Here is a 922,746-nt window from a genome sequence, read left to right on the forward strand (position 1 = left end):
GTGGAAGATAAAATTCAAACTTTAGTGCGTTTACTGCAAGGCTCACATTTACTGACTCAAAAGCAGCGCGATGAAGTCGAAAAGATGCATGCGTACTATATGCAGGCAGATGAATACAGCAAGAAAAAAAACAAGAAGAAAAATATAGACACTTTTGATGAGCCTGAAACTGAAACAGTCCAAGCCGATGATGTATTTGAAGATTGGAATAATGATCAATACCAACAAGCACGTGAGCAAGCCAAGTTAAAACGTCAGCAAGAAAAACAAGCGCAAGCTGAAAAGATGGTGAATCAATCACTCAAAACTGTGTATCTCAAGATTGCTTCCATCATTCACCCTGATCGTGAGCCCGATGAAGCTAAAAAAGAGGAAAAGACCGAGCTTTTACAACGTGCCAATGAAGCATACGAACAGGAAGATTTATTCTTTTTACTGAAACTTCAGCTTGAAGTTGAGCAAAGTAAAAACGGTTCAAACAAAGGTTTAAGCACAGAACAATTCAAGTTTTACCAACAGGCGTTAGAAGCACAAAGCCAGTCCTTAAAACAGCAGATGCAGGAATTGATTAACTCGCTTGTATGGTCAAATAAAGCCAAAATTACGGTGCAAAAGTCCAAAGGGCAACTCAATATTGAGCAGTTGTATAAACAGATTGATGCGGATGTGTCGAACGTGAAGCATCAGTTAAAAGCGGAGAAGCAACGGCTGAGTTTTATGGGGAAAGAGAGTGGGCTAGGGATGTTGTTGGAGCATGGGGTTTTGTAAAGAATATAGTTTTTTTGAACTAAGCAAAAAGTTTGTATGCTATTCATTATGCTAAAATATTACAGAAATTAAGATTAGCGTTGAAGTCAGTGAATGAGCAATTTAGATTTAAGCATTTATCAAACGAGTGAAAAATTATCGGCACAACAAAAAAAGTTTAATCGGTTGCTTGAAAAAATTGAGCAATTACAAATGGTATTGGCGGACTGGCAACAAACGCAAAAACAAGTTCAAGAGGATGCAAGAGATGAGCTATTACCTGTATATCGTCAGTGGCACCACGTTTTGTTCGCTCAATTAGAGACGCTTTGGCAATATAAAAATACGCATAAAATCGCAAAAACATATTTAGTGCGTTTAGATGAAAAAATTTCAATTTTAGCGAGTCAGCTGCTTAATAATCCGAATCTTTCTGAACAACAACATGAGTTGACGCTTATCATTGCTCAACATTATGAGCTGATAGAAGGAAGTGCTGATGCTGAAGAAGTCAGCTCTCATGTAAATGATCATTCGCATCAAGCGCATGATGCTGATGAAATGATGCAAAAACAAGCCATAAAAGAAATGATAGCAGACCAAATCGGGGTACCCGTAGCTTGGCTTGACTTTGATTTGGATCTCAATAATCTCGACGCGTTTATGGAAAAAGTAAAAGATAAATTAGATCGAGAAGAAGCAAATTTTATTCAAAATCAGCTTAATGAAGATGAGCGTGATGAATATCAAAAGTTTGCTGAAAAGGAAAAAAAGAAAATTTTAAAGAAGCAAACACAGCTTGAAGAAGCGAAAAAAATGGCAGGGCAATCTCTAAAAAGCATTTATTCAAAAATTGCTGCCTTAATTCACCCTGATCGAGAGCAAGATGAACAAAAGCGCATTGAAAAAACCGAATTATTACAGCAAGCAAATGCTGCATTAGAGGAAAAAGATTTGCTTACTCTTTTGAAATTGCGTGTTTTTACAGCGCAAGGTGATCAGGAACAGGCAACAAAAATCGCGAATGAGCATTTGAAATCTTATAATTTATTGTTGGAAGAGCAAGTAGAGAAATTGCAATTTGAAATAGATGATATTATTTATTCATTTGATTGGATCGGCTCTGGTTTTTACAAACAGCGTTTTAAACCTGTTGATTTGATAAAAAAATATCAACGCGATTTAGCAGATATTCAAGCAAAACTGTTAAGAGATGAAAAGCGTTTAAATGATTATAAGGATTTTGATTACTTAAAAATTTTACTGAAAAGCAGAGCATTTAGTTGGTCATTTGAGTAATTTTTAGCATTGATTGTGAGACTGTAAATTAAATTGTGTAATTGCCTGAATTTGCTATGTTCATATTCACAACGGAGTCAGGCAACATGATGAACGAACAAAAACTAAAAGACTTTGCAGCAGAATTTGCTAAAGGAATCAAAACAGAAGACGATCTCAATCAATTCACCCGATTGTTGACTAAACTCACTGTTGAAACGGCTCTCAATGCCGAACTTACCGAACATCTCGGACATGAAAAGAATGCTCGTAAGAACGGTTCAAATGCTCGTAACGGTTATTCCAGTAAGACCGTGCTGAGCGATGATGGTGAGATTGAGATCACCACACCACGAGATCGTGATGGCACATTTGAGCCACAACTAATTAAAAAGAATGAGAAGCACTGCTTCGCAAGGCGTATCACGCAAATGGATAGCCAAATTCTATCCCTTTATGCCAAAGGCATGACTACCCGTGAAATCGTGGCTACTTTCAAAGAAATGTACGATGCTGATGTATCTCCAACGCTTATTTCCAAGGTGACTGATGCTGTTAAGGAGCAAGTCGCTGAATGGCAAAACCGTCCGCTGGATGCACTCTATCCCATCGTCTATATGGACTGTATTGTAGTTAAAGTCCGTCATAATGGCAGTGTTATCAACAAGGCTGTATTCCTTGCCTTAGGCATTAATCTTGATGGACAGAAAGAACTGCTCGGCATGTGGATGGCTGAGAATGAAGGTGCAAAGTTCTGGCTGAATGTCCTGACTGAGCTTAAAAACCGAGGGTTGCAGGATATTCTGATCGCCTGTGTGGATGGACTAAAAGGCTTTCCTGATGCCATTAACAGCGTATACCCGCAAACCCATATCCAGCTGTGCATTATCCATATGCTGCGTAACAGCTTGAAATACGTATCATGGAAAGATTACAAGGCCGTCACTCAGGATTTAAAAGCCGTTTATCAGTCACCTACTGAAGAGGCAGCCTTGATGGCCATGGATCAATTCGCCCAAACATGGGATGACAAGTACCCACAGATCAGCAAAAGCTGGCGTACACACTGGGAGAATCTAAATACCTTCTTTGCTTATCCAGCCGAGATACGCAAAGCCATCTATACCACCAATGCGATCGAATCATTAAACAGCGTAATACGTCAGGCGATCAAAAAGCGTAAAGTCTTTCCAACGGATGATTCTGTACGTAAAGTGATTTACCTGGCAATTGATGCAGCGTCTAAAAAGTGGAATATGCCTATTCGCGACTGGCGTTTAGCCATGAGCCGCTTTATTATTGAATTCGGTGACCGCTTAAGCAATCACCTTTAAATTTATGAAAAGCAATTACACAAAATTATTTACAGGCTCTTGATTGTCATTCAGAGCATCGTCATTTTAACGATGCTTTTTTATGCACTTTAACCCGCTGATTATTCGCCTTCGCCAAATCCATGCGCCACACCGCCACTGATGCAGAACACCTCATGTGGCAACTGCTACGTGCCAAGCGATTTATGAATCTTAAATTTCGTCGTCAGCATGTGATTAAACCTTATATTGTGGATTTTTACTGTCATGAAATTGGTTTGGTGATTGAGTTTGAGAGTAAGTAAAATTGAGAAATCATAAAAAACTTGATTTTTAAATTTTGATTGCTATTATCAAATATAGGTGTCCACCTTACTTACACACGAGTAAAAAAAGACAAAAATCTATTTTTATATTGAATAGTCTATTCTTCTTAATGTTTTCTTTATTTTGTTTCACTATTAGATTCAAAAGTTTAAACGTGTGTCCAAATTTGATTCTAAGAAACAACTTTAAGGATAAACATGTCTACGATCAGCGCATTAGCTTTTGAAATACAGCAAACTACTAAATTTCATGATATTGAGATTAGGGTCTGTTGACATTTCAAGTATAGAATTTACCCGATAAAGGTAGCCAAATAAATACACAAGCTAATGCAACTGCACCCTCATAGCTACACTTTAGCTTATCATATCGTGTTGCTATTCCTCTGAACTGCTTTAACCTACAAAATGCATTCTCAACTAAGTGCCTGATTTTATATAAATACCAATCCATATGGTCATTATTTGACTGTGTATTTGATTTTCTTGGAATATTAGCTTTAGTTTTTTTCGCAGATATTTGTTCCCTTAATGATTCAGAGTCATATCCCTTGTCTGCACAACATACTTCCGTTTCACTCAAATCCAGTTTTTCAATCATTTTTGGAGCAATCTTGACGTCATGCGTCGTTCCATCGGAGATAATAATTTCAATTGGATTGCCATCTGCATCAACAGCTAAGTGTATTTTAGAACTATTTCCACCAATGCTTTTAGAAATATCCTGATCTTTTATTCCAGCAGAATGTTGGTGTGCCCGAACATGACTACCGTCAATAAAAACCCATTCCATATCAGCATTTGAAGAAATTAATTTAAATACTTTCATTAGCTTATCATTTTTACACCAACGATTATATTTTTTAAATATTGAGTTATACGAACCAAATTCTTTAGGCAAATCACGCCAAGGACAGCCTGTTCTTATTCTATAAAGTATGGCTTCGACAAAATTTCTCAAATTAGATTTGAAATAGATATCAAAATTTCGGAAAATAGAAAGTAACTTAGACCAGTGTTGATCATTCAGCATTGTACGAGGCATAGCGAGAGTAAAATTGGGTTTGGCGATTTAATTTTACTACCTCGCTATTTTTTTAAGCAACAAATGTCAACAGACCCTAAACGTTCTTATATAAATGAAATAGTTGCAGCACTTTTTGGATTTAAAACTTTTAATAGTTTAAAACTAAGTTCTTACCCAATTTTTACAGATTCAATCGATGACCAGTTGGATGGAGAGTTATTTGAAAATCGCTGTGAGGAATTAAACGTCTCAATTGCGCTAGCACCTTTTTTTCAAAAGCATCTTTCAAATTATCATTTTTTATATTTAACAAATGAGGAAATGAGTCAGCTTGTTAGACATGCTCTGGATGATGATTCACTGCATGACAATGTTTTAGAACGGCTGAAAAAAACCTTTATAGAGTTCCCTCAGGTTTCTATTTATCCATATTTGATTGCACAATTTTATAGTGATTGTGAAAGTGATTTTGATGAGCAGAATAAAGATATGAATTATCTTTATCATAGATATTTGCAAGGTAAAGAAATTAGTCCAACTTGGAAAGCAGGCTTAGATAATTTTATTAAAGAAAAAGAACGTAATGATGAATATAAAGATAACTATATAAAGTATTTAAAAATTGCTGCTGATTTAGGAAGTTTTCCTGCTCAGCTAGAACTTTATCAATTTGGAGATAATGATCATTACGTTGATGACGACGATTTTGATGAAGATATGTATGACTATAGTCATTCAAATTATCCATCAGATATAGAATTGGAATTAGCAAAGCGTGGTAATGAAGAATGCCTAAGAGATATATTTGATCGAATCGTCTGTGATGGATTCGATGAAATCAAAAAATTAAAAGAGAATGATTTGATTGAAGCATGGAAATGGCAAAAATTTGCTCATTATTTTGGTCATGATTTAGCTCAAGGTAATTACAAGACAGAAGCAATATATGATCAGGGTAATATTTTTGCAGCCGAAAGTGGTCGTCATGATATACATTTGCCAAAATTAACATTAGAGCAAGAAAATATAGTCGATCGAGAAGTAAATAAATTAATTCATTTTTATGAAAATTTAAATGAATTCACTTTTACTCGTTATTTAGATGATTCTTCTTATATCAATTGGGAGGATGAGGATTTTGATTGGGAAGAAGAGTAAATAAAAATCCCCTCATTTGAGGGGATTTTTTGAATCAAATTACAGCATTAAAGCGCCGCAATTTGCTCCATATTCGCTTTAATCTTCGCTAACTGATCAGCAAACTCAGCAAGTTTCACTTTCTCACCTTCAACCACAGCCGCAGGTGCTTTGCTTACGAAACCTTCGTTAGAAAGTTTGTTGGCAATTTGGTCATGCTGTTTTTGAACCTTGTCTAAGTCTTTTTGTAGACGACCCAATTCCGCTTTAGGATCAATTAAACCCTTCATAGGAACGAATACAGACACGTGACCTACGACAGAAGAAGATGACAATGGCGGTTGTTCAGCATCGCTAAGGAAAGTGATGCTTTCAACTTTAGCCAACGCTTTAAACAACGGTTCAATACGAGCGATTTGTGCTTTTTCAGCTTCAGTGGTGTTTTGAAGTAGAACAGGCAACAAGCGAGCATTACCTAGACCCATTTCACCACGGATATTACGTACCGCACCAATCAAACCTTGAAGCCATTGCATATCTGCTTCAGCTTGTTCGTTAATGAGCGCTTGGTCAGCAACTGGGTACTGTGCGAGCATAATCGTTTCGCTAGAAATGTTGAGTTTCGGCGCAAGTGTTTGCCAGATTTCTTCTGTTAAGTAAGGCATCAACGGATGTGCCAAACGTAAAGAGGCTTCCATTACAGAAAGAAGCACACGACGCACTTCAGCTTTACGTTCAACCGATACGTTTTCGTCATTCAGAACCGGTTTCGTCAGCTCGACATACCAGTCACAGTATTCATTCCAAATGAACTCGTAAATCGCTTGTGCAGCCAAGTCTAAACGATAGGTCGCAAAGGCTTGTTGAACCGCAGCTTCCGCTTTTTGTAGACGGCTGACAATCCACTGCTCAGGCAATTCCCAAAGATCTTGGCGAACGTCTTGACCAATCACTTGCTCTTCGCAGTTCATCATCACGAAACGGGTTGCGTTCCAGATTTTGTTCGCAAAGTTACGGTAACCTTCAACACGTTTCATGTCGAACTTAATGTCACGACCGGTGTTGGCAAGCGCACAGAAGGTGAAACGAACCGCATCTGTACCGTAAGATTGAATCCCTTCAGGGAACTCTTTACGGGTTGATTTTTCAATCTTCGCTGCTTGTTTCGGGTTCATCAAACCTGTGGTACGTTTTTGTACTAAAGTTTCAAGATCAACACCATCAATCAAATCTAATGGGTCAAGCACGTTACCTTTAGATTTAGACATCTTCTGACCTTCGCCATCACGTACCAAACCGTGTACATACACAGTTTTGAATGGTACTTGTGGCGTGCCATCTTCATTTTTCATGAAGTGCATGGTCAGCATGATCATACGAGCAACCCAGAAGAAGATGATGTCAAAACCTGTCACCAATACATCAGTCGGGTGGAAAGTATTTAAGAAATAGTTTTCTTTGTCTTTCGCTTCGTCACCTGTCCAACCTAAAGTTGAGAATGTCCAAAGACCAGAAGAGAACCATGTATCCAATACGTCTTCGTCTTGGTTCAATTCAACTTCAGGGGCAATACCGTTTTTCGCACGAACTTCTTCTTCGTTACGACCCACGTAAACATTACCTTCTGCATCGTACCAAGCAGGGATACGGTGACCCCACCACAATTGACGCGAGATACACCAGTCTTGAATATTATTCATCCACGCCATGTACATGTTGCTGTACTGCTCAGGCACGAATTTGATACGACCGTCTTGAACCGCTTCAATCGCAGGTTTCGCAAGCGGTGCAATTTTTACATACCATTGATCCGTCAATAACGGTTCAACGATGACACCTGAACGGTCACCGCGAGGTGGTTTCAATGTGTAGGGTTGAATTTGGTCTAACCAGCCTTCAGCTTCTGCTTGTTCGACTAACTTTTTACGTGCTTCAAAACGCTCTAAACCAATGTAGTCTGCAGGGGCAGGAATGGTTTTAGAAATTTGCTCGCCCGCTTTCGCGATGTATTCAAACTCAGCCAACACTTCAGCATTTTTATTGAAGATGTTGATGATTGGCAATTCGCAGCGTTTACCCACTTCATAGTCATTGAAGTCGTGTGCAGGGGTAATTTTTACACAGCCTGTACCGAATTCTTTTTCAACGTATTCATCTTTAACGATGGCAACCGTACGACCTGTAATTGGCAATACAATATTTTTACCGACAAGGTGTGCATAACGTTCGTCATCAGGAGCAACCGCAACCGCAGTATCACCAAGCAATGTTTCAGGACGAGTCGTTGCCACTACGATGTAATCTTTACCATCGTGAGTACGCAGTGATTTATCTTCAAAGAAATATTTGAAGTGCCAAAGAGAACCTTGTTCTTCTTTATCAGACTCAACTTCAAGGTCAGACAAGGCAGTTTGGAGTTTTGGATCCCAGTTTACGAGGCGTTTACCACGGTAAATCAAACCTTCTTCGTGAAGTTTTACAAACACTTCTTTTACCGCATTGGATAAACCTTCATCCATAGTGAAGCGTTCACGTGACCAGTCAACAGAAGAACCTAAACGACGAATTTGACGGGTAATATTACCGCCAGATTGTTCTTTCCATTCCCAAACTTTTTCGATGAACTTTTCACGACCAAGATCATGACGGCTCACACCTTGCGCACCGAGTTGACGCTCTACAACCATTTGGGTTGCAATACCAGCGTGGTCAGTACCCGGTTGCCAAAGCGTATTTTTACCTGACATACGGTTATAACGAGTCAAGGCATCCATAATGGCATTGTTAAAACCATGACCCATGTGCAAGCTACCAGTGACGTTTGGTGGCGGAATCATGATACAGAAAGACTCGCCCTGTTTAGACGGCTTAAAGTATCCGCGTTCTTCCCAAGTTTGGTACCATTTTTTCTCGATCTCGGTCGGATCGTAGGTTGTAGCAATATTTTGCGCTGAATCAGTCATAGTTCGAACAGATCAAAAGAGGATATAAAAATTGCGTCTATTGTATCAAAAAAAATAGACCGTGCGGCAGCTTAACCAAATGCAAACTTTCGACGATTAGCATGTTACAAAATTAATCGTATGATAGAGTAAATATTGAACTTTCCTCGTAGAACACTATAACGACAACACGATGAATTGGAGGTCTGAATGAGCTACAACATTTATTTGCATATACGTCCGGAAACCCATCAGCGCTTCCAAAATATCCGTGAAAAAATGAACGCAGGTGAAACTGAAAGTCTGTCCAAGGCATTAGGGGAGAATTTGGCGGATATTTCCTGTGAAATTATTGATCAAGTCTTCGGTCGTATTGTACGTTTATCGCCTTCAAAAGACCATGAATCTGAAAAAGTCGTACAACAGATTGTTGAAACCACACGTAAATATATGCCGTGGTCTGTTTCATTTTTTGGTAATGAACGTCTACTGCCAATGGTAAATCATTTGTACAGTATGACTTATGAACACGAGGGTAAGAATTATGTCCGTTATCCAGTCGACAAACCGCTTGTGACAGAACTTTTGGGCTGTGTCGAGCAGATGAAAGCGGGCAATAATCAATACGTCACTCCAGCACTTAAAGCCTTTACCCAAGTGGTTGATGTTGGGGTCACGCATTTAGTACGTGAACCGAAAAAAATGCTGAAATTTAATATGGTGGTGGATAAAACTTTAAATGGAGTGATTCATCTCACTACACAGCTCGGCTATAAACGCTTTGATAAGTTAGGGCAAATTTATGATGCCAATGCCATTAGCCATTATTTTGACCATTTTCTTGCCTTTTTAGAGCATGATAAAGTCGAACCTGTGTGAATGAACCAATAAGGGAAATAGACATTAAATGGAAAGGTTACAGGGAAAAGTAGTTTGGATTACAGGCGCGTCTTCAGGAATTGGTAAGGCGTTAGCGGTGGAGTGTGCTGTACAAGGGGCACAGGTGGTTTTGACTGCACGGCGACAGACTGAATTAGATAATGTCCGTGCAGAACTCAGCAATCCTGATCAGCATCTCGCGATTGCTGCGGACATTAGCAATGAGTCACAGGTTGAAGCGGCATATCGTCAAATTCTGGAGCAAAAAGGACGAATCGATTGGCTGATCAATAATGCAGGACTCAGTCAACGGGCTTTGATTGCCGATACGACCATGCAAACTGAACGTGCCATTATGGAGCTGGATTATTTCTCGCAGGTCTTTTTAACCAAAACTGTGTTACCTACATTTATGGCGCATAAAACGGGTCGTATCGTCTTTGTGTCGAGTGTGGCAGGGTTATTAGGCACGCAATATCGCGCTTCTTATTCTGCCGCAAAAGCAGCAATACATATGTGGGCCAATAGTTTACGTGCCGAAGTGGCTGAGCAGGGTATCGGTGTTTCTGTGCTGTTTCCTGGTTTTGTTAAAACCAATGTATCGATTAATGCTTTAGATGGGGCAGGCAAGCCACAAGGCTATGACAATGATGCCACAGCCAATGGTTTAGAAGCCGATGATTTTGCTCGTCAGTCGGTACAAGCGTTATTGGCAGGGCAAGAATACATTGTGATCGGTGGTGCGAAGGAGAAACTTGGGGTTTTAGTGTCACGTCTCTCACCAAAAATGCTTTATAAGATGATTCGTAAAACCAAAGTAAAATAATGCAATGAATTAAGCCACCTGAATCTGATTACGTCCCATTTCTTTGGCATGGTAAAGCAGTTGATCGGCTTCTAGAAATGTGGCTTCAATCTGTTCAGGTGTATTAAAGAAACTTACTCCAATACTGATCGTCAAATAAATCACATGATTTTTTTCAACCAGCGGGGTTTCTTCAATACTCTGGCGAATTCGATCAGCAATTTTAAGTGCAGCATCGGCATGAATGTTGTGCAAAATAATCACAAATTCTTCACCACCCACGCGTGAAACTTTGTCTTGTTCGCGAATATTTTGTTTGAAAATCTGACTAATATGCTGAAGAACTAAATCACCGACATGATGGCCATAATGGTCATTAATGGCTTTGAAATGATCTAGATCCGCCATCAGGATGGCATGGTTCTCAATGGGCTGTGCACTTATGCGTTCCAGATGCTCGTCTAAACCCCGACGGTTGAGTAAGCCAGTTAGCGGATCGAGCTGACGATCCAGTTTGAGTTTAGCTACTAAATCTAAAATGGCACAAGACACGAAAACGCTTAATGATACTAAGTTGATGAAGATTAACAAAAGTTGAGTTAATGCCCAGATTGGTTCGTAATGACCAATAAAACCATCATGATCTAGAAAAGATGCCAAGAGAATAGCGCGTAAAATCGCAATACTCGCAAGGCTCACCACAAAGATTTTTAAGAAGCGATCAATCTTAAAGGCATAATCGCCTTGTAAAAACAAAATCGGACGATGCAAATAAAATGCTGCTGTAGCAAAACCAATCAGTAAAATGCGTAAAGGTTGGTATGGGTAGACCGCTGTTAAGAAATACACCCCAAAAGTAGCAAGGGTCAGTAGATAAACACAACGTTGCCATGAAAATGGAATCCGTAAACGCTCATAGACCGCTTGGGCATGCAAAATACACGATAAAAAATAAATAAACGCCACGGCACTGGAAAAATGCAGTAAAGCATCTTTGGATAAAACCGTGGTCAAAAAGATGCTGACACTCATTAGAACGAGCGCCCATGAGTATGCACTTAAGTAATGAGCCAAAGATTTATAACGCGAAATAATCAGCGTCGTGATCCCCAGACTGAGCATTATAATCGGCACAAGCAAGCTATATATCGTGAAATTTGGCGTCAGCATATGTGGTTATAATGTGATCTATTACATAAATAATACCATTTAATAGCGAAAATAATGTGGATAAAAATAGAGTTTTGATTATTAAAGGAATAAATACTGATTATTTATACAGATTCTAAATATTTGAAAGGAAATTGATCAGTTTTAGCATCGCTAAGTTTATTTCGTATCTTTAAATAAATACCAATTTGGACTTGTATCACCTGATGAAGTCTTTAAAGTGAAATAAAAGAACAAGAGATAATACAAGATGCAAACTCCAGTTCCCGACTATTTACAGCATGTTTTACAGGCCTGTCAGTCCAATGCACAGGGCGCTGTGGCAGATTATATTCCTGAACTGGCTCATGCAGACCATGAAAGGTTGGCACTCGCACTTTGCACCATTGATAGCACCTTATATTCTACAGGCGATGACCAGCTTGCCTTTACCATTCAGTCCATGTCTAAACCGTTTGCCTATGCCTTGGCGCTAGAAACGCATGGACTAAACAGCGTATTAAGCAAGGTTGGGGTAGAGCCTTCAGGTGAAGCCTTTAACCAAATCTCGTTAGGGCAAGATAATTTGCCAAAAAATCCAATGATTAATTCAGGGGCGATCACCACGCATTCCTTATTGCCTTATAAGAAAACCGTGTCGCGTGCAGAACATTTACGCCGTTTTTTAAGTACTTTAGCAGGGCGAGAACTTCAGTTTGATGAGAGGGTCTATGAGTCGGAACTCAAAACTGCTTTTCGCAATCGTTCCATTGGTTATATGCTGCGTACCGTGGGGGTGTTAGATGAAGACCCCGAATCGATTGTAGATGGCTATATCCGCCAATGCGCCATTCAGGTTACGGTGCAAGATTTGGCACGTATGGCAGGCGTATTGGCCAATGGCGGTTTATGTGCTGGTACTGGGCAAAGGCTATTGGAGCGTGCAGTTGTTCGCCAAGTCTTGAGCGTGATGATGAGCTGTGGCATGTACGATGCTGCAGGAGACTGGTTGACCACGGTCGGCATTCCCGCCAAAAGTGGCGTGGCTGGTGGCATTATTGGTGTGTTGCCAGGGCAAGTCGGCATTGCGGTCTTTTCACCTAAATTAGATGAGCACGGCAATAGTGTACGCGGGGTACATATATTTGAGCGACTGTCTAAAGATATGGGCTTACATTTGATGGAAGGGACACCCTCAGCACAAACCATTTTGCAAAGTCGTTACACGGTGGGTAAAAATAATGATGTGGTCGTATATGAACTGCGTGGGGTGTTGCAGTTTACCGAATCTGAAATGTTGCTGCGCAGTTTGCAAGATGAACCGACAGGAACAAATCGTATTATTTTAGATTTAACCAATTTAACTTTGGTGCATGATGTCGGTGCACGGATGTTATTTGAAGGCGTGAAACGCCTGAAAGCTGATGGTCATCAGGTGGTGGTCATAGATAGTGAAAGGTTGTTATCGGATACACAAAGTAAAGGGCATAAACGCAGTATCGTTCATACACCTTTAGACGTTTATCTTGAACGTTTTGCGTCAGTGAAGTGATCTTGATGCAGACCTTATTTTACCAACTGACAGCGAACGAGTTTCGCATACAGCAAGATGATCAATCCATTAAACAGGGGATGGGTTTATCGCATATCGCTGCGCAGATTAAAACGCAGACTTTACATCCGCTTAGTATTGAGCAGGCGATCTAGAGCATTGAGGAGATACTTGAGCAGTTGCATCTACCGTATCACACGCCTCGGATTGCCATGAGTCATGATGTAGAACTACAGCAATTGTCTACTTTATTTTTTAACCAAGACACAGTCATTTCAAGAGAGATGATGGAACATGCCTTTAATGAATGGACTGCACGGCAAATTTATACAGAAGATTCGGTGTTGATTCTACAGCTTGGACTGTATTTTATTTTTATCAGAGAAATGATGCATCACTTAAATGTTACTCAGATTCAATACATCGAAGTGGCATAAACACATGATCGCTTATAGAAAAAAGCCCTGAATTTTCAGGGCTTTTAATCACGTTAAACTTACTTAATATGTTCGGCGATATCGGTAAAGATCACACCTAAACCGTGTGCACCCGCATCAGGATAGCCTAAGCTACGATCACCCACCGTACCAGCACGGCCCATACGTGCCACAATCTCTTTGGTGGATTCTGCACCTTGTACCGCAGCTTTTGCACCTAGCACAAAGTTTTCTTTAAATGTTTTGTCGGTATTGGCTGACCAAGCATCTGCGCAAGGCACCAAGGCATCAATGAGGGTTTTATCACCAATAACCGCACCACGACCAAATGAACGTTCACCTGTAGTTTGAATGCCTTTGACGGCTGCTTGAAGCATCTCAGCAAAATCCGCCACGGTTAATGTGGTTTTACCTTTAATGGCTTTACTTGCCGCACGGAATGCAGAACCCCAAATAGGACCTGAAGCACCGCCACAGTGTTCCATAATAATCATCGAGCAGTTCAACATGAATTCATCCATATGCTGTGCTTGAATCAGGCTTTGCCATTCACGTTTGAGTTGCTTAAAGCCTTTAGCTACGCTCATACCAAAGTCACCATCACCGGCATGCGCATCGAGTTCACAGAATGGCACTTCATTTTTGATGATACATGCTGCCATGACATCCACCACATAGCGCATATTTTCAATCGTGAATTGCTCATTACTAATGATGGCATGCTCAGGTTGGGTTTCTACTTCGGTATTGACCACACCTTCTTTAGACGCATCTTTGGCTGTAAATTCAATCGCAGGTGCTGCTGAACCATCCATTTTAAACGCAGGGGTGTTGGCTTCTGCATCAAGGTAAGTTTTCAGTTCATCATCGACTGCAAGTAAAGACACCGACGCACCGTTCATATCGATACTGGTCATGTAGTTGCCAACAAAAGTACGGTAAATTTTGATGCCTTTACGCGCTAAGTGTTCGCAGACATCATTGTTAAATACATATAGTTCTTGTGCAGGTGTTGAACCAAAACCATTCACCAACACTGCCACTTCAGTCAGGTCAGGACGGTCTAGGAATAAGTCATCGACAATACGCTGTGCGAGTTCTTTAGATGGCAAGATTTTTTCACGACGGATGCCAGGTTCACCGTGGATGCCTACGCCGTATTCCATTTCATCATCGGCGAGGGTAAAGGTTGGTGTGCCTTTAGCAGGAACGGTACAAGAGCTATAAGCAAAACCTAAGCTAATAACATTGTCTGCAGCTTTTTGTGCAAGCTCTTTGACACGTGCAAGTTCATAGCCTTTTGATGCAGCAGCACCAGCAATTTTGTGTACAAAGATGGTTCCTGCAACGCCACGACGACCTACAGTATATAAGCTGTCTTTGACTGCAATATCATCCGCCACTTTGACGTAGTCAACTTTGATGCCATCTTCAGTCGCTAAGGCTGCACCGTTCTGGAAATTCATCATGTCGCCAGAATAGTTTTTGATGATCATCAGCACACCTTTGTCTGTTGCGACGTGTTGCAGTGCTTTATAGACCTGAATTTGTGAAGGTGATGCAAAGACATCGCCACATACGGCAGCGTCTAACATGCCTTTACCGACAAAGCCCGCATGTGCAGGCTCATGACCGCTACCACCGCCACTAATGAGGGCTACATTGTTGTGTTTTTCTTTTCTTGAAATGATTTTGTGTGACTCGGTAAATTCGAGTTCAGGGTGAGCAAGGACAAAGCCTTTGCACATTTCGACAACCAGTTGTTCTGGGTTGTTCATGAGCTTTTTCATGCAGGAAACCTTTACCTGTAAATTTGGGAGAATGCTAAATGTGGCTATTATCCTAGAAAGTGCGCTTTTGTGCAGAGTTAAAAATGTAAAAACGGATGATTTGGGGTTGGGTGGTTAGAAAAGGGGCGCATATTTGATAAATTAAATCCCTCCCAACCTCCCTTTGAAAAAGGGAGGGGCTGTCAAGTAATCAATTTGATACGCGAAATTCCCCTCTTTGAAAAAGAGGAGTTAGGGGAGCTTCTAAAAAGAGAATAAAAATGAAACCCTACAATAAAAATTTAAAACACGCCTCGCGTGACTTACGCAATAATATGACTGATGCTGAAAAGTTATTATGGTCACGACTTCGTAATAAGCAAATTTTAGGTTTACAGTTTTATCGGCAAAAGCCCATTTTGAATTACATCGTGGATTTTTACTGTCCTGCTGCCAATTTAGTAATTGAGTGTGATGGTAGTCAGCACTTTACGGTTGAAGGTTTGGAAGCAGATCGGATTCGGGATGAAGCTCTCGCTCAGTTGGGGCTAAAAGTGCTGAGGTTTGATAATGGGCAGGTGATGGGGCGGATTGATGACGTGGTGGATAGAATTTATCAATTTATTCAGCAGGAATCCCCCTAAATCCCCCTTTGCTAAAGGGGACTTCACGTGAATTCAATTGTGGTTGTGGACTCGCGTAGTTCCTCCCTTTTTAAAGGGAGGTTAGGAGGGATTGGAATATTCAAATGGTGTGGAAATATTCTGATAAAAAAAGATTTTCTGATTGATTAAATAAATATTTGATCCTAGACAGTATCGTGGACAATCGATCCCTCTAAACTTTTAATATATTTCTGTTCAAAAGCTTCTGGACTTAACCAACCGTTTGCAGAATGCCTTCTGACCCGATTGTAATAAATCTCAATATAGTCAAACAAGACCGCATTCGCCTCTTTTCGAGTGACAAACACACTGCCATGCACCACATGGCCTTTCAATGTATGAAAGAAGCTTTCAGTCACGGCATTATCCCAACAGTTTCCTCGTCTAGACATACTTTGAATACAATCATTTGTCAGCAAGAGTGCTCTAAAATCACGACTACAGTACTGACTGCCTTGGTCCGAATGAACCATAACACCTGTTGGATAGCCCTGACGAGCCATTGAATAATGAAACGCATCACACACCAATTGGCGGTCTATTCGATGGCTGGTTTGCCATCCCACGATACGACGACTAAATAGATCCAGCATCACACATAAATACAGCCAACCTTGCTTGGTACGGATATAGGTAATATCCGTTGTCCAAACCTTGTTAGGCTGCATGACTGTAAATTGGCGATCTAACAAGTTTGGTGCTGTAGGCAAACGATGCTTTGAATCAGTCGTATACTTGTATTTACGTGCAATCTTGCTCCGTAGACCAAGTTTTTTTAGCATTCTTCCAACGGTTCGTTCGCTCATGGTGTACCCTAAATCATGCATGTCATGTACTAATGAAGGTGCACCCAATCGTGCATGATGCTGCCAATATACGGCTTTTAAATCATTATATTTCTGCGCTGGATTGGCCTGGCGTTTTCGCCAGGCATAATAGCCTGAAGTGCTGACACCCAGGCATTTACAGGCAGAAGATACAGTGACTTCATTCACATCCAGATCTTGAATTACCGTGTACTTTTCTTGGCATGATCTGTCAGAAAGTACACATGCGCTTTTTTTAAGATGTCATTGGCTTCCCTGAGCTGTTTGACTTCTTTCTCTAATTCTAAAATCCGCTGTTGTTCTGGTGAAAGTTGGCGTTTGCTTGAACCCGCCGGATTGATTTCACGAATCCATTTATCCAATGTTGAATAACCAACACCTAATTTCTGGGCGATTGCAGCTAAAGATTCGTGCGAGTTTGAAAGTGCATAATCAATTGCTTGCTGTTTAAATTCAGGACTAAAACGTTTAGCCATTTCTTGAATCTCCAAAGATTAAAGTTACGTTATCTTTAGAGGGACGTGCTGTCCATTATTTTGTCTAGGATCAATTTAAAGATTAAATGTTTGAATTAGAAATAGAAAAGAGAAGATTGATGAAAATAAATGGGCTTGATCAACTATCTAAGCAAATGAAGCAATTAGAAAAATTTATGAAAGAAATCGATGGTTCTCTTGGGGAGATTGGTTTTGATCCATTTGATGCTGAAAGCATTGAGCAAGCAATTATTAGTATGGAAAATATGATAGACCAAAAGTCCGAAAACTATTTGAATAATCCTATGATTAGTGAAATAGCTGAAAATTTAAAAGAAAATCGTCGTCAGTCGATAATTGATAAAGCCGCTGAAGCTAGAACAAATAATGATGAGGATACTCAAGTATGACGAGTGATCTGCTAAGAAAAATTGACAATACTGTCTTGGATTTACAGGCATCGCACTATCAAACTTATGAGGCACTTTTACAAAAGTTAGCACGTCTTTTAAGACACGATGAATTGAAAGCTTATAATGAAAAATTGATCCAAAATGTGAGTTTAGATGATTTTTTAAAGAATAGTTATAATTCTGAAGGTGGGATGATTGGTAGTGCATCTTTGGAGTGGACTGATAATGATGATGAAAACTTAGCATTGCAGTATTTACTGATTCAAAAATTTGGAAATGAGGAAAATTCTGCCGAAAATTTTAGTTATACATTTTATCATTCATCAGGAAAAACAATTAATTATATCCATAACATGGTTAGGAATTTAATTATCCCATTTGTTCGAGATTACAAACAATATATTCAGTCTAATGGAAGTACAAAGCTTGAGGTAATTTTGCCTGTGTCAAATAATAGAATTTTCATTGTGCATGGTCATGATCATGGTGCTTTACAAACAGTTGCACGATTTCTAGAAAAATATGGTTTTGAAGCAATTATTCTTCATGAACAGGCAAATGGTGGTCGTACTATTATTGAAAAAATTGAGAGAAACTCTGATGTTGGTTTTGCCATTGTGTTGTTGACACCTGATGATGTAGGTAGAGCATTATCAGAAGTTACAGATAAACCAAGAGCACGTCAGAACGTGATTTTAGAATTGGGTTACTTTATTGGTAAACTTGGGCGAGAAAGAGTGTGTGCTTTAAAAACAGCTGATTTAGAGATTCCAAGTGATTTTGGGGGTGTGGTTTATACCGAAATGGATAAATATGAAGCTTGGAAGTTTAGCCTTGCCAAAGAACTTAAAGCTGCAGGTTACTTGATAGATATGAATAAAATGATTTAAGTTTTAGTGAATCCCTCCTAACCTCCCTTTAAAAAAGGGAGGAGCTGTCACGTAATCAGTTGGATACGCGAAAGTCCCCCTTTGAAAAAGGGGGATTTAGGGGGATTAAAAAATAAAAGCCCTCAATCTGAGAGCTTTTATTAATTCAAATTATTGAACTGAATCATCCAAATTCGGTGCTAGCCATCGCTTCGCCTCATCCAAGGTCCAACCTTTACGTTTCGCATAATCTTCCAACTGATCGCCAGAGATTTTACCCACGTTAAAGTATTCCGTTTCAGGGTTTGCGTAGTAGAAACCGCTCACTGATGAAGGCGGCCACATTGCAAAGCTAGAAGTCAGGTAAGTCCCCATCTTCTCAGTGGTACCTAACCAATCAAACAATGGCGCTTTTTCAGAATGTTCAGGGCAAGCAGGGTAGCCCGGTGCAGGGCGAATACCGACATACTTCTCTTTGATCAATTCTTCATTGGAAAGCTGTTCATCAGCTTGGTAGCCCCAGAACTCTTTACGAATACGTTGGTGCAAGTGCTCTGCAAAGGCTTCTGCAAAACGGTCACCCAAGGCTTGAACCATAATCGCGTTATAGTCATCACCTTTGGCTTTGTATTCTTGCGAAAGTTCTTCTGCACCAAAGATCGAAACGGTGAAGCCGCCTAAGTAATCTTGCGCGACATCTTTTGGCGCAACAAAGTCAGCCAATGAGAAGTTTGCTTTACCGGTCACTTTGTCAGATTGCTGACGAAGATGCTCGAAGGTATGGGTCACATTGCCATTTGCATCCGTCACGGCAACAGTATCTGCTGCCACACGGTTGGCAGGGTAAATGCTAAAGGTTGCACGTGCATCAAAGCGTTTATTTTCGATAATGTCTTTGAGCATTTCTTGTGCTTGCGCATACAAGTCACGTGCTGCTTCGCCCACCACCTCATCTTCAAGGATTTTCGGGAATTTACCCGCCAAGCTCCAAGAAATAAAGAACGGTGTCCAGTCGAAGTATTCCACCAATGTTTCTAAAGGATAGTTGGTGAAGGTTTGTGAACCAATGAAGTTTGGCTTCACAGGGGCATGCTTTTCAAAGTCAATTTTGAAACCATTTTCAACTGATTCAGCATAAGAGAGTTTGGCCGCTTTCGGTTGCTTGTTGGCAAGACGGGTACGGATTTTTTCATAATCCGCAGCATAGTCAGCTGCCAATTGTGGCTTCATATCAGCAGATAAAAGTTGTGTTGCAACACCCACAGCACGAGATGCATCAGCCGTGTAGTACACGCCATCATTGTGATATTGCGGAGCAATTTTCACCGCAGTATGTGCTTTAGACGTGGTCGCACCACCAATCATGAGTGGAATGTTAAAGCCTTTACGTTGCATTTCTTTGGCAACAAAAACCATTTCATCCAATGACGGTGTGATCAAACCTGACAAACCAATGATGTCAACTTTCTCATCAATCGCAGTTTGTAGAATCTTCTCACAAGGCACCATCACGCCAAGATCGACGATGTCATAACCGTTACAGCCCAGTACCACGCCGACAATGTTTTTACCAATGTCGTGTACGTCGCCTTTTACTGTTGCAAGCAAGATTTTACCTTTGGCTTCGCCTTGGGTTTTTTCTGCTTCAATGAAAGGATTCAACCACGCCACGGCTTGTTTCATCACACGTGCAGATTTCACCACTTGTGGTAAGAACATTTTGCCGGCACCGAACAAGTCACCCACCACGTTCATACCTGCCATGAGTGGACCTTCGATCACATCAAGCGGACGGGCTGCTTTTAAACGTGCTTCTTCGGTGTCTTCATCGATATACGTGGTAATACCTTTTACAAGCGCATATTCAAGACGTTTTTCTACAGGTTCATTACGCCATTCAATGTTTTCTTCGGCTTTTTGCGCACCTGCTTGACCACGGTATTTTTCAGCCACTGCAAGCAGTTTTTCTGTTGCTTCTTGACCGTTAGCACCTTGATTACGGTTCAGTACCACATCTTCAACGGCTTCTTTGAGTTCTGCATCGATATCATCATAAATCGCAAGCTGACCTGCGTTGACGATCCCCATGGTTAAACCTTGTTGAATGCCGTGATACAAGAACACCGCATGGATCGCTTCACGTACAGGTTCGTTACCACGGAATGAGAACGATACGTTTGAGATACCGCCTGACACCATCGCATTTGGCAGGTTTTGTTTAATCCAACCGGTTGCTTCAATGAAGTCCACGCCATAGTTGTTGTGTTCTTCAATACCGGTTGCAACGGCAAACACGTTCGGGTCAAAGATAATATCTTCAGAAGGGAAGCCCACTTCATTCACAAGCACATCATAAGAACGTTTACAAATGGCTTTTTTGCGTTCTGCAGTATCGGCCTGACCATCTTCGTCAAATGCCATGACAATGACAGCTGCACCGTATTGACGACATAAACGCGCACGTTCGACAAACTCGTCATAACCTTCTTTGAGGGAAATCGAGTTGACAACTGCTTTACCTTGCACGCATTTCAAACCTGCTTCAATGATCTCCCATTTAGAAGAATCGAGCATGATGGGCACACGCGAAATATCAGGTTCAGATGCAATCAAATTCAGGAAATGCACCATCGCTTCTTGCGAATCGAGCATCCCTTCATCCATGTTGATGTCGATGATCTGTGCACCGGCTTCAACTTGTTGACGTGCCACATCCAACGCTTCGGTGAAGTTACCTTCTTTAATTAAGCGAAGGAATTTCTTAGAACCTGTCACGTTGGTACGTTCACCGACGTTCACGAACAATGAATCTTTAGTGATGTTAAATGGCTCTAAACCACTTAAACGACATGCAGGTTCAATTTCAGGCACTTGACGTGGAGTAATGCCTTCAACCGCTTGCGCAATCGCACGGATATGATCCGGTGTGGTACCACAGCAACCACCGGTGATGTTAATTAAACCACTTTCAGCAAATTCTTTAATAAATGCTGCAGTTTGTTCAGGGGTTTCATCATAACCACCGAAGGCATTTGGTAAGCCTGCGTTAGGATGCGCTGAAACAAAAGTATCCGCAACGTCAGACACGGTTTTGACGTGTGGACGCATCGCATCTGCACCAAGTGCACAGTTAAAGCCAATCGATAAAGGCTCTGCATGGCGCATTGAGTTCCAGAACGCTTCAGCAGTTTGACCTGTCAATGTACGACCTGAGGCATCGGTAATCGTACCTGAAATCATAATAGGCAATTCAGTGCCAAGTTCTTTAAAGACTTCTTTTACGGCAAAGATGGCAGCTTTGGCATTTAAGGTATCGAAAATGGTTTCAATCAGGATGATATCGACGCCGCCTTCAATGAGCGCTTTGGTCGACTCAATATAATTTACTTTGAGTTCATCAAAAGTGATGTTACGAAACGCAGGGTCATTTACATTCGGTGAAATCGACGTCGTACGAGATGTCGGCCCAATCACACCTGCCACAAAACGTGGTTTTTCAGGCGTTGAATATTTGGCACAGGCTTCTTTTGCAAGGCGCGCGGCTTCACGGTTAATCTCAGGGACCAAGTCTTCCATGTGGTAATCCGACATGGAAACACGTGTACCGTTAAAGGTATTGGTTTCAATAATGTCCGCACCCGCTTCAAGATAGGCTTCGTGAATGCCTTGAATAATCTGTGGCTGAGTTAACACCAAAAGGTCATTGTTGCCTTTAAGGTCATATGCCCAATCTGCAAAACGCTCACCACGATAATCGGCTTCTTCCAGTTTATGGCGTTGGATCATGGTACCCATTGCACCATCGATAATTAAAATTCTCTTGGCAAGAAGTTCTTTTAGAGTGGCAAGTGTGGACATTCAAACTTTCTCAGCAGAAATCAAAAACATCGGTCATCTTAGCAGAATTAAACAATGAATTCTGCGGCTCATTCCTCAGAAAGATGGATATGCTTGATATGAAAATTTGATAAGAGCGAAATGATTTAAGCTAGGCTGAACAAGACGAAATCCACGCGGATGCGTCATCAAAATGTCATGATTGAAGCTTAAATTAGCAATATGAAAACATTTGACATGAATATGACAGCAAATGTTTCAAAGCAGATCTAAGGGTAATAATTAAGCTGATATAACATAATTAGATAGAATATTTTATAAGTGATTGTAATTAAAAAGATTAAAATTCATGGGTAAGTGTGTATTAAGATTAAAAAAACGACAAAAATGTGTAGATAACTGCATCAGATAACGGCACATTGTCATATAACTGTCATAATTAAATTGAACAATAGATTCATTCTGAATCCTCTATTCCTGCTTGAATGAATTCTAATCAAACTCCCGTAGATTCTGCACAACAATCGGCTCCACAAAAGTCGACCAATGTTCATGTGCCTACACCGAAATTTTTTATGCCGGTGTTTTTAACACTTATTATTTCTACGCTGATTTATATTGGCTTTCAATTAACTGCAGATTTAGCGCACGTTCCGCCTGTTGGTCTTTATTCAATGATCATGTTGGCAACGGCTTTATTTATCGCGCTTAGCTTTGAATTTGTAAATGGCTTCCATGACACAGCCAATGCGGTCGCGACAGTCATTTATACCAATGCACTGTCTGCACCTGTTGCAGTGATGTGGGCTGGCTTTTGTAATTTCCTTGGGGTAATGGTAGCAAGCGGTGCGGTGGCTTACGGGATTATTGCTTTATTGCCTGTTGAACTGATCATGAATGTCGGTTCAGGTGCAGGCTTTGCCATGGTCTTTGCGATGCTGATTGCAGCCATTTTATGGAACTTAGGAACATGGTTCCTTGGTATCCCAGCATCAAGTTCACACACCTTGATTGGTTCAATTTTAGGTGTGGGGATCATGAACTATATCTTACACGCAGGCACAGGTGCTTCGGGTATTGATATGGAACAGGTGCTGAAAGTAGGTAAAGCCCTACTGTTTTCTCCATTGATTGGTTTTGCTTTTGCGGCAGTTTTATTCTTGCTTGTGAAGAAAATCTTCCGTAAACAGCTTGAACTTTTCCAACCGCCTGAAGGTAATAAACCACCACCACCATTGATTCGTGCCATTTTGATCTTCACATGTACAGGTGTAAGTTTTGCGCATGGTTCAAATGATGGTCAAAAAGGTATGGGCTTGATCATGTTAATCTTGATCGGCTGCGTTCCATTGGCATATTCACTGAATAAAAACTTGGATCAAGAACACATTCAGTCATTTAGTCAATTGTCTCAAAATACTGCTCAAGTGATTTATGCGCAGCATGAAGATATTCCTGATGAGCAAGCACGCGCAACGATCACGAAGTATATTCAGACTAAAGAAATTACGCCTGAAGTAGTGCCTGCATTGGCAAGCTTAACTGATCATTTGGGTGAGAAAGTTGGTACTTATAGCAACATCAAAGAAGTACCGGAAGATCAGGTTGCAGAATTCCGTAATGATATGTACTTGAGCACTACAGCGTTTAAACGTTTGGATAAAGCAGATGCTTTACCCGCGATGACGCCTGCTCAAGAAGAAACAGTGAAGGAATATCGTAGCAACCTTGATTCATTCTTACAGTACATTCCGACGTGGGTAAAAGTAGCTACAGCGTTGGCACTTGGTCTAGGTACGATGGTCGGTTGGAAACGTATTGTCGTAACTGTGGGTGAGCGTATTGGTAAAGAGCATATGACGTATGGTCAAGGCATGTCAGCAGAATTAGTCGCAATGTCGACCATTGCTGCAGCTGATGGTTTCGGTATGCCAGTGTCTACCACACACGTTCTTAACTCTGCGGTTGCAGGTACGATGGTTGCGAATAAGTCTGGTCTGAACTTTAAGATGGTCAAATCTATTCTGTCTGCTTGGGTGTTTACACTGCCTGCAACGATCTGTTTATCAGGTGCTTTATATTGGTTATTGCTTAAAGTTTTCTAATTAAATATTTCATAAAAAAACGCTGCCTAGGCAGCGTTTTTTTATGGGTGTCTTTTAAAACGTTTATAGCAAGAAATATAAAGAAGTTGAAACTACACTTCTTAAGGCAAATGAATCTTTTGTTAGATTGATCCTACTTTCTGAGGCTTATTCTCAGCACTATTTGTAACTGCAAATAAAAAAGCCTAACAGTAACTTCCTTGTCACCAAATCATTTAGATTAGTTCGTATATTTGAAAAATTACTTCTTCAACTTACTCAATAATCCTTTTGGTAATTTCTCTTCAGCAAAACCGCAGAGTGCAGCGAATGGTAAAGCTGTGCGCGCCAAATATGCGACACGCCATAAGCCACCGTGATTTGCACCATGCATCATCAATTCTAAAGGATGGTTTAACTCAACTTCAGGGTTTGCGACAGATTTTGGATTGCGTAAATCATGAATCCATAATGCCGCCATAATCGCGTTGGTTGTTTCAGGAGCAAATGCTTCAACATCGAAAATGCTTGCCCCATTAAATGCAGCTTTAAGCAACGGATTCTTGGTCACAGAACGCGTTGTGGTCGAAGGTGCAATATTGATACTGACACGTTGACCATTTTCACGCGCTAATGTTGCACGCCATTGTTGTAAGCGTTTTGCCAACGCGTAGTTTGGACCTTGCTCTACCACTAAACAGTCACAGATTCCGTAAGATTGCTTGCCTGAAAGGTAAAGTTGATACTCACTGCGTTTAAAGAAATGCTGCGCTGAAAGACGAGAAATCCCTTTAGAAATTAACGCATGTGCAGTCGAACGTGTTTGGAATTTATCACGTGATGCATGAATCACTTCTTGTGGAACGGCATAAACATCAGTAGGCGTACACATATACATTAGGCTGGTATTGGCTTTTTGCTCACTAACATATTTCATAATGGCATCCATTGCCATCGAAACACGAACGTGTTTTTCACCATCGAGGTAAGCAATTGCGGCAAGATCTAAATCTTGTTCAAACTGAACTAACCATTTTGCAATTTCAGGTGTTTGGGTTAATAAATTTGCACCGAGTTTAGTTTTTAATAGATCAATTGATGAGTCAGCAGTAATTTGTTCATCACATGGCGCGTAAAGATTAGCGTTACCTTGAGCAACCGTGTCTAAGATCTTTCCCCAAACACGTTCATTGGGTAGGTCAACTGCAACAATATTCGCTTTCCATTTGGATAACCATGTCAGCGGACCAGCCTCAGATGCCGCACCAAACAACACTGTTGTACGGTCAGATAAATCAAACCATTCAGGGTGTGCGATACATTCACGTAAGGCAGCGGCATGACTCGGTTCAACAATGCCACGATCTTCCCAAGTCTGAATTTGCTGGAGTAAATCATCTCCTGAAAGATTTTGTCCATGATAAGGCACATACCATTCAGGCGCTTTATCAGAAGCACCTTTCATTTTGAATGTTTCAAATGCTTGAGTTTCAAGTTGCATCACATCTTTCAGTAGATGCTTTTGACCATTTCGGTAAAATTCAAAATGTTGGTGTGCATATTCCAAACCATTTTTAGCAATGCGAATAGCAGCTTCTGCTGATTCTAAACCTGATTCAACTAATTTTTTGAAATGAACTGGATAATGTTTACGCCATTTTTTTTCTTTTTGCACCGCTTGTGCTGAGTCTGGATTATCAACTTGCAAAGCTGCAGCAAGTAAGGCGCGGCCGAGTTTAGAGGTACTTGGTTTTTCTTGAGTATTGGGGAGAGGGAATTGAAGACCGTCAATTGAAGTGGACATGCAAAATATCTCGTGCTTAACAGCAATTAATATACAGATGTATACATTATCGCTGCTAAGTTTGGCATCAGGTTGGCAATAACTGCCAACCTTTTTGCTTAAATTATTACGAGATATTTCAAGTGATATATAAAATCATTTTGTGCGATTAAAGCGCATCCATAATTTCTTTCAGCATGAATGCGGTATTATTTAATCCTGCGCCTGTGATATACCAAGCATCAGCATTTACATAAATCACTTTTTTATCTTGTAAAGCTTTCGCATTTTTAAGTGCTGGATGTTTCAAAATATTGTCTTGAGCCGTGTATTTTTGAGTGTTCACCGCGCCACGATCAAGCACAATAATATAATCTGGATTTTGCGCGACTGCTTTTTCCAAACGTTTTACATTTGCTGCTGCTTGAAGTGCTTCTGGACTACCTGCTGTAGGGCGAGGTGCATCAGACTTCTCAGAAGGTTCTAAAACTGATTTAAAACCTGCTAAATCATAAACAAAACCAAAACGGTCATTTTCTGCATGTGGCATGAAGTTTTCACCCACTGCAAATAACATAAGTGCAGATTTACCTTTTGTTTTCTTTTTCAGTTCAGCTTGTAGTTGAGAAACACGTTCTAACTTTTCCTGAGCAATCTTCTGCTTAGAATAGGCATTAGCTAAGGTCATTGTGCGTGCTTTTAGATCTTCCAGATAGTTGGACGTATCTGGTGATAAGTTCAAAATAGGGGCAATGGCTTTTAAACTGTCAGCTTTAGATGCTGAGCGTCCGCCTACAATAATTAAATCAGGTTTAGATTTTTGTAAAACAGATGTGTCTGGCTCAAATAAAGTCCCCGCTTTAATATACTTTTCTTGTTGATAACGGTTTAAGTCACCCGAAAAACTTGCAGCTGGTACCAACTGTGCATCAACACCTAATGCATTTAATGTATCAAGTACGGAAAGATCATAAACGGCTAAAGTTTTTGGTGATTGAGCCAAAGAAATACTTTGATCTTTATAATTAAAATTAACCTGCGCAGAGGCACTCATTGCAGTACCTAAACCAAGAATTATCGAAATTGTTAACGTTTTTAAGTTCATAAGTCATCCTCAAATTTTGGCAAAGATTAACATAATTTTTATAAATGAAAATCGTTTACATTCACATTTTCAAAAAAAGAGACCTCTTAGATCTCTTTTCAAGGGTTAAAACGGGAGTTGCATGAGCTTATTCAGGAAGTGGGGGATAAGTCTTGGCTCTAAAATAATGGTCATAATCACACCGTAAGCCGCACCCCATAAATGAGCACTATGGTTGATATTGGTATTGCCACGTTTTCCTGACCAAATACTGTAAGCAACATAAAGAAAAGCAAAGATAATTGCTGGTACTGGAATAAAGAAAACAAAAATTAGTTTCCATGGTTCAAATAAGATATAGGCAAAAAGTACAGCGGAAACAGCACCTGATGCTCCTAAACTTGCCCAGCGGTGATTATTTTTATGTTGAAGATAGCTCGGAAGAATGGCTGCAATCAAACCACCTAAATAAAATAAGACAAAGCCCAGTTCATAAAAGTATTGGCGATAAAAACTTTCAATAATACTGCCAAAAAAGAACAGCGTAATCATATTGAACAGTAAATGCGTACCATCAGCATGAATAAAACCATGTGTGATAAAGCGGTCGTATTGACCTTTTTGTATTGCAGGTGGCCAAAAAATAAGACGGTTCATCACTTGTTCTTTCGAGAAAGCTACAAAAGAGATTAAACAGGTAATAATGATGAGCGTGACTGTATGATTAAAAGGTAAATCAAGCATTTGCAATCGTCTGAAAATGGTTACTTATACAGCATGATGCCATTAAATGAGATTTTATAGTGTTGTTTTATAATAAATCCGACAATTTTAGTTGAATTTTAAATTTTACCCCACATCTTCAGTTAAAATAGCATCTTCAGCTTGAGGAAATAATTGTTATGTCGACTGAGAACAGCAGCACTGCAGTTGCAAGTGAAATTCCAAACTTATTAATTACACCAACTGCACAAGAGTATCTTAAGGATCTTTTAGAAAAACAAAATACACCGGGTATTGGTGTGCGTATTTTTGTTGAACATCCAGGTACACCACGTGCTGAATGTTGTATGGCGTATAGTGCACCTGATGAAGTTGTACCGACAGACTACAAGCAAGAATACCCTGACTTCCCAGCGTTTATTGATGCACCATCAATTCCGTATTTATTAGATGCGGTGATTGACTACAACAAAGACCGTTTTGGTGGTCAATTAACATTCCGTGCACCGAATTCTAAAGTGCCTCGCGTAGGGCCTGATGCTTCAGTCGAAGAACGTATTACTTATGTACTTCAATCTGAAATTAACCCAGGTCTTGCAGGCCATGGCGGTAACTGTGCTTTGGTTAAAGTAAAAGAAGATCCTGAACATGGCTTAACTGCTGTGCTTAAATTTGGTGGTGGTTGCCAAGGTTGTTCAGCAATTGATATCACTTTAAAACAAGGTGTAGAAACAACGCTTAAACAACATATCCCTGAATTGGCTCATGTGATTGATGAAACTGACCACAGTCAATCTGAAGGCGCATATATGAAATAAGCTTTTTTAAGCATTATTTCCAAAAGCTCAGAATTTTCTGGGCTTTTTTTATGAAATTAAAAGTAAATGAGAATAATTATTAATATTAATTGTATTTAATTGAAAATTAGTTACAATGAGCAACATTCCAAACACGATTAATTCACATTTACATTTGATGGGTCTTTAGGTATGACAAAGCCGTATTTAAAATCGACTTTAAGTTTTGCAGTTCTCGCTGCCATGACTGCGACTGTACACGCACAAGAATCTGTAAAAAATGATTCAAATACGACAAAATTAGAAACAATCGTTATTACTGCTGCAGGTTACGAACAAGATGTAGCGCAGGCACCAGCATCTATTACAGTTATCGATCGCAAGGAATTAGATAAAAGAAATTATAATGATATTAATGATGTACTACGCAACACACCAGGGGTTGTAGTTACAGGTAATGGTGCCTCACAAGGAATTAGCATCCGAGGTATGGGTTCAAATTACACACTTTTCTTAGTGAATGGTAAACGTCAGTTTTCTAGAGATGCGAATCCAAATGGAGATGATAACGGTTTTGAAAAAAACATTTTACCTCCAATGGCAGCAGTAGAACGTATTGAGATTATTCGCGGGCCGGCTTCTACACTCTATGGTACTGATGCAATGGGTGGTGTAGTTAACATTATTACTAAAAAAGTATCAGATGAATGGTCTGGTACGGTTGAATTAGGAACTGTTTTACAAGACAGTAATAAATCGGGTGATATTAAAGAGGGATCAGTGTATTTGGCTGGTCCATTATTACAAGATAAATTAGGATTACAACTAGGACTAAATAAGCAAAAGAGAGAAGAAGATAACTATGTAGGTGGTTTCCGTGGTACGGAAAGAGAAAGCCTCAATTCACGCTTAACATACATATTAAATGACAAGCATGACTTAGAGTTTGAAGCTAATTTTGTAAAACAAGAAGGAGAAACTACTGCAGGTAAAACAACAAAATTAGGTGAAAAAGATTCATATTCAAGAAATTATCGTGATGTATATAGTATAACGCATAATGGACAATATAATGATAACGTTGAAAGTGTGTCATTTATTCAGTATGAGAAGTCACGTAACCCAGACCGAAAACATAGCACAAATCCGACAAGCGGAATCGATTTAGAAACTGTATTAGCAAATACGCAGTGGAATTGGACTCTTGGAGAGCATGATTTAACTTTAGGAGCATCTTTTAAAGGTGAAAATCTAGAAGATAAAGCAACGAATAGTAATCCGTTAGTTGGCTTCAAGCCGATTACACGTGATACATACTCTTTATTTGGTGAAGATACTCGGGGCTTAACAGATCGTTTTAGTTTAACCGCAGGTGTGCGTGTTGATTATGATGAAAACTTTGGCGAGCAATTTAGTCCTCGTCTATATGGTGTGTATAACCTAAATGATTCAATGATCGTTAAAGGTGGTGTATCTACAGGTTATAAACAACCGGATATTCGCGCAGTCGCACCAGGTTATTACGCAGCAACTGGTGGTGGGGCTGGTAATGCTGTAATTCGTGCGAATCCTGATTTAAAGCCAGAAGAGTCAGTATCGAGTGAGTTAGGCTTCTATTTAACTCGTGATATTTATAAAGCGTCTTTGACAGGTTTTTATACAGAGTTTAAAAATAAAATTATCGAAGTCCGAGATTGTGAATCTGATCGTATCGATGATAAGTGGGTGGCAAAGCAGTGTGAGTTATTCCCTGGACAAGCTGACTCTCCAATGTATTATTTCATTAGTGATCGATTCAATGTCGATGAAGCCGTAATGTATGGTGCTGAAGCAACATTTGAAGCAGAATTAGCTCCTGGGGTTAACTTATTAACGAACTATACATATACCGAAACTGAGCAAAAATCAGGAAAGTTTAAAGGTCAGCCTTTAAATGAAATGCCCAAACATATGGCAAATTTAACTGTTGATTATGAAATAACGGATGATCTAAATATTTGGAGTCGTTTGCATTATCGAAGTGAAACTTCAAGTTTCTTAGGTCGAGCTTCAATGTCGGACAAGACACCGGGTTATGAATTCCTAGATATTGGTTTAAATTATAACTTTACTGATAACTTAAAAGGAAAATTTGGTGTATATAACGTGTTAAATGAAAAAGCCTTGAGCTCATCTGGTGTACAGGAACTTGATGGTCGACGCTATGGAATTGGATTAGTTGCAAAATTCTAATTCAATCGAAAAAAAGCCGCTTAACGCGGCTTTTTTTATGGAGTTAGCTTAACTGCAAAATCTTTAAAGTTTTTTCTGAATAATAAAATTTTTCGAGATAACGACGCGCACGTCTACGTAAATACTGCTGTGAAATCATCTGCTGAATAATTGGTGTTAATAGCTGATTTAATTCATTCTGCACCAAGGATTCATCAATATTTAAATCACGTAAAAGCTGATCAAATGTATGCTGCTGATTACGGATGTACCATGCATAAACGCCGTCATGGACTTGTTGCTGTAAGTATGGTGTTTGACGCATGAAACCCCAAATTTCATGACCCATTGCAACCGTCTGTGATAAGTCCTGTACTTCAATATAATTTTTAAGTACAGATAAAGGCATACTTTTAATTTTGTGCCAAAGATTGGCTTGGAAGTGATAGAGCTTGTCATCATCAAAGTGCTGATTAAGCACGTTTTCGCTCATTTGGCTGAGTTTTAAAATATTTTTTTGCAAATACTTGGCCACTGCATTATCCAGGTTGGTATCTGTCACATTTTCAAGTACAGATTTGCCCATTTTCATAAAACGTGACACACCAGGGACACTTTTCGCAATAACTGAATTATCTAAATAATCTTGAATAGAATGCTGAATCAACTGCGTGATCATGGCTGAAAAAGCCGGATTATTGACGATAGTTTTGATTAAACGCTGACGATGGCCACTTTTACTTGCAACATATTGTGCAATTTTATCAATGGTCATCACAGGAATCACATCTTCAATTTTTGTTGTTTCATTTGAGGGATGCACGAGCGCAAAACGTATATGCTCTGCAATTTGCTCAATCAAAAAACTACTTGCGGGCGTTGCTAGAATTTGTTTTTGCAATAATGCATTGATGGATTCAAATGACCAAAGCTCTTGCAGTGTTTGCTTACGAAACCACAGATAGAACTGTTGAAACTCGGTTTGAACATTTTCAGAATTAGCAAATGTCTCATCTAAAAAGTCGAGCTGAGCATCAATGAGTTGCTCAATCAAAGGGAGTTTCTGCATAGTCTCTCTGCAATTTAATTTAAAGGAATGAGTTTATCAGCAAGTGGGTTTTTTAGGATCTGTGTCTTGGCAAGGAAAGGTAAATAATACTGTGCAACTTGTTTTTCTGCTTCAAGAATGGGCATATGACCGACATTATTGAGAATAATCGGCGTTTCTGGGCGTTTAAGCAAACCATAAAGTTCTTTTGCGACTTCAAAATTAAAAATACGGTCCTGTTTGCCCCATAAAATCAAAGTCGGTGCTTCAATCGTTCGCGTTAAACGTGCAAAAGACTCTGGCGTATAAAGTCGACTGAGCATCACGACTTGATCGACAGCTTTTAAAGTTGTTGCTGATTTTGAAATCAGTAATTTTTCTTGTGCAGATTTATATTGATAGGGAATTTGCGGAGGGTTTTCCATGAGCTGACGTGATACATCATCTAAATCTCCCGCTTTGGTCACAATCAAATTTTTTAAAGTCTGCGGATTTTTGGTATAGGGGGTATTGGCAAGTTTATAAATGCCAGCGCTATTAAGTAAAAATAAGCTTTGGGTATCAAATGGATATTGTGATGCATACACAGTTGCAATTGAGCCACCCAATGAGTGACCGGCAATATTTAAGTTTTCATCGATATTTAAAGTTTCAATAAAATTGCGCAGTTCAGAGGTTACATTTGGAATAGAGAAATCAAAATCACGTGGGGTTCTGGTCTCACCATTGGTAGGTAGGTCAGGAATAATTACATGATAGCTTGGCGTTAAAAACTTCGCGACACGGTTCCAGTCATCTTTAGAACCTGCCAAACCATGAATTAAAATAATCGTCGATTTATTTTTTACACCGCCTTCATTATAGCTCCAGACCATGTCTCCAACTTTCAGTGTTTTTGTGGTGAGACCTGCAATTGCTCTTTCCTGAGCTAAATATTGCTGTAGGGTTTTTTGAGTGGATTCTGAGAGTGCAGCATGGCTCAAAGTAGCAAGGGGCAGGAAACTTAAGCCAAAAGTCAGACTTAAAGCGAATTTAGAAAAAATACTCATATGCGATTTATTTTTTTTCATCATTGGTGTTTTCCCCAGTGTTTAAAGCGCAGATTCGTGCTTATTCTTCTATTATCAAATGACCATTTATAGAATTGGTAAAATAATCTGATTGATTAGATCTCTTGCGAAAGTTAATTTAAGAGCATCCAATTCACCATTCCAGCAATTAAATTCATTCTTAGACCAAAGCGTTTCCGTCTATTTCTATAGCGTTCTGTTAATATCCGAAAATGTTTAAGTTTGCCGTTGATATGTTCAATTGTGATCCTACGCCGACTGATTTCTTGGTTGATCTGTTTTGCTATTTGGGGTAATGATAAATTCTTAGGTTTCTTGATGGGAATGAGTAACTTACTCTTAATCTGATGAAATCCTTTATAGGCTAAATCTGCCATGATACAAGGATAAATGACCATCTCCTTCAAATACTTACGCGCAATCGTCAGATCGTGTTTTCTGCCATCTTCAATCTGTATACTTACAATTTGCTTTAATTTTGGGTTAAAAATGACCTGTGTTTTTAGCGTATGTTTCTTCTTTTTACCGCTATAGAATTTTCTTTGTTTTTTTGGGACGCTCAATCTGTGACTCAGTGACATCAACGATTACATAATCCTCCTCACTAAACTTTTGATTCCTTTTAGGCAATGCGAAAATCCGTGATTGAATCAGAGCCTTTTCAACTTTCTGAATCGTACGATTCACATTACTTTCAGCTAGGTTATAGTCGGCGGATAACTCAATTTGAGTTCTATAACAGCGTAAGTAATTTAAAGTTAACAACAATTGATCCTCTAAACACAACGAATGAGGTCTTCCAGATTTTTTCTTGGCAAGTTCAGCGTGTTGTAACACTGATACCATTTTTAAGAATAATGGACGAGGAACGCCAACAAGTCGTTTAAATTCCCCATCATTAAATCTAGTTAAATTTTCATATTTCATGGGACTAGTATAAACAATTTTTTACTTTCGCAAGAGGTCTATTCTATTCTAATTAATTTATAATTAATGTCACGAATGAGTTTATAGATTCAGATAAAATATTACATAAAAATGTGAAATATCGCTAGATGTTTTATCGTGAATGTGATGCTTTTAAAATGAACTTATTTTAATCAGCTACATGTTTTGCAAGTGACAATCAAATAGGCTGGTATTACTATAATACAACTTAAAACATCGGTGGTAATAGAAGAATGCTCACAGCTCAAGAAGCTTTAGAACGTCTCAAACAGGGTAACCAACGTTTCGTAAACGGACAAATGGCGCATGTGAAGATGTTATCCCATCAAGAACGTGCAGAAATGGCAGAAAGCCAAGAGCCATTTGCCATTGTTTTAGGTTGCTCAGATTCACGCGTACCTGCAGAAATGGTTTTTGACCAAGGTTTAGGTGATCTATTTGTAATTCGTGTTGCAGGGAATATCGTTGCACCATCACAAGTAGGTAGTGTGGAATTCGCAGCGGAAAGCTTTGGTTGCCCAGTCGTAATTGTATTAGGTCATACGCATTGTGGCGCGATTAAATCGACCATCAATGCACTCACCAATCCAACGACGCCACCATCTGCAAACTTGATGTCAATTGTGAATCGTGTTCGTCCATCGGTTGAAATTCTGCTACAAACTGAATTAAAAGACGATTTGAAAAAATTATCTCAACATGCTGTACGTTCAAACGTATTTGCATCTGTAAATCAGCTTCGCCACGGTTCAGCAGTATTAGAAAGTTTAATTTCTAAAGGTCAGTTAAAAGTGGTGGGTGCGGAGTACTCATTAGAAACTGGCGAAGTGACTTTCTACGATTTCTAAAATATAAAATTTAAAAACTTAAAGGCGCTTTATAAAGCGCCTTTAATATATGGATAAGCTGAATTTAGTAAAATACTTTGGGCTTTGGCATTGGGGTGAATTAAATCACTTTGCATTAGAGTTTTATTGCCAGCCACACCCTCTAAGAAAAATGGCAATAATTTGACCTGATACTTTTGGCTGACAACTTTATAATTATTTTCAAATGCTTTGCTGTATGCCTGTCCATAATTTGGTGGGATTTTCATTCCAAATAAAATCACCTTGGCTTTGGCATTTTGACTTTGTTTGACCAAGCTTTCTAAATTTTTTTGTATTGCTTGTGGCGGCTGCCCGCGAAGTCCATCATTCCCACCTAATTCAATCACCACAATATTCGGACGATATGTCTGTAATAATTTAGGAAGTCTTGCCAGTGCACCACTGGTAGTTTCACCACTCACACTTGCATTGACCACTTTGTGTTGTTTGGGATACTGTTGAGCTAGACGTTTATCTAACAAACTCACCCAAGTCTGAGCAGGTGACATGCCATAGCCTGCACTAATGCTATCACCTAAAATCATGATAGTTTTGGCATAACTGAGATTAGTCAGTAGACAAGCACTGATCAGCATTAAACTGAAAAATAACCTTTTGCGAATAACTCGAATAGACATAACAAGGACACGTATGGTTCAGAACAATCCAGAATCCATCATGCCACAAGTCATCATTGCTGCCCAATCTTTGAGCCAAAAGATACAACTTCCACACAAGCAACTCAGTATTTTTGAAGATCTCAATCTTGAAATTTATGCAGGTGAGCAGGTGGCGATTACAGGCCGATCAGGCTCTGGTAAGTCTACGTTATTGGGGATTTTAGCGACCTTGGATCAAGCCAGTTCTGGACAACTTCACATCTGCGGTCAAGAGATTTCTATACTGAGTGAAGAGCAGCGCGCACGTGTCCGTCTTGAGAATATCGGCTTTGTGTTCCAATCTTTTCAATTATTGCCGCATCTCACAGCGCTCGAAAATGTCATGCTTCCACTGCGTTTACAGCCTGATTTTAAATATAGCAAAGCGGAAAAAACGGCATTAGCTCTTTTAGAAAAGGTGGGATTAGCACGTCAAGCACAGCAAACCCCTAAGGTCTTATCGGGTGGTGAACAGCAACGGGTTGCGATTGCCCGTGCGTTGGTGAGTCAACCCCAAATCATCTTTGCTGATGAGCCGACAGGGAATTTAGATGGACAAACAGCACAAGAGATCGAACAGCTTTTATTTAGCCTCAATCAAGAAACGGGGACGACCTTGGTATTGGTCACGCATGATGTGAAACTTGCAGCGCAGTGCCAACGTCATTTGCAATTGCAGGATGGAAAACTGATTGAACAAATGCAGGGAGGATGAAGATGAATGATTTATTTCATCCTTTACTGAAACAAAGTTTTCAAAGTACAGGCATCTATCTATTAATCATCGCGCTGACACTTGCTATTAGTGCGACTACAGCACTTAAATTTAGTAATCAACAAATTCAAAATGCTGTGACATTACAGGCCGCTGAAATGCTGGCGGGCGATTTACTCCTCAGTGATAACCAACCAATTCCAAATGAATGGCGAGATCAAGCAACGCAATTGGGATTAGAACAATCTGAAGTAACAGTCTTTAGTTCCATGGCGTCGACTTCAGATAAATTTGTCATGGTTAATGTCAAAGCGGTGGATACTCATTTCCCGCTCAGAGGTGAGATCACTGTTTCACCCTCGCAAAAAGGACTAAACGCTGGTGAAATTTGGCTTAGTCCACGTGCTATGCAACTGTTGAAAGTCAATATTGGGGATCAAGTTCAAATTGCAGATGCAAGTTTTCAACTCAGTGCAGAAATTGTGCGTGATTCAAACCAAGAATTGGGTTTTGGTGGGTTTTCACCTACCGTGATGATTGCACAAAGTGAAGTTGCACGAACCAATGCAATTCAGGTGGGAAGCCGAATTGATTATCGACTATTACTTGCAGGAACGCCGCAGCAAACACAGCGTTTTGAACACATATTTAGAACGAAGTTCCCTGATCAACAAGAACTCTCCAATCAGGAAGCTACCATTCAAAGTTTAAAACTGCGTAATGCTGCAGAAGGTAATTCTCGCTTAATCAAACCGATTGCCAATTTAGATACCTTCCTACAATTGGCGAATATTTTGACTATTTTATTATGTGGCATTGCCATTGCTTTAACTGCGCAACGTTATGTACAACAAAATCAGGATCATATTGCTTTAATGCGCTGTATGGGAGCAAGTCGACAGCAGATTTTAAAAGCCTATGTGGTGCTACTGGTTTTAATCATTGCTATAGCTATTGTATTGGGCACAGTTATCGGTATTGGTTTGGGGTTTGGTTTGCTGCAACTGATGATGCAATTGATCCCAAACCTCATCATTACATTTTCTGTTAAGAGTTTAATTGTTGGGCCGTTGCCTATCGCCATTCTTACCAGTGCCGTTGTATTGATTGGATTTGTCTTACCCAATCTATGGCAACTCATGAATACTGCGCCGATTCGTGTGATCCGTCAGCAAGAAAAATCAGTACATACCTTGCTATGGACTTTAGCGACGGGTTTAGTCAGTTTAATTATGTTTAGTCTAATACTGACAGAAAATATAGTCCTGAGTGCTTGGGTGATGGGCGCAATTATCCTACTTTGTGCAGTGCTGTATTTAACGGTGTGGTTATTTCTACGCGGGATGAAGCAGCTCAAACTTGGTGCTTCAGCTTATATTAGAACACCCTCGCAAACTGCTTTACAGATTACCGCTTTAGCGCTAGGGCTGAGTCTGATTAGTGTACTTGTCGTACTTCGTACCGATTTACTTGAAAGATGGCAGCAACAGTTACCTGAGGGAACTCCCAATCAATTTGTTTATGGCTTACCCCCCTTTGAAATGCCTGAACTAGCCGCCAAGCTCAAACAAAACCAATGGGAAAGTACACCGTTATATCCGAATATTCGGGGGCGTTTAGTAGAGAAAAATGGCAAAGCATTTAGTGCAGATTTAGTACGTACAAATAACACATTACAGCGTGAGCTAAATCTGACCCAATCAGATACTTATCCAAAAGACAATGTCATCTTGAAAGGCGAGCCTTTACTCAAGCATCCAGGAGAAGTTTCGGTGGAAGCCAAAACTGCGCAAGAGTTGGGGATTCAAATTGGAGATCGTTTAACGTTTAACTTACCTGAAGGCCCTTTACAGGCAAAAGTAGTGAATTTACGCAGTGTCGAATGGGAGAGTTTTAGCCCGAATTTCTTTTTTATTTTTCACCCAAAGACTATGGATGTAAATGCGGGCAGTTATTTAGGCAGTTTTTATGTACCTGAAGTGGATAAACCTAAGCTCATCAATCTGATCCAACAGTTTGCAACCACTGTTTTTATTGATGTCAGTTTAATCTTAGATGAAGTAAAACGTATCGTAAATGTCCTGGTTCAAGTGGTGACGCTTTTGGCACTCTTAGTGAGTATTTCAGGATTTTTGGTCTTAATTGCTTGTCTGAACTTACTGATGGATGAACGAAAAAAAGAAGTGGCTTTATTACGTGCATTTGGCAGCTCTAAAACAAAAATCAAAAGTATGTTGACGCTTGAGATTGGCTGTATTGGATTTATTTCAGGCGTTGTGGCTTGTGTATTCGCTGAAATTATCAGTGCTGTTGCTAGCTATAAGATGGAACTGAGTATTCAACTACATTATGAAATTTGGGTAGTCTTGCCGCTCTTAATGACGTTATTGTGTGCTTTGATCGGACGTTATCGACTCAGTTACCTAGCTCAAATTCCACCTTTACAAAGTTTAAGAGAAATCGGGCAATAGCCCGATTTTTTTATGGAGATATCTTAGAGAGACAGTTGCTGTTCCATCAACTGCAAAATTTCTTGCCAAAGTGGCTGAATAGGTTGAATCAATGCAAGGTTATAGCGATATAACAAAACACATAAACCAATACCCAAGATGATGCCGATGATTTGCAGAGTTTTTGTTTTATGCCATTTATGACTGAGATACCAAACTAAGCTTAAGACAGCACCCATGATCATGCCACCAATATGGGCAGCGTTATTAATTCCACTAATCATAAAGCCCATCATGAGGTTAATGCCCATCACTAAAAGTAATGTCTTTTTATCTAAGATAAAACGCTGTGTTGGTAGAACAGGAAATAAGGAGAGTACAGTCAATGCACCACCTAGTCCCATCACTGCACCTGAAGCACCAGCACTGACTGCAGGTAGTAATTGAGGATTTGCTACTCCACCTTCAAGAAGTGCATAACTGTCCTGAATGCTCATATATCCACTGACTAAGCTTCCCATTAACCCAGCAAGGAGATACATAGCAATAAAATAGCGACGTCCATAGAGCTGTTCAGCAACACTACCAAAGATATACAAAGCCCACATATTCAGCATCAGGTGAATAAAGCCAAAATGAAAAAACATGCTTGTAAACAGGCGGATGGGTTCCACTAAATACGTTAAAGGCGCATAATCGGCACCCCAATGAATCGCATCTTGTGTACTGGGTTGATTCAAATCCATGCCGTTTATAGCTTGTAATAAAAACAGCCCAACATTAATGGCAATCAACAATGCACTAAACCACCAAAGATGAATTTCAGGTTTTGAATGGATGCGTGGGGGAGAATACTCAGACATGCTTTTCTTTTGCTGTGGTTCTTTATTTCGAATAAGCTTAACACGAAACCGAATTCTCAGGAGTAACTCGCTGACATGAAAGCTTTCTTGCTACGTACTTTCTTACTCTTGATCAGTATTGTGCTATTGATTCAACTGTGGATCTTTGCAAGTTTGGCTTGGTGGCGGACTCATCCTGTTGAAACCACCATGATGATGCGTATCGACTATTGGACAGAACCCAGTAAGCCCATTCAGCATCAATGGCGTCCATATGATGAAATCAGTACCAATCTAAAAAAAGCCATTGTGACTGCTGAAGATGGCAAATTTATCCATCATCATGGTTTTGACTGGGATGGTATTCAAACAGCATTGAATAAAAATCGAGATCAAGGAAAAGTTGTGGCTGGTGGTTCAACCATTTCACAGCAATTGGCGAAGAATTTATTTTTATACAATAAGCGTTCTTTTGTACGTAAAGGTCAGGAAGCTGTCGCTACATGGATGATGGAGCGTATGTGGTCGAAGCAGCGGATTCTTGAGGTATATTTAAACTCAATTGAGTTTGGAAATAATATCTACGGGGTTGAGGCAGCAGCGAAACATTACTTTGGTAAAACCTCAAAAAGTTTGACCAAAGACCAAGCCATTTTCTTGGCTGCGATTTTAACCAATCCTAAATATTTTGAAGATCATCGCCATGCTGATGGTTTAAAAGCACGTAAGCAAATGATTCGTCGCTATATGCGTTATGCTGAATTACCTTAATGTAAAAAATCTTATAAAAAGCCCGATATTCGGGCTTTTTTTTATGAAATTGTCATGTTTTTGAAGCATACTGAAAGCAGTACTTTAGATTTAAAAACATAGCACAGGTTCAATATGAATACGGCAACGAGCACTACACCCGTCGACACAGAATATACCTACAATGATCGTTATATTAATCGTGAGCTATCGATTTTAGATTTCCACTTGCGTGTATTGGAGCAGGCGGTTGATCCGTTGCATCCTTTGCTCGAACGTATGAATTTCTTACTGATTTTTTCACGAAATTTAGATGAATTTTTTGAAATTCGCGTTGCAGGTATCTTAGAACAACTCGACTTGGGTAATGAAAGCCGAAGCCCAGACGGATTAACCCCGAAACAAGTTTTAGAGCAAATTTCGCAAACGGCTCATGCTGCCATTGAACGCCAATACCGCATTTTAAATGAAGAAATATTACCGAAGTTACGTGAGGAGGATATTTGCTTCTTGCGTCGTGGTGAGCTGACACCCGCACAGTCGGCATGGGTGAAAAAATATTTCCAAGAACAAGTTGCACCTGTATTAACCCCAATTAGCCTTGACCCTGCACATCCATTCCCACGTTTGGTGAATAAATCACTGAACTTTATTGTCACGCTTGAAGGGAAGGATGCCTTTGGTCGTCAAATTGATTTGGCCGTTGTACCAGCACCACGCTCTTTACCACGTGTTGTGCGCTTACCTGATGAGCTGACAGGTGGTAAAGAGCATCATGTAATGTTATCTGCCATTATTCATGAACATGTTTCTGATTTGTTCCCTGGTATGACGGCGACAGGGTGTTATCAATTCCGTGTGACCCGTAATGCCGATTTAGCATTAAATGAAGACGTTGAAGACTTAGCGATTGCGTTAAAAGGCGAACTTAACTCACGCCGTTTTGGTCGTGCAGTGCGTTTAGAAGTCACTGAAAACTGTCCTGAACATATTTATAAATACTTGCTGGATGAGTTTGATCTAGAACTGGAACAGCTTTATAAAGTTGAAGGTCCGGTCAATTTAGCGCGTCTTTTAACCAATTTTAAACGTCCGCATTTACGTTATGACTCACATACGCCCATCGTTCCAAAGGCGTTAAAAAAATCTGAAAATGTCTTTGCAGCGATGCAGAAGCAAGACATCTTACTTCACCATCCGTTTGAATCTTTCTCGCCTGTGATTTCACTGTTACGTGAAGCTGCACGCGATCCGCAAGTCCTTGCAATCAAACAAACCTTGTATCGTAGTGGTGCAAATTCTGAAGTAGTGCAACTCCTTGCTGAAGCGGCACGAAATGGTAAAGAGGTAACAGCGGTTATTGAGCTTCGTGCTCGTTTTGATGAAGAATCGAATATTGCAGTTGCTAATGTGCTACAGGAAGCAGGCGCTGTCGTGGTATATGGCATCGTGGGTTATAAAACGCATGCCAAAATGATTCTTGTGGTGCGCCGTGAGAACAATAAACTAGTGCGTTATGTGCATTTAGGCACAGGTAACTACCATGCGATGAATGCCCGAATCTATACCGATTATGGTTTGATGACCACAGATAAAGATTTGTGTGAGGATGTACATCGTATTTTCCAAGAGCTTACAGGTATGGGAAAAATGGCCAAGCTGAAAAAGCTGTTGCATGCGCCGTTTACCTTACATGCCCAATTAATTCATTATATTGATAATGAAATTGCCAATGCTCAAGCGGGTAAACAGGCGCATATTATTGTTAAAGTCAATGCACTCACTGAACTGCAATTGATTAACAAGCTCTATGAAGCCTCACAAGCAGGGGTGAAAATTGATCTGATCATTCGTTCGATTTGCTGCTTACGTCCAGGGCTTCCGGGTTTATCTGAAAATATTAAAGTACGTTCAATCGTGGGTCGTTTCCTTGAACATACCCGTGTTTATTACTTTAGCAATAATGGTAATGCCAAGATTTATTGTTCGAGTGCCGATTGGATGGATCGTAATTTATTCAATCGTGTCGAAGCGTGTTTCCCAATTGAAGATGAAGCATTGAAAAAGCGCATCTATCAACAAGGATTATTGAATTACTTGAAAGATAATCAGCAAGCATGGTTATTACAAAGTGATGGAACTTGGGTACGTGTTCAAGCGGCTGAGGGTGAAGAACCGCATAATGCACAGCGCAAGTTACTCGAAAGTATTAAATAATAAAGGAGAGGCTACGATATGTGGCCTCTTTTTTTATGCAGAGATTTTTTGATAAATCTTTCGAACGATATTTTGGGCGTGAAAATCTTTTAATTGCATACGCTCTAAGATATCGCGAAAAGCAAGGTTTTGACTTACAAATGCTAAGAGCTGTAATTCACTGGCTGTGAATTGAGTTTTTAAATGCGCATCTAATCGGATTTGTTCTAATAGATAGTTTGCAAGCGTAGGATGCAAATAGGCACCGCCACGAAGTGCGATTTTCAAAGTTTCAGCCATTTGAGGAATAGTATCTTCTTGCACCATATAACTATGGATTCCGTAGCGTAATGCCGAATAAATGACAGATGCTGCTGGAGTTTTAAAAATAACAATAAAATGGTCTGAATAATATTGTTGTTTTAGTTTGGGAATATGGATGACATCATGTGCATCTTCAATAACATATAAAATAAGATTGGGTGCATGTCTTTCAATGATTGGGCTTGCTGCCTGAATATCATCTGCGTAAATCACCATATCAGCCCGATAGCCGAGATGATCAATCATGCTGTTTATTTTATTGAGTTCGACCTGTACAGAGGGACGTACAATAACAATAGGTACAGGGAGTAAGAGTGCCACGGCATGTACTTCTAGTGAATCAATAAAATGAAGTTCACTGTGCACGATTTTGAAACAATTACCTATCCCAATAATTAGGTATTTATTGGGTGAAACTGAAATATTTTCAGCTTAAAAGAAGATATATACCGAATAAGAAAATTAAAGCGATAAAAAAAGGAGCATCGAAGTGCTCCTTTTTCTTAAATCATGATTAGTGACGGCAAATCTTTTGCAGAATTTGTAGTAGTACGTCAAATTCGCTTTGTAGCGGTGTACTTTTACGTGTTACCAATGCCAATGTACGGCTTGGAGCAGCATTGATTGGTTTAACGTGCAAATCAGGATTTGATTTGATCATGTTGGTATGGATTGAAATCTCAGGCAAGAGTGTAAAGCCAAGATCACTTGAAACCATCTCAATCAGCGTAGGTAAAGAACTTGCTTTTAAACGATGATCATTTTTACGTTCGCCAATTGGACATGCACTTAAAGCATGATCACGTAAACAATGACCTTCTTCGAGTAACATTAAACGTGACAAATCTAATTCATCTAAAGTAGTTGCTTTAGCGGCATTTAGATCTGATTTGTGGTGAACCACATATAAGTTTTCTTTAACAATCTCAGCAACTTTTAAACTGCGTGTGTCGAAAGGTAGGGCAAGAACAACCATATCAAGGTTACCATGCTCTAATTTCTCAACAATTTTTTCACTTTGCGCTTCATGCAAATGCAATTGGATTTTTGGTAATTGCTTATGCACTTCTTCAAGTAATTGCGACAAAATAAATGGAGCAATAGTCGGAATGACACCAAGGTGTAAATCACCTGTTAATGGTTCACTCATTTCGCGGCTTAAACGCATTAGATCTTGCGCATCTGCCAATAGAACACGGGCACGAGCAACAACTTGTTCACCAAGGGGCGTTAATCGAACATTTTGGCGATCGCGTTCAACAAGTACGCCACCAAGTAAACGTTCTAGCTCCATAATCCCACCAGACAAAGTCGATTGGGTTACAAATGAACGGCGAGCAGCTTCTGTAAAATGCAGCGTCTCAGACAGCGTTACGAGGTATGACAGCTGTCTTAGGGATGGTAATGCAGCCATAGTGTCCTAATTTTATGATTTAAAATGATCAGCAAATAATTCGCTAAGATATGGAATAAAATGCGGTGGGATATCATGCCCCATTCCATCAATTAATTCAAATTTAGCACCTGATATTGCTTTGGCAACAGCCTTACCATGGCTAGGTGGCAGCAAACGATCTCGAGAGCCATGAACCACCAGCGTCTCTTGTTTAATTTGCTTGTCCAGTTGCAGCAATGAACCCGTACATAATATTGCTAAAAACTGTTGAAGTACACCCGCAGGATGGTAACTTCGTTTATATAATTTACGGGCAGTTTGCATGGCTTCCAGCTGATTGATGTAGCCTGGAGAACCAATAATGTTAAATAGTTTAAGACTATGATCAACAATGCCATCTTCATCAGATGAGGCCGGTTTGTCAATCAGACTAAATAATTGCTTTGGAAAGGGTGGGGGTAAAAGCGGTTGATTATTACTGGTAAACAGAAGTCCCAGCTTTTTAACTTTTTCAGGATAACGTGCAGCTAGAATCTGAGCGATCATGCCGCCCATCGATGCACCTAACACATAAACCTGACCGAGCTCTAATTTTTCAATCAATAAGCTAACATCTTCTGCCATATCAAAAAGGTCATAAGGTGCACCTTGATTACCAAGTCCAAGCACAAACCGACTCATCATTTTGACAGTATGGAGTCGTGGACCTTTGTTATGGATTTTAGAAGACAGACCTATATCGCGATTATCAAAACGAATCACACGATAGCCTTGATCAATCAGCGAGCGACAGAAAAAGTCAGGCCAATACAGCATTTGTGCGCCCAGACCCATAATTAACAGAATTGTGGGGTGATCTTGATGTCCACCGATTTCAACATGCAATTGAATACCATTGCCTAAATCGACTTTGGTTTCTCGCATAAAGCTGGTATATGGCGAAAGACTAAACTGGAGCGCACTCTGCATAAACTTCATCCTTGAAAAGGATATTTTGTATGAAAAATATCCTGTGTATTAAACGCTTAAACTGCAGCAGGAATCAAGTCAGGAACAAGTTTAGTTAATGTTAAACGTTGTTTGGCTGCTGTTGCACCTAGCAATACGAAACCACGTAATGTGTGTTCTGCATCTACAGCCTTCGCAATCATGCCATCTTCAAGTTCTTCAGTTTCCCATGTCACATCTACGCCAACAGGCGCTGGAAGTACAGTCAATGGTGCTGCTGGTGTTTTTACGGCAACAGGCATTGCAGGATAATGAACTGCAGTTTCAGCACCATTTAGAGTTTTAGCTAAAGCGCGTGCTTGTTGCATGATTGGCATCACATAAGGCAATAAAGTTCCATTCACTTCAGCACAGTCACCCACGGCATACACATCAACTAAATTTGTTTCAAGAAGCGTATTAGTGATGACACCACGTGAAATTGTAATCCCAGCTTCTTTAGCCACTGCAATATTAGGTTGTAAGCCGATTGCTGAAAGTACAGCATCTGCAACAAGGGTTTGACCATTGGCAAGTGTGACTAAATAGTCGTCGCTTTCAGATTTTGTCACTTTTTCAACGGTAGTTGCCAACACGAATTGGATACCAGTTTCTTCCAAGTTTTGTTGAAAAGCACTTGCAACGTGTTGTGGCAACAAACGACCTAGAGGCTGTGGTGCAAGATCAACCACTGTGACTTGATGACCTGTATTTTGTAAATCATTGGCAAATTCACAACCGATTAAACCTGCCCCAAGAATCACGACACGTTTGTCTTCACGTGCATCCAATTGCACGCGGAATTTTTTATAGTGATCTAGGTTGTTGACGACATGAATATCATCACTTGCATCGCCAGCAATGGCTAAACGAATTGGGTTTGCACCCACAGCCAAGACTAATTTTGAATAGGCTTGTTCTGATGTTTGTCCATCTTTTTCTAAAGTGAGCGTATGATTTTCTGCATTAATCGCTTTAACCCAAGTGTGCGTTTCAATACGCATATTGAGCTGTGCTGACATTTTGGCTGCATCACCTAATGCAATTTGCTCAGGTGCTTTTTTTGCGACGTAAGCATTCGATAATGTTGGTTTGGCATAGTTGATTGCATCATCCGCACAGATCATGACCAATTCTTGTTCAGGATTCAATTTGCGGAATTCACGTGCAACAGCATAACCCGCCATACCTGAACCAACGATGATGATAGGATGCATAACAATCTCCATGCTTTAATTTAATATTTTGTAGGGGCATAAAAAAAGACCATAAAACATGGTCTTTGAATAGATGTAATTAGATTTCGACCATTTCAAAATCAATTTTTGACACGCCACAGTCAGGGCACGTCCAGTCATCAGGGATATCTTCCCATTTTGTACCTGCGACAATCCCGTCTTGAGGCCAACCTTCGGCTTCATCGTAAATCCATCCACACACGATGCATTGATACTTTTTCATGTAATTCTCCAGCAACCAACCAAACTCTCAGGCGGTTTAAAATCCATAAATGGAAAGACTCTAATAATATGATCTTGAACAGCAGATATATTTGAGTAAATTTTTACGCAGTTCTATTCAGAAAGTAAAGTGCATAACAGTTTAATCAGCGAAATTAAAAGCAGAAGAGCAGTGGAGGTCAAAAAATATCATTAAAATCATCAATCACAGCGCAAGATTATAGTTTCAAAGGCATAACAGGTGAAATTTTTTCTGATTTTTAGTTTTCTAAGTCGAATATAAATATTCTTTAAAAAAGCATCTATAGATTTGAAAATTTATAGGATAATTCAATAAATTAAATTATTAATACTTGATTAAAAACAATAACTTAATGTTTAAATCTAAGGCTGAGTTTTGTAATTTATCTTGTTCATACGCTATAAAACAGTTTAAAATTGCACTGTTCCCTTTCTTTTTTGAATATCTCCCCATGAGCAATTTGTCTACTTCATTGTGGTCTCACATTCGTACGGTCGAGGATTTTCCAAAACCTGGTATTTGCTTCTTTGATTTAACACCTTTATTCATGAGTAATATCGGTCCCTTAACAGATGCTTTAATCGAAAGTATTCCTGCTGAGCAATTGGCAGAAGTAGATAGTTTTATTGCTGTTGAAGCTCGTGGTTTTGTATTGGCAAGTTTGCTTGCTCAGCGTTTAGGTAAAGGTCTGCTTTTAGTACGTAAAGCAGGTAAATTGCCACCACCTGTAATTGGTGTGGGTTATAGCCTTGAATATGGCATGGATCGTTTGGAAATGTCTGCTGAAGTTCCAGCGCAAAAAGTGATTATTGTTGATGATGTACTTGCGACAGGTGGTACATTAAAAGCCGTGGTTGAACTTGCAGAAAAATGCCAACATCAAGTATTAGGTGCAAGCATTTTCCTTGACTTGCCTGACTTACATGGTGATTTAGGTCTGAATGTTTGGACAGTATTAGATGATAAATCTAAACCTGCTGATGCAGCTTAAATACTAAAGATTCAAAAAACCTGACCCAGTGTCAGGTTTTTTTATGCTTGAAAGTGATGAACTTCTATAAACTCAATAAGCTGGTTTATACGCTCTGGGTATGCCAAACGATGATGCCCGCCTTCAATGGCTTCAACCTGCATATAGTCTTCAAGTTGTGATTGAACTGCATGCATATCTAGAATTTCATCACCAAGTTCAATATATGCCATTTGGGGGACATCATTTTGTAAGTCCGCATCATCTATTTCTGGATAATCATCACGGAAAAATGGTTTTAAGCTGGGATTGGCAATGACACAGGGGATTTTATGCAAAGCTGACATTTTAAGTGCCCAATAGCCACCTAAACTATGCCCAACAATGATATGGGGTTTTATTTTTTCAATAATTTCATCATAAAAAGCCGCAACCGTCGTAAAACTTAAATTACGATAGTCGATATCAATACAAAATTTATGTACTGCATCAATGGCATGGAACTTCGTGGATTCTTTAGAAGAATCCAAACCATGCAAGAACAAAATTTTTGATTGAGATTGGCTCATGATTGAATTTAATTTTTACTCTTCGTTATAAAAAATTGGATGATGTAACTACTCATTTAATTGTAGAAGTTATCACCAAATAAAGAATTAGCATTTGGTCTAAGAACGGTATGAAACGAATGATTTATAAGTGAAATTTTGAGTTTATTTATGCGTGTGGAGTATTTGGCGATTTGTAGGTTTACTGATTCAGCTTACGAAAGCTGGTTTTATGATGATAAATCCTGAATCTGAACGAGTATGACACTTCGATTTAGTACGCTTTTCTGCTATTCTATGTCACTTCCGTTTTTTAACTATTCATATTCGAGGCAGAGATGACGCACAATAACGCTCAATCGACTTCTGAACAACACATTTCCGAAAACGATTTAATTGCACAGCGTCATGCCAAGTTAAAGCAAATCGAAGCTCACGCACAAGAAACTGGTAAGAGCCCATGGCCAAATACCTTTAAACGTGAGCATTATGCTCAAGATTTACAAGACCAATTCGCTGAAATCTCTAAAGAAGATATCGAAGCTGGTGAAAAAGTTCATGTTAAAGTTGCTGGTCGTGTGATGTTGAACCGTGGTTCATTCATCGTGATCCAAGACATGACGGGTCGTATCCAACTTTATGTTGCGCGTAAAGAACTTCCTGCTGAAGACCTTGCAACCATTAAAGGTTTAGACCTTGGTGATATTATTGCAGTAGAAGGTTATATCGGTCGTTCTGGTAAAGGTGATCTTTATGTTCATATCGAACATTTTGAACTTTTAACTAAATCATTGCGTCCACTTCCAGATAAATTCCACGGTTTAACTGACACAGAAGTTAAATACCGTAAACGTTACCTTGATTTGATCGTAAACGAAGATACACGTAAAACTTTTGAAATTCGTGCAAAAGTGGTGTCTGGTATTCGTTCATTCTTATCTGACAAACGCTTCATGGAAGTTGAAACTCCAATGATGCATGTGATTCCAGGTGGCGCATCTGCTCGTCCATTCGAAACACATCATAATGCATTGGATATGCCTTTGTTCTTGCGTATTGCGCCTGAACTTTACTTAAAACGTTTGGTTGTCGGTGGTTTTGAACGTGTATTCGAAATTAACCGTAACTTCCGTAACGAAGGTGTATCAACTCGTCATAACCCAGAATTCACTATGATTGAATTCTACCAAGCGTATGCAGATTACAAAGATTTGATGGAACTTACAGAGCAAATGCTAGAAAAACTGGCAATTGATATCTTAGGTTCTACTGATGTGCCTTATGGTGATGAAGTGTATAGCTTCAAAGGTCCATTCAAAAAAATCTCAATGTTTGATGCGATTCTTGAACATAACCCAACATTCACTGCTGAAAATGTTGCAGATCGTGAATTCTTGGCCAACTTTGTTCAAAATGAATTGAAAGAACAAGTTAAACCAAGCTTTGGTTTAGGCAAGCTTCAAACCATCGTCTTTGAAGAAACTGTTGAAATTCAATTACGTCAGCCGACATTTATTACTGAATATCCAGCGGAAACATCTCCATTGGCACGTCGTAATGATGAAAACCCACATATCACAGACCGTTTTGAATTCTTCATCGGTGGTCGTGAATTGGCAAATGGCTTCTCAGAATTAAATGACCCAATTGACCAAGCAGAGCGTTTCCAAGCACAAGTCGCTGAAAAAGATGCAGGTGATGATGAAGCGATGCACTATGATGCTGACTTCATCGAAGCACTTGAATACGGCTTACCTCCAACAGCAGGTGAAGGTATCGGTATTGATCGTCTTGTCATGTTGTTCGCAAATGCTTCAAGTATTCGTGATGTGATTCTGTTCCCACATATGCGTCATAAAAATGCATAAGTTGTGATAATCAAAAAAAACCCGCGTTATGCGGGTTTTTTTTATATCTACTTAAAGATGACGCAGATTCAAATCCCAAGTGCAACACATTTGTAGTTAGTTGAAAAAGTTAGGTGTATTCATAGAATCATTAGACTTTTTCAACTCGCAATTGGAAAGCACACAATGAAGAAATACACCCAACTTTCTCAAGATGAAAGATACGAAATTTATGCTACTTTGAAAAGTAAAAGTTCAATCGCTACCCTTGCTCGGGAGTTAGGACGTTCACGATCAACCATCTACCGTGAAATAAAAAGAAATACTGGGCAACGTGGATATAGAGCTCAACAGGCAGCTAAATTTGCAAGTCAAAGACGGTACCGTCCTTCATCATCAATGACAGCATTTGCCTTCGCTTATATTGATTATTTGATTGGTTTGGACTGGTCACCAGAACAAATTTCAGGTGCTTTAACACAACGCGGTTGGCTGGATGTACCTTCACATGAGTGGATTTACCAGTACATTTATCAAGATAAATCACAAGGAGGTAAACTCCATCTACACTTAAGGCATCAGAAGAAATATCGAAAACGCGGTTACAAAAACACGGATCGTAGGGGGCAAATCATTGATAAAACAAGTATTCATTGCAGAGACCAGGTCATTGATCAACGACAACGTTTAGGAGATTTCGAAGGTGACACGGTGATTGGTAAACACCATAAAGGTGCTTTATTGACTCTCGTTGATCGAAAGAGCCTGTATGTACATATTGTTCATTTAGGGCCAACGAGAGCATCCTCTCAAACGATTACTTGTGCATTAGATCGTTTACAAATGAGCCATGCTTATAGTGTGACATTTGATAATGGCAAAGAATTTTCCGAACACAAAAGAATTATTGATGCTGGGATAGAGACGTATTTTGCTGATCCTTACAAGTCTATTCAGCGAGCTAGAAATGAAAATACGAATGGTTTAATCCGTCAATATCTGCCAAAATCATCATCGTTTGATGATGTGTCAAACGAACAAATAGAGCAGATAGAATTTGCACTCAACCATCGTCCTAGAAAAACACTAGGTTGGTATACACCGAGTGAAGTTATGGCTGGTTTTTATACTGTTGCACTTGTCGTTTGAATCCGCCTGATATAAAAGCATTATAGAAAAATTAAAGACAAAAAAAACGCAATGATTGGGGTTGTCATTGCGTAGAAAAAGGAAACTGTTGTATAAACAAAAACGTACTGTGGAGAATGTTTCTGTTGCTTCCGAATATGTATTTATCTTAGTTTCCTAAAATGCCAAATACATCAGTCTTCGTGTTAATAGATGTTAATTAAGGTAAACAATATGGATAAATTGTGATGGTTTGCACAAATATTATTCAAAATTTAGACGCATTAAAAAAGCCTTTCATTAGAAAGGCTTTTTTTGAATCAGAATTGAATTTAAAAATGGAATACACCAAGACCAGATTTCACTTCATCTAATGTTTGTTGAGTGATGTCTTGGCATTTCAATGTACCGGCTTTCAGGATGTCCATGATGTAATCTGGATCTTTTTGGAGTTCCATACGATGTTCACGAATCGGGCCAATCAATTCTTTTAAAATTGTTTCTAGGCGTTTTTTCACTGTACCATCACCTAAACCACCACGACGATAGTGTGCTTTAAGCTCTTCAAGTTCTTCTTTGTTTGGATCGAATGCATCAAGGTAAGTGAATACGACGTTGCCTTCGACTTGACCTGGATCTTCAATACGCAGGTGATTTGGGTCGGTATACATTGCATTGACTGCTTTTTTAATATCTTTATCAGAGGCATCCAGCACAATAGTATTGCCTAAAGATTTAGACATTTTTGCTTTACCATCAAAACCAGGTAAACGACCAACATTAGATAAAAGCGCTTTACATTCTGGTAATAGCTCTTGACCAATTTGACGATTCAAACGACGCACGATTTCGTTGGTTTGTTCAATCATTGGAATCTGATCTTCACCCACTGGTACGACAGTCGCTTTGAAGGCTGTAATATCAGCTGCTTGTGCAACAGGGTAGCAAAGGAAACCAGCAGGAATATCACGCTCAAAACCACGCATCTGAATTTCAGACTTAATGGTTGGATTACGCTCTAAACGAGAAACAGTCACAAAGTTAAGATATAACATCGTAAGCTCGTTTAAAGCAGGTAAGCTTGATTGAACACAAATCGTTGTTTTTGTTGGGTCAATACCTACCGCTAAATAGTCAGTTGCAACTTCAATGATGTTACGACGAACTTTTTCAAAATTATCTGCATTGTCAGTAAATGCTTGCGCATCTGCCAATAACAAATGTTGATGATGAGAATCTTGTAAACCTACACGTGAACGTAAAGAACCTACAAAGTGACCAAGGTGAAGTTGTCCAGTTGGACGGTCGCCAGTCAAAATCACTGGACGATTATCTAGATTACTCATTATCTATCCCAAATCAGTCGTCATCACGACATGTCTATTTTCAACGAATATTTACATTGTACGGCATTCTATTTTCGAATGTCAGCCAGAATAAAAATCTGTTGAGAAAAAAACCAAGGATTTAAACAACAAAATACAATTCAATCAGCCATTTTGATTAAAATATTGTGAAAGACCACGAGAAGAATAACTATGGCGAGCAGTTTATTATTATTACTCGATGATATTGCCACCATCATGGATGACATTGCCCTCATGAGTAAAATGGCAGCCAAGAAGACGGCTGGCGTACTTGGAGATGATTTGGCATTGAACGCTCAGCAGGTAACGGGTGTGAGTGCAGATCGTGAATTACCTGTCGTGTGGAAAGTGGCTAAAGGCTCGCTCATTAATAAGTGCATACTCGTGCCCTTGGCTCTGATTATTAGCTATGTCGCAGGTTGGTTAATCAATCCACTTTTGGTCATTGGTGGATTATTTTTGTGCTATGAAGGTGTGGAAAAAGTTATTCATACTTTACAGCATAAAAAATCAACAGACGCTGAAGCGGCTGAACAACGCGTTCTACAAGCTGAAACAGATTTGGTCGCGTATGAAAATGAAAAAGTAAAAGGTGCGATCCGAACAGATTTTATTTTATCGGCTGAAATTGTGGTGATTACTTTAGGAACAGTCGCAGCGGCCACTATGCTGACTAAAATTACGGTCTTGAGCTTAATCGCATTGGTGATGACAGTCGGTGTCTATGGTTTTGTGGCTGTCATTGTCAAAATTGATGATGCTGGATTGTATCTTATTAAAAAAGAATCAGATTTTAAGAAAAAACTTGGACAGGGTTTGTTATCATTCGCGCCAATTTTAATGAAATTTCTATCCATTGTTGGCACGATAGCCATGTTTTTAGTCGGTGGTGGCATCATTAATCATGCCGTACCATGGATGCATCATTTTACTGAAGACAGTGTCGACTATGTCGAAGTACTTCCAAATATTGGAACAATCTTGGGCGCGGTCACTCCGATGTTAATAAATTTTGTTGTTGGAATAATTGCAGGACTAATTGTTTTAATGGTGGTGAAGGCCGTTACGAAACTATGGCCTAAATCGGGTAAATCATCTTAAAACGATAAGCTAAATATTGGTAAATAAAGAAGGATAGAGCTATGCGCTGGAAAGGTCGTCGAGTCAGCTCGAATATAGAAGATAACCGTGGTGGCGGTGGTGCAAAAGCGGGTGGCATTAGTATTGTCGGGCTCGTGGTGGCTTTTGTGGCATGGAAATTTTTTGGGGTGGATCCGCAGCAAGCCTATCAAACTACCAAACAAGTCACGTCTGGTATGTCAGCAAGTGCTGAAACGCGTGGTTTGGATAATCCAACGCCTGAGCAGCAAGAGTCGATGGAGTTTGTCGGCACGGTCTTGGCAGATACAGAGGATACATGGTCTCAAGTTTTTCAATCCCAGCTGAATCAGCAATATACACCACCAAAATTAGTATTATTTAGTGGTGTGGTGAATTCAGGCTGTGGAGCTGCACAATCTGCAATGGGGCCATTTTATTGTCCAGCGGATCAAAAAGTTTATATCGATACCGCTTTCTTTAAAGATATGCGTACCCAAATGGGCATTACAGGCGAGCAAAACTCAACTGAACTTTCTCGTAATGACCAAGCAGGTGACTTTGCTCTAGCTTATGTAGTTGCACATGAAGTGGGACATCACATTCAAACGATTTTAGGTATTTCATCTCAAGTTCAGCACGCTCGTCAGCAAGCGACTAAAGTGCAAGGCAATCAGTTGTCAGTCTTGCAAGAGCTGCAAGCAGACTGTTTTGCTGGAGTTTGGGCGTATCATAACCATGAGCGTACCCAATTCTTAGAACAAGGTGATGTACAAGAAGCAATGGATGCAGCCCATAAGATTGGTGATGACTACTTACAAAAGCAAGCTACAGGTCATGTTGTCCCAGACAGCTTTACTCATGGTACCAGTGCACAGCGTGTACAGTGGTTTAATACAGGGTTGAAAACAGGACAAATGTCATCGTGTGATACATTTAAAAATGGTGTCTAAAGTCACATAGAAAAGGAGCGTGAAGCTCCTTTTTTTATCGACCGAGGAATTGTTTAAAATTGCGTAATATTCTAAAACTGACATACAACGCAGCGATTGCAAACAGCGCGATTGCGAAGATGATATATTTTAAATTACTGACATCTTGCTGATAGAACTGATGAATTTCACTTTGGCTATATTCAAAATTTTTAGCTTGCCCATTACGGCTATCAACATAACTTAATTTTTGAATATAGTGCTGTTGTCCAATCTTGATAAGATCAATGGATTGAATCTGACGCGTGTGAGTTTGATTATCTTCATCTAAGCAAAGTTGCGCATAATGTTCGCAGCTTACTTTACTGACATAGCCTTGATTGGCAAGCAAAATAAAAATCGCTTGATCAGACTTTTTATTATTTGAAACCAGTACAAACTGGCGATCATTTTGGCTCTGTAAAGATAATGTTTTCGCATCTTGATAGTATTGATCTGCTTTAATAATTTCATTGAGTTTAGTAAAACAGGTGAGTACCAATGACAGCGTAACGGTAAAAATAATTAAAGCCAAGAATAGGCGGAACAGCGTTAAGACAGTTTTATGCATGGGAGAGACTTTAACAAGAAACGAAAGGGATCATTTTAATGATCGGCTTGTATGTTAATGCATCAATCAGTAAAACTGAAAACAAACTTAACTCAAAGTTTAAAAAATAAGTTTAAAATTAATTTTATCTCTCCGTGCACATTTATTTTATTTTTGGTATTTGCTGCATATTTACCCCACAACACTTGTGATTTCGCCCAATAAGGAAACCTGATGGGAAGTTTCTTTTTCCTCCAAGTATTGACAGTGGTCTTTTCGCTTTCAATTGCAACCACCATGTTTAACAAGCGTGTCCTTGGTTTCCCGCAAGCCATTGGTGTGCCGATTGTTTCTGCAATTTTTGTCTTTATTTTACAGTGGGGCGCAAGTCTCCTGCATGGTAATCCATTCTTTAATATTAATATTACTAATATTGAAAAAGCAGTACGAACCATTGATTTTTATGATTTTTTAATTAATGGCGTAATCTGTTTCATTTTGACCTCTTCAGCTCTGAAATTTAAGGTTTCGGATTTAAGAAACCACTGGAGACCGATTGGTATCTTGGCTAGTGTAGCGTTGGTCTTTTGTGCGGTTTTCTTTGGACTGATTCTATATGGTTACCAATTCCTGATTGGTAAACATGTTGATTTGTTGGTGCTGCTATTATTGGGTGCTGCATTAGGGGCAACGGATCCGATTGGGATTAAAGGCGTACTCAGTTCCGTGCGTGCACCTCATCATTTAATCGTCAAGCTTGAAGGTGAATCACTCTTTAACGATGCCATGTGTATTGCATTGTTCATGACCTTGTTTAATGTCTTGCAAGGCGAGAATTTTACCGTCATCGGGGTGTTACAAACCTTACTTTATGAAATTGTCGTTGCAGTATTGATTGGTTTGGTATTCGGTTTTGCCATTCTAAGAATTTTGCGTGGCAAACATGAAATGGAATCGTTGATTCTCACGACTGCTTTATTGGCTTGTGGTTCTTATTTAGTCGCGTTACTTGCTCATGCCTCTGCACCGATTGCATGTGTGATTGGTGGTTTGATTGTCGGTAACAAATGGAAAGAAATTCTTGCTCGTTCTGATATTGAAGATGTGAATCATTTCTGGCATACCGTCGAAGGTATTATTAATTCCTTCTTGTTCACCCTCATTGGGCTTGAACTGTTTATTTTAGATTTAAGTACGAGCTTGGTTCTAGGAGGTATTGTTGCCTTTATTATTTTGCATGCTGCTCGCTTCGCTGCCAATCATTTGTCGTTTGCATTATTCCCAAGTATGCGCAAGAAAAGCTATAACGGCAGTTTGACCATCCTGTCATGGGGTGGGGTGCGCGGTGGGATTTCATTGGCACTCATTTTAGCGGTCGCCAATATTCCTGAACTTGAGGAATACAGCAGTATCTTGATCGGCTATACCTTTATTGTGGTGCTACTTTCGGGTGTTGTCTGTGGTTTGGGGCTACCTGCAGTAATGAATGCCTTTTACTACAATCCCAATGAAGAAACACAAGGTTTCAAAGGGTGGTACCAACGGATGTGCCATAAGATGAACCGTAAGAAGTTCCAATATCTAGTCGGTGAAGATGCTCACGGAAATGAAATTATTACCGTTTATAAGCCTGAGAATCTGATTGATGAAAAAGCTGAAGATGGTGTTGCAGCATTGCATAATCCTGAGAAGGTGAAAGAAGTTAAACGTCTTGAAAACCCAGATAACTTCTAAATCTTGTATCAGTCAATTTAAAAAGAGAATCTCAGGATTCTCTTTTTTGTTTATAGTAGGTTTTTATTTTATGGGTTTCCCTATGCTGACTGCGACAGAAGAAATGGCACAGATGATCTTAGAAACTGTGCAGCATATTCCATATGGTAAAGTTGCCAGTTATGGGCAGATTGCTTGCTTGGCGGGTTTGCCGCGTCATGCACGGTTAGTGGGGAAGACCTTGAGTCAACTTGAAACAGAGAGCAGTATTCCTTGGCATCGCGTTATTAATGCTTCAGGTAAAATTACGCATACTCGTGCCAATGAATGGGGTGATAATATTCAAGCACTGAAACTAAAAGATGAAGGTATATTGGTGGTAAATTTAAAAGTAAATCTCAAACAATTTCTTTGGGATGGTTATGCCGTTTAAATCAGTATTGATCGGATGATTAAAAAGCTTGATATGGACTAGATTCAGTTTAATTGCGTAGGCAGTACATCAAAAAATTATGATAAAAATCAATAATTGATTATTTTTTAATTATTTATAATGAATTTGCATACTCTGTGTACATTCATGTGTGAAAACACTTGACGTTGGTAAATGAAATTAAGATAATGCGCACACAGTTTACGGCTATGTAGCTCAGTTGGTTAGAGCACCGCACTCATAATGCGGGGGTCACAAGTTCAAGTCTCGTCATAGCCACCATTTTAAAAGACCAAGCTCTCAGCTTGGTCTCTTTTTTGTGCCTGGAAAAAAAGTGGAAAAGTAATCTAAATATTATTTTGTATAAATGAATAAGCAAAAAAAATCGCCTAGTCAACTAAGCGATTTTTTTGAGCAGATTCTAAAGATTAGAGACCTGCTTTCCAACCATTTACGATTGGATAGCGACGTTCACGGCTAAAGGCACGTGAACTGATGCGAGGACCAATCGCACCTTGACGACGTTTATATTCATTAAAGTCGACCAAACGAATTACCTTTTTCACAACTTCAGCGTCGAAGCCTTTGGCAATAATGTCGTCTTGACTCATATCTTCTTCAATATATGCATAAAGAATTGCATCAAGTACATCGTAAGCAGGTAATGAGTCTTGGTCAGTTTGATCTGGACGAAGTTCAGCTGAAGGTGGGCGAGTAATGACACGTTCAGGAATTACAGGTGTCTCAGAAATGCTATTACGGTATTTTGCAAGTTCAAATACAATGGTTTTATAAACATCTTTAAGTACAGCAAAACCACCGACCATATCACCATAGAGTGTGCAGTAACCGACAGAAAGTTCAGACTTGTTACCTGTTGAAAGCACTAAATTACCGAATTTATTCGATAACGCCATCAACAAAGTACCACGTGAACGTGCCTGTAAGTTTTCTTCAGTTGAGTCAGCTGGCGCATCACCGAAGAATGGGAACAGGGTTTGCATGAAGCCATTCACAATCGGATTGATTTCTGCAATACCAAAGGTCACACCAAGTGCTTTTGCTTGAGCTGCTGCATCTTCAACACTAATTTGTGCTGTGTAGGTGTATGGCATCATGACTGCCTGAACTTTATCTGCACCAATTGCATCAACCGCAATGGCAAGTGTTAATGCTGAATCGATACCGCCTGATAAGCCAAGAATCACACCAGGGAAACCTGAGCGTTGTACATAGTCACGTGTTGCAACCACAAGGCTTTGATAAATCTCAGCCATCGTTTCGAGTACAGGCGTGATGTTGCCTTTGCTATACTCTTGTTGTTCAGGGTTAAATTCAACAATGTACTGATCTTCTTTGAAGCTTGGTGCTTGTAAAGCGATTTCACCAGACTTGTTCAATACAAAACTTGTACCGTCAAAGACAAGGTCATCCTGTCCACCCACTTGGTTACAGTAAACCAAATTGATGTTGAGCTGTTTTGCCAAAGCTGACATGGTGTCAATACGGTGCTGAGGTTTACCTACTTCATACGGAGATGAATTAAGTACCAAAGCAGTATCGACATTTAATTGAGCCAACTGTTGAACAGTAGTCAGTGACCAAACATCTTCACAAATTAGTACACCAAATTTATGTCCAAGATATTCAAAGACTAAATGTTGGTGACCTTCAGTGAAGTAACGTTTTTCATCGAACACGCTGTAGTTTGGCAAAGTCTGCTTGTTATATACACCTAAGACTTGACCATCTTTCATCACAGCTGCTGAGTTAAAGCGTTGACCGTCTTCAGTCACATTCACAAAGCCAAACACCATCAAAATATCTTTCACTTCAGAAAGTTGTTTGAATGCCTGTTCAGTACGTTTGGTTACGCTTGGGCGAATCAATAAATCTTCAGCAGGATAACCAATGGTTGAAAGTTCAGGGAAGATAATAATGTCAGCGTTATCTTTTTTAGCCTGATTGGCTTGTTCAATCATTTTTTGGGTATTTGCGTCTATATTGCCCACATGTGGAGAGAATTGAGCAAGGGCAATTTTAAAACTTTTCATTCCAACTAAATCCTATTCCTATAGGTGAATACACTAGGTCACTGATTTTTATAATTCTAGTTATTCAGCTGAGTGCACTTTGTTACTAACAATATGCCAAATGGCCAAAATTAAAAAAACATCATTTTTGTATGATATTTAAGTCTTCATTAACAGAGCTAAAATATCAGACTCGACTTATTTTATCGAAATTTGCTTGAGATGCTAGCAATGTTTTGATTGTTTTATGGAACTTAACATTGAAACGCAATAAAAGTTGATAAAACTGTGATGAAAATGGAATAAATCAAATGAAAGATTAAGAGAAAATGACATAAATTCAGTGATTATTTCTTTTGAGTATTCATTGCTACATAGAATGTGCTGAGTCATTCAAAATAATATTGGGGATTTTTTTGAGAAAAATATCACGTGCAATATCACCTTGCTGCTCAATATTATAATCCCAGTAAGATTTATTCGCCTCAAGCGTATAGGCATATGGGTTATAGCGTTTGAAACTCAAAAAATAAGCACTTTGTAATAGGGCGCCTTTCAATAGAACATTGATGTTTTTTTGGTATTGTAAAATATGTGCCATTTCATGAATAAACAATGCCTGATAGCTCAAAGATTCTTTTGAGTAATCCGCCTTAAAGTGAAAGGCACGAGCATGAATGAATCCGCTGGGTGCCATAATCACATCTCTCGCTTGCCAAGGTAGGTAAGGATGATTCATAACATAGACATCCGAATAGCGAATCAAATCTCCAAAAACCTGTCTGCACAGTTGTACTTCACCTGATGTTAAAGATCGCCCTTTAAATTTTGAAAAACGAATCAGACGAAGTAATACGTAAAGCAGAAAACTTGGCATAGCAGACATTTAAAACCGTATTGGTTGAGTGTTGTGTTCTATGTGATTTACAAGTTTCGTATGGAACTAAAATCCATTAAACCTGTTTTACAGATTGTTGCTTTTGACCTCTATAGATAAGGTTTTTCCCTTAAAGCTAAAAAGTCACTACTCACCTAGTTTAAAGTCATTATTTGTCAATTTAAAAGACTATTCTTGCAAATGCCAAGATCTGATTAGTCGCATAGCTTTGCTATATAAAGTGCAATTTCAAAATAAAAATTGCGTCACACCCTAACTGAAACATGAAAGGTGATGCTATGCGATTCATACTGAATCTAAGAGATCAATTTCTGCAATTTAAAAAAATACGTCCTTTTAAAACAGAAGTTCAGTCGCCTGTAATTCCAATAAGGCATATGAAGTTCGATTTTAAAGCCGATCAAATCGATCATCGTTTTTACTTAAATGCAGAACTGGCAACGGCTTATTTTGCATCGTTATCTATTTTTTTGACCTATGGTGAAGATTTGGTCATCGATACCGCGCGTTATCATCGGAATCTTGTGGATGATCCAAAACTCAAACAATGGATTACCTCGTTGATTGGGCAGGAAGCATTACATTCAAAATTGCATGAAGAGCTTAATAATGCATTTTTGCAGGCAGATTTGCCCGTCGCGATGTTTAGGCATTGGGCGGAGCTGGTATTTAATTATGGATTCAACCGTTTGCCGCAAGCGATGAAACTATCATTAATGGCAGGTATTGAGCATTTTACTGCGGTTTTGGCTGAATACATGATGAACCATGAGTAAATTTTCTTTGAGACATCAGATGAAAAGCAGCGTGCAATATGGATGTGGCATATGCTTGAAGAATCTGAACACAAAGATATTGCATATGATGTATTTCAGTATTTATCTAATAATTACTGGCTTCGAATTGCGGGATTTTTTCCTGCACTAATCACGATTTTAGTGTTGATATCAGCGGCGGCAACGCTTGTGCCATTTTATCGAAATCCGAAAAATTTAATCCGTTTAGATTATTGGCAAGACATACCGAGAAGCTTCAAGCTGATCTTTGGTTTAAAAGATGGGGTATATGGCAGTACATGGAAGCATATATTAGATTACTTGCGATCAAGTTTTCATCCTAATGACCATGATACTTCCGAATGGCTACAATATTATAAACAGAGATTATTAGATCGTGATCAAGGTGTGTTGGCGCCTTATCTTATAAAAGAGTTTACTCCGTCAATTCGAGCCTAAATTAGGAAATAAAAAAACCGCCCGAAGGGGCGGTTTTTTGTGGTCTCTCGACGCGGTTCGAATTAACGAACGATATCGCGTTGAGTTTCGCCAGTGTAAAGCTGACGAGGACGACCGATTTTGTAAGGTGCGCTGTGCATTTCTAACCAGTGGCTGATCCAACCAACTGTACGTGCAAGAGCGAAGATTACAGTAAACATTTCTGTTGGGATACCAATCGCTTTAAGGATGATACCTGAGTAGAAGTCTACGTTAGGGTATAGGTTACGTTTAATGAAGTATTCGTCAGAAAGCGCGATACGTTCAAGTTCCATAGCCAAAGCAAGTTGTGGATCGTTGATACCAAGTGCAGTTAACACTTCGTCACAAGTTTCTTTCATTACTTTCGCACGTGGATCGAAGTTTTTGTAAACTCGGTGACCGAAGCCCATAAGTTTAACTTCTTTAGTTTTCACTTTTTCCATGAACGGAGCAACGTTTTCTACAGTGCCGATTTCATCAAGCATCTTAAGAACAGCTTCGTTCGCGCCACCGTGAGCAGGTCCCCAAAGCGCTGCAATACCAGCCGCGATACATGCGTATGGGTTTGCACCAGTAGAACCAGCAAGACGCACTGTAGAAGTAGACGCGTTTTGTTCGTGGTCAGCATGAAGCGTAAAGATACGGTCCATTGCTTTTGCAAGAATAGGATCAACTTTGTAATCACGGTCTGCAGGAGTTGCAAACATCATGTACAAGAAGTTTTCTGCGTAGCTTAAATCGTTACGTGGGTAAACGAATGGTTGACCAACAGTGTACTTGTAAGTCCAAGCAGCAAGTGTAGGTACTTTTGCAATTAAGCGAATTGCAGTGATTTCACGGTGGTCAATGTTTTCAACATCGAAACCGTTGTGATAGAACGCAGAAAGCGCACCAACAACACCACACATGATCGCCATAGGATGGGCGTCACGACGGAAACCATTGAAGAAACGGCTAACTTGGTCGTGAACCATAGTATGGTTACGTACTTTAGCGTCAAATTCTTCTTTTTGTTCAGCTGTTGGAAGCTCACCATTAAGAAGCAAGTAGCAAGTTTCTAGATAGTCAGCTTTAGTTGCCAATTGGTCAATTGGGTAACCACGGTGTAAAAGAACACCTTTACCACCATCGATGAATGTAATTTTTGATTCGCAAGCAGCGGTAGACACAAAACCAGGATCAAAAGTAAAGTGACCTGCGGCCAATACATCTTTAACGTCGATTACATCTGGGCCCAATGTGCCGCTGTAAATTGGTAATTCAATTTCTTTGCCATCAAGCTGTAAAACGGCTTTCTTGCCAGTTGCTTCAGACATTCAATAGATCTCCTGTCCTGGTGAATGTTTATCCGATTTGCCTATCAGTTTTTTCATGTACAAAACGGACGGATCAAATTTCGATATAGATTAGTGAGTACTGAAATTTTGTCAATTATACTTATGGATAAAAATGTCACCCTCTTTATTTAGCTGGTGTTGATTCTTATGCATAACGCACACGGGACATAAGCAGCACTTGGCGCAATATCATAAGTGATATTATTCTCTTGTGGAGAAATAATTTTAAAATATCGCGTTCAAAAATAACGAAAACTTGGTGAAAAAGCTATCAACGTGCCGCGTGGACACTTGTGTGTAAATATTAAAAAAAGTGTAAAAATTCTTTATATATTGGGGTTTATTTTCTAATGACGGTTTTTCTCTGTCAAAAAAGTCAATTTTAAATGTAAAAAATATGTGTGATTTAATTGATTAAAAAATAGCTCATTTGGAATTTAATTGATTATTTTTTGTTTAATAAAGTGTGAAATTTATCACATTTTTGAGCTTTATTTATACAACTAAAGCCCATTTTGAAAAATTACTCACAATATAAGTTATTCATTCACTTGGTGATCTTTGTTTGATTGTATAAAAACAAAAATGTTATACATTTATTTTCTAAATAAAGGGTGGTTTTCTTATTTATATAAGTAGATAGGTAAATTTATAAACATTTAAATAATTTTTTATAGTGCTTTAGTCTATGTATGGTTAAAGAAGTCTATTTGATTTTTTTGAGTTGAGTGGTAGTGTTTGTAATGTAAAACCAAGCATATAAATATGAATAAGATGTCAGGGCAGGGAAGAAGAAGTAAATAAGTTATTGTTAATGATTCTTATTTAAGTGTTTTTTCTGAAAAAAGCTGTTTTGCATTGTTTGTATTTTGATAGTTCGCGTTTTATAATTCACTGTCGTTTTATGTTTAGGCATTGATTTGTCTAATAATGCCAGCTTTCCTTCGAATTAATTCCAACAAACTCCGGATGGAGTTTTTACTTACAGGATGCCCGCTGTGAAAAGCAACAGACCTGTCAATTTGTCCATGGGTCAAGTTTTAGATGTAAACTTAAAATCCCCTGTGGCTATTGCATCAATTTTACACCGTCTTTCAGGTGTGATCGTATTTTTACTCGTACCGGTACTTCTATGGATTTTAGACAAGTCATTGTCTTCTCCTGAAGGTTTTGCACAAGTTCAAGAAATCATGAATGGTTTCATTGTTCGCTTCATCGTATGGGTATTTGTAGCTGGTTTAATCTACCACTTCATCGCTGGTGTTAAGCATTTACTTGCTGATGTTGGTGTTGCAGAAGAACTGCAAAGTGGTCGTACTGCAGCTACTATCGCATTAATCTTGTCTGCAATCGGTATCGTTGCGTCATTTGTATGGATCGTACTCTAATGAAAAGTGCTACTGGTTTAACGGGTTCAGGTTCTCGCGATTGGTTTCTTCAACGTGTGAGTGCAGTTGTATTGGCTGTATATACTGTTGTTGTTTTTGGTTGGATCCTTTGTAATGGTGGTTTCAACTTCGAACAGTGGTATGGCTTTATGATGACAACTCCAATGAAGATTATGTCTTTATTGGCAGTTTTCTCTCTTGTTGCACATGCATGGATTGGTATGTGGCAAGTATTCACTGACTATGTGACTACTCGTCAAATGGGTCCATCAGCATCAGGTTTACGCATTGTATTGACTTCGGCAGTGATTATCGCTGTATTAGCATACGCAATCTGGGCAATCCAGATTTTCTGGGCTTGATAGGAAGAGATCATGGGCGCAATTAACCCTAAAGAAGATTACACAAATATTCCACACGAAACTTTCGATGCTGTCATCGTTGGTGGTGGTGGTTCAGGTATGCGTGCATCTTACCAACTTGCTCAAGCTGGTTTAAAAGTTGCTGTACTAACTAAAGTATTCCCGACACGTTCACACACTGTTGCTGCACAGGGTGGTATTGGTGCATCTCTTGGTAACATGCAAGAAGATAACTGGCACTACCACTTCTATGACACAGTTAAAGGTTCTGACTGGTTAGGTGACCAAGACGCGATCGAGTTCATGACTCGCGAAGCGCCACAAGTCGTTTACGAACTTGAACACCTAGGTATGCCATTCGACCGTAACGCGGACGGTACAATTTACCAACGTCCATTCGGTGGTCACTCTGCGAACTACGGTGAAAAAGCTGTTCCTCGTGCATGTGCTGCTGCCGACCGTACAGGTCACGCACTTCTTCATACGCTTTATCAAAGCAACGTGAAAATGGGTACGCAATTCTTCGTGGAATGGATCGCACTTGATCTCATTCGTAACGAAGCAGGCGATGTACTTGGTGTAACAGCAATTGACCAAGAAACTGGTAAAATTGCAGTATTCCAAGCAAAAGCAACATTATTCGCTACTGGTGGTGCTGGTCGTGTTTACCGTGCATCTACTAACGCTTATATCAACACTGGTGACGGTCTTGGTATGGCTGCTCGTGCAGGTATTCCATTGCAAGATATGGAATTCTGGCAATTCCACCCTACAGGTGTTGCGGGCGCAGGCGTATTGTTAACTGAAGGTTGTCGTGGTGAAGGTGCGATCCTTCGTAACAAAGACGGCGAACCGTTCATGGAACGTTATGCACCAACTTTAAAAGACTTGGCACCACGTGACTTCGTATCACGTTCTATGGACCAAGAAATTAAAGAAGGTCGCGGTTGTGGTCCTAAAGGTGATTATATCCTTCTTGATATGACTCACTTGGGTGCTGATACCATCATGAAACGTCTTCCATCTGTATTCGAGATTGGTAAGAAGTTCGCGAACGTTGACATCACTAAAGAACCAATTCCTGTAGTACCTACAATCCATTACCAAATGGGTGGTATTCCTACAAATATTCATGGTCAAGTGGTTGTTCCTGAGTCTCCAGCGACTGAAGCGCTTGTAACAAATTACGACAAGAATACTGATACATATTCTACTAACCAAGAAGGTCGTAACTTCACTAAACCAGTGAAAGGTTTCTACGCAATTGGTGAATGTTCATGTGTATCTGTACATGGTGCGAACCGTTTAGGTACAAACTCACTGCTTGATTTGGTTGTATTTGGTAAAGCTGCGGGTGAACACATCATCGATTACGTGACTAAACACCACGGTGATGAATATGCTCCACTTCCTACAACTGTACTTGAGAAAACTGTTGCTCGTATTCGTAAATTAGACGAATCAACTACAGGTGAAAATGCTCAAGAAGTTGCTGATGCAATTCGTGACATCGTTCAAGACCACGCAGGTGTATTCCGTACATCTGAATTACTTGAAGAAGGTGTTAAACAAATTCTTGCGCTTGAACCACGTGTTCGCAACATTCATTTGAAAGACAAATCTAAAGTATTCAACACTGCACGTATTGAAGCTCTAGAAGTTGAAAACTTGTATGAAGTTGCTAAAGCGACCCTAATTTCAGCTGCAGCTCGTAAAGAGTGTCGTGGTGCGCATACAGTGGTTGATTTCGAATTACCACCTGATCATGCAGAATACCCATACGGTCGTCGTGATGATGAGTGGATGAAGCACACATTATGGTTCTCTGCGGACAACCGTCTTGAGTACAAACCAGTTCGTTACCGTCCATTGTCGGTTGACGCAATTCCACCTAAACCACGTACATTCTAATTAGGAGAAGTAAGATGAGTAGAGGTACTCGTACATTTAATATCTACCGCTACGATCCTGATAAGGATAAAGCACCGTACATGCAAACTTTTAAACTTGAATTGACTGACAAGCATCGTATGTTGCTTGACGCTCTTCTTGCGTTAAAAGTACAAGACGAATCTTTGACATTCCGTCGTTCATGTCGTGAAGGTATTTGTGGTTCTGATGGTGTAAACATCAATGGTAAAAATGGTTTGGCGTGTCTTTGGAACCTAAACGATTTACCAGAAGTGATTACTATTCGTCCGCTTCCAGGTCTTCCAGTGATTAAAGACTTGGTTGTAGATATGAATCAGTTCTACGATCAGTACAATAAAATCCATCCGTTCCTAATCAATAATCAGCCTGCGCCTCCTAAAGAGCGTCTGCAGTCTCCTGAAGATCGTGAACACTTGAATGGTTTGTACGAATGTATTCTTTGTGCATGTTGTTCAACTTCATGCCCATCATTCTGGTGGAACCCAGACAAGTTCTTGGGTCCTTCAGCATTGTTGAATGCATACCGTTTCATCATTGACTCTCGTGATACTTCAACTCAAGAGCGTTTGGCTCGTCTTGACGACCCATTCTCGCTTTTCCGTTGTAAAGGTATCATGAACTGTGTATCAGTATGTCCTAAAGGCTTGAACCCTACAAAAGCAATCGGTCACATCCGTAATATGCTTCTTGATATGGCTGGCTAATCGACTGATTATTCAGGTCAAAAAAAGCACATCATTTGATGTGCTTTTTTTATGGATATGTAAATATGAAATAGGCATGATTATTGCTCATAAAAATTACAAGAAAAGTGTATTAGTTATAGGATATGGAAGTGTGAATTGACGCACATAACGAAACGATAAAAAGTAATTGAATCTGTAGTATAGCTGTAAATCTAGACTGTAAATCCAAATTATTAATGTTATGATATAACAAAGGTAAGGGAGTGGATTGTAGGATTTACTCTCTTTTTATTTATCTATAAAGTCTAGAACTTTAGTATGGATTAGGTGGGTATCTGTTTGGAATAGCCATATTATACTAGAATGGTTATGCAGTGTATTTATTGAATTTATAAGCAGTATATGCCAAAAAAATCAATTGATTTGTAAAGTATGTGTTAGCATTTAGCGCAAGACTATATGTCAAAAAAGTCAATCCATGTACATTTTTTAAACATTGGATTTTGTTGGCTTGGTATATAAATGTAAATTGAAGTCGCTTTAGAAAAAACTTCTGTTAATTCATTGTTTTTTCTAAGTCGATTTGCAAAAAATTGCTCGGTATTTATCGGGTATTCAATGAGTGATGATGCCGCTGAGGGGCGTTATTGTTCATTAAACACATTGAGTTTACTTGATGTGTTGATAACGCCTCATGGCTTATGCCTTATGGGGGACTAATGTCATTTTACAATTTGACATTAATAATCCTGGGTTTTGCTTAAAAAGCATCCTGAAAATGTTTTTGCAATAGGAAATGGGTCCACAAATGCAAGAAGTTGCTGACGCTCTGCGTCTTGACACTGAACTTAGCGCTGATAGTGCAGCGTATATTGAAGAACTTTATGAGCAGTATTTAACGGCTCCAGACTCAGTGGGTGCTGATTGGCAAGAATACTTTGGTAAATTCCCTAAAGGTGACCAACCCCACAGCAATGTACGTGAGCAATTCCTTCTCCTAGGTCGCAACTCAAGCCGTATTCAGCCTGTTATTCAAGCAACAGTGAGTTCTGAGCACGAACGTCGTCAAATCGGCGTTTTACAATTGATCGCTGCGTATCGTAACCGTGGTCATCAAAAAGCGAAATTAGATCCATTAGGTCTTGCAAAACGTGAACAAGCCTATGATTTGGAACTAAGCGCTCACGGCTTAACTCAATCTGATTTAGATACCGTATTCAATACTGGTAATCTTGCAATTGGTAAAGAAGAAGCAACACTTGCTGAGATTGTCGCTGCATTAGAGTCAACTTACTGTTCAACAGTAGGTTCTGAATACATGCATATTGTGGACACCAAAGAAAAACGTTGGATTCAACAACGTCTTGAAGGTGCACGCGGTCAATTTGGTTTCTCTGCAGAACAGAAAAAACACGTCTTAGAACGTTTAACTGCAGCTGAAGGACTAGAAAAATACTTAGGTAACAAATACGTTGGTGCGAAACGTTTCGGTGTTGAGGGTGGTGAATCATTCATCCCAATGGTTAACGAATTGATCCAATGTGCAGGTTCAGTGGGTTGTAAAGAAGTGGTTATCGGAATGCCTCACCGTGGCCGTTTAAACCTTCTTGTCAACATTATGGGTAAAAACCCAGCTGACCTATTTGGTGAATTTGAAGGTAAATCACTGAACAAAAAAGGTTCAGGTGACGTTAAATACCACCAAGGTTTCTCATCTAACGTGATGACTCCAGGTGGCGAAGTACACTTGGCATTGGCATTTAACCCATCACACTTGGAAATCGTAGGTCCTGTAGTTGAAGGTTCTGTACGTGCGCGTCAAGTACGTCGTAAAGACATCGGTGGTGATGATGTATTGCCAATCATCGTTCACGGTGATGCAGCATTTGCAGGTCAAGGTGTTAACCAAGAAACCTTCCAGATGTCACAAACTCGTGGCTTTACAGTGGGTGGTACAGTTCACATTGTTGTGAACAACCAAGTTGGTTTCACAACATCTGACCCACGTGATGCACGTTCTACAGAATACTGTACTGACATCGCGAAAATGATCCAAGCGCCGATCTTCCACGTGAACGGTGATGATCCTGAAGCTGTATTGTTTGTTTCTCAATTGGCACACGATTTCCGTCATACATTCCGTAAAGATGTTGTAATCGATATGTTCTGCTACCGTCGTCGTGGTCATAACGAAGCGGACGAACCTGCTGCAACTCAGCCAATGATGTATCAAGTGATCACTAAGAAAGCGACAACTCGTACGCTTTATGCTGATCAATTGGTTCAACAAGGTATTTTGGATCGTGCTGCTGCTGACGCAATGGTTGAACAATACCGTTCAGATCTTGAAGCGGGTAACCACGTTGCCAATGCACTTGTTCTTGAGCCAAACACTAAAATGTTTGTGGACTGGACACCATACCTTGGTCACGAATACACAGACGAGTGGGATACTTCATTCCCAATCGAACGCTTAAAAGAACTTGGTCGTAAAATGCGTGAGCTTCCAGAAGGCTTTGTAATGCAACGTCAAGTATCTAAAGTGATTGATGACCGTCTGAAAATGCAGACTGGTGAAATGCCACTGAACTGGGGTGCTGCTGAAACTTTAGCGTATGCGTCTGTTTTAGATGAAGGTTACCTTGTTCGTTTAACAGGTGAAGACGTTGGTCGTGGTACATTCTCACACCGTCATGCAAAACTTCATAACCAAGTAGATGGTTCGACTTACATTCCATTATGTAACTTGAAAGAAAACCAACCACGTACTGCAATTTATGACTCATTATTGTCTGAAATGGCGGTATTGGCATTTGAATACGGTTATGCAACGACTCTTCCTAAGAGCCTTGTGATTTGGGAAGCGCAATTTGGTGACTTCGCAAACTGTGCGCAAGTGGTGATTGACCAATTTATCTCATCTGGTGAAACCAAATGGGAACGTGTGTGTGGCTTAACCATGCTTCTTCCACACGGTTTCGAAGGTCAAGGTCCTGAGCATTCATCTGCACGTTTAGAACGTTTCTTACAGCTATGTGCTGAAGACAATATGCAAGTGATTACACCGACTACACCTGCGCAGATTTTCCATGCGATGCGTCGTCAAGCACTTCGTCCAATCCGTAAACCAATGATCGTGACTTCACCTAAGTCACTTCTTCGTCACAAACTTGCAACGTCTACATTAGAAGAACTTGCAAATGGTAAATTCCAAACTGTGATCGACGAAATCGACAACATCAACAAGTCTGACGTAACTCGTCTTGTGCTTTGTGGTGGTAAGGTTTACTACGACTTACTTGAAAAACGTCGTGAAAAAGAATTGAACAACACAGCAATCGTTCGTATTGAACAATTGTATCCGTACCCAGAAGCACGTCTTGCTGAAGTTCTTGCTCAATATCCAAACGTAACTGAACTTGTTTGGGCTCAAGAAGAACCGAAAAACCAAGGTGCTTGGTTATTCATCGCGCCACGTTTATACGAAGGTGTAATGAAATCTGGTCAACAGATTCGTATTAGCTACGCAGGTCGTGAAGCTTCAGCTGCACCGGCTTGTGGTTCACCATATTTGCATGCAAAACAACAAGCTCAGCTCGTTAACGACGCTCTAGCGATCGATGCTGAATAATCCAGGAGATTCTAAGTAATGGCAACCGAAATTAAAGCACCGGTGTTCCCAGAGTCAGTTGCAGACGGAACAATCGCAACTTGGCACAAACAACCAGGTGAAGCTGTATCACGTGATGAAGTGATCTGTGATATTGAAACTGATAAAGTTGTTTTAGAAGTTGTAGCTCCTGCAGATGGTACGCTTGCATCAATCATTAAAAATGAAGGTGACACTGTACTTTCAGCTGAAGTGATTGCTCAGTTTGAAGAAGGCGCTGTATCTGGCGCTGCAAACACTCAAGCTGTTCAATCTGAAGAGAAAGTTGAACAAGCTGCTGCAAAAACAGAAGCAGGTAATGCACCAATCGTTGAACGCGCTCAAGTTGCAGACCAAGCGCCTGCAGTACGTAAAGCATTAACAGAAACTGGTATTAATGCTGCTGACGTTCAAGGTTCTGGTCGCGGTGGTCGCATCACCAAAGAAGATGTTGCAAACCACCAAGCGAAACCAGCTGATGCAGCTGCGCCTGCGGCACCTTTAAGTGTTGCTGTTGGTGAACGTATTGAAAAACGCGTTCCAATGACTCGTCTTCGTAAACGTGTTGCTGAACGTCTGCTTAATGCAACTCAAAGCACTGCAATGTTGACAACGTTTAACGAAGTCAACATGAAACCAATCATGGAAATGCGTGCTCAATATAAAGATGCATTCGAAAAACGTCATGGTGCACGTCTAGGCTTCATGTCATTCTTCGTAAAAGCAGCGACAGAAGCGCTTAAACGCTACCCAGCTGTTAATGCTTCAATTGATGGCGATGATATCGTGTATCACGGTTTCTATGACATCGGTGTAGCTGTATCTTCTGATCGTGGTCTTGTTGTACCTGTACTTCGTGATACAGATCGTATGAACTATGCTGAAGTTGAAAACGGCATTCGTGCATACGCTGGTAAAGCGCGTGAAGGTAAACTTGCAATTGAAGATATGACTGGCGGTACGTTCACCATTACTAATGGTGGTACTTTCGGTTCACTTCTTTCTACTCCGATTTTAAACACGCCACAAACTGCAATCTTGGGTATGCATAAAATTCAAGAGCGTCCAATGGCGGTGAATGGTCAAGTAGAAATCTTGCCAATGATGTATTTAGCACTTTCTTATGACCACCGTTTAATCGATGGTAAAGAAGCGGTAGGTTTCCTTGTAACAATTAAAGAATTGTTAGAAGAACCAGCTAAACTGATCCTTGACCTTTAATTCTAAAGAATAAATCCATGGGCTTAGAGTGATCCTCTAAGCCCATTTTTGGAGAGAATAATGTCTCAACAATTTGATTTAGTTGTAATTGGTGGTGGCCCAGGTGGTTACGAAGCTGCAATTCGTGCTGCACAATTGGGTTTTAAAGTTGCGTGTATCGAAAAACGCATCCATAAAGGTAAACCATCTTTAGGTGGTACTTGCTTAAACGTGGGTTGTATCCCATCTAAAGCACTTCTTGATTCTTCTCACCGTTATGAAGATACCGTTCATCACTTAGATGATCACGGTATTACCACAGGTGAAGTGAAGTTTGATCTTGCAAAATTACTTGCACGTAAAGACAAAATCGTAAACCAATTAACCATGGGTATCGACGGCCTTCTAAAAGGTAACGGTATCGAATGGTTAAAAGGTACAGGTAAACTGCTTGCAGGTAAAAAAGTTGAGTTCGTTTCTCACGAAGGTGAAACTCAAATTTTAGAACCTAAATACGTCATCCTTGCGTCAGGTTCTGTGCCAGTGAATATTCCTGTTGCGCCTGTCGATCAAGACCTTATCGTTGATTCAACTGGTGCGCTTGAATTCCAAGAAGTACCTAAACGTCTAGGTGTGATTGGTGCGGGTGTTATCGGTCTTGAGCTTGGTTCAGTTTGGCGTCGTCTTGGTGCAGAAGTTGTTGTATTTGAAGCAATGGATGCATTCTTACCAATGGCTGATAAAGCATTGGCAAAAGACTATCAAAAAGTATTGACTAAACAAGGTCTTGATATCCGTGTAGGTGCGAAAGTATCAGGCACTGAAATTAACGGTCGTGAAGTGACAGTTAAATATACCCAAGGCGGCGAAGACAAAACTCAAACTTTCGACAAGTTGATCGTTTGTGTAGGTCGTAAAGCGTATGCAGAAGGTTTATTGGCTGAAGATTCAGGCATTAAATTGACTGAACGTGGTTTAGTTGAAGTGAATGATTGGTGTGCAACTTCGGTTGAAGGCGTATACGCAATTGGTGACTTAGTACGTGGTCCAATGCTTGCACATAAAGCAATGGAAGAAGGCGTAATGGCTGTTGAACGTATTCACGGTCATGCTGCTCAAGTGAACTATGACACAATTATTTCTGTTATCTACACACACCCTGAAGCGGCGTGGGTAGGTTTAACAGAAGAGCAAGCGAAAGAAAAAGGCCACGAAGTAAAAACTGGTCAATTCGGCTTTGCTGCTAACGGTCGTGCAATGGCTGCGGGCGAAAATGCTGGTTTCGTGAAGTTTGTTGCAGATGCAAAAACTGATCGTTTACTCGGTATGCACGTGATTGGTCCAAATGCTTCTGATATCGTTCACCAAGGTATGATCTCTCTTGAGTTTGTATCATCTGTTGAAGATCTTCAGTTAATGACATTTGGTCATCCAACATTTTCTGAAGTTGTTCATGAAGCTGCGCTTGCAGTGGATGGTCGTGCAATTCACGCGATTCAACGTAAGCGTAAGTAATTTGAAAAAAAGAGCGGCTTAGGCCGCTCTTTTTGCATTTGGTGGTTGTTTTTGTATGAATAATCATCTAAAAATAATGATAAGAAATATTTTAATTTTTAGCACCAAAGCTGCGTTGACGGATGTCTGGGTTTTGGGAAGTCATAACAAAGTAAGAATAGAAAAGGTTGTTGAATGAATCTACACGAGTATCAAGCCAAAGCTTTATTAAAGAAATATGGGATGCCTGTTCAAGAGGGCGTATTTGCCACAAATGCCGAAGAAACCGTTGCAGCATTTGAGCAATTGGGTGGTAAATTTGCAGTTTTAAAAGCCCAAGTTCACGCGGGCGGTCGCGGGAAGGCAGGTGGCGTGAAAGTTGTTAAATCTGCGGATGAAGCAGCTGAATATGCCAAACAAATGATTGGTTCACGTTTAGTGACTTATCAAACCGATAGTTTAGGACAACCTGTTAGCGGAATTTTAGTTGCAGAAGATGTCTATCCTGTAGAACGTGAACTGTACCTTGGTGCAGTGGTTGATCGTTCAAGTCGCCGCATTACCTTTATGGCATCTACTGAAGGTGGTGTCGAAATTGAAAAAGTTGCAGAAGAAACCCCTGAAAAAATTATTAAAGTCGAAGTGGATCCTTTAGTTGGTCTATTACCATTCCAAGCGCGTGAAACTGCGTTTGCGTTGGGCTTAAAAGATGGTCAAATTAACCAGTTTGTCAAAATTATGACCGCTGCCTATCAGGCATTTATTGAAAATGACTTTGCATTGTTTGAGATTAATCCACTTTCAGTACGTGAAAATGGTGAGATTCTTTGTGTAGATGCCAAAGTCGGTATCGATTCAAATGCGCTCTATCGTTTACCTGAAGTGGCAGCACTTCGTGATAAGTCACAAGAAAATGAACGTGAACTAAAAGCCTCTGAGTTTGATCTCAACTATGTGGCTTTAGAAGGGAACATTGGTTGTATGGTCAATGGTGCAGGTCTTGCCATGGCAACCATGGACATTATTAAGTTGTACGGTGGTCAGCCGGCTAACTTCTTGGATGTCGGTGGTGGTGCAACCAAAGAGCGTGTAATTGAAGCATTTAAAATTATTTTGGCTGATAGCTCTGTTCAGGGTGTCCTGATTAATATTTTTGGTGGAATTGTACGTTGTGACATGATCGCAGAAGCGATTATTGCAGCAGTTCAAGAAGTAAATGTCACAGTGCCTGTGGTTGTTCGCTTAGAGGGAAATAACGCAGAACTGGGGGCAAAATTACTCGATGAATCTGGTTTGAAATTGATTTCTGCAAATGGTCTAGCTGATGCTGCAGAAAAAATTGTTGCTGCAGTAAAAGCATAAGGAGATCACACATGAGCGTACTGATTAATAAAGATACAAAAGTATTGGTTCAAGGTTTCACTGGTAAAAATGGTACATTCCATTCAGAACAATCGATTGCATATGGCACCAAAGTTGTTGGTGGGGTAACGCCGGGTAAAGGTGGCACACAACATCTAAACCTACCTGTTTTTAACACGATGAAAGAAGCAGTACGTGAAACAGGTGCGACAGCAACCTCAATTTATGTACCTGCGCCATTTGTATTGGATTCGATTATTGAGTCGATTGATTCAGGTGTTGAGCTGATCGTGGTGATCACTGAGGGTGTGCCGACGTTGGATATGCTCAAAGCCAAACGTTATCTTGAAACCTATGGCAATGGCGCACGCCTGATCGGGCCTAACTGCCCAGGGATTATTACTCCTGAGGAATGCAAGATCGGCATTATGCCTGGTCACATTCATAAAAAAGGTAAGATCGGGATTATCTCACGTTCAGGTACGTTAACGTACGAAGCTGTAGCACAAACGACTAAGTTAGGTCTTGGGCAGTCGACATGTATTGGTATCGGGGGAGACCCAATTCCGGGTATGAACCAGATTGATTGCTTAAAACTGTTCCAAGAAGACCCTGAAACTGAAGCAATCATTATGATTGGTGAAATTGGTGGAACCGCAGAGGAAGAGGCTGCTGAATATATCCAATCTGAAGTGACTAAACCGGTGGTGGGTTACATCGCGGGTGTAACAGCGCCGAAAGGTAAGCGTATGGGACATGCAGGTGCAATTATCTCGGGTGGTAAAGGAACCGCAGAAGAGAAGTTTGCAGCTTTTGAAAAAGCAGGTATGGCATACACACGTAGTCCAGCTGAATTGGGTTCAACCATGTATGCCGTATTAAAGGATAAAGGTTTAGTCTAAAAGCTAAATGTTAAAAAGCCTCCTTAGGGAGGCTTTTTTATTGCCTAAAAAATGGGTGATTAAATAAAAGCAGATTTAGATCGTGAAGAAGGGAGATATGTGAAAAAGTGGTTAAGCTGATAAGTAAAAACAATAGATAAATTGAATGAATATAGGACTTACGCACTATTATTTATAGATTTTCTGTGGCAGCAGATGATTCTTATCGAGAATAAATTCATCAATAAAGTTCTTGATAATTGGTCTAAATAATTTCTTCTGCCAACGATATACATTTTCAAAGATCCGCTCAAATTGGTTCTTTTGTATCTCAACATAGGCCATCAAGGCTGAGAAAATATGATTCAAAATCAGCTTGGATCGTCTTACTTGAAACTTTTCAATATGACAAACCTGTTTAATTACTCGATGATATTGTTCTATTTTCCAATGACTTGAATGTAATTCATAAAAACCATCAAAGGACAATAAATCATCTTCATCTTGATGCACAATATAAAATCTCTGCTGTTCTTTTAACTGAGTCTTAAATAATTGTACAAAGCCAACATCTTTGAGCCAGACCACTTGACCCTGATGAAAATTCGGCAATAAACGGAGTTGAAACCATTGTCCTTTTTCAGGGGAAACCTTACGGTTACTGTCGACACCAAACATAAATCGAATACCATGTTTTCTTATGGTTTTTAGATTTTCAGTCGATGAATACCAACTATCACCTGTAATAAATTGAATCTTTGCACCCCAATTGAGTACTTCACTTAACATCTCCATAAAGTAATCATTCTTGGTTTTACTTTCTGACTTATCATAAATTCGAAAATTAATTGGAATATTTTTGCCATGTTGATCTGTCGCATACAAGGTAATGAGATTAATACCCTTGACGGATCGGTGGTGTTTACCTGACCAAAAATAGCTAACTAAGTCCATATGTTGACTATATGGCTTATCTAAAACAGTATCATCAATACTGACTATAAGTTTATTATTATCAATGTGTTGAATTGCTTCTTGATATAGATCGTGAGCTGTGTAGTCTTCACGCTCCAAAAAGCGATTTACACTGTCATGCGAGATATTATAAGTCTCGGCAAGTTGTGTGCAGCTAATAGAGTTTGGTTCTGTCATGAGAAAGCCCATATAAATGGGTAATGTACAAGTTGCTGTAGAAGCATGTTTAGTTCGTCTGATCACAGATACGTTATAAAGTAGTTTGAGACTTTTTTGAATCCGTCAATGCGTAAGTCCTAGAATAGTAAAAAACTTATGTGTAAGATATGCGCACATTTTAGGTGGATATATAACTTTTGGTAAAAAATTATCATTACAAATAAGCAGCGATCATGGATTTGCTAAAAGTACATCTAAATTTCTGACTATATCTCGTCAATTCAAAGTTTGAATATGATTTCAATGAGGATAAGCCCTTGACTCATCAAAACGTGAAAGCTGTTGCAAAATCCGTTGCAGCTGCATTATTGGTAATGTCTTTCTCTGCATCAGTTATGGCACATGAGGAGCCATCAGCATCAGAAATTACTGTAACTGGCGATTTAAGCTTTGCAACAGATTATCGTTTCCGTGGTTTATCAAATACCAGTAATAACATTGCGGTACAAGGTGCTTTAAATCTTGAACATGCATCAGGACTTTATGCGAGTCTATGGGCATCTAATGTTGATTTAGACATTGGTACAACAATTGAAACAGACTTTACCCTAGGTTATGCCTTTGATGTCTCAGAAAATGGCTCATTTGATGTGAGTTACACACGTTTCGAATATCCAGGTGCGGATGATGAAGCAAATGCAGACTATGATGAGTTTGCAGTCATTTATAATCATGCCAATGCAGTAGTGGCTGATGACCAACTCTCTACGGGTGTTTATTATTCACCTGAATACAGTGGTAAAACAGGTCAGGAATATTACTTTGAAGCGGGTTACCAATATCCATTAACGCCAAAATTCAACATTGTGAGTGGCGTGGGTTATACCTTAATGGAAAATAAAGAAAAGTTTGAAGCAGCTTTCGGTGGTAATGGCTCACAAAAAGGCTATTGGGATTACAAAATTGGTCTCAATACTGAAATTGTAGGCTTGGGTGCTGAATTGGTTTGGGTGGATAACAATCTTAAAACTGATGATGCAACAGCGAAAGGCGCTGCTGTATTTAGTTTGAGTAAATCATTTTAAGCGATCTAAATAGTAAAGAATGCGCCTAGTTCGGGCGCATTTTTTTAATTTAAGCTGCGATCGCTTGAAAACCTTCTGATGTTTTATGTGTAAGTAATACAGTTTGACCCTGACGGAAAACTTCATCATTCTCGGGTTCAACCAATATGTAATGCACATAACCATTGTTGTCGCGCACCTTTGCTTGAGCAGGTTCTTGTGGTTTGGTGTTGCCAAGTACAATAGTAGCTGTGCAGCCGATCAGTTCTTCACTAAACATGGCAGAAGGATTGTGTTTAGGGAGTAATTTATAAGTACGTCTCGCAACAAAACGCACGACAGGTAAGCATAAAATTAGACAGAGTGGTGAAATGATCCAAGCAGAAAATACTTTGCCTATCATGACACTACTGAGATATTGGATGAATAAACCGAGCAAACTATAGCAAGTCAGAAGCACAATCATCCAAACGAAAAGTGGCACACGTCCAAGATAGAGCCAACGTAACAGTTTTGAGAAAAAACCATCATTTTTGCGCATTTGTTGTTCAGTTTGCGAAGTTTCTTCAGGTAAAAAATGCTCTAAAAGTTGTTGTGAACCGCCACCAAGAATCATCAATACAAACTCTAACGCTGCAAACATCAACATAAGACTTAAGCTTATGCTAAAGATGATGTTAGATGGATGTGTAAAGAGGTCCCACATTATAATAAGTCTCTATTGTTATGTTTTTTATATAAAAAGTAATTCACGGTTAAAACGATAACATTGTATTGTTGTTTTGTAAGCAAAACTTAGACTAATTTCAGACAGAAGGTGGCTTGAAAATACGGTATTTTACGGATTTATTTTTATAAAATATTGAAATTCATGTGTTTCTAGTGTTATTGATTTTTATGGTTGAAATAATGGATTTAAAAGGTTTATTGATATTAATAAACCTACTGGCCTAATTAAAGCGAATGACAATACTTAAATAATATGCTAACAAAAATTAAAGTAAGCTGGTTTGAATACGAACTTTCATATCAAGTACTTGTTGCAACATATATGCTTTCATCCACTTGACTTGCTCACCCATTGGATTGGTTTTTATTGCATGATCTAGAAAAGCTAACTCGGGTCGACTAAAGAGCTGTGTTTCTAAAGCATCTTCAAGACCTTGACTATGAATGGATAGATCACAACTGACCGTATAGAACGCTTTTGGATAATTATAAAAAGCATAGAGCAAATTAAATGCTTTTTGATCGCCACGCAAATTACCTGCACCAATTTCATACTGAGGATTTTGATTACTATGCGTAACACCCAATACAAATTCGAGACCTTGCTCCGTTAAGCGCAGAGCAAACTGAAGCCCGAGCTGATCCGCTGTAACTTCATGTTGAATATAAAAGCTCAGTGGCGTGCCATCATCATTTAGAGGTTGTTGTAACACCAGCATATGTTGTTGATGTTGGTAAATAAATCCTGCTAGATTTGCCTTTTCAAGGCGAGATTTAATGGTGGCAAGGTCTAAAGCATGATAAGGCATAGGGGGGCACAACTTTGCTTTCATAAATAGATGCTTAAACTGTACGCATTTTATTTAATATTTTGAATATTTCGTTTAGAGCTTTTTAATATGAAGTTATTGATTAAAAATAATAAAAAATACAGATCATATAACTTTATATGTCGACTTTTATGAAGCGAAAATGTCAGATTAATAAAAATTGATAGGTCATATCAGTGAATTTTTATATGAGCTTTTGATATATCAATATCATAAAACAAGAAATCGTTATGAATTCTAAATCACTATAATGTATATAAATTCTATAAAGTGTAATAAGTACACGTGTAATTCGCAGGTTGTCCATGTCGTTAAATGAGGAAAGACTTACTCATCTAAAACAGCTTGAAGCTGAGAGTATTCATATCATCCGTGAAGTAGCTGCCGAGTTCGAAAACCCAGTAATGCTTTACTCAATTGGTAAAGATTCAGCAGTTATGCTGCATTTGGCCTTAAAAGCATTCTATCCTGCTAAGTTGCCATTCCCACTTCTACATGTAGATACGGGGTGGAAATTTAAAGACATGATTGCCTTTCGTGACAACATGGCCAAAGAACATGGCTTTGATTTGATCGTACACCAAAACAAAGAAGGTCGTGAAGCGGGTGTAAACCCATTCGACTATGGTAGTTCAAAATATACTGACATTATGAAAACCCAAGGCTTAAAACAAGCATTGGATAAATATCAGTTTGATGCTGCTTTTGGTGGTGCGCGTCGCGATGAAGAAAAATCACGTGCCAAAGAACGTGTGTATTCATTCCGTGACTCTAAACACCGTTGGGACCCAAAAAACCAACGTCCAGAACTTTGGAACCTTTACAACGGTAAAGTGAACAAAGGCGAAAGTATTCGTGTATTCCCATTGTCAAACTGGACTGAGCTTGATATCTGGCAATACATTTACCTTGAAAATATTAAATTGGTGCCTTTATACCTAGCGGCTGAACGCCCAGTGGTAGAACGTAACGGTACACTCATTATGGTAGATGATGAGCGTATGCGTTTGCATGAAGGTGAAGTTCCACAAATGAAATCGGTACGTTTCCGTACTTTAGGTTGTTACCCATTAACAGGGGCGGTTGAATCAACTGCTACAACTTTGCCGGAAATTATCCAAGAGATGCTGCTTGCCACAACGTCTGAACGTCAAGGTCGTATGATTGACCATGATGAAGCAGGCTCGATGGAGAAGAAAAAGCAGGAAGGTTACTTCTAAGAAAATCTCCCCCCTAACCCCCTATTTGAGAAAGAGGGGAAACTCCCAAATGAAACGGAGGCAAGTCCTCCTTTATTAAAGGAGGATTTAGGTGGATTTGAAGATTACAACCGATTTCAAAAGAATATGTGGAGTTTGAGCGATGTCTCACCAGTCAGATTTAATTAGCCAAGACATCTTGGCGTATTTAAAACAACACGAAAACAAAGACCTTCTTCGTTTCTTGACTTGCGGTAACGTGGATGATGGTAAATCAACTTTGATTGGTCGTTTGCTTTACGATTCGAAATTGATTTATGAAGATCAACTACAAGCCGTAACACGTGACTCGAAAAAAGTCGGGACTACAGGTGATGCACCTGACTTGGCGTTACTTGTGGATGGTCTGCAAGCTGAACGTGAGCAGGGGATTACTATTGATGTCGCGTATCGTTATTTCTCTACAGAAAAACGTAAGTTCATTATTGCCGACACCCCGGGACATGAACAGTACACCCGTAATATGGCAACTGGTGCATCAACAGCCGATCTTGCAATTATCTTGATCGATGCGCGTTATGGCGTACAAACTCAAACTCGCCGTCACTCATTTATTGCGAGCCTTTTAGGTATTCGTAATATTGTGGTGGCTGTGAACAAAATGGACTTGGTGGAATTCTCTGAAGCACGCTTCAATGAAATTCAGGCTGAGTACAATGAGTTTGTGAACCAACTGGGTGACCGTAAACCTGCCAACATCATCTTTACGCCGATCTCTGCGTTAAATGGTGACAACGTGGTGAACAAATCTCCAAATACACCTTGGTACCAAGGTGAAACCTTAATGGAGACTTTAGAAAACGTTGAAATTTCGCACGACACAAGCAAACACGAATTCCGTTTCCCTGTACAGTATGTGAACCGTCCAAACCTCGACTTCCGTGGTTTCTGCGGTACGATCGCACTTGGTGAAGTCAAAGTAGGCGATGAAATTGTCGCTTTGCCATCAGGTAAAAAGTCAACAGTCAAAGAAATCGTCACTTTTGATGGTAACTTGCAACACGCAGTTGCAGGTCAAGCGGTGACTTTAACGTTAAATGATGAAATTGATATTTCGCGTGGTAACGTTTTGGTGAAAGCAGGCGAGCAACCACTTATTTCGCGTTCTGCACGTGCATCAGTGGTGTGGATGAATGATCAACCACTTGTACTTGGCAAACTGTACAACGTGAAGTTTGGTACACAAACTATTCCAGCGAAAGTTGCGAAAATTAACTACCGTACCAATGTCAACACATTGGAAAAAATGGAAGTTGCTGAGCTTGAGTTGAATGCCATTGCAGATGTGACCATTGAATTTGATGCACCTGTTGTCTTTGACCGTTACAAAGATAGTCGTTACACCGGTTCATTTATCTTTATTGACCGTCTCAATAACGTGACTGTTGGTGCGGGTATGGTTGAAGCGGCGATTGAATATACTGCACACAATGAGCCTGTTACTGCTGAAGCACGTGCTGCACGTTTAGGTCAAAAACCTGCTGCGGTCACTGTAACTGCAAAAGCTCTTGAAAATGCGCAAGCGCTTGAAAGCTTACTCATTCAACAAGGTGTGGTTGCGATTGCAAAAGCAGGCTTAGATGATGCACAAGTTGCGCTTGTTCGTGAAACAGGTGTGGTGGTGATTACAGATAATGCTGAAGGCACAGATGTGACTTACACAGCCGATGCTGTTGAAGAACTTGCTGAGAAGATTGTGGAATTGGTTCGTCTATAAGACTGAATTGATTTAAAAAAACCCGCTGTAAAGCGGGTTTTTTATTGCTTAGTTTTTAACTGTTGGAAAAGTACTCGAATAGTCAAAACAGGATCTTTCAATTCATTTACAGCTTTATACAATCCTTCCGTGGATGGGGGTATGTATGAAAAAATTATTATTGTTAGTTGGTTTGTGTGTGGCTTTTGGAGCGGAAGCTAAGCAAAGCAGTCAAAGTGTAGATGCGATTAAGCAAAAGATTATCAAAGAGTCGATAGAGAGTTATCCAGGTAACTGCCCATGTCCTTATAACACTGTTCGTAATGGTAGCCGCTGTGGTAAACGTAGTGCTTATAATCGAGCAGGTGGCTATTCGCCAATTGGTTATACAGAAGATGTTAGTGATCGCATGGTTAAAGAATATAAAGGTCAAAGATAGATATTTCTTGTGATAGATCAAAAGAATATTGCTGAAAGATATAAGTTTATTTTCACAAATACAGTAGTGATGTCAGGGTTTGGATTTCGAGCACCACATCACCAATCTGATAAGCCCAATGCCTATACCCGCATAAATTTGAAATACTGCAAAGAAAATCATAGTCCATCCACCATTCCCTGCAACATGGCGCGCATCAAATTCAATGAGTAGCACAAGTAGCATGACGAGTACTTCTAGAATAACGACAGTTTTTAAAATCCAAGATTGCGGAAAACGTAAAGCCCAAACCCAAAGCATCATAATAAGGGGAGGTAGGACACTCCATAAAAGAATCGTACTTAATGACATATTGTTATTTTAATAAAAACATTGGAAACAATTTAGAAAGAATAACTTGTAAATACAAGTCCAGAGCGATTAAGGGTAAAAGAAGAAAGTGATTATTTCGTAGAGGTGCTAAGACAAAAGTCATAAGTCGCTTCAAAGCCTATAGGAACTATGTTCAAATAACGCTAGATACATGAAAAGTGAAAGATAGGGAAAGCGCATATGTCTCAAGCAACAATGCAACAAGTAATTATTACCGAACCAGGTGGTATTGAAAAATTAGCCTATGAAACGGTTGCACTACCTGAAGCGAAAGCGGATGAAGTGTTAGTCAAAGTCCATGCATTTGGTATTAATCGTCCTGACATCTTACAACGTCAAGGTTTATATCCAATGCCTAAAGGTGTAACACCAGTACCAGGTTTAGAAGTTGCGGGTGAAGTTGTTGCTGTGGGGGCAGACGTTACTCAATTTAAAGTAGGCGATAAAGTCTGTGGTTTAACCAATGGTGGTGGCTACGCAGAATATTGCGTGGTTCCACAAACACAAACTTTAAAAATTCCCGAAGGTGTAAGCTTCGTACAAGCGGCCGCAATTCCTGAAACATTCTTTACCGTTTGGGCGAATGTATTCCAAATGGGTAAAGCCAAAGCAGGCGAAACTGTACTGATTCATGGCGGTACAAGTGGTATTGGGACCACGGCATTGATGTTATGCAAATCACTTGGCATTAAAACCTTTGCGACGGTAGGCTCTGACGAAAAAATCCAAGCGATTTCACATTTAACGACTGGCATTAACTACAAAACTCAAGATTTTGAGCAAGTGATTAATGAAGCAACTGACAACGCAGGTGTCGATGTTGTACTTGATATGGTCGGCGCGCCGTATTTAGAGAAAAACTTAAATCTTCTGCGTCGTGATGGTCGTTTGGTTTATATTGCTTTCTTAGGTGGACGTAAGGCAAAAGAAGTGAGCCTTGGCCATATTATGATGAAACGTCTGACCATTACAGGCTCAACCATGCGCGCGCGCAGCACAGCTGAAAAGGCGGAGATTGCACAAGGTCTCCAAACTCATGTTGCTCCACTATGGGCAAAAGGCGAATGTCTACCGATGATCTATAAAACTTTTGCCTTTGATCAGATTCAAGATGCTCACGCATGTATGGATACAGGTGAACATATTGGTAAAGTGGTCGTAGAAGTCATTTCTTAAGTCTTATGAGTCAAGAAGCCCCATTTATTGGGGCTTTTTTAATGGCTCAAGCGAGCGCTATGTTGGAAATGATTTAGATATTACGACATGGTTTATATTTTTAATAATGTGACAAGATCTGTCGCTAATAGACATTTTAAAAATTTAAAGTAATAAGTGTGCGATAGATTGTTAGAAGAAGTAGAGCAGATTTGGTTTTATTTATGATAATAAAAATTATTAATTTCAAACATTTATGGGTGAGTTGGTTTTGTTGAAATAAAAACCTGAAAAAAGTAGGGGATTTGGTCAGTATTTTGCAATGCATCTGATGAGCACATTTAAATTTGTCTCTTTTTTCATATTTGGAGGTTGAGACGATGCGTATTTCAAAAGGTCCTTATCATCATTTATATCAACAACATGCTCTAGTGTCAGTAATTCATGCACGTTTGATGAATCAAATTACGCCTGATCAAGTTGCATTGTTTTATTTGGCTGCATTGAATATGGAAACGTATATCCGAAAACTAACTAAGCCTAAACGTAGACGCATAAGAGGAATGAAGAAATTTTTAAAATTATTAGCCGTATAGATGACTTTAAAATAAGACAACTCAAATTACAGGCATAAAAAAACCAGCTTTCGCTGGGTTCTTTATATACACCATTATTCTGTAGTAGAAGAATGGTGCCCGAGGCCAGACTCGAACTGGCACGCTTTGTGGGCGGGGGATTTTAAATCCCCTGTGTCTACCGATTTCACCACTCGGGCTTAACAAGATTGGAGGCGGAGGTCGGAATCGAACCGGCGTACACGGAGTTGCAGTCCGCTGCATGACCACTCTGCCACCCCGCCATGTCTTGTTGATGCGTATATTAGCAAGCTCTCAAAAAAAAACAATAGCAGTTTGAATCGTATGCGCAGAAAAGCAGCATATAACGGAAAATATTCAAAATATTCATGTAGAATGTGCAAAAATTGATTCATATCAACACGAGGGAGAAGTGCCGTGGCATTAGTTTTAGATGGTCGTGCATTGGCGAAGAAAATTGAAGCTGACTTGTTAACACGCGTAGAAGCGTTAAAAGCAAAGTCTGGTCGTACTCCAATTCTTGCGACTATTTTAGTAGGTGACGACGGTGCATCTGCAACTTATGTTCGTATGAAAGGAAACGCTTGCCGTCGTGTCGGTATGGACTCGCTCAAAGTTGAGCTTCCGAAAGAAACCACAACAGAACAATTGCTTGCTGAAATTGAAAAATTAAATGCAAATCCTGATGTTCACGGTATTTTGTTACAACATCCAGTACCTGCTCAAATTGATGAGCGTGCATGTTTCGATGCAATCTCACTTGAAAAAGACGTGGATGGTGTAACTTGCCTTGGCTATGGTCGTATGGCAATGGGTGAAGCTGCATATGGTTCTGCAACACCTGCGGGCATCATGACGATTCTGAAAGAAAACAACATTGAAATTGCGGGTAAACATGCGGTGGTTGTCGGTCGTTCTGCAATTTTGGGTAAACCGATGGCGGCGATGTTGCTTGAAGCCAATGCAACCGTGACCATTTGCCATTCACGTACACAAAATCTTCCTGAATTTGTAAAACAAGCGGACATTATTGTTGGTGCAGTGGGTAAAGCGGAATTAATCCAAAAAGATTGGATTAAACCGGGCGCAGTGGTTGTTGATGCGGGCTTCCATCCACGTGATGGCGGCGGTGTAGGTGACATTCAATTGGTCGGTATTGAAGATATCGCATCTGCGTATACACCAGTACCAGGTGGTGTAGGTCCAATGACGATTACAACTTTAATTCGTCAAACTGTAGAAGCTGCTGAGAAAGCGCTCGGTTAATTTAATCCTCCCTAACCCTCCTTTTTCAAAGGAGGGAACAAACTTCTAATTTTAAATTGAAGTTCCCCTCTTTTTTAAAGAGGGGTTAGGGGAGATTATAAGACCTCTCCCTGACCCTCTCCTAAAAGGAGAGGGAAAATCCATTTGAAAATTGTGGATGTTCCTTCTCTTGCTCCGTATACGGCTCAGGGAGAAGGTTGGGATGAGGGTAGTTATTCAAGTATTCCTTCAAAATATATTAATAAAAGAAATTAAATGAGCTGTACCTTCCAATTCCCTAAAGCACCTGAACATCTTCTACAAGCCTTGCATGATGTGATTCCAAACTGTGAATTACATGCACAGCAACTTCCTGAAACGCCAATTTCACTTTGGCTGATTCCGCCTGTCTTTCCGACCGATAAGCTCGATGATGAGGTGATTCGCCGCATTTGGAATGATACGCCGTATTGGATCTTTTGTTGGGCGTCAGGACTTGCGATGGCGCAGTGGTTACTTGCAGAGCCTCATCATGTGAAAGACAAAGTTGTGTTGGATTTTGGCGCGGGTTCAGGAGTAGTGGCGATTGCTGCAAAAATGGCAGGTGCAAAGCGTGTGATTTGCTGTGATATTGATCAGTTGAGTCTAGATGCCTGCCGTGCCAATGCAGAATTAAATGATGTTGAGCTTGAATATCTCGATGACTTATACAAGGCCGAACAAGTTGATATTCTGCTTGCTGCAGATGTGCTGTATGACCAATGTAATCGTTTTTTCTTGGATGAGTTTTTGAAGTTTGCCTCTGAAGTGTGGGTCGCAGACAGTCGCGTAAAAAACTTTAGTCATCCGAAATATATTAAGCTAGATGAACGCAGTGCGACAACCTGGCCAGATCTAGATGAATCACCTGAGTTTCGTAATGTAAGTTTCTATAAAACTAAATGATAAAAAGGCAGATCTTCTGCCTTTTTTTACGGTTTTAACCTTATTTTATGAGCAGATATAGCGCACGACGCGTAAAGTACTTGGGCTAACATTTAAGGCATCACGCGCACCTAAATTGTCGCTATTATATAAATCAGGCGTATTACTTAAACCAAATTTGGTATTGGTGTTACCAATCTGACGACCATATTGATCAGATGAAATGGTGTTGGGATGTGCAATTTCCTGACTGCTTAGAATCTGAATAGAATATTTTTTATTGTGTCCTAAAGTCTGCTGACAAGCAGCTTGAAACTTGTGCTCATCTTTGACTGAATTTTGTTTGCCTGCAGTTGTATAGCGAATTGTAGCTGTATTTTCAGTTTGGCTTTCGACTTGGAAACCCGTCGTTCCATTAAATGGTTTAGAAGTGCTTTGGCAAGCTGCCAATACAAAAGCAGTGACGCCCATTCCTATTATCTGTAATGATTTTTTCATCATTGAATCCCTTAAATCTCAATTAAATTATGCTATATCTCAGTCACAGATCATACTCATTTCAACAAAAGCACAATAAAAAAGCCTCTCATATTGGAGAGGCTTTTTTTGTATAGATGAGGATTAATCGTCCTGAATCATACTGTGTTTCTTGGTATCTTTCATGAAGATGTATGTAACGAGTGAAATACCAATCATGAATGTAATGTAGTAGAAGAAGTAGTTTTCATGTCCAGCATTTTTAAAGCTTAGAGCCACAAGTTCTGCTGTACCACCAAAGAGTGTATTGGCAATTGCATAAGGAAGGGCAACACCAAGTGCACGGATATGTGCAGGGAACAATTCAGCTTTTACGACAGCGTTAATTGCAGTATAACCAGTCACAATTACCATACCACTCATACAAAGCATGAACGCAGTTGTTGGGTTTGAAGTAGAACCTAAACCATTGAAGATTGGAATAGTAAAGAGAACACCTAATACACCAAAGGCAATCATAATTGGTTTACGACCGATCTTATCTGAAAGCGCACCAATTAATGGTTGTAACAACATGAAGATGAAAATCGCTAAAGTTGTGATTTCAGTTGCTGTTGTTTTTTCAAAGCCTGAAGTATTTACAAGGTACTTTTGAAGGTAAGTTGTAAATGTGTTGAACGCCAATGTACCACCAGCAGTCAACATGATTACAGTGAATGCTTGTTTAGGGTACTTAGTGAATAATGCAAGCGCACTTGATTTTGGACCACCAGACTTTGCTTGTTCTTGTGCTTGTTTAGATGATTGAGTTTCAATCAGGCCACGACGAATCCAGAACACCACAATGGCAAGTAATGCACCGATGAAGAACGGAATACGCCAGCCCCATTCGGTAAGTTGTGTATCGGTTAAAGTGCGTTGTAAAACGATCAATACACAAAGTGCCAGTAACTGACCTGAAATCAGGGTTACATATTGGAAACTCGAGAAGAAACCACGATGGTTTTTACCTGCCATTTCAGTCAAGTAGGTAGCACTTGAACCGTATTCACCACCTACACTAAGACCTTGAAGTAAACGTGCAAATAAAAGCAGTGCAGGAGCAAGCATGCCGACAGAATCATACGTTGGTGCACACGCAATAATGAGTGAACCAATACACATTAATGAGACTGATACAGTCAGACCCGCCTTACGACCTTTACGGTCAGCATAAATCCCCATAATCCATGCGCCAATCGGACGCATTAAGAAACCAAGTGCAAATACGGCAGCTGCCTGAAGTAGCTTAACGGTATCATCACCCTCAGGGAAGAATTGAGAAGCAAAGTACAGCGTAAAGGCAGCGTAGACATACCAATCGTACCATTCAACGAGGTTACCTGCTGAACCGCCTAAAATCGATTTAACACGTGTTTTTCGATCAAGTTGCGGCTGTGCAACTTGTGGAGAAGGCTGAGTCACGAGTGTGCTCCATACAAAGAGTCATGAAACGGCTTTTGAATCGCAAACGCTATTTAAAAAACGTCTCTCGAGGAAAGAGGAGAAAAGAATATAGCTTTTATACACCTATGCTTTTATAGCGTTTATAGGACTTTAGTAGTAGGAAAAATGTATTAATGTTTTTATGTTTTAAAAACAATTATTTGTGGTTATTTTAGAGTATATACTTGATTTTTATGGAAGTTTGTTTGTTTGTAAAATGATCTATATATTTTAATAGAAGATAAAAAAAATCTAAGTGAAAATGTAAACAATATGCATAAAAAAAGACCGCATTTGCGGTCTTTTTTTAAATCAGCAATTAAGCAGATTTAACAGCTTCTAAAAGCTCAGCTTGACGTTTTTTCAACGCTTCTGGTAAACGATCACCAAGTTTGTTGAATAATTCAGTATGGCTTTCAAGTTCTTTGATCCATTGATCTTTATCTTGAGAAGTCACAAGGTCAAATTGTTCTTTAGTAAAGTCAGAACCAGTCCAGTTCAATTGTTCGTAAGTTGGAACGCGACCAATTGGAGTGTCAATAGCAGTTGCACGACCTTCACAACGGTCAATGATCCACTCAAGAACACGCATGTTTTGACCGAAACCAGGCCATACGAAGTTGCCTTCAGCATCACGACGGAACCAGTTCACGTTGTAGATACCAGGAAGTTTGTTGCCTGCAGCTTCAGCTTTAGCACCAACTTTTTCGCCCATTTCTAACCAATGAGTGAAGTAGTCAGCCATGTTGTAGCCAGCGAAAGGAAGCATTGCAAATGGGTCGCGACGAACGATACCTTGTTGACCAACAGCAGCAGCAGTTGTTTCAGAACCCATAGTTGCAGCTTTATAAACGCCATCAACCCAGTCAAATGCTTCTGAAATTAAAGGCACTGTGTCTGCACGGCGACCACCGAAGATGAACGCAGAGATTGGAACACCTGCTGGATTTTCCCAGTCAGCATCGATGGAAGGGCATTGACCAGCAGATACTGTGAAGCGAGCGTTTGGATGCGCTGCTTTTTCTTCACCAGTGTGTGGTTGACCTTTCCAGTTTGTAAGGTTTGCAGGCGCTTCTTTAGTCAGACCTTCCCACCAAACTTCGCCATTGTCAGTCACAGCAACGTTTGTATAGATCACGTCTTTGTGAAGAGTTGCCATACAGTTCGGGTTAGTTTTGGTGTTTGTACCAGGAGCTACACCGAAGAAACCAGCTTCAGGGTTGATTGCATATAGACGACCATCTTCACCTGGTTTAATCCAAGCAATATCGTCACCTACAGTTTCAATTTTCCAACCTTCGTAGCCTGCTGGTGGAATCAACATGGCAAAGTTAGTTTTACCACAAGCTGAAGGGAATGCAGCAGCGATGTAGTGTTTTTCGCCTTTTGGATTAGTCACACCAAGGATTAGCATGTGTTCAGCTAACCAACCTTGTTGACGACCCATGTAAGATGCAATACGTAACGCTAGGCATTTTTTACCTAACAATGCGTTACCGCCGTAACCAGAACCGAATGACCAGATTTCGCGAGTTTCTGGGTAATGAACGATATATTTTTCAGGGTTGCAAGGCCAAGCAACGTCTTTTTGACCTTCTTCCAAAGGTGCACCAACAGTGTGTACACATGGAATGAATTCGCCATCAGTACCTAGAACGTCATAAACGGCTTTACCCATGCGAGCCATTTTAGACATGCTTACTGCAACATATGGAGAGTCAGTAAGTTCGATACCAATGTGAGCAATATGAGAACCTAAAGGACCCATAGAGAAAGGAACTACATATAAAGTACGACCTTTCATTGAACCGTCAAACAAACCGTTTAGGCGAGCGCGCATTTCAGCAGGCGCTTCCCAGTTGTTTGTAGCACCAGCATCTTCTTTGTTTTCAGAACAAATAAAAGTACGACCTTCAACACGAGCAACGTCAGAAGGATCAGAATTTGCAAGATATGAACCAGGATGTTTTTCTTGGTTAAGTTCTTGCATTGTGCCGTTAGCGATCATCAAGTCGATATAACGTTGATACTCTTCTGCGCTACCGTCACACCATTCAATTTTTGCTGGTTTTGTTAATTTAGCAATCTCTTCCACCCAAGCAATAAGCTTAGGGTGACGAACGAATTCTGGTGCGTTCACTTGGGTCATGGTGAGGCCTATCTCAAATGTGTACAAATTGAATGTACAAAGTACAATCCGAACAATAAAAATACTGCTCAGATGAAATATGAAAAAAAGTGGCTGTATTAAAGCATAAAATCGTAAAAAAAATAAGACTAAAGCACTATGAGCTTATCATTGGTATTTTATGCAAATTAGGCCAAAAAGCCCTGTTTTACATAGTGTTACATGTCAAAATGTGCATTTTTTAATACATTTATAATATTTATGAAAATTATTTTATTTAAAAATATTTTTATAAAATAATAATTTAAGTTGATTGTAATATAAAAATTTTTGATTGATTAAACAAATGATCTTGATTTGATTTTTACATAATCACCCTGTTATTTGTCCATATATTGGACAAAATGCAAATATTAAGCAGAAATTGTTCAAAAAATGAGTAAAAAAATAAGACCATTGTCGATTGTCTACAATGAAAAATCGGGCTTTCGGCACAACAAAGATCAAATCTCAGATCAAATGATTTTTGATCGATTTACAAATTATGGCTTCGATGTAAAGCCTTATGAGATTCATGCATACGCTAATATGCAGGCGCTTATGCAAGAGGTCATTTTGCGACACCAAAGTTATGAGGATTGCGGAATTGTTGTAGCTGCTGGTGGTGATGGCACTTTAAACAGCGTGGCACAATATTTAAGACATACCCATATTGTTTTAGGAATTCTGCCACTTGGGACTTTTAATTATGTGGCACGGTTTTTAAATATTCCTTTAGGACTGTCAGATGCGATTGAAGTCATTGCAACAGGGCAGAATAAAAGTGTGCATGTGGCATGTATTAATGAATACATCTATTTAAATAATGCCAGTTTTGGTCTTTATCCTTTATTTATCAAAAAAAGGGAAAAATATAACCATCTTTTGGGACGCCTGCCATTTAATGCGTATAGCTCTGCGCTTGATGTACTAATCCGAGATCGAAAAGAACTCAAACTTGAAATTTATATCGATGGACAAAAGTTCCCCGTCAAAACCCCCTTGGTATTTTTTGGAAATAATCAGCTGCAATTGTCTGACTTTGGTTTAAAAATTGCCAAGGCTGCAGAAGAGGGATTGGTGGCAGGTGTAATTGCAGTCAAAAGTGACAAACTCAGTTTGTTTAAAATGGTTTATCAATTCATTCAAGGTAAACTTGATCAAGCCAAAGATGTTTACAGTTTTTCGGCTAACAAAGTGCTGATTAAAGCCAAGAGATCAACGTTTACCGTTGCACTTGATGGTGAATTAGCCACCATACAAACCCCAATTCAAATCTCAATTGATCATGATAGTTTGCTTGTGAGGGTGCTAGCATGATTTTGCATCTTTCGGATTTGCATTTTGGAACTGAGAAGCAGGAATGTGTTCAAGCAATCCAAGCATTTTGTCGTGAGCATCGACCGGAAGCTGTGGTCGTCAGTGGTGATATTACGCAACGGGCAAGATGGTACCAATTTCATGCCTGTAAACAATTTCTAGATAGTCTTCAATTGCCATATCTCATTATTCCAGGCAATCATGACATCCCTTTATATAATGTATGGAAGCGGATTTTTCATCCTTTTAGTTATTATCAAGCACATTTTGGTCAGACAGAGAATTTATTAGAAACAGAGCATTTTTATGTCATTGGTATTAATACCATACGTCGACGGCATCATACCCGTGGTGCTTTATCTTTAGAGCAAATTCAAAAGATTGATCAAAAACTCCAAGCGGTATCATCTCAAAAGTTAAAAATTATTGTCGCTCACCAACCTTTTTATGTAACTCATTATGATAGGCGCGGTATTAAAGATTGCCCTCGGCTCGCAAAGATCGCGCTTGAAGCATGGGCAAAGCATGGTTTGTATGCCCTACTCCATGGTCATTTGCACCATGCAGCAGTCTATGATTTAAACAAAGCATTTGGTTTGGAGTTGGCACAGCCCATATATGACGTACATGCAGGCACAGCAACTTCATATCGTTTACATCAAGGTCAGCCGAATAGTTTTAATGTGATCCATTCTAATGGCACGATAGAAGAATATGTTTTTAATTCAGTGAAAGGTTGTTTTGAGTTTAAGCAGGATTTGATGAATAAATCATCGAAATAAAGTCTTTTATACAAAAAGATTAAAAAAAATCAAAAAAAATTCAATTTTGCCCTTGAAGCGTTTTATTCCATCTCCATAAAAGTGACATCAAACAAGTTTGATGATGATCAATGGAATAAATAAGTCATCGTCATATATCTAAAAAAGACTTTGTCTATGGAGTTAAATATGAGCAACATTCGTCCGTTACATGACCGCGTTGTTATTCGTCGTGTTGAAGAAGAAACTAAAACAGCTGGCGGTATTTTACTTCCTGGTTCAGCTGCTGAAAAACCTGCACAAGGTGAAATTATTGCAGTAGGTAATGGTCAAATCACTGACAATGGCGTACGTGCGTTAGACGTAAAAGTTGGCGATAAAGTATTGTTCGGTACTTATGCTGGTACAACTGTAAAAGTTGACGGTGAAGAGCTTCTTATTATGAAAGAATCTGACATCTTGGCAGTTTTAGAAGCGTAAGCTTTGCTAATTTAGTCTAATTTTTCAATCAAAGTTTTAAAGATATTAAAAATATTTGGAGTTAAACATGTCAGCTAAAGACGTAAAGTTTGGTGATTCAGCTCGCAGCAAAATGATTGCTGGTGTGAACATTCTTGCAGATGCAGTAAAAGTGACTCTAGGTCCTAAAGGCCGTAACGTAGTGATCGACCGTTCTTTCGGTGCACCACACATCACTAAAGATGGTGTTTCTGTAGCAAAAGAAATCACTTTAAAAGACAAGTTCGAAAACATGGGTGCTCAACTTGTTCGTGAAGTATCATCTAAAACAAATGACATCGCTGGTGACGGTACAACAACTGCTACTGTACTTGCTCAAGCGATCTTAAATGAAGGTATTAAGTCAGTCACTGCGGGTATGAACCCAATGGACTTGAAACGCGGTATCGACATCGCAGTGAAATCTTTAGTTGCTGAAATCAAAGCAACTGCAAAACCTGCTTCTGACTCTAAAGCAATTGAACAAGTTGGTTCGATCTCTGCAAACTCTGACACAACTGTTGGTAAGCTTATTGCTCAAGCAATGGAAAAAGTGGGCAAAGAAGGCGTAATCACTGTTGAAGAAGGTTCAGGCTTCGAAGACTCACTTGACGTTGTAGAAGGTATGCAGTTTGACCGTGGTTATATCTCTCCATACTTCGCAAACAAACAAGATACATTGACTGCAGAACTTGAAAACCCATTCATCCTGCTTGTAGATAAGAAAGTCAGCAACATTCGTGAGTTGATTACTGTTCTTGAAGCAGTTGCGAAAACTGGTAAACCACTTCTTATTATTGCTGAAGATGTTGAAGGCGAAGCGCTTGCGACACTTGTTGTAAACAACATGCGTGGCATCATCAAAGTATGTGCTGTTAAAGCGCCTGGCTTCGGTGACCGTCGTAAAGCAATGCTACAAGATATCGCAATCTTAACTGGTGGTACTGTAATTTCTGAAGAAATTGGTATGCAATTAGATCAAACTACAATTGATCATTTGGGTACTGCTCACAAAGTAACAGTTTCTAAAGAAAATACAGTGATCGTAGATGGTGCTGGTGATGCTGCTCAAATTTCTGAGCGTGTTCAACAAATCCGTGCACAAATCGAAGAATCTACTTCTGAATACGACAAAGAAAAACTTCAAGAACGCGTTGCTAAATTGGCAGGCGGTGTAGCAGTGATTAAAATCGGTGCTGCAACTGAAGTTGAAATGAAAGAGAAGAAAGACCGTGTAGATGACGCACTTCACGCAACTCGCGCTGCGGTTGAAGAAGGTGTTGTTGCAGGTGGTGGTGTTGCGCTAGTACGTGCAGCGAAAGCACTTGACGGTGTGAAAGGTTCTAACGATGACCAAAACGTAGGTATCAACATCCTTCGTCGTGCAATTGAAGCGCCTCTTCGTCAAATCGTATCTAACTCTGGTGATGAACCATCTGTTGTGATTAATGCTGTTAAAAATGGCGAAGGTAACTTTGGTTACAACGCTGCGACTGGTGAATATGGCGATATGCTTGAAATGGGTATCCTTGACCCAGCTAAAGTAACTCGTTCAGCACTTGAGCATGCTGCTTCTGTAGCGGGCTTAATGCTAACTACTGAATGTATGATCACAGAGATCCCTGAAGATAAACCTGCAATGCCTGATATGGGCGGCATGGGTGGTATGGGCGGCATGATGTAATTCATGTTGATCATTTGATCTTGAAAAATCCCTACCTCAGGTAGGGATTTTTTTTATTTCTTGATAAAAAAGTACGATTTCAATAAAAAATAGAGTAAAATTTGAGACATAAGTTTGATCTAGATTAAAAAATGCAAACAGGGTGTCATTTTTTATTAAAAAATTGATTAGGGTCTGTTGACATTTGTTGCTTAAAAAAATAGCGAGGTAGTAAAATTAAATCGCCAAACCCAATTTTACTCTCGCTATGCCTCGTACAATGCTGAATGATCAACACTGGTCTAAGTTACTTTCTATTTTCCGAAATTTTGATATCTATTTCAAATCTAATTTGAGAAATTTTGTCGAAGCCATACTTTATAGAATAAGAACAGGCTGTCCTTGGCGTGATTTGCCTAAAGAATTTGGTTCGTATAACTCAATATTTAAAAAATATAATCGTTGGTGTAAAAATGATAAGCTAATGAAAGTATTTAAATTAATTTCTTCAAATGCTGATATGGAATGGGTTTTTATTGACGGTAGTCATGTTCGGGCACACCAACATTCTGCTGGAATAAAAGATCAGGATATTTCTAAAAGCATTGGTGGAAATAGTTCTAAAATACACTTAGCTGTTGATGCAGATGGCAATCCAATTGAAATTATTATCTCCGATGGAACGACGCATGACGTCAAGATTGCTCCAAAAATGATTGAAAAACTGGATTTGAGTGAAACGGAAGTATGTTGTGCAGACAAGGGATATGACTCTGAATCATTAAGGGAACAAATATCTGCGAAAAAAACTAAAGCTAATATTCCAAGAAAATCAAATACACAGTCAAATAATGACCATATGGATTGGTATTTATATAAAATCAGGCACTTAGTTGAGAATGCATTTTGTAGGTTAAAGCAGTTCAGAGGAATAGCAACACGATATGATAAGCTAAAGTGTAGCTATGAGGGTGCAGTTGCATTAGCTTGTGTATTTATTTGGCTACCTTTATCGGGTAAATTCTATACTTGAAATGTCAACAGACCCTAATGTTTATTTTTGTAACATTTGATCTTGGAATATATAGATTTTTGGTTTATGATTTAATCAAAATATAATTGATGTGCGGCTATATGAACAGTACAGTTATAAATAATGAGGGGAAAAGTTCAGAGGATCATTCTGAATTGGTATTGATTAGTAAATGTGAATTAAAGTCTTTATACCGAAAATTAAAGGAATATGAAGATCGTTTACGGAGGTATGAGCATGAGCATAAAAAAATTTTAGCTTATTTCACGCATAAAAATTACAATTGATTTCACGCATAAAAATTACAATTGATTTCACGCATAAAAATTACAATTGATTTAACTCATCAATCAACTTTTTAATGATATCTTTATGATGATTTTTTAAAGCGCGAAACTTCAGATAATAGTCTAGATCTCCAGCATCGTGTTCTGAAATCTGGGCACTAGGATTAATATCTTGGTCTCCAAATCTTAGCCATTGATTAGATACATTTAACCAAATCGCTAAAATAGAGAGTTTATCTTGGCTAGGGATGGCCTTACCTAATAACCAGTTATTTGCAGTTTGAACACTAATAGATTTCCCATTATAACGCAGATTGAATTCCCGCGCTAACCATGTTGGACTAATTTTGGCCCAATCATAATTTGAAAGGGTCTGTTTCAATCGTTGGCTAAATGCCAATTTTTCATTCATTTCTTGCATAAAAAAAGCTTAGCCTATCCCAACCATCCTAAAAATAAAAAAATTATTTTAGAAATAAATAATTATAAAGCTTATTGGGGGTATGTGGTTAATATTTCGATAAGTTTTATATGATTTTTGTAGTAAAGAAAGAAAAAGGATAAAGAAAAAATTATTTTTTATAAAATTATGATTGATAAATTCTTAAAGCAAAATTAGAATCAAGCTGAAACATAACCTGAACAAATTGGGTCATTAAAGAGGGTTGTAAATACAACTTCTCTGGAAAAACGTAATAAAAGGAACCGTATAATGAGTTTACATTTGAAAAAAACATCTATCGCATTAGCAGTTGCTGCTGTTACAGGGACGACATTTGCTGCGCCAACAGCAACATACCAACCAGCAGTAGATGCCGAGTTGGGTACTAACTACCAACAAACAACTGGTACGACTGAAACTACCACACCATCTACTGGTACTACTGTTACTGTTTCTAAGGAAGATATTGCTACGGGTGACCTTGTAAGTGCAACAACCCCTGCAATTAATGGCCCTGAAGTTCAGATTGGTGGGATTAACTATCGTAATTATAGCTATCAGGAAATCCGTAAAGGGCTTTTAGAAGCACGTAACGATAAAGAATCAAATACGACTGCCGCTGACGGTACAAATACAGTTTCTGAAAGCTGGGATACAACAACAGCAACAGGTCAGGCGAAGCGTACGGCAAATACACGTATTCAACTGGATAAAACGATTAATCCTGCAACTGAAATTGCTGGAACAAAAGAACGTTTAGATGATAGTTCATTTGACTTTACAAATGATGATGTCAATACAGTTATAGATGCTCGTACAACAAGTGATAAGGGTTCTTCTGAAGAGATCGTTTATGCAGCAGCTGATGAGCGTATTAACTCTAGCAAGTTCCAAAATACAACTTCTGATTTAACAACAAAAGCAAAATTAGGAACTGATGGAAAACCTATTGCTGGTCAAACTATTCGTGTAGGTACTGTTGAAAATAAATTTACTGAAAATAATGTTTATTATAAGAGTACAACAGATGCAAATGGTGTAACGACGAGCAAAAATGCAAGTGGTCTTTTATCTAGTGAGGAGTGGAGTTCAGCAGTTCACGATGTTTCTGAAAATTATCAAGTTAACCCAACAAACAATGTTGTTGCGTTTAATTTAAGTGCGGATAAAAAAACGCTTCTTGAGTCAACTGTAAATACAAATAAATCAGCATTTAGCTCTAAAGATGTAGATTATGATGATGTAAATGCAGCTGGATTAGCTTCCACAGAAGAAACAAAATGGTCATATGATAACTCTCAAGAAAGCTTGTTAGATGGTTTCGTGAGTGTTGATAAAGGTTCAAATGAAACCAGTGAAACACAATATAACCAAGCTGCTTTAGGTACTAAAAATGCTTTAGATTATATTGAGACGTCTAAATCAAGCACTGAGACTAAAACACGTGATTTTGTAAAAAATGCTGATGGTGAAATTGTATTAACAGCAGGCAAACCAACTGTTAATACTGAAACTGAAACTAAAACTACCAATGAGACGTATGATTCAGTTTATCAACCAACACGTTACACAGCGGATGATGCTGATAAAGGCATTACAAAAGGTGATGCTTATAAAGATCATATCGAGAATAGTGCAGAAAACTGGTGGTATCAAGATACAAATGTTCAAAAATCTACAAATAAAGGTACATCAAGTACTGTTGTAACTCATAAACAAGATGCAGATTTTAAAGAGCATTGGAATACCTCATGGGACAATAGCGCAGTTTATGCACGTAACCATCAAGAAAATATTGAAGTAGATCGCGATATTTCTAACTCTTGGGCGGAAGATAATAAATATTTAGCCAAAATCGAAGGCGTTTCTGTTGTAAAACAAGCGGAAGAGGCTAACTTCCAAATTGGTACAGTCGCTGTTGATGTAAATGGCAATAAATTTGATTCTAGTGATGTACACACTTGGAAAGATGAAACAGGTAAAGAGCGCTACTATGTTTTACTTGATAATGATGCAAATGGTAATCAAGTTCGTAGTGAAGTAACTTTCAAAGATGGTAAACCACTTGAAACTAAAGCGGCTGAAATTCAAACTGTTAAAACAGAAGTATATTCTGAAAAACGTACCGACAAAGTAACAATGGGTGCAGAAGTTGCTTATCAAACCAATGAAAAAGAAACTTGGGATGAAAAGACTACATCGAAAGATGGTGCTACAGTTTATGCAGCTGATAAAGGTAGTGACGAAACCAATGTTAAAGTCTTCTCGGTAGGTAAAAATGCCCTTCACCGTGAATCTGTAACAACGGAATCTAGTGAATCTGTAGAGACTCAATTTGATCAGTTAAATGGTGATATTCTATTTGCTGATGGTAAGCCAGTTGTGCTTTCTGTTGAATCTACTAAAACAGCAAGCAATGAAATTGATCGTTTATTCCAAGAGGGTCAAGATAAAACTCGTGAAAATATTTCGACATCTTCTTTTGAAGGAAATGTTAAGAATGCAGCTGGCGTAGTTCAAACAACATACAAAGGTCATGATAACTGGACAGATGTTGACTATGCAGCAGGTAAAGAGTTAGCGAATACTTTTGTTCAAGATCAAGCTTTTGAAGTAACTGCAAAAGCGGTAACTAATAATGTTGGCTTTAATTACGATGGTACTGCAAAAGCAAACATCGACAGTAATACATTACGTGATAGTGGTACTGTTGATGCAGGTTTAGCCGTTAAAAATGCTCAAGCAGGTGAGATTGTTGTTGACACTAAGTTAGATACTTCTAACAAAGAAGACACCAAAACTTATCAAGATGGTGGTGTTAAAGCATTAGAAAGCACTCAAGTACAAACGAATGTTCAAACTGTCACTTATGCAGATGCTACAACAGGTACGGTTAAGGATAATCAAGCGTCTACTGTAACTTTATTTAATAAAGGCAAAGCAGATAAATATCGTGAAGCAGTTAATACAACTGACTCAGAAACAACAGCTAAAACTTATAAGACTGATGCTGACGGTGATATCGTCTTAGTTGATGGTAAGCCAGTTGAATCAGGTACAAATAGTTACAAACAAACAGTCACAACCTCTGAAAATCTTTACCAAATTGGTCAAGAGCGTAAAGCTGATACAGTTGTAGTAACAGATACATCAGAAAAAACTGCAAATGTAGATGGTTCTGGCCGTGATTTTACTGCTAAAGCAACTACAGAAAACGTTGAATACCGTTCTGGTCAAAAAGACGGTAAAGAGACTGAGCTTAACACAACTAATGCAAGTGAGTTAAAAGTTACAAAAGCTGATAATACTGGTTACACTTATAAAGAGGACCGTAAAACTAGCAATGTAACGAATGAAACTGAAATGCATTTACTTGCAAATCGTGAGGTGAAATCTGTAGGAAAAACTGAATGGACTGAATCACTTGCAGCTTCTGGAAAAAATGCAGTAAGCATTACTCGTGGTACAGAGTTCGTAAATCGTACAGATGAAAGCTCTACTGACACTATTTATGGTTCTGAAACGGTAACTGCGGCAACGGGTACAACTACTGTTGCGAAGAAAGAAGTTGATGTAATTGACAAGTTTGGAACTTTCGAGTCTTCTACGCTTAGCCGTACAGAAACTAAAGTTGCTGCTGACAAGTCTGCTACAAGTAATACAGCAACTCGTGTTGATTCAGTGAATGGTGTTGTATTAAATGCAACTCAAACGAACACAGACGTAGCAGGTAAAACGGTTACTTCTACTCGTACAACATCGTTAAATGCAACAACTGGTTTAACAACTGACCAAATTACTTTAAATGGTAAAGATCTACAAACAGAACTTAACCGTATGGGTAATAACATTGATAAAGTACAGAAAACTGCTTACCGTGGTATTGCAATTGCGTTAGCTGCACAACAAGCTGTACCTAACATTGCTCCAGGTCAAGTTGCTGTATTTGGTGGTGTAGGTCATTATGAAGGTGAAACTGCTGGTTCTATCGGTGTAGTTACATCATTCACTGATCGTATCTCTGCAAGCGGTGCTTTTGGTTTCGCGAGTGGTAATGAGTTTGGTGGTCGTGTAGGTGTTGCTTACGTGTTTGGCGGAAAATAATTAACCCGTTGGTACATTTGGATTAAACAAAAAATCCCCGCTTTTGCGGGGATTTTTTATTCAGGCTGTTTCATTAATTTATAATTTAAATTTGAGTCAATTTTATTGCCACTTTCTAGTTCACGTGCTTCTAAGAAATTTTCACCCACTAAGAATTTACGATTTTCCGCTTTATCATCTAGGCTAATGATAGAGGGATTTTGTGCATCAAAACTAAAGCTGCCTTTTACTTCAAATTCATTTTTAGCTTTCGTTCCTAAATACTCTTGATTTAATTCATAGGTTTTATCGGCATTAAGCTGTAATTCAATTTGAATGCCTTCGCAATCTGCACAAGGGAACACACCCTCATATTCACCGACCCAATTTAAATCGGTTTCGGCACTATTTATGCGTGTAGGCAATGATTTGCTTTGCTCAGAGGTTGATGTTGATTGCTCTAATTCGCTTTCTTTCAGTGGTGCTGAACCATTATTTTGTGAACACGCAATCAATAATAAGCTCACGAGACCAAGGGTTGAAAACTTGAAGATCTGATTCATACGATTCGTTCCTTTCTATCATATGTCTCACTTAAACAGGATCAGTTCTCGTAAAAAAGAAGCTTCTTGTAAGATTGTTTAACATTGAGTTAATGGGTTTGCTGTTTTTTTAGAAAGATATATCTCTGAAGAAAGTAGAAAGTGGAATGCAGCGTCGAAGATGTGAAATGTTGTCATTAAGCACATAAAAATAATCAGTAGGGGGATTTATCTTCCAATTGGGAATTATGGTGAGCTGGCTTATGATTTAAATATTGCTGAAAATTGAGCAGGTTGGGTCATATTGAGTCTATTCATCTTCTCAATATTTTAAGCTCATCAGTCCAATCTACCCACTCATGTAAAAACCGCAAAGCGATGATCTAAACATTAATCATCTAGATCGGAGGTCAGTCCACCTAAGCTTTGACATGCGGCTTTATACAATTCATATTGCTGCTCAACCACTTCAGTGAGTGAAATTTCAAGCTCAGAATCACCATCCTTATAATGCTGCACATAGTTTTCAGCTTTGGCTTTGCTGCTAAATAAAGACTGTTGATAATATTGTGTCACACCACCATGTGACATTTGGGAGCTGTCGATATTTGTGCAGTGAAACTTAGAGAGAAGGTGTTCTGCATGATGCAGATCATTGGAAAAACAACCTGTCAGAATAAGTGTACTGCACAGCGCTGTTAAGGCTTTCATAGCAATTGAAATATGTGAAAAAAGTCGTGCGTATTTTAAGTGAAAAAGAGAAAAGCAAAAGTGAATATTTTAACGATTGGTTAATAATTAGTTCATATTAAAATTAAATTACATTCAACTAAATCTTTATCGACGTAGAGTGTTTATTTATAGCGAAGTGGTGCTGATAAGTAGAAAACAACCTGAACAAAAAAGCAGTCCTAAAACCAAACGGTTAAAGGTAATTTCTGAAATTTTATAAAATAACTTCGCGCCTAATATTGCGGGAATACTGACAAATACCATCAATATTGGCAGATAATAAATATGACTCATATTAATGGTTTGATTGAGTAGGTAGGTAATGAGCGTAAAAATTTGGATGGCAAAATTAAAGTGGCGCAAAATATAGCGTTGCTGTTGTTTGGGTAGCTGTTTCAACATGACCCATGCTGATGGAATCGCGCCACAAAAGCCACCTAAGCCGCCTAATATGCCGCCAATCCAACCAATAAACGTATCAGCTAAACGATTTGAACGCTGTATTACGGCAAATTGAGGTTTAAATAGCATGATCGGGCACCAGCAGAGTAAGAAGATGCCTAATATCATTTTGAATAGTTCACTTGGGACAATATGCAGTAAATAGGTCCCAAGTGGAACACCAATTAAACCCGCGACAATATAGGGAAGGACTAAATGCTTTTTTGAAAGGCCTGATTTAGGCTCTTGCCTCAATGAGATAAGGTGACTCCACACTGATGCAAAAACCGTAAGGGGAGCAGCAAGCTGCGGCGGTAACACCCAAACCCAGAATGACATAGCCACTAAAGCAAAGGCGAAACCGGTCAGTCCTTGAACAAAGCCTGCACAAATACTGCCTAAGATAAACACCAGCCAAGTCATGAGCAAACCATTGTTTAAAAACCGACATTATTCACCGTTTCACTTGAATCAACTAGAAGTCACTTAGCCTTATTTATGTAATACATAGAATTTTGTCAGATATAAAAAACTAAGCCATGTAATGAACGGATATAAAACTGCTACAAGAGACGAACAGTGAGTGCTTTGCTTCTCCATGGATGGCATGAATACTTGCAATGTACATGAAGCAAAGGGATGACACTTATGAAACATATTTTATTAATTTCAGTATTTGCTGTGTCATTAGGTGGCTGTGTAGTGAGTCCATATGACGATGATTATCGAGATCATCGGGATAGACATGGTCACTATGATAAAAAACCTGGTGATCGCGATTGGAAAAAACATGATAAACGCGATTGGCAAAAAGATCGTGGTGATTGGCGTTATGGCGACAGGCGCTAAACCGATGAGAAATATTTAATAAATAAAAAAGGATTCAATATGAATCCTTTTTTTGTTGCATACGTCTTAATCTACGGCTTTCTGATATAAGCCTGCACGGACCGTACCTGCTTTAGTATTCTTAATCAGTTTCCATGTGCTTGGAAGTTGTAAAGTTGATAAATCTCGATCAGCTTCAACATAGATCAATGCTTGATCTTTAATGAGAGAATCAGCTTGGTGTGCTAATTCTTGCCATAGGTCTAAGCTATAAGGTGGATCTAAAAACACCAAATCAAATTGCTCATTTAAACCATTTAAAGCCTGTTGTGCTGTGCTGACTTTAAGCTGTGCACGTGACTTGGTTACTCGAAGTAACTCCAAGTTTTGACTTAAAAATTGTGCTTGAGTTCGATCCGGTTCGATCATCACCACTTTTGCTGCGCCCCGCGATAATGCCTCAAATGATAATACACCTGAGCCAGCACATAAGTCGAGTACATGACTATTTTGCACATCCCACATCAGCCAGTTGAATAATGTTTCACGTACACGATCTGGAGTAGGGCGTAGACCTTCGATGGAAGCAAAGGCAAGTTGGCGACGTTTCCAATCCCCACCAATAATACGTAATTGATTTTTCATGAATTAATCTCTTTCAACCGCTTGCGCTGAACTTGCAGCATTTGCGCGTGAGCCATTTGAATTGCTTTGATTTGATTGATTACTATGTGATGCAGAGTTTTGATTATGTGGTGTTGCTGCATCAGGACTTAAAATGCCTGAACCACTTGGTAATTCACCTGGTTTAATGCCTGCTGTCATTAAGCCACCACTAATTTGCTGACCTGATGGCACAATTGGGTTTTTCTTACGGGTCAGTAACCAATAATCAAAAATAGGTTTTGCAAGTTGTGCTGCTGAACCACCATGACGACCATTTTCCCAAACAATCGCAACGGCAATCTGAGGTTTATCGGCAGGGGCGAAGCCAACGAATAAACCATGGTCGAGTTGGCGTTCTGTTAAGAGGGATTCGTTGTATTTTTTACCTTGGGCGATACTCTTGACCTGAGCAGTACCTGTTTTACCGGCAATTAAATACATCGGTGTACGAATACCTTTACCCGTACCAGATTGTACGACATCAACCATTGCATCGTGCATTTTTGACCAATCTTCAGCTGTGCCATTAAATTGGATTTTGCCATCAGGCGCATTATGCGGTTTAAAGGCTTTAGCACCTTTGGTATCACGGAGTACATGTGGAGTGACATGCGAGCCTTTGTTGGCAGTAATCGCAGTTGCCATTGCCAGCTGTAATGGTGTTGCGGTGAAAGCCCCTTGACCGATACTTACAGAAATGGTTTCACCCCGAAGCCATTTACTGTTGCGGGTACGCATTTTCCATTCAGGGCTTGGATATAAACCACTACTTTCGCTTGGTAAATCGACACCGGTTTTTTCACCAAAACCGAATTGACGCATCCATGTGTTCATCTTTTCAATACCCATGCGGTAGGACAAGATATAGAAGAAAGTATCGCAAGAAACCACCTGAGATTTGTGTAAGTTCACTGCACCATGACCGGTTTTTTTATGGTCACGGAAACGGTGGCTATCCCCAGGAAGTGAGAAATAACCGGGATCGGCAATGGCAGTGCCCCAATCAATCAAGTTGTAGTGAATACCACCTAAGCCAAACATCGGTTTAATGGTCGAACCCGGTGGGTAAGCCCCTTGCACAGCACGGTTATACAAGGGTTGATCAAGGTTATCACGTAAGTATGAATAATCTTTGGTGCTAATACCGGTCACAAATAAGTTCGGGTTGAAACTTGGACTGGAAACAAGTGAAAGAATTTCACCTGTGTTTGGATCCATCGCGATAATGGCACCACGACGACCGGCTAACTGCTCAGAGGCAATCATTTGTAGACCGTAATCTAAAGATAGGAATAGATCATTACCACGAACAGGATCTTTACGGCCTAAGTGGCGTAGGACATTACCATGGGCATCGGCTTCTACAGACTCATTACCCGGCACACCATGCAGAATATCTTCATAAGATTTTTCTACCCCGATTTTACCAATCAGGTTAGTACCGGCATATAAATCTTTATCAATACTTTTTAATTCTTTGTCATTGATACGACCGACATAACCAATTACATGTGCAAACAATTCACCATGCGGATAGTAACGGGTCATTTGTGTATCAATTTTTACCCCTGGAAATTGGTGCTTAATTTCACTAAAACGGGCAATATCATTTTCAGTCAGGTTGAGTTTGATCGCGACACGTTCAGTCTTTTTCGAAGTTTTAATACGACTTTTGAAACGGTCGATATCTTCCTGCGTCAATTCCAATACAGGAACTAAACGGCGTAGGGTATCGTCAATATCTTCTACATCGGCGCGGCTTAGTGTGGCAGAGAAAACGGGGTAGTTGTCTGCCAGTAAAATACCATTGCGGTCATAGATATAACCACGTGCAGGGGCAAGCGGTTGCAAACGAATACGGTTTTGGTCTGATGCTGTCGTAAAAGTTTGATAATTAAAGATTTGCAAATAGGCGTAGCGACTGACTAGGAGTAGCATCAGCACAATGACAGTGATAATTGAAAACACTACACGGTTGCGATAAATGCGCTTTTCTTCTTGTCCATTTTTTAAGGGAAAATGCTGCTTCATACGCGATCGACTTATGACCTGAGAGTGGATATCAATTGAAGTGCGATATTCTAGCGCAACTACTGCTGTTTTGATATTTAAAAACAGATTTCATTGTTTCTCCGAGCAAACTTTGACTTTGTAGACATTAAAATTGTGCTGACTTGTATATGAGTGTTTGGATTATTCTGCTAAAGTCAAAAATGAATAAAAAAGGATGTAAATCCAAAAACAATAATGAAGGATGTTGGTGAAAGGAATGTATAAATTTTACCCCTTACTTGCATTGGCTTTATGTGCAAGTACGACTTATGCAAATGATTCAAATCGATATTTTGAGGCAAAACTTGCAGATAGTGATGCAAAAACCTGGAATGTCGGGGTGGGCTTTACCCAAAAAATCCTGCATGGAAATGTAGAATGGGTGAACCCTTATGGCATTGCTTATGCTAAAGCTGGTGTTTTTATCAACGATGACCACCCACTTGGTGGACAACTAGGCTTTAGAGCCCCAGTTCATTTCACGGGCAAAGATAAAAATGGTTATTATGTCGGTGCTTATGCAGGACATATCGAAAGTCGCCCTGTCGATGGTGAATTTGAAGCACGTTTAGGTGGTGGTATTGATCTTGCTTATGTGATGTTGAGTTCAGAACGTATTAGTACATTTAGTGTGGGTATTGGTGCAGGTGAAGAACTTAAAAATCGCGCAGGTCATGTGATTGCCGAAATCCAACCGCGACTACAATTTTCCTATACTTTAAGTATCGGTTTATAGACAAAATATTTGACCTGATAAGAAATCGTATTCTGTGATCAAAAAATTAAATATGGAAGTTATGCATGCTTGAGTACGTGACACAGTTGTGGCAAGCCTTTTTACAACGTCCCGATTTTTGGGCAGTGCTCAGTATTATCCCTGTTACCGCATTCGTTACATGGGCCCATGTGTGGATGGCACTCAAAATGGTCTTTTATCCGATCACATTTTGGGGCTTTCATTTGGGACCCATTCCTGTGGGTTGGCAGGGTATTGTGCCACGTAAAGCAGGTCGTATTTCAGGCATTATTACCGATAACACCTTATCCAAGTTAGGTTCATTGCGTGAATTTTTGGATGCGATGGATCCTGAGGATATGGCACGCATCATTGGTGAGCAAGTCGGTTTTGAACTTGAGCATCTCATTGATGAAGTGATGATTGACCGTAATGCAGTGCTTTGGGAAAACTTACCGTTTTCAATTAAACGCCGTATTTATGCTCAAGCACACAAGCAATTGCCTGCGATTTTACGAGAACTTGTGACTGAGCTGACCATGAACGTTGAGTCATTGGTCGATATGCGCGAAATGGTTGTGCGTCAAATGGAAGGTGACCGCAAACTGATGGTTCGTATGTTCCTAAAGGTAGGGCAGAAAGAAATTAATTTCATTTGGCATATCAGTGCATTGATTGGGATGTTCTTTGGCATTTTCCAAATGATTGTTTGGTTTGTTGTACCATGGCATTGGACTGTGCCGTTTTGGGCAGCGATTTGGGGCTTCTTGACCAACTGGATTGCAATCTGGATGGTGTTTAACCCAATCGAGCCGCACTACGTAAAATACCCACAGTTTTTTGCCCGTACAGAAAATCGTAAGTTCCCGTGGATTAAACCTGTCGTTCCTCGTATTGGCACCTATAACATACAAGGTGCATTTATGAAACGTCAGGAAGAAGTCTCGGAAGTTTTTGCAAGTGTAGTCACAGAAGACTTAATTACGTTAAAATCGATTATGACTGAGATGATGTATGGCGGCAAAAAAGATAAAACACGCCGCATCGTTAAACGTCATATTAACGAAATTATGGAAACACCATTGGTTCGTACGTCATTGCAGTTGTCTTTAGGTCCAAAAGAGTATGCAAAACTCAAGACAGACTTGATCGATCGCTCAATTGAAATTACGATGGTGCCTGTATGCGACCCAGCGTTTAATGCGAGCCGTGCACAGAAAATCTTTCAAATGTTTAGAGAGCGAATTTTAGAACTGACACCTAAAGAGTTTCAGAATTTATTACGTCCTGCGTTTCAGGAAGACGAATGGATTTTGATTGTGCTGGGTGGTGTAACTGGTTTTATCGCAGGTTTAATCCATTTGTTTGTGGCTTTCTTATAATGAGATGCCCGGGGACACAATCCATTGATTGTGGTCGTGGCGTCATACAAATTGTTTAAATGAGGATGTTTATATATGCGCATTATTTTACTCGGACCACCTGGAGCAGGTAAAGGTACACAAGCTCAGTTGATCTGTAAGCGCTACAATGTCCCACAAATTTCAACCGGTGATATGCTCCGTGCTGCAATTCGTGAAGGTACTGAATTAGGTCTTAAAGCTAAAAGCGTTATGGAAAGCGGTGGCTTGGTTTCAGATGAGCTCATCATCGGTCTTGTAAAAGAACGCATTGCTCAACCTGACTGCGTAAACGGATGCATCTTTGATGGTTTCCCTCGTACAATTCCTCAAGCGGAAGCTTTGGAAAACGAAGGTATCAGCATTGATCATGTGATTGAAATTGATGTACCAGACGAAGAAATCGTTCAACGTTTATCTGGTCGTCGTCAACACCCAGCATCTGGCCGTGTTTACCACATCGTTTACAATCCACCTAAAGTGGAAGGTAAAGATGACGAAACTGGTGAAGACCTTGTTCAACGTCCAGATGACCAAGAAGAAACAATTCGTAAGCGTTTAGGTTCTTACCACGCTGAAACTGAACAATTGGTTGGTTTCTATCAAGGTCGTGCAGCTTCTGGTGAAAATGCACCGACTTATGACAAGTTAAACGGTCTACGTCCAATCGAAGAAGTTCAAAAAGATCTTTTTGCGATTCTTGATCAATCAAAATAATCCTTAATCGATTATTTTGACAAGTGAAGAGCCCTAAGTCATATTAGGGCTCTTTTATTTTATCTGGCAAAAGGTTGAAGCTTTGAAAATTGGTCTGCTTTTATTGATGGTGGTCTTTGTTGCAGTCTTAATTGGCTTATTTGTTCTAAGTTATAAAATGCTGAATAAAGTACGTCGTGAAGAACAATTGACCAGGTCTATACCTCAGTATGAGCTCCATCCGAAACTCAAAGCTGAGATGCAAAAGCGTAAAAATAAATCCTAAAGGGTTTATTCAGTTTCTGTAGTTTCGATATTTTTAACTGCAATTTGACGCGCTGCCCCAAACTCAAAACGATCCGGCCAGTTACATACGTCGGACACAATACATTCATTGCATTTAGGTTTACGGGCAATACAACAATAACGTCCGTGCAGAATCAGCCAATGATGTGAATCGACAATAAATTCTTTTGGAATGACTTTTACCAATCTATGTTCTACTTCGAGTACATTTTTACCAACGGCTAAGCCTGTACGATTACCTAAACGGAAAATGTGTGTGTCTACGGCCATCGTTGGTTGACCGAACGCTGTATTGAGCACGACATTGGCTGTCTTACGTCCTACACCTGGCAATGCCTCTAAGTCAGCCCGATTATTCGGAACGACGCTGTTATGCTTCTCTATGAGCATTTTACAAGCTTTAATGACGTTCTCGGCTTTTGAGTTATATAAACCAATAGTTTTGATATAAGACTTTAAGCCTTCGACACCTAAGGCATAGATAGCTTCTGGAGTATTGGCGACAGGGAATAATTTATCTGTTGCTTTATTGACACTGACATCAGTGGCTTGGGCCGATAGCGTAACTGCAACCAAAAGCTCGAAAGGGCTTGAATAATTTAGTTCTGTTTTTGGATTTGGTCGCTGTTCACGTAGACGTTCAAAGAAGATTTGGATCTGCTTTTTGGTCATATTTTTAACAGGTTTGCCACTAGTCGTCATCATGCGCTTTCACCTGTTAATGTTGCCAATTGTTGATTAAGTTCTACAAGTTGCACACGTTTACGCTCATCCTCACGTACAGAAAGTTGTTTTTCTAATTTTTTGATTTGTGTACGAATTTTGGCAAGCTGTAATGTGGTCTGCACATCGGTGGTAATGATTTCTTCTGCAGGTTTTTCAATGACTTGAATCGCGGGAACTTGGTCGTTTTGTGCAGTAAATTCAGCAAAAAGCTGGGTGTTAATTTCTGCACGAACCACAGGACTTTTACGATGAATACGTCGTTTCTCTTCGCGCTGAATATGTGCATAGTAGCGACGACGTAAATCATTTTGCTCTGCAACACGGGCTTGTTCATTCATCAAAGGTTGTGTGTCTTCGACCAAATCGATGCAATCGACAGGGCATGGCGGGATACATAATTCACAGCCCGTACAAAGATCGGTTAATACCGTATGCATCAGTTTGCCTGCGCCAATAATCGCATCGACCGGACAGGCATTAATGCACTTCGTACAACCAATACATTCATCTTCACGAATGATGGCTTTCATCCGTTGTGGACGACCATCAGCCTGGACAGGCCAAACACTTTCTTCTGCTTTCAAAGGCGCACGATTTAAAAGTTTGGCTAAAGCATCTGCGACGGGTTGTCCACCCGGGACACATTTATTGGCTTCTTCACCTTCACTGATTGCGCGTGCATAGGGAAGGCATCCATCACGGTGACCACATAAACCACATTGTGTTTGAGGGAGTAGGGCGTCAATGGATTGGATAAGTGAAGCGTGCGAATTCATGAAAAACCAGAGCTATTAAGCGAAATAAATCAGTAAATGAAATAAAAATCTGTCTTTTCTAAGTTTATCATGAATTTAATGTGTAGAGTGATGCACAAATAAGATACACTTAGTGCGTCATTTCAATGCATGAAATTTTATTTAATGGTTGATTAAATTGGCTTTTTATCATTGAGTCATTTTATTCATAATAAATATAAATATTTGTTATTAAAATTATTTTTAATTATTTGTTAAAAAAGTATTGTAGATTAGTTACAAAAGATATTTAATATTTTGCGCCAAAATTTAACATTGATTGTAAATTTGACCAATTTTGATCCATTTTCTGCTGAGGATTAAGCGTTGAAATACAACACACTTAATGAGTTTCTAGATTACGTAAAATCACGTGATGCACATCAACCTGAATTTCTTCAAGCTGTAGAAGAAGTGATGACAAGCTTGTGGCCTTTCATTGAAAAGAACCCACAATACGCAGCTCACGGTTTACTAGAACGTCTAGTTGAACCTGAACGTGCAATCCAATTCCGTGTTGCTTGGGTAGATGACCAAGGTCAAACTCAAGTAAACCGTGCATTCCGTGTACAGTACAACTCAGCGATTGGTCCATTTAAAGGTGGTATGCGTTTCCACCCTTCTGTGAACCTTTCAATCCTAAAATTCTTAGGTTTTGAACAAACATTCAAAAATGCTTTGACTACGCTTCCTATGGGTGGTGGTAAAGGTGGTTCTGACTTTGACCCTAAAGGTAAGTCAGAAGGCGAAATCATGCGTTTCTGCCAAGCATTAATCATCGAGCTTTATCGTCACCTTGGTTCAAACACAGATATCCCTGCGGGTGACATCGGTGTAGGTGGTCGTGAAGTTGGCTACATGGCCGGCATGATGAAAAAATTGAGCAATGACACTTCATGTGTATTCACTGGTAAAGGTTTAACTTTCGGTGGTTCATTGGCTCGTCCTGAAGCAACTGGTTTCGGTACTGTGTATTTCGCTGAGGAAATGCTCAAGACTCGTGGCGAAAGCTTCAAAGACAAAGTGGTTACTATTTCAGGTTCTGGTAACGTTGCACAATACGCTGCTGAAAAAGCAATGTATTTAGGTGCGAAAGTGGTTTCACTTTCTGACTCTAACGGTACTGTTTACGTGAAAGATGGTTTCACTTCTGAGCTTCTTGCTGAAGTGATGGAACTTAAAAACGTAAAACGTGGTCGTATTTCAGAATTCGCATCTAAACACGGTTTTGAATATCTTGAAGGTCAACGTCCTTGGTCGATCAAATGTGATATTGCGCTTCCATGTGCAACACAAAATGAATTAGACGCTGATGACGCTGAAAAACTTCTTGCAAACGGTGTAGTATGTGTTGCTGAAGGTGCAAACATGCCGTCTACTTTAGGTGCTGTTGAGAAATTCGTTGAAGCGAAAATTCTTTATGCGCCAGGTAAAGCATCAAATGCAGGTGGTGTGGCAACTTCTGGTCTTGAAATGTCTCAAAATGCATTGCGTTTAGGTTGGACATTCGAAGAAGTTGACGAACGTCTTCATGCCATCATGAAAGAAATTCACCGCAACTGCGTGAAATACGGTACTAAAGAAGATGGTACTGTGAACTACGTAGACGGTGCGAACATTGCAGGCTTCGTAAAAGTGGCTGATGCAATGCTTGCTCAAGGCGTATTCTAAGTTTTCACTTAGTTTAAGCAGAAAAAACCGAGGCATTTGCCTCGGTTTTTTTATGTCGAAAATTATAAAGAACCTTTAATCGCTTCTCGTTCAACTGCCATATCATAGACATAGGCATATTTAGATTGGTCAGCTGCAGGATTCTTAATGGTATAACGTTTAACTCGAATGATTTGACGTTCATTCGGACTATGTGTGTAACCCTCAATCGTGTCATAAAATAGCGACCAGTTTTGATCTTGGTAGGTTTTAAGACCTTGTTCGTTATATTTAATTTCTTTGACTTGTAAACAGGTTTGCGCTGCAACACCTGTACATGATTTGGTCTGTGGAGAAATTTCAAGGAAGATCGTTTCCGCTTGTCCTTGATATTTGGTTTCAGGCGTCATTTTCCCAGTAAAGACATAACGCTGACCATTGCTCGACATGAGTGTTAACGTAGGTGCATTTGCATCTTTTACATCTAAAAATAAAGGAATGGCTTTTTGCTCGAAAAGCTGACCTGCTAATTTTTCCTGCTGCATAGCCTGATCATTACAACCAATCATTGTTGACATTAACTGACCGACAACCAACTGATTACTTTCCACTTTCCATGAGCCACCTAAAGTGTTACAGGTGGTTGAAACGCTGAAACGACCTTCATTGTCAAACTTCAGCACCATATGTTTAGAAGCGCCAGTATCTAAGTGCCAATCATAAGCATTTAATGTTTTGGAAGGATTTTGTTGTTGTAAGATCGTCACAACATTATCTCCAAATGTTTGCATATCTGAACTTTGACATGCAGCAAGACCTAAAGGGAGTAGGGCTAAAATAAGATATTTAATTTTCATTCAATTGAAATCATTGTGAATAAACAGATTTCAATATAACCAATTGTTGGGCTAAAAAAATGGATACATTCTGAGGGATTAAGTATCAAAATGTATCCATGGTATGTGGCTTAAATATAGGTATTGCAAAATGCCAGTATGAACTTAATCGAAGCGATAGATATCCATGCCTAGAGCGCCCATCGTAAAACTGCTGTGTACTAAGCTAAAGCGCGTGCCAGTGCCCATTGAAAAGAACAGTGGAGCAAAGTGTTCAAGTGTAGGGTGATTGCGTTGAACATGTGGAATAGTGGTCCAATCTAAAATCGCATCAACATCATTATGGCTAAGTTTATTCACCACATAATTTCTAAAACTAGATGCCCATTCAGGCACAATACTAGTATCACCAGTACGAGTTAACTCACGCAGATTGTGAGTAATACTCCCTGAACCAATCAGTAGAATTTGCTGTTCACGTAGGGGTGCCAGTGTCTGTCCAATCTTATATATATCATCTGAAGTCATCGACATTGGTAGTGAAATTTCAACCACAGGAATGTCGGCTTCTGGATACATATGTAAGAGTGGCATCCAAACCCCATGATCACGTGGGCGGGTACTATTGGCATGCACAGCAAAACCCGCATCAGATAATAAGCCTAGAATTTTCTCAGAAAGCTCAGGGTTCCCAGGTGCAGGATAACGAATTTGATAAAGTTCCTGTGGGAATCCTCTAAAGTCATGCCATGTTTCAGGGCGAATACTGATACTTACTTCTAGTGCGTTACTTTCCCAATGTGCGGACATTACTACAATAGCTTGTGGACGTGGAAGATTGATACTTAATCGTTCTAACGCAGGCCCCACTTGTTCAGGGTTAAGCGCCAACATTGGTGAACCATGGGAAATGTATAAGCCGGGGAGCGTTTGTAAATTCATAAGTCAAACCACATCAATCTGATGGATGTATCTTGCAATAAAAGTTAGGGAAATAAGAGTGTATGGCTAGAATAGACTGTTGCAAATCTAGAACAGGCGTACAAATAAAGTCATCAGCCTGCACGGTGATAAGGGTGGTTATTGTTGATGCTCATTGCACGATAAAGCTGTTCAATTAACATCACACGAACCATTGGGTGTGGCAAGGTAAGTTTAGACAATGACCAATGCCAAGCTGCAGCTTTACGTACTGCTTCAGAATGACCATCAGGGCCACCAATGGCAAGTACAATATCATTGCCTTCTTGCATCCAACCTTTCATGGTTTCGGCAAGTTTTTCTGTACTAAATTCACGTCCACCGACTTCAAGTGCAATCAGTACCTCATTTTGCTTCATGGCATTTAAGATACTGTCACCCTCAATATTTCGATATTTGAGAATGTCTGCCTCAGAATCATTTTTACCACGTTTCGCCATCGGTAATTCAATAATCTGTGTCTGTACAAAAGGTTGTATGCGTTTGAAATAATCTTCAAAACCAGTGAGAACCCAAGCAGGCATTTTTTGACCAATGGTGAGAATACGAATTTTCATACAAACTTATTACGGGACAGGATGGGCTATTATAACGGTGAAATACATTTGAATAGAACAATGAAACAATTTGAAATTGAAAAGCATTTCAGGATGCTGCTTTAATCAACAACTATTAAATTGCTTGCGAATAATGGAATAACTATAAAATGCAAAGCATCATTCCCTTGTTTTTCAACAGACTTTCTTCGAGTAAATTACTGAGCGTTACGATACTACTCATCAGTTCAATGCTTCCCTCAACCTTTGTATCTGCCAATACACGAACTTTTGCTCATGCAAAGAATATGCAGTTCTATATGAGTCAGATCGTGAATCCTTCAACACCACGGAATTATCGCAATATTACCGAGTTGAATCGGGTCGCTGCATGGATTAAAGAGCAAATGCGACTATTTGATATTCACTGTGAATATCAGCATTTTGTAGTGAATAGCTTGGGTTATAAAAATATTATCTGTCATGTTCCAGCCCAAGGTTCATCTAAACAAAAACTGGAGAGAATAATTTTAGCTGCCCATTACGACGTAAAAGGTCAGAATCAAGGTTTAAATAATAATGCCTCTGGTGTAGTGGGATTGATTGAAGCTGCACGACTCTTAAAGTCAGATCAGAAAAAGCTGAATACGCCTGTGGACATAGTATTCCATAGCTTAGAAGAGGCTCCATTTTTTAAAACGGAATACATGGGCAGTTTGGAGCATGCCAAGGCATTGAAAAAGCAAAAGCTCAAAGTCAAAGGTGTATTTTTGCTCGATTCGATTGGAAATTTTAAGCCAGACATGCAACAAAGCTATCCTTATGCATTGATGTGGTTATATCCCAATCAGCCAGATTTTGTTGCCAGTGTTGCAAATATGAAGGCGTTTAGCCTGAGTCAGCATTACTGTGAGCAGATACAATTAAAATTAGGATGTGAACGATTCTTTGGGGCATTATTCTTTCAAAAATATGAATACTCTGCCTATGAAAATTATAATAAATACCATTATCCGACTGTATTAATTACAGATACTGCGTATTACCGCAATTCAAATTATGATCGGGAGAGGGAGCGAATGGATGATTTGGATTTTAACAAAATGGAAAATATCGTTAATGCGCTGGTGAAAACGGTAGTACATATTGGGCAATAAAAAACCTGCACAAGGCAGGTTTTTTATTGTGGAACAGGAATTAGTGGCGAGCCGCTTTTCCTTCTTCCGTTGTTTTTACGATGGGTGCTTTCACCAATGGCTTCGGCATTGAAACCAATGCAAGCGGTAAAATATCATCAATTGATTTTACAGCTTTGATTTCCACGCCGTCTTTCACGTTTTGTGGAATCTCAGACAAATCACGTGCATTGTCTTGTGGAATAAATACAAGTTTTACACCACCACGATGTGCAGCAAGCAATTTCTCTTTTAAACCACCGATACGCATTGCACGACCACCAAGGCTAGTTTCACCTGTCATGGCAATATCAGGACGAATCGCAATACCTGTAAATGCAGATACAAGGGCAGTAGTCAATGCTAAACCAGCAGATGGACCATCTTTTGGTGTTGCACCTTCTGGTAAATGCACGTGCACATCGGTTTCTTCAAAGCGTGATGCTTCGATACCAAGTTCATTGGCACGGGTACGAACAACCGTCATGGCAGCCGTAATAGACTCTTTCATGACATCGCCAAGTGAACCTGTAGTAATGAACTTACCTTTACCTGGTACAGCTGCAACTTCAATGGTAAGCAGTTCACCACCAACCGAAGTCCAAGCCAAACCGTTAACGCGACCCACTTGCGCTTCTTCTTCAGCCATACCGAAGTCGAACTTATGAGGGCCTAAGTAATCTGGTAAGTTAGCAGATGTCACTTCAACTTGAAGATTTTTCGCTTTCTTACTTACTGCTTCTTTCACGACTTTGCGTGCAATCTTAGAAACTTCACGTTCAAGACTACGAACACCTGCTTCGCGTGTATAACGCTGAACGATGTCACGAATCGCTTCTTCATGAACAGTCAATTCTTTTGCACGTAGACCATTGTTCTTAATCGCTTTTGGTACAAGATAACGATCAGCAATATTCACTTTTTCATCTTCGGTATAACCCGGTAGACGAATTACTTCCATACGGTCAAGCAATGCTTCAGGAATATTCATGCTGTTTGCAGTACAAATGAACATCACTTCAGAAAGATCAAGATCAAGATCTAAATAGTGATCGTTAAACTTGTTGTTTTGTGATGGATCAAGTACTTCAAGCAATGCTGACGCAGGATCACCACGATAATCTTGTGCCATCTTGTCAATTTCGTCGAGTAAGAACAGAGGGTTCTTCACACCAACTTTTGTCAAAGATTGGACAATTTTACCTGGCATTGCACCGATGTAGGTACGGCGATGACCACGGATTTCAGCTTCATCACGTACACCACCAAGCGCCATACGCACGAACTCGCGACCTGTGGCTTTAGCTACAGATTCACCTAGTGAAGTTTTACCTACACCTGGAGGACCAACCAAGCAAAGAATAGGACCACGAAGTTTTTTCACACGTGATTGAACAGCAAGATATTCAACGATGCGATCTTTGACATCATCTAGACCGTAGTGGTCGGCATCTAAGATATCTTGGGCTTTAGCAAGGTTAATACTAACTTTGCTGGCTTTATTCCAAGGTGTATCTAGGATTGCTTCAATATAGTTACGAACAACGGCAGCTTCGCTTGATGCAGGTTGCATTGATTTAAGTTTACGGAATTCAGATTCTGCTTTTTTACGCACGTGTTCAGGTAAATCTGCTTCAGCTAAACGACGCTCAATTTCTGCAACATCATCTTCAGCACCACCATTCATGTCAGAAAGTTCACGCTGAATGACTTTCATTTTTTCATTTAGGAAGTATTCGCGTTGGTTCTTTTCCATCTGACGTTTTACAGAGTCATGCAATGTTTGCTCAATCTGTTGTTCTTCAGATTGTTGCAATAAATAAGTCATCACTTCTGTTAGGTGTGCTTCGAACTCATCGTGTTCCAAGAACTTTTGTTTGACATCAATGTTCAGAGGCACACGTGTTGCAACAAAGAATAATAATTGAAGTAAATCATCAATTTTATTTGCTGCGCTAATGAGCTCGCGTGCATTACGTAATTTCGCTTCAGCATATTGCGCAAATAAAGCACGAAGTTCTTGTAGACGAGTTGCTTGAGTTTCTTCATCTACAGACACAGTCATAGGACTGAGTTCGTGCTCAGCTGTTAAATAATCAGCTTCTTCAATAATGGTTTTAAGTTTTGCGCGATATAAACCTTCAATCAGGACTTTTATACAGTTTTCGTCATTTTCATGATTTACCACCTGCACAATCTTCGCGACAGTACCATATTGATAAAGATTATCGTGGTCAATTTCTTCTGTGAGTGAATCTTTTTGTGCAACTACAAATACAAGATTGTCACTGTTACGAGCCACATCGACAGCATTGATCGATTTTTCACGACCAACAAAAAGAGCAATTTGCATATGTGGATATACCACGACATCACGCAGCGCTAATAGGGGTAATACGCTCGGAATCTGAAGTTCTAAGCTTTCTTCATTCATCATAATTTCAGACATGGGCACTCCTAATGAGTGACAAAAAAATTTGTCATATTTTTATAGTGATGGGTAATTTTAAAATTACAAGGGCATCATTTCATAAATTGTTTAAAAACTGAGTCATTATGAGGTTTTAAAGAAAATACTCAGTTTGAAACTAACAAATTAACGTTTGAAGTGTAAAGAGATTTCAGGGGTAATTAAGCCATCCAAAGCTTGATCCCAAGGTGCGCGTTTAAAAGATGTATCACTGAGTTGGAAATGATGGGCTAATCCAAGGCGGTAAGGCTTACGTTTTGCCTGCGCTAAAGTACGGTCATAAAAACCGCCGCCCATACCAATACGTGAGCCTAATCGGTCACATGCTAAAAGTGGTATGAGCAACAGATCGAGATTAGAGACATGCGTTCCACGTGTCGACATCGGCTCTAACATCCCAAGTCGGTGTTTGGCAAAGCGCTTATTTCTATACTGACTAGGTGTGATATGAATCCAAACCAGTTGTTGATTCATATTACAGATTAAAGGCAAATATACTTTTTTATTAAGATGAAAACATTCCTCAATAATTTGCTGAGTTTGTATTTCCCCAAAAGCGTCTAAATAGATACCAATTGAACGGGCGTGTTGAAATTTTGGAATTTGTTTTAATTTGCTAAGTACTCTTTGCGCTGCTTGACGCTGATCAAATGTTGTTAAAAGTCGTCTTTTTTTTCGTAATGTTTTACGGATAAGAGAGAGATCTTGCATACCTTCAAACGGTGTGTATTGGTTGGAACTATTTTAGCACTGTATCGATTTAAAAAGATTTTAATTATTTAAACTGGTTTTTTAAAAAACGTTATTGTTTAGAAAATTTAATAAATAAGGCGTTGTATTAGAGAAAAAAATTAATTAAATGTATTTATATAAAAATTTCTATTAATTATTCATCAGTATTTCTTACGTGAACGTAATGAAAAGTATATTTTTATATTTGAGATAATGATTAAAAAATATGAAAATATATTAAATATTATCTCTTGGTTAATATTATAAAAAAACTATATAAATTAGACTTATACAAGATGCTTTGTGTCTGTGCGTTAAAAGTAACAATGTAACACAAAAATGTATTAAATATGTGAAAAATGCGACTTAAGTGTAGATATCAAGTTAAAAGAAATATTAAGAATTGTATATATTAAGATTCATAAATTGAGATATATGTCTCATTCATTTTTTATTTTGTTATCGGGATAAAACTTTATTTAGAACTTTATTTAGATTTTATTGATTAAGTTCTATCTAAAATTCAAGGGTTATTACGCGGAATTTTCTACATGCAAAAGCAAGTTATTTCAAAAAAAACGTGGGTAAGTAAACTCGTTGATGAGTCAACGATTCAATTATCAGAAAGCTCAGTTGTCATGCTCGATGCAGTGGCTGAAGATATTGCTAAAATTGAGGTAGTAGGTAATCAACTTAGAATCACCATGAAAAATGGTGAAGTTCTAATCGTTGATAATTTTAATCCAGAACTGAATGACCTTGTATTACGTGCTGATGATTCTCAGCTTCTTATGTTTGATTTTGGAACTTTAGAATATAATCCAATTGATAAAGTTGAAGTCCTATTAAATGGCGTTTCAACATCTTCTTTTATTAGTTTGTGGCCGATTGCGGGTACAGTCGCAGGTTTAGCGGTATTGGGTGCTGCTGCAGGTGGTGGCGGTAGTAGTTCATCTTCTAATGAACCTGTAGACAACTCAATCTTGAATGCAACTAATGCAGTTGCTGATGCTGAAAAGAAAATTGCTGATGCAGAAAAACACTGGATTGATGCAGTTCAAAATAATGGTTCTTTGAAAGATCAAGCATTAGAGAAGTTAAAAGAAAGTGTAGAGTCTGCTCAAAAAGCTAAAGATGATGCTGCAAAACTGGTTGAAATATTAAACAATATTGATCTTAAAGATGACTTAGATAATCGTCTTGATGATGTTCAGGATCGTTTAGATAGCTTAAAAGATATTATTTCGTCTGTTGATGATGAAATTGAATTTGCAACGTCAGCAGTGGATTTTGCTGAAAGTAAACTAGAAACCGCTAAAGCAATTCTTGAAAATGCGAAAAAAGATGGGACGATTTCAAACACTGAACTTGAAACATTAAAGGATGCTGTCAGTCAGGCTCAAGATGCTCATAATACTGCGCAGAAGTTGGTTGATGGACTCAATCCGAAAAATGAAAAACTAGAAAATCGCTTAACTGAAAATCAAGAAAACATTAATGGTTTAAAAAATATTATTGCTAATGATACGAATCGTGATGGTGAAGTTGATGATGCGGAATCGGCAGTTGCAGCAGCGGAAGCAAAAGTTGCAGCAGCAGAAAAAGTCCTTGCTGATGCTAAAGTAGATGGCACAGTATCAGATGCAGAGCTTGAGGCATTACAAGCGGCAGTAGATGAAGCACAAACAGCGTTGAATGAAGCATCTGCACAAGTTCAAGCACAAAAGCCAGTGAATACTGATCTTGTAGAGCGAGTGAAAGAAGCACAGTCTACGCTTGATGATCTTAAAGATATCATTGCGAATGATACGAACCGTGATGGTGAGTTAAATGCTAAAGAAGCAGTTGCTTTAGCAGAATCGAAAGTACAAGCAGCGGAAGATCTGTTAGCTGAAAAAGCAAAAGATGGCGAATTGACTGAAGAAGAAATCAAGGCAATTCAAGATGCGAGAGATGCAGCACAAGATGCGAAAGATGCAGCTCAAACACTAGTTGATGTACTAGATCCAGCAGATTCAGATTTAGTAGAAACATTAAATGAATTGCAAGACCGTCTAGATGCGTTAACAGATGTTATTGAATTTGATACTGACCGTGATGGTCAATTGAATGCTGATGAAGCAGTTGCTTTAGCAGAATCGAAAGTAGAAGCAGCGGAAGATTTGCTTGCATCAAATGCTGAAGATGGCAAATTAACTGCGGAAGAAATTGAAGCAATTCAAGCTGCAATTGATAAAGCACAAGATGCAAAAGATGCAGCTCAGACATTAGTAGATGCACTAGATCCAGCAAATTCAGATTTAGTAGAAACATTAAATGAATTGCAAGACCGTCTGGATGAGTTAAATTTAATTCTTCAATTTGATAATGATAGAGATGGCGAGCTATCAGACAGTGAGCTATTGCTTGCAGCTCAACTTGCTGTAACCAATGCTGAAAATGCCTTTAATTTGGCAAAAAATAGCATTTTGGCAGCACAGAAGGATGTCATTAATAGTGATAAATTAGTTGATTTACAGACTTTGATTGATGATTTTAATGTAGCCAAAGTTAATGCTGAACAGTTGGTCAGTCGTTTGAACGAGAGTCCTAATAAAACTGAGCTCAATAATAAACTTGAACAACTTATAGGCTTAACACTACCTGCGCTTACTACAGACATCAATGAAGATGGTGAGATTAATATTCTTGATGTCGCTGAAGCGGCTGTAGAAAAAGCAGAGAATGCTTTCTATGCCTTAAATGAGCTTAAAACCAATGCTGAAAATGATGATTTCATAACTACTCAGGAACTTGAAGACTTAAAACTTGCTCTAGATGAAGCAAATCAGTTAAAGGAATTGGCACAAGAAATCGTGAAAAAAATTCCAGATATTGAAGATCAAAAAGAATTCTTGGATCGTTTGGAATTACTTGAATTTCAATTACCAGAATTGGGACAGGATCTCAATGGCGATCAAAATATTGATGATTTAGATGCTGCATTAAATACGGTAGAAAGGCTGGTAAAAGCAGCTGAGAATGAATTTAAGATCGCAAAAGAAACTTTCAATGATCTTGATATTGAAAATGTTATTAGTAATACAGATTTAGATAATCTTGCGAAAGTATTACAAACAGCAAATCAGCTTAAGTCTATTGCAGAAGTGGCTATCGAAAAATTACCTGCAGCTAGTCAAACCGACTTTACCGCACGTTTATTACAACTTGATAGTGATGCTCCTAAAGACTTGCAGGTGAATGTGAATATTACTGGAATTAAAGATGAAAATAATTACCAGAACACATCGGATGGCAAGGTTACAGTTCAGTTAGCATCTGATGCAACTTTATGGCTCTATAGCGTAGATTTAGGTCAAACATGGTTGAAATCTAACAATCCAAATGCAATTGAATTGGAAGAGGGTGAATATGCTGAAATTTTGATTAAACAATTCGATGCTACTGGTAATAGTGAGCAAATTGTTTTGGATTCAATTCTAGTTGATACTAAAAAACCAGAACCTGTCACTGACTTAGCAATTAGCCAAAACTCAGTATTGACAGGTAAAGGTGAAATTGGTGCAACGGTTGAGATCACGATTGCTGATAAAACATTTACAACTGTAGTTGAGCAAAATGGTCAATTTAGTTATGCGTTTTATCCAATTCTAAAAAATGGCGAAACCATTAGCGTAGTATTAAAAGATAAAGCTGCAAATACTTCAGAAGCAAATATTATTCAAGCACCTGTCATTTCAGATGAGTTAATTAGTTTAGCTAATAATGCAGTTCAACTTGTTCCTGAAGTCACAATTAAATCATCAGACCCAGAGTCAAAGCTGGAAGATGTATCGGCTTTCTCAGTTGCGAATGTGGGACTAGGTCCAGTTTTAAAAGCGGATGTAATTACGAGTATTTTGAAACAAACATTAAGTGTTACTGTTGATGAAAATACTCAACGAATAATGACGCTTAAATCAGAATCAGGCGGTGTCCAGCTAGTTTCATTTATGAGTCTTTATATCTATCGTAAAGATGAAGCAACGGGTGATTATTTACAATATAAAGTAGAGAAAAATTGGTTAAAAGCATACTTGCTTGGTGGTGTATCTAAGGATCTTGGTATTGCACTGGAACCGGGTGAGTATAAATTCTTCCTTGCACCAGAGGTCGGTGTAACAGCCTTGACAGGCTATACACTGAAAGTGATTTCAGACGAAATTTTAGACTACAACGATGCAGTAACAATTTCAGGAGAACAGAAAGGTAATGTACTCATCGACGTCGATCCAAAATTTGGTATGGATATTATTCCAAATGGTACTCTAGTCGATAGTGTAAATGGAATTGAAGTCCCAACTGAAGGTAGCATCTCAATTATTGGTCAATACGGTGTACTTGAGATCGAAGCTGACGGTTCTTATACCTACACAGTAAATGCAGGGATAACAAAACCATTTGCAGCTGACAAGGTAGAAACCTTTAACTATACCGTCAATAACGATAAAACAGTTTCTGCTCAATTGACTATTCAATTGGTGAATAAATTACCTACAGTGGATCTTGAAATCGATCAAAATGTATTGATCGATTTACAGGTCGAGCAAAAGTCTGTAGATATGTCGAAACTAAGTAAAGAAGAGGCAGCGAAATACCAGCACACAGATTTTTCTGTTTTAAATTTAGGCTTATTGAATCCAGTTATTAAAGCAGAAGCTATCGATATTGAGAAAGTACTTAAGTTTGAAGTCAATAAAAATACGATTCGGGAACTTACATTCAAAGGAGATGCTGGTGGTATTACAATCGCCGGGAAATATGACCTGTATATCTATCGTTTAGATGAGGCAACGAACCAATATGTACTTTTCCATAGTCAGGAAGACTGGTTTAAATCAATCTTATTAGGTGGTATCTCTGATGAATTAACACTAGGATTTGCAGAAGGTAAATATATTGCCGCTATGCAATCAAGCGGTGGCCTTAATTTATTAACAGGTGCAACGCTATATATTACAGAAGATAAGACTCAAGACTTTAACAAACCTGTTGAAGGAACCTTTAGTGGAAGTGTAGTTGGTAAGCTCATTAGTGACGAAATAGAGTTACTTAATGTTGATGGGAAGCAAATCAGTAAAACGGGTTCGGATGTTATTTATGGTAAATATGGTGTATTAACGATATCTGCGGATGGAAGCTATAGTTATAAGTTAAATGGTCCAACTGAGGGTTGGAATGTACCATATGGTCAAGTTGAATCATTTACCTACCAATATCTAAATGCTGACGGTCAGGTTAAGTTAGAAGTACTCAACCTTAAGTTAGACGTCACTGAAGTGAAATCAGAACAAAATAATATTGGCTCAGAAATTACCAATATTATCTCGTCAGATACTGCTTCTTTAGATGTTAAACCACGATCGATCGAAGGTGAATTTGAAGTTGCTGAAGGATCACTGCGTAATATCAGCTTGGACATTCGTACAACAGTTAAACTGAATAATGGTGTTTTAAAATTCGTTTTAAAAGATGCGAAAGGTAATATTGTTGATGAACAACTTATTACTAAGACTAATGAATTTTGGCAAAAGATTAGTGTAGATCGCGTTCAACCTGGTCAATACACCTATGACATTACTTACAGTAATGCTAATGGTGGATATTTCGATACTTGGGCAAAAAATACAATTAGTTATGAAGATATTTTATTGTCTGAATTTAAGTTGAAAAATGCTTCAAATAATATTGAAGGTTCAATTTTGACGAATGATGTTGGTCTATATGCTGTTACATCGATTACGATTAATGGTCTTACTGTTAATACCAAAGCAGGAAACTCTTCTATTGAAGTTGATGGTAAATTTGGTACTTTGTCATTAAAATCCGATGGTTCTTATGTTTACAAACCAACATCAGCAGAACAAGGGGTGGAAGTCTTTGAATACTTTGTAGGTACAGCAGTAGGTAGTACACAATCTGCTGTCTTAACGATTAATGTGGATACTCATGTTGGTTCAGCTGACAAAGAATATGTTGTTAGTAAAGATCAAAATGAAACTTTTGAATTCGGCAACGGCGCTGATACTTTAATCTACAAAGTTTTAGATAATACAGACAATGCCGCTGGTAATGGCTTTGATACTTGGTCTGATTTCCATGTTGCAATAAATCAATCTGATGCAAATGCAGATATTATTGATTTACGCGATATTTTAAGTGATAAAGCAACCAATACTAATATTGGTGACTATATTGCTTTAGGTAAGGATGATAAAGGAAATACGATCATCTCTATTGACCGAGATGGTAAAGAAGCTCAATTCCAAAGTGTTGATCTAGTGAATATCGGTATTCAAAGTACAGATCTAACCCTTCAACAATTGTTGGATAACAACCAAATCTTGTTCTAATTTAATCAATGGAGATACGCGATGCGTATCTCCATTTTTATTATTTGAGTTTTATGATGAAAAAATTATTAATCACTGCTTCATTGATATTTGCAGGTATGAATTTCGCATCTGCACAAGATGTGGTTACAATCAAGGCACATGTTTTAGGTGAACTAAAAGGTCGTTATGCAATCGACTGTGGTCCTCGACATTTACATGACCTATCTTACGTTGTTGCAGATAAAGCATTGACACGTCTGATCTCAACGAAACGCAAGCAAGGTCTGTTTAAACATCAAGTTAATCGTCAGTTATCAGTACAGGACGGCTATAAGTATTTGAGAACCTCAGCTTATGAAGGTTTTCGAGTCGATTTTTTTGCTAAAGACGGAAAAAATTGGATTAAAGTCAACAACACTGGTCTCATAAATAAATTTGGACCAAAAACGAATGCTTATTTGATGCAATGCCCAACAAGCATTTCATATAAATAATCATGTAAAAAAGCCAACATTCGTTGGCTTTTTTATTTAATAAATAAGAAGAGGAAATAAAGACTCAAAAAACGAAAAAAGCCCAAATGGGCTCAAATAAATATAAGTTGAATAATCAAATAAAGCACTCCGAAGATGCCGCTGCATGTCGTTACCCTGAACCCGATGAGTTCAAAGCTGGTTGCATGAATTAAGCAACATTAGAGTGTACTGAACAATAAAAATAAATCTATAACAAATTAATTTTCATCAGTATTTTTTCAAAAACGCTATTTAAAAATAGGAAGCGATTTTAAACAACATTTTTACAGTATACACTGGGTATACATGGAATTTAAGCTGTATTTTTTGCATTGAGGTATACACTGGGTATACATTTTATAGAATAAAAAAAGGCCTATATGGCCTTTGATAAAGTTGAGTGTTAATTGGGTTGGGAGGTATTCATATACCTATTTTTACCTAAAAACTCGAGTACATCTCTTTTTGTGTAACCAACTTTTCTAGGCCCTACTTTGACAAAAGGAATGCCATTACCTTGGCATCGTTTAGCCTGAAGCCATGAGAGTGACATATCGCATACTAATGCGACGACTTCAGGTGAGAATACTGCATCCTCGGGAAGATTCCAAAATTGATGAATTGAGCTCAAACGTTGCTCTTCTGACATACGAGCAATACGATCTAATCTTTGTTTCATTAAATTTTTTATTTCCTATAACAATTTTTGCAATTTAGATATATCTATAGATATATCTTGTGATGGCTAAAACGTAACACATGAAATTTTTTTAAAACTCGTTTCGTTGAAAACTTCAGAAAAATGATCAGTATTTAAATTTAATAGCAATTCATTATTTATTATTGAGCGACACCATAAGAATAGGGTATGTTCTAAAGTTCCTAAAATTGAACTTTAATTAGTAATTTTGCTATCTAAGTACCATATAGGTAACTTTACATGACACAGTATAATTCCAAGACGGCACACGCTCTTGCAACTGAATTAGGCCAAAGATTACAGAGAGCAAGACTCAATCTAAACCTGACGCAACTGGAGGTAGCTCAACATGCAGGAGTCTCTAGAAAAATTGTGATGAATGCAGAAGTAGGGCAGGTTAGTTTAGAAAACTTGATTGCGATTTTGATGACTCTAGATTTGGTGGGGCAATTAGAATTATTTTTACCTGAGCAACCCTTTTCACCAATACAGCTATTGAAACTACGAGGCAAGGTTCGACAAAGAGCAAGCCGTAAAAGTGATAAAAATTCAAAAATGGATGAAGACTTAGATTGGTGAAATAAGAAATTTACTAGATGATAATATTTTGATTTTTATTTGACGTAGACACTAATATGATCAAATCATCGGCTAAGGTAATTAAAAAAAGTGCATATTATAAAAAAAGCAAATATTTATTTAGGGCTCTTATTTTACATTTGGAGAAAACTATATCTTGTATATATTTGCGAATATGTCGATGCGATTTGTGAGTTATAATCGCAGCTTATTTAAGAAAGTACGATTACTTACTGTCCTAGACAACCAATACAAGGCACCGTCAAATAAAATTAGTTTTTTTTTAATATCCTAAAACTAAGAAATTTTTGTAAATATCTATAGTGATCGTATTTTATGTGAGTGAGATATTTTAAAATGGAATATGTGTACGTGGACAATTTTACTTTTCAGAGAAGTCAATTCTATATAGATCAAATTGAAAGACTAATAAAATTGTCAAATAATGTTGATAAAGTGCAGGCGTGGGCACCTCCAATAGTATCTTTTTTTTCTGGTGAGGTCGTTCAAAGGAATGATGAGGTTCAACCTTTACATAGTGCTATTCATATTTTTGCACTTGATTATGGTCAAGATAAACATATTTTACGAAAATACTTTGTAGAAAATTATGAAAATGTTAGTCAATGGGTTGCTTTATTATATTTTTATTTTAGAACAGTAAACGGATATCCTATTTTAGCTAATGAATTATTAGGTAATGGTTTATTAAATATTTTAGATACACTATCTAAGAATCCTTCTCTTAATTTTAAGAATAAATTCTGTTTCACTAGAGCATATAGCCAAATATTATCATATGCTATTGGAGTGAAGAATGATTCTATAATAAAAATATGTTTAGAGAAAATAAATCAAGATCATTATTATTTGAGTGAAGAAAATTATATTGAATTAATGCAGATAAGGTCTTTCAACAGTAATAAAAATCATAAGAATTATCGCCCCGCAATAGATTTTTTGAAAGAAAAAATATTAGAAAAAAGTTTGGTTGATAATACCTCTATTATTAATACAATTTATCTGGAAGATAAACAATTTTTTCTTCAAAACTTTAAAATTCTTAAGAAAAGAATTTATGAAGATGTACAAAGAGGTTGTACGGATAATTCGATTAGATCTTTAATTGGTAACTTAGTATCTGATAGTTTTTCATATCTTGTACAAGAAATATTATATGAAATTAACTATTCTGATGAAAATTTTAATTTTGTTAAAAATCATTCGTTTATAGTTGCTAACGCTACCAATCTTAGTTTTTATGATAATGGTATTCGTAGTGATTTTAGAGATCAGTATATAATATATAAGAGGTTAATTGGGTCACAAAACCTACGCTTAGGTAGTTATACATCTTTAGCTTTTGATGATGTTGAAGTAGCAGAAGATATTGACTACAAAAGGTATCATGTTGCTGATCATGAATTGTCAGACTTTATAATTGATACTATCAACTGTTATAGAATCAATGAAATTTCGTATCAGAATTTTGAAACCTTTACTTTTTTACCTATTGATACTCATCCTGTGCAGGCATGTCTAGTTTTAAATAAAAAAATTGTCCCACCGTTAATTAATATCAGTTTTGATGACAAAAAAGTTTATAAAAAAATAAAAAAGGTACTTTGCTTTTTAACAAGAAATTCACAAACTTATGATAAAGAAATAGAGTTCTTTTCATCTTTAGAACTGGTGTATGAGATAAAAATTATTACAGATCCTGATAAGAATAATTTTATAAAATCATTAAATGATATGGATTATGATATTTTATACATTTCTGCACATGGTGAGTATGAACACTTCACATCAAGAAAGGAAGAAATTGTCTTTTGGAGTGAAGATAATGAAGAATCATATAGAATATCAACTAAAGAAATAAACGAAAAAATAAATAAAAAGAAAGATAAAAAAATATTAATTTTAAATATTTGTGATGGAGCGAACTGTGGCTTAAGTTATTTAGTTTCAGAAAGAGGTGTAGCCAACAAATTTGCGATAAAAGGCCATATTGTTCTTTCTTACCTTTGGCCTGTAGAGCCCAAATATGCTGTTGTATTTGGTTGTTTGGTATTGTACGAATTGAGGAATAAAGAGATCAATCACGCATATTTTGATGTTCTAAGTCTAATGAACACTACTAATGAACATATTTATCAAGAATTAGTGAGTGATGAAAAAACACAAATATGGGCAGATCTAGTATTAAATTTCTCAGGTTTCATCTCAGAATCACATCTTTATTCTTCCGCTATTTATACTTGATATAAATATAATTGGATATGTTAATAGGTTATATTAATACATAAAGCCTAATTATTTCTGATTAGGCTTTTTTTATTCCATATTTTCTTTGGTTTAGATTGGTTATTAAATTCAGAAAAGACTAGCCTAATGGAATAAGAATAATTATTTAAAAATCAAAAAATTATGCCTAACCTTAATAAGGTTTTAGCGAAAATTTCAAAATTCCCAACATATCCAATCTTCAATTTTTTACTTTTAGTAGCCTTATCTGAGTTAGGTGAATGCCTAATTGGAATGGGGTGTCATTAAGCAAGCCTACCTGTAGCTACAAAAACAAGTGCTACGCACTTATTTTTGGTACGCCACAGGGCTTGTTAGGGGGAATTCATCCCCCTAAGACCCCCAAAACCAGCACACAATTCACATGGTGAAAGCATGGCAAATGATAAGCGAACAATTGTCAAAAGATTAAGATTCACTGCTGCTCAAGCAGAGGAACTAGAGAAATTATTAGAGTCTGAAAATATGATTTTTACAGATTTTATTCGTTTTTTAATCGCACAGGCACTTTCTGAAAGGGACAAGACTTGTTCGAAAGAAAAGGTAGGCGACGTAGAATCTGAAAATGAAGATGTTATAAAAAGACATCGGCGTAAAGCTAAACATATGCAGCCGCACGTGCCTAAGGTAGATCCAGCACTATTAAGGGAGTTAGGCCGAATTGGAAATAATATTAATCAGATAGCTAAGTCCCTCAATCGTTTGTGTTTGGGTAAGCAAGCAGACATAGAGCGCTTTTCATTTGGCATCTGCCTACAAATATTAAGTGAGATACAACAAAAACTTCATCAGCATCTTGAGCCATTACCACCCATCGTTAGATCTGATGCAGCCGTTGAGCGAGCGAAGCAACGAGCTATAGCTCGTGCAACAACAGGTAGGGGCTAGTCATCATGTATTTCAAGTTCCTTGAAAATGGTGTCGGAGATCCTGCTCGTGCTGCAAGTTATTTAATTGATGACAAAGATCATCAAAATCGTCCTAGGGCTGGTGTGCAGGTTTTACGAGGTGACCCAAGTACCTTTGCTGCTTTAGCGCAAAGCTCACCACATAAGTACAAGTATACGTCTGTCGTCATTGCTTGGGCTGAAGAGGATAAATTATCTGATCAGGATATATCTGAGGTATTAGATGCCTTTGAACAACATGCATTCGTAGGCTTAGAACCACATCAATATCATATGACAGCTGTCATGCATGTTGAGGACAGTGGTGCAAAGCATGTTCATATTCTTGTACCACGAATAGAGCTGACTTCAGGTAAATCCTTAAATATTGCCCCACCTGGACATCGATACTATTTCGATCCACTTAGAGATTACTTTAACTATCGAAATAATTGGGCGAGACCTGATGATCCAGCACGTAGTCGGGATTCAAAGCTCCCTAATCACATTTACTTTGAAAATGCTGCAGCAATGCGTGCGGGCTTAAAAGGAGAAACCCAAAAGCATCGTATTCAATTAATTGATCAGTTCATTTTGCATCGAATATTAAGTGGTGTTGTGACGAATAGGGAATCCATCATCCAAAGTTTAAAGGAGATTGGAAAGATTACTCAGGTGGGTACAAATTACATCACGTTAGTAACAGATGAAGGTAAACAAAGATTAAAGTCGGATTTTTATCATGAACAATTTTCACTCCAGAATTACCTCCAAGATAGAGATAGAGCAGCAAGCTCTCAAAGAACACTACAACAAGTCGCAGAAGATTTGGAACGAGATCGAGACAAAGCAAATCAATGCCTTGAGCAAATTGGACGTGTTAGAGCAAAACGTGAGCAATACAACTGCCAACATTACCCAGATCTTAGTGAAGTACGAAGATTTGATGAATCAGCAATTCAACAGTTTGATCGAAGCCAAGAAAACAGTTTATGCACAAGAAGTGAATATCAGACAACTGAATGCTCAGCTCAGCAAAATGAACACAATCAACTCACAGAACCAAGAAACAATAAAGATTCAACAGAAGGAGAACCAAGAGCTCGAGACCTTTATCGGCAAACAGCAGAAGTTAATCAACCAAATAGAAGCGAAGCATCTCAAGCAAAACAGGACTTGGGAAGAAAAGATCACATTGATTCAATCAGACAACACACATATTCCTCAGCAAATGCGACTTTTAAAAATGCTCAGTGGACTCTGCTTAACGAGCCTCATTTTACTTTTAATTCTGATCCTTTGGAGATAAGCCATGACTATGACCGAATTGGCACAAATGAATCATGCTTATATGAATCAGTTACAGATTCAGATCGAACAATTCAAACAACAGCAAAAACTGTATCTAAGTATCGAAGACAGCTTGAAGAAGACTGTAGAAGAACAGAAGCATTATCAGAGCGTATTGGAAGAGAAAATCTTACTATTAGAAACAGAATTGAAGTACAAAACCATAACGATCAACACTTACGAGCAGGAGCTAAAAAAGGAATTACCGGTACCAGATCTGACAGCTTTTTTAAGAGACTTGGAGCCAACATTATTCAAACTCTTAAAGGATTATTTGAATCATCCAGAGCTAATAAAGTCGATCGATCAGCAAGTCACAGTATGTTTGGAGCCCCATCTAAAGAATCTCAAGGCTTTGGACTCAGTCGATTGGTCAGCTTTGCAAAACAGCGAAGTGCCAGACGTAGCGTCATTAGCAGTAATATTGAAGGATTTGGACGGTATGAGAGTGACATTAAAAGAATTGATGCAAACTTACAGAATACGTGTCGTTTGATAAAGCGTTATAAATTTCCCGAGCATAGTTTGGATAACTATCTTCGTTCGATATATGAAAATAATGAAAGAATACGTCTTTCTGAATCAATCGAAATGGCATTGCAGGCCGATAGAGATATGAGAAAACTAATTAATGAGGTACAGAAAGACCCTTATGGCGCATATGCAAAAAAAGGATTAAATATTGATTATTCAAGAGCCATTCAGAAATGCGTCAAAGATATGGTTGATCAGATTCAGTATATACGACCAGAAGATTTTCAAAATATTGATGGTTTTATAAATACTGTAAAGAGCTATACAGAAATGCTTGAATTAAGCCATCCAGATATAGATAGAACGCCAAATTATGATCACGTAAGTGAAATGATTCAAACCTCGATTAAGAAGCTAGAGGATCGAATCCTGCAAATCACTGAAGAGCCTGATTCAAGTAGCATAGAACCTAACAGATTAAATTCAATGCATCAGACAGCGGAGAATAGGCAACAAAGTGAGAAGTCTAATGAACCTGAATCTTGGTTAAGCCAATGATCCAATTACTAGGATGAGACATTTTACAGGTCATGCATTTGACCTCGCGACGTGAGTGAAAAGACTACCCTTAGCCTTAACAGGCTAAGGGCTTTTATTTAAAGTGGTTAGCTTAAAAGTAGAACTTTGTCTTCTGATCATCCAGTAACTTATGCAGCCATGCAGGCAAAGAGGACTGATAAAGTAATATCCACTCTTCAGATGTAAGTGTCTTTTCAAGCTTTTTAACCATATTTAAATCAACACTCTCTTTTCCCAAAAAGAGTAATGCAGATATGGCCATTCCTACACGGCTGTTAAATGGATATTGGAAAAATTTGCTGTTTTTAGTATGCAGTAATCTTACCTGAGTGCCGCCAATACTAAATTCACGAGAGTTACCTGATGTATAAAACACAGCCATCACTGGAACCTGAGTACTTAGTTTAAGTCGATTCGCGGCCATACCACCATGGACCTGGATAAGTTCACCATTTTTTTCAGCAATTACTTTGACCACTTCATAAACATCAGGGCTCAGGTATCGCCCCTTCAACATACGGTTTGGTTCAGGTTTATAATAAACACCGTGCTGAATGCGATTAATCACGCCTTCTTCATTTAAACGGTGGAGCTCCTGATAAACTGCCTCGACCTTTCCAAGCTGTTTAAACTCATCCACAGAAAAGACATGACCAAGGTGAAATTCTTTCACCCGTTCTTGAACCGCTTTTGCAATATTTAACATATCTGAGGCCCCAAACAAACTATCAAAAAGGTGGTTACAACCGTGAGAGATTCACCACACAATCTATGCTTTAGACTTGGTAATGACCAAGGCTTTTGCTTGCAAACTATCTCATCCTATAGTCAGACCAATAGCATGAAGCCATAATGAGTTGATTTTCGTGTAATCGTGACCAGAGTCGTATACCAAGATCTCGTTCTAAATTTTCAAGATTGAAATTAGAAATAATCATAGTTGGCTTCATCATGTCATAGCGTTTGTATAGCACTTTATGAACAAGTTCTAAACGAGATGAATGACGATCATGTAGCCCATATTCATCTAAGACTAGTAAATCAAAATCAGCAAAAAATTGAATCCATTGCTCTTCAGATTGGTCTTCAATACTCCATGAATTCATAATGGTTTTTGCTATCTGAGCACTCGTTATATAACGAGATGACATTTTGGTTTTATAGATAACATTGCGAATAATCGCTGATCCTAGATGGGTTTTTCCAGTACCTGGCGTGCCATAAAGGATAAGGTTGGATTTCGAACCGTTTAATAATTGCTGTGTGAAATTCTGACAGCATTCGACAACTTGCTGCTGTTCAGTAGTACTAGCACTATAATTAGAAAAACCACATTCCAAGTAACGTTGATTTAGTCCTGAGCTATGAATACGGTGTTGTAACAGCTTTTGCTGTAACTCTTCCTTGTGTTCTCTATTCGTTTGTTCAAGATTTTCTTTCGCACAGACTTTGCACAATTGATGACTACCTATTTTTATTAATGGATAGCCATGTTTTGTACAGAGGGTGCTTAAAACATCCTTAGGAGTTTTTAAAAGATCAATTCCTATATTCATCATCTACTCCTAAATCCATTTTCGATTAATCGGTTTTGCTTCATTTTTATCATCCTTCCTTTGAGACGAAGACGAAGACGAAGACGAAGATGAAGATGAAGGTGAAGGTGAAGGTGAAGGTGAAGGTGAAGGTGAAGGGTATTCTTTAAGTAATGCTTGTGCATTGCTAGAGCACTCCGAATCTGATGCATCAGCATTACTTGAGCTTTTATTCCAACGAGCTTGTGCTGCTAATTTCCCACGTTCAGATTTCATCTTTTGATTGAGAATAGCTTGTTCTTTTAATGTAGTGATGTAATTAGATTGAATAAATCCATTTACTTCTTCAAAAAGATTCAGGATTTTTAATGTAGTTATTAGGCTCTTGGTTTTAGGACTCGTTAGTTTGGTCACACTCATCAAAATGTTGGGTTCACTTGGTATAGGACCATTCTTCCAAAAGTCCATCATGAGAAAAAGAGTAGCACCTACTTGTTCGCTCGAAAGGCGAGTAAATTTTGCTTGAAGATCACCAATGTACAGTGGCATCCAAATTGTTGCGTCAGTATTCATTTTGAACCTACAAAAGGTAGGGGCATTTCAAACATGCCCCAGTAGAGAATTAAGAAAATATTTTTAGAAAAAGGGTACGAGCCGTTTGTATGAGATCTTCTAAGTCGTATACGGTGAAATCATTGGTTGTGGGATAGTTTTCACATAAACGATCAGCCCAAAGACGAAGGGCTTGATGATCATTGAAGCAGCTATTTACTTTGAGCTTAGTAGCTAAACGATCTAAACGAGGGATTTCAAACTCATGAATGATATGATTTGCCATCACATCGGCAGCTTCACATACAACGACACCATCAAATACTGATTTATCAAACATGGTGAATCTCCTGACAGCCTAAGTTGAGCAGTGCAAGTAAATAGGGATTTCGTTTAAGTGTTATTTTCTTTATCATTGGTCAATACCTCATGATTAACGTCTTGGTGGTATCTCAGGCTTGTTTGCACGACTTATGTTTCACTTTGGCGAGAGAGGTATAAGTTGTTTGGACAGGCCTGAATTTTTTGTTCTTCGTAAAATGTATGGGGAATTATCTGCAGCTATGGCATAATCAACCTCATAAAAAGTACTAGGAAAGTAGGAAAAATTATTCCTTAGACGTAAATTATCATATTTTTACGGCATTTCAAGTATTTTTTACTATTTAACTAGGAAAAAATATGATTAAGTCAAACTTGGCTGTTTTGTTAGCTGAAAGAAAAATGCGTGTTGCAGATTTGGTAAAAGAGACAGGAATCAATAAAAGTACGCTTTATAAGCTGTATAATGATGAGTCTGTTCGTATCGACTTTGAGACAATTGATAAGATTTGTTTGGCGTTAGATATTGGTGTTGGTGAATTACTCATCTATAAAAAAGAGCAATAGTGAAATATTCAATATTGCTCTTTTTAAAAGTAAATATTAAGTGTTAAGAGAAAGTTCTTTGTCCATTTAAGTATTCAATTTTATGAGCTTTTTCAGAGCTAGTGAATAATTCTGAAGTTGCACAAATAACCTGAAAATCGGACTTTAAGCTATCACATGTTTCATAGATAATATTTTGGAGGTTTGCAGCTCTTTCTTTTTCTAGCCCACCATCATTAATACCATCTAATATTAGAAATCTAGGTATACGCAAACTTGGATCATTGTCAGAGAGTTGTAATAGCGCAAGATGGAACATCTGACGTAGAACAATAGAGGAGCTTTGAGAAAAGTGACTTATACCATTTACTTTAATTTGATTGTCTTCGAATATGACTTCGACTTCATTGTGAGGGTCTAAAAATTCTGATTGTATTCCTATATCTTTGGATAATAGTTGCTTTAAATATAAGTTCAACTTATTTATAACATGAGTCCTTTTTCTTTCAGCACTGTTAACCATACGATCAATATCAGCATTAATCATATTAAACTTATCTTGTAGAGCATTCCTAGTAGATTCTAGCTTTTTAATTTCGTTAGATATTTCTAATCGCTTTTCAATATTTTTAAGCTCAGCTTCTACTTCACCTAATTCTCTATAATTATTAATGAATTCTAGTTCATAACTACTATGCCATTTATTTGTAATGATCTCAAACTCTTGCTTTTGAGCTTCTCTTTCTTTTATTTTTTGTGCATATATCTTCTTCAAATTATTTAAAGAAGATATTTCCTCAGTCAGGATGCTATCTGTTTCTTGTATCTGAAAATTTAGTTCAGTTTTTAATTGCAGTAAGTTGCTCTCATTTATATTTTGAGACGTCTCTTCCTTACATAGTGAACAAATATTTTTATCTAAATGATGAACATGGTTGATCTTAGAATGACAGGAAGGGCAATAATCAAAGAAAATATCATGTACTAGTTTGTTGCTATCAATTGAATTATTTAAATCTAGCATTCTTTGATTTAATTCTTCTTTAAAGCGTGTTAGATCTAGAACTTCTAGTTCTTGTGAATTTAATTGATTTTCAATTGAGAGTACTGATTTGTTAGTGTTCGTTAATTGAATTTGCAATTCTTTTTGAACGTCGTCTTGCGATAATTGACTTTCAATTTTATTACTTTTAATTTCATTAATATTATTGAGAATGGAGTCTTTTCTATCCTCATAAGCCTTCTTCTCAGCAAGAATATATTCCTCAATCATTTGATCCGAAGTCTTACCTAGTAGACTAAAAATAGAGGTGAGCTTATGTATGGATTCACTTAATTGTTTTTCAGTAATCTTTTTTTGAACCTGTGCATGATAAAGTTCACCACTAAAAATACCGAATATATAGTCCCTAATAGCTCCCCGTTTTTCTATATTATCCCATTTTTCATTGCGAAATATTGGTAAGTGATTATTTGGTTGATCTGCATATAAAATTCTCAGAATCTGATGAGTTGTGATAGAAGTTTCTGAAGAAACTGTAGCTGGATAATTTAAATAATCAAAAAATATTTTAGAGAAACCAAACTTTTCATTTGAGGAGTTGTAAGGAAATATGTGCCACTCTCTATCACTAGCCGTGGACGCTGCATCCATATCACCATAATAAATAGCGAGAGGGGCGCGAGAGCTTTCGGAGATTTGACGCTGAATAGTTAATTTATTATTAGCAATTGATACTTCTGTCATAACTTGCGAACAGCTATTAACGATTTCTGAGAATACGATATTTTCTGCACCTAAAGAGTATGCAAGAGTATCTAATAATGAACTTTTACCTGCGCTGTTACTGCCATGGATAACATTTAAACCGCTCATTAATTCAATTTCTAATGCACACTCATTACCTCTATAAACTTTCATTTTATTTACAATGAATGAGTGGTAACTATTTGTCATATCTATATTCCATTAAATTCGTACGGCTTTTTAATCCATCTTTTCCATCTACTGGTGTGAAATACAGGAAATCCGTTAATTCTTTTTCATCATCAGGTGATAAATAATTTTCAAATAGTTGGATATTTGAAGAATTCTGAGGAAATCGCCCACCTTTTTTATATAATTTATTTTCATTACAGAATGTTAATATTTCATTTTTAACTAATGTAATGAGAACTTTATCTTGGATCATATTCATCTTTTGAAAGATCAAAAAGGGTGAATTACACTGCCGATAAGTATCATCTAATAGTTTCACAGATTTTTTGACTTGCGAAAGCTTTTTAGAGCGAGTTAAACGTATTTGTTGGATTTTTTTTGGAAAGACCATATAAAAATCGATAATTTTAACTCGTTCTATTTCAATTGCATTATCGTTTTCAATTTTTTCAAAAATTTTCAAAATTCTATAGACACAATGGCTTGCATCAAAGGCAGGATGATAAATTAGCATTCTTTATCCCAAGATATATGACAGTTTCCAGCTAGAAAATATAATAGATGTTGTACACACTCGCTATGACTGCCTAGAGGGGTACCAACAAGAAGTTTTTCAATGGGAATAATTACTTCTTTGTGGATTGCTGTTTCGACAACAGCTATTGGTTCATTAGCTAGAATAAGAGGTTTAATAAGATTATTAAATGTGACCTCAATACGGGCTAATACCCGGCCAACCAAATATTGGAAGGCTAAGCTATCTTGATGTTGGGTGATTAATCTACTAGCCTTAAGTTTGTATCTTAGTGCTTGTCTAATCAAATAGCTTCTACCTGAATCTTCGAGTTTTTTTTCTAATCCTCTAGCATCCTCTCGAATTACGCCAGAATAATGAAGGATGTCATCGATTTGTTCTTCGATATCAACAGTAAGTCCTTGTTCAATTTTTTTCACAATCTCAAGGTAAGGCATTAGTAACAGCGTATTTTCATTGCTTTCAAAGTTATAGTGATATTGGCGCTTATCAATGTCTCTACCTGCTAAATCACCACCATCAGTGCTGATATCTTTCTGAATATTCAAGATTATATTCCTATTTTTTGATATCTCGTCCTGCTATATCTCCACCGCCTGATCGAAGATTGCGCTGTTTTACTTCATTTTTAGAACTATCTGTTTTTGTTATTTTTTGATAGCAGACCGTTGCTGTCATACCCCCTAAAAAGCCTAAAAGTGCGCAAATTAGTTCACCAATATATTGATCCATAGATCTGTTCTCTCAAAAAATTTATTTAAAAGTTCTTTTATATGTTTATTATTTTGATTTTTATTATGTTTTTGTCAATATTTTATTTCATTAATTTCTACGAGAGCTGTTCCAAACATAGTTGAAATACTTTTTAAAAATAAGAAAATTATCAACATTTGATGATTACTTATATCGAAGCATTTTAAATATTTATGTATATTAAGAATATGAAATATATTGATCTAAAAAGATCTGAAGCACGGCTTAAGAGGTATTCTTGTATCTCATAATTAAGGTTCGCATCAATAACTTTTAATCCATAGCTTGAATTATGAATCACTTTCCTAAAGTTATTGTTTTTGATGCTTTCGGCACACTTGTAAAAAATGGTGAACGCCGATCCCCATACCGTAAGTTGATGCAGTGGTTGAAGGCCAACGGTAGAAAACCAAGTGCACAAGATGCCAAGATCATCATGTCAAATTCTGTTGATATTGAAAAATTAGCTAAGATGTTTGGAGCAGAACTACCAGAACAGTTTTTGAAGGAGATCAATAACGATCTTCAGCATGAATTAAGCACAATTCAACTCTATGAAGATACAGTACCCACGCTTCAAATTTTAAAAGAAAAAGGTTTTAAACTTGCGCTGTGCTCCAATCTAGCTTTGCCATATGGTGAAAAACTTAGAAAACTACTCCCTGATTTTTTTGATATCGTGGCATTTAGTTATGAGGTTGGATCAATAAAGCCTGAGCTTGAAATCTATGCAGTAATTCAGGCATATTTTGGCTGTGATTTTTCAAAAATGCTTTTTATTGGGGATCATCCCATCTTGGATGTTGAAATGCCCTTGTCATTAGGAATGTCAGCAAGGCTCATTGAACGTCAGAAAAACCAGGAACTGTTAGATGTCTTGGGTGATTTAATCGAATAGTATTTCTCTAAAGGTTAATCAAAATAGTGCGCTTACGCTCAATGAATTCGTTTTGGGGCCTTGATTACAAAGAGTGATAGTAAGAGACTCCTGACATGTGAATAAGTCGTAGGAGGCTCTATATAGAAATAATTGAGTTTTAAACTGTTTAATTATTTAGTCATCTTTGATTTCTTGATCAAATATTCACGATTGAGAATGATATTTTTCACATCATTAGAAAGAATATGATTTTCAATTTTCTGCATAGCATCTCTTAAGTCTTTTGCATCAATTTGGGTATAGTCTGCTGTAATATCTGAGTCATCTTGATAAGAATGATTGATCAAAGCCTTAACGGTATACATCCCAATACCACAACGGTTTGCAATAGACGTAAATGTGCGTCTTAAATCATGAAAGGTGAATGGTATTCCTGTGGTTTCCGTAATCTTATGGCGGACATGCCTGCGATCTTTGATATGGTTTTGATTATTCGTTGCTGGGAAGACATATTTAGAGCCGTTCGAATATTTCTTACGCTGTTTAAAAACATGCAGTAGTGTTTCTCCTAAAGGTAAGAGTAGATCTTCACCATTTTTGGGATTAATAATTTTTAAAGTCCCGTATTTCAAGTCAATATTAGCCCATGCAAGTTGCTCAACTTCATTGCGCCTAAGACCAGTGAGTACAAATGTCAAAAGGAAATCTTGGTTCAAATATCCATATTCATTCGCTTTTTCATTTCCTCGCCATTGGGTTTGAACGATCGCTGATACCCAATCTGCTTGTTGTTCACTGTTGATATAATTTTTTCTAGGTTTTAATTTGTTAAAAAGGTCATTCTGATAAAGAATCTGAACTGGACTAAATTCCGTGATAAGTGGTTGGTTATTATTAGTCAGTCTTTTTCGGTGGTAGTTATAAATTGCAGAAAATAGCTTAAGGGTAATATTGGCATGAGACTTATTGGTTTGCGATATTTCAGCATGCTTACCAACCACCATTTGCATAGTTATCTCTGTAATTTTTAAATGGTGCCAATCTTTTAAGTACAAATTCATATCTCGATCATATATAGCAACTGTATTTGGCTTTAACTCTGATTTGGCTTCGATATAGTGCCTATAGGCATCTATTACAGTCGGAATTTTTTGATGGTTTATACGTTCCTGAGAAGCTTTTTGACGTAGCTGTTCTTTTTTGTCATTAGGGTTTATCCCTTGGGACATCTCTAGAAGATACTCGGTAGCTTTTTGCCTTGCTGTTTCAGGTGTATAAAGACCATGGTCACCGATAGTCACACGACATGGAGAACCATTTGGCATCTTCTTTTCAACAGTATAGACAAGAGAATGACGAGTTGCTCTGATGGCAAAGCCAACAAGTTTGTTATCTCGATAAAAGATTTGTTTCCCGTTCGGGATATCAAAGCAATATTGTTTGGAGTCTTTCAAAGATTGTTGTGCTTTTGAATCATTCAATTCTTTGATTAAACCTTTCACAAATGAAAGGGTGATAAAGACTTTATTTTGGGGCATTTTCATTTTCCTAGAATATAGGATTAATAGGCCATTTCTGGGTATACATGGAGTATACAAAGGGCTAAAAAATGAAAATTGATTTGGTGGAGAATTTAGAAATTTTGTTCATGATTGTTAAGAAACAATCACTTAAAAGCACTCCGAAGATGCCGCTGCATGTCGTTACCCTGAACCCGATGAGTTCAAGGTGGACGCGACGCATACTTGCTGGGTTTCCTACACGAAGGTAGGCATACACTCTAAATACACAGAACGCAATCCTAAGATTTAAGTATCGGCAGGGATATAGACCTACTGGCGAACACCTCAGAGATAGAACAAGTATAAACGATATTCAGTGTGTGGCAAATCAAAGCTGTTCAACAACTGTAAACTTCACATTTAATTGAGTGAAGTTTACGCAATTCACTGTAATTATTCAGAGAATTCTTCAACATCCTCTAAAATTGTTTGTAACAAACGTTCACACTGCGCATATTGCTGTAGTGACTTGTTCATTGTCAAAACTTCTTGCATGAGTTCGAGTGCAACCATAATTACCAATTTACTTGGTTCCATACGTGGTGCTTTACGACGAAATTCATCGTATTTATCATTCAATAATTGTGCCGCACGCTCAAGTTCATCTTTCTTCTCAGGTGAAGATGCCAGTTTGAAACTATGACCTAGAACTCTTAAATCAAGGGCGATTTGTTCACTCATGATGACGCTTCCTCTGTCATTTCACTTGGATGAGCCAATTGTTGAATTTCTTGTGCATGTTGATCTTGCGCTGTACCCAAAATTGCCAAACGTTGAATAATCGCTTCAACTTTCGCTTTAGCATGCTCATTCTTTTGCGCTAAACGTTCATTTTCTTGGTTTAAGCGTTGAATTTCTTGCTTAGCAAGTTGCTGTTCATTGAGTAATTTTTCTTTCAGTGCACGTAGATCATTTCTCTCAGCCAAAATTTCCTGAAAGCGATTCTTTAGATCAGTACAACTTTTTTCTAATCGGCTATAGCGGTCTGCAAGTGCAGTCGCATCTTGATTCAGTTGTTGAAATTGAGCACGTGAGTCGGTGAGTTGCTCGGTCAGAACTGTATTTTCTTGTTGTTTTTGTTCAATAACGTTGTTCTTCTGCGCAATTTGAGCTTCGTGTTTTTCTACAGAGGAATCTCGTTCTTGGCGCAGTTCCAGATTTTCACTTTCAAATTGTGCCAGTCGCGTTTTTAAAGCGCCAATGTGCACGTGTAGACGCTGTAATTCTTCTAACATATCGAGGTCGCACAGTATTGCAAACAAAGGTAATATATAAGCAGTATAGAGATTGGATAAACGAATGCAAGACGATATTTCAGGTTGGACCGAATGGCACCGCAATTTTTCTTCAATTGAAGAAATTTCTAGCCCAAGTGAGCTGCATGGCTTACTGACAGGTATCGTATGTATCACTCAGGCACCAACGCGTGAAGAGTGGCAACAGATTTTGGAAACCCTCGATATTCCAGAATTAGACGATGAAACCTTAGAGCTTTTAACTACTGAAGCTGAAGATGTATTCCATTCATTGTCTGAAGATGAATTGGATTATCTACCATTACTTCCTGATGACGAACATCTATTACAAGACCGTGTACAAGCCTTGGCAGATTGGTGTGCAGGTGTGGTATTAGGGTTTGGATTGGCATCGGGTCATATCCGTGACGATGAACGTGAATGGATTGAACATTTACAAGATGTTGCGGCAGTAGAATTTGAAGATTCAGACAACGATGACGAAGGTGAAGAAAGCTATCAGGAACTTTACGAATTTGTTCGTTTAATTCCAGTGAGCTTATCTGTAGGTCGTAAAAAAGTAACTGTAGAGGAAACCCCATTACTTAAACGTTTCACCTCTCAGCCTGCAAAAGCAAAATCTGCGACTGATGCGCAAAGTGTGGTCGAAATGTTTACACCTCATCGTCCAAGCTAATTTTATAATTTAGCCAAGACAAACCTAAGGCTGAATATTCTCCTGTTCGGTCTTAGGTTAAATACCTAAAATGATTTGATAAGAAGTAAGGATTCATGAAGAAACTGACTCAAGCAGATTTTGAAGAACGTCGCGCGATATTAGCGGGTGAAATGGGCTTAAATAGTATTGCAGTGATTGCAACCAGTCCTGTGGCACTGCGTAATCGCGATGCAGACTATAAATATCGTGCAGATAGTAGTTTCTTCTACCTGACAGGTTTTGCTGAACCTGAAGCTGTCGCTGTGATTGAAACTTTTGCTACACGTGAAGAAGGCTATAGCTATAGTTTGTTCTGCCGAGAACGTGACCGTGAAATGGAAATCTGGAATGGTTACCGAGCAGGGATTGATGGTGCGATTGAAGACTATGAAGCAGATGAGGCTTATGCCATTGATCTTCTAGATGAAGAAATTCTGCCGAAATTACAAAACAAAGAAAAACTGTTTTACCGCATTGGTCACGATGCCGCTTTTGATGCACGTGTCGCAAAATGGATTAAAGAGGCCAGTGGCGAAACACGTCGTGGTACAACTGCACCAGCACAACTGATTCAGCTTGATCGCATTGTCGATGAAATGCGTTTGATTAAAACCCCTGAAGAGCTGGAACTTATGCAAATTGCCTCTGATATTTCAGCAGAAGCACATACCAAAGCAATGCAAAGTGTTCAGCCTGGTATGATGGAATATGCGCTTGAAGCTGAACTGAATTATATTTTCGGTAAAAATGGCTGTGTGCCGTCTTATAACAGTATTGTTGGTGGCGGTGAAAATGCCTGCATCTTGCATTATGTTGAAAATGACAAAGAACTCAAGGACGGTGATTTGGTATTGATTGATGCGGCATGTGAATATCAATGCTACGCTTCAGATATTACCCGTACTTTCCCAGTCAATGGGAAGTTCAGTCCTGAACAAAAAGCACTTTATAATGTTGTACTTGATGCACAAATTGCAGCCATTGATGCAGTTCGCATAGGTCACTCATATAAAGAACCGCACAATGTTGCAGTTCGTATTTTGGTTCAAGGTTTACTTGATTTGGGCATCATGCAAGGTGATCTTGATGAGATTATTAGCTCAGAAAGTTACCGCCAATTCTATATGCATGGTACAGGGCATTGGTTAGGTATGGATGTCCATGATGTCGGTGCTTATAAAGTCGACGGTGACTGGCGTGCCTATGAAGAAGGCATGGTTGTGACCGTAGAACCGGGTCTATATATTGCCCCAGATGATGAAACTGTCGATAAAAAATGGCGTGGTATCGGCATCCGTATTGAAGATGATGTGGTCGCAACTAAAAATGGTCCACTTGTTTTGACCAAAAATGTAGTGAAAACTGTTGAAGATATTGAAGCATTGATGGCGAAATAACCAATCTAATGAAACTAAAAAAGCCGCTCCGTGGAGTGGCTTTTTTATTGTGTTGCATGTCCCGTCCTGAAATAAGTTTACACCTTAAGAGACTTATTTTATGGAACATAAACGAGAACAACGAGTTAAACGTACACAACGTGACTATAGCTTTGCCTTTAAAATGATGGTGGTACATGAAGTAGAAAAAGGGCAAATTACTTATAAGCAAGCTCAGGCAAAATATGGTATTCAAGGAAGATCAACTGTGCTGGTATGGTTACGCAAGCACGGACAACAGGACTGGACTTCGAATATGCCGACTTCTTCTAAACGCCAATTGACACCCCAACAACGAATCCGCCAATTAGAAAAGCAGTTAGCCGCAGAAAAGCTTAAAACTGAATTTATTCAGGATGTGATTTATCACATTGATAAAGAATGTGGGACTGATCTTGGAAAAAAGTATACCGAGCACGTTTCAAAGATTGGCAAAGCCAAAGAAGACTAAGCGTTTCACGTTATTGTCAGTGGTTGGGAATCACCCGACAAGCTTATTATCAAGCAGAAAAACGTGCTCAAATGACTGCACAAGCAACTGAACAAATACTTGAGTTGGTTATGGAATATCGCTGTCTCATGCCAAGTATCGGAACACGTAAGCTGTATTGGCTTATTAAAGGCAAATTGTTGCAACGTGGTTTAAAGTGTGGACGGGATCAGTTATTTAAAATATTGAAAGAAAATAACTTATTGATTCGCCCTAAGCGTTGCTATACAAAAACTACGGATAGCAAGCATTGGATGAAGAAGCATCCAAATTTATTAAAGGATTATTCAGCAGTGCAAGCCAATGAAGTCTTTGTTAGTGATATTACCTATGTTGAGAGTGCTGAAGGTGTGCATTATTTATCCTTGGTGACAGATGCTTATACCCGACAGATTAAAGGTTATAAGTTATCGAATGATATGCGTGCGGAGAATGTTGTGCAGGCTCTACATATGGCGATGCAGCAAGCGACAGATCGAGCGACTAGGATGATTCATCATTCAGATAGAGGTGCTCAATATTGCTCTGAGCTATATCAATCGGCATTGCGCCATTATGGGATATGTCCTTCCATGACAGATGGCAAGGACTGTTATCAGAATGCATTAGCAGAGCGAATTAATGGAATATTAAAGCAGGAGTTTTTAACCACGCGATGTCAAACCATGAAGGAGTTAGATCACTTAATTGCGGAATCTATCATGATTTACAATTGTTATAGACCGCATTTAAGTTTAAATATGAACACCCCGAATCAGATGTATGAGCAAACAAAAACCGAGCTAATTGCTTAACTCGGTTTGAAGTGGAATACTGTCAATCTATTTCAGGACAAGACAGCAGATAATGCTTTATTTGCGATAGATTTCACACAACTAGTTTTGCTTAAAACCCAATTTAATTGTAATTACTAATGAACCCGCTCTACACAGGTCAATCTGTACTAAAATATTTAAATTGGTTTTTATTTACGGCTTGTTTTTATGTTGAATGTTGCTCAGCACGCGATCAAATTTCAAAACTTTGAAGAAGCTGGGAAACAAGTCCTCGAGTATTTACATACTCATTTTGGATTTGGTTTGTGGATGATTACCCGTGTCAAAGGGGAAGATTGGATCGTCCTTGACTTACAAAATGAAAAATATGCTGTGCAAAAAGGCAATATCTTCCATTAGGCAGATTCGTTCTGTTACCACATGGTTCAAGGCAAAGCCCCAAATATTGCACCCTCAATTGGCGATATTACGGCTTATGCAACAGCACCAATTAACCGTGATTTATTGATTAAATCCTATATCGGTCAGCCACTTTTTAATGAAGATGGCTCTGTATTTGGGACGATTTGTGCGATTGATACAGAAACCAAATCAGATGAGATTCTTAAAGCCGGGCCATTGATTGAGTTGTTGGGAAATTTACTCAGTTCAATTCTGCAAAGTGAATTACGTGAAAATATTCAACGTCGTTTACGTGAACGGTTTGAAGTTGAAGCATTAACAGATAGTTTAACGGGTTTATTTAATCGCCGTGCGTGGGATCGTTTGCTCAATGCTGAGGAAGGACGTTGTCAGCGTTTTGCATTACCAGCGACCGTTTTGAGTATTGATTTAAATGATCTTAAACAAGTGAATGACCAACATGGACATGACCACGGTGATGCATTAATTCAGCAAACAGCAGAAGTGCTGACCACATCAATGCGTAGTAATGATGTCATTGCGCGTATGGGTGGCGATGAATTTGCAATCTTATGTCCTGAACTCTCTCAAGCAGATGCAAAGCTACTTTTTCAACGTCTACAAGAAACCTTTGAGCAAGCAGGTATTAGCATGGCGATTGGTTTAGCAACCCGTCAACTGGACTCAAATTTATCCGATACCTTAATTCAAGCAGATCAAGACATGTATGCGCAAAAACGTTTGATGAAAGCGCAAGTCTGATACAACATAGAAATTGTGATGCCGAATTTCTAAAATATTTCAGAAAAATAAGTTTACGATTTACTTGAATAGTTTAAGTAAAAACAACATAAGCTTGATTTTGATTGTTTATTTTCACAGGAAATGGACGCAATCTTTATTCAATTCGCATTACAACAACATATTTGAAGCCAATTTATTTTCATACTGCTTACTCAACACACGAACAAGAAATCAAGTGAAAGAGGAGAAGTAGATGAAACTTGGAACAATTGATTGGATCGCTTATGTATTGGTGATTATTGGCGGCTTAAACTGGGGCCTGGTTGGCGCTTTTAACTTTGACTTAGTCGCTGCAATATTTGGTGAAATGAGTGTCTTATCCCGTATTGTGTATGTATTAGTTGGGCTGTCTGCGTTATATCTGATTTTCACTGTCACTAAACTGACTAAAACCACTCACGTTCATCAATCGAACGTTGTGCGTTAAGCAAATATAAATTGAATGAAAAGCGGGGTATTTGCTCCGCTTTTTGTATAGTGATGTATGGCATTTAATTTCAACAATAGAAAATACTATTTTTGATTTATTATTCGTACAGCTAGCAGTATTCTAAACCTCAGAAATAGAATTCTATTATAAAAATAAAAGTCTTTAGGTTAATATAAAATTAGGGTCTGTTGACATTTCAAGTATAGAATTTACCCGATAAAGGTAGCCAAATAAATACACAAGCTAATGCAACTGCACCCTCATAGCTACACTTTAGCTTATCATATCGTGTTGCTATTCCTCTGAACTGCTTTAACCTACAAAATGCATTCTCAACTAAGTGCCTGATTTTATATAAATACCAATCCATATGGTCATTATTTGACTGTGTATTTGATTTTCTTGGAATATTAGCTTTAGTTTTTTTCGCAGATATTTGTTCCCTTAATGATTCAGAGTCATATCCCTTGTCTGCACAACATACTTCCGTTTCACTCAAATCCAGTTTTTCAATCATTTTTGGAGCAATCTTGACGTCATGCGTCGTTCCATCGGAGATAATAATTTCAATTGGATTGCCATCTGCATCAACAGCTAAGTGTATTTTAGAACTATTTCCACCAATGCTTTTAGAAATATCCTGATCTTTTATTCCAGCAGAATGTTGGTGTGCCCGAACATGACTACCGTCAATAAAAACCCATTCCATATCAGCATTTGAAGAAATTAATTTAAATACTTTCATTAGCTTATCATTTTTACACCAACGATTATATTTTTTAAATATTGAGTTATACGAACCAAATTCTTTAGGCAAATCACGCCAAGGACAGCCTGTTCTTATTCTATAAAGTATGGCTTCGACAAAATTTCTCAAATTAGATTTGAAATAGATATCAAAATTTCGGAAAATAGAAAGTAACTTAGACCAGTGTTGATTATTCAGCATTGTACGAGGCATAGCGAGAGTAAAATTGGGTTTGGCGATTTAATTTTACTACCTCGCTATTTTTTTAAGCAACAAATGTCAACAGACCCTAATCAAGATGAGATGTATCTAGCACTGCTAGATACCACAAAAAGGATCAAAGTATGCAACAAGAAGTCATCATTGTCGGTGGTGGTATGGTGGGTTTAAGCCTTGCACTGATGTTGGCGAAAAAAAATATTGCGGTGAAATTGTTAGAAGCAATCAAATACCCCAACTATGATGATGAAAATCTTGCCCCTTACCATTCAAGTTTCGATGCGCGTAATAGTGCTTTATCACGTCGTAGTGTCCAAATTTATCAAGAACTCGGTTTATGGGATGCTTTACAAGAACATGCAACTCCAATCCTTGAAGTGAATATCACTGAACAGGGCAGCTTTGGCAAGGCGCGATTACTAGCTAAACAAGAAAAAGTCGAAAGCTTTGGACAGGTGATTGAAAATGCTTGGTTGGGCCGCGTTTTACTTGCACAAGTGAAGCAGGAAAGTCTGATTGAACTGATTGATGGGGTTCAGGTGACTTCTTTAACCCAAGATGCAGACTTTGCCTATATTGAAGCCCAGCGCGGTGATTATACCCATAAGTTGCAGTCAAAATTGGTGATTGCTGCCGATGGACGTGATTCGTTCTGTCGTAAGGCATTAGGTATTGGTGCATCTGTGCATGACTATGATCAGGTTGCGATTGTGACCACAGTTCAAACCTCTAAACCACATCAACAGGTGGGATTTGAACGATTTAGCCCATTGGGTCCACTCGCACTTTTACCTCTTCCGGGTGAGTACCGTCGTTCAGTTGTTTGGCCTGTGCCAAAAGGGACTGAGCATGAATGGCTCGGTGAAGAAAATGATCAACACTTCTTGGATGCATTACAGCAAACTTATGGCGACCGTGCAGGTAAATTCCAAAAGACCGGTCGCCGTTTTAGTTTCCCATTATCACAAGTGCTTGCGGAGAAGCAGGCAGTTGGGCGTGTCGTGTTGATGGGCAATGCTGCGCATACGATTCATCCTGTTGCAGGTCAGGGTTTTAATCTATGTATGCGTGATGCTTACGTGCTTACTCGTTATCTTGCAGAGCAACTCGATAAAGCTGCTGATTTAGGCGATGCAGAAATGCTAAAAGATTATGAAAAGTCTCGCTTAACGGACCAACAACGGGTGATCAAATTCTGTGATTCAGTGGTCCGTGGTTTTAGTAATCAGAACCCGATCCTAAAACTAATTCGTAATACTGGCTTGATGTGCTTTGAAAATATTCCAGGGATTAAGCCTTTAGTAGCCAATTATGCAATGGGACTAAAAGCATGAGTGAACAGAATCAAGTGCTCGATGTTGTCATTATTGGCGGTGGTTTGGTTGGTGGCTTGACGGCTTTATTGCTTGCTCAAGGTGGTGTGCAAGCTACTGTACTTGATGCGGCACCGGTCTTAGATCAAGACAAAACCCTCGCTGTAATGAATCCACGTGTGTTGGCATTGAGTCAAGCGACCATTCATTTGCTTAAAAAAGTTGGTGTTTGGGAAAACTTAGCTCGTCAGCAACATTATACAGGTATGCAAGTCTGGAATAAAAATGGCTATGGTGAGATCAATTTTGGTCATCATAGTGAGCAACCACCAAAAGTTGAACAAGCCTTAGGGGCGATGGTTGAACCTAGTGTTTTAAATTTAGCCATTCAGCAAAAAATGCTGGCTGAGATTCAAGACTATCGTACACAGGTTCGTGTTCAGCGTATCGAACGAGGTGTCGATGTCTGGTTAATTCATTTGGCAGATGGAACGGTACTGCAGACTAAATTGGTTATTGGTGCAGACGGTGCAAATTCATTTGTACGTGAGCAAGCATTTATTGATCTAGATGTATTGGACTACAAGCAAGCAGGGATCAGTTGTGCGATTAAGACCGCTCAGCCGCATGGGCACATTGCGCGTCAAATATTCCTAGAAACAGGACCTTTGGCATATCTACCAATGGCCAGTCTTAACGAAAACGAATATGGCTACTGGCAGTCAATTGTTTGGACCCTACCTGATGATTATGCCGATGAGTATGCCGCGTTGAATGATCAAGAGTTTAAACAGCTCCTTACACGAGAAAGTCACCATATGCTAGGTGAAGTGCTTGAAGTGACACCACGTGCCAAATTCCCACTCAAAGCACGTGCAGCAAAACGTTATGTCCAAGAAGGTTTAGCATTGATTGGTGATGCTGCCCATGTGATTCATCCTTTGGCAGGTCAAGGGGTGAATATCGGTTGTTTGGATGCTGCCGTTCTATGTGATGTGTTATTGCATGACCGATCACGTGGTGTATGGGCACATGAACAGACTTTGCAACGATATGAGCACCGTCGTAAAGGACAGAATGATGCCATGATGCATTCAATGTCAGCCATTGGTTGGCTGGAAACAACTAATTTATTCCCTGTTGTATGGAGTCGAAATTTCGGCTTGAAATTGGTTGAGCAGCAATCCATGTTAAAAGATGCCTTTATGGCACAAGCCAATGGTTTAAGTCAGCTTAAACACACGCGTTATGCAGTGCACTGAGCAAATGTTATTTTTTGTACACTCATCACGATGTATTAACGATTTTGTTTAAAAAAGATACGATTTTTTGTTATTTGGTACTAGGCGAAAACCTAAGAGATTGCTAAATTTCTCTTGAAACAAAACTAAGCTTTAATCCAGTTAATAGCAGTCATTTGTGGGGAGATTAAAATGACAGATATGAACGATTATGATGATGTCGAAGATGCAGGCGTAGATGACGATGAAGCGCAAGCTGCCGAAAAAGGTGCATCAGACAGTGAAGAATCATTAAGCAATACCGATATTGCTGAAGCTGAAACTTTAACTGTGACTGCAAAGCTTAAAAAACGCCAAGCGCTTGAAGATGAAGTGGCTGCTTTCCTTGCACGTGGTGGACGTATTACTGAAGTCCCAGCTGATGAATCAGTCCGTGACTAAGCCAAAATGAATAAAAAAAACACCACATTTGTGGTGTTTTTTTGACCTTCAGTCGTTGGCTTGTGTTAATTCCAGCGCACGTTGATAGGCAATTTTCTTTTTAATGCCAGTCAAATCTGCAGCAAGTTGTGATGCTGCTTTTACTGATAAATCTTGTAAAAGACGAAGTAAAAGTTTATCGAGCTTCTCTTGCTCCATATCTTTTTCCTCAACAGAGCCGCCAATGACTAACACAATTTCGCCTTTTTGCTGATTGTGATCATTGGCAACAAAATCGACCAATTCACCAAGTGTCATTTTCTTGATGGTTTCAAAAGTCTTGGTAATTTCACGTGCAAAACCAACGGAACGATCTGCACCAAATACCTGTGCCATGTCCTTTACACATTCCAAAATACGATGCGGTGCTTCGTAAATAATCATGGTTTGTGTTTCATCTTTGAGTTTTTCTAGATTTAACAGACGTTGACTTTGTTTAGATGGCAAGAAGCCCTCAAAGCTGAAACGATCACTAGGTAAACCTACAGCACTTAATGCAGCAATTGCCGCACATGCACCAGGGACTGGAATCACACGAATATCATTTTCCTGTGCAGCACGAACCAATTTAAAACCAGGATCACTAATCAGCGGCGTACCTGCATCGCTAATCAACGCCATATCTTCGCCGTTTTTAAGACGTTCAATAAGCTGATCAATTTTGTTGCTTTCGTTATGGTCGTGGCAGGCTGTAAGAGGAGTGTTGATATTAAAGTGTTTTAACAATTGCGCAGAGGTACGTGTATCCTCAGCGGCAATAATTTTGACCGACTTTAAGACATCAATTGCACGATAGGTAATATCATCTAAGTGCCCGATTGGAGTTGAGACAACAAATAACTGAGCACTCATAGGGTTCTCCATATGCTATATTTTGGGAAGACAAATAAAAATAGTTCGTGAAAAAGCACGAGCTAGAAAAACTTAGACTATTCTAACCGATTCAACCCGCGACGCGTGAATTAGATCAAAGAAACCCTAAAAGACGTTTAGCGTTTAAGCGGTCAACATTCAATATCGAGTCAGTCGATATGAACCGTATTTTTATACATTAGACATAGAAGAAAAATAATAATGGATGATTCAGATGGCACGTATTACGCAACAATTAGGTCAATGGGCTGAGCAACAGGCACGTATCTTACTTGAACAGCACGGCTTTCATTGTGTCGCACAAAACTTTCATAGCCGATATGGTGAGCTGGATTTAGTGGTCTGTAATGCAAGCGAGCTTATTTTTGTAGAAGTTAAAGCCCGAGCAAAAACACAATATGCGAGTGCAGTAGAGTCCATATCGATCTTAAAGCAGAAAAAAATGCTCAAAACAGCCTACTGTTTTTTACAACAGCATCCTGAATTTATGCCTTACTACTATCGTTTTGACGTGATTTGTTATGATTTTAAGCAGCAATTTGCAAAAACCATACAGCATGATTTTTGCAATTACCCTTATGATTTGCAATGGATTGAAAATGCTTTTACATTTGATCAAGAGTTGATTAATCTCTAAGAAAACCTACATTATTTTTTATATGGATTGTATGAATTTTCACTTAAAAATACAGCCGATATAATGTGGTGATGAGGGTCACATGATACTAAATAAAGATTGGCTAAATCGGGAGTTTTGCTGAGTGGTTAAGCGTATTGCAATAACAATGCTGTGTGTCGCATCTCTGTCGGGTTGCGCGAGCTTTATTTCACAGGGGACAGGTCCAGCACCTGTAGGTACCGATCAAGGTGCAAGAAGTTTAGGTCAAGTTTTTATTGACTCTTCTATTGTCAGAACCGCAAAAATCAACCTCTATAAATTAGATGCGCGTTTTAAACAATCACGTGTCAATATTGAAAGTTTCCATGGCAATGTATTGTTGACTGGTCAAGTGCCTGATGAGCATTTACGTCAATTAGCAGAAGATAATGTACGTGCAATGTCTGATGTCAAAACCGTACATAACTTTATTACTGTGGGTCATCAAATTAGTTATAGCACGATTATGCAAGATACTGCAGTGACTGCAAATACCCGTGGTCTGATTATGAAAGCGCCTGTGGTGTCAGACAGTAAAGTAAACGTGCATACTGAAAATGGCGTGCTGTATATTATGGGACGCCTTAATACAGCTGAAGAAAATGACTTAGATCAAGTACTCAGCCAAGTCGGCAACGTGACTAAAATAGTGAAGTTGGTTGATAACGTTGACCAACTTAGTCCAAATACTGCATACAGTTCTGTGATGCCAACAGTGCAAACACCTGTCGCAATTGACCCGAATAATGCGGAACCAGACAGCTAAATGAAGGAAATCCAAAAAGTTTTAAAACAAAGTTTTAAGAAAGCGAAAGACTATTATCAAGATTTCAGGCTGTATGATTTAGCAAGTTATAGTCTTAATCATTTAACACCACGGCAGGGCTATCAAGTTGAAACTCAGCTGGCATTTGGCTTAAAAGCACGCCAGCGCTTTGACTTATTTAAAAGTGATCAGCCACTCGCACATCGTCCTTTGATTGTATTTGTACATGGTGGTGCATGGTTACATGGCGATAAAAAGGATTATTTCTTTATTGGTGAAAGCTTTGCCAAAGAGGGATATGACGTGGTGATTATGAATTATCATTTAGCACCAGAATATATCTTCCCTGCATCAGTTGATGATTTACATGTACTGCTGAATTACTTGCACCAGAATGCTTCTAAACACGATATTTCTGCGGAAAATATCATTTTGATGGGGCATTCGGCAGGGGCGTTTAATGTGATGTCGGGCTTGTATTATCCATCTGAAACGCCTTTAAATACCGAGATCAATATACGTTCAATGATTGGCTTGGCTGGTCCTTATCATTTTGATTATAAAGATGATCCTATTTGTGCAGATGCCTTTGATCAAGCCGTTCCTTATCAGCAGGTTATGCCATATTACTTTGTGCAAAAAACACCAATTAAGCATTATTTAATTGTGGCAGAAAAAGATAAGGTTGTCGGGCACTACAATAGCCATGATTTAGATCGCATCCTCAAAGAAAATGGCAATCATAGTCAGTTGATTATGGTGCCAAAACTTGGGCATATTTCTTTGATTGGTTCATTATCGAGCTTATTTAGCCGATTCTTCAGTACGAAAGAAAAGGTGATGTGGGCACTTGAAGATACTTTTAAACCTTAACTTAAAAAAAGCATGGCTTAGAGCCATGCTTTTGTGTCATCTGCAACAGGTTGACCTTGTGTAACATGCATGATCATGGCGTGTGCAATACTGCCTTTAAATGGAATTTCGGGCAGTTGATCAAATTTGAAAAAAGCAGCATCACTGATTTCTTCTTCCTGAAGCTTGAGATCGCCACCTGCGTATTCTGCTTTAAACGCGATCATCAAGTTACTTGGAAAAGGCCATGGTTGACTTGCCAAGTATTGAATATTTTTTAATTTTAAACCGACTTCTTCTTCAGTTTCACGGCGAACCGCTTCCTCTAAAGTTTCCCCAACTTCAACAAATCCAGCAATCAATCCATACATTTGACTGGTTTTATTGCGCGCATTTTTTGCCAGTAAAATTTCATCTTCACCGCGGGTAATGACCGTAATCACACAAGGTTGTACACGAGGATACTGACGATAATGGCAAGCTGGGCACACCATCGCGTGTTCGGTTGCATGTGGTTGAGTCGGGGTACCACAATGGCTGCAAAAACGATGATTGCGGCGCCATTCTAAGAGTTGAATAGCACGGCTGGCTTGTTCAAATTGAGACGTAGTCCAATATTGTAAAAGCTGACGGATCGGAACCAATTGCAAGCCTTCTGGAATTGGCTCATTAGGAAGTAAATCTCGGGCAATGACTTGATCACCCGAGCTTACCTGAAGATCACTTGCAAGACTTTCAACTCGAGGAAGTTGAAAGTCTTGATCGACGAGAAGTTGTTGTTGTTGAAAGATATATGCAAGTGACAGATTTGACATTAGGCTACAGTTTTTAGTTTCTCACTACTGTCTAATGCTACATTAAACATCGATTGTAATACAGGCTGTTTATTCTTTAAGTTATCAATCAGCATGTCGGCAGTTGCAAGCGCATCTAGTGCATGGCTAACATCACTTTCACTTAATGCAGTTGAACGGTCAATGCTGCTTTGTAAAAAGTCAGCAGTTGCTTTTAACGCCACTTGACCTTGTTCAGCACCTAAGAACAGCATTGCGCCACCAATTTCTCGGCATTGCTCAGGCACGTGAGCGAGATTCACTAAATTATGATCTTGCAGATAAGTGACGAGCAGTTGGCTGGTAGTTTCAATTGCAAGTTTCGCTTCGGTCAGTAATGCTTCATGCGCTTCATCTAAACGATCCAGCGAAATATTCATATTGTTGACACGAAGTTGTAAACGGCTTGAAGTATGATGGCGCTCTAATACACCAATGGAATTCATTGCAGACAGAATGACTTTCATCAGTTGCTGCGCAAAGTTTTCATCTTTTAATTGATCAGCATTATCGAGTGATTTTGCTTGACCAACTAAATCTGAATAGGCTTCATTTAGGTTTAAAACCTTAAAAATATTCGCGAGATTGGTTAACTGTGTTTGCAATTCCTTAGTTTTTTCAGGTGTCATGCTTTGATAGTTAAACTCAATATCATTACGAATTTGTGCCATTTCCGTGGTCACAAGCTCACTAATGGTATGCATGGTTTCAAAATCAGGGCCATACAAATGACGACTGAACACTTGTAATTGCGTATCCGTTAATGATTCATCGCCTAGATTTAGCTGACTACGAATTTGTTGCGATACTTCGTCTTCTTGGCTGATACATAGACTCAAGACATTGGCTAAATCACTGATAGAAGCCTTGAAACGGTCTGGCGCATCGAAGTATTGCGCCATGTTGCGTTCAATACTAATGAATGTGCGAAGACGCGGTTCATTCAAAATTAGGTGTTCAATATGATTGAATGCTACAAAAACCAAATTCCAATATTGCTTACTGATGTGCTGATCAGATAATCCTGCTAGATAAGCACCGACGAGTTTTATCGCTTGAAGATCAAGTTCAGTTTCTTCTTGGCGTAGCAGCTTATTTAAAGACAGTTTATACAGTTGATGCACATATTGTGATTTTTCAAGCTGTGGTGCTTGTGGCAGTTGAAGTTCTGGCGTCATGCCATCCAGCAGTTTTTCGATTGGCTGGCCTTCAGTGCTTAGCGGTTTACCTAGAGCCAATTCTAGGCGATTGACAGTATCGAGCAAGAATTGAGGAATTTTCACTTCACGTAAGCAAATGAATTCGATGTAACGCTTTAACATCGTTGTGCCTTCACTTAAGGCAATCACTTCACGTGTGTTAATTTCAGCAGGATTGGCCATAATCTTACGCATGAGTTCTGCCGAATACTCTGCAACTTGAGCCAGCGTAGACATATCAATCAGCGCCAGTACCTGTGCACATTGTTCAAATTGAGTTAATGCGTCTTCAATCCCAAAAGGTAAGCTTTGATCTTCAACTAAGGTGCTTACTGCTGATTCAACTAATTTGATCGAGTTATCAACCTCATTTTTTATTATCAGTAGCGCTGTCGGGTCAAAATGTATAGAGGTTTGGTAAGACATGATCTGCACCTTTCCTGAAGTATTATCAATTTATGAGTCCCGCTTTTTGCTGCGGGACCTCTTTCTAATTACTATAACTGAAGTACTGATTTTTTATACAGAAAATATGCAAGGAAATCGAGTTTTTATTTGGCAAAAAGGCATGGCATGCCATGTTTTTCTTCAAATTGTTTGACCCATTTCTCATGTTTCTCAAGTTCTTCTTCAGAAGCATGAATGACAGGCAAATCGATTTCAACTTTTGCAGGTCCTGAGCTGGCATTTTCTTCTTCGGTATGAGACAGCGCATCAATATCAAAAGACACCTGACCACCGGTCATTGCCAAATAGACGTCTGCCAAAATTTCCGCATCGAGTAAGGCACCGTGGAAAGTACGGTCACGTTGTGGAATTTCGTAGCGGCGTACTAAGGCATCAAGTGAGTTTTTTTGCCCTGGATGCTTAGACTTGGCCATAGCCAGAGTATCAGTGACTGCACAAACTTCAGATAAAGCAGGGAAGCCCGCACGTGTGAACTCCATATCAAGGAAGTTCATATCGAAGCTTGCGTTATGTGCAATGATCTCTGCCCCTTTTAAATAATCAAAAAGTGTATTGGCAATATCTTCATACAGCGGTTTGTCTTTTAAGAAATCATCTGAAATACCATGGACATTTTCAGATTCACCCACGGATTTTTTTGGATTGATATAGATGTGAATTGAGCTACCGGTGAGTTTACGGTTAATCATCTCAATTGCACCCACCTCAATAATGCGATCGCCGTCTTGATAATAGAAACCTGTGGTTTCGGTATCGAGAATGAGTTGGCGGGGACCATGCAATTTTTTGGTCGCAGGTGTAATCACAATATCAGGATGTGTTTTTTTAGATTCATCAGAATCTATTGGGTTCGATAATGTGGTTGTTTGTTCAGTATCTGAAACAGACGTACTCATTTGTACTTCTTCAGCAGTTTCTAAAATAACTTCTTCATCCACTGGTTCGGCTTCCATCAAATCAAAACCGAAAGGATCATCTAAGAGCCAATCAGATTGCGGTTTTTTTTTATCGTTATTGCCACGTGATGTCAGATCAAAAGGGGATGGAGGAACTTGACGTGCTTTTTCACCTTTTTCTAGGGCAAGATCTGCACCTAGGTTGGCTAGATGATCTGCCATTTCGTTGCCTTCATGTCCAGCATGACCTTTAATCCAGTTCCATTCGATGTCACGACCTTGGCAGACGGCATCCAGTTCTTTCCACAGGTCAGGATTTTTGACATCTTTCCAGTTTTTCTTTTTCCAACCGTGAATCCATTCTGTAATGCCTTGTTTGACGTAATTGGAGTCGGTCCAAATAATCAATTTGGCATCCTGTGGACAATAGCGCACGCCTTCAATGGCAGCACTCAGCTCCATACGGTTATTGGTGGTTTGTAGTTCTCCACCATAAATTTTGTATTCTTCAGAACCACATGAGATATAGGCACCCCAACCCCCAACGGCAATATCTTTACCATTACCGCGGCAAGCACCGTCAACATAGAGTGTGATTGTCTGTGACATATATCAAATCCGATCAAAAAAGAACTATCTAAGCGCTCTATTGTATAACGCAAAAGCATCTGATGAAGCTATATGATCGGTAAATTTTAATTTCTTGTAACATTTAACGTGAATTCACGTTAAATTATTGCCTTGTCTCTGAGACAAGCTTATTTACAATGGCATATCTTAAAAAATAAATTTATACGAGTTGTTTGGATTTCTATATGTATAAACCAACTGCAATGTTGTGGCAGCCTTCGTTACCTTCATTCATAAAAATATCAGTTTTAGGCGCAGCACTTGCATCTCTGGGTCTGACGGGCTGTTCTTCTAATCCAAGTGCCAGTCAAACATCAAAATCTAAACAAGCTGGACAATACCTCGGTGCCAATAGCATAGATGGTTTGGAAGACTTACTGTCGGCGACCGATATGCGTGCTGTAGAAGGTGATCGTTTACTGGTTCTCAAACATGGTGATGTTTGGAAGCGTATGACGGTTGGTTTTAAAATGGATCTCACCACATGGCATCCCCGTGTGGATGCACAGCGTGCATGGTTTGCTTCACGCCAGCCTTACCTAGATCGTTTAAGTGCGCGTGCTTCACGTTATTTGTACCACACAGTTAAAGAAGCTGAACGCCGTGGTATGCCAACCGAATTGGCACTTTTACCTATTATTGAAAGTTCTTATGACCCTGCGGCAACCAGTAGTGCAGCAGCAGCGGGTTTATGGCAGTTTATTCCAAGTACAGGTCGTATTTATGGTTTAAAACAGACCTCACTGTATGATGGTCGACGCGATGTGGTGGAATCTACACGTGCAGCCTATGAGTTTTTAGGTAGTTTATATAATCAGTTTGGCTCATGGGAATTGGCATTAGCGTCTTACAATGCGGGTCCAGGTCGTATTCAGCAGGCCATTAACCGAAATAAAGCTGCAGGTTTACCAACCGATTACTGGTCTTTAAAACTTCCAGAAGAAACCATGAACTATGTGCCACGATTCCTTGCTGTGGCACAAATTATTAAAAATCCAAGTAAATATGGCGTGTACTTACCACCAATTGCCAATCGTCCTCACTTCCGTGAAGTCAGTGTAGGCGCAGCAAGTTTAAATGAAATTTCAGCAATTACAGGTTTAAGCCGTGCAGAGCTGTATCAGTTAAACCCAGGGCATCGTGGTGATCGTATTGATCCTGAAAGTCCGCGTAAAATTTTGATTCCTGCCGACTTGAGCCCTGCAATTGATGCCCGTTTGAAAAATTTACAGTCAAGTTCGACTGGACTCTGGGCGGGCTCACCTGCTGCACCTAAAGCAACCAATACCATTACCCCAATTAAAGCTGCACCTCCGGCATTAAAACCAGCTCAACCTGCGGTTGTTTCGAAGCCTGCAACGACGGTGGTGACTCCAGCAATTACAGCTTCAACCACGATCAAGCCAAAAACACCTGTTGCTACGGCAGCAACACCAGCCGCGGTATCTACAACAGCAACACCTAATGTGACTGCAGCAGCAAAAACAACGACAGCACCTGCGAAAGTCGCAGTTACGCCTAAGGGGTCTGCTGCCTTAGCTGAATTTGCTGCAAAAAGTGAATTACCTATTCCAAGTGCACCGCGTATTCCAGTGGCTGTAAACCCAGTGGTGCCGAGCAAACAAATTCAGGTTGAACCACCAATTACTGCTGCGGAACGTGAACAGATCCATGCTGTTGTTGTCGCTGAAGACTTGTCTAAATCAGTCGATGAAATCTTAAAACCTGTTGCAACTGCAACTGAACAAGCACAAGTGGTTGAAGAGATTAAAGCCATTGCGCCAGTTGGTACCGAAATTGTCGACCCATATGATGGCAAGATTAAACTTACTGCAATCCAAACCAGCTTATCGGTTGCTGAACAGCAAGGTAAAGAATTAACAAAAGGTTTCTCTTACCCGAAAGATGTTGCTGAACAGACTAAAGCTGATTCTGTTGAAGCGAAGTTGAATCAGGGTAAAACCTATGTGAAAACTGATTCAGAAGTTGTTGCTGTTGCACCAAAAGGCAAACGCAGCACTTATACGGTTTTACCAGGCGATAACTTAGCCATGATTGCCGCTAAAAATGGCGTAAATTGGCGTGATGTTGCCAAGTGGAATCAGATTGATCCAAATGCAACATTGTACGTTGGTACAACAATTTACCTCTATGATGCCAAACCTGTTGCTGAAGCGAAAAAACCTGCTGCTAAACCTGAAACTTATGTGGTTCAAGCCAATGATTCATTAACAGGGGTGGCGAATCAGTTTGGTTTAAGTGTGAAGCAATTGGCGGATTACAATGGATTAACCACAAACAGTGGATTATTTGTGGGTCAAAAGCTGCTCCTTAAGGAACCTGCGAAAGCCAAAGTTGAGGAACTTAAAAAAGCAGAATCGACTAAGGTTCAAACTAAAACTTATGTAGTGAAACGCGGTGAATATCTAAAACTGATTGCCGACCGTTATGCATTATCCAATGCTGAACTTGCTGCATTGACGCCGGGTTTAACTGCATCAAGTAGTTTAAATGTGGGGCAGAAAATTAATGTGCCACTGAATGATGTGGAAGAAGTTTCAGCCAAAGTGGTTGAGCAGAAAATTTCCAATGTCAAAGTTGATAAGACTGAAAATCATGAAGTAAAACGTGGTGAAACGCTGTATAGCATTGCGAATCAGAATAAGATCACAGTTGCAGAACTCGCCGCTTTAAATGGTTTAAATGCTAATAGTGGCCTGCGTTTTGGTCAGACACTTAAAGTACCTGCAAGTAATAAGCTTCCTGAAAAATATACAGTTCAATCAGGTGATACCCTGTCGGGCATTGCAGCGAAGTACAATACAACCATTGATCATATTGCAGATTTGAACGGTATTTCACGCTCTACAGGTTTACGTGTAGGTCAGAATTTAAAATTAACAGGTGATGTAACTCCTACAGCAACAGTTGAAAAAGTTGCCGAGAAAGCGGTTAAAGGTGTGAAGTCTGATATTCATGTGGTGAAATCTGGCGAGACATTGACCTCAATTGCGCGTGACTACAAACTTCAAGTGAAGTATTTGGCAGAACTCAACGAGTTAAGTAGTACTAGTTCACTACGTGTTGGACAGCGTTTGAATGTTGAAGGTGAGCTACCTGAAGCTAAAAAACAAGAAACAGTTATAAGTACAAGCAAAAACTCATCTAAGGCGACTGAAAAATATGTGGTGAAATCAGGTGAGTCATTAAATGCGATCGCACACCGTGTTGGTATAAGCGTAGCTGAATTGGCTGAATTGAATAACTTAAGTCCTAAAGCGGGCTTACGTGTTGGACAGAATATTCAGGTGCCAAAAACAGTGACCGAATATAAAGTGAAACGTGGTGATACTTTGATTGGACTCGCATCTCGTTATGGTTTAGATTCATCAGCACTTGCTGAAATGAATGATTTAAAACCAAATACGCAATTGCGTATTGGTGACGTAATTAAAGTACCAAACCTATAACTATCGAAGCATCAACAGGGAGAGTTGATATGGCGTTTGCGCTTGCAAAACGGCTGATGTTTGTTTGTGGATGTTCGATGATGACACAAGTAGGGTGGGCTGCATTGCAGACCACACCCTATATTGCGATTCATAGTCAGCCCAAATATGCACATTTGCCTGCGATGCCTTATGCCAATCCTCAAGCCCCCAAAGGTGGTTCGTTTATACGGTCAGGCAATGGAACTTTTGATAATTTAAATAGTATGAATGGTAAAGGGTCTTCTGCTCAGGGCGCGGAATACCTATTTGATACCTTAATGCAAAGTTCACTCGATGAACCGGGTATTATGTATCCTTTGCTTGCAGAAAAAGTGACATATGATCCGCAGCATACTGCTTATGTGATTTATCATTTGAATCCTAAGGCTAAATTTAGTGATGGCAGTCCGTTGACGGCACATGACGTCAAATTTAGTTTCGATACCTATACCACTAAAGCCAATCCAGGCTTACAAATGTATTTGTCCGATTTAGCCAAAACTGAAGTGTTATCGACTTATCAAGTGAAGATGACATTTAAGTCTGGTAACAATGCGGAAATGCCACTTATTTTGGCGCAGATGCCTATCTATTCAAAAAAAGACTGGCAGAATAAAGATTTTACCCGCGTTACATTAAAACCGATTTTAGGGTCGGGACCTTATGTGCTGGAAAGCATTGATGCTGGACGCAGTATTAGCTTTAAACGCAATCCAAAATATTGGGGCAAAGACCTTGCAGTAAATCGCGGAAAATATAATTTTGATCGAATTAAATATGTCTACTATCGAAATCTAGATGTTGCATTTGAAGGGTTTAAGTCGGGGCAATATACGTTCCATGAAGAGTTCACTGCGCGTAAGTGGGTGACTGAATACCAGTTTCCAGCAGTGACAAATAACATGGTGGTGAAGTATAACTATAATCACCAAAATCCAATTCCGACTCAGAGCTTTGTATTTAATACACGCCGTAATCCGATGCAGGACATACAGTTTCGTAAGGCTTTGACATATGCATATGATTTCGAGTGGCAAAATAAAGCACTTTTTTATGGGCAATATAAACGTCTACAGAGCTTCTTCAGTAATAGTGAGTTAGAAGCCAAAGGGAAACCATCCCCTGAAGAATTACAACAAATTCAACCGTATTTAAAGCAATTAGATCCCACTCAACGTATAGGCGTGTTGCGAGATTGGAAATATCCGATTTCGGATGGTAGTGGCTTTAATCGCAATAATCTTCTTATTGCACGTGATGTATTGTTAAAAGCGGGATATCGTTTTCAGCAGGGCAAACTGCTCGATAAAAAAGGCAAAGCCATTCAACTTGAATTTCTCATTCATCAGGATGGCTTGCAGCGTACATTAATGCCATTTATTCGTAATCTGAAACGATTAGGCATACAGGTGAATATTCGGCATGTGGATGTGCCTCAGTATATCGAACGGATGCGCAGTAAAGACTTTGATATGACCACCAATGTTCTGCCACAGTCGCTCAATCCTGGCAATGAGCAATCACAATTTTGGGGAAGTGCATCGGCAGATCAGCCTAGCAACTATAATTATGCTGGTATTAAAAACCCCGTGATTGATGATGCGATTCAAAAAATTATTTATGCGCCTAATCGTCAACAATTGGTTTTGCATACAAAGGTGTTAGATCGATTACTTCGAGCAGGCTATTATCAAATTCCAACTTACGGAAAAGGCAGCAATTGGTATGCCTATTGGAATATATATGAGCGTCCTAAAGTTGCACCAAAGCTAAGTGTAGGAACGGACTATTGGTGGGTGAATCCCGCCCAAGCAGTTAAAGTTCATCAGTATTTAAAAGTTCAAAAATAATAAGGAATTGAGAAGATGGGAACGTATATCCTCAAGCGTTTAATACTGATTGTTCCGACTTTATTTTTGATTCTACTTATTAATTTTATCATTATTCAAATTGCGCCAGGCGGCCCTGTTGAGCAAGCGATTCAGCAAGCTGAGTCATTTCAAGGGATGAGTGCAAATGTCTCAACTGAAACTGTTGCCGCCAAAACCACACAGTATCAAGGTGCTCAAGGGCTGAGCGAAGAGATGGTGAATAAGATCAAAGCACAGTATGGATTTGATCAACCAATTCATATTCGCTTTTGGGATTTATTAAAAAGCTACGCGCAGTTAGATTTTGGCACCAGCTTCTTTAAAGACAAGCCTGTGACACAGTTATTATGGGAAAAACTGCCTGTTTCCTTGTCTTTAGGATTATGGAGCACGCTACTGATTTATCTAATTTCCATACCATTAGGGATTCGTAAAGCGCGCCAGCATGGTAGCCTTTTTGATAAATCGACCTCTATGCTCTTAGCGGTGGGTTATGCAATTCCCGCTTTTATTTTTGCTATTTTACTGATTGTGTTTTTTGCAGGTGGCTCATATTTTCAATGGTTCCCGTTGCAAGGTTTAGTCTCTGAAGACTTTGCTCAATTGTCCTTCTGGGCAAAAGTGAAAGATTATTTTTGGCATATGACGCTGCCTTTACTCGCTATGGTGATTGGTGGTTTCGCTGGGCTGACCTACCTGACCAAATACTCATTTATGGAAGAACTTGGTAAGCAGTATGTCTTGGCTGCACGTTCCAAAGGTTTAACTGAATCGAAAGTACTGTATGGTCATGTATTTCGTAATGCCATGTTGATTGTAATTGCAGGCTTACCTGAAGCATTAGTCGGGATTTTCTTTGTAGGTAATCTATTTATCGAGATTATCTTTAATCTAGATGGATTGGGCTTATTGGGCTTTGAAGCGATTACTCAACGTGATTATCCCGTTATTTTTGGCACATTGTTCTTATTTACCTTAGTTGGTTTATTACTGCGTTTACTCAGCGATGTATTGTATCAAGTGATTGATCCACGTATTAACTTTGATTCGCGAGGCGCAAAATAATGTCTCCAATCATGCGATCTCGACTGCAGCGATTTAAAGCCAACCGTTTAGGCTTTGGTTGCTTTATTATCTTTACGATAATTTTTATTTTGTCATTAGGTGCTGAATTTATAGCAAATGATAAACCTTTGCTGGTGAAATATAACAATAGCTTATATGTGCCAGCATTCAAGAGCTATCCAGAGACAACCTTTGGTGGAGTCTTTGAAACGGAAGCAGATTATAAAGATCCTGTTGTAAAGCAGTTGATTGATGACAAGGGTTGGACTGTTTGGCCAATCATACAGTTTTCCTTTCAAACGCCGAATTTAGATTTGGCTGTGCCTGTACCTTCACCTCCAAGTTCACAAAACTGGCTCGGAACTGATGATCAGGGACGGGACGTGCTTGCTCGTATCTTATATGGTCTGCGTATTTCGTTATTATTTGGTTTTGCGTTAACGCTTACATCAACGGCCATCGGAATAGTGGTCGGCGCATTACAAGGTTATTACGGTGGTTGGATTGATCTCATCGGGCAACGTGTTTTGGAAGTATGGGGTGGTTTACCCATGCTGTTCATGGTCATGATTTTGGTCAGTATGTTCACCCCAAATGTATATTGGTTATTTGCCATCATGCTGATGTTTGGTTGGACAACCTTGGTGGGATTGGTTCGAGCAGAGTTTTTACGTGCACGAAACTTTGATTATGTGCGTGCTGCACGTAGTCTCGGGGTCACAGATACAACGATTATTTTTAGGCATATTTTACCTAATGCCTTAAGTTCAAGTTTGTCACAATTACCTTTTATTTTAACCGCGAATATTACCGCACTCACGGCCTTGGATTTCTTGGGCTATGGCTTGCCACCAGATGCAGCGTCACTGGGTGAATTGTTGGCGCAAGGAAAAAATAATTTAAATGCCCCTTGGCTGGCTTTATCGGGATTTTTTACCTTAGCCATTGTTTTATCATTACTAATTTATATAGGGGAGGCGACACGTGATGCATTCGACCCAAGACGTCAATAAGTTGCCTTTACTCCAAGTCAGTCATCTACATATAGAACATGAGCAGCAATGTTTAGTCGATGATCTGAGTTTTAATCTTCATACTGGAGAAACACTTGCCATTGTTGGGGAAAGTGGGTCAGGTAAGTCGATCAGTAATTTGGCCATATTGGGATTATTGCCGAAAAACTTAAATGTTTCTGGGCAAGCATCTTTTCAGGATCAAAATTTACTGACAGCATCTCAACAGCAATTGCGTCAGATTCGCGGTGCCAAAGTTGCGATGATCTTTCAAGAACCGATGACGGCATTAAATCCACTACATCGAGTGGAAAAAATTATTGCTGAGAGTCTGTGGCTAAGGGGATGGTCAAAGGCAAAAGCGCGAGAGCGTGTGATCAGCCTATTGCATGATGTCGGTATTCCGCAGCCCGAGGATAAACTGAAACGATATCCACATGAGCTTTCAGGTGGACAACGTCAGCGTGTCATGATTGCGATGGCACTCGCATTAGACCCTGATATTTTAATTGCAGATGAACCGACCACAGCGCTCGATGTAACCTTGCAGGCTCAAATTCTTGATCTGCTTAAATCATTACAACAGCAACGTCATATGGCTATGATTTTAATTAGCCATGACCTGAATTTGGTTAGGCGTTATGCTGATACTGTGGTTGTGATGAATAAAGGACATGTCGAAGAACAAGGTGAAGTCAGCCAAATTTTTCGAAATCCAAAATCAGTTTACACGCAGCACTTATTAAATCATGACTTTGGAAAAGCACTGAGCTTAGCTGAAAGTAAAAATTTACTTGAGTTGAAGCAATTAGAGGTTAAATTTCCTATAAAGCAAGGTTTGCTCAATCGAGTAAAAGATTATGTCACGGCATTAGCACCTTTAGATCTAGTCTTAGAGCAAGGTCAATCTATTGGTATTGTCGGTGAAAGTGGTTCGGGTAAAAGCTCAATGGCGCTGGCGATTGCACGATTAATTGAGAGTAAAGGCGAAATCCAATTAAATGATATAGATTTAAATCAATTATCCGAGAAATCTTTAAGACCGTATCGCAGTGATTTTCAAATTGTCTTTCAAGATCCGTTTAGTAGTTTAAATCCGCGTATGAATGTGGAGCAGATTATTGGTGAAGGACTCGCATTAAAGTCGCACTCTACTGCTGAAAGATCAATATATGTAGCGGAAGTTCTTGAAAAAGTAGAACTGCCAGTTACCTTTAAAACACGCTATCCGCATGAACTTTCAGGTGGACAAAGGCAGCGAATTGCATTGGCTCGGGCTCTGGTTTTAAAACCTAAATTATTGATTTTGGATGAGCCGACGTCTGCATTGGATCGTACAACTCAACGCGCTATTGTAAATTTATTGCGCCGTCTTCAACAGGAAGATGGAATCAGTTATTTATTTATTAGTCATGATTTAAAAGTGGTACGGGCACTTTGTCAAAAGGTTTTGGTTCTGCATCAGTCCAATGTCATGGAGTTCCAAGAAACCGAGCAGTTATTTGAACGTCCCCAAACGCAGTATACACAAGCTTTAATTGCAGCAAGTCAATATTAGTTGATACAAATATATCTTAATAATTTGACATGAGTCATTGTCAATTCATGAGTGCTCAGCTATAACAAAGTAAAATAAGAGCTACATTTAGGACAAATAATGACTCAGCTTGCAGATACTTTGCAGATTCGAAAAACGACCTTTAAAAACCGCATTATCAAAGGAGCGATGAGTGAAGCACTTGCTAATCATGCGGGACAAGCCAATGAATCACATTTAAAATTGTATGAAGCATGGGCCAAAGGAGGCTTGGGCTGTGCAATTACCGGTAATGTCATGGTGGACTTCCGAGCCAAGAATGAGCCGGGCGTCGTTGTAGTAGAAACTGAGCGTGACTTGGAGCAGTTAAAAGCATGGGCAGATGTCGGCAAACGCCACGGCATGGTACAGCTGATTCAATTGTCACATCCTGGGCGTCAGTGTCCAAAAGGCTTAAATAAAGAAACTGTAGCGCCGTCTGCTGTGCCATTTAGCCCTGCACTGGCGATGAACTTTGGTACGCCAAGAGAACTGCGTGAAGATGAGATTCTCGATATTATCCAACGCTTTGCAACCGCTGCTTCTATTTGTGAAAAAGCCGGTTTTGAAGGCGTACAGTTGCATGGTGCACATGGTTATTTAATCAGTCAGTTTTTATCACCACTCACCAATCAACGCCAAGATCAATGGGGCGGCAGTATTGAAAATCGGTCTCGTTTTTTACTTGAAATTTATAAAGCGGTGCGAGCGGCAACTTCTGAGCAATTTATTATTTCAGTGAAACTGAATTCTGCCGATTTCCAACGTGGTGGCATCACTGAAGATGACGTGATTTATGTATTTAAAGCCATGGATGATGCGGGGATTGATTTAATTGAAGTCTCAGGTGGGACCTATGAAGCACCCGCGATGGCAGGGGCGAAAGCTGAAAAACGTAAAGCCTCTACCATTGCGCGTGAAGCCTACTTTTTAGATTTTGCAGAAAAAATTCGTCAGCAGGTGAAATGTCCGCTAATGGTCACCGGTGGTTTTAGAACAGTGGCAGTGATGAATGCTGCGTTAGACAGTGGCGCCTGTGACTTTGTAGGGCTTGCACGTCCATTTGCGGTAGACACCGATTTGGCAAATCGACTGCTTGCAGGACAAGATGTTCAGTATGGCGTCGAGAAAATTAAAACCGGTATTAAACCGATAGACAAAATGGCGATCATGGAAATTATTTGGTATGCCGCGCAGTTTAAGCGCATTGCACAGGGCAAACAGCCTGACCCAAAACTTTCACCTTTGAAAGTATTTTTGAATTATCTCAAAGGTAATGTCAAAGCCGTGATTAAAGGGCAGATTAATTCAAGAAAGTCGGCTTAACTGAATTTATTGCGTGATCGCCCAATAATGTTTGAATGTCGATTTATGCCATTCGCCTTTTTGTAGAGCGGCCTGAAAAGCAGGTCTGCTCTCTAATCGGTTGAGATAATCCACGAGAGCTGCATATTCTGCAAAATCCTTAAGTGCATAACGACATGCCTTTAAAGGGAACCACAGTAAAATATCCGCATAGCTAAAGCTGAAAGCCGCATATTCGTGCCGAGAAAAATGCATGTCAAGTTGCTTTAAATGTTGGTGCAGCTCAGGCGTTAGATAAAAGCGATTGATACTGTATTGAAAGCTCAAACTCACCCAACGCAATAGCCATGGTGTACGCTGTGTGGTTTGAGCATAGAGTTGTTTCATCAGTAACAACGGCATTAGGCTTGCATCGGCAAAATGCTGAATAAAACAAAAATCCCAATAGTCATTTTGATCTATATGGATCAGCAACTGCTGTGCATGCTGACATAGATAATGGCAAATTGCACTCGTTTCTGTCAGTGCACGCTCTTGGTGTGTATTGTGTTTAAGAATTAAATACGGATATTTATGGTGGGTTTGACTAACATGATGTGTGATCAGCGCATAGGGTTGCTGCAATTCTTCTAAGAGCCACACAATGCGCTGTGAGCGTGAATGTTGTAAATGAACAAGCTGAAGATGCATTGAATTTCTTATTTTAAGGTTTGCTTGATCATACCTGAATAAGATGCTGTTGAATCAATAAAATAAATCGATTGGATTGCACCACGCCATCCAATCGGAATGCATATTAAATTTTTAATGCCTGTGTTTGAAACGGGAATAGCAATTTTGACATTTGCGCAGTTGCCCATAAACCGAGTACATCGGAATGGCTATGCGGTGCAGTGAGCGGGATCAGAAACTGCATTTTTTGTGCTTCGGTTTTCAATTGCTGATAGCGTTTTTTTAAACGCTGTAAATCTGCATCATTTTGCCCACCTATCGAAGAGATATGCTGTGGACGAAGTGCTAAACGTTGAGCAAGTTCAGGGCCTTGAATCCAATCTTTAATCATTTGTCGTTCTGTGGCATTAAACACACCAAACATACGACCATCGGGATCATCAATCATGTGCCAAAAGCGACTTTCGGTCACCGCTTGTTTCGGCACAATCCAACCTTTTTCAATCATCACTGCTAAAAACTGTTCCATCGATTCAGGCTCTGATAACCATTCATTAATGGATTTACCTTGTAATTGGCATTTCTGATTATGAATAAACTGTCCAATGACGGCCTTTTGTTTAAAGATATTCAGCACTTCATGCTTTAAATCGAGTTCCTGAATGATCTGTGTTGAGCTTTTGCCAACATCATTTAACGCATAGCCAACCTTTAATAAATGCAAAAAATGCTCAGGATCGTGCGCTTGTTTATATAGTTCAGCATAAGCATTTAGGGATTTTTGCGCATGACCATTGTGGGCATTATCAATGGTGATATGCACATTAAAATAATGCGGGTCGATATTCAGTTCAGCCAACTCATAATTGGTAATGAGTAAGTGCAGCGGCAGTTGCTCATAGCCAAGGTTAAAACCGACCACCATGGCTAAATATTCAGGTGGGGCATAGGCGAGAGCAAGTTGCACTGCGGCTTGTTGGTAATAGTCATCTTCAAGCTGCGAGGTATAAGAGCTTAATTCATAGGTATGTAACAGGTCCTGATACATGGTCACATGATTGGCTTTGGGATGCCCAAGCCCGAGTTCTTCTAAATAGATATGAATGAGGTCTCGTGCCAGCGGCTGTTCATAATGCTCGAGGGTCGAATACAGCCAAGACCCATCGACCAATTTAACCGGTGCAACACGATAAATAAACTCAAATGCATGTGACACGGTTGGAAAATACTCACGCATACCGTGTTGTTTACGCCGCTGTAAATAGGCCTGAAATTTTTCGCATGTGGCATGATGATCTAGTGCTAAATAATCTTTGGCTTGCTCAGGTGTATTCAGCCAACTTAAATGATCCACTGTTGTGTCATTTAAGCATGCTGAAAGATAATCACGGGCATAGCGAATTTTTATTTGTTTATTAATTTCGTTATTTAAAAAGAACTGCACCCAATCCTGATGCGTATTCAATTCGTAATGTTGTACATGATCTTGCCTGTGCTCTGATGCATGATAAAACTCTGTACTCACGAACATAATCTGATCCTTGCATTCGGTATAGTTCAATACTATAGCTATAGCAGGAAATAGAGCCTGTTCGGTTTTTGTTTGTATTGTTTATTGAATACGCAAGTTTAAGTAAATGCTATAGGCTTGAAATACAGCATTGTCTTGTTGAAAAGTAGAAATATAAAAAAGCCCAAGTCTTAAATGCTTGGGCTTTTTTAGTGAGACTTGATGTCTCGAATATGGCGTCCCTACGGGGATTCGAACCCCGGTTACCGCCGTGAAAGGGCGATGTCCTAGGCCTCTAGACGATAGGGACAGTACAGAAAATTATTTTAAACATACTCTAGCTTTTAGAATATGGCGTCCCTACGGGGATTCGAACCCCGGTTACCGCCGTGAAAGGGCGATGTCCTAGGCCTCTAGACGATAGGGACGTAAATAAAATACTTTCTGAAAATTGGCGTCCCTACGGGGATTCGAACCCCGGTTACCGCCGTGAAAGGGCGATGTCCTAGGCCTCTAGACGATAGGGACGTTTCAGAGGTGGGCGTATAATAGGGGGAAAATAGGGGGGTGTCAAACGCATTTCTACAATTAATTTGTGCTTTTAGATGCGTTCGTATGAAAAAAAATCAACTTCTGCAAATTTGCTGAAAAATAATGCAAATTTCTCTCATTTTTAAGCAGGTTTGAAAAAACTTAAAATTATAGTGACCATTAATAAGAAAATAATTTTAAGTAAGTGGCTTACTTAAAGTATGTTATTTTTGAAACGACATTAAAAAAGCAGCCGAAGCTGCTTTTTTGATACAACATCTATTTATGCTTTTTTATGGTACAAGCCATAGTAGCTGGCATAGCATGCTGCAATAAACAGCAAACACAGTACAAAGCTTACTTGCAGTGTTGGATCAAACACCATACTTAAACAGGTGATGAAACAGAATACAAAACCAAGAATCGGTACGATTGGGAACAAAGGTGCAGCAAAGGCTAAGTCTTTGGCAGTTTTGCCTTGTTTATACCATTCGCGGCGGAAGTTAAACATACTCAGACAAATACTCATCCAAACCACCACCATGGTAAAGGCAGCAATACCTAATAGATTGGTAAAGATGGTTTCGGGTGCAAATTGTTCTGAGAGTAAACCGGGCATACCGCCAATCATGGTCACAATCACAGCGACATAAGGAATACCACGGGAATTCAATTTAGAGAAAACCGCAGGTAGCTGTTTGGTATACGACAATGACCACATCATCCGTGATGCCGCAAATAAGCCTGAATTTGCAGCAGAGAGTAATGCAGTAATAATCACAAAGCGGATAATATCTTCAGCATAGGGAATACCAATATGCTGGAATACAGTCACAAATGGACTACTGCTCACACCTTCAGCGGCTAAACCGGCTTCCTGATGTGGAAGCAATGAGGTCACGACAATAATCGTACCAACAAAGAAAATCAGTAAGCGGAAAATAGACGTATTAATTGCTTTCGGTACATTTTTCGCAGGATCCTTTGTTTCACCTGCAGCTACACCAATGAGTTCTGTGCCTGAAAAGGCAAAGTTGACAATTAACATGGTGGTGAAAATAGGGAATAAACCTTCAGGGAACCAACCTTGCGCGGTTAAGTTATTAAATAACGGCGCTGACTCCTGACCTTGGTAGCTGACGACACCAAAAATAGCGAGCAAGCCTAGTAAGATAAAGGCAACCACAGTCACGACTTTGACCAAAGCCAGCCAAAATTCAGATTCAGCAAACCATTTGGTTGAAATCATATTTAAGGTAAATACGAATGCCCCAAAAATCAGGGTCCACATCCACATTGAACTATCAGGGAACCATTCCTGCATTAAAAGTGCTGCAGCGGTAAATTCAGTTCCAAGAGTGACTGACCACGTCAGCCAATATAACCAAGTGATGGTATAACCTGTACCTGGTCCAATATAGCGTTTGGCATAGGCACCAAATGAACCTGATTCAGGCATATGAACGGCAAGCTCGCCTAAGCAAAGCATAACCATATAGGCGATGATACCGCCTAAGAAGTAAGAGATGATGGCACCTACAGGCCCCGTTTGTGCAATGACTTCACCCGACCCTAAAAATAGGCCTGTCCCGATTGCGCCGCCAAGCGAAATCATGACCAAATGTCGAGTACTCATAGCGCGTTTTAAAGGCGCAGAATTGCCCTGATGCGAAGCATCATTCGGAGATGAGTGCATAGGAGATATAAAATCTAAAGAATGAAGAGGCTTATTTTAATGAAAATAGATAAATCTGCAATGTAATAATGTGAATCAAGCAGGGTGTTGATCAGAATAGATCAAGAAGATGGCGTCCCTACGGGGATTCGAACCCCGGTTACCGCCGTGAAAGGGCGATGTCCTAGGCCTCTAGACGATAGGGACGTTTTGAGGTGATGCGTATATTAAGGATTTTTAATTTGGGTGTCAAACCGATAAGGCAAGAATTTTATAATATTTAAATCAAATGATTAAAAACTTAGCATATTTCTAAAAAGTGATTTATTTTCAATCAAATATTTAAACTAAAACTCTTTTTCTAAAGACTTTGATGATTTAAAGCGGATTTTAATTGATTCAAGCGGGGATAGTTTTAAATACAAATAACAGCGATAAAAAACGCAACTCGAAAGTTGCGCTTTTATCATATTAAAAATGATTAATTCTTATTGTGATACAACCAATAGTAACTTGCATAACAGAAGGCCATAAACAGTAAGCAGCCAATAAAGCCCGAAAGCATTTCAGGGTCTGCTGCCATACTTAAACCGGTTGCTGTACAAGTTGCAAAACCTAAAATCGGCACAAGCGGGAACCATGGAGTACGGAACTTAAGTTCGGAAACCGTATGACCTTGTTTGAGCCATTGGCGACGGAAATTAAATTGGCTCCAGCAAATGCTCATCCAAACGATGACCATAGTAAATGCTGCAACACCCATCAGGTTTTTAAAGATCACATCTGCGCCAAATTGTTCAGACAATAAGCCCGGTAAACCACCAATCATGGTTACCCAAATGGCAATATGCGGCACGCCTGATTTATTTACTTTTGCAAAAATTTTCGGCAATTGATTTTGTGCAGCTAAGGCCCACATCATCCGAGAAGCCGCGTACAGACCTGAGTTTGCTGTAGACAATAGCGCGGTGATAATTACAAAGCGAATAAAGTCTTCTGCATAGGGAATCCCCATTTGGGTAAATACAGAAACAAACGGACTGCTACTTAAGCCACCATGACCACCGACTTGTAAACCTGTGTCGGTATAGGTCAATAATGAACTAATCACAATAATGGTACCGACAAAGAAAATAATCAGGCGCCACACCGCAGCATGAATGGCTTTCGGTACGTTTTTCTCAGGATTTTCAGTTTCGCCTGCCGCGATCCCGATCATTTCTGTACCGTTAAAGGCAAAATTTACAATCAAAAGCGTAGTAAAGAGCGGAATTAAACCGTTTGGTAGCCAACCATGTTCGGTGAGATTGTGGAACATTGGTGCAGATTCATAACCTGCATACGGAATAAAGCCGAAAATACAACTAAAGCCAAGAATGATGAATAATAGAACTGTTGCAACTTTAATAAATGAGAGCCAAAACTCTGATTCTGCAAAGGTACGGGTTGAACTCAAATTAGAAATTAAAACACCAGCGGCAAAAATTAAGGTCCATAACCAGATTGAGGTCTGTGGAAACCATTCTTGCATCAAAATAGCGGCGGCAGTGAATTCAGTACCGAGGGTCGCTGACCAGCCCAGCCAGTACATCCATGACACCATATAGCCTGTACCTGGGCCAATGTAATTCGTTGCAAACGCACCAAATGAGCCAGAAACAGGTAAATGGACAGCAAGTTCACCTAAGCAGAGCATCACCATATAGGCAATCAAACCACCAATAATATAGGCAAGGACAGCACCTAATGGGCCAGCTTGTGAAATTACTTCACCTGAACCCATAAATAGACCTGTACCGATTGCACCACCGAGGGACAACATCACCAAATGGCGTGTCGTCATTGCGCGTTTAAGCGTAAGAGCTTGTCCTTCTCCAGACGACTGGGAAGGAGATGAGGGAGAATGCATTGACAAATCTTAAGAGAGATTGAAAACAACTATTTTAAAGAGATTCTAATCAAAATTATCATATATCGAGATTATTCTATTAAATTGTATTTTTGATTTAAAAAATAAATTAAATTAGTACTTTAGTGAATATGCATTAAGATTTTTCTTGATATAAAAGAGGCTAAAATTATACAAAATGGTAAAATAATGAACAGCTTAATTTTAATACAGATGTGGAATAGGAAGATTTAGTCCCCGCATTGTCACAGAGAAATAAAACAATAAAACGGGGACATTTTTACGCTGAACGAAAATTTATTCCGTTACCAGTGTATCGAGTAGGTGTGGGCCAAGTTTGTTCAGAATGAAACAGAACAATTCAGCGGTTTTTTGTGTGTCATACAGTGCTGAATGCGCTTCTTTACCATCAAATTCAATACCAGCTTGAATACAAGACTTCGCCAGTACAGTTTGACCAAACATCACCGCGCTTAAAGTCACTGTATCGAATACAGAAAAGCTATGGAACGGATTTTGATTTTTGGTGCCTGTACGGGCAATTGCGGCTTGAACAAAGCCTAAATCGAAATGAGCATTGTGACCGACAAGAACAGCATGGGTGCAGTTTTGTTGACGACGAACTTCATTAATTGATTTAAAAATACGTTTTAACGCTGTTTTTTCATCTTCCGCCATGGCGATACGCATAGGGTTAGATGGATCAATCCCAATAAATTCCAATGAACGACGGTCTAAGTTTGCACCTTCAAAAGGATTGATATGTGCATGATGTGCCTCACCTGGCACAAATTGACCTTCTTCATTATAAATAATCGGAATTGCAGCGATTTCCAGTAATGCATCAGTCTGTGCATTGAAACCAGCTGTTTCTACATCGACAACAACTGGTAAGAATCCACGGAAACGTTGACCAATGACTGGGAGAGCTTCATTTGTCACACTTTTCTCCATTGGATGGTTTTACCCGCATACAACGGAATAATTTGTTCACCATCCAAATAGTCTAAACTTGTCGGAATCACTTGATCTTCTTTCACCAATGTAATGGTATTGGTGTTGCGAGGTAGTCCGTAGAAGTCTGCACCAAAGTGACTAGCGAAACCTTCTAAACGGTCAATACGACCTACTTGATCAAATGCCTGAGCGTATAGCTCAATTGCGGTAGGGGCACTATAGCATCCTGCACAGCCACATGCATTTTCTTTTGCATTTTTTGAGTGCGGTGCGCTGTCAGTGCCTAAGAAAAATTTAGGATTGCCACTGGTTGCCACTTCAAGCAAGGTTTGCTGATGGGTTTGACGTTTCAAAATCGGTAAGCAATAGAAATGCGGTTTCACGCCACCGACCAACATATCATTACGGTTAAATAATAAATGTTGTGGAGTGATACTCGCAGCCACATTGCGATCTTGCTCTAAAACAAAGTTCGCGGCTTCACTTGTCGTAATATGTTCAAGTACAAGTTTCAGTTTAGGGAACTGTTTTAAAAGGGGGGCAAGGACTTCATCTAAGAAGCGCTTTTCACGGTCAAAAATATCAACATGGTTATGGGTGACTTCACCATGTAAAAGTAATGGCACTTGATGTTCTTCAAGTTGCTCAATCACTGCATATACTTTACGAATATCGCTTACACCGCTATCTGAATTGGTGGTTGCACCAGCAGGATAGAGTTTAATGGCATTAACGAATTCTGAATCTTTGATTTTTTTCACTTCGCTTGGTGCGGTATTGTCTGTGAAATACAGCACCATACGCGGATCGAAATTCGAGCCTTCAGGCACATGCGCCATAATGCGTTCACGGTAGGCATTGGCTTCTTCCACCGTTTTGACCGGTGGAACAAGGTTTGGCATACAAATTGCGCGAGAAAATTGTTTGGCTAAATCAGGAACTGTACGTTGAAGAGCTAATCCATCACGTAAGTGAGCGTGCCAGTCATCTGGCTGAAGAATCGTAATCGTATTCAAGGCGAATTCAATCAGAGAAATAAATCAAATGATAAAGCAAATGGACAAAAATTGGTAACCGGAAATACTGACAAATGGTAGGAAATCTATGAATTAATTTAAAAAAGTATGATATTTTAAAAATACATAATAATTAAATAATTGCTTGGCAATGGAATACAAGTACAATCTGGCGAAATTACAATCCGATAAAGAGAAAGTAGAAGAACTGATCGTTCGGCAAACGCGACGAGTAGGGCAAGTGTTTCCTCAAAAGCTAGAACAAGAGTTTTGGCAGAAGAATGTCGAACGCGCGCGTAAACATGCAGAAAAATATGTTTGGGCAGGGATATTGGCCTATTTCGTTTTTATGATGGTCATGATCCCCACTGACTTTTGGATTGTCGATAAACGTTTCTTTGAACATGATTTTGCGCTTTGCTTACTTGGCTTAATTGTGGGTGGGCTGGCTTTACTCGTCTTTTATTTCTTTTCTTGTTTACCGCGAATTAAGCGTTATTTCTCACAAGCCTCGATGGTCATTTTATTTTTCACTCTAGTGACTATTTCGTGCTTAACGATGTCGATCGAAACTGTCGCTTTGCAACATCAATCGATGGCAATTGTTACGATCATTTATATTCTGGGTAATATTCTCACCGGGATACAACCGCGCCTGATGTTGATTACAGGATTATTAGCTGCATCGACAACATTGGTGATTTTAATGACCTTTGATTTTGTCTTTAATACCTTGGTATTTGGGCGAATCTTGGTGGGCAGTTGTTTGCTCGGTTATGTGATTAGTCATATGATTTTTGCACGTGAACGTATGATGTATTTATATACCATTCGAGCAAAAATCAGTGAACAAATACATCGTATACATACCACTGAGCTTTTGCATTTAAGCCAGCATGACGAATTAACTAAGATTTCCAATCGTCGAACCTTTGATGAAACTTTGGAAATCTTTTTTGATCGTGCCAAGCGTGCTGAGTCCGCTTTGGCAATTCTGTTTATTGATGTCGATTTTTTTAAAAACTATAACGATCACTATGGTCATCAAAAAGGCGATGATGTGATTTCGACCATTGCTAAGTCGATTAAAAATGCCATTCGACATATGGATTTTGTCGCACGTTATGGCGGTGAAGAATTTGTGGTTTTATTACCCGAAACGGATGCACATGGGGCTTATGCAGTAGCATCTAATATTTTTAAAGCCATTGAACGACTTGAAATTCCACATGAAAAATCTTCAGTATCGCGCTATGTAACGATTAGTCTTGGGATTACGGTGTATCGCGGCGAAAACTTTATGGACAAAGAATCTTTATTGGGAATCGCAGATCAAGCTTTGTATCGGGCTAAACAACTTGGACGTAATCAAATTTATTACCAATCGATTCGTTCAGCCAATTCAGACAATGTCATTGGTTTTTAAAGTAAGTGCCTACTTAAAAATTTTGCTAAGAATTACAAATAAAAGCGAGGCGATTTTGATTAAATGGTTTTATTTATAACAAGTTATTAATATGTCGAAAAATATATACCTAATTAAATTGTTAAAAAAACCGCTCAAAAGAGCGGTTTTTTTAACTTAACTAAATATTAGAACAAACTAAAACTTAGTTTTTGTCTTTTAATTGTGGAACAGCTGAACCTGTACCTACAGCAAGCAAACCTGAATTTGTATAAATACCAAGTTTCGCACGTGTATCAGTGATGTCTAAGTTACGCATAGTTAACTGACCGATACGATCTGCAGGAGAGAACATAGAATCACCTTTCTCCATCGTTAAACGCTCAGCTTCATAAGTGAGGTTAGGAGATTCAGTGTTCATGATGGTGTAGTCATTACCACGGCGAAGTTCTAAAGTCACAGTACCTGTGATTGCTTTAGCAACCCAACGTTGAGCAGTTTCACGAAGCATAAGCGCTTGAGAATCGAACCAACGACCTTGGTAAAGAAGACGACCTAGACGTAAACCGTTAATGCGGTATTGTTCAATCGTATCTTCGTTATGAATACCAGTCACAAGACGCTCGTAAGCGATGTGAAGAAGCGCCATACCCGGAGCTTCGTAGATACCACGAGATTTCGCTTCGATAATACGGTTTTCGATTTGGTCAGACATGCCTAGACCATGACGACCACCGATTTTGTTCGCTTCAAGAATGAACTCAACTGGATCTTCAATACGTTTGCCGTTGATTGCTACAGGGAAACCTTCTTCAAACGTAATTGAAACTTCTTCAGGTTTGATGTCAACGTCTTCTTTCCAGAACGCAACGCCCATGATTGGATCAACGATTTTGATACCCGCATTCAAGTATTCAAGATCTTTTGCTTCGTGAGTCGCACCTAGCATGTTTGAGTCAGTTGAGTACGCTTTCTCTTTTGACATTTTGTAGTCAAAACCGTTGTCGATCAGGAACTGTGACATTTCTGCACGGCCACCTAATTCATCGATAAAGGTTTGGTCTAACCAAGGCTTGTAGATTTTAAGCGCAGGGTTGGTCAACAAACCATAACGGTAGAAACGTTCAATATCGTTCCCTTTATAAGTTGAACCGTCACCCCAGATGTTGACATCATCTTCTTTCATAGCAGTGACAAGCATAGTACCTGTTACTGCACGACCTAGAGGTGTTGTATTGAAGTAAGGAACACCACCAGTAGAGATATGGAACGCGCCACATTGAATCGCAGCAATACCTTCTAATGCAAGTTGAAGACGGCAGTCGATAAGACGTGCTTTTACAGCGCCATAAGCTTCAGCTTTCTTAGGAATCGCGTCGTAATCGTCTTCGTCTGGCTGACCTAAGTTTGCTGTATAAGCATAAGGTTCAGCGCCTTTTTGTTTCATCCACAAAAGAGCTGCAGAAGTATCTAGACCACCAGAAAAGGCAATACCAACCTTTTTGCCTACTGGGACATTCTGCAAGATAGTTGCATTATCAGACATTGTTCATCCTAATGATTTGAAATAGGCGCGCCAGAATTGGTGGCCTGAATAAAACTCATAATTTCTCGATTGTAGCACTATTTTATTTAGGTGTGGTTTAGAAAAGAAAAACTCGTTTTAAATTGTATAATCAATAGGCTGAGATAATCATCACACTACAATAAACCGTATAAGTTGGTTTATTGATAATTTTAAGTATTATAAAGACATAATCATAATTAAATGATGGAATGAAAATAAAAATGAATCAGCCACCACCTTTTAAAAATACGCCCCTCAATCAAACTTTAGCCATGTTACATGCCATTTATGCAGGGATTAAGGGGCTATCTGGAGCACTTTTTGTATATTTAGAGTATCAAAACACCACCACACCTAGAGAAATTTTATGGGGTGTTTTGCTTATGCTTGGCTTTTTAATCTTTTTAAATTTATGGGCCAGTACTCAGGTAAAGCGCGGTCAGGATCAAGGGAGAACCTTATCTCGCGTGATGTCTGTACTGATGTTGCTTAGTTTTCCATTAGGCACATTGCTTGGTTTGATTGCGCTTTGGAAAAGTACAGAGAAGCAGTGGCAACGTTAGAATTGACTGAATTCATCAAGAATTTAAAAAAAATGCCATAAACAAAGTGATAAAAGTCGATAAAGTAGTTTGCAACAAGTTGCAAAAGCCAAAAGGATGAGCCATGACCACTACACCGTATGCCAATATTTTAAAGCCTCTACACCTAGGTTTTACCAGTATCAAAAACCGTGTGGTCATGGGGTCGATGCATACTGGTCTGGAAGACCGTTTCTATAATTATCCAAAACTAGCTGCGTACTTTGGCGAACGGGCTAAAGGCGGGGTGGGCTTAATTATTACCGGAGGGATCTCACCGAACCGTCAAGGCTGGTTGCTACCTGCTGGCGGAACCATGAATACCTTAGGTGATATTGCACCACATCGTTTAGTCACACATGCAGTACATAAGCATGGCGCCAAAATCTTACTCCAGATTCTGCATGCAGGGCGTTATGGCTATCAACCATTTGTAGTGTCTGCAAGTCCAATCAAATCGCCAATTTCACCTTTCAAACCGCGTCAGCTTTCTGAAAAGCAAATCTTAGCGACGATTGATGATTATGCACATACTGCGAGTCTTGCGAAAAAGGCAGGCTATGATGGTGTAGAGATTATGGGTTCAGAAGGGTACTTGCTGAACCAATTTTTAAGTCGACATGTGAATCAGCGTAATGACCGATGGGGCGGCGATATTCAGAATCGTATGCGCTTTGCGGTTGAAGTAGTGAAAGCTATTCGTCAAAAAGTGGGTGAGAAATTTATTATTTGTTTCCGCCTTTCGATGCTTGATTTGGTTCATGACGGTAACACTATGGATGAAGTGATTACTGTAGCGAAAGCACTCGAGAAAGCAGGTATTACGTTATTGAATACAGGGATTGGTTGGCATGAAGCCCGTATTCCCACCATCGTGACATCTGTGCCACGCGCAGCATTTGTGGAATACACAGCAGAAGTTAAAAAGCATGTTGCTGTCCCTGTAATTGCATCTAATCGTATTAATATGCCTGAAACAGCAGAACAAATTTTAGCGTCTGGTCAGGCAGATATGATTCAAATGGCACGTCCACTTTTGGCAGATGCTTTTTGGGTAAATAAGACTGCGACTAATCGTGTTGATGAAATCAATACCTGTATTGCCTGTAACCAAGCGTGTCTGGATCATACCTTTAAAAATAAACGTGCAACGTGTTTGGTGAATCCAAGAGCTGCCTATGAAACTGAACTGGTTTATGTCAAAACCAAAAAATCAAAACGTATTGCGGTCGTCGGTGGCGGTGTGGCAGGTATGTCAGCTGCAACCGTGGCAGCAAGTCGTGGTCATCAGGTGACATTATTTGAAGCGAGTCATGAAGTCGGTGGTCAGTTTAATTTGGCGAAAGTGGTGCCGGGTAAGGAAGAATTTCATGAAACGATTCGTTATTTTAAAGTACAAATTGAAAAGACAGGCGTTGAACTTCGCTTAAATACCAAAGTAAATCGTGAGCAGCTTGAACGAGAGGGTTTTGATGAAGTTGTTGTTGCAACGGGTGTAGTTCCACGTGAGTTAAAAATTGCAGGCAGTGATTTACCGCAAGTGCTTTCTTATGCCGAGGTGCTACGTGGGGCAGAAGTGGGACACCGTGTCGCGGTGATTGGTGCAGGTGGAATTGGTTTTGATGTCTCTGAATATTTATTAAAACCTCCTCATCAAGCACAGCCACAAGCGTTGAATGAATGGAAGAAGGAATGGGGCGTAGATCCAAATCCAAATTATGTCAGCGAAGGAGGTATGCTGCGTGCAGAGCTTGAAGCACCTGTCCGTGAAATTTATTTATTGCAGCGTAAAACGACGCCACTTGGTGCGGGATTAGGTAAAACTTCAGGTTGGGTACATCGTACTCAATTGAAAAAACATGCTGTGCGTATGCTGCGTGGTGTGCAGTACAAAGCAGTTACTGATGAAGGTTTATGGATTGAAACCAATGGCCAAGATCAGTTGCTTCGTGTAGATACAATCGTCGTATGTGCAGGTCAGGAATCGGTAAAAGATATTTTCCCAACTGATTCTGAAACAACTTTAGCGAATTACCATATCATTGGTGGTGCAAAACTGGCTGCAGAGTTAGATGCGAAACGTGCTATACGTGAAGGAGCTGAATTAGCAGCCAAATTGTAATGATTTGATGAAAGTATATGCAGTCGAACTTAATAACTGTAACTTTCACTTGTCAGTTTTTAAAAAGCTCCGTATTATTGCGCACATGGAAGCGTGGCAGAGCGGTTTAATGCACCGGTCTTGAAAACCGACGAGGGCTTATACCCCTCCGTGAGTTCGAATCTCACCGCTTCCGCCAAATTTTTAAAAGCCCTAATCGAAAGATTAGGGCTTTTTTTATGCTTATAATATGAATAAGAAACCCAGCCTAGGCTGGGTGTTTTATTGGATTTAGTTTTGAATACGTTCTGGCAAATCAAACCAAATTACTCGAGCATTCTCTAAAGCTTGAATATCTACATCATCTAAGAATGCAATCGCATCTCCAGCATTTAACGTATATTCAGCAATTTGGACACGACCTTCAATTACATGGATATAGTTTACGTGTTGTGTGGCTTTAATTTCTAAAGTTTGGTTTTGATCAATTACCGCCGTTTTCACTTCTGCATTTTGGCGAATATGCATTGGTGCATTGTCATTCGGTCCACAAATTAAGTGCCATTGATTTGGCTGATCTTGAGGATCTAACTTAATTTGTTGGTAATTGGGTTTTGCATCACGCTCATTTGGAATAATCCAAATTTGTAGTAAATGAACTTGTTCATCACCTTGGTTCATTTCACTATGGCGCACGCCTGTACCGGCACTCATCAATTGCCATTCACCTGCAGAAATACCACCGTGATTGCCCATACTGTCTTGATGGGTAATCGTGCCATTTAACACACAAGTTAAAATTTCCATATTGTCATGCGGATGTTGACCAAAGCCTTGATGAGCATCAATCAGGTCATCATTAATCACACGTAGAGCACTTACACCCATATATTCAGGGTTGTACCAATTGCCAAATGAGAAGCTGTGTTTAGACTCAAGCCAACCCATTTTGACATGACCACGATTTTCACTACGATGTACGAAAGCATCCATAATATAATCTCGACGTTATTTTTAAATTAAGGCTATTTTAGGGTTGTTCTAATTTGATAAAAATAGTGATTTAGCGACAGATCATTGCAATTTTGCAACGATAATATTTAGACAATAAAAAACCCACATGATGTGGGTTTTTTATCTGAAAAAGAATTATTCAAGGAAACGTACAGTCGTACCGTTTTTCACTTTACGACCTAGATCGTTTGCATCCCAGTTGGTTAGACGGATACAACCATGTGAATATGATTTAGAAATCATAGAAGGGTTTGGTGTACCGTGAATACCAAATGAACGTTTGCTCAATGAAATCCAGATATTACCCACAGGACCGTTTGGACCAGGTGGTAAAGAAAGCGGTTTCAAGTTATTCCCTTGAACGAAGTTCGAAGGTGAGTAACTGTAATGCGGGTTTTTCGCAACGCCAGTCACTTTGTAGGTGCCTGTTGGTGATGGCGTATTTGTACCACCAATCGTAGCAGGGAATGAACCTACCATTTGGTTTTTACTATTGAATAGATAAAGCTGTTTTGCACCTTTATGCGCAACGATTAAATGAATATCTTCAGATAGATCATTACGAATATTAGTTACAATAATTTTTTGACCGACTTTGTTAAAATTCGCACCTGGATTCAGCATTTTCAAGAAATCTTCATCCATGTGGAATTTTTCACCCAACATTTCAGTTACACGGGTGTAATACAAGCCTGGCATTTTTGCTTGTAAAGCATAGTCAGATGGAATTGATTTGGCATAAGGACCTTTAAGGTCATCTGCAGTAATGGTGTATTCCACATAAGCAGGCTTTGAACCATGTAGGGCAACTAATTTGTCCCAAGTTTCTTGAGTCAAAATACCTGTAGGTTTAATGCCGTTCATTTGCTGGAATGACGCAATTGCTTTAAGTGTGTTTTTACCACTTGTACCATCAATTGCGCCTGGTGAAGCATGGGCATTGTTTAACATCACATGTGCACGTGCATAAACAGGGAATTGACCTGCACCGATATTTTCATACCAAGTTGCGTTGTTTAAACCATCCAAAGTCCAAGACGCTTTTGGCGCTTTAGTATTGGTGCTTACGGTATTTTTAGATGAAACACCGATATCTGCATTTGTATCTTCAGTGTTATGAAGTGTATCGAGTGCGTTTGATGCAGAGTTTAGATCTTGTTGTTCTTGTTGAGAAATTGGAGTCTCGACATTAGCTTTTGCTGCAGATGCTTCTGTCGCTAAAGGATCGATCGGGTCTTGAACTGCTACGTCAGCAATCACTTTAGGATTTAAAGCTTTTTCAGCAGTTGTTGCGGCAAAAGCAGAGCCTGCAATAATGCCACTTAAACTCATAGCGAGTATGGTGCGAACGAACATGTAATTCAACCTTAAGAATTATTCATTAACTTTTTGAAATAACTCTCTAAGTATTACAGAAATAATTTCACGTTGCAGTATTTGTTTTGTGTAAATAGACACATTTATCCATTCAAGTTAATCGTTATTTAGCGTTAAGCGAAGTTATTCAAAAGCTAGGGATTTTGCTATGATGGAGGACAAATCAAAGTTTGATAGGAATGTGAATGACGACCCTGAAGAATGATCGTTTTCTACGTGCATTATTACGTGAACCTGTAGATACAACGCCTGTATGGATGATGCGTCAGGCAGGTCGTTATTTACCAGAATACCGTGAAACACGTGCAAAAGCAGGAGATTTCCTATCACTTTGCAAAAACACTGAATTTGCATGTGAAGTCACCTTACAACCGCTGCGTCGTTATGATCTTGATGCTGCGATTTTATTTTCAGATATTTTAACTGTCCCTGATGCACTGGGTTTAGGGCTATATTTCGAAGCAGGTGAAGGACCTAAGTTCCGCAAAACCATTCGTACAGAACAAGATGTTGCGAATCTACCAGCGTTCAATGCGAAGTCAGATTTACCGTACGTGATGAATGCGGTATCGACTATTCGTTCTGCGTTGGGTGGACAGGTTCCTTTGATTGGTTTCTCGGGTAGCCCTTGGACACTTGCAACTTATATGGTCGAAGGGGGTTCAAGCAAGGACTTCCGCTATACCAAAAATATGATGTATGCGCAGCCTGAAGTTTTGCATGTACTTTTATCGCGTTTAGCCGATGCTGTGACCGATTATTTAAATGCCCAAATTGATGCGGGTGCGCAAGCCGTGCAAATTTTTGATAGTTGGGGTGGTGCATTAGCTCATCGTGAATATCAAGAGTTCTCACTACAATATATGCAAAAGATTGTAGCAGGCTTACAACGTGAAAAAGAGGGGCGTAAAATCCCAGTGATTTTATTCACCAAAGGTGGTGGGCAATGGCTTGAGCCAATGGTTGCAACGGGTGCTGATGCATTTGGTTTAGACTGGACCACATCACTACAAACCGCGCGACAAACTGTAGCAGGTCGTGCGGCATTGCAAGGAAATTTAGACCCTGCAACCTTATATGGCTCACATGAACGTATTATTAAAGCAACTCAATTGATGATTGATGATGCCTATGCCAATGGTGAGAAAACAGGCTATGTGGCTAACCTCGGTCATGGGATTACCCAATGGGTTGATCCAGCCAATCCTAAAGCGTTTATTGATACCGTACATGAATACAGTGCGAAATACTTCTAGGATAAGAACTTGATTGCAATTTTAAAATCAGGTTTTGAATTTACTTATAAGGCAGCTTCGGCTGCCTTATTTGGAATTTTACTCCTGCTCGCGTTTGTGTTCACCGCATTTATGGGCAGCAGCGAATTTCATGGTTTCTTTCGCTATGACTATTTACTGTTTTATGCCCTAACGATTCAGGTGATTTTGCTCTATGCCAAATTAGAATCTTGGGCAGAAGCCAAAGTGATTGCCTTATTTCATATCATGGCAATGGGTATGGAAATCTTTCTTACTCATCCTGCGATTGCATCTTGGCAATATCCTCAGCCCGCCGTTTTTAAAATTTTGACTGTACCTTTATTTGCAGGATTTATGTATTCTGCTGTGGGTAGCTTCTTTGCGCGCTCATTGCGTTTGTATCGCGTTTCTTTTGAAAATTTACCGACATTCGGCAATATGCTGAGCTTGGCATTGTTGTCTTATATTAATTTCATGAGTAAGTTTTTTATTCCAGATTATCGCGCACTACTTTTTATTTGGAGTGTGGTGATTTTTTGGAAAACAAAAATACGTTTTGAGCTTTCACTGCATAAATTTCAAATCCCCATGTTGCCCATCTTGGTGCTACTGGCCTTTATTATTTGGGTCGCTGAAAATATTAGTACCTTTTATCAAATTTGGCTCTATCCAAGCCAAGTCGAGAAATGGCATATGGTTGGTTGGGGTAAACTGGGATCATGGTATTTATTGCTGTTGCTCAGTCTGGTTTTGGTATTAAAAATTTTGGGTCAACGGAATGTGCATGGGCGCTGGGTATTGAAGCAGTGATAGCACTTAGCAGTTAATTTCATTTTGGAAGAAATTATTTTGCAATTGACTGAAATGCAAGCTAATCTGAATTGGTCAATCAGGTAAAGTTGCAAAAATCTTAGCTGCAACAACCAACGGTATTTTCGCGAACCAACTATTTGGTATTACTTTTGGTACTTTGGGTTGTAGCGGTACAGGTACTGTGACTGCGCAAGTGGTAACTTTTACAAATGAAAATGCTGAATCTTTAGCGCGTGATATGGCTGTTGGTGAAGGTGAAAGCTTAAATGTTTTAGCTGAATTGCTAAACATTAAAGCGGATGATAAAGCACGTTTCTTCGCGGTTTCTAAACAAAACTTCGGTACAATTTATTCAGATGAAAACCAAAATTCTTTAGAAGTTTTGGCATCTCTACAAGCTGTAATGGCAAATGATGACGTATTAAAAGCATACGTTTAATCTGTTTTAAAACCCTGTCTTTTGGCAGGGTTTTCTTTATCTAAAAATTACTTTGTCATTCTATGAAGCTTAAAACGATATTCTTTTTTTCTTTCTTATTTCATTCATCTATTCTTTCAGCATCCACAACACTGGGTGAGTTTTATCAAGATAAAGCAGTGCAATTGCAATTAGCCAATGATCCGACATGGCAACGACTACTTTATGCAAATTCTAATAAAAATAGTGAAGTTGATTATGCCGGCTTTTTCTATGCTGAACAGGGTAAACATGATCTAACGCAAGAATTAAAACAAAATATCACAGCTTTATTTGAACAGCATGAAGATAATAAATCTATTCAGTGTAAATTCCCTGCACGTAGTGAATTTCTTATTCAAAAATTAAATATTACTCAGTCTGATTTACCTGAAGTTTCCTGTACAGAATTTGATGAGTGGATTGGACAAATTAAGCCCTATAAAGCGACTTTAATTTATGCCACAGATTTTATGGGCAATCCAAGCTCTATGTTCGGGCATACCTTATTGCGTTTAGACCCCAAAAATCTCAAAGAATTAAATCTGGTTTCTTATGCAGTCAATTATGCAGCGACTGTATCTGATGAACAAAGTTGGTCTTATGCATGGAAAGGTCTAACGGGGCAATATCCGGGTGAATATTCCTTAATGCCCTATTACCGCAAGGTAAAAGAGTACGGTGATTTTGAAAGTCGTGACTTATGGGAATATGAGCTGACTTTGACTGAGCAAGAAACCCGTTTTTTAGTGAAACATATTTGGGAACTCAAGCATGTTCAGTTTCCCTACTATTTTATTAATGATAACTGTGCTTACCGATTATTAGGTTTAATTGATTTAGTTCGTCCTCAAGCCAACCTACAACGCCGTTTTAAAGCCAGTGCCATCCCAATTGAAACTATTAAAGCTATTCGTGATGAACACTTAATTGAAACTGCTGAATATCGACCTGCTTTAGAAACTCAGCTCAATGCACAAGCCAAACAGCATGGATATGCTTTAGCCAAACATGCCCATGTGTTAACGCAACAAGAACGTTCTGAATTTGCAAATTTCTTGCAAAAATTTAATGTACAGCAACAAGCCAGAATATTGGAAATGGCTTATGACGATCTGTATCTACAATTGCTCAGTCGTAAGGTCGAAGCAAAAGTTGCAGAGCCAAAATTAAGACAATTATTAATTTTGCGTAGTCAGATCGATCTCGATAAACAACGCGCTACAGTCTCTCTACCGAAAGTTGATCCTGTCGATAGCCATCATGCTCGTCATATTTCATTGGGTGTTGGTAAAGTTCAAGGTGAGGATGTAATCACACTTGGGCATCGTCAGGCCTATCATGATTTGATTGATCCACAAGGGGGTTATCGCATTGGGACGCAACTTAAATTATTGGACGGTCAGCTGCAGTATCGCGATGATCAACTGAAGTTAGAGTCATTTAATGTACTGTCTGTGAATTCCTATAATCCGATCACGCCATTTAAAACGCCTTTAAGTTGGGGATTCAACTTGGGCTGGAAACAAGAAGCACAGCATCAAGGGCATTTTAGTGAGACAGAGCAGCACGGTGTGTTTAATTTAAATACGCAGTTTGGTTTTAGTGCTGTAAATACTGAGCTTGAACATCTATGTTATGCCCAAATTCAAAACCACTTACAAGCAGGCAAAAACTTAGATAAAGGTTGGCGTGTAGGACTCGGCCCGACTCTAGGCTGTCAGAATATCTGGACTGATCGAATTAATAGTTTGGTGCAAATAGAATTACCTTATTGGAGTGATCGGCATGTATGGCAAATGAATATCGGTAGTGCAGTGCAATATAGTTTAAATGCACAAAACTCACTGCAACTGAGTTGGAATTATCAGCAATCTAAACATGAAAATTGGCAACAAATTGCTGTCAATTTATTGCATTATTTTTGATAATTTTTTGGAGCAAATACTTTAAAGGTGATGCACATCAACATTAATACTTTGCTTTTTACATCAAATAGTTAACTATTTAAGATAACTAAATTATCCGCTAGTATTTCCCTTTATTTTTGTTATATTTGTCACATAATTAATGCGAATATTGCAATGGTGGGGATCTCGATTATGAATAATGAATGTATGGCCATGCTGGCTGAGCAGTGGAAACATATATGTCAGAATTATTCGTCGGATGATCTCCTGCATGCATTTCAATTCATTCAAGAACATTCATTGGTCTTGGTCGAAGAATTCTATAAAAAAATGTTAGTCGAGAAAGAATCAGCAGAATTTTTCTCAGATGACATTATTCAACAACGTCTGCGCGATACATTAAATCAATGGTTACTGGAAAGTTTCAGTGTTGGAATCAATAAGAGCTACAGCGATGCAGTAGAAAAACAACGCATGGTTGGGCATGTGCATGCACGTGTGGGTATTCCATCATGGTTGATTATGCGCGGTGTACGTGAAATCGAACGTAAAATGTTTGAGTTATTAAATAATAGCGACACTAAAAGTGCTTTAACGACGTGTAGTTATATTATTCAGATTATGGGCTTTGCGACTGAAATTATGTGTCGCTCATATGAAGCCAAGACTGTGGCTAATCAAGAAGTGAAGCATAGCTATCGTCTATTTTCTGCGATGCAAGATGTTGCGGTACAAAAAGACAAGCAACGCAGTTCATTACTCGACTGGGAAAATGAACTAATGTTTAAAGTCTTCACGGGCAATGTTGGTTTTAAACATCCAATGTTATCAAAATCAGAATTTGGCTTATGGTTTATTCATAAAGCATCTTATGCTTTTTCAGGATCAGATCAGGTTAAGCTGATTATTGACCGCATTTATGAAGTCGATAAGCTCAATGAGATTGTGACCCAATGTTATGAAAAAGAGCAAATCTTGGAATTAATTCAGTCTATTCGTGATCTGAATCGTGAAATTCAACATTTGGTCGATCAGTTATTCCAAGTTTCTGAATATATCGAATCAGGGAATGATTCACTCACTCAACTGTTAAACCGTCGTTATTTAAATACCATTGTCAGTCGTGAGATTACCTATTCACGTCAAAACCGTACACCTTTATCATTACTGGCAATTGATGCGGATTTCTTTAAATCCATTAATGATAAATTTGGGCATGCTGCAGGGGATTTAGCACTTAAATTTATTGCCGAAGCATTGCAAAAATATAGTCAGGGCAGTGATTATGCATTCCGTGTCGGTGGGGAAGAGTTCTTACTGTTATTGGTGGCGACAGATCTTGAACGTGCGGTTAATATTGCTGAAAGCATTCGTAAATATGTTGAACATGGCATGATTACCAGTGCTCAAGGACAGCAATTTAAATTTACCGTGAGTATTGGTTGTGCTTTATATGATGGTCATCCAGATTATCAAAAATTCTTGGATACAGCAGATACTGCACTTTATGCGGCGAAGAATACAGGTCGAAATCGTGTGTATATTGCGAAGACTGATCCACAAGCATCATTGTCTAACTCATAATTTGCTCAGTTTCGGTTTTGTATAAACGCTAAAAATTTTTCTTTTTGTTCTACATATTTGGGATGAGCTTTGGCTTCATCCCATTTTTGTTTAAAGATTCGTGCTGCAGCAGCTTTGACTGGATCTTCTTTTTGTCGTGGAAGTTCTTCGCGTCCATGTGCACCACTTAAACCTTTTTTATCATCAGGAACTGGACCATCATATTTTTTACCACCTTTATGATTAGCATAGCGACGTGCACGTGTAAAACCCATCTGTAAAAATTTACGTGCCATATCTGCACCGACAAAATCTTCAGCTTCCAAATACGTTTCAAACAATTGCCAGATTTTGCTACTGCTTTCGATGGCTTTTTCTTCATCGGCAAAGCGCCAATAGGGCAAAATTTCTGATTTATAAGGCTCGACCATTAATACACCTTGTTCACCACGTCCAATTCGATAAAGTTCAGGATGTTCGCGAAAATTAATTTTTTTAAAATCTAAACTGTAATCAAAACTGTTGGAATGAACACGTGATTCGCGTTTAGGTATGGCAATGCTTTTCTTAGTCATCATCACTCCAGTCGTGTTATTACAAGATTAAGTTAAAAAAGTAGCCCCAGTTGGGGCTACTATTATTTGGTTTTTTTACTGCTTGATTTTGCTTTGGTAGTCTTTGGCTTTTCTTCCTTAGACTTGGTTGCTTTGGTATCGGTTTTCTTTGCTGTTGAAGATTTTTTGGTAGTTTTCTTCTCAGCTTTTGGTTTCTCCTCTTTAACCTTAGCGCTGGTTTTTGCTTTAGTGGTTTTTTTAGGAGCTTCTTTTTTTTCAGCTTTCGATTTTGATGAATCTTTAGCTGATGAAGTTTTCTTGGTTTTTACTTTATCATCTTTGGTTGCAGCTTCTTTTTTAGAAGTGCTCTCCTTAGATTTTTTTGCAGTCGTTTTTTTTGCGGCTGCCATAGTGATCATCCTTAGTGAATAAAAAGAAAATAGGAATGAATCTGATCAATTCATCTTGCTTTCAATGTACGGATTAATCTTAAAAATGGGGGATGAAATCGTGTTATGAAATGTTTAATTTATAAACAGAAATACATTAAGTAATTGATATTGATTTAATGCTGTAGCTTTGAGTTACAAGTCTTACAGCATGGTTACAAACAGAATTTTTAATTGTATTTTTCAAAAAAAATTTAATTGATTAGATCAGACTTCAACGACCACAAAGTATTTTTTTACAGCTTCAATCACTTCGAAAGTCCCCTTAAAACTTGGCGGTATCACACCTGCTTCACCTGCTTTAATTTCGACAAAGGTATTTGTCTCTGCATGATGTAATCGAACGATGCCTTCAATTAGCGTAAAGAATTCTTGTTTATTTTCAGCAAAAACAATATTCCATGCACCCACTTCACATTGCCAGATCCCACAGTTCATATTGGGGTGTTCATAGAGGGATTCAGTCAAACGCTTTGGATTACCTTTGACCAAACGGTCAGGTCGGGGAAAATCTACAGTTTGTTCGCTCTGCGCTAAACCTTGACCTGCTAACCAAATTGCCGACATTTTTATTTCCCTCTGTATAAAGCGCATAGATTAATCGAGATAAAAAAAAGCCTCAATATATTGAGGCTTTTTCATTGAATGCATTTAATTAATAGCTTTCAGGCACAGCACTTAAGAATTCACGACGTTCGTCTTTATTGGTTTTAAAGTCACCCACAAATGAAACAGTGCGTGTGGTTGATTCTTGTTTGCCGACACCACGCATCATCATACACATGTGTGCTGAGTCAATCACAACAGCTACACCACGAGCACCTGTAACTTCTGCAACCGCTTCTGCAATTTGCTGAGTCAAGTTTTCCTGAATTTGCAAACGACGTGCAAACATTTCAGTGATACGTGCAAATTTTGACAAGCCTAATACATGACCTTCTGGTAAATATGCAATATGCACACGACCATAGAAAGGAAGAAGGTGATGTTCACACAATGAATAAAATTCGATATTTTTAACCAATACCATTTCACGGTTTTCTGATGGGAACACCGCATTATTGGTCACTTCTTCAAGTGTTTGGCTATAACCAGAAGTCAAATACGAGAACGCTTTGGCAGCACGCATCGGCGTATCTTTGAGACCTGGGCGATTTAAATCTTCACCAACGGCAGTAAGAATGTTTGCGTAGGATTGCTGCATAGTCATGTGACGTATTCACTTACACTGAGAAAAAGAATAAGGACGGCATTGTAGCAGAAAACTACCTTAATGCCTTGCTTTAGCAATTAAACTGTCTATTGTTTGAGCTGAGGATTTTTTTCAGCACGTTTCAATAATACCAGTACTGCACCTGTGCCACCTTGCTTCTCAGGTGCGCTGACAAATGCCAATACGTCACGATGCTGACGAAGCCAACTATTCACATAGGTCTTTAAAATCGCTTCTGGACCTTTCCCATGCACGATTTTAATTACGTTTTGGTTTTCATCTTTTGCAATTTGAATAATCTGTAGTACAGCTTGACGGGCTTCTTCTACCGTACAGCCATGTAAGTCAACGGCTTCATACCAACGTAAATTACCCGCTTTTAAATCTTCAAATACTTTATGCTGTAAGGTGGCAATACGATAACTCAGACTTGCCTGACTGCCGACAGGATTCAGCATCGCTTGCGTGTCTGACATGATGGTTTCTTCAGTTTCCATTGGCCCCATCGCAGCAGCACGTTTTGCTAATGTTTGTGCATCAATTTTTTTCTTTTTTGGTTTTTCAATTTTAGCCGTGTTACCCGAATCAATTTTTTGTACGCCTTGCATCTGCTTGCGGAACAGCGCCATTTCATCTTCTTCATTCGGCTGTACTTTTGCAGAAGCTTGTTGAACTTTTTTGATTTGTTCTTGCACGTGTGTGGTGTTGATTTGTTTTTTCATTTGCTTTAACAAATCAAGCTGTGCTTTTGAAAGGGAAGAATCGTTGCTCATAATGAAAAACAGGGAAGAGATGAAAATAGAATAAAATTATAGTCTTTATTATAAAAAATGAAAAATCTATTCGCGAGTATGACAGGCTGAACTGAACAGCTTTGGATTATTTTAATAAAAAAGCCTGAATCATGTGACTCAGGCTTTTTACTAAGATTTGTGATTAGTTTTGTGGTTAAAGCTGTTTAGGCTCACCAAACAAATCACGGAATGCATGATCAGGGTGAGGTTGTTTCATAAAGCTTTCACCGACCAAGAATGCATGAATATCATTTGCTTGCATCATTGCCACATCACTCGGAGTTGCAATGCCACTTTCAGTGACTAAAAGACGAGATGGATCGAGTAATTTTTTCAAACGTAGTGATGTGTTTAGATCAACATCAAACGTTTTTAAATTACGGTTATTTACACCTAAAAGACAACGATCATCGAGTTTTAAAGCACGTTCAAGTTCAGCTTCATCATGCACTTCAACCAAGACATCTAAGTTGTATTCAAAAGCTGTTTTCGACATTTCTTCGAGTTGTTGATCTGACAGGCAGGCCACAATCAGAAGAATACAGTCCGCATGTAAAGCACGTGCTTCAATCACGCCATAAGGATCAATTAAAAAGTCTTTACGTAATGCAGGTAAATCGCAATGTGAACGTGCAATCTGAATGTTCTCATCGTGACCTTGGAAAAAGTCAACATCCGTTAAAACAGATAAACATGCTGCTCCTGCATCTTGATATTGTGCAGCAATCTCAGCAGGGTTGAAGTTCTCGCGAATTACACCTTTAGATGGAGATGCTTTCTTAATCTCAGCAATAACGCCTGGACGCTTTGAAACTAAAGATTGTGCAAAACCTCGTACAGCACTTGCACCTAGCGCAAGTTCTTCTTGGTCTTTATAACTTTTATGCTTCAGACGTGCAGCAAACTCTTCTTTTTTACGATCAACAATTTTGCCTAAAATTGTATTTGCAATATCAACCATGATTCATCTTCCAGCCTTAGGCGTTGTATTGTTTAACGGTTTTAGTGAATTCTGACAGCACGCTCATTTTTTCCAGTGCCTGACCACCATAAATAATGTCATGTGCAAGTGCGACACCATGTTTATAACTTGAAGTTAAACCTGCAACATAAATTGCAGCACCAGCATTGAGTGCAATCATATTTGCGGCTTTTTCGCCTACAGCTGATTTTTTCTTACCTAAGGCATCTTTAATCATGGCAAGGCTTTCAGCAGAACTCGCAACTGATAGATGCGTTAATGTTTGAGATTCAATGTCCACATCTTCAGGCAGAATTTCCCACTCAGTCACTTCGCCATTTTTGAGCTCAGCCACATATGTTGCAGAGGCTAAGCTAATTTCATCTAACCCATCACGTGAATGAACCACCATGACATGTTCTGCGTCAAGTTGTTTCAGTACTTCTGCCATTGGGCGACAAAGTTCTTTAGAGAACACACCAATGACAAAGCGTTTTACCCCAGCAGGGTTAGTTAATGGACCGAGTAAATTGAAAATACTACGGAAACCGAGTTCTTTACGCGGCCCCGCAGCATATTTCATGGCTTTATGATGATTCGGTGCAAATAAGAAACCAATACCGATGTCACGAATGCAACGCTCAGTTTGTTGCATATCTAAATCTAAATGAATGCCTGCTTGTTCAAGCAAATCGGAAGAACCTGATTTAGATGACACACCACGACCGCCATGCTTGGCAATGGTGGCACCAGCCGCTGCAGCAACAAAACTAGATGCAGTAGATACGTTAAATAAGTTTTGCTCGTCACCACCTGTACCGACGATATCGACTAAATAAGGCATGTCGCTAACATCAATTTTGATGGCATATTCACGCATCACACGTGCAGCAGCGGTAATCTCATCAATACTTTCGCCTTTCAGGCGTAGACCCATCATCAAAGCGCCAATTTGTGCATCTGTCGCTTCACCATTCATAATGGTGCGCATAACACATTCCATTTGCGCTTGAGTGAGTTCAATATTTTTAGTGATGTTATGAAGGGCTTGTTGAATATTCATGTTTAAACGGTGCTCAATTATGCGTAAATTTCTAAGAAGTTTTTAAAGATTTGATGACCATGTTCACTGAGAATGGATTCAGGATGGAATTGCACACCTTCGACAGGCAGTGTCTTATGTCGAACACCCATGATCTCTTCCATAGAGCCATCTTCTTCATTGGTCCAGCAAGTCACTTCCAAGCAATCGGGAAGCGTTGCTTGGTCAATCACTAACGAGTGATAACGTGTTGCTGCAAAAGGCGAGGGTAGGTTACTGAAAATACCGGTATCTGAATGATACATATCAGATAAACGACCGTGCATCACACGTTTGGCACGAATGATGTCACCCCCAAAAGCTTGACCAATACTTTGATGACCAAGGCAAACACCTAAAAGCGGAATTTTGCCAGCAAAATGCTGAATGGCAGGAATTGAAATACCCGCTTCACTTGGTGAGCATGGACCAGGACCAATCACTAAATACTTCGGTTGCCATCGCTCAATATCTTCCAAAGTCACGGCATCGTTACGGACTACTTTTACTTCTTGATTAAGTTCGCCAAAGTATTGGACGATGTTGTAAGTAAAGGAGTCATAGTTGTCGATCATTAAAAGCATGAGCTTAACCTGTAAAATTTATGCACATCGAGTGCTAGCGTTGTTAAGGTCGGACTTTATTTGTATGTCACATAAACTGATTTGGTTTATCAATTAAAGTATTGATTTCATTACGTGAAAATAAAGTGTTCTTCATCATAGCAAAAATATATAGTTTTCTGCGCTACATTTTTAAGCTTTTTTGGCATAAATATGGCAATTTTCTACACAAATAGACATTGTTAATTATTAATAAAAAATAGTTCAGAATGACCAAACTGAAAGTTCTTGTTGAATATCGAAAAGCGTTCAACTTTAGTCGAATCAGAAAACGACTTATTCGCAAACATGCTGAAAAAAGCAACACTCAAATTCAGGCAGATTTTTAAAATTTAATAATTGAAAAATATATTTAGAAAAGTGACTCAAAATAGGGAGGAATTCAGAGGAGATCGACCATCTAATCGGGTATCTAAACGGCTTTTTATTACAAATAATAGGTATTTTAGTATAAAAATTATACAAAACACCGCATTATTATAAAAAATTCATTGTTGTGGGTATCAAGTTGATACATTGCACCATAATGACGCACTATTTAGGTGCACTAAAAAATATCAAAAAAACAAAAATATCTGAGAATGCGTGAATATAGTGCATTTACTTTTATAGCAAGTATAATAACAGCAAAGTAACAGGCCCAAATCTCGTTTTCTAATATGGATTTCAGGATTTTATCTTTACTTTTAAAAGTTGGTACGGTAATTGCTTAATAACTACCAACTACTAACACGCACTCAGCAGTGCAACAAAAAAACATCGGAGCAAATTGAGCATGGCGAACAAGGTCCTTCAACTCATCCAAGAAAGTGGCGCGAAATGGGTCGACTTCCGTTTTACGGATACTAAAGGTAAAGAGCAGCACGTAACTTATCCAGCTGACACTATCGACGAAGATACATTTGAAGATGGTAAAATGTTCGATGGTTCTTCAATTTCTGGTTGGAAAGGCATTGAAGCTTCTGACATGATTTTACGTCCAGACGCTGAAACTGGTTTTATCGACCCGTTCTTCGCTGAGCCTACAGTTGTTGTAACTTGTGACGTTATTGAACCTTCAACTGGTCAAGGTTATGACCGTGACCCACGTTCGATTGCTCGCCGTGCAGAAGAATACCTAAAATCTACTGGTATTGGTGATACTGCATTCTTCGGTCCAGAACCAGAATTCTTCGTATTTGACGAAGTAAAATGGGAAATCGATATGTCTGGCGCGCGCCACACATTAATCGCTGAAGAAGCTGCTTGGTCTACAGGTAAAGATTACGAAGGTGGTAACTCTGGTCACCGTCCACGTGTGAAAGGTGGTTACTTCCCAGTTCCTCCTGTTGATTCTCATCACGATATGCGTGCAGATATGTGTGCAAAAATCGAAGAGATCATGGGCCCAGGTCGTGTAGAAGTACATCACCATGAAGTTGCATCTTGCCAATTAGAAATTGGTGTGAGCTTCAACACAATGGTTCGTAAAGCTGACGAAGTACAACAGTTCAAATATGCTGTTTGGAACGTTGCTCACCAATATGCTAAAACTGCGACTTTCATGCCTAAACCAATGGTAGGTGATAACGGTTCTGGTATGCACGTTCACATGTCGATCTCTAAAGATGGCAAGAACTTGTTCGCTGGTGATGAATACGCAGGTCTTTCAGAAACTGCTCTTTACTTCATCGGTGGTGTGATCAAACACGCTCGTTCATTGAACGCGATCACTAACCCATCTACAAACTCATACAAACGTTTGGTACCACACTTTGAAGCACCGATTATGCTTGCTTACTCAGCACGTAACCGTTCAGCTTCTATCCGTATCCCTTACGTTTCTAGCCCTAAAGGCAAACGTATTGAAGCACGTTTCCCTGACCCAATGATGAACCCATACTTAGGTTTCGCTGCATTGTTGATGGCTGGTATTGACGGTATCCAAAACAAGATTCACCCAGGTGAAGCTGCAGACAAAAACTTGTACGATCTTCCTCCTGAAGAAGAAGCTAAAATCCCTACAGTGGCTCACAGCCTTGAAATGGCACTTGAAGCACTTCAAGCTGACCATGATTACCTTCTTAAAGGTGGTGTGTTCACTAAAGAAATGCTTGATGCGTACATCGAGCTTAAAACTGAAGAAGTTCGTCGTCTTAATACGACTACTCACCCAGTTGAATTTGATATGTACTACAGCTTGTAATTCGTTCTCGAATTTCACTGTAAAAAACCCGCGCATTGCGCGGGTTTTTTTATGATTTAGGTTAAACTAAATAAAAACATGATGAGTTATAGCGAATGGCGAAGCCACGTAAAAAGCATACGGGATTTTTCCCTTGGAATGACCCTAAAAATCATGAAAAGGGGTTTAAACTCAATTTTTCTGAGGTGATCTATTTAGAAGTAGGACGTACAGTAGAAGGCTATAAGCTGGCACAATTTGTCGAATTAAAAAATCCGGAACTGGCTTTGGATTTTGATTATCCCCAAGAGTTTTATATTAGTGCTGAAGGTTTTATTTTAGTAAAAAACCCACAGGGTCAGTTTAATGTCATCGCAAAGACAGATAATGCTTAATTGAGCTGAATGATTTGAGTACACATATGTCGGATATTCCTGCCGAGCTAAAACCATGGCTTTATGCTTCAGGTTCACTCACACAGCAATTAACAGATCTTGGAAAAGGGCAATTTAAAGTACAACCTATTTCAGAACAATTTCAGCGTTTACAGTTCCATGATGCTAAGTGGATGCATATGCCACTACATCACACCTCATGGGTGCGTGAAAGTCTGCTATTTGGTTCCGAAGCTATACCATGGGTAAAAGCCAAAAGTATTTTTCCAATTTTGAGTTTGCAAAAACGTGCTCGAATTTTTCAACATATTGGAAGCAAGCCAATCGGATGGTTTTTATTTCAACGTACTAATCCAGTATGTGAAAGACGTGTATTGTTACTAGAAGAAGGTTGGACACGCCAGAGTTGCTATACTTGGCATGGTTGTAAATTTATTGTTCAGGAAACTTTTTTACCTGCATTTGAAGATTTTATCAGGAATCATAAGGCTTAATCATGTCTACAACACAAGCCATCACGTGGCGTGAACGTCTGAATGCTTATTATTATTTATGTCGTTTTGATAAGCCGATTGGTACAGAATTGGTGTTTTGGCCGACCATGTGGGCGCTGTGGGTTGCAAATCAAGGTGCACCAAGTCTTAGTATTTTAATTCCCATGATTTTAGGCACAATCTTTATGCGTGCTGCAGGTTGTGCCATTAATGATTTTGCTGACCGTAAGGTTGATGGTGCTGTGGAACGTACCAAGACGCGCCCATTAGCAACAGGGATCATTCGTCCACGCGAAGCGATATATGTATTTCTTATTCTTGTACTAGCAAGTGCGTGTATGTTGTTCTTCTTACCGATAGAAACATTTTATTGGTCATTTGGGGCACTGTTTTTAGCCTTTATCTATCCTTTTATGAAGCGCTATACCCATTTGCCACAAGTGTTTTTAGGTGCAGCATTTTCATGGTCAATTCCAATGGCATACACCGCTGTGGGACAAACACCGGATTTAACGTGCTGGCTTTTATATTTTGGTAATTTGGCGTGGACAGTTGCGTACGATACGCAATACGCCATTACAGACCGAGAATATGATTTAAAAATTGGGGTCAAATCCACTGCGATTTTATTTGGTAAAAATGACATCCTTATTATTTCTATGTTGCAGGCGATCGCAATCTTCTTAATTGGTAGTGCTTTATATCTAGAAAATTTGCTCATGCCATTTGGTTTAATTACTCTACTGTTTGTTACAGTTGATTTTGTTTACCAATGGACAAAAACAAAAGATAAAGATCCGCAGCGATGTTTTTGGGCATTTCGACATAATCGTTGGGTGGGTGTAATGATTTTCATTGGAATTTTCTTCGCGACTACTTATTCCTAAATACAGCATCATCGATTTACAAAAAGCACCTTAATGAGGTGCTTTTTTTATGCTTAATTTAAATAAGCTCGATACATAAAGAGCATGAATAAGAAAAAGGAAAGTAAAAATGAAACCATATATCAAAAATATCGCTCTAACGGTTCTGTGTTCTTCTGTCTTATTTTTAACTGCCTGTGGCGGTGATGATGACGGTAAAACGATTATAGAATTTGGACCAGCCAAAACCTTTAAGGTGGATTCTGATGTACTTGCTGTTGTCGATCGGCATGATGTATTTAGTTATCCAATGACCAGTGTTACAGGCAAGTCGATTACTGCAACCACATTGGTATTCACACCTAAAGGGACACCGCCAGCAGGAGGCTGGCCAATTGTAGTTTGGGCACATGGAACAACTGGTGCAGCCGATAAATGTGCACCATCACGCTTGCAATTAGAAAATCCTGAGAAAGCATTGATTATAGGTCTGGTTGAAAAAGGTTATGCTGTCATTGCGCCAGATTATGAGGGGCTTGGAAATGATAATGTACCGCACCCATATCTGCATTTGACCAGTGCTGCAAATTCGCTGCTCTATGCTGTGAGTGAAGCAAGAAAATTTTATGGAGATGTTTTAGGACGTGAATGGAGTGTGATTGGTTGGTCTCAAGGTGGTCATGCAGCATTGGCTGCGGCAGAATATCAAAAAGCATTAACTGGATATGACTTTAAAGGAACTGTCGCGATTGCTCCGGCATCGTATTTGGCTGAAACGCTAGAATATGGAATGAGTGTCGCAAATACATATGCAGCTGTTCCAAATGGGGCAGGGCTTCCTACGGCAAGACAAATTGCAGGAACGCTTTATGGTTATGCTGCGATCGTAAGTTCGGGTATTAAAGCTGCAAAACCAAGTTTTAACTACAATCAAAGTTTCTTGGATACAAAAGTTAATTTGGCTAAATATGCTGAAACAGAATGTTCACCACAAGTGGCAGAAAAGTTCAGAGAAGATATTGATGCCTTTATGGGTCCACCTTCCAATGGAACGTTTGCAAATTATAAGGCATTACAAGAGGATTTCCTGTTCGATACAGATGTGGATGAATATCTAGCCAATAATATACCTGCGCAAAAAGAAATCTTGAAGAAAGTCTATATATATCAAGGAACAGCAGATACCACAGTGCCAGCACAGATAACAGTCGATTATTTGCTTCCTGATTTGGAAAAAGTGATGCCAGATCCTTTAAATGACTTAATCTTTGTACCCATAAATAATGCAACTCATCAGACTATAGTGACAGACTATACGGAACAATTGATTAATACTGTTGATTCATTAATGACAGCGACAAATTAAGTGCTCTAAATAGAAAGCACCTTATTGAGGTGCTTTTTTTTATTAGTCTTGGTACTTGAGTGAAAAATCTATTTTGCTATAGTGGCGAGCCTATAATTAATCTTTTAATGAATATGTCAGCTCACCAGCCACGTAGTCTTAAGAAACTTTTGATATTTGGTACATTGGGATTATGTGTGCCAATTTTTCTCGTCACTATGGCATTTTTAGCAGTCAGTAGTGATGCTAAAAACCAAGAAAAATATAAGCAGCAGCAGGCTGAAATGCTGGCAAGAATGGAAGCACGTAAAGCCACTGAAAATTTTACCGCAGAGGAAGAATCAGCTGCCTCAGAGAATCATTAATTTTATTTTAAATCGCGTTGTAACTGGCGAATTGTTGGAATCTCGGTATAACGCAGCACTAAATAGCCTGCAGCAATGAGCATAGCATCACGCTCAGCATCTTCTTTTTCTTTGCCAATATGACTTGGGTCATCGAGTTCAATAATAGCAACGACATTATATTTTTGGTCTAACAAAACAAAATCAGTGACTTTGCGATTAAAACGATTACGCATCTTCATTTGGTCATGCGTGATTAAAGCGCTAAAAGCCACTTGAGCCAACACATAATGATGGGGGAAGGCTTCATTTAATCTTTTAAATAAGCGGCTCTCAAAATTAGTAATCACTGGCTTTGGATAAAAATTTTCTTTGCGATTAAAAAGATTGGGAAATAAAAGACAAATTAAAGCAAAGCTGGCAAAGCAACCGATAACGAAAAAGATGATTTGACTTAAATGTGGCACAGGAGAACTTTATTAAAAAGTATAAAAAGAAAAAGCCCACTGCATAATGAGTGGGCTTTTAGAATCTTGGCTCTTCCACCTGGGCTCGAACCAGGGACCTGCGGATTAACAGTCCGTCGCTCTACCGACTGAGCTATGGAAGAATGGCTCTCCAACCTGGGCTCGAACCAGGGACCTGCGGATTAACAGTCCGTCGCTCTACCGACTGAGCTATTGGAGAATCTGAAAGCGATTATAGAGAGATTTTGAGAGGGGTCAAGGAACTTTTAAGAAAAACAACAGAAAATGCAGTCAAGTGTTTTAAAAATAATCGAAACTCAAATATGTTCAATATCTTAGTTAGAATTTAATTTATTTCGATGAGCCTCAGATGCTCTATAAAGCTATAAACCGCCATAAAAAAAGCCCACTGCATAATGAGTGGGCTTTTTAGAATCTTGGCTCTTCCACCTGGGCTCGAACCAGGGACCTGCGGATTAACAGTCCGTCGCTCTACCGACTGAGCTATGGAAGAATGGCTCTCCAACCTGGGCTCGAACCAGGGACCTGCGGATTAACAGTCCGTCGCTCTACCGACTGAGCTATTGGAGAATCTGATGCGCATTTTAGGCAGGAAAATTCAGGTCGTCAACAAAAAATAGTGCGAAATGCCTTTTTATTGTGCGATTAAGATTTAATGGCTTAAATATTGATTCTATTGTGGTTTTAATATTCAATTGAATATAGCTTTAATTGGGGATTGTGCTTTATAACATAGGTAAATCAAATGCGAATCGAAAAACATTACAAAAAAACGGGATATTTTTGGTTGCCAGGAAAAGAAGATATAAAAATTCCTGGAGTCTTATCAATAATTGATGGTGGGAAAGCAGAATTAGAAATTATTGGTCATTTCAGTGGAATAGAATCATTTAACAGTCCAGATGATTTAGATCGAATTCTAGGCTTAGTAGAGGGTGATGGTTTAGTAACTCTTGATCATTGTTTTTATACTAAAAAGAATTTTACATTTGGAGGAATTTCAAAATCAATCATCTTCGTACACAAGGTGTTTAGTGGTGCTAGTTGGGACGAAGATGAAACTATCACTTTCAATACATTTTCATTTGAAGTGGATTGCTTAGATGAATGGGTAGGAATTAGTGGTATAGCAGTCAATGGAGACGATCCAAGATTACAAACAACTATTACATATATTCCACCTGAGAAAAAAATATTTGAATTAGCGAATGGTATGGCTCTTGAAATTGGCTTTGCATATACGCTTCCTGGGTTTCTTAATCTAAAAGAAGCAAAAGTTACTCAACGAGCTTACTTTAGGCTTGTATCTAAAGAATTACATGAGCTAAATGAATTTATTGCTATTGCTTCCCAAATTACTAATTTTATGTGTTTTGCTATAGATGATGTTGTTTCAATAAAGAATGTCACTGCAACCTCTTACGAAATACAGCGTAAGATAGGTGAAAATGAATATCCTGTACCTATAAAAATATATTATCAAAGCACAACATATGTTGAAAAAGTACCAAATAAAAGTCGGCACAAAATGCTCTTCACCTTTGGTACTATCGAGGATAATGCTCAACACGTATTCAATAATTGGTTAAATGCTTATGAATATTTAGCTCCAGCAATGAATTTATATTTTTCCACTAAAATGGATGCTCAAAAATATCTTGAAGGAAAATTTCTAGCTTTAGCACAGGGATTAGAGACCTATCATAGGCGAACTAGTAATGAAACTTTAATGGAGACAGATGCATTTACGAAATTAGTTGAAGAAATCATTAATGGGTGTCCAGAAGATAAACGTGAATGGTTGCAAGGTCGCTTAATGCATGGAAATGAACTTAATCTTGGGAAGAGATTGAAATGTATTATGGAGCCATTCAAAGAATATTTTGGAAATAGTAGTGAAAGAAGCAAACTCTTGAGAAGTATAGTTAATACAAGAAATTATTTCACACATTATAGTGAAAATTTAGAAAGCGAAGCCGCAAATGGAGCTGATCTTTGGGAAATCTGTGAAAAAATAGAAGCTATATTTAATTTACATTTTTTAAAGGTAATTGGTTTTACTGATGAAGAAATAATGTTGGTAGTGCAAAATAGCCAGTCACTAAAAAACAGATTGAAGAGTTAAGAGGTGATTTGATTATTAAATGTTAATGCTTCTTTTCTTATACTTAATAGTCTTAGTCCATAATAAAAAACCACCCTTTTGGGTGGTTTTTTTACTATGAAAAATAAAACTTATTTTTCAACACCAGCTTCTTGGCCAGCATATTTAGCATTTGCGTAATCCCAGTTTACTAGGCTTTCTAGGAAAGTAGAGATGTACTTAGGACGAGCATTACGGAAGTCGATGTAGTAAGCGTGTTCCCAAACGTCGATTGTTAACACTGCAACTTTACCGTGTGCAAGTGGAGTGTCAGCGTTAGAAGTTTTAAGGATAGACAAGTTACCATTTACTTCGTCAGCAACTAACCAAGCCCAACCTGAACCGAATTGAGTTGCAGCAGCATTTGCAAATTCTTCAGCGAATTTTTCGTAAGAACCAAAAGCTTCGTCGATTTTAGCAGCTAAAGCGCCAGTTGCTTTACCGCCACCGTTTTTAGCCATACAGTTCCAGTAGAATGTGTGGTTCCAAACTTGAGCAGCATTGTTGAATACACCTGCTTTAGATGCATCACCAGCAGTAGCTTTGATGATTTCTTCTAAAGTTTTACCTTCAAGGTCTGTGCCTTTGATAAGGTTGTTAAGGTTAACAACATAAGTGTTATGGTGTTTGTCATGATGGTATTCTAAAGTTTCTTTGCTGATGTGTGGAGCAAGATCTTCGTAACCGTAAGGTAATGCTGGTAAAGTAATGGTTGTCATGTTTTCAATTCCTTGCATTTTGCTGGGTTTTGACAATAAGTGGCTTTATTGTAATAGATTATTGGACAAAAATGCGCATTGCTTTTAAATAACAATACAGAATAAAGCCCTAAAATATACGTATAAAGCTTACGTCAAAATCCGTCAGATGAAATTAAATCGGATTGTTTAATTCGAAATAACTATACTCAATATTGAACTGTTCTGAAATAGCTTTTGCTAAGCGTTGTACACCATATTTTTCAGTCGCATGATGCCCACAGGCATAGTAATGCACATTCAATTCTTGTGCTTCATAGAAAGTACGTTCAGACACTTCGCCTGAAATATAGGCATCGCAGTTTTGTTCCGCTGCTTTTTTAATAAAATCTTGTGCACCACCTGTACAAAATCCGACCTTTTGAATATTTGCTTTATCGGCAGGTAAATGAATCGCATCAAAGCCTAATTTTTCCGATACGAATGCTTTAAATTGTTCAGGTGACATAGGAGATTTTAAATAACCAATATTGCCAATTGGATGACGTTCAGTAGGATCAAGCGCTTCGATATTTTGTAGTTCGAGCAAATCGGCAATTGCAGTGTTATTACCTAATGTTGGATGACTATCTAAAGGTAAATGATAACCCGCTAATGAAATATCATTTTTAATCAGGGTTTTAATTCTTTTTCCACGCATGCCCGTAATCGGGTATGCTTCGCCTTTCCAAAAATAGCCATGATGAACCAAGAGCAAATCTGCACCTTGTGCAATTGCAGCTTCAATTGCAGTTTGTGAAGCAGTCACGGCACACAAAATTTTATTCACGTCTTGTTTGCCTTCAATTTGAAGACCATTCGGTGCATAGTCTTTAAATTCTGCGGACTTTAAAGTTTGGTCACACCATTGAATAATTTTCAGCAAATCAGCCATAACGATCTCTTGAATTTTACAATTTCACCATCAAAACATATTTTTAATTGTAACTAAAGCAGCACAAATCTCTTTTGTATTATTTATGCTAAGGGATATGTTTAAGATTACAATGAACCATAAATTTCTTAGTCATCAACAAATTAAAATATTTAGAGGATGAAGGACGTGCGTAAGACCTTTAGTTGGTTGCCTTGGGTACTATTGATATTGGTCATTATCGGCTTTATCGGATGGCAACAAATCAATAAACCAAAAGCACCTGTTGCACCTGATGGCATTAAGTTGCCTGCGGAAAAGGTAGAACCGTTGGTAAATACGTCACGTACAGGTGGTGTCGTTTCTTATAGCAGTGCAGTCAAAGTCGCTGCGCCTGCTGTGGTGAACATTTTCACGACTCAAAAAGTACGCCAACAAGCAAATCCATTGTTGAATGACCCTGTATTCCGTGAGTTTTTTGGCAATCAATTACCAGATCAACTACGTCAAGCACCGAATGAAAACAGTTTGGGTTCAGGTGTGATTGTTCGTGCGGATGGTTATATCTTAACAAATAACCATGTGGTGGCTGGAGCGGATCAAATTGTAGTTGCGCTGCAAGATGGTCGCCGTGCAGTTGCAAAAGTGATTGGTTTAGACCCTGAAACGGATTTGGCTGTCATTAAAATTGATTTGCAGGATTTGCCTGTTTTGCCATTTAAATTAAGTGGCAATGAAGTGGGGGATGTTGTACTCGCCATTGGTAACCCATTTGGTGTGGGGCAAACTGTGACACAAGGGATTATCTCTGCGACAGGTCGTTCTGACTTAGGGATCAATACCTATGAAGACTTCATCCAAACGGATGCCGCAATTAACCCAGGTAACTCAGGTGGTGCGTTAATTGATGTTGCAGGTAACTTGATTGGTGTAAATACTGCAATCTTCTCGCAATCGGGTGGTTCGCTTGGTATTGGTTTTGCCATTCCTGCGAAAATTTGCCAACAAGTATTGAATGCAATTTTAAAAGATGGTCGTGTGATCCGTGGTTATTTAGGTATTGGTCTGGCTCAACATCGTGCCAATCAAGATCTAACTGAACCGCAAAAAACCGGTGTGGTCGTTGAGAATGTAGAACCGAATGGTCCTGCTGCAAAAGGCGGCTTACAAAAAGGTGATGTGATTTTAAAAGTGAATGATGAAGTGATTACATCTGCATCACACTTAGTGAATTATGTTGCTTTACAGGCACCGAATAGTGTTGTGAAAATTGCGATTGAACGAGATTCAAAACCAATGGTTACTGAAGTCACCATTGGTGAGCGTAAACCTCAACGTCGTAATCAAAACGCTCAATATATTCCATTACCAAGTCCTCAGTAATCTGAGCTGACTGAAAAAAAGCCCTTCAAGTGAAGGGCTTTTTTATAACCTTAAGATATGATTTAGATAGGTGGTAAGGCATCCGTCTCTGTACTTTGTTGGGCTTTAATATACGGATTTTCTAAGTCCAAAACATTCTCAAATTTAAGATCAAAGACGTCCGTTAACATACTGTCATAACGTTTAGCATTATAGGTTCTGAGTTGCTCAGCTTCATGCTCAGTAATAAAACCTTGGTTCAACGCATCTTCAAGATGTTCATCAAAAGTAAGACCTTGGAATTTATTTTTTGATTCTGCTTTTTTAAAGCGATCCCATAATGGTTCGATTTCAAGCAGCAATTTAAAGGTTGATTCCATGCGACCAGTGACATCATCTTCCGCAGTACAGTAATAAATATGCTGGGTTAATTCATGGCGGAACGCATTGTCTTCCATCATACTGGCTGCCACTTTTTGCTTTAAGGCATCGGATGGCTTTTGTAATGGTCGACCAAATGGGAAGCATAAGAGTTTCACCATCGCTGCAGCCGCAGGTACTGGGAAGTTTTCAAATAAATCAAAAAATGCTTCTTGTGCGGTATATAAAGCTTTCTTAACTGCGAGTTCTGCATGTAAGCGTTCAGCTTCAGTTTTTCTGCTGTGCTCAAAGAATTTTAAAATCGCAGATGCAATAAACAAATGTCCATGAATATCAGCCAAACGACCCGAAAGCATTTCTTTGCGTTTGATATCACCTGCAAGTAAGCCCAAACACATGTCTGCTGTTAGTGCAAAATTGGCACTGAGACGATTAATGATTTTGTAGTAAGGCAGTGTGAAATCCACTGAACTTTGTGGAGTATCACTTGAGCCACCGGTAAAAGCGTAGGCAAATGATCGTGTTGCTCGGTTAAAGGTATAGCCTAAATGCTTAAACAGCATGTCATTAAATTGGTCGAGTGCAGTGTTTTTATCTTCGGCTTGTAAAAGCTGCAGCTCTTCATATAAGTAGGGGTGACAGCGCATTGAACCTTGACCAAAAATCATCAATGAGCGACTTAAAATATTGGCACCTTCTACGGTAATTGAAACCGGAATTGCCTGATAATTCAATGCAAGGAAATTACGCGGTCCCATTTGAATGGCACGACCACCGACGACATCCATGCCATGATTGACAATCTTACGCATGGTTTCGGTTGCATAGTATTTGGCGATGGCAGTCATTACAGCCGGTTTTCCACCTTGATTCAGGCCACATGTCACCAAATAACGGAAAGCCTCCAACATATAAGTGTCGCTGGCAATTTCACTATTGGCTTCTTGTACACCTTCAAATTTACCCACTGAAATTTTAAATTGCTGACGAATTCTTGAAAAAGCACCGACATTTAAATACGCCATTTCAGCTGAAGCAGTCGAAAGTGCTGGGAGTGAGATACCACGACCGACGGCAAGACACTCCATCAGCATACGCCAGCCTTTACCTGCATTTTTAACCCCACCAATAATCCAATCGAGTGGAATAAAGACATCTTTACCTTCTACTGTACCATTCATAAAAGGAGGACCAGGATGATGACGTGCACCAATTTTTACGCCTTCATGATCGGCAGGAAGTAAGGCACAGGTAATTCCATAATCAGTTTGTTCACCGATTAAATGATCTGGGTCGTACATCTTAAAGGCGAGACCGACAACGGTCGCGATTGGAGCTAAGGTAATCCAGCGTTTGGAAAAGTTCATTTTCAAGCCAAGAACTTCTTGACCTTCGAACTGCCCGTAACACACCACGCCAGTATCTGGAATTGCACCCGCATCAGAACCTGCTTCTGGACTGGTCAAGCCGAAACATGGAATTTCTTCACCTTTGGCTAGACCAGGTAAATAACGATCCTTTTGTTCATCTGTTCCGTAGTGGAGGAGTAACTCGCCTGGGCCTAATGAATTCGGCACCATGCAGCTGACAGCAGCAGTTAATGAACGAGACGCGATTTTGCTCATCACACGGCTTTGTGCAAATGAACTAAAAGCTCGACCGCCGTATTCCTTAGGAATAATTAAACCTAAAAAACCATTGTCCTTAATAAATTGCCAAATATGATCAGGCAATTCTCGCTGCTCATGTATATCCCATTCATTTAACATGGCACAAAGTTGTTCGACTTCGTTGTCGATAAATGCTTGTTCTTCTAAGGAGAGTTTTGGATAAGGATAATCATTAAAGGTTTCCCAATTGGGTGCCCCCATAAAGAGTTCTTTTTCCCACCAACTGGTGCCTGAATCTAAAGCCTCGCGTTCTGTCGGGCTAATACTCGGCATGGCTTTAGCAAGCGCGTTATAAGCTGGTTTTGAAATTAGTAACATACGTAAAGGTTCAATCATGACGATGATGCTGATTAAAATGAGGGGAAGTCCCAGCAAAAGTGACCAAGGGCTAATAAAGGCACAGACAATAGCCGCAATAATTAATACAATGGCGCCACTGGTTCTGGAAAGCTCAAAATAAAAGATAGCCCATAAGCTAAAGATTAAAATCAGAACTGCGAGTATGAATAGCATTTTTATTTTTCTCCATAATGTGCAATTCAGACATATCATTCGTGATGTGTAGTGAAGTTTGGGTTAATAGAATGATGTGCCCGATTGCGTCAGACTGGAGCTCGCAATAAGGCAGCGAGCAATTTTATAAAGCATTGAACTGTTTTGAGATTGTTTGAAAAGTGTTCAATATTCAAGTGAGAACACGCAACGAAATGTGAACTTGAGTAAGAACTGCTTAAAATAGGAAAATGGTTTTTGATTGATGTTGTGAGATAAGGGCGCAGAGAATAGAGTGATTTATTCTTAGTCTTTGGTTTTTTTGTATTCTTATAATAAAAAAAGCCCTGAATGATCAGGGCTTTTGAGTAAAATGATAATTAAGCTTCAATCGTTTGAACGCTAATTTTTTTCGCAGGATCGGCTTTACGGCGTACAGCAGGTACAGGCTCACCATAATATTGACGGTCAGCAAAGTAACTTGAACGAACCATCGGTGCAGCCCAGATATTCTTGAAGCCAAGTTTTTGACCATGCGCTGTATAACGTTCAAATTCTTCAGGTGTTACGAAACGGTCAATTGGTGCGTGTTCTTTAGACGGCTGTAAATATTGACCAATCGTTACATAATCGACATCGTGTGCTTTTAAATCATCAAGTAAAGCAATTACTTCTTCTTCAGTTTCACCAATACCGACCATCAAACCACATTTGGTTGGTACGTCAGGGCAATACTCTTTAAACATTTTCAATAAATTTAAAGAATGTTGATAGTCTGAACCTGGACGCATGGCTTTATATAAACGTGGCACAGTTTCAATATTATGGTTGAATACGTCTGGTGGGCATTCAGTCATAATACGAAGCGCAATATCCATACGACCACGGAAATCAGGTACTAAGATTTCAAGCAATGTATTTGGGCTTAAAGCACGTGCTTCTTTAATACAATCCACAAAATGCTGTGCACCACCATCAAGTAAATCATCGCGGTCAACTGATGTGATCACGGCATATTTCAAACCAAGATTAGAAATCGTCTCAGCCATGTGGCGTGGTTCATCAGGATCGAGTGCATTTGGACGGCCATGGGCTACATCACAGAATGGACAGCGACGAGTACAAATATCACCCATAATCATAAAGGTTGCAGTACCACCACCGAAACATTCAGGTAGGTTTGGACACGCAGCTTCTTCACAAACAGTATGCAATTTCTGCTCACGAAGGGTATTTTTAATACGTTGAACTTCTTCAGGGGCTGCCATTTTGACGCGAATCCAATCAGGTTTTCGCGGTGTTTCAACCGTAGGGATCACTTTTACAGGAATACGAGCGACCTTTTCTGCGCCACGAAGTTTGACACCCTGTTCAGGTTTACGGTTTTCAGACATATTCAACTTTTCCACTGTTTTTGAAGGGGAGAGATATCAAAGATAGCCGGCTAAGTATAGCCGACTTAAAGTTGAATTTGGGAAAAAGGATTATTCATTTAAAAAATGTTCTCATCACTGAATATATACGAGTTAAATACACCAAATACAGGATATTTAAGTCATAATAGGGTCTACATTAAAGCGAATTTTTATTTTTTAAAGGAGCGTTGAATGCCACGTAAGAAAGAGGTCGTTAGTGGGACTTTCGTTAAATACGATGCGGTAGTTCTAGGTTCAGGCCCTGCGGGTGAAGGCGCGGCAATGAAACTTGCCAAATCGGGTAAGCGTGTTGCAATCGTTGATATGCGTGAACAGCTAGGTGGTAACTGTACTCATGTGGGTACAATTCCAAGTAAAGCCTTACGTCAAACGGTGTCGAGTATCATTCGTTATCAACGTGACCCAATGTTCCAAAAAGTCGGTGACTGGAAACAGTTCACGATGAAACAAGTGCTTAGAAATGCACATAAAGTCATTCAACAACAAGTTGAAACACACTCGCGTTTCTATGATCGCAACAAAATTGATATCTTTCATGGTCGTGCTTATGTCCAAGACCAAAATACTATTTTTGTATTTAGCCCAGATGGCATTAAAGAAACGATTCAATTTAAACAACTGGTGATTGCTACAGGTTCACGCCCATATCGTCCAGAAATTTTAGATTTTAATCATCCACGTGTATTTGATTCAGACAAAATTTTGGATCTTGATTATTCAATCCAAAAAATCATCATTTACGGTGCGGGTGTAATTGGTTGTGAATATGCATCTATCTTTATTGGTCTAGGTCATAAAGTTGACCTGATTAATACACAGCCAAAACTGCTTAGTTATCTTGATGATGAAATCTCTGATGCATTGTCATATCACTTACGTGAACAAGGTGTTTTGATTCGTCACAACGAACAAATTGATTATCTTGAAACCTCTGATGACTATGTAGTGATGCATACACAAAGTGGTAAGAAGATTAAAGCGGATGCGATTTTGTGGTGTAACGGCCGTTCTGGTAATACCGATGGTTTAGGTCTTGAAAATGTTGGACTAAAACCAAATAGCCGTGGTCAATTGACAGTTAATGATAAATACCAAACAGAAGTGGAAAATATCTACGCTGCGGGTGACGTGATTGGTTGGCCATCGCTTGCTTCTGCTGCATATGACCAAGGTCGTTGCGCAGGTGCAAATATGAGTGGTGAAGAAAACGTTAAACCTGTAACAGATATTCCTACAGGTATTTATACCATTCCAGAAATTTCTTCGATCGGTAAAACTGAACAACAGTTGACTGAAGAAAAAATTCCATATGAAGTGGGGCAAGCATCATTCCGTCATCTTGCACGTGCACAAATTACAGGTGACACGATGGGTGAATTGAAGATTCTATTCCACCGTGAAACTTTGGAAATTTTAGGTGTACATTGCTTCGGTAATAATGCATCTGAAATTATTCACATTGGTCAGGCAGTAATGAACAGTCCTAACAATACCATTAAGTATTTCGTTGAGACGACGTTCAACTATCCGACTATGGCTGAAGCGTATCGTGTTGCAACATTAAATGGTATGAACCGTTTGTTCTAAGCAATGCCGTAAGCTAAAAAAACCCGTAGATTGATCTACGGGTTTTTTATTGCAATTTGTGTTAGTGAGCACAAAATGCTTGATTGAAATATTCAAATAAATCAGGTGTCATTGACCAAATAAAAATAGAAAAGGCCAACAATATAAATATGCAAATGGTGAGGCTTAATTTAAATAACAAAGAGGTATTAGTCATGAACCACTTGTTCCTCATCGACCCAGAAATGTACCAATACCCCTAATATACTTAAGGCAATGGAGAACATCCAGATCATATTGTAATCACCAGTTATATCATGGTTCACACCACCGAGCCATCCACCAAAGAAAGATCCGACTTGGTGAGTGAAGAACACAATACCACTGAGCATACTTAAGTATTTAACCCCAAACATATTCGCCACAATACCATTGGTCAACGGCACTGTTGAAAGCCACAGCAAGCCCATGATGACGCCAAAGGCATAAACAGTCCAAATGCTTAAAGGAAGAAGCAAGAAGGCGATTATGGCGATACCGCGCAATCCGTACAGTCCCATGAGTAAATGAGGTTTGGAATATTTCCCACCTAACCAGCCTGCTGTATATGTCCCAACAATATTGAATAGTCCTACAAGTGCTAAAAAGACCGTACCTGTCGTTGCGTTAAATCCGTGATCAATTAAATAACCCGGTAAATGAATACCAATAAAGACCACTTGGAAACCACAAACGAAGAAGCCTAAGGCTAAAAACCAAAAAGGTTTGTGATTTTTTGCAATGACTAAAATATCTTTAAAACCGAGAGATTTTGAATCATTTGAATTGGTTTGCGGTGCTGCGTAGGTTGGCGCTTTAAGCATATAGGCGAGTGGTATAATTAGCGCAATCAGGATGGCACTGACCACTAAAGCTGCTGACCAACCAATGCTTTGTAATAAGAGTAATGTTGAGGGCAACATAATAAATTGTCCAAAAGAACCTGCTGCGCTGGCAATCCCCATGGCGAGACTACGCTTTTCAGGTGAAGCTGCTCGACCAATTGCGGAAAGCAAAATAGGGAAAGATGTAGCTGAAAGTGCAAGTCCTAAAATTAATCCAGCACTGATATTAAGCAACCAGCCTGTTGAGCTGACAGCCATGAGCAATAAGCCGATCACATAAAGTAATCCACCGACAGCAACAACAATTCGGCTGCCATATCTATCAGCGAGCGCACCTGTAAAAGGTTGCACTGCACCCCAGATTAAATTTTGCATTGCGATCGCAAGGCTAAAGACATTATGACCCCAACCAAATTCATCGCTCATAGGGACAAGATAAAGTCCGAAAGCATGCCGAACACCAAGTGAAAGTGCCAGAATAATTGCAGCACCAATCAGCATATAGATGAGAGGTTTTGAAAATTGGCTTTCGGACATGAAGTTTTCCAGTATCAAATATCTGTTCGTATACTAGACGATTCACAGGATAGTGGCGATTAAATTTAAATTTTGCCAAAGATAAAATTTAGTTATGTTTCAATAAAAAAGACGGCTAAGGCCGTCTTTTTAGGTTGTTCAAACTATTTAGAATCTCATCCCTACACCTGCATAAAGTAGGATAGGGTTGATCTCAATGTCGGCTTTAGATTCGATTAATTTGCCATGTTCTGTATTGGTTACTGTAATAGTTGTATCGTTTTTTAAATGTGCATAAGACACAGAGCCAACAGCAAACCACTTATCATTGATGTCGTATGTGAAGCCAGCAGTAACAACAGGGGCAAAAGCATCTGATGCTTCTACTTTAACTATAGGAGCAGAACCAGCACTTTGTAAATTTGTGGGCACGCTAGTACTTGGAGGTAATGCAGCAATTTCTAAAGCCCGACCAGCATTGCCATCTTTGATATTTGCAATCATGTGACCTGCTTTAATCAGATCTTTTTCAGTCTGCGGATTAATTTCAACTTCATTGAAATAGGCATACATAAGCCCAAGACCTACATATGGTCGGAATTTATTCACGCCTGTTTTACCAAAATGATATTGAAACTCAAAAGCGGGCGTCCAAGCACGGGCAGAGGCAGCAGCACCATGAGCTTCGAGATCAGTAATAAAGATATCATTATCTAAATTGATTGTTCCGACAATTGGACTCGCAACTGCACTAAAAGGAGCATAAATTTGCCCCTTACCTTGTAGATCTACCTTAGGAGGAATACCCGCCTTCATTTCAAATGAGACATTATCAGTAAAGAAATAGTTGGTCATAATCCCAAGTGTGGTGACATCTTCTGCTTCTAGCCCTGTACCTGGGTTGCTCCAACTTTCCAAGCCATTAATTTGAGCTGTTCCGCTAAGAAATGAGGGTAATTCACTATTAGGATTTAGTCCGTTAATTAGATTAACCAACCAATTGGCAAATCCACCTGTACTTGAATTAGGGTCACGATTATCAATGACTGCTTGAGTAGAAATAGGGCCAACGCCGTAAGATTCATTTGGATCAACGGTAGTATTAACTTTAAAGGGCTGCGCTTTACCTTGAGGCATCACATGTAAAGCACCTACAGATACTGAAAAACGCTTAAATCCATCGGCTTCCATACTGAAGTATTTAGAGGTATCTGCAGCTTGAGACACTGTTGAAACAGATGCTAGACCTGTCATGACGCAGAATAATGTTTTTTTGTTCATACAACGTACACTCCATGACGTTATCGTTTTTTGAATATTGTTGGTATTTGCGTAATCGCTTTTTATTCATGCTTATGAAATATACATAAAATAAAGCTCAAATGGGCTGTTTTTTACATGTTTTAAACATTTTTTGTTAAAGGGGTCACACTGATCTTTGTGCATTTTCAAATTACACTTCACACAATTTTTTTTGTACAATGTCCCTAGATTTTATTGAGTGAAGCACATGAGCTCCCAAAATACTTCAGGCAAGAAAAAACCATTGGTTAATTTGCCATTCCCATTGAAAAAAGCTGATAACGATTCATCTGATGAAGTTCTTGAAGATCTTCGTCCGAAACCGCAACGTTATGCTGACCGAACTTGGATGCCACCTCGTGGTACTCGTCGTTCGATGGGTAAACGTTAAATAAAAAAAGCACTGAATTCAGTGCTTTTTTTTAATGCAATAATGCAATGATTTAAATCTGTTTTTTGGCTTTATGTTCGGGTCGAGGTGGCGAAATTTCACGTTTTTCATGCCAAACATCAATAAAGTCTTGCTCATTCATATTATAAAGTTCGAGTAATGCGAGAACCACACCACCAAATAACATTGGTTTTTCGACCTTGCTATCGAAGTCAGTAATTTTTGTATTTAAGTTGTGTAAAATATCCTCAATCTCGAAAATACGATCTCGACCATTACTGTCTACAGGATACATCGGCGTATTCAATAAAATTTTAGCTAAACTTTTTTCGTTATCTGAAATGCTGAGCTGATCTAATGAATTTTCGTCATCATCGGGTAAAAGAATAGAATCACGAAAAAGCGTATGTAAAAAATGCGCATTCAGTTTGGGAAGCGCTTTCTCTATGAATGGGCGAAAGGACTGAGGCAAAATGACATTTCGTGAAATGCCTTTAAACATGGGGGCAATTTCTTCAATTTTATAGCCTGCAATACCGCATCCTAAAGAAGTAATGAAATACTGAATTTTTGGATGATTCTTAGTGTAAATTTTAAAATCATTGATGTAATGCTGGATCTGCGAGAGCGGCATTTGTTGTAAATGCTCATTCATGGTCGGAATCGCATAACTTTGACCTGACCAACCACGACCAACACCTTGAAGCGCACCGAAATGCTCGACAGCCGTTTTTGCTGCACCATCATTATGTTGACCTGCCATATCACTGCCAAAAACAAATACAGTATTTTCCGGCAAAGATTTAATTATGCTTTCATCATGGTATTTATAAGTCATGGTCTTTAGATTTTAGAAGATGTTTTGTTCATGTTGCCTAGTTAATGAATAGGGGTCAAGTCTTATTGCCAACCATAAAAGAGTTTATAAATATAATTAAATTTGGGTAGAAGTTGCTTTGTTACTTTAATTAAAACCCATGTAATGATTTGGTTGTTATCTCAGGCATTTATCGGAACTCGGGCTAAAATCTGTTAAAATATACGGTCCCTATTTTCGGTTGAGTTAAGCAACTGTGAGTGAAAAAATCCCATTTGAATTGGTCACAAATTATGAACCTGCAGGCGACCAGCCTCAAGCCATCGAAAAATTAGTCAAAGGCATTGAGCAGGGTTTCCACGATCAATTATTACTTGGGGTTACGGGTTCTGGTAAGACCTATACCATGGCAAATGTCATTGCGCGAACTCAGCGCCCAACAATTGTGATGGCACATAACAAAACCTTGGCTGCGCAGCTTTATGGGGAGTTCAAAGCATTTTTCCCGAATAATGCTGTGGAATACTTTGTTAGTTATTATGACTATTATCAGCCAGAAGCTTATGTACCATCTTCAGATACTTTTATTGAAAAAGATGCTGCCATTAATGATCACATCGATCAAATGCGTCTTTCGGCGACACGTGCACTTTTAGAACGCCGTGATGCCATTATTGTCGCGTCAGTTTCTGCAATTTACGGTTTGGGTGATCCAAATGCCTATATGAGTATGTTGTTGCATGTTGTTGAAGGTGATCGACTCAATCGTGATGACATTATTCGCCGTTTGGTTGAAATGCAATATAGCCGTAATGAGCTTGAGTTTTTACGGGGTACTTATCGTATTCGCGGTGAAATTATTGATATTTTCCCTGCCGAATCGGATCAGGATGCGATTCATATTGAACTCTTTGATGATGAAGTAGATTCAATACGTTGGTTTGATCCGTTGACTGGTAAGATGGTACGCAAAGTGCCACGCGTGACGATTTATCCAAAAAGCCACTACGTTACACCTAAAGATAATTTGGCACGTGCCATTGAAACCATTAGAGAAGAGTTGAAAGAGCGTTTAGCTTTCTTCCGTGCAGAAGACAAGTTGCTTGAAGCGCAGCGTATCGAACAGCGTACTCGTTATGACTTGGAAATGATGCAACAGTTGGGTTATACCAACGGTATTGAAAACTATTCACGTCATTTATCCGGACGTCCTGCGGGGGAAGCACCGCCTACATTATTTGATTATATTCCTGATGATGCTTTACTGATTATTGATGAATCGCATGTGACTGTTCCGCAAATTGGTGCGATGTATAAGGGTGACCGCTCGCGTAAAGAAAACTTAGTGAATTACGGTTTCCGTTTACCAAGTGCACTCGATAACCGCCCAATGAAATTCGAGGAATGGGAGCGTATAGTTCCGATGACGGTATATGTTAGTGCAACACCTGCACAATATGAGCTTGAGAAGTCACAGCAAATTGTGGAACAAGTGGTTCGCCCGACAGGTTTGATTGATCCTGAAATTGAAATCCGTCCAGTGCTCACGCAAGTCGATGATGTACTTTCAGAAATCAACTTACGTAAAGATATTAATGAACGTGTTTTAGTCACAACATTGACCAAACGAATGGCAGAGGACTTAACCTCATATTTAAAAGAATATGGCATTAAAGTTGCCTATTTGCATTCAGATATCGATACCGTTGAACGTGTCAAAATTATCCATGAGTTACGTACAGGGATTTACGACGTATTGGTCGGTATTAACTTGTTGCGTGAAGGTTTGGATATGCCAGAAGTATCACTAGTGGCTATTTTAGATGCCGATAAAGAAGGTTTCCTACGTTCTGAACGTTCATTGATTCAAACTATTGGTCGTGCTGCACGTAATTTGAAAGGTAAAGCGATTTTATATGCAGATCGTGTTACAGATTCGATGCGTAAAGCAATAGATGAAACGGATCGCCGTCGTGCTAAGCAAATTCAATTTAACCTTGAACATGGTATTACTCCGCGAAGTGCTGTGCGCCAAGCAATCAAGGAAATTGATACAGGCGAGGTGCTTGATGATGATCAAATTGATGAGAAGATTTCACAGCAAGCCCGCGCATTGAGTGCGGATGAGCGACATATATTGGCGGATCCTAAAATCTTTGCGAAACATATTTCGAAGCTAGAAAAGGAAATGCTCAAAGCATCGAAAGAATTGCAATTTGAACAAGCAGCGCGTTTGCGCGATGAAATTTTGAGTTTGAAAGCGCAGATGCTAAGTTGATTTTTTGACAGCCTGATGCGAGATTTATGTAAATTGTATCGTAAATCTCACATAAATATACACAAAGTCTGGAAGCTAGGCTTTATCTTAGGGTTGAAATTACTTTTAAATCTCAATGCTTAAATGAAAGGTAGCTTTATGACAAATAAAAATCTCCCAAAAGCTGGTTTAAAGTTGGCGAAAATTGCAGCGGGTGGGGCAGTCTTATTGGGTTTAGGCGCAGCGACAATGGCATATGCAGAACCGAAGCCATTGCCGACAGTAGATAAAGTAGAGTTAGATCGCTATTTGGGTAAGTGGTATGAAGTAGCACGTAAACCACTTTCATTCCAAAAAAAATGTGATCGAGATGTCACTGCAATGTATACCTTAAATGAAAATGGCAACATCAAAGTCGATAACCGCTGTTATACCAAAGATGGCGAGCAAACGGGTTCAGAGGGTGAAGCGTTTGTTCAAAATGCGCCATTTAATACGAAACTTAAAGTAAGTTTCTTACCTGAATTTATCCGCTGGCTCCCTGTAGGTCGTGGTGATTACTGGGTATTAAAGTTAGATGATAATTACCAAACTGTATTGGTAGGTGAGCCAAAACGTAAATATATGTGGGTATTATCACGTACGCCAAACCCAGATCCAAATGTTATAAATGAATACTTGGATTATGCTAAATCTGTGGGCTATGACCTGAGCGACCTCATTAATACGAAACAAACCATGAAATAATTGTTTTATCATTTTAAAGCCATGCAAATGCATGGCTTTTTTATGGGTTGAACATTATAAATATCGGATTACATAGCAGCTTTAATTTTGACTCATCGGTATAATAGAGTCGAAATTTGAAAGGTTTGACGCATGTATAAAGGTATTGCACTTTCTGTATTGGCATCTGTAGTCTTCGGAGTGCTGTATATCTTTACACCATTTTTACAACCTTTGGATAGCGAGCAAACCTTTGCTTGGCGCATGTTATCGACCTTGCCATTTCTTACTTTGTTTATGTTGTGGACGGGTGATATCAAATATGTTCATCAAATTTTTCAAAGAATTATAAAGACACCATCGATACTAATTTGGTTGCTCATTAGCTCTCTGTTGTGTACGACGCAGTTGTGGCTATTTTTATGGGGGCCGATTAATGGAAGAGGGTTGCAAGTTTCATTGGGTTATTTCCTATTGCCTTTGATGATGGTTTTAGTCGGTTGTATCCTGTACAAAGAAAAGCTCAGTCACTTACAAACACTCGCGGTGATTTGTGCCGTGGTAGGTGTTGGACATGAAATTTGGCGTATCGGCTCAATTGCATGGGAAACTATTTATGTCGCTTTGGCTTATCCCATTTATTTTTTCCTGCGTCGTAAATTTGCAACCGATCACTTAGGTGGTTTTTGGTGGGATTTGTTTTTGATCTTGCCTGTCGCTTTCTATCTAGGTTTCGTGCATTCAGATTCCTTGACCTTATTTGTAAATTATAGCCATTTAATTCTTGCAGTATTGGGGCTTGGATTTTTAAGTGCATTAGGTTTGGGAAGTTATATTTTGGCAAGCCGTTACTTGCCATTCGTTATTTTTGGGTTACTGAGTTATTTAGAGCCTGTATTACTCGCATTTGCTTCTATGCTTTTGGGTGAACGTGTAGGCGCAGATGAATGGCTAACTTATATTCCAATTTGGTTGGCAGTATTGTTACTTGTTATTGAGGGTGCCATACATTTGAAAAAACAACAACAAAATAAAAATGAACTGTTATTGAAAACAGATAAATTTGAAAAGCGAAAAGAGAGAGAATAATTTTATTATTATTAACGTTGCTATTAGATTTACGTATTTACGGTAAGTAACAAAAGCTGCTTTGCACGAATAAACAACATTTAACAATTTTTCATTTCGATTGTGAAAAATGTAGGTTTAAAAAATTTTAGACGCAAAATCATTTAGCTAATTGCAACTATTTTGCAAATTTATAGTGAATATAAGCCAAAAACGATCAGTCTAGGTGAGCTTTTGATTCAAAGTTTCAGTTAATTCCATTACAATTATGGGGTTTTGAAATTTATGCCTAGATTTACAACTAATTAGAGGACGTATCTGTGAGCAAAGACACCATCGTTGCCCTACATGCAGAGCACCAAGGTCGCTGGAAAAACCGTGAAGAACTTGCGGAACGTATGATTGCCCTAGTGGGTCAGTTATACCGTGAAAAAAATATCGTAGCGACTGTTTATGGTCGTTCTTTAATTAACCGTTCAGTGATCCAAATTCTTAAAGCGCATCGTCGTACTCGTGTATTAGACGTTGAACTTTCTGTTGTTCACACTTACCCAATTCTTGAAGCATTGGCTAAAGTTGAAAATATCGGTACAGCTGAAATCGATCTTGGCAAACTTGCTGAAGAATTCAAAGTGAAAGGCGGCGATGTAAACGAGTTCGTTGCAAATGCTGTAAAATCACTTGAAGGTAATGCGACTTCTGTAGAAAACAAAGACGTTGTACTTTACGGTTTCGGTCGTATCGGTCGTATCCTTGCGCGTTTGATGATCAGCCAATCTGGTCTTGGTCGTGGTTTAAGCCTTAAAGCAATCGTTGTTCGTAAATCATCTGATGGCGATTTAGAAAAACGTGCGTCTTTATTACGTCGTGACTCAATCCATGGTCCATTCGCTGGTACGATTTCTGTAGATGAAGAAAACGAAGCAATCATTGCGAACGGTCAATTCATCAAAGTGATCTATGCATCTAACCCATCTGAAGTGGATTACACTGCATACGGTATCGAAAATGCACTTGTGATCGACAACACTGGTAAATGGCGTGATTCAGAAGGTCTTGCTCAACACCTTAAATGCCCAGGTGCTGCTCGCGTGATCTTAACTGCACCTGGTAAAGGTGACATGAAAAACGTAGTGTACGGTGTAAACCAAGCTGACATTCTTGATGAAGATCAAATCATCTCTGCAGCAAGCTGTACGACTAACGCGATCACTCCAACACTTAAAGTGTTAAACGACAAATACACAGTTGTAAATGGTCACGTTGAAACAGTTCACTCGTTCACTAACGACCAAAACTTAATTGACAACTACCATAAAGCGGATCGTCGTGGTCGTGCTGCAACATTGAACATGGTGATTACTGAAACTGGTGCTGCGAAAGCGGTAGCTAAAGCACTTCCTGCGCTTAAAGGTAAGTTGACTGGTAACTCTGTACGTGTTCCTACACCAAACGTATCTCTTGCGATTTTGAACTTAACTTTGGACAAAGAAGTTGATCGTGAAGAAGTGAACGAATACATTCGTCAAATCTCAATCAATTCTAGCCTTCAAGGTCAAATCGGTTATACAAACTCTACTGAAGTTGTATCAAGTGACTTTATCGGTTCACGTACTGCAGGTGTATTTGATGCGCAAGCTACAATCACTTCTGGTAACCGTTTGACTTGTTACGTTTGGTACGATAACGAAGTAGGTTATAGCTGCCAAGTATTACGTATTGCTGAACAAATGGGCGGCGTAAGCTATCCAAAAGTTCCTGCTGAAACTAATGCATAATTAGTTTTACGCGTAAAAAAAAAGAGTCTCATTTGAGGCTCTTTTTTTATTTCTAAAAAAATATTTAGATATTAGATCACAACAAAAAATTGCAAACCACATCACACTTTTTATCATAATAGAAAGAAACAAGAAGACAAGGGACGCCTTTTTGAAATTAAAATATGTGGTGTATGTGATGACCTTTATTGCAGCAACAGCGCTATGTGGCAGCTTGCTGGCAATTTGGGTATTTCAGCATTTTAAAATTCATATCCCTTTAGAAAATCAGCAAGTCAAAATTGATCTTCAAGAGCCATTACAAGCGGAAGTGCAAATACACGATGCATTGAATGTGGATGTCTCTGGGCGTGTAAATACTGAAATACCTATTCATGAAAACCTAAGTATTCCTTTGCAGCAAACTTTAAATCCACGTGTTTATTTTGATAATCATGTTCCAATTAAAACGGTCATTCCTGTCCGTGAAAAATTGGTAGTGCAGCAAAACATGCCCGTAGATACTCGGGTTAAAGTTAAAGTTTTAGGTAAAGACATTAGTTTGCCACTACGCGGTAATATTCCAATCAATTTAAATATTCCATTGAACTTAGATGTACCACTCGATCAAAAAGTCCATTTGAGATTTGATGCACCAGTCAAAGCATTATTAAAAGAAAATTTAAATATTCCACTTAATACAACTTTAAAAACTAATATCCCGATTCAAGGACATTTAAATGTCCCAATTAAAACAGCTTTAAAAGCATCTGTGGATGTACAGAACACATTGCCGATCACCATTAAACAAGGTGAATTACTTATTCCACTGAATACACTCAAACTTAAAAAAGCTGAACCATCTACATCGACGGAAGCTGAGAAGTAGAGGTGGCGAGTGAATAAGAATATTTACTACGGATTATTTGCATTTATAGTAGTGACATTACTCATAGCCACACTCATTTGGTTCTATCTGAATATACAAGCCTCCATGCAAGTCAGTGCACGTAATTCTTCAATACGATTGTCAGATGAATTGCCGACTAAAATCGCTGTAGGTAATTATTTGCAAACACATGCACGAGGGAAATTAGATACCAGTATTGATGTTAATCAAAAGTTGCAACTGCCTTTACAGGGGAAATATCGCGCCAATCTACAATTTATTGTTGAAGTGCCTGTAGCAGTAGATGTGGATTATCAGACCAATATTTCAGTCGATCAGATGATGCCTCTTAAAGCGGATACCAGCCTTATTTATAAAACCAAATGGTTACCCAAATTTCCTTTAAAACTTGATGTTCCTGTCAAACTCTCTGTTCCATTTCATTTAAAACGACAGTATCACATCCCTATTAAAATTTTATTTAATGGACCTGTGTATATGGAATTTGATGAGCATGTTTTGATCGCTGTGAATCATCTATTTAAGCCGAGCATTGTTATGGATGATGCAATGACCACGCGTAAAATTGCGGACTTTAATGCGACATTAAAGAATATAGAACGCAATACACAAGCGAATTTGGAGATGGAAATGGATCTGAAACTGAGTCAGATCCATAAATAAAATTTAAAACTTGGAGTTAAGCATTTAATGAGTTTCGAATGACTGTAGAAAGTGATGTCGTTGGATGACTTAATAAGGCTTCCAAGTCTTTTCTATCCGTTGCCATCACACCGTGAGAAGTTTTGAAATCGACATCGGCTAAAAATGCTGAAAAAGCAGCATCTAGTCCAACTTTGACCAATAAACTCTTATAGGCTTCAGGTGTTAAATCTTCATAGCGAACGGTTTTACCTGAAACTTGAGAGATCGTTTGCGCAAGCGTGGCTTTGGTAAAACTTTGAGAGGAAGCAAGTTCATACGTTTTACCATCATGATTATTACCGACCAATACACGTGCAGCTGCTTCAGCATAGTCTGAACGTGGGGCAGCGTTGATCTGTCCATCTTGAGCAGCACCGTAAATCACACCTGAAGCAATATCTTGCTGAATTGAGCCTAAATAATTTTCCACGTACCAATTATTACGTAGGAATGTGTACGCTAAACCACTTTCACGAATCAGTTGTTCAGTTTCTCGATGCTCTTGTGCTAAACCAAGCGGAGAGGAATCTCCATTCAATAAACTGGTATAAGCAATATAAGGTACGTGAGCCGCTTTTGCCGCTTCAATGACAGCTTTGTGTTGTGGCGTGCGACGACCAATTTCATTGGCTGAAATTAGCAGTAATTTGTCGATTCCTTGAAGAGCAGGTTGTAGAGTTTCTGCTTGATCATAGTCGAAATGACGAACGTCTATACCTTGAGCTTTAAATGATGCAGCTTTGTCTGTATGACGTACTAAAACAATAATATTTTCTGCATCAGTTAATTTGAGTAGGTGCTGTATTACTAATTGACCTAGCTGACCTGTTGCGCCTGTAATTGCTATTTTCATCGTTAAACCCTCATTTTTGTATGAAAAATAAACTTGATGATGAAATAGTAATCTGATAACTTACTAAATGTAAGTACGTACCAAAAAGTAAGTTTATTACCTGTAGGAAAGATTTTTATGGCTAGCTATGAAACCAGTAAATTGCTTGGTCAAGTTTTATCCACTGAATGTCCATCACGTGAAATTTTGGAACATCTCACCAATAAATGGTCTGTTCTCATTTTGCGTTGTTTAAATGAAGGGGTGCATCGTTTTAGCGAGTTAAAGCAGCGCATTGAAGGAATTAGTGAAAAGATGCTAGCTCAGACTTTAAAAATACTGGAACAGGATGGTTTTATTTTAAGAACGGTATATCCCGTTGTTCCACCAAAAGTGGAATATCAACTAACGATTACGGGTTCACAAGCAGCAGAAAAAGTGATGCAACTCATTAATTGGATTGAACGTGGTTTACCTGAGATATTGGAAGCGAAGCCTAAGATAGAGTGATTTTAGTCATGATATTAAAAATTGTGACATGGAATTGTAACGGTGCTTTTCGTAATAAATTACATTTATTAGATGAGTTTGATGCTGATATTTATGTGATTCAAGAGTGTGAAAATACAGAGATTGCAAAGAAAAAATTTGAAGCATGGATGCCAAATTATCTTTGGAAAGGAAATAATTTAAATAAAGGTTTAGCAGTATTCGCTAAATCAAATTTAAAATTAGAGTTATTGAATTGGGAAGATCAAGGACTAGAGTTATTTTTGGCTGTCAATGTCAATGGCATTCAATTTATTGCAATATGGACAAAATATGCAAACTCACCGACTTTTCAATATATAGGTCAACTTTGGAAATATTTGCAATTACATCAAGACAAGATTAAAGAAAAACCTAGTATTTTATGCGGTGATTGGAATAGTAATACGAAGTGGGATGTTTGGGATCGTTGGTGGAATCATTCAGATGTTGTTAATCAATTAGAAAAAATAAATATAAAAAGTATTTATCATTTGGTTAGAAATGAAGATCAGGGTAAAGAAACTCAAGCGACCTTTTATATGCATCGTAATGTATTAAAACCTTTTCATATCGATTATCTATTTTGTTCACTTGAATTAATTGATCTGAGTAAGTCAACTTGTAACCTAATGAATAGAGATTATTGGTTAAAATATAGTGATCACATTCCTATGCAATTTAATCTTAAACTAATTAATGATTAAGGCTTGGCTCTATTTAGGTTTTACTAAAATCATAGCGATCCAAAACTAAGATCCCAATCGAGAATATAAAACCTAAAACAACACAACCAAACCATGCAAAGTGCTCCCAAGCATAAACAGCACCGAGTGAGCCAATTGCCGCACCACTAAAGTATATGGTCATATAAACGGCATTGATGCGCGAACGCGCTTTCATATCAATGCGATAAACTAAGTTCTGATTCAGCACGTGAAATGCAGTTAAACCAAAATATGCCATGAGTACGCCAAGTGCATACACCACAATATTTTGCTGCGCGAAATACAAAGGAATGCATGAAAAGAGCATTAAGCCAATACAGAGTTTTGCTACAAAATTCTCTTTACCAAGACCTACCGTTTTACCTGACCAGCGTGAAGAAAAAATCCCAATAATCCCAAGTAAACCAAATAAACCAATTTCAAAATCAGTAAATTCATAAGGTTTATTTGCTAAAACAAAGGTCATAGAGGTAAAGATCATCGACAAAATGCCAAAGGCTAAAGCACCTGCGACAGCGCGTCGAATTAAATGTGGATGATGCCGTGCCAATTGAAATAGCGACTGATAGATACCAATGACACTTAAATTAGATTGATTTGAGGTATTTGGCAATTTCTTCCACATGAGTGTTGCAAAGAGCAGGGTAATAATGCCACTACTCAAATACACCATATTCCATGACCAATAGGTTGAAACAAAACCTGCAAAAGTCCGCGATAAAATAATCCCGAGCACTAAACCACTCATGAGTTTGCCAACAATGGCAGCACTCGACTCAGGTGGACTAATGGTCGATGCAAAAGGCACTAATATTTGTGCCGAGATGGCACCAAAGGTCGCACACAAAGTAAAGAAATACAGCGTTGAAAGTGTTGTACTCAATGAAAGACAAATTTGTGCAATAGCAGCAAACATCATTAGGCTAACAATCAGTTTGCGCTTATTAAATAGATCGCCCAAAGGAACCAATATCAGTAAACCTAAGCCATATCCAATTTGTGCAAGAACGACGGAAAAACCTGCTTGGCTCTGACTAATCCCTAAACTATGTGCAATTGAGTAAATTAAGGGCTGATTGAAATACGCTGAACCTGCACATAAACCACATGCCATTGCCATCAATAAAACGAATTGCGGTGATAAAGGACGCTGACTATTAGGGTCTAATTGCATAGAAGTTCAAAAGTACTGATTGGAAAATGCACTATAAATGGGTTAATTAAAAAACAAAAATAAGAATTAGCGATGAGATCATTCATATTATATCTATTTGAAAATTAGTGACTAATATGAAAAGTACCAATCGAATACGCAATAAAACCCTCTAAACTGAATAAAATTCACGGTGAGAAGCGCTATCTTCATGGAATAGCCCATAAAACTAGTCGAGAAATTTAGTAAAATGTGGCAGAATATGCGGTTTTAAAGTTTTTAGAGGATTGGCAATATGCGCTTTGTTGATGAAGCAGTCATTACCGTAGAGGCTGGCGACGGTGGCAATGGCGTAGCCAGTTTTCGCCGTGAAAAATTCGTACCATTTGGTGGTCCAGATGGTGGTGATGGTGGTCGTGGCGGTAGCATCTACGTTCAAGCCGACAACGATACCAGTACCCTAGTCGATTATCGTTATACACGTAAGTACCGTGCAGAACGCGCAAAAAATGGTCGTGGGGCGAACTGTGCAGGCCGTGGTGGTGAAGACACCATCTTATTAGTTCCAGTTGGAACAACCGTTGTAGATACTGAATCTGGCGATATCATCGGCGATTTAATTGAAGATGGTCAACGCGTACTTGTGGCAGCAGGTGGTGAAGGCGGTTTGGGTAATACTCATTTCAAATCATCAACTAACCGTGCGCCGCGTAAATTTACCCATGGTACCAAAGGTGAATACCGTGAAATCCGTTTAGAGCTTAAAGTGCTTGCGGATGTTGGCTTATTGGGTATGCCAAATGCGGGTAAATCTACCTTCATTCGTTCAGTATCTGCAGCAAAACCAAAAGTAGCAGATTATCCATTTACCACCATGGTGCCTAACCTAGGTGTGGTCGATGCCGATCGTCATCGTTCATTTGTTATGGCAGATATTCCAGGACTTATTGAAGGTGCGGCAGAAGGCGCGGGTCTTGGTATTCGCTTCCTGAAACATTTGGCACGTACACGTATCTTGTTGCATATCGTTGATGTACAACCAATGGATGGTTCAGACCCTGCTTACAATGCAAAAGCAATTTTGGCTGAGCTTGAGAAATTCTCTCCAACGCTGTCTAAATTGCCAATCGTATTGGTCTTGAACAAAGTCGATCAATTACCTGCAGAAACTCGTGATGAATGGTGTGACCATTTACTTGAAGAAATGCAGTGGACAGGTCCAGTCTTTAAAACTTCTGGCTTAACAGCGGAAGGTACTAAAGATGTTGTGTACTACTTGATGGATGAAATTGAATCTCAACGCGAACGTGAAGTTGAAGATCCAGAATATGCTGCAGAAATGAAAGCATTCCGTGATCAGCTTGAAGCTGAAACACGTGAACAAACCATCGCTGCAAAAGAAGCGTATCGTGAGATGCGTCGTCAACAACGTCTTGCCGGTATTTTGGGTGATGACGAAGATGATGAAGATGGCGAAGACGAAGCAGAATCGTATTACGTACGTTAAGCTCTGATGACAGAGTAACTGAGGACAAAATGGTAGAAGTGGTGGATGGGCAACGTCAGCTCGAAGGTTTTAAACGTATTGTCGTTAAAATCGGATCATCTTTACTTACAGCAAATGGACAAGGTTTAGATATTGCAGCGATCACCCATTGGGCAGGTCAAATTGCAAATCTACACAATGAAGGACACGAAATTATTTTGGTGTCATCAGGTGCTGTAGCAGAAGGGATGGTTCGCATGAAACTGCAAGAGCGACCCACTGATCTACCTAGTCTTCAAGCGTGTGCTGCCATTGGTCAAATGGGTTTAATTCAAACTTGGTCGAGCGTTTTGGAAAGTTTTTCAATTCAAACGGCTCAAGTTTTATTGACTCATGATGACTTGGCAGACCGCCGTCGTTACTTGAACTCATGTGATGCTTTACAGCATTTAATCGATTGGCGTGTGATTCCGGTTATTAATGAAAATGACACGGTATCTACCGATGAAATCCGTTTTGGCGATAACGATACCTTGGCTGCTATGGTGGCAGGTCAGGTGCATGCAGACCTTCTAATTATCCTCACGGATCAGGAAGGGATGTTTGACTCAGACCCACGTTCTAATCCAAATGCAAAATTGTTCCACACAGTGCGTGCTATGGATGAAAGCCTATTTGATATGGCTGGCGGTGGCGGTAAATTTGGTCGTGGTGGTATGTTGACCAAAGTTCGTGCTGCACGCTTGGCAGCAAAATCAGGTTGTCCAACTTTGATTGCGAGTGGTGATAGCGACAACGTACTTGCACGTTTAATGTCGGGTGAATTATTGGGTACGATGTTTGTGACCGATAAAGACCGCATGACTGCACATCAGCAATGGCTTGCTGCTCACTTACAAACGGCAGGTCGTCTTGTAATTGACGATGGTGCGGTGAAAGCGATTAAAGAAAATCATCGTAGCTTATTGCCTGTCGGGGTAAAAGCAGTCGAAGGTCATTTTGATCGTGGTGATGTAGTTGAATGTGTCGATACCGAGGGGCATCGTATTGCTGTCGGTCGTGTCAACTTTAGTTCACGCTCTGCTGATATTGTTCGTGGTTTACCTTCGGATAAAGTTCATCAGGTTCTTGGTGAAGCGCGTTCACTTGAAATGATTCATCGTAACCATATGGCGATTTATTAATTGTATGCTGTATAAAAAATCCCGCTCAAATGCGGGATTTTTTTATTATCGAATCCATTCTTTACGGATAAATACAGCAAATATTTTCTGATGAATCCATAAAATCCCATCCATCAATTGATCTGAATATTTCCACCACAGTGGTAAACCTGCCAAATTCACGATTAACGCAATACAGAATGCACCGAGCATATCAATCGGGAAATGCACACCCACATAGACTCTTGACCATGCAACGAGCCAAGCAACACACAATAAAATTCGTCCGACATCGCGCTTGGTTGAAAAGTAATAGGCAAAGGCAATCCCACTAAAAATACTCATATGATTACTGGGGAAAGAACCTGTTGCATCGTGTTGAATAAGTGTCTGCCCGACATGCATCACGAAAGGACGTGGCGTATTTAAAACGGCAGAGAGTATTTCGCTGATACTGAGTGTAATAGCGGTAAAAATAAAGGCCTTAACGATACCCGTTTTCGTCTCTCGATTACCCATAAACCAAGCAATTACAAAGCCCAGCAGCATCAGATAAACCAAGTCATGGGCAATAAACATGGCATAGTGCATCATGATTGAAGATGCATGTTCAGGGACATTAAGTTGATAGAAAAGGTCTAAATTGAGTTGTTCTATGGACATGAAAGTCTGGTATAACGCGAAAGTCGCCTTACTTTAATCACTTCCCAATAAATTGCCTACCTTAGTTTGAGTGAAATTGTAGCAATGATGTTTTAATTGAAATATCACATAATAAAAAACCACCAAAATGGTGGTTTCATATTTAGATTGAATCAAAAATTATTTCAGCTGGATTGAACCGTTGGCTGTAATCGTCATTTGTGATTCACCTGCTGCCATATCTTGTTGTGGCATTGCCATTTCAGGTGCAGCAGACTTCATCATTGCCATACGAGCGACAGGTTGATGACTATAATTGTTGGTGTTCGTATTAAGATTAATTAACTGATAACCTGATTTACTCCAAGCCTGTGCAAGACTTTGTGCACGTTGCTGAAAGTTTTTTGAAGCTTCGATCATTAGCTCATTTTCAACCTTTTTTCGTTTTTCATCCGAAACTGTAAATTCAATAGATTCAGTTTGGAAATTTTGCTGAAGTTCTGCAATGAGTTGTGAAGCCGCTTTAAAATCTTTGGACTCAAGTCTAACTTGAGCACGACCGCGCCATTCTTTGAGTTTACGGTTGTCATTGTCATAAATTGGATAAGTGCTTTGAGAGCCTGTTTCTAGTTTTACTGCAGGATATTTTTTGGCAATTGCCACGGCAGAGCTCATCAATTGATTAATTTCGGCAGCAAGTTGGGCGGGTTGTTTGTTTGATTTTTCAATATATAACGCTGCATGCATTTCATCATTTGAGATTTCACGATTGGCTTCAGCACTTAAATTAATGACATTGTAATTGAGTTGTTCGGTTGGTGCAGCATGACTTAAAGTCGCGAGTGCAGAGGCAAGTACAACGGTAGATAAAGCTGCTAGACGCATATTTTGTGTCCTATTATTTTGAATCTTGATGAATGTTTTGTGTATCTAAACATATTAAAACTGAATCATGTTGAATATCAGAACGCTTTGTCTGAAGATTGTTAATGAAAAATTTAAATGAAATGCTAAAAAATAAGAAATATAGTTTTAGAATGAATCATTTAATCGTTTAAATATATGAGAATAATCCATTGAAAATTATTAAGAAAATACCGAAAAAATGAGATAAAAAGATTGTCCTACTAAAAAAAATGCATATAATTTGAACGCAGAGCGGTTTTTAGAGAAAAAACATCTTTTTTGAAAGGAAATTAGTAGCAAAAGCTCTATTATTTTTTGAAAAAAACTGTATCATCCGCCGTCTAGTTAGCCATTACACAAGAGCTCTTAAAACTGACTAGAAATCCATAAAGCACCGAGTCAAAAGACCGAAAGTCCCCCGACTTATTTTTATTAACCCATATCAGAGATGGTAATTCGATATGAGCGTTTCTTCAGTAAATTCTGCCACTAAGTCTACTAACGAATACTATTTGACTCGCCAAAGTCAAATGGAATCCAATGTTCGTAGCTATCCACGTAAACTTCCACTTGCGATAGCAAAAGCCTTAGGGTGCTGGGTTACCGATGTCGAAGGTACAGAGTACCTCGATTGTTTAGCTGGGGCAGGGACACTGGCATTAGGCCATAATCACCCTGCGGTCATTCAAAGTATCCAAGACACACTTGCAAGCGGTCTCCCTTTGCATACTTTGGATTTAACAACGCCTTTAAAAGATGCTTTCACTGAAGCACTACTTGAGCAATTACCAGGTGGTAAGGAAGAGTATTGTCTACAGTTCTGTGGTCCGTCTGGTGCAGATGGTACAGAAGCAGCAATTAAATTAGCAAAAACGTACACAGGTCGTAGTTCTGTGATTAGCTTTTCCGGTGGCTATCATGGTATGACACACGGTTCACTCGCAATGACAGGTAACTTGTCTGCGAAGAATGCCGTAAATGGCTTGATGCCAGGTGTACAATTTATGCCTTACCCACACGAATACCGTTGCCCATTAGGTCTTGGCGGTGAAGCGGGTGTTGATGCATTAACCTATTATTTCGAAAACTTCATTGAAGATGTCGAAAGCGGTGTAACCAAACCTGCAGCTGTGATTCTTGAAGCGATTCAAGGTGAAGGCGGTGTGGTGACTGCACCTGTGAAATGGTTGAAAAAAATCCGTGAAGTGACTGAAAAGCACAACATTGTACTAATTCTAGATGAAGTACAAGCTGGCTTTGGTCGTTCAGGTAAAATGTTTGCCTTCGAACATGCAGGCATTGAACCTGATGTTGTGGTGATGTCAAAAGCAGTGGGTGGTAGCTTACCACTTGCAGTACTCGGTATTAAACGTAAGTTTGATGCTTGGCAGCCAGCAGGTCACACGGGTACTTTCCGTGGTAACCAACTTGCGATGGGTACGGGTCTTGCTACGATCAAAACCATTAAAGAGCAAAACTTGGCTCAAAACGCGCAAGAGCGTGGTGATTTCTTACAAGCTGAATTGAAAAAATTAGCGGTTGAATTCCCGTGTATCGGTAATGTGCGCGGTCGTGGTCTCATGATCGGTATTGAAATCGTAGATGAGCGTAAACAAGCAGATCACATGGGCTCATTACCAGGTGATGGTCAGTTAGCAGCAGCAATTCAGGCGGCTTGTTTTGACAACAAATTGTTGTTAGAAAAAGGTGGTCGTAACGGCACAGTGATTCGTCTACTTTGTCCACTGATCATCAACCAAGCTGAATGCGAAGAAGTCATTGTTCGCTTCAAGAAAGCTCTTGCTGAAGCACTAGTTGCAACTCGAGGTGCGTAAGATGGTTGATTTTGCAGAACATCGTAAAGCGTTATTCTGCAATGATGCACAATCCATTGCTGACTATCAGTCAGCAATGGATTCAGCTGTAAAAGCTGTCTCTGCATGGTTGCAAAATGACAAAATGTACACTGGCGGTAGCATTAAAGAGCTGCGCTCGGTAATTGCATTCAATCCTTCGAAAGAGGGTTTAGGTGTACAAAAGTCCCTTGATCGTATGATTGAGCTTTTCCTCAATAAAAGCTTAAAAGTACATCACCCGCATTCTTTAGCGCATTTGCACTGCCCGACGATGGTCACCAGCCAAATTGCAGAAGTGCTGATTAATGCCACTAACCAATCGATGGATTCATGGGATCAAAGCCCTGCAGGTTCATTGATGGAAGTTCAGCTCATTGACTGGCTTCGCCAAAAAGTCGGCTACGGTGCAGGTCAAGCAGGTGTATTCACCTCTGGCGGTACACAGTCTAACTTGATGGGTGTATTACTTGCGCGTGATGCATGCATCGCGAAAAACTGGAAAGACGAAAACGGTAATCCGTGGTCTGTTCAGCGTGATGGCGTGCCTGCGGAAGCGATGCGTAACGTCAAAGTCATCTGTTCTGAAAATGCGCACTTCTCTGTGCAAAAGAATATGGCGATGATGGGTATGGGTTTCCAATCTGTGGTAACCGTTCCTGTGAACGACAACGCACAGATGGATGTCGATGCACTTGAGAAAACCATGGCGCACCTTCAAGCGGAAGGTAAGATCGTGGCATGTGTGGTGGCAACTGCGGGTACTACCGATGCAGGTGCGATTGATCCATTGAAAGAAATTCGTGACATCACCAACAAATATGGCGCATGGATGCATATCGATGCAGCATGGGGTGGTGCGTTAATTCTTTCGAATGACTATCGTTCTATGCTAGATGGGATCGAGCTTTCTGACTCAGTGACGCTAGATTTCCATAAGCATTATTTCCAAACGATTTCATGTGGCGCATTCTTGCTGAAAGATGAAGCGAACTATCGTTTCATGCATTATGAAGCGGAGTACTTAAACTCGGCTTATGATGAAGAGCACGGTGTACCGAATCTTGTATCGAAATCACTGCAAACAACTCGTCGTTTTGATGCGTTGAAATTGTGGATGACGGTTGAAGCACTCGGTGAAGAACTTTACGGTTCTATGATTGATCACGGTGTGGGTTTAACCCGTGATGTTGCAGCTTATATTGATGCAACGGACGGTTTAGAAATGTTGGTTGCACCACAATTTGCTTCGGTATTGTTCCGTGTAATTCCTAAAGGTTATCCAATAGAATTACTCGATACATTGAACCAAAACGTGGCGGACGAATTGTTTGCACGTGGTGAAGCGAATATCGGTGTAACCAAAGTCGGTCAAGTTCAATCATTGAAGATGACCACTTTAAGCCCGGTTGCGACTTTAGACAACGTGAAGAACTTGCTGGCACTTGTGCTTGCAGAAGCTGATCGTATTAAAGGTTCAATTGCTGATGGTACATATACACCTGCAATTGATTAATCGATTGTTTGTGTAAAAAAGGCGCTCAATCGAGCGCCTTTTTTTAATCAAAAGTATGTCATTTCATCTAATTTTATTTTTAAAATATAAATTTCCTTACATCTGCTATGCGTCAATTGGTAGGGGTGTTTGTAATTACGGTAATTTTAAATATATGATAAATATAAATAATATTTAAAAAATGATTCTGTTTTGAGAAATCATAAAACTGTCATAAACCCGTAACTTGCTTGTCATATTCTAAAATCAAAATGCTGGTATCGAAATAAGTACATAACAAAATCCATGTTGCGTACTCATATGACTTAAAAAGAGAGATACACAATGCAATTGATAAAAATAGCACTTGCCACCGCAGTGATTGGGGCAGCAGCAACCACTACAAATGCAGCACGCGACACCATTCAAATCGCAGGCTCATCTACAGTTTTACCCTATGCCAGTATTGTCGCAGAAGAATTTGGTCAAAATTTCCCGCAGTTTAAAACCCCTGTTGTTGGCTCTGGCGGTACATCGGGTGGTTTAAAACAATTTTGTGCAGGCGTGGGTGACAATACAATTGATATCGCTAATGCATCGCGAAAAATTAAAAATACCGAATTAGACGCATGTAAAAAAGCCGGTGTAAATCAGATTCTTGAAATGAAGATTGGCTATGACGGTATTGTTTTTGCTTCAAATGCAAAAAAAGCGGCATACAAATTACGTCCACAACATGTCTATGCAGCCCTCGCTGCTGAGTTACCAGCCAATGGCAAAATGGTGCCAAATCCATACACACGTTGGAATCAAATCGATAAAAACTTACCGAATGAAGCAATTACACTCATTATTCCTGCTTCTAATCATGGTACGCGTGAAGTCTTCCAGGAGAAAATGGTGGACGCTGGTTGTGAAACGTATGCTGCAATTAAAGCTTTAGATAAAGATGCACAAAAGAAAGTCTGCTCGAGCTTCCGTAAAGATGGTCGCGTGATTGAAATTTCAGGTGATTACACAGAGACCCTTGCTCGATTAAAAACGTCTCCGCATGCAGTCGGTGTTTTTGGATTAGGTTTCTATGATCAAAACCGTGACAAATTGCGTGTTGCAACCGTGAATAATGTCATTCCTTCAGAACAAACCATTTTAAATGGTGCTTATCCAGTATCTCGTCCACTCTACATTTATGTGAAAGGTGAGCATCTCAAATCTATCAAAGGTCTGAAAGAATTTTCTGAATATTTCCTCAGTAAAAAAGTCTCTGGAAAAGGATCGAAATTGGATAAAGCAGGTTTGATTGCATTATCTGATAAAGACCGTGCTGCAATTCTTGCCAATTTTAAAGCAGGCAAAAGCGTTAAATAAGCGTAATAGCACGTCCATGATGAAGCTCGCTTCATCGTGGATGATATTTGAGGTCAAATGTTTGATTGAGCAGCATTTGCCCGATCTAAATAAATTGGAGAGTACATGAATTTACTCCTCATTGGTGTGTTGTTGGCACTGATTGCGATTGCTTATCAAATTGGACTGACCAAGAGTAAGAGCTTGGCAGGTGTCGGCAAAAACTCTGCTGCACTACATTCGCGTCCAAAATATTATGCAGCATTAGTCGCTTTATGGTGTGGTTTACCTGCATTTCTCATTTTATTGGTATGGAATATTGTTGAACCATTCCTATTAAAACAAATTGTTGTAGATCATGTGCCGGCACAATTAATTGCAGGTCTAGATCCAGCAAGTTTGAGTGTATTGATTGATCGTGTGCAAGCCATCGCTTCAGGCTTTGGAGTCAATGATCAAGCTCAGGTTTATGAGTTACAAGCTGCAGCTGAATTGGCTAGATTCAGTCAACTTGCTCAATATGCAAAATTAGTAGTGGTCTTAACAGTGGCAATTATGGGATTGATTTGGGCAAAGCGAAAAATCAGTGCGCAATATCGTGCCCGCAATCATGTTGAGAAAATCATGAACATCGGCTTGGCACTTTGTTCTGGTGTAGCCATTCTCACCACCATTGGCATTGTCATGTCGATGTTTAGTGAAGCGATGCGTTTCTTCAGCTTCGTGAATCCCATCAGCTTCTTCTTTGGCACAGTGTGGGATCCTGGTTTTAGTACCACAGGTAATGCTGAAGGCAGTTATGGCTTATTGCCTTTACTATGGGGAACGCTCATGGTTAGTGGCATTGCATTACTTGTCGCGATTCCTGTCGGTTTAATGATTGCTATTTATTTAGCGGAATATGCATCTCCGAAATTTAGAACTTGGGCAAAACCAACTATTGAAATATTGGCAGGTATTCCAACAATTGTTTATGGGGTATTTGCGCTCATGATCATTGGACCCTTTGCCAAATCCTTAGGTGCCAGTATCGGTTTAGACATTAATGCGACCAGTGCGCTAACCGCCGGTTTTGTCATGGGCATTATGATTATTCCTTTTGTATCGTCACTCTCAGATGACATCATTACTCAAGTCCCACGTGCGATGCGAGATGGCTCCCTTGGACTGGGTGCGACCAAATCAGAAACCATTCGCCAAGTTGTGATTCCTGCTGCATTACCAGGAATTATTGGTGCTTTTCTATTGGCTGCATCGCGTGCAATTGGAGAAACCATGATTGTGGTCTTGGCGGCAGGAAATAGCCCCTTGTTGCACATCAATCCACTTGAAGCGGTCTCGACAGTGACCATTACCATTGTCAATCAACTGACAGGGGATACTGATTTTGCCAGTCCACAAGCCCTTGTTGCCTTTGCATTAGGACTTACGCTGTTTGTAATTACCTTGGGACTTAACATTGTTGCACTGATGATCGTGCGTAAATATCGCGAGCAATATGACTAATGACAACATCTCAAACAACGACACCGATTGATGAAGTGATTGAGTCAAAGTTGGCTCAAGAGCGACGCGAAAAACGTAAACAAATTATCCAAAGTTCTTTGTCTAAACGCCATCGTAAAGAAAAAACCTTTAGATGCTTAGGGTTGAGTGCAGTGATTTCAGGTTTATTTTTTGTTGTGCTGTTATTTGGCAGTATTTTGGCAAAGGGTCTGCCTGCATTTTGGCAAAGTAGCATGAGTTTACCAGTCTACTTCGATCCAAAAGTCATTGATATTGCACCGAAGCCCATAAAAAAATCCCAAGAAACACCCGCTCAATTTGAACAGCGTTATATTGCTTGGCAAACGCAAGTTGGCATGGTGGATTGGGATCAACTGATCATCAATGCCATGACTGCTAAATCACCTAAACTAGAATCTCAGCGCGATGAGTTATCTTCTATTTATACCAGCTCAGAAGCATATCGTATTCGAGATATGGTGACAGAGAATCCACGTTTAATTGGACAAACAAAGACCGTTAAAATTTTGGCAGATGCCAATGTGGATGTATGGTTAAAAGGCAATATTAATCGTGAGTTAGCCGATGATCAGCAACAATTGAGTCCTGAAGTTCGCACCATTGCAGATGAGTTAAAAGCAACTAATATCATTGAAAATAGTTTCAATACTAATATCTTTTCTAGCCCTGACTCTAGAAGTTCACCTGCAACATCAGGTTTGGCGGGCGCCTTTATGGGCTCGTTATTTATGATGATGATCGTGATTTTTATCTCGATTCCAATTGGTGTGGCGTCAGCCATTTATTTAGAAGAATTTGCGCCTAAAAATGTCATCACTGACATTATTGAAGTCAACATTAATAACCTTGCGGCTGTCCCATCGATTGTATTTGGTTTACTGGGTGCTGCGATTTTTATTGGTTGGATGCATTTACCACTTTCTGCACCATTGGTTGGCGGATTGGTCTTGAGTCTAATGACACTGCCAACAGTTATTATCACGACACGTGCTTCACTTAAAGCCGTTCCACCTTCTATTCGTCAAGCCGCTTTGGGTCTTGGTGCATCACGCTTACAAACGGTATTTCACCATGTATTACCGCTAGCCATTCCAGGTATTTTAACCGGAGCGATTATTGGTGTCGCACAGGCACTAGGTGAAACTGCACCTCTACTTCTTATTGGTATGAGCGCCTTTGTGGCAAGTGTACCTGCGACACCGTTTGATCAATCTTCCGCACTTCCTGTGCAAATCTTTTTATGGCAAGGCAATGAATTGCGTAACTTTTTTGAAGGACGTACCGCAGCAGCCATCATCGTATTACTTGCACTCATGATTGGACTAAATGGTTTGGCCATTTGGTTACGTAAGAAATTTGAAGTTCGTTGGTAGGGGAGACAGAATGATGAAAACCACAGATATATTGAAGGCTTTAGAAAAGGATCAAGTCACCATGCCGCACTCGACACAAGACAGTGATGCTCAAGACATAGAGCAGCCTGCGACTTCTTTTATTTCACAATTTGATGTACAGACAGAACAAAGAAAAGAGATCAAACGTGATGTTAAAATGAGTACTTCAAATGTGCATGTCTACTATGGAGAAGCAGAAGCCATTAAAGGTATTGATCTGAATATCTATGAAAATGAAGTGATTGCCTTTATTGGGCCATCGGGCTGTGGTAAATCGACATTTTTACGTACGCTCAACCGTATGAATGACACCATTGATGGCTGCCGTGTTACAGGTCAAGTAATGTTGGACCATCAGGATATTTATGATCCTAGTCTAGATGTTGTACTGCTACGTGCGCAAGTCGGTATGGTCTTTCAAAAGCCTAATCCATTTCCAAAATCTATTTTTGATAATGTTGCGTATGGCCCGAAGTTACATGGTTTAGCTCGAGATAAATACGACTTAGAAGAGATTGTAGAAAATAGCCTAAGAAAAGCAGGACTGTGGGATGAAGTGAAAGACCGTTTGAATCAACCCGGAACCGGGCTGTCGGGCGGGCAGCAGCAGCGTCTATGTATTGCACGTACGATTGCTGTATCGCCTGAAGTGATTTTAATGGATGAGCCTTGTTCGGCACTAGACCCGATTGCTACCGCTAAAATTGAAGAGCTGATAACGGAACTTTCACAGCAATATACCATTGCCATTGTGACTCATTCCATGCAGCAGGCAGCACGTGTCTCTCATCGTACCGCTTACTTCCACCTAGGTAATTTAATTGAAGTAAATGCGACAGAGAAAGTCTTTACCCAACCTGATCATCAGCTCACAGAAGCCTATATTACTGGTCGATTCGGTTAAGATGGATTGCTCAAGAAACATTTTAAAAACAGAATCTTAAGATTCTGTTTTTTTGTTATGCTAAGCATAAAATTTAAACGATAAGTCCTATTTCATATGCGCAGTTATCATTTGACCAAAGAGGAAGGTAGGCTTGTTGAACAAGCGCTTAAAGAACTTTATCAATCATTATTTGGTTCGGTATATTTCCCACGTTATATAAGTGCTTTGATGGTCGCGCTAAGTATTATTATGGCGATATTCTTTGCACATGAGGGCTGGTTTCCAACATCACAAAGTCAGGGTATGACCAATTATCATCGCTGGATCTATGATGTGTATGTAGTCACTTCTATTTTTATCTTGCCAATGATTTATCTCAGGTTCAAACAACTCAATAAAACGGTAACTTTTCGAAGAAAATGGAACGCTTACATCAAAGCATATGCAGAGCATCAATTTAAATTAAAACAAGTTGTGGAAAATTCCGACAGTGAAAGTTCAGGTCAGCAAAAACTGAATGATTCGAGCTTGAAGTACTTTTTAAAAAATAAATGGTTTCAATATTTGATCATTGGTGCATGTATATATGGATCAATTGCGATGTATATTTGGGTGACACCTTTTGTAGGAAGTCGAGGATCAAGTTTTTGGATACTGACATGGTGGCCAATCAATGCCTTAATCATAGGTCTACTTTATTACGCTCAGTTTCCTTTGTTCCTACGTTTATTATCTATTGAAGAGGTCAATCGGCACTACCTACATTTGAAATTCAAAGCTTCTCGAGATAATTCTGTGAACAGAGTTGAAAAAATGCCAAATTGACCTAATCTAGAAGACATAAACCCAATTAAATTGAGAATCGATTTTTTATGTTATTTCATACTTCAAAATTGCCTGCTGAAATTCGTATTGCGCATCTCAATGCCCGCATCAACGAACAACGTAAAAAAATCGCGCAAACGACGGCATCAAAATTAGAGTTATTACAGTTAACTCAACAACTTTCTAAAGAAGCACGTGCACGTAAAAAGAATAATCAAAAAATTTATGTCCTCGATTTTAAAGGTGATACAGCAGCATCTGCTGTTGAACAACTGCGTGAAGAAACTACCCTCATTTTAGCCACTGCAAAATCAGGTCGTGACCGTGTAGTGGTTCGTCTTGAAAGCCCCGGCGGCATGGTGCATGGCTATGGCTTGGCTGCTGCACAACTGGTTCGTTTACGTGATGCAGGGTTTCATTTGACCATTTGTGTCGATAAAGTTGCTGCAAGTGGTGGATACATGATGGCATGTATTGCTAATGAAATCGTATCTGCGCCGTTTGCAGTGGTCGGTTCTATTGGTGTGGTTGCACAAGTACCTAACTTTAATCGTCTACTCAAAGAAAAGAATATCGACTTTGAGCTGTATACCGCAGGTCAGTACAAACGTACCGTGACGATGTTTGGTGAAAACACCGAAGAAGGTAAGGCTAAGTTTGAAGAAGAACTGCAACAAACCCATGCACTGTTTAAGCACTTTGTTGAAAAATATCGTCCACAGCTTAATGTTGAAAAAGTGGCAACTGGTGAGCATTGGTATGGTCAAGATGCCCTTGATTTAAACTTGGTCGACAGCTTAAAAACTTCAGATGAATATTTATTATCACTGCTTCCACAGCATGATGTGTATGTGATTGAAACTCGTAAAAAACCGACACTTGGTGAGAAACTTGGTTTACAAGCGGCTCAAATGGCGGATTCAATTGTCCCAGCAGTCATGAATAAAGTCATGGAAACGTTGAGTAAAGCTAACTCAAGTTTAGTGCAAATGCGTGATCCTAAACTTTAAGCAGTATTAATGATTAAAAAGCCAGCGTTCTGCTGGCTTTTTTACGTATAAATAACGGAGTTTAATTTGTTCTACTGAGCCAGATTTGTTAATTTGAACGCATTCAGGATTTATAAATTTTAATATTGGGGACATCATGACGAAGATCGTCGTTTATAGTAAAGATCATCTTATACCATTACAAAATACACAAAATAATCAAATCGTTTTAAATAAAAATTCATTGGTTTTGATTCATCATCCTAAAGAAAGTATTGCGTCAATTGAACGTTCAGGCACTTCAGCCATTATTCATCTTAAAAACGGTGAAACCATCGTTTTGGAGAATTTCTTTAATTTAGAGGGAACACCTGAAAACCAAATTGTGCTCAGTAATCCACAAGGATATTACGATGTAATGTTGTTGGACGAGCAAGGTCAGCTGATTCAGTACAACCCTGTAAACAATATTAATGTCTTAGCCAATAGTCCGAATTGGATCAGTTCTACACAAGTCAATGCAATTCAGGCAGCAGCTGATGAATCTACGCCTTGGTATAGTTCAAATATTATTAAAGGCGGCTTGGCACTAGTTGCAGCCGAAGCGCTTTATCTGACCGCATTTAAAAAAGATGATGATAAAGACAATACACCTAAAGATACCATTGCACCTGCTACACCCAAAGGTACTTTAGATGAAGCAGGAAAAGTCATCACAGGTCAAACTGAGGCGAATGCAAAGATTTATGTGATTGATGCTAATTATAATGTACTGGCTGAAGTCCAAGCAGATGCATCGGGAAACTACAAACTGAGTTTAAGCCGCGACATTGTGAATAATGAAAAGGTTTATGTTTATGCTAAAGATGCAGCAGGGAATTCTTCTTCATTATTGGCTTTAACAGGCACTAAAGATACTTTGGCCCCGGAGGTTGAATCAGCACAGTTTTCAGAAGATGGAGCATTCGTCACCGGTAAAACTGAAGCAAAGGCAAAGGTTTATGTTTATGCAGAAGATGGTGTGACAGTATTAGCTGGCCCAATTACCGCTGCAGCGGATGGCACATTTACGCTGAATTTAAATCCACCTTTGTCATCAAATGATAAAGCTAAAGTCATTGCAGTCGATGAAGCTGGGAACAAGTCAACTGCTTATGAAGTGATTGTTGGGCAAGATACCATTTCACCGGCACAACCTCTTATCGAAGTAAGCACCGATGGAACTTTGATTAAAGGCAAAGGTGAAGTTGGAACAACGGTTCAGATTTTAGATGCCAATCAAAATGTGATTGCAGAGCAAGTGATTGGTAGTGATGGCACTTTTAATATCACTTTAAATCCCGCGATGACAGACACATCGAAATACAGTCTGATGCTGAAGGACAGTGCGGGCAATCAATCTAAAGCCGTTGAGTTAAAACTCGGCTTAGACACTTTAGCACCTGAAGAAGTTCAAGCAACATTGAGTGATGATGGTAAGAAACTCACAGGTACAGCAGAAGCAAATAGCACGATTGAAGTTAAGAGTGGAACGACTGTAATGGGTACGGGTCAAGCGGATGCTTCTGGGAAATTTGAAATCACACTCACAACTGCATTATTAAACAATAACAAAGCGACAGTGATTGCTTATGATGCGGCAAAGAATGCATCGCCGTCTTTGGAGATTACAGGGACTAAAGACACAGTAGCACCGAACAAAGTTGTACTTCGTACTGTGACTGATGATATTGGGGACAGTAAAGGCTCAATTACGTCTGATAGCACGACTGATGACAGTCAACCTAAGTTTGAAGGCACAGGTGAGGCTGGAGCAACCATAACCATTTATAACCATGGTATTCCCATTGGAACGACGGTGGTCACTTCAAATTCAACGTGGTCATTTACCCCAATTAAGCCTCTGGAGTTGGGCGAACAGAGTATTAGTTTTACACAAATGGATGCTGCAAAGAATACCAGTGATATGAGTGATGCATTTAAATTTACTGTTGTTGCTCAGGTAAGTGTATCTGAGAGCGAAGAGAATATAGATGTAGAAAGTCTATTATCTGAAGATAACGGGGCGAATTCAAACATGAGGTGCGACAGTTTCAAAAGCCTTATGATAATCAACAAGCTGAGCAAATTTCTCTAATGGTGTAAGCCAATCTAACGCTTTTCTAGGGCGAGTATTCAGAGACATGGCAACTTGATTTAAATAATGCTGATCTGCCTGGTTTAAATTAATCCCTTTAGGTAAATATTGCCTAATTAAACCATTCATATTTTCGCATGTGCCTTTCTGCCATGGCGAATGTGGGTCACAGAAATATACATCTATGCCTAAATCTTCTTCGAGGATTTTATGTTCTGACATCTCACGTCCACGGTCATAGGTCAATGTTTTACGCAGTTCTGCGGGTAAATATTTCAGAGCTTCAGTTAAAGCCTTGCGCACTGATTCTGCCTTTGCATCAGGTAATGTTGCCAAGATACAGAGCCGTGTATTTCGTTCAATAAGTGTTGCTATCGAACTTTTATTGTCTTTACCTTTAATTAAATCGGCTTCCCAATGACCCGGTATTTTTCTTTCTTGAACTTCGGTTGGGCGCTCATGAATAGTTTTAATATCCTGTAATATAGAATCTTTTTTAGGTTCACCGTTAGCTTTTCGCTTTTTATTTTCATGACGCAGACAGGATAGTAAGTCTTTTTTCAGCTCACCCTTTGGTAATGCTCGTATCGTTGAATAAATCGTTGTATGGCTTACATTCATTGTTTGATCCAAATCAGGAAATCTCTTTAAACGCTTTGCTATTTGCTGAGGAGACCATAAACAACGGATCGCTTCAACAATAAATTTCCAGAGGATTGAATCGATTTTGAGTTTTCTGTGACCACGTCTACGTCTAGCGAAGGTGTTATCAGAAGCATATTGAGCTTGATAAACGTCATTGATGCTATTTCTTTTAAGCTCACGATAGATCGTACTAGGATGTCTTTTAATGAGTTCAGCAAATTTTCTGGGTGAAAAGCCTTCTTTTCTTGACTCAAGCATTAATGCAGTACGATCTTCAAAGTTAAGATGATGGTATGACAATTTTATATACTCCATAAACCCTTTAAATTAATTAGGTGGTTTATGTCGCACTTCAAGTTTTACTCTGCCCGGTAATGGTGAAATTGATAACTTACTAAGTCAATTTGATACAGATACAGCAAATACAAATTTAAATAGTGCTGCACCATCTATATTGGCTACAAACATTGCTTCTACCAATCCGCAAGTGGAAGATTACGTGCATAATGATGTTTGGATCATAGGTTAAATATTTAGCTGTGTGCATAGATTGAATTTTTTATATTGACTGTTTTATTAGGTTGGAATAGGGGCTATTGCTAAAGTATTTTAGCAATCCCAAATAGTTATTTTAAATATGATTTTGAGGATTGGATTGGATTGGGATGAATTATGTGTATTTTAGTCAAGTAGTCACGGGTATAGAATTCTAATAATGATAAAATTATAAAAACGCGATTGAATTTTATAATGTTATTTATATGTTTAGTTGTAATAGGCTTTGTTTTTTTAGTTCTCGGTCCAATTCTTATACCAAGAATGATGAGTTTGAACGGACGTGACATTCAACATGAGGGATTTATTTGGTACAGTTTTGGGCCTGGGCTATTCATAATGATTATTGCTTTTTATATACACTCACAACAACCGGTTAAAGTTTCATATGGCTGTGGTGTTGTTCAGTCCTATAAGTTAAATATAAATTCTAAAAACAAATTTGAAAGAGTTGTTATTCAATTTGAAGATTCTGCTTATTATCGACATTTAAGATTTAAAGATCATCTGTTACGTAAGGAATCGGGTGATTATGTTTGTTTCGAATTTAACGATAAGTTTAAAAATTCCTCTTTGAAAGAATCCGTCGTTTTAAAATGGATTGAGCCTACTGAAATGCAAAATATTAAGCGTATTAATCAGATAAAATAAAGCCGATTTTATTGTTCGAGCAGAAACATGGCTGTCGCTGAAGCATTTTTAGCAATCCAAAATTGTTATTTTAATTATGAGTTTGAAGAACTGAACTTGGATGGTTTTCCTGAAGAGTTATCGGTGTCTTTGCGTGGCATGATGTTCCGTCACGAGATTCACTATGCAAACGCCACGTACTATGTTTACTTTAGTGATGTGCTGAGCGGGGGTGAATTGGACAAAATGAAGGCGGACTTCGCACGCTATTGCCCTGAGGAATAATTTTTTACACCCTCTCTCTAACTCTCTCCCAAAGGGAGAGAGAATTTTATGATGTATCTCTTTGCGTAGCAGCGCTACTCATCCCAAAGGGAGAGGAAATCAAAGCATTGCGGAAATAAAAAAAGCGAAGCCGAAGCTTCGCTTTTTTACGCTGAATTTTTCATATTTACACCCTCTTTGTATTTCTGCCAAAGGGAGAAAGAAGATGCGATGAAAAACCGAAAAATTAGATTTTAGAAATCAAATCTTTGACTTGTTTCGCTTGAACTGCTGCATTACCTGTATAAGTTGCAGGTGTTAATTCAGCAAGACGTGCACGGTCAGCAGCAGGAACAGCTTCTAATTCATTACCGTTGACGAAACCAACCATCATTTCACGTGTCATGGCATGACCGCGAGTCAATGCTTTAAGTTTTTCGTAAGGTTTTTCAACTGCATAACGACGCATAACTGTTTGAATTGGTTCAGCAAGGACTTCTTGTGCATGGTCAAGGTCTTCAAGAATACGTTGTGCATTCAATTCAAGTTTACCAATACCTTTAGAGCATGCTTCAAATGCGATTAAGCTTTGTGCAAAACCAACACCCATGTTACGAAGTACAGTTGAGTCAGTTAAGTCACGTTGCCAACGAGATACAGGAAGTTTTTCACCAAGATGCGCAAGTACAGCATTGGCGATACCCAAGTTACCTTCAGAGTTTTCGAAGTCGATTGGGTTAACTTTATGCGGCATCGTTGAAGAGCCGACTTCGCCTTCTTTCAAACGTTGTTTGAAGAAACCAAGTGAGATATAGCCCCAAACGTCACGGTTAAAGTCGATCAAAATGGTATTGAAACGACGTAACGCGTCAAAAAGTTCCGCCATGTAGTCATGTGGTTCAATTTGAGTGGTGTATGGGTTGAAAGTTAAACCTAAAGATTCAACAAATGCTTGTGAATGCGCAGGCCAATTGATTTCTGGATAAGCAGAGTAATGCGCGTTGTAGTTACCTACTGCACCATTGATTTTGCCTAGAAGTTCAACATTTTGGAATTGTTTGATTTGGCGCGCTAGACGGTAAGCCACGTTCGCCATTTCTTTACCCAAAGTTGTTGGGCTTGCAGTTTGACCATGAGTACGAGACAACATTGGTTGGTCTGCATGTTGTTCAGCAAGTGCAACAATTGAGTCAATGATTTGTTGCATTGCAGCAACGAGCACTTCACGACCATTTTTCAACATTAATGCATGAGACAAGTTGTTGATGTCTTCAGATGTACATGCAAAGTGAATGAATTCACCGGCATTTTTAAGTTCATCGATGTGCGCAATTTGTTCTTTAAGGAAGTATTCAACTGCTTTAACGTCGTGGTTAGTCGTACGTTCGATTTCTTTAATACGGTTTGCATTTTCTTCAGAGAAGTTTGCAACAATCGCGTCAAGCGCAGCATTTGTTTCGCTTGAGAATGCAGGTACTTCAGTAATTTCTGGGTGATTTGCAAGCGCTTGTAACCAACGCACTTCAACAGTCACACGAGCATGGATTAAACCAAACTCAGAAAGAAAAGGGCGTAGCGCATCACATTTGCTTGCGTAGCGTCCATCTAATGGAGAAAGTGCGGTTAAAGCGTTCATATCGATTCCTTAAATTTTGGAATTAAACGAAAAACGAAATGCGAGTTCAGCATCGGTTAAATCACCTGAAACTGTAAACGCGCGAGGTTTTGGATATCTTTGAGTAACTTTCGTTTACCAAAAACCATGCCCCAAGAGCTACCACCGAGCTGACGCCAAAGGTGCGCCATCTGCAACCCTGTAAATAGAGAAGCACGAATGCGGTTGGTATGTCCTGCATCTTTAAATGCTTCAGCATTGCCGCGTACCATAATGCGTGGATTAATCGATCCCGCAGTTTCGACATAGGTTTGCGCAAGATTGGCAATGATGCTTGGATGAAGGTAGTTGTTATCGAAGAATGAAAGTTGTCTTAAAATTTTTTGTTGAGATTGTTCAATAATCTCGACAAATTTTGGATTGCTATAGACCTTCTTTTCTAACTGAAGAAGTGCCATCGCATAGGTCATGGGAAGTTTAGTTGAAGATAATTTCGGAAGTCTAGATTTTGGAGAAGGATCAAATGGTTGGGTAATACTACTTTCTAATGTCTTTAGACCCAATGAAATATCCGAGAGTTGATGAAAAAAATCCAATGTTTGAACATCCGAAATTTGGCTTGGACGAATGTTCAAACTGGCTTTAATCAATTGCTCGAAATAGAAGTTGCCCGTTTCACCAATGCTTTGTTGCCCTGTAAGAGCCGTCATATGCGTCAGCTGTGTGGCTTGAAATACACCTGCTAACGCTAAAGCGCGGTTTTGACGAGTATTCAACGTTGTAGACTGTTGAAACGGTAACTCCGTCATGCCGAGATCATCCTTTAATAAAATCTGGAATAGGGGCATTGGTATGATGAATCACACCACCACCTAAACAATATTCACCTGAATAGAACACCACACTTTGACCTGGTGTCACGGCACGTTGTGGTTCATCGAACTCCACACGTACACCGTATGGTGCTTCAGGATCTTTAAAAATTGTACATGCTTGGTCAGACTGACGGTAACGGGTTTTTGCAGTACAACGGAAACCTGTATCAGGAATCGCTTGTTCACCTGCCACCCAATCAATCGCTTCAGACCATAAAATGGTGCTTTGCATGAGTGGATGTTCGTGTCCTTGACCGACCACCAAACGATTGCCTTCGATATCTTTGTGAAGAACGAACCACGCACCCTCTGCGACGCCTTTCATCCCACCAATACCGATGCCACCACGTTGACCGAGCGTATAGTACATTAAGCCGTGATGATCACCAACCTCTTTACCATCTTCAAGTACAATTTTTCCAGGTTGTGCTGGAAGATATTGTTTTAAAAAGTCATTAAAGCGGCGTTCACCAATAAAACAAATACCAGTTGAATCTTTTTTCTTTGCCGTAGCAAGCCCCAATTCTTCAGCAATTTTACGTACTTGCGGTTTTTCAATTTCACCGACAGGGAACAAGGTTTTGTTAATTTCACGACCATGTACGGCATGTAAGAAATACGTTTGGTCTTTATTGTTGTCATAGCCACGTAATAAAGGTGCATAGTGTTCACCTTTAGAATTGGTTGCAGTTTCACCGCGGCGGCAGTAGTGACCTGTGGCAATAAAGTCTGCACCCAAATTAATGGCATGGTCTAAAAAGGCACGAAATTTAATTTCTTTATTACAGAGAATATCGGGGTTTGGGGTACGACCTGCGGCATATTCTGCTAAGAAGTGCTCGAAGACACGATCCCAATATTCCATCGCAAAGTTGGCTGTGTGTAGTTTAATACCAATTTTATCGCAAACGGCTTGTGCATCGGCAAGGTCGTCCATTGCCGTGCAATATTCTGTGCCGTCATCTTCTTCCCAGTTTTTCATGAAAAGACCTTCAACTTGGTAACCTTGTTGAAGTAAAAGAGCCGCAGAAACAGATGAATCTACACCACCCGACATACCGACGATGACACGTTGTTGCATAGGATTAGGCATCCAAATTTGAAATTAAGGGAGAATTTTGGTGCTCGTAAATGAGCGATAAAGGATATTTTTGACCTGACAGGGCATCTTGCACGGCTTTAATCACCAATGGACTACGTGCGCGTGCAGATTCAATCAGTTCATCTAAAGTCATCCAAACTGCACCGACAATACCAGTATCGAGTTCGGCATGTGGGTCATGTGCAATGGATTGTGCTAAAAAGCAGAAACGGTAATAAGTACGGTCGGGGAACATCGGTGGGGTATAGGTATACATCCCAAGCAAGTTCGTCACTTCAACCGTATGACCTGTTTCTTCCATGGTTTCACGAATAGCTGCTTCAATGATGGTTTCGCCAGCTTCGACATGACCTGCAGGTTGGTTAAAGACGGTATGCGTTACGCCTTCTGTATGTTCTTCTACAAACAGGAATTTTCCATCTTTTTCAACGACGGTTGCGACAGTGACGTGAGCAGTCCAAGCGGTCATAAAGCAGCACCATGGATAAGGATGCACTATTGTATAAAATTTTGGGGTGTGTGGCTATGACGGGAGGGGATTTCTTTCAGCGTGTAAAAGATTAGGTTGTTGTGGTTGAATGGAGATAATTTTTAACCATGTATCAGCGATAGTATGCTAATTTCGAAACACATAAAAAAACTTTCATAACATCTTTAAAAAAAATGGGGATAAAGATGACATACATCATCTATTTTTTGGGAGTCATTCTACGTGGTTTCATCGCCATTGTTTTAGCTGTTCCTTGCTTTTATACCATGATGATTCCTGACATGGTTGAATCCATGAATAGGTTCAGCTTTTTAATTCCTCTATCAATTATTTTAAATTTTCTTGCATATGTATGTTATTTAGCTTTGGCTATTAATTGGGTCTTTCTCTTAGAAGTAAAAGATAAATGGCTTGTAACAATTGCCCCTCTCACTATGGCATTATTTACTCTGCCTCTTGTTATTATTTTTTTAAGTGTAGGCGTTATACTTTTGTTGTTTGTAGAAATCCCTTTTTTATTTTATTTGTGTTATTGGAATTTAGATCGCTACCAAAAATATCGTCATCATTCAGGATTAATACAAAATTTAAAATAACGAATGAGTAATTTTTATATTGAGGTAAAAATGCGGAATCTCATTTTATTTGTAATTCCCCGACACCTTTACATAATTCTGTGCTGAATATGGTAAAAACGCTTTTTCTTTCTCAGTCAGTGGACGTACTTTTTTGACAGGACTGCCCATATACAAATAACCGCTTTCCAAAACTTTGTTTGGCGGAACGAGCGAACCTGCACCAATCATCACATCATCTTCAACAACGACATCATCCAAAATAATCGTGCCAATCCCCACCAAAACACGGTTGCCAATGGTACAACCATGTAATTTCACATGATGACCAATCGTTACATCTTCACCAATCATTAAAGGCGAACCTTCAGGCTTATCAGCTTTTTTATGGCTGACATGTAACATGGAGTGATCTTGCACATTGGAGTTTTTACCAATGCGAATATAATTCACATCGCCACGAATTACCGCAAATGGCCAAACTGAGACATTTTCGCCAAGAACAACATCACCAATCACGACTGACATCGGGTCGATATAACAAGAATCATCAATAGTTGGGGCGGTGTCTAAATAGGGACGAATGTTTTGGCTCATAGCAAAGTCATCTATGTAATTGATCGGTTTTAAAGCAGTATAAAATAAAAAAGCACCTAGACCGAAATCTAGATGCTTGAACTTAAGTCTAAAACGATTTTAAAAAACGTTTCAATTAAAATAAGTTAGAGAAGAATTGTTTTATATGGTCAATCATACGCGCGAAGAAGTTTGCTTCTTCAACTGCTTTTAAAGCCACAAGTGGTTTTTCAGCAATCACTTTACCATCTAAGGTTGCAACGTATTTACCGACGACTTGACCTGCTTTTAAAGGCGCAGTCAGTTTAGGTTGAACCACCAATTGCGTTTTGATTGCATTGGCTTGACCTTTCGGCATAGTTACGTTGAAGTTTTCAGCCAAACCGATTTGAACTTCAGAGTCTTTACCAAACCAAACTTTTGCTTTCGCTAAAACTTGTTTTGCAGGTTGAACACTCTTCGTTTCAAAGTTTGCATAACCCCAAGCCAACAATTCACGTGTTTGAGACGCACGTTCGTTCATGCTTGGCGCGCCGAAAATCACAGAAATTAAACGAGTCGGACCGCGTTTAGCCGAAGTTGTTAAGCAGTAGCCAGCTTCTTCAGTGTGACCTGTTTTTAAACCATCCACGCTTGGATCTGAGTAAAGAAGGGCATTACGGTTGCCTTGACGAATACCGTTAAAGGTAAATTCTTTTTCAGAGTAGATTGGGTAATATTTTGAGCTGTCATGAATAATGTGCTGCGCCAAAATCGCCATATCTTTTGCAGTTGAATAATGACCATCTGCAGGCATACCTGTCGCATTGATGAAATGCGTATTTTTCATGCCGATACGTTGTGCTTCTTGGTTCATCATATGTGCGAAAGTACCTTCGTTCCCCGCAATATGTTCAGCCATCGCTTTTGATGCATCATTACCTGACTGGATAATAATACCGCGCAACATTTCCAAAGACGTTGCTGTACTATTTAAAGGCACATACATACATGATTCTGAACTGCTACCACGACACCAAGCAGATTCATTCATGCGAACTTTTTCGTTTTCAGTCAGTTCACCGCTCAATAATTTTTGTTCAATGATGTAACTCGTCATCATTTTAGTCATTGATGCAGGTGCTAACTTTTCATTTTCGTTTTTTGCAGCAAGGATTTGCCCAGTTTCGAAGTCCATCAACACAAATGATTTATTATTCAGTTCTGGTGGTGCTGTGAGGACAGTTGCTGCGAATGAAAAACTAGGTGCGATTAGTAGTGCAGCAAGGGCGGTTTTTCGGGTCATTCTAGTTAGTCCAATAATCTTGAGGTGAGCACAAAAGAGCTAGCATTTTAGGACAAACCTGAACGGACTTCTATGGGGTAGAAAGGCTTATTTGAGAAGTATTGTAAGTACTTTGAAACATTCGAGATGAAAAGCCTAAAATCACTGAATGAATCGTATAAAAAAGCAGCTTTTATAAAATTTCGAGATTCAATGACTTTAGGCTTGATGAGTATATTTTTAGAAATTAGTAGTTGCTAAGCTCATTACAAATGGCTTGGTTTTTAGCTTGTCCTGCAACTTTGGCATCATTACGTGCTTCAACAAGGACAGGGCTAAGTGTGCTTTGTTTCATCAATTGATTTAATGCTTGAACAGGATTTTTTTGGCTTGGTAAATATTCTTTTGCCAATTTATTAAAGCCTTTTTCAAACTTTGCTTGATCTGACACTAAACTTGGACATACTTCTGAAATGACATAGATTGCAGCAAGCTCTTGTTGTGTTACTTGTTGGTCAGGCGTTACATCAATATTATCGTTGGCTGCAAAAGCATTTTGTGCAAGAAGTCCACTCATAGACAAAGCTAAAATAGACAGGGCATTGAACAGTGGCTTTTTCATATTAAAACTCTAAATTTACAATGAAACAATTTGAGACAAGCTTAAACTGATTTCGCCTGTTGCAAAGCATAAAAATGTTATTTTTGAGTAGCATCATGAAAGAATTATGAAGATAACAATTTGAAATTCTGTCTAAAATTAAGCAAAAACTAGGATAACGTAACCATCATCCTAGCTTAGATGTCTTGTGATGCGATGGATTATTCAGCTTCATAAGCCACTAAATCTTCACATGCAGCTTTTTGTTCAGCAGCATTCACTTGTTTCGCATCCTGACGCGCCGTATTTAAAAGAGTTTTATATTCAGCATCTAATTGTAATTGTTCAAAGCTAAATTGAACGCCTTGGAAATCACTCAAATACGTCTGTGTTAAAAGTTGTGCCTTTTGTTCAAGACTTGGATTTGAACCGGTAATGGCAGGACATACTTCTTTCAGCACTTGGACAGACGCGAGATTTTCTTTCAGAATCGTATTTTCTTCTGCTTGTTCCACATTTGGTGCTGCAAATACAGGGGAGAATGTCGCACCAGTTATAAGAGCAATTAGTGCAGCACGTTTTTTTGTTTGAATCATCTTGAACCACATACTTTAAGATGGAGAAAGACCAATAAATATATATAATTCCAACACTAATACAAACAAATGACCTCACCGGTCACTATGTTCGGCAAAATGAGAGTGTGAGTGAATATATTAATTTCCAATGATGACGGGGTATTGGCACCGGGCATTCAGGCATTGGCTCAGGCATTAAAAAAACTCGGTCGCGTGGTAATCGTGGCACCTGATCATGAACGTAGTGGATTTTCCAGTGCATTAACCATTGATCGACCCTTACGTCCTGTCGAAATTTCCACTGATGTTTGGGCGGTAGATGGAACGCCAGCAGATTGTGTCTATTTAGCCACCAATGGTTTATTTGATTTTGAGTTTGACCTTGTCGTGAGTGGAATAAATAACGGACCTAATCTGGGCGATCATATCTTGTATTCAGGTACGGTGGGCGCAGCGATGGGTGGACGTTTGGGTAGATTACCTTCTATTGCTGTTTCACTCTGTGGTGCAAAAGTTCGTCAATATACTTCACCGGATGATTTTAAAGCTGCTGCAGAATGGGTTGCACAGTTTATAGCATCAGGTTTACCTAAACTGCCACCACGTTATGTGCTGAATATGAATATTCCTGATATTGAGGAAATTAAAGGTATTCAGGTGACGCATCAAAGTCACTGTCATACACCGAAGCCAATTATTCCACAGGTGAATCCACGTGGATATCAGACCTATTGGATTAGTCTTGCAAAGGAACTGCAGGCACACGATATGCATGTCAATCATTCGATGGCAGATTTTGAGGCGGTTGCTGCAGGCTTCGTTAGCCTAACACCTATACAAATGGAGACAACAAATGCCCAAGTTATACAAGATTTGCAGTCTCAGCTTTCGCAAAGGCATCAAGTAGTGTTATAACTTTGTGAAAATATAGCCATTACTCTAATAATGTAATGATTTTTTGCTAATCTTGACTGGTTTTTTTAGCCCCACAGATAGTTCGAGAGGATAATAATGTCATTGGTGACACCAAAACGTAAATTCGCAACCGCGACATGGATAAAAGCCTGTGCAATTTCAGCTGTTGTAAGCTCTACTGTCTTGGTGACTGGCTGTGCATCTAAGCCACAGTTTGGTGGGGCAACACGTACTGCACCTGCACCTGAATTTTATACTATTCGCTCTGGCGACACTTTGAGCGGTATTGCTGCACGATATGGCTTGAACTACGTCACCGTCGCGCAGATGAATGATATTCCTGAACCTTATCGAATTTTTGTCGGTCAATCGATTCGCTTAAAGAGTAATGGTAGTACGCCAAAAACTACGACTCAAGCGCTTGATTCAGCAGCGCCAATTCAACGTCAAACCATTGCGTTGCCAAGTGCATCTACAAGCACAACTGTAGTAACTACCCCTGTGCAAAAAGCGCCTACAACGACAGTGACCCAGCCAGCCAAAACTACGACTACAGTCACTCAGCCTTCTGTAGTTGCTGCAACGACCGGTATTCGTTGGGTGAAACCATCGAATGGTCCTATATTACAGGCCTATAATTTGGCTTCAGGCATTAAAGGGACACGTTATGGCGGTAAAGAAGGTGATCCTGTGTATGCGGCTGCGGAAGGTCAAGTGGTCTATGCAGCCGATGGTTTAAAAGAATACGGTAATTTGGTATTGATTAGACACGTTAAAGGATACATCACCGCTTATGCACACAATAGTAAATTGCATGTGAAAAGTGGAGAGAATGTTAAAGCAGGTCAAAAGATTGCGGACATGGGTTCTACAGGGACAACCAAGACCATGCTTGAATTTCAGGTGCGCTTAGATGGGAAGCCGATCAATCCTTCTACAGTTGTTGCAAATAACTAAATAAATAATGCAAATCTGAAAATTCACCGTATAATACAATGAGTTGCTTTTATCAAATAATATAAAGCATCTCATAAGTTTAGAGGGGAATTTATGTTAGATCAACTTCGAGCAATGGGTGTCTTTGCTTGTGTTGTAGAGAAAAACTCGTTCAGCGGTGCTGCTCGTGAGTTAGGGATTACGACCAGTGCGGTGAGTCAACAAATTCGCTCTTTAGAACAAGATATGGAAGTCATACTTTTAAATCGTTCTACACGCAAATTAAGTTTGACTGAGGCGGGCCAAGCATTTTTCTACAGCTGTCAGGAAATGTTATCAGCAGCTGAACGTGGCAAAGTGCGTATTAATGAGTTGCGCGATGATTTGGTCGGGGAACTACGTATTGCTTCCACTGCTGAACTTTGTGCAGCACATGTCGTGCCTGCGCTTTCTCATTGGATGTCGGCTCATCGCGGCTTAAACATCCATTTTGAAACAGATGATCAAGAAACCAGCTTGGTGGATGGACGAATTGATATCGCACTTCGTCTTGGACAGAATCTTGAAGATCAACATCATACAGTGATTCCACTCATTCAGATTGAGCAAATTTTGGTGGCAGCACCAAGTTATATCAATCAGTCTGCATTGATCTCACAGCCTGATGACTTGAAGCAGCATGATCTGTTAATCGCATCAGCACAGAAGACTCAAGCGCGTATTGAAGTGCAACATGTCAATACAGCTGAAAAAGTCTCCATGGAAATTCAATCACGTTTTAATGTGAGTAGTGAGCTGATTGCAAAAGCAATGTGCTTACAAGGCAATGGGATCAGTAAGAGCGCATATTTAGATGTCCAAAAAGACTTGAAAAATGGTGCATTAGTTGAAGTTTTACCCGAATGGAAACTTGCCCCTGTGACATTGTATGCAGTGATACCAAAGAGCGATCAACAGCCGACTAAAATTTTACGTTGCCTAGATACCTTAAAGCAGTATTTCAGTCAGATTAATGGCGGTCGTATATTCCATATCGCATCATAATGATTAAATAATAAAAAAGCCGCTTAATGCGGCTTTTTTATTGGGTTTGACTTATGCAAGATAAGCTTTTAATAAAGTCACAAGACGTTCAATTAAAAGATCCGCTTGTTCTTGTGTGATATTCAGTGGCGGCAATAGACGAACTACATTACCCGCAGTCACATTCACGATCAATTTGTATTCATCACGTGCGATATCAACCACATCACCACAAGCTTTTGGTAATTCAATACCGATCATTAAACCAAAGCCACGTACAGTGACATTTAAGTCAGCAAGTTGGCTACGCAATTGCTCAACGATATAAGCACCTTTTTCAGCAGCATTGGCCACGATATTTTCTTTTTGGATAATATCAATCACGGTATACACCACACGTGAACCTAAAGCAGTACCGCTATAAGTTGAACCATGGTTGCCCGCAGTTAATACACCGACACCACGACCTTGCGTCATCACAGCACCAATAGGGAAACCATTACCCAAACCTTTTGCTGTGGTTAAAACGTCAGGAACGATATTGGTGTGTTGGTAAGCAAAGTATTTACCTGTACGGCCATTACCTGTTTGAACTTCATCCAGCATCATCAGCCAGTTGTGTTTGTTACAGATTTGACGAACATCTTCAAGGTAGCTAAAACCTTGAGGCGCCGTGTTTACACCACCTTCACCCTGAATGGGTTCAACCAACACAGCAACAATGTCTGGATGGTTGATCGCAGCTTCTTCAATCGCTTCAACATCGCCAAACGGTACACGAATGAAACCATCAAGTAACGGTGCGAAACCTTCTTGAACTTTTTTGTTACCAGTTGCAGATAAAGTTGCCATGGTACGACCATGGAAAGAATGATCTGCTACAATAATTTTTGGTGTACTGATGCCTTGCATATGACCAAATTTACGTGCAATTTTAATTGCACCTTCGTTTGATTCAGCACCACTGTTGGCAAAGAAGACTTCTTCCATGCCTGCAACTTCAGCAAGTTTTTGTGCAGCAGCAGTTTGCCATGGCACTTCGAACAAGTTACTGGTGTGAATTAAAGTCGATGCTTGATCTGCAATCGCAGCAGCAATTTCTGGGTGTGCGTGCCCTAAACCACACACCGCGATCCCTGTTAATGCATCTAGATACTCAGTTCCGTCTTCAGTATATAGAAATGCGCCTCGTCCTCGGACAAAGCTGATCTTTTGACGGCCGAATACAGGCATCAAGTGAGATGGTTGATCAGTTTGCACCGGAGCGAGGGTAATATTATTCATGACTAACTCTTTAGTGTTAGGTGGAAAGAAAAACTTATATAAGCAAAAAAGGGCTCAGATTTAAAGTCTAATTGTAAATAAAATTGGATTTATTGCTTTTGACGTACTGTTTTCTTTGGATTTGGGTATAATGCGACACAGAATAGTTGAGGATTAATCAATGACTGAACAAGCACGCGATACTGAAGCGTTAATTCGTGACCAAATTGCTAAACATGCAGTTCTTCTATACATGAAAGGTACACCACAATTCCCACAGTGTGGTTTCTCGGCACGTGCAGTAGAAGCACTCAGTCAAATTGGTCGTCCTTTTGCTTATGTAAATATTCTTGAAAATCAAGATATTCGTGCAACTTTGCCACGTATTGCAAACTGGCCGACTTTCCCACAACTGTGGATTAACGGTGAGTTAATCGGCGGTAGTGACATCATGCTCGACATGTTCCAAAAAGGTGAATTACAACCTTTAGTTGAACAATACAGCCCAGCACCTGAAGCTTAATTCAGAGCTGATAAAAAAAGCGCTTCGATAAGCGCTTTTTTTGTGTCTGGATAAAAGAACAACAGAATTTAATCCTGTTGTTCAGGTGTTTCAGCTTCGGTATTTACTGATTCTGGTGAATTTTCAGCCTGTTCCTTCTTTTTTTTATCTTTTTTCTTCTTCTTTTTTTTCTTTTTCTTTGGCTCTTCCTCCTCAAGTTCAGCGCCGTCTTCTATGGCTTGCCAGTATTCAAGCTGTTCCATCACCGCAGCAAAGATCGAATTTTTGGTATAGCGACCTTTCTTGTCCATAGTCCCGACAGGGCGTGCCATCAGAATTTCTAGTGCTTGAGCAATGTTGTCAATGGCATGAATATGGAATTGACCGGCTTCTACAGCAGCAATCACATCCTTACGTAACATCAAATGTTGCATGTTATGACGTGGAATAATCACACCTTGTTTGCCAGTTAAGCCTTGTAGCTTACACGCATCATAGAAGCCTTCAATTTTGGCATTGACGCCACCGATTGGTTGGACTTGACCCAATTGGTTCATCGAACCTGTAATTGCCCAAGATTGATCAATTGGTAGTTGGCTGATTGCTGAAATAAGCGCTGAAAGTTCGGCAACTGTTGCGCTATCACCATCGACTTGACCGTAGCTTTGTTCAAAAGCGAGGGCAGCAGAGAAGTGCAATGTTTGTTCACGACCAAAATGCGCCTTTAAGAACGATGACATAAGAAGCACGCCTTTAGCATGCAATGAGCCACCAAGTTCTACACTGCGCTCAATATCGAGAATATCGCCGCCGCCTTGATAAACCGATGCTGTTAAGCGTGATGGCATACCAAACTCAACATCTGCATAATGAATCACAGAGAGGGCATTAATCTGTCCCAAACGATGACCACGTGTTTCAATCAGCTGAGTACCACGTGTTAAATCTTGCCAGTAAAGCTCACGTAAATAACCTAAACGATATTTACGGTGATCGAGTGCCGTATTGATATGTTGCTCGGTCACCATTTTATCGCCAGCTTTAAACGCATGATGATGTGCTTCACGGATCAAATCACCCAAAGTTAGGGCATGTAATGACAATGAACTTTGATCTTCCGCTTGACGGCTAGAATCTGTAAGGAGAGCTGCAAGTGCTGAACGATCAAATGGTAAAAGTTTGTCAGATTGCACATAGTCGGCAATCAACTGCATGTAGGCTTGTTCATTTATGTCATTACGTTGTAATGTATCTGTAAAGTCAGCACGGATTTTAAAGATGCTGCCAAGCTCAGGCTCTAATTCCAAAATATCATAATAAATATCAGGTTCTGCAAGCAGCACAACCTTGATATTTAAAGGAATTGCAGCTGGTTCAATTGAAATACTGCCTGTTAAAGTCAGCATATGCTCAAGTGATGACAGTTTAAGATGACCAGATTTTAAGGCACGTTTTAAACCTTGCCATGCGTAGGGCTGTTCAAGTAATTGTTCCGCTTCAAGCATCAAATAACCGCCATTGGCTTTATGCAATGAACCTGGGCGGATTAAGGTAAAGTCAGTGGTAATGGTGCCATTTTGAGTAAGTTGCTCTACATGACCCAACAAATTGTAATGTGTTGGGAAATCTTCAAAAATTACAGGCGCACCGCTATTCGGTTTGTTGGTCACAATGACATTAGCCTGATAGCGTGATGGCACACGGCTAAATAGCGCAGGCGTAAAATCATCTTCTTCTTGTTCAAGTACAATTTCAACATTGTTAATAATGTCTTCGGCATAATACTGAAGATATTCTTTTAATCCTTCAACGGTTTTAAATTTCGATAGAATTTGCTCAACTCGTGGCATCACCACTTGTTTAGCAATATCTCGATTTAAAAGCTGGACTTGATCTCGCGCATCATCTTCCAAGTCTCCTAAGTGCAGCCCAAGACGCTCAAGTTTTTTGTCCATATAACGCATATTGGATGCGATTTCTGAACGATCCTTATTGCTTAGTGCATTTAGATCTTCTTGAGTCATTTCAATGAGCTTGTCACCTTTTAAATGGACGGGCACAAAAGTATGTTCTTCATTACGAGTGACAAGTTTAAGCTGATATTCTTCACCTTCACGGGTCAGTTCAATCAAGGCTTGTTGTTGCTCATCGCCAGTTTGCTGACGAATGAGTTCAATACGATTGTGATAGCTTTCTGCGGTAAAGCGTCGCTCAAGTTGCTTTAAAATGGTTTGCCAGCTTTGATGCAGCAAAGCTTGGAATTTTGGACCTTGACCTGCGGGAAGTTCAAGAGCGAGCGGTTGACGCTGATTTTTAAAATTATTGACGTAAACCCAGTCATTCGGTGTAGTAATAGTTTTGGCATGTTGTTGCAGTAAACGCTTCACCATGGTGCGCTTACCTAAGCCTGCTGTACCCACTGCGAAAATGTTGTAGCCTGAGTAAGGCAGTGCAATACCTGCTTCAACTGAAGCACGTGCACGATCCTGACCTAAGAAATTATTCAGCGGCTTGATACGTTTGGTTGAAGCCGGAATGTTATCGAGGTCTGGAATTCGTGTCAGTTGTGCTGATTTTAACCGTGTATGATCAAGTGTCGCTTGAATATCGCTGGTTTCAGGTGAACTATTCGCTTGTATTTTACTGTCAATGTCGGCAGTTGTTATTGTGGTATTGGCCAAAGAAGAATTCATCTGATCGAGTTTTTGCGTCACTATTGAAGTCCAAAACGAAATATTACGTTGATAGTTTAAGGTATACAGAATTACTTGAAAAATTCAAGCCAACATCTGAGATTTGGCTCAAAATAAACAATCCTGATCGATAAACTGATAAATTTTATTGAAAGATACGTTATTAAAGGATTGAATAGCAGCTATTGGTTTTTTGCGGAAAATAATAAAGCAATGACAACACAAACGACGGGTTGGAAGTCCGCATTTACAGCATTTTTAGATCGACGTGCGTTAATTATGCTGTTTTTGGGCTTTTCGGCAGGTATACCGATTCTCCTGATCTTCTCTAGTCTATCACTTTGGTTAGGTGAGGCGGGCATTAGTAAAAGTGCTGTAACATTTTTTAGTTGGGCAGCACTAGGTTATTCCTTCAAATTTGTATGGGCACCTTTAATTGATGAGCTTCCTGTACCATTTCTGACCAAAGCATTAGGACGTCGTCGGGCTTGGTTGCTCATTGCGCAAATCCTGATTATTGCTGCCATTTCCATTATGGCATTGTCTGATCCTGCATTAGGACAGGCGCATATCCAGCAGATGGCGCTTGGGGCAGTATTACTTGGCTTCTCGGCGGCAACCCAAGATATTGTGATTGATGCGTATCGTATTGAACTTGCGGAAACCCAAATGCAGACTGTGTTGGCATCGACTTATAATGCAGGCTATCGCATCGGAATGATCGTGGCGGGGGCAGGTGCACTGTTTTTGGCTGCATATTTAGGCACAGCCAAAGGTAACTATATCTATGATGCGTGGAAGTGGACGTATCTAGCCATGGCTGCGGTCATGCTGGTCGGTGTCATCACCACCTTATGTATTCGGGAACCTCAAGTTGACCGTGTCGAAAAGCATTATAAACGGACAGATTACTACCGTTTAGTTGCTGTATTTTTTGTTTCCGTGCTGAGCTTCGTGGCGAGTTATATTTACTCAGGCAATTTGGTTGCTACGCTAACGGAAAGTTTTGCAATCAAAGATACATTTGCCTTATTTGGTCTTGAAAGTATTCGCTTTATTGGTTCAGGTGCAGTTGCGTTTTTAGTGGGTTCAAGTTTAGTCAAATTTGGTGCTGTGAATAAACAGATGGCCTATGAAACTTGGGTCAATCCTGTTGCCGATTTCTTTAAGCGCTATGGTATTAAACTCGCATTCGTGTTGTTGCTCTTAATCGGATTCTATCGCGTGTCTGACATTATCGCAGGTGTGATTTCTAATGTGTTCTACCAAGATTTAAACTTCAGTAAAGAACAAATTGCTGAAGCGGTCAAAGTCTACGGGGTGATTTTCTCACTTTTAGGTGGCTTCTTAGGTGGTCTACTTGCGCAAAAAATGAATATCATGAAATTGATGTTTGTGGGTGCAGTTTTGGCCTGTTCAACCAATCTGATTTTTATTGGTTTAGTAAAATCTGGTCAAACACTGAATCCTGTTCAAGTTAAAGTTGGCAGCCATAGTTATTATGCAACTACTGATGAAGTGGGTTATTGGAAAACTCAGGTTCCGCAAAATGTGCTTGCACAAAATAAACAGCTGAATGTCACTGTGGGATATGCAGATGCAGCGACTGCAACTCAAGCACCGATTACTTTAAATATGCCGTATTTGGTCAATCAGGATCATCAAACACAGCTGCAGATTCTTCCAATTACCAGTGATAATACGTTGACCTTGAGCGAACATGATTTAAGTCTAGTGATACGTGGGCAATATATTGGTCAAGCACTGAATGAAAATCAAAAGATTGTGTTTGAACTCAATGATGAAAGTTTTGATGCCAAACTCGAGGACAATGGCGTATTTACCGCTGCGATTCCTGGACAGAAACTTAAAAGTGCGCCAACGCATTTAATCACTGCTGTATTAATGCAAAACGGACGTGTCTTGCAACAAACCACGCATGCATATCAAGTCAATGATCATCTAACAACATCAGCTGATTTGGATGTCGATATTCAGCCATTAGTACCGATTGATCGCAACAAAACAGAGATGGTCGACGTCAGTGGTAAAGTGATTCAATCTTATAGTAAAGCATGGCTATACTTCGCAATTATTGTTGATAATTTGGCGGCAGGTTTAGCAGGGGCTGCGTTTATTGCATTCTTATCGAGTTTGACCAGCGTTTCATTTACCGCGGTACAATATGCGATTTTTAGCTCACTTATGACATTAACCCCTAAGATTTTAGGCGGTTATTCGGGTACTATAGTGACCAATATTGGTTATCCAAAATTCTTCCTGATGACCACTTTGATTGGTATTCCAATTCTGATTTTAGTGGTTTGGGTGGCAAAGCTTTTGGGTAAACATCAACGTCAATCGATTCAAAAAGGTGAATAATATGCGCATGCTGCATACCATGTTACGTGTAGGCAATTTAGAACAATCTTTGAAGTTCTATACTGAAGTGCTTGGTATGACTTTACTTCGTAAACGTGATTATGAAGAAGGTCGTTTTACTTTAGCATTTGTGGGTTATGGTGAAGAAGATACGCATACCGTGATCGAATTGACACATAACTGGGATACAACTAGCTATGACCTAGGTAATGGTTATGGTCATATTGCACTTGCGGTAGATGATGCTTATAAAGCATGTGAAGAAATTAAAGCACGTGGCGGTAAAGTTGTACGTGAAGCGGGTCCAATGAAAGGTGGTGTGACTGTCATTGCTTTTGTTGAAGATCCAGATGGTTATAAAATTGAATTGATTCAACAAGACCAAAATGCACGTAATAACTAAGGAATAGTTTAGATTTAATGCTGAGGATTTTTCAGCTGATGCATTAAATCTTATCATCCTTATCGGTGCCCGGAATCTGCTATGATGCCCGGGCATTTTTGTACTTATAAAAAAGATCGAGGGTAAATCTTATATGCTTAAGCTGTTGGCGTTAGACCGTTTTACGATTTTATTATTCTTAATGGTGATACTGGCGAGTATATTTCCAGTCTCAGGTCAGGCAGCTCAAGGCTTTAGTATTGTCACAACAGTTGCCATTGCGATTTTATTTTTTTTACATGGTGCCAAGCTTTCGCGTGAAGCGGTTATTGAAGGTTTAACGCACTGGAAATTGCATAGTCTAGTTTTTGCTTTTACCTTTGCATTATTCCCGATTTTAGGACTACTTGCGAAACCACTTTTGTTGCCAATGCTTGGACAGGAACTCTATTGGGGTTTCTTGTTTATGTGTTTTTTACCCTCAACCGTACAATCTTCCATTGCTTTTACCTCAGTGGCTCACGGCAATGTCGCAGGGGCAGTGTGTAGTGCTTCTTTTTCCAATATTATCGGCATGTTTATTACGCCAGTCTTAGTTGCTTTTTTTATTTTGGAACAATCTCAGCACGGTTTTGACCCGACGTCTTCAATTATTCAAATTACCTTATTGCTGCTTGTGCCTTTTATTTTAGGGCAGATATTACGACCTTGGGTTTTTCCTCAAATGAAGAAAATGCCAAAGATTGTCAAAGTATTCGATCAAGGTTCAATTTTGATGGTGGTGTATGGTGCTTTTAGTAGTGCCGTGGTCGCAGGTCTTTGGCATCAAGTCAGTCTAACAACATTACTATTATTAATCTTAGTGTGTTCAGTATTGTTGACCGTCGTCATGCTCACTGCCTTATATTTACCTCGATTTATGGGCTTTAATACAGCTGATCAAAAAACCATTTTTTTCTGTGGCTCTAAGAAAACTTTGGCAAGCGGTGTGCCCATGGCGCAGATTTTATTTATTGGTCAACCTTTAGGTATGATTGTGTTACCGATTATGATTTTTCATCAAATTCAATTGATGGTCTGTGGAATCATTGCCAACTATTGGGCAAAACAATCTGAAATAACTGCTCAAGAATAAGTTCGCAAATCAGAAATCTTTCGCGTATAATACAGCCCACTTGTTGTGCTTAGCTCTGACGGTATCCGTCTCGGTGGGCCAAAAGAATGGTCTGTTATGGTGTTGATCTGCTGAATCTCAGCTTTCCTCATTGATTTAATGAGAGTGATCAATTGCGATGACAGCTAAACCTTCTTAATCTAATGGAGAATCGACCATGCGCGCCGATATTCACCCAAAATACGAAAAAGTTGTTGCTACTTGTTCATGTGGTAACGTAATCGAAACTCGTTCAGCTCTTGGTAAAGAAACTATCTACCTAGACGTATGTTCAGCTTGCCACCCATTCTACACTGGTAAGCAAAAGAACGTTGACACGGGCGGTCGTATCGACAAGTTCAAACAACGTTTTGCTGGTATGTCACGTTCTGTTAAACGTTAATACCCAAAATGAAGAAAACGGGCTTTATGCCCGTTTTTTTTGTGCCTGTGATTTACTGTCACCGAAGTCACAGCAAATCAGTTTATCTCAATTAGTGTTCTTGAATATCAATGAGTTGATCCAACGGTTTTTGGAAATAAGCCCCTTGGATATAACGCACATCAACATTCCAAGCATTCGCGAACAATGTCATATCATCTAATTCACGCAGCATGATATTGATGGTCTTAATTTCGTTAAACTTAGTGATTTTTTCCTGAAGCTCTTGTGCTTCAGCTTCATTTTTTAACATGGTTGTTAATTTTTGATGAAGCGTCAAACCATTGATGTCTAAATCTTTCAACAACATTTCGCTATACATCGAATAACCAAAGTCGCGGATAGAAACACGTGCGCCATGATCACGTAAAATGCGGATATATTTCTGCGCATCTTCACGATTCATCAATAGATCTTCTTCAGCAAATTGCAGTGTTAAAGGATGATCCAATTGACTGCGAATAATCGTAATCAGTTTTGAAATAAACTCAGGGAAAGTACGATCATTAAACAGAACAGCTTTGTTTAAATTAACAATTAAACGTGCTTGAGGGTATTGGGTAATAAAGTTATGCAATTGCTTACATGATTCAACCAAAATCCAGCGATCCAGCTTAATTGATAATTCATCATCTTCTGCCAAGTCACGCAAGCTTGAAATGTCATGCCATTTATTTTCATAAATGAAGCCGCTTGTCACTTCATACACGTATAAATCAGAGTCTTCTTTGTCGTAAAGCTGTTGATACTTGAGATGAATCTCACCACGTTCTAAGCACTGACGTAAAGCAAAGAGGATTGAAACTGGGCTGGTCGGTAGAATTGACGATGTCGTCGTCGGTGCAGGGGTAGCTGTAATTGGTTGATCAGACACGCTGAAATCAATACTAGGCTGCACTGTATTTTGTACTGATGTTGGAATGTCTAAGCTAAACTCATGGCTTGCTGTATCTTGTGGAAGTGCGGTACTAAAAGCTGTATTTACATATTGATTGAGATGATCATCATCACGCAAATCGCTATCAAGAATGGTATAACCCATACGTAGTTGTAATGGGTAGCTATTGTTATTGATGTTCAAGAGTTGCGGTTTAGCTAAAGTGCCTAAGCTGATGAGTTTAGAATTCAGCACTTCTTTAGAGTCAGCTTGGAAAAGACCGACATAAGCCTGATCATCAAACTTAAACAGCGGTACATGAGTTTGTTCTTTAAGGAAGGTTTTGATCGCTTTAAAGTATTGAGTATAGATCGACCAATTTGAGTTCAGTACGCTTGAATCGATATTAGCAAGGGTAAAGAGTACCAAGGCATTGACAGGTGCAGACTCTTTACTTATTTCACGCTTAATTTGCTGCGCAGTACTTACTTTGCCTGTTTTTTCAGTTGGGGCATTTTGCGCTACTGCATTCGCAGTTTCAATGGTGATTTGAATAGCATCTTCATCTACATTTGATGCTAAAAATTCAATTTTTAAAGGATTGGGTTGACTCAGAGATGGATTATTACTGCAAACTTCCAAGCCACCTAAATCAAATTGACCTTGAGAGGCTTTTTTTAGACGGGTCTTAAACTCGTTTAAGTTCTCAGGTTGAATCACATCAAGAAGTGGTAAGCCGATAATGTCATCACCTGAAGTAATGCCAAAAAGTTTTAAATAGTCATCGTTGGCTTCAAGATGAATCCCTTCTTGAATCACCGCTACTGCTTTATGACTTTCATCGACTAATACTTGAGCTTGGCTCTGTGCTGTTTCAAGTTCATCCATCAAATGCTGTTGCGTTTGTACCATACGGCTAAAAGATAAGGCACGAACCAAGCCAACATAAAAACGCTCAGGGAAATCTAAGTTAAGGATGTCATAAATGCCCTTATGTACATAAGTCGCATATTGCTCAGCCTGATAATCATCTGGTTTTAATAGGATGATCGGTAAATTCGGCTGATTTGAAAGACGAACAATACTTAAGGCTTGTTCATATTTAAGGTCATAAGCGCGACCAAAAATAATCAAATCCCAATGAAAATTAAGCTGTTTTTCAAAGTTTTGTAAGTCATCAAGTAAGATCGCATCCACTTGATATTCATTTGAAGTTAAAAGATCCTGAATTTGATTAAATCTAATCTGATTATCATCAATAATGAGTAAACGTGTTTCGGTACGTTTTAACTTTTTGGACAATAATGGATTTCTCACTTCAATGCTTCCCATAAATCATTATTTCGAATTTCATTCATTTGTTTATTGATAAAGTTCTGTACGATCGGTTCTTCTTGATCGTTAAGCAGTTCATAATCGAAGCGCATAAAACTTTGAGTAATGAGCTGAGCTTTGGTCAGATAGATTTTGATTTCATGTTGACCTAAACGTAAATGAATGGTTTGTTTTTCCTTAAACAAATGCACGCCTGAAACAATAATACTTATTGAAATTTGGTCCAATTGTGTCGTTTGTACCAATAGTGCGGGTTGAGGATATAAATTCTTTTCAGAACGGGTATAGACAGCACAAGGGAATAGCTCTTGCGCCAAGATTTCTAAACCAAGTTCTAAACTTTTTTCAGCTGATTGTTTAATCCAGCGAATGACACCACCGCGCCATTGGCTTTGGGCATTTTCTTGCACCAAAATAAATTCGCCCGTTTTTAAATTCACAGGTGTCGCACCTGTCCATTTAATGCGATAACCATTTACGCTAATGTCTAAAACTTCAGCCTGATGAATTTGTTTCGCTTCACGGTCTAGGGCTTTAATATTACTAAATGCACTAGGCAGAGCAGCTTGTGTCGAGCTGACAAAACTGGATTCCGATTGGACATTAAAGTTGGTTTCGACAATATCCAACGTTTCTTTAAAATTTTTCCCTTTCGATAGGTAAAAATGCGCCACACCTAAACCAAAACAAATATTGATCTGTGCCGAATACTCATAGCGTTCATGGCGACGCTCAGCAGTAGTCGACAATAAAGTATGTAAATGGAAATGTAGTGCAGGGGTTAAAAACAGCTTTTCATTGCGACTTAAATTATGGTTGTTTTTAGATTGTGCAGTCGCTATATGCTCCATTAAATTTTGTGTTGAGATAAAGATATTGGCTTGGAAATGTGAAGCTTGGCGCGTATTAAATAAAGGTGGATGATCTTTACTTGTATCCACTACATAGCGGGAAACTGTGGTTTCTTTTGGTAAAATATGGATCAATTTCGCCCATTCAAAGCTACATAAGAATAAGCCTTGAATCTCCGCAGGGCGGATTTGATGGGTATTAAAGATTTCAAGAATAATCAACTGAGCATAGGCTTGTGAAATATTTTGAATATCGTGCTGCGTACCAAGGACTTGATTAATATTGCTCAAATAGAAATTATTTTCTATCGCGCATTCAATTAATTGGTGTGCAGCGAGCCACTGTCCCATTACAGGTGAGCTATACAACATATGTTGTTGATAGAGCAATAAGCTCAGCTGTTGTAGCGCATAGTAAATCGACACCATACGTGCGGTTTCTAAGCGTTTTTTCAAGCTAAGCTTAAAAATTGAAAACTTGTGTTCGTTGAGTTGCTGCTGGCAACGTTTCGCAATATCGATATAGATTTTGGCAAAGTGACTGCGTAGCAGCATTGCCAATTCTATGATTTGGTCATTACGATCCGTAGTGATCAAGCCTTGATTGACAAAGTGCTTTTCGAGGCTGGTTAAAACATTTTCAAGTGTCGGGTGTAAGACTTGAATCAGGTCAAACCGCAACGTTTCATCACAATCAAGTTCAGCAATTTCTAACAGAGCACTAAATAAAGATTTAGATGATGTCCCTAATTGCAAAATCGAGATGCTTGAAACCCATTCTTGAAGTGCTTTTGCATTGGTCTGGCAAAAGCTGAGTTGAGCGAGTTTCTTTTCCGTCGGCGTCTGAAAAATATCTGAAGTATGCTTGCTCATCTTTATTATTTAACTCAAAAATGTTGAAACCCCAAAAAGCGGTGTCTTATTTTTTTCGCCCGCAATTTCCCGAACTAATTTAGGAACCAAATACCCCGGTAGATTCGCTAAAAGCTCTGTATAAATTTCATTGATTCGATCAGGATCGAGATCAAAATGATGTGCACCTTTCACTTTATCAAGTACATGTAAATAATATGGCATCACACCCGCATCAAATAAACGATAGCTTAAATTGGTTAAAACCTCAGCAGAATCATTTACCCCAGCCAATAATACAGCTTGGTTTAACACCGTGATTTTGTGTTCAGATAACTGCGACAGTTTAGAACAAGTAAAATCATCAAGTTCTGATGCGTGATTTGAGTGTACCACTAGAATAATACGTAGCCTACTGTTTTTTAACATGCTGATAAGCTCTTCGTCGATTCGATTTGGAATCACGATAGGCACGCGTGAATGGATTCGTAAGTATTTTAGCTGCGGTAAAGTTTCTAAACGCTCTAACCAAACTTTGAGTTTTCGGTTTGATAAAGTTAGTGGATCGCCGCCACTTAAAATCACTTCATTAATATCAGGCTGAGATTCAATGTATTCTTTGATATTGAGCCAATCATCCGATTTAGGCAGGTTTTCCTGATAGGGAAAGTGGCGACGGAAGCAATATCGACAATGTACCGCACATGCACCAGTTAAAGTCAAAAGGAAGCGGGATTTGTATTTATGTAAAACACCAGGCTGCTGATTGGCTTGTTCTTCTCCCAATGGGTCGGTGACAAACCCAGGATGATCTTCTAGTTCTAAGTGGTGAGGAAGCACTTGGAGCAATAAAGGGTCTAAAGCATTGCCGATTTGCATTTTTCCGACGAATGCACGAGGCACGCGTAATTTAAATTGTTCAATGGCTAAAATAGCCCCAGACAGTAGGTCATTTTCAGAGAGCGCTAATAGTGAAAGTAATTCTTTAGGGTCGGTGACTAAATCGCTAAGTTGAGATTGCCAATTTTGCTCTTGAAATAAATACTGTGTCATGCCAAATCTTTAATATGAAGGATAATGCAAATCATTGCTGAGTCTTATTATTTTAACAGATATGTCGCGTAAGCTGTATTTTAGCTGTAGGCGACGTAAAGAGTTCAGAATATTATTTTTGATTCAGCCAACTAAAAACAAAAAATCACAATATCAGGCTTATTTTCACCCTAAAATTTTAGATGTATGAACGTTAGTTAGTCAGCTTGCTGCTGTTAAAGAAGAATTTTTCATTGCGGCATAGTGTATTGCTCATTTAGAATACGCCTCATCAAATGAATGTGCATGCGGCAATATAATGTTGGCATCATTTCGACTAATGAATGACGACCCGACAGCCCATCGCATGTATAGATTAAAGTTAGTAAGTTTGGAGTGAGCCAATCATGGCCTATTATTCAACGAACGAATTCAAGTCTGGCCTTAAGGTTATGCTTGATGGTAACCCATGTTCAATCATGGAAAACGAATACGTTAAACCAGGTAAAGGCCAAGCGTTCAACCGTGTTAAATTACGTAACCTAAAAACTGGTAAAGTTTTAGAAAAAACGTTCAAATCAGGTGATTCTTTAGAAGCTGCTGACATCGTAGAAGTAGAAATGAACTACTTGTATAACGATGGTGAAATGTGGAACTTCATGGATCCTGAATCATTCGAACAAATCGCTGCAGACAAAACTGCAATGGGCGATGCTGCGAAATGGTTAAAAGACGACTCTAACGAACTTTGCACAATTATGCTTTGGAACGGTGTTCCACTAAGCGTTAGCGCACCAAACTTCGTTGTATTAAAAATCGTTGAAACTGATCCAGGTGTTCGTGGTGATACTTCTGGCGGTGGCGGTAAACCAGCTAAACTTGAAACTGGCGCAGTTGTACGTGTTCCTTTATTCGTACAGCAAGAAGAAAGCGTTCGTGTAGATACTCGTACTGGTGACTACCTAGAACGTGCATAATGGTTTAAAAATAAACTATTATGGAAAGGGATGATACAAATCATCCCTTTTTTTATGCCAAAGTCTTAGAGGAAAATAACGAGAACAAGGGTAAAGTCGCAAGGGAAAACAGCAGTACCTCGAATAAAAAACAAATGCTGATTGAAATGCAATAGATATGAGGGATTGAAATGGAAACAATACAGCGGAAGTCAACGATGACTTCAAAAATGATTTGGCTGCTTGTCGCGATTGTCGGCGCCGTTTCATTTGGAATCTTGGCACTGAGTCGTGGAGAAAGTGTCAATGCAATCTGGTTAGTGCTTGCAGCAGCCTGTATTTACAGTATTGCTTATCGCTTCTACAGTTTATTTATCGCAGAAAAAGTTTTTGAATTAAACGAACGCCGTCTTACACCTGCACATCGCTTAACCGATGGTCTGGATTATGTACCGACCAATAAAAGTGTACTGTTTGGACATCACTTTGCAGCGATTGCAGGCGCAGGTCCACTTGTTGGTCCAATCCTAGCAGCGCAAATGGGTTATTTGCCAGGTACGATTTGGCTTCTTGTGGGTGTTGTTCTTGCCGGTGCCGTACAAGACTTTTTAGTCCTGTTTATATCAACCCGTCGAGAAGGTCGTTCACTTGGTGAAATGGCGAAGCAAGAGCTAGGTTCATTTGCTGGTGTGATCGTGATGCTAGGTGCATTAGGCGTGATGATCATCATCCTTGCTGTACTTGCACTGGTGGTTGTGAAAGCGCTAACAAATAGTCCTTGGGGTGTGTTTAGTATTGCAGCGACTATTCCAATTGCGATCTTCATGGGTGTCTACATGCGTTTTATCCGTCCGGGTAAAATAGCAGAAGTGTCGATCATTGGTTTCGTGTTGATGATGCTTGGCATTATCTACGGTGAAAATATTGCACAGCACCCGTATTGGGGACCATTCTTTACCTTGACAGGTACAGAGCTGACTTGGGCATTAATCATTTACGGATTTATTGCATCTGTTCTACCAGTTTGGTTGCTTCTTGCACCGCGTGATTATCTATCTACATTCTTAAAAATTGGAGTGATTGCCGGTCTTGCGCTTGGTATTGTATTTGCAATGCCAGAAATGCAATTACCAGCATTAACTAAATTCGTTGATGGTACAGGTCCTGTCTTTGCAGGTTCAATGTTCCCATTCCTATTTATTACCATTGCCTGTGGTGCGATTTCAGGTTTCCATGCTTTGGTATCTTCAGGAACAACGCCTAAGTTGGTCAATAACGAAAAAGACATTCGTATGATCGGTTACGGTGGTATGTTGATGGAGTCTTTCGTTGCGATCATGGCTTTAATCTGTGCTGCGGTACTTGAGCCAGGTCTATACTTTGCCATTAACTCTCCAGCAGCGTTACTTGGCACAACAGCTGAATCAGCTGCCGAAGCCGTTCGTAATCTAGGTTTTGTCATTACACCTGAAACACTGACTTTAGTTGCAAAAGAAGTGGGTGAAAGTTCAATCCTGTCTCGTACAGGGGGTGCACCGACATTTGCAATTGGTATGGCACATATTATCTCTGAGATTTTCAATAGCCGTGCCATGATGTCATTCTGGTACCACTTCGCCATTCTTTTTGAAGCATTATTCATTTTAACTGCTGTGGATGCAGGTACACGTGCTTGCCGTTTCATGGTGCAAGATACTGTTGGTATCGTAATTCCAGCAGTGAAAAAATCGTCTTCATTTGTAGGTAACTTAATTGGTACAGCAGTTGCTGTTGCCGGTTGGGGCTTCTTCGTTTACCAAGGTGTGGTCGATCCACTTGGTGGTATTAACAGCTTGTGGCCGTTATTTGGTATTGGTAACCAAATTTTGGCAGCAATGGCACTGATTTTAGGTACCGTGATTCTGTTTAAAATGAAAAAAGAAAAATATGTTTGGGTGACTATTGTTCCAACTATTTTCTTATTCATTACTTCAATGACTGCGGGCTGGCAAAAGATTTTCCATGAAAACCCGAAAATTGGTTTCTTGGCACAATCTGAGCGTTTCAATAATGCCATTGCTAATAATGAAATTTTAGCGCCTGCTAAAACCATGGCAGAAATGCATACGGTTGCATTATCAAATCAGATTAATGCTGCACTTTGTGCATTCTTTATGATTGTTGCGATTGTGATGTTAATTGCATCGGTGAAAGTGGTTCGTCGTGCATTGGCAAACCCACAACCATCAGTGAATGAAGGCGAAGCAATCTATCGTGATCCTGCTGAGATTAAAGCTCAAGCACATCACTAAGGAGAAGATGATGAATCTTAAATTTGCAAAAAGTGGTAAAGCGGTGGTTTATAAAATCATCAAAATGACCGTGATGTCGCAAAAAGATTTAATTCTGAATCCGAAGAATTGGTCACGGATTGCAACATTGTGGCAACGTCTGCAACAAAGTTTCCGTTTAATGGTGGGTGTTCCAGATTATCAAACCTATTTGGAACATATGAAAAAGCATCATCCTGATTTGCAAGCCATGGATGCGAAGACGTTTTATCGCCACTGTGTGGATGCTCGTTATCCATCAGCAGGTGGAGAGATGAAGAAATGTCCTTGCTAGTGATTTGATTTTTAAAGAACGCCTTTCGGGGCGTTTTTTATTTTTAGATTGAATTTATCTTATGTGGATGATAGAGATAACATTTAAATATTAATCTTAAATTTAAAAAAGATGTCAAATATTATTCAGTTTAAAAAAAGAAAACTTCAACGAGGAATCGTAGCCCCAGCAGGAATAATGTCCATATCTGGTAGTTCATTGCATCTTGAACGAACTTATAACTTAGAAGATATTTATTATTATGTTATGTATTGGGATAGGATCTCTATCCCAACCTCAAATGCATTCTATTGTGGATTGCCTTTAGAAAAGGAATTATTTGCTACAGGAATGTTGGAACGGCCAAGTTTACCTATTGTGGGTACTGTAGACGTGGCACAACACACTCATTTTACTTTCGGCGAAGTCGCAAAAAATAAAATGAAAGATGATAGTTTAGATTGGATGATACACCATATGTCAGGGGATCCAATTTATTTACCTGAACATACAACTCAAAAAGAGTCAGTAAGATTAAAGATAACAAAGGCTTTGCCAATTCCATCTGTAAATGCAAAATTTTCGTTAGATGATCTTTTAAGTTTTAAAGTGAAGCGTTCTTCAGAATTAGAAGCTTTACATGAAACAATGGATAAACTTTTAAAAAAAATTCATTATGAGGAAATAGATGCAATTAGAAGATCTGAATTAATTAGATTCGAGAACGCTATTCAAGAGTTGGATAGAACTATTTTTGAAAGATTTAAAGTGTATAAAAAAAGTGATTTTGAGGTAAATCTAGATTTGAAAGGGGATGCACACTATGCATTAGCACTTAATGCACCGACATTGAGTTCAGCTTTACTAACGGATGAAATCCAATTAGCAACTTTGGTTCCAAGTATTATGTCACTATTTACTTTAACCAAAAAATATGGGGTTACATTCAATCAGTATAATCATGGAGATTTAAATTTAGAGTACCTTTCTAGTGCAAGATCAGAAAATATAATATTTTAAACAATATAAGAATTTTATAGGGGAATATTGTGATTTGGGGCATGAAACAAAAAGAAGATGACAAGTTACTACAGCAAAATGAAATTCTTCATCAAAAAGTGAATGCTTTTGCACCTCAAATTCAACATTTCCTCCAAGAGATTAATGCGATTGTTTTAGACAAAGAACAGCAAACGACGTTGGCATTGTGTTGTTTAATCGCTGGTGGTCATGTTCTATTTGAAGACCTTCCGGGCTTAGGTAAGACCACATTGGCGAGTAGTTTGGCACATCTTGCTGATTTAAAATTTCAACGCATTCAATTTACCAATGACATGCTTGCAAGTGATGTAATAGGCATCAATATGTTTAATCAGAAAGAGCATCAATTTGAGTTTAAGCAAGGTCCAATCTTTACCCAAATTTTATTGGCAGATGAAATTAACCGTTGCAGCCCTAAAACACAAAGTGCATTACTCGAAGCCATGGAAGAGGGCAATGTGACTGTTGATGGCACCCGATATGAGTTACCTAAGCCATTTTGGGTAATCGCAACTCAAAATCCATTATTTCAAAGTGGTACTTATGCCTTACCAGAGTCACAGTTAGACCGTTTTTTAATGCGTTTATCTTTGGGGTATCCATCGCGGCAAGCAGAGAAAATACTGCTACAACAGGAATCTCGATCAGCGCTCATTGCGACACTTAATCATGTGTTCCACGAACAAGATATTTTACAGCTGCAAGCAATAGTGCATGACATCTATGTCAGTGAGGTGATGCAGGACTATTTATTAGACCTTGCTGCAGAAACACGAAAAAAACGGCAAGGACTTTCTACGCGTGGATTGTTAGCGCTAAAGCGTGCTGCGCAAGCCCATGCTATTATCCAAAATCGTGCCTTTGTAACGCCTGATGATATTCAAGCTGTGTTTAGTGCAGTCACATCACATCGTATTGGATTGAATGACGCTGAAACATTACAACTGATGAAGCAAGTTGCCGTGAATTAAGGAGAAGGCATTTGCGGAACATTTGGCAAGGATGGTTAAAGAAGCGTTTCAGATTTCAGGATACTAAAACCTTAAAACAAAAAGATGTACTGATTTTTATTTATCAGCAGGGTTATCTATTTATTTTTTTAATCCTGATTACCTTTATTGCTGGCGTGAATTACGCCAATAATTTGATTTTAGGATTTTGTTTTCTGATTAGTGCAGTGCTGTGCATGAGCTTCTATTTAACCTTTAAGCAATTGCATGGCTTAGAGATAGAACTCGTTGCTGATGAATTGGGGCAAGTCGGGCAGTCCCTACATTTACAGCTTTATTTTAAACAAAAAAATATTCAGCCAAGATTTCTCTATATCGAATACGAAGATCAGCTTGAGAAAATTTATTTAAATGCCTTAGTTCAGCGTTGTGATATCAAAATATTGGCGAAGGAGCGTGGACTTTTTAAGTATCCTAATTTGAAAATTTATAGTGTTTATCCATTTGGACTCGTCCGTGCATGGACGTATCTATTTCATCATGCTCAAGCTTGGATTGCCCCTAAAGCGGAAATGAATGATATAGAACATCATCAAGCGAGCGATCATTTTCATGCAGATATGGACGAATATCGAGAACTGCGAAATTATCAGTTAGGAGATTCATTGCAAGCAGTGTCTTGGAAACAAGTGGCGCGTGGGCAGGGCTTATATATTAAGGTGTTCGAACAGCATCAGGATGATCATCGTGTGGAGATCGACTATGCGTATATGCCGAGTCAATCGCATGAGCTGATTTTACAACAGATGATGGGGGTGATTGAGCGTTGTGAACAGCAAAATATTGAATATAAGCTGATTTTACCAAAAGCTGAATTGGATTATGCTTGCGGTGAACAGCAGCTCAACAAAGCCAAATTATTGCTTGCGCAGGCTTGAAGATGAATAAAGTAATTCAAACGCCAATATTTTTAAGTCTCGCTGTGATTTTGCTGCTACAAGCCACCTTTTTGGCTGTGCCTTTGACTGTGGTTTTGGTGATTCAATTAGTTACCCTAATCTATACGCAGAGAAAGCAGCGCGCGGTAAATAAAGTTATTACATTTTCGCTTACGCTTAGCGCATTAGGCGTTATTTATCTCAATTATAAAAGTTTTATTGGTGTTGATGCAGGAGTCTCTGTATTAACCAGTTTTTTATTTGCTAAAGCCTTAGAGAGTAAAAACAAACGTGACTCTATTATTCTGTTTAACTTTTCCATGTTTGTTGCTGCGAGTTCATTCTTGTTAAGTCAAAGCATTTGGATGGCAATGGGCGTATTGATCAGTTTATTGATTAATATGCTGGGGTTGTATCGTATTCAGACCAACGAGTTTGATCTGCATCAGCAGAGCAACGCATCATTTAGAAAAGTACTTTCGCATGATTTGAAGCATGTGGCACGTTTAATTAGCTTAGCAGTGCCTTTCTTTATCTTATTATTTATATTTTTCCCTAGATTACCACCGCTTTGGCATATTCCGATTCCAGAGAATAAAGCAGTCACAGGCATCAGTGACACGATGTCACCTGGGGATATCGCATCGCTCTCACAATCATCGGCACTTGCTTTTCGAATTGTAGGCGATGTTTCCCAATTACCAAACCGTTCCAATCTTTATTGGCGAGCATTGGTGCTAGATCAATATGATGGTCAGCGTTGGACCAGTAGCTTTGCCAATCAGCAGCCACAGCTTGCACAGGTGACGGGTGCAGCCCTGCAGTGGGATTATCAATATATTGCTGCGGATCCAAGTGTGAGTTGGGTAATGGGATTAGATAAATCTGTTCCCTTAGAACGCCGTTTTTATAATCGCCAAGATTGGGGAATAGAACCACGCCGATTGACACAAAGAATTGAACCTATTCCACTGCGCTGGCTAGGTGAAAGAGTCACATCGAACGTGAGCATTCCACCATTTGTTTATCAAATTAATACTAAGTATCTGCAACAGTATGATCCAAATGCTCAGCGCCTTGCGATACGTCTATATCAGGAAAGTGATCGTCAGCCCGAGCGGTATATCCAAAACGTTTTACAGTGGTATAGAGATAATGGCTTTGTGTATACCTTAAATCCAGGGCTATTAGGGACACATCGTATTGATGATTTCTTATTTAATAGCCGCGAAGGTTTTTGTGAGCATTATGCATCCAGCTTTGTCATGCTGATGCGCTATGTTGGCATACCTGCACGTGTGGTAACGGGTTATCAAGGTGGTCAATTATCACCTGATGGTAAAACTTGGGAAGTGCGACAACTTGATGCGCATGCATGGACAGAAGTTTTAATAGATGGTACTTGGAAACGCTTTGATCCAACGTCAGTAATTTCTGCACAACGCATTGATGAGGGTATGCAAAATCTTTTAGAGCAGGATAACCGAGTTCTGGGTAATCAAGCGGCATGGTCAGCTCATCGGTATCAATTGTTAAGAAAAATGCGGATTTGGAGTGATTATGCGAGTTATCAATGGCAAAGTAAGGTTGTCGGCTATACAGCAGAATCTCAGCAAAGATGGTTTGAAAAGCTAGGTGTGAGTTCATCCTACCGCGCGATTTTAATGATGGTGCTCGGTATCGCATTTTTCATAGCAGTTTATATCGGCATTTATTTACTGCAGCAACGAAACAAAATATCTGTGGCAGAGCGTTTGCTCCATCAATTCAATAAAAAATTAGATCAGGGATTGAAAAGACAGCATTCAGAAACGATACAACATTGGTTTACACGTCTGGCTGAATCCGTAGACATTAAGCATGCTGATGCGTTTAATAAACTGAGTCAGCTTTATGCTCGTCTACAATATTCTGCCCAGCCCATGTCAAAAAAGGATGTCATACAATTGAAGAAATTGTTTAAATATTGCACGCACGTTTTAAAAAATAACTGAAAATACTTGTCTTTAGCTTAGGATATTTATAATATGCGAAGCATTCTAGGTGTATAGCTCAGTTGGTTAGAGCGCTACGTTGACATCGTAGAGGTCTCCAGTTCGAGTCTGGATATACCTACCAAGATTCAAAAAACCTCCCGACAATGTGGAGGTTTTTTTATGTCGATTCTTTTAAGTTTTATTTGTTATCCTGATTTTATTATTGGCTAGAATCACCTAAAAGGACTTGGTTAGCAAAGACTGTGTAACTTTGCTTAAAAAATAACTGCACAATAACAACTCTAAAATGCTTGCATACGATTTAAAATAACGATGCATGGGGTATCGGGAATTGGAAATGACTCCAAAAATATCTAAGACTGATTGGTTAAATTCATTGTCTTTTTTTGCATCGTGTTATGAAAAAACAGCCAATGATAATTTATTTTCATGATACCCAACATGTAGCTAGGAATTGATACTGTATTTATCAACTAATGTTGTTTTATATACAGGCTCGTAAAAATTAAATAAATTTATTTAAGTATATGATATTTATAATTTTATTAATAGATATTGTGTGCTTTATGATTTATTTGATTTTTCTCCTAATTTTGCAGTTTAGAAGGCTTGGCAGGGGAGCCTGATTCGAAAAAAGGTTAATTTTCACGTAGAATACCCCGCGTTAGTGAACAACACTGATCTTAACGAATTTTCAGATATTTGGATGTAAATCAATATTCTGGTATCTGAGGTGCGATAGGCACCAATACTTTTGAGTTTATTTAAGTAACCGGTTCGCTGACATTAGGTCAAAAGCCTGATTGTCAGAAACTCTATCCAATGCAAGGGGCTATATATGGCTGGTGGAAAGTCAACAATCATTTACACACTGACCGACGAGGCGCCATTGTTGGCGACTTATTCGCTATTGCCGATCATTGAGACCTTTACTAAGCCTGCTGGCGTAAAAATCGTTAAAAGCGATATCTCTGTGGCTGTACGTGTACTCGCAGAATTTTCTGACTGCCTAACAGAAGAGCAAAAAGTATCTGACAATCTGGCTGAACTTGGTCGTCTTACTCAAGACCCAGACACTAATATTATTAAACTCCCTAATATTAGTGCTTCTGTTGCACAGTTAACTGCGTGCATTAAAGAGCTTCAATCTAAAGGCTATGCGCTTCCTGATTACCCAGAAAATCCAACTTCCGAAGAAGAAAAAGCGATTAAAGCGCGTTATAGCAAATGTTTAGGTTCAGCTGTAAACCCTGTACTTCGTGAAGGTAACTCTGACCGTCGTGCACCGACAGCTGTTAAAAACTATGCGAAAAAACACCCACATTCTATGGGTGAATGGAAACCATGGTCACAAACTCACGTATCGCACATGCAAGAAGGTGACTTCTACCATGGCGAAAAGTCTATGACTTTAGACCGTGCACGTAATGTGAAAATGGAATTGATCACTAAGTCTGGTGAAACCATCGTTCTTAAGCCAAAAGTTGCGCTTCAAGACGGCGAAATCATCGACTCAATGTTCATGAGCAAAAAAGCGCTTTGCGACTTCTATGAAAAAGAATTAGAAGATTGTAAAGAAGCGGACATCTTGTTCTCTTTACACGTTAAAGCAACAATGATGAAAGTATCACACCCGATCGTATTCGGTCACTGTGTGAAAATTTACTACAAAGAAGCGTTCGAAAAACACGGTAAATTATTCGACGAGCTCGGCATTAACGTGAACAACGGTATGGCTGGTCTTTACGAAAAAATCGAAACTTTACCGACTTCTTTACGTGAAGAAATCATCGAAGATTTACACGCTTGCCAAGAACACCGTCCAGCACTTGCGATGGTTGACTCAGCAAAAGGTATTACGAACTTCCATTCTCCAAACGACGTAATTGTAGATGCTTCAATGCCTGCAATGATCCGTACTGGCGGTAAAATGTGGGGTGCTGACGGTAAACCGTACGACTGTAAAGCAGTTATGCCTGAATCTACATTCGCACGTATTTACCAAGAAATGATCAACTTCTGTAAATGGAATGGTAACTTCGACCCACGTACCATGGGTACTGTTCCAAACGTTGGTTTGATGGCTCAAAAAGCGGAAGAATACGGTTCTCACGACAAAACTTTCGAAATCCCTGAAGCAGGTGTTGCGAACATCACTGACCTAGAAACAGGTGAAGTGTTGATGTCACAAGACGTGGAAGAAGGCGATATCTGGCGTATGTGTCAGGTGAAAGACGCACCGATCCGTGACTGGGTGAAACTTGCAGTAACTCGTGCACGTAACTCTGGTATGCCAGCAATCTTCTGGTTAGACCCATACCGTCCACACGAAAATGAATTGATCAAGAAAGTTGAAAAATACTTGAAAGATCATGACACTGACGGCTTAGATATCCAAATCATGTCTCAAGTACGTGCGATGCGTTACACACTTGAACGTGTTGCTCGTGGTCTAGATACCATTTCTGTAACTGGTAACATCTTACGTGACTACCTCACAGACTTGTTCCCAATTATGGAGCTTGGTACTTCTGCGAAAATGTTGTCTATCGTGCCGTTAATGGCAGGTGGCGGCATGTACGAAACTGGTGCGGGTGGTTCTGCGCCTAAACACGTACAACAACTTGTAGAAGAAAACCACTTACGTTGGGATTCTCTAGGTGAGTTCTTGGCATTGGCTGTTTCACTTGAAGAAATGGGCATTAAAGAAAACAACCCTAAAGCAAAACTTCTTGCGAAAACACTTGATGCTGCGACTGGTAAGTTGTTGGATAACGACAAATCACCATCACGTCGTACAGGTGAGTTAGACAACCGTGGTAGCCACTTCTACCTAGCTAAATTCTGGGCTGAAGAGCTTGCTGCGCAAGACGAAGATGCAGAATTGAAAGCGAAATTTGCACCGATTGCTGCTGAACTTGCCGCAAACGAAGCGAAAATCGTAGAAGAATTGAACACAGTTCAAGGTCAATCTGTAGATATCGGTGGTTACTATGCAGTAGATCCTGCAAAAGTAAATGCTGTAATGCGTCCTAGCGCGACATTGAATCAAATTATTGAATCAATCCAAGCGTAATCGCTGCATTCAGTTAACTGAATCATAAAAGAAACCGATGCATAGGCATCGGTTTCTTTTTTTTAATAAAAATATTCACGAATAAAATGATTTGAACCATATCAAATTTATAATTTTTTGCTATTCACTAATTCCATACAGCTTGCTAATGTTGCGCGACTTTTTATCGTTGCCTTGTGCCAAGTCGTAAAAATTTAAGTAGGGATATAGGCTGAATGTTGCAAATAAACAGGATTCAATTTAAACCAAAAAGATTAGGTGTCGCACTTGCAGCAGTCTATAGCAGTTTGATTTATGCTGAAGATCAGTTGAATCGCGACACTCCACATAATCATCAGCTTGAAACGATGGTGGTTACCGTTGCTCAGGATCATGTTCAATCTAAATCAAAAGAAAAATTACAACAGGTTGCAGGTGCAACGAACTTTATATCAGGTGACGAACTTAACGAGCAAAGACTTGCCACCACAGAAGATGTCTTTAAGTTACAGCCAGGGATCTATGCGAAATCTGCGGGTAATGAAGGAGTTAAAGTTTCGATTCGAGGATCAGGTATTAATAGAGCGCCCGGTGCACATGCCTCTGGTTTATATGTTCTTCTGGATGATATTCCTTTTACAGGTCCGGGTGGGACACCTTACGAACTCTTGGAGCCATGGTGGCTGAGTGGTGTAGAAGTTTACCGTGGTGCCAATGGGTTTGACGTGAATGTATTGGCGCTAGGTGGGGCAATCAACTACTTGAGCAAAACAGGGCAAAACAGCGATCGGTCAAATTTACGCCTTGAATTGGGTAGTCATGGCTATCAAAAATATGCATTCAGCACAGCTCAACAAAAAGATCGCTGGGATTATTATCTTTCTGTCAATGCAAGTCAGTATGATGGTTATCAGGATCATGCTGCAGGTAAAAGCAAGGGAATCACAGCAAATGTGGGTTATCAGATAAATCCAAATGTTGAAACTCGATTTTACCTTAGGTATCGAGAAACAGAACATCAAACACCTGGTCGCTTAACCAAGGCACAAATCGAGCATGACCCAACGATCGCCAACAGTTATAACCTACATTGGAATGCCAAGCGGATACAGCCCGGCAGTACGTGGCTCGCGAATAAAACAACGTTTAAGTTAGATCGGGATGCCGAGTTCGTTGCGAGTCTGGCATATCATCGCTATCCGATGGATTTGCAAGAAAGTCCTTATCGTACCGATGTAACTTACGCAGATTTGACCGCTGCACTCGCATATACGCAGCCATATCAACTCTTTGACCGAGATAGTACAGCTAAGATTTCTTTGCGCAGTACTACACATCGTCCTGACAGTGGCGTTGTGGAGTCCTTAAGGTTTCCAGTAAATGGTTATGATGCTGGTACTATAACGCGTAAATATAGTTATCGAGGTTCTGATAACGTTTTAAATATAGGTAATGACTTAGCGATAACACCAAAGCTGACATTACAGACCAGTTTTTCTGCAATCTATACGCATCGGGAAAATGAAGTTTATTATCCTTATACCGGTGAAAAAATCAGTGAATATGAGTGGCATTTTGCACCTCGGCTTGGACTAAATTATCAAATCAACCCTGATCTTCGACTATATACAAATCTGAGTCGATCCATAGAACCAGCCCATCCATGGTCCATGATCTGGGGCTCAAATCACTATTTCCCTGCGGGAAGTGGCGCAGCATCAGGCAGACAGCGTACACCAGTACATTTAGATGCACAAAAAGCACATAGTATTGAAATGGGTGGAGAGGGTGAAAGTCGAATTGGGCAATGGCAACTCAATTTATATTATGCGCGGCTTAAAAATGAGTTACTCAGTGTGGAGATCGCACAGAATCCACCTTTTGTTGCAGAATCGAATGCATCGAAGACCGTTCATCAGGGTATTGAGTTCGGACTTGATACGCCTTTAATTGAAATTGCGGACTGGAATGTTTCACTAAAACAAAGTTATACCTTAAGTGATTTTTATTATAAAAATGATGCAGTCTTTGGGCGAAACCAGTTGGCTGGGATACCAAAACATCATTATCAGGCGCAGCTACAATTAAAATCACCACAGGGTTATTTTGCAGCGGTAAATGCCGAATATGCGGCTAAAGTACCTGTTGATTATGCCAATTCTTATTATGCCAATGCATATACAATTTGGGGTTTAAGCTTGGGCTATACGCCAGAGCAGCATAACTGGACAACATGGCTAGAATTTAAAAATCTGTCAAATAAGCATTATGCTGCAACCGTTACACCTGGATATAACGATCAAGGACAAGATATTGCACGATCAACACCGGGTGAAGGGCGTTCAGCTTACTTCGGTTTAAATTATCGTTTCTAAACATATGAAGCATAAAAAAGAGAAGCCATAGCTTCTCTTTTTATTTAATGAGTAGATTAAGCCGCTTCAATCACTTCAAAATCATGTGTGATTACAACGCCACCATCCATTAACATTTTACTTGCTGAACAGTATTTTTCAGCTGAAAGTTCAACTGCTTTTGCGACTTGTTTTTCTTTAATTGCTTTACCTGTCACCACAAAATGCAAATGAATTTTGGTGAAAACGGCAGGAATACTATCTGCACGTTCTGCTTTTAATTCACAACGAACGTCGGTAATGTCTTGACGCGCTTTTTTTAATATGGTCACAATATCAAAGGAAGCACAGCCACCAAGACCTGTGAGGATGAGTTCCATTGGGCGTGGACCACGGTTTTCACCGCCGTATTCAGGTGAACCGTCCATGATAACACTATGACCGCTTTGAGTTTTTGCTTCAAAAGCAACATTCTCTAGCCAATGAACACTTGTTTGCATTGCAACTACCTAAAAAAAGCTATAAATTTAAGAAAGTACCTGTACACTAACATAAATTGAGTTGATAAGGAATTTCATCTCTCATAAGTGACAAGTTCACTTTAGGTCTTGTGCGATCTATAAATTATCCATATTCGGAACTGTTAGCATGACTTCAAATTTTTCACAACTAAGCACAGATGCACTTTCTCCGGGTCAACTTCCTGATTCGGTCAAAGCATTATTAAAACGTGCATATATTAATCGTTATCCTAAACGTACAACGATCATCGATGCTGGTTCAGAGTCAAAATCTTTATATTTAATTCTGAAGGGGTCAGTATCAATTATTCTTCGTGAAGACGATGAGCGTGAAATTGTCGTTGCTTATTTGAATGCCGGTGACTTCTTTGGGGAAATGGGGTTATTTGAGTCAAATCCGCAGCGTACTGCAGAAGTGCGTACCCGTGATGTATGTGAAATTGCAGAAATCACTTATGAAAACTTCCATGAGCTAAGTAAACAATACCCAGACTTGAGCTATGCAGTATTTGCTCAACTCGTGCGCCGTTTGAAAAATACCACACGTAAAGTAACTGACCTTGCATTTATTGATGTATCCGGTCGTATTGCGCGTTGCTTAATCGACTTGTCGGCACAACCTGAAGCAATGATTCTTCCAAATGGCCGTCAAATTCGCATTACACGTCAAGAAATTGGTCGTATAGTGGGTTGTTCACGCGAGATGGTCGGTCGTGTCTTAAAAACACTTGAAGAGCAAGGCATGATTGAAACCGATGGTAAAGCAATCTTGATCTTTGATGCTTCGCTAGAACAAGCTGAAGTTGATGGTGATGACGACTTTGATGATGAATAATCATTATTAAACGTTATAAAAAAGCAAATCTTAGGATTTGCTTTTTTTTCATCTCAATTTTGTCATAGCTTCTACAAAAAGATGATTTTAATTCGATCATGATTTCCATTAGGCTATGATGATCTAAACCTCATGATTTAAGATGGAAAAATCAATGCAATTTAAGCCTTTAGCAGGAACAGGAATTTTACTGCCAGAAATTTGTTTGGGTACCATGACTTTTGGTGAGCAGAACACACAAGAGCAGGCATTTGAACAACTCGACTATGCTTTGGATCAGGGTTTAAATTTTTGGGATACAGCAGAGATGTACCCAGTTCCACCTAAACCTGAAACCCAAGGTTCAACTGAGCGAATTATAGGGAACTGGATTGCAGCTCGTGGTGGTCGTGATAAATTATTTTTGGCGTCAAAAATTGCAGGCCCAGGACAAGGTGGCGGCCAAATTCGTGATGGCAAAACCCGATATATCGCAAGTGAAATTGCATCGGCATTAGATCAATCTTTAGCGCGTTTGCAGACAGATTACATCGATTTATATCAGTTACATTGGCCGCAACGTCCAGTGAATTTCTTTGGTAAATTAGGTTATGGCAATGCTGAAGCCAATAACGATCGTGAAGTGACGAATCTTGAAGAAACTTTGGTTGCACTGAGTGATGAGGTGAAAAAAGGACGTATCCGTTATATTGGTTTGTCAAATGAGACCCCATGGGGCACTTTGAAGTTCCTGCATCTGGCAGAAAAACTCGGTTTAGAAAAAGTTGTTAGTGTCCAAAACCCTTACAGTTTACTTAACCGTACCTATGAAATTGGGATGTCGGAAATTGCCAAATACGAAGGTGTAGGTTTACTCGCCTATTCACCGTTGGCCTTTGGCTATTTAACAGGTAAATATCGTCATGGTGCACGTCCAGCCGATGGACGAGTGACGTTATTTTCACGATTTGCGCGTTATAGCAATCCTGAGAGTGAATGGGCAACTGAAGCCTATGCTCAGCTTGCGGAAAAATATGGTCTGACCTTAACACAGTTAGCCTTAGCTTTTATTAAACAGCAATTCTTTGTCACCAGTACGATTATTGGTGCAACTAACCTAGATCAGTTAAAAGAAAATATTCAGGCATTTGAAATCAATTTGTCAGATGAAATTCTACAAGAAATTGAAGCGATTCATCGTCAGCAACCAAATCCCGCACCTTAAATTTTTAATTTTTAAAAAAAAGCTCCCAAAGGTGGAGCTTTTTTTATTTCTATATGACATTTTTGACAGCATGCCACTTGAAATTAAGATGATTTGTACCAATATTATCACTAAAGAGTAAATTAATTATTAATATAAGTTTTTGAAAAATATTAAAAAATTATAAATATTATATTGAAAATTAAAAAAACATTCCCATATATGAATCAAGTTAAAAATTTGTTGTGAGGAATAACAATAATGCGTTTTGAAAAATTCACAAATCGCTTACAGCAGACGCTCTCAGATGCTCAAGTCTTTGCCATGAGTAAAGACCACACAGCGATTGAACCGATTCATTTACTTCATTCAGTGCTCAAAGAGGCTTCTTATGCCAGTCTTTTGCAACAAGCAGGTGCTAATTTGCCTGAGTTGCAAGCGAAACTGCAACAAGCATTGAATGATGCCGCGACTTTATCCACCCCATCTGCGGATATCAATGTCAATCCAGAAGCCTATAAGGTGTTAACACTGACCGATAGCTATGCACAAAAAGCAGGTGATGAGTTTGTAAGTGTTGACTGGCTGTTACTGGCTTTGGCGGAAACAGGATCGACCCAAAAATTACTCAGCAGCGTTGGTGTAAAAGCTGATGTGCTGAAACAACTGATTAATCAAATTCGAGGTGATGAAAAAGTCATGAGCAATAATCATGAAGATCAGCGTGACTCACTCAATAAATACACCATTGATCTCACTGAGCGCGCTTTATCAGGCAAGCTCGATCCTGTCATTGGTCGTGATGATGAAATTCGCCGCACCATTCAAGTATTGTCACGTCGTACCAAAAACAACCCTGTATTGATTGGTGAGCCAGGTGTGGGTAAAACCGCGATTGTTGAAGGCTTGGCACAACGTATTGTGAATGGTGAAGTGCCAGAAAGCCTAAAAGGCAAACGTGTATTGTCTTTAGACTTGGGTTCACTTTTGGCAGGTGCAAAATATCGAGGTGAGTTTGAGGAGCGTTTAAAAGCGGTACTCAGCGATTTAGCCAAACATGATGGTGAAATCATTCTATTCATCGATGAGTTGCATACCTTGGTCGGTGCAGGTAAGGGTGATGGTGCGATGGATGCGGGGAATATGCTAAAACCTGCGCTTGCACGGGGTGAGCTGCGCTGCGTGGGTGCAACCACGCTTGATGAATATCGTCAATTCATTGAAAAAGATGCGGCACTTGAACGTCGTTTCCAAAAAGTCTTGGTGGATGAGCCGAGTGTTGAAGATACCATTGCGATTTTACGTGGTTTAAAAGACCGTTATGCAACGCATCATGGCGTGCAAATCTTAGACTCTGCGATTATCGCGGCTGCAAAAATGTCGCATCGTTATATCACCGATCGTCAATTGCCCGACAAAGCCATTGACCTGATTGATGAAGCGGCATCACGCATTAAGATGGAGCTTGATTCTAAACCTGAGGCTTTGGATAAACTCGAACGCCGTTTAATTCAACTCAAAATGCAACTTGAAGCGGTCAAAAAAGATGAAGACTCAGGTGCTAAATCTGAGGTCAAATATCTTGAGGAGCAAATTGCAACTGTTGAGAAAGAATACTCAGAGTTGGAAGAAATTTGGCGTGCCGATAAAGCCTTAGTGGCTGGTAACAAAGATATTCAGATTAAACTGGATCAAGCGCGTATCGCTTTGGAAAAAGCACAACGTGAAGGTGATTTGGGTGAAGCGGGTCGTTTGCAATATGGTGTAATTCCTGAACTGCAAAAACAGTTAGAGAAAATTGAAGCTGCTGAAGAACATGAAGCACCGAAATTATTGCGTGACAAAGTCACCGATAATGAAATTGCTGAAGTGGTCAGCGCAGCAACCGGTATTCCTGTAGCGAAAATGCTGCAAGGTGAACGTGACAAGTTATTGCAAATGGAAAGCTTCTTGCATAACCGTGTGGTGGGTCAAGAAGAAGCCGTAGTTGCTGTTTCTAATGCGGTACGCCGTTCACGTGCAGGCTTGTCAGATCCGAATCGCCCAAGTGGTTCATTCCTGTTCTTAGGTCCAACAGGTGTGGGTAAAACAGAATTGACCAAAGCCTTGGCTAACTTCCTGTTCGACAGTGATGATGCGATGATTCGTATTGATATGTCTGAATTTATGGAAAAACATTCGGTAAGCCGTTTGGTCGGTGCGCCTCCAGGCTATGTCGGTTATGAAGAAGGCGGTGTGTTAACAGAAGCTGTGCGTCGTAAACCATACAGCGTGGTGTTATTCGATGAAGTGGAAAAAGCGCATCCTGATGTGTTCAATATCTTATTGCAGGTGTTGGATGATGGTCGCTTAACTGACTCACAAGGGCGTATTGTTGACTTTAAGAACACCGTAATTGTGATGACTTCTAACTTGGGTTCACAAGATGTACGTGAATTGGGTAAAGGTGCAAGCAACGAAGAAGTACGTGCAGTGGTGATGAGTGCGGTGTCTGAGCATTTCCGTCCAGAGTTTATTAACCGTATTGATGAGTTGGTGGTATTCCATTCACTTGAAAAAGCGCAAATTCGCGGTATTGCTGATATTCAATTGGATCGTCTACGTGCCCGTCTTGCAGAACGTGATTTACGTTTACAAGTCGAAGACAGTGCATTTGATCAGTTGGTCGATGTCGGCTTTGATCCTGTATACGGTGCGCGTCCATTAAAACGTGCGATTCAACAACGCATTGAAAATGGATTAGCTCAAAAAATCCTTGCAGGGGATTTTGCTCCGGGCGATACCATTGTGGTGAATGCGGATGCAGGTGAGCTTGTCTTTGAAAAACTCAAATTGAATTAAGTTCAATTAATAAAAAACCCAGCCTAGGCTGGGTTTTTTATTAAGCATTAGAAATTAAGCTTGTACATCTAATTTTGGATGCTGGATTTTCCATGCACGGTGGATTTTTTGATTACGTTTGAAGTCTAGACCGATGGTTTCAGAGGTAATTTCTTCAACATCAAAGAATGCCAAGATTTCTGCATCCATTTCAAATCCACGATAGTTATTCGAGAAGTACAGTGTCCCTTCAGTGGTTAAACGGTTCATGGCGCGTTTAATCAAAGACAAGTGGTCACGCTGAACGTCAAAGGTGCCGTAGAATTTTTTAGAGTTTGAGAATGTCGGCGGGTCAATAAAGATCAAGTCATATTGCTCATGACCTTCTTTCAGCCACTCAAAACAGTCACTTGCGAAGAACTGGTGTTGTTCATCGGCATGGTCAACTGTTAAACCATTCAATACGAAGTTTTCTTTTGACCAGTTCAAATACGTATTCGATAAATCGACACTTGTCGTGCTTGCTGCACCACCTAAAGCGGCATGAAGGCTCGCAGTAGAGGTATAGCTGTACAAGTTTAAGAAGTGCTTGCCTTTTGCTTCACGGGCAATACGTAAACGCATTTGACGGTGATCGAGGAACAAACCGGTATCGAGGTAATCTGTTAAGTTCACCAAGATTTTCGCTTGACCTTCTCTCACGATAAAACGCTTAGAAGCCGTACTTTGTTTGGTGTACTGATTTTTACCTTCCTGACGGGCACGGGTTTTAATAAAGATCGCATCACGACCTAAACCTGTGACTGCACGAATCGCTTGTAAGGCAAGGTTAAAGCGTTTTTTCGCTTTTTCAGGATCAATTTTTTTCGGTGGTGCATATTCTTGCACGTGCAAACGTTCACCGTATAAATCAACTGCAACATTAAAGTCTGGTAGGTCTGCATCATATAAACGTAAGCAATGAATTTCTTCTTTCACTGCCCATTTTTTTAAATTCTGCATGTTTTTGGTGAGGCGGTTGGCAAATTCCATTGCGCCTTCAATTTCTTCAAACTGCTGAGGTTGCCATGACTCTAAGAATGGACGAACCACAGGTGCTGGTTTGACATGACCAAAACGAATATAGATTGGTAATTTACCGTTCATCAAGCGCAATAATTGTGGATCATTAAACGCAAGCACATCGGCTTGTTCGACTTGTGACGCAATTACGGCTGCTGGCTGATTTGGGAAATTCTTTTGTAAAAGATTCGATAAACCTAAATACAAGGCACGGTTCGACGCTTTATCACCGAGACGTTCACCATAAGGTGGGTTGGTGACGAAGAATACTTTTTTGCCTTCAGCTTTAAAATCAGGCCAGTCGTTTAAAGTACGTTCTTCAATTTTGATATTGTCGAGTACAGACTCAAAACCTGCAGCAATAATATTTTGACGGGTTGCTTTGACTGCTTCCCAGTCGGCATCAAAAGCATAGAACTGAGGGAGTGGATTTGCCATTGCCGCTTGGTGACGTTCAGCAGCTTCTGCTTTAATACTCATCCAAAGTTCATGGTCATGACCGCTCCAACCATTAAAGCCAAAGCGACGCACAAGACCCGGTGCACGATCGGTGAGAATCATCAATGATTCAATAATGAATGTGCCTGAACCACACATTGGATCTAGAACGATGTCAGGATTGGTGTCTTTTAAATTGCCTTTTTGCAAAATGGCAGCTGCCAAGTTTTCTTTAATCGGTGCTTCGGTCATAAAGCGGCGATAACCACGTTTATGCAGAGAATCACCTGACAAGTCTAGGCAGTAAGTATGTTGTTTTTTACCTGCCAAAATATACATGGTAATTTCAGGCGATTTTGTATCAATACTTGGGCGTTTACCTACAGCTTCCATAAAGGAATCGACTACACCATCTTTCGCACGTAATGTTGCAAATTGAGTATTCACCTTAATTTCACGTTCTACGTGTAAACGAATGGCAAAGGTACTTTGTGGTGCAAAAATAAGTGACCAATCAAAACTGATCGCACCTTCATAAAGCTCTTCAGCAACATCGCGGGCATCATGTGAAAATTCGATTTCATGAGTATGAATCGGCATTAAGACACGCGAAGCCAAGCGTGACCACATACAAATACGATAAGCATTTTCCAGATTACCTTTAAAGGTAATACGACCAGGGAAACGTTCAGTATTTTGAACACCTAAACCTTTGAGTTCTTCTTCTAATAAGGTTTCCAGACCATCGGCACAGGTGACCCAATAATTGCTTAAACGTGAAGAGGTATTCATAAAATAGAGAGACCAAAAAAAGATAAATAAAAACTGCGCTCAGTTTACCGTATTTTGCTATTTAAAGCTTTTGAAAATGATAGCTTCTCACGCTGTTTTTAAATGTTGATACAGAATTTATTTTCAAATTACACGACTAATCAATTTAAAAAGAAAATGATTGGTATGTTTTTTGCTCAAGATTTCTAGAGTTCAGTTTCTGATCTAAAACTATTTTTGATGCAGACATCAAATATTTAAGAGGAATGTTTATGGGTCTTGATCATCTTGTTACCAATGAAGCTTTTTCAATTGCTACACTGATTTATGCACGCTTACGTCGAGTCACAGGGCGTGTAATCGACGTTGCATATTTTACCGAGAATATGGAATATGCAAAACGTATTGCCGATTTAGCAGTCGAGACACAAGATGAAGAATTACTCAAGCTGATTGAAAAATTAAAAATCATCAGTGGATTTGATGAGCTGGATGAATCAAAGCATGGGCTCGAATACGATAATGAACAAGATTTAGAGCGTATTGAACCGACAGATGATGACATTTATCGTGCACAAGTTTCACATCATTATATTGGGGCACTGCGTTAAAAGTATTCGATTGGTGGCTTGAGTAAAATCGCTTATTTTTGCTTTTAAAATCACAATACTAAAAAATGAGTTTAAATTATCTTATTGATAATTCGTATAGGAATTTAAATTTTCATTTTTATTATCGTGATGCTTTTTGATCAACTAAGCTGTTTAGTAACTATTCAGGCTGTACAATCTCTGTATAATACGTTGACTTAACGTATAAGGAATCTCTCATGCACTTGGCTGCATTGCATACACCGAGCCAGATTCAACTCAATAAAGAAGGCAATTTAAAACACTTCTTGACCATCGAAGGTCTTTCTAAAGAAACTCTTACAAAAATATTGGACACCGCGGCGTCCTTTTTTAATGACCAAAATCAGCTCATTACCAATAATTTGCTCGAAGGCAAGACGGTAATGAACCTCTTCTTTGAAAATTCTACCCGTACGCGAACGACCTTTGAAGCAGCCGCAAAGCGACTTTCTGCCAATGTATTAAACATCGATATTGCCCGCTCAAGTACCTCTAAAGGTGAAACTTTACGTGATACTTTGTGGAATTTAGAAGCCATGGCTGCGGATATTTTCGTGGTTCGTCATTCGTCATCAGGTGCAGCGCACTTTATTGCCAAAGATGTATGTCCGCACGTAGCAATCATTAACGCAGGTGATGGTCGTCATGCACATCCAACTCAAGCTATGCTTGATATGTTGACCATTCGCCGTGAAACCAAAAAGAACTTTGAAGATATTTCAATTGCGATTATTGGTGATATTAAACATTCACGTGTGGCTCGTTCAGATGTCGCAGCACTACAAACTTTAGGGTGTAAAGATATTCGTGTGATTGCACCGAATACCTTGCTGCCATATGGTTTTGATGATTACGGTCCTGAAGTTCGTTTATTTAACGACATGGAATCAGGTATTAAAGACTGTGATGTCATTATTACGTTACGTATTCAAAATGAACGTATTGATTCGCCAGCACTTGCATCACAAGCTGAATTCTACAAAATGTACGGTCTTAACAAAGAACGTCTTGCTTTGGCGAAACCCGATTGTATCGTTATGCACCCAGGCCCAATGAACCGTGGTGTAGAAATTGATTCAAGCATTGCTGATGGTCCTCAATCTGTCATTTTGCATCAAGTGACGAATGGGATCGCTGTTCGTATGGCAGTATTGGCACTTGCCATGCAAGGTCAGTTACAAGAACAAGGTTTAATTGAAGCAATTGCGGTTTGAGGAAAAAGTCATGACTATTGTAAAAATTGAAAATGTACGTGTGCTTGATCCAATCAATCAAACTGATCGCATTCAAACGGTTTATATTGAAAACGGCAAAATCGTTGCAGAAGCTGCAAATGTGACTGAAACCGTAGACGGTCAAGGCAAATGGTTGATGCCATCAATGGTTGACCTTTGTGCGCGTTTACGTGAGCCAGGGCAACAGCAGCACGGAACTTTAAAGTCTGAAGGTACAGCAGCACGCGAAAATGGTATTTTGCATGTGTTTACTCCACCAGATTCAAAACCAATTGTTCAGGACAATGGTGCACTGATTCATGGTTTAGTTGAAAAAGCCATGTTAGATGGTGGTATTTACTTAGAAGTGATTGGTGCGCAAACACAAGGTTTGAAAGGTAATCAACCTGCTAACATGGCAGGCTTGAAAAAGGGTGGTTGTAGTGCCGTTTCAAATGCCAATGCGCCTTTCGCTGATGATGATGTTGTATTACGAACTTTAGAATATGCAGCAGGTTTGGGTTTGACTGTTGTGTTCTATGCAGAAGAGCATCAAATTGCCAAAGATGGCTGTGCGCATGAAGGTTTTGTTGCATCACGTCAAGGTTTGCCGATGATTCCTGCACTGGCTGAGACTGTGGCAATCGCGAAATACTTATTAATGATTGAAGCAACAAAAGTACGTGCCCATTTCGGTTTGCTATCGTGTGGTGCTTCAGTTGAACTGATTCGTATTGCTAAAGAAAAAGGCTTACCTGTAACCTGTGATGTTGCGATGCATCAATTGCATTTGACTGACCATTTGATTGATGGATTTAATTCATTGGCTCATGTTCGTCCGCCGCTACGCTCAGAAAATGACAAAGAGCTTTTACGTCAAGGCGTGAAAGCTGGCGTAATCGACGCGATCTGTACGCATCATGAACCTTTAAGCAGTTCAGCGAAAATGGCACCGTTTGCGGAAACTCTACCGGGTTTTACAGCGTTCGATACCTATGTACCCTTTGGTGTGAAATTAGTGGAAGAAGGCTTGTTTACACCACTTGAATGGGTAGAAAAAGTCAGCTTAGCACCAGCGAAAGTGGCGCAAATGGAACAACGTTGGGCAGCGGAATCGGGTTGGGTTTTGGTTGATCCTGAACTTGAATGGACGTTAACCAAAGATACGATTCGTTCACAAGGTAAGAATACACCGCTTATTCAGCAAACTGTGAAAGGTAAAGTGATTCAGACGTATTATCCTGCCTAATATATTGAAATATTTTAAAAGTCAGCTTCGGCTGGCTTTTTTTGTCATTTATGTGATCTAAACAAAACTGTTGTGCTTGAATGTGATAACCATACAATAATTTACATTTACTAAAGAATCGCTCGATAAACTATTCGTTAAGCATTAGAAAAAACGAAAAAAATGGTGATGTGATGAGTACAAATTTCATCGAGCTTTTGAAAGATCATGTGTCTCCCATTGTATTAAATGGTGAAACCGAGCAATTGTTTGAAAAAGATCAAGCCTTAAGTAAGTTTCTTCCCATATTGTTAACTATATTCAAGAATCGTCCTGAATGGTTTGAAAGTTTAAGACATCAGTTGAACCCACATCTTTCTGAGATCTTTGTTGGGGAAAATACGCTTAAACAGCAATTGCTAAACCAATTAAGTAGCACAGTTCGTTCTGATGAGCTTGAACATACTTTGGATCAGTCACTAACACCTACTATTGGCTTCTTGGAAGCACAAGCTGGCGGTACAGATGCTACAGCAGTCAGCCATTTACTGGAAACGCATGCTGACTCAATCCATAGTGCATTACCTATTTGGGCTGGGCCAATCTTAGCTTCATTAGGTATATCACAGTATTCAAATAAAGTATTAAATCAACAACCGAGCGCGGTAGCAGCAAATAGATACGCAGAAGAAGACAAGAAAGGCAGTTTTTGGCTGCCATTTATTATTTTCTTGATTCTCGCAGCCATTGCACTGTTCCTTTATAAATCTTGTACCAATAAAAAAGATGAGCAAGCAGTCGTACCTGCAGCTCAGACTGTTACAGATCAACCTGCGGCACTGCAATTGACAACTGGATCAAATGCTGAAGTCACCAATTGTAGTATTTATCTGAATAATCCTAATTATGTTCAAACACTGCAAAATGAAATTAAGCAGATTTTCAATCACACCGCTGGCTGTGGCGTAGATGGTAGTGCGAGTTATCATTCATCATTTACTGATCAAGATACGATTCCTTCGATCTTGAAATTAGTCAAGGGTATTCCGAATTTGTCACTAAATTGGGTGGGTGATCAACTAAACATTACTGCGGCAAATCCAGCTGATGCTGATCGTGTAGCTGGCGAAATTCGTCAGTTGGCTAAAAACTTAACTGTAACGACCAACAGTCAAACTGTCAGTCAGTCACCAGCAAGCAGTGTTGACGAAATGGTAAGCTCTGCAAATAACCAAGCGGAACAAGCATTGGCGGCAATTAAAACCGATAATGTCAAAGCACTTGATGTTGCCACTGCACTTAATATGCAAATTATTAACTTTGCGACAGCATCCTCTGAGATTCCTGATGTCAATAAATCGATTTTGGATCAAGCTGCTGCCTTGTTAAAACGCGCATCAAATGTACATTTGAAAGTGGTTGGACATACCGATGCTTCTGGTGATGCGGCTAAAAATAAAGCCTTGTCGCAAGATCGTGCACAAGCCATTGTGAATTATCTAACCGCACAAGGTGTTGACCCTGCACAACTTCAAGCTGTGGGCGTGGGGGCAGAACAGCCACGTGCAGATAATGAAACTGAGGAAGGTCGTTTTAAAAACCGCCGTATTGAGTTTGAAGTATTAAATACTGATACAGGTGTTGTACGTTCGGTGGATGATGAAGGTATTCAGAAAAAGTAAGTTTTAAATGAATAAAAAAGCCTGTTGAACAGGCTTTTTTATTGGCTACAGTATTTTAATTAAACGACCTTTAAATGCTGAGATTGTTTAATATCTTTTTTCTTGGCATGCTGTAAATGAATTAAACTCAAATGATCAATTATGCGTATTAGTCTCATTGGCACAGGACGTGTTGCTTTTCATCTAGCAAAAGTATTATCCGAGCATCATCAATTGGTGCAAATCTATGGGCGTAATTTAGATAAACTATTAAGTTTATCTAATCAATTTGGTGTTCATCCGATTCAAAATTACGCTGATTTAGATGTAACGGTTGATCTGATGATTATTGCAGTCAGTGATCAAGCCATTCAGCAGGTGATTCAGGATCTACATACCTATGCTGCAGATACATTAATTGTGCATACTTCTGGGAGTACCCATATACAGGTATTAACCGATACGCATACAAGATCGGGAGTATTTTACCCATTACAAACCTTTAGTGTAGAGCGTGAAATCGATTGGCAAAATACGCCTTTATTTGTTGAAGCACATCATCCTCATGATGCAATGCTTTTAAAAGAATTAGCAGGCAGTTTAAGTCAACGTACTTATATGTATAGCTCTGAACAGCGTTTGAGCCTGCATTTGGCAGCTGTATTTGCCTGCAATTTTAGTAATTATTGTTACGATATGGCGAAACAAATCGTAGATGCAAAGGATGTTGATTTTAGCTTGTTATATCCGTTGATTTTAGAAACGGCACATAAAGCAGTACAAAATGATCCAAGGCAAATGCAAACAGGACCAGCGATGCGTGGTGATCAAAATATTTTGACGATGCATCGAAGCATGTTGGGTCAATCACAGCGAGATGATTTAGCAGAGGTATATGCTTTGCTGAGCCAACAATTGTTAGCACGACATCAATCTAGATAAATGCATTTAAACTTGGCATTGGTTGTGAATTTAAAAAAATTACTTAATTAAAAAGAATATTGCTATAGGGATAGAAAAGATGCCGTCATGGGAACAAGCTAAATATCTGAATCAGACAGAACAACTTCATCAACTATTTGGGCTACAAAGACAAGCATGTTTGGCTGATGCTTATCCAAGTTATGATCAGCGTGTGAGACAGCTTAAAACCTTGTATCAAATTGTGGTTCAGCATCAAGATGAAATTGCTGCTGCGATCAGCCGTGATTTTTCCAATCGTAGTATTGATGAAAGCAAACTGTTTGAAGTCATGACTAGTCTCAATGGCATTAAACACAGTTTAAAGCATTTAAAAAAATGGATGAAACCGAGTAAGCGCAAAGTCGGAATTCTATTTCAACCGGCAACAGGCTATGTGATGTATCAGCCTGTCGGTGTTGTCGGGATTGTTGTGCCATGGAATTATCCATTATTTTTAGCCGTAGGACCATTGGCTCAGGCTTTAGCTGCGGGTAACCGTGTGATATTGAAAATGAGCGAATATACCCCTGAATTTTCAGCACTGTTTCAGAAGTTGATTGCGGCGAACTTTTCAGAAGATCAAGTTTGTGTGGTAACGGGGGATGCACAACTGGCACAGCAATTTACCGCCTTAGCATTTGATCATTTGCTCTTTACAGGAGCGACTTCTATTGCACGTCATGTATTACATGCAGCGGCAGATAATCTTACGCCTGTAACGTTGGAACTTGGTGGGAAGTCACCTGTAATTGTTGCTAAAGATGCTGATCTTGTTGAGAGTGCGCGCCGTCTTGCTTTCGGTAAAACCATGAATGCAGGTCAAACGTGTGTTGCCCCTGACTATGCCTTTGTTCACCAAAGTCAAATCAATGCATTTATAGCGGCATATTTTGAAACGATTAAACAGTTTTATCCGAATAGTATTCTGCAGAATCCGGATTACACCAGTATTGTCAATGATCGACAGTTTGAACGCTTACAGCATTATTTAGAGGATGCAAAGGATAAAGGGGCTGTTTTCCATCAAATTGAATCAGAGACTGATGGACGTCGTTTGCCTCATGTCGTGTTAAGCAACGTCAATGACGATATGCTTATTATGCAAAATGAGATTTTTGGACCTATTTTACCGATTATCACCTATGAACAGATTGATGAGGTGATTCACTATATCAACTCGCATGATCGACCTTTAGCACTGTATTATTTTGGCTATAATAAAACTGAGCAGCAAAAAATATTGCATGCTACACACAGTGGCGGTGTTTGTTTGAATGAAACTTTAATGACGGCTGGTATGGAGGATATGCCTTTTGGTGGGATTGGACCATCAGGTATGGGGCATTATCATGGGCATGAAGGTTTTAAAACATTTAGTCATGCCAAATCTGTTTTTAGCCGTCCTAAGTTCAGTTTGATGAAATTGATTTATCCACCTTATGGAAGTTCAATTTTAAAACTCATTTATAAGTTTTTCTTACGTTAAGAAAAAAGCGCTGAATCAATCAGCGCTTTTTTATGCTTATTTAATTTTCTTAAATAAGAAATCGTTAATTTTATGACCTTCTTCTAGACCACGACGTTCAAACTTAGTTTGTGGACGCCAGTCTGGGCGAGGGTAGCTGTTGCCTTTACCTGCCATATTTTCTAAACGTGGACGATTATCTAAAACGTCAAGCATCCATTCAGCATACGGTTCCCAGTCTGTAGCGGAGTGGAATGTACCGCCAATTTCAAGTTTTTGTTCCACAAGTGGCATACGATCATGAGAAACAAAACGACGTTTGAAATGACGTTTCTTTTGCCATGGGTCAGGGAAGTAAAGCTGTACAGCATTAATACTTTCATCTGGCATCTCACGAAGGACTTGAATTGCATCAGCATCAAGTAAGCGAAGGTTTGTTAAACCTGCCATACCTGCTTCATATACGCATTGAGCAATACCCGGAACGTGTACTTCAATACCTACATAGTTACGTTCAGGATTGGCTTTTGCCATGAGTACCAATGAACGCCCCATACCGAAACCTATTTCTACAGTCAGTGGGTGTTCTGGATGTTCAAAGTGCTGACGTAAGTCACCAGCAGGGTATTCCAAAATTAAGTGACCATATTGTTCAAGCGCAGTACGTTGAGAGGTATTCAGCGGTGTTGAGCGGCGCATAAACGTTACAATTTCGCGGTGCTCGCTTAAATTGTCCAGCTCTACGACTTGCTGGTCTAATTGATCGTTCGACATAACTTTGGCAAATCTAAAAAATTCAGAATGCGGTATTTTAAGTCCTGAGCAGTTCAAGTCAAATTTTTATCCTACATTCTGTATAAAAAACTGAGTGAACTTCTCTCAGATAAAAATAAAAGAGCCTTAAGGCTCTTTTATGCATTGAGGTTTAAGAGTTTTGATATTTATCAATTAAGGTGCTGCTTGCTTCATTTAATCCTTTGACTTCAACTTTAATTCCTTGACTGGTAAATTTTTGCACCACACTATTGAGCATATTCACCGAAGTAATATCCCAAATATGCGCATGGCTGAGATCAAGTTCTACCGTATGAACCTGTTCATTAAAGTCAAAGAACTGATAGAACTTATCCGCACTGCTAAAGAAAATTTGACCTGAAATCTGGTAGTGATGAGTATGCTCGATTAACTGACTTTCAACATGCACCGTACTTTCGAGTTTATTTATCAGGAATAACGCAGAGATCACGACACCAACAAGTACGCCGAGTGCCAAGTTATGTGTTGCTAAAACAACAATAACAACTGCAATCATCACCACATTAAAACTAGCAGGATGCTTGCCGAATTGTTTGACTGCTCCCCATTGGAATGTTGTAAAAGCCACCATCACCATAATTGCAACCAAGGCTGCCATGGGAATATATGCCAACCAATCTTTTAAAAAGACCACTAAACATAGTAGGAATACGCCAGCAACAAGCGTGGACAGGCGAGTACGAGCACCAGAAGAAACATTAATGATCGATTGACCAATCATGGCACAACCTGCCATACCGCCCATAAAACCGCTGACAATATTTGCCATACCTTGTCCACGACATTCCTGATGGCGATCACTACTTGATTCAGTGACTTCATCAACAACGGTCGTTGTCATCATGGTTTCAAGTAAGCCTACAGTTGCTAATGTTAGTGAATAGGGCAAAATAATGATCAAAGTATCCAAATTCACTGGAATTTGTGGGATTAAAAAGATCGGTAATGTGTCAGGAAAATGCCCAAGATCACTGACTGTTCGCATGTCTGCACCTAGTGCAATGGCTAAGACACTGAGGACGACAATGCAGATGAGTGGTGATGGAATGGCTTTGCCGATCTTGGGTATATAAGGAAAGAGATAAATAATTGCTAAGCCAATTGCCACGGAAATAAAGCCTATGGTATCCATTTTACTCATTTCAGGAATCTGTGCTGCAAAAATTAAAATTGCTAATGCATTTAAAAATCCATAAACGACAGCCTGTGAGACAAAGCGCATCAGTTTTGCCACTTTGAAATAGCCTGCAATAATCTGAATAATACCGGTGAGTACTGTGGCTGCGAGTAAGTATTGCAGACCATAGTCTTTGACTAGACTGATCATCAGTAAGGCCATTGCACCGGTAGCCGCTGAAATCATGGCAGGACGCCCACCAAAAAATGCAATACTGACTGCTATACAAAACGAGGCATATAAACCAACTTGTGGGTCGACACCTGCGATTGCAGAAAATGCAATGGATTCAGGAATCAGGGCAAGACCAACGACCAGACCTGCTAAGACATCAGTACGGATATTAGAGAACCATTGTTCTTTTTTCAGATGAATCACAAATACGTTTCACTTCACTTTGACCTGCGTATCTTAAACCGATCGTTTTAAAAATCTACACAAGATTAACTTGAAAAACTTTTGAATATACTCAATATTGATAGAGTAAATGCCACAGAAGATAGGCATTCGGCTTTTTTTACAATTGTCTGGTTTGATCACTTGAAAGTGTGTTTGAAGCAAGATAAAACTAAAGAAGTAGATACCAAGGATCAGATATGAAGCTTTATTATTCACCTGGTGCATGCTCATTGGCTGCACATATTATTTTAAATGAAATTAATGTTGATTTTGACTTAGAGCGTGTTGATCTGAAAACGCATAAAACTGAAAAAGGTGCTGACTACTACGAGATTAACCCAAAAGGTTATGTTCCTGCGCTAGAAATTAACCCTGGTCTGATTCTTACTGAAAATGTTGCGATTCTTCCTTTCCTTGCACAGCATGATCCGAAACAGGATTTAATTCCGCCATCAGGTATGGGGCGTGCAAAAGTACTTGAATGGTTAGGTTATTTAAACTCAGAATTACATGATGCTTATGCGGTATTCTTCACACAAAAACCACAAGGTGAAGCAAAAGAAGCTGCGTATGCAGAAGTTGATCGTCTATTGACCTATATCGATAAAACCATTGGTGAATCAGATAATGAATACTTAGTGGATGATAACTTTGGTCCAGCAGATGCATACCTGTTTGTATTGACCAATTGGTCAAATCACATTGAACATGATTTAACACCATATAAAAATATTATCGCGATTCGTAATAAAGTGGCTGAGCGTCAGTCGGTGCAAATTGCAATGCGTGATGAAGGATTAATCCCTTAATATCACCACCTATAGAAAAAACCGCTGATAACAGCGGTTTTTTTATAAAAATTAAAAGGGAATTTGGGGGGGGAGAAGTATTTATGGCTTATTTATTTTAGATATTTAAAAGCATTCAACGCCAAAATGAGCCAACCTGCAATCATCAGTGCACCACCAATCGGCGTGATTGCGCCTAAACCACGTGGTAATCCCAGCGCCATGACATAAAGTGAACCGCAAAAGAAGAAAATCCCGACTTGAATCAGGATAAAACTCCATTTGATTGGAAGTTCGGGAATCACTTTGGCGATGATGCAGAGCAGTAGTAAACCAAGTGCATGATAAAAAAAGTAATCTGTTGCTGTTTGCCACCATACCAATTGCGCTTCCGTGGCACGTGATTTTAAGCCGTGTGCACCAAATGCGCCCAACATTACTGCAAAAGCTAAATTTAAGGCTGAAATTGCAATCCACATAAAATGCTCATCCTTTAATACTTATGGCAAACATAGCATATATTCACGATAGCTAATTCATAAAAAAGCCTCCAAATATGGAGGCTTTTGATCAGGACAATGTCTTAATTAGAGGACATGGCCACTTTAATTTTTTCCATTGCATTTTTTTCAAGCTGACGAATACGCTCCGCGGAAACGTTATATTCAGCAGCAAGTTCGTGCAAGGTTGATTTTTCATCATCTAACCAACGACGTTGCAAGATATTACGTGAACGATCATCTAATTGTTCCATCGCATCATGCAATGCAGAGGTACTTTGCTCTTCGTAATCTTCGTTTTCAATGAGGCGAGCAGGATCGTAACGGTTATCTTCCAAATAAAGCGCAGGTGCAACATGAGTTGAACCTTCATCATCGTCATCGCCAGAAGCTTCAAAAGCAGCATCATAGGCAGTTAAACGACCTTCCATTTCTAACACTTGTTCAGGTGTTACATTTAAGTCATTCGCAATTTTTTGCGCTTCTTCAAGCGTTAGCTTTTTAGATGACTTTTTCAAGCTACGTAAGTTAAAGAATAATTTACGTTGAGCTTTGGTGGTCGCAATTTTGACAATACGCCAGTTACGAATTACATATTCGTGAATTTCGGCTTTAATCCAGTGCACCGCGAAAGACACCAAACGAACGCCCATATTGGGGTCAAAACGTTTTACGGCTTTCATGAGGCCTAAGTTGCCTTCTTGAATTAAATCGCCCTGAGGTAAACCATAACCTGCATAACTACGTGCAATATGCACCACAAAGCGCAGATGCGACATGACCAACATTTTGGCTGCATCTAAATCTTGGTCGTAGTAATAACGCTCAGCCAACTCTTTTTCTTGTTCGGCTGTTAAAATTGGAATTTGATTGACAGTGCTAATATAAGCACCAAGATTGACACCAGGTGCTGATAATGACAGGGGCATCAATTGATTGCTGCTGTCACTCATGTGTTCTCCTTAAGGAATTCGGGATCATTCCAAATACTAATTTTAATCTTAATCCAAACTCTAACCAAAAAATGAATATTTGGGTATAGAAATGTAACGTTTTATACGAATATGAAGGAATCTAGTTTAATTGAAACTATTTAAGATTCAATTATGTAATGAAACTCATGATCCGACACTTGTTTCATTTGATAGTGAATTTGATGAATTTCACAGTAACGTGAAATATCAATTTGACTATGTGGGTCAGATGACTTGAGTAAATAGGTTTGTCCAGTCTGACTCTTTAAAGCACGTTTCAACATTAAGAGTGGCGTTGGGCAGGGTTTTCCAAGCGCATCAATGATGTTGAATTGCAGGTCATTGTTGCTCATGTTTTGCGTCATTCACTCATTTTGAACTAGGCAAATATCATAGCAAATAGGATGCCAAATCTAAACTTTTTTATATGCTTTTATATTTTTAAAAGATTATAAATATATGACTAAAATTTATGAAAAAAACAGCTAAATCAATCAGTACAAACTTAAAAAAAAGTCTATTAATTGTCATAAACCCATGATAAGCTCGTTGCGTATTTAGGATTTTAGATAAACAAATTGATTGTTTTTCGCCCTATTACACAATGGATGTAACCGGGATTTTGTTAATAGTTTTACAGAATGATTACAAGCTTAAAAATAATATTTTTCAAACTTGTTTGCTCTGCTGTTTGCAACACCGGAAGGTCCTTTTTTTAGTTTCAATGAGGATTGACATATGACAGCTGCTCGCGAACAAGGCGTAGTTAAGTGGTTTAACGATACTAAAGGCTTCGGCTTTATCCAACGTAATGGTGGTGATGACGTATTTGTTCATTTCCGCGCAATTCAAGGTGAAGGTCACCGTTCACTTCGTGACGGTCAACGTGTTGAATTTAGCGTTGTAAAAGGCCAAAAAGGTTTCCAAGCTGAAGAAGTTCAGCCATTAGACTAATGTTGAGATTAATCTAATAAAACGCTCCAATATAAATTGGGGCGTTTTTTGTTTATACTGTTACAACCTTAGAGATTTTCTATTTAGAGCACAGCTTTATGTCATCTGGTTTTGAAACCTTAAATTTACATCCAAAATTGAAACAAGCGATTGATGCTTTAGGCTTTTCGTCAATGACGCCTATTCAACAGAAGGTTTTAAAATTCACTCTGGCAGGCCATGATGCGATTGGCCGTGCTCAAACAGGTACGGGTAAGACTGCTGCCTTTTTAATTAGCATCCTAAACGACTTACTTAATAACCCAATCAAAGAACAGCGCTACCGCGGTGAGCCACGTGCTTTGATTTTGGCACCCACACGTGAATTAGCATTACAAATCGAAAGTGATGCTCATGAACTGACTAAATTTACCGATCTAAACGTTGTGACTTTGTTGGGTGGTGTAGATTTTGATAAGCAAAAAGCACAACTCGATAAAGCACCGGTTGACATTATGGTGGCAACCCCAGGTCGCTTAATCGACTTTGTAGAACAAAAAGAAGTTTGGCTCGATCAAATTGAATTTTTAGTCATTGATGAAGCGGACCGTCTTTTGGATATGGGCTTTATCCCATCAGTTAAGCGTATTGTGCGTTTCTCTCCACGTAAAGAGCAGCGCCAAACACTGATGTTCTCAGCAACCTTTAGTTATGACGTGTTAAATCTTGCACAGCAATGGTTATTTGAACCTGTGACTGTCGAAATCGAGCCGGAAAAGAAAACCAATGCTGACGTTGAGCAACGTGTGTATATGGTTGCCAAATCAGATAAATATAAATTGCTGCAAGAAATTTTGCGTGATGAGCCGATTGAAAAAGTCATGATCTTTGCCAATCGTCGTGATCAAGTGCGTAAGCTTTATGATCATTTGAAAAAAGATGGCTACAAAGTCGTGATGTTGTCAGGTGAAATTGCTCAAGACAAACGCTTGAAAATGCTCGATCAATTTAAAAACGGTAAACACAACATTATGATTGCAACAGATGTTGCAGGTCGTGGTATCCATGTGGATGGTGTTTCGCACGTGGTGAACTTTACTTTACCTGAACAATCGGATGATTATGTACACCGTATTGGTCGTACCGGTCGTGCGGGTACACGCGGTGTAAGTATTAGTTTCTTGTCAGAAGATGATGCTTTCTATTTACCAGAAATTGAAAAAGCGATTGGGCAAAAATTACCGCTGACTCGTTTAGATGGTTATTGCTAAGTTTTAAGCATAAAAAAAGCCGCTTTCAAAAGCGGCTTTTTTATTTACAAAATTAGTTGGTTTGGCAACGGAATGTGAGTACCGTTTGATAATCATCATCCTGATTTAATCCTGTATTACGACCAGCGAGGTTGCCCAATACATTAGCGGCAGCTTGAATGAGTTGTCCTGTTTCTTCATCTACAACACCTTTTAAAGCACCGCTATAGTTGGTCTTTTCATCTACTAGCACAGGGGATGCTTTGCTGCCACAGGTTTTGCTTGCAGCGCTAATTGCATTATTTTTAGAAATAATTTGCGATTTACCTAAGCCTGTCACTTCATATAGATTATTTTCTTTTTGAATAGCAAGTGAATTGGTTGGGGTGGAAGCACAAGCTGTTAAAAGTACAGCGGCAGAAATGATTCCGCCTAAAGTCATCATTTTTTTCATGTTTAGCACTCTGTGAGTAAAATCTGTTAAAAATTAAACCACAAGATTGATCAATGAATTTGAAGATGATGTATGAGTTTCGCATCTAAGATGATTTTTTTAGTTGATTGATGTAATCACACCCGATTCATTCCTCCAATTATGGTGAACGTTTTAAACTCAGTCGAAAACATAGATGACTTATAGAGTAAGTTGCCTAGATTATGCTAATCTTTGAAGCTGTTAATAGGCAAAGAAAATGAAGGCAATGACGGAATCTGCAATCGACATCGTTCATCAAAATATGCATCAACGTCAATCAATTGGACATTTGCTTGCACCAGCACCGAATCAAGAACAACTCGAAAAAGCATTCAGCGCAGCGCTGACGGCCCCAGATCATCATCGTTTAAAACCCACGAGATTTGTCATTGTCCCTGATCAACAGCGTGAGGCGTTTGGCGAGTTGCTATCTCAAGCCTTAGTCGATTTGGGTGAAACTGAAATTGCACAAATTGAGCGTGTGAAAAATCATCCTTTCAGAGCACCTCTATTGGTGTTGGCTTTAACCACTTTGCAAGATCACCCAAAAGTGCCATATTTTGAACAGATTCTTAGCTCAGGTGCGGCAGTTCAAAACTTTATTCTATCTTTGCAAGTTCAGGGTTTCTCTACCATTTGGCGTAGTGGAGCTGTGGTCAAGTCAGCACTCTTGAAGCAAGCTTTGGGTTTGTCGAGTAACGACTTGGTGTCTGGGATTATTTATATTGGTACGGCGGCAAAAGCAATTCCACCTCGTGCAGAAATTCATGTTGAAGATTTTGTAAGTGAGTGGCAACCTCAGCAAGCACAATTAGACAAATAATAAGATTTAAAAAGGATATTTAACCTCTATGTCGGAACTTAAATTTTCAGATTTGGTTGAACCTGTTGCGATTGATCAAAAAACTGCATTACGTGTGACTGTGCTAGGTGGCGGTAGCTTTGGTACAGCTATGGCAAATACGGCTGTACGCAATGGTTGCGACACCATGATTTGGATTCGTGATGAAGCGGTTGCAGCGGACATCAACGCCACGCATATCAATAAACGTTATTTGCCCGATTTTCAGCTCGAAGCCGGCTTGGTTGCCGTTTCAGATTTGGAAAAAGCAGTACGCGATCGCGATATTATTTTAGTGGCTATTCCAAGCCATTCTTTCCGATCTGTATTGCAGCAGATTAAACCATTTATCAGTGCGCAAGCGGTGATTTCACTGACGAAAGGGATTGAAGCAGATACCTTTAGCTTTATGAGTGACATTATTCGTGAAGTATTACCTGAAGTGCCATATGGTGTGCTTTCAGGTCCGAACTTGGCGAAAGAGATCGTATCTGGCCAGCCTGCAGGTACGGTTATTGCTAGTGAGTCGGAGCTGGTGCGTTATGCAGTACAGCAAGCATTACATAGTGCATTATTCCGTGTCTTTGCCAGTGATGATGTGCATGGAGTTGAGCTCGGCGGGGCGTTAAAGAATATTTATGCTGTCGCGATGGGGATGGCAGCGGCATACAATGTCGGTGAAAACACCAAAAGTATGATCTTGACTCGTGCTTTGGCTGAAATGAGTCGATTTGCAGTGAAGTTGGGTGCTAATCCGCTGACTTTCTTGGGACTTTCAGGTGTAGGTGATTTATTTGCGACTTGTAACAGTCCTTTGAGTCGTAATTATCAAGTGGGCTATGCGCTCGGTAAAGGTAAAACTTTAGAACAAGCCACCACTGAGTTAGGGCAAACAGCAGAAGGGATCAATACCATTGTGCAGGTTAAAGCACGTTCAGAAGCCCTTGATGTATACATGCCAATCACCTGTGCTTTATATGATGTCATCTTTGAAGGTGCACCACCCATGAGTATTGCGGTGTCACTGATGAAAAATGGACATCGCAGTGATGTCGAGTTTGTATTACCGCATCATCATGTTTGATTTTTTAAATAGACCTAAACATATAATTTGCTTAGGTCTTTTTATATAAGGATATTTTATGCATTTAACCCTTGTCCGCCATGGTGAAGCATCACATCCATTTCAAGTGAGTGATCATCAAAGACCATTAACAGAGCGCGGTCATTTGCAAGCTGAGCAAACAGCACAGTTTCTAAAGAATACTGTAAAACCTGAAGTCTTCGTGGTGAGTCCATTACTTCGCGCGCAGCAAACTTCGTCACATCTTCAGCAACAATTTAAAGATGTGCCTGTTGTGGTCTGCAATACGATTAAGCCTGATGATGACGCAAAGGTTGCAGTAGAGTGGTTATCACAATTGCCTTATGAATCGATTGTGGTGGTGTGTCATATGAATGTTGTGGCGCATCTCTCATCTTTACTTACAGGTGAATCTTTTTATTCTTATGCTCTTGCAGAAGCACGAATTTTTGAGCAAGCTGTAATTGCTGAAGGATTATCGACACAAATAAAAAGCTTTATTCCAACAGTATAAAATTAATTAAAAACGGCAGAACACGATCGATGTTGTATTTATGGATGCCTGAAGCCAACGGGGTTTGGCAATGGACAGATGGGGAATTTTGGAATACTGCAATAAGTCAGGAGCAGTTGATCCAAGATACACAAAATTATCACGGGCAAGATGTGGTCGTGTTCTTTTCGAGTCGTCATGCACAGATTTTAGAATTATCTATTCCCAAACCACAATATAAAAAAATGGGGGTTGAAGGGGTAAAGTACTTACTTGAAGAATATGTAATTTTACCGATTGATGCGATGAAGATTTTGCATCAATTTTCAGGTCAAGATCAACTCAGCATCTTAGGTATTGCGCATAGCACAGTCGAAACGATGCAACACAGTTTGAATTTATTGCCGTTTAAAGTTGCTGCGTTATTGCCAGACTTTTTAGTGCTTCCTGAGCCGGAGCTTGGGCAAACTATATTGGCGCAGGTCAATGATCGTTTGATTGCACGAGATTCAGCATATCGTGGTGATGCGATTGATGATCTAACTTTATATTTGGATTATCAAGATGCCGATCAGCGTTATTTAATCAGTAATTTAAATGTGACTGATTTTGAGCATCTAGAAGCAAAAGTAACAACCGATCAAATTGAGTCTAATCAATATCATTTCTCAGGACTCAAGAAAGCCAAGCAGCATCCGTTTAATGTGTTACCTAAAGTAAAATCTGAACAAGCGGTTTCAGGTTGTTGGAAAGCATGTGCTGCGGTATTTGTAGCTTTATTACTGGTGCAATTTACTTATGATGCTGCTAGATGGTATCAAAATAAAAAAGTTGCCAATGTGACCGCTGCCGAAGCCATTGATCAGTTTAAATATTGGTTTGGACAAAGCTACCCAGTTACTGAGCAGAATATTAAGAGTCAGTTCGAAGGGCAGTTGCGTCAAAGTCAAACCGCCGATACGCAACTCTTTTCTCTTATCAGCCGGATTGGGCCTGTGTTGCTGCAAAACCAAATTGTGGCACAGCAAGTTACGTATGCAGATGCGGCGTTAAATATGCAGTTAAAAGCAAAAAGTTCAGAATCGCTTAATGTATTGGTGAAACAGTTGAGTTCTCAAGGATTCAAAGTGGAGCTTGGGAATATTCAAGCGATAGGTGTTGAAGCAGTTGGATTGGTGAAAATACAATGAAAGCATTAGATACATTTCAACAGCGCCTTGATACAACCATTGATCGCGTACAGGACTATTTGGACCAACTGTCTACACGTGAGCGTTGGATGGTGATTTTTACCAGTATATTTGTTTTAGTTGCTGCTATTGGTTCTGCTCTTTGGTATATGCATAAGGCAGCAGATACCCAGCAAAAACGTCTAAATCAGCTTAAAGACACAATTGTCTGGATGCAAAGTAATGCCGCAACAATGAAGCCGAGTGAAGACCTACAACTGGATGCTTCTCAAAAAGTGCAACGCGTTGCACAGCAGCAAGGTTTATCGGTCAGTGCACAGGAAATTGATAACAAAATCCAGTTAAATGTTTCACATGAAAATTATGCCATCTTGGCAAATTTCCTTACACAATTGGCTCAAATGGGGTTGAGTGTGGAAAAAATGGAGCTAATTCAAGATGCTGGACAGATTAAATTAGCAGCGACTGTACAGTAAACGGTAAAAATAAAGATTTGCAAAGCATGGTTTTTTTGGCAAGCTGTGCCTATAATATGGCGACTTAAAAAGCAGTAGACTTTTCTAGATATGTTGTATTCTCTAGCCCGCCCTTTGTTGTTTTCTTTAGCACCAGAGCGTGCACATGAGCTGACATTATCACTGTTAAAATCATCCCACAAAATGGGCATGATGCGTCAAAACGTTGCTGCAAAACCTGTGACTTGTATGGGAATTGAATTTCCAAATCCAGTTGGTTTAGCAGCAGGGCTAGACAAAAATGGTGCCTATATTGATGCCCTTGCAGCGCAAGGTTTCGGTTTTATTGAAATCGGTACCATTACTCCTAAACCTCAGCCAGGTAATCCTGAACCTCGACTGTTCCGTCTCCCAAAAGCCAAAGCAATTATTAACCGTATGGGTTTTAATAACGATGGCGTGGATCAGCTCATTGAGAATGTGAAAGCTGCTAAGTATAAGGGTGTATTGGGTATTAATATTGGTAAAAATGCAGCAACTCCTGTGGAGAACGCTGTAGATGATTACCTCATTTGCCTAGAAAAAGTTTATAACTACGCTTCTTATATTACCGTTAATATCTCTTCTCCCAACACAAAAAATCTTCGTAGCTTGCAAAGCGGTGATGCACTCACTGAATTGTTAGAAACCCTGAAAAATCGCCAACTTGAACTTGCTCAAGAAAATCAACACTACGTACCTTTGGTGCTTAAAGTTGCTCCCGATCTTGAGGCTGAAGATATTCAATTTATTGCTCAGCAATTGTTAAAGTTCAAAATTGATGGTTTGATCGTGACCAATACAACACTTTCTCGTGAAGGTGTTGAAGGTCTAGAGCATGCAGAAGAAGCTGGTGGTTTATCTGGTGCGCCTGTCTTTGAGAAAAGTACTGCGTGTCTCGCCGCTTTTGCTGATGTCTTGAAAGGTCAAATTCCACTCATTGGTGTAGGTGGTATTCTTTCTGGTGCTGATGCACTTGCTAAAAAACAAGCAGGTGCTAGTCTTGTACAAGTCTATAGTGGCCTCATATATACGGGACCGAAACTTGTGAAAGACTGCGTAAACGCATTTTAATTTATGACAACCATTGATATCTTTTTACTGATTATCTTGCTCATTGGAGGGCTTAACGGTTTGCGACAAGGATTTGTTAAAGCCTTTGCGAACTTAGTGGGATGGATTTTTGCGCTGATTGTGGCAGCAAAATATTCAACACTACTTGCGCCGTCCATGACACCTCTCAGTGCAGATCCAGTGGTTCAAAAGATTGCAGCGTTTGCGTTCATCGTACTGATGATTGTGGTACTGACTTGGATTGTCACTTATATCCTCAACAAGATTTTAAAAACCCTGAAATTAGGGCCATTAAATCGCTTGGCGGGTGGTGTATTCGGCAGTTTAAAAGGCTTACTCATTGTGCTGATCACCATACAAGGCATTGGTCCTTGGGTGGAAGCATCGCCACATTGGAAACAATCTAAGTTTATTCAAGCACTCATTCCGTACGCACCTTGGGCGACTCAGCTTTCCAAAGATGCAGCAAATGAAGCTTTACAACATATTAAATCTGAAGATTCACAGAAATCTTCAGGTGATTTATCTGAGTCGTCGACTAAGACAAAATCTTCAGGTGAATCGACAAACAATCCTTTTTATTAATCCTAGCTCGTCTGCGAGGTTGCTATGTGTGGAGTTGTTGGTATAGCTGGTAAATCACCCGTTAACCAAATGTTGTTTGATGCATTAACGATGTTACAACATCGTGGACAGGATGCGGCTGGGATAGTGACTTGCCACGAAGGGCGTCTATTCCTTCGTAAAGATGTGGGTATGGTTCGTGACGTATTCCATACTCGTCATATGCGCGCATTACAGGGTAATTACGGTATTGGTCATGTGCGTTACCCAACAGCAGGTACATCAAGCAGTGCAGAAGCACAGCCGTTCTATGTAAACTCTCCTTATGGGATTACGTTGGCACATAACGGTAACTTGACCAATGCTGAAGAAATTCATGATGACTTGTTCAAAACTGACTTACGTCACATGAATACAGATTCTGATTCAGAAGTTTTACTGAACGTATTTGCACATGAAATGCAGAAGCAAGGTAAACTTGTGCCTTCATCTGAAGATATTTTTACAGCAGTGAGCCGTGTGCATGAGCGGTGTAAAGGTGGTTATGCTGTAGTTGCAATGATCACAGGTCAAGGCTTACTTGGCTTCCGCGATCCAAATGGTATTCGTCCATTAATCTACGGCTCTCGTGAAACAGCCACAGGTAAAGAATATATTATTGCATCTGAATCTGTTGCGATTACAGCGCTCGGTTTCAAAGTAGAACGTGATATTGAGCCGGGCGAAGCAGTGTATATCTCTGCTGAAGGTGAGTTTTACAGCAAGCAATGTGCAGCTCATCCTGAATATCGTCCATGTATTTTTGAATATGTGTACTTTGCTCGTCCTGATGCAACGATTGATGGTATTTCGGTGTACAAAGCACGTCTGAAAATGGGTGAAAAACTTGCGCAAAAAATCTTGCGTGAGTGGGGTGATGAACACGATATCGACGTGGTGATCCCAATTCCTGATACTTCACGTACATCAGCGCTTGAACTTGCAAATATGCTGGGTGTTAAATTCCGTGAAGGTTTCATGAAAAACCGTTATATTGGCCGTACCTTCATTATGCCGGGTCAACAATTACGTGAAAAATCTGTACGTCAAAAATTAAACCCGGTCGAGCTTGAGTTCCAAGGTAAAAACGTATTGCTTGTGGATGACTCAATTGTACGTGGTACTACGTGTAATGAGATTATTCAAATGGCACGTGACTCAGGTGCCAATAAAGTATTCTTTGCTTCTGCAGCACCAATGGTGAAATATCCAAACGTGTATGGTATTGATATGCCAGCAAAATCAGAGTTAATTGCCTCTGAGCGTAGTGTTGAAGAAATTCGTGAGATTATTGGTGCTGACCGTTTGATTTTCCAAGATTTGGAAGATCTTAAAAATGCAGTACGTACCAGCAAAGTGCCTAAACTTCAAGAGTTTGATTGCTCTGTCTTTGATGGTGTGTATGTTGCGGGTGGCATCAATGAAGAATATCTTGATGCATTGCAACAAAAACGTAATGATGGCGCTAAGAAAGGTGACAAATTTATTGATGTCAACATTGATGCAGCATCTGTAGATTTGACTGGTGTTCGTGAAGAATAAGCAGCTAAAATCATGATAAAAAGCGGGAATTTCCCGCTTTTTTCATTTATGATGAGGACATCAAAACATGTCACTTAGGGTGATAGAGTGCGAAGCGTAGGATATGCTTTTACACAGAATAAAAATATGCTTTGGCCAGCCAGTTTTTGCTGTATTGCTGTATTGCTTTGTATCTTTATTATCAACACTGTTGTCGGCTTAATTGTTTTTTATGTTGACCATACTCAATCGATCTTTTGGCATTTTTTAAGTCCTTACCTCATTGCCGTTGTTTTATTCATTATGCTGATGTCAGTATTAAATGAATTTTATGTGTTTCGTGCCGGTGGTTATTCTTTTGCTAAACAGATGGGCGCACGGCGGCTCAGTTTTATTGAAAGTATTCCTGAGGAAAGTGCAGCACTGCATATCAATGAGCAACTTGCGGAAACTTTCCTGATTGAAACGCCAGCTTTATATGTTCTGCCAGACGAAGTGGGGGTAAACGCCTTAACTGCAGGATTTAGCCCAAGTGATACAGCCATTATTTTAACTTGGGGAGCATTGCAAAATCTTGATGAAATTGAATTATATGGTTTGCTTTGCCATGAATTTAATAAAATTTTATCTGGAGAAGCAGCTGAAAATACCCGTCTGAAAATTTTATACAGTAGCCTGACGATATTTAGTCAGTGGGGGAGCCGAATTGCTAAATCGGGTTTTTACCGCAATGGTATTCGACGAGAAAATAAATTTGAAACACTCTATGTCGTTATGGGAGCCATTATTTGGTTAATTGGCAGTCTTGGTGTTTTGATTACAAGGCTGATTAAGTTTATCTCACTCATTGGTCGTACTTATAAAAATGATCAAAAAACCCGTCGATTAATTCAAAACGATGCAAATGTACAAACGCTACTGAGGATACATGTACATGCCTCAGGTTCGCAGCTCTATAGTGAATATGCGGAATCAATTTCACATATGTGTTTTGCAAACTCCTTAAGTCAACAAAACTGGCTGAATATTCATCCAAGTATAGAACAACGCATCTATGAGTTAAATCCAGCGCTGATTCAGGACTTGCAACTGGAAAATCTTAAAAAGCTCAAAAATCAGCCTTTATTTAGCTTATTTCGCTCATTGGATGAAGTAGCACCTGATGCGGGTTTGGTTTGGAATTCACCACAACCTTTACCATTATTACGTTTATCACCGATCAGCTTTGCAGTAAAAGATGCTGTAAAACCATTAAATCCTGAAATTCGTCAAAATATGCCGCGTCCAGAGTTAATCGACCGTGCATTACAGACTGCGACAGGATCACGTGAAGTGATGATCGCAATCCTCATGATTCGCCAGTACCGTGAATTTATTCCAACTGAAGCAGAAGTCAGCCGCGCGATTGTCGATTCTTTACTAAATCTTGATGGTCGAGTGCATATTTCGATATATAGACAAGCCTGTAAAAATATTGGTGGTATGCCTAGAACAGTTGCTCGTCAATTTCTGATGAAAATGGCACGCATTATTCAGGAGGATGGTGAAATTGGCTTGTTGGATGCATTACTTTTAGAGTGTGTGAAGTTTGAACTCAACCTTCTACCACCGCATACCCCAACATCCCTAGAGGAGGTGAAGCCGCAAATTGTCCGTCTCATTGATGCATTACTGCATGTGCAGCAAATTAATAGTGATAATCAGCTTGAAGTTCGCGAACGTATTTTAAAAAGAATCGTGACGCAAAAAGAGCTGGAAATGTATACTGAAATTTCAGATGAGCCGATTGATTTGGCTGAAATCTTAAATGATATTGCTGGCTTATTGCTTCGAGATCGTTTAATTATTTTAAGTGTCGCGGAGATTTGTCTGTGGAGTGATCGTATTATTACCCAAGATGAACTCGATGTCATGGAGTTACTATATTGGCGTTTGGGCTTTGAAGTGGATGAAGTCTTAGATCAAATGCAGAAGAAAAACAGTTTAATGATTATTTAACGAAAGGATTGAAATGAACGATCGTGAAATACGAAATTGATCATAAAAAATGCAAATAAAAACTTATGATGCTATACGAACGAAGATGTAGCAAATAAATGCTTGGAAACACGAAAAACTTGGGTAATTTGACACTAATATCGTTAAAATATTCGACCTGAAATAGGTGATGAAAAAAGATGATTGGGCATCAACGAGACATACTGGCAACATTGGGAATTGATATTTGGATTCCTAAGGCAGAGCCGTGTGCCCCACATCAAAATAATCTTTGGCGTGATCAAGCAACACCTGAAAATATCCAAGAAATCATGCTGCCACAACATGTGGGTACAGCTTTAGAATTACCACGAAATATTTCCAGTTTAGCACAGCCACAATCGATTGCGGCTGAAGTTACTCATACATTAGAAGACATCGACGAAACTGTCATACAGCCAGTCTTACAAGAAAGAATAGAGTTTGAGCCATTTAGTTTGCAGTTATTGAGTATGAGTCACTGTTGTATCGTAATTGATGCAACACAAATGACAGCGGATCAGCAAACTTTATGGGCTAATATTCAACGTGCAGTTTTAAGTGAATTTTCTGAGTTAAATTGGCCATTTCCTTGGGAAAATATGCAAGATGGTCGAGCGGTAGAAGTCTATATTCAAGGCTTTATAGATGCTTATAGTGTTGATAAAAATATTATTTCACTTGGACAAATACCACATATATCAAATAGTAAAATGATTCAGCTTGCATCACTGCAAGAGATGGTAGAGCAACCTATTTTAAAAAAACGTTTATGGCAATTCATGCAGAAAAAGGCCATTTCTTTGGAATAATTTAAATGAAGCAAAAAGTTGTTGTATTTAGTCAGATTGATTCAGAAATTCAAAGTAAATTAGAACAACGTTATGAAGTCATCAATATTAATCCTAAATTGGGTGACGTTAATCAACAACTTTTACAACATGTTGCAAATGCGGATGGCATGATTGGTGCGGGGCGCATGTTGAATGAAGCTAATTTGAATACGGCACAACAACTCAAAATTATTTCAAGTGTCAGTGTCGGTTACGATAACTATGATTTAAATTATTTAAATGAAAAAAATATTTATTTGGCACATACCCCACATGTTTTAACAGAAACGACTGCAGACTTAGCTTTTACGTTATTGATGTCAGCGGCCCGAAAAGTACCGTATTTAGATCAATGGACCAAGCAAGGTCAATGGAAGCGGACAGTAGGTATCAATGAGTTTGGAGTGGATATTTTTGGAAAAACACTCGGAATCATTGGCTTGGGTCATATTGGTGCAGCAATTGCACGCCGTGGTCATTACGGCTTCAATATGAATATTCTGTATCACAATCGCCGTGAAAAAATTGAATTGGCTGAAGCCTTAAATGCTCAATATTGTGATCTTGCGTCCTTACTCGCGCAGTCAGACTTTGTCGTGGTTGCGGTAGATTTGAATGCAGATTCAAAACATTTAATAGGTGCGCTTGAGCTTGCGAAAATGCAGCCACATGTGGTGCTGGTAAATATTTCACGAGGTTCAGTGATTGATGAACAGGCTTTGATTGACGCGCTTAAAGCAAAAAGAATTTTTGCAGCGGGCTTAGATGTCTATCAAATAGAGCCATTACAAGATTCTGAGCTGTTCAGCTTAGATAATGTAGTGACTTTGCCACATGTGGGTTCTGCAACAGCACAGACACGAAAAAGAATGTCGGAACTTGCTTATCAAAACTTGGTAGAGGCTTTGGAGGGTAGAACACCGCGTTATGTGGTGAATCCTAAATTTGCATAATAATAAATAACATAATCTTGCGTATATGCTCAAAGTTCGATGCTATATTCATAAGTGTGAAGTGTGGGTATTTAGAGATTTTTCATTGAAACGATTGTTTTTGGCATGTGGTTTAAGTTTGTGTATGGTAAATACACATACTGAAGAAATTGGTTTTCAACAAAACTCTGCACAGTTTAATGTTCCTGAAATTGGTTCAGGGGTGGGCTTAATCGATCAACAAAAAGAAAAAATAATCGGTGAAAAAGTTTATCGAGAAGTTCAAGCCAAAATGCCAGTGATTCAAAACCCATGGTTAGAGGATCAACTTTTTTCAGTATTTTCACATATTTTGAGTCAAACACAATTGCAGCAACCCATTGGATTATTAGTCATTAATGATCCTCAAATTAATGCTTTTGCTGTGCCGGGTGGATTATTTGCACTGAATCTTGGTTTATTGAATTCAGCAAAAAATATTGATGAAGTGGCAGGGGTGATGTCACATGAAATTGCACACGTTACACAACGTCATTACAGTCGCTCTCAAGAAGCATTTAAAGGGCAAGGATTACTCGCTTTAGCGGGAATTTTAGTTGGAGCCTTAGTCGCTTCTCAAGCGGATGGCGATGCAGGCGCTGCGGTGATGTTAGGCTCTCAAGCCGCATTATTGGATAAGCAATTATCGTATAGCCGAAATCAAGAGCGTGAAGCGGATCGTATTGGTATGCAGTATATGTATGCTTCAGGCTATAACCCGCAAAGTATGGCAGATTTTTTTGAAGTGATGCATCGCTCTACTAGCCGTTTAAGCTTTATGCCAGATTTTTGGTATACGCATCCATTGACCAGTGAGCGTATGAGCGAAGCAAGGTTACGTGCAAATCAATTGCCTGCAGTTAAACCTAAATTACGCGATCAAGAGTATGAATTAATTCGTTGGTATAGCTGTGTGCTGTCAGGTCAAACCACTGAACAACAACTTATTGGTTTAGCTCAGCAAAATAACTTTGCTGCTCAAATGGCTTTGGCTGCTTATTATGTTGAAAAAAATGATTATCAGGCTGCGCAAAGTGCTTTAAATCAAGCGAAAAAAATCAGCTCAAATCATCCCTTACTGACTTTATTGCAAACTGATGTTTATCTGGGGCGTAATCAAGTTGCTGAGGCTTTAGGTATTATACGTACTGCGGCAATTGTTATGCCTGAGCATCGTGCGTTGAATTATAAGTATGCTGAAGCATTAATTCGAGCAAATCAATCTACAGATGCCAAAGCAGTTATACAGCATTTTTTAAAGAACAATGAGCGTGATTTATCGGGTTGGCGACTTATGCAAATGGCGACGATTGCAGATGCAGCTTCACCTGTAAAAGCGATCAATGTTTTGCGTTATCGTGCAGAAGTGGAGTATTGGTCGGGTCAGGAAGAAACAGCGATTAAGACTTTATTGCATGCACAGCGTATTAGTAAATCAAATCAATCTTTGAGTCATACAATAAGTGCAAGATTGAAACAAATGCAAAAAGAACGACAATATAAAATCTAGTGTGATTGAAAAGATAGAGAAGAATAAAATCTAGTGTGATTGAAAAGATAGAGAAGAGATTTTTATTTGTTAGATATGCTGTGTGAACTGACTTAGATTTAAGGCAGTTCAACGCAAGTATAGATTTTTTATGATGCGGGATTACGCAAGTTTTGCTTTAATTTTTGCAGAAACTTGTGCAGGATCGGCGCGTCCGGCTATGAGCGGACGCAGAGAATTCATCACCTTACCCATATCTTTCATGCTAGTAGCTTCTTGCGCTGCAATCGTTTGCGCAATGATGGAATCAAGTTCTTCCTCAGTCATAGCTTCTGGTAGAAATTGAGAGAGAACCTCAACTTCGGCTTGTTCCTTACTAGCTAAATCTTCTCGACCAGCACCAGAAAAGGCTTTGATCGATTCTTTACGTTGTTTAATTTGTTTTTCAATGACCGCAAGAACTTGAGCGTCGTCAAGTTCTTTGCGCTCATCGACTTCGATTTGCTTAATTGCTGCCTGTAAACTACGTATTACCGTCAACTTGTCCATTTCCTTAGCACGCATAGTTGCTTTTAGAACGTCCATGATTTGGGTTTTTAAAGTAGTCATTTATATTGTCCAGGCAGTAATCACAAATTAATCTTAGTAAAGGCGAGTAGTACGTACTGATTCACGCGCCAATTTCTTTTGGTAGCGTTTAACAGCAGCAGCTTTTTTACGTTTACGTTCTTGAGTAGGTTTTTCGTAGAATTCACGTTTACGAACGTCAGCAAGAACACCTGCTTTTTCGCATGAACGTTTGAAACGACGGATAGCTACGTCTACTGGTTCGCCTTCTTTCAATTTAACTTGTGGCATGAAGAATCCTCATAAAGTTATGGATAAGATCAGAGCCGAATTGCTCTTGATCACAAGTGAAGGTCAGTATTTTACTCATTTACATCTCATACCACAAGCCTATAATAGTAGCCGCAATACATTTGATACAGGTTATAGGCAGTTTAATGATCGTTTTAGGCTTAGAAACATCATGTGATGAAACAGGGCTTGCGCTTTATGACAGCGAGTTGGGTTTACGTGGACAGGTGCTTTATAGTCAGATTAAACTGCACGCAGAGTACGGTGGTGTAGTGCCAGAATTGGCTTCACGTGACCACGTACGTAAACTGATTCCTTTAATTAATCAGTTACTCGAACAAACAGGTGTTAAGAAATCTGAGATTGATGCCGTCGCTTATACGCGTGGTCCCGGTTTGATGGGCGCACTGATGACAGGTGCATTGTTTGGTCGTACTTTGGCATTTGCTTTAAATAAGCCTGCGATTGGTGTGCATCATATGGAAGGTCATATGTTGGCACCGCTTTTATCTAAAACGCCACCAGAGTTCCCATTTGTAGCATTGTTAGTTTCTGGTGGACACTCACAATTGATGGCGGCTTATGGCATTGGTCAATATGAGCTTTTAGGTGAGTCAATTGATGATGCAGCAGGTGAAGCATTTGATAAAGTCGCGAAAATGATGGGTTTGCCATATCCAGGTGGTCCAAATATTTCACGCCTTGCAGAACAGGGAAATCCTGAAGCATTTGCATTCCCACGTCCGATGTTGCACCAAGATTTAACGTTCTCATTTAGTGGTTTAAAAACCGCAGTTTCAGTACAAATGAAAAAATTGGGTGACGAAAATCGCGATGCAGATATTGCCGCAAGTTTCCAAGAAGCGATTGTGGATACTTTGGTTAAAAAATCGGTGAAAGCGCTTAAACAAACAGGTTTAAAACGTCTCGTTATTGCTGGCGGTGTGAGTGCGAATAAACGTTTACGTGAACGTTTAGAGGCGGATTTGGCGAAAATTAAATCGCAGGTCTATTATGCAGAGCCTGCGCTTTGTACCGATAATGGTGCCATGATTGCATTTGCGGGCTATCAACGTCTAAAAGCAGGTCAACATGATGGCTTAGTAGTTACTACGACACCACGTTGGCCGATGACTGAATTAAGTAATCCGACTGAAGCTTAAAACTGTTTTATTTAGATATAAGTATTTTAAGGTTAGTAAATTTAAAACCCCGCATGAGCGGGGTTTTTTTAAGATTATTTTTCACCTACAATCGTAGACCATAGGATATCTGCAACCTTTTCATTCTTCAGATATACAGCAGCTTTTAAAGAACGATCACTTTCTTGTGTCACTTTAGTAATTAAATTAGAGCTAAATAGTCCTTTTTTATGGGTAATGGCAACACTACCTTCTCGAGGTAGGTGATGATAATTATCTAATGATATTTCATCCATAATAAATGGGGTGAATCCTGTGTCAAAATCAAATGTATAGCGGAAGTCGGCACCGAAAGGCTGACCAATCACGGTTCCTTTTGTACTCAGTTTTCGTGTTCCATTTGGGCCATTACCAAAATCATCTTCAAGCTTATACTCATAATTGACAAGTTTTAGATATTCACGACTTGTAGCTGAATAGACATCATCAGCAGTGGATGGTGCAGATGCTGTTGGTGTTACACGTTGGAAACTTAAATTTGATGTCTCAAATTTCTTAGTTTTGCCCATTGATGATTTGCTAGAGGTTAATTTCAATGAGCCATCAATTAAATATTGATCTTTGAGATTAAAGTCAACATTACTGCCATATCTAACATTGATAAACTGAACTGTCGTTGTATCTCCATTGGTTGTTTGAATGATTTTAGAACCTGCTTTAAGGGTCTTATCTAAGATAATACAACTGTCTTTATGTTCTTTGAGAGTAAGTGTCTTTGTATTGCCACTCGTTGTTATGTCAGCACATAATAGATTCGGGTATTTAATACTATTCACCCCAACATTATAGATTTGGACAACGCGACCTGTTCGTCCAATAGGATAGTCGGCAAAAACCTCGCCAATCATATGTGCTAGGGCTTCGTTGTAGTCATTCGCTAATTTACTACTGTTTGATTCCCCTGAAAGTAATGCTTTAATTTTCTCAATAATTCCTTCTTCTTCAAAAGGAACAAGATCGCTCGGAACTTCGGGTGAAATTGGATCTGGTACATTCGGTGGTACATAAACATTAGAGTTTCCACCACTTCCGCCACCACCCCCACAAGCAGCGAGTAAAAGCGTGAGTGCTGTCATTCCAAATAATTTAGTCTTCTTATCCATGGTATTACCCTCGAATCATCTATTTTCATTTTGTTTTAAGGTTGGGCGAGCTGATTGCAGAGATGATTATTAAAATGTGATGTATCTCTTGCTTAATAATTTTTCCGCATCATGTGCCACGTTTGATTTATATTTAAGCGGAATATTTCAAAGTTTCAATTCCATGTAGAATGAGAAAAAGGTTGTAATGCAAATTTTTGAAATATTTTGAAATAAATATCTTAAATAACGTGTGGTAAGCGTAAATGTTAGGTATTTTTAATATTTATAAATATTTAATAAAAACAATTAATTGTATTAATAATCGTGTTTATAATTTGATTATGATTTTCATTTTAATAACCATTCTTTTACGGAAAATACACAATGTTATTTATGTGATATTAATTTGTAACAAACGTAAAAATGCGACTTAAATCAAATAAATCAATTCTCTAATATGAGAAAAATATAATTATTTTGTTGTATTCGTATGTGTAATTCGGGTAGTAGTTTAGATATTTTTTTAAAATTATCGATTCAATTAATAAATTCTTGAGGGAGTAATGCTACACACCGTCTTTAAAAAAAGTGTGTAGCACCGCATAGGAATCTATTGGATAGATTGTTCAAGTGCTTTTAAGGAGATAGCACCAATCCAATGTTTTGAGAATTGATAAGCGGCACGACCAGAACGTTGACCACGTGATTGACACCAGCGCAAAGCTTCAGCACGCGCTTCAGGTGATAATTCAAGATGAGCTTGATTTAAATAATGCTCAACGATTTCCAAATATAAATTTTGATCCATAGGATAAAACGATAGCCATAAACCAAAACGATCTGAAAGTGATATTTTTTCCTCAATCGCTTCTTGTGGATGGAGTTCTGTGTATTGAGGGACATCTACCTTGGTTGCAGGTGTATTTTCATGCATGAACTCTGGCAATAAATGACGACGATTACTAGTGGCGTAAATCACGAAATTACTTGAACCCGATTGCAGTGAACCATCTAAAACACTTTTAAGACTGCGATAATTTTCATCTTCAGCATTAAAGGCAAGATCATCACAATAGACGATAAACTTTTCAGGGCGATCTGCGATCAGTTTTTGAATTTGAGGTAAATCCGAAAGATCATCACGTTCAATCTCAATTAAACGTAAACCTTGTTCGGCATAATCATTTAGTAATGCACGGACAATTGACGATTTACCTGTACCACGTGAACCTGTGAGCAAAATATCGTTTGCAGGTAAGCCATTTAAAAACTGTAAGGTATTTTGAATGACTTTTTCTTTCTGACGTTCAATACCTTTTAAGTCTGAAAGATGGATAGATTTCAACTGATGAATTGCATGGAGTTGACCATCTTGCCACTTATAAGCATATGCATCGAACGTTGGTTTATTTTTGATGGCGGGGAGGCTGTGTTGTAATTGAAGCAATACGGTATTTAAAGATTCTAAAATGTGAACGGGTAGATTTATGGTTGCCATGAGTGCTTATGTCGTCGAATTAAATTATAAATCAAATATTACCACCGTCTATTTAAGGCTTAAAGCCAAATCCTTGATCCTAGACAGTATCGTGGACAATCGATCCCTCTAAACTTTTAATATATTTCTGTTCAAAAGCTTCTGGACTTAACCAACCGTTTGCAGAATGCCTTCTGACCCGATTGTAATAAATCTCAATATAGTCAAACAAGACCGCATTCGCCTCTTTTCGAGTGACAAACACACTGCCATGCACCACATGGCCTTTCAATGTATGAAAGAAGCTTTCAGTCACGGCATTATCCCATGAGCAGTATACTGCGCAAGGCCGCGTCTAGACATACTTTGAATACAATCATTTGTCAGCAAGAGTGCTCTAAAATCACGACTACAGTACTGACTGCCTTGGTCCGAATGAACCATAACACCTGTTGGATAGCCCTGACGAGCCATTGAATAATGAAACGCATCACACACCAATTGGCGGTCTATTCGATGGCTGGTTTGCCATCCCACGATACGACGACTAAATAGATCCAGCATCACACATAAATACAGCCAACCTTGCTTGGTACGGATATAGGTAATATCCGTTGTCCAAACCTTGTTAGGCTGCATGACTGTAAATTGGCGATCTAACAAGTTTGGTGCTGTAGGCAAACGATGCTTTGAATCAGTCGTATACTTGTATTTACGTGCAATCTTGCTCCGTAGACCAAGTTTTTTTAGCATTCTTCCAACGGTTCGTTCGCTCATGGTGTACCCTAAATCATGCATGTCATGTACTAATGAAGGTGCACCCAATCGTGCATGATGCTGCCAATATACGGCTTTTAAATCATTATATTTCTGCGCTGGATTGGCCTGGCGTTTTCGCCAGGCATAATAGCCTGAAGTGCTGACACCCAGGCATTTACAGGCAGAAGATACAGTGACTTCATTCACATCCAGATCTTGAATTACCGTGTACTTTTCTTGGCATGATCTGTCAGAAAGTACACATGCGCTTTTTTTAAGATGTCATTGGCTTCCCTGAGCTGTTTGACTTCTTTCTCTAATTCTAAAATCCGCTGTTGTTCTGGTGAAAGTTGGCGTTTGCTTGAACCCGCCGGATTGATTTCACGAATCCATTTATCCAATGTTGAATAACCAACACCTAATTTCTGGGCGATTGCAGCTAAAGATTCGTGCGAGTTTGAAAGTGCATAATCAATTGCTTGCTGTTTAAATTCAGGACTTGAGCAGCATTGCTGCGCAAGATAGCCATTTCTTGAATCTCCAAAGATTAAAGTTACGTTATCTTTAGAGGGACGTGCTGTCCATTATTTTGTCTAGGATCACCTTGGCTAGAATTGACATAAATAAAAACCAATAAAGCCATTGCGATTTGCTTAAATGTTCTGCATATTTCAACCAAACTTGTTACAAAACATAGAATGCAACATAGACAAAGGGATAGGTCTAAGATGTTATTTAAAGATTTTTCACAGCATATTAATCCACATCAAGCTTATCGTATTAAAAAGCTTAAACAGCAATTAGAAAAGGCTGAGACTTTTGATGAATGGAAAGCGATTGCACTCAAGCTAGATGAAGAATCTGGTGCACAAGAATGGAAACTCGATAACACTTCACCTTATTTTGATGCTCAAATTATTGCCCATCGTTTGGGAAAATTGACCCGTTACCGTCAGCAAAAACGTACTCGTGATTTGATGTATATATTACGTGAGGGGTTAAGCTATGACATTGCGAATATTTCCCATCCATTATTGTTTTCTGAAACGTATACGGGCACGAAAAAAATCATTGAAGATTATGTGGAAGAGGTGAGCCAAAGTCTGGCTTACATCGCTTCAGAAGAATGTACTTGTCTCAGTATTTCCGAAAAAATTGAATACTTTAAACATTGTCAGCGTGCTTATGGTCAGCCAGCATTAATGTTCTCAGGTGGTTCTACACTTGGCTTATTTCATACAGGTGTGTGTAAGGTACTTATGGAGCAAGACTTACTGCCAAAAGTCATGTCAGGTTCGAGCGCAGGTGCGATCATGACAGCAATGCTCGGCGTATCTGATCCGAGGGATTATCATCAGATATTAAAAGGTGAAAACTTCTTTAATGAGGCATTTCACTTCCGTAAAATCAATGAGGTGCTGAAAACAGGTGGTGGCTTGGCAGATGTGCGCTATCTAAAAAACTTTTTAGTGGAAAACCTAGGCGATATTACTTTTGATGAAGCCCTAAAAAAATCGGGATTACATATTAATGTGGCTATTGCACCTTATGATGGCTCACAAGATGCACGCATTATGAATGCGTATACATCGCCCGACGTCTTGGTGTGGAGTGCAGTGTTGGCTTCTTGTGCAGTACCAATTTTATTCCCACCGATTCAACTGACCAGTAAACGTCATGACGGCAAATATACACCGTATTTGGCATCGACACGCTGGGTAGACGGTAGTGTCAGAAGTGATTTCCCACAAGAGAAAATGGCACGTTTATATAATATTAATTATTCCATTGCGAGTCAGGTGAATCCGCATATTGTGCCTTTTATGATGGATGATGCTTCACGCTTTAGAAAGGATATGTTGAGTTGGCCTGAACGAATTGCACGTCGACAAGCGAAAGTCATTGCGCGTGGTGTAATGGATTTTACCCGTGAACGGGTAGGTAACTTGTCACCCGTGCGCCGTCTACTTGATCATGGGCATGGAGTGATTGATCAGCGTTATTATGGCGATGTCAATATTGTGGGTAATCATAGCCTGAAGCATTACAGTTATATGTTGCAAAATCCAAAACCACATTTATTTAAAATCCTTCAAAAAGAAGGGGAGCGTGCGACTTGGCCGAAAATTTCTCTTTTAGAAACACAAGCGAGAGTCAGCAAAACAATTCAACATGGGTTAGAGTTACTGAAATACCAAAAGGAAAAACAAGCTCAAGCCAATGACTCAGCTTTGCTTTAATTTAAATGATTTACTCGAACAGAAATGGACATTAAAGACAAAGGCAAAAAGTTTGTCTTATGGACGTCGTTTATTTCAAATAAATATCAACGGACAAAGTTATTGGCTGAAAACACAGCGAGATGAGCAGGCGAGTGATGAGTCATTTGTTAAGGCTTTTGATCGGGAGTTAGCCTTTTATCATTATGCTGAGGGTAATCAGCTCGAGATCTGTTTGCCGTTTCAAATTTTTAATCAAGAATTTTTTTATCAGGGTGAACAATTCATTAGAGGGTTGCTTCTACCCAATGCACTCTCAATTTTTTCTCAATCGCCTAAGACATTCAATTTATCTCAAATCAAAAATATCTTCATTCGGGCTGTTGAAGTGTTAGTTGACCTGTCAGCATGTGGATATATACATGCTGACTTAAAATCTGATCATTTTGTGATACATCAAGAGAAAGTATGTTTAATAGATTTTGAACAAGTTCAGTCAATGGCATCTAAAAAAACAAATATGACAGCAACACCACGCTATATGGCACCTGAATTATTCCATGGAGAAGCGAAGTCCATTGCGAGTGAAATCTATGCTTTAGGGATTATTTTTCTAGAATGGCTGAAGCAAACACGCCTTACAGCGAAAACCTATCAGGATTGGGCTGTATTACATTGCCAAAATTTAGACGTTCATCTCTCAAGAGAATATCAATGTTTTGAACCATTGTTACGTTACATGTTAGTTAAACGTAAAGAGGGGCGAATACAGGATTTACAAAGCATGCGGCAGTGGTTAATGACTGAAATTGAATGAGAAAAATACAAAAAAACGAGCTTTGTTTCTTATTTAATCAATTGAGTCGATTTTTATTAAAAATGTCTTGTCAGGCGAAAATGATCTCTATAGTATACACAGCCATCGGGGACGTGGCGAAATTGGTAGACGCACTGGATTTAGGTTCCAGCGCCGCGAGGTGTGAGAGTTCGAGTCTCTCCGTCCCCACCAATTTACTTAAGAGATTGAGTAAATAGGCCGAGTAGAGGATTGGTGTAATGGTAGCATGACGGTCTCCAAAACCGTTCGTCAAGGTTCGAGTCCTTGATCCTCTGCCAACATAAAGACTAACAGATGTTAGCACCCTGATGGGGACGTGGCGAAATTGGTAGACGCACTGGATTTAGGTTCCAGCGCCGCGAGGTGTGAGAGTTCGAGTCTCTCCGTCCCCACCATCGATATGAAAGCAAGGCTTATGTCTTGCTTTTTTATTGCCTGTAGAAAAGTGAAATAAAGATAAAAATAAATTAAAACATTACTTTACGAATTGCCTTTACATTGCACTTCTCTATATAAACAAGACAAACCATTTAAATAAAAAACTGATGACTCAAAATAACTTTGAACAACGATTATTAGAAGAAAGAAAATGGACAATTGTAGGTGTATCACTATTGGCAGTTTTTATTGTTGGATTGCTTATATACGGCTATGGCAGTATGCATGGTTCTAGCAAAGTGAAAGGTTGGCTAGGAGGATATGCCTGTGGCAAATTTGGTGATCAGCACATGCTCATTGATAAAAATGATCTGTATTTTGCAAGAGTAAGTTATCAAGATGTTAATTATTGGGGGGAGTATAAGAGCAGAGCATGCTACCAAGGGGTGTGCTGATCAAATTCAAAGTATTGATTTAAAGGTTAGTTAAGTGGCCGGAGATGAAAGCTGCTAGAGAGGATGATCAATTAGATTCTAAAAAAATGAAATGACCATTGCATTAAATCAACGCTCAGTTTGGAAAGATGAATGGAGAAGTCAAAGTTCTTTTATTGATATATGGGCTTGAAATTGGAAATTAAAAAATAATTTGGATGGTGTTGAAGTCACTGAAAAATGGTGGTATCTAACTAAAAAATGGGATTTGGAATTGGAACTTTTTGCTATCGATGTTGCAGGGGGACAAAATCTACAAGAAAAATTTATTGGCAAGAAGCTCAGGAATATGAGATCAATCTTGTCATTGATTGCACTTATTTTTGGGATGTAGTGTCAAGCTGTAACGTGGTAACACATGAATCTAACTAAGGGTTTAATACCAGTTATATCGAACTCAATTTTCATAGTGAATTATTGCCTCATTGGGAAGAAGTGCTTTGAGACTCGAGAAAATTGATTGATTCTTTTAACGTCACCAATTGACGCACGCATTCTCAATGAGCTATTAGTACAATTTAGATTGAGTCGAAATTAAATAAGGTTTCAGTAAAAAAATAAAAAATACATTTAACTGATTAATTTATAGCAGAAAACAGCATGTATGCTTAGAAAATGGCTTGTCAACGCGGTTTGATCTCTATAATATACACAGCCATCGGGGACGTGGCGAAATTGGTAGACGCACTGGATTTAGGTTCCAGCGCCGCGAGGTGTGAGAGTTCGAGTCTCTCCGTCCCCACCAATTTACTTAAGAGATTGAGTAAATAGGCCGAGTAGAGGATTGGTGTAATGGTAGCATGACGGTCTCCAAAACCGTTCGTCAAGGTTCGAGTCCTTGATCCTCTGCCAACATAAAGACTAACAGATGTTAGCACCCTGATGGGGACGTGGCGAAATTGGTAGACGCACTGGATTTAGGTTCCAGCGCCGCGAGGTGTGAGAGTTCGAGTCTCTCCGTCCCCACCATCGATATGAAAGCAAGGCTTATGTCTTGCTTTTTTATTGCCTGTAGAAAAGATTTAAAGAAAAGTGAGTGGGAAAGTTAGCTGATCTAAAACTGACAGGTTTTGAATTATTATTTTTGATAAGCCCATAAATAAAAAAGGCATGTTGACGAGGGGCTTTCAAGAGTCAACATGCTAAAAAATTAACAACAAAATTTAAGCTTTTAAATGATCTTCGAATTCTTCGCCAAGCTGCATTGCAAGCGCATTACCTGATAGGTCAACAGTAACTAGCCCATATTCTTTATTAAAGCTAAAGCTAAAGCCGCGGTTGTCAGCCAGAGTACGTACTGAATAACCTAATTTTTCTAACCAAAGACGAAAAGCGATTAAGTTTTTTGCTTTTACTACTTTTTTCACGAGATTACTCCATTAATACTGTTTTAATATTAATAGGGGTTCTCAAATTTTTTTTAAAGGGCTCTTACAAAGAAAAACTTAATATTTAAATAGATTGCATAAATAAGCAGCGGATTTTATATTTTAATTTGCATAAAATATTGAAATTTAAATAATTATTTAAGTGGTAACGAAATATTTTATCTTTCAAAATTTATGAATGAATTATGAATAATATCGGTGTTATTTTCACCATTTTTGAAGTATGGTTATTTGCTGTGTCGGCTGTACTTTTAATTTCCGTAATTAAGAAGATTACCATCACCTGAAAGTCTAATCTTTTGTGCAGCACATCTTTTTTATAATTCGCGATAAATCGACTCATTTTAAAATTGTGTAATGAATATTGAAGATCAAGTAAAAAGCCAAATTGAACAGTTAAAGCAACAAGGTCTTGAGCCAACAGCTGTGATGCTGGGGCACGAAGATTGGTTAGATTTTAGTGTTCAATCCAAAGTGGCGTATACACCTTTTGGCAGTGCGCGACGTTATCAACCTGCTTTGGGTGGGCTATTAATGGTACGTGTCGATGAAATGCATAAAGTAAAGGTTGTGACACAAGCAGAGCTGGATGCTTATGCCAAAAACCACCAAATTTTATAAATTAAAAATTATCTTTAAGCTGGCGAAGTCGGGTAAATTCCTCGACATCATTTGCACGTAAAAAAGGATTGGTTTGCAGTTCAATTTCAATCTGGCTTGGTAATGTGCACTGACCAAGCAAGCGCATACGTTCTACTTGTTCATAGCGCTCCTGAATTGCGACATTTTCAGGTTCCACATGCAAAGCAAATTTAGCATTTGAGAGCGTGTATTCATGTGTGCAATAGACTTGAGTTCTCGGTGGTAATGCCGCAAGTCGATTCAGTGAATTATACATCTGCTCATAAGTTCCTTCGAAGACTCGACCGCAACCCATCGCAAATAAAGTATCACCGCAGAATAAAGTGTCTATTTCATCGATGAAATAAACAATATGCCCAAGCGTATGACCTGGAACAGCAATCACTTCAATATTCAAATCATGAAATTGAAACAGACCTTCATGATTTAACGCGTGGCTCATAAAAGGAATCTTTTCTTGCTCAGCTTGTGGCCCAAGTACAGCAATATCTAATTCAGCGATAAGCTCAGGAACACCACCTATATGATCCTTATGCCAATGTGTGAGCCAAATTTGTTTAAGCTTAAGTTGATGCTCACTACAATAGTCTTGGACAAGTTTGGCTTCAGTTGGATCTACAGCAATCACATCACCAGAGGGCGTATGCTCAAGTAGCCAAATATAGTTTTGCAGTTGATTTTTAACATCAATACAGTGAATTTTATAAGACATCATTTCCATGTGTTCGACAGACTTTTTTCTAAATTAGCATGATTTTGTATGACAACAAGCATAGGATGAAATAAATGTGCCGCGATGAAGCGCATTAAGCTTCATCAACCGAAACAGCATCACCAATGGTATAAAAATGTCCACCTGAAACATGATGGATACTGCGCCATTCTAGATCTGCATCTTGAAAGTTCCAATGCCCGTCTTTAAACACACGCTCGTCAGCATAAGCTGCAATGACTTCACCAATAAATAAATCATGCTGCTGTTGATTGTGCGATTCAGGGATTAATTTGCATAATAGCCATGCAGAGCAGCCATCAACTACAGGAATGTTAGCGTCTTTAAACTGGAATAAATTTGTACCTGCATGACGGAGTTTTTCAGGTGCATCGTGCAGACTCATATTGCCTAAGGCGTACACCATTTTAAGCTGTTTGAGTGTAGGGACTTGAAGTGCAAAATAGCCTGATTGTTCAATAATTTCTCTCGTTTTGGTGCTTTTATCCAACACGACAGTAACTTTGGCAGGCTTAAACTCAAGTGCACACGCCCATGCTGCAGCCATGACATCGGTATATTGATTGTCCTGTGCGGAAACTAAAACGGTAGGGCCGTGTGTAATCAGTCGATAGGCTTTTTCTAAAGGCACTGGGCGAATATGTGGCTTCATTGCTCATCCATAATAGTGTTTTTAATATCTTATCGAGTTTACGCAAGGTTCTGTAGTGCAAAATGTTGGATAGCAAATATCCATCTCGTATTTGAAAATGAAAACTCGAACATGATGAATCGATAAATTAGGTATGATGTGATGAGTACACCAAAAGGAATATTTGCATGAAAATGTATCAAGTTGATGCCTTTACCACAGAGTTGTTTAAAGGTAATCCTGCTGCAGTCGTGGTAACCAACGAGTGGCTTGAAGACGATTTAATGCAGAACATTGCCTTTGAAAATAATCTTGCTGAGACTGCATTTGTGCGTGTGGTGGATGATACTAACTATGAAATCCGCTGGTTTACACCCAAAGTGGAAGTTGATTTTTGTGGTCATGCAACTTTGGCGAGTAGTTTTGTTTTATTTAAAGATTATACCGCTCAAAAAACCATTCAATTTCATGTCAAAGATTTAGGAATCTTTGTTGTCACTCAAGATGATGATGGCAAGATTCGTATGAATTTTCCTGTGCGTGAACCTGTACAAATTGACGACTATCCTGAATTGTTAAATGAACTGGTCGATGTTCCATTTGAAGCGGTGTATGTCAATCCACAAGCGTTTATTTTGGTATGTAAATCCGCAGAAGATGTAAAACGTGCTCAACCGAATTTTGAAAAAATTGCACAGTTGGCGCATGTGTCATATAAAAGCACAGCGATTACTGCAGCCGATTTGGATTTGGCCATTACCAGCGCTGAGCAGAGCTATGATTATATTGCACGTTATTTTGCGCCACATAAAGGCATTAATGAAGATCCTGTAACAGGTTCAATGCATACAGGTCTAGCACCATTATGGGCGAAAAAGTTGAATAAGACGGCATTGACGGCTTATCAAGCTTCAGCGCGTGGTGGGATTCTACATTGTGAACTGAAAGGGGAAGGTCGTATTGAGGTGGCAGGCTATGGCAAGTTATATATGATTGCAGAGCTTTATCTTTAATGTAGCTGGCTTAAGTTCGCTTCACCCGATGACAGTGCATTGTATAGGCAGTGTACTGTTTTAATAAAAAGACACTATTCACAAGAATGGCAGTTCATTACCATAGCCATCGAATAACAATATTCACAGGTTTAAATTAAGAGTAAATAATGCAATTACGTTTCAAGACTTTATCATTATCTATATTGTTCGCATGTGCTTCATCATCACTCTTCGCCCAGCCGATTTTCGTTAAAGCTGAACAAAATATTGAAGAATATAAATTAAATAACGGCTTAAGAATCATTTTGGCACCGAATGATAAAGAAAATAAAGTCTTTATGAATACGGTGTATTTAACAGGCTCTCTTAATGATCCGCAGAACAAAGGTGGGTTGGCACATTTACTTGAGCATTTAGCCTTTAAAGGTACACAAAATATTCAAGGCGATGAATTTCAACGCCGTCTTGATCAATATACATTGGCGACCAATGCCAGCACGGATTACTACGCCACTAAATATACCAATATTATCCGCCCAGAAACGCAAGCCATTCGTGAAGTAATTTTACTTGAAGCGGAGCGTATGGATAAATTGGTGTTACAGCAAAAGCATGTACCGAAAGAGATTGATATTGTTAAGCGTGAGCGTGAAATCCGTTTAGATCAGCCATTTTCAGTGTTAATGGATCAAATCTTTAAATCTGCTTATGGCAATCAATATTTAGGTCGATTACCGATAGGTGATTTACAAGAATTGCAATCGATCAAGATTGATGAACTGAATCAATTCTATAAAACGTGGTATGCGCCGAATAATGCCTATATGGTGATTTCAGGTAAATTTGATAAAGCTGAAGTCTTAAAAAAGATTGATCAGGACTTTAGCGCTATTCCAGCGCGTGAAATTCCAGCTCAAGCCAAAGTGCCAAGTTTCAAGCCTGAAAGTATTCAACCGCGTCAATTCACGGTCAAAAAAGGCAGTGATTTTGCCCAATTTAATGTGTATTTAACGCCGAATGATGAAAAGGTAAAACAGGCGCTTGCACTTGCACCAACGCTATTTACATTGCAGCCAAGTGGGCATTTGTATAAGGGTATTGTAGAAGAAGGCAAGGCGACAGCTGTGCAATCAACAAGTTGGCTCGATAAAGATTTTAATATGGTCTTTATGGGGGCAGTTTATGCACCAAGTCACGATGCTGCAAAGATCAATGAAGCCTTAATTCATGGTGTTGAACAAGCCAAGGGCTTTAATGAAACTGAGCTTAATCGTGTTAAAAATATGACCCGCAACCAAGCGGAAAATATTAAAAATAACGCAGCAGCGATTGGATCACGTTTAAGCGATTATTTGGTTGCCTATAACGGTGACTGGTCTAAATATTTTAAAGATTTACAGGATGTGCAAAATCTAAAAGTTGAAGATGCTAATCAGATTTATCAAGCATTTTTTAAATCATCAAATCGTTTAACCGGTAATATTCAACCCACTCCGGAAGATCAAAAGAAAGCGCACCAGGCGTTAAAAGAAGAGTCTAAACTGACTTTAGATCAACAAGTAGCAAATGAAGAGCCGCTCAAAGATGTTTCTGAATATCAGGCGGAAGTTCAGCAATATGTCAAAGCCTCTAAACAATATTTGGTGGCAAAAGAAAAGCAGATTCAGCGTGGAAGCTTAAAGAACGGCATTAAATATGCGTTATTTCCAACCAATACACGCGATGATAAAGTCTATGCCAGTATAGATATGGATTTCGGGACAGCTGAAACATTAAAAAATAAGGCAGAAATACTCGATTTAATGAGTTATTTAATTCTGCGAGCGTCTAATACGCAAAGTTTGCAGCAGATTTCGGATAAAACCATCGAAGTCGGTGGTAGTGCGCAAGTCAGTGCTGCGGGAAATGGTTTAAAGATTCGAATTTCAGCAAAAAAAGAGAATTTCGAGGAATACTTTAAATACATTTTAGATGTACTCAAAAATCCAATTTTTGAACAAACCCAGTTTAATTTGATTCAATCTCAAACTTTAGCGAGTTTAGATCGACCGTATACAGAACCTGATACTGTCGCAGGTTTAACCTTAAGCCGTTTAGTTGAAAAATATGAACCAGGGGATTTGCGTTATCATTTTGAACCTGATTTTGCAATCAAGCAGTACAAGGCAGCAACGCGTGAGGATGTAAAACAGTTATATCAACGTTTCTTTGCAACGCAGCGCACACGTATTGCAATGACCGGTGAATTTAAACCGAAAGCCATGCAGAAATTGATTCAAAACCAATTTGCTGCATGGAAAACCCAAGAACCTTATTCGCCTTTAACTACTGGGTACACCGCGTATCCTGCACAGAAGCACCATGTACTCTCTGAACAACGTGAATTTGGTAGCTATACTGCGGCGTTAACCATGCCAGTGGGCGATGATCATGAAGATGTGCCAGCACTTCTAGTGTTACGTCATATTATGGGAGAATCGCAATTGTCTTCTCGATTAGCCCAAGAGCTTCGTGAGAAAAATGCGTTGGTTTATGGCTTTAGCGCAGGGATGAATTTTAGTGATACTGAAAATGTCGGCGCATTGGGTATTGATGCAAACTATACTGCGGGTAAATCCGCACAAGTGTCGCAAGCTGTTCACAAGGTGTTAAATGAGCTTCTACAGCGTGGTGTGACCGAACAGGAAGTTGAGGCTGCAAAAGCCAACATATTGAAAAAGCGTGTCACTGCACTTGAGGATGAACGCCGTATTCATGGCATGTTGAGTTCACAATTAGAGAAAGATCGTAATTTACTCTATCGTGAAAAACGCGATAAAGCCCTAGCTGTGCTCAGCAAAGCTGATATTGATCGTGTCATTCAAAGATATATTAAGCCTGAACATCTGGTTGAAGTCATGGCGGACCAATATGGACAAGCCATAAAGTAATTAGAATAAAAATATCCTCCTACGGGGAGGATTTTTTTTGGTGTAAAAAGCCAAAATACAGTTTACAAGCGATAAAATTCTGCAGCATTCTCTCGGAAGATCGGTGCTAATGCATTCGGGTTAAGAGTATGAATAATGTCGCTAAACGCGTCTATGATTGAGACCAAATCTGTGCTGACAGAATCCATTGGGAAGTTGGATGCAAACATTAAGCGCTTGGCTCCAAAGCAGTCGAATGCATGTTGAATAAGTGGGTAGGCCAAAGACAAGATTTGATCTTTCGTTGCAAGACGTTGTTGTTGATGAAAACGATGACCGAGAACCGGCATAAACAAGCCTGATACCTTACTATAGACATTGGGCAGTTCAGCCAAACGTGCCAAATCAAATTTCCATTTTTCAAAAATATACTGACGTTCTTTTTCACTTCGCCCAGTACGTTTTCCCACCGTTCCAAACATCCCCACGGGTGTTCCCAAATGATCGAGCACAATCGGTGTCTGTGGAAATTGCTGCGCCAAATAAATGACATCCTCAATTTGATTTGAATAGACCCACGCATCAAAACTCAGGTTTAAATGTGCAAGGTGCTCAAAGCCTTTTAAGAATTTGGGATTTTTATATAAATGCGGTTCATCTGCCCATGCATACACCGCTTTATTGGGATGAACAGCAGCCATTTTTCGAATACCACGAAACTTATCTGAGGCTTCCTGATGCATCTGCAAAATCTCTTTAAAATTCTTTTGACGCGGATCTGCTGTTGCCACAATGGCTGCCAATTGAATTGATGTTTCATGAAAAGGAAGTGATTCAATAAAACGTGTTTCATTGACGACGCCTGTGCCTTTATGTTCATGCCAACTGGCTTCAACATGAATCACTTTATCTATCACATAATGACCAATGTCATGGGCATAGTCTTGAGGTAAATAAGGCGCTGTAATGTGCTCGGTTAATCCAATGGTTTCAATCACAGCTTTGGGTTTGATCAGACGTACAAGTCGATCGAGTAATTTGGGATGTTTGCCTAAAAGTTTAACGGCGAATGCAGCTGCATGAGGGGTATGGTAAGGGTCCCATTGATGGATATGCGCATCGATAATTGAAAAGGGGATATTCTGCATGTTGAAATCATATTCATTTTTATAATCACTTTATTTATGCTGAATATTTAGACAACTGTCAATCGGAATATTAGGCATGAAAAAAGCCCCGAAGGGCTTTTAAAATTAATGGTTATGGTCGTGATTATGCTTGTTTGCATGGAATTCTTCATTACGACGGAAACGTAAGTAGTTTTCAAATTGCTCACAATACTCGTCGTAATTGTCTTCAAGCATCATTTGGAATTGTTGCAAGATATAAGACATCACTTGGTCTTTAGCATTACGCATTTCTTCGCCGTCTTTAAAGTTATTTGCAGCAACCCATGTATTGAAACGGGCAGTACCAAACAGCATTGCAGCACTGACTTGACCGCGTTTTTCATCAGGTTTTTCTTGCGAGCCTTTTTCTACACGGCAAAATTCATTGGCTTGTTTAATAAATTCATCAGCACGTTCAAAGAATGCCGCATTTAACGCTTCTTCTTCGGTAACATCGGTTGCTTCAATCTTTTGAACCATGAATTTGTTCCTAACAATAAAATCTCAATCGCTAATTATAGGCAAAGCCTTGCAGAAACTAAACCTTTCACTTAATCTAAAAATAGCCTAAGTGTGGGATTGATATCATGCAAGATGCAATTGCGGTACAAAGTTTAAAAAGTGACATTGCCTTACTGCGTCAAAATATTTGGCCACCTGCAAGTCTCGCCAATGTCGAAGGTTTGCCGATTTATTATGGAACCAAAGATCAGGTCGATGAATATTATCGTCAATGGCTGGGTTTGATTGAACGGGCACAGGATTTATTTCAACCCTTTATGGAAGATGAAATTGTAGATGCTGTGCATTTACCGAGTCATCTTAATTTGCCGCTGTTCTATTTTCATGTTGACCGTATTCGCATCAATAAAACCCGAGCCAAAGAATCGAAAACTTTTCGTGGCATTGCCAGTTTAATCGACAAATGTGGTCAGTTTGAACCAGCACAAATTCAGGCGATGCAGCAGTGGTTAGATAGTGATGATACCGCGGCATTGGTGGCGCATCGCGAATTTATTGATTTACGTACTTATGTGTTTCAACACAAACAATCTGAATATACACGTACCCGTTTTTATGTGAACGGTATTGTGCTGAGTGTAGAAGAAGATTTTGAATTGGTGGATGCACGTGATAAACCACGCAAGCAACGTAGCGATAGTTATAGTGATCCGCTTGCGGATAACAATACATGGAAAGTCTTTGGTAAATATCGCTAATGGATGCTTGATACAACAGATATACCCCATTTTACAAATACATGGTAGGCAATAGGTTCAGCGCATTTTATAAATAAACAGAGAATTAAAAATGCGCTGAACAGATAATGAGAAAAATTCCCCGATATGCTTATTTGGTTTTAGTTTGTCTGTGTAGTTTATGGATGTGTCTATTGATATGGATCCATCGGCCTTGGGGGATGATTAGTTCAATTCTGCTGATTACTTTTGTTTTTTTACTGAGTATTGTCAACTTATTTCAATTTAACAAATTCAGTTCTATTTCACCCTACGTGCATTTCATTTACTGGCTGACATTTCTGATCTCGTTACTGGTGTTTTTCTGCTTGGTTCCGCGTAATGATCGGCAATGGCAACCAGAGGTTGATAAAATCATTCAATATCAATTCGTCGATGGTCAAGTTGAGATTCAAAACGTACGTAATTTTATTTGGCATACGCCAGACGATTACCAAGTCCAATGGGAAACACGTCGCTATTCATTAGAAGATATCAATCAAGTTGATTTAATTGTTTCACATTTTATCCCTGGCCCTGTGGCACATGTCTTTATGAGTTTTGGGTTTAAAAATGGCGAGCATTTGGCTTTTTCATTGGAAGTTAGGCAAGAAAAAGATGAAGGTTTCTCCACGATTGGTGGTTTCTTTAGGCAGTATGAATTGGCATTGGTTGTAGGGGATGAAAATGATGTGATTTACGCCCGAACCAATATTCGTGATGAAGATGTCTATATTTACCCAATTACGATGCAAAAGAATGAAATGCAGATTTTATTTTTGGAATATCTTAATAAAGCCAATCGACTGAATAATCAACCGCGTTGGTACAACACATTGGTGAGCAATTGCACCACCATTCTTTTTGACTTGGTCGAATATACGGTTGGACGTGTTCCACGGGATTATCGCGTGGTGCTGCCCGGTTTATTGCCTGAGTATTTGCATGATTATGGTCAGTTAGCTCCGTCTTTAACCGTAGAGGAATGGAAACAACGCAATCATGTGAATCCAAAAACAGAACACTTGAAAAATGGGCCTGATGATCTAGATATACCATTTTCCAAGTTAATCAGACAAGATATTCGTTAGATTTTAAGACATCAAACAGTCTTGAGATGTTTCAATTACTTAATCAGTTTTCGACTTACTAAGAATTGTTCCGTCGCTTCAACTAAACGTTCTGCATAGACTTCCTGTTTTGCAGTGAGCCAACCGAGTACAAACCAGTCACTGGCTTCTAATTCGGTTTGCTGAATATAAGCAACGGAAGAGGCAAGGGTTTGATATTCCATCGCTGCAATATATGCGTCATTTAATGCCTTGCTATATTTCTGCAAGTTTTTAACATCATAAATAGTTGTTAAAATTGGAAAGCTAAATTTCAGTTCATGAATACGTGCAGCCAGTAAGTCTAAATTTTCAAAATCATTCTTACTTGTAGCATTCAGTTGATCTTGCAAAGCTTTATATTGGCTTTGTAAGGTATGTTGAGCGGCAGTTTTTAAATCTTGGCTAGGTGCAGTATCTTCTGACAAACTGAAAATCAGCAATTCAAGATAATGATGCACATTCAAGGTAGATTTTACCAATTGAATGAGTTTTTCCCGCGCGTAAAGTATGTCTTTTTCTAAATTGGTCGCCGTCGTTGGATTTTGTAAGAAAGCACCTAAAGTTTCTTTCATATGACGTAAATGTTTAAGGTTTTCAAATTGCTGCTTAAACGCAGCCAATTGATAACCCCATTTATCAGATACGCCACTATGCCAGTCTTTAAACAGCAAAATGCTTAAGTACAAATGATCAAGCGCAGTTTGAGCTTCATCAAGATGCTCTTGCTCAGCCACTTGTGCAGAAATTGCAGCAATATTCGGTAAAAAATGCTGCATGTGTTGTGCAATGAATGAGCTTAAATTCTTGCTTGCACTGTCTTTTTTGCTGATTTGTAATTCTTTGCCATACGCTGCTGGACTCACTTTTTGACCGAGTAAAAGTAAGTTTCCAAATTCAGCTTTACTACGTACATCAAGCCATAACTGATATTTCTTCACCCATTCTGCACTAAAGGCAAGTAGGCTCTGAATTGAACCCGATTTAAGTTCGAATTCTACTTCATGAATCTCTTGCTCGGCATTTAATGTACGTACAGCACCAATATCGAGACTGACTTCAATTTCTGCATTTTGGTATTCAATCACGCGCAATGTACGTTGAATATCGGTTTCAAATTGCAGCTGAAGGCGAGAGAAATCATCGCCTAAGGCTTGTTGAAGAATTTGAGTAGCTTGAGCATCTGTTTGATAAATGTCGAGTGCAAGATCAGGCGCGCTTTCAAGTTCACCAAAATCATGGTTGTGTTCAAAGCGCTCAATGTGCGACTTACCTGCAGCTTTCAGGGTTTGTACCCAGCGCGTGCCTTCCAAACGTTGACGCAGTGCAGCACCGCTCTGTGATAATTGGCGATCAGGCGTATCGAAGTATTTAGCTTGAAGTTGTATTTTCTCTGTTTTTTTTGGATCTAATGCTTTTAATAAGGCTTGACGACGTGCTTCTGGAATTTGAAATTTGAGCTCAACTTCAACCATGGATAATGTCCTGACATATAAAGTTAACAATGCTAATCAAGCGTTTTAAATAAAAATAAGATGATTTTGTGCGATCTGATGCAGCAATTGTTCTGATTCATCTGCCACAGATTGTAACGAAATAAATGTGTGATGTAAGACTTGACGTAAGGCAGAAGAGTACTGATTAAATTATATGGCTTATTAAAATATTTTTATTTTCAATAGATTGTAATGAAGTAAACTCAGAATTATGGTCGATTAATCATTCATAAATGATGCAACATTCATCTTTTCTTTGTTTAAATTATCAGCTAAGGTGAAGAAAAAACGTCGAGATGATGCCATGAATGCACAAGTACAACCGTCATATGACTATGATCCTGAACCACAGCTTCGGATGCCTATTAAACATTACCCAGACTTTTACCGTTTTTATCTAACTGAACATCGAAATATTATGAGTCGCCGTCTGCATGTAGCGGGCAGCAGTATTGGCTTATTTTTCTTTACTAAGGCCATTGTACAACGTAAATCAAAGTATTTTTTATACGGTTTGGCATCAGGCTATGCCTGTGCATGGGTAGGGCATTTTATTTTTGAGAAGAACAAGCCCGCAAGTTTTAAACAACCTGTCTATAGCTTTATTTCAGACTGGAAAATGTTTGCAGATGTATTAAAGGGCAATTTGAGTTTACTTGACCGCGCCTTTGATAAAATTCCGAGTTAAATCATCGGAATATTTAAAAATGACCTGTGTGATCTAAAAATTTTGCTTGCAACTATAGAGCGAATATTCTATTAATGAAGTATATTTTGTAATGATGCTTTTTTAACACGCTGATTACACAAGTTTTCCAAGCCTGGAGTGACCTCTCTGGGCTTTTTTTATGTAGTTTCAAAAGTAGAATTTTCAAAAAAAATAGCCTATTTGTACTTTGAACTCTTCCCCAAAAAAATCGTCAAAGACAAATAGACCAAGCTTGCAAATGTTTTAAGTTCAAACCTACGACCTATGTTAATGCGTTTGACTTAATTCAAAATCATTAAAAAAATCACTTCAGGGAACTGATTTCTCCACAAAATCAGCGTATTCCCTAAGAGTGATATTAAGAGGGCGAAACAGAAAGCGGGCTGCTTGAACTGAATCAAGCTTATTAAAGTGGATATACCTTAAGGGTTACATCCCTAGAATTGGGTATTTTTCAATCAATCACTGAATTTCGCATAAGATGCACAATCAAATTTTTATAGAAATATTCAAAATAAATGTACAACTAAAACAATGATTAAAATTTAGTTTTGCCTATAATAAGTCATATTTTATTGTGTGAAGACGGTTATGCGCGGTTTATATCTCATTACCAATGATGATCCTATCGAACTTTTATTGGCTAAACTCGAAGGCGTAATGGCAAACGGTGGTGTATCAGTTTTGCAATATCGCCGTAAAAAAGTCACAAAAGAAGACCAAGCCTACGAAATTGAATATATGCGCGACTTATGCAAGCAATACAAAGTTCATTTTGTTATTAACGAAGACTTAGAACTTGCAGTGCAATATGGCACTGGTGTGCATTTAGGTCAAAATGACAGTCCTGTCTCTGAAGCTGTTGCACGTTTGCCTAAAAATGTATTGATTGGTCGTAGCTGTTATAACTCACTTGAGCTTGCTGAACAGGCTGTTGCAGATGGTGCAAGCTATATTGGCTTTGGTGCGATCTATGAAACGCAAACTAAACCTGAAGCAAAAAGCATTGGTCTAGACATTCTTAAAGCTGCTAAAGGCAAATTTAATGTGCCTGTCTGTGCTGTGGGTGGCTTAACGGTAGAAAATGCCAAAGAGGTGATTGAAGCGGGTGCTGACGTCTGTGTTGTGGTTAGTGATATATTAGGTCGTCCGATGCATTTAATTCCTGAGCGTTTGGATGAATGGTCTGCACTCTTTCAAGCGACAGCATAATTCTTTTTATTTTTTAAATTTTGAGTAGAGAGCAACGATGAGCTTATCTCCTAAGCAAGAACAATTGTTCAAACAAGCAAATAAACATATCCCAGGTGGTGTGAACTCACCTGTACGTGCTTTTAACGGTGTGGGTGGTACGCCCGTTTTTATTGAGAAAGCTCAAGGTGCTTATCTTTTTGATGTCGATGGTAAACGTTACGTTGACTATGTGGGTTCATGGGGACCAATGATCTTAGGTCATGCGCATCCAGATATTATTAAAGCGGTTCAAGAAGCGGCTTTAGATGGTTTAAGTTTTGGTGCACCAACCGTACATGAAACAACTTTGGCAGATATTATCTGCGAAATTATGCCATCAATTGAATTGGTTCGTATGACCAACTCAGGTACAGAAGCGACCATGACTGCAATTCGTTTGGCACGTGGTTATACAGGTCGTGACAAAATTGTAAAATTCGAAGGTTGTTACCACGGTCACTCAGACTCACTATTGGTAAAAGCAGGTTCAGGTTTATTAACCAAAGGTGAAGGTGAAGCGACTTCTGCGGGTGTACCTGCTGACTTTGCAAAACACACTTTGACACTTCCATATAACGATATCGAAACTTTAAAAGAATGCTTTGCTAAATTCGGTTCTGAAATTGCAGGTGTGATTGTTGAACCTGTGGCAGGCAACATGAACTTGGTCAAGCCAATTGATGGTTTCTTACAAGCAATTCGTGATGTATGTGATGAGCATGGTTCTGTATTTATTATTGATGAAGTGATGACAGGTTTCCGTGTGGGTCTTGGCGGTGCACAAGCGCATTATGGCGTTAAACCCGATTTGACCACTTTAGGGAAAATCATTGGTGCTGGCTTACCTGTCGGTGCATTCGGTGGTAAACGTGAAATCATGGAATGTATCGCGCCATTAGGCAGTGTTTACCAAGCAGGGACATTGTCGGGCAACCCGCTTGCAATGCGTGCGGGTATCGAGATGTTTAAACACCTCCGCCAAGATGGATTCTATGAAAACTTAACAGCTCAACTTTCAAAACTTCTTGCAGGCTTAGAAGCGGCTGCGAAAGACGCGGGTGTTGCATTTAAGACGCAACAAGTAGGCGGTATGTTTGGTATTTACTTTACTGACCAAGATGACATTACAAGTTTTGACTCAATGTTGAAATGTGATGTTGCAGCATTCCGTCAATTCTTCCACGGTATGTTAAAACGTGGTGTGAACCTTGCACCTTCTGCATTCGAAGCAGGTTTCTTCTCAGCAGCGCATAGTGATGAAGATATTGAATTTACAATTCAAGCTGCGAAAGAGACTTTTGCGGAAATGAAGGCTTAACTTGTAAATCCTCCCTAGCCCTCCTTTATAAAAGGAGGGAACGCTTAAATAGGGTCTGTTGACATTTGTTGCTTAAAAAAATAGCGAGGTAGTAAAATTAAATCGCCAAACCCAATTTTACTCTCGCTATGCCTCGTACAATGCTGAATGATCAACACTGGTCTAAGTTACTTTCTATTTTCCGAAATTTTGATATCTATTTCAAATCTAATTTGAGAAATTTTGTCGAAGCCATACTTTATAGAATAAGAACAGGCTGTCCTTGGCGTGATTTGCCTAAAGAATTTGGTTCGTATAACTCAATATTTAAAAAATATAATCGTTGGTGTAAAAATGATAAGCTAATGAAAGTATTTAAATTAATTTCTTCAAATGCTGATATGGAATGGGTTTTTATTGACGGTAGTCATGTTCGGGCACACCAACATTCTGCTGGAATAAAAGATCAGGATATTTCTAAAAGCATTGGTGGAAATAGTTCTAAAATACACTTAGCTGTTGATGCAGATGGCAATCCAATTGAAATTATTATCTCCGATGGAACGACGCATGACGTCAAGATTGCTCCAAAAATGATTGAAAAACTGGATTTGAGTGAAACGGAAGTATGTTGTGCAGACAAGGGATATGACTCTGAATCATTAAGGGAACAAATATCTGCGAAAAAAACTAAAGCTAATATTCCAAGAAAATCAAATACACAGTCAAATAATGACCATATGGATTGGTATTTATATAAAATCAGGCACTTAGTTGAGAATGCATTTTGTAGGTTAAAGCAGTTCAGAGGAATAGCAACACGATATGATAAGCTAAAGTGTAGCTATGAGGGTGCAGTTGCATTAGCTTGTGTATTTATTTGGCTACCTTTATCGGGTAAATTCTATACTTGAAATGTCAACAGACCCTAATTAATTTTAAGGTTCTCTTCTTTCCCTTGCGCCATATATGGCTCAGGGTTAGGGGGAGATGTAAATTTGAAAATGGATGATCGAATGAAAACCAAACCCTATTTAACATTGGCTGATGCTGAGTTTTTATTAAATACGGCACATGAATATGCAATAGAACATAACTTCAATGTCAGTATTGCTGTTGTAGATGAAACTGGTAATTTGCTTGCGATGAAACGTATGGATGGTGCATCGCCGATGACTGCAAATTTGTGTTTAGAAAAAGCAAAATGTTCTGCCATTAGTCGCCGTCCTTCAAAGTTGTTTGAGGATTTGATTAAAGGCGGTCAAATGGGCTTTTTAACCATGGATTCTTTTACTGGTATGCTTGAAGGTGGTGAGCCAATCCTGCATGAAGGGCATTTGGTTGGTGCCATGGGTGTTTCAGGTGTTCGTTCTTTTCAAGATGCAGAAATTGCTCAGAAGGCGATTGAGAAGTTCTTGGCAAAAATATAAAAAATAAATAAAGTTAAAGGCATAGATTTTGATCTTAACGAATGAGATCAGAATCTATATGATTATAAAAATAAGAAAAAATATTTTTATCATTTAAATTCGAGGGGCATATGAGAAATAAGAAAACGTCTCAACATCAGTTTGGTGGTTTTTTGATAGCTGTTGTGATTACGGCTTTGTTTTTCTATAAAAGTGAATCTAAGCCTGACAGGAATTATTTATTTCACCCCACCGGTCAGCAAGACTCCAATACTCAGCAGGTTAATGGCTTAAAAGAAATACAAAATTATGCTGAGCAGCAAAAGACGATTGATACACAAAACATTCAGCCATTCATAAAAAATGTAATGAATAAATTTCCTATTGATGGTGCACAAAAAGGTAAATTTAAATTTACTTCAAGTGATCAGAATGCTGTGTTTCTTCTTCGAGATAAATATACAAATGAATTAAAAGTAGTGGTTCAACTTCCAAAATATGATCAGGTGGAAACGTTGGTTCCTTTTGGTGAGTATGTAGTTGAATATGCGACAGGTGATGGTAGTTGGCAAGGTTTAGATCGTTTTTGGGGATACTCGACACAGTTCTATAGAAGTAATACACAACATCGGATTTATAAAGTTGATCATGGATATGGTGGCTATACCATACATGGTTCAGGCATTACGTTGAATACACTAAATGGGCAGACGCCTGATCGAATCAATAAAGGTAATTTCATAAATTCTAATTAAATGATTTACTAAAATTATAAAGATAATCAGCGAATAAAGAGTCGATTTACCTAGAACGCAAAAATATAAGTAAAATAATTATGACGACTAAGATAAAACTAAGACATTGCTGTTGGTACTTATGGCGTTTATAAATAGATTTAAGTTTTGAATGTTGCTCTAATTTTATTTTTTCCTGTTGATACCAAGAATAATAGGTGCTCATCATGCTAAAGAATAAGTACCAAAATACAGCAGGGCAAAGTTTTATAGCCAAGATTTTCCAAATTAATTCATATTGATTCACCGCTAAATAAATGGCTAAAGCATATAACAGGACGGACACAGCGAATATATAATTCAATGTATTGATGATTTTTAAATCTAAAAATTGAGTTTTAGTATTTTTCATTATTTTTTAAATAAAACGATGTTTGAATCTAAGCTGAGAATATGTAACTTTTATCAGATAAAATAAAGAAAATTCTGCTGTTTAGAGTCTCCCATGCTTTACCCCATGCCAAAAAAAATCCAATTCGCACCCTCTCAAGCGAAATGGCAACTATCAACAACTGACTCAGTTTTAGTGTTAGTTGGATTACAAAACCTCCGTGCTGAATCAGGCATTCAAGATTCTGATTTGATGAATAACCTCGTTCAACTAACCAATCGTGCCAAGACCTTAGATATACCTATTGTGGATTTGTATGGCGATGACCTTATGCAAGGCATGCAACAGCTTGGTGAATATGTCTCAACCCATCCACAGTTGATTATTGCAGGAGAAATCAGCCCAATGCTGAAACAAATTTTGCCGCATATTAGTAGCGTTACAGATCAGATATGTATTATTGATGACGCAATTTTAATGGCGCACCAAGAACAGCATATTCAATGGATCGATAACAATACTGCACAAGGTATGCATCATATGAATGCTTATACCTTAATGCGTTTATGGAACTTAAATGCGCCGTCACATTATATTTTATCGACCAAAGGAATTATGCTTGCGGTTGCAGAGGCGATTGAAATGGACGCTTTAGAAATTGATCCTTATGTCAGTCTAAAAAGTTATGGACTTGATTCTGTCGCAGTTGTTGGATTAGTCGGATTGTGGCGCGCACATGGTGCGAATATCACCTATGAAGATGTCCTTGAACACAATACTTTGCATGAGTTGGTGAGTTTTATTTTGCAATCTATTCGCTGAATATCTGGAATCGAAAAAAATATCAGGCAAAATCGGAAATTCCATCGGCATTTATAGCTTTGAACATTGTAATTCTTGTCTAAGCTTTCTATCATTGCCGCCTTGTTTTGCACGATCAGTCTGGGATTGAACTTTGAGTAATTTTCTAACCGAACATCTGATACATCGTGAAGATGACTTTATGGTGGTACATAAACCAGCAGGGTTGCTCACGGTTCCGGGTAAAACAGCAGATTTACAAGATTGTATGATCAATCGTTTATTGGCTGTCGAGCCGAAAACATTACTCATTCACCGTCTTGATCGTGACACATCGGGTATTTTGGTGTTTGGCTTGAGCAAAGCAGGTCAAAAATCAATTTCCCGTCAATTCCAAGATCGACTTACCGATAAAATCTATCAGGCGATTGTGGTTGGAACCTTAACAGGGGAAGGCACAGTGGATGTTCCTGTGGTTTATGATCCAAGTCGTCCTCCACTGCATATTGCAGATCCAAATCACAGCAAACCTGCGTTAACGCATTGGCAGGCTGTCGAACATTTTGAAATTCAAGGGCAGCCAGTAACACGTGTGAAACTCACACCAATTACGGGTCGTTCACATCAACTTCGTGTACATATGCAGTATTTAGGACATCCTATTGTCGGCGATACGTTATATGCCTCTCCCGCGCACCAAGTTTTGATGCCACGTCTTTGTTTACATGCAGAGCGTTTGAGTTTCCAACATCCTATTTCAAATGAAGCTCTGGAATTTTATTTTCCAGCACCATTTTGAAAAAACATTTGAATCGTCATGAATTATGCTCACTTTTTGGTGGGCTTTATGTCAAAATATATTGCTTAAAGGTGTGAAATTTTGCTCAAATGAAATGTTGTTTTTGAGCATCAGATTCGCAATCTTGAATTAAAGATAAAGGTGGAAAAATTGCAGCAGTTTGCTATTGGTCAACGTTGGTTATCAGATACAGAAACAGAACTCGGATTAGGGGTTCTTATTGATGTTGATGAGCGCTCGGTCAGCATATTATTCCCAAAAAGTGATGAAACTCGCGTATATGCACGCAACAACGCACCTTTATCTCGTATTGTGTTCAATCCAAAAGATGAGCTACAAGACCAAGAAGGCGTGAAATGGCTGGTTGAGTCATTTGAAGACCGTAACGGCGTGTATCGCTATAACGTGGTGCGTACCTTAGAAGATGGTACTGAAGAGCGTAAAGCCTTAAACGAAACCCGTATCGGTGCAACCATTCAACTGTCTAAACCACTTGATCGTTTATTGGCAAGCCAAGTTGACTATAAAGAATGGTATGACTTGCGTATTGAAGCCTTGCTGATGCAAGCCAATATGAAAAGCAGTCCGCTTCGTGGTTTAGTAGGCTCACGTGTAGGCTTGATTCCACATCAGCTTTATATTGCACACGAAGTGGGTAAACGCTTCGCGCCGCGTGTTTTACTGGCCGATGAAGTAGGTTTAGGTAAAACCATTGAAGCAGGTTTGATTATTCATCAACAGCTTAAAACAGGTCGTTCTGAACGTATTTTGGTGCTTGTACCAGATTCACTTCAATATCAATGGATGATTGAAATGCGCCGTCGTTTCAATCTTGAATTCTCATTGTTTGATTTGACCCGTACAGCTTCTATTAAAGAACACGATCCTGATTTAAACCCATTCACCACAGAACAACGCATTATCGCTTCTGTCGATCTTATGATTGACCATGACGACTTGCGCGAACAAGCGCTAGAAGCAGGCTTTGATCTATTGGTGGTCGATGAAGCCCATCACTTGATGTGGTCTGAAGAAGATGGCGGTAATGACCGTTATGACCTTGTTGAAGAGCTTGCAGAAAAGACACCGGGTGTCTTGTTATTAACAGCAACACCAGAACAACTAGGTGTTGAATCACACTTTGCGCGTCTGCGTTTGTTAGACCCACAACGTTTTAGTTCGCTTGATCGTTTCTTGGATGAAGAAACACAGTATCAACAAACCGCTAAAATTGCAGAAGTACTGATGTCTGATATGCCATTAGAGGCAGGACATATTGATGCATTGGAAGGCTTACTTGGTCAACGTATTGAAGATACGCCTGAACAACGTTTCCGTGCGATTCATGAATTATTAGACCGTCATGGTACAGGTCGTATTTTGTTCCGTAATACCCGTGAAGCGATCCAAGGTTTCCCTGGTCGTGACTGTCAGCCTGCGCCACTTCCTGCACCAGCAAATTGGTCAATGGATGGTAAGTTGCGTGAACAAATGTGGCCTGAAGAATCACAACTTGATGGTTCTTGGATGGAAACTGATCCACGTGTTATGTGGCTCATGGAAAAACTTCGTGTCGATTTAAAACACAAAAAAGTATTGTTAATTGCACGTAGTGGTCCAGTGGTTGAAGCACTTGAGAATGTTCTTCGTCTGCATGCAGGTATTCGTACTGCAATGTTCCATGAGGGCATGAGCCTACTTGAACGTGACCAAGCAGCAGCTTACTTTGCTGAAGAATCTTATGGTGCACAAATTCTATTGTGTTCAGAAATCGGTTCTGAAGGTCGTAACTTCCAGTTTGCTTCAGATTTGATTCTGTTTGACTTGCCTGCTAACCCAGACGTGCTTGAACAGCGTATTGGTCGTCTGGATCGTATTGGTCAAGAAAACCGTATTCAAATTCATGTGCCTTATTTGGTCGGTACTGCACAAGAGCGTATGTTCCGCTGGTATAACGAAGCTTTAAATATCTTCGGTAATATCTCTCCAACTGCACAAACGCTGCAAGAAAACTTTATTGTCGACTTAAAAGACTGTTTACTTGCAGACAAAGGTCAACAATTTGAAGACTTACTTGAAGAAGTCAGTGTGCAACGTGAAGCACTTGAAGTAGAATTACAGTCAGGTCGTGACCGTTTGCTTGAGTACAATTCTTGCCGTCCGATCGTAGCACAAGAGATTGTGACTGCGCTTGAAGACTACGATGACAATACGACTTTGCCAATATTTATGAAACGCTTTATGGCGTCAACCAACATTGATTTTGATGAGCAAAGCAACGGTACAGTCATCATCAAACCAACCGACCAAATGCAAGTTCAAGGTTTAACTTTGGACGAAGAAGGCATGACTGCGACCTTCTATCGCGATCAAGCACAAATCCGTGAGGATGCACAGTATTTGACACTTGAACATCCATTCACTGAATCTGTGATGGAAATGATCAATACTCAAGGTTTTGGTAGTACTAACGTTGCAGTATTGAAGTCTGCGGCACTTCCACAAGGTTCTGTACTACTTGAAGTTTGGTTTAAAGTCGATGTCGTTGCACCGAAAGCGTTGAATTTGCCATCTAGCTTGCCACAACAGTTGGTACGTGTGTTACTGAGTGAAAAAGGTCAGGATTTATCGCAAAAAATTGCGCCTGAAATTTTGAAACCGTATTTACATCACCTTGATGGTAATAGCTGCCGTCAAGTGGTGAAAGCACGTCGTGATGTGATCGAAGCACGTTATAAAGATGCTTTGGAAATTGCCAAAGCTGCATTGCCAAACTTTAAGCAACAAGCCAAAGAAGTGTACGGTAGTAAGTGGCAATATGAAATTGATCGTTTGACTTACCTAAAACAGTTCAACCCAAGTATCCGTGAAGATGAAATTTCACGTCTGCAAAAACTGCAAAAAGAAGGTTTGAGCTTGCTCGATGGTTTATCAGTGACTCCAGAAGCGATTCAAGTGATGGTTGTGGTTAAACCATAATTAAAAGACGTAAAAAAAGCAGCTTTCGAGCTGCTTTTTTTATTTTTGATTTAGGCGATAAACCGCTCAAAGGCTTGCCAAATCGCATGGCCTGCTTGCTTTGCTGCTTGATCAGAACGTTTCTGTTTAAAATCTTCTTGTTCAATAGCCAGGAGTAAATCTGCAATACGATCAGCACATGCTGATTCTTCTTCAAAATGATCTAAGATCAATTCTAAATAATCATCATATTCATCATGTAAGTCCGGTTTTTTGGCTACGCCTTTAGGATCCCAAATCTGAATTAAAGCGTTGCGGATCTCTTCAATAAATTGATCGGCACGTGGGTCTTCACTCATGTGAGCATCCTTGGTTAATGTCATATGACTATAATGCCTGAATTTGATCATAATTGTAGTGGTAATGCAGAATAGAAAGCTCGGCACGTTTAAAATAAATGCATCGAATCAAAACTTGTAGAAATACAAGCATTAAAAAAGATGCTTTCGCATCTTTAATGTTTTAACGATTTATCGAATCTGTGATTGATCTAAATGTCGTGCACCTTCCAAAATCATACGAATCATGATCATGGTTTGTTCAGCAATTTCTTTGCGCGCTTCAGGTGCCATATCAATCACCTGAGCACCCATATTAAATACCAATTGCGTAATGGCTTTGGCTGCAATCTCAGGATGTAGCAATTTACTGTTATTTAAACGTTCCAAGCGAATCAAGTCATCACGAAGTTCTTGCTGAAAGTAATTCAGCTGACGGTCTACCGCTTGTTTATACGAGTTAGAACCCGTATAGCCTTCGCGAAGTAGTAAACTTAGATTGCCTTCATCGGCATCGAGCTGCGCGATAAAGACTTCAACAGAACTACGGATAATACTGTTCTGTTTCGATGCTTGTAGACGAGATTCATTTAAAATTTTACGCAGCACAATACCCGCACGATCAATCAATTCAATCGCGAGTTCATCAATATCTTTAAAGTGGCGGTAAAAACTATTCGGCGCAATTCCTGCTTCACGTGCGACTTCACGCAGACTGAGCGAGGCAATACTTTTTTGTGGACCAATTAAATTTAGAGCCGCCTGAAATAGCTCTTCTTTCGTAATGGTTGCTTTGCGTCCAACACTACGAGATGTCGTTGTTTCTTCCATATCCGTAGAAGAAAGTAATGCTGCATCACTGCTTATTTTCATTGAAAACTCGTTCATCGTTGGATTTGTGCATGACTTAAAATCATTATAACTGAGCTGCTTAGGGTTGTGAAATAATTAGATACAGTACAAATGTATATACAAATATATATACAAGTGTATAATAATTAAAAATTCAACAAATGTTTATGCCGATGAATGCGATTGCAAAACTTAAAAAGCCGTTCGATGCACTGACTGAAAGTGTAGTGGACCAGTATGCAATTAATTTTTGGATTCAAAAATTAAATCCGTTATGGTCTGTGAATCAGCCTTTGGGCAAGATCGTGCACAAAGAAGTGACTGCGACAGATACAATCAGTCTCAAGATTCAAGTGAACCGCTTATTTAAGTTTGGTGAAGCAGGGCAGCATCATCCAGTTTATGTTGTTGTGAATGGTATTCGTTACGAACGTAGCTATAGCTTGACTCAACTTGATGATCAGCATGTGTTGCTGACAGTTAAAAAAGTCAATAAAGGTAAAATCAGTAACTGGTTTGCCAATACTGCTAAAACAGGCGACATCATTGAATTTGGTCAACCGTTTGGTGATATGACGTTGCCGCAAGATGCATCGCCATTATTACTGTTGGCAGCGGGTAGTGGTATTACCCCAATGCTAAGCTTATTGACTGAACTCAATAAACAAAATGGATTTAATCGTCCAGTGCAGCTTTGGTATTGGGTTAAAAATAATCAAGATGCTGCTTTTGTTGCACGTTTTCAGCAAATAGCAGATAAGCACGCAGATTTTTCATTTAAAGTCTTTGCTACGCAAGCGGAACAGCCTGCTGAACGCATAAATGCATCTTATTTAGACAATACTCAAAACTTAGAGCAAACCACAGTATATGCCTGTGGTCCTTCAGGTTTTGTCAGCACAGTTGAAGAAATTTGTAGCGCTGCCAAAGCGGTAAAAACTGAAGCATTTAGCATGAGCTTGGTGGATCAATCTGAAATTGGTTTCGTCAACATCATATTAACCAAGACCAATAAAACCGTGACCATTCCAAAAGGTCAGTCAATTTTAAGCAGTCTTGAGCAACAAAATATTAAACCAAACCACGGTTGTCGTATGGGTATTTGTAATAAATGTGCCTGCAACAAAGTGGAAGGTTCTACTAAAAATTTAGTCAACGGAGCACAGAATGCAGAGCCAGGTAACTTGCTTAAAATCTGTGTGAATTCAGCGCAAACTGACTTAGTCATTGACCTATAAGCGAGTTCTATCCTATGAATATGCCTGTAAAATTCCAATATTTTAAAAATCCAAAAAACCGTGAATTAAGTGAAGTAGAACTTGCTGAATTGGCTCGTGAACTCGATGCAATCAAACAAGAAGTGTTGGATGACTTAGGTGAAAAAGACGCGAAATATATTCGCCGTGTCTATTCTGCAATTCGTTATTCGTCGATTGCAGGTCGTGCATTATTGTTTGCAGGCTGGTTCCCACCTGCATGGGTTTTAGGCACAGGTTTACTTGGTTTTGCCAAAATCATGGAAAACATGGAGCTTGGTCATAACGTCATGCATGGTCAGTATGACTGGATGAATGATCCTAAATTGAATGGTCAAACCTACGAGTGGGATATTGTCGGTACATCGGATAACTGGCGTCAAACCCACAACTATAAACATCATACTTATACCAATATTAAAGGTATGGATGATGATATTGGTTATGGCTTGGTGCGTTTGTTCCCAGAACAACGCTGGAAACCATTCTATTTATTCCAACCGATTTATAGCATTCCATTCTGCTTATTGTTCCAATGGGGTGTAGCGATTCAAAACTTGGAATTGGGTAAATACTTCAAAGGTCGTAAAACTGCTGAGCAGACCAAAGAAGAATGGAAACCAATGCAACGCAAAATTGGCAAGCAATTGTTCAAAGACTATGTGTTCTTCCCACTCATTGCGGGTCCTGCTGCATTACCTGTATTGGCAGGTAACTGTGTGGCAAATGGTTTACGTAATATTTGGACATTTAGTATTATTTTCTGTGGTCACTTCACGAAAGATGTCGAAGTTTTCCCGAAATCGGTACTTGAAAATGAAAGCCGTGGTCATTGGTATATGCGCCAAATCCGTGGTTCTTCAAACTTAACGGGTTCTGAGTTTTTCCATATCTTGACTGGTCATTTAAGCCATCAAATTGAACATCACTTGTATCCTGATGTACCTGCGCGTCGTTATCGTCAAATGGGTCCAAAAGTACAAGCTGTATGTGAAAAATATGGTTTGAACTACAACAATGCAAGTTTGGTGAAACAGTACGGCAGCGTGCTTAAACGTATTGTGAAATACGCTTTCCCATTTAAGAAATAAAATGTCCTAATAAAAAACTCCTCCATTGATGGAGGATTTTTTTTATTCAGTAGAAATGCGTGGCAAATCTTTCGTTTGACCGACCATATAAGGCTGATGAGAAAGGCTGAGCATTTCAAGATCTTCATGACTGTTGCCATAGGCATAAATTGTTTGCAATTGCTCTAATGAAAATTGCTGAATAATTCTTTGCTTTTTATGCGTGTTACTACAATCTTCAGTGGTATAGCGGCCGGTTAGAATGCCTGACTTGACTTCAACTTTGCTGCAAATCACATCTATCCCAAGCTGCTCAGCCACGTCTTTTAAATACAGATCAACGGTTGCAGAGACTAAAACCACTCGATGATGTTGTGCTTGGTGCTGTAGTAATTGTTTTAATAACTCAGGATGAAGATTTTGCAGTAATTTTAGAACGTAGTGTTGCCTTTTTATTGAAATATCTTTAACTGTTATGCCTTTAAACATGGCTTGATAAAGTTTTGGGCGCATTTTATGTGCAGGGTACAGTTTGGCGTAATAGGCTAAAATCCAAGGCAAAATAGGAATGCCACGGCGAATAATATGTCGTTTGGACAGTGTATAGAAGATGAACCCTGTAAAGCTATCATGCGGATACAGGGTGCCATCGAAATCAAATAAGGCTAGAGTTTCATTTTGCGAATGCGATGCATGCATGATTCATAGCGACCATTAACACGGGATGCAAACCAATTGGTGTTGTAGTCTCGGCTTAATTTCGGACCGGTAATCACTACTTCAGGCATAATGGCGTATACAGGTTCTTTACCTGTTTTTTCCTTATAAAGCTTAGTGAGCGCTTTATAGGTCATCGTGTCTTCAAAATCTTTATCTTTTTCTTTTTTCAAATCTGCACGAATTTGACGTTCAGTGATAATAAAATTGTTTTTAGCAAAGACACTAATCAGCTCACGTTCAGACTGACTTTTTTGTGAGCGGACGCTACCATCTTTGGTGTATAGCAGTAAGTCACCATCTAAATCTAAGGCAGTTTCAGTTAAGTCATTCAGCATACTTTGGAAGGCTGCATTGCGGCTTGAATACATGCCTGAGTTATAGTCACCAAAACGATAAATTGGCTTGTCATAATCTGCTGGGTACATCATTAAACGATGGATGCCGTAGTACAAACCACCATACTGACTATATAAATCGGTACGGAGTTCCGCCATATTTCCGCCTTGGCGTTTATGTTCTTTGGCATAGCCAATATGGACTTGCATGGAGCCTAAGGTGGTAATTGGATTCAGCTTTTCACCAATATTTTGACCGACTAATTTTGCAGCACCTGTCAGTGCGCTGACATGATAATGCTTGGTCATATAGTCAAATATTTCACGATATAATTCATCAAGTTCACGTTCAGTTTTCACGCGACGCATTTGACTTAAATAGTTATCTTCAGGACTAGGCTGATTTTTGAGGACTTCTTGGAAATAGCCCGCAATCGTTCCACCAATTTTTTCACCGAGTTTTTCAGTGAATTTTTCTTCTAAACGATCTTGAACTTCTTTAACCGCTTTTTCACCTAAGCCGGGCACAGCAGGGTCGGGATGAAAGTTAGATTCTTGGTCAACTACAGCCACAATCGTGCAAATATTTTCTTTGGTCTGAGGAATACCGAGCTGATCCGTAATATCGTAAATATCATTTGCCCAAGAAGTACGATCATTGACACGTGGTGGAATAGCTTTACGAATTTGTTCAGCATCCATGGTTGGTTCATCTGTTTTCCACCAAGAGCCGTTGCCACAGCCAGTAAGGCCAAGTGAGAGTGCCAAGACAGACAGCATTTTTGCTGGCAAATAAGAGTCAACAATTTTGTTCATGGGCAGAAATCAGGTTCCAAGAGATGAGTGAACAAGTCAGATGCAGTATACTATGCTCATCGAGAAAGTGATGAATTTATATGTATATTGGTCCGTATCAACTGTCAAATAATCTGATCGTTGCACCGATGGCAGGTGTGACTGACCGTCCATTTCGTACCCTATGCAAGTACTTTGGCGCGGGGCATGCCGTCAGTGAAATGATGACATCTGATAAAACCTTACGTATGAGTAAGAAAAGTTTATATCGTGCCAATTTTGATGGTGAGCTTGCACCGATTTCTGCACAAATTGCCGGTTCTGAGCCAGCCGATATGGCAGAAGCCGCTCGTTACCAAGTTGCAAATGGTGCGCAAATTGTTGACATTAATATGGGCTGTCCAGCCAAAAAAGTCTGCAACAAACTGGCTGGTTCAGCGTTGCTCAAAGATGAAGATTTGGTGGCCCGTATTTTAGATGCTGTGGTGGCTGCAGTCGATGTACCTGTGACTTTAAAAACCCGTTTGGGATATTTAAACGGGCATGAAAATATTATGCGTGTCGCCAAACGTGCCGAAGAAGCAGGCATTGCAGCACTCGCATTGCATGGTCGTACCCGTGAAGATATGTATTTAAATACAGCACGATATTCTTTAATTAAAGATGTGAAAGAAATGTTGAATATTCCCGTGATTGCCAACGGGGATATTGATAGTCCTGAAAAAGCCAAATATGTCCTTGATTATACGGGTGTAGATGCGGTGATGATTGGTCGTGCTGCGCAAGGTCGTCCGTGGATTTTCCGTGAAATCGGACATTATTTAAAGACTGGCGAACATTTGGCTGCACCAAGTATTCAAGAAGTGAAAGATGTTTTGCTCGGGCACTTGTCTGAACTTTATGAATTTTATGGCGAATATTCAGGTTGCCGGATTTCGCGTAAACATATTGCTTGGTACACCAAAGGTTTACGTTCAAGCAATGAGTTTCGCCAAAATATGTATAAAGTTGAAAGTACAGCCGATCAATATAAAGTGGTCGAAGATTACTTTAATCACTTGCTTGATCATGGTGAGATCATGAGTGATATTCAAATGGAACAAGTGAATTTACTCGAAAATTCATAAAAATTAAGTCATTTAATCTAAAAAAGGCACTGATTGATCGTGCCTTTTTTATACCCAATGAGTATTTAAAGACTACCTGATTCATACAGGCTTAGTATTTCTATACATTGGCTAGCTTGCTTAATACTTAAGATGACAAGATTAAGACATTATTAACGTGAATCTTCTCTACCATAAAATGCTGTGTCGCAAGAAGTAACACAAGTCTTGAGAGAATACGGTAAAGGGAGAGAAAAGATGACGAATCACACAAATCAAAAGTATGACCAGACAGCAATACCGATCCATTCCACAACTCAACAAGAACAACAGCAAGTTCAATCACAGGTGCCACCAAGTGATACGATTCAAAATAGTCCACCGACGAGCCCAAATGCTCGAGAAGATTTAACTAAACCTATTAGTGACAACAAGCGTGTGCCTGATATGAATGAAAGTGATGACCATGTTGTTGCGACAGGTGCAGGAACAGTAGGTGGAGCAGCTGTTGGCGCTGTTGCAGGTTTAGTCGGTGGACCTCCAGGTGCATTGGTTGGCGGTTTAATTGGTGGTGTATTGGGGGTATCGCAGGTGCGGATATTGCCGAAGGGGATCATCCTGAAGAAGACAAATATTGGCGAGAGCAATATAAACACACGCCTTATTATGAGCAAAGTCAGCGTACTTATGGTGAGCTAGATTATGACAGGGATTATCGTGAAGCCTATCGTTTAGGTTATCGAAATCATCATGATGCATCACATACGTTTAATGATGCTGAAACAGATTTACGAACTGAATGGGAAAAAGTCAAAGGCGAGTCACGTCTAACTTGGGAAGAAGCCAAGTTTGCCGTGAAAGATGCGTGGGATCGTTTAAAACGTTAATCTGAATGAAAAAAGAAAACCTCCGATGGGAGGTTTTCTATTGTCTAAAGGATAAAACCTAGCTCATCATTTCTAGTACGAGTTGATTAATTAAATCAGCAGCTTCGAGTTCACGAATCATTGCTGCATTTGAACCTGCCCAAAATGCGCCATAGCCTTGATCCCCCTGTTTGGATGCCGCAGCATGGAGTCGTTTTGCTAAATCGTATGTATAAGGATAAGCGGGTGCATCTAAACGATTGGGTGTATCAATATCGGTATGCCAATGATTAATAATGCCGCGAGCTGGACGCCCGGAAATACTTGCAGTGACTTGTGTGAGCGGTTTAGAGAGCAAGGCTTTACGATAATATTCATTGGCATTGGAAGTTTTACATTGGACAAAAGCTGTACCGAGTTGAACGGCTTCTGCACCTAAGTCAAGAATTTCACGCGCTTGCATCCCATTCATAATGCCGCCAGCAGCAACGATGGGCAGTGAGCAATATTGTTTAACGAGACGGACGAGATTATTGGTTTTGACTGATGCATCAAATTTGGTATTAAAAATCCCGCGATGTCCACCTGCCTCAATGCCTTGCGCAATAATGACATCTATACCTGCAGCTTCTATCGCACGCGCTTCAGCTAAATTGGTGGCTGAGACCATCGTAATAATACCCGCATCTTTTAAGGCTTGAATTTGATGCGGATGAGGCAGTCCAAAATGAAAACTCACGGCTTTGGGCCTAGTTTCTAACACCAAATTTAAAAAGCCATCATTGTCCTTAAAACTTGGATAAATACAGTTTAATGTACTAGGAGGATGACTGCCAAAAGAGGCGAAAACTGAATCAAATTGTGCAATCCATTTTTGAGCAATTTCTGCATCCAACGCTTCTGTTTCATGACAAAAGAAATTCACTTGAAAGGGTTGGTCGGTCAGTTCTTGTGTTTTTAAAATTTCTTCACGAGCTTTCTGGATTGTACTTGCACCTAAACCGAGTGAGCCTAAACCACCTTGATTGGATACTTCAGCTGCCAGTTCAGGGGTCGAAACACCTGCCATTGGTGCAAGAAAGATCGGATGTCGGATTCCAAATTTATCCAATAAAGACATGAGTTTGCTCCTAGTAACTCCCTTTACTTTGCCTCTGCAGATGAAAATAAGCAAATCATAATGGTTATTTTATTTTGAAATAACCAATAAATTTTACAAAGTATTTACATTTGGTACGACAGGGTTTGTCGCTTGAAATGTAAGATGAACAGAGATGGTGATGTGAATATTTTATAATATATTTTTGGTCATTATCTCCCGAACACATGTCTGATCGTATCCGTGAAAAACTGCAAATTTTAGCCGATGCTGCCAAATATGATGTGTCCTGTTCATCGAGTGGCAGTAAGCGTCAAAACAAAGATAAAGGCTTGGGCAATACCGGTAATGGTATTTGTCATAGCTATACTGAAGATGGTCGCTGTGTCTCATTACTGAAAATACTGTTTTCCAATGTCTGTATTTTTGACTGTGCCTATTGTGTCTCTCGTCGTTCCAATGACGTAAAACGTGCTGCATTTACCGTGCAGGAAGTGGTCGATCTGACCATGAATTTTTATCGCCGTAATTATATTGAAGGGCTGTTTTTAAGTTCGGGAATTTTTAAATCAGCAGATTACACCATGGAGCGGATGTTGCAGGTGGTGAAAAAGCTGCGTCTTGAAGAAAATTTTAATGGTTATATTCATCTCAAAACCATTCCCGGAGCATCGCAGGAGATCATTACTGAAGCGGGTTTATATGTCGACCGGATGAGTATCAACCTGGAAATGCCAACCGAAGCAGGCCTGCAAAAGTTTGCCCCAGAGAAAACCCATACAGAAGTGCAAAAAGATCTGGGAATTGTGCGGGATCGCCTAATCCAGTTGAAAGATGAACGTAAGATCATCAAATCCGTTCCCAAATTTGTTCCCGCAGGGCAGACCACGCAAATGGTGGTCGGTGCGCATAGTGAAACGGACAAAGATATTATTTTGATGGCTGATCGGCACTACAAGGAATTTAAGCTGAAACGCGTGTATTTTTCTGGCTATATTCCAATTAACCCCGAAGAAAAAGCCTTACCCGTAATCGGCTCAGCGCCACCCTTATTAAGAGAAAATCGTCTATATCAGTCTGACTGGCTGATGCGTTTTTATGGATTTTCAGCGGATGAAATTGTGGATGACCAGCATCCAAATCTGGACCTAGATATTGATCCAAAGCTGAGCTGGGCTTTACGTCATCCTGAGGCCCTCCCGGTTGATATTAACCGAGCCGACTACAAAATAATTTTACGCGTGCCGGGCATTGGAGTACGTTCTGCCAAAAAGATTGTACAGGCACGCCGTTTTGGTCAGATTCATATCGACCAACTGAAAAGGATGGGCGTGGCGTATAACCGAGCGCAGCATTTTATTCGCTGTGCAGATACACCAAAATTTAAAAAGGAGCAGCAATCCTATCAAATTCGCCAACAGATTTTGATGTCAGGACAATCTAAGTATCAGCAGCAATTGTCTCCACAACTCGGATTTGGGTTCTAATGGCACGTTATTGTTTTGATGGCACCATGACCGGTCTTTTAAGCTGTGTATTTCGTGCTTTTGAGTTTAAAGAGTTTGATGTCCGTGTGACGGCCAATCCACATGCGCAGAATGGGCTATTTGATGATTTTATTTATGTAGCCTCAAATGATGTGCATGGTCAGCGGGTTTGGCAGGGCTTCAAACAAAAAGTATCGAGTAGCAGTTTACGGGCCTTTTATTTTGCGTTCTTGTCAGAACAGGAAGATGCGTTTCAGATTTTATTTGATTTCGCAGTCTATGTGTTTAAAAACCAACGTCCCATAGATAAAGATTATGGTCACCATGCAGTGATTGGGATGTCGCAATGGGCCAAGCAAGTCGGGCGTGAAAAGCACCGTATGGAAGCCTTTGTGCGCTTTAAAAAATGTAAAGATGGCTTATTTTTGAGTTTGGTGAAACCTGATTTTAATGTGCTGCCCATTATTACCAAGCACTTTAAGGCATAGGTATCTACACAATTTCCATGTTTTGCGTTAAATTGAAGAGCATGCTCTTCAATTTTAACATCTCTCGCTTAGATCAGCGCCTTGTCAAACGTTACAACAACCTTGTTCAACTCAATATGAATCCTCTTGCTTCACTTGCTCCTGCAATCAAAGATATTGCCTCTGCTCAAAAAAATAGTTTCGCAACGACGCAAGCTGTATGGCGGTTTTTAAATAATGATAAAATCTCATTTAAACAATTAAATGAACCTATTCAAAAACTTGCTTGTGATCAGATTAAGACATCGCTGCATCGTTATGCTTTAGTTATTCATGATTGGTCACAAATCCAATATGTGACACATCGTAATAAAACCCAAAAACTCCAAAGGACACATCAGTACGACTCAGGCTATGAATTACAAACGAGCTTACTTGTTGATGCTGCTTCTGGACTTCCTGTTGCTCCATTAGCTCAGACCCTTTCTAGTGCTTCAGGTTGCTATTCGACATTCAATGAGCAACAGACCGAACGTAAAACCCATTTAGACTCCCTTTCTGAACAAATTCAAAAAGTTGAACAGTTTCCTCTTGATAAAACCTGCGTACATATTATTGATCGTGAAGGAGATTCCATTGCTCATCTCAGGGAATTAAGCAGTCATGGTTTTCAATGGCTTATTCGAGCAAAGGAAGGAAATCGGATTGAGCATCAGGGTGAAATATGTAAAGTTGGAGAAGTTGCTGAACGTATCGAAATACAGCAAGTGAAACCCATTTCTTATAAGGGTAATCAACATATGCTTTATGTTGGAGAAACCAATGTTCGGCTTACCCGTGCTGCAAAATCAAATAAAAAAGATTGTTTAGGTCAAAGAGTTACTCCTCAGAAAGGTGCTGCAATTGAGGCTAGACTGATTATTGCGGTGGTTAAAGATATTAATGAAAAGACAGTTGCAAGATGGTCATTGATCAGTAATGTACCAACTGAGATTACCGCAGTAGAACTGACGACTTGGTATTACTGGCGTTGGTCAATCGAATGTTATTTCAAACTTCTCAAGCAAGCAGGCCATGATATTGAGTCATGGCTTCAGACTACGCCAGAAGCGATTTTAAGGCGTTTGCTAATCAGTTGTATGGCTTGTGTGTTGACGTGGAGAGTACAGCGCTGTACAGATGAACAAAATCAGAAAGTCCGTGCATTTTTGACTAGACTTTCAGGTAGACAACAGAAAAGAGGCAAGGTAGAGAGTGCGCCTGCCATATTGGCAGGACTCTCGATTTTACTAAATACTCTTCAACTGCTCTCAGAATATTCAATAGATGAACTGAATGAAATCGCAACTATTGCACTAGGTACCTAAAGATGTGTAGATACCTATGCACTTTAAGGAGCGGTATCAGGATCAAACCTGGCTGATTTACGATGAACAGCGTAAGTATGGCATCTATTATGATTTAAACGATGTGCATCAAATTGAGATGAATGTCGCTGACATCGATACTCAAGCCAAAATTGGCCATAGTCAGCAATTTAGTATTGAACTCGATGATCAGGAAGTTTTATATGATCAGCTTTGGAAAGATTATTTTAATAGCGTCAATATTCAAGCACGTAAAAATATGAAATTGCATATTCAATATGTGCCTAAACGTTACTGGCGTTATATGAATGAAAAATCACTCTGACCTATTAAATGAACTTTGTTCAGGCATAATCTCAGAAGTAATGAATATTTTGGATGTTATATGAAACTTAGATTTTGCATGATGTTATCCACGATCATGTTTGTTGGTTGTCAGGAACAGCCTAAACAACAAGTTAATGCTGATCATTATCGTGTGCAAACTGTTCAAGAGCTTCAACAGCGTTTTAATCATCTAAATAACAAACTCACCTCTGATTTTACCCAATTTAAAAAAGTTGAAAGTAATGCTTTTGCACATCAATATCCATTTGATGCCAATAATCTTCAATCTTTAAATCAGCATCTGTTGGCGAGTACTGCCTTGAAATCGACAAAAGTGGCGTACTGCGGCATGATGAATCATTATTTTGCAGAGATGTTTCGTCTAGGTCATTACAATTTAAATTTGGTCGATGCGATTGAATTACCAAATGCAAAGGCTGAAGATTTAAAAGTAAGTTTTAATAATGCGGATCAGTTTTATGATTTTATTTTAAATCGGTATACGACTTATCGTCAGGTTCAGCAAACCATGAACTATGGCTGTAATTTGAAAGCTGCATTGACCGTATAATAAAAAAGCCCATCATAAGATGGGCTTTTTAAAATTAACAACCAGTAATTTTGGTTGGTTGTGGTTTTTCACCTGGGAAGAAGATTGGACGCAGTTTTACGCCAATCGCATTACCCATGAATGCAAACACGAGCCATAACCAACCGTGTACACTACCTGAAGCAATACCACTGAAGTAAGCCCCGATGTTACAGCCATACGCCAAACGTGCGCCGTAACCCAACATTAAACCACCGATGATTGCGGCTAAAATTGAACGTTTTGGAATATTGAAATTTGGTGCAAATTTTCCGGCTAAGCTTGCTGCAAGTAAAGCACCGAGCATAATGCCAAAGTTCATCATTGAGGTGATATCAAACCAAAGTGATTCAGTCAAGGCTTTTGCATTCGCAGGTTGCTGCCAATAGGCCCATGAAGCCACATCGACACCGACAAAACTTGCAGCTTTAGCAGCCCATACAGCCAATGCGGAAGTCACACCCCAAGGACGACCTGCAAGTGCTAAGGTCGCAAAGTTAAGCAGGGTTAAGATAATTCCGCCCCAAATCAAAGGCCAAGGACCTTGAATGAAGCGTTTCCAACCTTGATGCGTACTTTTCGGTTCAACTTCTAGCGCACCATGACGTTTCTTTTCACAAATGACAGTCACAGCAGCAATGGCAGCAAAAATAGCAAAACTTAAGATTAATGCTGGAATGACACCAAAACTTTCAACAATTGAAATTGGCGCAAGGTGCGGTAGATTAAACCACCAATCAATGTGCGAGGTCGCGATTAATGAACCCGTACAGAAAAACACCAAGGTGATCAGCATACGAGCGCTACCACTGCCCACGGTATACAGCGTACCAGAAGCACAACCGCCACCAAGCTGCATACCCATACCAAAAATAAGGGCACCGATCACCACAGAAAGGGATACAGGGCTAACAAAACCGCTCACTGGATGACCAAACAATTCGCCTGCACCAAGCGCAGGGAAGAACAGGAGTACAGCAAGTGCCAACATGATCATTTGTGCACGTAAGCCACGACCACGACGCTCTTTAATAAATACACGCCAGCTCGAAGTAAAGCCAAAAGATGCGTGATACAGCGTCATGCCCAAGGCACCGCCAACAATAAACAATAAAGCTTGGTTTAAACCAACAACTTGATAGGCACCAATCGTACCTAACAATAAAAAATAAAAGCCACCCAAACCGAGATATGAGATCGGTTTGCTGGCTGAGCAATCATAGACATGGGAGATAAAGTATCAAAAACTTTGAAAGGCCTTATTCTACTGAAAATCACGTTTTAGAAATGCGATTTCACTGTGAAATAACATGCTTATAATTGATTTTATATATCAGTAAATCTAATTTATGTTTGGCTGATATTAAAGAAAGATCCGATCCATGCTGAAAAAGCCATGGCAATCATTCCCCAAAACATGACACGAAGTGCACCTTTGAGCTTAGATGTCCCTGAATAATAACTCGCGACTGCACCCAATAATCCCAGTGAAAGGACGCCGATGAGCATCACGCTATATTTCAGCCATACTTCAGGGCTAAATAAAATACTCAACATAGGAAATAGTGCGCCAATGGAAAATGCGAGAGCAGATGAGCCTGCAGCTTGTAGTGCATTTGCCGTGGTATTCTCATGAATACCAATTTCATCTCGTGCATGGGCTTCTAGGGCATTATGTGCGGATAATTGCACTGCGACTTGATGAGCAAGGTTTTCATCGAGACCCCGCAGCATATAAATTTTGGTGAGTTCACGCAGTTCTGCTTCAGGGTATTGTTGCAGTGCATGATGTTCCATTTTTAAGTCAGCTTCTTCGATATCTTCTTGGGATTTAACCGAAATATACTCACCTGCAGCCATCGAAGTTGCGCCTGCAATTAATCCTGCAACACAAGTAATAAAAAGGGTATGGGTTGAAGCGCCACTCGCAGCCATGCCGACAACCAAACTAGTGACCGAGATGATACCGTCATTGGCGCCAAGAACTGCAGCACGAAGCCAACCGGCACGAGTAATATAATGAGGTTCAGAATGTGCTGAATAAGACATGTGATCTATATTTTTTAGAATGAGATTTTACTGTGCTGAAAAAGCATTGAAAGATCAAGTACGACAAATAAAAAAACCCGCATTAAGCGGGTTTTTGTTAAAACTCAAATTATTGTTGAGCTTTCTCTTTTACATTCGCAGCGCCTTGTTCAACTGAACCCGCTACAGCAGCAGTGGCATCTTTCGCTGCTTCTTTGGCATCGTGAGCAGCATCTTTAGCGTTTTCAGCAGCATTTTCAGCGGCTTCTGCAGTCGCTTCCGCTGTATTGTCTACCGCTGTTGCTGTTGCAGATGCAGCGTTATCAGTTGCATCAGCAATATCATGACCTGCTTGATCAGCAGCATTTTCTAAATGTTCGCCAGTTGTCGCACCTGTTTCAGGATTTTCTTTCTTATTACAACCAACTAAAGCAACGGTTGCAGCTAAACCTAAAGCAACAAGTAATTTATTCATATAGATCTTCCTTTTGTTGTTGTTCCGAATTGGATCGGATAATCAGCATACTAAAAGGAATATGGCAGTTAGAATGTTTGAAATTGTGTCTAAAATGTAAACAAAGTCAAGCAAATAGTGTATACATTGCAAAAAAAAGCCCGCATAAAGCGGGCTTAATCTTTGAGAAGGTTTATAGACCAGCAGCAGCTTTAAGCGCAGCAGCTTTGTCTGTTTTTTCCCAAGTAAATGCAGTGTCTGAACCTTCACGACCAAAGTGACCGTAAGATGCAGTTTGTTGATACATCGGTTGAATCAAGTTCAACATACGTGTGATGCCGTAAGGGCGTAAGTCGAAGTGTTCACGAACCAAAGCAATGATCAAATCTTCAGATACTTTAGCGGTATTGAAAGTATTGATAGAAATTGAAGTTGGTTCAGCCACACCAATCGCATAAGACACCTGAATTTCACATTTGTCGGCAAGACCGGCAGCAACGATATTCTTCGCTACATAACGACCTGCATAAGCCGCAGAACGGTCAACTTTTGATGGATCTTTACCAGAGAATGCACCACCACCGTGACGAGCCATACCACCGTAAGTATCTACAATGATTTTACGACCAGTTAAACCACAGTCACCTACAGGACCACCAATCACAAACATACCGGTTGGGTTGATGTGGAATTTAGTGTCTGCATGGAACATTTCTGCAGGAATCACTTTTTTCACGATTTCTTCAATCACAGCTTCTTTAAGTTGAGCTTGAGAAATAGAAGGATCATGTTGAGTTGATAGAACAACAGCGTCTAAACGAACAGGTTTGCCATTTTCATAAGCAAAAGTGACTTGGCTTTTCGCATCTGGACGTAACCAAGAAAGCGCGCCTGATTTGCGAAGCTCAGCTTGTTTTTCCATTAAGCGATGTGCATATGAAATTGGTGCAGGCATAAGTACATCAGTTTCACGGCTTGCATAACCAAACATTAAGCCTTGGTCACCGGCACCTTGATCTTCAGGTTTTTGACGGTCAACACCCTGTGCGATTTCAGGAGACTGTTTACCAATCATGTTGATTACAGCACAAGTCGAACCATCGAAACCGAGGTCAGAATGGTGGTAACCAATACCATTGACTGTATTACGAACGATCGCTTCAAAGTCAACATTTGCAGTTGTTGTGATTTCACCAGCAAGTACGACCGCACCGGTTTTTACAAGCGTTTCACAGGCAACTCGTGCATATGGGTCTTCTTTTAAGATTGCATCCAAAATAGCATCACTGATTTGGTCAGCCATTTTATCTGGATGGCCTTCGCTTACAGATTCCGAAGTAAATACAGCGTACTCGCGCATAGTCCTATCACAGTTAATTTTAAAGACCCGATATGTTACATCCACTTGTGCGCTAGGACTAGCTTAAGACGACAAAATTGATTGAATTTTTTTCAATTCGTCTATTTTTTTTATGATTTATGCCATTTGTAAAATTGATATGTGGACTTTTGAAGATCTATTAGGTTTTTTTTACTATAGACGCAGAAAATTCTTCTTTAGCTCAAAAGTATAATTTTACATATTTAAAAATTTGATTTCTTCACTATTTGAAAAAGCTGTATTGATTCGAATGCAATACTTAAATGACATCGGTATTCAAGGCAATATTATTAGTATTGCTCCAAACGAGGATGAGTAAACTATGACTAAAAATGTCATTTATTGTCGATAACAGCTGAGTGGTTCAATACAGAAGAATTTAAAATTTTGAAATTTATAACTTTTTAAATTGGCATAAAACTTGAGTAAGTAAAAGCATAGCTGCAATTTTGGGATGAGATATGCAACAGCGAGGCTTTACACTCATTGAACTCATGATCGTGGTCGCGATTATAGGAATCTTAGCATCTGTTGCGATACCCGCTTATCAAAATTATGTGGCTAAGGCCCAGTTTACTGAAGTATTTAATCTTCTAAGTGGCTATAAAAATGAGATGCACGAGTTTTATAGCGAGGGAGGAAGTTGTGCTGGTATTCAAGCTTATATGAATAACGTGGATACGCATGGTCATTATATTGACCAAATCAGTATTCAAACTGTCGGAACTGAATGTGCTTTAGTCTTTCATTTTAAATCGACAAATGTGGTGCATGGCATTAGTGGGAAACAGGTCAATTTTCTTATGAAAGGTAATAGCTACAATTGGCTGTGTTACTCACCGAATATTTCTGAACGTTATTTACCTTCAAATTGTGAAGGTGTCTAAATGACCTAATGACCTAATGACCTAATGACCTAATGACCTAATGACCTAATGACCTAATGACCTAATGACCTAATGACCTAATGACCTAATGACCTAATGACCTAATGACCTAATGACCTAATGACCTAATGACCTAATGACCTAATGACCTAATGACCTAATGACCTAATGACCTAATGACCTAATGACCTAAATTTTACTTATTGCTTTCTCAGACGAAGTAAGTGATCAAATAATATGTATTTTTCAGCTGACTTTAGACCAATGTAGCGTTGAAAATTTGTCCGATAGCTAAAGAGATGTGTAATAAATCAATAAATATTGTTGGCTAGTCTTTACCCCTCGCTGTTTTTTTAAGACAATATGCAGCAGTTTTGAAAGTATTTTCATCTTTCCCTCTCTTTGAAATTATTTGGACATTGATCTATGACAACCCCGCTTAATGAACGCCGTATTGCCAACGCAATTCGTGTATTAGCAATGGATGCTGTGCAAAAAGCAAACTCAGGCCATCCAGGTGCGCCAATGGGGATGGCAGATATCGCTGATGTGGTTTGGCGTGAATTTTTAAGCCATAACCCAACTAACCCAAATTGGGCTAACCGTGACCGTTTTGTTTTGTCTAACGGCCATGGCTCTATGCTTCAATACGCGCTTCTTCATTTAACGGGTTATGATCTTTCTCTAGAAGATTTAAAATCATTCCGTCAGCTACACTCTAAAACGCCTGGTCACCCAGAGCTTGGTTATGCACCAGGTATTGAAACAACAACCGGTCCATTGGGTCAAGGTATTGCCAATGCGGTTGGTTTTGCTTTGGCAGAAAAAACATTAGCAGCTCAATTCAACAAAGATGACATTAAAGTTGTTGATCACTTCACTTACTGTTTCTTGGGTGATGGCTGCTTAATGGAAGGTGTTTCTCATGAAGCATGTTCACTTGCAGGTACTTTAGGTCTAGGTAAACTCGTTGTTTACTACGATGACAACGGCATCTCAATTGACGGTGAAGTGGAAGGTTGGTTCTCTGATGATACAGAGCAACGTTTCCAAGCTTACGGTTGGCAAGTCATTAAAGTTGATGGTCATGATGCTGCGGCAATTCGCCAGGCAACCATCGAAGCAAAAGCTGAAACTGCAAAACCAACATTGATCATTTGTAAAACCATTATTGGTTTAGGTTCACCAAACAAACAAGGTAAAGAAGATTGCCACGGTGCACCACTTGGTAACGATGAAATTGCATTAACTCGTGAAGCATTAGGTTGGTCTGAAGGTCCATTTGACATTCCTGCTGATGTGTATGCAGCATGGGATGCAAAAGAAAAAGGTGCACAAGCTGAAGCGGCTTGGAATGAAACATTTGCTGCATATGCTGCGAAATACCCAACAGAAGCAGCTGATCTTAAACGCCGTCTTGCTGGTGATTTACCATCTGACTTTGTTGCAAAAGCAGATGCATATATTGCAGAAGTGAATGCAAAAGCTGAAACTGTAGCAACACGTAAAGCTAGCCAAGCAGCGATTCAAGCATTTGCACCAATGTTGTCTGAAATTTTAGGTGGTTCTGCTGACTTAGCGGGTTCTAACCTAACACTTTGGAAAGGTGCAAAAGGTGTTGAGTCTGATGCAGCAGGTAACTACGTACACTATGGCGTACGTGAGTTTGGTATGACTGCCATCGCCAATGGTGTTGCACTTCACGGTGGTTTCATTCCTTACGTTGCAACATTCCTGATGTTTATGGAATATGCACGTAATGCAGTACGTATGTCTGCACTCATGAAACAACGAGTGATTCATGTTTATACCCATGACTCAATCGGTCTAGGTGAAGATGGTCCTACACACCAACCTGTAGAACAAATCGCATCTTTACGCGGTACACCAAACTTAAATACTTGGCGTCCATGTGACACAGTGGAAGCGGCGGTTTCTTGGAAATCTGCGTTAACTCGTAGTGAAGGTCCAACAGCGTTAATCTTCTCTCGTCAAAACTTGCCATTCCAAACTCGTACTGATGCGCAAATTGCAGATGTTGCGAAAGGTGGTTATGTGTTGGCGAAAGAAAAAGGCGAACTTAAAGCAATCATCATTGCAACAGGTTCTGAAGTGAGCTTGGCAATGGAAGCATACGCACAACTTGAAGGTGTACGTGTGGTATCTATGCCATGTGCTGAAGAATTTGTAAAACAAGATGCAGCGTATCGTGAAGCAGTTCTTCCATCAAACATCCGTGCACGTGTTGCTGTTGAAGCGGCACATGTGGATTACTGGTGGAAATTTGTAGGTCTTGATGGTCGTGTAATTGGTATGACTACTTATGGTGAATCTGCACCTGCAAAAGACTTGTTTAAACACTTCGGTATTACCACTGATGCGGTTGTTGCAGCAGTAAAAGAATTAACTGCTTAATTTAATCAATTAAACAGTCTATAAGAGGGCGCCCCAACGATGGGGCGTCTTTTATTTTTTTATTTCACCCCCATATAGCAAAGGGTGAATCTCCCATGTTCAGTGCAAATAAAGCGAGAAAGTGATGAGTAGTTTATATGAACAAATCAGTGATGAAATTACTTTGATGGATGCAGGTGAGCAAAAATGGATTGGTCCAGATTTACCGCTTGAGGCGATGGTTGCGGTGGAATTGTTACTGCAAGACATGGCTGAAGAAAAAATTATTAAAGTGCGTCGTAAAAACCATGAAAAGACTACCGGCTTAAAACAGGTTGATCGTATCCTGGTGGAGAAGCTTTAAGCCTTAACATACATCATTTAAAAAGCCCTTGAGAGGGCTTTTTTTGATTTGAATCGTGGCTTAAAAATTAAGGATTTAAAAACAGGTCTTTTCTTTTTATATTGAGGATTTATGCACGATAAAAAGAAATTCACTACATGTCGATTTTAATCAGAAAGTTAGCCGATGTTTCTTATGCTGAATGGTTGCTGTTATGGCAGGGCTATCAAGCATTTTATCAAACACAATTATCTGATGCAGTAAATACGCAAACATGGCAACGATTGATCGATGCTCAAATTCAGGAGATGTATGGATTTGCTGCCATAGAAGATCAGCGCGTGGTGGGCATCGTGCATGTAATTGAGCATGCAAGTTGTTGGACACTGACGCCTTATGCCTATTTACAGGATTTATTTACCTTAAAGGAATATCGAGGTCAGGGGATTGCGACTGCGTTAATTCATCATGTAGAGCAATACTGCAAGCAACAACGAAACTGTGATCGTGTCTATTGGTTAACCCATCAGGATAATATCACTGCACGACAACTCTATGACCGTGTAGCAGCTCGAACCGGTTTTATTCAATACAGAATCTAAACTAAAGGTGAATTAAAGAAATTAAATATCATTATTAACAATTCTATCGTTCTAATGCTGCAACAAACTGTTCTATCTTATGGGCTGTATAAGAATTTAGATCGCTATAAATTAGTTTTTATTATTTGAAGGATTAAAATATGAAATTGAAAACTTTGGCTTTAGGTTTGGTTGTTGCTTCTACTGCTGCTTTTGCTATGGCAAAACCTGTCACGTATACGATTGATCCAACGCATACGGCAACTGTATTTACATGGAATCACTTTGGTTTCTCTACGCCATCAGGTAACTTCTCTGATATTCAAGGTAAAATTGTTGTAGATACCGCAAAACCTGCAAATTCATCTGTAAATGTCACCATTCCACTTTCAAGCTTAAATACTAATGTTGGAGCATTGGATGAGCATTTGAAAGGTGCAGATTTCTTTGATGCTGCTAAGTATCCAAACATTACTTTCAAAAGTACTAAAGTACAATCTTTGGGAAATAACAAATATAAAATTACTGGTAACTTGACGGTTAAAGATGTAACCAAGCCTGTTGTGCTTGACGCTGTATTAAATAAACAAGGTGAGCATCCAATGGCGAAAGTCCCTGCGATTGGTTTTAATGCCACAACTTCATTTAACCGTTCTGCATTTGGTGTCGGTGCATATGTACCGAATGTAGGTGATAAAATTACCGTGAATATCACTACAGAAGCAACAATTCCTGCTGAAAAGAAATAAATTGTGCAGTTTAAAAAAGCCCTCATAAGAGTAATGCCAGTCAGTTAAGCAAAAAAAGTTAAAATACTGTAAAAAGAGCGTATGTAAATACGCTCTTTTTTTATGAATTTATCTCAGAATTTAGATTTAACATTAAAACAAACCCTACCTTCACTTTCACAATTCAGTGAATTGATTGATTTAAACTGGATTGAAGATTGCTTAAACCAAACAGGTAAAGCATCAATTCGAAAAAGAAAACTGCCTGCTGAACATGTTGTTTGGCTGGTAATCGGACTTGCTCTATTTCGAAATCAACCGATTTGGTATGTGGTTCAACAATTGCAACTTGTTTTCGGTACGGCAGAATACTGTGTACCGAGTGCATCCGTACAAGCAAGACAGCGCTTAGGCTTAGAGCCCATGAGTGCTTTATTTTCGACATTAAGTCAGGCATGGTTTAAAGACTCACAACAACAATATAGCAACTTTCACGGTCTATGCGTTTGTGCTGTAGATGGTGTGGTTTGGTCTATGCCTCATACAGAAGAAAACTTTAAGCACTTTGGTTCATCCAAAGGCAAAACAGCAGCTACCCCTTACCCACAAGTCAGAGCGACTTGCCTGGTGAATACCAATACACATGAAATGATTGATGCCCAAATTGGCAGTATGGATCAAGGTGAATTAACCTTAGCCAGTCAATTAAAAGCACTAGTTCGCAGTATTACCCTATTTGATCGTGCTTACTTCTCTGCTGATTTTTTAGTGAGTTGGCAATCTCAGGCAGAAGAGAGTCATTGGTTGATGCGAGCAAAGGACAACCTGCGTTATGAAGTGATTCATCATAATGCGGCCCATGACTTTCAGATCAAAATGCCTGTTTCAGCAAGAGCAAAAAAGATAAATCCGTCATTGGGTGACTATTGGGAAGCACGTTTAATTGAAGTTGAATATGCAGGAAAAATAAGACGTTACATTACATCATTAACAGATTCTGAAGTTTATCCATTCAAAGACCTTGCAATGCTTTATATCCAGCGTTGGGAAATAGAAATGTGTTATCGGGAAATTAAAAGTGATTTACAGGATGCAAGAATTTTAAGAAGCAAACAACCTGATTTGGTCTATCAAGAATTGTGGGGGGTATTTATTGCTTATAATATCTTAAGAAGACAGATGAGGTTTATCGCTGAACATGCAAAGGTGAGTCCTTTAAGGATCAGTTTCCATATTGCATCTATGAGTATTATCAATATCTTAAGGCACACACCTTTAGAATCAGCAGGAAATCTACCCAAACATTTAGCACAATTATTTGAACAATCTAAAATATTTGTATTACCTGAAAAAAGGCAAAGGCAATGTCCGCGAGTAGTGAAAATTAAAGCACAAAAATATCCAAGAAAATGCCAGTCAATTTCTTAACTGACTGGCATTACCTCATAAGAGGGCTTTTTTATTGTGTGTTTAATCTCGGCTTAATATCAGTAAAAGCCCAAAGCTCATGAAGATACCGCCTGTAATACCATCAATCCAGTTGGCAAATTTTTGATAGCCCTGATTAATACGTTGCATAGAGAAAATAAAAGCCACCAAGGTAAACCATAGTAAACTTTCTATGAAGATGAGTAAAAGTAATGAACCTTGTTCGCTAAGCGGAGTATTGGTGTTAATGGCCACAGCAAATACACTGCTAAAATAGATTAATGCTTTAGGATTTGCCATATTGGTCAAAAAGCCCTGAAATAACAACTTCAAATGACTCGATGCTACATGGGATTGATTACTTGGTAGCATAATATTGGAGTCATGTTTAGGTTGATTAAGTGCTGACTTCAGCATAAGTATGCCTAAATACAGTAGATAAATTCCACCTAAAATCATCAGTACTCGTTGTAACCATGCAATTTTCTGAAATAAAAAGTGTAAGCCGCTTAAAGCACAAATCGACCAAACCAAGATGCTTAAAGAAATACCCAATGTCGCAAAAAGCGCATGCATTCGAGATTGGCGAATTGCACTTTGTGTCACAAAGAAAAAATCAGGACCAGGACTAATCAAGGCAAAAAAGTGGATAATTGCAATACCGAACAATGCAGACATAAGATTGAACACGCTATAAATGTGTCCATCATTCTATGACATAGGTATTTAATGAGCGATCGTCAATTGGTCGATAAAGTGTTTTAAAACTTGAGAAGAAGTTTGTTCTAATTGTCCCGCATATTTTTGATTATTTTCACGTAATTGAGGAATATCAATATCTGCTTTACGTAGTTCACAGGTATGACCAATCAACCATTTTTCTAAACTGTCTCCTGCAACTTCAGCATGAAACTGTAGAGCTAAAATATTATAACCTACACGAAATGCTTGATGCGGATAGAGTTCAGAACTTGCTAATAACTCAGCAGATTCAGGTAAATCAAACGTATCGCCATGCCAATGTAAAACTTCAGTATTTTCTAAAGCCGCGAGTGAATTATTTGTAACAGGTGTAATTGCTAATTTAGACCAACCAATTTCTTTAGTTTTTCCAGCATAGACTTTCGCACCTAATGCGGTAGCAATTAATTGAGCACCTAAGCAAATGCCAAGTGTTGGTAAATTTTGCTGTAAACGAACTTTAAGTAAGTCTACTTCTTCTTGTAAGAAAGGGTAGTCATTAGTCTCATAGACCCCAATCGGACCTCCAAGGATGATCGTAAGGCCTTTATATTGTAATGCTTTGGTCAGGTCATCAATTCCGGCTTCAAAATATCGGACACGATAGCCTAAGCTATAGAGCACATCTTCCCAAGCACCAAGATCTTCAAATGCAAGGTGTTGAATGGCATAAATTGTTTCGGGTAGAGAGTTCAACATTTAAAGAAATCTTCTTATTGAAAGTTATATCAATAATTTAATTGAACTCGAACAAAAAATCAGTGTAAAGCGCAAACGAATTAAAAAAATTTATGGTTATGCGTATAGGGAAGCATAAAGCTTGAGATGAAAAAAAGCCCCCATCTTTCGATGAGGGTTTTTCGTATTCTGGAGCGGGAAAGGAGACTCGAACTCCCGACCCCAACCTTGGCAAGGTTATGCTCTACCAACTGAGCTATTCCCGCAATGAGGGCTATTATAGAGAATCTCACACCAGTGTCAACTCTCTATAATTCTGTTTGTTTAATTAATCAGCACGACGCCAAACGGTGCCTTGACGTGTATCTTCCAAAACCACACCTTGATCTAGTAGGGATTGACGGATTTCATCGGCACGTGCAAATTCTTTGGCTTTCTTGGCATCTTTACGTTGTTGGATTAAATCTTCAATCTGCTCTGGTGTTAAACCTAATGCTTCCTGACCAATATCAGATTTTAAAAACTCATCCACGTTATATTGCACTAAACCTAAAATATTGGTCAGATGTCGTAAAGTTGAATAGTACACAGCAGCTTGTACAGCATTTTCTTCTTTAACCGCACTATTTAATGCTTTGTTAATTTCAAACAATACTGCGATTGCTTCAGATGTATTGAAATCATCACGCATTGCGGCGTTAAAGCGTTCAACCAATGTTTCATCTAAAGTATCTACAACATGGTCACCATAGAGTGCTTGATAAGCTTTAAATGAATGATAGAAACGCGTTAATGTTGTTTTCGCTTCTTTTAATGCAAAGTCTGAGAAATTGACTGGGCTACGGTAGTGTGAAGAGACAATAAAGTAACGGATGACTTCAGGATGGAATTTTTCCATCACATCACGAATAGTAAAGAAGTTGCCAAGCGATTTTGACATCTTCTCGCCATCGACATTGATGAAACCAACATGCATCCAATAATTCACATATTGTTCGCCAGTTGATGCTTCAGATTGCGCGATTTCATTTTCATGATGCGGGAAAGTTAAGTCTGAACCACCACCATGAATATCAAAGTGATTACCTAAGCAGCAGGTTGACATCGCTGAACATTCAATGTGCCAACCCGGACGGCCATTCCCCCAAGGTGAAGCCCAAGATGGTTCATTTTCTTTGGCGTGTTTCCAAAGTACAAAGTCAAATGGGTGTTTTTTCTCAACTTCAACATCGACACGTTCTGATGCACCCGCTTGCATGTCTTCAAGTTTACGACCTGATAGACGACCATATTTGGCAAATTTTTCAACTTCAAAATAGACATCGCCATTATTTGAAGGATATGCAGTACCGTTATTAACCAGTGTGCCAATCATATTTTGCATTTGATCGATATATTCAGTTGCACGCGGTGCTTCATCAGGGTGTAAACAACCCAAGTTTTCCGCATCTTCATTCATGGCTTGAATAAAACGATCGGTCAATTGCGTAATGGTTTCACCATTTTCATTGGCACGTTTAATGATTTTGTCGTCAATGTCGGTAATATTTCGAACGTATTTAACATTCCAGCCTTGACTGCGTAAGAAGCGAATAATGTAGTCAAATGCAACCATGACACGCGCATGCCCAATATGACAATAATCGTATACGGTCATGCCACAGACATAGATATCAATATGTCCTTCTTTGCGCGGTACGAATTCTACTTTTTTGCGTTGCTCTGAGTTATATAGAACAAATGGTTGCATAGCTGTTCAAAAGACTTCAAATAAAAGGATGGCTCATCATAACGTAAGCATGATTATTCATAAAGCTGAAAGCAGTAAATGCGTGACATTTTTAGCATTAAAATCAATCGAAAAAAGTGAATGAATGAGATGAAAGCCTTGCTGGTCAATCAGGATGATTTTTGTAAAATCAGGATAATGCGTGTGCATCATCTTTCAATTCTTCAACATTTAAGACGCTTGCAATTGAATAGCTATGCTAAAATTGCGAGAATTATTGATATAAATTGAGAAATTTTTCTCTGTCTTAGCAAAGGTACATAGACTTTGAATCAAAATATGTCGAATCAAGTTGATTTTCAAAAAGTCGCGCTAGAAACATTGCGTATAGAAGAACATGCGCTACAGATTCTTGCTACTCAGATTGATGAGCGATTCACTCAAGCTTGCAAGATTATTCTTGAGGCAAAAGGTCGTTTAGTCGTGACTGGTATGGGAAAATCTGGGCACATTGGCCGCAAAATGGCAGCTACCTTTGCATCGACGGGGACACCTTCCTTCTTTATGCATCCGGGTGAAGCGGGGCATGGCGACTTGGGTATGCTGGTGAAAGGTGATGTGCTTATCGCAATTTCAAACTCCGGTAAGAGTGATGAAATTATGATGCTGATGCCATTGGTGAAGCATTTGGGTATTCCTTTAATTACCATTACAGGTGATGACCGTGGTCCTATGCCACAAAATGCTGACGTTGCATTAACTTTAGGAAATATCCAAGAAGCTTGTCCACTCGGTCTTGCACCAACATCAAGTACGACAGCAACATTGGCCTTAGGTGATGCTTTGGCGGTTGCACTTTTAGATGCCCGTGGTTTTACTTCAGATGACTTTGCACGCTCTCATCCTGCGGGCGCACTCGGCAAACGTTTACTTTTGCATGTGAAACATTTAATGCATACCGGCGAAGATTTACCAAAAGTTTCTCCTCAAACACCAATGAATCAAGTGCTTTATGAGATTTCCAATAAGCGTTTAGGTCTCACCACAATTGTGGATGACAATGATGTTTTACTGGGTATTTTCACTGATGGTGATTTGCGTCGTTTGATTGATAAACAGCAAGGTTTTGATGTGAATTTGGCTATTGAAGAAGTCATGGTAAAAAATCCACAAACCATTTCGCAAGAAGCCCGTGCTGTGGAAGCATTAGAGCGTATGAACGCGAGAAAAATTTCACAATTTGTAGTTGTTGATGATGCCAATAAAGTGATTGGTGTAATCAGTATGCATGATCTGATTCAAGCTGGGGTAAATTAATTCATGGCATCTTACGTTTTATTGGAACAAGCACGTCATATTGAAGCGTTAGTGCTTGATGTCGATGGTATTTTAAGTGATGGTTTTGTGACATTGACCAATACAGGGGATGAACTTAAATCCTTTGATATTCGTGATGGACTGGGGATGAAACTGGTTCAGCAAGCGGGTCTTAAAGTCATTATCATCACAGGTCGTAAGAGCAATATTGTTGATAAACGTATGTCAGCACTTGGTGTAGATTTGGTTTATCAAGGCCGTGAAGATAAAGGTGTTGCACTGCGTGAAGCATGTGCAGAGTTAAACCTTGAGCCTGAAGATTGCCTATATATGGGTGACGATTGGCCTGATCTTTCTGCATTTGCCATTGCAGGGATGAAAGTAACTGTGCCAAATGGTCATGTTGAAGTACGTCGCCGTGCCGATTTAGTCACTCAGGCAATGGGCGGTCGTGGTGCAGTACGTGAGATCTGTGACATGTTGCTTATGGCAAAAGGTAAGTACGAAGAGTTACTTGAAAAATATACGCGTACGCCTTATTAATATTTTAAACCGTTGGAATTAGTACACCGCTTATGGATACAAAAGTTTTATATATCACTGCGATTGTGATCGCATCTGTAAGTGGTGGTTATTACTATTTCAGTGGTAAAGGCAATAAACTTGATGCTGATTCAGCACGCAGCATGACCTATTCTGCCAAGCAAATTCAGTTAACCCAAACAGATGAGCAAGGGCAGTTGTATATTCGTGCTCAAGTTGATGGGCTTGAGCAAGATATGCAAAAGAAAACCACAAAATTGACCAATTTAAATGCGTCTACATATGCGAATAATAAAGTGGATGCGACATTTTTAGCCAAACAAGCGAACGGCTATGATGACAATACAAAAGTCGTACTTTCTCAACATGTTATCGCCACAAAATTAATGCAAAATGGGCAATTAAAGTTCCAGACAACCGAATTGACTGCTTATCCTAAAACACGTGAAATTATCACAGATAAAACAGTGAACGTAGAATCTCCACAAGCTGAATTTGTAAGCCAAGGTCTTAAAGCGAATTTAAATGAAGGCCAATATGAGTTTACAAATATTCGAGGAAAGTATGAACCTAACTCTTAAATCAATGCTGACTAAAACTTTCCTTCAGCGTATGGCACTTGTCACGGCATGTGGCTTTGCCATTGTACCTGCTTATGCAATTCCATCCGATCGTCAGCAGCCAATCACTTTGGTTGCAGACCGCGCGACATTTAATGAACGCACGGGTGTAACTACCTATTCTGGTAATGTCATCATTGAGCAAGGGACAATGAAGCTGCAAGCGGCATCAATTGTCGCGAACTTAAACTCGAAAAAAGAAATCAGTAATATCACGGCTTCAGGTAGTCCAGCGCGTTTTCAACAGAAAACCGATGCTGCCAAAGGTTTAGCCAAAGGTCAGGCTCAAAAGATTGTTTATAATGCAGAAACAGGCATTATTACCTTGTCTGGTAATGCTTTCTTAGAACAAGATGGCGCAAGTATTCGTGGTAATACCTTGAAGTACAGTATGAACAAGGGTGATATTGAAGCAACAGGTACACCGAATAAAACTGGTTCATCTACTGGTCGTGTAAAAATTGTGATTCCGCCATCAAGCTCTAAATCATTCCCTGGAGTACGTGATTAATGGATCAGTCACAAGTACAGACTTTATGTATTAAACATCTGGCCAAAAACTACAACAAACGTTGGGTGGTCAAAGATGTTTCATTTAGCATGCAAAGCGGACAAATTGTCGGTTTACTCGGTCCAAATGGTGCAGGTAAAACCACAAGTTTCTATATGGTTGTAGGGCTTGTACGTATGGATAAAGGGGAGATTTATCTTGATGATCTAGATTTATCCGACCTTGCTATGCATGAACGTGCACGTAAGGGTATTGGTTATCTACCACAAGAAGCTTCTATTTTTAGAAAATTAACCATTTCTGAAAATATCATGGCGATTCTTGAAACGCGCAAAGATTTAAATAAAGCACAGCGTCAGCAGCGCTTAACTGAACTTTTAGCCGATTTTAAAATCACCCATATTAAAGATTCACTCGGTATGAGTGTGTCGGGTGGTGAACGCCGTCGTGCTGAGATTGCCCGTGCGTTAGCTGCAGATCCGAAATTCATGCTATTGGATGAACCTTTTGCTGGGGTCGATCCAATTTCGGTGGGTGATATTAAAGACATTATCACCACCTTAAAAGATCGTGGTATTGGTGTTTTAATTACCGACCATAATGTGCGTGAAACCTTAGCTATTTGTGAGCATGCTTACATCGTGAGTGAAGGCTCGGTAATTGCAGAAGGCGCACCACATGAGATTCTAGAAAATGAAACAGTGCGTAGAGTTTATCTTGGTGATGATTTTACGGTTTAAGCTGTTTTGATTTTCTTCGATACCCACAACTTAGACTTCTGTTTAGGTTTGTGGGATTTTTTCGTCATTAACATCTTAAAAGTGAATAATTTTTAATATGTTTTTGATATATTGTTAGTTAAAAAATACGAAACATAATAACCATGCTATTAAGAGCACATCATTTTCAACATCGAAACAGGCATTCAAAAAGAGCCAAACAGGCATTTATTTTACTGTTATTGCCTTTGCAAATGTCATTAGTGCATGCTGAAAATCCTAAAAGTTATTTTGAAAATATCAAAAACGGTATTGGTAGATTTATAGCACCTGAACCGACAAGGTCAGGATATAAAATTGATATTAGTGAACTAAGTAATTACCAGCTCGATACTTCTAAAGTGCAAGAATTACCACGCGTGGGATTTGTACAACAGCAGAATCAAAATGCATCGATGTCAAATACGATGGGCACTTCATCTAAGCTCGATTTAAACCAAGCTGTCCATATTGCCGTACAACGTCGTCCTGAAATCACCCAAAGTATTTCCAGCTTGTCCTCACAGATGGCAAATATTGATGTGGCTAAAGCTGCTTACTATCCGCAAATTTCGGGTGGTGTGGGTACAGCAGATTTAACCAAAGGCGAGCGTGGTCGTCAGCTTGTTTCACTGAATGCGACGCAAATGCTGTACGATTTTGGCAAGGTGAAAACCAGCGTCAATATTGAAGAAGCGAAATTGCAACAAGAGCAAGCACGTGTTTTAGTGGCTTTAGATGATATTGCTTTCGATGTGGCTAATGCCATCGTCAATATTAAGCGCTATCAGGAAATCACCAAAATTGCCCGTCAACAAATTGCGGGTATCGCAAGAATTGCGGAAATTGCCAATCTACGTGCAAAGGCGGGGATTAGTAGTCAGGCCGATCCAATTCAAGCGCAATCAAATTTAGAAGCGGCTGAAAGTAACTTGATTGTTCAGCAAACTCAGCTTCGACAATATCAACAACGTTTACGCACTTTACTCGGTTTTGATGTTTCCAATGTGGAATGGGATTTACCCATTAGCTTAGTGGAAAATGCTCATCTCTATGAAGAACCGAACTTTAGTAAGATTCCTTCATTAATGCTGGCACAATCTGGTGTAGATGTGGCGCGTTTGCAAAAAGATCAGGCTCGACTCTCTGCCATGCCAACCATCAATATCAAAGGCAGTGTCAGCCAAGCGATCAATGGACGTAACCCAAATAACAATGAAGATGATGGATTATATAATTCGATCATGATTGAAGCGAATAGTAATCTGTATCAAGGCGGTGCATCACGCTCGCAAACACGTGCAGCCAGCTATGCAGAAGAAGCTGCACGGGCACAAGTCAATACCGCTTATTTGGATGTACTTGATCAAGTACGTTTAATCCGCGAAGATATTGAAAATAAACAAAAACAAATGGATATTCTTTCACAGCGCCGTCAAACAACTGTGCGTACCAAAGAGCTTTATCAAGAACAATATAAATTAGGTACACGTACTGTTGTCGACCTGTTGAATGCCGAACAAGCCATTCATAGCGCGGCACAGGAAATCGAATCTGCACGCTACGATATTTATTCATCTTTAGTGCAATACGTTCAGGTTACTGGACGTTCACGTGATACCTATGATCTTAACCGTATTTCTATTCAGGGGTTTGAAGTTCAGCCATGAGTAATACCTTAAATTATCAGCCGTGGCTTCAAGCGGTTCTGAATATTGCCAAACATTATCGGATAGAACCGTCTGAAGAGCGTATTCGTTTACAGTTGGATTGGAATCAACACGAAAATATTGATGAACTGCTCAATGTGGTGACACGTCAGATTGGTTTAAATGTCCGTAAAAGTCCATTTGATGCCGCTATGCTGAATCCATGGCGCTTACCATTATTGGTTGAATTTGAAAATGGTGAAGTCGGTGTGATTGATCGCATCGATAATGAAGGCAATGCCAGCGTTCAGCTCAGCGGTGATGAAGGTCTGTCACAAGTCTTCGATTTGGAGCGTTTAAAACAAGGTGCAAAACATCTTTATATTTTACGTCCTGAATCATCGGTGCCTGATGCACGTATTGATGAATATATCAAACCTTACGAGAAAAACTGGTTCTGGTCGATTGTTCTGAATGACTGGAAGCGTTATATCGACGTCATGTTTGCATCACTGATTGCAAACATTCTGGCATTGGCAACCATTGTCTTTTCAATGAACGTCTATGACCGTGTCGTTCCATCTCAATCTGTTTCCACACTTTGGGTCTTGGCCGGGGGGGTACTCATTGCTGCAATCTTTGAGTTTACTTTACGTGTCTCTCGTATTTATTTGTCGGACATTATTGGTAAACGAGCGGATTTAAAAATTTCTGATCGTGTATTTGGTCACGCATTGCGAATTAAAAACAAAGAACGTTCTAAATCGACAGGTACCTTTATTTCACAAATTCGTGAACTTGAAGGTGTACGTGAATTGGTGACCTCAACCACAGTCACTGCGATTGCCGATTTACCATTCTTTTTCCTGTTCTTAGGCATTTTCTGGTTGATTGGTGGTCATCTGTTCTGGGTCATGGTGTTGGTCGTGCCATTGATGATTTTGCCTGGGATTTTGGCACAGAAAAAACTTGCAGAACTCGCACAATTAGGTATGCGTGAATCTTCGATTCGTAATGCGCTTTTGGTTGAATCTGTTCAAGGTATTGAAGACATCAAGTTATTACGTGCTGAATCACGCTTCCAAAACCAATGGAACCACATGAATGAAGTGTCTGCTGATGTCAGCATGCAACAACGTAAAATTGTGGGCTTGATGACGGCATGGACGCAAAAAATTCAAGGTTTAACCTTTGCGATTGTGGTACTTGTCGGTGCATTTGCAGTCATGGATGGGGATATGACCACGGGTTCACTTGTGGCTTGTTCTATTCTCTCTTCACGTATGTTAGCGCCTATTTCACAAATCACAGGCGTTTTAGGACGTTTGCAGCAAGCTAAAGTTGCTAAAAATGGTCTAGATGAGCTGATGAAAAAGCCTGTGGATCAGCCTGACTACTCTCACTTAATTCATCGTCCTGCTTTAAATGGTGATTATGAGTTAAGCGGTGTGGTATTCAAATACGGTGAAGATGATCCAAAACCAAGTGTTGTAATTCCAAAATTGGAAATCAAACATGGTGAAAAAATTGCGATTTTAGGTCGTAATGGTGCAGGTAAATCGACACTTTTACAGTTACTTTCAGGCATGCAAACCCCAGTACAAGGTAAAGTCAAGCTCGATGGGATTGACATGAGTTTGATCGACCCATCTGATGTGCGTCGCGATATGGGCTTACTCAATCAAAATGCGCATCTGTTCTACGGTACGATTCGTGAGAACCTGACTTTAGGTGCAGCACTAGCAACCGATCAGCAAATTTTAGAAGCTTTGCAAATCACCGGTGCAATCGCATTTGTTCAAGAGAAAAAAGAAGGTTTAGATCATATTATTCTTGAGGGCGGTGTAGGTTTCTCGGGTGGTCAACGTCAGGCACTGTTACTTGCACGACTTTTGATCCGTAAGCCAAAAATTTTATTGTTAGATGAACCAACAGCAGCTATTGATGATGTTTCTGAAAAACAATTAATCGATCATCTCAAAGGCTACTTAACCAATCGTACGATGGTAGTTGCAACCCATCGCCGTGCAGTATTGGAGTTGGTTGACCGTATCATAGTGGTCAATGACGGTAAAATTGTGATGGATGGACCACGTGATCAAATTCTAAATCAGTCACAAGGTGGAGCGAAACGTGCAGTTGGAGCAAACGGATGAGTGATCAACAAGAATTAAAACGTTCGAGCAAACTGAAGTTTCATGAGCCACCATTACCTAAAGCAAGCTTGATCATTTGGATCATTGGTATCGGATTACTGATTTTATTGGCATGGGCATGGTTATTTAAGCTTGAGGAAGTCTCTACCGGTACAGGTAAAGTCATTCCATCTTCAAAAGAGCAGGTGATTCAGTCTTTGGAAGGCGGGATTTTAACCAAGCTCAATGTCAAAGAAGGTCAAATTGTGGAACAAGGTCAAACCCTTGCACAGCTTGATCCTACGCGTTTAGAGTCTAACGTGGGTGAGTCAGAATCACTTTTGATTTCATCTCGAGCGACCGCTGCGCGATTAAAAGCTGAAGTCAACGGTACACCATTGGTGTTCCCACCTGAAGTGTTAAAAGATCCGAAACTGGTCGCAGAAGAAACGGCTCTTTACCAATCTCGTCGTGCAAACTTAGAAGAATCATTGGCAGGTTTAAAACAGGCTTTGGTTTTGGTTCAACAAGAACTTGAGATGACGGAACCACTGGTAGCTAAAGGTGCTGCGAGTGAGGTAGAGGTGCTACGTTTAAAACGTCAGGCCAATGAACTTCGTAATCAAATGAATGACATTCGTAACCAATACTATGTCAAATCTCGTGAAGAATTGTCGAAAGCCAATACGGATGTTGGGACACAACAACAAGTGGTTCGGGGTAAATCAGATACTTTAAGTCGTACTGTATTTAAGTCACCTGTACGTGGTGTGGTGAAAGAAATTGATGTGATGACCTTAGGTGGTGTGGTACCGCAAAACGGTAAAATTATGACCATCGTTCCGCTTGATGAAAAGCTATTGGTTGAAGCACGTATTTCACCGCGAGATATTGCGTTTATTCGTCCGGATCAAGAAGCATTGGTAAAAATCACAGCCTATGATTATTCAATTTATGGTGGCTTAAAAGGTAAGGTGACTGTGATTTCACCGGATACTTTACGTGATGAAGTGAAACAAGATCAGTTCTACTATCGTGCTTATATCCGTACTGATAGCGACAAATTACGCAATAAAGCGGGTGAGGAATTTAATATCACACCGGGTATGGTGGCAACGGTAGATATTCGTACAGGTGAAAAAACCGTATTGGATTACTTAATCAAACCGTTTAACAAAGCCAAAGAAGCACTACGTGAACGTTAATTGGATCATGTTAAAAAGCCCCGATAAATGCGGGGCTTTTTTATGTCTGCGAGTAAAACACGCTATAATTCAAAAGATTTATTTGTAATTTAATATCCCATGCCATTTACGATTTCAAGTTTGGTCAGTTATGAAGAAGACATTAAGAAAAGTCGATTTCAGGCATTTGCAGTTCCTGTAGAAAATGAGCAGGACGTTAAAGATTTTTTAGAAGCTTATAAAGATATTAGTACCACCCATCAATGTTGGGCATGGAAAATCGGTCATCAGGTTCGATTTAATGATGATGGTGAGCCATCAGGTACCGCAGGTCGTCCTATTTTAGCCACCATTGAAGGTAATGAACTAACTAATGTACTCGTATTAGTCAACCGATGGTATGGTGGTATTAAACTCGGTACAGGTGGTCTTGTCCGTGCATATGGCGGTTGTGCAGGGCAATGCTTACTTTTGGCTGAGAAAATTGAGCTGATAGAAAAGCAGAAAGTGAAATTCCATTGCCTTTTTAATGAATGGGCAATTTTTCAATATGAATTGAATCAGCAAGGTATTGAATATACAGAAACGTATCAAGCTGATGGGGTATCTGTAGAAGCGCAAATGCAAACACATCAAATCCAACCCTTTGCACTCAAAGTTCAAGATGTAAGTCGTGGACGTGAACGTTTAATAATTGTTGAAGAGCCACAAGATGACTGAACAAGATCCATTACTTAAATATCGTGAACAACATAAGCATCGTTTAAATTATATGCCTTGGCTATATTGGTCATTAAAACCTAAAAATCGAGTATGGGCTGACCAGTGGCAACAAGAATATCAAGATTATTTGCGTGAAATGGAAACTGTAGAAATTGGCAAAAACTGTTTTATTTCGCCTTTAGCGCATATCTTTGCTGAGCCGGGTCGCAAAATTACCATTGGTGATAATTGTTTTATTGCAGCAGATTGTACGCTACATGGACCACTTGAGATTGGTCATGAAGTTGCAATTAACCATCACTGTATTTTAGATGGTGGGCGTGCAGGGATTAAATTAAATGATCAGGTACGTATCGCGGCGTATTGTCATCTTTATGCCTTTGATCACGGTATGGCATTAGATGAAGCGATTTATAAACAACCTGTCAGATCGCAAGGAATTGAGATTGGACGAGATGTTTGGCTGGGTGCGCATGTGGGTATTAAAGATGGGGTTAAAATTGCCGACCAAGCCATTGTAGGTATGAATAGTATGGTGACCAAAGATATTGGAGAAAGAATGATTGTTGGGGGAATCCCGCAAAATTTATCCGATATCGTGAATAAAACTATTTTCATTTGAATAAGATGAGCAAAGGATGGCTCATCTTTAGCGTAAAAATAACATAATCTACAAGATCGGCTACAGAATCTATTCCATTTCTCTAAGTCCTTGTGATAAGTTTAAAAATAAGCACAATTTTAATTATAAAAGTGAGGCTAACATGAAACGTGTCATTGCCTGTATTGATTCTTCGCCATGTATTCAAGCCTTGGCTGAAGCCGCTGCGTGGGTTGCGAAACAAACTAATCGTGAGTTGGTACTTTTACAAGTACTCGATTACTATCCTGCTAGTTATCACTTGGGTGAAATTAGCGGTGTGATCGGCTTTGAAAGTAATGCCATGTTGCTCAAAGAGCTTGCAGAATTAGAGCAAAAACAAAGTGAAATCGCACTCGATTATAGTAATAATTTATTGAAGCATATTTCTGAACGAATTCTTGATAAATATGGTCTAGAAACCACACATTTGCAGGAAAAAGGCGATTTTCTCGAGCAAAGTTTTCAGTTAATTCAGCCTGATGATATTGTTGTGATTGGTCGCGTGGGTGAACGTTCTGCAGAAAAGAATAAAGCCATTGGTACCAATGTCGAAAACTTTATTCGTGGTGCAAATTGCACGGTGATGACCGTTGGCGATACCTTTAAGCCACCAACACGTTTCATTTTTGCTTATGAATATTCACCAACCTGTGTGAAGATGATGAAACGTATTGCGGAAAGTGATCTATTACGTTTATTACAGTGCCACTTGTTGTATGTGGGTGATCATAAGGAAATCTTACAAGAGCCTTTGCAATATTTAACTCAGGCGGGTCTCGATGTCATTCCTGAATATCGTTATGGTGACCCTGCAGAAAATATTCTGTCTTATCAGCAAGAACAGGGAATACAATTGATTGTGCTTGGTGCATTTAGTCACAGTAAAATCAAACAATTCTTCTTGGGTAGCATTGCAACAACGATTTTCAGGAAATCAAAAGTGCCACTCTTGGTTGCTAAATAAAGTAAAACTTGAGTTAGATAAAATTTGACTAAAATTGATTTAAAAATAATCAGAGTTATCCTCATAAATTGTGGATAACTCTGTGTTTAAATTATATAAGTATATGTTTTTTATTTAAAATATATTATAGATTGCTTTTTATACAAATAAGATTACTTAACGATTGCCAATGCAAAACCATCATGACCTTTGCTGCCTACAGTCTGTAAAGCTGTACAAGAAAGGATCTTAGGATGGTCTTGAAGTGCTTCAAACATCCCGCGAATACCTTCAATACTTGGCTTTTTATTTTCAGGATTAATGATTTCACCTGCGCGGATCACATTGTCTAAGAAGATAATAGTTCCAGAATGTGAAAGTCCTAAAGCAAGCTCTAAATACTCAGGATAGCTTTGTTTGTCAGCATCAATAAAGATAAAGTCGAATGCTTCTGTATCCTCAGGTAATGCTCTTAACACGTCAGCTGCACGACCTACTTTTAGCTCAACAGTTTGCTCCAGATTGGCACGATCAATATTTTCCTGACCCATTGCAGCGTGAGTATCACGACCCTCAATGGTTAAGATATAACCATCTTTAGGAAGGGCACGCGCCAGCCACATCGTACTATATGCTGCAAATGTACCGAGCTCTAACACGCGTTTACAGTGATTCATTTGGATCAGCATCTGTAACAACATACCCTGATTAGGTGCTACCGCTAAATGATCTGGAAAACCATGATTCGCCGTATTTTCGAGGGTCTGAGTAAGAATTTGATCTTCAGGAATTAAATGTGAATCAATGTAGCTGTCAATGTCTGTCCACATTTGTTGCATAGTTTTAAGCACCTTATTTACGATGGGTGCATTTTAAACCTTTCCGCTAATTGCGCAATTTATTGTTCTATATGTGCTGAAAATTTATACATTACAACAGAAAACTTGTCCATTGTAATGTAATTGTCATTCTTTAGTAATTACACATTGAGCTTCTTCGGCTCAAATCAGGTCCCCAAGTTCGATAGCCTTGAGTATCGATATGGATTTGACCTGTTGCATAAAGACCTAAGCCCATATTTAGACTTTGACCATATTGCATCCAGAATTGGCACAAACGGAATTTGGTATTTTCGATATATGCATAATCTTCTGGTTGAGGATTGGCTGGACCAATACGAAAATCAATCGCAGAATTATATAAATGGCGTGAAGAACTTGCGCCACCCGCACATTGGTTTAAAGGTAAGTCACGGTATACTGAGGTTACTTCAAAGTCAGTTAAAATTTTTGCTGCGACTAAATATTTAAACACACGTAAAGTTGGAATCTGGTTTTTCCATAGTTCCTGATTTGGCACCATATATTGTGAACGCCCACAGCGTTGCCAATCTCGCGCAGTTCTTAAGAGTTCAAAACTAGGAATGATATGACCCACACCATTCTTTTCTAGAAAGACCTCATATTCACGTACACGTGAAAGGTTTCCAATCATTGAAGTCCAGTTGGTATAGGCATAAGGAACAGTTTTTGGCGCGACTTTACGGTCGTAGTAAACCGATTCTTGCGGAATATAGATGCGTTTACCATCTAGCGTGGTGATACTTTGTCCTGGTTTCTTAGGGCTGCTGGAACAACCCACCAAAACAGCAGGGATTACCAAGCAGCTGAGTAATCCCTTAAAAAAATGCTTCATTATAGAAATCAATTATTTATACACTTTAACTATTTTAGTCTATATTTGCGAAGAAAATGGGGAATTTTTGCAATGAAATGTGTTTGGTTGGTATAAAAAAAGATCAGGCTAAGCTGATCTTTTTTAAAGTCTAGATAAATTACTTTTCTAAGTATTGTAATTTATCAGTTTTACCGTTCCATTCTTCACGGTCGGCAGGTTGATCACCAATTTGTGTGATGTTCGGCCATTTTTGTGATAATTCAGCATTGAGTTCAATAAAGACTTCTTGACCTTCAGGCAGTTCATCTTCAGAGAAAATAGCATTAGCAGGGCACTCAGGTTCGCATAGCGCACAGTCAATACATTCGTCTGGATTAATCACAAGGAAGTTAGGACCTTCATAGAAACAATCTACTGGGCAAACTTCAACACAGTCTTGGTATTTACATTTAATACAGTTTTCAGTGACAACGAAGGTCATGGCGACAGCTACCTAAAAATATGGTTCTAATAACGAATGCTGTATTTTAGGCAAAAAAGTAGGTAACTAACAATTCCTTTTATTGATATTTATTATATACAGGGCTGTTATTTTTGAAAAAAACTGCTCATTTTGAATGATTCTAGAGTAATGAGAATCATCATCAAATACAAGCCTTCATTTTGACCTGTATTTGATGATGTGGGGTGCCTTTTTAGAGCAGATCTTTTAATGCATAAAGCTGTTGCAGTGCTTCACGTGGACTTAGATTATCGACATCCATATTGCTTAACAGATCAATAGCTTTAGATTTTTGTGGCACTTCGACAATTTTCTCTACAACCTGAATTTCAGGCTGAGCAAATAAATCGTCTTGGATACGTGGTGTTTTCACTTGGTTTTGCTGTTTTTCCAAAATTGCTAGACGTTTTTGAGCATCTTGAATCACGGCATCTGGAATACCGGCAAGTTTAGCAACTTGTAAGCCATGACTTTGACTTGCGGGACCTTTTTGAACTTTATGCAGCAAAATTAAGTTGCCGTTCAGTTCTTTGGCCGTTACATGGTAATTATCAATGCCGACTTCTTTGTCTAATTCTGTTAATTCAAAGTAATGGGTCGCAAACAGACATAAACATTGAATACGTTTAGTTAAGTCGAGTACGCAGGCCCACGCCAACGATAGACCATCGTAAGTACTGGTACCACGACCCACTTCATCCATCAACACTAAGGATTGATTGCTCGCATGGTGCAAAATTTGAGAGGTCTCGGTCATTTCCACCATAAAGGTTGATTTACCAGTAGATAAGTCATCTGCTGAACCAATACGGGTAAAAATACGGTCAATTGGACCTAAAGTAGCAGATTTTGCTGGCACATATGATCCGCTATACGCCAAGAGAGCAATCAACGCAGTTTGACGCATAAAGGTTGATTTACCGCCCATATTTGGACCGGTAATAATCGCCATACGATGATTATAGTCAAGTAAAGTGTCATTTGGGGTAAATGCAGTTTTGCTTAAAGATTCCACCACAGGGTGGCGACCGGCTTGAATATGCACCCCAATATCAGGGCTAAAACTTGGACGTGCCCAATTCTTAAGACGGGCTTGATGGGCAAAATTAGCCAACATATCAATGTGTGCGATCGCTGAGCTCATCATTTGCAGATTTGCAATATCTGCACGGAGTTCATTCAGTAATACTTCAAACAGCATTTTTTCTCGCGCCAATGCACGTGATTCGCTTGAAAGTACTTTATCTTCAAAGGCTTTAAGTTCAGGTGTAATGTACCTTTCGGCATTTTTTAATGTTTGACGGCGAATATAATGATCTGGTGCTTGTTCAGACTGAGCACGGCTTAACTCGATATAGTAGCCGCTGACACGGTTATAACCAATTTTTAAAGTAGAAATACCGGTTTGTTCACGCTCTTTAATTTCAAGATCGATTAAGAATTGTCCTGCGTGATCACGAATTTGGCGTAGTTCATCTAATTCACTATCGAAACCTTCAGCGATGACATTGCCATCACGTAAAAGTACGGGTGGATTTTCTACGATTGCTGCCATTAAATGTGCATGTAGTCCATGGAAATCACCCAATTCTTCATTGAGCTGCGTCAATAAAGTCGATTGGTTTTGACTGATAATGGGTTTTAAAGCATGTCTTAGAAATGGAATTTGCGCACATGCCTGACGCAGTTGAACTAAATCTCGTGGACGGGCACTACCTAAAGCCACACGACTGAGTACACGTTCAATATCACTAATTTCTTTCAAGACCAAACGGACAGGAGCTTCATGGAAGCCATCAATGAAGGCTTGGATAGCGTCTAGACGTGCATCTAAAATGGCAGTATCACGTAAAGGCTGCATCAATGTACGACTGAGCAAACGGCCGCCCATAGCTGTTTGGCAATCATTGATTAGTTGGAAAAGCGAAGTGCCATGTTCAAACAAGGGATCAATAATTTCTAAATTACGACGTGTTACTGGGTCAAGCGCAATAAATTCTGAGCTTTGCTCAAGCTTAATGGTTCGAATATGCGGTAGAGCGGATTTTTGCGTATCTTTCGCATAGTGAATTAATGCCGCAGCGGCAGCTTTCGCTAAAGGCAGATGATCAATCCCAAAGCCAGATAATGTGCTGATAGCAAATTGGTCACAAAGGGTCTTTTGCGCATTATTTAAATTGAAATCCACATTGGGACGACGTGTGATTGGGACTTCAAGTTGTTGTTTTAATAGATCTGTTAAGGCGGTGTCATTTAAGTTTTCATCAATTACAATTTCGCTTGGCATCAAACGACCAAGTTCGATCATCAGTTGGTTCAGATCATATTTTTGTTGCTGAACTTTAAAGATCCCTGCACTTAGATCGAGAAGTGCAATCCCGATTTGATCATGTTGTAAACATAATGAAACCAAGTTTGAAGATTGATGTGCACCCAATAGTGCATCATCAGTTAAAGTACCGGGTGTTACGATACGTACCACACCACGTTCAACAGGCCCTTTTCCTGTGACTTCTCCAATTTGTTCACATATCACCACAGTTTCGCCACGTTTGACTAAACGTGCTAAATAACCTTCAGCAGCATGATAGGGTACGCCTGCCATTGGAATGGGTTGATCATGCGCTTTGCCACGATGGGTTAAAGTAATGCCTAATAATTTTGCAGCTTTATGTGCATCTTCAAAAAATAGTTCATAAAAGTCACCCATACGATAAAACATCATCGAATGTGGATGTTGCATTTTGACTGACATATATTGCTGCATCATCGGTGTAAGAGATGAAAGATCAGTCATAACTTCAGAACTGGTCATTGAAGAAAAATCCTTAATTGAAAGCAAAGAATAGCGTGCTGGCAGCGTGATATGGACATCATCTATATTATGAATTTATGCACAGATTGATTGAGTTCACGCTATTCTTGAAAGAGAAAAATAATGGTTTTAAGTCTATCAAAATTCATTTTTATAAAGAACAAAATTTATAGATCAAATCACATGAATAAATTGGGAGTGACACCTTTTATAGGATTAAAGCACTTGAATATTTTTAAGTATGGTGGCTGATGCATTGTGATAGCGATTACGCCCCATAAGCTTGGCTTGATATAGCGCTTCATCTGCCTTACGAATAAACGTATTTAGCTTGTCTTGCGCAGTTGGAATAATGGTAGCGCAACCAATACTAATGGTGACATGTGGGGCGACCAAACTTGAAGGATGGGGAAGAGCCATTTCATTAATTTGTTGAATCAGAATTTCAGCAATTAATTCAATTTGGTGTTCATCAATTTCTGGGAACATTAATAAAAATTCTTCACCCCCGTAGCGGGCTGCCAATTCATAGCTTCTGGATGTCACGACTTTTAGATGATCAGCGATAATTTGTAAGCATTGATCACCAGTCACATGTCCAAAGTGATCGTTATAATTTTTAAAATAATCAATATCGACCATCATAATACTCAGCGGTGTTTGATGTCTGAGTGCAAAACGCCATTGCTGATCTAGTCGATAATCCAAATAACGTCGATTCGCAAGCCCTGTTAATGCATCGACTTGGCTTAAACGTTCGAGTTCCAAGGCTTGTTCGGTTAATTCATTTTTATTGAGTTCAATAATGCAATTTTGTAAATAGTTTTCCCGATGTTGTCGGTCAATTGCATAGGCAATAGACATACCGAGAAAACTGCTAAAGGTATAAGTACGGTTTAAGAAAGTCCAATCAATGTCATAATTTAATCTTGAAGCCACCAAATAGCCAATAAGCCCGCCACACCAACCAGCAATAATGGCATTATAAAAGCGCATACCGACAAAGCTATAAATAATCACGACGGCATACATCATGGCGGCATGAAGCAGCGCATTTTCTTGTTGTAATCCAATAATAGGAATCACGACAAATGAAATGGCAACAGCCAACATAGAGCCAAGGGTGGTATAAAGATCAAAATATTGGTTAATCCTTTTAATGAAGGACATAATCCATGCGATTAAAATAATAATACCGACCCATGCATATAAACTTAGCCATTGTACGACCACGTCCGAGTCAGGAATGGTGATATAAATACCATAACTTAAGAATAAATAAAGAATAAGAATAATAAGGCCACGAAAACGAAATTCATATGCCGCTTCTTCTTTATATTGGGTGCGATAAATAGACTCAAGTTCAGCGCTGAAATGAACGTAATTCAACCCTCTCACAATAAGAGCATTTACTTTTTCACGACTTATAACTCTTGAGCCGACTAATTTCATGCTTAAGCCATATTTAATAATTTATAATTTATAATAGAATGAATTAATAAATTCTATTAATGTGTTTATATTTATTTAGCATAAACTATTAAAAATGCTCAAGTAACAAAATGATAAAATTGTATCGATCTATAAAATATATTCAAAATTATGTGAATAAGAAAACAATAAAATAAGCAATTACATTTTTTAATATTATTTAATTTGCTATATAAAAATATATGGATGATGATTAAAAAGTTATAAAGTAAAAATTAAAAAGAAATATTAATACCGTGATGTACTCATTAATTTAAATAATTGCGAGATGGGTGGGTAATAAAAATGACGCAACTAAAAAATAGATACGAAAAAGTCTTAGAAATCACTGCACATGAAGCATGGTCGCAGAAATTTTGGGATGATCTTACACCGAGTAAGGATCGTATTAGCCAGCATCCATTTTTTAAAGCCATGGCAGATGGGAGTTTAAGTGTTGAAAGCTTTCGTTATGCCTTAACCAACTTTTATCCACTGGTTGCTCATTTTCCATCCTACATGGGGCTCGCATTGTCAAAAGCTACCGCTTTCCATTTACCAGGTGTAACTGAAACGCGAGATTGGTTAATCCAAAATATTAAAGTGGAAGAACGTCATTTGGATTGGTATCGCGATTGGGCTGCAGGCTTTGGTGTAGATGTGCAAAGTTTAGATGAAATTGAGCCGCCGCCTGCCATGAATGCTGTAAATCATTTCTTATGGAACATTAATACGCGTGGTAGCTTGGTGGAATGTTTAGCTGCGACCAATTTAGCGATTGAGTGGGCGACAGGTGATTGGAGTTGCCAAGTATACGCAGGTATTGAAAAATATAAGCTTCACCCAGAAGTTAATGTAGATAAACGAACTTTAGCATGGCTGCGTGCACATGCACATTATGATGATTTACATCCTTATGAAGCCATGGAACTGATTAAACGACTTTGTGGGGATAATACTGAGCTTCAGAAAAAAGCATTTCATGCAGCGAAAACGGGGCTGGCGTATTACGAGCTTGCTTTAGACGAATGCCTTAAAATGCAAAGCAATTATAAAAAAGCGATTTAAAAAAACAGCTGAGATTTCTCAGCTGTTTTTTATTTGTATTTAAGGTTTATACAAACCTAATTCGACAAGATGTAATCGCAGAATTCGACGTAATTCTAAAATGGCTTCAGGTGTTTCTTGTATCGAATGTCCGCCTTTGATGATTTTTTCTGAAATTGCGCCGTCTAAGTGAGCACTCTTGTACGGCACAATGTCATCCGTCATGACATTAATATCATCTAAACCTGTGGTATTGCCCATGACAGAGTGGAATTTAAAGCCTTTATAGGGTACGACATCTCGAGTGAGCATAGTAAATTTGGAGTTCTTGGATAAATCACTTGGACCATTTTGAACCATTCCATGTCCCAATTCTTTGACGAAATCATCCAGCTTAATATCACCTTGCAAAGTATCTGCAAATGCACCTAAAAAAGCACCTGGTAATTTAATGATTTTACGTGCAGCAAGGGTAAACCAGCGATCTGCATAATCCGTTCCACGATGTGGTGAAGCTAAGAAAATACCACGACTAAAATTAGGCACAGGTTGGATATTTAAGCGAGCTTTAAACAGTGGATTATTTTTAAATTGATCTAGGCGACGATTATTAATTAATTTCTCAGCATCTTGCGTTAGATCCGCCTGACTCACTAAAAGTCTTGAAATAATCCCACCCATACTATGCCCAATAATAACAGCATCTTTTGCAGCAGTTGACTGACCTGCAACCTGTCCAAATGCTTGTTTCACAATACTGTAAATTTGAAAACGACTTTCTAAAATTGGCATGTTTGTCGAGTAGAACACTTGCCATACTTGGTAATGCTCACGAAGAATTGGGTCACCCATGACATCGTTGGTTAAACGAATCCAAGCTTCTGGGCTGCTGGCAAGACCATGTACCAATACAATGACTTTTTTATTGGGGTTAAATGGTTCCAGCATATAAAGATGCGGCATCAACACATGATCATCACGGTCGATCAAACTTAAGTAAGCAGAACGCCCAAGGTTATTTTCAGCAAGCCATAGTCCATACGGTGCCGAGAAATTTGCTGCCAGCGGGTATTGCTTGCCTGCGACACGTACATTTTCATTTTTGTAGGGATCATACAGGTGTAGATGAAAATCTTTGGATTTTAAGATGTCATCAATGGTTTTTTCATTTTGTGGCTGTGCTGTAATTGTTGCAGCGAGATAGCGCGCATCATGGATATTGGGGTTGATATTATTTGGATATTTATAGTTGAGAGGATCGACAATATATTTGGATTTAAGTGCAGCATTACTTTTGTCTTCAGGCAGAACTACTAAAAACTCTGAGCCAAAACCATCACGACGGGTAATCGAACGTAAGCCTGAGAAGTTCATATTATAGGTCGAAACCAGTTGTTCCATCTTTTTGTCTTTGACTTGAGGGTAATGGTCAAAATTAAGATGGTAAGTACTGTCAACAATTTTAAGCTGTCGACTGGCTTCATGACTCTGATGACGCTCATCATAGGCATGAATCAGATGTGCAATGGCTAAATTATAAAAATCACGAATCTGAACTTGTCGGTTGTCAAAAATCCGATCTTGCGGTGCACGCTGGGTTTTAAACAAATAGGCGTAACTATAGCGAATACTTTGATCGAGCATTGCTAATTGTTGATCGATACATTTTTCCTGATTTTTCTTTTGTAATTGTTTTTTTTCTTCAGATTGGGTTTTGTTTAAAATCCCTGGTTTACAGTCAGAAGATTTCGCTAATTCGAGTGATTTAGCTAAAAACAGTTCACTTGAAGCAGAATATAACTGTTCATCTAAAATCTGAGGGATTTTTCGAAGCTCTTCAACACATTGAGCAGGTTGGTCCATACAATTTTTGGCTTCACGTCCTGTCATTGACAGTACATTTAAGCTGGCTTCACTGAGTTTATCGCGGGTTAAAATACTGTCACGCTCATTGCTGATACTGACATTGATGGCTTGTTTTTTAACACTGACCACCTGACAACCACTCAGTGAGGTCATCAATAGTAAAGAGCATATGACCCATGCTTTATTTATTTTATTCTGCATAAAAATTCTACTGCTCAATTCATTCAGATTAATTTTCATATTTTACTTATATTTATATATTAAAAAAGACTGCCGAAGCAGTCTAATTTGTAATTTTAAGCAAATGCTCGGGATTACTTTTTCGGTGTCATTACTTGCCAAACATTCCAGCGACCTTGTTTTTCAATTTCTTGAATTAAACGGTCTGCAACTTCAGCTTCTTGTGGATATTTCACCTTATAGTTTTTCAAAGTCTGGATGGCATTTTTCTTATTTTCCATCGCAATGTAGTTGTTGGTTGCAGAAAGGTATGCTTCCTGAACACCCGCTTTCATTGCTTTGTCTAAATAAGGAATGGCTTCACGTTGACCACCGCCTTCAGATAAACCAAAACCAAACCAGAAGTTGACTTCAGCATCATCTTTGTTAATTTTAAGAATACGCTGTGCATAATTTAAAGATTTAGTGGTATAGACAGAACCTAAATCAAGATTACGTGCCATCACACTTGCTTTAAATGCACGAACAAGAATATCAAATGATGCATTCGTTGGTGCTGCAAGAGTATCTAGTTGTTGAGTCACTTCTTTAAGTTTTGCTTCGAAACCTTTACGTTCTTGACGTTCAGTAAAACGAGGTGGGTAGTGACGTGCTTTACCTTCAACAAGTTGTAAAAACTCATCAATTTCCGTGATGTCAATTTCGTTGTCGCCTGCAAGAGCAGCATAACGTACTGAACGTGTATTGCTAGTCACTGTAGGAATAATCAGTTTATTGACATCAAGAGTAAGTTTTTTACTTGGATCATCACTACGATTCACCACCATTTTAGTTACCGGTTGAGCTGCAGCTTTTTGTAAGTGCACTTCAAATTCAGGTGGTTCATTATAGTTAAATGGGTTTAACGCATAGAAAGGTGCAGTGAGCTCAGGCTCTTGGAAGATCATTGCATCTTTAGATTGGTTATTGTGTTTTGGTGTCGTTGAACAAGCTGTAATACCGAGTGCTAAAATAGCAAGTGCCAATGGCTTAAATGTCATGATGTCCGTCCATTTGTGTTATTTTCTAAAAAAATTGCATGTTGGTCAGTCTAAAAAAGTTAATACCAACATGCAAGTATCAGCGTGTTACATATTGAAGTCAGTTTGATCAAGCTTTGGACTGACTGGTTTGCGCTTCGCATTCACGACGCGCTTCGTCTAAGATTTTCAGTTCTTCTTTACTAAAAGGCTGTGTCTCCGCTTTATTTTTCTTGAAAGTAGGATCAAGTAAAGACAAGCGATTGCACAAGGTATTCATACGTTTTTCATTTTGCTGAATACGATCGAGTAAAATGCGCATACCTTCCAGAATCGGATCTGATTGATCTTCAGTTGCTGCATAAGGTTGGAAACCGATACTTTGTGCATAGTCGCGACGACGTGTTTCAGCATCCTCAGTCGATTTATCTTTAGTGATAAAGCGCGCAGGGTTACCCACAGCAGTCGTATTGGCAGGAACAGGTTTCGTCACTACGGCATTTGAGCCAACTTTGGCATTTTTGCCGACAGTAAAAGGACCAAGGATTTTTGCACCTGCGCCAACCACCACGCCATCTTCCAAAGTTGGATGACGTTTGCCTTTGTTCCAAGTTGTGCCACCTAGGGTAACACCGTGGTAAAGGGTAACATCGTCGCCAATTTCAGCAGTTTCACCAATGACAACACCCATGCCGTGATCGATGAAAAAACGACGACCAATTTTGGCGCCGGGGTGAATTTCAATACCTGTTGCAAAACGGCTAAATGAGGATAATGCGCGAGCTGTGCCTTTACAGTCTTTATTCCATAATTCATGTGCAACACGATGCATAATAAGTGCATGGATGCCAGGATATGTAGTTAAGACTTCTAAGGTATTGCGTGCAGCAGGATCGCGCGCAAAGACAGCTTGAATATCCTCTTTGAGCTGTTTTAGCATTAGATTTAATCCTTGTTCTGAGTAGATGTATCAGATGATTTTTGCCATGTACCGTTATTGAGGGCTTGGACACGACTGAAAATACCACGAAGTAAATGATATTCCATACGATCTAATTGTATACGTCCGAATAAGCGACGCAAGCGTAATGGCAATAATCGTGGATTTTTTGGATCCATAAATTCAATTTCTGCCAACATTTTTTCCAAATGCGGGTAGAACTGTTCCATTTGCTCATGGGTCACCAATGGTTCATCCCATTCCATTTCAACGCCATCAATTACTTGCATGGTCGCTTTTGGATCTTGCGGATGTTCTACATGCTCCATCGCAGCCATACGTAATTCATAGCAAATTACTTGAATTGCTTGAGCAACGTTAAGTACGCCGTAATCGCTATTGACCGGAATGGTTAAATGATAGTTGGCCATTGCCAATTCTTCATTGGTTAAACCACGGTCTTCGCGACCGAATAAAATCGCAACTTCTTGTTGATCTACCGCAACTGAGCTTAAGGCTTTTTCAGCAGCAGGACGAACATCAAGTAAAGGCCAAGGAATAGTACGGCTACGTGCACTGGTACCAAACACGATTTGACAGTCTTTAATCGCTTCTTCAAGCGTATCCACGATTTCAATCTGATCGATTAAATCAGTTGCACCTGCAGCGAGGGCATCAATATCTGGATGAGGGTAAGTTTTCGGTGCAACCAATACGAGCTTAGAAAGCCCCATCGTTTTCATCGCACGTAAAGCGCTACCAATGTTTGCAGGTAAAGTGGTGTTCACCATGACAATACGCACATGGGAGAGATGTGCTGAAACTGCAGCATTGTCAATTTGACTCATGATGTTTCCAAATGTTTGATTTTAAAAATTAAGAAAATTGTGCCTGTGTCTCAGACTGATATAAGTCCAAGGCATCATCCATGCTCATATTGGCAGGTGGAGGTGGCACTTCTACAGGTCGCGCATGTTCGAGCGTCATCACTTTGGCAGCTTTAGATTTCACTTGATATTCAATGTGAATACTTGATTTGCCAAAGTAATCGCGGAATTTGGCTAAAACTTCATCCAATGGAGCAACTTTCCAATTGATGCCAAGATGAAGCTCTGCGGTGGCATAACCATAATCCAAATAGAGAATCACAGGAATATGGTTACACATATCGACATTACAATAAGGCAGCATGATTTGTTGTAAATCACGGCTTAATGTTTTGGTCAGATGCTCTGGCGTTAAGGTAATTTTAATACTATTGGCACGTTTTTGACGAATCTGATTCAGGCTAAAGGCTTTGGTTAAGCGGCCAAGCGGACGATCAAAACCTTCACGTTCATAAATCTCACCTTCGATGACAACGACTTGATCAACTTGAACGATGTCTTTAAAGCGTTGGAAGCGTTCGTGATTGGTCGAAATTTCAATACGCGCAGTACCATCATCTAAGGTGACCATCATGCGGTTCGGGAAGTTGGCAACATCGACCACCAAACCAGCAAAGACAGTCGTTACACCGCGACGTGTTGGAGATAGCTCATTAATCGGGCATGGGACAAATGATTTGAGCTCATTACGGTAAACGTCAATCGGGTGACCTGTGAGGTATAAACCAAGAGTATCTTTTTCACCTTTCAGACGAACTTCATCTGACCAAGGTTTCACGGGTTTTGCAGGCTTGCGTTGGACTTCTTCGACTTCACCAAACAAGTCCATGATGCCAGTTTCACGGTTATGACGTGCTTGATCTGCCGCTTGAACCGCTTCTGGAAGTTGTGCCATTAAGTCGGCACGTTCAATCCCCAAACAATCGAGCGCACCGGCACGAATTAAGGCTTCAAGTGTGCGTTTATTGATTTTCTTCAAATCAATACGATGACAGAAGTCAAATAGGTCTTTATATGGACCATCTTTTTGACGTGATTCAATCACCGACTGCATTGCCGCTTCACCGACACCTTTAATCGCACCTAAACCATACACAATGGTTTTTGGATCGCTGGCATGGAATTGATAGAGCGACATGTTGACTGACGGTGGTAAAACTTCTAGACCGTTATGACGGCAGTCATCAATGATAAACACCACGTTATCGGTGTTTTGCATTTCCGATGTCATAACCGCAGACATAAATTCAGCAGGGTAATGTGCTTTTAGCCAAGCAGTCTGATAAGCAACAAGGGCATAAGCAGCAGCATGTGATTTGTTAAAACCATAGCCTGCGAATTTTTCCATATAGTCGAAGATATGGTTGGCTGTATCGGCATCAATATCTTTTTTCGCAGCACCTTCGATGAAGATTTGACGGTGTTTTACCATCTCTTCAACTTTCTTTTTACCCATGGCACGACGAAGTAAATCCGCACCACCAAGCGTATAGCCTGCACAGAACTGTGCTGCCTGCATCACCTGTTCTTGGTAAACCATAATGCCGTAAGTCGGTTCTAAGACTTTTTCAAGTAATGGGTGGAGATATTCAAACTCACCACCATGCATACGATAAATAAAGTCTGGAATCAGATCCATTGGACCCGGACGATACAGTGATACGAAGGCGATAATTTCTTCGAATTTACTTGGGCGGGCTTCCTTGAGCATTTTCTTCATGCCCACGGATTCAAACTGGAATACCGCTGTCGTATTGGCAGATGCGAAGATGTCATATGCCGCTTTATCATCAAGCGGAATATAAGAAATATTTACCGGATCGGTAATATCTGGGCGTGCATTAATGTGCTGAATTGCATCTTCAATTACGGTCAGGTTACGCAGACCCAAGAAGTCGAATTTTACCAAACCTGCGGCTTCGACATCATCTTTATCGAATTGTGCAACGCGACCTGTACCATCTGCATCACAAAGCACCGCAGAGTAGTCCGTCAACTTGGTTGGTGCGATTACTACACCACCGGCATGTTTACCTGTGTTACGGGTAATGCCTTCAAGTTTGAGTGCCATTTCCCAGATTTCAGACGCATCGTCATAATCGGGGTTGGATGGGTTTGTGACAATATCTTTCAGTTGTGGTTCGGCTTCTAATGATTCTTCCAAACTTAAACCCAAAGGTTTGGTTGGGATCATTTTAGAAATACGGTCAGCCAAACCATAGGATTTACCCAAGACACGTGCAACGTCACGAATCGCACCTTTTGCAGCCATTGTACCGAACGTGGCAATCTGTGATACGGCATCGCGGCCATAAGTCCGTGCAACGTAATCAATAACACGGTCACGACCTGCGATACAGAAATCGACGTCGAAATCGGGCATAGAGACACGTTCTGGGTTTAAGAAACGTTCGAACAGCAGGTCATAGCGCAGTGGATCGAGGTCGGTAATTTTTAAACTGTAGGCAACAAGTGAACCTGCACCTGAACCACGACCAGGGCCAACAGGCACGCCATTATTTTTTGACCATTGAATGAAGTCCATGACAATCAGGAAGTAACCTGGGAATTGCATGGTTAAAATAATATTAATTTCGAAAGCCAGACGTTCGTCATAAGGCTTACGAATTTCTGGCCAATCTTCGCCACGTTGTTCAGGTGGATAGAGGAAGTTTAAACGTTCTTCCAGACCTTCTTCACACAAGTGTGCAAAATAAGTGTCAATGGTATGACCTTCAGGAATTGGATAATCAGGTAAGTCATGGAAGCCTAAACGAATTGTGACATTACAGCGTTTGGCAATGTGATAGGTGTTTTCAATCGCAGAAGGAATATCACTGAAAAGCTCAGTCATTTCCTCGGCAGTTTTAAAATATTGTTCAGGGCTATAAGTTTTCGGACGACGGTTATCACCGAGTACATAGCCATCTGCAATACAAACACGTGCTTCGTGTGCTTCAAAGTCATCACGTTCAATAAAGTGCACGTCGTTATGTGCCACAACACCAATATTGTATTTTTTCGCGAGTTTAACCGCTTCTAAAATAAACGTATCTTCATTTGGTCGATCGGTACGTGTAAGGGCTAAATACACACGATTACCAAATTTTTCTACCCATTCTTCAAGCAGCGGTTCAGCTTTGTCTGGGTTTGATGTAATCAGCATTTTGCCGACATCGGATTGCATGCCGAGCAAAACGATCATGTCGTCAGACTGATTTAGGATCCATTCTTTTTGTACGCAGGGAATATCAAGTTGCTGACCGCTAATAAAACCTTCAGATACCAGTTCAGTCAGGTTACGCCAACCTTTATTGCTCATAGAAAGCAGGGTGACGCGGTGTTCAGCATCATTCAGGCGGATTTCAGAACCTAAAATGGGTTTAATCCCAGCACCTAAACATTTTTTATAGAACTTTACTGCAGCATGTAAATTAGATAAGTCAGTAATCGCAAGCGCAGGCATTTCTTCTTTTGCAGCAGCTTTGACGAGATCAGGTATACGTACGATGGATTCTGTAATCGAAAATTCTGTATGAATACCAAGATGAACAAAGTGCATAGATAAGTCCCTGCTAAAACCACTCGATAGTTTAGCACGGGAATTTGCTTTTCAGCTTGAAATTGGATGGTAAAAGCTGAACTTTTAGGTGAATTGGAAGTGGTGCTTTTAAATTAAGCATGTTGCAAGCGAGATAAAATTAAACCCTCACGAGGAGGGTTTAAAAATAAGGTTTAACGCAGACGCGATAGCCAATTCCCTAAAGACTGTACGATTTGTACAAGAATCAAGAGAATGATGACGGTGAGATAAATGATGCTGTTGTCGAAACGTTGATAGCCATAAGAAATCGCTAAATCACCAATACCGCCTGCACCAATTGCACCTGCCATGGCAGTTGCACCAATTAAACTAATTAGGGCAGTAGTTAAGTTTAAAATGAGTGAGCTGCGCGCTTCAGGTAGTACAAACTTAAAAATGGTTTGCATGGGTGTTGCACCCATAGCTTGCGCTGATTCAATGATCCCATCATTGACTTCAAGCAATGAGGATTCTACTAAGCGACCAATATAAGGACCGACATAAATCGTTAAAGGCACAATCGCAGCCCATGTACCAATCGTTGTACCTGTTACAAATTTGGTCAGCGGATACACTGCTATCATTAAAATAATAAAGGGCAGTGAACGCAGCGCATTCACAATTGGGTTGAGCGTTTGATAAATTGCTTTATTCGGTAAAATCCCTTCAGGGCGAGTCAGCAACAGCGTAATGGCTTGAATAAATCCCCAAATTGTTCCGAAGATCATGGCAAAGAACACCATTTGGAAAGTTTGTTCGAGTGCAGTCACGACCTGATCGATTGACAGGGAACTTTTCCAAAATGGCGCAGTTAAAGTCGTCAACCATTGAACAATTAAATCTCTCATGCCTGAACTCCTGCTTGATCGACTTGTACGCCGTTATTTTCAAGATATTGAACAGCTTTTTGAATTTCAGTGTCATCGCCTAAAAGTTGAATAAACATCTGTCCAATCACGGCACCGCCAATTTCGGTCATATTGGCAAATAAAATATTTAAACTGATATCAAATTGTTTAATGACGGCTTGTACAACGGTTTCTTGTGCAGAACTGCCAAGGAATTTCAGGCAATAAATACTATTATGATTTTGATTGTCTAAATTATTTAAAATATTCACTGGCAAATGCTGTTGCAGTACAGTTTGAATAAAGCTCTTCGTTGTAGGGTGTTGCGGCTGACTAAAGATTTCTAAGGTAGATCCTGTTTCAATCACATCGCCTTTTCCCATCACAGCGACATAATCACAAACAGACTCAATCACATCCATTTCATGGGTCACCATGACAATGGTAATACCTTGTTCTTGATTAATTTTCTTAAGGAGCTGCAAAACCGATTTCGTGGTTTGCGGATCGAGCGCAGATGTCGCTTCATCGCACAGTAAAATTTTTGGATGATTAGCAAGCGCACGGGCAATACCGACACGTTGTTTTTGACCACCTGAAAGTTCATCAGGATAAGCATTGCGTTTATGTTTAAGATCAATAAAGTCGAGCAGTTCTTCCAAACGTTTTTCACGTTCAGCTTTTGACCAGCCCAAAAGTTTCATTGGCATTTCAATATTGGCTGCAACGGTTTTGGTTTGCATTAAATTGAAATGCTGAAAAATCATGCCAATATGGGCACGTTCCTGACGTAAAGCGGCTGCGCTTAACGCAGTAAAATCAGTCCCATTAATAATAATTTGTCCGCTTGTTGGGCGTTCTAATAAATTAATTAGACGGATGAGTGTACTTTTACCCGCACCACTATAACCAATGATGCCAAAAATACTGCCTGTAGGAATCGATAAATTAATCTGATTCAGTGCACGAAGGGTCTGACCTTTGAGCTCATAGTGTTTAGAAATATTTTTAAATTCGATCATAGTGTCAAAATTACATCAGGTATAAAAAAACAGGCAAAGTAGACTTTGCCTGTCCTAAAAACTGCATTATAGACTTATTTTGTGCTAGTCAAATAACTTGTTGGTTGATCAACAGCAACTTTAGTTCCTGCAAAGTGCTCATCCACATATGCTTTTACAGCAGGAGTGTGGTATAGCGCACCAACTTTTTTCAAAATCGGATCATTTGCACGGTCAGCAGCGGTTGCCAAAACGTTCACGTTCATTTTCGTAGTTTGGTCTACAGGTTCGTAGTAGATTGAATCTTTAAGTACGTTTAAACCGCCTTCCATTGCCAATGTATTGCCCAATACAATCGCATCAACTTCGTCTTTTACGCGAACCGCTGTTGCCATTTGAATCGGTTTGATCACGATATTTTTAGCGTTTTCTACAACGTCTGCTTCAGTACCTTTTACATTGTCAAAGTTTGGACGAAGTTTCACTAAGCCTGCAGATTGTAGAAGCAATAAAGCACGCGATTCATTCGCACCATCATTTGGAATGGCAATAGTGGCGCCAGTTTTGAACTCAGCCAAAGATTTTACTTTGCTTGAGTAAATGCCCATAGGTTCTAAATAAGTTGTAGACAATGGCGCAATCTTTTGTGTGTTTGCATCATTAAATGCAACAAGGTACGCATACGATTGGAATGCATTGATATCAATTTCTTTATTGGCTACCGCTGTGTTCATCGCGACATAATCAGTAAAGTTTTTTACATCCAGTTTTAAGCCAGCTTCTTTAGTTTCAGGCAGGCTTGCAATGTGACGCCAAATATCGGCATCTGAACCAGTTGAAGCAATGGTGATGGTTTGTAATTCTGCTGAATCTTTATTGCTTTGTGCAGTGTCATTAGTCGGTGCTTCTTGTTTGCCACAAGCGGCTAATGTGAATACTGATGCGCCAAGAATGACGCCAAGTAGCTTTTTCATAAAGATTTCCTAATTTTTTGATGCTTAAAGTATATGCACTTTTAGGTCATATTAAAGTGAAGTTTTATTACAACCTCTGGATGCGACAAGATGATACTGTATGAACCCAAAAAAATGGATGAATACGTTGTTCATCGAATCATGATCTACTTTCAAACTAAACTTTTAAATACAAAAGAGCATATAAGCTATAAATGCATTTAAAAATTTATGTCGATTTAAGTTCAATCTGCTGTAAACATCATAGCAACTTATCTTTATTCAATATAGTGAATAAAAATTAATTCATTATCCAATTATGTGCTTTAAAAATATAAAAAATAGTATGAATTACAAATAATTATTTTTATCAAAGTTATAAGACTATTGTAATTTGCTGAAAACTTGATCTTTATAAGATTTTGTCTAATGCAAATCACAAAATTGAATATAAAGTGAAAATTACATATTTAATAAAACAATAATAAAACTTTTAATATATTAGTAGGATGAATATATAGCATAATTTTAGTGTTTAAAATTTAAATAAATACAATAAATTCAGTGGGATAATTATTATGTAGTTGTGGGTCTTATTCATAGGATAAAGCTCTTAAAATAGTGCTAAAATTAGTCAAAATTTCAATTAATTGATCAGTCAGCTTTTATGATGAATCAAACATCTCCTTTTCATTTCAAACATGGTTTTACCCTCATTGAATTAATGATCGTAATCGTGATTATTGCCATTCTTGCTGCAATTGCATTGCCTTCATACAGTCAGTATGTAAAAAAAAAGCCAATATAAAACGGCACAATCGGATGTCGTTGCACTGAGTTTAGTTTTCGAAAACTATTACCAACGCAATTTAGCTTATCCTCAGCAGGATTATGCCAATAGTACAGCACTGCAATCTGCCTTTCCACAATGGTCTGCCAGTCAAAATGATGTCTTTGATTTTTCATCACAAGCGATTGATGAGGGAAAAGGATATGAGCTGACTGCGACTGCTAAAAGTTCAAGCAAATTGGTGGGTTGTACCTTTAAGTTAAATAATCGCAATGAGCGAACTGCAACTGTTCAATGTGATGGTCAAACAACATGGTAAGTCAGCCACAATCAGGATTTAGCCTGATTGAATTGATGATTACCATAACGATTATGACCTTATTAATTGTCATGGGAACGTCTTTGACAGGGTATTGGGTCAAGCAATCTGAAGTCGATCAAGCTGTGATGTCGATGAAAAGTGCGATTGAGCTGAGCCGCGCCACTGCAATTCGTAATGTGGCAGCGCAGCAAGATTCAGCTGCTTCTAGTGTCGTATGTCTAAATGAGACCACTAAACTCATTACGGTGCATCAAGCTACTCAAGATGCTGAAGCAAGCTGTAGCACACCTCATATCTTTCAATATGCGCTGGTTCAAGCCATAGAAATTCAAGATGACGAACATAAGCCTTTTAAATGCCTTGCTTTTAATCATTATAGTCAGCTCATGGTGTCTACAGCGCAATGTGCAAACAGTATGTTCATGAGCTTTCAACATGGGGCGGTGTATGAAACACATCATTTCAATCAATAAAGCTGAGCATGGTATGGGCTTATTGGAAGCCCTGATTGCTGTATTGCTTTCAAGTATTGTGATTTTAGGTGCGATATACAGTTCAGGGCGAACTTTAGTTGCACAGCGTCAAAATAACATGCAATACATCGTGGTCAATCAGCTCCGTTTTATGCTGCAAAATGCTACGGCTTCTGAGCGTCAAGAATGGTGTGCAGGAAAAAGTCATCCTGAGATTGTATTACCTAAAGAAAAACACCCATATCTGTGACGGTCTCTTGCCAACAAATGAATGTCACTGTGACTAATCCGCACAACCCTAGTTATAACCACACAGTTCAAACTCTGCAACCAATGAAGTTTGAACTTGAAAGTGAATTACTCGGCGGCAAAATGACATTGGGCGAAACACTATGAAGCAATTTCAAAGTGGTGTAACACTCATCAGTTTGCTGATTGGTCTCTTGATTTCGATGTTATGTCTGATCGCCGTATTAAGCGCTTATAGAACCTTAGTGAAAACAAGTGTTGATGCACGAATTTCTGCATCGCATGACACGAAATTGCAAACAGGGCTGACAACAGCACAGATGTATGTACAAAACGCAGGGTTTGGCTTAGATGGCTCAAATCATGTCGCTTTACAAAGTATTAAGCTCAATGAACATGACACCAATGCAGTGCTGTGGCGTATGCGAACCGGAAACAAGCCTGTTTGCCAAGGTTTGGCAGATATTGAAAGTGCTGACAAAAAGAAAAGGCAATTGGTTTTACTTGCAAGCAGTTTAAATGACAGTGCGAATGGCTGCGTAGGATCAAGTTCATTGAATACCATGCAGTGGAAAGTGAAAACTGTACTGGCTCATTTGGAAGATGTGAGTTCGGATCATTCAAATCCTGTACAGATTAGTTTTAGCTCAACGGTCGGGCATTGTTCACCTTATGGTGCAGTCACTGAAAAAGACACTGCGCAACATCCCTTAATACTGATGAATGCAAAAACCAGCACACAAAATCATGCCAATTTAGACAATCTGACCGTTCCTGTTTGTCTAGTCAATATCCTATCTTGATGGGCATTGCAATGAATCAATCTATGAATACACGTCCTCATAATCAGCAAGGTTTTGCCACGATTTATATTAGACCTCTTGCGAAAGTAAAAAATTGTTTATACTAGTCCCATGAAATATGAAAATTTAACTAGATTTAATGATGGGGAATTTAAACGACTTGTTGGCGTTCCTCGTCCATTATTCTTAAAAATGGTATCAGTGTTACAACACGCTGAACTTGCCAAGAAAAAATCTGGAAGACCTCATTCGTTGTGTTTAGAGGATCAATTGTTGTTAACTTTAAATTACTTACGCTGTTATAGAACTCAAATTGAGTTATCCGCCGACTATAACCTAGCTGAAAGTAATGTGAATCGTACGATTCAGAAAGTTGAAAAGGCTCTGATTCAATCACGGATTTTCGCATTGCCTAAAAGGAATCAAAAGTTTAGTGAGGAGGATTATGTAATCGTTGATGTCACTGAGTCACAGATTGAGCGTCCCAAAAAAACAAAGAAAATTCTATAGCGGTAAAAAGAAGAAACATACGCTAAAAACACAGGTCATTTTTAACCCAAAATTAAAGCAAATTGTAAGTATACAGATTGAAGATGGCAGAAAACACGATCTGACGATTGCGCGTAAGTATTTGAAGGAGATGGTCATTTATCCTTGTATCATGGCAGATTTAGCCTATAAAGGATTTCATCAGATTAAGAGTAAGTTACTCATTCCCATCAAGAAACCTAAGAATTTATCATTACCCCAAATAGCAAAACAGATCAACCAAGAAATCAGTCGGCGTAGGATCACAATTGAACATATCAACGGCAAACTTAAACATTTTCGGATATTAACAGAACGCTATAGAAATAGACGGAAACGCTTTGGTCTAAGAATGAATTTAATTGCTGGAATGGTGAATTGGATGCTCTTAAATTAACTTTCGCAAGAGATCTATTGTTCTGATGGTTGGTCTTGCGATTGCAGTTTCTGCACTCGGCACGGCTTACTATATTGCCACGAGTCAAAAAAGTTTAGTGGTGAGTCATGCATCTACCAATGTGCAATCAGGGGCATGGTCAGGTGTAGAAATTCTGAAAGAGTATTTAAATACGCTTGATGAAACGGGTGTTTTGGCACTTAATCAACAAAATTTAAAACTGAATGTGCAAGATGGTCGAAGCCTCGATGTTAAAAACATTGTGGTTCAGAAACTTGATCCTGAGCTTAAACAATATCGCGTCACTGCAAATATTGTAAACGTGAGTGAATTGTCACAATCATCCTCAAGTATCCAAGCGGTCTATGATGTAGATTTACAGCAGACCCCAAGCTCAAGTCAAAATCCAAATCAAGCAGATGATATTTCAGGTGCAATGAATTTCTTTGGTGGCTTAGGTCTTTCTGGCGGTATTGTCATGAAAGATACTGGCGCTGCATCTGTCATTAATGTGGATGGGAATTTTTCTGCACAAAGTATTGGTTTAACTGGTGTGAAAACCATTAATTCAACTGGCGATGTGACTTTAAATAGTTCGGTTAGCGTAGATAATGTGTATGCCAATGGCTCGATCTATTTATCTCAAGGTGCTGCGATTCAGAAAATTGCGTCTGCGCAAAAATCAATTAGTGTTGATAGCTGGGGGCAAGATCAAGGTGCTTTCTATGCCAATCAAGATATTTTATTGAAAGGGAGTGCGGTCAAAAGTGCCGACAGTCTTTCAAATATTTTAATCAGTACGTGGTCTCGAGTTGGTTCGGCAATTGCGAAAAAAAGTATTAGCTGTGTAGGAACAGGATGGAATGATTTTGATTCCTTGCAAGCCTATGCTTTTAAAAATTGTCCGAGTAATTCAAAAATTCATAATCCACCCTTAACTGAACCGCAAGGTGCTGTGGCTTTGGTTTCGATGAACCGTCCATTGGTTAATGCTTTGGATGAAAAATATATTCAGCAAGCCAATTATATTTTTAAATATAACGCTGCGACCCAACGCCCAATCGTGACTGTACAGAATGTAAATGGAATCCCTGATGGGGATTATGAAATTGGTCGTTATGTCCGAAATTATGTCCAATATTGGGGTGATTTATGTCAGTCAGTTGATAAAGATGGTTATTGCCAAACGCCTGTAGTCGGACATTTATATCTAGATGCATCGCAAAAACAGCGGATTAAATACAGTAATGGCACATGGACGGTTGATGATGAAGTCGGTAACCCGACAGGACAAGTTGGCAGTAATACCGCACCATCTATTCCATCAATAGCGCCGGGTATTATGTTGTTTTATGGCAACGTGTCATTACCGCGCGGTTTATTTGTGAATACGATTTTGGCGACAGGTGATATTAGTTATGGTCAATCCATTAGCTTGTATGCACCAAACTATGCAGGGGCAGCATCTGTTTGTCATGTGAATGGATACGCCATGCTAAATAATATTTGTTCATCGACAACTACTTTAACTCAACTTAGCTTGGCAAATACTGCTTTACTTGCTGGTTCATGCACATTGGGTCAGGACATAGATTTGTGCCGCCAAAGCTATACAGGTGGTACGATTTCATTAGGTCAAAGTGCATATATCTTCGGTAATATCGTTGCAGGCAATGTTTTGGATACTTCTGGTTCGAGCCATATTGTTGGTGGTGTGCTCGCAGCTGCACTTGGTAATGTTGGACAAGGCAATAAAATCGGTAATACAACAACTATTGATTTTAGTGACTTAAAAAATCGTCCTGATTTTAAGCCATCTGTTCCAGGTACGTCTGATGAAACATCTAAGACAGAAGATATTACCGATCATGTCACATTAAAATGGTCACGTTATTTATAAACGTTCTATTTAAATAAACCCTGATATTCAGGGTTTATTTTTATCTATAACGCAATGGTTTGAGCTGAGATTGTGCTCTTAGCAAAACGGAATATGCAAATAATCACTACGCAGTTTTTCATAGAGTACATGCTGACATAAAGGATGATCTGTCGGAATCAGTGGATGATCAAACTCTTTCACTTTTTCTAAGCCGATGTTTTGCATCACACGTTGTGAGGGGGTGTTCTGTAGCGATGTAAATGAAATGACTTTTTCTAATCTGAGGTTTCTAAATGCATGTTTGAGTACGGCTTTAGCACCTTCGGTGGCATAACCCTGATGCCAGTATTGGGGTAATAAGCGCCAACCAATTTCGGGTGCATCTGCCATATCAAACTCAGGCGGATGCACATGCAGACCAATAAATCCTATAAATTCACCTGTGGCTTTAAGTTCTACAGCGAATAAACCCCAACCACGTGTTTCAATTGCATCTTTAAGTCGTTGCATAAATGCGGTGGACTCGGAAGCGTTTAGTTTTTTATAGAAATAGCGCATGACGTCATCATCTGCACACATTTGGATAAATGGGGCAGTATCGGAATCTTGCCATTGGCGGAGGATGAGGCGAGGGGTTTGTAAAGATGTCATCGGATTGCCAATAAAATTGATTAGTAGAACTAAGCATAAATTATAAAGAAAGCATGTAGATTAATGAATTAGAAGTGTTGAATTAAAATTTAATCTTAGATATTGTCAATAATATAAAAATATTTCTACAAATAATTTTACGATTCGAAAGACATAAATAAAAAAGAGGTTGCGATGGGTAATTATATAGAGTCAAATTTAGCAAGAGATGAAAAAATACTTGAGAGAGCACACGTTTCTTGGATGTCACAAATTTGGTACATCATTTTTGGAATTTTATTGTTACCTATAGCGGGAATTGGGTTGATTCTTATTCTTATCGCTATAATTAATGTTTGGACAACAGAGCTCGCAATAACAAATAGAAGGATCATTGCTAAAACAGGATTAATTCGTCGCAATACTATTGAGCTTAAAGTTAATCGTGTAGAGAGTCTGGGCGTCGATCAAGGTATTTTAGGGCGAATTTTTAATTTTGGTTCAATTGTTGTGAAAGGTACAGGTGGTTCTAATGCGCCAATCCCTTATATAGCAAAGCCACTGGATTTTCGAAAATCAGTAAATCATTATTTAGATGAACTCGATGATAAAGCTGTAATTGACAGCTAATAAAGAGCCTGTAAATAATTTTGTGTAATTGCTTTTCATAAATTTAAAGGTGATTGCTTAAGCGGTCACCGAATTCAATAATAAAGCGGCTCATGGCTAAACGCCAGTCGCGAATAGGCATATTCCACTTTTTAGACGCTGCATCAATTGCCAGGTAAATCACTTTACGTACAGAATCATCCGATGGAAAGACTTTACGCTTTTTGATCGCCTGACGTATTACGCTGTTTAATGATTCGATCGCATTGGTGGTATAGATGGCTTTGCGTATCTCGGCTGGATAAGCAAAGAAGGTATTTAGATTCTCCCAGTGTGTACGCCAGCTTTTGCTGATCTGTGGGTACTTGTCATCCCATGTTTGGGCGAATTGATCCAAGGCCATCAAGGCTGCCTCTTCAGTAGGTGACTGATAAACGGCTTTTAAATCCTGAGTGACGGCCTTGTAATCTTTCCATGATACGTATTTCAAGCTGTTACGCAGCATATGGATAATGCACAGCTGGATATGGGTTTGCGGGTATACGCTGTTAATGGCATCAGGAAAGCCTTTTAGTCCATCCACACAGGCGATCAGAATATCCTGCAACCCTCGGTTTTTAAGCTCAGTCAGGACATTCAGCCAGAACTTTGCACCTTCATTCTCAGCCATCCACATGCCGAGCAGTTCTTTCTGTCCATCAAGATTAATGCCTAAGGCAAGGAATACAGCCTTGTTGATAACACTGCCATTATGACGGACTTTAACTACAATACAGTCCATATAGACGATGGGATAGAGTGCATCCAGCGGACGGTTTTGCCATTCAGCGACTTGCTCCTTAACAGCATCAGTCACCTTGGAAATAAGCGTTGGAGATACATCAGCATCGTACATTTCTTTGAAAGTAGCCACGATTTCACGGGTAGTCATGCCTTTGGCATAAAGGGATAGAATTTGGCTATCCATTTGCGTGATACGCCTTGCGAAGCAGTGCTTCTCATTCTTTTTAATTAGTTGTGGCTCAAATGTGCCATCACGATCTCGTGGTGTGGTGATCTCAATCTCACCATCATCGCTCAGCACGGTCTTACTGGAATAACCGTTACGAGCATTTGAACCGTTCTTACGAGCATTCTTTTCATGTCCGAGATGTTCGGTAAGTTCGGCATTGAGAGCCGTTTCAACAGTGAGTTTAGTCAACAATCGGGTGAATTGATTGAGATCGTCTTCTGTTTTGATTCCTTTAGCAAATTCTGCTGCAAGGTCTTTTAGTTTTTGTTCGTTCATCATGTTGCCTGACTCCGTTGTGAATATGAACATAGCAAATTCAGGCAATTACACAATTTAATTTACAGTCTCCTAATAAATAAAAAACCCCGAAAAATCGGGGTTTTTCTTAAACAAAATATAGATTAAGCATTTTCACGAGCAATCGCACGGTAACCAATATCTTTACGATATTGAACGCCATCGAACGTTACTTTTTGACAAAGCTCTAACGCTTTCGCTTGTGCTTCACCAATCGTATTGCCCAGTGCAGTCACACAAAGCACACGACCGCCAGCAGTGACGATCTCGCCATTTTCATTGGCTTTTGTACCTGCATGGAACACTTTTGCATCTGCCATCACGGTATCTAAACCTGAAATAACATCGCCATTGCTTGAAGTTTCAGGGTAGCCCTTAGATGCAAGCACGATACCAACCGTTTTACGTTCATCCCATTCAGCTTCAGCAGGAAGTTTTCCTTCAATACCTGCCTGAACTAAATCCACCAAAGATGATTTTAAACGCATCATAATCGGTTGAGTTTCAGGGTCACCAAAACGACAGTTAAACTCGATGACTTTTGGTTGACCTTTGTCGTCAATCATCAAGCCTGCGTATAAGAAACCAGTATACACGTGACCGTCTTTTTTCATACCTTCAACGGTAGGACGCATCACTTCATTCATAGTTTTTTCAAAGACGTCTGCAGTCACCACAGGCGCAGGAGAGTAAGCCCCCATACCGCCAGTGTTTGGACCTTGGTCACCTTCAAAAATACGCTTATGGTCTTGTGAAGTAGCCATTGGCAAAATGTTGTCGCCATCAATCATACAAATGAAAGATGCTTCTTCACCTGCAAGGAACTCTTCGATCACAACACGAGAACCTGCATCACCAAATTTGTTGCCTGCAAGCATGTCATCAATCGCATCAAATGCTTCTTGATTGGTCATCGCTACGATCACGCCTTTACCTGCAGCAAGACCGTCAGCTTTGATGACGATTGGCGCGCCATTTTTCTCAACAAATGCTTTAGCGGCATCCACTTCTGTGAATACGTCATAGAAAGCGGTTGGAATGTTATGGCGTTTTAAGAAGTGCTTCGCAAATGCTTTAGAGCCTTCAAGCTGTGCAGCAAATTGAGTTGGACCCCAAATTTTTACGCCAGCTTCACGGCAAGCATCAACCACACCGTTTACAAGTGGTGCTTCAGGGCCGACAACGATGAGTTCGACTGCATTATTTTTGGCAAAATCAATAATGGCAGGGTTGTCGAGAATGTCTAAAGCGACATTTTCACATTTATTTTCAGTTGCAGTACCTGCATTACCTGGCGCAACAAATACTTTTGTTACTTGATCGTCTTGTGCGATTTTCCACGCCAATGCATGCTCACGACCGCCACTACCCAAAACTAAAATGTTCATCTTTAGAATAACCCTCGAAAATGAAATCCCAATGCCGAATTCGGCTTAAAAATCATTAACATCTTAACGCAAGATGCAAATTAAAACAGACATAATAAACCCTCCTTTAAGTCGGAGGGTGCACGAAGCTCAACTAACGCTCACTTCGTGGAAATCCCCCTTTATATAAAGGGGGACTTAGGGGGATTAACTTAGTGGCGGAAATGACGCATGCCAGTGAACACCATTGCAATACCTGCTTCATCAGCAGCAGCAATTGTTTCTTCATCACGCATAGAACCACCCGGTTGGATAATGCATTTGATACCCGCTTTTGCAGCGTTATCAATACCATCACGGAATGGGAAGAATGCATCAGACGCCATTACAGCACCTTCAACCACAAGACCTGCATGTTCTGCTTTGATTGCAGCAATACGCGCAGAGTTGACACGGCTCATTTGACCTGCACCGACACCAATGGTTTGACGGTTTTTCGCATACACAATCGCGTTAGATTTCACGTATTTCGCTACTTTCCAAGCAAAGATCATGTCATCGATTTCTTGTTCAGTTGGTGCACGTTTAGTCACAACTTTTAGGTCATCTTTGGTGATCATGCCTAAGTCTTGGTCTTGAACCAATAGACCACCGTTTACACGTTTGTAGTCAAGCTGTGCAGCACGTTCGTCAATTTTCGGAAGTTCGCCACATACAAGAACACGGACGTTTTTCTTTGCGCCAGTCACTTCAAGTACGCCTTCAGCGATGCTTGGCGCAATGATCACTTCAACAAATTGACGATCTACAATCGCTTGTGCAGTTGCCACGTCTAATTCACGGTTAAATGCAATGATGCCACCGAATGCAGATTCAGGGTCAGTTGCATAAGCAAGGTCATACGCTGCTTTAATACCGTCTAAAGACACGGCAACACCACACGGGTTAGCATGTTTAACGATCACACAAGCAGGTTTTGCAAAAGATTTCACGCATTCAAGCGCAGCATCTGTATCTGCGATGTTGTTATAAGATAACTCTTTACCTTGTAACTGTTTTGCAGTTGAAACAGATGCTTCAGTTGCAGCAGGGTCTACATAGAATGCAGCAGACTGATGTGGGTTTTCACCGTAACGTAAATCTTGTGCTTTATTCAATTGAGTATTGAATGTACGTGCAAATTTGTCAGCTTGACCCTCGATTTTACCTACGCGAGCGCCTAAGTAAGATGCGATCATGCCGTCGTATTGTGCAGTGTGTTCGAATGCTTTTACAGCTAAGTCAAAACGTGTTGCATAAGATAAAGCACCCTCAGCTTTAAGCTCAGCGACAACAGTTGCATAGTCAGCTGCGTTCACCACAATACCTACAGACGCATGGTTTTTTGCCGCAGCGCGAACCATTGTAGGACCACCGATGTCGATGTTTTCGATTGCATCAGCAAGTGAACAGTTTGGTTTTGCTACAGTTGCAGCAAATGGGTAAAGGTTAACCACAACTAAATCGATCGCATCGATGTTGTGTTCAGCCATTACAGCTTCATCTAGGCCACGACGTGCCAAGATACCCCCATGGATTTTCGGATGTAGCGTTTTTACACGTCCGTCCATCATCTCTGGAAAACCTGTATGCTCGGAAACTTCAACTACGGCAACATTATTGTCTTTCAACAATTTGTATGTTCCGCCAGTAGATAAAATCTCTACCCCCAGAGCAGCAAGTTCTTGTGCAAACTCAACAATGCCAGTTTTGTCTGATACAGAGATTAAAGCGCGTTTAATAGTCATGATCTTCGTCACAGTTTTTAATGGAACAAGGTAAAACGGATTCGCAATTTTTTTCGGTCAAAAAAAATGCCTGCGTTCAACGCAAGCATTTTATCATTTATTCACTCATTAAACCGTGAGCTTTCAACTTTTTACGTAAGGTACCGCGGTTAAGCCCGAGGATCTCAGCAGCACGTGTCTGATTACCACGCGTATATTCTAGAACTACAGATAGAAGAGGTTTCTCCATTTCTGCCAGCACCATGTCGTATACCTGAGATGGTTGCTCACCTTGCAATTGTGCAAAGTAATGGCGAACTGCGCGATCTACGTGGATACGTAAAGCAACATCAGATTGTGCAGTAAAAATAGGAGATTTGCTATTCATGCGAATTAATCCGAAAAACAAATATCACTTGGGTAAAGTGATATATAAAAGTGGTCTAGAAATTAGAATGAACTCCGCTTTAGATCCTAAAACTGGAGTTCTAAAACTTGGTCATTGCAATGAGCTTGTAGCTTGCCACATCTCGAGGCTTTGGTCGAAAATTAAGCGTAACAATAGTTAAATATTTGTTACAGACCTAAATCAAAACAAAAAAATCCGCTCGATACGCAATAAATTTTATGGCGCATTAGGCAAGACTGTATTTATAGTGAAAAAATCGCGAGAAGTTGACAGCACATAGCTTTCGTGGCGCGTATAATACCATTGTCTAGGCAAAAGTGAGCAAGAAAACTGCATTTTTTTTAGTTTTTTTTCACTTTTTTAATAGGTTTTTTCAATATTATGGGCGAATTATTTCTAAAGTATAACTATCGAAGCTGCCACGCTTGACAGGAAGGTCAAATTCAAATTTGAAAGGGCTATTTTGTGGAATACGCTGAATAGTTTTGAAACTTTCAGTCAAATACATCTCTGGTGTAAGGGTGTAGCTCTCTTGAACCATACCATCTTCTTTTAAATCGACACGGATTAATGGCATTGCCAAACTGCGTTCGTAATAATTAATCAGTTCACCAGAGAATTTGGTTTTACCAGAACCAAAATTTTCAACTTTGACTTTTTTGGTGTTAATCAGATTGTAATGCTCTTGAAGATTAGAGCAATTAAATACATCACAAATACTGTTAAATGCAGTACTCATTACATGACTGTGTTTTAAATACTGTGGATTGAACCAGAAGAACTGAAATACAAATAAGCCAAATAAAGCCAAATTCAGTACAGTCCACATGGCATATTGCGCTAAGCCACGTTTATTACCCGTTTCAGTGTTTGCCTCCCAGTCAACAGCAGGAAGGACATTGATCGGTTCAGTACTAAAATAATTCAGGTTATTCAGATAGGTCTTTAAGTCGATATTTGAATTCTCAACCTTTTCATCAAAGATATTCAAAATTGAATTGACGTCTGATGGAGTACGGGGTTGATAGTTATTATTCAGAATTTCGTTTTCAGCTTGTGAAATCGGTTGTAAAGATTCCACGGCTGGATCTGAGTGAGCCACCGAGCGCTTGGGCTCAGTGACTAAATGAGATAGGGCATTAAAAGAGGTCGTACATTTGGGACAGCAAACCATACCTTGAGCAAGAGTCAACTGAGCAACCGTCACTTTGTAGGTTGTTGAGCAGGTCGGGCAATAGGTTCTTTTGTCACTCATATACTTTATATACGCTCTTTAGTTTTTATGGCGCTTACCTGAAATACGGCACCAATATTCGTCACGTTTTTCTACTTCTAATATATCAAAGTAATTTGAATAAATACCAGAAACATCATCCACTTGTTCTTCGATTACACCAGCAAGTGCGAACTCTGCCTCAGGTTTTACCAAAGTTGCGAACTCAGGTGCAAGCATCATCAGTGGACCCGCGAGGATATTTGCCACAAAAACCTCTGCTTTGGTATCACCAAGCGCTTCATTGAATTCTTCTGGTAGACCAACAAATAGACGATCTGCAACACCATTCAGTTCCGCATTTTGTTTTGTAGCGAGTACAGCTTGTGGGTCGATATCTGTTGCATACGCTTTTTTCGCGCCAAGTAGTAAGGCAGCGACAGCTAAAATGCCTGAACCACAACCATAATCGATCACGATTTTGTCTTTAACATCTGTTTTACCTAACCATTGTAAGCATAAGAATGTTGAAGCATGATCACCTGTACCAAACGCCAAACCTGGATCGAGCTTAATGTTGACTGCATCTGCTTCAGGTGCTTGCATCCATTCCGGCACAATCCAGAATTTTTCCGAGATTTTAATTGACTCGTAAGCATCCATCCATGTACGTTCCCATTCCTGGTCTTCAATGAACTCGTAACGTAGTGGCGCTTCAGGCATTTGTGCACGAATAAAGGTCTCTAAAGCGTTAACATCGATCTCTTCGCCATCTTCTTGTGCGTAGATCCCTGTCACGATAACTTTATTCCAAAGTGGAGTTTCACCTGGTAATGGTTCAAGTAGGTCCTGATTTTCCGCATCATCTAAGGTAACGCTGACAGCACCTAAAGATTCGAGCAATGTTTCAGTAAACTCAACTTGAGCTTGATCAACAGTAATATGAATTTGTAACCACTTCACAGGAATAACCTTAATGTTCTTTTTTAAAAGGCTATTGTAGCCGAACTTCTGTATTTATGCTGAGCTCATTCAAGCCAACATTTAAAAATAAAATGCGGCTTGAATACAGGTTTTATTTTATTTCTGATGCAGTATGGACATTATTCAGCGCGTTTACATCTTTTATTGGTGAGATTTTATTTAATAAAACACCAAATAAAGCTGCAAAAATATACATAAAGATCGAGTAAACCGCTGCAGGCATAGCCACGGTTGAATTTGCAAGGACTGTAAGGGCAATTGTCATGGCTAATGTGCTGTTGTGAATTCCTATCTCAAAAGCACAGGCACGTGCTTGTTGTGAATTGATCCTCATTAAACGCGGTACAAAATAACCAATACTCAGACTTAAAATACAGAATAATGCTGTAGCAAAACCAACTTGGGTCAGATAAGTCATGATGTTGGCACGTTCACTGACAATCGCCCCGATGATGATTAAGATTAAAAAAGTTACTGCAAATATACGAAGTGGTTTATTGAGCTTTTCAGTCAGTAAGGGCGCATAGTGACGAATCACCATACCAATGCACACAGGGATAATAATGATGCCAAAGACTTGTAGAATTTTGCCAAATTGCAAGCTGATCTGCTGATCTCCTTGCATAAAGTGGGCAATAGAAAAATTCACAATTAAAGGTAAAGTCAGAGCTGCAATTACAGAATTAATGGCAGTTAAAGTAATATTTAGAGCTAAGTCGCCTTTAAATAGATAACTAAACAGGTTCGCGGTGCTTCCACCGGGTGAAGCAGCAAGTAACATCAAACCGACTGCAAGAAGCGGTGGTAATACAAAAACTTTACAGATAATAAAGGCAATACCTACGAGTAAAACCAATTGGCAAAACAGTGCGACTAAAACAGCTTTTGGATGTTTGGTAACACGTGCAAAATCTTTAGGGGTAAGTTCAAGCCCAAGCCCTACCATAATAATGGCAAGCGCTAAAGGGAGTAAAATCGTAATAATGCCAGAATCCATCTGTGTACTCCTTTTATTTTTTAATTATTCGTGAACTTATTTCTTTATATATGATCACTTTATCAGAGTAACTGAATCTAGAGAGAAAACCTTAAGAATCTTGTAAACCACTTTTTGTCGTGTTAATTACACGGGGTTGGCGACTAATGATAAATCCGAATAAAGTCGCGAAAGTGTACATCACGATTGTATAAATCCCAGCAGGTACAGCAATCATCGTACTACCGAGTACTGAGATCGCCATGGTCATCGCAATCGCAGTATTGTGAATGCTAATTTCAAAGGTACATGCGCGGGCTTGCTCATCACGAATACCCAGTAATATAGGCACACAGTACCCAACAAAAAGACTAGAAAAGCAGAATAAAATCGTGGCAATCCCTATGTTTTCGAAATATTCTACAAGGTTGTAGCGTTCTTTAAAGATGGCAAAACAAAATAGGGCAATTAAAAAAGCAATTGAAAAGATCCGCATCGGGCGATTGACGGTAATAGATAGGCTAGGGAAGCGTGCTCTAATAAACATGCCGATAATGACAGGGATGACAGTAATAAAGAAAACCTGAGTGATTTTAATGGCAGGTAAGTCGACAGGTGTTTGCTCACTCAAAAAGTACATCAAAGATAAATTTAAGATAAAAGGTAAAGTGAAAATGGAGATCAGTGTACTCATTGCAGTGATTGAAATATTGAGTGCAATATCACCTTTATAAAGATAACTAAAAATATTGGCGGTAGGGCCTCCAGGTGAAGCAGCCAATAACATTAGACCCACAGCAAGGAGTGGAGGAAGCTCTAACACAATGCAGATTAGAAATGCCAGACTGGTTAAGATCACTAATTGCGAAAACAAAGTAATAAAAATGATCTTAGGTTTACGCAGCACCCGAAAAAAATGTGTTGTCGTTAGTTCTAGTCCCAAGCCCATCATGAGGAATGCGAGTAAAACCGGTAATAACGACATAAAGAAAACCGAATCCATGGTATTTCCTTTTTATTATTAATTTATTATTTATACCTCGAGTGTAGCTAAGTACAAAAAATACGCAATAAAAATGGATGAACATCATTGTCCATCCATCGGATAATTAAGTTTAAATATAAATGGAATTAACGAGGGCGTGGTGGAGCGAAACCTAACGCACATTTACCTTTGACTTCTTGTCCATTTAAGGTTGCTGTGGTTGCACCAGAAGCACCTTGGCAAGTGGTATAAAGCTCAGCTTCATCACCATTTACAGCATTTTTACTGTTAGAGAAAAATTGTGGTTCACAGGTACCATTCCAGATAATACCCCGGTGGGCAAAAGTCACCGCATCGCCTGCAGATTTACCCTTACATACTTTTTGGAAAAGCTGAGCATCATATACTTTTTCAACTTTGTCATTTGCAAGTGCCAAAGGGCTTAATGTACAGGCACCTAAAAACAGTGCACATAATACTTGAGTTTTCACTTGATTCACCTTCTTATGACGGGTTGTGTGTTCTCATCATAAATTCTTATGTTTTTGTCACAACAGGCGAAAAGTTAAACAGACGATGATTTTGTAGACTTAGTTTATCTATATGAAAATAAAGTCGTGGCTTTTGTATATATGTAACGCAATTTGAGTCATGAGAATTTCAACTGAATTTGTCAACTTTTAAGAGAAGTTTTGCTATAATACTTAGCTATTCTTTTATTCTCTCAATTTAACATTATGCATTATCCTAAAGTTTACGATGTCATTGTTATCGGTGGCGGTCACGCTGGTACGGAAGCAGCATTGGCTGCAGCGCGTATGGGTCGACAGACTCTGCTCTTAACTCATAACATTGAGACTTTAGGGCAGATGAGCTGTAACCCTGCGATTGGTGGTATTGGTAAATCTCACCTTGTACGTGAAATTGATGCTTTGGGCGGTGCAATGGCATTGGCTGCCGACAAAGGTGGTATTCAATTCCGTATTTTAAACTCACGTAAAGGTGCAGCTGTTCGTGCGACACGTGCGCAAGCGGACCGTATTCGTTATAAAGCTGCAATTCGCGATACCTTAGAAAACCAAGCGAATTTGGATATTTTCCAACAAGCGGCAGATGACTTAATTGTTGAAGGCGATACCGTAAAAGGTGTTGTGACCCAAATGGGTATTCGCTTTGATGCGAAAACTGTGGTGTTAACCACAGGTACATTCTTAGGCGGTGTGATCCACGTCGGTCTAGAAAAATCGAGCGGTGGTCGTGCCGGTGATCCACCTTCAATTTCATTGGCTGCACGTCTTCGTGAATTGAACTTGCCTGTCGGTCGTCTTAAAACAGGTACTCCACCACGTATTGATGCACGTTCAGTTGATTTTTCTGTGATGACCCCACAGCCGGGTGATTTCCCATCTCCAACGATGTCATTTATGGGTGATGCATCAATGCACCCTGAACAAATTAACTGTTACATCACCCATACTAATGAACGTACCCACGAGATTATTCGTGGCGGCTTAGATCGTTCACCGATGTATACCGGTAAAATTGAAGGTGTGGGTCCACGTTACTGCCCATCAATTGAAGATAAAATTCATAAATTTGCTGATAAAGACTCGCATCAAGTGTTCCTTGAACCTGAAGGTCTAGACACTCACGAACTTTATCCAAATGGTATTTCAACCTCTTTACCGTTTGATGTTCAGTTTGAATTAGTTCGCTCAATCCGTGGTATGGAAAATGCACATATCCTTCGTCCGGGTTATGCAATTGAATACGATTATTTCAACCCACAAGCGTTGAAATTCTCACTTGAAACAAAAGCCATTAATAACTTATATTTTGCTGGTCAAATTAACGGTACAACAGGTTATGAAGAAGCAGGTGCGCAAGGTTTGCTTGCAGGTCTAAACGCTGCACGCCGTGCTTGGGATCAAGAGCAATGGACACCGAAACGTGATGAAGCGTATATGGGTGTATTGGTTGATGACTTGATTACATTGGGTACCAAAGAACCGTACCGTATGTTTACCTCACGCGCGGAATACCGTTTGATGCTACGTGAAGACAATGCCGATCAACGTTTAACTGCAATTGGTCGTGAAATGGGTCTTGTGGATGATGAACGTTGGGCGTCTTTCTGCGAGAAAATGGAAGCGATTGAAGCGGAAAAAGGTCGTTTACAACATCTTTGGGCTGCGCCAAACAATCCTATGGGTAAAAAATTCATTGAGATGACCGGTGCTGACCTTTCTAAAGAATGCTCTGCGATTGACTTGCTTAAACGTCCAAACATTAACTTCGCGCAAATTGCTGAGCTAACAGATTCTAAAGTGTCTGCATTTGTTGGTGAGCAAATTGAAATTGCGGTGAAGTATGATGGTTATATCAACCGTCAGCGTGAAGATGTTGCTCAAATGAAGCGTTTGGAAGAAACAAAAATTCCTGCTGATTTTGATTACGATGTTGTTTCAGGTCTTTCTCGTGAAATTACCATGAAGTTGAAAGATATCCGTCCTGAAACACTTGCTCAAGCAAGCCGTATTCCGGGTGTGACACCCGCTGCTGTTCAATTGGTGATGATTACGATTCGTAAAAATAACCAAGCGAAAAAATCTGCATAAGATGTTTGAGTAAAAAACCCGCTTAGTGCGGGTTTTTTTATTTTTAAATGGGATCATTATTAAAAGTAATGATTTGATAGTAATTTACTACTATTTTTTAAGCTATTGTTTTTAAAGAAATAAAAAATATACTTTTTAGGTAAACAAGACCTATTTATTGCTTTTACGTCTTAAAATAGATGTAAAAAGAAATAATTAAAAGGGTTATTCAGACCATTGTCGTGGTGTTTATTTTGATATAACAGGTGGACAATTCTCTTGCAGGCTGAATCAAGGGATCGGCGAGCTGTTTACTGCTGGAGAGGAATCATGGCATCAATACAACAAAATAAATTACAAAAGTTTTTAGTCATATTTTTATGTTTTTGGGTGGCATTTTTCGAGGGCTTTGATTTACAAGCACCGGGTCTTGCTGCAAAAGGCATAGCTGAAACTTTTAGCCTAGATCAGGTTCAAATGGGGTACGTCTTTAGTTTGGGCGTTTTCGGTATGTTGTTTGGTGCGTTCTTTGGTGGGCGTATTGCTGATTATTTAGGGCAAAAGAAAGTACTGATGTTATCGATCTCAATCTTTGGTGCATTTATGGCATTAACTGCCGTGGCAACAAGTGTTGAGGTGCTTTATGTCGCGCGCTTCTTAACGGGCTTGGGATTGGGTGCTGCAATGCCGACTATGATTTCAGTGGTGGGTGATGAAGCTACAGAAGCTAATCGTGGTAAGTTAAACAGTTTGATGTATTGTGGTTTGCCGGTAGGGGCTATTTTTGTTGCCGGCCTTGCCATTTTGTTTAAAGATATTTCTTGGCATACCTTGTTTTTAATTGGTGGTTTAGCGCCGTTGCTATTGCTTCCATTTATGGCATTTATCTTAAAAGAGAAAGTGCAAGTTCAAGCCGAGAAACAAAGTGTTCCGCCGATGGCAGAAGTATTGTTTAAAACCGAACAATATAAACGCACTATTCCATTGTGGGTGGGTTTCTTCTTTACATTGATGATTAACTACATTCTGATTAGTTGGTTGCCAAACTTATTGATGGAACAAGGTTTATCAAAACAACAAGCATTTAGTATTATGCTGATCTTCCAAGTAGGCGCATTGGCAGGCACGCTTGGCTTGGGCTTTATGCTTGACCGTTTAAAACTTTGGCAAATGGCAGCGATTATCTACATCGGTTTAGCACTTGCTTTGATTCTGTTATTTACAAGTAAAGTGATTCCATTGCTTATTCTTGCTGGCTTAATGGGTGGGATTTTCTCAACAGGTGGTCAGTCGATTCTTTACGGTATTTCACCTATCTTCTACTCAGGTACAGGTAAAGTCACTGGCGTAGGCAGTGCAATTTCCTTAGGGCGCTTGGGTGCCATGACTGGACCGTTATTGTCAGGAAAAATCTTGGCACTAGGTTTGGGCACAACGGGGGTGTTGATGGCGAGTTTACCTGCCGTTGTGATTTCAGCGGTAGCAGTGACTGCGTTATCTCAATACAAATCTAAAATCAAATAATCCTAAATCAATATCTAAAGGCAGTTCAAAATGGGCTGCTTTTTTTGTTGGATGACTTATGTCTGATGAACGCCTTTGATAAAATTCAGCCAAACTGTATTTGATGAAGATTATGCCATACCAACTTGTAAAACTTGATATTCAAGCCACAGATAACATTACTTGCCCACATTGTCATCAAGAGATTATTAACTGGCAAGAAGAACAATATGTACAACCTTGTGAACATACCTTATTCATCGCTATGGATATTGGCTTTGAATACATCACCGACGAATTCGAGCAGACTATGCAAAAAACTGTCGATGAACTACATGCCAATGATGATATCGTCAATATGTTTGAAGAAATTAGCCTAAGCACATATCCAAACTATATCATCTTAAAGTCTGATTTAGGGGCAGCAGGTTATTCTCGTTATATCGGTTTAACTATTTAATGCTCTACATCATTAAAAAAAGCACCGCGAGGGTGCTTTTTTGTTTTAACTTTCGACTTCTTCTTCGACGTCATCGTCAGCGGAATCCATACCGAGTTCTTTGAGTTTACGGGTTAAGGTATTTCGACCCCAACCTAAAAGCTCGGCAGCATGACGTTTACGACCACGGGTTTGTTGAAGTGCAGCATTAATTAATGTGCGTTCAAACATCGGCGTCGCAATGTCTAGAATTTTCATTTCGCCGTTTTTCAGCTTTTGCATTGCCCATTGATTGAGTAATTCATCCCAATGGTGCGGTGCAATCTGATTTAGGTTTGGAATAGGCGTGCCGAGATCAAGACTCTCGATTGGAATCTGTTTGAGTTCAGGTGGTAAATCTTCAGGGTAAACTTCACGACCTGTAATCATGACCGTCAACCAGCGGCAGGTATTCTCAAGTTGACGCACGTTCCCTTGCCATGGCAGTTTTTGCATATATTCCTGCGTTTCAGGGCGTAAAATTTTTGGATTTACACCTAACTCTTTACCCGCACGTGCCAGGAAGTGCTGAGCCAACATTGGAATATCTTCCGAACGGTGAGCAAGTTTAGGAATATGAATACGAATAACGTTTAGGCGGTGATACAAGTCTTCACGGAAACGACCATCGTGAACCAATTTTTCGAGGTCTTGGTGAGTCGCCGCGACAATACGTACATCGACTTTAACAGGTGTATGACCACCGACACGATAAAATTCGCCATCTGCAAGGACACGGAGTAAACGTGTTTGCGTTTCAAATGGCATATCGCCGATTTCATCGAGGAATAATGTACCGCCATTGGCTTGTTCAAAACGTCCTTGACGTTGTGTATTCGCGCCAGTAAAGGCACCTTTTTCATGACCAAATAACTCGGTTTCAATCAAGTCCTTTGGAATTGCAGCCATGTTGAGTGCAATAAAAGGTTTATTACTACGAGGTGAGTGTCGATGTAAAGCATGGGCAACAAGTTCTTTACCTGTACCTGATTCACCGTTAATCAGCACGGTAATGTGCGACTGTGATAAACGTCCAATAGCACGGAATACTTCCTGCATTGCAGGTGATTCACCGATAATTTCTGTTGATTGAATCGTAGGTGCTGCTTTTGCAGACTCTTGTTGCTGAAGTTTAGTAATGTGTAAAATCGCACGATTCACTAAAGCTAAAGCTTCATCAATATCAAAAGGCTTAGGTAGATATTCAAAAGCACCTGTTTGATAACTTGATACGGCAGATTCTAAATCCGAATGCGCTGTCATAATAATCACAGGCAGGTCAGGATAGTTATTTTTGACTTTACCTAAAAAGGTAAGACCATCAATCCCGGGCATACGAATATCAGTCAGAATGACATCAGGCGCATCTACAGCAAGTTGGTCTAATGCAGATTGTGCTTCTTCAAAACTGGTAACGTCGAAACCTTCTTCTTTAAATGTTTTTTCTAGTACCCAACGCATGGCACGATCGTCATCAATGACCCATATTTTATTTCGCGACATGTTCTGACTCCCAAGGTAAATATAAGCTAAATACGGTTTTTCCAGGAACAGATTGGCAATCAATCATTCCGTTATGTTGATGCATAATATTTTGAGCAATACTTAAACCAAGCCCAGTACCTTTAGCACGGCTGGTTACAAGCGGGTAAAACACAGATTCAATAATGTCATCAGGTACACCTGGACCATTATCTTGAATATCAATACGAACTACCGAACGGTGAATCACACCATTAATGGTAAATAAACGCTGAATACGTGTTCTTAAGACCAATTCAGGCTGATGATCCACAAAGAATTCTTTATTTTCAGTCATGGCTTGGACGGCATTGGCACAGATATTCAGCATGACCTGAATCAGTTGATCACGATCAGCCATCACTTCAGGTAGTGATAAATCGTAATCACGGGTAATTTTGATTTTTTTCTTAGTTTGATTGGCAATCAGTGAGCGCACACGTTCTAATGGTTCATGCACATTGACCATTTCATAGCTTGGAAGTTGACGCGAACCGAGCATGGTATCTGCTAGATTACGCAAACGATCCACTTCATTAATAATAATGTCGGTGAACTCTTTATATTCAGGATTGTCTAAACTACGTGCCAAGAGCTGAGTTGCGCCGCGAATACCACCGAGTGGGTTTTTGATTTCATGCGCTACACCACGAATCAATTGACGAGCCACTTGATGCTGCTGAATGAAATTTTCTTCTTTAGAAATTTTTAACATCCGATCACGTGGGTTAAGCTCAATGAGAAGCAATGGATGGTATGGGCGACCGGTATTGAGTTGTGATGCGGTGTAGTCCACATGCATGTCTTTAAAGTTGACATTAATCGTTGCTTCACGGCGGGTGTAGGGTTGACCAGTTTGCAGCGTGTTATTCAGGGCTTCCTCAGTATTAAATTCATCTGTAGGGATGTGGAGAATATTAAGGACCGATGTGCCAGAGGCACGTAATAAACTAATGTCAAAAAGGGTTTCACAAGCCGAATTCATATAGAAGATATTTAAATCACTGTCGACCAATAAAATCGCAGTAGTAAGGTTGTCGACCAAAAGGCGATAGTCGATCAAATTTGGCTGATCCATTAGCGGGTGTGTTCCTGTCTTAAAATGGCGCAATGGCATCTTCATAAAGCAAAAAATTAAGTCTTAAGTTCTGATTTGATGCAGATTAAGCAAGATGTACGCCAACTTTTATAGCTTCGGGTTATTTATTGTTCATTAATGCACTTTAAGTGTATGAACAGAGATATATTGAAAAGGTATAACGGATTAAAACAGGGAAGTAAATTAAAATTGTTCTATTTTGGTGCATTGAGATTTTTATTGAATATTTTGTAGCTTTATTTTGGTGCAACATATAAAGAGTCGCCTTTTCACCTGTTTTTATGTTTCGAAAAGACATACAATACGCGCATTCTAGTGGAGCGCAGATTCATGAAGTCCCCCAAAGTCGGTTTTGTTTCTTTAGGTTGTCCTAAGGCATTGGTAGATTCTGAACGAATTTTAACTCAGTTAAAGACTGAAGGTTATGATGTCGCATCGGATTACGACGGTGCTGATTTAGTAGTAGTAAACACCTGTGGTTTTATTGAATCTGCAGTACAAGAGTCTCTAGACGCCATTGGTGAAGCAATGAGCGCGAATGGTCGCGTGATTGTGACAGGTTGTCTAGGTAAAGACGAAAATAAAATTCGTGAAATGCACCCGAACGTCCTGAAAGTGACTGGTGCAGCAGCATACGAAGAAGTAATGGATGCGGTTCATGAATATGTCCCTGAACCGCCAAAACACAATCCATTTATTGATTTAGTTCCAGAGCAAGGGATCCGTCTGACCCCTAAACACTATGCTTATTTGAAAATATCAGAAGGCTGTAACCATCGTTGCACATTCTGCATTATTCCAAGTATGCGCGGTGATTTGGTGTCTCGTCCAGTTGGTTCTGTACTTGAAGAAGCAGCAGCACTTAAACGCTCAGGCGTGAAAGAAGTGTTGGTGATTTCTCAAGATACATCAGCTTATGGTGTAGATACTAAATACAAATTAGATTTCTGGAACGGTCAGCCAGTTAAAACTAAGTTTTATGACATGTGCGAAGCATTGGGTCAGTTGGGAATTTGGGTGCGTTTGCACTACGTTTATCCATATCCACATGTGGACGCAGTAATTGACTTAATGGCACAAGGCAAAATCTTGCCGTATTTAGACATTCCATTCCAACATGCAAGTCCTAAAATCTTGAAGTTGATGAAACGTCCTGCACACAGTGAAAATACGCTTGAGCGTTTGAAATTGTGGCGTGAAAAATGTCCTGAACTCGTGATTCGTTCTACATTTGTAGTGGGCTTCCCAGGTGAAACTGAAGAAGACTTCCAAATGTTACTTGATTGGTTAAAAGAAGCTCAGCTTGATCGCGTGGGTTGCTTTACGTATTCACCTGTCGAAGGTGCTACAGCGAATGACTTGCCAGATCATGTGCCTGAAGAAATCAAACAAGAACGTTATGAACGCTTCATGCAAGTTCAACAAGAGATTTCAGCAGCTAAATTGCAAAAACGTATTGGTCAAACCATGATGGTATTGGTTGATGACTTGGAAGATGAATTCCCAGTTGCAGTTGCACGTTCATACGCAGATGCGCCTGAAATTGATGGTAATGTCTTTGTAGAAGACATCGATAAATCGCTCATCAAATCGGGTGACTTGCTTGAAGTCGAAATTACCGATGCAGATGAATACGATCTGTATGCAAAACTGATTTCAATCAAGTCTGCTTAAGATTTGAATACCTAAGAATTGATTAGATAATTTGGAGTTTAAGATGATGGATTCTAAAAAGCCACGTTTTGGTCGCATCTTGTTGAAACTTTCAGGCGAAGCGCTTGCAGGTAATAAAGATATGGGTATCGATGCACAAGTGCTCGATCAAATGTCTTTGGCAATTGCTCACTTGGTAGGTTTAGGTGTTCAAGTGGGTATCGTTGTGGGTGGTGGTAACTTATACCGCGGTAGCCAATTGCAAAAAGATGGTTTGGTTGGTCGTGTAACAGGTGACCAAATGGGTATGCTAGCAACTGTGATGAATGGTTTGGCATTACGTGATGCACTTGTACGTCGTAATATCAAAACACGTTTATTATCAGCACTTCCAATTGGTACAGTGGTTGAGTCTTACTCAAGCCGTGATGCTATTCGTCACTTAACTCGTGGTGAAGTGTGCGTATTCGTGGCAGGTACAGGTAACCCATTCTTTACCACAGATACAGCGGCTTGCTTACGTGGTATTGAAATCGAAGCAGATTTGATCTTAAAAGCAACTAAAGTTGATGGCGTTTATAATAAAGACCCAAGCAAATATGAAGATGCTGTGAAATATGACACTTTAACTTTTGATCAAGTGCTTGATGAAAAATTAGGTGTTATGGACTTAACCGCAATTTGTTTATGCCGTGATCACAATGTACCTCTACAAGTATTCGATATGAATAAATCAGGTGCATTACTGTCAGTTGTGATGGGTGAAAAAGAGGGTACTCACGTTACGAACTAATGTACGTGAGGCCTAAAGCTCTTTATACTAAGTGCAAATTAAGTATTTCATTTTTTTAAATTTGGTAAGGAAGATCATATGATTAACGATCTTAAAAAAGATGCAGAAGACCGTATGAATAAATCTCTAGATTCTCTAGAGCATGGTTTTGCAAAAGTACGTACTGGTCGCGCACATCCATCTATTCTTAATGGTGTAATGGTTCCTTACTATGGTTCTGATGTTCCATTAAACCAAGTTGCGAACGTGGGTGTTGAAGATTCACGTACATTGTTAGTACAACCATTTGAACGTTCAATGGTATCTGCAATTGATAAAGCGATCCGTGAATCAGACTTGGGTCTTAACCCAATCACTGCTGACGCGATTCGTGTTCCAATGGCAGCATTAACTGAAGAAACACGTCGTGACATGCAAAAAGTTGCACGTAACGAAGCTGAAAATGCGAAAGTTGCGATTCGTAATATTCGTCGTGATGTATTGGGTGATATCAAAGCATTGTTGAAAGAAAAAGAAATTTCTGAAGATGATGAACGCCGCGCAGCGGATGATATCCAAAAAATCACTGACAAATTTGTTGCGGAAATCGATAAGCGTTTAGCTGCGAAAGAAGCTGAATTGATGAAGGTTTAATTCATCAATGACTGTAACTGAAGAAAGTTCAAGTCTTCCAAAACATGTTGCCATCATCATGGATGGCAACAACCGTTTTGCAAAAAAAAAGCAGATGCAAAAAGGTGATGGACACCGTTCAGGTAAAAATGTCCTCGATCCAATTGTAGAACACTGTAGAAAAAGAAATATCCAAGCTTTAACTGTTTTTGCATTTTCAAGTGAAAACTGGAATCGTCCACAGTTTGAAGTTGCTTTGCTCATGAAATTGCTCGAAGACACAATTCATGAACAATTGCCCCGCATGGAAAAGTTCAACATCGCATTGCGTTTCATCGGAGATCGCTCGCGATTATCCCCGAAATTGCAAGATTTAATGTTGTATGCTGAACAAAGGACTGCTAATTTTAATAGCATGACCCTCACCATTGCTGTGAGCTATGGTGGTATGTGGGACATGGCACACGCTGCAAAGCAAATTGCCGCGGATGTTTTAAAAAATAAATTAGATCTTGATGCGATTAATACTGACGTTTTTGGTCAATATGTAAGCCTCGGTGATTTACCTGCTGTAGATTTGATGATTCGTACGGGTGGAGATTTCCGTCTTTCGAATTTCTTATTATGGCAAGCTGCGTATGCAGAACTGTATTTTACCGATACCTTATGGCCAGAGTTTACCGTAGAAGAACTTGATGATGCCTTTGCTGTATTTAGTGGCAGAGAACGTCGCTTCGGTAAAACGACAGAGCAAATCCAACAAGAGAAACTTGAGAATTAATTCATGTTAGAGCGGATTATTACCGCATTGGTATTGGTGGCAGTTGTACTGAGTTGCATGTTTGCCACGCAATCTCATTATCCAATGTTTATTTTAATGGTGGTTGCAGCAGGGGTTGCAGGTTATGAGTGGTTTAAACTTATGCCTCGCAAAATCAAAAAAGTATTTAAGCCAGCTGCTTGGGCATATGGTGCTTTAACTGCGACGCTTTCGGCATTGGCTTTGTACTACAGTGATGTTGCCTTGCTGTTATGGTCCGCATCTATTCTAACTTGGATCTTAAGTGTTTATTGGGTGAAGTCATATCCGGATTATGACGGATGGTACAATGTCACATTAAACATTATTGGCATTGTACTGATTTCAGCCGCAGTGACTGCTATTTATTCGGTTTGGGAAAGTTCACCTTGGTGGCTCATGTACCTATTTTTATTGGTATGGGGTGCAGACAGTGGTGCATACTTTGTGGGTCGAAAATTTGGTCGTAAAAAACTTGCGCCGAGCGTAAGTCCAAATAAGTCTGTAGAAGGCTTATATGGCGGTATTGTTACTTCGATGTTGATTGTCATTACAGTTGAATTACTTTATCTCAACATGACAATCGCTGAACATATTCTATTCTTAATTCTCTCAGTATTGACTGTATTTAGTTCAGTTTTAGGCGATTTGTTTGAGTCTATGATTAAACGACGTGCAGGCATAAAAGATTCAGGCCGCATCTTGCCAGGTCATGGTGGTGTGCTGGATCGTATCGATTCTTTACTTGCAGCTGCCCCTATTTTTGCAGCGGGTATGTATGCATTGAAACTTATTGGCGTAGATTTATAAATGTCACAAGCTGTTTGTATATTAGGTGCTACAGGCTCAATTGGTCAAAGTACGTTAAAAATCCTGGAGCAACATCCTGAAACGTATACAGTGTTCGCTGTGACAGCGCAAAGTCGAATTCAAGAGCTTGCTCAAATTTGCCAAAAATACCAGCCTAAAGTTGCTGTTGTGCCGTCATCGAAAGTAGATGAATTGTCACAATTGCTATCAAAACTTGGTATTTCTGGTGTGGAAATTCTGTCAGATGAAGCAGGTTTAATTGCTGTCGCAGAACATCAAGATGTTGATGTTGTTATGGCAGCAATTGTCGGTGCAGCAGGCTTATTGCCAACGCTTGCCGCAGTTAAAGCAGGTAAGCGAGTTCTATTAGCCAATAAAGAAGCACTCGTGATGTCCGGTGACATCATGATGCAAGCGGCTCGAGATCATGGCGCATTATTGCTTCCTGTCGACTCTGAGCATAATGCGATTTTCCAATGCTTACCACAAAATTACTTTGATGCAGAACGCCATGGCAAGCCAAAATTAGGTGTGTCTCAGATTTTACTGACTGCTTCAGGTGGACCATTTTTAAATCATAGTTTGGAACAATTACAGTCTGTTACACCAGCACAAGCATGTAAGCATCCAAATTGGTCGATGGGGCAAAAAATCTCAGTTGACTCAGCTACTTTAATGAATAAAGGCTTGGAGTTAATTGAAGCCTGTCATTTGTTTGCTGTAGAAGAACAATATGTGACCGTGGTTGTCCATCCTGAAAGTATTATCCATTCAATGGTGCAATATGTAGATGGTTCTACTTTGGCACAAATGGGTAATCCTGATATGTGTACCCCAATTGCACATGCATTGGCATGGCCGAAACGGATTCAAACCCATGTGCCACCGCTCAATTTATTTGAAATTGCACAGTTGAATTTCCAGGCACCTGATGTTGAGCATTTCCCTGCATTAAAACTTGCCCGCCAAGCGATGAAAAGTGGTGGTATTGCGCCGACAATTCTAAATGCTGCCAATGAAATTGCAGTGGCTGCATTTTTACAGCAAAAAATTGGGTTTACCCAAATTTCACAAGTGGCAGAACATGCCTTAAATTCTGTAGCCAATCAAGCTGCAGATAGTTTGCAAACCATTGTGGAAGCAGATCAGAAGGTACGTGTACTCGCGCAACAGTATGTAGTGAATATAGGAAGTTAAAGCATGAATGCCTTATTTATGATTGCCGCGGCGATTCTTTTACTCGGGCCACTCATTGCCATTCACGAGTTTGGACATTATATCGTGGCACGTAAACTAGGCGTTAAAGTGCTGGTCTATTCGATTGGTTTTGGTCCAACTTTACTCAAATGGACCTCGAAAAAATCGGGCATTCAATACCAACTTTCGGCATTACCTCTTGGTGGTTACGTCAAAATGCTGGATGAACGCGAGGGTGATGTTGCTGAAGAAGATTTACCTAAAGCCTTTAACCGTCAGCATCCATGGAAACGTATCGCGATTGTTGCCGCAGGGCCATTGATTAATTTGTTGCTTGCTGTCGTATTGTTTTGGGTACTATTTTTACCTGCTCAAGAGCAGCTTAATACGCGTATTGGTAAAGTATTACCGAACACACCTGCAGCAACGGTACAAATGCAGCAGGGCGATAAAATTGTTGCTGTTGATGGTACTCAAGTTCAGAACTGGGAAAAACTCAACTATGCATTGGTCGATCGTGTAGGCGAAACAGGGCAAATTGCAGTACAAGCTGAACGTCAAGGGCAAATTCAAAACTTTAATCTGCCGATTCAAAATTTTTTAAAAGACCAATCACAATCACCCCTTGAAGCATTAGGTTTCTTACCATATCGCCCAGAAATCCCGGCAGTTGTGTCTAAACTAAGTGAAGATGGCGCGGCTATACGTCAAGGTATGAAAGTCGGTGACCGCATTATTGCTATTGATGGTGTGAAAATGAATGACTGGTTTGATGTTGTGCAAGTCGTTCAAAAATCACCTGAGAAATTATTGAAGATTGATGTACTTCGTGGTCAGCAACAAATTCAGCTTCAAGTGATGCCGCAAGCAAAACGTGACAATATGGGTAAGGTCACTGGTATGCTCGGTGTGCAGAGTGACCCAGGTAAAATCACAATTCCTGAAGAATATACACAAACAATTCAATACACGCCGTTACAAGCAGTCGATATGGCATTTGATAAAACTGCACAGTTATCTTCGATGATTTTCAATTCAATCATTAAGATGGTGCGTGGTTTAATCGGTTTAGATAACTTATCTGGACCTATCACAATTGCCAAAGTCGCGGGACAAAGTGCTGAAATGGGATGGGAAACTTTTATTTCCTTTATGGCCTTAATGAGTGTAAGTTTAGGAATATTAAATTTATTACCAATCCCAATGCTTGATGGCGGACATTTAGTTTACTATTTTATTGAATTAATTCGTGGTAAACCTGTATCTGAACACATACAATTAGTTGGACTAAAAATTGGTATGGTACTGCTCGGTAGTATGATGCTCCTGGCATTATTTAATGATTTTATGCGTTTATAGTTAACGTAGATGGAATAAATTAACAGCGGAAAAGACTGGCATGCAGCACAAACATTTATTTACGCCATTGGCTCTTATTAGTGCAATGGCAGTAGCACAACAAGTATATGCAGCAGATGAATTTACAGTACAAGATATAAAATTTGATGGACTTGTTCGTTTAACACCTGAAAATGTCTACGGTCTTGTACCGATTAGCAGTGGTGATCGTGTTAATGATCCTGTCATTGCAGCTGCAATTCGTAGTTTGTATGCTTCTGGTCTTTTTGATGACATTAAAACTGTTCAATCTGGCAATGACTTAATCTTTAAAGTGGTTGAACGTCCTGTCATTTCAAAAATTGAATTGAAAGGCAATAAACTGATTCCAAAAGAAGCTTTGGAAGATGGTTTGAAGAAAATGGGACTTGCTGAAGGCGAAGTTCTTAAAAAATCAGCATTGCAAACAGTCGAAACGGAGCTTGAACAGCAATACATGCAGCAAGGTCGTTACGATGCTGACATCACAGTAAAAACCATTGCTAAACCAAATAACCGTGTTGAACTTGTCATTGACTTTGTAGAAGGTAAATCGGCAAAAGTATTCGATATCAATATTATTGGTAATACAGTTTTTAAAGAATCGGATATCAAGCAAGCCTTCACGATTAAAGAAACATCTTGGAATTCGGTGATTTCACGTAATGACCGCTATGCACGTGAAAAAATGGCGGCAAGTCTTGAATCACTACGTTCAATGTATCTGAACAAAGGTTATATCAACTTTAATATCACCAATTCGAGCCTGAACTTAAGTGAAGACAAAAAGAATGTCTTTATTGAAGTCGCAGTGGATGAAGGCGAACAATTTAAATTTGGTGAGACTAAATACTTAGGTGATGCGCTTTATACCCCTGAAGAATTAAAAGTTCTGCAAATTTATAAAAATGGCGATGTTTACTCTCAAGAAAAAGTAAATGCCGTTAAACAATTATTGCTTCGTAAATACGGTAATGCCGGTTATTACTTTGCTGAAGTCAACATTGTTCCAGAAATTGATAAACAAACTAAACTGGTTAACCTGAATTACTATATCAATCCAGCTCAACAAGTGACGGTTCGTCGTATTAACTTTACAGGTAACACTAAAACTGCCGATGAAGTTTTACGCCGTGAAATGCGTCAAATGGAAAGTGCTTTAGCAAGTAACGAAAAAATTGATTTATCGAAAGTACGTTTAGAGCGCACAGGTTTCTTTAAATCTGTGGATATTAAGCCTGCGCGTATTCCAGGTGCACCTGACCAAATTGATCTAAATGTTGCGGTTGAAGAACAGCATTCGGGTACCAGTACTCTAGCTGTTGGTTTCTCTCAAAGTGGTGGTGTAACTTTCCAAGCGGGTTTAAGTCAGACTAACTTCTTGGGTACAGGTAATAGTGTATCGATTGATTTATCGCGTTCTGAAACACAAGATTACTATAACTTAAGTGTAACCGATCCATACTTTACCATTGATGGTGTGCGTCGCGGCTATAACTTGTATTACCGTAAAACCAAGCTTGATGATGATTACAGTGTAAATAATTATGTGACTGATAGTTTTGGTGGTGGTATTAACTTTGGTTATCCAATTGACGAAAATCAAAGTGTAAGTTTCGGTCTTAATATCGATAATACTGAGGTAACTACAGGTAGAAACGTATCTACTTATATTCGTGATTATCTACTAGCTAATGGTGGCAAAGAAACGGGTCGAGTTAGTTCAGTTTGTATAGAGCAAAATCCTGAGGGTGGTTGTAATACAACACAGACTTATTTTGACGAATTTAAAGGTGATTTTCTAACTTATAATTTAAACTTGGGATGGTCTTATAACACTTTGAACCGTCCTATGTTCCCGACTTCGGGTATGTCACATCGTGTGAATGCTGAAATTGCTTTACCAGGCAGTGATGTTGAATATCAAAAAATCACCTACGATGCCCAAGCATACTACCCATTGGGTAAAGATTTTGTAGTACGCGGTTATGGTAAGTTAGGTTATGGTAATGATTTACCATTCTATAAAAACTTCTATGCAGGTGGTTTTGGTTCGGTTCGTGGTTTCGACAACAGTACGCTTGGACCCAAATATGACAGTATTTATGCTGAAGCCCACGGTTTGAAGGATTATGACTTAGAGGAAGTTGGTGGTAATACCCTTGTGCAATTTGGTACAGAATTAGTTTTACCTGTGCCATTTAAAGGTGATTGGGCTCGTCAAGTGCGTCCAGTATTATTTGCTGAAGGCGCTCAAGTATTTGATACACAATGTGATGTCCAATACTCGGCGGATGCTCGCCAATACTGTAAAGATAATAATGGTTTTGATCTCGGTAATATGCGCTATAGCGTCGGTGCTGGCTTTACCTGGATTACCATGATTGGGCCATTATCACTCAGCTATGCTTATCCGTTGAATGATAAACCGGGCGATGAAACGAAAAATATCCAATTTGAAATCGGTCGTACTTTCTAAGTTCAACCTTACTTAACTCAATAAACTCTGGTTTGTGTATTGCAGCCAGAGTTTCTTTTTAAAGAGAGAAAAATGAAAAAATTATTCATTGCTATGGGTATGATTGCGGCATCTGCAACATCTTTTGTAAATGCAGCGGGTGTAGGGGTGATTGATCTTGAGCGTGTCGTTGAAAACAGCACATATCTAAAACAACAAAATACCAGCTTTCAGCAAAAGTATCAGCCACAGACCAATCGCATTGATGCTTTAACAAAAGAATTAGATGCGCTTCAGAAACGTGCTCAAAGCAACACTAAGTTCACGGATGCTGAAAAGCAAAAAATGAGCAAAGATTATCAAGCCAAAGTTCAAGAATTGACACAGTTACAGCAAACTGTTCAATCCAGTGTGCAAAGTTCGATTCAACAAGTGCGTAGCATTTTTGATGCACGTGTAAAGAAAATTGCAGAAGAATTGCGTACTGAAAACAAACTAGATGTGGTTTTGAATAAAAATTCTGCACTTGCCTATGACGCTCGCTATGATTTAACTGATAAAATGATTCAAAAGGTTAACGCAATCAAGTAATCAATGAACCATCAAAAGCTTCAACTCGCTGATCTTGCTCGCCTGGTACAAGGCGAGTGTATCGGTCAGGCGGATATGCAACTTAGAGGCTTGGCGAGTCTTGAACATGCTATATCTGAAGATTTAGCATTCGTCAATGCGGATAAATATTTAGAACAGGCTGAGCAAAGTCAGGCTGGCGCTTTAATTGTCACTGCTGAATTAAAAGAACAGCTAACAACCAAGCAAAATTTCATCGTAGTTGCTAACCCGTACCTTGCTTTTGCGATATTGACGCATGTGTTTGAGAAGAAACAAATGCAGCGGGGTATTGAAAGTACTGCTCAGATTCATCCTTCTGCCATGGTCGCAGATGATGCTTACATTGGTCACTATGTGGTGATTGGTGAAAATTGTGTGGTGGGATCGAACACTGTTATTCAATCGCATACACAAATCGATAACCAAGTTGAAATTGGTAATGACTGCTTTATTGATGCGCATGTAACCATTACTGGTGAAGCAAAAATTGGTCATCGTGTCCGTATTCATGCCAATACAGTAATTGGTAGTGAAGGTTTTGGTTTCGCACCTTACCAAGGTAAATGGTATCGTATTGCACAATTAGGCTCAGTTCGTATTGCGGATGATGTTCGTATCGGCTCCAACTGTAGCATCGACCGTGGTGCCTTAGACGATACAATTTTGGAACAAGGTGTCATTATTGATAATCTTGTGCAAATCGCGCATAACGTGCATATTGGTAAAAATACGGCTATTGCTGCAAAATGTGGTATTGCAGGTAGTACGAGCATTGGCAAAAACTGTATCTTAGCAGGTGCTTGTGGTGTCGCTGGACATCTACATATTGCTGATAACGTGACATTAACTGGAATGTCAATGGTGACAAATAACATTACTGAAGCAGGTACTTATTCTTCAGGCATGGGATTATTGCCAAACCAACAATGGAAACGCACGGTGGTTCGCTTGCGACAATTAGCAGATGTGCCATTGACCCAATTGGTGAAACGACTGGATCATATGCAGTCTCAAATAGAGTCCATTGAATCAACATTTAAGTTGCGTAAATAATATGATGACAGAGTCGAATTTGCCTACATTCACGAAACCTGAATTACCAATGAATATTCAACAAATTCGTGAATATCTCCCACATCGTTACCCATTCCTTTTGGTGGATCGTGTTGTTGATATCACTGAAAATGGAATTGTTGGCTACAAAAATGTTTCAATCAATGAAGAATTCCTACAAGGACATTTTCCTGATTACCCAATTATGCCGGGTGTTTTGATTGTTGAGGCATTGGCGCAAGTCGCAGGTATTCTTGGATTCGTCATGAATAATGAAAAACCAACTCCTGGTTCATTGTTTTTATTTGCAGGTGCTGAGAAAGTTAGATTTAAAAAACAAGTGGTTGCAGGCGACCAATTGGTACTAAAAGCTGAATTAGTGATGCAAAAACGTGGCATTTACAAATATAATTGTATCGCCACAGTTGATGGCGTTGTCGCAACCACAGCGGAAATTATGATTTCGCACCAAAAAGTCGAGCAGGCATGAGTAATAATTCCCTAATTCACCCAACTGCCATTATTGATTCATCAGCAGTCATCGCTTCCGATGTTGAAATTGGTCCTTATTGTATTATTGGTCCACAAGTCACCATTGGTGCCGGGACTAAACTTCATTCACATGTGGTTGTGGGTGGGTATACTCGTATTGGCGAACATAACGAAATTTTCCAGTTTGCTAGTGTGGGTGAAGTCTGCCAAGATTTGAAGTATGCTGGCGAAGAAACCTGGCTTGAAATTGGTGATCATAACTCTATACGTGAACATTGTAGTTTACATCGCGGTACTGTTCAGGATCAAAGTCTAACCAAAATTGGTAGTCATAACTTACTGATGGTGAATACGCATATTGCGCATGACTGTATGGTAGGTGATCACAATATCTTTGCCAATAACGTTGGTGTTGCTGGACACGTACATGTGGGTGATTATGTGGTTGTGGGTGGTAACTCAGGTATTCACCAATTCTGTAAAATTGACTCATATAGCATGATTGGCGGCGCTTCGCTGATTCTGAAAGATGTTCCAGCTTATGTGATGGTGTCTGGTAACCCAGCACATGCTTTTGCGATGAACGTTGAAGGCATGCGCCGTAAAGGCTGGTCGAAGAATGTGATCAATGGGCTTCGTGAAGCGTTTAAACTGATTTATAAATCAGGTTTAACGACCAATGAAGCGATTGAGAAAATCCGTAATGAGATTTTGCCTGAAGTAGCAGAAGCAGGGCTGTTAATAGATTCTTTGGAACAGTCAAAACGCGGAATTGTGCGTTAAGACTGATTCATTAAAAAAGACACCTTAGGGTGTCTTTTTTTTGTGCTTTATATGCTTACTTAAAGAATTTGGCTTCCTCAGATTGTGGGTACTTGGCTAAAAGCTTAGTTTTATATTGCGCTGCGATGGTTGGTTTGTTTTCAACATCTTTAGCAATGTTATAGAGTTGATAGACCGAACGAGATGCGCGCGTTGAATTTGGATAACGATCGGCAACGATCGCGTAGTTTTTCTTCGCTTCGTTAAAATTAGGTGGATCAATCGCTAAATAGAACTCAGCTAACCAAAAATAAGCATTGCTGATGTAAACACTATTTGGATTGTTCTTAATAAATGTTTGCATTGGTGCAATGGCTTTCGCTGCACCACCTTTTTTATAGGCATCTAAAGCGACTGTATAGGCAGCCTTTTCCTGCTCGTCAGGCGTTAATGGCGCAGTTTTTTGTGCGCTTGTAGCGGATGTACTTGCAGCTTTGATTGTAGAGTTAGTCGCAGTTGATGTTGACGAGTTATTTGTCGGTGCTTTCGCTGCTGGGAGACGTATCCTGTTGGTTATCCTCCTCATTGTTTGCTGAGTCTGGATCTACTTTTTGTTGCAAAAGTTCTAATCGCTGATCTAAATCTGCATAACGATTGGTTAATTCATTTTTTAATGATTGAATTTCATTATCTTGTTCTTCCATTTTGCCACGTAAGATACGAATATCATTTTCCAGTTGTTGATTTTTTTGCATCAACTGCCAGCTGACATTGGTTTGTATAGGTGTGTCATTACCCACAGGAATCGCTGGTGGGGTGGAAATTGCCACATTATTTTGAGTTGTTGTATTTTGGCTCAAACCACGTGACTCAATAGGTACATTGGCAAATAAAGCCGTGGTTGTAATTGCGGTTAAAGCAAATAAAACATGTTGTTTCAACATCGTTTTTCATTCCATTTGATATGCATTGTTTGCCGATTTGGAGTTAAGGGTAAACATGCTTATTTATAACTGTATTGAGCACATTAAAAACGTCACGCCAAAGAATTGCAACATCCTTTTACAAACATCTTCGTAAAAATAATGGCTCATTTTCGCACTTTACAGTCATAAGTATTCTGTATTGATTTTAAAATAATCAAACGGATAGGGAATTGGAAAAAACAGCCTAAGACTTCTTGCAACTTCATCAAAAATCTCTATACTCTGTTCTTGCAATGGTAGCCCTGCCGGTTACTTCGCAATTACGGTTTACGAACCCCGCCAGGACCGGAAGGTAGCAACGGTAGTAGATTTGTGATGTGCCGAAGCTTTGCTGGTAGGGTTGCCACCATATTTATAATTATAAAAATTTGATTCTTTCCTCATCTTAATTTCTTTATCTCTATCCTACATATCTTGATTTAATCTTTTCATATTATTGTGACTTTGAATCCTATTTGATTTGAGTAGGTCTAAAAGCTCATTATTTTATTTTCGTGACTGCAATTTGACGCATTTAAGCTCATAATTTGTAAATCTAGTTTCTAAATATCGCAAAATAATTAACTAAGATAAGGCAATTTCTAAACCCATATTATTCATCATCAAGTTTACAATTAATCGCTTTGATAATCGCATCCATTTCAAAGCCACGATACATTAAAAAGCGAATTTGCTTAGCTTTAATTTTGGGATCTCTACTAACTTCAACACCATATTTTTTAACTTTAAGTTCGTAAGCTTGTTGCACCCAATCGGTTTCTTTGAGTTCTTCTGCAATTAAAGCCGTATCAATTTTTTTGCTTTTCAGCTTCATTTTGATTTGATTGGGGCCTTTACCCTTACGCTTTTGGCTTGAGAGCATGGTTTCAGCGACACGTTGATCGCTTTGGTAGTTCTCTCGAGAAAGCTCATCGACAAGCTCGAGCACTTCATTGCGGTCTTCCGCATAAAGGCAGAGTTTCTCAATCAGTTCGGCTTTGGCATATTCCTTACGTGTTAGCACCGCAAAGGCATAAGAACGCAAACGAGAGCCTGTCAGGCTCGGTTTTTTCTTTTCTTCAGTCGAATCAGCAAACAAACGCTGTTCGGGATCAAACCCGTTGATTTGAGTTGAAGCGGTACTTTGTTTGGATTGATCATCTTCATCACCAAATTGCTGTTTGATGGCGTCATAATCGAGCAACTTGGTAAATTTTACTTCTGACATTACAGACTCTTTGGTTTTATTAGGCCCATCATAACAAAACGCCCCGAAGGGCGCTGTGTTGGATGTTAATCAATGCTGTAATTGAGCATTAAGCATCAAGTAAATCGGGTTCTTCTTCGTCAGTATCTTCAACAGGAACGGCTTTAGTTAATAACTGTTCGCGAATCAACTTTTCAATAGTTTGAGCAAGCTCAGTATTTTCTTCTAGGTAACGAATGGTATTATTTTTACCTTGACCGATTTTGTCACCTTGATATGAATACCAAGCACCTGCTTTGTGAACAATCTCTTGTTGTACCGCAAGATCGATCAGTTCACCAAGATGGTTCACACCTTTACCGTAAAGAATTTGGAATAGCGCTTCTTTGAAAGGAGGTGCCATTTTGTTCTTCACGACTTTGACTTTGGTTTCTGAACCGACAATTTCATCGCCTTCTTTGACTTGACCAATACGGCGGATATCAAGACGAACAGACGCATAGAATTTCAGTGCGTTACCACCAGTCGTGGTTTCAGGGCTACCAAACATCACACCAATCTTCATACGGATTTGGTTAATGAAGATCACCATACAGTTTGAACGCTTGGCATTACCGGTAATTTTACGTAGTGCTTGGCTCATTAAACGTGCTTGTAGACCCATGTGTGAGTCACCCATTTCGCCTTCAATTTCAGCACGTGGGGTAAGAGCAGCAACAGAGTCGACAACAATCAGGTCAATCGCACCTGAACGTACCAACATGTCTGCAATTTCAAGGGCTTGCTCACCGTGGTCAGGTTGCGACACCAAAAGGTTGTCGATATCTACACCGAGTTTACGCGCATATTGTGGGTCTAGTGCATGTTCGGCATCGATAAACGCGCAAGTACCACCAGCTTTTTGACATTGTGCAATCGCTTGCAATGTCATAGTCGTTTTACCTGATGATTCAGGACCATAAATTTCTACGATACGACCTTTTGGTAAACCACCAATACCGAGCGCGATATCAAGTGTTAAAGAGCCTGTAGAGACAGCTTCAACCGCTTGTACGGTATTGTCACCAAGACGCATTACTGTGTTTTTACCAAATTGTTTTTCAATTTGGCTTAAGGCAGCATTCAGCGCCTTGCTTTTATTATCATCCATCTTACAACCTCAATACGATGTCACAAACTTAGTACTCAAGTGGATGTCTTAAATTAGATCTCGTTCCACATGCGTATAGTGACAGAAAAGTCCTTCATCTTCTATAAATGTCAGGCCGTGTGCGACACATTCTGACGTTCAAATTTAGTCATCATTATACGACCAATGGTCATCAAATAACTGACTATTTTCTTGTCTAAATTTACTGATATCACGACGGTCTTTTTTACTTGGTCGATGATCCGGTCGAGCTAGATTATGCATCTTTCTTTGCGATGCAAGCAATTCTCTTTTTTCTATACTTTCAGGTGTTTCGTCGTAAAGTTGTTGTGCAACTGGCGCAGGACCACGTACATCGGAAAGCGCTTTAATCACCACGGTTTTTTTCTCTAAACCTTGTTGAATCGTGAGCTGCATTCCGACACGCACTTCACGTGAGACTTTAACGCGTTCACCATCAATATGCACCTTACCGCCTTCAATGGCATTTTTGGCAATCGAACGGGTTTTAAAGAAGCGTGCTGCCCAAACCCATTTGTCGATGCGCATACTCAATGCATTTTCAGGTAAATTCGATTTACGCATATTTTTGCTCAACCTCAGTGCGTTCTAAATAAGGGATTAAGTCTGTTAATTGGTCCAACATCGGGTAATTGCAAGTCTCGCGTGGTGGCTTAGCAGAAGAGGGCTGTTGAATTGAAAACAAATTCTTTAAACCATAATTTTTAGCGCCATTGAGGACTTTTTCTGTGTCATCGATAAAATAAACCTTGTCTGCATCAAAGGGGTGTAAGGCATTTAAGCCTTGCCAAAAGCCTTGGAATTCTTTGGCATGACCGATTTGCTCAGAGCTGACAATGACATCAAAATAATCTGCAATGCCTATATGTTCGAGTTTGAACTTGAGTCCTGCACAATCGGCATTGGTCGCAAGCCACATTGGATATCCATTCGCTTTAAGATAATTCAGTAACTCCAAACATTTGGGTCTAAAAGCCACTTTATCTTTATGTTCAATTTGCATGGCTAAAACGTCGACTTCGACTTTAGACGTCCAAAAACGCGATGAGTACCAATTTAAGGTATGATTATGTTCTTGATAAAATGCGTAGAGCGTTGCTTGACTCTGCTCAAGGCTGCAGCCGTGAAGCTTGGCATAGCGGATGGGAAGTAGATCATTCCAAATGAAATCATCATAAGCAAGATCAAGTAAAGTGCCGTCCATATCAAAAATGATGGTCGGTTTTTCTGAGCAATTCGACATATAAGGTGTTCTATGTTTAAAGCAACGACATCACCACAAGATCCCATGATTTTGCAGTTTGTACCCATTTTGACACAAGCCTGTGAAATTTTGCGAGAAGAATATCAGCGATATTGTTCGGGTGAGGCTTTTGACATTGAACGTAAAAGTGATGATTCACCGGTGACCCAAGCGGATTATCGAGTCAACACTTATTTAACCGAAGCACTTGCCAAGATATCAGACCTACCTTTGCTTTCAGAAGAAGGTCGTGAAAATGATCGCCAGCATTGGCAAAAGTTTTGGTTGCTTGATCCTTTAGACGGCACCAAAGAGTTTTTGCACAAGCGTCCTGAATTCACCATTAATTTAAGTCTTGTGGAGGGCAGTCAAACCACATTTGCGATCTTAGCCATTCCTGCGCAGAAACTGATTTATTTTTGTCCGCTTCAAGGAATGCCACTCAAATACGATTATCAGCAGCAACAATGGTCAAGTTATGAAACTATTGAAAAAGATCAGGTCTATGTTGGCTTAAGTCAAAGCAGTCAGAAGAAACCCAAATATCAGCAGTACTTAGATGCTTTAGAGAAAATTACGCCATACCAAGAGTTTAAAGCAGGCAGTGCCTATAAATTTTGCATGATGCTTGAAGATCAGGTCGATATTTATCCGCGTTTTCATCCAACGTGTGAATGGGATACCAGTGCAGGTCAATGTATGATCGAACGCATTGGCGGAGGATTGGTTGATTTTAAAGGACGCCCATTTACTTATAATCAGCGAGAAAGCGTATTGAATGGCGGATTTATCGCATTTAAGAATTTACAAATGAAAAAGATTGCCTTGCAAGCCCTTGCTGAAATGCACGTAGAGCATTGAGCTAAAAATTCAGCATGTTATAGTGGCAGAGAGTCTTTGATAAATGACAGTTGGCTTTTGACGTGGCATTGAACCTGCTTCCCCCAAGTATGCTTAAAGCAATCGATCTGTTACCAGATCCTAAAACGCCTGTGACGCTTTTTACCCGTCATTCTATTCGTGAGGATGTTAAAGGTCAGGGCTTAGCAGGTTATGATCTGCAATTGACGGTGCCAGGTCGTGAATTGGCACAGGAATGGGGAACATACCTCGTTGAAAATACTGATCGTGTGATTCAGCACTGTATATCTAGTCCAATTCAGCGTTGTGTAGATACTGCAGCACTAATGATTGATGGAGCAGATGCGGTTACAGTTCAGCCGAATACCCATGATATTAAGATTGTTGAGCAGGGCTTGTTGGTGGAGCCGGGAAGCTTTGTGCTTGATATTAAGCAAGCAGGACCATATTTTGCCAAACAGGGCGCATTGGGTTTTATTAATAGCTTTGTAAATAATGCTTTACCAGGCATGAAACACCCCATCAGTGGCGTTGTAGATGTACTTGAGCTGATTTATAACACCCATCCAAGCAATGAAGCAGGACTCAGCCTTGCGGTCAGTCACGATACGATTCTTGCTGCGATGATTGCAGTGATGTCAGGCAGACAAACCATCAGCCGTGAAGATTGGCCGAAAATGATGGAAGGGCTGTTTGTTTGGTTTGAAGGTGATGTTTTTGCGGAATGCCAACTCAAATGGATTTGGCGCGGTGAAGTGCACAGTTTAAGCATTGCGGAATTTCAACAAATAGATGATCTCAGAAAAATTTAATCAATGATTTTATAATGTAATAAAAGTTTCGCTACAAAAGTTTGCTTGAAGCATTCTTCTGAATAACCTATTTCTAGTTATGAGTATTTCAATGATCTTAGGATGGGATTGATGATGAGTGCAAATGAGCAAACACATACGCCAGCAAAAGAATCTAACGACGATAAAGGTAATCAAGACAGCTTTAAGAATTCAACACCTGTGAAAAAGCCCAATGAGCAACCTGAAAATCCAGCTAAAGAGCAGAAGTAATATTAAATGACTTGATGAATCTGAAAGTGAAGAAGTTATTTCGAAATTTTTATAAAATGATAGACATAAAAAAAGCCCTAAAAGGGCTTTTTTCATTGCAACAAATTATTTAGCTAATGCTTTAACTTGTGCGTTTAAACGGCTCTTATGACGAGCTGCTTTGTTTTTATGGATGATGCCTTTGTCAGCCATACGGTCAAGAACTGGAACCGCAGTTTTGTAAGCTTCAGAAGCAACAGCATAATCACCAGCAGCAATAGCAGCTACTGTGCGTTTAAGATATGTACGAACCATAGAACGCAAGCTTGCGTTGTGTTTGCGTGCTTTAACGTTTTGACGAGCACGTTTTTTTGCTTGAGCAGAGTTTGCCACTCGTGCACTCCTTGAAATAGATTGGTCTGGGCGGGCTGAAACTCAACTGAAAACCACATCAGAAGAACTATCACCAGCCCGTAAACAAGTGCCATATTTTGATTAAAGTGAGTGCTTAAGTCAAGTCTTGACATGCTTTGACAACATTTTAGTTGCAGAAAAATCCTAAAGAAAACGTTAGATTAGTATGCAAGCCACTATATTGTATAAAAAATGACTTATTCTATCGAAAGTGCCATTGTTATCGGGGCGACAGGTTTGGTCGGTAAAACTCTGATTAAAGCCCTACAAAATGAAAGACAATGCGAAAAAATTACAGCCATTGTTCGAAACTATTCCAATGAACTGGCTCAGTATCCCAAGGTACGACAATTTGTCCTTGAAGATTTCCTAATGTTGAATGATGAAGATCTCTTTGGTCATACTCATGCATTCAGCTGCTTAGGTTCAACCCTAAAAAAGGCAGGATCAAAAGAGCAATTCTATAATATTGATTATGTGATTAATGCACATTTTGCAGAGCTAGTACAACAAAGCGGTGCACATTACTTACTGCTCAGTGCTTTTGGGGCGAATGATCAATCCCTTTTCTTCTATAACCGTGTTAAAGGTGAGCTTGAGGCGTATATCAAAAGCTTAAGTGTAAACAAGGTCAGTATTATCCGGCCGTCTTTACTGTTAGGACAGCGTTCAGAGAAGCGACGCTTAGAAGATGCAACACAGAAACTTTATCAACGATTTTCGCATTTGGTACCTAATACATTTAAATATAAGCCAGTGACAGCGGAGCAAGTGGCTCATACTATGGTCGATGCAGCGCTGAATCAGACGCTCAAATTTCAAACCTATGATAATTTAGCCATACAAAAAATATGAAAGAGGGTAAAAATCGTGTCGACTACAGCATTTGTGACCTGTGATTTATTAGATGATCATCCTGATCTAGCTTTACAAGTCGTGACACCATGTTTGGATGGTAAGTTTTTTAAAAGTTATGGCGCACGTAAAAGTTTTGCGGGTCAAATTGTCACAGTAAAATGTTTTGAAGATAACTCACGCGTTAAAGAGCTATTAGCGACTGACGGTACAGGCAAAGTCCTTGTTGTGGATGGTGGTGCTTCAATGCGCTGTGCGCTTATGGGCGATATGATTGCTGAATCGGCAGTGAAAAATCATTGGAATGGCGTGATTATTTACGGCTGTGTACGTGATGTAGATGCTATTGCTGAGTTGGATTTGGGGGTACATGCACTTGCTGCCATTCCTCAAAAAAGTAACCGTAAAGGTTTAGGTGAAGTAGACATCGATTTGCACTTTGGTGGTGTGGTGTTTAAGTCTGGTGAATACGTCTACGCGGATAATAATGGCATTGTATTGTCACAACAGAATTTATTGGCTCAATAGCCTGTAAAGCTGAGTGACTAATGACTGGCATATATATGAGATATATGCCTTTAAAAACAAAAAAAGAAAGGACATGAGTATGCTGATACATCAAGTGAAAGTGATTCAAGCGCTCGCTTCAGCGGTTGTAGAAGGCGGTCGTGGTACAACAGGCACAGCACATCCACAGCAGCCCGAGAAGTCGCTTAAGCTCTATGAGTTTGAAGGTTCGCCGTTTTGTCGACGTGTACGTGAAGTGATGACCTTATTGAACTTGGATTATGAAGTTTATCCATGTCCTAAAGGTGGACAGAAATTTCGTCCTATGGTGAAAGCATTGGGCGGAAAGACTCAATTTCCATTTTTGGTTGATGAAAACACAAATACTCAGTTGCATGAGTCGCAGGATATTATCCATTACTTGTTTAAACATTATGGTAAATCAGGTCATATCCCGAAAAAATATGCCCATTATCCTAAAGTGCCTTATGTGGCATTGGCAGGGACATTAATTAATGGTGCTCGTGGCGTATGGGTGAATAAGAAAATTATCAATCGACCTGCACCTGAACAATTAATAGAGCTGTGGGGCTTTGAAGCAAGTCCTTATACCCGTATCGTGCGTGCGACATTGACCGAACTTGAACTGCCTTTTATTTTTCATAATGTGGCAAAGGAACGTTGGCAAGATCAGGGTCTAGCAAAACTACGTTTGAAACCTGGAAAATATCAACCGCTGCAAGGTGGTAAACGCGAACAAGTATTAAAAGTCATGGGCGATAATATTCAAGTACCGTATTTAGTCGATCCAAATACTGATACCAAGATGTTTGAATCTAAAGATATCGTCGATTACCTGCACAAACAGTATGGCTAAGCAGTCTATTATTTAAAGTGTCATCTGTAGCTGATTATGTAGATTGGCTGCAGGATCTAAAAATAAAAAACCTTTAAAGCATGATTTTTATTATAAGTTTGGTTATATTTTAAGATTATATTTTAGCCTGATTGGGCTTTGGGGCATTTTATGACAACGCAAGATTTGGTATTGCCGATACCGGTACTCGTAGTTGAAGATGATCCTATCATTCAGACACGCTTAAAATTAATTCTTTTAGAGTTGGGGTATACCGAGGAAACGCTATTTTTTGCCTCGAGTGTGGCTCAAGCCAATCAAATCTTAGAACAGCAATATGTGTCATTGGCTTTAATTGACTTAGGGCTACCCGATGGTAATGGCATCAGTATTATTCAACGTATTCGTGAGCAAGAATCGCATACTTTAATCTTGGTGATCTCTGCTTGGAGTACACAGGGCAGCCTATCTTAAAGTGAAAGAGGACTCCACCCGACAGTCAGGGTGGAGGTGAATTTCAAGGATTTTAACCTTGTTGGTTTTCAATGTATTTTTTAATAATATCCAAAGGTGCGCCACCACAAGACCCTGCAAAATATGAGCGTGACCACAAAACAGGTTTTGCATAACTACCACGTAAATCCAAAAACTCATTTCTCATTCTTCTGCTTGTTACTGATTTTAAGTTATTTACCAATTTACTGAGTTGAACTGTCGGTGGGTACTGAATAAGCATATGAACATGGTCAGCTTCACCATTACACTCCTTTAATTCCGCATCAAACTCTTTGCAGATTTCAGATGCACACTCAATAAAATACTTATAGAATTTTCTTTCTGTACTTAGTAATAAACACTAAATGTACATGCAAATTAAAGGCTGAATGTCGGTTTTTATATATTTCTGTCATTGGTGAATGGCTTAATTAGTGGTAGTATTTATACATATTAATACATACACACTCATTTATGAAAATCAACAAAGCGTACAAATTTAGGCTTGAGCCTAATGCAGAACAGGAGCTTGTTTTAAACAAGTTGCTTGGTTCTGCACGTTTTGTTTGGAATCAGATATTGGCTACATCATTCGAGATGCTTGCTAATAATGAGCGAATTAACAAAGTTAATTTAGTTAATAAAATCCCTGAATTACGCAAAAAGCCTGAGTGTGCTTTTTTAGAAAACAGTTCAAATGGTGTCTCACTTCAACAAAAAGTTCGTGATCTTGGTGATGCTTGGGGTAAATTCTTCGATAAAAAAGAACAAGCCAAGCTAAAGCAAAAACCATTCAAAGCTAAGAAGCCAAAATTTTTTAAATTACCCGATGGTAATGAAATTCAACTTAGACCACTCATGCCACGATTCAAGAAAAAATCAGATGGTTATGATTCAATTCGTATTGTTCAATTTAATAGGTATTGTTGGGTTAAAGGCAACCAAGTTAAATTGCCTAGTGATATTGGCGTTGTAAAATTTAGAAAATCACAAGATATTTTAGGCGAGATTAAGAACGTCACAATCTCAAAGCATGTTGGCAAGTGGTATATCTCTTTTGGTGTTGAAAACACAATTGAAACACCAATTCACCCATCTAAATCAGCTATTGGTGTTGATCTTGGCATCAAGAAATTGGTCACAACCTCTAATGGTCAGGTATTCAACCCGATCAATAGTTTTAAAGCCAATCAAGTGAAATTAGCTAGACTTCAACGCAAGTTGAAAAAGAAAATCAAGTTCAGTGAAAATTGGAAAAAACTTAATTTAAAAGTTAACAAACTACATCATCATATTGCCAATATTCGGCATGACTACTTGCACAAAGTCACTACAACTCTCAGCAAAAACCACGCAATGATCGTAGTTGAGGACTTAAAAGTAGCTAATATGTCGAAGTCTGCAAAAGGCTCAATTGAGAAAAAAGGAAAGAATGTTAAAGCCAAATCAGGCTTAAACAAATCAATCCTAGATCAAGGGTGGTCAATGCTTGTTGATATGTTGGAGTATAAGCAACAATGGCGAGGTGGCTTACTTGTTAAAGTTGACCCTAAATATACAAGTCAGACTTGTAGTTCATGTGGTCATGTTGCAAAAGAAAATAGGCTCACTCAGGCAAACTTTAACTGTATTGAGTGTGGTTTTAGCGAGAATGCGGATATAAATGCTTCTCGCAATATTTTGGCGGTGGGACACACCGTTTTGTCTGTGGAGGGTGGATGCGGTAAAGGTCGCCTTGTGAAGCAGAAAGCAAGCGAAATCCGTGAGGGAGTCGCCTAAGAGCTTTTGCTTTTAGAATCCTCCACTTGAGCTAGTCGAAAGTGGTGGGAGTGTGTCAATTAAAGCGATTAAAGCGGGTGCAACAGGTTATGTACTGAAAGAACGAGACGATACAGAAGTCAGTCTTGCAATTCGTAGTATATTACGCGGTGGTGCACCGATTGATCCTTTTATTGCGCAAGAAATTTTAAAGCAAATCTCACAAACACCGGAACAACCAGCGCAAGAAAGTTCAAATCAAAATAGCGAGCACGAAACACTAACCAATCGTGAAAAAGAGATTCTCACTTTAGTCTCGCAAGGTTTGAGCAATCGTGAAATCGCAGATCAATTATTTTTATCGCGTTATACCGTTGAAAGTCATATTAAACATATCTATCGAAAATTGGCTGTGACTAAGCGTACAAAAGCGGTCAGTGCAGCTCGTTCTTTAGGAATTCTATAGTGGTTACAGCGACATGGATGTTGCGTGTATTAGTAGGCTTTTTGATAAGTCTTTGTACTACTTCACTTTATGCGCTTGAGCGTTATGATATAAATGAACTTTGCCATGTCAATGTCAGCGAAGTTTCTAAGGTTAAAACACCGAGTATTGAGCATATTCCTGCACAGGGCTGGATAAAAAAGACTTTGCCTGACAATTGGCAAGTCAGTACATGGAAAGATTACAACGGCGCAGCATGGTATAAAATCCAGTGGTCATTGCAGTGTAAAGAAAATGCGCGTCTTGCAGAGCCTATTGCACTCTCCATTGACTATATTAATAGTGCGGGCGCGGCATATTTAAATAATGACTTACTATGGTCTGACCGCAATTTAGAAGAACCCTTGTCCAAAAGCTGGAATGTGCCACGTTATTGGATACTCCCCATTTCAAGTTTAAAGCCCGATCAGAATGAAGTCTTGGTCTATGTGAATGGCTATGGCTTTCAGAAAGCGGGACTTGGAAAAATCGAATTTAATAACTTGATGGTGAATAACGACAAGCATCTTGGGAAAGTCTGGGATCGTCGTACTTTATTTCAAATTAATATGATCTTATCGGGGACGATAGGTCTGATTTGTTTCATTATTTGGTTATTTAAGCGCAGTGAAACAACCTTTGCATGGATGGCTGTAGCGACGTTATTTTGGATTTTGTTTATTAGTAACATATTGACCACTGAGAATTTTCCATTTCCATCGTCTATATGGACAAGTAAAGTTAACGGTATTTTCTTTATTGCGTATATTCAATGTTTTTGTATTTATTTACTCAGATTTCTGAATAAAAAACACATCAAAACCGAACGCGTGTTTTGGGCAATATTGGTTTTATTTAGTTTGGTTTTGACAATGAGTTCGATTGAAATCATTGCTGAAACGCTTGCACTAAGTTTTATCTTTTATATTTTGCTATTAATCGCCATGATTGGCTATGTCTGTGTTCAAGCCCTTAAAAAACGTGATGGCGAAATTATTTTTTTAGCCATGTGTTTGCTTAGTATTTTGTTTTTTGTGGGTTTGGATATTTATCGTTATAGCAAAGTTGCTGCCGAGGAATTTTCTCCACTTGCGCCCTATACATCGCCTATTATTACGATTTTCATTGTGCTTATACTTGGGCTACGTTTGAATAAAATGTAAAACGTATTGAAAGATTTAATGTGTTTTTAGAAGAGAAAGTTGAGCAGGTCAGTCATGATCTTAAGCAAAGCTTAAATGAAAAACACAGTTTAGAACTGGATAATGTGCGTTTACAGGAACGAATTCATTTGTCGCATGAACTGCACGATAGTTTAGGTGCATCTATTGTTCGTTCTATGATTTTAGTCGATCAAAGTTCACAAAATATTCCTAATAAACACTTTTTGTCGATGCTGAAACTGCTGCGAGACGACTTAAGGCAAATTATTGACAGTGGTGCTTCAGCCAATAGTAAAGTCCCTGAAACGCCGATTTATTGGATAGCACCTGTTCGATATCGATTTACCCAGTTACTCGAAGAAATGGAGATTGCCGTAAAATGGAATATACCGTGCGAGTGGCAGAAAAAACCGACGGCCATGCAATGTTTAACCTTAATTCGTGCCATTGAAGAAAGCTTAACCAATGTCATTAAGCATAGTCAGGCAAGCAGGGTTGAAGTCAGTATGCAGTATGTGTCTGACCAGCATTTAAGTATTTCGATTCAAGATAATGGCGTGGGGTTTGATACAGATAGTGTGCAGCAAAATGGGCTAAGTGTCGGAATGCGAAGTATGCATCTTCGATTAGAAAAACTAGGCGGGACGTTGAGTATTCGTTCTCATAAAGGTTGTACACTCGTCCAAGCAACAATTGAACTCATTGAATAAAAAAAGAGGATCTTTTGATCCTCTTTTGAATACTTTTATTCTTCTTCCGCAGGTGGAACAAGCATGACAACCGAGTCGTTGAGTAAAGCGGCTAAATCTTCAAGAATGTCTTCTTCTGCAAGACTTTCATCAAATGCGATTTCTTCGCCGTCTGCAATCTGTTTCAGCTTGTCGGTAAAGATCTCTGAAATACAAATGCCTTCACCATTTGCCCAGAACATCACATCGCCGTCTTCTTCGGTATAAAGCAAGCGTGAAGCTGGCTCAAGCATGATGCTATAGCCTTGATCGATCACATCAAGTAAATCACCTGATGCAATTTCTTCAGCTTCTGGGATATTTTCAGGATATTTAGGTTCTGACATTAAGCTCATAATTGCATCTTCAAGCACATTTGAATTATGCAATTGCTCAAGTAACTTTTCTTTTAAAAACTCTAGTTCGTTACCAGTCACTTGACCTGCTTTGCTTACTTGATCACGAATGATATCGGTCAGAGGATTACGTAGGTTTTCATTTTCAGAAAATTTATCACCCACACGGTCCATCATGTCGCTGACATTTGGCATGCGGAAGCCAAATGAGAAAGTCAGACAATCATCTTCCGCTACGCCATAATGTGAAAGGCCAGGCGGTACATAGAGTAAGTCACCAGGTGCAAGAATTTCATCAAAATTTACATCCATCTCAGGAAGTAATTTCAATGGCTGACCAGGAACAAATGCAGTATCGGCATCACACATTTGACCTAATTGCCAACGACGATGACCATAACCTTGCACAAGGAACACATCGTAAAAATCGAAATGTTGACCAACTGAACCGCCTTTAGGGGCATAAGACACCATAATGTCATCACGACGCCACTGTGGAATAAACGGGAATTTCTTCCACATTGCTGCCAAGTCAAATGAATAGTGATCAATGGCTTGAACCAAAAGCGTCCAAAGTTTTGGCATTTTTTGAAAATCAGCTTTGATTAAAGGCGATGATTTCACTGACCATTGATTTGGATCGCGATCTTTTTGTTTGATAAGACGTGCAGTGACATTTTCATCTAAGGCAAGTTCAAGCACGTCATTCGGTTCAAGAATGTTGGCAATTTCAGGAATGGCGTTACGAACTAAAAGGGGTTTCTTTTGCCAATATTCGGCAAGGAATTGTTCAGCGGTGATTCCGCCAAGAACATCTAAAGCTTGGGACATGATAAGGACTACAATTAAATTTGGCTTATTGTCCCTTGAACGATATCAACTGTGCAAGGGACATTACTTTAAATGCTGATTTTTATAGTGGATGAATTACGCGAAGGCATATGTTGAACAAGTCGTGATGGTCGCTTTAAAAACAAAAATTGCTATTCTGACGAAAGATAATTTTGGTTAGCTAGTACCGTTGTTCAGTAATGCCGTTCGCCTAAATGATAATAATCTAAAGAAATTAGAACACTTAGGAAAAGTAAAACACGTTATCCGTCTAGGAGATTTTCATGGATTAGATGATCAATTTTATATTGATACATATAATGCTGAGTTTTGGAGTCAGTCAAAACATGATAATTAACCCGAATCGCGGATAAAAATTGACTTGAAAAATAAGAGGTAGAGCCATCAGTTGAGTTACCACACCAAACTCACAACTCTAGTCCCGATGTTTAATAGTACCGAATTATTTTGCTTAATTGATGATTTCTTTCTTAAATTTGAAGCAACTTATTGGGAGTTTCTCAAACAAAACCGTGGTTCCTTAAGAATCAGAACTGCTCAACTTACAATTTCAGAAATCTGCTTTATTGCCATTTGGTACAAATGCTCTCATTTCAATAATTTCAAAGCCTTTTTCAGCTGGTTAAAAGAAGATAAAAGCCATTTATTTAAGTACTTGCCTTGCTATCAAAGGATGATTCATCTGATCAATATGCATGAATTAGCTCTACACGCTTTACATGTGGCACTGATGAAAAGCCAAGGTACACAATATTTATGGATTGATTCAACAACTCTGCCAGTTTGTAAAAATCAACGTATTCAGCGTCATAAATCATTAATCCAAATTGCATCACGTGGTAGAAGCTCAATGGGCTGGTTTTATGGCTGTAAATTACATATTGCAATGAATCAATTTGGTGAAATTGCCTGTTCTGCTTTATCGAATGGACATGTTGCTGACATAAAAATGGTTGAGCAATTGGTTGCTGGTATAGAAGCAAAACTTTACGGGGATCGGGGCTACATCAGCCAAGAATTAAAAATTAGATTGAAAGATCAAGGTATTGATTTAATTACTTATCATCGGAAGAATATGCAGGCTATTCAACTCTGTGCATCAGATGAATATCACCTAAGACAACGCAATAAAATAGAAACATTATTCAGCTTATTGAAGGGGCAATACAATTTAGTGACGAGTAAAGCACGTAGTCTTCATGGATTTCTGAGTGGAATTTACGCCTCACTATGTGCATATCAATTAACCCATCGAAATAAGCCAACAATTCAAATTAAGGAATCATCGGCTTAAGCAGGATTCGGGTTAATTATCCAAATTTATTACCAAAAAAACTCATTGAGCAACATGTAGTACCTCCTATTAAAGATAGTAAATTCTTTATTTTTACTTGTGCAAAATTTCCAGAGTCAGCGCTGTTATTAGAAGAATACAAATTATTAATTACAGCAGATAGTATTCAATATTGGGACGATTGGAAGTATATAAGCTTCTTGAGTAAAATTATTTTATTTTTAATGGGTTTCCGTCTTGGATTATTTATTGGCGGAGCTTGGTTGAAAAGAGTTTCTTCACAACAGAAAAGTCTTAAAGCTAATTTTGATCAATTATTAGAATTGGAATTTACAAGTTTAGTCGCTGCGCATGGGAGTTTATGCAAGGATAATGCAAAATCTAAACTCAAGGATATTGTGTCCAAAACTTTTGAATAGATTTATGTCATACATCATAAAATTTTTGAAATTCCATTATCTTGTTGTTATACACATAATTTGAGACTCGTTATTATTTTATAATTGTTTGTCACAATGGATTTCAATCAATTATATTGACTGAATTAAGAGCGGACTGTTTTGTTAAACTAACAGATTGCAATCAAAAAAACCGAGTCATGTAACTCGGTTTTTTTATGAGCAAGCAAAGAATCAAGGTACTAAAATTTTCAATTCACGTAAAATTTTACAGAGTTGAATCATTGGCATACCCATCAATGTCGTCTGGTCTTGACCAATCATTTCTTCAAACAAGCTAATGCCAAGGCTTTCACATTTAAAGCTGCCTGCACAATAAAGCGGTTGTTCAATTTCAACATAACGCTCAATTTCTGCTTGGGAAAGTTTACGGAATTTCACTTTATAGTGTTCGACCAAGGTGCATTCAAAACCTGAAGATTGTTGTTGAACACTGAGTGCAGTACTGAAATACACAATTTTGTCAGAGTTAGCTTGTAGCTGACGAATGGCTTTTTCAGTGCTTAAAGGTTTACCAATAAAAATATCGGGTGCACCTTCACGCCAAGCTACTTGATCTGAACCAATCACAATGGCATCAGGATTTGCTGTTGCAACATGCTGCGCCTTTTCAAATGCTAAGCGTTTCGCTAAATCATCCGCATGGTTTTCACCACGTGGAGACTCATCAATATCTGGGACAACGATAGAATAGTCTAAACGTAGACGATCCATCAGTTCTTTACGTGTTTGGCTCGATGAAGCCAAAATAATTTTTGCGTTCATTAGACCGCATATTCCTTTAATACTTGCATAGGGACATAAGCTAAAACAGCTTTGTGACACGCTTGAAGTTTGATCGGGGGAGCGAAACCAGCTTCATAAGCTTCAACCCAACGAGTTACGCAAATACACCAGAAATCACCAGGTTGTAATCCGACAAAACCAACTTCAGGAACTGGTGTGATCAGATCATTACCAACTTTTTGTGAAAAGTTTAAAAATTCTGAAGTCATTTGGGCACAAACCGTATGTTGACCTAAATCTGTGGTCGCCGTATGACAAAACCCATTGCGGAAATATCCAGTGATTGGGTCAAAACAACAGCTGGCTAAAGGCTCGTCTAAAACATTTAAACGATTAAGATTTGGGTCTGGATGTATCGACATAAGTGCTGAATCTTAATGAGGCTTTTAACTATCATAACAAAACTTTAGCAATCGTCAGCTTTTCTGCAAAAGAAGCTAACCTTTTTTTGCATAATCATTTAAAATCGCCTCGTTTTGATATCTATAAAGTGAGCTCTACATGAACTTTCAGCGTATGACTGACCTAGATTTGGCAGGTAAACGTGTTCTTATTCGTGAAGATTTAAACGTTCCTGTTAAAAATGGTGTGATTACAAGTGATGCACGTTTACGTGCAGCTTTGCCAACAATTAAAGCTGCGGTTGCAAAAGGCGCTGCGGTAATGGTTTATTCTCACCTTGGTCGTCCAGTTGAAGGTGAGCCGAAAGCTGAACAATCTCTTGCACCTGTTGCTGCTTACTTAACTGAAGCTTTGGGTCAAGAAGTTAAATTATTCACTGACTATTTAGATGGTGTTGAAGTTGCACCAGGTCAAGTGGTTCTTCTTGAAAACTGCCGTTTTAACGTGGGTGAAAAGAAAAACAACCCTGAACTTGCAGCAAAATATGCAGCACTTTGCGATGTATTCGTCATGGATGCATTTGGTACTGCGCACCGTGCAGAAGCGTCAACTGAAGGCGTGGCACGTCTTGCTAAAGTTGCAGCAGCAGGTCCTTTACTTGCAGCAGAGCTTGATGCGCTTGGTCGTGCATTGAAAACACCTGAAAAACCAATGGTTGCAATTGTCGCAGGTTCTAAAGTATCAACTAAACTTGATGTTTTAACTTCACTTTCTGATATCTGTGATCAATTGATCGTGGGTGGTGGTATCGCGAATACATTCTTGGCTGCTGCTGGCTACAACGTAGGTAAATCATTGTGTGAAAATGATTTGATCGACACTGCGAAAGCGATTGCTGCAAAAGTATCTGTTCCACTTCCAACAGATGTTGTGGTTGCAGATGCATCTGAAATCAACTTCGACGATTTCTTAGGTTCATTGGCTGCTGCAAAAGCAGTTGTGAAAAAAGTGGAAGATGTTGCTGACAACGATATGATTTTGGATGTTGGTCCAGAAACAGCGAAAGCATTTGCTGAAATCTTGAAAACTTCAAAAACAATTCTTTGGAATGGTCCAGTAGGCGTGTTTGAAGTGGATCAATTCGGTGAAGGTACTAAGGCATTATCTTTAGCGATTGCTGAATCAGCAGGTTTCTCTATCGCAGGTGGTGGTGATACTTTAGCTGCAATCGACAAATACAACGTGGCTGACAAAATTGGCTATATCTCAACTGGTGGTGGTGCATTCCTTGAATTTGTTGAAGGTAAAACACTTCCTGCGGTTGCTGTACTTTTAGAACGTGCTTAATAATCGCATTGTTGTATGAGTGAAAAAAGCCGACATCATGTCGGCTTTTTTTATGTCAAAAATAAAACTGAAATAATTTGGTCAAATTAACGTCATTAAATTGCAACACAACGGTCATAACATCAAGGATGTCAAAAGATCTGAAATGAGAGAAAGAATGACAAAACTAAGTATGCTAATGGCAACCGTATTGAGTACTGTTTTAGTGGTTGCATGTGCAAAACAGGATGAAGCACAAAATACTGAATCTGAAGCTTCAAGTGCTGTTGTTGAAGAGATTAGCCCAGAACAACAAGCTGCAATTGATGCTATAGACAAACCAATACTAGATGAAAAAAATACCGATGTACCAAACGAAGTAGCCAATGCACCTGCCGATGCAGCAACACCTGATTTGGCAGCTTCTGAAGCCACACCACGTTAAGACTGCATATAAAATAAGAATGTCCCTGCGAAAGCAGGGTTTTTTTATCAAATAATACGTTTATTTGCTGAATTGAAAACGGTTCGCATGTAGAATATGTCGCATTACCTGGGAGGATATTATGGCTCTTATTTCTTTGCGCCAGCTCTTGGATCACGCCGGCGAACATGCTTACGGCGTACCAGCGTTTAACGTAAACAACTTAGAACAAATGCGCGCTATTATGATGGCGGCAGATGAAACAAATTCACCTGTAATCGTACAAGCTTCTGCGGGTGCGCGTAAATATGCAGGTGCACCGTTCTTACGTCACCTTATTTTGGCTGCAATTGAAGAATGGCCACACATTCCAGTGGTTATGCACCAAGACCACGGTACTAGCCCTGATGTATGTCAACGTTCAATCCAATTGGGCTTCTCATCAGTGATGATGGACGGCTCTTTGGGTGAAGATGGTAAAACGCCAACTTCATACGAATATAACGTTGATGTAACTCGTCGTACTGTTCAAATGGCGCACGCTTGTGGTGTTTCAGTTGAAGGTGAAATTGGTTGCCTAGGTAGCCTTGAAACAGGTATGGCTGGTGAAGAAGATGGCGTGGGCGCTGAAGGCGTTCTTGACCATTCTCAACTTCTTACTTCTGTTGAAGAAGCGCGTCAATTCGTTGCAGATACCAATGTAGATGCTTTGGCAATTGCAGTAGGTACTTCACACGGTGCGTACAAATTCACTCGTCCACCTACAGGTGACATCTTAGCGATTGATCGTATTAAAGAGATCCACGCTGCACTTCCAAACACTCACCTTGTGATGCACGGTTCAAGCTCAGTGCCACAAGAATGGTTGAAAGTGATCAATGAATACGGTGGTAACATCGGTGAAACTTACGGTGTGCCTGTAGAACAATTGGTTGATGCAATCAAACATGGTGTTCGCAAAATCAACATCGATACTGACTTACGTTTAGCATCGACTGGTGCAATGCGCCGTATGATGGCTGAAAAACCAAGCGAATTCGACCCACGTAAATTCTTCACTGCAACAATCGAAGCAATGAAGCAAATCTGTGTGGATCGCTATGAAGCATTCGGTACAGCGGGTAACGCAGACAAAATTCGTCCAATTTCATTAGAAAAAATGGTTGCACGTTATAAATAATCGGTCATAGATTATTGCGTTAAAAAAGCCCACAATTTGTGGGCTTTTTCTTTAATAGAAAAACAAAATCATGATGTATAACAAGAGTGGGTTATGGAATTAATTTTTGCTGCTGCAATTTGTAGTGTCGCTGTTTCAATTGTGCTGAAAATTGCCAAACAGCAAGGTTTAAGCGCAATACATATGATTGGTTGGAACTATGCAACTGCAAGTATCTTATGCTTTTTATGGTTTAAACCTGACTTTCAAAGTTTATCAATCACTGACACGCCATGGCTGTTAATTTTAGCTTTAGGTATTTTATTGCCGAGCGTTTTTTTGCTGTTGAGCAAAGCATTGCAAACAGCGGGTATTTTAAAAACAGAAATTGCACAGCGACTTTCTGTGGTGCTCTCACTTGCAGCCGCTTATTTTATTTTTCAGGAACAATTTAGTCAGTCTAAAGTGCTTGGGATTATTTTAGGCATTCTTTCTGTTCTGATTATCTTGTGGTCTAACCGATCGGGTGGAAGCAATGGCAAGCAGGGCATGTTTTATTTAGCCAGCGTTTGGGGCGGCTATGCACTCATTGATGTACTACTTAAATACACCACAGGTTTGGGATTACATTTTCCAGTCGCATTAAACCTGATGTTTATTTGTGCATTTATCGTTTCTATGGCATATCTCAGCTACAAATATAAAAACGTAGGAGATACAAAGAATATTGCAGCAGGCTTATTCTTAGGGCTTTTAAATTTCGCCAATATTGCACTTTATGTGAAAGCGCATATGTTATTAAAAGACACACCAGCGATTGTATTTGCAGGTATGAATATTTTGGTGGTGGTATTTGGCGTGCTTGCAGGTCTGATGGTGTTTAAAGAAAAGTTAAAACCTGCAAGCAGTTTGGGTTTGGTGCTGGGATTGCTTAGTGTGCTTTGCTTAGCATATGCAATGTCTGCTTAAAGTAAGACGTTGCGTAGTCAAGTGGATAACGTACCAAATCTTGAACTTCAGCCGTGCCAAGTAATAAACCCGCTTTTTGGCAGTGTGGGCAATTCGGATAGTGATGTTCTTCTTGAGTGAAACCATTTAAATAGATTTTGTCACAATCGGTGCATTCAAATTTAAGCGGTTTAGTGAGTTGAATAGACATAAGGCACCTCTTTTTATTGTTTATGTTGTGATTATTATTGATTAAGCAAAAAATAGGCCCAAATTGATATAAAAGGGCATTTTTCGGCCCTTTTATATCATAAAAATTAAATTTTGGTGAATATTTGTTCTTCTTTCAGACGAGATTTTGGTAATTTGGCATTAAAGTCATTCTCACTACGATAACCAAAGGTTAAAAGTACCGATGGAATCAGTCCTTTTTCTTTTAATCCAAATTCCTGACTAATGACTTCTTCGTTAAAGCCACCAATTGGCGTCGCATCAATTCCTTCAAGACCTGCAGCAAGTAACATTTGACCTAAAGCAATAAAGGTCTGATTTTCAGCCCAACGACCAATATCACCTTTTTCATTTTTATAATAGTTGACGTAGCCAATACGGGTATTTTTTTGTGCTTCTTTGGCAGCATCACCTTTAAAGCGACCTGCTGATTCATCTTGTGCTAAAAGCTGGTCTAGATGATCTTCTGTAATATCGACTTTAGTGCAAAATAAAATGGTATGAGATGAGTCGAGCACTTTTGGTGCATTGTAGGCATATTGCTCGGTCAAAGCTTTTGCAATACGTTGTTTAGCAGCAGCATCTTCGGCAATGAAAAAATGCCAAGGTTGGATGTTAATTGAAGATGGCGCAAGTCTTAAAACCTGCAATAATTTTTCAAATTGTTCTTGAGGGATTTTTTTACTCGGATCATAAGCTTTTGTGGTGTAACGCGTTTTTGATACCTTGAGTAAATCCATAATCGAACTCCAAACTTTTTTAAATATTCATTAGGTCAGCGTGACATCGAATCAAACGCTGAATACTGCTCATAGTACAATAAATTGATCAGCAATCATCTTATGCTTTAATCGAAACAGATATGTTGCGAATTATCGTCTTATAGTTAAATCTAATAATGAAATAGATATTGCATCTTGGTTAATTTTATCAAGAGGCGTTTAATAATTTGATGAGCCATTACATTGAAGCGAGTAGGTGGTATGCAATACACCAATTACTTTAAACGCAAACTGAAAACTGAACAGCAGATCGGTTTATGGGTCGGTTTAGCAGATGCCTATGGAACTGAAATTGCTGCCAATGCAGGCTACGACTGGTTACTCATTGATGGTGAACATGCACCAAGTGATTTACGTACGACATTGTCACAATTGCAAAGTATTGCAGCCTATCCATCACAAGCGGTGGTTCGTCCACCAATTGGCAGTGTACAACTGATTAAACAGCTCTTGGATATTGGTGCACAGACTTTACTAATACCAATGATTGAAACCGTTGAGCAAGCGGAACTGATGGTCAAAGCGGTACGTTATCCACCACTGGGCGTGCGTGGTGTCGGCGCGGCACTTGCACGTGCAACACGTTGGAACAGTATTCCAAATTATTATCAAACTGCACATGAAGATATTTGTCTTTTAATTCAGATTGAATCTGTGAAAGGTTTAGAAAACCTGGATGACATTCTGAAAATAGACGGTATTGATGGTATTTTTATTGGCGCAGTCGATCTGTCAGCAACGATGGGATACGAAGGCAATCCAAATCATCCTGAAGTGCAAAAAGCCGTGGTTGATGCTATTCAACGGATTCGTACTTCTGGCAAAGCAGCCGGGATTTTATCGACACAACATGAAGTTACCCAAAAGTATTTGGATTTGGGGACTGAATTTGTCGCTGTTGGGGTGGATACCAGTGTGTTGATGAATTCTCTACGTAGTCTATTGGTAAAATATAAACCCGATACTGAAGTTATGCAGTCACAAGGCGGCTATTAAGTACTTTGAGTATTGAATAAAAAAAGCAACTGTACTCAGTTGCTTTTTTTATGATTGAAATTCGTATTTAAAGCTCATGAGTAGATAAGGACTCTTATTCCTTTTTTGTCTTATTTCAACCTTTATTAAAGAAGATAAAAGCTGAGCCTTAAGGTATCAGTATTATCTGGGTTTTAAATTTATTAGCATAAAATCATATATATAAAGCATAAAATGATAATTATAAAAATATGATAAGCACTGTCCATTTTCTTATTTTTCACTGCATAGTTAATGGTGAATAATGTGAATATTCAAGTAATAATGTCGCTTAATACTATGTCTAGTTCAGTTCAAATTCCGAGTTTAGAAACAATTTTGGCTGCTCATCAAGCGCTTAAAAATCAACGTCCACTTGTGCAATGCATTACTAACAGTGTATCTGTGAATTTTATGGCGAATGTCTTACTCAGCGCTGGTGCATCACCTGCAATGGTTGATAATCCTGAAGAAGCAGCAGAATTTATTCGTTATGCAAATGGCTTGGTGGTGAACTTAGGCACGCCGACAGCTGCATTGGTTGAATCAATGCAACTCGCTATTCGTGAAGCTCATCAATTGAATAAACCATGGGTACTTGACCCAATTGCTGCAGGTGCCTTGTCTTGGCGCGGTCAGTTGGCTGCAGATTTCCTTGAATACAAACCGACGGTTATTCGCGGTAATGCATCTGAGATTATTGGTCTAGCGGGTTTAGGCACCAATGCCAAAGGTTTTGATAGTTCTAACGATGCCGCAGATTCCGTTCAAGCTGCACAATCATTGCTTGATCACACAGATGTTGTTTCTGCATCTGGTGAAGTCGATCATATCGTCTCTAAAACTGAAAATGCAGAAGGGACACAATACTGGCTGGCTAAAGTAAAAGGCGGAAGTTTTTTCTTTCCACTTGTGACAGCATCGGGCTGCTCATTAGGCGCATTGGTTGCGGCATATAGTTCTGTGACCACACCTTTTAATGCCGTGGTTGCTGCTCATGCACATTATGCTGTGGCAGGTAAAAAAGCACACTTGAAAACCGATGCACCTGGTGATTTCCAACGTGAATTTATCAATGAGTTGTATAAAGTTAACGCTGATGACTTTGCTGAATACTTGGAATTTAGTGTCGAGGAATTAAAAGCCGCATGAAATCATTGATCAGTGCAGAGGATTTGTTTCGTCGTTTGAATGATGTGCAAATTCTTGAAGTCGGGGCTAAAACAGCAAATGCAACCCAAGCTCAACACGCATTATATGCTTTTGAGCAGGGGCATATTCCAACCGCACAATATGTCGATCTAACGCAACATTTTAGTCAACAAGGCACTGATCTCGATTACCAGCACCCTAATTTAACAGAAATGCGAAATTCACTGTCGCATTTTGGTCTCAATTCCAATCAGCCGATTGTAATTTATGACCGTGAAAATCATATTTGGGCGACTCGTTTGTGGTGGGTGTTACAGGCTTTTGGCATTACTAATGTGTATGTATTGCATGGTGGATTTAAGGCTTGGCAGACTCAAGATTATCCACTTGAACAAGGTTCGCACCAAGCAACACAATCAAAGACTCATCACGACTTTAATTTAAATTTCCAAGCGCAATATTTTGCTGATTTAAATGACGTTAAAGCTGTGGTGAATGGACCGCAGGATGCACAGCTCGTTAATGTACTCCGTCCAGTGGTCTTTCGTGGTGAAGAACTGCGCTATGCACGAGCAGGGCATATTCCAGGCAGCATCAATATCCCATTTGCACAATTTTTAGATGCAGATGGTTTCTTTAAAGATTCTTTTTCAAACTTTCAGGCTGACTTTGGCCTTAATTTAAACCGAGACATCATTATCTACTGTGGAAGTGGCATTACTGCGAGTGGTGCTGCCTTTGCACTACAACAGACTCAGGCAAAATCGATCAAAATCTATGATGGTTCGATGTCCGAGTGGAGTGCAGATCCAAAACTTCCCCTTCAGACAATGATTGAATAATAGGATATTGCAATGGCAATTAAAGCACTTTGGTACTTGAGTACCGCGGATGGTAACTATCCATGGATTCAAGAAGAATTTTATCCTGTAGATTTCAAACGCTATAAAAAATTGGCTCAGACGATTGATCAAGGTGGATTCTACGGTGCATTGGTCGCAACATGGCCAAATGACCCATTAACTTCGGCTTCTTCAGTCGCAGGTTTCACTGAAAATATGAAGTTTTTGGTGGCAGAATATGCAGGATTGACACCAGCAAAACTTCTTGCGGAACAAGCGCTGACATTTGAAAAATTCCACGGTAGCCGTTTATTGTTCAATCACATTAATGGTACACCACAGCGTATTGGAACTTATGGCGTAACCTTAACACCTGAAACTCGTTATGAATTGGGTGAGTCGTACTGGAAAGAATTCCAACAGCATTATGCCAAAGGCTACCGCTCATTATTCCCAAATACTGATTTTACCATTGAGCCAACCACACCAGGGGGTATTCCTTTGTGGGGTACAGGGGATTCAGCAGCAGGAATAGAACATGCAGGTAAAGTCGTCAATACCTATTTACTCATGATTCGTGAGCGTGCACGCGTGAAAGACCAGTTTGCTCGCGCGAAAGCGTCCGCAGAGCGTCAAGGTCGTCGATATGACGATATGGGTGCATTGACCAGTGTTACGGTACGTGAAACTCAAAAAGAAGCAGAGCAACAGTTCTATAAAATTTTTGAAAAAACAGGTGCAGAACTGTTAAAGCAAAAACTTGATGTATCCATTAAGCGTAAAACTAATGGTGAGCAAAGTATTGATAACTTTACTGCACCGGACGCACAGCGTCAGGAATGGGTGGATTATATTCGTAAAGGACAATTGCCACCGCTTGAGTCTTTGCGTTTAGAAGAAAATCTATTTGCAGGGATGAGTGCATGGTCTTCACTGGATATCTTCGGTTATGCGTCATCTGCAGCATATTTGGTCGGTAGCCCGGAAAATATTGCGACACAAGTTGAGAAATATCATGTTGAGACAGGGATGACTGCATTAATCATGTCGGGTTGGCCATTAATTGAAGAAGCAGAATACACATCAAAATTGTTGTTGCCACTGCTTAAAACGATTGGTGAATAATGCAGATTCAATTGCAAACGCGTGGACATATTCTTCACGCACAAGGCGTACTCTTCGATCTTGATGGCACATTAGTTGAGTCCATGGGATCAATTGCAGACATACTTAGGGTATGGGCAGAGCACAACCAACTGGATGTAAATACCGTGATTGATTTCAGTCATGGTAAACGCAGTATCGATATTGTGCGACACTTTATCGACGAGGCGAAGGTATCTGTTGAATATGAGGCGTTAACCCAACGTTTTGTTGTAGCGAGTGATCAAGCAGTTGCCATGAAAGGTGCGAACGCTTTTTTGCAGCAACTTAATGAATTAGATATTCCTTGGGCGGTGGTGAGTTCATCTGAACGTGTGCTAATTAAGGCGCGTTTAGCTGCTGCAGGTTTGCCACTTCCTAAAATGATGGTATCCGCTGAAGATGTCGAACAGGGCAAGCCAAGTCCTGAAGGATATTTAAAAGGTGCAGAATTATTGAATCTTAAAATTCAGGATTGTGTGGTTTTTGAGGATGCACCTTCAGGCATTCAAGCGGCTCAGCAGGCACAAGCTCAGTTGATTACCTTGGGTTCATTGGCTAAATCTTTTGATGTGACTAATATTGATGATTATACCCAGCTGCGACTGAAATAAACCCAAGAAAAGATAAACTCTGATTTGTCAGGGTTTGTCTGTTGAAGCAAGCAAATGACTTATGTGTCATTACAAAGTCATTTGCAATTGAGGTCAATAGCGCGTATAAAGGTAACACTTTAAAGCGAATAGTGTTTTCGCTGGTCTTTTTTAGCTAATTGTGATGTACATATTTCAGGAATGATCCTGAGAAAAATCTTAGTAACTACAGAATTATTATTCAAATCTGGTTTTATTAATCTCTTTGTTGTGTCACGAAAAGCTCATGTAATGAGTAAATATTTTGAAAATTTTAAATCAATGGTATACAGCGACTGCTGTAAATGGCTGTGAAATTAATGTAAAAGTTGTTCCACTTAAACGTAAACAAAGTACTCTTGATGGTTTTATTTGGGTCGATGTTGGATCAATGATTCAATTATCTTCTGGTGAAGAAATCCAATTTAACCTTGATGGTAAAAGTTTCTACACAGGCGTAAATCAACTGTATCGTCTGCAGTAAAAATATTAAAAGAGTGGCTAATATAGCCACTCTTTTAATTTTAAATCTTGTACTTTTATATTTGGCTCAAATTCTAAAATATAAGCAGAATGCTCCCGCCAGTCGCCTAATACAATTCTCTTTTTCGCAGCGATCTCATGCACATGCGCACGATGTGTATGCCCATGAATTAAGACATCGACATTTTGTATTGCATCTCTGACTGCATTTTGATTCACATCCATGACTTCATAACTTTTGAAGTTTTGAGATTTACGACTTTTTTTACGGAATCCATGAGCGAGTTTTTTGCGAAAGACCAATGGTGTTCTTTTTAACAATCCCAACAGTAGTGGATGACGGATGACTTTTTTAAAGCGTTGATAGCTGACATCATCAGTACAGAGAGCATCGCCATGTTCAAGGCGGAATCGAATATCGACAATTTGCAAATAATCAACTTCATTTAAAAGTTGACCTGAAAATTGATCTAGAAATTTTTGTCCTAAGGCAAAATCACGATTACCGACTTGGAAGTAAATTTGATTGCCTGCATCTGTAAATACTTTAAGGTGTTTAATGATGGAGCTTAACCATTCGGATTGATCATCATCACCAATCCAGGCATTAAACCAATCGCCTAAAATATACAGCTGAGTATTCTGATTTTTATAGTGTTGCAATAAATCGAAAAACCCCCGAACGAGTCGAGGGTGATCGGGTGACAAATGTAAATCTGATATAAACAGATAGGTCACTATTTTTTTCCTTGTTTAATTTAATCCCTCCTAACCTCCCTTTATGAAAGGGAGGAAAGTCCCTCTTTTTAAAAGAGGGATTTAGGGAGATTAATTACTCAGAAATGATTTTAGCTGATTCGATTACAACGTTTTCTAGAGGAACGTCAGCGTGGTAGCCACGGTTACCTGTACGAACGCCTTTAATTTCGTTCACAACGTCCATGCCTTCAACTACTTTACCAAATACGGCATAACCCCAACCTTGAGCAGTTTTGCCAGTGTGGTTAAGGAAAGAGTTGTTTTTCACGTTGATGAAGAACTGTGCAGAAGCAGAGTGAGGTGCTTGAGTACGCGCCATCGCGATTGTACCCACGTCATTGCTTAGACCGTTGTCAGCTTCGTTTTCAATAGAATCACGAGTTGCTTTTTCTTTGAAGTTTTCATCCATGCCACCGCCTTGGATCATGAAACCGTCAATTACACGGTGGAAAATTACGCCGTCATAAAAACCGTCGCGAACGTATTCTAAGAAGTTAGCCACTGTTTTAGGTGCTTTTTCAGCGTTTAATTCAAGAACAATACGACCTTTATTGGTGTTTAATTCGACTTGAGGAAAACTCATTGTGTAATCTCCTAATCATGGACAGAAGTGCCATGGTTTTTTTGAATGAGAGAAGCATAAGCAAACTCTAAACGACAAGGCAAGTAAAAAACATGACTTTCTTTATAAAAACATCAAAATAGTATCTTATTTATGCAGTGCTTATGGTAGAAATTTACATAATGATACGCAGGCGTCTTTTATCTACAAAGACATTACTCAGATTTTGAAGTTGAGTTTTCAAACTAAAAACTAGCTGTCTGAATAGGAAACAAATACAACAGTTAGCAGTTGAGAGATTGATCACCTATCGTTAAACTAATAAACCTTTTATTGAAACTGCATCACCAGATTCAGCGGTGTGAAGTTTGGTAAATCCCTTATTTTAACTTTAGAAGTGAATGATTGATCATGAAGCCAAATGATGTTGTGACATCTCTGCCCGAGAACCCGACCCAAAACAAGAATGCAGTCGATTCAGCGCAGCAGCAGGAACAACAACCGGGTTTAGACTTTGTGCGCCAAGTCATCACCGATGATTTAGAAGCAGGTCGTACTGCTCAAGTGGTGACACGTTTCCCACCTGAACCAAATGGCTATCTACATATTGGTCATGTAAAAGCAATTTGCTTAAACTTTGGTGTTGCTCAAGAATTCGGTGGTTACTGTAACCTTCGTTTTGATGACACCAACCCTGATGCTGAAGAACAAGAATACGTTGATGGTATTGCCAATGATGTGAAATGGCTTGGTTTTGAATGGAAAGGTGAACCATGCTACGCATCTAGCTATTTTGACCAGCTTTACACTTGGGCAATCCAATTGATTGAACAAGGTGATGCTTATGTTGACCTTCAAACACCTGAAGAAATCCGTGTCAATCGTGGTAACTTCGTAGAGCCTGGTAAAAACTCACCACAGCGTGATGCGACTGTTGCAGAAAACCTAGAGCGCTTTGAAAAAATGCGTAATGGTGAATATGCTGAAGGTCAGGCTGTATTGCGTGCCAAAATTGATATGGCATCTCCAAACGTGCATATGCGTGATCCGATCTTGTATCGTATTTTGCATTCTGAACACCATCAAACAGGCGATAAATGGAAAATTTATCCAATGTACGACTATGCGCATCCATTATCAGATGCCATTGAAGGTGTTACACACTCTTTATGTACGCTTGAGTTCCAGGATCACCGTCCATTCTATGACTGGGTGGTTGAAAAAGTTAAATCTCCAGCAATACCACGTCAGTACGAGTCTAGCCGTTTAAATGTAGATTACACCATTACTTCTAAGCGTAAATTACGTAAATTGGTAGAAGGTAACTATGTCAATGGTTGGGATGATCCTCGTATGCCAACGGTTGTCGGTATGCGCCGTCGTGGTTTTACGCCTGAAGGTTTACGTGATTTCTGTAAACGTGTTGGTGTCTCTAAAGTAGATGGCAGTATTGTTGATGTATCGATGCTTGAATATTGCATCCGTCAATCTTTAGAAAATACAGCGGCACGTGGTATGGCAGTGTTAAATCCACTCAAAGTGACTTTAACCAACTTACCTGTGGATATGGATCTTAGTCATGCACGTCATCCGAATGTAGACATGGGCGATCGTATCATTCCGTTAACCTCTGAAATCTACATCGACCGTAAAGACTTTGAAGAAGAGCCACCAAAAGGTTTTAAACGTTTAATTCCGGGTGGTGAAGTACGTTTACGCCACGCTTACGTAATTAAATGTGATGAAGTAATTAAAGATGCAAACGGCGAAGTCATTGAACTTAAATGCTCAATTGATCCTGAAACTTTAGGTAAAAACCCTGAAGGTCGTAAGGTGAAAGGTGTTGTGCATTGGGTTTCAGCAACTCAAGGTATTCCTGCTGAAGTTCGTATTTATGATCGCCTATTTACAGAATCTGATCCTGAAACAGGTGATGACTTCCTTGCAAACTTGAACCCTGATTCATTAAAAGTCGTTCAAGCTGTCATTGAGCCAGCACTTGCGCAAGCCAAACCTGAAGATCGTTTCCAATTTGAACGTGAAGGTTACTTTGTTGCAGATCAACATGATCATACAAGTGAAAAACCAGTGTTTAACCGTATTTTAGATTTGAAAGATAGTTTCAAACCTGCTAAATAGGTTAGACAGCAATAAAAAGCTCAACTTCGGTTGAGCTTTTTTAATGGAGCAGTACGCGCATGATTGTTCGCGATAAAAGTAATAGTCTCGGTTTATTGTTTGCTTGGCACGGTACGATCTTACCGAAAGTTTTGCCAGCTTTAGCTTTAGTCGTCTTAATTTCGAGTATTTTGGTCTATCTAAGCCGAATGCACTTTTTTAATCTTCCTGCCGTACCTGCGATTGGTTTTACCATTTTTGGTGTGATTCTTTCTATTTTCATGAGCTTTCGTAACAGTGCGTGTTATGAGCGTTGGTGGGAAGGGCGAAAACTATGGGGAGCTTTGATTGCTACTACGCGGCATTTAAGTCGTGATAGCTATGTACTGGATCAAATGCTAGAGAATATCTATTGAACCGCACTATGCTGTTTACGCATTTATTGCGTGATCGTTTAAGCCATCGTGAGCAGAGCATCGAATTTTATCATTTAACGTCAAATTTTAGCGCAGAACAGTTTGAGCAAATCAGAGGACAAGTGAATCCACCGCAGTGGGTACTAGAGCAAATGCAAAAGGATTTGGCACATGCGTATAAGAAGGGAAGTATTAGCGATATTATTTACCACAATTTAAATCAACATACAGTGGCACTTGGGGATATTCAGGCGGGCTGTGACCGTATTATTACTACACCATTACCGTTTGCTTATTCAGTGCTGTTACACCGCACAGTATATTCATTTTGTTTTATTCTGCCGTTTAGCTTAGAAGCAAGTTTGGGATTGTGGACTCCGATATTGGTGGCATTGATTGCATATTTATTTTTAGGTTTAGATGCCTTAAGTGGGGAACTTGAAGAACCATTTGGACTTCAAGATAACGATTTAGCTTTAGATTCGATTGTAAGATTGGTGGAAAGAGAAACACTTAGCTCATTAGGGCATACCGCGTTGCCTGAGATGATTCCAAGTTATAAAGGTCATTTAAGTTAAAAGTGACATTCATAAAAAAAGCGCCGTATTTCGGCGCTTTTTATTTAAGTTTCTTTAGGTCACTTCGTTCCTGTTGAAACTGTTCATGGAGCTGTTGATAGTGTTCAAACCGTTCTTTGGCTTTGTCACGCAATTTCTTCTTGATATATAGCACTAAAGCAAAGCTGGTCGTTGTCAGGGTCAAGAACATACTGTTCATAAAGCTCATCATCGAGCTGATATAGCCAATCGTAGTTAAACGATTCATCATCCGAATCACTTGAGGGCTACTTTCTACGCCTGTTATGGCCCAAGTACATAGATGCTCGCAATTATTAATAATCAGATGATAATTGTTTTCATGCATGCGTGAGCGCATACGGCGGACTACTTTACGACCTTTGTATTTGGGTGTGTCATAGTGTTGAACGTGGATCGGTTTGCCATTACTGAATTTTTCAATTGAAGTAATTTCAATCGGATGTTTTTTAAAAAAATGGGCAAAACCTGAATAATGAATGACACGACCTCGTCCAGCATATATTCCATGATGGGTATAGCCGAAATGTTTAACCATAAGGTGGGAACCTAAAGGAAACCGTGGAGTGTATTGCATAGACCTAAACAAAATGTTGTACAGGGGATTTTCTTTTCTAAGTGTAACGTTTTTTTAATCGTTTAGCGACAGGAGTGGTTGAATATTAATCTAAATAGAAATGGCTGATGAGGTTATTCAAATTTTTAATAGCCTAAGCATTATTCTAAATTTATTTGATTGACGTAAAAAAAAGCATTTGATGTTTCAAATGCTTTTTTAAGAAGGCAGCGTACCTATTGCAATGGGGCATGCTGAAGTTCATTTAGCTCCTTACGGCTATAACCGCGTGAAGCCAGAACTTTCTTAATCCCAATAATTACATCTTCATCGGTTGCTTTTGCAAGCGCCTCAAGAAGTTGTTCATTTGATTTGCAAGAGCAATCATTTTCGACACAAGCCACTTGGTTCTTATGTCCATTTTTTTGTTCATTTTCGAACAATTTATGCCAAAAACTCATAGAGCCTTCATACACAACCTAACATAAGGTGCAATATAGTCAGTTTTATAAATAAAGCAAGATTAGCATTGTGAAGTGCGGCACATTTAATCGGTATATTTTCCGATCAATTATGAGATGCTTAATGACATATTTTAGGGGTTACTTAGGTGAGTGCGCTAAGTGATTTTTTTTAAAGGGAAATAAAAAAGGAGCTCGTTAAAGCTCCTTTTTGCTTAGTGCATATGACTTGAAATAAATTGTTTAAATCTTTTCAAGTAGAACGCCAGATTCGACATGATGGGTATAAGGGAATTGGTCGAACATTGCCAACTGGGTCACTTTATGGGTTCGAGACAAAGTTTTTAAGTTGTCATGCAACGTATCAGGATTACATGAAATATAAATTATACGCTCAAAACGTTGCAGCAGTTTTAAAGTTTCGTCATCGATACCTGCACGTGGTGGATCGACAAATACAGTATCAAAGTCATAAGTTGAAATATCAATATTAGCTTCTTGCAGGCGACGGAATTCACGTTCACCGTTATAGGCTTGCGTAAAGTCTTCAGCAGAAAGACGAGCCACTTGAATGTTATCAATTTGGTTTTGTTCAATATTCCACTGTGCAGCATAAACCGATGATTTTGCCAGTTCAGTCGCTAGCACACGGCGGAACTTAGTTGAAAGCGGTAGAGTAAAGTTACCATTACCACAGTATAGTTCGAGTAAATCTTTGTCAGACTTATCAGCGACAGTACATGCCCATTCCAACATTTTTTGACAAACTTGAGCATTCGGTTGAGTAAAGCTGCTTTCGATTTGTTTATAACGGTATAGACGGTCAAAAACCTTAAGCTCTTCAACCACGAATTCATCTGTTAAAACAAACTTCTGACCGCGGCTACGACCAATCAATTTAATATTCAGTTCGTCAGCTAGTTTTTTTGCTGCAGGTTCCCAGGTTTCATCTAATTTGCGATGGTAAATCAGTGAAACCAGCATTTCACCTTTTAATGTTGCAAGGAAGTGCACTTCAAATAAACGAGAGCCTAAAATAGGATCTGCTTTAAATGCGGTGAGCAATTTCGGCATTAAGTCGTTAATGCTTTTGTCTGCAACAGGGAATTCATCGATACGGATGACTTTTTTATTGTTATTTTCATCACGTTCAAACATGGCATAAAACAAATCATCTTCCGTATGCCAAATACGGAATTCAGCTCGCATACGGTAATATTGTTCAGGCGATTGGAAAACTTGTAATGCAGGTGGATTAAATTCGGCGAATTGGGCAGAAATACGTTCAACTTTTGCATCAAGTTGTTGCTGATAAGATGAAGTCATATGCAATAAAAAATCGAAATATTTTAAAACGCAAATGGTAGCAAAATTTTGATCTGATGCCTAAGACTATTGAGGTACAAACCAAGATTTAGAGCATTTCTTGATTGTAATTTTGAAAATATAAATTGCTTGATAGCACATGTGTGAAAAAAATTGGAGTAAATAAAGCAATAGATATGATGAGCATATCGTCTCAATGCTAGAATTAAGCTTCTATAGCTATGTTCATATGCTTGTATCAAGCACATAGCCGATACTTTAAAAGCAAAAGAGATCCTGTAATATGACGCTAGCTTATTTGACACTTGATCGAATTGATATTCGAATTTTGGAAATTTTGCAAAATGATGGAAAGGTGTCGAATATTAAACTGGCTGAAATGGTCAATCTATCTCCAACAGCTGCGTTAACGCGCGTGCAAAAGCTCACTAAAGAAGGTTTTATCGTGGGTTACGAGGCACGTCTCAATCCTAATTTGCTCAATAATGCTTTTTTGGTCTTTGTTGAGATTATGGTCGATAAAACTTACCCCAATGTTTTAGATGCTTTTACCGATGCAGTCAAACAAATACCAGAAATTGTTGAATGTCATATGATTAGTGGTGGTTTTGATTTTGTCGCTAAAATTCGCTGTGCAAATATGGAAGACTTCCGCCGTATTTCTGGTCAAGTGCTATGGCAATTACCAGGACTGAAGGAAACGCGTAGTTATCCTGTTATGGAAGTGATTAAAGAGACACAAAAACTGAAACTCAAAGCAGGAATACAAACCCAATAAAACATGAAGATGTCAAGCTTTAGCTTTGGATGTGTCTTATAGCTTGTTATCATGATTGTGATGTTTTTACTTCGATAGATCCCACATGTTTAATAAACTCACCTCACTTTTTAAAAGCTCAAATACCAAATTGGCTGAAGCATATCTTGCAGAACATCAAATTGAATTCAGTGAAGAGTATGGATTTATTGTCGGTGGAGTTCGTTTAAATGAATCGCTAGGAGAGCGTCTTGAGTTTTTATCTAATCGCCGTTTAAAGAAATTTGATGATTTGGCAGCTTTATATTCAGCAGCAATGATTATCAATGAAAAAATTGACTTAGAAATTGCCTCTGGGCGTTATTTTGCGAGACTTGGTAACAATAAAGAAAATTTGCTTGAATTTAAGCAGATCGTGAAATTACTTAATGATTATTATCGTCAGTTTATCCGTGATCAAAAGTAATTCATGAATCGTTAAAAGTGTAATGATGGATAATAAAAATAACCAAGTCAGTGATCTATCACATGATAAGATAGTGGCCATGTTTAGAACTCATAGCCACTTTCATGTTCCAACAAGAAATTAAACAACTCAATTTATCTAAACTCAAATCTGGCGAAAAACGTTGGTTAGGGAACCTGCATGGTTCTGCAACGGGATTTTTGTTGAAAGAAATCGTAAAGCAATACGATCAGCTCTTTGTTGTGGTTGCACGCAATAATCAGCATTTGGGGCAGTTGGAAAGTGAACTTGAATTTTATGGGGTAAAACCGACCATTTTTCCCGATTGGGAAATTTTGCCGTATGACCGATTATCACCGCATCAAGATATCGTGTCTGAACGTTTGGCGATATTATCAAATATGCCTAAAAAAGGCGTGCTATTGGTATCAACCTCAACTTTAGCGCAACGTGTTGCGCCGACCAATTGGGTCTTGGGTGAACACTTTGATATACGTGTCGGACAAAAGTTCGATTTAGAGCAACAAAAGAAAAAATTAATCCAAGCGGGCTATCATCTAGTCGATACAGTTTATGACCACGGTGAGTTTGCAGTACGTGGCAGCATCATGGATATCTATGCGTCAGGTCAAGATGCACCGATCCGTATCGATCTGTTTGATGATGAAATTGAAACTTTAAAATTCTTTGATCCAGAAACACAACGAACTACACAGAATCTAGATCAATTTACTGTTTTACCTGCTCAAGAATTCCCACTCAAAGAAGCACGTTCGACCTTTAGAGATCGTTATGCAGAAGCATTTCCAACTGCAAACCCTAAGAAAAATCCAATTTATCAGGATGTCTTAGACGGTATTGCATCACCTGGGATTGAGTTTTATTTGCCGCTGTTTTTTGAAGCGGAGGCAATGAAAACACAAAGCAGTCTTATTTCGTATCTACCACAGCATTCCATTGTCATTACAGATCAGTCATTCGAAGATGGTATTAATCAATTTTGGGTTGATGTAGTTAGACGTTATGAAGATCGTCGTCATAATGTTGATCAACCCATTTTAGAACCCTCAGCTTTATTCTTTCAAACGTCTCAGTTGCTAGAGTCACTGAATCAATTTCCACGTATTGTGGCTGCACAAGAACCTTTTGCTGAAAAATCGGGTATCGTTAATCTAAATACTCAAACACCGCCACGTTTACCGGTTGATCCTAAGCAAGAAAAACCCTTTGCTGCGGTTAAAAAATATATTGATGAAGCCAATCATCCAGTTTTATTGGTTGCTGAAAGTGCGGGTCGTCGTGAAACTTTAAAGGACGCGCTGCGTGCTAGCTTGGGAGATATCCCAACTGTAGAAGGATTTGATGAATTTATTCAGTCCTTACATGCAATTGCCATTACCAGTGCACCACTTGAACGTGGATTAGAGCTGACCGAGCAACTCAGCATCATTTCAGAAAATCAGCTTTATGAACATCGCGTGGTTCAACGCCGTCGTAAACGTCAGCAAGAGGTTTCAGAAGAGTTTCTAGTTCGCAGTCTGACTGAACTCTCAATTGGTGCACCTGTGGTGCACATTGATTATGGCGTAGGGCGCTATGCAGGACTGATTACCTTAAGTATTGATGATCAGGACCACGAGTTTTTACAACTTGATTATGCAGATGCGGCAAAAGTCTATGTTCCTGTCACCAATTTGCATCTCATTAGTCGCTATAGTGGTGGTGACCCCGATTTAGCCCCACTACATAAACTCGGCACAGACGCATGGTCTAAAGCCAAACGTAAAGCGCTGGAACAAATTCATGACGTTGCAGCAGAACTTCTGCATATTCAAGCGCGTCGTACTGCGAAACCAGGTATCAGCTTTGAACTTGATCAAAGTCTATATATGCAGTTTGCCAGTGGTTTTGCCTATGAGGAAACGCTTGACCAAGCCAATGCGATTGAAGCAACTTTGCATGATATGCAACAGGCTAAACCGATGGATCGTTTGGTGTGTGGTGATGTTGGTTTCGGTAAAACTGAAGTGGCGATGCGTGCTGCTTTTGTAGCAGTACAAAATAATCGTCAGGTGGCGGTGCTTGTCCCAACGACACTCCTAGCTCAGCAGCATTATGAATCGTTTAAAGATCGTTTTGCTGATTGGCCGGTTCGCATTGAAGTGTTATCACGTTTTGGCTCATCAAAAGCGCATACCAAAATCATTGATGATCTTGCCGATGGTAAAGTGGATATCGTGATTGGTACCCATAAAATTTTGCAAGAGAATGTGCGATTTAAAAATTTAGGTTTGATGATTGTCGATGAAGAACACCGCTTTGGTGTGCGTGATAAAGAACGCATTAAAGCCATGCGTGCTGACGTCGATATGTTAACGCTGACCGCAACACCAATCCCGCGTACTTTAAATATGGCCTTTAGTGGCATGCGTGATCTATCGATTATTGCCACACCTCCAGCACGCCGTCTTGCTGTTAAAACCTTTGTGCAGGAGCATACTGGCGACTCCATTAAAGAAGCAGTTCTGCGTGAGTTGCTACGTGGTGGTCAAGTGTATTTCTTGCATAATGAAGTGGATAGTATTGAACGTGCAGCTGAAAATTTACGTGAACTAGTCCCTGAAGCGCGTGTTGCAGTTGCACATGGACAAATGCGTGAACGCGAGCTTGAACAAGTCATGCAGCAGTTCTATCACAAAGAATATAACGTCTTAGTCTGCTCAACGATCATTGAAACAGGGATTGATGTTCCTAATGCCAATACCATTATCATTGAGCGTGCCGACAAACTCGGTCTTGCGCAATTACATCAATTACGTGGTCGTGTTGGGCGTTCACATCACCAAGCCTATGCATATCTGTTGGTACCTTCAATTAAAGGCTTAAAAGGTGATGCTGAAAAACGTCTGGATGCGCTACAACGTGCTTCTAATTTAGGTGCAGGTTTTATGCTCGCCACAGAAGACTTAGAAATTCGTGGTGCGGGTGAACTATTGGGTGAGCAGCAAAGTGGTTCAATGCAGGCGATTGGTTATAGCCTGTATATGGAAATGCTGGAAAAAGCCACCAAAGCCATTCAAAAGGGCAAAACCCCGAATTTCGATGCGCCATTATCGTTAACTGCAGAGATTAATCTGCATATGCCAGCCTTAATCCCAGATGATTACTTAGGCGATGTTCATCAACGTTTATTGTTCTATAAGCGCATCAGTAATACGGATAGCCGAGAAAAACTCGATAACATCCGTATGGAATTAATTGATCGTTTTGGCCTACCTCCACAGCCGGTTAAACAGCTTTTTGCGGTTCATCAAATACGTTTAAAAGCAGAGCAGTTGGGTATTACTAAAATTGATATTAGTAGCCAAGGTGGACACATTGAATTTGCACCGGATACACCTGTGCAGGCTGTGACCATCATTCAAATGATGCAAAAACATCCAACTTATTTCCGTATGAACGGCGGGCAACGTTTGAAAGTGATGGTGATGCTGGAAGATTACGAAAAACGCATACAATTTATTACGGATTTATTAGATAGTTTGCTGAAAGAGTTACATTAATTGTATGTGATGTTTTGATTACCTTTTGTCTAAAATGATTAAAGACAACGTTTTTATAGAAAATAATGTCTTGATAATTCTAGGGGATTGCGTAAAGTCATAACTGTGACTAGGATCAAGACATTAAGTACAAATTTGTATTTAAACACATTGCTGCCAATATTCAGCCTGTGCTGGATATGGTAGTATTAGCCATCATTCTAATTTTGCATCATTTATAAAGATATGTTTAGTTTGCATCCACAACTTGCTCAAGATACTTTTTTTGTAGGCGACTTTCCTTTATCAACATGTCGTTTGATGAATGATATGCAATTTCCTTGGCTCATTTTGATCCCACGTGTGCCTGGTGTTTCTGAACTTTATGAATTAAGTCAGGCAGACCAAGAACAGTTTTTACGTGAGTCAAGCTGGTTATCAAGCCAACTGTCTCGTGTATTCCGTGCTGATAAAATGAACGTTGCTGCACTCGGTAATATGGTGCCACAACTTCATTTCCATCATGTTGTACGTTATCAAAATGATGTGGCATGGCCTAAGCCAGTGTGGGGAACACCTGCTGTTCCATATAGCAGTGAAGTGCTCGCACATATGCGTCAAACATTGATGCTCGCGCTACGTGGCCAAGGTGATATGCCATTCGATTGGCGTATGGATTAATTTGAATCCATATTATTTGAGACCGTTGGCTATGTACTTCGAGGAGTAGTTGAGTGCAAATAGACGACTGGGTACATAAAGAACCGAAGCATTTTGAATTTTTCCATCGGTTGATGGGATATATCATGCTGTCTTTGGTACTTGTCGTTTATCACTACACAGAGCCAGATACACAATATCAAATTTTTATCCCGCTCTTTTTATTCTTCCTTCTTGTTACATCGCCACGGCTCTCAAAAGAATTAATCTATCGCTACAGTCGTAAAGTAAAATGCAATGTTTTCTTTATGATGGATATTACAGTTATTGCGATCGTCCTCTCTGCAGTTCATTTAAACCTTGTCTTGAGTTTATTAGGGCTAGCCGCATTACTGTATACCGCAATTAGTAATAAAATTTCGTTTTTAACGGTTTCATTAGCGACTCTTATTGGGATCGCTATTTTTTATGCATGCAGTATTCTGATCTTTGGTTTCGGTAGCTATTTCGAGCCAACCAGCAGTGAATTGACTGTGCTTGGTTTTCTGTGCCTGTTCACTTACTTTGGTGTCGGTAATTACTATCAAAGTAGTCGCGTACGTTTTATGTCACAGCAAAAAACACACTACTATGACCAAATGAATCGTTATATGGAGTTTGCCAATCAGCTAAGCCGATATGCACCACAACAATTGTGGCAGTCGATTATGAAAGGTGAATCTGAAGCGAAAATTGAATACAAGCGTAAAAAATTAACAGTTTTCTTTTCTGATATTCAAGGCTTTACAGAGCTTTCAGAAACGCTCATCCCAGATGACTTGGCATTCTTACTCAATGATTATTTGAGTCATATGACTGAAATCGCGAAAAAGTATGAAGCTACCGTCGATAAGTTTATGGGTGATGCGATCTTGGTCTTCTTTGGTGATCCACATAGCCAAGGCGTAGAACAAGATGCAAAAAGCTGTATGGAAATGGCAATCGCCATGCGCCAACAAATGAAATTGTTGCGTGAACGCTGGGTGAAAATGGGTTATCCGCCTTTACATATTCGAATGGGGATTTCAACAGGTTATTGTCACGTGGGTAACTATGGGGCAAACCATCGTATGGCGTACACCATTGTCGGTCGTGATGCCAATTTAGCAGCGCGTTTACAAAGTGCAGCAGAAGTGGATGAAATTCTGATTTCTGAAGATACTCATAATTTAATTAAAAATGATTATTTATGTGCACCGAAAGCACCGATTTATTTAAAAGGAATTAAGCAACCTGTTCGCTCATGGCAAGTGATGGAAAAATATAGTTCACGTAAAATGGATTATCAGCGTTGGTTCGATTATGAATATAAAGGCTTCCATTTATTGCTTAATTTAGATGAAGTACAAAACTTTGAATATCCTGAACTGCTGCATGTGCTTGAAAAAATGACGCAACGCATTCAAACACAGCAACAACTCACCAATGCGGAAGGGATTGTAAAACTCAATATTGAAGATGAGGTTGCTGTTGATTTAGTTGCGCATTCTAAAGAGTTTCAAAATTGATCATTTGATATCAAATTTTAGAAACGCTCCGATAAAAAAGGAGCCTTTTTATAATTAAACCCACTTTTGATTTGCTAAATTGATATCGAAATTCAAGTTGTGATAGACCTCATTTAAATTAAATTTAGATCTGTCTTCAGGTAGTTGTACCATAATAGGTAATCGAGTTATACCATTTTCTCCCACTGAAAAAGCATAGTTTCTTTCTTTTTCATTGATTGAAATTTCTGCTTCATATTCCAAATATACAGTTGTACTTGGATGGTTTTTGGGTACACGTATGATATCAATAAATGCATTAACTTTAATTTTATTTAGATTTTCTTTTAGTAAAATTAGATTCTCTTCTTTTTTCTTTTTTGTATTAAAAATTTTACCTATAAATCCATTTGAAGCTTCAATTTCACGTTCGAGAATTTTGATATTTTTAAGATTCTCTTTATACGCGTTAATTGATGTTTTAATAATAAGTGATAATTCAGTTATGGAGTTATGCATCATTTCATTTGATAATTTCCAATCTTCTGTAGATTGCTTGATGAAAATTTGAGAATAACGTTTCTCAATTAAATTAAGCCAAGCTAATAATCGATAAAAGAACACTTTAGACTTGGAATCAAATAGTAAGGCTGGTTGACTTTGAAAGTCTTTAAAATAACTTAATATATCAGAAAAAATTTCTTTTAAACTTACAAAGATATAGTTAGATTCATCTTGGTGATTAATTTTATACTTTAAGAATTCACATGTTGGCTCTAAAATATTTAAGATCAAATTTTTCTCGAAATCAATTAAACGGTCTTCAATAACCTTTTCCATATTTAAACCAGAAGAGTCAAGTGGTTTTGTTAATAAAGGTAACAAAATATTACTATTCAGATTTTGCAAATTTTCAATAAAATTTGTTACCTCATCGCTGATTTGTTTTTCAATTGTCACAATTTTTAAAATATTGGTGCGAAAGAGATCAGTATAATTATTATTATCAATGAGGGTTATATCTAAACCAACACCATTTAAATATATACTATCTGAAATTAAACTTTTTTCTTCATTTAAAAAGCGTCTTATTGAATAGGTATTAACGTTTTTATTATTGGGTTGTGATAAACAAAAAAAGAATTTAGAGGTTTTAATAATTTCTAGTTGACGTAATTTTTTCTGTTGTAATGTAAAATCTTTGAGAAGTGAATGTTTAAAAGTTTTTAATTCACGAATTGGAACGGATTTAAACCAAAAATTGAGCAGTTGCTGTTTTAAGTATACTTCATTGATGAAAACTTTTAATATTTCTGTGTTTAGTTGACGCTCATTATTTGGAATTATAATGTTATCTTTTTCTTTGATAATGTTCGCAATATGATAAATTAATTCTGACTTTATCTGATTTTTGTATTTTTGAAGTAGTATATTGTCTTCCGTGTCAATTTTAGCTACCTGTGACACCAAACCTTCAATAAAGTTTGCAATTTCCTCTATATTTGAATATTTTTCTAACTGATTGCATGAAGTTAAAATTTTCTCAGCGAGATTTCTCATTCCCGCATGTTCGAGAGTAGTAATATATGTTGCAAAACTATGTTCTTTCGTGAGTCTAAAGCTATTATTTTTTTTATCCCAATATATAAATTTTTTTTGAAAAATTTGGCTAGCTACCATTTCTTTCTGTTTTGTATCAAGTTGTGAGAATAGTTTTTGGCAATTATTTACCCAATACAAGTCTAAGTTTGGATCAATCTGATTGGCAAATGAGCGTATTTCATAAGGAATATAATCGTTCATATCTTTCTACTAATGAGTTTAAATTAAGTAAGTGTTTTCAAAAGATTTTATCATATTTTTAATCGCAGATTCAAATCCCAAGTGCAACACATTTGTAGTTAGTTGAAAAAGTTAGGTGTATTCATAGAATCATTAGACTTTTTCAACTCGCAATTGGAAAGCACACAATGAAGAAATACACCCAACTTTCTCAAGATGAAAGATACGAAATTTATGCTACTTTGAAAAGTAAAAGTTCAATCGCTACCCTTGCTCGGGAGTTAGGACGTTCACGATCAACCATCTACCGTGAAATAAAAAGAAATACTGGGCAACGTGGATATAGAGCTCAACAGGCAGCTAAATTTGCAAGTCAAAGACGGTACCGTCCTTCATCATCAATGACAGCATTTGCCTTCGCTTATATTGATTATTTGATTGGTTTGGACTGGTCACCAGAACAAATTTCAGGTGCTTTAACACAACGCGGTTGGCTGGATGTACCTTCACATGAGTGGATTTACCAGTACATTTATCAAGATAAATCACAAGGAGGTAAACTCCATCTACACTTAAGGCATCAGAAGAAATATCGAAAACGCGGTTACAAAAACACGGATCGTAGGGGGCAAATCATTGATAAAACAAGTATTCACTGCAGAGACCAGGTCATTGATCAACGACAACGTTTAGGAGATTTCGAAGGTGACACGGTGATTGGTAAACATCATAAAGGTGCTTTATTGACACTCGTTGATCGAAAGAGCCTGTATGTACATATTGTTCATTTAGGGCCAACGAGAGCATCCTCTCAAACGATTACTTGTGCATTAGATCGTTTACAAATGAGCCATGCTTATAGTGTGACATTTGATAATGGCAAAGAATTTTCCGAACACAAAAGAATTACTGATGCTGGGATAGAGACGTATTTTGCTGATCCTTACAAGTCTATTCAGCGAGCTAGAAATGAAAATACGAATGGTTTAATCCGTCAATATCTGCCAAAATCATCATCGTTTGATGATGTGTCAAACGAACAAATAGAGCAGATAGAATTTGCACTCAACCATCGTCCTAGAAAAACACTAGGTTGGTATACACCGAGTGAAGTTATGGCTGGTTTTTATACTGTTGCACTTGCCGTTTGAATCCGCCAATTATAAAAAATACTTGAAGATATTTTTATTAAATATCTTCAAGTAACAGCTCATTAAGTTTTAATGATTTTCAGAAGCATGATTAATCGTGTACTTCGGAATTTCAACTTCTAGGTCTTCATCAACCAATTTGACTTGGCAAGACAGGCGAGAGTCGGGTTCTAAGCCCCAAGCACGATCAAGTAAGTCAGCTTCTACGTCGTTCATTTCATCTAGACTATCAAAGCCTTTACGTACAACGACATGGCAAGTTGTACATGCAGCTGACATATCACAAGCATGTTCAATTTTGATGCCATTGTTGAGTAGGCTTTCGCATAAATTGGCATTTGGCTCAACTTCAAACTCAGCGCCTTCAGGGCAAATCTGCGCATGTGGAAGAACTTTAATACGTGGCATAATCTTTACCTTAAATTAATTTGAGTTTGACCAGTCATCAAGCTTAGTGCCTTTCAATGCGGCATCAATGTGCTGATTCATACGCATTGCTGCAAAAGCATCACTGTGAATTTTAAGCTGTTCAATTGCAGATTCAATGGCTTTAATATCTGAACCTTGTAACTGATTTTCTAATTGAGCTTGAGCAGATTGTAAATCAGTGAGCTGCTGTTCAGAAAGTAGTTTTGCATCCACTTTAAGTGCTTGAACTAATGCTTCAAGCTCACGTTTCGCCTCTACTTTGGTTTCATTTAAATGACGCAGATTTTTGTCTTCTTCTGCATATTTGAAACCTTCAATCAGCAAGCGTTCAGTATCTTCAGAAGACAGACCATATGACGGCTTGATGTCAATCTTTGCTGTGACACCAGACGTGGTTTCTTTGGCAGAAACAGTGAGTAAGCCATCAGCATCTACTTGGAAAGTAACTTCAATACGCGCTTGACCTGCAGTCATTGGCGGAATGCCATGCAACACAAAACGACCGAGACTACGACAATGCTCAACTAAGTCACGTTCACCTTGTACCACATGAATCAGCATAGCGGTCTGACCATCTTGATATGTCGTAAATTCTTGGCGACGCGCCACAGGAATTGCAGTATTACGTGAAATTAAACGTTCCACCAAACCACCCATGGTTTCAAGACCTAACGAGAGTGGAGTTACGTCCAATAACAATGAACCGTCTTTACTGTTGCCGATTAATTGATTAGCTGTAATTGAAGCACCGATTGCAACCACTTCATCTGGGTTAATCGTGCAAAGTGGTTCTTGGTTAAATACTTCACGAACGGCTTTTTGCACTGCATAAGAACGTGTTGAACCGCCGACAAGAACAACATTTTGAATATCATTAAGTTCAAGTTTGGCATCACGCATTACACGTTTACAAACACTAATCGTTTTGTCTAAAGCAACTTTGATGATCTCTTCAAATGTTGCACGATCTAAGGTAAGCGTTTGGTCTAAGAGTTGTAATTGTGTTGTTTCTCGATCAGATAATGCTTCTTTAGCTTTACGTGCAGCAACAATCAGATGTGCATATTCAGCGTCATCTAAAGTTTCGATATTTAACTGTTTTTTTGCCCACTTTAGAATTAAGCGGTCAAGGTCATCACCACCGAGTGCTGTATGACCACCAGTCGCTAAAACTTCGAATACACCTTGGCTAAAACGTAAAATAGAGACGTCAAAAGTACCGCCACCTAAGTCATAAATCACATAGTTGCGATCTGTGCTTAGATTAGTGTCTTGGTCTAAACCATAAGCAACTGCAGCAGCAGTCGGTTCGTTTAATAGACGTAGAACATTTAAACCTGCAAGTTGTGCTGCATCACGTGTTGCCTGACGTTGTGCTTCATCGAAATAAGCTGGAACAGTAATCACTGCACCATTAATCTCATTTTTCAAACTTGCTTCAGCACGGTCTTTGAGTTGTTTTAAGATGTCAGCTGAAATCTCGACAGGCGTTTTACGACCCTGAGCAGTATCAAATGCTGGCATTTCATTTGCTTCACCCGTTAAAGCGTAGGGATGCTGGAATTTAATATCAGCAGCTGAACGTCCCATAAAACGCTTTACAGAAACGATGGTATTTTTAGGATCATTCGTAATAAAAGGCTTAGCTTCATCACCGTATTCGGTGCTTTGTGCTGCATAATGAACAATAGAAGGAAGTAACACACGACCTTGTTCATCTTTGAGTACTTTGGCTTGACCTGATAGAACCGTGGCAACCAAAGAGTGGGTGGTGCCTAAATCGATACCAATCGCAATGCGGTGTTCATGCGGTGCACTTGATTGACCTGGTTCTGCAATTTGCAAGAGAGCCATTGTGTTACATCCTTTGCACGTTAAATATTAAAAAGAATTTTAAAAATCATCATCTAAATCAAAGCTGTCATCATCTAAAAAGCGATCTTCCGCTTTATCGATATCTGCCATTACTTTGACAAAGAAACGTAGCTTACGTACGGTATCGCGAGCTTCACCCCAATCTTCATCCGTGTAATCAATTTTAAATTCACGAACTAAGCCATCAATCCATTGCTGAACTTCAACTTTTAAAGATTTTAGATCATCTGCAGAGCTTGCTTCATCCAATTGTTCGCGAATTTCTAAAGCATCTTGTAAAAACTCGAAATCGCTAATGGATTGATCTAAATGATAATCTTGTTTTTTGAGAGACAACAAATAAGCAGCGCGACTATCGACCGCAGAAAGTACTTTAAATGCTTGATTGATTTCACTTGATTTGATTAAAGCAAGATCTTTGTCTTCGGCTTTATCTGGGTGATATTGTTGCTGCAACTTTAGAAATTCAGACTTTAAAGCTGCTAAATCAATATCGAGTGCTACTGGAAGATTGAACAACTCAAAATGATTCATGGGAGATTGTGTCCGCGATTATTTTGCAAAAAAGAGCAAGCTAAATACAATTAAAACAGTGCGTTATACACTGTTTTAATCTTTTAAAGGTTTGTGGTATGGCTTAAACCGTAAACGATTCGCCGCAACCACATTCACCTTTTTTATTGGGGTTATTGAATTCGAAGCCTTCATTTAAGCCATTTTTTACATAGTCCATCTCTAAACCTTCGAGATACACCAGACTTTTCGGGTCAACAAATACTTTTACACCAAACTGTTCAAAAGTTTCATCGTGTTCATCAATTTCATCAACGAACTCGAGTACATAAGCTAAACCAGAACAGCCTGAAGTTTTCACACCAACGCGAATGCCTTCACCCTTACCGCGATTTTTTAAATAATTGCTGATATGAGTTGCAGCATTTTCAGTTAAATGGATCATGAAAACTCCGTTAAAATTTCAAAACGTGGAACAATTAAGCTTTAACTTTCTTGCTACGGTAGTCTTCTACAGCTGCTTTAATCGCATCTTCAGCAAGAACAGAGCAGTGTACTTTTACAGGTGGAAGCGCAAGTTCGTTTGCAATATCAATGTTCTTGATTTGTTGAGCTTGATCTAAAGTTTTACCTTTAAGCCATTCAGTAACCAATGAACTTGATGCAATTGCAGAACCGCAACCATAAGTTTTAAAACGAGCTTCTTCGATTACGCCTTCGTCGTTCACTTGAATTTGTAAACGCATTACGTCACCACACGCTGGAGCACCGACCATACCAGTACCAACGTTTTCAGCATTTTTGTCTAAAACACCAACATTACGAGGATTTTCGTAATGATCAATTACTTTTTCGCTATAAGCCATGTTGCTTCTCCAAACCTCGGGGTCAGCCTTAATTTAAATATGGGGGTTAAAAAACATTTATCAATAAGATAGCCATTAAAAAATGACTATCTTATGAGTGAAATTAGTGCTCAGCCCATTCGACTGAAGAAAGGTCAATCCCTTCTTTATACATATCCCAAAGCGGAGAAAGTTCACGTAACTTCTCAACAGCTGCTTTAGTGACATTTAACACGTGGTCAATATCAGCTTCTGTCGTATATTTACCGAAGCTAAAACGAATTGAGCTGTGTGCAAGTTCGTCTGAAAGACCTAAGGCACGAAGCACATAAGATGGTTCAAGTGTTGCAGATGTACAAGCTGAACCTGAAGATACTGCAGCATCTTTAAGCGCCATCATGAGTGATTCACCTTCAACAAAGTTGAAGCTCACGTTCAAGTAGTTGGCAACGTTTTGAGTAGGGTGACCGTTAAGGAAAACTTGTTCCATTGAGTTCAAGCCATTCCAAAGTTTGTCACGTAGAACGCGTAAACGAGTTTGTTCAGCTGCAAGGTTTTTACCTGCAAGTTCAAACGCTTCACCCATACCTACGATTTGGTGTGTTGCTAATGTACCAGAACGCATACCACGTTCATGACCGCCACCGTGCATTTGCGCTTTAATACGTACACGTGGTTGACGACGTACATAAAGAGCACCAATACCTTTAGGGCCATAAATTTTGTGACCAGAGAAACTCATCAAATCGACTTTCATTGTGGAAAGATCAATTTCGATTTTACCGGCAGCCTGTGCAGCATCCACGTGGAAGAAAATTTTCTTCGCGCGAGTGATTTCACCAATCGCCGCAACATCAGTCACGGTACCGATTTCGTTGTTCACCATCATAAGTGAAACAAGAATCGTATCTGGACGGATCGCAGCTTCAACCATTTCAGGGGTAATTAAACCTGTTTGTGGTTGTGGCTCAAGATACGTAATTTCAAAACCTTCAGATTCTAATTCACGGCACGTATCCAAAATTGCTTTATGTTCAATTTTAGATGTGATGATGTGTTTACCTTTAGAACCGTAGAACTGAGCAACACCTTTAAGGGCTAAGTTGTCAGATTCTGTTGCACCTGAAGTCCATACGATTTCGCGTGGATCAGCTTTAACAAGGTTTGCAACTTGTTCACGAGCGTATTCAACTTTCTCTTCCGCTTGCCAGCCATAAGCATGTGAACGAGATGCTGCATTACCGAAGGTACCTTCGAAAGTTAAACACTCCATCATGCGTTCTGCGACTTGAGGGTCTACAGGAGTTGTAGCTGCATAATCAAGATAAATCGGACGTTTCATGTCAAATACCTGTAACCGATAAAAGGGCTGAATCTAAGTTTGCTGAATTTTGGCGAAGTGAAACCGTTTGTACGTTGTCACGAGCGACGAGATCAGCAAGAGTGATTTTTGCAAGATAATCGGCGATGTGGTGGGAGAGTTCCTGCCATAAATCATGAGTTAAGCACATTGCACCGTTTTGGCAGTTACCTTTATGGTCGCAACGAGTTGCATCAACAGTTTCGTTTACAGCTTCAATAATTTCTAACACGGTAATTTCATCAGCGTTACGTGCCAGGTGATAACCACCATTGGCACCACGAACACTCGACACTAAGCCATGACGCTTAAGTTTTGCAAATAACTGCTCCAAATAAGCAACAGAAATCGTTTGACGAGCTGCAATTTCAGCAAGCGTGATCGTTTGTTCAGTTGGCTGCAAAGCTAAATCAAGTAGAGCAGTCACTGCGTAGCGACCGCGAGTGGTTAAGCGCATGATTCGATACACATGGTTAGACTAGATGTATCGATTTTATGAATCCTGACTAAATTAGTCAAGTATTTTTATGAGGACTTAAGACTAAAGAATTGTTCCCTAAAAAGAACAATTTAGGGATTTATCCAATTATATACTAATAACGTAATAAGGAGTATAGAAAAAATGCTAAAGCCAATATTAATCCGCTTCTGACGACGCTCAAGACGTTTCAGACGATTCTTATATTGCTTGACTTGTACTTGAAGTGTATTGATATTTGAACGTTGTTGTTCAATCTTCTCTAAAAGTGGAGCAATACGATTTTTAGAGGCAATCACATCATCACTATCACGTGGTTCTGACAGCCAGATTTTCCAGTCCGATAATAATTTTGGTAATGCGAATAAAGTTAAAAGATCACGAAATTCATCTTTTAGGACTTTATTGCCATCAATACGCATGGCTTTAATACTGCGGCGGTTACCAAAAATAAAGATTTTGATCAGATCAGGCAGCGTAGTACGGATATCAAGGTCAATGATTTTATTCGGTGCTTTATGATCAAACAGCAGACCATTTTCCGTAAATTGTAAAAAGATGTCGAAATAGGGAATATAACTATTCAGCTTGATCGCGATATTTTCATCAACAAATTTTTTCGCTTGTAATGCCACAACACGGTCATGTTTAAGAATAAACGTGAATATCGTTTCTAGAACGATTAAAGTCATGGTTAACAACAAAGGGGGTTGTTTTTGACTCTCTTGCGATTCACTCATAAATGCAATTAATCCTTACCTGAAAAGTGAAATAAATTAAGCATCCTGCTTGTCATAATCTTTCAGGGTTCAACAAAAAGACTTGAAATAAACTGCTTTGTAGAACAGTTTAGCAAATGTATCAAGTACTATATTTGCTATTATGGTGAGGTTTTGTAGATTTATTTAATGTATTTGCTGTAAAAATAATCTGGAGATGTGCGCATGGATAAGACTAAAATCGCGCAAGATGATCATCAAAATTCAAATGAAAAAACGGTTAAAACCAAGACGAGATCTGCATCTGATCGTAAGTCGGTACTCGATTTTAGAAAATACACCAAACAAATTTGGTTGGCCGGATTAGGGGCTTTTTCTCGTGCAGAGGAAGAAGGCAATAAACTGTTTGACTCATTGGTCAAGGTTGGCGAAGAGCTAGAATCTAAAACCACAGAAATTGCTGACCAAACTGTCGAAAAAGTCTCAGAAAAAGCCAAAGAATCTGTCACTGATACCAAAGATAAGGTTGAAAAACTGATTGATAACTCTGTTCATCATTCTTTGAATCGGATAGGATTAGTCACGTTGAAGGACGTACAACATTTAGAAAGACTCATCCTTCAACTGCACAGTAAAATCGATTTGTTGACTGCTGAGCAGGAAAAGCTAAAGGCAGAATTGTCGAAAAAAAACCAATAAAAATGACTTTATTCATTATTCATTGTTTTTTTCGCATATTTTTTGAATAAAAAGAGGTTCAAGAGTATTGCGTTTAGACCTAAAGCATTGCTATAAAGTCGATATGGCAATTTATACAAATTTCTTGGATCTTAAATAAACGAAATTAAGAGGACGTAATTTTCATGAATAAATCAGAATTAATTGATGCAATTGCAGAGAAAGGGGGATTATCTAAGGCTGACGCAGGTAAAGCTTTAGATGCTACAATTGCTTCTGTTACTGAAGCGCTAAAAAATGGCGACACAGTTACTTTAGTTGGTTTTGGTACTTTCGGCGTTAAAGAACGTGCTGCACGTACTGGCCGTAACCCACAAACTGGTGCAACGCTTGAAATTAAAGCAAGCAAAGTACCAAGCTTCAAAGCAGGTAAAGGCTTGAAAGACGCTGTTGCATAAGTCTATTCAGCGATGAAACGCGCCAATCTTGGCGCGTTTTTTATTGAATAAACAAATTGAACCGATGAACGCATTCATTCATAGCGCATTTTCGGGTAAAATTCCACGCAATTAAAATATTGGAATACTTATGGAATCTTTTCGTAAAGTTATTAAGGGATGGTTGGGCAAGGTCTTGCTCGTTCTGTTTTTGACCCCTTTAGCGCTTGTAGGTATTGAAGGATATTTTAGCGGGGGCAGTAAAGACAGCGTTAAATCTGTGAACGGTACTGACATCTCTGAAAAAGAATTAGAGTCATTAACGAAAACATTCAAACAACAATACCTTGCTTATGCCAATAGTGATGAAACTTTATTAAATCAAAGTTTTATTGATCAAAAAGCAATGGATACTTTGGTTGCACGTACTTTGTTATTGCAACAAGCTGAAAAATTAGGCATTAGCTTGAGCGATCAGCAAATTGCCCAAATGATTTCACAGCAACCTTCATTCCAGCAAGATGGTAAATTTTCTGACGCACTCTTTGAAAACTACTTAAAGTCTGTAGGTATGACCAACCGTGCATTGGTTGAAAGTTTACGTAAAGACCATGCATTGAAAATGCTATCAACGACTTTTACCGATTATCCATTGGTGAGTACGATTGATATTGCTCAAATTGCAAATTTACAAACTGAGCAACGTCATATTCATATTGCGAGCGTCAATCTCGAAAGTTACAAGAAAAATGTCAAAGTCAGTGAAGCAGAAATTGCCGCTTATTATGAAAAGCATAAAACTGCATTTAAACAACCAACAAGCGTTGATGTAGATTATGTGGTTGTGAAACCAACTGATATTCCAGCACAAACAGCACAAGCGACTGATGCTGAATTACAAGAAGCTTATCAATCATTTGTTGCTGAGCAAAAGAAATCAGTCAAGCCACAAGTGAAGCATATTCTGATTACTACAGATAATCGTGATGATGCTGCAGCTAAAAAGTTAGCGACTGAAGTTGCTGCAAAAATTAAAGCAGGCACGACTTTCGCTCAAGCTGCTGCTCAGTATTCTGAAGATACAGAATCTAAAGCGAAGGGTGGTGTATTGGCTGCCTATGAAGCGGGTGTATTTGGTACAGCGTTTGATAGTGCGGTAAATGCATTACAGTCTGGTCAAGTTTCAGCGCCGATTAAAACTGAATACGGTTATCATTTAATTGAAACCAATGCGCCAGCGGTAAAAGTTCCTTCGTTTGAAGCTGAGAAAGCACGTTTAACTGAACAAGTACTTGCAGCGAAGAAAGCCAATGTTTTCTCTGATACTGTGAATAGCTTAAACGACATGGTGGTTGGTAGTGATTCACTTGATGTTGTCGTACAAGAGTTGAAAACTGTTCGCGTACAAACTGCAAAAGGCGTAACACTTTCTACTCAAGATGAATTGTTAAGCGATCCAGCATTGAAAGTGAAACTGTTCAATGATGATGTGAAGAATGGTGATCGTAATGCATCTTCAAGCATTCAGTTGAAAAATGGTGATGTGGCTTGGGTAAAAGTACGTAATTACCATGCAGCAGGTGAACAAACTCTTGCTGAGGCAAAAGCCAAAGTTAAAGCGAAATTGATTGAAGAAAAAGTATTTAATGCGGCGAAAGCAAACATTCAAAATACATTGAATGAATTTAAAACTAAGCCTACAAGTGCTGTAAATAAAGGTCAATTGAACTTTACCGATGCCGGTCTATTTACACGTGCAGATGGTTTACTTAAACGTGATGTTCAACGTGCTGCATTTAGTGTGAAAACACCAGCAGCAGGTCACTGGTCAGCTACAACAGCATTATTGCCAAATGAATTGGTTGTTGTTGCAGTGTCTGAAGTGAAGAAAAATCCAGCGTCTGTATTGAGTGCTGAACAACGTGCTGAATTGTTGAAATTGTATCAACAGTTACGTGGTCAACAAGAATTTGAAGATTACACACGTTATTTAAAAGCACACGCAAAGATTAAGTAAAGCTGTTTGCATAAAAAACCAGCCTAAGGGCTGGTTTTTTTGTCTTAAGATAAATATAAAAGCGATATAAATATAGAGAGAACTTAAATTACTCTGCACGAATTTTTAGTTCATAGCCAGTATATTTACGAATATTGATGACACCCGTATCTAGAATTAAATACTGACCTTTAATGCCTTGTAGTTTACCTCGAATAATTGGGGTTTTATCAAGGTTATGCGATTTGATTTTTTCAGGATATTGTTCAACAGGATAGATGAACTCACGTGGCAATTCTTTTTCCAGAATCTCTACATTTTCATTAAAGTCAAAATTCATGCTGAACTCATCACGAATCTGCTGAATTTGAGGTGAAAATTCTTCCAAAAGATTATCTCGGATTTCGAGTAAATTAATAGGCTCAGCTTCGCCTTTTAAGAGTTTACGCCAGTCAGTTTTATCTGCGACTTGCGTACCAAACATGGTTTCAAGCTGACCTGATAAACGTCGAGAGCCGACTTGCATGATCGGTAAGGCTTGCGTTGCACCTTGATCGAGCCAACGCGTTGGCATTTGACCGAAACGTGTTATCCCTACTTTTAAAGCACTTGAGTTAGCTAGATAAACAATATGTGGTTGGAAGCAGACTTCTTGGGCAAAACTTTCTTCACGACATGTGCCTAAATGATAGTGGCAGGTCTCTGGCTTCATAATACACATATCACATGAAGCTTTGGTTTTAAAACATTTGAAACAATGTCCTTGCGAGAAGGACTTATTAGTTTTATTTCCACATGAAACACAGATAATTTTACCTGTCCATTCAATTTCAATTTCTTGACCTAAACTAAAAGGCAGATCAATTTGTGAACGGTCTAAGATAAATTTATACTCAACATTTGCCTGTTGTACGTGTTGATCAGTTACACTTAGGTTGATTAAACCAGCGTGCATTTTATGGCAAATGCCCTGAAGTTCCATAAAAATTTCTCACTTAAAACATAAGGATGCAGTTAATGGCTGAACAGAATGTCATAACTTCTATGCTAGACGATTTTGCAAAGGAGCAGCCAATCCATACTGCGATTTGTATTGGGCAGGACTTGAGCCTCATACCATCAAATCAGTCCATTCAATGGCACTATTTTAACGTATCTGAGTTTTTAAATCTGCCTTTTCAGCAACGTTATGATATGGCGATGGTTTTGTTAGATACTCAAGAGATGCAAACGCTGAGTGCACAGCAAGTGAGTCAAATTTTAGTAAAATTACGTGATTTGTTTGCCAAGCGCTTATTGGTCGTCAGTCGATTACAAGATGAAAAATTATTGCGCTCATTGGGATTGACTCAATTAATTGATAAAACCACCCATGATGCCGACTTTGCTTTGTGGCAGTTTAATATTTTGACTTATAAACATGTGCCGGACTGGTTTAACTCGAAATTCTGGGCGAATCCGGAAAATTGGGATAAGTTCCGCTGGTAAGCGTCTACAGGAGTTGTCCATACATTGGGTACTTTGCAAAATAGTAACAATTTCATCATCGATCGTCCTTAAGTACACCGTATGCTATAAATAAATAGCAGTGGAATAACAACATGACAAATTTAAGTAATATTGTTGAAATTTTGGCGAAACAGGCATTGGGTCAGCAAAATCAACAATCTTCAAACCAAGGCGGTTTAGGTGGTATTTTAGGTTCTGTATTAGGTCAGCTTGGTGGAAATACAGGACAAAGTCAGAATCAATCATCACAAGGTGGATTGGGCGGCATCCTCGGTTCTGTATTAGGTCAATTGGGTGGTCAAACAGCGACAAATAGCTCATCTACACGAGGTGGTTCTACTGGTACAACGCTTCTTATTGCAGTATTACCGATTGTATTGGCTTGGATTCAAAAACAAGGTGGCATTCAAGGTGCTTTGGATAAACTCAAAGGGCAAGGCTTAACTAGTCAAGTGGAAGATTGGGTATCAACAGGACCTGGTGAGAATGCACCAATTCCAACCCAACAAGTTCAGCACTTATTTGACGATCAAGACATTGAACAGGTTGCCTCACAAGCGCAAGCACCAAAGCAAGATGTTTATCAAGCGATTACACAGGTTCTGCCGCAAATTATTGATTCTTTGACGCCAAAAGGTGAGCAAACAGATAAACAAGAAGCCAATGATGATATTCAAAATGTGTTGAATATGGTCTCAGGTTTTTTAAAAAGATAAGCTATTTATAAAAGTAGATAGATAAAAATATAAGCCTAGTGAAAACTGGGCTTTTTTAATGTTATTTGTCTAAGCCGAAAAGTCGATTCGATTTGCTGATTTTCTTGGCGACATAATGAGACTTACGTAAACGCACCAGAATAATCTGCGATTGAAATTCAAGTTCACCAAATTCAGGTTCGACTTGAACATAATGCAATTGTCCAAATTCATCACGAACCCGTGCCTGGGCAGAAAATCCTGGACGTGCATTACCACTCGAGATGGTCGCTAGACGACCTAAAAGATGTGAATGTTTCTTTTTAAATTTAGGTGGAATAACTTGATCCAGACAATGGATCATAAATACGGTAAAGAATAGCGCGATGATGAGTGCAGGAACAATCAGGTAATATGCGGGCAAAAATTCTCGGTCTTGCGCGTAAACCATGAGTTGTAAAACATAGCCTGCAAAACTGAAGTTCATTAATAAAAAAAACACAATTAAGGTTTTTGAAAATTTCACATTAAATAATGCAACATGATCAAAACGATAAGGTGAAACTTTTTGAATAATACGACTCGGACGTAGATTAAAATAAAAACCTAATGTTTCGAGTAAGCCAAGCAACAATACGGCGAATAAACTTAAATGAAATGGCATCAAGTTATAGTCAAGTAAAAATGCTGGCATACTCAAAACCTATGTGATTATTCTGACAGGTAAATTCCACCATCGGAATGCACTTCAATATTCACTTTTTCAAGCGCTTGTCCTTGGCAAGGACCAGAAATACATTCACCACTTTCTACCATGAACAATGCACCATGGGTTGAACACTCAATGTATTCTTGATCGCGGTCTAAAAATTGATTCTCAAGAAACTCGAGTTCAACTTGTAAGTGTGGGCAAATATTCTGATACGCATAGAAGCTGCCATCACGCTGAGTGATAAAAATGATCTCACCCTCAGGTGTTTCGAATGATCGTGCTTCGCGCTCAGGAATATCTTCCGTCATGCAAATCTTAAACATTAAGCACATTCCTTTTGAAAATCTTCAAGTAAAGCAGCATAGTCACGAATCGCTAAGCGCGGACCATACTGAGAAACCACTTGGCTAGAAATTAAAATGGCAAGTTCAGCGGCAGTCGTAAAGCCTAAATTTGCATTTAAGGCATATAAGAACGCACCTGCAAATGCATCACCCGCACCATTAGTATCTACAGCGATAACCGCACGACCCGGAACTTTAAAAGTTTCTGAAGGGGTAGAAATCAGCGCGCCACTTGAAGAAAGCGTAATCACCACATGCTGGCTTAATGTTTTTAATTTTGCTAATGCTGAATCAATGTCTTGAGTTTGTGTATACATCAAAGCTTCTTGTTCATTACAGAACAACAGGTCCACACCGTCAGCAATCATTTCATCTAAACCAGTACGGGCATATTGCACCATGGCAGGGTCAGAAAGCGTAAGTGCGATTTTTACATGATTGGATTTAGCAATTTCACGCGCTTGTTTAACTGCTAAACGTGCTGAATCTGAAGTCGATAAGTAGCCTTCAATATATAACCATTGTGCAGTTTTGAGTGGTTCAAAATCAATTTGCTGTTCGGTCAGTTCTGCCGTAATACCCAAATAGGTATGCATAGTACGTTCAGAATCATCGCTGACCAAAACCATACATGTACCTGTGGTACCTTCACTGATCGATTTTTTTGTGGTTTGAATATGAGCTTCGTTTAAACCATCTAAATACACTTGACCTAAATCGTCATTACCGACACGACACGCATAAAATGCTGAACCACCTAGAGCTGCAAATGCAACGGTTGTATTGGCTGCAGAACCACCTGATGCCTGACCTTTATAAATTTGGCTTTCTTGAAGTGCATTAAATAATGCTGCTTGTGTTTCGCCATCGCAAAGTTGCATCGTACCTTTTTGCAGTTTTTGTGCAGTTAAAAAGTCGTCAGTCACTTTAAATTCTTGGTCAATTAGTGCATTACCAATTGCAAAAAGATCAACATTTGCCATGTCTTACATCACATCAAAAGAACGGAAGGTTTTAGTGTACACCAATGTTTTCTTTAGCTGTAGCATGCTGAAACGTTTTCAAAAAAAAATCAAAAAAGCATCGAATATTTCATGATGTTAAATTAGTGTAATTTTCATGTAAATGTGAAATTTATATGCGGTTGCCATTGCGTTAGTAGGCTTTTTTTATTTATAAGTAATGTACGGTTTTAAATAAAAAATCGTGTTCACTCAAAATTGATTTAGTAGTGTGTATATGGATATTAAGATTGTAAAGGCTGAACAACTCCCTGAACAAATGCAAACACTGGCAAAACAGGCACGTAAAGAGGGCTTTGATTTGCTGGATAAATTAATCGAGGAATATCAAACTGGTAAAAATAGTTTTAGTCGTGACAATGAATATCTCGCATTGGTTTATGATGGTGATAAATTAATTGCCTGTGGTGGCTTAAATCAACAATGGGGTGATCAGGAGATTGAGGCGCGTATTGGTCGTGTACGTCGTTGTTATGTTCATCCTAAATATCGTCAACATGGTATAGGTCGTCAATTGCTGGCATTTTTAGAAAAATTAGCGCGACCACACTATGCAGCGCTTTGTTTGCAAACCGATACTAAAAATGCCGCAAGTTTTTATCAAAAGCTGAATTACGTTTTTGTGGAAAGTCATCCAAATTATAATTATTTCAAATACCTAGTTTAATTTTTAGCTTTATTTTTTCCTTTTATATTGTTGCATAAAGCGCGATGATTTTGACAAGGAATCATCGAGCTTACTTAATTTGACTAAAATGATCGGTTTTCAACGTGAATATTCCGAATAACTAAAGCTATAATGTTCTCAGTTAATCATAAATGAAAATTAGGAGATCGCATGACTGTAGATGTCACTGAAACCATTTCAAATACTGTACATCCCGCGTTTCAGTTGGTACGTCAACACCATGTTGAAGCTTTAGACATTGCGGTGTCTGAATATAAACATAAAGTGACTGGCGCCATTCATTATCACTTGGCGACAAATCACGACGAAAATGTATTTCTAGTAGCATTTCGTACCCAGCCAATGGATTCGAAAGGTGAAGCTCACATTCTAGAACATACAGCATTATGCGGTTCTGAAAAATTCCCTGTGCGTGATCCATTCTTCCTGATGATTCGCCGTTCTTTAAATACCTTTATGAACGCATTCACCGCAGCAGATTGGACCGCTTACCCATTTGCGACACAAAATAAGAAAGACTTCCAAAACTTACTTGAAGTTTATATGGATGCTGCATTTGCTGCGAATTTGAATCCACTCGATTTTGCTCAGGAAGGCATTCGTATTGAGCTTGAAAATGGTGAGCCTGTTTATAAAGGCGTGGTCTTTAATGAAATGAAAGGGGCTATGAGTTCACCTTCAGATCAGTTGTATCATGCAGTTGCGCATCATTTATTCCCAAATACAACGTATCACTACAATTCAGGTGGTGATCCTAAAGATATTCCTGATCTGACATACGAAGAATTGGTTCAGTTCTATAAAACGCATTATCATCCAAGTAATGCGGTGTTTATGACCTTTGGTAATACGCCTGCGTATGACTTACAAGAACAGTTTGAAACACTCGCATTATCTAAATTTGATCAAGGCGAAACTTTATATTCAACACCTGAAACACGTTTAGCAGCGCCAATTACTGTCACAGATACCTACGCGGTTGATGGTGAAGATCTTAAAGATAAGACTTATCACGTATTGTCATGGTTATTGCCTGAAGCGAGTGATATTAAACTTCGTCTAGGTATGCGTCTCGTTGAAGGTATTTTACTTGAGGACTCAGCTTCACCACTGCGTCATTATTTAGAAACCTGTGGTTATGCTGAAGCAACCGGTCCATTCATGGGTGTGGATGACTCTAACTTTGAAATGACCTTCTACTGCGCAGTTCAAGGTTCTAACCCTGAACACACTGAAGAATTTAAAAATGGCGTTTTCAAAGTCTTAGAAGAAGTCGCTTCAAAACCTGTTGATCAAAACATGGTGGATGCGATTTTACATCAAATTGAATTGCATCAACGCGAGATCAACGGCGATGGTACACCGTATGGTCTAAGCTTAATTTTAAGTGGTTTAAGTAGTGCAATTCATCATCGTGATCCAGTTGAAGTCTGGGACGTAGATTCTGCAATTGCAGCGGTGAAAGAAGAATTGAAAGATCCAATGTGGCTTTCAAACTTAATTAAAACCCATTTAATAGATAATCCACATCGTGTGCAGTTGACACTTGTGCCTGATGCAGAAAAATCTGCGAAAGAAATTGCAGATGAAAAAGCACGTTTGGCTGAAATTGGTAAAAATCTGACTGAAGAGCAAAAAGCTGAAATTGTGAAACAAACCGAAGCTTTGAATCTTCGTCAAGATACACCTGATGATCTTAACCTATTGCCAAAAGTAGGTTTGGAAGATGTACCTGCTGAGCTGCAAATTGTGCGTGGTCAATTGCGTGAAATTATCTGTAATGGTATTGATACACCATTAAACCTGTATCATGCGGGAACCAATGGTATTTACTATCAACAGGTATTGGTGCAAATTCCTGATGAAGTTGTACAGTCGCCGTATTTTAACTTGCTTTCGATTTTAGTCGGTGAAGTAGGTGCGGGTGAATACGATTACTTGAGCTTCCAGCAGTTACAAACGGCTGTTAGTGGTGGCTTAGGTATGGGCGCATCGCTACGCTCAAAAGTTGATGATAAAAACAAAATCTCTGCGTGGTTGACCTTAACGACTAAATCTCTTGTTAATAACTTACAAGCCATTCAATTGTTAAAAACGGGTTTTGAACAACTTCGTTTTGATGAAAAAGATCGCATTATTGAGTTACTGCAACAACGTAAGACACGTTGGCAAGCACGCGTTTCAGGTTCAGGTCATAGTTATGCGATGCAAGCGGCTTCTCGCCATCATAGCGCACTCGCATTACGTGACTATAAAAACACAGGACTTGGCGCGCTCAATTGGCTGGTTGAATTGTTAGCAAGCATTGAGAATGACGCAGCTGCTTACGATGCACTAATTGCAGAGCTTCAAGCGATTCACCGTGTTTTACTACAAGCGCCAAAACAGTTCTTATTGGTTTGTGAAGAACATCAATCTGAACATTTAGTTGAAGAAGTTCAAACTGTTTGGGACAAACTTGCAGTTGATCGTGCATCTGTTGAATTAAAAAAAGTCGATACTCAAGTTAATGAAAAAGATGAAGCATGGTTAGTTCAAGCCAATGTACAGTTCTGTGCAGCTGCTTATCCAACAGTTGAAGTGTCACATCCTGATGCTGCGCCTTTGATGGTGCTTGCAGGATATTTACGTAATGGTTTCTTGCATAGTGCTATTCGTGAGAAAGGTGGAGCTTATGGTGGCGGTGCAAGCTACGATGGAAATGCATGTTCATTCCGCTTCTATAGCTATCGTGATCCACGTCTAGCAGAAACTTTCCAAGACTTTGAAGCGAGTATTGATTGGTTGCTCAATGCACCACAGCAACCACATCAGCTTGAGGAAGCGATTTTAGGTCTGATTGCAAGCATGGATAAACCAGGTTCGCCAGCAGGTGAGGCAATTACGGCATGTTATGCATATTTACATAAACGTACGCCTGCATTCCGTAAGCAAATGCGTGAGCGTTTACTCTCTGTAACCTTGGATGACTTGAAAAGAGTTGCACAACAGTATTTATTGAATCAAACAGCATCAAAAGCTGTTGTGGCTCCAATGGCAAAACGTGAAACTTTAGAACAACTCGGATTTGTGATTAAACAAGTTCAATAAAATTATAAAAGGACCCTCAGATGGCGCTTAATGCTTTTAAGCGCTCAACAATGGCACTGAGCATTTCGCTCGGTGCTTTTGTTGTAGTGCATGCTGAAAATGGAACAATTCATGCTGTACCTGACAGTCCGATGCCAGCGACTGCAGAAGCGTGTTCAGCTGTTGAAACCAATTCAGAACGTTTGGCTTGTTACGATGCTGTATTTAAAGCAAAACCAGATACTCAGCCGATTATCTCTGAACGTCGTGCTGCAGCAGAATTGGCCCCTGAACCGGATAATCTAAAAGCGAAAATTAGTAGTGCAGTGTCAAATATCTACGCGACTGAAGCCACGAAACTGACGCCTGAACTTTCTTTAATGGATAGCCGTTGGGAACTATCTCCTGAAAGTAAGTTGGGGACATGGAATATTCGAGCTTACCAGCCTGTCTATTTGATGCCAGTGTTCTGGACCAGTAATAAAAACGAACGTCCACGTAGTGAAAATCCTGAAAATACGGTTTCTGCTGAAGATGAACGTCCCTTAACTTCTAATGAAGCAAAATTCCAGCTGTCGCTCAAAACCAAAGCAGTTGAAAATATCTTTGGTGATAACGGTGATTTGTGGCTGGGCTATACGCAAAGTTCACGTTGGCAAGTCTATAACGGGGATGAGTCACGACCGTTCCGCGAAACCAATTATGAACCTGAAGCAACCTTGATGTTTAGAACTAATTACGAGTTATTAGGTCTGAACTGGCGCTTATTGGGTTTAACTTTAAATCACCAGTCGAATGGTCGTTCAGATCCTTGGTCACGAAGTTGGAATCGCGTGATGCTGAACTTAGGTTTTGAGCGTGATAACTTCGCCCTGATGATTCGCCCTTGGTATCGCATTAAAGAAGATTTTAAAGACGACAATAACCCGGATATTACCGACTATATTGGACGTGGTGATATCAACATGTTCTACCGCTGGAATGAACATGATTTTTCTGTGCTACTACGCCATAGTTTTAAAGATGGTGAAGATAACCGCGGTGCAGTACGCTTTGATTGGTCATTCCCAATCAGTGGACGCTTACGCGGTAATTTCCAACTCTTTGATGGCTATGGTGAAAGTATGATTGATTATAATCACCGTGCGACCTACTTGGGATTGGGTGTTTCACTGATGAATTGGTTCTAAATATCAGTTTTGGAATAATAAAAAACCACGCTTTTGCGTGGTTTTTTTCATCTAAAATTAACCGACTTGAATTTCTGCCGATGGATGTTTAATTCGGCTTCTTTTCGGTGTTGCAATAAAATATGCCAAGGTTAGAGGACCTAAACGACCTGCAAACATTAAAAGCATAATAATGAATAAACTGGCAGGTTGCAGTTCTTCGGTAATACCGCGAGATAAACCCACGGTGCAGGCTGCAGAAACTGCTTCAAACAGAATGTCTAAAAAGTCTAAATCAGGTTCTAAAATCAATAAGGTAAAGAAGCCCATCATGATCAGACCGGCGGTGATACACACGACAGATAAGGCTTTAAAAGCTGCTTGTTTAGAAATCGAGTGTTTAAATAGTCGCGTTTCTTCTTCACGGCGTAAGAAGCTAATGACACTTAAAATCACCACAATAAACGTTCCAACTTTAATACCGCCTGCAGTACTTAGTGAGCCACCACCAATAAACATCAACATCATGGTGACTAAAGTTGAAGCATCGGTCAATTGATCCATCGGTAAGCTATAAAACCCTGAAGAGCGGGGTACAGTGGCATGGAACCATGCATTTAAGGCTTGATCACCTAAACTCATTAAACCTAATGTTTGTGGGTTAGATGCTTCTAATAGCCAAATCACGATAAAGGCAGTTAAGTTCAAACCACAGATGGTGGTAATGATTAACTTGCTATTGGGTGTCAGTTTTTTCCAGCGTTTATGGCGTTTAATATCCATTAGCACTAAAAAGCCGATACCACCGAGGATATACAGCATACTAATGGTAAAGGTAACAAAGTACTGTCCTGAAAAGCTCATTAAACTGTTGGGGAACAGCGAAAACCCTCCATTGTTAAAGGCTGAAACACTATAGAAAGCTGCATAGAAAAAGGCTTGATTGAAATTGTAGTCTTGCATCCAAGCAATTGTGAGAATAATGGTGCCAATTGCTTCAAAAAATAGTGAGTAAATAAAGACCGCTTTAATCGTGTGGGTAACTTTCTTTAAACTGGTTTGACCAATAGACTCTTGTGCCATCACTTGCTGTTTTAAGCCTAATTTGGGCGCAAGGCTGACCACTGCTAAGATTGCAAAGGTCATAAAACCTAAGCCACCGCACTGTAGTAACAGCATAATCACGACTTTCCCAAACACGGTATACGCTTCACCGACATTAACAACAGATAGTCCTGTAATCGTTACGGCGGATGTTGCAGTAAAAATTGCCTGCATCCATGTGACATCTTGATGATGCGCAACGGGCAGCATGAGAAGAATAGATCCGATAATAATCAGCACCAAAAAGCCCAAGGCCAATAAACTGGGTGGGCTTAAATTGATGGTTCGATTTTTCTCTACTAGTTTTTTCATGCGTGTTTAAAATACTTAGAAAGACGGCGCAAAGGTTCTAATAGACCTTCAACGACAAGGAAATCATCGGTCTGTAAAATTAGATTTGGGTCTAAAGAATATTGTAATTCTTCACCACGCTTATGCATTAATGTTTTAACTTCAGGCACATGATCCATTAATTGATGTAGACGCATACCGTTTTGTTCAGCATCAATTTTGATTTTTACAATAAAATGATCATCTTCTAATGCCATATAACGGCTGACCATTGGGTAGCTTAATGACTGTGCCACACGGACGCCCATGTCTTCTTCAGGATGAATAATTTTATCCACGCCTAAATGGGTTAAAATCATATGATGCGCTTTCGATTTGGCTTTAGCCCAAATTTTTTTAACGCCCATATTTTTAAGATGGAGTACGCATAAAATACTGGCTTCGATGTCTTCACCAATCGCGACCACAACGGCTTCACATTTTTGAACATTAAGTTCATCTAAAACGTGTTCATCTGTCGCATCAGCAATCACGGCATGACTTAGTTGATCTGAAATATTTTCAACGAATTTTTTATTTGAATCTATGCCAATGACATCATGATTTAAGCTCATGAGTTGCGTGGCAATCGTGGCACCGAAGCTTCCTAGGCCAATCACAGCAAATAGTGCCATGGATATAAGAACCTCTATTTTTAATCATGCAGATTGAATTAGTAAAATTTTGCCATAAATTTGAAAGATTTAATCCAATCCTGAAGATTTAATTGTTGTGATCGGGTTAATACTCAAATGAAGCTATTAAAAAACCGCCTCGAAAGGCGGTTTCAAAAAGTTTTATCTTATTTCAGGAAACGTTGATAACCTAAGTTATTGGTAATTTCTTGGTATGGATAAGTGATATTTTCTAGGGTTTCCACTAAGCCATCTGGGTTTTGTTGAGCATCTTCCGCTTCAAGACCAACCAATACACGACCTTCTGCTGCACCATGGTTACGGTAATGGAACAGGGTAATGTTATGCGTTGGACCAAGACGTTCCAAGAATGTTAATAGCGCGCCTGGACGTTCAGGGAATTCCACACGGAATAAACGTTCATTCTCAATATCAGCATGACCACCGATTAAATAACGAATATGTAGCTTCGCCACTTCATCATCCGATAAATCATCTACGTCATATTGGAATTTCAAGGTTTCATAGATTTCTTGACGTTCTTTTTCGCCGTTTTTCAAACTAATGCCAACGAACACTTGTGCAGCTGTTGCATCACTCGCACGGTAGTTAAACTCAGTAATGTTACGACCCTGAAGTGCACGGCAGAATTTTAAGAACGCGCCTTTTTCCTCAGGAATGGTCACTGCAAAAATCGCTTCTTTGCGTTCACCAAGCTCTGTACGTTCCGCAATATAACGTAAACGGTCGAAGTTCATGTTGGCGCCACACACGATCGACACCATGTTTTTGCCTGTTAAGCCATGTTCAGCGACATATTTTTTGATCCCTGCAAGTGCCATTGCACCTGATGGCTCAACAATGCTACGGCATTCGTCATAAGTATCTTTAATTGCAGCACAGATTTCGTCTGTATTCACAAGTACAACATTTGGCTCAACAATTGGACCAGAATTGTCAGATTTTTGCAGACGAATCACATCAAATGGTTTTTCACCAATTTGTGCAACAGCTGTACCATCGGCAAATAGACCCACAGAGGGCAGAATTACACGTTCATTGGCTTCTAATGCAGCTTTTAAACATGCGGATTCGTCATATTCCACAGGAATGACTTTGACATGCGGAGCAACATCACCAAGGTAAGCTGCAACACCTGCGATCAAACCGCCGCCGCCTACAGCAACGAAGACATATTCCACATCACGCCATTGACGTAAGATTTCATTGGCAATAGTTCCTTGACCAGCCATCACGAGTTCATCGTCATAAGGTGGAATAAAGGTCATACCATCTTCAGCCGCACGCGCGATGGCATATTTATTGGCAATATCAAAAGAGTCGCCATGTAAAACAACTTCACCACCTAAGCGTTTTACTGCCTGAACTTTAATATCTGGTGTGGTTTTTGGCATCACAATAATCGCACGAATGCCGAGTTTTTTTCCTGAAAGTGCAACACCTTGCGCATGGTTACCCGCAGATGCCGTAATGACACCACGTTCCAGTTGTTCTTTTGGGAGTTGACTAATTCTGTTATAGGCACCGCGGAGTTTAAAAGAGAATACGGGTTGGAGGTCTTCACGTTTAAAACGAATATTATTATTAAGACGTTCACTAATTCGTGGTGCCGCTTCGAGTGGAGTTTCGATCGCAACATCGTAAACCGTTGCTTGTAAAATTTGTCGAACCAAACGAGACAGCATGTTAATTTTCCATCTAACAGTTTAAAATAGACCTTTATTGTAACAAACCATGCGGCTTTGCGGGTCAAAAATACTGCGAAAGTCCAAAATAGTTGAGTGAAGTCATGAGTCTATATGCAACCCAAGATGAGAAAAAGCAAGCTGCAGCCAAAGCGGCTTTAAAACACTTACCAAAAGGCGGCATTTTAGGCGTAGGTACTGGTAGTACTGTTAACTTCTTAATTGATCTTCTCCCAGAGCTTCAATTGGAAGCGGCTGTTGCAAGTTCTGAAGCAACTGCACAGCGTTTAAAAAAATTAGGTATTGAAGTGGTCGACATGAATTCAGTTTCAGGTCTTGACGCTTATGTCGATGGTGCAGACGAAATCGATCGTCATATGCACATGATTAAAGGTGGTGGTGCTGCGCTAACTCGTGAAAAAATCGTGGCGTCTATTGCGAAAAAATTCGTATGTATCGTTGACGATTCAAAATGGGTTGAGCAATTGGGTCGTGATTTTCCGCTTCCTGTTGAAGTGATTCCAATGGCGCGTTCTGCTGTGGCGCGTAAAATCGTTTCTTTAGGTGGTGATCCTGCTTACCGTGAAGGTGTCGTGACCGACAATGGCAATGTGATTTTAGATGTTCATAATTTGAATATCTTAAACGCGCTTGAACTTGAAAAAACTATTAACGACATCCCTGGTGTTGTATGTAACGGTATTTTCGCGTTAAACAAAGCTGATATTGCAATCGTTGCGACCAATAACGGTATTGAAGAACATACTGCTGTCTAATTCTAAATCTCCCTAAATCCCTCTTTAATAAAGAGGGACTTTTCTCTCTCCTTTTTTAAGGAAGGACTTCCCCCTTAGAAAAGGTGAGAAGCACTGCTTCGCAAGGAGGGGGATTAAAATAATGATTAAATAAAAAAATGACCCTATCCCAACTCCCAGAAATTCAAATTACTCGTAATCTACGCTCAACTCGACTGCGTCTAAGAATCGATGGACAGCAGATTAAACTCACAGCACCTGTATTTTGTACGCAGCGTCAAATACAAAATTTTATCCAGCAATCTGAAGGTTGGATCATTAAAACATGGCAGGCACAGCAGCAGCGCGTTGAGAGCATTGAGCGGATTTTGCCCAGTGAAATTCAGTTATTTGATCGAAGTACAGCGATTCAAACTCAATACAACACACAAAAACAAAACTATATATACGACGATGTACAGAATGTACTAACTGTAAGTACCCGCCAACCTGAAATTTATTTAAAGCAGTTTGTGATCGAATATGCTAAACAGGTTTTGCCTCTGTATTTGAAAGCTGTTTCAGAACAAATTGGACTGAATTATCAGCAGTGTAAAATTCGGCAGCCCAAAACACGTTGGGGGAGTTGTTCAGCGAAGCATGACATTATGCTCAACAGTGGCATTGTTTTATTTCAAGAATCAGTAGTGCGTTATTTATGTGTGCATGAGTTGGCGCATACTCGGCATTTTGACCATAGCGCACGTTTTTGGGCATTAGTACAGCAGTTTGATCCAAATCATAAAATACATCGACAATTGTTAAAAAATACACCACTGCCGTATTGGTGGAATGAAAGTTAATTTGTATTTTAATTCACCATAAATCTGCTAAAAAAAGCATAAAAAAATATAAGTCAGTATCGAATAAATTCTTGATAACTTATCACTTTTGATTGTTTTTCAAACCTAAAACTCTTTTCTAGAATGGCGAAAAATAAGGCGTTGCATAGTCTAGTTCAAAGTGCTGAGCAGTCGTAATTCAACTCATTTTTGTGGAAAATTTTTATGGTTCATTCAAAGTTATTATTCACTTTTTCGCTTATATCGAGCATTTTTCTAACTGCGTGTAATAAGAGCGAAGCACCAAAAGTTGAAACGGCTGCTGCAGAAGCAAGCTATAAAGCAGATACTGTGCGCATTGGTTATCAACGTTCATCAACACTGATGACTTTATTAAAAGAAACCGGGGAACTTGAGCAACAACTGGCTGAAAAGAAAGTCAAAGTCAGCTGGCATGAATTTACCAGTGGTCAACCACTGGCTGAGGCGCTCAATGTTGGCAGTATTGATGTCACCGCCGATGTTGCTGACACCGTACCTGTCTTTGCACAAGCAGCGAAAGCCAATCTCACTTATTATGTAAAAGAAACAGCATCACCTAATGCACAAGCGATTTTGATTCCACAAAACTCTTCGATTAACACCGTTGCAGATTTAAAAGGTAAAAAGATTGCAGTGACTAAAGCTGCAGGTAGTCACTATCTATTAATTGCTGCTTTAAATAAAGCGGGCTTAAGTTTTAAAGATATTGAACCTGCATGGTTAAGTCCAGCAGATGGTCGTGCGGCATTTGAACATGGTGGTGTCGATGCATGGGTAACATGGGAACCGTATGTATCAAGTGGTACAGTCGTGCAACATGCGAAGATTCTAGCTTCTGGCGAGGGCTTGGCAAGCTATACACGTTATTACTTAACTGGGCATAAATTTGCTCAGGAAAATCCAGCCATCTTAAATGACATCGTCAATGCATTAAAAGAAAAAGCGGCTTGGGTAAAACAAAATCCCGACGATGCAGCAAAAGTCCTTGCACCTTTATGGGGTAATTTACCAACAGAAGTTGTTTTAAAAGCGAATGCAAATCGTAGCTATGATGTTCAAGGCGTCGTATTAGATGACATGCCAGAGCAACAAAAAATTGCGGATGCTTTCTTTAATGAAAAGCTGATTCCAAATACGATTGATGCAAAATCGTCAGATATTTATCCATTGAAATAATACGTAAAAGCCTCGAAACAATCGGGGCTTTTTTACTTGCATAAATAAATAGCCTAAGCAAATTTAGAGATCTTCCATGTCAAATATTCCAGAACTTAATTTTGTTCAAATCCGAGAAAAACTCATCAATGGTGAAGAAATTGCAATCGTTGACCTGCGCGAAGAACATATCTATGCGCAAGCGCATCCGCTGTTTAGTACCAATATTTCGCTTTCTCGTTTAGAAATAGAAATTCTTAATCGTATACCACGTTTAGATACCACGATTGTTATTTATGATGATGCAGATGGTCGCGTAGAACGTGCATTTGAAAAATTGACACGTTATGGCTATAACCGAGTTCATGTCCTGCAAGGGGGAGTTCAGGCATGGGAGCGTGATGGTGGTGAGCTATTTATAGATGTAAATTCTGCTACCAAAGCCTTTGGTGAATGGGTCGAACATTTTAAACATACGCCGTCTTTAAGTGCTGAAGAAGTGCTAGCCAAAATTGATGCGAATGAAAATATCGTGATTTTGGATGCACGCCGTTTTGATGAATATAACACCATGAGTATTCCAACAGGTCAAAGTGTGCCAGGCGCTGAATTGGTTTTACGTGCACCATCATTAGTCAAAGATGAAAATACGACGATTATTGTCAATTGTGCTGGACGTACAAGAAGCATTATCGGAACACAGTCTTTGGTCAATGCAAAAATTAATCATCCCGTTTATGCACTTCGAAATGGCACTATTGGTTGGACTTTAGCAGGTCAGGAACTAGCGCACGGTCAACAGAAATCCTTTAAAGATCAAAAAACATCGCTGAAACCTGAACTTTTAGAAAATGCAAAAGATTTAGCACAACGTGCCAAGGTGAAGACAATTTCTTTGGATGTGTTAAATACATTAAAAGCAGATGCTACACGCACGACCTATGTATTTGATGTGCGTGATGAAGATGAATATATTACAGGACATCTTGCGGGTTCAAAATGGGTGGCTGGCGGGCAATTGGTTCAGGAAACTGACCATAATGCTGCTGTAAGAGGTGCGCGTATTGTACTGATTGATGATCAACTCATACGTGCTTATATGACAGCTTCGTGGTTAGGACAAATGAATTGGGAAGTCTATGTTTTAGACACGGATTTTAGTGCAGTATTGACTGAGCAAGGGGCTTGGCAGCCGAATGTGCCTGCGAGTAAAGCCATTTCAACCCTTACACCACAGCAACTTGTTGATTTGCAGCAACAGCGCGATGTCGCAATTTGGGATGTTCTACCTTTTGCACAATATAAAAAAGGACATATTCCAGATGCTGCTTGGTTACTCAAAGCTGATGCGATTGAATTGATCCAGAAACCTGAATGGCAAGCCAAAGACGTGATTGTGCTGACATGTGGTAAATCTGTATTAGCCAAGTTTGCAGCCGAAGACATAGAGCCATACTTAGCGGAACATCAAACACTTTATGTACTTGAAGGTGGAAATACAGGCTGGAAAACGGCTGGATTTCAATTGGTGACTGATAATGTCATTACATTGTCTGCGCAAATTGATCGTTATAAACGTCCCTATGAAGGAACAGACAACTCTCGTGAAGCAATGCAAGCATATTTGGATTGGGAGTTTGGACTTGTAGATCAATTGAAAAAAGATGGCACACACGGCTTCTTTGTGGTTTAAACACAATCAAAAAAGAAATAACCAAACTCATGAAATGGGTTTGGTTATGTAAAATGAAGGAGTTCAGTTTTATATTTTGGATTTGATCCAGCTTTCGCTGCTAATAAAACAGCCAATTACCCCCAAAACAGTTCAGAAAATAAGAACTTCCTGTCATACTAGCTACATATAAGAAACATCTATGCAGAGGTAGCGATCGTGATTTCAGTGGGTATTGTTGGTGGTACAGGTTATACAGGCGTTGAACTTTTACGTCTTTTATTACGTCACCCAAATGTACAAGTAACAACACTGACTTCGCGTACTGAAGCAGGTCGCCGCGTAGACGATATGTTCCCAAGTTTACGTGGTCATACCGATCTTCAATTTTCAGATTTAAATATTGAAGTATTAAAAGCATGTGATGTGGTGTTTTTTGCAACACCGCATGGTGTGGCTATGAAACATGCAGAAGAGTTAGTGGCTGCGAATACCAAAGTCATCGACTTGGCTGCAGACTTCCGTTTACAAGACTTAGAACAGTTTGAAAAATGGTATGGTTTAGAGCATGCCTGCCCAGCGCTTCTTAAAGAATCTGTATATGGTCTTTCAGAATTAAACCGTGAAAAAATTAAGCAAGCCAATGTGATTGGTAACCCAGGTTGTTATCCAACAACCGTTCAATTGGGTCTTGCACCTGTTTTAAAATCTGCAGAAGCTTTGGTTAAACCTGAGAGCATTATTATAGATGCTAAATCAGGCGTATCAGGTGCAGGGCGTAAAGCAAGTCTTGGCATGATCTATTCTGAAAATGCAGATAACTTCAAGGCTTATGGCGTTGCGGGACATCGTCATCATCCTGAAATTGTGGAAGCGCTTGAAAATATCTCAGGTCAAAAAGGTGTGTTTGAACATATCTTATTTGTTCCTCATTTGGTGCCAATGATCCGCGGTATGTTGTCGACGATCTACATTGATTTAACCGAAGCAGGTCAGTCAGCTGATTTACAAGCATTGTATGAAGCATTTTATGCTAACGAAGCATTCGTTGATGTTATGCCAGCTGGCAGTTCACCAGAAACACGTTCTGTGCGTGGTGCAAACCAGCTCCGTATTGCACTTTATAAACCACAACCAACGAAGCTTGTGATTTTAGTGGCTCAAGATAACTTGGTAAAAGGTGCAGCAGGTCAAGCAATTCAAAACATGAATTTGATGTTTGGATTTAAAGAAGATGCTGGTTTAACTCAAATTGGTTTATTACCATAAAAAAACGTATTTGAACTTCACACACATTTAAATTTCGATTTAAATGTGTGTCTTGAATAAAGAAAAGAGATCACTATGACGCAGCAAGAGTCAAACGATACTAACCTCTATCACGAGTATGATAAAAAAGCATGGACGAAAACCAATATGCCTCTGGTTATTGGTGGCGTTATTATTGCTGTCAGCAGTGGTTTATTAGGTTATACAGTTGGACATCGTCAAGGTCTCACTGTGGTTGGTTTCGATGCAGATGCAGAACAATTGGTTGAAGTGGTGCAAAAGCAGAAAGCCAGCCTAGAAACATTGAATAAAAACTATAATGCAGCCGTTCAGGAACGTGATCTCGCTGTAAGTAATTCAAATGACCTGTATACCGCGATGAAAGTTGCACGTGATGAATATGCACAAGCTGAAAGCTTAAGTGTGATTTATCGTGAAATTTTACGCCAACGTGGTGGGATTGCATTGGCAGTTCAGCATTTAGGTATTAAACCACTGCCTGAAAATGCCTTTGAATATCACCTTGATTTAGTTCAAGTGAGCCCAAATCGTGCGCGTGCTACAGGTACAGTCGAAATACGTTTAATCAAGGGTACCGAAATTTTGGTTGTACCACTTGAAGATAAAAACTTTAATTTTGAAAATTTTGAGCGTCTTACAGGTCGTTGGACGATGCCAAAAGGCTTTGTTCCACAATTCGTTGAAGTTCGCTTATCCGGTGGTTCTAAACCTGTGGCACGTCGCTTCAGTTGGGGTCAGGGTAAACCAATCGAAAACCAATCTGCATTTTTGTCTGAAATTCCTCAAACAGCCGCAAATGCAAATTAAGTGTGAATATTAATTTTATGCCAAGCAACAAGCGTCATATGTCTCTAAGCGACATTCAGAATTCTTTTTTCCAGTCTGGTATAATTGACTGGCATCTAAATCCGCGCCTAGAAAATGAATCTTTTGATGATGAAGATTCTGACATTGCAGTGCAAACGGCACCACCAGAAATTAAACGACCGCCCATGTATGCTGTTGTTTTATTGAACGATGATTACACCCCAATGGAGTTTGTAATCGAAATTTTACAACAATACTTTGCAATGAATCTTGACCAAGCCACACAAGTAATGCTAACTGTACATTATGAAGGAAAAGGTGTTGCTGGGGTCTATCCAAGAGACATTGCAGAGACCAAAGCGAACCAAGTCAATAATTACGCTCGATACCAAGGTCATCCTTTATTGTGCCAAATCGAGCCTAAAGATTAAGGGGGTTGCATGCTCAGTCGTCAATTAGAAGTATCACTACGTTTGGCTGTAAGCATGGCTCGTCAGAAGAGACATGAGTTCCTGACTGTAGAACATTTATTATTGGCATTACTTGACAATGATTCTGCTGTAAATGCATTAAAAGCATGCGGTGCAGATATTATTGTGCTTCGAAAAGAACTTGAAGAATACGTCGAACAACATACCCCTAAATTGGGTGAAAATAACGAACAAGCCCCACATCCGACTGAGAGTTTTGACCGCATTTTACAGCGTGCCATTTTCCACGTTCAATCGAGCGGTGGAGATCGTACTGTAGAAGGTGCGGATATCTTAGTTGCAATGTATTCTGAGCGTGATTCTTTTGCGGTTTATCTGTTAAAACGTCATCAAATCAATCGTTTGACCTTAACCCAATATTTGGCTCACGGTACACGTAAAGAAGAAGTTCAAGCTGAAGAAGAAATTGAAGAACTCGATGGTGAGTCAACTTCTTCTAGTTCTTCGGGGCCACTCGATCTTTACACGACAAATCTCAATATTGAAGCGCAAAAAGGTAAAACCGATCCATTGATTGGACGCGAAAAAGAGATTGAACGAGCTGCACAAATTCTATGTCGCCGTCGTAAAAATAACCCGCTGCTAGTAGGTGATCCAGGTGTAGGTAAAACATCGATTGCTGAAGGGTTAGCGTGGTTGATTGTGAATGGTAAAGCACCGAAACCACTTGAAAATGCTGAAATCTATAGCTTAGATATTGGTGCTTTGGTTGCAGGTACTAAATATCGTGGTGATTTTGAAAAGCGTTTAAAACAACTTTTAAATGCTTTAAAGAAGAAACCAGATGCAGTACTGTTCATTGATGAAATTCATATGATCATCGGTGCAGGCTCTAGCATGGGTAGCACTATGGACGCATCGAACCTCATCAAGCCTGCTTTAGCTAATGGTTCTTTACGCTGCATCGGTTCAACAACGTTCCAAGAATATCGTCAAGTTTTCGAAAAAGATCATGCCTTGTCTCGTCGTTTCCAAAAAATTGATGTCAATGAGCCATCAATCACTGAAACAATCGACATTTTACGTGGTTTAAAAACCAAGTTCGAAGAATTCCATTCAGTTCAATATGACGATCAAGCTTTGGTGTCTGCGGTAGAGTTATCGGCGAAGTTTATTAATGATCGTTTCTTGCCCGATAAAGCCATTGATGTCATTGATGAAGCAGGCGCGCAGCGCCGTCTTAAAGCTGAGCAAGAAGATACTTTAATTACTGTTGAAAACATTGAAGACATTGTGTCTAAAATTGCACGTATTCCACCAAAAACTGTATCTAAAGATGATAAGACAGTTTTAGAAAATCTTGAACGTGATCTGAAACGTGTAGTCTTTGGTCAAGACGAAGCAATTGAAGCACTCGCTTCAGCGATTAAACTGTCTCGTGCTGGCTTGAAGTCGCCAGATAAACCAGTGGGTAGTTTTGTATTTGCTGGTCCTACTGGTGTTGGTAAAACTGAAGTCACCAAGCAGCTTGCCAAACTTATGGGTGTAGAGCTTGTTCGTTTCGATATGTCTGAGTATATGGAACGTCACGCAGTATCCCGTTTAATTGGTGCACCTCCAGGTTATGTTGGTTTCGACCAGGGTGGTTTGCTGACTGATGCGATTCATAAAAATCCACATTGTGTTCTACTCTTGGATGAAATTGAAAAAGCGCATCCAGATGTGTTTAACCTGTTATTACAAATTATGGATCATGGCTCGTTAACCGATAATAACGGTCGTAAGTCAGATTTCCGTAATGTGGTATTGGTTCTGACTACGAATATTGGTGCGGAAAGTATTTCTCGTGTCAGCATTGGTTTTATGGATCAAGACAATAGCAATGATAACCAAGAGGCAATGAAAAAAGCATTCTCACCAGAGTTCCGAAACCGTTTAGATGGTGTGATTCAATTTAAAGCACTGCAGACCACAATCATTGAAAATGTCGTGGATAAGTTCCTGACAGAGCTTCAAGCACAATTGGATGAGAAGAAAGTTATTCTGGAAGTGGATCAATCTGCTCGTGAATGGATGGCTGAAAATGGCTATGACCGCTTGATGGGTGCTCGTCCAATGCAACGTCTAATTCAGGAACATTTGAAGAAACCACTTGCTGAAATGATTCTGTTTGGTGAACTTGCAGAAAACGGCGGTAATGTTGCTGTATCTGTGAAGAAAGAAAATGGCAAAGCAGTAGGTTTAAATCTTGAAGTATTTGAAGATTCTACGGCTGAACCTGCTTAAAATTTTCAAAGAGAAAAACCCGTGTTTACACGGGTTTTTTTGTATATTTCATTTGAGTAGAATTAAAAAAGATGATGACTGATTTTTCATTGACTAAACTTATGGTCACCGTAGGATTATTTTTTCTGACGGCTTTGATGGAAATACTGGGGTGTTATTTTCCTTATCTAATTTTAAATCAGGGGCGTAGTCAGTGGCTATGGATTCCAACCATATTGGCTCTGGCTACATTTGTCTGGTTACTGACATTACATCCTGCTGCATCTGGACGTATTTATGCCGCTTATGGTGGTATCTATATTTGTTCAGCACTCTTATGGCTACGTTATGTTGATCAAATTGCACTGACCCGTTGGGACTTTCTGGGTGGATGTATCGTCATGGCAGGTGCACTGCTGATTATTCTGCAGCCACAAGGTTTTGTGCGCTAAAGTTAATAGTTAGAGTTTGCAATCTTGTTGTTTTAGTTCGAGTTCATAAGACTTTTCAGGTGAACTGAGTTTAAATTCAACTTTATAAGGATTTTGTCGTTGGTACTGATGCTCATAAAAAATGCTGCAATTCTTTTGCAGGTGATGGTGAATCAGTTTTTTAACTTCCTTTGTCCCCATTTCTTGTTCAAACTGGCTAAAGTCAGGAGTAATGATCAGACCTTTAATTTCAGAATGATTGGCTGTCAGGGAAAATTGCTCAATAATTAAATTCTCATCAATTTTAATCGGTAAGGTTTTAGAGTCTTCAGCAGATAAAACCTCAAGAATTTCATTTAGTTGCTTTCTATCTTGTATCTGATATTGTGCATTTAAAATCTTCTTATCTTGTAAATAAGTATCAAAGTCAGAGGCTTGTAGGCTTAGTGAAGCTATACTGCAAACCAAACCCAGTGCTGCAATTTTCATAGACATATTGTTATCACTTTATAATATTCTGTTTTCAGTATAATCAATTGCATATAAAAAAAGCACCCGAAGGTGCTTTGATTTAGACTAATGAATTAGTCTTTTTTTAGGTTTTCATTCAGTAAAAATTCAACCAAAGCTTTTTGAGCATGAAGGCGGTTTTCAGCTTCATCCCAAACAACTGCATTTTTGTGATCAAGCATATTTTCTGAAATTTCTTCACCACGGTGCGCAGGTAAGCAGTGCATAAATAAACAATCTGGATGAGCTAGATCCATTAAGCGTTCATTGACTTGGTAATCAGCAAAGGCTTTCTCACGGATTTTTTGTTCTTCTTCCTGACCCATACTTGCCCAAACGTCAGTCACGATCAAATCTGCATTGACAGCTGCATCTTCTGCAGATTCAACTAATTCTACACAGTGAGCAAATTCAGAAAGGAATTTTTCTTGTGGCTCATAGCCTTTTGGTGCAGCAATTTTAAGTTTAAAGCCCCACATATGCGCTGCTTCAATATATGAATTACACATATTGTTGCCATCGCCAATCCAAGCTACAGTTTTGCCTTCAATTGAACCACGATGCTCAATATACGTTTGCATGTCTGCAAGTAACTGACAAGGGTGGTGGTCATCTGTTAAAGCATTGATTACTGGAACTTTTGAGTAAGATGCAAAACGTTCAACGATGTCATGACCAAAAGTACGAATCATGACGATATCAAGCATGCTTGAAATAACGCGAGCAGAATCTTCAACCGGTTCACCACGACCCAATTGTGAGTCACGTGATGAAAGGAAGATCGCGCTACCGCCAAATTGGCTCATGCCAGCTTCAAACGAAACACGTGTACGAGTACTCGATTTTTCAAAAATCATACCCATGACTTTACCAACAAATGGTTGGAAAACTTCATTGTTATGCTGCTTACGTTTGAGTTCAATCGCACGTTGCAAAATTTGGTTAAGTTCTAAAGTCGATAAATCACGTAAAGTTAGAAAGTGACGGAGAGCCATCAGTTACTCCACAATAATCGCTGAAAATAAATCATCAACAATCAGTTGTTGGTTAGTTAAGAAAAAATACGGAATCAGCTAATATACTATATGAATATCAAATTTCAAAAATAACTAGCGTTTTTGATGAGCGTCTAAGAAGCGATCGACACAATAACTGATGTAATTGATTATTTCTTGATCTGTTTCGTGCGGTGGAATACCCATTAAAATACGCCATTCCAAATTTCTTAAAATACCAAAGTAAAGCTGTGCTGAAAAAAGCGGATTTTCACAGTGCAGTAAACCTTGTAAGTGAGCTGTTTCTAAGAAATACGCAATTGATTGTTGAATATGTACAGGACCACGTTCGTGAATATGCAGGGCAATATCAGGGTCGCGTTGACTTTGTTCCAAAATCAGCCGCATAAATGCTGCATTTTCAGGTTCAAGAATATGGCAATAAAAGTTTAATAAAGTATCAATCAGATGTTGGCGTAAATCACAGTTGGTATCTTCAGTATGTACATTTATATCTGCAAAGAACTTCTCCCGACGGTAATCACAAATTGCCTTAAATAGACCTGCTTTATTCCCAAAATACTTATAAATGGATGCTTTAGAGCCGCCAGCGTGATTCACGATGTCATCTAAGGAAACATTGTCATAACCACGTTCTAAAAAAAGCTCAGTGGCTGAGAGCAAAAGTGCAAGACAGCGTTCATGTCCACGCTTGGTTTGTGGGACGTCTTTGGCTAAAGGCTCAAGCTGAACGTGTTCATGCATAAAAGAAGTATCTAAGATTTAGAAATTTAGTTGCTATTATAGCAAAGTTGTGAGCACATGATGTGAAAAGACCATCTTCACTATGTTGAGAATAAGCATAAATAAATAGTGGAATATTTGACTAAAGTTTTAGAGTATTTATTCTATTTGGTCATGGTCTGATGGGTACAAATGGGTATACTCGAAATTCAATAATTATAGTGAAACTGTGGAAAGGACTATGACACAAAAAACGTCTGCAGGTTTGAGATTTAGACAAGCACTCGAACAAGAACGCCCGCTACAAATTATGGGTACAGTGAATGCCTATTCAGCCATGATGGCAACCCAAGTCGGTTACAAGGCTATTTATGTTTCTGGTGCTGGTGTCGCAAACTACTCTTATGGCTTACCTGACTTAGGTATGACCAGTTTAGACAATGTCCTTGAAGATGTTCGACGGATCACGGAACGAGTGGATACGCCACTTTTGGTTGACATCGATACAGGATGGGGTGGTGCATTCAATATTGCACGCTCTGTTAAGCAGATGATTGCTGCGGGTGCTGCTGCAGTACATATTGAAGATCAAGTGGCACAAAAACGCTGTGGTCACCGTCCTAATAAAGAAATCGTGACACAACAAGAAATGGTAGATCGCGTGAAAGCCGCCGTGGATGCAAAAACAGATTCCGATTTTGTGGTTATGGCACGTACTGATGCTTTGCAAAAAGAAGGCTTACAAGCGGTAATTGATCGTGCTTGTGCATGTGTGGAAGCGGGTGCAGATGCGATTTTCGCTGAAGCAATGACAGATATCACCATGTATAAAACCGTTTGTGAAGCGGTTGGTGTACCTGTCCTTGCGAATTTAACTGAATTTGGTGATACACCTTATTACACCGTCGATGAGCTTGCTGAACAAGGGATTCGCATGGTGCTATATCCTTTGACTGCAACGCGTGCAATGCAAAAAGCTGCCTTAGAAGTCATGCAATCTGTACGTCAACATGGGACACAAATCCATGTTCTTGATAAGATGCAACAAAGAAAAGAACTATATGAATTTTTAGATTATCACAGCTTTGAAAATACATTAGATAAACTGTTTAAGCAGGAGAATTAAAACAATGGCTGAAGGAAAAGTACTCACAGGCGCTGGATTACGTGGTCAAGTTGCAGGGAAAACAGCATTATCTACCGTAGGTAAAAGTGGCGCAGGTTTGACTTATCGTGGTTATGATGTCAAAGATTTAGCTGAGCATTGCCAATTTGAAGAAGTGGCTTATTTGATTTTCTTTGGCGAACTCCCTACATCTCAACAATTGGCTGATTATAAAGCTAAACTCAAATCTTTACGTCGGTTACCGCAAGCTTTAAAAGAAGTCTTGGAACGTATTCCTGCTGACTCACATCCAATGGATGTGATGCGTACAGGTGTATCGATGCTAGGTAATTTGGAAACCGAGCAAAACTTTGCTGAACAGCAAGATGTTGCAGATCGTATTTTGGCGACCTTGCCAGCGATTATTTGTTATTGGTATCGCTATAGCCATGATGGTGTACGTATTGAAGAAAATACTGATGATGATTCAATCGGTGCACAATTCTTGCATTTACTCCGCGGTGAAAAACCAAATGCATTACATGAACAAGTGATGAATGTTTCATTAATTCTTTACGCTGAGCATGAGTTTAATGCATCGACATTTACTGCACGTGTCTGTGCATCGACTTTATCTGATTTACATTCATGCATTACTGGTGCTATTGGTTCACTGCGTGGTCCACTACACGGCGGTGCCAACGAAGCTGCGATGGAGATGATTGAGAACTGGAGATCCCCTGAAGAAGCTGAACGTGAAATGTTGGGGATGCTTGAGCGTAAAGAAAAAATTATGGGCTTTGGTCATGCGATCTATAAAGACAGTGACCCACGTAATGAGATTATTAAAGTCTGGTCAGAAAAACTGGCACAGGATGTGGATGATACCGTGTTGTATCCAGTATCTGTACGTTGCGAAGAAGTCATGTGGCGCGAGAAGAAGCTGTTCTGTAATGCTGACTTTTTCCATGCATCTGCCTATCACTTTATGGGCATTCCAACCAAGCTGTTCACGCCAATTTTCGTGATGTCACGCGTAACAGGTTGGGCAGCGCACGTGATGGAACAACGTGCAGATAATCGTATTATTCGTCCGAGCGCAGACTATACAGGTCCTGAATTGCGTAAAGTTATCCCAATTACGCAGCGTTAATTTTCTGTAGTTATAAAAAAGACCTCCAAATTAGAGGTCTTTTTTACGACTTATTTTTATTAATTTAGCTTAAGAATGAGGATGCTGAATAATATTAAGTATTTCTTGTGCCATGAGTTTAGTTAATGCATCTAATCGTTGCTGCGCTGTGCCATTGATGAGGTAGCGAAACGGATAAAAACGATTATGATAGTTGATACAAATAAAAAAAGTTCCTTCAGGCTTTTCAGCCGTAGCACTTCCTCCAGGCTTTAGTAGACCTGTACAAGCGACAACCAAATCTGCATCTTTAAAAAGTACCTTGCCGCGTTCAGCCATCGCCTGTGTGACTTCTGCTGATTCAGGTGTGTATTGCTCAATGAGTGTTTGAGGAATATGAAGAATTTGTTGCTTAATATTAGCATCATAACTGACTAAACCACCAAGTAAAATTTCAGCACCACTATTTTTATAGATTGAGATCTGATTGCACAAATAACCTGAGCTGGCACTCTCAATGAACGCGATTTTAAGGGTTAATTGTTCTAATTCAGCACAGCACTGTTTAATAATTGACATATATTGCTATTATTTACAAGTTTGTATGAAAAACATACTCTAAGATAAGTAAATAAAATTCAAAATACAATCCGTGTTTAAGTTTGTATGCGTCATGAATTGTTTGTCTAAACACTGATCAGTTTCAGAAATTAAAGGTTTTCACACCGCGCAATAAATGGTAAAAATAAAAATAAAGTGCATAACGAAAGTGGGTTAAATGAATGAAAACTACAGTTAAATATGTTGTCCTTAAAAGTTTAGATTACCAACTAGGAACGCCTTTATATCAAGAAGAAATTGAAGCAGATGGTCAGTATTTTGATCAAATCCCGAGTACATTTGAGTATCAAAATTTAAAACTTAAAGTCAAAAGTAAAGAGTTAAAACGAATCTATCTGGCTGAGGAAAATGAAGACACCCAAACGATTATTGTCAAAGTTGTTGTGATCTAAGGCCAGTATGTCAGCATCAAAGGCTAGCGCTTAGTCTTTGATGTGTGATATTTAAACTTATTTTGCAATAATGTTTATTTATGTAAAAATAGAGGATTAAAACTGGAAAATTAACTGGAACATTATTATTTTGTCGGTGTTTTATTTAGTAGCACCATATTTATGAATATTTTAAAATTTTTAAATGGTTTTAATACCACTTCTACCTATTTAGTTATCTCTCTTGTAGTTCTTATATTTTTAGTCGCTTATTTCTACTTTATAAATCCAGTTTAAATATCAAATGTTGATTGATTAAATTGATCTTATTTGCCTCTATTAAAATGAGTGAATATTTACGTTAAATATGTTTTAAATGTTACTGAGTGGATGCTATTTCAGTAGCTTAGCGATATCTAGATTACATTGAATTATGTTGTAACAGTAGATCAGATGAAAACAATAAAAATAGGTTTAGGATGTTCATTCGAACTAGAGGAGTACGAACATGTCTAATCAAGAACGTAATCAACAGGGTATTCCAAACCAACAGCAACAAGACCAACAGAATTTAAATCAAAGACAACAGAATCAACAAGATCAACAGCAGCAACAACAACCCAACCATCAAGGTCAGAGAGACCAAAACCAGAGCCAACATCAACGTGATCAACAGGATCAGCAAAACCAACAACGCTAATAATTAAAAAAAGCCCTCAATCGAGGGCTTTTTTATCGTCTAAATTTAGGGTCTGTTGACATTTGTTGCTTAAAAAAATAGCGAGGTAGTAAAATTAAATCGCCAAACCCAATTTTACTCTCGCTATGCCTCGTACAATGCTGAATGATCAACACTGGTCTAAGTTACTTTCTATTTTCCGAAATTTTGATATCTATTTCAAATCTAATTTGAGAAATTTTGTCGAAGCCATACTTTATAGAATAAGAACAGGCTGTCCTTGGCGTGATTTGCCTAAAGAATTTGGTTCGTATAACTCAATATTTAAAAAATATAATCGTTGGTGTAAAAATGATAAGCTAATGAAAGTATTTAAATTAATTTCTTCAAATGCTGATATGGAATGGGTTTTTATTGACGGTAGTCATGTTCGGGCACACCAACATTCTGCTGGAATAAAAGATCAGGATATTTCTAAAAGCATTGGTGGAAATAGTTCTAAAATACACTTAGCTGTTGATGCAGATGGCAATCCAATTGAAATTATTATCTCCGATGGAACGACGCATGACGTCAAGATTGCTCCAAAAATGATTGAAAAACTGGATTTGAGTGAAACGGAAGTATGTTGTGCAGACAAGGGATATGACTCTGAATCATTAAGGGAACAAATATCTGCGAAAAAAACTAAAGCTAATATTCCAAGAAAATCAAATACACAGTCAAATAATGACCATATGGATTGGTATTTATATAAAATCAGGCACTTAGTTGAGAATGCATTTTGTAGGTTAAAGCAGTTCAGAGGAATAGCAACACGATATGATAAGCTAAAGTGTAGCTATGAGGGTGCAGTTGCATTAGCTTGTGTATTTATTTGGCTACCTTTATCGGGTAAATTCTATACTTGAAATGTCAACAGACCCTAATTTAAGAAAGAATAAAAGGGATAATGTAGATAGATAAAGGCAATATAATAAATGCTTACATTTAAATAAATTGACTTCAATGTTGCATCTTGCGAATCAGACCAAACTCGGTGGATTTTATTTTTTCTACTATTCCATTGTTGGTACCTTCATGCCATTTTGGAATTTGTACCTCGAGGATCAAGGTTTTAACTATCAAGAGATTGGGCTGCTTTCCTCCTTAGCCATCATTACTCGTTTTTTTGCACCATTTATCTGGGGCTGGATTGCTGATAAATCTGGCAAACGCATGTTATTAGTCCGCATTGCAACATGGGTCGAAGCATTTATTTGGCTGATCATTTTTGTTATTCCCAATGACTTCCAATCCATTGCATTACTGATGTTGATTTTTAGCTTTTTCCAAAATGCAATATTGGCACAGTTCGAAGGGGTCACACTGTTTTGGCTCGGTGATGAGCGCGAAAGACTATATGGCAAAGTACGTAAATGGGGCTCCATTGGCTTTATTGTTGGGGTATTTGCCATTGGTGCCATTTTAGATGTGGTAGACATTCAATATTTACCTGTCATGTTACTGAGTATTGCTGTCCTGACATTTATTTGGTCGTTTAGTATTAAAGAGCCTACAGGTGCGCCGACATCACAAAAAAATCTAGAATCGATTTTCCCCATTCTTAAACGTCCAGTTGTCGCTGCATTTTTTGCTATTGAACTGATTTTATTATTTTCACATGCGCCGTTTTATAGTTTTTACAGCAATTATTTACATCAAGTTGGATATAGCACCACAGAAATTGGGATGCTATGGTCTGTCGGGGTAATTGCTGAAATTATCATGTTTGCCTATGCAGCAAGTTTACTACAGCATTATAGCTGGCGCGGGTTGGTGAGTCTTTGTTTGATTTTAACCGCGATGCGTTGGTGTATGGTGGGACTGTTTGCGCACTCATTTATATTACAATTTTTAGCACAAACGGTGCATGCCTTTAGTTTTGGTCTATTTCATATGATTGCGATGCGCATTATTTTCCAAAATTTTAGTGCAGGGCAACAAGGGCGAGGGCAAGCCTTGTATAGCACCATGTGGGGCTTAGGCGTGGCAATGGGTAGTATATTGGCAGGACAGTATTGGGATATTCTGGGGGACAGAGTATCTTTATATTGGCTGGTCTAGCCTGTTTAATGGGACTTGTATTCGTCCATAAACTGCCACATAAAATAGCCAATACAGTCTAATTTAAAAAGCCCTTAATCACTTAAGGGCTGTTGATATTAGATTTTAATTTCTTGATAGCGCCACCACCACGGCTGTGCTTGTTCTAGTTGTACTGCGAGTTGCAATAACACATCCTCACGGGCAAAAGGCGCGATAAACTGCGAACCTAAAGGTAAACCTGCTTTATTCCAATATAAAGGAACTGACATAGCGGGTAGGCCAGTAATGTTGGCAAGCTGTGTAAAGGGTACCCATTTCAGATTTTCCCGAATCATCTGCTCAACTAACTTACCTTCTGCCAAAATATGCGCTTTGCCAAGTTTTAGTAAGCCTTTAAGGATGGGCTTTTGCCAACTTGGGGTTTTGACTTCACCATTTTTAGGTGCAACGGATGCAGTGGCAGGCAATAAAAATAAATCGTATTGGCTGAAAAAGGTATTCATTTGGGCAACATAGGTTCCCCATTGTTCAAGAGTATGTAAATACTGAGTGGCTGTAGTCCGTGCACCAAAGGCTTCAATTGCTAAAGAATCGAGTTCAAAGTCAGCGTCAGTGACTTTGACCGTTTTACGAATTTGATCCATAGCGTAAGTAAACTGACTAAACCACGTCACAATAAAATCTTTGGCAAGGCTCATACCATCAATTGCGGGCTTGGCTTCAACCACATCATGTCCTAGCTGTGTCAGTAACTTCGCCGTATGTAAGACCGCAGCTTTTGCATCCTCAGAAATTTTGGTGTCAATGGGTGACTCTATACAAAAACCAATACGTAATTTCTTCGGCGGTCTTTGAATGGTTTTTAAGTAACTTTCATGTGGTGCAGGGATTTTAAATAATGAATGAGCATCTTCACCCTGTGTGGCATCGAGCATTGCAGCACTGTCACGCACCGATTTGGTTAACACATGTTGCATGGCTGCGCCGTGCATAGCCTCACTGGTGTGTGGTCCCCATGGTGTACGTCCTCGACTAGGTTTTAAACCAAATAAACCACAGTAAGAAGCCGGAATACGAATTGAGCCACCACCATCACTGGCACCGGCTAAAGGGACAATTCCTGCAGCAACGGCTGATGCAGAGCCGCCTGAGGAGCCACCACTATTATGTTTGAGGTTCCAAGGGTTTTTACACGTGCCCCAAGCATCGGGTTCGGTAATGCCTTTAATGCCAAACTCAGGCGTATTGGTACGACCAAAGGTGATAATGCCTGCATTGTTCCAGCGATGCACAATTTCAGAGGTGGTTTCTGCTATATAGCCTAAGCGTTTAAATGCTTTACAACCATAAGTCGAAGGATATCCTTCATACTCTTGATATAAATCTTTGACTAAAAAGGGTACACCTGCAAAAGGACCAGTTAAATGAGTTTTTGCACGTGTTTCCGCATAATCCTGCATGGAAATAGTAATGCAGTTCAAAGTTTTAGTTTGTTCCGCACGTGCTAATGCGACTTGCAGCAATTCTTTTGCTGAAACTTGCTTCTTTGCCACAAGTTCCGCAAGTCCTAGACCATCATATTGTAAATATTCTTTTAATTGCATCGCTGATCCTTAGCGTAAGATAAGCCTTATTTGTATATAAAACCTGTTTAAGAAGCAAGCACGACCTGGTTACGCCCAAGGTGTTTCGCCTTATAAAGTGCTTTATCTGCTTGATTGATTAAAACCTGTAGATCTTGGGTTTGTGGTGCTTCACGATGCAAAATGCCCAAGCTGACTGTAATGTGTAATGGCTTTCCAGTAGCTTGGTAAATTGGTGTTTTTTCAACGATATCACGTATCCGCTCAGCAATATATTGTGCTTCTCCAGGATCAATATCCCAAAGCAAGATGACAAATTCTTCACCACCAATGCGTGCAAACAAATCATTCGAGCGTAAATTAACTCGCACTAACTCAACAAATTGTTGTAAAACCTGATCACCCATATGATGACCATATTGGTCATTCAAGCGTTTAAAATGATCGATATCGAGCATAATCACTGAAAACGATAATTTTTTTGCTTGCTTCAGCCGATTTTCACCTTCCTGAAAAAAGTAATGCCGGTTCATCGTACGGGTGAGGCTGTCATGATTCGCCAAATATAAAATACGTTTAAATAATTCATTTCTATTTTGACTAATAATGCAAAGAATTAGAGGGGAGAGCGCCAACATAAATAGTCCAATACGAATGGAAATAAATGTTGCAGAATCGATCCCAGTCATTTGGTCAAGATAATACTGCGTTAAGCTGTGATAACTCATAAGTACAACAAACGCATTTAACAGGGTGACCGTAAACAATCGATAGGTTAAAGCAACCCATATTAATGCAGCTAAAGGATAAAGGAGCGAGCCTGGCCCGACAAACATATGCGTAAGGATGACACAGGGCAAAATGCTGAATATGGGTAAGTAGTATGTCGCTTTATGTCTACGCTGACGGCGATTTTTAAAATAATGTCGTATTTCTTTTTGTCGTGGAAATGCCAGGACTAAAGGCAAGACGAGAATGTAATTCACCATTTCGCCAGTCCACCACATGGCAAAATCATGCCATAGGTTGGCTTTCGTCATAAATGAGCCAGATACATTGGGCAATGTAAATACTGCAAAAGCGGCACTGGCTAAACAGCCTGCAAAAGCAAAAATTCCAAATAAATGAATAAAAGTAAAACCTGTATTGTAGTATTTATAGTTGATGTTAAAAAAACGTATAAAAAACAAAGATACAATAACACTAATTAAGTTGGATAAAGTCAAAAAAAGTGACAAGGTGAAATAACTGCCCGTCAATAGGTCGGCAAACATATAGCCACTGAATGCGCCGAGCCAACCACCTTTTAGATTTAAATTTGGAAAACGTAGAAAAACAGCAAGTAAAGCAGCATTTGCCGGCCAAAGAAATGCCAGATGCTCGATTGGACGAGTCGCTATACCAAATAGACTGCAGATGAGCACCAAAAAAGAAATCAGCAAATATGCATGTGTCTCAGGGTCAATTTGCAGCTTTTTAATTTCTGCTAATCGCAAGTGTTTATCCTTAAAATAAATATCTATAAAAACCGCGGTTTCTATGCAGTATTTTTGTTTTAATCTTACTTGTTAGTTTCTGAAATATTTAAAGAAACGATTTAAGTACAAAATATATACAATAAAGTTTTAAAAAGAAATGGTTTAGAACGTATTTCAGATGAAAGTATGAAAGGAATAATGAATGACTTGAATCAATCCGATACATCGTTTAAAACTATGTTAAATTCATAAAAACTTTTTTATTGATCGCTAAAATATGAAAAGAATAGGTTTGTCTTTACTCTGTATATTAAGTTCATCTTTTGTGTTGGCTACAGATCAAAAAAATACGGTTAAGGCGGATGTACCCAATACCTTTAAAGTAGTGACACGTCCTGAAATTACCGGGTTGTGGGGCATGCAAATTAAGCCAAATAATCAATGTATTGAGTACTACAATTTTAAAGCGAATAACAGTGTAATTATTAAGAGTGGCGAAGAATGGTCATCAGGTATCTATAACTATCAACCTGTATCGGATCCAACCCAAGAAATCCCAGCATTAGTATTACAAGTTAAATATGACAACAATGAAAAAGACTGCTCTGGAAATCAGGAAGACCAAACAGGGGAAATCAGTCAATATTTCGTCAAATGGAAAAATCCAACCACGATTGATTTTTGTGTGAATGAAAAAGGCGAACAGTGTTTTGCCACGCTAAAGCGTGTTTTACCTTAAGTATTCCAATAAAAAACCGCTGATCATCAGCGGTTTTTATATAAAGAAAAATTAAGATTTTTCTTCAGCACCTTCAAGTTGCTTTAACAAATGTGTTTCAAGATAATGGATATCCATTGCTTGTGCACAGAAGTTTTCATCTTGAAGAATAAGATCTTTATGAAGTGGAATATTGGTTTTGATTCCTGTCAAAATGATCTCATCTAATGCTTGTTTCATACGGGCAATAGACGTTTCACGATCTTTACCATGTGCAATAAGTTTTGCAATCATAGAGTCGTAATACGGTGGAATGCTATAACCTGGATAAATATGTGAATCTAAACGAATACCTGCACCGCCTGGGGCGTAGAAGCTTTCAATCTTACCCGGTGATGGCATAAATGTTGAAGGATCTTCAGCATTGATACGACATTCGATCGCGTGACCATGTAACTTAATATCGTCTTGTTCGATATTCAGACCTAGACCTGCTGCAACACGAAGCTGTTGTTCAATAATATCAACGCCTGTTACCATTTCAGTTACAGGGTGTTCAACTTGAACACGTGTATTCATTTCAATAAAGAAGAATTCACCATCTTCAAATAAGAATTCGAAAGTACCCGCACCGCGGTATTGCATCATCTTACATGCATTCACGCAGGCTTCTAAAATATCTGCACGCGCTTTTTCAGGTAGGTTTGGAGCTGGTGCTTCTTCAAGCACTTTTTGATGGCGGCGCTGTAATGAACAGTCACGATCGTACAAGTGAATTGCATGACCATTACCATCACCTAAAATTTGCACTTCAACGTGGCGTGGTTTTTGGAGGAAACGTTCCATATACACGGTGTCGTCGCCGAACCACATTTCAGCATCACGTTGTGCTGCTTGAACAGATTCAAGTAGGGTATCGAGGCGTTCAACAATACGCATACCACGACCACCACCACCAGAAGCTGCTTTCACGATTAATGGGAAGCCAATTTGTTTTGCTTCAGCCACCGCATTGTTGGTTGTCACTGCATGAGCAGAACCTGGAACTGTAGGAACACCTGCCTTACGCATCGCGGTAATAGCAGAAACTTTGTTCCCCATTAGTCGAATATGTTCAGGACGTGGACCAATAAAGATAAAGCCAGAGTTTTCGACAATTTCAGCAAATTCAGCATTTTCTGATAGGAAACCATAACCAGGGTGAATGGCATCCGCCCCTGTGATTTCTGCCGCTGTGATAATGGCTGGAATATTCAAATAGCTATCGCTACTTGCACCCGGACCAATACATACCGCTTCATCGCAGAAGCGTAAATGCATGAGATCTTTGTCTGCATCTGAGTAGACACCAACGGTCTTAATACCCAAAGTTTTGCAAGCACGGGTAATGCGTAATGCAATCTCACCGCGGTTTGCAATTAAAACTTTTTGCAACATTTTAAATCCCCGAGGTGATTAGGCGCGGTAGCGGAAAAGTGGTTGACCAAATTGAATCACTTCGCCGTTTTTCACTAAAATTTCTTCAATCACGCCGCTTTGAGTTGCTTCAATCGGGTTCATGATTTTCATTGCTTCGATAATACCGAGGGTTTCACCTGCCGCAACAGTTTGACCAACTTTAACAAAATTTGCTTCGCCTGGACTTGGTGCTGCATAGAACACACCAACCATCGGAGATTTTTCCACAGCACCACGTGGTGATTTTGCTGCAGGGACATCAGCAGCTGGTGCAGGCATTGCAGGAACAGCTGCTGCAACAACTGGATTACGACGAGTTAATGCAATCGATTGATCGCCTTCTTTAACTTCGATCGCCTGTAAGTCAGATTCAATCATCAAATCGATGAGTTTCTTGATTTTACGGATATCCATGAGACAGTATTCCTAATTAAGATTGCTTAGAAGATTGAATTTTTTCAATGACGTAGTCGAGTGCGGCTACATAACCTTTTGCACCTAAACCACAGATCACACCAATCGCTTTATCGGACAAATACGAGTGATGACGAAATGCTTCGCGTGCATGTACATTGGATAAATGCACTTCGATAAATGGAATTGCTACGCCAAGTAGAGCATCACGTACAGCAACAGAGGTATGTGTTAATGCTGCTGGATTAATAATGATGTATTCAACGCCATCTTTTTGTGCTTGGTGGATACGGTCTACAACCGCACCTTCCCAATTACTTTGGAACGTATCAAGAGAAATTTGGGCTTGATTCGCCTGAGAGACAAGCTGCTGATTGATATCATCTAGAGTTAGGTGACCATAAACTTCCGGTTCTCGCTGTCCTAGCAAATTAAGATTCGGTCCATGAATGACCAAAATGGTCGAACTCATTCAGCATGCTCCAATAAGAAATTGTTAATGAAACTTTGCAAGATGCTTGCAAAGTTTGATCATTATTGCACAAAAATCGAGGTTTTTTCGAAAATTTCTTATAAGTGGTTAAGAAATTAACTGCAAAATGTGGACACTATAATGAAAAACTTGCAGCGATTTAGCAATGTTAAAAAATGACATTTCTTCTAATTTGCATTGTTTATGTATTGTAAGCAGGATTGGCAAAAAGGTTTAATCGCATTTTTGTAACTAAAGAAATGAAACGAACCTAAAACATCCTAACTGTTTTTATTTTGATCAGATTAGCACGACAATTTGTCTTTGAATAATATATTTTTGTCAGTTCGTCACAAATTTTACAATGCTTAAAAAAATTGAAATACAGATAAAATAAAGATAAGGATATGCTTTCATTTAAATTAAATATTTGAAAATAAAATATATTCTATAAATTATGAAATACTGGTGAATCTAATTCTGGTTCTAAAATACTTACTTTGTTCTTGTGAGCAATTTCATGAGTTCCAGACAATTTTATTTATTTTGTATTTAAGAACTTAATTTTTATTTAAGCCAACTCAATGTTCATTTTATTTCACTTCATACAAAACAATTTAACGGGTCAATGTTTTATAGGTGGCATAAGCTGTTGAAATTTTGAAGTAGCAATAGACTAAGACCACCAGTAACGTAGGATATGAAAGAAGATCGGTGCAGAAAAACAAATAGAATCTATACGATCTAACATTCCACCATGTCCTTGTATCATTTGTCCCCAATCTTTGACCCCGCGGTCGCGTTTGATTGCTGACATGACTAAGCCACCAAAAAAACCAAAAATACAAATGACTAATCCAATACCTGCAGCTTGAAGATAGTTAAAAGGTGTCAGCCATGACATTGCCACACCGAGTAGCGTCGCAAGTAATATACCGCCTAAAAGTCCTTCAATCGTTTTAGAGGGAGAAAGCCGAGGTGCGACTTTGTGTTTGCCAAATAATTTACCGCAGACATACTGCAATACGTCTGAGGCTTGCACCACCATAATGAGCCAAATCGCCAACCAAATTTTTTCACCCTCAAAGCCAGGTAATTTGAGATTGAGTAATGCGGGAACGTGCGAAATACAGAACACGCTAACCATTAAACCCCATTGGATTTTTGACGAACGCTCAAGAAAACGCATCGTGTCTTCAGTTTTTAAGCTGGCAATGGGTAGCAATAAAAATACATAAAGGGGAATAAAGATTGAATACAACCCGTACCAATCTATATAGACCAAATAATATTGATAAGGAATAACAAAATAAAAAGCGATCAGAAGTGGGAGATAATCTCCCATCCGTGTAGGCAATAAACTGATAAATTCTCTGAGAGCAAAGAGCGAAATCAGCCCAAACAAAATAATAAAAGCTGCCTTACCTAAGAAAATGGCAATCCCCAAGACAATCAGCATCACCCACCAAGCATTAATTCGGGCAACGAGATTTTCCACGACAGGTGAAGGCTGAACTTTGTGTTTGCGGCGGATAATAGATGCAATCGTTGAGGCAATAATCAGAATGACCGCAAATATAGCAAACAGTAGAAAAGTGGATTGATGATTGGTCATCTTATAAATACTCCACTTCTTTTAATGCCAAAAGTTGTTTTCTAGCCAACTCTAAAAATAATGCTTTATCCATATCTTGGGAAACGGCTAAGGGTTGCCCAAAACTAACTGTTGATAATAGAGGAAGAGGAATAAGTGCGCCTTTAGGCATGACTCTTTTTAAATTTGAAATCCAAACAGGTATAATTTCGACATGAGGATGATTTTGATATAAATGATACAGCCCACTTTTAAAAGCTAAGAGTTCAATATCATCATCAAGGTTGCGTGTTCCTTCTGGGAAAAAAATGATGGAATCACCAGATTGAAGTACATCTTTGACACTTTGTAGCGGGTCTTGTGTATCTGTTCGCGTGCGCTGAATGGTAATTCCTGAAAAGGTGTCTTCAATTAGAAAACGGCGAAAACCATCTTTAAGCCAATAGTCAGAAGCTGCGACAGGACGTGTTCGACGACGCAGTGGTGTTGGGAGAGAAGACCACAATAAAATAAAGTCGATGTGACTATTATGATTGGCATAATAAATACGTTGTTTGAGTTCTGGTTGACAGCCAAACCATAAGCTACGTGCACCGGTTAACAGTCGCGCACTACGACGAATCGTAAAAGAAATAAAAGCAGCGAGAGATTGAAATAAAAAGCGTGGTTTATATGCCATAGGAACGCTGCTCGTGTGAATTAAATTTGAATTGTTTTAGATCGTATTTTTATAAGTGCAGACACTGAGTATGAGTAATACATACTGTATCATATTCAGCATAATTTGGATTTTAAATAATCGCAAGCAACCCTTTAAACGTAGTGTCCAATCCCGATTCTGCTTATCTGAGGATAATAATTTGAGTGTAGTCAGGGTTTGGTCTAATTCTTGTGTAAATTGCGGGAGCTGATTTGCTTCTTCTGGTATGTGTTGTAAGAGATTGAAATCAAAATATAAGCGAATAAAGATGTATTGATGTAGTAACATGATTAAAACAGAAACAATCAATACCGTGCACCAGTAATTGGGCATTAGAAGAATAATCAAGATGGTAAAAAAGAACGCGATATAACCTGAGATTAGTAGTGGTAGTGATGATTTTAAAAGTGCTGCCATTGTCTTGATTTGTGTGATCATGGCGCTAGACCTTTAAGTTTTAACTGATAAATTTGTATTTGCTTAATTTGAGCAGGCTTGAGTACTACATGTGGGCGAGCTTGCGAGATCATTGCTATGGCTTGTTCAATACTGCTGATAGCGCCATGACTTATTAGATAAGCACATAAGATTGCACTACTTCGTGAATAGCCAAGTGCGCAAAAGAGTAATAGTTTTTGCGGATCTTGCTTAAAATTTAAATTTTTGATTTGAGTATCAAGTCGTTCTACAGCCTCAGCAAGTTGATTGGCTGCTATTACAGTTAAATCCAAATGTAGATACTGGCAATAAGAACTAGCATCTGATGTCATATGTTCAGAAAGAGAAACAGGTAGTTCAGCACAACAATCAAAAAGTGCTGAATAGGCTAAGCTCTGTTGAATTGAAGGTAGACGACCCAGATAAATTGCTAAATTCCCTGAGTGTATAATATATGAATCTTCAGGATGTTTCTGTGTCCAGATCCGTGAATTAAGCCAAGCTAAAGCAATATAAGGCGAAAATAAAATCCAAGAGGCGCTTGTAAATCGACCATGATTATTTTTTTGGAAGAAATGTGGACGCGCAAAAAAGTACGCGAGCGCAACGAGTAGTAAACTAAATGCTGGATAGAGAAGCCAAAGTGCCCAAGATTGAAGATGGAGACTCAGTACAGTAAGCAGAATCACACCAATTAAATATAAAAGACCAAGTTTGATATGTTTTAAACTCAGTTTTAGACCCGATTGCCAAGGTGCTTTAGCGTGAATAGGAAAAAGCCATAAACAGAGTGCACCGACAAGAAGTCCCGTAGGAACATCAATAAAATGATGCTGCCATGTAGTGAGTACAGAAATCCCAATCAGCAGAGACCAAATATCGACTAGATTTTTGAAATAACCATTGCTATGACGGCGATAAAAATCCCAAAGGATAACTAAAAGCACAATATGTAGCGAAGGTGCTTGATTAAAAGGCTGGTCAAAACTCATTAAAATATCAAACCAATGACCAAAAAAACCTTCTATAGACGGGCGTTCAAAACTAAATGCAAGTGGATAAATAAAAAAGCAGGTAACTGAAATGAGCTGCGCAAAAAGCAATCGCAAACTCTGTTGTTTTAATTCAAATTTATTGCAACAGAGTAAAAGTGATAGTCCATAAAACAGATCAATCGACCAATAAGGCACAATGCTCCAAGACCAAATGGGAATGTTTTTTTCCCACGCAAAGACAACACTTGGAACATGAGTTAATGAAGAAGCATATTGATTGGCTAGTCCATAGCTCCAAAAGAAGAAAGGTGCAAGGAAGAGCAAAATAATAACACCATATTTCCATGTTCCATTTTCTCGAGGCATATCATCGATATTCTGCATAATTGAATACTGCTTTAATCATTATTTTTGAATTTTTCGAGCCACGGAAACGGTGAAAATGCCAAATTCATCGATACATTGGTCAATTTTTTCGAATCCCTCAGCTTCAACTAGAGCATCCATTTCAGCTTGTGAGCGTAAGCGCATGACCCATGCTTGACCTTGACGATGTGAACTTAACGCACGGGCTATAAACTCTTGCTGCGGATGCCAAATTTGTCCTGTATATAACAGATAACCTTCATCTTGCATGGCTTGGTAGATGCCTCTTAATGATTGACGAATGAGTGCATTGTCGCTGAAGAGTTCATATAAGCCTGAAACGACAGCAAAATTGACTTTTGGTTCAGTGCTGGCTAATGACTGCTCATCAAATGCATCAGCTTGAATAAACTGAACGGTGTCACTTAGTCCGCGTTCTCGAATTAATTTTTGACCGGATTCCACATTAATCGGACTGTAGTCTCGTAATGTCACTGATTTTGGTGGCACACTTAGAGCATGAATTGCATCTAAAATATAACGGCCATGACCCGCTGCAATATCCATCACGTGGAGTTCTTTGCCTTGTTTTAAAAGTGTGTTGGCATATTGCGTAAAGAGTTGTTCAATATGTTGCTTGCGCACACGAATGCCGCGCCAGCCAATTGCATTTAAATAGTAATGGTCGATTAATTTACCGATGAGGTTATGACTTTCAGGTTGGTTGCGATATACAAAATCGAGGGTACTGCCTGAGTCGTATCCGGTTTGTTCTCCAATTTCTAAGCCTCTAGAAAAATGGCTTCCAATTTTTAAATTCTGTTTCGTTAAATCCCAGAAACGCTGCTTTAAAGAGCCTTCTGGAAGATGAGTGGATAGTTGTTCGGCTACAGCGCAACTGTGACCAATTTTATCTGCATGAAGCAGCTCAGGTGCTGTATAGGGTTGCTTAAAACATTGCTGAATAAAGCGCCGTATTTTCTCAACGGCAATAGCACGGTCTTTTTCACCCAATGTATCGTGATAGAAACCCTCTAATACATGAAACTCTTTTAAGGGATTGGGTAATTTGTCAAAGAAAGCCTTTTGAGGTTTTTGATGAACGACAAAGTCTGCACCTGAACTGAGGACTTGAGTGGGCACATAAATATGTGCTGCATCTTCCACGATACGCTTTGATGCTTCATAGAGTCCTAAAAGCATACGAACCGAAATCGCTCGGGCAATTTTAGGATCGTGCTCGTAGCTTTGAGAACGGTCACGGTCATGGGTGAGCATCTTCGCTTTCACATAGCTATTCACAAAAAAATTACCGCGTATTTTTTGCATCGCGGTTAAGCCTTGTTTAGCGAAAGGGATATATAACTTAATATCAAAAGCAGGTGAGGCTAAACATAAGGCACGTATCTTTGGCGCATAGTCATGTACCCATGTCGCAGCCAAGACTGCCCCAACACTTTGAGCCACAACTGCGATATTTTGTGGTGCAATGCCATAGTGTTGTTGTAGATGTTTTACAAAAAATTGAATGTCTTTCACACAAGCGGAAAAACTGGGTGCATCGCCACGTTCACCGGGCGAATTGCCATGACCGCGTGCATCCCAAGCAAAAAAATCAAAATCATCAAGCTGTAGTTCATTGACTAAGTGAGCCATACGGTCTGAATGCTCATGTCCGCGATGAAAAAGTAAAATTGCTTTTCGAGCAGCATTATTTTGGTTGTGCGAACTCGACCAATGTTGGTAAAAAAGCGGTGTGCCATCATGTGTAATAAATTGATTTTGATTATTTTTATACATGGCATTATTCCTTATTTTTAAAAATCTAAGCCAATGAAAGTCTAATTCGATTAATGACCGTCCAAATGCAAAGTATGCTGATGATGGCGAGCAAGCCGTTAATAATTAAACTTTGTAGTTCAGTTGCTAAGCCATAAAGCTCGAAAGTTAAAAGCAGTATAGTGATAGCACTCAACCAAAAAGCACGGTCACTTTTACCCATTGGACCTGCATAGCAGCGTGGTTTATGGATGAGTGTGGCGGTAACACCTGTAAATTCCGTTAGAACGGCGAGGAAGCAAAGCAATAACAGTAAATGGGCTTGAATGGGTGAGATGACGATTAAGCAAATATATAGGGCAGTATCTGAGATGACATCGCAAAGCTCATTGAGAAAAGCGCCCAAATCGGACTGCTGCAAAAATTCACGAGCCAACATGCCGTCTATAGCATTGAATGCCATGCGAATCAGCATCCAAATTGGAAATAATAAGATCCAGTAATTCACTGCATGATTTGAGTAATAGCAATAAAGACCGACACTTAAACCAACAGACAACAACATAGCTGCCAATGTGACATGATTTGCCTGAATGCCGAGTTTATACATCCCGCTGACTAAAGGTCGGAGCATATTTTGAAATGCAGGTTTCAGCTGATATATAGAGGGCATTTTAGTGTTATATCTGAGCTTTTATTTTAATTGATTATATTTTAAGCAGCGAAGTTTAAATCTTGCAATCTGAAAATTGTTGTGTAAATGCAAATACTTCTGAAAGGTCTATAATAGATCATTCGTCATTTTTAAGCTGAAAAATATTATGACTCCTGCCTGTAAATTATTATCGAGCAAAAAAATCAATTACAGCATTCATGAATATACACATGATGTAAATGCCAAAAGTTTTGGTTTGGAAGCGGCAGAAAAATTAGGTCTACATGTCCATGAAGTGTTTAAAACATTATTGGTCACGGACGAAAAACAATATTTTGTCGCAATTTTACCTGTCCATCATCAATTAAACCTCAAGAAAGTGGCGCATGCATTTGGCTGTAAAAAACTACAAATGGCAGACCCAAAACACGCAGAACGCTTAACAGGATATTTGGTTGGTGGAATTAGTCCGATTGGACAAAAGAAACGTTTAAAAACAGTGATAGATGCATCGGCTGAAACACTTGAGAAAATGTATGTCAGTGGTGGTAAGCGTGGTTTAGACATTGGCTTAAAGCCACAAGATTTATCCGATGTACTGTCAGCATCTTTTGTAGATATTGTGGATGAATAATCCTATTTTTTAAATATAAGCTTTTGAAATAAAATGAAAATATCAGGCCGACGTTAAGTTTTTGCTTTGGTCGGAAAGCGCTGCAAAATTATTTATACATTTGTATATTGTTTGAGCTAAACATCAAGGAAAGGTGTTTGGCTTTATTACATATAAAACAAAAACAAAGATAATGCGGAGCATATCCATGAATTTAAATAATAATGTGTTTAATCGTATGATGTTGGGGATGGCTGCAATCGCTTCCGTCACAGCGATGACAGTCGGTCATACGGATGCAGCGACATTACCGCAACCGCCAAATAGCCAGCAAGTTTTTTTTGTAGGAAATAACTGGGATGGTACTGTGACGGTCATTCGTCCATCGGGCGATTTTGGCAAAATTGGTGTCATTAATATGATTCCAGATCGTAAAGAGCGCCTTAAGGAAATTCATTTAAATCCTATTAAATTGATTGCCTACACTTACATCCAAGCGACTGCAGGTGAAGGAAACGACCAATTGGTAGATGATATGTATTCCACACCAGATGGCCAGTCTGTGGTTGCATCACGCCCAAGTTTTGCTGATGTGGTTTCAATTAATATCAAAACGGGAAAAATTAACTGGCGTACACCAGTAGAAGGCTTCCGCGCAGACCATATGGCGGTTTCACCGGATGGTCAACGTGTTGCAGTATCAGCATCCTCTGGCAATGTTGTTCATGTACTTGATATTCATACTGGTAAAGAATTAGGTCGCTTTGCCACAGGTGATAAGCCACATGAAAATATCTATTTCGATGGTGGGAAAAAGATTCTAAATTCTGCGATTGGTAATGTTGAAACAGCAATGGATGCAAGCTGGCAGGATTTCACCAAGGGTAAGCGTTTAATTACCATTGCCGATGCTCAAACACATAAAGTACTACGCAAAATTGATTTTAGACCTGCTTTAGATGCATTTGGTCGTAAGGATTTATCGAATTCTGTGCGCCCAATGGTGTTTAGTAAGGATGAAACCAAACTCTATGCACAAGTGTCATTCTTTAATGGCTTGGTGGAATACGACTTAAACCAAAACAAGGTGACAAGGATTGGTCAGTTACCGGGTAGCACGACAATTCCAAGTGATCGTACCAAATGGGTGAATGACTCTCGTCACCATGGTTTATCCATCAGTGCGGATGGTGAAAAACTCTGTGTTGCCGGTACGATGGACGATTATGCAACGATTGTAGACCGTAAAACACTGACTGCGAAAAAGCTTATTCCAGCGGGCAAGCCTTATTGGGCAACACGCAGTCCAGATGGCAAGAGCTGTATCATTTCAGAAAGCCAAACTGATGTTGTAACGGTGATTGATTTTGAAACAGGTAATAAAGTCTTGAGCGTACCAGTGGGCAATCATCCACAGCGTGTACGTATTGGTTATGCACCTGCAGATTGGTCTACACCTTAAGAAGACTGTCAGGATATGAGTGTGTCTTAACTGAAGGCACACTTTCAGGAGAAATGATATGGATAAATCATCGCAGAAATATGCCGTGATTGCCTTGTTTCTTGTAGTAGTCTTAATGCTCATCGGTTATCAAGTCCGAGAGGTCATTTATACTCAGCAGACTGATGATGAAATGAATGTAGACGCTGAACAATTAGCTGACACTCAGGTAAATGTCATCAATGCACAAGCGCAAATGCCGAATACTGAACTGGATCAGCTTACTCAGAATCAGCTGATTGAACAACGTGATCGTTTATATGCTTCATTTGCAGAACTGACTTCAGGCATGAGCAAAGGGCAAAAGCCTAAAGCTGAGCATGTGGTACACATGTTAGGGCAGCAACAACAGTTGGTCAGTGCCAATTTAGTGACTGTAGAAGAAGCCAATGCACAAATCGTGTTTTTGAAGAAAGTCTTACCTGAGCTAAATACAGTCTTGAACCAAGCTCAAACTCAGCTCGAGCAACGTCAGTTATAAATCCAAATTTATAAGCAATTTGGTGGTTTGGGAATGCCTGCTAATCGACTAAGATGGCGGGCAACCAACCCCGTGTTAAATTTTTCTTGAAGTACTGCATTATTGATATCGCTACTTACAGTTTTCATCAGAAACTTAATCAATGGTCGTGTAGCAGGTGAATGACCAAACTGTTGATAGAACTGACGTACTGCATTTAAGACTTCAAAATGCCACGGTGTGAGCTTGAGCTCCAAACTCTCAGCTAAGACTTGTGCAACGTCTTCATTCCAAATGGTGTAATCGACTAAATGACCATCTTGGTCTAATTCTAAATTCATCTTTAACTCTAACTCAGTCTTATTTCATTGAAATGCAGCGGGTGAATTGCAAGCATAAGGCAGCAAATTCATCGTAGCTTATGATTTGAATATTTGGGTTGATTGGTTCAGCTAAGAGCTCTGACTCTGTATCTAATACAGCAATCTTTGCAAAAGCATCAGTTAAGCCTTGTAGATCATTTAAGACAAGGACTGATTCACCCATAAATACAACTTGATCATTGCTGCTAAAGATTTGTTTTAACTGTTTAAGGACAGCAGCTGTTGCGCCGTATTGGGATTGAATTAAATAAAGTGTTGGATTTGACATATATAGACCTATAGCATCTTACCAATACAGCACGTGATCAAATTTTTGGATAAAAGCGCTATCAAGTTGAACAAATTCAATCTCTTGTTCGCTATCTTTCACGAATGGATGGTTTTGAAACTGATCTTCAACATAGAGTGGTGTTAAATCATAAAACTCAAAACTGTCGACCATATTTGAAGCGATCTTAAATGCATGTTTCACTTGGTCAAACGCTAAGTCTGACTTTAACAAGCTAAGTGCAGCACCTTGTAGTAAAACTTTGACTTCAGCACCGAAGGTTGCAAGAACCATGGTCGCAGACAAACTTTCATGTACTTGCAAGCTGGTGAGGTTGGCTTGGGTTAGAATGACGAGTACAGATTTCACACAATTTACCTTTTAAAAGCAACAATTCACAAAAACATAAGCATTAGAATTGAATAAGACGTTGGGCGGATTGAACAGCATCTGCAAGTTCACCTAAACCGACCAACTCAAATTTTTCAGCAAGATTATGTTGTTGAATGTTATGACGTTGTGCATTTTCTGCATCGGTAATGCCTCGTGCTAATGCAGCACTGACACATACAGGCAGTCGAATTTCTAAAGATTGCCATTGCTGTGTCAATCGGCGTTGATCATCAGGCACCCATTGTAGTGAATTAGCGACTGATACACCGTCCTGATAAAAGAAAACACGAAAATCTTCTTTTTTCTTTTGTAAGGCTTGTGCTAAACCTAAAGCATGCCATGCATGTATAGAACTAGGTGCGGAGGTAATCAGGATTAGTGTGCTCATGGAATTCACTACAGGCTGGATCAATATGATCTGGGCTACATAATAAGAAGGTAGTATACAATGATTTTAGTGACGGGTGGATTAGGCTTTTTAGGTTCACATATTACTTTAAGCCTGTTGGCACAAGGGCTAGAGGTCATTGTGGTGGATAATTTATCCAATGCCAGTTTACAAACCCTCGAACGTCTCGAATATATCTCAGGTATGTATGTGCCTTTTGTGAAGGTCGATGTTCGAAATACGCCTGCATTAAATAAAGTTTTTGAGCAACATTCCATCCAAGCTGTGATTCATACGGCAGGCTTTAAATCACTAGAAGAATCTGTGTTAAAACCTCTTGAATATTATAATGATAATGTCAGTTGCATCATGAGTTTAATGCGCGCGATGCAACGTACAGGTATTCGTCATTTAGTGCATTTATCTAGTCTAGCAGTCTATGGTCAATCAGGTACTACACTTGATGAAACACAAGAATTTAATTACACCTATCCAAATCCGTATGTGAAATCTCAGCAGATGGTTGAAGAAATTATTCGCGATACTGCACGAACGGATAGTGAATGGAAAATAGCAATTCTACGACTTTCCAATATTGCGGGTGCTTTTGAACATGGTGTCTTGGGCGAATGGGTTCCTCCATTACCTAAAAATATTATTCCGTTGGCTTTACAAGTTGGGGCATTGCAACGTGATGCGATTGAACTTCGCCAACAAGCAAAAACTGAAGACCAAACTGTAGAGCGCAGCTTTTTACATGTATTAGATTGTTGTGACGCCGTTTTGAAGTCACTTCAATGGTTAATGCAGCAAAACGAGCACACTTGTGAAGCATTTAATATCAGTGGTGAATTGACGTCTATTCAGAAACTGCTTGATGAAGTTGCCGAAGTCACCCAAGTGACCATCAAAACTGAAGAAGCCCATTACTACACCAGTGCGGAGTTAGATCAACTGGGTGCAAGTAATGAAAAGGCTGAAAAACTATTACAGTGGAAGCCGACACACTCCATACGAAAAATGCTTGAAGATGAGTGGCGTTTTTATCAAAACACGCTTAGAGGTCAATAAGGCGTATCGAAATAAATGATAATAAGTATCATTTACAATATTATATCTTTCACATAAGATCGAAATATAGAAGGGAAGATAAATCCTAAATAAAGACTTGAGGTGAACTAAAAATGCAAACACGTATTGAACATGACACGATGGGTGAAGTCGCGGTACCAAGCGAAGCACTTTGGGGTGCACAAACACAGCGTAGTTTGCAGAACTTTAAAATTGGACAAGAGCGTTTACCTCGTCCAATGATCCGTGCAATGGGTTTAGTTAAAAAAGCGGCTGCATTAACCAATGCTGAGTTAAATCAAATTCCGCAAGAACTTGCAGATTACATTGTTGGTGCTGCTGAAGAGGTGATTTCTGGTCAATGGGATAGCCAATTTCCCTTAGTGGTTTGGCAAACCGGTTCAGGCACGCAAAGTAATATGAACTGTAATGAAGTTATTGCCAATATTGCTAATCAAAAATTGGGCAATCCTTTAGGTTCACAAAAGCCTGTACATCCAAATGATCATGTCAATCGTGCCCAGTCAACCAATGACTCATTTCCAACCGCAATTCACGTCGCTGCAAGTCTACAGATCAATGAACTTTTGATTCCGGCCGTGACCCGTCTACGGGATACTTTAAAAGCAAAATCTGAAGCATTTTCCGATATTGTGAAAATTGGACGTACTCATTTACAGGATGCGACTCCGCTGACCTTAGGGCAAGAGTTTAGCGGTTATGTGTCACAGCTCGAGCATGCTTTAAAACGTTTAAATCAAGCACTCGAGGGCTTATATGAATTGCCTTTGGGTGGTACTGCAGTGGGTACAGGTTTAAATGCACATCCTGACTATGCGGTTAAAGCTGCGAAAACCTTAGCGGATTTAACTGATCTGCCATTTGTAACTGCTCCAAATAAATTTGAAGCTTTAGCTGGTCGAGATGCCGCCGTATTTGCTTCAGGTGCTTTAAAAACACTTGCTGTAAGTTTAAATAAAATCGCAAATGATATTCGTTGGTTAGCGAGTGGTCCACGTTGTGGCTTTGGTGAGCTTCGTATTCCTGAAAATGAACCAGGCTCAAGCATTATGCCGGGTAAAGTGAACCCAACTCAAAGTGAAGCAATGACGATGGTTGTGGCTCAAGTTCTAGGAAATGATACGACCATTAATGTTGCAGGAGCTTCAGGTAACTTTGAACTAAACGTGTTTATGCCTGTGATTGCATTTAATCTTTTACAGTCGATCCAACTTTTAGGAGATGCATGTAATAGTTTTAATGATCATTGCGCCGTCGGTATTGAACCCAATCGCGAGCAAATTAATCATTACTTGCATGACTCTTTAATGTTAGTCACTGCGTTAAACCCAGTCATTGGTTATGAAAATGCTGCAAAGGTTGCTAAGACGGCCTATAAGGAAAATAAAACACTGAAACAGGTGGCTGTAGAACTTGGTTTGGTGACTGCTGAACAGTTTGATGAAGTCGTTAGACCTGAGAAGATGGTTTCAGCAAATGTGAAGTGATTTAAAGTTATACATAAAGCCCTCGATTGAGGGCTTTATAAAGTTTAATTTATAATATTGTCAAACATTGGTGCTAGGATTTTATTACCATATTGATTTATATGATCACCATCACTGTATAGCGGATGCCCATCATAGTTTGAAATACATGTTCCAGTTTTACATAAAATTTTAGCAGGGGATAAAATTTTAGCACCACATTTACTAGCAACAGATTCAAGTATTCTGTTTATTTTATTAGATCTTTTTTCATATTCGATTTTTGATATCCCTATCTCATCTTGATTAACCTTTAAAATTAAATTTTTAGCCATAACTTGAGGTACGTTTTTTCCTTGTTCAGGAATACTTTGCACTACAAAAACAGGGTTTTGCTTTGAAATCCCGCAAATTGTTTTTTCAAAATTCGTTTCAAAATACTCATATTTAAGATTTTTATTTTCGTGCTTTTCAGTAAAGTAGATAATTTGTTTATTTTCTTTACTAGGATCATTTTCTCCTTCCATTCTCTGTAGATATCGGCTGACCAAAATAATAGGGGTGTCTTTTATATTTGATAGATAATCAAATCGTATTTTATTGACTTCATCACAATAATTATAAGTACTATTGAAATGTGCATTTAAGATGAAGGGGCAACCTGGTGTAGAGATTGATAGAATTCCTTCTTTATGCAAATTTATCTTAGAAGTTAGATTAGGTAATAATGAGGAAGCATGGCTATCACCGACTATAATAGCTTTAATATTAGTTTTATTACCAATCGTACAATTCGTAAGCTTTGAATTAACTGATGAAGTTTCACATTCCTGTTTTAAATCTATTCTAGCAGGCTCAATAATTTCAAGCACTTCTTTCGAATAGTGGTTTTTGAAGCCATCAGTATCTTTTACAAGATAACCACTTATAAAAATGAATAAGAAAAGATAAAAAGGTTTTACTTTTAGAATATCTTTCCATGAATTAAAACGAGGAAAATTAATTTTTTCAATGAAATTATAGCTTAAAAAACCTAATAGAATTGAAAGAGGAATCCCCAACATCCACCAATCTACAATTGCAAAGTAGAATCCAAAAACGACTAATGGCCAATGCCAAACATAAATAGAGTATGACCATTGACCAATTTTATTTGTCATAGCATTATTAAGAATGATATTATTTTGATAGTGACTTAATATAATTAAATATGAACCTAACACTGGGATTAATGCCATATAACCAGGCCATGGCATATTTTTTGAAATAAAGAAATAAGATGAAATAATTAATATTAAACCACAATATTGTAATACAATTCGGTTTATATTGTTCTTGAATGACAATGGATATAAAAAAGCTAATCCACCTAAAAGCATTTCCCATGCCCGACTTGTAAGAACAAAATATGCTGTTTTACTATCTTTATATGTGGCATAGATGCAGTAAATAAAGCTGGCTAAAAATAAAGCCAATATTACCCGTTTGATTTGCATTAAGTTTAAATACTTATTAAGTAAAATGATAATAACAGGAAATAAAATATAGAACTGCCATTCAACGGAAAGTGACCAAGTGTGTAGTAACCATTTCGTGTGTTCTGCTGTATCAAAATATCCTCCACCTCTCGAAAAGAGAATATTTGAAGTGAAATAAGAAGTTTTCTCAATTTGCCGACCTAAATTACTATAATCATTTGGTGCTAAGTAAAACCAACCAAAGATTAGTAAACAAACAGACATAGCTGCTAATACAGGAATAATTCGATTAGCACGTGAATTATAAAATTTAAATAGATTAAAAGAGTTTTTATCTAATTCATTAAAGATAATTGATGTCATCAAAAATCCAGAAATGACAAAGAAAACATCTACTCCTGCAAATCCTCCAGGTAGCCAATTCGGATTAAAGTGAAAAATAACAACAGCTGAAACAGCTATTGCACGAAGTCCATTAATATCGTAGCGAAAATTCATCAGTAAAAAACTATTGTATATTCCATGTGAGATACACTTAGTTTACCTAAAATCGTGCAATATTTTTTCTTATTCGATGGAACAAACAGTTTTTTTAAATATAAATATTAAACTATTAGTCTTTTTTTTGAAAAAAATGAGTAGACAAATTGCTGTTGTTTTATAAATCAGGCTTCTATTATTGAAATGAGAAATTTTAATTGTATTAGCAAGATTGAATAACCTGCCATACTTGGTAAAATAGCTTTTGCTATTCATTGCCGCACCTTTATCTCTATAAACAGATAATCTCCCGTGTAGCGGCCAATCTACGGAAATTTTCAATGCTTGATGTATATTTAACAGATGTTCAAAAAAAGGTTCAGTTCAAAGATTATCCAGGTGAGCATCCTGTTAAATTTATTTTGAATTTTAAAAAGATTTTCCCATCCATTATGGAACTTCTTTTACCTGTTCTTCCTGAGAACGAAAACCTTGAAGAAATGTCTTGGGAATCGACAACGAAAGACTTTGAAACTTTCCAAATGTTTTTGACAGGTTGGGGCGTAATCGAGCTTCGTTTAAATGCGATTGTTCAGTACAAAGACAAAGCATTTGCAGATAACTTAATTAAAAATGCTCAGCAAAAACGTCGTGAATACCAAAAGAAACACATGAAGCTGAGTTCTGTAGAATTAGATTATCTATTTATGCATGATGTTCATGCATCGATCGATGCTGAATTGGTAGAGCTTGGTGAGAAGTTCTATCTGCCAACACTGCGTGATTTATGGAAATCTAAAGTGTCTAACCAAGTGTTAAATGCGAAGTTTTAATCCTGTAAAGATTAAATAAAAAGTCCTCCAAAGTGGAGGGCTTTTTTTATGCTTAAGATCAGCAGCAATGATCTTTAAAAAGATAGTTTGTATAAAAAATGATTAAAAAAGCACGATATATTCAACATTTGCATAAACTTATCTATAAAACTGCATGGCTATTTAAGAGCATTTTTCATAAGGTATATACACCGTAACACTTATATTTGTGCAAGAAATTAAGTTAAGTATTTCTACACAAATAAATGTGAAGGTTCAAATTTTCCCGAAGATATATCCAAGGATTTCCAAGAATGTCGAATCAGTTTTTAGATTTAATAACTAAACGCCGTACAATTTATGCAATTGGTAAGAACGTTGAACAAACGCCAGAATACCTAACTGATTTGATTCAAAACGCGATTAAGCAAAGCCCATCGTCATTTAACTCACAATCATCACGTGCTGTAATTTTGTTTAATACAGAACATGAAAAATTCTGGGGCTTTGTAGCGGATAAACTAAAATCTTATGCAAAAGATGAAGAAGGTGCTGCAAAAACAGCTGCAAAAATGGCAACGTTTGCAGCAGGCGTAGGTACAGTTTTATTCTTTGAAGACCAAGAGGTGATTAAAGGTTTGCAAGAACAATTCCCATCGTATGCTGAGAACTTCCCAATTTGGGGTGAACATTCAACTGCAATTGCGCAATTCGCAACGTGGACAGCATTGCATACTGAAGGTTTAGGCGCATCTTTACAGCATTACAACCCAATTGTAGACGAGCAAGTACATAGCGAATGGAATGTTCCAGCAACTTGGAAATTACGTGCACAGCTTGTATTTGGTTCTGTCGAAGGCGAAGCACGTGCTAAAGACTACATTGCAGACGAAGCGCGTTTCAAAGTATTCAAATAAAAATGATGTTATTCACTGCTTGAGCAACTCAGGCAGTGAATCTTAAAAACAAGATAAAACAACATTTATAACGGCTCAATTTAAGCTAAACTAGCTGCGTTTTATAAAGTTTCTGAGTATTCAATCAATGTCAAAAAACACGCAAAAATTATCTCCATTGCAAGAGCTCATTGCAGAGCAAAAACTTCTATGTGAAGAAGTTGGTTCTGCATATATTGAAGTGAGTGGGGACGATGTCGTTGCAGTTGCCGTGAATACTTTGGAACAAGATCCAATCGTAGGTATTCGTAAACAGCCTGAAGGCGAACAAAATGTCAGTTGGTTCATTTATGGCGGTGAACAGGTTTCAAATGAAGAAGCCTTTGAAACAATGACTGTACGTGAGCTTCAAGATATTATTCCAGACGTGCTTCCATACTTGGCGCTTGAACAAGGTTTCCGCTTTATGATCGATGGTGATGATTATGAAGATGTTTGGAAAGAAGGCGCATAAATGATTTTGTCATGGTCTAAACTAGGTTTAAGCTTGAGTATGTTGATCAGTCTGTCTGTACATGCAGTTCAACTAACACAGGCTGAATATGATCAATTCATTGATGTTCAAACCAAAATTGTCAACGAAACAAAACCTATTTTAGATCAGTCTAATCCAGATACGAGCGCTTCGGCTCAGCGTGAAGCATTTTGCTTACGCTTGAAGGCGTATGAAAATATCAAAGCGACATCCGAAGAAAATATTAACTTAAATATGGCACCGATGATGAAAATCGTGGCGGAAAGCTATTTATCACGACAGCAGGAGAGTTTAACAAATTCAGGTATGACGACTTCTGTATTTTGTGCCAGTGCAAAACAAACTAAATAAAAAGTTATAAATATGAAATTAATAATAAAAGAGTTTATTGCAATTTTATCGGGCTTACATCTGTGTAAATATAGATTTTATAAAGTATTTCTTAATTAATTTTATTAAAAATAGTGTGAGTTAATCAGATATTTAGCCTAAGCAAAAATTATAATTTTTATGAAAATCATTTGATTAATTCCCATTATGACCCAACTTAATCTACAAAAGGAAAGTCATCACGGAATTCTCAAAAATGCTACTTCATTATGATTATCAAGCTCACCCAACTTCAATTGAACCAACCATTGTGTTAATTCATGGATTATTTGGGAGCTTAACCAATTTAGGTATATTGGGTCGGCATTTTGCTCAAACACATTCAGTCATTCAGCTTGATGTGAGAAATCATGGGCAGTCAGGGCATAGTGAAAGCTTAAATTATGAGGCTATGGCAAGTGATGTATTGGAAACATTACAAAGTTTGAATATTGAAAAATTTATTGTGATTGGTCATTCCATGGGTGGAAAAATCGCAATGAAACTTGCTGATCTAGCTCGTGATGCTGTTCAGAAATTGATTGTGCTGGATATGGCACCAGTTCAATATTTGCAAAGGCATCATGACAATATTTTTAAAGCGTTAAAAGCGGTTGCTGAGCAAAAACCAAATTCACGTACTGAGGCAACCGTAATCATGCGTGAATTTATCCAAGAAGATATGGTGATTCAGTTTTTAATGAAATCCTTTAATAAGGGTGAATGGCGATTCAATGTGGATGCCTTATATGAACATTATGATGATATTTTAAATTGGGAAGAGATTTTACCAGTCGACACGCCAGCATTGTTTTTGCGTGGCGGGTTATCGCATTACGTATCTAAACCTGAATATTTTGAGGCAATTCAACGTCAGTTTAAGCAATCTAAAATTGAGGTGATTGAAGGTACGGGACATTGGTTGCATGCAGAGAAACCACAAGATGTTATTCGACATATAGAAGAATTCTTGAAGAACTAGTATCTCTGAATTTTTATGAAAGAGCTATTACAAGCTCTTTTTTTATATCTGTAAAAGATACGTTGGTATTGATGCTCTGTATGAAAAGTTGAGTTGTCTAAGCAACACTTATATAAAGCAAATTATATTTTTGTTATTCCCAAGTAGAAATGTCCTACCTAATAACCAAATAGAAATGTCCTATATGGACATTTCCAAGTCAAGCACAGGATTCAGATTTCGTTGTTCAATCGCTGTTTTCTGTGCTCGTCTACGTGGCATCTTTTGAGAACGATTGCGTTTGTTTTGTTGTTCCAATTGTTCATGCTGTTGTTGAATATGTGCCAGCACAGAACCCAAACGTTTATTCTCAACGATCTCTCGTTGATTGAGCTGACTTAATTTATCGAAGATGCTGTAATTGATTTTTCTTTCCTGATATTCAATGGCTACAGTACCATTTCTTCGGCTGTTTCAATGACAGTCCGATGCAGATCCTTGGGATTAAAGGCCATCTTTGCAAACTTGAGATTGAACCGTACCGGGTTTGTCGGAGAGTCAATATTCTGAGAGACTACCCCGATGACAAAATTAAAATATACCCCTGAAATCAGAGAAAGAGCGGTTCAATTATTGATTGAATCCGAGAAAGATTATCCATCGAATTGGGCTGCAATCACAGCAATTGCTCCTAAAATTGGCTGTACTCCTGAAACACTACGTGCCTGGCATCAAAAGCATTTAGATCAGCAAAATCCTATTAAAGTACAACAGATATCTGATCAAGAAAAAATGAAGCAAATGGAACGTGAAATTAAAGAATTAAAGCGTGCCAATGAAATTCTACGTAAAGCAGCCGCTTTTTTCGCCCAGGCGGAGCTCGACCGCCCACACAAATAATGGTGGATTTCATCCATAACAATAAAGACTTATATGGTGTTGATGCGATTTGTAGGATTTTACCGATCGCAGCTTCAACCTATTACCGAACTTTAGATCTCGCTGACAATCCAGAACATCGAGCGAAACGAGATCTACATGATGAGCATCATGCTGAACAAATTAAACGAATTTGGAAGGAAAGTTTAGGTCGATATGGTGTACGTAAAGTTTGGCAAAAATTGAAACGTGAAGGCTATGTGATTGCACGTTGTACAGTTGCTCGATTGATGCAGAAGCTAGATATACAAGGTGTTTGGCGTGGTAAGAACAAACAAACTACCCGCAACCGAGATGATCAAAAACGAGCAGATGATTTAGTGAAACGTAATTTTACTGCTGATCGACCTGACCAATTATGGGTCAGTGACTTTACGTATATTCAAACTCATTCAGGCTGGGTCTATACCGCCTTTATTATTGATGTGTTCTCACGAGCAATTGTTGGATGGAAAGTATCTACACGGATGAATACAGATATGGTGCTCGATGCACTTGAGCAAGCATTGCACGATCGAGGCATGCCAAAGAATGTGATTCATCATTCCGACAGGGGTGTGTAATATCTTTCGATTCGCTATACCAATCGTTTAGAAGCAGCAAATTTACGAGCATCAGTCGGTACAACTGGTGATTCATACGATAATGCTTTGGCTGAAACGGTGAATGGCTTATACAAAACAGAGGTGATTGAATATTTAAAAGCAGATTGGCAAGGTTTAGCGGATGTACAACTTGCGACATTAAATTGGGTAGATTGGTTCAACAAAAAGCGTGTACACAGTGCACTGGGTTATGTATCGCCTTTTGAGTTTGAAGCAATGTACTATGATAAGATTAATCCGTTAGGTCAGGTGGCCTAACTTAAATAAAAAAGTCTCCGACAAACCCGGTACGGTTCAGATTGAACTGCTCAATGAAGCAGGGTAGCCAGGCATTCGCTTGCTCAATCGAACAGATGCCTTCCAGGCGCATCTCCTTGATCAGACGGCCCTGAAGGGTTCTGTTGGCACGTTCCACACGGCCTTTGGCCTGTGGTGAATTGGCGAAGATGATATCGATATTTAGGGTGCTGAGTACACGTCCAAACTGGGTAATCTTGGTGTCTTTCTTACTGCTTTGATTCACCCTAAACACTGAATGTTTATCGCTGTAAAATGCTAAAGGTTTGCCATGCTGTTCGACATACAGGCGTGTCGAAATCATATAGTCAAAGGTTGATTCTGATTCACAGAAGCGTAAATGCTGCAATTTTCCTGTAGCATCATCGATAAACACCAGCAGACAGCATTTAGCAGCGCGTCCTTCAAACCAGTCATGGTGTGAGCCATCAATTTGAATCAGTTCACCAAAGCAATCCCGGTTGTAACGAGGCTGATACGGGCGTTTCAGGCGCTTGGATCGAGGAATCCATAAGTCAGCTGAAATCATCCAAGAACGCAGGGTTTCTACTGAAAGATCGAATCCATGTACGGTAGTGAGCTTTTTATGCGCTAAAGTGGGTCCGAAACCATGGAGTTGGTCAGAAACAATATTGAGGCACTTGAGTCTGAGTTCTTCAGGAAGTTTGGAATTGCTAATTTGGCCATGACCGGCATGGGCTAATGCAGAGGGACCTTGAGCTTTGTATTTCTGCAGTAAGCGTCTGATCTGACGTTCTGAGATATGAATTAGCTGAGCAGCCTGGGACTGGGTTAAGCGTTGATCACAGATTTCCTGCAAGACTGACAATCGTTTAAGTTCGGCGGATTCAAACGGCAAGTGCAACAGTATAAAAACCAGCCATAACTTCACTCGGTGTATACCAACCTAGTGTTTTTCTAGGACGATGGTTGAGTGCAAATTCTATCTGCTCTATTTGTTCGTTTGACACATCATCAAACGATGATGATTTTGGCAGATATTGACGGATTAAACCATTCGTATTTTCATTTCTAGCTCGCTGAATAGACTTGTAAGGATCAGCAAAATACGTCTCTATCCCAGCATCAGTAATTCTTTTGTGTTCGGAAAATTCTTTGCCATTATCAAATGTCACACTATAAGCATGGCTCATTTGTAAACGATCTAATGCACAAGTAATCGTTTGAGAGGATGCTCTCGTTGGCCCTAAATGAACAATATGTACATACAGGCTCTTTCGATCAACGAGTGTCAATAAAGCACCTTTATGATGTTTACCAATCACCGTGTCACCTTCGAAATCTCCTAAACGTTGTCGTTGATCAATGACCTGGTCTCTGCAGTGAATACTTGTTTTATCAATGATTTGCCCCCTACGATCCGTGTTTTTGTAACCGCGTTTTCGATATTTCTTCTGATGCCTTAAGTGTAGATGGAGTTTACCTCCTTGTGATTTATCTTGATAAATGTACTGGTAAATCCACTCATGTGAAGGTACATCCAGCCAACCGCGTTGTGTTAAAGCACCTGAAATTTGTTCTGGTGACCAGTCCAAACCAATCAAATAATCAATATAAGCGAAGGCAAATGCTGTCATTGATGATGAAGGACGGTACCGTCTTTGACTTGCAAATTTAGCTGCCTGTTGAGCTCTATATCCACGTTGCCCAGTATTTCTTTTTATTTCACGGTAGATGGTTGATCGTGAACGTCCTAACTCCCGAGCAAGGGTAGCAATTGAACTTTTACTTTTCAAAGTAGCATAAATTTCGTATCTTTCATCTTGAGAAAGTTGGGTGTATTTCTTCATTGTGTGCTTTCCAATTGCGAGTTGAAAAAGTCTAATGATTCTATGAATACACCTAACTTTTTCAACTAACTACAAATGTGTTGCACTTGGGATTTGAATCTGCGTTCTTTATCCGACATAGACACCAACATATCAAACCGTCCGCTTCGATAATTGCAAAAGCACATATTCTAAAAGCGGACATTTTTACTTTGGAGAAACCGGACATTTCTACTTTGGGCTTACAAATCTAATTTCGTATAATGTATATTATGTTAAATACAATATATGTCGTTGTAGCCTACTCAACACTAAACCTATTTTTACATCGAAAATTTAAGATCTTATTAAAGTTACTGCTAATTAAATTTCTTACCTCAAATCATTTTGTTTATACCACTTATTACAGTGATCTTGTTTGCTATTGAAGCTATACATATGTAGCTAAAAGCCAATCAAAATTAAGCGCTATTTTAAAACCTAAAATATGAGAACTCATCCCTTGGTTGGGTCTTATTTTATCGTTGTAAATTTTATCTGACGTCCTCTCATGTTATTTCATGATGTACTCGCGTTATTTTTTTTCGCTGAAATGTTTTTATGTTTTGAAATTACCGCACACAAGTATCTAAGCGTGTTATACCAATACTGTATTGTGTGAATTTTACACAATATGGAGATTTTTTTGAATTTGATGAAAGGAACCATTTTCTAAAACCAGTTACACGATAACCGGACTAAAACTATGTTAAGCCAAGATAATCCTTTATGTCGTATAAAAAACATACTGGAAAGTTATAACAGCAAACCAAGCGATTCTAAGCCCTCACCTTTTTTATTGTTGTTAGATATTGATGGAACAATCTCAGAATTTACCTTACATCCTGATGATAGTTTTATCGCACCTAAAATTTTATCGACATTGTCTAAACTACAAGATCAACTCAGCCTTTATTTCGTTACCGGGCGTTCCATACAACAAGCGCAAAATATGATTGCACCATTTGATTGGAACATCATTGGATCACACGGTTTAGAAATTTATCAAAATGCTGAGTTAAGTTTGCTAAGTCCGTTCAATACGGCGCAACTCGCTCAATTAAATCAATTTATAAATGAAAGTTTTGATAAAAACGGCTCTGTATTTATTGAACATAAAACTTATTCCACAGCGATTCATTTCCGTGAACAGCCTGAATTACATAAGCAAATAAAAAGTTTTGCTTCCCAATGTGCTGAAAGATTTAATCAATTTGAAGTTAAAGCTGGGAAATATGTCTTTGAGCTTGTCCCTAAAGGTATTTTAAAAGGAAAAGCAATTGATTTATTAATTCAAGATAATGATTTTAAAGAAAAAATTCCAATTTTTATTGGTGATGATATTACCGATGAATCAGGTTTTGACGTTGTCAATTGTTATGAAGGTATCTCCATAAAAGTCGGAATTGGTAATACACATGCTTCTTATCGACTGAATGATGTTACAGCCGTACAAAACTTTTTAATTGATTTATGCACAGGTTTACAACAACAAGAATTAAGCATTGGAGAAACAGGAGAAAAATATGTCAAAACTCATTGTACTATCTAATCGCGTAACACTACCTCAACCTCAAAAACAGCAAGCTGGTGGTTTAGCTGTCGCGTTAGAAGATGCCCTGAATGGTATTGGTGGCATATGGGTGGGTTGGCATGGTGAAAAATCAGATTTACCACAGGATCAATTTGATCAGCTGATTGATGGTGCTGTTGAATACCATACCTGTGCATTAAGTCATGATCAGTACGTTGGATTTTACTGTGGTTTTGCAAACGATGTGTTATGGCCGTTTATGCATCAGCAACAACAATATATTCAATTTAATGAGTCCGATTATCAGACTTACCAGAATGTGAACCGAAAATTTGCCCAACATTTACATCGTATCTCAGATGACGACGATATTATTTGGGTACACGATTATCATTTTTTAAGTGTTGCGCATTACTGCCGTAAATTAGGAATGAAAAACCGCATTGGGTTCTTCTTGCATATTCCTTTTCCTTCTGAACACTTATGGCAACAAGTTCCACATGCGAAAACCTTAGCCCGTGATTTGGCTGATTATGATTTATTAGGTTTGCAGACGGAATATGATCAGGAACATTGTTTCCAATTCCTACGCAAAACACTTAATCTTAAATCTGTACAGCAAAATGTACTGATTCATGAAACCCGACAAGTATCCGTACAATGTTATCCAATTGGTGTGCATCCAAGCGCCATTCAAAAACGAGCAGCTGCGGAATTTAGTGTACCTTTAGATTTTAACCTAAACCCAAACAAACCCATCAAGAATATAATCTCGGTCGATCGTATTGACTACAGTAAAGGTCTGCTCGAAAAAATCAGTGCTTTACACCAATTTTATGCAAAACAGCCTGAAATGCTGGAGCAAGTGTGTCAACTACAAATTGCCTGTCCTTGCCGTTTAGATGTAGACACCTATCAAGACCTTTATCAGCGATTTAAAAAAGATGTTGAGAGCTTAAACCAAGCCTATCCAACGCAACATGGTCCTGTGTTTGATTGTCGTTATGATTCTTTAGATCATGTAAATTTAATGCGCTTATATCGCCATTCAGATATCTGTTGGGTCAATTCTGTAAAAGATGGAATGAATCTTGTCGCAAAAGAATATATTGCTGCACAAGATCCTGAAAATCCGGGTGTCTTAATTCTATCGAAATATGCAGGTGCCTCTGAACATATGGCAGAAGCAATTATTGTCGATCCTTACAATACTGAAAGTATGATTCAAGGATTAAATCGTGCAATCACAATGTCTAAGGATGAACGCATATCGAGATATCAGCTGCTTTACCAAGGTTTAAAGGATTTCGATATTATAGATTGGCGTAATCAATTCTTAGAGGATCTAAGAAATACGGGACAAACTTTTTATTATATTAAACGTCCTAATCAGGTTAGTCAGTATCAACCTTACTTCTAATCAACCAAATAAAAACACCAGCATTAAGCTGGTGTTTGATGATGTGTTTCTATATCAATGACCGTTGCATGATCGTTTGTCATTTGATTCATCAGTGCAATCGCCAACAAAGCAAAAGCAATGATGGTAAATACAGCTGCCAATCCAAATATGTCACTGGCAAAACCAACGAATGCAGGTCCCATCAGTGATCCACTATAAGCAAATAATGACACATAGGATAAAGCCGTATGCGATGGCATTTGTGTTTGACGACCCGCTTTAGAAAACATTAATGGAACAATATTGGAACTTCCCAAACCTAATACAGCATAACCCATTAGAACGATTTGCCATATTGGTGCAAATACCACAATCATTAAACCTAAACTTGCCAATACGGCGCTCATTAAAATCGTATTTCGTTCACCTAAATGATGGATAATAAACTGCCCTGCAAATCGTCCTGTCATCATCAATGCAGCAAAAAAGCTATAGGCTAATCCCGCTTGAGATGCATCAACTTTAAAATGAGTATTTAAATAAATACCACTCCAGTCCATCGCTGCACCTTCAGACAAAAAAGAGACAAAACAAATCAGTCCGATAAAAAGAATCGTGACACTAGGTAAAGCTTTTTTCTCAATAACCTGATCAGAGGTATTTTCTTTTACTACCTTTTGATGACCTAAACAGAATGGAAGAGCAGCGAAAACAATCAACAATAAAATAAAGCTGATCGTTAGTGCACTGAAATGAATACTAAACCCAATACTCATCAAAAATGTCACTAATGACACACCGATTAAACCACCTAAACTACAGATGCCATGAAAGAGCGGCATAAGATTTTGTTGGGTGATTTTTTCAATTTGGGTTGCTTGTAAATTTACGGTCACCCCTAACCCACCAGCACTAAAACCAAACCCGAATAACGCAATCGCGAGCATCCAAACACTAGAGCTCATCGCAAGTGCAGGTAGAATTCCCATAAAACAGAAAAGAAGAACTGCCAGTATTGGGCGACAACCAAATTGATTCGCAAGTTTGGCTGCAATCGGCATAGCTATCATAGAGCCAATACCTGCACCTAATAACAAAATACCAAACTGAGAATGGCTCAGCTGTAAGTGATGGGTCACATTGGCAATCATCGGAGCCCAAGCGGCTGTACTAAAACCTAAACTGAAAAAGCATAGTGCAGTTGCGATTTTTTGCCATACAGATAAAGGAAACTGACGAACTTTGAGGAATAAAGTTTGGGTTGACATAGTGCTGGAGTGCATCCAAAAAAATTGCAGGCATCCATTACCCGTAATCCATAGAAAAACCCCATGTAAATGCAGTCACGTTAATGCATCACATAGGGTTTAATTTGTGCAAATTATAATCAATTTGCTTTTAAATGGAACACTTTTCAATTAAATATTTTGTAACAGTTGCAGCCTCTTCTTTTATTTGGAATTTTATATTTAACTCAACAGTCTTTTGCTTTCTAAATTTTCTAAAAAATGAGCAAAGCCATGGGTCACTCTAGATTGCAAGCGGCTACTGGTTTTCACACGCAATTGATTGGTCCAGAGGATATTGAAATGATGAGCTTCTGCACGCTGGATAAATTCCACATCTTCATGACACGTTAATGCTTGGAAGCCACCTAAAGCCTGATAGACCTTGGACTTGAAGCACAGATTTGCCCCATGGATATGTCGATGATTCATACAATCCTGATAATGAGATAGATATTCATGTTGTGTTGTCTGGCTCAAATGTGCCCAAGAACTTACTTCAACGACACCACACATAATATCTATAGCATGTGTTTGATATTCGCGCATAGTCTCAAACCAATTCTCACTGACTGTAGAATCGGCATCTGTACAGCAAATCCAATCAAAACCTTGTGATATGATGCTGTATGCCTAAATCACGTGTTTTGCCTACACACTGAAAATCACAAACTAAAAAATTGATATCTAAGCGTTCTAAGATGGTCTGTGTTTTATCCGTACAATGATCCAATACGACCAATATTTCGATTTTAAAAGAAATTGAATCTTGACTTAAACTCAAAGATTGATGGTATTGAGTCGCTTTAGTTAATGCTTCAATACATGCTTCAATATATTGTTCTTCGTTACAAGCAGGGATAACAACACCAAGATGCTTCATAGCAAACCTTCCTGCTCTGCCACACTTTTGTTAGAAAATGTCCAAAGATCCATTTTAAAGTCCATATCTTCAACATGTGCATAATGCCTATATGGGAGTGCGTTTATGAGATGTTCATGGACATCCACCCCTGTAAATTCAAAATGGCCAATCGGATGTATCCAGTGACATGCGACAATACAGCCATTTGGTTGGAGTGAAACTTTGAGCCAGTCTATGACTTGAGCCACTGACTTACTATTTAAGTAATACAGTACTTCACTCAATACAATTAAGTCATATTTTTGCGCGGGCAATTCTTGAGGAATCTCTGCTTGCAGTATTTGAACATGATTTAATGACTTTAATCGATGGCGTGCATGTTCGATCGCTTTAGGGTGTGCATCTAGTACATCTAATTTTTCACATCGATGAGCCAACTGCTCGCTGAACACGCCCGTACTACAGCCAATTTCTAAAGCATACCTATAATATTGTTGCGGTAAGAGTGCCAAAGCCATGGCACGTTTGCGTGCTTCATACCAGCGATGTTCGTATTGCCAAGGGTCGCCATCATTCTCCTGATAAAGTTCATCAAAATACTCAGCATCATAGGCTGTGTTCATATTATTCACAAATATAGATCTCCCATGGCTGTAATAATCGTTTTAAAGTAGCTTCAGAAACAATCGGCTGTTGTCCTGTTGAAGAGTCAGGCTCTAATTGGCTTTTAAAACATAAACTGGCTTGTCGTTTTAGGTTTAATTGTTCTTGAGTGAGCTGAAGTTGAAAAGCGTGTTCCCATGGGATACGAGGATCTTTAGGTTCAGCCCAATGCCACGCCCAAATGAGTACGCGATAAATGGCTAAACCTTTTTCATGTGCGAGTTCAAGCGCTACTTGTCCAGTTCCCTCATGATCAGGATGTCCATCATGCTCAAAGGTGGTAATCAAAATATCGTCCGCTTTTAGGTGACTAGCCAATAAATGTTTTAAATGATCTTTGTGTTCAAAAACCTGACCATCCTGAATATTTAACGCTATCCGTTTAATCTCTTGTTTAAGATTCAGTATTGAAATTGCTTGCTTAGTTTCTTGTGGGCGAATGACATTTAAACGTTCTGACGTATAGGTTTTGGAATTGGGATGACTGGCTGTTCCGTTGGTCACTGCAAATAAAACAATTTCATGCCCTAGTGCATCCAATTGTTGAATTAATCCAGCGCATCCCAGAATTTCATCATCAGGATGCGGTGCAAGAGCACAAATACGACTCTTTCTCGGAAATAACTGCATAAGATTAAGCTGAGGAAGATGACTGAGTGTGATGTCATTTTTCCATGCAGATATAGGTGTACCTTCCCCCTGAATAACACGATCACCGACAATAGGATGTTCTAATCTAGACATAAATCATCCTCCAATGCTGCTAAATCTCCTATTTTTTCTAAATCAAATGCAGCATGACTTTGTCTAATAAATACTGGTAAATCAGCTGCTAATCTTGAAAAGTGTGCATTATTACAATACGGCGCTGCGCCGAGTGCTTTCCCCACATTTTCTAAAATTTTTAAAGCTGTTTGTTCAACTTGTGCTCGTAAAGCGCGGATAATTAATTCATGTGAATGGCACGGCTGAGTATCGATTAAATTTGCCACCTCTTTAAATAAAGTTTTCGTTGCCAAAATCGATGTATAAATTTCACCGTGATACATCGACTTATACGCATGAGGTTTATTTTGAACTGAATTTTTTAAAAATTGTGCGATTGCAAGACTTACACCAAACCAACATGCAGCAACACCTGCCGCACCATGCCAAAATCCGGCACGATCTAGATACGCATTGGCTTTACCTAATTTTTCAATAGGCACATTGATAAACTCGACTTGTGCTGTTTGAGTGGCTTGCATGCCGACGGCTTGCCAGTGTTCCTCTGTTGTCTTTATGCCATCCTGTTTTAAGTCAACAACAATCAATTGAGAGCATTTTTGCTCATCGCGGTAAGTCATTAAGGCCTGATCAACATAAGCTGCTGCTGAACACCAATTTTTGCAGCCATTTAATAATGTAGGTGCACTAATCTTAAGCGGATTTACCCCACCTTCTGCCGCCCATACTGCCCACAGCTTATTTGGGTCAAAGTGATAATTTGGTGAAACTTCTTGAATAATGGCAACAGCATCTAAATGTGATTCAAAAATTTTGGCTAAACTCAAATTGATTTGAGCAATTTGACTCAATATTTGCCAGCGAAGAAAAGTCTGACCATGCCCAGGCAATGGAATTTCATAGGTATATGGGACAAGAATTTTTAAAGCAGACTGAATTTGTTGTTCTAAATGATCTTCTTCATGGACCCAGTTTTGTTGAAGATTATCCAAAACTGTACTGAGCATGAGTATCTCCCTCATTTTTGTATTTGATCTTATAAGTTTCTTAGTTCAATTTATTTGAAATGCTCAATAGAACTTGTAATTTTTATAATGACTTATGTTAAATACAATGTTGAAAAAAAGATGTAGCCTGATCTCTCATCATCCTTACTACTGAATGGTTTAAATGTATCTGTTTTTGGTTCTAAGTTTGTATTTACAAATAATTTAATCGAATGATCACGCTATGATGAGCTAAATTAAAAATAAGACTGATAAATATGGATTTGATTAAAATTTTCTTCAATGACACCAGTCTAGCGTTCGTCTTTGAGATTATGTTGCGCTGCTTTGTCATGTATGTCTTGATTATTTTAGTGCTGCGCTTTTCGGGTAAACGTGGTGTAAGACAACTGTCTATTTTTGAAGTTGCGATTATTTTAAGTTTAGGGTCTGCAGCCGGTGATCCGATGTTCACTGAAGAACTCCCTATTCTGCATGCTGTTATTGTGTTTAGCATGATCTTATTGTTGTACCGCATTACGACCTATTTGATGATGAAATATCAGCCACTCGAGGATATTCTCGAAGGTAAGCCGATGTATGTGGTCAAAGATGGTTTACTTATTGTTGAAGATATTCAGCATGAAAAATATTCGTATGATGAGTTTTTTGCAGAGCTAAGACAAAATTCGATTGAACATTTAGGTCAAGTTAAAGTTGCACTACTTGAAACAGATGGATCCCTAAGTGTGGTTGCCTACCAACAAGAAAAAATAAAATGGGGTTTACCCATTTTCCCTGACCATTATAAAAAAGCTCAAAATTATGAGTCAGATCATTACTACTCGTGTATGACCTGTGGTTATACTGAAAAAATCCAACAGCTAAAAGATTGTTGTCCGCGGTGTAATTGTTGTTCTTGGACACAATCTCAGCTAGAGATTCGCTAAAACAACATAAATATTAAATTTCATCATTCGTCATAAAGATTTAATTTTTTGAGCTGTCGCATACGACGAACCAAACCCAATGCCTTACGTCTTGCCATAATCTCATCTTTTCCAAAAGGTAAATGCTCAGCTAAGACATCAAGTTCTAAATGATTATGTTCAATCAAATAAATGTCATGCGCTTGAGTCCAGTTTTCAAACGTATATAAACTTGGCTTTTTAGAATGATAGCTTCGCATACGTAAGTTAAGAAGAAATTTGCTTAAAACAATGTTAACAACAAGGTTTGTAAGTATGGGTATGAAAATTTATAAGTTTAATAATGAATAAAACTATAATTCTGCTGTTTCTATAGATTTGAGCACAGTAGAGGCCATCTTTTCATCAAAGAAATTGACTTGATTCCGACCATGAGATTTGGATACATACAGTGCTTCATCTGCAGCAGTGAGTAAACTCTGTAATCCAGCCTGATTTAAGTTTTCACAATATTTTATCCCGATACTCACTGTGATTTTTATCTTTAAACCTTTGTCTGTATAGATTTCTAAATCTTCAACTGAATTGCGAATTCTTTCAGCAATTTTAGCTACCTCCTCACGATTCGTTTGCGTTAGTAATATTGAAAACTCTTCACCACCAATACGGCAAAATAAGTCATCCATACGTAAATTTGATTGAACTGTTTGGGCGAACTTTTGCAAAGCCAGATCGCCATAAGTATGCCCATATTGATCATTTAATTTTTTAAAATGATCAATATCTAGCATCATGATGCTCAGTGGATAATTTTTAGTTCGCAGCAACAGTTGTTCTGCTAATTCAATAAATCGACGACGATTCAGCGTTTCAGTTAAACTGTCATGACCTGCAAGATGCTCAATTTCATTAAAAATACGGCGGCGATGTAGATTCATCACGGCAATATATAAAGTTGTAATACCCAAGATAATCAGTCTAACGCGAATTGAAATCATCGGATAGACAAAATTAGTATCTACGCTTTGTAGGTAAATACCGGACAAACTATGATAAAGCGTTAAACAGACGAAGGTGGTAATTAAAGAAATATTAAATAAACTATAAACCGCTGCTGCCCACATCATGGTCGCTAAAGGATAAAATAACGCACCAGGACCAAAATAATAATGTGTTAGAACACATGAAATAATCACAGCAATACATGGCAGAAAGATATAGAAATCTTGAATTTTCCAAACCTGTTTCCATGATTGAAGAACTTTTGAATATATTTTCTTAAAGCCAGGAAAGCTGATCAGTATGGGCACTAACATGACAAAATTCAGTAGCTCGCCACTCCACCAATTTAAGAAATTCAATAGTTTTTGTTCATGCCCCATAAACGTATGAGGTACATAAGGAAGTATCGATACTGCTGCTAAAGCACAAAAGCTACTCGCAATAATCGTTGAAAACATTAATGGAAACGATGCACGGGCTATATTTTGATTTGGGATATGAATCTGTCGTTGGTAAAAATAGCGATAAAAATAATATGCGCCATAAACTGCAATAAAATTAATCAAAGTTAATGACAATGTAAGTACAAAGGTATTACCACTAAAAATATCAGCAACAATATAGCCTAGCGTGGCACCTATAAATGTCGCAAAATTTCTAAATCTAGGATAACGAATTAATATACCCAATAAGATCCCATTTGCTGGCCAAAAGAATGCTGAATAAGATAAAGGTCTGGTCAGTATTCCAATACATGCAGCAGCAAAGATCACTATAAAAATAATGATCAGACTAGAAAAAAGGTATGTGTATTTTTGTGGTGATAATACTTGGGTCACTCAAGAAGTGCTCGATTTATATAGGGTTGATAAAATATGACGATATAATTTTAATCGTTATTGTATAATAAATAATCAAATATAAATGAGTACTACTCAGCTAAATTGTATTAACACCGTTAAGCCAAGCTATATAATTTTGAATTAAATTATTTTGTAGTGTCTTTCTCTATCTTCTGTACTTGAAGATTTTCACTACCCTTTTTATTAACTGCTTTCTGATCTTGCATAGTTTTAGCTTGGAGCATATGTTTTTCTAAAAAGTGCAAACCACCATCTCCAGCCATACTAATTGAAGATGCGACACACAGACATAAAGCAGCCAAAAGTTGGATTATTTTCATTGTAAGTCCCCTTTATTTTTAAGAAATTTATTATTTTTATAAGCAAAGATTATTCCAAAATTTTTTTATTTATGATCATGTAGATGGCAATGATCTTCCTCAATTTGTAAAGTGACATCTGTAATATGATGTTCATGAGCAAGTATTTCTACAGCCGCCTCATATAATTTTTTTTGTTCAACACTTGGCGCAATTAGATGTGCAGTTAGATGGATATTTTGCGAACTAATCGCCCATACCTTAAGCTGATGAATGCTGACTACGCCATCCAAAGATAATAAATCTTTTCTTAATTGTTCGATATCAATTTCGTCGGGAACGCCTTCAAGTAAGATATTGATGCTTTGTTTTAATAATATCCATGTACGTGGTAACACCCAAAAACCAATTAATACCGCAACGATAGTATCTACCCACATCCAGCCGGTAAAATAAATAATTGCTCCACCAAGAATGACACCTATTGAGCCTAAGGCATCACTGAGTACTTCTAAATATGCACCCTTGATATTTAAACTGTCTTTTGCACTCGATGCCAAAATGGACATTGAAATTAAGTTGATGATTAAGCCAATACCAGCAACGACCATCATTCCTACACTTTGAATCTCTGGTGGTTGATTTAAACGGATATATGCTTCGTAAAGAATATAAATGGCCACAACAAATAGCATCAATGCATTAAATAGTGCCGCTAAAATTTCAAATCGTTGGTAGCCAAAGGTTCTTTTGTTGTCAGCAGGCTTTTTTCCAATTTTTATGGCAGCTAATGCAATGGCTAAAGCAGCAGCATCGGTAAACATATGTGCTGCATCAGATAATAATGCGAGACTCTGTGTCATAAATCCGGCAATCACTTCGACAATCAAAAAAGTGACCGTCAACCCAAGTGCAATGAGCAATTTTTTGCTATTCGATTCGGTTACAACCGCATGGTTATGATCATGAGAATGATTCGCTGACATCTAAAACCTAATTTTAAATTTTATGTTTCATTTTTAACTTATTTAAATAAGAAAATTCAGTGGTTGATACGTAAAAAAATCCTCAATAGAAACCTATTGAGGAGTACCTAAACCTAAATACGAATTGATTAAGTCTTTTAGAAAAACTTAGCTTTAAAGACTTGTAGCTTAGATTGAACACTCGGAATACGTTGCTTGAGTTCTGCTTTCCAGTCATTTGGAAGTGAACATTTTGCTAAACGTACCCAAACGGTTGAAAACTGCTTCATAAAGCTCGCTTCGTTATAATGAATGCCATACTCTGCACAAAGTGCTTTAATTTTTGGTGCGACCTCAGCGTAACGATTTGCAGGCATATCTGGGAATAAGTGGTGCTCAATCTGATGACTTAAATTCCCACTTAGAATATGCAACCAAGTTGTACCACTGAAATTACTTGAACCACGGATTTGACGTACATACCACTCGGCACGTGTTTCATTATCTATATTGTCAATTTCGAAGTTTTCAGCATCTTCGGTAAAGTGACCATTAAAGATGACAGCAGACGCCCATAGACTACGAATCACGTTAGCTACCGCATTTCCAGCAAAAACCGGAATTGCGTTAGGCCCAGCAATAAGAGGGAAAAACACATAGTCTTTTACTACTTGACGGCGCATTTTTTTTCTTAAAGGCGCAGCTTCATCCCACACTTGTTTCCAAGTTTTTGTCTTATACACTAAGACATCTTCTAGATGTAAACGTTGTACACCGACATACCATTCAAAGAACACCATAAGTTGGATGCTAAGTGGAATATTAAATAAGAAACGAGGTTCCCATTTTTGTGCATCGCTGACACGAATCAGGCCATAACCGACGTCATGATCCATACCGACAATATTGGTATAAGTATGATGGATATAGTTATGGGTATATTTCCAGTCATCTCCAGTTGAAATAGTGTCCCAGTCATAAGTAGAGCCATTCAAACTTGGATCATTCATCCAGTCAAATTGACCATGCATGACGTTATGACCAAGTTCCATATTTTCAACGATTTTAGAAATCCCTAGAAGACCAGTTCCTAATAACCATACAGGCGGAATCCATCCACCAAACATCAACATAGCTCGTGAACTAATTTCGCTATAACGCACAAAATTTCGAATCTTATAGATATATTGAGCGTCTTTTTCGCCCAAATCATCCATCACTTCACGACGAATCGCATCAATCTTCTCACCTAACTCTTGTACTTGCTCAGGTGTCAAAAATTTTGATTTGCTCGTGGTATTTAATTGGATATTCATGTTCATCGTATTTGCCTCATTCTTTTTATAAGTTAATGACAACGGGACTGATGGCTTGAGAAATACACAACTTAATTGGTGTATTTGCCTCATGATCGACCTCACCTGTCAATACATTACGGACTGAGCCACTGACTTTGGTACATGAACAGGTATTGCAAATCCCCATGCGACAACCATGCGCAGGTTTTAAGCCTGCTTGTTCAGCACTTTCTAATAAATTCGTTTTTGCTTCAAAATCCTGTTGCGAACGTAAAAATTTTACTGGCTGCGCTTCTAAGGATTCATCCACCACAATCTGGAAAAATTCAGAATGGTATTGTTCTTCTAAATTCAGTTTTTTTACGACTTTTTCTACACTTTTCATCATTGCAGATGAACCACAGGCATAGATTTCGTGATTTTCAAGGTTCTGAATAAGTTTGTTCAAAAGTGCTAAGGTTAGATGCTGCTTTTGTTCAATGGTGTTGAAATGATGATAGCGAAAATGCGGTGTCGCTAATGCCAAAGCCTTAAGCTCTGCATGGAATGCGTCATCTCGAGTAAAGTAAATCAAATCAATTTCTTGATGACTCTTTACGACAGCTTTTTGAATCAAGGAATAAATAGCAGTGATTCCACTCCCCGATGCTAAAAATAAGATTGGACGCTCAGCTTGGTTGAGAACAAACTCACCTTGCGGCTGAGATATTTCAACAATAGAACCGATTGACAGTGAAGTCATTGCTTTTGAGAAATTGCCCTGCTGTTTTACAGCAATGGTAATTTCACCTTTTTTAGAAAGATTGACTACAGAATATTGACGTTGTTGACGCACGCCATTTAGTACTAGCGTGACAGCGATACTTTGACCTGCTTCAAAAGCATCTGCTTTAAAATTTTGGTTTGGGCGAAGTTGAATTTTAAAAAAATCTTGGCTTAATGACTGAATTTTGATGACTTCAGCTTTTACTTTTTTTAAAGCCCATGTTGGATGAAATTTTTCCGCAACAAAATCAATGAAATCTTCACGAATCCATTGAGGTTGGTAAGTCGTTAAACTTGTCATAATCGATGCCCCCTAATTGCATAAAGCAATTAATGTACATTTGTCTATTTATTATGTTTACGAGCATAGACTGATTTTATGAATGAACCATGTCATTTGGGGTCAAAATAATCCATTTTCTAATTTTTCTATTCTTATTGTCTAACAATTACAAACACAAAAAAGAAATGATACTTTTCAGTATCATTTCTTACTTTTTATATTTTCAATAACTTACAGTGGGAACGACCTTTTAATCGCTTTCAAGCAGTAAATGTCCAAATTGTTCACGTAAATCTTTTTTCAACATTTTACCTGTGCCACTTAATGGGATCGCATCCACAAATACTACTTTATCAGGAATCTGCCATTTCGCGACTTTATCTGCGTAATACGACAGTATTTCTTCCTCGGTCAATTGAGATTCAGGTTTTTTAATAGCAATGAGAATGGGACGTTCATCCCATTTTGGATGCTGTGCAGCAATTACAGCCGCCATTGCAATTTCTGGATGCCCCATTGCTAAGTTTTCCAGTTCAACAGAGGAAATCCATTCCCCACCAGACTTAATTAAATCTTTTGAACGGTCACTGATTTTTAAGAAACCATCTTGATCTAAACTGGCAATATCACCCGTATCAAACCAGCCATCACTGGTCAGTGCAGATTCCTCTTTACCAAAATACTGCTCAATAATCCAATGCCCTTTGATTTGTAAATTACCTGTGGTTTCACCATCACGTGCAATCTCATGTGTGCCATTTTCAGCATCAGTTAGTCTTAAATCGACACCAAACGGTGGGCGACCTTGAGATAGTCGAATATTGAATTGTTCTTCTGTAGGCAATGACGAATGTTTCGCTTTAAGCTGATTGGCTGAACCTAAAGGACTGGTTTCTGTCATGCCCCATGCATGAATCGTTTCACAATCGAATTGTTCTTTAAATGTTTTCAGCATTGATGGCGGACATGCCGAGCCACCCACAACATTGCGTTTTAAACTTGGTAACTTTGAGCCTGTTTGCTGTGCTGCAGCAATCAAGCCTTGCCAAATGGTTGGTACACCTAAAGCAACAGAGACTTTATAGGTGTCAATGAGATTGACCAAACTTGCGCCGTCTAAACCTGGTCCAGGCAGAACTAAACTGCTGCCAACCATCGCGGCTGCATACGGCGTACCCCAAGCATTTACATGGAACATAGGTACGACGGGTAACATCACTTCTTTGGCAGAAAGATTAAGCGAGTCCGGCATAATAATCGCGTAACTGTGTAAAACCGTGGAACGATGACTATAAAGCACACCTTTTGGATTGCCTGTTGTTCCTGAGGTATAACACAATGAGCTTGCTGTATTTTCATTTAATGATGGCCATTCAAACTCATCAGATTGCCCTGAAATCAGATCATCATAGAATTTAACTTCAGGCACTGCTTCACGGATGGCATCATCTGCAGCGTCTAAGCAAATATAATGCTCTATAGATTTAAGCAAAGGTTTAACAGCTTTGATCAAAGGGGCAAATGTTTTATCAAATAAAATGACGCGATCTGCTGCATCATTAATAATAAACACCAATTGCTCAGGGAAAAGACGTGGATTGATGGTATGGCAAACGTAACCACTACCTGAAATGGCATACCATGACTCTAAATGTCGCTGGTTATTCCATGCGATCGTCACAATACGATCGCCATGATTCAGATTAAATTGAACAAGTACATTGGCAAAACGTTTTGAATTTTGATGTACCTCACCCCATGTTGTGGTGGTGATTGAGGTATCGGTATTTTTGGAAATAATTTGCGTATCTGAATGATAGCGACCTGCATGTTCAATCATGCTACTAATCAATAAAGGCTGGAACATCATATTGCCAAGCATACCTAACTCCCTTGTTGTTATCGTTTTAAATAAGATTTGATTTTTAATTAAATACTGAAAAATATGAGGGCAGAAATCCGCTGCATTTATTATTTATTCCTCAATACCATTCGAATGTAGCAAGCTTTATTTACTTTGTAAGTGACAATTTGTGACAAGTGAATGTGACATATTTTACGGATGCATTATCCATCTTTTCATCTGTTACTGTTTTAGAATAAGTAGAATTTTTTAGCCAACAAAAAAGCCACGAAAATTGTGGCTCTTGTTTTACATGTTTAGGTTATGCCCAAATCACCAAGATCGCGGCAAGTACGACCAATGCTAATCCCCAATGTTCTGCGCGGGCTAATTTTTCTTTGAAGAAATACGCTGAGATTAACAGACTAAATAAAATTTCGATTTGTCCAAGTGTTTTGACAATCGGTACGCTGACCATACTCATCGCGGTAAACCAACCCAATGATGCCATAAAACTGCATACACTGACTTTAAAGGTTAGACCAATACGTTGCCACATGGCAGCTAAAGTTTTACGGCTAAACAATCCTAAATACAACAACATACTGATACATTGAAAGCCAATAACGGATACTAATACCCATGATGCGCGGTGTAAAAATGGTAAATTGGTTAATTCCAGACTTGCTTCACGAACTAATAATGATGTGATAGCAAAACAAAGACCACTTCCCACACCAATTGCCAAAGTTTTTAAAGATAATGCAGCGAGTTGATTGCCTTTACTAAGTAAAAATACGGCGTAACCACCAATTAATACGCCTACCCATGCTAAAAATGATAAATGATCTGATAAGAATATGACGCCAATGATTGCCGCCAAAATCGCTTCACTTTTGGCTAGTCCAACCCCAATGGCAAAGTTTTTTTGTTTAAATAGCTGTACCATCAGTACAGTTGCTAAGATTTGACTCACACCTGCAATCAAAATATAAACCCAATACATGGGTGTGAAATGCACTACAGCACTGACAGGTTTTACGTGATAGAGCCATTCGATATACAGAAATGCAATTGGAAAACCAAATAAAAAGCGTGCAAGTGTCACGCCCCATACGTCGACAGTTGAACTCAGTTGTTTTTGAAATGCATTACGCCATGCCTGCATAAATGCAGCCATTAAGGTAAAGAAAATCCAACTGATCGTCATGTCTCATCTACTGTTAGGTTAAAAGTGAAATAATTCTATGCCTTTGTAGATGAGATGACTAATTAAAAAAGGGTTTAAAGTAGATAGCAGAAAGTTTGGATTACTTTCTAAACTCATTTACTAATTTCGCAAGCTGTTCCATACCATCAAATGTGGTTGGAATTTTATCGTCTGATGAAACTAAGGGTGAAAAAATAATATTTTCAAATTTCTCAAAACCTGCTGCATTTTTCTTATGTAGTTTTTCTGAGTCTTCGGCATAGTTATGTATAAACTGACAAAGTGCCATGCGAAGTTCAAGCTGCATCATTTGAGATTGAACTGAACGAATATGTTGTAATCCAACTCTAGAAAAGTAAAATAAAAAAAGCATCAGAGTTGAAATTGGTATAGCTAAAAACCACAATGAATGTAACTTACTTTCAAAACCAAAGATGACAAGTAAAATCGAAATAATAATCACAGCTACTGGTGTACAAATTAACCAAGATGCTAGATCAGAGTAGCTATCCCTTCTTTCTTTTAATTCTAATTTTTTCTGCTCATAAAGCTCTTTAAAACCTTTATTAAGTAAAACAAAATCGTATGTTTGTTTGCTTTTTTCTAGACGTTTTTCTAACTCTTTAACAGCATCTTTTTTATTCTCAAAATCATCTTCCCACTGTAGAATACTTTTAGATGTTTTTTCGGTAGTTTCTACTAATTTCGAAAATTCAGAAAAATCTTTTTCTTTTAAAAATTTTCTTATTTCATTTAACTTTGAATGACTATAAATTTCACCACAAATCACAAAAGGTAACTCATCGACAAAGTCATAATGTGTTTTAAACTCTAAATAGTTAAATTGTTTTTCAGTATAGATAAAATTATACAAGCTACTTATGGTTGTATTTAATTCTTCATTTTCCTTAATTCCTCTTCTAAAATTCCATTCCTTAAGATAGACAAAAAATGTTACAGCACCATATTTTAAATGATTTAAATCATCATCAATTATGTTCTTGCTAAGCTGATGTAAGTCAAACAGTGCCCACTTTTTTGTTTCATATAAATTTTCATCTAAATAGTTTAAATTTTCATCATTAAAAAAACTTTTTAATGATCTAACTTTGTGTGCCCATTTTTTAATTTCTTCATTTTCGGAATTTAAGTTTTTTTGTGCGGTTTGAAATAAGCTTGTTAATGCATTTTCAAAATAAATAGATTTAAAAGAAAAATTCATGTCTTACTCTTATTTTTGTTTAAATATATAGTTTTATTATAATTTAAAAAGCCCCAAACATGGGGCTAATTTCATTAAAACAAGAAATACCTTTGCGCCATCGGCAATACTTCCGCAGGCTCGCACGTCAACAATTTCCCATCCGCACGTACTTCATAAATCTCAGGATCAACCTCCATTACTGGACAGTAATCATTATGCTTCATATCTGCTTTCGAAATATTACGTGTGTTCTTGCATGGACTAATTAATTTCTGTAGTCCAAGTTTTTTATGTACACCATCTTCAATTGCCGCTTGAGATAAGAAAGTAATACAGGTGTTATGAACTCCACGTGCATTGGCTCCAAACATCGGACGATAATGCACCGGCTGTGGAGTTGGAATCGAAGCATTAATATCACCCATCGGTGCTGCTGCAATCATACCGCCTTTAATAATCATTGAAGGTTTAACACCAAAGAATGCAGGTTTCCACAGCACTAAATCCGCAAGTTTTCCCTCTTCAACCGAACCAATTTCATGACTTAAACCATGAGTAATTGCAGGGTTAATCGTATATTTCGCAATATAACGTTTCACACGGTTGTTATCGTTTGCAGCATTATCACCTTCCAATGGTCTACGTTGCACTTTCATTTTGTGCGCCGTTTGCCACGTACGAATCACTACTTCGCCAACACGCCCCATAGCTTGCGAATCCGATGACATCATCGCGATCGCACCCATATCTTGCAAAATATCTTCAGCAGCAATGGTTTCACGACGAATACGACTTTCTGCAAATGCTACATCTTCAGAAATTGCTGGATCTAAATGATGGCAAACCATCAACATATCTAAGTGTTCATCAATGGTATTGACGGTATATGGACGTGTTGGATTGGTTGAAGATGGCAATACATTCGACTGACCAATGGCTTTTAGAATGTCAGGCGCATGTCCACCACCCGCACCTTCGGTATGGTAAGTATGAATAGTACGGTTTTTAAATGCCGCTAAAGTTTCTTCCAGAAAGCCACTTTCATTCAGTGTGTCAGTATGAATTGCAACTTGCACGTCAAACTCGTCTGCAACACTTAGACAGTTATCAATCGCAGCAGGTGTCGAACCCCAGTCTTCATGCAGTTTTAAACCGACTACACCTGCTTTGATCTGCTCACGTATCGGATCAGGTAAGCTCAAATTACCTTTACCCAATAAACCAATATTCATTGGTAAATCATCTATGGCTTGTAGCATAGTTGAAATATGCCAAGGACCCGGTGTTACCGTAGTTGCAGAAGTACCCGCTGCTGGACCTGTACCGCCACCAATCATTGTGGTGATACCAGACATCAGTGCTGTTTCAACCTGTTGCGGGCAAATCCAGTGAATATGCGTATCCACACCGCCTGCTGTTAGTATTTGCCCTTCACCTGCAATTACCTCGGTTGCAGCCCCTAAAGGAATGGTGATGTTGGGTTGAATATCAGGGTTACCTGCTTTACCTATTTTCCAAATACGTCCGCTTTTAAGTCCAATATCGGCTTTAACAATTCCCCACCAATCGACAATCAAAGCATTGGTAATTACAGTATCCGCCACTTCATCTGCTAATAATTGTGATTGTCCCATTCCATCACGAATGACTTTACCACCACCAAATTTAACCTCTTCACCATATGTTGTGAGGTCTTTTTCAACTTGGATAAACAGCTCTGTATCTGCTAAACGAACACGGTCACCTGTAGTGGGACCAAACATTTCCGCATAAGCGCGGCGTGACATTTTCATTTTATTTTGATCCCCTTAATCCAACTTGCCCATCACACGACCCGCAAAGCCATAAACTTCACGTTTACCGACCAAAGCCACCAATTCGATATCACGACTTTGTCCAGGCTCAAAACGAACGGCTGTACCTGCGGCAATATTTAAGCGATAACCTTTTGCCAGCTCGCGATCAAATGACAATGCATCATTGGCTTCAGCAAAATGAAAATGTGAACCCACTTGAATCGGACGATCTCCTGTATTGGAAACAGTCATTTTGAGGGTTTGACGACCAACATTCATTTCAATGTCAGTATCTGGTGTAAAAATTTCTCCAGGAATCATGTCTCCCTCCTACACAATAGGTTGATGTACGGTGACAAGTTTGGAACCATCAGGGAAAGTAGCTTCAACCTGAACTTCAGGGATCATTTCTGGCACACCGTCCATCACATCCTCACGTTTCAATAAAGTCGTTCCATAATGCATCAGCTCATTGACACTCATGCCATCACGTGCACCTTCAAGTAGTGCTGCAGAAATAAAAGCAATCGCTTCTGGATAATTGAGTTTTAGCCCACGCGCCTTACGACGCTCTGCAACCAATCCAGCAGTAAATATCAATAATTTATCTTTTTCGGTGGGATTGAGTTCCATATCTCTTTCCTAATTAATTTCAATTCTTTATATGCAAAATGTGTGCAAAAATTTCCTTTGTTTCCCTCTCCTTCTAGGAGAAGGTTAGGGAGAGGTGAACTTTCATCATCATAAACCTTCCCTTTAGCTCCCTCCCAAAGGGATGGAGAATCCAGTTTTTCCTCTCCTCTTAGGAGATGAGTAGCACCGGTACGCAAGGAAGAGGCCTATTAAGTCCGCCAAATCCTTGGAAATTCTTCATCTAGACCAAACCAATATCTGCGTAAACGTGCTCGTATTGCGGCAAAAGCATCATGACATTCACGTACATCGTCACCGAGGTAACGTGCACAAATCACATCATCAAGCAAAGTGAGCGTTACACGAATATCCATACGCATAATTAGATCTCGGATTAGTTCAAGTTGACCTTTAAGGACTTGCTGATTGCGAATAGTCACAGGTGGAACTGCCCATAAACTGCCCATCACAGCATGACCATTCATACCTAAGCAGGAACTGAGCCAGCGGTCATTGCCTCCAAATCGCAATTGATCGGTGACTAAGAGATTTTGGTTTCGATAGAGCAAAAAACGACTTTGATAACTACCTTGAGCAAACTGTTCTTCACGAGCCTGACGTCCAATCACCAACATATCCCAACCGATAAAACTGGCTGTTTCGTCTAGATGAATTGTGGTGGCTGAGTTGGCATGTGCGCCATCAAATAACATGGTTTCTTGTGGAAGCCATTCAAAAATACCTTGATCTTCAACATGAATATCAATGTGTTGATAGGCTTGTTTTTGATTGGTCTTGTACCATTTACCTGCGCCGGGCGTGGTCACAAGCGCATGTGCTTGTGAACCTACATGCATATCGAAACTTAAATGATCTCCGCCCGCAATGCCTGCGGGTGGATGTACGATAATCGCGTGGCATACCCCTGTTTTTTCTGGCCAAAGCATTTTTTGAACACGAACCGGACCTTCATGCTTACGATGCTGAAGCACCGTACGCCCTGTGGTAGCGTCTGCTTTAAATCCAAGCTGTAAACGCGCAAACCACAATTTTTCTTGGCGATGTTGCGTTTTTTCTACAGCGATATTCATCGTGATCTACTCTTAGCAAAAGGTCGGGGATTAAGACTTAAACAAGCCTTGTTTTTCGATGAACTCAATAATCTGATCTAAGCCATCTTTAGTTTTCATATTTGAAAATAAAAATGGTTTTTCACCACGCATACGTTTCGCGTCTTGATCCATGACATCCAAATTTGCACCAACCATTGGCGCCAAGTCGGTTTTATTGATAATTAATAAATCGGACTTTGTAATTCCGGGGCCACCTTTACGTGGAATCTTTTCACCACCGCCCACATCAATCACATATAAAGTTAAATCAGACAGTTCAGGGCTAAATGTTGCAGCAAGGTTATCGCCACCACTTTCGATAATAATCAGTTCCAAACCATCAAATTTTTCACAAAGATCATCAATCGCAGCAAGGTTAATTGAAGCATCTTCACGAATCGCAGTATGTGGACAGCCGCCTGTTTCTACACCGACAATACGTTCAGGTTCCATCGCTTCATTACGCGTTAAAAAGTTAGAATCTTCTTTTGTGTAAATGTCATTGGTCACGACCGCCATGTTGTATTTATTGCGTAATGCCTGACATAAATTCAGTGTAAGCGCCGTTTTACCTGAACCGACTGGTCCACCAATTCCTACGCGTAAAGGACTACGTTCTGACATGAGTATTTCCTATTTTTTAAGATCTAAATAATCGTGAATATTGATTTTCATGTTGCATGCTGAGCATGGCGTAATTCGGCAAAGCACTACTGAGCTGATCATCTTCAAGCTTTAAAGCTCGCTCGATTGCATCGGGAATAATTTGGTGTAATTCCCATAAAATGCGCTGTCCACTCATCTGTCCTAGTGGTACGGTTTTCACCGCTGCCAAAACCTGATTTTCCAAAACAGCAAATGCATAAGCTGTGAGAACTTCATCGACATTGAGCTGTAATTCACCACAAAGCTGTGCATAAACAGGGACATAACCGAGCTGCTTTTTAACTTTGACTGGCTTTTTTAAAACATCTCGAATCCATGCATTCAAAGAAAATGCCAATTGTTGAGATTCCGCCAGTAATTCACTGCTTTCTCGGCTAGCTTTGTACAAATTTGCCCAATACAAAAATGCCTCTGGTTGATCATAGTTTTCCATCAAGCGCTTCAATAATGGGAGTTCAAAGCGAACCAGCAGCATTTCCAGTACTTCATGAAAATAAGCAATACTGGATGCTTCGTCATAAACCATGCCGCGATCAATCGCACTTTCTACACCCTGCGAATAACAATATGCGCCAATAGGCAGTGCGGTTGATGACAGTGTTAATAAGCTCAATAACTGTGATGCTTTAATGGCTGACATGATGAATCGCTTTAATTGGGCTTAAACGATGATCATGTTGATGCTGTGCATAAGCACCACTTTCAGGTTCAAATGGATGCATGACGTTTTCTACATGAAGTCCTAAACCTTCTACCATTTCTGCCAAAACATGATCAGGCTCAAAGTACAATGCCGTTGGTGTGAGCATTAATGGCACATGACGATTACCCAAATGGTAAGCTGCTTTAAGCAACTCAAAAGCATCTGAACTACTGACACACATCAATTGTTCAGGCTTGGCTTCTACTTTTAAAATTTCACCCGCATCAGTGGCAATAAAAGACCCACTTCTTAATATTCCCGTACGGGGTAAATCTGCCCCAATATCGTGACCATTTTTTAAAGTGGCACGAAAACGACTTTTTTGCCGTGTATCGAAGTTCAACTCAATACTTTCATAAACAGCATCTTGGTCTAACTGCTCTAAGCGTTGTGTGTAAATCTTCATCGAAATCCTTTAGCACTTATTTAGGTCATCCACATTGCGTTTTTGGAACATTTTTATGGATGCCATGAAAACTTGCATCAAAATAAAGCAGTTATCGTGCCAAAATTATGTTTTGGAATTATTTTTTATTGATTGAATAATCATATTTCATACAGCATCAAGCTAAGCTAAACTATGATCAAATAAAGGACAGAGTATTGAGCGAAAAAACAAACCTAAGTCACTCAAATCTAAATGAATCAATATTTTAAAATGTTTTTATTTTCAATATTTTCTTTAGAGACCGCGCGTGACTTTGGTGCAAATATCGCCACAAAATCACTATGAAATATTTTGAATGTGCCGTATGTCAGCAGCAAATCTTTTTCTCAGATACGATTTGCATACATTGCCAATCTCCCATTGGTTTCGTTGCGTCTGAACGGGATATGGGTACGTTTAAAAAATGTGATGAAAACTCTTGGCAAGCTCAAAATTCGCACTATAAAACCCAGTTGTTTAAACCTTGTTATAACTATCAAAACTATCAGGTCTGCAATTGGATGATTCCTGCACATGCTGAAGATGAATATTGTGAATCCTGTCAGCTCACGACGGTTATTCCAAATTTGGACAATGATGAAGTATTTACCTATTGGCGCCGTCTGGAAGATGCAAAACGGCGTTTTCTCTATTTGGCACAGCGCATGTTTATGTTGCCTCGTCCGAAACGCACCATAGATGATCCCTATGGCTTGAGTTTTGAATTTTTGATGCCGATAGATGGTCAACCTGTATTAACAGGTCATGCCAATGGTGTCATTACACTGAATGCCATTGAAGCTGATGTGGTTTATCGTGAAACAACACGAGTTAATATGGGTGAAAACTATCGCACTCTTTTAGGGCACTTCCGCCACGAAAGTGGGCATTATTATTTGAATTTGATGCAATTATTGCATCCAGAATTAATTGATGAATTCCGTCATTACTTTGGGGATGAACGCATCGATTATAAAAAAGCACTAGATCGGCATTATGAAGACGGCGCACCTGAGAATTGGCAGGAGCAATATATCAGTACCTATGCCAGCTCTCATCCATGGGAAGATTGGGCTGAAACATGGGCGCATTATCTGCATATGATGGAAACGATGGAAACTGCTTACTATGCAGGATTACGTGTGGATGGCAATGGCACGACCTTAAACAGCATGGCATTTAAGGAGTGTCCGATCGGAGCCAAAGACTTCGAACATGTACTAGAAAATTGGATTACCCTGACCTTTAATTTAAATTCGCTGAACCGAAGCATGGGACTTGAAGATGCTTATCCATTTCAACTTAGTGAATGTGTAAAAGATAAACTGCGTTTTATCCATCGTCACGTTTTAGATAAGGCATTTAAATCTCAATAAACGATGTTTTCCATTTTTCTATTAAATGCTTCAATTTTATAATTAAATGAGATGTTTGATTAAAATATACACAAATAATGCTTTAAACGAGACCTTAGTTTTATATTCAGAACAATTTGAATTCAATAGTCTTAATACAGCTGTAAACAAATTGAGATGTTTTAATGAACAGTTTAAGGCAACAAAACTTTAATCAACGTAAAGAAAAAATTCTCGCACAAGCTGAAATTTTACTTCTTGAAAACAATGAAGATATTACCTTAAATGATTTGGCCAGCGAAATTGATGTCGCAAAAGGGACCATTTATAAGCATTTTAGTAGTAAAAATCAGCTTTATCTGGAACTGATTATTTTAAATGAACAACGTATTTTAGCGCTTTGTCAAAAGAGTGAACTGGATTTTAAAAGCTATGTAAAAGAATATATGCTTTATCATTTACTCAATGCTCAGCGTACGATTATGTTCCATATGATTGAGGAACGCTTAACCAATACTGAACGCAATTTAAAAGAACATTTTCAAAAGTTGTATCAAATCCGTGAAGAACGTATTTTATTGCTGAAAGATCTGACCCAAGACTATTTAAAATCGATTCACAGCACATTATCCATTCGAGATTATTTATCTTATATTTGGACGATCACGCATGGTGCGGCATTGCTCCTCAATTCAACCAGTTATCAAAAAGCCATTGGTTGTCGTGAGCGCATGATTCAACTCTATATTGATCAAGCCCTATTCTTATCGCCTCAACAAAAAACGGCTTAAGTTTTCTTAAGCCGTTCATTTTTATTTTTAGACATTGACGGGTGGGAAACCATCTTCATTCAATGCTTCTATTACTTCCTGCTCAGGAACATTGGTGTCCACTTCAACCCATTTTGATTCAATATCAATATTGACCACAGCATTTTGATCTAACTCTTTAATCGTTGCTGTTACACTGCGCGCACAGCCACCACAGGTCATATTTTCAATTTTAAATTTCATATCACTTTTCATTCCTTATGTTTAAACGTTTGAAGCTGTCCGACATGAAGACTCATGCGGTACGCCCTGTTCTATTTGATTTAAAATCTCACATTCTGATGCTGCATTCCCAGCACATTGATTCACGGCATGCTGTAACACATTGACCATCTTTTGCATTTCAGCAATTTTATCGGTTAAAAGCTGAATATGCTGCTGTGCTAAGACTTTGACATCTAGACTTTGTCGCTGAGGATCTAACCAAAGCTGTAATAAATCTTTCATCTGCTCCGATGAAAAACCCATTAATCTGGCATTTTGAATAAACTCTAAGCGCTTTATATCCTGTTCAGTATAAATCCGATAGCCTGAGTCACTACGCTGTGGGCTAGGCAATAGACCGATTTCCTCATAATAGCGAATCATTTTGGCAGATAATTCAGATCGTTTTGCTGCTTGTCCGATATTCATACCAGCTCACTCGTGTTTATCGCTTTAAATTTTTTCAGTCGAAGTGCATTTGAAATCACAAAGACCGAAGATAATGCCATCGCAGCGGCTGCTAAAATCGGAGATAACAGTACACCATAAAATGGATATAACACCCCTGCCGCAATCGGAATTAAGGCAATATTATAAACAAAGGCCCAAAATAAATTCTGTTTGATATTGGTCATTGTTGCATGACTGATGGCAATACCAGTTGCAACCAGTTGTAAATTTCCTGCCATGAGAACCACATCTGCGGCTTCAATTGCAATATCGGTTCCTGTTCCAATCGCAATTCCGACATCGGCTTGCGCCAAAGCAGGTGCATCGTTTATTCCATCTCCAACAAAAGTCACTGCGCCGTATTGGTGTTGCAATTGTTGAATTGCTTCGACTTTTTGCTGCGGTGAAACTTCCGAAATGACATGATCAATATGGAGCTGTTTCGCCACAGCTTGCGCTGTAAATGCATGATCACCTGTAATCATCGCGACTTTTAAACCTTGTTGATGCAATGCTTGAATTGCAGTAAAAGTTGTTGGTTTAATCGGATCTGATACAGCGATAACACCTACTAATTTCTGATCAATCTGAATATAAATAGGTGTTTTGCCCTGTTGTGCCAGTTGATGGATTTGGGTTTTAAAAATGGCAGTATCTAAACCATTTTTTTGTATTAAGCGTTCTGCACCGATCCATACTATTTGCTCATCACTTTTTGCTCGAATACCTAAACCAGTAATTGAATCAAACTCTTCTACATTGACGAGTTCAATATTGCGTTCTCGTGCAGCATTCACAATCGCATAAGCAATGGGATGTTCAGATTTGACTTCCACAGAAGCCACCCACTGCAAAACCTGATTTTCATTGAATCCATCTAAGACATAAATATCTGTGAGCGTCGGTTTTCCTTCGGTCAATGTGCCTGTTTTATCCAATGCAACAACTTGACTCTGTTGCAGTCGCTGTAAAGCATCACCTTTTCGAAATAGAATTCCCAGCTCAGCGGCACGGCCTGTACCCACCATGATTGAAGTCGGTGTAGCCAAACCCATCGCGCATGGACAGGCAATAATCAGAACCGCAACGGCATTTACTAATGCGTAGGTTAAGCTAGGCACAGGTCCTAACAAATACCATAAGATAAAGGTCAACAATGCACAGAACATCACAGCGGGTACAAACCAAAGAGTGACTTTATCCACTAAGGTTTGAATAGGTAATTTTGCCCCTTGTGCTTGTTCGACCATTTGAATAATTTGCGCAAGTACCGAATCTTGCCCTACATGTGTTGCACGTATCGTCAATGTACCATTTTGATTAAGGCTACCACCGACAACCTGATCATCGACCTTTTTTGCTACTGCCAAAGGTTCGCCGCTAATCATCGATTCATCGATATAACTTTGTCCTTCGGTAACCACACCATCCACTGGGACTTTTTCACCTGGACGGATTTGAATCAACATATCTTTTTGCAAATCTTGAATCGCAACGTCAATCCAATCATGACCTTGCTGAATACGTGCACTTTTGGGCTGAAGCCCAATTAGGTATTGAATGGCTTGGGAAGTTTTTCCTTTAGCTTTAGCTTCTAAATAACGTCCGAGTAAAATGAGCGCAATAATGACCGCTGCTGCTTCAAAATAAACATGTACCGTATTGGCAGGTAAAAGTGTGGGAAAGAACGTTGCGACCACAGAAAATGAATAAGCGGAAAATGTCCCCACGCTGACCAAAGAATTCATATCAGGGGCTAATCTTAATAATGCAGGGATACCATGCTGATAAAAACGGCGTCCGGGGAAAAGTAAAATGAATGTGGTAAGTACAAACTGGATATACCAACTATTTTGATTGCCAGTGACGGTATGAATAAAATGATGAAATGCAGGAATAAGATGCGAACCCATTTCTAAAATAAAAACAGGCAGTGCTAAAAATAAAGCGAGATAAAAATCTCGTTTTAACTCGTGTGCTTCCTGATTGCGCTTGTTACTTTGACTGATTGCATCACTGCTCTGTTCTTGTGGTTTAAGTTCAGCGTGGAATCCAGCTTTCTCTATGGCTTGAATAAGATCTATAGCTGAAAGCTGCTGTCCTAGTACAACCGCTTGCTCATTTGCTAAATTGACGGAGGCACTCTTAACACCATTTACCTTACTCAGTGCTTTCTCAACCCGTGCTACACATGAAGCACAGCTCATACCTGAAATATTCAAATAAATGGGTGCTGAACCAATATCGAAACCTGCCTTCTCTACAGCTTTAGTGAGTAAGTTAGGCTCTAAAGTATTGACTGTCTCTAACTGTGCTTTTTCTGTAGCGAGATTAACTCGTGCTGAAATGACACCATCTACTTTTTTGAGTGCCTTTTCTACCCGAGCAACACAAGAAGCGCAGGTCATTCCTTCAATATTTAATTCAATTTTTTTGGTCGGGACATCAAAGCCAGTCTTTTGTATTTTTTCAATCAGATCAGTTATTGCCAACTTCTTTGAACTATATATTGTTGCTTTTTCAGTGGCTAGATTGACTTGAGCTTCAGTCACACCTTCGATGTTCTTAAGTGCTTTTTCAACACGTGCAACACAAGAGGCACAGGTCATTCCTTCTATCGGGATATGTATTTGGAATTGTGTTGTGCGCTCTACTTGCATTGTTAACTCCGAAAGCCTCAATATTGTCTAAGCTTAAACCTTCCCATTATAGGAAGGTCAAGTTTTCACACTGAAATACAATTTTATGGCAAAAAAAAGCCTGAGATAAACTCAGGCTCTTTAAATTAATGGTGTTATTCAGCTGAAATATTTTCAAACAGAATTGAAGATAAGTAGCGTTCACCCGCATCTGGAAGAATCACCACAATATTTTTACCTGCATTCTCAGGACGTGCAGCAAGCTGCGCAGCTGCTGCCATTGCAGCACCACTTGAAATACCAACCAAGATCCCTTCTTGAACTGCAGTTTTACGTGCCCATTCAACTGCATCATTGCTTTGGATGGCAATAACTTCATCTACTAAATCTAGGTCTAAGTTACCTGGAATAAAGTTTGCGCCGATACCTTGGATTTTATGTGGTCCAGGTGTTAGGGTTTCACCACGTTTTGCTTGACCAATAATTGGTGATTCAGCAGGTTCTACAGCAACTGAATAAATTGCTTTATTTTTTACTTTTTCAAAGTAACGTGAAATACCAGAAATCGTACCACCAGTACCTACACCTGAAACGAGAATATCAACATTACCGCCTGTTGCTTCCCAAACTTCAGGACCAGTGGTTTCTTCGTGGATTTTAGGGTTTGCTGGGTTTTCAAACTGCTGTGGCAAGAAGTATTTTTCTGGTTCTTCAGTCACCAAACGTACAGCTTCGTCAACCGCACCTTTCATCCCTTTCGCAGGTTCAGTCAAAATCAGGTTTGCACCCAAAGCTTTGACGACTTTACGGCGTTCAATACTCATACTTGCCGGCATAGTCAAGGTAATGTCATAACCTTTGGCAGCTGCAACGAAAGCAAGCGCAATACCCGTATTACCACTAGTTGGTTCAACAATGTGCATACCTGGTTTTAATTTTCCAGACTTTTCAGCGTCTGCAATAAGCGCAGCACCAACACGACATTTCACAGAAAATGCAGGGTTACGGCTTTCAATTTTTGCAAGGACTGTCGCACCGCCTGAAATTGCACGGTTGATACGTACTAATGGTGTATTCCCAATCGCTTCAGCATTGTTATTGTAAACCGCGATACCCAAGTTACTTGGTGTTGGAAAAGCAGAATCTGTAGTCATTTCAATATCCCTAATCATCTATAGCTGAAAATAATATGCTCAATTTGAGTGCAAATGGCAAATTGACTCAGATCAAGTACCTATTTTCATAGAAATTTATTTAACCTAAAAAATTATAATCCTTTAAAAGCAATCACTACGTATATAGAACGTATTATTTTATAATTTATTCTGATATACAAATTCATAAATATTAATCAAGAATTAGCATTTTAGATAATAGAATGAAGAAACTTACTCATATAATCAAATAAATATTTTTACCAAGAATGGATTCATTATGACCACTGATCAGGACTTAACTCAAATTAACGAATCAATTGATCAAGTTCTCATCACATTAAAATCAATCTCTAATGCAGATCGTTTAACCATTTTATGTCATTTGTCCAAGCAAGAATTAAACGTTACACAAATCGAAGAAATAACAGGTGTACGCCAGCCTACACTTTCACAACAACTCATGATTTTGCGTAAGAGTGGTCTTGTACATACACGTCGTGAAGGTAAACAAATCTTTTATTCTCTACAGGATGAAAAACTGATTGAACTACTTAAAACCTTACACCAGTTATATTGCCCACAACTCAATAATGAGTACGAACAAGCATCCTAACTGAATCAATATGTGTTGAGTTAAATGCTAAAAGTTAAATCATTCGATCCGCTGATTAAGTGAGCTTGACAAACTAAGACTTCTTAGCAGTTTTTGTGCATAATATATCTATATTTGTGATTTAGAAGTTTTCATGTCTGCCAATAAGTCAAAACTGCTTCAATTTCTTCCCGCATGGGCATGGCTCAGTCAATATAACCAAATCAAATTTAAATCTGATTTGCTTGCTGCATTGATTGTGGTTGCCATGCTAGTTCCGCAAGGAATGGCATACGCAATGTTGGCAGGCTTACCACCCATTATGGGCTTATACGCCAGTATATTACCTATGCTTGTGTATGCCTTATTGGGTGGTAGCACGACTTTATCGATTGGTCCAGTGGCCATCATTTCAATGATGACCTTTGCCACGCTGAATCCTATGTTTGAGGTGGGATCACCTGTTTATATCGAAGCTGCGACCTTGCTTGCGATGATGGTCGGTATCATTTCTCTATTACTCGGCATCTGTCGTTTTGGCTTTCTCATTCAGCTGATCAGTCATCCGGTGATTAAAAGTTTTATTATTGCCTCTGCCTTACTCATTGCCTTGGGACAATTAAAATTTATCGTCAATGTCCCATTAAATGCCAATAACATTCCTGAATTTATTCAGACACTGCTTACTTATTTCCCTTTTATCCATTGGCCAAGTGTGGTCTTTGGTGTGATTAGCATCGCCATACTGATTTATTTACCTCAGGTATTTAAAATTGAAAAAGTGAAAGCACTGCTTGGCTCTACAGATTTTCTGATTCGAGCAATCCCCTTACTTTTAGTGATTACAAGTATTGTGGCTGTCGTTATGTTGAATTTAACAGGTTATGGCATTAAAACTGTGGGCACTATTCCATCAGGCTTTCCACCTTTGTCATTTCCACATTGGAATACTGACCTTGTGCTGAAACTGCTACCCGGCGCAACCATGATTGCCATGATCAGTTTTATCGAGTCCTTATCCATTGCACAGGCGACCGCACTACAACAACGCAGTCAACTGAATAGTAATCAAGAATTGATCGCGCTAGGCGTAGCCAATATGAGTGCAGGGATGAGTGCGGCATTTCCGGTAACAGGGAGTTTGTCGCGTACTGTGGTCAATGCAGATGCTGGGGCAAAAACGCCTATGGCGGGTGTTTTATCGTCTTTATTGATTGTAGTGGTCAGTCTGTACTTCACCCAGTTTTTTGAAGATCTTCCACTGAGTATTCTTGCGGCTACGATTATTGTTTCGATTTGGAAATTGGTTGATTTCACTCCCTTTGTTGATGCATGGCGCTATTCTAAAGCTGATGGTATCGCGATGTGGATTACCTTTTTGGGCGTTATCTTTATTGATATCTCAACTGGCCTCATTATTGGTATCGTTTCTACATTTATTCTGATGTTATGGCGGATCAGCCGTCCGCATATTGCGGTTGTCGGATTGGTTGAAGGAACACAGCATTTTAGGAATATCCATCGTCATCAAGTGGTCACTTCCAATCACGTATTGTCATTACGAATTGATGAAAATTTGACGTTTTTAAATGCCAATGCACTAAAGGGATATTTGATTAATCAATTGAGTGATTATACTGATATTCATCATGTGATTTTAAATTGCTCAAGTATTAGTGCGATTGATTTAAGTGCATTGGAAATGCTTGAAGATTTAAACGCCGAGTTGTCTAAACTCAATATCCGCTTACACTTTGCTGAAGTTAAAGGTCCTGTAATGGATCACCTGCAAAATTCCAAACTGCTAACTCATTTAAGTGGACGGATTTATTTGACCCATTTTCAGGCTTTAAAGGATGTTGCACCTGAAATTTTTTCACAAAATAAAGATTATTCGATATAAATAATCTCGTCATAAATCACGTATTTTAAGTTTAGAAATACGTGATCATTTTGACTAAATGGTCAAATAAAACTAAAGAACCTGATTTATTTTGTGTCCGTTTATCAATTCATATCGTGCTAAATTTATGATAAATATCAACTATATCGTTTAAAATTAGTACAAATAGAATAATTACACTTTAATAATATTATTAATTTTCATTAACTTATATTTTATCTAAAAATATATTTTAAGACATTTTGCTTTTGAGTATAAAATAGTGAAACTTTTTATCGAAATTCGCCCTCGTCACTCAAACAAGGCACTTTTATGTTCTCTGCCCTCATGCGTATGAGTTTAGTCTCCCGTATTATTATCGCCATTATTTTAGGTGTAGCTGTAGCTCTCTTCTTCCCAGAAGCTGCTCCTTCCCTAAGTTTACTTGGTGACTTATTTATTAAAGCATTAAAATCAGTCGCACCTATTCTTGTTTTTGTTTTAGTTATGGCTTCCATTGCTAACTTCAAAGTAGGACAAGGTAACGCCAAAATAAAACCAATTATGTATATGTACGGTGTGGGCATGTTCCTCGCTGCATTTAGTGCAGTGATTGCAAGTATTGTTTTCCCAAGTACCTTATTCCTTGATGCGAGTGCACAAGCAGATTTACAACCACCAGGTAGTTTGGTCGAAATCCTTAGAAATTTGCTTTTAAGTTTTGTTGCGAACCCGGTGACTGCAATTGCTGAAGCAAACTTTATTGGTATTTTAGCGTGGTCTGTGGCCTTGGGTACTGCTTTCCGTTATGCATCAGATACAACTAAAATTGTTTTAAATGATGCTGCAAATGCCATTAATCACGTGATTCGTTTAGTGATCAGTTTTGCACCGATTGGTATTTTTGGTTTAGTAGCAGTCACTTTCGCTGAAGCAGGTTTAGATACTTTAGCAAGCTATGCGCATTTATTGGCGGTGTTAATTGGTACTATGGCATTCGTTGCCCTTGTAATTAACCCAATTATGGTTGCAATTGTTTCTCGTCAAAACCCATATCCTTTGGTATTCACTTGCCTTCGTGAAAGTGGAATCACTGCATTCTTTACGCGTAGTTCGGCCGCGAATATTCCTGTAAACATGGACTTGGCAAAACGTCTTGGTGTTTCAGAGTCAACCTCAAGTGTGGCTATTCCACTTGGTGCAGCCATTAACATGGCAGGTGCTTCAGTCACGATTACCATTTTATCATTAGCAACTGTACATACCTTGGGTATTAGCGTTGACTTTATGACAATGCTCATTCTATCTGTAGTTGCCGCAATTTCTGCTTGTGGCGCTTCAGGTGTCGCGGGTGGTTCGTTACTACTTATTCCAGTGGCATGCGGATTATTTGGTATTTCTACCGATGTTGCGATGCAAGTGGTCGCGATTGGTATGGTGATTAGTGTGCTTCAAGATTCAACCGAAACAGCACTCAACTCATCTACGGACGTCTTATTTACTGCAGCAGTAGACCTCGCAAAAAAATAATCTTATATTGAAAATTAATTCATTTTCTTTATTTGCATTATGCCTTTGCAACGTTTGCCCGCGTGGATACAACTGGGTGCATTTTTCTTAGCCTTTAATGCAGGCATGATCAATGTACTCGGTTTAATTACGGTTTTACATCAGTCTGTCTCACATATGACTGGCAATGTCAGTATGCTGGGAATGGCACTCTTGGCAGGTCATATTGACCAAGTCATCTATCTTGCCATTGTCATTGTGTGTTTTTTGATTGGTTCGCTGATCAGTGGATTGATTTTGGGAAATAGTCACTTTTACTTAGGATTACGCTATGGTTATCCTTTAAGTTTAGTGGCTTTTTTTATTGTCCTCTGTTGGCTGTTATTACCGTATGTACCGCAATATGCCCTGTTATTTGCTTGTGTTGCCATGGGTATTCAAAATGCCATGGTCAGCCACTATAAAGGCGCCATCATACGTACCACACATTTATCGGGCGTATTGACAGACTTAGGCTTGGCATTCGGTTATCGCTTAAGAGGTTTAGTATTAGATACTAAACGTGTCATCTTGCATGTTTTAATCTTGCTCGGATTTTTATTGGGTGGCATCCTTGCCAGTTGGATTTATCCTTCTTTAAAATTAAACGCATTCTTGATCCCTGCTGTACTGAGTCTCATCATGAGTTTGGTATATTGGGTGATCTATTTACGTTATCGACATCTTCACAGTTAGTTTGGAAATTCTTATGGTTAAAAATGCATTACAGGCACAATTGTTAAAAGCAGGTCTGGTCGATAATAAAAAAGCAAAAAAATTGTCAAAACAAGCGGTACATGAAAAACGTACCGGTGAAAGCTCAGAAGCGGAAATTAAAGCCAATATTGAAAAAGCCAAACAAGAAAAATTAGCGAAAGATCAAGCGATTGAACAAGAGAAAAAAGCCGCACTGCATGAAAAAGAGCTGAAAGCTGCCATCATGCAAATGATTAACCAGCATAAAATTCGTGATATTGATGGTGAAATTGCTTATCAATTCATCGATGAAAAAATTAAGAAGATTTATCTCAATCAACAAATTTACAATGCTTTGGTAGCAGGTAGCCTTGTGATTGCCCGTGAAGGTGAAGCTTATGCCGTGTTGCCAAAAGCACTGGCAGATCGTATTGATGCCAAAATGCAGGGCTTTATCATCGTCAATAATTCTGAGAAGAATGAAGAAACTACAGATGAAGAAGATCCGTATGCAGCATACGTGATTCCTGATGATTTAATGTGGTAATTCATAAAAATTAAAAGCCCCGCTATGGGGCTTTTTTTATACGTTAAATGAATCATAGAAGGTTTTATTTACAGATTAAAAAATCTAAAACCATCAGCAAAATAAACACAGACTTTAGTGTTTCATTTCACTTAGAATATATGCCAATTGATGAAGTTAACTTAGGTGAATGAATGTTTAAATGGTTTGAAAATTTGGTAGACCCCTATCCTACAAACAATTTAAATCAACCATTACCGAAAACATTCTTTGCTTTTGTTTGGCAGGCTGCCACTGGTGTACGCCGTTATTTGCTGCTATTGGTGCTATGTACTGCAGGAGCTGCGAGTTTCGAAGCGTTGCTATATGCCAAAGTGGGTGATTTGGTCAACTGGCTCAGTCAAAGCCAACCTGATACATTTATCGAACAGCATGCCACCAATCTGACCATTTTAGCTTCTGTGCTTCTTGCGAATATCGTATTTGCAAGTATGCAATCCATTATTAAACACCAGATTCTATTTAGTAATTTCCCAATGCGTTTGCGTTGGCGCTTTCACAATTTATTGCTGAAACAAAGTTTGGACTTTTTCCATAATGACTTTGCCGGGCGTTTATCTGCCAAAGTCATGCAAACAGCGCTCGCAGTACGCGAATTCTGGGTGATCTTGGGCGATATACTGGCTTATGTGCTGATTTACTTTGTCACTATTAATATTGTGTTGGGCGGGATCTCTCCGCTTCTGATTGTACCGCTTTTTATTTGGCTGATTTTATTTGTCAGTGCAGCGCTGTACTTTATTCCTCGTCTGAGCAAAATCTCCAATGCTCAAGCGGATGCACGTGCTGTTATGACCGGTCGTGTCACCGATGCCTATACCAATATTCAAACGGTTAAACTGTTTGCCCATGCAGGACGTGAGAGCCAATATGCCAAAGCCTCGATGCAAGAATTTATGGTGACTGTGTATAAACAAATGCGCTTGGGTGCACAGTATGAAATTACAATTTTATGCTTAAGTGTGGTGCTGTATGCCGGTGTGATTGGGACAGCCGTTTGGTTATGGATGCAAGGTCAGGCACAATTGGGTGTGATTGCAGCCACCACAGCCATGATTTTAAAACTGAACAGTATTGCTGAATTTATTATGTGGCAAACCTCTGCCTTATTTGAAAATGTCGGTACCATTCAGGATGGCATGAAAACCTTAGGTCGCCCAATCAGCATTGAAGATAAGCCTAATGCACCTGAATTACAGCTGAAGCAGGGTGAAATTAAATTTGAAAATGTCAGCTTTGCCTATAACGATAAAAATGTCATTCAACAGTTTAATTTAACCATTCGCCCGGGTGAAAAAATTGGGGTTGTAGGACGCTCTGGTGCGGGGAAATCCACATTAATTCAGTTGTTATTGCATTTCTATCAGGTCAATCAAGGTCGTATCTTAATTGATGGACAAGATATTTCCGAAGTTACCCAAGACAGTTTGCGGAAAAATATTGCGTTGGTGACTCAAGATACTTCGCTCTTACACCGTACCGTGGCTGAAAATATTAAATATGGCCGCCCTCAAGCCTCCGATGAAGAGATGTTTGAAGCGGTTCGCAAAGCCAAAGCTGAAGAATTTATTCCACAACTGACCGATTTACGCGGTAAACGTGGCTATGAGGCCTACGTCGGTGAACGTGGTGTGAAACTTTCAGGCGGACAGCGCCAACGGATTGCGATTGCACGGGTATTTTTAAAAGATGCGCCGATTTTAATTTTGGATGAAGCAACCAGTGCCCTCGACTCTGAAGTTGAAGCCGCTATTCAAAGTAGTTTAGATGACTTGATGCAAGATAAAACCGTCATTGCAATTGCACACCGACTGTCGACCATTGCACAGATGGATCGTTTAATTGTGCTTGACCAAGGTCAAATCGTTGAGCAAGGCACGCATGATGAATTAGTTGCCTTAGATGGAATATATGCAAAACTGTGGCAACGCCAAACAGGCGGATTTTTAATCGAACAAGACACCAAACAAGGATGATGTGAATGCTGTATTTGGAAGATTTAAATATAGGTGATGTATTTGAAAGTCGCCCATATTTGATGGAACTTGATGAAATCATAGAATTTGCACAACGCTATGATCCGCAAGTATTTCATACGCATCCAGATGCAGCGCAGCAACATCCCATTTTTAAAGGTTTGGCAGCCAGTGGTTGGCACACAGCAGCTGTCGTGATGCGACTATGGACGGAATGTTTTCCAGTTGCCTATGGCCTCATTGGCTCCGAATCACACCTACAATGGCCGCGTCCAACTCGACCGAATGATCAGATACGTGTTCGAGTAAAAATTACAGATATCCAACCTTCAAAACGTAAAAATGATCGTGGGATTGTGAGTTATGAAACTGAAGCACTCAATCAAAATGATGAAGTGCTTCTTCAATCCACAACCAAAATTCTTGTATTTAAACTCGACTTTACACTGAATTAGTTTGATTTTTACCCAGAAATCAAGCTAATCTGCACAAGTCATTTACACAATGCTCAACGTATTGTCTGACAATAAATACTTAAAAATAGACTGTTTCATGACAGTATTTATTCGATAAGAAAAATTTGAAAGAATGCAACGGATCGCGCATGAAGACAATTGTTCCACGTCAAGACCAAGGTATTCCAGGTGTATATGGTCTTTTACTTCTCGATGTTATCTCCCGCTGGGGTTATAACGACGAGTCCTTATTTAAACCTTTTAATTTAAACAGTGAACAATTAGCCGATCCTGAATTTCGTATTCCGACACCGATTGCCAATGAATTGGTCAAACATGCGCTTAAACTCACAGGTGAACCGACCCTTGGGTACCATTTGGGTACGCAGATGCGTATTTCGATTCATGGCTTTATTGGCTATGCCATTATGACGGCGAACAACATTACCGATGCCTTAGTCTTGGCCAATCGTTTTGTACAACTTCGTATGCCATTTTTGCAGCTGTTTTTCTCCACCTTTGGGGAAAAAGCCACTGTTCAACTGCAAACTGATGTGCAATTAGAACCGCTTCGTACTGAAATTTCAATCGCACTGATTATTGGCATGATCAGTATGGCAAGTGCGATTACAGGCGTTGATAAAGCCAGTGGCGATATTGATTTTGACTTTAAAAAGCCTGACGGGTTTGAGCGCTTTATGGCAAAACTGCCCTACCATCAATTCCGTTTTGAACAGCCACATTTATTACTAAGTTTTGATAAAAGCTATTTAGCCAATAAGTTGGTACATGCTGATCCAATTGCCAGTCAGATTGCTATTAATCAATGTGAAGCTGAACTATCGGCTTTAGGTGAAAGACACCGAATTTCCATGCGTGTCCGTGACATTTTGACCAATTCTGAACAGCATTATTTAAGTATAGAAGCAGTTGCCGATCGTTTGCATATGTCTGACCGGACGCTCAAACGCCAATTGGCTGCAGAAGGTACATCATTCTCTACCATTGTCGATGAAGTACGTTATCGCCATGCAACTTCTTTACTTTCACGTACAGACTTTACGTTAGAGCAAATTGCTGACGAACTCGGTTATAGCGATGTAGCGAACTTCAGTCGTGCTTTTAAACGCTGGAGTGGTCGTAGTCCAAGCAACTGGCGTAAAGATCCGTACCTTTAAGCCTTTCGTTTTGCCACAAAAGAATGTATAAATCATGGCAAAAATAATCTTTAGCTATATTTAGGGAGTTATCCGTGAATCATCCTTCAGAATTAAAGTACGCAAGTACGCATGAATGGGTTCGTATCGAAGGTGATCTTGTTGTAACAGGGATCTCTGACCATGCACAAGATGCGCTTGGTGACTTGGTTTATGTTGAAGCACCAGATTTAGAGAGTCATATTACTGCTGGTGAACAAGCAGGTGTGGTTGAGTCTGTTAAAACTGCGTCAGATATTCATGCCCCTGTTTCTGGTGTTGTCGTAGAAATTAACCCTGCACTTGAAGATGATCCTGACTTTATTAATGACGACCCATATGGCAAAGGTTGGATCTATAAAATTAAACCTGACAATATAGCAGATGTTGAAAAATTACTTTCAAGTGCTGACTACGAAGCTGGCCTTTAAGACCTGCACTCCAAGTTAATTTCAAAAACCAGTCTTCATCGGCTGGTTTTTTTGCTTAAAAAAAGCTCAATTACGTTTAATATGTTAATCATTTCGCGTTTTTGACCAAATAATATTGTAATTTTCACATATTTTGCATAAAATTCACTCACCTCGAATCGCCAAGAGCTGAGGGGTTAAAACAATAATCATAATTCCCTCTCTCATTATTGCGTCTCATCCTGTATATGCTTAGGACTCCTAATGAACGTCTCAACTGCGCCGTTGTGGACAAAGCCTTTTATGCTTTGTTTGGCAAATAATTTATTTTTATTTGTTTTCTACTTCGCTCAAACCACAATTCTGCCCATTTATATCTTAAAAGAACTTGGTGGTACGCTGACACAAGCGGGACTGACCATGACAGTCTTTATGGCAGCAGCAATTTTGGTGCGTCCATTTAGTGGTCTGATTATTCAGAAGTTTGGTGTGCGTAAAACCCTGATTATTTCTGAAACCTTCTTTACCTTATTTACGTTTACGTATTTGCTTGCAGATAATCTAACGTGGTTATTGATCATCCGCTTTCTACATGGGATTTGGTTTAGTATTTTATCGACTGTGGTTGTGCCTGTGGTCAATCAATTTATTCCAGAAAAACGTAAAGGCGAAGGCATGGGTTACTTCGTCATGTCGATTAATTTAGGCATTGTGTTAGGCCCATTTCTTGGCTTAAGTTTAATTCAATATATGAATTATCTTTCAATTACCGCGATTTTAAGCGCGATGGTGTGCGTCGGTTTTATATTCTGTTTCCTTATTCCAATGAAAGAGCCTGTGAAACCTGTCAAAGTCCAATCTCAAGGTTCTTTCTTTAATATCAATAATTTTGTAGAGAAAAAAGCTGTTCCCATCGCATTATTGGCTATGCTGATTTCATTTTCATATGCCAGCATTATGTCGTTTATTGCGCCTTTTGCCGCTTCAAAAAATCTGATGGCTTATTCAGGTCTCTTCTTTATTGTATTTGCAGTTTCGATGATGAGTCTAAGACCCATCACCGGCAAAATATATGACCGTAAAGGACCTAAATATGTCATTTACCCTTCACTTGTTACTTTTAGCTTAGGTTTATTTATTTTAAGCCAAGTTGAAACATTAACAGGCTTTTTAGTTGCAGCGGTGTGTATTGGTTTAGGTTTCGGCAGCGCACAGCCATGTATTCAAACCCTGGCACTACAACGTGCACCGAAACATCGTATTGGACATGCAACTTCGACTTTCTATACTTTATATGATTTAGGTATTGCGATTGGTTCAACTGTGGTTGGACTTATTATTGCAGCGCAAAGTTATAGTTTCGCTTATATTTTCTGTGCAATATTAACTTTGCTGAGCGTGTTGTACTTTAAAGTCTTTATTGATCGAAAAGCTGTAAATGCCTAATCAATAAGGGATGCATTTAGCATCCCTTATTGATTTTATGCAGATTCCTTTTCAGCATCTTCATCTTCTTCAGGTTTAGGCTCTTCATACATGGTAAATTCAGTTGCAGCGGTTGCACTTGCTGTATTTTGGCGTGTCCCTTTTAATTTAATTTGTAGACGTAATTCATTGGTTGAATCAGCATTTCGTAATGCTTCTTCATACGAGATTGCGCCTTCGTTATACAGATCAAATAATGCCTGATCAAAAGTTTGCATACCCAATTCACGCGACTTAGACATAATTGCTTTAAGTTCGTGAAATTCGCCTTTTAAAATTAAATCTGAAATCAGTGGTGTATTCAGCATAATTTCAATCGCAGCACGACGACCTTTGCCATCTTCCGTACGAATCAAACGCTGCGAAATAATCGCCTTCATATTGGATGATAAATCCATTAATAACTGATTACGGCGCTCTTCTGGGAAGAAGTTAATAATTCGGTCTAGAGTTTGATTGGCATTATTAGAATGCAATGTCCCTAAACATAAATGCCCAGTTTCAGCAAAGGCAATCGCATGCTCCATGGTTTCGGTATCACGAATTTCACCAATCAAAATCACATCGGGCGCTTGACGTAAAGTATTTTTTAACGCGTTATGCCATGAGTGGCAATCAACGCCAACTTCACGATGAGTAATCATTGATTTTTTATGTTTATGCACGTATTCAACAGGGTCTTCAACGGTAATGATATGCCCTGCAGAGTTTTCATTACGATAGTCAATCATGGCGGCAAGTGACGTTGATTTACCAGAACCTGTACCACCCACGACCAAAACTAAACCTCGTTTTTCCATAATCACATGTTTGAGCGACTCAGGAAGTTTTAGTTTTTGAAAGTTTGGAATTTCAGCGGTAATGGTTCGAATGACCATACCGACATTGAGCTGTTGCTGAAACACATTGACACGGAAACGCGAAACACCCGGTACGGTAATGGCAAAGTTACATTCGAGTTCAGTTTCAAATTCTTGACGTTGACGCTCATTCATTAAGCCGTAGGCAAACAGTTTGGTTTTTTCAGCAGTCAATGTTTGCTGACCGAAAGGTTTCATCAATCCCTGATGCTTAATACTTGGAGGGAAATCTGCAGTAATAAAGAGATCGGAGCCGCCGTATTCCACCACTTTAGTCAACATATGGTGCATAAAGCGTTTCGCTTCTTCCAATAGATCTGCCGTAAACATACTGTAACCCCTCGGCTTTTATATTATATAAACTATTGATGATGTTAATATTTTGTAGAGATATTGATTGTGTAATGAATGCTGATAACTTTCAAATCATATTTAAAATTCAAACAAAAAAGTTTAAAGGATTCTGTGAACCAATTCTTATTATTTTATTAAAACGTTATGTTTATAAAATAACAGCTCCCTCATTTATGAGAGAGCTGATCATTAAGTTTAAGGATTATGCACTGCGTTTTAGATTAAGTCTTGCCAATGATTCTGCAACATTTAATAAAAGTTGTTCGGTTTTTTCCCAGCCCAAGCAACCGTCTGTAACAGACTGACCATAGGTCATATTCTCAGATATTTTTTGATTGCCATCGACTAAGTGGCTTTCTAGCATCACACCACGGACATGCGTATGCAGACGTTCAGCAACGATTTGCTCGAGTACATTTGGCTGTAATAATGGATTTTTACTGCTGTTACCATGACTACAATCAATGACCAGAGCAGGTAATTCTGTTTTTGATTTGGCTTTTATTTGATTAATTTCAGTCAAACTGAAGTTTGGACCACTATTTGCACCACGTAAAATCAAATGTGCTTTCGGGTTACCTTGAGAATGAATCATGCAGGGTAAACCGTGTTGGCTCATCCCCATGAATTGATGTGAATGAGAAGCAGATTGAATGGCATCTAATGCAATTTGAATTGAGCCATCTGTGCCATTTTTGAAACCAATGCTGTATGGCATATGACTTGAGATTTCACGATGAATTTGTGATTCGCTGGTACGTGCACCAATGGCACCCCAAGCCAATACATCATCAAAGTAAGCGGTCGCCATTGGATTTAAGATTTCAGATGCGATTGGCAGACCGAGTTCAGCAATTTTTATGTAAAGTGCGCGAGAACGTTCCAAGCCTTGATTCATATCTGATGAATCATCTAGGTTTGGATCATATAAAAATCCTTTCCAACCTACAGTGGTACGTGGTTTTTCAATATACGCGCGCATAACAAGGAAAATCTGATCAGCCACTTGATCCTGTAATTTTTTTAATTTTTCGGCGTACTCAAGTGCAGATTGCTCATCATGAATAGAGCATGGTCCTGTGATGACCATTAGGCGATGATCTGTGCCATCTAAAATATTTTGAATGGTTTGTCGATGCTGCGAAATCTGAATCTGTAAAGCATTTGATAATGGTAATTGTGCTTTAAGTTGATGCGGTAAAGTAAGAAGTGTTTCTGCTTGCTGTTGTTCTGAAGTATGTAAATGTGTCATGACTATTTTCCTTTGGACTGGGTCATCAGTCCGAACTTTTATTTGAGCGTTATGGGTCTAAGGTTTGATGAGCTGAGCGTCATAAACTTGTTAAAGTAAGTCCAATAAAAGTTGCTAAAGTAAAAATAGTTAAATGTAGTCATGAGTTATCTCCTAAAATATTATAAAAATCACATGCATAAAAAAACCTGATCAGGGTTGCCGATCAGGTATTAACTGGTGGGCAACCTTTCTTTGCCCGAACGCGTTCAGGCAATTATCTAAATTGCCAAAAATAATACACGTTAGTTTGAACAGGTTGCTTTAACATGAGATGTATTCATCAAAATGTATGTCTGAATTAAAAATACGCGTTGTTCGCTAATTTGACAAGCACTAAATGTGTAATTTCACGTATCTTTAAAAGATTTTTTAATTTGTTGCATTAAAAATCATAAAAATATGCAGCGCTGATCTTTTTCTCTATTCGTCTACGATGTAAATCATTTTCTATCTAAAAAAAAAGACGGGATGAACCCGTCTTTTATGCAGAATTAACTCAAATTAGTAGTTAATCACGGTACGAATTGATTTACCTTCATGCATCAAATCAAATGCCTCATTGATTTGCTCAAGTGGCATCGTGTGGGTCACAAAAGGTTCAAGTTGAATATCACCTTGCATGGCTTGTTCTACCATACCTGGTAATTGTGAACGACCTTTCACACCACCAAATGCAGTCCCCATCCATTTACGACCAGTCACCAGTTGGAATGGACGTGTAGAGATTTCTTTACCTGCACCAGCAACACCAATAATCACAGATTGACCCCAACCACGGTGTGCACATTCCAGTGCAGAACGCATCACATCGACGTTACCAATACATTCAAATGAATGGTCAACGCCCCAACCGGTCATTTCGACAATGACTTGTTGAATTGGTTTATCAAAATCTTTTGGATTTAAGAAATCAGTCGCGCCAAATTCTTTTGCTAATTCAAATTTGTCTGGGTTGGTATCAATGACAATAATACGACCGGCTTTGGCTTGACGCGCACCTTGGACAACAGCTAGACCAATACCACCTAGACCGAAGACTGCAACGGTATCACCTTCTTGAACTTTTGCCGTATTGTGTACAGCACCAATCCCTGTAGTTACGCCACAACCTAACAAACATACATGCTCATGGTTCGCTTCAGGATTAATTTTAGCAAGGGATACTTCCGCAACAACAGTATATTCTGAGAACGTAGAACAACCCATGTAGTGGTAAATCGGCTGACCGTTATAAGAGAAACGTGTTGTACCGTCCGGCATTACCCCTTTACCTTGAGTTGCACGAACCGAAGTACACAAGTTGGTTTTACCTGATTTACAGAATAAACATTCGCCACATTCTGCTGTATAAAGTGGAATCACATGATCGCCTGGCTGAACGCTGGTCACGCCTTCACCGACTTGAACCACAACACCTGCACCTTCGTGACCTAAAATGGCTGGGAAAACACCTTCAGGATCTTCACCTGACAAGGTAAATGCATCCGTATGGCAAACGCCTGTATGACTAATTTTAACGAGAACTTCACCCGCTTTTGGTGGCTCAACATCCACTTCAACGATTTGTAATGGCTGGCCTGGGCCAAATGCAACGGCTGCACGTGATTTCATCGAAAACGATCCTTTGTTTGCTGTGTTAACAGATGAGTAACAGTAACCTCTTTTTATTATGAGATTCAACCTATAACATCAAAATATACCTTATAAAAAAATAGATCAGTTGTAGGACTTTAATGACAAAATTGCATTTGATGTGGGTGGCTTTATTTTTCAATCTTTTTTTGCTGACAGGTTGTGATTTAGCCGCTAATACAGCCCAATCCGCAAAAATGACACCCATACACGCTGATCATTGGTTTACATCTGAAAAATCAAAGCAAAATTTGCAGCAAGGACAGACTGCATATTTACCGTTATATGACGGATTTATGAGTATTTCTGCACGTCTCTATATTATTAACCGTGCCAAATATAATTTAGATTTACAGTATTACATTTGGGAAGATGACCATATTGGTAATTTAATGTTAAGCCAATTGCTAAAAGCCGCCGATCGTGGTGTGAAAGTCAAACTATTAATTGATGATCAAAATGGCACTAAGTTGGACGACACCTTAAGAACACTTAGCCAACACCCTAATTTTGAAATTCGGATTTTTAACCCTTACAAATTTAGACATTTCCGAGTTTTGGATTACGGCCTACGTATGCGCCATGTGAACCACCGTATGCACAATAAATTAATTGTTGCAGATGGCAGCGTTGCTGTAACAGGCGGACGTAATATCAGTAGTGAATATTTTGATGCCAGTTATCAATTTCAGTTTACCGATGTTGATATTTTCTTTGCAGGCACAGCGGTTAAGGATGCCAACCAAAGTTTTACACAATTTTGGAACGATGACCTAGGTTATGACATTCGTCAAATCGCCCGCAAAAATACACATATAGATGATTTAAAAAATTTACGTCGGTCATTTGCCCATGATTCAGGCGCAGAACAGAAATTAAAACAACGTATAGAACTTGCGGAAAAAGAAATAGCCAAACAGCTTGAGCTACAGCCTGTGCAATGGGCAAAAGCGCATTTCGTTGCCGATCATCCGAATAAAATTCGTGGGCAAGCCCAAGATGCTGAGTATATCTATGATCAAATGATTCAAATTATGGGTGAGCCACAGCAACATTTGGAATTGGTCTCGGCCTATTTTGTTCCAACACAAACCGGAACGGACTATTTAACTAAACGCGCTAAAAATGGCTTAAATGTCAGAATATTAACCAATTCTTTTTTAGCCAATGATGTCGCGATTGTGCATGCGTATTATCAACAATACCGTAAAGCCCTATTAGAAAGTGGCGTGCAATTATGGGAGTTTAAACCTTATATCGAACGCCCAAACCGCACATGGTATGAAAAAATGACTGGCAATATTATTCCAGCTAAAAATAAAAACAGCTCGAGTTTGCATGCTAAATTTTTTGATGTAGATGGCAAGGTATTTATTGGCTCATTTAATTTTGATCCACGATCCGCCAATTTAAATACAGAGGTTGGATTGGTGATTGAATCTCAAGCCATACAAGATCAAATCACACAAAACTTAAATCATTACTTACCCCGAATCGCCTATGAGCTAAAGTTAGATAAAAATGGAGAAATCATCTGGCTAGATCATGGAAAAAATAAAGCGACGATTCAACATACAGTTGAGCCTGAAACCACAAAATTTCAGCGTTTTATGATAAATACCGTAGCAAAAACACCATTTGAATGGATGATGTAATGACAAGGCAATGATACAATTTACTCATTTGTCAATTTTAATCAAATAAAGCGTCAATTTTTTTATGGCAATAGTTTATGAAATAGATTTTACCTGAACGTCATATTGATCTAAAATTACACTTTTCTCGTATTCTGCGAAATTTTTCGCTCATTTCCCATGCAATTTTTTGATTTAAACCGTCAATTCAAGTTAAGTGATATTTTAACCCCCTACAAAACCTTAGATGAGCTTGCCCAACAAGAATGGTTTTTATCAAAAGTTCGGGTGGAACACGACTGCTTATCAGATTCAGACGTTCTTGAAGGACAAGCCGTTTTAAAATCCAATGAAAATATTCAAATTGAATTGGAATGGCTTATTCAAGATACGGGTTACGAGCTGCAAGTGCTGTTTAAAGGCATAGAGACTGAAGCCAATGAAGAAACCTTGGTTATGGTCAAAGGTGCGCAGTTAGTTGATTCACAGCAGCAGTTAATTACAGCTCAGACACTCAGTCTTTGGATTGATGGCACGTTATTGCCAATGCTACCGCATATTCGTCGTGAGATTAAATCCCGTCTTAATCTTTGGGATTATGTGGAATACGATGGTTAAATCGAAATTAGAAAAGTAAGGTAATAATTCTCGGATCGTTATGATTTATTATTTCTGCCCAATTTCAGTGTCTTCTCCATTTGGGTTTGGACTTTTTTCTTGTGGTATAGATGGTATTAGAAAACCCAACTGTTTTTTCATTTGTTCAAGATTAGGCTGACTTGCAAATCTTACGACACGATACCCAGCTTTAGAACATAGCTCATCCCGTTGTCGATCTTGATCAGCACGATTACGGTGACTGTTATCATCCAGTTCAATTAAACATGCAACCTGATAATCGCCATCTAAAATGACAAAATCGATGATCTTACGATTATAAGTTGCGCGTGTTGCATAGTCTTTTGAATATAAAAAGGCACTAAATGAAACTTGTGAAAAAATTGTATATTGGGGCAAAAGTTGTTTTAGCTTTTCATATAAATGTATTTCATTTTCCGTCATGATTCTTTTAGATGAAATTTCACCCGTTGCACTTTTAGATTTTGACTTCCTATCTTGTACATTATTCTTTTGAGACCTCAATATAAATTGAAATGCTATAAAAATAATAATAATCGTAAGAATCAGCCACATCTGAATCATCCTCTCTTTATTTATACATTGCTTTTGTTTTTAGCTTTCTTAAAGTAAGCCTATTTCCTTAAATAAGTTTAAGTAGGCTTCTGCTTTTATTTCAAGTTTTAGTGGATATGCACGAGATGACGATGGCATACGATGTAAAGTTATTGTTCGATTAGCAAAATAGCCTTGTGAACTTTGACCAATAGTTGGTTTTTCAACATTCATAGGCATATTCAACATCAGTGTATCGGTCGCTTTATCACCTGTCGTCATAATATGTGTGCATTCAGGCATTTTTTCTAAAAGTTTAGTTAAATCTGTGGGTGTAACGATTTCTAAAAATTTATCCGATGCATTGCCTTTAAGCCGTTTGACTTGATACGCCGTATCAAAGATCGCAATGCCCTTTTCTGTTAAAAAATCTCGAATGGATTGTTCATGAAAATTTTTATTCGGGATATCTAAAAAATAGTCTTTGTTGTTAAAGAAACACAAGCCGAATATACGCCACATGTCGTTTTGGTAATTGGGATAATAAAAACGCATTTTCCAACGAGTTTCAGGCGGTGGGAAACTCCCCAGCATCAATAGTTTGGCATTGCTTGGAGTAAATGGCGCTAAAGGATGCGTTTCTATTTCAATATCAAGCATAGAATTTTATTTTTAAATAATGAGTATTGGATTTTAGACCTTTATTGCTTCGGTATAAATCTGTACTTCATTTTTTAGTATATGAGATGAGTTTTATTCATCATATAAAAAGCCCATCGAAGTGATGAGCTTAGTTTTATTTATCTTGATCCATAGAATGTGGGGTCGTAGATTGGTCTTGTTGGTTGGTATCTGTATCACGCTTCTGACAAGCAGACAAACCGACCATCAACACTAAACTTAAAATCGCTACAGCTTTCATCCGTCTTCTCTGTAATGAACTCAAGTTTTAATCTAACAAAAACCATTTTAGCCAATGTTATTTTATGCAATAAAATAGCCTTGATTTGTTAGTAAATCACACTCTAAAACTGTTTGCGAATTTTATTAGCCACTTCTTTGCCCCATAAGGCATAAATTTCTTTGCTTGGATGAAAACCGTCATCAGCCATGCTTAGATTGAGTTTTTTATAACTTTCAACATCATACTCGATCCATTGTAGATTATGTCGTTCTTCCACCAAGCGATTAAGTTTCTGATTCATTTCATGCGCATATTTACCAAATAACCAACCTAAAGGTTTTGGTAGTGCTGGGAACATATTCATCGGAGGAACACCCGCCGCAATAATTAATGAGGGTGAAAACTTTTCATCAATGAACTTGTACATATTTTGCTGGTTTTCAATCCAGTTATCGGGATCCATAAATTTCAATACATCATTTACTCCCACAGATGTAATCACAACATCATAATGTGTACTGTCTAAACGTCCAAAGTTCTGAATTACTTTTGGTGTGGTATGGCCTGATTTTGCATGTAATTTCCATTCAATCGCATATTCATTTTCCAGCTCTTTGAGAATGGCACCAGATAATGCATCTTGTTGCGATTGGACACCCACACCTGCAGCTGCGGAATCACCCAATATAAGTATAGATAACGGTTTCCCCTGACCCCAGTTTCCTTGGCGTGTACCTTCTGGCTCTGGTAAACGAGGTGTATTTTTTTTTACTTTTTTGCCCTGAAAAAGTAGAATAGGTATAAGTGCAATGGTCGTGAATTTAAGCAACATGGCCATATCTAAAATGATGAATTATTATAAATTTTATACTGATTTATAAATTTTCACATAACTATTTATTGGATTATTAACATTAAATGATTTATTAAAAATCCCGCTAATAAGGCGGGATTTTTAAATTTATTTTATTTTGCGTTTACTTCATTCCAGCGGTTCATACGCTTGAATGTGCCAATATCATTAAAACGGACACCCACTTCTTTCATGACTTTGTGCGCCGTTTTTGCAGTCATTTGACGAATATAAAACGGTTCTTTAACCACAAAGTGATGAATTGCATGGGTTGCACCAAAGTTAAAACAAAACAATTGAAAAGGTGCTAACCACCATGGATTTAAAACTTGAGTCTGTTTAATCACATCACGAGGATCAATGTCACCATAATAATGCATGTTTGAGCTCACAAACTGTAAGCTAAATGAACGTAAGTAATTCGGTAAGACCCAAATAACTGCGAGTAGATTAACCCATGGCATCATTTCTATCACAGTTTCAGACCACAACATTTCATAGCCAAATACAGATGCAATTAAGTTTGCACCATGGTAAACCGCAAACAAATAGCACAATCCATAGTAGACAATACTTAAAGGCAAGAAACCTAGAATGTTCATCACACGTGTTAAAATACGTTCTTTTTCCGGTTGTTTTTCGACAAATGCTTCAATCATTTTAAACATTTGAATTGGACGTAGATATACCGACATCAGTTGATCGCTCATGACCAAAATACGTCGAATGCCCCATGGCATTCCATTACTGATGCCACGCTCTTCTAAATCGCTTTCTGTACCTGAGTATTTATGATGATGTAAATGCATACGGCGGCGTGCCCATGGACTAATCGTATTTGGGCGTGCTAACCATACCAGCGCCAGCATCAAATGATGAGCCCAGGGCATTTTTTTAAAATACATATAATGAATCAGATCATGTTCAAGTTCATGCGTCAGTGATGCAAACATTGCAATCAATGGCACGGTGACCCATGCATTAATATGGCCATAGACATATGCCATAGCTGAAGCGATCATCCCTGCCCATGCGAAAATTAAAATACTGGCACCAATAAAATTCTGATGTTTAAGTATTGGATAACGCTCGCGTAATTCTTCACCAGCCTGAATCACAACTTTTCTAACCTTAGAAATACGCTGTTGATCAGTCATATCCGAAGATAAAGACATAGGGACAACCTTTAATTTATGAACACTTGTACATTAAAGGAATTTAGAAAAAAAAGAAGATCAAAGCGATCATTTTGAGTGAGTATGTATAAGCTTTAAGCAATATTTACATTTATTATTTAAGTAGATGAAAATAAATACATTTTTTGTATGTTTTATAGACTTAAAATCTCTTTATCTGTTTATGGATTCATAAATATGAAAAAACATCATATTTAGAAAATTATTCTAATCAAATTGAGAAACAATAGACATTAAATTCTAAATCAACCAAACAATTCATATTATAGATGTATGATTTTTAACAATTTTATAATTTATAAAATCCTTTAAATGACATATTTTAAAATTATTATGGGGTGGCAATGGTATATCAGATGAATATAAATAAATCAGTTCACGGCAAAAAATCACAGCCAATCATTGCCCAATCTTGGTTAAAAGATCTTCAAAAACATCAGGATAGATTGGATTTCCGTATAGAAACTCAAGCAATACTAAAAAAGATTATTAAATCACCAAGCATTGAAGAACAACAACAAGATTTGTCTAATAATTATAATCTTCTTCTACAACGACCACTGACGAAATTACAAAGCCAGCGTCTATTTCAAGATTTCAACCAACATCATTTGAGTTTTGAATACGCGTTTCAGACTTTTGAGCAAATGTGGCACGATCAATGTGTCATTCATCCTGAAACCTTGAAGCGGCTTGATCCACATTATATTAGTCAAAAATTTGCAAATGCAGATACGGCTAGATATCAAAATTATTTAATTCGACTACTCTTTATATTATTAAGCGTTCATCCTTTAGAGAAACAATTACCAGATTATATTCACGATTATGTGGCGTGGATGAATGGACTTGAAAAAGCGCAGACAACAGCAAAAGTTACTTTAAGAAGTCAGCCTGATATTCAAAGTGATGTTTTACTTGAGCTACCTAAACATAGCATTGTAAATGTCTATCATGATGATAATTCGCTATGGAAAAAAATCCGTTTAGCTGATGTAGCACAGACTCAAGATGGCTATGTGATGTCAGCGTATTTAAAATTCTAATTTGAATACATTAATAAAGCCTCAAGTGAGGCTTTTTAATTTTCGTATTAACCGAGTTTATTAACTAATTTCAATGGAAGGATTTTCATCGCTAAACCGATTGGCAACCAAGGCCATTTCGGTACATATGCTTTTACAGGTGCTTTTTCAATTTCAGCGGCTAATAAACGCGAACCTGTTTTTTCATCGACTTCAAATGGTAATTTTTTCGCACCTTCATTAATCTCAGTACGGATATAACCCGGGAAAATGGTCGTGACTTTAATCGGTGTATCAATGAGTTCAGCACGAATACCCTCAGCCAAATGTGCCACACCTGCTTTACTTGCGCCGTATGCCGTCAAATGTTTTGGCATACCACGCATGGCACTCATAGATGAAATCATCACGAGATGACCTGAGTTTTGTGCACGGAAAATTTCCACCGCAGCTTCACATTGTGCCAAAGCTGAAATAAAGTTGGTTTCAACTGTTGCTTTGTTAATCGCAAAGTTACCTTTACCAATACGACGACCTTCGCCCACACCTGCATTAACAATAATGCGGTCAATCGTGCCAAAATCTTCTTTAAATGCACGGAATACTTCAAACACTTGATCGTAATTGGTTACATCTAAAGTCTTTGCAATCACTTTGATGCCGTATTGGCTTTCCAATTCTTGCTTTAAGCTTTCCAAACGCTCTAAACGACGTGCGCACACCGCCAAGTTATAGCCCTTTTGTGCAAATTCACGTGCCATGCCTGCGCCAATACCTGAACTTGCGCCCGTGATTAAAATTGTTTTTGCCATCTTTATTTTCCTTTTTATTTCGTCATCCATACATACACAGATTGCGTTAGATCCAAGTCAGCAAATTAGGATCTTGTGCTTTGATAAAGTGATGTTCATTTAAACTCAGTAATTGAGGTTCATTGCCGACTAAACGAAGAGTCGTAATACTGGTATTGGCGATTGCCCAATTCAGTGCAAAAGTTTTTTCAGGACTCAAACCTAAAATTTTCCCCACTGCAACGGAGATCACACCGCCTGAAGTAAAGACCACTGCATAACGCGGTTGGGTCTGAGCCAGTTCATCACATAAGTTTTGCAAACCAGTCTCAACACGAGATTTAAAATCAGGCCATGATTCTTCATATTCATGGTGATATTCGCCACCTGTCCAACGCTCAATTGCCCCTGCAAAAATCTTGCTTAAATAAGCACGTGGATTTTCGTGTTGTGCCACATCGGCCTTTAATAATTCAGGTTGGTTAAATCGTGGTTCATATTGGGCAAAAACTTGTTGATGATTAAACTCATTCCACGCTGAATTGGTAACAATGTCACTTTCGGGAAAACATTCATCCAAACTTAAACGTGCAGTTTGCTGATGACGTTGCATTGAACCTGCCACAACCATAGGCGCTTCTTTGAGGATGTCATCAAAATAACGTCCCAAAAGCTGTGCTTGTAATTCACCATTTGGAGAAAGTTTGTCATAGCTCTCAGCACCAAAAGATGCTTGTCCATGACGAATTAGATAAATCGTGGTCATTTCGGCATCAGCTCTTTAAATTTAGCAATATACTTTTGCGCGATCTCATTGGCTTCAATTTTCTGTAAACCGATCAGTTTTAGCGCACGAATGTGTAAAGCATGAATGACAATCCAAAAATCTTTAAAGGCAGGATTATTGGTTTGCTTATGGTAATAACGATAGTAAATCTGCTGAGCAATCACCGCTAAACGGAACACGCCAAAGACTTCGTAGAAAGTCCAATTTTCAGGTTGCAGGCCTGTTTTTTCTAGGTAGTAATCCACCACTTCTTTACGGGTGAACATGCCTTTTAAATTGGTCGGCTGGCGACGGGTTGCTTTAAAAATGGCATTGTCGGTATCTTCCACCCAATAGGCTAAAGCTGAACCTAAATCCATGAGTGGATCGCCAAGCGTTGCCATTTCCCAATCGAGTACACCAATCACTTGGGTTGGGTTATTTGGATCTAAGATGACATTATCAAACCGCCAATCGTTATGAATTAGACAGGTTTTCGAATCGGCTGGAATATTGTCTTTCAGCCAATGACGGACATATTTAAACGATGGCACGTTCAAGGTTTTCGCCTTTTCATAGCGACTATCCCAACCTTCTACCTGACGACGACAGTAACCTTCGCCTTTGCCGAGTTTTTCTAAATCTGTGCCTTCATACGGTACTTGATGCAGTTCGATCAGTTTATCGATGACATTGATACAGAGTTCACGAACTTGAGCTTCATCAAAGTTTAAATCTTTGGGTAAATTGGCACGTGGGATAATCCCCTCAATGCGTTTCATCACATAGAAGTCACAGCCAATGACTGATTCATCCTGACACAGTAAAACCATTTCAGGTACAACAGGATAAAACTCAGCAAGTGCGCGTTGTACATGATATTCACGCGCCATGTCATGCGCAGATTTGGCTTTGGTGCCTTTTGGTGGACGACGTAAAATCAGGTCCGCATTGGCATACTTTAAACGGTAGGTCCAATTCGATGCACCGCCTGAATATTGTGTCACTTCGACAGGACCTTCAATCTGTTCACCGTGTTCAATCAGCCAATTCCCTACAGCACGTACATCGAGTTCTTCACCCTCGCGAACCGATCCACCGACATCAATGACTGTCATACTTTTTCCTTCAATCTTTTATCACTTCATTTGGATATGTTCTTTCATCATGTTGATCGTTCTGCTTAAGCAAAGATGACAAAAGAACCTGACTCAATATATCCAAATTTATTTTTTACGGCGTGTGCTATAACCACGTTTCGCCAATTCTAATTTTGCAATCATACCCTTATGCACTTCATCTGGACCATCTGCCAAACGTAAAGCACGTGCTTGAGCAAAGAAGCCTGTGAGTGGTGTATCACGTGATACACCTGCACCGCCGTGGATTTGTATCGCCATATCCACCACTTTTTCAAGCACACTTGGCGCAACCACTTTAATGGCAGAAATCTCAGTCAGGGCGGCCATATTGCCTAAAGTATCCATTTTATAGGCAGCATACAAGGTTAAAAGTCGAGCTTGGTCTATCGCCACACGAGCTTCTGCGACACGCTCTAAGTTGCCACCCAGTTTGAGAATTTCTTTACCGAAAGCAGTTCGGCTCATACCACGATCAATCATCAATTCTAGTGATTTTTCCGCTGCACCAATACAACGCATACAGTGGTGAATACGACCAGGTCCTAAACGACCTTGTGCAATTTCAAAACCTTGTCCTGCACCACCAATAAAATTAGCCACAGGGACACGAACATTATCAAAACTCACTTCGCCATGACCATGCGGTGCATCATAATCACCAAAGACAGGAAGCATACGTTCAATTTTCACGCCTGCTGTATCAACAGGGACTAACACCATTGAATGTTGATGATGTCGGTCTTTAGTTTCATCGGGTGTATGTGCCATAAAAATGATGATTTTGGCATTGGGATCGCCCAAACCTGATGACCACCATTTACGACCATTCAGCACAATTTCATCACCTTCGATGACCGCTGTCGCTTGCATATTGGTGGCATCACTTGAGGCAACTGCAGGTTCAGTCATACAAAAAACTGAGCGAATTTTGCCTTCAAGTAATGGCGTCAACCATTGCTGTTTTTGTTGTTCGGAGCCATAACGCCATAGTACTTCCATGTTGCCACTATCGGGTGCATTACAGTTAAACACCGTTGGTGCGATCAGGCTACGACCTGTTAATTCTGCAATATGCGCATATTCTTGCACAGACAAACCTTGACCCAACTCAGGACAAGGTAAAAACATATTCCAAAGCCCTGCTTGTTTTGCTTTCGCTTTTAGGGTTTCCAGCTCCGCAGGCCATTGCCATTGGGTCCAATCACCACCTTGATTCAGCGCATGCACTTGATGCCAAAAATCAGCTTCTATCGGCTCAATTTCATTTTTGATAAATTGCTTGGTGCGCTCAACATAATCTTGTGCGCGTGCTGATAGCTCAAACATGGCTTTCCCTCTGAATATGATTATTCTGCTTTACAACACATTAACGCAAAATCTATTATGAATAAAATGATTAATTTCCATACCATACTATGAATTATATTCATCAAAAAACAGTCATGGACTTGCGTCTTTTTCATGGCATCGATATCAATCTTTACCCTTTATTTGTGGCCATTTTTGAGCAAAAAAGTATTTCTAAAGCAGCAAAGATTTTGTCGATTACACAGTCTGCAGCCAGTCATGCGCTACAACGTTTAAGACAGCATTTACAGGATGATTTATTTGTACGTGCAGGTGCAAAAATGCAACCGACACCGTTTGCAGAACAGATTTATCCTGACATTAAACGTGCATTATTTACGATTCAAAGTATTTCCATACAACATCAGGATTTTGAGCCAAGTATGGTACAGAGCTTGCGTATTGCTGTGCATGATGAAATTGAACCGATGATCCTGCCGAAAATTGTGGCGCATTTTCAGCAGTTGAATCTAGATATTCAATTCAGCAGTATGAAGCTCGATCGTAAAAGCATTGTCACTGACCTTGCGACACAACAAGTGGATTTTGTAATTGATCTTGAACAAAATTTAAATGACAAAATTCAATTTGAAACCCTAGTGCAAGATCAGTTTGTAGTGTGTACCCAACAACCAGAAGTGACTGAAAAAAGCTATCTCGCTTCCCCACATATTGGGGTATCTTCACGACGAACTGGTGTGTTGATTGAAGATTTATATTTACATCGTAAGAAGTTATCGCGTCAGATCTTTTTGCGTTGTCAGCATTATTCTACCGCTTTACAAATTTTGCAGTTACATCCAACTGCAATGCTGACCCTACCTCGAAATGTGTTAAATCACTTGAATGTGGATGAGAAACTTAAAATTTTTGATGTCCCTGTAAAACTTCCAAATATTCATTTGGGGATGTATTGGCATAGAGATTTAGAAAGTAATAAGCGTCATGTGTTTTTAAGAAATGAAATTAATTTTATTTTTGCTTAGGCTATTTTGAATAGGTGAATTCATATGCTTAGGCTATTTACCTCAAGATAAGAGCGGTGCATGCTTGAAGCAAGATAAAATCATATTAAAAACAATTAGGCTATTTATAAATTCAGCATATTTAGCCTTTCTTTTAGCTTGAGAAGTTTCTATATCTCGCTCAGCAATAGAATGGTGCTTTATTCAGCAAAATTGGCGTATATGATGCTTTTCTAGGCATTGTCTAGGTCGAAGCTCGACTAAAATTTCAACTTTCTTTTGTGCTTGAAATTGTCAGGCGTGGCTTTTTTGATGATCTCTACTCTCCCCCTCGCGGCCAAAATCATCTTGGTGTTACTTACGATTGTGCTGGTGTTTTATGTGGTGAATAAAGTGACCGTATTTTTACGTGAACTTTTTAAGCCATTTAAAAAAGGCAAAAAATATTGGTGTCGTGTTAAAGCGGTTAGCGATGGCGATACCCTCACCTGTTATCGTTTCAACGTGCGTCGATCTGAAACTAAACTACGGTTTGCTTATGTAGATGCACCTGAATCCAGCCAAGCCTATGGCAAAGAATCACAAAAGTTAGTCAAAAAATTAGTCGGCGGTAAGTTGGTTCGTGTACACATTACGGACGTAGACCGTTATGGTCGTTGCGTAGGTATCATCTATAGATATCGTAAAAACATCAATGAAGAACTGGTAAAGCAAGGTGCTGCATGGGTTTATGAGGACTATATAAAAGACAAAACACGCTTAAAAGCCATGATCGCCATGCAGGAAAAAGCCAAAAAGCAAAAGAAAGGCTTATGGCATGGAACACGACCGATTAAACCGAGTACCTATCGAAAGCAAAGCAAGTAATGGTATCGATATTTGGATTCAAATTTTCATTTACATAACTTAACAATGTTAATTATTGATCAATCCATATTTTAGGCGTATCTTTCGCACAAATAGTTAACTTGGTTAACCAATAATGCATTCCTCCTCCCGTTTTAGGTTTGCTTTACTTCGTTGTGCACGTTTGCTGAGCGACGAAGTCAATAATGTTTTAATGCAGCATCAACTGAATTATTCATTGTGGCAAGCCTTAGTCATTATAGAAATGAACCCAAACTGTACAGCAATTGATATTGCAAAAGAGTTAAATATCTCTAAGCCTGCTGTAACTAAACGCATGAATACTTTGCATGATTTAGGTTTAATAGAGCAGTTACCATTGTCAGATAAAAGACAAAAATCACTCAAGCTCTCCCAAATCGGTGTGTCTTTATACCTACAATGCTCTAAAGAAATTGATCAACTTGAAGCAGATTTACTTTCCCCTTTTGATCAAGATGAGCTACAGCAAAGTCATGGCTTCATATTAAACCTGCTGGATAGCCTACAACATAGGAAAGATCAATATCATGTCTGAGAATCAACCCGCGCTTTGGACGCGAAATTTTATCTTAGTAAGTTTGATGAATTTCCAATTGGTATTAGTGTTTTATCTATTGGTTGTCGTCATCGTAGGTTATGCCGTTGCTGAACTCCATGCCTCAACCGCTCAAGCAGGATTAGTCTCTGGTCTATTTATTGTCGGTACTTTAATCGGACGCTTACTGGTCGGGAAATTCCTAAATCATTTTGGTCCTAAAGTCACTTTAGTCGTAGGCTTGAGTGGATTTTTGCTTTTTTCTGCGCTCTATTTTATTCATATGAGTGTACCTGCGCTGCTTTTTGTGCGCTTTACCCATGGTTTTATGATGGGAATGGCATCTACTGTATTAGGGGCTGTGATTGCGCAAATCTTGCCACCCAAACGACGTGGTGAAGGGATTGGCTATTACAGCATGAGCAGTACATTAGGCACTGCGATTGGGCCTTTCCTTGCGATTTGGATGATGCTACATGTCGGCTATAACGCAATTTTTGGTGTATCGACTGCCATCTCTATCTGTTGCTTAGTCGTTGCGTTATTGGTGAAATTTCCGAATTTCATTCAAAAGAAAACGGATGATACTTCGGTTAAAAACACTCAAAAAAGTAGTTTTATTTCTCAATTTATTGAAGTTAAAGCGCTCCCAATTGCAATCATTATGCTGCTTGCATCTATTTGCTATTCTGGTGTTTTATCCTTCGTAAATTTTTATGCCAAAGAAATTAATCTGGTTGAAGCTGCATCATTATTTTTCCTCATGTATGCCATTGCAATTTTGTGCTCGCGTCCATTTACAGGACCATTGCTCGATCGCAAAGGTGAAAACATCATTATGTATCCAGCCTTTGTGATTATGGCAATTGCGCTTTATCTTTTAAGTCAGGCGGAAAGCTCAGTAACTTTCCTCATCTGTGCTGCTTTACTTGGGTTAGGCTATGGTAATGTGCAATCTGTTTGCCAAACTGTTGCAGTGAAAAGTACAACGCTAGATCGTATGGGTTTTGCGACATCGACTTTCTTTATTTTCTTGGATGCAGGGCTAGGCTTTGGACCGTATTTTATCGGGATGGCGCTCGATTATATCGACTATAGCCAACTATATTTCTACAGTTCTATCGCAGCGCTACTTTGCATTGCTTGTTACTATGTTCTACATGGTCGACATACGAAAACTAAAGTTGCATAAAATGAAAAAGCGCCGAATACGGCGCTTTTTTATGGAAATATTTAAGCGTACTTCTGATAAATTTCATCACGCTTTGGTGCGTAGATATTAATCTTACTCAGGTCACCTTGATAATGTGCCAAAACACGTTTATCCATCATTTTGTACCAAAGTGGTGGCACCAAAGCGGGAATCAACATAGTTGCATAACCACTCGGTAATACAGGTGCCTCTTTAAAATTACGTAATGCCTGAAATGGTCGACTTGGAAAGGCATGATGATCAGAATGGCGCTGTAATTGATATAAGAATAAATTAGTCACAATATTATTATTATTCCAACTGTGTTCAGGTAAAGTTCTTTCGTATTTACCATCCTCTTTCTTTGCTCGTTTTAGACCGTAGTGCTCAATATAGTTCACAATTTCAAACAGTGAAATGCCATAAAGTGCTTGCGTAATCGAATATGGAATGACTTGCTTGCCAAACGTTTTCACCATAAGTGCATGATAAGCCGTACTCATCGCCCAACCATGGAATAGCTCATTTTCTTTAGAGAAAAACTTAAGCCCCTTACGTTTTAGACGGCGCGTTTCAATCTCAATAGCAGATTTAATTCCACCTACCACGGTTCTTGGTAAGAACCGATAGAATGATTCTCCCATTTGAGAAGATGCTGGATCTTCAGGAGTTGCCACGCGTTTATGATGACCATAAGGATGTTCAATACGGAAGTGGTTATACCCCACAGGCATCAATGTCATGTGTGATAAATAATGATCTTTTTTGTTCGGGCGATGACATAACTCATGTGCCGTATTAATTCCAACACCGTTAATTGCACCCATCGAAATGCCTAGTAAGACTTGATCGAGTAAGGAAACATTTTGGCGTGTAACGACATAACCCGCAAACGCGTTTGCTGCCATTTGTAATGGGATAAACATTTTAACGATGCGATCATAGTAAGGATCATCAACTAGAACTTTGATTTCATCATCACTCGGATTATTTTCATCATCACCAATTAAAGCATCTAAAGTTGGAATGATGACATGCAAAAGCAAAGGGCCACCCAATGCGAAGATTTTCTTGGTTTTTTTAGGTCCAAAGTGATAACCCGCAAGAATACCCATACCAATCACGGGTAGACCTGGACTCAACAACCAGCCAAAGCGCTTTTTATCAATTTTTGCAGCATTTTTTGTCGTATCTAACTGCTGATCAAATTTTTGTATTTGTGCAGGAGCATTCATCTCGACTTTCCTGTTTTATGTTACTCTGCATATATAGTTCAATATTTAGACATGCAAGAACAGTTGCAAACGTCCAAAAAAACTATGTAAACGTCCTTGTCACGAACTGCTAAAAATTGTCCTAAAAACACATCATCATATTGATTAGAACCGATAAAAACATTGAAAGAAAATTTGTTATGGATGCATTAAGTAAAATTTTTGATGATATACACTTAGCCAAATCTGAATATATTTATATCAATGCACCACATCCTTCCGCATTTCAATATGAAGATGAGCCATCCATGTTGGCTTATATTGTATTAAATGGAACAGCCCATTTAACGCTGCAAAATGAAGAACAGATTTTATTAGAACAAGGTGATTTGTTTCTTATTCCTTCAGGAAAGCAGCACTTTGTTTATTGTGATGAAAAATCAGATTTGCAGCAGACAATCTCTATTAATACATTTTTCATCACACAGTCTAAGCAAGTCATTGATCTGAATGAGACGCAGAGTGAGAACAAAACTTTTATTCTAGCTATTCGCTCTAAACTCGATGTTCAAATGGCCAAGCCTTTACTGAGTGCTTTACCGCAGTTTTTACATATCAAGCATATATCTGACGCGACCGCACCTGAATGGTTGCAAATTGGACTGCAGTTTTTGGCTGTAGAAACACAAACCAGTCGACCGGGACGAGATAAAATCTTAGACCATTTGGTGAGTATTCTTTTTATCGAGTGTGTACGGGATTACATCTTAAGTTTAGATCAACATGCCAATTGGTTAGGTGCATTAACTCACCCCGAACTAAGTAATGCGCTCACCGCAATTCATGGACAACCTGAGCAAAACTGGACCGTTGAATCTTTGGCAGAACAGTGTCATATGTCACGCTCTAAGTTTGCACAACTCTTTAATCAAATTGTGGGCGATTCCCCATTGGCTTACTTACAACAACATCGTTTAAGACTTGCCGCTCAATACTTACGAGATACAGGTCTCAGTGTCCAACAAATTGCACATTCTGTGGGCTATAACTCAGAAACAGCGTTTAGTCAGATTTTTAAAAAACAGTTTGGACTCACCCCGAGTATCTATCGGAAGCAAGCCCAAATCATTTAGTTTTATCTATTTAATGTTGCTAAAATCGCTTCAACAGGATTCTCACTATTTCCTGCCAATAATTGCTTATGCATCGTTAAATGCTGCATGGCCTGAATTTTAGCTGTTTCAATATTCATTAATGCTTCAATTTCATGGGCAAGTTTTTCAGGTGTGGCATCTGCTTGAATCAGTTCCTGAATCACTTTTTTACCTGCAATGATATTCGGCAATGAATAATACGGAATCTTAATTAAGAATTTCACTACGTGATAAGTCAACCAATTGAGCTTATAGAACGTCACCATCGGACGATGCAGCAGCATGGCTTCAAGTGTCGCTGTTCCTGATGCCAGCGCCACAATATCCGCAGCGTTCATCACCTGTCGGCCAATTTTAGATTCTTTATCTGTATTTTCCATGAGACGAATCTTTTGCTGTAAGGCTGCAGGATAATTTTTTAGTAAATCTTCGATTTGTAATTTACGAGCGTCATTAATCGCAGGAATCATAAACTGATATTCAGGATGCTGATCCATTAATATTTTGGCAGCATCTAGCAATAATGGTCCTAATTTTTCGATTTCTCCACGACGACTGCCGGGTAAAAGTGCAATATATTTTTGTGCTTTGTCTAATCCAAGCTCATCTTTCGCCAATTCAATAGGATTATGTAAAGGCAATTGACCTGCAAGCGGATGCCCAACGAATGCTGCTGGAACATTCCATTTTTCATAGAAAGCTTTCTCAAAAGGAAATAGGCACAGCACCAAATCAATGGTGGCTTTAATGCCATGCACTCGCCCTTGACGCCATGCCCATACAGATGGACTCACATACTGAACGGTCTTAATTGGAAGTTGTTTTTGTTTAAGACTTTTGGATAGACGTAAATTAAAATCTGGTGCATCAATACCCACAAAAACATCGACAGGATCTTTTGACCAAGTATCGACAAGACCATCACGTACAGCGAAAAGCTTTTTAATATCTTTTAGGACTTCTACAATCCCCATAACTGATAAAATATCCATCGGATAGTAGCTTTTAAAGCCTTCAGCAATCATTTGTGGACCACCAATTCCCTCAAATTCTGCCTCTATGCCTTGCTCACGAAAACTACGCATAAGCTGAGCACCTAAAGTATCACCAGACACTTCGCCCACAACAATACCGATTTTAAGTTTTCGAGTCTGCAAGTGAATTCCCTTTTAATCTTGGATTTAATGCGAATTTTAACATAGTCAGATCATTTCACTCATTCGCAATTATTTGTGTTTAATAAAATTCATTTAAGATATGGTTAATTCTTTCTGTCTACTGTTGCTTAGAAATATTTACTCATTCAATTTATGACCTAAGATGAGTATGTTCGGGTCTAAAATTTGTACGTTTGATTTAAAAATTGCTTAGGCTAATTTTGTTTTAATATCCACATTCCGGTCAAAAAGCCCATTCATACCTGCATTTTCCTTATATAAAACACTTTAATTTACTCTGATCAGTTACCTTTATCTTTTTTTTGCATAAGCAAATCTATAATCAAGACAAATACTTATCTTAAAAAGTCATAACATATGCTCGTTTTTTGATATTGGCATATATAGATGTTTAGTCCGATTGAATTTATTTTAGCTGGCGTATTGGTAGGATTTTGTGTCGGGATTACAGGTGTAGGTGGCGGTTCATTAATGACGCCCATTCTGATTACCCTACTCCGAGTTGAGCCACATATCGCAATTGGTACCGATCTTCTCTATGCTGCAATTTCTAAATTCTGTGGTTCATTAGTCCATGCAAAAAAAATGAATATTGTCTGGCCAATTGTGATTTGGTTGGCTGTCGGTAGTATTCCCGCATCTTTTGCTACACATTGGGTATTAGACAACTTCTTAAGCCAATCAAGCAGTTATAAAGCTGTACTGACTATGGTTTTGGGCTTTATGTTGACCTTAACTGGCGCTTCAATTGTATTTCGTACTCAAATTGAGAAATTCTTTAATAAATATCGCAAACAACAACCAGCAGATCTTACTTTAGATATGGATAAAGTAAGACAACAAGCCAAAGAAAAACGTTTCTATATTATTTTCATGGGCATTGTGCTTGGGATCTTTGTCACTTTATCTTCAGTTGGTGCTGGTGCATTTGGGATTATGGCCTTAATTCTAATGTTCCCGAACTTACCGATGATTCGCATTATTGGTTCAGATGTCGTACATGCCGTATTGCTAACTTTAGTGGCAGGTTTGGGGCATATGAGTGCAGGTAACGTTGACTTTACCTTACTTGGCTGGTTGTTATGTGGTTCTATTCCAGCAATTGTGATCGGAACGTTGATCAGTTCGCGCATGCCTGAGAAATTCATCCGTAAAATTCTTGGCATTACATTATTTTGCTTGGGTGTGAATTTTATTGTTAATCCAGTGAAATCAAAACCGGTGAAAGCTGCTGAACCTGTGGCGACTGTTCAAGCTGAAAACGCGCAGTCTGTTTAATATAACTATGCGATTCATCACTTTTTTTTCAAAGATTTATTCGTCTTTTTTATAACAAAGTGACGCAACATTCATGTTATATTCGGGCTATTAAACAACCTTTTGTATGATCAAACCAGTGACGGCAATGAATACACTACAGTCAAATCCAATTTCACAATCTGATATCGATGATGTGAATATCCAAAGCATGATTCCTCTTGTAACCCCTGCTGATCTTAAAGCAGAGTTACCTTTGACTGAGACTGCTTATCAAACTGTCCTTAAAGGTCGTGAAACGATTCGTCAAATTTTGGATGGTCAGGACAAACGTTTATTCGTGGTCATTGGTCCTTGTTCTATCCATGATCCTAAAGCTGCACATGAATATGCTGAGCGTTTAAAAGTACTCAGCGAAAAAGTAAAAGACAGCTTATACATCGTGATGCGTGTGTATTTTGAAAAACCACGTACAACGATTGGTTGGAAAGGTCTAATTAATGACCCAGACATGAACGACTCATTCAACATTGAAAAAGGTCTGCGTATTGGTCGTAAACTTTTGCTTGAATTGAATGAATTAGGCTTACCATGTGCAACTGAAGCATTGGATCCAAACTCTCCACAGTATTACCAAGACTTAATTTCATGGTCAGCGATTGGTGCACGTACCACAGAAAGCCAAACTCACCGTGAAATGTCATCAGGTCTTTCATCACCTGTCGGCTTTAAAAATGGTACAGATGGCGGCTTAACAGTTGCAACAAACGCGATGCAATCAGTAAAACATGGTCATAGTTTCTTAGGTCTTAATGATCAAGGTCAAGTTTCTGTAATTCGTACATCAGGTAACCCTTATGCACACGTTGTACTACGTGGTGGTAATGGCAAACCGAACTACGATGCAGGCTCTGTCGCAGAAGCTGAACTTGCGTTGGCTAAGGCAAAAGTTAGCAGCAAAATCATGATTGATGCCAGCCATGCCAATTCAAACAAAGACCCGTACCTACAACCACTTGTCTTAAAAAACATTACAGAACAAATTCTTGATGGAAATAAGTCAATTGTTGGTATTATGGTAGAAAGTCATCTTAAAGGTGGTCGTCAGGATATTCCAACGAACCTTTGTGATCTTGAATATGGCAAATCAGTGACCGATGGTTGTATCGATTGGGACACCACTGAACAAACCTTGCTAGATATGCATAACGCGCTAAAAGACGTTTTGCCTAACCGCTAAGCAAGAAAAACGCCATCAACAAGATGGCGTTTTTTATGAGCACGCATTAAAAGGAAAATTTTAGCTGATGAATGATATTGAAACGGCACTCAGTCATATTAAAAATTTTCAGTTTATCCATGAGCATCTTTTTAGCTCAGGTCAACCTACAATTGAAGAATTACAACACATTAAAGAATACGGCGTTTCGACCGTCATCAATGTCGCTTTGAGTGATTCAAGTCATTATTTAGAACATGAAGATAAAATCTGTCTTGATCTAGGACTAAACTACATTCAACTGCCTATCTCTTTTGATGCCCCTTCAGATGAACAATGTCTTTTCGTCCTCGACATCATTGACCATTTGGTTGAGCAGCAAACTGTTTGGATTCACTGCGATGAAGGTTTTCAGGTCAGCAGCCTAATGTATCTATACCGCCAATACTATATGGGGATGGATTTACCGACAGCGCATGAACTGCTGCATCAGGTATGGGAACCGAATGCAACATGGACAGGTTTACTTCATGCAGTTGGTCTACAACTTCAAGGTCGTAAAGCAACACAAGAATTACAACGCTCTTTGATCAATCCTGATCATTTTGCATGAGAGATCAGCACGGTCGCCATCGACATAATGCCTTCTTGACGGCCTATAAATCCTAATTTTTCAGTTGTGGTTGCTTTTACACTAATCTGTGTCACATCGACATTGAGTACATCTGCAATTGATTGACGCATAGCAAGGTTATGCGGTGCCAGTTTTGGACGTTCACACGCGACTGTAATATCGGCATTATTGAGCACATAACCACGATCTAAGATCAACTGATACACATGTTTGAGTAAAACACGGCTGTCTGCACCTTTAAATTTAGGATTATTATCTGGGAAATGCTGTCCAATATCTCCCAGTGCTAAGGCCCCTAACAGTGCATCTGCTAAAGCATGCAAAACCACATCACCATCTGAATGTGCTTTTAGTCCATGTGTATGAGGAATTTGAACACCAGCCAGTGTGACAAAGCTCCCTTCTTCAAATGCATGTACATCCAAGCCTTGACCTATACGAATTTGTGCAATCACGCGCTTTATCCTTTGAAATAACCGTTTGAAATCTTGTACAGTTCGTTTCGATTTCGCTATAGTTAGAGCATTCTAAACGAATTGAAAGTATAAGCGATCATGTGGCTGAAAACTGATTTAAATCGAGTGAAAATATCAGGGCTTTTATTGAGTACAGGCTTATTCATGGCATCTCCAAGCTTTGCCAGTGATCCTTTCTGTTCAAATTCGAATCAAAGCTCATTATGTTCAGCATCATTAAAAGAAGCACGCCAAAAATTAACAGAGCAATTCTTTACCGCATATTTGGTGACTGATGCGCCGGTTAAACTCCTTCAAGATACTCAGACACTTTGGCAGCACCGTTTACAACAATGTAAAACCATTCAGTGTTTTCAGCAGCAATTTGATACACGCTTAGATGAACTTAATCTGTTTATTTCACTGAATCAAACCCTAACACAACATTTCTTAAAATATGAAAATGGCAGTGTTGCCCGCCCCGCTGTGCATTTAAAAATACATCAACTGTCTAAAGACCGTATTAAAATCGAAGGACTTGCCTATCGTAGTCCTAAAAATAGACCTGAAACTCAAGTCGTTCCTTTTTTAGCCTACACAACACCCGATCAAAAAGCTGAAATCATCAATAACGAAAACGACTGCAAATATCAATTCAGCTATGAGAAAGCGATTTTAAAAGTCCTCAGCCAGCAAACCAATTGTGAACGCTTTAATGGTATTTATCGTCTATACGATTAAAGATTTGTTTAAAGTATAAAAGCTAAAATAATAGGCAATGAAAAAGCGGCTAAGACCGTTTGTAAACTGATCACACTTGCCATCAGCGCATAATCACCGTTATAAACCCGTGTTAGTACGTAAGATGCCGATGCTGTCGGTAGTGCAAAAAAAACCACCATCACTTGCATGACAAGTGTATTCACCTGAAAAATCTGACAGACTACAAATGCCAAAAACGGCATCACTAAAAGTCGTGCTACTGAGGTTAAAATCAGTGGAGATAGGTCTTGCTTTAACGATTGGAACTGTAAAGCTGCACCAACACACATTAAACCTAGTGGTAAACTGCACGCTGCCATGAGTGCAAAAAACTTATCAAAGCCAATCCAAAGACTTAAACCTGATAAATTATATAATGCCCCCACAATGCAACCTAAAATTAACGGATTTTTAAGTAACCCAAGAATGATTTGAGAAAGTTTGACTTGCTGACTATTGGTCAGTGATAAAACTGAAATCACATTGACGACTGGTATACAGATTACCATGACAATTGCAAAAATTGTTAAGCCTGCCGCATGAAACAAGCTACTCATAATGGCTAAGCCAATGTAAGTATTAAACCTGAGTAGCCCTTGTACATATACTCCAAAACGGGCAAAGCTCATCTTGAAATAACGTTTTATCATGTACATGATGGCTGCAATACACAGCATTAAACTGATTGCGACAAAACCGACTTGTTGAATCGCTTTAACATCAATTTGCGCTTGTGCTAGGTTGACAAACAACATGATGGGAAACAGCACATAATAATTCAGCTTTTCCGCACCGCGCCAGAAAGAATCCTCCAACCAATGGGTTTTCTTTAATAAATATCCGAAACTAATTAATGCAATCAGCGGAAATAATGCTGACAGGACAATATGTATCATTGAAGAATTCTCTGGACCGCACGATATGATTTCACATCACATCTTTCTATTATTCTTATAGCATCTCAGCAATTTTCTTTCTATATTTCAGCTATGAGCATCGAAATAACTGTTTAGAATCAAGTTTCTTATTTTTATTAAATGATAAAATTGCAAAATAAAATAAACAAATACCTATAAAAAAAGTCAGACCGAAGTCTGACTTTTTTTAAATGTAAAAGTACGATTATTTCGGTTCAATCGATTCAATCGGTTCAAACGGCGCAACAACATCTGCATTTTGCGCACGATGACGCATGAAATGATCCATGAGTACAATCGCAAGCATCGCTTCAGCAATTGGAGTCGCACGTACGCCCACGCAAGGATCATGACGACCTTTGGTTAAAACGTCTGTGTCTTCACGATTAATGGTAATGGTTTTACCTGGTGTTGTAATCGAAGCAGTCGGTTTGAGTGCAATCGCGACACGAATATCTTGACCACTTGAAATACCACCTAAGATACCACCGGCATGATTCGCCAAGAAACCATCTGTCGTCAACTCATCACGCGTTTCGTGACCAAATTGTTCAGCCACACCAAAACCATCGCCAATTTCTACGCCTTTTACTGCGTTAATGGACATCATGGCATGGGCAATATCTGCATCTAATCGATCAAATACAGGCTCACCCCAACCCACAGGGACTTTCGATGCAATAATTTCAAGTTTTGCACCACAGCTTGTGCCTTTCTCACGCAGTGATGTCACAAGTGCTTCAAAACGAGGAACGGCATCTACATCGCCACAGAAAAATGGATTGTTAGGAACTTCATTCCAATCCAGTTTTTCTGCTTTTTCAGTACCAATTTGAGTCACATGACCACGAATCTCAATACCGAATTTTTCAAACAAGAATTTTTTAGCAATTGCACCTGCCGCTACACGCATCGCAGTTTCACGCGCACTTGAACGACCACCGCCACGGTAATCACGGAAACCATACTTTTGGGTATAGGTATAGTCTGCATGACCAGGACGGAAAGTTTGCGCGATATTTCCGTAGTCTTTCGATTTTTGATCCGTATTACGGATTAAAAGACCGATTGACGTTCCTGTTGTTTTACCCTCAAAAACACCAGAAATAATTTCGACTTCATCAGGTTCTTTACGCTGCGTTGCAAACTTCGATGTCCCCGGCTTGCGACGGTCCAAATCTTTTTGCAAATCTGCAGCAGACAGCTCAATTCCTGGTGGAACCCCATCCACGATGGCCATGAGACCAACGCCATGAGATTCACCACAAGTCGTTACACGGAACAGTTGCCCTATACTATTACCTGCCATGTGAAACGACTCCTTATGCTTGTTGGATAGATTGAATAAATAAATCGCGATATTCGCGGCATTGCGCTGCTGTTAATGCAAAAATGCCTGTACCACCACGTTGGAACTTCAACCAATGGAAATCAATGGTATTGAAGTTTTGCTTCATTGCCCATTCAGAGTTACCCACTTCAATGACAATCAAGCCATCTTCAGTTAAATAATCTGCTGCTTGAGCCAGCATTTTACGTACAAGGTCTAAACCATCCTGACCTGCAGCCAACGCCATTTCTGGTTCATGATGGAATTCGTCAGGCAAATCTGCCATATCTTCAGCATCCACATAAGGTGGGTTCGATACGATCAAATCATATTGATTTTCAGCAGGGATTTTTGCAAACAAGTCAGATTCAAGTAATGCCACTTGATATTGTTTGTTATGGTGTTCAGCATTAATTTGTGCAACTTCTAAAGCATCTTTAGATAAGTCTGTCGCATCTACATCTGCATCTGGGAATGCATACGCCAATGCAATGGCAATACAACCTGAACCTGTGCACATATCTAAAATACGCTGAGGTGTCTTAGGATTTGGATTTTCAGGCAGATTATTGACTGCTGCACCCATGTCGCCATTTTCAGTCAAGCAATATGGTGCAAAGCGGTTTTCAATCAGTTCTACAATCGGTGAACGTGGAATCAGTACACGCTCATCAACGTAAAATGGTTTACCAAAGAAATATGCCAAGTTTAAAAGATAAGATGTTGGCATACGTTCGTTGATACGACGTTCAAGCAGGCTTAAAAATTCTGCTTTTTCACTTGGGAGAAGTGTTGCATCTAAAATTTCTGCGTCTGCATTCCAGTCTAGTGACAAAGTTTGCAATACAAGTGCTGAACTTTCAGCGAAATAATCTTCTGTACCTTGACCCAAGTGCGCATCGTATTGACGTAATGCTGTTACCCCAAAGCGAATAAAATCACGAATCGTGCTTAGGTTTTCAGCTGCTTCCTGTAAATGTTCAGGGCTAATAGTCGGTCGATCCACTTAAGGCGTCTCCAAGGTCATTTTTAAAACGCCTTATCATACCTTGTTTCCAACATATTGATAATGCTGAACGCATGAAAAATACGAATTGATCACCGAAAGCTTTAGTAATCATTGGCGATCTTCTCTGACCACAGAAGTAAATTTGTTCTATGAAAAAAAATATTGTCGATACATATAAACCTAAATGTCTCTGACGCTGCTCCACCTACAGTAATAAAAATTACAGCCTTAGCGTTTAATCACTTTAGAACGTGATTCATAGCGATTTGACTGTTCTATCGTCATTGCAAGTGCACATTCATACTGCTGAACTTTGGCATATTTACCCGTGCTAGTCATATTGCACTGTTGGTCACGTTGTTTTTCAAAGCGGCGATGTTCTTGTTTGATGGTTTCAACGCGCTGAGGATTCACTTTCAGATAATTTTTATAATTTCCTTTTAATAATTTTTGATGCGCTTTCAATTCTTTCTTGAGACATTTTTCTTTATTTGCAGTTTGCCCACTCGATTGACTCATACATTGGATAAATTGCTTGGAATAACCTGTTGCGGCTTGTGCCTGAAAAAATGTGCTTGCAACCATGACAAGACCAAATCCAAATAAACGCATAATGTCCCCTTCGCTAATACGACAATTTTTAAAATTTTGCTTTAGTTATATATCGATATTAACCCAAGCATTTCAAAAAACCTATGCTTGACGCAACCTTATCTAATTCTTACATGAATCATTTGAATCTAGACACTTTTAGCGCATATGATAGCTTTCATGTAATTCTTTATAGCGTGATTATGAGTTATAAGCACAACAATTTAATGGCAATGCGTGAAAACTATTGGAATGACCAAAATTCATCTCAAGTTATTCAGGAAAAAGCTGCACTGCAACGAACCTTAAACCAACTGGAAGTTTTTGAAAACGCATCTGAAGATGATGCTAAATATGTGTTCTTTAGTTTACCCAGCATTATTATTGTCAAAGGTTATGCCTTAGGCTTTTTAAATGAAACTGTACAGCAACTGATTGTTCAACATATCCAAACAAATAAGCAACAGTTACAACAAAGAAGCCCATTAAAAATTCAATATCAAATGTAATCTTTATACTGCATTGGCGAGTTTCAGTGCAACTTGCAAATCTTTACTGTGAATTCAGCAGGTTAAACTTTTTTAATACGTGAAGAAACGGTAATATCCGCTACAATGATTAATTCTGCTTTACGCTGAGAAAGGATTGAGTCTACATGTCAGATCAAAACGATAAGCTTAAACAATTGAAAACCTCTTCGATGGATCGACGCTTATCGATCGCTAAAGCATCTCTATTGGCGGGTACCCGTTGGGCTGCTTCTAGTGCAAGCTCTATGTTCTCAAATGAAGAAGAAAAAGAACGTAAACGCAAAAAAGCCATGAAAGAACAAGCCGATTATCTGGTTGCAGAAATTGGCAAACTCAAAGGCTCAATCGTTAAAATTGGGCAAATGATGGCATTATATGGCGAACATTTTTTGCCAGAAGAAGTCACACAAGCATTAAATACACTCAACAATCAAACCGTGGCTTTGGCATGGCCAGCAATTCAAGCTCAGCTTCGCGCGCAATTGGGCTCTAAACTTGATGATTTAGTCATTGACCATGAACCGCTTGGCACAGCCTCATTGGCTCAAGTACATCGTGCTAAACGTAAATCGGATGGTCTAGAAGTCGTCCTTAAAGTTCAATATCCTGGTGTTGCAGAAGCCATTGACTCCGATATGAGCTTGTTTAAAAACATGCTTAAACTGACTCGTATCGTTCCGCAAACGCGTGAATTCGATCAGTGGTTCGATGAAGTCCGTGAAATGATGCACCGTGAAGTTGACTATTATATTGAAGCTGCAACTACTCGACGTTTTGCCGAACGTCTTCAAAATGATCCGCGTTATATCGTACCCACCATCATTGATGAGTATTGCACCGACCGTGTCTTATGTATGACATTCGAACGCGGTGTACCAATTAATAGTCCTGTTATGCTTTCCCTCCCTCAAGAGCGTCGTAATAAACTCGGTGAAGCATCACTTGAGATTGCCGTTCGTGAGATTTTCGAATGGGGAGAAATGCAAACAGATCCGAATTTCGGTAACTATTTAGTTCGTTTAGCCACCACTGAAGATGGCATTGATCAGATCATTTTATTGGATTTTGGGGCGATTCGTCAGTTTGACGCGCATCTACTCAGCGTTGCACGTCATTTAATTCAGGCAGGTTATCATCATGATTCAGACATGATGGTTAAAGCCATGACGGGTTATGAGTTTTTTGATTCTATTCCGCAAAGCATTAAACCTGATATGGCAAAAGTGTTCTTACTTGCGACTGAAGCCTTTAGCTCACCAATCAATAATCATGATCTTCCAGTTGGCATTATGGATGAACATGACCGCTATGACTGGAAAAAGAGCCAGTTACATAGCCGTGTAATCCAACAAGCCTCTAAATCAATGGCATCACGTTATTTCAGTGTTCCACCAAAAGAATTTATGTTTATTAGTCGTAAATTCATTGGTGCCTATACCTTTATGACTGTCATTGATGCCAAAACCAATGTACGCCAAATGATTAAAGCTTATGTTTAATTTTCGGCTTTAAAATTACTAAAATTTGACCTAAGTGATTTGTCATTTAGGTCAACTTTTTTTATATTAAAAAAATAAATCAAACAATTAAAATTAAATTTTTCAAATACATATTATTAAAATCATCGGATATTCTTCCCTTTATCTATGACAATTTTTCTTGTCAAATCCGACATAGTAATTCAGCCATTTAACTGTCAGGATGTATGAATTGCGATATATAAAACTAGGATAAAAAAATGTCGAATATGATCAACAAAGCACAAGGAATGGGATTATCTCTGCTGACAAAACTTGCCAGCAGTGACTTACTTGATCAACTCAAATTACGTAAATTTGTAGAAACCTCGTTATATCAGGGTTCTAAAACAGGTTTTAAAGCACTCAGTAAAACTCAAAAAGTGTTTAAATCTGATCAAAAGGTCAATAAACAACGCTTAAATCCACAAAGTAAATCACTCTTCGATTTGAGTTTGAGTGAAGATCAGCAAATGACTGTGGAAGCTATGTCGAGCTTCGCCACTGAAGTGCTGTATAACTTAGCGCATGATGCAGATCATCAAGAAACATTCCCCAAAGAACTATGGCAACACATGACGGATCTTGGTCTAAATTATTATGCCTTACCTGAAGCCTTAGGTGGTGTTGCTCTTGAAAAAAATACAACGAGCAATGTGCTCATTGCAGAACATTTAGCCATTGGCGATTTTAGTTTAACTGCAGGTCTACTCTCGACTTTCAGTGTGATAAATACAATCACACAGTGGGGTTCCGAATCGGTTCAAAATACATATTTAAATGCTTTTGCTGAAGATCCTGATTTAAAAGCCACTTTTGCAGTTCAGGAAAATACACCTGCTTTTAATCCATTCCAGCTGAAAACTACTGCTCAAGAGAATGGCACGGACTATCAAATCAATGGTGAGAAAACCTTGGTGTTGCTTGCCGAATATGCAGATATTTTCCTAGTAAGTGCCATGCTCAATGGTCAAGCTGAAGTATTTGTCGTTCAACGTGATAACAGTATCAGTATTAAAAAATCTCCAGCAATGGGGTTAAAAGCGACTGAAACTGCCACCATCCAATTTAATAACACGCCTGCACAAAAATTAGGAGATCAAGACTTCAACTACACTGAGTTTGTCGATTTAGGCAATTTAATGTGGTGTGCTATGGCTGTTGGAACTTGTGAAGCAATTCGCAAATATTGCATTCAATATGCCAATGAACGTACCGCATTTGGTGAGCCAATCTCACATCGTCAAAGTGTGGCATTTATGATTGCAGACATGGCGATTGAAACTGATGCTATGCGTATGCTGATCTTAAATGCAGCAAGCCTTGCCGAAGCAGGCAAACCTTTCCACCGCGAAGCTTATCTTGCACGTTTACTCTGTGCTGAAAAATCCATGAAAATTGGTACAGACGGTGTACAGATTTTAGGTGGACATGGTTTTACCAAAGAACATCCTGTGGAACGTTGGTACCGCGATTTACGTGCCACAGCGATTCTCCACTCTGGCTTACATGCTTAATCAATCAATAAAAATAAGGACAGACTCATGAATTTACAAAATCCTAAAAAATTTAAGTTATTGATTGATCAGGCACATGAAGTTGCACTTAATGTTTTACGCCCAATTTCCCGTAAATATGATAAGGCTGAACATGCATATCCAAAAGAATTAGATATGCTCGCTGCTGTGGTCGATGGCATGAATCAAGGTAGTGACGGCATGAATGCCGGTGCAGCTGTCAATAAACGTGGCGATACCGATGACTCTAATAAAAATGGCGTCAATATGTCGACTGCACTAAGTATTGTTGAAATGTGCTATGGCGATACTGGTTTATTATTGTCTATGCCTCGCCAAGGTTTAGGTAACTCTGCTATTGCTGCAGTCGCAAACGATGAACAACTTGAGCGTTTCAATGGCACATGGGCAGCGATGGCTATTACTGAACCAAATTGTGGTTCTGACTCTGCTGCTATTCGTACCACTGCGACCAAAGATGGCGATCATTATATTTTAAATGGTGAAAAAATCTTTGTGACCTCTGGTGAGCGTGCAGATTCAGTCGTAGTGTGGGCAACATTAGACAAGAAATTAGGTCGTGCAGCGATTAAATCTTTTGTCGTTGAAAAAGGCACACCTGGGATGACCATCGAACGCCTTGAACATAAACTGGGAATTAAAGCCTCGGATACCGCTGCGATTAGTTTTGTTGATTGTCGCGTCCCTGCCGAAAACCTATTAGGTAATGCAGAAATTGATGTTGCCAAAGGCTTTGCTGGCGTTATGGAAACTTTTGACAATACACGCCCCTTGGTTGCTGCTATGGCAATTGGTTGTGCTAAAGCATCGTTAGAGCGCATTAAAGAGATTTTTAAAGACCAACTTGATGCTACTTACGCAACGCCTTATTTACAGACCTCAAATATCGCTGCACAAATTTACCGCATGGAGGCGGAATGGGAAGCGGCTCGTTTACTCATGCTAAAAGCCGCGTGGATGGCGGATAACCGCAAACCGAACTCGAAAGAGGCATCCATTGCTAAAGCAAAAGCAGGTCGAGTCGGTAATGAAATTACCCTGAAATGTGTCGAGCTTGCTGCGAGTGTCGGCTATAACGAAAATGAGTTATTGGAAAAATGGGCACGTGACTCGAAAATTCTAGATATTTTTGAAGGTACACAACAGATTCAGCAACTCATCATTGCACGTCGTGAATTAGGAAAAAGCTCAAGTGAACTAAAATAAATTATTTCACTGTATTTTAAGAGATTAAAACCAGGAACGATGGATTTTTAATGTGTTTAACGCTATAAAAGCTCATCGTTCCTATGCTTCATCTTAATATGTATTCAATTCGCCCAATTCAATCTAAAGATAATGCTCAAATTGCCCATGTGATCCGTCAGGTTTCTATCGAATTCGGCTTGGCTGCTGAATCAGGTTTTGCTGTAGGTGATAGCATTTTAGATCAGCTTTATCATGTTTATAACCAAACATGTTCTAAATACTGGGTCATTGTCAATGAAAATGATCAGGTTGTCGGTGGTGGCGGTATTGCCCCATTAAAAGGTGATCCTCAAACTTTAGAAATTCAAAAAATGTACTTTTTGCCGGAAATTCGTCAGCAAGGGTTTGCGAAGAAAATCCTTCATCTCGCTTTTGAATTCGCTCAAGAACAAAAAATACATCAGATTTATTTAGAAACTACAAAATCGCTTTGGCAGGCTGTCAAATTATACGAAAAACTTGGATTCATCCACTTAGACAAACCTATGGGTAATACTGGACATAGCCAAGCGTGTGAAATTTGGATGCTTAAATCAATTTAAGAAAAAATTTATCAAACAAGCCTTTCGTAAAATGAATATTTACGTGAATTTGTAAGCATCATGTGTCCTCACTTGACGCATGATACTTGTAAATTTAAGATCAAAGCACCAATAAATATGGATCTAAAGGTTTGCTTACTCCTACTCTGCACAAAAGACTTTATTCCCTAAACATGCCAAAATTTTTAAAAATTGGTTTTTGTTTGAGTTGTAGCATAGCGGTTACAGCTTGCTCATCTTTAGGCATGGGATCTTTAGAAAAAAAATCAGCTAAACTTTCTCAAGGTATTCAGCAAGCTTATTCTGTTTCTCCAAGCACAGCATCACGTGTTTCACCGATGATTATCCAAAGTGCAGAAAAACAAAATCTTGATCCATTACTCGTTGCCGCTGTAATACGCCAAGAGTCTACATATAGAAGCAATGCAACTTCACCTGCAGGTGCTGTCGGACTTATGCAAGTCATGCCTCGTTATTGGCAAAATACATGTGGTCCAAATCTTTATGATGAATGGACCAATATTCAATGTGGCTCTTATATTTTATCTAAATATGAAAGTTCAGCTGGAAATATTAAAAAAGCTTTGGCTTACTACAATGTAGGTCCTGCAAATTATGAAAATAATCGCAAAATGCGTAAGATTGGTAAGCGTTATGCAAAACAAGTTAAACAGCATCAAAAAGCTTTAAAAAGTGCTCTATAAGTATGTTAATAAATCGTTAAATGAAGGCTCATTTTGAGCCTTTTTTATTGTCTATTAATCAGAACCATAAAAAAATCCCCCTCTACTTTTCGTAGAGAGGGATTTTGGAATAATGAGCTGGCGATGACTTACTCTCACATGGCAAATGCCACACTACCATCAGCGCTAAGAGGTTTCACTTCTGAGTTCGGGAAGGGATCAGGTGGTTCACTCTTGCTATTGTCGCCAGCACAACTGTTTATGCTTACTCACTTAGGTCTTATTTAGATGCCTAGCTTTCGTCAAATAGAATTCATTAACAGGGATACTTGAGTTGTGAGTGTAACATAAAGCGTAGCTTTATGCCTTGCACTCAGGCAAACGCTTTCGCGTTTGCTTATTCTTCGTTCATCTTTAGCGTTAACTAAATCAAGTTATTGTGATGATGATTTGATCAACAACACCAACTGTTTGGGTGTTGTATAGTCAAGCCTCACGAGCAATTAGTATTGGTCAGCTTCATGCGTCACCGCACTTCCACATCCAACCTATCAACGTCGTAGTCTTCAACGGCTCTTTAGGAGACATAAAGTCTCGGGGAAATCTTATCTTGAGGTAGGCTTCCCGCTTAGATGCTTTCAGCGGTTATCCCTTCCGAACATAGCTACCCGGCGATGCGACTGGCGTCACAACCGGTACACCAGAGGTTCGTCCACTCTGGTCCTCTCGTACTAGGAGCAGATCCTCTCAAATTTCCAACGCCCACGGTAGATAGGGACCGAACTGTCTCACGACGTTCTAAACCCAGCTCGCGTACCTCTTTAAATGGCGAACAGCCATACCCTTGGGACCTGCTTCAGCCCCAGGATGAGATGAGCCGACATCGAGGTGCCAAACACCGCCGTCGATATGAACTCTTGGGCGGTATCAGCCTGTTATCCCCAGAGTACCTTTTATCCGTTGAGCGATGGCCCTTCCATACAGAACCACCGGATCACTAAGACCTACTTTCGTACCTGCTCGACTTGTGGGTCTCGCAGTTAAGCGCGCTTTTGCCTTTATACTCTACGCGTGATTTCCGACCACGCTGAGCGCACCTTCGTACTCCTCCGTTACTCTTTAGGAGGAGACCGCCCCAGTCAAACTACCCACCAGACATGGTCCTCGTCCCGGATTACGGGACAGAGTTAGAACCTCAATATTACCAGGGTGGTATTTCAAGATTGGCTCCATCGCAACTAGCGTCACGACTTCAAAGCCTCCCACCTATCCTACACAAGTAAGATCAAAGTTCAATGTCAAGCTGCAGTAAAGGTTCACGGGGTCTTTCCGTCTAGCCGCGGGTACACCGCATCTTCACGGCGATTTCGATTTCACTGAGCCTCTGCTGGAGACAGCGCCCCCATCATTATGCCATTCGTGCAGGTCGGAACTTACCCGACAAGGAATTTCGCTACCTTAGGACCGTTATAGTTACGGCCGCCGTTTACTGGGGCTTCGATCAATAGCTTCGCTTGCGCTAACCACATCAATTAACCTTCCAGCACCGGGCAGGCATCACACCCTATACGTCCACTTTCGTGTTTGCAGAGTGCTATGTTTTTAATAAACAGTTGCAGGGGCCTGGTTTCTGTGGCTGCTCTCAGCTCAGGAAGCAAGTTCCATCACCAAAAGCAGCGTACCTTCTCCCGAAGTTACGGTACCATTTTGCCTAGTTCCTTCAGCAGAGTTCTCTCAAGCGCTTTGGTCTACTCGACCTGACCACCTGTGTCGGTTTCGGGTACGATTCCTGTTTAACTGAAGCTTAGAGACTTTTCCTGGAAGTATGGTATCAGCCACTTCGCTGTACAAGTACAGCTTGCTATCAACTCTCAGCATAGAGCACCCCGGATTTGCCTAAGATGCATGCCTACTGTCTTCCACCTGGACAACCAACGCCAGGCTGACTTAACCTTCTCCGTCCTCTCATCGCATTAAACAGAAGTATTGGAATATTAACCAATTTCCCATCGACTACGCCTCTCGGCCTCGCCTTAGGGGTCGACTCACCCAGCCCCGATTAACGTTGGACTGGAACCCTTGGTCTTTCAGCGAACGGGTTTTTCACCCGTTTTATCGTTACTCACGTCAGCATTCGCACTTCTGATACCTCCAGCATGCTTCTCAACACACCTTCATCGGCTTACAGAACGCTCCCCTACCACTTGCAATAAATTGCAAATCCGCAGCTTCGGCATATAGTTTTAGCCCCGTTACATCTTCCGCGCAGGCCGACTCGACTAGTGAGCTATTACGCTTTCTTTAAAGGGTGGCTGCTTCTAAGCCAACCTCCTAGCTGTCTATGCCTTCCCACATCGTTTCCCACTTAACTATAATTTAGGGGCCTTAGCTGGCGGTCTGGATTGTTTTCCTCTTGACTACGGACGTTAGCACCCGCAGTCTGTCTCCCGGATAGTACTCATTGGTATTCGGAGTTTGCATCGGTTTGGTAAGTCGGGATGACCCCCTAGCCGAAACAGTGCTCTACCCCCAATGGTATTCGTCCGAGGCGCTACCTAAATAGCTTTCGGGGAGAACCAGCTATCACCGAGTTTGATTAGCCTTTCACCCCTATCCACAAGTCATCCCCTGGCTTTTCAACGACAGTGGGTTCGGTCCTCCAGTTAGTGTTACCCAACCTTCAACCTGCTCATGGATAGATCACCCGGTTTCGGGTCTACACCCAGCAACTAAACGCCCTATTAAGACTCGGTTTCCCTACGGCTCCCCTATACGGTTAACCTCGCTACTGAATGTAAGTCGCTGACCCATTATACAAAAGGTACGCAGTCACATCACGAAGATGCTCCCACTGCTTGTATGCATGCGGTTTCAGGATCTATTTCACTCCCCTCACAGGGGTTCTTTTCGCCTTTCCCTCACGGTACTGGTTCACTATCGGTCAGTCAGGAGTATTTAGCCTTAGAGGATGGTCCCCCTATATTCAGACAAGGTTTCACGTGCCTCGCCCTACTCGACATCATCATATAAGCCCTTTCGTGTACAGGACTATCACCATCTATGGTCGCACTTCCCAGAGCGTTCCACTAAAGCTTATATGACTTAATGGGCTGATCCCCGTTCGCTCGCCGCTACTGAGGGAATCTCAATTGATTTCTTTTCCTAAGGGTACTGAGATGTTTCACTTCCCCTCGTTTGCCTCATTAACCTATGTATTCAGTTAATGATACCTACCTTATGGTAAGTGGGTTTCCCCATTCAGAAATCTCCGGATCACAGGATATTTGCCGCCTCCCCGGAGCTTATCGCAGGCTATTACGTCTTTCATCGCCTCTGACTGCCAAGGCATCCACCACATGCACTTAATTACTTGACTATACAACCCCAAACAGTCGATCGATCCTACAAGTAGATCAACCAACAAGTCTTACGACTCACAGTTCGTTGTTCGTGTACTTAAACACTGTACAGCTTCAATCAAATTCACATACCAAAACGCTTGATTCAGTTTAATCGCTAGTACTCATTAATCTTTAAACAATTGCTTGTTTAAGTCTTAACGAGTATGAACAAATTATTTCAACTCAAATATATTCTGTTAATGATTTAATGCATCTTCGTCAGATTGCATTACTGTGATAAATCACAGAGATTATCAAGTGGTGCGTATCATAACGCTTCTACTTGTTAATCTCTAGGATCTAATCACTTGATCGCTTAGGAACTAAACATTCATCTTACTGAATGGTTATTCTTAACTCATTCTACTCAAATCTGATGATTTAAGTGATGGTGGAGACTAGGAGAGTCGAACTCCTGACCTCCTGCGTGCAAAGCAGGCGCTCTACCAACTAAGCTAAGTCCCCAGCTTATCAATAAGTCAATGTACTGATTACTGTCTATTGCAGATGGTGGGTCTGACAAGACTTGAACTTGTGACCCCACGCTTATCAAGCGTGTGCTCTAACCAACTGAGCTACAGACCCTCAGATACATCGTCATGAAGAACAACTTGTTGTGGATTCTTACCAATCGTCAATCTTTCGTTAAGGAGGTGATCCAGCCGCAGGTTCCCCTACGGCTACCTTGTTACGACTTCACCCCAGTCATCGGCCACACCGTGGTAAGCGTCCTCCCTAAGGTTAGACTACCTACTTCTGGTGCAACAAACTCCCATGGTGTGACGGGCGGTGTGTACAAGGCCCGGGAACGTATTCACCGCGGCATTCTGATCCGCGATTACTAGCGATTCCGACTTCATGGAGTCGAGTTGCAGACTCCAATCCGGACTACGATCGGCTTTTTGAGATTAGCATCCTATCGCTAGGTAGCAACCCTTTGTACCGACCATTGTAGCACGTGTGTAGCCCTGGTCGTAAGGGCCATGATGACTTGACGTCGTCCCCGCCTTCCTCCAGTTTGTCACTGGCAGTATCCTTAAAGTTCCCACCCGAAGTGCTGGCAAATAAGGAAAAGGGTTGCGCTCGTTGCGGGACTTAACCCAACATCTCACGACACGAGCTGACGACAGCCATGCAGCACCTGTATGTAAGCTCCCGAAGGCACCAATCCATCTCTGGAAAGTTCTTACTATGTCAAGACCAGGTAAGGTTCTTCGCGTTGCATCGAATTAAACCACATGCTCCACCGCTTGTGCGGGCCCCCGTCAATTCATTTGAGTTTTAGTCTTGCGACCGTACTCCCCAGGCGGTCTACTTATCGCGTTAGCTGCGCCACTAAAGCCTCAAAGGCCCCAACGGCTAGTAGACATCGTTTACGGCATGGACTACCAGGGTATCTAATCCTGTTTGCTCCCCATGCTTTCGCACCTCAGTGTCAGTATTAGGCCAGATGGCTGCCTTCGCCATCGGTATTCCTCCAGATCTCTACGCATTTCACCGCTACACCTGGAATTCTACCATCCTCTCCCATACTCTAGCCAACCAGTATCGAATGCAATTCCCAAGTTAAGCTCGGGGATTTCACATTTGACTTAATTGGCCACCTACGCGCGCTTTACGCCCAGTAAATCCGATTAACGCTTGCACCCTCTGTATTACCGCGGCTGCTGGCACAGAGTTAGCCGGTGCTTATTCTGCGAGTAACGTCCACTCTCTGTAGGTATTATCTACAGGAGCCTCCTCCTCGCTTAAAGTGCTTTACAACCAAAAGGCCTTCTTCACACACGCGGCATGGCTGGATCAGGGTTCCCCCCATTGTCCAATATTCCCCACTGCTGCCTCCCGTAGGAGTCTGGGCCGTGTCTCAGTCCCAGTGTGGCGGATCATCCTCTCAGACCCGCTACAGATCGTCGCCTTGGTAGGCCTTTACCCCACCAACTAGCTAATCCGACTTAGGCTCATCTATTAGCGCAAGGTCCGAAGATCCCCTGCTTTCCCCCGTAGGGCGTATGCGGTATTAGCAGCCGTTTCCAACTGTTGTCCCCCACTAATAGGCAGATTCCTAAGTATTACTCACCCGTCCGCCGCTAGGAATCAGTAGCAAGCTACCTATCCCCGCTCGACTTGCATGTGTTAAGCCTGCCGCCAGCGTTCAATCTGAGCCATGATCAAACTCTTCAGTTTAAAATCAGTAGCACCTTAAAGGGTGCTAATCTTGGCTCATCAATTTTCTGACAAATATTTCTCAAATAAACTTCGAGTAATTTCTACCATCAATCAATGAAAATAATTTCGATCAATCAACCGGTAAAAATCCACACAAGTTGTTCTTCATAATCTCTTAATGATCTTCTTAAAACCTCGTCAGTTTCAAGTATCAACCCAATCACTTAACGTTTCGTTTCGTGCATTGCGTTGGTGTGCTGCGTATTCTATACAGTTTAGAAACCAGTGCAACCCCTTTTTCATGATTTATTTAAAAAAGCATATCGAGCGTTTATTTTTTAATCCAAATCACAATATTTTTAATAAATAAGTTTATTTTGTAATCAAAAAAATTTTTTATTCCTTTAATAAGAAAGATCAGCATTATGCTGATCCTTTAATTCATCTATTTACTTTGAGTATCTAACCAATTCAAAAATTTCTGACGTTCTTCTGTATTTGCACGCTGCCAGATTTGAATCATTTGCACTTCTTTACCTTCATGCTGAATAACCTTTTCTAGTTTAACTTCATCTTTTAAAGGCTTGATGACAGGTTTCGTCGTTAAATCTATATTCTGAGTCAGCCCGATACTAGACAATAATGACTTGGAATTTGCCTTCACACCTTCTTGCTGAGCAACAACACGATTATTTTCATCATAAATTGCCACGATAGGCTGTTCTTTATATTTTTGCGCTTGTTCAAATGTTTTCGGCGCATTAACCAATCCTAAACGATAGCTTTGCCCATCAATTAAATTTAACTGTTCAATACTGACTGTTGCAGACTTTAAAATATCGTGAGTATCATTTAAATGTTCAAAATATTGTTGGTAACGTACACTAATCGATTTGATATTCGCATCTAACTGATAGGTTTGTTTACTTTGCAGCAATGATCCACTGACATCTTGATGATCCACTGCCATCAATTTAATTTCTTCTGGCACCGTTAATTTAATAGCCGCAAAAGATTGTGTCGCCGCAAATAACGTGGTTGCCATTGCTAAAACTGATATTTTCATCAAACCTACTCGTTTTATTTGTTCAATTTTATTGCATGATGCAATTTCATATTAAAAGTTTATGTCAAATATGCAGTTTAAGCATTAGACCTTTATCTATTTATTGTTATATAGAACGATGCATAACTGCTAAATATTGTTTTCTCAAATAAAAAAAGGAGCTTATACGCTCCTTTTTTAAGTATTCATAATTAGCCAAATGTTTTAAAGCGTTCAGCGTCGTCCATATAGGTTTTTTCACCCGCTGGAGCTTCAATTGAACCAAACACGAGCTGTGCACGTAATTTCCAGTTTGCAGGCACATCGAATTTTGCTCCAACCTCATCATCAACGATTGGGTTGTAATGCTGTAATGATGCACCAATACCTTTTTCAGCCAAAGCTGTCCAAGTTGCAAATTGTGCAATTGCAGATGAATGTTCAGACCAGATTGGGAAGTTATCTGCATACAGTGCAAATTGTTCTTGTAGACCTTTCACCACATTTTGATCTTCATAAAATAATGCTGTGCCATAACCTGCAGCAAAACTGTTGATTTTGGCATTAGTCGCATCAAATGCTTCAGCTGGAACAATTTTACGTAAAGTTTCACGTACAATTCCCCAGAACTGCTCATGTGCTTCTGCAAATAAAATCACCACGCGTGATGTTTGTGAGTTAAATGATGATGGACTTTCACGTACAGCATCTTTAATTGTTTGTTCAATTTCTGATTTGTCTAAGCTAACATTTTTACCAATGACATAAATACTACGGCGTTTTTTAATTTGGTCTAGAAAAGACATGTTCTACCTCGATATGTGTTTTTGATCTCATCTTGAAATTTATATTACGTGATTGTTTTTAGGAAAACAGGCTCATGAATATAACGTAGTGTTTTATATTTAGAACAATAAAGAATTTATCAACAAGTCATATTGCTTTTTTGTAGCCATGTATAGAAAAGCCTCGCATTGAGCGAGGCTTTCATTTTTAAAATTAAAATTTAAAAATTATTTGTTGTCTGTTTCAAACAATGCCGCAACAAATGATTTGGCAGAGAATGGACGTAAGTCATCAATTTTTTCACCAACACCAATAAAGCGAATCGGCACATGGGTACGGCTTGCAATATTAAACAGCACGCCACCTTTGGCAGTACCATCTAGCTTAGTAATAGTCAGACCTGTTAGACCTACAGCTTCATCGAACATTTCAACTTGGTTAATTGCATTTTGTCCTGTGCCAGCATCCACCACTAACATTACTTCATTCGGTGCAGTCGCATCAATTTTTTGCATAACACGTTTGACTTTGGTCAACTCTTGCATCAAATGACCTTTGTTATGCAATCGACCTGCAGTATCTGCAATAAGAACATCAACACCTTTGGCACGCGCACTTTCAAACGCATCAAAAATCACAGAAGCTGAATCTGCACCATGACCTTGTGCAACAACTGAAATATTATTACGCTCACCCCAAATTTGCAGTTGCTCAGTCGCAGCAGCACGGAATGTATCCCCCGCAGCAAGCATGACTTTTTTGCCTTCACCTTGTAGACGTTTTGCAAGTTTACCAATCGTTGTGGTTTTACCTACACCATTTACACCAACAACCAAAATAACATAAGGCTTTTTATTTGGGTCTATGTAAAGCGGTTTAACACGCGGTGCCAATAAAGCAACCAATTCTTCCTGAAGCGCTTTATACAATGAGTGCGAATAAATTAAATCACCACGCGCAGTACGTTCGGTTAAATTGGCAATAATGGTTTTTGTTGCATCAACACCGATGTCCGCAACCAATAATTGTTCTTCAACTTCTTCTAATAATTCATCATCGATTTCTTTACCACCGATGAGAATATTCACCATACCATCTGCAAGATTTTTACGGGTTTTAGTTAAACCCTCTTTCATGCGACTGAAAAAACCACCTTTTGATTGAGGTTCTTCTTGTGCAGCATGTTCTACTACTGGAGCAACGGGTGCCTCAGCAACAGCAGGTGTTTCTTTAATAGGCACATTGACAACAGGTAAACCCGGTAATGTGACATCGTCATCTCCGATATCAGCATCAATCAAAAATTTATTTTGCCCATTAGATTGTTGTTGCATGCCGAATCCTTGAAAAGCATAGCGTTAAAAACTTGGATTCTAACATAAGTTATTCGCTTTTAACCCTTGCAAGCAGTTACAAAGCACATCCGATAAAAAGAAAGCACTAAATTTGCTTTTAAAAATGAAAACGCGAACAATAAAGAATAATTTTCACGCTTGGACTTTATAGTGTTTCATCTCCATGCAGCAAAAATCCGCCTTACATTTAGGTTTCTTCCCAAGCATATATTGATGGGACTTTGCATTGTTGTGGGACTAAATACGGCGTTATATGCCAAATCAATAGAAACAACGTCAAAAATTACCGAGCATTCCCTAGAAAATGGTCTAAAAATTATTATTCGTGAAGACCATCGCTCACCTATGGTGATGAGCCATATTTGGTACAAAGTGGGCAGTGCCGATGAACCACAACATCTATTGGGTATCTCTCATGTGCTGGAACATATGATGTTTAAAGGCACAAATAAAGTCCCTAATAATGAATTTACCCGTTTAAGTCGCATCTATGGCGGCACCATCAATGCAGCTACATCTTATAATTACACCAATTATTATCAGCTTTATCCTAAAGCGTACTTCCCGATGGCTTTGGAGCTTGAAGCTGATCGCATGCAAAACTTACAACTTCGCCAACAAGATTTCGAGCCTGAATTAAAAGTGGTAATGGAAGAACGTCGCCAACGAACTGATGATAAACCCAATGCTAAAGCCTTCGAACGTTTTAAATGGTTAAGTTTCCCAACCAGTGCTTATCGCAATCCGATTATCGGTCAAATGAGTACATTGGAAAACATTACACTCAAAGATTTAAAAGATTGGTACGAGTCTTGGTATCAACCCAATAATGCAGTTTTGGTAATTGTAGGCGATGTTGACACGCAGCAAGCCATTCAAGAGGTACAAAAGTATTTTGCTCATATTCCTGCAAAAACCCTACCTCAGCGTGCCAGTGTTCAAGAGATTGAGCATTTTGGCTATCGGCACTTCGAGCTTTATAGCAATGTTCAAATTCCACATCTTTATTTGGCATGGAATACTAAAAGCATTGCGACTGCACAACATGTGAATGATGCTTATATTCTGAATATAATCCGAAGTTTACTCGATAGCGGCATTAACTCACGCTTACATGAGTCACTCATTCGTAAAGAACAAATCCTCACCTCGGTCAGCGTTTCCTATGATGCGTATAACCGAGGTGATAGCTTAATGACCATCACCGCGCTACCTACAACACAGACGACACTTCAACTCGCACAACGCTCTATCCTCGAACAAATTGAAAAGCTAAAAAAAGAGCCAGTTTCAAAACAAGAGCTTGAACGTGTTAAAAATCGGTTTATTTCGAATCTCGTCTATAACCAAGACAATATTGTGACGCAAGCGAAAACACTGGGAAATTTGGCAGTCAATAACTTAGACCCAAACCTGATGCAACAGATGTCACAGTATTATGAGAACATTACCCCACAAGATATTATGCGCGTTGCGAATCAATATTTAATCCAAGAGAATTTAAGCAGTATGCATTTATTGCCAGAATCTCTTCCATCCATTCGCCCTTAATGGATGACACTGACTATGTATAAACTCTCTCTTTTGCTGATGTTATTCGCTGCTGCACATAGTTATGCAGATGACGACTTTGATTTTGATACCGAATTCAATGAAGATACATCTCACATAGTTGCTATTGAGCGCCTAAACAGCCTACAACCTGCACCACTTGATAATGACATCCAAGTTCCTACAGTCATTGAACTCAATAATAAACAAAATGTACGTGCTTTATTTATTCAACGACATGAAATTCCAATGGTAGATATCCAGCTGAGCTTTGACGCTGGCTCTGCTCGAGACAATGAAGTCGAAAAAGGACTCTATGGCGTATCTAATATGGCAGCCAAACTACTTAAAGAAGGTACCCAGCGTTATACACCTGAGCAGGTGAATCGTATCTTTGAACAAACCGGAGCACAATTTTCTACACAAACAACGCGCGACCAATTTTTAATTAAATTACGTTCTTTGTCAGATGAGAATAAAATAGACAAAGCACTTGATCTCGTCATCGAACTAATTAATCATGCCGAATTTCAACCACAAAGTATTGGCTTAATTAAATCAAATACCCAAGTTGGACAAAAGCAGCTTCAAGAAAATCCCACACGTCTAAGAGATATTCAGTTTTATCGCACTGTCTACGGTCAACATCCGTATGCTGAACCTATAGCAGGAACAATCGGAAGTAACAGACGCATCAATACAACGCTCCTTAAAAAATTCCGTGACCAATTTCTAGTGGCACAGAATATGAATATAGCGATTACAGGTGACTTAACGCTTGCACAAGCACAAAAACTATCTGAGCGCTTGGCAACAAAGATACGTCAAGGACAAGCCACCCAACCTTTGGCACAACCAGTCCCAAATACAAAATTTGTGATTCGCCATATTCCACACAGTGCAACGCAGGCCTATGTCAGTTTTGGGCATATCGGAACACCCTATAATATTCCTGAACGCGTTGCGCTCGAAGTTGCAAACCGTATGTTTGGCAATAACAGCTTTAATTCTATTTTGACCCAAGAATTGCGGGTAAAACGCGGACTCACTTATAGCGTCAGCAGTGCCGTCAATTTTGGTAAAGCACCTGGATTATTTAAAGTTAGTTATTCCACACGGGAAGATCAGCTTTTAGAGAGTCTGGATGTCGCATATAAAGCAATGATTCACTTTATAGATCAACCGATTGATCCGCTTTTACTCAATGAAACCAAGGCAGGATTACTGCGCTCATTTCCACAGCGCTTCAGCAGTAATGCGAGTAGCAATGCAAAAATTTCAAATGTTGGGTTCTATGGTGAGTCTCTTCAGGAATTTGCCCAATATCCTAAGATCATTCAACAACTCACCACAACAGATATAGAAAACGCGATTAGAAAATTTTGGCATCCAGATAAACTGAATATTGTGATTGCATCTAAACAGTTGGATCAAAACCAACTCCTAGAGCGTTTAAATCAAAATATTCAAAATAGAACTAAAAATTAATTAAAACTCTTGTTCCACAGGCGGCAATTGTTTAGCACGTTTAGATTCCTGCTGATACGCCTGCATTAACTTTAAATACTGACCACGTGTAATCTGCTTTTGCACAAGTAATTCTTCTGCAAAGTTCTGTGTAAGTGGTAATGAGTATTGCTGTGCCAAATTTAATGTATGCTTCAATTGCACAGCATTAATTGGTCGATACAGTGCAAAAGTTGCTAAAACAATTGTGATGACAACAATAAAGATGATTGTAAAGTTATAAATTTTTTCTAGCGTAAGGTTTGAACAAAACGCTTTAATTTGATCAATATGCAAAGACATACACTACCTCAAGTTAAAAGTAGTGTATGAGCGTGTCTCAATAAGTTCAAGTCAGAATGTTAAACTTTGCGTTATGAAAATACCGCTTAATGATTCACTTCAAATATTAGTAGATCATCGTACGGATGACAGTGAAATAAAGAATCAGACAAATAACCGCTAAAACAACAGCAATCGCAAAGACGCTCACTCCAGTTTCAGCATGCTCAGGGTGTTCAGGATCTTTCTCTGCTAAGCGTGCCAATTCATCATTATAGACTTTATAAAATTGTGCGCGTTGCTCAACATCCAGTTGACGCGTGAAGTGATACACCTCTATACGCTGTGCGATGGTAAAGTTACCTAGGTGCACATCTTTTTCGAAAATTGCGTCATGAATATTCTGACTGTGTTTTTGCGCTAAAGCGATAATTTGTCCGGCGGTTGGCGGAGTGTCAAATTGAATTCCATCGAGTGTTCTTGTCATTGTACTCTCCTTATTTATAGCGGAATCTTTTATATGTATAATAGTGAATATTACATCTGTGTTCCGTTTAATCATGTAAACCAACATTTAGATCACGATAAATATAGGAATGGTTGACAATTCCATTATTTTGTAATATTAGTTTAATAATACTTTGTTATTTTAGTATCAGACCATATGGTCTAATCCTGTAATCATAATTAAAATTAAGGAGTTTTTATATGATGCAACAACTCTCTCAGCACGACTTAGAACACGTATATGCTGATGCGGTAAATACAATTCAATCACAAATGAATTTTGCCGACGCTGTTACGCAACTTGAAAATGCCGCACGTGCCGGTCACGGTAAAGCAGCGCTTTTTTTAGCTGAACTTTACTATCAAGGTTTCCGTGTAGAGCGCGATTCATTAAAAGCGCAATATTGGGAAAACCTAGCCACCATGCAAGCATGAAATAACGTCACCTAGGTGGCGTTTTTTTAGCCTTATTGATTGATAATTGACAAGATTTTTTACTTTTCTTTGCAGAGTTTAAACATTCATTTTCAGTAAAAGCCCTACAATGGGTCACCTTTTTAAAGAAAGATACATATTAAATCACCATGCAAGTCAGTCCTGTTTACAAACCCATTTCCAAAGATTTATTTCTCAAAGTGGGTTTATTTAAATCAATGATGTACTGCGGTGTGCTATGGGGGTTATATAAAGATGGTTGGGCTATGTCACGTCATCAAGATGACCCTATTTTTCCATTCTGGCTCAGTGCAGCACATGCTGAGCGCTATGTTAAGGCCTATTGGCCAAATTACACCGTGCGTAAAATTGATCCCAAAGATTTTAATAATGCACTCTTACCCACCTTACAACGCTTAAATGTGATCCCTGCGCTCTACACAGCAAAAGGATTAAAAGTAAAATTGACTGCGTTGCAGATGTCGCAATTCTTTTTTTCATCTCAAACACTGCACTTTATTTAAATATCGTGGTATTTATAAGTTAGGAAGAAAACTTAACCCATGGCATGTTCGACCGTGGGTTAAAAATCAATAATAAAGAAAGGACAATATAAAATGACTAAAGTTGCTCAAGTATTACTCGACAAACCTTCTCAGAATATTTATACCATTCACCCTGAAGCGACGGTATTAGAAGCCATCACCATTATGGCTGAAAAAGATATTGGTGTTCTGGTGGTCACCCATGAAGAAAATGTGGTTGGCATTTTGTCTGAACGTGATTACACCCGCAAAATTGTCCTAATGGAACGTAGTTCATTTGACACCATGGTCAGTCAAATTATGACTGAAAAAGTCTTAACAGTGAGCAAATCAACACCGATTGAAGATGGTTTAAAATTAATGACCGACAAACACCTGCGTCATTTGCCTGTGATTGAAGATGGAAAATTAGTGGGTTTAGTCTCAATTGGAGATTTAGTTAAGGCAGCCATGAAAGATCAACAAAACTTGATTGATCAATTACAACAGTATATTTCAGGCTAATTTACAATAAATTTTACATGAATATTATATTTGTAATGACAAAATAATGACACATGCAATACACATTAAAAATCCCGACGGATGATCGGGATTTTTTACAGCTACACTTTGCTCTTAATGCAAGCCTAACTTCGATGCAACATAATCTGCGTCTTTATCGCCACGACCTGATAAGTTCACCACTATTTTTACATTTTTATCCATTTTTGGCGCTTCACGAATTGCCCATGCCACAGCATGTGAGCTTTCTAATGCTGGTACAATCCCTTCAACACGTGACAAGGTCATAAATGCATCCAAGCATTCTTGATCCGTTGCAGTAGTATATTCGACTCGACCTAAATCTTTCAGTAAGCTGTGCTGTGGACCTACTCCTGGATAGTCCAAACCTGATGCAATTGAATGTACAGGCAGTGGCTGACCTTGTTCATCTTCCAAGACATAACATGCCATACCATGAATTTGACTTGGTTTTCCTAAAGTCAACGTCGCCGAGTGCATATCAGTATCTAGGCCATGGCCTGCTGGCTCTACACCAACCAATTTCACATTGTCTTCATTTAAGAAAGCAGTAAATGCACCCATAGCATTTGAACCACCACCGACACATGCCACGACATAGTCTGGATTTGCACCGAAACGCTCATTGGTTTGTACTTTAATTTCATCGCCAATAATCGATTGGAAATCACGTACCATCATTGGGAATGGATGTGGCCCAACTACTGAACCAATCGCATAAATATAATCTTTCGGATTTTTAAGATATTCCTCAAAGGCACTGTCCACTGCATCTTTAAGTGTTGCTGTACCGCGTGTAACTGAAATCAGGTTAGCACCCAAGATTTTCATTTTCACAACATTTGGATGTTCTTTTTCGATATCCACTTGCCCCATGTGAATTTCACATGGAATACCCACTAAAGCACAAGCTGTTGCCAATGCCACACCATGCTGCCCCGCACCTGTTTCAGCAATCACTTTAGTTTTACCCATGTATTTAGCAAGTAGTGCTTCACCCAAGCAGTGGTTAATTTTATGTGCGCCTGTATGATTGAGGTCTTCACGTTTTAAGTAGATTTGTGCACCACCCAATTGATCTGACAAACGTTTTGCATGGAATAGTGGACTTGGACGACCAACATAATGCGCAAAAAGTTCTTTAAGTTCAGTTTGGAATGCTTCGGTTTTACGAATTTCCTGATACGCAACATTAATATCATCCATCGCTTGCTTAAGATCAGGTGGAATTAACTGACCGCCGTATTGACCGAAGAAACCCTCTGCATTTGGTAATTCAATACCATTGATTTGATGTGACATCGTCTACCCTAAATTTTTATAATAAAAAAAGTCCGAATCGATACTAGCGAATTATTAACTTTTTCAGCAAGTCATAATTCGTCGTATTTCATCGGACTTTTTAAAAATGCACTTAGCATTTGTACCGTTTGATTGATTAACGCGCCAAATACTTGGTCATATCCTCGACACCTTTTAAGGTCATTGGGTACATATGATCTTCAAAGATTTGCTTAATCAAGCCAATGGTCTGGGTATAGTGCCAATAATTATCTTCTTCAGGGTTTAACCACGCCGTTTTATCGAAGTGTTGACGTAAGCGTTGTAGCCATACATGCCCAGCTTCATCATTCATATATTCAACAGAACCACCGACAGAATTTAATTCATACGGCGCCATGCTCGCATCACCTACAACAATTACACGGTAATCGCGACCATAGGTATTGAATAAATCCCACGTATTCATACGTGAGCTGGAGCGACGCACATTGTCTTTCCATACATAGTCATATAAACAGTTGTGGAAATAAAAATATTCAAGCGTTTTAAATTCAGTTTTGGCCGCGCTAAAAAGTTTTTCACACTGAGCGATATGCGCATCCATGGAACCACCCACATCAAACAGCATCAACACTTTAATGCGGTTACGGCGTTCAGGCACAAGCTGAACATCCAAGATGCCTTGCTTAGCTGTTTCACGAATCGTGCCATCAATATCCAGTTCTTCGGCAGCACCTTGACGGGCAAATTTACGTAGACGGCGTAATGCCATCTGCATTTGGCGACTTCCTAAGATTTGGTCGTCATCTAAATTACGATATTGACGTTGTTCCCAGACTTTCACGGCAGAACGTTTACGACCCGGACCACCAATACGAACACCTTCAGGATGATCACCAAAAGCACCAAACGGCGATGTTCCGCCTGTACCGATCATCTTATTTCCGCCCTGATGTTTTTTATGCTGTTCGCGTAAACGCTCTTCCAACATTTTCACCAGTTCTTCAAGTGAACCTGCTTTTTTGAGTTCTTCGCGCTGTTCAGGCGTTAGATGCTTTTCAAGTAGTTCGAGATCAAACCAGTCTTTGGGTAATTTATGGACTTGATTGAGGAGTTCATCGATATCAAAAGTTTGAATGCCATCGAAGTAATCTTTCATGGCACGGTCAAACTTATCGAAATAGCGTTCATCCTTGACCATCACGGTTTTGGTCAATTGATAAAATTCATCTTGATCGGCAAAAACTAGACCCGCAGCAACGGCTTGATTCAGATCAATCAGTTCACGGGTAGAAACCGGTACACCGTATTTTCTTAAGGTATAAAACAAGCGCACAAACATGCGTGTTTCTCCCTTATCGACGGGTCATAAATGCTAGACGTTCGAGCAATTGCACATCTTGCTCGTTTTTAATCAACGCACCATAGAGTGGCGGGATGGCTTTTGATTTATCCGCGTTACGCAGTACATCTTCAGGCATATCATCTGCCATCAGTAGGCTTAGCCAGTCGATCAGCTCTGAAGTTGATGGTGGCTTTTTAAGCCCAGGGATTTGGCGCAATTTAAAGAATATTTGTAAAGCTTCAGAGACCAACGTTGCTGAAATATTTTCGAAATGTACATCGATAATTTCACGCATGGTCGCTTCATCAGGGAATTCAATATAATGGAAGAAACAACGGCGTAAGAACGCATCTGGCAATTCTTTTTCATTATTTGAAGTGATGATAACGATTGGGCGCTGTTTAGCAGTAATGGTCTCGCCTGTTTCATAAACATAAAACGACATTTTGTCGAGTTCATGCAAAAGATCGTTCGGGAACTCTATATCTGCTTTATCAATTTCATCAATTAATAATACACAGCGCTCTTCACTGGTAAATGCTTCCCAAAGCTTGCCTGGCTTGATGTAGTTTTTAATATCGTACACACGGTCATCACCCAATTGACTATCACGTAAACGTGAAACCGCATCGTACTCATAAAGCCCTTGCTGTGCTTTTGTGGTCGATTTGATATGCCATGTGATCAACTTTAAACCTAAACTTTCAGCCACTTGCTCTGCCAAAAGAGTTTTACCTGTACCCGGTTCACCTTTAACCAACAGTGGTTTTTGTAAACTACGTGCAGCTTTGACCGCAAGTTTTAGACTATCAGTTGCAATATACTGAGCCGTACCTGAAAAGTGTTGTTGATCCACAGACATGACATAACCTTATTGTTTTATCTACAGCGGTGAACGCTCTCGATTTGAAACGGATTCTGATTGATTTGAACGATAATTCGACCAGCAATAGCCTAACAATGCACCAACACCTACGACAAATAAAATAAGTGACGCATTAATCCAAATCAGAGATTGATCCTTGGTTAAAACACCAAATAGTAAGCCAAAAATAGCAGGTGCAATTGAAGAATTAGGACCTTCAGAAACCGTTGGTGTGAGCAAAACTGCAAATAAAATAATCCATAGCAAGCCACCTACTGGTTTAGGGATACGTTTAGTAATGCCAAACCAGCATAACAGCGCAATGATGCTACCAATTAAGTAGACTGCTATGGCAATCGTGTCCTCAGGAATTGAATCCAATACAGTTACATAACCATTCATAGCACAACTCCTGAACTTAGCTTAAGCACCACGTAGACCTTCAGGCTCGACTGCATTCGGGTCAATTAAACCTTCTGGCGGCATTTGCAAGAAAAAGCCTTTTGTTTGAACAGAATCCATCACATGTAATACATTTGCACGTGCAAGTTTACGTGATTCGCTTAATTCAAGATCCATAACAAAAGTTGCACGACCAAATGCGGTACGCACGGCTTCAGGCAACACATTTAAAGGTTCGAATGTCTCTTTTTCACTTTCAGTGCTTGGACTTGCCACATAGAGATACATTTCGTCTTTCTTGCTTGATTTGTAGATAGATACTTGCATGTTTCAAATGGTTTTATAAAAAATCATTGGCAAGGATACATCAAAAGAAAATCAGATACATTAACCAAGCATATCGCATGAGTCGTGATTTTGTATAATTGGCTTTTCTTTAACCAATTTAAATTAAATCGAATCTGTAACTTTCATTTGCTTAGACAGATATGATTCATCCTCACGTAACAGTCGAATCAGTGGCAAGGTCAGCATTTCATAACGCCAGCCTAATAAGTACTGAGGTAAGTCTTGTTCGTCATTATGAAACACAACATGCTGATACAAGGCATTCATCCACTTCTTGCGCAGCAAGACTTCTTTTGGAATTGTGGTTTCATCTACAACAGATTGAATTAAAGCATCAATCTTCTGACCCATATCTTGTGAAGAATGACGGATTGGACGAGCTAGACGCAGTGGCCAATCTTTTTGTTCTGGTAAAAATTTGAGTAAATCTAAAATGGTCTTGCCATAATCTCGCACTGTTGTTGTACGAATATCCTTGGCTTGACTGAGCTGGAACATATTTTTGGGATTACGTTCCACTAAATCAATCATGGTTGAATTTTTAAGGATAAAACTACGCGGTTGATTCAGCGCCTTCACAATCTGTTCGCGCCAAAGCATCAACTGTTGTAATTGCATGAGTTGACGGCGTGAATGACGATAATTACCAATGTCTTGATAAAGCTGTTCAACAGGTGTTTCAGCACCTATTTCGTAGGTGAGATTTTTGCAGTCTTCAATCACAAAATCCAAAATCGACTTTTCACGTAAATCGGCTTTGATTTTGTCAGAAAGCTGTCCTAGATATTCCACGTCATTTGCAGCATAAAGCAACTGCTCATCACTCAAAGGACGCGCCAGCCAATTAGAGCGAGTTTGATCTTTATCGATGTCGATATCAAGCATATGTTTCAAGGCATTTTGATAACTGACTTGTAGACCATGACCTAAAAAGGACATCCCCACTTGAGTGTCAAAGACATTACTCAAATGTTTACTTTGGGTATAGTGATAAATGAGGTCAATATCTTCACTACAGGCATGAAAGATATTTTGCTCAGCACCAAAAAGACGTTGCCAAAAACCTGAAAAATCAAGCGTTGTACCATCCAACAAATAAACCTGATTATTGACATTGATCTGAAAGACGCCCAACTTCGGCCAAAGCGTGTCAACTTTGATAAATTCTGTATCTAAAGCATAGACAGAACTTTGATCCATTTGGCTTAAAACGTGATTTAAATCTTTTTGCTGCTGAATAAACTGAAACATAAAACAGAGTCTAAAATTAGATGCTCGATACAAGCTATCTTAAACGATATATATAAATTTTCTATAAAATTAACACATTTTTATAACAAATTCCGAAACTTATGATTTTTGTAATCGCTAAATTATTTTAATTAATAGTTTTTATATATAAGTAAAAATAACCATTACAGGAATGGTTATTTCATGCGCATACGATTATGTACAGCTTGGCTTAATGTATGACTGTCGACATATTCAAGTTCGCCCCCTTGTGGGACACCTTGAGCAATACGCGTCATTTGTAAAGGTAGATGCTTACTTGCTTCAACCAAATAATGTGCAGTCGCTTGTCCTTCAACCGTTGCATTGGTCGCAAGAATCACTTCCTTAATATTGCCTTGGCTTAAGCGCTGCAATAGATATGGAATGCCGATTTCTTCAGGGCCGATCCCATCAAGTGGTGATAAATGACCACCCAATACATGGTACTTGCCACGAAAACTGCCACTTTGCTCAATTGCCATGACATCTGCAGGTGATTCAACCACGCATAACAAGCTGTCATCACGCTCATGTGAAGCACAAATATTGCAGATTTCATCTTCCGTTAAAGAATGACAAACCGAACACTCGTGAATGTAATTGGTCGCTTCAGTTAGCGCATGCGCCAAGCCAATCGCCCCTTCACGATTTTTCATGATCATATGCAAGGCCATACGTTGAGCCGATTTCGGCCCAACGCTTGGCAAAATGCGTAATGCTTGAACCAGTTGATCAAAACGATCACTAAACATTGCGCATTCTTCCTTAGAACATACCTGCTAAGCCAGGTGGTAAGCCCATACCTGAGTTTGCTGATTTAAGTTTTTCTTCAGAAATAGCTTCTGCTTGACGTGCTGCATCATTCATAGCAGCTGCAATTAAGTCTTCAATCATATCTGGATCATCTTGAAGAAGTTCAGGATTAATCTCGATACGCTTCACCACATTGCGGCAAGTCATAGTGACTTTGACCAAGCCACCACCTGCTTCAGCATGAACTTCGGTTTGAGCAAGCTGTTCTTTGGCTTTTTTAATGTTATTTTCAGCTTCTTTCTGCATGCGCTGAGCTTGCTGCATTAACATATTAATGTTCATAAAGATCTCCGAACATAAATTTTAAAAATTAGATAAGGTCTAAACCACGTGTAATATCCGCGATAATATCATTGATTTCTTCCAAACCAACTGAAACACGGATTAAACCTTCAGAAATACCTGCAGCTTGTTTTGCTTCTGCTGAAAGTTTGCCATGTGTCGTGGTCGCAGGATGGGTAATGGTTGATTTAGCATCACCTAAATTACCGGTAATTGAAATGAATTTTGTGTTATCAATCACTTTCCAAGCGCCTTCACGACCGCCTTTCACTTCAAATGACACGATCCCACCGAAGCCAGTTTGCTGTTTTGCAGCAAGTTCGTGACCGACGTGTTCAGGTAAACCTGCGTAATACACTTTTTCCACTTTTGGATGGGCATTTAAGAATTCAGCCAATTTTTGTGCACTTGCAGAGTGTTCACGCATACGTAAACGAAGTGTTTCTAAACCTTTTAAGAACACCCATGCATTGAATGGACTCATTGATGGACCGGTTGTACGCACGTAACCAAATACTTCTTCAAGTAATTTATGATTACCCACGACTGCACCACCAAGTGCACGACCTTGACCATCTAAATATTTAGTCGCTGAATACACCACCAAGTCAGCACCGAATTTGATTGGTTGCTGTAATACAGGTGTACAGAAGCTATTATCAATCGCAAATAATGCACCATTTGCATGTGCGATATCTGCCAATGCTTGAATATCTGCTACTTCAGCCAATGGGTTTGATGGAGATTCTACAAAGAATAATTTAGTTTCTGGTTTAACTGCATTTTTCCATGCATCTAAATCGGTTAAATCGACAAAGTCGACTGCAACACCGAATTTACCAACGTATTTTTCAAATAATGATACAGTTGAACCAAATACAGCACGTGAACAAATCACATGGTCACCGGCTTTCAAATATGCCATTGCCACTGCCATAATAGCAGCCATACCTGAACTGGTCGCTACGGCGCGTTCAGCGCCATCCAAAGCTGCAAGACGTTTTTCGAACATTGCAACTGTTGGGTTGGTAAAGCGAGAATAGATATTACCTGGTCCTTGACCTGAGAATTTCGCAGCCGCTTCTGCTGCATTTTCATATACAAATGACGATGTTAAGTAGATTGGTTCTGCGTGCTCACCCTCGAAACTGCGCGTATGACCTGTGCGAATCGCTAGCGTTTCTAATTGGTATGAAATATCGTCTTGTTGGCTCATTACGTCTACTCAGTCCCATGGACTGCCTTTTGTAAAAAATTGCCAACATTTTGATCGTCTATGCTATTTAAGGTCAAGGCATAATACTCAAATATTGCTTAGACTTCGATCAATCCTCCAAGGACACGGATAAAATTTTCACATGAATCAATTCAAACGAAACTTTCAACATCAGCAAAAAAAACTCAAACATTTGAGCGCACGTATTTTTAATGCGTCTTCATTAGTCTTATCGCAACAAACCCCTTTTGAGTACATTGCTGAACATGAGTTTTGTAAAGTTCGCTTTTACGCTTCACCAAATAAACAATATCGCGAGCCTTTAGTGTTTGTTGCACCGCTTGCCATCAATATGGATATTTATGACTTATATCCTTATCGTTCTTTAGTAAAACACTATCAGCACAGTGGATTTGATGTCTACTTAGTTGAATGGAATAAGCTGAACTACAAACATCGTGAACTGAATTTTATGTCGTTTATCGATGATGCGATTCCTAAATGTATAACCCAAATCTGTCAGCATTCGGGTAGCGAGCAAATTTCATTGCATGGCTGGAGTATGGCGGGGATTTTTGTGACGCTGTATACCGCGCTTCACAATCCATCACAGATCAAAAACTTAATCGTGGTTGGCAGTCCAATCGACAGTTATGCTTCAGGCCGTGTAGGTAAACTTTTTGAAACTACCAGTCAACTGATCTCAAAAAATACCTCAATTCAGCAATTGATCCATAATGGACAAATTCCGAAACAGTATATCCATACCCCAGGTATTTTAAATGCGCTCGGTTTCAAACTGCTTGATCCTGTCGGTTGGTTCAAAAGCCAGAAGCAGTTCCTGTTTAATTTAGACAAACCTGAACACGTGTATGAACATGCAACCATGGGACAATTTTTAAATCGTATGATTGATTATCCGGGTGGCATTAATCAGGACATGGTCTTGCACCTTTGGCTACAAAACCCGCTTAAACATGGCTCAATCACTTTAGGTGATACCACCGTAGAACTGAAAAATATTCACTGTTCTTTATTGGTTGGTGCAGGTTTATCAGATCAAATTGTGACAGAAGAAGCAGCTAAACCTTTGATCGAATTGACAAACAGTCGTGATGTCACGTTTACTCAGATTCCAGGTGGGCATTTAGGTTTGATGTCTAATCAAAAATCTGCCAATACCTTTTGGCCGAAAATGACCACATGGCTATCTCAACGCTCTACACGTATAGATCACGTTGAATAAAAACACACTGTACTAAAAATTTGAGGGTATGACATGATTCAATCTGTCGCATTTATTGGTTTAGGGGCAATGGGTTATCGCATGGCAGCGCATCTCCCTAAACATTTTGAACAAGTTCTGGTGTGGAACCGTAATTTTGCAAAAGCTAAACAACATGCTGCAATGTACGGTACGCAAGCTGTTTCTTTACAAGATGCCGTTCAAGCCGATGTGATTTTTTCATGCTTACCCACAAGTGCAGATGTTGAGCAATTACTGGCGGATCTTCAATTAAAATCAGGCAGTATTTGGGTAGATTGCACCAGTGGTGTTCCCGAATCTGCTAAAAAATTGGCTCAACAACTCAAAAAAGACGGCGTCTATTTCCTTGATGCACCTGTCAGTGGTCAAACCATTGGTGCAGAAAAAGGCACACTCACTGTCATGATTGGTGGTGATGCTGCAGCATTCCAAAAAGCACTGCCTGCGATTCAGGCATTTGGTGGTTTGATTAAGCATGTCGGTGAATCTGGCGCTGGTTTTGCAGTTAAAGCGGTCAACAATATGTTAATGGCTGTAAATTTATGTGCCGTTGCTGAAGGCTTTACCACGCTTAAAGCACATGGAGTTGAACTGAGTGAAGCCTTAGATTGTATCAATGCTTCGAGTGGTAAAAGCATGGTGACAGAAACGATTTTCCCACAACGAGTGCTTACTCGTGAATTTCCTGTAACCTTTGCCCTGCCACTTCTTGCTAAGGATACAGGCATTGCTTTAGATCTTGCCCGTGAAGCCAAACTTGCAACACCGGTACTGGCTACTGCACGAAATATGATTCAAGCAGCAAACGCTTCATCGGATAATGTTGTTGATTTTTCAAGTGCTGTCAAAATGTATGAATCATGGAGTAAAATCACACTTGAGTAATATCTCGCCATTGAATAATCATAATTAAACCGCAATATTGTGTGTAAATAGGCACATGAAGTGAACATTTAAAGGAACTCTCATGAACAAATTTTCTGTTGCAGCTGTAATGAGTCTAGCGACTTTGTTTGGGGCTTCAACTACGGTTTTTGCATCTGAACAAGAATGCAAAAAGTTAAAAAATGAGCATGACATCATCTATGCAGCGAAAGGCTTCTGCTTTAAAGACCCTGAAGCAAAAGCGAAATTCAATGATGAATGTCGCACACCAAACCCGAAATTCAATGAAAAAGAGAAACAAAAGCTTGACGAGATTAAACAACGTCAGAAAGAATTGAACTGTAAATAATACGTGTTCAAAACATTCAAGGAATAAATCATGACATATGATGATCAGAATATTTTTGCAAGAATTTTGCGTGGTGAACTCCCTGCAATTAAAGTCTATGAAGATGATCAAGTTCTTGCATTTATGGACATCATGCCTCAGGCAGAGGGTCACACTTTGGTGATTCCAAAAACACCTGCAGTGACCTTACTTGATTTAGCTCCTGAAGCTGCGGCTTATACCATTCAAATCGTGCAAAAAGTGGCGAAAGCCATTGAAAAAGCCTTAGGTGCTGAAGGCATTGTGTTAATGCAACTTTCAGGTGCTGCAGCCGGTCAAACTGTTCCTCATGTGCATTTCCATTTAATTCCAAGCTCTATTCATGAACTTGGTAAACATGCCGCACAAATGGGTGACCAAGACAAAATTAAAGTGCTTGCTGAAAAAATCAAAGCAGCACTTTAATTTTCTCAACTGATTTATAAAAGGAGCCTCGGCTCCTTTTTATTTATGTATCCATTTATTTTTCTAACGCAAATTCATTGATTGTCACTCATATTCAATGCTGCATGTTTTTATGACAACAACATGACCAATAAACGACAAAGTTAATAAATTAACATTTTGATTATATTTAATTTTATTGAAATATTTCTTTAACCATACTGTCTTATTCATCATCAATACTGAGCACCAATAGAGATGTAGCGATCAACGTCACTACAGAGATTCAAGACCACCGAAGTCTTTATTGGAGCACACAATGAAAAAAACCTTTATCGCATTTACGCTTGGGGCAACCGTATTCACACCCATCCTTGCATCTGCTGCAGATGTAAAAATTTATGGACGCGCGCATGTTTCACTGGATTATTTAGATGATGGTCAAGAGTATCGCGATGTCAACCTATCTTCAAATTCATCACGTATTGGTTTTAAAGCTGAACACCAACTTGAAAATGATATGACCGTGTTTGGACAAATTGAACAGGAAATTAATTTTGCTTCCGCAAGCAAAGATTCTAAAGGTGTTGATTTTGCGACACGCGACACCTTTGTTGGTCTCAAAGGTAATTTTGGACAGGTGAAAGTTGGACGCTTCGATAGTCCGTTTAAAGTGGCTCGAAATCCCGTGAATTACTTTGGAGATATGGTGGGTGATGTGCGTAATGTCACCCGTGTAGGTAATCAAAAGTTCGATGAACGCAATGAAAATACCATTGAATATAAATCTCCAAACTTTGCTGGTGGATTTAATGTCGCCGCTGCTGTATCCATGCATTCAGCAACGGGTATTGCTAAAGATGCAGACGGATCAGATCAAGATGACAACAAAGCCTATGATCTTGCACTCACCTATAAAAATGGTCCTAGCGATATTGCTGTTGCTTATGAGAAATATGAAGAAAACTCAATTGAAGCGAAAGCACGTCATGCAATTCGTGTTGCTGGCGCATATGACATCTCAGAGCAATTCAAGCTTGGTGCGCTCTATCAACACTCCAAAGTCAATAACGAAGATCAAAATGCATCCATCTACGGCGTTGCAGGTGAATATAAATTGGCACCTAAAACCACACTGCGTGGAGAATACTTTTACCGTGATGTCGACATTGATGATGCAAACTCAAGTTTAATCGCAATTGGTGTAGAACATCGACTCGATAAAGACGTACGCCTTTATGCAAATTTGGCAACCATGCTCAATGATGACAATGCAAATTTAACACCATGGAAAGAAGGTCGTAGTGCACAAATTTCAGGTGCTACAGGAGAAAATGCAACTGCATTATCACTAGGTTTCCGCTACGACTTTTAACTTAAAAAGATTTTAACAAGGACACCATTTTGATGTCCTTTTTTATTCAATATTTAAAACCAAGTAAAACAATCAAGATTAAATATTATTATAATTATATTCCAACCATTTTAATCAGGTATTAAATATAAGTAATTTAGTCAACTTTAAAATAAGATAAATTATTATAAGACGAATGAATAAATGATAATAATTATCATCAAACAATCATTATTTATCTTATTAAATCAATAACTTAAAAATATATATTTGTTTAAACTGTGCCGTCTATTTATTTTTATTATTGTTTTGTTTAATAATATAAACAAGCAATAAAAACAGGCTTATTTTATGAGCTTAGTTCCTAAAAATTTAAACCAAAAAGCAGTACGAGATATTACTGTGATTTTAATTATTAAAGTTTCTTTACTCTTAGTAATTAAAAACATTTGGTTTGATGCCCCTACGATCCCAAAGAATTTTGACACTCAAGTTGCTGAGCATATTGCAGGCAATACACCCTTAAACAAGGAGACACGTTGATGATTTCTGAAAGCGTGGTCGATTTATCGCGGTTCCAATTTGCTATGACCGCGATGTATCACTTTTTATTTGTACCGTTAACTTTAGGTCTCGCATTTTTGCTTGCCATTATGGAAACCACCTATGTGATTTCTGGTAAGGAAATTTATAAAGATATGACCAAGTTTTGGGGAAAGTTATTCGGTATTAACTTCGCCTTGGGTGTAACCACTGGTCTGACTATGGAATTCCAGTTTGGTACCAACTGGGCTTATTACTCTCATTATGTCGGTGATATTTTCGGTGCACCCCTAGCGATTGAAGGTTTAATGGCTTTCTTCCTTGAATCAACATTTATTGGCTTATTCTTCTTTGGCTGGGATCGCCTGTCTAAAGTTCAACATTTGGGGGTAACTTGGTTAGTTGCACTCGGTTCAAATATGTCTGCACTTTGGATTTTGGTTGCCAACGGTTGGATGCAAAACCCAGTTGGTTCTGCATTTAACTATGAAACCATGCGTATGGAATTAATTGATTTCGGTGCACTGATTTTTAACCCAGTTGCCCAAGTCAAATTTGTTCACACCGTTTCAGCCGGTTATGTAACGGGTGCTATTTTCGTATTAGCGATTTCAAGTTACTACTTACTCAAAAAACGTGACTTACCTTTTGCTCGCCGTTCATTCGCGATTGCAGCCATCTTTGGTTTAGCATCCACACTTTCAGTGATTCTACTAGGTGATGAATCAGGTTATGAAATTGGTGACGTACAAAAAACTAAACTTGCTGCGATTGAAGCTGAATGGGAAACAGAACCTGCACCAGCTGCTTTCACCTTGTTTGGTTTCCCAAATCAAGACACCATGCGTACCGATTATGCAGTGAAAATTCCATATGTCATGGGGATTATTGCCACTCGCTCTACTGATACTCAAGTAATGGGGATTAAAGACCTGATTGAGCAGCACGAAGCACGTATCCGTAACGGTATGGTAGCTTATTCACAACTTGAACAATTACGCGCAGGTGACAATTCGGAAGAACTTAAAGCTGCATTTGCTGAAACACAAAAAGACTTAGGCTATGGCTTACTTCTTAAAAAATATACATCCAATGTAGTCGATGCGTCTGAAGAGCAAATCAAAGCTGCTGCTAAAGACACCATTCCACATGTACCAAGCTTGTTCTGGTCATTCCGTGCCATGGTGGCATCTGGTTTCTTGATGTTGCTCTTGTTTGTACTTGCAGCTTTTGCTGTCGCAAAACGTAATGCAGAAGATAAACCTTGGTTACTTCGTTTTGCACTATTTGCCTTACCTCTCCCTTGGATTGCAGCACAAACAGGTTGGTATGTCGCTGAAGCTGGTCGTCAACCATGGACTATTGGTGAAGTGCTTCCTACTCACTTATCCGCATCGAGCTTAAGTACAGGCGATGTGATGGGTTCAATTCTCGCATTGGCTGCCTTCTATACAGTATTACTCATCATCGAAATGTATCTGATGATTAAATTCTCACGCCTTGGCCCAAGTTCTTTACATACAGGTAAATACCATTTTGAAAAACTTGAAGCAGCTAAAAAGGCAAATGAGGAGATTCAAGCATGATTGAATATGAATTACTCAAAATCATTTGGTGGGTCTTGGTCGGTGTACTCCTCATTGGCTTTGCCCTCACCGACGGCTTCGATATGGGCTCAATGGCGATCATGCCATTTGTAGGTAAAACAGATGATGAGCGTCGTGCCGCAATTAATACCATCGCCCCACACTGGGACGGTAACCAAGTTTGGTTTATTACTGCAGGTGGTGCGTTATTCGCTGCATGGCCAATGGTCTATGCCACTGCCTTCTCAGGCATGTACTGGGCACTTCTTCTCGTTTTATTTGCCTTATTCTTAAGACCTGTCGGTTTTGACTATCGATCTAAACTTGAAAATACCCAATGGCGTAATTCTTGGGACTGGGGACTTGCTGTCGGTGGTGCTGTACCTGCCTTAGTCTTTGGTGTGGCATTTGGCAATATGTTCTTAGGTGTACCATTTACTTTAGATGAAACTGTACGTTCAATGTATACAGGTAGCTTCTTTGCCCTACTCAACCCATTTGCAATTGTTTGTGGTTTAGTTAGCTTATCTATGCTCTGTGCTCACGGCGGTGCATGGCTCATGCTGCGTACTGATGGCGCATTGCGTCAACGGTCTGCCAAAGCAACACAAATCATGGGCATTGTTTACTTGGTTTGCTTTATTGTTGTAGGTCTATGGTTGTATTTTGGTGGCATTCAAGGTTATACCTTGGTTCAACCTTTCGATACCAATGCAGCAGCTAACCCACTTGCAAAACAAGTCTTAACTGACGCAAATCCAGGTTGGATGAATAACTATACGACTTATCCAATCACTAAAATCGCACCAATCGCAGGTATTTTAGGTGGGTTGATTGTTGTGTTTGCAGCCTCTAAAGCAAAAGCAGGATTAACGTTCTTAGGCACAAGTTTGGCTGTGATCGGAACCATCTTAACTGCAGGTTTTGCTTTGTTCCCATTCCTCATGCCATCAAGCTTAAATCCTGTTTCAAGCTTAACTATGTGGGATGCGGTATCGAGTCAAAAAACATTGACTGTGATGACCGTGGCAGCATGTATCTTCGTACCAACAATTTTGTGCTACACCACTTGGTGTTACTACAAAATGTGGGGAGTGGTTACCAACAAACACATTCAAGAGAATTCACACAGCCTGTACTAAGGCTGTGTCTTAAGGAGACTAAATTATGTGGTATTTCGCATGGATTCTCGGGATTCTGATGGCATGTTTTGCCGGTGTGCTCAGTGCCCTGTATATCGAACATCATCAAGATTTGGATGAGGAATAAAACATGAATGACGCTGCAATTGAAAAACCATTGAATGAAAAAAAATCCAATCCTTTTGCGATGGTGATTTCCTGCATGTTGGCATTTCCACTTGCAGCCGTTCTTCTCGTTCACCCAGCAGCAATGCTTGATGCAGATGGCAGTTATAGTCACAGTGTACTCATGTACATCATGATTGGTATTTCAGGTGGATTTATTCATGGTGTGGGTTTTGTTCCCCGTCATTGGTTTTGGAAATGGATTTTTAGTCCATTTCTCTCATGGCCACTCATGCTATGGGGCTATTACACTTGGTTCCTGCATTAACTTCACCAATCAAAAAAGCCCTCGTACGAGGGCTTTTTTAATGTAAATATTTGGATTTTCAGATAATATTTAGCTTAATATTTCTTTATAAGACTTCATTCCATGCTGAACATTCTTCTCAATAAAGCAAAAGATCAGATGAGCCAAGTCAATTTGGCTGACTTGTGGCAACAACATAGCAGCAAAGTAGAACATTTGGTGGTTGATGGTTTGCTTGGCTTAACGGAAGATAAATTGGTCAATGAAGCTGAAATTCGTGCTGTCATTGCTAAAGTTTATGAACTTTTACCAATGCCTGTACGTTTGGTACTCCCACGAGATTTCATCATTAATAAAATTCTTGAACAAAAAGGACCTCTTTTAAATAAAGTCAAAGAAGCCCGTCTAAAACGTAAAAAATAGACTTAATTTTTTTTGGCTTTTAGCTGAGCTTTACAACCAGTCTCATAGCTCGTACCTAATTCCGCCAATGACTGATTAAATCCATCATCCAATTGGCTGACAAAAGTATATTCTTCTTGTGCAAACGCCAAATGTTGATTCTTTTTGGAAAAAGCTTTGAGATTTTTAAGTGATGTTGAATAGCTACACGCTTTTTTAATCAAAATTGAAGGATGCTGTTTCTGATCTAATGCTTCATTTAAATCTGCCAACTTAAGCTCAGCATCTGCATAATATGCTTTATTTTGTTGTTTGAATTGTTCTGTTGTCAGCGGTGCCGCCCATAGATTTTGACTGATGAAAACCATCAGCACACCCCATATTGTCTTCATTTTAACATCCTAAATTCTTGCTTATTGATTGATTTATAACACATCACTATGCATTAAAAAAGCCAGCAGATGCTGGCTTTTTTAATCAATATTCTATCGATGAGTATGAATCGACATAACAATCCCCATGCCTGCCAGCATCGAAATTACTGCCGTTCCTCCATAACTCATAAGCGGTAATGGGTCACCTGTTACAGGTAAAATCCCACTGACCATGCCTGAATTTAAGAACACGAAGAAGAAGAACGTTAATCCCATAGCACCTGCATATAAACGCCCAAAGTTATGAAAACTTTGCATACCAATAATCAGGCAACGAATAATAATTGCAGCAAACAAACTGAAGAGTAAAAATACACCAATAAAGCCAAATTCTTCTGCATAAGTTGACATGATAAAGTCAGTATGGTGCTCTGGCAGATAACCCAAATGCGACTGGGTACCATTCGAGTAACCTTTACCAGTCACTCCACCTGAACCAATGGCAATTTTGGACTGAATAATATTCCATCCCGCACCCAAAGCATCAGATTCGGGATCGAACAAAGTTAAAATACGTTTCTTTTGATATTCCTGTAATAAGAACATCCATAACAGCGGTACAGCCAGTGCAAATACTGTCAATGCCCCAATAATAAGACGCCAAGACATACCACTTAAGAACAGTACAAAAATACCCGGAATAATCAAACCAATATTTAAGTCGGGCTGTAATGCCACCAGTACAAACGGCACACCCAATAATATCAAGGCAACAAAAATATGGATGAGTTTAGGCGGAAATGGACGCTGCGAAAAATACCATGCCATCATCAGTGGCATCGCAAACTTCATGACTTCACTTGGCTGCATACTGCCAATACCTGGCAACGTGATCCAACGTTTTGCACCCAAGCGCGTTTCACCAATCACAAATACCAGTAACAGCATAAAAATACCGAACAAGTAAAAGTATGGACTAATCGCCTGATAGACCTTCGGAGGAACTTGAGCGCACAGGAACATAACAATGAACCCAACACCAAAACTGATCGCTTGGCGCACCACCATGCCTGAGTTTTCAGAGGTCGCACTATAAACCACCATCAAACCCAATGCTGCATTCAATAACAAAAAACAGAGCAACCACGGATCAAGGTGCAGCTTGGTCCACTTTGAAGAATCGTGTTTAATACTCAATCCATCTCGTGCGGATTGTCGTAAAAAACGATACTGCTGTGAAGGTATCATTCGCTGAAAACTATTTAAATTAACAATAGCGAAATTATAAGTGAAAGAACACTTGAATTGAGCACAATGTCTCAATTAATTCTGTAGTTTTGGTTTTTAAATTGCTTGCGCAGTGAGAATCAGTTTTGCTAACTCTAAGTCTTCAGGATAGGTAATTTTAATATTGTCCGAACGACCATTCACCACAACAACTTTTTCGCCAATATGTTCAAGTGCTGAGGCTTCATCGGTAATGGTAGCACCATCTGTCAAAGCCTGCTCAATTGCTCGCTTTAATGTTCCCAGCTTCGCCATTTGTGGCGTTTGCGCTTGCCATAATGTTGAACGGTCAACTGTTTCTTGAATGTCGTGACCTTCTACAACGCGCTTTAATGTATCTCGAACTGGAATTGCGAGAATAGCAGCCTGATTGTGTGTCGTTGCAGTCTCAACCAAGGCTTGAAGACACTCAAGACTTACACAAGGTCGTGCAGCATCATGCACAAATACCCAATCATCTGATGATGCAATTTCAGATAAATAATTCAGTGCATTTAAAACTGAATGTACCCGTTCAGCACCACCCTGACAGAAATGTGCCTTTTCGATATTTTTCAAAGGAAGTGTTTGAGCGACATGATCTTGCTGACCAATCGCCAGCACATAACCCATTAAAGGCAATTGAGTCAGACGTGCAATCGTATGCTCAAGAACCGTTTGTTCCTGAATCATTTGATATTGTTTGAGTTCAGTTTTAGAGAAGCGACTTCCCGAACCTGCTGCAGGAATAATGGCCCATAATTTATGGGGTTGTTGGTTCATCAGCAGACTCATTGGTACGTAAATCGACTTTAGAATTCGGATTTAAATAAATAGGACTATATTGAGTACTGATGGTACTCATTTGTAAGAATGTTTCGTGTGGTTTAATCAGACCGAGGTCCAATCGTGCGTGTTCTTCGATGGCTTCAACCCCATTTTTAAGATCATACACTTCAGCCGCAAGAACGCGATTACGCTCTTTTAGGTCTTGATTTAGCTCAACTTGCTGTTGAATTTTCTGTGCCAGTTTCTGATGATCTTGATAACCACCTTCACCAAACCAGTATAAATATTGAAACCCTGCGATCAAAAAGATCGCAAGGCCCAACAGTACTTTACTCGCTTTGGAGTCGAATACATCTAACATAAACATGCGTGCTTAGTTCAAACCTTTGAACTCAGCTTTACCGCGATATGCAGCTTTAGTCAATTCTTCAATACGAAGTAATTGGTTATATTTCGCTACACGGTCAGAACGGCAAAGTGAACCAGTTTTGATTTGACCTGCACCAGTACCGACTGCAAGATCTGCAATTGTAGAATCTTCAGTTTCGCCAGAACGGTGAGAAATAACAGTAGAGTAACCATTTGCTTTCGCAAGATAGATCGCATCTAAAGTTTCAGTCAATGTACCGATTTGGTTGTACTTGATCAGGATTGAGTTACCAACTTTTTCGTTGATACCACGTTGAAGGATCTTCGGATTTGTAACGAACAAATCATCCCCAACCAATTGAATCTTGTCGCCAAGAATAGAAGTCAGGTAAGACCAACCTTCCCAATCAGATTCGTCCAAACCATCTTCAATTGAGATAATTGGATATTGCTTAACAAGACCTGCAAGGTAGTCAGCGAATTGGTTGCTTGTGAATGCTTTGTTGCCTTCACCTGCAAGGATGTATTGACCATCTTTGTAGAATTCTGAAGATGCGCAGTCAAGTGCCAACATGATGTCAGAACCTGCTTTGTAACCTGTTTGCTCAATTGCAGAAAGGATCACAGTGATTGCTTCTTCATTAGAACGTAGGTTTGGCGCGAAACCACCTTCATCACCTACTGCAGTATTTAAACCTTGTTTCTTCAAAACTGATTTTAAAGAATGGAAAATTTCGGCACCGGCACGAAGTGCTTCAGAGAATGAAGTGAAACCAACAGGCTCAATCATGAATTCTTGAATATCAACAGTGTTGTCTGCGTGAGCACCACCGTTCAAGATGTTCATCATTGGAACAGGCATGGTTAAAATGCTGTTGTTACGAAGGTCTGCGATGTATTGGAAAAGAGGAATTTTCTTTTCATCAGCAGCAGCACGCGCAGCAGCTAAAGATACTGCTAGAGTTGCGTTCGCACCTAGTTTTTCTTTATTTTCAGTACCGTCAAGCGCGATCATTGTGTTATCAATGTCTTTTTGTTCGAATACTGATTTACCAAGTAAAGCATCACGGATTACAGTGTTTACATTGTTAACCGCTGTTTTAACGCCTTTACCTAAATAACGCGCTTTGTCGCCATCACGAAGTTCTAAAGCTTCACGAGAACCAGTTGAAGCACCAGATGGTGCACATGCACGGCCAACTACGCCAGATGCTAAGATTACGTCTGCTTCGATGGTAGGGTTACCACGAGAGTCCAAAATTTCACGTGCACGAATGTCAACGATTTGGCTCATGAACAATTCCTCAGTTAATTAAAAGAGCTGCGGTTTAAAGGCAGCTCAAGGGGGTACATTCTTAGTGTGTATCTAACTTTTTGAAACCTTTGACCAAGGTATCGAGTTCTTTCAATTGTGCCAAAAAAGGCTCAAGTTGTGACATGCGCAGTGCACATGGACCATCACACTTGGCTTTTTCTGGATCTGGATGTGCTTCCAAGAACAAACCAGCAAGACCAGTTGCCATACCTGCACGCGCAAGTGTCGTAATTTGCGCACGGCGACCACCCGCAGAATCTGCACGGCCACCTGGAGTTTGCAAAGCATGGGTCACATCAAAGAACACAGGCACATTCATTTCTTTCATGATGTCAAAGCCCAACATGTCTACAACCAAGTTGTTGTAGCCAAATGCTGAACCACGCTCACAAAGGATCAGTTTGTCATTTCCTGCTTCCAAGCACTTATGCAAGATATGACGCATCTCATGTGGTGCAAGGAATTGTGCTTTTTTGATGTTAATAATGGCTTGCGTTTTTGCCATTGCTTCAACTAAATCAGTCTGACGACTTAAAAATGCTGGAAGCTGAATAATATCTGCAACTTCTGCCACAGGAGCCGCTTGGTACGGCTCATGCACATCGGTAATGATTGGCACATTGAAGTGTTTTTTAATGTCGGCTAACCACTCAATCCCTTTTTCGAGGCCTGGACCACGAAACGAGTTCAAGCTTGAACGGTTGGCTTTATCAAAGCTTGCTTTAAACACGTAAGGAATACCTAAACGTGTACAGATATCCACATAGGTCTCTGCAATTTCAAAAGCCAAGTCTTTAGACTCGAGTACGTTCATTCCGCCGAATAATACAAATGGCAAATGATTTGCCATTTGTATATCGCCTAAACGTACAATTTCTTGTGGTTTTAATTGCGACATTTAAACTTCCTAGTTGTGTCCTACAAATCCATTATTTGGTTTTTTGATACTGTTTTTTTGCAGCATCAATGAAACCCGCAAACAATGGATGACCATCACGTGGTGAACTTGTAAATTCTGGGTGGAATTGTACAGCAATAAACCAAGGATGTTGAGGAATTTCAACAGTTTCTACTAAACGTTGTACTGGTGAATAACCAGAAATCTTCATGCCTTTTTCTTCTAGGACAGGAATATAACGGTTGTTCATTTCGTAACGGTGACGATGACGTTCTACGATTTCATTTGAACCGTAAACTTGAGCAGTCTTTGTGCCTTCAACCAATTCAGATTTTTGAGCACCAAGACGCATAGTACCGCCAAGGTCAGAATCTGCTGAACGTTGTTGTACTTCACCACGTTCATCTAACCATTCAGTAATCAAACCAATCAATGGTGATTTGGTTGAACGATTAAATTCAGTTGAAGTTGCATCAGAAATACCCGCAACATTGCGTGCATATTCAATTACAGCCAACTGCATACCTAAACAAATACCCAAGAATGGCACACCGTTTTCACGTGCGTATTTGATGGCTTTCATTTTGCCTTCAGTACCACGTTCACCGAAACCACCTGGAACAAGAATCGCGTCAGCATCTTTCAATACTTCAGCTTCATCTAGGCTTTCAAGTTCTTCAGCATTGACATAGTCAATTTGAACTTTCACACGGTTTTGAATACCCGCATGCAAAAGCGCTTCGTTTACAGATTTATACGCATCTGGAAGTTCAACGTATTTACCAACCATTGCTACACGTACTGTGTATTCAGGGTTAAGTAATGCTTCAACCACGTTATCCCAATCTGTTAAATCAGCTTCAGGAAGGTCGTTATAACCAAAACGTTCACAAATTAAATCATCAACATTTTGTTCATAGAACGTACGTGGAATTTGGTAAATCGAACGTGCATCTTTACATACCACAACCGCACGCGCTTCAACATTCGTAAATAGCGCAATTTTGCGAGTTGTATCTGCATCTACATCGTGTTCAGTACGGCAGATTAAGATGTCTGGTTGAATACCAATTGAAAGCAACTCTTTCACTGAGTGTTGAGTTGGTTTAGTTTTTAACTCTTTTGCTGAGTTGATATAAGGTAACAACGTTAAGTGCATCAACATGGTACGTTTATGACCAAGTTCAACCATTAACTGACGTACAGATTCCATGAATGGGAGAGATTCGATGTCACCTACTGTACCGCCGATCTCAACGATCGCAACGTCATAACCTTCACCTGCGCGAAGTACACGTTCTTTAATATTGTCAGTAATGTGTGGAATAACTTGAACAGTACCACCAAGGTAATCACCACGACGTTCTTTGTTAAGAACATCCTGGTATACACGACCTGATGTAAAGTTATTCAATTTGGTCATTTTCGCACGACGTAAGAAACGTTCGTAGTAACCCAAGTCTAAATCTGTTTCAGCGCCGTCTTCAGTTACGAAAACTTCACCATGTTGGAATGGGCTCATTGTCCCTGGATCGACATTAATGTATGGATCCATTTTTACCATGGTCACTTTTAAACCACGAGCTTCTAAAAGTGCAGCAACAGAAGCAGCTGAAATACCTTTACCTAGTGATGAAACAACACCACCAGTAACGAAAATAAAATGGGTCATTGGGTTTCTCGTACAATCGAGCCTAAATCGGCCTGCAATGTTGCGCAATTTTACTTTACCTTGTGCCTAGAAAGCAAAGTCAATCCGCATCAATTCATAGAACAATAAACAATTGACTATTCTATCAGCATTTCGAGCAAAAAATTAGAGGCAGATAGGATGATTTCTATATTGTAATTTGCTGTTATAATGCACCTATCCAATCCACACTTTCGTTAGATGCAATGATGAATAAGAAACTTTTAATCTGTGGTGCTATTGCAACAGGCCTTTTAGTTACAGCATGTGTAAAAAAAGAAGCACCAAAGGAAGAAGAACAAGTTGAAGTAAGTGCAGCATCTGAAAATGAATCTGCAGAAGCAACAAAATTTGAAAATTTAGAACCTACTGAACAACAAGCACCTGAAGCTGACATTGAAGTAGTTGAAAATCAAAGAGAAAATCAAGCAGAAGCAGTTACTCCTGCACCAGAACCTAAACGTGAGCCAGCCACTCAAGCAGCACCAACAAATGTTGAAAAACCTGCTGTAGAAAAAGCACCAGTTGAAAAACTAGCTCAAGCGTCTACACCTAAAGTGAATACAGGCGCAGCTCAGTCTGAAGATGATGCTGTTGCAGATGCTATTGCGGCAGCAACACCAGCATTAAATAATTAATAAAAAAACTTAAAAAACCCAGCTTAAGCTGGGTTTTTTATATCATAAATTCAAAAACTAAGATTAATTTGAATGAAATTTAAGCAAATAGTCCGCCATTAATTTGGTCGCCCATGACTCTGTACGTGCCAATCCTTCATAAAATCCGCAATGACTCCCCTTTTTCGTCGTAATAACCGCAATATTGGGCATCGCTTGAATGGTGTCTTTATAAGGTGCCAAATTTTGAATTTTACAAATCGGATCATCTTCTGCATTTAAAATCATGAGTGGAATTTTGATATTTTCAAATACATAAATAGGATTAGTCGCTTTGGTATAACTGTCATAGTCATCAAAGCCTGCCAATCTAAAATACAATTTTTCAAATTCTGATAAATTTTTCACAGCTAGAATGTCTTGCCACGTGCTGACCTGCTGCCACGTCACTTGATAAGGCTGAATAAAACGCTTAATCAGCTTTTTTGCCATCACTTTGCTATAAAAAGGATGCACCACAGCAAAACCTGTTTCCGTGTTATAACCAGGACAGAGTGCAAAAGCAGCTTTTAACGGCGTTTGTTCTCCTTCTTCACCTAAATAACGAACCAGTAAACCCGTTCCTGCTGAAGAACCAACTGCATATAAGTCTGACTGAGGAAATTTATCCTGAATATATAAAAGTTGTTCGCGTAAATCTTGAGTGGAACCGAACAAATTGATTTTAGGAACAGGCATTGGCAAATCAGCATGTCCACGACGTAAACAGAGTGCTATCCGCCAGCCCGTATAACGATTCAAATCCCGTACCAGTTCACGCATAGACTCTGGTGAACCCGTAATAGTATGAAGAAGTACAACGGTCGATGTATTAGCGGGTAAGTTTAAGCCAAACCATGCAATCCCTGTAACGCCACCATCGGACATATTGAGTTGCTCGATCGCATCATATTTTAACTTGATGGTTTTTTTCTTAATTAAATCGAAATATAAAATATGCGCATGGGCATTTGAGAGCCATGGTGTTGGTCGATATTTCGCTTTGAGCTGGGGTAATCGGTCTACAATATCCTGAAATACCCCGTGCGGGTTGTAATATAAGGTTGGTGAGTCCGCACCAATCCATTGATCTAAATAATCAATCGATAAATCTTTTAGCTTTTTCGCTAACGCTTTCATTCAATGTTCCTTTTTACAGCACATTTCATGACAAACAATGATCATGCCAAGTTAAAAGCTAAACTAGGATTGGCCTACATATTTTGCATACGTCTTCCCATTTGTTCTGCCAATGCTTCAAGCCCAGACTTAGAACGAATCATCACCTCGAAATCCACAATTTGACCTTGATCATCAAATTGAATCATATCAATGCCTTTAAGTGACTTATCTCCTACATTGGCAGAAAACTCTAGTACAACATTGTTACCGTCTGCACTATAAAATTCACGGTGATACTTAAAATTTTCAAAGACCTGAATAACGTTCGTCAAAATAAAGAAAACGACGGGCTTAGAGCTATAAGGCTTAAATGCTACTGGCGAGTGAAAAACCACATTATCCGTTAATAAATCATTAAGGATCGACATATCACGTTTTTCTAACATTTCATGCCAACGTTGAATGGAGTGTTGTGTTGTTTGTAGGGTCATGGTGAGGTCCTTTTTTGTTCTAATATTTTTACGCCAATCTCAACTTTTTAAGTCATTGAAATAAAAAGGACATAACCTCATTTTAAATCCGTCTATGAAAATAAAATTACAGTTATGTCCACTGAAGAATTTATCATCATTGTCTATTTAATCATAGAGGAAATTTACCCAACTATAGTCTCTGAACCATTAAGAAAACGTGGTTTTCCACCGGCTTTAACCGATATTGAAATTATCACAATGCAAATTGTTGGTGAGTGTCTCAAAATGGATACGGATAAAAGCATATGGATATTTTTTAAAAACAATTACTTAAGTTGGTTCCCTCATTTAGGTTCATATCCTAACTTTTGTAAGCATTGTGCAAACTTATGGCAAGTTCATCAAAAAATCACAGCCCAATTAACTGCACATTATGGTCAGGATCATATTCATTTTATTGATGGATTTCCTATACCTGTTTGTCGTTATAGTCGAGCAAAAAGACACAAGAATTTCAAAGAACATGCAGGTTTTAGTTATTGTGCTGCACAACAAGAGAAATACTATGGTTTTAAAGGGCATCTTGTAATTAATTTGGAGGGTATGATTACTGGCTATACTTTCGCTCCAGCAAATGTAGATGAGCGTGATGTTGCACCAGAAATCACAGAAAATATTCATGGGTTACTAGGTGCAGATAAAGGTTACTTAAGACCCAGCTTGAAAGAATACTATAAATTTCAGTATGTTGATCTACAAACTCCTTTAAGAAAGAATATGCCGGACTCTAGATCTCAAGAATCAATGAGGTTGCTTATGAGAGCACGAAGGAAAATTGAAACGGTCATTGGTCAATTAACTGATCGCTTTAATATTCAAAAAGTAAGGGCAAGAGATTTATGGCACTTATCGCATCGTTTTATCAGAAAGATTTTGTCACATACGGTCTGCGTCGTTATGAATAAAAAATGTGGTTATTCGCCGATTCAATTTGAAAAGCTTATTTAAAGTTGAGATTGGCGTATATTTTTATAATTAAGTAGAGTCGCTTTTATAAAATGGAGAGCTATATAAGGTGTAAGAGAAGGATTCTATTGTTTCTGAATAGAATCCTCTCCATAGCCCCCTCCTTTAATAAAGGGAGGAGTTTTACATCATGATTAAATCTTGGCAGCTAACTCCGCACCTTGACGGATGGCACGTTTCGCGTCTAACTCACCCGCTTCTTTAGCACCACCAATTAAATGCACATTTTTACCGGCTTGTTGGAGCTGATCAAACATCGCGGTATATGATTCCTGACCTGCACAAATAATCACATGATCCACCTCCAATACTTGTGGTTTTTCATTGACTAAAATATGTAAACCTTGATCATCAATTTTTTGATACGTCGCACCAGCAATCATCTTCACATCACGATGTTTTAATCCTGTACGATGAATCCAACCCGTAGTTTTACCTAAACCGCCACCCACAGAGCTCGCTTTACGCTGCAATAAATAAATCTCACGTGACGGCGCTTCTACCTGAGGTTGTTTTAAACCTCCGACATTAGCATAAGCTGTATCAATACCCCATTCATCATAGAATTTCTGTGGATTCAGGCTGCCACTTTCACCTTCATGGCTTAAATATTCTGCTGTGTCGAAACCAATACCGCCTGCCCCAATAATTGCGACACGTTGCCCGACAGGCTTACGATCTTTTAAAACATTCAAATAAGACAACACTTTTGGATGATCAATGCCTGGAATATCAAGCTGACGCGGTGTCACACCTGTAGCGACTACTATCTCATCAAAGTCAGATTCATTGAGTTCTTCAAAATCCACCTGATGATTGAGCTGCAATTTGATGCGTGGTTCTAATTCAATCTTACGTTTGAAGTAACGTAAGGTTTCATAAAATTCTTCTTTACCGGGAATGGTTTTGGCAATATTAAATTGACCACCAATTTGATTTGATGCTTCAAAAATTGTGACTTGATGTCCACGCTCTGCCGCATAAGTTGCAAAACTTAAACCTGCTGGGCCTGCGCCAATGACAGCAATATTTTTAGCTTGATTTACTTCTTTAAAAATCAGTTCAGTTTCATAACATGCACGTGGATTAACTAAACACGATGCAATTTTCATTGAGAAAATATGATCTAAGCAGGCTTGGTTACAACCAATACAGGTATTGATCTCATCGCTACGCCCTTGCTCTGCTTTTAATACGAACTCAGCATCAGCAAGCATAGGTCGCGCCATAGAAATCATGTCCGCATCACCCGAAGCTAAAACATGCTCTGCCATTTCTGGTGTATTAATACGGTTTGAAGTAATTAAAGGAACTTTGACCTGACCTTTGAGCTTTTTGGTCACCCAAGTAAATGCCGCGCGTGGCACTTTAGTGGCAATGGTTGGAATACGTGCTTCATGCCAACCAATACCCGTATTAATAATCGTTGCGCCCGCTTTTTCAATTTCTTTAGCAAGCTTCACGACTTCCTCAAAAGTCGATCCACCTTCGACCAAATCAAGCATCGACAAACGATAGATAATAATAAAGTTCTCGCCGACTTCTTCACGTGTGCGTTTTACAATTTCAATGGGGAAACGAATACGGTTTTCATAACTACCACCGTATTCATCATCACGATGGTTGGTACGTGCAGCAATAAATTCGTTAATCAGATAGCCTTCTGAACCCATAATTTCCACACCATCATAACCTGCATATTGTGCAAGTTTGGCGCATTGTGCAAAGTCTTCTACGGTTTGCCTAACTTCAGCAGTTGTTAAGGCATGTGGCTTCACTGGATTAATCGGCGCTTGAATGGCTGAAGGTGCTACATTTTCTGCCTGATAAGAATAACGCCCAGTATGCAAAATTTGCATCGCGATTTTGCCGCCTGCATCATGTACCGCTTGGGTAATCACCTTATGCTTTTCTGCTTCTGCAATTGAATCGAGTTTAGAGCCGCCTTGAAAAGTCACACCATGATCATTGGGGGAAATCCCTCCTGTGACAATCAGCGCAACGCCACCTTTTGCCCGCTCAGCATAAAATGCCGCCATACGGTCATAACCGCCTGGTGCTTCTTCCAGTCCAACATGCATTGACCCCATCAATACACGGTTTTTTAATTGGGTAAAGCCTAAATCTAATGGGGCAAGTAAATGTGAATACTTTGACATTTCATCTCCTAAGCTGGCATTTTTGCGCTGGCTATTTTTATTTCAACCGAGAGTTCACATCCATTTCCCGGTCTTTATGCAACTTGTTGCATTAATTTATAAGTCAGAATTGATTTTTATGCAACATGTTGCATAATGAATCATCCGTCATTTTTTGAGTCGCTTATGTCTTTGTCGCATGTATTACTGACAAGCCTTTTAGAAAAACCCAGTACAGGCATCGATTTAGCTCGTCGCTTTGATCGCTCTATGGGTTTTTTTTGGAATGCGACCCATCAGCAAATATACCGTGAACTCAGTCAAATGTTACAAAAAGGCTGGATCTCGACCATAGAAGATGAAGACCAAAGCTCACGTAAAAAGACTTATCAGGTTGAAAAATTAGGACGTCAGGCTTTAGTTGAATGGATGCAGCAGCATAGTGAACCCGCTCAACTACGTGAGGAACTAATGGTACGACTGCGTGCTGAGGCGCAGCTCGGTGGTAATTCGACCCTGCCCGAATTAGAGCGACACCTAGAAATACATCAACAACAACTGAAAATATATGAGCAAATCTTTGCAAAAGATTTCCAAGATGCAGACGAAAACGACCGCACCCTTTATATTCATAAAATGATTTTACAACTGGGTATTGATCAAGAACGCGGTTGGATCGCTTGGTTGGAAAATATCATTCCACAATTAAAAAAATTCGAACAATAACTCAGGAATACAACATGCCTTTTTATCAAATGCCTGATGGTGAACAACTTTTTGTTCGTGAATATGGTCAAGGTCAACCTGTTTTGGTGTTATCGGGTTTAGGCATGCTCAGTTGGCAATGGTCTGCTTTTTTATATCTTCATCGAAAGCAGTTCCGTTTTATTATTCCTGAATGGCGCGGCTTTGGCGCATCAAGTCAATGTAAAATTCCACAGCAAGATGCGATTTCCAGTCATTGGCAAGATGTTCAGGCTTTAATTCAACAGCTCGATTTAAAAGATGTAATAGTCATTGCTTACTCTATGGGTGCCACCACGACCATGCATGGTTTGAAATATGGTGAATTTGCACATCATATTGCTGCCTATCTTCATATTGACCAAACGCCAAAAATTAGTATCGATGATGACTGGCCATATGGTCTATTTGGAGAAAAACACACCCGTTTTAAAACCATCCTGAAAAAATTATCCAATCTACTTGAACAGAACCAAGATAAGGCCCTTATTCAGGACTTAGCCGCTGAAGATCGAAAACGGATTGCCAATTTATGGCTTGATTTTATTGCCCTGCAAAATAACAACAAATATGCTCTTAAAGCTTTTGAGTGGGCTCTACAGCAAAGTCGATTACAGACTTATTTATTACCTTCGTCACGTGTTGATTACATGGCGTGGTATATCAATAATTATTTACATCATTCAGAAGATTATCGTGAAGCCATTCGACAATTAAACTGTCCTGTCACCTTTTTTACAGGTATGCAATCCCAACTTTATCCTGCAATTGGTCAAACTCAAATTGCACAAAGTCTCTCGAATGCTCAACAAGTTTGTTTTGAAAAATCAGGGCATACCCCTTTAATTACAGAGCCACTTAAATTTGCCAAAGAAATTGCTCGTTTTTTAAAAGAAAATAAGCAATCGGACAAGATCGCAGCCTGAGAGAATACTCAATATGCAAAAATTAGTGGTTTTTTCAGGTGCAGGAATTAGTGCAGAAAGTGGCATCGAAACCTTTCGTGATAGTGATGGTCTATGGGAAAAACACCGAATTGAAGATGTCGCTACCCCTGAGGCTTGGGCGAAAAATCCTGAATTGGTTCAAGCATTTTATAATGCACGCCGCAAAGCCATTATTCACACAGAGCCTAATGCTGCACATAAAGCCGTTGCAGTTTTAGAACGTGATTTTGATGTGCATGTTATTACTCAAAATATTGATGATCTGCATGAACGTGCTGGCAGCAGTAAAGTTTTACATTTACATGGCAATATTCGTTTAGCAAAAAGTTCTAATCCGTATTTAGACCATGAAGAATATTACCCGATTGAAGGTGATCGGCTCGATTTAAACAAAGACTTTTGCAAAGAAGGCTTTCCGCTTCGTCCGCATGTCGTGTGGTTTGGAGAAAATGTGCCTGCATATGATGAAGCACAAAAATGTGTCCAAGATGCTGATTTATTTGTCGTCATTGGGACAAGTTTGCAGGTTTATCCTGTAGCGGGACTCATTCATGAGATCCCTTTGCATTGTCAGGCCTATTACGTTGACCCGAAAGCTGCGCAGCAATCTTTATCCACGCAGTTTTTTAAAATCCCGATGACGGCAAGCCAAGGCATGCAGCACCTGATACAACTGTTACAGTCAAAATAATGAATGAAAAATTATTACGCTTTTAAACATGCTTTCGATTGACAGTTTAGGACAATACCAATTTAATTAAGCTCATCGTTGCAAAAATGGAATTCAAATGCTGACTGATCTTGATGACTTTTATTGTTTTGCTCAAGTGGTCGAACATGGTGGTTTTAGTGCAGCTGAGCGCGCAACCGACATTCCCAAGTCTAAACTCAGTCGTCGCGTCTATAATCTTGAAGAACGTTTAGGTGTTCGCTTAATTCAGCGTAGTTCCCGTCACTTCGCTGTCACTGATGTCGGGATGAATGTTTATCGACATGCTCAAGTCATGATGAATGCGGCACAAGCTGCACATGATTTGGTTGATCATTTAAGTACAGAACCTCGCGGTACGATTAAGGTCAGCTTACCGGTATCTATTGCGCAACATGAACTGGCACACGTCCTTCCAGCATTTTTAAAACAATATCCACAAATTAAGGTCCAGATGATGGTCTCGAATCGTCGGGTTGATCTGATTAATGAAGGTTTTGATCTAGCCTTACGTGTGCGTTCAAACCTCGATGCAGATCCGAATCTAGTCATTCGCCAGTTTGATAAAATCGAACAACATCTATATGCCAGCCAAGGCTATTTAAATGAATTTGGTGATTTAAAAGATCCTGAGCAACTCTCTGAACATAAAATTCTGAGCATGAGTGAAGAACATACTGAACAGTTCTTAGTACTACAAAATGCCGAGCAACAACAAAAGAAAGTTCGTGTCATGCCAACGGTATTAGGATCTGATCTGATTATGATGAGCAAACTAGCAGCGGCGGGTTGTGGAATTTCACTATTGCCTGACAACGTAGTACATCACTATGTAGAACGCGGTGAATTAGTTAAGGTTTTACCTGAATGGAAATCTGCTCAAGGGATTTTCCATATGGTCTATCCTTCACGTCGTGGCTTATTACCCGCAGTACGTGTGTTTATTGACTATTTAGTTGAGCATTTACACCAAGTTCCTGCACCTAAACCTCATTAAAATACAGCGCTCTATTATTTTTATGTGTTTATATTTAATGATCTATGGCAAAAATTAAGCACAAAAAAAAGCTCATCTTGGAGGATAAGCTAAATATAGAGTCACTACAGCACGGAATCTATGGAGTAAAGATATGCGGAACAACATTCTGCATATCTTTACTTTAAAGTCTTTAAAAACTTACATCCACTTCATGCTGTAGCAATTTGTTCAATTAAGTAGTAAAGCTTTCATCTCATGTAATTAGTGTAATCTGTCATTACATTGTAACAACTTTCAATATACTCAAATTGCAGGATATTCGCCTGTCCCTTCTGGCCATGGAGTCAATAATTCAAAACCTGTATCCGTCACATAAACCATATGTTCCCACTGCGCAGATAAAGATTTATCGGCAGTCACTACAGTCCAGCCATCTTTGAGTTCTTTAACACGTGCCTTACCTGCATTGACCATCGGTTCAATGGTAAACACCATGCCTTTTTTAAGCTCGATGCCTTGACCCGGTTGACCATAATGTAAAACATTCGGTTGCTCATGGTAGACCTTACCAATCCCATGACCGCAATATTCACGCACAATGCTATAACCCTCACGGTGAGCTACACTTTGAATGGCATAGCCGACATCACCTAAAGTTGCACCCGGCTTAACTGCATGAATGCCGGCAACCATTGCTTCATAAGTGGTATCAACTAAGCGTTTTGCTTCAGGTTTGATACTACCGACATAGTACATACGACTGGTATCACCGAAGTAGCCATCTTTAATAATCGCGACATCAATGTTAATAATGTCGCCGTCTTGCAAGATTGTTTTTGCGGATGGAATACCATGGCAAACCACTTCATTGGGAGAAATACAAGTCGTTTTGGTATAACCGTAATAACCCACGTTAGCAGGAATTACTTTTAAAGTATTTACAATATAATCATTACACAGGTCATCTAAATATTCCGTGCTTACACCAGGCTTCACATGTTCGCCAATCATGGCCAGCACCTCTGCAGCCAAACGCCCCGAGATACGAAGTTTTTCGATATCTTGTTCTGTTTTAATGCTAATTGCACCAGCTCTCATGTGTTTATCCTCATGTTGAATAAAAGAATTATAGACCCTTTTTAATTAGACTGTCGCATTCGATTTTTAAATGTCATTAAACGTGTTCTTGAATAAGGCTTAAATTTTGAGTTTTATTTGACCAAATAATAAAAAATGTACTTATTTTAGATTTTTTCGTTCACGCTACTTATAAAATTATTTATATAAAATATAAATGTATATCAACAATATATTTACACCAAGTTTTGATTAAGTGGTGAAATCTGTCGCAAAGCCAGTAAAATCAAGACTTTTGACAGAAAAATAAACTCCAAAAATAGCGCATTTTCCACTAAAATCGCTTCTTTTGGTCTATTGATCTCCCATTATGACAAGTCTCCGTACTCGAGATATTGTTGCGCTAGGTTTTATGACTTTTGCACTGTTTATTGGTGCAGGCAACATTATCTTTCCACCGATTGTGGCACAACAAGCGGGTGAGCACGTATGGTTAGCTGCAGGTGGTTTCCTTATTACCGCAGTTGGTTTACCTGTAATCACGATTGTTGCTTTGTCACGTGTCGAAGGTTCTATCCAAAATTTAAGCTCACCACTGGGTAAATATGCCAGTCTATTATTGACTGTGGCATGTTATTTGGCGGTTGGACCTTTATTTGCAACACCACGTACTGCTACCGTTTCTTATGAAATTGGTTTCTCTTCTTACTTTGGTAATAGCGCAAGTGCTTTGCTGATTTACAGTATTATTTATTTTGCTGTGGTCACTGTGGTTTCTCTATATCCAAATAAGATTTTAGATACGGTTGGCTACTTCCTTTCACCACTTAAAATTATTGCATTGGTCATTTTAGGTGTTACTGCTGTTCTTATTCCTGCTGGCAACCCTCCTGCTGCCATCGACAAATATGTAACCAGTCCAGTGTCTGAAGGGATCGTGAATGGTTATCTCACCATGGATACTTTAGGTGCTTTAGTCTTTGGTATCGTGATTGTAAAAGCCATTACGTCTCGTGGTGTATCTGACAGTAAGCTAATTACCAAATATGCGGTGAATGCTGCCATTATTTCAGGTATTGGTTTAACACTGGTTTATTTAAGCTTGTTTAAATTGGGCTTAGGTAGTCATGACGTTGCACCAAATGCTGCCAATGGTGCGATTATCTTGCATGCGTATGTTCAACATGCCTTTGGTGACATGGGATCTTACTTCCTTGCAACCATGATTTTTATTGCATGTATGGTGACTGCGATTGGTCTGACTTGTGCCTGTGCTGAATACTTCTCATCAATTACTAAAATTTCATACAAAACTTTTGTATTTATTTTAGTCGGCTTCTCTTTGGTCATTTCAAACTTAGGTTTAACCAAACTGATTGCTGTATCAGTACCTGTACTCAGTGCGATTTATCCACCTGCAATTGCTGTGATTCTGCTTAGCTTCTGTTCACCATTTTTCAAAAAACCTGCATCTGTGATTGCATCGACTACGTTGGTTGCGTTCATTTTCGGTATTTTTGATGGTGTAAAAGTTGCTGGTTTTGAACTGCCAAACGCTTTAGTGAATTTACCACTCTCAGAACAAAGTCTTGCATGGCTTATTCCATCTGCAATTGTTCTTGTGATCACTGCTGTGATTGACCGTATCAGAAACTAATCGTTCTGTATGTGGCGTGAGATCAATTAGGTTTTTACCCAAAACTTAATTGCAATGTGTCAATAATTGTTCAGTTTTACCCAAACGTTCCATTATTGAACATCACTTAAAGCCCATCGGTCATTCCCTGCAATCAAATTTTAAAAATTATGGTTATTTTCTAGCGATTTCGCTTTATTTTTTAGGCTGTCGTTACAAGTGCTTGCTTAAAAAGCCTTGTTCAATCTTATACTTCTTACAAAATTCTCATCTTTTCACATTTCTTTTCTATTCCTACCTTTGAAATCCATCGCTTTGGTCTAATATTTGCTACTTCTTAAGCATATGCGGATTAAAAAAATTGTATTTTTTACTTCGTCAAATTGCCATTTCAGTTTTTTAATTTCGCATATACAAATACTTAGCGATGTGTAACTCGACTTATTCAGTTTTAAGCTTTTAATTTCAGTTTAACTACTTGAAAAAGGTTCAGATACACAGTACAACTATTAGTTCAATTCCGACTAATTCGTTCAGTTTTAGTCGTTTATAACACTAATAAATGGGAGGGATGGAGATGTTATCAGTACATTTCAATAAGCAAGTCTTCATTGACGCTCTTAAAGCCAACACCAATTTGGTGGTGTTTATCAGCACCACTATGGCACTTATGCTGACCTTAATCGTTCATGGTTTAATTCAAGGCAACCTTAAATTCGAGTACTTCGGCTATGCCGTGATTGTGTCACTGGCATTCTGTATGTGGGCGGTCATCGACCAGAAATATCGCTAATCAACATTTTGTTGAACCACATGGACCTGTAGACCGACTGTCCATGTGGTCGAAAAAAATAAGAAACCGATAATAATTAAAATAACCCTAAAGCAGCACCCAATAATAAAATCCCCGTTCCCCCGAGTTCAGCAACAATTAAACCCAGCATTGCCATACGCATAAGAAATTTCGGTAATGTCCATTTTCCTAATTGATGCGGTGTACGAAATTGATTAGTAGTGTCTTTCAATGCACCATGCAAAATATAGGCACCGATTGAAAAGCTAAAAAAAGCCAAATTTGCTACAACACAAAGTAAATTCACCTGTTCCGAAAAGACTGAAAAATAAGCCAAGACTGCCAAGATCAAACTGGCAGGCGCATAAAGCAAACTACTGCGATGTGCTATATCGACATAATAATGTGCTCTTGCCCGCTCAGACCGTGCGATTTGTACATATTTCCAAACACCGGTGAGCATCCCTACCCATAAAAAAACACCACTCATCATGAGTGCCAATTTGACTGATAATGTCAGTTCCATCTATGAATTTTCCTTATCTTTATTTTCAATCTTTGACTTTTTAGTCAGAAACTCTATGCCTTTTCTTTTTTGAAATTCGTTAAAGTGAAATCATCTTCTATGATAAATGAGTGTACCCAATGTCTGAATCAAAAACATTGACTATAACGTGTGTGGATGGCTATCCATTGAGTGCAGTTTTTTATCCGAGTGCATTGGCTGATTCAAAACCCTTTCCCGTGTTAATTTGTCCTGCAACAGGCATTGTCAAAGGCTTCTATCATCACTTTGCGACGTGGTTGCAACAGCAAGGTTATGACACCATGGTGTTTGATTTTCGTGGGATTGGTGGTTCTTTGCATGAACCCTTACGCCAGTCAAAAGCCAGCATCGTACAATGGGGACAACGTGATATACCTGCTGCCATTGATGCACTACTCGCACAAACTTCTGCTGAAAAAGTGATTATTGTGGGTCATAGCGCAGGTGGTCAGTTACTTGGCATTGTGCCAAATTATGACAAAGTGGCAAAAGTGGTTGCGGTTTCAGGTTCGACCGGTCATGTGAAGAATATCCGTGGACGTACAGGCTTTCTCGCTCCCATTATGTTTAATGTCATTTTCCCAATTGGACGTTATACCGTGGGCTATGGCCCGACCAATAAGATCGGTATGGGTGAAAACTTACCCAAAGATGTTGCACGTGAATGGGCGCAATTTTGTAGTAAACCGGGTTATGTCATTAACGCCATTGGTAAACAGATTGACCCATCGCAAGATTTTCATTCAAAAATCAAATGTCCAATTACTGCCATTTGGGCAACGGATGATGACATTGCTTCTGAAGCCAATGTGAAAGATCTGATTCGTTTATATCCAAATGCAGCAACTGACATTATTCCACTTGAACCTAAAAAACACGGTCATAAAGTGATTGGACATATGTTGATGTTTAAACGTTCACATCAAAACTTATGGCCAATCATTGAACAACAAATTGCTGCATAGTTGTACACATCAGGTTTCAACACGTCAATTCATGCAATTTCATTACCTGAAATAAGCAATTTATGCTTTAATAGCCCCAGTATGAGATGAGCCTCTTACAGTATGTGCCTTAGATGTGCATACGACTAGCCCCTAACCATGGGGCTTTTTAATGTCTGTCGTTTTTGCTTTTACTTGAATTTAAGCACCAAAGAATGCAATTAAAGTTTGAATCACCACCGCGTTGACAATATCAATAAAGAATGCACCGCAAAGTGGAATAATCAAAAAGGCTTTATGCGATGGTCCATAGGTATTAGTTACCGCCTGAATATTGGCAATGGCTGTCGGTGTTGCGCCCATACCAAAACCACAATGACCCGCTGATAATACTGCCGCATCGTAGTTTTTACCCATAACTTTAAAAGTTACAATGCCTGTAAATAAAATCAGCACCACAGTTTGCATAATTAAAATCGTCACGAGTGGCCCTGCCAAATCTGCAAGTAACCAAAGTTGCAGTGAAAGCAATGCCATAGACAGATAAAGCGACAATGATGCATTGCCAAATACATCAATGGCACGGTCAAAAATATTCACCTTAAATACATGCTCAAGCAGGTTACGTACAATCACCCCTGTTCCCAATGCCCAAACAAAAGTCGGTAACTCAAACCATTTGCCTTGACCGATTTCAGTCATTTGATTAGCTACAAATATACATAGCGCAAACATCCCAAGTGTCGTCACTGCATTACTTGCAGTAATTAATCGAGTTTTCTTTGGATGCTCAAAAGGTGCTGTCTTCAGTTGTTCATCTAGCTGTTGTTCGCCATTTTCTACAGCAACTTTCTCTGCAAGGTTATGACGTTTAATTAAAAATTTTGCGACTGGTCCACCAACAATCCCGCCAATAATCAGACCAAACGTGGCACTTGCCATACCCAGTACAATTGCACCTTGAATACCATGTTGGGTTTCAAGCACTTCACCCCATGCACCCGCAGTACCATGACCGCCAGTTAAGGTAATTGAACCAACAATCAATCCAATGAGTGGGTCAAGTCCAAGCATAGTCGCCAAACTCATGCCCACTGCATTTTGTACAATCACAAAACCAATCACACAGAATAAGAAGATAATCAGCGACTTACCACCTTCTTTGAGTTTGACAAAGTCTGCACCTAAACCGACTGAAGTAAAGAACATCAACATCAAAATGGTTTGGATTTGCGCGTTAAATGAAGCACTGATATTAAAGAATTTATAGAGGATAAATGCCGTTATGGCTGCCACCAAGCCACCAATCACAGGTTCAGGTAAATTGTAGTTTTTAAAGAAACTAATTTTATTGACTAAATAGCGTCCAACAAAAAGAAAAAACACCGCAATAACAATCGTGCCAAAGGCATCAATTTCAAAGTTCATAACACGTCCCTATTGGCTTTCTTATAGCGCTATTGTGTGGTGAAAACAGCGCAAAACTCAGCTAGAAAAGTGTTATGCAAGTTGTTGTTTTAAGTAATTTAACTAGAAATAATAAAATTTTAGAAACGCTAAAACCTAGGATAATCTAGGTTTCGATGTCATAGACCCAATTTTTGGCTTGCTGATCTGTGGTGCTTTCACAGACATAATAGTCGTGATCCCATGAATCGGGATGGAAAATTTCCTTTTTGGTATAAGTGACATTTTTACCATTTTCGACACAGATAAAACTGTCACCTTGGTCTTTGACTTGGGTTCCGTTGAGAAAGCCACCGATACAGAGGAAGCGGGATTGTTTTGCCATTTCATTTCAACATCATTAAATAGAATACAAATGCTATCAAGTTAACAATAGCTTTATTCTAGAATTATATAATCTCTTTCACTTCTATAGACTCCTCTAATTTTTTTAATTTTGCTTTTTCTAATTTAATATATTTTTCTTCAATATCCTTCATATTCATTATCTTACGCTTAAATTGATAATACATCCTTAAAGTATAAAAAACTTCTTTTTCATTCCTGGTTTGAATATCTTTGTAATTATGATTTTCATATTGAGACCAAACCGTAGTACCGCTTTCAAAAACCTGATCACTGAAAAATTTATTTAATAATTCATTTTTCTTTTTCGGATACATTAAGTATGTTTTATTTTTATAAAAACTAATTCCCAACACCGATAAGTCCAGAATTCTTAATGAATTTTCAAATGTAAAACATTCAAATTCATTTAAAAAACTATGTTTTCTAAATAATGCCATTAACACTGGTATATCAGAACTTTGAATTCCAATACCACATATTAAAGGAGATATGCCCTGACTAGCCTGTACACACTGATCAATCTGCGATTTGAATAATTTGAAGAATTTCCCAACAAGTTCTTTTTCATCTTTACAATCCCAAATCCAAATAGATTTTATTCTATTTTGAAGGTCCTCATCTAGTGGATTAACCTGATCACGAGTACCTAGAGCAATCACATAACTACCACCCAAAAAAAGTGAATTCTCTTGCCATGGGTTATAGCAAAAACCTTGCTCTTTACGATTTATCTCGGGAACATAAAATTCAAGATCAAAAAATATTATTCGTGTTTTATTTATATCTAGTTTTGAACGCATTAAATTTTCCAAAAAATAAGGACTGATAAATCAATCCTTATCTTATACCGCTTATTGTTTGATTATCAATCAAGTCTTTAATTCTAAATCAATTTTCAAACTGACTCTATTTTCAATATCTTTCACAATGTGTTGAGGTGCGATATCAAACAATAACATTTCGAGCAAATACGGTTGACTATCCTGTCCATAAACTTCAACAGATAACCCTTTCATCAATTCACAATATTTTTGGTATGCTTTTTTATGACTTCTATAAGCATGTTGCTTACCACTTAATCTTAATATGGTTTGCATATCATACTTAACCAACTCGCTATTACGCCCTTGCGGTTGAGGAAATAACTCAATCGCTGGCGCATAGTTAAATAAAAGCCAATTCAGTGCATAAATAACACGTGAATCATAAATGACATATTCAGCAGGCTTCATAAAAGATGCAACTTTGGAGAACGATGAAATTCGCTCGAACGAAATTTTAGTTAATGATTTTTTATCTAATTCTTTAATAAACTTCAAAATCTTGGCATCATTTATGTCATTACGTTTAAATGATGCAATTCCACCCCATTCTTGAATCATCCAATAATAAATAGACATACAATCACCTTGTTTGAGCATTGTATGTAAATTTTCTTTTAGATAAATATTCCGATCAAAATTTGAAGTGATGTGATCTGGGATAGCAAGTGGACAACTTTCAGGAATCTGCCAATTATAATTTTTTACATCATGTTGTACTGATAATTCTTTTAAAACCGAAATAATTTTTTGCATATATATTCTTAATAAAAAAATAAGGGCTGATAAATCAGCCCTTATTTTAGCTTTATGCTCAAGTAAATCATAGATTTACTCTTGTGCTAGAGAAAAGCCTTTCGGCTTTTCTTTATCTTAGCTCATTAAGACAATTGAGCAGCAGCAATTTTCTTCGTATCAACATTCGCAGCAGCGTCAGTGTACGCTTCCATCTTGTCGAAGTTCATGTATTGATAGATGTCAGCTGACATGCTGTCAATTTGAGCAGCGTATTGTTGGTATTCTTCTAGAGTTGGTAATTTACCAAGTACAGCAGCAACAGACGCAAGCTCAGCAGATGCTAAGTAAACGTTCGCACCTTGACCTAGACGGTTCGGGAAGTTACGAGTAGAAGTCGACACACAAGTTGTGTTCGGCGCTACACGTGCTTGGTTACCCATACATAATGAACAACCTGGCATTTCAGTACGCGCGCCAGCTTTACCATAAATGTTATAGAAACCTTCGTCCATCAATTGACGTTCGTCCATACGAGTAGGCGGAGCCAACCATAGACGAGTAGATAAAGAACCACCAGGTACTTTGTCTAGAAGTTTACCAGCCGCACGGAAGTGACCGATGTTCGTCATACATGAACCAACGAATACTTCGTCAATTTTTGTACCAGCAACGTCAGATAACAATTTCGCGTCATCTGGGTCGTTCGGGCAGCAAAGAACTGGTTCAGTAATGGTAGAAAGGTCGATTTCGTACACTTTAGTGTATTCAGCGTCAGCATCAGCTTTAAGAAGTGATGGATTAGCCAACCATTTTTCCATGTTCTCAACACGACGAGCCATAGTACGAGCGTCGCCATAGCCTTGTGAAATCATCCACTTAAGCATTGTGATGTTAGAACGTAGGTATTCAGCAACTTTCTCTTCAGAAAGCGTGATCGCACAACCTGCAGCAGAACGTTCAGCAGATGCATCAGACAATTCGAATGCTTGCTCAACAGTTAAGTCAGTTTCCATTTCTGTTAAGTCGATTTCTAAGATACGACCAGAGAAGATGTTTTTCTTACCTTTCTTCTCTACAGTTAAGTCGCCTTCTTGGATCGCAACGTAAGGAATTGCATGTACTAGGTCACGAAGCGTGATACCAGGCTGCATTTTACCTTTGAACTTAACAAGAACAGATTCAGGCATATCAAGTGGCATAACACCAGTTGCTGCAGCAAACGCTACAAGACCAGAACCCGCTGGGAATGAAATACCAATTGGGAAACGAGTATGTGAGTCACCACCAGTACCTACTGTATCTGGAAGAAGCATACGGTTTAACCAAGAGTGAATAATACCGTCACCTGGGCGAAGTGAAACACCACCACGGTTCATGATGAAGTCAGGAAGCGTGTGTTGCATTTCAACGTCAACTGGTTTTGGATACGCAGCTGTGTGACAGAAAGATTGCATAACAAGGTCAGCAGAGAAACCTAGGCAAGCCAAGTCTTTCAATTCGTCACGAGTCATTGGACCTGTTGTATCTTGAGAACCAACAGTAGTCATCTTAGGTTCGCAGTAAGTACCTGGACGAACACCTTGACCTTCAGGAAGACCACACGCACGACCTACCATTTTCTGAGCTAAAGAGAAGCCTTTGCCAGAGTTTTCAGGTTGTACAGGCGTACGGAATAAAGTTGAAGGTGCAAGACCTAAAGCTTCACGTGCTTTAGTAGTCAAACCACGACCAACGATTAGGTTAATACGACCGCCCGCACGAACTTCGTCAAGAAGTACTGGAGTTTTAAGTTCAGATTCAGCAATTTGTTCGCCGTTTTTGAACGCAGTAACTTTAGCAGCAGCTTTATCGATTTTAAGGGTGATTTCATCGCCCATGTTCATGTTAGAAACATCGATTTCAACTGGTAACGCGCCAGCATCTTCCATCGTGTTGAAGAAGATCGGAGCAATTTTACCGCCTAAGCAGTAGCCGCCGTCTTTTTTGTTCGGGATGTGTGGAATGTCATCACCGAAGAACCAAAGAACTGAGTTAGTTGCAGATTTACGAGATGAACCTGTACCAACAACGTCACCTACGTAAGCAACTTGGTTGCCTTTCGCAACAAGTTCTTTAATTTGAGTTAATGGACCAACTTCACCTGGTTTTTCAGGGTTGATACCATCACGCACGTTTTTAAGCATTGCATTCGCGTGTAGCGGAATGTCTGGACGGCTCCATGCGTCTTGTGCAGGTGACAAGTCGTCAGTGTTAGTTTCGCCAGTTACTTTGAAAACTGTAAGTTTGATTTCTTCTGGAACGTCTTTACGGCTAGTGAACCATTCAGCGTCAGCCCAAGATTGAAGAACTGCTTGCGCGTTTTTGTTGCCCGCTTTTGCTTTATCAGCAACGTCATGGAACGCATCAAATACAAGAAGAGTTTTCTTAAGTGCGTCAGCAGCAAGTTCTGCAAGCTCAGCGTTGTCTAAAAGTTCAACTAAAGGAGCAACGTTATAACCACCAAGCATAGTACCTAGTAGGTAAACCGCACGTTCTTTAGAAACTAAAGGAGAAGTCGCTTCGCCTTTTGCCAATGCAGCCAAGAAAGCAGCTTTTACGTAAGCAGCTTGGTCAACACCCGCAGGAACACGGTTTTCAAGCAAATCTACTAAGAATGCTTCTTCACCTGCTGGTGGATTTTTTAATAATTCAACTAATGCAGCTGTTTGAGCATCATCAAGTGGCTTCGGTGGGACCCCGAGTGCGGCACGTTCTGCAACGTGTTGGCGGTAAGCTTCTAGCACGGTGTTATTCCTCTTCTTTAAAAAATTATTTGTGAATTCCTGCTTTATAAAAGCTTCACAAACAATGTGGACTCCGAAATATTACTAAAATTCCAGTTAAAAGTTAATGCAAGTAAAGTGTTTCTTCGTGATGCTCATTATTTTCTAACTAAATGATGCTCATAATGATTATTCCACAATCAATTTGGCATGTAATCTGCTCAAAAGTGACTCAACATGTATACTTTTAACGCAACTTTAGGCATAAAAAAGGCAACCTAGATGTTGCCTGATTTATCAAAAAAAAGATACTCCACCTTAGTGGACAGTGGTACTGCTTAAATATTGACTTAAACTGGCACGGCAGCCTTCAAATTTGACCACCCAATGGTCTTCACAGAGTGCGCTATGGTTATGACTCGCAAAGGAAATATCGACTTGATATAAGGATTTTTCTGGGTCAATTTTTTGCTTTAAATAGACTTTGTCACCCAAACTTAAAACGTAGTTTCCACCACCAATGATCACTACACCATTTTCATCTTCCAACAGCAAGTCAGAATGATGCAAGTACCCTACGACATTCATTGTGCTGCTCCTTTTGTTCTTATCGGCTGAATTTCATTATTCAATATTCGTATAAGTATTTCCATATTTTAGATTTAGGATTTGTCACAAATTGTGATGATTTGCTTAGGCTATTTTCAGTCATGCTATAAATATAGAAAATACGCATTTCAGCGCTCAAATATGCCATTTCAGACACAAAAAAACCGTTCCTTAGAACGGTTTGTAATCTGGCATTTCATCATACGGGGTTGCAATACACTTCTGTGTAAATTCAGCTCGAATCTTCTCTTGTGCCAATTCAGTATCGCCTTTGATCTGATCGACAGGCAAAGCATACACTTCATCAATAATCGTTAAGATAAATTTACGTGTAGTTTCATCTTCAACTTTGTTGGCATGTTCAACAGCTTTCACTTTTTCAATCGCATTTTGACGATCAAGCATAATCGAACGCGCGGCATTTCCAACACTACGGCAGTAACCCTGCCACTGTTCTTCAGGGGTCAATGGTTTTTTCTCAGCACAGCCAACCAATGCAAACATGACCGCCAAAGCAAGTAACTTTTTCATGAACATCTCCTTAGCCAAGGCAATATAAAAGATCACTGCCCTTTTGTCATTCAAATTCCGTATAAACAAAAAGCCCAAACGGGCTTTTTATGTTAAGGGCTTTAGACCACAGTGCTTAGCCACAGCTTGCTTGAACGATTTTGTTGTTGCTTGGGTCAACAGTAACGGTAACACGTTCAGCACGATAATCCATGGTGACAGGCTGACCAGGTGCAACCATGCGCACCGTTTGAGCTTTGGTCAATTTTTTGATTTGGGCTTCGGTTAAATGAGATTGACCGATTAAGCGTTTTGCCTCTTCAGGCACACATTCAGCTTGATTAGCACGGAACAATGCCCATTCTTCAATGACTTGTCCGTTGGCTAAATGGCAATATCCAACCTGACCATCGGCTTCATTGCGAATTTCAAGCTTTCCACCCTGTTCAACACAATATTGACTTGCAGGATTTGCCATCCCAATTTTTGGTGGTGTGCTTGTGGTTTCTTGTGAAGTTGTACATGCCGTCATTAAGCTCGCAAGTGCGGCAAACGCAAATATTTTTTTCATGGCTGAATATTCTTGATCTGAAAAATGCAACTTAGCAAGTTTTCTCTCGCACGACTATGGCATTTTTGAAAATGATCTTTTTACGTTAATTAATCACTAAATGTGTGTAATGAGAAAAAATAGATAGCAATACGGCGCAATGCCACGGTTCACTTGCGTTTTAGCATGTTATTGATTTTTAAAACTTCTGTTTTTGTATAAATATTCATCATTTAAATCTCTGTTTTTAAACGACTTAAATTGACGCACCTTTGTTTTTAAAGGATTTTTTTATTTGAAAATAGCTGATGATCCGTCTTATGCTAAAAAAAGGAATTTTCTTCAAACACGCCTTGTAGCGTAGGAGCAAAATATGTCAAAAAAACTGCCGATTTATTTTTCGGACGATGCTTGGTCGTCTTTACAAAAACTTATGGGGACGGATGGTAAACCCAGTCCAACCATCAATGCTCTGCTTGAACAACAATTAGAGCAACAACCTAGCGATCCTTTTCTTGAATCTGAACTCAACGTCAAAGCTATTCAGCCCAAATCACATATTGAAATTCCCGTTGCGCTTGAACGTATTCCCGCAGGCCCTGCCTTTGCCAACAAAGATGTATTTGAAAAAGCTTTAGATTTAAATGATCTGCTTTTGATTAATCCGTTGGCGACCTTTATTGCTTATGTGGACAGTGAATCTTTACTCAATGCTGGCTTTGAAATTAATGATACGATTTTGGTTGATCGCAGTTTGGAAGCAAAGCACGGTGATATTGTCGTGGCGCTGATCGATCAACGTGAGATTACCTTAAAGCGTTTAATGATCACAGAAAAAATGTCCAAACAAGATATTTATGACATTTTTGGGGATGCCAATAAAAAACTGCCTGAGATTTGGCTTAAAGCAGAAAACCCTGAATATCAACATATTATTCCTGAAAATAGCCAAAGCATTATGGTTCAGGGTGTGGTGACATTTAATTTAAAAAAATTCTATAAACGCGCAACACACGTTTAAGCCAGTTCTTCTATGAAAGCCGAAAATAAAATTTTTGCGTTAGTGGACGTGAATAACTGCTACGTGAGTTGTGAGCGTGTGTTTAATCCAATGCTCAATCATGTACCGGTTGTCGTCTTGTCCAATAATGATGGTTGCGTGGTTTCACGCAGTCAAGAAGCCAAGGACCTTGGCATTAAAATGGCAGTGCCTGTCTATCAAATTCAGGACCTCATTCAACGTTATCAAGTTCAGGTTCTTTCGAGCAACTATGCACTTTATACCGAAATGTCGAAGCGCTTTATGAATACCTTAGGGCAATTCGTCAGTGGTGAAGATCAGGAAGTCTATTCGATTGACGAGTGTTTTCTTGATCTTACTGCTTATCAAGAACTCTTTGACCTAACAGACTATGCAAAGCAGATGCGAGCTACCGTCAAAAAATGGTTAGGTATTCCCTGCTGTGTCGGTATCGGGCGCTCCAAAACCGAAGCCAAGATTGCCAATCATCTGGCCAAGAAAAATAAATACTTTCATGGGGTCTGTAACCTTGTCGATATGGATCCCTGTTCCAGTGAGCAATTACTCGCTCAGACACCAGTCAATGAGGTGTGGGGTATCGGACGTAATCATCATAAAAGTCTGAATGCGATGGGTATTCATAGTGTCTTAGATTTGATTGAAGCTAATCCTGAAGCCATACGGCGTAAATTCAGCGTAGTAATGGAAAAAACAGTACGCGAACTACAAGGTTTGTCTTGTTTAGATATAGAATATGACACACCACGTAAACATCAAATTATCAGCAGTCGATCTTATGGTCAGCCGGTCTATGATATGGAACAGATTAAAGCCTCAGTGCGGCTTTATATTTCGCGTGCGGTTACACGCTTACGTGAAGATCAATCCCTCTGTCGTATGGTGGGTGTATTTATTCAAACTGGACGTTTTGCCAGCGAGAAATATTCGCCCTATACCATCGTTTCTTTAACTGAACATACTGATGACTTACTGAGCATCACGCAGGCAGCTATGCATGGTGTCGAGAAAATCTATAAAACAGGCTTTAAATATAAAAAAGCAGGCATCGTGCTGTTAGAACTGATGCCGAAGCAAAACTTTTCACCTGATTTATTTAGCGACCATATACGACGTGAGCAACGTTTTCATTTATCTGAAGCTCTAGAAGGAATTCAGAAAAAGTTTGGGCATCACTATGTTTCAGTCGGTTTATCACAATATAAAACCGAAGATTGGCAAATGAAGAAAAACCTCTGTTCGCCTGCCTATTTAACCAAATGGGATGAATTACCACGGATTAAATAGAAAATTTGTCATATAAAAAAGCCCTCTAGACCTTAAGTTTAGAGGGCTTTTAAATACTTCAATACCAGTTTTAGAATCGCCAGTTATAGAACAAGTCGATTGCACGTTCTAAAGACTGACTTGCTTCCAAGTACAGACGTTGGTTCATTTGGTAACGCAAGGTCAGTTTATTTACCGGTGTAAATACACCTACGCCATAACGAATAAACAAGTCAGGGGTAATATAACCCGTCACAGACACTTGTGTATCGTCTCCTGTACCTTGAGCATCTAGTGCTAAACCACTTAAACCAAAAGTACGACCAATCTGATTGGTGAGCGCGCGTGTACCACCTAAGCCCATACTAATACCTGCAGCTGCGATGGTATTGTTGACATCGGACTTAAAGCCTTCTGTTTGACTTAAACCTGAAGAACCTTCGTTAATACGTCCAGTCAACAATGCATTTAAAGCTTCTTGTTCAGACAATCCTGCATCGTTATAGACTTGAATGCTTGGGCTTGATGCCGTTCCTGTGACACGCACACCCACAGTACTGCCTTGAACCGCTTTATTGGCATCAATGTCAAGCGTTGGATTGGCAAGTTCACCATTGAAACGGGCAATCGCACGATTCAAATCTAAACTTTGACCATAGGCTTCAATCTTCACGCGTTTAGAAACACCAATTGCCCCATTGGCACGCATCGCAGTTTCTAAACCACGTTGTGATAAATTGACTCGCCCAATTAATGGAATACGACTATCAAAACCTTGGAAGATCACTTGATTACCTAAGGTCACACCAATATCAGCACGAATATCCCAAGGACGTGCAGATTTTAAAATCGCAAGCTGATCTTCACCTTCACGTACAATTCGTACATCGGAGGATACATTGACCACAGGCTGAGACGCTTCAGGCATAGAAATTAAGGCACGTGGCACATCGACCGTACCATTTAAGCTCAGACGTTTCAGCATTGGGTAAACATCCATTTTTAAATCTGGCGTTACCACTGCAGTAATCAACGGTGCTTGACGAACCAGCAAGTTATCACCTTGCAATTGAAGCTGAATACGCGGTTCACCTTTCCAATCTACACGTCCAGTCAGTTTACCTACACCACGTCCACTGTTGAAAGCTCCGTTAATGCTTGCGGTGTCCTGACGAATTGATGAATACAACTGTACATTGGTTAAGTTCACAGGCAGTGAGATCATGCTGATCACACCATCTTTGACCCGAACTTCACCCTGCATTAATGGCTTGGTTAATGTGCCGCTGATTTTACCCGCATAAGATAAAGTTCCATCTAAGGTACGAATATCTTGAATAAATGGCTTAAAGACTTTGAGCTGAACTTGGTTGAAAGCCACTTCACCACGCATTGGTTTGCTGTCTTTATATGGATCGATAATGACATTGGCATATCCTGTACCCATACTTGGTGCTTTGACATCTAAACGAATTTGTAGACCCTGTGCCACGCTCTTCGCAACCAGACCGACTTCTTCATAAGATAAGGTCGATGCTAAATAGTCAGGATCATCCGCAGACAATCCCACCACACCATTACGTGTCACTAGACGTGCATCAATTTTTGGTTTCTGACCTTGTGCCCAAGCAGCTTTGGCATAACCATTAACTTTACCTGTAATCGCTAAACCTTCTGGCATAAAGGCACTAAAGTCATTCAGGTCAACGTTTTGTGTCACGAACGATACATTACCGCGTGTTTTATTCACACGAATTGGCTGATCAAAACATAACTGACTTTGCTGACTCATCCAGCAGTGCGAACCAACAAATAAGTCCGATTGTGTGGTGTTATAGATGACTGCAGCATTCTGACGTTGAACCAAATGGGTACGCAGTGAATCGAAGTCACCCTTTTGAATTTGACCCAACCAATTATTTTGCGCATTAAAACCACCTGCCAACTGCACAAAGAAACGCGACAGTTTATTTTCAGCCTGAAGTTTTAACACATGCGCATTTCGAGTTCCTGCCAATGATATTTCACCTTTGACAATTTCTCGTTCGCCACTCCGTAATTGATCCATACGTGCAGTCAGTAATGTCGGTGTGTTGGCAGAAGTCGGCAACTGACCTTGAACACGGATTTTTTTGATGCTGAGCACATTATTAAAGGCAAAATCATCCATTGCTAGATTCGCAGAAGCCTGTAAGCGTGGTTTGCTTTGCATATTGATATAGCCTTGCGCACGACCATGTAAACCAGGATAAAGCTCATACAATGCAGGTGCATTCAGTTTCAATTGTAAATTCTGCGCATTTCCTGATGCCTGTAACTGGTTATTGGCATATGCCAGCATTAAGTTATTGGCTTCAAATTGCTGCGGTACAAAATCATTATTATTGAGAATTAAAGATAAATTCCCTGTACCACGTACAGGTTTATTGTTGATCATACCTGCCAAATTCAATTGCTCAATTTGGACACGTTTTAAATGATCACTCCAAACCCCTTTGGTAAAGACATTCCCTGAAAGCTCACCTTTCACATTCGATGCAAAATATTGCGGTTTAAAACGAATCAGAGAAGCTCGGATATTCCAGCCAATCCCGTTCACCAAATTAACTACACCTGAGGCATGAACTTTACCTGCAATACCATCATGGCGTAGTTCGCTAATTTTAATGAGCTCAGGTGTACCTGAAATATTAAATTTCAGTAAGCCTTTACTTGCCTGTACCTGAGAAGCATTTAGACCACCATCATATTTGACTGCATAACTCTTAAAACCACCGCCATGCTTTTCATCATGGAAAATTAACGCAGCCATACTATTCCCGGTTAAATGTACAGATTCTTTAGAGCCTGCCAATTTCCCAGTCAAATTAATGCCATTGAGCTGAATAATTTGTTGATTTGGTCGTGCATAGCCATTGGCAGAAAGCTGACCGTTAATCAAATCGACTGGTGCAGCATCCGCGATCACCTGAGGATTAAAGTTCTGTGCTTTTAGTTGAGCTTTCCATTTCAGTAATCGTTTTTCTGAAGGCAAGTCCACAACTACACTACCACTCAAGAGCCCTTGACCTGATTGATAACTAAAACTTGGCACATTTAAAATATTATTTTTCATATTCAGCTGTGCAACATACATCCCCGCAGGCAAAGCACCTTTATCATTTTTAGTAACTTTGGTTGCTACCCCAATATTCTGCTGACCATCGACCAAAGCCAGATTCACTTTACCGCTGTCACTCGACAACCACCCCACATACGGCACTGCACGGTCAATGTTATTCCACGACACTGTCATCAGCATCGGTTCAGCTTTTTTACCTTTAGCTTCTTTTTGATCGAGCTTGATATTCCAAGTTTCATATCGATCAAAATCAATCAAACCGGTTAAATGTAAACCTTGCTCAAGCTTCCCTTTGGAAGCAATTTTGCCATCCAGTTTCGGCGGCAGAAAATCCTGTACTACTTGAGGAATGACTTTGTCTTTAGGATTCAAGTTCTGCATTCGACCTTGAACATCCCAAGTCACATGATCTTTCCAGCCTACAACACCCGCTAGGCTCACCGAACCTTTCATGAGTTGTGCATTTAAGTCAGTGATATTGAGCTGATTTACCAAATCGGTATACATCAAACCACTGTACTGACCTTCGGGAATATCTTTACCACTGATGTCTGTATTGATATTTAAGTCTAAACGCTCAATATTGCCTTTAAAGCCTGCAACACCATTTTTAGAAAACAGCTTTTGCTCGGTTAAAAATGGCCAGTGATATTGTTTAAATTTCAGCTCACCACACATCGGTACATTTTTACGCATCGGATGCACTACCGCCCAACCTGTTAATAGATCAGGCGTATTGGTTGCCACACCAGCTTGAATAGTGTCTAATGAACCTTTGGCATTTACGTAAATATCACGGACATTTAAACTGTTATTTAATGAAGGTAAATTCACAATCCCAATGGCATTCAAAGGATATTTACCTTCAAACTTCATATTACCGCTGGCTTGGCGCACAGACAGATAGCCCATATCCATACGCGTATCTTCAAAGGTCAACTCCGTACCTGACCATAGACCTTCGTTAATCTCGACATCATGAAATTTAACTGATGATGTTTGGGTCTGAATAATGAGATGATCTAGATCAAGATGATCAACTCGAAGGACGAAAGGTAGTTTAATCGTACTGAATTTGAAAGGTTCATCACTTGGCGGATTCTTGGTAATAATTTGAAGATTACGCACATCCGCGTTATTTAGATGGATTTCTTTTTTAATAATCGCGCGCCAACCCAAGGTGACATCGGCACGATCAATTTTGACATCAACGGGTTTTAAACTTACCAATACATTACGCAGGATAATCCCTTTCCAAAGATTACCCCCTTCATATTCATAATGAATGATTTGCTGACGTTCTAAGACTTGGTCAAGAAGGAACTTACTGCCTTTATCGGTTGAGAACATAACAGCCAATGCTGCAGCCAAAAACACCAAAGAAAATAAGACCGATAGAATCACACTGCGCAAAATACGGCGCTGCTTTGGAGCTGCGACCTCCTCAGTCGGTGGTTCTTGTTGCGGTGTTTGTTGGCTCTCTTCGACCATGTTGTTCCCAAATGAATAATTTTTTAAATAATGTTATTAAAGCTGTGAACCAATAAAGAAGTGTAATCGAATTGGCTTATTGTCATCCGATAAACCTGATGCCACATCTATACGAATTGGACCAATCGGTGATGCCCAGCGAATACCAATCCCCGCACCATAGGCTGTTGGGTTACTAAAGTTTTTGTCATAGGCATTACCAGCATCGGCAAAGACCGCAGCGCGCCAACCTTGTTTAAATTGATAGTTATATTCTAACGAACCAATTCCGAGCGCTTGTCCACCAATTTTAAAACCATCGATCTCAGGTGATAAGCTCTTATAGTCGAAACCACGAATACTTTGGTCACCACCTGTGAAATAACGCAGGTTATACGGCACTTTAGTAAAATCATCCGTAAAAATATAGCCAAGATCGGCACGACCGACAAATTGATGATCAGCATTATCACCTAAAGAGTAAATAAAGCGCCATCCCGCATTGGCAATCGCCATATTTACATCGGTCAGTAAATTTTCACTACCCACTTCAACTTTATAGGTTTGTTTAAATCCTTTGGTTGGATTCACACGTTTATCACTGTCTGTACGTGAAATTTCATAACCAAATAAAAGTGATTGCTGATTATCATTGCCGCTCATTAAGAAGGCATCAGGAATATCTTCCACGTATGCCCAACCGTCCTGATTTAAGCGGTCTAAACGATAACGTACCCCGTAGGTATGTTGCCAATTGCCGCGTGGGTTTTTAATCACACGGTCTGCACCTAACACTGCCGATTCAATCGTTAAACCATTACCTTGTGCAACGCCTTCACGCTCTTCACGCTCATAACCGCCCACCAAGCTAATATATTTGTTTAATGGATGGTGATATGGAATGTTATAACGCGCATCAATAGACTGACGAATTTGTGAAACTTCCAAGTTGGCATCAAAGGAATGTCCACGTTTATTTACAATGGCACGGCGATATTGTCCACGTAAACGCGCACCGGTATCTGTACCGTAACCAACACCGACTTCAGCACTGTTTAAACGATCCGCATTTAAAGTCACAATGACCGGAATTTCTTTATTTTCACGTGCTTGTTTCTTTAAACGCTCTTGTTCGCTGTCTTTAACTTGCTGCTCATCTTGCAAGGTCCTTAGATTACTATTCTCAGGATCATTTACACCCGCAAACTGTTCTTCATCAACAACATTTTGCGTCACTTCCTGATCAGATGCTGTATCGACTTTCGCTTTCGTGGTGGCTGCTTGTTCTGTCAGTTTTTGCTCATCGACCAAACGTTGTATATCAGGTGGTAGTTCCAACTTGCTCTCTAGCGGATCTGGTTTAACAGCATCCACTAAGGTGTAATTAAAATAGCGTGAGTTAGTCAGGTTATTAGCCAACCCATTGACACGCCAGAAGGTATAGTCGGCACCATCTTGCCAAGTGACTAAACTTTCCAATACATCACGATCAAGAGGAAACTCCTTGCTCGGGTCGCTCATTCTAAATTCAACAGCGCCTAATTTATAACGATCGCTTGTTTCATATTTTAAATTGATATCGGCTGTATTTTGTGGCTGAGCGACTTTTACATCGTGCATACGCCAAAAGGCATCGAAGTAACCGTTATTATTGGCAGCTTCAACAATACGCGCTTTGGTTTTTTCGTATTCACCGTGATTAAATACATCACCTTCTTCTTGATCAGGAAGAACACCAATGACTTGGAACTGGGCTTTACTTGCCCCCGCACCCGTAAATTCAATTTCTTGTGAAGTAATAGTGACCGGTTCATTCGGAGTCACCAATACTCGTAAGCGGCTATCCGATACTTTCTCAAATTTAAATTCTGCATTGTAGAACCCCACCGCTTGCGCCGCCTGATTGGATAGCGTTCTTAACTGGGGTAATGCGGAGCTAAAGTCCCCGAAGGCTTCTTGGGTAAAACTCGATAATTTTGCTGAAATATTATTTCGTAGTTCGATATATGGTTGCTGTGCGCTGTCTTTATCTTTCGGCGTTAAAATACCCAAACTGGTGTCTAAATTTTCAATCACAACATCTGCATTAATACGCGGCACTTTCGCTGCCATTATTGGACGTTGTGGGCGAACCTTATAATACAAGCGTTTAAAGATATTCTGTTTTTCTGGAGTTTTCGGTTCAGGTGCAGTATTCACTGCAAGCGTTGCACCCTGTTCATTACGCTCCACAATAATCTGACTGTCTGCCTGAATACTTTGCATCAAAGCATCCACATTGACAGGTGCCTGATTAATCTCTGTCAGTTCTTGCTGTGAAGCATCATTCACAATCATTTCATTTTGCTGTGACTGACGATAATTTTGCGCTTCTTTTTTGGCTTGTTCAGCAACCGCATAAATTTCATTTGCTAGATTTTGGTCAATGCTCTCAATTGGCATTTGTTCCAAATCTTCAAATTGAATGGGTTTAAACGCTTGCTGCGCCATCGGCAATTGCTGTTGTTGCTGCAACATTTGCATACTGTCGATTTCAGGCTGTACCGCTAAAGCATCTTGTATTTTTTCAACCGCATCCGATTTATTGGTTGATAAACCTTGCTGAATAGCCTGATCTGCTAATGCTTCAATATTTTCAGCGCTTTCAATTGCCACTGGCGTTTGGATCTGTGTAGTTTGGGCTATACTCTGCTGTGCAAACGTCATAAAAAATAAGCTCATACAAAATCGCGGCGTATAACGATGTTGAATGAGATGATTCATACTCAGATGAAGCATCGTTTGTTTAAATTTTTTCTTTGCAGGCATAGCAAACTCGAAACGAATACATTCTGTAATTGATTATTTGACCAAAAAATATAAGCTAAGGAACTTAAATCTAGGGACTTTTGCCATATCCATGGATAAAACTATCTTACATGATTTTTATCAATGTTTACGTATCTCTGACATTTCTTAATAAAACTTAATGTAGCACACGAAATATGGACAACAACGAACATTTGCTCGCCACACGGCGCTTTCTCCCAATGTTCCTCACGCAGTTTTTTGGGGCATTAAATGACAACGTATTTAAACAAGCCCTACTGCTCGTCATCACCTATGGATGGATTCAGCAACAAGCCGCAAGTATTAGTACATTAAATAATCTTGCCGCTTTACTGTTTATTTTGCCTTACTTTATTTTTTCTGCGACCGCGGGACAAATTGCCGATAAATGCGAACGTTCACAACTGATTCGATATTTAAAGTTACTTGAAATTGGCATTATGATCTTGGGTACTGCGGGTTTCCTATTGGGTAATCTTTGGATCTTGCTACTGGCATTATTTTTAATGGGTACGCATTCGACTTTCTTTGGCCCAATTAAATACGCGATTTTGCCGGAAATTCTTAAACCTAATGAATTGATGTCGGGCAATGCACTGTTCCAGTCAGGCACTTCCATTGCGATCTTAATTGGTATGATTCTAGGTGGTGCGGTTATTTCACTATCGCAAGGTAACTTAATTTGGATCAGCTTGACGGTTCTTAGTATTGCAGTGATCGGTTATTTGTGTAGCCGATTTATTCTGAAACAAAAAGCACCTGCACCCGATTTAAAAGTCGATTGGAACTTCTTTCGTACTAGTTTTCAAACCTTAGGCTATGCCAAAAGTTTACCTTTAGTATTTTTAATTTTGCTGGGTAATTCATGGTACTGGTTTTATGGCGCAACATATTTAACGCAAATCCCTCAATTAACCCTCCAAGTGCTGCATGCTTCTGAAAATGTCGCAAGTTTATTACTGACTTTCTTCTCTGTGGGAATTGGTTTAGGTTCATTTTTATGCCGTAAATTTGGTGGCAGTGAAGTCAATATTAAAATGGTGCCGATTGGTGCAATTGGACTGACCGTATTTGCACTCTATTTAGCGATCAGCCTTGCAGCAGTACCCACACATACAGGTGAACTGATTGGTTTAAGTGAAGTCTTTCATCAAGGGATGAGTTATTACCATGTGATGCTGGCTGTGACATTGTTAGGGATCAGTGGTGGTTTTTACATCGTTCCCCTCTATGCGATGATGCAAGCCTATTCACCTCGTTCACATCGTGCGCGTGTAGTCGCTGCAAATAACATTTTGAATGCCATCTTTATGGTCAGTTCTGCTATATTTTCTATTGTGATTTTAAGTGTTTTAAAATTAGATCTTAAAATACTCTTTTGTATAACAGCAGTGCTTAGCGGTTTATTTACATTGATACTATTAATCAAATTAAAACCAATGATGAAAACTGCAAAAGCGGACTTGGAGGATTAATTCATGCGTCAATTTACTGGTATGGATAAACTCATCCATTCATTTGACCAAGCATTACGTAGCTTAGTTCCTGGTGCAACAAGCTCTCAGCGTGAGAATCCCGCACACGATAAAGAAACACAATTAGCAGTGTCAGAAGCTCGTCATGTTGCAGGGTTAATGCGTGTGAATCATTCAGGCGAAGTTTGTGCTCAAGCGCTGTACCATGGTCAAGCAATGACTGCTAAATTGCCAAATGTCCGCCGTGAAATGGAACAAGCTGCCGTTGAAGAACAAGATCATTTAGCGTGGTGTGAACAACGTCTAAAAGAATTAGACAGTCATACCAGTTTACTTAATCCTGTTTGGTATAGCCTTTCGTTTGGCATGGGTGCAATTGCCGGCATTGCGGGTGACAAATACAGCTTAGGTTTTGTCGCAGAAACAGAACGTCAGGTGAGCCTACATTTGGAAGACCATATTCGTCAGCTGCCTGAACACGATGAACGCTCACGTAAAATTTTAGTGCAAATGAACGACGATGAACTCCATCATCGGGATACAGCACTTAATGCTGGCGGTGTCGATCTACCTCTACCTGTTCGTATTGCGATGACGGGCATTTCAAAACTGATGACCAAAACCAGTTACTACATTTAAATTTCTAATCAAAAAGCCCACAGTGATGTGGGCTTTTTGATTACTTAGGTGGCGTCATATATTGTCGCTCTCTTATTAGTATGTTTCTTTGATATATAGAAATGCATGATTATTCATATATATTTATATTGTTAGAAATAGACAGTACTTTAAAATGACAACATATCATTCACTTTTCGAACTTATTCCCAATTTTAGTTCTTACCATCATCTGAATGGAGCTGAAGCCAAACAAATACGTAAAAAATTTGTGAATGCGATGCAAGATCATATGATGTCTGATTATCAAAAAAGTGTATTCAATAATATTGAATTTAATAAAGAAATATTTTCAACATTTGATGTGCAACATTTACTTGCTTATCTCACCTTTACCATTCGTATGGATCGATTTATCGATGGCATTCTTGATGAGCATATTGAGCAAGGATTTATCCTGACGGCACTTTTACAACTTAAAACACTGACTGATTCATCTAAAAGACCCACTTTTGATATAGCCGATTACGTCACCCGTCAGCTTGCTAAAACAAAAAATAAACGATTTGAAGCATATGTCATTAGCCGTATTATCCATTTACTTAATGATCTAAGCTTAAAGTTTGTGACACAACAATATGTCAGACGATCTGATGAGCGTATTGCATTAACTGATCTTTATTTTCCACAACTTGGCATCCATATCGAAGTAGATGAAGGCCACCATTTCATTAGCCTTCAACATTCAAATCATCCAAGGCTTTCTCACGTTCTCCAAAAAGAAACAGATGCGATTCGTGAACAAGACATTATTAACGTGACTGGGCATCAAATCTTACGTGTGAATGTATTTAGAGACGAATATCATCAACCTATTTCTTTAACATCCATCCATCAACAAGTTGATGTAATACTCAATACGATTCGGCTTAAAAAGAAACAACTAATTGATGAAAACAAGTTTACGCTATGGGAACCTGAAAAAGAGTTTAATCCACAAACATATATTGAACGAGGATATATCAGTCTTGCTGATGATGTGATATTTAAAACTCAAGCGGATGCCTGTAATTGCTTTGGCCATACTTATAAAAGTTTGCAACGAGGCGGTGCTAATCATGCTATTGAATCAGATACTTTGATTTGGTTTCCACGCTTATATCAAAATGACAGATGGATCAATTCAATTAGCGCTGATGGCCTAATTATTACTGAAAAATCAGTTGATGATGAAATAACACATCAACATATTGATCATTGGCGAACAGGCCGACAAAAACGTATAGTATTTGCACGTGTCAAAGACAATCTAAGTAGTCGAGCCATGTATCGCTTTTTAGGTGTGTTCAAACTCAAATTAGCTGAACCTGAAGTGGGTGCCGTATGGGAACGCATCGCTGATCGTGTTAAAACCTATGCAGCAACTCAAATCTAACTTTAAGATTTAGAGCAGCATTTTCCTCTATAAAAACTAAAAGCCCACAATCAAGTGGGCCTCTCTATTTTTTAATTCTGAGCTTAGCTACACTCAACTACAGGGAACTGATGAGCAACGTATTCAAAACATGTATTTGGCCACAAATCATACATTGGAATTTTGACATCCAATGCCAATGGCAACTTTTTCTGATTAAATTGCATATGAGATAAATCCTGTCCCCATGCAATCAAGTCGACATCTAAACTAATTTGATGTGATGGACGGATACGACCTGAATCTGCTTCCATCTGTTTTAAAGCTAAAATTACTTCCTCAACAGTCATGGGACTTTTAAGTAAACACGCAGAATTCCAGTAATCTGCACCTATTCCATCACGGCACGGAATCACATAGATTGGGGAAAATTGAACATTCCCCCATGTACCAATACGTTGCTGTGCAGCTTGAAAATGTTGCTGTGGATGACAATTACTCGCCAATGCTAGGGCGAAAATCGTTTCGGTGGCGTTCAAGACGTATCCCTACAGAATGTGCTTGCGCGATAATCGCAGGCTTACGGATCGTAATCTTAATCGATTCAATCGCATTAAAGGTAATAAAAAGTACATTGAGTACTAACTTTGCTGCATGTTCGATCAATTCAGGCTTTGCTTCTTGAATCACTTTCGCTGAAAGTTCACAAATTTCAGCATAATTCAGTGTATCCGCAAGCGCATCCGAATTAGATGCCTGTTCCAAATCTGTTTTAATCTCTAAATCCAACATTAACGGTTGAATAATTTGGCGCTCCCAATCAAAACAGCCCACGACTGTCTCAACCTTTAAGCCCTCAATAATAATGGCATCCATAGATATACTCGGGAGTTTAAATCCCTCCCAACCTCCCTTTTACAAAGGGAGGAGTTTAATCCCCCTTTATAAAAGGGGGACTTAGGGGGATTAAAAAAGAAAAATAAATTTAATGTTTCAACAACAAATTCGGGTCCATAGTTTGAACCATTTGTAAGCGTTGATCGGCATAAATATCGGTATACGGCGCAAGAATACGCATGAAACGATCGAAATAAAGCATTTGCTTAAATAGCAGTGCAAAATCTCGTGGGAAGCGGATGCCATGACGCTCACCAACTGCGACCATATCCATCATAATATCGTTCAGATCAGCAGGATTTGATGTCAGTAATTCCTGTGGATCTGCCATTAATACCCCACCGAATAGACGTTCTAAGTCTTTCGATAGAACATTGGTATCAATCGCCACATCGGTCATGCCCATCTTGAGCATATTTTCAGCCATGAGTTGATAGTCAGTATTTTGTAATGCATCCATAAATGCGATACACGCTGTCCAGACTTCAGGTTTAAGCTGCCCGACAATCCCAAAATCAATAAAACCTACACGACCATCTTCAAGCAACATGAGGTTTCCTGCATGTAAGTCTGCATGGAAACTTTCACACATCATCAGACTTCCGAACCATGTATTCATGGCAGTAATAAGAACTTGAGATGGATCTTTGGCAACCTTTTTAACTAATTCAAAATCAGTTAAAGGCACACCATATAAGCGCTGCATGGTTAACACACGACGCGTTGAATATTGGTGATACACTTTCGGTGCAGTTGCAGCTTGATTATTGGTGACGTTTAAGTAATTGACAAAATCATCTAAGTTTTTTGCTTCCTCGATGAAATCAACCTCACGCACCATACGTGTTTTAATTTCTTCGACAATATCTGCAATGGAAGCAAACTTAACTTTTGGAACGGCTTTTTCTAAAATTTTTGCCGACCAGTGCAACACGTTTAAGTCGGTATACAGAATCGTCTCAACACCCGGTTTCTGTACTTTAATGACAACATCTTCGCCACTGACCAATTTGGCAGCATGAACCTGTGCAATTGACGCTGAGCCTAAAGGTTTTTCATCAATAGATGCAAAAATTTCATCCAAATTACGTCCAGCAAACTCAGATGCCAGCACTTGTTGCACATAGCTAAAAGGCAAAGCTGGTGTTTGGTCTAGACAGCCTTGAAATTCTTCTACAAATTCACGTGGAAATAATGATGGCGTACTGGCAATAAATTGCCCCAACTTAATGTAAGTCGAACCTAAGTCTTCAAAAGTTTCACGCATTAAACGTGCATTACTTGGTTTTTCAGTGGCATATTTAATCCCTGCTTTTGCAGCAATCACCGCAGTTTCACCCACACGTGCCACAGAACGCAAACCATCTAGGAAGATATTATTTTTCATCATGTCAGCGTAAGTTTTAAATTTCTTCGAGTGTAACAAATATTCTGCCTAAAACAGTATGATCTTGCCTAACAAACAGAATCTTTTTCATATGATGACAACCATAATTTAAGACTTGTAGATACAAAAAAGAAAAATAAAATTGAAAGATAAATAAACAATTTAAAAGATATCCATCTATCTCTATTTTTGACTAAAGAAAAGTACCCTACATTGTTGCTAATCAGCAGCAAATAAATTTAAATAAAACGAATATACACAATAATTTAAAGAACAAATGAAACTTAACATTTCGCTTGATGCCGCTGTCATTATTACATCCATAACTGCAATACTTTATATGGTGGGTCAAGTACATCTTAATGGTTATATCGGCATATTTGGGGCTGACATAGCGGTACTTAATTTATGAATTCAAGATAAAATATATTTTGGATACTTAAGAAGTTTAACGCATTCACTTTTTTTCATTCTTGGACTCATTCTTCTATTTCTCGCGATTCCCACAATATTTAAAGATTTAGGCCTCACACAATGGCTGCATAAAAAAATAAAAAATATACGTGATTTTATTCATAAAGATTTAAAACATGCCCCAATAATCCACAATTTATCCAATGAGTTCAGAACCCAGCAAGAGTTTCATCAAAAATTTTATTTATCGTATTTCATACTCATACTATTGACCGCGTTACCATTTTATTTAGAACATATTGAAACTGATGCAAAAAATAAAGCTAAAATAAATATAAATAACTATGCCAATAAAATGCTCAAGATTAATATACACAATCAACCAAGCAAAGAAGCCTATAAAATCCTTTGTAGTCAAAATCTATGCGCTATATTAGTGATCAATGGCAAAGAAAAAAGTCTTGAATACTATGACCCCAAAGATATTTCTTTCCCATTAAAATCATTAAATAAATAACGCATCTATAGCACGATCAATTTGAATATAGATCTCTTGCAGATCAACACCTTTATGCGCAAATAGCGAATCGATGAATGACTTTGAAATACAGCCACCAAATAGCATATCGGCAATACTTTCATCAGGTAGTTTCAATACCTTACTTTCCACAGGAATATTTGAAATCATCTCAATCAAATGGTTTCGACTTGCACTAATCCCCATTTCATAAAAAGTATCTGCTAAGCCTTCGATTCCCACCTGTTCTGCAATTGCCAATCGACACAATTTAATATGACGTTCCGATAACACATGATTTGCAATCATTTTTAAACATTGCGTCAATGCAGCAACTGGTTCCAAACTTTCTTGTGAAAATGCATCCGTTGACCAAATATAAGATGAAGTAACGAGAGATTTGAGCAATTCACGTTTATCTGAAAAGTGCACATACAATGTTTTCTTTGACATTCCAGCAGCTTGGGCAATTTCAGACATTGTTACATGCTCAAAGCCTTTTTCACCGAAGAGCTTCTCTGCGCTATTAAAAATAGTGTTACGGCGTTCATCCACTGTCATCACAATAGGGCGACCTAATTTAGGCATAGCTAATATCCTTGACTTAGGAAACTAATGAGTTTCATAATGTGCCGCTTTATTAAACAGCCTATTTCTAAATTATGACAGCATCACTAAATCGTGCAATGCCTTTGCTTATTGCACTACTTGCCACCATCGGTCCACTCGGGATCGACATGTATTTGCCAAGTATTCCTGCAATGGCAGCCTCACTCGGCAGTAACGAAGGTGCGGTGCAGCTCAGCCTCATGACCTTTTTTGCCGGTCTCATGCTAGGTCAACTGATCTATGGTCCACTTTCTGATAAATTCGGTCGTAAACCACTTATTTATTTAGGGTTGAGTATTTTTGTATTGGGTTCTATTGCCTGTTCGATGGCGGAAAATGTGCTACAACTGCAATGGATTCGCTTTATACAAGGTTTAGGCGGTTCAATTGGCATGGTCATCGCATTTGCCATCATTAAGGATCAATTTCACGGTCCTGAAATGGGTAAAATGATGTCTATGGTTTTAGCAATTTTAGGTTTATCACCTGTTGCGGCCCCGCTCATTGGTGATGCGCTACAACATTTAGGCTCATGGCGCACGATTTTCCTTTTCCTAGCCATTTATGCCGCTGCTGTCATGGCATTAGTCGCGGTGTTTTTACCTGAAACACGCGGTGAAGAACAACGTGCTGAATTTAAGTTAAATCAAACTTTCCATCATTACGTAAATATTGCCACAGATCGTAAATTTATTATCTATGCTTTGACATTATGTATTGCTCAAGCTGGTTTCTTTGCCTATATCGCAGGTTCAGCGAGCGTGTTTATTAGTGAATATCAACTCAGTTCTACCCAATTTAGTCTATTATTTGCGGTAAATGCCTTTGGTTTAATTGCAGCTGCTATTTTAAATCCAAAACTTCATGAAAAATTCGGTGTACTTAATGCCTATAAAGTGGTGAATATTGCATATTTTATTGTCATTACATTGTTATTACTTTATCTGTATTTCGGTATCAATCACTTGGCTATTATGTGTATTGGTTTATTCATTGCTGTGGCGCTGCTCGGCTTTATCATGCCGACAGGCAGTCAATTGGCACTGATGCATCAAGGACGAAATGCCGGGACTGCGTCTGCGCTTTTAGGCTCGATGCAATTTGGTTTTGGTGCAATCATCACCACGATTACAGGTTTGTTTGCGGCCTATGCCGGTTTAGGCTTAATTAGCATTATTTTTGTATGCGCTGCACTGTCTGCTGCAATGTGTTTAATTCTATTTCCGAAAAAACTCTGATGTAATTCTTAATTTATAAATTTCTTTTAAACTGAACCCTATGCAAATGCGTGGGGTGATTTTTATGGTCAGGGTTATTAGCACGAAAGATATTCATCACATAAATTTTATTGTAATTTTTGTTCAATCTTTTTTATCGCTGCATACTTTGAGTTATACATATGTACGACTCTCGTGAGACAAGCGGATATCAAAATGAATTCATTATAAGCTGCGTACTGCTTAAATCTTTTTAAATCGATTTTAGATGGAGCTTAGAATGACAAGTCAAAATAGCAACCATGAAAACCGCCAAAAATTATGGGAACTTTTAAAAGAAGTTCGCTTTACCATGATCAGTCATCAAACTGAAAATAATGAAATCCATGCACAACCGATGACCATGCTGAATTCAGACAAACTGAATGAACATGAAAATTTATACTTTTTACTCAAAGACACTAATGACATTGTCAAAGCATTAAGTGCAGGTCGCTCAAATTTGGGACTCACCTTCTCTAAACCATCGAATGATACTTATATCTCGATTAGTGCCGAAGGTCATATCACTACCGATCGTACCTTAATCGAAACCTTATGGAATCCATGGGCAGAAAATTGGTTTGATGGTAAAGATGATCCTAGCGTTAGGGTCTTGGTGGCAAAAGCCATCAGTGCAGAATATTGGGATGTAAAAGACAATAAAGTCACGAGTCTGTTTAAAGTACTTAAAGCCAATGTGACAGGTGAAACCCAAGAACCAGATACAGATCACCAAAAACTTGATCTTTAATATAAAAAAGCCTCTCAATGAGAGGCTTTTTTTGAGCTGAATGTTCAATTAGTTGAATTATTTTGCCGCCATACGAATTGCACCATCTAAACGAATCACTTCACCATTTAAATACGCATTTTCAATAATCTGACCGACTAACTGTGCATATTCAGAAGGTTTCGCTAAACGTGGTGGGAATGGCACCATTTGTCCAAGTGAATCTTGCACATTTTGTGGCAAACCTTTCAGCATCGGTGTTTCCATAATGCCTGGTGCAATGGTCATGACACGAATCGCATGTTTGGCAAGCTCACGTGCAAGCGGCAAAGTCATCGCAACCACCGCACCCTTGGAAGCAGAATACGCTACCTGACCAATTTGACCCTCAAATGCCGCGACAGATGCAGTATTAATAATCACACCACGTTCTTCCTCACCCTCTTTTAATTGATAGTTTGACATGAGTTCTGCCGCATAACGCAGCATGTTAAAAGTACCTGTGACATTAATATTTAATGTACGTTGAAACATAGCAAGGTCATGCAAACCTTCACGACCCAATACTTTGGCTGAAGGTGCAATCCCTGCACAGTTAATTAAACCATTGAGCTGAGCATGTGTTTGTGCAATCGTTTGAAAGAAGGACTCGACTTGTGCTTCGTTGGTCACATCCAACTGATGAAACTCAGCTTGATCACCTAATTCTTGTTGTAGCTGTTGACCTAACTCAAGGTTCATATCTACCATCAGGACACGTGCACCGCGCTCACCTAAATATTTTGCTGTTGCTGCACCTAAACCCGATGCGCCACCTGTCACCACGAAAACTTTATTTTGAATATCCATAAGCTATAACTTTTATTTTGAAAATTTTTAATAAGATTAGACAGACCTATTCTTACTTGCAAATCTATTCATGACCCTTGGGTTTTAAATATAGTTAAACTATAAATTATTAAGACCTAAAAACGATTAATATGAATTTCAAAACTTAAGTGATTATTTTTTCTATACATTTCCATTTCAAGCTTTATCACCAAAATAAATGAGACTTTACAGTCATCTTATAGCTTTTGAATTTAGTCTTTTTTTAGATTAGTTTTTACGCAATTTAAAGCAATTGCTTTGCTTCACTCCCACGCTCCTCATAAGGTATTCCTATGTCGAAGATGATTGATGTCCTTGAACAGCAGGTTGTTCAAAACTTTTCTCAAGCTTTCTTCCATTCAAGCGATCTTGTTGCCGAACAGCTTAAAAACAGTGTCTTGAATGCTTCTGAAGCGAAATTAAAAGATGCAATTGCGGCTTTCTTCAAAACCTTTAATGCAAATGAAGCAGCACAAGTTTTAGAAATCCCTACTGAACGTATCGGTGACATGCAAAACGGCGTTGCACTAAAAGATGAATCTGGACTAGTGGATACTTTAAAAGTGGTCACATTATGCCTTGCGATGGAAACTAATCTAATCGAGAAAATTGAAGTTTCTGACTGTGTAAAAGATTTTCCAATGTAATAGATTTGATATCCGTTTCAGTCTGATTTAGGCAGTGTTTAGACGCTGCCTTTTTTATGAATAGAATGAACTTGGCTGTATTTTTTAATCTGTTTTTAATTTATCTTTTTTCCGAATAGTCTTTTTGAAAATTCAGCTAAGTCGATTATTGGTATTAATCATCTTCATATAATTATTATTTATCAATATCTTAAATTTAAAATTTTAACAATATAGCAATTTGGAATGTTCTTATCTGATTTTCTGTTTTGATTCTAAATTCAAGCACCGTTATTTATGTGGAAAATTTATTCATCATTTGAGAAAAACATTTATCGTACATTGAACACATCTAAATTTGCCTTACTTACCCTTTCGGTCGCTTTCTTGGGTTCACATGCTTATGCTGCAATTCCATCAGAATTAAAATTGGATTATGCCTACTACGCACCAACCAGCTTGGTCGTGAAGGAACAAAAAATTATTAGAAAAAGCTTTACCGAATACCAAAATCAAATGGGTATTTAGCCAAGGCCGTAACCGTTCACTTGAATATTTAAATAGTGGCAGTACAGATTTTGCTTCTACTGCAGGTCTTGCAGCAGTACTCAGCCGTGCCAACGGCAGCCCGATTAAAATGGTTTATATCCAAAGCCAACCTGAATGGACAGCATTGGTGGTCAATAAAGACTCGAACATCAAATCTTTAAAAGATCTAAAAGGTAAAAAAATTGCTGCAACAAAAGGTACAGACCCTTTCTTATTTACCTTACAAGCATTAGACACTGTTGGTCTAGGCAAACGTGATGTAGAGTTGGTTCATTTACAACATCCAGATGGTAAAACCGCGCTTGAGCGTAAACAAGTCGATGCTTGGGCTGGACAGGATCCAATTATGGCCTCTGTCCAAGTTCAGTCAGGTGCAAAACTCCTTTACCGTAATGTGGGTTTTAATTCTTATAGCGTATTAAGCGTCAAAGAAAACTTTGCCAAACAAAGCCCTGAAGCTATTGAAGCGGTGATTAAAGCCTATGAACAAGCACGTAAATGGTCAAAAGCCAATCCCACAAAATTAACAGAACTATTAGCACGTGAATCTAAACTGCCACTAGCAGTCGCTAAACTACAATTAAGTCGTACTAACCTTGATCAAAATATCCCAAACACTAAGCAAATAACCGCTTTACAAAAGGCAGGCAATATTTTGACGGAAGAAGAATTGGTACGTAAAGGCACCAATGTCAATCAAGTGGTAACGCAATTATTTGATGCCAAATATGCTCAAAAGGTTGTTAAAAAGTAATGAGTACACCTAAGACGTTGTCTGTAGCACTGATTGAAAAAGAGCAGTCTAAATCGGCTGCGCTTTATAAGCTCATTCAACTTTCAAAAGCCTTAACAATTCCTGTTATTTTTATTGTGCTGTGTGAATTCTTGGTCCGTAATGGCGTAATAGAACCTTATTTACTCCCTGCACCAAGTAGTCTACTACAGTCTTTTGTCGAACTTGCTCAAGCGGATCTTTGGCAACATATTTGGACCAGTTCGTGGCGAGTCTTCTTAGGCTTTGCGATTGGAAGTGGTTTAGGGCTGATCTTTGCTATTTTTGTCGGACTGAATAAACAAGCTGAAGATTTTTTGGAGCCTACATTTTCTGCCATTAAGTCTATTCCAAGTTTGGCATGGATTCCTTTGTTATTACTTTGGCTCGGTATTGATGAATCTTCAAAAATTACTTTAATTGCGATCGGCGCATTCTTCCCTGCTTATACCAATACAGTTGCGGGAATTCAGGGAGTAGATCGTAAATTAATTGAAGTCGCAAAGGTCTACCGCTTAAATTATTTGCAGCAGATTAAACAAATCGTTTTACCAGCTGCATCACCTAATATTTTGACAGGTTTACGCAACAGTCTGAGTTTATCGTGGATGTTTATGATTGCGGCTGAACTGATTGCAGCAACGCAAGGGATTGGTTATTTACTCAGTGATGGTCGCGAAACCTCTCGACCAGATATCGTTATCATCGCAATTATTTTGTTAGCGATATTAGGAAAAATTACCGACAGTCTAATGAAAGTAGCTGAGGTGTATTTACTACGCTGGCGTGATGTCATAAAAGCAAAATAGTCCATTCATAAAAAAGCGACCACTTGGGTCGCTTTTTTAATGATTAGATTAATGTTGCCACTGACCTAAAGTTACTCGATCATTGCCGCCATAATCTTTTACGGTACGCACTTGTTTATAACCTGCTTGTCTAAACAAATGTTGTACAGCATCCGCTTGATCATAACCATGTTCAAGCACGACCCAACCATTGATAGTTAAGTGTTTCTTGGCTTGGACAATAATCTCTTCTAAATCAGCTAAACCATTTTTCGCAGCTACCAATGCACGTTCAGGCTCTGTCGCCAAATCCTTCATATGTACATCATTGGCATCGATATACGGTGGATTTGAAGCAATGACATCAAAGAATTGACGTCCAAATGGTTTTAACCATGAGCCAAGCACGAATTTCACATTGTCAATATCATGAATTTCAGCATTATATTCAGCGACTTCTAAAGTCGGTTCATAGATATCCGATGCCACTACTGACCATTCAGTACGTTCAGAAGCGAGTGACAATGCAATCGCTCCTGTGCCTGTTCCTAAATCTGCAATTCGAGCATCTTCAGGTAAGTCAAGTTTTAACACCGTTTCTACCAAAACTTCAGTATCTGGACGTGGCACCAACGTATCTTTGGTGACTTTTAAATCCAGCGTCCAAAATGGCTGTGAACCAGTCACATAGGCCAAAGGTTCACCTGCCGCAATGCGCGCCAAGCTATCGACATAGGCTTGCTCTTGTTCAGCTGTCAGCTCTTTATCTTTTTTCATTACCAAATCAAAAGAATCGATATTGGTAATGTGCTCTAAGAGCCATGCATTTTCTTGGCGTTCGTAACTTTCTGGTTCGCCGCGTAAGGCCAAAGCCTGTGCAATATTCAATTAACCACCATTCTGCTGTGCAAGAAGTGCAAGCTGATCGGCTTGATACTCACGATGTAAACTATCTAAAAGTTCAGTCAAATCACCTTCCATTACGGCATCCAACTTATATAGCGTTAAGTTAATACGGTGATCAGTCATACGACCTTGCGGATAATTATAAGTACGAATACGTTCAGAACGGTCACCTGAACCGACTAAGTCGCGGCGCATTTCAGACGTAGCGGCATCGGCAGCTGCACGTTTAGCATTTTCTAAACGAGACACCAAAAGTGCCATCGCTTTAGCTTTGTTTTTATGTTGAGAACGTTCATCCTGACACTCCACCACGGTTCCTGTTGGAATATGGGTAATACGTACCGCAGAATCAGTTTTGTTAATATGCTGACCACCGGCACCTGATGCACGGTAAGTATCAATACGTAATTCAGATGGATTAATTTCAACAGAAGTATCGACATCGACTTCAGGTAAGATTGCAACCGTACAAGCTGAGGTATGCACACGACCTTGTGATTCAGTTGCAGGTACACGTTGTACACGATGCGCACCACTTTCGAATTTTAAGCGACCATATACGCCTTCACCATTAATCAGGCAAATGACTTCTTTATAACCGCCGTGCTCACCTTCGTTCTCAGACAAGATTTCAATACGCCAACCTTGCGATTCAGCATATTTACTGTACATACGGTACAAATCACCTGAGAAGATCGCCGCTTCGTCACCACCTGTTCCGGCACGAATTTCCAAATAAGCCGAGTTGGCATCATTTGGATCTTTCGGAATCATTAAGATATTCAGATCAGCTTCTAGCTTTTCCAATAATGCTTTATTTTCTTTAATTTCTTCTTGTGCCATTTCCTTAAAGTCAGGATCTGACAACATCGCTTCAGCGGTTTCAATATCTGCTTCTGCTTGGGTGAATTGTTTCCATACATTGGTAATTTCAGTCAAATCACTATGTTCACGTGATAATTGACGGAAACGTTTATTATCCGAAATGACTTCTACATCTGCTAAAAGTGCATTCAGTTCTTCATGTCGGTCAGAGAGCTGGTCTAATCGTAATCTTAACGATTCTTTCATTTTTCAAAAAATCTCAAACAAAGGCTATGGCTAATCTACAGTTAGCCGAGCGAAATCAAAAAATTGCGCTTAGTTTAACGGTTATAGCGGCAAAAGCACATCATTATTGTGTATGGAAATCTCCACCCAACATGTGTAAGGATTCATGCTTAACTTTTCACCACGAAGTCAAATACCGCTTATTTTTAAGTCAAAAATATTCGTATTTCTTCCTTATTTTACAATTTGGCTAAATATGCAGGGAAATATGAAGAGATCTCTACACATTTCAAGTCGGATAGTTTGTTAAATTCTTTGGTAACGAATGACATACCAGTTCAAACACGAACATGGAGACATAACATGAAATTAAATAGTATTTTATTAGGTTCTGCGATTGCCTTAGGTTCAGTGGTGAGTGTGGGTGCTCATGCCGACAGTACAACGCGTGTTGCTGCTGCAAGTGCATTAGGTAGTGTTGCAGGTACAGCGATTGGTAAAAATATGGGCGGTAATACAGGCGCGACAATTGGTGCTGCTTTAGGTGGTGCTGGCGGTGCTGCTGTTGCAAGTAACAAACGCAACCGCACAGAGTCTGCAATCGGTGGTGCATTAGGTGGTGGTACAGGTTACACCGTAGGTAAAAGTGTGGGTGGCACAAATGGCGGTTACATCGGTTCTGCCTTAGGTGCAGCTGGTGGTGCAGCCCTTGGTAATAAAATTGCCAAAGATAAAGCAGCAGACAAACGTCATTACAAGAAAAAACGTCGCTACCACTAAGTTCACAACGTCTTTAGAACAGCGCATTTGACATAAAAAAAGCACCTTTAGGTGCTTTTTTTAATTTTATCTATTCATTCGATCTGAATGTATTCCTAATTATGAATAAATCTTGAAGAACAAACTACATTTCCAAAACAAAGCATCCATGATGGTTTTCCAATCGCTGACTACATTAGTCACATGACCAAATAAATGTCTCTATCAGGAGCCAACCATGAATATGAAAAAAATGCTTTGTGCAGCTGCACTTGCAACAACAGCCCTTACTTCTACAGCTTATGCGGGTAATAGCACAAATGTTGCATTAACTTCCGCTTTAGGCGGTGTTGTTGGTGCTGCAATTGGACAACAAATGGGTGGCTCTACAGGTGCCATGATTGGTTCTGCATTAGGTGGTGCAGGTGGTGCAGCAGCTTCTGCAAATAAACGCGACCGTACTGGCGCTGCGATTGGTGCTGCATTAGGTGGTGTGGGTGGCTATACCGTAGGTAAAAACGTTGCTGGTACAACGGGTGGCTATGCCGGCGCTGCACTTGGTTCAGCTGGTGGTTCTGTACTTGGTAAGAATGTCAGCGAAGATCGCCGTTATGATGATCGTTATAACGATCGCTATGACCGCCGTTACAACCGCGGTTATAACAACTCAGGCTATCGTTACCGCCGTTAATCATTAAAGTTTCATGTTACTCCCCCTTTTAAGCATCTTCGGATGCTTATTTTTTATCTAAATTACTTATATCGAATTTTATCGATATACAAATTTCTCTGAACATCGTATGCTTGATTGAATGATATTTATATATGGATTAAATATGCCGAATCTTGCAGAAACTAAATTTTCGATATTGGACTTAGTTCCTGTTCGTGAAGACAAAAGCATTCTATCTTCATTGCATCATGCACTCGAATTGGCAAAACATGCTGAAAGCTTAGGCTATGAACGCCTATGGTTAGCAGAACACCATAATATGTCGGGTATTGCTAGCTCTGCAACTTCAGTACTTTTAGGTTATTTACTTGCCAATACAAAAACTTTAAAAGTTGGTTCAGGCGGGATTATGCTTCCCAACCATGCGCCTTTAGTGGTTGCAGAACAATTTGGCACATTAGCCACACTTTATCCTGAACGGATTGAACTTGGTTTAGGTCGTGCACCGGGCACCGATCAAAACACTATGCGCGCATTACGTCGTGGCCAACGCGAAACCGAAGATCAATTTCCACAAGACGTTTTAGAAATTCTGCAATATTTTAAAGATCCACAACCTGAACAACGCATTATTGCAACGCCAGGACAAAGCACACATGTTCCAGTGTGGCTATTAGGCTCAAGTCTATTTAGTGCGCAGCTTGCAGCAAAATTAGGTTTACCCTATTCATTTGCATCGCATTTCGCGCCGCGTATGTTAGGACAAGCGATTGAGATTTATCGCGACAACTTTAAACCTTCGGAATATCTAGATAAACCTTATGTGTCTATGGGCGTTCCAACGGTGATTGCAGATAGTGATGAAGAAGCTCACTTCCTTGCAACTTCACCTTATCAACGCATTATCGCAATGTTCCGTAATCAACGCGGAAAACTTAAACCACCTATTCATAATATTGATGAAATTTGGTCGCCTTCGGAAAAAATGTCAGTACAACAATTCTTTGGAATGGCACAAATCGGAAGTAAAGATACGGTTAAAGCGGGTCTTGAACGCTTATTACAACGTTATGAAGTAGATGAGTTTATCTTCACCTGTGATATTTATGACATAGATAAACGCTTAAAGAACTTTGATCTTTTGATGGAAATTAAAAACTCAATCTAGCTCTACAAGACCAAAAAAAGCTTACTTCGGTAAGCTTTTTTATTTGCTGATCATGTCCCGTCCTGAAATAAGTTTACACCTTAAGAGACTTATTTTATGGAACATAAACGAGAACAACGAGTTAAACGTACACAACGTGACTATAGCTTTGCCTTTAAAATGATGGTGGTACATGAAGTAGAAAAAGGGCAAATTACTTATAAGCAAGCTCAGGCAAAATATGGTATTCAAGGAAGATCAACTGTGCTGGTATGGTTACGCAAGCACGGACAACAGGACTGGACTTCGAATATGCCGACTTCTTCTAAACGCCAATTGACACCCCAACAACGAATCCGCCAATTAGAAAAGCAGTTAGCCGCAGAAAAGCTTAAAACTGAATTTATTCAGGATGTGATTTATCACATTGATAAAGAATGTGGGACTGATCTTGGAAAAAAGTATACCGAGCACGTTTCAAAGATTGGCAAAGCCAAAGAAGACTAAGCGTTTCACGTTATTGTCAGTGGTTGGGAATCACCCGACAAGCTTATTATCAAGCAGAAAAACGTGCTCAAATGACTGCACAAGCAACTGAACAAATACTTGAGTTGGTTATGGAATATCGCTGTCTCATGCCAAGTATCGGAACACGTAAGCTGTATTGGCTTATTAAAGGCAAATTGTTGCAACGTGGTTTAAAGTGTGGACGGGATCAGTTATTTAAAATATTGAAAGAAAATAACTTATTGATTCGCCCTAAGCGTTGCTATACAAAAACTACGGATAGCAAGCATTGGATGAAGAAGCATCCAAATTTATTAAAGGATTATTCAGCAGTGCAAGCCAATGAAGTCTTTGTTAGTGATATTACCTATGTTGAGAGTGCTGAAGGTGTGCATTATTTATCCTTGGTGACAGATGCTTATACCCGACAGATTAAAGGTTATAAGTTATCGAATGATATGCGTGCGGAGAATGTTGTGCAGGCTCTACATATGGCGATGCAGCAAGCGACAGATCGAGCGACTAGGATGATTCATCATTCAGATAGAGGTGCTCAATATTGCTCTGAGCTATATCAATCGGCATTGCGCCATTATGGGATATGTCCTTCCATGACAGATGGCAAGGACTGTTATCAGAATGCATTAGCAGAGCGAATTAATGGAATATTAAAGCAGGAGTTTTTAACCACGCGATGTCAAACCATGAAGGAGTTAGATCACTTAATTGCGGAATCTATCATGATTTACAATTGTTATAGACCGCATTTAAGTTTAAATATGAACACCCCGAATCAGATGTATGAGCAAACAAAAACCGAGCTAATTGCTTAACTCGGTTTGAAGTGGAATACTGTCAATCTATTTCAGGACAAGACATCAATTTGAACTTTTGAGTCCTCATTTATCACTTAGGCATATTTATGATTTTACAATTTCAGATGAACAGCCAGTAATTTGGATTGCCTTTCACTTTATTTATAATACATTCATAAAGACAAAACATTGAAATAAAGATAATGAAAATTAGGCAATACAAGGACGCATTGCATGGCTTTAACTCATCAAAAAAATAAACCTCATCACAATTATAGCAACGTTAATTTTGATGCTTTTAAAGGCACAGCGATTCCATCACAACAAATAAAAGATGTCGATTTTGGCAATAAAAACGTCTTAATTATAGGGATCAATCAAATGATTGTGACCCATTTAAATGGCATTGTTCAACATGCATCTTCTGTAAAAGTCTTTCAAAATAGACCCGCGTTTATTATTCCGAATAGTGAAACCAAGATTGCTAATCTGATCTATCACCCACTGATTCGTAAAAACCGCCGCCTATTTAGTCAGCGTATTAAAAGCTTAATTGCAATGCGATTTCTTGATATTGAAGTACAGGATCAATGGTTAAAATCTCAGTTAACACCAAACCTTGCACACGTGAAAAAGATGTTCTTAAAGTCAGATAAATATTATTTAGCTTTACAAAAACCAAACTGCCAGCTCATTACTTGGCCAATTATTGATGTTTTTAGTGAGTCTATTCAGACCGTTAATCAAGAAAATCACGCTGGAGATCTCATTATCTTTGCTGAAAACGAATAAATTTAGAACAAATTATCATTTTTATAATTTATATAGTCATTTTATTTAAAAATAAAAGGCTATTTCGTGAATAAATTATAAACATATGATCATCAATATTCTAAATATAGACCATTCATTCTGTTTCTAATTAAGTGATGAATTCATCATGTTTTATAATCTATTGATAGCTATAAGCTATCATTTACCATCTTGACAGAATTATTTAAGCGAAAAAGAGCCAATATCTAATTGACTCTTTTTGTCCTACTCAATTAGCTAATACGACGTTTTAAACCTGTCATTTGCAGAATACGTGTTGAGATTTCTTCAATAGACATTTCAGAGACATTTAAGAATTTAATCCCTTCTGAAATATAGATTCCCTCGATTGCGCGAAGCTCCATCTGACACTGGTTAAAGCTGGCATAACGGCTATTGGCTTTACGCTCAGAACGTATAGCTACCAAGCGATCGGCATCAATCATCAAACCAAAAAGTTTGTTTTTATGCGGACGTAAAACAGCAGGTAAACGGTTGTCATCTAAATCTTCTTCAGTTAGCGGATAGTTCGCTACACGAATACCAAATTGCAAAGACAAATAAATCGAAGTTGGTGTTTTACCAGAGCGAGATACACCAATGAGAATCAGATCAGCTTTATCATAATGGCGTGTACGCGCACCATCATCGTTGTCCAAAGCAAAGTGAACCGCATCGATACGTGCTTTGTATGACTCGGTATCAGTCACTGCATGCGTTTGGCCGACTAAAGTTGTAGGTTCAGTACCTAATTCTTCAGATAATTTACCAATAAGCCCTTCAAAAACATCAAGATTTACCGCATCTGCAGTGTTAATAATATCACGCACATACGGGTCAACTAAGGTATCAAAAACTAGCGGTTTTTGACCATCCTGATGGGCTCTGGCATTGATCTCTGCTACGACGTTAGTCGCAGCTTCTTCAGAACTAATGTAAGGGATAATATGAATGTCAAAATCAACATGCGGAAACTGCGCTAACAGTGAGTGGCCAAGGGTTTCAGCGGTAATTGCGGTGCCATCCGAGATAAAGAAAACGCTTCGCTTTATCTGTTTACTTTCCAACATTAAAATTCTCCTCCAACATTTGTCTTAGTGCTATATAATCTTTATAGTAAACCGATCTTACATGACTGTCGCTTAGTAAAATCAAAATGCTAAGTAGATTTGCTATACTCTCATGCCAAGATAGTGATTAATACTGCAAAAGTGGAGTAACAACTTTGGAAGCGCGCGTAATTGGTCTAGAAAAATTAGGGAAACACGACGTCGAGCTTGTTGGTGGGAAAAACTCATCATTGGGTGAAATGATCAGCCATTTATCAAATGCTGGTGTATCGGTGCCAGGTGGTTTCGCAACTACTGCTGAAGCTTACCGTGAATTCCTCGAGCTAAGCGGCCTAAACGCTAAAATCAACGCAGAGCTTGCTGCCCTAGACGTTGATGACGTAAATGCACTTGCTGAGACAGGCGCGAAAATCCGTCAATGGATCGTGGAAGCTCCACTTACTCCTGCACTAGAACAAGAAGTTCGCGCTGCTTTTGCAGAACTTTCTAACGGCAACCCTGACATCGCGGTTGCCGTTCGTTCATCTGCGACTGCAGAAGACTTACCGGATGCTTCATTTGCTGGTCAACAAGAAACTTTCTTGAACATCCGTGGTATCGATAACGTATTAATCGCGATTAAAGAAGTATTTGCATCTTTGTACAACGACCGCGCTATTTCATACCGTGTACACCAAAACTTCGCACATGACGTTGTTGCCTTGTCTGCTGGTGTTCAACGCATGGTTCGCTCTGAAACTGGTGCTGCCGGTGTAATGTTCACACTTGATACAGAATCTGGTTTCCGTGATGCAGTATTTATTACCGCTTCTTACGGATTGGGTGAAATGGTCGTTCAAGGTGCAGTAAACCCTGACGAATTCTATATCTCTAAACCGCTTCTAAACGCTGGTAAACACGCGATTCTTCGTCGTAACCTTGGCTCTAAACACCAAAAAATGATTTATGGTGAAGAAGCAGCTGCAGGTAAATCAGTTGTTGTAGTAGACGTTGAAAAAGCAGATCGTCAACAATTCGCTCTTAACGATGCAGAACTTCACGAACTTGCTAAACAAGCACTGATCATCGAAAAACACTACGGTGCACCAATGGACATCGAGTGGGCTAAAGACGGTGATGACGGCAAACTTTACATCGTTCAAGCACGTCCTGAAACTGTGAAGAGCCGTGAAAACGTCGGCACAATGGAACGCTACCTATTGAAACAAAAAGGCACTGTTGTTTGTGAAGGTCGTTCAATTGGTCAACGTATCGGTTCTGGTAAAGTTCGCATCGTGACTTCAATTAAAGAAATGGACAAAGTACAAGACGGTGATGTTCTTGTATCTGACATGACTGACCCAGACTGGGAACCAGTTATGAAACGTGCTGCTGCGATCGTGACTAACCGTGGTGGTCGTACTTGTCACGCTGCAATTATTGCTCGTGAATTGGGTGTTCCAGCAATTGTCGGTTGTGGTAACGCAACTGAAGTTCTTGTTGATGGTCAAGACGTTACTGTTTCATGTGCTGAAGGTGATACAGGCTTTATCTACGAAGGCTCACTTGATTTTGAAATTCAAACAAACTCAATCGAGTCAATGCCTGAACTTCCATTCAAAGTGATGATGAACGTAGGTAACCCTGACCGCGCATTCTCATTCGCGCAAATTCCAAACGCAGGTATTGGTCTAGCTCGCCTTGAGTTCATCATTAACCGTATGATCGGTGTGCATCCAAAAGCATTGTTAAACATTGACAGTATTCCACGTGAAACTCGTGCAGCTGTAATGGCACGTACTGCAGGTTATGCATCTCCTATCGAGTTCTATGTAGAAAAATTGGTTGAAGGTATTTCTACCCTTGCTGCTGCATTCGCTGACAAACCAGTGATCGTGCGTATGTCTGACTTTAAGTCAAACGAATACGCAAACTTGATCGGTGGTAAGTTATACGAACCAGAAGAAGAAAACCCAATGCTTGGTTTCCGTGGTGCGAGCCGTTACGTGTCTGATAACTTCCGTGACTGCTTCGAACTTGAATGCCGTGCATTGAAAAAAGTACGTGATGAAATGGGTCTAACTAATATCCAAATCATGATTCCATTCGTACGTACTGTATCTGAAGCTAAACGCGTGATTGAATTGCTTGCTGCAAACGGTCTTAAACGTGGTGAAAACGGTCTTAAAGTGATCATGATGTGTGAACTTCCAACAAATGCATTGTTGGCGGATCAATTCCTTGAACACTTCGACGGTTTCTCAATCGGTTCTAATGACTTAACTCAGTTAACATTAGGTCTAGACCGTGACTCTGGTATCGTGTCTCACTTGTTCGACGAACGTGATGCAGCTGTGAAAGTTCTTCTTTCAATGGCAATCCAAGCATGTCGTAAAGCAGGTAAATATGTAGGTATCTGTGGTCAAGGTCCTTCAGATCACCCTGATCTTGCAAAATGGTTAATGGAACAAGGTATTGAATCTGTTTCATTAAACCCAGACTCAGTATTAGAAACTTGGTTCTTCCTTTCAGAAGATCAAGCGAACTGATCATAGTTTGTAAAAAAGCCCTCATTCTTGAGGGCTTTTTTATTGATTAATAATATTTAATATATAAATCACCTACATTGTCATTACAAAACCTATAATTAAAATAAATATACGACAAGGGTAAGAAGCGGAAATTAAAATGATTACAAAATTAAATGTATGTTTATGGTAATTTTAAACTTGAATTAATCATTTTTATCCTTATGTTTTGACATAAGATTTTTATTTGTTTTCGTTCTTTTTTTCCTTAGAATTGAATCATCAGGATTTTATAATCCCATTATTCATGTGAGATTTTCGCTTTATGCAGATTTACTTGGCTCGAAATAATCAACAAGCAGGTCCATACACCGTAGAACAGCTCAATCAAATGCTGGCTAGCCAACAAGTGTTATTAACCGATTTGGCATGGCACCAAGGGATGACCGAATGGAAAGCTTTAGGTGAACTCACTCAAGGTAAATCTTACTATCAACCTGAAGGCTATGTTGCTCCAAGCATCCCTTCGCCGAGCGAATCTATTCAAAACCCACAAAATGTTACAGCTTCCCATAGTGTCAAAGTTGTGCAATTAGCCAGTATTCCGAGTCGTATACTTGCGAAAATTGTAGATATGCTCTTGTGGCTTCCTGCAACTTTTTTACTCACTGCGTTTTTTACCGATGAGCAAAAAATACAATTTGCAAAGTTGAATGAACAGTTCATGGGTATACTCATGAGTTCAAATCCTGATGCAAATTTAGCCTCACAGCTTCAATCAGAAATGTTTGCTTTATTTCCTCAACAAGCCCTCATGGCTTCATCATTGTACTTACTCGTGATGCTCGCTGTTCAAGCTTTTCTGATTGCTAAATCAGGTCAAAGTATTGGTAAGAAGATGACAAAAATTAAAATTGTAGATGCTCAAAGTGCTGAAAAAGTGAGTTTATTGCGCGCATTTACAATTCGAAGCGTATTTTTCATTTTCCTTAACATTGTATCCATGCCTCTCAGTACGATCATTGATTTAGTCTTTGGATTAGGTAAAAAACGCCAAACTTTGCACGATAAATTAGCAAAAACGCAGGTTGTTAAGCAGTAATTTATAATTTTTTGAAAGGGATGCATTGCATCCCTTTTTTATTACATAACTTTGAAATTAAAATAAAATTACAATAATTATTATCCAATCCCGACCAACAAAATCGGTTTTTATAACAGGTATTTAAAGCCTCCCTAGATATAGCTTAGTTCGTCGATATCAGGCATAATGCCCTATAACGTAGCGGTGTATTATGATTGCATTAATTTTTTGTTAAAAATTGGGGCTTAAATCATCAAGCACTTTAATCGCTATCCCCATATTAAATTTAGGGAATGGGACTCTTCACCGAGGTTGTAAAATGAGACAAACAATTTTAGCTGTATTGTCTTTATCTGCGATGACTGCACTCTTAACTGGGTGTGGTGGTGATATGGTACTTCTGAACTCTAAAGGTCCAGTTGCTGAAGGTCAAAGTAACCTGATGATGACTGCGATTTATCTAATGCTTTTGGTGGTGATTCCATCAATTATCATGGCATTATGGTTCGGTTGGAAATATCGCGCATCGAATAAAGATGCAGACTATAAACCTACTTGGGCACACTCTACTGCAATTGAAATTGTAGTTTGGGGTATCCCAGTTATTATTATTGGTATTTTAGCTTGGTTAACTTGGTGGGGTTCCCACAAGTATGACCCATACCGTCCACTTGAGTCAGATAAAGCACCACTGACTGTTCAAGTTATTGCTGAACAATTCAAATGGATCTTTATCTATCCAGAGCAAGAAATTGCAACTGTGAACGAAATTCGTTTCCCACTGGATACACCTGTAGCGCTTCGCTTGACTTCTAACTTCACGATGAACTCATTCTTCATCCCGTCTTTAGGTGGTCAAATCTACGCAATGGCAGGTATGCAAACTCACTTGAACTTGTTAGCAACTGAAGCGAGTCCTGCTGAAGGTTACCGCGGTTTCTCTTCTAACTATTCAGGTTATGGCTTCTCACAAATGCGCTTCCGTGCTCATGCTGTGACTGATGCTCAATTTGCTGAATGGGTTTCTGCAGTGAAAGCGGGTAACGGTACTTCAGTTAATCCTGAAGCAGTTCAAAAAACTGTTCTAGACCAAGCTGAATTTGCAACTTTACGCGACGGTAACCGTGGTAAACACCAAATCGAAGCATTGATTGCAAAAGCTAAAACTCCTGAAGAGAAGGCTGCTGCTGAAGCAACTAAGCCTTACCCAACTAAGCCACACCCTGTGACTTATTACTCTTCTGTAGAGAAAGGTTTGTTTGAATCTGTAATCAACAAATACATGAGTAACTATCACGGTGCTGATGATTCAGCTGCCGCAGCTTCAGAAGCTCATGCAGACGTTGAACATGCGACTGCTTCTCAAGGGGAATAAGACATGAGCTTATTAGGTAAGTTAGGTCCAGATGCAATTCCATACGATCCAATCGTATTGGTTACAGTTGCTATGATGATCCTAGGTGGTATCGCAGTTGTTGCAGGTATCACTTACTTCAAAAAATGGGGCTACTTGTGGAACGAATGGTTCACGTCTGTAGACCATAAAAAAATCGGTATTATGTACCTGTTCGTATCGATCATCATGCTTTTGCGTGGTTTCGCCGATGCGATCATGATGCGTCTTCAACTGTTCCTTGCAAAAGGTGGCGGTGAAGGTTACTTGCACCCTGAACACTATGACCAGATCTTTACTGCCCACGGCGTAATTATGATCTTCTTCGTAGCGATGGGTCTTGTAGTTGGTTTGATGAACATCTCTGTACCACTTCAAATTGGTGCACGTGACGTTGCATTCCCATTATTAAACTCTCTTAGCTTCTGGTTATTTGCCGGCGCTGCGGGTCTAATGATGGTTTCACTTGCTCTTGGTGAGTTCGCTGCAACTGGTTGGATGGCTTATCCTCCACTTTCAGGTATTGAATACTCTCCTGGCGTTGGTGTTGACTACTACATCTGGGCACTTCAGGTTTCTGGTCTTGGTACACTTCTTACTGGTGTTAACTTCTTCGTTACCATCATTAAAATGCGTGCACCTGGCATGAAACTTATGGATATGCCGATCTTCACTTGGACATCTTTATGTACATCTGTGTTGATCATTGCATCATTCCCAGTGTTGACTGCAACTATTGCAATGTTAACGCTTGACCGTTACTTCGGTTTCCATTTCTTCACTAATGACTTAGGCGGTAGCCCAATGTTGTATGTGAACTTGATTTGGACTTGGGGTCACCCAGAAGTTTACATCTTGGTATTACCTGCTTTTGGTATTTACTCAGAAGTTGTTGCAACGTTCTCTCGCAAAACGTTGTTCGGTTACAAATCTATGGTGTATGCAACTATCGCGATCACAGTTCTTGCGTTCGTGGTATGGGTTCACCACTTCTTTACCATGGGTGCTGGTGCCAACGTTAACGCGTTCTTTGGTATCATGACCATGATTATTGCGATCCCTACTGGTGTGAAAATCTTCTCTTGGTTATTCACTATGTACAAGGGTCGTATCACCTTTACAACTCCAATGCTTTGGACACTTGGTTTCCTTGTGACTTTCGGTATCGGTGGTTTAACAGGTGTGTTAATGGCAGTTCCACCAGCGGACTTCCTAGTACACAACTCATTGTTCTTGATCGCTCACTTCCATAACGTAATTATTGGTGGTGTAGTATTCGCAATGTTCGCAGGTATCATCTTCTACTGGCCGAAAATGTTCGGTTGGAGATTGAATGAGACTTGGGGTAAAGCTGCATTCTGGTTCTGGTTCTTCGGTTTCTACTTTGCATTCATGCCACTTTATATCCTTGGTTTCATGGGTATGACTCGTCGTTTGAATACATATGACAACCCAGAATGGGATCCGTACTTGGCTATTGCATTCTTCGGTTCTATCTTGGTTCTATTCGGTATTTTGTGTTTCATTATGCAAATCGTGGTTGGTTTCTTACAACGCGACCAACGTTTAGACCTTACAGGTGACCCATGGGATGGCCGTACTTTAGAATGGGCGACTTCTTCTCCTGCTCCGTTCTATAACTTTGCTCATCTTCCTAAGATCAATGGTATTGATACTTTCTGGAATGACAAAGAAGCTGGTATCGCTTACGTTAAGCCAACGTCTTATGAAGACATTCATATGCCAACAAATCGTGCTGCAGGTATTGTGATTGGTTTAATCATCACAGTAATGGGCTTCGCACTTATCTGGCATATCTGGTGGTTGGCAATCGCTACTTTTGTTGCTGCGATCATTTCGTTCATCGTTTCTTCATTCACGAAGAAAGTGGACTACTATGTTCCTGCTGCTGAAGTTGAGCGCATTGAAAATGAACGCTATGCGATCCTTGAAAAACACTTGAAGAAGGACTAAGACCATGGCTGAAGTACTTCATCACGAAAATCATGGACATGATGAGCATCATCACCACGATGATACTGACATCACAGTCTTTGGTTTCTGGACTTATTTGATGAGTGACCTTGTACTCTTTGGTACACTCTTCATTGCTTTCGCTGTATTAAGTAGCCATGTTCCTGTGGGTACACCAAGTGCGAAAGAACTTTTCGGTGAGTCATTAGGTTTTGTTTTAACTGAAACATTTGCTCTTTTGATTTCATCTGTAACATTCGGCTTTGCAGTTCTTGCTGCCTATAAGAAAGATGTTGCGAAAGTTTTGACTTGGTTAGCGATTACTTGGGTATTCGGTGCTGCCTTCATCGGTATGGAACTTTATGAATTCAGTCATTTAGTTCACGCTAGTCACGGCCCTAGCACTTCTGCATTCTTATCTGCATTCTTTACGCTTGTAGGTACGCATGGTATCCACGTAACTTCAGGTTTAGTATGGATGATCGTGTTAATGATTCAAATCAAGAAATATGGTTTGACTCTACCAAATACACGTCGTCTAGCGTGCCTAAGCTTGTTCTGGCACTTCCTTGACATCGTTTGGATCTGTGTATTCAGCGTAGTTTACTTAATGGGAGTTCTATAATGAGTCATGATCATAACGCTGCTGGTGCATCTCACGGAAACACTAAACAGTACACAATTGGTTTCATCCTTTCTGTATTGTTAACTGTAATTCCTTTCGGCATGGTAATGGCTGGTGGCTTTAGCCGCGGTCTACTAGTTGCTGTTATTGCGATTACAGCTGTTGCTCAGGTTCTTGTTCAATTAGTTTACTTCTTGCACATGAACTCATCTTCAGAGCAACGTTGGAACGTGATTGCATTTGTATACACAATCCTATGCATTGCTGTTCTTCTGATCGGCTCTGTATGGATTATGAACTACTTACACTACAACATGATGATCTAAACTGGTTGTCATGCTGAAAAAGTATTTATTCCTGACTAAACCAGGAATTCTCTTTGGTAACTTCGTTACCGCTTTGGGTGGCTACTTTGTAGCTGCCCAAGGTTCTGTAGATTTCCTTCTCCTGCTGATTACCCTCTTAGGCACGCTCTTCGTTGTTGCTTCTGGATGTGTTATCAATAATGTTATTGATCAAGACATCGACTCAAAAATGCAACGCACACAAAATCGTGCGATGGTTCAAAAATCAATTTCTATTCCTGTGGCTTTAGCATTTGCTTTTGTTTTAGGCTTAATTGGTTTTAGCATTTTATGGTTCTGGGTAAATGCTTACGCTTTCCTTTTTGCTGTTATTGGTTTTGTCGTATATGTTGGTTTTTACAGCCTATGGACAAAACGAACAACAATTCATCAGACCATTGTTGGTAGTATCTCTGGTGCAGCGCCACCGGTGATTGGCTACACAGCGGTTGCAAATCAGTTTGACATGGGTGCCCTCCTGGTCTTTTTAGGTTATGCGCTCTGGCAAATGCCTCATTCATGGGGAATTGCAATTTACCGTTTTGATGACTACAAAAATGCAGGTATTCCAATTTTACCTGTGGCTCGTTCAATTCGACGTACCAAGATTGAATCATTGATCTACGTTGTATTGTTCTGTTTAACCATGAATGGTTTATTCATTTTTGGTTATGCAAATTGGATCTATATGCTGGTATTGAATGCTTTTAGTTTGTATTGGGTTTATCTCACAATACAAGGCTTTAAAGCACAAGATGATCAATTATGGGCGAAGCAATATTTTATGTTTTCGGTCAAATTGATTACGGTCATTAGTGTCATTTTTAGCTTTACATCTAAAGCACCGTCGATGCCAATCGTATTCTTTTAAAAAGATAGAGTTTTACTCTATCTTTTTTCTATTTTCATTATAAAAATTACTTCCTACTCTCCTCTTCATTTCTTGAATATTTACTTTCTCTTCAAGCTATTCGATTTAAAAACATTTTGATTAACTTGAATTCCAACCCAAAAAGCTCTAGAATTCACGCTTCGCTTTCAATAGCGACACAACTGATTTGTTTGAGTTGTGACTCCTTGCTTCAATTTAATTATGAATTGGGGCTGCCTAAACCGTAAGGAGCTGACAATGCGTCACTACGAAATCGTACTATTGGTACATCCAGACCAAAGCGATCAAGTTGTGGGTATGGTAGAACGTTACCTAACTCACATCAAAGAAGCTGAAGGTCAAATCCACCGTCTTGAAGACTGGGGCCGTCGTCAATTGGCTTACCCAATCAACAAGATCCACAAAGCTCACTACATTCTTATGAATGTTGAGTGTGGTCAAACTACTCTTGATGAGCTAGAAGAATTGTTCCGTTACAACGATGCAATCATTCGTAGCCTTATCATCCGTCGTGAAAACGCTATCACTGAAGAGTCACTATTGGCTAAGAGTGCTGAAGAAAAACGTGCGCGTAAAGCTCAACGTGAAGAAGCACAACAAGCTCAAGACTCTGCTGAAGCATAAGGAGAACATTACATGGCACGTTTTTACCGTCGTCGCAAGTTCTGCCGCTTTACAGCTGAGAACGTTACGTACATCGACTACAAAGATATCGACACTTTAAAACAGTACATCACTGAAAACGGCAAGATCGTTCCTAGCCGTATTACAGGTACTAAAGCTCGTTACCAACGTCAATTAGCGTTAGCGATTAAACAAGCTCGTTACTTGTCTTTGATCCCTTACACTGACAATCATAAGTGAGGTTGAGCTGTGGATATTATCTTATTACAACGCATTAAAAACCTTGGTAAACTTGGCGATAAAGTATCTGTGAAAGCTGGTTACGGCCGTAACTACCTTATCCCTCAAGGTAAAGCAGTTGCTGCTACTGAAGCTAACACTGCTGCATTTGAAGCTCGTCGTGCTGAACTTGAGAAACAAGAAGCTGAAGTTTTAGCTGCTGCTCAAGCACGTGCTGACCAATTGAACGAAGTAAATATCGTAATCACTGCGAAAGCTGGTGACGAAGGTAAACTATTCGGTTCAATCGGTACTCGTGACATCGCTGATGCGTTGACAAATGCTGGCCTTACAGTTGACCGTGCTGAAGTTCGTCTTCCTAATGGCGCTCTTCGCAACACTGGTGAATTCAACATCGCAATCCAATTGCACCATGATGTTGTTGCAGAAGTTCTTGTTACTATCGTAGCTGAGTAATTTCTCACCATAAAAAAGAGCATGCTTTCGCATGCTCTTTTTTTATCTATAATCATTACAAAACCAGCTGTTTAAAATTCATTGTATTGTTCGTCTAATTTTAAAAATACTCTTCGCATTTTTTTATAGAGCGCGTATGATTTCCATTCGTAGAGAATATTTTCTATTCATCTCCGATAATATTTCACCATTGTATTAAAAATCAGGGATTTATATGTCACAGGCGAATGCCAGCAAAAAGCCGACTACCGCTAAAGCTGAAACACTGACAGAGAATTCAAACCTCAAAGAGTTTCGCACACCACCTCATAACTTAGCGATTGAACAAGCTGTACTTGCTGCATTAATGACCGTTGCCGAATCATTCGAGCAAGTGGGTGATACGCTGACTGAAAATGACTTCTATGCAACACGTCATAAATATATCTTCCGTGCAATTGAACAGCTTTCTAAAGAAAATTCACCTTACGATGCCGTTTTGGTCAATGACTGGCTCATCAAGCAGAATTTGCTTGAAGCAGTCGGCGGTGAAGAATACTTAATGCAATTGATGGCAGATTCACCATCAAGTTTCTATAACTTAGAAACCTATGCAGGCAAAATTAAAGAATTCTCTACCCTGCGTAACATGATCAAAGTTAGCTCTGAAATTTTACAAAATGCCTATGACACCAAAGGTCGTACAGTCAGTGAAATTTTAGACTTAGCTGAAACCAATATTTTCTCGATTGCCGAGCAACATAATAATAATGCCAAGGCACAAGGTCCAAAACCGATTAATACTGTTGTCGCAGATGTATTCGATAAACTGAATGAACTTTCACAACTTGAAGGTTCCATTACAGGTTTAACCACGGGCTTTATTGAGCTCGATAATAAAACCTCTGGTATGCAGGCAGGTGACTTAATTATTGTGGCTGCCCGTCCGTCTATGGGTAAAACCACCTTTGCCATGAACTTGGTAGAAAGCGTATTATTCAATAATAACCTACCTGCTCTTGTGTACTCGATGGAGATGCCCGCTGACTCGATCGCGATGCGTCTGATTTCATCATTTGGTCGTGTACATCAAGGACATTTACGTTCAGGTAAAATGGACAGTGATGAATGGTCTAAAGTGACCAGCACCATTGTTCATTTGCAAGAAAAAAGTCTCTATATCGATGACTCATCAGCTTTACCACCAACTGAACTTCGTGCCCGTGCCCGTCGTATCGCGAAGCTTCATGGCGGTAAACTCGGTTGTATCATGGTCGATTATCTACAATTGATGAAAGTACCAGGTATGGGCGATAACCGTGTTGGTGAGATCTCAGAAATTTCCCGAAGCTTAAAAGCCTTGGCGAAAGAGATGAATTGCCCTGTGATTGCATTATCACAGTTGAACCGATCTCTCGAGAACCGTCCAAACAAACGTCCTGTGATGTCGGATTTACGTGAATCGGGTGCGATCGAGCAGGATGCCGATTTGATTATGTTTATTTACCGTGATGAGGTTTATAACAAAGAATCTAAAGAAGCTGGTACTGCAGAGATTATTATTGGTAAACAGCGTAATGGTCCAATTGGTACTGTTCGCTTGGCCTTTGAAGGTCAATATACACGTTTTAGTAACTTATCCCCTGAGTTTTATTCTCAGTATGATGATGAAGAATAATCTATTCTTTTCTATCAAAATTAAAGAGACGATTTTTCGTCTCTTTTTTGTTTTAAAATTCAAATGAAATCATACAAAACGGCATGTCCATTTGATAAAGATAGGTCTACAATATTGATCATTCTGAAATGACCTCATTTGTATTCACAATCTTGTTATTTCTCTCCCCCATTTGTGTGTCTCACACGAAATCGATTTTGTCATCCCGCAGGAGTATCTAGGGTGCGCCAAGCTACAGTTTATATTGACAGTGAAGCACTGCAATATAATTTAAACCGTGTCAAACAACTTGCCCCAACCGCTAAAATCGTAAGTATGGTTAAAGCCAATGCTTATGGACATGGAGTTAAAGACTGCTTAGCAGCCTTAAATGCAACAGATGCCTTTGGTGTCGCGTGTTTAGAAGAAGCCTTAGAAATTCGTGCTTTAGGTTATCAACAACCCATCACACTCATCGAAGGTATTTTCTCTGAAGATGAAATGCAAATTGTGATTGAAAACAACATCGAGTGTATTGTGCATCACCAAGCACAGCTCGATTGGCTACTTGCGCATAAAGAAGCATATATCACTAAAGGCTTAAAAGTTTGGGTCAAACTCAATAGCGGTATGAACCGTTTAGGCTTCAAAATTGATGTGATTAAAAATGTCATCAATCAACTTAAAGCAGAAGGTTTTACTTGCGTATTGGCGATGCACTTTGCCAATGCCGATGCAGATCACCCACTGAATGATCAACAAATTCAGCAATTCTTAGAAGTTAAAAATGATTGTGCTCCTCTTATGGGGTCTTGCTGTAACTCAGCAGCAATCTATAAATATCGAGAATTGCATTTTGACTTTGTTCGTCCAGGGATCATGCTATATGGTGCGACTCCATTTGCCGATAAAACTGTACATGATCTAGATTTAAAACCAGTCATGACGTTTACCGCTGAAGTAATTGCGTTAAATGATATTCATGCTGGTGAGCATGTGGGCTATGGCTCAACCTTTACCGCTGATCAAGATATGACGCTTGCGATTGTTTCAATTGGTTATGGTGACGGCTATCCACGCGCATTCCCGAAACAAAACTATGTCGCAATCAATGGTCAACAAACCCGTGTGATTGGTCGCGTAGCGATGGATATGATCGCGATTGATGCCACAGGTTTAAACTTAAAACTTGGCACAGAAGTTGAACTTTGGGGCAAAAACCGCCTAGTTGATGATGTGGCTGAAGCCAATGGTACCATTGGTTATGAATTACTTTGCCGTATGAGTGCTCGTCCAGTACGTGTTCTTAAATAGGATGTCACGTATTAAAAAGCCCAACATTAGTTGGGCTTTTTTATGCTAAGCAACGTTCTGCTCATTTTCACTTTCATTTTGGTGCTTTAATATTTCTAAAAGCGTATCCACATGCTTTTGCTCAAATGCATAGGGTTTAAATGCATCAAACCCCATACGCTGACAGCATTGATGAATTTCATCTCGCCGAGAGATATATTTCATGCTCCAATCTGCAAACACCGCTTCATCAATTTGTTTGAACTCAAATAATTTAATATTTGTATGACGTGGATCTTTTTTCAATTTATCTATAAGAGACTGCAAAACCTCTTTGTCCCCTTCAAGACATTGAAAAAAATAGCCTTCAGCAAAATACAAGGCACCTGACACTTGGTGCCGATAATTAAAGTCACGTGCTTCTGCCAAAATATTTCTCAGATCTTCCAAAAGAATAGACTTATCTGAGGTACTTTCACTGATATAGCAGAACTGATACATACGGATGTCTCTTTCTTGTTGTTTTAATCAAAGCTAAGCTAACACGTAACATCAGAAATAGGTAAAATCTAGTGTTATTAAATGTTTAATTAAAATAATCTTCTGTCGGTTTTGGTAGCTCCTGTAGACCTTTTTTTAGCAATTCAGACCACTGTTTACTAATACTCGTGAAATATGGATCATCTTCGGTAATTCGCTTACCCTGCGGCTGTTGCAAGCTGTCACGATGATATACCAAGACATCTAATGGAATACCCACTGACACATTGGAGCGTAATGTCGATGCAAATGAAATCAGTGCACAACGCAGTGCTTCATCAAGTGGCATATCAAAGCTGAGTGCACGGTCAAGTATCGGTTTACCATATTTACTTTCACCAATTTGAAAATACGGCGTATCACGAGTTGCACAAATAAAATTACCTTGTGGGTAAATATTATAGAGCTGCATATCTTGCCCTTTGATTTGCCCACCCACCAATAAACTACAATAATAATTACTTTGTTCCATGGTATCTGCCGTGACATTTTCAATCACATGCTTCAGGGTATTTCCAATCAGCTCTGCTACATCGAACATGGTAGGTAAAGATAAAATATTCGGTTCATGCTTCAGTTCTAAATGATTTTTAATATGACCGATTACCGCCTGAGTCGTTGCCAAATTCCCAGAGGCTTGAATCACGATAAGTCGCTCATCAGGTGTGCCAAAAGTATACAACTTACGGAACACCGAAATATGATCGACCCCTGCATTGGTACGGGTATCACTAATAAATACCATGCCATCTTCAAGTCTTAGGGCGCAACAATAGGTCATCTTAAAATCCTTACTAACAACTTAACACTTGGACGAGGGAATGCATTGATTCCACTCCACCCTTTTCCCTTACTCCACGCACAGGCGCGACATCCCAATAATCGCGACCTACAGCCACATAAATATGCGCTGAAGGCGAAAATAGTTGGTTACTCACATCAAAACAATACCATGCTTGATCAATATAAACTTCAGCCCATGCATGACTCGCCAGATGCGATGCATTTTGTGCATATAGATATCCTGAAACATAACGTGCAGGTACACCTAAATACTTACACATTGCAATAAATATATGGCTATGGTCCTGACAAACGCCCTGCTTGGCATTAAAAGAATCAATTGCAGATGCATGCACCGAAGTACTATTCGATACATACTGCACTCTCTCTAAAACAGCCTGAGCCAATTGCATCAGATTCTGTCGACCAAGCTGTGGCACATACTGGTGTGCAAAAGCTTTCATTTCAGCATTACATTCAGTACAACTGGTCGGCTGTAAAAACAAATTGGGATTGATCTGATCAATCATGCCGTTATCTTGCTTTGACGGCTGTATCTCAATAATGCCTTGTGCCATGATACTTAAATGCTGATACGGCTCTCGCTGAGTACTGGTCATCCAAATATTGTCAAAGGCATCTTTACTCAATTGTTTCTGCCCCGGCACACTGACATGCCAATGCTGTACGTGCTGATGTGCATTTGTCGCAGGCATCATTTTGATGTACTGAATACTGCTAGTCACATCAGCCGTATAGCTATAATGGGTTTGATGATTCACCATCAATTTCATACATCAATCTCAAACATATGTTGAATTGAGTCACTGAAATGATAAAAACGCATTAGATCGGTATTTTGACGTAACTCATTCCAAAATTCTTTTAAGTCTGTCCAACCCATTTCAACCAATTCATCGACAATATAATTGATCTTAGACAGGGTTAATGCAGTATCTCCACCCAATCGTAATTCATGATCGAGCTGCTCCAAGCATTGCCCTAAACTAAAAAATAAAAATACATCAGCAGATTCAGCTTCTAGAATATCCTGACAATCTGAGATGACATCACAAATATATCCTGGATTTTGGTCAGCCGTTTTCACCAGTTTATTCAGTTCGGCATAAGCCTTTGCCGAGAAAACACCGCGTAATTCCTGAATATTGTCTTTAGCAATCTGAAATTGTTGCTTAAATGAAGTTGGCTGTGTTTCATCTAAAACAAGCGCATTTAATGAGGCAGCATCAAATGCAGGTAAACAGAAAGCGTGCGCATAGGCAATCGCTTCATCATCTTTAATAAATGGAAAATGTGCACACAAAAACTGAGTACGAGATAAATAACGTCCTAACCAAAAAATATGCTGTGCATTGGAATTGAGCAAAACCATAACAGATTCCCTTTTTTGTTTATTTCTTATGAATGCAGATTGTCTAAGATCCACGTATCTTTGATGCCGCCACCTTGTGATGAGTTCACCACCAGCGAACCTGCTTGCATCGCAACACGTGTCAAACCGCCTGGCACGATTTCGGTACGGTAAGGTGAACTGAGTACAAATGGTCTTAAATCAATATGACGCTCTGCAATACCATGAGGTGTTAGAGTTGGACACACAGACAGCTCCAATGTTGGCTGAGCGATATAAAGATGCGGTGCTGCCATAATTTTGCTGCGGAAATCTTCAATTTGCTGATTTGAAGATTGTGGTCCGATCAGCATGCCATAACCACCTGAGCCTTGAGCCTCTTTCACCACCAAGGTGCTTAAGTTGTCGAGCACGTATTCCAAATCCTGTGCTTCACGGCACTGATAAGTGGGTACATTCTTTAAGATTGGCTTTTCACCTAAATAAAATTCAATCATCTTATCGACATAAGGATAGATCGACTTATCATCTGCCACGCCTGTACCTGGTGCATTTGCAATCACAACATTGTGACTTAAATATGCAGACATCAAGCCTGCCACACCGAGCGTGCTATCAGGTTTGAAACATAAAGGATCGAGATATGCGTCATCGACACGTCTATAAATAACATCGACCTGTTGACGACCACGGACTGTTTTTACATATACTTTGGAATTTTCAACAAATAAATCACGTGATGTTACTAAAGGCACATCCATTTCCCTTGCGAGGAAAGCGTGTTCATAGTAAGCACTGTTAAAACGTCCTGGCGTTAACACCACAATAAATGGTTTATCAACATATGCATTTTCAGCCAAGATTTCTTTTAAAAGTTGTGGATATTGCTCTATCCCTGAAATATGCGATTGTTCAAATACTTTTGGCATGAGCTTTTGACTGATCTTACGACTTTCAAGCATATAAGACACACCCGATGGCGTTCTTAAATTGTCCTCAAGTACATAAAACTCACCTTTGGAATCGCGAATAATATCAATCCCACTAATTTGGCTGTAGATATTGCCCTTTAATGAATGCTGATACATATGAGGCTGATAGGCCTCGTGGGTTAATACCTGCAACTCAGGCACGATATTAGCTTTTAAAATATCCTGAGAATGATAAATATCATTCAAAAATAAATTTAATGCACGAACACGCTGCGAGCAGCCTAAAGCAACGGTATTCCATTGTTTACGTGCCATGACACGTGGAATCACATCAAAAGGAATTGTTCTTTCAGTACCTGCATCATCGCCATAAACTGTAAATGTAATACCTTCATATAAGAAATGTGATTTTGCATCCTGATTTAATGCGTTTAGTTCTTCTAAGCTATGCTGAGCGAGCCATTCTTCAATCTTTTGTCCAACGATGCCTGACATGGCTTGATCATCGGTCATCTCATTAAAAAACTGAGAAGAAAACTGCTGGAATAATCGTTGTGGTTTTACGGTAACAGAGGCATGTGTATCTTTTGCTTGGTTAAAATTGGCGCTTAATTCGTTTGTGTTAAAATTATCTATTGTCGTGGTGACATTTGTATCCTGATTTTCTTTAAGCATACAAACCTCTTATTGTCATTAATTGTAAGAGATACATAGCAATATTTATGCCATCAACCTGTGTGATCTATCATTAACCGCTGAATAGGTCAGCAACTCAATGGCATTTTTGATTCAACATGTATCAAAAAATAATCGACAACTCGGAATTAAACTTGCTTCTGAAACTGAGATTTTTTATTGTGTAAGCTCTTGTTTAATTCTTTCCTCTTTTACTGTTAGCCAAATATTATGTCCGCACAAGAAAAAGAAACTTCAAATAGCCTGTATCGCCAGTGGCAAATCTTGTCCCGATTAACCACGGGCAAATGGATGGGGACTCGGGAATTACAAGAAATTTTGATTCGTGAAGGTGTCGATATCAGCCTCCGCACGATTCAGCGTGACTTAAATCAAATTGCGCAACGTTTTCCAATCGAAAGTAGTAAAACCACACCACAAGGTTGGCGATGGCGCTCGGATGCTCCGATTCAAAGTTTGCCGCATATGACCAGCTCACAAGCGGTGACCTTTATGATGGTAGAAGAGCATCTTAAGCATTTGCTACCGCCAAGTTTGATTGATGAAATGAACCCATGGTTTGATCTTGCCCGTCGTAGCCTATCTACACAAAATAACGTACGTCAGTGGATTAACCGTGTTCGTATTGTGCCAGCCAATCAACCGCTTATTCCGCCTGTGGTTGAACGTGCAGCTCAACAAGCCATTTATGAGGGATTACTGCAAGACAAACAACTTGAATGTGTCTATCAAGGGCGCGGTCAACATAGTGAAGAGAAAACCTATATTTTGAATCCTTTAGCTTTGGTGCAAAAAGGTTCAATTATCTATTTGGTGTGCACACGTCATGACAAATCTGACATTCAAACCTTTGCCTTACATCGTTTTAAATCAGCTCAGGTACTGAGTTCACGTGCACTCCACCCTGTTAACTTCGATATTGATGATTATATTGAGTCAGGTGCACTAGGCTTCCGCGTGGACTTCAATCAACCGACTGAAAATATTCTGTTGAAATTGCACATGAGTGAAGCAGATGCGCACTATTTTGAAGAAAGTCAGTTAAGTCGCGATCAATCGATTGAAAAATTAGAAGATGGAATGGCGATGATCAGTGCTACAGTGCCCTATACCTCACAACTGGTTTGGTGGTTACGTAGTTTTGGCAAAAAAATCCGCAAGATCGAACCTGACTATGTCGCTCGTATGGTCAGCCAAGAAGATGAATAAAAAAAAAGCCCCAAATATGGGGCATATAATTTGTTATTGTATTTTGGTTATTCGGCTGTCTAAGGCTAATATTCCGTAATATGTTTAACTTGCTCACCCGCTAAACATACCACACCATAAAATTGTACTAACACATTCGATGGCATAAGCAAGCCAACTCTGCATTATTAAATCGGATTGATTTCATTGTCATACTTTTCCTCCGCTTGTTTAAGTAAAGTTAGAGTAGTGAAAAAAATCCTATCTGTGAAATAACAACTTTGCATGTCTTTTGATCAAAAGTTCTTAAAGACAATTTTCGTAATACTTAGCAAAATTGATCATAAAATAAACTCTCTCTTGAAAATATTAAACATGTAAAAATCCAACTACAAAATACCACTTGTATCAAAGCCTTAGCCCATGCACATTGAAAGCATTAAGAATAAGAATGAGGCTTTCATTCCGCATGGCTAATCCATTACAACTCACGCGTCACAAATTACTCAATACTTTCTTCTCGCGCCATTCTGTTTGGTTTGCTTGTATATTCATCGCGCTCTTATTCACTATCTTTCATGTAGGTTATTCACCGCGCTATATTTATCATTTTCTACCTGAAACATTGGTCAATTCACTTTGGATTATTACCAGCATTTTAAGTTTTGTCGGTCTGTATGATGTCCTGCAAAACAAACATTCCATTCTAAAAAACTACCCAATCATGGGACATTTTCGGTATATTTTTGAAGAATTTAGACCTGAAATTCGACAATATTTTATTGAGTCTGATCAGGATGCCTTACCATTTTCACGTATGCAACGTAGCCTTGTTTACCAACGTGCAAAAGGCGAAAATGCCGATAAACCTTTTGGCTCAATTGTAGACGTCTATCAAAATAATTATAAATTTGTCAGCCATTCAATTACGCCTGTGAAAGCTGCAGATCCCGCCAGTTTTAGAATTGTCATCGGTAATGACCAATGTAGCCAACCCTATAGTGCATCTATTATGAATATTTCTGCGATGAGCTTTGGTAGTCTGAGTGCCAATGCCGTCCGCGCACTGAACCTTGGCGCAAAAATGGGGAACTTTTACCATGATACAGGTGAAGGCAGTATTAGCCCTTATCATTTAGAAAATAACGGTGACATTGTTTGGGAACTCGGTAGTGGCTATTTTGGTTGCCGAACCTTAAATGGTCAGTTTGATCCTGTCAAATTTGCCGAACAGGCAGCTTTACCGCAGGTCAAAATGATTGAAATCAAAATGTCGCAAGGCGCTAAGCCGGGTCATGGCGGCATTCTACCGAAGGATAAAATTTCCGAAGAAATTGCTCAAATTCGTGGCGTTAGCCGTGAGATCGATTGTGTTTCTCCATCCAGTCATCCTGCGTTCCACACCCCACTTGAGATGGTTTATTTCATTCAGCAATTGCGAGAACTCTCAAAAGGAAAACCCGTAGGTTTTAAATTATGCTTGGGTCAACCTTGGCAATTTATGAGTATTGTCAAAGCAATGCTAAAAACGGAGATCTATCCTGACTTTATTGTGGTGGATGGTTCTGAAGGCGGTACCGGTGCTGCACCAATTGAGCTCATTGATTTTGTAGGTGCACCATTAAGAGAAGGCTTATTGTTTATTCACAATACCTTAGTGGGTGCTGGTATCCGCGATAAAATCAAAATTGGTGCAAGTGGCAAGATCATTAGCGCATTTGATATTGCCAGTACACTTGCCATTGGTGCAGATTGGGTCAATTCTGCTCGCGGCTTTATGTTTGCTGTCGGTTGTATTCAAGCGCAGAGCTGTCATACCAATCAATGCCCTGTTGGTGTTGCAACGCAAGATAAAGACCGTCAAAAAGCTTTACATGTACCTACAAAAGCAGAGCGTGTGTTTAATTTTCACAAAAACACTTTACATGCACTATCTGAACTTATTGCAGCCGCAGGTGTCGAACATCCATCTGAAATTAAGGCGCACCATTTAGCACAGCGTATTAATAGCCACGAAATTAAAAATTATGCGCAGGTACATTTCTGGTTAAAAGATAAAGAGCTCTTAAACAGTCAAAATTTAGATGACGATAATTTTTATTATCGTATGTGGTCTTTAGCTGATGCCGAAAAGTTTTAAAGAGTAATCATCTCAATAAAAAAGCGAAGCCCGAGCTTCGCTTTTTTGATTTCAATAATAAGTTTTCGATTGATGTGCATGTAGAAAAGCAGGAATTAAACCGGTTAATGCGGCACGAATATCGGCACGTTCATTAATCAATTGATGTGAACCTTCTTCAAGCATGAGTAGTGTCTGTAAACGGAATTTACGACGGATAAACTCGACATTGTAACGCCAATCCACCGTTTGATCCTGTGCCCCTTGTGCCAACCAAACAGGAATTCGACAAGCCGGACGCGCTTCCATTTCTTGCATCCATTTTGACATCGCAAGAATCCAGTCCATCCCCATCATTCGCGGTTGTAACGGGTCTTTTAAACGTACAAAACGCAAAAATTCAGGGTTATGATTATTCCTGCGGAAATGACGGGGAACTTCACGTTTAATACGGCGAATAATGCCAAGACCGACAGAGTTATGCCACCACGCTGATTTTGCAGGACGAATTAATGGTGAAAGCAATAACACACGATCCACAAACGGATTCTCCCGTTTTTGTGCAAACTCGAGTAAATGATGCATCCAAATTGCACCACCCGTACTCTGTCCAATCCCTAACCATGGTTTAGGCAATTGCGCTGCATTTTTCACATAACGGTGTACCGCATGTAACACTTGCTGATAGTGATCAAAGTTTTGAATACTTGCCGGGGATCCATCACTTAAGCCATGTCCTGGCAGGTCATAAGTTAATACACTAAAACCTTGTGATAATAATTCCTCAACAATCGGCTGATAAATGCCACTATGTTCAAGATAACCATGTAGCAAAAAGACTGTCCCTTGAATTTTATCAAATGACGTTTGTTCTAAATGCGGCTCAAAGACTTGTACATGGATTTTAAACAATGGCATTTGTACAAAGCCTTGCCAGTGATTACAGTCCAAAGCATCAAAGCCATACAATTTGCGATAAGCCTGTAATTCAACCGTAGGCTCTTCTAGACGATTTAAATTCAATGCCTGTAGCACTTGAGGTGTCACATCGCGGCTAGGTACAGGTAAATCAAGCTGTTTTAAGATGCTTGGATTTAAAAATGGAATATCTGACATCTATGGCACCTCGCGACAATCACTCGAGCCAAACCACATGTCACGAATGGTGGCTAACATTTCATAATTTGCACGGCGACTATGATCATAATTTTTCACACTTGGTCGCCATGTGGTCAATGCACTCGGCATAGGTGCTTCAACAGGAATCGTTTGAATACCATTTAAAGCAAAAAGACGGCGAGTCCGTGGCATATGATAGCGATCTGTAATGAGAATCACGGTAGGTGCACCGCCCTTTTTCTGCAATAACAACGAACTAAAACGCGTGTTTTCACAGGTATTCATACTGCGGTCTTCAAGTAGTTTCGCATCAACATCGTGTGCTTTTAACCAGCGTTGCATATACGGTGCTTCAACACCACTTAAAACAATCGGTAATTTATATTGCTTTTCAACTGCAAGCGTTTTTTCCAATCTTAAACGCGTATATTCATTAACAATAATATCTTGACCATTTTCATGCAAGGTCAAGCCGCCGCCCAAAACGACGATTGCATATGGCTTGGACGCTGATTTTGATTTTTCATTCGATGTAGTGGTTTGTAAATACGCAGGTTCATCAATCACCTCAGAACTTGCAGGCAATTCTACTTCTTCAGGAATTTCATGGGTCATCAAGAATTCGGTATATTGATCAATACGTTCTTTATTCTCTGAACTGTCCCAATTCAATAATGCCCCTACACCGCGAGCAGGATCATTATTGGTCTCCTGAATCGTTTTCGCCAACATCGGAACTTGCGTCATATCTTGTTCAGCTTGGGCTTTTTCTTCAAGTTCATCACGCTGTTCTTTTAGAATTTGTGCTTGAAGAATTTTATAGCGTGCTTGAATGAGTGTGATATGTTCCGAACTATGTTGCGTAATATCCTCGTCCATCATTTTTAAATAAGCTTGGCGCGCAATCCACAAATCAGAGCCCGGTTCCAAATTTTCGTTTTCACTCAATGCAGCCTGTTTCTGACTCTGTGCTGCAACTTGATTGACTTCAAAAGGTACAAATTTATTTAAACCTTTGACAATCAAATCCGAATAAAACGGCGAATAGAGAAAAACCAAAAAACAGCCGAGTAATACAAACAGCACCGAAATGCTTTGTACTAAGCGCACCATCCAATGAGTTTTTCTCATATTTTTAGTTATCCTGATGTGAATGAATCAAGCCTTGTTCATTAAATAAAACAGGTTCAGGTTCCAAGGCAATATTAAATTTTTCAAAGACATCATGCTGAACCGCTCTATAAGTAGCACGTACATCTTTTAATGATGCATCAGCATAGTTCACCAAGACTAAAGCCTGCTTATGGAACATGCCCACTTTACCCAACTGTTTACCTTTCCAGCCACTTTGATCAATCAACCAGCCAGCCGCCATCTTAACTTGATTGTTTGGCTGCGGGTAATGAGGTAATTGCGGGAACTTTTGTTCAATTGAGTCAAATACCTGCTGATCGACAACAGGATTTTTAAAGAAACTTCCTACATTCGGATATTCCTTTGGATTCGGCAGTTTAGACTGGCGAATATGAATCACTTGTTGTTGCAGGTTTTCAGGAGTTTGTTCATCCCCCACTGCATTTTTTAAATCACCATAATTGAGTTTTAACACCGCTTGTTTCAGCAATTTAAATACGACATGAGTGATCACATAACGATTTGGGTCGTCTTTAAAAATACTATGACGATAAGCAAAGTCACAGTCAGCAGCCTGAATCGAACTAAAGCACTTCAACTGTCGATCATAGACCTCTACAAGATCGATGAACTCACCGACTTCAACGCCATAGGCACCGATATTTTGTACAGGAGAGGCTCCGACTAAGCCCGGAATTAAAGCTAAATTTTGTAATCCGTAGAATTGATGTGCCGTTGTCCAAAGCACGAAGTCATGCCAAACCTGACCTGCACCGACACGTAGACGTTGATACTCATCATTGTCATCAAGCAACTCAATGCCTTGAATATCCATGTGTATAACAAGCGCATGAATCTGTTCAGGCAGTAGCATATTACTGCCACCCGATAAAATAAGCAGATTAAGTCGCTCTTGCTCTGCAAAACGAATGGCTTCAACTAAGTCATCAGTATTTTTAATTTGTGTATAGTGCGATGCAACTGCATCCAAATTCAACGTATTAAAGGGTTTAAGTTGAACCTGTGTTTCGATATGCATAACTTAAACCTTTAGCAAATTCTGTTTAATGTATTGAGCCCAAGCTAAACTGCTTGATTCACATTGATCAAGGACACGTTCAAAGCCTGCTTCACCACCATAATAAGGATCTGGCAACGCTTGCTTAGGATATTGAGTATCATGCTCACTCATCAGTGCAACTTTGGCACGTGTATGCCCCAATGCCTGCTTGGCTTTTTTCTCAAGCGATAAAATATCGGCTAAGTTTTCATGATCCATCGCAAGGATCAAATCAAAATCAATAAAGTCCTGAATATTCAACTGTCTTGCACGTAACGCAGACAAATCATAGCCACGTTTTAACGCATGTTTTTGACTGCGTAGATCAGGTGCTTTATTGGGATGATAATTACTTGTTCCTGCTGAGTCGACCATGACATTGAGTTGATATTTGTCACAATAATGTCTGAGTACAACTTCTGCCGTGGGAGAACGACAAATATTTCCTAGACATACACACAACACCTTATATGGCGTTTGAGATGACATAAACAACCTCAGCGTTACTTTATTTCTAAGCTACTTATGTTAAGTTATTTGCATAATGAATCCTATATCACAATGACACAATAATCTTAAATTTAGTACAAAATAAAGGACATGCTCATGAATCGATTTCAGTTCCAAACCGTTCCCAATATTATTTCTGGGTTGGGAACAATCGAAGAACTCAAAGCTATTATTTTAAATGAGTGCTTTAAGCATGTTTTATTGGTCACAGATCAAGGTCTGATTGATCAAGGTTTGCACCAAACAATTCTTAATATTTTTAAAGATTGTCAGATTAATTACGCGATTTATTCTGATGTCGTTGCAGATCCTAGCGATCAAATCATTCTAAATGCGGTTGCTTTTAGCCGACAAGAACATATTGATGCAGTCATCGGTTTTGGCGGTGGCAGTTCCCTCGATGTCGCGAAGTTAATTGCGATATTAAGTCATCCTGAACAAACACAATCCTTGGCAGATTTATATGGTGTTAATCAAGCACGTGCACCACGTTTGCCATTAATTTTGATTCCTACCACAGCAGGCACAGGTTCAGAAGTCACGCCTATTTCGATTGTCACTACAGGTGAAACCACCAAAACAGGCATTGTTTCTCCAATTTTATTTGCAGACACCACTATTTTAGATGCGACATTTACCCAGAAATTACCACGACACATTACCGCTGCCACAGGGATTGATGCGATGGTACATGCCATTGAAGCCTACACCTCAAAAATCAAAAAGAACCCCTACTCAGATATGTTGGCAAAACAGGCATTGCGTTTACTCAATGCCAATTTACCTAAAGTCTTAGCAGATGGTTCAGATTTAGATGCTCGGCAGAACATGCTAGTCGGTTCTATGCTCGCAGGACAAGCATTTGCTAATGCACCGGTTGGTGCTGTACATGCACTCGCCTATCCGCTTGGCGGACATTTTCATATTTCACACGGACATAGCAATGCGATGGTCTTAACCGAGGTGTTAAAATTTAATGCCCCTGTCGCTAAAGCCTTATATGCCGAACTGATGACGTGGTTAGATCCTCGCAGTAAAGGCTGCCATGATGGTTTAACCGACTTATTTATCGATCACTTTAATAATCATCTCACCTTAAGTCAGCTTGATCTTAAACTCAGTGCATTTGCTATTCCTGAACATATGCTCACTATCATGGCTGAAGATGCGATGAAACAAACACGCTTATTACAAAATAATCCACGCGAAATGCAACTTGAAGATGCCTATAACATCTATCAAGCAATCTATGCCTAATATTCCTTTGTTCTTAAATCAAAAAATTTGATCTTATGAAAAATGCCATTAAACAGCGTCAGCAATATAACTTCTTTTTACCCATTCAGACTCGTTGGGCAGATAACGATATGTTTGGGCACGTGAATAATGTCACTTACTATAGTTATTTTGATACCGCCGCAAACGCACTCTTAATTGAAAAGGCAGGCTTTAAGCCACAATATTCACCGAGTATAGGTTTAGTGGTCAGTTCAAACTGTCAATTTAATCAGGAATTGTCATATCCTGAAATTATTGAAGTGGGGGTGGCCATTCAAAAACTTGGTCAGTCATCCATCACTTATGATCTTGCGATATTTAAACTTGGACATGACGATGCCGCAGCACAAGGTAATTTTGTTCATGTATTTGTAGACCGCACGACAAGAAAAAGCACCGCGATCTCGAACGAAATGCGCAGTGCTTTAGAGGATTTTTTAGCTGACTAAGTTTTATTTAAGCTGAATATTTTGCAATTCACCATCAAATTGTTGAAGCAAGTCCTGTACAGCAGGCTCAGCATTTAACAACTGCTCAGCACGTTGATAAGCGCGTGCTTTACGCTCATGTTGCATTTGATACGGTGTAAGCTGTGCGACATCTTCAAATTTGACATGGAAATGTGTCTGAGGCCATTGTTCTTTCAGCGCTGCTTCCAAATTATGCTGTAACTGCGTTAAAAGCTGCTGATACTGCTCAGGCACATGGAACACGGATTCTGCATTAATCGTTCCTGTCATTACGCCATATTGTGCCAGCTCTTGTACCGCTGGTGACAATTGACTATTACGGAACCAATATTCCCATTTTTCTACTGTCCATTCACCTTCTAAAACCTGCTCAGGAATTTGAAGAATATCTTGTGGCATTAAAGATTCATGGGATTGTTGTGCTACTTGAGCAGGCACTACACTTGCTTGGGACTGTTCAACAGACGAGATTTGCTCTTGAGCTAGTTCAGGCTGTTCTACTGTTACCTGTGGTTGAGCTTCTTCAGGCAAATACTCTGCCAATAAGAAATCATCTGAAGAAGGTTCTTCTACGACTTGTGCTGACTCTTGTGGAATGTCATCAAAACCAAATAATCCAGCATCTGCATTTGGATCAAAAACGATTTGATCTTGATTATTAGATGGTTGAATCTCAGCTGATTCAGCAAATGTATTGGTTTGAGCTTCTAGTGTTTGTTCTGCTGACTGAATTTCTTCATCAATAAAATCATCTGATGATGGCTCATTAATATGAGATTGCGCAGATTGATTATTAAATTCATCGTCCGATGCATAATCATCATGGAGAGGAAATTCTTCAATTACAGGTTGAACAGTGGCTTGCTGCTGAGTTTCTACTACAGGAGCACCTGACTGTTGGGTCGTTTGAGCTTGTTCAACTACAGGCTGTTGAGCTATTACACGATTCTGTGGAATTTCATTGGCTTGTAAAGGACGGAATGCAAGCAAACGCAGCACTGTCATTTCAAAACCTTGCTCTTGTGTTACCGCAAGCTGTAAATCCGCACGACCTTTACATGCAATCTGGTAATACAACTGCAAATCTTGCGCTGAGATTAAGCCCGACAATTGCATGATTTTCTGATTAATTTCAGCACTATATTTCAAGCTTAAATCTGGCAAGTATTGCAATAATGCCAATTCATGCAATGTCGAGATCAATTGATCAAGCACCAAAGACACATCTAAAGCCTGCTGACGGAATTGTAAAAGTAACTCACTGACACGTGATTTCTGGTTTTGATGAATCGCTAAAATTAAATCATAAATAATAGTTCGGTCGATCAATCCCAGCATGTCTTTCACATCTTGATGCTGAATTTCACCCTGACCATACGCAATTGCTTGGTCAGTCAGTGATAATGCATCACGAAGTGAACCTTGAGCGGATTCTGCAATTTGCCAAATCGCATCTTGATTGGCCTGAATACTTTCAAGACCTAGAATATGCGTGAGATGCTCGGTAATTTCATCGACTGCAAGAGGACGAAGCGTAAATTGTAAACAGCGTGAGATTACCGTAATGGGAAGCTTCTGTGGATCAGTTGTTGCAAAAAGGAATTTGACATGCTCAGGCGGTTCTTCCAATGTCTTGAGTAATGCATTGAAAGAATGCGTAGAAAGCATATGCACTTCATCGATCAAGTAAACCTTAAAGCGACCTTGTGTTGGCGCATAAGGCACATTGTCCAAAAGTTCACGTGTATCTTCGACTTTAGTACGTGATGCAGCATCGATTTCGATTAAATCAATGAAACGACCTTCATTTACCGCGCGACATGTTGGACAAACTTCACATGGTGTTGAGGTCACACCTGTTTCACAGTTCAAGCACTTCGCCAAAATACGTGCAATCGTGGTTTTACCTACACCACGTGTACCCGTAAACAAATAAGCATGGTGCAAACGTCCGCGTTCGAGCGCGCTGGTTAAGGCACGTGAGACGTGGTTTTGACCCACCAATTCATTAAAATTACGAGGACGATATTTTCGCGCAAGTACTTGATACATGTATGCTCCTTTTTACAGGTCTAAGCATACTGTTTTTTTGATAAATAGTGAAATAAATGCTCGACACAGATCAATAAAAATATTTCTAAATTTTCAATATATTATCTTTTTAAAAACAGTGACTTTCATAAGATAATTCATGGCATCCTAACTCAAATAGTTATCTCAAATAAACAAACGTTTGTTTGTTTAGTCTACGCATAAAATTATATGAATCAAAAATCAAATTAAGGTCGAAGTTCTTATTTAAAACAATATTTCGTGCTAAGGATTTCAAAACCACCCCTTACGCCCTTTCAAAATATTATCCACACAGCGTAAGGTTTCTTGAGTTAAACCCCATAAACGATAATCTCCAGTTAAAGAACCTGTTGGGAAATTATGCGTATAAGCAAAACTTAAACCACGCTCAGGATCACACCAAGCACCTGATCCATTAAAACCAATGTGACCAAAACCATTTGATGCTTTACCTAGCGTCAGAACTCGGTGATAACCCAAGCGCCAATGCATCGGCAAAGGCATAACTCGATCACGTTTGGTGTATTGAACCTGACTTAAACGATTAAAGACTTCATCTGATATAAATTGTTTATGCTCAAAGTTTCCTCGCTGAGCCAGCATGGCATAAATTTTAGCTAAACTTGACGCGCTAAATACGCCATTCGCCGCAGGAATGACTGCTTGTAAACCTGCGTCACTGAACATATTAAACTTGCTCATACCTTTGGGAATCATGGCATCTTGGAAATCTTGTGGACTCTGACCACTCAATTCTATTGCCTTTTCCATCAAGCTTGGCTTACGTGCTCTATTTTGCTTTGCAAAATCTTTAGCTGTTGTTGTATTTTTCTTTTTTCGTATTGGTCGAGCTACTCGAGCTAACGCGGTATCAGGCACGCCAAAATAAGCCCCATCTAGGGCTAGAGGGTCAACCAAATATTTTTGCATTAAAGTAGATAAACTTTGCCCTGTCGCTTTTTCTAAAACCCCAGCAATTTGCCAACCAAAGGTCAAAGGTTGGTATGCAGCATCCGCTCCTACATCAAAGCGTGGTTTGGCTTGTGCGATTACATCAAGCATATGCGACCAATCAACCATCTCTGCGGCATTATCAATGAGATTACGAATATCAAATAATCCACTTTGATGACTGAGCATATGCGCTAAGGTAATTTTATCTTTGCCATTTTGAGCAAACTCAGGCCAATATTTCGCTACAGGAACATCATAGTCCAACTGACCTTCGCTCACTAAAATATGAGCCAATGTCGCCAACACACCTTTACCCGTCGAATAGCATACTGACAAGGTATCGTGTTGCCATTTTTCAGTGGTCGATTTTTGCCCTGTATAAATATCAACTACTTTCTGATTTTGAAAATAGATACATAAAGCTGCCCCACCTAAATGACGACGTGCATCCTGAAAGCGACTAAACTGAGTTGCCAAATCCTTAAACCGCGGGTCAACATGTCCTGAATAATGATCTTTGGCTGCAAATATATAATCTTTAATTGGTTGCATCATTCCATCCTTAGAATGCTTTTTCATTTGGTTCGATTCAAAGAAAAAAGCCTAAAACAAGTTTAGGCTTTTGATCTGCTTAGATTTCTTTGACGCAACCAGAAACATGTGGTTTTTGCGATTTACTATTTCGAATCAGGAAGTCGGTATCTTTGCCTGAAACTGCCGTCACAAATTGAACTTTCGAAGGTAAATACATCGGCAATTTAAACCAAACATCCGCTTCATAAGCATCCGGTAAACTTAAGCTTGCCAATGCACGTGCTTTGCTCCACATACCATGCGCAATCGCTTGTTTAAAGCCAAATGCTTTTGCAGTAATTGCATGAATATGAATCAAGTTAAAATCACCTGATGTTAATGCATAACGACGCCCTGTATTTTCAGAGACATCCCATTCTGCATTGACTTCATAATTCGGTACTTTGCTATCCGCAGATTTAGCAGCCGCTTTAGCATCAGATTTCTGACGCGACAAATAAGTCGTTAAAGCTTCAACGACAACCTCATTCCCCACTTTGACTGTAGTAATAAAGTCAAATTGAACGCCTTTTTCATGCGGCTGTAATTCACCAAACTTACATGACAAGGTCAGTTGTTCATTGACACCAATTTTACGGTATTGTTTGATTTGGTTACGAATATGTACCAAACCTAAAATTGGAAATGGAAATGCTTCAGATGTCATCATGTGCATCTGTAAACTTTGTGATAAAACAGTTAAATAAATTGCAGGAATATAACCATTATTTTTAAAGCCACACACTTCGTTATAGCTTTTTAAATGCTTTACATCCACTTTAAGTGAATCCACCACATATTCAACTTGCGGCAAAACTTTTTCACCTTTCGGTTTTTTGATAATCAAACCTTGAATCACTTTTGGATAAGCAAGATAGGGTTTTGGAAGTTGACTAAAATGGCGTGTATTCATAGTGAACCTTTAAATAATTTTATCTTTATTAGATTTCCCTCGACTTTCATGAGGGTTTAGGAATTTTCTGATATTCCCATTCTATTCTAATCTACCTGAATCCCTCTTTATGAAAGAGGGACTTCCCCTCCCTTTAAATAAAGGGAGGTCGGGAGGGATTAGATTAAGCCCCGAGTAAGCTTTGACCACAAACGCGAACCACGTTACCGTTCAAACCTGTTGATGCAGTCGCAGCAAACATTGCAATCGTTTCAGCAACATCGACAGGTAAACCACCTTGACTCATCGAGTTCATACGGCGGCCAGCTTCACGAATCGCAAATGGGATTGCAGCCGTCATTTGTGTTTCGATGAAACCAGGTGCTACAGCATTAATCGTGATGCCATTTTTCAGTGTTGGCGCAGTAAATTTCACAATACCAATCACACCTGCTTTAGACGCAGCATAGTTGGTTTGACCTAAATTACCCGCAATACCTGAAATTGAAGATACACACACAATACGACCATTCGCATTGAGACCATCGTTCGATAACAAGTAGTCATTCACGCGCTCAATGGCTGATAAGTTAATGTTAATCACTAGATCCCAAAGCTCAGGCTTCATGTTTGCCAAAGTTTTGTCACGGGTAATACCAGCATTGTGAACGATAATATCTAAACCACCTTTCGCCGCGGCTGCTTCCTTAATTTTTTGACCGGCATCTGCAGCAGTAATATCAATACCGAGGGTTGAACCGCCAATTTCGCTTGCGACACGATCTAAATCCGCTTGTTGTTGCGGAACATCTAGGCAAATCACATGCGCACCATCACGCGCCAAAATATGAGCAATGGCTTCACCGATACCACGGCTTGCACCTGTCACCACAGCGGTTTTACCTGCAAGCGGTTTTGTCCAATCTACATCAACAGTATCCGCTTTAGAGACACGAATCACTTGACCAGATACATAAGCAGAACGTGGTGAAATCGAAAAACGTAGAGCAGATTCTAAGTTTGCTTCAGCACCAGCATCGACATAAATCAGGTTTGCAGCAATGCCCTTTTTAAATTCTTTACCAACAGATTTCACAAAGCCTTCTAGCGCACGTTGTGCAATCGCTTGTTTCACTGTTTTTGCCGATTCAGGGGTTGTTCCTACAACAACCACGCGACCAGATGCTTGAATTTGACGCGCAATCGGATTGAAGAATTCATAAAGTGATTTTAATTGCTCAGAGTCTTGGATGCCTGATGCATCGAAAATCACCACTTTAAACTTAGATTCTTTGTCACCTGAATTAAAAGCGCTTAGGTTTAGACCTGCTTGAGCAGCTGCTTGTTGTAATTCTGCATTGTTACCTGCATAGCTATTGGCATGAACATTGGAAAGCACTTGCGAAATCGCAGCAGTTAATGAACTTGTAGGAGCTGCACCGAGTAACACCGCACCTTTTACTACAGGTGTAGCTGAATCAAAACGATCTAGCGAAGTTGGTGATGGCAGACCCAAATTTTTAATGACAAATTTACCAATGGGAGATTTTGCGAAAGTTTGATATTGGTCAGTCATGTTTATTATCTCTCATACAAATTAGTTTTTGATTGATCTAAAGTTATCCTTAAACTTCAATATGATGTCAGATACTTATATTTCAATAGATCCATCAGTTTCATTCTAATCATACTTGAGATACTTTATGGATGTCTTGACCTGAGCGCATTCTCTAATGTCATTGGAGTCAATTCAGCCTATAGGCAACTATGCTAATGTACGCTATAAGATGATGATCAATTTGCTTGGAAAAGCCTTATGAGCAATACAACTCAAGAAAATCCAACAGTCGAAAATTCTGCCACGGAAAAAGTGTCAAAACCATCAACACGTGCTAAACGTACTGCAAAAAGTACCACTGCATCTGCTACAGATACAACTACAGTAAAAAAACCACGTACTAAAACTTCAACGACCGCAAGTAAAAGTACTAAACAAACACCTTCTAAGACTACACAACCTTCTGCTTCACAGGATAAAACTATGAGCCAAAACACTGTTCGCCGCGTTGCAATTATTGGCGGTAACCGTATTCCATTTGCACGTTCAAACGGTGCTTATTTCACTGCATCTAACACAGATATGTTCACCGCTGCATTGAATGGTTTGGTTGAACGTTTTAATCTTCAAGGTCAACGCTTGGGTGAAGTTGTTGCGGGTGCGGTGTTAAAACACAGCCGTGACTTCAACATGACTCGTGAATGTGTATTAAACACTGCACTTGCACCAGAAACTCCAGCTTATGATATCCAACAAGCATGTGGTACAGGCTTACAAGCTGCTTTCTTAGTCGCAAATAAAATTGCACTTGGTCAAATTGAAGTGGGTGTTGCAGGTGGTGTCGATACAACTTCTGATGCACCAATCGCTTTTGGTGATGGTTTACGTAAAGCATTGCTTGAACTGAATATTGCAAAAACAGGTAAAGACCGTCTTAAAGCACTGACTAAAATCAATGTTAAAGATTTAATGGATGCACCTAAAAACGGCGAGCCGCGTACTGGTCTATCAATGGGTGATCATCAAGCGATTACGACACTTGAATGGGGTATTTCTCGTGAAGCGCAAGATGAACTTGCTGCATCTTCACATCAAAAAATGGCGGCTGCATACGAAGAAGGTTTCTTCGATGACTTAATTACCCCATTCTTAGGTTTAGAACGTGACAATAACTTACGTCCGGATTCTTCAGTAGAAAAATTAGCGAAGTTAAAACCTGCATTTGGTAAAGGCGATGCGCGTACGATGACTGCGGGTAACTCGACACCTCTTACAGATGGTGCATCATGTGTGCTACTTGCTTCTGAAGAATGGGCTAAAGCAAATGGTCACGAAGTTTTAGCATATTTAAGTTTCCAAGAAACTGCTGCTGTTGACTTTGTAGAGAAAAAAGAAGGTCTGTTGATGGCACCGGCTTATGCAGTTCCACGTATGCTTGAACGCGCAGGTCTTAAACTGCAAGACTTCGACTACTATGAAATTCATGAAGCATTTGCTTCTCAAGTATTGTCTACGCTTAAAGCATGGGAAGATCCGAAATTCTGTAAAGAACGTTTAGGTCTAGATGCACCACTAGGTTCAATTGACCGTGCTAAATTAAACGTTAAAGGTTCTTCACTTGCTGCGGGTCACCCATTTGCTGCAACAGGTGGTCGTATTATTGCGACTGCTGCAAAATTGCTGAACCAAAAAGGTTCAGGTCGTGTTCTTGTTTCGATCTGTGCTGCAGGTGGTCAAGGTGTGACAGCAATTATTGAAAAATAATTAATTTGCACTATAAAAAAACCGCTCATATGAGTAATGCCAGTCAGTTAAGCAAAAAAAGTTAAAATACTGTAAAAAGAGCGTATGTAAATACGCTCTTTTTTTATGAATTTATCTCAGAATTTAGATTTAACATTAAAACAAACCCTACCTTCACTTTCACAATTCAGTGAATTGATTGATTTAAACTGGATTGAAGATTGCTTAAACCAAACAGGTAAAGCATCAATTCGAAAAAGAAAACTGCCTGCTGAACATGTTGTTTGGCTGGTAATCGGACTTGCTCTATTTCGAAATCAACCGATTTGGTATGTGGTTCAACAATTGCAACTTGTTTTCGGTACGGCAGAATACTGTGTACCGAGTGCATCCGTACAAGCAAGACAGCGCTTAGGCTTAGAGCCCATGAGTGCTTTATTTTCGACATTAAGTCAGGCATGGTTTAAAGACTCACAACAACAATATAGCAACTTTCACGGTCTATGCGTTTGTGCTGTAGATGGTGTGGTTTGGTCTATGCCTCATACAGAAGAAAACTTTAAGCACTTTGGTTCATCCAAAGGCAAAACAGCAGCTGCCCCTTACCCACAAGTCAGAGCGACTTGCCTGGTGAATACCAATACACATGAAATGATTGATGCCCAAATTGGCAGTATGGATCAAGGTGAATTAACCTTAGCCAGTCAATTAAAAGCACCAGTTCGCAGTATTACCCTATTTGATCGTGCTTACTTCTCTGCTGATTTTTTAGTGAGTTGGCAATCTCAGGCAGAAGAGAGTCATTGGTTGATGCGAGCAAAGGACAACCTGCGTTATGAAGTGATTCATCATAATGCGGCCCATGACTTTCAGATCAAAATGCCTGTTTCAGCAAGAGCAAAAAAGATAAATCCGTCATTGGGTGACTATTGGGAAGCACGTTTAATTGAAGTTGAATATGCAGGAAAAATAAGACGTTACATTACATCATTAACAGATTCTGAAGTTTATCCATTCAAAGACCTTGCAATGCTTTATATCCAGCGTTGGGAAATAGAAATGTGTTATCGGGAAATTAAAAGTGATTTACAGGATGCAAGAATTTTAAGAAGCAAACAACCTGATTTGGTCTATCAAGAATTGTGGGGGGTATTTATTGCTTATAATATCTTAAGAAGACAGATGAGGTTTATCGCTGAACATGCAAAGGTGAGTCCTTTAAGGATCAGTTTCCATATTGCATCTATGAGTATTATCAATATCTTAAGGCACACACCTTTAGAATCAGCAGGAAATCTACCCAAACATTTAGCACAATTATTTGAACAATCTAAAATATTTGTATTACCTGAAAAAAGGCAAAGGCAATGTCCGCGAGTAGTGAAAATTAAAGCACAAAAATATCCAAGAAAATGCCAGTCAATTTCTTAACTGACTGGCATTAGCTCATATGAGCGGTTTTTTTATACTTATGATATTAGAAGCGGTAACCCACACCTAAATAAGTAATTAACGGATCAATATCCACTTTTGTAGATGAATGAATCATCTGTTGCCCAGTCGTTTCATTCAAAACTTTAATCGTAGCCTGATTATTAAGTTTTGCATACGAAACGGATGCAACGCCATACCAACTTGGAGTAATGTCATAGGTAAAACCAGCGGTTACGATTGGCGCAATGGCAGTATCGGTATCAACATCGACTTTCATACGACAACTAACCCCACCACATTCACTTGGTGTATATGAACCATTTTCAGACCTATCTCTAGGAATCTGTAAGGCAGCTGCTGCATTATCTCCGATGATATTCTGAATCATGTGCCCAGCAGCCACTAAATCTGCCTCAATACCCTTATCCAGTTTAATTTCATTAAAGTAAGCATACATAACACCTACACCAAGATATGGTCGGAATTTATTGATTCCAGACTTACCAAATTGGTATTGCACTTACAATGCAGGCGTCCAAGCTCGTGCAGTAGATGCCGTTTTACGCGCCCCTAAATTGGTAATCGGAATATCTTGTAGTAATTCTATACCGTCTGGGAATATAGATTGCAAAAGCTCAGAAGGTGTTGCTGTACCATACATATTTGCAACAATTTCTCCTTTCCCTTTAATATCCACTTTGGGCGGAATCCCACCTATCATTTGTAGTGATACATTATCATTAATATAGTAATTGAAAGTTAAGCCCAGAGTGTCTACATCTTTCGCTTCAAGGCCTGTACCTTGATTCACCCATTGATCAATACCATTTAGTTGAGCATACCCAGCTGATTCAGCACTCAACGCTGATTCTGGATCATCATTATCTACCAGTAAGCCTAGCATTTGAGCGAATGTTAATCCGCCTGGAACTGCAGGAATAAATGTCATTTCCATAAGCTGGGCTACAGTCAACCCTTCACCTGGAACTTCAGCATTCAAATCCACTGCATCCATGAAACTAGCTTGAGAAATTTCACCTACTGCGTATTGTTGATCTCTGTCAACCAATGTGTTGATAGAAAAAGGATTTGCCTTACCTTGAGGCATCACATGTAACCACCCCGCTGAAACAGAGAACCGTTTAAAGTTATCAGCATGAGTTGTCGTTACAGCACCCATTAAAAGTGTTGAGATTCCTAAGCTATATCCAAGGTATTTTTTTATTCTCATCATTTCATATCCATTGCTTTTTTTGATGAGCTAAAAAATACACCCTTAAACTATTAAAAATAACTAAATAATGACAAATGGATTTCAATTAAAACTAAACAACGATTAATAAGATAAAATTCCTCTAGTCAAACCTTGCTATACTTAGCAAAGATAAAATTTTAGATGAATTTAGTAATATGAAATTCATCTAAACAAAAAATTACCTTTTGTAATCAATATCACACTTATATTTATTTAATTAAAATAGTAGTGCAATATTTTTAGAAAATCTAAACTTTAGATTGTATTGGTCGAATACCTAAATGCTCTTCAATCAAGTCATAACACCATTGGAAAATAAACGTATAGATAAAAATGCCCATCGTCAGTGCTAAATCTAGCATGATCGCATTCCAAATCGGAAGATTTAAGGCATAGGCAATCATTGGCGTAGTTGCAATCATGAGTCCACCTTCAAAACCAATCGCATGCAATATCCGTACACCAATCGTTCTTCTAAACTTGTATTTTTGCTCAGCTCTCTCAAAAAAATGATTAAAAATCATATTCCAAAACACAGATGTTACTGCCATCGCAATACCCAATGTACCTGTTAGTTCCATCGAAGCATCAAAAAGATGACTGAGTAACACAGCAATAATTACGAGCAGAATAATTTCATAACTTAAAGCATGAATAATTCTTCTCTTGGAAATTAACATTTCAAATACTTTTAAAAATTGGATGTGCTCATAATATTTTTATTTATTTGAATGATCGAGTTAGAATCTATCAATAAATTTGAAAGATAGCACAATGAATATTCATCAAGAACAGCTATTAGTTTTTAAAACTGTCATGGAAACCAAATCTTTTTCTGCAGCAGCCCGTGCCTTAGGTAAAGTACCTTCTGCTGTAAGTATGTCTATTGCCAATTTAGAAATTGATTTGAATCTACAATTATTTGATCGTCGTGGACGTGAACCTGTTGCTACAGATCAAGCTAAAGCGCTTTATGAAAAAACCCAACAACTTTTGGTTGAAATCAATCAGTGGTATCAATATGCCAATTCTTTAAGTACAGGTTTAGAGTCAGAGCTGAATATTGTCGTTGTTACGGAACTGATGCATACGCGTTGGACCGATTATATTGTCTTACTCGAACAAGAATTTCCTCAGCTTCAAGTCAATGTCTTTAGCGCGCCGCAAGAAGATGCTCACCAACTTCTATTTGATGGTCATGCCCAATTGGCGTTTATGTTTGAACGTGAACAACTTGAAGCACGTGAACAATTTGTGGAATTGAAAAAAGAAGTCCTTGTTAGCGTTGCAGCAAAACATCACCCACTTAGCCAATTGAAAACCGTCAGCTATGAAGAATTGGTCAAAAATCGACAAATCGTAGTTGCTAGCCGTAATCGCGACATTAAACCTGAATTACTATTTTCTAAAATCTATTGGCGTACGGATAATCATCATTCGGCATGCAGCATGATTAAACGTGGTTTAGGATGGGGTGTTTTACCATTAGAAATGCTGAGTGAGCAGCCTGAATTAAAGCGAAATTTAAAAGTTTTACAACTGTCTGACTTCACGCCAAAATTTGAATACTATGTCGATTTAGTCTGGAGTAAAGAAACGACTCTTGGTCAAGCTGCTCATTTTTTAATTGATCATGCACGAAATAAGCGAAAAAACACTGAATAACGTGGCAATTCAGCCATGACATACTTCTGCTCTGCCCGCTTTATGTTATAAAAGAATGTATAAGTAATAACCTAAGAACTAGAGACAAATGACTGCGAATGCTTTAACCCAACTTAAAAAATTAACGACCATTGTTGCTGACAGTAGTGATCTTGCTGCGATTGAAAAATTTCGTCCATTAGATGCAACGACCAATCCGTCACTGATTACAGCAGCAGCAAATCAAAAAGAAAATAAACAGTTAATTGAAGATGCTTTTCAACAAGCACAGCAAGAAGGTTATCAAGACGAACAACTGATTGAACGTACAATTGATATTCTGACTGTTAAGTTTGGGGTTGAAATTTTAAAGCTCATTGAAGGGCGCGTATCAACCGAAGTGGATGCTGCACTTTCTTATGACACTGCTGCAACCATTGCCAAAGCCAAAGAGCTGCTTGCGCTTTATGCGAAGTACGGAGTTTCATCTGATCGTATCTTGATTAAGATTGCTTCGACTTGGGAAGGGATTCAAGCTGCAAAAGCTTTAGAAGCTGAGGGCATCCATACTAATCTCACTCTTTTATTTGGCTTACACCAAGCAAAAGCGTGTGCAGATGCGAATGTGACGCTCATTTCACCTTTCGTTGGTCGTATTTTAGATTGGTATAAAAAAGCTGAAAATGTAGATGCCTACCCGATCGATCAAGACCCGGGCGTTTTATCAGTGAAGCAAATTTATTTCTTCTACAAACAACACAACATTAAAACTGAAGTGATGGGTGCAAGTTTCCGTAGTATTGATCAGGTATTGGGTCTGGCTGGTTGTGATTTATTGACCGTTGCACCGAATCTTTTGGCTGAACTTGAACAAGATCAGCGAGAAGTGGTTGCCCAGCTTTCAACTGATCACGCCCATGCACATACTGAACATCCTCATACCCCAATTTCAGAAGCTGCGTTTAAAGCTGAACTTGAACATGACCTTATGGCATCACAGCTTTTACAAGCAGGAATTGATGGCTTTATTAAAGCGCGTGAACAATTACACAGCCTATTAGCTGAATCTTTTGGCGTTATCCGTGAGATTAAGGCTTAAGTCCTACGCTCTAAAACAGCCGATGTTGCTATAATGCAGCATCGGCTTTTTTTATGAATGAGTGTTTTGTGTTTGGGATTACAGATTTAACGACTTTTATCATTGGTACAACGTTAATTGTGATGCTCCCAGGACCAAACTCTCTGTATGTAATGTCTATTGCTTCACGCTTTGGTATTCGTGCAGGTTATATTGGCGCTTTAGGTGTTTATACAGGCGACCTAATTCTTATTCTTTTGACCGCACTGGGCGCAGCATCTTTACTGCATAACTTTCCCATTTTATTTATTGCATTAAAAATTATTGGTGCAGTTTATCTGAGCTACTTGGGAACAAAATTACTCCTTGCGGCTTACCATACCATTCGACCACGATCACGCATCAATATCGAGCAAGCAGCCTCAAAGCCGCAAACATTAAAAGAGGTTCACCCTTATCGTACTGCACTCACGATTAGTGTGCTGAATCCAAAAGCGATCTTATTTTATTTATCGTTTTTTGTGCAGTTTGTAGATCCAAATTATGCTTACCCTGCACTGACCTTTACCTTACTGGCAATTATTCTGCAATGTATCAGTATGGCCTACCTGTCAATTCTCATTTTCTCAGGTACAAAGCTCGCATCATACTTCAATCAAAACTATAAACTTACTGCAAGTGGCGTTGCCTTAGTAGGACTCTTATTCTGTGGATTTGGTCTTAAACTCGCAACATCAACACTTTAAAACATCATAGAAGATGATCAATAGATCATCTTCTTTCAAGCGAAACTTTTAAACCGTTTATTGAGTACGCTGTTTAAGAAAATCTAAGGTTGCCGCAAAGGTTTGTTGGCTTGCTTCCTTACTCATCATAAATTGATACTCATGAAACAAGATTTCTTTAGAGTCGGGATAGAACAAAGTTGTGACTGGAATTTGATATTGTTCTAATGCTTTGACAAAAGGATAAGACTGACTTTTTGTTAAAAAATCTTTATTCCCGCCACTAATCAGCACAGGCGGATAGTGAGCACTTAAATGTTGGCTTGATGAAATACGGTTCAAAAATGCCACATCATCTTTTTTCCCACCTGTATAAGATTGTACAAGATTATTCACGCCCCATTCTAGAACACGCATTTCCTGTGGTGCAGTCGCAACAAAACTGGCCATATCATATATACCACAGTGCAAAATCAAACCTTTGAGTTGAGATGGCTCAATATGCGTTTTGAAATTTTCACGCGATGCATAGTCCGATGTCGTTAACAATGTAGCATAGTGACTTGCCATATTTGCTCCAGCCGAATCACCTGCAAGAAAAAGCTGATTTGCATCAATATTAAAGTCTTTGGCATGTTTTGAAATATAAGCCAATGCTTCATCAATCTGCCCTAACTGCGTTGGATAAATATGCTCAGGTGCAAACTGATATTGCACAGCAACAACGTTATATCCCTCATTGGCTAATAACTTAAAATAGCCACTACCATGTAGTTTAGAACCTGAAATCCATCCACCACCATGAATCCAAACAATCGTTGGCCGTGGTGCTAAAGCGGCGATATTTTCCGGCTGATATAAATCAAAAGTTAAACTTTTATGTTGATCATCGAGTTGCGTTTGGTAGGGAATGTCACGTGTCACCAGTACATTCTGCGGTGCGCGTTTTTCAATAAATTTCTGTTGAATATCTGTCGATACATTAAAAACACTGGCAATAATTTTGCTACTTTTGACATGACTTTGACAGGCAGTTAAATACGCAACTGCAAACAACATTAATAAAGTTTTCAGCCAGATTTTCATTGAGAAGTTACACATCAGAGTCAGAATAAATGCATTTTAATATTTTTCCCGCACACCTGCTGATGAAATTTTACCGATGACCATAATTCATCAAATCAGACCAATTTGCTCGAAATAATTTGCCAACAAGTCGACAATTTATAAATATTTTTTTGTAATTTTGAGCTTATTTATTAATTTTTATTTATTTTACAATTGCAGCTTTTTTAGCCCTGTGCTATCAATAAATCAAAGGGTAAATATTTATTTTGTTGGAGTTTCATCCATGTCAAATCAACATATTTTAGTCCCAGTGGACGGTTCAAAAATTTCTTTTTCAGCAGTGAAAAAAGCAGCTGAAATCGCAAAAGCATTTAATGGTCAGTTACTGATTATTAGCTTAATTGCAGAAAACCCTTTTGATGATGCTGATTTTTACTATCCGTCATCCATAATGAAAGAATACTTTATTGAAGCGCATAAAAATGCAGAAGCAGCTTTAGCAGAAGCAAAAACGATTGCTGAAAATGAGCAAATTACTGCTGAAACTCGCATTATTACTGGTTTAGTTAATGCAGAAACCATTACTAAAACGGCGCATGATCATCAATCTGATCTGATTGTGATTGGTTCACATGGTCGTAAAGGCTTCCAAAAAATGATTTTGGGAAGCTTTGCCCATGACGTACTTGCTCAAACTGAAATTCCAGTTCTTGTGGTCAAAAAATAAAGTATCTTTAGCTTTTCTCAATTAAAAGAGCATTGGCCCGCTACATCACAACTTAATCTATATACGTGAGGTGCAACATGAGTCAATATGAACATATTCTGGTCGCAGTTGATGAATCCCCTATCTCCTACGCAGCAGTTGAGCACGCGTTAGAGTTAGCCCGAGCTTTTAAAAGCAAAGTGACCTTACTCAGTGTGATCGCGATTGATCCGTTTATTGCCGTGGACTTTTATAAGGTTGCACCCGCAATTACTGAACATTTCATTAAAGCCGAAGAACAAGCGTTACTGCGCTTAAATGATCTGAAAAGTAGTTTCGAGCGTGATGGTATCGATGTCAGCGTAAAAGTGGTTCATGGCGTTTCACCATCGGAAGGCATTTTAAAAACGGTCGAAACAGATAGCGTCAGTTTAGTGATGATGGGATCACATGGACGCACTGGTTTACAGAAAATGGTTCTCGGTAGTGTGGCACAAAATGTACTGAATGCTTCTGTCGTCCCTGTATTTATTGTGAAGCAATAAAACTGGATATAAAAAAGCCTGTCATCGACAGGCTTTTTTATTAACGAATTTTTTGATTTAGATCATTTAAAAAGATTTCAGCATCAATCTGACTATCAAAGACTTTAATGTATTCAGCATTGGTTTGAATAGACGACGGTGTGTATTGAAGTTTCATTTCAAACAAACCGCTTGAAACATTTCGACTGACTTGAACTGAAATAATATGCTGAGAGTTTAGATAAAAACCATCTTCAATTTTGACTAACATTTTAATGACCTAATTGTTAACCATATTCGGTTTTATACATCGTCTATGATGTTAAAACACCTGTACAAGTCGTGATTTTACAAATTTACAACATCACGTGATTTGTATCACAAATTCTAACGCCAATTGGTTTTAAAATCAGCATTATTAAGTTTAACTGCACATTAAAAAACCGAATGCTTACACATTCGGTTTTAAGTTTAACGAGGTTTAAGTGTGAATTTAAGCACTCAGCATCGTATTTAATGTTTCAGAAACGTTCTTCGATTTCACCACAGGTTTCAAGGCTTCTAATTGCGCTTTAACTTGGCTACGTTGTGGTTCAGCCAATGTATACCAACGCGAAAGAACTTGAAGTAAACGAGAACCGACGATTGGATTTTTCTCATCCAGGTATTTCGCCAAGTCAATATAATGTTGAACACCAAAGCTCCAAGTATTAACTGGATTACTGTTTAAACCACCACTCACCGCACGAATACGGTTTGGCACTTTAAGATCGTAATCTGCATGAGCTGTTAATGCTTTAATGCTTTCTGCAGTTGCTTTTGGATGTGCAGCCTGAATCATAAACCACTGATCCATCGATAATGCTTCATTTTTAAAGCGATCATAGAATAAATCTAACGCTTTTTGAGCTTGTGGGGCGTCATTCCATACCAATACTTTAAGTGCACCTAAACGTTCAGACATATTGGCTGTCGTATTGAACTGTTGTTCAGCAAGTTCAAATGCCGACTCATCACCTTGACGTGCAATCATCATCAACATGATATTTTTCAATGCACGGGTACCCATTGCTTGAGAAAAATCAGATTCAGCGCTTGGATCAAGACTTAAATAAATCGCTTTTGCCTGTTCACCAAATGCACGTGCCAATGTATCTAAAAGCGCATTCCGTTTCTCTTGAATTTTCTGCGGTTCATAATTCTCATCAATACGACTGCCTAGATAGCCTTCCGATGGAACGTCAAATAAACGTGAAACCAAGAGTGGATCTTGTTTCAACAAACTTGGTACTGTGTTTAGCATTGCTTGAATATAAATATCTGCTGGATGATCATTCAATAAAATGCGGTCCAACAAGGTTTGCGTTGCCTGCCATTGGTTAAAACCATTGGTTTCATGTTGCAACAAGAACGCCAATTCTTCATCTGAATAATTAAATTCAAGATTCACAGGTGCAGAGAAATTACGTAATAACGATACAACAGGTTTCGCCTGAATACCTTTAAATTCGATCGTTGCAAGTTCTTGATCAAATAAATAAACGCCATCTTTTGCGTTGTTTTCAACAAGACTGCTCGAATCTAGTTGTAACTGCTCGCCTGTTGCAGCATCAAACAATGCGAGGGCTACTGGAATCGGCACTGCTTTAAGATTTGGATATTTTGGATGTGTTTTCAAGCTTTGCTTGAAAGTTAAAGAATAAGTTTGAGCCTCTGCATCATACTCACCTTTTGCTTCTAGTTTTGGTGTACCAGGTTGATTATACCAAGTTAAAAAGGCTGATAAATCTACACCTGAACCCGCAGTCAGTGCTGCAACCCAATCTTCAACTGTCACGGCTTGACCATCATGACGACGGAAGTATTCATCTGTACCAGCACGGAACTTTTCTTTACCAAGCAAAGTTGCCATCATACGGTTAATTTCCGCACCTTTTTCATAAACAGTCGCTGTGTAGAAGTTATTAATTTCCACAAAGTGATCTGGACGTGGTGGATGAGATAATGGACCAGAATCTTCAGGGAATTGATGCGCTTTAAGTACCGCAACATCATCAATACGTTGTACTGCTGCCGATTGTAAATCTTCCGAGAAAGATTGATCACGGAATACTGTCAAACCTTCTTTTAAGCATAATTGGAACCAATCACGACAAGTGATCCGGTTACCTGTCCAGTTATGGAAATATTCGTGAGCAATCACAGACTGTACACGCATAATGGCTGCATCAGTGGTGTATTCTTCATCCGCCAAGACACATGAAGTATTAAAAATATTTAAACCTTTATTTTCCATTGCGCCCATATTGAATGCGCTGGTCGCCACGATCATATAATTATCTAAGTCATAGGGACGACCGTAATGCTCTTCGTCCCAACGCATAGAATGCTTTAATGCTTCCATGGCAATATGACATTTCGGAATGTCTTTTTCTTCGGCATAAATTTCTAATGCAACATTACGGCCTTCTGAAGTCACATAAAAGTCTTTGAGTACTGCCAAATCACCAATTACACAAGCAAAAAGATAACTTGGTTTTTTGGTTGGATCTTGCCAGATCGCATAATGACGACCCTCACCTGCTTCACCTTTCTCAATCAAGTTACCATTGGCAAGTAAAACAGGGAATTTTTTATCTGCTTCAACACGTGTTGTAAATACAGATAAAACATCTGGACGGTCAGGATAGAACGTGATTTTACGGAAACCTTCAGGCTCATTTTGAGTAACGAACAAATCGCCTGCTGCTTGATATAAGCCTTCAAGTTGCGTATTGCTCTCAGGGTGAATCTTCACCACAGTTTCAATAGTGACTTGATCTGGTGCATTCGGAATAACTAACTGTTCAGCGTCGAGTGTGTATTCTGATTCAGTCAGTTGCTTACCATTTAATACGATAGCTTGAAGCTCTAAGTCACGACCCAATAGTACCAAATCGCCTTCAGTTTGACGTTGCATCACCAACTTGGTGCTGACATCGGTATGATCGTCAAATACTTGAATATTGAGGTCAATCGTATCTACAAGAAATGAAGGTTTTTGATAGTCTTTTAAATAAATGGTTTGATCTGCAACGACTGCAGGATTTGCCGCAATATTCATGTCATATCCTATTTAACTGTCTGTAACGACATTGTATTTTTAAAATCATACGCCAAGTTCATGGCACTGTCTGCGTGATTTGCAACTGATCTCTAATATGGGTCTTGATGGTGCAAGTTTCAAATAGATTTGTATATTGAAACAACATTTAAATCTGTATAAAAATGGATGTAGCACATAAATATAGATTAAATATTTTCTTACAAATAGTTAAATCATTATTTTTAAATAAAATTATTAAATTTAAATTGATTATTTTTTAATCTGTGCACGGTTCTTGCTTCTTTCTTTTTGAGCGTCAAACTAAATTGGTTAGACAACAACAATAACAGAGGTGAATCATGTATCTAAAAGACCATATTGTACGCATAGAAAATATTAAAATGATGCAAGCACTTGATCATGCCAATATCGACCATAAAGTTATTGCACTGTTTTTGAGTTGTGAAGGCATTCCTGTTCAGGCCCATGAGGTAAGTGCAATGTTAAACAGCTATGATGCACTTGGTAGCAAAAAGCTCCCTTCAAAAAAGGTACAAGCCATGATTGATGCCAAAGCCCTTGGCGAAACAGATGAATCCCTACCTTGTCCAGTTTAATTTTCCTTCATATAAAAAGGCTACTGATGTAGCCTTTTTGTTTTCCACCTAATCTTCGTCTTGCACATTTCAGTCAACATGAAGTTATTCGCGTAAACCGATTCAATTTTTTAAATCTGATGTGGTCGCTTCTCTGTGTATAATAGCCATTACATTATTGTGGGTTAAAGAATTGAATGGCTATTAATGTTCTGCGTAAACAGTTAGATGAAAGCACACTCTGTCCTTTGTGCCATGCATCAATGTACTGGGTGGAAGCAGAACAATTTGATCAAGAAATCAATTATCATCAATGTAGCCATTGCTCACATCAAATTCATCAAAATAATAAAAACAATTGCTACTGTGAAAAATGCCTAAATCAACGTAAAAAACAATTGAGAGATACCCGTGTTCAAGAAACACGTCAACGTCAAAAGAAACATGATATTCAACAGTTTGAACTCAACCAACTGAGCTTTATCAATAAATTATTTTTATTGGCAATTCTGGATGAGCAAGTCCATGAAAATATGCAACATGCTGAATATATCGACTGGGATACCATTAAATATCATCATATTAGCCCAAACTTTATGATGCAAAATGCTTTGATTAAACGCCTCGTTAAAGATCAAATCTTATTACACCGCGATGCCAATACAGATCAACAACAGTTTTATATTAATGTCCGATTAGATGGCTACGCCGAACCGAGTCTATTTAGTATCACTCAACAGTTACGGCATTGGTTTTACCAAAATTTAAGTATGGGCATTCCGTTTAAAGATGCCGAAGAAGTTAAATCCGCACTCTACTTTATGCTGTACCAAGAAGTAATTCAGTTTGCGCAGTTTTATTGTCGCCCATGGAATATTCAGATTGCAGGTAATGCAAGTTTTCAAGCCTTTTGCTATCGCCTGCTCGATGTACTCGCTGTCGGACAAATCTATTATTTGGTGCAAACGGCTTTAGAATATCTATATAAACAAAAAGCACTGCAACCACGCAATGAAAACTTTATTAACACCAACTTGTTAAAAAAGACCTTACAACAATATCGTGAACGTGCTGTCACGGAAAAGTGGGAAACGTCTACCTTACCTCGTCCTCCACAACTCATTCTAAGTAAAATGAGCGGAATCTTGTTTTATCGTTTTCTTTGCTATGATGAAAAAATCTTCTTCCAACCCGTATGGCGATCTTGGAAAAAAATTGAGTCAAGGTTAAATTTCTATTCCACAAAACGTTGTATGTATTGTGGCTCGAGCGAATTAACCGTTGAATACGATGCCAGCGACTATGTCACTCTGCAATGTAGAGTATGTAAACATCAGGACCACTATTTCACTCGTTAAGTACTTATGCTTAAACTTTTATTCTTATATAAACCCATTCATTATTTAATTTAATGAACATAGCGTCCCATAGTAAGATTCCATGTGGTTTCGATAATGGTTTTGAAATCCAATAAACAAACACACATCAGCCCCTTACCTTCAAAATAGTCAGGTACATGCTGCATAAAGAAGCGAATATGATCGTCTGAACGATTACGTAAACGGATCAATTGATCAGGTGTGACCTTAGGCATAACAGCACGACAAACATAAATCCCATCACTTCGTTCTTCCGCCTGCTGGTTACGCGATAGCATCAGTTCAATAATTTTGCGATGGACATCAGGCATTACGACATTATGACGTGGGAAGAAATATTGAGAACGCGAAGCAAACAATGTATAGACTTTCGGTTGCATCAAAGTGCTTACAAACCATAAAGGTGCTTTTGGATAACGTAGTCGATGTCGTATTGCAACACGAATCGCGGAACCCAACGTTAAATTTTTATGCCTATACTCGGCTAAAACACCCGCTCGAGAAGTCACCACATAAATTGGCTTGCCTTCCAACTGTAATTGTAAAATCGGGATAACGTTCTGCCCGATTAAACGTCCATTATGATGATATTGCACTACAGGCACAGAAACTGCATTAATATCATACATATAGTCATACAACTCCTCCACAGATGAATGTGGAAAAATCTGCCGATCAAATGACAAGATTTCCTGAAAAAAGTTATGCTTTTTTTGAGTAGACAATTTTGCAAAATCAACAATCGTCTCTGTTATTTTCATAGGATCAGCCTGACACTAATTATATAGAATGACATTGAGGCAACATGGTGTCTCGTTGGTATAACAGTTCTGATAAGATGAATAATTCAATGACATCAATATTTTTAATTTTTTTGAGTAATCTGCATCTAAGCAAGCTCAATTAAAACGATTTATTCAAAAATTTAACAACATTATTAAGTTAGGTTTATAAATAATGTCTAACATCTCACAATAATTATTCTTAAAAGAGATAATTACCCGTTATTTATACAACAATTCTGTAAAAAATGTAAATCTTTATATGATATAGAGCACATTATTCATTTGATGTTTTGTATTCATTTTGAAAAATAAGCAAATGCTATATCTACATGATCTGGTTTAAGAAATTTTCTTGATTAGAAAGTCATATAGATTATTAATTTCCACAGCAGAATTTACAACCCTTTTCACATAACTCACAACTGTAATTTTTAGATCTTGTACGATGTGTCTTTTAGAGTAATTTGATACCCCAACTAGTTCTAGGGTCATGATAAGGTCAATATAAAGTTACCAACTCTTCCACTAGAAAAAATTAAGGTAAAATATTCAGAGAAAGTTATTATTTTATGTTTACAGACAATTAGGTAATAAACTGCTAACCCAAGTGCACGAATATGTTATTACGATTTAGGATCGAATTTGGATGAATAAATTAATGATCTAACAATTTTCCTGAATTGATTTTTAACCGTAAAGCAGGCTTTGTTATTATATGAGCATTTTTCATGAAATACGATTTAAATCACACATCTACATGATGCTTATGTACCATTTCTACCTTTATTGAACTTCACATGAAAAGATCATGAAATAATCTAAAATAATACTTGAACTTTATATCAACATTTTCATAGAATAAAACTGCCTTACAAAAATAAATACAAGGAACAATTTATGACTAAAAAATATGCTAAATTTTTGCCTACGACCGATGATTTCTCTCTTGAAAATTTCCCATATTATTGGGTAACGCAAGTGCATGCCCAGTATGTACTTAATGTCGATCATGCGCTTAAAAAATATGGTGTAGATAACTCTCGTCGTCGCATTCTACTGGCACTTAAGTCTCGACCTCATGCGAGTGTTTCTGAACTTTCAGAAATGGTTGTTTCTAAAATGTCGACTACCACGAAAATCGTTTATCGTTTGAAAGATGAAGGTTTAGTAGACACTTATTCATGTGAAGATGATGCACGTATTACACGTGTGGTTCTGACTGAAAAAGGTCAAGAAATGACTTATAAAATCAATGATTTAACTAATATTGTATTAGAACAATCATTTGAGGGTCTTACTCCGCTGCAAATTGAAAAAACGATGGAAAGTTTGCGTCATATTTTCAAAAATTTAGCACGTTAAGATTAATGAGCTAAAGATCGAAAAAAGTCATTTGGGGGCTTATTTTTTCGATCTTTGGCTTAGGTACATATGAACATTCAAATTCTTCTACAGGGAAACCTTGTATAAATAATTGAATGTTTGGACTGTTCCAGCTGAGCCATTCATCCAAACGTTCATGTGGAATCACGATAACAGATCTTTTGATATCCCCTGGCTCATGAAATTCCCGCATCATAGAATGATCGATAGCATCCATAGTAATCATTGTTGCTGAACGTATAATTTCATCACCCACTCTCGCGATTTCATATAAAGCAGCAATATAAAATGCTTTCCCATCTTTACGCCGAACACCCCACCGCTGTGGTTTATTGTCAAAGTATTTAGATTCATAAAACTCGGTCACTGGGATGACACCAAATTTACTTTTCATAGTCGCTTCAGCAAATGTGGGCTTCTGCAATAAGGTTTCATTTCGAGCATTATAAGTTTTCGAGCCAATCGTTTTATCGTCAGCCCATTTAGGAATTAAGCCAAAGTTGACTGCACGCCATTCCAAACCTTTTTCGGACTTAAACAATAAGGGCATGTCATAATTTGGGTAAACCTCATCCGGATACTCAAAAGGTATCGGAGGTAAACCCAATGCTTCTACTTGTGCAGAAGTCAAAGGTTTGAAATTAGCACACATGTCAATTCACTTTTATTAATGACCACGAACACATACTGGTAAGTAACTCAACTCATTTTACCCCTCATTTGGTGTCGTCATCCAATGAGTGCGAGTAAATTCTTCGAAAATCCATCGCCCATTGAAACGCCCGAGTCCAGAATTTTTCTCCCCACCAAAAGGCGCGTTAGCATGATCTGCCACACTAATGCTATTTATATGGGTCATGCCTGCATCGATGTTATAAGCAAAAGCTCTTCCACGTTCAATATTCGATGTACAGACGGCACTTGATAGTCCAAATCGAGTGTTATTGGCTAAATCTAGCGCATGCTGTTCATCATTGGCTTTTAAGATCGGTAAGATTGGACCGAAACTTTCTTCTTGAGCAATCGGGAAATATGGGTCGACATGGGTGAAAATATGTGGTGCAACGACATTCCCCTCAATTCCACCCTCATATACCAACTCTGCACCTAAATCCTTGGCGTGTTGAATAATTTCTCGATGCTTGTTGACCTGCCCTTGATTAATGATAGGTCCAATAATCGTGTCAGGTAAATTAGGATCACCGACTGGAATGGTTTTAACACGTGCAAGTAATTTATCTAAATATGCATCATGAATAGATGCATCAACAATCACACGGTTGGTACTCATGCAAATTTGACCTTGATGCATAAAACGTCCCATGACAGTCAATTCAACCGCCAAATCCAAATCAGCATCATCTAAAATAACAAGTGGCGCATTGCCACCAAGTTCTAGCGCAAGGCGTTTAATATAAGAACTTGAAAGTGCTTTAGCACCAACCCCTTGCCCAACCTCCGTAGACCCTGTAAATGAAATCATTTTTGGGGTTGGATGCTCGGTAAAATAATCTCCAATTTCACTGCCCGAACCTGCAACAACATTTAATGCACCTGCAGGAATACCCGCCTCTTCAAACAGTTTCCCGAGTAATGTTCCGCCTGTCACTGGTGTATCACTGGCTGGCTTTAAAACTACTGTATTACCACAGGCAATGGCTGTCACAACTGAGCGCATCGATAGATGAAATGGAAAGTTCCAAGGGCTGATGACTGCAATCACACCGAGAGGTTTACGTACAACATAACTATTTCGACTCGGATCTTGACTTGGAATTTGCTCTGTCAGCACCTGATCTGGGAACGATAAACTTTCCTGAATAATGCCTAATGCTGCATCGACTTCAATATTGGCTTTCAAGCGTGTACTGCCCGATTCTTGTATTAACCAATCTATAATCTCATCACGTCTTGTTTGAATTACTTGAATCAAATTTTGAATCATGTTTTGACGTGTTTCAGCTGGTTGCAGCACTCCACTTTGAAATGCTTCAAGTGCAGCTCGGTAAGCACTATCTACATCATCAGTATTAGCGGCTTTTAATTCAAAAATAATATCCTGCGTATATGGATTAGTATTTTTAATGGTTTTTACTGAGTGCCCGGAGATCCATTCCCCTGCAATAAATTGCTGATCTAAATTGACGTAAACATACATAATCCGATCCTGTATATATTTTTAATTATGAATACTGTAGCAGATCAGGTTGGCTTAGAAAGCTCAGCCGATTAAAAGTTACGTATTTAAACGAATAGTGAACTCTTTATAAAATTATAGTTTGTCGTAGATCTAAATAAACTTCGAAATTTTATAAATCCAAATCCAATAAAAAAAGCCTCCGAAGAGGCTTTTTAAAGTTAAACAGGATTAGTCACCTGTATAACCTTTTAACTTTAAACGTGCAGCGTGTAGAAGTGGCTCTGTATAACCCGCAGGCTGTTCACCACCTTTGAAGATCAAATCAGACGCAGCTTGGAATGCGATATTATTGTCAAAGTCTGCAGCCATTGGCGTATATAATTGATCATTGGCATTTTGCTCATCCACAATTTTAGCCATGCGTTTCATGACATCTTCAACTTGCTCGCGCGTTACGATACCGTGACGTAACCAGTTTGCCACGTGCTGAGAAGAAATACGGAGTGTTGCACGGTCTTCCATTAAGCCAACGTTGTTAATGTCTGGTACTTTAGAACAACCTACACCAAGATCAACCCAACGTACTACATAACCCAAGATACCCTGACAGTTGTTTTCAAGCTCTTTCAGTTTCTCTTCTTCTGTCCAATTCGTGTCTTTTGCAAGCGGTGGCGTTAACAAATCATCAAGCGGTAACGCTTCTTCAGATAGCAACTCTTGTTGACGATTAGATACACTTGTTTGATGGTAATGAATCGCGTGAATCACAGCACCTGTTGGTGATGGAACCCATGCACAGCTCGCACCTGCTTGTGGATGCTCAGCTTTGGTATTGTACATATCAAGCAGCATATCTGGTTTTGGCCACATGCCTTTACCAATTTGCGCTTTACCACGTAAACCTGTTTGTAGACCCACCATCACGTTACGGTTTTCGTATGCAGGGAACCAAATTTGACCTTTGATTTCGCCTTTACGAACGAATGGACCTGCTTCCATAAAGGTATGGATTTCGTCACCCGTACGGTCCATGAAGCCTGTATTAATGAAGATGGTACGATCTTTAGCTTGAGCGATACAGTTTTTCAAGTTTACAGATGTTCGACGTTCTTCATCCATAATACCGATTTTTAACGTTTTCGCAGGTAGACCAAGCGCTTGCTCAGCACGTTCAAACAGTTCTACTGCAAATGCAACTTCTTCAGGACCATGCATTTTTGGTTTTACGATGTACATTGAACCTTTACGTGAGTTCTTGATCGTATTTTCACCGCGAATATCTGCAATGGTGAGCAATGGAGTTACTAACGCATCCATGATGCCTTCGTAGATTTCTTCGCCATCAACAAGAATCGCTGGATTCGTCATTAAATGACCAACGTTACGAAGAAGCATCAATGAACGACCGTGAACTTTAGTTTCACCACCTTCAACATTTTTGAAAGTACGGTCTGCATTCAATTTACGAGTCACGGTTTTACCGTTCTTTTCAATTGATTCTTCAAGCGTGCCACGCATCAAGCCTAACCAGTTACGGTAGCCTTCTACTTTCTCTTCAGCATCAACCGCAGCAACAGAATCTTCCAAGTCTTGAATGGTCGTTACAGCAGCTTCAAGAACAACGTCTTTTACGCCAGCTGCGTCTGTTTGACCAATTGCACTTGCTGCATCAATTTGAATGATTGCATGTAGACCATTGTTTTTAAGTACAACTTCAGTCGGTGCAGAAGCTTCGCCGTTATAACCTACAAATTTAGATGCATCTGCAACAGTTGTAGTCGAGCCATCTTTTAAAGTGACAACCAGCGCATTTCCTTCAACAGCATATTTGCTTGCATCCGCATGCGAGCCTGCAGCCAATGGGAAAGTTTCGTCTAGGAAGTTTTTCGCAAATGCGATAACTTTTTCACCACGTTTCGGGTTATAGCCTTTACCTTTTTCTGCACCATCTTCTTCTGAGATCACATCAAAGCCGTAAAGTGCATCGTATAAAGAACCCCAACGTGCGTTTGCCGCATTTAAGCAGTAACGTGCATTACGTACAGGTACAACCAGCTGTGGACCTGCGATCAATGCAATTTCTTCGTCTACATTTTCAGTGGTAATTTGGAAATCTTCTACTTCTGGTAATAAGTAGCCAATTTCAGTCAAGAAAGCTTTGTAAGCTTGTAATTCAAATGTGTTATTGCGGTGCCATTCATCAATTTTGGCTTGAATGTCATCACGCTTAGCCAAAAGTGCTTTATTTTTAGGGCTAAGATCAACAACGACTTGCTCAAAGTTTTTCCAGTATGTGTCACTGTCTAAACCAGAACCTGGTAATGCTTCATTTTCGATAAAATCGTAAAGTTCTTTAGCAATCGCTAACTTGCCTTTTTGAATTCGTGCAGTCATTGTCTTTCCTGATATTGCTACTTTTTATACAAGAGATTCTAGTATACTGATTAAAATCTAGCTGAATAGTACTATCACATTGCTAAATAATGATCATTTTTTATGAAGTGATTACCCTCAATCACCATTCAAACATCACATTTTTTTGCTCTGGATTTATTTATCTGCTAAATACCCTAATGACAGTGTATAAAGTTTTCTAAATGTAGAAATTAGACTTAAGTTCAGAATTTTGAACAATAAATACACATTCTTATCATATTTGTCATTATTGCAGTTCGATTAAGCCATGAAAAAGTTGAAATGTCGATCAACTCAAAAGTCATTTCAATAAAAAACGCTGGTCGATGCCAGCGTTTTCATAATGAGCTTATTCAGCTTCACTCGTTGCTTTCTTTTCAATCTGTCGATGTGCGGAATTCAGATAATCATCTGACTGCATTTCAAGTAAACGTGAACGTGTACGCTCAATTTCAAATGCCAGCTTTTCGCCCTGATAGATATCAATAATATTATCTTCCGAAGTTAAAAGAAGTTTTACACCACGGTCATAAAATTCATCGACAAGGTAAATAAAACGGCGTGTTGCATCATTGACGTAATCGGTTAAGTGCGGAACATTGCTGACCAATACCGTGTTATAGACATTGGCAATCTCAATGAAATCTGCTGGACTACGCGGCTTCAAACATAGTTCTGAGAATTCACACCACAAGACATCTTCAGTATGGGCAATGGTTTCCACAATACGATTATTAATAATAATCGGTTCTTGTGACTGGGTTTGGCTCATAGTTAAAGCACCAAAGCGCTGCGCCATCCAGTTTTTGTGTTCGTGGGTCAGTGGGAACTTAAACAGTTGTGCTTGCTTAAGCACACGTAAACGGTAATCCACACCGGCATCGACATTTAAAATTGTGCAGTTCTGTTTAACCAATTCAATGGTTGGCAAGAAACGATCACGGTGAATACCATTTTTATATAGACCATCTGGCGCTATGTTTGAAGTTGCAACCAAGGTAATGCCGCGTTCGAATAACTTTTGGAATAAATCGCTCAGAATCATCGCATCCGTGACATTTGATACAAAGAATTCATCAAAACAAATCACCACGGCTTCTTTATAAATTTGATCTGCCACTGTATCGAGTGGATTTCGCTGCCCTGATAATTTATTCAGTTCTTTATGCACATGCTGCATAAAATGGTGAAAGTGCATGCGTGTTTTACGGCGAAATGGAATCGAATCAAAGAACTGATCCATTAGCCATGTTTTACCACGTCCCACACCGCCCCACATATACACACCTTTCGGTGCAGTTTGACGACGGAAGCGACGAAAAGCTTTTTTAGAGGCCTTAAATCGTTGAATCAGTTCAACCCAAACACGGTTTAATTCCTGAACCGCAATGGCTTGTGCATCATCAGGCATGAACTGACCAGAGGACAGTGCTTGTGCATAGCGATCGGCTGGAGAGAGAGGATTAAATGCTGTGCTATGTGAGGAATTTATATCGGACATAAGGACTAATACTTTTCTAGATCAATTTCATTATAGCGAAGAATTATCTTCCCACTATAACACTTTGGGCTTAACCCACGGATAAACTATGAGGATTTAAAATATTGGCGTGGGCTCTGTCCAAACCAACGTTTAAAGGCATGATTAAAAGCTGCAGGTTCAGAATAACCCAGCAATTCCGCGATCATTTCAATGGAATACTGCTTATATTCAATCATACGGAGTGCTTTATCTTTAATGATCTCTTCACGAATCTGTTTATAACTGGTACCGAGCTGCTGTAACTGATGACGCAATGTGCGTTCAGGTACGTTCAGTGCATGTGCGGTTTCCGCCATACTTGGCATCAAGCCGGTCTGCAGCTCTAAATAATCCTGCACCCGCTGTAACAAACTTGGCGTATCTTCATCTTCATTTAAACGTGCTAACTCAGCAATACATTTGTTTTCATAGACACCAAATGTAATACGGTCTGCCGATGGAATCTTGACGTCCAGAACGGCTGGATCAAACCAAAATGCAGCCTTTTCAGCATTAAACTGCACCTGTTCGCCGTAGTAGTCATGATATTTTTTTAAATCATCTGCTGAGTCAGGATAATTAAATGGTAATTCGATTTTTAATTCAGGTTCAGGTAGACCCATCATTTTGTATAGATCACCGATAAATTTAAAAGTACCTGAAATTTCAGATTGCGCCATAAGTAGCCCTAAATGGCTATCTAAGTCTCGCGGCTTGTAACACAAGGCAATTCGAAATTGTCCCATTTCAAGGGAGAGCTCACCGGTTAAATGGGTTAAGCGCTGAAAGCGAATCCCTTCATTTAAGGCATCACGAACAGTATAACTGGTGACTAGAAGCATGAGCAACGGTCCATAGCCCGCCAATGCATAATGCTGACCGACAAAAAGACCTCGAATTGGCTCGATATCTTCCCCGACAACTTTGAGAACATCATATTCTAAACTTGGATGAATCACGGAACTCGGATCAAGTGCATCAACACGCAAGCCGATTTTTTGCAGTTTTTGATCGACATCGACCCCAGCCTTACGCATGCCTTGAATCAAATACATTAGACTGAGAATCGAACGCTTCATAAACAAATACGGTGTCATTTTTTTATTATATTTACACTATTTCTATGTAAGACACTATTGCCGTTTTGATCAATTTTTACGTCATTCTTATCATATTCAGTATGATGAGCTTTGATTAGTCTAAGATAAAATAAGTGCTAGGATTGCAAACATGTCACAACAACAAGGAATTTCACCAGCTCAGTCAAAAACAAAAATTGCCATCATCGGTGGTGGTTTTGGTGGCATAGCGATGGCCATACGCCTGATACAAAGTAATATTCATGACTTTATCATTTTGGAAAAAGCATCTGACTTTGGTGGAACTTGGCGTGAAAATCAGTATCCTGGGGCTGCATGTGATGTACAGTCACATATGTATTCGCTGTCTTTTGCACCGAAAACTGATTGGTCTAAACGTTATGCAGAAGCGCCTGAAATCTTTAGCTATATACAAGGACTGATTGAACAATTTAGTCTTCAACAATACTGCCAACTCAATACCGAAGTACTATCAGCTCAATATCAAGAGGATCAATGTGTATGGCATCTTGGCCTCAATAATGATCGTCAACTTGAAGCGCAATATGTCATCTTTGCATCAGGTCCGCTGCATGTGCCACAAATCCCCCATATTAAAGGCATCGAAAAATTCCAAGGCAAAGTGTTCCATTCCTCACAATGGGATCATCATTACAACTTAAATGGTAAAAATGTCGCTTCAATCGGTACGGGTGGTAGCGCAATTCAATATATCCCTGAAATTGCACCGCAATGTAAAAAACTCTATGTGATGCAACGTACAGCAGCTTGGGTCATCCCCCGTGACGAACGCCTATATCACGATGTTGAGAAAAAACTTTTTGCTAAGTTTGATTGGTTCCGTAAATTTCATCGTGCGCGCTTATATTGGTCCAATGAATCACGGGTTGTGCCGATTGTGAAACCGACAGTGATGAAATATACCCAAAAGTTGGCTGAAGCCTTTATCCGTTATCAGGTTAAAGATAAAACGATTGCGCAAAAGTTAACACCTGATTACATCATGGGCTGTAAACGTATTTTGGTTTCTAACAAATATTTTCCAACTTTTAATCGACCAAATGTTGAATTAGTCACAGATGCGATTCAGGAAATTACTGAAAATAGTATTACTACTAAAGACGGTGTTGAACGTCCTATCGACTGTTTAATCTATGGCACTGGCTTTATCACCGATCCACGTATTTACCTTAAATCATTTAAATGTGTGGGTGAAAATGGCATAGAGCTCAAACAAGCATGGGCAAATGGTGCAGAAAGCTATTATGGAATCAACACCAAGAATTTCCCTAATTTATTCCAACTCCTTGGGCCAAATACTGTTCTCGCACATAACTCAGTCGTGTTTATGATTGAATCTCAAGTGGAATATATTCTCCAAATGATGCAATTGGTTGAAAAAACGCATAGCTCTGCAATTGTCGTGAAAGATGAAATACAGGATCAATTTAATCAGCACCTGCAAGAGATTATGGCAGGTACAGTGTGGCAATCTGGATGTGTGAGTTGGTATCAACAAGACGGTGGGAAAAACTTCGCTCTTTGGCCAACCTACACATGGAAATATTGGCTGAAAACCAAAACTTTAAACCCCGCGGACTATCGTCTGCTGAGTCGAAAATCAGGAAGTCATGCAGCTTAAACAATAAATCGGCATAATAGTGCGGTTTCAATGAGTATTATGAGCTGCACTATATATGCAATCGATCTGGCTGATTTTTCAGCTTCTGTTTTGTTTAGCAATTGGATTTGTTTTAGCACGTCGACTCCCGCTTTGGCTCGAACGTTTATGCTTTAAAATCCTACCTTATTTTAGTTATGTTCTATTGATTGCGATTGCGATCGAATTTGCTCAGACGCTAAATACCATTCAAAACCCACAACTGATTCTAAGCAGCTCACTCATTCTCTCAGTGACAACAAGCATTAGTGCATTTGTATGTTGCTATTTCCTTTTTAAAAGTATTGGTTATCAATCTAGCCAAGGCAAAGTCTCATCCTCTCTTTTTTTCAAGTCATTAATTAATATTAGTTATGCCTTTCTTGCATTAGCTTTAGGCTACGCACTGGCTGAAAGTTTTGCCTACTTTGACTATACCCTTCATATCAGTACGTGGCATTTGTTATTGGCTTTTATGTTCTTAATTGGACTGGATCTGGCTTATTCGCCGCTTGATCGTTCTTGGCTAAACTGGAAAATTATGCTGGTACCTGTCGGATGCATTATCGGCTCATGCATAGGTGCTTTAATCAGTGCAGGTTTTATTTATCACATTAGCCTTAAAGATCTCATCATGTTATCACAAGGCTATGGATTCTATTCGATGACGGGTGTTGTCGTTACAGAACTAAAAAATGCTGAATTAGGCAGCATTGCCCTAATGAATGATTTATTTCGAGAAATTATTGCTATTTTACTGATGTATATCATTGGATGGCGTTATCCACGATCAGCAATTTCAGCCGCTGCTGCAACTGCCATGGATGTGACCCTACCTATGGTTAAGCAGGCTTGTGGTAATGAATTTATTCCGCATGCCATGCTAAGTGGTTTTATTTTATCTGTGCTAGCACCGATTGCAGTGAGTGTGTTAGCGGTGATGTGAAGTTTCACCCTCTCCTCAATCCTCTCCTAAAGGGAGAGGAAGACTTTAAGAATGAGATAATTCTTTCTCCCCTTGGGAGAGAGTTAGAGAGAGGGAGGTTAGACGGATTACAATGTCGCCAAAATATCTTTTAAAGTTTGGCTTGGATTCTCAGATTTAGTAATTGGACGACCAATCACTAAGTGAGTAGAACCATCAAGCATCGCTTGTTTTGGCGTCACAATACGTTTTTGATCATCAGCATTTGAACCTTCAGGGCGAATACCTGGTGTCACCAAAGCGAAATCTTGACCTAATGTTTCGCGTAACATTTTTGCTTCTTGTGCTGAACACACCACACCGTCTAAACCACTATCTTTAGTCAATTTAGCAAGTCGTTGAACCTGCTCAAATGGCTCAATGTCCAAGCCTAAATCTCGTAAGTCTTCACGACCCATTGAAGTCAGTACAGTCACTGCAATCAACTGGGTGTTGTAATTGCCTGCTTTTAAACGTTCAACACAGGTTTCCATCATTTTACGACCGCCTGAAGCATGAACATTGACCATCCACACACCCATGTCAGCAGCTGCACACACAGCCTGAGCTGTTGTATTTGGGATGTCGTGAAATTTCAAATCAAGGAATACTTCAAAACCTTTGTCCTGTAAGGCTTTTACCACAGATGGACCTTCGTGGGTAAAAAGCTCTTTTCCAACTTTCACACGGCAAAGTGCTGGGTCTAATTGCTCTGCAATCGTCATTGCGTCATATTGGCTTTTGGCATCTAAGGCAACGATAATACTCATGAAGAAGACCCTCTAAATTGAAAAAATCAAGGCATTATACGGATACAGTCGTTATGGACAAAGTAAATTTTTCACTAATTAAAATTATCATTAAATTTAAGTGACTTATTCAAAATAGTTTTTCTCAAATATTTAATTATTTCACTTTAAAAATCTAATCGACATAAAAAAACACTCTAATGAAATCCATTAGAGTGTCTTTAATACATCAATTAAAAAATTAAATCATGTGTTTACAAATACCACTTAAAGAGGTGTAGATGGTCGATCATTAGGATAAACATCGGCAACCGTTTTTTCATGACGTGTATTTGCAGCAGCTTCTGCAGCCATAAGTTTCGCAGAATTCAACTGTTCTTTACGCAAGTGATCGATGTCTTTACGTAGACGTTTAATTTCCCAATTGTTTTGGAATACACGGAAGACTTGCACACCTAACAATAGACCCACAACAATACCCAACACTAAAGTGAGTAATAACAGTAGCCCTAAACGCATGGCAGGTACTTGTGTAAACAACAAGTCAACTGAAAGCTCAGTTCCATTTTGTAGGACGAGTGCTAAGGAATATCCAAATACAACGAGTAATAAAACGACTAATACGTAACGCATAAACACTCCATAAATTACTTGCCAGCAGATTCGTTTACTGCATCACGTAAAGCTTTACCTGGTTTGAAGTGAGGTACTGCTTTAGCAGCAACTTCTACAGATTTACCAGTTTTTGGGTTACGACCTACGCGTGGTTCGCGATGGTGTAATGCAAAACTACCAAAACCACGGATCTCAATACGATTATCTGAAGATAATGCTTCGATCATTTGATCGATCATAATTTTTACAGCTTCTTCAACTAAAGGTTCAGCCAAATGCGGGTTCTTTAGGGAAATGCGCTCTATTAAGTCAGACTTATTAAGTGCTTCAGTAGTCATCTGCGACCTCTTTAATTATCAAGCTACTTGGAATCTATTTCTCGATAATAACCTGTTTAAATACAAAACGGTAGCGCAATATATGAATACTACGCTACCGTTTATAGTAATTGTGTAAAAAGTATTGCTTAACTTACATTAACAATACAATTTAACCAGTTACCAATTAGTTGCTCATTTGCGCTTTGATCAAGTCACCAATAGTTTTTGGACCATTGTCTTGGCTTGATGTAGCTGTTTTCAAGTTAGCAACAGCTTCTTTCTCTTCAGCTTCGTCTTTCGCTTTGATAGACAAGTTGATAGAGCGAGATTTGCGATCTACATTGATGATCTTAGCTTCAACTTCTTGACCAACTTCTAAGAATTTAGTCGCATCTTCAACGCGGTCGCGGTTGATTTCAGATGCTTTAAGAGTTGCTTCAACTTCGTCAGCTAACTTAACAGTAGCGCCTTTAGCGTCAACTGCAGTTACAGTACCTTTAACAAGCGCACCGCGTTCGTTAGCAGCTAAGAAATCGTTGAACGGATCGCTGTTCATTTGTTTGATGCCAAGGCTGATACGGTTGCCTTCAGCGTCTACAGAAAGGATAACCGCTTCAACTGTGTCACCTTTCTTGTAACGACGAATCGCTTCTTCGCCTTGTTCGTTCCAAGAAATGTCAGACAAGTGAACTAGACCATCGATACCGCCAGGTAAACCGATGAAGATACCGAAATCAGTGATTGATTTGATAGTACCTGATACTTTTTCGCCTTTGTCATGGTTTTTAGCAAACTCTTCCCATGGGTTAGCACGAGTTTGTTTGATACCAAGAGAAATACGACGACGTTCTTCGTCCACTTCAAGAACCATAACGTCAACTTCGTCACCGATCTGAACAACTTTAGATGGGTGGATGTTTTTGTTAGTGTGGTCCATTTCTGAAACGTGTACTAAACCTTCAACGCCTTCAGCGATTTCAGCGAAGCAACCGTAGTCAGTAAGGTTAGTTACGCGAGCTTTAACGATAGAACCTTTAGGGTAACGGCTCATGATCGCTAACCATGGATCTTCGCCTAATTGTTTAAGACCTAAAGATACGCGGTTACGTTCGCGGTCGAATTTAAGTACTTTAACAGTAACTTCTTGACCCACTTCAACAACTTCTGAAGGGTGCTTGATACGTTTCCAAGCCATGTCAGTGATGTGAAGAAGACCATCAATACCGCCAAGGTCAACGAATGCGCCGTAGTCAGTAAGATTTTTAATAGTACCAGTAACTGTTTGACCTTCTTCAAGCTGAGCAAGAAGAGCTTCACGGTCAGCTGAAGATTCAGCTTCCATAACAGCACGACGTGAAACAACAACGTTGTTACGTTTAGCGTCAAGTTTGATTACTTTAAATTCTAACTCTTTACCTTCTAAGTGAGTAGTATCACGAATAGGACGAGTATCAACTAAAGAACCTGGAAGGAATGCACGAACTGGACCGATGTCAACAGTGAAACCGCCTTTAACTTTACCAGAGATAACACCAGTAACGATTTCGCCGTCTTCAAAGATTTTTTCAAGTTTAGTCCAAGTTTCTGCGCGTTTAGCTTTTTCGCGAGAAAGAACTGTTTGACCCATACCGTTGTCAAGAGCTTCAACAACAACGTCAACAGTGTCGCCAACTTGAACTTCAAGTTCGCGTTGTTCATTTAAGAACTCAGCACGGTCAACAACGCCTTCAGATTTAAGGCCAGTGTCAACAGTTACCCAGTCAGAGTCGATGCTAACTACAACGCCTTGGATGACTGCACCCTTTTCAACGTTGAGGTTTAATTCGCTTTCTTCAAAGAGGGCTGCAAAAGATTCGGTCATGATATACCTGATAAAGTCAGCGGTCTTGGATCAGACAAGGCCGGTTTAATTAAGCATCTACATAGTCCGTATAAACTGATCAAGCTATGCGTCTGCTGAAAATATTAAGTTATTTGGCTAACTGCTGATCGATATAAGTCGTCATCAGCTGGAATACTTCATCAATGTTCAATTTAGAACTATCAATGATGTAAGCATCGGGCGCAGGTTTAAGCGGTGCAACTGTACGTTCCATATCGCGCTTATCGCGTGCCTCGATATTAGCTAAAATGTCGCTTATTTTAACATCCAGCCCCATACCCTGCAACTGCTTTACGCGTCGGTTCGCACGTGATTCAGCCGAAGCGGTTAAATAGATCTTGGCTTGAGCATTTGGGAAGATTGAAGTTGCCATATCTCGACCATCTGCAACAAGTCCTGGCGCTTGTGCAAAAGCATGCTGACGTGCCACAAGTGCGGTTCTAAGTTCAGGAATTGCGGCAACTTTTGAAGCATACTCACCGACTTGTTCAGTACGAATGGTTTTTGAAACGTTTTGACTATCCAATAACACATCAACGCCTGTATCAGTACTGATAAATTGAATATCCAAATTTGTTGCGATTTGTATACATTCTTCAAGTTTTGTATCAAGTGCATCGAGTAAGGATTTTTGTTGTAATGACAATCCAAGTAAACGATATAACGCGCCAGAATCTAAAAGATGAAATTGGTAATGCGCTGCAATTTTTGCTGCGAGTGTACCCTTACCAGAACCACTTGGTCCGTCAATTGTAATAATCTGAACTGTCATTGCTTACCCAAAGTTATTTATACAGATTTTGCGAGTTTCGCGAAGCCTAGTTTAATCCCCGCTTTCAACTGTGCAAGAATTAATTTACTTACAAAGGGTGCACGTGCTTGTAATTCGATCGTATAAGTGACCAAGGTTTTATTTTCACTCACCTTTTCAAATTGAATAATTCCTAAGTGATGCTTAACCAATGGATTTTTAATAATCTTGTATTCGATTCGCTGATTTGGCTCAAGTAATGTAATTTGTTCTTTCAACGGCTTGATTGGACCTACACCTAAACTTCGTACTGAACCCACACCATCTGGACGTTCTGGATCTGCAGAATCTTTAATACGCTCCACTTGAATCGGCGCAAACGCAACATTATAAGTTGCATGTTTAGATAATAGTTCAAAGACTTGCTCAATCGGCGCAGGAAATTCCTTTTTGACTTGCATAGAATTCATTTTTATTTCTCTTTATAGACGTTATGAAAAATCAGATGCTATTTTTGATTGATTCAGCATCATTATCCAGTTTTTCTTGTAACTGTTTTTGTTCGAGTTTCAATAAGCGCTTTTGCTCACGGCGCATTTTAAAAAATTCACTCAATAGGGCTGAGCAGGCTTCTTGCATACAACCTGATTCAAACTTAAATACATGGTTGTAATAACCAGAATTTAAGAGCTGACGTGCGCTCACTAAAGAACCAGCTTTAGATTCATACGCACCAAAAACCACACGCGAAACCCTTGAATGCACTAAAGCTCCCACACACATCGTGCACGGCTCCAAGGTCACATACAATACTGCATCATCAGGTAAACGATAATTTTTGATCTGCTGACAAGCATCACGTAGTGCGACAATTTCAGCATGTGCGGTTGGATCATTTAATGAAATGGGCGCATTAAAACCACGCCCAATAATTTGATTTTGACTGACAATCACAGCACCAACAGGAATTTCCTGTTGTTTTGCCGCAAGTGCAGCCTGCTCATAGGCAAACTGCATCCAATATTCATCACTATATACAACATCCGTCATTAAAAATTAAATGACCTCATACTGCTTCAGGAGAGCATTCCAACTTTCAATAGTTGTCACAGGTGGATATGCAGCAAGAATACCTTTCAGGCTCATATCTGAACCAATTGTCCATTCAGGTGACAAGTCTTTATCCACCAAACGCGCGCGAACACCTTCCACAAAGTCAGGGTGACGAATTTTCCAATCCGAGATTTGACGTTCAAGCTCAAAAACTTCATTCCAAGAATGAACCTGTTTACCCCATTGCCACAACAACCAAGTCAATGCAGCTGTGGTTGGTGAACCCTTTTGTAGGTTTTCACTCGCTTGACGCAACCAATCACTACGTGCATCACTTAAGCCAACAATCGCTTGATAGTCACTTTCAAAACTCACACCGCGTGAAACGCTTTGAATTACATCAATTGAGTTTTGTAATGGACCAGGACCTACTGGACGGTGCAGACTATTTAAGGTGTCATCAATGGCGCGGAAATGCCCTGCTGGATAATGATCCCAGTCAATATTCACTAATTTATCTAACACTAAAGCACGTTGTGCATCACAAATATGGGTTGCCCAACCAATACCATATGCCCCTGCGGCGGTCATAATCGAGCCAGTTAAGCCTGTGAATAGACCAATTGCACCACGATCTGCAAGGAAACGTGTTCCGCCCACATCAGGATATAAGCCAATATTGATTTCCGGCATAGCGAGGCGTGAATAAGGTGTCACCAAGCGGAAAGGCGCAGCCATAAACAGACCAAGTCCACCACCCATGACATAACCTTCGCCCCAGATCAGCACGGGTTTTGCATAGTTATGCAAAAGTAAATCTAAAGCATATTCTTGTTCGAAAAACTTATTCGCGGTATCGACTTCATCATTGATCACCAATTGACGTAACTTACGTACATCACCACCCGCGCAGAATGCTTTCGGCGTGGTTGAATCAAGCCAAATTGCTTTTACGTCATCGTCACTATGAAAATCCTCAAAGACTTCCAATAAAGCAGTAACAATCGATTCATCTAAAGCATGTAATGATTTAGGTCGATTTAAACGAACAATACGCCATCCATTTTGCGCTTGTTCAACAATTAAGTCAGGATGGTACTGTTTAGAAACAGGAGAATAAGTCATGCGTCCAGCTGCCAATCTATAGGCTCAATGCCATGTTGTTTAAGATAATTATTCGATTTAGAAAATACTTTACACCCAAAGAAACCGCCACGATTTGCAGCCAATGGAGAAGGATGTGCGGCTTTTAGCACCAGATGTTTTGTTTCATCGATGCGCTGCCCCTTACGCTGTGCATAAGCCCCCCATAAAATAAACACCACGTGCTCACGCTGTTCATTTAATACATCAATGACATGATCTGTAAAGGCTTCCCAGCCACGTTTTTGATGTGATGTCGGCTGACCTGCTTCAACTGTAAGCACAGCATTCAATAACAAAACACCTTGTTCAGCCCAGCGCGTTAAATTGCCATGTTTAGGAATTGCAACACCCAAGTCAGAATGTAACTCATGATAGATGTTTCGTAAAGATGGTGGAATCGCGACACCCTTTTGCACTGAAAAACTTAAACCATGCGCTTGGTTCGGTCCATGATAAGGGTCTTGCCCTAAAATCACGACTTTGACACGATCCAGCGGCGTCGTATTCAATGCATTAAAAATGAGATGGCTCGGTGGATAAATCACCTTGTCCGCTTTTTTTTCTTCAAGTAAAAATGCTTTCAACTCATCCATTTTCGGACTGAGTAAGAAATCACTTAATCCATATTTCCAGCTTTCATCTAACTGAACTTTACTCAGTTTTTGCAGTTGCTGTTCAGTTAAAGACATTCTTCAATCCTAAATCTATGCCAGTTGAATCACATCATTCTAAAGAATGATTTTATAGTTTAACTTGTAAGTCTACAGTTGGGTTATGAAATGGAATGCCTTGTTTCAATTTTGCAAACATTTCAGGATCAGTCCATTCCGCTTGTACTTGTTCAGAAAATTCAATTTGATCTAGCGCAAGCAAACCCATTTGTTCATTTTCAATATCTTCAATGAAGCTTTGTGCATAGCCTGTATCGGTTTCATGCACGATCACTGAATAGACTTCAACATCACCTTCGCCATTTTGAGTAATGGTAGAGGCCAACACTTGTTGTGCTAAAAAGAAGAAAATTCTTGAAAACTGCTCTGCTGATGGTGACACAGGCAAAGACACCCAACGTGCACTAAAGTTTTTGCAGGCTTGAATATATTCAGCACTGTCATTTTGCCAAAAACAAATCGCATGATCAAAAGAATCAAAAAAGTCCTTAATCACACCTTTCAGCAAACCAAAGTCGTAAACCATTTGTCCATGGTCAAGTTTAGAAGCTTTCAGTAAAAGCTCAACTTTATAGCTATGTCCATGAATCGAGCGCTTACAGCGATCTGACGTGCAATTACGCACGATATGAGCGTTTTCAAACTTGAATAACTTACGAATTAACATGTGCCGTAATGTCGTCAAAAAATAGGTGAATTAGTTTTAATTATAAAGCAAAAGTAAACCCATGAGGATTAATTTTACTGTTTAGCTTGATTGGTCAATTGGATGATCAAAAAAAATTACACATCCTTGAAAACTAAAATGGCGCCATACTTCGATAAGCCACGTAGACATGTTTATCTTGGCGCACCAATTGACTGGTCAATTGACGGCGTCTTTCACTCAGCATCACCTCAATACGTGCTTTAAACACCGAAGACTGCACACCCAATTGATCATTAAACAAAGCTCTTTTACTGGCATCGACCTGATTAAAGGGTTCAATTTCCCATAATTCCGAGACATTTGAAAAGTACTGATTATTTGCAGCACGTTGATCTAAAACTTTTTGAATACGTTGAGGCTCTAACTGCTCATCTAAACTGGCAAGTAGGTTCGCACTTGCTGTATTAATATTCACTTTTGCTTCTTTTAACGGTGATGCTGTCACGTCATTTGCAATAAGTTTATATTTGTTATCTTCAAAACCACGGATCAGCTTGAGCTCTTCAACATCGTGAAATGGACTATTGGGAGGCAAGGCAGCATTCGGCAAACCTTGATAATAACTCGATTCTGCACCCATCGCCCCAATTGGCGTTTCATCTACGTCTTGCCAATCAATCACTGCTTCACTGAGCTGCTCAGGCAATCCTGCTCTCTTTAGAATCAGTTCAAACCACTGTTTAGCGGTTTCATTGACCTCGCCATTTTCTTTCACCAAACTGTTCAGATTAAATTTTCCTGATTCATCGACCAGTTGCCCTGCGACATAACCATCTTCAACAGGAAAAGGTGGCATCGGCTGTGCCCAAGTTTCCTGCAAATGATCCGATTCAGCAGCATTTTCAGCATCATCCAGCAATAATTCAGAAAAAAACGCTTCGGCACTTTTTGCATACATTAAAGATTGATTTTGTCGCATCAAGTAAGCGGTACTTTCTGAAGTCGCTGCCTGACGCTTTGCAATGGTTGCAGCCAAAATCGTTGCGAGTGCAACCATGACTAAAATTGTAATTAGTGCTATGCCACGTTGCTTTGAGGAATCAAACTGTTTCATGGCTGAGCACCTTGTTTAGCCTCAAGAAACTCAGTATTTAGCAAACTGAACAACCATTCATATTCAACTTGATTGATCACAAGATTGATTTTGATTCCGCGTGGCAATTTCTGTTTTGCAATCAAATCCTCTGAATTCGCACTTGGTTCAGGCCATTCAGTCAAACTATTCGGATTCAGCACTTCAACGCTAAATCGCTCAACTTGATCAAGCATCACACTTGAATCAGGTTGTTCACGCCCTGACTGATTTAAGTTTTGATAACGCAGCCGATACAGTTTTTGCTCATCTTGTCGGTACAGATATTCTACGCGTTCATCAGGTGCAATGCCCTGCTGTAAAGGATCTGTTACACCTGATTTACTAAAACTAATTTTATTATTTTGCAGAACCAGCGCAGGTCGAATTTCAACATTTAAATTTGAGGTTAAAGGCACGAGTTGAACAGTATCTCTTAAGATTTGCTGATAGGTCTGCTGTAATTGATCTAAACGTTGCTCATGTACAATATTTTGATCTTTGGTCATCACAATATGATCAAACACCTTCCAGCCTAAAGCAGACAATACGGCGAAAATCGCAATTGCCACCAATAATTCAACGAGAGTAAAACCTAAATGTCTCATGGTGTGTCTTTCACCTTTTGGTTAAAAAACACAAGACTACTGATGCCTGCTTCGACCTGCTCTGTTTCTTGATTGACTAAACTGACTTGAATATCAATTCGCTGTACATTTGGGCTTATGGTGGCTTCGGCTTTTTTATCGATTTGCCACATTTCACCCTGAGATGTTTTTTTCTCAGATGAAGTTCCAGTTAACCACTCACGGTTAATATCCATCTGAGCCGCTTCATTTAACGCGACAAACTGTGCTTTGGTTCTTAAAATGGCATGTGAGGTTGCTTGGGTGTATTGCATGGAAACTTTCGTCAAGGTCATGGCTGCTGTGGCAAATATTGCAAGCGCCACCATTACTTCCAACAAGGTAAATCCTGAGCAGCGATGAGTAAAACGCTGTTTCACCGCTGCGCAAAACGAATATCTATACTTAAAATGCAGACAATGAAATCGATCAGCACTCGACTTAAATGGTTTGATTGCATCTGCTCCAGCGCCCCGATTGAAATATCTAGATATCATTGATCTTACCCAAATGATCAATTTCAATGGCTTGACCAATCGCTTCACCTGACAAATACAATTGAATACGTACAGGCTTCGCTTCACCATTACCGAGCCAAATCAATTTAGGTGCATTATTTTCTAATAATTCACGGTTTTGAGCATTTTCATAGCGTTGACTGAGACTATCAATGTGTAGACTTACACCACTCGGTAAATAGCGTACTTTAAAATCATCATAACTTTGCCATTTTGTTTTTGTCTGTTGTAAAGCAGCGCTTGAATTCGCAGGTATATATTCTTGAATAGTATATGAAGTATCTGAGACATCAGTCGCAGGATGAACCACCAATGCTAAAATTCTTGATTGATCAACAGATTCTCGTTGTATCCGTTTCAAATCCAGAATCAGCACTTCCCGTGCTTGCAACGCTTTACGGTAATCAATCCCATCAATATTTAAAACAACAAGTGTGGCCATAATTCCCATGATCACAATCACTACCATCACTTCGATCAGTGTAAAGCCATGTTGTGATCGTTGAGAATTATGCTTTATCATCACTTAAACACATTGTTCTAGGCGATTCATTTGTTTTGGTAAAGCAAGCGCTTGATCAATATAGGCAACTCGCAAAGTATCTCGTGAACCTAAATAACGCTGATAGAAACTAGAATTTAAAATAGCAGCCGCACCATGCGTTAGCGACCAAATCGAAGCCAAATAATCTCGACAACTCATTGAACTGCCAATGGAGATTAAATAGCTTTCAGTCATACGAATGATCAAACGCAGACGCTGTTTACGCACTTGATAAAGTTCGCTAAATAAATGCTGGATGCCTACACCTGTAGTCGATAAGCGTTCCTCAATTTGATGGAACAATACCGTACGCTCAGGATGATGTAAGTGATGGAGCATAAAGAAAGCAAGGTGCTCAGGGAATGCTTTATCAGTATCCTGAATCATTTCCAGCAACATGCGCTCATTACGAATAATCAGCAGCATATAGAGTTCATCTTTACTCTGAAAATGTTTATAAAGTGTTCCTTTCGCGAGATCAAGCTCGGCTGCAAGCGCATCCAAGGTCATGCCTGCTTCGCCATTTTCCAATAATAGCTGCTCGGCAACTTGAAATATCAAAGTTTCTCTTGCTCGAAACTGAGCTTGACGATCCATCTTCACCCTATAACTCTCTTATGCTCTTATATCAATTCAAATTATTTACTTCATTTTTAGAAGATTCTCGAAGTTCTGCTTTGTAATAAAAGCCATCTCTTCCAGCGTCTTATCATATACATCACAAAGCGCTTTGGCTACATAAGGCACATATTTAGGTTCATTGGATTTACCACGATATGGCATCGGTGCGAGATAAGGACTATCTGTTTCAATTAAGACACGATCAAGCGGCACTTGCTTTGCCACATCACGTAAATCTTGTGCGTTCTTAAATGACACAATACCTGAAAACGATACGTAATAACCGCAATCTAGAACCGCTTTCGCTGTTTCCCAGTCTTCAGTAAAACAATGCAAAATCCCATGAGTCGATTTTTCAGCACGGATAATATCAACGGTATCGTGTTTTGCTGAACGGGTGTGTACAACGACTGGTTTTTTGACAATTTGAGAGGCGTGAATATGACGCGCAAAACATTCTTTTTGTTCAGCGACAAATTCTGTGCTGTGGTAGTAGTCTAGACCTGTTTCACCCAATGCCCATGCTTTTTCAGCTTGTGCCAGTTCAACAAGATATTCTGTGGTTGCTCGAGCCATGGTTGCTGCATCTTCACAAGGATGCACGCCCACGCTATAACCAACGTCGTCATGACGCGCAGCGATTTCAGCCAATTTAATGTGATCATCTAAATCGACTGAAATGCTCATAAATTTTGAAACACCAGCTTCACGGGCTTGTGCGAGCGCTAAATCTAAATCCCCATCATAGGGTGTTAAATCAAGCAAAGTAAGATGACAGTGCGTATCTACAAACACAATGAGTTCCTTAACTGGGTGGAAGAACTACATAGTGTAACTTTTACGCCCATCAGATTTAAGGCCTGCAACTAAACGTTCTGCTTCATTTTTGAAATAAACGCCTTTTTCACCGGTCAATTGAATACCAAAACCTTGGGGTTTAATGCCATTTTGTTTTTGTGAGACCCAAATCACTTTACCTGTTAAAGGAATTTTTTGTGATTGTTCAGGCAATGTGGTGAGCACGAAAACTTCTTCGCCCAATTTAACGGCCTGTTTTGAAGGAATAAATAATCCACCGCCTACGACATATGGCATATAGCTTGCAAACAAGGTTTCAACATCAGGAATATTCGCCTGAATAATACCGCCCATACGTGGTTGCATCCCCTTCTCCTTACTTTAAGAGACATTCATTAATTTAATACATAATTCATCAAGTACTAAATTCGATTGAACGTTCTGTGCTAAATATTGTTTTGTTTTTTGAAAATCTTGATACAAATTAAATAATTGCTCAAGTGAATATTGTTCAGCCAATTCTTCGCAGTTGATATCAATATTCTTTACAGTTTGATTGAGCTTGACACAAATTAAATCAGACAACAAGTACTCAAACATCTGACTAAAATCAGAAAAGCTTAAAATTTTATTCCATTTGGTTGCGGTTTGTATCGGCATATTTTTGTCGATGACAAGCTTTTTCCAATCTTGAACAAAGTCCTGACGCTGTGGCAGCCATGCACTTTGTGCAACCTCAAGCGCCTGCAAAGGCATCTGATTGGACAAATTCAGCAACAATTGTTGCTGCGTTGTACCCGCATCAGGCAAATGTTGCTGCAAATATGCCGATGCTTGTGCTGGAGAAATTCGATCCATAGCAAAATGCTGTAAACGACTACGAATCGTTGCAGGTAATTTTAGATAGTGATCTGCAAGCAAAATAATAACTATATTTTCACCCGGCTCTTCTAAAGTCTTTAATAGTGCATTTGAAGATGCAATATTCAGTGCTTCAGCAGGCTCAATCACAATTACACGCCAGCCATCACCCGTTTGCTGAACAAAAGGCTGTAAATCACGAATTTTCTCAATTTTGATTTTGGCATTTTGTTTTTTATTTTCATCATCTGTGGTGATGTGTACATAGTTGGGATGTGTATCTGCTTTTAGCCATAAACAACTGCCACATTCACCACAGGGCTGATTGTTTTCATGCCGATTTTGACAAAGCACCCACGCTAAAAACTTCTGAGTAAAAGCTTCTTTACCACAGCCTTTTTTTCCATAAAAAAGTAAACCATGACCCAGCTTTGGAAAACGCTCTGTCAGCGTATTCCAGACTTGCTCTTGCCATGGGTAAACTTGTGCTTCGACATCAAAAGGCATGTTTTCTTCTCATTTAAGCGAATGCAGAGGCATCCATTTGATTTAAACGATCTAAGTCTGCTTGTGTGTCGACACCGGGTGGTAAGTTCGCCTCAGCAACTGCAATCGCGATACGATGACCATTTTCCAAGACGCGTAATTGCTCTAGGGATTCCAGCTTTTCAAGCACCCCCATATCCCAAGTCACATATTCTTGAAGTAATTTCACACGGTAAGCGTATAAACCTAAATGGCGATATGCCTGATCATGCAAGTGTTGTTCAGCTTGCTTAGCCCCATCGCGGTCATATGGAATTGTTGCACGACTAAAATACAGCGCTTGATGATGTTTAGACATCACAACTTTAACGATACTGTCACGTTGAAACTCTTCAAGTGAATGGATTGGTTCGCATAATGTCGACATCGATGATTCAGGATGATCTTCAAGCAGCTGTGCCACTTGTTTCACCAATAAAGCTGGGAGTAATGGCTCATCACCCTGAACGTTGACAATAATATCGTCACTCGCCCAACCTTTGATTCGTGCAACTTCGCTTAGACGATCCGTACCAGATGGATGATCTTTTGATGTAATGACAACATCTACACCATCAGATCGGCAAACTTCAGCAATACGTTCATCATCGGTTGCTACACATAGATCATCAAATCCTTGAACCTTCTTGGCCTGATCCACCACACGTAAAATCATCGGACGACCATGAATTTCAAGTAATGGCTTACCCGGCAAACGTGAACTTGCGAAACGTGCAGGAATGACAATATGTTTCATATGAACAACCTTTTTAAATTTGAATACCGTGTTGTTGTAACTGCTGATGCAGCACGTCATAACAAGCATCGGAAAGCACTGCTTCTACAGGAACTACCCATATTTCGCGCTGATAATCTGGATATTTTTGCAAGAGCACAGCAATTTTTACTGCATCTTTTTCAGTAGTAATAATTGGACTGGCATCTTCAAAATGTAAGTCTTCAATTGTGTAATCATGATGATCAGGGAATTCGTGTGCTTGAAAAGCATTCACACCAATGTCCTGCAATGTTTGATAAAAACGCTGCGGAAAACCAATACCCACAACTGCATAAAAACTTTGCTGAGGATTAAAATATTGTTCAGCACTCGCACTGAGTAAATATGGCTGGCTTGGTGCTAGATGCATATTCAAGGCAGAATCTGCTTGAGATGCATGCTCAATTACAGTGGCATCTTGTAAACGTTGCGGTGACTCACGCAAATAACCTTCAGGCAATAATTTTTGATTACCTAACCCACGATTATTATCTAAAACAATCCACTCAATCTGACGGTTTAAAGCCCAGTGCTGCAATCCATCATCACAAATAATTAGATCTAGCTCATGCTTCTCAAGCAATAACTCAATACTTTGCTGACGATTAGGACCGACTGCCATTGGCACTTGTGTCGATTGGACGATTAATGCAGGCTCATCACCCACAACTTCGGGATGTGGGATTACATCGACATAAGCTGGAAATGGTCCTTTGCCACCATAACCTCGACTAATCACCCCTACACGTACATTACGTTCTTTAAGATGATTGACTAGTTGAATAAGCAGTGGTGTCTTACCACTTCCACCAACGGTGATATTCCCAATCACCAATACAGGAATCGGTGCTGTATAACTCGATTTAATCCCTTTGGCATAAAGTGATTTATTGAAATCAAAACCCACTTTATACAGACAAGACAGCGGACGTAGCACAACCAACCACTTTGCCTGCTTATTCCAAGCATCCTGAATCACTTGTGCTAAAGACATGAATTAGTGTTCCTCGAAGTTACGTTGATGCAATTGATAGTATGCACCTTGCTTCGCCAATAATTCTTGGTGTGAACCTTGCTCAATAATACGACCTTGATCCATCACCACAATACGATCAGCATTTTCAATGGTCGATAATCGATGTGCAATCACGATTGTAGTACGCCCAATCATCGCTTGATCAAATGCTTGTTGAATGAAGTATTCTGATTCATTATCTAAAGCACTGGTGGCTTCATCTAAAATTAAAATGGGTGCATTTTTCAAAATCGCACGAGCAATCGCGATACGTTGACGCTGACCACCAGATAAGTTTAAGCCCTGCGCACCAAGTGGTGTGTCATAACCTTGCGGTAAAGCCATAATAAAATCATGTGCATAAGCGGCTTTTGCTGCCGCAATAATTTCATCGTCAGTTGCACCTTCAAGCTGACCATAAGCAATATTTTCACGTACGGTACGGTTAAACAATACCACTTGCTGATTGACCATTGAAATCTGAGTTCTTAATGCATTAAGCTCAAATTCTTCAATATTTTTACCATCAATTAGAATTTCACCCGAAGTTAATTCTTGGTAACGTACTAGTAGATTTACTAGAGATGTTTTACCCGCACCTGAACGCCCTACGAGTGCTACGGTCTCACCTTGCTTCACCTTTAAATTAAAATCATGAATCGCATGAAAACCATCCGCATAGACTAAATCTGCATGTTTTAACTCAATATTGCCTTTGATTTTATCGTTGATAGTTCCGGTATTTTTTTCTTCTTTCATATCCAACAGTTCAAAGACTGAATAGGCTGCCGCCATACCCCGCTGAATTTTTTCATTCACATCAGTCAATGAACGGATTGGTTTTGCTAACATACCTGCCGCAGTAATATAAGAAACAAATTCACCTGCAGAAATGTCCTGCAAAATTTGTGGCTGCAAAGCGATATACATAATGATACTAAGGGCAATTGACATAATCAGCTGAATAACAGGACTATTGAGCTGCTGTACCACCACCATTTTTAGACCACGGCGCAAGTTTTCCATTGAGCTATCATAGAAACGTTTTTGCTCATAGGCCTGACCACCAAAGCCTTTCACCACCATATTACCGTTCACCATCTCTTGCACAACATGGTTAACATCTCCCATCGTGTCCTGCACTTGAGAAGATAATTTACGCATACGTTTTGAGGCTTTACGGATAATTAAACCGATCAGTGGACCAAAAATAAAGATAATTAATGTCAGACGCCAGTTGGTATAAAACAAATACCCTAACAACGCTAAGGTAATTGTACCTTGTTGCAAAATAGTTCGAAGAGACTCAGTCGAAGCCGCCGTTAACTGTTCAACGTTATATAAGATTTTAGCTGTGATATGACCGCTCGAATTATCCAAATAATATTGCGACGGCAAGCGCATTAATTTATTAAAAACTTCCTGACGGATATTAAAAATCAAATTACGAGAAATGACCGCAGTAAAATATCCACCCATAAATAGACCAAGGCCACGGACAAACATCAACAGCACAACAAATAGAGGAAATAGTGTGGTAAAACCTTGATCTTTATGTTGAATGGCATCAATGATTTTTTTCAGTAATGTCGCGACAGAGACTTCTGTCGCCGCATTGAGTGCAAAACCAACAACCACCAATAAGCCTACACCCCAAAATGACTTTAAATAGTTTAATAGGCGTAGGTAGACCTTAAAATCGTGCTTCACTCATAACCTCTAGTAGGTACTTTCGTACTGATATTGACGTTCACAAAACCCAATTGCCCTGCAACGTCCATAACGCGAATCACATCTTGATGTGTTGCCTTCGCGTCAGCGGCAATCACAAACATTAAATCACGTCGATCCTGAGAAATCTGTTTAATTGCGGTATTCAAGTCAGCCACTTCTTTACTCGCAATAGATTGACCATTCACTGCATAATGCCCATTGCCATCCACTACAACTTCAATTTTTTGATCAAACTCTTTAGGTGGCACACCTTGCGCATCTGGCAAGGTGAGATTAAGACGGCTAAACTGATTAAAAGTGGTCGACAATAACAAAAACACCAAGATAAACAAAAGACAGTCAATCATTGGCGTTAAGTTAATGTGAATATCTTCAACTTGGCGGCGTTTGAACTTCATTATTCGCCTCCTAGCTTGCTTTTGAGATATCTAGATCTGGAGCTTGAAGATAGAACAAATCAGCATGGAATAATGTCGATTGTTGCTCTAACTCCGCAATATATTCCTGAACCAAACGTTGAAAATATCGATAGGCAAATAATGCAGGAATCGCAATCAACATCCCTGCCGCCGTGGTAATCAAGGCTTTAGAGATCCCCGGCATCATCATCGCGGCATCGGTATTACCCATATCCATCATCAAAAATGATTCGATAATACCCATGACCGTGCCCAGCAAACCAAGCAAAGGCGCAACTGCACTGAGTGTTCCCAAAAAATTGATATTTTTTTCCAAATAGCCAATTTCCTGTGAAGCCACGACTTCCATTTGAGCACGTGCATATTGTTCAGTTTGCAATCGACTATTAAAACCCGCCTGAAAAATACGTCCTAAAGCACTTTTTTGCAGTGCTGCGCTTTGTGACAACTTTTCAATCGCTTGTTCAGCCTTTTGCTCAGGATGAATCAGAAGAATATTGGGGATGACGAGATTTCTTTTCAAGCGGATAAAGCGTTCAATCGCAATCGCCACCATAAAAATAGAACACAGCACCAAAGGCAGCATAAGCCAGCCACCCGCTTTAACCAGTTCCCACATCTGTTTATCCCCAAATCATTTTTATAATTTATTCATCGCCTAAGATGCTTAAAATACCATCCAATTCATCTAATGAGCTATAACTAATCACAAGTTTTCCTTTACCTTGTTTGTTATAGTCAATTTTCACATCAGCACTAAAACGCTCAGAAAGACGTTGTGTTAATTGTTGAATATCAGGCGCAATGACCGTTTTGGGTTTTTCAGCTTTCGGTGCAGCATAGTCGCGAACAAGCTGCTCTGTTTGACGGACCGATAAACTTTTCTCAATGACATGCTCTGCCACTTTCAACTGATCTTTGGCTTTAAGTGTCAATATTGCACGTGCATGCCCCATATCTAAAAGACCTTGTTGCATAAAGTCTTTGACGGGTTCTGCAAGCGTTAATAAACGCAATAAGTTACTCACCGTTGTACGGGCTTTACCTACGGTGTCGGCAATTTCCTGATGACTTAAACCAAACTCTTCATGGAAGCGTTGTAATGCCATGGCCTGATCGATTGGATTTAAATCCTGACGTTGAATGTTTTCAATCAATGCCAATGCAATAGCAACTTGGTCTTGAAGCTCGCGCACAATGGCAGGAACTTGAGTCAAACCCGCAAGTTGAGCCGCACGCCAGCGTCGTTCACCCGCAATAATTTCATAAGGAAAGCGTTCATCATCAACTGGACGAATCACAATCGGCTGCATAATGCCGTGCTTTTCAATAGACGCAGCTAATTCTTGTAAATCTTGCTCATTGATATAACGACGCGGTTGATATTCACCACGTTTTAGCAAGTTAACATCAATTTGTTTTAGCTGGCCATGATCTAGACCTTGTGCTTCAAGTTGTAATTTTTCTTTTTGAATGGAGCCCAATAAGGCATCTAAACCACGACCTTTTGCGAGTCCACGTTTCTTCACGGTCATGCTTTACTTCCTTTTTTCACTTTGCTTTTTTTTAACATTTCAGCTGCTAAGTTTAAGTAAGCAACTGCACCCTTTGAACTTTTTTCAAAATAAATCACTGGTAAGCCATGCGCAGGCGCTTCCGCCAAACGAATGTTACGTGGAATCACCGTGTCGTATAGCTTTTTGCCAAAGTACTGTTGTAATTCTTCAGAGACATCACGTGTTAATGCATTACGCGCGTCATACATGGTACGTAGCACACCCACAATCTGTAAATCTGGATTAAGTGCTTGTTGAATACGGTCAATGGTTTGAGTCAAATCTGCTAAACCTTCAAGCGCATAATATTCGCATTGCATTGGAATAAGTACACCATCAACCGCTGCCAAAGCATTCACCGTAATCAAGCTTAAGCTCGGTGCGCAGTCAACAATAATATAGTCAAAAGCATTTTCAATTTCTTGCAATGCTTCACGCAGAATAAATTCGCGCCCCGGTTGCTCGGCAATGGCCAATTCAACTCCAGCTAAATCACGATTGGCACCAAGAACTTTATAGCCGACTTCAGCTTTTAAAATCGCTGTCTCAATCGGGACTTCACCCAGTAAAACATCCGTCACCGAATACAAAAGATCATTCTTTTGTATGCCAGATCCCATCGTGGCATTACCCTGCGAATCCATATCGACTAGTAATACGCGCTTTTTTAACACAGCTAATGATGCCGCCAAATTTACCGCGGTCGTAGTTTTACCGACGCCACCTTTTTGGTTGGCGATCGCAATAATTTGTGCCATGTTGACCCCAATTCCTTTGAAAAATCTTAAATTCGTTTTAATAAAAGTAAATGACGTTGTTCGTCTAAGCGCGGAACTTTAAGTTCAATAATGTCACAGCTAAATTCATTTTTGTGCGCTTCGACTTCATCATCAGGAATTAAGCCCTTCATTGATGCAATAATCGTATTGTCATGCATATACGGTTTAGACGCTGCAATAAAGTCAGTCAATGATGCAAATGCACGACTGGTAATCACGTCAAATTGACCCAGTTCATTGATACTGTCTTCATTTTCGACACGGGTTTGCACTGCAATCACATTTTGTAGTTTTAAATCAGCAATAAACTGCTTCAAGAAACGAATCTTTTTACCGTTTGAATCGAGAAGTACACATTGGCGCTCTGGCTGACATAATGCAATGATCATGCCCGGCATACCACCACCTGTACCGATATCAAGCAAGCGACCTTGTGGCAAATCCTTTAAAATACTCAAACTATCTAAAAGATGTTTCACCAGCATTTCTTTTGGATCACGGATCGCAGTTAAATTGTATGCCTTATTCCAAAGTACCAAAGCATCTTGATACTTCAATAATAAATTTAAAGCTTCATCACTGAGCTGCAAACCTAAGGCTTGGCTACCCTGCTTCAGTTCATTAAAAAAAGTATGCATAAACAATCAACGCTCGATTAAATTAGGTGGAAGTATACCGTTTTCTCTATATTGTCACAGTAGGGAGTGCTTAGTGAATATTCAGTTAAGCATACTTCCCAGCGCGAATTTCAGTGTCTAATACGCTTAAGCGCTCTGGCGTACCTACATCCACCCAAGCACCAAGCAGCTTAGATGCAGCAATTTTTTCATCTAGCATGGCTTGTTTAAGTAACGGTGCTAATGGACGCTTTCCTGCTTCTAAACCTGCAAACATTCTAGGGTGAATCACAGAGATACCACTAAACGTTAAGTCTTCACCTTCGATATTTTGCTCAAAGGTAAATGCCTGACCATTGGCAAGGGTAAAGTCACCATTTGGATGTTGTGTTGGATTATCGACTAAAACCAAATGCGCAAGATTTTCACCGAGTTTCACATCCAATAATGGTGCAAAATCCATGGTGGTCCACACATCACCATTGACCAAAATAAAAGGCTCATCACCCAATAATGGTAAGGCATTAATAATGCCACCTGCTGTTTCTAAGCCTTCACCTTCATGCGACCATAAAATTTTGATGCCAAACTGTGAACCATCACCGAGCGCTGTCGCGAGTTTTTCGCCCAACCACGCGGTATTAATCACAATTTCTTGAATACCAATGGCAGCAAGTTTTTCAATATGCCAAACAATTAAGGGCTTCTCGCCTACTTCAAGCAAAGGTTTTGGTGTATGCAAAGTTAGTGGACGCATACGATTGCCCAAGCCTGCAGCTAAAATCATCGCTTTCATTAAGCAACAACCTCATATGTACCATATTTTGCTTCAAACGCTGGCAGTACACGCACACGGATAAACTGCATGAAGGCATCGAGTTCAGTATAGCCTTGAGTCTCTTCAAGCAAATACCACATCACACGTGGAAGATCTTTTAAGTAGCCTGATTTACCGTCACGTTCAAACAGACGCACAAAAATACCTAAAATTTTGATATGACGTTGAATCGCCATCATATCGGCATCTTTTTTAAATTGGTCAAGATCACGATCTACTTTCGTTGATGCAGGAAGTAAGTTATAGAAGGTTTCAAACCATCTATAAACACGGTCAGCATTCCATTGCACGTAGGCATCACGGGTAATCGAAATCAAGTCATACGTATCTGCACCAATCACAGCATCCTGAAAATCAATCACGCCAAGTTCAGTGTCATCACCTACTTTCATTAAGTTACGGCTATGGAAGTCACGATGCACAATGACTTGCGGCTGAGCAAGTGCGGTATTGGCTAAAATGGCAAATGTACGCTTAATCAATGCTGCTTCATCTTCTGTTGGAACAATCTTTAACGCAGGTAACATCCAATCTGTTAAAAGCTCCATTTCCGAAATTAATTTTTCGTAGCTATAGGCTGGAAAATGTTCTTCACCTGAAATAGATTGCAACTGAATCAATTGTTTAAAACTTTGCTCATAATAGGCATCGACCGTGTCATCATTTAATAAAGTAGATAACAGCACATCACCAAAATCTTCGAGCAATAAAAAGCCATTTTCTAAATCTTTAGCCACAATTTCAGGCACACGCACACCGTGCTGATGAAAAAACTCATCAATCGTCACAAAAGGCACACAATCTTCTTTTTCTGGAGGTGCATCCATGAGCATAAATGTTTTATTATTCAGTTTGATTCGTGCATAACGACGGAAACTCGCATCGCCTGCTAAGAAAGAAATTTCAAATTGATCTGACTCAAGTACAGATGCAACCCATGTTTGTATCAATTGTTCACGTTGTGTATTCATTTGCAATAAATTCTAATACAGGCTTAGTTTTTAAAGGTGTAAGTGTAGCTACTTATCAACTTTTTCTCTATGATGCGACAATAATTAATTGCGATTAAGCATGATTGGTTAATGAGACAAAATGAAGCATCAGTTTAAATTTCATCCTTTAGCGACTGCAATCTTTACCCTACTCTGCGGTAGCTCGGTATCTGGCTATGCGGCTTCTGACCAATCATCAAATGCCAATGCAGAAAATATAAAAAATAGTATTAATGAGACCTATCCAGGCGAACAATTCTTTTCACAGTATTATGTCGATAAATCTGCGCCTGAAGCACAGCAACGTCAGGATCAATATTTAAGTTCAGCTTTTTGCCAAGGTGCGTGGATTACACCAATTCCGCCAACCACTGAAACAATTGATCCGAATGAAGCTACTTCAACAGTTACAGCAGATTATGGTTTGTTTGACCCTAAAGGCGATTCTTACCTCGAAGGTAATGTCATTTTAGAGCAGCCTGGTCGTCAAATCCGTGCAGATAAAATTACTATCGATCAAACTCAGACTTACGCCAAAGCCGAAGGTCGTGTGCAACTCGCTCAAGGCGGTTTAATTTCTCAAAGTGATGATATTAACTATAATTTAAAGACCCAAGAAGGCGATCTTTCAAATAGCTTCTTTATTGCAGAACAACAACATGCGCATGGTCGCGCTGAGAAAATTATTAAGTCTGCAAACAATACAATTAATTTGCAAAAAGCGACCTATACCACCTGTCCGCCTGAACAAAAACCAGGTTGGAAAATTCAGGCAGATGAAATCAAGCTGAATCAAGATACAGGTCGTGGTGAAACACGTAACACTAAACTTTATGTAAAAGATGTGCCTGTTCTTGCAGTTCCGTATTTCAATTTTCCTATTGATGATCGACGCACTACAGGTGTCTTGACGCCAAGTTTTGGTTTTACCAATGATGGTGGTGTTGAACTCGGTGTACCAGTTTATCTTAATCTTGCACCTAATTATGATGCCACCATTACACCGCGTTATTTAGCGGATCGTGGCTTAATGCTGGAAGGTGAATTTCGTTATTTAACCAACTTTGGTGCTGGTATTGTTTCAGGCGGATATTTAGCTTCTGACAAAGACTACAATGATGAAGATCGTAAGAGCTTACGTTATTTACATAACTGGCAAATCAATGACCAATTCTCGACCAATTTAGAATACAACTACGCCTCAGATAAAGATTACTTTGTTGATTTAGACAATAATCCAAACTCCAAGACTGACCTTAACTTACGCCGTGCATGGGAACTCAATTATAAAAATGGGATTCCAGGTTTAAAAGCGCAATTAAGAGTTGAAGACTTCCAAACACTTGACCCAACTGTATCGGTTGAAAAGCGTCCTTATGCACGTTTGCCACAATTTTTACTAAACTACAAAGTCGGTAACCCGCTCGGCTTCCAGTACGAATTTAATAACGATACGGCTTACTTCAAAAAAGATATCGATGCGCTGAATTTACAACCAGGTTCTACTTATGAACCAAGCGGTACCCGTATTTATAATGATTTCAGTGTGCGTTATAACCACCGCACACCATGGTCGTTCTTTATTCCTGAAGCAACACTGCGTAATGTAAACACTTTCTATGATCAGGATACGATTGACAATACCAGCAATGAAAATCGCTCTATTGTCGTGCCTGAGTTTACTTTAGACATGGGTTTAAACTTTGAAAAACAAGGTCATTTCTTACAAACTCTGACCCCTCGTCTATTCTATGCGTACTCAAGTTATAAAGACCAAAGTATGCAGCCAAACTTTGATTCAGCAACTGCATCTATTAATTATGACCAGCTATTTAGTCCGCGCCGTTTCTATGGCCATGACCGTCTTGAAGACAATAATTTTGCTTCTCTCGGTTTAAGCTATAGTTTATTTGATGACATTGGGCTAGAACGTTTACGTGCCAGCATTGGTCAAAGTTATTATTTCTCAGATCGACGCGTTACCCTAAATAGTGATGCAGATCAGTTCGACCGCGAAACAAAGACTGGTCCTGTGATTCAGGTATCAAGTCAAATCTCAAATAACGTTAATATTAATTTAAATTCGGCATGGACATCACGTGGCAATAATGCACAACGTGATATACAAGTGTATTACACGGGTGATCAAGGCAATCTTTATAACGTTGGTTACTTCTACCGCAAAGATATTCCAAACCGCCAAGATCGTTATGACCATATCGTCGGTTCATTCATTCAACCAATTTATAATAACTGGCGTTTGATTGGTCATGCACAATATGATTTAGACAACAGCATCGCACGTGAATACTTACTCGGTGTGAACTATGAATCATGCTGTTGGGGTGTGTCGGTTTACGGACGCTCTTATTATAATGATTTAGATGATGTAAATTCACCAGACGTTAAACCTAAACGTGCCATTATGGCAGAGGTCAGCTTAAAAGGTCTGGGTGGCTTCAACAATAAATTGACATCATTACTAGAAAATCGCATCTTAGGCTTTAATAATATTAATCAAACTTGGACTGAACGTTAATGAAGACAATGCAGTTAAAACAATTTTTCAAAGTGACCGCACTTGCGCTGTGCCTTTCTACAGCTTTACCAACTTTCGCTGCAGAAACCAAAGATGAAGTTGTAGCCGTTGTCGACAATAGCGTTATTTTGCGTAGTGACTTAACGCAAAGTATTGCAGAAATTACACATCAATTCGAAAAATCAAATAAACAGCTTCCACCTCAACAATATATTGAGCAACAAGCCTTAGAACAACTGATTATTCGTGAAGCACAACTTGAGCAAGTAAAACGCTATAACATCCGCCCTGATGAAAATGCCTTAAACGAAGCAGTACTCAAAGTTGCTAAGGATTCAGGTTCAAACTCTTTAGAAGCCTTCCAACAAAAGCTTGATAAAATTGCGCCAAATACTTATGCAGGCTTACGTGCACGTATTGCTGAAGATTTAGCGATTAATCGTTTGCGTCAGCAAGTTGTTACCTCTCGGATTAAAATCAGTGATCAAGACGTTAAGAACTTTTTAAATACCCCTCAAGGTCAAGCGCTTGTAGGTAATCAAGTTCACGTTTTACATATACGCGTTGCTGGTGAAAATGCCAATCAAGTTGCCAATCAAGTCAAAACTGAACTTTCAAATAGCAATGACATTCAAGCCATTAGTAAGAAATACAGTGTAAATGGCGTTCAAGTCGATGCAGCAGACATGGGCACTCGTAGCCTATCTGATGTTCCAGCAGAGCTTGCGGCACGTATTACTACATTACAAGAAGGTCAGACTTCTGAACTGATCGAATCACGTGATGGCGTGCATATACTCAAACTTTTAGAACGTAAGAGCACTCAGAAAAAAGCCATCGTGCCGCAATATCAAACTCGTCATATCTTGATTCAGCCTTCTGAAGTGATTTCTCAAGACAATGCTAAGCAGATGATTAACAGCTTGCATACCCGTCTTAAAAATGGTGAAGACTTTGCAGTTTTAGCTGCGACCTTCTCTAATGATCCAGGTTCAGCACGTGATAGTGGTAGCTTAGGTTGGGTAAGTCCAGGTGTAATGGTACCTGAGTTTGAAGCAGTGATGAAAAGCACACCGAAAGGACAAATCAGTGAGCCATTCCAAACACAATTTGGCTGGCACATCCTTCAAGTCACTGATACCCGTGATCAAGATATGACAGCTGAATATCAAGAACGTATGGCACGTCAGTTACTAGGTGAACGTCAGTTTGATGCAGAGTTAGATAGCTGGTTACGTGAAACACGTAATAATGCTTTTGTGGAAATCAAAGACCCACAACTGGATCGCAAACAAAATAAATCCTAATACCATAAAAGAAACCAGCCTTGCGCTGGTTTCTTTTTAAAACATAATAGATATAAAAAAACCTCTCAAATGAGAGGTTTTTTTATTGTCGATTCAATTAACGATTGTTTTCGTCTTCTGAAGAATCTTCAAATTTTGCGTCGCCATCAAAGCCAGCACCTTGACCACCGAAGCCGCCTTGTGCACCGAAGCCACCTTGACCACCGAAGCCACCTTGACCACCGAAGCCACCTTGACCACCGAAGCCACCTTGACCACCGAAGCCACCTTGACCACCGAAGCCACCTTGACCACCGAAGCCAGCAGGTTGACCGCCAAAACCAGGTTGACCGCCAAAGCCAGCAGGTTGACCGCCGAAGCCAGCACCTTGAGGACCAGCAGGCGCACCAGCAGGACGTGGGTTACGTGCAGGAACAACTGTAGAAATCGCGTGTTTGTAAACCATTTGGCTTACTGTATTTTTTAATAAAACAACGTATTGGTCGAAAGATTCAATGTGACCTTGTAATTTAATACCGTTAACGAGGAAGATAGAAACAGGAATACGTTCCTTACGAAGAGAATTCAAGAACGGATCTTGTAAAGTTTGACCTTTAGACATGTTATAACTCCAAAAAATTTAAAAAATCAGCGCAAAAACTATCTTTATTTTTCAATTAAAATTTATAAAAAAGATAGTCCCTAAATTTTGCTTTATCCGTGACAGTTTCGCAAGTCTTCTTGAGCCTGCTGAGTGGTTAAATATGTAGTAAATTTATGCTTTTCTTGCAAAGATCTTAACCACGTATATTGACGTTTTGCAAGTTGTCGTGTTGCAAAGAGTGCCTTGTCCTCCATTTCACGTTGCTTTTCACTACTTCCGTCACTATTTTTTAGAAAATCTATCGCTTGGCGATAACCAACTGAACGCATGGAAGGTAAATTTTCATCAAAATCGTATTTTTTCATTAAAGATTTTACTTCATCCAAAAATCCGATTTTCCACATAATTTCCAGTCGTTTTTCGATGCGCTTATGCAATTCTACACGATCAGGCATCAGTGCATAATTATGAAAACTGTAACGATATGGTAAATTTTTAGGTTGTTCTGCTTGCAGCTTGCTAATCGGTTGACCTGTGACTTTAAATACTTCTAAAGCACGTATAATGCGTTGCTTATCGCTGACTTTAAACTTAGCCCCTGCAACTGGATCGACCTTACATAATTCAGCGTATACCGCTTCCCATCCTTCCTGCTCGCCTTTGGCTTCAATTTCAGCTCGGATGGCATAATCTGCATTCGGTAAATTATCTGCCAACCCTTCTAATAAAGCTTTGAAATACAGCATGGTTCCACCGACTAAAATCGGGGTTTTACCACGTGCATGGATATCATCAATTAAACGTGTCGCATCATCAACAAAATTAGCCGCTGAATACACTTCTAGCGGACTGATAATATCAATCAAATGATGCGGATATTGGATAAGTTCTTCTTTGCTTGGCTTCGCAGTACCAATATCCATTTCACGATAAACCAGGGCAGAATCGACTGAAATCAGTTCAAAATTTCCTTGCTCATAAAGCTCACATGCCAAAGCGGTTTTACCACTTGCAGTAGGTCCCATTAAATTGATGACCGGCAATTGATTTGACATGTACAACTACTCTCCTCGAGCAAAAAGTTTATCTAATTGTGACAATGGAAATGCACGCCAGGTTGGACGTCCATGGTTACATTGGCTGGCAAATTCGGTTTGTTCCATTTGACGCAATAATGCATTCATCTCGGACAGACTCAGCATACGGTGTGCACGTACAGCACCATGACATGCCATTCCAGCAAGGATTTGGTCACGCTTTTGTAGCAATGCTTGTGCTTGATCGTTTGGATCTAAATCATCGAGCAATTCAGGTACTAATTTTTCTAAATCTGCCTTATGTAAAATGGCAGGAACACCACGGACAATCACTTGATCATCGCCATATTGGTCGATTTCAAGCCCTAGTCGTGCCAACTGTTCTTTTAAATCATCCACCCGTGTTGCTTGCATACGGCTGATATTAATAACTTTTGGAATCAGCAACTGCTGTGATATCCAAAAATCAGGCTTATCCCAAGCATTTTTCATTTGTTGTAATAAAATCCGCTCATGGGCTGCATGCATATCAACTATGATTAAACCTTCAGTATTTTGCGCAAGAATATAAATCCCGTGTAGCTGCGCAATGGCAATACCCAAAGGGTGTTCATCTACTTTAGCGTTGAGGTGCGCTTGGAAAGACTGTTCAGGTGTTTGTATAGGCTCAGGCTGACGCAGTGGTGCAAGATAGCTCTGTAGAGCACTATTTAGTTGCTGTGAGCCAGCTTGCGTGTAATCCTTCGCGTATTGCACAGTTTGTGGACGTGCACTTTCGAAATCTGTCAGCACATCAATATATTCATCCACCTTAGGTGCAAGATGAGATGCTGTATTTGAGACAGGTGTTGCCGCTTGATGTAAGTTAAATTGCTCTTGATAGCGCGGCTGAACAATCACAGGCTCATTCACATCTGTTTTCATTGCTTCCGCAAGATCTGCTGAAGCAGTTTGAAATTGCGACAACGTTTCTTTTGCGAAATGTCTGACAAATTCGTGGACTTCACGCTGATTTAAAAAACGAATCTCATGTTTAGTCGGATGCACATTAACATCGACATTTTCAGGATCGACTTCCAAAAACAATAAATAGGCAGGATGTTGATGCCCATGCAAAATCCCATCATAAGCCATGCGTAATGCATGTGAGATGGTTTTATCCTTAACAATACGACCATTCACATACACATATTGTAAATCGGCTTGTGATCGAGCATCCGAAGGATGTCCAAGCCAACCTGACAGTCGCATGCTGATACTGTCTGCATCAATCCAATAGGCATTTTCAGTAAACTGGCGACCTAATAATTGTTGTACACGTTGAAAACGTAGCGCACCACTATCGGCAACAGGTAAATTTAATTTGATCGATTCATTGTGTTCAAGAACGAAACGAATATCAAAATGCGTCAAAGCTAAACGGCGAACAATTTCTTCAATATGACCAAACTCAGTGCCCGGCTTTTTAAGGAATTTACGTCGTGCTGGAACATTGAAAAACAAATCCTGCACACGAATGGTTGTCCCTTTTGCAGCCGCGACTGCCTGAATTTCTTGATGATCAAATGCGGTACCATTAACTTCAACTTGATATCCGACACCTTCATCATCTTGTGAACTTGATATTGTTAACCGTGATACCGCTGCAATCGACGCCAATGCTTCACCGCGGAAACCCAAACTGGTAATCGCGTGTAATTCTTCTGCAGTTTGAATCTTGCTGGTCGCATGACGCATGACTGCTAAAGATAAATCTTCGGGATGGATTCCGCGACCATTGTCAATAATTTCAATTAAGGTACTACCGCCTTGCTCAATACGAATAATCAGCTCAGTGGCGCCCGCATCAATTGAATTTTCAAGTAATTCTTTCACTACAGATGCAGGGCGTTCAATCACCTCACCCGCAGCAATTTGGTTTGCAAGTGCAGGATCAAGTGAACGAATACGGCGTACGCTTAAATCATTAACCATGAGGGTAATGTGACTCCAAAGCCTGTTTTAATATTTCATTATTTGATGTTAATGTCGCTGTACGAGTTAGCTCATCTTCTGATTTTAGAATTTCAATAATCAGATCAGCTTGTGGAATTTCTTCACCGCCTTTTGATGGCCATTCAAACAAAAATAAAGCATTTGGTGTTTCAAGATAGTCACGAATACCCATCAGTTCGAGTTCATACGGGTCGTTTAAACGGTATAAATCGAAATGGAAAATGTCCTGACCTTTAAGATTATAAGGTTCTACAATGGTATAGGTTGGGCTTTTTACCGCACCTTGATGTCCCAAATTTTGCAGGTAATAACGCGTAAGTGTAGTTTTGCCTGCACCTAAATCACCAATCAAATAGACCACACCCGTGTTAAAACTTTGCGCCAGTACTTGGGCTAAAGCTTGGGTATCATCCTCATTGTTTAAAGTAATATTAAATGAATAAGACATATGACTCACGACGTGATGCAAAAGAACAATTATGATAGCATCGCAGCGCTTTAAAAGCCCATTCTGATCATTCAGAAAATGTATTTTTTCAGCACATCTGTTTAAGCTTTGAGTTTCAATTCATCATGACATCAACTTCCGATTTTATTCCCCCTATGCTCGATGGCGTTACCGCCAGTAAAGTTTTCTTAAAATCAGTTGATCCTTTACCACAAACCATTTTTGATTATTTGTGTGCTGAGTTTCCTCACATTTCACATACTGAATGGACATCACGTTTTGAACAAGGTTTAGTCTATGATGCATTGGGCAATAAGTTGAATCAATCAAGTTCGTACCAAGCCAATACGCATTGTTTTTACTATCGCTTTCTTGAACATGAAATACATGTGCCATTTGAACATCAGATTTTATTTGAAAATGAACATTTGCTCGTGGTTGATAAACCGCACTTTCTAACAATGTCACCTACCGGTCAATATGTTCAAGAAACACTTTTAGTACGTTTGAAAAAACAGATGGGTAACCCTGATCTAACCCCCATTCATCGCTTAGATCGTGAAACAGCAGGAATTGTGCTTTTCTCAAAAACACTTGAGTCACGTGGTGCATATCAACAAATGTTTGCCAATAGGCATGTACAGAAGACGTATCATGCAATTGCAGCTTTCAAGCCTGAGCTTAAACTCCCCTTTACTACACGTTTAAGAATGGAAAAAGGCCATCCTTTTTACACCATGCAAGTGATCTCGGGCGAACCAAATAGTGAAACACTAATTAGCTTGCTTGAGCATAAAGATTCGCGTGCAAAGTATGTACTACAACCTCATACAGGTAAGCAGCATCAGCTCCGCGTGCATTTAAATTATTTGGGTATTCCCATCGAAAATGATCCATTTTATCCAGTAGTCGCGCATAAAGCAGATGATGATTTTTCTGCACCTTTACAATTACTCGCTAAAGAAATCGAGTTTATCGACCCGATGACACAACAACCGATGCATTTTGTGTCGGAATTTGAATTGACACTGTAATGGGCTTGTCATTACGCTTTATTTTTGTATTTCCATCTCTTATGCATTGAATTCTAATCACAATAGATTAGAATAAATGCGAAAAGTTAAGTAATTTAAAGCTTTGAAAATATTATGAGAAAAACTGAAGTCTATCAAATTCGCCTGGATTCCCAAGAAAAGAAACAGGCATTTGCAGTATTTAAGCAATTGGGGATCACACCAGCACAAGCGGTGCGACTGTTCTTTAAGCAAGTGGTTTTGACTAAATCAATCCCCTTCTCGATTGAAAATCAAAATATCAACTTAGAGCAATTGATTAAACTGCGTAAGTTAAAGCAAAACGAAGTGAAACATGCCAATTCGTTGGGGCTAGTCGCTAATCAATCTGAACAAGCAGATTTAGACTTGCAAACTGAAGATGATGATTTTGATTTGTTTGAAGAACTAAATGCCATTCTAGGTGAAAGTGATAAAACCTAATCCTGTAGCATTTTCAAACAATTTCTCACGCAATTGCACAGCTAACTTAGTTATGCTTCATGCTAAAACCATAAAAACAATGCATGGAGTATTCAATGATCGTCCGACAGGCTCAAGCTGAAGACCTCGAAAAACTCACTATTCTTTTTGATGAGTATCGTCAGTTTTATGGTGCTTCATCCAATCTCACCTTATCTGGTGATTTCTTAGAACAACGTTTTAAGGATGGTCAAACAGTCATTTTTATTAATACTAAAGATGATGCATTTACAGGTTTTATCCTCCTGTATTTAGGTTTTTCTTCGGTTGCATGTTCCACTTATTTTATATTGGATGATGTGTATGTCACACCCGCATTTAGACGCCAAGGTGCGGCACGTCAACTGATTAATACCGCAATCTTATACGCAAAAAGTCAAAATGGTTTACGTATTAGCCTCGAAACACAGAAGAATAATTTCCAATCCCACGAGCTATACGAGTCCATGGGATTTATGAAAGACAACGAATTTCAGACTTATCACTGTTTCTTAAAATAATTGAGATGATCAAGCATCAGTTGAACGGAACTTAGCTTGCGTAATTTGTGCTTCATTTAAGAAGATCCATTCACCTTCAGCTAAATCATTCAGTTGTAATGTACCAATCTGAGCACGATGCAAACGCTCTACTTTGTTGCCCACTGCAGCAAGCATGCGTTTCACTTGATGATATACACCCTGATGAATCGTCATGTGCAAGGTGTGCGTATCTAATCGCTGCACATCCGTTGCAGCAAATACACCATCTTCATTACGTAGTTCTACACCCTTCGTGAGTTGTTGTATTTGTTCATCTGTCACCGCATCCGCAAGATCCATCTGATACACTTTCGCTACATGTTTTTTCGGGTGCGTCAATGCTTGTAAAAACTGTCCATCGTCAGTTAAAAGCAAAAGCCCAGTGGTATCTTGATCAAGCCGCCCCACACACTGAATATTGCGATTCAACAAAACATCATCAAATAAATCAAACACACTAAAATGATGTGTCGCTTGATGTGAACATTCATAACCTTGCGGTTTATTTAAGGCAATGTAGACTTTTTCTCGATACTGATATCGATGACCATGTACGGTATATTCCAAACCATTTAAATCCAGTTTAGTTTTTGGATTATCCATGATTTCACCGTGAATAGTGACCAAGCCATTTTTAATCAGTTGCTGACAATGTTTGCGTGATCCAAACCCCTGTGATTGCAACATTTTCTCCAGTAGCATCGCGCAAAGCCTTTCCATATAAATAATTGGCACATTTTATACTGAAAGCTCAATATTCTTCAGCCTTTATCTCATTAGAGCTTGGCGCAAAAACAGACTACAATGCAGATAAATTCTTTCTGTTTTGATTTACATGTCCCAACTTGATCTGAATCTCCTCGTTTTATTAATTTTATTGGCCTGTGGCATCTTCAGTCACAATACCGCTGTCACAATCGCAGCTGCAGTGCTGATTGTTTTAAAAATTACGCCGCTCAGTCAGTTTATGCCCTATGTGCAAGCGCATGGCTTAAATATCGGGATTATCATTTTGACGATTGGCGTATTAAGTCCGATTGCAAGCGGTAAGATTTCGGGTGAAAGCATTTTAAAATCATTCCTGAGCTGGAAGTCTTTGTTGGCAGTTGCAATTGGTGTTTTTGTCGCTTGGCTTGGCGGTCGTGGTGTCAAATTAATGGGAAGTCAGCCCAATATCGTTGCGGGGCTACTGCTTGGAACCGTTGCCGGTGTGGCATTACTTCGTGGAGTACCTGTTGGACCATTGATTGCAGCAGGGCTATTATCCCTGTTGATTGGCACGAAATAAATGAACTAACCCTTTAATGAATATCACTAAAGGGTTCTTTTATACGCATCTAGCTCGATAACACTGCGTCCTTGATTTGTTTTTTTGACACCCATCGATAGAGCAAAACGCAGAGTAGAATTCCAAAGGCTGAAAACAGCGCCATAATTGCACTCGCAAATGCCCACGAAGCCGTTTGTGTTACGACAAAAGCAACCAAAGGTGGCATCATAAATTGAGAAATGGCTGATAACTGTAAAATCAGTCCAACTGTTGTACTAATTGCCATTGGATTTGGAGCATGTTCAAGTGCTTGTGTAAATACACATGCCGCGATAAAACCACCCACCAATGAAAATAAAAATGCAATCACGAATTGAATTAAGTAATGCAGCTCTGTCGTAAAGGAATAAAAAATGCTGGTACATAAAGCCAGTACGATAAAACTTTGTATAAAGATTTTTTTAGCTGAGATCCCACGCTGTAACATCAAGCCACAAATAAATGTTCCAATCGCATTAGTAACAGATACAGTAGCTGTCATGACACCTGCCAAAGTCGGCGAAATCTGATTATTCGCATAAATCGTAGGCAAAAAACCGACTAGCGCGAGCCATTGACCCGAGTAACTAAAGAAAATGAGCGCCAGACACCATGCAGGCGGATGTTTAATGGTCTGTAGAATTAAATGTTTTACTTTTACAGAAGATGGGTGTTTGTCAGGTGCGGGAATATATAAAGCCAAGCCAGCCAACACAATCAAGGTGCAAAAAGCATAGCCAAACCACACCGCAGACCAACTCAGCTGCTCAATAAGAAATGGCGCGGAAATCAAGGCAATGCCCATACCACCGCCCATATAGGCTGTCCAAAGTCCCATTTTTGCAGACAAACTTGTAGTTGGGACTAAATGTCGAATTAAAGCAGGTCCTGACAGCGTAATAAGTAAGAAACCAATGCCTTCAATCACGCGTGTAGCAAACAACGCAATAACAGATTGTGTCAGTCCCGCAATAATACTCCCAAGACTAAGTAAAGAAAGTCCAAGCAAAATACAATTTTTTAAACCGATTTTATCGTTATTACTGCCAATTAAGAGTGCAAAGAACATCCCACAACATTGGATACATGAGAGTAATAACCCCGACTGCACCAAAGACAAACCTAGTTCGGCTTGAAGTACAGGAATAGCGGCTGGAAGCTTCCCCACATGCATCGCTGCAGCAAAACCTGCTGCAATAATCCATAGATCTTTTGCTATCCATTGCACTTTCGGCATGATTCATCCCTCTCACACTAAAATTTTAGCGAGAATAGCAAAGATGAATCCTACTGCCTATACATTGAAAGTCGAATAAAAATATCAATATGTGATAATTTCATAGAAATACAAAAATCTTCATACCTTAGTATGAATTGACAAAAATATGATGTTGTTCTATTCGACAAATAATAAGGCTAAACGCACTTGATCATAGCCCATACGCGGAGAAGTTAATTCCACGATTGGACGTAACTTGATAGACCCATCATCATTGAAATGTTCTGCATTTTGGCGTTTAGTTAAACGTTTATAAATTTTTCTCACTTGCTCAACAACTTCATCACCCGGATGTGCAACAGAAATATCCAAACCTTGTTCTTTATGCAAACGTCCTAGATGATTGATAATTGTTGCTGGGGTTAAGCCACGTTCTGTCGCAATATCTGAGATCTCATAACCTTCTTCAAATAACTCGCGCGTTTCATCTAAGGTTGCTGATGCATAGTTTTGCTTTGTCGCATTTCGTGCAATTTTCTTTTCATTGCGCTCAATTTCGACTTCATTTAGCGTACCGCCACAGTGACGGATAAAGGCTTTATGCTGTGGAGTTAGATCAATATTATCAAAGTGGTCTTCTGCTTCATTGGAAAGCTCCTGAAAACGGCGATCTGCTTTAATAGCTAGACTGTCTAATTCCAAAGCTTGATCATTAAAACCTTTCAAACGTAAACCATCTAAAGTTTTTAAACGCGATAACGCCACATAACCCTGACCATTTTCAAAGGTATGACTTAAATCAATTTCTGCCGCCTCTAAGGTCATACCTTGTGATTTATGAATAGTAATCGCCCATGCAAGACGAAGCGGGATTTGTTGGAAGCTGGCAATGGTTTTACCTGCATCATTATCGACTGACCAAGTCTCGGGTTCAACCAGTAAAGTTGTTCCATCGGTGAGTTTCACTTTCGGCAATACACCATATTCATCATCCTCTTCAAAACCTATCACTTCACCTAAGCTACCGTTGATATAACCCATATCAAAGTTATTTTTCACAAACATGACTTTAGCGTGTTTCTTTAAAGTGAGTGATTCAGGTGCACGTACAGAAGATTTTAAAGTTTCAATCAGTTTTTCATTCCCATCGCACTGGGCATCAAACTGACGAGGTTCATTATCAATTTCATTTAAATGACGATAGTTAATACTATCGACATCCATATTATGGGTATATAAACGCGTATAGGTTTCACCAATATCTTGATGACGTGTTCCCTGTAGCGCATTACGATGTTCAGGGGTAATGGCTTGAGCGCGAATCGCATTTAAAATATCGTTCAGGTAATCATTTCCTTGACGATGTTGCTCTGTTAGATAACACACTCGGAATTTGGCTTCCACCCATGCATCCGACATAAAGCAGAATTTATCGCGATTACGTTCGTCGTTTTTACCTACAGGCGGTAACTGGAAAAAATCCCCTGCCACAATCACTTGAATGCCACCAAAGGCTTCATCAGATTCTTTAAAATATTTAAGGACTTTATTGACTAAATTTAGCTGTTTGGCATGCAGCATGGAGATTTCATCAATAATTAAGACTTGGGCATTTTCTAAATGTTCTTTTAAGTATTTGCGCTCTTTCATGCGCTTGAGATCATCTTCAGACAAGGCATCTTTAATTCCGATCCCTGCCCATGTGTGAATCGTCATCCCATTCATATGGGTCGCTGCAATCCCTGTCGAAGCTGTGATCGCGACTGCCACTTTACGCGCTTTTAGATAATTGATGTATTGATTCAACGTATAGGTTTTACCAGCACCCGCAGAGCCTGTTAAAAAGACATTTTCCCCTGCTTTGAGTAACTTAAGCGCAGTTTCCTGTTTCATAGAACCAATACCGTAAAAGAACGGCTATAGCCTAACGATTTTTACCGCAAAAGTTAAGTCACCGCTGACTGACTTATTGGCAATTCCACGACAACTTATGACCAGTCTTGCTTAAATCATTGCCAACTCTACTGACTCAATTGCTGATTAAACCAATTCACAAAATGAATTGCGATATTGCAGTATTCCGCTTCGGCCTTTTGGTTATTCGGATATTCAAGTTGATCGAAGACCAAATGATGACTTCTTAAATAACAACCTAATAGCAAAGGTTCAGCCAAATCGCGGTGACTCATATGGAATACGGCGTACTCCCCTTCAATAATTCGCTGCGCGTAACTTGCGGCTAAGCAATTCCTGAAACGCTTAGAAGTTTCAATAATGTCATCAATGGTTTTAAGTTCTTCGAAGTTCCAATTGAAGTACTGCACAACAGGTGTATGACTCAAACTTTTCCAACGTGCGAGGGCAAACTCTTTTTTCAGTTTGGCAATAATTTCCTGTTTTTGAATCATGTCGTGCCATTCTACTGCTTGGTGGAACAGTCCATTCCACGTCAAACTTTTTGGCACATCTTTATGCGAAGAAAAATAATCAGCCAAATAATCCCGTACATAACTATCAAAGACAGATTCACGGACATTGCCTAACTGTAAATAAAAGACCTTTCTAAAATCTTCAAGCTGAATACGATAACGCTGTAAGACGGTAAAAAAATCGCGATTTTGCTGCTTCTGTGGTCGGATAAAATCGAGTAAATCTTCCGATAAATGCTCTGTCATTTTGTGTAGATGCTGCATATAAGCCTGCATAACACGGCTAAGCCCGATATAGACTTTCTTCAGAACCGCATCATCCATTTTGACTACATCACGGATTAAACACATCCATTCATCTAAATACAAAATAGAAGGACTAATGGCAACGCGATGATCATCAACCGCCTGACGTGTTCCTTTCAGCACCACCTGTTTATTATTTTCATGTTGGAACCAACCGTGCTGCATCGCCATATGATGCGCAGAATGAATAAATAAACGTGCAGATGCATATTGGAAATATTGCAAGGTGGACAAAATAATTTGTGGGTGAACATGATGCGTATCGACAAAACTCATTGCCGTTACAGCAACACGCACACTACTGTGCTGGATATTGGCACTCAGCCAATCTAAGACTTCAGGCGATTGTTTAAACACCCAATTCACGGCTCGCCTACAATCAAACAATGGCAGTTTTGCGACTTTCTTTTGCCAGAGTGTCGGACTGACTTCCAAAAAGTTTTTCTTGGCTAACAGGTTATCTTGTTTCCAGTAGTCTCGATTCATTAAACGAACAAAACCGAGCATATTGTTTCGTTCTAAAGCATGCTGAAATAATAAATTGACATCATCCTCATGCTCATTCAGCTCTTGCAAGTTGAAACGTTCTTCAAATGACAAACTCATAATGCGATAGATCTCAGGATTTAAAAACTCATCCGCACTAAAACAAAAGTCATCCAAACACTGCATGAGGCTTTGCACAGATAGAAAATCATCCTCAGCTAAATAATGCAGTGAGAAAATATCTTCTAATATTTCGATGATCGATTCTGGAATTGCCTCATCATGCATGACATGATTAATCATCAATGGTTTTTTATAAAATCCTGCTTTAATTAGCAGATGATCTAATATATCTGCTTGCACGTAAGACAGTTGCTCTAAAAAGGCCTGCACACGACGTTTGCCATTGACCCAGCGATACACTTCATCAATGATCATTTGTCTTAAATGCTGAGCTTTTTCACGCAGAAAAATAGAGTGCTGCGGCTTTTGGTCACCTGTTAGAAAATAAAGATCTTGTAAGAAAAATTCTTCTAGTTTTTCTGAATAACAACTCGGCTGTTTAACTTCAAATACCACCAAAGCCTGTTCGGCATGTTTGCGCATGGTACGCGGTGTATGAAACTGCAGCTCAAATAGACCATCTAGCAAAGACACAGCATGCTGTTCTTGCAGGATTTTAAACATATTTTGAGCCGTCAAGTTACCCACAATCGCCATTTGATCAACATAGATCGCATTTAAATTTTGAGAAATCCGTGTCATCTGTTTGGCGAGTCGTTGATACTGTTGTACTAAATGATCCTGTTCCATACACGTACCTTTTATAGCCTTTGGACTATTAAATCATATTCGGCAATTTCTACACAGAACAGTACTGGCAACTAAAAGTCCAAATAATGCACACAGAACTATTGATATAGTGACAATACTCACAAATAATAATTAAAATTTTTCAGGATAATCCAATTTTCTTTTCTGTTTTAAGTCATTTAAAGCCGTGTAAATACTTTGTTGTAATGTATCTCGATAGTCTACAAGCTCTTCCTGAGTCTGAATATGCGCAATAGATTGGGGCGCTAAAAACTGAAAATAAAATGGTAAGCGTTTTGGAATCAGATGTTTAGGTAAAGATGGAATTACATCACCATGACGTAAAAAGGAATCTACTTTTGGAATTTTAAGTAATGATTTAAACAGTTTATTGTCCGTAATACGTGTGGCATCAAGCCCAATCTCATAAAGTTCATCACCGCCTAAGGCAGCAAAAGGCACAATATCATAATTAAACTCTTGAGCGAGTTTTAAAAACCCATAGCGCTCTTTCCAGATGAGTTGATATTGTTCCCCATCCCTTTTGGACACTTCCCGACCGCCACCAGGAAAAACCAATATTGAATAGCCCTGCCGCATGGCTTCACGAACATATTCTTTCACACCATCAATAGCGCCAAACTTTTTAAAAATATCGCGCCAAAGCGGAATATAAAAATGGCTATGATCAGCAATACTGACCACAGCCACTTTATGTTCGTTGTAGAGGTAATCCACAATAATAGGTGAATCAAATACACCATAGATTGAATGATTACCGACATACATCGCAGGTTTGGAGGCATCAATATGCTCCGCACCTAAAAAAGTGGGCGTGAAATACAATTTAGATAAGGCGGTTAGTCTTTTGATCCATTTCGCATCATGCCCAATGTGCATATTGGACTTCCTTAAGCCACAACATGTTTCTTAACAAGTACAGAACCCACTGAATAACCTGCACCAAATGAACATAATACGCCGTATTCGCCGTCATTTACTTGGTCAGCTGTACGGTGTAGAGCAATGATCACACCTGCAGATGAGGTATTGGCAAATTCATCCAAAATGATTGGCACAAGATCAGGCTGCGCGTGTTCTTTACCTACCACCAATTTCAGAATGAGTTCGTTCATGCTGGCGTTGGCTTGGTGTAACCAGAAACGTTTTACATCTTGCGGAGCAATTTGATTTTTCTCCAATTGCTTGGTAATCATTTTTGCAACCAATGGACAGACTTCTTTAAATACTTTACGACCGTCTTGGCGGAAACGTTTGTCATCAGCATTGGTGGTTTCACTTGGGTTTAAGAAACCAAAGTTATTGCGGATGTTGTTTGAGAACTGTGTGAATAATTGAATGTCTTCAACTTCAAAACCAGTCTTAGTTTCAGTTTCTTCAATAATTGAAGCTGTTGCCACATCACCAAAAATGAAGTGACAGTCACGTGAACGGAAGTCTGTATGACCTGATGTAATTTCAACATTTACTAGTAATACACGGCGCGCACCTGCTTTAATCGCATCGTACGCTTGCTTAATACCAAATGTTGCAGCCGAACATGCCACGTTCATATCATAGGCATAACCTTGGATCCCAAGTGCAGTTTGAATTTCAATCGCAACCGCAGGATATGCACGTTGTAAGTTTGAGCAAGACAAAATCACCACATCGATGTCTTCAGCAGTCACGCCTGCATTTTCCATCGCTTGTTTGGCAGCAGTTACGCCCCACTCTGCTTGAATCGACAATTCATCATTTGAACGTTCACGTAGCAAAGGACGTAAACGTTTCGGATCTAAGATCCCGCTTTTTTCTGCAACATAACGCGCTTTTACGCCTGATGCTTTTTCAATAAATTCTGCGCTAGAACCACGGCGTGCTTCGAGTTCGCCTGCCGCGATTTTTTCAGCATTTTCGCTGTTGTACTGTTCCACATAAGCATTAAGTGCCTCAACCAATTCTTCATTGGTGATGACATCTTCTGGATGATAAAGACCTGTACCCGTAATGCGGATGCCCATGTAAAACTCCTTTTAGAAATTACCTATATCTTAACTGATTCCAAGCTTATCCCAAACTTTTTGCAAACGTGTGGGCGAAATTGGACCTTTTGTTTTCATCGGTTGTGAAAATAATGAGATCCGCAGTTCTTCAGTCATGAAATACAATTCTTTCAGGCGAGCGTCATTTTTAAATTTGAACAATTTTTCCATCCAAGGGTCGACTTGATCAATGGCAGAATTGTCCCTTTGTAAATTATGCGGCAAGCGGTCAAGTCGAATGATCAGCGCTTTTAAATAGCGTGGAAATTCGACCCATATGTCAGCAGATTTAGTGTACACAAAGTCAGAAAGATACATTAAATCAAGCTGATCTTCGATGTCATCGATATTTTTCCCAAATACAGAATCGTCTAAAACCAAGAGTTTCCGACGTATTTCTTGCCACTGTGTGTAAATTTCAGTGATATGACGTAGCGCCACCTGCCCATGAGTGAGGAAAGATTTTTTTACATCTTCAAGCAGCTTTTGGAACTCTTGCGCATTGACAGGAAGCTCATTTATTGCAAGGTGCAGTGTGGCATAAACTAACATTTGCTCAAGTTTCGCTTTATCACCAAGGGGTGAATAAGCCAATGCAAGCGGTTTAGAAATTTGTTTTTTCAGCTGACGGATCAAATCGCCCAATTGCATGTGAATGAGTCGAATCACACCGGCACGGTGTTGTTTAATCGCTTCAGCTTGATCATTAAAGGTTTGAATCACCACACCTGATTCATCTTTTTGTTCCAACGCTGCAAAGTCTTTAGTCGGCACTAGGGCTTGGTATTGCTTCACCACCACACCGGTCACTTTTTGCGAAGCTTCAAAGACAAAATTCTCAGGAAATTCTTTAAATTCGCCTTTGAGTTGTTTCACCGGACTATGCGTTTCAGTACGGCAGCGCGCTTTGAGTTCCTCTAGGTCACGACCTTTCTCAATCACACGACCTTTTTCATCAATGACTTTGATCAAAGGCAATAAATATTGCTCGACGCGCTCAAGATCAAAGTCTTTTTCTGTGATCTGTTCACCGCGCAATTGGAACGCCAAGAAACTAAAAATATGCTTTTGCAAATCTTGTACATCTATCTTTGCCATGAGTTTTTTGGCTGTGTCTGGAATCGGCACCAAATTACGACGTTTGTCTTTCGGCAGACTTTTCAGCAGTGCTTCAATTAAATCTTGTCGCCAACCCGGAATACCCCAAGACCATAAGTTTTGATCAACTTGTGGTAAAGCTTGTACCGGAATTTTGACCGTTGCACCATCTTCATCATGGCTTGGGTCAAAACGATAACTTGCGGCCAAACGTAATTCACCATTCCGTAAATAATCAGGGAATTGCTGCGTGGTTGGACGATCATTCATCCATAACGCATCATCATCCACAAATAAATATTTCGGATTTTTCGGTTCGACTGTTGCACGCCAATCTTCAAATGAACGACGGCTCGCCACTTCACTTGGCACTTTAGAGGCATAGAACTGATAAATCGTTTCTTCATCAACAACTAAATCGCGACGGCGTAACTTATCCTCTACACGTTCTACTTCTTCAAGCTTTTGTAAATTATGCTTTAAGAATGGCGGTGTAATACCAAGATGCCCCGTGGTGAGTGCATCCCGCAGGAAAATTTCATGTGCCGCAGGTTGATCGACTTTTTCATAATTGACCTGACGTTTTGGTTCAATGATTAAACCAAATAATGAAATCTGATCATAGGCATGCACCACACCGGCTTTTTTCGACCAATGCGGTTCAAAGTAATGGTGTTTGAGCAAGTCACGCGCTGCCAATAAAATCCATTCAGGTTCAATTTTGGCAAGGGTACGAATATACACCTGAGAGGTTTCTACCATCTCAAAGGCCATGACCCAAGGCGTATTGGTCTTGTGTAAGGTCGATGCAGGGAAAATACGTGCTTTTTGCTGACGTACTGCCATAAACACATTACGTTCATCAGTTTTATTGGCAATAAAGGATAAAAGACCGGTCAGCAAGGCACGGTGTAAGTTTTCGTAGCTGGCTTTTTTCTCATTAAATGACAACTTTAAGCCTTGCGCCAAATCCACCAATTGTTCATGGGTCTTTTTCCATTCACGTAAACGCAGCCAACTTAAGAAATGATTACGCGCAAAGGTGCGACGCTTGTTCTCGCTCATCTCACGGTTGGCAACCAAGGCATCCCACAATTTAATGTAGAACAAAAAGTCAGAATCTGCTTCACGGAATAAGGCATGTTTTTGATCGGCTTGCATTTGTTTATCTGCAGGACGTTCACGTGGGTCTTGCACCGCAAGGGCAGCAACAATAATTAAGACTTCATTTAAAACACCAAAATGTGCCCCGCCTAAAATCATACGGGCAAGACGCGGGTCAATTGGCATCTTCGCCATTTGATGACCGATCTTAGTCAGAGAGTCTCCAACCTTAGCATTTCCCCTTTTTTTGAAGGAAGTGGAAGTTGTTGATTGCTTCTGATCTACAACGTCAGGGGATTTTTCTTGAGAAGAATGAGCTTTCTTCTCCACCATCGCACCAAGCTCAATCAAGAGCTTACGACCATCATTTACTAAACGATGATCTGGTGGTTCAATAAAGTCGAATTCTTCAAGCGTACCTAACCCTAAACTCTGCATCTGTAAAATCACCGATGCCAAGTTAGTACGTTTAATTTCAGGCTCAGTAAACTCAGGACGACTTAAAAAGTCTTCTTCCGAATACAATCGAATACATACACCTGGCGCGATACGACCACAACGCCCTTTACGTTGGTTGGCTGCGGCCTGCGAAATAGCTTCAATAGGCAAGCGTTGCACGCGTGAACGGTAGTTATAACGCGAAATACGTGCAAAACCACTGTCAATCACATAACGGATATTGGGTACGGTCAATGCCGTTTCCGCAACGTTGGTCGCGATAATAATGCGTCGTCCACCACCTGATGGATTAAAGATTTTTTGTTGTTCAGCTAATGCCAAACGTGCATACAGCGGTAATACTTCAGTATGTCGTGGGCCATGCTTAATTAAAGTTTCTTGTAACTCACGAATTTCCTGCTCTGTTGAGGCAAAGATCAAAATATCTGCGTGTTCAGGATGACCTTTCTCTTGTGCATCTTGGAAGCATTCTTCAACGGCTTTGACTACCGCGCGTGGTAGATTTTCCTCAAAGTCATCAAACTCGTCGTCATCACTACCACCAATGGTCATTTCTGAAATTGGACGATAACGCACTTCAACAGGGAAACTGCGCCCTTCTACTTCAAAAATTGGCGCGCCATTAAAGTAATTGGAGAAACGATTTACATCTAGAGTTGCCGAGGTAATGATGACTTTGAGATCTTTACGACGTGGCAACAGCTGCTTTAAGTAGCCCATGATGAAGTCGATATTCAGCGAACGTTCATGCGCTTCATCAATAATAATGGTGTCGTATTTTGTTAAAAATCGGTCATGCGCGAGTTCAGCCAACAAAATACCATCCGTCATTAGACGGACAATCGAGTCTTGCGACCCTTGTTCATTAAAACGAACTTTAAAAGAAATCGACTCACCGAGTTTTTCACCGACTTCTTCTGCGATTCGCTGTGACACGCTACGTGCAGCAAGTCGACGTGGTTGGGTATGACCGATCAGACCGGTTAAACCACGACCGGCCAACATGGCAATTTGCGGAAGCTGTGTGGTTTTACCCGAACCCGTTTCACCGGCCACAATTATGACTTGGTTGTCTTGAATTGCCTGAATCAGCTTGTCGGCATATTGAGTGACCGGCAAATCTTGGTTGAGTTTAATATTTGGAATTTTCTCAACACGCTCAAGAACTTTTAAATGTGACTTGTCAAATAATTCTTGATACTGCTCCGCATTAGCATCTTTACCTTTGCGTAATCGATTTAAACGGTGGCGGTCACGTGCCATCACCATATGTTCTACATTTAAACCTTTCGCAGCCAAGTCAACGTCCTACCACTATTTGAGAATCAGCTATTCTACTCACTTTCCTTATTTTTCCCAATGATATAACGGTATCGTTCCCTTATAATTTTTGCAGCGAAACCCTATGGTTGTATATTTCAAACCCAATATCAAAAATACTTAAAGATGATTGGTACGTTTTGAATGAAGTAAAATCTCATAAGCTCAAGCATGTATCCTTATTGAGTTTGGAGTCTCTTAAACTTTTATATAAACACAAAAATTAAAGGCTTCGAAATCATTGAATTTGAGCGTAATAAAAAAATATTGATGATTTATTTAATATTTAACCTTGAAATTGTCATGCTATGACTTCATCTCTTAATGCGTATTGATGAACTGCTTCATTTTGTCATCACAATATCAATCTATTGATATTTAATTTATAAAATGGAGTTCAATGAGATCGGTGTTTCGGGCCTAATTCGGTTTTTCCGATTTTTGTAATGTAAAAATACCATTTTCGCTACAACCCAAAGTTCGATACTCTTAATTGAAAATTAAAGACTAACCTCAATCATGGAGACAATGATGAGCTTGATTAATACTGAAGTTAAACCATTCAAAGCACAAGCATTCCAAAACGGTAAATTCATCGAAGTTACAGAAGCTGACCTTAAAGGTAAATGGTCTGTAGTATTCTTCTACCCAGCTGACTTCACTTTCGTTTGCCCAACTGAACTTGGTGACCTTGCTGACAACTACGAAGAATTCAAAAAACTTGGTGTTGAAATCTACTCAGTTTCTACTGACACTCACTTCACTCACAAAGCTTGGCACGATTCTTCAGAAGAAATCAAAAAAATCCAATACGTAATGGTTGGTGATGCGAACTGGACTCTTGCTAAAAACTTCGACGTTCTAATCGAAGCTGACGGCCTTGCTGACCGTGGTACTTTCGTAATCGATCCAGAAGGTAAAATCCAAATCGTTGAAATCAACGCTGGTGGTGTTGGTCGTGATGCTCAAGAACTTCTTCGTAAAGTTAAAGCAGCTCAATACGTACACGCTCACCCAGGTGAAGTTTGCCCAGCTAAATGGAAAGAAGGCGACGCAACTCTTGCTCCTTCAATCGACCTAGTTGGTAAAATCTAATTTGTTTTAGATTGAACTGATTCAAAAAAACCACGCTTTTGCGTGGTTTTTTTATATGGCGGATTCAAACGGCAAGTGCAACAGTATAAAAACCAGCCATAACTTCACTCGGTGTATACCAACCTAGTGTTTTTCTAGGACGATGGTTGAGTGCAAATTCTATCTGCTCTATTTGTTCGTTTGACACATCATCAAACGATGATGATTTTGGCAGATATTGACGGATTAAACCATTCGTATTTTCATTTCTAGCTCGCTGAATAGACTTGTAAGGATCAGCAAAATACGTCTCTATCCCAGCATTAGTAATTCTTTTGTGTTCGGAAAATTCTTTGCCATTATCAAATGTCACACTATAAGCATGGCTCATTTGTAAACGATCTAATGCACAAGTAATCGTTTGAGAGGATGCTCTCGTTGGCCCTAAATGAACAATATGTACATACAGGCTCTTTCGATCAACGAGTGTCAATAAAGCACCTTTATGATGTTTACCAATCACCGTGTCACCTTCGAAATCTCCTAAACGTTGTCGTTGATCAATGACCTGGTCTCTGCAGTGAATACTTGTTTTATCAATGATTTGCCCCCTACGATCCGTGTTTTTGTAACCGCGTTTTCGATATTTCTTCTGATGCCTTAAGTGTAGATGGAGTTTACCTCCTTGTGATTTATCTTGATAAATGTACTGGTAAATCCACTCATGTGAAGGTACATCCAGCCAACCGCGTTGTGTTAAAGCACCTGAAATTTGTTCTGGTGACCAGTCCAAACCAATCAAATAATCAATATAAGCGAAGGCAAATGCTGTCATTGATGATGAAGGACGGTACCGTCTTTGACTTGCAAATTTAGCTGCCTGTTGAGCTCTATATCCACGTTGCCCAGTATTTCTTTTTATTTCACGGTAGATGGTTGATCGTGAACGTCCTAACTCCCGAGCAAGGGTAGCGATTGAACTTTTACTTTTCAAAGTAGCATAAATTTCGTATCTTTCATCTTGAGAAAGTTGGGTGTATTTCTTCATTGTGTGCTTTCCAATTGCGAGTTGAAAAAGTCTAATGATTCTATGAATACACCTAACTTTTTCAACTAACTACAAATGTGTTGCACTTGGGATTTGAATCTGCGTATTGAGAATAAATGAATAACATTACTCCTTTATTTCATATTTTTTATTCTCAAGCCACATACTTAAGTTATCGAACTTGTGATTGAATTACCTGATGAATAAATCTAAGTTTCTCTTTGACATGCAGATTAATAACGAATGGGTAAAAATCATCATGCCCCATACTGCGATTTAGACTATTCATAGCAAGTGATACTGCCAGCCAAGCCTGATAAATATCTTCAAAATCTTCATGCAAATATGGATCAAACGTTTGTGGCAAATGCATAATATGCGTCAAATCATGCTGAACGACTTGAGGTTGTAATCGCATACCAAAAGTATCTGCTGTTTCCAGAACATCAATAATATGCAGGTAGTGCGCCCATGTTTCCGCCCAATCTTCCCACGGATGCATAGTTGCATAAGAGCTGATATAGCGTTCCATCCAATTTACAGGTGGCCCTTGATGATAGTGTTTGTCTAAAGCCTCTTGATAAGAAGCACGATCATCGCCAAACAACTCGCGACATGGATTTAAAAACTCAGTCTGATCGACCAATATATCCCAATAATAATGGCCAATTTCATGACGAAAGTGGCCCAATAAAGTCCGATAAACCTCATCCATATTTTTACGTGCCATGGCACGCTCAACATCATCTGCTTCAGCAATATTTAAGGTAATCAAGCCATTGTCATGCCCTGTTAATATGCGAGGTGCATTAGGACAATTCGGATCTGCTTTAAAGTCAAAGGCCAATCCACGCTTTGGGTCAATTGATTTAGGTTCAACAGGTAAATTCCAGCGCAACAGACTATACATTAAGCGATGTTTAGCTAACTCAATCTTCTGCCAACGTTTTCGATATTGAGGCTCACTTAAGTTGGGAATCACACGATTCACTCGACAAGCGATACAAAAATCATGTGAGTCTGATTTTTCTAAAATCCAATTACACACCCCATAGATATGGTTGGCACAAAACTTATATGTAATTTGGGATGCTGGTTCTTTATAGGACTGATTTTCTTCAGGTGTCAGTGCACACATTTTTAATTGACGAGAATCAAAGCCTAAAACAGAGTGACACGCTGTACAAAATTGGTTATCGAAATACACCACATTTTCACAGTGAGAACATTGAAATATTTTCATTTTTGACTCGATCGTTATTCTGTGATGAAACTTATTTTTCAATGCAGTTTAAAACTGAACTAACTTTCAAAATATGAGCTTTATGCAATAAATCGTAAATACCAAGTAAATTAAAAAGATGATGATTTTATTTATTTTTTAAGTTTTAAATCATGACTACATGAATACTCTGAACTTATACAATATCACTATATTTAAAACCATTTGATTGCACTAGCGTCAAGTAAACACATCAGTTTTTCCTTAAAAGTGAGGTGCATGCTTATGGGAGTACCACTTACCGTTGTTCGCTATTCTTATAATTATTCAAGCTATCATTTACAGATTTTTTATAGCAATGGAATGATTGAGCTTTACCATCCTGTTCCTGAATATATTTATGACAATTTACTCAGGCGTAAAGACAAAGCAGCCTTCGTCAAAAAATACTTAGAGTATGATCTAAACTTCAATAAACTTTATATTGCTTAATTTTTAACACTACTCAATTAAATCAATGAATGTGAAATATGCAATTTTTTTCCCTCTGCATATTTCACCCCTGACCCATTATTTTTCAGACTTAAAGTGCCTGAATCAGTTTAAAACGTTCAAGCTCACGATCGTCATCTAATGTCACGACCTCAGTAAACATAGTCAATGGTCGTACCCAAATTGAATAGTCGCCATATAAACATTGATAAACCACAAGTTCTTCACGTGTTTCGCTATGTGTTGCTACATGCAAGACTTGATAAAGCTGCCCTTTGTAATGTTTATAAATACCGCGTTGTAACATCTTTATATTTCCAATAGCCATTTGAGCTTAATCATACGTTAAATTGAATAACGCTATATGCACTTACTTGAAATTTACTGTTTCATCCCCATTTATAGCTATGAAAAAGCAGAGAAAACGCATCTAATATCTATTTTTTCGATTGTATTTATAAATACTAACCGTTTTACCTATTTATTGGATTCTATTACTATTCTCTCATCGAATGAACATTTACTCCTTTGGAGACGTTAGCAATGTTAGACACAAATACTACAGCTCAATTAAAAGCACTTTTAGAACGCTTAGAAAGTCCAATCGAATTGGTTGCGACTTTAAATGACTCAGACAAATCTGCCAAAATCAAAGAACTGGTTGAAGAAATTGCGGCATTATCTTCACTTGTGACTGCACGTTTTGATGGTCAAAACAAACGTGCACCAAGCTTTGGTGTGGCAAAAGCAGGTGAAGAACCACGTGTTTACTTCGCAGGTCTTCCAATGGGTCATGAGTTCACTTCATTGATTCTCGCATTACTTCAAACTTCAGGTTATGCACCAAAAGTGTCTGATGAAGTTTTGGCTTCAATTAAAGGTTTAGGCGTTCGATCTAACTTTGACGTGTTTGTATCGTTAAGCTGTCATAACTGTCCTGACGTGGTTCAAGCCTTGAACTTGATCGCGATCTATAACCCAGGCACAACAACAACCATGATTGATGGTGCATTCTTCCAAGACGAAGTTGAAGAACGCAAAATCATGGCTGTACCGATGGTCTTCCAAGACAATGAACATATCGGTCAAGGTCGTATGACATTGGAAGAAATCATTGCCAAGTTAGATACCAACTCTGCTGCCAAAGATGCTGAAAAATTAAATGCTAAAGATGCATTTGATGTGCTTGTGATTGGGGGTGGCCCTGCAGGGAACACTTCTGCAATCTATGCAGCACGTAAAGGCATTAAAACTGGGATCGTGGCTGAACGCATGGGTGGTCAGGTCATGGATACCATGGACATTGAAAACTACACGTCAGTGCAAAAAACTCAAGGTCCTAAGTTTGCTGCTGAAATGGAAGCACACGTTCGTGAATATGGTGTCGACATCATGAACCTACAACGTGTATCTGACATCAAAGGTGCGGACGAAACTGCCAATGGTTTAGTTGAAGTGACGCTTGAAAATGGTGCAAAACTTGAATCGAAAACTGTGATCCTGTCTACAGGTGCACGTTGGAGAGAAATGAATGTACCGGGTGAGCAAGAATACAAAACCCGTGGTGTTGCGTACTGCCCACACTGTGATGGTCCATTGTTCAAAGGCAAACGTGTTGCTGTGATCGGTGGTGGTAACTCAGGTGTAGAAGCGGCGATTGACCTTGCAGGTATTGTTGAGCATGTAACATTGGTTGAGTTTGATACCAAACTTCGTGCTGACCAAGTATTGCAAGACAAACTCAACAGCTTGCCGAATACGACTGTGATCAAAAATGCCTTGTCGACTGAAGTGGTTGGTGATGGTTCACAAGTGACGGCTTTGAAATACAAAGACCGTGCCACTGATGAAGAACACACTGTTGAACTTGCAGGGATCTTCGTACAAATTGGTTTGTTACCAAACACTGATTTCTTAAAAGAAACCAAAGTTGAGTTGACGAATCGTGGTGAGATTGTGATTAACGAGCGCAACGAAACCAATGTGAAAGGTGTATTTGCTGCGGGTGACTGTACAACAGTACCGTACAAACAAATCATCATTGCCACAGGTGAAGGCGCGAAAGCATCACTGTCTGCTTTTGATTACATCATCCGTTCTGGGCAATAATTTAAGTTTAGAGTCTAAAAAAGCCAGTCAAATGACTGGCTTTTTTATTGCTGTCATTGCATTACTCTCGCATTTATAGATGATTTTTTTACTGAATGAATGCGTTGCTTAAGATACAAATCCATTCACAAGTCATACAAACTTCAAGCCCAAAATGGTTGAATATTATAAATATAATAAGGATATAAAAAAATGAATAAGGAGGGATATAACAATGCACTATCAATATCATTGTGCTTGCTGCAATAAAGTTGTTTCTTCCATGGATAAAGAATGCACGAATTGCGGTTCACACAATATTCGAAGCCCATATGGTTTTTGGATTTTCTGCATTATTGCCTGCCTCATTGCAGTTGTGGCAATTAAAGGGATCCAAGCCTATGTCCAATCACATAACAATGAAGTGCCTGAGCAACATACTTTATTGGATGTGCTCGATCATAAAAATCCAAAGTAGCGACATTTGGATAAAACTCATGCACGCGCGCAAGTCTTTTAGCAGCTGAATACCGATATTTAAGCCCTATGCTTGCTGATATTGGTTAAAATAATCAATCCAGCAAGGAGAAAGATATGGTTCTACTAATTAAAAAAGGCGGATTACGCGAGCGTGCAAACCGTAGCCGTCGTTATCATGGTTCTGAAAATACTGAAACCACCCTCAAACCGAACCAATATCGCCAATCTTCAAATCAGCAAAGCGAGCCAACGGGAAATATAAATTCAGATGCCAGCGTTTTAAAGCCTCTAAATGAATCTACTTCAGATCAGTAAAGCTGCGTCATAACACAACCAAACTGCGAACATTAAAAACAGCACACCTGAAATCATATCGATATAACTGCCTGATCGTTGATACAGGTCTTTAATTTTAGGTTGTGAAATCAGCAGCATTAATACAGTAAATGTTAAAAATGTCTGTACTGGTATAATGACCGCCAATTGTGCTTTTAAATAATCCGAAGCTGAAGAACTTAAAGCCAACGAAAATACACTGCTGAAATAAATTAAGGTTTTCGGATTTGCGAGATTAGTAAATAAGCCAATTAAAAAATAATTCTGTGGGGCTTGTTCTTCACTTGATTCTGTCTGTGCTTGATGACGGGATTTAAAACTTTTTATACCACCATTCAGCATTGCCCACCCCATTTTGGCAAGAAAAACTGCCCCGACAATCATCAGGACTTGCTGAATCCATGGAAACTGATCGATGAGGACGGTAAAACCAACTAAGGTCAGCACTACCCATACGACAATCCCTAAGCTGATACCAGCAATCACTTTTAATGCATTCAGGCGTGTGGTCGATGCAGCACTTTTAGCAATCAATAAAATATCAGGTCCCGGACTTAACTGAGCCACAAAATGTAAAATACAGATGGTCAATAACAAAGACATTTCAAGCAAAACGGCGACAAAAATTAAGCTATCTTTTACACCGATCTGTCAGAAATTTCCATTAAAAAACCGAATCATTTGATTCGGTTTCTTTTGAGCAAAAAGATTTTATTTTGGATTAATGTCTTTCATTTCAATTTTTTTAGCATCTGGTGTTACTTCGCGAGCTTCACCATCAATGATAGTGGAGTCTCGTCCACCTTGTTGGTTTTGCATCTCTTGCATTTGACGCATCATATCTGCAAATGGGTTTTGACCTTGAGCACCGCCCATATCTCCCATCATGCCACCCATCATTCGTTCCATCATGGCTTGCTGACGTTTCATCATTGTTTTCATCATGATGTTCTTAAACGCTTGTTGCACAGGTGGAATCAAAATCAGCACTGCAATGACATCACTGATCAAACCTGGGATCATCAAGAAGAAACCTGCCAAAATTTTTGGAAGATTAGAAGCCAAAGCAGGATCGCCACTCATTTGACCCATTTGCATCTGTTGCATTTGAGGCATAACACCAGCGGAATACTTGCGAATCAGATTCAAACCAATCACAAAGGCTGCCACAAACCAGAAAAAGACGTACCACATGCTTCCGACGAGGTCACCCACGCCAATCCACACAAACACTTCGAGGACTAAGCTGGCAAGAATAATAAGAAATAATTTCATAAAAATGAATCTAAACTCAGTTTAATAAATAGAATGCTGTCATCAAGTGCTTAATCACGATCAAGCTTTTTTGATACGCTTATGTAACAATATGGGCATTATTTTATTTTTAAAGTGCAGGCATGTCATTAATTATCGGGATTGATCCAGGTTCACGTCTAACAGGTTATGGAATCATTCAAAAAGAAGGTTCAAAACTGACTTTTGTCGATGCCGGTACTATTAGAACTGAAACGGCGGAAATGCCTGAACGATTAAAACGAATTTTTGCCGGTGTAGAACGTATTGTAAAATTCTATGGGCCAACTGAAGCAGCTGTAGAACAAGTATTTATGGCACAAAACCCCGATTCTGCATTAAAGCTTGGTCAAGCGCGTGGCGCTGCAATTGCAGCTTTAGTAAATCTCGATTTACAAGTGGCTGAATATACCGCACGTCAAATTAAACAATCTGTGGTTGGCTACGGTGCAGCAGAAAAAGACCAAGTACAGATGATGGTGATGCGTATTTTAAATTTGAGCATTAAACCGCAACAGGATGCTGCCGATGCCCTTGCAGCTGCAATTTGTCATGCCCATGCCTCAGGCAGTATGAGTAAAATGGCAGTATTGAACGCCCTTGGTGGTATGGCACGAGGCCGTAGTCGCGTGAGCAGTAGACGAAGATAACTACAAATGAGTTTTAAAGTCACTTTGCATTTCTTTTATTGACGGATAGTGACTATAAGAAACAGCTAGTATTCGTCCAACTGGTCTAATCTCTTTAGAATTTCTTTGATTAATCCGAATAATCACTATTTCCTCTGGTTCATTACGGTGATTAATCTCACAAATCATATACGCATCATTTCGCTTAAGAATATGATATTGAGGAAAGGTTTCTTTTAAAATTTGTATAAAATTATAAGGAGCGACTTGAATTGCAGCTTTCTTAGCTTTAGGTTTTGTTATCTTTCCTAAATTAATAAGAAACAAAAAAATCAGTAAAATAAAAATTATAGCTATAATTTGTTGAACCATATTTCCCCCACATAAATATAATGTTTAGCAAAGCATTTAATTTTTAAATATTATTAAAACTATTGTAGTCGATTTAGTTACTGCTATTCACTACTTTATAAATCGCATGCTTCATATCCTGTGCCTGTAAACCACGCTCACCATGTTTAGCCAAGTCATCACCTGCAAGTGCATGCAAAGTCACCACTTGATGTAAAGCAATCTCTTGGTGAAATTGTGCTTTTAAACTTGCAATCATGCCTGCAAGTACATCACCCATGCCACCAGTACCCATGCCCGCATTTCCTGCGGTGCAAATATATAGTTCATCTTCGAGGGTTAAACTCCCCGATCCTTTTAACACCCATTGCCCTACGTATTTATCTTGTAAGGCATAAATAGCCGCAATACGATCTGATTCAATCTCTGAAGTTTTTAGCCCTAACAATGTTGCAGCTTCGCCTGGGTGTGGCGTGCAATAGGTTTGAGAATTTAACTTTTGGGGAAACTGAGCTAAGAACCATAGAGCATCAGCATCAAGGACCACTTCTAGATTGGATTGCTGTATTAATTTAAACCATGTTTCATATTGCATCTGTGCCCATTGATCGCGACCTAACCCCATACCAAAACAAACCGCATCGACTTGTTTTAACAGATTTACACGATCTTCTTCAGACATAGTGTTGATGTCTGCAAGCATGATATTAGGGGCACGCGATAAGATAGCTATATGATGTTTTGCATCACATATCACAGTGACCTTTCCAGCACCTGAAGCAAACGCAGCTTCCGCAGCCATAATCACCGCTCCGCCCATATTGCCATGTCCACCAATCACTAAAACGTGACCATACGTACCTTTATGTCCAAATGCTTTACGCATTGGCAAATGAATATTATGCGGACTCAAATATGCAAGTGGTTGAAGCATAGCATCTGCAGGAATCGCATCAATAACGTCTATATGTCCTGCGTATTGTTTGCCTAATCCTGTAAATAAACCTGCTTTGAAGCCCAAGACTGTATACGTCTGATCCGCCTGAATACAAATCGGCATGGGTCGACCTGTATTAGCATTTAAGCCACTCGGAAGATCGACTGAAACCTTAAATCCCCTTGCCTCATTAATAGATTGAATAATCTGTTGCCAATCTTGACTTAAGGGACGATTGAGCCCGATACCAAATAGCGCATCAATATATACATCGTAATTTTTTTGAAAATTAAAGTGGGGGTATATTTTAATCTTTGACTGTTGAGCTTCTTTATAAGCTAGATTCAGATCAGAAGACTGACCTAAACTAGAGGCATAAATCTCCACCTCAAAACCATGCTGCTTTAAATATTTGGCAATCAGATACCCGTCACCTGCATTGTTTCCTGCACCGCAACACACCGCGATTCGATGAAAATTCGAAGTTTCAAACTGTTTAATTAGGCGATTGCTAATTAGCCAAGCGACTTGCTGCATTAAACCATAGGACGAATTTTGCTGCGCAAACCAACGTTGCTCCCATGCCTGAATATCCTTGCTATGGTAAACTCGTTGCTGCATTTTCTAATCCCTGTCTTTGGTTTATGACAACATCCAATTCTTCATCACAAATTCAAGCGTATCAATATGATTCAAGTGAATTAACTGCTTGGATTAAAGCTCAAGCATTGGAATTGGGTTTCTCTGATTGTGTCATTGCCAAACCAGATGCTCAAGCAGAATTACCGCGCTTACAAGAATACCTTGATCGTGGTTATCATGCAGATATGGATTATCTGAAAGAAAACTTAGAAAAACGCGCAGATCCAACTTTATTGGTTCCAAATACGCAATCTATTATTTGTGTACGTATGGATTATTTGGTCGAGACTCCAAAACCACGTACTGTGCCTTATGCACCAAATTCTGCAATCATTGCACGCTATGCACGTGGCCGTGATTACCATAAAACGATGCGCGGTCGTCTTAAACAGTTAGCAGCCAAAATCAGACAACGTGTGGGCGACTTTGAATCACGTCCATTTGCTGACTCAGCACCGATTTTTGAAAAATCATTAGCCGAGAATGCTGGTATGGGATGGACTGGCAAACACACCCTGCTCATTCATAAAAAATCGGGTTCTTTCTTTGTTTTAGGTGAGCTATTCACCTCGCTTAAACTTGAATTTGATGAGCCGACGACTAAACATTGTGGTTCATGTAATGCCTGTATTGATATCTGCCCGACTCAAGCAATTGTTGAACCGTATATGTTAGATGCACGGCGCTGTATTGCTTATCTTACAATTGAATATAAAGGCGTTATTCCTGAAGAATTAAGACGTGGTATTGGCAATCGAATATTTGGTTGTGATGACTGTCAATTGATTTGCCCATGGAACAGTTTTGCCAAGAAAACCAATGTTGAAGATTTCTATCCACGACATGGACTTGATCAAGTGACACTTTTAGATCTCTGGCAATGGGATGAACCAACCTTTTTAGTCTCAACAGAAGGCAGTCCAATTCGTCGAACAGGCTATCAAAGTTTTATGCGCAATATCGCAATTGGACTAGGCAATGCACCATATAGCTCAAATATTGTGCAAACACTCAAATCAACTCGAGAAAATTTTGATGAGATCGTGCAGGTTCATATTGATTGGGCAATACAAGAGCAACTCGCAAAACGTGATCAAGCTTTAATTTAAGCTTCTCTTAAAGTTATCAGCTAAATTATCCCTATTTATTATTTTTAGCTGCATATTCAGCACAACTAGATTATTTCTTAATTTTTAAACTTTGTTAGCATCTTGCCGATAAAACACAAAACTCTGCTAATAAGTTTCATTTTATAAATTTCTTAGAAAATAAATTTTTACAGAAATTCCTTGCTATTTTAGAGTTCAAAATTGGCTTGGAAGTTGTCTAAATTTCAGTAAGATGAATAAAAATAATGCAACTTAGGATCAATAATGCTGCATCGAAATGATTGGACTCGCCAAGAAATACAAACGCTTTATCAACAACCATTTTTGGACTTAGTTTTTCAAGCACAGCAAATTCATCGCCAATTTTTCAAACCAAATGAAATCCAAGTGAGCACCTTATTGTCAATTAAAACAGGAAAGTGTCCCGAAGATTGTAAATATTGCTCCCAGTCTGCACATTACGATTCGAACTTAGAGGCTGAAAAACGCATTGCTGTCGAAAAAGTGATTCAAGAAGCCAAAGCTGCACGTGATTTAGGTTCTACTCGTTTTTGTATGGGCGCTGCTTGGCGTAATCCTCACGAACGAGATATGCCCTATGTATTAGAAATGGTACGTGAAGTTAAAGCATTGGGGCTTGAAACCTGTATGACCTTAGGCATGCTTAATGCTGATCAAGCCACTCGATTAAAAGATGCAGGATTGGATTATTACAACCACAATTTAGACACTTCACGCGAATATTACCCAAATATTATCAGTACTCGTGTTTTTGATGACCGTTTAAATACGTTACAACATGTTCGAGATGCGGGCTTAAATATTTGTAGTGGCGGAATTGTGGGATTAGGTGAATCTGAGCATGATCGTATTGGATTAATTCATGAACTGGCTACCTTACCGATCCAACCTAAATCTGTGCCAATCAATCTTCTTGTTCCGATTCAAGGGACTCCATTAGAACATACAGAAAAACTAGATGTCATCGAATGGATCAGAACGATCGCTATTGCACGTATTACCATGCCAAAGAGTTATATTCGTCTTTCTGCAGGTCGAGAAAGTTTGAGCGATTCAGATCAAGCCTTGGCATTTATGGCCGGGGCAAACTCAATCTTCTCTGGAGAAAAACTTCTTACCACACCAAATGCAGGACAAGGTAAGGATCAACAGCTTTTTGGAAAATTAGGACTACGTGCTGAAAAAGCCAAAACTGATCACTCAGATCTCGCAATTGATGCAATGGCTGAACTTATCAGCGCTGACTAAAATTATGTGCAGTAATGAGAATGCCATATTTTGCATTGAGATAATCCCCTTCAAGAATTTCATCTGTACCGTTGGCATGATGAACTTTCAAGGATTTCGTTAACACATCAAATTCAAAAGAATCATAGCAATCTTGATGTAAGCATAGCCAATGTAAGGTATCTGCTAAATTTGAGTCGACCACGTAGGTATCTTGAAGGAAATCTTTGCTCATAAAGCATAGCAATTAATTGAAGAAGTTGTAATTTTAAAACATTCAAATATAAAAAAGTGAGCCTATGCTCACTTTTTTATTGTTCAAGCTTATTCTTTGTTGATACCACACTTACGACATTCCTTGTGTGCACCAATTTCTTCCATTTGCTCGTATTCATAAATGTGCAAGCAAAAAATTTTCTTTAATAATTGAAGCATGTTTAAAACTCCCGTTTAATCATTATGGTTCTTGCTTCTCAATATTTCTTCCTGAAACATCTGATTTCGTTTAAAAAATCACCTATTATTAATTAACATATTTTTTAGTTTTGTAAAATGCATTTCATCATTATTTTCAGTTCTTCTACGCACTATAACCAACAACTGCACCATTGTTACACACTTAAAAAGAGATTAATTTCACATTTTTACTCAAATTTTTTAGAATTAAATTGAGTTATTTCAATTTATTTTCGTTTAATAAAATGAGATCAATCAATTAACTTATACAAATTTTTCCAAATACCAAGTTGAGTTATTTTCGTTTGAATGATCAAAATTATTTTTGAGTGATGATTGCACCAATACAAGGTAAATATAGAAGAATATAAATGGCATAAAAAAAACCTCCAAACAAATAATTTGGAGGTTTTTTGAATTTGGTGGGCCCACACAGACTTGAACTGTGGACCAACGGATTATGAGTCCGCTGCTCTAACCAACTGAGCTATAGGCCCTATAGGCTGAATTTGTTATTTATCAACAAGTTCAAACGCACTGAATACTAGCTAAGATTTTTTCAAAAGACAAGCACTTTTCTTTACAGTTGCACACTTAGACAACAATCCATTTTGCAAAATACAAATTCAAGTCAGTCTTTGGTCGAACTTAGGAAGCAGAAAATTTAAACTTAGGAAAAAGAGATGGATCCGGAAATTTGAACAACTCCTATAAGTGATATTCTGCTCCTCAAATGATGTTATAAACATCAATATATGGAGTATTTTATGGCACGTAGACCAAGAAGAAATCATTCAAACGACTTTAAAGCTAAGGTAGCACTTGCTGCGATCAAAGCAGAAAAAACACTTGCTGAATTGAGTTCTGAGTTTGATGTTCATCAAAACCAAATTATTGACTGGAAAAATCAATTGATCTCAGCTTCCTCGCAAGCTTTCGATCAATCAAAAGCTCCATCAGAACCCCCCATTGATCTTAAAAAGTTACATGCAAAAATCGGTGAGCAGGCATTAGAAATTGATTTTTTAGAAGGTGTGTTGAAGAAACTGGGCCGCTTCAACCACAAAAGTTAATCGATCACTCACTTCAGATTTCAGTATCTAAACAGGCTAAGTTACTGAAAGTCTCTCGTGGTTGTTATTATTATCGCCCAAAACCTGTTAGCTCATCAGATCTGAAACTGATGCGATGTATTGATGAATTACATATGCAATATCCTTTTGCAGGCAGTCGTATGATGCGTGATTTGTTGAATCGTCAAGGGCATCATATAGGACGACGTCATACACGTACTTTAATGAAGAAAATGGGTATTCAGGCGTTATATTGCAAACCAAATTTAAGCCAGGCTAATCAAGCTCACCGTAAATATCCATATCTGCTCAAAGGGTTGGCTATTCTGCGCAGTAATCAAGTGTGGTCTACGGATATAACGTATATCCCTATGGCAAAAGGCTTTGTTTATTTATGTGCTGTGATTGATTGGCATAGCCGCAAGGTACTTGCGCATAGGGTATCGATTAGTATGGAGGTGGATTTTTGTATTTCGGCTTTAAATGAAGCAATTGAAAAATATGGATCACCTGAAATATTTAATACAGACCAAGGCAGTCAGTTCACCAGTGATGCATTTATTGATGTATTGAAATCAAATGGCATTCAAATCAGTATGGATGGTAAAGGTCGATGGATTGATAATGTGATGGTTGAACGATTATGGCGGAGCGTTAAATATGAAGAGGTGTATCTCAAAGCTTATAGCAGTGTCACAGATGCGAAAAAGCAATTGAGTGCATATTTTGAGTTTTATAATTTGAAACGACCTCATTCGAGTCTAGACAAATTGACACCAAATGAGTTTTACTATGATCAGCTACCCCAACAAAACAAGGTGGCTTAACTAGAGCGGAATATCACTTATAAATACGCTTTTAGTTGTTCAAACAAGTGGGACCACCTCTAAACAAAATGATTTTTCAACTAAAGAAATCTTTTTATTCTCATTCTTATTAATTGGTTTTAGATCTTAATTGATTTCAGGTGGACTCAAATACCATTAAGCCCACACATCAAAAGTGTAATTAGGAATCCAAATATTCACTGTCAAATTCATCAGCTTTACGGACATCGAGATAAATTTCGATCAAAGACCATACAAAAATCATCACTAAGAGGATTAGAGCAAATAAAAAAGCAGTCAAATAGGTCATTTTTTGAAATCCCTGAAGAATTCTGTCAACTTAGTCAGATGAAACCGCCACTCTTCATCTTCGACAAAAGTCTAATGCCTTAACCCGCATAAGGATAGTAAATTTTGCATAAAAATAAGACTATTTTTATATTTGATAAGACATTTAATCAATTATGAGTAAATAATAAATACATAAAAAATATTAATAAATCTATTCAAGTTTCCACATATCCACCAATAAGAGTGTGTATTTATATTTTTTTAAAACAATTATTCTTGACTCAAAGTCTCAAGCGTAAGAAATTATGCCACTTCTCAATTTTTTTGCTTGAATTATGCTGAATAAATTTATTGGTGAATCTGCATTTAAACTTGCAGGTTGGAAATACCATGTTGAACCTAACGTTCTAGAACAGAAACAAGTCATCATTGGTTTTGAACATACCTCAATGATGGATGCTGTGCTTTCTTTAGCACTTTTCCAAATTTACGGCATTAAAATCCACACTCTAATTAAAAAAGAACTCTTCAAAGGTCCTTTTAAACCTTTATTAGAATCAATTGGTGGTATTGCTGTTGACCGTAAAGCCAATAAAGACATTGTGACGCAAATGGTTGAGCACTTCAGTCAAAATGAAACCTTTAATTTGGTGATTGCACCTGAAGCGACACGTGCTAAAAACGGTGAAGCTCGTCGTCCAATTCGCACAGGATTTTGGCATATTGCAAAAGCAGCAAATGTCCCAATCGTTTTAATGTATGCAAACTCAAAAACTAAACAAGGTGGAATTTTGGGGAAAATCTACCCTTCAGATTTAGCTACAGATTTAGCAACGATTAAAAAACTCTATAAAGAGAATGTTGGACTCGATATCGTTATTCCAGAATAAAACCAAAATTCGTTTTAACTGGTTTGAAAACAATCGTTACGTTTTAAAGTGCAATCTCGACTGCATATCCATTCATCAGTCATGTATTCAGGCACTTTAAAATCGTATATTTTTTGTTCCATCCCAATATTCTCAAAACCAAGCACTTTTTTTTAAAAAAAAGCTTATGGTAGAATTTCGTCATTCTGATAGGCATAAAGCCAATCTACAAGGAGCAACATTCGCATGGCGGGTCATTCCAAGTGGGCCAATATTAAGCATCGTAAAGCAAAACAAGATGCTAGCCGCGGTAAACTTTTTACCAAATACATCCGTGAATTAACTACTGCTGCAAAACTCGGCGGTCCAGATGCAGGTAGCAACCCACGTTTACGTGCTGTTGTCGAAAAAGCATTGTCTGTAAACATGACACGTGATGTGATCAATCGCGCTATTCAACGTGGTGCGGGTGGCGATGACAACGATGATTTAAAAGAAGTAACTTACGAAGGTTATGGTGTCGGTGGTGTTGCTGTTATTGTTGAAACAATGACTGATAACTTAAACCGTACTGTTCCTGATGTTCGTCACTGCTTTACAAAAACTGATGGTAACCTTGGTACAAACGGTTCTGTATCTTTCCTATTCACTAAACGTGGTGAGATCACTTTTGAAGATGTATCTTTAGAAGATCAAATCATGGAAGTGGCTTTAGAAGCAGGTGCAGAAGACATCGAAGTTGATGAAGATGAAATCTTAGTCATTACTACACCTGAAGCATTTGGTGATGTTCAAGATGCTCTAACTGCAGCAGGTTTAAAATCCGACAATGCTGAAGTTGTGATGAGCCCATCAACGAAAGCTGAAATCACTGACATCGACCAAGCGAAAAAAATCATGAAAATGATTGATATGCTTGAAGATCTTGATGATGTTCAAAACGTTTATACCAACGTTGAATTCTCAGATGAAGTTTTAGCTGAACTTGATGCTTAATTTTGTTTGAATTAAAAAACGCACCTTAAGGTGCGTTTTTTATGATCTCGTGTTTTTATTTAAACCTTATTTAATAAACCCGTACAGTTAAACACGTTATATTCCTTAATCACAAAGCTTGAGTGCAATGCCGTCACATGCTCAATTTTACCAATACGTTTAAGGAGAATTTCACTGTAGTTTTCCATATCCCGTGCAACCACTTCTACAATAAAATCAGCGGACTGCCCTGTCACTAAAAACGCATTAATTACTTCAGGAATACTTTCAAGTTCTTCTAAAAATTTCGCAAAAGTATCGCTGTCGTGTTTGCTTAACGACACCTGTAACAGCACATGTAAACTAAAGCCCAGCTTTTGATAATTAATCTCACGTTTTAAACCACTAATAATATTATGATCAATTAAGTGCTTAATACGGCGGTGTACTGAACTGACAGATAAATTTACCCGTTCAGACAGTTCATTTAGATTGACATCTTCATGGGTTAAGATTTCTAAAATATTCTTGTCGAAACGATCTAATTCCATTCTTATCCCCTGCGTAGATACTCACACTTCTGTTGCATCTATGTTTTGAAAATTATTTTCGCTATTTAATTTGTTATAAAGCTTTATTTGAATTATTAAAACCTTTTTTAAATATAAATTATGAGTGTTTGCCTATTTTTTGATAAATTTTCTCCATATAGGCCTAAAACCAAATATTTCATAGCTGCTTGATTTTCATACCATTCATCCGAATCCGCTAAATTTAGATAAACTGCAAAAACCACTTAAAATAGTGTTTTCACTCACTTTTCAGTATGAACAAAATATTAAAATTGTGAGCCAATACACAGAAATAAGATTTTGATCGATTTCGGCTTAGTTTACAGCTGTATAAAAATACCTAAACTGTCTGCTGCAAACGCTTTGCCAGAAAACAACAATCAAAGCATAAAGATCAAAACAATAAAGGACTACAACCCAATGGCGATCAAATCCATTTTATCTTCAATCACAACTAAAATAAGTTCGGTTCTTTCACCTTCGAATATTATTAGTAACCTACTCACCCCGAAAACCCAGACTGTGGATCTCGGCTCACTTACAAGTTCATTGCCGCAAATCAGTTCTCTATTACAAGGTTTAAGCTCGGGATCAACACCAAGCCTTAATTCAGATGCATTAAAATCTGTGTTATCGAGCCTGCAACCTATTTTAGGTTCAATTAGTGGATCTTCATCCTCTATTGAAACAAGTCAATTAGTTTCAGCATTACCTCAGATTGTAAGCACACTTCAAAATTTAATTAATAAAACCAGCACAAGTGGCACTGTAAGCCCTGAACTGACCTCTGCGATTAATACTTTACAACCATTACTTAAAACATTAAGTAATGCAACTTCATCAACTGATGCTTCTTCTATCGTTACAACATTATCTAAAGTACTTGGCGCAGTAGGTCCATTAATTTCTGCCAATGGTGGACTTGCAAACTTAGACCTCAGCACAATTGCAACATCCGTTACCAAATCATTGATGCCATTACTTGCTTCAATTGTTCCTGCGGATTCAAATATCGATCTTGCACAATTGCAAAAAGCATTACCGACTGTTGTAGGCAGCATCACGACTTTAGTGACTACACTTTCAAATGCAGGTAATGGTCAAATTCCTGACACCATCAATGGTGTACTTAAAGGTATTAATCCATTATTGGCGCTTTTAGCAGAAAGTGATGCTTTAGATGCTGATCAGGCTCAAACCGTACAAACACTTTACGATGTGCTCAATGCTGTTCAAAAAGTATTGGCACTCATTAATAACCCATCATTATTCACCCTTTCAAATGATATTAATGGCGTGATTTCAGCACTTACACCTGTGATTGCCTTGATTGATCAAGATGGTCAATTCACAGACATCTTCGGCAATATCAATGTTCCATCATTGGCAGGCGTACTTGCAGGCTTAATTGGTGGCGGTAGTTCAGGTCTTGATCTTTCATCATTGACGAATTTATTAGCGCCCCTCTCAGGTGCAAAAGCTGCTGATGTAAATGTTGCTGGTCTCACCAGTGGTTTAACAGGTGGTGATTTTGACATTACCGCAATCGTTGGCTTAGTGACTCAATTGATCAATGGCAACTCGAATATCGATCTTGGACAAGTCACTCAACTCTTGGGTGGCTTATTAGGTGGCAATACCGGTGGTATCGATATTGGTTCAATCGTAGGTGTGGTCAGCGGCTTAATTAACGGTGGTAGCTTAGATATCAATGCAATTCTTCCACTTGTCAGTGGTTTAATTGGCGATAACTTAGGTGGTGTCGACCTCGATGCGATCGTGGGCTTGGTTGGTGGCTTAATCAACAGTGGTGGCCTGGATATTGAAAGCATCTTACCACTGCTGAGCGGTCTGATTGGTAGCAACTTTGGTGGTGTAGATATCAATGCAATTGTTGGTTTAGTCACAGGCTTAATGAACGGTGGCAGTCTTGATATCGGTGCGATTCTTCCTCTTGTTAGTGGTCTAATTGGCGACAATCTTGGCGGTGTTGATATTGACTCAATCGTGGGTCTTGTCGGTGGCTTAATCAACGGTGGCAATCTTGATATTGAAAGCATCCTGCCATTACTTAGCGGCTTAATCGGCAACAATTTAGGTGGTATTGATGTTGGTGCAATCGCGAATTTGGTTAGCGGCTTAACCAATGGTGGTGGATTAGATTTGGCTGCCCTTGCGCCTGTCATTAGCGATTTAATTGGTAACCAAGCAAGTGGCGTAGACATTGGTGCGATTGTTGGCGTTGTTGGTGGTTTAATCAATGGCGGTGAGTTAAATGTTGAGCAAATTCTGCCTGTGCTTGATGGTTTAATTGGCAACCAACTTGGTGGTATCGATCTTAGTTCGATTGCTAATTTGGTCGGTGGCCTGATCCAAGGTGATAACAATCTTGATTTATCGCAAATCGTAAATGTTGTTGGTGGCTTAATTGGCAACAACATTGGCGGTGGATTCGATTTAGGCGCAATTGGCAACCTAATTGGTAATTTAGGTCAAGCCGACAATGGCATTGATCTAGGCGGCTTGCTCGGCTCAATTTCTTCAGGTTCTGACGGTTTATCGGCAATCGGCGACTTACTTGGCAATATCGGTCAAGGTAGCGGTTTAGAATTACCAAATATCAGCGATTTGCTTTCTGGTATTGGTGGTTCATCTTCATCAAGCATCAATTTAGGTAACCTATTACCAGGCTTAGACAAAGTCGATGCATGGGTACCGAAAACTTTACCAAGTTTCGATTCATTCTCATTGTCTAACTTGTTTAAACCACTCGATATAGACCAAAACAACTGGTTCTAATCAGAGCTAAAAAAACGCGCTATATGCGCGTTTTTTTATTTATACCCCCCGCCAATCTACACGTGCTGCACGATCCCTTTTATAAGTTCTAATTACATATTGCCCAATGGGCATATCCATTAATTTTTTTTGATAATCACGAAAATCCTGTGACAACATTTCAAAGTGCTCTTTTTCCCACGGTGTTGAGGGAATCGCGAGTAAAGGTGCTAACATCGAACACACCGCAATATCAGCCAAACTTAAAGAGTGTCCCACGAAATAATCTGACTGCTGTGCGACATATATCTCATTTAATTCATCAATGGTTTCATCAATAAATTTTTTCGACTCTGCAACGCTGTCTTCCGTCAGCGCATAGCCTTTGGTCATTACCGCTTTTAAAATCGGTTTAGAAAAACGTTCAAACTGACGTAAATAACCCTTTTCCCCAATCAGAATCTCCATCGATTCTTGATCATCATTTAAGGCATGCAATAAGATCCAACGACGAATATGACGACCCAACTCTAAGGTCTTTTCGTTAATCTCAATGGCTTTTTGCCTGAGTTTAGGTTCTGTTGGCAATAAAGGATGTTCAGGATAATGTTGATCTAAATACAGTGCAATTTGCGTTGAGTCCGCAATATATTCCTGCTGATCTTTTAAGATGGGTAAACGATTTTGCCCTGTTTTTAAACGCGCAAAGGCACGATGCACCCCTGGCACTAAGTTTTGTGCAATGTAATCCAGTTCTTTGTAATCCAGCATCCAACGCGCTTTTTCACAAAAATGAGAAAGAGGAAACTGGTATAAGATTCGCATGCACACTCCTGCTACATCAACAATTTAAGCTTTCACAGCTGTTTATTTTCTTTTGCTTACTTTAGTCATTCGACTGTTTAAAGACAATGAAATTTTATGAAATTGTTAAGAATAAATCGATTTAAGCCTTTCGCTTTAACAGCATTCAGCTCAAGACCTTTGCTTAATTATTCCTGTTTGATTGAGTTTGTCACAAAGCCACAAGCATCACCTGACTTTATCTATGCTTTCATGTAAAATCATTGGCAATTTTTATATAACGCTTTGTGAGTTATTTCATGGGTTTTAATTGCGGTATTGTAGGCCTGCCTAACGTTGGTAAATCTACACTTTTCAATGCATTGACTAAAGCAGCTATTGCTGCAGAAAACTTCCCATTCTGTACGATTGAACCGAACACAGGTATCGTGCCTGTTCCAGATCCACGTTTAGACAAACTTACTGCTATTGTAAATCCGCAACGCGTTATTCCAACCACCATGGAATTTGTTGATATTGCAGGTTTGGTTGCAGGTGCATCTAAAGGTGAAGGTTTGGGTAACCAATTCCTTGCCAACATCCGTGAAACTGACGCGATTGCTCATGTTGTTCGTTGTTTCGAAGATGAAAACGTGATCCACGTTAACGGTAAAATTGACCCGCTTGATGACATCGCAACAATTAATACTGAACTTGCGCTTTCTGATTTAGAAACAGTGTCTAAAGCGGTAGTCCGCTTAGCGAAATCTGCCAAAGGTGGCGATAAAGAAGCAATTGCAACCAAAGCGGTGCTAGACAAAATCTTGCCATTATTGGATGAAGGTAAACCTGCACGTGCAGCAGACCTTGATGATGACGAACGTAAACTGGTACGCGGTTTTGGTTTATTAACGCTTAAACCAACTATGTATATTGCAAACGTTGCAGAAGATGGTTTTGAAAATAACCCTCATCTTGATGCCGTTCGTAAATTGGCTGAAGAAGAAAATGCAATTGTGGTTCCACTTTGCAACCAAATTGAAGCAGAAATTTCACTTCTTGAAGATGAAGATCGCGCTGAATTCTTAGAAGCATTAGGCATGGAAGAACCAGGTCTTAACGTGGTGATTCGTGCGGGCTACTCATTACTTGGCCTACAAACTTACTTTACTGCCGGTGTACAAGAAGTACGTGCTTGGACTGTTAAAGTTGGCGCAACAGCACCACAAGCTGCTGGCGTAATTCACACTGACTTTGAAAAAGGCTTCATCCGTGCTGAATGCGTAGCTTATGATGACTTTGTTCAATACAACGGTGAAGCTGGTGCTAAAGAAGCCGGCAAATGGCGTTTAGAAGGTAAAACTTACATCGTACAAGATGGTGATGTTCTACACTTCCGTTTCAATGTTTAATTGAAATAAAAAAGCCCCGATCATTCGGGGCTTTTTTTATATGTACATCATTTGACTTCAATATGAATGAATTGTGTTTTAGCATCCATCTCTGCACGAAGTTTACGTGCTTCAATCAGCATTGTCTCTTCCATAGGTTTACGAAAACCAAATAAAAATACCAATTCAGCCAAGACAAATAATGGCCCAATCGCTAAACCAATGACATCATCCATAAAGGCAGGCTTTTTCTTTTCATAAAAATGCCCTATAAATTGAAACACCCAGCCGACAACAAAAATCCCGATACTGGCTAAAAGCCAACTGCCTGTTTGCCACTGAGCGATATCATATGCAAATGGATATGCAATAGCAAAAACCACCGTCATAATGATAGCGAATATCCAATCCAAGCTGAGATAATACAAGACGGCTATGGTCAAAATAGCTGTCGCCAAAGTCAACTCATATCCGGATACCACAATGCCAAAACGCGCGGTCAAACAGATAATAGAAAACACAATCATGGGAATACCAATAAAATGTGTCAGTACATTTTTTCGGTCTAAATGATAAGCTGCATATTGGCTTAAAAGCTGTTCTATTTTTGACATATTCTTCTTCCTTGTTATACCTTTAGTTCGACTATAACCCAGATAAAAATAGAAAGTTGTCATGCAGACGACAATTCCAAATAAGGATTAACATTTTGGATCAAAAGTACAAACAACTATTGGATAACAATGTTTGGTTTTCTCAGCTTCCTCAGCATTACCAACATTATATTTTGCAGCACAGCTATATTCGCACCATTGAAAAGGATCAATCTATATTTTTATCGGGAGATGAATTTAATGGTATTTATTCGGTTTTAGATGGGTCGATCTACTTAGGCTATGTCAATATTCAAGGTAAACAAGCTATTTCTGCGATTGTTGAACCAATTATGTGGTTTGGAGAAATCTCTTTAGTCGATTCTCAACCCCGCTCGCATGATGCAATTGCATTACAAAAATCGGTACTGCTTTATTTACCTGCTTTGCCGATTAAACAGCTCATGCAAGACCATCCCCAGTTTTGGTTTCACATCGCACAGCTCACCAGCCAAAAATTACGTTATGCGTTTATGGAACTAATATCAATTCAAACCCAAAGTTTGAGTCAACGCTTAGCACAACGTTTGTTATTTATTTTAAATGGCTATGGCAATCATTTGAATATTGAACAGCTGACAATCCACTTTTCACAAGAACAATTGGCTCACATGATGATGTGTTCACGTCAGACTATTAATCAGGAATTACAGCAATTTGAGAAACAAGGCATCTTAAAAATTGCATTTAAGAAGATCGAGATTTTAAATTTAGATCAGTTAAAGCGTATTGCAAAAGAACATGAATAAGAGGTGAATGCTGCAGCTTAAGAAACAAGCTGGCAAACATTCACACTATCAAAACCATTGGTACATGGATAAACATCTTGAGTACTTGCTTCAGCAATGGTTTGTGATGTTTTAGGAACACTATGACAAGCCGTTAAACCTACCAACGCCAAAATAACTAATATATTTTTCATCTCAAAAACCTAATATTTAAAAATCAACAGGACATAAAAACTACACTTTTCACGCATTATTCTACGCCTTTTCTCTAATTATGATAATTTATTATTCATATCTCATTATTCTTATTAACGATTAGTTATATCTTTTAGCTATAAAAAAGCGAGGCATTGCCTCGCTTTAAGATGTATATACAACTTATACACCGATTTTCTTAGGGTCTGTATTACCCAGCTCAGGCTGATCTAAAGCATCACGACATTGTTTTTTATCTCGCTCATAATCGGCTTGTTTCTGATCTGCACCGCGCTCATTATTTAAAACAACACGCCCCCAAATTTCCAAATTGTTCAGCGCTTTTCGACAAAGTGCATATTTACCTTCAGTCACAGAATCGGTCATTTTGACATTAATACGCCAATCCGTACCGAGCTTACGTGCAGGTTTACGTACCTGATCTTCAATCAAGTTTAATTGCTTGTTATATACCAAGGCTTCGGTCTGATTCATTAACTCCCACGCTGCATGGGCATAAGCTGTCGCATCATTGGTTAATTTAGGTGCTGGCTTAATATCTACAGATTTATTGTCTGATTGATCTCCACCACACGCTTGTAACGTTAAACTCAGGCATATTACAGAAACAATAGAGAAACCACGGGCGATGAACTTCATCATTTTCAAGCTCGATTAAACAAACAATAGCATCATATGCTAGTGAATTCGCGTAGAATACTCAATTGTCATTTGACCTATTGTTCAACTCTCCTAAAAAAGGTACGTCGTGTCCGTGCGAAGCTCTCCCCCTCAACAAGCTGCTGGTTTTTGGCAAGGTGCGAAGGATAGCCAGGCGATTATTTTTACTTATCTGCCTGTTTCATTTGCGTTTGGCGTGTCGGCCACACAATTTGGCTTTACTGCTTGGGAAGCCCTATTTTTATCCTGTTCCATGTATGCAGGTGCAAGTCAGTTTCTTGTGGTCGCATTATTGGGTAGCGGCACATCAATTTGGATGACTGCCCTTACCGTAATTGCATTAGATATTCGGCACTTGCTGTACGGACCAGCGCTTAATAATTTGATTGCAAACAAACTCAACCTTAAAAAAACGGCGGTTTGGGCTTGGGGACTGACTGATGAAGTATTTGCTGCAGGCATGATTAAACTCACCCAACGACGTCAGGAATGGTCAGAATCTTGGATGCTAGGTTTGAGTTTATTCAGCTGGATATCTTGGGCGCTTGGCTCTTTTCTTGGTGGACTTTTTGCAGATCAAGTCAGTCATTTACCGCAGTTCTTACAAGCTGCGCTTGATTTCTTGCTCCCTGCATTATTTCTAAGTTTCTTATTGGCAGCTTTTGAAAAGAAACATACTTTTGTTGTTGCCATTACCATTGTTGTCTCAGCCATTGCCTGCTACTTGATTGATCTTTCAGCAGCAATCTTTATTGGCATTAGTTCAGGTATCTTGGCTGGATTATTTAAGCATTATGTACTGAAACGCCACGATCCTGAACATATGGGAGATCAAGTATGAATCTCGAAATTATCTTGGTGGGGATTATCGTCGGCATAGCTAACTTCTCATCACGCTTCGGTCCATTTTTTGTCATTCAAAAACTGCAACAAGGCAAACAACAGCGCGGTGCATTGTGGCTAAAGATTGCTTTAGGCGCGATCGGGATTTCGGCCATTAGTGCCATGTTAGTTGTTGCAACGCTTCCACCTCTCTTGGAAACACCAGACAAAAGCTTTGCCATGTTAGTGGGTTTTATCGTTCTAGCAGGTTTATATTTCAAGTTTAAACGGATTGTATTAGCAACACTGACCGCAGCACTGACTTACGGTTTGGTCTACACCTATTTTCCACTTTAATAGCTGATGCCATGATGCTTTAGATGCCTTATTTCAGAGTTTGATATATCTAAAATAAGGCAAAGTTTATAAAAAAAATTGTTGGAATATATCATTAATTTATGTGAATCAGACCTAAACAAGACATTCAGTTCTGCTATGCTAAAACTCCATAAAATCAAGCATGGATGATTTACATGAGCGTGACGATTGGTACTCCACTACAAGCATCAGCATTTAAAGTTCTCTTGTTAGGGTCAGGCGAACTTGGTAAAGAAGTGGTGATTTCATTACAACGTTTGGGCGTTGAAGTCCATGCAGCAGACCGTTATGACAATGCCCCTGCGATGCAAGTTGCCCATCATGCTTACACCTTAAATATGGCAGATGCCAATGAGCTTAAACAGCTCATTTTAAAAATTAAACCTAATCTGATCGTGCCTGAAATTGAAGCGATTGCGACACAAGTTTTGATTGAAGTTGAAGAGCAAAATCTGGCGACAGTCATCCCCTCTGCCAAAGCAGTGAACTTAACCATGAACCGTGAAGGAATTCGCCGTTTAGCTGCTGAAGAACTTGGTCTACCAACTTCTGCTTACCGATTTGCAAACAGTTTAGAATCATTCCGTGCAGCCTGTGACGATATCGGCTATCCAAACTTTGTAAAACCTGTAATGTCATCTTCAGGTAAAGGTCAGTCTCGGGTTAAAAGTTTTGACGAAGTCGATGCTGCTTGGGAATATGCGCAAACTGGCGGTCGTGTAAATCAAGGCACGGTGATTGTGGAATCACAAATTGACTTCGATTTTGAAATTACATTGCTAACCGTTCGTGCAAAAAATCCAACCACAGGTGAAATCGAAACTTCATATTGTGACCCAATTGGTCACCGTCAGGATTCGGGTGACTATGTCGAAAGCTGGCAGCCTCAAGCCATGACACCTGCTGCTTTGGAAGAAGCCAAACGTATTGCCAATAAAGTAACCGTTGCTCTTGGTGGTTGCGGTATTTTTGGTGTTGAACTCTTTGTAAAAGGCGACAAAGTATGGTTTAGTGAAGTATCTCCTCGACCACACGATACAGGCTTAGTGACTCTAGCATCTCAATTCCAAAGCGAATTTGAACTTCATGCGCGCGCAATTTTAGGCTTACCTGTGAATACAGCTCGCCATAGTGTTGCTGCAAGTGCTGTGATCTATGCGGGTGTCGATGATCAAAATCTCTCTTTTTCTGGCTTAAATCTTGCTTTAGCAGATGGCAATACTGACCTGCGCTTATTTGGCAAACCTGAAGGCTTTAAACGCCGCCGTATGGGTGTAGCCACTGCGCGTGCCGAGACGACAAATCAAGCACGTGAACTGGCAGCAAAAGCGGCAAGCCAAGTCAGTGTTCATCAAAACTAATTTGCAAGACTAACGGACGACTGTACATGATCAATACCCATCCTTTGCTGAACTATGCAAAAAGTAACCATGACATTAAAGCCATCAACCAATGGCGCAGTGATGTCGAATGCCAGTTACAGGAAAGTTTTGAAAATGGACAGTCGATTCGTGAAATTATTTTAGCGCGTTCAAATCTTATCGATGAAGCGTTGAAATTTTTATGGACACATGCTGAACTTGAACAAAGCGATTTAGCGCTATTTGCAGTTGGCGGCTACGGTCGCCGTGAAATGCTGCCCTATTCCGATGTCGACATTATGATCTTATCGGAAGATGAAATTAGCCCAGAACAAGAACAACTAATTTCCACTTTTATTTCTTCACTTTGGGATGTCGGTAACTTTAAACCTGGGATTAGCGTTCGTACCATCAAGGAATGTTTTCAACAAGCAAGTACCGATTTGACCGTTGCCACTTCACTCATTGAAGCACGTCTGATTATTGGTAATCAAACCCTTGCGAAATGGCCACGTCGAATCGTATCGCAAACATGGACTGATAAAACGTTCTTTGATGCCAAAATGGATGAGCAGCATAAACGCTATGCTCAACATAACAATACCGAAAGCAACCTAGAACCTGATATTAAGAATGCCCCAGGTGGGATTCGCGACATTAACCAAATCGGTTGGATCGCGAAACGCCACTTCCGTGTCAATCGTATTTATGACCTGGTACATTTAGGCTTTATTTCTGAATTTGAATTGGCTGTACTTGAAGAAGCTGAAAGTTTCTTATGGGAAATTCGTCATCATTTGCACCGCTTAACCAAACGTGATGAAAACCGCCTCTTGTTCGATTATCAGCGTGAAATCGCGGCAAAATTTGGTTATGTCCGTGAAGAAGGTCATCATCAGAATTATCCAATCGAACAATTCATGAAGCGCTATTATCGTACTGCGCAGCAGATTTCAAGTCTGAATGAAATGTTGTTGGCGTACTTTAATGAATCCGTGATTACTCCACGCTTGCCAAATTACGAACGTCAAATTGAAGAAATTAATCATAATTTCAAATTAGTCGATGGCAAACTTGCGGTACAGCACCATAAAATTTTCTCTGAAAATCCAAGCGCGATTTTAGAAATCTTCTATTTATTGGCTAATCGCCCTGATATCGAAGGGATCCGTGCACGTACCTTACGATTATTGACGCTTGCGGCGAAGCGAATTGATCAAGCCTATCGGGATAATCCTGTACATCAAGCCTTGTTTATGGCGATTATCCGTTCACCACATCGTTTATACGAAACTTTAGTGGCAATGAAGCGTTATGGTGTATTGGGCAAATATATTCCTGCCTTTGGAAAAATCACCGGCTTGATGCAATACGACTTGTTCCATATCTACACCGTAGATGCACATACACTTTTACTCCTTCGCAACCTAAACCGTTTTAAAGAACCTGAATTTGCCAAAGACTTCCCTGTAGTCAGCTCAGTGTTCCAGCGTTTAGCACGTCGTGACATCGTGTATTTAGCTGCGATTTTCCATGATATTGCCAAAGGTCGCGGTGGCGATCATAGCGAATTAGGTGCAGCAGATGCGATTGAATTTTGTCGTCAGCATGGCTTTACCGAACGTGAATGCAATTTGGTGGCATGGCTGATTCAAAACCATTTATTGATGTCGGTCACCTCACAGAAAAAAGATATTTCTGATCCGGATATTGTCAAAGAATTTGCCGAAAAAATGGGCGACATGGAGCATTTAGATTATCTTTACTGCTTAACCGTGTCAGACATTAATGCGACGAACCCATCGCTTTGGAATACGTGGCGTGCATCGCTCATGCGTCAACTTTATACCCATGCGCGTGACGTAATTCGTTCTGGTCTCGGTCGTCCTGTCGATTATCAAATGCTGATTGAAGATACTAAATTTGCTGCAAGTGAATTATTGGTTCAGGACTTCTCCTTAAGTGATGTTGAAACCGTATGGCAAGAACTTGGGGATGACTACTTCTTAAAAGAATCTGCGGATGAAATTGCATGGCATACCCGTGCCATTCTTGAACATGGCGATAACCCTGCACCCCTTGTTCTCATGCGTGCTCATCGTAAATATGCACAAGATGCGGTACAGATCTTTATTTACACCCAAGATCAACCTAACCTCTTTGCGACTACAGTTGCCATTTTAGACCGTATGAACCTTGATGTTCAGGATGCACGGATTATTACGGCAACCAAAGCATTTAGCCTTGATACCTATGTGGTATTAGACCGCTTTGGTACGTTGTTGACAGATCCTGAACGTGAAGAAAGTGTCATCAGTGCACTACAAGAAGCATTAAGCCATTCGGATAAATATCCTGGTCTTATGCAACGTCGTATTCCACGTCAGTTACGTCATTTCGATATTGAAAATACCGTGGATATCACCTTAAACGCTGCGTTAAATCAAAATATGGTTGAGATTGCCACTCTCGATCATCCCGGTTTACTTGCCAAAGTCGGTGGTTTGTTTATGATGCAAGGCTTAGACATTCACTCGGCTAAAATTGCCACCTTGGGTGAGCGCGCAGAAGATATCTTCTTCGTGACCAAAAAAGATGGCAACCCAATGACTGATGAAGAATCCACATCATTCGCTACTGCCTTAAAAGCAGCATTGGATGAAGCTTCAAACCAAGTCAATGCACAACACTAACTTTAAATGTTTGGTAATTTTTCATGAACTCTAGTCTGTCTCTATTGCATCCATATCCTTTTGAAAAGTTGAATAAACTTTTTGCGGATATTCAGCCTGCAAATATGCCTTTAATTCCGCTATCTATTGGCGAACCAAAGCATCCAGCACCTGAGTTTGTGAAACAAGCCATTAGCGATAACTTCAAGCATTTATCGACATACCCAAACTCAAAAGGTTTGCCTGAATTACGTGAAAGCATTGCACAATGGTTATCACGTCGGTTCAAGCTCAACACTATTAGCGCTGAAAGCCAAGTATTGCCCGTTTCAGGAACACGTGAAGCGCTGTTCTCTTTTGTACAAGCTTTGGTAAACCGTGATGAAGCCCCTTATGTGGTCATGCCGAATCCGTTTTATCAAATTTATGAAGGTGCGACCCTACTTGCAGGCGCTAAACCGTATTTCATCAACTGTACTGAAGAAAATGATTACCTCGGTGATTTTGATGCTGTTCCTGCAGAAGTTTGGGAAAAAACAGCCTTATTATTTGTGTGCACACCAGGCAATCCAACAGGTGCAGTGTTATCTAAAGAGCAATTCAAAAAATTGATTGCGCTTTCTGACCAATATAATTTTGTCATTGCTTCTGACGAATGCTATTCAGAATTATGGTTTGATGAAGCACCTGTCGGCTTACTCGAAGTGTGTGCTGAAATCGGTCGAAATGACTACAAAAATTGTGTCGTTTTCCATTCACTTTCAAAACGCTCTAACTTACCGGGTATGCGTTCAGGCTTTGTCGCAGGTGATGCAACGCTGCTTAAACCTTATTTACAGTTCCGTACTTATCACGGCGCTGCAATGCCTGTTCAACATCAACTTGCGTCTATTGCTGCGTGGAATGACGAAACTCACGTTGAAGAAAACCGTGTGCAATACCGTGCGAAATTTGATTTATTCCAACGCGAACTTGGTCATCTATTGCCACTCAAAAAACCAGATGCAGGTTTCTACTACTGGTTAAAAGTGGATAACGATGAGGAATTTGCAAAAATGCTCATGGAAAAAGCACACATTAAAGTATTACCAGGTCGCTATTTATCACGTGATACTGAACAAGGTAATCCGGGTGAAAATCATGTTCGCCTTGCACTTGTGGCTGATATTGCACAGTGTGAAGAAGTGGTCAAACGCTTGAAAGCAATTTTATAAAATTTAAATCCTAAAAAAGCCGATTTAATATCGGCTTTTTTTATTTCAAATCAATCACATGTTCAAGTTCATAGACGACATTTGGATCAAATCCTTTTAGCGGCTGCACACTTGAAATCAAGACCGCTTTTTTAATTTTCTCATCCACGGACTTTAATCCCGAAGACTCTAAAAGATCAACCTTACCAATATAACCTTTTATGGCAATCACGGTCATTTTGACTTTAACCTTCGGCTTAACTTGGGCATATTCTTTCGAAGTTAAATCTACTTTCGGTTCAGCAATCCAAGTCACTTCATAATGTTGATGCAATAGTTTTGGATTCACTGCATCTTTAAGAGATGGCAGATGATATTCAGGCTGTGGCTGAAGAAGTTGTTGCATTAACTTCTGGTTTTTTTCATCATTTGCATATAGATGACCAGAACAGATAATTGGAAAGACAGCTAAATAATATGAGAAAAGCTTGGGATAACGCATATTCATAATAAATAAGGCGACCGAATGATCGCCTGTATCTTAGAAAACCTGCCCCATTAAAGCAGCTTTTCGATTTCCGCTTCAAGTGCTTCTGGTTTCGTGGTTGGCGCGAAACGGTTCAAAACCTTACCATCCTTACCAATTAAGAACTTAGTAAAGTTCCATTTGATGCCATTACCTAATATCCCTTTTGAGTTATTGGTCAAATAACGAAACACTGCATGTGCCTCAGGACCTTTTACATCAACTTTCGAGAACATCGGGAATGTCACACCATAGTTCTTTTGGCAGTAAGCACCGATTTGTTCATTTGAACCTGGGTCTTGCCCACCAAACTGATTACAGGGAAAACCGAGTACTTCTAGCCCGCGATCCTTATATTTTTGGTAGAGCTTTTCTAGACCTGCAAATTGCGGGGTAAAACCACATTTACTTGCGGTGTTAACAATTAATAATACCTTTCCTTGGTAATCTGCAAATTGCTTGTTTTTTCCATCTAACAATTCAGCCTCAAACTGATATATGTTGGTCATGGATAGGTTTCCTCATCATTTTTTTCTTGTGTTTTTAATTCTAAAGACGCTGAGTTGACACAATAGCGCAGACCAGTCGGTTGTGGACCATCTGGGAATACATGCCCCAAGTGTGCATCACAATGATGGCAAACAATTTCAGTTCTGACCATACCGTGTGTCGTATCAGTATGTTCTTCAATAGCTGAATTATTTAGCGCTTTATAAAAACTTGGCCAACCGCAGCCACTGTCGTATTTGGTTTCTGAACTAAATAACGGTTCGCCACAACAACGGCAAACGTAAGTCCCATCTTGTTTTGTGTTCCAGTATTTCCCTGTGAAAGCAGGTTCAGTTCCTTTTTGACGTGTAATACGGAACTCTTCAGGTGATAACTCTCTTTGCCATTCTCGTTCTGATTTATTGAGTTTACCCATGATCACGTACCTTTATCTTGCTATTTAAAATAGGATAATCCTATATTTACGTGATTCATTTTAAAAATTCTAGTGTTAAATCGACAATTTACAAAAGACCTATAAATACATAAAAAGCAAAAAGTAAGCAAATTTACAAATCAAAGTAAGCAATTTATAACAAATTTGCTTTTTTGTGCTTAGAATACGTGCTATTCTTCGTTCTATTCTTGCTCAGGATTAAAAAATGTCGCAAAAAAAGAGCGTAATTTTTAAAAATCTGCTGCCCGTGATCAAAAAATATCAACAGGCAGGATTTACGCATGAAAAAATTGTTGCCTTACTTCGAGATGAACACAATCTTGATCTTGTAACGACAGAGACATTTAAAAGCTATTTATATCGTTATGCAAAAGTGACCTCCACTCCGTCTGAGAACATCAACATGCCAAACCCAGTTCAAACTCCTCGCGAAATCAAAAAATCGTCTAAGCTCGAGCACGTATGCTACGACATTCGCGGACCTGTGTTACGAGCGGCCAATGAGATGGAAGAAGCGGGTCACAAAATTATTAAACTAAACATTGGTAACCCTGCACCGTTTGGTTTTGAAGCACCACAAGAAATTATCAATGACGTGGCATTAAACCTTCCAAATGCCATTGGTTATACAGATTCAAAAGGGATCTTCCCTGCGCGTAAAGCAATTTGCCAGTATTACCAGCAAAAAGGTATTCTCAATATGCATGTTAACGACGTGTATGTTGGTAATGGCGTATCTGAGCTGATTGTAATGGCTATGCAAGGTCTGTTGGATGACGGCGATGAAATGCTCATTCCAATGCCTGACTATCCACTATGGACTGCTGCAGTGAATTTGTCTGGTGGTACAGCGGTTCATTATCGTTGCGATGATGAAAATTCGTGGTATCCAGATATTGCGGACATGGAAAGTAAAATCACAGCGAACACTCGTGGTATTGTGATTATTAACCCAAACAACCCGACAGGTTCGGTTTATCCACGTCATGTCTTACAGCAAATTGTAGACCTTGCGAAAAAATATGATTTGATTTTATTCGCAGACGAAATTTACGACAAAATCGTCTATGACGGTATTGAACACGTATCAGTTGCTTCTCTAGCAGGTAATCAGCTTTGTGTGTCATTTAATGGTTTGTCTAAAGCTTATCGTATTGCAGGTTACCGTTCAGGTTGGATGGCAATCACAGGTGATAAGTCACGTGCGCTCGACTACATTGAAGGTTTAGACATGTTGGCATCTATGCGTCTATGTGCCAACCATCAAGCTCAATATGCGATTCAAACAGCACTTGGTGGCTATCAATCCATTAATGATTTGATTCGCCCAGGCGGTCGTTTATATGAACAACGCAATATTGCATGGGAAATGCTCAATGAAATCCCAGGTGTATCTTGTGTAAAACCTGAAGGTGCAATGTACTGCTTCCCTAAACTTGATCCGAATGTATATCCAATCGAAAATGATGAAAAACTCATGCTTGATTTGCTACGTGCTGAGAAAGTTTTATTGGTTCAAGGAACAGGCTTTAATTGGCCAACACCAGATCATTTCCGTGTTGTTTTCTTACCTGCTGAAAATGAGTTACGTGAAGCATTAACACGTTTAGGTCGTTTCCTTGCAAAAATGCGTTAAGCCTATGCATTAAAATAGACTTGAAAAACCGCACATTAGGTGCGGTTTTTTTATTGTTTGGGCTTGAGATAGGGATAAGGATTCACCGCCCCTTGACCATTAAGATAAATCCCATAATGTAAATGCGGTGGTGTGGTTTTGGCATTACCCGTATTACCAACATAAGCCAGCGTTTCACCCGCTTCCACCCAATCACCTTCTTGGATATGTTCAGCATAATCATCCAAATGCGCATAATAATGCTGACTTAAATTCGGTCCCGTCACCCAAATAATTTTACCTCCTAAATTATTTGTACCGATTTTCCTCACGATGCCCTGCGTTGCACTTACAACCGCTGTACCACGCGAAGCAAAAATATCAATTCCTTCATGCTTGCGACCTTGGCTACGCGCTGCACCCCAAGTGTCATTGAGTTGCAATGTCTTTACACCTTCCACAGGCAACGTCAGTGGCGCATTCAAATCTTGCCGTTTTAACTGCCAATATAAATATGCACTTTTCCAACCGACCGCTTCTCCTGACGGAGGTGGCTGACAAGCACTCAATATCAAGCCAAGGCTTATAATGGTCAGGATTTTAAATCTTTTATAAAAATGCATATCCAATTCAAATCAAAATACGTAAATTCAGCTTAATTTTTATTGAAAAACCATACTGTTATGTTTTGTGGAACTTTCATAATTAAAAACAATAAAGCCCTCTCATGAGGGCTTTATTGGCAAATGGGTTGATATCTTACTTACTTTTCTTCGCGCGAGGTTTTCTCTTTTGAGGTTGCTGTTGCTGTTGTTGCTCATCAGCCTGAGCGGTTTCTTTCTTATCCTTCTGTTGTACCTGTTTATGTTTTGCCTGAGATTTCGCCATACAAAAAACTCCTTAAAACAGTGTATTAAAGTGCATCTCAAACGATGAATAGATGACACTTTGAACACTCTAACGTGTAAGGATTTTTTTCCAATATTGAAGCTGTATCTAAATACTTCAATGTAATGACAATGTGTGTAAACCATTCATTTTACGCATCCAAAATTTAGTCTTTATTACAAAATTTACATGTTGTAGCAAAGTTCACTTTAAGCGCTATTTTTAGAGGATCTATAAATCATGTCCAAATATCGAAAAAGCCAAAAACACAAAAATATTTGCCAATAAACAACATTTCCAAGCCATCTTCCCTCATAATATTGGGATATACATTTATCTTTTAAGCGTCATTTGGGTATTGGACTAATTTCTTGACCAAATTCGCTATGTTTTCCTTATTTTAGTTATTAAAGAAGTTATTTCTTATGAAAATCGTCATTCTAAATAAACCTTATGACGTCCTCTCCCAGTTTCGTAAAGACGAAGCCCATATGACGATGTCTGATTTCGTAGATGATCCTAGCTTACGTTTGGCTGGTCGTCTGGATATGGACTCAGAAGGTTTGGTCTTTTTAACCGATCACGGTGGTTTAAACCAATTTATTACCAATCCTGCAAATAAAAAATTCAAAACTTATTTGGTACAAGTTGAAGGTGATATTACTGACGAAGCTTTGGCTCAATTAACCAAAGGCGTTGAACTAAAAGATGGTATGACTTTACCTGCACGCGCTTACAAAGTTGAAGAACCAAGCTGGTTATGGGATCGTGATCCTCCTGTACGTTTCCGTGCTTCTGTACCGACATCTTGGGTTGAAATTTCAATTTGTGAAGGTCGTAACCGTCAAGTACGTCGTATGACTGCAGCTGTTGGTTTCCCGACTTTACGTTTAATCCGTACCAAAATTGGCTCTATTGACCTTGTTCAATTGGGCTTACAACCGGGTGAAACCAAAGAGATTGAACCTTTACTTTACCCAGATTTTAAAGATGTACCTGCTGAAGAACCTTATCGTTCACGTTCTTACGTGAAAAAACCGGGTGGTACAGGTGGTAAACCACTCAATAAAAAAGTGAACAAAGACGGTACTAAGAAAAAATCTGGTACGCCTCGTATTTGGCAAATGGATGAAAGTGAACGTCCACGTCGTAAGACCAACGGCACAACACGTCCAAACAATAAGGCACCACGTGGTCGTGGCCGCGGTCGTGGTTAATTCATACTGAGTTACAAATTAGGGTGCGCGGGCACCCTTTTTTATACAGAACGCAAATTGAGTTACAAAATCTCCTCCCATAAGATGATCTTTATAATTTAAAAATATTTGAGATCTCTCCCATGCGTTATGCACTATCTTTTCTCACTGCTTCTTTGCTCCCGACTCTTTCCTTTGCTTCAAATAATCCATTGAGTGTGCATGTATTGAATCAAACTCAGGGACTGCCATCTAGCAATATGCTTGTAGTTTTAGAAGCACAGCAAGGCGATAGCTGGATAAAGTTAAATGAAGCGAAAACCAATAAAGATGGACGTATTACTGAGTTTTATCCGAAAGATAAACCTTTAAAGAAAGGAATTTATAAAGTGACGTTTAAAACTGGCGATTGGTTTAAAGCGAATAATCAGCGATCTTTCTTTCCAGAAGTGCCTGTAGTTTTTGTCATTGATGGGCGTCTAGATCACTATCATATTCCGTTATTGTTAAGTCCTTATGGGTATTCAACTTATCGAGGGAATTAATTTTTTAGATTTTGATACAATTCATCTATTTCCTTCAGACTCCAATAATATTTAATTTGCTCATATGAATCTTCCTTAATAAAATATCCAGCAAAAATAATGGGTTCATTTTGTTTTTTAGATTCCAATGCTGCTAGGTGAATTGAATTTAAAGCATAAAAGTTAGGTTCGAAAGAAATAATTTCTGCTACTTTATTAAAATACTCCTGATCAAAATTCCAGCCTTCTATTTCATAAGATATACACCCTTTATCGTAAGAGTCCGCTGAACCCCATGCCTATTTTTTAATTCGGTTCAGGTTTCCAGCGGTGTGGTAGCAATTCTTCAATCTGAGTCACTTTATGTGTCGGCAACCTTTTCAGCACATCACTTAAATAGGCATACGGATCCAGCCCATTCAGCTTTGCTGACTGGATTAATGTCATGATATTGGCTGCTCGCTGACCGCTGCGCAGCGAGCCAGCAAACAGCCAGTTCTTACGTCCCAACGCCCAGGGGCGCATCTGGTTGTCGGGTAGTCAGACGCAGTTACCTACGTCCAACCCCCTAAGAACCGTGCATGCGAGTTTCCCAGCACACGGCTCAAGCCTCTGCTAAGGCGCCATTCGGCACCCGGTTATACATCGTTGACATTGGCAAACTGAACATTCCTCGGACAATACAGATGGTAAATCTCAAGATTAGCAACTGCATCCGTTCCACCATGACTTAGCTTCACAATATGACGGCTGTGCCATGGTGTATCTTTGGTGACTGGTTTAAGACAGGCGCAGCAGCGACCACCTTGTTTTAGCCACACCCGATACAGCTTGGCTCGCCCCTTTGCGGAGACCAGCATTCTTTTACCCCATCGGGATTCGAAGTACTCATCCCATGCGGGGTCATGAGGGTTAGCAGCAGCCTTGATCTTGATATGTCGCACAATTGGCGTGTCCGAGGCAGACACTAATGTGTATTGTCGCTTCCGACCATCGGCGGACTGTTCATCACATGAGAACACCCATCGACGCGCTCCTTGTACTTTGAAATACCGATCTTTGACCCATCGGAGTGTCTTGCGAGGGTGGCGACGTACAGCCCATCGCCAGAGCATTTCCCACACTGCGTTGTCTACCTGGTTGAAAACCTTCTTGGCAACGACATGACTATGATAGTTGGCCCAACCCCTTAGAGTCGGGTTGAGCAAACCGATCAAAGTGGCCTGTCGTGTCGCTTTGTTTGCATTGATTAATGCTCGCAGCTTGTCAAGGTGAGCGCTGATGTTTGCCTTTGACGGCTTGATCAGTAGCTTGCCGTTGTACTTACGTACGTTCCAGCCAAGAAAATCGAACCCGTTCCCTATGTGCGTGATTTTGGTCTTTTCCTGAGAGAGCACGAGACCGCGCTGCGCCAGAAATTCAACCACGGCAGGACGAACTTCATTTTCGAGCCACTCTTTAGAATACCCCGTGATGATGAAATCATCCGCATACCGTACCAGTTGCAGCTTTTTGCCTGTCCATTTGGCGTTAGAGAACCTCTTAGCCAGCATCGTTTCCAGTCCGTCCAAGGTCATGTTGGCCAGCACCGGGGAGATAATACCTCCTTGCGGTGTTCCGGAAAGACTGGGAAACAGCTTGCTTTGGTAGACGTAACCGGCTTTGAGCCATTTCCGTAGAATCACCTTGTCCATTGGGAGGTTGGCGATCATCCAGTCATGGCTGATATTGTCGAAACAGCCTTGAATGTCACCCTCTAGCACCCACTCCGCACTTACTTTTCTTGACAGCACACCAAAGCACTGTGCTGCAGCATCCGCGGTTGAGCGTTGCGGTCTGAACCCATAAGAGTTCCGATCAGCGATGGTCTCCGCGATGGGTTCCAAAGCCAGCAGATGGAGCGCCTGCATGGCCCGGCATTTCATCGTGGGTATCCCGAGAGGTCTCATCTTGCCATTTTTCTTCGGAATAAGGACTCTCCGAAGCGGAAGGGGCGTGTAACCTCGCCTCTTCAACGACATCATCGCACCGGTCTTGGCCTTGGGTGTATTCCAAGTCACCTTGTCGACCCCAGCCGTGTTTTTGCCTTTGTTTTCAGACACTCGTTTGACGGCCAATGCTTTGCCACTAAACGAGTGAGTCAGCAGCCATTGCAAAGCTTTCGCCTTGTTATGCCTGCCGTCTTGTACCGCCTTCACAATACGCGCTTGCAGCCCTCTGACATGACGCTGTACAGCAATCCAATCGATGCTGTCCCACGATGTGCTGGAAGGTGCACACGCTGATACTGCTGCATTCATTTGCTCTCCCTCCATTAAAAGGGTTCTACACACTCTCTTGTGATGAGAGACCATAAGGACGTCAGCCCGCTTTCGCGTGGGGTAATGTTTCAACCTCTATCCAACCCATTACAGACTGGCATTCGCTTTTTCCTCGTTCCTTCGCCCGCATCACCATGGGCAGTTTTTGCAAACTGCTTTCCCAATGGGAGTAATACGGGATTTCCACGTTCCGCTTACTGAAGTACATCGGCTTAGGTGCCTGCTATCGACCGGGAGGCGTATGGGTCACGAATGCGTAGTCGAAAGACGCAATTCCCACCTCCATTACCGTTTTGGTTCGAGCGTATCAGCCATTTCCGCTCGTTCAACTTAACGATCGTTACGCAGATTCACATGTGTTCACCATACCGATTATCTAGCCCTTGTCCGGCTATGGCTGCCAGAAGGGTACGCCTCTCACGATTGATACCCCACACCTTGCGGTGCCTCGTTACATTGTCGAAGGCGCTCTTTATTCAGCCTTCTAGATTCACCCGGTGACACGGGTGGTTCCCGCAGGGGGAACAACTTCATTAAGCGACTTCGTGTCGCACCTCGACCCAATTATTGCAAATCGGTAGATTGCCATCATCCAAATAGCGGCTTAAAGCTGGCCAACGCTTCAGAGTGTAATTGATGGCCTTGGCGGTGGGAGAACTCGATGGCACCGTCAGATGATGTTGGTTGAGCCATTCATATAGTTGTTGCATCACTGGTTGACTATGCTGTTGTCGGTATTCGCGGCGGTCTTCCGCTGTACCATCGGTCTTTTTCCTGAGTTCTGCTTCTATCGCATACAGTTTCTGAATCAGCACCAATGCCTGTTCAGCGACCTGACTTTTCCCGGTCACATGCAGTTCATGGAATTTACGACGTGCATGGGCCATGCAGCCCACCTCTATGACCTGGCCTGATTTAAAGCGTGCTTTATAACCACTGTAATCATCACAGACCAGATGGCCCTGCCAGCCTTTCAAGAACTCTGCAGCATGCTGGCCTGAACGACTATCCTGAAAGTCATAGATCACTGCCTGAACTGGATTGTACTGTGTAGTGGCATAGGCCCAGACATAACCTTTCTTCGGTTTTTTATCATTCTCACCCATCCGCATGATGGTGACCGGTGTTTCATCTGCATGCAGCACCTGCTGTTGTAGTACCACCTCTTTTAAGGCATAGGTATCTACACAATTTCCATGTTTTGCGTTAAATTGAAGAGCATGCTCTTCAATTTTAACATCTCTCGCTTAGATCAGCGCCTTGTCAAACGTTACAACAACCTTGTTCAACTCAATATGAATCCTCTTGCTTCACTTGCTCCTGCAATCAAAGATATTGCCTCTGCTCAAAAAAATAGTTTCGCAACGACGCAAGCTGTATGGCGGTTTTTAAATAATGATAAAATCTCATTTAAACAATTAAATGAACCTATTCAAAAACTTGCTTGTGATCAGATTAAGACATCGCTGCATCGTTATGCTTTAGTTATTCATGATTGGTCACAAATCCAATATGTGACACATCGTAATAAAACCCAAAAACTCCAAAGGACACATCAGTACGACTCAGGCTATGAATTACAAACGAGCTTACTTGTTGATGCTGCTTCTGGACTTCCTGTTGCTCCATTAGCTCAGACCCTTTCTAGTGCTTCAGGTTGCTATTCGACATTCAATGAGCAACAGACCGAACGTAAAACCCATTTAGACTCCCTTTCTGAACAAATTCAAAAAGTTGAACAGTTTCCTCTTGATAAAACCTGCGTACATATTATTGATCGTGAAGGAGATTCCATTGCTCATCTCAGGGAATTAAGCAGTCATGGTTTTCAATGGCTTATTCGAGCAAAGGAAGGAAATCGGATTGAGCATCAGGGTGAAATATGTAAAGTTGGAGAAGTTGCTGAACGTATCGAAATACAGCAAGTGAAACCCATTTCTTATAAGGGTAATCAACATATGCTTTATGTTGGAGAAACCAATGTTCGGCTTACCCGTGCTGCAAAATCAAATAAAAAAGATTGTTTAGGTCAAAGAGTTACTCCTCAGAAAGGTGCTGCAATTGAGGCTAGACTGATTATTGCGGTGGTTAAAGATATTAATGAAAAGACAGTTGCAAGATGGTCATTGATCAGTAATGTACCAACTGAGATTACCGCAGTAGAACTGACGACTTGGTATTACTGGCGTTGGTCAATCGAATGTTATTTCAAACTTCTCAAGCAAGCAGGCCATGATATTGAGTCATGGCTTCAGACTACGCCAGAAGCGATTTTAAGGCGTTTGCTAATCAGTTGTATGGCTTGTGTGTTGACGTGGAGAGTACAGCGCTGTACAGATGAACAAAATCAGAAAGTCCGTGCATTTTTGACTAGACTTTCAGGTAGACAACAGAAAAGAGGCAAGGTAGAGAGTGCGCCTGCCATATTGGCAGGACTCTCGATTTTACTAAATACTCTTCAACTGCTCTCAGAATATTCAATAGATGAACTGAATGAAATCGCAACTATTGCACTAGGTACCTAAAGATGTGTAGATACCTATGCTTTTAAGGCATTGGCCAGAGGTTCCAGTTCTACACCGCAGCGACCTATCCAGTCAGATAAAGTTGATCTAGAAAGTTCGATTCCCGCCCGCTGATAGATCAGACGTTGACGGTACAGCGGCAAATGATCGGCATATTTCGATACCAACACATGGCTGAGCAGTTCAGGTGAAGCAATGCCTTTATCAATCACATAGGCGGGCATCGCTTGCTGAGTCAGGGTGTCACACTGATCACAGACCCATTTACCACGCACATGCTGTTCCTTATAGAACTGTGCCGGTCTGAAATGCAGTTTTTCACTGACATCTTCGCCGATACGACGGAGTTGGCAGCCACAAGCGCATTGGGTTGATGCAGGTTCATGCTCAATACGGATGGTGTGTAGATGATCTGGCAGTGGTCGACGTTTAGGTTTATTGGTTTTGGCTTTCTGTGTCGCTGCATCGGTTTTGTCTGCATTTAGCCGTTCCAGTTCTAGATCAACCGCGGCAATATCTTCTTCAACCGCTTCATCCCAGAGATGGATTTGTTTTGCGGTGAGATGTTCGTTTTTACTGCCGAATTTGTGCTGTTTAAACAGCGCCAGTTCATGCTCGTATTTTTGATTGAGAATGGAAAGATGTTGAACTTGAGCATCTAATTGCTGATTGGTGACTTCAAGATGCTGAACTTTGGTATCTAATTGTTGGTTTGATTTTTCTAATTCTTGATTTGATTGTGCCAGAGACTGATGCTGCATTGCCAACTGCCGGGTGAATTCCAGCAGTTGTTCATGGGTCAGTTGGCTTAAGTCAGGCAGCGTATTCATGACCGCAGTATGCCTGAGGTCATGAGAAGAATGAAATAGAACGTTTGGAGAATAGCAGAATGGAACAGCCTGGTTTAAAGCATCGTCACCACCTGCTGTCGTCCAATGCGCTGCCAGGGCAAACCTTGGATCAGTGCCTGTAACTGTTCCGGGCTGAGGGCCACGGTTTCACCTTGGTGAACTTGAGCCCAGTGAAATTTGCCCTGTTCCAGCCGCCGGGCACACAGCCAGATGCCCAATCCATCATGTACCAGTACTTTCATGCGATGGCCACGTTTATTACAGAACAGGTAAGCACAATGCGGTTTGATGTAGCCAAAGGCTCTCACCACCTGAGCCATGGTCGTATCCATACCTGCACGCATGTCCATGGGCTGAGTAGACAACCAGATTTCATCAATGCGGATCATGTTGCAAGTGCCTTGAGTAATTCTGCTAAAGCAGATATTTCTGATACTTGCCATTTCAAGCCAATTTCTACTTTTGAGTGGGGTAAAGTAATTTGAACCGTTAACATGTCAGTAGGAGTAGGATCTAATGGTGCAGAGCAAGATAAGGCAATAAATGCAGGTTTATTCGGTAGTGGTGAGCGATCATTCCCTGGCTTACCATCAATTAAGCGAATCCATTTGGATACAAGATTTGTATTCAATCCATGTTGCAAAGCGACCGAAGCAATGTAAGCGTCCGCTGAACCCCATGCCTATTTTTTAATTTGAGTTGGATTTCCAGCGATGTGGCAGTAATTCTTCTATTTGGGTCGCTTTATGCGTCGGCAGCCTTTTCAGCACATCACTGAGATAGGCATACGGATCCAACCCATTCAGCTTTGCTGACTGGATTAAAGTCATGATATTTGCCGCTCGCTGTCCACTGCGCAGCGAACCTGCAAACAACCAGTTCTTACGGCCCAATGCCCAGGGACGCATTGAGTTCTCTGCCCAGTTATTGTCAATGGGTAGATTGCCATCATCCAGATAGCGGCTTAAGGCTGGCCAACGTTTTAGGCTGTAATTGATCGCCCGGGCGGTTGGAGAACTCGATGGCACCGTCAGCTGATGTTGGTTGAGCCATTCATATAGTTGTTGCATGACCGGTTGACTATGCTGTTGTCGGTATTCGCAGCGGGCTTCCGCTGTACCATCCGTCTTTTTTCTTAATTCTGCTTCTATCGCATATAATTTCTGAATCAGCACTAATGCCTGTTCAGCGACCTGACTTTTCTTGGTCACATGTAGTTCATGGAATTTACGACGTGCATGTGCCATGCAGCCCACCTCAATGACCTGACCTGATCTAAAGCGTGCTTTATAACCACTGTAATCATCACAGACCAAATGACCCTGCCAGCCTTTCAGGAAGTCTTCAGCATGCTGGCCAGAACGGCTATCTTGAAAGTCATAGATCACTGCCTGAACTGGATTGTACTGTGTGCTGGCATAGGCCCAGACATAACCTTTTTTGGGCTTTTTCTCATTTTCACCCATCTGCATGACCGTCACCGGTGTTTCATCTGCATGGATCACCTGCTGTTGCAGTACCACCTGTTTTAAGGCATTGGCCAGAGGTTCCAGTTCCACCCCACAGCGGCCAATCCAGTCAGATAACGTTGATCTAGACAGATCAACACCTGCGCGTAGAAAGATTTGACGTTGACGGTACAAAGGCAAATGATCGGCATACTTTGACACCAGCACATGGCTAAGCAATTCAGGTGAAGCAATGCCTTTATCAATCACATAGGCGGGCATCGCTTGCTGAGTCAGGGTGTCACACTGATCACAGACCCATTTGCCACGCACATGCTGTTCCTTATAGAACTGTGCCGGTCTGAAATGCAGTTTTTCACTGACATCTTCGCCGATACGACGTAACTGGCAGCCACAACTGCATTGGGTTGATGCAGGTTCATGCTCAATACGGATGGTGTGTAGATGATCCGGCAGCAGTCGACGTTTAGGTTTGTTGACTGTGGCTTTGTGTGTCGCTGCATCGGTTTTATCTGCATTTAATCGTTCTAATTCCTGATCAACGGCTGCGATATCTTCTTCGACCGCTTCGTCCCATAGATGGATTTGTTTTGCTGTGAGATGTTCGTTTTTACTGCTGAATTTATGCTTTTTAAACAGCGCCAGTTCATGCTCGTATTTTTGAGTGAGAACAGAGAGGTGTTGAACTTTGGCATCCAATTCTTGATTTGATTGCGCCAGAGACTGATGCTGCAGAGCCAACTGTCTGGTGAATTCCAGTAGTTGTTCATGGGTCAGTTGGCTTAAGTCAGGCAGCGTATTCATGACCGCAGTATGCCTGAGGTCATGACGCAGAGGAAATAGAACGTTTGGAGGATGGCAGAATAGCCGAGCTTGGTTTAGAGCATCGTGACCACCTGCTGTCGTCCAATGCGCTGCCAAGGTAAACCCTGGATCAGTGCCTGTAACTGTTCCGGACTGATCGCCATGCTTTCACCCTGGTGAACCTGCGCCCAGTGGAATTTTCCCTGTTCCAGCCGCCTGGCACACAGCCAGATGCCCAGTCCATCATGTACCAGCACTTTCATGCGATGGCCACGTTTATTACAGAACAGGTAAGCACAATGCGGTTTAATGTAGCCAAAGGCTCTCACCACCTGAGCCATGACAGTATCCATCCCTGCTCGCATATCCAGAGGTTGGGTAGAAAGCCAGATTTCATCAATGCGGATCATGTTGCAAGTGCCTTGAGTAATTCTGCTAAAGCAGATATTTCTGATACTTGCCATTTCAAGCCAATTTCTACTTTTGAGTGGGGTAAAGTAATTTGAACCGTTAACATGTCAGTAGGAGTAGGATCTAATGGTGCAGAGCAAGATAAGGCAATAAATGCAGGTTTATTCGGTAGTGGTGAGCGATCATTCCCTGGCTTACCATCAATTAAGCGAATCCATTTGGATACAAGATTTGTATTCAATCCATGTTGCAAAGCGACCGAAGCAATTGAAACGTCCGGTGCTTTACAAGCCTGAACGATCTGCTGTTTAAATTCAGCACTGTATGTTCTTCGTTTTTTCGCAAGAGATGCGATGGATGTCTGGTGATTTGTAGTCATAAATTTTAGTCCCCACTTGTTTTTAAGTGGGGACTAAATTAAGGCTTATAGGATGAATTCATAAGGTGTGTTCAGCGGACGCTTACGAAGCAATTGAAACGTCCGGTGCTTTACAAGCCTGAACGATCTGCTGTTTAAATTCAGCACTGTATGTTCTTCGTTTTTTAGCAAGAGATGCGATGGATGTCTGGTGATTTGTAGTCATAAATTTTAGTCCCCACTTGTTTTTAAGTGGGGACTAAATTAAGGCTTATAGGATGAATTCATAAGGTGTGTTCAGCGGACGCTTACCCTTTATCTACAAATTTTTGGCTATATTTATATCTAGGTGCATCTTTAAATAAGTCTTCTATTTCCACCATTTCAAACTTATAAGTATTTGGTTTTAGTCTAATTTTATAATATTTTATCCTTCTCCCCCTTAATGCAAACATTACATCTTTTTGTGTAACCTTTTTTAGGCTAGATGAAAGTGATTCATTGTTTTTGCTGACTTCCTGATTTGTTTCAGGCATTCTTAGACCAAAATAAATAGCTTTCACAGCCCTAAAGTCATATTCAATTTTTCCAAAATTATCCATTACCAAGCGAAATTCATCTTCATGTTTCCAAGCATTAGACTTTGTTCCTGAGGTGACTTTTAAAGTTTCAATTAAACTTTCATTCTTATTTGACAAAAGAATATCTAATGAACATTTAGGAACATCATCCTGATATACAACATCAAATTCACCAGATGAACGAATAGATCTTTTTAATTGGTTCCAATCATATTCAATGCAGAAACCTGTATGTGCATCAGCATAATAAGCCCATAAAAGCTCGTCTAACACATTCTTACTCAAAGAATATATCCCTACATTTTCTCTTATATTTTTAAGTAATTGATAGAATGCTTGTTTAAACTCATTATTAGTTGTCCCTTTTTCCATCGAAAATAGTGAACAAAATTTATTAAGATCATCTTCAATAAATAAATTTTCACAAGGATCATTTAATTTTGAGGGATGAGGCGCATAAAAATAATCTTCTTGCAAAGAGAGTAGATCCCGTTGTGATCCATACCGATACTTATATAATTTCATTTCTTATAATAAAAAACCGATGCCTAAACATCGGTTTTACATGGTTTTTATCGCTTATGCAAATTAAGCTTTAAGCCATTTTTTAGCTTTTGCTTGATCTTCAACTTTAAGTTCTACTTCGGTCAAAGCTGAACCGCTTGCTTGAACTTCAAAAGTCATCAATTCGTCACGACGGAATGCATGAACGGTATACGTACCTTCAAGTTTTGCATATTTATCCAAAAGTTTGGTCGTTGCTTTTAAACCATCAATTGCAATAATCACATCATTGGCAGATAGCCCCGCTTTAGCAGCAGCACCATCACGACGTGTTTGTTGAACCAAAACGCCTTCAGGTTTATCTGCACACTTCGCACCAAATGCTAAAGATTTATCATTTTTCAGTGTGTAGCTTAAACCAAACTCTGGGAATAATTGATCAAGTGGCAATTCATCAGTGGTGTTAATCAAATGATTAATTTGTTCTGACCAATCATCACCTGTTAATTCATTACATAATTCAAAGATAGTACGCTCATTAACCTGAATACCATTTTGCGCATTTTCATACAGTTTACGCATTAATGCATCAAGACTCGAACCACGTAGACGTAAGCCCAAATCTAGGCAAAGCGCAACCAAACAACCTTTGTTGTAATAGCTTGTACCTGCATTATTTGAGTTTTCATCCTGACGGTAGAATTTTACCCACGCATCAAAACTAGACTCCGATACGGTTTGTACAAATCGACCTGGGTTTTGCAGGTAACGATCAATCTGGGCCTTTAATAACGCGATGTATGAGGCTTGGTTAATCACACCACTACGAAGCAAAATTAAGTCGTCATAATATGATGTAAAGCCCTCAAAGATCCAAAGCAAAGAGGTGTAACCTTCTTTGTTCAGGTCGTAATTCACAAAGTTTTCAGGACGGATAAACTTCACCAACCAAGAATGGAAGTATTCGTGACTGCAAAGCCCTAGGAAACGTTGATAATCTTTCGATGGCTCTTCAGGCTCATTGGCTTTTGGTAAATCATCACGTGGTGAAATCAAGCTAGTTGAATTTGGATGCTCTAAACCACCATAACTATTACCTGTTGCCATGGTCATAAAGGTGTAGTGTTTAAATGGTGCAGAACCAAACATTGAAATTTCTGTCGCACAGATTTTCTCAATATCTTGCTTCATACGTTGTTCATTCATCGCATGTTTGCCTGACACCACAAATTCATGCGGAATGCCATTGGCTTCAAAACTAAAACGAGTTTGATCTGCAAGTTCAAATGGTGCATCAATCAATTCAGCATAGTTTTTTGCTTTTAAAGTATATCGACCTTTAATCAGGCTTTTTGAAGTTAAACCTGTCGCAATTTGTAAGTGTTTAAGCTCAGGTGGTAAGAATACTTCAACCTCAACTTCTTTATGTTCCTGACCTAACAAGCCCAAACATACGCATGCTGGATTTACATATAAGCGTGTTTGATCGACATATGCACCACGCACCGATAAGTCATAAGCATAAACATCATATTCAACTGTAATCAGCTCATGATCGGTATTAAATAAGCGCCATTGGTTCTTTTCAAATTTCTGAATTTTAAGCTGACGACCATCTTCATCGTAGGCACGTACACCTTCAATATGCTTTGAAAATTCACGAATCAGGTAACTTCCCGGGATCCATGTTGGCAAAGTCAAGATTTGAGTTGGGTCTGCCAAAAAGCGAACTGTCACGTGAATTAGATGCTGACGATAATCGTCAAATTCGATTTGATAATGCAACATAATGGACGATATAAAATAAAAATGATTAAGGTATGCCTTAGCTTAACATTTTTTGTTAATACAATGCGGAACTGTCTTAAATGTCTACAATTACGACTAGTCAGCACTTAAAAAAAGGCATAGCATCGCAAAAAAATTTATCGTTCACCAGTGGACTGGTCGTTAAGGAACCCCTTTGAAATACATCACGGCAATCGTTGCAGTTTTCAGCCTTCTTTTTTCTGCAATGGCACAGGCAGCATTACTGAATATCAAACCAGAAAGCGTTGAGGCAGAAGCCTGGTCTATCCTCGACACACAAACAGGTCAGGTCATTGCGGAGCATAATTCTCATGTTCAACGCGCTCCTGCTTCACTGACCAAAATGATGGTTGCGTATGTTGCTTTAAAAGAAATTCAAGCGGGAAAATTAAGTAAAAGTGAAATTTTAACTGCGACGCCTATCGTGCAAACCGTGATGTGGGATGAATCGCAAATGTACCTAAAAGCGGGTGAGCAGATTTCTGTTGATCAATTGCTTGCGGGATTAATTGTGATGTCTGCCAATGATGCTGCTGTCACATTAGCTGAAAAAATTTCGGGTGGTATTCCACAATTTGTAGAACGTATGAATAAAGAAGCGAAAGCTTTGGGCATGCACAATACCCATTTCCAAAACCCGGCTGGTATTACTATGCCAGAGCACTATTCAACTTCAGCCGATCTTGCTTTATTAGGTCAGGCGTTAGTCAAAGAAGTCCCTGATTATTTATATTATTCAAAACAACAAAGTTTCTCTTATAACCAACGCTTCCACCGCGCAACCAATCGCTTACTTTACGTTGACCCAACGGTAGATGGTTTAAAAACAGGCTTTACCAAAGCTGCAGGTTACAACCTTGCTGCGACTGCGAATCGCCCTACAGGCAGTACGGATGCACCAAACCGTCGATTGGTGGTGGTTGTACTCGGTACAAAAAGTGCGACTAAACGTGCTGAAGTTGCACATAAATTGATGAATCTTGCTTACACCTATACGCGTAATGAAGTTGCACTCAAAGATAAGCAATTGCTTGCTGAGCTTCCAGTGGTTCAATCGACATTGAAAATGTTTAAAGTCGAAACCAAACAACCAGAACTCATGACCACTTCTTTGGCAGATCAAAGCTATGCGATTGATTTAAATGATTTCGACCAAAACACGCAGCGTATTACTTTAAATATCGGTAATGGCGTGATGCAAACTATTGAACCGTTAAATGAAACACAAACCCGATTAAACGTCGAAGTCAAAGAAAAATCTTTAACTGCCCCTCTTGCTCAAGTGATGCAGCTCGCGACTGTCAATATTTATCAAAATAACCATCTGATTCGTAGTATTGATATTGAAGATAAAGTTGAGATTGAAGAATCAAGCGCATTTACTCGCTTCATTCATTGGATTACCAGCTTATTTGGACTGTTTGCTGACAGCACACCTGAAGTAAAAATTTATCCAATTCAACACTAAGTGTTATTAATAAAAAAAGAGCCTGTCATGGCTCTTTTCTTTTAGAGCAGCACTCAAAAATGTAACGGGATTTTGCATATTGCTACGTTTTGTAAGCTGTATAACAATTCTCTTCAAGATCGTTCAACAAGCCTGCCATATTATGTTTTAACTTCTATTTCATTAGAAAAATAAATAGGTTAAACATATATGACTGCACATAAAATTGTAATTATTGGTGGTGGTGCTGGTGGTTTAGAGCTAGCTACCCAATTAGGCGACACATTAGGTAAAAGCGGAAAGGCTCAAATTACGCTGATTGACCAAAAACTTACCCACGTTTGGAAACCGCTACTGCATGAAATTGCAGCAGGCACACTGAATCCTTCTGAAGAAGAAACCAATTATCTTGCTCATGCCTCATCGCATCATTATGAGTTTGTCTTAGGTACATTTACGCAGTTAGATCGTTTAGCCAAACAAGTGGTTGTCGAGACATCTTATCAATCTAAAAAAGCTAATCCTAAAAAAACCACCTATATTGACTATGACACCGTGGTCATTGCGGTCGGTTCAACCTCAAATGACTTTAAAACCGAAGGTGTTAAAGACTTCTGTTACTTCTTAGATAGCCGCGCTCAAGCAGATGTGTTCCAGCAAGATTTATTACATTTGTATTTGAATGCGCAGCGTGAAGCCAGCAACAAAGAATTAAAAATTGCGATTATTGGTGCAGGTGCAACAGGTGTTGAACTGGCAGCCGAACTGATCCAATCCAAGCATAATTTCTTTAAATATGGTTTAAATAAAATTGACCCAAACAAAGTCAAAATCACACTGATTGAGGCGGCTGATCGCATTCTGCCCGCACTGTCGCAAAAAACTGTTGATCACACCATGAAGCAGCTTAAACAGTTCGGTATCGAGGTACTCACACAGCACCGCGTCGCCAAAGTTGATGAAGACAAAATTTACTTTGCCGATGGTACGAGCTTAGATGCTGAAATTAAAGTCTGGGCAGCAGGCATCAAAGCCCCTGATGTACTTGCTCAACTCGAAGGCTTAGAAAAAGACAATATTAATCGTTTGAAAGTGTTTGCTACCTTACAAAGTGTTTCTGACCCCAATGTCTATGCCTTTGGTGACTGTGCACATTGTCAACCTGTTGCAGATGAGCCTGTACTCGCACCACGCGCACAAGTGGCAAGTCAACAAGCCAGCTTCTTGGTGGGTGCACTCAAAGCACGTGTGAATCAAGAATCTTATTTGCCAATGTTTAAATTCTCAGACAAAGGCTCGCTCGTTTCACTCAGCCAGAACAAAGCTGTCGGCGAACTGTTAGGTCAGGTAAATGTACAAGGCTTTGTGGCGAAATCCATGTATGTGTCTTTATATCGCCTACATCAAGCGACCATTCATGGCTATACCCAAGCGGGAATTTTGACAGCTAAAGATTTTGTGGCTAGAAAAATATCACCTAAGATAAAATTGCATTGAAATTTTAAAATGTGCCCCGATTAAGAAAAAAACGTCATTAAAATGTTCAAAATTGATTTTTTTTTACTAAATTTAGTCTACAAAAATCGAATTTCACTTTATGATGTACCCTTTAAAAAATTTGAATGGATCAATATCATGACTGCTATTGCAAATGACCTTGTGGTTTCTTTCCACTACACGTTGACAAACGCAGAGGGCGAAACTTTAGACCAATCTCAAGGTGAACCACTTGTGTACTTGCACGGTGCAGGCAATATCATCCCTGGCCTTGAAAATGCATTACTTGGTAAAACTGTTGGTGACAAATTCACAGTAACAGTTCCTGCTGCTGAAGCTTATGGCGAATACAACCCTGAACTTGTTCAAGAAGTTCCTGCGAAAATGTTCCAAGGCGTAGACAACATCCAAGCGGGTATGCAATTCCAAGCTCAAACTGATGACGGTGTTCAAATCGTTACTGTTAAATCTGTTGAAGGCGACAACGTAATCGTTGATGCTAACTTCCCACTTGCTGGTCAAGACTTAACTTTCGAAGTTGAAATCGTTGACGTTCGTGAAGCTTCTCAAGAAGAATTAGATCACGGTCACGTACACGGTGCAGGTGGTCACCACCACTAAGATCTTCTGATCTTAAGTGCAAAAAGGCAAAGTTTTTACTTTGCCTTTTTTATTGCGCAGATTCAAATCCCAAGTGCAACACATTTGTAGTTAGTTGAAAAAGTTAGGTGTATTCATAGAATCATTAGACTTTTTCAACTCGCAATTGGAAAGCACACAATGAAGAAATACACCCAACTTTCTCAAGATGAAAGATACGAAATTTATGCTACTTTGAAAAGTAAAAGTTCAATTGCTACCCTTGCTCGGGAGTTAGGACGTTCACGATCAACCATCTACCGTGAAATAAAAAGAAATACTGGGCAACGTGGATATAGAGCTCAACAGGCAGCTAAATTTGCAAGTCAAAGACGGTACCGTCCTTCATCATCAATGACAGCATTTGCCTTCGCTTATATTGATTATTTGATTGGTTTGGACTGGTCACCAGAACAAATTTCAGGTGCTTTAACACAACGCGGTTGGCTGGATGTACCTTCACATGAGTGGATTTACCAGTACATTTATCAAGATAAATCACAAGGAGGTAAACTCCATCTACACTTAAGGCATCAGAAGAAATATCGAAAACGCGGTTACAAAAACACGGATCGTAGGGGGCAAATCATTGATAAAACAAGTATTCACTGCAGAGACCAGGTCATTGATCAACGACAACGTTTAGGAGATTTCGAAGGTGACACGGTGATTGGTAAACATCATAAAGGTGCTTTATTGACACTCGTTGATCGAAAGAGCCTGTATGTACATATTGTTCATTTAGGGCCAACGAGAGCATCCTCTCAAACGATTACTTGTGCATTAGATCGTTTACAAATGAGCCATGCTTATAGTGTGACATTTGATAATGGCAAAGAATTTTCCGAACACAAAAGAATTACTGATGCTGGGATAGAGACGTATTTTGCTGATCCTTACAAGTCTATTCAGCGAGCTAGAAATGAAAATACGAATGGTTTAATCCGTCAATATCTGCCAAAATCATCATCGTTTGATGATGTGTCAAACGAACAAATAGAGCAGATAGAATTTGCACTCAACCATCGTCCTAGAAAAACACTAGGTTGGTATACACCGAGTGAAGTTATGGCTGGTTTTTATACTGTTGCACTTGCCGTTTGAATCCGCCTTGCTATAAATTATTAAATATAAAAAAGCAGAGCCTCAGCCCTGCTTTTTCATTCACTCATAATCAAACTTGATTATTTGCGTTGATTATACAGTGCTTGTGCTGCAGGTAAGTTTTTACGCATTGCTTCGATACGCTGTGCATTTGATGGGTGAGTCGATAAGAACGAAGCACCTGAGCCTGATACTTTATTCATTTTTTCCCAAAGCGTAATCGCAGCTTGTGGGTTATAACCTGCACGTGCCATCAACATTAAGCCACCTTGGTCCGCACGGCTTTCTAGGTTACGTGAGTAAGGTAAACCAATACCAATCTGACTACCCAATTGTGCTGCTGCAGTCGCGCCCTGACCTGCACCTGCCGCACTTAAACCAATACCAATCGCAAGGTCAGTTAATGCCTGAGCACCAACTTTTTGTTTCGAGTGCTCTTCAAGCGCATGCACCATTTCATGACCCATTACTGCTGCAATTTCTGCATCAGTCAGGTTCAATTTATTCACGATGCCTGTATAAAATACAACTTTACCACCCGGTGCGACATAAGCATTGATTTGGTCTGATTTTAAGACAGCCAATTGCCAATTAAATTTCGTTCCAGTCTGGTTAATCTGATCCGCGTAAGGACGTAATTGATTGAATACAGTGTTAATACGTTTATATGTGCTTGAAGATGTATCCAGTGTCTTATTGCTGCTTGCTTCTTGAACTGTTTTATTAAAACCTTGTGCTGCAGCTGCATTCAAAGTTGCTGAGTCTGCACCCGCAATATCTGCAATGGTTGTACAGCCAGAAAGTGTAAGCGCAGCAGCTGCACCCATGCTTAACATCAATTTATTCTTCATTATTTCGTGCTCCACCTTTTATAAAGGTCAAATTTGTTAGGCAAATTATAAATTAAAAAACAATGTCCTAGACACTAACTAATACTTCATCTTGTTATTAATTATGTAAAATTCAGCTCAAAATTTGCAGCAATATCCAATATCCCAGACATAAAATATTTAACACCAAATAAAAATGTCCTACAGATTCAATTTTAGATTGCCAATCGGCATGTTTACGCTTTAAAAATAAAAAAACATTCTGAATTAAGATCAGTGGTACCAAAATACAGGCAATAATCACGCTTAAACCTATCAATGCTTGATAAATCACTTCAGGATGATCTGTCTGTGCACGAATAATCATCATGGCTATGGTGGGTGCTCCACCCATTGCAAAAAGAAGTGAATAAAACATGGTTAAAGAAATTTGATTGTGCATCCTGCATCCGTTTAAAAGTATTCTTGTTATTTTGATTCTAACAAGCACCCTACCGAAATACGGTGCTTATTTCTTGCAACTTTAGTCGTGATCAATCACTCACTTTTTAGCCTTTGCTGCAACTTTGTATTGTTCTAAAGCCTCAGGCATCATCTTTTGCAATCCTGCAATACGATCATTATTTGATGGATGCGTCGACATAAATTTCATCAGTGGATTATTACCACTACTGTCCTGCGCATTCATTTTCTGCCATAAGGTTACGGCTGCATTCGGGTTATAACCAGCTTTTGCCATTAACATTAAGCCACCTTTATCAGCACGGCTTTCAAGGTTACGTGAAAATGGCAAGCCAACACCAAACTTAGCACCCATATCAAGTAGCAAACCGCCATAACCACCTGCAGAGTTACCGACATATTTTGCACCTAAACCAACTGCCATATCGGTCAGTGCCTGAGCCCCTACTTTATTTTTAGAATGCTCTTCCAAGGCATGCACCATTTCATGCCCCATAATGGCAGCGACTTCATCGTCTGTCAGCTTAAGCGTTTCAACAATCCCTGTGTAGAATACGACCTTACCACCCGGTGCCACATACGCATTAATTTCTTTCGACTTAATTACCGCGACTTTCCAGTCAAATGCATGACCAGTTTGGTTCAGTACATCCGCATGTGGTTTCATTCTTAGAAATACACGATTGACCTTTTTATACGTCGCGGATGTCGTATCTAAAACTTGCTTTTGCTTTGCTTCAGTTAGCATTTGGTTATAACTTTGCGCTGCACTTAAATTTAATGTTGCCGAATCAGCACCCACCAAATCCGCCACAGTTGTACAACCGCCCAATGTTGCCGTTAATGCAACAACCCCCAGAATATTTTTATATTTCATAACCTTCTCTATCGTTTCAAGGTCAGAACACTATAGAGAATTCAAACGATTACACAAGTATAAAATATTCCATTATTTATAAAAAAACCCTGTGAAATCACAGGGTTTTTTTGAATTCTAGCTTAATAAATATTAAGCATCGAATGGGTGACGCAAGATGATTGTTTCATCACGGTCAGGACCAGTTGAAATGATGTCAATTGGACATTCAATCAATTGCTCAATACGTTTCACATAGTTAATTGCATTTTGTGGCAATTGATCTAGTGATTTCGCACCGAAAGTAGACTCAGACCAACCTGGCATAGTTTCATAGATTGGTTTTAAAGTTTCAAATGCAAGCGCATCAGAAGAACCGACGCAACCTGAATCTGCAGCTTCATAACCTACACAGATTTTCACTTCTTCTAAACCATCAAGAACGTCAAGTTTAGTTAAGCAAATACCAGAAAGTGAGTTCACTTCTACTGAACGACGTAGAATTTCAGCATCGAACCAACCACAACGACGTTGACGGCCAGTAGACGCACCAAATTCTGAACCAACAGTACCCAAGTGTTTACCAATGGCATCACCTGTATCTGTTGCAGCATCGTATACAAGTTCAGTTGGGAATGGACCAGAACCTACACGAGTTGTGTACGCTTTAGTGATACCCAATACATAGTCAAGGTGTAATGGACCAAGACCAGAACCAGAGCTTACGCCACCAGCAGTTGTGTTTGAAGAAGTCACATACGGATATGTACCGTGGTCAACGTCAAGAAGTGAACCTTGCGCGCCTTCAAACATGATTTTCTTACCGTCTTTACGGTAAGCGTGAAGTTCACCGGTTACATCCATCACCATAGGTGCGATGACTTTACGCCATTCGTCACATAGAGCAAGAACGTCTTCAACTTTAACGGCTTCAACACCGAAGAATTGAGTCAATTGGAAGTTATGGTATTCAAGAAGCTCTTCAAGTTGAGCTTTAAGATGTTCGCCACCACGTACAAGGTCAGCAACACGGATTGCACGACGAGCAACTTTGTCTTCGTATGCAGGACCGATACCACGACCAGTTGTACCAATTTTTGCGTTACCACGTTTTTTCTCACGTGCTTGGTCAAGCGCGATGTGGTGCGGCAAAATCAATGGACAGTTTGGAGAAATACGTAGACGTTCACGTACAGGCACGCCTTCTTTTTCCAAAACTTCCATTTCATGAATTAAAGCTTCAGGTGAAAGAACAACACCGTTACCAATTAAGCACAATACGTTGTCACGTAAAATACCAGATGGAATGAGGTGTAATACAGTTTTCTTACCACCAACCACTAGCGTATGGCCTGCGTTGTGTCCGCCTTGATAGCGAACTACCGCTGCCGCTTGATCTGTGAGCAGGTCAACGATTTTACCTTTACCTTCGTCGCCCCATTGGGTACCAAGTACCACAACATTGTTGCCCATAATAGCCTCATTACATCATGCTGTTAAAGTTGATAGCTTGACTTGATGACATGAACACCAAGTCCAGCAATTTAAATAATTTGTACTTTCCACTCGCCGTTTGCATTCACCAATTGGTGCGTTGCATAAGGCACTGAGCTAAGTTGGTCATCACCAAGCAATTGAATGACTTTATAGCCTTCAGCACGTAATGACTGAATTGCTGTAAGTAAGTCTGCTTCAATACCCTTTGGCGCAACCACAATTTCAGCCGTTTCAAACTTACCTGCACTCAGTGCATATAAGTCAAACGAGAAACCTGTAGCAGGACGCGCACGACCAAAGTGTTCACCAATACCATCATAGCGACCACCTTGAGCTAAAGGTGCTGCACGGTTCGGTGCATAAATCGCATACATCAAACCTGTATGATAATGGTATGAACGTAATTCTACGACATCAATACCGATCTCAAGTTCAGGCCAACGTGCTTGAATCGCTTCACGTGTGCTTTGTACTGCGTCAAGTGCTTGCTTAAACTCAGGGTTGTTTTGTACTTCAGTGCTTAGATTCGCTTTTAACGCATCCAAATCACTAGCATAACGACCTAGCGTATAGAAATCTTGACCAAAGTTCAGTGTTGCTGTGAATTCTTGTAACTCAGGCAACGCTTTACGTTGGTATAAATCTGAAAGTCGGTTTTCAGCAGCTTTGCTCAAACCCGCTTGAGCCACAAGACTACGGAACATACCCACATGACCTAAATCAAGATGAATACCTTCTGCTAAACCTGCTTCCTGAATCAAACTGATCATCAGATCAATCATTTCTACGTCAGCATCAATGCTATCTGAACCAAACAACTCTGCACCTAATTGCAGTGGAGCACGCGTGGTATTAAAGCCTTGCGGTTTGGTATGTAAAACCGTACCTGCATAGCAATAACGAGCTACACCTTCAACTGGATGTACATGCGCATCGATACGTGCCACTTGTGGTGTCATATCGGCACGCACGCCAAGCAAACGACCAGAAAGCTGATCGATCACTTTAAAAGTGGCCAAGTCTAAATCTTGATTCGATTCTGAAAGAGAAGATAGAGATTCAATGTATTCAATGAATGGCGTGTACACCAGCTGATAACCTCGAGATGCGAGGAAATCCAGTGATTTACGGCGCAAAGACTCTATGACTTGCGCTTGTTCTGGTAATACATCAGCTACACCATCAGGTAATAACCATGTCTCTGAAATGGGCATGTTGTAAACCTAAATTCTTGTCAGCGCGGAACGTATCCGCATAAAAAAATCGGGAACACACCCGATTTCTCCTAGTTTAGCACGATAGTTTTGACTGTGCATGGCAAATTTGATTATTTTCAACCGTTCAATACATGACATGCAGAAAATACATTTTTGCTTGATAAAACATTAAGTTAATAAAATTCATAAAATTATAAATTTTATTTTTATACTCGATTAATCATATATTTAATTTAACCATAAAACTCTAAATAACGTACTTACCGCCATCTAAACTGGAGAGTTTAACTGTACAAACGAGAAAGTAATTCATAGTCTAAAATTTAGCTCAGCAGCATTAGCTGCATAAAATAACAACAGTCAATTGACTTAAAATGGTGCTGCACCTGTGAAATTTAACGACCGCACAATCTGATATTAGCAATAAAAGTCAATGTAAATATGTATTGTCCTGCTGCCTAGGGTTGCTGTTTATACTTGATTGATTCAGCCACCAAAGCAACCAATTCCGCATTTTGCAACTCAACTTGCTGTAATTTTTGACTGGTTTGATCTAAAACTTCCTGTTGGGTATGCATTTTTTTTGCAAGCTCTTGCATAATTTCGAGTGTCTTTTTTAGATTATCTTCGAGATTAGCAACTTTTTGCTCGACCGCTACACCTTCTGTCGCAGGACTTGAATCCGCATCATTAAAATGCAGCCAAATTAAAAAAATTACTGCCAAAGTCAGCAGAATAATAAATCCCCAAACTAACATCATATGCTGCTCTCTTATTCTTCAACATTTTTATCTTAGCTAAAAATAGCATGGCTATTGTAAGTATTCTATTGAATGACTTTATTATTTCGTCTTTTCATTAATACTCACATACTAAATGTATCTTTGGGGATTCTTCGTATGAAGTAGGAATACAATAAAGATAAATGCCCTCTATAAAAAAAGCGCTGAATAGCGCCTTTTTTATTTATGATTTGAAAGAATGACAAAGATCAAGCAAGCGGTTTGCATAGCCCCATTCATTGTCATACCACGCAAAGACTTTGGCATGTTTACCGACCACCATTGTTTGGTTCAAATCGACAATAAGTGAATACGGCGAATGATTAAAGTCTGAAGACACCAATGGCTCATCGGTAAAAGACATAATTTCGGCATAGTCTGTTCGTGCAGCATGAATTAAAACTTCATTAAGCTGATGATCCGTAATGGCTGACTGCGAAACAAAGCTTAGGTCAATTGCAGCAACATTAATGGTCGGAACACGAATCGAGTATCCATCTATACGGTCTTCCATTTTTGGCATCACACGTTTTAGTGCACCAAGCGCTGAAGATGTTGTCGGAATAATATTCTGTCCTGACGCACGTGCACGACGTAAATCACGATGAGCATGATCAAGTACCGACTGATCAGCAGTAACAGCATGAATCTCAGTCATGAGTGCCGTATCAATTCCAAAAGCATCATCAATAATTTTAACCAATGGCACCAGTGCCTGTGTGGTACAGGACACACTCGAGATAATCTGATCTGTCGCTTTTACTTCATGCTGATTTACACCATAGACAATCGCAGCATCGACGGTATCAAATGGTGCAGCCCCAATAATCACGCGCTTAGCGCCGGCTTGAATATGCTGTGTTGCAGCCTCTCGAGAACGGAACAAACCCGTACATTCCAGCACAACATCTACATTTAACTCTTGCCACGGCATATTGGCAGGTTGTGCCTCACAGAGCACTTCAACTTTGAGCTGCTGTGCGCCACATATTGCATGTAAGTAAACATGCTCTTGATCATAACTTAAATCGGCCTGACCAGGAAAACGACCATGTGTAGTGTCGTATTTAAATAAATGTAATAAGGTTTCTACATCGGCAACATCATTAATCGCAACAATTTCAAAATTAAAATCTTTTGGATTCTCAAACCATGCACGTAGTACATTGCGTCCGATTCGCCCAAAACCATTAATTGCGATACGTTGCATACTGCCTCTGTATATTCAATATTTATAAATTAAGTCCTGTTATTTTAACGGATTTAAGCGATTCAGATTGCTATATTTCTATACCTTTCTTAAATTTGCTTTGATCTTTAGTATAATAACGTTGCTACAACATTTTTAGTACAATAACTGTAATAAAGCTCAACCAACTAGCCTTGTATTTTCAAAAATTGAAAATGAGGATTCTGACTGTATGCCATTTTTAACCAAACTAAAGAATCACATTCCTAGTTTATCCGTTTTCCAACTCTCTTTACTTCTTTCGCTTTGGTTAGGAATTGGGCTGAATGTCAGTTTCTATCTTAAACTGAAAAGTCTGACCCCTTATGTTGGGCTGAAATCCTTTTTCTTCATTTTATCAGCCGTTATTATTGTGGTTGCAGCCTACCATTTAATTATGCAACTGCTCTTATGGCGTTTTACCACTCGTCTGTTTGCGGTCATTTTTATCTTTTTAGGCGGCATGAGCAGTTATTTTGTGTCGAGTCTGGGCATTATCATTACCCCTGATCAAATTCAAAATGCCATGCAGACTGACACCAAAGAAAGTTTGGATTTATTGTCATGGCCGCTTATACAGTGGTTTGTCTTGTTTGTCATTCTTCCGATTGCAGTTGTATCTAGCGTTCAGATCAAACCAACTGAGCTCAAAAAGCAGCTCTTGTATAAAGTCATTCATATTTGCTTGTCTTTCGCACTGATTCTCGGCTCACTGTTTGTTTTTTACGTCGATTACGCAGCGATTTTTAGAGAACACCGCGAATTAAAAGGCATGATTTCTCCTCAGAATGTCATTGCTTCAACAACCTCTTATTATCGCAAAAAATCACCTCGAAAAGATTTACCACTCGTACCTTATGGGACTGATGCACATCTGATTCGAAATGCCAGTGTGTCAGATAAACCTAAGCTCATGGTACTCGTAGTCGGTGAAACAGCACGTGCAGAGAGTTTTTCGCTCAATGGTTATGCTAAAAACACCAATCCACAGCTCTCTAAGTACGATGTTATTAATTTCACCAATGTCAGTAGCTGCGGCACAGCCACCGCAGTTTCACTGCCTTGCATGTTCTCAGGCATGCAACGTCGCAATTACGATGAAAAATTAGCGTCACACCGTGAAGGTTTACTCGATATTGCACAACGTGCAGGCTATAAAGTCACATGGATTGACAACAATTCAGGCTGCAAACGCACGTGTGACCGTGTTGAAGAATATAAAATTCCCGAAGCCCTACGCAAAAAATGGTGTGATGCAGACAATGAATGCTTTGATGAAATCTTAGTCGATACACTGCAATACTACTTGAAAAATATTGATCCCGAAGACCGATCTTCACGCTTGATTGTATTACATCAAATGGGGAGTCATGGACCTGCTTACTACAAGCGATCCACGGAAAAATTCCAGCCATTCCAGCCAATGTGTAAGTCAAAAGCGATTCAAGGATGCAGCCAACAGGAGTTAATAAATGTCTACGATAACTCTATTGTGTATACAGATCATGTATTAAGCCAAACCATTCATACCCTGCAACAACTTTCCAACTATCAAACTGCATTTTGGTATTGGTCGGATCACGGTGAATCTACGGGTGAGCATGGGCTATATTTACATGGTGCGCCTTATCGAATTGCGCCGAGCCAGCAAACCCATATCCCAATGCTGATGTGGTTCTCACCTGCATGGCAGCAAACACATCAAGCTCAACAGACTTGTTTAGCCCAAAGTAAGCACAAAGAAATCAGCCATGATTATTTATTCTCGACTGCATTATCTTTACTTGATATCAGAACTGAAGCTCATCATGCCGAATATGACTTACTCCATTCCTGCCCCACTCAAACACCACTAATTAAAGCTGAAGCTGAGCCACAAGCGGCTACAGCACAGATGACAGGATAATTTTATATCAATGATCTGTACTCATTGTGTGGGAGGAATCTACTTACAGCAGAAATTTTAATTTTGTGACAGATTATTGGATCCAAAATGAAGCTTAAATTAAGTTAAGCTTCATTTTAAAAATCTATAAATTGCTGACCTTTTGGTCAAAATTGTAGATATTTTATCAACGTCCTGTCTCACAATTTTATTATTAAGTACAGCCTTACACTGACGAGCCACAACAGACGACTCAGGATTCTTTAATTTCGCCTAAAAATCATTGGTCGATTAGGGTTTTTCCGTTATAATTTGGCGTTTTTTATTATTTAAGCCCGCACTACAGCAGAGAACATTATTCTTATGAGACTGTAGTGCTTTTGCCAAATCAGACATTAATGGAGAGACTTGGTTGTGAGTACTCGTTTTATGACATCAGCTGAAATTCGCGAAGCTTTTTTAAGCTACTTTGAATCGCAAGGGCATACACGTGTCGCGTCGAGTTCTCTAGTACCTGCCAACGACCCAACTTTGTTGTTTACCAACGCAGGTATGAACCAGTTTAAAGACTGTTTCTTAGGTCTAGAAAAACGTGATTATGTTCGTGCAACATCTTCACAAAAATGTGTCCGTGCAGGCGGTAAACACAACGACTTAGACAACGTTGGTTATACAGCGCGTCACCATACCTTCTTTGAAATGTTAGGTAACTTCTCATTTGGTGACTATTTCAAACAAAATGCGATTAAATTTGCCTGGGAATTTTTAACAGGCGACAAATGGCTTGCGCTTCCTAAAGATAAACTTTACGTGACTGTGTACCACACAGATGACGAAGCATTCGACATTTGGCATAAAGAAGTCGGTTTAGATGCCAGCCGTATCATCCGTATTGGTGATAATAAAGGCGAAAAATACGCATCTGACAACTTCTGGGCAATGGGCGATACAGGTCCTTGTGGTCCATGCTCTGAAATCTTCTATGACCACGGTGATCACATTTGGGGTGGCCTACCAGGTACGCCTGAAGAAGATGGCGACCGTTTCATTGAAATTTGGAACAACGTCTTCATGCAGTTCAACCGTACTGCTGATGGCGTGCTTCACCCGCTTCCTGCACCTTCTGTTGATACCGGTATGGGCTTAGAGCGTATTTCTGCAGTTCTACAACACGTAAACTCAAACTACGAAATCGATCTATTCCAAAACTTGTTGAAAGCTGCGGCTGAAATTATCGGTTTAGACACTTCTGAACTTGAAGCAAAAGCTAAAGCTGAAAACAAACCAGTTGAATACCCTGCATCTTTAAAAGTAGTTGCTGACCATGCGCGTTCATGCTGCTTCTTGATCGCAGATGGCGTCAACCCTTCAAACGAAGGCCGTGGTTATGTGCTTCGTCGTATTATCCGTCGTGCAGTACGTCACGGTAACAAATTAGGTGCGACTGGTTCATTCTTCTACAAAATGCTTCAACCTTTAATTCAAGAAATGGGCGCTGCTTATCCTGAACTTGAAGCGAATAAAGCACGCATCGAAGCTGCTTTATTGAAAGAAGAAGAACAATTTGCCAAAACACTTGAGCAAGGTTTGAAATTGCTTGAAGGCGAATTGGCTCACCTCAAAGGTTCAGTGATTCCAGGTGAAACCGTATTTAAACTTTACGACACTTACGGCTTCCCAACAGACTTAACTGCCGACATCGCACGTGAACGTGATTTAACCATTGACGAAGCTGGCTTTGAAGTTGAAATGGCCGCTCAGCGTCAACGTGCACGTGATGCAGGTAAATTTGCTGTTGACTACAACTCTATTGTGAAAGTTGAAGGCGAAACTCAATTTGATGGCTATGACGCAACTCAAGGTCAAGGTCAAATCGTTGCAATCTATAAAGATGGCGAGCAAGTTGACGAAGTCGTTGAAGGCGATGAAGCATTAATCGTACTCAGCCAAACACCGTTCTATGCAGAAAGCGGTGGTCAGATTGGTGACACAGGTATCTTCAAAAACGAAACAGGTATTTTTGAAGTTCAAGACACCAAAAAATCTGGCGGTGCATTTGTACACCAAGGCATCGTGACTATGGGTAGCTTAAAAGCAACTCAGTCTGTGGAAGCGATTGTAAAAGCAGACATCCGTGCTGCAACTGCGCGCAACCACTCAGCGACTCACCTTCTACATGCTGCCCTTCGCCAAGTCTTGGGTTCACACGTACAACAAAAAGGTTCATTGGTCGCATCTGACGTTTTACGTTTTGACTTTGCCAATGACCAACCGGTGTCTTTCGAACAACTTCAAGAAGTTGAACGTTTGGTTAACCGTGAAGTGATTGCTAACACAGCAGTAACGACTGAGCTACTTGATATCGAATCTGCGAAAGCAAAAGGTGCGATGATGTTGTTCGGTGAGAAATACGGTGAAGAAGTTCGCGTACTGTCTATGGGTTCAATCATTGAAGAGAAAAACTTCTCGATCGAGCTTTGTGGTGGTATTCACGTAAAACGTACTGGTGACATCGGTCTGTTTAAAATCACTTCTGAAGGTGGTGTTGCAGCAGGTGTACGTCGTATTGAAGCAGTCACAGGCACAAAAGCAATTGAAGCTGCACAAAAACTTGATCGTGACATTCATGCGATTAACGATGTGCTTAAAGCGCAAAAAGACCAAACTTTAGAAAAAGTAGAAGCTTTAGCGCATACAGCATCTAGCCTGCAAAAACAAATTGAACAGTTGAACCAAAAACTCGCTAGTTTCCAAGCTGCTGAGCTTTTAAGCCAAGTTCAAGACATTGCAGGTCGTAAGACTTTAATTACCACTGTTCAAGGTGTCGATGCGAAATCACTTCGCAACTTACACGACGGTGTGAAATCGAAGTTAGACAATGCTGTCATCGTGATTGCTGCTGTGGATGGTGACAAAATAGGCTTAATTGCTTCTGTTGCCAAAGAGTTTACAGCTGCTGTTAAAGCGGGCGACATCATCAAACACTTAGGTCAAGAACTTGGTGGTAAAGGTGGTGGTAAACCTGATATGGCGCAAGGTGGTGCACCATATAGCGACAAACTTGCGCCTGTAATGGCGAGCTTAAGCGACTGGTTAGCAGCTAAATAAGGTTTTTATATTGCCAAAGTGAACAGGATGTGAGGGTCTCATCCTGTTCATTGTATAAAAGCCAAACACTTGTTAAGTTTGGTCTCATTTTTTAGTGAAGCTAAACCAATGACATGATAATAATGATGGAGTCTTGCAAAATCGTTCATCTTTGAATTTTGCAGACATAGTATCTCTCTTTCAGTTCAGCCTATTTTAGGTTCAATTGACAAGTTGCGTGGTATGTTGAAGCCGTTCCAAAGACGACTTCAAGTAAGTAGAAGTGTTTTAAGTCAGATGACTTATTTACTTGGTAAGGATAGTTATGGCATTAATCGTTCAAAAATATGGCGGTACTTCAATGGGTACTCCCGAGCGCATTTTAAATGTTGCTCGTCGTGTAAAGCGTTGGCATGACCACGGCCACAAAGTTGTAGTGGTTGTATCAGCAATGAGTGGCGAAACCAATCGTCTACTTGCTTTAGCTAAGGCCATTACCGAAACCCCAGACCCACGTGAACTCGATCAAATGGTGTCAACTGGGGAACAAGTAACGATTTCTATGCTTGCGATGTCGCTCAACTCAATTGGTGTTGAAGCTAAATCTTTAACTGGTCGCCAAGTGGGTATCCGTACTGACAGCGCTTTTACCAAAGCACGTATCGAATCAATTGATACTGACGTATTGACTGAAAACTTAGATGCTGGCCGTGTCATTGTTGTTGCAGGTTTCCAAGGCTTCGATGCCGACGGTAATACCACAACATTAGGTCGCGGTGGTTCAGATACTTCAGGTGTTGCACTTGCTGCTGCTCTTAAAGCTGACGAATGCCAAATCTACACAGATGTAGACGGTGTTTATACCACTGACCCACGCGTTGCACCAAAAGCTAAAAAAGTGGACCGCATTTCATTTGAAGAAATGCTTGAAATGGCATCACTTGGTTCTAAAGTCCTTCAAATTCGTTCTGTAGAATTTGCAGGTAAATACCAAGTACCACTTCGTGTACTCTCTAGCTTCGACAATGACAACGATGGCGCATTTGACGAAGACTTCAAGAAAAATGTCGGAACTCTAATTACTACTGAATCGGAAGACAATATGGAACAGCCAATTATTTCTGGTATCGCGTTTAACCGTGACGAAGCTAAATTGACTATTTTAGGTGTGCCTGACCTACCTGGTATCGCATCTAAAATCTTAGCCCCGATTGGTGCTGCGAATATCGAAGTCGATATGATCATCCAAAACGTAGAAGAAGATGGTACGACTGATTTCACATTCACGGTAAACCGTGGTGAACTTGCTAAAGCAAAAGCAATTCTTGAAGCAACAGCGAAAGAAATCAATGCCCGTGAAGTTGCAACACGTGATGACATCGTTAAAGTGTCTATCGTAGGTGTGGGTATGCGTTCACATGCTGGTGTTGCAAGCAAAATGTTCACTGCACTTGCAGATGAAGGCATTAACATTTTGATGATTTCAACCTCAGAAATCAAAATCTCTGTGATTATTGAAGAAAACTACCTAGAGTTAGCAGTACGTTCGTTACACACTGCTTTTGGCTTAGACCGTGAATCTGGTGTATCTAGCGCACGTGCTTAAGCCTTAAAAATTGTAAAATAAGGTCATTGTCAGACAGTATTTTGCAAAACTCTACAAAAAATCAGAGCCACTATAGTGTTTTTTATAGTGGCTCTGTTATATTAGCCTTGAGGACTTATAGAAAATTGCGATAGTTCATCTTAACCATGACGGTGACAGGTCTCTATCAAAGTTTTTTTTGTGATTTCAAATTTGTTTCACCATTAATTATTAAATTTAAAACGTTTGCAGGTTTTGCATTTTGCAAGGAGATAAACATGCTGATTCTGACTCGACGTGTCGGAGAAACATTAATGATCGGAGACCAAGTCAGCGTGACTGTACTTGGTGTTAAAGGTAATCAGGTCCGTATCGGTGTGAATGCACCTAAAGAAGTCTCTGTACACCGTGAAGAAATTTATCAGCGCATTCAACATGAACGTGCTATGCATGAACATCTTCAGCATCTTGATCAAGACTATCAACCTTCTTTTGAAGATGATAATCAAACACAGAACGACTTTAATCGTTGATTCTGTAAGAAATAAAGCGGCTTCTAGGCCGCTTTTATTTTGCTTAATAATTTAGATTCATGCTCTATAGCGCTAAATCTTGCTGTACTTGCGCAGCTGCCAAAGCATTACGCACCGGTCCAAAACTACGACGATGCTCATCAATCACGCCATATTGAGCAATCGCTTCAAAATGTGCTTTGGTTGGATAACCCTTATGCTTAGCAAAGCCATATTGAGGATACTCCACATCAAGCGCCAGCATTTGATGATCACGTGTTACCTTCGCCAAAATACTGGCTGCAGAAATTTCAGCATGTAGCGCATCCCCACCCACTACAGCCTCAGCACTAATGGTTAAATTTGGAATCAGCTTGTTGCCATCAATTAAAACATGCTCTGGTTGTATCTCAAGTGCTTCAATCGCACGTTTCATCGCAAGCAAAGATGCTTGTAAAATATTTAGCTCATCAATCTCTTTTACAGAACTTTCCGCGATTGCCCAAGCTAGTGCCTTTTCTTTAATTTCGACGAAAAGTTTTTCACGTTTTTTTTCAGTCAGTTTTTTAGAATCGTTTAATCCTTCTATAGGATTATTCGGGTCTAAGATCACTGCTGCTGCTACGACAGAACCAACCAGTGGTCCACGCCCTGCCTCATCTGTACCTGCGATTCGCATGACTATCCTCTCAAATAAAAACGACTCAAAATGCTGACATTTTGAGTCGTAAATTCATATTAAAAAATGAATTAGTTTTTCAATGTATCGACTACACATGCATTTAATGTAGAAGTTACAACTTTAGAGATTAATGTCGCTTGCGAAGTTTTATCCATTGCGGCAACTACTAAGTCAGCAGCAGTGATGCTTGTAGTTGCTTTCTCGCCTACACATGAGCACACTTCAGTTTGTAATTCTTGTTTTTGAGTTTCAGTTAATAATTTTGAACCAGTTTTCCAATACGTATTATTGTTCAACTCAGTCACACACTTCGCTTGCACACCCACTTTTACAGCCATCATAGCTAAGCTGTTTGTTGTATTCGCAGCTGTACCTGTAGTTGTACCAGTTGTTGACACACAAGCGGTTAAAGCTAAAGTTAAAGGAGCAAGAACTGCGATTAATTTTTTCACGTGAGTATCCCATTGAGTGATATGAAATTATAAGCGGCTATTGTGCCTAAATTTGAAATATTTAGAAATAGTTTATTGAAGCCAATCTAAATTACATATCAAAGCGAGGTTTTGGATTGAAAGGATTTATACTGATCAGGGCTTCACATGCTTTTCGATTAAACAACCTCTTAGGCTATTCATCACCGCTTGCCTAACGACTTGATTTTTAGTGTCTTCATCAATGGTGGCTTTTAACAACGTTTTTGCTGGCACATTTTTTAACGCATGCTCACCAATACAACTGCATACTTCATCTTTTAATTTAGACTTATTATTTTCATGCATAAAATAAGTCGATGCCTTCCAAATTTTTGAATCATTCAATTCTGAAGTACATTGATATTCAATGACAGGTTTTAAAACCTTCTGAGTCATTGTCATCTGGCCAGATGCAAGACTAGTGATGAGTAAGGTTAAAAGTAGTAATCCGTATTTCATAGCAATTTCATTTCACAACATTAAAAAAGGTGGACCAATGTCCACCCTTAGTGGAATGAATTTTACACCAAATTTTCAATCAGGTTGATCCATTTTTGTTTTTCTTCTTTAGCAATAAATGACGCCTCAAAAGAGTTTGCCGAAAGTTGCTTTAACTCTTCAGATGTTAGCGCTAAGGCATCCGCAATCGCAATAAAGTTATCATTCATATAGCCACCAAAGTATGCAGGATCGTCAGAATTCACGGTCACATGCACACCTTGTTGCAGCAAACGACGAATATTATGTTCCGCCATATCATTCACCACACAAAGCTTTAAATTTGATAATGGGCATACTGTCAGTGGCATTTTTTCCTGAATTAGTCGCTGCATGAGCTGAGGATCTTCTTCTGAACGCACACCATGATCAATACGATTTACGTGCAGTAAATCTAAGGCTTCCCATACATATGCAGCAGGACCTTCTTCTCCAGCATGTGCTACGACAAGAAAACCTTCTTCACGAGCTTTTGCAAATACACGTTCAAACTTAGAAGGCGGATGCCCCATTTCACTTGAATCTAGACCGACCCCAATGATGAGATCTTTATAAGGTAATGCCTGCTCTAGAGTTTCAAATGCAGCGTCTTCACTTAAGTGACGTAAGAAACACATGATCCAGTGGGTAGAAATACCAAGTTTTTGCTGCGCATCCTGACTTGCACGAGTTAAACCCTGAATTACCACATCAAAAGAGATTCCACGATCCGTATGGGTTTGTGGATCAAAGAAGATTTCTGTATGAACCACATTATCTGCCGCACATTTTTCAAAGTATGCCCAGGCTAAATCATAGAAATCTTGTTCATGAATCAGGACATTCGCCCCTGCATAATAAATATCTAAGAACGACTGTAGATTATGAAAGTTATACGCCTGTTTAACTTCTTCAATAGACTTGTAAGGAATTGAAATATTGTTTCGCTGTGCAATGGCGAACATGAGTTCTGGCTCAAATGTTCCTTCAATATGTACATGCAACTCAGCTTTTGGTAATGCTTTAATTAATGCAAGTTGGCTCATTCACAGTCCTCAAAAAATTAAAATAATAAAAAAGGGCGTAAACTCAGTTTACACCCTTTTGAAAGCTTGGGTAGCTTAGCCACCAAACATCGCGAACTTCAATGCCCATAGCGCTGCAACAATCCAAACCATATACGGTACAGTTTTCGCTTTACCTGTTAATAGTTTGATAAGTGCATAGCTGATAAAGCCCATCGCAATACCATCCGCAATTGAATATGCAAATGGCATAAAGATAATCGTTAAGAATGCTGGAACAGCTTCCGTAATATCATCCCATGCAATGTTCACAATGCCTTGAATCATCAACACACCCACGAACAATAAAGCAGGTGCAGTAGCAAAACCAGGAACCGATTGAGCAAGCGGTGCTAGGAATAAACACAATACAAAAAGAACACCAACAACAACTGCAGTTAAGCCAGTACGACCGCCTGCAGCAACACCCGCAGAAGATTCAATATAAGGTGTAGTTGATGAAGTACCCAGTGCTGCACCCGCAACAATTGCCGACGAATCAGCAAATAATGCTTTTTTCAGACGTGGTAATTTTCCATCTTTAAGTAAACCCGCACGGTGTGAAACACCAACAAGCGTACCTGTTGAATCGAATAAATCGACAAGGAAGAATACGAAAATCACACCGATTAAACTTGCACTAAATAAGCCAGCGAAGTCCATTTGCATGAAAGTTGGTGCAAGTGAAGGAATCTCACCGACCACGCCTTGGAATTGGTTATAACCTAACGCAGTTGAAATCGCAGTAATCACCAAAATACTGATAATGATCGCGCCGCGCACTTTAAAGTGGTGCATCACCACAACCATTAAGAAACCAAGTAAAGCGAGTAAAACAGATGGTTGTTTAAGATCACCAAGTCCCACTAATGTCGCTGGATTATCAACAATAATGCCTGCATTTTTTAGTGCAACCAATGCAAGGAATAAACCGATACCACCGCCAATCGCAAATTTAAGCGACATTGGAATCGCATTTACGATGGCTTCACGAACTTTTAATAGGCTGATCGCAATGAAGATAAGACCTGAAACAAACACCGCACCAAGTGCAGTTTGCCAAGGCACACCCATGCCCATACATACTGAATATGTAAAGAAGGCATTGAGACCCATACCTGGTGCCAGTGCAATTGGATAGTTTGCAATAAGACCCATTACAAAACAGCCAATTGCAGCGGCAAGACAAGTCGCTACGAAGACAGCCCCATGATCCATTCCTGTTTCGGATAAAATCATTGGATTGACAATAATGATATAACACATCGTTAAGAACGTGGTTATACCGGCCAGAACCTCAGTGCGAAAACTGGTTTTGTTTTCGCTTAGTTTAAATAAGCGTTCTAGCATATTTTCAGAAGATGGATTAGGAGTCGTCATGACCTAGCCCCTATAGAGTAAACTTTATGCTTTAAGCATTTCGTAAATATCGTGAAATTATTAAATAACACTTATCTATGAATCTCTTAGCAACAAAAATGCCAGCATTGCTATTCGACGGGTCAAAAGCTTATAGCGTTGAAATAGAATAATCGCACACTAAAAACCGAAAAAATCAAATAAAAAAGCTGCATAACTCTTATGCAGCTCAATTTGATTAATCGAATCAATTACTTACAATTGTAAGATTTTAATTCGATTTTTAATTTTTGAAATTATAACACACAGTTTTTTGAATGCTTCCAAAATTTAAAATTAAATTCGGAAATCTAAAACTCGTTGCAACTCAAAGTGCTAGGCTTACCGAATTTTTATGATCATTAATGTGTATGGCGATTGGACTCAATCAAATTCAGAGATTGATTCGCATCACTCACAACACGTTCGATCTCCTGCTGACGCTTTACCTCAGCTTGGCGATGTACAAAAAAAACTAAGGAAATCACAATTATCACAATGATCGGCACTACAAATATCTTCATATCCATATGCAATACGTCTACATTCTTTAATTTATGCTAACAAAATACCAATAATAAGTGTGACTTGGTACACATTTATAACTATTTTTTGTAACGTATTTTAGATTTTCTTCAGTTTAAATATGTTAAATCTCGTATAACAAATCTCATATTTGCAATTTTTTCGTATTGGCATTTTTATACGCAATTTTTAAATGTTTTATAAGAATTATGCTTGATTTTGGTGATCTACTGGCATTTTCTACCTAGAACCCAAAAAGTAAAATGCTTTATTTTAGGACATGTACAGTATCTTTTAGTGCTTACACCAAATGAGAGTTAAAGGATTAATAAAATAAAAAAACCGATGAAAAGTAGGGTTTATGTGACTATTATAAATTTTAATATCTGTTTTAACTCAACATTTATACGTATTTTAAGCACAAAAAGACCAAGATCACTTTTTGTAATCTTGGTCTGAAATTTTATTTAGGCTGCGTTAAGCTCATCGCGCTTGAATACAAGTTCTCCATTCAGCGTACTTTCGGCATCAAAGTAGTAACCATCAACATTGAACCCTTTCAGATCCTCAATAGTCGTGATTTGATTTTCTATGATAAAGCGCGCCATCAAACCACGCGCTTTTTTGGCATAAAAACTAATAATTTTATATTTGCCATTCTTTTGGTCTAAGAATACAGGTTTAATAATTTGTGCCTGAATTTTAGATTCCTTCACAGATTTGTAGTATTCATCCGATGCAATATTCACGAGTAATTCAGAATTCGCTTCTGCCAAATCAGCATTAATTAAATCGGTAATGATATTGCCCCAAAACTCATAAAGGTTTGCACCACGTGGATTGGCAAGTTTAGTGCCCATTTCCAAACGATACGGCATCATTAAATCAAGCGGACGTAATAAACCATATAAACCTGAAAGCATACGAAGATGGTGCTGCGCATACTGAATTTGCTGATCATTTAAGTGATAGGCATCTAGACCGGTGTAGACATCACCTTTGAAAGCAAAAATGGCTTGACGTGCATTTGAAAAGTCAAAGTCTGGCTGCCAGTCACGGAACCGCTCCACATTTAACTTTGCAATTTTTTCACTGACTGACATCAGACTGGCAATTTCTGTCGCAGATAACTTTTCTGCAACTTCAATCAGCTGCTGAGAATGATCAAGTAAACGTGCTTGTGTAAACTCGTCTGTGGGTAATGCAGTTTCGTAATCTAATGTCTTTGCAGGAGAAATAAGTGCAAGCATAGCCATCCTAAGTGATTTTTTTCGTTGCAAGCACTATATCAGTTGAATTATTTCTTTGCCAATTTGTGTTTTTAATAAACATTATCTGTAGAATATGCGCTCTCCCGTTATCCCATTCTATTTTCATCAATGTCTGAACAGCTTTTTATTCAAGGACCCGTTGGTCAAATTGAAGTTTTCGTAGATTATCCACAAGGTGACGTGAAAGGATTCGCAGTTGTATGCCACCCACACCCTTTGCAAGGTGGCACACCTCACCACAAAGTACCCACATTGTTGGCGCAAATGTTCTTAGAACATGGCTGCATTGTCTATCGTCCAAGTTTCCGTGGTTCTGGCGAAAGTGCTGGTGTACATAATGAAGGCTTCGGTGAAACTGAAGACACATTAACTGTCATTCAATATGCGCGTGCACAACATACTACTTTGCCATTCTATGCTGGTGGTTTTAGTTTTGGTGCACACGTGATGGCTAAATCTTATGACAGTTTGCCTGTTGAACTTCGCCCAAAACAAATGATTTTATGCGGCTTACCAACTGCAACAGTGGCTGGTCTACGTCATTATCAAACCCCAGCCATTCAGGGTGATATTTTATTCTTACATGGTGAAGCTGACGATATTACTTTATTGTCTGACTTAATCGCTTGGGCGAAACCGCAACGTCACTTGGTGACCATTTTGCCCGGAGCAAACCATTTCTTTACTGGTTATTTAAAGCAGCTACGCATTGCGATTAGTCGTTTCTTAATCTCGAATTAAGCTCACATAAAAAGCCCATCTTCAGATGGGCTTTTTATATCATTAGCTTATTGATCATACTTCCATTCGAAATCGCTAAATTTCTCATCTTCTTTTAAGGTATTCTCAACCGCTTGGGCTAATTGATTCAATAGACTTTGTTCGGTAATCCGGTCTAGCCAGTCTTGTTCTTCTTCAGGATAAGATGAAATCTCACAGACCAAATGCCCTTGACTATCTTTATGCTCACAGCTAATCGATAAAGGTAATTCATGCTCTTCTACACTGACAGCAATATGCGATCCACTTTGCGGCAACGTCTTAAAGCCATATTTCTCTAAATCTTGTGCAAGCAGTTTCGCCACATAATCTTGCGTATGTTGCGTGCTTTGCTCATTCGACTGTTGACTGTTATTCGCCATAAATTTTAGTTTTCGCATTATGCCATCCTATCAGCTTTTTATTATCACTGTTCAGCATAGGCTACTATAAACAAAATAGCCAAGCAAAAGCTTGGCTATTTGTTACCTTTTTCGAATTATTCGGTCACTTGAATATTCAAACCTGCACGTGCAGTCAGCTCAGTAAATGTAGGAAAACTGGTTGCAACAGTTTCAGTACCAACAATACGAATTTCTTCTGAATTGCGTAGACCTGCAATCGAGAAACTCATAGCAATACGGTGGTCATGATGCGATTCAATTTCACCACCTGTAAAGATTGGACCCCATTCACCTACTTTACCTTTACCTTCAATGATAATGCCATCTTCAGTTGGTGTGCAGTCAATGCCCATGGTTTTCAAACCATCCGCCATCACTTGAATACGATCTGATTCTTTGACACGAAGCTCAGCAGCACCGGTCAAAATCGTGCGACCTTCTGCACATGCAGCTGCAATAAACAGTGCTGGGAATTCATCAATCGCCAATGGCACTTGATCTTCCGGCATATGAATACCTTTTAGGGTACGTGAACCACGGATATGGATATCTGCAATCGGCTCACCACCTGCAATACGTTCATTTTCTACAGTCAGGTCAGCGCCCATCTGTTTCAAAATTTCGATCACACCTGTACGCGTCGGGTTAATGCCTACCGCTTCAAGTGTCACATCTGCATTTTCTGTAATTGCAGCAGCCACCATAAAGAAAGCAGCAGATGAAATATCAGATGGCACTTGGATATTTGTACCTACTAATTTTCCACCACCTTGCAGTGAAATACGGTTACCTTCGGTTTTTACCTCATAACCAAAAGCACGCAGCATACGTTCAGAATGATCACGTGTTGGCTCAGGCTCAGTCACAGCCGTTTCACCTTCAGCCCAAAGACCTGCAAGTAAAATACCTGATTTCACCTGAGCAGATGCCATCGGTAAATTGTATTCAATTCCTTTTAGCTGTTGATTACCGCTAATAGACACTGGCGGTGTACCACGTTCACCTGTGGTTTGAATTTGTGCGCCCATTTCACGTAAAGGTTTGGCAATACGCTCCATAGGACGTTTTGACAGTGACGCATCACCGGTCATCACCGAATCAAACTTTTGCGCTGACAACATACCTGATAACAAACGCATTGATGTACCTGAGTTACCCATATATAGCGCAGTTTTCGGTGCTTTTAGCCCATGCATACCCACGCCATGAATGGTTACTTCACCATTTTTAGGCCCTTCGATGCTGACCCCCATATCGCGAAATGCCTGTAATGTTGCAAGCGCGTCTTCACCTTCAAGAAAACCTGTCACATGCGTTGTGCCTTCAGCAATCGCACCAAACATGATTGAACGATGTGACACAGATTTATCGCCTGGCACAGTAAACTTACCTTGGAAATTTTTAGCACCCGGTAAAATGGTAAATTGCTGAGTCACTTTGGTTTTCTCCATCAAAGGTTTTTTCGCCAGCATGTGATTAAAGTGCTGGCGCGCGGCTTGCGCGTGTCCTAATAAGCCCATTAGAGCTTGTGAATCTTCATCTTCAATCAGTTTACGAATGACAGCCAATTGCTGTTCAAATCCATCTACTGCATTGAGTATTGCTTTTTTATTGGCAAAGAAAATGTCATGCCACATTTGTGGATCGCTGGCTGCAATACGAGAAAAGTCTCTAAAGCCGCCTGCTGCATAACGAAAAATATCTAAATTGTCTTCTCGGTTAGCAAGTTGCTCAACCAAATTAAAAGCCATTAAATGCGGAAGATGGCTTGTATGTGCCAGCACTTCGTCATGCTTATCCACATCCATACAAATCACTTCCGCTTTAGCGGCTTGCCACAGTTGAATCAGTTTTTCGACCGCCCATTCACCGCTGCTCGGTAAAGGCGTCAAAATCACTTTATGATTGGCAAATAAATCGACTTTACCCGCATGTACACCTGTCAGCTCAGCTCCTGCAATCGGATGACCGGGTACAAAACCTGCTGGCAGCTGCTCACCAAAAACCGTTTTCGCGGCTGCAACCACATTACCCTTGGTACTACCGACATCAGTAATAATGACATGTTCAGCCAAATATGGTTGAATTTGTGCCAAAACTGTCTGTGTCGCTTGCACAGGTAATGCCAAAACAACAAGATCTGCACCTTGTACAGCATCAATCGGGCTTTGATAACCCGCAGAAATTAGACCAAGTGCTTTGGCATCATCTAAAGTTTTCTGTGAGCGTGTAGATGCAACGATTTCATTTGCCAATTTTTCAGCGATAATGACACGCGCCAGACTTGAGCCAATCAGCCCAAGTCCGATGAATGCAACTTTTTCAAACAGTGGCTGCATAACTTACGCTTTCGCCTCTCGACCTAACACTTTCGCAAGTGCAGTCAGGAATTTCGCATTTTCAGCTTCAGTACCAATGGTCACACGTAGGTGATTTGGAATACCAACAGGACGTACAATCACACCTTCTTTTAATAGTGCATTGAATGTTGCCGCTGGATCTGCCTGAACATCCACTAAAATGAAGTTAGCACGTGAAGGCACAAAGTTCAGACCTAAAGCTTTAAAACCAGCTTCCAGTTGAGCCATACCCGCTTTATTCACTTCGCGAGATTTTTCAATGAAGTCTTTATCTTTTAATGCTGCAACCGCTGCAACCATCGCCAAATGGTTGACGTTGAAGGGTTGACGGATACGGTTTAAGAAATCAGTCACTTCAACAGATGAAATAGCATAGCCAACACGAAGCGCCGCCAAACCATAGCACTTAGACAATGTACGGCTGATGATTAAGTTTGGATATTGCGCTACGAATTTGAAGCTATTGAAGTTTTCTGGGAAATATTCCACATAGGCTTCATCAAGTACCACAATGACATTTGCAGGTACTTTTTCCATAAACGCTGCAAATTCTGCTTCTTCGAACCAAGTCCCTGTTGGGTTATTAGGATTCGCAATAAAGATCAGTTTGGTATTGTCTTTAACTGCTGCTGCCATTGCATCAAGGTCATGAGAGAAACCTTTTGCAGGTACTTCGATCGCTTCGGCATTGATGGCTTGTGTCACCAATGAATACACGGCAAATGCATGTTGGCTATATACAACTGAATCTTTCTCAGACACAAAGGCATGAGCAAAAATTTCGAGCAAGTCGTTTGAACCATTACCTAAGGTAATTTGATCATGGTTAAAACCAAATTCAGTTTTAATTTGATCTTTCAGGATAAAACCACCGCCATCAGGATAACGACCGATTTCAGCAATTTCAGCAGCCACAGCTGTTTTCACATGCTCAGAGCAACCCAAAGGGTTTTCATTTGAAGCAAGTTTGACAATATCGGTAATCCCTAGCTCGCGCTCAAGTTCACTGATTGGCTTACCCGGTTGGTAAGGTTTTAATTTAGAAATACCTTCATTGGCAGGAACAAACGACATTTTATACTTCCGATTTAACGTGTAAAACAGTGATCAGCACCCTCGCACTGACCACATCGAGCTGTAATTAAAGTACAGCTGCTGGATAAGACCCCAATACGCGAATTTCTTTCACAAGCGGACGAATTTCTTCAATCGCTGCTTTTACGCGCTCTTCCTCAACGTGCCCTTCAAGATCAATAAAGAAGACGTAAGCCCATTTTTCAGGAAGTGCTGGACGTGTTTCAATACTTGTTAGACTAATGTTGTGTTTCGCAAATGGCGCTAAGATTTCAAGCAATGCCCCAGCACGGTCATGTGCAGATACAAGTAAAGATGTTTTGTCATTGCCACTTTGTGGCACTTTTTCACGACCAATCACCAAGAAACGTGTCGTGTTTTCTGGGTTATCTTCAATATTGCTGTGCATGATCTCAAGACCATAAATGCTTGCAGCAATTTCAGATGCAATCGCAGCAGAATGCCATTCATTACGAATACGGCGTGCAGCTTCTGCATTTGAGCTCAGTGCAACACGTTCAACACCAGGATAATGCGCATCGAGCCATTTACGGCATTGTGCCAATGTTTGTTGGTGTGCATAAATTTGTTTGATGCTGTCTTTGCGTGTATTTTCAGACACGAGGAACTGATGGTGAATTGGAAGTTCGACTTCACCAATGACATTTAAATGTGACGATTTAAAGCAGTCGAGTGTGTGATTGACAACACCTTCAGATGAGTTCTCAACAGGTACTAAACCATAATGTGCACTGCCCGCTTCAACTTCACGGAACACTTCATCAATCGTTGGCAATGGACGAACAACTGCGTCGTGTCCAAATTGTTTTAAAACAGCTGAATGCGTATAGGTACCGATTGGTCCAAGGAAAGCAATACTTTGTGGTGCTTCCAATGCCAAACACGCTGACATAATTTCACGGAATAAACGCGCCATTGTCGTATCGGATAATGGTCCTTCATTACGCTGCATCACATTACGTAAAACTTGGGCTTCACGCTCAGGACGGTAAAACAGTGGATTCTCTTCAGCTGCAAATTTAGCTTTTGCAACAGCTTCTGCTAAACGTGCGCGGCGGTTAATCAATTGTTGGATTTGCTGATCAACAGAATCGATATCTTCACGAATTTTTGCCAAATCAAGAGAAGTCGTAGTGTTTTGATCGTCGGTGATCATTGTAATGTCGCCCTTCATAAATCTTATCTGTTTCAGTATACCAATAGTTCGCTTTCAAATGTTACAGAATCAAACATGAATCTCTGTGAAATCAACAAAGGTTTTGCATGTTTCAACAAAAGCTGAAATTTGAAATTTTCTGTAACACTCTCAATAGCTTATTCTGTCAATACACATTATAAATTTGTATATTAACTTATCCATCTTAACTGATTTTACTTCAATAGAATCATCATTATTTCTTAATCTAATTAACGATTTTAGAAATATGAAAATTTCAATAAAAACAGAAAATTGCTAAAAGTAACTTGGCTCTAAAAAACTTTATCATTTATGTAATAAATATAATTGGTCTAAATTTTTATATGTTTTATAGCTACATGGAATAAGTAAAACATTACAAGGATATACACACTGTTTATTTTTTCTCGCTAGTTTGATGTCAATGCCAAATGGTGAGTTCAACAATGTCTAAACGTATTGCTGTACTTGTAAGTTCGAATTATCAAGACCATGCCTATTGCTTGCCTGTGGAAGCCTTTCGTGCTGCACGCCACAGCATTTGCAATATTGAGCATCATGCAGGAAAGATCGTCTATGGATCAGAACTGCGTTCACATGTAACGATTGATCGTGAGCTTACACAAACTCGCGTCGATGATTTTGATGCTTTGCTGATCCCCGGTGGAGAATCGGCATTATGGTTTAGTCAGGATCCACATGCACTAGCATTTATTAGAGCTTTTAATGACGCTCAAAAACAAATTTTTAGTTTGGATGATGCTTCGCTATTGCTTGCCTCGGCAGATATTTTAAATAATCGCATGATTACCAGCATTCGGGATCATTATCCGCATCTAAGGGATCGTGGAGCAAAATATTATGATGCAGAATTGGTCAATGATAATAACCAAATTATCTCTTCACGCGCCCCTGCTGATCTGAATATCTTTATCCATGAGTGCCTACAGGTCTTGCGCTCATAACCAAATAATAAAAATAAAAAAGGGCCGTTATCGGCTCTTTTTTATCACTGAAAGGTTAGCGACCCAAAATGCTTCGTGCCACAATCTCTTTCATAATTTCATTGGTACCACCGTAGATCCGTTGAATACGTGCATCGACAAAGAAACGTGAAATTGGATATTCAGTCATGTAGCCATAGCCACCAAATAACTGCAGAAGATTATCGGCAATTTTCATTTGCATGTCTGTAGAGAAACTTTTGAGTGCAGCAGCTGTTTCTACATCCAACTTACCTTGCATATATAACTCTAGGTTTTGGTTATAAAAAGCTGCAGTTGCCAATTCATCAATTTTTGCTTGCGCCAATACGAAACGTGTATTTTGGAATTGCCCAATGGCTTGACCAAACGCCTGACGCTCTTTGACATAAGCCGTGGTGACATCAATTGAACCACGAATTGCGCCCAATGCTGTTGCGGCAATCGCTGTACGTTCACGTGGTAATTCCTGCATTAAATAAGCAAAACCTTGACCTGCATTACCTAATAATTGCTCTTTAGGTACTTTAACATTGTCAAAGAAAAGTTCTGAAGTATCTTGAGAATGCAGACCAATCTTGTCGAGGTTTGTGCCTTTTTTAAAGCCGTCCAAATGGGTATCAACCAACATAAGTGAAACACCTTTGGCGCGTGCTTGTGGATCGGTTTTCACTGCAAGTACCACTAAATCCGCATGCTGACCGTTAGAAATAAACGTTTTTGAACCATTTAATACGTAATGATCACCCTGCAAAATGGCACTGGTACGCATGGCTTGTAAATCGGAACCAGCACCTGGCTCGGTCATGCCAATCGCACCCACCACTTCACCTGTGGCCATTTTCGGCAGCCAGTATTGCTTTTGTTCTTCTGAACCAATATGCAAGATATAAGGTGCTGCGATATCAGAATGACATGATAAACCTGTAGAAATTGCGCTATAGCCCGCACGTGCAGATTCTTCAATCAACATCAAAGAATAATGTGTTGGTACACCATAGCCACCGTATTCTTCAGGCACATCGACACAAAGGAACCCATTTTCACCCAATGCATTCCAAAGTGAACGCGGTACCATACCCTCGCGTTCCCATTGTTCATAATACGGAGCCACATGTTCATCTAAAAAGCGTTTAAAGTTATCTTTGAATAATTCTAAATCGGCATCGTAAGCGAGCATTCTTATATCCTTGAACTGTTATTTTTGCTTTACGTATCACAGGCTATAGCGTTTTGATGACGCTGTCATGGGCTCAACGTTATTTTTTTCAAACTCCATGGTCAATAAAAAAGGAAGCCGAAGCTTCCTTTTTTTTTACTTAATATTCTCAGTGTGCGTTTTTATCATGAACCATTTGTTCATCAATCGCAGCTGGATTATTTAACGCATAATTCAGTTTTTCAGTATCAAGCTGACCGACCCATTTTGCCACAACCAAAGTTGCCAATGAGTTACCAACAAGGTTCGTCAATGCACGTGCTTCAGACATGAAACGGTCGATACCTAAGATAAGTGCCAAACCTGCCACTGGAATATGACCCACTGCAGATAAAGTCGCAGCCATCACGATAAAGCCGGAACCTGTAACACCTGCAGCGCCTTTTGAAGAAATCAATAAAACAAGAAGCAAGGTTACTTGGTGAGTCACATCTAACTGAGTATTGGTTGCTTGTGCAATAAATACCGCAGCCATGGTTAAGTAGATTGCTGTACCATCAAGGTTGAATGAATAACCTGTTGGAATTACGAGACCAACTACTGATTTCTCAGCACCCGCAATTTCAAGTTTTTTCAACATACGTGGTAATACAGATTCAGAAGATGATGTACCTAGTACAATCAATAATTCTTCACGAATCAAGCGAATCATTTTCAAAATACTAAAGCCACAGATACGTGCAATAGAACCTAAAATAATGAAAATGAATAGCAAGCAAGTAATGTAGAAGCAAAGAATCAATTGACCAAGCTGTGCCAATGAACCGATACCATATTTACCAATGGTAAATGCCATCGCACCGAACGCACCGATCGGCGCAAGTTTCATGATCATGTTCACGATGTTAAAGAATACATGTGAAATTTGATCGATGAATTTCAATACTGGCTTACCAGTTTCACCCAATTGATGCAGTGCAAAACCGAATAAAATGGCAAATAAAAGAACCTGTAAAATCTCACCTTCTGCAAAAGCACCAACCACAGTACTTGGGATGATGTTCATGAAGAAATCAAGGGTTGATTGTGCAGCACCAGATTCTACATATTTTGAAATCCCTGCAGTATCTAAAGATGCAGGATCAACGTTCATGCCAACACCTGGTTTTGCGATGTTAATTACCAGCAAACCAATAATAAGTGCAATTGTGGACACGATTTCAAAATACAGAAGTGCAATACCACCTGTTTTACCTACAGATTTCATGCTCTCCATACCTGCGATACCGCTCACTACGGTACAGAAAATCACAGGTGCGATGATCATTTTAATCAAACGAATAAAACCATCACCAAGTGGTTTAAGTTGTTCACCTAAACCTGGGACATATTGTTCAGCACCATTAATGATCTGGGTACCACTCGGAGAGAAGTGTCCCACAAGGATACCGGCAATAATTGCGACAATCACTTGGAAATAGAGCGACTTATAAATTGGTTTCTTAGCCATGACATTACTTCACGATATATTTCTATAACTAGAAATATTCAGTTTTTGTCTATTTAAAAAATAAACAGCCTTAAAACTTATTTATCGTAGACAAATAAGCGCCTATGTACCGAGATAAATCTGGTACTGAGAGATTCAAATGTGTAGTTGTGATTACAAATCACAGAAACCCTTAATGTTTTAAGATCAAGAGCAACGTTCAGGAGATGAAGAAAACACAATAACTGCGCGAATTTTACCTGTTTTTTTACAACTTGTTTCAGCCGAAATGTTAAGTTTGAATAAATAGTAAACAATTTTACCTAGACCATCGTCTAATTGATCGCAATTTAACCCCTAAAATAAGCGTAAAAAATACCAATATCATCGTAAAATATACCTATACTTCATCAAAGCTTTAGAAAGAACTGATATGAACACCAAACGAAATATCTATAAAGACGTTGAACATCCATTTGCACAATTCGTGCGAATTATTGGTAAAGGTAAAAATGGTGCACGTTCACTGAGTTTTGATGAAGCCTATCAAGCCTTCAGTATGATCTTAAAAAATGAAGTGCTCGATGTTCAGCTTGGTGCCTTTTTAATGTTATTGCGTGTTAAAGAAGAATCAATTGATGAGCTTACTGGTTTTGTACAAGCGACACGTGATCAGTTGAACTTTAAATCACTCGATGTAGATTTAGATTGGTCATCTTATGCAGGTAAGCGCAAACATTATCCGTGGTTTATATTGGCAGCACTGACACTTGCAAAAAATGGTTATAACATTGTGATGCATGGTGCCTCAGGACATACCATTAACCGAGTGTATACCGAACAAGTCCTCGAGTTTTTAGGCTATCCAATATGTAAAAACGACCATGAAGTTGAACAAGAACTTAATAAAAATCACTTTGCATACATACCTTTAGAGGTTATTTCGCCGATTCTTTCAGAATTAATTTCCCTTCGTAATGTGATGGGGCTTCGCTCTCCTATTCATACCTTAGCTCGTTTAATTAACCCATTTAATGCCAAAGCCACCTTACAAGCGATCTTCCATCCTGCTTATCGTAGCTCACATCAAAAAGCGGCTTATCAACTCGGCTATAAGAACAGTGCCGTGATTAAAGGCGAAGGTGGTGAATTTGAACGTAATCCAGATGCAAAGACGTTAATTTGCGGTATTCAGGAGGGGGAAATGTATGAACATGAGCTACCTAAACTGACAGATAACCGCAGTCCGATCGAAGAAGAACTAAATTTAGATTTCTTTAAACAAGTGTGGTTAGGACATGCGTCTCATGAATATGGTGAGATTGCGGTCGTAGAAACTATGGGGATTGCCCTCTATACCATGGGTAAAATTCCTAACTTTGAACAAGCCATGCAACATGCCAAACAACTATGGCTTAACCGTAACATGGCATAATCTGACAGAACTTATTCATATTTTTAAACCTTTCAATATTTAAAATATATTTCACGGTTTATATAATATTTGCTCAATAAAAAAGGACCGAAATTCGGTCCTTTTTTTGTTCATTTATTAGATGAAACGAATAGGCTTAAACTCTGGTTCTTCTACATGAGAATCACAGTGTTCATCTTCCTCTTTAGTCCCGCGGTCAATATAACCACTACGTTCAGTTTCAGGCAGATTTTTCATTTCCCATGCATAGACCGCTTGCATACAGGTCTGGCGCTGCTCGGCAGTCAGTGCCACACCATTGGGCCATTTACCAATTTCAATTGCTGTACGTAGACGAGCTACAATCTCAGGATCGAGTACAGCTAGCATTTTTTCAATATTCATTTGTTAATCCTGATTGTAATAGTCAAAATCACGGTTCCACCCAAGTTTGGTACGGCAAGCCATATAGAAGTCATAACCAGGTGGGTGCAATAAATGCAATTTAAATGGATGCTTGCGGATATGGATAGTATCGCCGACATTCAGCGCCACACTGTTCTGTCCATCCGCACTGACCATAGGTAAAATTCGGTTTTCACGAATTTCTAAACGAATCTCACTTTGTCCACCGACCACAATCGGTCTTGAAGACAAGGTATGCGGATGCATCGGCACCAATGCAATGGCATCCATACTTGGGTGTAAAATTGGACCACCACCCGACAATGCATATGCCGTTGAACCTGTAGGTGTTGAAATAATCAAACCATCACTATGTTGGCGGTAAACATACTGACCATCGATATTTAATTCGAAGTCAATCATATGCACCGAACGACCTGAGTGTAAAACAATATCATTTAGCGCGATGGCATCATGAATGGTTTCACCTTTGGTTCGAATTTCCATCTCTAACAGAAAACGGCGTTCGAGCTGAAACTCACCTTTCAGCACCTGATCCAATTTAAAGATCACTTCGGTCGGCTTAATATCCGTTAAGAAGCCTAAACGCCCACGGTTTACACCAATCACAGGAATATTATATTTCACCAATGCGCGTGCAGCATGTAGCAACGAACCATCGCCGCCAACCACAATCACCAAGTCAACCACTTCACCTAGCAATGCTCGGCTTACAGTTTGGGTATTTTTATAGGGTACTAATTCTGCTGTATCTGCATCAAAGACAGGATGCAAACCTAAATTCAGCAGATGATCATGAATAAGACATAGTGTTTCAACTACAGAGGATTTATCGGGTCGTCCTACTAAACCAATATTTCGAAATGTCTTATGTGAAAATATCACCTGTCGTGTCGCTCCACTACGATTCGACTCTATAATAGCATTAAGCTAAGGTAGATTGACAATCACTAACACAGCCAAGTCACTGGAAAATTCTTATAAAATTGTGACCAAATACAAGCAAAGTTCGTCTGACTGATCTTAATTTTTACCTTAATAAAACGTTTAAATATTGCAAAAATCTCAAAAGCTTCGCATGATTAGCAGAATTTAGAAGGTTCTTATCTTTATTTATGAAATCTGAACGTGGCTTAGGACTGATTGCCTTAATTTTTTCAGTCTTGGTGATCTCTGCATTTGTAGCTTTTAGTATCTATTTGATTCGCCTAGACAATATTGTACGTGAAAAATTTGAGGGACAACGCTGGGATATTCCCGCTAAGGTCTTTGCACGTCCTATGGATTTGTATCCAAATGCGCCCATTAGTGAAGCAGATTTCTTAGAAGAACTTCGACTTTTAGGCTACAACAGTTCAGATAGTTATACCAAATCCGGTAGTTATGTGACATCAGGCAATACCTACTATGTCCATACCCGTGGTTTTGACTTTGGTGATCGTGTTGAACCTGAACAAGTTCTAAAAATTGGGTTTAACAATAATCAAATCACAGAATTAAGTGCAACTAAACCTTCATCAACAGGAATGGTACGCCTTGAACCGATGCTGATTGGTGGTATTTACCCACAGCATAATGAAGACCGTGTACTGATCAAACTCAATAAAGTTCCGCGCCCTTTAATTGAAGCCTTAATTGCGACTGAAGACCGTAATTTTTATCAGCATCATGGTGTATCACCACGCGGTATCGCACGTGCGATTGTCAGCAACGTGACAGGTGGCAAACGCCAAGGTGGTTCGACCCTGACCCAACAATTGGTGAAGAATTTCTATTTATCGCCTGAACGTACGATTAAACGTAAAGCCAATGAAGCCTTTATGGCACTTTTAATTGAGCTTCATTACGATAAAAATGAAATTTTAGAAGCCTATTTAAATGAAGTGAACCTAGGTCAAAATGGTAACTATTCTATTAATGGTTATGGCTTGGCTTCTCAGTTCTATTTTGGCTTGCCACTGAAAGAACTCAATATTGCACAGCAAGCCTATTTAGTCGGTTTGGTACAAGGTCCTACACTCTATAACCCTTGGAAAAATCCAGAAGGTGCAAAAAACCGTCGTAATGTAGTTTTGCATAATATGTTGGTGATGGGTTATTTAAGCCAATCTCAATACGAAACTGAAATTGCACGTCCATTGGGTGTTATTTCTAAACCAACACTTGGCCCTGCTCGCTTCCCAGATTTCCTCGATATTGTACGTCGTCAATTACGCCATGAATATCAAGAGGGTGATATCACCAATCAGGGCTTAAAGATTTTCACAACTTTAGATCCTTTAGCGCAAACACGTATTCAGGAAAGCTTTAAGCAAAGTGTTGCCAACTTAAGTAAAGCTAACCCTAAACGCTTACAGGATTTACAAGGTGCAGTTCTCATTACCAATCCTGATAATGGTGAATTGGTTGCTGCTGTCGGTTCAACCCAAGACTTTACAGGTTTTAACCGTGCAATTGATGCCAAGCGTCAAGTGGGTTCACTGCTTAAACCTATTATTTATTTAAGTGCCATTGAATCAAATCGCTATACGCTTGCAAGTCCAATTGAAGATTCAGAAATCAGTATTCAAAGTGATGGCAAAGCATGGAAACCTCGTAATTACAGTGGCAGTCCGCATGGTGTCGTGCCTTTATCGCAAGCCTTAGCAAATTCTTATAATTTATCTGCTGTTCGTCTAGCCCAAGAATTTGGACTATCTAACTTTATTAATCAGCTGAAAAAGTTTGGTGTTACTTCTGAAATTCCATCTTATCCATCTATTTATTTAGGTGCAGTGAATATGTCCCCGATGGAAGTGATGAGCATTTATGGCAACTTCGCTTCAGGTGGCTTTAAACATCCAATTAGTGCGATTCGTAATGTCGTCGATGCTAAAGGTCAATCTTTAGAGCGCTACGGCATGACAGTACAAACCACGATAGATCCATCATCTGCCTATATCCTAAATAATGGCTTACAGCAAGTGATGCGTTCAGGTACAGGTCGTGCAGCCTATGCCACCCTACCACAAAGTTTGGGTCTAGCGGGTAAGTCAGGGACAACCAATGATACTCGTGACTCATGGTTTGCCGGTTACTCAGGCAACTATTTAACGGTGGTTTGGTTAGGTTTAGATAATAACAAAGTCACTGGTTTGACAGGTTCGTCAGGTGCATTACCCGTGTGGATTAATGTGATGAAGAATTTACGTTTAAAACCGGTTAATTTAACACAGCCAAATGATGTACTTTGGCAATGGATTGATGGTGCAACAGGTAAACTTTCAGGTAAAGGTTGCTCAGGTGCGCTATATATTCCTTTGACACGTCATTCAATGCCAAATCAATCTTCAGGTTGTGGCATTACTGAACATGCACCTGAACCATACGATATTAACAGTGAAGAACCTGTCGATCCGTTTAGCAATGGATCAGGTGGTTATATTCAAGAAAGTGAGGATTATGGCGATAACCGTTCGGGCGAAACTCTAATTCTTTCCAGCGGGAGTTATAGCGCAGAATGAAGAAGTTTATCTTTATAGTTAGCATGATACTTGGCTGTTCTGCATGTCAAAATACTCAAATCTCATCACCACAACTACCAAGTACCCCAGTACATGTAAATAACAATGTTCCCACACCGGATGGCATTGTCATTACACCGTATGAATATCCTGAAATTAAGCGTGAAAAAATCATACTTCCCTAGAGAAGTATGATTTCCCTCGATAATATCAAGTGAATTAATAGAAAGGTGACTCGTTAATCTACTCTTTTAAGTTCTGTGAAATCACTATTCATTGCATCTAAAGCAGTAAAGATAGGGATATTCACCTTTTCCTTTAAATCTTGAATTTGTTTCGAATTGAATACTTCGCCTTCACCTACAGTGATTGCAATCGCATCTACTCCTAACTGCATTAAGCGTTCTACATCCTTAAGATCACTACATTGAGCAATAACACGTTTCCCTAGTGGTAATTCAATCGCGGTTTGGTAAAGATCATCGGTCGACAGATAAATCGTTTTTAGCTTTGTCTGAAGTTCATTTGTTAGTTCTTTAAAAGTTTTGAAACAAAGAATCAATTGATCAACTAAATCTGTTTGTAGTTCATTCAACTCATTAAGCTCAATTGAATAAGGTTCAATATTCAACAATAACTGTGCATCAGTTTTTAAATCTTTGAGTGAATCTAAATCTTTTTTACACATAATATGTTTAGGCCAAACCAAACGTTGAATGATCGCATCATTGGCTTTAGGAAAATTCAATGTGCACAGTTGTTCGCGGTCATACCAAGTCCAAGGTGATTTAATCAGTTGAAGCTGTTCAGGCTGAACTGCTGCATGAAATAAATGTAAATGAACTATGACATCCTCATATTCATGGCGAATAAAATCAAAATTGTGCCATTGTTGAATGTCTATACCGACTTCCTCATAAATTTCCCGTGTGCATGCCTGTTCTGGACTTTCACCCTGCTCGACCTTTCCCCCTGGAAATTCATATTTGTTGCCTTGATGTTGCTTGGCTTCCCGCCAGCCCACAAGAATTTGATCAAGGTATCTTAAGATCGCAATAGAGACATGAATATTCGGCTTTGACATAACAGCACATCATTAAAATTTTAGGTAAGTGTATACGCTGGAATCCTTTTTATGAATTCTAAAATAAAGGATTGACAGGCCTATTCGATAATGATTATCATTTATATTAATCCATAATACACCACGGAGTCGATGGAATGAACGCACCTTTTAACTTTTTCACTCGTAGCAATGAGCAACAACATGCCTTACCTATGTTACATTCCAATAATCTATTTGCACTCGGTCGTGAGATACGCATCATGCATGCAGGAGAAGAATATCGTTTACGTTTGACACGTAATAACCGATTGATTTTGACCAAATAACGATTAAAAGCCAAAACAATAAACGTGGTAACAAGCAGTATGAATCAGCGCATACTGCTTTTTTTATGTTGTAATTTTAAAATTGAATATGAATATTTAGCCCACCATGCTCTGACGCTGCTATGCTTAATTTCGCATGATGTAAATCTATAATTTTTTTGGCAATAGACAATCCCAATCCAGAACCTTGTGTTTGTGTCCCCAAAACTCGGTAAAACCGTTCACCTAAACGTGAAATCACATCTTCAGACAAGCCCTCCCCTGAATTTTCAATTTGTAGATATTGGCCTATCTGATTATTGCCAGCTTGCAAATAAACATCACCATTGACAGGCGTATATTTCAATGCATTTTCTATAAAGTTACGCAGCGCAATCACCATAAAATCTTTGTGTGCCTGAATTTGCATATGGTTTAAATGCAGGTGAATCTGAATATTCTTCTTTTGAATTAAAGATTCAAAATCATTCAGGATTTCAATCGTGATTTGCTCTAAATCTACTGTTTGCTTTTGCTCAGTCAATTGTTCAGTTGGATCGAGTTGAGCAAGCAATAATAGATTTTCAAGTACCTGCGTACCACGATTCACATCTGTCTGGATGGTATTTAAATCTTGTTTGAGGGCGGTCTGGTCCTGATATTTGCGCTGTAACACTTGTAAACGCAAATTTATTGCCGACAAAGGTGATCGTAATTCATGCGACGCATCGGCAGTAAAACGTTGCTCGGCTTGTAAAGCTTGATCAACACGCGACAACATGCGATTCAGTTGCTGGACGATCGGCTCTAACTCTTGAACTTGTGGCTCCGTATTCTGAATGGGACTTAAATCTGTGGCTGACTTTGCTGAAATGGCTTGGGAAATATCATTTAAAGGCTTGAGCTGTCTTTTGACCAAGACATACAGCATGATCAATTGAATAAGCCATAAAAACAAAAGCAATAAACCAAAACTCAAGATACTTTGCCAAACATCTTCAAAACGAATAGAAATCGGCTGAACGACATTAACTTGGAGTTGATCACTTTGAGCCGTATAGATGCGTAAAAGTCTTCCATCTTTATACTCAAAGCGGTAACCATTCTTTTGAGCTTGGATCGGATGATGATAAGTTTGATCATCAGATTGCGTTAAGATCTTGCCATTCAAATATAGGGCATATTGAATCTCAAATTCTTCACTTAATTCATCAATTTGGGTATCACGTGCTTGATTCACATCTCCAGTAAGAAATTCTGAAATTTCCTGCATAAACTCATCATGTAATTGCATTGTTTGATAGCTTGAAACCACAATTAAACCCAGCCATGCGATCAAGCCTGCTATGACTGAACTGAGCAATGCATTTTTAATAAGTTTACTTTGCAAAGAAATGCGTTTAGCCATGCTGAGTATCTGCCTTTGCCATGCGGTAACCGAGACCTCGAATCGTTTTGATCATGTCTGAACCAATTTTTTTGCGTAATTGGTAAATGAACACTTCGATCGCATTACTCTCAATCTCATCGCCCCATGCATATAAAGATTCTTCCAACTGCTCACGGGTCACAATATGTTCAGGCTTCTGCATCAATTTATATAAAATCTGAAACTCTTTGGCAGTCAGATGAATCAGCTCATCAGATTGGGTAAGCTGTTTGGCTTTTAAGTCCAATTTTAAATTATCCCAAACTAAAATATCCGTTACGGTATTTTGTTTAAGTCGCAACTGTGCACGAATTCTTGCCGATAGTTCTTCAAGGCTAAATGGTTTGACCAAATAATCATTTGCACCCAAGTCCAAACCTTGCACGCGGTCTTCAATACGATCTCGAGCTGTCAAAAAAATGACTGGGGTATTTTTATTTGATGTTCTCATTTGATTCAGAATATCGTCCCCCGTGGCTTTCGGTAGTCCACGATCAAGAAGTATACAATCATATTCATGCTGTTCGATGGCTAAAACCGCGTGATCACCACGAGCAACCCAATCAATCACATAACCATCCATTTCTAACCAAGATTGGATACTTTCTGCTTGTGACGCATCATCCTCAGCCAATAAGATCCGCATGATTCACCCTCTAAACAATTGATTTATCTTGTATATGATTCATATAAAAAAACCACATGCTTTTTGTAAAACATGTGGTTTTGTATTTACGACATGATGCTTCGATTAGAATCGAACTTGATCAACATCCACTTCAACACGTTTGGTTGGTTTATAATCTACATCAATCTCACCAATGATGGTCACTGGTGTTTTTGCAGAAATTGGTTTACCCATCCATAATTCATCATCAATTTCGACATTGATCACGCCAGTCGCATCACGGAATTGGTATTTCTCATCACCGATTGCTTTCACCACATAGCCTTTCAGTTCAACTTTACTGTCATCCTTTAAACTTAAAGCCTGTTTTACAGTGGTCTTTTGTGCAAATGCTGTTTGGTTCACAGGTTGATTCGCAACAGCCCAAGTGGTTGCCGAACTCATCGCTGCTGTGATTAATAACGTTTTCATAAATGTATTCATGTTCTTTACCTTTGACTGTATTGTTTCGATGTGAGTATTAAAACAGCCAAAGATGAATTGAATCTTAAGATTGATTTTTTAATTGAGTGGCACCACTCTAAGCACTTCTGCCATCGTGGTGATCCCCTCCATCACCTTACGAGCACCTGCAATTCTTAAAGGTTCAATGCCTTCTTTTTTCGCTTGTGCTCTTAGCTGATTTAAATCGGCATTTTCACCAATTAAGTGTTTTGTATCTAAGCTGAGAGGCATAAACTCATATATCCCGACTCGACCTTTATAACCGGTGTGTCGACATTCTTCACAACCTACAGGTTCAAAGACAAATTCAGGACGGGTAATTTTGTAGTCACCGGTTAAATGTTGCCATTCTTGCTCTTCCATAAAACCTTCACGCTTGCAGTGCGGACAAAGTGTACGGACCAAACGCTGAGCCAACACACCTAAAATTGTGGCGGCAGTTAAAAATGGCTGTACCCCTAAATCATGCAATCGGGTTAAACTAGACGGCGCATCATTGGTATGTAAAGTCGATAAGACTAAATGTCCTGTTAAAGCAGCCTGAATCGCCATATTGGCTGTATCGTGATCGCGAATCTCCCCCACCATAATAATGTCAGGATCTTGACGCATCAGCGCCCGAACCCCGTCAGCAAAGCCCAAGTCAATCCCTGTATTTACCTGCATTTGGTTAAAACTTGGTTCCAACATTTCAATCGGGTCTTCAATGGTACAAACGTTGACTTCTTCGGTCGCCAATTGCTTCAAAGTTGAATATAACGTGGTGGTTTTACCTGAACCCGTTGGACCTGTAACCAAAATAATGCCATGACTATGGCTGGTTAAATTTTTCCATTCATCCAGCAAATGCCCTTCAAAACCCAATTGCTGGAAACTACGAACCAGCACTTCAGGGTCAAAAATACGCATCACCAGTTTTTCACCAAATGCTGTTGGCAATGTCGATAAACGTAATTCTGTTTCCTGACCTTTTGGTGTACGGGTTTTTAAACGCCCATCTTGCGGCTTACGTTTTTCCGCAACATTCATACGACCTAAAATTTTGATTCGCGAAATCACCGCGGTCAGTGTGTTTGCGGGCATGTTATAAATCGTATGTAATACCCCATCAATACGGAAGCGGATTTTTCCCGTATCTTTGCGCGGTTCCATATGAATATCACTAGCGCCTTGCTCAAAAGCAAACTGCAAGACCCAGTCGACAAGTTTTACAATATGTTGGTCATTGGCATCAGGATTTTGGGTATCACCTAATTGCAGTAGTGCTTCTACGCCTTTATTTTCGCGGTCATAGCTGGCTGACTTTTGTGAACCGCTGACTGCACGACTCACCTGATAGTATTCCACCATATACCGCTGGAGCTGATCAGGACTAAGTAGTACTCGCTCAATTCGTTTCGGTGCAATATTCTGCGCTAGATTCGACATCCATTCGGTGCGATAAGGCTGATCTGTTGCAATCAAGACTTGTTCTGGTGAAATTTCTACTGCAAGAATACGATTTCGCTGTGCATATTCCTGAGACATGACATTGGTGAGTGCCTGAACATCTGCCTTGAGTGGATCAATAATATAAAATGGTAGACCTGACTTGTCAGATAACCATTGGCAGAGTCTGTTTAATGTTAAAGTAGATTGAGGATGACTTTGATCGACTAAATTGAAATGCGCAATCCATTGTAAGGGATGCCATTTTAACTGTTCACGTTGACGATGCGTGGTCTGTATCAGCATGCGATCACGTTCAGTGATTTTATTTTCTTTTAAAAGTTGGTCTAAACACCAAGTGGTGTCTATATCAAAGTCAAATTTCATTATTCTGTCCCCAAACCTAGGATAACTATAGCAGAAATTCTAGGGATGCTATATCTAGGCTCGGATCACCATCACCCATTTCAAAAATGAAATTTGAGATGTTTTTCTAAAATTAACTTACATACTTTGTCACAATTTCTGTTCCATCTAAGACTCATTTCTTTAATCAAAAATGTGTTCATTAATTTATCTAGATGGCTTTGTTGCACAAACCTATCTGTAAAGGCTTTTTCAGCGATATAATTTCCAAATGAATAAGCCTACACAGAAAATCTACCGCACAACCAATTGGCCCGCATATAACCGAGCACTCATGAGTCGCGGAAATATTGCCATTTGGTTTGATCCTGCTACGCAATGGTATGCGCCATCAAAAGGCAAACAAGGGCGAAATCAAACCTACTCCGACGCAGCCATCCAATGCTGCTTAATGATTAAATCCTTATTCCGTCTATCTTTACGTATGGTCACTGGCTTTGTGCAAAGTCTGATTAAACTTTGCGGATTAAATTGGACCGCACCAGATTACAGTACGCTTTGTAGAAGACAAAAGCATATTGATATTGCAATCAGCTACC

At 39.4% G+C, this 922,746-nt stretch carries 840 protein-coding genes, 23 tRNA genes, 3 rRNA genes, 2 other RNA genes, 27 pseudogenes and 1 other annotated feature (2 of these 896 running past the window's edge); of the genes and pseudogenes, 455 read left to right on the forward strand and 440 right to left on the reverse strand.

The window, feature by feature from the left end:
* The 4 genes and pseudogenes from A3K93_RS03205 to A3K93_RS03220 form a co-directional block, all read left to right on the forward strand.
* Positions 1-768, forward strand: the 3' portion of a protein-coding gene (locus tag A3K93_RS03205; protein ID WP_067728880.1) for a molecular chaperone DnaJ. It extends 264 nt beyond the left edge of the window; only the last 768 of its 1,032 coding nucleotides appear in the window; its start codon lies beyond the left edge, outside the window; the stop codon is at positions 766-768.
* A gap of 93 nt (positions 769-861) precedes the next feature.
* Positions 862-2,046: a molecular chaperone DnaJ gene (locus tag A3K93_RS03210; RefSeq protein WP_067728882.1), complete on the forward strand. Its 1,185-nt coding sequence runs from the start codon at positions 862-864 to the stop codon at positions 2,044-2,046.
* An 89-nt stretch (positions 2,047-2,135) separates the two neighbouring features.
* On the forward strand, positions 2,136-3,359 hold the full coding sequence (locus tag A3K93_RS03215) for an IS256 family transposase (protein ID WP_067728827.1): 1,224 nt from the start codon (positions 2,136-2,138) through the stop codon (positions 3,357-3,359).
* Between the two features lie 101 nt (positions 3,360-3,460).
* Positions 3,461-3,634, forward strand: a pseudogene (locus A3K93_RS03220) (endonuclease domain-containing protein); the annotation flags it as partial.
* A gap of 310 nt (positions 3,635-3,944) precedes the next feature.
* Here the strand turns inward: A3K93_RS03220 and A3K93_RS03225 are convergent.
* A complete protein-coding gene (locus A3K93_RS03225) occupies positions 3,945-4,709 on the reverse strand; it encodes an IS5 family transposase (protein WP_067727941.1) in 765 nt (254 codons plus the stop codon).
* Here A3K93_RS03225 and A3K93_RS15010 point away from each other — a divergent pair.
* Positions 4,680-5,849, forward strand: coding sequence for a hypothetical protein (locus A3K93_RS15010; protein WP_227509903.1), 1,170 nt, complete (start codon positions 4,680-4,682; stop codon positions 5,847-5,849). The two genes, A3K93_RS03225 and A3K93_RS15010, sit on opposite strands and share 30 nt — an antisense overlap.
* Positions 5,850-5,896: 47 nt before the next feature.
* Here the strand turns inward: A3K93_RS15010 and A3K93_RS03235 are convergent, their stop codons facing one another.
* Positions 5,897-8,791, reverse strand: a complete 2,895-nt coding sequence (locus A3K93_RS03235) for a valine--tRNA ligase (RefSeq protein WP_067728884.1) — start codon at positions 8,789-8,791, stop codon at positions 5,897-5,899.
* Positions 8,792-8,980: 189 nt separating this feature from the next.
* Between A3K93_RS03235 and A3K93_RS03240 the strand changes: the two genes are divergently transcribed.
* Positions 8,981-9,649, forward strand: coding sequence for a hypothetical protein (locus tag A3K93_RS03240; RefSeq protein WP_067728886.1), 669 nt, complete (start codon positions 8,981-8,983; stop codon positions 9,647-9,649).
* A 28-nt stretch (positions 9,650-9,677) separates the two neighbouring features.
* Complete coding sequence (locus A3K93_RS03245; protein ID WP_067728888.1) at positions 9,678-10,475, forward strand: SDR family oxidoreductase; 798 nt, start codon at positions 9,678-9,680, stop codon at positions 10,473-10,475.
* Between the two features lie 9 nt (positions 10,476-10,484).
* Here A3K93_RS03245 and A3K93_RS03250 read toward each other — a convergent pair whose 3' ends face one another.
* On the reverse strand, positions 10,485-11,486 hold the full coding sequence (locus tag A3K93_RS03250; RefSeq protein ID WP_227509875.1) for a GGDEF domain-containing protein: 1,002 nt from the start codon (positions 11,484-11,486) through the stop codon (positions 10,485-10,487).
* Positions 11,487-11,874: 388 nt separating this feature from the next.
* On the opposite strand from A3K93_RS03250, the gene A3K93_RS03255 reads away from it, so the two are divergent.
* From A3K93_RS03255 to A3K93_RS03260, 3 genes are read left to right on the forward strand one after another with little or no spacing between them, the layout of a single operon-like run.
* Complete coding sequence (locus tag A3K93_RS03255; protein WP_067728892.1) at positions 11,875-13,155, forward strand: glutaminase; 1,281 nt, start codon at positions 11,875-11,877, stop codon at positions 13,153-13,155.
* 5 nt (positions 13,156-13,160) lie between these two features.
* Entirely contained in the window at positions 13,161-13,310 is a 150-nt protein-coding gene (locus A3K93_RS14885) for a hypothetical protein (RefSeq protein WP_157883256.1), read from the forward strand.
* Positions 13,311-13,367: 57 nt separating this feature from the next.
* Positions 13,368-13,592 carry a hypothetical protein gene (locus tag A3K93_RS03260; protein WP_067728894.1) on the forward strand — a complete coding sequence of 75 codons (225 nt, stop codon included), beginning with the start codon at positions 13,368-13,370 and terminating at the stop codon, positions 13,590-13,592.
* A 59-nt stretch (positions 13,593-13,651) separates the two neighbouring features.
* Here A3K93_RS03260 and dhaK read toward each other — a convergent pair whose 3' ends face one another.
* The gene (gene dhaK / locus A3K93_RS03265; protein ID WP_067728896.1) at positions 13,652-15,382 is read right to left on the reverse strand and encodes a dihydroxyacetone kinase subunit DhaK; all 1,731 of its coding nucleotides are present in this window, start codon (positions 15,380-15,382) and stop codon (positions 13,652-13,654) included.
* Positions 15,383-15,642: 260 nt separating this feature from the next.
* Between dhaK and A3K93_RS03270 the strand changes: the two genes are divergently transcribed.
* On the forward strand, positions 15,643-16,005 hold the full coding sequence (locus A3K93_RS03270; protein ID WP_067728898.1) for an endonuclease domain-containing protein: 363 nt from the start codon (positions 15,643-15,645) through the stop codon (positions 16,003-16,005).
* Between the two features lie 164 nt (positions 16,006-16,169).
* Here the strand turns inward: A3K93_RS03270 and A3K93_RS03275 are convergent.
* Positions 16,170-17,329, reverse strand: a protein-coding gene (locus A3K93_RS03275) for an IS3 family transposase (RefSeq protein WP_101494814.1) whose coding sequence is annotated in 2 segments (ribosomal slippage) — positions 16,170-17,095 and positions 17,095-17,329 — 1,161 coding nt in all. Because the reading frame shifts where the segments join, the coding sequence is not laid out codon by codon here.
* An 86-nt stretch (positions 17,330-17,415) separates the two neighbouring features.
* On the opposite strand from A3K93_RS03275, the gene A3K93_RS03285 reads away from it, so the two are divergent.
* Positions 17,416-17,739 carry a hypothetical protein gene (locus A3K93_RS03285; protein ID WP_201787402.1) on the forward strand — a complete coding sequence of 108 codons (324 nt, stop codon included), beginning with the start codon at positions 17,416-17,418 and terminating at the stop codon, positions 17,737-17,739.
* Positions 17,736-18,632 carry a TIR domain-containing protein gene (locus tag A3K93_RS03290; protein WP_067728904.1) on the forward strand — a complete coding sequence of 299 codons (897 nt, stop codon included), beginning with the start codon at positions 17,736-17,738 and terminating at the stop codon, positions 18,630-18,632. The genes A3K93_RS03285 and A3K93_RS03290 overlap by 4 nt, the downstream gene beginning before the upstream one ends.
* 150 nt (positions 18,633-18,782) lie before the next feature.
* On the opposite strand, the gene metH is transcribed toward A3K93_RS03290, so the two are convergent.
* Positions 18,783-22,469 carry a methionine synthase gene (metH, locus tag A3K93_RS03295; RefSeq protein WP_067728906.1) on the reverse strand — a complete coding sequence of 1,229 codons (3,687 nt, stop codon included), beginning with the start codon at positions 22,467-22,469 and terminating at the stop codon, positions 18,783-18,785.
* A gap of 464 nt (positions 22,470-22,933) precedes the next feature.
* Between metH and A3K93_RS03300 the strand changes: the two genes are divergently transcribed.
* Positions 22,934-24,553 (forward strand): inorganic phosphate transporter, encoded by a 1,620-nt coding sequence (locus A3K93_RS03300; RefSeq protein ID WP_067728908.1) that lies wholly within the window; start codon positions 22,934-22,936, stop codon positions 24,551-24,553.
* Positions 24,554-24,794: 241 nt separating this feature from the next.
* Here the strand turns inward: A3K93_RS03300 and A3K93_RS03305 are convergent, their stop codons facing one another.
* The 3 genes from A3K93_RS03305 to A3K93_RS03315 all read right to left on the reverse strand — a co-directional run bounded on the left by A3K93_RS03305 (position 24,795) and on the right by A3K93_RS03315 (position 28,143).
* Positions 24,795-26,336: a hypothetical protein gene (locus tag A3K93_RS03305; protein WP_067728910.1), complete on the reverse strand. Its 1,542-nt coding sequence runs from the start codon at positions 26,334-26,336 to the stop codon at positions 24,795-24,797.
* Between the two features lie 148 nt (positions 26,337-26,484).
* Positions 26,485-27,420, reverse strand: a complete 936-nt coding sequence (locus A3K93_RS03310) for an ABC transporter substrate-binding protein (protein WP_067728912.1) — start codon at positions 27,418-27,420, stop codon at positions 26,485-26,487.
* A 105-nt stretch (positions 27,421-27,525) separates the two neighbouring features.
* Positions 27,526-28,143 carry a rhomboid family intramembrane serine protease gene (locus A3K93_RS03315; RefSeq protein WP_067728914.1) on the reverse strand — a complete coding sequence of 206 codons (618 nt, stop codon included), beginning with the start codon at positions 28,141-28,143 and terminating at the stop codon, positions 27,526-27,528.
* A 158-nt stretch (positions 28,144-28,301) separates the two neighbouring features.
* Between A3K93_RS03315 and nfuA the strand changes: the two genes are divergently transcribed.
* The gene (gene nfuA / locus A3K93_RS03320) at positions 28,302-28,940 is read left to right on the forward strand and encodes a Fe-S biogenesis protein NfuA (protein ID WP_067728916.1); all 639 of its coding nucleotides are present in this window, start codon (positions 28,302-28,304) and stop codon (positions 28,938-28,940) included.
* Between the two features lie 171 nt (positions 28,941-29,111).
* Entirely contained in the window at positions 29,112-31,151 is a 2,040-nt protein-coding gene (locus tag A3K93_RS03325) for a TonB-dependent receptor domain-containing protein (protein WP_067728918.1), read from the forward strand.
* A gap of 43 nt (positions 31,152-31,194) precedes the next feature.
* On the opposite strand, the gene A3K93_RS03330 is transcribed toward A3K93_RS03325, so the two are convergent.
* The 3 genes from A3K93_RS03330 to A3K93_RS14630 all read right to left on the reverse strand — a co-directional run bounded on the left by A3K93_RS03330 (position 31,195) and on the right by A3K93_RS14630 (position 34,175).
* Entirely contained in the window at positions 31,195-32,199 is a 1,005-nt protein-coding gene (locus A3K93_RS03330) for a hypothetical protein (protein ID WP_067728920.1), read from the reverse strand.
* Between the two features lie 14 nt (positions 32,200-32,213).
* The gene (locus tag A3K93_RS03335; protein WP_081408545.1) at positions 32,214-33,248 is read right to left on the reverse strand and encodes an alpha/beta fold hydrolase; all 1,035 of its coding nucleotides are present in this window, start codon (positions 33,246-33,248) and stop codon (positions 32,214-32,216) included.
* 113 nt (positions 33,249-33,361) lie between these two features.
* A protein-coding gene (locus A3K93_RS14630) for an IS5 family transposase (RefSeq protein WP_442855646.1) occupies positions 33,362-34,175 on the reverse strand; the annotation gives its coding sequence in 2 pieces (ribosomal slippage) (positions 33,362-33,794 and positions 33,793-34,175; 816 coding nt in all).
* Positions 34,176-34,429: 254 nt separating this feature from the next.
* On the opposite strand from A3K93_RS14630, the gene A3K93_RS03350 reads away from it, so the two are divergent.
* Positions 34,430-35,044, forward strand: coding sequence for a carbonic anhydrase (locus tag A3K93_RS03350; protein ID WP_067728924.1), 615 nt, complete (start codon positions 34,430-34,432; stop codon positions 35,042-35,044).
* 29 nt (positions 35,045-35,073) lie between these two features.
* On the opposite strand, the gene A3K93_RS03355 is transcribed toward A3K93_RS03350, so the two are convergent.
* Positions 35,074-35,703 (reverse strand): arylesterase, encoded by a 630-nt coding sequence (locus A3K93_RS03355; RefSeq protein WP_067728927.1) that lies wholly within the window; start codon positions 35,701-35,703, stop codon positions 35,074-35,076.
* A 13-nt stretch (positions 35,704-35,716) separates the two neighbouring features.
* Here A3K93_RS03355 and A3K93_RS03360 point away from each other — a divergent pair, with 13 nt between their 5' ends.
* Both A3K93_RS03360 and A3K93_RS03365 read left to right on the forward strand, forming a co-directional pair.
* Positions 35,717-36,439 (forward strand): ABC transporter ATP-binding protein, encoded by a 723-nt coding sequence (locus A3K93_RS03360; RefSeq protein WP_067728929.1) that lies wholly within the window; start codon positions 35,717-35,719, stop codon positions 36,437-36,439.
* Positions 36,440-36,441: 2 nt separating this feature from the next.
* Positions 36,442-38,910, forward strand: coding sequence for an ABC transporter permease (locus tag A3K93_RS03365; RefSeq protein WP_067728931.1), 2,469 nt, complete (start codon positions 36,442-36,444; stop codon positions 38,908-38,910).
* Between the two features lie 23 nt (positions 38,911-38,933).
* On the opposite strand, the gene A3K93_RS03370 is transcribed toward A3K93_RS03365, so the two are convergent.
* Positions 38,934-39,752 (reverse strand): rhomboid family intramembrane serine protease, encoded by an 819-nt coding sequence (locus tag A3K93_RS03370; RefSeq protein ID WP_067728933.1) that lies wholly within the window; start codon positions 39,750-39,752, stop codon positions 38,934-38,936.
* A gap of 75 nt (positions 39,753-39,827) precedes the next feature.
* Here A3K93_RS03370 and mtgA point away from each other — a divergent pair, with 75 nt between their 5' ends.
* Together mtgA and ppk1 are read left to right on the forward strand one after the other, a co-directional pair.
* On the forward strand, positions 39,828-40,502 hold the full coding sequence (gene mtgA, locus A3K93_RS03375) for a monofunctional biosynthetic peptidoglycan transglycosylase (protein WP_067728935.1): 675 nt from the start codon (positions 39,828-39,830) through the stop codon (positions 40,500-40,502).
* A 114-nt stretch (positions 40,503-40,616) separates the two neighbouring features.
* Positions 40,617-42,698, forward strand: a complete 2,082-nt coding sequence (gene ppk1 / locus A3K93_RS03380) for a polyphosphate kinase 1 (protein ID WP_067728937.1) — start codon at positions 40,617-40,619, stop codon at positions 42,696-42,698.
* Between the two features lie 33 nt (positions 42,699-42,731).
* Here the strand turns inward: ppk1 and A3K93_RS03385 are convergent, their stop codons facing one another.
* The 5 genes from A3K93_RS03385 to rubA all read right to left on the reverse strand — a co-directional run bounded on the left by A3K93_RS03385 (position 42,732) and on the right by rubA (position 46,845).
* Positions 42,732-43,367: a response regulator transcription factor gene (locus A3K93_RS03385; RefSeq protein WP_081408505.1), complete on the reverse strand. Its 636-nt coding sequence runs from the start codon at positions 43,365-43,367 to the stop codon at positions 42,732-42,734.
* 148 nt (positions 43,368-43,515) lie between these two features.
* Complete coding sequence (oxyR, locus tag A3K93_RS03390) at positions 43,516-44,415, reverse strand: LysR family transcriptional regulator OxyR (protein WP_067728939.1); 900 nt, start codon at positions 44,413-44,415, stop codon at positions 43,516-43,518.
* Between the two features lie 12 nt (positions 44,416-44,427).
* Complete coding sequence (estB, locus tag A3K93_RS03395; protein ID WP_067728941.1) at positions 44,428-45,366, reverse strand: esterase EstB; 939 nt, start codon at positions 45,364-45,366, stop codon at positions 44,428-44,430.
* Positions 45,367-45,422: 56 nt separating this feature from the next.
* Positions 45,423-46,601 (reverse strand): NAD(P)/FAD-dependent oxidoreductase, encoded by a 1,179-nt coding sequence (locus A3K93_RS03400; protein WP_067728943.1) that lies wholly within the window; start codon positions 46,599-46,601, stop codon positions 45,423-45,425.
* A 79-nt stretch (positions 46,602-46,680) separates the two neighbouring features.
* Complete coding sequence (gene rubA, locus A3K93_RS03405; RefSeq protein WP_067728945.1) at positions 46,681-46,845, reverse strand: rubredoxin RubA; 165 nt, start codon at positions 46,843-46,845, stop codon at positions 46,681-46,683.
* Between the two features lie 472 nt (positions 46,846-47,317).
* Here rubA and A3K93_RS03410 point away from each other — a divergent pair, with 472 nt between their 5' ends.
* Positions 47,318-47,857 (forward strand): adenine phosphoribosyltransferase, encoded by a 540-nt coding sequence (locus A3K93_RS03410; RefSeq protein WP_067728947.1) that lies wholly within the window; start codon positions 47,318-47,320, stop codon positions 47,855-47,857.
* Between the two features lie 41 nt (positions 47,858-47,898).
* On the opposite strand, the gene A3K93_RS03415 is transcribed toward A3K93_RS03410, so the two are convergent.
* Positions 47,899-48,405 (reverse strand): YqiA/YcfP family alpha/beta fold hydrolase, encoded by a 507-nt coding sequence (locus A3K93_RS03415; protein WP_067728949.1) that lies wholly within the window; start codon positions 48,403-48,405, stop codon positions 47,899-47,901.
* Between the two features lie 317 nt (positions 48,406-48,722).
* On the opposite strand from A3K93_RS03415, the gene lysS reads away from it, so the two are divergent.
* Positions 48,723-50,252, forward strand: coding sequence for a lysine--tRNA ligase (gene lysS / locus A3K93_RS03420; protein ID WP_067728951.1), 1,530 nt, complete (start codon positions 48,723-48,725; stop codon positions 50,250-50,252).
* 165 nt (positions 50,253-50,417) lie between these two features.
* Positions 50,418-51,380, forward strand: coding sequence for an IS30 family transposase (locus A3K93_RS03425; RefSeq protein ID WP_067728952.1), 963 nt, complete (start codon positions 50,418-50,420; stop codon positions 51,378-51,380).
* A gap of 311 nt (positions 51,381-51,691) precedes the next feature.
* On the opposite strand, the gene trpS is transcribed toward A3K93_RS03425, so the two are convergent.
* Entirely contained in the window at positions 51,692-52,705 is a 1,014-nt protein-coding gene (gene trpS / locus A3K93_RS03430) for a tryptophan--tRNA ligase (protein WP_067728954.1), read from the reverse strand.
* Positions 52,706-52,897: 192 nt separating this feature from the next.
* On the opposite strand from trpS, the gene A3K93_RS03435 reads away from it, so the two are divergent.
* Both A3K93_RS03435 and ypfJ read left to right on the forward strand, forming a co-directional pair.
* A complete protein-coding gene (locus tag A3K93_RS03435) occupies positions 52,898-53,827 on the forward strand; it encodes a DUF808 domain-containing protein (protein ID WP_067728956.1) in 930 nt (309 codons plus the stop codon).
* 41 nt (positions 53,828-53,868) lie between these two features.
* Entirely contained in the window at positions 53,869-54,777 is a 909-nt protein-coding gene (ypfJ, locus tag A3K93_RS03440) for a KPN_02809 family neutral zinc metallopeptidase (protein ID WP_067728958.1), read from the forward strand.
* Between the two features lie 34 nt (positions 54,778-54,811).
* Here the strand turns inward: ypfJ and A3K93_RS03445 are convergent, their stop codons facing one another.
* Positions 54,812-55,366, reverse strand: coding sequence for a hypothetical protein (locus A3K93_RS03445; RefSeq protein WP_067728960.1), 555 nt, complete (start codon positions 55,364-55,366; stop codon positions 54,812-54,814).
* A gap of 213 nt (positions 55,367-55,579) precedes the next feature.
* Here A3K93_RS03445 and A3K93_RS03450 point away from each other — a divergent pair, with 213 nt between their 5' ends.
* The 3 genes from A3K93_RS03450 to A3K93_RS03460 all read left to right on the forward strand — a co-directional run bounded on the left by A3K93_RS03450 (position 55,580) and on the right by A3K93_RS03460 (position 57,773).
* Positions 55,580-57,079, forward strand: coding sequence for a cation:proton antiporter (locus tag A3K93_RS03450; RefSeq protein ID WP_067728962.1), 1,500 nt, complete (start codon positions 55,580-55,582; stop codon positions 57,077-57,079).
* Between the two features lie 82 nt (positions 57,080-57,161).
* On the forward strand, positions 57,162-57,491 hold the full coding sequence (locus A3K93_RS03455; protein ID WP_227509876.1) for an MGMT family protein: 330 nt from the start codon (positions 57,162-57,164) through the stop codon (positions 57,489-57,491).
* 205 nt (positions 57,492-57,696) lie between these two features.
* Positions 57,697-57,773: transfer RNA gene (locus A3K93_RS03460), tRNA-Met, on the forward strand.
* Between the two features lie 146 nt (positions 57,774-57,919).
* On the opposite strand, the gene A3K93_RS03465 is transcribed toward A3K93_RS03460, so the two are convergent.
* Together A3K93_RS03465 and A3K93_RS03470 are read right to left on the reverse strand one after the other, a co-directional pair.
* Positions 57,920-59,545, reverse strand: coding sequence for an NAD+ synthase (locus A3K93_RS03465; RefSeq protein WP_067728964.1), 1,626 nt, complete (start codon positions 59,543-59,545; stop codon positions 57,920-57,922).
* Between the two features lie 349 nt (positions 59,546-59,894).
* Positions 59,895-60,401 (reverse strand): hypothetical protein, encoded by a 507-nt coding sequence (locus A3K93_RS03470; RefSeq protein WP_067731657.1) that lies wholly within the window; start codon positions 60,399-60,401, stop codon positions 59,895-59,897.
* A gap of 299 nt (positions 60,402-60,700) precedes the next feature.
* On the opposite strand from A3K93_RS03470, the pseudogene A3K93_RS03475 reads away from it, so the two are divergent.
* Positions 60,701-61,657: pseudogene (locus tag A3K93_RS03475) on the forward strand (metal-dependent hydrolase).
* 62 nt (positions 61,658-61,719) lie between these two features.
* On the opposite strand, the gene gltA reads toward A3K93_RS03475, so the two are convergent.
* Entirely contained in the window at positions 61,720-62,994 is a 1,275-nt protein-coding gene (gltA, locus tag A3K93_RS03480; RefSeq protein ID WP_067728966.1) for a citrate synthase, read from the reverse strand.
* 1,010 nt (positions 62,995-64,004) lie between these two features.
* Here gltA and sdhC point away from each other — a divergent pair.
* The 9 genes from sdhC (at position 64,005) to sucD (ending at position 75,990) form a co-directional block, all read left to right on the forward strand.
* Positions 64,005-64,403 carry a succinate dehydrogenase, cytochrome b556 subunit gene (sdhC, locus tag A3K93_RS03485; protein WP_157883257.1) on the forward strand — a complete coding sequence of 133 codons (399 nt, stop codon included), beginning with the start codon at positions 64,005-64,007 and terminating at the stop codon, positions 64,401-64,403.
* The gene (gene sdhD / locus A3K93_RS03490) at positions 64,403-64,765 is read left to right on the forward strand and encodes a succinate dehydrogenase, hydrophobic membrane anchor protein (protein WP_067728971.1); all 363 of its coding nucleotides are present in this window, start codon (positions 64,403-64,405) and stop codon (positions 64,763-64,765) included. The genes sdhC and sdhD overlap by 1 nt, the downstream gene beginning before the upstream one ends.
* 12 nt (positions 64,766-64,777) lie before the next feature.
* Positions 64,778-66,676: an FAD-binding protein gene (locus A3K93_RS03495; RefSeq protein WP_067728973.1), complete on the forward strand. Its 1,899-nt coding sequence runs from the start codon at positions 64,778-64,780 to the stop codon at positions 66,674-66,676.
* A 14-nt stretch (positions 66,677-66,690) separates the two neighbouring features.
* Entirely contained in the window at positions 66,691-67,401 is a 711-nt protein-coding gene (locus A3K93_RS03500; protein ID WP_067728976.1) for a succinate dehydrogenase iron-sulfur subunit, read from the forward strand.
* A 790-nt stretch (positions 67,402-68,191) separates the two neighbouring features.
* Positions 68,192-71,014 (forward strand): 2-oxoglutarate dehydrogenase E1 component, encoded by a 2,823-nt coding sequence (locus A3K93_RS03505; RefSeq protein WP_067731658.1) that lies wholly within the window; start codon positions 68,192-68,194, stop codon positions 71,012-71,014.
* 18 nt (positions 71,015-71,032) lie between these two features.
* A complete protein-coding gene (gene odhB, locus A3K93_RS03510) occupies positions 71,033-72,253 on the forward strand; it encodes a 2-oxoglutarate dehydrogenase complex dihydrolipoyllysine-residue succinyltransferase (protein ID WP_067728982.1) in 1,221 nt (406 codons plus the stop codon).
* A 60-nt stretch (positions 72,254-72,313) separates the two neighbouring features.
* Positions 72,314-73,747: a dihydrolipoyl dehydrogenase gene (gene lpdA / locus A3K93_RS03515; protein ID WP_067728984.1), complete on the forward strand. Its 1,434-nt coding sequence runs from the start codon at positions 72,314-72,316 to the stop codon at positions 73,745-73,747.
* 174 nt (positions 73,748-73,921) lie between these two features.
* A complete protein-coding gene (sucC, locus tag A3K93_RS03520; protein ID WP_067728987.1) occupies positions 73,922-75,088 on the forward strand; it encodes an ADP-forming succinate--CoA ligase subunit beta in 1,167 nt (388 codons plus the stop codon).
* Positions 75,089-75,099: 11 nt separating this feature from the next.
* Positions 75,100-75,990 carry a succinate--CoA ligase subunit alpha gene (gene sucD, locus A3K93_RS03525; protein ID WP_067728989.1) on the forward strand — a complete coding sequence of 297 codons (891 nt, stop codon included), beginning with the start codon at positions 75,100-75,102 and terminating at the stop codon, positions 75,988-75,990.
* Between the two features lie 168 nt (positions 75,991-76,158).
* Here the strand turns inward: sucD and A3K93_RS03530 are convergent, their stop codons facing one another.
* A complete protein-coding gene (locus A3K93_RS03530) occupies positions 76,159-77,187 on the reverse strand; it encodes an IS701 family transposase (RefSeq protein ID WP_081408506.1) in 1,029 nt (342 codons plus the stop codon).
* A gap of 233 nt (positions 77,188-77,420) precedes the next feature.
* Between A3K93_RS03530 and A3K93_RS03535 the strand changes: the two genes are divergently transcribed.
* On the forward strand, positions 77,421-78,188 hold the full coding sequence (locus tag A3K93_RS03535; protein WP_081408507.1) for a TorF family putative porin: 768 nt from the start codon (positions 77,421-77,423) through the stop codon (positions 78,186-78,188).
* A gap of 49 nt (positions 78,189-78,237) precedes the next feature.
* Here A3K93_RS03535 and A3K93_RS03540 read toward each other — a convergent pair whose 3' ends face one another.
* Together A3K93_RS03540 and A3K93_RS03545 are read right to left on the reverse strand one after the other, a co-directional pair.
* Positions 78,238-78,873, reverse strand: a complete 636-nt coding sequence (locus A3K93_RS03540) for a YqiJ family protein (RefSeq protein ID WP_067728996.1) — start codon at positions 78,871-78,873, stop codon at positions 78,238-78,240.
* A gap of 289 nt (positions 78,874-79,162) precedes the next feature.
* Positions 79,163-79,705, reverse strand: coding sequence for a hypothetical protein (locus tag A3K93_RS03545; protein ID WP_067728998.1), 543 nt, complete (start codon positions 79,703-79,705; stop codon positions 79,163-79,165).
* A 326-nt stretch (positions 79,706-80,031) separates the two neighbouring features.
* Between A3K93_RS03545 and cysD the strand changes: the two genes are divergently transcribed.
* The 5 genes from cysD to A3K93_RS03575 all read left to right on the forward strand — a co-directional run bounded on the left by cysD (position 80,032) and on the right by A3K93_RS03575 (position 85,243).
* Positions 80,032-80,946 carry a sulfate adenylyltransferase subunit CysD gene (cysD, locus tag A3K93_RS03550; protein WP_067729000.1) on the forward strand — a complete coding sequence of 305 codons (915 nt, stop codon included), beginning with the start codon at positions 80,032-80,034 and terminating at the stop codon, positions 80,944-80,946.
* 142 nt (positions 80,947-81,088) lie between these two features.
* Positions 81,089-82,702, forward strand: coding sequence for a sulfate adenylyltransferase subunit CysN (gene cysN, locus A3K93_RS03555; protein ID WP_067729001.1), 1,614 nt, complete (start codon positions 81,089-81,091; stop codon positions 82,700-82,702).
* A 145-nt stretch (positions 82,703-82,847) separates the two neighbouring features.
* On the forward strand, positions 82,848-83,120 hold the full coding sequence (locus A3K93_RS03560; RefSeq protein WP_067729004.1) for a hypothetical protein: 273 nt from the start codon (positions 82,848-82,850) through the stop codon (positions 83,118-83,120).
* A 552-nt stretch (positions 83,121-83,672) separates the two neighbouring features.
* The gene (locus tag A3K93_RS03570; RefSeq protein WP_067729007.1) at positions 83,673-84,668 is read left to right on the forward strand and encodes an NAD(P)H-quinone oxidoreductase; all 996 of its coding nucleotides are present in this window, start codon (positions 83,673-83,675) and stop codon (positions 84,666-84,668) included.
* 359 nt (positions 84,669-85,027) lie between these two features.
* Positions 85,028-85,243, forward strand: a complete 216-nt coding sequence (locus A3K93_RS03575; protein WP_067729008.1) for a hypothetical protein — start codon at positions 85,028-85,030, stop codon at positions 85,241-85,243.
* A gap of 93 nt (positions 85,244-85,336) precedes the next feature.
* Here the strand turns inward: A3K93_RS03575 and A3K93_RS03580 are convergent.
* A tRNA-Leu gene (locus A3K93_RS03580) sits at positions 85,337-85,422 on the reverse strand.
* 10 nt (positions 85,423-85,432) lie between these two features.
* A tRNA-Cys gene (locus A3K93_RS03585) sits at positions 85,433-85,506 on the reverse strand.
* A 154-nt stretch (positions 85,507-85,660) separates the two neighbouring features.
* Here A3K93_RS03585 and folD point away from each other — a divergent pair.
* Both folD and A3K93_RS03595 read left to right on the forward strand, forming a co-directional pair.
* On the forward strand, positions 85,661-86,509 hold the full coding sequence (folD, locus tag A3K93_RS03590; protein WP_067729009.1) for a bifunctional methylenetetrahydrofolate dehydrogenase/methenyltetrahydrofolate cyclohydrolase FolD: 849 nt from the start codon (positions 85,661-85,663) through the stop codon (positions 86,507-86,509).
* 255 nt (positions 86,510-86,764) lie between these two features.
* Complete coding sequence (locus A3K93_RS03595; RefSeq protein ID WP_067729011.1) at positions 86,765-87,433, forward strand: class I SAM-dependent methyltransferase; 669 nt, start codon at positions 86,765-86,767, stop codon at positions 87,431-87,433.
* Between the two features lie 45 nt (positions 87,434-87,478).
* Here the strand turns inward: A3K93_RS03595 and A3K93_RS03600 are convergent, their stop codons facing one another.
* The 3 genes from A3K93_RS03600 to A3K93_RS03610 all read right to left on the reverse strand — a co-directional run bounded on the left by A3K93_RS03600 (position 87,479) and on the right by A3K93_RS03610 (position 91,523).
* On the reverse strand, positions 87,479-87,883 hold the full coding sequence (locus tag A3K93_RS03600) for a hypothetical protein (RefSeq protein ID WP_227509877.1): 405 nt from the start codon (positions 87,881-87,883) through the stop codon (positions 87,479-87,481).
* Between the two features lie 150 nt (positions 87,884-88,033).
* A complete protein-coding gene (locus A3K93_RS03605) occupies positions 88,034-89,353 on the reverse strand; it encodes an MFS transporter (RefSeq protein WP_067729015.1) in 1,320 nt (439 codons plus the stop codon).
* Positions 89,354-89,693: 340 nt separating this feature from the next.
* Positions 89,694-91,523, reverse strand: a complete 1,830-nt coding sequence (locus A3K93_RS03610; RefSeq protein ID WP_067729017.1) for a phosphoenolpyruvate carboxykinase (GTP) — start codon at positions 91,521-91,523, stop codon at positions 89,694-89,696.
* A 414-nt stretch (positions 91,524-91,937) separates the two neighbouring features.
* Here A3K93_RS03610 and A3K93_RS03615 point away from each other — a divergent pair, with 414 nt between their 5' ends.
* From A3K93_RS03615 to A3K93_RS03635, 5 genes are all read left to right on the forward strand, one after another.
* Positions 91,938-92,861, forward strand: a complete 924-nt coding sequence (locus A3K93_RS03615) for a diacylglycerol/lipid kinase family protein (RefSeq protein WP_067729019.1) — start codon at positions 91,938-91,940, stop codon at positions 92,859-92,861.
* Positions 92,858-93,643: a metallophosphoesterase family protein gene (locus A3K93_RS03620; protein ID WP_067729021.1), complete on the forward strand. Its 786-nt coding sequence runs from the start codon at positions 92,858-92,860 to the stop codon at positions 93,641-93,643. Before A3K93_RS03615 ends, A3K93_RS03620 begins: the two co-directional genes overlap by 4 nt.
* Before the next feature lie 168 nt (positions 93,644-93,811).
* Complete coding sequence (locus A3K93_RS03625) at positions 93,812-94,102, forward strand: co-chaperone GroES (protein ID WP_067729023.1); 291 nt, start codon at positions 93,812-93,814, stop codon at positions 94,100-94,102.
* Positions 94,103-94,169: 67 nt separating this feature from the next.
* Positions 94,170-95,804, forward strand: coding sequence for a chaperonin GroEL (gene groL, locus A3K93_RS03630; RefSeq protein ID WP_067729025.1), 1,635 nt, complete (start codon positions 94,170-94,172; stop codon positions 95,802-95,804).
* Positions 95,805-96,051: 247 nt separating this feature from the next.
* Positions 96,052-96,816, forward strand: a complete 765-nt coding sequence (locus A3K93_RS03635; protein ID WP_067727941.1) for an IS5 family transposase — start codon at positions 96,052-96,054, stop codon at positions 96,814-96,816.
* Between the two features lie 327 nt (positions 96,817-97,143).
* Here the strand turns inward: A3K93_RS03635 and A3K93_RS15015 are convergent, their stop codons facing one another.
* Positions 97,144-97,524 (reverse strand): transcriptional regulator, encoded by a 381-nt coding sequence (locus A3K93_RS15015; RefSeq protein WP_067729026.1) that lies wholly within the window; start codon positions 97,522-97,524, stop codon positions 97,144-97,146.
* 291 nt (positions 97,525-97,815) lie between these two features.
* On the opposite strand from A3K93_RS15015, the gene A3K93_RS03645 reads away from it, so the two are divergent.
* A complete protein-coding gene (locus A3K93_RS03645; protein ID WP_067729027.1) occupies positions 97,816-101,649 on the forward strand; it encodes a YadA C-terminal domain-containing protein in 3,834 nt (1,277 codons plus the stop codon).
* A 56-nt stretch (positions 101,650-101,705) separates the two neighbouring features.
* Here the strand turns inward: A3K93_RS03645 and A3K93_RS03650 are convergent, their stop codons facing one another.
* The 3 genes from A3K93_RS03650 to A3K93_RS03660 all read right to left on the reverse strand — a co-directional run bounded on the left by A3K93_RS03650 (position 101,706) and on the right by A3K93_RS03660 (position 103,766).
* Positions 101,706-102,191, reverse strand: a complete 486-nt coding sequence (locus A3K93_RS03650; protein WP_067729028.1) for a copper resistance protein NlpE — start codon at positions 102,189-102,191, stop codon at positions 101,706-101,708.
* Between the two features lie 369 nt (positions 102,192-102,560).
* A complete protein-coding gene (locus tag A3K93_RS03655; protein ID WP_067729031.1) occupies positions 102,561-102,881 on the reverse strand; it encodes a hypothetical protein in 321 nt (106 codons plus the stop codon).
* A gap of 147 nt (positions 102,882-103,028) precedes the next feature.
* Complete coding sequence (locus A3K93_RS03660; RefSeq protein ID WP_067729033.1) at positions 103,029-103,766, reverse strand: sulfite exporter TauE/SafE family protein; 738 nt, start codon at positions 103,764-103,766, stop codon at positions 103,029-103,031.
* Between the two features lie 225 nt (positions 103,767-103,991).
* Here A3K93_RS03660 and A3K93_RS03665 point away from each other — a divergent pair, with 225 nt between their 5' ends.
* Positions 103,992-104,192 carry a hypothetical protein gene (locus A3K93_RS03665; protein ID WP_442855650.1) on the forward strand — a complete coding sequence of 67 codons (201 nt, stop codon included), beginning with the start codon at positions 103,992-103,994 and terminating at the stop codon, positions 104,190-104,192.
* A gap of 66 nt (positions 104,193-104,258) precedes the next feature.
* Here the strand turns inward: A3K93_RS03665 and rsmD are convergent, their stop codons facing one another.
* Complete coding sequence (gene rsmD / locus A3K93_RS03670) at positions 104,259-104,816, reverse strand: 16S rRNA (guanine(966)-N(2))-methyltransferase RsmD (protein ID WP_067729037.1); 558 nt, start codon at positions 104,814-104,816, stop codon at positions 104,259-104,261.
* Between the two features lie 3 nt (positions 104,817-104,819).
* A complete protein-coding gene (mrdA, locus tag A3K93_RS03675) occupies positions 104,820-106,868 on the reverse strand; it encodes a penicillin-binding protein 2 (protein WP_067729039.1) in 2,049 nt (682 codons plus the stop codon).
* A 238-nt stretch (positions 106,869-107,106) separates the two neighbouring features.
* Here mrdA and A3K93_RS03680 point away from each other — a divergent pair, with 238 nt between their 5' ends.
* From A3K93_RS03680 to A3K93_RS03695, 4 genes are all read left to right on the forward strand, one after another.
* Complete coding sequence (locus A3K93_RS03680) at positions 107,107-107,625, forward strand: hypothetical protein (RefSeq protein ID WP_067731660.1); 519 nt, start codon at positions 107,107-107,109, stop codon at positions 107,623-107,625.
* A gap of 65 nt (positions 107,626-107,690) precedes the next feature.
* Positions 107,691-109,007 carry a hypothetical protein gene (locus A3K93_RS03685; RefSeq protein ID WP_067729041.1) on the forward strand — a complete coding sequence of 439 codons (1,317 nt, stop codon included), beginning with the start codon at positions 107,691-107,693 and terminating at the stop codon, positions 109,005-109,007.
* Between the two features lie 75 nt (positions 109,008-109,082).
* On the forward strand, positions 109,083-109,742 hold the full coding sequence (adk, locus tag A3K93_RS03690; RefSeq protein ID WP_067729043.1) for an adenylate kinase: 660 nt from the start codon (positions 109,083-109,085) through the stop codon (positions 109,740-109,742).
* An 82-nt stretch (positions 109,743-109,824) separates the two neighbouring features.
* On the forward strand, positions 109,825-110,007 hold the full coding sequence (locus tag A3K93_RS03695) for a hypothetical protein (RefSeq protein ID WP_067729045.1): 183 nt from the start codon (positions 109,825-109,827) through the stop codon (positions 110,005-110,007).
* Between the two features lie 5 nt (positions 110,008-110,012).
* Here the strand turns inward: A3K93_RS03695 and nth are convergent, their stop codons facing one another.
* A complete protein-coding gene (nth, locus tag A3K93_RS03700) occupies positions 110,013-110,732 on the reverse strand; it encodes an endonuclease III (RefSeq protein ID WP_067729047.1) in 720 nt (239 codons plus the stop codon).
* A complete protein-coding gene (locus A3K93_RS03705) occupies positions 110,729-111,529 on the reverse strand; it encodes an RnfABCDGE type electron transport complex subunit B (protein WP_067729053.1) in 801 nt (266 codons plus the stop codon). Before A3K93_RS03705 ends, nth begins: the two co-directional genes overlap by 4 nt.
* 345 nt (positions 111,530-111,874) lie before the next feature.
* Between A3K93_RS03705 and gdhA the strand changes: the two genes are divergently transcribed.
* Entirely contained in the window at positions 111,875-113,218 is a 1,344-nt protein-coding gene (gene gdhA / locus A3K93_RS03710; protein ID WP_067729054.1) for an NADP-specific glutamate dehydrogenase, read from the forward strand.
* Positions 113,219-113,280: 62 nt separating this feature from the next.
* Here the strand turns inward: gdhA and A3K93_RS03715 are convergent, their stop codons facing one another.
* The 3 genes from A3K93_RS03715 to rlmH all read right to left on the reverse strand — a co-directional run bounded on the left by A3K93_RS03715 (position 113,281) and on the right by rlmH (position 115,571).
* Positions 113,281-114,054: an META and DUF4377 domain-containing protein gene (locus A3K93_RS03715; RefSeq protein WP_067729055.1), complete on the reverse strand. Its 774-nt coding sequence runs from the start codon at positions 114,052-114,054 to the stop codon at positions 113,281-113,283.
* Positions 114,055-114,198: 144 nt separating this feature from the next.
* Entirely contained in the window at positions 114,199-114,975 is a 777-nt protein-coding gene (locus A3K93_RS03720; protein WP_067729056.1) for a dioxygenase family protein, read from the reverse strand.
* 113 nt (positions 114,976-115,088) lie between these two features.
* Entirely contained in the window at positions 115,089-115,571 is a 483-nt protein-coding gene (gene rlmH, locus A3K93_RS03725) for a 23S rRNA (pseudouridine(1915)-N(3))-methyltransferase RlmH (protein ID WP_067729057.1), read from the reverse strand.
* Positions 115,572-115,720: 149 nt separating this feature from the next.
* Here rlmH and A3K93_RS03730 point away from each other — a divergent pair, with 149 nt between their 5' ends.
* Positions 115,721-116,707 carry a M28 family peptidase gene (locus A3K93_RS03730; RefSeq protein WP_067729059.1) on the forward strand — a complete coding sequence of 329 codons (987 nt, stop codon included), beginning with the start codon at positions 115,721-115,723 and terminating at the stop codon, positions 116,705-116,707.
* 40 nt (positions 116,708-116,747) lie between these two features.
* On the opposite strand, the gene lon is transcribed toward A3K93_RS03730, so the two are convergent.
* Both lon and A3K93_RS03740 read right to left on the reverse strand, forming a co-directional pair.
* Positions 116,748-119,174 (reverse strand): endopeptidase La, encoded by a 2,427-nt coding sequence (gene lon / locus A3K93_RS03735; protein ID WP_067729064.1) that lies wholly within the window; start codon positions 119,172-119,174, stop codon positions 116,748-116,750.
* A 147-nt stretch (positions 119,175-119,321) separates the two neighbouring features.
* Positions 119,322-119,906, reverse strand: a complete 585-nt coding sequence (locus A3K93_RS03740) for a 5-formyltetrahydrofolate cyclo-ligase (protein ID WP_067729066.1) — start codon at positions 119,904-119,906, stop codon at positions 119,322-119,324.
* 572 nt (positions 119,907-120,478) lie between these two features.
* Between A3K93_RS03740 and A3K93_RS03745 the strand changes: the two genes are divergently transcribed.
* From A3K93_RS03745 to A3K93_RS03775, 6 genes are all read left to right on the forward strand, one after another.
* A complete protein-coding gene (locus A3K93_RS03745) occupies positions 120,479-126,319 on the forward strand; it encodes a BapA/Bap/LapF family large adhesin (protein ID WP_067729068.1) in 5,841 nt (1,946 codons plus the stop codon).
* 53 nt (positions 126,320-126,372) lie between these two features.
* On the forward strand, positions 126,373-126,795 hold the full coding sequence (locus tag A3K93_RS03750) for a hypothetical protein (RefSeq protein ID WP_157883258.1): 423 nt from the start codon (positions 126,373-126,375) through the stop codon (positions 126,793-126,795).
* Between the two features lie 961 nt (positions 126,796-127,756).
* Positions 127,757-128,095: a helix-turn-helix transcriptional regulator gene (locus A3K93_RS03760; RefSeq protein WP_067729074.1), complete on the forward strand. Its 339-nt coding sequence runs from the start codon at positions 127,757-127,759 to the stop codon at positions 128,093-128,095.
* 372 nt (positions 128,096-128,467) lie between these two features.
* Positions 128,468-130,360, forward strand: a complete 1,893-nt coding sequence (locus A3K93_RS03765; protein ID WP_157883259.1) for a hypothetical protein — start codon at positions 128,468-128,470, stop codon at positions 130,358-130,360.
* A gap of 417 nt (positions 130,361-130,777) precedes the next feature.
* Positions 130,778-131,290: a MobC family plasmid mobilization relaxosome protein gene (locus A3K93_RS03770; RefSeq protein WP_067729082.1), complete on the forward strand. Its 513-nt coding sequence runs from the start codon at positions 130,778-130,780 to the stop codon at positions 131,288-131,290.
* Positions 131,291-131,295: 5 nt separating this feature from the next.
* Positions 131,296-133,671: a relaxase/mobilization nuclease domain-containing protein gene (locus A3K93_RS03775; protein WP_067729083.1), complete on the forward strand. Its 2,376-nt coding sequence runs from the start codon at positions 131,296-131,298 to the stop codon at positions 133,669-133,671.
* Between the two features lie 112 nt (positions 133,672-133,783).
* Here the strand turns inward: A3K93_RS03775 and A3K93_RS03780 are convergent, their stop codons facing one another.
* The 4 genes from A3K93_RS03780 to A3K93_RS03795 form a co-directional block, all read right to left on the reverse strand.
* Positions 133,784-134,398: a DUF6088 family protein gene (locus tag A3K93_RS03780; RefSeq protein WP_067729084.1), complete on the reverse strand. Its 615-nt coding sequence runs from the start codon at positions 134,396-134,398 to the stop codon at positions 133,784-133,786.
* A gap of 106 nt (positions 134,399-134,504) precedes the next feature.
* Positions 134,505-135,248, reverse strand: a complete 744-nt coding sequence (locus A3K93_RS03785; protein WP_067729086.1) for an ATP-binding protein — start codon at positions 135,246-135,248, stop codon at positions 134,505-134,507.
* A gap of 9 nt (positions 135,249-135,257) precedes the next feature.
* Positions 135,258-135,800, reverse strand: a complete 543-nt coding sequence (locus A3K93_RS03790; protein ID WP_067729088.1) for a DUF1376 domain-containing protein — start codon at positions 135,798-135,800, stop codon at positions 135,258-135,260.
* Between the two features lie 49 nt (positions 135,801-135,849).
* Complete coding sequence (locus A3K93_RS03795; protein ID WP_067729091.1) at positions 135,850-136,119, reverse strand: hypothetical protein; 270 nt, start codon at positions 136,117-136,119, stop codon at positions 135,850-135,852.
* A gap of 341 nt (positions 136,120-136,460) precedes the next feature.
* Between A3K93_RS03795 and A3K93_RS03800 the strand changes: the two genes are divergently transcribed.
* Positions 136,461-136,667 (forward strand): helix-turn-helix domain-containing protein, encoded by a 207-nt coding sequence (locus tag A3K93_RS03800; RefSeq protein WP_067729093.1) that lies wholly within the window; start codon positions 136,461-136,463, stop codon positions 136,665-136,667.
* Positions 136,668-136,710: 43 nt separating this feature from the next.
* Here the strand turns inward: A3K93_RS03800 and A3K93_RS03805 are convergent, their stop codons facing one another.
* The 4 genes from A3K93_RS03805 to A3K93_RS14890 are packed head-to-tail and all read right to left on the reverse strand — an operon-like array spanning position 136,711 to position 139,852.
* Complete coding sequence (locus A3K93_RS03805; RefSeq protein WP_067729095.1) at positions 136,711-138,603, reverse strand: hypothetical protein; 1,893 nt, start codon at positions 138,601-138,603, stop codon at positions 136,711-136,713.
* Entirely contained in the window at positions 138,593-139,099 is a 507-nt protein-coding gene (locus A3K93_RS03810) for an ABC-three component system middle component 5 (protein WP_067729097.1), read from the reverse strand. Before A3K93_RS03810 ends, A3K93_RS03805 begins: the two co-directional genes overlap by 11 nt.
* Positions 139,093-139,668, reverse strand: a complete 576-nt coding sequence (locus tag A3K93_RS03815; RefSeq protein WP_067729100.1) for an ABC-three component system protein — start codon at positions 139,666-139,668, stop codon at positions 139,093-139,095. Before A3K93_RS03815 ends, A3K93_RS03810 begins: the two co-directional genes overlap by 7 nt.
* 10 nt (positions 139,669-139,678) lie before the next feature.
* The gene (locus tag A3K93_RS14890; RefSeq protein ID WP_157883260.1) at positions 139,679-139,852 is read right to left on the reverse strand and encodes a hypothetical protein; all 174 of its coding nucleotides are present in this window, start codon (positions 139,850-139,852) and stop codon (positions 139,679-139,681) included.
* A 313-nt stretch (positions 139,853-140,165) separates the two neighbouring features.
* On the opposite strand from A3K93_RS14890, the gene A3K93_RS03820 reads away from it, so the two are divergent.
* Positions 140,166-140,771, forward strand: a complete 606-nt coding sequence (locus A3K93_RS03820) for an HAD family hydrolase (RefSeq protein ID WP_067729103.1) — start codon at positions 140,166-140,168, stop codon at positions 140,769-140,771.
* Between the two features lie 152 nt (positions 140,772-140,923).
* On the opposite strand, the gene A3K93_RS03825 is transcribed toward A3K93_RS03820, so the two are convergent.
* From A3K93_RS03825 to A3K93_RS03840, 4 genes are all read right to left on the reverse strand, one after another.
* Positions 140,924-142,291: a tyrosine-type recombinase/integrase gene (locus tag A3K93_RS03825; RefSeq protein ID WP_171255048.1), complete on the reverse strand. Its 1,368-nt coding sequence runs from the start codon at positions 142,289-142,291 to the stop codon at positions 140,924-140,926.
* A 136-nt stretch (positions 142,292-142,427) separates the two neighbouring features.
* Positions 142,428-142,610, reverse strand: a non-coding RNA gene (gene ssrS / locus A3K93_RS03830) — 6S RNA.
* Between the two features lie 98 nt (positions 142,611-142,708).
* The gene (locus A3K93_RS03835; RefSeq protein ID WP_067729105.1) at positions 142,709-142,996 is read right to left on the reverse strand and encodes a cell division protein ZapA; all 288 of its coding nucleotides are present in this window, start codon (positions 142,994-142,996) and stop codon (positions 142,709-142,711) included.
* On the reverse strand, positions 142,993-143,550 hold the full coding sequence (locus A3K93_RS03840; protein ID WP_067729107.1) for a hypothetical protein: 558 nt from the start codon (positions 143,548-143,550) through the stop codon (positions 142,993-142,995). The genes A3K93_RS03835 and A3K93_RS03840 overlap by 4 nt, the downstream gene beginning before the upstream one ends.
* 64 nt (positions 143,551-143,614) lie before the next feature.
* Between A3K93_RS03840 and A3K93_RS03845 the strand changes: the two genes are divergently transcribed.
* The 5 genes and pseudogenes from A3K93_RS03845 (at position 143,615) to A3K93_RS03870 (ending at position 148,603) form a co-directional block, all read left to right on the forward strand.
* Positions 143,615-144,247, forward strand: coding sequence for a UPF0149 family protein (locus tag A3K93_RS03845; RefSeq protein WP_067729109.1), 633 nt, complete (start codon positions 143,615-143,617; stop codon positions 144,245-144,247).
* A gap of 95 nt (positions 144,248-144,342) precedes the next feature.
* A complete protein-coding gene (pepP, locus tag A3K93_RS03850) occupies positions 144,343-145,665 on the forward strand; it encodes a Xaa-Pro aminopeptidase (RefSeq protein WP_067729112.1) in 1,323 nt (440 codons plus the stop codon).
* A 100-nt stretch (positions 145,666-145,765) separates the two neighbouring features.
* Positions 145,766-146,988, forward strand: a protein-coding gene (locus tag A3K93_RS14635) for an IS3 family transposase (protein ID WP_101494813.1) whose coding sequence is annotated in 2 segments (ribosomal slippage) — positions 145,766-146,102 and positions 146,102-146,988 — 1,224 coding nt in all. Because the reading frame shifts where the segments join, the coding sequence is not laid out codon by codon here.
* Positions 146,989-147,177: 189 nt separating this feature from the next.
* Positions 147,178-148,134: pseudogene (locus A3K93_RS03865) on the forward strand (GGDEF domain-containing protein).
* Between the two features lie 235 nt (positions 148,135-148,369).
* Positions 148,370-148,603: a DUF378 domain-containing protein gene (locus A3K93_RS03870; RefSeq protein WP_067729115.1), complete on the forward strand. Its 234-nt coding sequence runs from the start codon at positions 148,370-148,372 to the stop codon at positions 148,601-148,603.
* A 199-nt stretch (positions 148,604-148,802) separates the two neighbouring features.
* Here A3K93_RS03870 and A3K93_RS03875 read toward each other — a convergent pair whose 3' ends face one another.
* On the reverse strand, positions 148,803-149,567 hold the full coding sequence (locus A3K93_RS03875) for an IS5 family transposase (RefSeq protein ID WP_067729117.1): 765 nt from the start codon (positions 149,565-149,567) through the stop codon (positions 148,803-148,805).
* Positions 149,568-149,698: 131 nt separating this feature from the next.
* On the opposite strand from A3K93_RS03875, the gene ubiH reads away from it, so the two are divergent.
* The 3 genes from ubiH to A3K93_RS03890 all read left to right on the forward strand — a co-directional run bounded on the left by ubiH (position 149,699) and on the right by A3K93_RS03890 (position 152,568).
* On the forward strand, positions 149,699-150,907 hold the full coding sequence (gene ubiH, locus A3K93_RS03880; RefSeq protein WP_067729118.1) for a 2-octaprenyl-6-methoxyphenyl hydroxylase: 1,209 nt from the start codon (positions 149,699-149,701) through the stop codon (positions 150,905-150,907).
* The gene (locus A3K93_RS03885; protein WP_067729120.1) at positions 150,904-152,148 is read left to right on the forward strand and encodes an FAD-dependent monooxygenase; all 1,245 of its coding nucleotides are present in this window, start codon (positions 150,904-150,906) and stop codon (positions 152,146-152,148) included. The genes ubiH and A3K93_RS03885 overlap by 4 nt, the downstream gene beginning before the upstream one ends.
* Before the next feature lie 171 nt (positions 152,149-152,319).
* Positions 152,320-152,568, forward strand: a complete 249-nt coding sequence (locus A3K93_RS03890; protein ID WP_067729122.1) for a hypothetical protein — start codon at positions 152,320-152,322, stop codon at positions 152,566-152,568.
* A 48-nt stretch (positions 152,569-152,616) separates the two neighbouring features.
* On the opposite strand, the gene rsmI is transcribed toward A3K93_RS03890, so the two are convergent.
* Complete coding sequence (gene rsmI / locus A3K93_RS03895) at positions 152,617-153,459, reverse strand: 16S rRNA (cytidine(1402)-2'-O)-methyltransferase (RefSeq protein ID WP_067729125.1); 843 nt, start codon at positions 153,457-153,459, stop codon at positions 152,617-152,619.
* Between the two features lie 235 nt (positions 153,460-153,694).
* On the opposite strand from rsmI, the gene A3K93_RS03900 reads away from it, so the two are divergent.
* From A3K93_RS03900 to A3K93_RS03910, 3 genes are all read left to right on the forward strand, one after another.
* Positions 153,695-154,117, forward strand: coding sequence for a YraN family protein (locus tag A3K93_RS03900; RefSeq protein WP_067729127.1), 423 nt, complete (start codon positions 153,695-153,697; stop codon positions 154,115-154,117).
* A 124-nt stretch (positions 154,118-154,241) separates the two neighbouring features.
* Positions 154,242-154,904, forward strand: a complete 663-nt coding sequence (locus A3K93_RS03905; RefSeq protein WP_067729129.1) for a BON domain-containing protein — start codon at positions 154,242-154,244, stop codon at positions 154,902-154,904.
* A complete protein-coding gene (locus A3K93_RS03910; protein WP_067729131.1) occupies positions 154,905-155,777 on the forward strand; it encodes an alpha/beta hydrolase in 873 nt (290 codons plus the stop codon).
* A gap of 17 nt (positions 155,778-155,794) precedes the next feature.
* Here A3K93_RS03910 and nudC read toward each other — a convergent pair whose 3' ends face one another.
* The 3 genes from nudC to dnaQ form a co-directional block, all read right to left on the reverse strand.
* Positions 155,795-156,571, reverse strand: coding sequence for an NAD(+) diphosphatase (nudC, locus tag A3K93_RS03915; RefSeq protein ID WP_067729133.1), 777 nt, complete (start codon positions 156,569-156,571; stop codon positions 155,795-155,797).
* Positions 156,571-158,214, reverse strand: a complete 1,644-nt coding sequence (locus A3K93_RS03920; protein WP_067729135.1) for a chemotaxis protein — start codon at positions 158,212-158,214, stop codon at positions 156,571-156,573. The genes nudC and A3K93_RS03920 overlap by 1 nt, the downstream gene beginning before the upstream one ends.
* 125 nt (positions 158,215-158,339) lie before the next feature.
* A complete protein-coding gene (gene dnaQ / locus A3K93_RS03925) occupies positions 158,340-159,761 on the reverse strand; it encodes a DNA polymerase III subunit epsilon (protein WP_067729137.1) in 1,422 nt (473 codons plus the stop codon).
* A 206-nt stretch (positions 159,762-159,967) separates the two neighbouring features.
* Here dnaQ and A3K93_RS03930 point away from each other — a divergent pair, with 206 nt between their 5' ends.
* The 6 genes from A3K93_RS03930 (at position 159,968) to A3K93_RS03955 (ending at position 170,124) form a co-directional block, all read left to right on the forward strand.
* Entirely contained in the window at positions 159,968-163,252 is a 3,285-nt protein-coding gene (locus A3K93_RS03930) for a lytic transglycosylase (protein WP_067729139.1), read from the forward strand.
* A gap of 29 nt (positions 163,253-163,281) precedes the next feature.
* On the forward strand, positions 163,282-165,123 hold the full coding sequence (locus tag A3K93_RS03935) for an extracellular solute-binding protein (protein WP_067729141.1): 1,842 nt from the start codon (positions 163,282-163,284) through the stop codon (positions 165,121-165,123).
* A 15-nt stretch (positions 165,124-165,138) separates the two neighbouring features.
* Positions 165,139-166,209 carry a microcin C ABC transporter permease YejB gene (gene yejB / locus A3K93_RS03940; RefSeq protein ID WP_067729143.1) on the forward strand — a complete coding sequence of 357 codons (1,071 nt, stop codon included), beginning with the start codon at positions 165,139-165,141 and terminating at the stop codon, positions 166,207-166,209.
* Positions 166,209-167,222, forward strand: a complete 1,014-nt coding sequence (locus A3K93_RS03945; protein WP_067729145.1) for an ABC transporter permease — start codon at positions 166,209-166,211, stop codon at positions 167,220-167,222. Before yejB ends, A3K93_RS03945 begins: the two co-directional genes overlap by 1 nt.
* Positions 167,197-168,780 (forward strand): ABC transporter ATP-binding protein, encoded by a 1,584-nt coding sequence (locus A3K93_RS03950; protein WP_067729147.1) that lies wholly within the window; start codon positions 167,197-167,199, stop codon positions 168,778-168,780. The genes A3K93_RS03945 and A3K93_RS03950 overlap by 26 nt, the downstream gene beginning before the upstream one ends.
* A gap of 99 nt (positions 168,781-168,879) precedes the next feature.
* Complete coding sequence (locus A3K93_RS03955) at positions 168,880-170,124, forward strand: NADH:flavin oxidoreductase/NADH oxidase family protein (protein ID WP_067729149.1); 1,245 nt, start codon at positions 168,880-168,882, stop codon at positions 170,122-170,124.
* Positions 170,125-170,130: 6 nt separating this feature from the next.
* Here A3K93_RS03955 and A3K93_RS03960 read toward each other — a convergent pair whose 3' ends face one another.
* The 10 genes from A3K93_RS03960 to pyrC all read right to left on the reverse strand — a co-directional run bounded on the left by A3K93_RS03960 (position 170,131) and on the right by pyrC (position 178,373).
* Positions 170,131-170,793, reverse strand: a complete 663-nt coding sequence (locus A3K93_RS03960; protein ID WP_067729151.1) for a glutathione S-transferase N-terminal domain-containing protein — start codon at positions 170,791-170,793, stop codon at positions 170,131-170,133.
* A 106-nt stretch (positions 170,794-170,899) separates the two neighbouring features.
* Positions 170,900-172,306, reverse strand: a complete 1,407-nt coding sequence (locus A3K93_RS03965; protein ID WP_067729153.1) for an iron-containing redox enzyme family protein — start codon at positions 172,304-172,306, stop codon at positions 170,900-170,902.
* Between the two features lie 213 nt (positions 172,307-172,519).
* Positions 172,520-172,595 (reverse strand) — tRNA-Glu (locus tag A3K93_RS03970).
* A 42-nt stretch (positions 172,596-172,637) separates the two neighbouring features.
* Positions 172,638-172,713, reverse strand: a tRNA-Glu gene (locus A3K93_RS03975).
* 24 nt (positions 172,714-172,737) lie between these two features.
* Positions 172,738-172,813: transfer RNA gene (locus A3K93_RS03980), tRNA-Glu, on the reverse strand.
* 286 nt (positions 172,814-173,099) lie between these two features.
* The gene (locus tag A3K93_RS03985; protein ID WP_067729155.1) at positions 173,100-174,512 is read right to left on the reverse strand and encodes an amino acid permease; all 1,413 of its coding nucleotides are present in this window, start codon (positions 174,510-174,512) and stop codon (positions 173,100-173,102) included.
* A gap of 110 nt (positions 174,513-174,622) precedes the next feature.
* A tRNA-Glu gene (locus A3K93_RS03990) sits at positions 174,623-174,698 on the reverse strand.
* A 274-nt stretch (positions 174,699-174,972) separates the two neighbouring features.
* Complete coding sequence (locus A3K93_RS03995) at positions 174,973-176,400, reverse strand: amino acid permease (protein WP_067729157.1); 1,428 nt, start codon at positions 176,398-176,400, stop codon at positions 174,973-174,975.
* Between the two features lie 297 nt (positions 176,401-176,697).
* A complete protein-coding gene (gene rnt / locus A3K93_RS04000) occupies positions 176,698-177,354 on the reverse strand; it encodes a ribonuclease T (RefSeq protein WP_067729159.1) in 657 nt (218 codons plus the stop codon).
* Positions 177,339-178,373: a dihydroorotase gene (gene pyrC, locus A3K93_RS04005; protein WP_067729161.1), complete on the reverse strand. Its 1,035-nt coding sequence runs from the start codon at positions 178,371-178,373 to the stop codon at positions 177,339-177,341. The genes rnt and pyrC overlap by 16 nt, the downstream gene beginning before the upstream one ends.
* A 151-nt stretch (positions 178,374-178,524) precedes the next feature.
* Between pyrC and A3K93_RS04010 the strand changes: the two genes are divergently transcribed.
* Positions 178,525-179,799, forward strand: coding sequence for a diguanylate cyclase (locus A3K93_RS04010; RefSeq protein WP_067729163.1), 1,275 nt, complete (start codon positions 178,525-178,527; stop codon positions 179,797-179,799).
* A 184-nt stretch (positions 179,800-179,983) separates the two neighbouring features.
* On the opposite strand, the gene argG is transcribed toward A3K93_RS04010, so the two are convergent.
* On the reverse strand, positions 179,984-181,324 hold the full coding sequence (gene argG / locus A3K93_RS04015) for an argininosuccinate synthase (protein WP_067729165.1): 1,341 nt from the start codon (positions 181,322-181,324) through the stop codon (positions 179,984-179,986).
* 242 nt (positions 181,325-181,566) lie between these two features.
* Here argG and A3K93_RS04020 point away from each other — a divergent pair, with 242 nt between their 5' ends.
* The 3 genes from A3K93_RS04020 to A3K93_RS04030 all read left to right on the forward strand — a co-directional run bounded on the left by A3K93_RS04020 (position 181,567) and on the right by A3K93_RS04030 (position 184,226).
* Positions 181,567-181,908, forward strand: coding sequence for a hypothetical protein (locus A3K93_RS04020; RefSeq protein WP_227509878.1), 342 nt, complete (start codon positions 181,567-181,569; stop codon positions 181,906-181,908).
* A 103-nt stretch (positions 181,909-182,011) separates the two neighbouring features.
* Positions 182,012-184,048, forward strand: a complete 2,037-nt coding sequence (locus A3K93_RS04025) for an NADPH-dependent 2,4-dienoyl-CoA reductase (RefSeq protein ID WP_067729169.1) — start codon at positions 182,012-182,014, stop codon at positions 184,046-184,048.
* 87 nt (positions 184,049-184,135) lie between these two features.
* Positions 184,136-184,226, forward strand: a tRNA-Ser gene (locus A3K93_RS04030).
* Positions 184,227-184,318: 92 nt separating this feature from the next.
* Here the strand turns inward: A3K93_RS04030 and A3K93_RS04035 are convergent.
* The gene (locus A3K93_RS04035; protein ID WP_067729171.1) at positions 184,319-185,020 is read right to left on the reverse strand and encodes a pirin family protein; all 702 of its coding nucleotides are present in this window, start codon (positions 185,018-185,020) and stop codon (positions 184,319-184,321) included.
* A gap of 156 nt (positions 185,021-185,176) precedes the next feature.
* The gene (locus A3K93_RS04040) at positions 185,177-186,397 is read right to left on the reverse strand and encodes a L,D-transpeptidase family protein (RefSeq protein ID WP_067729173.1); all 1,221 of its coding nucleotides are present in this window, start codon (positions 186,395-186,397) and stop codon (positions 185,177-185,179) included.
* 206 nt (positions 186,398-186,603) lie between these two features.
* On the opposite strand from A3K93_RS04040, the gene hemE reads away from it, so the two are divergent.
* The 5 genes and pseudogenes from hemE (at position 186,604) to A3K93_RS04065 (ending at position 192,438) form a co-directional block, all read left to right on the forward strand.
* A complete protein-coding gene (gene hemE / locus A3K93_RS04045) occupies positions 186,604-187,674 on the forward strand; it encodes a uroporphyrinogen decarboxylase (protein WP_067729176.1) in 1,071 nt (356 codons plus the stop codon).
* A gap of 9 nt (positions 187,675-187,683) precedes the next feature.
* Positions 187,684-188,484, forward strand: coding sequence for a DUF817 family protein (locus tag A3K93_RS04050; RefSeq protein WP_067729178.1), 801 nt, complete (start codon positions 187,684-187,686; stop codon positions 188,482-188,484).
* Between the two features lie 88 nt (positions 188,485-188,572).
* Positions 188,573-188,926, forward strand: a pseudogene (locus tag A3K93_RS04055) (DUF3015 family protein); the annotation flags it as partial.
* Between the two features lie 62 nt (positions 188,927-188,988).
* Positions 188,989-190,872, forward strand: a complete 1,884-nt coding sequence (locus A3K93_RS04060) for an Lnb N-terminal periplasmic domain-containing protein (protein ID WP_067729180.1) — start codon at positions 188,989-188,991, stop codon at positions 190,870-190,872.
* 174 nt (positions 190,873-191,046) lie between these two features.
* Entirely contained in the window at positions 191,047-192,438 is a 1,392-nt protein-coding gene (locus A3K93_RS04065; RefSeq protein WP_067731662.1) for a diguanylate cyclase, read from the forward strand.
* Positions 192,439-192,443: 5 nt separating this feature from the next.
* On the opposite strand, the gene A3K93_RS04070 is transcribed toward A3K93_RS04065, so the two are convergent.
* The 8 genes from A3K93_RS04070 to A3K93_RS04105 form a co-directional block, all read right to left on the reverse strand.
* A complete protein-coding gene (locus A3K93_RS04070) occupies positions 192,444-192,992 on the reverse strand; it encodes a DUF4385 domain-containing protein (protein WP_067729182.1) in 549 nt (182 codons plus the stop codon).
* Between the two features lie 62 nt (positions 192,993-193,054).
* Positions 193,055-193,381, reverse strand: coding sequence for a hypothetical protein (locus A3K93_RS04075; protein WP_067729184.1), 327 nt, complete (start codon positions 193,379-193,381; stop codon positions 193,055-193,057).
* Positions 193,382-193,627: 246 nt separating this feature from the next.
* Positions 193,628-193,987, reverse strand: coding sequence for a cupin domain-containing protein (locus A3K93_RS04080; protein ID WP_067729186.1), 360 nt, complete (start codon positions 193,985-193,987; stop codon positions 193,628-193,630).
* A gap of 88 nt (positions 193,988-194,075) precedes the next feature.
* On the reverse strand, positions 194,076-194,624 hold the full coding sequence (gene folE, locus A3K93_RS04085; protein ID WP_171255049.1) for a GTP cyclohydrolase I FolE: 549 nt from the start codon (positions 194,622-194,624) through the stop codon (positions 194,076-194,078).
* Between the two features lie 95 nt (positions 194,625-194,719).
* A complete protein-coding gene (locus A3K93_RS04090) occupies positions 194,720-195,409 on the reverse strand; it encodes a Smr/MutS family protein (RefSeq protein ID WP_101494817.1) in 690 nt (229 codons plus the stop codon).
* A 172-nt stretch (positions 195,410-195,581) separates the two neighbouring features.
* Positions 195,582-196,388 (reverse strand): indole-3-glycerol phosphate synthase TrpC, encoded by an 807-nt coding sequence (trpC, locus tag A3K93_RS04095; protein WP_067729192.1) that lies wholly within the window; start codon positions 196,386-196,388, stop codon positions 195,582-195,584.
* A 16-nt stretch (positions 196,389-196,404) separates the two neighbouring features.
* Positions 196,405-197,451 carry an anthranilate phosphoribosyltransferase gene (gene trpD / locus A3K93_RS04100; protein WP_067729194.1) on the reverse strand — a complete coding sequence of 349 codons (1,047 nt, stop codon included), beginning with the start codon at positions 197,449-197,451 and terminating at the stop codon, positions 196,405-196,407.
* 17 nt (positions 197,452-197,468) lie between these two features.
* A complete protein-coding gene (locus tag A3K93_RS04105) occupies positions 197,469-198,053 on the reverse strand; it encodes an anthranilate synthase component II (protein ID WP_067729196.1) in 585 nt (194 codons plus the stop codon).
* Between the two features lie 808 nt (positions 198,054-198,861).
* Here A3K93_RS04105 and glnA point away from each other — a divergent pair.
* From glnA to A3K93_RS04135, 6 genes are all read left to right on the forward strand, one after another.
* The gene (gene glnA, locus A3K93_RS04110; RefSeq protein ID WP_171255050.1) at positions 198,862-200,277 is read left to right on the forward strand and encodes a type I glutamate--ammonia ligase; all 1,416 of its coding nucleotides are present in this window, start codon (positions 198,862-198,864) and stop codon (positions 200,275-200,277) included.
* Positions 200,278-200,372: 95 nt separating this feature from the next.
* Positions 200,373-200,651, forward strand: a complete 279-nt coding sequence (locus A3K93_RS04115) for a hypothetical protein (RefSeq protein ID WP_067729200.1) — start codon at positions 200,373-200,375, stop codon at positions 200,649-200,651.
* A 26-nt stretch (positions 200,652-200,677) separates the two neighbouring features.
* Positions 200,678-201,145 (forward strand): chorismate--pyruvate lyase family protein, encoded by a 468-nt coding sequence (locus tag A3K93_RS04120; protein ID WP_067729202.1) that lies wholly within the window; start codon positions 200,678-200,680, stop codon positions 201,143-201,145.
* A 2-nt stretch (positions 201,146-201,147) separates the two neighbouring features.
* Positions 201,148-202,032: a 4-hydroxybenzoate octaprenyltransferase gene (gene ubiA, locus A3K93_RS04125; RefSeq protein ID WP_067729204.1), complete on the forward strand. Its 885-nt coding sequence runs from the start codon at positions 201,148-201,150 to the stop codon at positions 202,030-202,032.
* 109 nt (positions 202,033-202,141) lie between these two features.
* Positions 202,142-203,377, forward strand: a complete 1,236-nt coding sequence (locus A3K93_RS04130) for an alpha/beta hydrolase (RefSeq protein ID WP_067729206.1) — start codon at positions 202,142-202,144, stop codon at positions 203,375-203,377.
* A gap of 107 nt (positions 203,378-203,484) precedes the next feature.
* Complete coding sequence (locus tag A3K93_RS04135) at positions 203,485-203,721, forward strand: hypothetical protein (RefSeq protein ID WP_442855653.1); 237 nt, start codon at positions 203,485-203,487, stop codon at positions 203,719-203,721.
* A 2-nt stretch (positions 203,722-203,723) separates the two neighbouring features.
* Here A3K93_RS04135 and A3K93_RS04140 read toward each other — a convergent pair whose 3' ends face one another.
* From A3K93_RS04140 to A3K93_RS04160, 5 genes are all read right to left on the reverse strand, one after another.
* Complete coding sequence (locus tag A3K93_RS04140; RefSeq protein WP_067729208.1) at positions 203,724-204,167, reverse strand: DUF2726 domain-containing protein; 444 nt, start codon at positions 204,165-204,167, stop codon at positions 203,724-203,726.
* A gap of 67 nt (positions 204,168-204,234) precedes the next feature.
* Positions 204,235-204,310: transfer RNA gene (locus A3K93_RS04145), tRNA-Asn, on the reverse strand.
* A gap of 1 nt (position 204,311) precedes the next feature.
* Positions 204,312-204,387 (reverse strand) — tRNA-Asn (locus A3K93_RS04150).
* A 218-nt stretch (positions 204,388-204,605) separates the two neighbouring features.
* Positions 204,606-204,681 (reverse strand) — tRNA-Asn (locus tag A3K93_RS04155).
* Between the two features lies 1 nt (position 204,682).
* A tRNA-Asn gene (locus A3K93_RS04160) sits at positions 204,683-204,758 on the reverse strand.
* 175 nt (positions 204,759-204,933) lie between these two features.
* Between A3K93_RS04160 and A3K93_RS04165 the strand changes: the two genes are divergently transcribed.
* Positions 204,934-206,313: a HEPN domain-containing protein gene (locus A3K93_RS04165; RefSeq protein ID WP_067729210.1), complete on the forward strand. Its 1,380-nt coding sequence runs from the start codon at positions 204,934-204,936 to the stop codon at positions 206,311-206,313.
* 110 nt (positions 206,314-206,423) lie between these two features.
* On the opposite strand, the gene A3K93_RS04170 is transcribed toward A3K93_RS04165, so the two are convergent.
* Both A3K93_RS04170 and A3K93_RS04175 read right to left on the reverse strand, forming a co-directional pair.
* A complete protein-coding gene (locus A3K93_RS04170) occupies positions 206,424-207,050 on the reverse strand; it encodes a superoxide dismutase (RefSeq protein ID WP_067731664.1) in 627 nt (208 codons plus the stop codon).
* 154 nt (positions 207,051-207,204) lie between these two features.
* Complete coding sequence (locus A3K93_RS04175) at positions 207,205-207,963, reverse strand: Nif3-like dinuclear metal center hexameric protein (RefSeq protein WP_067729212.1); 759 nt, start codon at positions 207,961-207,963, stop codon at positions 207,205-207,207.
* A gap of 168 nt (positions 207,964-208,131) precedes the next feature.
* Here A3K93_RS04175 and A3K93_RS04180 point away from each other — a divergent pair, with 168 nt between their 5' ends.
* Complete coding sequence (locus tag A3K93_RS04180) at positions 208,132-209,325, forward strand: S1C family serine protease (RefSeq protein WP_067729214.1); 1,194 nt, start codon at positions 208,132-208,134, stop codon at positions 209,323-209,325.
* A 62-nt stretch (positions 209,326-209,387) separates the two neighbouring features.
* Here A3K93_RS04180 and A3K93_RS04185 read toward each other — a convergent pair whose 3' ends face one another.
* Together A3K93_RS04185 and lipA are read right to left on the reverse strand one after the other, a co-directional pair.
* Positions 209,388-211,868: an acyl-CoA dehydrogenase gene (locus A3K93_RS04185; protein ID WP_067729216.1), complete on the reverse strand. Its 2,481-nt coding sequence runs from the start codon at positions 211,866-211,868 to the stop codon at positions 209,388-209,390.
* A gap of 359 nt (positions 211,869-212,227) precedes the next feature.
* The gene (lipA, locus tag A3K93_RS04190; RefSeq protein WP_067729218.1) at positions 212,228-213,241 is read right to left on the reverse strand and encodes a lipoyl synthase; all 1,014 of its coding nucleotides are present in this window, start codon (positions 213,239-213,241) and stop codon (positions 212,228-212,230) included.
* 213 nt (positions 213,242-213,454) lie between these two features.
* Between lipA and sthA the strand changes: the two genes are divergently transcribed.
* Entirely contained in the window at positions 213,455-214,870 is a 1,416-nt protein-coding gene (sthA, locus tag A3K93_RS04195) for a Si-specific NAD(P)(+) transhydrogenase (RefSeq protein WP_067729220.1), read from the forward strand.
* Between the two features lie 188 nt (positions 214,871-215,058).
* Here sthA and A3K93_RS04200 read toward each other — a convergent pair whose 3' ends face one another.
* Together A3K93_RS04200 and A3K93_RS04205 are read right to left on the reverse strand one after the other, a co-directional pair.
* The gene (locus tag A3K93_RS04200) at positions 215,059-216,270 is read right to left on the reverse strand and encodes an MFS transporter (protein WP_067729222.1); all 1,212 of its coding nucleotides are present in this window, start codon (positions 216,268-216,270) and stop codon (positions 215,059-215,061) included.
* A 147-nt stretch (positions 216,271-216,417) separates the two neighbouring features.
* Complete coding sequence (locus A3K93_RS04205; protein ID WP_067729224.1) at positions 216,418-217,530, reverse strand: OmpW/AlkL family protein; 1,113 nt, start codon at positions 217,528-217,530, stop codon at positions 216,418-216,420.
* Positions 217,531-217,759: 229 nt separating this feature from the next.
* Between A3K93_RS04205 and A3K93_RS04210 the strand changes: the two genes are divergently transcribed.
* Complete coding sequence (locus tag A3K93_RS04210) at positions 217,760-217,942, forward strand: hypothetical protein (protein ID WP_067729226.1); 183 nt, start codon at positions 217,760-217,762, stop codon at positions 217,940-217,942.
* 52 nt (positions 217,943-217,994) lie between these two features.
* Here the strand turns inward: A3K93_RS04210 and A3K93_RS04215 are convergent, their stop codons facing one another.
* The gene (locus A3K93_RS04215; RefSeq protein ID WP_067729228.1) at positions 217,995-218,780 is read right to left on the reverse strand and encodes an A1S_2505 family phage non-structural protein; all 786 of its coding nucleotides are present in this window, start codon (positions 218,778-218,780) and stop codon (positions 217,995-217,997) included.
* Positions 218,781-219,015: 235 nt separating this feature from the next.
* Here A3K93_RS04215 and uvrB point away from each other — a divergent pair, with 235 nt between their 5' ends.
* The 6 genes from uvrB (at position 219,016) to A3K93_RS04245 (ending at position 226,140) form a co-directional block, all read left to right on the forward strand.
* Positions 219,016-221,037, forward strand: a complete 2,022-nt coding sequence (gene uvrB / locus A3K93_RS04220; protein ID WP_067729230.1) for an excinuclease ABC subunit UvrB — start codon at positions 219,016-219,018, stop codon at positions 221,035-221,037.
* 138 nt (positions 221,038-221,175) lie between these two features.
* Complete coding sequence (locus A3K93_RS04225) at positions 221,176-221,763, forward strand: lipocalin family protein (protein ID WP_067731665.1); 588 nt, start codon at positions 221,176-221,178, stop codon at positions 221,761-221,763.
* A gap of 132 nt (positions 221,764-221,895) precedes the next feature.
* Positions 221,896-222,831 carry an EamA family transporter RarD gene (rarD, locus tag A3K93_RS04230; protein ID WP_067729232.1) on the forward strand — a complete coding sequence of 312 codons (936 nt, stop codon included), beginning with the start codon at positions 221,896-221,898 and terminating at the stop codon, positions 222,829-222,831.
* Positions 222,832-223,130: 299 nt separating this feature from the next.
* Entirely contained in the window at positions 223,131-224,588 is a 1,458-nt protein-coding gene (locus tag A3K93_RS04235; protein ID WP_067729234.1) for a glyceraldehyde-3-phosphate dehydrogenase, read from the forward strand.
* 178 nt (positions 224,589-224,766) lie between these two features.
* The gene (locus tag A3K93_RS04240; RefSeq protein WP_442855654.1) at positions 224,767-225,456 is read left to right on the forward strand and encodes an MFS transporter; all 690 of its coding nucleotides are present in this window, start codon (positions 224,767-224,769) and stop codon (positions 225,454-225,456) included.
* Positions 225,457-225,465: 9 nt separating this feature from the next.
* Positions 225,466-226,140 carry a hypothetical protein gene (locus A3K93_RS04245; RefSeq protein ID WP_067729238.1) on the forward strand — a complete coding sequence of 225 codons (675 nt, stop codon included), beginning with the start codon at positions 225,466-225,468 and terminating at the stop codon, positions 226,138-226,140.
* Positions 226,141-226,156: 16 nt separating this feature from the next.
* On the opposite strand, the gene A3K93_RS04250 is transcribed toward A3K93_RS04245, so the two are convergent.
* Positions 226,157-227,014, reverse strand: coding sequence for an SDR family oxidoreductase (locus A3K93_RS04250; RefSeq protein ID WP_067729240.1), 858 nt, complete (start codon positions 227,012-227,014; stop codon positions 226,157-226,159).
* A 117-nt stretch (positions 227,015-227,131) separates the two neighbouring features.
* Between A3K93_RS04250 and A3K93_RS04255 the strand changes: the two genes are divergently transcribed.
* Together A3K93_RS04255 and A3K93_RS04260 are read left to right on the forward strand one after the other, a co-directional pair.
* Entirely contained in the window at positions 227,132-227,503 is a 372-nt protein-coding gene (locus tag A3K93_RS04255; RefSeq protein ID WP_067729243.1) for a winged helix-turn-helix transcriptional regulator, read from the forward strand.
* Positions 227,504-227,511: 8 nt separating this feature from the next.
* Complete coding sequence (locus A3K93_RS04260) at positions 227,512-228,228, forward strand: endonuclease/exonuclease/phosphatase family protein (RefSeq protein ID WP_067729245.1); 717 nt, start codon at positions 227,512-227,514, stop codon at positions 228,226-228,228.
* Positions 228,229-228,241: 13 nt separating this feature from the next.
* Here the strand turns inward: A3K93_RS04260 and A3K93_RS04265 are convergent, their stop codons facing one another.
* A complete protein-coding gene (locus tag A3K93_RS04265) occupies positions 228,242-229,423 on the reverse strand; it encodes an MFS transporter (RefSeq protein ID WP_067729247.1) in 1,182 nt (393 codons plus the stop codon).
* 274 nt (positions 229,424-229,697) lie between these two features.
* Here A3K93_RS04265 and cgtA point away from each other — a divergent pair, with 274 nt between their 5' ends.
* Positions 229,698-230,909, forward strand: coding sequence for an Obg family GTPase CgtA (gene cgtA / locus A3K93_RS04270; RefSeq protein ID WP_067729249.1), 1,212 nt, complete (start codon positions 229,698-229,700; stop codon positions 230,907-230,909).
* A gap of 29 nt (positions 230,910-230,938) precedes the next feature.
* A complete protein-coding gene (proB, locus tag A3K93_RS04275) occupies positions 230,939-232,072 on the forward strand; it encodes a glutamate 5-kinase (RefSeq protein WP_067729251.1) in 1,134 nt (377 codons plus the stop codon).
* A 45-nt stretch (positions 232,073-232,117) separates the two neighbouring features.
* Here proB and A3K93_RS04280 read toward each other — a convergent pair whose 3' ends face one another.
* Together A3K93_RS04280 and A3K93_RS04285 are read right to left on the reverse strand one after the other, a co-directional pair.
* Positions 232,118-232,714 (reverse strand): phosphatase PAP2 family protein, encoded by a 597-nt coding sequence (locus A3K93_RS04280; RefSeq protein WP_067729253.1) that lies wholly within the window; start codon positions 232,712-232,714, stop codon positions 232,118-232,120.
* 159 nt (positions 232,715-232,873) lie between these two features.
* Positions 232,874-233,578, reverse strand: coding sequence for an SIMPL domain-containing protein (locus A3K93_RS04285; RefSeq protein WP_067729255.1), 705 nt, complete (start codon positions 233,576-233,578; stop codon positions 232,874-232,876).
* Positions 233,579-234,060: 482 nt separating this feature from the next.
* Here A3K93_RS04285 and A3K93_RS04290 point away from each other — a divergent pair, with 482 nt between their 5' ends.
* The 9 genes from A3K93_RS04290 to A3K93_RS04330 all read left to right on the forward strand — a co-directional run bounded on the left by A3K93_RS04290 (position 234,061) and on the right by A3K93_RS04330 (position 246,052).
* On the forward strand, positions 234,061-235,434 hold the full coding sequence (locus tag A3K93_RS04290) for a diaminobutyrate--2-oxoglutarate transaminase (RefSeq protein ID WP_067729257.1): 1,374 nt from the start codon (positions 234,061-234,063) through the stop codon (positions 235,432-235,434).
* A gap of 1 nt (position 235,435) precedes the next feature.
* Complete coding sequence (locus tag A3K93_RS04295; RefSeq protein ID WP_067729259.1) at positions 235,436-236,968, forward strand: pyridoxal phosphate-dependent decarboxylase family protein; 1,533 nt, start codon at positions 235,436-235,438, stop codon at positions 236,966-236,968.
* Between the two features lie 324 nt (positions 236,969-237,292).
* The gene (locus A3K93_RS04300) at positions 237,293-238,315 is read left to right on the forward strand and encodes a substrate-binding domain-containing protein (RefSeq protein WP_067729261.1); all 1,023 of its coding nucleotides are present in this window, start codon (positions 237,293-237,295) and stop codon (positions 238,313-238,315) included.
* 105 nt (positions 238,316-238,420) lie between these two features.
* Positions 238,421-239,800, forward strand: a complete 1,380-nt coding sequence (gene pstC, locus A3K93_RS04305) for a phosphate ABC transporter permease subunit PstC (RefSeq protein WP_067729263.1) — start codon at positions 238,421-238,423, stop codon at positions 239,798-239,800.
* Positions 239,800-241,194, forward strand: a complete 1,395-nt coding sequence (gene pstA, locus A3K93_RS04310; RefSeq protein ID WP_067729265.1) for a phosphate ABC transporter permease PstA — start codon at positions 239,800-239,802, stop codon at positions 241,192-241,194. Before pstC ends, pstA begins: the two co-directional genes overlap by 1 nt.
* Before the next feature lie 61 nt (positions 241,195-241,255).
* Positions 241,256-242,119, forward strand: coding sequence for a phosphate ABC transporter ATP-binding protein PstB (gene pstB / locus A3K93_RS04315; protein ID WP_171255087.1), 864 nt, complete (start codon positions 241,256-241,258; stop codon positions 242,117-242,119).
* A 96-nt stretch (positions 242,120-242,215) separates the two neighbouring features.
* Positions 242,216-242,926, forward strand: coding sequence for a hypothetical protein (locus A3K93_RS04320; RefSeq protein WP_067729266.1), 711 nt, complete (start codon positions 242,216-242,218; stop codon positions 242,924-242,926).
* Between the two features lie 47 nt (positions 242,927-242,973).
* Positions 242,974-243,936 (forward strand): protease SohB, encoded by a 963-nt coding sequence (gene sohB, locus A3K93_RS04325; protein WP_067729268.1) that lies wholly within the window; start codon positions 242,974-242,976, stop codon positions 243,934-243,936.
* A 136-nt stretch (positions 243,937-244,072) separates the two neighbouring features.
* The gene (locus A3K93_RS04330; protein ID WP_067729270.1) at positions 244,073-246,052 is read left to right on the forward strand and encodes an Ig-like domain-containing protein; all 1,980 of its coding nucleotides are present in this window, start codon (positions 244,073-244,075) and stop codon (positions 246,050-246,052) included.
* Here the strand turns inward: A3K93_RS04330 and A3K93_RS04335 are convergent.
* Complete coding sequence (locus A3K93_RS04335; protein WP_081408510.1) at positions 245,987-247,012, reverse strand: IS30-like element ISAba125 family transposase; 1,026 nt, start codon at positions 247,010-247,012, stop codon at positions 245,987-245,989. The genes A3K93_RS04330 and A3K93_RS04335 overlap by 66 nt on opposite strands.
* Before the next feature lie 435 nt (positions 247,013-247,447).
* Between A3K93_RS04335 and A3K93_RS04340 the strand changes: the two genes are divergently transcribed.
* Entirely contained in the window at positions 247,448-247,903 is a 456-nt protein-coding gene (locus tag A3K93_RS04340; protein ID WP_067729272.1) for a hypothetical protein, read from the forward strand.
* A 27-nt stretch (positions 247,904-247,930) separates the two neighbouring features.
* Positions 247,931-248,167, forward strand: a complete 237-nt coding sequence (locus tag A3K93_RS04345; RefSeq protein WP_067729273.1) for a hypothetical protein — start codon at positions 247,931-247,933, stop codon at positions 248,165-248,167.
* A gap of 226 nt (positions 248,168-248,393) precedes the next feature.
* On the opposite strand, the gene purB is transcribed toward A3K93_RS04345, so the two are convergent.
* The 4 genes from purB to A3K93_RS04365 are packed head-to-tail and all read right to left on the reverse strand — an operon-like array spanning position 248,394 to position 252,207.
* The gene (gene purB / locus A3K93_RS04350) at positions 248,394-249,782 is read right to left on the reverse strand and encodes an adenylosuccinate lyase (RefSeq protein ID WP_067729275.1); all 1,389 of its coding nucleotides are present in this window, start codon (positions 249,780-249,782) and stop codon (positions 248,394-248,396) included.
* A gap of 56 nt (positions 249,783-249,838) precedes the next feature.
* Complete coding sequence (hflD, locus tag A3K93_RS04355; RefSeq protein ID WP_067729277.1) at positions 249,839-250,570, reverse strand: high frequency lysogenization protein HflD; 732 nt, start codon at positions 250,568-250,570, stop codon at positions 249,839-249,841.
* A gap of 7 nt (positions 250,571-250,577) precedes the next feature.
* On the reverse strand, positions 250,578-251,717 hold the full coding sequence (gene mnmA / locus A3K93_RS04360) for a tRNA 2-thiouridine(34) synthase MnmA (RefSeq protein ID WP_067729279.1): 1,140 nt from the start codon (positions 251,715-251,717) through the stop codon (positions 250,578-250,580).
* A 4-nt stretch (positions 251,718-251,721) separates the two neighbouring features.
* Positions 251,722-252,207 (reverse strand): NUDIX hydrolase, encoded by a 486-nt coding sequence (locus A3K93_RS04365; RefSeq protein WP_067729281.1) that lies wholly within the window; start codon positions 252,205-252,207, stop codon positions 251,722-251,724.
* 206 nt (positions 252,208-252,413) lie between these two features.
* Here A3K93_RS04365 and A3K93_RS04370 point away from each other — a divergent pair, with 206 nt between their 5' ends.
* Complete coding sequence (locus A3K93_RS04370; RefSeq protein WP_067729283.1) at positions 252,414-252,824, forward strand: hypothetical protein; 411 nt, start codon at positions 252,414-252,416, stop codon at positions 252,822-252,824.
* 45 nt (positions 252,825-252,869) lie between these two features.
* Here the strand turns inward: A3K93_RS04370 and A3K93_RS04375 are convergent, their stop codons facing one another.
* The 4 genes from A3K93_RS04375 to A3K93_RS04390 all read right to left on the reverse strand — a co-directional run bounded on the left by A3K93_RS04375 (position 252,870) and on the right by A3K93_RS04390 (position 255,840).
* Complete coding sequence (locus A3K93_RS04375; protein WP_067729285.1) at positions 252,870-253,400, reverse strand: gamma carbonic anhydrase family protein; 531 nt, start codon at positions 253,398-253,400, stop codon at positions 252,870-252,872.
* Positions 253,401-253,515: 115 nt separating this feature from the next.
* Positions 253,516-254,664, reverse strand: a complete 1,149-nt coding sequence (dacC, locus tag A3K93_RS04380; protein ID WP_067729287.1) for a D-alanyl-D-alanine carboxypeptidase PBP5/6 — start codon at positions 254,662-254,664, stop codon at positions 253,516-253,518.
* Between the two features lie 226 nt (positions 254,665-254,890).
* Positions 254,891-255,265, reverse strand: coding sequence for an MCR_0457 family protein (locus A3K93_RS04385; protein WP_067729289.1), 375 nt, complete (start codon positions 255,263-255,265; stop codon positions 254,891-254,893).
* Positions 255,266-255,465: 200 nt separating this feature from the next.
* Entirely contained in the window at positions 255,466-255,840 is a 375-nt protein-coding gene (locus A3K93_RS04390; protein ID WP_067729291.1) for an MCR_0457 family protein, read from the reverse strand.
* A gap of 111 nt (positions 255,841-255,951) precedes the next feature.
* Between A3K93_RS04390 and surE the strand changes: the two genes are divergently transcribed.
* The 3 genes from surE to A3K93_RS04405 all read left to right on the forward strand — a co-directional run bounded on the left by surE (position 255,952) and on the right by A3K93_RS04405 (position 258,717).
* Positions 255,952-256,737 (forward strand): 5'/3'-nucleotidase SurE, encoded by a 786-nt coding sequence (gene surE / locus A3K93_RS04395; RefSeq protein WP_067729293.1) that lies wholly within the window; start codon positions 255,952-255,954, stop codon positions 256,735-256,737.
* 96 nt (positions 256,738-256,833) lie between these two features.
* Positions 256,834-257,694, forward strand: coding sequence for a peptidoglycan DD-metalloendopeptidase family protein (locus A3K93_RS04400; RefSeq protein ID WP_067729294.1), 861 nt, complete (start codon positions 256,834-256,836; stop codon positions 257,692-257,694).
* Between the two features lie 93 nt (positions 257,695-257,787).
* The gene (locus tag A3K93_RS04405; RefSeq protein WP_067729297.1) at positions 257,788-258,717 is read left to right on the forward strand and encodes a LysR family transcriptional regulator; all 930 of its coding nucleotides are present in this window, start codon (positions 257,788-257,790) and stop codon (positions 258,715-258,717) included.
* 51 nt (positions 258,718-258,768) lie between these two features.
* Here A3K93_RS04405 and A3K93_RS04410 read toward each other — a convergent pair whose 3' ends face one another.
* Positions 258,769-259,980, reverse strand: a complete 1,212-nt coding sequence (locus tag A3K93_RS04410) for an aspartate aminotransferase family protein (protein ID WP_067729299.1) — start codon at positions 259,978-259,980, stop codon at positions 258,769-258,771.
* 160 nt (positions 259,981-260,140) lie between these two features.
* Between A3K93_RS04410 and grxD the strand changes: the two genes are divergently transcribed.
* Entirely contained in the window at positions 260,141-260,482 is a 342-nt protein-coding gene (gene grxD / locus A3K93_RS04415) for a Grx4 family monothiol glutaredoxin (protein WP_067729301.1), read from the forward strand.
* A gap of 68 nt (positions 260,483-260,550) precedes the next feature.
* Here the strand turns inward: grxD and A3K93_RS04420 are convergent, their stop codons facing one another.
* Positions 260,551-263,175: a Lon protease family protein gene (locus A3K93_RS04420; RefSeq protein ID WP_067729303.1), complete on the reverse strand. Its 2,625-nt coding sequence runs from the start codon at positions 263,173-263,175 to the stop codon at positions 260,551-260,553.
* Between the two features lie 192 nt (positions 263,176-263,367).
* Here A3K93_RS04420 and A3K93_RS04425 point away from each other — a divergent pair, with 192 nt between their 5' ends.
* The 4 genes from A3K93_RS04425 to rpmE all read left to right on the forward strand — a co-directional run bounded on the left by A3K93_RS04425 (position 263,368) and on the right by rpmE (position 267,474).
* Positions 263,368-265,536: an AmpG family muropeptide MFS transporter gene (locus A3K93_RS04425; RefSeq protein ID WP_067731668.1), complete on the forward strand. Its 2,169-nt coding sequence runs from the start codon at positions 263,368-263,370 to the stop codon at positions 265,534-265,536.
* 1 nt (position 265,537) lies between these two features.
* Positions 265,538-265,939 carry a lactoylglutathione lyase gene (gene gloA, locus A3K93_RS04430; protein ID WP_067729305.1) on the forward strand — a complete coding sequence of 134 codons (402 nt, stop codon included), beginning with the start codon at positions 265,538-265,540 and terminating at the stop codon, positions 265,937-265,939.
* A 133-nt stretch (positions 265,940-266,072) separates the two neighbouring features.
* Positions 266,073-267,053 (forward strand): bile acid:sodium symporter family protein, encoded by a 981-nt coding sequence (locus A3K93_RS04435; protein ID WP_067729307.1) that lies wholly within the window; start codon positions 266,073-266,075, stop codon positions 267,051-267,053.
* Positions 267,054-267,249: 196 nt separating this feature from the next.
* Entirely contained in the window at positions 267,250-267,474 is a 225-nt protein-coding gene (rpmE, locus tag A3K93_RS04440) for a 50S ribosomal protein L31 (protein WP_067729309.1), read from the forward strand.
* A 91-nt stretch (positions 267,475-267,565) separates the two neighbouring features.
* On the opposite strand, the gene A3K93_RS04445 is transcribed toward rpmE, so the two are convergent.
* Genes A3K93_RS04445 through epmB form a run of 3 tightly spaced genes read right to left on the reverse strand, consistent with a single transcriptional unit; the run spans position 267,566 to position 272,481 of the window.
* Positions 267,566-269,722 carry an EAL domain-containing protein gene (locus A3K93_RS04445; RefSeq protein ID WP_067729311.1) on the reverse strand — a complete coding sequence of 719 codons (2,157 nt, stop codon included), beginning with the start codon at positions 269,720-269,722 and terminating at the stop codon, positions 267,566-267,568.
* Entirely contained in the window at positions 269,704-271,449 is a 1,746-nt protein-coding gene (locus A3K93_RS04450) for a GTPase (RefSeq protein ID WP_067729313.1), read from the reverse strand. Before A3K93_RS04450 ends, A3K93_RS04445 begins: the two co-directional genes overlap by 19 nt.
* 9 nt (positions 271,450-271,458) lie before the next feature.
* Positions 271,459-272,481, reverse strand: coding sequence for an EF-P beta-lysylation protein EpmB (epmB, locus tag A3K93_RS04455; protein WP_067729316.1), 1,023 nt, complete (start codon positions 272,479-272,481; stop codon positions 271,459-271,461).
* A 386-nt stretch (positions 272,482-272,867) separates the two neighbouring features.
* Here epmB and efp point away from each other — a divergent pair, with 386 nt between their 5' ends.
* From efp to A3K93_RS04505, 10 genes are all read left to right on the forward strand, one after another.
* Positions 272,868-273,437 (forward strand): elongation factor P, encoded by a 570-nt coding sequence (gene efp / locus A3K93_RS04460; RefSeq protein WP_067729318.1) that lies wholly within the window; start codon positions 272,868-272,870, stop codon positions 273,435-273,437.
* Positions 273,438-273,607: 170 nt separating this feature from the next.
* The gene (locus tag A3K93_RS04465) at positions 273,608-275,707 is read left to right on the forward strand and encodes a carbon starvation CstA family protein (protein WP_067729319.1); all 2,100 of its coding nucleotides are present in this window, start codon (positions 273,608-273,610) and stop codon (positions 275,705-275,707) included.
* A gap of 7 nt (positions 275,708-275,714) precedes the next feature.
* On the forward strand, positions 275,715-276,020 hold the full coding sequence (locus tag A3K93_RS04470) for a YbdD/YjiX family protein (protein WP_171255051.1): 306 nt from the start codon (positions 275,715-275,717) through the stop codon (positions 276,018-276,020).
* 111 nt (positions 276,021-276,131) lie between these two features.
* Positions 276,132-277,019 (forward strand): DUF6236 family protein, encoded by an 888-nt coding sequence (locus A3K93_RS04475; protein WP_067729323.1) that lies wholly within the window; start codon positions 276,132-276,134, stop codon positions 277,017-277,019.
* Between the two features lie 29 nt (positions 277,020-277,048).
* Positions 277,049-278,011: an AAA family ATPase gene (locus tag A3K93_RS04480; RefSeq protein WP_227509879.1), complete on the forward strand. Its 963-nt coding sequence runs from the start codon at positions 277,049-277,051 to the stop codon at positions 278,009-278,011.
* An 11-nt stretch (positions 278,012-278,022) separates the two neighbouring features.
* Positions 278,023-278,928, forward strand: coding sequence for a DUF58 domain-containing protein (locus tag A3K93_RS04485; protein ID WP_067729325.1), 906 nt, complete (start codon positions 278,023-278,025; stop codon positions 278,926-278,928).
* A 2-nt stretch (positions 278,929-278,930) separates the two neighbouring features.
* Complete coding sequence (locus A3K93_RS04490) at positions 278,931-280,922, forward strand: transglutaminase family protein (RefSeq protein WP_067729327.1); 1,992 nt, start codon at positions 278,931-278,933, stop codon at positions 280,920-280,922.
* A gap of 47 nt (positions 280,923-280,969) precedes the next feature.
* Positions 280,970-281,046 (forward strand) — tRNA-Val (locus tag A3K93_RS04495).
* 717 nt (positions 281,047-281,763) lie between these two features.
* Positions 281,764-284,001 carry an NADP-dependent isocitrate dehydrogenase gene (locus A3K93_RS04500; protein WP_067729329.1) on the forward strand — a complete coding sequence of 746 codons (2,238 nt, stop codon included), beginning with the start codon at positions 281,764-281,766 and terminating at the stop codon, positions 283,999-284,001.
* A gap of 218 nt (positions 284,002-284,219) precedes the next feature.
* Positions 284,220-286,355: a TonB-dependent receptor family protein gene (locus A3K93_RS04505; RefSeq protein ID WP_067731670.1), complete on the forward strand. Its 2,136-nt coding sequence runs from the start codon at positions 284,220-284,222 to the stop codon at positions 286,353-286,355.
* A gap of 56 nt (positions 286,356-286,411) precedes the next feature.
* On the opposite strand, the gene A3K93_RS04510 is transcribed toward A3K93_RS04505, so the two are convergent.
* Positions 286,412-286,834 (reverse strand): OsmC family protein, encoded by a 423-nt coding sequence (locus A3K93_RS04510; protein ID WP_067729331.1) that lies wholly within the window; start codon positions 286,832-286,834, stop codon positions 286,412-286,414.
* Between the two features lie 148 nt (positions 286,835-286,982).
* On the opposite strand from A3K93_RS04510, the gene crp reads away from it, so the two are divergent.
* From crp to clpB, 3 genes are all read left to right on the forward strand, one after another.
* On the forward strand, positions 286,983-287,690 hold the full coding sequence (crp, locus tag A3K93_RS04515; RefSeq protein WP_067729333.1) for a cAMP-activated global transcriptional regulator CRP: 708 nt from the start codon (positions 286,983-286,985) through the stop codon (positions 287,688-287,690).
* A 154-nt stretch (positions 287,691-287,844) separates the two neighbouring features.
* A complete protein-coding gene (locus A3K93_RS04520) occupies positions 287,845-288,894 on the forward strand; it encodes an NADP(H)-dependent aldo-keto reductase (RefSeq protein WP_067731671.1) in 1,050 nt (349 codons plus the stop codon).
* Positions 288,895-289,134: 240 nt separating this feature from the next.
* Positions 289,135-291,714: an ATP-dependent chaperone ClpB gene (gene clpB / locus A3K93_RS04525; protein ID WP_067729335.1), complete on the forward strand. Its 2,580-nt coding sequence runs from the start codon at positions 289,135-289,137 to the stop codon at positions 291,712-291,714.
* Positions 291,715-291,768: 54 nt separating this feature from the next.
* Here clpB and rlmKL read toward each other — a convergent pair whose 3' ends face one another.
* Positions 291,769-293,985, reverse strand: coding sequence for a bifunctional 23S rRNA (guanine(2069)-N(7))-methyltransferase RlmK/23S rRNA (guanine(2445)-N(2))-methyltransferase RlmL (gene rlmKL / locus A3K93_RS04530; protein ID WP_067729337.1), 2,217 nt, complete (start codon positions 293,983-293,985; stop codon positions 291,769-291,771).
* A 245-nt stretch (positions 293,986-294,230) separates the two neighbouring features.
* Between rlmKL and A3K93_RS04535 the strand changes: the two genes are divergently transcribed.
* From A3K93_RS04535 to A3K93_RS04560, 6 genes are all read left to right on the forward strand, one after another.
* Positions 294,231-294,575, forward strand: a complete 345-nt coding sequence (locus A3K93_RS04535; RefSeq protein WP_067729339.1) for a hypothetical protein — start codon at positions 294,231-294,233, stop codon at positions 294,573-294,575.
* Between the two features lie 218 nt (positions 294,576-294,793).
* Entirely contained in the window at positions 294,794-295,810 is a 1,017-nt protein-coding gene (locus A3K93_RS04540) for an aspartate carbamoyltransferase catalytic subunit (RefSeq protein ID WP_067729341.1), read from the forward strand.
* 10 nt (positions 295,811-295,820) lie between these two features.
* Positions 295,821-297,059 carry a dihydroorotase gene (locus tag A3K93_RS04545; RefSeq protein ID WP_067729342.1) on the forward strand — a complete coding sequence of 413 codons (1,239 nt, stop codon included), beginning with the start codon at positions 295,821-295,823 and terminating at the stop codon, positions 297,057-297,059.
* Between the two features lie 173 nt (positions 297,060-297,232).
* The gene (locus tag A3K93_RS04550) at positions 297,233-298,720 is read left to right on the forward strand and encodes an OmpA family protein (protein WP_067729344.1); all 1,488 of its coding nucleotides are present in this window, start codon (positions 297,233-297,235) and stop codon (positions 298,718-298,720) included.
* 141 nt (positions 298,721-298,861) lie between these two features.
* Positions 298,862-299,641 (forward strand): Rossmann-like and DUF2520 domain-containing protein, encoded by a 780-nt coding sequence (locus tag A3K93_RS04555; RefSeq protein ID WP_067729346.1) that lies wholly within the window; start codon positions 298,862-298,864, stop codon positions 299,639-299,641.
* A gap of 79 nt (positions 299,642-299,720) precedes the next feature.
* Positions 299,721-301,148 carry a coniferyl aldehyde dehydrogenase gene (locus A3K93_RS04560; RefSeq protein ID WP_067729348.1) on the forward strand — a complete coding sequence of 476 codons (1,428 nt, stop codon included), beginning with the start codon at positions 299,721-299,723 and terminating at the stop codon, positions 301,146-301,148.
* Positions 301,149-301,184: 36 nt separating this feature from the next.
* On the opposite strand, the gene trmB is transcribed toward A3K93_RS04560, so the two are convergent.
* A complete protein-coding gene (trmB, locus tag A3K93_RS04565; protein ID WP_067729350.1) occupies positions 301,185-301,901 on the reverse strand; it encodes a tRNA (guanosine(46)-N7)-methyltransferase TrmB in 717 nt (238 codons plus the stop codon).
* Between the two features lie 151 nt (positions 301,902-302,052).
* A complete protein-coding gene (locus tag A3K93_RS04570; RefSeq protein ID WP_067729352.1) occupies positions 302,053-303,498 on the reverse strand; it encodes a SulP family inorganic anion transporter in 1,446 nt (481 codons plus the stop codon).
* A gap of 218 nt (positions 303,499-303,716) precedes the next feature.
* Here A3K93_RS04570 and A3K93_RS04575 point away from each other — a divergent pair, with 218 nt between their 5' ends.
* Entirely contained in the window at positions 303,717-304,328 is a 612-nt protein-coding gene (locus tag A3K93_RS04575) for a glutathione binding-like protein (protein ID WP_067729354.1), read from the forward strand.
* Between the two features lie 92 nt (positions 304,329-304,420).
* Here A3K93_RS04575 and A3K93_RS04580 read toward each other — a convergent pair whose 3' ends face one another.
* The 3 genes from A3K93_RS04580 to A3K93_RS04590 all read right to left on the reverse strand — a co-directional run bounded on the left by A3K93_RS04580 (position 304,421) and on the right by A3K93_RS04590 (position 306,134).
* Positions 304,421-304,786, reverse strand: coding sequence for a DUF423 domain-containing protein (locus A3K93_RS04580; protein ID WP_067729357.1), 366 nt, complete (start codon positions 304,784-304,786; stop codon positions 304,421-304,423).
* Positions 304,787-304,890: 104 nt separating this feature from the next.
* Positions 304,891-305,760 (reverse strand): RNA polymerase sigma factor RpoH, encoded by an 870-nt coding sequence (gene rpoH / locus A3K93_RS04585; RefSeq protein ID WP_067729359.1) that lies wholly within the window; start codon positions 305,758-305,760, stop codon positions 304,891-304,893.
* Positions 305,761-305,900: 140 nt separating this feature from the next.
* Complete coding sequence (locus A3K93_RS04590) at positions 305,901-306,134, reverse strand: sulfurtransferase TusA family protein (RefSeq protein WP_081408546.1); 234 nt, start codon at positions 306,132-306,134, stop codon at positions 305,901-305,903.
* A 385-nt stretch (positions 306,135-306,519) separates the two neighbouring features.
* Here A3K93_RS04590 and A3K93_RS04595 point away from each other — a divergent pair, with 385 nt between their 5' ends.
* A complete protein-coding gene (locus A3K93_RS04595; protein ID WP_004782461.1) occupies positions 306,520-306,735 on the forward strand; it encodes a cold-shock protein in 216 nt (71 codons plus the stop codon).
* Positions 306,736-306,833: 98 nt separating this feature from the next.
* Positions 306,834-307,985: an ATP-dependent RNA helicase RhlB gene (gene rhlB, locus A3K93_RS04600; RefSeq protein WP_067729363.1), complete on the forward strand. Its 1,152-nt coding sequence runs from the start codon at positions 306,834-306,836 to the stop codon at positions 307,983-307,985.
* Positions 307,986-308,037: 52 nt separating this feature from the next.
* On the opposite strand, the gene A3K93_RS04605 is transcribed toward rhlB, so the two are convergent.
* A complete protein-coding gene (locus A3K93_RS04605; RefSeq protein ID WP_067729365.1) occupies positions 308,038-308,418 on the reverse strand; it encodes a hypothetical protein in 381 nt (126 codons plus the stop codon).
* A 247-nt stretch (positions 308,419-308,665) separates the two neighbouring features.
* Between A3K93_RS04605 and A3K93_RS04610 the strand changes: the two genes are divergently transcribed.
* The 12 genes from A3K93_RS04610 (at position 308,666) to A3K93_RS04665 (ending at position 321,069) form a co-directional block, all read left to right on the forward strand.
* Positions 308,666-309,262 (forward strand): nitroreductase family protein, encoded by a 597-nt coding sequence (locus A3K93_RS04610; protein ID WP_067731672.1) that lies wholly within the window; start codon positions 308,666-308,668, stop codon positions 309,260-309,262.
* 28 nt (positions 309,263-309,290) lie between these two features.
* The gene (locus A3K93_RS04615) at positions 309,291-310,364 is read left to right on the forward strand and encodes an NAD(P)H-dependent glycerol-3-phosphate dehydrogenase (RefSeq protein WP_067729367.1); all 1,074 of its coding nucleotides are present in this window, start codon (positions 309,291-309,293) and stop codon (positions 310,362-310,364) included.
* A 58-nt stretch (positions 310,365-310,422) separates the two neighbouring features.
* Positions 310,423-310,878 (forward strand): SixA phosphatase family protein, encoded by a 456-nt coding sequence (locus A3K93_RS04620; protein ID WP_067729368.1) that lies wholly within the window; start codon positions 310,423-310,425, stop codon positions 310,876-310,878.
* Between the two features lie 29 nt (positions 310,879-310,907).
* The gene (gene gspL, locus A3K93_RS04625) at positions 310,908-312,047 is read left to right on the forward strand and encodes a type II secretion system protein GspL (RefSeq protein ID WP_067729370.1); all 1,140 of its coding nucleotides are present in this window, start codon (positions 310,908-310,910) and stop codon (positions 312,045-312,047) included.
* Positions 312,044-312,523: a type II secretion system protein GspM gene (gene gspM, locus A3K93_RS04630; RefSeq protein WP_067729372.1), complete on the forward strand. Its 480-nt coding sequence runs from the start codon at positions 312,044-312,046 to the stop codon at positions 312,521-312,523. The genes gspL and gspM overlap by 4 nt, the downstream gene beginning before the upstream one ends.
* Before the next feature lie 90 nt (positions 312,524-312,613).
* Positions 312,614-313,615 carry a quinone-dependent dihydroorotate dehydrogenase gene (locus tag A3K93_RS04635; RefSeq protein WP_067729374.1) on the forward strand — a complete coding sequence of 334 codons (1,002 nt, stop codon included), beginning with the start codon at positions 312,614-312,616 and terminating at the stop codon, positions 313,613-313,615.
* Positions 313,616-313,618: 3 nt separating this feature from the next.
* Positions 313,619-314,200, forward strand: coding sequence for a CvpA family protein (locus A3K93_RS04640; RefSeq protein WP_067729376.1), 582 nt, complete (start codon positions 313,619-313,621; stop codon positions 314,198-314,200).
* 24 nt (positions 314,201-314,224) lie between these two features.
* Positions 314,225-315,760, forward strand: a complete 1,536-nt coding sequence (gene purF, locus A3K93_RS04645) for an amidophosphoribosyltransferase (RefSeq protein WP_067729378.1) — start codon at positions 314,225-314,227, stop codon at positions 315,758-315,760.
* Between the two features lie 87 nt (positions 315,761-315,847).
* Positions 315,848-317,737 carry a M48 family metalloprotease gene (locus A3K93_RS04650; protein ID WP_171255052.1) on the forward strand — a complete coding sequence of 630 codons (1,890 nt, stop codon included), beginning with the start codon at positions 315,848-315,850 and terminating at the stop codon, positions 317,735-317,737.
* 179 nt (positions 317,738-317,916) lie between these two features.
* Positions 317,917-318,567: a hypothetical protein gene (locus A3K93_RS04655; RefSeq protein WP_067729382.1), complete on the forward strand. Its 651-nt coding sequence runs from the start codon at positions 317,917-317,919 to the stop codon at positions 318,565-318,567.
* Positions 318,568-318,572: 5 nt separating this feature from the next.
* A complete protein-coding gene (locus A3K93_RS04660) occupies positions 318,573-319,541 on the forward strand; it encodes a 2-hydroxyacid dehydrogenase (protein ID WP_067729384.1) in 969 nt (322 codons plus the stop codon).
* A gap of 85 nt (positions 319,542-319,626) precedes the next feature.
* Positions 319,627-321,069 carry a M48 family metalloprotease gene (locus tag A3K93_RS04665; protein ID WP_201787403.1) on the forward strand — a complete coding sequence of 481 codons (1,443 nt, stop codon included), beginning with the start codon at positions 319,627-319,629 and terminating at the stop codon, positions 321,067-321,069.
* Positions 321,070-321,210: 141 nt separating this feature from the next.
* Here the strand turns inward: A3K93_RS04665 and A3K93_RS04670 are convergent, their stop codons facing one another.
* Together A3K93_RS04670 and rpsU are read right to left on the reverse strand one after the other, a co-directional pair.
* Positions 321,211-321,657 (reverse strand): GatB/YqeY domain-containing protein, encoded by a 447-nt coding sequence (locus A3K93_RS04670; protein ID WP_067729388.1) that lies wholly within the window; start codon positions 321,655-321,657, stop codon positions 321,211-321,213.
* A gap of 33 nt (positions 321,658-321,690) precedes the next feature.
* Positions 321,691-321,906 carry a 30S ribosomal protein S21 gene (gene rpsU, locus A3K93_RS04675; RefSeq protein WP_001136722.1) on the reverse strand — a complete coding sequence of 72 codons (216 nt, stop codon included), beginning with the start codon at positions 321,904-321,906 and terminating at the stop codon, positions 321,691-321,693.
* A 146-nt stretch (positions 321,907-322,052) separates the two neighbouring features.
* Here rpsU and tsaD point away from each other — a divergent pair, with 146 nt between their 5' ends.
* Complete coding sequence (gene tsaD, locus A3K93_RS04680) at positions 322,053-323,069, forward strand: tRNA (adenosine(37)-N6)-threonylcarbamoyltransferase complex transferase subunit TsaD (RefSeq protein ID WP_067729390.1); 1,017 nt, start codon at positions 322,053-322,055, stop codon at positions 323,067-323,069.
* Between the two features lie 74 nt (positions 323,070-323,143).
* On the opposite strand, the gene A3K93_RS04685 is transcribed toward tsaD, so the two are convergent.
* The 3 genes and pseudogenes from A3K93_RS04685 to A3K93_RS14640 form a co-directional block, all read right to left on the reverse strand.
* On the reverse strand, positions 323,144-324,211 hold the full coding sequence (locus A3K93_RS04685; RefSeq protein ID WP_067729392.1) for a hypothetical protein: 1,068 nt from the start codon (positions 324,209-324,211) through the stop codon (positions 323,144-323,146).
* Positions 324,212-324,803: 592 nt separating this feature from the next.
* On the reverse strand, positions 324,804-325,691 hold the full coding sequence (locus tag A3K93_RS04690; protein WP_067729394.1) for an ATP-binding protein: 888 nt from the start codon (positions 325,689-325,691) through the stop codon (positions 324,804-324,806).
* A 79-nt stretch (positions 325,692-325,770) separates the two neighbouring features.
* A pseudogene (locus A3K93_RS14640) lies at positions 325,771-326,977 on the reverse strand (IS3 family transposase).
* A 180-nt stretch (positions 326,978-327,157) separates the two neighbouring features.
* Here A3K93_RS14640 and A3K93_RS04710 point away from each other — a divergent pair.
* From A3K93_RS04710 to A3K93_RS04750, 9 genes are all read left to right on the forward strand, one after another.
* Positions 327,158-328,669: a DUF3336 domain-containing protein gene (locus A3K93_RS04710; RefSeq protein WP_067729396.1), complete on the forward strand. Its 1,512-nt coding sequence runs from the start codon at positions 327,158-327,160 to the stop codon at positions 328,667-328,669.
* On the forward strand, positions 328,650-329,465 hold the full coding sequence (locus A3K93_RS04715; protein WP_067729398.1) for a protein kinase domain-containing protein: 816 nt from the start codon (positions 328,650-328,652) through the stop codon (positions 329,463-329,465). Before A3K93_RS04710 ends, A3K93_RS04715 begins: the two co-directional genes overlap by 20 nt.
* Positions 329,466-329,572: 107 nt before the next feature.
* Positions 329,573-329,657, forward strand: a tRNA-Leu gene (locus tag A3K93_RS04720).
* A 33-nt stretch (positions 329,658-329,690) separates the two neighbouring features.
* Positions 329,691-329,764: transfer RNA gene (locus tag A3K93_RS04725), tRNA-Trp, on the forward strand.
* A gap of 32 nt (positions 329,765-329,796) precedes the next feature.
* Positions 329,797-329,881: transfer RNA gene (locus tag A3K93_RS04730), tRNA-Leu, on the forward strand.
* Positions 329,882-330,031: 150 nt separating this feature from the next.
* Complete coding sequence (locus A3K93_RS15020; protein WP_227509880.1) at positions 330,032-330,319, forward strand: hypothetical protein; 288 nt, start codon at positions 330,032-330,034, stop codon at positions 330,317-330,319.
* Positions 330,320-331,018: 699 nt separating this feature from the next.
* A tRNA-Leu gene (locus tag A3K93_RS04740) sits at positions 331,019-331,103 on the forward strand.
* Positions 331,104-331,136: 33 nt separating this feature from the next.
* Positions 331,137-331,210, forward strand: a tRNA-Trp gene (locus A3K93_RS04745).
* Positions 331,211-331,242: 32 nt separating this feature from the next.
* A tRNA-Leu gene (locus A3K93_RS04750) sits at positions 331,243-331,327 on the forward strand.
* A 194-nt stretch (positions 331,328-331,521) separates the two neighbouring features.
* On the opposite strand, the gene A3K93_RS04755 is transcribed toward A3K93_RS04750, so the two are convergent.
* Positions 331,522-331,725, reverse strand: coding sequence for a hypothetical protein (locus A3K93_RS04755; RefSeq protein ID WP_067729400.1), 204 nt, complete (start codon positions 331,723-331,725; stop codon positions 331,522-331,524).
* A 378-nt stretch (positions 331,726-332,103) separates the two neighbouring features.
* Here A3K93_RS04755 and A3K93_RS04760 point away from each other — a divergent pair, with 378 nt between their 5' ends.
* Complete coding sequence (locus A3K93_RS04760; RefSeq protein WP_067729403.1) at positions 332,104-332,367, forward strand: hypothetical protein; 264 nt, start codon at positions 332,104-332,106, stop codon at positions 332,365-332,367.
* A 1-nt stretch (position 332,368) separates the two neighbouring features.
* On the opposite strand, the gene gloB is transcribed toward A3K93_RS04760, so the two are convergent.
* Both gloB and A3K93_RS04770 read right to left on the reverse strand, forming a co-directional pair.
* The gene (gene gloB / locus A3K93_RS04765; protein WP_067731673.1) at positions 332,369-333,103 is read right to left on the reverse strand and encodes a hydroxyacylglutathione hydrolase; all 735 of its coding nucleotides are present in this window, start codon (positions 333,101-333,103) and stop codon (positions 332,369-332,371) included.
* 91 nt (positions 333,104-333,194) lie between these two features.
* On the reverse strand, positions 333,195-333,773 hold the full coding sequence (locus A3K93_RS04770) for a flavin reductase family protein (protein ID WP_067729405.1): 579 nt from the start codon (positions 333,771-333,773) through the stop codon (positions 333,195-333,197).
* A 167-nt stretch (positions 333,774-333,940) separates the two neighbouring features.
* Here A3K93_RS04770 and A3K93_RS04775 point away from each other — a divergent pair, with 167 nt between their 5' ends.
* Together A3K93_RS04775 and A3K93_RS04780 are read left to right on the forward strand one after the other, a co-directional pair.
* Entirely contained in the window at positions 333,941-334,765 is an 825-nt protein-coding gene (locus A3K93_RS04775) for a PhzF family phenazine biosynthesis protein (RefSeq protein WP_067729407.1), read from the forward strand.
* Between the two features lie 149 nt (positions 334,766-334,914).
* Positions 334,915-337,677, forward strand: a complete 2,763-nt coding sequence (locus A3K93_RS04780; protein ID WP_067729409.1) for a M16 family metallopeptidase — start codon at positions 334,915-334,917, stop codon at positions 337,675-337,677.
* Between the two features lie 62 nt (positions 337,678-337,739).
* Here A3K93_RS04780 and A3K93_RS04785 read toward each other — a convergent pair whose 3' ends face one another.
* Complete coding sequence (locus A3K93_RS04785) at positions 337,740-338,804, reverse strand: amidohydrolase family protein (protein WP_067729411.1); 1,065 nt, start codon at positions 338,802-338,804, stop codon at positions 337,740-337,742.
* 105 nt (positions 338,805-338,909) lie between these two features.
* Positions 338,910-339,305: a DUF3144 domain-containing protein gene (locus A3K93_RS04790; protein ID WP_067729413.1), complete on the reverse strand. Its 396-nt coding sequence runs from the start codon at positions 339,303-339,305 to the stop codon at positions 338,910-338,912.
* Positions 339,306-339,412: 107 nt separating this feature from the next.
* On the opposite strand from A3K93_RS04790, the gene A3K93_RS04795 reads away from it, so the two are divergent.
* Together A3K93_RS04795 and A3K93_RS04800 are read left to right on the forward strand one after the other, a co-directional pair.
* Positions 339,413-340,045: a hypothetical protein gene (locus tag A3K93_RS04795; protein ID WP_067729415.1), complete on the forward strand. Its 633-nt coding sequence runs from the start codon at positions 339,413-339,415 to the stop codon at positions 340,043-340,045.
* Positions 340,046-340,392: 347 nt separating this feature from the next.
* On the forward strand, positions 340,393-341,154 hold the full coding sequence (locus A3K93_RS04800; RefSeq protein ID WP_157883261.1) for an Lnb N-terminal periplasmic domain-containing protein: 762 nt from the start codon (positions 340,393-340,395) through the stop codon (positions 341,152-341,154).
* Between the two features lie 35 nt (positions 341,155-341,189).
* Here the strand turns inward: A3K93_RS04800 and A3K93_RS04805 are convergent, their stop codons facing one another.
* On the reverse strand, positions 341,190-342,647 hold the full coding sequence (locus A3K93_RS04805; RefSeq protein WP_067729418.1) for a CYTH domain-containing protein: 1,458 nt from the start codon (positions 342,645-342,647) through the stop codon (positions 341,190-341,192).
* 325 nt (positions 342,648-342,972) lie between these two features.
* Between A3K93_RS04805 and A3K93_RS04810 the strand changes: the two genes are divergently transcribed.
* The 9 genes from A3K93_RS04810 (at position 342,973) to rapA (ending at position 353,020) form a co-directional block, all read left to right on the forward strand.
* Positions 342,973-343,356 (forward strand): DUF962 domain-containing protein, encoded by a 384-nt coding sequence (locus A3K93_RS04810; RefSeq protein ID WP_067729420.1) that lies wholly within the window; start codon positions 342,973-342,975, stop codon positions 343,354-343,356.
* A gap of 612 nt (positions 343,357-343,968) precedes the next feature.
* Positions 343,969-344,589, forward strand: a complete 621-nt coding sequence (gene thiE, locus A3K93_RS04815) for a thiamine phosphate synthase (RefSeq protein WP_067729422.1) — start codon at positions 343,969-343,971, stop codon at positions 344,587-344,589.
* 37 nt (positions 344,590-344,626) lie between these two features.
* Positions 344,627-345,928, forward strand: a complete 1,302-nt coding sequence (gene hemL, locus A3K93_RS04820) for a glutamate-1-semialdehyde 2,1-aminomutase (RefSeq protein ID WP_067729424.1) — start codon at positions 344,627-344,629, stop codon at positions 345,926-345,928.
* Between the two features lie 128 nt (positions 345,929-346,056).
* Positions 346,057-346,821: an IS5 family transposase gene (locus A3K93_RS04825; RefSeq protein WP_067727941.1), complete on the forward strand. Its 765-nt coding sequence runs from the start codon at positions 346,057-346,059 to the stop codon at positions 346,819-346,821.
* 102 nt (positions 346,822-346,923) lie between these two features.
* Entirely contained in the window at positions 346,924-347,337 is a 414-nt protein-coding gene (locus tag A3K93_RS04830) for a GlcG/HbpS family heme-binding protein (protein WP_067731674.1), read from the forward strand.
* Between the two features lie 110 nt (positions 347,338-347,447).
* Positions 347,448-348,071: a hypothetical protein gene (locus A3K93_RS04835; RefSeq protein WP_067729426.1), complete on the forward strand. Its 624-nt coding sequence runs from the start codon at positions 347,448-347,450 to the stop codon at positions 348,069-348,071.
* A 484-nt stretch (positions 348,072-348,555) separates the two neighbouring features.
* The gene (locus A3K93_RS04845) at positions 348,556-349,263 is read left to right on the forward strand and encodes a phosphopantetheine-binding protein (protein ID WP_067729430.1); all 708 of its coding nucleotides are present in this window, start codon (positions 348,556-348,558) and stop codon (positions 349,261-349,263) included.
* A 133-nt stretch (positions 349,264-349,396) separates the two neighbouring features.
* Entirely contained in the window at positions 349,397-350,041 is a 645-nt protein-coding gene (locus tag A3K93_RS04850) for an RluA family pseudouridine synthase (protein ID WP_067729432.1), read from the forward strand.
* A gap of 141 nt (positions 350,042-350,182) precedes the next feature.
* Positions 350,183-353,020, forward strand: coding sequence for an RNA polymerase-associated protein RapA (rapA, locus tag A3K93_RS04855; protein ID WP_067729435.1), 2,838 nt, complete (start codon positions 350,183-350,185; stop codon positions 353,018-353,020).
* A gap of 50 nt (positions 353,021-353,070) precedes the next feature.
* Here rapA and A3K93_RS04860 read toward each other — a convergent pair whose 3' ends face one another.
* Both A3K93_RS04860 and fabR read right to left on the reverse strand, forming a co-directional pair.
* Entirely contained in the window at positions 353,071-353,358 is a 288-nt protein-coding gene (locus tag A3K93_RS04860) for a hypothetical protein (RefSeq protein WP_067729438.1), read from the reverse strand.
* A 171-nt stretch (positions 353,359-353,529) separates the two neighbouring features.
* Positions 353,530-354,210, reverse strand: a complete 681-nt coding sequence (fabR, locus tag A3K93_RS04865; RefSeq protein ID WP_067729440.1) for an HTH-type transcriptional repressor FabR — start codon at positions 354,208-354,210, stop codon at positions 353,530-353,532.
* A 152-nt stretch (positions 354,211-354,362) separates the two neighbouring features.
* Here fabR and A3K93_RS04870 point away from each other — a divergent pair, with 152 nt between their 5' ends.
* Entirely contained in the window at positions 354,363-355,427 is a 1,065-nt protein-coding gene (locus A3K93_RS04870) for a ferredoxin reductase (RefSeq protein WP_067729442.1), read from the forward strand.
* Positions 355,428-355,441: 14 nt separating this feature from the next.
* Complete coding sequence (locus tag A3K93_RS04875) at positions 355,442-356,536, forward strand: fatty acid desaturase family protein (protein ID WP_067729444.1); 1,095 nt, start codon at positions 355,442-355,444, stop codon at positions 356,534-356,536.
* Positions 356,537-356,578: 42 nt separating this feature from the next.
* Here the strand turns inward: A3K93_RS04875 and A3K93_RS04880 are convergent, their stop codons facing one another.
* The gene (locus A3K93_RS04880) at positions 356,579-357,214 is read right to left on the reverse strand and encodes an HAD-IB family hydrolase (protein WP_067729446.1); all 636 of its coding nucleotides are present in this window, start codon (positions 357,212-357,214) and stop codon (positions 356,579-356,581) included.
* Positions 357,181-358,386, reverse strand: coding sequence for a DUF1615 family protein (locus A3K93_RS04885; protein WP_067729448.1), 1,206 nt, complete (start codon positions 358,384-358,386; stop codon positions 357,181-357,183). Before A3K93_RS04885 ends, A3K93_RS04880 begins: the two co-directional genes overlap by 34 nt.
* 80 nt (positions 358,387-358,466) lie before the next feature.
* On the opposite strand from A3K93_RS04885, the gene dusB reads away from it, so the two are divergent.
* Together dusB and A3K93_RS04895 are read left to right on the forward strand one after the other, a co-directional pair.
* Entirely contained in the window at positions 358,467-359,492 is a 1,026-nt protein-coding gene (gene dusB, locus A3K93_RS04890) for a tRNA dihydrouridine synthase DusB (protein WP_067729450.1), read from the forward strand.
* A 237-nt stretch (positions 359,493-359,729) separates the two neighbouring features.
* Positions 359,730-360,358, forward strand: a pseudogene (locus A3K93_RS04895) (hypothetical protein).
* A gap of 58 nt (positions 360,359-360,416) precedes the next feature.
* Here A3K93_RS04895 and A3K93_RS04900 read toward each other — a convergent pair.
* Entirely contained in the window at positions 360,417-361,457 is a 1,041-nt protein-coding gene (locus A3K93_RS04900; protein WP_067729452.1) for an NAD(P)H-dependent flavin oxidoreductase, read from the reverse strand.
* 206 nt (positions 361,458-361,663) lie between these two features.
* On the opposite strand from A3K93_RS04900, the gene A3K93_RS04905 reads away from it, so the two are divergent.
* The 5 genes and pseudogenes from A3K93_RS04905 to A3K93_RS04925 all read left to right on the forward strand — a co-directional run bounded on the left by A3K93_RS04905 (position 361,664) and on the right by A3K93_RS04925 (position 365,655).
* Complete coding sequence (locus A3K93_RS04905; RefSeq protein WP_067729454.1) at positions 361,664-362,923, forward strand: putative DNA modification/repair radical SAM protein; 1,260 nt, start codon at positions 361,664-361,666, stop codon at positions 362,921-362,923.
* A pseudogene (locus A3K93_RS04910) lies at positions 362,923-363,405 on the forward strand (TIGR03915 family putative DNA repair protein); the annotation flags it as partial. The gene A3K93_RS04905 and the pseudogene A3K93_RS04910, both read left to right, overlap by 1 nt.
* Positions 363,406-363,452: 47 nt before the next feature.
* Positions 363,453-364,757, forward strand: coding sequence for a transposase (locus A3K93_RS04915; protein ID WP_442855632.1), 1,305 nt, complete (start codon positions 363,453-363,455; stop codon positions 364,755-364,757).
* Positions 364,758-364,767: 10 nt separating this feature from the next.
* Positions 364,768-365,082, forward strand: a pseudogene (locus A3K93_RS04920) (DUF4130 domain-containing protein); the annotation flags it as partial.
* Positions 365,083-365,178: 96 nt separating this feature from the next.
* Positions 365,179-365,655, forward strand: coding sequence for a hypothetical protein (locus A3K93_RS04925; RefSeq protein WP_227509891.1), 477 nt, complete (start codon positions 365,179-365,181; stop codon positions 365,653-365,655).
* A 34-nt stretch (positions 365,656-365,689) separates the two neighbouring features.
* On the opposite strand, the pseudogene A3K93_RS04930 reads toward A3K93_RS04925, so the two are convergent.
* The 4 genes and pseudogenes from A3K93_RS04930 to metK form a co-directional block, all read right to left on the reverse strand.
* Positions 365,690-366,900, reverse strand: a pseudogene (locus A3K93_RS04930) (YeeE/YedE family protein).
* 120 nt (positions 366,901-367,020) lie between these two features.
* A complete protein-coding gene (locus tag A3K93_RS04935) occupies positions 367,021-367,722 on the reverse strand; it encodes a VIT1/CCC1 transporter family protein (RefSeq protein ID WP_067729458.1) in 702 nt (233 codons plus the stop codon).
* 109 nt (positions 367,723-367,831) lie between these two features.
* Positions 367,832-368,176 (reverse strand): hypothetical protein, encoded by a 345-nt coding sequence (locus A3K93_RS04940; RefSeq protein WP_067729460.1) that lies wholly within the window; start codon positions 368,174-368,176, stop codon positions 367,832-367,834.
* A 172-nt stretch (positions 368,177-368,348) separates the two neighbouring features.
* A complete protein-coding gene (gene metK / locus A3K93_RS04945; RefSeq protein WP_067729462.1) occupies positions 368,349-369,515 on the reverse strand; it encodes a methionine adenosyltransferase in 1,167 nt (388 codons plus the stop codon).
* Between the two features lie 482 nt (positions 369,516-369,997).
* On the opposite strand from metK, the pseudogene A3K93_RS15135 reads away from it, so the two are divergent.
* The 7 genes and pseudogenes from A3K93_RS15135 to A3K93_RS04975 all read left to right on the forward strand — a co-directional run.
* Positions 369,998-370,109: pseudogene (locus A3K93_RS15135) on the forward strand (pilin); the annotation flags it as partial.
* Positions 370,094-370,423, forward strand: a complete 330-nt coding sequence (locus A3K93_RS04950) for a pilin (RefSeq protein ID WP_227509892.1) — start codon at positions 370,094-370,096, stop codon at positions 370,421-370,423. The pseudogene A3K93_RS15135 and the gene A3K93_RS04950, both read left to right, overlap by 16 nt.
* Positions 370,424-370,849: 426 nt before the next feature.
* Complete coding sequence (gene tkt / locus A3K93_RS04955) at positions 370,850-372,838, forward strand: transketolase (RefSeq protein ID WP_067729465.1); 1,989 nt, start codon at positions 370,850-370,852, stop codon at positions 372,836-372,838.
* Positions 372,839-372,962: 124 nt separating this feature from the next.
* Positions 372,963-373,181 (forward strand): hypothetical protein, encoded by a 219-nt coding sequence (locus A3K93_RS04960; protein ID WP_067729467.1) that lies wholly within the window; start codon positions 372,963-372,965, stop codon positions 373,179-373,181.
* Between the two features lie 137 nt (positions 373,182-373,318).
* A complete protein-coding gene (locus A3K93_RS04965) occupies positions 373,319-373,762 on the forward strand; it encodes a GNAT family N-acetyltransferase (RefSeq protein WP_067729469.1) in 444 nt (147 codons plus the stop codon).
* 140 nt (positions 373,763-373,902) lie between these two features.
* A complete protein-coding gene (locus A3K93_RS04970; protein WP_067729471.1) occupies positions 373,903-374,490 on the forward strand; it encodes a YceI family protein in 588 nt (195 codons plus the stop codon).
* Positions 374,491-374,592: 102 nt separating this feature from the next.
* A complete protein-coding gene (locus tag A3K93_RS04975) occupies positions 374,593-375,897 on the forward strand; it encodes an IS4 family transposase (RefSeq protein WP_067729473.1) in 1,305 nt (434 codons plus the stop codon).
* A 42-nt stretch (positions 375,898-375,939) separates the two neighbouring features.
* Here the strand turns inward: A3K93_RS04975 and A3K93_RS04980 are convergent, their stop codons facing one another.
* From A3K93_RS04980 to cysS, 4 genes are all read right to left on the reverse strand, one after another.
* Entirely contained in the window at positions 375,940-376,587 is a 648-nt protein-coding gene (locus tag A3K93_RS04980; RefSeq protein WP_227509881.1) for a LysE family transporter, read from the reverse strand.
* A 36-nt stretch (positions 376,588-376,623) separates the two neighbouring features.
* Positions 376,624-377,337 (reverse strand): glutamine amidotransferase, encoded by a 714-nt coding sequence (locus A3K93_RS04985; protein ID WP_067729477.1) that lies wholly within the window; start codon positions 377,335-377,337, stop codon positions 376,624-376,626.
* 169 nt (positions 377,338-377,506) lie between these two features.
* Positions 377,507-377,582: transfer RNA gene (locus A3K93_RS04990), tRNA-Gly, on the reverse strand.
* Positions 377,583-377,644: 62 nt separating this feature from the next.
* The gene (gene cysS / locus A3K93_RS04995) at positions 377,645-379,066 is read right to left on the reverse strand and encodes a cysteine--tRNA ligase (RefSeq protein WP_067729479.1); all 1,422 of its coding nucleotides are present in this window, start codon (positions 379,064-379,066) and stop codon (positions 377,645-377,647) included.
* Positions 379,067-379,384: 318 nt separating this feature from the next.
* Between cysS and A3K93_RS05000 the strand changes: the two genes are divergently transcribed.
* The 11 genes and pseudogenes from A3K93_RS05000 to A3K93_RS05050 all read left to right on the forward strand — a co-directional run bounded on the left by A3K93_RS05000 (position 379,385) and on the right by A3K93_RS05050 (position 390,092).
* Positions 379,385-380,362, forward strand: a complete 978-nt coding sequence (locus A3K93_RS05000) for a KpsF/GutQ family sugar-phosphate isomerase (RefSeq protein WP_067729481.1) — start codon at positions 379,385-379,387, stop codon at positions 380,360-380,362.
* 3 nt (positions 380,363-380,365) lie between these two features.
* On the forward strand, positions 380,366-380,905 hold the full coding sequence (locus A3K93_RS05005) for a KdsC family phosphatase (protein ID WP_067729483.1): 540 nt from the start codon (positions 380,366-380,368) through the stop codon (positions 380,903-380,905).
* A gap of 32 nt (positions 380,906-380,937) precedes the next feature.
* Positions 380,938-381,486 carry an LPS export ABC transporter periplasmic protein LptC gene (gene lptC / locus A3K93_RS05010; protein WP_067729485.1) on the forward strand — a complete coding sequence of 183 codons (549 nt, stop codon included), beginning with the start codon at positions 380,938-380,940 and terminating at the stop codon, positions 381,484-381,486.
* Positions 381,470-382,036, forward strand: a complete 567-nt coding sequence (gene lptA, locus A3K93_RS05015; protein ID WP_067729487.1) for a lipopolysaccharide transport periplasmic protein LptA — start codon at positions 381,470-381,472, stop codon at positions 382,034-382,036. Before lptC ends, lptA begins: the two co-directional genes overlap by 17 nt.
* Positions 382,036-382,776 (forward strand): LPS export ABC transporter ATP-binding protein, encoded by a 741-nt coding sequence (lptB, locus tag A3K93_RS05020; RefSeq protein WP_067729489.1) that lies wholly within the window; start codon positions 382,036-382,038, stop codon positions 382,774-382,776. The genes lptA and lptB overlap by 1 nt, the downstream gene beginning before the upstream one ends.
* Positions 382,777-382,919: 143 nt before the next feature.
* Entirely contained in the window at positions 382,920-384,464 is a 1,545-nt protein-coding gene (locus A3K93_RS05025) for a TolC family outer membrane protein (protein WP_067729491.1), read from the forward strand.
* Complete coding sequence (locus A3K93_RS05030; protein ID WP_067729493.1) at positions 384,461-386,599, forward strand: type I secretion system permease/ATPase; 2,139 nt, start codon at positions 384,461-384,463, stop codon at positions 386,597-386,599. Before A3K93_RS05025 ends, A3K93_RS05030 begins: the two co-directional genes overlap by 4 nt.
* Positions 386,596-387,783, forward strand: a complete 1,188-nt coding sequence (locus A3K93_RS05035; RefSeq protein WP_067729495.1) for an HlyD family efflux transporter periplasmic adaptor subunit — start codon at positions 386,596-386,598, stop codon at positions 387,781-387,783. The genes A3K93_RS05030 and A3K93_RS05035 overlap by 4 nt, the downstream gene beginning before the upstream one ends.
* Positions 387,784-387,882: 99 nt before the next feature.
* Positions 387,883-388,482: an IMPACT family protein gene (locus A3K93_RS05040; RefSeq protein WP_067729496.1), complete on the forward strand. Its 600-nt coding sequence runs from the start codon at positions 387,883-387,885 to the stop codon at positions 388,480-388,482.
* Positions 388,475-389,091, forward strand: a pseudogene (locus A3K93_RS05045) (DapH/DapD/GlmU-related protein). Before A3K93_RS05040 ends, A3K93_RS05045 begins: the two are co-directional and overlap by 8 nt.
* A gap of 158 nt (positions 389,092-389,249) precedes the next feature.
* Positions 389,250-390,092: a universal stress protein gene (locus A3K93_RS05050; protein WP_067729497.1), complete on the forward strand. Its 843-nt coding sequence runs from the start codon at positions 389,250-389,252 to the stop codon at positions 390,090-390,092.
* 152 nt (positions 390,093-390,244) lie between these two features.
* Here A3K93_RS05050 and A3K93_RS05055 read toward each other — a convergent pair whose 3' ends face one another.
* From A3K93_RS05055 to A3K93_RS05075, 5 genes are all read right to left on the reverse strand, one after another.
* On the reverse strand, positions 390,245-390,910 hold the full coding sequence (locus A3K93_RS05055; protein WP_067729498.1) for an O-methyltransferase: 666 nt from the start codon (positions 390,908-390,910) through the stop codon (positions 390,245-390,247).
* A gap of 133 nt (positions 390,911-391,043) precedes the next feature.
* The gene (locus tag A3K93_RS05060) at positions 391,044-391,766 is read right to left on the reverse strand and encodes a D-Ala-D-Ala carboxypeptidase family metallohydrolase (RefSeq protein WP_067729499.1); all 723 of its coding nucleotides are present in this window, start codon (positions 391,764-391,766) and stop codon (positions 391,044-391,046) included.
* A gap of 139 nt (positions 391,767-391,905) precedes the next feature.
* Entirely contained in the window at positions 391,906-392,229 is a 324-nt protein-coding gene (gene fdxA, locus A3K93_RS05065; RefSeq protein ID WP_067729501.1) for a ferredoxin FdxA, read from the reverse strand.
* A 214-nt stretch (positions 392,230-392,443) separates the two neighbouring features.
* Positions 392,444-395,065: a DNA mismatch repair protein MutS gene (mutS, locus tag A3K93_RS05070; RefSeq protein ID WP_067729503.1), complete on the reverse strand. Its 2,622-nt coding sequence runs from the start codon at positions 395,063-395,065 to the stop codon at positions 392,444-392,446.
* A 216-nt stretch (positions 395,066-395,281) separates the two neighbouring features.
* Positions 395,282-396,517 (reverse strand): diguanylate cyclase, encoded by a 1,236-nt coding sequence (locus A3K93_RS05075; RefSeq protein ID WP_067729505.1) that lies wholly within the window; start codon positions 396,515-396,517, stop codon positions 395,282-395,284.
* A gap of 324 nt (positions 396,518-396,841) precedes the next feature.
* Between A3K93_RS05075 and A3K93_RS05080 the strand changes: the two genes are divergently transcribed.
* The gene (locus A3K93_RS05080) at positions 396,842-397,603 is read left to right on the forward strand and encodes a TenA family transcriptional regulator (protein WP_067729507.1); all 762 of its coding nucleotides are present in this window, start codon (positions 396,842-396,844) and stop codon (positions 397,601-397,603) included.
* A 39-nt stretch (positions 397,604-397,642) separates the two neighbouring features.
* Here A3K93_RS05080 and A3K93_RS05085 read toward each other — a convergent pair whose 3' ends face one another.
* The 8 genes from A3K93_RS05085 to A3K93_RS05120 form a co-directional block, all read right to left on the reverse strand.
* Positions 397,643-399,649 carry an esterase/lipase family protein gene (locus A3K93_RS05085; RefSeq protein ID WP_067729509.1) on the reverse strand — a complete coding sequence of 669 codons (2,007 nt, stop codon included), beginning with the start codon at positions 399,647-399,649 and terminating at the stop codon, positions 397,643-397,645.
* 113 nt (positions 399,650-399,762) lie between these two features.
* Positions 399,763-400,668 (reverse strand): ABUW_2363 family tetratricopeptide repeat lipoprotein, encoded by a 906-nt coding sequence (locus A3K93_RS05090; RefSeq protein WP_067729511.1) that lies wholly within the window; start codon positions 400,666-400,668, stop codon positions 399,763-399,765.
* A 109-nt stretch (positions 400,669-400,777) separates the two neighbouring features.
* Complete coding sequence (gene cysE / locus A3K93_RS05095; RefSeq protein WP_067729513.1) at positions 400,778-401,587, reverse strand: serine O-acetyltransferase; 810 nt, start codon at positions 401,585-401,587, stop codon at positions 400,778-400,780.
* Positions 401,588-401,592: 5 nt separating this feature from the next.
* Positions 401,593-402,435, reverse strand: a complete 843-nt coding sequence (locus tag A3K93_RS05100) for an RNA methyltransferase (RefSeq protein WP_067729515.1) — start codon at positions 402,433-402,435, stop codon at positions 401,593-401,595.
* 28 nt (positions 402,436-402,463) lie between these two features.
* Positions 402,464-406,036 carry a DNA polymerase III subunit alpha gene (gene dnaE / locus A3K93_RS05105; RefSeq protein ID WP_067729517.1) on the reverse strand — a complete coding sequence of 1,191 codons (3,573 nt, stop codon included), beginning with the start codon at positions 406,034-406,036 and terminating at the stop codon, positions 402,464-402,466.
* Positions 406,037-406,209: 173 nt separating this feature from the next.
* The gene (locus A3K93_RS05110) at positions 406,210-406,905 is read right to left on the reverse strand and encodes a methionine ABC transporter permease (protein WP_067729519.1); all 696 of its coding nucleotides are present in this window, start codon (positions 406,903-406,905) and stop codon (positions 406,210-406,212) included.
* Complete coding sequence (locus A3K93_RS05115; protein WP_067729521.1) at positions 406,902-407,927, reverse strand: methionine ABC transporter ATP-binding protein; 1,026 nt, start codon at positions 407,925-407,927, stop codon at positions 406,902-406,904. The genes A3K93_RS05110 and A3K93_RS05115 overlap by 4 nt, the downstream gene beginning before the upstream one ends.
* Before the next feature lie 74 nt (positions 407,928-408,001).
* Positions 408,002-408,880: a MetQ/NlpA family ABC transporter substrate-binding protein gene (locus A3K93_RS05120; RefSeq protein ID WP_067729523.1), complete on the reverse strand. Its 879-nt coding sequence runs from the start codon at positions 408,878-408,880 to the stop codon at positions 408,002-408,004.
* A 649-nt stretch (positions 408,881-409,529) separates the two neighbouring features.
* Between A3K93_RS05120 and A3K93_RS14645 the strand changes: the two are divergent.
* From A3K93_RS14645 to A3K93_RS05150, 7 genes and pseudogenes are all read left to right on the forward strand, one after another.
* Positions 409,530-409,655: pseudogene (locus A3K93_RS14645) on the forward strand (type II secretion system protein); the annotation flags it as partial.
* 37 nt (positions 409,656-409,692) lie between these two features.
* The gene (locus A3K93_RS15140; RefSeq protein ID WP_442855655.1) at positions 409,693-409,968 is read left to right on the forward strand and encodes a hypothetical protein; all 276 of its coding nucleotides are present in this window, start codon (positions 409,693-409,695) and stop codon (positions 409,966-409,968) included.
* Entirely contained in the window at positions 409,962-410,444 is a 483-nt protein-coding gene (locus tag A3K93_RS05125; RefSeq protein ID WP_067729525.1) for a pilus assembly FimT family protein, read from the forward strand. The genes A3K93_RS15140 and A3K93_RS05125 overlap by 7 nt, the downstream gene beginning before the upstream one ends.
* Positions 410,419-410,694 (forward strand): prepilin-type N-terminal cleavage/methylation domain-containing protein, encoded by a 276-nt coding sequence (locus tag A3K93_RS05130; protein ID WP_067729526.1) that lies wholly within the window; start codon positions 410,419-410,421, stop codon positions 410,692-410,694. The genes A3K93_RS05125 and A3K93_RS05130 overlap by 26 nt, the downstream gene beginning before the upstream one ends.
* 142 nt (positions 410,695-410,836) lie before the next feature.
* The gene (locus A3K93_RS05135; RefSeq protein ID WP_067729528.1) at positions 410,837-411,496 is read left to right on the forward strand and encodes a hypothetical protein; all 660 of its coding nucleotides are present in this window, start codon (positions 410,837-410,839) and stop codon (positions 411,494-411,496) included.
* A 111-nt stretch (positions 411,497-411,607) separates the two neighbouring features.
* A protein-coding gene (locus A3K93_RS14650) for an IS5 family transposase (RefSeq protein ID WP_442855646.1) occupies positions 411,608-412,421 on the forward strand; the annotation gives its coding sequence in 2 pieces (ribosomal slippage) (positions 411,608-411,990 and positions 411,989-412,421; 816 coding nt in all).
* A gap of 25 nt (positions 412,422-412,446) precedes the next feature.
* Positions 412,447-414,321: a hypothetical protein gene (locus A3K93_RS05150; RefSeq protein WP_067729530.1), complete on the forward strand. Its 1,875-nt coding sequence runs from the start codon at positions 412,447-412,449 to the stop codon at positions 414,319-414,321.
* A 78-nt stretch (positions 414,322-414,399) separates the two neighbouring features.
* Here A3K93_RS05150 and A3K93_RS05155 read toward each other — a convergent pair whose 3' ends face one another.
* Positions 414,400-414,954, reverse strand: coding sequence for a GNAT family N-acetyltransferase (locus A3K93_RS05155; protein WP_067729532.1), 555 nt, complete (start codon positions 414,952-414,954; stop codon positions 414,400-414,402).
* Between the two features lie 174 nt (positions 414,955-415,128).
* Here A3K93_RS05155 and A3K93_RS05160 point away from each other — a divergent pair, with 174 nt between their 5' ends.
* A complete protein-coding gene (locus A3K93_RS05160) occupies positions 415,129-415,563 on the forward strand; it encodes a PH domain-containing protein (RefSeq protein WP_067729534.1) in 435 nt (144 codons plus the stop codon).
* 43 nt (positions 415,564-415,606) lie between these two features.
* On the opposite strand, the gene A3K93_RS05165 is transcribed toward A3K93_RS05160, so the two are convergent.
* The 9 genes from A3K93_RS05165 to A3K93_RS05210 all read right to left on the reverse strand — a co-directional run bounded on the left by A3K93_RS05165 (position 415,607) and on the right by A3K93_RS05210 (position 425,042).
* Positions 415,607-416,830, reverse strand: coding sequence for an IS256 family transposase (locus A3K93_RS05165; RefSeq protein ID WP_067729536.1), 1,224 nt, complete (start codon positions 416,828-416,830; stop codon positions 415,607-415,609).
* 125 nt (positions 416,831-416,955) lie between these two features.
* A complete protein-coding gene (gene purD, locus A3K93_RS05170; RefSeq protein ID WP_067729538.1) occupies positions 416,956-418,239 on the reverse strand; it encodes a phosphoribosylamine--glycine ligase in 1,284 nt (427 codons plus the stop codon).
* Between the two features lie 191 nt (positions 418,240-418,430).
* Positions 418,431-420,005, reverse strand: coding sequence for a bifunctional phosphoribosylaminoimidazolecarboxamide formyltransferase/IMP cyclohydrolase (purH, locus tag A3K93_RS05175; RefSeq protein ID WP_067729541.1), 1,575 nt, complete (start codon positions 420,003-420,005; stop codon positions 418,431-418,433).
* Positions 420,006-420,102: 97 nt separating this feature from the next.
* On the reverse strand, positions 420,103-420,372 hold the full coding sequence (gene fis / locus A3K93_RS05180) for a DNA-binding transcriptional regulator Fis (RefSeq protein WP_001086304.1): 270 nt from the start codon (positions 420,370-420,372) through the stop codon (positions 420,103-420,105).
* A 400-nt stretch (positions 420,373-420,772) separates the two neighbouring features.
* Positions 420,773-421,648 (reverse strand): DUF3426 domain-containing protein, encoded by an 876-nt coding sequence (locus A3K93_RS05190; protein ID WP_067729545.1) that lies wholly within the window; start codon positions 421,646-421,648, stop codon positions 420,773-420,775.
* Between the two features lie 18 nt (positions 421,649-421,666).
* Positions 421,667-422,569 (reverse strand): 50S ribosomal protein L11 methyltransferase, encoded by a 903-nt coding sequence (prmA, locus tag A3K93_RS05195; RefSeq protein ID WP_067729547.1) that lies wholly within the window; start codon positions 422,567-422,569, stop codon positions 421,667-421,669.
* Positions 422,570-422,681: 112 nt separating this feature from the next.
* The gene (locus A3K93_RS05200) at positions 422,682-423,587 is read right to left on the reverse strand and encodes a bile acid:sodium symporter family protein (RefSeq protein WP_067729549.1); all 906 of its coding nucleotides are present in this window, start codon (positions 423,585-423,587) and stop codon (positions 422,682-422,684) included.
* 91 nt (positions 423,588-423,678) lie between these two features.
* Complete coding sequence (locus tag A3K93_RS05205; RefSeq protein ID WP_067729551.1) at positions 423,679-424,569, reverse strand: bile acid:sodium symporter family protein; 891 nt, start codon at positions 424,567-424,569, stop codon at positions 423,679-423,681.
* A gap of 128 nt (positions 424,570-424,697) precedes the next feature.
* Positions 424,698-425,042 (reverse strand): hypothetical protein, encoded by a 345-nt coding sequence (locus tag A3K93_RS05210; protein WP_067731675.1) that lies wholly within the window; start codon positions 425,040-425,042, stop codon positions 424,698-424,700.
* A gap of 246 nt (positions 425,043-425,288) precedes the next feature.
* Between A3K93_RS05210 and mnmG the strand changes: the two genes are divergently transcribed.
* The 3 genes from mnmG (at position 425,289) to A3K93_RS05225 (ending at position 429,111) form a co-directional block, all read left to right on the forward strand.
* Positions 425,289-427,169 carry a tRNA uridine-5-carboxymethylaminomethyl(34) synthesis enzyme MnmG gene (mnmG, locus tag A3K93_RS05215; RefSeq protein WP_067729553.1) on the forward strand — a complete coding sequence of 627 codons (1,881 nt, stop codon included), beginning with the start codon at positions 425,289-425,291 and terminating at the stop codon, positions 427,167-427,169.
* Positions 427,170-427,478: 309 nt separating this feature from the next.
* A complete protein-coding gene (gene mhpT, locus A3K93_RS05220) occupies positions 427,479-428,672 on the forward strand; it encodes a 3-(3-hydroxy-phenyl)propionate transporter MhpT (protein ID WP_067729555.1) in 1,194 nt (397 codons plus the stop codon).
* 112 nt (positions 428,673-428,784) lie between these two features.
* Positions 428,785-429,111, forward strand: coding sequence for a hypothetical protein (locus A3K93_RS05225; RefSeq protein WP_067731676.1), 327 nt, complete (start codon positions 428,785-428,787; stop codon positions 429,109-429,111).
* Between the two features lie 45 nt (positions 429,112-429,156).
* Here A3K93_RS05225 and glnG read toward each other — a convergent pair whose 3' ends face one another.
* Both glnG and glnL read right to left on the reverse strand, forming a co-directional pair.
* Positions 429,157-430,632 carry a nitrogen regulation protein NR(I) gene (gene glnG / locus A3K93_RS05230; protein WP_067729557.1) on the reverse strand — a complete coding sequence of 492 codons (1,476 nt, stop codon included), beginning with the start codon at positions 430,630-430,632 and terminating at the stop codon, positions 429,157-429,159.
* Entirely contained in the window at positions 430,619-431,728 is a 1,110-nt protein-coding gene (gene glnL / locus A3K93_RS05235; protein ID WP_067729558.1) for a nitrogen regulation protein NR(II), read from the reverse strand. The genes glnG and glnL overlap by 14 nt, the downstream gene beginning before the upstream one ends.
* A gap of 351 nt (positions 431,729-432,079) precedes the next feature.
* On the opposite strand from glnL, the gene rimO reads away from it, so the two are divergent.
* The 12 genes from rimO (at position 432,080) to lpxA (ending at position 444,388) form a co-directional block, all read left to right on the forward strand.
* Entirely contained in the window at positions 432,080-433,423 is a 1,344-nt protein-coding gene (gene rimO, locus A3K93_RS05240) for a 30S ribosomal protein S12 methylthiotransferase RimO (RefSeq protein WP_067729561.1), read from the forward strand.
* A 43-nt stretch (positions 433,424-433,466) separates the two neighbouring features.
* On the forward strand, positions 433,467-434,195 hold the full coding sequence (gene pyrH / locus A3K93_RS05245; RefSeq protein ID WP_067729563.1) for a UMP kinase: 729 nt from the start codon (positions 433,467-433,469) through the stop codon (positions 434,193-434,195).
* A 78-nt stretch (positions 434,196-434,273) separates the two neighbouring features.
* The gene (frr, locus tag A3K93_RS05250) at positions 434,274-434,828 is read left to right on the forward strand and encodes a ribosome recycling factor (RefSeq protein ID WP_067729566.1); all 555 of its coding nucleotides are present in this window, start codon (positions 434,274-434,276) and stop codon (positions 434,826-434,828) included.
* Between the two features lie 7 nt (positions 434,829-434,835).
* Positions 434,836-435,588: a polyprenyl diphosphate synthase gene (gene uppS / locus A3K93_RS05255; protein WP_067729569.1), complete on the forward strand. Its 753-nt coding sequence runs from the start codon at positions 434,836-434,838 to the stop codon at positions 435,586-435,588.
* Between the two features lie 3 nt (positions 435,589-435,591).
* Positions 435,592-436,416, forward strand: a complete 825-nt coding sequence (locus A3K93_RS05260) for a phosphatidate cytidylyltransferase (RefSeq protein WP_067729572.1) — start codon at positions 435,592-435,594, stop codon at positions 436,414-436,416.
* Positions 436,417-437,613 carry a 1-deoxy-D-xylulose-5-phosphate reductoisomerase gene (gene ispC, locus A3K93_RS05265; protein WP_067729574.1) on the forward strand — a complete coding sequence of 399 codons (1,197 nt, stop codon included), beginning with the start codon at positions 436,417-436,419 and terminating at the stop codon, positions 437,611-437,613.
* Positions 437,614-437,616: 3 nt separating this feature from the next.
* Positions 437,617-438,972 carry an RIP metalloprotease RseP gene (rseP, locus tag A3K93_RS05270; RefSeq protein WP_067729576.1) on the forward strand — a complete coding sequence of 452 codons (1,356 nt, stop codon included), beginning with the start codon at positions 437,617-437,619 and terminating at the stop codon, positions 438,970-438,972.
* Positions 438,973-439,012: 40 nt separating this feature from the next.
* Positions 439,013-441,469, forward strand: a complete 2,457-nt coding sequence (gene bamA, locus A3K93_RS05275) for an outer membrane protein assembly factor BamA (protein WP_067729578.1) — start codon at positions 439,013-439,015, stop codon at positions 441,467-441,469.
* Between the two features lie 72 nt (positions 441,470-441,541).
* On the forward strand, positions 441,542-442,039 hold the full coding sequence (locus A3K93_RS05280) for an OmpH family outer membrane protein (RefSeq protein WP_067729580.1): 498 nt from the start codon (positions 441,542-441,544) through the stop codon (positions 442,037-442,039).
* Between the two features lie 3 nt (positions 442,040-442,042).
* Positions 442,043-443,113 carry a UDP-3-O-(3-hydroxymyristoyl)glucosamine N-acyltransferase gene (gene lpxD / locus A3K93_RS05285; protein ID WP_067729581.1) on the forward strand — a complete coding sequence of 357 codons (1,071 nt, stop codon included), beginning with the start codon at positions 442,043-442,045 and terminating at the stop codon, positions 443,111-443,113.
* A 4-nt stretch (positions 443,114-443,117) separates the two neighbouring features.
* A complete protein-coding gene (fabZ, locus tag A3K93_RS05290) occupies positions 443,118-443,603 on the forward strand; it encodes a 3-hydroxyacyl-ACP dehydratase FabZ (protein WP_171255092.1) in 486 nt (161 codons plus the stop codon).
* On the forward strand, positions 443,600-444,388 hold the full coding sequence (lpxA, locus tag A3K93_RS05295) for an acyl-ACP--UDP-N-acetylglucosamine O-acyltransferase (protein WP_067729585.1): 789 nt from the start codon (positions 443,600-443,602) through the stop codon (positions 444,386-444,388). Before fabZ ends, lpxA begins: the two co-directional genes overlap by 4 nt.
* A gap of 55 nt (positions 444,389-444,443) precedes the next feature.
* Here the strand turns inward: lpxA and A3K93_RS05300 are convergent.
* Positions 444,444-445,311: pseudogene (locus tag A3K93_RS05300) on the reverse strand (YbgF trimerization domain-containing protein).
* A 285-nt stretch (positions 445,312-445,596) separates the two neighbouring features.
* On the opposite strand from A3K93_RS05300, the gene ffs reads away from it, so the two are divergent.
* Positions 445,597-445,693: signal recognition particle sRNA small type (ffs, locus tag A3K93_RS05305), an RNA gene on the forward strand.
* A gap of 252 nt (positions 445,694-445,945) precedes the next feature.
* Here ffs and A3K93_RS05310 read toward each other — a convergent pair.
* The 4 genes from A3K93_RS05310 to A3K93_RS05325 form a co-directional block, all read right to left on the reverse strand.
* A complete protein-coding gene (locus A3K93_RS05310) occupies positions 445,946-446,560 on the reverse strand; it encodes a regulatory protein RecX (protein WP_067729588.1) in 615 nt (204 codons plus the stop codon).
* 88 nt (positions 446,561-446,648) lie between these two features.
* Positions 446,649-447,689 (reverse strand): recombinase RecA, encoded by a 1,041-nt coding sequence (gene recA / locus A3K93_RS05315; protein WP_067729590.1) that lies wholly within the window; start codon positions 447,687-447,689, stop codon positions 446,649-446,651.
* A gap of 144 nt (positions 447,690-447,833) precedes the next feature.
* Positions 447,834-448,274: an RNA-binding S4 domain-containing protein gene (locus A3K93_RS05320; protein WP_067729592.1), complete on the reverse strand. Its 441-nt coding sequence runs from the start codon at positions 448,272-448,274 to the stop codon at positions 447,834-447,836.
* Positions 448,267-448,953: an HAD-IA family hydrolase gene (locus tag A3K93_RS05325; protein WP_067729594.1), complete on the reverse strand. Its 687-nt coding sequence runs from the start codon at positions 448,951-448,953 to the stop codon at positions 448,267-448,269. Before A3K93_RS05325 ends, A3K93_RS05320 begins: the two co-directional genes overlap by 8 nt.
* Positions 448,954-448,965: 12 nt before the next feature.
* On the opposite strand from A3K93_RS05325, the gene A3K93_RS05330 reads away from it, so the two are divergent.
* The 3 genes from A3K93_RS05330 to A3K93_RS14955 all read left to right on the forward strand — a co-directional run bounded on the left by A3K93_RS05330 (position 448,966) and on the right by A3K93_RS14955 (position 450,878).
* Entirely contained in the window at positions 448,966-449,814 is an 849-nt protein-coding gene (locus A3K93_RS05330) for a 3'(2'),5'-bisphosphate nucleotidase CysQ family protein (RefSeq protein ID WP_067729596.1), read from the forward strand.
* 62 nt (positions 449,815-449,876) lie between these two features.
* Positions 449,877-450,626, forward strand: a complete 750-nt coding sequence (locus A3K93_RS05335; RefSeq protein WP_067731677.1) for a histidine phosphatase family protein — start codon at positions 449,877-449,879, stop codon at positions 450,624-450,626.
* Between the two features lie 111 nt (positions 450,627-450,737).
* Entirely contained in the window at positions 450,738-450,878 is a 141-nt protein-coding gene (locus A3K93_RS14955) for a hypothetical protein (protein ID WP_171255054.1), read from the forward strand.
* Positions 450,879-450,983: 105 nt separating this feature from the next.
* On the opposite strand, the gene rpsT is transcribed toward A3K93_RS14955, so the two are convergent.
* On the reverse strand, positions 450,984-451,250 hold the full coding sequence (rpsT, locus tag A3K93_RS05340) for a 30S ribosomal protein S20 (RefSeq protein ID WP_067729598.1): 267 nt from the start codon (positions 451,248-451,250) through the stop codon (positions 450,984-450,986).
* 213 nt (positions 451,251-451,463) lie between these two features.
* Here rpsT and A3K93_RS05345 point away from each other — a divergent pair, with 213 nt between their 5' ends.
* The 4 genes from A3K93_RS05345 to A3K93_RS05360 all read left to right on the forward strand — a co-directional run bounded on the left by A3K93_RS05345 (position 451,464) and on the right by A3K93_RS05360 (position 453,963).
* Entirely contained in the window at positions 451,464-452,126 is a 663-nt protein-coding gene (locus A3K93_RS05345; protein WP_067729600.1) for an NAD(P)H-binding protein, read from the forward strand.
* Positions 452,127-452,141: 15 nt separating this feature from the next.
* Positions 452,142-452,654: a ribonuclease E activity regulator RraA gene (gene rraA / locus A3K93_RS05350; RefSeq protein ID WP_067729602.1), complete on the forward strand. Its 513-nt coding sequence runs from the start codon at positions 452,142-452,144 to the stop codon at positions 452,652-452,654.
* 79 nt (positions 452,655-452,733) lie between these two features.
* On the forward strand, positions 452,734-453,510 hold the full coding sequence (locus A3K93_RS05355) for a glutathione S-transferase N-terminal domain-containing protein (protein WP_067729604.1): 777 nt from the start codon (positions 452,734-452,736) through the stop codon (positions 453,508-453,510).
* Between the two features lie 150 nt (positions 453,511-453,660).
* Positions 453,661-453,963 (forward strand): response regulator, encoded by a 303-nt coding sequence (locus A3K93_RS05360; protein ID WP_067729606.1) that lies wholly within the window; start codon positions 453,661-453,663, stop codon positions 453,961-453,963.
* A 52-nt stretch (positions 453,964-454,015) separates the two neighbouring features.
* Here A3K93_RS05360 and tnpA (A3K93_RS05365) read toward each other — a convergent pair.
* A pseudogene (gene tnpA / locus A3K93_RS05365) lies at positions 454,016-454,400 on the reverse strand (IS200/IS605 family transposase).
* A 58-nt stretch (positions 454,401-454,458) separates the two neighbouring features.
* On the opposite strand from tnpA (A3K93_RS05365), the gene A3K93_RS05370 reads away from it, so the two are divergent.
* From A3K93_RS05370 to A3K93_RS05380, 3 genes and pseudogenes are all read left to right on the forward strand, one after another.
* Positions 454,459-455,763, forward strand: a complete 1,305-nt coding sequence (locus A3K93_RS05370) for an RNA-guided endonuclease InsQ/TnpB family protein (RefSeq protein ID WP_067729609.1) — start codon at positions 454,459-454,461, stop codon at positions 455,761-455,763.
* Positions 455,764-455,827: 64 nt separating this feature from the next.
* Positions 455,828-456,208, forward strand: a pseudogene (locus A3K93_RS05375) (response regulator transcription factor); the annotation flags it as partial.
* 17 nt (positions 456,209-456,225) lie between these two features.
* Positions 456,226-458,099, forward strand: a pseudogene (locus A3K93_RS05380) (ATP-binding protein).
* A gap of 35 nt (positions 458,100-458,134) precedes the next feature.
* On the opposite strand, the gene A3K93_RS05385 reads toward A3K93_RS05380, so the two are convergent.
* Positions 458,135-459,304, reverse strand: a complete 1,170-nt coding sequence (locus A3K93_RS05385; RefSeq protein ID WP_067729613.1) for a ribosomal protein uL16 3-hydroxylase — start codon at positions 459,302-459,304, stop codon at positions 458,135-458,137.
* A gap of 445 nt (positions 459,305-459,749) precedes the next feature.
* Between A3K93_RS05385 and A3K93_RS05390 the strand changes: the two genes are divergently transcribed.
* A complete protein-coding gene (locus A3K93_RS05390) occupies positions 459,750-460,619 on the forward strand; it encodes an IS982 family transposase (protein WP_067729615.1) in 870 nt (289 codons plus the stop codon).
* A 200-nt stretch (positions 460,620-460,819) separates the two neighbouring features.
* Positions 460,820-461,038 (forward strand): hypothetical protein, encoded by a 219-nt coding sequence (locus tag A3K93_RS05395; protein WP_157883262.1) that lies wholly within the window; start codon positions 460,820-460,822, stop codon positions 461,036-461,038.
* A gap of 213 nt (positions 461,039-461,251) precedes the next feature.
* Here A3K93_RS05395 and A3K93_RS05400 read toward each other — a convergent pair whose 3' ends face one another.
* Positions 461,252-461,842, reverse strand: a complete 591-nt coding sequence (locus tag A3K93_RS05400; RefSeq protein ID WP_067729620.1) for a Maf family protein — start codon at positions 461,840-461,842, stop codon at positions 461,252-461,254.
* Entirely contained in the window at positions 461,842-462,225 is a 384-nt protein-coding gene (locus tag A3K93_RS05405; protein ID WP_067729623.1) for a DUF2237 family protein, read from the reverse strand. The genes A3K93_RS05400 and A3K93_RS05405 overlap by 1 nt, the downstream gene beginning before the upstream one ends.
* Before the next feature lie 139 nt (positions 462,226-462,364).
* Between A3K93_RS05405 and A3K93_RS05410 the strand changes: the two genes are divergently transcribed.
* From A3K93_RS05410 to A3K93_RS05425, 4 genes are all read left to right on the forward strand, one after another.
* A complete protein-coding gene (locus tag A3K93_RS05410) occupies positions 462,365-463,552 on the forward strand; it encodes a phosphoglycerate kinase (RefSeq protein WP_067729625.1) in 1,188 nt (395 codons plus the stop codon).
* Between the two features lie 157 nt (positions 463,553-463,709).
* Positions 463,710-463,976 carry a hypothetical protein gene (locus A3K93_RS05415; RefSeq protein ID WP_081408515.1) on the forward strand — a complete coding sequence of 89 codons (267 nt, stop codon included), beginning with the start codon at positions 463,710-463,712 and terminating at the stop codon, positions 463,974-463,976.
* 121 nt (positions 463,977-464,097) lie between these two features.
* Positions 464,098-465,135: a class II fructose-bisphosphate aldolase gene (gene fba, locus A3K93_RS05420; RefSeq protein ID WP_067729628.1), complete on the forward strand. Its 1,038-nt coding sequence runs from the start codon at positions 464,098-464,100 to the stop codon at positions 465,133-465,135.
* 93 nt (positions 465,136-465,228) lie between these two features.
* Positions 465,229-466,083, forward strand: coding sequence for a DMT family transporter (locus A3K93_RS05425; RefSeq protein ID WP_067729630.1), 855 nt, complete (start codon positions 465,229-465,231; stop codon positions 466,081-466,083).
* Here A3K93_RS05425 and A3K93_RS05430 read toward each other — a convergent pair.
* On the reverse strand, positions 466,046-466,273 hold the full coding sequence (locus A3K93_RS05430; RefSeq protein ID WP_067729632.1) for a hypothetical protein: 228 nt from the start codon (positions 466,271-466,273) through the stop codon (positions 466,046-466,048). The two genes, A3K93_RS05425 and A3K93_RS05430, sit on opposite strands and share 38 nt — an antisense overlap.
* Before the next feature lie 106 nt (positions 466,274-466,379).
* The gene (gene nfsB, locus A3K93_RS05435; protein ID WP_067729634.1) at positions 466,380-467,033 is read right to left on the reverse strand and encodes an oxygen-insensitive NAD(P)H nitroreductase; all 654 of its coding nucleotides are present in this window, start codon (positions 467,031-467,033) and stop codon (positions 466,380-466,382) included.
* Between the two features lie 243 nt (positions 467,034-467,276).
* On the opposite strand from nfsB, the gene hpaI reads away from it, so the two are divergent.
* The 6 genes from hpaI to A3K93_RS05465 all read left to right on the forward strand — a co-directional run bounded on the left by hpaI (position 467,277) and on the right by A3K93_RS05465 (position 472,342).
* A complete protein-coding gene (gene hpaI, locus A3K93_RS05440) occupies positions 467,277-468,071 on the forward strand; it encodes a 4-hydroxy-2-oxoheptanedioate aldolase (RefSeq protein ID WP_067729636.1) in 795 nt (264 codons plus the stop codon).
* 318 nt (positions 468,072-468,389) lie between these two features.
* A complete protein-coding gene (gene thiM / locus A3K93_RS05445; RefSeq protein ID WP_067731678.1) occupies positions 468,390-469,241 on the forward strand; it encodes a hydroxyethylthiazole kinase in 852 nt (283 codons plus the stop codon).
* Complete coding sequence (locus A3K93_RS05450) at positions 469,238-470,083, forward strand: sulfurtransferase (protein WP_067729638.1); 846 nt, start codon at positions 469,238-469,240, stop codon at positions 470,081-470,083. Before thiM ends, A3K93_RS05450 begins: the two co-directional genes overlap by 4 nt.
* Positions 470,084-470,095: 12 nt before the next feature.
* A complete protein-coding gene (locus A3K93_RS05455) occupies positions 470,096-471,208 on the forward strand; it encodes an LLM class flavin-dependent oxidoreductase (protein WP_067729640.1) in 1,113 nt (370 codons plus the stop codon).
* Positions 471,208-471,840 carry an HAD-IA family hydrolase gene (locus A3K93_RS05460; protein ID WP_067729642.1) on the forward strand — a complete coding sequence of 211 codons (633 nt, stop codon included), beginning with the start codon at positions 471,208-471,210 and terminating at the stop codon, positions 471,838-471,840. The genes A3K93_RS05455 and A3K93_RS05460 overlap by 1 nt, the downstream gene beginning before the upstream one ends.
* A gap of 283 nt (positions 471,841-472,123) precedes the next feature.
* A complete protein-coding gene (locus A3K93_RS05465) occupies positions 472,124-472,342 on the forward strand; it encodes a transposase (protein ID WP_067729644.1) in 219 nt (72 codons plus the stop codon).
* 17 nt (positions 472,343-472,359) lie between these two features.
* Here the strand turns inward: A3K93_RS05465 and A3K93_RS05470 are convergent, their stop codons facing one another.
* Both A3K93_RS05470 and A3K93_RS05475 read right to left on the reverse strand, forming a co-directional pair.
* Positions 472,360-473,079, reverse strand: a complete 720-nt coding sequence (locus A3K93_RS05470) for a UDP-2,3-diacylglucosamine diphosphatase (RefSeq protein ID WP_067729646.1) — start codon at positions 473,077-473,079, stop codon at positions 472,360-472,362.
* Between the two features lie 94 nt (positions 473,080-473,173).
* Positions 473,174-473,683 carry a peptidylprolyl isomerase gene (locus A3K93_RS05475; RefSeq protein WP_067729648.1) on the reverse strand — a complete coding sequence of 170 codons (510 nt, stop codon included), beginning with the start codon at positions 473,681-473,683 and terminating at the stop codon, positions 473,174-473,176.
* 390 nt (positions 473,684-474,073) lie between these two features.
* Here A3K93_RS05475 and A3K93_RS05480 point away from each other — a divergent pair, with 390 nt between their 5' ends.
* Positions 474,074-475,801 carry a glutamine--tRNA ligase/YqeY domain fusion protein gene (locus A3K93_RS05480; RefSeq protein ID WP_067729651.1) on the forward strand — a complete coding sequence of 576 codons (1,728 nt, stop codon included), beginning with the start codon at positions 474,074-474,076 and terminating at the stop codon, positions 475,799-475,801.
* Between the two features lie 59 nt (positions 475,802-475,860).
* Positions 475,861-476,774 (forward strand): annotated as a pseudogene (locus A3K93_RS05485) (bestrophin family protein).
* Between the two features lie 40 nt (positions 476,775-476,814).
* On the opposite strand, the gene A3K93_RS05490 reads toward A3K93_RS05485, so the two are convergent.
* The 3 genes from A3K93_RS05490 to trmA form a co-directional block, all read right to left on the reverse strand.
* Positions 476,815-477,369, reverse strand: coding sequence for a lecithin retinol acyltransferase family protein (locus tag A3K93_RS05490; protein ID WP_081408517.1), 555 nt, complete (start codon positions 477,367-477,369; stop codon positions 476,815-476,817).
* 215 nt (positions 477,370-477,584) lie between these two features.
* A complete protein-coding gene (locus A3K93_RS05495; RefSeq protein WP_067729656.1) occupies positions 477,585-477,809 on the reverse strand; it encodes a hypothetical protein in 225 nt (74 codons plus the stop codon).
* A 243-nt stretch (positions 477,810-478,052) separates the two neighbouring features.
* Positions 478,053-479,135, reverse strand: a complete 1,083-nt coding sequence (trmA, locus tag A3K93_RS05500; RefSeq protein ID WP_067729658.1) for a tRNA (uridine(54)-C5)-methyltransferase TrmA — start codon at positions 479,133-479,135, stop codon at positions 478,053-478,055.
* A gap of 283 nt (positions 479,136-479,418) precedes the next feature.
* On the opposite strand from trmA, the gene A3K93_RS05505 reads away from it, so the two are divergent.
* From A3K93_RS05505 to A3K93_RS05525, 5 genes are all read left to right on the forward strand, one after another.
* Positions 479,419-479,913, forward strand: a complete 495-nt coding sequence (locus tag A3K93_RS05505) for an Lrp/AsnC ligand binding domain-containing protein (RefSeq protein ID WP_067729660.1) — start codon at positions 479,419-479,421, stop codon at positions 479,911-479,913.
* Positions 479,914-479,998: 85 nt separating this feature from the next.
* Entirely contained in the window at positions 479,999-480,358 is a 360-nt protein-coding gene (locus A3K93_RS05510; protein ID WP_067729662.1) for a hypothetical protein, read from the forward strand.
* A 104-nt stretch (positions 480,359-480,462) separates the two neighbouring features.
* Positions 480,463-483,921, forward strand: coding sequence for a transcription-repair coupling factor (mfd, locus tag A3K93_RS05515; RefSeq protein WP_067729664.1), 3,459 nt, complete (start codon positions 480,463-480,465; stop codon positions 483,919-483,921).
* A gap of 225 nt (positions 483,922-484,146) precedes the next feature.
* On the forward strand, positions 484,147-484,581 hold the full coding sequence (locus tag A3K93_RS05520) for an HIT domain-containing protein (RefSeq protein WP_067729666.1): 435 nt from the start codon (positions 484,147-484,149) through the stop codon (positions 484,579-484,581).
* Positions 484,582-484,634: 53 nt separating this feature from the next.
* Positions 484,635-486,107 (forward strand): adenylate/guanylate cyclase domain-containing protein, encoded by a 1,473-nt coding sequence (locus A3K93_RS05525; RefSeq protein ID WP_067729668.1) that lies wholly within the window; start codon positions 484,635-484,637, stop codon positions 486,105-486,107.
* A 54-nt stretch (positions 486,108-486,161) separates the two neighbouring features.
* Here A3K93_RS05525 and A3K93_RS05530 read toward each other — a convergent pair whose 3' ends face one another.
* Positions 486,162-487,889: a hypothetical protein gene (locus A3K93_RS05530; protein WP_067729671.1), complete on the reverse strand. Its 1,728-nt coding sequence runs from the start codon at positions 487,887-487,889 to the stop codon at positions 486,162-486,164.
* A gap of 167 nt (positions 487,890-488,056) precedes the next feature.
* On the opposite strand from A3K93_RS05530, the gene A3K93_RS05535 reads away from it, so the two are divergent.
* Positions 488,057-489,019: an IS30 family transposase gene (locus tag A3K93_RS05535; RefSeq protein WP_067729673.1), complete on the forward strand. Its 963-nt coding sequence runs from the start codon at positions 488,057-488,059 to the stop codon at positions 489,017-489,019.
* Positions 489,020-489,088: 69 nt separating this feature from the next.
* Here A3K93_RS05535 and fdx read toward each other — a convergent pair whose 3' ends face one another.
* The 8 genes from fdx to A3K93_RS05575 all read right to left on the reverse strand — a co-directional run bounded on the left by fdx (position 489,089) and on the right by A3K93_RS05575 (position 495,259).
* Positions 489,089-489,427, reverse strand: a complete 339-nt coding sequence (gene fdx / locus A3K93_RS05540; RefSeq protein WP_067729675.1) for an ISC system 2Fe-2S type ferredoxin — start codon at positions 489,425-489,427, stop codon at positions 489,089-489,091.
* A 15-nt stretch (positions 489,428-489,442) separates the two neighbouring features.
* Entirely contained in the window at positions 489,443-491,302 is a 1,860-nt protein-coding gene (gene hscA / locus A3K93_RS05545) for a Fe-S protein assembly chaperone HscA (RefSeq protein WP_067729677.1), read from the reverse strand.
* 39 nt (positions 491,303-491,341) lie between these two features.
* Entirely contained in the window at positions 491,342-491,857 is a 516-nt protein-coding gene (gene hscB, locus A3K93_RS05550) for a Fe-S protein assembly co-chaperone HscB (RefSeq protein ID WP_067729678.1), read from the reverse strand.
* Between the two features lie 103 nt (positions 491,858-491,960).
* A complete protein-coding gene (gene iscA, locus A3K93_RS05555; RefSeq protein ID WP_067729680.1) occupies positions 491,961-492,281 on the reverse strand; it encodes an iron-sulfur cluster assembly protein IscA in 321 nt (106 codons plus the stop codon).
* Positions 492,282-492,315: 34 nt separating this feature from the next.
* Positions 492,316-492,702 (reverse strand): Fe-S cluster assembly scaffold IscU, encoded by a 387-nt coding sequence (gene iscU, locus A3K93_RS05560; protein ID WP_067729682.1) that lies wholly within the window; start codon positions 492,700-492,702, stop codon positions 492,316-492,318.
* 103 nt (positions 492,703-492,805) lie between these two features.
* A complete protein-coding gene (locus A3K93_RS05565) occupies positions 492,806-494,023 on the reverse strand; it encodes an IscS subfamily cysteine desulfurase (protein ID WP_067729684.1) in 1,218 nt (405 codons plus the stop codon).
* Between the two features lies 1 nt (position 494,024).
* Positions 494,025-494,498, reverse strand: a complete 474-nt coding sequence (locus A3K93_RS05570; protein ID WP_067731679.1) for an Rrf2 family transcriptional regulator — start codon at positions 494,496-494,498, stop codon at positions 494,025-494,027.
* A 113-nt stretch (positions 494,499-494,611) separates the two neighbouring features.
* Positions 494,612-495,259, reverse strand: coding sequence for a hypothetical protein (locus A3K93_RS05575; RefSeq protein WP_067729686.1), 648 nt, complete (start codon positions 495,257-495,259; stop codon positions 494,612-494,614).
* Positions 495,260-495,463: 204 nt separating this feature from the next.
* Here A3K93_RS05575 and A3K93_RS05580 point away from each other — a divergent pair, with 204 nt between their 5' ends.
* From A3K93_RS05580 to A3K93_RS05590, 3 genes are all read left to right on the forward strand, one after another.
* Positions 495,464-495,937 (forward strand): phasin family protein, encoded by a 474-nt coding sequence (locus A3K93_RS05580; RefSeq protein WP_067729689.1) that lies wholly within the window; start codon positions 495,464-495,466, stop codon positions 495,935-495,937.
* Positions 495,938-496,101: 164 nt separating this feature from the next.
* On the forward strand, positions 496,102-496,374 hold the full coding sequence (locus tag A3K93_RS05585; protein WP_067729691.1) for an HU family DNA-binding protein: 273 nt from the start codon (positions 496,102-496,104) through the stop codon (positions 496,372-496,374).
* Between the two features lie 130 nt (positions 496,375-496,504).
* Positions 496,505-498,370: a SurA N-terminal domain-containing protein gene (locus tag A3K93_RS05590; protein ID WP_067729693.1), complete on the forward strand. Its 1,866-nt coding sequence runs from the start codon at positions 496,505-496,507 to the stop codon at positions 498,368-498,370.
* Between the two features lie 88 nt (positions 498,371-498,458).
* Here the strand turns inward: A3K93_RS05590 and A3K93_RS05595 are convergent, their stop codons facing one another.
* A complete protein-coding gene (locus tag A3K93_RS05595) occupies positions 498,459-499,331 on the reverse strand; it encodes a DUF2797 domain-containing protein (RefSeq protein WP_067729695.1) in 873 nt (290 codons plus the stop codon).
* Between the two features lie 35 nt (positions 499,332-499,366).
* On the opposite strand from A3K93_RS05595, the gene A3K93_RS05600 reads away from it, so the two are divergent.
* On the forward strand, positions 499,367-499,837 hold the full coding sequence (locus A3K93_RS05600; RefSeq protein WP_067729697.1) for a DUF6231 family protein: 471 nt from the start codon (positions 499,367-499,369) through the stop codon (positions 499,835-499,837).
* Positions 499,838-499,950: 113 nt separating this feature from the next.
* Complete coding sequence (locus A3K93_RS05605) at positions 499,951-500,574, forward strand: YidB family protein (RefSeq protein ID WP_067729699.1); 624 nt, start codon at positions 499,951-499,953, stop codon at positions 500,572-500,574.
* 61 nt (positions 500,575-500,635) lie between these two features.
* Here the strand turns inward: A3K93_RS05605 and A3K93_RS05610 are convergent, their stop codons facing one another.
* The 3 genes from A3K93_RS05610 to A3K93_RS05620 are packed head-to-tail and all read right to left on the reverse strand — an operon-like array spanning position 500,636 to position 502,592.
* Positions 500,636-501,247, reverse strand: coding sequence for an OB-fold-containig protein (locus tag A3K93_RS05610; protein ID WP_067729701.1), 612 nt, complete (start codon positions 501,245-501,247; stop codon positions 500,636-500,638).
* Positions 501,248-501,264: 17 nt separating this feature from the next.
* On the reverse strand, positions 501,265-501,573 hold the full coding sequence (locus A3K93_RS05615; RefSeq protein ID WP_171255093.1) for a Rieske (2Fe-2S) protein: 309 nt from the start codon (positions 501,571-501,573) through the stop codon (positions 501,265-501,267).
* A gap of 14 nt (positions 501,574-501,587) precedes the next feature.
* On the reverse strand, positions 501,588-502,592 hold the full coding sequence (locus A3K93_RS05620) for an adenosine kinase (protein ID WP_067729705.1): 1,005 nt from the start codon (positions 502,590-502,592) through the stop codon (positions 501,588-501,590).
* 256 nt (positions 502,593-502,848) lie between these two features.
* Between A3K93_RS05620 and A3K93_RS05625 the strand changes: the two genes are divergently transcribed.
* The 3 genes from A3K93_RS05625 to A3K93_RS05635 all read left to right on the forward strand — a co-directional run bounded on the left by A3K93_RS05625 (position 502,849) and on the right by A3K93_RS05635 (position 507,578).
* The gene (locus A3K93_RS05625; protein ID WP_067729707.1) at positions 502,849-503,298 is read left to right on the forward strand and encodes a GNAT family N-acetyltransferase; all 450 of its coding nucleotides are present in this window, start codon (positions 502,849-502,851) and stop codon (positions 503,296-503,298) included.
* 171 nt (positions 503,299-503,469) lie between these two features.
* On the forward strand, positions 503,470-506,409 hold the full coding sequence (locus tag A3K93_RS05630; protein ID WP_067729709.1) for an insulinase family protein: 2,940 nt from the start codon (positions 503,470-503,472) through the stop codon (positions 506,407-506,409).
* Positions 506,410-506,429: 20 nt separating this feature from the next.
* Entirely contained in the window at positions 506,430-507,578 is a 1,149-nt protein-coding gene (locus tag A3K93_RS05635) for a phospholipase A (RefSeq protein ID WP_067729710.1), read from the forward strand.
* Positions 507,579-507,635: 57 nt separating this feature from the next.
* Here A3K93_RS05635 and A3K93_RS05640 read toward each other — a convergent pair whose 3' ends face one another.
* The 3 genes from A3K93_RS05640 to ilvA form a co-directional block, all read right to left on the reverse strand.
* Positions 507,636-508,973: a TrkH family potassium uptake protein gene (locus tag A3K93_RS05640; protein ID WP_067729712.1), complete on the reverse strand. Its 1,338-nt coding sequence runs from the start codon at positions 508,971-508,973 to the stop codon at positions 507,636-507,638.
* Positions 508,970-509,626, reverse strand: coding sequence for a potassium channel family protein (locus A3K93_RS05645; protein ID WP_067729714.1), 657 nt, complete (start codon positions 509,624-509,626; stop codon positions 508,970-508,972). The genes A3K93_RS05640 and A3K93_RS05645 overlap by 4 nt, the downstream gene beginning before the upstream one ends.
* A 167-nt stretch (positions 509,627-509,793) precedes the next feature.
* Entirely contained in the window at positions 509,794-511,332 is a 1,539-nt protein-coding gene (ilvA, locus tag A3K93_RS05650; protein WP_067729716.1) for a threonine ammonia-lyase, biosynthetic, read from the reverse strand.
* Positions 511,333-511,436: 104 nt separating this feature from the next.
* Between ilvA and rpiA the strand changes: the two genes are divergently transcribed.
* The 9 genes from rpiA (at position 511,437) to A3K93_RS05695 (ending at position 521,022) form a co-directional block, all read left to right on the forward strand.
* Positions 511,437-512,108, forward strand: a complete 672-nt coding sequence (gene rpiA, locus A3K93_RS05655) for a ribose-5-phosphate isomerase RpiA (RefSeq protein WP_067729718.1) — start codon at positions 511,437-511,439, stop codon at positions 512,106-512,108.
* Between the two features lie 137 nt (positions 512,109-512,245).
* Complete coding sequence (locus tag A3K93_RS05660; protein WP_067729720.1) at positions 512,246-512,929, forward strand: YgjP family zinc-dependent metalloprotease; 684 nt, start codon at positions 512,246-512,248, stop codon at positions 512,927-512,929.
* Between the two features lie 204 nt (positions 512,930-513,133).
* A complete protein-coding gene (locus A3K93_RS05665) occupies positions 513,134-514,126 on the forward strand; it encodes an aliphatic sulfonate ABC transporter substrate-binding protein (protein ID WP_067729722.1) in 993 nt (330 codons plus the stop codon).
* Positions 514,127-514,202: 76 nt separating this feature from the next.
* Entirely contained in the window at positions 514,203-515,798 is a 1,596-nt protein-coding gene (locus tag A3K93_RS05670) for a rhodanese-like domain-containing protein (RefSeq protein ID WP_067729724.1), read from the forward strand.
* 198 nt (positions 515,799-515,996) lie between these two features.
* Positions 515,997-517,046 carry an N-acetyl-gamma-glutamyl-phosphate reductase gene (argC, locus tag A3K93_RS05675; protein WP_067729726.1) on the forward strand — a complete coding sequence of 350 codons (1,050 nt, stop codon included), beginning with the start codon at positions 515,997-515,999 and terminating at the stop codon, positions 517,044-517,046.
* A gap of 75 nt (positions 517,047-517,121) precedes the next feature.
* The gene (locus A3K93_RS05680; protein ID WP_067729728.1) at positions 517,122-517,874 is read left to right on the forward strand and encodes a DUF6776 family protein; all 753 of its coding nucleotides are present in this window, start codon (positions 517,122-517,124) and stop codon (positions 517,872-517,874) included.
* A 17-nt stretch (positions 517,875-517,891) separates the two neighbouring features.
* Entirely contained in the window at positions 517,892-518,305 is a 414-nt protein-coding gene (gene clpS / locus A3K93_RS05685; protein ID WP_067731680.1) for an ATP-dependent Clp protease adapter ClpS, read from the forward strand.
* 9 nt (positions 518,306-518,314) lie between these two features.
* Positions 518,315-520,591 carry an ATP-dependent Clp protease ATP-binding subunit ClpA gene (clpA, locus tag A3K93_RS05690; RefSeq protein WP_067729730.1) on the forward strand — a complete coding sequence of 759 codons (2,277 nt, stop codon included), beginning with the start codon at positions 518,315-518,317 and terminating at the stop codon, positions 520,589-520,591.
* A gap of 71 nt (positions 520,592-520,662) precedes the next feature.
* Positions 520,663-521,022, forward strand: a complete 360-nt coding sequence (locus A3K93_RS05695; protein WP_227509883.1) for a YnfA family protein — start codon at positions 520,663-520,665, stop codon at positions 521,020-521,022.
* A 9-nt stretch (positions 521,023-521,031) separates the two neighbouring features.
* Here the strand turns inward: A3K93_RS05695 and A3K93_RS05700 are convergent, their stop codons facing one another.
* The 3 genes from A3K93_RS05700 to A3K93_RS05710 all read right to left on the reverse strand — a co-directional run bounded on the left by A3K93_RS05700 (position 521,032) and on the right by A3K93_RS05710 (position 523,271).
* Positions 521,032-521,496: a hypothetical protein gene (locus A3K93_RS05700; protein WP_067729732.1), complete on the reverse strand. Its 465-nt coding sequence runs from the start codon at positions 521,494-521,496 to the stop codon at positions 521,032-521,034.
* Between the two features lie 89 nt (positions 521,497-521,585).
* Positions 521,586-522,506 carry an ornithine carbamoyltransferase gene (gene argF / locus A3K93_RS05705; RefSeq protein ID WP_067729734.1) on the reverse strand — a complete coding sequence of 307 codons (921 nt, stop codon included), beginning with the start codon at positions 522,504-522,506 and terminating at the stop codon, positions 521,586-521,588.
* Between the two features lie 114 nt (positions 522,507-522,620).
* Positions 522,621-523,271, reverse strand: coding sequence for a TetR/AcrR family transcriptional regulator (locus tag A3K93_RS05710; RefSeq protein ID WP_067729736.1), 651 nt, complete (start codon positions 523,269-523,271; stop codon positions 522,621-522,623).
* A gap of 220 nt (positions 523,272-523,491) precedes the next feature.
* On the opposite strand from A3K93_RS05710, the gene prpB reads away from it, so the two are divergent.
* Together prpB and prpC are read left to right on the forward strand one after the other, a co-directional pair.
* Positions 523,492-524,376, forward strand: a complete 885-nt coding sequence (prpB, locus tag A3K93_RS05715; RefSeq protein ID WP_067729738.1) for a methylisocitrate lyase — start codon at positions 523,492-523,494, stop codon at positions 524,374-524,376.
* 4 nt (positions 524,377-524,380) lie between these two features.
* Positions 524,381-525,508 (forward strand): bifunctional 2-methylcitrate synthase/citrate synthase, encoded by a 1,128-nt coding sequence (gene prpC, locus A3K93_RS05720; RefSeq protein WP_067729740.1) that lies wholly within the window; start codon positions 524,381-524,383, stop codon positions 525,506-525,508.
* A 69-nt stretch (positions 525,509-525,577) separates the two neighbouring features.
* On the opposite strand, the gene A3K93_RS05725 is transcribed toward prpC, so the two are convergent.
* On the reverse strand, positions 525,578-526,066 hold the full coding sequence (locus A3K93_RS05725; protein ID WP_067729742.1) for a CinA family protein: 489 nt from the start codon (positions 526,064-526,066) through the stop codon (positions 525,578-525,580).
* 203 nt (positions 526,067-526,269) lie between these two features.
* Here A3K93_RS05725 and A3K93_RS05730 point away from each other — a divergent pair, with 203 nt between their 5' ends.
* The 4 genes and pseudogenes from A3K93_RS05730 (at position 526,270) to A3K93_RS05745 (ending at position 529,326) form a co-directional block, all read left to right on the forward strand.
* Complete coding sequence (locus tag A3K93_RS05730) at positions 526,270-526,500, forward strand: hypothetical protein (RefSeq protein ID WP_067729744.1); 231 nt, start codon at positions 526,270-526,272, stop codon at positions 526,498-526,500.
* 487 nt (positions 526,501-526,987) lie between these two features.
* Positions 526,988-527,179 (forward strand): hypothetical protein, encoded by a 192-nt coding sequence (locus A3K93_RS05735; protein WP_067729746.1) that lies wholly within the window; start codon positions 526,988-526,990, stop codon positions 527,177-527,179.
* A gap of 125 nt (positions 527,180-527,304) precedes the next feature.
* Positions 527,305-528,069 (forward strand): IS5 family transposase, encoded by a 765-nt coding sequence (locus A3K93_RS05740; protein ID WP_067727941.1) that lies wholly within the window; start codon positions 527,305-527,307, stop codon positions 528,067-528,069.
* Between the two features lie 97 nt (positions 528,070-528,166).
* Positions 528,167-529,326: pseudogene (locus A3K93_RS05745) on the forward strand (MFS transporter).
* A gap of 36 nt (positions 529,327-529,362) precedes the next feature.
* On the opposite strand, the gene A3K93_RS05750 reads toward A3K93_RS05745, so the two are convergent.
* Together A3K93_RS05750 and A3K93_RS05755 are read right to left on the reverse strand one after the other, a co-directional pair.
* Positions 529,363-530,850 (reverse strand): amidase, encoded by a 1,488-nt coding sequence (locus tag A3K93_RS05750; RefSeq protein WP_067729748.1) that lies wholly within the window; start codon positions 530,848-530,850, stop codon positions 529,363-529,365.
* Positions 530,851-530,897: 47 nt separating this feature from the next.
* Positions 530,898-532,325, reverse strand: coding sequence for a GGDEF domain-containing protein (locus A3K93_RS05755; protein ID WP_067729750.1), 1,428 nt, complete (start codon positions 532,323-532,325; stop codon positions 530,898-530,900).
* A 259-nt stretch (positions 532,326-532,584) separates the two neighbouring features.
* Here A3K93_RS05755 and A3K93_RS05760 point away from each other — a divergent pair, with 259 nt between their 5' ends.
* Positions 532,585-533,046 (forward strand): hypothetical protein, encoded by a 462-nt coding sequence (locus tag A3K93_RS05760; protein ID WP_067729752.1) that lies wholly within the window; start codon positions 532,585-532,587, stop codon positions 533,044-533,046.
* Positions 533,047-533,097: 51 nt separating this feature from the next.
* On the opposite strand, the gene accC is transcribed toward A3K93_RS05760, so the two are convergent.
* The 8 genes from accC to A3K93_RS05805 all read right to left on the reverse strand — a co-directional run bounded on the left by accC (position 533,098) and on the right by A3K93_RS05805 (position 541,914).
* Entirely contained in the window at positions 533,098-534,462 is a 1,365-nt protein-coding gene (accC, locus tag A3K93_RS05765) for an acetyl-CoA carboxylase biotin carboxylase subunit (protein WP_067729754.1), read from the reverse strand.
* 18 nt (positions 534,463-534,480) lie between these two features.
* On the reverse strand, positions 534,481-534,897 hold the full coding sequence (gene accB, locus A3K93_RS05770; RefSeq protein WP_067729756.1) for an acetyl-CoA carboxylase biotin carboxyl carrier protein: 417 nt from the start codon (positions 534,895-534,897) through the stop codon (positions 534,481-534,483).
* Positions 534,898-534,913: 16 nt separating this feature from the next.
* Entirely contained in the window at positions 534,914-535,369 is a 456-nt protein-coding gene (aroQ, locus tag A3K93_RS05775) for a type II 3-dehydroquinate dehydratase (RefSeq protein WP_067729758.1), read from the reverse strand.
* Positions 535,370-536,045: 676 nt separating this feature from the next.
* Positions 536,046-536,984 (reverse strand): phosphatidate cytidylyltransferase, encoded by a 939-nt coding sequence (locus tag A3K93_RS05780; protein WP_067729760.1) that lies wholly within the window; start codon positions 536,982-536,984, stop codon positions 536,046-536,048.
* Between the two features lies 1 nt (position 536,985).
* Positions 536,986-537,642: a lysophospholipid acyltransferase family protein gene (locus A3K93_RS05785; protein WP_067729762.1), complete on the reverse strand. Its 657-nt coding sequence runs from the start codon at positions 537,640-537,642 to the stop codon at positions 536,986-536,988.
* Between the two features lie 455 nt (positions 537,643-538,097).
* Positions 538,098-539,480, reverse strand: coding sequence for a phosphatase PAP2/dual specificity phosphatase family protein (locus A3K93_RS05795; RefSeq protein WP_067729766.1), 1,383 nt, complete (start codon positions 539,478-539,480; stop codon positions 538,098-538,100).
* Positions 539,481-539,501: 21 nt separating this feature from the next.
* Entirely contained in the window at positions 539,502-541,262 is a 1,761-nt protein-coding gene (locus A3K93_RS05800; protein ID WP_067729768.1) for a bifunctional alpha/beta hydrolase/class I SAM-dependent methyltransferase, read from the reverse strand.
* 25 nt (positions 541,263-541,287) lie between these two features.
* Positions 541,288-541,914: a CDP-alcohol phosphatidyltransferase family protein gene (locus tag A3K93_RS05805; protein ID WP_067729770.1), complete on the reverse strand. Its 627-nt coding sequence runs from the start codon at positions 541,912-541,914 to the stop codon at positions 541,288-541,290.
* Between the two features lie 148 nt (positions 541,915-542,062).
* On the opposite strand from A3K93_RS05805, the gene ybaK reads away from it, so the two are divergent.
* The 3 genes from ybaK (at position 542,063) to A3K93_RS05820 (ending at position 544,491) form a co-directional block, all read left to right on the forward strand.
* Positions 542,063-542,530 carry a Cys-tRNA(Pro) deacylase gene (gene ybaK / locus A3K93_RS05810; RefSeq protein WP_067729772.1) on the forward strand — a complete coding sequence of 156 codons (468 nt, stop codon included), beginning with the start codon at positions 542,063-542,065 and terminating at the stop codon, positions 542,528-542,530.
* Positions 542,531-542,786: 256 nt separating this feature from the next.
* On the forward strand, positions 542,787-543,971 hold the full coding sequence (locus A3K93_RS05815; RefSeq protein WP_442855656.1) for a YncE family protein: 1,185 nt from the start codon (positions 542,787-542,789) through the stop codon (positions 543,969-543,971).
* 58 nt (positions 543,972-544,029) lie between these two features.
* The gene (locus A3K93_RS05820) at positions 544,030-544,491 is read left to right on the forward strand and encodes a hypothetical protein (RefSeq protein ID WP_067729774.1); all 462 of its coding nucleotides are present in this window, start codon (positions 544,030-544,032) and stop codon (positions 544,489-544,491) included.
* A gap of 8 nt (positions 544,492-544,499) precedes the next feature.
* Here the strand turns inward: A3K93_RS05820 and A3K93_RS05825 are convergent, their stop codons facing one another.
* From A3K93_RS05825 to tusD, 4 genes are read right to left on the reverse strand one after another with little or no spacing between them, the layout of a single operon-like run.
* Positions 544,500-544,811 (reverse strand): TusE/DsrC/DsvC family sulfur relay protein, encoded by a 312-nt coding sequence (locus A3K93_RS05825; RefSeq protein ID WP_067729776.1) that lies wholly within the window; start codon positions 544,809-544,811, stop codon positions 544,500-544,502.
* A 19-nt stretch (positions 544,812-544,830) separates the two neighbouring features.
* Positions 544,831-545,121: a sulfur relay protein TusB gene (locus tag A3K93_RS05830; RefSeq protein ID WP_067729778.1), complete on the reverse strand. Its 291-nt coding sequence runs from the start codon at positions 545,119-545,121 to the stop codon at positions 544,831-544,833.
* Positions 545,122-545,139: 18 nt separating this feature from the next.
* Positions 545,140-545,490, reverse strand: coding sequence for a hypothetical protein (locus tag A3K93_RS05835; RefSeq protein WP_067729780.1), 351 nt, complete (start codon positions 545,488-545,490; stop codon positions 545,140-545,142).
* 43 nt (positions 545,491-545,533) lie between these two features.
* A complete protein-coding gene (tusD, locus tag A3K93_RS05840; protein WP_067729782.1) occupies positions 545,534-545,902 on the reverse strand; it encodes a sulfurtransferase complex subunit TusD in 369 nt (122 codons plus the stop codon).
* Positions 545,903-545,962: 60 nt separating this feature from the next.
* On the opposite strand from tusD, the gene A3K93_RS05845 reads away from it, so the two are divergent.
* Both A3K93_RS05845 and fumC read left to right on the forward strand, forming a co-directional pair.
* Positions 545,963-546,973 carry an NAD-dependent epimerase/dehydratase family protein gene (locus A3K93_RS05845; RefSeq protein ID WP_067729784.1) on the forward strand — a complete coding sequence of 337 codons (1,011 nt, stop codon included), beginning with the start codon at positions 545,963-545,965 and terminating at the stop codon, positions 546,971-546,973.
* A 113-nt stretch (positions 546,974-547,086) separates the two neighbouring features.
* On the forward strand, positions 547,087-548,481 hold the full coding sequence (fumC, locus tag A3K93_RS05850; protein ID WP_067729786.1) for a class II fumarate hydratase: 1,395 nt from the start codon (positions 547,087-547,089) through the stop codon (positions 548,479-548,481).
* A gap of 44 nt (positions 548,482-548,525) precedes the next feature.
* Here fumC and A3K93_RS05855 read toward each other — a convergent pair whose 3' ends face one another.
* Positions 548,526-550,436, reverse strand: coding sequence for an acyltransferase family protein (locus A3K93_RS05855; protein ID WP_067729788.1), 1,911 nt, complete (start codon positions 550,434-550,436; stop codon positions 548,526-548,528).
* Positions 550,437-550,759: 323 nt separating this feature from the next.
* Here A3K93_RS05855 and A3K93_RS05860 point away from each other — a divergent pair, with 323 nt between their 5' ends.
* The 5 genes from A3K93_RS05860 to A3K93_RS05880 all read left to right on the forward strand — a co-directional run bounded on the left by A3K93_RS05860 (position 550,760) and on the right by A3K93_RS05880 (position 554,012).
* Positions 550,760-551,251, forward strand: coding sequence for a hypothetical protein (locus tag A3K93_RS05860; RefSeq protein ID WP_067729790.1), 492 nt, complete (start codon positions 550,760-550,762; stop codon positions 551,249-551,251).
* 293 nt (positions 551,252-551,544) lie between these two features.
* Positions 551,545-552,147 carry a nitroreductase family protein gene (locus A3K93_RS05865; RefSeq protein ID WP_067729792.1) on the forward strand — a complete coding sequence of 201 codons (603 nt, stop codon included), beginning with the start codon at positions 551,545-551,547 and terminating at the stop codon, positions 552,145-552,147.
* 127 nt (positions 552,148-552,274) lie between these two features.
* The gene (locus tag A3K93_RS05870) at positions 552,275-552,640 is read left to right on the forward strand and encodes an immunity protein Imm33 domain-containing protein (protein ID WP_067729794.1); all 366 of its coding nucleotides are present in this window, start codon (positions 552,275-552,277) and stop codon (positions 552,638-552,640) included.
* Entirely contained in the window at positions 552,641-553,012 is a 372-nt protein-coding gene (locus A3K93_RS05875) for a hypothetical protein (RefSeq protein WP_067729796.1), read from the forward strand. It begins immediately after the preceding gene.
* A 235-nt stretch (positions 553,013-553,247) separates the two neighbouring features.
* Positions 553,248-554,012: an alpha/beta fold hydrolase gene (locus tag A3K93_RS05880; RefSeq protein WP_067729798.1), complete on the forward strand. Its 765-nt coding sequence runs from the start codon at positions 553,248-553,250 to the stop codon at positions 554,010-554,012.
* A gap of 180 nt (positions 554,013-554,192) precedes the next feature.
* Here A3K93_RS05880 and A3K93_RS14655 read toward each other — a convergent pair.
* A pseudogene (locus A3K93_RS14655) lies at positions 554,193-554,530 on the reverse strand (ISNCY family transposase); the annotation flags it as partial.
* Positions 554,531-554,573: 43 nt separating this feature from the next.
* Between A3K93_RS14655 and A3K93_RS14665 the strand changes: the two are divergent.
* Positions 554,574-555,793, forward strand: a pseudogene (locus tag A3K93_RS14665) (IS3 family transposase).
* Positions 554,849-554,965 (forward strand) — a sequence feature (AL1L pseudoknot). It overlaps the preceding pseudogene by 117 nt.
* A 40-nt stretch (positions 555,794-555,833) precedes the next feature.
* On the opposite strand, the pseudogene A3K93_RS05900 reads toward A3K93_RS14665, so the two are convergent.
* Both A3K93_RS05900 and A3K93_RS05905 read right to left on the reverse strand, forming a co-directional pair.
* Positions 555,834-556,697 (reverse strand): annotated as a pseudogene (locus A3K93_RS05900) (ISNCY family transposase); the annotation flags it as partial.
* A complete protein-coding gene (locus A3K93_RS05905) occupies positions 556,681-557,643 on the reverse strand; it encodes an IS30 family transposase (RefSeq protein ID WP_067729673.1) in 963 nt (320 codons plus the stop codon). The pseudogene A3K93_RS05900 and the gene A3K93_RS05905, both read right to left, overlap by 17 nt.
* Before the next feature lie 724 nt (positions 557,644-558,367).
* On the opposite strand from A3K93_RS05905, the gene otsB reads away from it, so the two are divergent.
* Both otsB and A3K93_RS05915 read left to right on the forward strand, forming a co-directional pair.
* Positions 558,368-559,213 (forward strand): trehalose-phosphatase, encoded by an 846-nt coding sequence (otsB, locus tag A3K93_RS05910; protein ID WP_067729802.1) that lies wholly within the window; start codon positions 558,368-558,370, stop codon positions 559,211-559,213.
* Positions 559,188-560,615, forward strand: coding sequence for an alpha,alpha-trehalose-phosphate synthase (UDP-forming) (locus tag A3K93_RS05915; protein WP_067729805.1), 1,428 nt, complete (start codon positions 559,188-559,190; stop codon positions 560,613-560,615). Before otsB ends, A3K93_RS05915 begins: the two co-directional genes overlap by 26 nt.
* A 23-nt stretch (positions 560,616-560,638) precedes the next feature.
* On the opposite strand, the gene A3K93_RS05920 is transcribed toward A3K93_RS05915, so the two are convergent.
* The 6 genes from A3K93_RS05920 to A3K93_RS05940 all read right to left on the reverse strand — a co-directional run bounded on the left by A3K93_RS05920 (position 560,639) and on the right by A3K93_RS05940 (position 565,144).
* Positions 560,639-561,865 carry an MFS transporter gene (locus A3K93_RS05920; RefSeq protein ID WP_067729807.1) on the reverse strand — a complete coding sequence of 409 codons (1,227 nt, stop codon included), beginning with the start codon at positions 561,863-561,865 and terminating at the stop codon, positions 560,639-560,641.
* A 201-nt stretch (positions 561,866-562,066) separates the two neighbouring features.
* Entirely contained in the window at positions 562,067-562,432 is a 366-nt protein-coding gene (locus tag A3K93_RS15035) for a glycosyltransferase family 2 protein (RefSeq protein WP_236761082.1), read from the reverse strand.
* Between the two features lie 55 nt (positions 562,433-562,487).
* A complete protein-coding gene (locus A3K93_RS15040) occupies positions 562,488-562,766 on the reverse strand; it encodes a glycosyltransferase (protein ID WP_227509885.1) in 279 nt (92 codons plus the stop codon).
* Entirely contained in the window at positions 562,763-563,371 is a 609-nt protein-coding gene (locus A3K93_RS05930) for an SAM-dependent methyltransferase (RefSeq protein ID WP_067729809.1), read from the reverse strand. Before A3K93_RS05930 ends, A3K93_RS15040 begins: the two co-directional genes overlap by 4 nt.
* Position 563,372: 1 nt before the next feature.
* Positions 563,373-564,155, reverse strand: a complete 783-nt coding sequence (locus A3K93_RS05935) for a PIG-L deacetylase family protein (protein ID WP_067729811.1) — start codon at positions 564,153-564,155, stop codon at positions 563,373-563,375.
* On the reverse strand, positions 564,143-565,144 hold the full coding sequence (locus tag A3K93_RS05940; RefSeq protein WP_067729813.1) for an acyl-CoA dehydrogenase family protein: 1,002 nt from the start codon (positions 565,142-565,144) through the stop codon (positions 564,143-564,145). The genes A3K93_RS05935 and A3K93_RS05940 overlap by 13 nt, the downstream gene beginning before the upstream one ends.
* A 257-nt stretch (positions 565,145-565,401) precedes the next feature.
* On the opposite strand from A3K93_RS05940, the gene A3K93_RS05945 reads away from it, so the two are divergent.
* Positions 565,402-566,073 (forward strand): DUF421 domain-containing protein, encoded by a 672-nt coding sequence (locus tag A3K93_RS05945; RefSeq protein WP_067729815.1) that lies wholly within the window; start codon positions 565,402-565,404, stop codon positions 566,071-566,073.
* A 23-nt stretch (positions 566,074-566,096) separates the two neighbouring features.
* Here A3K93_RS05945 and A3K93_RS05950 read toward each other — a convergent pair whose 3' ends face one another.
* The 16 genes from A3K93_RS05950 to ureE all read right to left on the reverse strand — a co-directional run bounded on the left by A3K93_RS05950 (position 566,097) and on the right by ureE (position 581,100).
* Positions 566,097-566,312, reverse strand: coding sequence for a hypothetical protein (locus tag A3K93_RS05950; RefSeq protein ID WP_067729817.1), 216 nt, complete (start codon positions 566,310-566,312; stop codon positions 566,097-566,099).
* 93 nt (positions 566,313-566,405) lie between these two features.
* On the reverse strand, positions 566,406-567,893 hold the full coding sequence (locus A3K93_RS05955) for a sensor domain-containing diguanylate cyclase (protein WP_067729819.1): 1,488 nt from the start codon (positions 567,891-567,893) through the stop codon (positions 566,406-566,408).
* A 149-nt stretch (positions 567,894-568,042) separates the two neighbouring features.
* Positions 568,043-568,237, reverse strand: a complete 195-nt coding sequence (locus tag A3K93_RS05960; protein WP_067729821.1) for a hypothetical protein — start codon at positions 568,235-568,237, stop codon at positions 568,043-568,045.
* 65 nt (positions 568,238-568,302) lie between these two features.
* A complete protein-coding gene (locus A3K93_RS05965) occupies positions 568,303-569,202 on the reverse strand; it encodes a cation diffusion facilitator family transporter (RefSeq protein ID WP_067729823.1) in 900 nt (299 codons plus the stop codon).
* A gap of 137 nt (positions 569,203-569,339) precedes the next feature.
* Entirely contained in the window at positions 569,340-570,503 is a 1,164-nt protein-coding gene (locus A3K93_RS05970) for a fatty acid desaturase family protein (protein ID WP_067729825.1), read from the reverse strand.
* Between the two features lie 19 nt (positions 570,504-570,522).
* Entirely contained in the window at positions 570,523-571,545 is a 1,023-nt protein-coding gene (locus A3K93_RS05975; RefSeq protein ID WP_067729828.1) for a flavin reductase family protein, read from the reverse strand.
* A 232-nt stretch (positions 571,546-571,777) separates the two neighbouring features.
* Positions 571,778-573,409, reverse strand: a complete 1,632-nt coding sequence (locus A3K93_RS05980; RefSeq protein ID WP_067729830.1) for a long-chain-fatty-acid--CoA ligase — start codon at positions 573,407-573,409, stop codon at positions 571,778-571,780.
* 283 nt (positions 573,410-573,692) lie between these two features.
* Positions 573,693-574,580 carry a DMT family transporter gene (locus A3K93_RS05985; RefSeq protein WP_067729832.1) on the reverse strand — a complete coding sequence of 296 codons (888 nt, stop codon included), beginning with the start codon at positions 574,578-574,580 and terminating at the stop codon, positions 573,693-573,695.
* Between the two features lie 100 nt (positions 574,581-574,680).
* Positions 574,681-575,802 carry a hypothetical protein gene (locus A3K93_RS15045; protein ID WP_067729834.1) on the reverse strand — a complete coding sequence of 374 codons (1,122 nt, stop codon included), beginning with the start codon at positions 575,800-575,802 and terminating at the stop codon, positions 574,681-574,683.
* Positions 575,803-575,876: 74 nt separating this feature from the next.
* On the reverse strand, positions 575,877-577,577 hold the full coding sequence (gene ureC, locus A3K93_RS05995) for an urease subunit alpha (protein WP_067729836.1): 1,701 nt from the start codon (positions 577,575-577,577) through the stop codon (positions 575,877-575,879).
* Between the two features lie 15 nt (positions 577,578-577,592).
* Positions 577,593-577,901 carry an urease subunit beta gene (locus A3K93_RS15050; RefSeq protein ID WP_067729837.1) on the reverse strand — a complete coding sequence of 103 codons (309 nt, stop codon included), beginning with the start codon at positions 577,899-577,901 and terminating at the stop codon, positions 577,593-577,595.
* A gap of 9 nt (positions 577,902-577,910) precedes the next feature.
* The gene (gene ureA / locus A3K93_RS06005) at positions 577,911-578,213 is read right to left on the reverse strand and encodes an urease subunit gamma (RefSeq protein ID WP_067729839.1); all 303 of its coding nucleotides are present in this window, start codon (positions 578,211-578,213) and stop codon (positions 577,911-577,913) included.
* Positions 578,214-578,422: 209 nt separating this feature from the next.
* Positions 578,423-579,304 (reverse strand): urease accessory protein UreD, encoded by an 882-nt coding sequence (locus tag A3K93_RS06015; protein WP_067729843.1) that lies wholly within the window; start codon positions 579,302-579,304, stop codon positions 578,423-578,425.
* Positions 579,305-579,334: 30 nt separating this feature from the next.
* Positions 579,335-579,949: an urease accessory protein UreG gene (gene ureG, locus A3K93_RS06020; RefSeq protein ID WP_067729845.1), complete on the reverse strand. Its 615-nt coding sequence runs from the start codon at positions 579,947-579,949 to the stop codon at positions 579,335-579,337.
* Positions 579,950-579,965: 16 nt separating this feature from the next.
* Positions 579,966-580,631 carry an urease accessory protein UreF gene (locus A3K93_RS06025; RefSeq protein ID WP_067729847.1) on the reverse strand — a complete coding sequence of 222 codons (666 nt, stop codon included), beginning with the start codon at positions 580,629-580,631 and terminating at the stop codon, positions 579,966-579,968.
* A complete protein-coding gene (gene ureE / locus A3K93_RS06030) occupies positions 580,618-581,100 on the reverse strand; it encodes an urease accessory protein UreE (RefSeq protein WP_067729850.1) in 483 nt (160 codons plus the stop codon). The genes A3K93_RS06025 and ureE overlap by 14 nt, the downstream gene beginning before the upstream one ends.
* A gap of 323 nt (positions 581,101-581,423) precedes the next feature.
* Between ureE and A3K93_RS06035 the strand changes: the two genes are divergently transcribed.
* Together A3K93_RS06035 and A3K93_RS06040 are read left to right on the forward strand one after the other, a co-directional pair.
* Entirely contained in the window at positions 581,424-582,497 is a 1,074-nt protein-coding gene (locus A3K93_RS06035; RefSeq protein WP_067729851.1) for a zinc-binding metallopeptidase family protein, read from the forward strand.
* Positions 582,498-582,661: 164 nt separating this feature from the next.
* Positions 582,662-583,267 carry a TetR/AcrR family transcriptional regulator gene (locus A3K93_RS06040; RefSeq protein ID WP_067729853.1) on the forward strand — a complete coding sequence of 202 codons (606 nt, stop codon included), beginning with the start codon at positions 582,662-582,664 and terminating at the stop codon, positions 583,265-583,267.
* 27 nt (positions 583,268-583,294) lie between these two features.
* Here the strand turns inward: A3K93_RS06040 and A3K93_RS06045 are convergent, their stop codons facing one another.
* The 4 genes from A3K93_RS06045 to cysK form a co-directional block, all read right to left on the reverse strand.
* A complete protein-coding gene (locus tag A3K93_RS06045) occupies positions 583,295-583,489 on the reverse strand; it encodes a heavy-metal-associated domain-containing protein (RefSeq protein WP_067731683.1) in 195 nt (64 codons plus the stop codon).
* A gap of 21 nt (positions 583,490-583,510) precedes the next feature.
* Positions 583,511-583,939, reverse strand: coding sequence for a Cu(I)-responsive transcriptional regulator (gene cueR / locus A3K93_RS06050; protein ID WP_067729855.1), 429 nt, complete (start codon positions 583,937-583,939; stop codon positions 583,511-583,513).
* Positions 583,936-586,620: a heavy metal translocating P-type ATPase gene (locus tag A3K93_RS06055; RefSeq protein WP_067729857.1), complete on the reverse strand. Its 2,685-nt coding sequence runs from the start codon at positions 586,618-586,620 to the stop codon at positions 583,936-583,938. The genes cueR and A3K93_RS06055 overlap by 4 nt, the downstream gene beginning before the upstream one ends.
* Before the next feature lie 134 nt (positions 586,621-586,754).
* Positions 586,755-587,753 carry a cysteine synthase A gene (cysK, locus tag A3K93_RS06060; RefSeq protein WP_067729859.1) on the reverse strand — a complete coding sequence of 333 codons (999 nt, stop codon included), beginning with the start codon at positions 587,751-587,753 and terminating at the stop codon, positions 586,755-586,757.
* A gap of 280 nt (positions 587,754-588,033) precedes the next feature.
* Between cysK and A3K93_RS06065 the strand changes: the two genes are divergently transcribed.
* From A3K93_RS06065 to A3K93_RS06110, 10 genes are all read left to right on the forward strand, one after another.
* Positions 588,034-588,369 carry an ArsR/SmtB family transcription factor gene (locus A3K93_RS06065; protein WP_067729861.1) on the forward strand — a complete coding sequence of 112 codons (336 nt, stop codon included), beginning with the start codon at positions 588,034-588,036 and terminating at the stop codon, positions 588,367-588,369.
* Positions 588,370-588,502: 133 nt separating this feature from the next.
* The gene (locus tag A3K93_RS06070; protein WP_067729863.1) at positions 588,503-590,251 is read left to right on the forward strand and encodes a SulP family inorganic anion transporter; all 1,749 of its coding nucleotides are present in this window, start codon (positions 588,503-588,505) and stop codon (positions 590,249-590,251) included.
* Positions 590,252-590,563: 312 nt separating this feature from the next.
* Positions 590,564-591,760, forward strand: coding sequence for a serine/threonine transporter SstT (sstT, locus tag A3K93_RS06075; RefSeq protein WP_067729865.1), 1,197 nt, complete (start codon positions 590,564-590,566; stop codon positions 591,758-591,760).
* Positions 591,761-591,799: 39 nt separating this feature from the next.
* Positions 591,800-592,474 (forward strand): YoaK family protein, encoded by a 675-nt coding sequence (locus tag A3K93_RS06080; protein WP_067729867.1) that lies wholly within the window; start codon positions 591,800-591,802, stop codon positions 592,472-592,474.
* Positions 592,475-592,487: 13 nt separating this feature from the next.
* Entirely contained in the window at positions 592,488-593,021 is a 534-nt protein-coding gene (locus tag A3K93_RS06085; protein ID WP_067729869.1) for a DUF2058 domain-containing protein, read from the forward strand.
* Positions 593,022-593,194: 173 nt separating this feature from the next.
* Positions 593,195-595,036 carry an ABC transporter ATP-binding protein gene (locus tag A3K93_RS06090; RefSeq protein ID WP_067729871.1) on the forward strand — a complete coding sequence of 614 codons (1,842 nt, stop codon included), beginning with the start codon at positions 593,195-593,197 and terminating at the stop codon, positions 595,034-595,036.
* Positions 595,037-595,041: 5 nt separating this feature from the next.
* Positions 595,042-595,491, forward strand: coding sequence for a MaoC family dehydratase (locus tag A3K93_RS06095; protein ID WP_067729873.1), 450 nt, complete (start codon positions 595,042-595,044; stop codon positions 595,489-595,491).
* 149 nt (positions 595,492-595,640) lie between these two features.
* The gene (locus tag A3K93_RS06100; protein WP_067729875.1) at positions 595,641-596,669 is read left to right on the forward strand and encodes an AraC family transcriptional regulator; all 1,029 of its coding nucleotides are present in this window, start codon (positions 595,641-595,643) and stop codon (positions 596,667-596,669) included.
* 74 nt (positions 596,670-596,743) lie between these two features.
* Entirely contained in the window at positions 596,744-597,118 is a 375-nt protein-coding gene (gene gcvH / locus A3K93_RS06105) for a glycine cleavage system protein GcvH (protein ID WP_067729877.1), read from the forward strand.
* 243 nt (positions 597,119-597,361) lie between these two features.
* A complete protein-coding gene (locus tag A3K93_RS06110; RefSeq protein ID WP_067729879.1) occupies positions 597,362-598,543 on the forward strand; it encodes an MFS transporter in 1,182 nt (393 codons plus the stop codon).
* A 35-nt stretch (positions 598,544-598,578) separates the two neighbouring features.
* On the opposite strand, the gene A3K93_RS06115 is transcribed toward A3K93_RS06110, so the two are convergent.
* The 3 genes from A3K93_RS06115 to A3K93_RS06125 all read right to left on the reverse strand — a co-directional run bounded on the left by A3K93_RS06115 (position 598,579) and on the right by A3K93_RS06125 (position 602,701).
* Positions 598,579-599,772, reverse strand: coding sequence for a PilT/PilU family type 4a pilus ATPase (locus tag A3K93_RS06115; protein WP_067729881.1), 1,194 nt, complete (start codon positions 599,770-599,772; stop codon positions 598,579-598,581).
* Positions 599,773-599,998: 226 nt separating this feature from the next.
* Positions 599,999-601,048 (reverse strand): 3-deoxy-7-phosphoheptulonate synthase, encoded by a 1,050-nt coding sequence (locus tag A3K93_RS06120; protein ID WP_067729883.1) that lies wholly within the window; start codon positions 601,046-601,048, stop codon positions 599,999-600,001.
* 543 nt (positions 601,049-601,591) lie between these two features.
* Positions 601,592-602,701: an S-(hydroxymethyl)glutathione dehydrogenase/class III alcohol dehydrogenase gene (locus A3K93_RS06125; protein ID WP_067729885.1), complete on the reverse strand. Its 1,110-nt coding sequence runs from the start codon at positions 602,699-602,701 to the stop codon at positions 601,592-601,594.
* A 122-nt stretch (positions 602,702-602,823) separates the two neighbouring features.
* Between A3K93_RS06125 and A3K93_RS06130 the strand changes: the two genes are divergently transcribed.
* Together A3K93_RS06130 and A3K93_RS06135 are read left to right on the forward strand one after the other, a co-directional pair.
* On the forward strand, positions 602,824-604,377 hold the full coding sequence (locus tag A3K93_RS06130; protein ID WP_067729887.1) for a phospholipase D family protein: 1,554 nt from the start codon (positions 602,824-602,826) through the stop codon (positions 604,375-604,377).
* A gap of 159 nt (positions 604,378-604,536) precedes the next feature.
* On the forward strand, positions 604,537-604,974 hold the full coding sequence (locus tag A3K93_RS06135; RefSeq protein ID WP_067729889.1) for a hypothetical protein: 438 nt from the start codon (positions 604,537-604,539) through the stop codon (positions 604,972-604,974).
* A 48-nt stretch (positions 604,975-605,022) separates the two neighbouring features.
* Here A3K93_RS06135 and A3K93_RS06140 read toward each other — a convergent pair whose 3' ends face one another.
* From A3K93_RS06140 to A3K93_RS06155, 5 genes are all read right to left on the reverse strand, one after another.
* Positions 605,023-605,550, reverse strand: coding sequence for a DUF2726 domain-containing protein (locus A3K93_RS06140; protein ID WP_067729891.1), 528 nt, complete (start codon positions 605,548-605,550; stop codon positions 605,023-605,025).
* A gap of 48 nt (positions 605,551-605,598) precedes the next feature.
* Complete coding sequence (locus A3K93_RS06145) at positions 605,599-606,189, reverse strand: uracil-DNA glycosylase family protein (protein ID WP_067729893.1); 591 nt, start codon at positions 606,187-606,189, stop codon at positions 605,599-605,601.
* Between the two features lie 136 nt (positions 606,190-606,325).
* Positions 606,326-606,475 carry a hypothetical protein gene (locus A3K93_RS14895; RefSeq protein ID WP_157883263.1) on the reverse strand — a complete coding sequence of 50 codons (150 nt, stop codon included), beginning with the start codon at positions 606,473-606,475 and terminating at the stop codon, positions 606,326-606,328.
* 79 nt (positions 606,476-606,554) lie between these two features.
* Positions 606,555-607,265 carry an SGNH/GDSL hydrolase family protein gene (locus A3K93_RS06150; protein ID WP_067729895.1) on the reverse strand — a complete coding sequence of 237 codons (711 nt, stop codon included), beginning with the start codon at positions 607,263-607,265 and terminating at the stop codon, positions 606,555-606,557.
* Between the two features lie 134 nt (positions 607,266-607,399).
* Positions 607,400-608,461, reverse strand: coding sequence for a fatty acid desaturase (locus tag A3K93_RS06155; RefSeq protein WP_067729897.1), 1,062 nt, complete (start codon positions 608,459-608,461; stop codon positions 607,400-607,402).
* A 377-nt stretch (positions 608,462-608,838) separates the two neighbouring features.
* On the opposite strand from A3K93_RS06155, the gene A3K93_RS06160 reads away from it, so the two are divergent.
* Positions 608,839-609,528 carry an SH3 domain-containing protein gene (locus A3K93_RS06160; RefSeq protein WP_157883264.1) on the forward strand — a complete coding sequence of 230 codons (690 nt, stop codon included), beginning with the start codon at positions 608,839-608,841 and terminating at the stop codon, positions 609,526-609,528.
* 47 nt (positions 609,529-609,575) lie between these two features.
* Here the strand turns inward: A3K93_RS06160 and A3K93_RS06165 are convergent, their stop codons facing one another.
* From A3K93_RS06165 to A3K93_RS06180, 4 genes are all read right to left on the reverse strand, one after another.
* Positions 609,576-610,319 carry an SDR family oxidoreductase gene (locus A3K93_RS06165; RefSeq protein WP_067729901.1) on the reverse strand — a complete coding sequence of 248 codons (744 nt, stop codon included), beginning with the start codon at positions 610,317-610,319 and terminating at the stop codon, positions 609,576-609,578.
* Between the two features lie 46 nt (positions 610,320-610,365).
* Complete coding sequence (locus A3K93_RS06170; RefSeq protein WP_067729903.1) at positions 610,366-611,064, reverse strand: histidine phosphatase family protein; 699 nt, start codon at positions 611,062-611,064, stop codon at positions 610,366-610,368.
* Positions 611,061-612,182 carry a phosphotransferase family protein gene (locus A3K93_RS06175; RefSeq protein WP_067729905.1) on the reverse strand — a complete coding sequence of 374 codons (1,122 nt, stop codon included), beginning with the start codon at positions 612,180-612,182 and terminating at the stop codon, positions 611,061-611,063. The genes A3K93_RS06170 and A3K93_RS06175 overlap by 4 nt, the downstream gene beginning before the upstream one ends.
* 108 nt (positions 612,183-612,290) lie before the next feature.
* Complete coding sequence (locus A3K93_RS06180) at positions 612,291-613,532, reverse strand: acyl-CoA dehydrogenase family protein (RefSeq protein ID WP_067729907.1); 1,242 nt, start codon at positions 613,530-613,532, stop codon at positions 612,291-612,293.
* Between the two features lie 89 nt (positions 613,533-613,621).
* Between A3K93_RS06180 and A3K93_RS06185 the strand changes: the two genes are divergently transcribed.
* The 4 genes from A3K93_RS06185 (at position 613,622) to A3K93_RS06200 (ending at position 617,133) form a co-directional block, all read left to right on the forward strand.
* Entirely contained in the window at positions 613,622-614,539 is a 918-nt protein-coding gene (locus A3K93_RS06185) for a LysR family transcriptional regulator (RefSeq protein ID WP_067729909.1), read from the forward strand.
* 291 nt (positions 614,540-614,830) lie between these two features.
* The gene (locus A3K93_RS06190; RefSeq protein ID WP_067729911.1) at positions 614,831-615,385 is read left to right on the forward strand and encodes a thermonuclease family protein; all 555 of its coding nucleotides are present in this window, start codon (positions 614,831-614,833) and stop codon (positions 615,383-615,385) included.
* 115 nt (positions 615,386-615,500) lie between these two features.
* Positions 615,501-615,941: a MarR family winged helix-turn-helix transcriptional regulator gene (locus A3K93_RS06195; protein ID WP_067729913.1), complete on the forward strand. Its 441-nt coding sequence runs from the start codon at positions 615,501-615,503 to the stop codon at positions 615,939-615,941.
* Positions 615,934-617,133, forward strand: coding sequence for an MFS transporter (locus tag A3K93_RS06200; protein ID WP_067729914.1), 1,200 nt, complete (start codon positions 615,934-615,936; stop codon positions 617,131-617,133). Before A3K93_RS06195 ends, A3K93_RS06200 begins: the two co-directional genes overlap by 8 nt.
* Before the next feature lie 41 nt (positions 617,134-617,174).
* Here the strand turns inward: A3K93_RS06200 and A3K93_RS06205 are convergent, their stop codons facing one another.
* A complete protein-coding gene (locus A3K93_RS06205) occupies positions 617,175-618,368 on the reverse strand; it encodes an alkane 1-monooxygenase (protein ID WP_067729916.1) in 1,194 nt (397 codons plus the stop codon).
* Positions 618,369-618,547: 179 nt separating this feature from the next.
* Between A3K93_RS06205 and A3K93_RS06210 the strand changes: the two genes are divergently transcribed.
* Positions 618,548-619,480: an AraC family transcriptional regulator gene (locus A3K93_RS06210; protein WP_067729917.1), complete on the forward strand. Its 933-nt coding sequence runs from the start codon at positions 618,548-618,550 to the stop codon at positions 619,478-619,480.
* Between the two features lie 2 nt (positions 619,481-619,482).
* Here A3K93_RS06210 and lpxB read toward each other — a convergent pair whose 3' ends face one another.
* Positions 619,483-620,658 (reverse strand): lipid-A-disaccharide synthase, encoded by a 1,176-nt coding sequence (gene lpxB, locus A3K93_RS06215; RefSeq protein ID WP_067729919.1) that lies wholly within the window; start codon positions 620,656-620,658, stop codon positions 619,483-619,485.
* 408 nt (positions 620,659-621,066) lie between these two features.
* On the opposite strand from lpxB, the gene A3K93_RS06220 reads away from it, so the two are divergent.
* The 3 genes from A3K93_RS06220 to A3K93_RS06230 all read left to right on the forward strand — a co-directional run bounded on the left by A3K93_RS06220 (position 621,067) and on the right by A3K93_RS06230 (position 623,768).
* A complete protein-coding gene (locus A3K93_RS06220) occupies positions 621,067-621,957 on the forward strand; it encodes a sulfite exporter TauE/SafE family protein (protein WP_067729921.1) in 891 nt (296 codons plus the stop codon).
* Positions 621,958-622,084: 127 nt separating this feature from the next.
* Positions 622,085-623,176, forward strand: a complete 1,092-nt coding sequence (locus tag A3K93_RS06225) for a 3-deoxy-7-phosphoheptulonate synthase (protein ID WP_157883265.1) — start codon at positions 622,085-622,087, stop codon at positions 623,174-623,176.
* 67 nt (positions 623,177-623,243) lie between these two features.
* On the forward strand, positions 623,244-623,768 hold the full coding sequence (locus tag A3K93_RS06230; RefSeq protein WP_067729923.1) for a protein tyrosine phosphatase family protein: 525 nt from the start codon (positions 623,244-623,246) through the stop codon (positions 623,766-623,768).
* Here A3K93_RS06230 and ispF read toward each other — a convergent pair.
* Positions 623,756-624,244, reverse strand: a complete 489-nt coding sequence (ispF, locus tag A3K93_RS06235) for a 2-C-methyl-D-erythritol 2,4-cyclodiphosphate synthase (RefSeq protein ID WP_067729925.1) — start codon at positions 624,242-624,244, stop codon at positions 623,756-623,758. The two genes, A3K93_RS06230 and ispF, sit on opposite strands and share 13 nt — an antisense overlap.
* Positions 624,245-624,343: 99 nt before the next feature.
* On the opposite strand from ispF, the gene A3K93_RS06240 reads away from it, so the two are divergent.
* The gene (locus A3K93_RS06240) at positions 624,344-624,985 is read left to right on the forward strand and encodes an A1S_1983 family putative colistin resistance protein (RefSeq protein ID WP_067729927.1); all 642 of its coding nucleotides are present in this window, start codon (positions 624,344-624,346) and stop codon (positions 624,983-624,985) included.
* An 8-nt stretch (positions 624,986-624,993) separates the two neighbouring features.
* On the opposite strand, the gene A3K93_RS06245 is transcribed toward A3K93_RS06240, so the two are convergent.
* The 4 genes from A3K93_RS06245 to A3K93_RS06260 all read right to left on the reverse strand — a co-directional run bounded on the left by A3K93_RS06245 (position 624,994) and on the right by A3K93_RS06260 (position 628,874).
* Positions 624,994-625,902, reverse strand: coding sequence for an AEC family transporter (locus A3K93_RS06245; RefSeq protein WP_067729929.1), 909 nt, complete (start codon positions 625,900-625,902; stop codon positions 624,994-624,996).
* A 226-nt stretch (positions 625,903-626,128) separates the two neighbouring features.
* The gene (gene aroC / locus A3K93_RS06250) at positions 626,129-627,232 is read right to left on the reverse strand and encodes a chorismate synthase (RefSeq protein ID WP_067729931.1); all 1,104 of its coding nucleotides are present in this window, start codon (positions 627,230-627,232) and stop codon (positions 626,129-626,131) included.
* Positions 627,233-627,245: 13 nt separating this feature from the next.
* Positions 627,246-628,259, reverse strand: coding sequence for a 50S ribosomal protein L3 N(5)-glutamine methyltransferase (gene prmB / locus A3K93_RS06255; protein ID WP_067729933.1), 1,014 nt, complete (start codon positions 628,257-628,259; stop codon positions 627,246-627,248).
* Positions 628,260-628,490: 231 nt separating this feature from the next.
* Positions 628,491-628,874, reverse strand: a complete 384-nt coding sequence (locus tag A3K93_RS06260; RefSeq protein WP_067729935.1) for a lysozyme inhibitor LprI family protein — start codon at positions 628,872-628,874, stop codon at positions 628,491-628,493.
* Between the two features lie 182 nt (positions 628,875-629,056).
* Between A3K93_RS06260 and A3K93_RS06265 the strand changes: the two genes are divergently transcribed.
* The 6 genes from A3K93_RS06265 (at position 629,057) to A3K93_RS06290 (ending at position 634,932) form a co-directional block, all read left to right on the forward strand.
* Positions 629,057-629,362, forward strand: coding sequence for a hypothetical protein (locus tag A3K93_RS06265; protein ID WP_067729937.1), 306 nt, complete (start codon positions 629,057-629,059; stop codon positions 629,360-629,362).
* 146 nt (positions 629,363-629,508) lie between these two features.
* Positions 629,509-630,882 carry an ABC1 kinase family protein gene (locus tag A3K93_RS06270; RefSeq protein ID WP_067729939.1) on the forward strand — a complete coding sequence of 458 codons (1,374 nt, stop codon included), beginning with the start codon at positions 629,509-629,511 and terminating at the stop codon, positions 630,880-630,882.
* Positions 630,883-631,130: 248 nt separating this feature from the next.
* Positions 631,131-632,417 carry an acyl-CoA dehydrogenase family protein gene (locus A3K93_RS06275; RefSeq protein ID WP_171255096.1) on the forward strand — a complete coding sequence of 429 codons (1,287 nt, stop codon included), beginning with the start codon at positions 631,131-631,133 and terminating at the stop codon, positions 632,415-632,417.
* Between the two features lie 27 nt (positions 632,418-632,444).
* On the forward strand, positions 632,445-633,644 hold the full coding sequence (locus tag A3K93_RS06280) for an acyl-CoA dehydrogenase family protein (protein ID WP_067729943.1): 1,200 nt from the start codon (positions 632,445-632,447) through the stop codon (positions 633,642-633,644).
* 98 nt (positions 633,645-633,742) lie between these two features.
* Positions 633,743-634,228, forward strand: a complete 486-nt coding sequence (locus A3K93_RS06285; RefSeq protein ID WP_067729945.1) for a GNAT family N-acetyltransferase — start codon at positions 633,743-633,745, stop codon at positions 634,226-634,228.
* Between the two features lie 173 nt (positions 634,229-634,401).
* The gene (locus A3K93_RS06290; RefSeq protein WP_067729946.1) at positions 634,402-634,932 is read left to right on the forward strand and encodes a lytic transglycosylase domain-containing protein; all 531 of its coding nucleotides are present in this window, start codon (positions 634,402-634,404) and stop codon (positions 634,930-634,932) included.
* A 115-nt stretch (positions 634,933-635,047) separates the two neighbouring features.
* Here the strand turns inward: A3K93_RS06290 and rrf are convergent.
* The 8 genes from rrf to ftsY all read right to left on the reverse strand — a co-directional run bounded on the left by rrf (position 635,048) and on the right by ftsY (position 643,643).
* Positions 635,048-635,162: ribosomal RNA gene (gene rrf, locus A3K93_RS06295) — 5S ribosomal RNA — on the reverse strand.
* 231 nt (positions 635,163-635,393) lie between these two features.
* Positions 635,394-638,287: ribosomal RNA gene (locus tag A3K93_RS06300) — 23S ribosomal RNA — on the reverse strand.
* 414 nt (positions 638,288-638,701) lie between these two features.
* Positions 638,702-638,777 (reverse strand) — tRNA-Ala (locus tag A3K93_RS06305).
* Positions 638,778-638,820: 43 nt separating this feature from the next.
* Positions 638,821-638,897, reverse strand: a tRNA-Ile gene (locus A3K93_RS06310).
* A gap of 61 nt (positions 638,898-638,958) precedes the next feature.
* Positions 638,959-640,496 (reverse strand): 16S ribosomal RNA (locus A3K93_RS06315).
* The 16S, 23S and 5S rRNA genes sit together here with 2 tRNA genes alongside, the layout of an rRNA operon.
* Before the next feature lie 427 nt (positions 640,497-640,923).
* A complete protein-coding gene (locus tag A3K93_RS06320) occupies positions 640,924-641,544 on the reverse strand; it encodes a DUF2057 family protein (RefSeq protein WP_067729948.1) in 621 nt (206 codons plus the stop codon).
* A gap of 191 nt (positions 641,545-641,735) precedes the next feature.
* Positions 641,736-642,329, reverse strand: a complete 594-nt coding sequence (locus A3K93_RS06325) for a nitroreductase family protein (protein ID WP_067729950.1) — start codon at positions 642,327-642,329, stop codon at positions 641,736-641,738.
* Positions 642,330-642,536: 207 nt separating this feature from the next.
* Positions 642,537-643,643, reverse strand: coding sequence for a signal recognition particle-docking protein FtsY (ftsY, locus tag A3K93_RS06330; protein ID WP_067729952.1), 1,107 nt, complete (start codon positions 643,641-643,643; stop codon positions 642,537-642,539).
* 234 nt (positions 643,644-643,877) lie between these two features.
* Here ftsY and A3K93_RS06335 point away from each other — a divergent pair, with 234 nt between their 5' ends.
* Together A3K93_RS06335 and A3K93_RS06340 are read left to right on the forward strand one after the other, a co-directional pair.
* Positions 643,878-645,215, forward strand: coding sequence for a M16 family metallopeptidase (locus A3K93_RS06335; RefSeq protein ID WP_067729954.1), 1,338 nt, complete (start codon positions 643,878-643,880; stop codon positions 645,213-645,215).
* Between the two features lie 15 nt (positions 645,216-645,230).
* Positions 645,231-646,703 (forward strand): M16 family metallopeptidase, encoded by a 1,473-nt coding sequence (locus A3K93_RS06340; protein WP_227509886.1) that lies wholly within the window; start codon positions 645,231-645,233, stop codon positions 646,701-646,703.
* Here the strand turns inward: A3K93_RS06340 and A3K93_RS06345 are convergent, their stop codons facing one another.
* Entirely contained in the window at positions 646,704-647,024 is a 321-nt protein-coding gene (locus A3K93_RS06345; protein WP_067729958.1) for a hypothetical protein, read from the reverse strand. It abuts the gene before it with no gap.
* 106 nt (positions 647,025-647,130) lie between these two features.
* Positions 647,131-647,490: a hypothetical protein gene (locus A3K93_RS06350; RefSeq protein WP_067729960.1), complete on the reverse strand. Its 360-nt coding sequence runs from the start codon at positions 647,488-647,490 to the stop codon at positions 647,131-647,133.
* Between the two features lie 221 nt (positions 647,491-647,711).
* Between A3K93_RS06350 and A3K93_RS06355 the strand changes: the two genes are divergently transcribed.
* The 3 genes from A3K93_RS06355 to A3K93_RS06365 all read left to right on the forward strand — a co-directional run bounded on the left by A3K93_RS06355 (position 647,712) and on the right by A3K93_RS06365 (position 648,994).
* On the forward strand, positions 647,712-647,945 hold the full coding sequence (locus A3K93_RS06355; RefSeq protein WP_067729962.1) for a hypothetical protein: 234 nt from the start codon (positions 647,712-647,714) through the stop codon (positions 647,943-647,945).
* Between the two features lie 149 nt (positions 647,946-648,094).
* A complete protein-coding gene (locus A3K93_RS06360) occupies positions 648,095-648,469 on the forward strand; it encodes a DUF2750 domain-containing protein (RefSeq protein WP_067729964.1) in 375 nt (124 codons plus the stop codon).
* A gap of 93 nt (positions 648,470-648,562) precedes the next feature.
* A complete protein-coding gene (locus A3K93_RS06365; protein WP_067729966.1) occupies positions 648,563-648,994 on the forward strand; it encodes a CBS domain-containing protein in 432 nt (143 codons plus the stop codon).
* A gap of 114 nt (positions 648,995-649,108) precedes the next feature.
* On the opposite strand, the gene trpB is transcribed toward A3K93_RS06365, so the two are convergent.
* The 9 genes from trpB to A3K93_RS06410 form a co-directional block, all read right to left on the reverse strand.
* Positions 649,109-650,317, reverse strand: a complete 1,209-nt coding sequence (gene trpB / locus A3K93_RS06370) for a tryptophan synthase subunit beta (RefSeq protein ID WP_067729968.1) — start codon at positions 650,315-650,317, stop codon at positions 649,109-649,111.
* Positions 650,318-650,453: 136 nt separating this feature from the next.
* A complete protein-coding gene (locus A3K93_RS06375) occupies positions 650,454-651,641 on the reverse strand; it encodes a vWA domain-containing protein (protein WP_067729970.1) in 1,188 nt (395 codons plus the stop codon).
* Between the two features lie 13 nt (positions 651,642-651,654).
* The gene (locus tag A3K93_RS06380; protein ID WP_067729972.1) at positions 651,655-652,506 is read right to left on the reverse strand and encodes an AAA family ATPase; all 852 of its coding nucleotides are present in this window, start codon (positions 652,504-652,506) and stop codon (positions 651,655-651,657) included.
* Between the two features lie 21 nt (positions 652,507-652,527).
* Positions 652,528-652,911, reverse strand: a complete 384-nt coding sequence (locus tag A3K93_RS06385) for a hypothetical protein (RefSeq protein ID WP_067729974.1) — start codon at positions 652,909-652,911, stop codon at positions 652,528-652,530.
* Between the two features lie 21 nt (positions 652,912-652,932).
* Complete coding sequence (locus tag A3K93_RS06390) at positions 652,933-653,238, reverse strand: YcgL domain-containing protein (RefSeq protein WP_067729976.1); 306 nt, start codon at positions 653,236-653,238, stop codon at positions 652,933-652,935.
* 123 nt (positions 653,239-653,361) lie between these two features.
* Positions 653,362-654,510: a ribonuclease D gene (locus A3K93_RS06395; RefSeq protein WP_067729978.1), complete on the reverse strand. Its 1,149-nt coding sequence runs from the start codon at positions 654,508-654,510 to the stop codon at positions 653,362-653,364.
* A 176-nt stretch (positions 654,511-654,686) separates the two neighbouring features.
* Positions 654,687-655,283, reverse strand: a complete 597-nt coding sequence (recR, locus tag A3K93_RS06400) for a recombination mediator RecR (RefSeq protein ID WP_067729979.1) — start codon at positions 655,281-655,283, stop codon at positions 654,687-654,689.
* 13 nt (positions 655,284-655,296) lie between these two features.
* Complete coding sequence (locus tag A3K93_RS06405) at positions 655,297-655,626, reverse strand: YbaB/EbfC family nucleoid-associated protein (RefSeq protein WP_067729981.1); 330 nt, start codon at positions 655,624-655,626, stop codon at positions 655,297-655,299.
* 28 nt (positions 655,627-655,654) lie between these two features.
* Entirely contained in the window at positions 655,655-656,842 is a 1,188-nt protein-coding gene (locus A3K93_RS06410; protein ID WP_067729983.1) for an O-succinylhomoserine sulfhydrylase, read from the reverse strand.
* 142 nt (positions 656,843-656,984) lie between these two features.
* On the opposite strand from A3K93_RS06410, the gene A3K93_RS06415 reads away from it, so the two are divergent.
* The 11 genes from A3K93_RS06415 (at position 656,985) to A3K93_RS06465 (ending at position 665,226) form a co-directional block, all read left to right on the forward strand.
* On the forward strand, positions 656,985-658,088 hold the full coding sequence (locus A3K93_RS06415; RefSeq protein WP_067729985.1) for an alpha/beta fold hydrolase: 1,104 nt from the start codon (positions 656,985-656,987) through the stop codon (positions 658,086-658,088).
* 33 nt (positions 658,089-658,121) lie between these two features.
* Positions 658,122-658,994: an NAD(P)-dependent oxidoreductase gene (locus A3K93_RS06420; RefSeq protein ID WP_067729987.1), complete on the forward strand. Its 873-nt coding sequence runs from the start codon at positions 658,122-658,124 to the stop codon at positions 658,992-658,994.
* An 82-nt stretch (positions 658,995-659,076) separates the two neighbouring features.
* A complete protein-coding gene (locus A3K93_RS06425) occupies positions 659,077-659,343 on the forward strand; it encodes a YARHG domain-containing protein (RefSeq protein WP_067729989.1) in 267 nt (88 codons plus the stop codon).
* Positions 659,344-659,373: 30 nt separating this feature from the next.
* Positions 659,374-659,787, forward strand: a complete 414-nt coding sequence (locus A3K93_RS06430; RefSeq protein WP_067729991.1) for an HIT family protein — start codon at positions 659,374-659,376, stop codon at positions 659,785-659,787.
* A gap of 298 nt (positions 659,788-660,085) precedes the next feature.
* The gene (locus A3K93_RS06435) at positions 660,086-661,141 is read left to right on the forward strand and encodes a porin (RefSeq protein WP_067729993.1); all 1,056 of its coding nucleotides are present in this window, start codon (positions 660,086-660,088) and stop codon (positions 661,139-661,141) included.
* A gap of 330 nt (positions 661,142-661,471) precedes the next feature.
* The gene (gene cydP, locus A3K93_RS06440) at positions 661,472-661,663 is read left to right on the forward strand and encodes a cytochrome oxidase putative small subunit CydP (protein ID WP_067729995.1); all 192 of its coding nucleotides are present in this window, start codon (positions 661,472-661,474) and stop codon (positions 661,661-661,663) included.
* Positions 661,663-663,249, forward strand: coding sequence for a cytochrome ubiquinol oxidase subunit I (locus A3K93_RS06445; RefSeq protein WP_067729997.1), 1,587 nt, complete (start codon positions 661,663-661,665; stop codon positions 663,247-663,249). The genes cydP and A3K93_RS06445 overlap by 1 nt, the downstream gene beginning before the upstream one ends.
* Entirely contained in the window at positions 663,246-664,391 is a 1,146-nt protein-coding gene (gene cydB, locus A3K93_RS06450) for a cytochrome d ubiquinol oxidase subunit II (protein WP_067729999.1), read from the forward strand. Before A3K93_RS06445 ends, cydB begins: the two co-directional genes overlap by 4 nt.
* 25 nt (positions 664,392-664,416) lie before the next feature.
* On the forward strand, positions 664,417-664,518 hold the full coding sequence (gene cydX / locus A3K93_RS06455) for a cytochrome bd-I oxidase subunit CydX (protein WP_002120988.1): 102 nt from the start codon (positions 664,417-664,419) through the stop codon (positions 664,516-664,518).
* A gap of 3 nt (positions 664,519-664,521) precedes the next feature.
* The gene (locus tag A3K93_RS06460; protein WP_067730001.1) at positions 664,522-664,824 is read left to right on the forward strand and encodes a cyd operon YbgE family protein; all 303 of its coding nucleotides are present in this window, start codon (positions 664,522-664,524) and stop codon (positions 664,822-664,824) included.
* 102 nt (positions 664,825-664,926) lie between these two features.
* The gene (locus tag A3K93_RS06465) at positions 664,927-665,226 is read left to right on the forward strand and encodes a hypothetical protein (RefSeq protein ID WP_067730003.1); all 300 of its coding nucleotides are present in this window, start codon (positions 664,927-664,929) and stop codon (positions 665,224-665,226) included.
* Positions 665,227-665,228: 2 nt separating this feature from the next.
* On the opposite strand, the gene A3K93_RS15055 is transcribed toward A3K93_RS06465, so the two are convergent.
* The 7 genes from A3K93_RS15055 to A3K93_RS06500 form a co-directional block, all read right to left on the reverse strand.
* The gene (locus A3K93_RS15055; RefSeq protein WP_227509887.1) at positions 665,229-665,597 is read right to left on the reverse strand and encodes a hypothetical protein; all 369 of its coding nucleotides are present in this window, start codon (positions 665,595-665,597) and stop codon (positions 665,229-665,231) included.
* Between the two features lie 93 nt (positions 665,598-665,690).
* The gene (gene rodA / locus A3K93_RS06475; RefSeq protein WP_067730005.1) at positions 665,691-666,827 is read right to left on the reverse strand and encodes a rod shape-determining protein RodA; all 1,137 of its coding nucleotides are present in this window, start codon (positions 666,825-666,827) and stop codon (positions 665,691-665,693) included.
* Between the two features lie 96 nt (positions 666,828-666,923).
* A complete protein-coding gene (gene ispD, locus A3K93_RS06480) occupies positions 666,924-667,640 on the reverse strand; it encodes a 2-C-methyl-D-erythritol 4-phosphate cytidylyltransferase (RefSeq protein ID WP_067730007.1) in 717 nt (238 codons plus the stop codon).
* Positions 667,609-667,995, reverse strand: a complete 387-nt coding sequence (locus A3K93_RS06485) for a septum formation initiator family protein (RefSeq protein WP_067730009.1) — start codon at positions 667,993-667,995, stop codon at positions 667,609-667,611. The genes ispD and A3K93_RS06485 overlap by 32 nt, the downstream gene beginning before the upstream one ends.
* Positions 667,996-668,007: 12 nt before the next feature.
* Positions 668,008-669,297: a phosphopyruvate hydratase gene (gene eno / locus A3K93_RS06490; RefSeq protein WP_067730011.1), complete on the reverse strand. Its 1,290-nt coding sequence runs from the start codon at positions 669,295-669,297 to the stop codon at positions 668,008-668,010.
* A 61-nt stretch (positions 669,298-669,358) separates the two neighbouring features.
* Positions 669,359-670,216: a 3-deoxy-8-phosphooctulonate synthase gene (kdsA, locus tag A3K93_RS06495; RefSeq protein WP_067730013.1), complete on the reverse strand. Its 858-nt coding sequence runs from the start codon at positions 670,214-670,216 to the stop codon at positions 669,359-669,361.
* A 31-nt stretch (positions 670,217-670,247) separates the two neighbouring features.
* The gene (locus A3K93_RS06500; protein WP_067730015.1) at positions 670,248-671,888 is read right to left on the reverse strand and encodes a CTP synthase; all 1,641 of its coding nucleotides are present in this window, start codon (positions 671,886-671,888) and stop codon (positions 670,248-670,250) included.
* A 227-nt stretch (positions 671,889-672,115) separates the two neighbouring features.
* Here A3K93_RS06500 and A3K93_RS06505 point away from each other — a divergent pair, with 227 nt between their 5' ends.
* Complete coding sequence (locus A3K93_RS06505; RefSeq protein ID WP_067730017.1) at positions 672,116-672,544, forward strand: hypothetical protein; 429 nt, start codon at positions 672,116-672,118, stop codon at positions 672,542-672,544.
* 63 nt (positions 672,545-672,607) lie between these two features.
* Here A3K93_RS06505 and A3K93_RS06510 read toward each other — a convergent pair whose 3' ends face one another.
* Both A3K93_RS06510 and A3K93_RS06515 read right to left on the reverse strand, forming a co-directional pair.
* On the reverse strand, positions 672,608-673,702 hold the full coding sequence (locus A3K93_RS06510) for a YheT family hydrolase (protein WP_067730019.1): 1,095 nt from the start codon (positions 673,700-673,702) through the stop codon (positions 672,608-672,610).
* Between the two features lie 74 nt (positions 673,703-673,776).
* On the reverse strand, positions 673,777-674,175 hold the full coding sequence (locus tag A3K93_RS06515) for a nuclear transport factor 2 family protein (protein WP_067730022.1): 399 nt from the start codon (positions 674,173-674,175) through the stop codon (positions 673,777-673,779).
* A gap of 114 nt (positions 674,176-674,289) precedes the next feature.
* Between A3K93_RS06515 and A3K93_RS06520 the strand changes: the two genes are divergently transcribed.
* On the forward strand, positions 674,290-675,165 hold the full coding sequence (locus tag A3K93_RS06520; RefSeq protein WP_067730024.1) for an IS982-like element ISAba825 family transposase: 876 nt from the start codon (positions 674,290-674,292) through the stop codon (positions 675,163-675,165).
* 152 nt (positions 675,166-675,317) lie between these two features.
* Here the strand turns inward: A3K93_RS06520 and A3K93_RS06525 are convergent, their stop codons facing one another.
* Positions 675,318-677,342, reverse strand: a complete 2,025-nt coding sequence (locus tag A3K93_RS06525) for an NADPH-dependent 2,4-dienoyl-CoA reductase (protein WP_067730026.1) — start codon at positions 677,340-677,342, stop codon at positions 675,318-675,320.
* A gap of 165 nt (positions 677,343-677,507) precedes the next feature.
* On the opposite strand from A3K93_RS06525, the gene A3K93_RS06530 reads away from it, so the two are divergent.
* The 4 genes from A3K93_RS06530 (at position 677,508) to A3K93_RS06545 (ending at position 680,718) form a co-directional block, all read left to right on the forward strand.
* The gene (locus A3K93_RS06530; RefSeq protein ID WP_067731686.1) at positions 677,508-678,047 is read left to right on the forward strand and encodes a PadR family transcriptional regulator; all 540 of its coding nucleotides are present in this window, start codon (positions 677,508-677,510) and stop codon (positions 678,045-678,047) included.
* 14 nt (positions 678,048-678,061) lie between these two features.
* Positions 678,062-678,991, forward strand: a complete 930-nt coding sequence (locus A3K93_RS06535; protein ID WP_067730028.1) for an alpha/beta fold hydrolase — start codon at positions 678,062-678,064, stop codon at positions 678,989-678,991.
* Between the two features lie 13 nt (positions 678,992-679,004).
* Positions 679,005-679,703, forward strand: a complete 699-nt coding sequence (locus A3K93_RS06540) for an SIR2 family NAD-dependent protein deacylase (protein ID WP_067730030.1) — start codon at positions 679,005-679,007, stop codon at positions 679,701-679,703.
* A gap of 97 nt (positions 679,704-679,800) precedes the next feature.
* Positions 679,801-680,718, forward strand: coding sequence for a LysR substrate-binding domain-containing protein (locus A3K93_RS06545; RefSeq protein WP_067730032.1), 918 nt, complete (start codon positions 679,801-679,803; stop codon positions 680,716-680,718).
* Between the two features lie 285 nt (positions 680,719-681,003).
* Here A3K93_RS06545 and map read toward each other — a convergent pair whose 3' ends face one another.
* Positions 681,004-681,798, reverse strand: coding sequence for a type I methionyl aminopeptidase (gene map, locus A3K93_RS06550; RefSeq protein WP_067730034.1), 795 nt, complete (start codon positions 681,796-681,798; stop codon positions 681,004-681,006).
* Between the two features lie 349 nt (positions 681,799-682,147).
* On the opposite strand from map, the gene brnQ reads away from it, so the two are divergent.
* Together brnQ and A3K93_RS06560 are read left to right on the forward strand one after the other, a co-directional pair.
* Entirely contained in the window at positions 682,148-683,434 is a 1,287-nt protein-coding gene (gene brnQ, locus A3K93_RS06555) for a branched-chain amino acid transport system II carrier protein (RefSeq protein ID WP_067730036.1), read from the forward strand.
* A 556-nt stretch (positions 683,435-683,990) separates the two neighbouring features.
* Complete coding sequence (locus A3K93_RS06560; RefSeq protein ID WP_067730038.1) at positions 683,991-684,206, forward strand: hypothetical protein; 216 nt, start codon at positions 683,991-683,993, stop codon at positions 684,204-684,206.
* A 76-nt stretch (positions 684,207-684,282) separates the two neighbouring features.
* Here A3K93_RS06560 and A3K93_RS06565 read toward each other — a convergent pair whose 3' ends face one another.
* On the reverse strand, positions 684,283-684,732 hold the full coding sequence (locus tag A3K93_RS06565) for a hypothetical protein (RefSeq protein WP_067730040.1): 450 nt from the start codon (positions 684,730-684,732) through the stop codon (positions 684,283-684,285).
* A gap of 119 nt (positions 684,733-684,851) precedes the next feature.
* On the opposite strand from A3K93_RS06565, the gene A3K93_RS06570 reads away from it, so the two are divergent.
* Positions 684,852-685,718 (forward strand): alpha/beta hydrolase family protein, encoded by an 867-nt coding sequence (locus A3K93_RS06570; RefSeq protein WP_067730042.1) that lies wholly within the window; start codon positions 684,852-684,854, stop codon positions 685,716-685,718.
* Positions 685,719-685,898: 180 nt separating this feature from the next.
* On the opposite strand, the gene gltS is transcribed toward A3K93_RS06570, so the two are convergent.
* From gltS to A3K93_RS06610, 8 genes are all read right to left on the reverse strand, one after another.
* Complete coding sequence (gene gltS / locus A3K93_RS06575) at positions 685,899-687,125, reverse strand: sodium/glutamate symporter (RefSeq protein ID WP_067730044.1); 1,227 nt, start codon at positions 687,123-687,125, stop codon at positions 685,899-685,901.
* Between the two features lie 145 nt (positions 687,126-687,270).
* The gene (locus tag A3K93_RS06580; RefSeq protein WP_067730046.1) at positions 687,271-687,489 is read right to left on the reverse strand and encodes a hypothetical protein; all 219 of its coding nucleotides are present in this window, start codon (positions 687,487-687,489) and stop codon (positions 687,271-687,273) included.
* A gap of 64 nt (positions 687,490-687,553) precedes the next feature.
* Positions 687,554-688,312, reverse strand: a complete 759-nt coding sequence (locus A3K93_RS06585) for a hypothetical protein (protein WP_081408521.1) — start codon at positions 688,310-688,312, stop codon at positions 687,554-687,556.
* A gap of 69 nt (positions 688,313-688,381) precedes the next feature.
* Positions 688,382-689,089 (reverse strand): hypothetical protein, encoded by a 708-nt coding sequence (locus A3K93_RS14960; RefSeq protein ID WP_067730048.1) that lies wholly within the window; start codon positions 689,087-689,089, stop codon positions 688,382-688,384.
* Between the two features lie 125 nt (positions 689,090-689,214).
* On the reverse strand, positions 689,215-691,854 hold the full coding sequence (locus A3K93_RS06595) for a bifunctional aconitate hydratase 2/2-methylisocitrate dehydratase (protein ID WP_067730050.1): 2,640 nt from the start codon (positions 691,852-691,854) through the stop codon (positions 689,215-689,217).
* A 297-nt stretch (positions 691,855-692,151) separates the two neighbouring features.
* Positions 692,152-692,421, reverse strand: a complete 270-nt coding sequence (locus A3K93_RS06600; RefSeq protein WP_067730052.1) for a hypothetical protein — start codon at positions 692,419-692,421, stop codon at positions 692,152-692,154.
* A 192-nt stretch (positions 692,422-692,613) separates the two neighbouring features.
* Complete coding sequence (locus A3K93_RS06605) at positions 692,614-692,973, reverse strand: hypothetical protein (protein ID WP_067730054.1); 360 nt, start codon at positions 692,971-692,973, stop codon at positions 692,614-692,616.
* Positions 692,974-693,088: 115 nt separating this feature from the next.
* Positions 693,089-693,523, reverse strand: coding sequence for an I78 family peptidase inhibitor (locus A3K93_RS06610; RefSeq protein ID WP_067731688.1), 435 nt, complete (start codon positions 693,521-693,523; stop codon positions 693,089-693,091).
* A 352-nt stretch (positions 693,524-693,875) separates the two neighbouring features.
* Here A3K93_RS06610 and A3K93_RS06615 point away from each other — a divergent pair, with 352 nt between their 5' ends.
* Together A3K93_RS06615 and A3K93_RS06620 are read left to right on the forward strand one after the other, a co-directional pair.
* Positions 693,876-694,523 carry a LexA family protein gene (locus tag A3K93_RS06615; protein ID WP_067730056.1) on the forward strand — a complete coding sequence of 216 codons (648 nt, stop codon included), beginning with the start codon at positions 693,876-693,878 and terminating at the stop codon, positions 694,521-694,523.
* Positions 694,524-694,535: 12 nt separating this feature from the next.
* On the forward strand, positions 694,536-695,828 hold the full coding sequence (locus A3K93_RS06620; RefSeq protein ID WP_067730058.1) for a Y-family DNA polymerase: 1,293 nt from the start codon (positions 694,536-694,538) through the stop codon (positions 695,826-695,828).
* A gap of 70 nt (positions 695,829-695,898) precedes the next feature.
* Here the strand turns inward: A3K93_RS06620 and A3K93_RS06625 are convergent, their stop codons facing one another.
* Both A3K93_RS06625 and A3K93_RS06630 read right to left on the reverse strand, forming a co-directional pair.
* Complete coding sequence (locus A3K93_RS06625; protein ID WP_067730060.1) at positions 695,899-700,419, reverse strand: translocation/assembly module TamB domain-containing protein; 4,521 nt, start codon at positions 700,417-700,419, stop codon at positions 695,899-695,901.
* 36 nt (positions 700,420-700,455) lie between these two features.
* Positions 700,456-703,206, reverse strand: a complete 2,751-nt coding sequence (locus tag A3K93_RS06630; RefSeq protein WP_067730062.1) for an autotransporter assembly complex protein TamA — start codon at positions 703,204-703,206, stop codon at positions 700,456-700,458.
* A gap of 176 nt (positions 703,207-703,382) precedes the next feature.
* Between A3K93_RS06630 and A3K93_RS06635 the strand changes: the two genes are divergently transcribed.
* The 4 genes and pseudogenes from A3K93_RS06635 (at position 703,383) to A3K93_RS06645 (ending at position 706,755) form a co-directional block, all read left to right on the forward strand.
* On the forward strand, positions 703,383-704,702 hold the full coding sequence (locus tag A3K93_RS06635; RefSeq protein ID WP_067730064.1) for an MFS transporter: 1,320 nt from the start codon (positions 703,383-703,385) through the stop codon (positions 704,700-704,702).
* Between the two features lie 3 nt (positions 704,703-704,705).
* Entirely contained in the window at positions 704,706-705,341 is a 636-nt protein-coding gene (gene coq7 / locus A3K93_RS06640; protein WP_067730066.1) for a 2-polyprenyl-3-methyl-6-methoxy-1,4-benzoquinone monooxygenase, read from the forward strand.
* 274 nt (positions 705,342-705,615) lie between these two features.
* Positions 705,616-705,753 (forward strand): annotated as a pseudogene (locus A3K93_RS15120) (DUF6508 domain-containing protein); the annotation flags it as partial.
* 51 nt (positions 705,754-705,804) lie between these two features.
* Positions 705,805-706,755: an AbaSI family restriction endonuclease gene (locus A3K93_RS06645; RefSeq protein WP_067731689.1), complete on the forward strand. Its 951-nt coding sequence runs from the start codon at positions 705,805-705,807 to the stop codon at positions 706,753-706,755.
* Between the two features lie 83 nt (positions 706,756-706,838).
* Here the strand turns inward: A3K93_RS06645 and A3K93_RS06650 are convergent, their stop codons facing one another.
* From A3K93_RS06650 to A3K93_RS06660, 3 genes are all read right to left on the reverse strand, one after another.
* Positions 706,839-707,273 carry a 2-amino-4-hydroxy-6-hydroxymethyldihydropteridine diphosphokinase gene (locus A3K93_RS06650; protein ID WP_067730068.1) on the reverse strand — a complete coding sequence of 145 codons (435 nt, stop codon included), beginning with the start codon at positions 707,271-707,273 and terminating at the stop codon, positions 706,839-706,841.
* Positions 707,230-707,610, reverse strand: coding sequence for a dihydroneopterin aldolase (gene folB, locus A3K93_RS06655; protein WP_067730069.1), 381 nt, complete (start codon positions 707,608-707,610; stop codon positions 707,230-707,232). The genes A3K93_RS06650 and folB overlap by 44 nt, the downstream gene beginning before the upstream one ends.
* A 109-nt stretch (positions 707,611-707,719) precedes the next feature.
* Positions 707,720-709,018: an ABC1 kinase family protein gene (locus tag A3K93_RS06660; RefSeq protein ID WP_067731690.1), complete on the reverse strand. Its 1,299-nt coding sequence runs from the start codon at positions 709,016-709,018 to the stop codon at positions 707,720-707,722.
* Positions 709,019-709,700: 682 nt separating this feature from the next.
* On the opposite strand from A3K93_RS06660, the gene A3K93_RS06665 reads away from it, so the two are divergent.
* The gene (locus A3K93_RS06665; protein ID WP_227509857.1) at positions 709,701-709,949 is read left to right on the forward strand and encodes a hypothetical protein; all 249 of its coding nucleotides are present in this window, start codon (positions 709,701-709,703) and stop codon (positions 709,947-709,949) included.
* Here A3K93_RS06665 and A3K93_RS06670 read toward each other — a convergent pair.
* Complete coding sequence (locus A3K93_RS06670) at positions 709,938-710,537, reverse strand: TetR/AcrR family transcriptional regulator (protein WP_067730073.1); 600 nt, start codon at positions 710,535-710,537, stop codon at positions 709,938-709,940. The two genes, A3K93_RS06665 and A3K93_RS06670, sit on opposite strands and share 12 nt — an antisense overlap.
* A 74-nt stretch (positions 710,538-710,611) precedes the next feature.
* On the opposite strand from A3K93_RS06670, the gene A3K93_RS06675 reads away from it, so the two are divergent.
* The gene (locus A3K93_RS06675) at positions 710,612-711,796 is read left to right on the forward strand and encodes a multidrug effflux MFS transporter (protein WP_227509858.1); all 1,185 of its coding nucleotides are present in this window, start codon (positions 710,612-710,614) and stop codon (positions 711,794-711,796) included.
* A gap of 259 nt (positions 711,797-712,055) precedes the next feature.
* Positions 712,056-712,568 carry a pyridoxamine 5'-phosphate oxidase family protein gene (locus A3K93_RS06680; RefSeq protein ID WP_067730075.1) on the forward strand — a complete coding sequence of 171 codons (513 nt, stop codon included), beginning with the start codon at positions 712,056-712,058 and terminating at the stop codon, positions 712,566-712,568.
* A gap of 57 nt (positions 712,569-712,625) precedes the next feature.
* Here A3K93_RS06680 and A3K93_RS06685 read toward each other — a convergent pair whose 3' ends face one another.
* Entirely contained in the window at positions 712,626-713,396 is a 771-nt protein-coding gene (locus A3K93_RS06685) for a 3-hydroxyacyl-CoA dehydrogenase (protein ID WP_067730077.1), read from the reverse strand.
* A 314-nt stretch (positions 713,397-713,710) separates the two neighbouring features.
* Between A3K93_RS06685 and A3K93_RS06690 the strand changes: the two genes are divergently transcribed.
* The 3 genes and pseudogenes from A3K93_RS06690 (at position 713,711) to A3K93_RS06700 (ending at position 716,173) form a co-directional block, all read left to right on the forward strand.
* Positions 713,711-714,064, forward strand: a complete 354-nt coding sequence (locus A3K93_RS06690) for a hypothetical protein (protein ID WP_067730079.1) — start codon at positions 713,711-713,713, stop codon at positions 714,062-714,064.
* Positions 714,065-714,373: 309 nt separating this feature from the next.
* Positions 714,374-715,346, forward strand: a pseudogene (locus tag A3K93_RS06695) (aliphatic sulfonate ABC transporter substrate-binding protein).
* Positions 715,346-716,173, forward strand: coding sequence for an ABC transporter permease (locus A3K93_RS06700; protein WP_067730081.1), 828 nt, complete (start codon positions 715,346-715,348; stop codon positions 716,171-716,173). The pseudogene A3K93_RS06695 and the gene A3K93_RS06700 overlap by 1 nt, the downstream one beginning before the upstream one ends.
* 48 nt (positions 716,174-716,221) lie before the next feature.
* On the opposite strand, the gene prmC is transcribed toward A3K93_RS06700, so the two are convergent.
* The gene (prmC, locus tag A3K93_RS06705; protein WP_067730083.1) at positions 716,222-717,040 is read right to left on the reverse strand and encodes a peptide chain release factor N(5)-glutamine methyltransferase; all 819 of its coding nucleotides are present in this window, start codon (positions 717,038-717,040) and stop codon (positions 716,222-716,224) included.
* Entirely contained in the window at positions 717,041-718,129 is a 1,089-nt protein-coding gene (gene prfA / locus A3K93_RS06710; protein ID WP_067730085.1) for a peptide chain release factor 1, read from the reverse strand.
* A 342-nt stretch (positions 718,130-718,471) separates the two neighbouring features.
* On the opposite strand from prfA, the gene A3K93_RS06715 reads away from it, so the two are divergent.
* The 5 genes from A3K93_RS06715 to A3K93_RS06740 all read left to right on the forward strand — a co-directional run bounded on the left by A3K93_RS06715 (position 718,472) and on the right by A3K93_RS06740 (position 722,801).
* Positions 718,472-718,888, forward strand: coding sequence for a glycine zipper domain-containing protein (locus A3K93_RS06715; protein WP_067730087.1), 417 nt, complete (start codon positions 718,472-718,474; stop codon positions 718,886-718,888).
* A 217-nt stretch (positions 718,889-719,105) separates the two neighbouring features.
* Positions 719,106-719,558: a glycine zipper domain-containing protein gene (locus tag A3K93_RS06720; protein ID WP_067730089.1), complete on the forward strand. Its 453-nt coding sequence runs from the start codon at positions 719,106-719,108 to the stop codon at positions 719,556-719,558.
* Positions 719,559-719,703: 145 nt separating this feature from the next.
* Positions 719,704-720,708: an LLM class flavin-dependent oxidoreductase gene (locus A3K93_RS06725; protein ID WP_067730091.1), complete on the forward strand. Its 1,005-nt coding sequence runs from the start codon at positions 719,704-719,706 to the stop codon at positions 720,706-720,708.
* Positions 720,709-720,804: 96 nt separating this feature from the next.
* A protein-coding gene (locus tag A3K93_RS14685; protein WP_101494813.1) for an IS3 family transposase occupies positions 720,805-722,027 on the forward strand; the annotation gives its coding sequence in 2 pieces (ribosomal slippage) (positions 720,805-721,141 and positions 721,141-722,027; 1,224 coding nt in all).
* Positions 722,028-722,243: 216 nt separating this feature from the next.
* On the forward strand, positions 722,244-722,801 hold the full coding sequence (locus tag A3K93_RS06740; protein WP_067730092.1) for a hypothetical protein: 558 nt from the start codon (positions 722,244-722,246) through the stop codon (positions 722,799-722,801).
* Positions 722,802-723,055: 254 nt separating this feature from the next.
* Here the strand turns inward: A3K93_RS06740 and ppsR are convergent, their stop codons facing one another.
* Positions 723,056-723,892, reverse strand: coding sequence for a posphoenolpyruvate synthetase regulatory kinase/phosphorylase PpsR (ppsR, locus tag A3K93_RS06745; protein WP_067730093.1), 837 nt, complete (start codon positions 723,890-723,892; stop codon positions 723,056-723,058).
* Between the two features lie 155 nt (positions 723,893-724,047).
* Between ppsR and ppsA the strand changes: the two genes are divergently transcribed.
* From ppsA to alr, 12 genes are all read left to right on the forward strand, one after another.
* Entirely contained in the window at positions 724,048-726,420 is a 2,373-nt protein-coding gene (ppsA, locus tag A3K93_RS06750; RefSeq protein WP_067730094.1) for a phosphoenolpyruvate synthase, read from the forward strand.
* A 304-nt stretch (positions 726,421-726,724) separates the two neighbouring features.
* Positions 726,725-727,501 (forward strand): RDD family protein, encoded by a 777-nt coding sequence (locus A3K93_RS06755; RefSeq protein WP_067730095.1) that lies wholly within the window; start codon positions 726,725-726,727, stop codon positions 727,499-727,501.
* 301 nt (positions 727,502-727,802) lie between these two features.
* A complete protein-coding gene (gene cyoA / locus A3K93_RS06760; protein WP_067730097.1) occupies positions 727,803-728,858 on the forward strand; it encodes a ubiquinol oxidase subunit II in 1,056 nt (351 codons plus the stop codon).
* Between the two features lie 3 nt (positions 728,859-728,861).
* Entirely contained in the window at positions 728,862-730,850 is a 1,989-nt protein-coding gene (gene cyoB / locus A3K93_RS06765; RefSeq protein WP_067730099.1) for a cytochrome o ubiquinol oxidase subunit I, read from the forward strand.
* Positions 730,851-730,854: 4 nt separating this feature from the next.
* Entirely contained in the window at positions 730,855-731,475 is a 621-nt protein-coding gene (gene cyoC / locus A3K93_RS06770; protein WP_067730101.1) for a cytochrome o ubiquinol oxidase subunit III, read from the forward strand.
* Complete coding sequence (locus tag A3K93_RS06775; protein ID WP_101494834.1) at positions 731,472-731,801, forward strand: cytochrome o ubiquinol oxidase subunit IV; 330 nt, start codon at positions 731,472-731,474, stop codon at positions 731,799-731,801. The genes cyoC and A3K93_RS06775 overlap by 4 nt, the downstream gene beginning before the upstream one ends.
* Positions 731,802-731,811: 10 nt before the next feature.
* Positions 731,812-732,690, forward strand: coding sequence for a heme o synthase (gene cyoE / locus A3K93_RS06780; protein WP_067730107.1), 879 nt, complete (start codon positions 731,812-731,814; stop codon positions 732,688-732,690).
* Positions 732,691-732,948: 258 nt separating this feature from the next.
* The gene (rpsF, locus tag A3K93_RS06785; RefSeq protein WP_004696436.1) at positions 732,949-733,335 is read left to right on the forward strand and encodes a 30S ribosomal protein S6; all 387 of its coding nucleotides are present in this window, start codon (positions 732,949-732,951) and stop codon (positions 733,333-733,335) included.
* A 12-nt stretch (positions 733,336-733,347) separates the two neighbouring features.
* On the forward strand, positions 733,348-733,575 hold the full coding sequence (gene rpsR, locus A3K93_RS06790) for a 30S ribosomal protein S18 (RefSeq protein WP_004278792.1): 228 nt from the start codon (positions 733,348-733,350) through the stop codon (positions 733,573-733,575).
* 9 nt (positions 733,576-733,584) lie between these two features.
* Positions 733,585-734,031, forward strand: coding sequence for a 50S ribosomal protein L9 (gene rplI / locus A3K93_RS06795; protein ID WP_067730108.1), 447 nt, complete (start codon positions 733,585-733,587; stop codon positions 734,029-734,031).
* A gap of 214 nt (positions 734,032-734,245) precedes the next feature.
* Positions 734,246-735,688, forward strand: coding sequence for a replicative DNA helicase (dnaB, locus tag A3K93_RS06800; protein ID WP_067730109.1), 1,443 nt, complete (start codon positions 734,246-734,248; stop codon positions 735,686-735,688).
* A 222-nt stretch (positions 735,689-735,910) separates the two neighbouring features.
* Positions 735,911-736,981 carry an alanine racemase gene (alr, locus tag A3K93_RS06805; protein WP_067730110.1) on the forward strand — a complete coding sequence of 357 codons (1,071 nt, stop codon included), beginning with the start codon at positions 735,911-735,913 and terminating at the stop codon, positions 736,979-736,981.
* A 45-nt stretch (positions 736,982-737,026) separates the two neighbouring features.
* Here alr and A3K93_RS06810 read toward each other — a convergent pair whose 3' ends face one another.
* The 5 genes from A3K93_RS06810 to A3K93_RS06830 form a co-directional block, all read right to left on the reverse strand.
* Positions 737,027-737,461: a BLUF domain-containing protein gene (locus A3K93_RS06810; RefSeq protein WP_067730112.1), complete on the reverse strand. Its 435-nt coding sequence runs from the start codon at positions 737,459-737,461 to the stop codon at positions 737,027-737,029.
* A gap of 85 nt (positions 737,462-737,546) precedes the next feature.
* The gene (locus A3K93_RS06815) at positions 737,547-738,281 is read right to left on the reverse strand and encodes a proteasome-type protease (RefSeq protein ID WP_067730115.1); all 735 of its coding nucleotides are present in this window, start codon (positions 738,279-738,281) and stop codon (positions 737,547-737,549) included.
* A 13-nt stretch (positions 738,282-738,294) separates the two neighbouring features.
* A complete protein-coding gene (locus tag A3K93_RS06820) occupies positions 738,295-739,077 on the reverse strand; it encodes a transglutaminase family protein (RefSeq protein WP_067730120.1) in 783 nt (260 codons plus the stop codon).
* Positions 739,074-739,676, reverse strand: coding sequence for an alpha-E domain-containing protein (locus tag A3K93_RS06825; protein WP_067730121.1), 603 nt, complete (start codon positions 739,674-739,676; stop codon positions 739,074-739,076). Before A3K93_RS06825 ends, A3K93_RS06820 begins: the two co-directional genes overlap by 4 nt.
* Positions 739,677-739,702: 26 nt before the next feature.
* Positions 739,703-741,262: a circularly permuted type 2 ATP-grasp protein gene (locus tag A3K93_RS06830; RefSeq protein ID WP_067730123.1), complete on the reverse strand. Its 1,560-nt coding sequence runs from the start codon at positions 741,260-741,262 to the stop codon at positions 739,703-739,705.
* A gap of 231 nt (positions 741,263-741,493) precedes the next feature.
* On the opposite strand from A3K93_RS06830, the gene A3K93_RS06835 reads away from it, so the two are divergent.
* Positions 741,494-742,492 carry a helix-turn-helix transcriptional regulator gene (locus tag A3K93_RS06835; RefSeq protein ID WP_067730125.1) on the forward strand — a complete coding sequence of 333 codons (999 nt, stop codon included), beginning with the start codon at positions 741,494-741,496 and terminating at the stop codon, positions 742,490-742,492.
* 448 nt (positions 742,493-742,940) lie between these two features.
* Positions 742,941-744,611: an FMN-binding glutamate synthase family protein gene (locus A3K93_RS06840; protein WP_067730127.1), complete on the forward strand. Its 1,671-nt coding sequence runs from the start codon at positions 742,941-742,943 to the stop codon at positions 744,609-744,611.
* A gap of 51 nt (positions 744,612-744,662) precedes the next feature.
* Here A3K93_RS06840 and A3K93_RS06845 read toward each other — a convergent pair whose 3' ends face one another.
* Genes A3K93_RS06845 through A3K93_RS06860 form a run of 4 tightly spaced genes read right to left on the reverse strand, consistent with a single transcriptional unit; the run spans position 744,663 to position 748,392 of the window.
* A complete protein-coding gene (locus A3K93_RS06845; protein ID WP_067730129.1) occupies positions 744,663-745,706 on the reverse strand; it encodes an alpha/beta hydrolase in 1,044 nt (347 codons plus the stop codon).
* Positions 745,707-746,840: a YdcF family protein gene (locus A3K93_RS06850; RefSeq protein WP_067730131.1), complete on the reverse strand. Its 1,134-nt coding sequence runs from the start codon at positions 746,838-746,840 to the stop codon at positions 745,707-745,709.
* A gap of 4 nt (positions 746,841-746,844) precedes the next feature.
* Positions 746,845-747,882, reverse strand: coding sequence for a UDP-N-acetylmuramate dehydrogenase (murB, locus tag A3K93_RS06855; protein ID WP_067730133.1), 1,038 nt, complete (start codon positions 747,880-747,882; stop codon positions 746,845-746,847).
* A gap of 3 nt (positions 747,883-747,885) precedes the next feature.
* A complete protein-coding gene (locus A3K93_RS06860) occupies positions 747,886-748,392 on the reverse strand; it encodes a low molecular weight protein-tyrosine-phosphatase (protein ID WP_067730134.1) in 507 nt (168 codons plus the stop codon).
* Positions 748,393-748,509: 117 nt separating this feature from the next.
* Between A3K93_RS06860 and A3K93_RS06865 the strand changes: the two genes are divergently transcribed.
* Positions 748,510-749,670: an iron-containing alcohol dehydrogenase gene (locus A3K93_RS06865; RefSeq protein WP_067730135.1), complete on the forward strand. Its 1,161-nt coding sequence runs from the start codon at positions 748,510-748,512 to the stop codon at positions 749,668-749,670.
* Positions 749,671-749,705: 35 nt separating this feature from the next.
* Complete coding sequence (locus A3K93_RS06870; RefSeq protein WP_067730136.1) at positions 749,706-750,140, forward strand: acyl-CoA thioesterase; 435 nt, start codon at positions 749,706-749,708, stop codon at positions 750,138-750,140.
* A 3-nt stretch (positions 750,141-750,143) separates the two neighbouring features.
* Here the strand turns inward: A3K93_RS06870 and dnaX are convergent, their stop codons facing one another.
* From dnaX to A3K93_RS06890, 4 genes are all read right to left on the reverse strand, one after another.
* Positions 750,144-752,213, reverse strand: coding sequence for a DNA polymerase III subunit gamma/tau (dnaX, locus tag A3K93_RS06875; protein ID WP_067730137.1), 2,070 nt, complete (start codon positions 752,211-752,213; stop codon positions 750,144-750,146).
* 273 nt (positions 752,214-752,486) lie between these two features.
* On the reverse strand, positions 752,487-753,740 hold the full coding sequence (locus tag A3K93_RS06880) for a serine hydrolase domain-containing protein (protein WP_067730138.1): 1,254 nt from the start codon (positions 753,738-753,740) through the stop codon (positions 752,487-752,489).
* A 79-nt stretch (positions 753,741-753,819) separates the two neighbouring features.
* On the reverse strand, positions 753,820-754,674 hold the full coding sequence (locus A3K93_RS06885) for a MaoC family dehydratase (RefSeq protein ID WP_067730139.1): 855 nt from the start codon (positions 754,672-754,674) through the stop codon (positions 753,820-753,822).
* Between the two features lie 163 nt (positions 754,675-754,837).
* Positions 754,838-756,229: a 3-oxoacyl-ACP reductase gene (locus A3K93_RS06890; protein ID WP_067730140.1), complete on the reverse strand. Its 1,392-nt coding sequence runs from the start codon at positions 756,227-756,229 to the stop codon at positions 754,838-754,840.
* A gap of 240 nt (positions 756,230-756,469) precedes the next feature.
* Between A3K93_RS06890 and A3K93_RS06895 the strand changes: the two genes are divergently transcribed.
* Positions 756,470-757,975, forward strand: coding sequence for an acetyl-CoA C-acetyltransferase (locus tag A3K93_RS06895; RefSeq protein ID WP_067730141.1), 1,506 nt, complete (start codon positions 756,470-756,472; stop codon positions 757,973-757,975).
* Positions 757,976-758,080: 105 nt separating this feature from the next.
* Complete coding sequence (locus tag A3K93_RS06900) at positions 758,081-759,385, forward strand: IS4 family transposase (RefSeq protein ID WP_067728195.1); 1,305 nt, start codon at positions 758,081-758,083, stop codon at positions 759,383-759,385.
* Between the two features lie 46 nt (positions 759,386-759,431).
* Here the strand turns inward: A3K93_RS06900 and A3K93_RS06905 are convergent.
* Both A3K93_RS06905 and aceI read right to left on the reverse strand, forming a co-directional pair.
* A pseudogene (locus A3K93_RS06905) lies at positions 759,432-760,619 on the reverse strand (OmpW/AlkL family protein).
* 272 nt (positions 760,620-760,891) lie between these two features.
* Positions 760,892-761,323 carry a chlorhexidine efflux PACE transporter AceI gene (gene aceI, locus A3K93_RS06910; protein WP_067730146.1) on the reverse strand — a complete coding sequence of 144 codons (432 nt, stop codon included), beginning with the start codon at positions 761,321-761,323 and terminating at the stop codon, positions 760,892-760,894.
* A 94-nt stretch (positions 761,324-761,417) separates the two neighbouring features.
* Between aceI and A3K93_RS06915 the strand changes: the two genes are divergently transcribed.
* The 3 genes from A3K93_RS06915 (at position 761,418) to leuE (ending at position 764,111) form a co-directional block, all read left to right on the forward strand.
* Positions 761,418-762,308 carry a LysR family transcriptional regulator gene (locus A3K93_RS06915; RefSeq protein ID WP_067730147.1) on the forward strand — a complete coding sequence of 297 codons (891 nt, stop codon included), beginning with the start codon at positions 761,418-761,420 and terminating at the stop codon, positions 762,306-762,308.
* An 88-nt stretch (positions 762,309-762,396) separates the two neighbouring features.
* Positions 762,397-763,386: a transaldolase gene (tal, locus tag A3K93_RS06920; RefSeq protein ID WP_067730148.1), complete on the forward strand. Its 990-nt coding sequence runs from the start codon at positions 762,397-762,399 to the stop codon at positions 763,384-763,386.
* 68 nt (positions 763,387-763,454) lie between these two features.
* Complete coding sequence (gene leuE, locus A3K93_RS06925; protein WP_067731692.1) at positions 763,455-764,111, forward strand: leucine efflux protein LeuE; 657 nt, start codon at positions 763,455-763,457, stop codon at positions 764,109-764,111.
* Between the two features lie 57 nt (positions 764,112-764,168).
* On the opposite strand, the gene A3K93_RS06930 is transcribed toward leuE, so the two are convergent.
* Entirely contained in the window at positions 764,169-765,176 is a 1,008-nt protein-coding gene (locus A3K93_RS06930; protein WP_067730149.1) for an alpha/beta hydrolase, read from the reverse strand.
* Positions 765,177-765,441: 265 nt separating this feature from the next.
* Here A3K93_RS06930 and A3K93_RS06935 point away from each other — a divergent pair, with 265 nt between their 5' ends.
* Entirely contained in the window at positions 765,442-765,885 is a 444-nt protein-coding gene (locus tag A3K93_RS06935) for a universal stress protein (protein ID WP_067730151.1), read from the forward strand.
* Positions 765,886-765,962: 77 nt separating this feature from the next.
* Positions 765,963-766,409, forward strand: coding sequence for a universal stress protein (locus A3K93_RS06940; protein ID WP_067730153.1), 447 nt, complete (start codon positions 765,963-765,965; stop codon positions 766,407-766,409).
* A 40-nt stretch (positions 766,410-766,449) separates the two neighbouring features.
* Here the strand turns inward: A3K93_RS06940 and A3K93_RS06945 are convergent, their stop codons facing one another.
* Together A3K93_RS06945 and pepN are read right to left on the reverse strand one after the other, a co-directional pair.
* Positions 766,450-766,659: a hypothetical protein gene (locus tag A3K93_RS06945; protein ID WP_067730155.1), complete on the reverse strand. Its 210-nt coding sequence runs from the start codon at positions 766,657-766,659 to the stop codon at positions 766,450-766,452.
* A gap of 222 nt (positions 766,660-766,881) precedes the next feature.
* The gene (pepN, locus tag A3K93_RS06950; RefSeq protein WP_067730165.1) at positions 766,882-769,491 is read right to left on the reverse strand and encodes an aminopeptidase N; all 2,610 of its coding nucleotides are present in this window, start codon (positions 769,489-769,491) and stop codon (positions 766,882-766,884) included.
* A 341-nt stretch (positions 769,492-769,832) separates the two neighbouring features.
* On the opposite strand from pepN, the gene A3K93_RS06955 reads away from it, so the two are divergent.
* Together A3K93_RS06955 and A3K93_RS06960 are read left to right on the forward strand one after the other, a co-directional pair.
* A complete protein-coding gene (locus A3K93_RS06955; protein WP_067730172.1) occupies positions 769,833-770,090 on the forward strand; it encodes a hypothetical protein in 258 nt (85 codons plus the stop codon).
* 176 nt (positions 770,091-770,266) lie between these two features.
* Positions 770,267-771,427 (forward strand): hypothetical protein, encoded by a 1,161-nt coding sequence (locus A3K93_RS06960; protein WP_067730174.1) that lies wholly within the window; start codon positions 770,267-770,269, stop codon positions 771,425-771,427.
* A gap of 50 nt (positions 771,428-771,477) precedes the next feature.
* Here the strand turns inward: A3K93_RS06960 and A3K93_RS06965 are convergent, their stop codons facing one another.
* Positions 771,478-772,209: a hypothetical protein gene (locus A3K93_RS06965; protein ID WP_067730175.1), complete on the reverse strand. Its 732-nt coding sequence runs from the start codon at positions 772,207-772,209 to the stop codon at positions 771,478-771,480.
* A 921-nt stretch (positions 772,210-773,130) separates the two neighbouring features.
* Between A3K93_RS06965 and A3K93_RS06970 the strand changes: the two genes are divergently transcribed.
* Positions 773,131-773,595, forward strand: coding sequence for a MarR family winged helix-turn-helix transcriptional regulator (locus A3K93_RS06970; RefSeq protein ID WP_067730176.1), 465 nt, complete (start codon positions 773,131-773,133; stop codon positions 773,593-773,595).
* A gap of 10 nt (positions 773,596-773,605) precedes the next feature.
* On the opposite strand, the gene A3K93_RS06975 is transcribed toward A3K93_RS06970, so the two are convergent.
* The 5 genes from A3K93_RS06975 to A3K93_RS06995 all read right to left on the reverse strand — a co-directional run bounded on the left by A3K93_RS06975 (position 773,606) and on the right by A3K93_RS06995 (position 780,772).
* Complete coding sequence (locus A3K93_RS06975) at positions 773,606-774,268, reverse strand: SOS response-associated peptidase (protein ID WP_067730177.1); 663 nt, start codon at positions 774,266-774,268, stop codon at positions 773,606-773,608.
* 57 nt (positions 774,269-774,325) lie between these two features.
* Positions 774,326-775,774 carry an aldehyde dehydrogenase family protein gene (locus tag A3K93_RS06980; RefSeq protein ID WP_067730180.1) on the reverse strand — a complete coding sequence of 483 codons (1,449 nt, stop codon included), beginning with the start codon at positions 775,772-775,774 and terminating at the stop codon, positions 774,326-774,328.
* 210 nt (positions 775,775-775,984) lie between these two features.
* Entirely contained in the window at positions 775,985-778,150 is a 2,166-nt protein-coding gene (locus A3K93_RS06985; protein WP_067730182.1) for a malate synthase G, read from the reverse strand.
* Positions 778,151-778,520: 370 nt separating this feature from the next.
* Entirely contained in the window at positions 778,521-779,672 is a 1,152-nt protein-coding gene (gene zapE, locus A3K93_RS06990; protein WP_067730184.1) for a cell division protein ZapE, read from the reverse strand.
* 86 nt (positions 779,673-779,758) lie between these two features.
* On the reverse strand, positions 779,759-780,772 hold the full coding sequence (locus A3K93_RS06995; protein ID WP_067731693.1) for an AraC family transcriptional regulator: 1,014 nt from the start codon (positions 780,770-780,772) through the stop codon (positions 779,759-779,761).
* Between the two features lie 151 nt (positions 780,773-780,923).
* Between A3K93_RS06995 and A3K93_RS07000 the strand changes: the two genes are divergently transcribed.
* Both A3K93_RS07000 and A3K93_RS07005 read left to right on the forward strand, forming a co-directional pair.
* Positions 780,924-782,435 carry a flavin-containing monooxygenase gene (locus A3K93_RS07000; RefSeq protein WP_067730185.1) on the forward strand — a complete coding sequence of 504 codons (1,512 nt, stop codon included), beginning with the start codon at positions 780,924-780,926 and terminating at the stop codon, positions 782,433-782,435.
* A 55-nt stretch (positions 782,436-782,490) separates the two neighbouring features.
* Positions 782,491-783,399, forward strand: coding sequence for a lysine exporter LysO family protein (locus tag A3K93_RS07005; RefSeq protein WP_067730187.1), 909 nt, complete (start codon positions 782,491-782,493; stop codon positions 783,397-783,399).
* 107 nt (positions 783,400-783,506) lie between these two features.
* On the opposite strand, the gene pyrF is transcribed toward A3K93_RS07005, so the two are convergent.
* The 28 genes from pyrF to A3K93_RS07145 all read right to left on the reverse strand — a co-directional run bounded on the left by pyrF (position 783,507) and on the right by A3K93_RS07145 (position 805,585).
* Positions 783,507-784,187 carry an orotidine-5'-phosphate decarboxylase gene (pyrF, locus tag A3K93_RS07010; protein WP_067730189.1) on the reverse strand — a complete coding sequence of 227 codons (681 nt, stop codon included), beginning with the start codon at positions 784,185-784,187 and terminating at the stop codon, positions 783,507-783,509.
* 246 nt (positions 784,188-784,433) lie between these two features.
* Complete coding sequence (locus A3K93_RS07015; protein ID WP_067730192.1) at positions 784,434-784,799, reverse strand: lipopolysaccharide assembly protein LapA domain-containing protein; 366 nt, start codon at positions 784,797-784,799, stop codon at positions 784,434-784,436.
* 14 nt (positions 784,800-784,813) lie between these two features.
* Positions 784,814-785,119 (reverse strand): integration host factor subunit beta, encoded by a 306-nt coding sequence (locus A3K93_RS07020; protein ID WP_067730193.1) that lies wholly within the window; start codon positions 785,117-785,119, stop codon positions 784,814-784,816.
* A 166-nt stretch (positions 785,120-785,285) separates the two neighbouring features.
* Positions 785,286-786,962, reverse strand: a complete 1,677-nt coding sequence (rpsA, locus tag A3K93_RS07025) for a 30S ribosomal protein S1 (protein WP_067730195.1) — start codon at positions 786,960-786,962, stop codon at positions 785,286-785,288.
* A 109-nt stretch (positions 786,963-787,071) separates the two neighbouring features.
* A complete protein-coding gene (cmk, locus tag A3K93_RS07030; protein WP_067730196.1) occupies positions 787,072-787,755 on the reverse strand; it encodes a (d)CMP kinase in 684 nt (227 codons plus the stop codon).
* 17 nt (positions 787,756-787,772) lie between these two features.
* Positions 787,773-788,204: an SRPBCC family protein gene (locus A3K93_RS07035; RefSeq protein ID WP_067730197.1), complete on the reverse strand. Its 432-nt coding sequence runs from the start codon at positions 788,202-788,204 to the stop codon at positions 787,773-787,775.
* 31 nt (positions 788,205-788,235) lie between these two features.
* Positions 788,236-788,784, reverse strand: a complete 549-nt coding sequence (tadA, locus tag A3K93_RS07040; protein ID WP_067730198.1) for a tRNA adenosine(34) deaminase TadA — start codon at positions 788,782-788,784, stop codon at positions 788,236-788,238.
* A gap of 6 nt (positions 788,785-788,790) precedes the next feature.
* Positions 788,791-789,912 (reverse strand): enoyl-CoA hydratase/isomerase family protein, encoded by a 1,122-nt coding sequence (locus A3K93_RS07045; protein ID WP_067730199.1) that lies wholly within the window; start codon positions 789,910-789,912, stop codon positions 788,791-788,793.
* Positions 789,909-790,622 (reverse strand): uracil-DNA glycosylase, encoded by a 714-nt coding sequence (ung, locus tag A3K93_RS07050; protein WP_067730201.1) that lies wholly within the window; start codon positions 790,620-790,622, stop codon positions 789,909-789,911. Before ung ends, A3K93_RS07045 begins: the two co-directional genes overlap by 4 nt.
* 52 nt (positions 790,623-790,674) lie before the next feature.
* The gene (locus tag A3K93_RS07055; protein WP_067730203.1) at positions 790,675-791,271 is read right to left on the reverse strand and encodes a 6-pyruvoyl trahydropterin synthase family protein; all 597 of its coding nucleotides are present in this window, start codon (positions 791,269-791,271) and stop codon (positions 790,675-790,677) included.
* Positions 791,272-791,404: 133 nt separating this feature from the next.
* On the reverse strand, positions 791,405-792,367 hold the full coding sequence (gene gspK, locus A3K93_RS07060) for a type II secretion system minor pseudopilin GspK (protein WP_067730204.1): 963 nt from the start codon (positions 792,365-792,367) through the stop codon (positions 791,405-791,407).
* The gene (gene gspJ, locus A3K93_RS07065) at positions 792,364-792,993 is read right to left on the reverse strand and encodes a type II secretion system minor pseudopilin GspJ (protein WP_067730205.1); all 630 of its coding nucleotides are present in this window, start codon (positions 792,991-792,993) and stop codon (positions 792,364-792,366) included. The genes gspK and gspJ overlap by 4 nt, the downstream gene beginning before the upstream one ends.
* Complete coding sequence (gene gspI, locus A3K93_RS07070; RefSeq protein ID WP_227509859.1) at positions 792,990-793,391, reverse strand: type II secretion system minor pseudopilin GspI; 402 nt, start codon at positions 793,389-793,391, stop codon at positions 792,990-792,992. Before gspI ends, gspJ begins: the two co-directional genes overlap by 4 nt.
* 106 nt (positions 793,392-793,497) lie before the next feature.
* Positions 793,498-794,049 (reverse strand): type II secretion system protein, encoded by a 552-nt coding sequence (locus tag A3K93_RS07075; RefSeq protein WP_442855657.1) that lies wholly within the window; start codon positions 794,047-794,049, stop codon positions 793,498-793,500.
* Positions 794,050-794,055: 6 nt separating this feature from the next.
* Entirely contained in the window at positions 794,056-794,670 is a 615-nt protein-coding gene (locus A3K93_RS07080; RefSeq protein WP_067730210.1) for a TetR/AcrR family transcriptional regulator, read from the reverse strand.
* A gap of 45 nt (positions 794,671-794,715) precedes the next feature.
* Positions 794,716-795,489 carry a TatD family hydrolase gene (locus A3K93_RS07085; RefSeq protein WP_067730212.1) on the reverse strand — a complete coding sequence of 258 codons (774 nt, stop codon included), beginning with the start codon at positions 795,487-795,489 and terminating at the stop codon, positions 794,716-794,718.
* A gap of 27 nt (positions 795,490-795,516) precedes the next feature.
* Positions 795,517-795,858: a PilZ domain-containing protein gene (locus A3K93_RS07090; protein ID WP_067730214.1), complete on the reverse strand. Its 342-nt coding sequence runs from the start codon at positions 795,856-795,858 to the stop codon at positions 795,517-795,519.
* A gap of 15 nt (positions 795,859-795,873) precedes the next feature.
* Positions 795,874-796,860, reverse strand: a complete 987-nt coding sequence (locus tag A3K93_RS07095) for a DNA polymerase III subunit delta' (RefSeq protein WP_067730219.1) — start codon at positions 796,858-796,860, stop codon at positions 795,874-795,876.
* A gap of 13 nt (positions 796,861-796,873) precedes the next feature.
* Positions 796,874-797,635 (reverse strand): 3-deoxy-manno-octulosonate cytidylyltransferase, encoded by a 762-nt coding sequence (gene kdsB, locus A3K93_RS07100; protein WP_067730221.1) that lies wholly within the window; start codon positions 797,633-797,635, stop codon positions 796,874-796,876.
* Between the two features lie 13 nt (positions 797,636-797,648).
* Positions 797,649-798,650 (reverse strand): tetraacyldisaccharide 4'-kinase, encoded by a 1,002-nt coding sequence (gene lpxK, locus A3K93_RS07105; protein ID WP_067730222.1) that lies wholly within the window; start codon positions 798,648-798,650, stop codon positions 797,649-797,651.
* Positions 798,651-798,653: 3 nt separating this feature from the next.
* Positions 798,654-800,381: a lipid A export permease/ATP-binding protein MsbA gene (gene msbA / locus A3K93_RS07110; protein WP_067730224.1), complete on the reverse strand. Its 1,728-nt coding sequence runs from the start codon at positions 800,379-800,381 to the stop codon at positions 798,654-798,656.
* Positions 800,378-800,803 carry an ExbD/TolR family protein gene (locus A3K93_RS07115; RefSeq protein ID WP_067730230.1) on the reverse strand — a complete coding sequence of 142 codons (426 nt, stop codon included), beginning with the start codon at positions 800,801-800,803 and terminating at the stop codon, positions 800,378-800,380. Before A3K93_RS07115 ends, msbA begins: the two co-directional genes overlap by 4 nt.
* 10 nt (positions 800,804-800,813) lie before the next feature.
* Complete coding sequence (locus A3K93_RS07120) at positions 800,814-801,443, reverse strand: MotA/TolQ/ExbB proton channel family protein (protein ID WP_067730232.1); 630 nt, start codon at positions 801,441-801,443, stop codon at positions 800,814-800,816.
* A 28-nt stretch (positions 801,444-801,471) separates the two neighbouring features.
* On the reverse strand, positions 801,472-802,359 hold the full coding sequence (locus A3K93_RS07125) for a ParB/RepB/Spo0J family partition protein (protein ID WP_067730235.1): 888 nt from the start codon (positions 802,357-802,359) through the stop codon (positions 801,472-801,474).
* On the reverse strand, positions 802,356-803,138 hold the full coding sequence (locus tag A3K93_RS07130; RefSeq protein ID WP_067730236.1) for a ParA family protein: 783 nt from the start codon (positions 803,136-803,138) through the stop codon (positions 802,356-802,358). Before A3K93_RS07130 ends, A3K93_RS07125 begins: the two co-directional genes overlap by 4 nt.
* 26 nt (positions 803,139-803,164) lie before the next feature.
* Positions 803,165-803,797, reverse strand: coding sequence for a 16S rRNA (guanine(527)-N(7))-methyltransferase RsmG (gene rsmG, locus A3K93_RS07135; protein WP_067730237.1), 633 nt, complete (start codon positions 803,795-803,797; stop codon positions 803,165-803,167).
* Positions 803,798-803,882: 85 nt separating this feature from the next.
* A complete protein-coding gene (murU, locus tag A3K93_RS07140) occupies positions 803,883-804,572 on the reverse strand; it encodes an N-acetylmuramate alpha-1-phosphate uridylyltransferase MurU (RefSeq protein WP_067730238.1) in 690 nt (229 codons plus the stop codon).
* Positions 804,572-805,585 carry an aminoglycoside phosphotransferase family protein gene (locus A3K93_RS07145; protein ID WP_067730239.1) on the reverse strand — a complete coding sequence of 338 codons (1,014 nt, stop codon included), beginning with the start codon at positions 805,583-805,585 and terminating at the stop codon, positions 804,572-804,574. Before A3K93_RS07145 ends, murU begins: the two co-directional genes overlap by 1 nt.
* A gap of 121 nt (positions 805,586-805,706) precedes the next feature.
* On the opposite strand from A3K93_RS07145, the gene A3K93_RS07150 reads away from it, so the two are divergent.
* Together A3K93_RS07150 and A3K93_RS07155 are read left to right on the forward strand one after the other, a co-directional pair.
* A complete protein-coding gene (locus tag A3K93_RS07150; RefSeq protein WP_067730241.1) occupies positions 805,707-808,145 on the forward strand; it encodes an LPS-assembly protein LptD in 2,439 nt (812 codons plus the stop codon).
* Positions 808,145-809,452, forward strand: a complete 1,308-nt coding sequence (locus tag A3K93_RS07155) for a peptidylprolyl isomerase (protein ID WP_067730242.1) — start codon at positions 808,145-808,147, stop codon at positions 809,450-809,452. The genes A3K93_RS07150 and A3K93_RS07155 overlap by 1 nt, the downstream gene beginning before the upstream one ends.
* Positions 809,453-809,549: 97 nt before the next feature.
* On the opposite strand, the gene hfq is transcribed toward A3K93_RS07155, so the two are convergent.
* From hfq to tsaE, 4 genes are all read right to left on the reverse strand, one after another.
* Positions 809,550-810,053, reverse strand: a complete 504-nt coding sequence (gene hfq, locus A3K93_RS07160) for an RNA chaperone Hfq (RefSeq protein WP_067730243.1) — start codon at positions 810,051-810,053, stop codon at positions 809,550-809,552.
* Positions 810,054-810,145: 92 nt separating this feature from the next.
* A complete protein-coding gene (miaA, locus tag A3K93_RS07165) occupies positions 810,146-811,090 on the reverse strand; it encodes a tRNA (adenosine(37)-N6)-dimethylallyltransferase MiaA (protein ID WP_067730248.1) in 945 nt (314 codons plus the stop codon).
* A 6-nt stretch (positions 811,091-811,096) separates the two neighbouring features.
* A complete protein-coding gene (mutL, locus tag A3K93_RS07170) occupies positions 811,097-813,046 on the reverse strand; it encodes a DNA mismatch repair endonuclease MutL (protein ID WP_067730251.1) in 1,950 nt (649 codons plus the stop codon).
* Positions 813,039-813,515 carry a tRNA (adenosine(37)-N6)-threonylcarbamoyltransferase complex ATPase subunit type 1 TsaE gene (gene tsaE / locus A3K93_RS07175; protein ID WP_067730252.1) on the reverse strand — a complete coding sequence of 159 codons (477 nt, stop codon included), beginning with the start codon at positions 813,513-813,515 and terminating at the stop codon, positions 813,039-813,041. Before tsaE ends, mutL begins: the two co-directional genes overlap by 8 nt.
* Before the next feature lie 125 nt (positions 813,516-813,640).
* Here tsaE and A3K93_RS07180 point away from each other — a divergent pair, with 125 nt between their 5' ends.
* The 3 genes from A3K93_RS07180 to A3K93_RS07190 all read left to right on the forward strand — a co-directional run bounded on the left by A3K93_RS07180 (position 813,641) and on the right by A3K93_RS07190 (position 815,550).
* On the forward strand, positions 813,641-814,549 hold the full coding sequence (locus tag A3K93_RS07180) for an RluA family pseudouridine synthase (protein ID WP_067730254.1): 909 nt from the start codon (positions 813,641-813,643) through the stop codon (positions 814,547-814,549).
* 114 nt (positions 814,550-814,663) lie between these two features.
* The gene (locus tag A3K93_RS07185) at positions 814,664-815,011 is read left to right on the forward strand and encodes a type II toxin-antitoxin system RelB/DinJ family antitoxin (RefSeq protein ID WP_067730259.1); all 348 of its coding nucleotides are present in this window, start codon (positions 814,664-814,666) and stop codon (positions 815,009-815,011) included.
* 95 nt (positions 815,012-815,106) lie between these two features.
* Complete coding sequence (locus A3K93_RS07190) at positions 815,107-815,550, forward strand: GNAT family N-acetyltransferase (protein ID WP_067730261.1); 444 nt, start codon at positions 815,107-815,109, stop codon at positions 815,548-815,550.
* A 9-nt stretch (positions 815,551-815,559) separates the two neighbouring features.
* Here the strand turns inward: A3K93_RS07190 and A3K93_RS07195 are convergent, their stop codons facing one another.
* Complete coding sequence (locus A3K93_RS07195) at positions 815,560-816,273, reverse strand: pseudouridine synthase (RefSeq protein ID WP_067730265.1); 714 nt, start codon at positions 816,271-816,273, stop codon at positions 815,560-815,562.
* 133 nt (positions 816,274-816,406) lie between these two features.
* On the opposite strand from A3K93_RS07195, the gene A3K93_RS07200 reads away from it, so the two are divergent.
* Complete coding sequence (locus A3K93_RS07200) at positions 816,407-816,859, forward strand: DUF441 domain-containing protein (protein WP_067730273.1); 453 nt, start codon at positions 816,407-816,409, stop codon at positions 816,857-816,859.
* 49 nt (positions 816,860-816,908) lie between these two features.
* Here the strand turns inward: A3K93_RS07200 and A3K93_RS07205 are convergent, their stop codons facing one another.
* The 6 genes from A3K93_RS07205 to hrpA all read right to left on the reverse strand — a co-directional run bounded on the left by A3K93_RS07205 (position 816,909) and on the right by hrpA (position 828,108).
* Positions 816,909-818,117 (reverse strand): MFS transporter, encoded by a 1,209-nt coding sequence (locus A3K93_RS07205; RefSeq protein WP_067730275.1) that lies wholly within the window; start codon positions 818,115-818,117, stop codon positions 816,909-816,911.
* Positions 818,118-818,276: 159 nt separating this feature from the next.
* Entirely contained in the window at positions 818,277-819,992 is a 1,716-nt protein-coding gene (locus A3K93_RS07210; RefSeq protein ID WP_067730277.1) for an AAA family ATPase, read from the reverse strand.
* 128 nt (positions 819,993-820,120) lie between these two features.
* Positions 820,121-822,133 carry a PcfJ domain-containing protein gene (locus A3K93_RS07215; RefSeq protein ID WP_067730279.1) on the reverse strand — a complete coding sequence of 671 codons (2,013 nt, stop codon included), beginning with the start codon at positions 822,131-822,133 and terminating at the stop codon, positions 820,121-820,123.
* A 132-nt stretch (positions 822,134-822,265) separates the two neighbouring features.
* On the reverse strand, positions 822,266-823,033 hold the full coding sequence (locus A3K93_RS07220; RefSeq protein ID WP_067730281.1) for a lysophospholipid acyltransferase family protein: 768 nt from the start codon (positions 823,031-823,033) through the stop codon (positions 822,266-822,268).
* A gap of 11 nt (positions 823,034-823,044) precedes the next feature.
* Positions 823,045-824,157: a beta-ketoacyl-ACP synthase III gene (locus A3K93_RS07225; protein ID WP_067730284.1), complete on the reverse strand. Its 1,113-nt coding sequence runs from the start codon at positions 824,155-824,157 to the stop codon at positions 823,045-823,047.
* Between the two features lie 30 nt (positions 824,158-824,187).
* Positions 824,188-828,108 carry an ATP-dependent RNA helicase HrpA gene (gene hrpA, locus A3K93_RS07230; protein ID WP_201787407.1) on the reverse strand — a complete coding sequence of 1,307 codons (3,921 nt, stop codon included), beginning with the start codon at positions 828,106-828,108 and terminating at the stop codon, positions 824,188-824,190.
* Between the two features lie 582 nt (positions 828,109-828,690).
* On the opposite strand from hrpA, the gene ahpC reads away from it, so the two are divergent.
* Positions 828,691-829,254 (forward strand): alkyl hydroperoxide reductase subunit C, encoded by a 564-nt coding sequence (gene ahpC, locus A3K93_RS07235; RefSeq protein ID WP_067730286.1) that lies wholly within the window; start codon positions 828,691-828,693, stop codon positions 829,252-829,254.
* Between the two features lie 64 nt (positions 829,255-829,318).
* Here the strand turns inward: ahpC and A3K93_RS07240 are convergent, their stop codons facing one another.
* Positions 829,319-830,281: an IS30 family transposase gene (locus tag A3K93_RS07240; protein WP_067728081.1), complete on the reverse strand. Its 963-nt coding sequence runs from the start codon at positions 830,279-830,281 to the stop codon at positions 829,319-829,321.
* A 172-nt stretch (positions 830,282-830,453) separates the two neighbouring features.
* Complete coding sequence (locus A3K93_RS07245) at positions 830,454-831,524, reverse strand: zinc-binding metallopeptidase family protein (protein ID WP_067730288.1); 1,071 nt, start codon at positions 831,522-831,524, stop codon at positions 830,454-830,456.
* A 264-nt stretch (positions 831,525-831,788) separates the two neighbouring features.
* Here A3K93_RS07245 and A3K93_RS07250 point away from each other — a divergent pair, with 264 nt between their 5' ends.
* A complete protein-coding gene (locus A3K93_RS07250; RefSeq protein ID WP_067730290.1) occupies positions 831,789-831,995 on the forward strand; it encodes a KTSC domain-containing protein in 207 nt (68 codons plus the stop codon).
* 91 nt (positions 831,996-832,086) lie between these two features.
* Here the strand turns inward: A3K93_RS07250 and A3K93_RS07255 are convergent, their stop codons facing one another.
* Positions 832,087-832,302 carry a DUF1653 domain-containing protein gene (locus A3K93_RS07255; protein WP_067730293.1) on the reverse strand — a complete coding sequence of 72 codons (216 nt, stop codon included), beginning with the start codon at positions 832,300-832,302 and terminating at the stop codon, positions 832,087-832,089.
* Positions 832,303-832,538: 236 nt separating this feature from the next.
* Between A3K93_RS07255 and ahpF the strand changes: the two genes are divergently transcribed.
* The 3 genes from ahpF (at position 832,539) to A3K93_RS07270 (ending at position 834,878) form a co-directional block, all read left to right on the forward strand.
* Positions 832,539-834,104: an alkyl hydroperoxide reductase subunit F gene (gene ahpF, locus A3K93_RS07260; RefSeq protein WP_067730295.1), complete on the forward strand. Its 1,566-nt coding sequence runs from the start codon at positions 832,539-832,541 to the stop codon at positions 834,102-834,104.
* A gap of 214 nt (positions 834,105-834,318) precedes the next feature.
* Entirely contained in the window at positions 834,319-834,561 is a 243-nt protein-coding gene (locus tag A3K93_RS07265; RefSeq protein ID WP_067730298.1) for a hypothetical protein, read from the forward strand.
* 116 nt (positions 834,562-834,677) lie between these two features.
* On the forward strand, positions 834,678-834,878 hold the full coding sequence (locus A3K93_RS07270) for a hypothetical protein (protein WP_067730300.1): 201 nt from the start codon (positions 834,678-834,680) through the stop codon (positions 834,876-834,878).
* Here A3K93_RS07270 and A3K93_RS07275 read toward each other — a convergent pair.
* Together A3K93_RS07275 and A3K93_RS07280 are read right to left on the reverse strand one after the other, a co-directional pair.
* A complete protein-coding gene (locus A3K93_RS07275) occupies positions 834,867-835,502 on the reverse strand; it encodes a LysE family transporter (protein ID WP_067730302.1) in 636 nt (211 codons plus the stop codon). The two genes, A3K93_RS07270 and A3K93_RS07275, sit on opposite strands and share 12 nt — an antisense overlap.
* 108 nt (positions 835,503-835,610) lie before the next feature.
* The gene (locus tag A3K93_RS07280) at positions 835,611-836,174 is read right to left on the reverse strand and encodes an FxsA family protein (RefSeq protein WP_067730303.1); all 564 of its coding nucleotides are present in this window, start codon (positions 836,172-836,174) and stop codon (positions 835,611-835,613) included.
* Positions 836,175-836,296: 122 nt separating this feature from the next.
* Here A3K93_RS07280 and ruvC point away from each other — a divergent pair, with 122 nt between their 5' ends.
* Positions 836,297-836,842: a crossover junction endodeoxyribonuclease RuvC gene (gene ruvC / locus A3K93_RS07285; RefSeq protein ID WP_067730304.1), complete on the forward strand. Its 546-nt coding sequence runs from the start codon at positions 836,297-836,299 to the stop codon at positions 836,840-836,842.
* On the opposite strand, the gene A3K93_RS07290 is transcribed toward ruvC, so the two are convergent.
* Positions 836,843-837,193, reverse strand: coding sequence for a hypothetical protein (locus A3K93_RS07290; RefSeq protein WP_067730306.1), 351 nt, complete (start codon positions 837,191-837,193; stop codon positions 836,843-836,845).
* Between the two features lie 73 nt (positions 837,194-837,266).
* Positions 837,267-838,730: a bifunctional ADP-dependent NAD(P)H-hydrate dehydratase/NAD(P)H-hydrate epimerase gene (locus A3K93_RS07295; RefSeq protein ID WP_067730308.1), complete on the reverse strand. Its 1,464-nt coding sequence runs from the start codon at positions 838,728-838,730 to the stop codon at positions 837,267-837,269.
* Between the two features lie 23 nt (positions 838,731-838,753).
* On the opposite strand from A3K93_RS07295, the gene queG reads away from it, so the two are divergent.
* Positions 838,754-839,860, forward strand: coding sequence for a tRNA epoxyqueuosine(34) reductase QueG (gene queG / locus A3K93_RS07300; protein WP_067730310.1), 1,107 nt, complete (start codon positions 838,754-838,756; stop codon positions 839,858-839,860).
* Positions 839,861-840,124: 264 nt separating this feature from the next.
* Positions 840,125-841,129, forward strand: coding sequence for a biotin synthase BioB (bioB, locus tag A3K93_RS07305; RefSeq protein ID WP_067730312.1), 1,005 nt, complete (start codon positions 840,125-840,127; stop codon positions 841,127-841,129).
* Here bioB and A3K93_RS07310 read toward each other — a convergent pair.
* Together A3K93_RS07310 and A3K93_RS07315 are read right to left on the reverse strand one after the other, a co-directional pair.
* On the reverse strand, positions 841,116-841,343 hold the full coding sequence (locus tag A3K93_RS07310) for a hypothetical protein (RefSeq protein ID WP_067730314.1): 228 nt from the start codon (positions 841,341-841,343) through the stop codon (positions 841,116-841,118). The two genes, bioB and A3K93_RS07310, sit on opposite strands and share 14 nt — an antisense overlap.
* Before the next feature lie 641 nt (positions 841,344-841,984).
* Positions 841,985-842,061 (reverse strand) — tRNA-Ile (locus A3K93_RS07315).
* A 270-nt stretch (positions 842,062-842,331) separates the two neighbouring features.
* Here A3K93_RS07315 and A3K93_RS14690 point away from each other — a divergent pair.
* The 3 genes from A3K93_RS14690 (at position 842,332) to A3K93_RS07335 (ending at position 845,620) form a co-directional block, all read left to right on the forward strand.
* Positions 842,332-843,464 (forward strand): IS3 family transposase gene (locus A3K93_RS14690; RefSeq protein WP_227509860.1). Its coding sequence is split into 2 segments (ribosomal slippage): positions 842,332-842,584 and positions 842,584-843,464, totalling 1,134 coding nucleotides; the frame shifts between segments, so codons are not numbered across the junction.
* A 626-nt stretch (positions 843,465-844,090) separates the two neighbouring features.
* Entirely contained in the window at positions 844,091-844,645 is a 555-nt protein-coding gene (locus A3K93_RS07330; protein ID WP_067730316.1) for a 1-acyl-sn-glycerol-3-phosphate acyltransferase, read from the forward strand.
* 225 nt (positions 844,646-844,870) lie between these two features.
* Positions 844,871-845,620, forward strand: a complete 750-nt coding sequence (locus A3K93_RS07335; protein ID WP_067730318.1) for a YebC/PmpR family DNA-binding transcriptional regulator — start codon at positions 844,871-844,873, stop codon at positions 845,618-845,620.
* A 59-nt stretch (positions 845,621-845,679) separates the two neighbouring features.
* Here A3K93_RS07335 and A3K93_RS07340 read toward each other — a convergent pair whose 3' ends face one another.
* Complete coding sequence (locus tag A3K93_RS07340) at positions 845,680-846,150, reverse strand: Lrp/AsnC family transcriptional regulator (protein ID WP_067730320.1); 471 nt, start codon at positions 846,148-846,150, stop codon at positions 845,680-845,682.
* Between the two features lie 441 nt (positions 846,151-846,591).
* Between A3K93_RS07340 and A3K93_RS14695 the strand changes: the two genes are divergently transcribed.
* Positions 846,592-848,970, forward strand: coding sequence for a beta strand repeat-containing protein (locus A3K93_RS14695; protein ID WP_081408523.1), 2,379 nt, complete (start codon positions 846,592-846,594; stop codon positions 848,968-848,970).
* Between the two features lie 39 nt (positions 848,971-849,009).
* Here A3K93_RS14695 and A3K93_RS07350 read toward each other — a convergent pair whose 3' ends face one another.
* Positions 849,010-849,774: a glutathione S-transferase family protein gene (locus A3K93_RS07350; RefSeq protein ID WP_067730322.1), complete on the reverse strand. Its 765-nt coding sequence runs from the start codon at positions 849,772-849,774 to the stop codon at positions 849,010-849,012.
* A 278-nt stretch (positions 849,775-850,052) separates the two neighbouring features.
* On the opposite strand from A3K93_RS07350, the gene ychF reads away from it, so the two are divergent.
* Entirely contained in the window at positions 850,053-851,144 is a 1,092-nt protein-coding gene (gene ychF / locus A3K93_RS07355; protein WP_067730324.1) for a redox-regulated ATPase YchF, read from the forward strand.
* 47 nt (positions 851,145-851,191) lie between these two features.
* On the opposite strand, the gene A3K93_RS07360 is transcribed toward ychF, so the two are convergent.
* The gene (locus tag A3K93_RS07360) at positions 851,192-851,737 is read right to left on the reverse strand and encodes an Mpo1 family 2-hydroxy fatty acid dioxygenase (protein WP_067730325.1); all 546 of its coding nucleotides are present in this window, start codon (positions 851,735-851,737) and stop codon (positions 851,192-851,194) included.
* Between the two features lie 92 nt (positions 851,738-851,829).
* On the opposite strand from A3K93_RS07360, the gene A3K93_RS07365 reads away from it, so the two are divergent.
* Entirely contained in the window at positions 851,830-852,525 is a 696-nt protein-coding gene (locus tag A3K93_RS07365; protein WP_067731696.1) for a Crp/Fnr family transcriptional regulator, read from the forward strand.
* Between the two features lie 17 nt (positions 852,526-852,542).
* On the opposite strand, the gene A3K93_RS14965 is transcribed toward A3K93_RS07365, so the two are convergent.
* Together A3K93_RS14965 and A3K93_RS07370 are read right to left on the reverse strand one after the other, a co-directional pair.
* Positions 852,543-852,698, reverse strand: a complete 156-nt coding sequence (locus A3K93_RS14965) for a hypothetical protein (RefSeq protein WP_171255056.1) — start codon at positions 852,696-852,698, stop codon at positions 852,543-852,545.
* 184 nt (positions 852,699-852,882) lie between these two features.
* Positions 852,883-853,362, reverse strand: a complete 480-nt coding sequence (locus A3K93_RS07370; RefSeq protein WP_067730327.1) for a hypothetical protein — start codon at positions 853,360-853,362, stop codon at positions 852,883-852,885.
* A gap of 112 nt (positions 853,363-853,474) precedes the next feature.
* Here A3K93_RS07370 and A3K93_RS07375 point away from each other — a divergent pair, with 112 nt between their 5' ends.
* The 5 genes from A3K93_RS07375 (at position 853,475) to dapC (ending at position 859,827) form a co-directional block, all read left to right on the forward strand.
* On the forward strand, positions 853,475-854,221 hold the full coding sequence (locus A3K93_RS07375) for an AzlC family ABC transporter permease (protein WP_171255057.1): 747 nt from the start codon (positions 853,475-853,477) through the stop codon (positions 854,219-854,221).
* Positions 854,218-854,559 (forward strand): L-valine transporter subunit YgaH, encoded by a 342-nt coding sequence (gene ygaH / locus A3K93_RS07380; protein ID WP_067730331.1) that lies wholly within the window; start codon positions 854,218-854,220, stop codon positions 854,557-854,559. Before A3K93_RS07375 ends, ygaH begins: the two co-directional genes overlap by 4 nt.
* 167 nt (positions 854,560-854,726) lie before the next feature.
* A complete protein-coding gene (gene purT, locus A3K93_RS07385; protein ID WP_171255058.1) occupies positions 854,727-855,941 on the forward strand; it encodes a formate-dependent phosphoribosylglycinamide formyltransferase in 1,215 nt (404 codons plus the stop codon).
* A 26-nt stretch (positions 855,942-855,967) separates the two neighbouring features.
* A complete protein-coding gene (gene glnD, locus A3K93_RS07390) occupies positions 855,968-858,634 on the forward strand; it encodes a [protein-PII] uridylyltransferase (RefSeq protein ID WP_067730335.1) in 2,667 nt (888 codons plus the stop codon).
* Positions 858,635-858,657: 23 nt separating this feature from the next.
* Positions 858,658-859,827, forward strand: a complete 1,170-nt coding sequence (gene dapC, locus A3K93_RS07395) for a succinyldiaminopimelate transaminase (protein ID WP_067730337.1) — start codon at positions 858,658-858,660, stop codon at positions 859,825-859,827.
* Positions 859,828-859,867: 40 nt separating this feature from the next.
* On the opposite strand, the gene A3K93_RS07400 is transcribed toward dapC, so the two are convergent.
* The 3 genes from A3K93_RS07400 to msrB all read right to left on the reverse strand — a co-directional run bounded on the left by A3K93_RS07400 (position 859,868) and on the right by msrB (position 861,257).
* Entirely contained in the window at positions 859,868-860,212 is a 345-nt protein-coding gene (locus tag A3K93_RS07400; RefSeq protein WP_157883266.1) for an energy transducer TonB, read from the reverse strand.
* A gap of 152 nt (positions 860,213-860,364) precedes the next feature.
* Positions 860,365-860,841, reverse strand: a complete 477-nt coding sequence (locus A3K93_RS07405; RefSeq protein WP_067730341.1) for a glutathione peroxidase — start codon at positions 860,839-860,841, stop codon at positions 860,365-860,367.
* Positions 860,838-861,257, reverse strand: coding sequence for a peptide-methionine (R)-S-oxide reductase MsrB (gene msrB, locus A3K93_RS07410; protein ID WP_067730343.1), 420 nt, complete (start codon positions 861,255-861,257; stop codon positions 860,838-860,840). Before msrB ends, A3K93_RS07405 begins: the two co-directional genes overlap by 4 nt.
* Positions 861,258-861,483: 226 nt before the next feature.
* On the opposite strand from msrB, the gene A3K93_RS07415 reads away from it, so the two are divergent.
* On the forward strand, positions 861,484-862,914 hold the full coding sequence (locus tag A3K93_RS07415) for a pyridoxal phosphate-dependent aminotransferase (protein WP_067730345.1): 1,431 nt from the start codon (positions 861,484-861,486) through the stop codon (positions 862,912-862,914).
* Positions 862,915-862,964: 50 nt separating this feature from the next.
* Here A3K93_RS07415 and A3K93_RS07420 read toward each other — a convergent pair whose 3' ends face one another.
* Together A3K93_RS07420 and A3K93_RS15110 are read right to left on the reverse strand one after the other, a co-directional pair.
* Positions 862,965-863,516: a M23 family metallopeptidase gene (locus A3K93_RS07420; RefSeq protein ID WP_067730350.1), complete on the reverse strand. Its 552-nt coding sequence runs from the start codon at positions 863,514-863,516 to the stop codon at positions 862,965-862,967.
* 136 nt (positions 863,517-863,652) lie between these two features.
* Positions 863,653-863,781 carry a hypothetical protein gene (locus A3K93_RS15110; protein WP_257735824.1) on the reverse strand — a complete coding sequence of 43 codons (129 nt, stop codon included), beginning with the start codon at positions 863,779-863,781 and terminating at the stop codon, positions 863,653-863,655.
* A 425-nt stretch (positions 863,782-864,206) separates the two neighbouring features.
* On the opposite strand from A3K93_RS15110, the gene A3K93_RS07425 reads away from it, so the two are divergent.
* Together A3K93_RS07425 and uraH are read left to right on the forward strand one after the other, a co-directional pair.
* Positions 864,207-864,998 carry a pseudouridine synthase gene (locus A3K93_RS07425; RefSeq protein ID WP_067730352.1) on the forward strand — a complete coding sequence of 264 codons (792 nt, stop codon included), beginning with the start codon at positions 864,207-864,209 and terminating at the stop codon, positions 864,996-864,998.
* A gap of 122 nt (positions 864,999-865,120) precedes the next feature.
* The gene (gene uraH, locus A3K93_RS07430) at positions 865,121-865,522 is read left to right on the forward strand and encodes a hydroxyisourate hydrolase (protein ID WP_067730354.1); all 402 of its coding nucleotides are present in this window, start codon (positions 865,121-865,123) and stop codon (positions 865,520-865,522) included.
* A gap of 285 nt (positions 865,523-865,807) precedes the next feature.
* On the opposite strand, the pseudogene A3K93_RS07435 reads toward uraH, so the two are convergent.
* From A3K93_RS07435 to tnpC (A3K93_RS07445), 3 genes and pseudogenes are all read right to left on the reverse strand, one after another.
* Positions 865,808-866,035, reverse strand: a pseudogene (locus tag A3K93_RS07435) (transposase domain-containing protein); the annotation flags it as partial.
* 104 nt (positions 866,036-866,139) lie between these two features.
* Positions 866,140-867,801 carry a group II intron reverse transcriptase/maturase gene (gene ltrA, locus A3K93_RS07440; RefSeq protein WP_067731626.1) on the reverse strand — a complete coding sequence of 554 codons (1,662 nt, stop codon included), beginning with the start codon at positions 867,799-867,801 and terminating at the stop codon, positions 866,140-866,142.
* A gap of 575 nt (positions 867,802-868,376) precedes the next feature.
* Positions 868,377-868,997, reverse strand: a pseudogene (gene tnpC, locus A3K93_RS07445) (IS66 family transposase); the annotation flags it as partial.
* Positions 868,998-869,042: 45 nt separating this feature from the next.
* On the opposite strand from tnpC (A3K93_RS07445), the gene A3K93_RS07450 reads away from it, so the two are divergent.
* Complete coding sequence (locus A3K93_RS07450) at positions 869,043-870,347, forward strand: transposase (protein WP_442855632.1); 1,305 nt, start codon at positions 869,043-869,045, stop codon at positions 870,345-870,347.
* A 20-nt stretch (positions 870,348-870,367) separates the two neighbouring features.
* On the opposite strand, the pseudogene A3K93_RS07455 reads toward A3K93_RS07450, so the two are convergent.
* The 9 genes and pseudogenes from A3K93_RS07455 to A3K93_RS07490 form a co-directional block, all read right to left on the reverse strand.
* Positions 870,368-871,177 (reverse strand): annotated as a pseudogene (locus tag A3K93_RS07455) (IS66-like element ISAba16 family transposase); the annotation flags it as partial.
* A gap of 74 nt (positions 871,178-871,251) precedes the next feature.
* Positions 871,252-871,587 carry an IS66 family insertion sequence element accessory protein TnpB gene (gene tnpB, locus A3K93_RS07460; RefSeq protein WP_000618091.1) on the reverse strand — a complete coding sequence of 112 codons (336 nt, stop codon included), beginning with the start codon at positions 871,585-871,587 and terminating at the stop codon, positions 871,252-871,254.
* Entirely contained in the window at positions 871,584-871,829 is a 246-nt protein-coding gene (locus A3K93_RS07465) for an IS66 family insertion sequence element accessory protein TnpB (protein WP_227509861.1), read from the reverse strand. Before A3K93_RS07465 ends, tnpB (A3K93_RS07460) begins: the two co-directional genes overlap by 4 nt.
* A 58-nt stretch (positions 871,830-871,887) precedes the next feature.
* Positions 871,888-873,471: an IS66 family transposase gene (gene tnpC / locus A3K93_RS07470; protein ID WP_067728624.1), complete on the reverse strand. Its 1,584-nt coding sequence runs from the start codon at positions 873,469-873,471 to the stop codon at positions 871,888-871,890.
* 74 nt (positions 873,472-873,545) lie between these two features.
* Complete coding sequence (gene tnpB, locus A3K93_RS07475; RefSeq protein WP_067728626.1) at positions 873,546-873,881, reverse strand: IS66 family insertion sequence element accessory protein TnpB; 336 nt, start codon at positions 873,879-873,881, stop codon at positions 873,546-873,548.
* Positions 873,878-874,261, reverse strand: coding sequence for an IS66-like element accessory protein TnpA (tnpA, locus tag A3K93_RS07480; RefSeq protein ID WP_005404026.1), 384 nt, complete (start codon positions 874,259-874,261; stop codon positions 873,878-873,880). Before tnpA (A3K93_RS07480) ends, tnpB (A3K93_RS07475) begins: the two co-directional genes overlap by 4 nt.
* A gap of 82 nt (positions 874,262-874,343) precedes the next feature.
* Positions 874,344-874,466: a transposase gene (locus tag A3K93_RS14700; protein WP_180034342.1), complete on the reverse strand. Its 123-nt coding sequence runs from the start codon at positions 874,464-874,466 to the stop codon at positions 874,344-874,346.
* A gap of 82 nt (positions 874,467-874,548) precedes the next feature.
* Complete coding sequence (locus A3K93_RS14705) at positions 874,549-875,298, reverse strand: DUF2971 domain-containing protein (protein ID WP_157883267.1); 750 nt, start codon at positions 875,296-875,298, stop codon at positions 874,549-874,551.
* Positions 875,299-875,409: 111 nt separating this feature from the next.
* The gene (locus tag A3K93_RS07490; RefSeq protein ID WP_067730358.1) at positions 875,410-877,113 is read right to left on the reverse strand and encodes a M61 family metallopeptidase; all 1,704 of its coding nucleotides are present in this window, start codon (positions 877,111-877,113) and stop codon (positions 875,410-875,412) included.
* Positions 877,114-877,288: 175 nt separating this feature from the next.
* Here A3K93_RS07490 and A3K93_RS07495 point away from each other — a divergent pair, with 175 nt between their 5' ends.
* The 4 genes from A3K93_RS07495 (at position 877,289) to A3K93_RS07510 (ending at position 881,821) form a co-directional block, all read left to right on the forward strand.
* Complete coding sequence (locus tag A3K93_RS07495; protein ID WP_067730364.1) at positions 877,289-878,602, forward strand: D-alanyl-D-alanine carboxypeptidase PBP6B; 1,314 nt, start codon at positions 877,289-877,291, stop codon at positions 878,600-878,602.
* Between the two features lie 189 nt (positions 878,603-878,791).
* Positions 878,792-880,078 (forward strand): NAD(P)/FAD-dependent oxidoreductase, encoded by a 1,287-nt coding sequence (locus A3K93_RS07500; RefSeq protein WP_067730365.1) that lies wholly within the window; start codon positions 878,792-878,794, stop codon positions 880,076-880,078.
* Positions 880,079-880,216: 138 nt separating this feature from the next.
* Entirely contained in the window at positions 880,217-880,699 is a 483-nt protein-coding gene (gene slyD, locus A3K93_RS07505; protein ID WP_067731698.1) for a peptidylprolyl isomerase, read from the forward strand.
* Between the two features lie 159 nt (positions 880,700-880,858).
* Positions 880,859-881,821 carry an IS30 family transposase gene (locus A3K93_RS07510; protein WP_067729673.1) on the forward strand — a complete coding sequence of 321 codons (963 nt, stop codon included), beginning with the start codon at positions 880,859-880,861 and terminating at the stop codon, positions 881,819-881,821.
* An 80-nt stretch (positions 881,822-881,901) separates the two neighbouring features.
* Here the strand turns inward: A3K93_RS07510 and A3K93_RS07515 are convergent, their stop codons facing one another.
* The 7 genes from A3K93_RS07515 to A3K93_RS07545 all read right to left on the reverse strand — a co-directional run bounded on the left by A3K93_RS07515 (position 881,902) and on the right by A3K93_RS07545 (position 888,675).
* The gene (locus A3K93_RS07515; RefSeq protein WP_067730366.1) at positions 881,902-882,672 is read right to left on the reverse strand and encodes a M48 family metallopeptidase; all 771 of its coding nucleotides are present in this window, start codon (positions 882,670-882,672) and stop codon (positions 881,902-881,904) included.
* A 112-nt stretch (positions 882,673-882,784) separates the two neighbouring features.
* Positions 882,785-883,093 (reverse strand): hypothetical protein, encoded by a 309-nt coding sequence (locus tag A3K93_RS07520; RefSeq protein ID WP_067730368.1) that lies wholly within the window; start codon positions 883,091-883,093, stop codon positions 882,785-882,787.
* 99 nt (positions 883,094-883,192) lie between these two features.
* A complete protein-coding gene (locus tag A3K93_RS07525) occupies positions 883,193-883,990 on the reverse strand; it encodes a M48 family metallopeptidase (RefSeq protein WP_067730370.1) in 798 nt (265 codons plus the stop codon).
* A 132-nt stretch (positions 883,991-884,122) separates the two neighbouring features.
* Positions 884,123-885,442, reverse strand: coding sequence for an adenylosuccinate synthase (locus A3K93_RS07530; RefSeq protein ID WP_067730372.1), 1,320 nt, complete (start codon positions 885,440-885,442; stop codon positions 884,123-884,125).
* A 71-nt stretch (positions 885,443-885,513) separates the two neighbouring features.
* Positions 885,514-886,680, reverse strand: a complete 1,167-nt coding sequence (locus A3K93_RS07535; protein WP_067730374.1) for an ATP phosphoribosyltransferase regulatory subunit — start codon at positions 886,678-886,680, stop codon at positions 885,514-885,516.
* 461 nt (positions 886,681-887,141) lie between these two features.
* Complete coding sequence (locus tag A3K93_RS07540) at positions 887,142-887,444, reverse strand: hypothetical protein (RefSeq protein WP_067730376.1); 303 nt, start codon at positions 887,442-887,444, stop codon at positions 887,142-887,144.
* Between the two features lie 205 nt (positions 887,445-887,649).
* Positions 887,650-888,675 (reverse strand): type I glyceraldehyde-3-phosphate dehydrogenase, encoded by a 1,026-nt coding sequence (locus A3K93_RS07545; RefSeq protein ID WP_067730380.1) that lies wholly within the window; start codon positions 888,673-888,675, stop codon positions 887,650-887,652.
* Positions 888,676-888,886: 211 nt separating this feature from the next.
* Here A3K93_RS07545 and A3K93_RS07550 point away from each other — a divergent pair, with 211 nt between their 5' ends.
* The 4 genes from A3K93_RS07550 (at position 888,887) to csrA (ending at position 895,783) form a co-directional block, all read left to right on the forward strand.
* The gene (locus A3K93_RS07550; RefSeq protein ID WP_067730382.1) at positions 888,887-890,599 is read left to right on the forward strand and encodes a phosphoethanolamine transferase; all 1,713 of its coding nucleotides are present in this window, start codon (positions 888,887-888,889) and stop codon (positions 890,597-890,599) included.
* Between the two features lie 393 nt (positions 890,600-890,992).
* Entirely contained in the window at positions 890,993-893,686 is a 2,694-nt protein-coding gene (alaS, locus tag A3K93_RS07555; RefSeq protein WP_171255059.1) for an alanine--tRNA ligase, read from the forward strand.
* 304 nt (positions 893,687-893,990) lie between these two features.
* The gene (locus tag A3K93_RS07560; protein ID WP_067730386.1) at positions 893,991-895,271 is read left to right on the forward strand and encodes an aspartate kinase; all 1,281 of its coding nucleotides are present in this window, start codon (positions 893,991-893,993) and stop codon (positions 895,269-895,271) included.
* A gap of 257 nt (positions 895,272-895,528) precedes the next feature.
* Positions 895,529-895,783 carry a carbon storage regulator CsrA gene (gene csrA, locus A3K93_RS07565; protein ID WP_067731699.1) on the forward strand — a complete coding sequence of 85 codons (255 nt, stop codon included), beginning with the start codon at positions 895,529-895,531 and terminating at the stop codon, positions 895,781-895,783.
* A gap of 64 nt (positions 895,784-895,847) precedes the next feature.
* Here csrA and rnhB read toward each other — a convergent pair whose 3' ends face one another.
* The 6 genes from rnhB to yaaA all read right to left on the reverse strand — a co-directional run bounded on the left by rnhB (position 895,848) and on the right by yaaA (position 901,631).
* Positions 895,848-896,441, reverse strand: coding sequence for a ribonuclease HII (rnhB, locus tag A3K93_RS07570; protein ID WP_067730388.1), 594 nt, complete (start codon positions 896,439-896,441; stop codon positions 895,848-895,850).
* A 71-nt stretch (positions 896,442-896,512) separates the two neighbouring features.
* Positions 896,513-896,896 carry a hypothetical protein gene (locus A3K93_RS07575; protein ID WP_067730390.1) on the reverse strand — a complete coding sequence of 128 codons (384 nt, stop codon included), beginning with the start codon at positions 896,894-896,896 and terminating at the stop codon, positions 896,513-896,515.
* Between the two features lie 135 nt (positions 896,897-897,031).
* Positions 897,032-897,376, reverse strand: coding sequence for a hypothetical protein (locus A3K93_RS07580; protein ID WP_067730392.1), 345 nt, complete (start codon positions 897,374-897,376; stop codon positions 897,032-897,034).
* 62 nt (positions 897,377-897,438) lie between these two features.
* Positions 897,439-898,440: an adenosine deaminase gene (locus tag A3K93_RS07585; protein ID WP_067730394.1), complete on the reverse strand. Its 1,002-nt coding sequence runs from the start codon at positions 898,438-898,440 to the stop codon at positions 897,439-897,441.
* Positions 898,441-898,515: 75 nt separating this feature from the next.
* The gene (locus A3K93_RS07590; protein WP_067730396.1) at positions 898,516-899,838 is read right to left on the reverse strand and encodes an NCS2 family permease; all 1,323 of its coding nucleotides are present in this window, start codon (positions 899,836-899,838) and stop codon (positions 898,516-898,518) included.
* A 1,010-nt stretch (positions 899,839-900,848) separates the two neighbouring features.
* Positions 900,849-901,631, reverse strand: coding sequence for a peroxide stress protein YaaA (yaaA, locus tag A3K93_RS07595; RefSeq protein ID WP_067730398.1), 783 nt, complete (start codon positions 901,629-901,631; stop codon positions 900,849-900,851).
* 129 nt (positions 901,632-901,760) lie between these two features.
* Between yaaA and A3K93_RS07600 the strand changes: the two genes are divergently transcribed.
* Positions 901,761-902,393 carry an alpha/beta hydrolase gene (locus A3K93_RS07600; protein ID WP_067730400.1) on the forward strand — a complete coding sequence of 211 codons (633 nt, stop codon included), beginning with the start codon at positions 901,761-901,763 and terminating at the stop codon, positions 902,391-902,393.
* Between the two features lie 47 nt (positions 902,394-902,440).
* Here A3K93_RS07600 and A3K93_RS07605 read toward each other — a convergent pair whose 3' ends face one another.
* The 4 genes from A3K93_RS07605 to pheA all read right to left on the reverse strand — a co-directional run bounded on the left by A3K93_RS07605 (position 902,441) and on the right by pheA (position 907,426).
* Positions 902,441-902,812 carry a hypothetical protein gene (locus A3K93_RS07605; RefSeq protein ID WP_067730402.1) on the reverse strand — a complete coding sequence of 124 codons (372 nt, stop codon included), beginning with the start codon at positions 902,810-902,812 and terminating at the stop codon, positions 902,441-902,443.
* A gap of 98 nt (positions 902,813-902,910) precedes the next feature.
* Positions 902,911-905,154 (reverse strand): bifunctional prephenate dehydrogenase/3-phosphoshikimate 1-carboxyvinyltransferase, encoded by a 2,244-nt coding sequence (locus A3K93_RS07610; protein ID WP_067730405.1) that lies wholly within the window; start codon positions 905,152-905,154, stop codon positions 902,911-902,913.
* Positions 905,155-905,157: 3 nt separating this feature from the next.
* Positions 905,158-906,249: a histidinol-phosphate transaminase gene (hisC, locus tag A3K93_RS14990; protein WP_067730407.1), complete on the reverse strand. Its 1,092-nt coding sequence runs from the start codon at positions 906,247-906,249 to the stop codon at positions 905,158-905,160.
* A gap of 67 nt (positions 906,250-906,316) precedes the next feature.
* Positions 906,317-907,426 (reverse strand): prephenate dehydratase, encoded by a 1,110-nt coding sequence (gene pheA, locus A3K93_RS07620; RefSeq protein WP_067730408.1) that lies wholly within the window; start codon positions 907,424-907,426, stop codon positions 906,317-906,319.
* Positions 907,427-907,893: 467 nt separating this feature from the next.
* Here pheA and A3K93_RS07625 point away from each other — a divergent pair, with 467 nt between their 5' ends.
* On the forward strand, positions 907,894-908,412 hold the full coding sequence (locus tag A3K93_RS07625; RefSeq protein WP_067730410.1) for a DJ-1/PfpI family protein: 519 nt from the start codon (positions 907,894-907,896) through the stop codon (positions 908,410-908,412).
* 55 nt (positions 908,413-908,467) lie between these two features.
* Here A3K93_RS07625 and A3K93_RS07630 read toward each other — a convergent pair whose 3' ends face one another.
* Complete coding sequence (locus A3K93_RS07630; RefSeq protein ID WP_067730412.1) at positions 908,468-909,610, reverse strand: acyl-CoA dehydrogenase family protein; 1,143 nt, start codon at positions 909,608-909,610, stop codon at positions 908,468-908,470.
* 148 nt (positions 909,611-909,758) lie between these two features.
* The gene (locus A3K93_RS07635; RefSeq protein ID WP_067730416.1) at positions 909,759-911,099 is read right to left on the reverse strand and encodes a dicarboxylate/amino acid:cation symporter; all 1,341 of its coding nucleotides are present in this window, start codon (positions 911,097-911,099) and stop codon (positions 909,759-909,761) included.
* A 412-nt stretch (positions 911,100-911,511) separates the two neighbouring features.
* Here A3K93_RS07635 and A3K93_RS07640 point away from each other — a divergent pair, with 412 nt between their 5' ends.
* Positions 911,512-912,513 (forward strand): glycosyl transferase family protein, encoded by a 1,002-nt coding sequence (locus tag A3K93_RS07640; RefSeq protein WP_067730422.1) that lies wholly within the window; start codon positions 911,512-911,514, stop codon positions 912,511-912,513.
* Positions 912,514-912,630: 117 nt separating this feature from the next.
* On the opposite strand, the gene A3K93_RS07645 is transcribed toward A3K93_RS07640, so the two are convergent.
* Together A3K93_RS07645 and A3K93_RS07650 are read right to left on the reverse strand one after the other, a co-directional pair.
* Positions 912,631-912,897 carry a YeaC family protein gene (locus tag A3K93_RS07645; RefSeq protein ID WP_067730424.1) on the reverse strand — a complete coding sequence of 89 codons (267 nt, stop codon included), beginning with the start codon at positions 912,895-912,897 and terminating at the stop codon, positions 912,631-912,633.
* A 3-nt stretch (positions 912,898-912,900) separates the two neighbouring features.
* On the reverse strand, positions 912,901-913,803 hold the full coding sequence (locus tag A3K93_RS07650) for an NAD(+) kinase (protein WP_201787398.1): 903 nt from the start codon (positions 913,801-913,803) through the stop codon (positions 912,901-912,903).
* Positions 913,804-914,033: 230 nt separating this feature from the next.
* Between A3K93_RS07650 and mrcB the strand changes: the two genes are divergently transcribed.
* Positions 914,034-916,421, forward strand: a complete 2,388-nt coding sequence (gene mrcB / locus A3K93_RS07655) for a penicillin-binding protein 1B (RefSeq protein WP_067730428.1) — start codon at positions 914,034-914,036, stop codon at positions 916,419-916,421.
* A 238-nt stretch (positions 916,422-916,659) separates the two neighbouring features.
* On the opposite strand, the gene A3K93_RS07660 is transcribed toward mrcB, so the two are convergent.
* On the reverse strand, positions 916,660-917,505 hold the full coding sequence (locus tag A3K93_RS07660) for a (deoxy)nucleoside triphosphate pyrophosphohydrolase (RefSeq protein WP_067730430.1): 846 nt from the start codon (positions 917,503-917,505) through the stop codon (positions 916,660-916,662).
* Between the two features lie 137 nt (positions 917,506-917,642).
* Between A3K93_RS07660 and hemP the strand changes: the two genes are divergently transcribed.
* A complete protein-coding gene (gene hemP / locus A3K93_RS07665; protein ID WP_067730432.1) occupies positions 917,643-917,813 on the forward strand; it encodes a hemin uptake protein HemP in 171 nt (56 codons plus the stop codon).
* Between the two features lie 76 nt (positions 917,814-917,889).
* Here hemP and A3K93_RS07670 read toward each other — a convergent pair whose 3' ends face one another.
* The 4 genes from A3K93_RS07670 to A3K93_RS07685 form a co-directional block, all read right to left on the reverse strand.
* Positions 917,890-919,200, reverse strand: coding sequence for an ATP-binding protein (locus tag A3K93_RS07670; protein ID WP_067730433.1), 1,311 nt, complete (start codon positions 919,198-919,200; stop codon positions 917,890-917,892).
* Entirely contained in the window at positions 919,193-919,867 is a 675-nt protein-coding gene (locus tag A3K93_RS07675; RefSeq protein WP_067730435.1) for a response regulator transcription factor, read from the reverse strand. The genes A3K93_RS07670 and A3K93_RS07675 overlap by 8 nt, the downstream gene beginning before the upstream one ends.
* A gap of 105 nt (positions 919,868-919,972) precedes the next feature.
* On the reverse strand, positions 919,973-920,332 hold the full coding sequence (locus A3K93_RS07680) for a NirD/YgiW/YdeI family stress tolerance protein (RefSeq protein WP_067730437.1): 360 nt from the start codon (positions 920,330-920,332) through the stop codon (positions 919,973-919,975).
* A 78-nt stretch (positions 920,333-920,410) separates the two neighbouring features.
* Positions 920,411-922,168 carry a GspE/PulE family protein gene (locus A3K93_RS07685; protein WP_067730439.1) on the reverse strand — a complete coding sequence of 586 codons (1,758 nt, stop codon included), beginning with the start codon at positions 922,166-922,168 and terminating at the stop codon, positions 920,411-920,413.
* 250 nt (positions 922,169-922,418) lie between these two features.
* Between A3K93_RS07685 and A3K93_RS07690 the strand changes: the two genes are divergently transcribed.
* On the forward strand, positions 922,419-922,746 hold the 5' end (the start) of the coding sequence (locus A3K93_RS07690; RefSeq protein ID WP_081408502.1) for an IS5-like element IS17 family transposase. It continues 605 nt past the right edge of the window; the window shows 328 of its 933 coding nt (coding positions 1-328); it begins with the start codon at positions 922,419-922,421; its stop codon lies off the right edge, out of view.

The sequence above is a fragment of the Acinetobacter sp. NCu2D-2 genome (assembly GCF_001647675.1).
Classification (GTDB): Bacteria; Pseudomonadota; Gammaproteobacteria; order Pseudomonadales; family Moraxellaceae; genus Acinetobacter.

Bases quoted from the DNA above. Each gene is read 5' to 3' on its own strand.
- A3K93_RS03210 (WP_067728882.1), top strand. From the start codon at position 862: ATGAGCAATTTAGATTTAAGCATTTATCAAACGAGTGAAAAATTATCG.
- A3K93_RS03215 (WP_067728827.1), top strand. From the start codon at position 2,136: ATGAACGAACAAAAACTAAAAGACTTTGCAGCAGAATTTGCTAAAGGA.
- A3K93_RS03225 (WP_067727941.1), bottom strand. From the start codon at position 4,709: ATGCCTCGTACAATGCTGAATGATCAACACTGGTCTAAGTTACTTTCT.
- A3K93_RS03235 (WP_067728884.1), bottom strand. From the start codon at position 8,791: ATGACTGATTCAGCGCAAAATATTGCTACAACCTACGATCCGACCGAG.
- A3K93_RS03240 (WP_067728886.1), top strand. From the start codon at position 8,981: ATGAGCTACAACATTTATTTGCATATACGTCCGGAAACCCATCAGCGC.
- A3K93_RS03245 (WP_067728888.1), top strand. From the start codon at position 9,678: ATGGAAAGGTTACAGGGAAAAGTAGTTTGGATTACAGGCGCGTCTTCA.
- A3K93_RS03250 (WP_227509875.1), bottom strand. From the start codon at position 11,486: ATGAGTGTCAGCATCTTTTTGACCACGGTTTTATCCAAAGATGCTTTA.
- A3K93_RS03255 (WP_067728892.1), top strand. From the start codon at position 11,875: ATGCAAACTCCAGTTCCCGACTATTTACAGCATGTTTTACAGGCCTGT.
- A3K93_RS14885 (WP_157883256.1), top strand. From the start codon at position 13,161: ATGCAGACCTTATTTTACCAACTGACAGCGAACGAGTTTCGCATACAG.
- A3K93_RS03260 (WP_067728894.1), top strand. From the start codon at position 13,368: ATGAGTCATGATGTAGAACTACAGCAATTGTCTACTTTATTTTTTAAC.
- dhaK (WP_067728896.1), bottom strand. From the start codon at position 15,382: ATGAAAAAGCTCATGAACAACCCAGAACAACTGGTTGTCGAAATGTGC.
- A3K93_RS03270 (WP_067728898.1), top strand. From the start codon at position 15,643: ATGAAACCCTACAATAAAAATTTAAAACACGCCTCGCGTGACTTACGC.
- A3K93_RS03285 (WP_201787402.1), top strand. From the start codon at position 17,416: ATGTTTGAATTAGAAATAGAAAAGAGAAGATTGATGAAAATAAATGGG.
- A3K93_RS03290 (WP_067728904.1), top strand. From the start codon at position 17,736: ATGACGAGTGATCTGCTAAGAAAAATTGACAATACTGTCTTGGATTTA.
- metH (WP_067728906.1), bottom strand. From the start codon at position 22,469: ATGTCCACACTTGCCACTCTAAAAGAACTTCTTGCCAAGAGAATTTTA.
- A3K93_RS03300 (WP_067728908.1), top strand. From the start codon at position 22,934: ATGAATTCTAATCAAACTCCCGTAGATTCTGCACAACAATCGGCTCCA.
- A3K93_RS03305 (WP_067728910.1), bottom strand. From the start codon at position 26,336: ATGTCCACTTCAATTGACGGTCTTCAATTCCCTCTCCCCAATACTCAA.
- A3K93_RS03310 (WP_067728912.1), bottom strand. From the start codon at position 27,420: ATGAACTTAAAAACGTTAACAATTTCGATAATTCTTGGTTTAGGTACT.
- A3K93_RS03315 (WP_067728914.1), bottom strand. From the start codon at position 28,143: ATGCTTGATTTACCTTTTAATCATACAGTCACGCTCATCATTATTACC.
- nfuA (WP_067728916.1), top strand. From the start codon at position 28,302: ATGTCGACTGAGAACAGCAGCACTGCAGTTGCAAGTGAAATTCCAAAC.
- A3K93_RS03325 (WP_067728918.1), top strand. From the start codon at position 29,112: ATGACAAAGCCGTATTTAAAATCGACTTTAAGTTTTGCAGTTCTCGCT.
- A3K93_RS03330 (WP_067728920.1), bottom strand. From the start codon at position 32,199: ATGCAGAAACTCCCTTTGATTGAGCAACTCATTGATGCTCAGCTCGAC.
- A3K93_RS03335 (WP_081408545.1), bottom strand. From the start codon at position 33,248: ATGAAAAAAAATAAATCGCATATGAGTATTTTTTCTAAATTCGCTTTA.
- A3K93_RS03350 (WP_067728924.1), top strand. From the start codon at position 34,430: ATGCTCACAGCTCAAGAAGCTTTAGAACGTCTCAAACAGGGTAACCAA.
- A3K93_RS03355 (WP_067728927.1), bottom strand. From the start codon at position 35,703: ATGTCTATTCGAGTTATTCGCAAAAGGTTATTTTTCAGTTTAATGCTG.
- A3K93_RS03360 (WP_067728929.1), top strand. From the start codon at position 35,717: ATGGTTCAGAACAATCCAGAATCCATCATGCCACAAGTCATCATTGCT.
- A3K93_RS03365 (WP_067728931.1), top strand. From the start codon at position 36,442: ATGAATGATTTATTTCATCCTTTACTGAAACAAAGTTTTCAAAGTACA.
- A3K93_RS03370 (WP_067728933.1), bottom strand. From the start codon at position 39,752: ATGTCTGAGTATTCTCCCCCACGCATCCATTCAAAACCTGAAATTCAT.
- mtgA (WP_067728935.1), top strand. From the start codon at position 39,828: ATGAAAGCTTTCTTGCTACGTACTTTCTTACTCTTGATCAGTATTGTG.
- ppk1 (WP_067728937.1), top strand. From the start codon at position 40,617: ATGAATACGGCAACGAGCACTACACCCGTCGACACAGAATATACCTAC.
- oxyR (WP_067728939.1), bottom strand. From the start codon at position 44,415: ATGGCTGCATTACCATCCCTAAGACAGCTGTCATACCTCGTAACGCTG.
- estB (WP_067728941.1), bottom strand. From the start codon at position 45,366: ATGCAGAGTGCGCTCCAGTTTAGTCTTTCGCCATATACCAGCTTTATG.
- A3K93_RS03400 (WP_067728943.1), bottom strand. From the start codon at position 46,601: ATGCATCCTATCATCATCGTTGGTTCAGGTATGGCGGGTTATGCTGTT.
- rubA (WP_067728945.1), bottom strand. From the start codon at position 46,845: ATGAAAAAGTATCAATGCATCGTGTGTGGATGGATTTACGATGAAGCC.
- A3K93_RS03410 (WP_067728947.1), top strand. From the start codon at position 47,318: ATGAGCAATTTGTCTACTTCATTGTGGTCTCACATTCGTACGGTCGAG.
- A3K93_RS03415 (WP_067728949.1), bottom strand. From the start codon at position 48,405: ATGAGCCAATCTCAATCAAAAATTTTGTTCTTGCATGGTTTGGATTCT.
- lysS (WP_067728951.1), top strand. From the start codon at position 48,723: ATGACGCACAATAACGCTCAATCGACTTCTGAACAACACATTTCCGAA.
- A3K93_RS03425 (WP_067728952.1), top strand. From the start codon at position 50,418: ATGAAGAAATACACCCAACTTTCTCAAGATGAAAGATACGAAATTTAT.
- trpS (WP_067728954.1), bottom strand. From the start codon at position 52,705: ATGAGTAATCTAGATAATCGTCCAGTGATTTTGACTGGCGACCGTCCA.
- A3K93_RS03435 (WP_067728956.1), top strand. From the start codon at position 52,898: ATGGCGAGCAGTTTATTATTATTACTCGATGATATTGCCACCATCATG.
- ypfJ (WP_067728958.1), top strand. From the start codon at position 53,869: ATGCGCTGGAAAGGTCGTCGAGTCAGCTCGAATATAGAAGATAACCGT.
- A3K93_RS03445 (WP_067728960.1), bottom strand. From the start codon at position 55,366: ATGCATAAAACTGTCTTAACGCTGTTCCGCCTATTCTTGGCTTTAATT.
- A3K93_RS03450 (WP_067728962.1), top strand. From the start codon at position 55,580: ATGGGAAGTTTCTTTTTCCTCCAAGTATTGACAGTGGTCTTTTCGCTT.
- A3K93_RS03455 (WP_227509876.1), top strand. From the start codon at position 57,162: ATGCTGACTGCGACAGAAGAAATGGCACAGATGATCTTAGAAACTGTG.
- A3K93_RS03465 (WP_067728964.1), bottom strand. From the start codon at position 59,545: ATGAAAAGTTTTAAAATTGCCCTTGCTCAATTCTCTCCACATGTGGGC.
- A3K93_RS03470 (WP_067731657.1), bottom strand. From the start codon at position 60,401: ATGCCAAGTTTTCTGCTTTACGTATTACTTCGTCTGATTCGTTTTTCA.
- gltA (WP_067728966.1), bottom strand. From the start codon at position 62,994: ATGTCTGAAGCAACTGGCAAGAAAGCCGTTTTACAGCTTGATGGCAAA.
- sdhC (WP_157883257.1), top strand. From the start codon at position 64,005: ATGCCCGCTGTGAAAAGCAACAGACCTGTCAATTTGTCCATGGGTCAA.
- sdhD (WP_067728971.1), top strand. From the start codon at position 64,403: ATGAAAAGTGCTACTGGTTTAACGGGTTCAGGTTCTCGCGATTGGTTT.
- A3K93_RS03495 (WP_067728973.1), top strand. From the start codon at position 64,778: ATGGGCGCAATTAACCCTAAAGAAGATTACACAAATATTCCACACGAA.
- A3K93_RS03500 (WP_067728976.1), top strand. From the start codon at position 66,691: ATGAGTAGAGGTACTCGTACATTTAATATCTACCGCTACGATCCTGAT.
- A3K93_RS03505 (WP_067731658.1), top strand. From the start codon at position 68,192: ATGCAAGAAGTTGCTGACGCTCTGCGTCTTGACACTGAACTTAGCGCT.
- odhB (WP_067728982.1), top strand. From the start codon at position 71,033: ATGGCAACCGAAATTAAAGCACCGGTGTTCCCAGAGTCAGTTGCAGAC.
- lpdA (WP_067728984.1), top strand. From the start codon at position 72,314: ATGTCTCAACAATTTGATTTAGTTGTAATTGGTGGTGGCCCAGGTGGT.
- sucC (WP_067728987.1), top strand. From the start codon at position 73,922: ATGAATCTACACGAGTATCAAGCCAAAGCTTTATTAAAGAAATATGGG.
- sucD (WP_067728989.1), top strand. From the start codon at position 75,100: ATGAGCGTACTGATTAATAAAGATACAAAAGTATTGGTTCAAGGTTTC.
- A3K93_RS03540 (WP_067728996.1), bottom strand. From the start codon at position 78,873: ATGTGGGACCTCTTTACACATCCATCTAACATCATCTTTAGCATAAGC.
- A3K93_RS03545 (WP_067728998.1), bottom strand. From the start codon at position 79,705: ATGCCTTATCATGCTTTAGACCTTGCCACCATTAAATCTCGCCTTGAA.
- cysD (WP_067729000.1), top strand. From the start codon at position 80,032: ATGTCGTTAAATGAGGAAAGACTTACTCATCTAAAACAGCTTGAAGCT.
- cysN (WP_067729001.1), top strand. From the start codon at position 81,089: ATGTCTCACCAGTCAGATTTAATTAGCCAAGACATCTTGGCGTATTTA.
- A3K93_RS03560 (WP_067729004.1), top strand. From the start codon at position 82,848: ATGAAAAAATTATTATTGTTAGTTGGTTTGTGTGTGGCTTTTGGAGCG.
- A3K93_RS03570 (WP_067729007.1), top strand. From the start codon at position 83,673: ATGTCTCAAGCAACAATGCAACAAGTAATTATTACCGAACCAGGTGGT.
- A3K93_RS03575 (WP_067729008.1), top strand. From the start codon at position 85,028: ATGCGTATTTCAAAAGGTCCTTATCATCATTTATATCAACAACATGCT.
- A3K93_RS03595 (WP_067729011.1), top strand. From the start codon at position 86,765: ATGAGCTGTACCTTCCAATTCCCTAAAGCACCTGAACATCTTCTACAA.
- A3K93_RS03600 (WP_227509877.1), bottom strand. From the start codon at position 87,883: ATGGGCGTCACTGCTTTTGTATTGGCAGCTTGCCAAAGCACTTCTAAA.
- A3K93_RS03610 (WP_067729017.1), bottom strand. From the start codon at position 91,523: ATGACCCAAGTGAACGCACCAGAATTCGTTCGTCACCCTAAGCTTATT.
- A3K93_RS03615 (WP_067729019.1), top strand. From the start codon at position 91,938: ATGAGTAAAAAAATAAGACCATTGTCGATTGTCTACAATGAAAAATCG.
- A3K93_RS03620 (WP_067729021.1), top strand. From the start codon at position 92,858: ATGATTTTGCATCTTTCGGATTTGCATTTTGGAACTGAGAAGCAGGAA.
- A3K93_RS03625 (WP_067729023.1), top strand. From the start codon at position 93,812: ATGAGCAACATTCGTCCGTTACATGACCGCGTTGTTATTCGTCGTGTT.
- groL (WP_067729025.1), top strand. From the start codon at position 94,170: ATGTCAGCTAAAGACGTAAAGTTTGGTGATTCAGCTCGCAGCAAAATG.
- A3K93_RS03635 (WP_067727941.1), top strand. From the start codon at position 96,052: ATGCCTCGTACAATGCTGAATGATCAACACTGGTCTAAGTTACTTTCT.
- A3K93_RS15015 (WP_067729026.1), bottom strand. From the start codon at position 97,524: ATGCAAGAAATGAATGAAAAATTGGCATTTAGCCAACGATTGAAACAG.
- A3K93_RS03645 (WP_067729027.1), top strand. From the start codon at position 97,816: ATGAGTTTACATTTGAAAAAAACATCTATCGCATTAGCAGTTGCTGCT.
- A3K93_RS03650 (WP_067729028.1), bottom strand. From the start codon at position 102,191: ATGAATCAGATCTTCAAGTTTTCAACCCTTGGTCTCGTGAGCTTATTA.
- A3K93_RS03655 (WP_067729031.1), bottom strand. From the start codon at position 102,881: ATGAAAGCCTTAACAGCGCTGTGCAGTACACTTATTCTGACAGGTTGT.
- A3K93_RS03660 (WP_067729033.1), bottom strand. From the start codon at position 103,766: ATGACTTGGCTGGTGTTTATCTTAGGCAGTATTTGTGCAGGCTTTGTT.
- A3K93_RS03665 (WP_442855650.1), top strand. From the start codon at position 103,992: ATGAAACATATTTTATTAATTTCAGTATTTGCTGTGTCATTAGGTGGC.
- rsmD (WP_067729037.1), bottom strand. From the start codon at position 104,816: ATGAAAAATCAATTACGTATTATTGGTGGGGATTGGAAACGTCGCCAA.
- mrdA (WP_067729039.1), bottom strand. From the start codon at position 106,868: ATGAAGCAGCATTTTCCCTTAAAAAATGGACAAGAAGAAAAGCGCATT.
- A3K93_RS03680 (WP_067731660.1), top strand. From the start codon at position 107,107: ATGTATAAATTTTACCCCTTACTTGCATTGGCTTTATGTGCAAGTACG.
- A3K93_RS03685 (WP_067729041.1), top strand. From the start codon at position 107,691: ATGCTTGAGTACGTGACACAGTTGTGGCAAGCCTTTTTACAACGTCCC.
- adk (WP_067729043.1), top strand. From the start codon at position 109,083: ATGCGCATTATTTTACTCGGACCACCTGGAGCAGGTAAAGGTACACAA.
- nth (WP_067729047.1), bottom strand. From the start codon at position 110,732: ATGATGACGACTAGTGGCAAACCTGTTAAAAATATGACCAAAAAGCAG.
- A3K93_RS03705 (WP_067729053.1), bottom strand. From the start codon at position 111,529: ATGAATTCGCACGCTTCACTTATCCAATCCATTGACGCCCTACTCCCT.
- A3K93_RS03715 (WP_067729055.1), bottom strand. From the start codon at position 114,054: ATGAAAATTAAATATCTTATTTTAGCCCTACTCCCTTTAGGTCTTGCT.
- A3K93_RS03720 (WP_067729056.1), bottom strand. From the start codon at position 114,975: ATGAATTTACAAACGCTCCCCGGCTTATACATTTCCCATGGTTCACCA.
- rlmH (WP_067729057.1), bottom strand. From the start codon at position 115,571: ATGAAAATTCGTATTCTCACCATTGGTCAAAAAATGCCTGCTTGGGTT.
- A3K93_RS03730 (WP_067729059.1), top strand. From the start codon at position 115,721: ATGCAAAGCATCATTCCCTTGTTTTTCAACAGACTTTCTTCGAGTAAA.
- lon (WP_067729064.1), bottom strand. From the start codon at position 119,174: ATGTCTGAAATTATGATGAATGAAGAAAGCTTAGAACTTCAGATTCCG.
- A3K93_RS03740 (WP_067729066.1), bottom strand. From the start codon at position 119,906: ATGCAAGATCTCTCTCTTATCCGTAAAACATTACGAAAAAAAAGACGA.
- A3K93_RS03745 (WP_067729068.1), top strand. From the start codon at position 120,479: ATGCAAAAGCAAGTTATTTCAAAAAAAACGTGGGTAAGTAAACTCGTT.
- A3K93_RS03750 (WP_157883258.1), top strand. From the start codon at position 126,373: ATGATGAAAAAATTATTAATCACTGCTTCATTGATATTTGCAGGTATG.
- A3K93_RS03760 (WP_067729074.1), top strand. From the start codon at position 127,757: ATGACACAGTATAATTCCAAGACGGCACACGCTCTTGCAACTGAATTA.
- A3K93_RS03770 (WP_067729082.1), top strand. From the start codon at position 130,778: ATGGCAAATGATAAGCGAACAATTGTCAAAAGATTAAGATTCACTGCT.
- A3K93_RS03775 (WP_067729083.1), top strand. From the start codon at position 131,296: ATGTATTTCAAGTTCCTTGAAAATGGTGTCGGAGATCCTGCTCGTGCT.
- A3K93_RS03780 (WP_067729084.1), bottom strand. From the start codon at position 134,398: ATGTTAAATATTGCAAAAGCGGTTCAAGAACGGGTGAAAGAATTTCAC.
- A3K93_RS03785 (WP_067729086.1), bottom strand. From the start codon at position 135,248: ATGAATATAGGAATTGATCTTTTAAAAACTCCTAAGGATGTTTTAAGC.
- A3K93_RS03790 (WP_067729088.1), bottom strand. From the start codon at position 135,800: ATGAATACTGACGCAACAATTTGGATGCCACTGTACATTGGTGATCTT.
- A3K93_RS03795 (WP_067729091.1), bottom strand. From the start codon at position 136,119: ATGTTTGATAAATCAGTATTTGATGGTGTCGTTGTATGTGAAGCTGCC.
- A3K93_RS03800 (WP_067729093.1), top strand. From the start codon at position 136,461: ATGATTAAGTCAAACTTGGCTGTTTTGTTAGCTGAAAGAAAAATGCGT.
- A3K93_RS03805 (WP_067729095.1), bottom strand. From the start codon at position 138,603: ATGACAAATAGTTACCACTCATTCATTGTAAATAAAATGAAAGTTTAT.
- A3K93_RS03810 (WP_067729097.1), bottom strand. From the start codon at position 139,099: ATGCTAATTTATCATCCTGCCTTTGATGCAAGCCATTGTGTCTATAGA.
- A3K93_RS14890 (WP_157883260.1), bottom strand. From the start codon at position 139,852: ATGGATCAATATATTGGTGAACTAATTTGCGCACTTTTAGGCTTTTTA.
- A3K93_RS03820 (WP_067729103.1), top strand. From the start codon at position 140,166: ATGAATCACTTTCCTAAAGTTATTGTTTTTGATGCTTTCGGCACACTT.
- A3K93_RS03825 (WP_171255048.1), bottom strand. From the start codon at position 142,291: ATGCCCCAAAATAAAGTCTTTATCACCCTTTCATTTGTGAAAGGTTTA.
- A3K93_RS03835 (WP_067729105.1), bottom strand. From the start codon at position 142,996: ATGAGTGAACAAATCGCCCTTGATTTAAGAGTTCTAGGTCATAGTTTC.
- A3K93_RS03840 (WP_067729107.1), bottom strand. From the start codon at position 143,550: ATGTTAGAAGAATTACAGCGTCTACACGTGCACATTGGCGCTTTAAAA.
- A3K93_RS03845 (WP_067729109.1), top strand. From the start codon at position 143,615: ATGCAAGACGATATTTCAGGTTGGACCGAATGGCACCGCAATTTTTCT.
- pepP (WP_067729112.1), top strand. From the start codon at position 144,343: ATGAAGAAACTGACTCAAGCAGATTTTGAAGAACGTCGCGCGATATTA.
- A3K93_RS03870 (WP_067729115.1), top strand. From the start codon at position 148,370: ATGAAACTTGGAACAATTGATTGGATCGCTTATGTATTGGTGATTATT.
- A3K93_RS03875 (WP_067729117.1), bottom strand. From the start codon at position 149,567: ATGCCTCGTACAATGCTGAATAATCAACACTGGTCTAAGTTACTTTCT.
- ubiH (WP_067729118.1), top strand. From the start codon at position 149,699: ATGCAACAAGAAGTCATCATTGTCGGTGGTGGTATGGTGGGTTTAAGC.
- A3K93_RS03885 (WP_067729120.1), top strand. From the start codon at position 150,904: ATGAGTGAACAGAATCAAGTGCTCGATGTTGTCATTATTGGCGGTGGT.
- A3K93_RS03890 (WP_067729122.1), top strand. From the start codon at position 152,320: ATGACAGATATGAACGATTATGATGATGTCGAAGATGCAGGCGTAGAT.
- rsmI (WP_067729125.1), bottom strand. From the start codon at position 153,459: ATGAGTGCTCAGTTATTTGTTGTCTCAACTCCAATCGGGCACTTAGAT.
- A3K93_RS03900 (WP_067729127.1), top strand. From the start codon at position 153,695: ATGGCACGTATTACGCAACAATTAGGTCAATGGGCTGAGCAACAGGCA.
- A3K93_RS03910 (WP_067729131.1), top strand. From the start codon at position 154,905: ATGAAGGAAATCCAAAAAGTTTTAAAACAAAGTTTTAAGAAAGCGAAA.
- nudC (WP_067729133.1), bottom strand. From the start codon at position 156,571: ATGTCAAATCTGTCACTTGCATATATCTTTCAACAACAACAACTTCTC.
- A3K93_RS03920 (WP_067729135.1), bottom strand. From the start codon at position 158,214: ATGTCTTACCAAACCTCTATACATTTTGACCCGACAGCGCTACTGATA.
- dnaQ (WP_067729137.1), bottom strand. From the start codon at position 159,761: ATGTCACAGACAATCACACTCTATGTTGACGGTGCTTGCCGCGGTAAT.
- A3K93_RS03930 (WP_067729139.1), top strand. From the start codon at position 159,968: ATGTATAAACCAACTGCAATGTTGTGGCAGCCTTCGTTACCTTCATTC.
- A3K93_RS03935 (WP_067729141.1), top strand. From the start codon at position 163,282: ATGGCGTTTGCGCTTGCAAAACGGCTGATGTTTGTTTGTGGATGTTCG.
- yejB (WP_067729143.1), top strand. From the start codon at position 165,139: ATGGGAACGTATATCCTCAAGCGTTTAATACTGATTGTTCCGACTTTA.
- A3K93_RS03945 (WP_067729145.1), top strand. From the start codon at position 166,209: ATGTCTCCAATCATGCGATCTCGACTGCAGCGATTTAAAGCCAACCGT.
- A3K93_RS03950 (WP_067729147.1), top strand. From the start codon at position 167,197: ATGCATTCGACCCAAGACGTCAATAAGTTGCCTTTACTCCAAGTCAGT.
- A3K93_RS03955 (WP_067729149.1), top strand. From the start codon at position 168,880: ATGACTCAGCTTGCAGATACTTTGCAGATTCGAAAAACGACCTTTAAA.
- A3K93_RS03960 (WP_067729151.1), bottom strand. From the start codon at position 170,793: ATGCATCTTCAGCTTGTTCATTTACAACATTCACGCTCACAGCGCATT.
- A3K93_RS03965 (WP_067729153.1), bottom strand. From the start codon at position 172,306: ATGTTCGTGAGTACAGAGTTTTATCATGCATCAGAGCACAGGCAAGAT.
- A3K93_RS03985 (WP_067729155.1), bottom strand. From the start codon at position 174,512: ATGCACTCATCTCCGAATGATGCTTCGCATCAGGGCAATTCTGCGCCT.
- A3K93_RS03995 (WP_067729157.1), bottom strand. From the start codon at position 176,400: ATGCATTCTCCCTCATCTCCTTCCCAGTCGTCTGGAGAAGGACAAGCT.
- rnt (WP_067729159.1), bottom strand. From the start codon at position 177,354: ATGGAGAAAAGTGTGACAAATGAAGCTCTCCCAGTCATTGGTCAACGT.
- A3K93_RS04010 (WP_067729163.1), top strand. From the start codon at position 178,525: ATGGAATACAAGTACAATCTGGCGAAATTACAATCCGATAAAGAGAAA.
- argG (WP_067729165.1), bottom strand. From the start codon at position 181,324: ATGTCTGATAATGCAACTATCTTGCAGAATGTCCCAGTAGGCAAAAAG.
- A3K93_RS04020 (WP_227509878.1), top strand. From the start codon at position 181,567: ATGAATCAGCCACCACCTTTTAAAAATACGCCCCTCAATCAAACTTTA.
- A3K93_RS04025 (WP_067729169.1), top strand. From the start codon at position 182,012: ATGACCACTACACCGTATGCCAATATTTTAAAGCCTCTACACCTAGGT.
- A3K93_RS04035 (WP_067729171.1), bottom strand. From the start codon at position 185,020: ATGGATGCTTTCGTACATCGTAGTGAAAATCGTGGTCATGTCAAAATG.
- A3K93_RS04040 (WP_067729173.1), bottom strand. From the start codon at position 186,397: ATGTTCGTTCGCACCATACTCGCTATGAGTTTAAGTGGCATTATTGCA.
- hemE (WP_067729176.1), top strand. From the start codon at position 186,604: ATGACGACCCTGAAGAATGATCGTTTTCTACGTGCATTATTACGTGAA.
- A3K93_RS04060 (WP_067729180.1), top strand. From the start codon at position 188,989: ATGAAGCTTAAAACGATATTCTTTTTTTCTTTCTTATTTCATTCATCT.
- A3K93_RS04065 (WP_067731662.1), top strand. From the start codon at position 191,047: ATGAATAATGAATGTATGGCCATGCTGGCTGAGCAGTGGAAACATATA.
- A3K93_RS04070 (WP_067729182.1), bottom strand. From the start codon at position 192,992: ATGACTAAGAAAAGCATTGCCATACCTAAACGCGAATCACGTGTTCAT.
- A3K93_RS04075 (WP_067729184.1), bottom strand. From the start codon at position 193,381: ATGGCAGCCGCAAAAAAAACGACTGCAAAAAAATCTAAGGAGAGCACT.
- A3K93_RS04080 (WP_067729186.1), bottom strand. From the start codon at position 193,987: ATGTCGGCAATTTGGTTAGCAGGTCAAGGTTTAGCGCAGAGCGAACAA.
- folE (WP_171255049.1), bottom strand. From the start codon at position 194,624: ATGCAGCAATCCTACGCAAACATTCTTACTGCCGTTGGTGAAGATTTA.
- trpC (WP_067729192.1), bottom strand. From the start codon at position 196,388: ATGGTTGATATTGCAAATACAATTTTAGGCAAAATTGTTGATCGTAAA.
- trpD (WP_067729194.1), bottom strand. From the start codon at position 197,451: ATGAATATTCAACAAGCCCTTCATAACATCACTAAAAATATTGAACTC.
- A3K93_RS04105 (WP_067729196.1), bottom strand. From the start codon at position 198,053: ATGCTTTTAATGATCGACAACTATGACTCCTTTACTTACAACATCGTC.
- A3K93_RS04115 (WP_067729200.1), top strand. From the start codon at position 200,373: ATGGCGAAGCCACGTAAAAAGCATACGGGATTTTTCCCTTGGAATGAC.
- A3K93_RS04120 (WP_067729202.1), top strand. From the start codon at position 200,678: ATGTCGGATATTCCTGCCGAGCTAAAACCATGGCTTTATGCTTCAGGT.
- ubiA (WP_067729204.1), top strand. From the start codon at position 201,148: ATGTCTACAACACAAGCCATCACGTGGCGTGAACGTCTGAATGCTTAT.
- A3K93_RS04130 (WP_067729206.1), top strand. From the start codon at position 202,142: ATGAAACCATATATCAAAAATATCGCTCTAACGGTTCTGTGTTCTTCT.
- A3K93_RS04135 (WP_442855653.1), top strand. From the start codon at position 203,485: ATGAATATGTCAGCTCACCAGCCACGTAGTCTTAAGAAACTTTTGATA.
- A3K93_RS04165 (WP_067729210.1), top strand. From the start codon at position 204,934: ATGCGAATCGAAAAACATTACAAAAAAACGGGATATTTTTGGTTGCCA.
- A3K93_RS04170 (WP_067731664.1), bottom strand. From the start codon at position 207,050: ATGACAACCATTACTTTACCAGCATTACCTTACGGTTACGAAGATCTT.
- A3K93_RS04175 (WP_067729212.1), bottom strand. From the start codon at position 207,963: ATGGCTGATTTGCTGAAAATTATTCAATGGTGTGACCAAACTTTAAAG.
- A3K93_RS04185 (WP_067729216.1), bottom strand. From the start codon at position 211,868: ATGCTATTCATACTCGCAGTTCTGATTTTAATCTTTAGCTTATGGGCT.
- lipA (WP_067729218.1), bottom strand. From the start codon at position 213,241: ATGTCTGAAAACCGTAAACCTGAACAGGGTGTCAAACTTCGTGGCGCA.
- sthA (WP_067729220.1), top strand. From the start codon at position 213,455: ATGCCACGTAAGAAAGAGGTCGTTAGTGGGACTTTCGTTAAATACGAT.
- A3K93_RS04200 (WP_067729222.1), bottom strand. From the start codon at position 216,270: ATGTCCGAAAGCCAATTTTCAAAACCTCTCATCTATATGCTGATTGGT.
- A3K93_RS04205 (WP_067729224.1), bottom strand. From the start codon at position 217,530: ATGAACAAAAAAACATTATTCTGCGTCATGACAGGTCTAGCATCTGTT.
- A3K93_RS04210 (WP_067729226.1), top strand. From the start codon at position 217,760: ATGAGCTCCCAAAATACTTCAGGCAAGAAAAAACCATTGGTTAATTTG.
- A3K93_RS04215 (WP_067729228.1), bottom strand. From the start codon at position 218,780: ATGACTTATAAATACCATGATGAAAGCATAATTAAATCTTTGCCGGAA.
- A3K93_RS04225 (WP_067731665.1), top strand. From the start codon at position 221,176: ATGACAAATAAAAATCTCCCAAAAGCTGGTTTAAAGTTGGCGAAAATT.
- rarD (WP_067729232.1), top strand. From the start codon at position 221,896: ATGTATAAAGGTATTGCACTTTCTGTATTGGCATCTGTAGTCTTCGGA.
- A3K93_RS04240 (WP_442855654.1), top strand. From the start codon at position 224,767: ATGACCTTTATTGCAGCAACAGCGCTATGTGGCAGCTTGCTGGCAATT.
- A3K93_RS04250 (WP_067729240.1), bottom strand. From the start codon at position 227,014: ATGAAAATAGCAATTACAGGCGCAACAGGTCAGCTAGGTCAATTAGTA.
- A3K93_RS04255 (WP_067729243.1), top strand. From the start codon at position 227,132: ATGGCTAGCTATGAAACCAGTAAATTGCTTGGTCAAGTTTTATCCACT.
- A3K93_RS04260 (WP_067729245.1), top strand. From the start codon at position 227,512: ATGATATTAAAAATTGTGACATGGAATTGTAACGGTGCTTTTCGTAAT.
- A3K93_RS04265 (WP_067729247.1), bottom strand. From the start codon at position 229,423: ATGCAATTAGACCCTAATAGTCAGCGTCCTTTATCACCGCAATTCGTT.
- cgtA (WP_067729249.1), top strand. From the start codon at position 229,698: ATGCGCTTTGTTGATGAAGCAGTCATTACCGTAGAGGCTGGCGACGGT.
- proB (WP_067729251.1), top strand. From the start codon at position 230,939: ATGGTAGAAGTGGTGGATGGGCAACGTCAGCTCGAAGGTTTTAAACGT.
- A3K93_RS04280 (WP_067729253.1), bottom strand. From the start codon at position 232,714: ATGTCCATAGAACAACTCAATTTAGACCTTTTCTATCAACTTAATGTC.
- A3K93_RS04285 (WP_067729255.1), bottom strand. From the start codon at position 233,578: ATGCGTCTAGCAGCTTTATCTACCGTTGTACTTGCCTCTGCACTCGCG.
- A3K93_RS04290 (WP_067729257.1), top strand. From the start codon at position 234,061: ATGAGCGTTTCTTCAGTAAATTCTGCCACTAAGTCTACTAACGAATAC.
- A3K93_RS04295 (WP_067729259.1), top strand. From the start codon at position 235,436: ATGGTTGATTTTGCAGAACATCGTAAAGCGTTATTCTGCAATGATGCA.
- A3K93_RS04300 (WP_067729261.1), top strand. From the start codon at position 237,293: ATGCAATTGATAAAAATAGCACTTGCCACCGCAGTGATTGGGGCAGCA.
- pstC (WP_067729263.1), top strand. From the start codon at position 238,421: ATGAATTTACTCCTCATTGGTGTGTTGTTGGCACTGATTGCGATTGCT.
- pstA (WP_067729265.1), top strand. From the start codon at position 239,800: ATGACAACATCTCAAACAACGACACCGATTGATGAAGTGATTGAGTCA.
- pstB (WP_171255087.1), top strand. From the start codon at position 241,256: ATGCCGCACTCGACACAAGACAGTGATGCTCAAGACATAGAGCAGCCT.
- A3K93_RS04320 (WP_067729266.1), top strand. From the start codon at position 242,216: ATGCGCAGTTATCATTTGACCAAAGAGGAAGGTAGGCTTGTTGAACAA.
- sohB (WP_067729268.1), top strand. From the start codon at position 242,974: ATGTTATTTCATACTTCAAAATTGCCTGCTGAAATTCGTATTGCGCAT.
- A3K93_RS04330 (WP_067729270.1), top strand. From the start codon at position 244,073: ATGACGAAGATCGTCGTTTATAGTAAAGATCATCTTATACCATTACAA.
- A3K93_RS04335 (WP_081408510.1), bottom strand. From the start codon at position 247,012: ATGGAGTATATAAAATTGTCATACCATCATCTTAACTTTGAAGATCGT.
- A3K93_RS04340 (WP_067729272.1), top strand. From the start codon at position 247,448: ATGTTATTTATATGTTTAGTTGTAATAGGCTTTGTTTTTTTAGTTCTC.
- A3K93_RS04345 (WP_067729273.1), top strand. From the start codon at position 247,931: ATGGCTGTCGCTGAAGCATTTTTAGCAATCCAAAATTGTTATTTTAAT.
- purB (WP_067729275.1), bottom strand. From the start codon at position 249,782: ATGAACGCTTTAACCGCACTTTCTCCATTAGATGGACGCTACGCAAGC.
- hflD (WP_067729277.1), bottom strand. From the start codon at position 250,570: ATGACGGAGTTACCGTTTCAACAGTCTACAACGTTGAATACTCGTCAA.
- mnmA (WP_067729279.1), bottom strand. From the start codon at position 251,717: ATGCAACAACGTGTCATCGTCGGTATGTCGGGTGGTGTAGATTCATCT.
- A3K93_RS04365 (WP_067729281.1), bottom strand. From the start codon at position 252,207: ATGACCGCTTGGACTGCTCACGTCACTGTCGCAACCGTCGTTGAAAAA.
- A3K93_RS04370 (WP_067729283.1), top strand. From the start codon at position 252,414: ATGACATACATCATCTATTTTTTGGGAGTCATTCTACGTGGTTTCATC.
- A3K93_RS04375 (WP_067729285.1), bottom strand. From the start codon at position 253,400: ATGAGCCAAAACATTCGTCCCTATTTAGACACCGCCCCAACTATTGAT.
- dacC (WP_067729287.1), bottom strand. From the start codon at position 254,664: ATGACCCGAAAAACCGCCCTTGCTGCACTACTAATCGCACCTAGTTTT.
- A3K93_RS04385 (WP_067729289.1), bottom strand. From the start codon at position 255,265: ATGAAAAAGCCACTGTTCAATGCCCTGTCTATTTTAGCTTTGTCTATG.
- A3K93_RS04390 (WP_067729291.1), bottom strand. From the start codon at position 255,840: ATGATTCAAACAAAAAAACGTGCTGCACTAATTGCTCTTATAACTGGT.
- A3K93_RS04400 (WP_067729294.1), top strand. From the start codon at position 256,834: ATGTCATTGGTGACACCAAAACGTAAATTCGCAACCGCGACATGGATA.
- A3K93_RS04405 (WP_067729297.1), top strand. From the start codon at position 257,788: ATGTTAGATCAACTTCGAGCAATGGGTGTCTTTGCTTGTGTTGTAGAG.
- A3K93_RS04410 (WP_067729299.1), bottom strand. From the start codon at position 259,980: ATGAATAATATTACCCTCGCTCCGGTGCAAACTGATCAACCATCTCAC.
- grxD (WP_067729301.1), top strand. From the start codon at position 260,141: ATGACTGAACAAGCACGCGATACTGAAGCGTTAATTCGTGACCAAATT.
- A3K93_RS04425 (WP_067731668.1), top strand. From the start codon at position 263,368: ATGACAACACAAACGACGGGTTGGAAGTCCGCATTTACAGCATTTTTA.
- gloA (WP_067729305.1), top strand. From the start codon at position 265,538: ATGCGCATGCTGCATACCATGTTACGTGTAGGCAATTTAGAACAATCT.
- A3K93_RS04435 (WP_067729307.1), top strand. From the start codon at position 266,073: ATGCTTAAGCTGTTGGCGTTAGACCGTTTTACGATTTTATTATTCTTA.
- rpmE (WP_067729309.1), top strand. From the start codon at position 267,250: ATGCGCGCCGATATTCACCCAAAATACGAAAAAGTTGTTGCTACTTGT.
- A3K93_RS04445 (WP_067729311.1), bottom strand. From the start codon at position 269,722: ATGGGAAGCATTGAAGTGAGAAATCCATTATTGTCCAAAAAGTTAAAA.
- A3K93_RS04450 (WP_067729313.1), bottom strand. From the start codon at position 271,449: ATGAGCAAGCATACTTCAGATATTTTTCAGACGCCGACGGAAAAGAAA.
- epmB (WP_067729316.1), bottom strand. From the start codon at position 272,481: ATGACACAGTATTTATTTCAAGAGCAAAATTGGCAATCTCAACTTAGC.
- efp (WP_067729318.1), top strand. From the start codon at position 272,868: ATGGCCTATTATTCAACGAACGAATTCAAGTCTGGCCTTAAGGTTATG.
- A3K93_RS04465 (WP_067729319.1), top strand. From the start codon at position 273,608: ATGGAAACAATACAGCGGAAGTCAACGATGACTTCAAAAATGATTTGG.
- A3K93_RS04470 (WP_171255051.1), top strand. From the start codon at position 275,715: ATGATGAATCTTAAATTTGCAAAAAGTGGTAAAGCGGTGGTTTATAAA.
- A3K93_RS04475 (WP_067729323.1), top strand. From the start codon at position 276,132: ATGTCAAATATTATTCAGTTTAAAAAAAGAAAACTTCAACGAGGAATC.
- A3K93_RS04490 (WP_067729327.1), top strand. From the start codon at position 278,931: ATGAATAAAGTAATTCAAACGCCAATATTTTTAAGTCTCGCTGTGATT.
- A3K93_RS04500 (WP_067729329.1), top strand. From the start codon at position 281,764: ATGGCTGGTGGAAAGTCAACAATCATTTACACACTGACCGACGAGGCG.
- A3K93_RS04510 (WP_067729331.1), bottom strand. From the start codon at position 286,834: ATGCAAACAAGTGTTCATTGGCTAGAGAATGTTGCTTTTGAAGCAAAA.
- crp (WP_067729333.1), top strand. From the start codon at position 286,983: ATGACTTCAAATTTTTCACAACTAAGCACAGATGCACTTTCTCCGGGT.
- A3K93_RS04520 (WP_067731671.1), top strand. From the start codon at position 287,845: ATGCAATTTAAGCCTTTAGCAGGAACAGGAATTTTACTGCCAGAAATT.
- clpB (WP_067729335.1), top strand. From the start codon at position 289,135: ATGCGTTTTGAAAAATTCACAAATCGCTTACAGCAGACGCTCTCAGAT.
- rlmKL (WP_067729337.1), bottom strand. From the start codon at position 293,985: ATGAATACCTCTTCACGTTTAAGCAATTATTGGGTCACCTGTGCCGAT.
- A3K93_RS04535 (WP_067729339.1), top strand. From the start codon at position 294,231: ATGTTTATGGGTCTTGATCATCTTGTTACCAATGAAGCTTTTTCAATT.
- A3K93_RS04540 (WP_067729341.1), top strand. From the start codon at position 294,794: ATGCACTTGGCTGCATTGCATACACCGAGCCAGATTCAACTCAATAAA.
- A3K93_RS04545 (WP_067729342.1), top strand. From the start codon at position 295,821: ATGACTATTGTAAAAATTGAAAATGTACGTGTGCTTGATCCAATCAAT.
- A3K93_RS04550 (WP_067729344.1), top strand. From the start codon at position 297,233: ATGAGTACAAATTTCATCGAGCTTTTGAAAGATCATGTGTCTCCCATT.
- A3K93_RS04555 (WP_067729346.1), top strand. From the start codon at position 298,862: ATGCGTATTAGTCTCATTGGCACAGGACGTGTTGCTTTTCATCTAGCA.
- A3K93_RS04560 (WP_067729348.1), top strand. From the start codon at position 299,721: ATGCCGTCATGGGAACAAGCTAAATATCTGAATCAGACAGAACAACTT.
- trmB (WP_067729350.1), bottom strand. From the start codon at position 301,901: ATGTCGAACGATCAATTAGACCAGCAAGTCGTAGAGCTGGACAATTTA.
- A3K93_RS04575 (WP_067729354.1), top strand. From the start codon at position 303,717: ATGAAGCTTTATTATTCACCTGGTGCATGCTCATTGGCTGCACATATT.
- A3K93_RS04580 (WP_067729357.1), bottom strand. From the start codon at position 304,786: ATGTGGATTGCAATTTCAGCCTTAAATTTAGCTTTTGCAGTAATGTTG.
- rpoH (WP_067729359.1), bottom strand. From the start codon at position 305,760: ATGAGTGACAGCAGCAATCAATTGATGCCCCTGTCATTATCAGCACCT.
- A3K93_RS04590 (WP_081408546.1), bottom strand. From the start codon at position 306,134: ATGAGCAACAATGACCTGCAATTCAACATCATTGATGCGCTTGGAAAA.
- A3K93_RS04595 (WP_004782461.1), top strand. From the start codon at position 306,520: ATGACAGCTGCTCGCGAACAAGGCGTAGTTAAGTGGTTTAACGATACT.
- rhlB (WP_067729363.1), top strand. From the start codon at position 306,834: ATGTCATCTGGTTTTGAAACCTTAAATTTACATCCAAAATTGAAACAA.
- A3K93_RS04605 (WP_067729365.1), bottom strand. From the start codon at position 308,418: ATGAAAAAAATGATGACTTTAGGCGGAATCATTTCTGCCGCTGTACTT.
- A3K93_RS04610 (WP_067731672.1), top strand. From the start codon at position 308,666: ATGACGGAATCTGCAATCGACATCGTTCATCAAAATATGCATCAACGT.
- A3K93_RS04615 (WP_067729367.1), top strand. From the start codon at position 309,291: ATGTCGGAACTTAAATTTTCAGATTTGGTTGAACCTGTTGCGATTGAT.
- A3K93_RS04620 (WP_067729368.1), top strand. From the start codon at position 310,423: ATGCATTTAACCCTTGTCCGCCATGGTGAAGCATCACATCCATTTCAA.
- gspL (WP_067729370.1), top strand. From the start codon at position 310,908: ATGTTGTATTTATGGATGCCTGAAGCCAACGGGGTTTGGCAATGGACA.
- gspM (WP_067729372.1), top strand. From the start codon at position 312,044: ATGAAAGCATTAGATACATTTCAACAGCGCCTTGATACAACCATTGAT.
- A3K93_RS04635 (WP_067729374.1), top strand. From the start codon at position 312,614: ATGTTGTATTCTCTAGCCCGCCCTTTGTTGTTTTCTTTAGCACCAGAG.
- A3K93_RS04640 (WP_067729376.1), top strand. From the start codon at position 313,619: ATGACAACCATTGATATCTTTTTACTGATTATCTTGCTCATTGGAGGG.
- purF (WP_067729378.1), top strand. From the start codon at position 314,225: ATGTGTGGAGTTGTTGGTATAGCTGGTAAATCACCCGTTAACCAAATG.
- A3K93_RS04655 (WP_067729382.1), top strand. From the start codon at position 317,917: ATGATTGGGCATCAACGAGACATACTGGCAACATTGGGAATTGATATT.
- A3K93_RS04660 (WP_067729384.1), top strand. From the start codon at position 318,573: ATGAAGCAAAAAGTTGTTGTATTTAGTCAGATTGATTCAGAAATTCAA.
- A3K93_RS04670 (WP_067729388.1), bottom strand. From the start codon at position 321,657: ATGACTACTTTAAAAACCCAAATCATGGACGTTCTAAAAGCAACTATG.
- rpsU (WP_001136722.1), bottom strand. From the start codon at position 321,906: ATGCCACAAGTTAAATTGAAAGAAGGCGAACCAGTAGACGTAGCTATC.
- tsaD (WP_067729390.1), top strand. From the start codon at position 322,053: ATGATCGTTTTAGGCTTAGAAACATCATGTGATGAAACAGGGCTTGCG.
- A3K93_RS04685 (WP_067729392.1), bottom strand. From the start codon at position 324,211: ATGGATAAGAAGACTAAATTATTTGGAATGACAGCACTCACGCTTTTA.
- A3K93_RS04690 (WP_067729394.1), bottom strand. From the start codon at position 325,691: ATGGCAACCATAAATCTACCCGTTCACATTTTAGAATCTTTAAATACC.
- A3K93_RS04710 (WP_067729396.1), top strand. From the start codon at position 327,158: ATGTTATTTAAAGATTTTTCACAGCATATTAATCCACATCAAGCTTAT.
- A3K93_RS04715 (WP_067729398.1), top strand. From the start codon at position 328,650: ATGACTCAGCTTTGCTTTAATTTAAATGATTTACTCGAACAGAAATGG.
- A3K93_RS15020 (WP_227509880.1), top strand. From the start codon at position 330,032: ATGACTCAAAATAACTTTGAACAACGATTATTAGAAGAAAGAAAATGG.
- A3K93_RS04760 (WP_067729403.1), top strand. From the start codon at position 332,104: ATGAATATTGAAGATCAAGTAAAAAGCCAAATTGAACAGTTAAAGCAA.
- gloB (WP_067731673.1), bottom strand. From the start codon at position 333,103: ATGATGTCTTATAAAATTCACTGTATTGATGTTAAAAATCAACTGCAA.
- A3K93_RS04770 (WP_067729405.1), bottom strand. From the start codon at position 333,773: ATGAAGCCACATATTCGCCCAGTGCCTTTAGAAAAAGCCTATCGACTG.
- A3K93_RS04775 (WP_067729407.1), top strand. From the start codon at position 333,941: ATGAAAATGTATCAAGTTGATGCCTTTACCACAGAGTTGTTTAAAGGT.
- A3K93_RS04780 (WP_067729409.1), top strand. From the start codon at position 334,915: ATGCAATTACGTTTCAAGACTTTATCATTATCTATATTGTTCGCATGT.
- A3K93_RS04785 (WP_067729411.1), bottom strand. From the start codon at position 338,804: ATGCAGAATATCCCCTTTTCAATTATCGATGCGCATATCCATCAATGG.
- A3K93_RS04790 (WP_067729413.1), bottom strand. From the start codon at position 339,305: ATGGTTCAAAAGATTGAAGCAACCGATGTTACCGAAGAAGAAGCGTTA.
- A3K93_RS04795 (WP_067729415.1), top strand. From the start codon at position 339,413: ATGCAAGATGCAATTGCGGTACAAAGTTTAAAAAGTGACATTGCCTTA.
- A3K93_RS04805 (WP_067729418.1), bottom strand. From the start codon at position 342,647: ATGGTTGAAGTTGAGCTCAAATTTCAAATTCCAGAAGCACGTCGTCAA.
- A3K93_RS04810 (WP_067729420.1), top strand. From the start codon at position 342,973: ATGAATGCACAAGTACAACCGTCATATGACTATGATCCTGAACCACAG.
- thiE (WP_067729422.1), top strand. From the start codon at position 343,969: ATGCGCGGTTTATATCTCATTACCAATGATGATCCTATCGAACTTTTA.
- hemL (WP_067729424.1), top strand. From the start codon at position 344,627: ATGAGCTTATCTCCTAAGCAAGAACAATTGTTCAAACAAGCAAATAAA.
- A3K93_RS04825 (WP_067727941.1), top strand. From the start codon at position 346,057: ATGCCTCGTACAATGCTGAATGATCAACACTGGTCTAAGTTACTTTCT.
- A3K93_RS04830 (WP_067731674.1), top strand. From the start codon at position 346,924: ATGAAAACCAAACCCTATTTAACATTGGCTGATGCTGAGTTTTTATTA.
- A3K93_RS04835 (WP_067729426.1), top strand. From the start codon at position 347,448: ATGAGAAATAAGAAAACGTCTCAACATCAGTTTGGTGGTTTTTTGATA.
- A3K93_RS04845 (WP_067729430.1), top strand. From the start codon at position 348,556: ATGCTTTACCCCATGCCAAAAAAAATCCAATTCGCACCCTCTCAAGCG.
- A3K93_RS04860 (WP_067729438.1), bottom strand. From the start codon at position 353,358: ATGAGTGAAGACCCACGTGCCGATCAATTTATTGAAGAGATCCGCAAC.
- fabR (WP_067729440.1), bottom strand. From the start codon at position 354,210: ATGAAAATAAGCAGTGATGCAGCATTACTTTCTTCTACGGATATGGAA.
- A3K93_RS04870 (WP_067729442.1), top strand. From the start codon at position 354,363: ATGAATGCGATTGCAAAACTTAAAAAGCCGTTCGATGCACTGACTGAA.
- A3K93_RS04875 (WP_067729444.1), top strand. From the start codon at position 355,442: ATGAATATGCCTGTAAAATTCCAATATTTTAAAAATCCAAAAAACCGT.
- A3K93_RS04880 (WP_067729446.1), bottom strand. From the start codon at position 357,214: ATGCATGCATCGCATTCGCAAAATGAAACTCTAGCCTTATTTGATTTC.
- A3K93_RS04885 (WP_067729448.1), bottom strand. From the start codon at position 358,386: ATGAACAAAATTGTTGACTCTTATTTGCCAGCAAAAATGCTGTCTGTC.
- dusB (WP_067729450.1), top strand. From the start codon at position 358,467: ATGTATATTGGTCCGTATCAACTGTCAAATAATCTGATCGTTGCACCG.
- A3K93_RS04900 (WP_067729452.1), bottom strand. From the start codon at position 361,457: ATGTCTTTATTGGATAAATTTGGAATCCGACATCCGATCTTTCTTGCA.
- A3K93_RS04905 (WP_067729454.1), top strand. From the start codon at position 361,664: ATGTCTGATCGTATCCGTGAAAAACTGCAAATTTTAGCCGATGCTGCC.
- A3K93_RS04915 (WP_442855632.1), top strand. From the start codon at position 363,453: ATGCTCTTCAATTTTAACATCTCTCGCTTAGATCAGCGCCTTGTCAAA.
- A3K93_RS04925 (WP_227509891.1), top strand. From the start codon at position 365,179: ATGTTTGTTGGTTGTCAGGAACAGCCTAAACAACAAGTTAATGCTGAT.
- A3K93_RS04935 (WP_067729458.1), bottom strand. From the start codon at position 367,722: ATGTCTTATTCAGCACATTCTGAACCTCATTATATTACTCGTGCCGGT.
- A3K93_RS04940 (WP_067729460.1), bottom strand. From the start codon at position 368,176: ATGAATAAATTACTTGTTGCTTTAGGTTTAGCTGCAACCGTTGCTTTA.
- metK (WP_067729462.1), bottom strand. From the start codon at position 369,515: ATGCGCGAGTACGCTGTATTTACTTCGGAATCTGTAAGCGAAGGCCAT.
- tkt (WP_067729465.1), top strand. From the start codon at position 370,850: ATGACAACCCCGCTTAATGAACGCCGTATTGCCAACGCAATTCGTGTA.
- A3K93_RS04960 (WP_067729467.1), top strand. From the start codon at position 372,963: ATGAGTAGTTTATATGAACAAATCAGTGATGAAATTACTTTGATGGAT.
- A3K93_RS04965 (WP_067729469.1), top strand. From the start codon at position 373,319: ATGTCGATTTTAATCAGAAAGTTAGCCGATGTTTCTTATGCTGAATGG.
- A3K93_RS04970 (WP_067729471.1), top strand. From the start codon at position 373,903: ATGAAATTGAAAACTTTGGCTTTAGGTTTGGTTGTTGCTTCTACTGCT.
- A3K93_RS04975 (WP_067729473.1), top strand. From the start codon at position 374,593: ATGAATTTATCTCAGAATTTAGATTTAACATTAAAACAAACCCTACCT.
- A3K93_RS04985 (WP_067729477.1), bottom strand. From the start codon at position 377,337: ATGTTGAACTCTCTACCCGAAACAATTTATGCCATTCAACACCTTGCA.
- cysS (WP_067729479.1), bottom strand. From the start codon at position 379,066: ATGCAACCATTTGTTCTATATAACTCAGAGCAACGCAAAAAAGTAGAA.
- A3K93_RS05000 (WP_067729481.1), top strand. From the start codon at position 379,385: ATGTCGAATCAAGTTGATTTTCAAAAAGTCGCGCTAGAAACATTGCGT.
- A3K93_RS05005 (WP_067729483.1), top strand. From the start codon at position 380,366: ATGGCATCTTACGTTTTATTGGAACAAGCACGTCATATTGAAGCGTTA.
- lptC (WP_067729485.1), top strand. From the start codon at position 380,938: ATGGATACAAAAGTTTTATATATCACTGCGATTGTGATCGCATCTGTA.
- lptA (WP_067729487.1), top strand. From the start codon at position 381,470: ATGAACCTAACTCTTAAATCAATGCTGACTAAAACTTTCCTTCAGCGT.
- lptB (WP_067729489.1), top strand. From the start codon at position 382,036: ATGGATCAGTCACAAGTACAGACTTTATGTATTAAACATCTGGCCAAA.
- A3K93_RS05025 (WP_067729491.1), top strand. From the start codon at position 382,920: ATGCTATTAAGAGCACATCATTTTCAACATCGAAACAGGCATTCAAAA.
- A3K93_RS05030 (WP_067729493.1), top strand. From the start codon at position 384,461: ATGAGTAATACCTTAAATTATCAGCCGTGGCTTCAAGCGGTTCTGAAT.
- A3K93_RS05035 (WP_067729495.1), top strand. From the start codon at position 386,596: ATGAGTGATCAACAAGAATTAAAACGTTCGAGCAAACTGAAGTTTCAT.
- A3K93_RS05040 (WP_067729496.1), top strand. From the start codon at position 387,883: ATGCCATTTACGATTTCAAGTTTGGTCAGTTATGAAGAAGACATTAAG.
- A3K93_RS05050 (WP_067729497.1), top strand. From the start codon at position 389,250: ATGAAACGTGTCATTGCCTGTATTGATTCTTCGCCATGTATTCAAGCC.
- A3K93_RS05055 (WP_067729498.1), bottom strand. From the start codon at position 390,910: ATGCAACAAATGTGGACAGACATTGACAGCTACATTGATTCACATTTA.
- A3K93_RS05060 (WP_067729499.1), bottom strand. From the start codon at position 391,766: ATGAAGCATTTTTTTAAGGGATTACTCAGCTGCTTGGTAATCCCTGCT.
- fdxA (WP_067729501.1), bottom strand. From the start codon at position 392,229: ATGACCTTCGTTGTCACTGAAAACTGTATTAAATGTAAATACCAAGAC.
- mutS (WP_067729503.1), bottom strand. From the start codon at position 395,065: ATGACCAGTTCTGAAGTTATGACTGATCTTTCATCTCTTACACCGATG.
- A3K93_RS05075 (WP_067729505.1), bottom strand. From the start codon at position 396,517: ATGAAATTAGTCGGCTCAAGAGTTATAAGTCGTGAAAAAGTAAATGCT.
- A3K93_RS05080 (WP_067729507.1), top strand. From the start codon at position 396,842: ATGACGCAACTAAAAAATAGATACGAAAAAGTCTTAGAAATCACTGCA.
- A3K93_RS05085 (WP_067729509.1), bottom strand. From the start codon at position 399,649: ATGCAGAATAAAATAAATAAAGCATGGGTCATATGCTCTTTACTATTG.
- A3K93_RS05090 (WP_067729511.1), bottom strand. From the start codon at position 400,668: ATGACATTTAAGCCATTGGCACTTGCTATTTTAGCACTCGGTATTACA.
- cysE (WP_067729513.1), bottom strand. From the start codon at position 401,587: ATGCTAAAACAGCTCAAAGAGGATATTCAAGCTGTCTTTGCGCGCGAT.
- A3K93_RS05100 (WP_067729515.1), bottom strand. From the start codon at position 402,435: ATGAGTCAAATTGACAATGCTGCAGTTTCAGCACATCTCTCCCATGTG.
- dnaE (WP_067729517.1), bottom strand. From the start codon at position 406,036: ATGCACTTTGTTCATCTTGGTATTCATACAGAATTTTCGATTACAGAA.
- A3K93_RS05110 (WP_067729519.1), bottom strand. From the start codon at position 406,905: ATGAGAGATTTAATTGTTCAATGGTTGACGACTTTAACTGCGCCATTT.
- A3K93_RS05115 (WP_067729521.1), bottom strand. From the start codon at position 407,927: ATGATCGAATTTAAAAATATTTCTAAACACTATGAGCTCAAAGGTCAG.
- A3K93_RS05120 (WP_067729523.1), bottom strand. From the start codon at position 408,880: ATGAAAAAGCTACTTGGCGTCATTCTTGGCGCATCAGTATTCACATTA.
- A3K93_RS05125 (WP_067729525.1), top strand. From the start codon at position 409,962: ATGGTAAGTCAGCCACAATCAGGATTTAGCCTGATTGAATTGATGATT.
- A3K93_RS05130 (WP_067729526.1), top strand. From the start codon at position 410,419: ATGAAACACATCATTTCAATCAATAAAGCTGAGCATGGTATGGGCTTA.
- A3K93_RS05135 (WP_067729528.1), top strand. From the start codon at position 410,837: ATGAAGCAATTTCAAAGTGGTGTAACACTCATCAGTTTGCTGATTGGT.
- A3K93_RS05150 (WP_067729530.1), top strand. From the start codon at position 412,447: ATGGTTGGTCTTGCGATTGCAGTTTCTGCACTCGGCACGGCTTACTAT.
- A3K93_RS05155 (WP_067729532.1), bottom strand. From the start codon at position 414,954: ATGACATCTTTACAAACCCCTCGCCTCATCCTCCGCCAATGGCAAGAT.
- A3K93_RS05160 (WP_067729534.1), top strand. From the start codon at position 415,129: ATGGGTAATTATATAGAGTCAAATTTAGCAAGAGATGAAAAAATACTT.
- A3K93_RS05165 (WP_067729536.1), bottom strand. From the start codon at position 416,830: ATGAACGAACAAAAACTAAAAGACCTTGCAGCAGAATTTGCTAAAGGA.
- purD (WP_067729538.1), bottom strand. From the start codon at position 418,239: ATGAACATTTTAGTTTTGGGTAGTGGCGGTCGTGAGCATGCATTGGCG.
- purH (WP_067729541.1), bottom strand. From the start codon at position 420,005: ATGACTATTAAACGCGCTTTAATCTCTGTATCAGACAAAACTGGCATT.
- fis (WP_001086304.1), bottom strand. From the start codon at position 420,372: ATGAATAGCAAATCTCCTATTTTTACTGCACAATCTGATGTTGCTTTA.
- A3K93_RS05190 (WP_067729545.1), bottom strand. From the start codon at position 421,648: ATGAGTGACAAAAGAACCTATTGCCCGACCTGCTCAACAACCTACAAA.
- A3K93_RS05200 (WP_067729549.1), bottom strand. From the start codon at position 423,587: ATGGATTCTGGCATTATTACGATTTTACTCCCTTTAGCGCTTGCCATT.
- A3K93_RS05205 (WP_067729551.1), bottom strand. From the start codon at position 424,569: ATGGATTCGGTTTTCTTTATGTCGTTATTACCGGTTTTACTCGCATTC.
- mnmG (WP_067729553.1), top strand. From the start codon at position 425,289: ATGCATTATCCTAAAGTTTACGATGTCATTGTTATCGGTGGCGGTCAC.
- mhpT (WP_067729555.1), top strand. From the start codon at position 427,479: ATGGCATCAATACAACAAAATAAATTACAAAAGTTTTTAGTCATATTT.
- A3K93_RS05225 (WP_067731676.1), top strand. From the start codon at position 428,785: ATGCCATACCAACTTGTAAAACTTGATATTCAAGCCACAGATAACATT.
- glnG (WP_067729557.1), bottom strand. From the start codon at position 430,632: ATGTCGCGAAATAAAATATGGGTCATTGATGACGATCGTGCCATGCGT.
- glnL (WP_067729558.1), bottom strand. From the start codon at position 431,728: ATGGATCAGCCAAATTTGATCGACTATCGCCTTTTGGTCGACAACCTT.
- rimO (WP_067729561.1), top strand. From the start codon at position 432,080: ATGAAGTCCCCCAAAGTCGGTTTTGTTTCTTTAGGTTGTCCTAAGGCA.
- pyrH (WP_067729563.1), top strand. From the start codon at position 433,467: ATGATGGATTCTAAAAAGCCACGTTTTGGTCGCATCTTGTTGAAACTT.
- frr (WP_067729566.1), top strand. From the start codon at position 434,274: ATGATTAACGATCTTAAAAAAGATGCAGAAGACCGTATGAATAAATCT.
- uppS (WP_067729569.1), top strand. From the start codon at position 434,836: ATGACTGTAACTGAAGAAAGTTCAAGTCTTCCAAAACATGTTGCCATC.
- A3K93_RS05260 (WP_067729572.1), top strand. From the start codon at position 435,592: ATGTTAGAGCGGATTATTACCGCATTGGTATTGGTGGCAGTTGTACTG.
- ispC (WP_067729574.1), top strand. From the start codon at position 436,417: ATGTCACAAGCTGTTTGTATATTAGGTGCTACAGGCTCAATTGGTCAA.
- rseP (WP_067729576.1), top strand. From the start codon at position 437,617: ATGAATGCCTTATTTATGATTGCCGCGGCGATTCTTTTACTCGGGCCA.
- bamA (WP_067729578.1), top strand. From the start codon at position 439,013: ATGCAGCACAAACATTTATTTACGCCATTGGCTCTTATTAGTGCAATG.
- A3K93_RS05280 (WP_067729580.1), top strand. From the start codon at position 441,542: ATGAAAAAATTATTCATTGCTATGGGTATGATTGCGGCATCTGCAACA.
- lpxD (WP_067729581.1), top strand. From the start codon at position 442,043: ATGAACCATCAAAAGCTTCAACTCGCTGATCTTGCTCGCCTGGTACAA.
- fabZ (WP_171255092.1), top strand. From the start codon at position 443,118: ATGACAGAGTCGAATTTGCCTACATTCACGAAACCTGAATTACCAATG.
- lpxA (WP_067729585.1), top strand. From the start codon at position 443,600: ATGAGTAATAATTCCCTAATTCACCCAACTGCCATTATTGATTCATCA.
- A3K93_RS05310 (WP_067729588.1), bottom strand. From the start codon at position 446,560: ATGTCAGAAGTAAAATTTACCAAGTTGCTCGATTATGACGCCATCAAA.
- recA (WP_067729590.1), bottom strand. From the start codon at position 447,689: ATGGATGATAATAAAAGCAAGGCGCTGAATGCTGCCTTAAGCCAAATT.
- A3K93_RS05320 (WP_067729592.1), bottom strand. From the start codon at position 448,274: ATGCGTAAATCGAATTTACCTGAAAATGCATTGAGTATGCGCATCGAC.
- A3K93_RS05325 (WP_067729594.1), bottom strand. From the start codon at position 448,953: ATGTCGAATTGCTCAGAAAAACCGACCATCATTTTTGATATGGACGGC.
- A3K93_RS05330 (WP_067729596.1), top strand. From the start codon at position 448,966: ATGTTTAAAGCAACGACATCACCACAAGATCCCATGATTTTGCAGTTT.
- A3K93_RS14955 (WP_171255054.1), top strand. From the start codon at position 450,738: ATGATGAGTGCAAATGAGCAAACACATACGCCAGCAAAAGAATCTAAC.
- A3K93_RS05345 (WP_067729600.1), top strand. From the start codon at position 451,464: ATGACTTATTCTATCGAAAGTGCCATTGTTATCGGGGCGACAGGTTTG.
- A3K93_RS05355 (WP_067729604.1), top strand. From the start codon at position 452,734: ATGCTGATACATCAAGTGAAAGTGATTCAAGCGCTCGCTTCAGCGGTT.
- A3K93_RS05360 (WP_067729606.1), top strand. From the start codon at position 453,661: ATGACAACGCAAGATTTGGTATTGCCGATACCGGTACTCGTAGTTGAA.
- A3K93_RS05370 (WP_067729609.1), top strand. From the start codon at position 454,459: ATGAAAATCAACAAAGCGTACAAATTTAGGCTTGAGCCTAATGCAGAA.
- A3K93_RS05385 (WP_067729613.1), bottom strand. From the start codon at position 459,304: ATGTCCCAAGCTTTAGATGTTCTTGGCGGAATCACCGCTGAACAATTC.
- A3K93_RS05390 (WP_067729615.1), top strand. From the start codon at position 459,750: ATGTTTAATAGTACCGAATTATTTTGCTTAATTGATGATTTCTTTCTT.
- A3K93_RS05400 (WP_067729620.1), bottom strand. From the start codon at position 461,842: ATGAACGCAAAAATTATTTTGGCTTCATCGAGCCAAACACGTAAAGAA.
- A3K93_RS05405 (WP_067729623.1), bottom strand. From the start codon at position 462,225: ATGTCGATACATCCAGACCCAAATCTTAATCGTTTAAATGTTTTAGAC.
- A3K93_RS05410 (WP_067729625.1), top strand. From the start codon at position 462,365: ATGAACTTTCAGCGTATGACTGACCTAGATTTGGCAGGTAAACGTGTT.
- A3K93_RS05415 (WP_081408515.1), top strand. From the start codon at position 463,710: ATGACAAAACTAAGTATGCTAATGGCAACCGTATTGAGTACTGTTTTA.
- fba (WP_067729628.1), top strand. From the start codon at position 464,098: ATGGCTCTTATTTCTTTGCGCCAGCTCTTGGATCACGCCGGCGAACAT.
- A3K93_RS05425 (WP_067729630.1), top strand. From the start codon at position 465,229: ATGGAATTAATTTTTGCTGCTGCAATTTGTAGTGTCGCTGTTTCAATT.
- A3K93_RS05430 (WP_067729632.1), bottom strand. From the start codon at position 466,273: ATGTCTATTCAACTCACTAAACCGCTTAAATTTGAATGCACCGATTGT.
- nfsB (WP_067729634.1), bottom strand. From the start codon at position 467,033: ATGGATTTACTCAAGGTATCAAAAACGCGTTACACCACAAAAGCTTAT.
- hpaI (WP_067729636.1), top strand. From the start codon at position 467,277: ATGCAATACACCAATTACTTTAAACGCAAACTGAAAACTGAACAGCAG.
- thiM (WP_067731678.1), top strand. From the start codon at position 468,390: ATGTCTAGTTCAGTTCAAATTCCGAGTTTAGAAACAATTTTGGCTGCT.
- A3K93_RS05450 (WP_067729638.1), top strand. From the start codon at position 469,238: ATGAAATCATTGATCAGTGCAGAGGATTTGTTTCGTCGTTTGAATGAT.
- A3K93_RS05455 (WP_067729640.1), top strand. From the start codon at position 470,096: ATGGCAATTAAAGCACTTTGGTACTTGAGTACCGCGGATGGTAACTAT.
- A3K93_RS05460 (WP_067729642.1), top strand. From the start codon at position 471,208: ATGCAGATTCAATTGCAAACGCGTGGACATATTCTTCACGCACAAGGC.
- A3K93_RS05475 (WP_067729648.1), bottom strand. From the start codon at position 473,683: ATGAGTTTTCCTCAAGTCGAATTAAACACCAATAAAGGTCGTATTGTT.
- A3K93_RS05480 (WP_067729651.1), top strand. From the start codon at position 474,074: ATGAAGCCAAATGATGTTGTGACATCTCTGCCCGAGAACCCGACCCAA.
- A3K93_RS05490 (WP_081408517.1), bottom strand. From the start codon at position 477,369: ATGCAATACACTCCACGGTTTCCTTTAGGTTCCCACCTTATGGTTAAA.
- A3K93_RS05495 (WP_067729656.1), bottom strand. From the start codon at position 477,809: ATGAGTTTTTGGCATAAATTGTTCGAAAATGAACAAAAAAATGGACAT.
- trmA (WP_067729658.1), bottom strand. From the start codon at position 479,135: ATGACTTCATCTTATCAGCAACAACTTGATGCAAAAGTTGAACGTATT.
- A3K93_RS05505 (WP_067729660.1), top strand. From the start codon at position 479,419: ATGACGCTAGCTTATTTGACACTTGATCGAATTGATATTCGAATTTTG.
- A3K93_RS05510 (WP_067729662.1), top strand. From the start codon at position 479,999: ATGTTTAATAAACTCACCTCACTTTTTAAAAGCTCAAATACCAAATTG.
- mfd (WP_067729664.1), top strand. From the start codon at position 480,463: ATGTTCCAACAAGAAATTAAACAACTCAATTTATCTAAACTCAAATCT.
- A3K93_RS05520 (WP_067729666.1), top strand. From the start codon at position 484,147: ATGTTTAGTTTGCATCCACAACTTGCTCAAGATACTTTTTTTGTAGGC.
- A3K93_RS05530 (WP_067729671.1), bottom strand. From the start codon at position 487,889: ATGAACGATTATATTCCTTATGAAATACGCTCATTTGCCAATCAGATT.
- A3K93_RS05535 (WP_067729673.1), top strand. From the start codon at position 488,057: ATGAAGAAATACACCCAACTTTCTCAAGATGAAAGATACGAAATTTAT.
- fdx (WP_067729675.1), bottom strand. From the start codon at position 489,427: ATGCCACGTATTAAAGTTCTTCCACATGCGCAGATTTGCCCTGAAGGC.
- hscA (WP_067729677.1), bottom strand. From the start codon at position 491,302: ATGGCTCTCTTGCAAATTGCAGAACCAGGTCAATCAAGTGCACCGCAT.
- hscB (WP_067729678.1), bottom strand. From the start codon at position 491,857: ATGAATCATTTTGAGTTGTTCAATCTTCCAGTAGCACTCGATATTGAT.
- iscA (WP_067729680.1), bottom strand. From the start codon at position 492,281: ATGATCCATTTAACTGAAAATGCTGCAACTCATATCAGCAATTATTTA.
- iscU (WP_067729682.1), bottom strand. From the start codon at position 492,702: ATGGCTTATAGCGAAAAAGTAATTGATCATTACGAAAATCCTCGTAAT.
- A3K93_RS05565 (WP_067729684.1), bottom strand. From the start codon at position 494,023: ATGAAACGTCCGATTTATCTTGATTATGCAGCTACAACTCCTGTAGAC.
- A3K93_RS05570 (WP_067731679.1), bottom strand. From the start codon at position 494,498: ATGCGCTTAACCACTCGCGGTCGCTACGCAGTGACTGCTCTACTTGAT.
- A3K93_RS05575 (WP_067729686.1), bottom strand. From the start codon at position 495,259: ATGAGTGAATCGCAAGAGAGTCAAAAACAACCCCCTTTGTTGTTAACC.
- A3K93_RS05580 (WP_067729689.1), top strand. From the start codon at position 495,464: ATGGATAAGACTAAAATCGCGCAAGATGATCATCAAAATTCAAATGAA.
- A3K93_RS05585 (WP_067729691.1), top strand. From the start codon at position 496,102: ATGAATAAATCAGAATTAATTGATGCAATTGCAGAGAAAGGGGGATTA.
- A3K93_RS05590 (WP_067729693.1), top strand. From the start codon at position 496,505: ATGGAATCTTTTCGTAAAGTTATTAAGGGATGGTTGGGCAAGGTCTTG.
- A3K93_RS05595 (WP_067729695.1), bottom strand. From the start codon at position 499,331: ATGGAACTTCAGGGCATTTGCCATAAAATGCACGCTGGTTTAATCAAC.
- A3K93_RS05600 (WP_067729697.1), top strand. From the start codon at position 499,367: ATGGCTGAACAGAATGTCATAACTTCTATGCTAGACGATTTTGCAAAG.
- A3K93_RS05605 (WP_067729699.1), top strand. From the start codon at position 499,951: ATGACAAATTTAAGTAATATTGTTGAAATTTTGGCGAAACAGGCATTG.
- A3K93_RS05610 (WP_067729701.1), bottom strand. From the start codon at position 501,247: ATGCCAGCATTTTTACTTGACTATAACTTGATGCCATTTCATTTAAGT.
- A3K93_RS05615 (WP_171255093.1), bottom strand. From the start codon at position 501,573: ATGACGGAAGATATTCCTGAGCGCGAAGCACGATCATTCGAAACACCT.
- A3K93_RS05620 (WP_067729705.1), bottom strand. From the start codon at position 502,592: ATGGCAAATGTTGATCTTTTTGCAATTGGTAATGCACTAATTGACCAA.
- A3K93_RS05625 (WP_067729707.1), top strand. From the start codon at position 502,849: ATGGATATTAAGATTGTAAAGGCTGAACAACTCCCTGAACAAATGCAA.
- A3K93_RS05630 (WP_067729709.1), top strand. From the start codon at position 503,470: ATGACTGTAGATGTCACTGAAACCATTTCAAATACTGTACATCCCGCG.
- A3K93_RS05635 (WP_067729710.1), top strand. From the start codon at position 506,430: ATGGCGCTTAATGCTTTTAAGCGCTCAACAATGGCACTGAGCATTTCG.
- A3K93_RS05640 (WP_067729712.1), bottom strand. From the start codon at position 508,973: ATGAAAAAACTAGTAGAGAAAAATCGAACCATCAATTTAAGCCCACCC.
- A3K93_RS05645 (WP_067729714.1), bottom strand. From the start codon at position 509,626: ATGGCACTATTTGCTGTGATTGGCCTAGGAAGCTTCGGTGCCACGATT.
- ilvA (WP_067729716.1), bottom strand. From the start codon at position 511,332: ATGCTGTCTCGTTTGGTTCGACAAATTTTACAAGCAACGGTTTACGAT.
- rpiA (WP_067729718.1), top strand. From the start codon at position 511,437: ATGAGTCTATATGCAACCCAAGATGAGAAAAAGCAAGCTGCAGCCAAA.
- A3K93_RS05660 (WP_067729720.1), top strand. From the start codon at position 512,246: ATGACCCTATCCCAACTCCCAGAAATTCAAATTACTCGTAATCTACGC.
- A3K93_RS05665 (WP_067729722.1), top strand. From the start codon at position 513,134: ATGGTTCATTCAAAGTTATTATTCACTTTTTCGCTTATATCGAGCATT.
- A3K93_RS05670 (WP_067729724.1), top strand. From the start codon at position 514,203: ATGTCAAATATTCCAGAACTTAATTTTGTTCAAATCCGAGAAAAACTC.
- A3K93_RS05680 (WP_067729728.1), top strand. From the start codon at position 517,122: ATGACGCAGCAAGAGTCAAACGATACTAACCTCTATCACGAGTATGAT.
- clpS (WP_067731680.1), top strand. From the start codon at position 517,892: ATGCCAAGCAACAAGCGTCATATGTCTCTAAGCGACATTCAGAATTCT.
- clpA (WP_067729730.1), top strand. From the start codon at position 518,315: ATGCTCAGTCGTCAATTAGAAGTATCACTACGTTTGGCTGTAAGCATG.
- A3K93_RS05695 (WP_227509883.1), top strand. From the start codon at position 520,663: ATGATGACTGATTTTTCATTGACTAAACTTATGGTCACCGTAGGATTA.
- A3K93_RS05700 (WP_067729732.1), bottom strand. From the start codon at position 521,496: ATGTCTATGAAAATTGCAGCACTGGGTTTGGTTTGCAGTATAGCTTCA.
- argF (WP_067729734.1), bottom strand. From the start codon at position 522,506: ATGGCTCTCCGTCACTTTCTAACTTTACGTGATTTATCGACTTTAGAA.
- A3K93_RS05710 (WP_067729736.1), bottom strand. From the start codon at position 523,271: ATGCATGAACACGTTCAGCTTGAGCCTTTAGCCAAAGACGTCCCACAA.
- prpB (WP_067729738.1), top strand. From the start codon at position 523,492: ATGACACAAAAAACGTCTGCAGGTTTGAGATTTAGACAAGCACTCGAA.
- prpC (WP_067729740.1), top strand. From the start codon at position 524,381: ATGGCTGAAGGAAAAGTACTCACAGGCGCTGGATTACGTGGTCAAGTT.
- A3K93_RS05725 (WP_067729742.1), bottom strand. From the start codon at position 526,066: ATGTCAATTATTAAACAGTGCTGTGCTGAATTAGAACAATTAACCCTT.
- A3K93_RS05730 (WP_067729744.1), top strand. From the start codon at position 526,270: ATGAAAACTACAGTTAAATATGTTGTCCTTAAAAGTTTAGATTACCAA.
- A3K93_RS05735 (WP_067729746.1), top strand. From the start codon at position 526,988: ATGTCTAATCAAGAACGTAATCAACAGGGTATTCCAAACCAACAGCAA.
- A3K93_RS05740 (WP_067727941.1), top strand. From the start codon at position 527,305: ATGCCTCGTACAATGCTGAATGATCAACACTGGTCTAAGTTACTTTCT.
- A3K93_RS05750 (WP_067729748.1), bottom strand. From the start codon at position 530,850: ATGCAATTAAAAGAATATTTACAATATGATGGTCTAGGACTTGCGGAA.
- A3K93_RS05760 (WP_067729752.1), top strand. From the start codon at position 532,585: ATGAAAAGAATAGGTTTGTCTTTACTCTGTATATTAAGTTCATCTTTT.
- accC (WP_067729754.1), bottom strand. From the start codon at position 534,462: ATGTTGCAAAAAGTTTTAATTGCAAACCGCGGTGAGATTGCATTACGC.
- accB (WP_067729756.1), bottom strand. From the start codon at position 534,897: ATGGATATCCGTAAAATCAAGAAACTCATCGATTTGATGATTGAATCT.
- aroQ (WP_067729758.1), bottom strand. From the start codon at position 535,369: ATGAGTTCGACCATTTTGGTCATTCATGGACCGAATCTTAATTTGCTA.
- A3K93_RS05780 (WP_067729760.1), bottom strand. From the start codon at position 536,984: ATGACCAATCATCAATCCACTTTTCTACTGTTTGCTATATTTGCGGTC.
- A3K93_RS05785 (WP_067729762.1), bottom strand. From the start codon at position 537,642: ATGGCATATAAACCACGCTTTTTATTTCAATCTCTCGCTGCTTTTATT.
- A3K93_RS05795 (WP_067729766.1), bottom strand. From the start codon at position 539,480: ATGCAGAATATCGATGATATGCCTCGAGAAAATGGAACATGGAAATAT.
- A3K93_RS05800 (WP_067729768.1), bottom strand. From the start codon at position 541,262: ATGTATAAAAATAATCAAAATCAATTTATTACACATGATGGCACACCG.
- A3K93_RS05805 (WP_067729770.1), bottom strand. From the start codon at position 541,914: ATGCCCTCTATATATCAGCTGAAACCTGCATTTCAAAATATGCTCCGA.
- ybaK (WP_067729772.1), top strand. From the start codon at position 542,063: ATGACTCCTGCCTGTAAATTATTATCGAGCAAAAAAATCAATTACAGC.
- A3K93_RS05815 (WP_442855656.1), top strand. From the start codon at position 542,787: ATGACAGTCGGTCATACGGATGCAGCGACATTACCGCAACCGCCAAAT.
- A3K93_RS05820 (WP_067729774.1), top strand. From the start codon at position 544,030: ATGGATAAATCATCGCAGAAATATGCCGTGATTGCCTTGTTTCTTGTA.
- A3K93_RS05825 (WP_067729776.1), bottom strand. From the start codon at position 544,811: ATGAATTTAGAATTAGACCAAGATGGTCATTTAGTCGATTACACCATT.
- A3K93_RS05830 (WP_067729778.1), bottom strand. From the start codon at position 545,121: ATGTCAAATCCAACACTTTATTTAATTCAATCCCAATACGGCGCAACA.
- tusD (WP_067729782.1), bottom strand. From the start codon at position 545,902: ATGAGCACACTAATCCTGATTACCTCCGCACCTAGTTCTATACATGCA.
- A3K93_RS05845 (WP_067729784.1), top strand. From the start codon at position 545,963: ATGATTTTAGTGACGGGTGGATTAGGCTTTTTAGGTTCACATATTACT.
- fumC (WP_067729786.1), top strand. From the start codon at position 547,087: ATGCAAACACGTATTGAACATGACACGATGGGTGAAGTCGCGGTACCA.
- A3K93_RS05855 (WP_067729788.1), bottom strand. From the start codon at position 550,436: ATGAATTTTCGCTACGATATTAATGGACTTCGTGCAATAGCTGTTTCA.
- A3K93_RS05860 (WP_067729790.1), top strand. From the start codon at position 550,760: ATGCTTGATGTATATTTAACAGATGTTCAAAAAAAGGTTCAGTTCAAA.
- A3K93_RS05865 (WP_067729792.1), top strand. From the start codon at position 551,545: ATGTCGAATCAGTTTTTAGATTTAATAACTAAACGCCGTACAATTTAT.
- A3K93_RS05870 (WP_067729794.1), top strand. From the start codon at position 552,275: ATGTCAAAAAACACGCAAAAATTATCTCCATTGCAAGAGCTCATTGCA.
- A3K93_RS05875 (WP_067729796.1), top strand. From the start codon at position 552,641: ATGATTTTGTCATGGTCTAAACTAGGTTTAAGCTTGAGTATGTTGATC.
- A3K93_RS05880 (WP_067729798.1), top strand. From the start codon at position 553,248: ATGCTACTTCATTATGATTATCAAGCTCACCCAACTTCAATTGAACCA.
- A3K93_RS05905 (WP_067729673.1), bottom strand. From the start codon at position 557,643: ATGAAGAAATACACCCAACTTTCTCAAGATGAAAGATACGAAATTTAT.
- otsB (WP_067729802.1), top strand. From the start codon at position 558,368: ATGTTAAGCCAAGATAATCCTTTATGTCGTATAAAAAACATACTGGAA.
- A3K93_RS05915 (WP_067729805.1), top strand. From the start codon at position 559,188: ATGTCAAAACTCATTGTACTATCTAATCGCGTAACACTACCTCAACCT.
- A3K93_RS05920 (WP_067729807.1), bottom strand. From the start codon at position 561,865: ATGTCAACCCAAACTTTATTCCTCAAAGTTCGTCAGTTTCCTTTATCT.
- A3K93_RS15035 (WP_236761082.1), bottom strand. From the start codon at position 562,432: ATGCGCGAATATCAAACACATGCTATAGATATTATGTGTGGTGTCGTT.
- A3K93_RS15040 (WP_227509885.1), bottom strand. From the start codon at position 562,766: ATGAAGCATCTTGGTGTTGTTATCCCTGCTTGTAACGAAGAACAATAT.
- A3K93_RS05930 (WP_067729809.1), bottom strand. From the start codon at position 563,371: ATGAACACAGCCTATGATGCTGAGTATTTTGATGAACTTTATCAGGAG.
- A3K93_RS05935 (WP_067729811.1), bottom strand. From the start codon at position 564,155: ATGTCTAGATTAGAACATCCTATTGTCGGTGATCGTGTTATTCAGGGG.
- A3K93_RS05940 (WP_067729813.1), bottom strand. From the start codon at position 565,144: ATGCTCAGTACAGTTTTGGATAATCTTCAACAAAACTGGGTCCATGAA.
- A3K93_RS05945 (WP_067729815.1), top strand. From the start codon at position 565,402: ATGGATTTGATTAAAATTTTCTTCAATGACACCAGTCTAGCGTTCGTC.
- A3K93_RS05950 (WP_067729817.1), bottom strand. From the start codon at position 566,312: ATGCGAAGCTATCATTCTAAAAAGCCAAGTTTATATACGTTTGAAAAC.
- A3K93_RS05960 (WP_067729821.1), bottom strand. From the start codon at position 568,237: ATGAAAATAATCCAACTTTTGGCTGCTTTATGTCTGTGTGTCGCATCT.
- A3K93_RS05965 (WP_067729823.1), bottom strand. From the start codon at position 569,202: ATGTCAGCGAATCATTCTCATGATCATAACCATGCGGTTGTAACCGAA.
- A3K93_RS05970 (WP_067729825.1), bottom strand. From the start codon at position 570,503: ATGAACATGAATATCCAATTAAATACCACGAGCAAATCAAAATTTTTG.
- A3K93_RS05975 (WP_067729828.1), bottom strand. From the start codon at position 571,545: ATGACAAGTTTAACGACTTACCAACCTCAATGGATTCGTGAAGATTTC.
- A3K93_RS05980 (WP_067729830.1), bottom strand. From the start codon at position 573,409: ATGCTTGGCAATATGATGTTCCAGCCTTTATTGATTAGTAGCATGATT.
- A3K93_RS05985 (WP_067729832.1), bottom strand. From the start codon at position 574,580: ATGACGATCAGTTGGATTTTCTTTACCTTAATGGCTGCATTTATGCAG.
- A3K93_RS15045 (WP_067729834.1), bottom strand. From the start codon at position 575,802: ATGAATTTTTCTTTTAAATCTATTTATTTTGAAAATGCATTAACAAGC.
- ureC (WP_067729836.1), bottom strand. From the start codon at position 577,577: ATGAAAATGTCACGCCGCGCTTATGCGGAAATGTTTGGTCCCACTACA.
- A3K93_RS15050 (WP_067729837.1), bottom strand. From the start codon at position 577,901: ATGATTCCTGGAGAAATTTTTACACCAGATACTGACATTGAAATGAAT.
- ureA (WP_067729839.1), bottom strand. From the start codon at position 578,213: ATGGAACTCAATCCCACCGAAAAAGATAAATTATTGATATTTACTGCT.
- A3K93_RS06015 (WP_067729843.1), bottom strand. From the start codon at position 579,304: ATGAATATCGCTGTAGAAAAAACGCAACATCGCCAAGAAAAATTGTGG.
- ureG (WP_067729845.1), bottom strand. From the start codon at position 579,949: ATGTCAGAACGTAGTCCTTTACGCGTAGGAATTGGTGGACCAGTCGGT.
- A3K93_RS06025 (WP_067729847.1), bottom strand. From the start codon at position 580,631: ATGTCAGCCATTAAAGCATCACAGTTATTGAGCTTATTAACACTGTCA.
- ureE (WP_067729850.1), bottom strand. From the start codon at position 581,100: ATGAAGATTTACACACAACGCTTAGAGCAGTTAGACCAAGATGCTGTT.
- A3K93_RS06035 (WP_067729851.1), top strand. From the start codon at position 581,424: ATGAAATATTTTGAATGTGCCGTATGTCAGCAGCAAATCTTTTTCTCA.
- A3K93_RS06040 (WP_067729853.1), top strand. From the start codon at position 582,662: ATGAACAGTTTAAGGCAACAAAACTTTAATCAACGTAAAGAAAAAATT.
- A3K93_RS06045 (WP_067731683.1), bottom strand. From the start codon at position 583,489: ATGAAATTTAAAATTGAAAATATGACCTGTGGTGGCTGTGCGCGCAGT.
- cueR (WP_067729855.1), bottom strand. From the start codon at position 583,939: ATGAATATCGGACAAGCAGCAAAACGATCTGAATTATCTGCCAAAATG.
- A3K93_RS06055 (WP_067729857.1), bottom strand. From the start codon at position 586,620: ATGCAAGTAGAGCGCACAACACAATTCCAAATACATATCCCGATAGAA.
- cysK (WP_067729859.1), bottom strand. From the start codon at position 587,753: ATGACTACAGATTCTGCTTTTCCAACACCAAGTAACTTGGGTATCGCG.
- A3K93_RS06065 (WP_067729861.1), top strand. From the start codon at position 588,034: ATGACCACTGATCAGGACTTAACTCAAATTAACGAATCAATTGATCAA.
- A3K93_RS06070 (WP_067729863.1), top strand. From the start codon at position 588,503: ATGTCTGCCAATAAGTCAAAACTGCTTCAATTTCTTCCCGCATGGGCA.
- sstT (WP_067729865.1), top strand. From the start codon at position 590,564: ATGTTCTCTGCCCTCATGCGTATGAGTTTAGTCTCCCGTATTATTATC.
- A3K93_RS06080 (WP_067729867.1), top strand. From the start codon at position 591,800: ATGCCTTTGCAACGTTTGCCCGCGTGGATACAACTGGGTGCATTTTTC.
- A3K93_RS06085 (WP_067729869.1), top strand. From the start codon at position 592,488: ATGGTTAAAAATGCATTACAGGCACAATTGTTAAAAGCAGGTCTGGTC.
- A3K93_RS06090 (WP_067729871.1), top strand. From the start codon at position 593,195: ATGTTTAAATGGTTTGAAAATTTGGTAGACCCCTATCCTACAAACAAT.
- A3K93_RS06095 (WP_067729873.1), top strand. From the start codon at position 595,042: ATGCTGTATTTGGAAGATTTAAATATAGGTGATGTATTTGAAAGTCGC.
- A3K93_RS06100 (WP_067729875.1), top strand. From the start codon at position 595,641: ATGAAGACAATTGTTCCACGTCAAGACCAAGGTATTCCAGGTGTATAT.
- A3K93_RS06110 (WP_067729879.1), top strand. From the start codon at position 597,362: ATGAACGTCTCAACTGCGCCGTTGTGGACAAAGCCTTTTATGCTTTGT.
- A3K93_RS06115 (WP_067729881.1), bottom strand. From the start codon at position 599,772: ATGTTTACGGCAGATCTATTGGAAGAAGCGAAACGCTTTATGCACCAT.
- A3K93_RS06120 (WP_067729883.1), bottom strand. From the start codon at position 601,048: ATGACACATTTACATACTTCAGAACAACAGCAAGCAGAAACACTTCTT.
- A3K93_RS06125 (WP_067729885.1), bottom strand. From the start codon at position 602,701: ATGAAATCACGTGCAGCCGTTGCATTTGGCCCAGGCCAGCCATTACAA.
- A3K93_RS06130 (WP_067729887.1), top strand. From the start codon at position 602,824: ATGACAAAATTGCATTTGATGTGGGTGGCTTTATTTTTCAATCTTTTT.
- A3K93_RS06135 (WP_067729889.1), top strand. From the start codon at position 604,537: ATGCAATTTTTTGATTTAAACCGTCAATTCAAGTTAAGTGATATTTTA.
- A3K93_RS06140 (WP_067729891.1), bottom strand. From the start codon at position 605,550: ATGTGGCTGATTCTTACGATTATTATTATTTTTATAGCATTTCAATTT.
- A3K93_RS06145 (WP_067729893.1), bottom strand. From the start codon at position 606,189: ATGCTTGATATTGAAATAGAAACGCATCCTTTAGCGCCATTTACTCCA.
- A3K93_RS06150 (WP_067729895.1), bottom strand. From the start codon at position 607,265: ATGTTGCTTAAATTCACGACCATTGCACTTATACCTATTCTACTTTTT.
- A3K93_RS06155 (WP_067729897.1), bottom strand. From the start codon at position 608,461: ATGTCTTTATCTTCGGATATGACTGATCAACAGCGTATTTCTAAGGTT.
- A3K93_RS06160 (WP_157883264.1), top strand. From the start codon at position 608,839: ATGAATATAAATAAATCAGTTCACGGCAAAAAATCACAGCCAATCATT.
- A3K93_RS06165 (WP_067729901.1), bottom strand. From the start codon at position 610,319: ATGGCAAAAACAATTTTAATCACGGGCGCAAGTTCAGGTATTGGCGCA.
- A3K93_RS06170 (WP_067729903.1), bottom strand. From the start codon at position 611,064: ATGACCACGATTTATCTAATTCGTCATGGACAAGCATCTTTTGGTGCT.
- A3K93_RS06175 (WP_067729905.1), bottom strand. From the start codon at position 612,182: ATGACAGTCATTGATGTCGGTGGATCGGTTCGCGAGGGTGAAGAACTC.
- A3K93_RS06180 (WP_067729907.1), bottom strand. From the start codon at position 613,532: ATGTTTGAGCTATCAGCACGCGCACAAGATTATGTTGAGCGCACCAAG.
- A3K93_RS06185 (WP_067729909.1), top strand. From the start codon at position 613,622: ATGAATTATATTCATCAAAAAACAGTCATGGACTTGCGTCTTTTTCAT.
- A3K93_RS06190 (WP_067729911.1), top strand. From the start codon at position 614,831: ATGATCTCTACTCTCCCCCTCGCGGCCAAAATCATCTTGGTGTTACTT.
- A3K93_RS06195 (WP_067729913.1), top strand. From the start codon at position 615,501: ATGCATTCCTCCTCCCGTTTTAGGTTTGCTTTACTTCGTTGTGCACGT.
- A3K93_RS06200 (WP_067729914.1), top strand. From the start codon at position 615,934: ATGTCTGAGAATCAACCCGCGCTTTGGACGCGAAATTTTATCTTAGTA.
- A3K93_RS06205 (WP_067729916.1), bottom strand. From the start codon at position 618,368: ATGAATGCTCCTGCACAAATACAAAAATTTGATCAGCAGTTAGATACG.
- A3K93_RS06210 (WP_067729917.1), top strand. From the start codon at position 618,548: ATGGATGCATTAAGTAAAATTTTTGATGATATACACTTAGCCAAATCT.
- A3K93_RS06220 (WP_067729921.1), top strand. From the start codon at position 621,067: ATGTTTAGTCCGATTGAATTTATTTTAGCTGGCGTATTGGTAGGATTT.
- A3K93_RS06225 (WP_157883265.1), top strand. From the start codon at position 622,085: ATGAATACACTACAGTCAAATCCAATTTCACAATCTGATATCGATGAT.
- A3K93_RS06230 (WP_067729923.1), top strand. From the start codon at position 623,244: ATGAATGATATTGAAACGGCACTCAGTCATATTAAAAATTTTCAGTTT.
- A3K93_RS06240 (WP_067729927.1), top strand. From the start codon at position 624,344: ATGTGGCTGAAAACTGATTTAAATCGAGTGAAAATATCAGGGCTTTTA.
- A3K93_RS06245 (WP_067729929.1), bottom strand. From the start codon at position 625,902: ATGATACATATTGTCCTGTCAGCATTATTTCCGCTGATTGCATTAATT.
- aroC (WP_067729931.1), bottom strand. From the start codon at position 627,232: ATGGCAGGTAATAGTATAGGGCAACTGTTCCGTGTAACGACTTGTGGT.
- A3K93_RS06260 (WP_067729935.1), bottom strand. From the start codon at position 628,874: ATGCGTTTATTTGGATTTGGTCTTGTCATGGTTGCAAGCACATTTTTT.
- A3K93_RS06265 (WP_067729937.1), top strand. From the start codon at position 629,057: ATGAGTTATAAGCACAACAATTTAATGGCAATGCGTGAAAACTATTGG.
- A3K93_RS06270 (WP_067729939.1), top strand. From the start codon at position 629,509: ATGTCAGATCAAAACGATAAGCTTAAACAATTGAAAACCTCTTCGATG.
- A3K93_RS06275 (WP_171255096.1), top strand. From the start codon at position 631,131: ATGATCAACAAAGCACAAGGAATGGGATTATCTCTGCTGACAAAACTT.
- A3K93_RS06280 (WP_067729943.1), top strand. From the start codon at position 632,445: ATGAATTTACAAAATCCTAAAAAATTTAAGTTATTGATTGATCAGGCA.
- A3K93_RS06285 (WP_067729945.1), top strand. From the start codon at position 633,743: ATGTATTCAATTCGCCCAATTCAATCTAAAGATAATGCTCAAATTGCC.
- A3K93_RS06290 (WP_067729946.1), top strand. From the start codon at position 634,402: ATGCCAAAATTTTTAAAAATTGGTTTTTGTTTGAGTTGTAGCATAGCG.
- A3K93_RS06320 (WP_067729948.1), bottom strand. From the start codon at position 641,544: ATGAAAATATCAGTTTTAGCAATGGCAACCACGTTATTTGCGGCGACA.
- A3K93_RS06325 (WP_067729950.1), bottom strand. From the start codon at position 642,329: ATGTCTTTTCTAGACCAAATTAAAAAACGCCGTAGTATTTATGTCATT.
- ftsY (WP_067729952.1), bottom strand. From the start codon at position 643,643: ATGCAACAACAATCTAATGGGCAAAATAAATTTTTGATTGATGCTGAT.
- A3K93_RS06335 (WP_067729954.1), top strand. From the start codon at position 643,878: ATGGGACTTTGCATTGTTGTGGGACTAAATACGGCGTTATATGCCAAA.
- A3K93_RS06340 (WP_227509886.1), top strand. From the start codon at position 645,231: ATGTATAAACTCTCTCTTTTGCTGATGTTATTCGCTGCTGCACATAGT.
- A3K93_RS06345 (WP_067729958.1), bottom strand. From the start codon at position 647,024: ATGTCTTTGCATATTGATCAAATTAAAGCGTTTTGTTCAAACCTTACG.
- A3K93_RS06350 (WP_067729960.1), bottom strand. From the start codon at position 647,490: ATGACAAGAACACTCGATGGAATTCAATTTGACACTCCGCCAACCGCC.
- A3K93_RS06355 (WP_067729962.1), top strand. From the start codon at position 647,712: ATGATGCAACAACTCTCTCAGCACGACTTAGAACACGTATATGCTGAT.
- A3K93_RS06360 (WP_067729964.1), top strand. From the start codon at position 648,095: ATGCAAGTCAGTCCTGTTTACAAACCCATTTCCAAAGATTTATTTCTC.
- A3K93_RS06365 (WP_067729966.1), top strand. From the start codon at position 648,563: ATGACTAAAGTTGCTCAAGTATTACTCGACAAACCTTCTCAGAATATT.
- trpB (WP_067729968.1), bottom strand. From the start codon at position 650,317: ATGTCACATCAAATCAATGGTATTGAATTACCAAATGCAGAGGGTTTC.
- A3K93_RS06375 (WP_067729970.1), bottom strand. From the start codon at position 651,641: ATGTTTGTGCGCTTGTTTTATACCTTAAGAAAATACGGTGTACCGGTT.
- A3K93_RS06380 (WP_067729972.1), bottom strand. From the start codon at position 652,506: ATGTCTGTGGATCAACAACACTTTTCAGGTACGGCTCAGTATATTGCA.
- A3K93_RS06385 (WP_067729974.1), bottom strand. From the start codon at position 652,911: ATGAATGGTTATGTAACTGTATTGGATTCAATTCCTGAGGACACGATT.
- A3K93_RS06390 (WP_067729976.1), bottom strand. From the start codon at position 653,238: ATGCAAGTATCTATCTACAAATCAAGCAAGAAAGACGAAATGTATCTC.
- A3K93_RS06395 (WP_067729978.1), bottom strand. From the start codon at position 654,510: ATGTTTCAGTTTATTCAGCAGCAAAAAGATTTAAATCACGTTTTAAGC.
- recR (WP_067729979.1), bottom strand. From the start codon at position 655,283: ATGTTTAGTGATCGTTTTGATCAACTGGTTCAAGCATTACGCATTTTG.
- A3K93_RS06405 (WP_067729981.1), bottom strand. From the start codon at position 655,626: ATGAACATTAATATGTTAATGCAGCAAGCTCAGCGCATGCAGAAAGAA.
- A3K93_RS06410 (WP_067729983.1), bottom strand. From the start codon at position 656,842: ATGAGCCAACAAGACGATATTTCATACCAATTAGAAACGCTAGCGATT.
- A3K93_RS06415 (WP_067729985.1), top strand. From the start codon at position 656,985: ATGAATCAATTCAAACGAAACTTTCAACATCAGCAAAAAAAACTCAAA.
- A3K93_RS06420 (WP_067729987.1), top strand. From the start codon at position 658,122: ATGATTCAATCTGTCGCATTTATTGGTTTAGGGGCAATGGGTTATCGC.
- A3K93_RS06425 (WP_067729989.1), top strand. From the start codon at position 659,077: ATGAACAAATTTTCTGTTGCAGCTGTAATGAGTCTAGCGACTTTGTTT.
- A3K93_RS06430 (WP_067729991.1), top strand. From the start codon at position 659,374: ATGACATATGATGATCAGAATATTTTTGCAAGAATTTTGCGTGGTGAA.
- A3K93_RS06435 (WP_067729993.1), top strand. From the start codon at position 660,086: ATGAAAAAAACCTTTATCGCATTTACGCTTGGGGCAACCGTATTCACA.
- cydP (WP_067729995.1), top strand. From the start codon at position 661,472: ATGAGCTTAGTTCCTAAAAATTTAAACCAAAAAGCAGTACGAGATATT.
- A3K93_RS06445 (WP_067729997.1), top strand. From the start codon at position 661,663: ATGATTTCTGAAAGCGTGGTCGATTTATCGCGGTTCCAATTTGCTATG.
- cydB (WP_067729999.1), top strand. From the start codon at position 663,246: ATGATTGAATATGAATTACTCAAAATCATTTGGTGGGTCTTGGTCGGT.
- cydX (WP_002120988.1), top strand. From the start codon at position 664,417: ATGTGGTATTTCGCATGGATTCTCGGGATTCTGATGGCATGTTTTGCC.
- A3K93_RS06460 (WP_067730001.1), top strand. From the start codon at position 664,522: ATGAATGACGCTGCAATTGAAAAACCATTGAATGAAAAAAAATCCAAT.
- A3K93_RS06465 (WP_067730003.1), top strand. From the start codon at position 664,927: ATGCTGAACATTCTTCTCAATAAAGCAAAAGATCAGATGAGCCAAGTC.
- A3K93_RS15055 (WP_227509887.1), bottom strand. From the start codon at position 665,597: ATGAAGACAATATGGGGTGTGCTGATGGTTTTCATCAGTCAAAATCTA.
- rodA (WP_067730005.1), bottom strand. From the start codon at position 666,827: ATGATACCTTCACAGCAGTATCGTTTTTTACGACAATCCGCACGAGAT.
- ispD (WP_067730007.1), bottom strand. From the start codon at position 667,640: ATGAGTCTGCTGATGAACCAACAACCCCATAAATTATGGGCCATTATT.
- A3K93_RS06485 (WP_067730009.1), bottom strand. From the start codon at position 667,995: ATGTTAGATGTATTCGACTCCAAAGCGAGTAAAGTACTGTTGGGCCTT.
- eno (WP_067730011.1), bottom strand. From the start codon at position 669,297: ATGAGCCAAATCGTTGACATTCGTGCACGTGAAATTTTGGACTCTCGT.
- kdsA (WP_067730013.1), bottom strand. From the start codon at position 670,216: ATGTCGCAATTAAAACCACAAGAAATTGTACGTTTAGGCGATATACAA.
- A3K93_RS06500 (WP_067730015.1), bottom strand. From the start codon at position 671,888: ATGACCCATTTTATTTTCGTTACTGGTGGTGTTGTTTCATCACTAGGT.
- A3K93_RS06505 (WP_067730017.1), top strand. From the start codon at position 672,116: ATGAATAAGAAACTTTTAATCTGTGGTGCTATTGCAACAGGCCTTTTA.
- A3K93_RS06510 (WP_067730019.1), bottom strand. From the start codon at position 673,702: ATGAAAGCGTTAGCGAAAAAGCTAAAAGATTTATCGATTGATTATTTA.
- A3K93_RS06515 (WP_067730022.1), bottom strand. From the start codon at position 674,175: ATGACCCTACAAACAACACAACACTCCATTCAACGTTGGCATGAAATG.
- A3K93_RS06520 (WP_067730024.1), top strand. From the start codon at position 674,290: ATGTCCACTGAAGAATTTATCATCATTGTCTATTTAATCATAGAGGAA.
- A3K93_RS06525 (WP_067730026.1), bottom strand. From the start codon at position 677,342: ATGTCAAAGTATTCACATTTACTTGCCCCATTAGATTTAGGCTTTACC.
- A3K93_RS06530 (WP_067731686.1), top strand. From the start codon at position 677,508: ATGTCTTTGTCGCATGTATTACTGACAAGCCTTTTAGAAAAACCCAGT.
- A3K93_RS06535 (WP_067730028.1), top strand. From the start codon at position 678,062: ATGCCTTTTTATCAAATGCCTGATGGTGAACAACTTTTTGTTCGTGAA.
- A3K93_RS06540 (WP_067730030.1), top strand. From the start codon at position 679,005: ATGCAAAAATTAGTGGTTTTTTCAGGTGCAGGAATTAGTGCAGAAAGT.
- A3K93_RS06545 (WP_067730032.1), top strand. From the start codon at position 679,801: ATGCTGACTGATCTTGATGACTTTTATTGTTTTGCTCAAGTGGTCGAA.
- map (WP_067730034.1), bottom strand. From the start codon at position 681,798: ATGAGAGCTGGTGCAATTAGCATTAAAACAGAACAAGATATCGAAAAA.
- brnQ (WP_067730036.1), top strand. From the start codon at position 682,148: ATGACAAGTCTCCGTACTCGAGATATTGTTGCGCTAGGTTTTATGACT.
- A3K93_RS06560 (WP_067730038.1), top strand. From the start codon at position 683,991: ATGTTATCAGTACATTTCAATAAGCAAGTCTTCATTGACGCTCTTAAA.
- A3K93_RS06565 (WP_067730040.1), bottom strand. From the start codon at position 684,732: ATGGAACTGACATTATCAGTCAAATTGGCACTCATGATGAGTGGTGTT.
- A3K93_RS06570 (WP_067730042.1), top strand. From the start codon at position 684,852: ATGTCTGAATCAAAAACATTGACTATAACGTGTGTGGATGGCTATCCA.
- gltS (WP_067730044.1), bottom strand. From the start codon at position 687,125: ATGAACTTTGAAATTGATGCCTTTGGCACGATTGTTATTGCGGTGTTT.
- A3K93_RS06580 (WP_067730046.1), bottom strand. From the start codon at position 687,489: ATGGCAAAACAATCCCGCTTCCTCTGTATCGGTGGCTTTCTCAACGGA.
- A3K93_RS06585 (WP_081408521.1), bottom strand. From the start codon at position 688,312: ATGCGTTCAAAACTAGATATAAATAAAACACGAATAATATTTTTTGAT.
- A3K93_RS14960 (WP_067730048.1), bottom strand. From the start codon at position 689,089: ATGCAAAAAATTATTTCGGTTTTAAAAGAATTATCAGTACAACATGAT.
- A3K93_RS06600 (WP_067730052.1), bottom strand. From the start codon at position 692,421: ATGAATGTCGTAGGGTACTTGCATCATTCTGACTTGCTGTTGGAAGAT.
- A3K93_RS06605 (WP_067730054.1), bottom strand. From the start codon at position 692,973: ATGAAAAAGTTACTTGCTTTGGCGGTCATGTTTGCATTGGTTGGCTGT.
- A3K93_RS06610 (WP_067731688.1), bottom strand. From the start codon at position 693,523: ATGAAAAAAATATTTGCGTTTGCCGCACTTGCGAGCTTAATGACGGCA.
- A3K93_RS06615 (WP_067730056.1), top strand. From the start codon at position 693,876: ATGTCAAAAAAACTGCCGATTTATTTTTCGGACGATGCTTGGTCGTCT.
- A3K93_RS06620 (WP_067730058.1), top strand. From the start codon at position 694,536: ATGAAAGCCGAAAATAAAATTTTTGCGTTAGTGGACGTGAATAACTGC.
- A3K93_RS06625 (WP_067730060.1), bottom strand. From the start codon at position 700,419: ATGGTCGAAGAGAGCCAACAAACACCGCAACAAGAACCACCGACTGAG.
- A3K93_RS06630 (WP_067730062.1), bottom strand. From the start codon at position 703,206: ATGCCTGCAAAGAAAAAATTTAAACAAACGATGCTTCATCTGAGTATG.
- A3K93_RS06635 (WP_067730064.1), top strand. From the start codon at position 703,383: ATGGACAACAACGAACATTTGCTCGCCACACGGCGCTTTCTCCCAATG.
- coq7 (WP_067730066.1), top strand. From the start codon at position 704,706: ATGCGTCAATTTACTGGTATGGATAAACTCATCCATTCATTTGACCAA.
- folB (WP_067730069.1), bottom strand. From the start codon at position 707,610: ATGGATGCCATTATTATTGAGGGCTTAAAGGTTGAGACAGTCGTGGGC.
- A3K93_RS06660 (WP_067731690.1), bottom strand. From the start codon at position 709,018: ATGAAAAATAATATCTTCCTAGATGGTTTGCGTTCTGTGGCACGTGTG.
- A3K93_RS06670 (WP_067730073.1), bottom strand. From the start codon at position 710,537: ATGCCTAAATTAGGTCGCCCTATTGTGATGACAGTGGATGAACGCCGT.
- A3K93_RS06675 (WP_227509858.1), top strand. From the start codon at position 710,612: ATGACAGCATCACTAAATCGTGCAATGCCTTTGCTTATTGCACTACTT.
- A3K93_RS06680 (WP_067730075.1), top strand. From the start codon at position 712,056: ATGACAAGTCAAAATAGCAACCATGAAAACCGCCAAAAATTATGGGAA.
- A3K93_RS06685 (WP_067730077.1), bottom strand. From the start codon at position 713,396: ATGGATATTCAAAATAAAGTTTTCGTGGTGACAGGTGGCGCATCGGGT.
- A3K93_RS06690 (WP_067730079.1), top strand. From the start codon at position 713,711: ATGTCGAAGATGATTGATGTCCTTGAACAGCAGGTTGTTCAAAACTTT.
- A3K93_RS06700 (WP_067730081.1), top strand. From the start codon at position 715,346: ATGAGTACACCTAAGACGTTGTCTGTAGCACTGATTGAAAAAGAGCAG.
- prfA (WP_067730085.1), bottom strand. From the start codon at position 718,129: ATGAAAGAATCGTTAAGATTACGATTAGACCAGCTCTCTGACCGACAT.
- A3K93_RS06715 (WP_067730087.1), top strand. From the start codon at position 718,472: ATGAAATTAAATAGTATTTTATTAGGTTCTGCGATTGCCTTAGGTTCA.
- A3K93_RS06720 (WP_067730089.1), top strand. From the start codon at position 719,106: ATGAATATGAAAAAAATGCTTTGTGCAGCTGCACTTGCAACAACAGCC.
- A3K93_RS06725 (WP_067730091.1), top strand. From the start codon at position 719,704: ATGCCGAATCTTGCAGAAACTAAATTTTCGATATTGGACTTAGTTCCT.
- A3K93_RS06740 (WP_067730092.1), top strand. From the start codon at position 722,244: ATGGCTTTAACTCATCAAAAAAATAAACCTCATCACAATTATAGCAAC.
- ppsR (WP_067730093.1), bottom strand. From the start codon at position 723,892: ATGTTGGAAAGTAAACAGATAAAGCGAAGCGTTTTCTTTATCTCGGAT.
- A3K93_RS06755 (WP_067730095.1), top strand. From the start codon at position 726,725: ATGCAGATTTACTTGGCTCGAAATAATCAACAAGCAGGTCCATACACC.
- cyoA (WP_067730097.1), top strand. From the start codon at position 727,803: ATGAGACAAACAATTTTAGCTGTATTGTCTTTATCTGCGATGACTGCA.
- cyoB (WP_067730099.1), top strand. From the start codon at position 728,862: ATGAGCTTATTAGGTAAGTTAGGTCCAGATGCAATTCCATACGATCCA.
- cyoC (WP_067730101.1), top strand. From the start codon at position 730,855: ATGGCTGAAGTACTTCATCACGAAAATCATGGACATGATGAGCATCAT.
- cyoE (WP_067730107.1), top strand. From the start codon at position 731,812: ATGCTGAAAAAGTATTTATTCCTGACTAAACCAGGAATTCTCTTTGGT.
- rpsF (WP_004696436.1), top strand. From the start codon at position 732,949: ATGCGTCACTACGAAATCGTACTATTGGTACATCCAGACCAAAGCGAT.
- rpsR (WP_004278792.1), top strand. From the start codon at position 733,348: ATGGCACGTTTTTACCGTCGTCGCAAGTTCTGCCGCTTTACAGCTGAG.
- dnaB (WP_067730109.1), top strand. From the start codon at position 734,246: ATGTCACAGGCGAATGCCAGCAAAAAGCCGACTACCGCTAAAGCTGAA.
- A3K93_RS06810 (WP_067730112.1), bottom strand. From the start codon at position 737,461: ATGTATCAGTTCTGCTATATCAGTGAAAGTACCTCAGATAAGTCTATT.
- A3K93_RS06815 (WP_067730115.1), bottom strand. From the start codon at position 738,281: ATGACCTATTGTTGCGCCCTAAGACTTGAAGATGGCATGGTATTTATT.
- A3K93_RS06820 (WP_067730120.1), bottom strand. From the start codon at position 739,077: ATGAAATTGATGGTGAATCATCAAACCCATTATAGCTATACGGCTGAT.
- A3K93_RS06825 (WP_067730121.1), bottom strand. From the start codon at position 739,676: ATGGTTTTGCTCAATTCCAATGCACAGCATATTTTTTGGTTAGGACGT.
- A3K93_RS06830 (WP_067730123.1), bottom strand. From the start codon at position 741,262: ATGCTTAAAGAAAATCAGGATACAAATGTCACCACGACAATAGATAAT.
- A3K93_RS06835 (WP_067730125.1), top strand. From the start codon at position 741,494: ATGTCCGCACAAGAAAAAGAAACTTCAAATAGCCTGTATCGCCAGTGG.
- A3K93_RS06840 (WP_067730127.1), top strand. From the start codon at position 742,941: ATGGCTAATCCATTACAACTCACGCGTCACAAATTACTCAATACTTTC.
- A3K93_RS06845 (WP_067730129.1), bottom strand. From the start codon at position 745,706: ATGTCAGATATTCCATTTTTAAATCCAAGCATCTTAAAACAGCTTGAT.
- A3K93_RS06850 (WP_067730131.1), bottom strand. From the start codon at position 746,840: ATGAGAAAAACTCATTGGATGGTGCGCTTAGTACAAAGCATTTCGGTG.
- murB (WP_067730133.1), bottom strand. From the start codon at position 747,882: ATGCATATCGAAACACAGGTTCAACTTAAACCCTTTAATACGTTGAAT.
- A3K93_RS06860 (WP_067730134.1), bottom strand. From the start codon at position 748,392: ATGTCATCTCAAACGCCATATAAGGTGTTGTGTGTATGTCTAGGAAAT.
- A3K93_RS06865 (WP_067730135.1), top strand. From the start codon at position 748,510: ATGAATCGATTTCAGTTCCAAACCGTTCCCAATATTATTTCTGGGTTG.
- A3K93_RS06870 (WP_067730136.1), top strand. From the start codon at position 749,706: ATGAAAAATGCCATTAAACAGCGTCAGCAATATAACTTCTTTTTACCC.
- dnaX (WP_067730137.1), bottom strand. From the start codon at position 752,213: ATGTATCAAGTACTTGCGCGAAAATATCGTCCTCGTAATTTTAATGAA.
- A3K93_RS06880 (WP_067730138.1), bottom strand. From the start codon at position 753,740: ATGCAACCAATTAAAGATTATATATTTGCAGCCAAAGATCATTATTCA.
- A3K93_RS06885 (WP_067730139.1), bottom strand. From the start codon at position 754,674: ATGAATACACGCCATTTTAGTCAACTTCCAAAACCCTATCTTGCTTAT.
- A3K93_RS06890 (WP_067730140.1), bottom strand. From the start codon at position 756,229: ATGACTGACCAATATCAAACTTTCGCAAAATCTCCCATTGGTAAATTT.
- A3K93_RS06895 (WP_067730141.1), top strand. From the start codon at position 756,470: ATGAGCAATACAACTCAAGAAAATCCAACAGTCGAAAATTCTGCCACG.
- A3K93_RS06900 (WP_067728195.1), top strand. From the start codon at position 758,081: ATGAATTTATCTCAGAATTTAGATTTAACATTAAAACAAACCCTACCT.
- aceI (WP_067730146.1), bottom strand. From the start codon at position 761,323: ATGTTAATTTCCAAGAGAAGAATTATTCATGCTTTAAGTTATGAAATT.
- A3K93_RS06915 (WP_067730147.1), top strand. From the start codon at position 761,418: ATGAATATTCATCAAGAACAGCTATTAGTTTTTAAAACTGTCATGGAA.
- tal (WP_067730148.1), top strand. From the start codon at position 762,397: ATGACTGCGAATGCTTTAACCCAACTTAAAAAATTAACGACCATTGTT.
- A3K93_RS06930 (WP_067730149.1), bottom strand. From the start codon at position 765,176: ATGAAAATCTGGCTGAAAACTTTATTAATGTTGTTTGCAGTTGCGTAT.
- A3K93_RS06935 (WP_067730151.1), top strand. From the start codon at position 765,442: ATGTCAAATCAACATATTTTAGTCCCAGTGGACGGTTCAAAAATTTCT.
- A3K93_RS06940 (WP_067730153.1), top strand. From the start codon at position 765,963: ATGAGTCAATATGAACATATTCTGGTCGCAGTTGATGAATCCCCTATC.
- A3K93_RS06945 (WP_067730155.1), bottom strand. From the start codon at position 766,659: ATGTTAGTCAAAATTGAAGATGGTTTTTATCTAAACTCTCAGCATATT.
- pepN (WP_067730165.1), bottom strand. From the start codon at position 769,491: ATGAATATTGCGGCAAATCCTGCAGTCGTTGCAGATCAAACCATTTAT.
- A3K93_RS06955 (WP_067730172.1), top strand. From the start codon at position 769,833: ATGTATCTAAAAGACCATATTGTACGCATAGAAAATATTAAAATGATG.
- A3K93_RS06960 (WP_067730174.1), top strand. From the start codon at position 770,267: ATGGCTATTAATGTTCTGCGTAAACAGTTAGATGAAAGCACACTCTGT.
- A3K93_RS06965 (WP_067730175.1), bottom strand. From the start codon at position 772,209: ATGAAAATAACAGAGACGATTGTTGATTTTGCAAAATTGTCTACTCAA.
- A3K93_RS06970 (WP_067730176.1), top strand. From the start codon at position 773,131: ATGACTAAAAAATATGCTAAATTTTTGCCTACGACCGATGATTTCTCT.
- A3K93_RS06975 (WP_067730177.1), bottom strand. From the start codon at position 774,268: ATGTGTGCTAATTTCAAACCTTTGACTTCTGCACAAGTAGAAGCATTG.
- A3K93_RS06980 (WP_067730180.1), bottom strand. From the start codon at position 775,774: ATGTATGTTTACGTCAATTTAGATCAGCAATTTATTGCAGGGGAATGG.
- A3K93_RS06985 (WP_067730182.1), bottom strand. From the start codon at position 778,150: ATGACTGCACGAATTCAAAAAGGCAAGTTAGCGATTGCTAAAGAACTT.
- zapE (WP_067730184.1), bottom strand. From the start codon at position 779,672: ATGTCCGATATAAATTCCTCACATAGCACAGCATTTAATCCTCTCTCT.
- A3K93_RS06995 (WP_067731693.1), bottom strand. From the start codon at position 780,772: ATGAAGCGTTCGATTCTCAGTCTAATGTATTTGATTCAAGGCATGCGT.
- A3K93_RS07000 (WP_067730185.1), top strand. From the start codon at position 780,924: ATGTCACAACAACAAGGAATTTCACCAGCTCAGTCAAAAACAAAAATT.
- A3K93_RS07005 (WP_067730187.1), top strand. From the start codon at position 782,491: ATGCAATCGATCTGGCTGATTTTTCAGCTTCTGTTTTGTTTAGCAATT.
- pyrF (WP_067730189.1), bottom strand. From the start codon at position 784,187: ATGAGTATTATCGTTGCCTTAGATGCCAAAAGCCAATATGACGCAATG.
- A3K93_RS07015 (WP_067730192.1), bottom strand. From the start codon at position 784,799: ATGCGTTACGTATTAGTCGTTTTATTACTCGTTGTATTTGGATATTCC.
- A3K93_RS07020 (WP_067730193.1), bottom strand. From the start codon at position 785,119: ATGACTACTGAAGCACTTAATAAGTCTGACTTAATAGAGCGCATTTCC.
- rpsA (WP_067730195.1), bottom strand. From the start codon at position 786,962: ATGACCGAATCTTTTGCAGCCCTCTTTGAAGAAAGCGAATTAAACCTC.
- cmk (WP_067730196.1), bottom strand. From the start codon at position 787,755: ATGACAGTTCAGATTATTACAATTGACGGACCAAGTGGTTCTGGTAAG.
- A3K93_RS07035 (WP_067730197.1), bottom strand. From the start codon at position 788,204: ATGAATTCTATGCAAGTCAAAAAGGAATTTCCTGCGCCGATTGAGCAA.
- tadA (WP_067730198.1), bottom strand. From the start codon at position 788,784: ATGACGGATGTTGTATATAGTGATGAATATTGGATGCAGTTTGCCTAT.
- A3K93_RS07045 (WP_067730199.1), bottom strand. From the start codon at position 789,912: ATGACTTATTCTCCTGTTTCTAAACAGTACCATCCTGACTTAATTGTT.
- ung (WP_067730201.1), bottom strand. From the start codon at position 790,622: ATGTCTTTAACTGAACAGCAACTGCAAAAACTGAGTAAAGTTCAGTTA.
- A3K93_RS07055 (WP_067730203.1), bottom strand. From the start codon at position 791,271: ATGTTAATTCGTAAGTTATTCAAGTTTGAAAACGCTCATATCGTGCGT.
- gspK (WP_067730204.1), bottom strand. From the start codon at position 792,367: ATGAAACAGTTTGATTCCTCAAAGCAACGTGGCATAGCACTAATTACA.
- gspJ (WP_067730205.1), bottom strand. From the start codon at position 792,993: ATGAGACATTTAGGTTTTACTCTCGTTGAATTATTGGTGGCAATTGCG.
- A3K93_RS07080 (WP_067730210.1), bottom strand. From the start codon at position 794,670: ATGGATCGTCAAGCTCAGTTTCGAGCAAGAGAAACTTTGATATTTCAA.
- A3K93_RS07090 (WP_067730214.1), bottom strand. From the start codon at position 795,858: ATGCAACCACGTATGGGCGGTATTATTCAGGCGAATATTCCTGATGTT.
- A3K93_RS07095 (WP_067730219.1), bottom strand. From the start codon at position 796,860: ATGCCTTTTGATGTCGAAGCACAAGTTTACCCATGGCAAGAGCAAGTC.
- kdsB (WP_067730221.1), bottom strand. From the start codon at position 797,635: ATGAAACATATTGTCATTCCTGCACGTTTCGCAAGTTCACGTTTGCCG.
- lpxK (WP_067730222.1), bottom strand. From the start codon at position 798,650: ATGTCTTTAGCACAAGTGATTCAGGATGCTTGGAATAAGCAGGCAAAG.
- A3K93_RS07115 (WP_067730230.1), bottom strand. From the start codon at position 800,803: ATGAAGTTCAAACGCCGCCAAGTTGAAGATATTCACATTAACTTAACG.
- A3K93_RS07120 (WP_067730232.1), bottom strand. From the start codon at position 801,443: ATGTGGGAACTGGTTAAAGCGGGTGGCTGGCTTATGCTGCCTTTGGTG.
- A3K93_RS07125 (WP_067730235.1), bottom strand. From the start codon at position 802,359: ATGACCGTGAAGAAACGTGGACTCGCAAAAGGTCGTGGTTTAGATGCC.
- A3K93_RS07130 (WP_067730236.1), bottom strand. From the start codon at position 803,138: ATGGCACAAATTATTGCGATCGCCAACCAAAAAGGTGGCGTCGGTAAA.
- rsmG (WP_067730237.1), bottom strand. From the start codon at position 803,797: ATGCATACTTTTTTTAATGAACTGAAGCAGGGTAGCCAAGCCTTAGGT.
- murU (WP_067730238.1), bottom strand. From the start codon at position 804,572: ATGAAAGCGATGATTTTAGCTGCAGGCTTGGGCAATCGTATGCGTCCA.
- A3K93_RS07145 (WP_067730239.1), bottom strand. From the start codon at position 805,585: ATGAATACACAACGTGAACAATTGATACAAACATGGGTTGCATCTGTA.
- A3K93_RS07150 (WP_067730241.1), top strand. From the start codon at position 805,707: ATGAAGCATCAGTTTAAATTTCATCCTTTAGCGACTGCAATCTTTACC.
- A3K93_RS07155 (WP_067730242.1), top strand. From the start codon at position 808,145: ATGAAGACAATGCAGTTAAAACAATTTTTCAAAGTGACCGCACTTGCG.
- hfq (WP_067730243.1), bottom strand. From the start codon at position 810,053: ATGTCTAAAGGTCAAACTTTACAAGATCCGTTCTTGAATTCTCTTCGT.
- miaA (WP_067730248.1), bottom strand. From the start codon at position 811,090: ATGTCAAATCAATTGCCGGTCATCAATTTAATGGGACCTACTGCAAGT.
- mutL (WP_067730251.1), bottom strand. From the start codon at position 813,046: ATGGTTAATGATTTAAGCGTACGCCGTATTCGTTCACTTGATCCTGCA.
- tsaE (WP_067730252.1), bottom strand. From the start codon at position 813,515: ATGTCTTATTCATTTAATATTACTTTAAACAATGAGGATGATACCCAA.
- A3K93_RS07180 (WP_067730254.1), top strand. From the start codon at position 813,641: ATGACATCAACTTCCGATTTTATTCCCCCTATGCTCGATGGCGTTACC.
- A3K93_RS07185 (WP_067730259.1), top strand. From the start codon at position 814,664: ATGAGAAAAACTGAAGTCTATCAAATTCGCCTGGATTCCCAAGAAAAG.
- A3K93_RS07190 (WP_067730261.1), top strand. From the start codon at position 815,107: ATGATCGTCCGACAGGCTCAAGCTGAAGACCTCGAAAAACTCACTATT.
- A3K93_RS07195 (WP_067730265.1), bottom strand. From the start codon at position 816,273: ATGCTACTGGAGAAAATGTTGCAATCACAGGGGTTTGGATCACGCAAA.
- A3K93_RS07200 (WP_067730273.1), top strand. From the start codon at position 816,407: ATGTCCCAACTTGATCTGAATCTCCTCGTTTTATTAATTTTATTGGCC.
- A3K93_RS07205 (WP_067730275.1), bottom strand. From the start codon at position 818,117: ATGCCGAAAGTGCAATGGATAGCAAAAGATCTATGGATTATTGCAGCA.
- A3K93_RS07210 (WP_067730277.1), bottom strand. From the start codon at position 819,992: ATGAAACAGGAAACTGCGCTTAAGTTACTCAAAGCAGGGGAAAATGTC.
- A3K93_RS07215 (WP_067730279.1), bottom strand. From the start codon at position 822,133: ATGGAACAGGATCATTTAGTACAACAGTATCAACGACTCGCCAAACAG.
- A3K93_RS07220 (WP_067730281.1), bottom strand. From the start codon at position 823,033: ATGCACATTGGGCATGATGCGAAATGGATCAAAAGACTAACCGCCTTA.
- A3K93_RS07225 (WP_067730284.1), bottom strand. From the start codon at position 824,157: ATGGGCATCCGCATTACGGGTACAGGTCTTTATCATCCAGAAGATGTC.
- hrpA (WP_201787407.1), bottom strand. From the start codon at position 828,108: ATGGTGATGGCACGTGACCGCCACCGTTTAAATCGATTACGCAAAGGT.
- ahpC (WP_067730286.1), top strand. From the start codon at position 828,691: ATGAGCTTGATTAATACTGAAGTTAAACCATTCAAAGCACAAGCATTC.
- A3K93_RS07240 (WP_067728081.1), bottom strand. From the start codon at position 830,281: ATGAAGAAATACACCCAACTTTCTCAAGATGAAAGATACGAAATTTAT.
- A3K93_RS07245 (WP_067730288.1), bottom strand. From the start codon at position 831,524: ATGAAAATATTTCAATGTTCTCACTGTGAAAATGTGGTGTATTTCGAT.
- A3K93_RS07250 (WP_067730290.1), top strand. From the start codon at position 831,789: ATGGGAGTACCACTTACCGTTGTTCGCTATTCTTATAATTATTCAAGC.
- A3K93_RS07255 (WP_067730293.1), bottom strand. From the start codon at position 832,302: ATGTTACAACGCGGTATTTATAAACATTACAAAGGGCAGCTTTATCAA.
- ahpF (WP_067730295.1), top strand. From the start codon at position 832,539: ATGTTAGACACAAATACTACAGCTCAATTAAAAGCACTTTTAGAACGC.
- A3K93_RS07265 (WP_067730298.1), top strand. From the start codon at position 834,319: ATGCACTATCAATATCATTGTGCTTGCTGCAATAAAGTTGTTTCTTCC.
- A3K93_RS07270 (WP_067730300.1), top strand. From the start codon at position 834,678: ATGGTTCTACTAATTAAAAAAGGCGGATTACGCGAGCGTGCAAACCGT.
- A3K93_RS07275 (WP_067730302.1), bottom strand. From the start codon at position 835,502: ATGTCTTTGTTATTGACCATCTGTATTTTACATTTTGTGGCTCAGTTA.
- A3K93_RS07280 (WP_067730303.1), bottom strand. From the start codon at position 836,174: ATGAAATTATTTCTTATTATTCTTGCCAGCTTAGTCCTCGAAGTGTTT.
- ruvC (WP_067730304.1), top strand. From the start codon at position 836,297: ATGTCATTAATTATCGGGATTGATCCAGGTTCACGTCTAACAGGTTAT.
- A3K93_RS07290 (WP_067730306.1), bottom strand. From the start codon at position 837,193: ATGGTTCAACAAATTATAGCTATAATTTTTATTTTACTGATTTTTTTG.
- A3K93_RS07295 (WP_067730308.1), bottom strand. From the start codon at position 838,730: ATGCAGCAACGAGTTTACCATAGCAAGGATATTCAGGCATGGGAGCAA.
- queG (WP_067730310.1), top strand. From the start codon at position 838,754: ATGACAACATCCAATTCTTCATCACAAATTCAAGCGTATCAATATGAT.
- bioB (WP_067730312.1), top strand. From the start codon at position 840,125: ATGCTGCATCGAAATGATTGGACTCGCCAAGAAATACAAACGCTTTAT.
- A3K93_RS07310 (WP_067730314.1), bottom strand. From the start codon at position 841,343: ATGAGCAAAGATTTCCTTCAAGATACCTACGTGGTCGACTCAAATTTA.
- A3K93_RS07330 (WP_067730316.1), top strand. From the start codon at position 844,091: ATGCTGAATAAATTTATTGGTGAATCTGCATTTAAACTTGCAGGTTGG.
- A3K93_RS07335 (WP_067730318.1), top strand. From the start codon at position 844,871: ATGGCGGGTCATTCCAAGTGGGCCAATATTAAGCATCGTAAAGCAAAA.
- A3K93_RS07340 (WP_067730320.1), bottom strand. From the start codon at position 846,150: ATGGAATTAGATCGTTTCGACAAGAATATTTTAGAAATCTTAACCCAT.
- A3K93_RS14695 (WP_081408523.1), top strand. From the start codon at position 846,592: ATGGCGATCAAATCCATTTTATCTTCAATCACAACTAAAATAAGTTCG.
- A3K93_RS07350 (WP_067730322.1), bottom strand. From the start codon at position 849,774: ATGCGAATCTTATACCAGTTTCCTCTTTCTCATTTTTGTGAAAAAGCG.
- ychF (WP_067730324.1), top strand. From the start codon at position 850,053: ATGGGTTTTAATTGCGGTATTGTAGGCCTGCCTAACGTTGGTAAATCT.
- A3K93_RS07360 (WP_067730325.1), bottom strand. From the start codon at position 851,737: ATGTCAAAAATAGAACAGCTTTTAAGCCAATATGCAGCTTATCATTTA.
- A3K93_RS14965 (WP_171255056.1), bottom strand. From the start codon at position 852,698: ATGAAAAATATATTAGTTATTTTGGCGTTGGTAGGTTTAACGGCTTGT.
- A3K93_RS07370 (WP_067730327.1), bottom strand. From the start codon at position 853,362: ATGATGAAGTTCATCGCCCGTGGTTTCTCTATTGTTTCTGTAATATGC.
- ygaH (WP_067730331.1), top strand. From the start codon at position 854,218: ATGAATCTCGAAATTATCTTGGTGGGGATTATCGTCGGCATAGCTAAC.
- purT (WP_171255058.1), top strand. From the start codon at position 854,727: ATGATTTACATGAGCGTGACGATTGGTACTCCACTACAAGCATCAGCA.
- glnD (WP_067730335.1), top strand. From the start codon at position 855,968: ATGATCAATACCCATCCTTTGCTGAACTATGCAAAAAGTAACCATGAC.
- dapC (WP_067730337.1), top strand. From the start codon at position 858,658: ATGAACTCTAGTCTGTCTCTATTGCATCCATATCCTTTTGAAAAGTTG.
- A3K93_RS07400 (WP_157883266.1), bottom strand. From the start codon at position 860,212: ATGCAACAACTTCTTCAGCCACAGCCTGAATATCATCTGCCATCTCTT.
- A3K93_RS07405 (WP_067730341.1), bottom strand. From the start codon at position 860,841: ATGACCAACATATATCAGTTTGAGGCTGAATTGTTAGATGGAAAAAAC.
- msrB (WP_067730343.1), bottom strand. From the start codon at position 861,257: ATGGGTAAACTCAATAAATCAGAACGAGAATGGCAAAGAGAGTTATCA.
- A3K93_RS07415 (WP_067730345.1), top strand. From the start codon at position 861,484: ATGTCGCAAAAAAAGAGCGTAATTTTTAAAAATCTGCTGCCCGTGATC.
- A3K93_RS07420 (WP_067730350.1), bottom strand. From the start codon at position 863,516: ATGCATTTTTATAAAAGATTTAAAATCCTGACCATTATAAGCCTTGGC.
- A3K93_RS15110 (WP_257735824.1), bottom strand. From the start codon at position 863,781: ATGGCGAAATCTCAGGCAAAACATAAACAGGTACAACAGAAGGATAAG.
- A3K93_RS07425 (WP_067730352.1), top strand. From the start codon at position 864,207: ATGAAAATCGTCATTCTAAATAAACCTTATGACGTCCTCTCCCAGTTT.
- uraH (WP_067730354.1), top strand. From the start codon at position 865,121: ATGCGTTATGCACTATCTTTTCTCACTGCTTCTTTGCTCCCGACTCTT.
- ltrA (WP_067731626.1), bottom strand. From the start codon at position 867,801: ATGAATGCAGCAGTATCAGCGTGTGCACCTTCCAGCACATCGTGGGAC.
- A3K93_RS07450 (WP_442855632.1), top strand. From the start codon at position 869,043: ATGCTCTTCAATTTTAACATCTCTCGCTTAGATCAGCGCCTTGTCAAA.
- tnpB (WP_000618091.1), bottom strand. From the start codon at position 871,587: ATGATCCGCATTGATGAAATCTGGTTGTCTACTCAGCCCATGGACATG.
- tnpC (WP_067728624.1), bottom strand. From the start codon at position 873,471: ATGAATACGCTGCCTGACTTAAGCCAACTGACCCATGAACAACTACTG.
- tnpB (WP_067728626.1), bottom strand. From the start codon at position 873,881: ATGATCCGCATTGATGAAATCTGGCTTTCTACCCAACCTCTGGATATG.
- tnpA (WP_005404026.1), bottom strand. From the start codon at position 874,261: ATGACTACAAATCACCAGACATCCATCGCATCTCTTGCGAAAAAACGA.
- A3K93_RS14700 (WP_180034342.1), bottom strand. From the start codon at position 874,466: ATGACTACAAATCACCAGACATCCATCGCATCTCTTGCTAAAAAACGA.
- A3K93_RS07490 (WP_067730358.1), bottom strand. From the start codon at position 877,113: ATGTTGCATTATCAAATCGAATTTGACGATTATCGTCAGCATCTAATT.
- A3K93_RS07500 (WP_067730365.1), top strand. From the start codon at position 878,792: ATGACTGCACATAAAATTGTAATTATTGGTGGTGGTGCTGGTGGTTTA.
- slyD (WP_067731698.1), top strand. From the start codon at position 880,217: ATGACTGCTATTGCAAATGACCTTGTGGTTTCTTTCCACTACACGTTG.
- A3K93_RS07510 (WP_067729673.1), top strand. From the start codon at position 880,859: ATGAAGAAATACACCCAACTTTCTCAAGATGAAAGATACGAAATTTAT.
- A3K93_RS07515 (WP_067730366.1), bottom strand. From the start codon at position 882,672: ATGAAGAATAAATTGATGTTAAGCATGGGTGCAGCTGCTGCGCTTACA.
- A3K93_RS07520 (WP_067730368.1), bottom strand. From the start codon at position 883,093: ATGCACAATCAAATTTCTTTAACCATGTTTTATTCACTTCTTTTTGCA.
- A3K93_RS07525 (WP_067730370.1), bottom strand. From the start codon at position 883,990: ATGAAATATAAAAATATTCTGGGGGTTGTTGCATTAACGGCAACATTG.
- A3K93_RS07530 (WP_067730372.1), bottom strand. From the start codon at position 885,442: ATGGGCAACAATGTTGTGGTACTTGGTACCCAATGGGGCGACGAAGGT.
- A3K93_RS07535 (WP_067730374.1), bottom strand. From the start codon at position 886,680: ATGCCCATTTCAGAGACATGGTTATTACCTGATGGTGTAGCTGATGTA.
- A3K93_RS07540 (WP_067730376.1), bottom strand. From the start codon at position 887,444: ATGATGTTAGTTTGGGGATTTATTATTCTGCTGACTTTGGCAGTAATT.
- A3K93_RS07545 (WP_067730380.1), bottom strand. From the start codon at position 888,675: ATGCAACGTATCGCAATTAATGGTTTTGGGCGAATCGGACGCAATGTA.
- A3K93_RS07550 (WP_067730382.1), top strand. From the start codon at position 888,887: ATGCCATTTTTAACCAAACTAAAGAATCACATTCCTAGTTTATCCGTT.
- A3K93_RS07560 (WP_067730386.1), top strand. From the start codon at position 893,991: ATGGCATTAATCGTTCAAAAATATGGCGGTACTTCAATGGGTACTCCC.
- csrA (WP_067731699.1), top strand. From the start codon at position 895,529: ATGCTGATTCTGACTCGACGTGTCGGAGAAACATTAATGATCGGAGAC.
- rnhB (WP_067730388.1), bottom strand. From the start codon at position 896,441: ATGCGAATCGCAGGTACAGATGAGGCAGGGCGTGGACCACTGGTTGGT.
- A3K93_RS07580 (WP_067730392.1), bottom strand. From the start codon at position 897,376: ATGAAATACGGATTACTACTTTTAACCTTACTCATCACTAGTCTTGCA.
- A3K93_RS07585 (WP_067730394.1), bottom strand. From the start codon at position 898,440: ATGAGCCAACTTGCATTAATTAAAGCATTACCAAAAGCTGAGTTGCAT.
- A3K93_RS07590 (WP_067730396.1), bottom strand. From the start codon at position 899,838: ATGACGACTCCTAATCCATCTTCTGAAAATATGCTAGAACGCTTATTT.
- yaaA (WP_067730398.1), bottom strand. From the start codon at position 901,631: ATGCTTGCACTTATTTCTCCTGCAAAGACATTAGATTACGAAACTGCA.
- A3K93_RS07600 (WP_067730400.1), top strand. From the start codon at position 901,761: ATGTCTGAACAGCTTTTTATTCAAGGACCCGTTGGTCAAATTGAAGTT.
- A3K93_RS07605 (WP_067730402.1), bottom strand. From the start codon at position 902,812: ATGCGAAAACTAAAATTTATGGCGAATAACAGTCAACAGTCGAATGAG.
- A3K93_RS07610 (WP_067730405.1), bottom strand. From the start codon at position 905,154: ATGCAGCCACTGTTTGAAAAAGTTGCATTCATCGGACTTGGGCTGATT.
- hisC (WP_067730407.1), bottom strand. From the start codon at position 906,249: ATGTCGTTTGTTCCTGCCAATGAAGGTATTTCTAAATTAAAACCTTAC.
- pheA (WP_067730408.1), bottom strand. From the start codon at position 907,426: ATGATCACCGACGATCAAAACACTACGACTTCTCTTGATTTGGCAAAA.
- A3K93_RS07625 (WP_067730410.1), top strand. From the start codon at position 907,894: ATGTCTAAACGTATTGCTGTACTTGTAAGTTCGAATTATCAAGACCAT.
- A3K93_RS07630 (WP_067730412.1), bottom strand. From the start codon at position 909,610: ATGCTCGCTTACGATGCCGATTTAGAATTATTCAAAGATAACTTTAAA.
- A3K93_RS07635 (WP_067730416.1), bottom strand. From the start codon at position 911,099: ATGGCTAAGAAACCAATTTATAAGTCGCTCTATTTCCAAGTGATTGTC.
- A3K93_RS07640 (WP_067730422.1), top strand. From the start codon at position 911,512: ATGAACACCAAACGAAATATCTATAAAGACGTTGAACATCCATTTGCA.
- A3K93_RS07645 (WP_067730424.1), bottom strand. From the start codon at position 912,897: ATGAATATTGAAAAAATGCTAGCTGTACTCGATCCTGAGATTGTAGCT.
- mrcB (WP_067730428.1), top strand. From the start codon at position 914,034: ATGAAATCTGAACGTGGCTTAGGACTGATTGCCTTAATTTTTTCAGTC.
- A3K93_RS07660 (WP_067730430.1), bottom strand. From the start codon at position 917,505: ATGTCAAAGCCGAATATTCATGTCTCTATTGCGATCTTAAGATACCTT.
- hemP (WP_067730432.1), top strand. From the start codon at position 917,643: ATGAACGCACCTTTTAACTTTTTCACTCGTAGCAATGAGCAACAACAT.
- A3K93_RS07670 (WP_067730433.1), bottom strand. From the start codon at position 919,200: ATGGCTAAACGCATTTCTTTGCAAAGTAAACTTATTAAAAATGCATTG.
- A3K93_RS07675 (WP_067730435.1), bottom strand. From the start codon at position 919,867: ATGCGGATCTTATTGGCTGAGGATGATGCGTCACAAGCAGAAAGTATC.
- A3K93_RS07680 (WP_067730437.1), bottom strand. From the start codon at position 920,332: ATGAATACATTTATGAAAACGTTATTAATCACAGCAGCGATGAGTTCG.
- A3K93_RS07685 (WP_067730439.1), bottom strand. From the start codon at position 922,168: ATGAAATTTGACTTTGATATAGACACCACTTGGTGTTTAGACCAACTT.